Raw genomic sequence first — 922,746 nt, 5'->3', positions numbered from 1 at the left:
GATGGTTTTGTTATAGGTGATGGTGCTGGTGTGTTAGTGATGGAAGAGTATGAACACGCCAAGGCTCGTGGTGCAAAAATTTACGGCGAACTTGTCGGCTTTGGCATGAGCGGAGATGCATTTCACATGACATCTCCTCCAGCAGATGGTGCGGGTGCCGCTGCGGCAATGGTTAATGCGATTGCTGATGCTGGCATTACTAAAGAGTCGATTGGCTATATTAATGCTCACGGGACTTCGACACCTGCAGGCGATAAAGCCGAAGCTGCGGCGGTTAAGTCGGTATTTGGTGCACATGCCTATAACTTGTTAGTCAGTTCCACTAAATCAATGACGGGTCATTTATTAGGGGCTGCTGGCTCTGTTGAAGCCATTATTACCTTGCTGGCTTTACAAGATCAACATATCCCACCAACAATCAATCTTGATAATCCTGATGAAGGTTGTGATTTAGATTTTGTTGCTCATACCTCACGTAAACATCAATTTGACTACGCTTTATGTAACTCATTTGGATTTGGTGGCACCAACGCGTCATTGTTATTTAAGAAAATCTAATTCACTTGCGAATGGTATTTATATAAAGGGAAGATGATGTCTTCCCTTTTTTGTATGATAAATCTTAATATGGCTAATTAACCATTCCTTTGCCTAGTTTATTTAGCGTAAACTGACAAAATACATTTTAGAGGATTAAATATATGGCCGGTATAGACAGACAGCTGACATTACGTTTTTTAGCTGAGCCTGCAGATGTGAATTTTGGCGGCAAAGTTCATGGCGGTGCGGTAATGAAGTGGATCGATTTAGCCGCTTACGCATCAGCCGCAGGTTGGAGCGGAAAGTATTGTATTACTGTATACGCCGGTGGTATTCGTTTTGTTAAACCTATTCATGTGGGTAACATAGTCGAAGTGACTGGTAAAATTATCTACACTGGAACAACATCTATGCATGTGGCGATTGATGTTAAAGCGGGTGACCCAAAATATTCAGAACGTCATTTAACAACCCATTGCATTGTGATTATGGTTGCGGTTGATGATGCTGGTAAACCGACAGATGTACCTGAGTGGATCCCCAAGACCGAGGATGACATTCGTTTACGCGATTCAGCATTACGGTTAATGGACATGCGTAAACGCATTGGTGCTGAGATGGAAGCCCACGTAAAACCAATCGTTGAGTAAATATTAATTACATATCGGAGAAGTTATGGCTAAGGTTGCATTTTTAGGTTTAGGTGTGATGGGATTTCCCATGGCAGGTCATTTAGTGAGCCAGGGGCATGAGGTGACTGTGTACAATCGTACACAGGCTAAATCAGATTTATGGACCCAAACTTACCAAGGTAAATCAGCTCCGACACCTAAAGCAGCTTCAATGGGTCAGGATATTGTCTTTACCTGTGTGGGTAATGACGATGATTTACGTCAGGTTGTTTTAGGTGAGCAGGGTGCTATTCATGGTATGCATGCTGGCACTATTTTAGTTGACCACACGACAGCATCCGCTGACGTTGCCCGTGAAATTTTTGCAGTGTTAGCTGCCAAAGACATTGCCTTCTTAGATGCACCTATTTCAGGCGGTCAAGCAGGGGCCGAAAAAGGCATGCTTACTGTCATGATGGGTGGCGAACAGGCTACTTTTGATGCCGTTAAACCTGTTATTGCTGCTTATAGTCGCTGTGCTGAGTTATTAGGGCCGGTTGGTTCAGGACAACTAACTAAAATGGTCAATCAAATTTGTATCGCAGGTGTGGTTCAAGGTTTGGCAGAAGGATTACACTTTGCCAAAAGTGCTGGTCTTGATGGTTTGAAGGTGATTGAAGTTATTAGCCAGGGAGCCGCACAAAGCTGGCAAATGGAGAATCGCTATAAAACCATGTGGCAAGGCGAGTATAACTTTGGGTTTGCTATTGACTGGATGCGTAAAGATTTGGGTATAGCACTTGATGAAGCTCGACGTAATGGATCGACTTTGCCTGTGACTGCACTGGTTGATCAATTCTACGCTGACGTTCAAGCAATGAAAGGCAATCGATGGGATACTTCAAGTTTATTAGCACGTCTAGAGAAGAATCGTTAAGCATCTATTTCATATACAAATAAAAAGGACTGCTATGATGCAGTCCTTTTTTTAAAATATAGGTGTCTACTAGATATCAGTTGGCTCTACTACAATATGTTCTAATTCCACTGCCGCGACAGTATGTAAGGCATCCATAGCCGCGCCAACAAGGCTTATCATGCCTTTAGATGACTCAATTAATATCGCACGTTTAATCTCGCTATAGTCTCGATTGTGTCTTATCAAGTTTGATAGTGCCATCTGCATTGGCTGCATAGAGGGATTAAACGCCGCATTTTCAGCATATCGTCCACAAAAAGTAGCGCCGTCATGGGTTTCTAACACAACTGCAGCATGACAATGAGTATAAGGGGCATAACTTAACCCTACTTGATCTAACGCTTCGATAATGACAGGGTCATTTGACTCTAAAGCAAACTCAATATGGCTTTTTGACAGTAATGGGCGGGTCACATTTAAGTCTTTAGGCCCAAATGCATACGGTAAGTAATGGCTCAATGGCGCAGTTGCTTGACCCGGTAAGTGAATATTGATTTTACTGCCATCAACAAGTTCGTTGATGAATTGACGGCAATGACCACAAGGGCTGAAATTAACAACTATGTCCATTATATGTGTTTCGCCACACAGCCATGCATGGCTTATAGCACTTTGCTCAGCATGAACAGTGTGAAACAGTGCTTCTCCAGGTAACTCAAGGTTGGCTCCCATATAAATATCACCACTGCTGCCTTTTACAATTGCGCCAACATAAAACTGGCTAAGGCTTGGACTTGCTAGTGCTGCTGCTATGGGTAACAAAGCCATTAAAAGATCTTGTTCATTTAATTGGCTTGTGGTCATTAAATTTGATAATTGAATGGCATTAATATGACCACCGAAATCATCACTTAATAATGGCACTAAAGCTGTTGCAAGTGGCTTTGGCAGTTGATTGATACCATCTATAAATCGATTTTGCATTTTCCCTTATCCTTAAAATAAAAAACGTCATATTTGGGCTTAAGCTTATGACTAAAATGAATAAACTAAAGTGATTGTAAGTATTGATACAGGGCTTTTAATAGCTTTTGTTTGTGTTCATTGTCGCTGGTTTCTTCAACTAAGTTTTCGAGACGCATCACATAATCGGCATTCATTAACTGCTCTTGGCAGTATTCACGCCACTTAAGGCTTTCTAGGTGGCTTAATGTATGTGGGTAATTACGAGCTCGATAACGAAATAGCATGGTATTAATACGAGGGTCATCAAACTGTAATTCCAATGCGGCTAAATTCTGCGGTTGAGTATGGCTTACTATGTCTATTTTGGTTTTATCAGCATGACTGAAAAAACCGCCACTGTAGAGCATTAGGTCAGGGTTAGTTATCGCTGGCCTATCTGATTCTATTTCAAATACAGCATTTAATTTCTCACGAATATCGCTTGATTGTTTTAGGCGTTTATATTGCTCTCGGGCGAAGGCTTTATCCACATTTAACCGCAGTGCTACATCATCATCTAATAACTTAGCAGAGCCAATAAACGGACATTTATTAATGTGAATTTGCTTAATAGGGATAGGCAGTTCACCTGGTGCTAAATCTGCGCGTGAAGTATACATTCTAGCTTGAATTTCTTCAGCCGTTAATGTCAATAAAGGTGAGATATCCATGGATAAATTGATACAAATAACGGCATTTTTATTGGTCGGATGAAAAGTCACTGGGGCAATTAATGTGGTGCAGCCATTGAGTGCGCTAATTTTAGAACTCACATGCACCAAAGGCTGCATTTTTAAAACATCAATTTGATCACTTACAGCTTGTTTACGGCGTAATTTAAAATAATAGTCATATAATTTAGGCTGCTGTTGTTTTATTAGCTTAGCCATAGCGATAGTTGCGTATACATCAGACATGGCATCATGGGCTTTTTCATGGCTTAAGCCATTGGCAACAGTTAATTGCTCTAATTTGAAGCTAGGAGAGCCATCTTCCTTTGTTGGCCAACTAATGCCATCAGGACGAAACGCATAACAGGCTCGAACGAGATCAATTAAGTCCCAGCGCGAATTCCCCTGCTGCCATTCCCGTGCGTATGGGTCGATAAAGTTACGATAAAAACCATAACGGCTGACTTCGTCATCAAAGCGTAAGGAATTGTAGCCGACAACACAGGTATTAGGTTGGCTGAATAATTCATTAATACGCTTCATGAACTCAGCTTCAGGCATACCCTTACCATTAGCCAGTTGTGGCGTTATTCCGGTGATTAGTATCGCTTCTGGCGAAGGTAAATAATCGGGCGCAAGCTGGCAATAAAAGGTTTCTGGCTCGCCGATAATATTTAATTCAAGATCCGTGCGGATCCCGGCAAACTGGCAAGGGCGGTCCTTGGCTGGATTTGCCCCGAATGTTTCATAATCGTGCCAGTAAAGTGAAGGCGTTTCTTCATGATTTATTTTCATTTAATTTTGCTCATTTTTGCATTTAACTTCATGTAAATCATGGTTAAATCTGCTTTAAACCTTTCATTCTAATTTGGTTGTTTTTATTCTACTGCTTTAGGTGCTGAGTACACCTGTGTGTACATATTTGGTTTTGTGTCATAAACTTGTTATATCGAGCAATAAATCTGTACACAGGTTTTTTAAATGTCTTTATCTGACACACAGTTACGTTCTATAAGCGGAAAACCATACACGGGTAAACCTGAAATTGCTGACCGTGATGGTTTAAGTGTCCGCATTAGCAATGCAGGAACTGTAACTTGGCAATATCGCTTCCGTTTTCGCTCTTCTGTTGGACGTTTAACATTAGGTCGCTATCCTGATGTTAAATTATCTGAAGCTCGAAAATTTGTACCTGAACTGAGAAACGCATTAGCGAATGATACAGATCCAAGAGTGTATTGGAAACAACGCAATACCAGAAGAGGCAAAGTGAATGTCCGATATTGCTGCGAACAGTTTTTACTTAAACAAGGTAGCTCGTTAAAGCCAGGAACTATTGCCACTTATCAATCATGTTTTCGGGTGCATTTGTTTGATGCTTTTGATGATAGGTTAGTTGATGATATTACACTTGGAGAATGGATTGACTTCTTTGATGAAAAATCAAAAGTGAGTCGAGTAACCTCTGGCGCGATATTAAAACAGTTAAAGACAATACTAAATTGGTCTGTAAGAAGACAATTAATCAAATCGGTTGATGTGTTACAGCTTAGAGTATCAGACATTGGCTCTGCTTCGACAGTTGGTTCACGAGTGTTAACCGTACTCGAATGCGGGAAGATTTGGCGTGAGCTAGATAAAACAAGAGCAACCAGAACCATCACTAATTCTATAAAGGCTTGCATGATGACCGGGGCGAGGGTGTCTGAGCTACTTAAATCAAGTCGTGCTGATTTTGATTTAGACAGCATGGTGTGGACTGTTCCGGTTGTTAACAGTAAAACTAACCAACCTATCAGGCGACCAATAAGCCCAGCTTTACTCGAGCTGCTTCAAGAGCAATGGTCTTTACATCGCTCTCAATGGACTTTTCCAGCGCCAAATGATTATAAAAAGCCTGTTGGTATAGCGTCGGTTAATAAATTAGTCAGAGAAATTAGACCAAGAGTAGATATTCCAGACTGGAGACTGCATGATTTCAGAAGAACTATTTCAACGAGACTTTCTGAGCTTGGTATATTGCCTCATGTAACAGAAAAAATGCTAGGTCATGTCCTTGGCGGTGTGATGGCTGTGTACAACAAGCATGATTGGCTAGATGAGCAAGCAGCAGCTTACCAAATGTGGACGGAAAAACTGCTGCTGTCTGCTAAAGGAGAAATGAATGTAATGGTGTTGGATACTTTGCCTTAAGATGCCAATTGCTCTTCATCCCACTTTTTAAGTGCTTGTATGTTGTAAAATCGCCCATTATGAATTGGGTTTGGGAAACCAAGATTTTTGCGCCACTTCCATAATGTAGCAGTAGAGCAGATTCGATAGCGCACCATGACTTCTTTAGTGTTAAGGAACAATGGTTCTTGTTGCATTCCGGTATTGGTGTGATTTTCTTGTTGATCTAAATTATTCATTATTGACCTTCCTTTTTAAGCTTTTCTGCTAATGTTTTCATGTCATGCTGGCATGAGCCGACCTGATCGCGCGGAAGGGCATACCATTGTTTTAATGCTTCTTTGATAACGTCTGACTTCTTCATATAACCCCTTAGGCGACTTTTGCTAGTTGAGTGCATTGTTCTGGTAGGTTGGCTTTTACCAAGGCCTCTGAAAGTTGTGGTGGTACGCTATTACCCACCCGTGCGACTTGTTGTTTCTTGGTAGTTTTACCGTTGTAATCGCTAATGATGTAATCTGAATTAAATCCCTGGCATGCAAATAGCTCATGTGGTTCAAGCATGCGTAGTCCAATATCAACTATTTGGTATGGCTCACCTTTGATGATCACTAACCCAAATCGGTCATTAGTAGTAATCGTGTGCAGCGGTTCGTTACAAGCAACGCCGTCTTGTTCATTACCGTAGTATTTGATGAAGAACGCTCGCACTTCGCCTAGGTGCAAACCCCCAGCGGTGATGGTGTGAGCAGGTTCAGTCATTTCAAACCCGATGTTAGTGCCGCGCATTTTGACCATGTGGCTTGTGACTAGCGCAAAGTGACCGCCTTTAACTTCAGCGCAAATAGTCCTTAACGGTTCATCAGCAGGCATGTTGCGTTGGGCACTGGCGTTAGCGCATTCAGTGACGAATGGCGTAATCGTTACTTGTGCCGGTGCAGTAAACGGGTTGGCTGAGTCGATTACAAATTTTTGAATACCTTTGGCTATTCGCTTCATTGTGTTTTCGGCTAATGGGCGTTTGCGGCCAAATATTGATTTGCATGGTATCGACCAATCAATGCATTCTGCTGCCGTTCGCCAGGGTTTTAATGTACCTAGTTTTACACCTTCACTATTTGGTGCGCCGTGTGTTGGTTGTGGCCATACGATTGGTTGATTATCGCAACGTGCAATCATAAAGAAGCGTTTGCGAATGGTTGGCGAACCAAAATCACATGCACGCATTTCACGCCATTCAACTTTATAGCCAAGGCCTTTAATTAGTTTGGCGGTATTAACAAGCCCAAGGGTGTCAACGCATTCGGTGAGTGCAGGGTGATCAGCATCAATACCCGTGCTTAACATGTTCACAAATGCTTCGAACGTTTCCCCTTTAAGTTCAGGGTTTGGTCGCATTTCACCAGTATTAGGGCATTCAATTAATGGTCCCCACGTTTTAAATTCTTCTACGTTTTCTAACATGATGACTTTTGGGCGTACTTTCATTGCCCAGCGAATAGTCACCCATGCAAGACCCCGTATTTCTTTATTAACTGGCTTGCTGCCTTTGGCTTTTGAAAAGTGCTTACAGTCTGGGCTAAACCATGCCAAATCAACTGGCTTACCTGCAGTGGCTTGCACTGGGTCAATATCAAATACTGACTCGCAATAATGCAATGTATCTGGGTGATTGGCTGCATGCATGGCAATTGCATCTGGGTCATGATTGATTGCAATGTCAACGCTGCGCCCAATTGCCCATGCAATACCGGTACTTGCACCACCACCGCCAGCGAAGTTATCAACGATTAATCCACTCATACTGCATACCCTTGTAGTCGTAGTTTTGAATCGGCGGTGCTGGCAAATAACTCTGCATCTGCTTGGGTAAAGTTACTGACTTCAATAGCGTTAAACGTTTTGCACATACCCCAGCCGTTGTAGTTGTTTGGTTTGTATGTCACTTCAATCTGCTGATGGTCATGCATAAGAGTAAAAAACGGTGCTGATAGCGTCACCACGCCTTGTTTAGTGCTGAATGTTTTGGTTATTTTGGTCATGCTGCACCGCCTAATAACACTGTTAAGTCCATCTTTGGGTAACCGTTAACTTGGTAGCCCGTGATAGGGTGACCAGGTAGTCTGATTTGGTGGTACTTGTAAGAATGAATAATCGTGCGACCAATACCTTTGGCAAGATTGGTTAGGCCATTGCCCAATGCTTGCCAGTAAAGGCAATCAAGTGCGCCAAGTTTTATAGCTATTCCAATTTTGTCATCACTATGCATTTTTATTGGCAATCCTACTTTTTGGGCGCGGTAGTGGCCTAAAAGATGATTAAAAGCTGCTTTCGATTTCATTTATGCCACCTTGCTTGGTTTGAACTTGGCCCAGTCGAGCTCTTTGATTTTTTCGACCGTTAATGCCACTTGTTCTAATCGTGTGACAGCTCGTGATAGATTGCTTTTTTTAACGTTGTTTCGAATAGCAGCAACCGTATCTTGATGGCCTGTGACGAAGTGGTCATTTAACGCGGCCACTATGTCGGGCGATTCAATGTTGGTGAGTTGCAATAGCAGCTGCAAACGTTCAGCGCTTTCACCGCCTTGGATTAGGTATTTCATGCTAAGTCCTTATCTTTAGGTGCGAAGAACAATGCAACTGGGCCATTTTCTGTATCGTGAATACTCAGTAAGAATGAACAAGCTTTTTTGCAAACAGGGAGCCAATCACTGATATCAGTCTCACCTTGTTCAAAGTAACTATCGATAAGCTTTTCAGGTGCATCATATTCAAACCGAATCACCACAAACTCACCGCCATTATCTGCCGCCCACGCCTCGCATTCCGCTCGTGTAGTACCTTCATTCCATTCAGGTAAGTCTGGGTGCGTCCAATAACCTTCATCACGTTCAATTGTTGCTGCTTGTATTTTACTCATACTCAATCCTTAGCATTGTTGATTGATTCACTGTTCTTTAACTGCTGCTTAGTGCGTTGCCAGCCTTTAATTAAGCGGTTAAGGCATGGTGCTTCGTGTGGCCAGTTGCGGATCATGTCTTTGCACTTGGCTATTTCACGGTCGCAATATTCAGTTGCGGCGCTCATATGCTTGCTCTTAACTGAAATACTTTGCCGGTTTGATGTAGTGGTGTGTTACGCCATAAGGTGATGCGACCTGTGTTGTAGTTGTATCGCAGGGCTAACTCATTACCCAGTTCACCGGCTTGGTTTTCAAACTGCTTACTGAAAAGCTGGCTTGGGTTGCATGTCATTAGCTGGCGTTCAAGTTTGGCGATGCGCTGTTGTACTCGTTCGCATTCCATTGGGTCTTGTTTGGTGGTTAACAGGCAGGCAAAACGAACACTGGTTAAGTGGGCATGTTCGATGCGCTCTTTGTCTGATGTTGGGGTGTTTGTCAGTATCATTTTGCCGTCCTCGATTAATTGGGTACGACACAAATATAACCAAGGTTAATTGGGTGGCCAATAACTTTGGTTAATTATTTTTTCTTTAATTGATTTCTTATAACTTGTATTAAGGTTGGTGTTATAAATAAACTATTGAACTAAGGGGGAGGCTGAGTGTGATTGAAACGTTAAGATCTTCAATTAGAGCTGATGAGATAGTGGCTATTATTTACCATGGTGGCAATGTAGCGACCAATAAAAACTGGACACTATATTAGGGCCTTCCAAACTTGTTTGTGGACAAAAACGTTTTAGCGCTTAACCATAGATAGTTTATTGTATTTTTTTTGATTAAACAAAGAGGGATATAGTTAGGCTGCTTTTGGTCGGCTTTTAACAAATTTATATAGCCATTATTATCGTCAATGAGTGAAGCATACGACTCATGAATTAATATATGATTATGCTTGGTTGGATGGACCTTTATTGACATTGAGACCGACTTAAAGGGGCTTGGATTTGTAGGTGCTCCCCTTACTCTCGGTCCACGTTTAGAAAAGTTAAAATTTAATATATCATCTTCAGATGGCGATGCCGTCCCATCACTTTTAGATCCCAGCCCCAAATTTAACACCCTTGGTGCGATAGCAGTATAACCTTCACTCTGAAGACTAATTTCAAGAAAAACATCGTTACTATTTATATTAGAATTTAGGGTGCAGTCAACTCCTTCTGTCGCTAAATACTCCCCTTCATAATTATGATTACACCCCAATAATGACAAACCTAAGACTGACAAACCTAAGACTGTAACTGAGATTACCTTTTTCATTGAAAACACCTCAACCTGAAAATCGTATAGCATTTGTACAGTGCGCATGCGCACTTATTGGGATTAACACGCATGTGAATTTACCACGTAAAAGAAGACTAAATACGAATTATTATTCAATATACTTACAATAACTTACTTCAAATACCCCAAATATACCAGCCGACTACATGTGCATGGGAATTCTGCTTGAAAGCTTAAACATCATTGGCTTTATTTTTGGGTACTATTACTCAATATTTGATTTTGCATAATTAGGAGGGAAACAAACTTTGGGGAAATGAGTCACCACCCTAAACCGTTTATGGACAAAAACGTTCTAATTCATGCCCTCTTTGTTGACCAAATAATATTGGTTTATTTTAAAGCAACACCGAATACCAAAATACTTTCCCTACAATGGTGATGTGTTTCATATCATCACCATCAAAGCGTTCATCAGGCCATTCGTCTAGATTGAAGCTGCGAAGGCGCAAACCACCACCAGGTAACTTGTACAGGGTTTTAATACGTAGCATTCCATCATGGTTAATTGCATACATTTTGCCGTCGATAACGTTAGTTTGTGATGTGTCTACACCCACAGTTGAACCATTAGGTAATACGGGTTCCATACTGTTGCCACTGACCCGAACGCATGCGGCATTTGCTGGGTCTACGTTTGATTTTCTTAAGGTTGATTTGGCAAAACGAAGTTTAGGCCCGTGGTAATGGGGCGCCTCTGCTATGCCTTGTCCTGCGGCTAATTCTACTTCCATATAAAACGGTATCTCTACTTCATCATCACTCAGTGGTGTTTTACTGTCCCACGTTTCCATAGGGCCTGCCCATTCGGCATTGGCTTCAACAGATCCCCTTATTTTTCCAGTTGTTAACTCTTCAGCAGTTGTCCCTAAAACATTAGCGATAGCTACTAATTTAGATGATTCTTTTGCTTTGCCAGAAATGAGTTTATGCACCATCACCTGAGAGATGTTGGCGCGTTCAGCTAATTCCTTCTGTGTTAATCCAGAAGCCTTTAGTTTTTCTTGTAGGTTTTGGGCAAGTGTTTTCATAAGTTAATTATATTACCTAAGTTATAAATCGACCACTAACCAAAGTTATTATTAATTGTTGCGGTTAATTAACTATAGTTATATTATCGTGTTGTTATTAATTTATTGGAGTCGTTATGAAGACAGCTGATGTTATTGCTCACTTTGGGGGGCAAGGTCGTTTAGCTAAAGCTATTGATGTTTCTCAGCCAGCAATTTCAAAGTGGGGGGAGACTGTTCCTGAACTTCGGGCTTATCAGATTCAGGTTCTTACAAACGGCAAACTTAAAGCGAATTTTCTGTTAATCAAGCAAGCAGTTTAATTTTAGTTGGTAGTAAGGGAAAGCACATGAAACAAGTATCACGATTAAATTTATTGATGAAAGCCATTAATGCCTGGCTTGAGTTGCCAAAAGTCAGCCGTTCGGTGTTGGCCACTGCGGTAGTCCAGGCGGTTGATGACTTAAAGCTGGCGACGGTATTGGCTAAAGAGGGGATTACGTTTACCTACTCGGATGATATTTACAACGATGCGCGAGTAAATGCGCAAAAGATATTCCGCTGGCTTGGGCAGTACGAAGGGCAGCATGCGGTGCCTGAACGCTTGTTTCATGTTGAACAGGCGATATTGGCCGCGATGCCTGTTGAGTTGCGCATTCGTTATTTGAACGATGTTTATAACATGGTCGGTGTGACTGTGGTGGTTGATCACGTTAGTGATGGGTTGTCGTTAAGCACTAATGATTTGGCTGCAACGCTAACAAAGGAAAATTGTGAGGCGCAAATAGCGGTAATTCGATTGGGTATTGAACCTACTCGCCATGAAATTGAGCAAGCTTACCGCGAATTACGTGAGTCGCGCGGTACTACTCAGGCGGCTATGGATGTTTTTGAGCGTAGTTACCCTTATTTGTCGAACAAATCACTTAAGTCAGTTGGTTAGTTATGGCTGATAACGTTGATGAAGCTAACAAAATAGTTGAACAGCATTTAACCAGTGTATTGGCCAAGACAAAACCGAATTTACCGCCATTAACTGGACGTTGTTTTTATTGCGAATCACCGACGGTTGAACGTTTTTGCGATGCGGATTGCCGTGATGATTATGAACGTGAACAACGTAAAATATTAATGCGTAAGCGGGGATGATATGACTCAGTTAAGTGATAACAGTTTGGTTGAAGGTAAGGATATTTCACCAGAGTTTGCTGATTTTTTGAGAAAGCAGGAAGAAGCAGCTGATCCACAGGTTGCATTGTTGGTTGCTCAGGCTGACGCGTTGATGATGAAGGCTGCGGCCTTGGCTAAAGATGCTTCACCTATGTGTGAAATCGATTTTAGACGTAATAGATCAACTTTGTATGGGTTTAATACCTTAGATAATTTTAGCCGTTCACAGGTTGGCCGAATGATTGATGTGTTAAAGCGTGAACCCGAATTGCTTGAGGTTAACGCAGAACGCTTAGAGGCTATTGCGGTTAAGATTGTGAGTAAAGTGCTGTTAGGTGATTCAAATACCTTGTTGTTACCGCAAGTCAGTGTGGATTGGTTTATGGGTTATTTGCTGATGGAAGAAAAGCGCGCCGAGCGTTCAATTGAGATAACAAGAATAGACCCAGTTAATCAGGCCAAACATATCAAACGGCGCGATATTTATTACCAGTTACGGACTAACTTGGCGCGAGATATTTATGTTGAAAGCAGAAATGAATGATCAACTTTTTTGTATGTGTGTTTTGAAAATAAGAAACCCCGCTTAAGTTTGGCGACCTGAGCACGGGGTTAATACCTAAAGAGAGGCAATATTATGTTACGCAAGCATTTGTGTTTCGTCAATTTAGCGTTTGCTGAATTGTTTGTGTGGGAGTGCCCCGCATGAGTATGGAGTTAATGGTTAAGGCCATGAAGGCGAAAGTGGGTAATCCGCTGCGTAAGTTGGTTTTACTTAAACTGGCTGATAACGCTAACGACCAAGGCGAGTGTTGGCCTAGTTATAATTACATTGCTGAGCAGTGTGAAATGAGCCGTCGTAGCGTGATGGACCATGTTAAAAAACTCGAAAAGTCGGGCTTTTTGCGTCGTGAATATCGCAAGGGTGTTAAGGGTAATTCATCTAATGTTTTTCATCTGGATTTTGATGAAAACACAGGTTTAGGTGGTGAATCTGCTGCACTACCTAGTGAATCTGTCGCACTACCCCCTAGTGAATCTGCTGCACTACCTAGTGAATCTGCTGCACTACCCCTAGTGAATCTCCTGCACCCAGAACCAGTCACTTTAGAACCAGTCAATGAATCTTTAAAAGATGTAGTCACCACATCAAAAAAATCACCTTTTGATTTTTCAAGTTGGCCAGCTTTGCCAAGCGATCAAGTTTTTAAAGATTGGTTAGCCGTGCGTCAGCAGAAAAAAGCCAAGTTAACCCAAACTGCGATTAATCGCCTGGCACCGCATTTGGTGAAAGCGGTTGAGGCGGGTTGTTCGGTTGATACGGTTTTTGAGTTGTGCGTGTCACGTTGCTGGATTGGTTTTGAATTTGATTGGTTGGTTAACGCTGGCTTGGTTGCTAGGCAAGCGGTTAAGGCTGATTGGTCACACGCTGTTTTTGACCCGGAGGATCCCTTGATATGAAATCGATTCAGTCAGTGATTAATTCAACTCAGGTGGGAATGCCAAACGCTGGCCGCGCTAACAAGCAGCCATCGGCTATGGATATGGCGATTGTTGACAGTGTGTTTAATAAACTTCGTGTGTTGTTTCCGGTTGGTGCGCCAAAGGTTGAGGATGAAGCCGCCCACAAAAGTGAATGGCTTAAAACGTTGGCATTGCAAGAGGTTCGCACCAAAGAACAAGTGCAAATGGGGTTGAACAGGGCTAGACGTGAGCAGGGTGACCGCCAGTTTTGGCCAACGCCACGCCAGTTTGCGTTGTGGTGTATGCCTACGGCTTGTGATTTTGGTTTGCCTGATTCGGATTCGGCGTTTCGTGAGGCTAAAAAACATTATCACAGCCCGATGAAACACAAGTGGAGCCATGATGTTGTTAGGTTGGCTGTGCGTGAATGTGGCTCGTGGTTGTTTGCGACGGGCATTGAGAAAGATGTGCTAACCATGTTCACACGCCAGTATGAGATTTTATGCCGCAAGTTTGCCAAAGGTGAGTTGGTTGATGTTGAGTTACCTAAGGCGTTATCGACCCGTGCGACACGGCGCATTGAACCTGCTGAGGGCAAGGCCTTTGTTGCGAAGTTTAGACGTCAACTTGGTTTAAGGAGTGCTAACGATGAGTAACCCAGTTAAAAAACCGTTAACCCAAAAAGAGCGTTTGTGTGTGGTGTTGAGTACAGGCCGTTTTTTAACCCTGTATGAGATCCAGCAGCAGTGTTTTGACCAGTTTGGTGTGCACGATAGCGAAACGGCATTGAGTGCTAGATGGCGTGATTTGCCTCATTCGGTTAAGCAAAAGCGCCGCCGTGATAAGTGCCATGCCTGGGAATACAGGTTGGTGGCTTGATGGTGAAGGCTGCGAAAGGGGTTGAGGTGGGCAAGTTAAACGATGCGGCGTTAAAACGTTGGTTAAGCGGTGGTGTTATACGTGATTATCGTGATCCTCAATTTCCTGAAATTCGTTTACGTGCAGCAACTGGCCGAACGCGGGCGAGTGTTCATTTGGTGTTGAATGAAAACGGTAAAACGGTTTGGCAAAAGGTGGGCACCTGGCCAAGCATGTGTATTAAAACCTTGTGTGCTGACTTACCGGTAATGCTGGCTAAACGTAATGTGGGCGGCATGGTGACGGGGCAGTTTGATTCGGTTGGCAGTTTGCTTGAGTGGTACCAGGAACACATTGCCAATAACACCACCTACAGCAAAAGTTGGCGCAGTAATATTAAGTCGATGATCAAGTGTCATTTGTTGCCTAGATTGGCTGATGTTCGTTTAGCGAATGTGAGTTTTATGACGATTGACGGCTATTTGGTTAAGCCGATGTTGGTTGAGGGGTTTTCGCCTAAGTACATTCGTGAGGCGGTGAATAAGCTAAAAGCGGTGTTTGCTGCGGCGTCAAAGCTGCGTTTGATTAATGCTAATCCTTTAGCCGGTTATCGGGTGACGTATTCAATTAAGGTGGGTGATGTGGTTGATACTCGGTTGTTTGAGTCTGATTTAGCTAAATTGTTTACTCGCTTAAGTGAGGTGGTGATGCCGGTGCAGATGTTGTTTGTGTTGATGATGATGTTTGGCACTCGCATTAACGAAACTCGGTTAGCGCGATGGGAACACTTTGCGGGTGATTATTGGGTGATACCTGCCAGCAATGCCAAGAATAACCAAGAGCATCGAGTGCCTATGACCGATTCAGCTAAGGCACTTATTGAGCATTATAAACGTTGGCAGCTTAAGCATGTGGGCAAACGGGCTTATTTGTTCCCTGGCAATATTGGCGCTATTTCAATTCGTTCTGCTCATGATTGGCATACCCAGATTAGGTTTAAGCATTTCACTAGCCATGATTTACGGCGTCTATTTAGAACCATCGTTGCTGACCTAGGTGTCGATACCATGATTGGTGAACGATTGCTTAATCATGCCTTGCCTGTGTTGCTGCGTAAGTATGTTAAATCAACCTTAGATAAGGGCATGAGCCAAGCGTTAGACCAATATCATCAATATTTAATTTATCGTGGGTTTTCTTCTGTTGCGCCCGAGATATTGCCTAGATCGTCAGTGGAAGTTGGGAACGGTCAAACCCTGACTGCCAGTGGGTGGCTGTGATGATCACTGCATCATTGTTAGAAGAATATGCAATTAGAGGTTTTTGGGGGCTAAATGGTATTACGCGGGTTTGAATTTTTGAAAAAGGGCAGGAATATTCGCGGGCTAACCCAGACCGAAGTGGCCGAGATTTATGGGGTAAGCGAGCGGACTTATCAGCGTTGGGAACGGGGTGATGTGAGAGTGCCATTTGATGATGTTTCGGCAATATGCGCCCAGGTGTTTAAGTTAGGGATTGATGAAATAAGTGCGCTTATTAGTGGTGAAGAATAATGGCGAAGATTAATGTGCAGCAGCTGCAGCATCAACAAGTGACACTGAACATGAAAGCGTTACGTCATGGATTAACACGCTGGGGTAACTATTGGGCCCATCAAGAATATGGACAAGGGTTCGCAAGCCGAAGCCAGTGCGACAAGTTAGGTGAGGTGATTGTTTACGGTAGTTCGGCAGTGGTCGAGATAACGCCCCCGCGTGAAGTTAGGCTGTTCGACCAGATGATTGAGCAGTTAGCACCGCAATGCATACGGGCCATTAGAACGCACTATATATGCAAAGGGCAGTGGGCCTTGATGGGATTCGATAGCAAGAAGTCTTATGTGTACTGGTTGAGAAGGGCGGAGATAGGGTTAGTGGAGTGAGTTATGATTATAAATATTATTGATGGCGACAGTGCGGTTGTTAGTAAGCGTCTGATTTTATGTGGCTTTTGTTCTTGAGTGTCATTACTTTTTTAATGGGTCCTTCTGGCTCGGTGCACTGCGGTGGTGGATAAGCGCAGTGCTTCACTATTTATGAAAAATTTAGGGGGTTGCGTTGTTGTTTTATCAACCCTATCAAAACCAATCAATATCAGGATAGTAAGGTCGTATTTAAGTAATTGAATATGTTTAGTTATATCCTTTAAAGAGTGTCTATAAAGACCGCATAGCTTTTGCTCCCCTCAAACACCAACTTTTGATCACCCTCGATCTTTTTATTTTTTCAGATGGAATGTTACAGCTGCATGCATTCTGTGAGCATCATCATGACACTAAAATTCTCGCTTCATTCGAACTAAAACGTGATTGAATTTAGGTTGTAAAGCTGATAAGTTATTAAAAGTATTAATAATTAAAGTAGTATGGACGCTGTATTTTAGTCGGCATTCTCTGAATGTTTATTGGATTCATGCTAATACGCTTTAGGTACCTACAAAGGATTGTCATGAGTTTTAAATTTAATCTTTCTGGCTTGGCGGCTATATATAATGAGTCTCTTCGCCGATCTGAGCCAACTTTGGCTTTTGAAATAATTCATGGTCGTGGCCGGTTTGTATTTATGATGTTCTTTTCGCAAGAAGATAATGAGTCCAAAGACAGGCTGTTTGTGCAATTAAGAAATACCCAAGTTTTTCTTGAGTTGAAAGCTTACGGGAGTCATAGAAATGGTGACTTCATTATCTATTTTAAAGAACAAGACAAAGAAGCAATCATCAACGAATTGATGCTGGACGGAGGTGAGAGAGAGTTCAGCTTTGAGAGATTTTTGGAAGAGCTAAATCGTCAAATACCAGTTGAACTTCCGCTTCAGAGTAAGTTAGATAAAATCAGAGAGATTTGGCCTCAAGTAGCGCCCAACTTGGTTAATGTTGTAGATGACGCAGATAAAACAAATCTTATAGGAATTAAGAAACTTTCTAAGGGTAAAAAACCAAAAGATAAGACTCTCAGAAAGCTTTATATACATACAAACGGAAGTGCTGAGGTAATATCAAATCTTATAGATGCGCTTAAGACTGCGCGCGTCACCTTGGCTTGGACAAATAGAGATGTTGATGAAATATCTTTTGCGGAGCTCATGGCAAGAATCAATGCCTAACAAGCGGCAGCACGGTGACAGCTTCTCCGCCGCTTCGGGGATACAAAACGGCACGTGTTCCGGGCGTTGAGGCTGTAGAATTACTCTTTTTTAAGAAAAACAGCCTTTTTCTGGGTTCCAAATGCATTACCTAATGCTTTAAAAACGCTTAGAGTTAATTACAGGAGCTCGTTATTTAATTAAATTTGGTTGTTAGAGTTATTCTGCAGCCTTGTTAGAGATAAAGGGAGGTTGAGTGCGCGATATCTTTGGTTATCATAAGCAAGATTTTAACGAGATTAGGCGTTTGTGCTTGATTTGTCATGGTTTGGATCTAACAACTAGTAGTCTTTCATCAACGACATCTAGATTGATTATGTCTAAAAGTGTCGAAAATACATTACATAATTTAGTATCAAGTAACCTTTTAAGTCTCGTAATTGCTATAAGAGTTAACCTTTATCAAGGTGTAATTGACCAACCTAACCTAGATTTACCTGATTCAGCATGGTTATATTATGATGCAAAATTAGTTGAGCAACCTGCGACATTAAAACAGGTCTGCGATAAAATAATTCATGCTGATTCCTTTTCAAAAACAGTGCCGCCTAGTGGATTAATTGATCCTGATTGTAGGATTGCAGTCCAATTCAAAGGCGTTGAGTTTAAAAAAGCTTGGACTCTAAACGTTGTATTAGAGAGTTTTGTAGAGGATATTCTAACCTTACTTGATAGTATTGACCAAAGTATGGCTAACAAATAATCAAGACTCAAAACAGTATGCTGTTTTGTTTCTCAACATTTTAACGTATTATTTTTGTTCTAATTTTATGGACGTTGAGCTAAGCCGCTAGGCGGAGCCAAATGCTGACTCAATCGAGTGTATTAACCTCATTGAATCAGTTAGACTTAAAAAAATGTGATGGAACACCACTATGAAAAGGGAATTGCAATTGAACACATACAAATCAAGCCTCATAATCAATTCAACATTGCTTTGCAGCCCAGAGCTAGCATCAAAAAAAGCAAATTCCTATAGCATAACGTAAATCCATTAACCTGGACTCGGCAACGGTCAAGTCAAACAAGCGGTTTGTGCCATGCAAACAGCGCAACGCATAAATACTAAAACGTTAGGTATTTAGGAGTACTCATTTGGAACTTGTCACTAAAGTCAGAAAAAATTCTTGGCTATTTCTTCGAAGAGCAATAAAAGAATTGGTGAGCCATGATGATTCCAAAGATAACGGACTAACTGAAGAAACTGCAACAATTTCAACAATGTTTATTCAAATTGCTTTTGAGCTTTCGTTAGTTGCTCACTTTATAAAAAAAGATGGGATTCATGGGATTGTCAAAGGTTCAGACTCTTCACTTACTGAAGAAGAGCTTTTAGCAAAATTTGAAGATAATGATCTAAATACGAAGTCATTCAATTCACTAAAGAAGCAAGCTATTGATAATCATGTTTTTCTTTATGATGACGATAAATGCCTTATCGATGAATTTCAGAAAGTTAGAAATAAATTGGTACATTTGAACTATAAATTTGACACTAATGATTTATATGACCTTAAATACGATCTAACATACTTCATTGTTAAAGTTATTATTCCTATTTTATCTGAAGAGTATGACAGGCCATCCGAAGCTATATCAATAAACCTAGACTCAAAAGATTTCGTAAAATTAATCAATTTCCCTCCTTATGCATATGAAATGTACAAAGTCGCCAAGAAACAATCAGATTTTGTTTATAAGTGTGTTCACTGTGAGAATGAATCACTTGCAGTAGATTATGGCAATGAGCATTGTTATTCATGCTGTTTTGATTATACAGGAGCTGGTTTCATTGATTGTCCTTATTGTAAAAGTCGTGTAGCGATGATCTATGATGCTTTAAACATTGATGCGCAAGGTGATTTAACTATTAGAGCTCTGTGCTTAAAATGTAAAAAGGATGACATGGTATACCATTGCCAAAAGTGTGACGCGGAAGTTGCTCTAAAAGCATCCGCCGGTGGTGGAAAGTGTCATTTTGGATACTGTGAATGGGATGAATAAATACCATACAAGATGCTTAAACTGAAAATTACAGTTAGCTTTTTTCACTACGTTCACTTATTTTAGCCAACAATTTTTTGCCTGTTAATTAGGCGTTGAACTAAGCCGCAGCGCGGAGCCAAATGCTGACTTAATCGAGTTTATTAACCTTATTGAATCAGTTAGACTTAAAAAAATGTGATGGAACACCACAATGACAAGGGAATTTCAATGAAACACCTACAAATCAAGCCTCATAATCAATTCAACATTGCTTTGCAGCCCAGAGCTAGCATCAAAAAAAGCAAATTCCTATAGCATAAAGCGGACCCATTAACCTAGACTAGGCATTGGCCAAGTCCAACAAGCGATTTATGCGTCGCAAACAACGCAACGCATAAATACTAAAACGTTATGTACTTAGAGGTATATTTGTGAAAGATAAAATTTTATGCCAGGCAGGAATTCATGTTTTTTTTCTAAAGGCATCTGTCGCCATTATTGCATTTCTAATAACTGCTGTTGTGGTACAACAACTCCAAGGCTTGGCATCTCAAGAAAGTAAACTATCTGAAGCAAAGGCGGTTGAACAGGCTCAAGTGGATTTCTATAAAGAACAGAAAATCCTTCAAGCGGAAGATAAACTAAAGCAAAAAATTGCATTAGCGAAGTTAGCAGCTATCAGTGATTCCATAAATACAAATGATGCTTTGCTTAATTTAAATGAATCACTGATGGATCTATGCTGGATCTTGTCCTTTAGTAGCCTCTTTATAGGTTTGTTCTTTTGGTACTTACACATACCTTATGTTCAAGTGCCTTCATCTAATATTGAGAAAAATGTACTGGACACCGAAGATTTTTCCGTTTCCGTTTTTTCTTCAACAGAAGAGCCGCAGCAGTATTTAATTAGCGTTAAACGTACATAACAAGAGACTATGGCGTCAATAGTTAATTTTATGCTTTTGGCGCTTCCCATAAAACACCATCTCTTAACATCGAATTTAAGATCACAACCATCTTTCTAATACAGGCAATAATAGCCACTTTCTTTGGTTTTCCTGCCGCAACTAACCGCTGATAAGTCTCTTTAAAAACAGGGTTAGATTGTATCGCTGACATCATGGCCATGTATAAAACCGTTCTCACTTGATGCCGACCCCCTTGGATCTTTCTATGCCCTTTGAAACGTCCACTTTCTTTATTCATGGGTGCAACACCAACTAATGAGCTGGCTTCTTTGTTATTGATATAACCTAATTCTGGTAGGTTGCTGATGATGGACGCAGCAGCAATTTTACCTATGCCTTTCATGCTTTGCAGGATGATATTTTTAGCTTGGTAGTCAGGGTTTGATTCGATGAGATTAACGATTTTAGTTTCAATTTTTGTAATCTGATTTTTAAACACAGTCAGAATAGGTTTGATAGTCATCGCTAGTTCTTTCGGAAGAATTTGAAGTCTGTTCTTCTCCATAGTTTGCATCACCAATAGTTGATTTCGTCTTCCGACTAAATCGCTCATAGCCTGCATTATCTCTGGCTTTAGTGTCGATAGCCGAGGTTTAATCGCTTCACTATAATGGGCGATAAGCTGTGCATCTAGCTTGTCAGTTTTAGCGCGTTGGCCAATTGCACCGGCAAAGCGTTTTATGTGTACAGGATTAGCGATTACGAAGGGTAAATTAGCATTCGCACAAGCCATAATAAACGGCATTTCAAGCCGTCCCGTCGCTTCAATGACAATACGTTCTGGGTGGTGTTTTTTAATGAGCCTCACCGCTTCTTTAATGCCTTTTTCATCGTTAGACACGGTGAAATAGATATCGAGAGGTCGAATATAAATGTCGAGTTGGAACTTGCCAGTATCGACACCGACGTTAATGTTTTGATTAGTTTTTGTTTTCATAATAAGCTAACTCTTGCTTGCAAATGCGGGTTCGAGACCCAGTAGACTATTCGAGTATTTTGCTTGGAGTCGTTTGTCGCGTTCTTTCTTGTTATCGGTCTCTCAATAGAGGATCCAGCACTCAATCGAACTACGACAAATGAAAGCTTTAGTTGCAGCTAAAGCCTGGGTCTCACATTACCCGAAACTGGGAATGATGTGTAATTAGTTGGGTTTATTATCCATACAAGCAACTCTAATGGTATATCTAATGGCGTACCAACTCTCAACCTAGCATTAACACCAGTGTTAATAAGACAAACTACCATCACCAACTCAACAAAAGACGCCTTTGATAATTACCTTAAATTTAGTACAAGCAGGCCTGCTATACGGGGAGCTGTACCGGGCTTATTTGAGTTCTCGCAAGGTGGGTATGCAGACCAGCCTTGGCCTCAAGTACGAAATCAGAATGGACGTAACTATTGGATAATCAAGCAAGGACACCTTGGTTCATGCAATGTATGTATTGATTTGGACTCTTGGTATGAATAACCCATTTTTTAAAATCACAAAGGGGGCAGACCAACTAAGAGTTGGTTCACTCACCGTTGATTTAGACCCTGATTGTGAGCGTTTGTTCATAATGGATAGGACGTCAGGTTTGATTTTACTATATGCCGACAAACCTTTAGGTAATGTTTTTAAGGGGGCTTTCAATCACAAATACACGCTCACTAACAACCTAATATTAGGCATCATTGATTCCAATAATACTTATGAGTGTAAGGTGATTGACGCAATCATGCTTGAGTCAGTATTAGTGCCAGATTTAAATCTATGACCACAATAATCAGATTCACAAGACCTTGGGCTGGTTCAATATCACCAATCACTATTCGATTCGGTGACGATGAACCACCAACACCCATTGATACTATGATTGGTATTGAGTGCGGTTTATATTGGGTTGGCCCTAGTGCAATTGAATCCCAAACAATACTCGTTGAGAGTGCATCTGTTATTGAGATTAATAACGATACGATTTGGTTTACTCACGATTTGACTGACATTCGCATAAACCTAAGTTGGTCTTTTAGTCAGTTAATCACTGTAATCTATGGTGTCCAATGGGATACCACTTACATTGTTAATAGTGATATTAATAACATGTGGGTATCAACACCAAGTTATGAGACTCAAGTTAATCTAAATTGGTTTAGTGAGTCAGGCTTAGGTGATGAACTTGGTTTAATTTGGGTTAATCAAGAGAGTGTGGGCATTAACGTAACGCTTGATATTCACACCGGTGTTACTGTTGATGACTCATTTACGCTTATTTATAACTACCCAGAAGTCACTATTGGTGACAACGAAGTTAAATGGTCTGTGCATTCTGCCAGGTGGATATGTTCAACAGATTACAGACCACCAAAAGTGGGTGTAATTAAAATTCGGTTTAAAGAGAATTACGTTAACACCGCCTCACCCGCTTTGATCAGATTCACACCCTCACCAGAGTATTGTTACTTTGACGACGGTGGCGGGTTAATTGACTCAAACCCAGTGTTACCCAATCTTGATTTTAAAACCCCCATTGAACCCCAATTGCGCAGGTATTATTTAATGCAGCCAACCATTACGTGTATACGCGTGTCTGACAACGTGCCGATTGTGATCAGTAATATCAGTATTAGTCGCAGCCGTGGCCAATGGGCCAGCTCGGTGAGTATCGATTTTTCAAGCCGTATCGATGCCAGCCGCGCTGAAAACCAACTGCTTAAAGTTGGTATAAACGGCTATGAGTTTTATGTTTTACTTGAGCAAACCAGTGTGAGTAAAGTGTTTGGTAACGCGACTTATCGCGGAACAGGCCGCAGCCGCAGCGCCGAACTGACTACGCCATATGTATTGCCGATCAGTTATACCAATTCAACATCACGCAGTTTTGCCGGTTTGCTTTCTGACATGCTGCAATTCACTGGTTGGACTATTGAGCTTAACGGTATCGTTGATTTTAACGTCCCGGCTGGCGCGTTTAGCGTTGGCAATAAATCGCCCATCGATGCAGTGCAAGAAGCGGTAACACAATTGGGCTGTATGCTGTTATCTAATGATGAAGCCAAAGCATTAACCGTGGTACCACGTTGGCCAACTGTGCCATGGTTAATGGATGCTGCGACACCTGATTTAACCTTGCACGATGCAGTGATCACAAGTTACAGCGAGTCGAAAGAAATCGGTACCGAGTGCAATGTGGTTTGGCTTCGTGGTGAGCAGCAGGGCATAAGTGCAAAAGTAAAGCGCGCTGGCACTGCGGGTAATATCGCAACTGATGACATTAGCGCTCAACTGATTGTTGATAATCAGGCCGCTAGAACAGCCGGTACTAACGCACTGGCCGATACAGGCAATAAGCTTAATATCAATATGAGTTTACCGATTCTTGCCGACTTACCACCCGCAACACCTGGTATGTTGATTGGTATTCGTGAAGGTGTGAATGTGTTCAAAGGTACCTGTGATTCAGTCACGATTAGCGCATCGGTTAGCGACACTGGCGACATTGATGTAGAGCAAACCATCACCGTCGTTCGTCATGTGGCATAAGCACGGACGTTGTAAGGAGTATTAATGTTAAAGCAGCTGCAACAAAGCCTAAGTGCCCCGCGTTTAATTATGACGATTAATGTGGCTAATACCGATGGAACGGTTACCGCCACTACTGCCAGCGGCCACACCCAAAGAGTAATCGGCTCTGGCAGTATCGGCGATCATATCTATGTTCAAGGCGGCAGGGTGCTAGGGACGGCACCTGATTTGGTGTTTGTAGAGATAGAGGTTTAGGGGATTATTTATTATTAATAAGTGCTATCTCGTTCCATTTGTTGCCATCGACTATTGAATATTAAATTTGGCGAGAATGATAATAACTTGCTACATTAGCAGCTGATTTTGAGTAATGTATTAAACGAGGTGTTTCTATGGAAGGAAAAGCAGCGTTAAGTCTTTTGCTGTTTGTGGTGTCTCTTACTGCTTCAGCAGAGGTTTATAAGTGCGCTGATGGTAAATATCAGGCTGAACCTTGTGATGGTGAAAGTGTACCGCTAGACCTGAGTAATGTTGGTAGCGTCTTTGCTTCACCAACCAAATCAAATAATGACCTTTCTTCAGACTTTTCCATTTCTGACAAAAAATCAGAAGTCAGTGCTTATATTCGTAAGCAACAAATTAAACGTGAAATAGCAGATCTTGAGCAAGATAGAAAAAAAGTGTTTAAAGAGCGCGACGCCAAAACTAATGAACTGCGTGATCGTGGTCGTTATGCTAACAATAATTTAGCCGGTGCAACCTGGCAACAAAGTTTAGCTCAAGAAATGACTGCTGTGATGCAGCAGGCTGATACGGTTGTTGGTACTATTGACCGCCAGATTGAGGCGCTTCGTTCAGAGTTGAATCAGTAATGGTCTTTCGTCCTGTTAGGGTTGCTGTTGGTGTCACGGTGTTGTTTTCTTTAGTTGCTGTTCTTAATATTTTTGTTCTTGAACCAGCGATAGTCTGTGAAGTTGATTTAACTGACCTTGATTTTACGCAGTTTACTGATGGCGCTGCACATCCTGTGAATGTTGATACCTGGTTTGATAAAGAAAAAAACCAGTGGTGTATGTACGAGTAAAACATAGATGAAATTAATGTGTGTACATCTCTGTGTACATAATGCGGGTTGGTTTTTTGTTTAATCCTTTTGAATTATAGGTTTAGTGTTTACAGTCATATAATCGTGCCAAAATAAAGTGGGTTGTATTGCATCAGCCATAATGAAGTTTCTTGCTAAATGATTTTATTATCTTAGCATTAATTCTGGTTAGGTTAAGTGCTTGTTGATTTATCAATTGAATGATTGCTAGTTTAATATGCAGATAATACGATGTCAGCCGATAACATTCGCAAATCATAATGTAAAAAGGATTTTTTTGAATGCACCAGCATATTTTTAGTCATCCCAATGTGATTCAAATAGAACATCCAACTCTGATTACGGTTCGTTTATTGGACAATATTGATGATTTACTGGTTTTGGCTTCTTTAACTAACCCATTATTTGAAATGATAGTGAGCCAAGTAGCAGGTGTAGAGGCTACGTTAATTGTTCGCCAGCAAGCATTTGTGAATATTGACTATCAACCAACGCATTGTATTGCTGAACAATATGATGTCAATCGCCTGATTGGCCAAGGTGTTAGGCTCTACTCTAGAATGGCCGTAGCCCCTAGGGTATGTATTGAACAGTTGAAAGCAGGTATTGAGATCATCATTCAAGCTGACGGTAAGATGTTTTTTAGTGCTGTTGAGCAGGGTAAGTTTGAATTAATCCCACTAGAGCATGATTTACGATTATTATGCGAGCCACAAGTGTTGGTTGTCGCTAAAACTATTTTAGGGCAAAAACCTAAGCACAGTGAATCTACGGCAGCACTTGCTGTACACATTAGTGAATTGGAGCAGGTTAGGCGTGATATTGCAGGTTATATGCGTGGTGAATCCGGAAAAATTCACCCAGGTGTGTCGACTGAACTGTTAAAACTAGACCATTTATTGCAGAATAAACGTCAATGGCTTTTACGTACTTATCATCAGTCTTTAGAGCGTCCTAGTTTATCTAGGGCTGCAAATGAAGCTTCATTAGATATCGAAAAGCTACAGCAAAAACTAGAATGCTATAACATACTGGCTCCTTTTGATGTCACTGAATTAGTTAATCAACTATCAGATGATGAAAACTAACAACTTATTAAGAATTATTGATGTCCTATATCTGTCCTATTTGTCAGCTTCCTTTAGCTCAAAATCAAACGAAAACCTGGTATTGTACAAACAATCATCAATTTGACACGGCTAAAGAAGGCTATGTGAATTTGTTACCAGTACAAAAAAAGAAATCGAAAGATCCTGGCGACAATAAAGAAATGATGTTGGCTAGACGTGAGTTTTTGAATAAAGGACATTATCAAGCGCTCAGTGATAAAGTGAATCAGTTAGCGAGTGAGTACCAGCCACTGGCAAAAACCATTTTAGATATTGGCTGCGGGGAGGGGTATTACAGCCATCGTTTAGTTAATCAACTTTATCAGACACAAAGTGATTGCCAATTATGGGGATTAGATATTTCTAAAATTGCAATTAAATATGCCGCCAAAAAATATCCAGACATGAACTTTTGTGTGGCGAGTGTATTTGAAATGCCATTTATTGAAAATAGTTTTGATTTAGCTATTCGCATTTATGCGCCATCTAAAGTAGAAGAGCTACAACGAGTCATCAAACCTGAAGGGATACTAATTACTGTCTCTCCTGGGCCAAAACATCACTTTGCTATTAAACAAAAAATTTATGAAAAACCCAGACTCCACCCACAAGAGTCATTAGTATTGCAAGGTTTTGACTATCTCGGTCAGCATAGTCTTGAGTACATGCTGTCATTAACAGATGAAAGTGATATTGAACATTTACTCAATATGACACCTTATGCCTGGAAGTTATCCTTGAGTCAAAAGCAACAGATGGCAGAAGAAGGGCTTAACTGTGAATTAGATTTTAAAATCGAAGTACATAAACGTCATAGTGTTGCAGTGTAAACAGAGTAAATACACCAATAACTTATTGATGAATTTAGATAAACAGAATTAAGTTAAGTAGTAATTAATTAAGCCATGGTTATCATGCCTGTTGACTTATTCTTAAAATGGTTTATAGTTTACATAGCTTGAAGGTTGGACTTATTTTTTGTGTTTCAATACGACCAGTTTCGTCCTGTTAACATAAGTAATACCGGCATTTTCCAGCGTTACCGCCGTTTAGGCTTTATTTTATATTTACAGGATTTATATCATGTCTCAAGTTACTGGTGTTGTTAAGTGGTTCAACTCTGACAAAGGTTTCGGATTTATCGAGCAAGAGTCTGGTCCAGACGTATTCGTTCACTTCCGTGCAATTAACTCAGACGGTTTCAAAACTTTAGACGAAGGTCAAAAAGTTTCTTTCACTGTGACCCAAGGTCAGAAAGGTCCTCAAGCTGAAAACGTTTCTTTAGTTTAAGCTACAATATTTCACTTAGGTGAAATGGACTTAAAGCTGTGGCATTTGCCGCAGTTTTTTTTTGCTTTTTTTTAGGAAAAAATAAATATCATCGTAAGTATAATTTATCCCAATATGATAAATTTTTTGCATCAATTGAAAATGATAACTTATAAATTCAGATATATAAAAAGCCGGTTAACTGAACAGTTATCCGGCTTTTTTGTTCGTACTAGACAGAATCAAACTATGTCCACAAAAACAGCTTCTAGGTTGCGTGTTGAAACTCAGAAGAGAACAAGGTGTCTTCTAATGTACGTCCCTTCATAATCGACTTATATTGCCATTGATGTTGAGCTAATAAACTGAACAGTTGTTGTTCTAAGGTGAAATTAGATTGAGTGGGGTATTCAATAATAAATTGATTATTAGCACTTTGACTGACTTTAGTGATAGCAGTTAACCCAAGTAGAGCATGATGCACCGCGGCCATATCAGCCTTTTTCATAATTAATGTTAGGTAATCGACATCTTGTGCCGTATGAATCGATAATGACTGTTTAAGCTGGCCATCTTCTAAATAAATTACTTGATCACACAATTTTTCTAATTCATCCAAATTGTGTGAGCTAATCACAAATGTGGTACGTTCAGATTGCGCTCTGACAATTTCACGAATTTTCTTAGCATTAGCTGGATCAAGGCCGGCTGTTGGTTCATCTAGTAACACCAATTTAGGCGAGCCGATTAAAGCCTGGGCAATAGAAACTCTTTTACTCATACCGTGACTTAAGCTTTTTGGTTTTGCTTTAGCCACGTTAACTAAATCAACCAACTCTAATACGCGCATTGCTTCAAGTTTGGCTGCTTTACCTTTTATTCCCTGTAATTCAGCAAATAATTTCAGTTGGCTCACAATAGAACAGTCTGGGTCTAATTGCGCATCTTGTGGTAATGCAGAAAGCAGACCTTGTAATTTAGGACTACCAACGGGCTCGCCCAAAATAGTGACATCCCCTGCACTGGGTTTAATATAACCACACAAAATACTAAAAAGAGTTGTTTTCCCTGCCCCATTAGGGCCTACGAGGGCAATGGGGGCACCGGCAACCAATGATATATCAACCTTATCTAAGGCTGGCTTACCGTTATAGCTTTTACTGAGCTGCTTGCAGTGTATTAGATTCATAATGCGCTCCTTTGCATAACAATGCGGCCTATGATTAATATGGCCACAGTTTGTAACAATGGAATGGGAGTGTAGGCAAATGCAGCTAAACCTTGGGTATTGACCATGTCAGATAATTGCGAACCCGGCAGTAAATAACTGACAACGTCAAAACCTGGCAATTGAACATTAATTAAGGTAATTACCAGTGAGACAATAATCCATAAAATAACAGCGAAGATACTTGCCTGACGTGCACTATTGGCAATAATAGACAATAGCGCCATCATGGCAATGTAAGGTAATACAACAATCAATACACTGGCAAAAATAATCAAAGCTGTGTTGATTGCAGGAAAAAGTAAGCTACTGTCTCTGCTCATAATTAACGCAATAGCGACGATTAACGTCAGTACAATAAGTAATGATTGAATCAATACTTGACCTATAAATCGCCCTAAAAATAAGCTGTTACGGCTAACTCTTAAACTGATAAAGCGTAAAGTCCCCCGCTGTTTATCTGAGCTAAATTGGTCTGCCGAGATAAAAATACTAAATAATGGGAACAAATATAGCGCTGCAACCCAAAAGACAGCAAACTCTGCAACCTTCCAATTAAACAATTGGTCAAGTGTAGTAGGGCCAAATACCGCCGCCATAAATTCCTTAAAGCTGGGTTGCATAATAATGCTAGCGGCTTCTTTAACAGGGTAAATTAAAATAATACTCCACACCATGATAAAGGCGATTAATGCAATTATGCCACTGCGGCTACTGAAACGCTTTGTCAGTTCGAAACAAGCAAGCAGCCAGATATGGGAAAGGGCTGATGGAGATGATATTGCTGGGTTATTCATAAAGATCCTTTAGTGATTAACGCCCGAAATTAAAATACGATTAAGCAAGTGAGCTTGCTAAGACTGTGATAATAATTTTGCGAATGCTGTCTCTAATACCTCAATTCGTTGTTCTAATTCAGCTATTTTATTATCTTGTAGAGAGTTTTGCTGCGCTTGTGCTGAGACCTCTAAATTCGCAATACTATTGGCTTGGTAATCATCTACCGAGGTACTGAATAATTCAATGTAACGGCAATCTCGTTTACCCGCTTCTCTAGCCAGTTGTGCAATAAAAGGTTTATCTTGTTTTGCTCGCTCGAGCAAAATAGATTCTACTTGGGTAACATCTGAGAATTCATGTAAACGATTAGTGCGTGTTTTTAATTCACCAGGTGTCTGAGCCCCTCTTAACAGTAAAACACACACTAAGGCGTATTCGGCTGAGTTGAGCTTTAAATCGCTAAATTCTGTATTACAAAAACGGTGTTTATATTTAATGACTCTACTGCCAACCCCCGATTGTTCACTGAGCAATCGCTTTTTAGTCAAACCATCAATGATAATCTGTACTTCAGATTCAGTTAAAGACATCACAGGTTCACGGCTACTTTTTTGGTTACACGCTAAAGTGATTGAGTTAAGAGATAAGGGATACTGATCGGGAGTGGTTATTTCTTTTTCCATCAAACAGCCAATCACTCTGGCTTCTAGTGTATTTAATTCCATTGATGGTGTTCCTTAAATAAAAAAGCATGAAGATGTTATAGCATCCTCATGCTTGTTTTAACAACGATATCAATGTAATCGTTTATCTAGTGTACAATAAAATCAATTTATCTATTAAACCAGACGGATACCGTCTTTCTCGATAGTAATTTGTCCACCTTTGAATAATCCACCAATGGATCTTTTAAAGGCTTTCTTACTCATAGCCAATTGTGCATAAATAACGTCGGCATCTGTTTTGTCATGTAAAGGTAAAAAACCACCTGCTTTAGCAAGTTTATTCATAATTTGAATCGCATGTTTATCCAGTTCCTGTTGAGAACCTTTCTGAAGCACTAGGTCAATTTTGCCATCACTGCGTAATGTTTTAATAAAGCCAGTGAGTGTTTGGCCAAAACGTAATTTTTGAAAAACTTCATTTTCATAAATAACGCCCCAATGCTTATTATTGATAATCGCTTTAAAGCCTAAGTCGGTTGAACCACCGATAATCAAGTTTACTTGCTCGCCAACTTCATAATCTGCTGGAGTTTTATCTAAAAACTTATCAACTTTAGATGATGCAACTATGCGTTCGTCGGCCTTATTGGCATGGACGTACACTAAATATGAACGGCCTTCTTCGATGGTTTTGTGCTGTTCGCCAAAGGGTAAGAAAAGATCTTTATCCAGACCCCAATCTAAAAATGCGCCATACTCGCTAAGAGCAGCAACCTTTAAATAGGCAAACTCACCTATCTGTGCGAAAGGTTTTTGTGTGGTTGCAATCACTTTATCTTCAGAGTCTAGGTATAAAAAAACATCAATGTTTTGACCTATTTCATATGTTTTAGGAACAAACTTTTTCGGAACTAACACTTGGCCAAGTTCGAGGGCATTAACATATATACCAAAACTGACTTCTTTAACGACTTCGAGTGAATAGCTTTTTCCGATTTGTATCATGTGAATCTCTATCTGTTGGGGCAAAATAATAGGTGAATATTGCAAATATTCAAAGGCCATTAGTATACACGTTTTTTAAAATTATGAGTGATTTTAGATTAAGAGTGAGCCGATAATAGTATTACACCGTATTGGGTCGAAATTCATCTGTAAAGACAAAAGGAATCTAGGCTTTTTATTAATACCAAAGCTTATTCTACTTGCATTGAAGCACAATGCGCGGTTTAATTGCGCCGCTTTTAAAGGCTCAAGTTTTAAGGTTTAACACACTGACTGATAAGTCTTTATGGCCTTGTAAAAATAGACTTAAGTATTTATGCGGTTATGGATCATAAGTATTCATTTATGCGTTTAGTAAACTTAGACAAGCGTTTGTATTGTCGCCCTAGAATTGATATGCGCTAGGCAGTAAAGCGGCAAATAAAGTACGTATAGATGCTAACAGTGTCACTAAATAACTATAATTTAGCCGACAAAGAGAAAGCTTATCATCTACTATACATCTCATAATGTGCTAACGTTATGATGATTTTATTCACAAGCCATATTACGTCAGAATGTGATTTTGATGTGGTAGGGGAAATACGGAAAATAATTATGTCTGATTGGTCAATTGAAGATGCTCGTGCGGGCTATAATGTCACTCATTGGAGTCACGGCTTCTATGGTATTCGTGAAGATGGGGAAGTGACTGTATCACCTAACCCAAGTCAACCCGATCATAAAGTTGCATTAAGTACTTTAGCCAAAGATTTGGTTAAAGAGGGTGTGTCATTGCCTGTGCTGGTTCGTTTCCCTCAAATTCTACACCATCGTGTAGAGAGCTTATGTGAGGCATTCAATGATGCTATTCAAAAATACGAATATCAAAATGATTATTTATTAGTTTACCCGATTAAAGTTAATCAACAGCAAACAGTTGTTGAAGAAATTTTAGCGAGCCAAAAATCAAAAGAAGTTCCACAGCTAGGTTTAGAAGCCGGTAGTAAGCCTGAGTTAATGGCTGTATTGGCAATGGCTCAAAAAGCCAGTTCTGTGATCGTTTGTAATGGCTATAAAGATAAAGAATATGTGCGTTTAGCACTTATTGGTGAAAAGTTGGGCCATAAAGTTTACATCGTGCTAGAAAAGATGTCTGAACTGCTTATGGTACTAGAGCAAGCCAAGTTATTAGGTGTGACACCTCGTTTAGGTCTACGAGTGCGCTTAGCATTCCAGGGCAAAGGCAAATGGCAAGCTAGCGGCGGCGAAAAGTCAAAGTTTGGTTTGTCTGCTGCGCAAGTTCTTAAAGTACTCGAGCAATTAAAAACCGCTGATATGCTTGATTCATTACAGCTGTTGCATTTCCATTTAGGATCGCAAATTGCCAATATTCGTGATATTCGCCAAGGTGTGGGTGAAGCGGGTCGTTTTTATTGTGAACTGCGCGAATTAGGCGCCAAAATTGATTGTTTTGACGTCGGCGGTGGCTTAGCTGTCGATTATGATGGCACAAGAAGCCAAAGCAACAACTCAATGAATTATGGTTTAAATGAATATGCGAACAACATTGTTAACGTATTAACTGATTTGTGTAATGAATACGAGCAGCCAATGCCGCGTATTATTTCAGAGTCTGGCCGCCATTTAACCGCGCATCATGCAGTATTGATCACAGATGTTATTGGCACAGAAGCTTACATGCCAGAAGTGATTGTTGCGCCTAACGAAGATGACCCTCAGTTGTTACACAATATGTGGCAATCATGGGAAGAAATCAGCGGTGGTCAAGATCAACGCGCCATCATTGAGATTTATCATGATACCCAAAGCGACATTGCTGAAGCACATTCGTTATTCGCTGCTGGTCAGTTTACTTTGGCGCATCGTGCTTGGGCTGAACAAGCTCATTTACGCGTCTGTCACGAAGTAAAGGGCTTATTAAGTAATAATAACCGCTATCATCGCCCAGTGATTGATGAATTGAATGAAAAATTAGCTGACAAGTTCTTTGTTAATTTCTCTTTATTCCAGTCATTACCGGATGCTTGGGGTATCGATCAAGTATTCCCTGTGCTGCCTTTATCTGGCCTTGATAAAGCACCAGAGCGCCGTGCGGTTATGCTGGATATTACCTGTGACTCAGATGGCATTGTTGATCAATACGTTGATGGTCAAGGGATTGAAACTACATTGCCTGTGCCAGCATGGAGTGCGGAAAGTCCGTACTTAATCGGTTTCTTTATGGTGGGTGCATACCAAGAAATTCTTGGTGATATGCACAACTTATTTGGTGATACTAACTCTGCAGTTATTCGTTTAGATGAAAACGGACTGACTAACATCGAATCAGTACTACAAGGTGACACAGTTGCTGATGTATTACGTTATGTAAACCTAGATGCCAATGCATTTATGCGTACATTTGAAGAGTTAGTAGAACAGCATATTGCACCTGATGAGCGTGTAAGTACTCTTGAAGAGCTTCAAGCTGGTCTAGACGGTTACACTTATCTTGAAGATTTTTAAGATTAATTTATGTAAATCTTAATCAGTAAATCATTGAAGAAAAGGCTTAGTTATGAATAATGACTAAGCCTTTATTTATTTTCAATCAATTGAGTTATGTGTGATTAATATGTTTTTTGAAGGTTCAGAAAAAAAAGTAGCGTTATGCGTTGATCCGAGTTTCGGTTCACTTCGTGCCTTGCCGTTATCTTTCTGGGAACATATTGTCAGTTTAGCCAAGGCAGATATCCTGTCACATATTAACAATGATCAATGTGATGCGTACTTGCTCAGTGAGTCCAGTTTGTTCGTGTGGGACCATCGGGTGGTAATGCTAACGTGTGGTTTATCGACATTAATCGATTCAGTGAGTGCGTTAATTGATAAAGTGACTGAAGATAAGCTGACATTCATTAGCTATCAACGTAAAAATGAATATTTAGCTCATTTACAGGCCAGCACGTTTATAGATGACATTGATACCTTAAGGCTTCGGGTTCCTGGCACCGCTTTTCGAGTCGGTCATTTAGATAATCATCATCACTTTTTATTTAGCAGTGATAAAAGTTGCCAAATTATGTCACAGGATAAAACCTGCGAATTATTGATGTACCACATTAGTGGACCAGTGGCAGATTATTTATGTACTGAGCAGCAAACAGTAGCTGAGATATATAAACTGTTATTGCTAGATGAGCTTTTTGCAGACTTTGAATATGATGCACATGTGTTTACTCCGCTTGGTTTTTCAATCAACGGCATTAAAGATAATTTTTATTACACAGTACATATTACGCCACAAGAGCAAAGCTCGTATGTCAGTTTAGAAACTAATGTAGACCTTGAACAACATCAATCTTATATAGCGTCAACCCTGTTAGCAATATTGAAGCCAAGAAGTTGGGATACTATAGGATTCAATACCGAGATAGCCGCGGCAATAGAACCTAAAAATATATGTGTAGGGCATTGCTCATATCCAATTAAGCAAGGTTATAATGTGATTTTCAGCCACTATCAGCAGACTTGTGCTGAATTATTGAGCCCTGAGTTTTTGTAAGTTAGCAATTTGGAGAGTGTATTGCCATTTTCGTAGCAAGCCTTATTATTTCATATGTCTAAATGCTGATTTAAGTGCGCCAGTGTTCCGCTGTATACCTCGTTTGATATTGAATGTTTTGACAGTGCCAGTACCTTCAGTGTCCAGTTGAATAACCAGCGATAAAGCGATGAAAGTCATTTACGGTCTACATCGAATGAATATAGTTAGTCTAGATTCGGCTGCAGTTGCACCATGTTAAGAATCATTGGATATCTATTACTTGGCAATTGCTACGCTTAGTCTTTAAGTACCACATGTTTGGGCTTAAGCCATAAGTTTAGTTAACCAATTTTTTTGATACAAGCCTGCATGAAGTAGGTTTTATCCTATAAGGGGAAGGTATGAGCGATTTAAGTGATATTCGTCGGGAGTATACTCAAGGTGGATTACGCCGCGCTGATTTACCGATAAATCCGATGGATTTATTTGAAAAGTGGCTCTCACAGGCCAAAGATGCCAATTTAACCGATCCTACCGCTATGTGTGTTGCTACCGTTGATGAAAATGGCCAGCCTTTTCAGCGCATCGTATTGCTTAAAAAATTTGATGATAATGGATTTATATTTTTTACTAATCTCGCTAGTCGCAAAGCAGAGCAATTATCAACCAATAATAAGATAAGCTTATTATTTCCTTGGCATCCTTTAGAGCGACAAGTTGCGGTTATTGGTCAAGCTGAGCCATTATCCATGATTGAAGTCGCTAAATACTTTATGAGCCGACCTAAGGACAGCCAAATCGCTGCTTGGGTATCTAAACAGTCGAGTAAAATTTCTGCTCGCCAAGTTTTAGAAGGTAAGTTTACTGAAATGAAGGCTAAATTCGCTCAAGGCGAAGTCCCGTTACCTAAGTTTTGGGGAGGATACTTAGTGCGTCCACAAAGTATCGAGTTTTGGCAAGGTGGGGAGCATAGATTGCATGATAGGTTTATTTACAGTCAATTGCCTGAGTCAATATGGCAAATTGATCGTTTAGCACCTTAATGAGGACGAGCTATGCAAGCTAAGATTTGGGTGGACGCCGATGCATGTCCTAATCCAGTAAAAGAGATGCTGTTTAGAGCCGCCGAGCGTAAATCGATTAACATTGTCTTGGTAGCGAATCAGATGATTAAAATACCAATATCTCCTTTCATTAAGATGATCCGAGTCAGCTCTGGCTTTGATGAAGCAGATAATTATATTGTCGAGCAACTTAATCAAGGTGATTTAGTGATCACAGCCGACATCCCGCTTGCTTCAGATGCAATTGAAAAAGGTGCTTTAGCTATTAACCCTAGAGGCAATGTCTATACAACTGAAAATATCAAGCAAACAGTCACTATGCGTGATTTTATGGAGGAGATGCGCAGCAGTGGTGTGCATACCCAAGGCCCTAATACTTTTTCACAAACAGATAAGCATGCATTTGCTCAATCGTTGGATAAATGGTTAGTTAAACAACGCTGATCTATACTTATTGTGTTATAAACTCGCAAAAGGATTTTAAGATGAAACTATGGTTATCGTTAATGGTGCTAGGATTACTGTCTAATCAGGCTTTAGCAAGTGATTGGAAGGTGAATAATAGTCAGTCTACAGTCAGTTTTATATCAATTAAAAAAGCCGACGTGGGAGAGGTTCATCGATTTAAACAAATAGAAGGTTTTCTGAGTGATTCTGGTGGATTTAGTTTAACAATAGATTTAAGCAGCGTAGATACCGGAATTAGTGTTCGCGATGACAGAATGCAAGGCTTGTTATTTGAAGTTGCTCAGTTTCCAAAATTACAACTGACAGCCAATATTAACCCAAAGCTCATAAGTGATTTAAAAGTAGGCGAAACGTTAACCACCCAAGTAGATGCTAAAGTTGCGCTCCATGGTGAGCAGCAAGTTTTACCTTTCAATGTGGTGGTCGCTAAATTGTCAGCTACTAAAATGTTAGTGACAAGTTTAATGCCAGTAGTTGTTCACGCTGGAGATTTTAATTTAGTATCAGGGGTTGAAAAGTTACGTGATATCGCCGGACTAACCAGTATCAGTTTAGCGGTTCCAGTGTCTTTTGTGCTAACCTTATCACAGTAGTTCAGGCCTAATGATATCGTTAATGCTGAAGTAATATCATTAAATAGGTTATCAATTGTTTGGATAACCTAGCTTTACCAACACATAGTTATCCAGTTTATCGGAGTTCAGATGGTTACAGATAAAGACGGTTATACGCATTTAATTCAGTATTTAACTGAACATTTAGGGTTATTTGAAACCTTTGAAAATAATGTCTTGGCGTCTGAAACCGTTTTAGAGTTATTTGAGGAACAGTTATCAGCTCAAATCATCATGGTTTGTGGTCAAAATCCGCAACTATCATTTGCTCAACGCAATATGGTTATTCGAGAAATTGATGCGATTGTTTATGATTTAGAAGAGATATTAGCTAAAGTTGCTGATCAGAATGCCACTCCTGAACAAAGCATATTTATAACCGAATTTTCCGGTTTAATTAAGAATTTGTTCGACCAAGAAATTGATAAAATACTGCATTAATTTTTATAGTTTAATATTTATTGTTGGGAATAAACATGTTTAAAAGCATAACCTTGCTTGTTGTATTTTGTTTGAGTTTGTCTTTTGCCAATGCGACAGAAAAACAAATTTTAAAACAAAAGGAAGTGATGACTGTTGCGCAGTCGGGTTTAATGTATAAAGCGCGAATGGATACCGGTGCAGTCAATTCTTCTTTGCATGCTGTCGATTTAGAGATTATCGGTGGTGCGGCGAAAAAAATGAAACATAACATTGGTAAAATGATCGAATTTACCACTGAAAATGAACAAGGTGAGCAAAAGCGTTTACAAGCTGAAATTCTTAAAACCTCAACGGTGAGAAACTCTCAAGGTATTGAAACACGTTACATGGTCAAACTTGAAATTGGTTTTCCTGATGCGTTAAAAACGGTCCATGTCAATTTGCGTGACCGTAGCCACATGAATTACAAATTGTTAATAGGACGCAACTTTCTCAAAGATGACTATATAGTCGATATATCAGGAAAGAAGATTGATAATATTATTGGCCCAATTGCCAAGTTAAACATAAAACAAGCTAGTCTAATGTTCAAAACACGTATTGATACTGGAGCAGGTCAAAACTCACTCCACGCAATCAATATTCGTATTGAAGAAGAAGATAAAAGTGATATGAAAAACAACATCGGTAAGATGGTGACATTTACTACCGAGAATGAGAAAGGTAATGCCGTTGATATTCGCACTAAAATTTATGGTAAAACGCTTATCCGTAATGCACAAGGGTCTGAAATTCGTTATAGGGTTCGTTTAAGTGTTGGTGAACTAGGGCAGGAATATTTAGTTGACGTCAACTTAACTGATCGTAGTGAAATGGGTCATAAATTATTAATTGGCCGTAATTGGTTACAGGACACCTATATGGTAGATGTTTCTAAAGAGAGTCTTTCTCAGATTTAATATAAAAGCCTTAGCGTAAGCGCTAAGGCTTTTTTTGTACGGGTAGATAAACCTTGGACCAACTCCTTCAAACAGCTTATCAGATGTTTAATCAGCACTTCACCGTAATAACCTCTGCCGATTAAATACTTATCAAACAGTTCGTTGTCTTGCAAAGCAAACGCTCCGTTTACTAAAAAATAGGTTTAACCTATTGAATCAGCATTATTTGATACAATTTTTAACAGCCCTGTTGAGGTTAAATTGCTAACATAATGTAGTAGGTCTTACTGATTGCACCGCATAACGGTCACAGAGCGTATTTGAATTTAAATAAGTGTTTAACTCGTTTATTTTATTAGTGTTTTATGATCTGACAAATAAAAAAGGCGCTGCAGCGCCTAGATTAAACTTCTACTTTACAATGCTATAGCTGTGTTTTTAGGTTCAGCTAACACAAGCTCAAATACTATAATTTCAAACCTACCAATAATTGATCTAGTTGTTCAGCAGTAGCGTGTAATTCATCACAACCAGATACTGACTGATTAGCTGACTGCTCTACATTATGTGACTGATTACGTATTTCCATTAAATTGGTTGCTATTTCGTTGGCAACAGCAGATTGTTCATCCGCTGAGGTTGCAATTAACACACTCATTTCAAGTACACGATGACTATGGTGAGCAATATTATTCAAATCTTCGCCGGTTTGAAGAACATGCTTCTTACCTTCACTGGCCTGCTCAACGGTACGAGACATTACTTGAGTTAAATTACGAGTACCTGATTGAAGCGCTTCAATCATAGTTTTAATTTCCACTGTGGCAGCTTGTGTTCTACCTGCTAGAGTACGTACTTCATCTGCAACCACAGCAAATCCTCGTCCTTGCTCCCCAGCACGCGCAGCTTCAATGGCGGCGTTAAGTGCGAGTAAGTTAGTTTGTTCGGAAATAGCGTTAATAGTGGTAACCACAGCGTCAATTTTACTGGCATTGTCATTCAATATTCCGACAGCATTGGACGCTTGACCAATTTCTTCCGATAAAATATCAATTGCATGCACTGTGGTTGCAATATCTTTTGAGCCTGCGGCCACTTGATTATTGGTCTCTTCAGTTTCACTTGAAGATTGCTCTGCATTGCGGGCAACTTCTTTTACTGCAGCCGTCATTTGTTCCATGGCTGTTGCCAATGAGTCTAAATGTTCTCGCTGATCCACAGCCATCGCTTGGCCATCTTGGGCTGTGGTTCTAAAACCTGACACAACGGTGCGAATTTGTTCAGTGGCTTGGGTTATTTGCTTAACCAAAGTGTGCTGACGATCGACTAAGGCATCAATACTGATAGCAAGTAGACTGAATTCATCTTTTACTTCAAAGAAATTAAGTCTGCCGGTTAAATCACCGCTAGCTGCACGTCTTAAAGCCATTACCGTGGTATATAATGCGCCACCAACAAAGGTTGAAATGTAGTAAGCAAAGGCAGCAAGAACAGCCAATAATACCACCATCATTATATAAGCTAAGTTAGCATTGGTATTGTTATGAGCCAGCTGCTGTGATGATATCTCACTCACTATAACCATGTTATGGTTATTAATACCACTCACGATGCGGGTGATAGTATCTTGTTCACTAATTCCACCACCTTGCTGTGCAAGCACCTTCAATCGGTTGTCTAGATCATCAATACTGACTATTTGACTAGTATTCGATAACTGAGTGTTTAACTCATTACGCTTGCTTTCGTCAATTAAGTCATAGGCGCTTTCCATGTAATCATTGGCTTGCTTAATGAACTGCAATTGATTGTTATTATTTGTTTTTTGTAAGTTATCGGCATGAAGGTTATTTAAGAAAAGCGTTAAACCAATAATCATCAACATGGGTACAACCGCTAAAATAGTAAACTTTGTTTTTAAGGTCATATGGATAAGATATTGATCTATCCATCTAAATTTAACTTCTTTCATCAGTGCCTCTTTTTATTTTTTGGCTATGAACTCAGGTAAAAACCATCTCAGGTAAATAAGTACCTAAATTAAATAAGTACTTAGGTAAGTACATAGTTTATCGGGGGGAAAAAGGTAAACTTTAATACATAAAGCTTTTTTCAGTGTTACCTGATTAATTTATCTACTTTTCAATCAGACTGGTTGAGTTGCATCAATGATATAATGCTAATTGCACCTTTTATTATAGTAAAGCTCTACTGATAATATTAACGATAAATTGACGATTAATCCTTAACGTCGTCAGGCTGAGTTGCTTTAAGCTAATAAACCTGAGTAAAAGCTTATAATTACCCTTAAAAAGCCTAGTAATATGCTGGCTGCTAACGTAAAATTTATCTCTTTTATTTTAATTGATGGGTAGTGCCTTTAGAATAATCTAAAAGGTGTTATCAACATCTTGCCGTTATGTTTAATGGTAAAAATCGCATTAGTAATGCCCAGATGCAGTGGATGAATAAATGCAGCAGTTAACAGAGATCGTAGAACAAGCCTTGGCGGTGATAGAGCAGGCCAGTGATCTAAAGGCATTGGATGATATCCGTGTCGACTACCTTGGTAAAAAAGGTCAAATCACTGACATGATGAAAATGATGGGGAAATTAAGTGCAGAAGAGAAACCTGCATTTGGTCAAGCCGTCAATCTAGCAAAACAAGCAGTCCAGCAGAAATTATCTGAACGTATTGATGGCTTAAAAGCATCAGAGTTAGCCACTAAATTGGCCGCTGAACAAATTGATGTCACTTTACCAGGTCGTACCATTGATAACGGCGGATTACATCCCGTGACCCGCACTATTGATCGTATCGAAACCTTTTTTGGTGAGCTTGGGTTTACGGTTAAAGATGGCCCTGAAATCGAAGATGATTTTCATAACTTCGATGCATTAAATATCTCAGAACATCATCCAGCTCGTGCGGACCACGATACGTTTTATTTTAACCCTAAAGTGATGTTGCGTACGCAAACATCTGGGGTTCAAATCCGAACTATGGAGCATGAAAAGCCTCCATTACGTATTATTTCACCGGGTCGTGTATACCGTAACGACTATGATCAAACCCACACGCCGATGTTTCATCAGGTCGAAGGGTTGATGGTTGCCGAAAACGTTAACTTTGCCGAATTAAAAGGCATATTGCACGATTTTCTACGCAACTTTTTTGAAGAAGACTTGCAAGTGCGTTTTCGTCCTTCATATTTCCCCTTTACAGAGCCTTCGGCTGAAGTGGATGTAATGGGTAAAAACGGTAAGTGGTTAGAGGTGTTAGGCTGTGGCATGGTGCACCCAAATGTACTTCGCAGTGTCGGCATAGATCCTGAGAAATACTCTGGTTTTGCTTTTGGTATGGGCGTTGAGCGTTTGACTATGTTGCGTTACGGCGTAAACGATTTACGTGCCTTCTTTGAAAACGATTTACGTTTCCTTAAGCAATTCAAATAACGGAGCAACAAAGCGATGAAATTCAGTGAATCTTGGCTTCGTGAGTGGGTTAATCCATCAGTAAGTCGTGACGAATTATCACACCAAATTACCATGGCCGGCCTTGAAGTGGATGGCATAGACCCAGTAGCAGCTGCATTTAGCGGTGTTATTGTGGGTGAAGTTGTTGAGTGTGGCCAGCATCCCGATGCTGATAAATTACGCGTGACCAAAATTAATGTCGGTAGCGATGAGTTAATTGATATTGTTTGTGGCGCACCAAATTGTCGTTTAGGATTAAAAGTTGCTGTTGCCATGGTTGGCGCAGTATTGCCTGGTGATTTTAAAATTAAGAAAGCCAAGCTGCGGGGCCAGCCGTCAATGGGTATGTTGTGCTCTTACAGCGAGTTAGGTATCAATATTGAAAGTGATGGCATTATTGAATTACCGCAAGATGCACCAATTGGTCAAGACGTTCGTCAGTACTTAGATTTAGATGATGCAATTATTGATGTTGACTTAACCGCTAACCGTGCCGATTGTTTAGGCATGGCAGGTCTTGCACGTGAAGTGGGTGTATTAAATCGTCAAGTAGTGACAGAGCCTACCTGGAAAGCGGCTGAAGCAACCATTGACGCGCCGATAGCTATTAACGTGCAGGCAAAAGAAGCCTGTCCACGTTATTTAGGTCGTATAGTAAAAAATATCAACGTAAAAGCGGCAACGCCTCTATGGATGCAAGAAAAGTTACGTCGTAGTGGTATTCGCTCAATTGATCCCATTGTTGATATTACCAACTATGTATTAATTGAGTTTGGTCAGCCAATGCATGCATTTGACTTGAATACCTTAAATGGTGCAATCAACGTGCGTTTAGGCGATGGTGTGGAAAAGCTGACGTTATTAGATGGTAATGAAATTACTGTGCCTAATGACACCTTAGTGATTGCTGATGATAAGCAAGCCGTAGCATTAGCCGGAGTATTTGGTGGTGAAGCAACGGGTGTGACTGATAGTACTCAAGATATCTTATTAGAGTGTGCTTTTTTTGCACCTCTAGCGATTATGGGTAAATCACGTCGTTTAGGCTTACACACAGATGCCTCACATCGTTTTGAGCGTGGTGTTGACCCACAGCTGCAACATAAGGTCATGGATCGTGCTACACGCCTTGTATTGGATATTTGTGGTGGCGAAGCTGGGCAAGTAGTTGAAGCCGTTGCTGTTGAACATATCCCTGCAGCAGTTAAAATTACATTACGTCGCAGTAAATTAGATAAAACCTTAGGCCACCCAATTCCTGATGCTGACGTAGTTGATATTTTACAGCGTTTAGGATTCAGTGTTGAAGCTGTTAATGATACTTGGGTTGTCACTACAGCGACTTACCGTTTTGATATGGCAATTGAAGAAGATTTAATTGAAGAAGTTGCCCGCATTTATGGTTATAACAATATCCCTAATACAGCACCGCAAGCTGCATTAAGTATGTCTGATCATACTGAAGCTAACATTCCACTCAAACGTGTTCGTAACATGCTGGTGGCTCGCGGGTTCCAAGAAGCAATTACTTACAGTTTTGTTGACCCTAAAATGCAAGCCCTTGTTCACCCAGAACAAGACACCATGATTTTGCCAAATCCTATTTCGACAGAAATGTCGTCAATGCGTTTGTCTATGTTTACCGGATTATTGTCAGCGGTGGGCTATAATCAAAATCGCCAGCAAAGCCGTGTACGTTTATTTGAGACCGGTTTACGCTTTGTGCCTGACACAAACTCAGATGCTGGCGTCCGTCAACAAGCTATGATTGGTGCGGTAATTTCCGGTGCTCAAAATGATGAACATTGGTCAATGGAATCTAAGTCTGTAGACTTCTTTGATTTAAAAGGTGATTTAGAAGCAATAATCGGCTTGACAGTTGCCGCTTCTGAATTTAGTTTTAAAGCAGCTACTCATCCTGCGCTGCATCCAGGACAATGTGCTGAAATATTAAGAAATAATCGAGTCATTGGTCATATTGGTGCTATCCATCCTAGCCTGGAAAAGCCTTTTGGACTTAATGGTAAAACAATTGTTTTTGAGTTAGAACTGGACGCATTATTACATGCCAGTTTGCCGCTAGCCCAAGCTGTATCTAAGTTTCCTGCTAATCGACGTGATATCGCAGTAGTCGTAGATGATCATATATCTGCAACCGATGTTATGAATTTGATAAGAAAAGTTGGCGAAAATCAGTTGGTTGGCTTAAACTTGTTCGATGTATACCTAGGTAAAGGTGTTGAACCTGGCAAAAAGAGCCTGGCAATCGCACTTACGTTACAAGACATTACTCGTACGCTTGAAGATAAAGATATCACTGAGACTATGGAATTAGTGGTATCGGCGCTAAAGACCGAGTTCAACGCATCGTTGAGGGATTAAAGTATGGCACTTACCAAAGCCGAAATGGCAGAACATCTATTTGAAACACTTGGCATCAATAAGCGTGTGGCTAAAGAGATGGTGGAGTCTTTCTTTGAAGAAATTCGTGAAGCACTCGAACATGGTGAGCAGGTCAAGTTATCTGGCTTCGGCAACTTTGACCTTAGGGACAAGAATCAAAGACCGGGACGGAACCCGAAAACTGGTGAAGACATTCCAATTTCTGCACGCCGTGTGGTGACTTTCCGTCCTGGACAAAAGTTAAAAGCACGTGTGGAAGCGGCTAACGCCGGTAAGAAATAAGTTCACTAGTTAAATTAGCTTATCTGCTTTACACAGTAAAAATTAAAAGAGCCACTCTGGTAGAGTGGCTTTTTTTTTGAATTTGCCGAATAAAATAGTCATGTTATTATTCTGCCGCAGATTTTTTCGATGAGGTTAATCTATTGGCTCGACAACAAAAGCATTTTGATACTCGCTTTAATGCAGGGTTATTACATCCACGATACTGGGTTACCTGGCTGGCTATCCTAATATTATCTTTATTTGGTATTTTACCGGCCTTTATTCGCGATCCCATTAGCCGTGTTTTAGCTAAATTAGTGATGCGTATTGCCACTAAGCCAATTGGCATAGCCCGGATCAATATTAGTCAATGTTTACCTGAATTGACCCCTGATGAAGTCGATAGCCTGATCCGTGACAATGTCGAAGCCTTTATCCTTATTTTATTATCGCAAGCAGAAATGCTGTTTCGTTCCAACGAACACATTAAACGTCGCGTTCAATTACAGGGTTTTGAAAATGTGACTCAAGCAAGAGCTGCAGGGCACCCGATTATTTTTATTATGCCGCATGTTTGGCCTATGGAATATGCAGGGCTACGAGTTAATATCGAAATACCTATGGTGACAATGGCAAAAGCCCACCGTAATGGGTTATTTAACTGGTTTAGTAACCGTTTACGCAGTAGCCAGGGTGGCCGAGTGTATATGCGTGAAGCAGGTATTCGAGCACTATTGTCAGAACTGAAAAAAGATAATAGCTTCTTTTATTTGCCCGATGAAGACTTGGGACCAGAACAAAGCGTGTTTGCGCCATTTTTTGGTACCACTAAAGCCACATTGCCCGTAGTAGGACGTTTAGCCAAAGCGGGTAATGCAAAAGTGTTTCCCGTTAAAATCGGCTATGATAAAAAAGCCATGGTATTTCATACCACGATATTGCCGGCATTAGATCCCGATAGTATGGTCACTAAAGAAGATGAATCTTTAGTGCTTAATCAAATTGTTGAGCAAGTGATAAAAGCTTACCCTGAGCAATACATGTGGTTTTTAAAAATATTGAAAACTCGTCCGCCGGGTGAAGCAGAGCTTTACTAAACTTAAACAATAAATATAACCAAGAGAGCAATCTAATGGACTTTAATGAGTTACTTTCGGTGCTATCGTTTGTGGTCTACACCTACGATAACCGCCCGATCACTCTACTGCAAATTATCCAGGTACCCCTGTATATCTTTTTAGCTTGGTTTATTGTGAGCAGAGTGGGTAAGTTAATTACTAGCGGCTTAAGAAAACGTAACGTGAGTGCTGATGCTGTACATTTGTTTTCTCGTATGTATTTAGTATTGTCTATCGCTATTTTAGCTATTACCAGTATGGATATTCTCAATATCCCCCTAACTGCATTTGCGTTTGTTTCAGGCGCAATTGCGATTGGTGTGGGTTTTGGTGCGCAAAACATTATTAACAACTTTATTTCAGGTTGGATTTTAATGTGGGAACGTCCCATTCGTATTGGTGACTTTTTAGAAGTGGGTGACGCTAGAGGTGTGGTTGAGTCGATAAACACCCGCTCGACGTTAATTCGCCGAAATGATGGTGTTCATATGTTAGTTCCGAACAGCCAACTGCTTGAAAATACGGTAACCAATTGGACATTGATTGATAAAAATGCCCGCACTTTTGTGCGAGTAGGCGTCGCTTATGGTTCAGATGTGATGTTAGTGCAAAAGTTATTGTTTGATGTTATCGAAGAGCGTGATGATATCTTACCGCACCCTAAACCTACGGTACTATTTGAAGATTTTGGTGATAGTGCATTAATATTTGATATGGTTTTTTGGGTTAACGCAGTGTCTGAAACCGACATTCGCCGCCGTCGCAGTGAAATTCGTTTTAGAATTTATGACTTATTTGGTAAAAACGATATTGCTATCGCCTTTCCGCAACGTGACATTCATGTCGATGGCAATCTAACGATTACTAATAGTGACAGATCCCAATAAACATAAATTATTTTGCGGTTGTGCGTATAACATAATGATTACTAAAATAAAAAAGACGCTTAGGCGTCTTTTTTATTTTAGCGTAAATCACTTGGCGTTACTTTGTCGCTTTAGTATGACGAGCAAGCAAGTTTTGATTAATATCTGCCATCGACAAGCCTTGATCTTCGAGTAACACAATTAAGTGATACATCAAGTCAGACGCTTCATTGATTAGCTCTTCTTTATCATTGGTGACCGCAGCTAGCGCCGTTTCTAATCCTTCTTCACCAACCTTTTGTGCAATTCGTTTAGTGCCCCGTTCAAATAACGAGGCGGTATAGCTTGAGTCTGCACTTTGACCCTTACGTGAAATAATGACGTTTGTTAGATTATCAATAAAAGGATGGGCATTGCCATCTGGCCAGCAGCTTTCCGCCCCAGTATGGCAGGTTGGTCCATTAGGAATAACTTGCACTAACAGGCTGTCGTTATCGCAATCTTTATCAATGGCGATAAGTTGTAGGGTATTGCCTGAGCTTTCGCCCTTGGTCCATAAGCGCTGTTTTGAACGACTAAAAAAAGTAACTTGATTGGTCGATAGGGTTTTCTCAAGGGCAGCTTCATTCATGTAGCCTAGCATTAAGACTTTACCCGTTAAGTGGTTTTGAACCACGGCAGGAATTAATCCATCCTGTTTATCCCAAGCTAGGCTTGCACTATCCAATGTTACTTGTGTCATAATTTATCTCTTTATTTGATGCGTTTTATAGTCGAATCGCGATTTTTTGGCCGTGTAGGTATTGTTTTAAATCACCAATATCGATTATGCCTTTATGGAATACACTGGCAGCTAATGCTGCATCAACTTTGGCCAGCTCAAACACTTCTTTAAAATGTTCCATGGTGCCGGCGCCGCCTGATGCGATTAACGGCACATCACAAATAGCGCGAACCATACTGAGCTGCTTAATATCATAGCCGCCACGTACACCATCTTGGTTCATCACATTGAGGACAATTTCACCACAGCCACGCTTTTGAACTTCTTCAACCCAGTCCTGGGTGTACCACTGAGTGTCTTTAGTCGAAGCTTCATCACCGGTAAATTGCTTTACTTTATAGCTGTCTGATGCTGCGTCATAGAACGAATCGATACCAATCACAATACACTGGCGGCCAAATTCATCCTGTAGACGAGAAATTAAACTTGGATCGGTTAATGCAGGAGAGTTAATTGATATTTTATCAGCTCCAAAGGCTAACTTCTCACGGGCTTGTTCAATGGTTTTAATTCCACCGGCCACGCAGAAGGGGATATCAATTTGTTCAGCCACGCGACTGACCCATGACTTATCAATCACTCTATCGTGGGCGCTAGCGGTAATATCATAAAACACCAGCTCATCAGCTCCTTCAAGAGCATATCGAGCTGCGAGCGGTACTATGTCGCCAACAATTTCATGGTCACGAAATTGTACCCCTTTAACGACTTTACCTTCACGAACATCAAGGCAAGGAACTATGCGTTTGGCCAGCATGTGATTGCCTCCTCAACGGTGAAGTTTTTAATCAGTAGTGCTTTGCCGATGATAATGCCATTGGCTTTGCTATCACGCACTGCAGCAACATCATCTAATGTGGCGATACCGCCAGAAGCTTGCCAATTAATGTCAGGATACTTTGCTGCCAGTTCGCGGTATAAATCAGTATTAGCCCCTTGTAGGGTGCCATCACGGCTGATATCAGTTACTAAGGCATGTTGTAAGCCAACGCTTTGATATTCGGCTACCAGTGACTCTAAAGACTTGCCACCACCCGTTTGCCAGCCAGATACGGCAACTATTTTTTCACCAGCATCATTAATGTTAACATCAAGCGCTAAACAAATAGCTTGGCTGCCATATTTAACAAACCAGCTTTTAACTAATTCTGGCTCTTTCACCGCCAGTGAGCCTATTACCACACGCTTAACACCTAGTGCTAATAACTCTTCAACTTGCTGCTCGCTGCGAATACCGCCACCAACTTGAATATCGGTTGTTAACCCAGCCACTAATTCGCCAATTAAGGCTATTTGGCGTTTTGACGGGTCTTTAGCGCCAGTCAAATCGACAATATGGAGTAATTTCGCACCCTGTGCTTCATAGGATTGCAGCTGGGCGAGGGGGCTTAGGTCAAAAGTGGTTTTTTGCTGGTAATCGCCTTGATATAAACGCACCACTTGACCATCAATTAAATCAATTGCTGGAATGATCATTGTGCTTTCCCCATGTTTAAAAAGTTTTGTAAAATCTTAGCGCCAACGGTAGCACTTTTTTCTGGGTGAAATTGCACTCCAAAAAAGTTATCTTTGCCAATAGCGGCGCTGAAATCTTCACCGTAATTACTGCTTGCTAAGGTATATTCACTGATTGGCGCACGATAGCCATGCACAAAGTACACATAACTGCCGTTTTCTATGCCGGCAAAAAGTGGATGATCAGATACTGTGATTTGATTCCAGCCCATGTGTGGCAAAGGTAAGCCTTTGCTGTCTAAATCACCTATCTCTGTTGGGATAAGGCCTAAACATTCAATGGCCTGTGTGCTGCGTCCGCCATACTCATTTGACAGGGAAGCAAGCATTTGCATCCCTAAGCAAACGCCCATAACCGGTTGCGTCAGGCTTTTAATTAACTCGATTAAGTCTTTTGATTTTAATGCAGCCATAGCCGCACCAGCGGTACCCACGCCCGGTAAAACGACTCTAGAAGCACTGCGAATAACATCAAAGTCAGCACTGACGACGATATTGGCATTAAGGCGTTCAAACGCAAAGCGTACCGAGCTTAAATTGGCACAACCAGTATCGATAATCACAGTAAGATCATCTAAGTCATTGCCTTTACCGCGATTAGGAACAGCTGACTGCTCTTTTATGGATAAGTCTGTCACGTTAACTCCTTACAGCACACCTTTGCTTGATGGCAGTATGTCACCTTCCACTTTCACCGCTTGGCGAAGCGTACGGCCTAACACTTTAAACAGCGCTTCTACTTTGTGATGATCGTTATCGCCTTTCGAGCCAATGTGCAAGGTACAACGTAGGCCATCAGCGAATGAACGGAAGAAGTGTGGCACCATTTCGATGGCCATTTCACCTACCATTTCACGGTCAAAGTCAGCATTGAACTTGATGAACGGACGACCAGATATGTCCATTAAGCATTCGCCACTGGCTTCATCCATCGGTAAGCTGAAACCAAAACGAGCAATACCACGCTTGTCGCCTAAGGCCTGGCGAATCGCATCACCAATCGCCAGTGCAGTGTCTTCAACGCTGTGATGATCATCAATTTCTAAATCGCCATCGACGTGAACATCCATTTTGAAATTGCCGTGGGTTTGAATTTGGTCAAGCATGTGGTCAAAAAAGCCAATGCCGGTTTCAATTTTACCTTTTGATTGATTATCTAAATCAATGGTCACTTTAATGTCAGTTTCTTTGGTGGTGCGCACAACCGTGGCTTGACGGCCTTTACTTAATAGCGCTTGGCAAATAGCGTCCCAATCTAAGGTTTGACGATTGTATAGGAAGCTTTTAATCCCCATAGCATTGGCGAGTTCCACGTCTGTAGTGCGATCACCAATAACAGCTGATTCAGTAAAGTCGACTCTGCCTTCAGTTAAGTAGCTTTTTACAAGCCCAAGTTTTGGTTTGCGACAACTGCAGTTTTCATCATTAAAGTGCGGGCAAATAACCACATCGTCAAACATCACCCCTTGGCTTTGAAAGATTTGCATCATCATGTTGTGCGGCGCATCAAAATCTTCTTTAGGGAAAGAAGGTGTCCCTAAACCGTCCTGATTACTGACCATCACTAATCTAAAACCGGCTTTTTGTAATTTTAGTAGCGCAGGGATCACCTGTGGCTCGAACACTAATTTAGCTAGGCTGTCTAATTGCTTATCAATTGCAGGCTCTTCAACTAATGTGCCGTCACGATCAATAAAAAGTATTTTCTGTTTCATGTTGCCGACCTTAACTTTGTAGGAATATTGTTATAATTTATGTATTTTTGCTGCTTAATAGCACGTCAATTAATTTGTTTGTTTGCGCGCTAGAGGCAAAACTGAAGCGAATAGCGTCGGCTAAACGAGGATCTTTATAGGCCCTAGCGACAATGCCATTGTCTGTCAGTAATTGTGCTATTTCGGTCACATTTTTAAAGCGAGCTAGGGCAAAGTTACCTTTTGCTGTCAGCACCTGGGCACCAATTTGTTGTAGTACCTGAGTAAGTCGCTCACCTTGTTGGTTTAAGCTAGCCACTTGCTCACGCATCAGCTTAATACCATCAGAACTTAACGCCTTGGTGGCTAATTCAGACACTGGCAGTGGTACAGGGTAAGGCGCAATCACTAACATGACTAAATCAATAATGGCTTCATTTGCTAGCATAAATCCGCAACGGGCACCGGCTAAAGCAAACGCTTTAGATAAAGTCCGTAACACCACAAGATTTGGGTATGTCGACAGTAAATCTGCAACCGAATACTCAGGGCTAAATTCAATATAAGCTTCATCAACCACTACTATCGCTTGAGGCGCACTTGCAATCGCCTTTTCAATATCTTGTTTGCTGATGATAGTGCCAGTCGGGTTGTTGGGATTACAAATAAATACCAGTTTGGCATCGCCAATTTCAGCTGGCCAGTTTTCGGGTAACTGATAATCACTGGTTAAACTCAGTGCTGTTACACCGACATTAAAGGTAGCTGCACTGATGGCATACATACCATAAGTAGGACCAAATGAGGCAATAGTGTCTTTACCCGGCGTACAAAAAGTGCGGATAAGTAATTCAATCGCTTCATCTGCGCCGCGACTTGCAATAATCTGACTTGGCTTAACCCCTGAATAATCAGCATACGCATTGATTAGTGCAGGTGGTTGACATTCTGGGTAGCGATTTAATTTATCTAAATCACTATTGTTAAAAGGTGATTCATTAGCATTAATCCAAATGTCGCCTCGGCCACCAATGCGTCTAGCACTTTGATAAGGGGTCAGTTCAAGTAACTCGGGTCGTGCTAATTTTTTTGCATCAAATGTGTTCATCAACGTGTGCTCATAAATCAATTCTATTATTGCTGTCAACGATGGGTTTATCATCACAGCGCCAAGATTACTGTTATTGGTTTAAGCTTGCTAACCTTATTGCGACGGCATTTTTGTGCGCATCTAACAGTTCATTTTCGGCTAAGGTCATCACGGTTTGGCCAATGTTTCTCAGGCCTTCAGCGCTGAGTTCTTGGACGGTAAAGCGTCGACTAAAATCCGCTAGTGATAAGCTAGATACCGCGCGACTATAACCGTAAGTAGGTAACACATGGTTAGTACCACTGGCATAATCGCCAACGGATTCTGGTGTGTATGCACCTAGAAAAACCGAACCTGCAGCACGGATAGTGCTGAGCAAAGCCCGTGGGTTTTCAGTTTGAACGATTAAGTGCTCCGGGCCATATTGGTTGGATACTTGTACCGCTTGAGCAAGATCATCAACCACTAAGCTTCGGCTACATTCAAGTGCTTTGGCGGCAATATCTTGTCGTGGTAACATTGCTAGTTGAATAGTGAGCTGAGTATTCACAGCATTGGCTTGCACAGCGCTGTTGGTCACCAACATCACTTGCGAGTCCACGCCGTGCTCAGCTTGTGACAGTAAATCCGCTGCAATAAAAGCAGGATTGGCTTGGTCATCGGCAATCACCAACACTTCAGACGGTCCAGCAGGCATATCAATGGTGACACTGACGCGGTTATCTTGCGACACTAATCTTTTGGCTTCGGTAACATAACGATTACCTGGGCCAAATATTTTATCGACTTTAGGTATAGTCTCTGTACCAAATGCCAAAGCGGCGATGGCTTGAGCACCACCCACTTGATATATCTCAGTAATACCACACACCTTGGCCGCATAAATAATCGCATCATTTATTGGCGGTGGGCTAACTAATACACGTTGCTCACAACCGGCAATTCTAGCGGGCAGGGCCAGCATCATTACTGTTGATATAAGTGGGGCAGTGCCACCTGGAATATACAAGCCGACTTTTTCAATCGCTTCAGATCTAAGCTCACATCGCACGCCTACTTGAGTTTCAATATCAATCGGCTTAAATATTTGTGCCTGATGAAACGCTTCAATATTAGCAACTGCCTGGGCAATGCTTTGTTTTACCTTGTCTGACACTCTAGCACTGGCAGAATCTATCTCTGCAGTTGTTAGGGCGAGATCATCAATGATAGCGCCATCAAACTGCTGATTAAATTTAGAAATAGCCGCATCACCATCTAATACCACTTGTTCGATAATGCTGCGAACTAGCTGCTCAACACTGTTATCACCCACCAAAGGTGAGCGTTTTAATGCCGCAACTTGCTGGTTAGCAGATAAACTATTCCAATTAAGGATTTGCATTGGTGATGAAGACTGTAATGGTGATTGTGTCATGGTCATCAGTATTACCCCATCATTTTTTCAATTGGCATTACTAAAATAGAGGTGGCACCTAAGGCCGTTAACTGCTCCATTGTGTCCCAGAATAAATCTTCAGAGCTGACTGCATGCACAGCAACACGATTTGAATCATCATTAAGCGGTAATACAGTTGGATTTTCAGCTCCTGGTAATAAAGCCACAATCTGATCTAAAGTGGCTGTTGGCGCGTGTAGCAGGATGTACTTACTCTCACGTGCGCGGATAACGCCATTAACTCGTGACAGTATTTTGTCGATTAACGCTTGCTTAGCCGGTGTTTGAGTTTGATTAGATTGAATGATGCAGGCCATTGAGCGGTAAATGACTTCAGTTTCATATAAGCCATTGGCTTCAAGGGTTGCACCCGTTGACACTAAGTCACAAATACCATCGGATAAACCCGCACGTGGTGCGACTTCAACTGAACCTTTAAGCATACAGTCGCTGTAACTAATACCTTTTTCTTGCATAAAACGGCGAAGGATATTGGGATATGAAGTGGCTATACGCAGACCCTCTAATGAGCTGGCATCCTTGTAGCTGAATTCATTAGGCACTGCGAGAGATAGGCGACAGGCACCAAAGTCAAGTTCACGTAATTTGGTGAAGTCAGCTGGCTTGTTGACCAGTTGACGTTCTAACTGTTCTTCTTCTAGAACGTTCTCGCCGATAATACCTAGGTCAACTACGCCGTCCATCACCAATCCTGGAATATCATCATCACGTACTCGAAGTAGGTCGATAGGCATATTGTCGGCGTGGGCGATAAGGCGCTGCTCATTTACATTAAACTTCACACCACAGCTTTTCAGCAGTTGTTGTGACTCTTTAGATAAGCGACCTGATTTTTGAATAGCGATGCGTAAACGGTTTGATTCAGTCATTGATATATACCTGTATAATAAAGTTGAAAATAAATAGTAAGGTTTTAAATATAAAAACAATTAGTTAAAAATAAAAAGAAAACTTAAGAAAACAAAAAACCCCTGAAATTGCTTCCAGGGGTTTGTGATAGTTTCACCGCCGGAAGGGAAATAGACCCTCGGCAGTAAGCATCCGAAGGCTACCGCATATGGTGGTGATGATGGATTGTAGTAGCTAGGATGAATATCATTGTTCGTCTCTTAATAAAGTTAATGAAGATACCCAAATGGTTATCTTAATAAATTCTGCTGAAGTTACCGTTCATACGGCCGTAAACTTCTATGCCATAAAACTTAACCGCTATTGATGTTGTTTGCAATAGCGAATAAAGGCAAATGGTAATTTATTTACAAATTTTATGGTAATAACTTAGAACAATTTAAATTAACGGCTATTTTTGTAGAAAAAACAAACAAAAAAGCCAGAAGTAAATATTTCTGGCTTTTAAATGGCATAGCCATTAATTGTATTTCACCAACATCATAGAAACTGTTTGCAGTGATTACTTGACTCGCATTCCTGGTTGAGCACCTTCGTGGGGCTCAAGAATCCATAACTCATTACCACCAGGACCTGCAGCTAATACCATGCCTTCTGACATACCAAAACGCATTTTTCGAGGTGCAAGGTTGGCGACCATGACAGTCAACTTACCCACTAGGTCTTCTGGCGCATAGGCTGATTTAATACCGGCAAACACTTGTTTAGTCTCGCCGCCTAAATCAAGTTCAAGCCTAAGTAATTTGTCTGCGTCAGGCACATGTTCCGCTTTGGCTATGCGGGCAATGCGCAAATCCAATTTCGCAAAATCATCAAATTCAATCGTGTCACTGATTGGGTCATCCTGTAGCGGATTACCTGTGCTGACTTTTACAGGTGCTTTATCAGCTTTAGCAGCCTTTTTAGGTTTTACTTCTTCAGGAGCTTGGGTAACTTGTAAGTTGTCTTTAGAGGCATCAACCATAGCAGCAACTTTGTCTAGGTCAACACGTTGCATCATCGCTTTAAAAGGCACTATTTCATGATTAGCCATATCTCTACCTAGGTTTTCCCAGGTTAATTCAACTTGTAAAAATGCTTCAACATCTTGGCTTAAACGCGGTAATACCGGCTTTAAGTAAGTCACTAAGATACGGAACAAGTTTAATGAAATAGAGCACACTTGATGCGCTTGTTGCTGCTGGTCTTCATGCTTAATTAACTGCCAAGGGGCTTGCTCAGCCACAAAAGCATTGGCTATGTCGGCTAATGCCATGATTTCACGCATTGCCTTACCATATTCACGGGTTTCGTAAAACTCTGCAATTTGATTTTGTTTGGCCAAGAATAATTCAGCTAGGCTGTTATCTTCAATGGTCGCTAACTTGCCATCAAAACGTTTGCTGATAAAGCCAGCTGTCCGTGATGCTAGGTTGACTAATTTGCCGACAAGATCAGAGTTAACACGCTGAGCAAAGTCTTCAAGGTTTAAATCTAAGTCATCAATACGGCTGCTCAGTTTTGCCGCGTAGTAGTAACGCAAAAACTCAGGGTCTAAATTGTCTAAATAAGTACGCGCCTTAATAAAGGTGCCCTTTGATTTAGACATTTTCGCGCCATTCACAGTCACATACCCATGGGCAAAAACGCTGGTCGGTTGGCGATAGTTAGCGCCATGAAGCATTGCTGGCCAGAATAAGCCATGGAAATTGACAATATCTTTACCGATGAAGTGATAAACCTCTGCGGTTGAATCTTTGGCCCAAAATTCATCAAAGTTAACGCTAGGGTTTTTATCACAGAAGTTTTTGAAAGAGCCCATGTAACCGATTGGTGCATCTAACCATACATAGAAGTATTTACCCGGGGCATCAGGTATTTCAAAACCAAAATAGGGCGCATCACGAGAAATATCCCATTGTTGCAAGCCTTGCTCAAACCATTCTTTTAGCTTGTTAGACACTTCAGGTTGCAATGAACCTGAATTAAGCCAAGTATGCAACATGCCTTCAAATGCCGGTAGGTCAAAGAAGAAATGCTCGCTGTCTTTCATTATTGGTGTTGCACCAGAAACCGCAGACTTAGGATTAATAAGATCTGTAGGGCTGTAGGTTGCGCCACAATTGTCACAGTTATCACCGTACTGATCTTCAGACTTACATTTAGGGCAGGTTCCCTTTACAAATCTGTCTGGTAAAAACATCGACTTTTCAGGATCAAATAGCTGTGAAATAGTCTTGGTTTTGATGTAGCCGCCGTCGCGAAGTTTCAAATAAATGCTGCTGGCCAGCTCACGATTTTCAGGACTGTGGGTGCTGTGGAAATTATCGAACTGAATATTGAAATCAGCAAAATCCTGTTGATGTTCTTCTTGAACTTGCGCAATCATTTCTTCTGGTGCAATACCAAGTTGCTGAGCTTTAAGCATGATAGGCGTGCCGTGGGCATCGTCTGCACAAATAAAGTGACATTCATGTCCGCGCAACTTTTGATAGCGAGACCAGATATCAGTTTGAATGTATTCAAGCATGTGGCCTAAGTGAATTGGGCCATTAGCATAAGGAAGGGCGCTGGTAACCAGAATTTTACGTTGTGATTGGGTCATTTTTTCTCAACATCGAATTTCGCTAAAAATATTGCCAAGATACTAACTGAAAAATGCAATATTTTCACCAAAACATGCACTAAAAAGGTGTATTTATAACTAAAAAATAATGAAGTTCTGATACACTTGCACAAATTTGTCAACGGGAGTCATGCTTTTGTCTATTTCCTATCCTGATTATCAACTTGATGCACAATTATTAGCCTCAGTGCTTGCCATTTTAGATGCACATCAAGATCCCTATTTAAAACAAGGCTTAGTCTCTGCCGGTTGTGTTGTAAAATTAGCCATTGAAGGTAAAAGATTACAATTAGGTTTGGTATATCCTTATCCTTGTATGACTCAATATCGCGACACCGTGATGGCTATAACCAATAAACTTGCAGTGCTAGATGCCATTGACGAAGTTGAATGTGAAATAGATTTTCAGCCGCGGGTTTATTCTGCTATTACCTCTGTAGAACCGATTAAAAATGTCAAACAAGTTATTGCCATTGCATCAGGCAAGGGTGGAGTTGGTAAATCAACTACAGCAGTTAATTTAGCCTTAGCATTAAAAGCTGAAGGGGCAGAAGTGGGCATTTTAGATGCCGACATATATGGTCCATCGATTCCGCTTATGCTAGGTATTCCAAATTTTCGTCCACAAAGCCCCGACGGCAAAATGATGACAGCCGCTTCGGCTCACGGCATTGCAGCACAATCAATTGGTTTTATGCTAGGTGATGGTGAGGCAGCTGTATGGCGTGGGCCAATGGCAGCAGGCGCATTAGTACAATTAATGAATGAAACCCAGTGGCCAGAATTAGATTATCTGATTATAGATATGCCGCCAGGTACAGGTGATATTCAATTAACCCTATCGCAAAAATTTCCCGTAAGTGGCGCGGTAATTGTCACTACGCCACAGGATATTGCCTTAGCTGATGCGCAAAAAGGCATTAGCATGTTCAATAAAGTACAAATTCCAGTACTCGGTATTGTTGAGAACATGAGCTTCCATTTATGCCCAGAGTGCGGTCACAAAGAACACCCATTTGGAACCCATGGCGGCAGTAAAATTGCTGAACGCTATAATGTGCCATTATTAGGGGCGTTGCCGTTAAATATTAATATTCGTGAATCGATGGACAATGGTGCGCCTAGCGTGGTCACTGAGCCTGATTCTGAAGTGTCTGGTATTTATCGTGAAATTGCGCGCAAGTTAGGCGCGCAATCAGCATTACAACAAGTTAAATCAACTGTTTCTATTAGTATATCGGACGACGAGTAAGGTCAAAGCATGAATTCTCCACAGTGTGTCATTATTGGTATCGCCGGTGCATCGGCATCAGGTAAAAGCTTAATTGCGAATACTATTTTTCAAGAGCTTTGCCGTGATCTGGGCACCAACCAAATAGGGGTTATCAATGAAGATGCGTATTATCGTGATCAATCTCATTTGACCATGGATGAGCGGATTCAAACCAACTATGACCACCCTAAAGCGCTTGACCATCAACTGCTTGCTAACCATTTAGAAACATTAAAACGTGGTGAGGCTGTTAACATTCCACGTTATAGTTACACCGAACATACTCGTATATCTGAAACGCTCGAAATGCAGCCTAAAAAAGTCATTATTCTAGAAGGGATTTTGTTACTAACCGATCCTAAGTTACGTGAACTCATGGATGCCAGTGTGTTTATGGACACACCACTAGACATCTGTTTTTTACGGCGATTAACACGAGATGTTGCAGAACGTGGTAGAACAATGGAATCGGTTATCTCACAATACAAGAAAACAGTACGTCCGATGTTTTTACAGTTTATTGAACCGTCAAAGCAATATGCCGATATCATTGTGCCCCGTGGTGGCAAAAATCGTATCGCAACCGATATATTAAAGGCACGTATTCAACACTTGCTGGCTAAGTAACATCACTCACTTTTAAAGGTTCGATTACTTAATTAAGGTTGTGCTAATGCGTTTAACCGATATCGAAATAGAACAAAGCTTAGATGATGGGTTGATTATAATTGACCCAAGACCTCCAGTTGAAGCTATTTCAGGTGTCAGTGTTGACGTCCGCCTTGGCAGCCAGTTTAGGGTATTTCAAGATCATACTGCACCCTATATTGACTTAAGTGGTCCTGCCGCTGAAATGCAAGTTGCCTTGGATAAGGTGATGGGCGATAAAATTAATATTGCTGACGGTGAAGCGTTTTTTCTTCATCCTGGCGAATTAGCTTTAGCTGTTACCCTTGAAACTGTTACCTTACCGGCCGATATTGTCGGTTGGTTAGATGGCCGTTCATCATTAGCCCGATTAGGCTTAATGGTTCATGTTACCGCCCATCGAATCGATCCCGGTTGGCAAGGCAAGATTGTATTAGAGTTTTTCAATAGTGGTAAATTGCCATTGGCGCTTCGTCCTGGCATGACCATTGGTGCATTAAATTTTGAGCGTTTAAGCGGTCCAGTGGCGCGGCCATACAATAAACGTAAAAGTGCAAAATATAACAACCAGCAAGATGCCGTAGCCAGCCGGATAAGTCAGGACGATAAATGACGCAAGTTTGGGTAAATCAACAACATATGGCAAGCGTCAACCCGTTTGATCGTGGTTTAGCTTATGGCGATGGTCTGTTTGCGACTATGCGAACCTATCCTTCTACGTCCATCAAAGCTGGCATTATGTTGTTAGATTTACACTTAACTAGACTGGAGCAAGGCAGTAAACGACTTAACCTTAATTGGTCTGCATCTAGTCAATTACGCAAGCATTTAATTTATCTCGCCAGTAGTTATCCCAATGCATGTGTCAAATTACTGCTGACTCGTGGTGTTGGTGGCCGTGGTTATCAAGCGCCTGAAATAGCCAATATTACCGAAATCACCTCAGTACATGAAATACCTGAGCATTATAAAACTTGGCAAAAAAGTGGCGTTGCGTTAACTACCTCACCAGTCACTTTAGCTCGACAACCACTGTTAGCGGGTATTAAACACCTTAATCGGTTAGAGCAAGTGCTGATAAAATCACATACTTTACCCACTGGATTTGATGATTGGTTAGTCTACGATACTCAGGGATATTTGATTGAAGCCTCAATGGCGAATATCTTTATAGTTAAAGATAATCAAGTGTTTACTCCTGCGATTAATCAAGCTGGTGTGAGTGGTGTAATGCGTGAAGCTGTGATTGACATCATGTTAGCACAGGGTGTTGCAGTTTATGCGACTCAGCTAAACAGTAATAGTGTATTAATGGCTGATGCTATTATGATGAGTAATAGTTTGCTCGGCCTTATTGATGTTGTACGAGTCGATAAAAACAGCTATCAGCCATGGTCTCACACGCAAGCTATTGCACAGCAGTTGCAAACGCTATTAAGCTAAGGCACTTTACTTGTGCCAACAAGAATCATTCACCTAATTAGATGTCTATGAAAACAACAATAATAACCCGATTGTTAGCCAGTTTAATTCCACTTTTAGCCATTATGTGTTTAGTGGGTTATTGGTATGCAAAAGATATTTTGCAATACAAAAATCAGCCATTAACGCTGACGGAACCCACAATCATTACCGTGACATCTGGTACATCTTTACTGAAATTAACCCAGGAATTAGAACAACAAGGCATTATTACTGAAAGCTGGAAAGTGCGCTTGTTAGTCAAACTAGAACCTTATTTAGGCGATATTAAAGCTGGGCTTTATCAGATGGTGCCAGGCGATAAGCTGGTGGATTTCATCAACCGACTGAGATTAGGCCAAGAAATGGTATTTTCAGTGACATTTGTTGAAGGTAAAACCATTAAGGAATGGATACCAGTATTACAAGGTCTAGAACACATGAAATATGATGAGAATGTGTTTATTAAAGTACTTGAAGCAAATGGCGATACGACAGGATTACCTGAGGGTAAGTTTTTCCCAGAAACTTATCACTATCGTGTCGATGAAACGTTATTTTCAATGATGCAACGCAGTTACTTAATGATGCAAACTCATTTGGCGCAAGCCTGGGAACAGCGCGATCCTGATTTAAAATTAAACTCGCCCTATGAACTGCTGATTATTGCTTCAATTATCGAAAAAGAAACCGCTAAAGATGAAGAACGTAATTGGGTCAGTGCAGTATTTAATAATCGTTTGAAAAAGGGCATGCGTTTACAAACGGATCCCACCATTATTTATGGTATGGGCGACAGATATAAAGGCAATATTACTAAGAAAGACATACTAGAGAAAACCGCTTTTAACACTTATCGAATTGATGGCTTACCCCCTACACCGATAGCGGCTCCAAGCAAGGCGTCTTTATATGCCGCAGCAAACCCGGCCAAAGTGAATTATTTGTTTTTTGTATCAAGAAATGATGGCAGTCATATTTTTTCATCGACGTATAAAGAACATAACCGTGCCGTAAATGAATATCAGAGAAAGAAAAAATGAGTCAACAATTAGGACAATTTATTGTTATCGAAGGCCTAGAGGGTGCTGGTAAATCTAGTGCGGTGTCTTTAGTTCAAAGCATTATTACTGAACATACAGGTCAAACACCAGTATGTACCCGAGAACCTGGCGGCACACCTCTGGCTGAAAAAATTCGCGACTTAGTTAAAATTGCCGATGAAAACGATTCCTTATGCGATGAAGCAGAATGCTTACTATTTTATGCAGCACGTACCCAGTTAATTACTAATGTGATTAAGCCTGCATTAGCCAAAGGGCAATGGGTATTAGGTGATCGTCACAATTTATCATCGCTCGCATATCAAGGCGGTGGCAGAGGCTTAATGCCATTAGTTAAAGCCATTAGTGATGCAAGTTTGCATGGCTTTAAACCTGACTTAACCCTGTATTTAGACATTGACCCTAGCCTAGGTTTACAACGCGCATCTGCCCGTGGTGCACTGGACCGAATTGAGTTACAACATATTGCATTTTTTGAACGTGCCCGTGCTACCTTTTTAGCCTTTGCAGCCGAAGACGAGTCCATTATTGTTATTGATGCAAGTCAGTCTATCGATAAAGTACATCAAGATATTCGCGATAAATTAACCAAAAGATTATTAGCAGTAAAACGGCCTTAAGCAATCGCTGATACAAGGGGTAACAAGATGACAGACTATACTTTGACACAACTACCTTGGTTGGCCACTGCATTTGAGCGGTTTGCTAAGCTGTGTTACCAAAATCAACATAGTCATGCCCAACTTATCCCTGTCGATATCGCTTTAGGAGGTATCGAACTGGCTACTGAAATGGCTCAAATGGCATTGTGTGTCGACAAAACCCCAGTGGGTGCTTGTGGTATATGTAAAGCATGCTTGTTATGCAAATCAGGTAATCATCCCGATTTACATTGGGTTCGCAGTGATGGCAATCAAATCAAAGTCGATCAAATACGCGAGTTATGTCAATCATTACTGCATACCGCACAGCAGTCAGGTGCTCGTGTTGCTGTAATAGAGCAAAGTGAACGGATGAACATTGCCGCGGCCAATGCACTGCTTAAAACATTAGAAGAACCTGGCGCGAATACGTTATTATTATTACAAACCGATACCCCAGCGAGTTTATTGCCGACCATAACAAGCCGTTGCCAAAAAATAGCCTTTACTCACCCAACTAAAACACATATAACTGATTGGCTTGACGCACTGGATTTATTACCAATTGCTAATGCCCAGGGGCAACGACATGATGTTACTTGGTGTTTAGGCGTAGTAGGTGGTCCGTTAAAGTTAGCCGCTAGCCTGCAGTCAAAACATTACCCACAATTACTTGAATATCGACAAGATTGGTCCGCAAGCTTACAATCGGGTCACTTGCAAAATAGTTTGTTAAAGTTAACTGATATACAAATAATAGATGCTTTGAAGGTTTTATATTTGTACTTAAGGCAATATGTGTTAAAAAGTAATAAGTTAAATCCATTAATTCAATCAAAAGTGATTGAATTAGCTGGTGATGTTATGCACATGACCCATAAATTAGCTACAATGGCTAATGTAAACACACAGGCTTTATGTCAAAATTATGTTTTACAATTCAGGCACGTGCTAGCATTAAGCTAAGTGCTATGCTTAAACCGCTTAATATAAGTACTCACATCATTTTATAAGAGAATTAAGAGATAATATGGTCGACTTGGTGGTTAATTACGATACTCTGCACCAGCTATATCGTGCCTATATGCCGTTTATTAAACCGGCGGGATTATTTGTGGCAACTACAGAAAGTCATTTTTTAGGTCAAGAGCTCACCATTGCATACCGTTTACCTAACACTAGCCAAATTAATGAATTTAAAGGCTCTGTGGTATGGATTAATCCTATTGGCGCATCGGGTGGAAGACCTGCAGGGATTGGTATTAAAATTAGAACTGACCCTGAAAGCCATAAACACCATATTGAAAAGTTATTAGCACAAGAATTATCGTCAGGTGATTTGACCTGTACCATGTAGCTCGGTATCCTCTGCATCCCATTTATCTAATTCTCGTCTGTTATTATGCTAATTGATTCACATTGTCACCTGGACCGTTTAAAAGCGGCGCCAGATCAAGCCTCGTTACAAATTATTATGGATAACGCCAAAGCCCAAGGGGTGGATTATCTATTGTGTGTGAATGTGCGCCAGCAAGGTTTTGAACAAATGCGCGATAAAGTAGCGCAGTTTGATAATATTTTTTTATCATCAGGGGTGCATCCCTTAGATGTTAAAGAAGGCTTAGATGTTGATCAAATTAGACGTTTTGCAACCGATCCTAAAGTGATTGCGATTGGTGAAACAGGTTTAGATTATTTTTATGCCGATGAAACTAAAATTCTGCAACAACAATGTTTTGAACAACAAATTGCCTTAGCTGTTGAAGTCAATAAACCCCTTATTGTCCATACTCGTGATGCCAGAGAAGACACTATAGCCATGCTTAAAAATGGTCAAGCTGACAAAGTGGCAGGGGTGCTCCATTGTTTTACAGAAACATGGGAAATGGCCAAAGCCGCAATGGACTTGGGTTTTTATATTTCAGTCTCGGGTATTGTCACTTTTAAAAATGCCGGTGAGCTACGTAGCGTGATCCGTAAAGTCCCAAAAGATAGATTATTGGTTGAAACAGATTCCCCTTATCTTGCGCCTGTGCCACATCGCGGCCAAGAAAACCAACCAGCTTATGTTCGTGATGTTGCAGAGTTTGTTGCAGAGCTTCGCGGTGAAAAGTATCAAGATCTGGCGGACTACACTTCAGAGAACTTCTTTAATTTGTTTAAGGATGCCCGGAAGTTGATCGGTCGCTAAACAAGATTATGCGTTGTTTAAATAATTATTTTTTTGCAAAAAAAAGACCCAAAACGATCCGATTGTCTTGGGCCTAGGGAAATGGCTCTTTACAGAGCCGTGCGCTAGAGTTGAGGAATTAATCTCTGCACAAATTATAGTCAGCACTTTGGGTTTGCGCTTAAAAAAACATCATTTATTTATTGTTTTCGGTGATTTTTTTAGCAAAGTTAAGTAAACGCATTATTTATCATATAATTAGTCGACTATAAAAAAGCCTGAATCATTTCAGGCTTTTTGCTTTAGGTAGCTGTGTTTTTAGATCATGTGTTTCAAGTGCCAGTAGTAGAATGCTACAAGCGCTATTATGTGTAAGCCACTTTGTCTCTCACCAATTCACGTGGCAGATTGTTCTTCAGTCTATGGCCTAAGTGCTTAACAACGCCTAATGCACATTGATGATGACTAACTAACATTTCGCCGTGTGCATGTTGATTGAGCCACTGTTGTCGCTCAGGGCTAAAACTGGCCGTTTCAATATCTCTACCCATCAAAAACTGTTGTGCTTGTAGTGATGTTAACTCAATGCAATTTTGATTGTTTAGGGTGGAACCTACTAAAGCTATGATAGCTTCATGTCTGACCTTAAAGCCTTTTTTTAACGCATCAGCAAGCTTAAGACCAATCCGTTGGAAACGCATTTTTCCTACCATTGGCATAAATTGATTTGGGAATAGCCAAAACTCATCATCTCTTTGCATGACTATCGCATCATTGGGCAAGCTAATATCAAAGTGAGATAATAAATAGTCCTTTAGCGCTTCAATTTGTTTATCTGCTATTGGGCTAAAGGGAAAGTTTTTTTGCAACTTAGGTTGTTTTTTAATCCGCTCTATTGGAGCTTTTTTACGAATTTTTGCAACGAAGAAGCCTTCACTATCAAAAATTTGTGGCCATACATGTAAGAAGCCTTCTGGAGTACAGGCGGCTTGCGCATTGGGGAATAAATCATTCAATGGCACAAACTCTACCGCATCAGGATAGGTTTGCTGCAGGTGATAGCAAATGTGCTGATTCTCTAATTGGCTCAATGTGCACGTTGAATATACTAAGGTGCCGCCAGTCTTTAATGCGAGAAAAGCCGCTTCGATAAGATCTTTCTGGGTATCTGCTATTGCGGTGACATCGTTAATATTCCAATTTTTTAATGCATTAGCATCTTTGCGAACCGTACCTTCACCACCACAGGGGGCGTCTAACAAAATAGCATCAAAAGTGTCATACATATATTCGCCAAATACTCGGCCGTCAAAATGGGTTAACGCCACATTACTTGCGCCCATACGAAGCACATTGGCGTGCAGCACTTTAACTCGACTAGCGGAATATTCATTGGCGACTAACAAGCCTTTATTATGCATTAATGCCGCTATCTGAGTGGTTTTTGAACCAGGAGCTGAAGCAACATCTAAAATGAGCTCAGGCAATAAAATACCATCAAATAAAGCGGTCGGAGGAAGCATTGAACTGGCTTCTTGTATATAAAACAGCCCTTGAATATGTTCAACCAAATTACCGAGTTGTTGCTCGTCATCGACATTAATCCAAAAACCATCATCACACCAAGGTATGGGGTCAAATTGCCAGCCTTTATGTAGCATTAACTGCACAAACTCAGCGCTAGTGATTTTTAATGTATTGACTCTAATGGATTTTCGTAGCGGTTTGTCACAGATAGCGATAAATTCGTCCAGTGAAAGGTGCTTGGGTAATTCATCGCTGATGTGTTTGATAAAATTTGGATTTAATTGAACCATAATGCAGACATTGTTTACTCACGTGGCATAATTACCAAGATAATATCATGGAATGTATCAGCTTGGTTATTCAGCGATATAAACTAGCCGCGACAAATGCGTTAAACGGTTCAAAGTAAATTTGCCAAGCAAAGGGAGATTATGTGCTAAATCGAGTGTGGTTAGGTTTTTTCATTGTTGCAGCAATGGCTATAGTATTGCAGTTATTATCTGGCAATGTGACCGTATTAAGCGATTCTGTGAGTGCGCTTTTTGCCAGCGCCAAACTTGCTGCTGAAATATCTCTGGGATTAATTGGTGTATTAGCCCTTTGGATGGGATTAATGCAGGTAGGTGAAAAAGCCGGTGTAGTGGGCTTATTTGCTAAATTGTTTGAGCCATTACTGTGCAAACTAATGCCTGATGTTCCGCGTGGACATCCTGCTTATGGCAGCATTAGCATGAATTTAACCGCCAATATGCTTGGATTAGACAATGCAGCTACGCCGCTTGGCTTAAAAGCAATGCAAGATTTACAAAGCCTAAATCCGAATAAAACCGTGGCGACTAATGCTCAAATTCTTTTCTTGGTACTGAATACTTCTTCAGTAACATTAGTGCCTGTCACGGTATTTTTATATCGAGCACAACAGGGCGCAGCATCGCCCGCTGAGATTTTCCTGCCTATTTTATTAGCCACTTGTGCCTCAACAATCGTCGGTTTATTAGTGGTGGCAATCGTGCAACGCATTTCATTATTTAGCAGCGTTATTTTAGCTTATGGTGCTTTGCTATTGTCGCTGATCATGGCGTCGATGTTTTACTTATTAAGCTTAAGCGCAGAAGCTATCGGTCAAGTCTCAAGTGTATTAGGTAATGGCATTTTATTATTACTGGTGATGAGTTTTGTGATAGTGGCTGGAATTAAAAAGGTCGAAATATATGATGAGTTTATTGAAGGTGCAAAAGGCGGCTTTAATCAGGCGGTACAATTAATTCCTTACCTATTAGCTATGTTGTTGGCCATTGGATTATTACGGGCTTCAGGCGCGTTAGATTATGTATTACAAGGGCTGGCAAGTTTAGTGTCTATGCTGGGTTATGACACACGATTTATTGATGCTATGCCAACCGCTATTATGAAGCCATTTAGCGGCTCAGGTGCTAGGGCTATGATGCTAGAAACCATGGAATATCATGGGGTTGACTCCTTTGCTGGGCGTTTAGCGGCTATTTTTCAAGGCAGTACTGAAACCACCTTTTATGTGTTGGCGGTTTATTTTGGCTCGGTAGGTATTCGAAACGGTCGTCATGCATTAGGCTGTGGTTTAGCGGCTGACTTGGGCGGCATTATTGCCGCCATCAGTGTGTGTTACTGGTTTTATGGTTAATATAAGCAGAGTGGATCCATTACTGGTAAAAGTTAATCAATAATTGATTTATCTCATCCGCTTTTTCTTGTATGGCTAAATGGCCTGCAAGCTGCACATGGTGTAGTTTTGCGCCGCTAATTTCATCACTCATCAAGTAACTTTCTAATACGGTACGTAAATGATTTTCCACGCCAACTATCACCAGTGTTGGTAGGGTAAATTGTTCCACTAACTCCATGGTATCGCGCTTAAATATTGCCATATGGGCAAAACGACTTAATACCGGCACTTGTTGGCTATCAATGTTTTGCAGTTTTTGGCTAAATAGCTCAACAGCAGTCTTATCTTGGTTTGTTTTAGCAAACATTAATGGGCTAATAGTGTCAGCTAATTCGCGAGTGATGGTTTTAGTATCATTCATAATATCTAACCATTGCTGATATTTAACACAATTCACTTCTGGCTCGAAGCCTATAAATGCGTTGATCATTACCAGTGATTGTACTTTTTCAGGAGCGTTTAACACCATTTCTGCTGCAATCGCACCGCCGCAACCGTGGCCAATAATATGGTACTTCTCGATATTTAATTCTGCTAAAGCAGACGCAATGTGCTGTGCAACATCAAGTAAGTTTTTGGTGGTGGCAGGTATACTTTTACTGTCACCGTGGCCCCATAAGTCAATGGCAATACAACGATAGTGCTGACTTAGACTTTGTAGTTGAGCTTGCCAGATTTGTCTATTAGCAAATAAGCCATGTAATAATACAATGACATCACCTTGGCCAATGTCAGTGAAATGCAGCGGCTGTTGGTCAATTAAACAATGCTTTGAACTGGATAACATAATAAGACTCAGTAAATGGGAAAAGGATAACTATGGTTGTTATTCATTGTATTTTTGAAGATTAATTCGACATAACAATTGGTGTGCACTCAATGGTTTCGACACATGTTTACAATGGGTTATATTGGCACGCTGGCCACAAACTTAACGTAATGGTTAACAAGTTCATCTAGCCTAGCCATTACGGGAGATTTTAATTCAAATTCCGCGTATTCAAAAACCTTATATAAATCCTGGCACAGATATGACTCTGTGTAATGACTGGCAACAGGGTAATAACTTAAATGCCATTCTTCGGTGCTCACTCCACTTTTTCCTTGTTGAAAAGGGAAGTAAAAACCAAATTGGTTAGCATGTTGTTGTAGCCATTGATATAAAGCATGGCAAGGGCCATTACCTTGATATTCAGCAGCAACTAACTGTAATGCATCACGGTCAATCTTACTGGGGTCATATACATCAATATCTGTTCCCCAGTGGTGCCTAGATGCACCAGGCAGTGCAGACCAAATTAAAATTGAATCGATAATTTGCTGCGATGATAAGGATTCAAAATGAAGCGGTTGATGTTGTTTATCAAGCAGTGGCCGCTTACCGGTAGCTTTGGCATTCCAAATTGATAATTGCTTATCAAAGCTGCGATAAGCTGAGCATATCGCCATATCAATACCTTCGCGCTTTGCCGCATCACGCATAGTCAAAAATGCTTTTGCGGCTTCTGGTTGTAATAAAACAGATTCAAACTTAACTAAATTAGCCTCATCTAAGCCATAAAGGTGAGGATGTGAGATCGCTAATGCATTTTTGTTAATGCTTGAATCTGTAATAGGCTCTAGTCGCACAACAGTTTTTCCAGTATTCGCTCATAACATAACGTCAGTAGCTCAAGGTCGGCTATATTCACAGACTCATTTACTTTATGAATGGTTGCGTTAACTGGACCAAGCTCGATAACTTGAGCGCCAGTTGGCGCGATAAAGCGGCCATCGGATGTGCCACCGGTTGTTTGTGGATCTGTATCATAACCGGTAATTTCGCGAATGCTTTGTTTGGTGGCTTCTAATAATGGGCCGTCACCGGTTAAAAAGGGCAGACCATTGAATACCCAGTTAATATCGTAATCTAAACCATGGGCATCAAGAATACTTAACACCCGTTGTATTAATATTTCGGCGGTCACTTCGGTTGAGTACCGGAAGTTAAACATCACTTGAAGATCCCCTGGGATCACATTTGATGCCCCTGTGCCGCCATTAATATTGGCTATTTGAAAACTGGTTGGCGGGAAAAACTCATTGCCGCTATCCCAGTGCATTTGTGCCAGCTCAGTTAATGCAGGAGTGGCTTTATGAATAGGGTTATCTGCAAGGTGAGGATAGGCAACATGGCCTTGAATGCCCTTAACGGTTAAATTGCCCGTTAAGCTTCCACGACGGCCATTTTTAACGACGTCACCGAGTTTATGTGTCGATGAAGGCTCGCCCACTAATGCCCAGGTAATTTTTTCGTTACGCGCTTCTAAGGTTTCGATGACTTTTGGGGTGCCATTAATAAATGGGCCTTCTTCATCACTGGTAATTAGGTAGGCAATAGAGCCTTTATGATCGGGATGTTTAGCAACAAAGCGTTCAGTAGCGACGACCATAGCAGCTAATGATCCTTTCATGTCAGCGGCGCCACGTCCATGTAAGTAACCGTCTATTACGGTTGGCTCAAAGGGCGGGGTATGCCAGCGATTTAAATCGCCTGTTGGTACTACGTCGGTGTGGCCCGCAAAACAAAAAACCGGAGATTCAGTGCCACGACGTGCCCATAAATTGGTGGTGTCGTGAAATACCATCGACTCAATATTAAATCCGACCTTGCTAAGACGTTCAGCCATAAGCGGTTGGCAGCCTTCATCAAGTGGGGTAACAGATTTACGTGATAGTAAATCTTTGGCTAAATCGATAACTTGACTCATTTGGTAAACCACGCTTGATAGTCAGCCTCTTTAAAGCCAACCATAATAGTTGAATGATTATCTAACACCGGACGCTTGATCAGGGTAGGGTGTTGTAGCATTAATGCAATTGCTTTTTGCTCGGTCAAATCTGTTTTTTCCGCGTCATCTAAGCTTCTAAAACTGGTGCTACGTTTATTGAATACGGTTTCCCATCCCAAGGTTTTACACCATTTAGCGACAGTATCTTGATCTAAGCCCTGCTCACGAAAGTCATGGAATTGATGTTCTATTTTGTTGGCGTCTAACCATTTACGCGCTTTACGAACCGTGTCGCAATTCTTGATACCATATAACTTCAACCTGAATTCTCCCTTAGCTAAATTATTCGTTACGCTGTTAAATGTTGTAAATGAAAGCGATTAATGAATGCATTTAAGCTCTTTTGTAAGCTAAATTAATGAAACAACAATTTAGTTAGTATTGTGGCATTGTGATTTGGCTTGAACAAGATAAAGACTTGCATTTGAATAAAATTCAATCATGTAAAAATTTAATATTAATATACCCAATTATAAAAGCAAAAATGCAGATACTCGATCTGCATTTAACATTCATAGGTTACGCCTTATAGCGTTTTTATTAAGACAACTGCACAGTGAAAATCACATCTTTACCGGCGGTGACATAACCTTGAGGAGATTTATCTAAGCCTTTAATGTCTTCCATATTGGCCAGTACCACAGGGGTTAATAAGCTTTCTACTTGACCTTGTAAAAAAGCCAAGTCGAACGATAATATAGGATCGCCGGCTTTAACTTGTTGGCCTTCTTCAGCAAGGCGCTTAAAGCCATTACCGCGCAGCTCAACCGTCCCTACACCAAAATGGACAAACAATTCTAATCCTTGGGCAGATTCAATGCTAAATGCATGGTTGGTTTCAAAAATTTTACCAATCGTGCCGTCAATTGGCGCAACAATAAACTCACCCTCAGGATTAATGGCAATGCCATCACCCACAATTTTTTCAGCAAATACCACGTCGGGTACTTTCTCAATTGGCACAATTTGACCTGATACTGGCGCTAAAATAGCAATGCCGCCAGTGAGTTCAGTTTGACCTGATATTAGTCGTCGAATACGGCTTAAAAATCCCATTAGAACAAGCCTCTTATTATGTTGTTATCTTTATGGTTATAGTACACAGCGAACTGCATATCACTTTATACCTATTAGGTGCCAATGGTTAAGCTTTGCCCTATGCATAAGCTTTGGCTAATGTATGTTATTTTGTTGTTTCAGTATTAGGCTTTATATTATCTCAATAAAGCATCTATTTTAGAGCTATAGCGTATTAAACTAGGGCAATTGTTAAACTGATTTAATGTTAATTGTCTAAGTTAAACTTTTTTATCGCTTCGTCAATGGCTGCATTGGTTTTTAGTTGTTTAACCAGTTGTGCATGTTGTAAAAATGTGTGGTAATTACCATTAATGACTCGGGATTTTACCGCTAATAGATTACTGGGGTTAATACTTAACTCATTTAATCCCATGCCCATCAATAAAGGTAAGACGTGCTCATTTCCTGCAAGTTCCCCACATAAACAGACCTTAACATTAGCCTCTTGACAGTCACTGATTGTCATGGCGATAAGCCTTATTACCGCAGGAGACAAAGTGGGATAACTGCTGACAAGCTTAGGGTTAGTTCGGTCAGCGGCAAGGGTATATTGGGTTAAGTCGTTACTACCAATACTGACAAAATCTAAATACGGTAACATACTTGCTAATGCTAATACGGCAGCGGGTGTTTCAACCACTATGCCATATTCTACTGAGCCAAAGCGGGCGCCTTGTTCACGCAGTTGTTGCTTAGCTTGCTCAATTAATTCAAGCGCTTGTTGCAGCTCTTCAAGTTGACTCACCATTGGAAACATTAATCGAATTTGACCGTGACTAGCAGCCCGTAAAATAGCCTTAATTTGCACCATAAACATTTCTGGGTGCTGCAAACTATAACGAATACCCCTCACCCCCAAAGCGGGATTGTCTTCGGTATGCTGATGTAAACAGGGGATCTCTTTATCTGCGCCGACATCAAATGTTCTAATCGATAACATTTGCCCACTGAGTGCGTGCATAGCCTCAGAATATAATTTGTATTGCTGATTTTCATCCGGTAACGCTTTAGCGTTCATCAATAAAAATTCAGTTCTAAACAGGCCAATACCCTCAGCACCTACCTGCATTAATGAGCTGATATCATTTAGGCTACCGACGTTAGCGCGTAATATAAGTTGATGGCCATCACGGGTTTGACTCAGCATATCTTTGTAAGTCATTAGCGCTTGTTGTTGCTCAAGGTGATGAGCTTGTTTTAGCTGTAAAGAGGCTAATTCAGTCGGTGTTGGATTGATATATAAAACACCACTCATGCCATCTAAAATCAGCGGTGATCCATCTGTAATATGGCCATCTTGACTAGACCAAGGACAATTAAGTAATGCAGGAATACCGGCGGACCGAGCAAGAATGGCTGTATGGCTTGTTAAACCGCCAGACTCTAGCACTATCCCTTTAATAAACTCGAGTGGCAGCATAGCAAAATCAGCAGGGGTAAGATCGTCTGCTAATAAGATGGTATCTTGGCTCAGTTTGGATAAGTCGTGTTGGTTAGCACCCTGTAATATGGTTATTAGGCGCTGACCGAGTAACAAAATATCTTGACTACGGTTAGCAAGATAAGGGTCTGCCATTTCTGCGATGACTTGCGCTTGATCATTAAAGGTTCTATCGATGGCAACAGCGGCACTGACGCGATATTGCACAATATGTTGTTGCATGTCAGTTAATAACTCATCATCTTCAAGTAGCAATATATCGGCATCGATAAGTTGAAAATTGTCACAACTTGGGCAAACACGTTGTTGGCAGTCTTGTAAGTATTTTATCAGTTTACTAATTGCGGTGTTTAACGACTTTTTTTCAGTTTCTATACTAGAAAGGGGTAACAAACGAAGATCAAGCGGTTGAGGCTGGGTGGTAATATTGAGCGCATGCCCAAAGGCGATACCTGTTGAAACCACAATGCCATTAACTTGCATGATAACCTCTTAGCTTAAGGTGATAAGTAGTTCTGAAACCCTTTCAACGGCCTGTTGAGCTTGTTCGCCCTGGGCGATTACCGTGACTTCAACGCCTTGGTATAAACCGAGTGTCTGTAATTTAAATAAGCTTTTAGCGCTAGCTTGCTTACCGTTGCATTCTACGATGACATCGCAATCGAAACTTTTTGCCTCTTTTACCAGTAATGCCGCCGGACGAGTGTGGATCCCGTGTGGCGCTATGATGGTCACCGTTTTTTGATACATGCTGCTTGAACTCTTATTAATAGCTAAAACGAAAGACAAATCACTATACCTTAATGCAACAGGGCATCAAAGTAAGCAATGTGATTTTCGTTGTATATGAATTAAATCTTAAATTGTTTGAGGGTGTTATCCATTTTTTTACTGATCTTTTCTAACTCATTGGCTTCATGTTCATTAGATTCATTTGCCGCTACCACTTGATGTGTTAAGCCTGAAATGGCGTTAATATTAATATTTACCTCTTCAGTCACCATAGCTTGTTGCTCGGTTGCACTGGCAAGTTGACTGGTCATGTCGTTGATGTTATCAACTAACGCGAGAATGCTTGCCATAGAGTCACTTGATTGACGTGCTTTTAATTGTAAGTCATCGGATTGTTTAAGGGTTTGACTATTACTCTCGCGTAAAGATTCAATTCCCTTATGAATTTTAGACACAATTTGATTGATTTCATTGGTCGAGTCTTGAGTTCGGTTTGCCAATGCTCTCACTTCATCTGCTACAACCGCAAAGCCACGACCATGGCCGCCCGCCCGTGCGGCTTCAATGGCGGCATTTAAAGCCAGTAAGTTAGTTTGGTCTGCTATCGCTTTAATCACATCTAAAATAGAGCTTATTTCATTAGATGCAAGGGATAAGCTTTCGCTGACTTGCACATTATGTTGTAGCTCATTGCCTAGCGCCTCACTTTGAACCACTGTTGATAACATCAATTGTTGACCATGTTTAGCCTCTTCAGTCACTTTGTTGGCATTTTCAGCGGTTTGTTGTGTGTTACGCGCCATATCTTGGGTAGTAGTTAACATTTCATGAATTGCTGCTGCAACACTTTGGGTTTCTTGATTAACATTTTGACTGCTCTGCTGTGAGGTGCTGACCGCCTTTAATAACTCGTTGGCATTGATATTGAGTTGATTGCCTATTGGATTTAATTCTGCAACAACATTAGCAATTTTGACGACAAACAAGTTAAATGCTTTGGCTAATTCAGAGACTTCATCTTTACCATTTTCATCCAGTCGTTGACGTAAATCGCCTTCACCTGCGGCAATGTCCCGCATAGTTTTGATGGCGATATTGATAGGTTGGGTGATTGAATGATTAAGCAATAAGAAGAAGATAAAAATAGGCACAGAAATCATCATCATAATGATTAAGTAGTCAATTATGATACTTTTGAGTGCGGTATTAATGCTGTCGTTATCGGCATAAGAAAGTACATAATGTTGCTGTCGGTTATCATATTTTATTGATAATAAACGTGTTTGAGAGTCGCCATTTATAGTGAATGTAATTGACCCATTCGATAACCCCTGTCTTTTAGCTAAATCAAGCATTGCATTAAGACTGAGATGGCCATTGATATCGGTTATCTTGGTTATGTCGGCATTAGCAAAAAAAACATCAGTAGACGGTGATAATAGCTTTTTGTTGTTATCTAGCAGATAAATAGGATTTTGAGCTTGCTGATTAATAGCATCAAGAATGGCTACAATGGTTAAACTAGGGGTGTTTTGAGAGGCTAATTCCTCCACTGTTGCATTGAATTGGCCAATATTACCCGCTAATTGATGATATTTTTCATTAACCAGATTGTCATATTGTTCTTTAACGGAAAAACTACCAAAACATACAGTACCGATTGCCGCAAGAATTAGCATGATAAATAGGCGTTTTAATATGGTTAACTGACGTAATGAAGCTATCATTTTTATCCTTAAAATTATCAACCCTAGAAGCCGTTGATTATAAAGATTAATTGACTTTACAGGAGTTTATTGTCGCAAAAATGTGAGGCAAGATACATTTAATAGAAAAAATTTAAATAACAGCTATAATTTATTAATTTATTGTAAATCAATAGTTTAATTTGTTAAATGCAATGTTGACTCATATTTTATGCTAAAGAGTTGTTTTAATTTTGATTTTTTATCAATTTACCCGCAAGATTAGCTTAATTATAAAAATAAGGTGTATGCCATGAACGCTTCTCAAACCGTTAAAAACGACGATATTTTACTAAAACTGTGTCATTCAGTTTCCCATGTATTATCCAATACCACTGCAAGTAGTGTTATCCATGCTGGAATGGTGCAATCTATTTCTCGTACTCGTTTAAAGCCCGACTTAGGTTGCTTTTCTATTTTTGACGGCGGCTTTTCTGGTTTAGTGGTGATCAACTTCTCAGCTGATGCAGCAATTGAAATTTATCGTCGCTATATGATCAATATGGGTATGCCTGAAAATGAATTGGCTTTTTCTCATACATCTGATGACGTTGCCAATGTGATGGGTGAGTTGATGAACCAAATGCTGGGGGATTTTATCAGCAAAGTATCGAAAGAGTTACAAACCTCTATTAGCCAAAGCCAGCCTAAAATGCTGACACTTAATAAAGAGCTTACTATTTCTGTTGATACCAATTTAGATAATGCAGTTGCCCGCCGTGTATCATTTAGAACACAGAACAATCATATATTTTATCTTGAGTTTGCCATGGATAAAACTGAGTTTATTCGTTCAAGAGATTTCGAAATGGATGAAGAGTTTGATCCTGATGCATTAATTGAAACCCATAGAAAGCAACATGATAAAACTGCAAGTGAGTCAGCCAACTCAATCGCAGTTAAAGACTCAGTGACAGATGAGGCAGATAGCTTGCTTGATGAGTTAGGAATATAAATAACCATTATTTCACTCATTAAATTAACAAGGTAGAACAGTAAAAATGGCATCTAAAGCAACCTCAATTGACATTGCCTATCGCGCAGGGGTATCCCAGTCAACGGTTTCTCGCGCGTTAAGAAATAGTCCTTTAGTTAATTTAGAAACCCGGCAACGCATACAAGCGATAGCTAAAGAATTAAATTATAAAGTGGATAAAAACGCCAGTAATCTTCGTACTCAAAATAGTCATACATTGGCGCTACTGATTTGTGAAGATCCCACTAATGATGATTCATTGATTAATCCGTTCTTTTTGTCTATGTTGGGCTCCATTACCCGTGCTACCGCACGTCAGGGTTATGACTTACTGGTGTCATTTCAACAGCTTTCTAGTGACTGGCATGCGGACTATGAAGACAGTAATAAGGCCGATGGTATTATCTTGCTTGGTTATGGCGATTATATGGATTACGCCCACAAGCTAGAAAAACTGCTAGAGCAAAATACTCACTTTGTAATATGGGGCGCTGAACATAATAATAAATCGGTACTATCAATCGGGTGTGATAATCATCAAGGTGGCGTTATAGCCACAGAGCATATGTTGCAACAAGGTCGGAAAAAAATTGCATTTTTAGGAGATTCCTCAAGCCGTAGCCCAGAATTTAGAGACCGTTACTTAGGCCATTGTGAAGCCCTGAAAAACCAAAATATTCCCCTTGATAAGCAATTACAATTTGATGCTATTAGCACTGAAAGCTCAGGCTTTGATGCCGCAAATGCCTTGCTGGACAAAGGGACTCAATTTGATGCTATTTTTGCAGCCAGTGATTTAATTGCTATTGGTGCACTTAGGGCGTTAAAAAAACGCGGTGTTAACGTACCCGAAGATGTCGCCATTATTGGTTATGATGATATACCTGTGGCTAGCTTTGCCAATCCGCCACTAACCACCATTAAGCAAAACACCCAATTGGCGGGGGAGATTTTAGTGGACAGTGTACTCAAACTGATCCGCGGGCAAGAAGTGTCACCTATGTTAATTCCTACTAATCTAGTGGTACGTCAATCTTGCGGTTCAACAATAGATTAATGGGTAAATATCATTAAGGTTTTAATTGTTCTTAACCTTAATGATATTCCTGAATGAGTTTTTAATGCCTCTGCATCCGTTATCATTTAAGGATAAATAGATTCAATGCAAACGCCATCATATCGCCAATTCTTTAGACTACAAGTTTTCGCTTTTGCTGTACTCACAAGTGTAAGCAGTTTTCAAAGCATGGCTCAAGATTTAGAACCCCGCAGTTACACCAACATACCTATTGATATGCACTTTTTAGTGGCTGGCTATGGTCGCTCACAGGGCGGCTTATCACCTGCGCCAGAAGTGCCTATCGAACAATCACAAATTGAAATTAATGCTGGCATTATCGGTTATGCCACTACATTTGATTTAGGTGGCAGTTCATCTAAGTTTGATGTGGTTGCCAGTCGTGTCTGTATGGCCGGTTCTGCGGTCTTTCAAGGTGAGTATGTCGAAGCTGAACGCTGTGGTTATGCTGACCCCGTCCTTAAATTAACCTGGAACTTTTATGGCGCGCCGGCGTTAACACAACAAGAGTTTGGTCAATACCAAGAAGGGCTAGTTATGGGGGCGAGTCTGCAAGTGACTGCACCAATTGGTGAATATGATCCCAGTAAATTAGTCAATATTGGCGCTAATCAATGGGTGTTTAGACCTGGTTTCGGTGTATCTTTTCGACAGGGTAACTGGTATTACGGTGCTAATACCACGGTGCGCTTATACAGTGACAACGATGAGTTTTATAACGGTGTACATTTAGACAAAGCACCGCAATATTCTTTGCAAGGACATTTGATTTATAGTTTGGCCAGAGGCCAGTGGTTATCATTAAGTGGTAATTATTTTATCGGTGGTGAAACCAGTAAAAATGGGATTGAAGCCCATGATGATCAAGATAATTCACGTTTTGGATTAACGTATTCATTAGCTTTAAATCAACATCATAGCGTAAAATTTTATGCCAATACTGGTGTAATCACTCGTATTGGAAATGACTTTGACTCATTCGGTGTGCTTTGGCAGTACGTTTTATAATTTTATTTTACTTTACTTCAAGGATATTAACTCACTATGGCTGGTGCAAGCTTACTGACATTACTAGATGATATTGCAACCATTTTAGATGACGTTGCTGCGATGAGTAAAGTCGCAGCACGTAAAACCGCAGGCGTGCTGGGCGACGATTTAGCATTAAACGCTCAGCAAGTGTCTGGGGTCGCGTCAGAACGTGAGCTACCTGTAGTTTGGGCAGTAGCGTTAGGCTCTTTTCGCAACAAGTTAATATTAGTGCCGGCGGCGCTAGTAATTAGTGCATTTATTCCCTGGGCTATTATGCCATTGTTAATGTTTGGTGGATTATTCTTATGCTACGAAGGCTTTGAAAAATTACATCATTCTTATCAGCATAAGCCTTCACGGGATAAACCTTCTCAAAAATCGGATGCTGTCGAAGTTGAACAGAAATTGTCCATGGATGTTGCTGACTTACAAACCTATGAAAAAGAAAAGATAAAAGGGGCAATTCGCACCGACTTTGTACTTTCTGCAGAGATTATTGCTATTAGTTTAGGTGTGGTCGCTGAGTCTGATTTAATGAGTCAGTTTTTAACCTTATCGGTTATCGCGGTAGTGATGACCGTCGGCGTGTATGGTTTAGTAGCGGGTATTGTTAAAATTGACGACCTTGGATTCTATCTCAATAAACGCCAAGGTGAAGGGCTTTTTAATCGAGTAGGGCGATACATTGGGCTTAAATTAATTATCGCCGCGCCATATTTAATGAAAATGTTAACCGTGGTGGGCACAATTGCAATGTTTATGGTGGGCGGTGGTATTTTAACCCACGGTATTCATGTGGTTGGAGCCTATATTGAACATGCTGCTGTTTTGGTTGAGCAATTAGAATATGTTGGTGGCCTATTGAAAATGCTCACGCCAAGTATTCTAAATGCCTTGTTTGGTATTGTTGCAGGCGCGATAGCGTTAGCGATAATGAGTTTAATACAGAAGGTAAGGGTATAATTAGTGTTAGTTTCAGTGCCCCCGTTTTGTATCGGACATTATTAGCTAGTCGTAATAAAATTATTAATTTGGCATTAACAAAAAAGCATAGCGTAAGGCCGACAAAGTCTCACGCTATGCTTTGTTACTCATTTTAAAACCAATTTATGTCAATTGATTTTACCGAGTCAATTTACTTTCTAGGCTTCGACGGTGGCACTATTGCCGCTGTCATTATCATTTAACGTTTTTGGGTTTGGACCATATTCATTATCTTCTTTACTATCGAAACAGAAAACAACGAGTAAGAATAATGCACCCAATAGCGGAATTAATGCGATTAATAGCCACCAGCCAGAATGATTGGTGTCATGTAAACGTCTAATGGCGACCGCAATACTTGGAATAAGCACCAATAGGGTATAAATACCACTTAGCGTACCTAATCCCATTATTTCATTGTAGCTACCAATTCCCATGTCGACTAGCGATAATACAAAGCTAACGATGAAGTTGAATAAAGCAAACATCCAATATTCTTTACGGCGGGCACGGCCACTAAATACAAAATATTTTTTTAAAACTGTTAAATACCATTCCATTGTTTTTTCCTAATCCCAATTTTTTATAATGCAAAATTTGCATATGCTTTTGTAACAATTTTACCGTGAGTCAACAAGTAAAAAACCTATAAAAATACCGTGACATCTTTCAATGTCACGGTATTAAGCTGTTAAATTATCTGGATATTAATAATAGCTTAAGTTGATATAGTTATTGGCTTAACTGTTCAGTGACAATAGGGTAGTGATCCCATACATTTTCATCTGTTATTGAACGAACCAATTTAACGTATTCAGCATGTGTCCACGCAAGTGGGGTGGCTGAGTTTGTGCCTTGGCCCATTTTGTAGTTATAGCGAGTGGCATTGCCCACACCATCCCAAGCTTGTTCTGGCAACATTAACCCTTCATTGGCAAACGTTTCCATGCCCTGCACATAGGTTAAGATAAGCTGTAATTTAGTTTTTGAATTTAGTGTGCCAGATGCTTTAGCCAGTGCTAATTCATAGTGGCCGCGCTCACCGGTAAAGAATGGCCAGACACGTCCGCGTTGCTGTTCAGTATTGCCCTTTTCGGCATAACTTAATCCGGTGACAATATCTTCACCATAGCCATCGTTACCATAGCGGCGATAACCTGGCACATTGCTGCCATCTTTGGCGGTAAATTCATATTTTACCCTCAGGTTATCGTCTAATTTGGTATTATCAATCAGCAACACGCTGTTCTTAATTATTGGGTCCTGAGCGTTTTTAACTCCATAACGCACAAGTTCTAAAAATCCACCGTCTAAAATGGTACGTTGATCAACACCCATTTTTCCATTGTTATCAAGCAGTTTATCTGCCGAGTTAGGGGTGCCATTAGGGCTAATGCGGACATAGTAAGGGGCAACTTCAGCGTGCTGGTTTATAGCAAAATCACCTGTATTAGCCACCATAGTGGTTTCTAATTCGGCAGCTAGTTTACGGGCTGCACTTAAATATAGAGTGCTTTGCGCGTCTTTCGCTAACACTGCTAACTCGCTTGCCGCAACTAAGCCTGCAATAACGGCAGCAGTGGTCGACGGAGAGTATCCTGCTTGTTCTTCCCAGCGCTCTTGTTGAGTGCTTGGCGGGGTAATTTTAGTCTCATTCCAATCTAATTTAACTTTGCCGCCTGTGATTAAGAAATCAGCTGCAGGTTTAAGCATGTCATGATACCAGTTCACAGTTTCAGCATCGGTTAATACACCCGCTTGCCACAGTTTCCAACCTAACATAATAGGCATGGCGGTTTGATCTAGCTGTACACCCACCCATTCAATTTCGCCATCAACATGGGTTTTTTGTAAAAACCAGCCGGGCGTGCCCTCATAGCCAGGTGTTTGAGCGGTTACTTGGACTTTTTTCAAATACTCAAATGCGACTTTAGGTGTTTGCGTATCGCCCATGGCTAAGAATGCCATTGCACATTGATAGAAATCACGCGGCCATACCGCTTTATAACCTGTACTGCCGACTTTGGCCGAAACCGTGTCACCCCAGGGGTTAGACAGTGAGGCAATTAAGGCACCCGCATGGGTTTTATCTTCCTGCGCTTTTAGCACTAATGCACTGGTGTAAAGTAACTTGCCACTATCGGCAGTGTTAGTCGACATATTATTAAGGGGTGTTAGCGAGGCTAAATAGTCTTTCCAGCCAATATGTTTATCATCACCAAGATAGGCGCTTAATACAGCGTCATAACCGGTTTCAAGGGTGATGTTAGCATTGTTGAGGCTTGCCTCTTTATTGTGACCAAAACCGATAGCAAAGTTGACCGTATAGCTGTTGCTATTAAGGGTAGGATATTGCGCCGTTAATGCGACATTTCCTACGGTTGACTTGTCTTTACTGGTACTTTGATACAGCTTATCAAGCTTTCCATTATCGGCTAAGTCGACTAAACCGTCTGAGGTGCCAACAAAACCCACACTGGCTTTGACGTAATCAATATCGGATTTAATGGTTAATACCGATGAATCATCAGCACTGGTATAAGCCACCAAGGCATCATTTTCAATACTGGCAATATCATTTGCGCCGCTATTGTCTATGTGTGGGTTAGCATAAAGATAAGGAGTAATACCATCTTCAAATGCGGTAAAAACCACCTTCATCATTAAGCTGTCGCGGTTTGGATCGGTGAAAATATGTTTTTCAATCTTGTATTTACCGTCTTTATCCGTGTTAACAATTTTATAGGCCAAAGATAATGGTCGACCTTGGTCGTCGGTATGCAGATATTCAATAGTACTGATGGTATTCTCTTTTTCAGTATCAACAAAACCATTACCCACAATCACAAATTGCAATTCTTTTAGCTGTGCATTGTGGATCATGCCGAACATGGTTTCTGTTAAAATACCTTGGGCGACTGAGAACCACACTTTACTGACAGGGTTAGCTTCGCTGTCAACATACTGGCCATTGGAATAAGGCTCATAGGAAGTGCCAATACCGGTTTTTCCTGAAAATGCCCACACAGGATCCGCTCCCGGAGCGCCAGGTGCAATATGAGTCACTGTGCTAGAGATAGGCTCATCTATTGGTGCCGTTGTGCTATCTGAACAGGCGCTTAAACTAAGTAGCGCAAGGCTAATTGCACTGGCAACTGTTGTCTGCTTGATAAGTGATTCAATTTTTGACATTGAGTTCCCCAATTTCTTATTGTTAATTATGTGTATCAACTATTTTTATAGTCGCTATGAAGGCACTTGTTTGAGCTGTGTAGCCTTTATAAAACGGTGACTGATTATTTATTAGTTACTTATTATTGAGTGTGTTTGTTTTGATCAACAAATAGCACGGCTATGCCTGAAATCATCATAAATACCCCACCTAATACCACGGCATATATTGGCTGACCATCAAAGAATATTTTCAGTAATAATCCTAAAATACTGGCGGCCAACAGTTGGGGTATCACGATGAAAAAGTTAAAAATGCCCATATATACACCCATTTTTTTCGGTGGAATAACCCCCGATAACATGGCGTACGGCACAGATAAAATAGAAGCCCAAGCGAAACCGACACCTATCATCGGGATCCACAATTGAGTCGGGTCTTTAATAAAGTAAAAACTGATTAAGCCAATGCCGCCTAAAAACATATTGATAGTGTGAGTAAACTTAATGCCGACAGCTTTGGCTAAAAAAGGAATAATGATTGCCGCAATGGCAGCAAAGCCATTGTATGAAGCGAATAACATGCCAACCCAATCAGCGCCGTCATTATAGGCTTGGGTAACCACGTCAGTAGAACCATAATGATATGAGGTGACCGCGGCTGTGGTGTAAATCCACATGGCGAATAGGGCAAACCAGGCAAAAAACTGTACTACAGCCAGTTGTCGCATCGCTCTTGGCATGTGGAATAAGTCGTCAACCACGTTAAACACTAATCCCAAAGAACTGCGTGCTTGTTGGTTTTTGTTTGCCAGTTTTATTGAACAAATGAGTTGCAAAGGACCAAAAGCAAAAATGCCTAAACTTAAGATATAAAGCTGTTTATCGAGATCTTGAGTCACAATGATGGCAGTAAATATTGCCCCAATCGCCATCCAAATCATTGCGCCATTTCGATACTGGCTTACGCTGCGCTGGTTTTCCACTAGCGGTTGCTGTTGATCAGTTTCTTGCTGATGAAAATCCGCCAATTCTTCAGGAGAGTATTCTTTACTGGACACAACTGTCCAACCAACAGCTAGAAACAGTACCGCGCCACCAAAGTAGAAAGCGTAGCGTACTGAGTCGGCAATTTCACCCGCAGGTGCGGTATTGGCGACATCAAAATAATTAGTCAAAATATAGGGTAATGCTGATGCAATTACCGCGCCGACACCAATAAAAAAGCTTTGCATTGCATAGCCCTGGGTGCGTTGGTTTTGCGGTAAATTATCGCCCACAAAAGCGCGAAATGGTTCCATGGCGATGTTAATTGAAGCATCCATAATCCATAACATCCCTGCGGCGATCCATAAGGTTGGCGAGTGGGGCATGATGAATAACGACAGAGTGGTAAAAATGGCACCGATTAAGAAATAAGGACGACGGCGACCTAAAAAGTTCCAGGTATTATCGCTTAAGTAACCAATAATGGGTTGGACAATTAATCCGGTGAGCGGTGCTGCAATCCATAAAATAGGAATGTCGTCTATCTCAGCGCCTAAGGTTTGAAATATTCGGCTGACATTGGCATTTTGCAGGGCAAAGCCAAATTGAATGCCTAGAAAGCCAAAACACATATTAAATATTTGCCAAAAATTGAGCTGAGGCTGAACTTGTTTATTAAGCTCTTGCGGAGCATGGTTATTTGCCGACATTTTTTATCCTTATTATGGGTAGGCGGTTGTTCAGTCGTTAGATAAAAAAAAGCGAATACACATCTCCCTAAGACGGGTATTCGCTAATGACCTAATATCCTTATTCAGCAAACAAAACGCTAAACAAAGTTAATCGAGGTACTCCAAAGCCGATACTTGCCATAGTCTGGTCAGTATCAGAAACGACCTAGCCTTCTTCATCTCCACAAGCGAGAGCGAATTTAGCAGGTTTTATAGTAGCCTCGCTGTCTGGATTTGCACAACTGAATACATACGTATTCATCAATTATAGGTAACTTAAGTAGCACATTCTCGCTACATTTTTTAGCTTAATACTCAAGCCAATACTCTTTAGCAAGTCTATGCTATTTAATTAATTTAAATCTAATCGCTGTACCGCCACTAGCGGCCATCCTTAACGTCAGCGTGTCTTTAGCTGAAACCACTTTTTGTTCAATAACATAGTCGTATGGGTTAGTTAACCAATCAGCCTTGTCACCATCACGATAAATTTGTGCCTGGTATTGCGAATTTGCAGTTAAAAAGTCTAAAGCAATATCGACACTGCGTGGGGTTTCATCGGTTAATCCACCGATAAACCAATCATCATTTTTACGTGATTTACGTGCAAAAACCACAAAGTCACCCACTTCACCGGCAAGGGCTTTTGATTCGCTCCAATCGGTTGGCACATCTAAAATAAATTGAAATGCATCTAAACGCTCAACATAGTTGCGTGGTAAGTCGGCAGCCATTTGAATAGGGCTATAAAGCACCACATAAAGCGCCAACTGCTTCATTAAGGTTGTTTGCACTCGATTAACCGCATCTAAGCCAGCAGGCGCAAGATTGAATATGCCTGGGGTAAAGTCCATTGGGCCAGACAACATGCGAGTGTAAGGTAAAATTGCAGTGTGTTCTGGGTTATTAGGCGGTGAACCCCATGCATTAAATTCTTGACCACGTGCGCCTTCACGGGCTATCCAGTTTGGATATGTGCGGCGAAGTCCGGTATCTTTAATCGGTTCATGGGTATTAATACTAATACCGCGCTTAGCCGCTTCGGTGACACTGTGCAGGTATTCATTAACCATAAATTGGCCATCGTGCCATTCATGGCGGGTAATACCGTGTTCATCAACCCGTTTAATATCACCGCCATCGGCAACATAACCGGTTTTAATTTGGGTTACGCCATGCTTTTTATATAAGTCGTAGGCATCGCTCATTTGCTTGCGATAATTGGTGACTGAACCTGAGGTTTCATGGTGGCCAATCAAGCGTACATTTTTACTTTTGCCATATTGGCTAATCACATCTAAGTCAAAATCAGGGTAGGCTTTAGTAAAACTGAATACATCGCCGTTATCGAACCAACTGCCGTCCCAGCCTTCATTCCAACCTTCAACCAATACGCCATCAAAACCATACTTGGCGGCAAAGTCCATGTATCGCTTAGTTTCACTAGTGGTTGCGCCATGTTTAGGCCCGCTGCCCCAAGTGTTCTCATTTAAGTGCATTCCCCACCAAATACCCACGTATTTACCCGGTTGCACCCAAGAGATATCACCGAGTTTATTCGGCTCGTTGAGGTTAATAATAATGTCTGAGTTTAGTAGCCCTGGGGCATCTTTAGCTATTTGAATAGTACGCCAGGGTGTTGAAAAACCAGGCTGGGTTTTAACCCGAATACCGTCGGACCAGGGGGTTAAATCTGCGCGTAAAATACCATCACGACCTTGATTAAGTACCATAGCCGCATAGTCGGTGAGGGCGGCTTCATGGATGCTTAAATGCACGCCGTCAGCTGTTCTAAACGTCATTGGAGTGTGGGCTCTATCGATTTTATCCAGCGAGGTAGTGCGGTATAAATACTCGTAACGGTTCCAACCCCGACCGGGGATCCACCATGCGGTAGTGAGTTGCGGATCGGGTATGGCAAATTCAGTTAATTCGTCAGTAATATCCAGCTTGGGTGTTTTAGCCAGTCCAGCTTGTTTTGGCACTATGTAGCGAAAACCAATACCGTCGTTAAAGGCTTTAAATTCAATATCAAAGTCGACTTTGCCATTACTGAGCGTCGCGACAATACGATTGTAATGGTCACGCACATTTTTACGCTCGCCCCAAGGTAGCTGCCAGGTTTGATCAACACTGTTACTTTTAACCTCTTTAATGCTGAAATCAATGCCAAACTCACCTAGCTGCTGGAATACCAAGCCCAGTTTGCTTGGGTTAACCACGGGGTTACCGTTAAATTTAACTTGGTATTCAGGACGGCCATTGTCGTCTGTCAAACTGACTGAAATGTGTTTATCAGGGGAGATGACGTTTACTGTTTCAGCTTGCGCCATGTTTGGAATGGCCAAGCTGAAAACTGCTAAAGCACATGACAAGCTAATTACGCTAGGTGTAAAGCTTACATATTTAGCTATGCCAGCAGTGTGAGTTGTTGCTGTCGAGGCCGTTGAGTGAGTTGATCCCGTTGAATGAACTAAGCGGGTTAATTTAGTGAGCTTAGGTAATTTAGTTGAGCCAGATAAAGAAGCGTGCGCCATACAAAATCCTTGTTGTTTATTATTTTATTTATGCAACAAGCAATATATGACGCTTTACGATTTTACCGCAAAGATCTGCATACGTATTCAGCGCTTATTCCTGATCGACCAGCTCCCCTTGGCTTACGATGAGCAACTTAAGTGCGACAGGCCACCGATCGCAAAAAACTCAGATGCCTTAAGTCGATAAAACTTATCTTCCACTTGTTTAGGCAGCTCATCGTAAGGTTGAGTCATCACAGCCTGCAATTCTCTAACTAGTGAGTAATTGCCTTCGTTTGCTTGGGTGTATGCTGGCACCAGTAACCATTCACGCAGAGTGTATTTTGGGTTAACCAGTGTCATCTGCTTAGTTATTTCTTCACGGGTGCGAGGCTGCGCTGAATTGACATTGTTTTTTGCATCTGCACTTTCACCAGAACTCACATCAACATCCGAATCAGCTGTGCAACCCAGTAATGACTGCCACTGGCTTAACCAGGCTGACCAGCGCTGCTCAAATCCTTCGGGAGCGTGATGTAGATCCTGGTAAAAACTTTTTTTCAGAGGGGTAATATCGGCAGGTAGTGCTGAGAGTTCGCGGAAGAACAAGGTGTAATCAACAGGTGTTTGCACCATAAGCGTTTCAAGCTCTGTAAATAGCGAAGCATTGAATGTGTTAAGCCCAAGTTTAGCGGCCCACATCTGCTGCATTTTTGTTTGCATTGCGCTCGAAAAGCCATTTACTAACTGTTGGAGTTGCTCTAAGTCATCGGGTGTACTGACTAATAATGGGCTTAATGCCGTGCAAAACATCAGAAAATTACGCTCTGCAGCCACGCCTTGATTCAAAAATGCAAAGTGCTGACCGCCGCCTGTCCAGGGTTGATAATGTGGATTGAACTCATCGCAAAACCCGAAAGGACCGTAGTCGAGGGTGAAACCACCGGCGGCGCAGTTATCACTATTAAAGTTGCCTTGGCAATAGCCGACGCGGATCCAGTTTGCCACCAATGAGGTTAGGCGGTGACGGAACTCGCTTGCTAGCAGCAATACTTTGTCGTTGATACTAAGCTGCGAGTCGATAACATCAGCGTATTCACGATCGATTAAGTGCAATACCAGTTGTTCAAGCTCAGCCATTGCTTGCGGGTGTTCTTGTTTGCGGGCACGGCGACCGAAAAGCTCGAGTTGCCCCACTCGAATAAATGATGATGCCACACGCGTTGAAATCGCAACTGACTCCGTAATCATTCTGTCAGGATCTTGCGAACGCGAACCTTCAGAGTACCACGGCCGTTTTACCGTCTCGGTTTTCGACACATACAAACTTAGCGAGCGCGATGTTGGTACACCCAGCGCGTGCATGTGCTCCTGTGCTAAAAACTCACGGACACTTGAACGTAACACTGCACGACCGTCAGCACCGCGACAATATGGCGTGCGACCACCACCTTTAAGCTGCATTTCCCAGCGTTTTCCCTTGATGACAGCTTCAAATACAGACATAGCGCGGCCGTCACCATAGCCGTTACCGGTTTTGAACGGGCATTGTTGAATGTATTCAGTGCCAAAGATAGACAAAGCATAGCCACTTGCCCAACCAAGTTTACTCATGGGTGCTGGCACATTTGAGAGGTCGCCGGAAAACATATTCATAAAGTCGGCTGACTGCGCCATGCTGTCAGCAAAACCCAAATCTCCAAATAAGCTGTTGCTATGCACTACATATTCGGGGTTTTCGATAGGCGTAGGTTTAACGGTGACGTAGTGTCCGCTAAATACTTGGCGCGGCGCATAGTCGATGCCATTTTCTTTTGCGTCAGGATCGCAGTTGAGCGTATCCATGAATGAATAGTTAGCCAATTTAGTGAGGTCGTCGATGGTATTGACGGTCTCGGCAGTTGCAGAAGTGTCCTGGGAGAGTTTATGTGTCATAGGGGTACCTGGATGATTGAGTGCAAGGGCTATTTCCCCTAGGGTATTGCGCATCGACGATTTTTCGATTTATTAAATTGTGGTTAGTATACTAGATATCATTGTTTCACAGCCAGTATTGGTGGTATTGCGTTGATACCGAGTCTGGCTGTGGCATGTATTTGATCACAATCAATTATATGTATTTAATAAACTTTTAAAAACTTGAATTGCTTTGGGATTAGGCCGAAATTATCGCCATTTAATCAATGATTAGTAGGCTTCGTCTTCACCATAAACATTAACCGTCAGTTCGCCATTAACGCTTTCAGAAACCAGGAAATTAATGGGTTTACAACACACCTGGCAATCTTCAATGTACTCTTGCCCCATGTCGGATGAATCAATCAGAATGTCAATAGCTTCACCACAGTAGGGACAATCTATAAGTTGCTCAGTTAATTGGTTCAATGTTATGCGCTCCTGAATTGCCTACATTTTGACTGTAAAGTAATTATCTGACGTCTAGTGAAATGACTCTTATGTTGATGTCAGCCACTTAAGTTACTTATCGTTAGTTACTTATCATTTTATATTGGTAGTGGTAACTCAATTTATCATCTTTTTATTCGAAGAGGGGGCAATTTTAATCCTTATTCTGGCATTAAATGTTTAAAGATATATAAATCGCTAAGTACCATAAATGGCGAGCAGTAATCAGGTGCTAAAAGCGTTAATCAAGCTTACGCAGCCATGCGAATCATACGAGTAGGGGCACTCGGACAGAGACGGCAATTATTTTTGATCCCAATTATTTTTCGATCTAACTATTTTTAACTCTAAGTGTTTTTGAATTGATGTGTTTTAGAATCTAAGAATTGTCGAATCCAAGCGTTTAAGACAGGAAATTGTTGATGATTTTAGCGCTGTTTTGCCCAAATCCACACACCGCTGCTGGCAACTAACAACAATGCGAGGGCGAATAAATCCCACAACCAGATTGTTAACGCACCAAATAATCGGCCACTATGTAAGTCTAACATGACTCGCTCCCAGGTTAAGTGAACACTACGGGCATTGAGCTCGATAGTTTGCCATTGTGATGGCACTAATTCATTTTTAGCCATTGGGGCTAACCAAGCAAAATCAGCATTGGCTGGTTGTGGCGACCATTCCAGTAAATCGACATCACTTAAAAACAGCCCTTTAGCAGTATTTATCCATACTCCAGCATCAGTATTAGCCAGAGCCAATATGCCCTGTGGAAGTCCGGTACTTGGGCCTTGGGTTTCGTAAAGATCACCTGCTGCTGAAAACAAATACACATGCTTAGCATCAACGGCCACCAGGGAGTTTCCAACCTGTGTAGCACCAATTATTGGTAACTGACTTTCCAGAATAAGTTTGTCTTTCAGCCAGAGTTGGCGGTCTGTAGCCGCCACTAATCCTTTACATTGGGAAGGCGATGCTGCATTAGCGGTCACATTGGCGTCAGAAGCAGATCCTGTAATCGAATCAAGGCAAAATACCGTTATTTGTTGCGGTGCATTGATGCCGTAATAGTCCAGCAACCAAGCCTGTTTCACCTTGGCTGTATCTAAGTTGAAGTCTTGGCTATGATTAATGGCCACACCTGTGAGGGCTAATAATAGAATAAACAAGCCACTGAATAGACCCAGTCGACGATGCCAAGGACGCAGTGCTCTGAGGATTTGATATTTAATCCCTTGGCGTCTCAGTTGTTGGTTTGGGCGTCTACTTTTTGTCATTATCTTTGCTCGTCATATCTGTCATTGCTATGGACTAATTCTCAGCTTTATTAACATGGGCATCGAGCCACAGTGCAATACGGGATAATTTGGTTAAGGCGCGTACAGACAAGGTTGCCCCAGTAATGCCATCAATATGCCTGTCGAGCTTATTATCAGCATTAAGCTTGGCAGCCTTAAATTGGTCGGTAAAAAAATCATGGCGCACCTCATCGCCGCGGCTTTCACGGTAAACTAGCACTTTTGTCTGAGCTATCTCAGCAGCCTTGACGTGAATGCCTACCGTTATCAGGGCTTCTTTACCAATTTCATCCAAAATCCACACACTGGCGTCATCTTTTTGCCAATAACGCACCCGCATTTTATTAAAACTGTGGGATAAAATATCTTCAATAGCCGCTTTGGCTTCATCATCAAGCCAAAACACCTTAGCTTTAGGTAATTCGCCTGCAAAAGCCTGTCTGATAAAATCCTGAGAAGATAAATATTGAGTGGTTTCGGCCTGAGCCTGAGGCATTAATAAACTGATACCAAGTACGATGCAGTAAAGTAATCTCATAAATCAATGGAGCTCTTAGTTAGGGTCGACTAATTAGAATCGGTTTAATTAGGCACTATTTAAAAAGGCACATAAAACAAAGGTGCCTATCATACTGAAAAATTGATAGCCACCCCAAGTGTTTTATGTGATTAAGCCCAAAGGCTTATATCCACAGACTCAATTACTTAGAATTGATAGCCAACGCCTAAGTTAAAGCCGTCTGAATCAGCGGCGCCACCGATGTTTTCATAGTCTGCTTTAAAGACTACGTTTTCATGTAACCAGTAGTTAATACCTACGTTAGTTTGCTTTTTCTTAGTGTCTGCATCGTCGCCCGCATTGTTGTCCCACTCGTTGTAACGAGCGAATACGCCAAACTGGTCATTGATGCGATAAGAAGGCTCGATGTAGAAGCCGTTTTGCTTATCACGGCCTAAGGTTTCAGCTTCTTTACCATCGATATTCCACTGAGCGTAAAGCGCTTTAACAGAGAAGTTTTCGATGTTGTAGATAGCATGAGCTGTCATTAATGTCGCTGATGCAGTATCAACGCTGGCTTCACCCTGGGTTAAATCTGATTGATATTGTACCGTCGCTGCAAGCTCAAGACCTGGCACCGCAGTGTACTTAACACGGCCGGTATAAGCTAAATCTTCGCCTTTGGCTTCAGAGACTTTTTGGCGACCGTTACGGATTTTATAACCTGAATCTTGGCTTAGATAAAGACCTGAAGTCACAGCGGTATCAAACGTAATGCCAGGAGCTGCTTTAATATTTAAGTTAAGACCACCTTCCCACCACGTTGCTGGGATGATGTCTTTTTCAACAGGGTTACGCTCAACACCGTAAAAAGTTGTCGGTTCGTGAGTTTCGTTGATGATACCCACTGGCATCAGGAATAGACCCGCTTTACCGGTGAACATGTTATTAAAGTCATGTTCGATATAAGCTTGCTCTAATTCCACTTCGCCTTTTTTGCCTTCACCAGCAATTGAATGCTCAACTTCTAATTCAGAGAAGAAACGTGTTGTGCTGTTAAATTCATGACCCACAAATAATACGAAACGGTGGAAATCGAATTCTTTCTTATCGGTGTTATTCAGATTGTTAGAGATGTTGTTGTAGTGCAATTCACCATAACCACCGATAGTGGTGGCAGATTTGCTTGATGCAGTAGATTCAACAACATCAGCGGTTTTTTCCACACGTTGTTCTGTCTGTTCAAGGCGTTTTTCTAAGTCTTTTAATACTTTTTGCTGCTGTTCAATAATTTTACGTAGCTCTTGAGTCTCTTGTGACGCAACGGCAGAGTGGCTTGCAAACATGCCCAATAATGCTGTGGCAAGTATTGTTTTCTTCATTATTTTCATCTCAATTAATAGTAAAAGTGGAAATTACACGGATTCTACCAATTGATATGAATAATGCAAACTATTCGTATTTAGAATTTGTGTTTGAGATCACATTAATATAAATAATGTAATATTAACAATAAGATAAAATTCTGCTTTTGATGACAATATCAAGTCAATTTGGTTCACAGAAAAATAGATGAACTTAACTGGATTAAATTTCAGTGGCTAATCAGTATTAGCCACCTTTTTCCGTAATCGAGGGAGCTTGCAATGAGCGCTATTTTACAATGCTTAACAATGTAAGAATCAAAGGGGTGGCATCGATTGCGATCATTTTTAGCTAGCAGGAATCATCATGATTTAGCTTTTAATAAATCACGTATTTCCGTTAGTAATATTTCCTGTGCATTGGGGGCTGGTGGTGCTTTAGGTTCTGCCTGTTCTTTTTTCTTTAATTTGTTAATGCCTTTTACAATCACAAATATTGCCAATGCAATGAGAGTAAAATCAATAACGGTTTGGATGAAAGCCCCATAACTTATCACCACCGCTGGCGCATCACCAACCGCATCTTTTACCACAATGGCTAAATCAGTAAAATTTACTCCACCTAATAACACGCCTATCGGAGGCATAATAACCCCCGCAACTAATGCAGTGACAATCTTGCCAAAAGACGCGCCTATGACAATACCAACAGCCATATCAACTACATTGCCTTTTACTGCAAAATCTTTAAATTCTTTCATCATGCTCATCGTACTATTCCTTTATAGCTGAAAATCGATTATGTGATTATGTGATTTGTAAGGTATAGATGACTTATAGGGCAGGGTCTATACCACGTCAATTTTAGTCGGTAACTTTCACATCACATAAAAGACTAGAGGAATTTATTTTTTATGGTAGTTTTTTAATAGACAACGTCGGCTAAGCCTCTGTTCTGATAGCGCCTTTTAAAAGGCGGCGAATGTCTTTTGTATTGCTGTGATGATAAATAGGGCACTCGCCAGCGACTCTTACAAGGCCGGTAAAGCGTGCTCTAGCATGGCGCAGCGTATTACCTCTCGGCTCAATGAGAGTAAGTTAATGTGAAACCTGTATGTTAATTTTTATCTGAGGATATGATTTGTTTTTATAAAAATGCAGCTGGTACATTTGGCGGTGGAAGGAATATTTTAGAAAGCCCTTGTAGATGTTTATTAAGAAATAAAAAACCACCATTTGATGGTGGTTGTGGACTAATCATAGCTATGTCACCGTTATGCTAACAGGACATTGTTGTCATGCAAAACATCCCTACGGCAAGTCATTGAATATGGCATAACAAGATTTCTGCCTTAGCCAATATCCATTACAATCTCATGTCTAACTCATTGTGAATTAATAACACACACTGAGATGCAAACAGCATTTTAGGGCCTAAATTGATATGTCGAGTACCAAGACGCTTCAAGCTATTAAAGCTCTTTTTAGGCATAGGAATATGATCGGTGAGTAGAAAACACACATTATGAGCAAACTCGACTTCCCGTACTGGGGTGCCTTTTTTCTCCAACATATACAGCTGATAATGTTCAGCTAACTCTTGGATTAACTTTTCAAAACTGACAGTGCGCACAGTAATACCAGATTCAACGACACGGGACTGCTCTTTACTCATGCCTTTAGAGGCATCTAACGCTTTGGCGATTTTAGCGGTGAGATTTTGTTCATGAAAGCCGCCAATATTGCGCAGTTCGCTTGAGGTAAAACTGATGGTGCGGGAAAAGTCATTAGTGCTTTCAAGCACCAAATGCACCACTACATCGTCGCGGTATGATTGCGCCACAAAAATCGTGTTCATTAGTACGTGGGCTAAAATCTCGGTGTGGGCTTCTTGGCCAATGCCTGCTAGAAAAAGTTTGCTGTCGACGGGAGCCGCTCTGGCTCGTAAAACAAAGGCGCGCATGAAAATATCCTGTTGAAATAAAAAGACGCAAAAAACACCGATAAGTTATGAAGGCTATGCGCACTATTAGGGGTAGCATAAAGGTAATAAATCCTCATCCCATTATCTCAGTTTTACTAACGGCTGTAACGTTAAATTGATTTAAGGGGATGTTTTATCGAAATGGGCGAAAAACGATTTAAGCTGCTTGTGAAAGGTATTTATCAGAATAAAAAGGGATTTTGTTACTCGTATAACACAACGCAATTACGCCCATTTGACTTAGCTTTGTATAAGGCCTGATCCGCACTGTCAATTTCTTTTTCAAGGCCACTTGAGCTAAAAGCATGGTAAATGCCGATACTTGTAGTGCACTGAATGGCTTCGTTATTACATTCAAATGTCAGTTGTGCGATGTGTTGCCTCAATGAATTTGCGATAGCAATGGCTTCATCCTTGGTCACATTAGCGAGGAAAAACAGAAATTCTTCTCCCCCCCAACGGGCTAAAATATCGTCTTTTCGTACTTGAGATTTTAATGACTTTGCCGCAGCGGTTAATACTTGATCGCCACATGCATGACCGTAATTGTCATTTATTGCTTTAAAATGATCGATATCGAGTAACAAAAAAGCACGACCTTCTGACTCTTTAGGCTTAAATATGCCTGTTATTCTTTGGATAAATGCGCGACGGTTCAACAGGCCGGTTAACTGATCCGTTTCTGCTTTACGTTTTAACTCGCTGATTAGTTGCAGGTGTAAATTCATCCATCTATGGATCCCAAGGCTTAAAAGAATAAAGCCTGAGGTTTTTAAAAAATCATCAAGGTTACTGTTACGAACAGTACTTTCTACAAAAAATTCTTCTGTTAAATCCATAAATGCAGACATGCTGTAAAAGGCTGAACCAAACAGCATTAGCCAATATATTTTCGGAAACACTTTGAGAGGGTTGATGTAGTACATTACCGCAAAACAAGCGATCAGCATCGCAATTTCAGCGACGAATTCAATTAAATCTGCTGGCCAAGCAAAAGTATAAATAGTGATTTTGTAAATAAAAGCCAAAACATAAAGCAATATAATGGTGTGTTGAGTTTTATATTCCATAAGCGCCCTATGGGTCGATACCGATAAAAATAGTTATCTTGCAATGATTTTTATTGTGTTTCGTTAAGCATAGCAATAAGTGACAATATTGCTCTATAAATGGACTAATTAGGGCATAGACTAATAATCTGCTAGTGGACTTAGTCTTAGAGATATTAAGCTGTACGGTAGGGTTCGAGAGGCTGAAAGAAATTGTTGTGGCTTATTCTGCAAGTTAAATGTTGCGATAATGCTTATGACCAATAACTCACAATCTGCGGCAGCAAGATACGCCTTTGATTTTATCAATACTTCATCCCCCAGCCAGTTTTGCCAAGCTAGGGGATACAGTAAAGATGCCTATGGTGAAACGCTCAATATAACCGACTCTAGTGGTTGTAAGCTGATATTAATTGTTGCATTACCCTGCTTTTGTGGTGTTAATTTTAGCTGATCTGTCGATCCGCTCAGTAAGTCAGTTAACTTAACGTGAGTATGAATGTTCCACTTTTGCACAAGGTTTTTGGGGAGTTCAAGGCTAAATTGCTTGGCTTCATGCTGGCTAAAGTTACTTGCTATAATCAATTGCTGCTGCTGGTTATAGCGGCTAAATGCAAACACTTTATCGTCATATCCGACCACGTTAAGTTTGCGCTGATATGTATCTAACTCTTGATACTCACCTTTTAATGCTGTTGCTGTGTGGCTTAAATTTAATAGCCGTTGATAATAGTGGCGCAGGGCTTTTTCTTGCGCTGTTGATTGTCCTCCATCAAATTTGCCGTTATTCATCCAACGTTGATGCGCCGGTACGCCAATATAATCAAAAATACTGGTACGAGTCGGCTGACCAAAGCCTGCGTGTTCTGTGCCTTGTTCGCCAACATCTTGTCCGAAATAAAGCAAAGTGGGGGAGCGGCTAATTAAGGTTGAAACCACCATAGCCGGTAAGGCTGCTTCTGCAGAACCCGCAAAGTCAGTAGTGTTAATCCGCTGTTCATCGTGGTTTTCTAAAAAGTGCAGCATATGGGCTTCAATGTCGGCGACTTTTGCCTGGTCGATAGCAATTTGTGCGGTACTAGCCTTGTCTTGAATGATGTTTTTGAGGGTATCGTATAAATCGACTTTATCGTACAGATAGTCCATTTTGCCTTGTTGAATATAGGCGCGATAAAGACTTGGGTTATACACCTCGGCGAGTAAAAACGCATCGGTTTTGGTGTGTTTAATGTGGCTGTTGAGATAGCTCCAAAATTCTACGGGCACCATTTCGGCCATATCGTAACGAAAACCATCAACCCCTTTAGCTAACCAATATTGAGTGATGTGCTCAAACTGACGCCATGAATCTGGAATGTCCTTATTGGGTTGCGACTGCCAGAATAGATAATGTTCAGCAGCTGATTTTGTGTCAAAGCCATTAGGCAAGGCAGGGAAGTCATGGCTGCCATCGGGCTTAACACCATAATTAATTTTGACTGTTTCATACCAGTCATTAGCGTCCGGTTTGGCTAATCTCGAGCCATTACCCGTCCATTTGGCGGGAGACTCTTTGAATAACCCGTCACTCAGTGGATTGACTTCGCCATTTAATGGTTGATATCCATTGGCTGGGTCAGGGACTTGAAAATTTTCGCCAACGACATAATAGAAGTTGTTATTTTTACTGTAGGTTTGAGTTTTATCATCTTGAGCGCCAAAATCTTCTACACCTGCGGGCGAGGATAATGATTGATAATTACGCGCCACATGGTTAGGTACAATATCGATAATGACCTTCATACCTTGTTGATGGGTACGGGCAATGAGCGATTCAAACTCTGCTAAACGGTTGGCTGGGTCATCGGCTAGATCAGGATTAACATTGTAATAATCTTTTACTGCGTAAGGCGATCCCGCACGGCCTTTGACTACGTCAGGGTCATCGTTTGCTATCCCTATTGCAGTGTAGTCAGTAATGACTCCGTGGTGGGGAACGCCTGTATACCAAACATGGGTTGTGCCTAACGACTTAATGTCTTGTAATGCCACATCGGTGAAGTCGCTAAATTTACCCACGCCGTTTTCGTCAAGAGTACCCCAAGGCTTGTTGGTTGTGTTGGTATTGCCATATAGGCGGGTGAACACTTGATAAACCACTGCTTTATGGGGCAGTTCAGCGGCAATGTCAGCACTTTGATTTTGTGCTGATGTGGTATCAATAATAGATCCTGTTGCAGAAGGCTTGTCACCAGAGCAAGCCGTTAAGCAACCACTGAGGATGAGTAAAGTGGATACACGAGACAGAGTTAAGGGTAATGGCGTTAAATTCATATTAGGATTCTTATTGGTTAACGTATTTATTAATTTTAAATGCTGGCATGTGTCAGTCACGATTAATGTTGTCCACTGGAAAGTAGCAGAATAGTGACGCCTTTTTGCGTTAATTTAAGGGTTTGTTCTAATGAATACGATTGCGATGTCAGAATATCTTTGGCGATGATAGGTTCTGCACTCGGTTCATTACCGGTAATACTTGACTGAAATCGAGCTAACTCTAATTCAACCACTTGCTCATTTTTGTTATAAATGATCATTAACGTTTCATCTTCGGCTTGCCTAAATTGCACATAAACTCCCTCTTGGGGCGCATAATGAGTGAGTTTACCTGCCGTAATCGCTTCAGACTGCTTACGGTAATTGAGCAATGTTCGCGTAAAGTTAAGTGCATCAACTTGAGTGGCGGTGAGATTGGTATTTTCTAACACGCTGCGGTTATCACCATTCCAACCACCTGGAAAATCAGCCCGAACCGCGCCGTCATTTCGGTCTTTTGTGGGGCTGGTCATCGCCACTTCAGTACCATAAAAAATTTGTGGAATACGGTTACTGGTTAGCACGTATGCCATGGCCATTTTGTATAACGCCATGTCTTCATTTAACAAGCTGTATAAACGATTAGTGTCATGATTACCCTCAAATAACACCAACTTTGTTGGGTTGGCATAAACCACATCATTGGCGAGCATTTCATATAAGTTTATTAACCCAGTCCCCCAATCTTCTTTTTCGTTTAAACTTGAAATGATTTTTTCATACAAAGGGAAATCCATCATGCTTGGTGAATATGATTGATAACCGTCTTTATTGTTTTTGCCTGCTTGCCAATAACTGACCGTGATGGGGTTGGCGGTCCATTCTTCACCGACGATATTAAAGTTGGGATATTCATCCATTACCGCTTTAGACCACTTTGCCAAAAAAGCTTTGTCGGCGTAGGAGTAGGTGTCTTCACGAATACCGCTAAGGCCTGCATATTCCACCCACCAAATACTGTTTTGAATTAAATAGGTAGCTAAATAGGGATCGCGCTGATCCAGATCAGGCATAGTGTCGGTAAACCAGCCGTTTTCAAACTCTGCGGTGTCTAATGCTACTGCATAAGGGTCTTGTACTGTGGTGCGTTTGTGGCTGGTATAAGTGATATTTTTAGCATCTTGCTGCCATTTAGCTTGGCCGTTAATCCAGCTTGAGGTGGGAAAACCTAGGCCATTAGGCTTCATCCATTGATGGCCAGAACCCATATGATTAACCACCACATCTTTAATGATGCCAATGCCAAAAATGTTGGCTTCTTCTACTAAGGATTTATATTCTTCATTACTGCCAAAGCGTGGATCAATTTTGTAAAAGTTGGTGGCAGAATAGCCATGATAAGAATACTGCGGTTGATTATTTTCAAGTAGTGGGTTGATCCAAAGCTGGGTGACGCCTAAATCTTTCAAGTAGGGCAGTGCTTTACGAATACCCATAATGTCACCACCATGGCGACCATCTTTATCGGCTCGATTAACCTGTTCAAGCATGTCAGGGTGGTTATCATTTTCCGAATTGCCGTTAACAAAACGGTCGGGTGTAATGAGGTAAATTACATCTTTATTGCTAAAACCTTGACGGTTTTTAGACTCTTTCTCTCGCGCTAAAATAGGGTATTCAATGCTTTGTATGAGCGTATTATTATCATAAAGCCCAATCGTTAAGGTTTGTGGCGGTGCATTGGTCAAATCTAAGTTGATAAATAAGTGATGTTGGCTTTGTGAGGCATTAACATCGACTAAATTTATATCGATGGCGTGAATAAGCTTTACGTCAAATTTGCTTATGTTTTTGCCGTACACTAATAGTTGTAATTGGCTATTGTGCATGCCAGCCCACCAGGACTCGGGCTCCACTTTGAACGATTCAATTTTTATTGGACTGATGTCTGCAAAAGTATGAGCGCTGAACAACACAGTGGCACTGAATAATAAGCCAGTGATAAGAGAATAAGCCTGCTGGTGTCGAGTTAATTCCATGGGGTACCTTATTAAATTTAGTCTTTAGTTAACTTCAGCTCGGGATAATAAACGCTTACCAAACAGCCCTTTGTCTTGCTAACTGCGTTTCATTAACGTGCAATAGGCCAGCTATTGACGTGTTAATGCACCTTGTTTTCAAAACAAATAGCAAGTTTGCTAAAAAATAAGCTAAATCTGTTGAATTCAGCCTATTGAGCCCATCTCTTAACTCGAGTTGAGGTTAGTTATTTTTGTAATCAACAATTTTTTGCTCATTATTTACAGCTTGTTAATAAAATGCTCATGTTCAGGCATTGCATCAACAGTTCGACCTATGATGGTTTTGACATTAGTCAGAAACTCTTGCAAGTCATGGTCTTGAATACTATTGGCCAGTGGGTTGAAGTCTTTAGGCATAATACCTTGACCTAGCATCACTTGAACCCAAGCAGCTTCGGTAAATAGCTCATCTTGATGGCGTGTCACTGTGCCGGTTGCGGTAAATAAATCTATTTTGCGTTGCAGTGATTCAGGGATGGCCATTTCGCGGCATTGTTGCCATAAATCAGCCTCTTCACCGCGATTATTTGCACGTTGATTCAGATGGTAATGCAGAATGATAAAGTCACGAATTTGCTCAAATTCCGCTTGTGACTGGCGGTTAAACTCATCAATATTGGCTTGTTGAACGCCATTGTGGGGAAATAGCTTTGTTAACCTAATAATGGCTGATTGAACCAAATGCAGGCTGGTGGACTCCAGCGGCTCTAAAAATCCACTTGATAACCCAATCGCGACACAGTTTTTGTGCCACTGCTTTTCACGTCGGCCGGTTTTAAAGTTAATCTTTCTAGGTTCGGTTAATGGTTTAGCATCAAGATTGTTCAATAACAGTGCTTTGGCATCGTCATCGGAGATAAATTTACTGCAATAAACCAAGCCATTACCTGTACGGGTTTGTAATGGGATACGCCATTGCCAGCCTGCATCATGGGCAATTGAGCGTGTATAAGGGGTGATTGTTGCTGTGCGTTCACATTGCACCGCATAAGCACTGTCGCAGGGTAACCAATGCTGCCAATTTTCAAAGCCAACCTGCAATTTTTTTTCAATAAGTAGTGCGGCAAAACCAGAACAATCGATAAAAAAGTCGCCGCGAATACACTGATTACCCTCTAATGTGACTGATTCAATATTACCGTTTGGGGTCAATTGAGTTGAGGTAATTAATCCTTCAATCCGTTTAACGTTGAGGTTTTCGCTGTATTGGCGCAGTAATGAGGCGTAAAGACCGGCATCGAAATGATAGGCATGGGTAATACCAGCAAGTGGTGAGCCTGCAACCTTGTCCATGACGGTAAATTTATTGGCCTTAGCTGCCTGATAATTGAGTGAGTATTGCCAAAAGTCGCTATTGTCTAACGGGTTTGATTTTAGCCAGTAATGATGAAATTGAGTAAAGCCAATGTCTTTACCTACGTCGCCAAAGGCATGCATATAACTTTGTTGTTGCTTGCCCCAGTTTTCAAATTCAATACCCAATTTAAAGGTGGCTTGGGTGTGTTTAATAAAATCAGTTTCTTTAATGCCCAGCACACTATTAAAAATTTGCAGCGGAGGAATTGTCGCTTCACCAACGCCTATGGTGCCAATGTCCTCTGATTCAATTAAGGTGATGTTGAGCTGTGACTTAAAAAGCCGAGTCAGCATGGCCGCTGTCATCCAACCCGATGTACCGCCGCCTACAATTACAATGTTGTTGATTTTGTTGTTATTCATAGTAATCGCCTTATGTGATATTACCTATAAAGTAAAAAAGCCCCTGTAACAGGTTACAGAGGCTTTTTTGTCGCCGCTAGATTAGAACTTGTAGTTCGCACCTAACATGAAATTGCGACCGTAGTTTTGATAGTCACGTACATGACGCGCATCATCACCAGTATATGAAGTGAATGGCTCATTAGTTAAGTTGTTCACTTGAAGTACTACTGATAGACCGTATAAGGCATCAATTCCACTTTCAGTAAAGTCATAACCCACTTGCGCATCAACCACGGTTTCAGCTTTAACGTTAACATTTTGACGAGTCAAACTGATAGCCGTGACTTCACCTAAGAAGTCGCTGCGGTAACGTGAGCTAACACGGGCTTCAAAGCCTGAGTTTTCATAGTAAACCGTTGCGCTGAATGTTTTTTCAGATAAACCAGGCAGTGCCGTTGGATCACTTTCAGCGGTTTCTTTTACTTCAGAATCGTTGTAAGCACCGCTAAGCACTGTACCAAAACCCGTCAGTGAATCAGCAAATAAGCCGAAATCTAAAGAGAATGTAGCTTCGATACCTTGTACATAACCGCCGTCACCATTTTGTGGTTGCGATACAACGCCCAGTGGGTTGTCGCCTGGGTTTTGCGGTAAAATTGTACTGAAATCAAATACAGCCTGTTGATTGTATACGAAGTTTTCTAAGTCTTTGTAGAATGCTGCTACTGCAAAGTAACCTTGATCACTAAAGTAGTTCTCGTAACTTATATCAAACTGGCGGGCTAACCATGGACGTAGTTCAGGGTTACCTGCACCACCAGACCAGTTAATACCGTCATTTGGATTTTCATTGTAGCTAAAGTTAACGTTAGCATTCATTTGATCCATGCGAGAGCGAGTTAATGTACGCGCAGCAGCAAAACGGATCATCTGACTATCAGCAACTTCAAAACCTAAGTTGATACTCGGTAGCCATTCAACATAATCATCGCCCGCAGTGCGTGGCGTCATGGTGACTTCGCCATCAGCAACAGTTGCCACAGTACCGTCAGAACTTTGCTTAGACTGTACCGCTTGTAAACCTAAGTTACCGGTCACAGGAATATCAAACAGCTCAGTTTCTAAATTACCCATCACGTATGCAGTGGTAATTTCTTCACTTACAGCCCAAGAGTTAGTTGCACGTGATAAATCAACATTTGCTACGTCAGTTTCAGTATAGTTACCGTCATTATAGAAGGCTAATGAGTCATAGCTGAGTACATCACCCATACCAAAGAAGCCAAGTGATGTTGGTGACAATAAGTATTGATCTGGCACTGTCATCATATAATTAGGATCAGTACCGTCATAACCTTTAAGGGTTAAGTAGTAACCTTTGTCTAATTTTGTTTTATCACGCTCAGTGTAGTTCACACCAAATTCGATGCTGCGGAAAGCGCCGCCATCAAAAACATACTCAGCACTTAAACGCAAAGATTGTAATTCATCTTCAATTTCAGGTTTGTTAATAAAGCCATCTTGAGTGTTAGCGCCTAATGGGCTGCCCCAACCAAGTGAATCGCCCAGTCTAATTACGCTAGGATCAGCATAATTTAGGCTGTGGTTGAATTCATAACCACCATTGCCATTATTCACAAAACCTAAGTCGTCTACTGCGCCAACGCCAGTGCCACGGCCTGTACCAGTGTAACTTTCCATACCAATGTCGGTACGGTCAGCTTTAGACAAACCAATGTCAGCTTCAACAGACCAATTGTTATTAACTTGGAATTTGTTATTCCAACCAATAGATAATGATTCTGCATCACGCTTGTTTACATCGTTACGCACCACAACTTCTGCGCCACGAATAACGCCTTCAGTGACTAAACCGTCTTCAGTTTTAGTCGCTTCAACACCGCCGTTAGCGCCCCAAGCAGCAGGAATTTCAATACCGCGTAAACGTTGGTCATCGGTGAATTTAGAGTAGTAAACATCTACCACAGAATGGAAAAAGTCATTTGGTGCATATTCAAAAACGGCTAGCACACCATCACGCTCAAGTTCACTTGAACGTACAAATGGCTTAGCACCGCCTAATACGCTATCACCAGCAGCATTTTCTGGGTAACCCCATGCTTGCCAGCGCTCTTCCTGGTTAGGCGATTGCATGCGCGCATAGCCTAAAGCAATACCAATAGTATCATCAGCAAATTGGTCGATATAAGAGATACTGCCGCGATAACCTTTGTCTTCAGAGCCGCTGTTCAGTGCGCCCAGGTCGTTCATTTCGCCACGTAAGCCGATAGCAAAAGTTTGCTCGCCGTGTGCTAATGGGCTAATAGTTTGCATGTCAACCGTGCCACCAATGGCTTGAGCCATCACAGAGGCGTCAGGTGTTTTGTAAACAACAACTCGGTTTAATAATTCTGATGGATATTGGTCAAACTCGACACCACGGTTATCATTCACAGAGGCTTGTTCGCGTCCGTTTAATGTTGCCGTGGTGAAATCTGGGCCCATGCCGCGAATAGAGATAACGTTTGCACGACCATCAAGACGCTGTGCAGATACACCTGGTAAACGCGCTAGTGACTCAGCGATTGAAACATCCGGTAATTTACCAATGTCTTCAGCAGAAATAGCTTCTACGATGGAAGATGAAGACATCTTAAGTGATTGTGATTCTTGTAAACTGCGGCGAATACCTGTGACTTTTACCACTTCGATATTTTCATCTGCAGTGGTTGCGGCATTCACGTCGTCAGCCGCATAAGCACTGATGCTTGCTCCTGCAGCGACTAACGCTAATGTGAGTAGGCTTGGTTTAAATAGCAACATTCATCGTTCCCCTTTTACGACGGCTTAACCTTGATATATCGAGTTCAAGTATTAGCAATCTTTTTGATTTTGGTTACAGTCTTTATTGTGTTTTTGTATCAGCATACTTAATTGACTGCAGTAAGTGCTGAAGTTATGACCAAATTGTTGCACAACAGTGACGATACTACTCCTAGGATTGTTTGACCGACAATATTATGCATACGTATTCAAAAGCTTTGCCGTGATAAAGTTGTACAGAATTTACATTTTACTAACCTGAATTTGATGTAACTAATATGAGTTAAGTGTATGTATACATTTATGATATCGCAATTTTAGAATAGATTGTTTTTAAAGTATTTTTATGCATACGTATGCAGGTCTATTGAACCTCATTTCCCTATTCACGTATCCTCAATGCCACAACAATATAACGATGGCGTGTTATAACGTCGCAACATGTGTTTAACATCATTAAAAAAGTGGGTCGATGATAAACATCATTTAGAGGGAATGTTATGGGTCAAGTAACCTGGTGGCGTGGCGGAATAATTTACCAAGTTTATCCACGTAGTTTGATGGATTCGAACGATGATGGCGTGGGTGACTTACAGGGGATCATAGCCAAGCTTGACTACATTGCTAGTCTAAATGTCGATGCAATTTGGATTTCGCCATTTTTTAAATCACCAATGAAAGACTTTGGTTACGACATTAGCGATTATCGTGATATCGACCCCATGTTCGGCACTATGGCTGATTTTGACGAACTGATTAATAAAGCCCATCGTTTAAACATCAAGATTATTATTGATCAGGTACTCAGCCATACTTCTGATCAACATGCATGGTTTGAGGAAAGTCGCCAAAGCAGAACTAACCCTAAAGCTGACTGGTATGCATGGGCTGATCCTAAAGATGATGGCAGCGCACCCAATAACTGGTTAGCTATTTTTGGTGGTTGTGCTTGGGAATGGGAGCCTCGACGTCAGCAATATTATTTACATAACTTCTTAAAAAGTCAGCCTGACTTGAACTTTCATTGTGACGACTTACGTCAAGCTGTGTTAGACAATGTTGAGTTTTGGCTTAAAAAAGGAGTTGATGGTTTTCGCTTAGATGCGATTACCTTTTGTTATCACGATGAACAGTTGCGAGATAACCCAGCTAAACCAAAAGATCAGCGCCAGGGGCGTGGTTTTAGTGAAGACAATCCATACGCTTATCAATATCACTACTATAATAATACTCGCCCGCAAACCGTTGGCTTTATCGAAGAGTTACGGGGATTAATTAATCGCTACCCAGGTGCGGTGACTTTAGGGGAGGTTTCTTCAGAAGATTCGTTAGCGACTATGGCTGAATACACTCAAGGTGATGATCGCCTACACATGGCTTATAGCTTTGAACTGTTAACCGATGATTTTAGTGCAGCCTATATTCGTCAAACTGTTGAAGAGTTAGAAGCCAGCATTGGTGATGGCTGGCCGTGTTGGGCCATTGGTAATCATGATGTTCAGCGTGTGGCATCTCGCTGGGGTAAAGGCGAGAGCAATACTGATTTAGTTAAAATGCTCAATGGTATGCTGTTTTCCTTGCGCGGCAGTATTTGCAGTTATCAAGGTGAAGAATTAGGTTTAACCGAAGCGCCAATTGAGTTTGAACAGCTTCAAGACCCATTTGGCATTGCATTTTGGCCGATGTTTAAAGGCCGCGATGGGTGCAGAACGCCGATGCCTTGGAGTAAAACTGCAACTCAGGCTGGATTTTCTCAAGGGCAACCTTGGTTACCTATTCCTGCGGAGCATGCCAACCAAGCTGTTGATGTGCAGGAAATGGATCCATATTCAGTATTGAACAGTTACCGTCATTTTTTAGCGTGGCGAAAAAAGCAAACTGTATTAATAGAAGGGGATATTGAGTTTATTGATACCTTGCCGGCAGTCTTAGGTTTTAAACGACAAATTGATGATAAAACAATGCTGGTGTTATTTAATTTAACCGCTGAAATTGCCTATTTCGATCTAGGGACATTGGCGCTAAGTTCCTTGACAATAAGTTATATCCACAGTGAGCATGGACTGTTAGCTGGAGAAGTAGATGATTCTGATCAGATAAAACTCCCGCCGTTTGCCAGTTTCTTTGCTGATTTATCATAAAGACAAGATTACGTCGTTAACCTTTTTGTTAATGGCGTTTTATTTTACAACAGCACTTAACACGCTTTAAGTGTCACAATAACAACAATAGATAAGAGACCTTAATTATGGCTTCAACAATATCAGGTTCAACGAATACTTCTGCATCGGGTGGTGAGGGTAACTTCCGCTTTGCACTTGTTTCATTAACTTCATTGTTTTTTATGTGGGGGTTTATCACTTGCTTAAACGATATTCTTATTCCCCATCTTAAATCGGTATTTTCGCTGACTTATGCTGAAGCGATGTTAATTCAATTCTGCTTCTTTGGTGCCTATTTTTTAGTGTCACTGCCTGCAGGTATGCTGGTTAAGAAACTGGGTTATCAAAAAGGGATTGTTACTGGGTTAGTGATTGCCAGTATCGGTTGTTTATTGTTTTATCCTGCTGCGGCACTTGCTGTATATGGACTTTTTTTAGGTGCTTTATTTGTACTTGCTTCTGGCATTACTATTTTACAAGTTGCAGCTAACCCTTATGTAAATGCATTAGGCAGTGCTGAAACCGCATCAAGTCGATTAAATTTAACTCAAGCATTTAATGCACTCGGTACCACGGTGGCTCCCTTTTTTGGTGCGGTATTAATTTTATCTGTTGCTTCAGGTGCAACCGGTGACTTAAGCCATGCTCAGGCAGAAGCTGAAGTGGTGAAATTACCTTATCTTATTTTAGCCGGTATGTTGGCATTACTCGCGGCTATTTTTGCAAAAATTACCTTACCAAAAATTGTGGAACATAATGAACCAGCAGATACCGCAGGCAAAATTAGTCACAATGGCAAAACCAGTGCAGTTCAGTCGCTACACCTTGTTTTAGGTGCTGTGGGTATTTTTGTTTATGTGGGTGCAGAAGTTGCAATTGGCAGCTTTCTAGTCAGTTTTTTGGGCGAGGAAAACATCGCTGGATTAAAAGAAGCGGATGCCGCTAACTATATTGCTTATTATTGGGGCGGAGCAATGGTAGGGCGCTTTATTGGCTCGGCTGTAATGCAAAAAATTCCTGCTGGAACCGTGCTAGCGTTTAATTCATTAATGGCCGCGGCTTTAGTATTGGTGGCAATGAATACGCAAGGCATGCTTGCCATGTGGGCCATTTTAGCGGTTGGCTTATTTAACTCTATTATGTTTCCGACTATTTTCAGTTTAGCGTTACGTGATTTAGGCCCACATACTTCACAGGGCTCAGGCATTTTATGTTTGGCTATTGTTGGCGGTGCAATCATTCCATTATTACAAGGCGTGATGGCAGACAGCATGGGCTTACAACCTGCGTTTATTTTACCCGTGATATGTTATGGGTTTATCTTGTTCTATGGTGCAAAAGGCTCAAAAATGTAATTTAGGTTATATTCATTGGGCAACAGGCCATATGACTATCCAAAGCGACCATTTAGGTCGCTTTTTTATTGCTATCAGTGGCGTAAATACCTATGATCGGCGCAATTGTGTTTCTGTTTTTTCATTGTGTCTAAATTGAGAGTGTTATGCTGACTTATTCCTTATCTGGCAGTTCTTCTGAGCTGGTGTTAAATGTGTTAACCATGGTACTAAACCAGGGCAAGCCATTAGATCGTGCCTATTCACATAACTTCTCTGGTTTACAGCTTGAACCTGCTGAACAAGCGCGTATTACTGTGGTTGCCGGAGATATCTTACGTCGATTAAATCTGTACTGCTTTATTGTTGATATTGAACAGGATGAATTTGAACGTTTAGGGTCTAAATTGCTTAATGGTTGGCATCTTTTCCATGATTTAGCCTTACCCAAAATGCAATATTCATTGCAAGTTGATGAAGCGACATTGAGAGCAAACATTGAAGCGGCTAAAGCGATACCGACATTATGGGATGGTTGCCCAGAATGGTTAGATATTTTAGGAGATGCGCAGTTAGGCGAAAAATGGCCTGCTGAACGTGCAGCATTAATGCAAGCCCCTAAGCGTTATATTCGCGTTAATGGCTTAAAGTGCGATCGTGAAACATTGATGGAAAAGCTAGCCAAAGAAGGTGTTGATACTCAAATAGTTGAATCTGTCGATAGCGCCCTTGAAGTCACATCTAATTCTGCCTTATTTAGAACAGATTGCTTTCAAAAAGGGTTATTTGAGCAACAGGACGCTGGCTCGCAATTAGTTGCCGCTGCTGTAGATGCTAAACCTGGTATGCGCGTAGTAGATGCCTGCGCAGGTGCTGGCGGCAAAACATTACATATAGCAGCACAAATGCAAGGAAAAGGGCGCTTATTAGCGATGGATATTGAGCAGTGGAAACTTGATAACCTTAAAACCCGTGCTAAAAGAGCGGGTGCCCATAATGTTGAAACCCGCATTATTGCCAGCTCTAAAACCATTAAACGACTAAAGCTGACCGCAGACCGAGTATTACTTGACGTGCCTTGTTCAGGTTTAGGGGTCCTAAAGCGTAATCCTGATTCAAAATGGCGTGATACCGCGGAACGTCTACCGATATTAATTGAGCTGCAAAAACAAATCATTGATAGCTACAGTCGTATGGTCAAAGTCGGCGGTATGTTGGTTTATGCGACATGCTCAATTATGCCGGATGAAAACCGCAATCAAGTTAATCGTTTTCTAGCAGACAATCCTCATTTTAGTTTAATTGATGATGAATCTATTTTGGTTTCAGAGCATGGTTTTGATGGTTTTTATATCGCCAGAATGAGCCGAGATTCAGAATAGTGTTAGGTGAAAATGTAAAATTCTTTTACTAAAAAACAATAATTTCGAAACAAATGTTGATCATATTTAATATAATGCATACCCTTGATTGGGTACTTATGTTGAGTGTTTTAACTTGTAATTATTGTCTGTTTGGAGTTGCATGGATTTAGGTCAACCAGATACCAACCTTGTGTCCGAGTTATTATTAACCGCACAATACAAGTCAAGTATTGAACGCTATAGCACTATTCTTAACATGGTGCTTGAAGGCGTATCCTTGGGTGAGATTTTACACTCCTTAGTGTTGTTAATCGAAGCTCAAAAAGTGGGTACCCGGGCGTCAGTCTTATTACTCAGTGATGATGGGAAAAGATTATTATCCGGTGCCGCGCCTAACCTTCCAAGCGAATATAATGATGCCATCAATGGTGTAGCAATTGGCCCTAACGTGGGTTCATGTGGTACCGCGGCACATTTGCAGCAAAGAGTAATAGTCGAAGATATTGAAACTGATCCTAATTGGATTGACTATAAATCTCTACCTCTTAAAGCGGGGTTAAGGGCATGCTGGTCAGAACCTATTTTTGATACTGACAATCGAATACTCGGTACATTTGCCATGTATTACGACACGATAAAATCACCCACTGAGCAAGATTTACATTTAATTCAAGAAGCAGCAAGATTAGCCAGCTTAGCTATTGAGCGTAGTCGAGGATTACATTTACAACGTTTAAGCAGTAAAATTTTCGAAAATTTACCAATAGCATTAGTCATTACTAACGAGCAAAATGCCGTATTATCCGCTAATCCTAGCTTTATTAAATCAACCACACTTTATGACTATAATAATAAAACCTTTGATATTAAGGCTTATTTGCAGTCTTCAGATCAAGACCTTATTGATGAGTTATTCACATTTATTCATCGTGGACATTCGTGGGTAGGGGAATTAAAAGGCTTAAAAACAGTTGACGATATTATCGATATTGAGCTGGTTGTTACAGTTATTCGCGATTCGTTAACCCAGCAAAATTGTTATGCCTGGATGATTACCGATATTTCCGCTAGAAAAACAGCTGAAAAATTAATCGACTTCCAAAATAATTATGATCAACTTACCGGCTTAGCGAATCGAAGATATTTATTCAAAAAATTACAAATTTTAATTAATCAAAGCACAGCCGTACACGGCCAATCACAGTTCAGTTTGATGATTCTAGATTTAGATCATTTTAAGCAAATTAATGATTCCTTGGGTGCTGATAATGGTGATGAAGTTTTGTGCCGAGTAGGCAAGCGTCTGCTCGAGATTATTCCTGAAAATAGCTTGCCTTGCCGAATTGCTGCAGATGAATTTGCGATCGTGCTACCTGGAAATCAAACCATTGAAAAATTATCTGTGTTTGCTGAGCAAGTTAAAGCTGTAATAGGTAAAGAAATATCTATTAGTAATGAACTTCTGAGCTTGAGTATTAGCAGTGGATTTGCCACATTCCCCAATGATGCTTCGAGTGCAGAACTCATATTAAATTGTGCTAGCCAAGCGATGTACAATGCCAAGGCCAGTGGACGTAATTGTTATCAATTTTTTAATCAGGACATACAATTAGAAGCTGAGCGCACAGCGCAGCTGCATTTTTATTTGAAAAAAGCAATAAGCCAAAATGAATTTGAATTATATTATCAGCCGATTGTGGATCCTATTAGTGGCAAAATAATTAAGGCCGAAGCCTTACTGCGCTGGAGCCATGACGGTAAGTTCATTTCCCCAGATCTGTTTATACCTATTGCAGAACAATCAGGCTTAATTGTTGAAATAGGCGAGTGGGTTAAAACCCAAGCTGTAATGACCGCGATAGAGCTAAAAAAACGTAATCTAATCATTCCACTATCGATTAATGTCTCCACATTAGAGTTCTGGTCTGGGGATCTTCAAAAACGATTTTTACAGTATTTTGATACAGTCCTTGAAACACTAAGTATTGATGTATTTCCTTATGAGATGATTACTCTAGAAATTACTGAATCACTTATGATGAAACAGCAATCTGAAGTGTGCGAGGTTTTGTCGCTATTACGTAAAAGAGGCATACAAATTTCCATAGATGACTTCGGTACAGGCTATTCATCATTGTCATATTTAGTTAATTTCCCCGTTGACCAAATAAAAATAGATAAGTCTTTTATCCAAAAGCTTGAGACAGACTCTCGGCATAATGCTTTGGTCGAGGCTATTGTGAGCATGAGTAATGCACTTGATCTGACTGTTGTTGCCGAAGGGGTTGAAACTCAGAGCCAGTTAGACTTTGTCAATCAATTGAATATTCCCGCAGTACAGGGCTATTTTTTCTATAAGCCTATGCCTAAAGCCGATTTTCTTAATTTGATGTTATTAAACTAACGTAAAAAGTGGGTTAACTTTGGAATACCCTTCTTAAGTTGTATTCAGTAAGTTGTTATTTGGCGATGCTGATATTCAATAGTGCAACTTTAAACATCACTTTTTTATGGGCAAAAAAATACCGCTGAATAGCGGTATTTAAATTTGATGTTTAAGCTTATTAAGCAAGTAAACTCTTTGGATCGGTAAAGGTGAGTGAAAGTGCTTCAGCTACTTCTTTACAGACGATCTTTCCATGCATGACATTTAAGCCATTGAGGAAGTTTTTGTCATTCAATAAAGCTTGCTTATATCCTTGGTTCGCTAACTTAATGATATAAGGCAAGGTGGCATTATTTAATGCAAAAGTTGACGTGCGTGCAACAGCACCAGGCATGTTAGCGACACAGTAATGAACTACATCATCAACGATATAAGTTGGGTCTTGGTGAGTAGTAGCGTGAGAAGTTTCTACACAGCCACCTTGGTCAATAGCAACGTCAACAATGGCACTGCCAGGCTTCATACGCTTAACCATTTCTTTGGTGATAAGTTTAGGTGCTGCAGCGCCTGGCACCAATACACCGCCAATCACTAAGTCAGCTTCAAGTACATGGCGCTCAATAGCATCAGCTGTAGAGTAAATCGCTTTGACTGCTGAGCCAAATTGCACATTTAAGCGACGAAGAGCATCAATGCTGCGGTCAAGAACAACCACATCAGCACCCATACCAACAGCCATTTGTGCAGCATTAGTGCCGACCATACCGCCGCCAATAATCACAACTTTAGCTGGCTCAACACCTGGTACACCACCTAGTAACATGCCACGACCACCAAGTGACTTCTCTAGTGCACGGGCACCTGCTTGTATAGACATACGACCAGCAACTTCAGACATAGGAGCAAGTAGTGGCAAGCCGCCACGGTCATCTGTAACGGTTTCGTAAGCAATACATACAGCACCACTTTTAACCAGATCTTCAGTTTGTGCTAGATCTGGTGCAAGGTGTAAATAAGTAAATAGAATTTGGTCGTGGCGTAACATGGCACGCTCAATCGCTTGTGGCTCTTTTACTTTTACGATCATGTCAGCTTTAGCAAAAATTTCGGCAGCCGTTGCTGAAATAACAGCACCTGCGTCGATGTAATCTTGATCGGTAAAGCCAATACCAACACCAGCATCAGATTGAACAAAAACATCATGACCTTTAATAGTCAACTCGCGAACACTTGAAGGAACCATGCCAACACGGTATTCGTGGTTTTTGATTTCTGTTGGAACACCAATAATCATTTTTGAGCCTCGATTAGAATTGTACTCGTAGGATAGACGAGTAATTTTATTATTAATTATTTACCCTGAACGTGCTTGTTTCAGAGAACTCTAGTATAGTACTGCTTAAGTAGTTTATCCTGCTGAAGTTTGATAATAAAAAGATACAAATGTCGTTTAAGCGTTAAATTAGAGTTTAAAATATGGCTAACAATAAAAACTATTCAATAAAAGATTTGGACCGGATTGATAGAAACATTTTGAATGAACTCCAAGTGGATGGTCGTATTTCAAATGTCGAATTGTCTAAACGTGTTGGCCTTAGCCCAACACCTTGTTTAGAAAGGGTTAAGCGTCTTGAAAAGCAAGGGTATATAAATGGGTACACGGCATTAGTTAATCCACACTATTTAGGCGCATCTTTATTGGTATTTGTCGAAATTACCTTAAATCGCGATACCCCTGATATTTTTGACCGTTTTAATCGTGCTGTTCAACTACTCGATGATATTCAAGAGTGTCATTTGGTCTCCGGCGATTTTGACTATTTGCTTAAAACGCGGGTACCCGACATGTCTGCTTATCGTCGTTTACTTGGCGAAACTCTGCTAAAATTACCTTCAGTTTCTGATACACGTACATACGTGGTGATGGAAGAAGTGAAGCAAACCAATAAAGTTGCCCTAAATTTACTGGTGGATTAATCGCAATTATTGATTTCACATTAACATGGCGTACTACATTAGTGAGTCAAAAAAAGAAACTGCGACAGAATTAGTCGTTGAATCGGCTAATTCTGTTTATTATTCATCCATTCTTAATCATTCCTTAATTCAAGCGATTAAATCCTATTCACATTCAATTGAGCTTATGGTGTACTCAGTGCATAATCACTGATAACACAGACTAATTCTGTTATATTCTGTACTATTAATCTCTCTCATTTTTTATGGATGATTCCTTTGACTCAGGGAAACAATTTAAAAACACTCAGTGGACTGCAGCGACTGCTTGAAGGCGGTTTAATTCTTTGCTGTATGGTCGCCACCTACATTTTGTTGGCGTTATCTAGCTTTAGCCCTAATGATCCGGGTTGGAGCCAATCGCATTTTCAAGGTGAAATACATAATTGGACCGGTGCTGTTGGCGCATGGACCGCTGATGTTTTATTTTACTTTTTTGGTTTTATCGCTTACACCATCCCCGTCATTATTGCTGCTACCGGTTGGTTCTTTTTTAACCGCTCACATCGATTGCTAGAAGTCGATTATTTTTCTGTAGGTCTTCGTATTATCGGTTTCATGTTAATGGTACTTGCGCTGGCTGCTATGGTGAGCATGAATGTCGATGATATCTATGTATTTTCTGCTGGTGGTGTAGCGGGTGATGTCATCAGTCAAGCCATGTTGCCTTATTTTAGTATATTGGGTACCACGTTATTATTACTGTGTTTTATTGGTGCGGGATTTACCCTCGCCACAGGAATTAGCTGGCTAACGATTATTGAATTGCTTGGCCGTGGCGTTATTTGGTTAGCAAAGAAGATATGGCAATTACCGCAAGTGTTCAAACGTGAACGTGAAACCGAAGATACACGTGGTTTTATGTCTGTTGTAGATAAGTTTAAACAACGCCGTGACAGTGGGTTTGACGATGAGTTGTCACATTCTTTTACCGCTAATATTGATGAAAAGAAAACTGCTTCATCACGAAATATCCAAAGCTTACTTAAAGCAGATAGATCACATTCTGAATTAAAGCAAACAACTTCTAATGTATTTGATGCTGATGAGTCATCAACTGATGAAGATAGTCCAACACCAACAATAGAGAAAAAGCGCAGTATTTTTAGTCGTAAAATAAAACCTGAGCCGCTTGAGCCTAAAGTTGAGTCTGAAATAAATGAAGATGACGATGATGAACGCTTGGAACCTAAAATGTTCCAACAGGACATTAATGATTTAGACCCGTCTTTTACCTCTTGGTCTGAAGACGATGAAGTCAGAACCCCGAGTTTTTCGGCTATTGATGATTTGGATGATGATCTTGACGATGATTTAGATGAATCTAATAATGACATCGAATTTGCACCAGTACATTCTACTGGCGCGTTAGTCGCTCAACAGCAACCTAAAAAAGAAGCCAAAATTGTAGATGGTATTGTGCTCATTGATGGTCAAACACTTCAACAAGCCAAAAAACCGATGACTTTATTGCCGAGTATCAGTTTATTAGATGTGCCAGATAGAAAGAAAAACCCGATTAGTGAAGAAGAATTAGAGCAAGTTGCGCGATTAGTGGAAATGAAGTTAGCCGATTTTAATATTATCGCTAACGTTGTAGGTGTGTATCCTGGCCCTGTTGTGACACGTTTTGAACTCGAACTTGCACCGGGAGTGAAGGCCTCAAAAATCACTAATTTGTCAAAAGATTTAGCGCGCTCATTATTGTCAGAAAATGTCCGTGTTGTGGAAGTTATTCCAGGTAAAGCCTATGTCGGTATAGAGTTACCTAACAAGTTCCGTGAAACTGTGTACATGCGCGATGTATTAGACAGCGATGCTTTTAGAGACAGTAAATCAACCTTATCTATGGTGCTCGGCCAGGATATTTCCGGCGAGCCTGTCATTGTCGATTTAGGTAAGATGCCACACTTATTGGTAGCGGGTACCACAGGCTCGGGTAAATCAGTAGGCGTAAACGTGATGATCACCAGCTTATTGTATAAGTCTGGTCCTGATGACGTTCGCTTTATTATGATCGACCCTAAGATGCTTGAATTGTCAGTTTATGAAGGCATCCCACACTTACTGTGTGAAGTGGTAACCGATATGAAAGAAGCCGCCAATGCACTGCGTTGGTGTGTGGGCGAAATGGAACGTCGTTATAAATTGATGTCGGCTTTAGGGGTGCGTAATTTAAAAGGTTACAACATCAAAATTAAAGAAGCCGCAGCCAGAGGGGAATATATTCCGGATCCACTTTGGAAGCAGTCTGAAAGCATGTTAGATGAAGCACCGCCATTAGACAAATTACCTGCAATTGTCGTTGTGGTAGATGAGTTTGCTGACATGATTATGATAGTGGGTAAAAAAGTGGAAGAGTTGATTGCTCGTATCGCCCAAAAAGCCCGAGCTGCAGGTATTCATCTTATTTTGGCCACCCAGCGCCCATCTGTAGATGTTATTACTGGTTTGATTAAAGCTAATATACCGACTCGAATCGCATTCCAGGTATCGTCTCGAATAGACTCAAGAACCATTTTAGATCAACAGGGGGCCGAAACGTTATTAGGTATGGGCGATATGTTGTATTTACCACCAGGTACTAGCGTGCCAAACCGTGTTCATGGTGCTTTTATTGATGACCATGAAGTTCATAAAGTGGTTGCAGATTGGTGTGAACGCGGTAAGCCTCAATATGTTCAAGAAATTTTGAATGGTATCTCAGATGGAGAACAAGTGCTGTTACCTGGTGAGACCGGTGACTCAGATGATGAGTTAGATGCACTTTATGATGATGCGGTTGCGTTTGTCACAGAAACTCGACGAGGCTCAATTTCAAGTGTGCAACGTAAATTCAAAATTGGTTATAACCGAGCAGCACGAATTATTGAATCAATGGAAGCGCAAGGGATTGTTAGCTCACAAGGGCATAACGGAAATCGTGAAGTTTTGGCGCCACCGCCACCAAGAAATTAGTAGGAATTTTTATGCTATTTATGCGTACGACCATGATTTCAATGACAGTAATGGCTTTATTAAGCAGCCACAGTGTAATGGCTGACGATGCCAATGCATTGCGAGCCAAGCTCACTAATATTGACAACTTACATGCTAAGTTTGAGCAAAAAGTAACGGATGTAAACCAAAAGCTTATTCAGTCAGGTAGCGGAATATTTGCTTTGTCGTACCCGAATAAATTTTACTGGCACTTAACTGAGCCTGATGAATCATTGATTGTAGCCGATGGTCTTAGTGTATGGGTATATAACCCATTTGCAGAGGAAGTCACTGTGATGGATGTATCACAGGCGGTCGATGCTTCTCCTATAGCGCTGTTAGTTCATCGTGATGAAGCAACATGGTCGCAATATAATGTCACCAAAACGGCTGGCAAAGCTGAGTGTTTTGATATTTCCCCCAAAGAAGCTCGTGGTAATGTTGTGGCGGTTGCTGTGTGTTTTAAAGGTAAGCAACTGTCTGCGTTTGATTTAACCGATGAGCAAGGCAATTTAAGTCAGTTTATGCTGACAGAGCAACGTCCTGTTTCGCCATCTGAAAAAACGTTATTTAAGTTTGCCATTCCTGAAAATGTTGATATTGACGATCAACGTTTAAAGCAGATCCAATAACTGAAGGTGGCAAATCTCGGTTTTGATTTCGCGCCTGATTTTCGCCCACTTGCGGCAAGAATGCGGCCGCGTGAAATTAGCGAATACATAGGCCAAAAACATCTATTAGGTGAAGGGCAACCCTTACGTAAAGCCTTAGAGGCAAATCGTGCCCATTCTATGTTGTTGTGGGGGCCACCTGGGACTGGTAAAACCACCTTAGCCGAAATTATTGCCCATTATGCCAATGCTCACGTTGAGCGTATTTCTGCGGTAACATCAGGTGTAAAAGACATCCGTGCTGCAATTGAACAAGCTAAAGCGATAGCCCAAAGCCGTGGACAACGCACCTTATTATTTGTTGATGAAGTACATCGATTTAATAAAAGTCAGCAGGATGCATTTTTGCCTTTTATTGAAGATGGTACGGTGATTTTTATTGGCGCAACCACTGAAAACCCCTCTTTTGAAATCAATAATGCCTTATTATCTCGTGCGCGTGTTTATCTCATTAATCGGTTAACTGATGATGAAATTATTCAAATAGCGCAACAAGCATTAATGGATAATGAGCGCGGTTTGGGTAAAAGACAACTTGAATTGCCTAGTTTGGTCGCTAAGTCATTGGCGCAAATATGTGATGGCGATGCCCGAAAAGCGCTAAATTTAATCGAGTTAATGAGCGATCTGGTAATCGATAAAGGTCAATTCAGCCTTGATATGCTTACTCAAGTAGCCGGTCATCAAGTTGCAGGTTATGACAAAAATGGCGATCAGTTTTACGATTTAATCTCAGCGGTTCATAAATCGGTTCGTGGCTCCGCCCCAGATGCTGCTTTATACTGGTTCTGCCGTATTCTAGAGGGTGGCGGTGATCCTTTGTATGTTGCTAGGCGATTATTAGCTATTGCATCTGAAGATATTGGTAATGCCGACCCGATGGCAATGACAGTTGCGTTAAATGCCTGGGATTGCTTTCATCGCTTAGGTCCTGCTGAAGGTGAGCGTGCTATAGCCCAAGCGGTACTTTATTTAGCCAGCGCGCCAAAAAGTAATGCTGTTTACACCGCATTTAAACAGGCCAGAGAGCTTGCAAAACAAACTGGGCATGAACCTGTGCCCAATCATTTACGTAATGCTCCTACCAAATTAATGAAAGAAATTGGCTATGGTCAAGAATACCGCTACGCCCATGATGAACCTGACGCATTTGCTGCTGGAGAGAATTATTTCCCAGAATCTTTACTCGACAGTCATTTTTATCAACCAACAGACCGTGGTTTTGAAAAGCGTATACAAGATAAATTAGCCAACCTTGAGCAACGTAATCGCCAAAGTGAGCACAAACGCTATGACTAATATTCTATTTGTTGCGTTAGGTGGGTCAATAGGTGCTGTTTTACGTTACCTTATTTCAATTTTTATGATCCAAGTATTTGGAAGCAGTTTTCCTTTTGGTACACTGTTGGTCAATGTATTAGGATCGTTTCTAATGGGGATAGTTTATGCCTTAGGGCAACTGAGCCATTTAAGCCCTGAAGTAAAGTCACTTGTTGGTGTTGGCTTACTTGGGGCATTAACTACCTTTTCTACTTTCTCCAATGAAACCTTATTGCTGATGCAGCAGGGTTTATGGTTTAAAAGTATGCTTAATGTGTTGCTGAATGTATCACTGTGTTTATTCATGGTGTATTTAGGTCAGCAGCTGATTTTTTCACGCGTTTAACTAAAAAGAACTAACAACATGCTAGATCCAAAATTTTTGCGTAACGAACTAGAAGTCACAGCTGAGCGTTTAGCTGCCCGAGGTTTTACTTTGGATGTAAAACACTTATCCACATTAGAAGACAAGCGCAAAACGCTACAAGTCGAAACAGAAGAGTTACAAGCTTCTCGTAACGCGATTTCTAAGTCGATAGGCCAAGCAAAAGCTCGTGGTGAAGATACCAGTTCGATCATGGCGCAAGTAGGTGATTTAGGTGCCCAGTTAGATGCTAAAAAGACCGAATTAACCGCGTTATTGCAAGAGTTAAACTTAATTGCAATGAGTTTACCTAACTTACCTGACGATGCTGTCCCACAAGGTGCAGATGAAAATGACAACGTAGAAGTGAGACGTTGGGGCACACCTAAATCGTTTGATTTTGAAGTTAAAGATCACCTTGATTTAGGCGAAGCACTCCAAGGTCTAGATTTTAAAAATGCGGTCAAAATTACTGGTTCGCGCTTTATTGTGATGAAAGGTCAAATCGCGCGTTTAAATCGTGCTCTTGGTCAATTCATGCTTGATACCCATACTAGTAAACATGGTTATACCGAAGCCTATGTGCCGTTATTAGTGAATGAAGATAGCTTACTGGGCACAGGTCAGTTGCCTAAGTTTGGTGAAGACTTATTCCACACCAAGCCTGCAACTGAAGAAGCACAAAGCTTATCTTTGATCCCAACCGCCGAAGTCCCGCTAACTAACTTGGTGCGTGACACGATTGTTGATGAAGCCGAATTACCGATAAAAATGACGGCTTTAACAGCGTGTTTCAGAAGTGAAGCAGGATCATACGGTCGTGATACCCGAGGTTTAATTCGTCAGCACCAATTTGATAAAGTTGAATTAGTGCAAATTGTTCACCCAGACCATTCAATGACCGCATTAGATGAGTTAACTAAACATGCTGAAAGCATTTTAGAAGCGCTCGAACTACCTTACCGTACAGTTGTATTGTGTACTGGTGACATGGGCTTTGGCGCAAGTAAAACATTCGACATTGAAGTGTGGTTACCTGCCCAAAATACTTACCGTGAAATCTCTTCTTGTTCAAACATGAAGGACTTCCAAGCGCGTCGCATGCAGGCTAGATATCGTAATAAAGTGGATAACAAGCCTGCCTTATTACATACATTAAATGGGTCTGGTTTAGCGGTTGGACGTACTTTAGTGGCAGTATTAGAAAACTATCAAAATGCAGATGGTACTATTACAGTGCCTGCAGTATTGCGTCCATATATGGGTGGTTTAGCCGTTATTGGTTAACAGATACAATTAATCCTCAGTAATCATTAATGAGATGGTTATTGAGGGTAAGTGCTTGGGAAAGTACGACTATGGCGCCTAGGCGTAATGATAATAATAAAAGTAGAATCTACTCGTTAGTGATGTTGTTTTTCGGTGCGTTAGTAATGTTTCAATTTGCTCAAGCACTTTTCATTGTTATTGAAAATAGCTTCAAACTTTAAAGTCAAAATATAAAAGCCTCTTTGATAAATCAATGAGGCTTTTTTGTTATTTTTTAACATATTCAACTGAAGTAAAAAGGTAAGAAACTATAAAGCGGCATATAATTACAAGATTTTGTATCCTATGCATCGAGTTTTTTAGAAAGTTACTCTGTTAAAGTTGCATTCAGTTAAGAGTAACTTATTAAGAATATAAAGTGTGCTTATATCAAATGCGCATTGCAAATAGGATAATGTAAACTAGGTTCTTAATGCAGTATCATGATCGGCCGTGACACCTAAATCGGTTAATAATCCATTATTAATACTATAAATCCAGCCATGAACAGAGACATTTTGACCTCTATCCCAAGCTTCCTGGACTATTGTGGATGTGGTGACGTTAGCCACTTGCTCGATGACGTTTAGCTCACAAAGACGGTCAAAACGCGCGGTTTCATTTAAACCGGTTAATTCATCTTGATGAATGCGATGGATGTCGCGTAAATGGCCTAACCAGTTATCAATTAAACCAAGACGTTGATTTTGCATAGCCGCCTTTACGCCACCACAACCATAATGCCCAACGACCATAATATGCTTAACTTTTAAAACATCTACCGCATATTGTAAGACGGATAAACAGTTAAGATCGGTATGGATTACCATATTGGCAATATTACGATGGACGAAGACTTCACCCGGCATTAAATCAATAATTTGATTGGATGGAACACGGCTGTCGGAACACCCAATCCAAAGGTATTCAGGATTCTGTTGATTGGCCAGTTTTTGGAAAAAAGTTGGATCTTCTTGATTAATACGCTCAGCCCAGCGGCGGTTATTATCAAATAAAGGTTTTAACAGTTTCATAAAGTGTCACATATCATTGTTAAGTATAGATATGCTGATTGCCTAGGTGTAATTTTATAATGAGTATATCAGTAAAACACGCTGATCTGGTCTATCCAATTAACCAATAATCTGTTTGATTGATAGAATTGTTAATTTTTAAAAAAAGGCGAAGTAAAATAATTACTTCGCCTTTAAAAAATGTAACAAGCCTGATTTACTTATCTTGAGCTGGGCTCCACTCTTGCCATTCTTTATCCATGCTGTTTTGTAGCAAAAACTCAGTTGAAGGTGAAATCTTATTTACAGCTGTTGTGATGTCTTTAGTCACCACTGAAATTCCTCCTGAGAGTAGCGTTTCAAGTGAACCCGTTTCAATTTGTGCCCCAGAAAAAATACCAACCTCAAGTTTAATTCCAGATGCATCCCAAAACTGACTGCTGGTATTAACAAGGTGAGCATACTCTTGACGGATATGAGCAAACATAGTGACTTGTTGGCCTGTACTTGATAGCTCGTAAGCATCGATTTGGCCGATGGCTATGCCTCTGAAAAATAGAGGCGTGCCGACTTTGATTGACCCCAATTGATTATCGATTAAGGTAAAGCTAACGGCATCTTTTGGGCGGTTTGCATCATAGCGAACAGCCATTTTAGCTTCAAACTGGTCGCTAGTAATATTAGATGTCCCCGGCAATACACCAATGTACGCACCCGTGATTAGCGTATCAACATTTTTTATACCAGCAAGCGAGATTTGTGCTTCAACAACAAAATATTCAGAGTCTTGTTTACTAAAGTGCTTAGCATATTCTCCATATAAATAAGCAGTAGCATGCTGTTGAGATAAATCCTTAGTTAACTTAACTTGTTTCACTTCACCTATTTGATGGCCACGGAAACGGATAGGGGAGTTAGGTTCAATTTTAGCATTGGCGGGTAAAACAATAGCAATTGGTTTTGCCTGGGTTAAGGCTAAATGTTGATTGTCAAAAAGTTGATTATTAAATACTATCTTGGTTTGTGTCGATAACGTTTTAGTATCAACTGATTCAAACAGCTCATCATCAATAAAACCGAGTGAAATACTGCCTTTAATTGCCCCTGCAAGCGGTGCTACATCAATTTGCACTCCCGCCAAACTTGCATTCACTGTTACAGCATCATTACGCCAGAATACCGTTTTAGGTTGCAGTAACTGCTTAAACTGCTGTTCAATAGATAAATGCAGTGCAAATAAATCTTCTTTAGCTTGCCACTCAATTTTTGTAATGTGACCAATAGGCATTTTTTTATAATAAATGGGTGCGCCTTCACTTAAGCCTGCACCATCTTGGCTAATAACAGTCAATTTAAGTTTTTGTTGTTCAGCAAATAACTGCTGTGCAGAATCGATACTATTATAAATGGTAAATGCGCTACCTGACTTGACGGTCTCCTTAGCTCGACTGGGAACTAATGTTATCGCTCCTTCAATTAATGTTGTTAAATCACGTGTTTCAAATTTAACTCCATCTAAAGATGCGTCTAATTTGATTGCCTGTTCACTTACAAAAAAACTGCCCTGAGTGATAAGTGATTTAAATTCGGGATAAATCTCAGCCTGATACTTAACCGCACTAAAATCTTCAGTCAATTGGGTCGAAATAATTTTTCCTATTGGTAGTTGTTTATACCTGACCTGGGCTCCAATACTCATACCAGTGTGTGAGTCTGATGTTAAGTTTATTAATAACTTCTGCTGTTTAAGTAGATCTGGAGCCTGGGTTTCAAGCGGGTAACTTGACGGTATTGCTGCAGTGGAAGTGCCTGGTAAAATATTAATCACATTGCCTGTCACTAAGCGTGATAGATTCTTCACACCAGCAAAAGAAATATCCGCACCGGCAATCCAAAATCGAGAATCCGCTGCTAATAATGAGCGATATTGCAATTCAATTGCAGCTTGTAACGTTACTCCTGTGTCAGTTAAAGCAAGTTTTTCAACTTTACCGACAGTAACGCCTCTATAAACCAAGCTCGCGTTTTCGCTAATATCCTCGGCATTCTGTAAGTGCAGATTAAATACTAAGCCGCCGTTAGCATGCTCTTCGTCTTCAAATAAACTAAAAATATCCCCATTCTCAGCTTGAGTGGTTTCACTGCCGGTATTAAAACTAATGCCACCTGCTAAAATTGAAGCGAGACTTTCGGTATTGATTTTGACCCCAGATAGTGAGGCATCAATACTGAGGCCTGATGCATTCCAAAAACGAGAGTCAGAGTGCACTAAATGCGAATATTGCTCCTGAATAAAGGCGCTAATAATAACATTTGAGCTACCTGATAATCGATAACCTACAATACTACCAACAGGTATTTGTCGATAAAAGATAGATGAACCTACGTCAATAGAGCCAAGCTTATCGGTATGAAGTTCAATAACCATGCCTTCACTACCAGGAGTAATAGCTGGTGCCTCTCGTTGTGCTTCAAAATTAGTGCGTGATTTACCATCTCCCGGTTGAATGGCAATATAATTACCCGAAAATAGCGTTTCAAGTCCTTCAACACCAGTAATACTGGCTTTTGGTTTAACTAACCAAAACTGAGTGTTTTTGTTCAAAAAAGGATCTGCACGATAGTCCATAACGACTTTTACATTTACGCCATTAAGATCTTCATCAATGCTGACATCCGTGACTTTACCCACAGCTAACCCTTGATATTTTACTAAGGTTTTACCGATATCAATGCCTGCAGCACTCGGGAAGTGAATGTTTATTTCAACGCCGGATTCTTTAATGCTTTTTATGCCTAGCCAAGCGCCAAGTACCAAAGCAACAATAGGGAGTAACCAGATAGGAGAAAATAGTTTTTTCTTTACAACTTTTGGCGATTCAATTTGCGTCATTATGAGTTTCCAAGCGGTCCCAAAGTAAGCGAGTGTCCAGCACTTTTGCTGCGAGTTGTGTTAATAATATTACTAATGCGAAGGCGGTTGCCGCAGGAGCGGGTTTTGCATCTAATAGTTGCCCCATATTCACTAATGCCACAGTGAGTGAAATAACAAATAGATCTAACATTGACCAGCGCCCAATCCATTCAATAATGTGAAAGCCGATCATCATTTTTCGTTTAGAAATAGGGATATTAAAGCTGATGGCACATAAATACAGCCCCAGTCCGAAAATTTTAAGCCAAGGTACAAGAATACTGGCAGTAAACACAATGATGGCAATCGGGTAAAGGCCTAAATGGACAAGATGTGCAATGCCGCTAAATATTGTGTCGTTAGTCACTACACCACGATTGGTTAGTAAGGTAATGGGATAAATGTTCGCTAGGACCAGCAAAACGGTTGCCGTGACTAATAAAGCCCAACTTTGTTGAATACTAGCATAATTTCGGGTGCTCAGGCGTGAATGACAGCGACTACAATTTTGCTCGGTTGTCGGATTAACTTTTTTGCACACCAGACATAAACACACCCCCATCTTCTGACCCTGAGGCGCTAATGAGGTTAATTGATTACCTTTATCAACTTCTGCCTGTGACAAAGTCGAATGAGTGACTTCGTTATTATCAGTCATTCACAAAACTCCACATATGCTCAAGATTATATTCACGCTGTAAAAATAGAATTGATAAGAATAATAAACAAAAGCTTAATGTTCCCATGCCGAAATAAACATCAGAAAAGTCAGATAGCTGAAATGCCGAGACTAAAAAACTAATTACATAAATTTCGAGCATTGTTAATTGAGAAAGTAAACCATGATTTTTGAGTAGGCCGCGGAACGTTTGCTGCCAAAAAGAAGAGGTTAAATTAAACTTTATAATTAATACTTGAAATAGAATAGATAAGACTAACAACGCAGGAGCGGCAACTGCAGAGGCTATCACGGCCAAACCTACAATCCAGTATCCCTGTCCCCATACCGCTACAGCAGATTCAAAAACGGTGGTAGTACGAATACTGCCTAAAAAGTTAATTTCAAGTACAGGTAACAAATTAGCAGGTAAAAATAAAATAAGTGAGGTGATACATAAAGCTAAAAGGCCGTTTATAGAGCAATAAGGTGTGTCATACAGAGCTGTATCGCATCGCGGACACAGCGCCCTGACATTAGAAGGCAATGCGCGCTTTCGAATAACTAAATCGCATGAGCGACAAAGAATGACTGCTTTAAATAGCTTAGGCTCTGGCATTATGTTTATTATTTAAATTTTCCTTATCATTAAGCTGCTTATATTATACGACATTTAAAAATTTAATGAGCAATATCGAACAAAATCATAAAACAAGTCAATTATTATGTTGATGACTATTGCGTATTACCCTTTAACTATGTCAATCTTGGCACTGTATATAAAAACAGTGGAGATATGTTCATGGCAGTGATAACTCAATTTGTCGTGGTAAGAGAAGGGGTTGAGAAAATGACTTTCACATCGAAGAAAGAAGCCGATGCCTACGACAAAATGCTCGATATAGTCGATAATTTAGTACCATTTCTAGCTGCTTCTGATGCTAATTTAGATGACGGTACCTGCGAACAACTTGCTTTCTATTTAGCAAATAATAAAGACGAATTATCCAATGTACTTCGTGGTGTTGTTAAAACGGCTACACCAGCAGAAACAAAGCCAAAGAAGAAGACCGTTAAACAAGATTAATTTCAAATAATAAAAACTACTGTTAACCTATGGGTAAAATTAGTTAAAGTAATATTTTGGGATCAAGGAATTACAATGAAAGTTGAGTTTTATCGAACGTTAACTCGTCAAGTGGAAGCCTTAATGGAAGGTGAGGACGATATTGTTGCTGCAATGGCAAATTTTTCAGCATTAATAAACGACAATCTTGATGATTTAAACTGGGCCGGTTTTTATATCACTAAAGATGAGCAACTTGTACTTGGTCCGTTTCAAGGTAAAGTTGCTTGTACCCGAATACCCTGGGGTAAAGGTGTTTGCGGCACCGCCGCGGCACTAAATCAGACCCAAAGAGTAGCCGATGTACATCAGTTTGAAGGACATATTGCCTGTGACTCGGCCAGTAATTCAGAAATCGTTGTGCCTGTTCGCCAAAATGGTAAGGTCATTGCGGTACTTGATATAGACAGCCCATCACTCAATCGCTTTGACCAAGATGATCAAGATGGGATTGAATTACTGGTAAAACAGTTTGAAACTTGCCTATTTGATTAAATTGCAGGCAAAAAATAGTAAATGATTGTCGCAATCGCTGCTGTGAGCTTTATAATAGCCTGCTTGAGCATTCACATATCTGTGAAAAGCCAAATAGATGCTAGTGTAAATAGCTGAAAATTTGTTAGAGTTTGTTTCAGAGGCTTTAGCAGAACGGCTGTTAATGCTAATTTGTAGGCTAAGTGTCAGTAAACTGAAAATCTTAGCAAAAGATGAACGACTACAGGCTTATTTATATCTGCCGATTTAGTCCCCTTATTTAACGTGGAAGTAAAAATGGAATCAACAGACAAGTTGACCGACACCAACGCAATTTTAGCGTTTTTATATGAAACCTTTCCTGCATGCTTTATTGCAGAGGGCGACACAAAGCCATTAAAAATTGGTTTATTTCAAGATTTGGCTGAACGGTTAGCTGATGATTCTAGGGTTAGTAAAACACAACTTCGTGTTGCTTTGCGTCGTTACACTAGCAGCTGGAGATACCTTAAAGGTGTTAAAGTTGGCGTGCAGCGTGTTGATTTAGACGGCAATGAATGTGGCGCTTTAGAGCAAGAGCATATTGATCATGCTCAAGCCACGTTGAAAGAGAGCCAAGACAAAGCCAAAGCTAAACGTCAAGCTCAAGCGCCTAAGCCTGCTGCTAAAAAGCCTGCTAAGAAAGTGGCTCCTAAAGCTCGACCAGAAGCTAAAAAAGAGCGTCCAGTTAAAGTAGCTGCGCCGGTTGTTAATCTAGTACCTGCAAAAATGGAAGACCTATCTACCAACCAACGTGTAAACGTGAAGTTAGGTGCATCGCCAGTTGCTGGAACGATTACCGACATTAAGAAAGAAGATGTCCATGTTCAGTTAGATTCTGGCTTGAGCATCAAAGTACGTGTAGCCCACATACTATTATAAAAATTAAAGGAGTAACTTGTTGATGCGAAAACTTACATTGGCCGCGTCAATTGCTTGTGCATTCGTCGGATTTTCTGCATGGGCAATTTCACCAACGATTCAAATCAGCGAGTTACCCAAACTAGCCCAAGAGCCTCAACATCAGGCTGCGAGTAAACGAGTAACAAATTTGTTTACTCGTGCGCATTATCATCGTTTCGACCTTGATGATGCTTTTTCAGAGCAGATATACGCACGATTTTTAGAGCAACTCGATTATCGCCGCAATGTATTGACTCAAGCAGATATTAGTAACTTTGACCAATATAAAAGTCAGTTTGATGACATGGTAAAAGCAGGTGATATATCACCTGCATATAAAATGTTTGATTTACTACAGACTCGTCGTTATGAACGTTTTGCCTATGCATTGACACTTCTACAAACAGAATTTGATTTTGCAAAAGAAGATGACGCTTATGAATTCGATCGTAAAGATTCTGCATGGCCAAAAGATGACGCTGAGCTTAATGAGTTATGGCGTCAACGTGTTAAATATGATGCGTTAAATCTTAAGTTAACGGGCAAAAAATGGGATGAGATTGTTGAGATCTTAACCAAGCGATATGACAATGCGATTAAACGCCTAAGTCAAACTAATAGCGAAGATGTATTCCAAACTGTGATGAACGCCTTTGCTAGAACTGTTGAGCCGCACACCAGTTACTTATCACCACGCAATGCTGAACGCTTCCAAATGGAAATGAACCTAAGCCTTGAGGGGATTGGAGCTGTTTTACAAATGGACGATGACTACACTGTCATTAAAAGTTTGGTTGCAGGTGGCCCTGCTGCATTAAGTGAAAAGCTATCACCGGAAGATAAAATCGTTGGTGTTGGCCAAAAAGGTAAAGACATTGTTGATGTTATCGGTTGGCGTTTAGATGATGTTGTTGAACTTATTAAAGGCCCTAAAGGCAGTGAAGTTGTGCTGCAGATTTTGCCTAAAAAAGGTGGCGCCAATGCTAAACCTTTTGATGTTACTATTATTCGAGACAAAATTCGTCTAGAAGATCGTGCAGCCAATTCTAAGGTAATTGAGCCTACCACAGGTGAATTTGCTCATCGTAAAGTCGGCGTTATTCAAATTCCTGGCTTTTATATGAACCTATCTGAAGATGTAGCTAAAGAATTGGCGAAGTTGAAAGAAGCTGAAGTCGAAGGCGTGGTTATTGACTTGCGTGGCAATGGCGGTGGAGCCCTCACTGAAGCGACATTACTCACTGGTTTGTTTATCGATGCAGGACCGGTTGTGCAAATTCGTGATGCTAACGGTCGCGTAAACCAAAATAGCGATAATGATGGTAGAAGTACTTATGACGGCCCACTATCAGTGATGGTTGACCGCTACAGTGCATCAGCATCAGAGATTTTCGCTGCAGCTTTACAAGATTACGAACGTGCACTGATTGTAGGTGAATCAACATTTGGTAAGGGAACGGTTCAGCAACATAAAAGCCTAGGTCGTATTTATGATATGTATGACAAGCCAATTGGCCATGTTCAGTACACCATTGCTAAGTTTTATCGTATTAATGGCGGCAGTACCCAACTTAAGGGCGTGACTCCTGATATTTTGTTCCCAAGTGCATTAGATGCCGGTGAATATGGTGAGTCAGAAGAGAAAAATGCGCTGCCTTGGGACAAGGTTCCTGTAGCTCAATACGGGACACTTGGTAGTATATTTCCAGAATTAGTCACTCAACTTGATACCAAGCATAAGCAGCGTATAAGTGCTGACGTAGAGTTTGGTTACATCTATGAAGATATTGCAGAATTCAAAAAGCATCATAATGATAAAACAATATCTTTAGTGGAAAGTACACGGATAAAATCTCGTGAAGACGATGAAAAACGTGCATTAGACAGAACTAACAAACGTCGTGTCAGCGATGGGCTAGAGGTGGTTAAGTCTTTAGATGATATTGAAGATGACAAAGATGCTAAAGTCCCTGATCCATTTTTAGATGAAACAGCCTTAATTATGCTGGATATGGTAGACGCAAAAAAGTTAGCTAAAGCACCAAGTCTCTAGCTAAAAAAATATATTAAAAACGCGCATTTGCGCGTTTTTTGTTATAAAAATATAAATTATGCAAGGAAATATAATGTCTGAAGCTCAGGTTAAGCATTTAAAAGATTATACCGCACCAACTTTTACTATTAGTCATATTGATCTGAATGTGATTTTAGACGGTGAGAACACTAAGGTGATAGCACTGAGTAAGATAACTCGTTCTCACTCACACCAATTAGATTTGATATTAGACGGTGAACAGCTCAACTTGGTTTCGGTGAAATTAAATGGTAAGGCGTGCGAATATCGTCAAACTGAAAGTCAATTAGTGGTTGTTACAGATGAGACCGAGTTTGAATTAGAAATTACGACCGCGTTAGATCCTGAAGCAAACAGCAGCCTTGAAGGCTTATATATGTCTGATGGCGCATATTGCACACAATGTGAGGCGGAAGGTTTTAGACGTATCACTTATTTCTTAGATCGCCCTGATGTGTTAGCTACCTACACAGTTCGAGTCGAAGCCGATAAAGCCCAATTCCCTTATTTATTAAGCAACGGCAACCTAATTGAAACTGGCGAAATGCCGCGTTCTGGCCGTCACTTTGTGCGTTGGCAAGACCCGTTCCCAAAACCAAGCTATTTGTTTGCATTGGTTGCAGGTGATTTTGATATGCTTGAAGATCACTTTATTACTCAGTCTGGCCGCGATGTAAAGTTACAGGTATTTGTTGATAAAGGTAATTTACATAAATCTGCTCACGCTATGGCATCACTTAAAAAATCGATGAAGTGGGATGAAGACAGATTTGGATTAGAGTACGACCTTGATATTTATATGATTGTTGCTGTTGATTTCTTCAACATGGGCGCAATGGAAAATAAAGGTCTCAATGTATTCAACACAAAGTATGTGCTTGCTGACAAAGCGAGTGCTACTGATGAGGATTATCACGGCATAGAATCTGTTGTGGGCCATGAGTATTTTCATAATTGGACAGGTAACCGTGTGACATGCCGTGATTGGTTTCAGTTGAGCCTTAAAGAAGGCTTGACTGTTTTTCGTGATCAAGAATTTAGCTCTGATATTGGTTCACGTGCTGTTAATCGTATTCAGGCCATTAAGGTTATGAAGAATCAGCAATTTGCTGAAGACTCAGGTCCTATGTCTCATCCTATTCGACCAGAATCTGTGATAGAAATGAATAATTTCTACACAGTGACTGTTTATAATAAAGGTGCTGAAGTAATTAGAATGATGCATACCATTCTTGGCGAGCAAGGTTTTCAAGCTGGAATGAAATGTTATTTTGACCGTCATGACGGTCAAGCTGTGACTTGTGATGACTTTGTCAACGCAATGGAAGATGCCAGCGGTAATGATTTACAACAGTTCCGACGTTGGTATACCCAAGCAGGCACCCCGGTAGTTGCGGTTGAAGATACATTTGATAACACAACAGGTTTATACACTTTAACGATTAAACAATCTGTTGAAAGCCAGGGAATAAAAGGTCAAAATCTACATATTCCTTTTAGCATCGAGTTAATTAATCTTGACGGTAGCTCAATTGTCAATCAAGTACTGGACGTTAAAAAATCTTCTCAACAATTTGTCTTTGAAGGATTTAGTGAGAAGCCCGTTGCTTCTCTCTTGCAAGACTTTTCAGCACCTGTGAAATTACAGTATGCATTTAACGTTGAACAATTGGTTCATATCATGCGCTTTGCTTCAAGTGAAGTGGCACGTTGGGAAGCCTCAGTTCAATTATTTAGTCAATCGGTTTGGGACAATGTTTCACAGTTAACAGATAAGCAAGTCATGTCTGTTGACCCTGGCGTTATTGAGGCATTTCGAGGTGTAATTTTAGACCCCGCACTCGATTATGCTTTGGTTGCAGAAATATTGAATTTACCGTCTGCATCCTCTCTGATCGAGCAGGTTGATAAGCTTGACTTAGATGCGTTGCAAGTGGCAAGAGAGTTCGTTGTTGAAGAGATTGCATCAGCTTGTCAAGATGAGTTACTAGCAAGATATAGACAACTCTCAGTTATTGATAACGCTGCAGAACGTGCATTTAAGAATGTGAGTTTGTTATTGCTTGCGAGTGTTTCACAAGAGTATGAGCCATTAGTAATTGAGCAATTTAACCATTCAATTAATATGACAGACAGTCTTGCTGCACTAAAGGCAGCAACTGTTGGGCAGTTTGATTGTTTAGCTGATTTATTGGGAAAATTCGAATCTACATGGCATACAACACCATTAGTGATGGATAAATGGTTTATGTTACAGGCATTATCCAATACCGATAACGTGATTGATGCTATTAAACAGTTAACGCATCACAATAGCTTCAGCTTTAGTAATCCTAATCGTATTAGATCATTAATCGGTGCTTTTGCTTCTGGTAATACTTATCAATTCCACCGCAAAGATGGCGCAGGTTATGCTTTTTTAACTGATATTTTGATTAAGCTAAATAAGACTAATCCGCAGGTAGCATCAAGAATGATTACGCCTTTGATCCAATTTGCGAAGTATGATGACGGCAGGCAGCAAATGATGAAGCAGTCATTAATGACGCTGCAGAATCTGCCTAACTTATCTAAAGACCTTTACGAGAAGGTGAATAAAGCGCTCAGTTAAACGCTAAATAAACCGAAGGGGGTTAACTCTCCCTTCTTTTTAATTTTATTTCTGAATATTATATGGAGGCCCTGTGGAGTTTTATTTTTCTATTTATATTAGCTACATAAAGTTTTCTTCATACTATCAGGGTTATAGTGATTCCGTTGCTTTAACAGATGTTAAAGGTCGACACTTGCAAATTAACGCTAAATATTTCAGACCTTTTTTGACGCTAAATGGTATTAAGGGCCAATTTAAGTTGGAGTTAGACAGTCAAGGTAGATATAAGTCACTAACCAAGTTAGAGTAATTACTTCAAACGTTTGATTTATTGGTTTTGATGTGAAGCTATCAAACTAATTTTGAATAAACTACTGAAATAAAATGTATTTAATTATTTGTCATCAACTCATTTTCGGTTCCCTAAACTCAATTCAAATATAGCACTCATTCTAGTTGTAGCATTCTCGTTAACCACGTTAATTTTATTATATATTTTCTTTATTTTGGCCTTGCTCAACAAGGTTAAATACTGTAACAATGGTGTTGCCTGTGGGCTAACAAGATGTTGGTTTAAATTCCTATAACAACGATTCCAGCAGGTTACGGAGATAAGCTAAAATGAATATTGTTAAGAAAAAATTTAACAAGTCGGCAATTACTTTGGGGGTAATGTCGGCTTTGTGTTTTGGAATGAGTCAAAATGCTTCTGCTGCCTCATTTGACTGGGGCGATGTAGAAGGTACCTTCGATTCCACTTGGACTGTCGGTGCTAGCTGGCGTGTCGGTGAACGTGACTGGGAAGGTCAAATTGGTAAGGTTAATCAACCACAATTTGATTGGTCTGGTTATTCTGCATTTAGTAACACTAAATACACATCCGCTGAAATTTGGGCTGAACCAGGCTCTTATTCAAGTAATAACGATTTAAGTAATTTACTTTACTCACAAGGTGACACCACCTCTGAAATCGTAAAGGGATTACATGAGTTATCCCTCAAATACGAAAATTATGGTCTTTTTGTTCGCGGTATGTATTTCTATGATCGCAAATTAAACGATGGTAATTATGATTTTAATGACCCATTAACGGGTAATAGTTTTGATCCTTGTGCCGATGATCGTGCCTCAGAAGTGCAATGTAAAGATGTGCGCTTATTAGATGCTTTTGTTTACGCGAACTGGGATTTAAATGATGGCCAAAATCCATTAACGGTCAGAGTCGGTAACCAAGTTGTTTCTTGGGGAGAAAGTACATTAATTCCACACGGTATTGGTGTAATAAACCCTGTGGATTTAAATATCTTAAATGCTCCAGGTGCTGAACTTAAAGAGGCATTCCGTCCACAAGGTATGGTTTGGGCTTCTTTAGGGCTAACTGAAAACCTAAACGTTGAAGCGTTTTATCAATACCAGTGGGAACCAATTTGGGTCCCTACACCAGGTTCTAACTTCGCAACAAATGATTTTGCCGGTTTTGGTGGCTATAATCAAAATGCCCAATTAGGCTTTAACTCTAATCCAGACATTAACTTAGATTTTTTAATATCTGAATATAAGAAGTTGTATACCAATGCAGCCGCCACTGGTTTTAATCCTGCAATGGCTTCAGCAATGACAGCATATTCAACCAAAGTAGCATTAATTCAAGATGAAGCGACACCAAGTGATGATGGTCAATATGGTATAAAACTTGGTTATTATGCACCAGAATTAGCGGAAACAGAGTTTGGTTTGTATTACATGAATTACCATAGCCGCCGTCCACTTATTAGTGGCACCGCGTCTAACTTTACTGCTGCGGGTATTGGTGGTGATTATGCTAAATTAGCTGCGAGCCAAGGTAAAATTGACCGTGAATTGCTACTCAGCATGGAAACCTTTACTAAAGCACAGATTGTTTATCCAGAAGATATCCAATTGTATGGTCTAAGTTTTAATACTTTAGTGGGTGATACTTCGGTCGCGGGTGAAATTGCGCACCGTGTTGATGAGCCACTTCAGATTGATGACGTAGAATTACTGTTTGCTGCTATGCCTCAACAATTGGCTAATGCAGGTATTCGTCCAGATTTAGACGGTATTTCACAAATGGATGTTGCCGCACCAGGAGCAACCGTTGATGGCTTTATTCAGCTAGATACTACTCAAGCACAAATGACACTGACACACTTATTCGGTCCTACATTAGGAACAGATAACTTAACTATGTTGGCCGAAATTGGTGGTGTGTGGATCCATGATATGCCAGGTTTTGATGAATTGCGCTTAAATGGTCCTGGCACTTCGCGTTCAGGTGGTAATCCTGATATGCCAGGTATTATTCAAGCGGTTCACAATGGTCCTGAAACTAACCCATTTCCAACAGATTTTGCTTGGGGTTATCGTTTAGTGGCTAAAGCCGATTTTAATAATGTTTTTGCCGGTGTTAACATGGCGCCACGTATTATTTTCTCACATGATGTTGATGGGATTACACCAGATCCAATGTTTTTATTCACTGAAGGTAAAAAGTCAGTCGCTTTAGGGCTTAACTTTGATTATCAAAATCGTTGGGGCGTAGATTTCTCTTACAACAGCTTCTTCGGTGGTGTAGGGACAACTAACGCGATGGAAGATAGAGATTATATCTCGTTTAACGTCAAGTATTCGATTTAAAAGGATAATAACAATGAAAAAACTGACGATATTATCGGCAGCAGTTATTTTTGCACTAGGTGCTCCAGTTGCCATAGCTAAAGTATCAGAAGCTGATGCTGCTAAGTTAGGTGCAAGCTTAACGCCTATGGGTGCTGAAAAAGCGGGTAACGCAGATGGTTCTATTCCTGCGTGGGATGGCGGAATTACTAAGCCAGTTGCTGGATATGAAAAAGGAATGCATCATTTAAACCCTTTTCCAAATGATAAAATCTTATTTACTGTTACAAATGCAAATAAAGCACAGTACAAAGATTTTTTAACGCCGGGTCAGAATAAACTATTTGATTTGTATCCAGATACCTATCAAATGAATGTGTATGAAACTCGTCGTACGGCATCTGTTCCACAGTATGTTTATGATGCCATTAAAGTGAATGCCACTTCAGCTGAATTAGTTGCTCAAGGAAATGGTATTTCTGGTGCGACGATAGGTGTTCCATTCCCGTTACCAAATGATGGTTTAGAGGTCATTTGGAACCACATATTGCGTTATCGTGGTGTCGATGTAGAAACTTATCGTAGCCAAGCAGCACCTACTTCAGGAGGTTCTTACACTCTGGTTGAAAATGCTGAAGAAATACGTTTTGAATATACTCGTCCAGAAATTACTTTAGACAAGTTAAAAGAAACCAATACTTTGTTCTATTTCAAGCAAGTGGTAACACAGCCAGCACGTTTAGCTGGAACGGCATTACTTGTAAAAGAAACCATGGATCAAGAAGCATTACCGCGTCAGGCGTGGACTTATAACACAGGACAACGTCGCGTGCGTAAGGCACCTAACGTTGCTTTTGATACGCCTGGTACAGTGTCTGATGGTCTAAGAACCACGGACGATTTCGACATGTTTAACGGCTCACCAGTTCGCTATAACTGGGAACTAGTCGGTAAAAAGGAAATATTTATTCCTTATAACGATTATAAGCTTCATTCAAATGAGCTTAAATATGACCAAATTTTAAAACCTGGTCATATTAATCCTGAATATGCGCGTTGGGAAAAACACCGTGTTTGGGAAGTAAAAGCGACCTTGAAAGAAGGTATGCGTCATATTTATAAAACCCGTGTTTTCTATATTGATGAAGATTCTTGGCAGGTTTCATTAACAGATATGTATGATAACCGTGACGAGTTATACCGTGTTGGTACGGCTCATACTATTAACTATTATGAAGTGCCTACAATGTGGAGTACTTTAGAAATATTTCATGACCTTCAATCTCGTCGTTATCTTGCAATGGGTTTAGACAACGAAGGTCGTATGTATAATTTTGATGCAAACTTATCAGAGTCTAACTTTACCCCTGATGCACTTCGTCGTGCAGGTATTCGTTAATTTGCTAAGATTGTTCAATATTAGTTAGTTAAATTCTAGATGTTAAATATTAGTTTTTATATAAAAGGGGCGCTTTGCGCCCCTAAACTTAAGGAAGTTTGTATGAAGGTTAGCATGCTTCGCAGTGCTGTCGCGATAGGATTAAGTGCATGTTTATATACTGCTTCGGTAAATGCTCAACTTGATCCTTTAACAGTTCAAATTCAACCACTTGCTCAAACATCTTTAATAACGGATGTTGTCAATGCAGGCGATAAGTTAGTCGCTGTTGGCCAACGTGGTCATGTCTTAGTATTTGATAAGCAATGGCAGCAAGTTTCCACGCCTGTTGTCACCCAATTGACGAAAGCTTTTTTTCTGACCGATACATTAGGCTGGGCAGTAGGTCACGATGCGACTATTATTCACACTAATGATGGCGGCATGACCTGGTCTTTACAGATGCAATCGACCGAGTTAGAAAAGCCTTTTCTAGACGTTCGTTTTTTCTCTGAGCAACATGGTATAGCAATTGGTGCATATGGTTTATTTTATCGTACAGAAGATGGCGGTAAAACTTGGCAAGATGAGTTCCATCAAGAATTATTGTTTGAAGAAGACGTGTCTTATTTGAATGATTTAAAACAACAAGATCAACAGCTTTACTTGTCTGAAAGAGCGGCTTTGTTGCCTCATTTTAATCGAATCATTAACTTAGATGATCAACGCTTGTTGTTGGTTGGCGAATTAGGCTTAGTTGCAGTGTCTACTGACATGGGACGTTCTTTTGAGCGTGTAGACTTTGATTATGATGGGTCAATGTTTAATGCCATCACTGTCGATAATAATGTTTATGTAATGGGCTTGCGTGGCCATGTGTTCCAAGCTTCATCTGATTTAGACGTTTGGCAACAAATTGAATTGCCTGTTGAATCATCGATTAACGGTGCTTTAGTTAATGACGGGGATTTATATCTTGTTGGAAATGCAGGTATTGTTTTAAAAGTTGATGATGGAAAAGCTGAAATAGTTACGCGTCGTCAAGGTGAAAACATTGTATCAGTAGCGAAAAGCAAGCAAGGCGATATTTGGTTTGCGGGTTCAAAAGGGCTGTTTCAACTGCCTAAATAACATTTACTAAGACAAAAACAACAATAATAGGGCCGACAAGATGTTAGAAAAACTGGTCAATAGTTTTGAAACTCACTTATTCCGTAATCGGATGTGGGTTATTATTTCATTTATTTTTATCACGATATTTTTAGGGTACCAAGCAAGCCAGCTTAAAATGGATGCGGCTTTTAGTAAGAATATTCCGCTTCAGCATACCTACATGCAAACCTATACCAAACACCAAAAAGATTTTGGTGGTGCGAATGGGATTATGGTTGCGGTAGAAGATACCAGCGGTAATATATTTAACCCCGAATTTTTTGATGCACTTAAAAAGGTGCACGATGAGCTGTTTTTTATCAATGGTGTTGAGCGCTCACAAGTTAAATCACTTTATTCTCCTTCAACACGCTTTACTGAAGTGGTTGAAGATGGTTTTGCGGGCGGTCCAGTTATTCCGGCTGACTTTCAAACCGATGATTACGGCCTTAATACTGTTCGCGACAATATTGAAAAAGCAGGTATTGTGGGTCGTTTAATTGCAAATGATTATTCAGCAGCAATTGTTTCAGCTCAATTAATGGATTTTGACCCTGATACCGGTAAACCGCTTGATACTATCGCCTTTGCACAGCAGTTAGAAACGCAACTGCGCGGTCAGTTTGAAAACGAAAAGATTAAAATTCACATTATCGGCTTTGCCAAAATGGCTGGTGATGTGGCCGATGGTGCCAAAGGGGTTTTGCTTTTTTTCTTAATTGCTATCGCAATTACTGCTGTTATGGTTTATCTGTTTTCTAAATCAATCACGTTAACTGTCTTGCCATTGCTATGTAGTTTAATGGCCGTTATTTGGCAGTTAGGGTTGCTTACTGTTGTGGGGTTTGGTTTAGACCCTATGTCGATCCTGGTGCCTTTTTTAGTGTTTGCTATTGGTGTTAGTCATGGTGTTCAAATGATTAACGCCGTGCGTCGCAGAGTACTGGATGGACAAGCAACAAAAGCCGCCGCCGCATCAGCATTTAGAAGCCTATTAGTGCCGGGTGGTATCGCATTATTGTCTGATACGGTAGGTTTTTTAACATTATTAGCCATCGATATTGGTATCATTCGTGAGTTAGCGATTTCTGCCTCTTTAGGTGTGGCAGTGATTATCTTAACAAACTTAATTTTGTTGCCTTTGGTTATTTCCTATACCAACTTGTCTAATGCCCAGGAAAACCCAGAGCACAAGGCTAAAGTCGAAAACCTTTGGCGTAGTTTGTCTAAGTTTGCAACACCAAAATATGCGATTGTCGTGTTAAGTTTTACTGCTGTGCTTTATGGTGTTGGCTATATGCAAGCGACTCAAATGAAAATTGGTGACTTAAAAGGTGGCGCTCCAGCGCTGCATCAAGATTCGCGCTATAACCTTGATACCTTTTTCATTACAGATCACTTTTCTATTACTACCGATGTAATGACCATTATTGTTGAAGCTGCACCAGAAGCCTGTACTTATCATTCATTGCTTAATCAAATTGATCAATTTGAATGGATGGTTGCTAACACTCCTGGCGTTGAGTCTACAGCGAGTTTGGCATCGATTGCTAAAGCGGTTAACTCAGGTTTCAACGAAGGTAACCCTAAATGGCAGATATTGCCTCGCACCACTGCGAGCTTAGTGCAAGCGGTTGGGCAAGTGCCTACAACATCGGGCCTACTAAATGGTGATTGCTCTGTGATGCCGGTTTATCTTTTCTTAAAAGATCACAAAGCAGAAACGATTGAAGTCGTTGTTGATAAAGTTAAACAGGTTGCAGCTGAGCTTAATAGCGATAAATTGCAGTTTAAATTAGCTTCTGGCCCAGTTGGCGTTATGGCCGCGACTAATGAAGCCGTTAGCGAAGCACAGCTCCCTATGATGATTTATGTTTATGGTGCGGTGTTCTTCCTGTGTTTAATTAGCTTTAAGTCACTTAAAGCGACGATTGCTGTGATTATTCCACTTTATGTGGTGTCAACCCTTGCACAAGCCTTGATGACATTACTGGATATTGGCCTTGCCGTAAGTACTCTACCGGTAATCGCGTTAGGTGTCGGTATTGGGGTGGACTACGGAATTTATATTCTTTCCACTATGTCAAATAAACTTAGCAATGGCATGCCAGTACAACAGGCTTATTTTGAAGCATTGGTTGAGCGTGGCAGTGCGGTTATCTTTACTGGCTTAACTTTAGCCATAGGTGTAAGCACTTGGTTCTTTTCTGCACTTAAATTCCAGATGGACATGGGTATTTTGTTAACCTTTATGTTTTTAGTAAATATGTTAGGTGCAATTATTATTCTGCCAGCACTTTCAGCACTATTTTGGCCTAAAAAGAAATAAAAACAATAACTTGAATTAAATGGAGGGCTTAGCCCTCCATTTTTTTTTGCATAGTTAATCTAAAACATCGAGTTTAATTGCATATTAAACAACAAAAGACTTACGAAACTGTATATCGAGAGGATGTACCACTAAAATTTTCCTCGATATAGCAGCAATTTAGTACTAAGCTCTGCATCAGATCTCAGAAATTTTGTTTCTGAGTTAAATAAGCTGAAGCATCCATAAAATGATAAAAGCGCTGCCATAGACGCTTAAGGAATCTGCAACATGGCCTTTAAAGATGTAATGCCTTCTGTACTATTAGAGAATGTAGTTAATTTGATTCATTCAAAAATTCCTAATTCACAAGCAAAACAAGTTGAGCAATTTGCCCAATGCCTCTACGCCCATATGTCAAGAGACGACCTCAATGTCCGAAATGACAGTGATTTATATGGTGCTGTAGTGAGTCTTTGGAATGCGCTTAATAAAACTGCGACAGGGGATACCCATATTCGCGTGTTCAATCCGACTCAATCAAAACATGGCTGGCAGTCAACCCATAGTGTGATTGAAGTCATTCAACCCGATATGCCATTCTTAGTTGATTCATTATCTATGGCGCTTAACCGCATGGGAATTACCGCTCATGTAATGTTACATACCCCATTAGCTGTGGTGCGTGATAGTAAAGCCGTTACCCAAGTAACTTTTGTTAATAATGCGCCTAAAGCCAGTGATAATATCGCGGTATTCTTAATCGAGATTGATAAGCAAAATAGCGATGCAGACATCAAAGCAATAGAAAAAGAAATTCAATCCGTACTTGCTGATGTTGTCGCCTCTGTTGTTGATTGGGAAGAAATGTCTGCAAAGCTTTCTGACACAATTAAACAATTACCACAGCGCCCTTTTCCTGGAGATAAATCTGAGTTAGAAGAGGCCGTTAATTACCTTACTTATTTAAATAACCATCATTTTACACTTTTAGGCTATCGTTATTACGATCTAAAGCGTGTTGAAGGTGATGTTGAATTAGTCCCTGACTTAGAAAGTAGTTTGGGTTTAATGAGCCGCTCAAAAACAGCGACAAGTGATCGAGGTTTATTGTTGTCGACCTTGTCTGAAAGTGCGCGCCGTGAAGCGTTAGATTCAAGTTTACTTGTGTTGACTAAAAGCTCTGCTAAAAGTCGTGTTCACCGTCCAGCTTATGTCGATTATGTCGGTGTAAAAAGATTCGATAAGAAAGGCAATGTGATTGGTGAAGATCGTTACATCGGCCTATATGCCTCTAATCTCTATAACCGTAGTCCGCGTGAAATTCCATTATTGGCTGAAAAAGTCCAACGTATATTAGATCAATCAGGTCTAGCACCACGTTCACATGACTATAAAGCGTTAATGAATATTCTTGAGAACTTGCCTCGTGATGAGCTAATTCAAGCGAAAGTGGAAGAGCTTTCACATATGGCACACGGTGTATTGCAAATGCAAGACCGTGACAAGTTGAAGCTATTTGTGCGCAAAGATGGTTTTGGTCGATTCTTATCGTGTTTAGTGTATGTTTCTAAAGACCGTTATAACACTAAATTCCGCCAAGATACCCAACGCATTCTTGCTCAACACTTTAATAGTAATGAAGATGTTGAATTTACGACTTACTTCTCTGAGTCAACGTTAGCGCGTACTCATTACATTATTAAAGTCGATAACAATAATATGGATGTGGATGTGGCAGCTATTGAACACAATCTTATTGAAGCTGCGCGCTCATGGGATGATAAATTACACTCAGCACTTAATAATGCTTTGGGTGAGCAAGCGGGTACCGGATTAACTAAACGTTACATCAATGCCTTCCCACAAAGTTATAAAGATGATGTATTACCGAGTTCTGCGGTTGTTGATCTTCAACACCTTGAAGCCTTGGATGATGAACATAAGTTAGGCATGTTATTCTATCAGCCACAAGAAACAGCATTGAATGACAACAAAGTGCGTTTAAAGCTGTTCCATAAAGATGAACCTATCCATTTATCAGATGTGCTACCAATGCTTGAAAACTTTGGTTTACGTGTGATTAATGAGCGCCCATACGAAGTTAAAACCAATGATGGTAATACATTCTGGATCCTTGACTTCTTAATGACAGTTCAAGGTGCTGCAATTGATAATCTTGCCGATAGCCAGGAACGTTTCCAAAATGCTTTGTCATTTGTATGGCAGAAAAAACTAGAAGATGACGGTTTTAACCGTATGGTACTGTCGACTGGTTTGAACGGTCGTGAAGTGTCTATTTTACGTGCATATGCAAAATATATGCGCCAGATTGATGCCACTTTCAGCCAGTCTTACATTGAAGAAACCTTCAGCCGTTATCCAAAACTTGCTGATTTGCTTGTTAAAATGTTTATTCGTAAGTTTAACCCTAAGCTTAAAACGCGCACATTAAGTAAATTCCTAGAGCAAATAGATAAGCAATTAGATGATGTATCAAGCTTAGATGATGACCGTATCATTCGCCGTTACTTAGATTTAATTAACGCAACTTTACGGACTAACTTCTATCAAACGGATGCTAATGGCGATAATAAAGCCTATACCTCGTTTAAATTTGCACCTAACTTAATTCCGGAAATGCCAAAGCCACTACCTAAATTCGAAATCTTTGTTTATTCACCAAGAATCGAAGGCGTACATTTACGTGGCGGTAAAGTAGCCCGTGGTGGTTTGCGTTGGTCTGATAGACGTGAAGATTTCCGTACAGAAGTATTAGGCCTTGTAAAAGCACAGCAAGTCAAAAACACCGTCATTGTACCCGTTGGTGCAAAAGGTGGTTTTGTGTGTAAACAACTGCCTACTGAAGGTGGACGTGAAGCATTCTTTACCGAAGGGCAAGAGTGTTACCGTTTATTTATTCGCGGTTTGTTGGACATTACCGACAATATCAAAAATGGTGAGGTTATTCCGCCAGTGGATGTTGTTCGTCACGATGAAGATGATTCATATTTGGTTGTTGCGGCCGACAAAGGCACTGCGACATTCTCAGACATTGCCAACTCAATCGCAATTGAATACGATTTCTGGTTAGGCGATGCATTTGCCTCTGGCGGCAGTAATGGTTATGACCATAAAAAAATGGGTATTACTGCAAAAGGTGGCTGGGAATCTGTTAAACGTCACTTCCGTGAAATAGGCATTGATTGTCAAACCACAGATTTTACCTGTTTAGGTATAGGTGATATGGCAGGTGACGTTTTTGGTAACGGTATGTTGTTATCTGAGCACACCAAGTTAGTTGCAGCATTTAACCACATGCACATCTTTATTGATCCAAATCCAAATGTAGCTGAAAGCTATATTGAGCGTCAGCGTTTATTCGCACTACCGCGTTCAAGTTGGGAAGATTACAATGCCAAGTTAATTTCTAAGGGCGGCGGTATTTTCTTACGTTCTGCCAAGTCATTAAAATTGACCCCAGAAATGAAAACCATGTTGTCTACCGATAAAGACAGCATGAATCCAGTCGAATTATTAAAAGAACTGCTTAAAATGCCAGTTGATTTGATGTGGAACGGTGGTATTGGAACTTACGTTAAATCAAGCAAAGAAACCCATGTTGAAGTCGGTGACCGCGCAAACGATGCATTGCGTGTTAATGGTAATGAAATGCGGGTTAAAATCGTCGGTGAGGGTGGCAACTTAGGTTGTACTCAACTTGGGCGAATCGAATACGCGGCGAATGGCGGTCGTATTAATACCGATTTCGTCGATAACGTAGGCGGTGTTGATTGTTCTGATAACGAAGTCAACATTAAAATTTTCTTGAATACTTTAGTTGCCGAAGGTGAGTTAACCGTTAAGCAACGTAACCGTATCCTTGAAGAAATGACCGATGAGGTCGGTGAAATTGTACTTCAGGATTGTAAAGATCAAACACGTACCATTTCTGTGACTCAAGTTCATGGTGTTTCTCAGCTTAAAGAACAAATTCGTTTCATTCAGTATTTAGAAAAAGAAGGCAAGTTAGATCGTGCCCTTGAATTCTTACCAACTGATGATGATTTGGCCGAGCGTTTAGCTAATGGCCGTGCTTTAACCCGTCCAGAACTATCTGTTTTAGTCGCTTACGCAAAAATGGTGCTTAAAGAGCAGTTAGTGACCCCTGAAATTACTGAAGACAGTTTCTTAAGTAAATTGCTAGTGGCTTACTTTCCGAAAAAACTTCAAGCTAAATACGCCCATAAGATGGTACAGCATCCTCTACGCGGTGAAATTATTGCCACATCATTAGCAAATGAGCTAGTTAATGATATGGGCTTCAATTTTGTACAACGTATGCAAGATGAGACTGGTGCCACAGTTGCTGAAGCGGCCATTTGTTACACTATGGCCCGTGAAGTGTTCGGTTTAGATGAATTAACTAAATCAATTACTGATTTAAACGGTGTAATTCCAGCGGTTGTACAGGGTGAGATGTTGCACCAGTTACGTCGTAATATGCGTCGTGCTTGTCGCTGGTTTATCCGTCATCGTAATCGTAGTCATAATATTGAACAAACAGTTGAGTTCTTTAAGCCAGTATTTGAAAAGCTTAAAGATAATGTAGATCAATATATGATAGCTGCCGAAGTTAAAGCGATATCTGCAGAAATTAATTCGCTTACAAAAGAAAATGTGCCAATGTCAGTTGCCACTGTGGTTGCTAAAATGAGCACATTATTCTCGGCGCTTGATATCGCACAAATTGCTGAAATTGAGAATAAATCACTCGACTTAGTGTCTGCAACCTACTTTAAACTAGGTGCAAAAGTTGAGCTGCATTGGTTCTTAGAGCAAATTAGTGCGCAACCAGTGGCAAACCATTGGCAAGCATTAGCTCGTGCAGCTTTCCGTGAAGAATTGGACTGGCAGCAACGTGCATTAAGCTCAGCGGTACTCCGTACTTGTAGTGATACTTGTGATGCAGATATTGTGATTAATCAATGGATCAAGAGTAATAAAACCTTGCTTCAACGTTGGTATCACATGTTAGCTGACTTTAAAGTATCGCAAACACATGAGTTTGCTAAGTTCTCAGTCGCCCTACGTGAACTTAACTTGCTTATTTTGCATTGTGAAGGTCAGAAGTAATTCTTTATAATGTGAACTAGCCCTGGCGATTGCCGGGGCTTTTTTTAGGCCTAGGAGAAAACATGTTTTATAAACTCGCACAAAAAGTAATGTTTCAGATAGACCCTGAGTTGGCTCATAATGTTGCCATAGGCAGTTTGAAAATAACCGGTAACACACCGCTTAATTGCTTTTATCGTCAAAATATCGCAAAAACACCCGTTGAATGTATGGGGATTACTTTTCCAAATCCTGTGGGATTAGCGGCTGGATTAGATAAAGACGGCGAGTCGATTGATGCATTTTATGCTATGGGTTTTGGCCATGTAGAAGTCGGTACAGTAACACCTCGTCCACAATCGGGTAATGATAAACCGCGTTTGTTTCGCCTTAAACCGGCAAAGGGGATTATTAACCGTATGGGCTTCAACAATAAAGGTGTTGATAACCTTGTCCGCAACCTCATGGCCAAAAAATCTGATGTTTTAGTCGGTGTAAATATTGGTAAAAATAAAGACACTCCGGTAGAGCAGGGTAAAGATGATTACCTGATTTGTATGGATAAGGTTTATCAGTATAGTGCTTATATCACTGTCAACATTTCATCGCCCAATACCCCTGGTTTACGCACATTACAATATGGTGAGCTGCTGGATGATTTATTAAGTTCGATTAAAGCCAAACAAACTGAATTAACCCAAAAACACGGTAAATATGTCCCGGTTGCATTAAAAATAGCACCAGATTTAACCGATGATGAAATTAAATCTATTGCTGATTCCTTGATTAAAAATAAATTTGATGGCGTTATTGCCACTAATACCACTTTAGGGCGAGATACTGTAGCCGGTCTAGAGCACGCAGAGGAAATGGGTGGCTTAAGTGGAAAGCCGTTAACCGATCTTTCTACTCAAGTAATTAAGACTCTTGCTGGTTATTTAAACGGCCAGATCCCGATCATTGGTGTCGGCGGGATAAATTCTGCAAAGGATGCAAATGACAAATTCGCAGCAGGTGCTACGTTAGTTCAGATATACAGTGGTTTTATCTATCAAGGCCCTCAGCTAGTATCAGAAATCTGTTCTGCTTATCGCACAAAATAACCACAAACGATCAATTAATAAGATCAAAAATCATGCCGCGATCGCATCTATGCGATCGCACTTTGTTCTAAGATAATGAAATATCAGTAATATTTTTTAAATAAATTTTGATATTGTTTGAAAAATAATCTATTATCGACCAGTATTCAATTTTTAGGTGAAATTGCATCATGTTATTAATGCCAAATAAGGACTGGCATTGGGAATTTAACACAAGATATCAGCAACTAAGCGTATCTTTAGGTTCCGAGATGGAGTTCTTAACCCCATATAAGTCAAAACTACTTATTCCTGATGCGCTAGGAATGACAGAATTTAGTGTTGAACACGCTAAGTATTACATTCGCTTGCTTGAAATTTTACCTAAGGTTTTACATATTTCCGATGCTGGGATAGTTCAAACAGCACTCAACGCAACTGCAGCACATTTCTTACTTAAACCTCAAATGCCAAAATCCTGGTTTTTCATGGCAAGTGATGAATGTGTTTTTTGCGGCGCAGGTAAGTTGTTTCAACTTAATTGTAATGGTGTCATGGTGTTAGTTTTAGTAGTTGAAGACAGTCTTCAGGCTGCTACAGTGATGCTTTTGTCTAACTCTTGTGCTTTATCTGACACTAAGTCACTTAATCAATTTGATACCATTAAAGTAATGCACAATCGCTTGCATCCATTGCGCAAAGCTAAGCAAGTGGTTGCAGCTTAGGATAAATCATTCAATAAGAAATGGATATTGCCTTAAAATCCGCTCAGTTACTACAAAAAAGCCAAACAATGATGTTTGGCTTTTTGCTATTGTAGACTCTAAGAATAATGTTAACTCATTTTTCTAATAAGGCTTAAAGGCGCAACACGAAGTAGCCAGTGTAAAAAAGCCCAAGGGTAGCTTGGTACATAAACGTTATCCTTTTCTTTCTCTATAGCCTTAACCATCGCTTTACAGCCAGTTTCTAAATCTACTCTGAAGGGCACTGTTTTTACTTTTTCGTTTATTTCAGTACGAATAAAACCAGGATGAACACAGGTCACTTTAATTGGTGTGTGCATCACATCAATTCGGATCCCTTCCGATAAAGAGGTTAATCCAGCTTTGGTTGCTGCATAAACAGTCATTGCTCGTCTGAATCCCCTAACTGCACTGATTGAAGAGATTGTCACTAAATGGCCATTATTTTGTTGTCTAAATATTTCCATCGATGCTTCGCATTGGGCAATGGCAGCAATAAAATTAGTTTGTGCGGTTTCTAGGTTGGCTTTGAAAAAACCTGTTCCAATCGAAGCCCCTTTACCCATTCCAGCGTTGACGATGATCCTGTCAATTGCCCCCATATCTTTTTGGCATTGTTTGAATACAGTAAAAACTGCTTCATGATCGTTCACATCTAGCGCGTAAATAAACACTGTGATATTTGGATTAATTGTTAATAGCTCTTCTTTTAGTCGGGTTAACAGCTCAATTCGACGTGCACACAAAGCCAGGTTATGGTTTTTCTTGGCAAATTGTTTCGCCATTCCAAGGCCAAGACCTGAGCTTGCGCCTGTAATGAGGATGTTGCTTCTATGCATGAATATTCCTTTATTATTTTTATTTTTAATGTAAGAGCAGATACATCTTGTAGACGGTTTTACTTGAACACTAACCATACCACTTTAGACATAACTAACTTACTGATTTATTGTGTCTTAAATTTGACAAACTGCAGTTATTGATCCAAGTTTAGATTGACAATAATGATTATAAAAACATCACATCATACTAAAGGAGAGTGTTGTTTTGACGATATAGTCTCTAGAGTGTCATAACTTTTTCAGATTTAAAAATATTTTATTTTTAACATTCTCAGGTGGTTATATGAACGCTATCAACCTTCTATTAAGAAAAATGAGCATTTCGAAACGATTACTCGGAATGTTAGTGTTAAGCATTGTCGCCACCATTTTAATGTTTTTATTTGCGCTTAACCGTATTGATAATGTACTCATTGCCGAAAAAGAAGCCAAATTACATGCTTTAGTTGATGCTGCTGTTGCTGTTGTCGATCAATACTATCAACGCAGTGAGCAAGGAGAGTTAACTGCGGAGCAGGCACAAACGTCTGCTATCGCTGCACTTGATCATTTGCGCTACGCAGGGCAAGAATACTATTTCAGTATCAATACCCAAGGCGTGATGATTCAGCATGCTTTTGCCAAAAAACTTGTTGATACCAGTGTGATAGGAATGAAAGATCCTGACGGGATTAAATTGTTCCAATTGATGATTGATAGAACGCAAACTCAAGAGTCTGCTAGAGTCGATTACATGTGGAATAAGCCCAATCAAGAAGACCCAAGCCCAAAAATGTCGGTGGTGAAAAAATTTACTCCGTGGAACTGGATTATTGGAACAGGTATTTATGTTGACGACATTGATGCCCAAAATCATGAATTTATTTACAATTACATCTTTTTGCTTACTTTAGTTTGGCTACCGGTACTTATTTTTCTTTATATTATTATTCAGAGTGTATCAGTACCAATGCGCTCTACCATTACTGCTTTTGAAAATGTGGCTAAAGGAGAGGGCGATTTAACCTTGCGACTATCAGAAGAAGGGGCTGATGAGTTAAAAGAGATTGCGACTCACTTTAATATGTTTACCTCTAAAATTCAGAATGTTATTACTTCTGTGGGAGAGTCGATTCAACACAGCAGTGAATTAGCAGGCGGCATGTCAGCGATTGCAGCAAAAGCGAATCAAGTTTCAACTAACGTGCAGATGGAAACCGAAAACGTAGCAACTGCTATCAACCAGATGTCGATGACTGCTTCAGAAGTGGCTTCTAATGCACAACTGGCCGCACAAAGCGCGCATTCTGCAGATGAAGAAGCGGATAAAACCGCTAAAGTAGTTGATAACGCCATGGGCAAAATTAATGAGCTTTCAACTGAGCTTATTCATACCGAGGAAGTGGCTAAAGGACTACAAATTAGTTCGAGTAAAATCGGTCAAATATTAGATGTGATTGTTGGTATTGCAGAGCAAACCAATTTGTTAGCATTAAATGCAGCTATTGAGGCTGCCCGTGCCGGTGAGGCAGGACGGGGATTTGCGGTTGTGGCAGATGAAGTGCGCACTCTAGCAAGCAGAACGCAAGATTCAACCCGAGAAATTAACGGCATCATTGATGCCATTCGTGACGCTATCGACAGTGTTAATGCTTCAGTTGAAAGAGCGAAAATTAAATCAAATGAAACGGTTTCAGAAACTGGTCAAGTGGTTGGCGCGCTTGATGTGATAAAAAACTCAATTGAACAGATTTCACAAATGAATATTCAAATTGCTGCGGCAACAGAAGAGCAAAGTGCGGTTATTGCAGAGTTAAATATGAATATTACTCGCATAAACGACATGTCCGTCGAGAATAGAGAATATAATCAGGACATTAATCAAAATAGTAGCCAAATTGAGCAAGGATCTGAAAAACTCGCTGAATTAGTCGCTCATTTTAAAGTGTAATACTTTGGCCTGTTTATTTTTAAGGTTGTTTTTACTGCTTTATGTTGACCATTTATATCTGACAAAGATTTGTGGTGAAATGAATCAAGATCAACAGCCCCTAGTTAACATGTTCGGTTAACAGTGTTTTGTCCATTTGGTCAGTGCTGGCGGCTTTTCGCAGGTTATAGTCAGTTACAAAATATTCCAGTGTCAACGGTTAGCCGTAAAATTGCCAAACTAGAAACCCGTCTGAATACCCAATTGATCATGCCATCAAGATGCAGTAAACAAGAAGGGTCGAACCCTATAACATATTGTGCACGGATGGCAGCATGGGCTTTATCTTTCCATTTTGGCTGACACAGCGCCTTCATCAACCGCAAAGGTACCGCCGAAACCGCAACATTCATCGCGTGGTGCGGGATAAACAATATTGATACCTAGGATGTTTTGCAGTACAGCTTCGACTTTATTCAATAGTGGTCCCATTGATTCACTTGGCGTCGCTAAGTTAAGCATACGCAGTCCATGACAACTCATCTGTAAGCTAATGGTATGATCAAATTTATGTTTAAATGACGCTATTGGTTTATATCGTGTAAGAATTCCGTAAGTTCATACTGTTTATCGATCAAATTTTGTGCCGCTTGGCTTTTATCGAACTCATGCAAGTTTTCTTTAGCGGCGACTAAACAAGATGCCGCTGGGCAGACAATGGCATCGCATTCCTCGCCTTTAAACGCATTTAGTCATTTGGGTATGGTGTTGCGTGCTTCGTTAAAACAGCCTGAGTTTGTTATAGGTTGGCCACAACAGGTCTGGCCTTCAGGGAATATCACTTGATGCCCCAATTTTTCAAATAATGACAAAGTGGCAATCGCTACATCTGGCATCATTTGATTAACCAAACAGGGAATAAACAGTGCAATTTTCATATTCATTTACTTAAATAATCACGGATACTATTAATCTACTTTGCCAATACTATTGAGTGATTCAAACAAAATAGTAATGAACCGTCAGGATATTTTCATTTTTGAAACTTAACCTTAGGATTGTCGACTAAATATTAAAAGATGGGTTTATAACCTCATCAATTAGTCGTAATTAACAATAAAAATACCATTATGTCGACAATGTATGGTTTTTGGGGTTGTTTATCACTCATTTGCTGCTATATTGTCGACATACGAATTGTTAATTGAGTTAAAAGCATGCTCCTCGCTAATGAAAAGCCAGTAACAGCAGCAGATAAAACCTTTATTTTGCTTAGAGACGATATTGTTGAAGGCAGAATTGCGGCGGGTTCAAAGCTCAGTGAGACAGAATTGTCGACAAAATATGCGGTTAGTCGTGCGATTATCCGTGAAGCAATCAATCGCCTTGAGGCTTGTCACATAGTGGAGCGCAAGGCAAATATCGGGGCTAGAGTGGTCGCACTGAGTCCTCAAGGGTTGATAGAGCTTTATCAAGTGCGCGAGTCATTAGAAGGCATGGCCGCAAGGTTAGCGGCTGTGAATATGACCCATGAAGAAATTGATGATTTGATGGGACTACTGCAATGCCATTTTGATGAAGTCAAAGACGGGCAGTCTTATTATCAGGAAGCGGGCGATGTCGATTTTCATTATCGAATCATACTGGGTAGCAAAAATAAGCATTTAATCAGTATGTTATTTGATGGTATTTATCATTTAGTGCGCATGTATCGTGTGCAGCTTGGTATGGCGGGACCTAGAGTAACCACCGCCTATGATGAGCATAAACATATTGTAAAAGCCATTGCTAATCGTGATGCAGAACTCGCTGAGATGTTAATGCGTCGCCATATCATGTATTCAAAAAATAGTATTGAAGCCAAGTTAAGTTAGTCATCGATAATTATGATGACCGATAATCGAATCAAGATTGTTAATACACACAAGGAAAGAATATGAGCGCAGGTAAAAAATTTCGCCAGGCACTAATGGCCAATAAACCATTGCAAATAGTCGGTACGATCAATGCCTATTCAGCCATGATGGCAAAACAAATTGGCCATCAAGCCATTTATTTGTCAGGTGGTGGCGTGGCAAACGCCTCATATGGTTTGCCTGATCTTGGCATGACTTCTTTGAATGATGTGTTAGTGGATGTGCAACGTATTACATCAGCGTGTGATTTACCTTTATTGGTGGATATCGACACGGGTTGGGGCGGTGCATTTAATATTGCCAAAACCATTCGCGATATGGAAAAAGCGGGTGCAGCCGCTGTGCACATGGAAGATCAAGTAGCGCAAAAACGTTGTGGTCATCGCCCAAATAAAGAAATTGTGCCTGTAGAAGAAATGGTCGACCGCATTAAAGCGGCGGTTGATGCCCGCACAGATCCTGATTTTTTCATTATGGCGCGCACAGACTCGTTTGCTCAAGAAGGGTTAGAAGCCGCTATCGAACGTGCTAAAGCCTATGTAGCAGCAGGTGCAGACGGTATTTTTGCTGAAGCGATTAAAACCGAAGCACATTATCGCGCCTTTGCTGAAGCATTAGATGTGCCAATTTTGGCTAACATTACTGAGTTTGGCCAAACTGAATTATGGAATAAACAGCAATTAGGCGAGTGGGGTGCATCTATGGTGCTATACCCATTAAGTGCATTCCGTGCGATGAACAAAGCGGCTGAAAATGTCTACAGTGCTATTTTAACCGATGGCGACCAAAAAGCGGTGGTGGACACCATGCAAACGCGGATGGATTTATATGATTACTTGGGCTATCACGATTATGAGCAAAAGCTAGATAGTCTATTTGCCGAAGGCAAAAATAAATAATCACCCGGTAATAAAAGTGTGAACCATTTTTACGACTAGAATAAAAAATACCCTACAATCGCGATTAAGCTTGGCTTAATCGCGACAAGCATAAGAAGGAAGATATCATGGTAGACAAGAAATTATCGGGCGCAGGATTACGTGGTCAAAGTGCTGGCGAAACAAAATTATGTACAGTCGGTAAATCAGGTTCTGGACTGACTTATTGTGGTTATGATGTCGCGGATTTAGCCGACAACGCCACCTTTGAAGAAGTGGCTTATTTACTGTTTAACGGTGAGTTACCAACTCAAGCACAATTAAGTGCTTACAAAACAGAGTTAACCGCGCAACGTGATTTACCTGACGCCCTTAAAGCGGTATTGAAGCTTATTCCTGCTGATGCTCATCCAATGGATGTTATGCGTACGGGCTGCTCGTTTTTAGGAAACCTTGAGCCAGAAGTTGATTTTACTCAGCAACATAAAGCATCTAATCGCTTACTTGCCGCGTTCCCTGCGATTATGTGTTACTGGTATCGCTACAGCCATGAAGGTGTAGAAATTGACTGTACTAGTGATGAAGAATCACTTGGCGGTCATTTCCTTAAATTATTACGTGGTGAAACGCCATCAGCACAACATCGTAAGGTAATGGATGTGTCTTTGATCCTTTATGCTGAGCATGAGTTTAACGCATCGACCTTTACCGCGCGCGTATGTGCTTCAACCTTATCTGATATGTATTCGTGTGTGACTGGTGCGATTGGTTCATTACGTGGTCCACTTCACGGTGGCGCTAACGAAGCTGCAATGGATATGATCCAAAAGTTTAGCTCACCTGCCGATGCCAAAGTGCAAATGGCGGGTATGCTAGATCGTAAAGAAAAAATCATGGGCTTTGGCCATGCTATTTATAGTGTGTCTGATCCACGTAATGTGATCATTAAAGCCTGGTCTGAAAAGTTGGCTCAAGAAAATGGTGACACCTCGTTATATGACATTTCTGTCGCCTGTGAAGAGTTTATGTGGGACAGCAAAAAGCTATTTTGTAATGCAGACTTCTTCCATGCCTCTGCTTATCATTTTATGGGCATTCCAACTAAGTTATTCACACCGATCTTTGTGTGTTCACGTTTAACAGGCTGGGCTGCACATGTGATGGAGCAACGCTCTAACAACCGCATTATTCGTCCAAGTGCAGATTATGTAGGCAGTGAGCCACGTAAAGTGGTACCAATTAGTCAACGCTAATTAACTTGCTGAGTCTGATAATGATAATGACTCGGTTTTTTTCGTTGTAGATTAGCGCTTATTAGTTTGATGTTTATTGTGGATGAAGTTATGAATACTCAATACCGTAAAGCCTTACCGGGCACCCAATTAGATTATTTTGACACCCAAGAGGCTGTCGACGCAATTGAACCTGGTGCCTATGCCAAACTGCCTTATTGTTCTCGCGTATTTGCCGAGAACTTAGTACGTCGTTGTGCGCCAGATATGCTCACTGATTCGTTAAAGCAGTTGATTGAACGTAAAAGTGATCTCGACTTTCCGTGGTATCCCGCTCGTGTGGTATGTCATGATATTTTAGGTCAAACCGCTTTAGTTGATTTAGCGGGTCTGCGTGATGCGATTGCTGAAAAAGGGGGCGATCCATCTAAAGTAAACCCAGTAGTACCGACTCAATTGATTGTCGATCACTCACTGGCTGTTGAGCATGCCGGTTTTGATAAGGACGCGTTTGATAAAAACCGCGCTATTGAAGACCGTCGTAATGAAGACCGTTTTCACTTTATCAATTGGACTAAAACGGCGTTTAAAAATGTTGATGTTATCCAGCCTGGTAACGGCATCATGCATCAAATTAACTTAGAACGTATGTCGCCAGTGGTACATGCTCAAAATGGTGTGGCGTTTCCTGATACCTTAGTGGGCACCGATAGCCATACACCACATGTAGATGCGTTAGGTGTTATTGCCATTGGGGTAGGTGGTTTAGAAGCGGAAAGCGTGATGCTGGGCCGCGCATCTTACATGCGTTTACCGGAAATTGTGGGTGTTGAAGTAACGGGTAAGCCACAACCTGGCATTACCGCTACCGATATTGTATTAGCATTAACCGAATACTTACGTGCGCAAAAAGTAGTGTCATCGTATCTTGAGTTTTATGGTGAAGGTACCACCCATTTAACCCTTGGCGATCGCGCCACCATTACCAACATGACGCCTGAATACGGCGCCACAGCAGCGATGTTTTATATCGATAAGCAAACTATTGATTATTTAACATTAACTGGTCGTGAAGACGCCCAAGTTAAATTAGTTGAAACCTATGCCAAACAAGCCGGTTTATGGGCTGATACGTTAACGAATGCTGTATATGAGCGTGTTCTGCATTTTGACCTATCGTCGGTTGGCCGTAATATTGCAGGTCCTTCAAATCCGCATTCTCGGGTTCCAACCTCTGAGCTTGCTGCTCGCGGTATTAGTGGTGTAGTTGAAAACGAGCCTGGTAAAATGCCCGATGGTGCCGTGATTATTGCCGCCATTACTAGCTGTACTAACACCAGCAACCCTCGCAACATGATTGCAGCGGGACTATTAGCACGAAATGCCAATGCACGTGGTTTATTACGTAAACCTTGGGTTAAATCATCACTTGCGCCAGGCTCTAAAGCAGTGCAATTGTATTTAGAAGAAGCAGGCTTGTTACCTGAGCTTGAAAATTTAGGTTTTGGTATTGTTGGGTTTGCCTGTACCACCTGTAACGGCATGAGCGGCGCGCTTGATCCGGTTATTCAACAAGAAGTGATTGATCGCGATTTGTACGCAACGGCTGTGCTATCGGGTAATCGCAACTTCGATGGACGTATTCACCCTTACGCTAAACAAGCGTTTTTAGCCTCGCCGCCATTAGTGATAGCTTACGCCATTGCCGGTACCATTCGGTTTGATATTGAAAAAGATATCTTAGGCATCGATAACCAAGGTCAAGCGGTGACGTTGAAAGACATTTGGCCAACCGATGAAGAAATCGATGCAGTTGTTAAAGCTAGCGTTAAGCCCGAGCAGTTCCGCAAAGTTTACGAGCCGATGTTTGACATTAAAGTTGAATATGGCACACATGTAAATCCACAGTATGATTGGCGCCCGCAGAGCACTTATATTCGTCGTCCACCTTATTGGGACGGAGCCTTAGCGGGTGAGCGCACCATGAAAGGTATGCGTGCATTAGCGGTGTTGGGTGACAACATCACTACGGATCATTTATCGCCATCCAATGCGATTATGCTAGACAGTGCAGCAGGCGCCTATTTACACAAAATGGGATTGCCAGAAGAAGACTTTAACTCTTATGCGACTCACAGAGGCGATCACTTAACTGCCCAGCGAGCCACATTTGCTAACCCTAAACTGTTTAACGAAATGGTGCAGGAAAACGGCAAGGTGAAGCAAGGATCACTTGCGCGCCTTGAGCCAGAAGGCCAAGTCACTCGCATGTGGGAAGCGATAGAAACCTATATGGAACGCAAGCAGCCACTGATTATTATCGCTGGTGCGGATTATGGTCAAGGCTCGTCACGTGACTGGGCGGCAAAAGGCGTGCGACTTGCTGGCGTTGAAGTGATTGTTGCCGAAGGCTTTGAGCGTATTCACCGTACCAACTTAGTCGGTATGGGCGTGTTACCGCTTGAATTTACAGCAGGTCATAATCGTCATACTTATCAGATTGATGGCACAGAAACCTATGATGTGGTTGGCGAGCGTAAGCCTGGTGCGATGTTAGATGTGATCATGACGCGTAAAAACGGTGAGCAAGTGACGATTGCGGTGAAGTGTCGTGTCGACACGGCTGAAGAGCTGTCTATTTATGAAGCTGGCGGTGTATTACAACGTTTTGCGCAAGACTTTCTAGAGTCAAGCGCTGCGCAGTAATTTTTGCATGAAGAAATAATCAATCATCAGAAAGAGGCGGTGTATGGGCTTACCATCACCGCTTTTTTTAAGGATAAAATATGACGTTTAAACCACAGATAAAAATACCCGCTACCTATATGCGTGGCGGAACCAGTAAAGGAGTCTTTTTTAATATTTCTGATTTACCGGTAGCAGCTCAAGTGGCTGGCGCTGAACGTGATGAGATATTACTCAGAGTCATTGGCAGTCCTGATCCCTATGGTAAGCATACTGACGGTATGGGCGGTGCGACCTCAAGTACCAGTAAAGTGGTTCTTTTATCAAAAAGCACCCAGCCTGATCATGATGTGGATTACTTATTTGGCCAAGTAGCGATAGATAAACCCTTTATAGACTGGAGTGGTAATTGCGGCAACTTAACCGCTGCTGTAGGCTCATTTGCGATTAGTAATGGATTAATTGATCCAAGCCGAGTACCTCAAAATGGCACCGTAATCGTGCGTATATGGCAGGCAAATATTAACAAAACCATTATTGCTCATGTACCGATAACAAACGGCGAAGTACAAGAAACGGGTGATTTTGAACTTGATGGCGTGACGTTTAAAGCCGCTGAAGTACAAGTTGAGTTTTTAGACCCTGCCGATGGTGAAGGGGCGATGTTTCCTACAGGTAATATCGTCGATGAGTTAGTTGTGCCAAATATAGGTACATTTAACGTAACTATGATTAATGCCGGTATTCCAACTATTTTTTTGAATGCGGCTGATATTGGTTATACTGGAGCAGAATTGCAAGACGCGATTAATAACGATAATGCCGCACTAACAAAATTTGAAACTATTCGAGCCTATGGTGCACTAAAAATGGGACTAATCACTCATTTAGAAGAAGCCAAAGTTCGCCAACATACACCTAAAGTAGCCTTTGTTGCACCTGCAGCCGATTATATTAGTTCAAGTGGTAAAGCGATTAGTGCTACAGAAATTGATTTATCGGTGAGAGCACTATCAATGGGTAAATTGCACCATGCCATGATGGGCACTGCAGCGGTTGCTATTGGCACTGCAGCAGCTATACCGGGGACATTAGTTAATCTTGCGGCTGGCGGCATCGAGCGCCAATCTGTTACCTTTGGTCATCCCTCAGGCACTTTACGTGTAGGTGCAGAAGCTAAGTTGATTGATGGTCACTGGCAGGTAACTAAAGCTATAATGAGTCGCAGTGCTAGAGTATTAATGGAAGGTAGTGTGCGTATACCTCAAGACTAACGTATCCAGTTTTGATCATTGTATAATAACAAAGCCTAAGCACTGTCTTAGGCTTTGTTATTTTAAAACAATTAATAATCAAAATGTTATTTTGTTTTTATTACGTAAAAAGAAAATATAGTTTAGATCTAAAAATGACTTGAACACAGATAGAAATTAGTATTTTATATGCATAATTTCACATGGCGACATTTTGTCAGAATAGTAATTTTTATTAGTTTAATATCATTGACTTAGTGATTTAATTTGATAGTAACCTCACTTGTAAGTGATGGTTTTTTATGCCTCTTAATTACTGTCATGTTACTTTAGCAACAGATTGATTGGGTTAAACCAGACTTTTATTGCCACTATAAGTGAATCCTTAGCGGATTAGCTGTTATGCAAATAAAAATTAGTCAGTACTTGAAAACTTGTATTGAGAATAAGAAAAGGAAAATATTATGGTTGAACACATCACGGGTATGCTGGCATTAATCGGTGTATTGTCGCTTTTGTGTCAATGGGCAGGCTGGAAATTAAGATTACCTGCCATTTTACCACTACTGTTATGTGGATTGTTACTGGGACCTGGATTGAATATTCTTAATCCAGATGAAATTTTTGGTGATTTATTGTTCCCTATCATTTCATTGGGTGTAGCTGTGATTCTTTTTGAGGGAGCATTAACGCTCAATTTCAAAGAGATTAAAGATCACAGCCGCATGGTGACTAATCTTGTGACCATAGGCGCAGTAATTACTTGGGCATGTATTACCCCTGCCGCGCACTATTTTATGGGATTTGATTGGCCTGTCGCATTTCTATTTGGCGCGTTAGTTGTTGTCACAGGGCCAACGGTAATTGTACCCATGTTGCGTACGGTTCAACCTAAAGCTAAATTAGCCAGTATATTACGTTGGGAAGGTATTGTTATTGATCCCATCGGTGCATTATTCGCGGTGTTAGTTTACGAATATGTTGCCGTTACCGCAGATCCTACAACACACGTATTGTATGCATTGGGCCTCACTTTAGTGATTGGTTTTGGCATAGGGGCAGCCGCGGGTTACTTCATTGGTGTAGCACTAAGAAATAACGTCTTCCCACATTATCTGCGTAATACAGCGGTGTTAACGATAATGTTGGGTGTATTCGTCGGCTCTAACTTATTACAACATGAATCAGGACTCTTAACTGTTACTGTAATGGGTATCTGGCTTGCCAACATGCGTGGTGTAGACATAGCCGATATTCTAGAATTTAAAGAAACCTTAACAGTACTGCTTATTTCAGCATTGTTTATTTTGCTTGCCGCACGTTTAGATTCTAACGCTATGTTAGGGCTTGGTATTGGTGCTTTCGGAGTGCTGTTTGTGGTTATGCTTATTGCTCGTCCATTAAGTATTTGGACCTCAGCATTGGGTACTAATTTAACCTCAAAAGATAAGTGGTTTTTGAGTTGGGTTGCACCACGGGGTATTGTTGCTGCGGCAATTTCATCACTGTTTGCGATTAAATTAGAAGAGCTTGGTGTTCACGGTGCAAGCTCTATCGTGCCATTAGTATTTTTTATCATTATTGGTACCGTAGTTATTCAAAGTTTAACCGCAGGCCCCTGGGCAAAATTTTTAGGGGTTAAAGAAGGTTCAAACCAAGGTTTACTTATTTTCGGAGCCTCAAAGTTTGCTCGAGAATTAGCCACCCAGCTATTAGCTAAAAACATTAAAGTTGTGCTAGCAGACAGTAACTGGGACAGTATTCGTCAAGCCCGTATGGAAAATATTCCTGTTTACTTCGGTAACCCAGCATCTGAACATGCTACTAACTACATGGACTTAAGCGGTATAGGCAGAGTGTTAGTTATGTCTCCTTATCGTCAATTGAATCCTTTGGTCAGTTTCCATTTCCAAGATTTATTTGGCTCGGAAAAAGTGTATGGTCTAAATAATAGTGAAACAAATGTTGGCAGTGGCCGTCATCAACTGTCTGAGTCTTATTTACAGCGGTTATGCTTATTTGGTGAAGGGATAAGCTATGCCAAAATAGCCAGTTTAATGGCTAAAGGTGCTGTTCTTAAAGTCACTAATATTACCGAAAACTTCAGTTATGAAAAGTTCCGTGAGCGTTATGGTGATACAGCTATGCCTTTGGTTTATATAACCAAAGAGGCTAAGTTAAAAGTCATTACCGCGGAAACTCAAAAGTTACCCGTAGGGATTGAGTTAATTAGTTTGTTACCTCAAGAAGCACAGGAACAAGCAATTATTCAACGCGCGTTAGATGAAGAAGCTGCTCGTTTAGCTAAGATTAAAGCAGAAGAAGAAGCAAAAGCGGCTGCTGAAGCTCGTGCTATCCGTGAAGCAGAGGAAGCTGAGCAACGTGCAATTGAGAAAGCTCGCCGTAAAGAGGAAGAGCTAGCTCTGTTCGAGGCACAAGAAAAAGCTAAGTTACTCGAGGAAGAGCAGGCAGCTTTGATTGAAGAGGCTAGACTTGAGAAAGAGTCTGAGACTTTAGATATTCAATTATCGAATGATGAAGTGCTTAATGATTCGCTTGTTACAGATGAGACTGAGTCTTTAGATAAAAAAGAACCACCGTTAAAATCCTAATATTAACGATACAAGAGTTGTTAAAAAAGGCTTAGTTAATACTAAGCCTTTTTTTATTCGTATCATTTTTGGAATTTAAAGTCGTTAAATAGATCTAGTAGCCATGCTATTTAAAGAGTTCAAGTACCACTTCATGATGATCTTTAGTTTTGAATTTATTGATGAACTGAGTGACTTTACCTTCAGTTCCCACAATAAAACTTAATCGATGTATCCCGTCAAAAGTTTTACCCATAAATTTCTTTTCACCCCAAACGCCAAATGCATCAGCAACAGCATGATCTTCATCACTGAGTAAGTGAAAATTTAATGCTTGTTTATCTGAGAATTTTTGTAGCTTAGCAACTGGATCTGGGCTTATGCCTAGAACAGTAATGTTTAGGTTATCCAGTTGTTGCTTAATATCACGTAAGCCTTGCGCTTGCACAGTACAACCAGGGGTCGATGCCTTTGGGTAAAAGTAAACTAACACAGGGCCTTTATCCAGGCAGCCTTGTAATGAAATAGTTTCATTAAATTGGTTTTGTAATGTAAATAGTGGGGCGGTATCACCCGTTTTTAAGGTGTTCATATTTATTCCTTTGTCAGATATCAGAAGGGGTATGTCTAGGCCCTGATTTACACCAAAATACGATAGGTAATGGAATATAGTTCAGCTAATAGTTACTGCGGTGACGTAGTGCCTTGCATTAATTTAATACTGCACTCTAAATTCATTTCTTCAGCCAATTGATGAATTGATGTTTCTAGCTTGGCTAAATCGACTTTATCAGGAATATTAATCGCTAAGAATATCGACTGCGTTTGTAGACCTTCATTATCATCGGCATGGGAACGTACTGCGGCCAAATCAAGTGAGCGCTCAGCTAGGAATTGGGTAATTGTTTTCATCGTGCCACGTTGGTCTTCACCACTAATGGTCACTTCAACGCGTGATACATAATTTTTCGGCACATGTTTTGATGTCCGTTTCATCACGGTCATCAGCTCTAATTCAACACTGAGACTGGGTAGCATGGTTTCAATTTTTGTAATTGCTGGCCATGAGCCCGAAATCATCATTATTAGAGTAAATTCATTACCAAATAGCGCCATACGGCTATCAACGATATCACAATCACAATCACTGGCTAAGCGTGCTAAGCGACTGACTAAACCAGGGCGATCGGCACCCATTGCGGTAACGACCAGGTAGTTGGTCATGGATTTTCCTCATTTGTTCGAATGAAATATCGATTGACGTCTGTAAACATACTATACGCCTATGCAACCAGTAATATTATCATATCATCGTAACAAACCTCCTTAAAACGATAGAATAAAAATAATACTTGGCGTAATTGGTGTAATTTTAATCAGCTGAAAGAGGGATATCTAAAAAAACAATTAAGAATGTGTAATCTCTTCGCTATAAAGCATAAAATACTACTACTTTATGCCGAATCAAGGTGAAATGGCTTTTTCGGGTAATTTTGATTTGAGCACTGCTAATGCTTGTCATTAGTGGGTAGCATCAGTAACATAGCAAATCCTGAAAACTTGGGGAATATAGATGAAAAACGGAAGCATCGTAGCCTTAATCACACCAATGAATAGTGATGGCACAATAGATTATGCAAGTCTTGAAAGACTGGTAGATTTTCATATCAATCAAGGCACCGATGCCATTGTTGCAGTGGGTACAACTGGCGAATCTGCCACGTTACCGATGAAAGAACATATCGCGGTAGTTAATCAAACCGTAAAATTTGCCGCCGGACGAGTCCCCATTATTGGTGGCAATGGCGCAAATGCTACAGCTGAAGCAATAGAGCTGACTAAAGGCATGCAACATTCAGGCATCAGTGCCATGTTAGGTGTCACACCTTATTATAACAAGCCAACACCTAAAGGCCTTATCGCACATTATAAAGCTATTGCAGCGAGTACAGATATTCCACAAATTTTGTATAACGTACCAGGCCGCACAGCAGTAGATATGAAGCCGGAAACCGTTGCTGAGTTATGCTCTGTTAGCAATATTATTGGCGTGAAAGAAGCCACTGGTGATGTCAGCCGTGTTGCTTTACTACGTCAGTTATGTGGTGATGACTTTATTTTATACAGCGGTGATGATGCTACTGCTCGCGAGTTTTTACTTGCTGGTGGTAATGGCGTTATTTCAGTTGCGAATAACATCGTTCCTCATGCGTTCAAAGCTATGTGTGATGCCGCGCTTGCGGGAAATGCACAACTGGCTGCTGAAATTGATGAACCACTGCGTGGTTTATACAGTTCATTATTTTGTGAAGCAAACCCTATTCCAGTTAAATGGGCTGTTCATCGTATGGGACTAATTACCCATGGGCATATTCGTTTGCCATTAACTGAACTTTCTGAGCAGTTTCATGGTCTGTTACTAGAGTCTATGAAAAAAGCGCAAATTAAGGTGCAATAATACATGTTTAAAAAAGTCACCCCTCTATTACTGATAACCACGCTTGCAGCCTGTAGTACGCCTATAGATCGTCGCCAGGCTAATGGTAATGAAGAGTATGTTCAAACTCAGTCGGTCGCTTTATTGAAGATTCCATCTGGATTAAAACAACCTAACTACAGCAAAGAGTTCGATATTCCAAATGTCAGTAACAAAGTTGATACGACTATTGTTGGCAAGCGATTAGATATTCGTCCACCATTGCAAATTATTGCAATGGCAGAGGGTACTCATGTTGAAGAAAGTAGCAATAATATAAAAATTATTATTGAATCCGTTGATAATTCAACCGACTTAAAGCAAGAAATATTTAATGTTATCAATAGCTATTTAGCTAAGAATAACATTGCTAAACGTACGGATAATTTTGAAACTGGTGTTGTTGAGACAGACTGGATAGAAAGCCAGGACGTGTTAGAAACAAGTTGGTTTGGTAATGATAAAGTGTATTTACTGCGCCAACGTTATCAGTTTGATATCAATGTTAAACCACATGGTAGAACGGGTGATGTTGCTATTAGCCTAGTCGAGCATGAAGAGTATTACGATGAAGACCTGCAAGATATATTCTTGACCGGTGATGATAAACGTCGTTATACCATTGATATGCTTAATAACACAGTATCGTATATGGCTGTTGAGCGTGAGCGTGCGCTTAAAGCTGCACGTATTGAGCAAAGCTTAGGGATAGATATTGATCTTGTTGAACCAGGAGCAGATGCTGAATCATATTGGCTTGCAAAAGCTAGCTTTAGCAAAACATGGGATCGCCTACGTATCGTATTACCTGAATTAGGCTTAGATGTTATCGATATGGATACCAGTAAAGGTCTATTTTATCTTAACTTAGAAGAAAGTGGTGGTTTTTGGAGCTCATTATGGGGCGAGGAGAAATTAACACTTGAGAAAGGTAGTTATCGACTGTTGCTGCGTACTACTGATAACAAAGATGAAACTAAAATTCTATTCCATGATATAACTGATGAACCGCTTAAAAACGAAGCTATTGCAGAAGTTTATAAACGTCTTTATCAAGCGATGAAAGAACAGCGTAAAGTGCTCTAATAACTATTACTTAATTACTTTCATTTGAAAAAGAGATGCCTACGGGCATCTCTTTTTTTGGATTCAAACTTTTAACGTTAGCCAGAAAACTAATTTACTAAATGTTTCTAATGTGTCTAATTTGTAAGGAAAGGTAAAACGCCTTGCAGCTAATAACTGACTGAGTAGAATCAACATCAAGTAATTTACCTCATTGAGTTTTTGTAAAAACTTATATCTGAAAAATTAATTAAATAATTGCAATGATGAGTGATCTATTTTTACTAGTTTGCACTATTACTTCACTAAACACTTATCTGACACAGTATAAAATATTATCCAGTGTTAGTTCGTTGCATGATTACAATATCCCGATAAAGAATGGTTAACTGATGAAAAAAATAATATTAATAATCGCAGTTGTTGGCATTGCAGCATATGGCTACCAAGCCATGCAGCCTAAACAAAATAAAGTTCAGCACGAAAAACCTATTCCCAATGTGGTATTTGCTACTACTAAAATGATGGCGATTCGCGATGAAGTGGAGGCAATAGGAACTGGTAAAGCATTTGAATCGATAATTGTGACCTCAAAAATTACTGAAGTGGTCACAAGTGTAAATTTTGAAGATGGAGATTTAGTCAAGAAAAACGACTTATTGATCCAGCTTCAAGATGCTGAGCAACAAGCTAAAGTTAACGTCGCTAAGGTCAAGCTAACTGAGCACCTTAGAGAGTTTGACCGGATAAGTACTTTGGTTACCAGTAAAACTATTGCAGAGCTCGAGCGTGATAGATTACAAAGTTTAATTGATTTATCTCGTGCAGACATTGAGCTGGCGACATCCGCATTAATTGATAGAAAAATTACCGCTCCATTTTCAGGCCGCTTAGGATTACGTCAGGTTAGCCTTGGTAGTTTAGTGTCAACCGGCGAGCAAATTACAACGCTGGATGATGTCAGTAAAATTAAACTCGATTTTTCTATTCCAGAGCGATTTATTCAAGAATTAAAGCCTGGAAAGCAAGTAGAAGCACAAGCGGTTGCTTTCCCAGACCGTATCTTTTTAGGGACAGTGACATCTATTGATAGCCGAGTTAACCCAGATACCCGTGCTGTTGTGGTGAGGGCTGTATTATCCAATGATGATTATGCTCTACTGCCGGGGATGTTAATGAAGGTGAAATTGATTAAACAAAGCCGACAAGGACTGTTACTGCCTGAATCAGCAATTATCCCTATCCAAGACAAGCATTATGTCTATAGCACCAATGAGCAAGATGAAGTGATTCAAATTCAGGTGAAATTAGGCGTCAGGATGCGGGGTTGGGTTGAAATTACTGAAGGATTAGCTGAAAACCAACATGTTATTATACGGGGTATTTTAAAAGTACGTCCAGGTGACAAAGTTACATTACAGGAAGCTGAAAACTTTAATTTCGTCAATGTTAATTCGACGGAGACAGCAGCATGATCTTAACGGATTTATCGGTCAAACGTCCTGTTTTCGCCTCTGTAATCAGTATTCTATTGATTGTTTTGGGCTTAGTGTCATTTGATAAATTACCTTTGCGCGAATATCCTAACATCGACCCCCCGATTGTATCTGTTGAAACCAGCTATCGCGGGGCAAGCAGTTCAGTTGTTGAAAGCCGTATAACTCAGTTGATAGAGGACAGAATAAGTGGTGTAGAAGGCATTCGCAACATCAATTCATCCAGCTCTGATGGTCGCTCGAGTGTCACAATCGAGTTTGATATTGACCGAGATATCGAAGCAGCTACTAATGATGTACGAGATAGAATATCTGGTCTACTAGATCAATTACCTGAAGAAGCTGACGCACCATCCATTTATAAGGCCAACGGCAGCGATGAAGTGATAATGTGGCTTAATTTGGTCTCAGATCAAATGGACATATTGCAGCTGACAGATTATGCCAATCGGTACCTAGTTGATCGATTTTCAGTGATTGATGGTGTGTCAACCCTGCGTTTAGGTGGCGGAAAAGTGTATGCAATGCGCATATGGATAGACCGCCAAGCTTTAGCGGCACGTAACTTGACCGTTACTGATATAGAAAACGCATTGAGAACGGAAAACGTGGAGTTTCCTGCAGGATCTATAGAATCGGAAGATCGTCATTTTACTGTTCGATTAGAGCGTGCTTATCGTACCCCAGAAGACTTTTCTAATTTAGTGCTTACCCAAGGCGAAGATGGCTATTTAGTTAAGTTAGGTGATGTTGCTAGAGTTGAGATTGGCAGTGAAGAAGAGCGGATTGTGTTCCGTGGTAACACAGAGGCAATGATTGGTCTTGGAGTCAGTAAACAATCAACGGCAAATACCCTAGAAGTAGCTCGAGCTGCAAATGCACTGGTTGATCAACTCAATCCTACTCTACCCGCGGGTATGGAAATTAAGCGGTCCTATGACAGCTCAGTGTTTATTGAACGCTCAATTGATGAGGTCTACCAAACTTTATTTATCGCGATGATATTAGTCATCATTGTGATTTATTTGTTTTTGGGTAGTGTCAGAGCGATGTTGATCCCTGCTATTACCGTTCCGGTATCATTACTCGCCACATTCACAGTGTTATATGCACTTGATTACACAATTAACTTATTGACTTTGTTAGCGATGATTCTAGCTATTGGTATGGTGGTTGATGACGCCATTGTGATGTTAGAAAATATTCACCGAAGAATTGAGGAGGGTGATTCACCGCTAAAAGCGGCATATTTAGGCAGCCGAGAAGTGGCTTTTGCTGTTGTAGCGACCACCCTTGTATTGGTTGCGGTATTTATGCCAATCACTTTCCTTGAAGGGGACTTAGGTAAGTTATTTAAAGAGTTTGCCGTGACAATGAGCGCCGCGGTTATTTTCTCAAGTATCGTTGCATTAACCCTTAGCCCCATGATGTGTTCTAAGCTGCTAAAACCTTCCAGCGAAGGTTCATGGCTAGTGCGTCAGATTGATAAATTGATGGATCGCTTATCATCAATGTATAAATCTAGCCTTGCTAAGGCATTTAAAAAGCCATTAATCGTCAGTGCCTTAGTACTTATCTCCTTTGTTATCAGTGGTTATTTATTGCAAAAAGTGCCTCAGGAATTTGCCCCACAAGAAGATCGTGGTTCTATGTTCTTAATGGTTAATGGGCCTCAAGGTGCTAGCTTCGAATATATTGAAGAATATATGGATGAAGTTGAAGGGCGTTTAATGCCATTAGTCGAAAGTGGTGATATTAAGCGTTTGCTTATCCGTGCACCGCGGGGATTTGGCACCGCAACAGATTTTTCTAATGGTATGGCGATTATCGTACTTGAGGATTGGGGACAACGTAGAAGTGCTAATGCTATTATTGGCGATATTCGTAGCCGATTATCAGATTTAGCGGGCATTCGTGCGTTCCCAATTATGCGACAGGCATTTGGTCGCGGAGTCGGTAAACCAGTTCAATTTGTACTGGGCGGCCCTAGCTATGAAGAGTTAGCAGAATGGCGTGATATTATTCTTGAAAAAGCCAAAGATAATCCAAAATTAATTGGTTTAGATCATGACTACCAAGAGACAAAACCTCAGTTACGGGTGATCATTGATCGGGTTAGAGCAGCCGATTTAGGAGTGTCTGTTTCGCATATTGGCCGCACACTTGAAGCCATGTTAGGTTCAAAACTTGTGACCACCTTTATGCGTGATGGTGAAGAGTATGATGTCATCATTGAAGGTAATCGAGAAAGTCAAAGCACAGCCAGTGATATGGAAAACCTTTATGTGCGTTCTGCGCGCACCAATGAATTAATTCCACTATCTAACCTGGTCACTATTGAAGAGTTTGCTGATGCTAGCTCACTTAATCGTTATAATCGTATGAGGTCAATTACTCTTGAGGCTAACCTAGCCGAAGATTACAGTCTGGGAGAAGCACTTGCTTATCTAAATGATTTAACCTCAACTTATTTACCTGCTGAGGCGGTGGTAAGTTACAAAGGGCCTTCATTAGATTATCAAGAGTCAGGCAGTTCGATGAATTTTGTCTTCTTGCTAGCTTTAGGAATTGTATTCTTAGTGTTAGCGGCTCAGTTTGAAAGCTTTATTCATCCAATGATTATCATGTTAACTGTGCCATTAGCCACCTTAGGTGCTTTACTGGGATTATGGTTTACCGGACAGAGTATCAATATTTATAGTCAAATTGGTATTATCATGCTGGTAGGTTTAGCTGCTAAAAACGGCATACTTATTGTTGAGTTCGCTAATCAGTTGCGAGATAGAGGAGTGGAATTTAACGAAGCAATATTACAAGCTTCTACCCAACGTTTAAGGCCTATTTTGATGACAGGTATTACAACCGCTGCTGGAGCATTACCTTTAGTGATGGCGGTTGGTGCTGGTTCAGAAACCCGCTATGTAATTGGTGTTGTGGTCTTATCTGGTATTACTTTGGCAACATTTTTTACCTTGGTTGTTGTGCCTGTGGCTTATAATTTGTTTGCTAAAAATAGTCACTCTCCAGATACGGTTGCCAAACAATTAGAACAAGAGTTACGAGAGTAAACGGATAATCGGATAATACAGGGTTGTTAATCCACTATTATCCTGTTTAAGATAAAAAAAGAGCCCGTCATTTGACGGGCTCTTTTTTTTATATGCAGATCCTAGCGGCTTACCATACAACTTGCGGTTGCAGTTGCAAGTAATCGACCCTGTTTGTCGGTTAGCCTTGCTTCGGATATTGCTAAACTGGTGCTTAAGTTAACTAGCTTGCCTATCGCAAATACCGGTTGATTTTTCGGTACAGGCCGAACCATTTTTACATTCAAGTCGATAGTGGCGTAGCTAGCGCCAGCTGGTAATGCGGAATGAACTGCACAGGCAGTGGCTGAATCAAGTACTGTAGCTGCAAAGCCGCCATGCACTCCACCCATAGGGTTTAGGTGCCTTTCATCTGCGGCTGCTTCAAAGGTAATTTCTCCTTCGCTAACTGAGACAGCCTTCATTGGCATCGTTTGTGTGATTGAAGGGGCAGGGAGTTCACCTGCTAACATAGCCTGCATAATTTGCAGGCCTGTCATTTGACGTATATTCATTGACATTTCCTCAATAAAAAAAGGGTAAAGCATGGCTTTACCCTTAATATTACTTTTACTAATTTATCTGTTAAGCAGCTTTTTCTTGCTTAGCGGGTAACTTGATATTGGCACGTAGCTCTTCAGTATCAAAATCATCAACGTTGATAGATTTCAAGCGACCAATCTCTGCACGTTCTAATAATGCAATTTCAGCTTCACTTAGAACACCTAGTGCTTTACCTTCAGCAGCAATTTTATCAAGCCACATGAAAGGGAGTCGTTTGCCAGCGGCTTTACACACTTTGTCGTATAAAGGCTCACAAGCTAGAATATCGATAAAGGTTTGTTCTTGAATACCTACGGGATTGTTCTCGCAGTTAGTAAAGAACTGACCTTTACCTAAACGGTCACGGCTTGCACATGGTGTTTGCATTATCTTAGCGACTTTATGATCCATTACATCTGTAGGACGCTTAACTGGACGACCGAATGGGAAAATAACCCAACGTAATATATGACCTAATCCCATAGGGAAGTTGTTAAGTAAGTCATCTAAAGAATCTTGTAATTTATACAATGAATCTTCAACAGCCCACTGAACTAAAGGTAAATCTTCAGTTAAACGGCCTTCATCTTGATAACGTTTCAATGTTGCAGACACAAGATATAGCTGGCTTAATAAGTCACCTAGACGAGCTGAAATACGCTCTTTACGCTTAAGATTACCACCTAAGGTAGCCATTGCTAAATCAGACAATAACGCTAAGTTAGCACTGAAACGGTTCATCTGTTGGTAGTAACGTTTAGTCTTATCTGAGTAAGGTGCGTTAGAGAAACGAGCACCCGTTAATCCCATCCAGAAACTGCGAATAAAGTTAGAGGTAGCAAAACCAATATGACCAAATATCGCATCATCAAAGGTGGCTAACCCACGGGCTGCATCAGTATCAAACGCCGATTCCATTTCTGTTAATACATAAGGATGGCAGCGAATTGCACCTTGACCATAAATGATCATAGTACGAGTTAAAATATTTGCGCCTTCAACAGTAATAGCGATAGGAGCGGCTTGGTAGCCACGGCCTAAGTAGTTGTTTGGACCTAAACATACACCTTTACCGCCGTGAATATCCATGGCATCGATAATACATTTCTGCATTCTGTCGGTTAGGTGAAATTTAACAATCGCTGATATAACAGATGGTTTTTCACCTAGATCAATTGCAGTGGTTGTTAAGCTAGTGACTGCATCCATTAAGTATGCATTACCGCCTATACGTGCCATTGGTTCTTCAATCCCTTCTAACTTACCAATCGGTAGTTTGAACTGACGACGAATGCGAGCGTAGGCACCAGTAGCTATTGCAGCAGTTTTTACACCACCAGCAGAGTTAGATGGCAGGGTAATACCACGGCCAACCGATAAACACTCAACCAGCATACGCCAGCCTTGGCCAGCCATTTCTGGTCCACCAATAATAAAGCTTAATGGTACAAACACTTCTTCACCACGGGTAGGACCGTTTTGGAACATACAGTTAAGTGGGAAGTGGCGGCGACCAGTTTCTACACCTGGGATATTAGTTGGGATTAAAGCACAGGTAATACCTAGCTCTTCTTTGTCGCCTAGTAATCCATCAGGGTCGCGTAGCTTAAAAGCTAAACCAAGTACGGTCGCGACAGGTGCAAGCGTAATATAACGCTTGTTCCATGTTAGCTTCATACCTAATACTTCTTCACCTTCAAATTCGCCTTTACAGACAATACCAAAATCTGGAATTGAGCCTGCATCACTGCCAGCTTCTGGGCTGGTTAATGCGAAACAAGGGACTTCTAATCCTTTTGCTAAGCGAGGTAGGTAATGATCTTGCTGCGCAGCAGTGCCATAGTGCTGTAACAATTCACCAGGGCCTAAAGAGTTTGGTACACCGACAGTTGATGCAAGTTCACTGCTAACACCAGCAAGCTTTTGTAAAACCTGTGATTGAGCATAAGCAGAATATTCTAAACCGCCATATTTCTTTTTGATGATCATCGCAAAGAAACCATGGTCTTTTAGGTATTGCCACACATCTTGAGGTAAATCACCCAGTTCATGTGACACCATATGGTGATTAACCATTTTACACACTTCTTCAACAGGGCCGTCTAGGAAGGCTTGTTCGTCAGCGGTAAGGCGAGATTGTGGGTAGTTGTGTAGTTTACTCCAGTTAGGATTACCAGCGAACAAATCCGCTTCCCACCAGGTTGTACCTGCTTCAATTGCTTCTTTTTCAGTAGAAGACATTTCAGGCATGATACCACGGTACACTTTAAGCAGCGGACGGCTGATAAAATTTTGTCTAAATGATTTAATGTTAAAAGGTAATGCTATTACAAGGAATACAGCCCATGTAATAGTACCTACGATGTCCATTGCGCTACCAACACCTAAAACAACAGCTGCTGCTATCGTGGTGGTGACAAGCGATACCCTTAGGTAAGACATTGTGCCGAGCACACAGATCATCGCGATGATCAAAAATAGGGTGGTCACTTTACTCTCTCCTTAAAGCCAGTTTCATAGGGTGAATGGCTAATTCTTTATTGATCTTAATCACAAGTATAGACCGTGGTCAGACCTGTGCCACATAAAATTTAACCTTATGTAGCAATGAATACAAGCATTATTCAAACAATTGTTTAAATTTTTATGTGTCAATCTTGTTTCACTGATTTACCACAAAAGATACAATATGCTTAACTGCTGAAAATTGATCAATAAGTAACGAAAAAGGCTTAATAAATGTGCGAATTACTTGCTATGAGTGCCAATGTCCCCACTGATATTGTATTCAGTTTCACTGGGTTAGCAGAACGTGGTGGGGTAACTGGACCGCATGTAGATGGTTGGGGTATTACCTTTTATGAAGGTAAAGGCAGCCGAACATTTAAAGATGCATCTCCAAGCAGTCAATCTCATATTGCTCAACTTATAAAGTCATACCCAATAAAAAGTGAAATTGTTGTGAGTCATATTCGACAAGCTAATAGAGGGTGCGTGTCACTGGAAAACACACATCCTTTTTCCCGAGAATTATGGGGCCGTTATTGGACCTATGCCCATAATGGTCAGCTAAGTGAATATGAGCAAAAATTTATTTCAAGTCGTTTTCAACCCGTTGGCGATACGGATAGTGAAATGGCATTTTGTTGGATACTTGAGCAAGTGGTCCAGCAGTTTGGCGACACTGCACCAGAAAATATGAATGTGGTGTTTGAGTACATAGCTAAACTTGCAGATGAGATCCGCACTCTAGGTATATTTAATATGATCTTAAGCGATGGCATTGATTTAATGGCATATTGTACCAATAATTTGTGTCACATCACTCGTAGAGCACCCTTTGGTAAAGCTACCCTTATTGATACCGATGTGGTGATTGATTTTCAAAAAGAAACCACCCCTAATGATGTGGTTACCGTGATTGCGACTAGACCGTTAACTAACAATGAACAATGGCAGGTGCTTTCAGCCGGTGACTGGAGAGTATTTAGACTGGGTGATATTCGGATCGAGCATAGTGCTGTTTAACATACTGTTATAAAAATATTATATTTAAATTAGTAGAGGATAAAAAAATGCCAGCAGTGCTGGCATCATTAAAATCAATGGTGCCTAATCAACCACCATTTTTTTAATATCTAACATTTCTTTTTCGCTGATTTCATCATGGCTGACTTCAGGTAAATCTTCATCATCTGATATACCTTCTTCTACTGTACCAGCTTGTTTTATTAATGACTTTTCTGCCATGTAAGCATCGAATATTCGCTTTTCATGATCGATATCAAGACTAGGAATATCAGTTAATGGCTTATCGAAATGATATTGAGCAAGTTGAATATCAAGTTGTTTACTGCCTTTAGAAAAATGACTTAGCCTAATCGGTAAATAAGCAAGTTTAGGAGCCATCCAAAAAAATGTTTGTCTTTTTGTGCTCTCGCGAACAACTTCAAACTTTACGGTTTCAAAAGTACCGCTTGCCACTGTAATGGTTTCATTACCAATAATTTTAAAGTCGTACTCATCCACTTCTTTTTCTTTGACCATCTTATAATTAAGGGGTCTTTTATTACTTATCACGTCCATTCTAAATTGTAATTGCACCATCAGTGGGTCAAATATTAACTCTTGATAATCTAATTTTAGGGCTTCTTGTTTGTAGATGGTATGGATAAAATTTTGTGATTTAGCAAAAGCGGTTTGCTCGGTGTAATCACTACCTGTTCCTGTTCTGTAATGCACATACCTAAAAGGCACTAATTTACCGTTTTCAAGGGTGAAATCACTTTGTAGTTTACGTTCATCAGACAACATTAATAGTCCGACTTCACTTTCGAATAGATAATTATAATAGCCACTATCAGTAGCTGGCAGAGTATATTTAGCATCACCTAACTCAATACTGCCATAATAAGCCTTATACTGCGCTGTATGAGGAGTTAGTGGTAATAAAATGGTACTTTTTGTAACAGCCTGTTTAACAGAAGTGTCATCTTGTATTGAATTTTGTGGTGTTGAAACTAAATCAGCGCTAAGCGTACTACTGGTCGCACTAAAAGATACCATCATAAAATAGGCTATTAATGGTGACAGAAGTAGATGAGTTGACTGTGATTTTAAAAGAGTAGTTTGCAAGTTTTTAATCCTAAAAGAGATGCCGACTAAAACGGAAGTGTCATGACTAATGTTACTAGATCAGGTTGCCATAAATGTTTGGACAATGAAATCTTGCCATTGTTCACTTCAATATTCTCTAATCGCAATAATTCCGTTTGCTGTTGAAATAAAAGGGTGCTTTTCGGAAACGAAATTCGTCCCGCAGCGTTAATTACCCTATGCCAAGGTAGGTTAGCTGTTGACGGAGCAAGCTTTAGTGCGCGTGATACATATCTAGCTCGCCCTGGTAAGCCTGCAAGATCAGCCACTTTGCCATAAGGAAGGACTTTACCTTCAGGTATTAGTTTAACGACAAAAGCAATTTTATCCTTTGCTTGCCATTTTTGCTCATCAGAATGTTCATAATCAGGATGCATATAACTAACTATGGATTAGTTTACCGATAATTCTGCATGAAAAAATGACTATTGAACAGCATGCAAAGTGCCTCTATTGATCTTTAGGTTATGAATATATTAAATAGTGACCATAAAATAAACACATAAGAAATGCGAACAAGCGCCACCAAGGACGAACATATGCCAAATGGCATGATTATAGGGTATTTTCTTATTGGCATAGAATATCACTCCCAAGCTGTAAAATAATCCACCCATTATCAATAAATTAAATGTTAACTCTGTCATATTAGCAATAAGGTCTGCCATGACAGTAACACAGAGCCAACCCATTAATAGATATAGAAATAGACTGAGTGCTTTGAAACGACCAATAAACAAGGTTTTAAAAATAATGCCACCGAATGCAATACTCCAGATAATCGTTAAGATGATTAATGCGTTATCATCCTGCAAAGCGATCAACATAAGCGGTGTGTAGGTGCCTGCAATGAGTGTATATATAGTGCAGTGATCTGCCATTTTAAATCGTTTTCGCCATACAGGTGTACGGCTAGTGTGATATAAGGTAGAAGATAAAAATAAGGCTATGATACTAACACCATAAATAATAACACCCGCTAGCTGAGTTGAAGACAAGCCTACTTTGGCATTACTTAACATTAATACCAAACCCACTAAACCCGCAATAACACCGAATCCGTGAGATAACCCGTTAGCTAACTCCTCTTTAGTGCTATAATCGGCGGTACTATTAAGTATTTGTTCTGCGGTAAGAATGTCTGATTTTTCGGGCATGGTGTTTGTTACTCAATATAAGAGTCAAATGATGATGCTCAGTCTAACAGGGCTAGTCAGTAAAAACTATAAATAGTGTACACGTGTACTCTCAGTTTTTAATCTGAGTTTACCTCAGTATCCAGGGAAAAATTTTTTAGATGACTAGTGAACTTTATCAAGGATTTACATTCAAATCAGCAGAGTTAATGATATATGGATATGTTTTTAAAGACAGTAACTAAAATGGATAGAAAAAATAAGTCATCAAATAGAGATAGTTTTAACATTAATATTGGCCATGACCATGACCATGACCATGACCAAGAACCAGATCCTGAACTTGAAAGCGAGCCAGTGGTCATCAAAAATAGGCGAGGGCTAGTTAAGTCGGTTTCTCTTGCACTTGGTATACATTTTGTTTTTTTCTTTGTTATCACCTGGTTTTGGCAGCAAGCGAGCGATCAACATCAGTCGAGCTTAACCATAACTCCTGAAGCGGTCAAAATTAACAGCTATATTATTACCACAGAACAATATGAAGCTATGGTTAAAGCAAGTGAATTAGAAAAACCATTAGAAAGTGAATCAAAACTAGATACTGATAAAAAAGAAGTTAATGAAGAAAAAATTAATCAACAAGAGGTTGATAAACAGGATACAAATATGGAGGTTAAATCATCGGCACAACCCCAATCAGCATCTAATTTTCAACAACAGATTCCAGCAGATCCCCCTGATATAATTACACCAAGGGAACCAGATCGCAGCAGTAATAATAGTACCTCAGCGATTAACGATGAAACTGTAAATGAAGCAGGTAATGAAGCTGTTAGTGATAGCGTGGGAGTACTTTCAACCCATGCCATTACTCAGGCATCAAACCAGTATTTACAACACATGAATATGAACGAACTTGAAACATTAATAGGTAATCAGTCTGCGTTAACAAACAAGCCTGGGGGGACGATGAGTGAAATGGACCCTGACTTAGTCTTTATTGAATTAATCCCCCAAATTGATACCAGTCAACCCCATACATACAATCATCGCCTTGACCCTAATAGAATTGTGAAGCAAGGTGACTATTGTTATCGTGTGGTCAATCTAGCCACTCAGGTTAGCCCCTATGGTGAAGGTTTAGGGTATGCCGAGTTTTGTGGTGTTGATGATCAAAAGACCGCTTTAACAAACGCTATTAGTAATCGACTGAGCAAAATTAAATAACCTTTTTTAGTCACTGTTTTTAATAACGACTTTTAATCGCTACTTTTTATGACGAAATTTGTTCGCAACAGTCAGCCAGAATATCGCGCATATTAACCCTGCAACTAAGCCGACTAAATGAGACTCTGTCGCTACCCTAGCATTGATTAATTCAGAAATACCCGCACTTGCACCAAAATACTGCTCATAACCTACCTTTACAATGACACCTATTAGTAGTAAATACCCCGACCGTAAACCTTTGCGAATATCCATTACCGCGCCAAAAGTAAATAAACCATGTAGCAACCCACTTAATCCTACATAGGCTCTGAGTTCAGGATAGAAAAAATATAAACCCACACCTTCCAAGACACAAAGGCACAAAAAAAGCAGCGTCAATTTACCTGTATGTCTTTGGTAATGTAATTCATGTAAAAAAACAATGACCCAAAATCCAGCCAAATTCATCACTAAATGCCAGATGTTGGTGTGTAACAAATTACCGGTAAGTAGGCGCCAAATTTGTCCATTAGCAATAGCATCATGTTGAAATTTGAATAAGCTGTTGGTATCGACAATGATGGGGTTAGTGATACTTAGGGCAAATAAAACAATACAAATGACACTGATAACCAAGGTAAATTGATATGGCTTGATTAATGATGAAGTTGTTTTACCCATATTCACCTCTATGTCGATGGCTGTATTTTAGCGTGCAATGACGACATGACTTGTTGTTGATTTTGCAGATAATCATCTAAGCCGCGTTGACGTAATAAACACGACGGGCAATCACCACAACCGTCGCCAATTATACCGTTATAGCAGGTCAGCGTTTGTTGTTTAACCAGTTCTAATTGCTGATATTTGTCTGCTAAAGCCCATGTTTCTGCTTTGTTAAGCCACATCAAAGGAGTAATGATTTTTAATGGCTTATCCATGCCGAGGGCTAAAGTGTGCTCCATTGATTTAACAAACTCATTTCTACAATCTGGATAGCCTGAAAAGTCAGTTTCACACACACCGGTGATAATGGCATCACAACCGAGTTGGTAAGCGTATACGCCCGCAAGAGTCAGAAATAAGATATTTCGTCCAGGGACAAAAGTATTGGGTAAACCATTATTCATTAATTCGTGGGAAACAGGAATAGAATCACGGGTCAATGCTGAAATGGCCAATTCGTTTAGCAGTGTAGTGTCTAATACTTTATGACTGATTAAATTCAGTTGCTTAGCCAGAGCTTTTGCAACATCAATTTCCTGTCTGTGGCGCTGGCCATAATCGAAAGTAATACCGTGTACTTCATCATATTCAGTTAACGCTTGAATAAGACAGGTGGTTGAGTCTTGACCACCACTGAATACGACTAATGCTTTGCTTGGCAATGAAGTTTGAGACATGAATAATGACCTAATGCTAAATAGTATAAGAGGGTGATAATGTGTTAATTGATAGCATTTTATCTTACAGTTTCCTGCAATAGCAAAGTTAATGGCTCATTTATGCCAATTGTCATGCTGCTAACCTTGATACTGAGGTAGAAATAAACTATAAATGCCGCCCAAACGAATAAAGCAGGTGACAAATGAGCTATCCAGTTAACGAAGTGTTTGAAACTATCCAAGGTGAAGGGGCTTTTACCGGTGTGCCAGCACTCTTTGTCCGTTTACAAGGTTGCCCTGTGGGCTGCTCTTGGTGTGACACCAAACAAACTTGGGATGTACTGGTTGAAAACAAAGTGTCACCTGAACAAGTGATTGCGGTTGATGGCACCATTGGTCGCTGGGCCGACCATGATGGTATTAGTCTTATCGCCGCATTTAATCGTAAAGGCTTTAGTGCAAAACACGTAGTGATTACAGGCGGTGAACCTTGCTTGTATGATTTAACTGAGTTGACTAATCAATTAATTGATTCTGGCTACAGTGTCCAAATTGAAACTTCGGGCACTTTTGAGGTGCGATGTCATCAAGATGCCTGGGTAACAGTATCACCTAAAATCAATATGAAGGGCGGTTACAAGGTATTAAGCCAAGCTTTAACGCGTGCCAATGAAATTAAACACCCGATAGCCACAGATAAACATATTGAAGAGCTGGATGATTTACTCAAGGATATTGATATTGAAGGTAAAACTATCTGCTTACAACCTATTAGCCAGAAGCCTCGCGCTACAGCATTGGCGATGAAAGTCTGTATTGAGCGTAACTGGCGTCTCTCGATTCAAATGCATAAGTATTTGGATATTGATTAAGCGATAAAGGCTGCCCCAAAATGTGTGTTGGGGCAACTCGATTTAGCAGTCCAATGGACTGAGTAATCCACTTTGGTTAAAATCACTTAGTTGCTGTTCAAATTGTTTAAAGCAACCAATATTGTCCTCAATCCATTGGGGATTATAATAAGTATCTAAGTATCTTTCCCCCGCATCACAAATCAATGTCACAATCGAACCTGCTTGTCCTTGTTGTTGCATTCGCGTGGCTAACAGTAATGCACCATACAAGTTGGTTCCTGTCGATGCGCCCGTTTTTCGGCCTATCAAGGTTTCTAACCATTGCATGGTAGCAATGGATGCTCCATCAGGAATTTTATGCATTTCATCAACAACACCAGCAATAAAGGAGGGTTCGACTCTAGGCCGTCCAATGCCCTCAATTTTACTGCCTTTTTGACCTGTTAATGTTTTATCACCACTGTGGAAATAATCATAAAAAACCGAGTTTTCAGGGTCTACCACACACAGTTGGGTCGATAACTGCTGATAGCGAATATAACGCCCAATGGTAGCAGAGGTGCCACCTGTGCCGGGGCTCATTACAATCCAGTGGGGAATAGGGTGTGGCTCACGTTGCATTTGAATGAATATTGAGTCAGCAATATTGTTATTGCCCCGCCAATCTGTGGCGCGCTCTGCAAAAGTGAACTGATCCATGTAATGGCCATTTAACTCTTTAGCAAGGCGTTCAGACTCAGCATACATCTGATTACTATTATCAACGAAGTGACATTGCCCGCCGTAGAACTCGATTTGTTGAATTTTCTTTTTAGCCGTAGTCGAAGGCATTACCGCGATAAAAGGCAAACCAATTAAACGTGCAAAATACGCTTCAGACACCGCAGTGCTACCAGACGATGATTCAATAATGGTGGTAGTTTGTGTAATCCAACCATTGCATAAAGAATATAAAAATAACGAACGGGCTAAACGATGCTTTAGGCTGCCCGTAGGATGAGTACTTTCATCTTTAAGATAAATATCAACACCGTTAAGTTGTGGTAAATCGAGTTTTATAAGGTGAGTATCAGCAGAACGTTGATAGTCTGCATCAATCTTAGCAATGGCCTGGTTTACCCAATTCGATGGCATAGTATTTTCTCATCGTGATTATTAATGACTTAATCTTAAAGAAAAAAAGGTCTTAAACCTAGCAAAAATAAGCTGGTTGAGATAATAGAGAGAATTAATACGAATGTAGTTAACTAATGAAGGATATATTACAGATTTTGAGGGATATAGTATGAAGATTAAGATGTAAAATGGTGGAGGGAGAAGGATTCGAACCTTCGAAGGCTGAGCCGTCAGATTTACAGTCTGATCCCTTTGGCCACTCGGGAACCCCTCCACTGAATAGAGATAAATGAGCAAGAAAGATGGTGGAGGGAGAAGGATTCGAACCTTCGAAGGCTGAGCCGTCAGATTTACAGTCTGATCCCTTTGGCCACTCGGGAACCCCTCCACATATTTCTTTTTCGTCTATCTAAATTACATCGCAAATGGTGGAGGGAGAAGGATTCGAACCTTCGAAGGCTGAGCCGTCAGATTTACAGTCTGATCCCTTTGGCCACTCGGGAACCCCTCCTCAATTGCGGCCGCCATAGTAGTCATAAACCCAAAATATGTAAAGGCTAAAAATGAATATTTTTCTAAAGTTTAGGTGTGTTTGGTCGATAAATTAGCATCGAGTCATAATAGTGTTGTTTTTATATGCAAATTGAATCACTACTGGTCAATGAATTACAATTAGGCGGTCGTTTAAATGCGGCTGTCGAAAACCAGCGTCGTGGTGAATTTGGTTTACTGTTAGCCATGTTGTCAGCAGACAGTAATGATATGGCTCAATTTCAATTTGATAAACACCTGACGATTGACCAGAAACTGTATAAACAGTTTCAACTGCAACAACCACAAAAATTAGTTGATGATTTATCTGCTACTGCTGAGCATACAAATAATGGTGCTGTTTTTCACTCCCAAGGGTTATGTCAATTTCATTTACAACAAAGCTTATGTCCTGAAGCCATTGTAATACGAGGTAAACATGATGATGCAATGACCCAAGCATTAAGTAATAGCAGCCATTTAGTGCGATCAAAATATGAAGGGTTAGAAACCCATTATGAGCCTACTGAAGACATGCATTTTGTTGAGCAGTTAGAGCGTCAACGACAGATTAGTCAAACGATGATCCAACTCACCGCATAAAGTCCTCCGCTTGAGGCTATATCATTTGCATAAAAACATGGTGCCAACTCAATATGTGAGCCAAGTAAGGGAAATTGTTATTCAGTTATTTTATGATAATCACATATAAACCGATCTTCATTCTTCAGCTTTGGGTGGTTCACGATGGTTAACACAATTAAACAACAACAGCAGAACGTAAACGACTCATGCAGTGATTGCGGTAGTTTTGTTGATATCGGCGCCGTAATTGATGAGCACGATACCGAGTTAGTGTTAGTTTTTAAGGGGGAGGCAGCTGAAATCGAAGCACGTAAGCTTGCCAGTACCGCGCAGACTCGTTTCGACAAGGTCGATGTTAAAATTGTTCATGTAGGCGATGATGTTAAGCTTATATTGTATTTTTCAGTGACGGTGGAGAAAATGCTATTTCAATTAGAAAATGGCGTGTAAATAGGGTTGCTGTTTGTTAATTGCGGGTGTATCGTCAGCGATTAAATTTTATAACAGCCTTTGATTATCAAGAGTTAACAAACAGCTTATTATTAAGCTCCCAATGGTATGTATTGAGTTTCTGCACATTGCTCACAGAGCGAACTAATTATAATTCAGCAGAATGAGAATACATGATGTCTTTTCGGGAAACTAATGACACAAGAACAAAATCAGCACCTTTTAGAGTTAATTGTAAACTCTAGTGCGAAACAGCAGGGGAACTTTACAAAAACCTCTGAGTTAGTTAGTAAGCTGTTGCAGCAACATTTTGTTGATTCTACGGTATCTGTTTGGCTATTTGACGAAAAGTTGGATAGTGCAGAACCATCATATGATGCGCAACAAAATCCTTCTTTATCCTGCTCGAAAAGACTGATTTCTCATTATTCAGGCTGCGATAACAATAGGCCGATATCCTCCTTAAGCACTGTGCAGTCGGGCATAAACATTTGTTATTTTGATGAATTAAAAAATCACCGTTATATAGCCACTAATAACATCTCCCATGATAACCAATTAATTCATTCTTTTGATTATTATGGTGTTAACCATATTGTCAGCACACTTAATGTTGCTATAAGGATTAATGGTCATATTGAGGGGGTGTTAGCGATTGACTTTAAATCATCATTTGAATGGCAACTTGAACAAATTCAAATTGCGATTCAGTGTGCGGATCAGCTTGCATTAACCTTGGCAACTCGATACTCCTACGATAAATCAGAACAAATCCATTTGTTGCGCAATGCCGCAGAACATTCAGAACATGTGGTTATGATTGTCAATACTGATACTTTAGTTGTCGATTATGTCAATTTTGCCCATCAAAGAATGACAGGCTTATTACGCAGTGATATTGAACATCAAAGTGTGATGAATTTAGATATTTTTCGAAATAAACCCGATGTACTTCAACATATATTGGCAAAGCTTGCGAATAATGAAAGTGTAATAGGAGACATTAAACTTAAACGAGTCGATGGTAAACAATATTGGCTACACTATCACATTACCGGTTTTATGACCGAGCAAGGTCATCACTATGCCTTGGTTTCAAGTTATGACATCTCTTCTGAATTTGAACACCAAGCAGATTTGGAACATTTAGCATGGCACTGTAGTTTAACTGGCCTACATAATCGATCTTTTTTTACTCCACTGCTGGATAAAGCCCAAGATGGCATATTATTATTGGTTGATCTATTAGGCTTTAAACGATTTAACGATACCCACGGCCATGAACAGGGTGACTCGTTATTAATTGAGGTTGCTAGACGTTTAAAGCACTTTGCCGCGAACTACAAAGCAATAGATGTGGCTCGAATTGGCAGTGATGAGTTTTGTATTTTGTTGCCCCACATGATGTCAGCACAAGACTTAGACGAGTTGGTCAGTAAACTCATAACCAATTTATCCGCTTCTATGATTATTAATAGAGAAAAAGTTGAACCCAAACCGGCTATTGCTATCGTTGACATTGGTTCAGTAATTGATTTATTCGCACCTTTATCCTGTGCAGATATTGCGTTGCAATACGCAAAAAAACAGTCAAATGGTTATTACCAATTCTTTAATGAAGAATTACTTCAACAATTTAAAAATAATGCCGAAATCGAAAAAGACTTACAGTCTGCTATTAAAGGTCGTCAATTTGAGTTGTACTATCAACCGTTAATGGATTATCAGAGTCATCAGTACGTCGGAGCTGAAGCGTTAATTAGATGGAATCACCCTCGAAAAGGGGTGCTATATCCTGGTGCATTTATTGAAATAGCTGAACAGTCGGGCATGATTAATGCCGTAGGATCTTGGGTATTAGAAACAGCATGTAAACAATTAAATTTGTGGCAGCATAAAAATGTGGACATTACCATGCATGTCAATGTCGCTGCTAGACAGTTTTTTAGTGGTGATTTATTTGAACAGGTGTGGGATCTGTTAACGCGTTATCGCATTAAACCAAGAAGCCTTATTCTTGAAATTACTGAAACCGAACTAATGGGCGATATTCGTTATGCCATTAACCTTTGCCATGAACTTGCCGATTTAGGTGTGGGAATTGCTATTGATGATTTTGGCACAGGCTACAGTTCAATGAAGTACCTTAAACAATTTCCTATCACTAAGCTGAAAATAGATCGTTCATTTATTATGGATATATCATCTAGTAAACAGAGCCGTGAAATTGTGAGTGCAATCATAGCGATGGCTAAAGCGCTGAATATGTCGATTACCGCCGAAGGGGTTGAGACCATTGAGCAAGCTGCTTTTTTAGAAAAGATGATGTGTGATCAAGCGCAAGGTTACTTATATAGCCCAGCTATTCGGGTGAATGATTTTAATGATTTAGTCCTAAACTCACTACATTAGCCCGTATGAACGCTTTTATTAATATTGTGTCATAATAATTTGTTTAGCTGATACAGCATTGTTTGAACTTCTTACCACTTTGGCATACGCACAGATCATTCCTGCGCGGTAAATCTGCTTCCATTTGCACACCTCGGGTATAAAACCATTTACCACCTAGTCGAACAAAATGTGATTCTTCAAAAATAGCATCAACGCTTTTATCAAGCTTATACCAAGCTTTAAATGTCACAATCGCTTGTTCTGTATCGATAAATGTCAGTTCGAAAGCCGGATGACTTTTATCTATCAATTGATGTGCTAATACCTGCAAGCCTAACCATTGTGTATTACCTTGAGATAATTGTTCAGCTGTTAAGCCATCCAAATATTGCTGGTGATGGGTATCGATTAAATAATTAAACTCACCAACGACAAATGCACAATAACGAGAGCGCATTAATATGTCGGCACTGTCAGCAACTATTTTATGTGTGTGATAAACAGAGCAACAGGCTTGGTAGGCTATACCGCTATGACATGGGCAAGGTTGATTTTGGTCAAAGGTAGCAAATTGCATTATTTAGGTTGTTCTGTAGATTGTTGAATAAATTGCTTACCGTAATACCAATTTGGCATAGGTTTGGCGCGGTAATAAAACTCAGGTTTTGAGCGAGTGTTAGAATCGACACTTATTTTCCATTTACCTTCCGCTGTACGTCTGGAGACAGTAACAAATTTTCCGGCAAATTCACTTACAGGTTCGCCTGATTCTTTACCTGGGTGAAACCTTACCAGGTAATAACCAATATCGGTCGATTGGTCAGCTGATGACTGACGAATTGCTACGCGAAAATCGATTTCAATTTTAGCGTTTTTCCGTTTAATTTTAGCAAAAAACTTATGATATAAATCAATGATATTGTTTTTGCCGTAAACAATATCTTTATCTTGTGTTTCAGAAATATACACAGCATCGTCAATGTATATATCATTTATAACCTCCATGTTCAGGTTATAAAATCCCTTTGTTAGATGACTATAATTTTCATTTAGCATGTCATTATCTGATTTTGTATTACTGTAACAAGGCATTGAAGCCATAGTGGCAAGCAGACTGACTAGCATCATTATTAAGGGTTTCAAAAGCTTCATTAAACAGAGTTTCTCATCAAATTGATCTATTTTACAATATGGTAGGTACTATAAATTATTCTTTACCGTCGCCATAGAACATAATCATTACAAAGTGTGTAGGGAGGTAATGTGCTTAAAGATGATAAAGTGCTGTTTTTTGAAGAGATGGCTGATGTCATACCGCTCAAGGATATTAATAAAACACAATCTGTAAACTTGGCTAGCTCGTCTTCACCTACTGCGGGGCAATTAGCTAAACAAAGCGCCTTAAATGAGCATGATCTACTTACTGTTTTACCGCTCATGCCGTATCAATTTTCGAGGATCAGCCCAGACGAAATAGTCAGTCATCAGCATGATGGTATGCAGGATGCTGTCTTCAAACAATTACGTTTGGGTAAATATGATATTAAAACGATTTTAGATGTGCACGAATATAGCTTGGTCCAAGCTAGACTAAGTTTAATAAATTGTATTTTTGGTGCGTTTGAACGCGGAGAACGCAATATTCTGGTTATTCATGGTAAAGGCTATAACAGTAAGCCTTACCCAGGTTTAATGAAAAGTGCTATATGTGATTGGCTTTTCAGAATAGACCATGTTGCAGCGTTTCATAGTGCAACCCGAGACCAAGGTAGTACCGGTGCCATGTTTGTGATGCTTAAAAAGTCGTATCAAAAAAAGATTGAAAACAGTGAATTAAATCGAAAAGGCAGTGGTTTTAGATAGAGTCGGACTAAAAAATATGCCCAGATTGCCATGGCGAATTGTTCATTATGGTAGGCGAGCATATCAATGAGTGCTTTTTGCTAAGATTAACAAAGACCCATTTCAGCCATATGCATCCTTTGTTACCTGCAGTTTAAGCCCTGAGTTAACCCACTTAACATGAAGTTGTTTAAAAATAACAGCGATTACTTCCACATAAATATACACTCGTTTAAAAATCATGCTCATCAACTATTTTTATACAAAAGTTTATCTGTAGAGAACCTAGACTATTTTAAAAAATTTGTGCTTGTTACATTTGTGACTGTTTATGCTTAGTGTGAGCTATTTTGCTGCGAAAATAAGCCAAATTTAAATTGACATCTGTGCGCTCAATGATTAATTTAAACGGGTGTTTAAATTGAGAGTGGGTTAGAGGATGGCAAGTCGTACTGATACGAAAACAAGAATTCTAGATTCAGCAGAAAAACTGTTTGCTGAGAGAGGATTTTCAGAAACGTCATTGCGTTTAATCACCAGCAAAGCTGAGGTTAACTTAGCCTCAGTTAATTATCATTTTGGTTCAAAAAAAGAGTTAATTAGAGCGGTATTGGCGCGTTACCTTGATGTGTTTATGCCTGCAGCGGCAAATGAAATAAAGCGTTTACATTTAGCTCCGGAACATGCGCCACTTAATGACATTTTTTCATGTTTGATCAAACCATTATTAGAACTTAACAAGGTTAGAAATGGTGGCACAATAATATTCCTGCAATTACTCGGTCGGGGGTATATTGAAAGTCAAGGACATTTACGCTGGTTTATCACTACGCATTATGGCCAATATTTGACTACTTTTGTACAAGCTGTCACAGCAAGCGTACCGCACATTCCTCCGGTTGAAATGTTTTGGCGTTTGCACTTTACGCTTGGCACTATGGTATTCACTATGGCATCTGCCGATGCACTAAATGAAATTGCCGCCTCAGATTACGGCGAACATAACAATATTGAAGCAATTATTAGAAAAGTTATTCCCTACATGGCTGCGGGTGTTGCCGTACCAGTAATGTCCAACTAGTTAAAACTTAAGAAGGTTAAAAAATGAGTATCATCATATTGCTTGTTATCGCAATCATAGTGCTCTTCGGAGTACGAAATATCAGGATGCAATTTATTACGCGTCCAGCATTTGCGTTTTTCAAAAAAGTACTTCCTCCGTTATCTAGCACTGAGAAAGAAGCTATGGAAGCGGGTGATGTATGGTGGGAAGGTGAGCTATTTCGCGGTAAACCTGATTGGAATAAATTACATGGGTACGCTAAACCGACCTTAACTGCTGATGAACAGAGCTTTTTAGATAACCAAGTTCAAACAGCACTAACTATGATTGACGACTATGATATTGTTCATAATCGTAAAGATTTGCCTCCTGAATTATGGCAGTACTTTAAAGAAGAAGGCTTTTTCGCGCTAATTATTCCTAAAAAATATGGCGGTCGTGAGTTTTCTGCTTTTGCTAACTCCACCATAGTAGCGAAAATTGCCACACGCAGTGTTAGCGCCGCGGTGACTGTGATGGTGCCTAACTCATTAGGTCCTGGTGAGCTATTAACCCATTATGGTACTCAAGAACAGAAAGACCGTTGGTTACCGTCTTTAGCTGTAGGTAAAGATATTCCGTGTTTTGCTTTAACGGGTCCAGAGGCAGGCAGTGATGCAGGTGCTATTCCCGATATCGGTGTGGTGTGTCGTCAAGAGTTTGAAGGCGAAGAAACTTTAGGTCTTAGTTTAACCTGGAACAAGCGTTATATTACCTTAGCACCAGTTGCGACTGTGTTAGGTTTAGCATTCCAAATGCACGATCCTGATAAATTATTGGGCGACAAGAAAAACCTTGGTATTACCTGTGCCCTTATTCCAACTAACCATCAAGGTGTTGAAATTGGACGTCGTCATAATCCATTAATGATGGCCTTTATGAACGGTACCACAAGTGGTAAAGATGTATTTATCCCATTAGATTGGATTATTGGTGGTCCACAATATGCGGGTAAAGGTTGGAGAATGTTAGTTGAATGTCTTTCTGCTGGTCGTGGCATTTCCTTACCTGCACTGGCAACAGCCTCTGGTCACATCGCCACAAAAACTACCACTGCTTATAGCTATGTTCGTCAGCAATTTGGCATGCCAATTGGTAACTTTGAAGGCGTTCAAGAAGCTTTAGCGCGAATCATTGCTAATACATACCAATTAGAAGCCGCGCGTCAATTAACCACTACGGGTATTGATGCTAACGTTAAGCCGTCGGTCGTTACCGCAATTGCTAAATATCACATGACAGAGTTAGGTCGTGATGTATTAGAAGATGCAATGGACATTCAGTCTGGTAAAGGTATCCAGCTAGGACCTAAAAACTATTTAGGTCATGCGTTTATGGCAAATCCTATCTCAATTACCGTTGAGGGCGCTAATATTTTAACTCGCTCATTGATGATTTTTGGACAAGGTGCGACCCGATGTCATCCTTATGTGCTTGCAGAAATGGAAGCGGCAGGAATGGAAGATGAAACCGCAGCAGTAGATCGTTTCGATCAACTACTTTTAGGCCACATTGGTTATGCCACTCGTAATGCACTGAGTTCATTTGCTAATGCACTCACGGGCAGCAGATTCTCATCTTCACCTGTGAGTGGACCAACCCAGAAGTATTATCGTGATATGAATCGTATATCGTCTTCTTTAGCAATTATGACTGATTTATCTATGTTAATAATGGGCGGTGATCTTAAGCGTAAAGAAATGATTTCTGCCCGTATGGGGGATGTGTTAAGTCAGCTTTATTTAGCTTCTGCAACATTAAAGTTCTATGAGGACAATGGCCGTCAACAAGACGATTTACCAAGTGTTCATTATGTAATGACAGAGCGTTTACAACTTGCAGCAAAAGCATTAGAAGATGCTATCCGTAACTTCCCTAGCAAAATTGCTGGTGTGCTATTACGGGTTCTTATCTTCCCATTAGGCAACCACTTCAATGCACCAAGTGATAAAGCCGCTGTTGAACTGGTAAAAGCTATGCTTAAACCTAGTCCTGCGCGTGACAGGATTACATTCCTATGTGGCGAGTTTGAAGGTGATACCAGCGGAGTGGCTGAAGTTGAAGATGCGTTTCTTGCCAAATATGCAGCAAGAGATCTTTACAAGAAACTTAAAAAAGCCCAACGTAGTGGTCATATTAAATCTAAGCTACCTATGCTTGAGTTATTCGATGTAGCGTTAGAGAAAGATATTATTACTGAAGCTGAGTTCGAGCAGTTACGTGAAGCGGATAAAAAACGTCTAACTGCCATCAATGTAAATGACTTTGAAAAGCTATAATGACTTAACCTAGCTTAAAATGAAAACGCTGACATTGTTCAGCGTTTTTTTTTGGAATCTTTTGATGGTAGATGAGGGCGGCTATAAGTGTGACTTTAGCCAAGAAGGCTCAAAGTAAGATATGACTAAAACTGGATAGAGTCTAGCAATGACCAGGTTCACAATATTGATTAAACGCGTTTTGAGGATGCAAATGCTGTTCAATAAACCACAGATGCAAAAACGCCAATCATAAGATTGGCGTTTTCAATAACCTTGCTAACTTTTACTTAAGTTTAGCTATTAAGCTACGACTAACACTTTACACGTGTTAGTGCCGCCTATTGTTTCCATAGCATCGCCTTTAGTCATTAATACCATGTCGCCGCTATTTAAATAACCCGCTGCAACCATAGTGTTTAATGCTTCACGGGCTAATTCATCAGCGCTGTAAGCCGTTGAATCAAAATACATAGGTTGTACACCACGGTATAATGCCATTGTTGCTAAGGTTTTCTGATGACGAGAAAGGGCAAATATTGGCAATGCAGAGCTAATGCGAGACATTAATTTTGCAGTTGCACCAGACTCTGTTAATGAAATAATTGCTTTTACACCTTCAAGGTGGTTTGCTGCATACATAGTAGACAGTGCAATTGTTTCTTCAATAGAGGTAAAGTTTTGCTCTAAGCGATGCTTAGACACCATCACACTTGGGTGTGATTCTGCACCAATACATACATTGGCCATGGCTCTAACGGTTTCTTCTGGGAAGTCACCTGCAGCAGTTTCAGCTGACAACATCACAGCATCAGTACCATCAAGCACAGCGTTTGCTACGTCCATCACTTCTGCACGGGTAGGCATTGGGCTAGAAATCATTGATTCCATCATTTGAGTTGCAGTAATAACCGCTTTATTCAATTGACGTGAACGCTGAATTAAGCGTTTTTGAACCGCAACTAGTGCAGCATCACCAATTTCCACACCTAAGTCACCACGGGCAACCATGACAACATCTGATGCTCTAATTACATCATCCATTGCTTCGTCAGTTGCAACAGCTTCTGCACGCTCAACTTTAGCAACAATAAGCGCATGACTACCGGCTTCAACAGCCAGTTTACGGGCTAGATCTAAATCTGCACCAGTACGTGGGAAGGACACAGCCAAATAGTCAACATTGATTAAAGCAGCTGTTTTGATGTCAGCCATATCCTTTTCTGTCAATGCTGGCGCAGTTAACCCACCGCCTTTTTTGTTGATACCTTTATTGTTTGATAAAGGACCCGCTACGGTAACAGTGGTGAAAACTTTATTGCCTTCAACGCTGTCTACACGTAACTGAACACGACCATCGTCCAGCATTAAGATATCGCCAATCACAACATCTCTTGGTAACTCTTTATAGTCGATACCTACTTGGTTATGATCGCCTTCACCTTTGCCTAAATCAGCATCAAGAATAAACTTGTCGCCTAAGTTCAGCTTAATCTTCATGTTGTCTTTAAAGGTAGAAACACGAATTTTTGGGCCTTGTAAGTCGCCTAAAATTGCCACGTGTAAACCTAACTCTTTGGCAATTGCGCGAACATCATTGGCGCGTTTTAGGTGGTCTTCAGCTGAACCGTGTGAAAAGTTCATCCGAACCACATTGGCACCCGCTATAATAATTTTACGTAAATTATCATCGCGATCAGTTGCTGGGCCTAAAGTTGTAACGATTTTTGTTCTGCGGAACATGACATACTCCGTTATATAAAAGGAAAGTTTTAAAATTTTAAAGTTGTTGTAAAAAATTTGGTTATTAAAAGTACGCTAAAACTGGGTACTAAAAATGATGTATATATAGTAACAGACATTCTTTTAAAATGTAGTAAAGTTACCAACAAATAGTTAGTGTTTAATGCGTGTTTTTTGTGACAGATAAATCATTTTTAGCAAAAAAAAGGCTAAAAGACACCAGTCTTTAGCCTTTTAGTCAATATCATCACAGCTAAAGTTAGATATTGTTAATCAATGATTTTGTCGTAAGTCACATTCACAATAAGCGTAAACACGGCTTAAATGGTCATATCTCGGTTCACACGAGACTCTTTTAGTACTTCTTTTACACGTTTTAAGTTATCGCGAAAACGAGGGCCACGGCGCAATGTAAAGCCTGTGGCAAGTACGTCTATAGTGACCAACTGAGCTAAGCGAGAAGCCATGGGTAAGTATAAATCAGTGTCTTCTGGTACTTCCATGGTTACAGGAAGCGTGCATTCCAGAGAAAGAGGCGAGTTACGGGCTGTAATACCAATAACCGCAGCGCCATTTTCTCGGGCAATACGGGCTATTTCTATTAGTGATTTGGTGCGTCCAGTATGTGAAATAAGTACCACAACATCGCCTTCATTGCAGTTGATGCAGCTCATGCGTTGCATAAGCACATCATCAAAGCAGATAACAGGCACATTAAAACGGAAGAACTTATTTTGGGCGTCATGCGCTACTGATGCTGATGCGCCTAAGCCAAAAAATGAGATTGTTTTTGCTTGAGTTAAGATATCAACGGCTTTATTTATTGCTGCTATGTCTAAGCTTTGACGGGCGGTATCAAGCGATGCCATTGAAGATTCGAATATTTTTGTTGTATAAGATTCAGGCGTATCATCTTCTTCAACATGGCGGCTAACATAAGGTGTGCCATTAGCAAGACTTTGAGCCAAATGTAACTTAAAATCAGGGAAGCCTTTAGTGTCTAAACGGCGGCAGAAGCGATTAACCGTAGGTTCGCTGACATCGGCCATCTTTGCTAAAGTAGCAATACTGGAATGGATAGCGGTTTGCGGCGAAGCCAAAATGACTTCGGCGACCTTGCGCTCTGACTTACTAAATTTCGCAAGGTTGTTTTGAACCTTTTCAAGTGTATTCATAATCATGCATCCGCCGATATTGGGTAACGTAATTTTAAATCAGAAGTTCTTTTTATAGAGGAAATTAAGTTATTTTTTTACCTCTGAAAGTCAATTGTAGTAAATTTTCAATTGTTCTGGAATTGACAAAACTTCTGTTACTGTCTGTGAGTGAAGAAAATCATAGCAGATAACGTATCAAAATGACTATATAGCTATCAAGAGATTAATTGCAAAATATAGATGCATAAATCAAATTCTGTTGTTATATTACAACAAAAGTGTGTTTTTATTCATCGTTTAGAACGATTCAAACACAAAATAATAAAGGAGAGCTGTCAGCAATGGGCAAATCATCAAGTGCGAAGGCGTGTGATTTTGTATTGTTTGGAACCAAAGGGGACCTAGCAAGACGTAAACTATTACCTTCTCTGTACCAATTAGATAAAGCTGAGTTATTAGACAAGGACACCAAAGTTATCGGTGTTGCTAAAGATGCCTTTACTCAGGAACAATTCGTCGAGCTTGTCACCAAGGCGTTAAATACTTTTGTAAAGGATGAGATTTGTCCTGAGACACTTGAGCGTTTCTTAGCCCGTTGTCATTACATTGGCACTAACTTTACCGAGCCTGAAGGTTATGCGGCATTTCATGACTTATTAGAGCCGACAAAACGAGTGATGGTAAATTACTTTGCCACACCGCCTTCCATATTCGGTGCTATTTGTCGTTGCCTTAATGAGCAAAAATTGATCCATTCAGACACCCGAGTGGTGTTAGAGAAACCGATTGGCACTGACTTAGAATCATCTCATGTTATTAATGATCAAGTTGCCGAGTTTTTTAATGAAAACCAGGTTTACCGTATAGACCATTATTTAGGCAAAGAGACGGTGCAAAATTTGATTGCGCTGCGTTTTGCGAATTCATTATTTTCGTCTAAGTGGGACAACCGTACCATTGATCATGTACAGATCACCGTGGCTGAAGAAGTAGGTATTGAGGGGCGTTGGGGATATTTTGATGGCGCAGGGCAAATGCGCGATATGATCCAAAACCATTTATTGCAGGTGTTAACGCTTGTGGCAATGGACCCACCAGTAAACTTAGATGCTGACAGCATTCGCGATGAAAAAGTGAAAGTGCTTAAATCTCTGCGACCAATTAATCAAGACAACGTTTATGAAAATACCGTACGTGGTCAATACAGTGCAGGCTTTTTGAAAGGATCTCCAGTTCCGGGTTATTTGGAAGAAGAAGATGCTAATCAGAAATCTAACACAGAAACATTTGTGGCATTACGTGTTGATATTGATAACTGGCGTTGGGCTGGCGTGCCGTTCTATTTACGTAGTGGTAAGCGTATGCCGTTCAAAAGCAGTGAAATTGTAGTTTATTTCAAAAACCCGCCGCATAACCTGTACCGTGCAAGCTACCGCAACCTGCCACCTAACAAACTGACTATTCGTTTACAACCCCATGAAGGGGTTGAGATTCAAATGATGAATAAAGTCCCAGGTCTAGAACAAAAGCAACGTTTGCAAACGACTAAGTTAGATTTGAGTTTCTCAGACACCTTTAAAAATGACCGTATTGCCGATGCTTATGAGCGTTTATTACTTGAAGCAATGTTAGGCAATCAAGCGCTATTTGTGCGCCGTGATGAAGTGGAGCAAGCTTGGAAGTGGGTAGACGGTATTATTCAATCTTGGGAACAAAGCGGGGAGCGTCCTAAATCCTATCCAGCTGGCACATGGGGGCCGGTTGCATCGGTTGCCTTGATCACTAAAGACGGTCGTTCTTGGGATGAATAAGGAAACTAACATGATTAAAGAAAGCGTATTTAAATCATTCGATACACCTGCCAGCCTTGAATCGGCCTTAGCAGATAAAATTGCCAATCAATTGCAAGATGCGATTGATAATCGCGGTAAAGCTAGCTTGGTTGTATCCGGTGGCTCTACGCCATTAAAATTATTTCAACTGCTTAGCCATAAAACCTTAGAGTGGAGTGAAGTTTATATCACTCTTGCTGATGAGCGTTGGGTAGAAGCTGATGAAAAAGATTCAAATGAGCGTTTAGTGCGTGAGCATTTACTGCAAAATCGCGCCGCTAGCGCTAAATTTCGTGGCTTAAAGAATATGTTTGCTAGTCCTGAAGCTGGTGCGGCAATGGCCGGGGAGTCATTAGCGAATTTCCCGCGTCCATTTGACGTGGTCATTTTAGGTATGGGCACTGATGGACATACCTGTTCATGGTTCCCGTGTAGTAAAGAATTAGATAACGCATTAACTACCAAAGAGGTGTGCGCCGCGGTTAATCCGACTACGGCGCCTCATGCCAGAATTACCTTATCTAAAGATGCCATTTTAAACAGCCGTCAGATTTATTTACATCTGGTTGGTGAAGCAAAATTAACCGTTTATCATCAGGCTCTTGAGAATGATGATGTAACAAAAATGCCCATTAGAGCCGTTTTAGCGCAGCATAAAACGCCCGTTGACGTGTTCTACAGCGCATAAAGGAGTTGTCACATGCACTCAGTTGTCCAGTCGGTTACTGACAGAATTATTGAACGTAGTAAAAATTCACGCAAAGGCTATTTAGCAGCCCTTGAAGATGCTAAAGCCAAAGGGGTTCACCGGAGCGCGCTAAGCTGTGGCAACTTAGCCCATGGTTTTGCGGCTTGTAAGCCCGCAGACAAAGATGCATTACGTCAATTAACGAAGGCTAACATTGGTATTGTTACCTCGTTTAACGACATGCTTTCCGCACATCAGCCCTATGAAGATTACCCAAAGCTGTTAAAGCAAGCGTGTGAAGAGGTTGGCAGTGTTGCGCAGGTTGCTGCGGGCGTTCCAGCAATGTGTGATGGCGTGACCCAAGGTCAGCCTGGCATGGAATTAAGTTTGTTGAGTCGTGAAGTCATTGCGATGGCAACAGCGGTAGGCTTGTCACACAACATGTTTGATGGTGCTTTATTACTGGGTATTTGTGACAAAATTGTCCCAGGCTTACTTATTGGTGCACTAAGTTTTGGTCACTTGCCGATGATGTTTGTGCCAGCAGGCCCAATGAAGTCTGGTATTCCGAACAAAGAGAAAGCTCGAATTCGCCAAAAGTTTGCCCAAGGTCTGATTGGCCGTGAAGAGTTATTAGCCGCTGAATCAGCATCGTACCATAGTGCGGGCACCTGTACTTTTTATGGTACGGCTAACTCTAACCAGTTAATGCTTGAAATTATGGGCTTACAGTTACCTGGTTCATCTTTCGTTAACCCAGATGATCCGCTTCGCGAAGCACTAAACAAAATGGCGGCTAAGCAAGTATGTCGTTTAACAGAAATGGGTACCCAGTACACCCCAATTGGTGAAGTGGTTTGTGAAAAATCTGTAGTGAACGGTATCGTTGGCATTCTTGCAACTGGTGGTTCAACTAACTTGACCATGCACATTGTTGCCGCGGCTCGCGCTGCCGGCATTATTGTTAACTGGGATGACTTCTCAGATTTATCTGATGCAGTTCCTCTATTGGCACGTGTTTATCCAAATGGTCATGCTGATATCAACCACTTCCATGCTGCAGGCGGAATGGCCCTACTAGTCAAAGAATTACTGGATGGTGGATTATTGCATGAAGATGTCAATACTGTTGCCGGTTTCGGCTTGCGTAAATATACCCAAGAGCCAAAACTTATTGACGGTCAATTGCTTTGGGTTGATGGTATTTCTGAATCATTAGATAAAGAAGTATTAACTCACTTAGCAACACCTTTCCAGCCAAATGGTGGTCTTAAATTACTAAAAGGTAATTTGGGCCGTGCAGTGATCAAAGTCTCTGCTGTACCAGACAAAAATCGTATTATTGAAGGTCCTGCGATTGTGATTAACGATCAAAATGACATAGATGCCTTATTCAAAGCCGGTGCGTTAGACCGAGATTGTGTAGTGGTAGTCAAAGGTCAAGGCCCTAAAGCCAATGGTATGCCAGAACTACATAAGCTAACTCCATTCCTTGGTAGCTTGCAAGATAAAGGCTTTAAAGTGGCATTAGTCACTGACGGTCGTATGTCTGGAGCATCAGGCAAAGTGCCTGCCGCGATACATTTAACACCAGAAGCCCTTGATGGCGGCATGATTGCCAAAGTTCAAGATGGTGATTTGATCCGTGTTAATGCCAATACTGGTGAGCTGACATTATTGGTTGATGAAGCTGTGCTTAATGCACGTAAATCAAGCGTGGTTGATTTACACCATTCAAGTTATGGCATGGGTCGCGAATTGTTTGGCGCGTTACGCCGCACATTAAGCAGCCCTGAAACCGGTGCAAGAAGCACCAGTGCGATTGACGAAATTTACTAATTAAGGAAAAGTAACGAATGTCTGATAATAACTGGTCACTTCAACCACAAGATGTTTTTAAGCGTAGCCCTATTGTACCTGTGATGGTTATCAATAAAATTGAACATGCTGTGCCTTTAGCAAGAGCGCTTGTAGCGGGTGGTATTAGTGTTTTAGAAGTGACTTTACGCACCCCTTGTGCACTTGAAGCGATAGCTAAAATTGCTAAAGAAGTCCCTGAAGCCTTAATCGGTGCTGGCACTATTTTAAATGAAGCCCAATTAAAGCAAGCGGTTGATGCTGGGTCTCAGTTTATTATTACCCCTGGTGCAACAGTTGATTTACTTAAAGCGGCTAAAAAAGGCAAAGTGCCATTAATTCCTGGTGTGGCGAGTATTTCTGAGGTGATGGTGGGGATGGAATTGGGATACACTCATTTTAAATTCTTTCCAGCTGAAGCTTCAGGCGGGGTGAATGCACTTAAGTCATTCTCTGGCCCTTTAGCCAATATTCGTTTTTGTCCTACGGGCGGAATTAGTCTTGCCACTTATAAAGATTACTTAGCATTAAGTAATGTTGACTGTATTGGTGGCAGTTGGATAGCACCAACAGATGCGGTTGACTCTGAAGATTGGGCGCGTATTACCCTGCTTTGTAAAGAAGCACTAAACGGTCTATAAACGGTTTAGTAAATTAAAAGCCAGCAATCATTTGCTGGCTTTTTTGTGTTCAACGTTAAGCGTAGAACCCTGTTTTAGTTATTTTCAAACTTTAAGCAAGGGCAATATTTTGCTGACTTTGTCAAAACACTCTTGATATTCTGCTTCGGCATTTGAGTCTGCCACCACGCCGCCGCCAGCCCAACAGTAAATACGATTATTTTCAGTGACTAATGTTCTAATGGTAATGCTGGTGTCCATAGTGCCGTCTTGACTAATATAACCAATACTGCCGCAATACATACTGCGTCTTGAGGGCTCTAATTCCTCAATAATTTCCATTGCACGTATTTTGGGTGCACCGGTAATCGACCCACCAGGGAAACATGCCTTTAATAAATCTGTTGCGCTGTAAGCTAATGATAACGTTGCTGTAACCGTGCTGACTAAATGATGCACTGCTGGAAAGCTTTCAATAGCAAATAGCTGCGGTACAGCAACACTGCCAGGTGCTGCCACTTTGCCAATATCATTACGCAGTAAATCGACTATCATGACATTTTCGGCGCGATCTTTTTCAGATAACTGTAATTTAATCGCTTGCTGTTTATCTAAAGCAGCATCATTGATTCTGGGTAATGTGCCTTTAATGGGCTTGGTTTGAATGCTATTACCGTGCAATTGTATGAATCGCTCTGGTGAAATAGACAATATGGTATGGTTAGGTAAACGTATAAATGCCGAGAAGGGCGCTTTATTCGCCTGAGTTAACAGGCAATATGCTTGCCATTCATTACCTTTATAGTCAGCTTCAAATCTTTGGGTCAAATTAATTTGATAGCAATCACCACTTAATAAATACTCCTGTACTCGATTAAAGTGGCTCAAATAGGTTTGTTTACTCGTTTGATTATGCCAATCAGAGGTCAGTGAAAATGTTGGTGCTGATGAGGTTGATGATTTAGCCAGCATCAGATTTTCAATGATATTAACAATTGAGTTTAATTGGGTTGTGCCATCATAGCTTATATGCAGCCAAGATTTTTTGGCGTAATCATAAATTAAACACTGATCATAAAAGCCAATACTGAGCTCATTAAAATCGATATCTTTAGCGGCTTTTTTAATGATGTGTTCCACTGAGCGGCCAAGATCATAGCTCAATGCTCCCATAGCGCCACCACTGAATGGATAAATACTAGGGTGTTTTATCGGATATAAATGCGCTAAGCAATATTTTAAGGCGTCAAATGGGCTGAGGGTAGGTGACAACAAATACTCTTGTATATCGTCAAATAGAGTCGATGAAGAGTGTTCATTATCAACTGTTAATTTGGGCTCAAAACAAAGTACGTTATTATGACTGGTAAGCGTTGCAATCGGGTTGAATACGATAATATCGAAACGGGCGTCCTGATGCGTAGCATTTGCAGAATCGAGAAACATTGACCAAGGAAGATGACTGACTAATTCAAATAAAGACTGGCTAGAATAAGTCCAAGTTAATGGCATAATCGTTAATGCATTGTCACCACGCGGTTTCATCAATTACCCTTAAATAAAATGTGCTGTAGCTCAAAAAGGATGGAAAGAGTATCATATTGGCCATCAAAGAATTATACCAAACCCTAAAATAACGTTGATTTAATCAACTTTACATAAAAACGATAAATAAGTTAGGCCGCATGGCTGCTGGAGCGCCCCATTATGTCTATGAACACCCACACTTCCTCTTCACCTGTTACTATTAAACAGGCTGATTTTATTGAAAGTATTGAAGATTCTCTACAGTATATTTCTTACTACCATCCTAAAGATTTTGTTGATGCTATGTATGCTGCCTATCAGCGCGAACAAAGTGTTGCGGCAAAAGATGCTATCGCACAAATCTTAATTAACTCACGTATGTCAGCAGAGGGTAAACGTCCACTTTGTCAAGATACCGGTATTGTGACTACATTTGTTAAAATTGGTATGAATGTTAGTTGGGATAAAACTGACATGACAGTACAGGAAATGGTCGATGAAGGTGTACGCCGTGCCTACACCAATCCTGACAATCCATTACGTGCCTCAATTGTGGCAGACCCAGCAGGTGCGCGTAAAAATACCAAAGACAACACGCCATCCGTTGTGCATATTGATATGGTTGCGGGCAATCATGTAGAAGTAATGATTGCGGCTAAAGGCGGTGGATCAGAAAATAAATCTAAAATGGCGATGTTAAACCCATCTGATGATATAGCAGCTTGGGTAGAGAAAACCTTGCCTACAATGGGCGCGGGTTGGTGTCCACCGGGTATGTTAGGAATAGGTATTGGCGGCACCGCTGAAAAAGCTGCGGTAATGGCAAAAGAGTCATTAATGGATCCGGTTGATATTCATGAGTTGATCGCTAAAGGCGCTGAAACAACTGAAGAAAAACTGCGTTTAGATATTTTTGAACGTGCTAACAACCTAGGTATAGGTGCGCAAGGTTTAGGCGGACTCACTACCGTTTTAGACATCAAAATTAAATCAGCGCCAACCCATGCAGCGTCTAAGCCTGTTGTGATGATCCCCAATTGTGCGGCAACGCGCCATGTGCATTTTCATTTAGATGGTACCGGTCCTGCTGATTTAGTGCCTCCATCACTTGCAGATTGGCCAGAAATTACCCGTGAAGCGGGTGAGAATACCCATAGAGTTAATCTAGACAATATCACTCAAGTAGAAATTGAAACCTGGAAGAGCGGTGACACGTTATTACTTAACGGTAAAATGCTCACAGGTCGTGATGCGGCGCACAAGCGTATTCAAACCCTATTAGATTCAGGCGAAGGCTTACCGGCTGGAGTCGACTTTAAAGGTAAATTTATTTACTACGTTGGCCCAGTTGACCCTGTTGGTAATGAAGTGGTTGGCCCAGCAGGACCAACAACCGCAACGCGTATGGATAAATTCACCGACATGATGCTTGAAAAAACCGGACTAATGGGCATGATTGGTAAATCTGAACGTGGACCAGAAACCGTTGCCTCGATTAAGAAGCATAAAGCCGTTTATTTGATGGCTGTGGGCGGTGCGGCTTACTTAGTGTCAAAAGCGATTAAAAAAATCTCGGTGGTTGCCTTTGAAGAACTTGGCATGGAAGCAATATACGAGTTTGAAGTGCAAGATATGCCTGTAACGGTAGCAGTTGATTCTAATGGGGTGAATGCCCATGAAACCGGCCCTGCTATTTGGAAAATTAATATTGCCAATAGTAAAGCTTAATTTAAGCTTGTCACTGTAAAGTAATGTGACTTAAACGCTCAAGAGTCTTTATTGTTTAAGGCTTGCTTGAGCGTTTTGCTTTCGGTAATCTGCCAATAAATAACCATAACAAGAGATAATCAATAACATGAAAACTTCTTCAGTGCTTTTGGCATTGGTTGCCGCAGGAATGGCAACATCAGTGTATTCAGCGGAACCTTTTACAGTTCAGCACTTAGTTAATATGAATAAACTTCATTCATATGCGGTATCAAATGACGGTAACACCTTAGTTTATGGCGTTAAAGTGATTGATGATCAAGGTGAAGCAAGTTCAGATCTTTATTCATTGGATTTAAGCAATAAAACCGCGACACCAAAGCAACTCACGTCTGCGTCAGGTACTGAACATGACGTGAGTTTTTCTGCTGACAGTAAAAGTATTTATTTTTTAGCCGACCGAAATGGCACTAGTCAGCTATATCATTTACCGCTTAATGGCGGCGAAGCTTTGCAGGTGAGTGATCTACCCCTTGATGTAAACGGCTATAAATTGTCTCAAGACGGCCAGCAAGTCGTCATGACCCTGCGTGTTTTTCCAGACTGTAAAGACCTAGTGTGCTCGAAAGAAAAATTTGCCGCTGAGAAAGAACGAAAAACAACCGGTCGTGAATACAAGCAGCTTATGGTGCGTCATTGGGATACATGGGAAGATCATGCGCGCAATCACTTATTTGTAGCCAACCTTAACGGCACTAAAATTACTGATGCCATTAACGTTACCCAAGGACGTGACACTGAAACACCACCAAAGCCATTTTCAGGTATGGAAGAAGTGACATTTACACCTGATGGCAAATTTATCGTATACAGTGCCAAGGCGCCGAGTAAGGATCAATCTTGGACAACTAACTACGATTTATGGCAAGTCCCTGTAGCTGGCGGTGAAACAGTTAATTTAACTGAAGCCAATAAGGCTTGGGATGCTCAACCGACTTATTCCGCTGATGGCCGTTATATGGCGTATCTAGCGATGACCAAACCTGGCTTTGAAGCTGACCGCTATCGCTTAATGTTACTGGATACGGTAACAGGGCAAGAAAAAGAAGTCGCCCCGTTATGGGATAGAAGTCCAAGTTCAATCAACTTCAGTCAAGATGGTCGTACGCTTTATGTCACTGCCCAAGATGTTGGTCAGGTCTCAATATTTGAAGTTAATCCGCAGTTTGGCGATGTACGTCCAATATATAACGATGGCAGCAACAGTATTGTTGCGGTAACAAATAACAAGATTATTTTTAAAAATGCATCATTAGTTGAACCAGGCGATTTGTACACCATCAGTTTAGAAGGTGAGAATTTAAAGCGTTTAACTCAAATTAACAAAGATAAGCTGGCTAATATTAAGTTTGGTGAGTTTGAACAGTTTAAGTTTAAAGGCTGGAATGATGAAACCGTTCATGGTTACTGGATAAAACCTTCAAATTATAAAGAAGGTGAAAAATATCCAATAGCATATTTAGTCCACGGCGGCCCACAGGGATCATTTGGCAATTCATTCAGTGGTCGTTGGAATGCTCAGTTATGGGCTGGCGCTGGTTATGGTGTTGTTATGGTTGATTTCCATGGTTCTACTGGTTATGGCCAAGCTTTTACCGACTCAATTAGTCAAGATTGGGGCGGAAAGCCGTTAGAAGATTTGAAAAAAGGTATGGCTGCAGTAACTGAGCAACAACCTTGGTTAGATGCCAACAATGCCTGTGCGTTAGGTGGTTCATATGGTGGTTATATGATGAACTGGTTCCAAGGACATTGGAATGACGGCTTTAAGTGTTTGATAAACCACGCTGGTTTATTTGATATGCGCTCTATGTATTATGTGACAGAAGAGCTGTGGTTCCCAGAATATGAATTTGGTGGAACCTATCACGATAACAAAGATCTGTATGAGAAGTTTAACCCAGTTAACTACGTTGAAAACTGGAAAACACCTATGTTAGTTATTCACGGTGAAAAAGACTTCCGTGTGCCTTATGGCCAAGGTTTAGCTGCATTTAGCTTTATGCAACGTAAAGGCATTCCATCTGAATTGTTAATGTTCCCAGATGAAAATCATTGGATCTTAAATCAAGATAATTTACAGCAATGGTATAAGAATGTTTTCAGCTGGATGGATCGCTGGACAGCAAAATAAATTGAGATGATTTGAAATAAGATGTGGTGTCAGCAGTGGCACCACATTTTTTTATGCTTTAAAAAATGATGCAGATTTTTTCTGAGCATTCGCCAACTCAGCAGCGTCAGATTCTCTGTCTTGGTGTGGCTTTATTATCCATAAAAAATAGGTCATTCTTCTTCGCGAACTACTGAATTTACGACTATTATTCTTTTGGCAAACTTTATTGCGCAGCGCCATAAAAATCCTTATGAATATTGCAATTAAGCAGAAATCTTTTTAATGTAAAACATTGTACATTAATGTCGATTTCAAAGCACATTACTAGTGAGGTATTTAGGGTGAATTACATTAAAGTGTCATTTTATGACTAAATAAGCCTCAGAAATAACATGGCTAGTGTTTAATTGGTGATGATTGCCCATATGTGGTTGCTTAGTTACAATAACGTACCTAATTAAGGATTATTAAGTGATATCAATAAAACTAATGAAAAACTTGTTATTTTATAGAAATATCACTTCTATAAACTGACAACTTACATTAGAGTAGCGCTCCTTTTTTATGTGCTTTAAAAACAATCTATTTAGAGGGTATCTCATTGGATTACATGCTTTACATAAAGTTCTTTTTAGGGCTTTTAGCGATTATTAACCCTGTTGGTTTACTGCCAGTTTTTGTCAGTTTAACCAGCCATCAGACAGACCTAGAGCGAAGACACACTAACAGAGTGGCTAACTTTGCCGTAGTGGTTATCTTATTTGTCACTATTATCGCAGGTCAGCATATTTTGAACATGTTCAGTATTTCACTGTCAGCGTTTAGGATTGCTGGCGGTAGTTTGATCTGTATTATCGCGATGTCGATGCTGCAAGGTAAAATCAGTGAAGTTAAACGAAACCAGGAGGAAGATCGTGAGTCTTCGGGTATGGAGTCGGTTGCGGTTGTGCCATTAGCACTGCCTTTAATGGCCGGTCCTGGTGCGATTAGTTCGGTTATCGTATTTGCTGCAGAACATAACACCTTAATCGATTTTGTCGGTATGTTTAGTACAGTGTTGTTATTTGGCCTACTCAGTTGGTCTTTGTTTAACATGGCTCCGGCCATTTTTAAACTATTGGGCAAAACCGGTATTAACGTGATCACGCGTTTGATGGGTTTATTAATGTTATCTTTAGGTATCGAAGTCATCGCTGCGGGTGTTAAAGGTTTGTTCCCTCAACTTATGGGCTAAATGCTTAATGTTGCACAGCAATTGTGCAAACGCTAACCGGGTTGGCTTTTTAGCTTGACCCACCATCCCCATTTGCGTAAAGTAGCGGCCGCAGAGTGATTGACTCTTTAAACAATCTTAAGGTGACGTGTCCGAGTGGCTGAAGGAGCACGCCTGGAAAGTGTGTAAAGGGCAACCTTTCGAGAGTTCGAATCTCTCCGTCACCGCCATATTCTAAAAGAAAGACGTCTTCGGACGTCTTTTTTGTTTATAATGACTTCTAATCCTTGCCAATCACCTTGTTTGAGCACCTTTCTATGACATTTTTATCCCTTGGGTTACATCCCACTATTATCGATAACCTAGCTACATTAGGTTATGAGACACCGACCGCGATTCAACAAAAAGCGATCCCTGAAATCCTAAATGGAAAAAATGTTATTGCGGCGGCACAAACCGGTACGGGTAAAACCGCCAGTTTCGTATTGCCGATTTTAGATAAATTGGCCAAAGGCGAAACAGGGCGCAAAAAAAGAATGCGTGCGCTGATATTAGCGCCAACCCGTGAGCTAGTATCCCAAGTGCATCAAAATATTGAACGTTATGCGCAAGGTTTGTCGCTACGTTCTATGGCAATGTATGGTGGCATTGACAGTAAAGAGCAGAAAGCAGCATTGTTAGACGGTGTTGACATTGTGGTGGCTACACCTGGTCGATTATTAGACTTGTATACTCAACGCGCATTACACTTTGATGAAATCGAAGTGTTAGTCCTTGATGAAGCTGATCGTATGCTCGATATGGGCTTTATTGAAGATATTAATAAGATTCTGGCGAAGCTGCCAGAGGACAGACAAAACTTATTATTTTCAGCCACACTGTCAAATCAAGTCAGAGTACTAGCAAAAACTGCGGTACGTAATGCCGTTGAAATAACCTTGAATAAACAAGTGGCAACTAAGCCTAAAATTGAGCAATGGTTGACCACGGTTGATAAAGATAAAAAGTCGGCATTATTAAGTCACTTGATACAACAACAGCAATGGCCACAAGCGCTGATCTTTATTGAAACTAAACAAGGTGCAGCAAAGCTTGTAAGTCAACTTGCTAAGCGTGACATAATTGCTGAATGTATTCACGGCGGACGCAGTCAAGTTGTGCGCGAACAACTGCTTGCTGACTTTAAACAAGGCAATATTCAATATCTTGTCGCTACGGGAGTCGCTGCGCGCGGTATTGATATTGATGATTTACCGGTTGTAGTGAACTATGATTTACCTTTTCCTGCTGACGATTATATTCATCGTATTGGGCGAACAGGCCGAGCCGGCGCAAGTGGCTTAGCGATTTCGTTAGTATCGAACGATGACTTTAAAAATCTGTGTATGATTGAAAGCCGAATGGGTGAGCTAATTGAACGTAGAGTAATAGAAGGTTTTGAGCCGAAAAGGCCTATACCTATTTCAGTCTTAAACTTTGTTCCCCAAGCTCGACATCTAGCAAACAAAGATAAAGCACCTCAAGTGAGCTTATCTTTAAATAAAGGTAAGGAGACTGCAAGAGGCCGCTCTGCACCTAATTTTAGTGGCGAGACTCGAAGCGGTGAGCAAACGGCTAAACATCAACATTCATCGTCATCAAGAACTGACACTTCCAGTCGCGCTGATAAGCCGTTACCGTTAAATCCATGGGGTTTACCAAAAGGTTAAGCTTAACAACGAAAACGTTTAAATATTCAAGACCGCGCAATAACAGATATGGGTTGTTATTGCGTGAGCCTTAGTTAAGCGTTATTGATCTTTTGTTTTAAGTCATATGAATCGTCTGTGACAACCCGCTCTAGAATTTCAACACGATCCCGCAGTGCACTCACTTCCTTCTGTAACGACTTATTATGGCTGTCATTTTCACTGGCAGCACGTATTTGTTGCTCTCTGAGTTTCATTATACTGACAATAAAGCTGCCTAGAATTGCAAGGATCGGAATAAGTAACGCTAAAGTAGCTGGGTTCATAATGCTTCCTAACTGATGTTGTTTGTATTCTTATATTGATTCTATTCAACCGTTTAAACCAGTGACATTTGTCACCAAAATGCGACTCATAAGCCTATCACAGTGATAAAATGGCTAAATCTCAGCTTACGGCTTTTGTTTAGGCACTATAGCCTCAAATCGGTCCGCGGTTAATGTTAAATGAATAAGTCACATGTAAGTCTATTGGCTTTGTAATTCAATCAATAATTGTGTGACAAGAAGTGTCAAAAGTACAAATTGTACTGCAAATAACATTGAAAAATGGTTAACTATTTGCAAAATATTCTAACCTTAAACGAGCACAAAAATGCACCTGAGTACTAATGAGTACAAACTAGTGGCATTAATCGTATTTAGGTTAATTAAACAATAATTACACAATAAAGGCATTATATGAAAAAGGCGTTAATTTCACTTTCAGTAGCGGCAGTGCTTACCGGACTTGTTGGCTGCCAAGACCCAGTCACTTCCAGTAATGCGTCCGCTGAGGCAGCGCAGAATTCAGTATCATCTCAACAAGCTACTCAATTATCGTTTGCTGATTTTTCACAGAGCTTTATTGACGATTTATGGCTTTTAGCACCAACCTGGGCAATGTACAACGGTAAGCATATTAACGATGGCTATCTTGATGTGCCTAACCAAGCAAGTCGTGACAAAACCCTCGCATTTGTAGCAAAACAAAAAGGTTTATTAAATACCTTTAATCAAGACACTTTATCTGCCAATGAACTGATTGATTATAAATTACTTGAAAATCTAGTGAATAAGTTTGAGTGGGAAGTAAACACATTCAAATCATGGCAATGGGATCCATCCAGTTATAATGTTGCTGGTGGCTTTGCACAAATCATTAATGAAGATTTTGCCCCATTAGATGAGCGCCTGATATCTGTTATTGCGCGTTTAGAAAGTGTGCCGGCTTATTATCAAGCTGCTAAAGATAATATCAACAACCCCACATTGGCACACACTCAATTAGCGATTCAACAAAACCGTGGCGCTTTTTCAGTACTTAATGACGATTTAGCTAACAAGGTTGCCCAGTCAGGCTTAAATGCTGAACAAAAAGCCATGTTTACCAGTCGCTTCAATAGCGCAAAACAAGCTATAAATACTTACATCGATTGGTTAACCGTTCTAGAAACAGACTTACAAGCCAATGGCAGCCGTGACTTTAGAATTGGTGAAGACTTGTATGAACAAAAGTTTGCTTTAGATATTCAAGCCGGTATGACAGCGAAACAACTGTATGATAAAGCCGTTGAAGATAAGAATCGTGTTCAAGTAGAAATGGCCAAAATCACTACTGATATTTGGGCAAAACATATTGATACTGCAAAGCCTGCGGATGACAAATTGGCCATCAGACAACTTATTGATGTGTTGTCATCAAAGCATGTGAAACGTGAAGACTTTGTCGATGATGTACGCAAACAAATTCCAGAGTTAGTTAAGTTTGTTAATGATAAGCAACTCATTACCCTTGATCCTAAAAAGCCATTAGTCGTGCGTGAAACGCCTGAATATATGCGTGGCTTTGCTGGCGCGTCAATTAGTGCGCCTGGGCCATATGAAAAGGGCAGTAATACTTATTATAACGTGACCCCCCTTGATGATATGACTGATGAGTCTGCCGAAAGCTATTTACGTGAATATAATCACTGGATTTTACAGGTGCTTAATATCCACGAAGCGATCCCTGGTCATTACACCCAGCTTGTATATTCAAATCAATCACCTAGTTTAGTTAAAAGCTTATTTGGTAATGGTGCAATGGTTGAAGGCTGGGCGGTTTATACAGAACGTATGATGCTTGAAGAGGGTTATGGTAATTTTGAGCCTGAAATGTGGTTAATGTACTACAAGTGGAATTTACGCGTTATTGCTAACACTATTTTAGATTACAGCATTCAAGTTAAAGGCATGGGCGAGCAAGATGCTATTGCGCTAATGGAGAATGAAGCTTTCCAGCAGCGCGCTGAAGCGGAAGGGAAGTGGCGTCGTGCGACATTAAGCCAGGTGCAGTTAACCAGTTATTATTCAGGTTACCGTGAAATTTATGACTTCAGAGAAGAGTTAAAAGCTGAAAAAGGGGCTGATTTTGATTTAAAACAATTCCATGAACAGTTTTTAAGCTACGGTAGCGCACCGGTGAAGTACATACGCCAGTTGATGAAATAACAGATAACCAAACCAGCAACCAACGACAAAAGCCTGAGTGTTCAGGCTTTTTTGTTTTTCAAAAAAGTAATAAAGATCTCATTTTCAATCCATTTTAACGTAAAAAGTAGATTAACCATACTCGGCATGTTAATCTTAATGCAAATAATTATCATTTGTGGTGTGTTTGTGAAAAGAATATTATTGATCGATCAACAACTCGAAATAGGTTTTGATCTAGGCGCACAATTAACTGAAATTGGTTATCAGGTCATTGTGGTTAATAATGCATTCCAAGCGCTAGTTAATATAGAAACTCAGCTATTTGATGCTGTATTAGTTGATTTGTCAGTGCCTAAAATGGAATCATTTTGGCTACTTATGGCCAGAAAATGTTCTACACCTATCATTACACTTGCAAGTGATAATGATGATTTTGAAAGAATTAACGCACTAGAGCTGGGTGCAGATGATTACTTATCAAAACCTTTTAATCTGCGTGAGTTACAATTAAGGCTCAACGTTATAAAGCGGCGAAGTAATCTTGGCAATAATGCTGAAAAGCAAACAATGATTCATTTTGATGATCCAAGTTACTCATTAAACTGTAATGGCAATAAAATCACCTTAACCAATACCGAATATCGGCTATTTAAATATCTTTATGAGCGCCAAGGTGAGGTGGTAACCAAACAAGAGTTGCAGTTACGTGTGCTGCATAAACCATTAGGTAAATTTGACCGTAATTTAGATATGCATATTAGTAATACCCGTAGAAAACTAGCGAGTCGCAATTTACCCCGTGATTTGATCAATACAGTCAGAGGTCAAGGCTATAGCTTTAGTTTTTAACGGTTCCCACTAATAGCGGTATTTGGTAAACTGTGCCGATAAAAATGAGTCTACTTACATCAATAATATCTTTTACTTGTAGACAAAATGAGACAGCAACTTACTAAAGGATACCCTAATGCGGATCAGTGCAAATTTTGATGGCGGTAATATTGAAGTGATTAACATCGATAATCACGATGATATTCAGCTTGCTATAAGACCAGATTTCGGTGGTGAGTTTTATCAGTGGTTTAACTTTCGTTTAGAAGGTTCTGTTGGTCAAACTTACACCATGCACATCAATAATGCCGGCACAGCATCTTACCCTAAAGGCTGGGAAGATTACCAAGCAGTGGCAAGTTATGACCGTCAACATTGGTTCCGCCTGCCCACATCGTATCAAGATGGTAAATTAACTATTACAGTCGATTTAGATTGTGAGGCTATTCAAATTGCTTACTTTGCACCCTATAGCTATGAACGTCATTTAGACTTCATTAGTGAAGTACAGTTACACCCATCAGTGAGTCTAGAACACTTAGGGCTGACCCTTGATGGTCGTGATATGACCTTGTTAAAAATTGGTGATGATGACGAAGACAAAAAAAGTATTTGGATTACCGCAAGACAACATCCCGGCGAAACTATGGCAGAATGGCTCGTTGAAGGTTTGGTGAGTCAGTTATTAGATGGCGACAATCCTAATTCCAAGTCTCTGCTAGATAAAGCTAATTTCTATATTGTACCCAATATGAATCCAGATGGCAGCGTACGTGGTCATTTACGCACCAACGCCGTTGGCACTAACCTTAACCGTGAATGGCAAACACCAAGTTTAGAAAAAAGCCCTGAAGTGTTTTATGTCGTCAATAAGATGAAAGAAACCGGTGTTGATCTATTTTATGATGTCCATGGTGACGAAGGTCTACCTTATGTGTTTGTCGCGGGCTGTGAAGGTGTGCCTCACTACACAGATAAAATGGCGCAACTTCAAAGTAAGTTTGTGTCTTCGCTGCAACTTGCTAGCGCTGATTTCCAAACACAATATGGTTATGCAAAAGATGAACCCGGTAAAGCGAATTTAACCGTAGGTTCAAATTGGGTTGCGAATACGTTTAAGTGTTTATCCAACACCTTAGAAATGCCATTTAAAGACAATGCTAACTTATCTGATCCATTTGTGGGTTGGTCGCCAGAGCGTAGTATTTATCTAGGTGAAGCGTCACTATTAGCAATGTTAGCAGTAGTAGATGAACTGTAAATAGTAACATAAGGGTTTTTATTTATGGCCTTAATTGAATGTCCTAAATGTCAAAAACGCATTTCTAGCAAGGCTAAGGAATGTCAGCACTGTAAAGTGAGCTTGGCAGGAAGTACTGAGTCATTAACTAAAATCAGTCATATTCAGCAATCGAATAAATTGATGAATCACAGTTTGATTTTTTTATCACTGTTCATTGCTGGGGCAGTAGCTTGGTTTTGGGGAGGGGAGCAAGCACAAGGTTTACAAGCTATTGTGGCTGTTTCTTGTTTTGTTGTTGGTTTTGTAGGTTATTTTATTACCCGAGTAAGACTCGTGTTACACAAACGGAAATCAGTATGAATGATATCAATAAAGTCATTGATGAAATGCCAGAAGAAGTTTACCACAGATTAGTGTCAGCCACTGAACTGGGTAAGTGGGAAGATGGTACGGTTTTGTCTGAAGCTCAACGTGAATCAACACTACAAGTCGTTATGCTTTATCAAGCGCGCAAGCTGAAGCAGACTGACCACTTCACTATTGGTGCTGGTGGGGCGATTAATGAATTGTCTAAAACTGAATTGAAAAAGCAGTTTAAAGGTGAAGCCATCGCTGAGTTTAAAGAACCAGAAATGTAGTCGTGTTTGCGATTTATCTGTGATAAAAAATGCGAGCAATAAGCTCGCATTTTTTATCGATTGAGATCACTACCGACTTAAAGTATTGGTGCTTTGTAAGGCATGGCGCCCAAATAGTCTTTCTTACCCACTTCTACACCATTATGACGCAATATGGCGTACGCCGTGGTGATGTGAAAGTACAGGTTAGGAATAGCGTGTTCAATGGCAAATTCATAACCGGTAAGATATTTACCTTCCCAGCGCGGTTGAGAGATATGAATGGTAGCAGCGTGTGCAAAATCAGCCTCACTAAAACCATCCAAATATTCAAGTACTGAAGTAATGCGTAAACGGAGTTCTGCTAGCGTCGTTTCGCTGTCGTCATGTTTTGGCGCAGAGTCTAATTTACCTGTTAATCTAGCGACGCCAATTTTAGCTGTGTCGCAGGCGATTTGTACTTGGCGGATCAAGTTAAACTGATCAGCAGCTAAACGAGAGTTCAATAACACTGCGATATCAACACGTTTAAGTGCGGCGAATGCTTCACCTTTATCAAGAACATGGTTTAAGTTGTTAAGCATTTTACTAAATTGTACTACGGTTAAATCGTATAGCATGGAGGCATCCTCAATGAAAGCTGCAAACTGGCAGCATATAGGTTGTTAGTGATAACACAAAAGCAGGTAAAGCCGTTAAAGTTTTTCATTTAAAATCAATATTTCAAATCATTAGTCGACTAATTCAATTCCCAAACTGTCTAATAAACTTAAGGCCTCATATCGTGAGAACTTGGCCTGTTTAAGGGTATTTTCAAGTACATTAATATTGAAGTTAGTAGACTCAGCAAAGTCAGCTTTTTGTAGATTGGTACGCATAAATAAACTGTGGCTAAAATCACAATAGGTCATGCATGAGTGGGTAAAGTCGCCCCCCTAAAGTCAACGTCATGGACTTTACATTCTTCTAAGATAAGGCCATGCAAGGTTAATCCAAAAAAGGAGCTGTCATTGATAATACAGCGAATAAAAGATAACTCAGGGTTAACAGTAAATTTGGGCCAATTGGCTTTTGTCCAATTAATGCCGATCATTTTACATTCTATAAAACTCACTTCTAGAAATTGCGAGTAATCTACTTTTGCCAAACTGAAGTTACAGTGATTAAAATGACAGTTAATAAATTTACAATGGGCAAAGGTGGTAGAATCAAAATCGCAAGCGCTAAACTCACATTGTTCAAACTCTGCCCCAGAGATAAGTCGGGATCCGATAACTAACTCATTAAAAGCTTGATTATAGTATTGTTGATTATCCTGTATTTTAATCACTTTTATCTCTACTTTTTGGCTCGAAAGGCATATGCATTTTTATTAAATGTTCTTCCATATCAAACGAGACTTGAAAGCCGAGAGATTTGGCTAAATTGGCCATGTTACGGTTTTCAAACATGGTAAACCCGGTCAATACCGGAGTGTTATTATTGCGATAATAGTGGATTAATTTTTCCAATAACCGCTTACCTAAACCAATACCTTGGTAGTCACTGCGAACGGCCATAGCAAATTCAGCTTCTGTGTTGTCGGGGTCGGTAGAGGCTCTTACCGCGCCTAAGGTTAACTCCTGGCCATCGGCCAATATTGTGGTGGCAATAAAGGCCATTTCACGGGAGTAGTCTATTTGAGTGAGTACTGCCATTTCTTCATGGGTCATTTTAGAGCGCACACCAAAGTAGCGTTTATAGCGATCTTCTTCAGATAATGAATTATCAAAGTCCATATGTTTAGGTTCATCCTCAGGCAGAATAGGTCTCAACATGACTTTCAAACCATTTTTTAGGATCAGGGTTTCTTCTAATTCTTTAGGGTAGGGCAAAATAGCCAGGCGATTACTTGTGTCATAATCCAGCGGATGTAAACGCATATCTACATCGAGTAAAGTAATATTGTCACCCGCGGCTAGCACAGGATTGAGATCCAGTTCGGCAATTTCAGGGCAGTCGATAATTAAGTGTGATATTTGGGTTAGCATCACACATAGCGCATTCATATTCAGCCCAAGCGGTAGGTGTCTATCGCGTAGTTTGTTGGCTTTTAACGCTTGGATCACCATATAGCGTGCTAACGCCATATTTAACGGTGGTAATGCTACCGCAGCATCTTGGGTTGGGTCCCACAGTGTGCCACTCTCTCCTAAGCAAATTGCTGGCCCAAATACAGGGTCGTTGATCACTGATACGCGAATTTCCTGTGCCCCTGAGGTTAAGGCCATTTTCTGGATGACTAATCCTTCAATATGTGCACTAGGATTAATTTGATGAACCCGATCTATTATTGAATGAGCAGCCTGGCTCACTTCCTCTGCGCTGGTTAAATTAAGCATGACCCCGTGAACATCTGACTTATATTGTAAATCAGGTGATTGCACTTTTAAGGCAACCGGGTAACCAGCAGCGTCCGCCGTAGCAACTGCATCTTCAATATCACTGACAAACCAGGTATCAATAGTATTCAGGCCATAGGCTTTTAATATATTACTGACTTGATAGGTACCGAGCACTAACTGGTTACGTTGCTGTGCTGCTTGTAACAGCTTTCTGGCTGTTACGCTGTCTGTCGGAATATTGTCAGGGATAGATTGTGGCACTTCCTGGAGTAATTTTTGATTACGACGATATTCCACCATATGCATAAAGGCGCGCACAGCCCCTTCAGGTGTGCGATAAGTTGGAATGCTGGCTTTGTTGAATTTTTTCCTCGCAAGATATGCTGAGTCTTCACCGCTCCAGTTGGTTAAAATGTTGACTCTATTTTTACGTGGATGCTGCTGATAAGTATCAATAACATTTTGTGCAATTAATTCACTTTGTTGTAAAACCGACGGTGAATGCAGGATTAAAATAGCATCAATATTATCTTCATCCATTAGCCGTTTAAGGGTATCACCATAACGATTTGCATTAGCGTCACCGACCATATCAATAGGGTTTTGTTTCGACCAGGTGCTAGGTAGTTGCTGATGCAAATCGTTAATCAACTCTGGTGACAGTTGTGCTAATTTACCGCCTTTAATAATCAGTTCATCAGCGGCAAGTACCGCAGGGCCGCCGCCATTACTCATAATTGCAAGGCGTTCGCCTTTTAACACACTGGCATGCGCTAAACTTTCCACTGCGGCAAACAGTTCTATAAGGTCATTAACACGCAACATACCTGCACGCTTAAACGCGGCTTCAAATACCGCATCATTGCCCTGTACACCACCTGTGTGGATCATGGCGGCTTTTGAACCTTCATGGGTTCTGCCTGATTTAATCACGAATATAGGTTTATTACGTGATGCTGCCCGAGCGGCAGATAAGAATCGGCGTTTATCATTAATTGAATCGATATAAAGCATGATAGCTGAGGTTTTACTGTCTCGGCCGAGGTAATCCAGTAATTCATCAAAATCAATATCTGAGCCATCACCGAGTGAAATAAACGATGAAAATCCAATGTCTTTGTTGTTTGCCCAGTCTAAAACTGTGGTACAAATTGCCGATGATTGCGATACAAAAGCCACTTTACCTTGTTTGGCACTGGCGTGGGCTAAACTGGCATTTAGGCCAATAGTGGGTAGGATCATGCCTAGACTATTGGGGCCAAGAATACGCATGCCGTAACGTTTTGCATGTTGCAGGGTAAGATGTAATAAATTTTGGCCTTGTTCATCAAAGGTATCTGCCATGCCACTGGCCATAATGATGGCCGCTTGACAGCCAAATTGGGCTAAACGTTCAACTATTGCTGGTACTCGGTGAGCGGCGGTGCAGATAATTGCCAAGTCTGGTTTTACCGGCAAGGCTTCAATACTTGGATAGGCCAATACGCCCATTACCGCAGTATATTTTGGGGTGACAGGCATTATTGGGCCAGAAAAGCCCCCGGATAATAAATTGCGCATCACGGCGCGGCCAGCCCGGGTAGGAGAGTCAGAAGCGCCAATTACAGCCACTGATGTCGGCTTGAACAATGCAAGAATACTTCGTTGACTCATTTAATGCTCCCTTTAAAATCCAACGCGTTAGCTTTGTAAGCATATATCGTGATGAGATAAGCTGTTAACTAGTGATGTATGTCCACCTATCTACCATATTAAGACAGGCTGGGACATTAATTACTCTTTGTTGTTTTGTCGTATAAAACCCACAACCTAGAATAACACTTCAATCGCAGTCATTATGTGAGTTAATCTTATAACAGGCACAAATCATATTCTATTTGTAGTTATTTTTATGCTAATCATTATAGGCGTAACATTGAACGATAAAAATGCCAGCATATGCTTAACACCATTCAGTTAAGAGTTTCTTCTCTTAACTGGATAGCGGGTTTTGTTAATTCGAACGGTCCTACTTTTGGGCCGTTTTCGTTTTTTGGGCAAGATAAATTGCTTAACGTTTTCCCTCATTGCTTTGAGCTTTTTAGGGATTGTTCCTGGCGATGCAATTGCGCACCACATCAACTCATCCTGTATATAGCGCATCGCCATTACAAAGCTAATCCGTAATGGTGACACTTCTGCCTCTTTAGCGATTTGGCTTATTTCAACTCGGATCAAGTTGTACGCTATCAGTAATCCCCAAATCTCCTGATAAATGCCTTCAACTGTCTGACTTCTTAATAAAATACTCTCATCAAGTTGATATTGCTTGATTTCTCCATAGCCATTTTCTATCTCCCAGCGTTCGAAATAGACATCTAATATATCTTGAGAGGAGTATTTGCTTCTATTGGTTAATGAACTCAGCACACCTGTAATATGATTGCCCTGGGATTTTTCTTGATAGGTCACTAGTCTCGCATGCCACTTTTCAGGTAGCTCTGGGTTCTTTTTTCTCGCTTGTGGTGATACTGGCATCTCAACTAGATAATCGTTGTCAGCGTATTGCTCGATGACTTCAAAGCGTGTATTACTTTTGAGTGGTGTAAGCCAATGGCTATTCTGGTTGGCTCCCCACCAACTTGTCATAAGATCTGCACTAAAGTAACAACTATCAAAAATAGTGAGAGAATTAGCTGGAACTGATCCAATTAGCTCTCGAGCATAACTAATTTCCCCTTTACTACACGGACCAAATTTTACATTTCTTATCATACGACTTCGTAATGACATGAGTGCGCATAAGCGGGCTACTGGGTATACGGACTGCTTCCTATGCTGATTACTGATATAGCCAAAATGCTCTGAATTCTCGGTATTTTCTGCACATCTAAATGTCGTTCCATCAACAGAAAATAACTGAAGACCATGCCATGTATCTTGGCTGTCTTCCCTATGACACCAGTGTTTAGAAGTGATATCAAAAAGGGCTTTAAGGGGAGCGGCTGTCAGTCGCTGTCTAGCTTGCGGGATAGCACTTGGTGCAACGGTTTCTCCCAACTTATCAACTAACGTTAAGTCGAGCTTGGAGACGACTTCAGCGATGGAACGATTTCGGTAGAGGCCAATTCCAACGATGAGCCAAACGACTAATTCTGCTGGAAGTTTTCTGCGCCTAATACTTGCTTTGTTGGTTAGCTCCAAAGCTTGTTCAATCCATTCCAACGGCAATTCTTTTTGAAAGATAGATAGTTCTTCGGGGGCGACAAGTAATTCAGTATCAATAAGCCAGTTAGACAACATAAAAAATGACTCCGTTCAAAAGAAGGAGCCATTTTCGTAGGATCATTTTTGCTGTCAACCGATCAGTTTCTTAACTGATCGGTGTTAAGCATATGCTGGCATTTTTATTTTAATAAACCACTCAAACCTACACGTTAAGTGGATGCCTGATGAGTATTTTTCTCCGGTACATAAATACCAATTAGTTTGCGCATCATGCTTTTACTGTCTTCAATCGCAATATACAAACAAGGTATTAAACATAAAGTGACCACGGTCGCAAACAAGACACCAAATGCTAGTGACACCGCCATTGGTATTACCATTTGAGCCTGCATACTGGTTTCAGCCATAATAGGCACCAAGCCAATAAAAGTGGTTAATGATGTCAGCATAATGGCTCTAAAGCGTCTACAGCCCGCATTTAATACTGCCAACTTCATTGGCACCCCTTGTATTCGCGATTTATTGACATAATCCACCATCACCAGACTGTCGTTAACTACAACCCCTGCTGCGGCAATAATACCAAATACTGACAGGGCACTTAAGTCTATATCTAAGATGATATGTCCTAAAACCGAGCCAATCACACCAAATGGGATCACCGACATGATCATGATAGGTTGTAAATACGAGCGCAGTGGAATAGCAAGTAAGCTGTAAATCACCAGCAAAGAGATAATAAAGTCACGGGTTTGCGTGTCTGCACTGTCTAATTGCTCTTGAATACTGCCAGAGACTTCACTTTTTACTCGTGGATATTTAGCCAATAGTTCAGGGATAAAATTATCCCGTATATCTTTGGCTAACTTGAATGGCTCAGCTTGCTCTGCGTCCACAGAAGCCCAAACGTTAATAGTCCGGTTACCGTTTTCACGTCGAATACTGTTCACACCTTGTACCACTGAAATTTCAGCGACTTCCGATAGTGGAAGCTCTGCACCTTGGCTGGTTTTAATTAATACATCCTGTACTAACGCAATAGAGTTACGTTGCTCTTCAGGGTAACGAAGCATGACTTTAATTTCTTCGCCGTTGCGAATAATACGTTGTGCTTCTAATCCATAAAAACTGTTACCGACCTGACCCGCAATATTGGCTAAGCTCAGTCCTAAACTGTGGGCCAGTGGCTTTAGTTCAAATTGCACTTCTTTAGCACTTGATTGTCGGCTGTCATTGATGTCGCTCACACCTTTTAGTGAGGCAAGCTTGTCTCTTAGTGCAAGGGAGGCTGCCACTAGTTGTGATTCATCTTTACCTTCTAGGCGGAAACTAATATCGCCATCTTCTCGGCCACCACCAAATAAACTGTCTTGTATAGTGAAGGATTTGACCCCAGGAATAAGCGGCATGGCTTGACGCCATAGCTCAGCCACTTCAAAGGTATTGATAGGACGTATACTTGGGTCGACTAATTTAGTCATAATTTCTGCGCTAGTACGACCGCGAAGATCTATCTGCATTTCTGCAATCATGCCTTGACCATAGGTTTTAACCAGTTCTTTATCGACATTATACAAGGTAGATTCAATGGCTAATGCGGCTTCAAGAGTGGCTTTTTCGGATGCATCGACATTCATTTCCACTTTAACACGTGGAAAATCGTGAGGAATTTTAGGTTGACCGATAAAGCGGACTAAGCCACCAGCATATAAGCCAACACAGATCAGGATTAAGCTAATAAACACCATTATCACGGTATAGCGGTACTTAACCGCCACTTCTAAGCTCGGGCGGTAAACGGTTTCAATAAACCAGCTTAGGCCAGTATCAACGTGCGATTGCACATAGTTAACCCCATTGCGTAACCAATCCAATGGATTTTTAGACCCTGGCTGAACCACTTTAGGCTTTTTCATATGGGCTAAATGCGAAGGTAAAATCAGTTTTGATTCAACCAGAGAGAAAAACAAACATAAAATAACAACATAACCAATAGCTTGACCAAAGGCACTTGAAGGACCGTTGTCTAAGGTTATCGGTAAAAATGCGGCAATTGTGGTTAATACACCAAATGTGGCAGGCATAGCTACGCGCTGTACACCGCGAATAACGTTCTCTACATTTTGACCATTTTCTTGACACTCTGTGTGGGCACTTTCACCCATTACAATGGCATCGTCGACTACTATCCCTAGCACTAAAATAAAGGCAAATAAGCTGATCACGTTAATGGTGACGTCGATAAACGACAGCGGCATAAAGAGCAGCGTACCTAAGAAACAAACAGGTAAACCCATCATGACCCAAAAGGCGAGACGCACACGTAAAAATAACGCTAACATTAAAAACACCAGCACTGCACCGGTTTTCATGCTGTCTAGCATCAAGTCTAAACGACCTTCTAAGTAATAGGTCATATCTACCCAAGGCTCAAAATTGACACCAGTGGGAAGAGATTTCTGTTTCTTTTCTACATAGGTACGGATAGTTTCAGCGACATCGGTAATACTTTGATTACGCGCAGCACCAATAAAGAAAGTGACTGAGTTTTTACCATTAAACTTAGAGTACTGAATACCATCTTCAAAACCATCGGTGACGGTTGCGACATCACCGACTAATACGGTAGTGCCATCCTCTAGTGTGAGCAGTGGTAAATCTTCAAACTCATAACCGACATACGCCTGGTTTTCTACTCGTAGATTAATATAGCCGTTTTCCGCTTTGATTTGTCCCGCTGACATATTGCGAGAATATCCGCGTACCGCTTCTGCTACATCATTAAAGCTTAGGCCGAATTCACGCAAACGATCTTTACTGACTTCGATACTAATTTCATACGCCAAACCACCATAGTATTCGGTGATATTAACCCCTGGCAGTTGCATCATCTCTTGATGAATACGCTCACCTAAATCTTTTAACTGACGTTGCTCTAAATCGCCATATAAACTGAGGTACATGACTTCTTGACGTATTTTAATTTGTTCTACTTTTGGCGGTTCCATGCCAGCAGGGAAGGTAGAGATTGAGTCAATTTCAGACTTAACTTCCTCCAACACTACCTGTGGATCATACTCATCTTCAATTTGAAAATAGCCATTCGCCATGTTTCTATTTGAATAAGTGATAATTCTTTTAAGGCCTTGAACCCGCTCAAGTGCTTGTTCAATTTTAACCGTAATGCCTTCCTCAACTTCCTGTGGTGCCGTGCCTGAATAAACTGCGCTGAATTCAATCCAGTTAATTTCTACCGCAGGGAAAAACTGTTTACGGATAGAGTTGGCGGTGAGTAAACCACCGATGATGATAATGATCATTAACAGGTTAGCTGCAACAGAGTTACGCGCAAACCAGGCAATTAGCCCCTTATTGGTGTCCTCCATAATTAATCCTCACTATCCATTGCTAATTCAGTGCTTTGTGCTGCTTCAGCTTGGGTCTCTTTTTGCAGTATCCTGTCTTCTGGCAGTGCTAGCTTCATGCCTTCAATAGGATAATCTAATGCTGAGGTAATCAATTTCATGCCATTTTCAAGACCATCAGAAATAACCACTTTAGAGCCTTCTTGACGCAGCATAGTGACATCTATGTAACGTAATAATTTTTCATCGTCCATAATAGCAACTTGACCGTTAACAATCAGGTGACGAGGAACAATGGTCACTTCTCCAGCGCTTGCACCGCTAATATTGGCGGTAACATAAGTGCCATATCGTAATTCGCGCTTGTCGGCTTTTAATCCATAGGGATCAACAATTTCAGCGACTAAGTAGGTCATACGGCTTTTACTGTCTACAACGCCTTCGCTGCGAACGATTTTACCGATCCATTCTTGTTTACTGCCGGCAAAGTTACCAACTAGTTCAACAGTGGCATTAACGCCTTTGGCTTCAAGGTATTGAATTTCTTTATCTGCTAGCGGTAAGCGGACTTCTGCAATGTCAGTACTTAATAGTGCCCCGACAGGTGTGCCCTTGCTAACATAAGAGCCTAAACCCACTTCTCGGCTAGAGACTAATGAATCATATGGAGCGCGGATAACCGTTCGTTCAAGATTTCGTTGTGCGCGATGTAAGCCCGCTTCTGCACTTTTTAATTTTGCTATTTCTTGTGCTAATTGCGGTTTACGTAGACTTAAATCTGTCGGCGTTCCGTTACTAATTTGAGCCCATTCTTTTTCAGCCACTTTCACGTTAGCGCGCTCTTGTACCAAGGCTGCTTTTGCGGAAGCAATACTAGCCTGAGCATCTAATAAATCGGCTTCATAGTCACTGGCATCAATTTTAGCTAAAATATCGCCAGCTTTAACAAATCCACCTTTGACAAATGAATCAGATAAATAGGTTATTTCACCCATTACCTGTGACACTAAATTGGTATTATATTTCGGATTAACTACACCATATGACGATACGTTAAACATCATTGGCTGAAATTGGATCTCTTCGACTGAAACCAAAGGAGTGGTATCCAGTGCAGGTTTTTCTTCAGGCGGCTTTTTTAAAGCTGAAATCCCTGCTAATGCGCCAATACCCAGTCCTAAGACAACTATGGGTAATATAATCTGTTTTTTTGTCGCCACGACTCTTCCTCAATTTATCTGATTATTTTTATGTAATGATTGTTGTCAGTTTTATCTTTTTAGCCTGGTTGCAGTTTCGTTTCCAAGCATATTTAAGGTTATATTAATCTATATGTTGTTTGTGTGTTATTTCAATGTGTAAACTTGTGTGTCAATAAGCGAATAAATACGAGATATTAATGGAAAATGATCACGCTTGTCAGCCTATCACCGCCGAATCGGTACCTACTGTTATTGAAACTGCGCGTCTGAGCTTGATACAAATGTCTTTAAATGAACAAGACTTACTGTTTGAGCTTGATCAAGATGAAGCCGTGATGCGTTACATTAATGGTGGGCGTAAAACAACCATGGAAGACATTGAACAACGCTTTATGCCCAGACTACGCCGCTATCATAATCCCCTAAAAGGATATGGTTTATGGAAGGTTATTGCTAAAGCCGCATTTGTTACTACTGAGAGCAACAGAGTTACAGAAGAGCGGGCTGGGCAGTTTTTAGGTTGGATTTTAGTGAGGCCGATGTTCTTTTTTACTGATAATCCTCATTTACATGACATTGAGCTCGGCTGGCGTTTTAAGCAATCTACCTGGGGAAAGGGCATCGCCACTGAGGCGGCCAAGGCAGTTGCTGATCTAGTTACTAATCATACCGAAGTCACTTCATTGAGTGCGATAGCCGATGAAGATAATACTGGCTCAATTAATATTATGAAAAAGTTGGGCATGACCTTTGATAAAAAACAAGCTCATCCTGATGTTCCTAACAATCAGCAGGTGGTTTTTTATCGTCTTTCGCTTAACAAATAGCCGCGATGTAGTACCTCAGCGAACGTAAGATTATTATCCTCACTGACAAGGGTCTACATACAAAAATGCCAATCTTGCGATTGGCATTTTTAATTGTGCCCTTTAATCCAAGGATCAAAGCGAACAGAAATGATTACTTAAGTGCGTCTAGGTAGCGTTCTGCATCTAATGCAGCCATACAGCCTGTACCAGCAGAAGTAATAGCTTGACGATAATGTTGGTCCATCACATCACCACAGGCATAAATACCTTCAATACTGGTTTGGGTCGCATTACCCTGTAAACCACTGTTCACTTGTAAGTAACCGTGATTCATTTCTAATTGACCGGCAAAAATACCAGTATTAGGACTATGACCAATGGCAATAAATACGCCAGCGACTTCTAAGTCAGTGATTGAACCGTCTTTGGTACTTTTTTTCTTCAGGCCGGTTACACCCATGTTGTCACCAACCACTTCTTCTAGAGTTTCATCTAAGTGGAGAATGATATTGCCGTTAGCCACTTTATCCATTAAACGATTAATTAAGATTTTTTCAGAGCGGAAGCTGTCACGACGGTGAATAAGGTGAACTTCTGAGGCGATATTACTTAAATACAGCGCTTCTTCAACCGCAGTATTACCACCACCTACTACAGCAACTTTCTGGTTGCGATAGAAAAAACCGTCACAGGTAGCACAAGCTGATACGCCACGGCCCATAAAGGCTTCTTCTGATGGTAAGCCTAGATATTTAGCTGATGCACCGGTGGCAATAATTAATGCGTCACAGGTGTATTCGCCATTGTCGCCTTTCAAGCGAAATGGACGTTCAGTTAAAGTCACTTCGTTGATGTGATCGAAAAGAATTTCAGTATCAAACTTTTCAGCATGCTTTTGCATACGTTCCATTAGTGCAGGACCGGTTAAGTCATCAGCATCGCCTGGCCAGTTTTCAACTTCAGTTGTCGTGGTTAATTGACCACCTTGTTGCATACCTGTGATCATGACAGGTTTTAGGTTGGCACGCGCTGCATATACTGCAGCGGTATAACCCGCTGGGCCTGAACCTAAAATCAATAGGTTACTATGACGAGCTTCACTCATGTTAATTCTCCGATTAGATACGATACATTGCGCAATAAAAAAAGTGCAATCAATAAAAATGCAATTAGGCAGGATTGTAGGGAATTTAGCAAAGCGGGTAAAGGGTGCGGTTATGATTGATAATCGATTGAGGCAATCTAATCTGTCAATAAATGGTGTCAGTGATGTATTAATCAACAGACACCTTGCTATTGTCAGGTCATTAATATGCGATATGACACGAAGGCAGATTATTTTTTTCTAAATAATTTTGATGATAATCTTCAGCGATATGAAAAGTTTGTAAAGGCACTATTTCAGTCACTATATGGCGTTGTCCCCAACGGCCACTACGTGCAAAGGCCAACTTAGACGCTTCAGCCTCAGCTTTTTGCTGCTTGTCATGGAAGAAAATCGTACTGCGATATTGGTTACCGATATCACCACCTTGCATATTCAGTTGTGTCGGGTTGTGATTTTGCCAAAAAACAGTTAACAAATCATCATAGCTCACCACAGCAGGATCGAATTCAACTTGAACGACTTCAGCATGACCGGTTGAGCCAGTTTTAACTTCTTTATAGGTTGTTGCAGTATCTTTTCCGCCCATATACCCACAGGTAGCATTACTTACGCCGTTAATTTCACGAAAAAAGTATTCAACACCCCAAAAACAACCCGCACCAAAAGTTGCTAACGCCATGACAAACCCTTACAAAAGTTTTAATAGAAGTCTAGATGGCTATAATTGTGTTCAAGTTTAACCATTATTGCAAGCATTGATTCGTCTTTAACTGCAGTTTAGTGGCGATCAATTTCATTTTGTTTGGCTTGTGGTAGAATTAGACGTAGGAAATACAAGCAAACTGTCCAGATTTGCATAATAAAAACAACAAGGAGCTTAAATTGACTTTACCGCTTATGGATACCAGAGATTTTCTAGCTTTTACTTTAGCAAGCCCGCTCTCACTACCACAGCAGTACCATTTTCATTTAGGGGACCACACTCAGGTTGATATCCTTGATACCGGTGTGATTGTATTTACCCCGTTAACTGCAACTGCCACTGCTAAAAAAGATATTGTACTGTCGTGTGCTGTGCATGGTAATGAAACCGCACCGATTGAGATTTGTAATCAACTGATTAAGTCGTTATTGAGTGAAACTATTATTACTCAACATCGTATATTGTTTTTAATTGGCAATCCTTCGGCAATACTCAATAAAACCCGTTTTCTAGAAGAGAATATGAACCGTTTATTTAGCGGTGCCCATTCAAAAGGACAGGGGTTAGTTAATGCTGAGCGTATTCGTGCCAAAGCTTTAGAAAAGTATGTGGCCGACTTTTTCAATAATGGCGTATCAGGTAGTCAGCGTATTCATTACGATTTGCATACAGCGATACGCCCATCAAAACATGAAAAATTTGCTATTTATCCATACCGCCCAGGTCGAGCATTTAGTGGTGAGCAAATGATGTTTTTGGCTGCATGTGGCGTTGACACCATATTGTTTCACCATGAGCCCACAACCACATTCAGCTATTACTCTTCTGAGTACTTCAAGGCCGATGCGTTTACGGTTGAGTTGGGTAAAGTGATGCCATTTGGCGAAAACGATATGACTCGTTTTGAAGATACCCACAAAATGTTAACGGCGTTAATTACCCAAGATGTGGTCAAGTTGCCAGACTATAATTCAGCATCATTGAATTTATACAAAGTATCGCGTTCAATTAATAAAAGTGCTGACGATTTTGCTTTCAGCTTTGCTAATGATGCACCCAATTTTAGCCAATTTAACCAAGGTGAAATCCTTGCAATAGAGGCAGGCACTGAGATAAAAGTGCAACAAGAAGTCGAGGCGATAGTGTTTCCTAATGCTAAAGTACCTATAGGTCAACGAACCGTATTGTGCCTAGTACCTGCACCAAATGAAGATGTACAGTAGGCTACTGAGTTAGCGTAAAGCAAATTATACAATTTAACAGACTAAGAATTCATTAATGGCCTGGCTAAACTATTGTATGGAAGTTTACGTTAACGTAATGTTTGTCGGCAAACTATAATTAGACTGCTACTCTTGAGGTAGCATCTCACAAGAACAAGAGCACATTATGAGCAACGCACCACTGAGCAACGAAACAGTGCATCGTGTCAGCTTTCTCGACAAGGCGTCATTGCACATTCCCATTTTGCGTGTTTTACAGGCAGATGGCACCACTTACGAAAACGCAGTGTTACCCGTTATCGATCAAGATTTAGCGGCGAAAATCTATGACACTTGCATATTTACCCGAGTTTTAGATGAACGTATGTTAGGTGCACAGCGCCAGGGGCGTATTAGCTTTTATATGACCTGTACCGGTGAAGAGGCGGCCATTATTGGTAGTGTTGCTGCGTTAGACCAAGGTGATGTGATTTTAGCTCAGTACCGTGAGCATGCTGCACTGCGTTATCGTGGTTTTACCACTGAACAATTTATGAATCAGATGTTCAGTAATGAAAAAGATTTGGGTAAAGGCCGTCAAATGCCAATCCACTATGGTAGTAAAGCGCTTAATTACCATACTATTTCATCTCCTTTAGCCACTCAAATACCGCAAGCTACTGGCGTTGCATATGCGCAAAAGCTAAAAGGCGAGCGTAATGTCACTATTTGTTATTTTGGCGAAGGTGCAGCATCAGAAGGTGACTTCCATGCAGGCTTAAATATGGCCGCGGTGTTAAAAGCCCCAGTCATCTTTTTCTGCCGTAACAATGGCTATGCTATTTCAACCCCAACAGAAGAGCAATTCGCGGGTAACGGTATTGCCAGTCGCGGTGTAGGTTATGGCATGCATACTATTCGTGTTGATGGTAATGATATGTTGGCTGTACTGGCTGCAACACAGCAAGCGCGTGCTTATGCATTAGAGCACAATGCACCAGTATTAATTGAAGCCATGACGTATCGTCTTGGTGCGCATTCATCATCAGATGATCCATCGGGATATCGCTCTAAAGATGAAGAAGCAAAATGGCAACAACATGACCCGGTAAAACGCTTCAAGCTATGGTTAATCAATAAAGGTTGGATTAACGAAGCTGATGACAGTAAAGCTCACGAAAAATACCGTGAAGAAGTGCTTGCTGCGGTGAAAGTCGCCGAGAAGATACCTGTACCTCGATTAGATGAAATTATTGAAGATGTGTTAGATCAACCAACTGCAGTGCTGAAAAAGCAGCTTAAAGAGTTGAAAGAACACATCAATAAATATCCTAAAGCCTATCCAAAAAGTGCAGGGAGACTATAAGCCGTGGCTCAAATGAATATGTTACACGCCATCAATGAGGCGTTATCAATTGCCATGAAAGCCGATGAGCGCATGGTAGTTTTTGGGGAAGATGTTGGCCACTTCGGTGGTGTTTTTCGAGCAACTTCTGGATTACAAGAGCAGTTTGGTCGTGATCGCTGCTTTAATACACCACTAACCGAACAAGGTATTGCGGGTTTTGCTAACGGTTTAGCTGCACACGGCATGACCGCGGTAGCTGAGATCCAGTTTGCAGATTATATTTTTCCAGCGTTCGATCAAATCGTCAATGAAACGGCTAAATTCCGTTATCGCAGTGGTAATGAGTTTAATGTGGGTGGATTAACCTTCCGTACACCTTATGGTGGTGGTATTGCTGGTGGTCATTATCACTCCCAGTCTCCAGAAGCGTACTTTACCCAAACTCCGGGATTAAAAGTGGTTATACCGCGTAATCCTGAGCAAGCTAAAGGATTATTGTTAGCCTCAATCCGCGATCCAAATCCAGTGATTTTCTTCGAGCCAAAGCGTTTATATCGCGCATCGGTCGGCGAAGTGCCTGAAGGCGATTATATTATCGAACTTGGCAAAGCTGACGTGGTTAAGCAGGGCACAGATGTGACTGTTCTAGCTTGGGGCGCTCAGGTTGAAATCGTTGAGAAAGCCTGTGCTATGGCTGCTAAAGAAGGTATTTCATGCGAAATTATCGATTTACGTACCTTAGCACCTTGGGATATCGATACTGTGGCTAAGTCGGTTAAGAAAACAGGCCGCTTAGTTATAAACCATGAAGCACCATTAACCGGTGGTTTTGCGGGTGAAATCGCGGCGACGATTCAACAGGAATGTTTCTTACATTTAGAGTCTCCGATCAATCGAGTCTGTGGTTTAGATACACCTTATCCACTTATTCATGAAAAAGAATATATGCCAGATGAGCTGAAAACATTTGAAGCCATCAAAACCACAATGGCATTTTAGGAGTGGGCATGATTAAAGATTTTATTTTACCCGACATTGGTGAAGGCGTTGTTGAATGCGAGTTGGTGGATTGGTTAGTTGCCGAAGGTGACACTGTAGTAGAAGACCAACCGATAGCTGATGTGATGACCGACAAAGCGTTAGTGCAAATACCGGCTCCTAACGCTGGGGTGATCACTAAGCTGTACTATGCCAAAGGCGAGATAGCGATAGTACATGCGCCTTTATATTCAGTCAGATTAGCTGATGATACAGATATAGACACAGTTGAAGCTGCACCTTTACTGCAAGAAACAACAACCAATATTGTTTCAAGTGCAAATGCATCAGGCACAACAATTGAAGACTTTTTATTGCCTGATATTGGTGAAGGCATTGTTGAATGTGAATTAGTTGATTGGTTAGTTGCAGAAGGTGAAATGGTTGTTGAAGATCAACCCATTGCTGATGTGATGACAGATAAAGCGCTAGTACAAATACCAGCAATGAAAGCCGGTAAAATTGTGAAGCATTATTACCGTAAAGGTCAGTTAGCTAAAGTGCATTCACCTTTGTTTGCCATTGAAGTGGAAAGTGAGTTTGTTAGCGCGGTTTCTAGTAGTGAACCTGCTCAACAAAATACTCATCAAGCGTTGAATGCAAACCAAAGCGTTTCTATTGAACCCGTTAGTCAAGGTAAAGCATTAGCCAGTCCCGCTGTACGTCGTTTAGCGCGTAGCTTAGACATTAACATTGCGCAGGTACAAGGTTCTGGTAAGCATGGCCGTGTATACAAAGAAGATGTAGAACGTCATCAACAAGGCGGAGTTGTTAAGTCTGCGCCAGTGCCAGCGGTTAACGCTTTGACATCAGCACCTTCAGCGACAGTTTCTAGCTCTGTTAATACAGCAACTATTAATACAGCAGATCGTGTCGAGCCAATTAAAGGCGTTAAAGCCATTATGGCGCGAATGATGGTTGAATCTGTATCGACTATTCCTCATTTTACCTATTGTGAAGAGTTTGATTTAACTGAGCTGGTCGCATTACGTGAAACAATGAAGCAGCGCTATTCAACTGATGAAGTTAAGCTCACCATGATGCCTTTCTTTATGAAAGCCATGTCTTTAGCCTTAACTCAGTTCCCGATTTTGAATAGCCAAGTCAATGCCGATTGTACTGAGTTAACCTATAAATCTCGCCATAACATTGGGATGGCGGTTGATTCAAAAGTGGGTTTGTTGGTACCAAACGTCAAGGACGTACAGTTAAAATCTATTTTAGATATTGCTGCTGAAATTACCCGTTTGACCACAGATGCAAGAAGTGGCCGAGTATCACCTGCTGATTTGAAAGAAGGTACAATTTCTATTTCAAATATCGGTGCATTAGGTGGCACAGTCGCAACGCCTATTATTAACAAACCTGAAGTCGCTATAGTGGCATTAGGTAAGTTACAAGTATTGCCACGTTTTAATGCCAAAGGTGAAGTTGAGGCGCGTAAGATCATGCAAGTCAGTTGGTCTGGCGACCACCGTGTGATTGATGGCGGCACCATTGCGAGATTCTGTAACTTGTGGAAGCACTATTTAGAGCAGCCACAAGAGATGTTAATGGCTATGCGCTAGTCAGCATGTACAGAATAAATGCTAAATTGATAAAGGACGCGTAATGCGTCCTTTTGTTTTAGGGTGAGTTTTCGTATAATTCGCCCAAGATTCACACTATTGGAACCGTTATGAGCTTGTCGGCACCCCAAATCGAAACGATTAATTATCCATTTCCGCCTAAACCCGCAGTCTTATCTGCTTCAGAGAAGCTTGCTTATAAGGCACGCATTAAGCAATTACTGATTGATCACAATGCGGTTCTCGTTGCCCATTATTATACCGACCCTGAAATTCAAGCCTTGGCTGAAGAAACCGGTGGTTGTGTATCTGACTCATTAGAAATGGCTCGTTTTGGTCGTGATCATCCTGCGAAAACATTAATTGTCGCAGGGGTCAAATTTATGGGTGAAACCGCTAAAATTTTAAGCCCAGAAAAAACCATTTTAATGCCAACGTTAGAAGCAACCTGTTCATTAGATTTAGGTTGCCCTATTGAGCAGTTTAATAGCTTTTGTGATGCGCATCCTGATCATACAGTAGTGGTTTATGCTAATACCTCTGCGGCCGTTAAAGCCCGTGCAGATTGGGTTGTCACCTCAAGTATTGCATTAGAAATTGTCGAGCACTTAGATAGCCAAGATAAAAAAATAATTTGGGCACCAGACCGTCATCTAGGCGCTTATATTAATAAGCAAACCGGCGCCGATATGCTGTTATGGCTGGGCGATTGTATTGTGCATGATGAGTTTCAAGCCAATGCATTACGCGAACTTAAAAAGCAGCACCCAACGGCTGCAATCCTGGTTCATCCTGAGTCACCTGCTAGCGTAGTTGAACTTGCCGATGCTGTCGGGTCTACCAGTCAGTTAATCAAAGCTGCGCAAACAATGGCAAATGATAAGTTTATCGTCGCAACCGATCGCGGTATTTTTTATAAAATGCAGCAAGCGGCTCCCGGAAAAATATTACTCGAAGCCCCAACTGGCGGTAATGGCGCAACCTGCAAAAGCTGCGCACATTGCCCCTGGATGGCGATGAATGGCCTGCAAGCCATTGAAGCCTCGTTATCTGATATGGATAAAACAGACCACGAGATTTTTGTCGATGATGAACTACGCATAAAAGCATTAATTCCACTGACACGCATGCTAGATTTTGCCAAAGAATTGAACATGAAAGTGAAGGGTAACGCGTAAGCGTTAAGCTTGTTGTGAAGATAAAATAAAAAGCCGACATCATGTCGGCTTTTTTGTTTAGTCAGTAAAGCTGACAGCTCTGCTCATTATAATGATAGTGAATTCACCCAGGAAAAGGTTAGATAATTCAGAGAGTATTTACACGGTAAATTAACCACATTGGTACCAGATCTACTCGAGTTACCATCCATTATCACCTTACTATAATAAAGTTATCATCAGGTGATAATTTAATTCGATTGTACTGTAAGGTGATCGGTCTATAATGAGGAGTATCTTGACGCCGTACCAGGTTATGGGATCGCCGCAATGAAATACCGAACACATTTATTTTCTCTTCGTATCGGGCATGCACTGCGAGAGTCTTTAAAAGACGCTCCCTATAATGCCAATACATTCACTAAAGATTTATTAGCCGGCTTAACCGTAGGCATTATTGCTATTCCATTAGCAATGGCGCTTGCGATTGCCATTGGTGTCGCACCGCAATACGGGTTGTATACTGCCATTATTGCTGGGTTTGTTATTCCGCTCACCGGTGGCTCACGTTATAGCGTGTCTGGCCCTACCGCCGCGTTTGTGGTGATCCTCTATCCCATAGTGCATCAATATGGTCTGTCTGGTTTATTGCTGGCCAGCCTGTTATCCGGACTAATGTTGATTATCATGGCATTGTTTCGCTTAGGGCGTTATATCCAATATATTCCCGAATCAGTCACCTTAGGGTTTACGGGTGGTATTGCTGTGGTGATTGCAGTGCTACAAGTTAAGGACTTTTTTGGTCTAACTATTACCGAGATGCCAGAAAGTTTTGTCGGTAAAGTAGCTACCTTAGTTCAAGAAATTCCTGGGTTTTCTGGGCCAACATTGCTGGTGGGATTAAGCACCTTAGTGGTGTTTATTTTGTGGCCAAAACTCAAGTTGGCTGTGCCAGCACATCTGCCTGCTGTGGTTGTGGCGAGTATAGTGGCGCTGGTACTAAATCAACTTGGTTTTCATGTGGCGACCATTGGTTCTACGTTCAGTTTCACCCTAGCCGATGGCTCTATCGGTGCAGGTATTCCCTCTATGTTGCCCGATTTTGAATGGCCTTGGCTTCGCGCGCAAACGGGTGAAGTGCCATTGGTACTCACTTGGCAATTAGCCAGTGACCTATTGTCTGCCGCCTTTGCTATCGCCATGTTAGGCGCCATTGAATCGCTACTGTGTGCAGTGGTGTTAGACGGCATGTCAGGTAAAAAACACAGCGCCAATAGCGAATTACTTGGTCAAGGTATCGGTAATATTATCGCGCCATTTTTTGGCGGTATTACCGCAACCGCTGCCATTGCTCGTTCGGCGGCTAACTATAAGTCGGGGGCGGTAAGCCCAATCGCGGCCATGATCCATGCGCTGGTGGTGTTAGTGTCTTTATTATCGCTCAGCACTGTTTTAGCTTATATCCCCATGGCGGGCATGTCGGCGCTGCTTATTATGGTGGCATGGAACATGAGTGAAGCGCCTAAGATTGTCCATCTTGTTAAAAAAGCCCCTGCCAGTGAAATACTGGTGTTGATGGTGTGCTTGTTACTGACCATATTTTTTGACATGGTGATTGCGATCAGTGCTGGGATCATTTTGGCGTCGTTATTATTCATGAAACAAGTGGCCGACATGACCAAGGTGCAAGACATTAGCGAGCAGAAAAAGCACGTGCATGTTGAGTTACCGCCACGTTGGAAAGTGTTTAAAATTAATGGGCCATTATTTTTTGCTGCCGCCGACAGTGTGTTTGGTGAGTTGGCGCATTTGAGTGGCGACCAGGATGGGGTGATATTGTATTTTGACGGGGTATCGCTTTTAGATTCTGGTGGTGTCTCGGCGCTGTATAAGTTTATTGATAAATGTCAGCGTGATAATACTCGAGTATTGTTGGCAGATTTTCAATTTCAGCCACTTAAAACCTTAGCTAAAGCAGGCTTTAAGCCTGACGGCGTGCAGTGCGTGACGTATTCAACCTTGGCTAGTGCGCTGGATGATGTGGTGGCGGGAGCGTAAAAACACCATAAAGGCTGACAAACCAGTATGGTGTTTTCGATAAACTAGTTGCGATGATACTTTGTGAGTTATTGAGCCGGTTTAGCGACTTCAATATACTGCCAAGAGTCTGCAATGTGCAGCCTTGCTGAAGTCACTTGCTTATTTCGCTCAACATTAATGTGGTTAGTTTGCTCTGACCACAACTCTTGCAGGGCGGTCATCTTAAGATAAAAACCGTCCATATTGGAGGTGATCGGCGTTTCCTGATAAACCCACAAATACTTGCCCTGTAACTCGGTGCCAACGTAAGTTAGCGTGATCGGATGTTGCTGCTGATCCTGCATCGAAAAAGTCGAAATAGCATAATAAGCAAATGCTTCACGGCCAACAGGATCGCCGATCAGATCGGTACTTTTATCGATTACTTGTTGGGCTGCGTGTTCAGCATCGTGTAAATAAAACCGATGCTGGACTTCTAACATGCCGCTAAGCTGATTAAATACAATACTGGTGTAAGCTTCTTTTTGCTGGTGGGCTGTGGCATTGCCCGCCAGAAAACTCAAACCGACAGCGATTATTCCGACAAAGAATGATAGGCGCATTATTTCTTCTTCACTTTGATTTCAGGCTCTTTCAGGGCCTCTTTGTTGTCATGCATAATGTCGCGATACTTATTGCCCTTACGTTCCTCTTCTTTAAAGGCTTCAATGCGTGACGGAATAATTTGTCTTGGGTAATAGTTGTTTTCAATATCGACATCGGCAGTTTCGCCGCGACGATCAACCACGGCAGACACTAAGATTTTGTCTTTGTCGGTGACAATGAGCTTACTGACTTCAAACGGTGAGCGGCGCCAAATTTCTGCTGGCAACACCAATGACTCTGTTTCACCATTTTCAAATGTGAGTTCGAGTAGAATTGGCATCACTAAGCCACCTAAATTGGCAAAGTTAAACACGTAATAATTTTTATCTTCTTTGAGTGCACGGGCGAGTGCTTGCTGCTCCCATGGGTCTAGCTCGGCGTGTTTTTTGTTGTACTTGTTGCGCTCTTTATTGGTCACGCTAAATTGATCATATTGGTCATGATAATCAACATTATCTGGATTAAGTTCAACCCAGGTTTTTAGACCACTTTGTTGGTTACGCTCAACCGAATAAGGCATGGGTTTATCTTTATAATCTTGGCGACGACGATCAAAATCAATATCAGGATTATTGCTGTCTAAGCGAAGTTTATAAATGCGTTCTAGCGAGATATCAACATGGTCCGTGGTGTAAAACCAACCACGGAAAAACCAATCTAAGTCGACGCCAGAGGCTTCTTCCATGGTGCGGAAAAAGTCGCTTGGAGTAGGGCGTTTGTTCATCCAGCGACGGCTGTACTCTTGAAAGGCAAAATCGAATAGCTCACGGCCCAATACCACTTCACGTAAAATATTCAGTGCTACAGCGGGTTTAATATAGGCGTTTGGACCCAGTTGTAACACGCTGTCTGACTGCGTCATCACCGGTACTTGCACATTAGACTTCATGAACTCAATCACGTCACTTGGCTCACGCCCCCACGGTAGCGATGGGTCCCATTCTCGGGTGGCTATGCCGTCTAAAAAGCTATTTAAACCTTCGTCCATCCACGTCCATTGACGCTCGTCTGAGTTCACAATCATTGGGAAATAGTTATGGCCGACCTCGTGGATCACTACGCCGATTAAGAATTGTTTTTCCGACAAGGTATAAGTACGGCTTTCATCGTCGTGCCAAATGGTGCGTGGACCATTAAAGCTGATCATCGGGTATTCCATGCCGCCAACAGGGCCGTTTACACTAATGGCTGCAGGGTAGGGATAATCGAAGGTAAAACGTGAATAGACTTCAAGGGTGTGAATAACCGATGCAGTTGAATAACGCTGCCACAACTCGCCACCTTCTTTAGGATAAAACGACATCGCCATTACTTGTGGGTTCTGGCTGCCTTTTTGTTGATAACCTTGTGCATCCCAAATAAATTTACGTGAAGATGCCCAAGCAAAGTCGCGTACGTTTTCAGCTTTAAAATGCCAGGTCTTATTACCTTTAGCTGTGCTTGATTCGTTAATAAGGGCCTCGTCTTCCGAGACAATAAATACAGGCTTTTTGGCGGTTTTAGCTTTATCTAAACGTTTAAGTTGTTCAGGTGATAACACCTTTTTGCTGTTTTGTAATACGCCAGTGGCCGTAACAATATGGTCGCTGGGAACGGTCATACTGACATCGTAATTTCCAAACTCTAGGGTAAACTCGCCGCTGCCTAAAAACTCTTTATTGTGCCACGCTTCGTAGTCGGAATAGCTGGCAACTCGCGGAAACCACTGCGCCAATAAGAAGATGTCATTACCGCCTTCACGTTTGTCGTCTGGGAAGTGCTCATATCCAGAACGTGCACCCACGGCGTCTTCTTCTAAAATGTTATAGCCATAATTGATGCGTAATTGTGTCGATTTATTGTGGCTTAACGGGGTGGGTAAATCGACACGCATTTGGGCGCCGACAATAGTGTATTTTACAGGCTTATTATTAGTGTCAGTAACCGCTGTTATTTGATAACCCAAGTTATTATCAGCTAAAAATTGTTGGCGACGAAGATCACCTAAACTGATTTTGGCAAAGGCATTATCACCATAAGTGTTGTTGGCACTAACGCTTCCATCCACGCCATTAAACGCGGCGCTGCGTTCCGACATCGAATCTGATTTAAATCGATTTTGTTCCAGCTGTAGCCACAAGTATTTAAGTGTATACGGCGAGTTGTTGTGATAAGTAATCACTTGTTCACCTTGAATGCGACGTTTTTGTTCATCAAGAGTGACATTGATTTTATAATCAACTTGTTGTTGCCAATAGTCCTTACCTGGTTCGCCAGCAGCATTGCGGTAATCGTTTGGTGTGGGGAGGCTTTCTTCAAGTTGACGAAACTTGTCTACAAAATGACCTTTGTTTTGGACAATTTCAGAAGCCGAACTGGTAAGAATAACTGAACTGGTTAATGCCAGTAACAGCAGCTGACGATACACGCGCATAAGTACTCCTTTGACGTCAGCAAGCTGATGCCAATAATCCCAAAATGATGATTTGTTGTGTTTTTGTTGGCGAAGTGTAACTAAATTGAAATGAATATGCTGAGAAATAATGTTACCAAACTTTGCATTCTTTGATGGTAATGCTGTTTGACCAGATATCGGTAAAAATGTTTGTAGCCGCTTATGGTTTACATCTGTAGTTTGTTTCTAGATATAGTTGTCTTCAGATTGAAAAAAATTGCTGAATGCTTTCAGGGTATCAACTCAGAATATATTATTAGCAGGTAATAAATAGCACCGTTTGTTTAGTTGCTAATTGATTTAGTTTACCACTTTGGTTGTAATAAGCTTTTTGCCACAAACAACAAAAAAGCCCCGCATAAATGCGAGGCTTTTAAGCTGAACTAAATTCAATAAGCTAATCTAAAAGTAGATTACTTAGCGTTCATTAGTGCAACAGCGTTGTCTAACATGCGGTTACTGAAACCCCATTCATTGTCATACCATGACATCACTTTCACTAAACGGCCGTTAACACGTGTTTGTGTTGCGTCGAAATTAGAAGAGAAAGGGTTGTGGTTAAAGTCGATAGACACTAATGGCTCAACATTAATCGCTAACACTTCAGACATTGGCGCCTTTAGTGAAGCGCGGGTAATGATGGCATTAACTTCTTCTACCGTGGTGTCACGAGATGCTAAGAATGTTAAATCAACTAAAGACACGTTGATGGTAGGTACACGAACCGCTAAACCATCAAATTTGCCTTGAAGCTCAGGAACCACTAAACCAACAGCAGCAGCTGCACCTGTTTGAGTTGGGATCATTGACATTGCAGCAGCACGAGCACGACGTAAATCTGTGTGATACACATCAGATAAACGTTGATCGTTAGTGTAGGAGTGGATAGTGGTCATTAAACCTGACTCAATACCTAATTCATCATTTAACGGCTTAGCAATAGGTGCTAAACAGTTAGTGGTACAAGATGCGTTTGAAACCACAGTCATGTCAGCAGTTAATACTTCGTTGTTTACGCCGTAAACCACGGTAGCATCAACATTCTTACCCGGCGCAGAAATAAGCACTTTCTTTGCACCAGCAGTAAGGTGTGATTGAACTGATTCTTTTGACGTGAAAATACCAGTACATTCAAACACAACATCAATTTTTAACTCAGCCCAAGGTAACTTTGACGGGTCACGTTCTTGGAAAGTTAAAATTTTGTCACCATTAACGTAGATAGCTTCTTCGTCATGATCAACTTTGGCGTTAAAACGACCATGTACGGTATCGTACTTAGTTAAGTGAGCATTAATTGACGCATCACCTAAATCGTTTAACGCAACGATTTCGATTGGGTAGTCTTTTTCGCTTTCATAAAGTGCACGTAAAACATTTCTACCGATACGGCCGTAGCCGTTAATTGCAACACGGATAGTCATCTCATATCCCTCAATTGAAAATAAATTAGGTGGCATATAAATCGCCTGGTTGTAAAATTACCAAATTGACGGCTTTCGTCAAGCTAAATCGGTCTAAAAAGCGCTTTTAGACCTAAAAATTTCGTAATTTTTATCCATTTTGTGCATTTGGTGGCTTTTTTAGACAGGAAATTGAAAGTGTTCATGCATATCTTATTTATCTTCTAATAACTGAGCACTGATTGAATTGGCAAAATTAGCGCTTTTTATGTCGATGATTAAGGCTTGCGCTTGTGTATCTAAAACTGTCGCTAATTCAGTATTACCATTGACTAATCCGTTGAGTTGCTTTTGATCAATTTGATTATCAGTCATTAACGAATTGGCCTTGGTAAACAAATATACGTATTCAAAATTTTGTTGTTGCTGAAAAACACTGGCCAAACCTAACAACCAGTCTGGATTAAATTGTTCAGCGGCAACGGTGGTAAATAAAAAGCGGTATATCCGTTTAGCATCCATTGGAGATACACGAACAAAATAAGCTGCTAATTGACTGAGTATTTCTGGATCGTCAATTGCGCCATTTTGATAATGTTTGATAACGATATCCTGTGATGGTTTATCGTTAAATCGTATCCAACGGTAATAAGCTAAGTAAATATCTGGATTGTCCTTGGTATAGTCACGTAATTCACTCAGTGTTTGAGTGCTAACAGCAAAGGCTCTTGCACGTTCTTGGGTTCGCTGCGGATTTAATATGTGCTGAACTCCAGCGGCTAATTCGACACAATTACTGTAGTTTTCCAGATGAATGAGTTGTTGATAAAGTTGCAGACCAGTCGGATTTTCGGTTTGCTTTAATTGTAGTCTATGGCGGATTAGGTCGGCTTTTTCAAATCGACACCAACTATCTTGGTGTAAATCGGCACAAATTTCAGGATTATTTTTACAAATCATGTCGCTGTTTCGGTCATTTTCACAGCCCAAAAGGCCTAAAAAACCTATAAAAAAACTAAATGATGTAATTATTACTAGATTTTGCTTCAAAAGAGGCTCCTGGCGAGTAATTGTCTAATAAAATTACAGGTTTAGCGAAAATTAGTTACTGGCGAAATGCAGCAGATTTCATTACAATGACGCCGACCTAGCGGGGATGACTCCCCATCAATACACTAATTATTGGTCTTTTCTTTTTGTTACTCAAACCTTTCTAAAACTATTTAAAGAAAAGTGAGATAAAGGAACCCTACATGAGCGCAGATAAACATCTACAAAGCTGGCAAGAACGTTTTGAAATGGCAGAGGCCATGCAACCTTTACTTGGTAAGTTATATCGTAACCAAGGTGTCGAAGTTGTGGTATACGGCAAGCCATTATTAAACGCATCAACCATTGAAATCATCAAGTCTCACCGTTTGGTTCGTCGTCATGTAGGTGATAAATTACGACTACGTGAAAGCTTCCCATTTATTCAAGCTCTTAGCAAGCTTGCTGTCAAGCAGTGTAAAGTCGATATTGGTAAATTAGCCGTCAATTATTGGCGTGACCATAGCGATGCTAGCCAAATAGAAGCTTATATGGCGACTGAACTCGCAGCGGGAATGAACTATGGCGATGATACACCAGCACGTGATGTGGTGTTATACGGTTTTGGACGTATTGGTCGTTTACTCGCGCGTTTATTAATAGAACGTACAGGTAAAAGTAATAAACTATGCTTACGTGCCATTGTGTTACGTGGTGGTAAGAAGGGTGATTTAGAGAAGCGTGCAAGTTTACTGCGTCGCGATTCAGTACACGGTCCTTTTAATGGTTCGGTAGAAGTTGATGAAGAAAATAATGCCATTATTGCTAATGGTACTTATATTCAAATTATCTATGCTAATTCACCAGATCAAGTTGATTACACTCAATACGGTATTAAAGATGCTTTAATTGTTGATAATACTGGTATTTGGAAAGACGAAGCAGGTCTTGGCTTACATCTTAAGAGTCCTGGCGCGGCAAAAGTCTTATTAACCGCACCAGCGAGTGGCGCAATCAAGAACGTGGTTCATGGTGTTAATGATAATGATATTCTGCCTGAAGACACCATAGTTTCTGCGGCCAGTTGTACTACCAATGCGATAACGCCTGTGCTTAAAGCATTAAACGATAAATACGGAATTGAAAATGGTCATGTGGAAACGATTCACTCGTACACCAATGATCAAAATCTAATTGATAACTATCATAGCGCCGATCGTCGTGGTCGTAGTGCACCACTTAATATGGTGATCACAGAAACCGGTGCCGCTAAAGCTGTTTCTAAGGCGCTACCTGCATTAGAAGGTAAATTAACCGGTAATGCGATCCGCGTCCCAACGCCTAACGTGTCTATGGCGATAATTAGTGTCAATTTAAATGCTGAAACTAACCGTCATGACTTAAATGAATACTTAAAAGATATGGCTTTATTGTCTGAATTGCAGAATCAAATTGATTTTACAGAATCGACAGAAATTGTATCAAGTGACTTAGTTGGTTCACGTTATGCCGGTGTGATTGATTCTCAAGCGACTATTGCTGAAGGAAAACGTGCCATTTTATACGTTTGGTATGACAACGAGTTTGGTTATAGCTGTCAAGTTGTTGGTGTTATGCAAAAAATGCTTGGATTAACCACCTTATCTTTACCAAATAGCCAATAGATAACTCAGTCCCTGATGTCGTTTAACGAGCAGGGAATGGATATTTAGAAAAAGTACCTTAGGGTACTTTTTCTATTTTTAGGTCTATCTGTTAACTTTTAAACAGTGATGAACGTTTATTCAGCAGTTAACTCAAAATAACCAATAATTGTTATTTTATTGGTTGACTCTGAAAGTGAAAACGGTAGAATGCGAACCCGCAATCAGGGGAACTTATACAGTTTATGTAAAGTATTTCCAGATGCGATAAAGATTCAGCGACATTAGCTCAGTTGGTAGAGCGATACCTTGCCAAGGTATAGGTCATCGGTTCGAACCCGATATGTCGCTCCAAATTGAGTTTCTACTGTACAATACAGTTTAAACAACAGTTTGCCCGAGTGGTGGAATCGGTAGACACAAGGGATTTAAAATCCCTCGCTGAATAAGCGTGCCAGTTCAAGTCTGGCCTCGGGTACCATTATTAGACTCTTTTTAATTGCAAAATTAAAAAAGAGTGATGGATAAAAAAGCCTCGACATTATGTCGGGGCTTTTTTATGTCTATGCCTTTGTAATGTAAATTCCATTCACCAAAAATTTATACTTTAGCCGCCTGAGGAATATCATAGGCAGTGATGATTAGACACTCTCTGCCTGAAGATGTCTCAAGCGTATAAAATATTTAGTTTTGTTGTTTTTACCCTAAAAAGAATCGTTAATGGGTGAAAAAGACGAGTTGCTATGGCTGCACAGCTTTTAAAAGGTGGTTTAGGTTCAGGTTAGATAAAATAATGCCTTCACTTAATAGTAAAGGCATTATTGTTAACATGACAACCAGGGTAGACTTGTTTTAGAGAATATTAATTACAGCCAGTCCAGATTTCTCCATCTGTGCTGCATTCATTAATCATCGTACCGTCGTCCTGACGCGTGGCTTTAGTCCATTCACCTAAACTATTCTTATCAATTTGCACCATGCTGTTATTCATCCGTTTACGCCAATGGTAAGTGTCAATCGACACGTGCTCATCCCAGCCCTTTGGCAGAATAGATAAATGCTCGATAAGTTCGGTAGCATTAAGCTGTTGAGCCTTATCCTTCATATTTATCCAGTCAGGCAATGACGCAAATTCAGGATCCGCCTCACGGAAAATAAATTCAGCAAAGTAGTCCATGCCATTTTCGGAAAACGACACCGTATGCATGCGATCTAGAGGAACCTCAAGATTTTGCGTGCACTCAGACATTGCATTAACAGAATTAAATTTAGGGATGTTAGTTAATTGATACTCAATATTATCTTTTTTAAAGGTGATCTGTTCAGAAGCCGAGCAATTATATCCACGCTCTATATCGTAGTAAGCATCTTTACGGATCTGTAATTTCCCCGCGAATGTTTGATCTCCCCAACTACTATTGTGGGCAACTACGTCAGACAAGATAATATCGACTTCAAATAAGTCTTGTTCCATTTTAACAATGTTCAGTATCCAACCGTCTGATAGGCTGACAAAAGTCTCTCGGTACCAAGCATTATCGAATTGATATTTTTCATCCTTATTTTTATCTTGATAAATAATGACTCGAATTTCTACAGCGTCAGGATATTGTGCTTGTATATTCGCTTTATGGCCAAAAGAGGCCTTTAACCCTTTGACGATAGCCTGAGCTATTTCATAGGCTTGAGTATTATTATCGGCGATAAAATCAGCAAAAATTTGTTCTTCAGAAAGATTATAATGAGTCACTAAGTATATCATTACTAATCGAATTTCATTTTGCAGGTCATTTGTGAGCTGAACATTATTTTTTAAATTCTCACAGCTTAAAATAGGCTGTTGAGCTGCTTTTAGCTTGGCAGAGATTTGCTCCCATAATAGCGATGTTAGTGGTGATATATGACGGATTTCATCATCTGTTAGCGGGGTAATAGAAGGCGGCAATGCCATCTGATAAGCCTCTGTCACAGGGCCAGTATCTTCATCTATCGCGCCCACAGGCACATCCACATACATAGTTGAATATGGGACACATTCAGCATGTTCTGGAGTGAACTCAAACGCATATTCACCCGCTGCACCAGATATTGCAGATGGCTCGCTATCTACATCAAAAATACTGTTGCCATTGATATCTAACCACACAGTTGCACCAGATACATAACCGTCAATGACCTTACCAGACAAACCTACAGTCACCGGCGGTGGAGGCGGTGGAGGCGGTGGAGGCGGCGGTGGAGGTGGCGGCGGTGGAGGCGGCGGTGGTGGTGGAGGTGGTGGTGGAGGTGGCGGCGGTGGAGGTGGTGAAATTACTTCAATATCGGCTGAATTTGAGCTACCACCACAAGCCGTTAACGAAAACGTTATAGCTATCGCGACGGGTACTAGCCACTTATTTGGAACTAAGGTCATGTAATATCCTTACTACATTATTATGTTGATCTAATGGCTAAACCAAGAGAGTCAGGTTATATTTTTTAATATTTTTAATCAAAGGGTTAAGCTTTTTTGAGTTGGAATGGGGCGGGAAGCGGATTAAACAAGCGTGAAGTATCTTTAACTGCCCTGTAAATACTTTACCGACCATCCTTGGCTCTTTAAGCCTAATGCAAAAGTATACTACTCGCTAAGCGACTGAAAATAAATACCACACCTACTTTCCGTAACAAATTAGATACAATTGGTTGGGTAAATAATATTAATTTGGTTGCAGCACCACACGTCCGTTTATTAACGTCTGATAATTACTAGCGCTCTTTTGTTCAAAATAAAGAAATGTTGTAATACGTTTTTGCCCCAAGCTTTGTTTGGAAATATGGCCTGCGGCCACCAACGTCGTGGCGCTTCACCCACACCAGACCAAGAGGGTATCAACAGCAATACCCTCTTTACTTTTAATTAAAGAATTAGGCCCTGCCGCCCCAGACGAAAAATGCTGAAAGGCGCATAATTTTCGATGGGGATCGATCCAGCTTTCAACTTCATCTGTATCCGGCTTCGGCCATTGTCACCTAATATAAAAAATATCCTAACGCTTCCGATTGGCCGTCCCTGGCCCAACGAAAGCTAGCGTGGTATCCATGCCAAGCTCACGGGTTCTCGGAATAAAGAGTCTCGATGACCTCAATTCAAACTGGACATCCCAGCTTTTCTTATAGAATTGTTACAAATGAAGTTAAATCGAAGAGGCGAAAATATCATCTGCATAAGAACTTGCGGCATGCAATTGATTAGATTGAAGTCACGAACTTACTTAATCGGACCAATATGACTTGTATTAAAACATTGAATTAATGCTATAAAGTAGATTAGAGTATGAAAACTTAAGGACAAAGTAGGGTCACCTCGAACACTATCATCGAGTGCGCCATTTACGGAAGACAAACCATTCAATAACATGTGCCTATTAACTCCCCTAAAATGTTTACCCTGACCCAACTAATTTAATTTAATTTAATTTACTAATTTACTAATTTACTGTTGCGTACTGCTAGACACTCGCCGTTCGTTTGCTAGAAAACATAAAAACTGTTCAATGTGCGTAGGTAAAATATGCTTTGCAGCAGTAAACTTAAAATATCTTATAAAATAACGGTTCCAATAAAGGTATGACTTTTCAGTTTAGTAGCTGTAATGCCTTACTCTAATTTGTTGTCTAATCGCTTCTAAATATCCCGATCCCGCCATCATTTCCCCCTTTATGTTACCTGTACTGTATTTATATACAGTTATAATGGGTTTTGACGGAATAACAATAATAAGTGAACAAAAAGCAGTCTAAAGGACTATGTCGAGAAAAATAGGGCTGCTCTAATATATTGATCTTGCTTGGTTTATTTTTTTACATTTGGCGCAGACACTTTTAACGCGCAATTTTAGTTTTATATTTGAATGTACCCGTCATTAAATTGCTTTACTTCAAAGACATAGGAAATGTAGGATGATATTAATCAATAACTTAAACGGGCGGCTTTATCGGTCGAGCCGTTCAATAAGCTGTTACATGTACGGGTAAATATGCGATATTTCTTTCTAATCTATATATTATTTTCATCTTCTGTCTTCGCGGGTGTCGATTTAGTAAAAGTAGATAAATCTGATAGCAAAATGTACTTACTGGCTGATGGTAAAGTTGTTAAGGAATATCACGTAGCATTTGGTAAAAATCCGAAAGGGCATAAAGAGCAAGAAGGCGATGAAAAAACTCCTGAAGGCACTTATACCTTAGATTATAAAAAAGAAGATTCATCATTCTACAGAGCAATGCATATTTCATATCCAAATGCTCAGGATATTGAGAATGCAGAGTCTAAAGGTTTGTCTGCTGGCGGTTTTATTATGGTTCACGGGCAACGTAATTGGCTTGGGTGGTTTTCTTCAATTACGCAAAAGTATAATTGGACAAATGGTTGCATTGCTTTGACCAATTCAGAAATGGATGAATTTATGGACTTAGTAGAAACTGGAACCAAAATACATATCCAGTGGTAGGTACATGTAACAAGAGACTATGGCGTCAATAGTTAATTTTATGCTTTTGGCGCTTCCCATAAAACACCATCTCTTAACATCGAATTTAAGATCACAACCATCTTTCTAATACAGGCAATAATAGCCACTTTCTTTGGTTTTCCTGCCGCAACTAACCGCTGATAAGTCTCTTTAAAAACAGGGTTAGATTGTATCGCTGACATCATGGCCATGTATAAAACCGTTCTCACTTGATGCCGACCCCCTTGGATCTTTCTATGTAGTGGCATAGTTATTTTGGCCACCTAAATAGAGGTGATATTATTACCTCGTAAATTACTTTAGGTGAACACATGAGATCGACAACCCGAAAAACATTTAGTCCTGAATTCAAACTTGAAGCAGCCCAATTAGTCCTAGATAAAAACCATAGCATCATCGAAGCTGCAAAGGCGATGAACGTGGGTAAATCAACCATGGATAAATGGGTGAGACAGTTAAAACTAGAACGCCAGGGTGGCACGCCAAAAGCCTCTCCCATTACCCCTGAACAAATTGAAATTCGTGAGTTGAAGAAACACATAGCACGTATTGAGGAGCATAATCTTATCCTAAAAAAGGCTACCGCTCTCTTGATGTCAGACTCGATGAACAATTTGCGCTAATCAGCCAACTCAAGCAGAGCCACTCTATTCTCACAATTTGTAATGCATTCAAAGTGCATCGAAGTAGCTATAAATATTGGCTAAAAAGAAAAGAGCATATTGATGCTGATTTTACAATTTTATGCAGTGAAGTGAAGACCGCGCATCGTATTAGTAATGGCTCTGCCGGTGCTCGAACGATAGCGCAATTAGTGACTAACAAAGGGATTAAACTTAGTCGTTATCGAGCCCGTAATCTCATGATAAAGCTTGGGTTAGTCAGTTGTCAGCAGCCTAAGCATGCTTATAGGAAAGCAACACAAGAGCATGTAGCTATCCCTAATACGCTTAATCGACAGTTTGCTGTTACCCAACCAGATCAAGTGTGGTGTGGCGACGTGACGTATGTTTGGGTCGGTAATCGTTGGGCATATTTAGCGGTTGTTCTAGATTTATTTTCCCGCAAACCTGTGGGATGGGCTTTGTCATTATCGCCAGATAGTGAACTGACGTGCAAAGCCTTGAATATGGCGTTTGAGTTAAGGGGTAAACCTGAGAATGTGATTTATCACAGTGATCAGGGTTCGCATTATACTAGCTTGAAATTTAGGCAGTTATTATGGCGTCTTCAGATTGAGCAAAGTATGAGTCGTCGCGGGAATTGTTGGGATAACGCACCAATGGAGCGTTTCTTTAGAAGTTTGAAATCTGAATGGGTACCTGTAAATGGTTATGGGAATTTTACAGAAGCAGACAAAGCGATCACAAATTACATCACTGGATATTACAGTGAAACTAGGCCCCATCAATATAATGGTGGGTTAACGCCAAATGAGTCAGAACGTTTATATTGGAATGACTCTAAAACCGTGGCCAATTTTACTTGACCACTACACTATGCCCTTTGAAACGTCCACTTTCTTTATTCATGGGTGCAACACCAACTAATGAGCTGGCTTCTTTGTTATTGATATAACCTAATTCTGGTAGGTTGCTGATGATGGACGCAGCAGCAATTTTACCTATGCCTTTCATGCTTTGCAGGATGATATTTTTAGCTTGGTAGTCAGGGTTTGATTCGATGAGATTAACGATTTTAGTTTCAATTTTTGTAATCTGATTTTTAAACACAGTCAGAATAGGTTTGATAGTCATCGCTAGTTCTTTCGGAAGAATTTGAAGTCTGTTCTTCTCCATAGTTTGCATCACCAATAGTTGATTTCGTCTTCCGACTAAATCGCTCATAGCCTGCATTATCTCTGGCTTTAGTGTCGATAGCCGAGGTTTAATCGCTTCACTATAATGGGCGATAAGCTGTGCATCTAGCTTGTCAGTTTTAGCGCGTTGGCCAATTGCACCGGCAAAGCGTTTTATGTGTACAGGATTAGCGATTACGAAGGGTAAATTAGCATTCGCACAAGCCATAATAAACGGCATTTCAAGCCGTCCCGTCGCTTCAATGACAATACGTTCTGGGTGGTGTTTTTTAATGAGCCTCACCGCTTCTTTAATGCCTTTTTCATCGTTAGACACGGTGAAATAGATATCGAGAGGTCGAATATAAATGTCGAGTTGGAACTTGCCAGTATCGACACCGACGTTAATGTTTTGATTAGTTTTTGTTTTCATAATAAGCTAACTCTTGCTTGCAAATGCGGGTTCGAGACCCAGTAGACTATTCGAGTATTTTGCTTGGAGTCGTTTGTCGCGTTCTTTCTTGTTATCGGTCTCTCAATAGAGGATCCAGCACTCAATCGAACTACGACAAATGAAAGCTTTAGTTGCAGCTAAAGCCTGGGTCTCACATTACCCGAAACTGGGAATGATGTGTAATTAGGTGGGTTTATTATCCATACAAGGCATTTAAACGGAACAAAAAACAGTGGGTTACGTTTCGCTTCGCTACACATTGTAACCCACTATTTTTGTCCGCTTAATGCGGCGTTATATTTGCTCGTAAGCTTAGGAGTAGAGTTTGAATCAGAAGGAGCTAAATGACGCTTTAATTCAAGCCGCTGATTGCGATCTAGATTCAGTCATTGCTTTACTCTCCGATGGTGCAGATCCAAATGGCATGCCTTTGATAATGGCAATTCAATGTGGTGCGGAAGATATTGTTTGTCTGTTCATTAAAAATGGCGCTAATTTAAACGTACATTGCGAGGGTACGACTCCTCTAATTAGAGCGGTTACGTCTGGTTATCCAAACATAGTTAAACTACTAATGTTAAATGGTGCCCAACCTGATTTAAGAGACCTTGCAGGTAAAACTGCTTTAGAATGGGTAAGGGAGTGCACAATGCCGCGTTTAACGGCTGAGAATAAAAAGCTTATTGCAGGGTATATCTGTGCAAAAAAGCAAATATAAAAATTAATATGCGGTTCTTTGGGTCCGCATCATTTAACTGTTAGGAGACAAAGTGAGTTCAGGAGTGGCGCAAGCTAATAAATTCTACGAGGAAGTAGCGGATACGCAAATCGTCTGGTTTGGAACACTACCCAATGACACACTGTTAGAATTTGACTTGCCCAATGATTCTGTTTCATTTCCCGTATGGTCATCACAATCTAGAATCCTTCGGTTAAAAAAACTGAACCCAGGTTTACTTTCTAGTGTCGAGCCACGAGGAGTTAAATGGGCTGAATTTAAAGAATTATTCGTACCACTCATTAATCAAAAAAATAGGGTTGTGGGGGTGAATTTAAGTGGTAAAAAACTGGTGGGTACAGACATATCCGTTGAAACTCTAATCAGTCAAGTTGAGGCATTTTGGTAAATGTCTCCTAACAAGTTAAATCATCGGAAAATCCCTCGCAGGCCAAACAACGGCCAAACCGTTCGGTCATTCCGCTGTTTAAAGCGTTATGTAACAAGGAGAGTAATGTGAAATTTGGAATCATAGTAATTTGTTTGGCTGCATTACTTTCTGCCCCGTCATATGCTGATGAAAATAGCTCAATTGGTTTTAAAACAGTCGCCCTAGCTTTGGAAGCATTAAAAAATAAAGATGGGACGAAAACTAGTGTGCAAGGCGGATGGACAATCATCGAAGACCAAGAAGGCTCTAATATGGTCTTATGGTCGTTTACTCCAGATTCGCACCCTGCGCATCCAGCAGCAGTAAAGCGCACAGTGCTTGAGAAAAACCAAAGTGTTTATATTCAAATGACAGCTCTTTGTCAGGCTAAAAAGGCTGCCTGCGATAAATTAATGCAGGAATTTGAAGAGCTTAATCAAAACATCATGAAAGGCTCATGACACATGTTACATAACAAGTTAAATCATCGGAAAATCCCTCGCAGGCCAAACAACGGCCAAAGCGATCGGACTTTCCGCTGTTTAAAGCGTTAGGTACACAAGGAGGTTCGGTGAATTTAAATCAAGTTACATTACCCGTTAATGATATGGAAATGTCTACTAAGTTCTACCGTGATTTAGGCTTTACTCAAATAGTAGATACACCACATTATGCCCGTTTCGAATGCCCTGATGGTGATTCAACTTTTTCACTCTCATTAGAAAATTCAAAGATTCTATGTGGCACAGTTATTTACTTTGAGCACGAACAATTAGATGATTGGGTTAATGAATTAAAAGTAAAAGGTTTTAACTTTTACCAAGAACCTATTGATCAAAGTTACCTGTGGCGAGAGGCAATATTACATGATCCTTCTGGTCATAAAATAAAGCTCTATTGGGCAGGAGAAAACCGTATTAATCCACCATGGCGTGTTGAAAGGCGTACCTAACACATATGAGCCTTCCGCCAGTCAATAGGCGAGCCTAACTTATTTGACTGCTTTTGCAGTCAAATTAAAATCAATCAACAAATTCATCTACTTCGTCTGTCATTTAGCTTTCAAATCATCGTTTACAGCAAACACATATAGAGGCTCTCTTAGTGCGATCTTATCGCTGCCTGGCGCTTTTCAATCCGTTGAAATATCAGGGGCACTAAACATTTATCGGTTAACCCTAAGATGGCACTATTCAAGTCAGAGGTGCTTTTTGCACAGTTAGTTTCAGGCTCATTTAGGGTGTAAACGACTTTGTTGATTGTATTTATTAATGCGCGCCAATAAGGTGTCATTCTTTATAAAATCAAGTGCAGGCAATGTAGCTTAAATAGCATTTGGCATAGTGATGATGGTGAGAAGTCATTGCTTCATTAGTCACATCATTCACGGTCATGCTCGCTTCTCTTTTTAAGAGTATCTAGTTAGACGTTCACCTTATTGCGCGACTTATCCTTTTAAGAATCGTTGTTCATCAAACACCGTTTTGTTCTTCAGCATGAAATAGACGCAGCGACCAAGCTTATGTGCCAGTGCAGATAATGCTTTAGCTTTACTCATTCGTTTTTGTAATCGATTAAGGTAGTTACGGGCTTTGTCATTGCCTCGCAGGTACAGCACCGCTGCTTCAGAGAATGCCCATTTCAAATGAGCATTACCGATTTTATTGCCATTGGTGCCATAGGTTTTACCCGCTGATTCTGCTTTGCATTTGACCAATCGAGAGTATGAAGCAAACTTTTGTACTGATTCAAATCGGCTGATATCACCGATTTCATAGAGGATTGTCAGTGACAAAATCTTGCCAATACCTGGTACTGTTTTCAGTAATTCTAAATAGACGGGATTATGGTTCTTGGCTTGTTTTTCAATAAACCATTCGACCTGTGCGAGTTCCTTGGCATAGCAATCAAGTAGTGCCATGTCTAAATCAATGTTGCGTTGGACGATAGGGTCTTTGATATTGCTCGCGTAGTTTTTGTCTTGCAGAGATGTTTTTAATGTTAAGTTCAGTGGCAGGTAAATTGTATTGGCTGTTGGTGTTAACCACATGACCTTTGAGCATGGCCCCGTGACGGACAATCTTCATTCTTCGGCGCAGTAGATCACGAGCTGCGCGCATTTCACTTGGATAATCATAAGCTATTGGAAAGTTACCACCACGCAGTAGTGTGGCAATTTTAAAGGAATCGACTTTATCATTTTTGGTTTTACCACCGTGAATAGCCTTCATGTACAGGGCGTGACCTAAGATAAAATCAATCCCAAGTTCAGCACACCAGTCTGACACCCAATACCAGCAATGCATGCACTCAACTCCGACAATTACATTGCCGATATAAGGTTCTAGAATGAGTAATAAGTCATCTTTACTGGCACCTATCTTTTTATGAGCTACAACTTCCCCTTTAGAATCAATGATACAGACATAAAGTAAACGTGCATGTAAATCGATACCACAGTAGTATGGATGTGAGTTATTATAAAATCTCATTGAGTTTTCTCCTGTTGGTTTGGTCACCTTAAGCATACCGCTGATGCGGCTTGCTAGGGAGGGGGCTCAATGAGTATCAAGAAATTAAACAAGGACAAAAAACAGTTGGCTTTTTGTTCACTACGTTCACCTATTTTAGCCAACCATTTTTTGCCTGTTAATTAGGCGTTAGCCCTCATGGAGTAGTATCGTGTTTAGCGAAATAAAATGGAGATTCAATCTTGCTGTTATTAGCTCACTTTTACTGATTTTACTATCTGCATTTCAATGGTCACTCGTGGAAATCATAACTGTTTTTCTTATGATGCCTTTGTCTGGGGCTGTTTGGTTACTTTTTATAGGTTGTATAATATCGAGTTTAACTTGTTTATTAAAATTCAAAGCTATTGGTAAAAAGACTTTTGCGCCAATAGGTATTCAGGTCGCAGTGTTTCTATTGGTAATTTATGTTCCATTTACCATGTTATGGCTAAAAGTGGATTACGCTATAAATAAAGAAAAACGAGACGTAGTAGTTACTGAGGTATTAAATGGTCAACTAAAACCAAATGTTGATCATAACTCTTCTTTGATTCACTTAGGCGAAAATTATCGAGGGTTGTCTCGCGGTGGTAATGATATTGTCATCGAAAATCATGAAAGTTTAACTTATGTTTTCTTCTTCACTTTTAGAGGAATAATGGATAATTATTCAGGCTATCTATATGTTCCTGAGGGTGGTTCACCCGAAAAGTATAGTGATTTAAATGAAACTGATTCAACCGAAATAAAACATATTGAAAATAATTGGTATCTTGTTTCTCATCACTAAGGGCTAACAAGAGACTATGGCGTCAATAGTTAATTTTATGCTTTTGGCGCTTCCCATAAAACACCATCTCTTAACATCGAATTTAAGATCACAACCATCTTTCTAATACAGGCAATAATAGCCACTTTCTTTGGTTTTCCTGCCGCAACTAACCGCTGATAAGTCTCTTTAAAAACAGGGTTAGATTGTATCGCTGACATCATGGCCATATAAAATTATGTGGGGTCAGTGTAAACTTTACTTAATTACCCCACATTTACTAATCCCACGACCTACCTTTAGACCCTTTGCACTAAGTCATTTCTGTCCAGTAACAAGTTAACTCTAGTGTTGCCGCAGCCATCACTGACGCTAAATCGAAGAGATTATAATGCGGGTGCAGATGAGCCAGCGAGTATCCAAAACAAGGATGTTTTGGTTGAGCCCACATGGACGTGCTTGCGGCGTCTCGTTGGATCATCTGTACCTGTAGTCAATCTCAAACCTATGAGGATTTAATTGGATCTGATTAAATTTTTATTAAAATGAAACCTTCCAACCCGCTTTTGTCCAAAAGTTTGTTATCCGTAGAATGAAGGCTGTTTAATGTTTTTGAGCAGGAGATATGTAACAGTGACCAGATAGCCACTGTTACTGATTCATAAATTAATAAGTTAAAAATTATTGACCAGCTGACAATAACTCAAGATTCGTCACTAGATTTCTTACGCCATGGGCATGATCTTCATTGAACACATTACTTTCACACCATTTACCCACAGTGGCGATATTCACCTGAGCCACTTTTGGACGAACACTCCACGATACTTGAAGCGGTGAGCCTTGTTCATTATATCCAGGGCCTGTTGTCGAGCCGGCATATTGAATCGCATCACCTGTATTTGATGGAATATTTAATGCCTGGTGATAGCCATTGCTTTGGCCTAACTGGGTTAATTGACCAAAATCTAATGCCTTTGCATTATTCACTAGTACAAAAACTTGCGTTTCAACTCTCAACTGTGGATTTTTAACCGACTCACTTAAACAAGCACCTAAAGTTGGGCCAGGGCTCACTTGAGCTGTGGAATGCACATAGTGCAATTCAATGGTATCGCCAGGTATTAGATTACCGTGTTCACTTGGGCAAATAGCTTGCTTAACCGGTAATAAGTCTTTTTTACTGATGCTACCTGAGTATTTAAAGCCTGTTGAGTAACCTTTACCGTCACCGTTACCCGCATAGGTAGTAAATTCACCGCCAGAGTGCTCGGCATTTTTATGAAAATGAATATTACATAAATTCATTTGGGTGTAGGCCGGAGCTTGGCTGAAAATAATCTTATTGTTGCCGACCAAAGAATCAATATCACGAGGTGATTGAGGGCCGAAACCTTTTCTAGCGGTATTTTCTGCCAGTTCTGCACGCTGCGCAGTAATCACTTGATCTGATACAGCGAGATATCCTTCCACATGGTTGTCTTTTGCTGACACACTAGAGGTTAAAGTTGCCGTGGCAATAGCAATCATAAGTATAGGTTTCATTTTGTTTCCTTTTAAAAAAAGTCATTCGCTGTTATATATTTTAAGTATCTATTTATATTAGACTTTATTAGATTAGCAAGGTGCTCAAAACTATAGTTAAATAATATTAGTACAAAATTTTCAGTGTAGGTTTAAATATACTGTTTGAGGCTTAATCCTGTCTGAATTTGACCATCACTTTAGTTATGATTTATTGATTACTAATCAATAAGATGGAAATGCGACAGTAATTTAGCTATGTTATGGGAAATGATATTTTGACCTCTATATAATTATTAATTAGGGTGCTATTACCCTATATCTCTAGTAACCCCTGCCTATTTCGGACCACATCTACAGACGAAAAGTCAGTAAACCGAATAGTTCTGCAAAGGATAAGTATGACTGATAACAAACAACCTGCGTCAAACGTGGAAGATCCTGCAATGCCTGAAGATGTGACAAAAGAGTCTTCTCAACAACATATAGCTAAAGATAATGCTAAAACACTAAAAATAAGAAAAGTTACCAATATTATTTTATTGGTAGTATGCGGTTTGTTTGTTTTTCATTTAATTGCCGATAGATTCATACCGATAACCGATTTAGGCCGTGTAAGAGGCTTTGTTGTTCCTATAACTCCACAAGTCTCGGGAGAAGTTATCGAGATATCTGTTATCCCAAATACACTGGTACAAGAGGGAGATGTATTAGCTAAAATCAATCCAATTGATTATGAAATAGCATTACAAACCGCGCAGCAAAATGTCACACAGGCTGGCCAGAATATGGGGGCATTATCTGCTAATGTTACAGCTTCTGAAGCAAAAGTAACCAGTGCTAAAGCAAGTCTTAAAAATGCCCAAGTTCAGTCAAAACGTATTTTTGCTATGGCTGATAAAGGGGTAATGTCACAGGCTGATGCCGATAATGCTAGAGCCGAATTATCCAGTGCAGAAGCTGGTGTAGCCAGTGCTCAAGCGGATTTAGCTAAATCGAAAGAAAGACTAGGCAGTGAGGGCGAAAACAACACCAATGTTAAATCTGCTTTGTTAGCACTTGAACAAGCTAAGATTAATCTAGAGAGAACTCATATTATCGCTCCGACTAGCGGGGTTGCAGCTAATTTTAGATTAAAAGAAGGCGTTTATGCCGTTGCAGGACAACCTATAATGACCTTTATTTCATCTGAAGATGTGTGGATTGAAGCCAGTTATAGAGAAAACAGCTTAGGTAATATGAAGGCTGGTGATGATGTTGAGTTTGCTTTAGATTTTGCCCCAGGTAAGGTGTTTAAAGGCAAGGTTGCTTTCATTGATTATGGCATTGATTGGGGACAGAACGAGCAGAGTGGTAAATTAGCACAAGCCTCAGGTCAAACTGGATGGTTAAGACAATCTCAACGTTTTCCGGTAACAATAACTTTTGATAAAGAGATAGCAAAAGGCTTTAAACGTGTTGGTGGCCAGGCTGATGTGATTGTTTATACTGATGACAGTAGTATCGTCAATGTTTTTGGTAAATTGTGGATCCGCTTAATTAGCTGGTTATCTTATGTCAGGTAGAGTGGTGATTGATACGAGTGAATCGCTCACACAAAAAATACTCAATCGACGGGTATTAAGGTTTGCCTTAGGCATTGGTCTCGCTGTGGCGGTATCGGCTATTTTCTCATGGCCTTTGGCTTATATTGTGCCGATATTTGTGGCTAAGTTTCTAGTAGAGCGCCAAGCCCCGACGGTACAAACAGTCTATGAACTACTCATTGCCATGTTAGTTACCCTTGCCATGGGGTGGCTAGTCAGTGTTGGGCCAACGCATTATCCGTCGATTTTATTACCTCTAATTGCTGTTGGCATGCTATGGGCTTACTATTTATTTAGCCACCCCAAATGGAATTTTTTTGCATTAATTCTTATTGTAGCGACGATCGTTCTGCCATATTTGGCCATACTGCATCCCGGTGCTGCGATGGCCGTCGCCTATGGCTTAAGTTTATCCGGCGTGGTTTCTGTGTTGATATTTGCGCTATTGCATGTATTACTGCCAGACTTGGCTGAACAGAAAGATCAATATCAGCTACCTGAACTTGATAAAGAGTCTCGTGAACACGAAGCTTTTCGTGCTTTATTAATGGCTTTTCCTATTATTTGTTTTTTTTATTTACTTGAAATTACCGGTGCCTTATTAACGATGATCATGATCGCTATTTTGTCGCAGCAAACCGCGGGCCAGAAAAGTGTCAAAGTCAGCTTGTTTTTAATTATTATCAATGGCATTGGCGGGTTGTTAGCCATAGTTTTTTATAATCTTTTAGTCACAGTGCCAACACTAAGTTTCTATATCGCTTTGTCGATGCTTTGTGCCATGTTGTTTGGTTACAAAGTTTATAGCGATCCCGCCAAAGCCCCGATTTATGCAGGTATATTCTCGACCCTGTTGGTTGTTGTGGGTTCAACAGCTGCATCGGCCGATGCAGATGTTGCCAGTAATTTTTATGTTAGATTAGCTCAAATCTTTTTAGTGGGTATTTATATGGTGATTGCATCATATTACTTAGAAACCCGTAATTGGTCATTTTTGCAGCAACGTAAATAGACTGAAGCAAGAGTTCATTGGGTTAAATATCATGTAGCCTGAACAATATTAAAAAAATAATAAAGGATTTAAAAAATGAATAAAAAGCAGGACTTTACTTCAGGGGCATTCACTCATGCCGTTGTTGATGCGGCTATTAAAGTGGCTATGGTGTTTGTAATGGTGGTTTGGTGTTTTGAAATTGTCAGACCTTTCTTAATGCCAATTTTATGGGGCGGTATTATCGCCATTGCGCTTTATCCTATTGTGATATTACTGTCGAAAAAAACCAAGCTGTCTGTTGGCAAATCAAGTTTAATAGTGACCTTGTTAGCGTTATCTTTATTAATTGTCCCTAGTGTCATATTTTCTGGTGCTTTGGTTAGCGGAACGACTGAATTTGTGACTGAGATGAAAGAGGGGGCCTTTGCTATACCTCCGCCTAAAGATTCAGTAGCTGAGCTGCCAATTATAGGCAAGCAACTGTATAAGTCATGGTTGCACTTATCTTCAGATTTAGAAAATGTTCTCAAGGAAAATAAAGAATATATTGCGGATTTTTCTGCATCAGCAGCAGCGACTATAGGCAGTTTGGGATTGACGGTGTTGCAGTTCATCATTTCAATTATTATTGCGGGCGTATTCATGAAAAACGCCGATGGTTCAAGCCAGATGTTCTATAAAATTGCTGTTAGGTTGGCAGGAAGTCATGGCAACGAGTTTGCTTCATTATCGGTAGCTACAGTGCGCAGTGTCGTTCAGGGTGTTATTGGTGTGGCATTTATTCAATGTATTCTGTCAGGTGTTGGTATGTGGCTGGTTGGCGTGCCAGGGACTGGAATTTGGATGTTATTAGTACTTATATTAGCCATTGTTCAATTACCTGCACTCATTGTACTGGGCCCAGTGATTGCCTATGTTTATACCGTTGAGAGCTCTACAATAGCGACAATATTTATGATTTGGAGTTTATTGGTTGCCACTAGCGATACTTTCTTAAAGCCCATATTGATGGGTCGCGGTGTTGATATTCCAATGCTGGTGATTTTACTGGGTGCAATTGGTGGCATGCTACTGTCAGGTATAGTGGGCTTATTTGTTGGGGCAGTGGTTCTGGCACTGAGTTACAAACTGTTTTCCGCTTGGTTAGTTATTGAAATAAATAATGATGAGTTACCTGCTGAAGAAGCGGAAAATCGACTAGAGACAGCTGCGGAAGTTAAGTAATTAACCTTAGCTGAAATACACACGGTTATTAAACAGAATTTGGTGTTGCTAACTGTGTTGTATTAACTTGCAACAGGCAAACTACAGGCATCTGCTGTACTTGTATGATAGTAACGATAGGTAGATGGTTCAGCTGAGCTGTGTTATTTTCCCCCTTAACATGAGTTAAGGTTAGTTATTATCATTACTGTGCATCAATAAAACGGCTAACATGAAAGTTAGCCGTTTTTTTATGCTGAAGGTCGGTTATATTTCCTTACAAGCCTTTGTAAAGTGTCTCTATCCACTTATCGCCATTAATAAATGCCCAACTCCACAGTTTATATTCCTCTGGTACACCCATTTTTTTGATCTGAGCTAAGGTTTTGCCTTGGGTTTTTTCCGATTTCATCCAGTTAATGCTGTCATCAAGCATATGTTTAAACTTGAGTAATTCGGTTTTATTGGCTAAATCACCGTGGCCTGGAATGATTTGAGTTTTGTCATCAATTCTATCTAATATGATAGCGACATTATCGCGATAACCTAAAACAGAGCCACCACCGTCTAGGTCAATATAGGGGAATCTATCTTTAAAGTATAAATCGCCCATATGGATAACATTGGCGTTTTGCCAATGAACAACGCTGTCTCCATCTGTGTGTCCTGGGCCTAAATGGATCACATCGAGGGTATCTTGATTGAAATGTATCGAGATATTGTCAGTGTATGTGATGACAGGAAGGGCACTTTTGGGAGTATTGCTATCTGAAGCTAAACGCTTTAAGACATTATGGTGAGCTAATATAGTGCCTTTTTCACCAAAGTGAGCATTACCGCCAGTATGGTCGCCGTGGTAGTGGGTGTTGACGATATATTTAGGCAGACCGGGCTGAATATTATTAAGCGATGCGGTTATTTTTTCCGCCAGCGGGGCAAATTGGTCATCAATAATCAATATGCCGTCAGTGCCAGCCGATACGCCAATATTGCCACCGGAACCTGTGAACATGAAAGTGGTATCGGTGAGTTGCTTTGAGGTAATAGTGACATCTTTAAATTTGTCATCGGCAAAGCTCTGACCGCTAAGCGTCATACTTGCCAGCACTGTTAGCGCAAGTAAGTTGGCGATCGGTTTACGCTTTGTTTGTTGGTTTAAAGCACTTAACGGCATAATTTTTCCTTAACATAGTCTATTAAAATATCATTTACACATTATAGCTACCGAGTCCAAGGTAGCAGCTTTTTGGCAAATTTGTCAGCTAGACCTAATCTAATCGCCGCGTTATGGCGAACTCTATATAGCGCTTGATAACACAATGGCACAAGGTACAAACTGGTGACAGTGGAAAAGGTTAACCCGCCTATAATAGCTATTGCCATAGGTGAATAAGGGGGGCCGCCACCGCCAATTTGGGTATCCCCCATGGCCAATGGCACTAAACCTAATACCGTTGTGGCCACTGTCATCAGTACTGGGCGTAAACGGGTGCTACAGACACTTAATATAGTATCCGACAGCTTATCCAGCGCTGGTGTCATTTGATTAATTTGGTCTACTAACACAATGCCATTATTCACTACGATCCCCATTAAAATAAGGATCCCTATCATGGACATAACAGACATAGGCGTTGCGGTAAACCATAAGGCCCAAAACACTCCGGTAATTGAAAATAAAATAGAGGTGATAATTGCTGTCGGCAGTAGCAATGATTCAAATAATGCCGCCATAACGATATAAATCATTATGATAGCTAATATCATATTAACCGCCATGATGTTTTGATCTTCATCTTGGCGCTCAAATCCGCCCCGCAATGAATAACTGTATCCGTAGGGGAAATTAACCGAATCCATAATGTGAGTGATTTTTTCCTGGGCTTCTTCAGTGGTTAACTTATCTAGATTGGCTCCAATAGATAAAGCCGTTTGGCGATTATAATGTTTGATACTGTCAAAACGAGGCACAATTTTTATTTGTGCAAGGCTGTCTAAGGTGTAAACCCTGTCCTGTTGTCGTAACACAGGTAACTGCTTTAACTGCTCAAGGGAATACTGCCATAGCTTATCGTAGGCCAGTTCAATTCGTAGCTCACCAGATGGGTCGTGCCTAAATGACCTCAGTGGTGTTCCTCTTAATGCTAGTGCAATACTTGACGCCACTTCACTTAGTTTTACATCAAGTCTTGCGGCCATTTCTCTATCGATTATCACCACCACTTCTTGCTGGGCACTATTCACTTCAGAGCGGACGTCGACTAATCCTTCTATTCCGTTGAGTAAAGGCACCACTTGATTACTTAAGTTAATCAGTTCTGAAGTTGAGCGACCCGTTAGAGTGACACGAATACCATTTTGCTCATTGCCCCAACCAAATTGCGGGGTAGCGATTGAGAATTTGGGAAACCCTTCTCTGATCATTTTTTTCAGTTCAGAGGTGTCAATAGGGATGTCTTTTTGCAAAATAATGGTGGATTGTGCATCATGTGGGGCATAGTAACTGTATACGGCATCAATAAAAAATTTCTCTTTATTGGCATATAAGTAAGCCTCCATTTCACTGACAAGCGCTTCGGTTACCCTAAGTGCGTGACGTCCCTCTAGCTGATAGTTAATATAAAGACGGTCATTGCCTTCGCCGTCATTTTGGTCTTGCTGAACCATACTAAGTGGCAAGGCTGTTGAAGCTAAAATAAGTACGGCAATAACCCCAGAACGCTTAGGTCTAGTTAATACCCAAGATAAACTGCGCTGATAAAATGCCGCCATTTTACCTTGCTTATCATCTGTCTTAATATCGAAGTGGAAGCTGTTCAGCATTAACGGGATAAGTGTTTTCGCCACTAATAGCGATGCCGCTAATGATATACAAATTGCAATGGCCACATGTTCAAGGAAAATAGTTAGCTGCACTTTAACGCCAAAGATATTAGGTAAAAATACAATGGCTGTGGTCAATGTACCCGCTAACACCGCAAGGGAGACTTTATCTACCCCTGTTAACACAGCACGCTCATTGGCTTTAGTTTGCTGAGTATCATCTATATGTCCGGCTTGTTTTTCTTGTAACACACTCTCAGTCACTACTACCGCATTATCAATAAGCATACCCACGGCGAGCAATAATCCCATCATGGATAAAATATTGAGGCTATATCCAAAAAAGTACATTCCAGCTAAGGTCATACAAAGTGAAATAGGCACAGAAGAGACCACCACTAACGTCATCTTTAAATTGCGTAAGAATAAATACAGTACGCCAAAAGATAATAGGGCTCCCAATAAACCGGATAACAGTAAATCTTGTAATGAAGATTTAACGCCAAAGGCCTGATCTTCCATAATAAACAACTTAACGCCATTGAATTGCTTATCTTGTTTGGTTTTTTCAATGACCTTCATGACCCGATCAGATACTTCGACTAAATTAGCCCCTGATTCTTTAAACACGTCGATACCCACGGCGTATCTTTGATCTAAATGACGACCTTCAATTTTTTCTGGTAAGGCAAATTTAACTGTGGCGATGTCGCCTAACGTGATACCAGGAATAAGCACTAAGCGGGTGATATCATCTAAACTGGTAAACTCACCCTTAGGCGATACTTGAAACACATTGCCATTGCTTCTTAATGTGCCAGCGTTGATGACAAAATTTTGTGCTGATAAGCTTGTTTGCAGTTGTTGATTACTGATACCACTGGCAACTAATTTGTCGGCATTAACTCGTATATCAATTTGCTTTTGTTCAACGCCGTATAAAGTGACCTTTGATACACCCTCAACTCTTTCAAGGGGTTTGCGAAGTTGTTTGTCGAGTAAATCAAAGGCGTTAGATAGTTCACGTTCGCTGGATATCCTGATGGTGAGCACCGGCATATCGGCGGTAGAGAATTGCTGGATCATCACCCGTTCAACATCTTTGGGTAAAAGGTGCCTAACCGAGTCAATTTTCTCACGTACTTCTAAGCTTTTAGTGGCAACAGCTTCTCCCCATTTCATATTCATTTGAATATAAGCACCATCCTGGGTGGAGTCAGAGTGCAACTCTTCAATGCCGCCCATGGTGGCTAAGGCTTCTTCAAGTACTTTGGTAATATCGCGTTCTACTTCAGCAGGACTTGAGCCTTTATAGGGCACTTGCACCATGATTTGAGGAATGTCGATGCCAGGGAACATTTCTAACGGCAACATTCTGCTTGCCGCCATACCAAATAGCATAATAGCGACAAAGAACATGCTGGTGGTGACAGGGCGTTTTAACGCTAGTTTGGTCAGGTTCATACCGTTGCCTCTGCTGATGCTGCCTGCTCTGACTCTGTGGCATAAGACTTCTGGTCAAACAGGGCATATAAACAAGGGATCACCAACAAAGTCAGTAATGTTGAAACCAGTAAACCAAAGATAACCGTAATCGCCATCGGTGCTCGTACTTCGCTGCCATCGCCCATACCAATCGCCATTGGTAATAACCCCAGCGCTGTGGTTAATGTTGTCATTAAAATAGGGCGCAAACGTGATTTAGCCGCTTGTTCAATGGCGCTGATTTTTTCTATTCCTTCCCGACGTAATTGGTTAATTCTATCCACTAATACAATCGCGTTATTGACTACGATACCGGCTAACATAATCAGTCCAATAAACACCACGATACTTAAATGGGTGTTGGTGATGAATAAGCCTAAAATACTGCCGGCAACCGCCATAGGAACGGCAATTAAGATCAATAATGGATGTAGCAATGATTCAAATTGACTGGCCATGACCAGATAGACTAAAAATATTGCTAACACTAGGGCTATTTTCAATGAGCTAAATGAATGTTCCATTTCTTCATTTTGGCCACCAAAAGAGGACTGAATGGAAGAGGGGAATTGTTGTTGGCTTAAAATCTGTTTAGCTTCTACCACTGCATCGCTTAAATCACCAAAACCTAAGTTTGCTGACACAATAGCAACACGTTGCTGACTAATACGGTTAATCGCAGATGGGCCAACCTGTAATTTAATGTCTGCAACTGCGCTAAGTGGAATAGGTTGGTCACTGTTAGGGTTGATGATGAGTGAGTCAATATCACTTATCTGATCGCGCTCTGACAGTTCGCTGCGGACTAAAATATCCACCTTACGATCGCGCACTGTGTACTGGCTGGCAACGGTTCCACCAACACGTTGCGCAATACGACTTGCTACCGTAGGCGCATCCATACCTAAGGCGGCGAGCCTTTGGTGATCAAACTGAATACTGATTTCAGGTTGACCATCACGTAGCGTGGTATTGACATCGGTAAAGCGGGCTGATTGGCTTAACGCGCTCACTAAAGTGTCGGCGCTTCGCTTTAACTGTGCTAAATCATAGCCAGACAATTCAATTTCTAAGGGTGTTTTGAAACTGAATAACTCAGGTTGTTCAATTTTAGCGTCTAATTCGGGTATTTTTTTAGCGACTTGTCTTAAAATATGAGCCACAGCGTCAAATGCACTAGGATTGGCCAGTACAACCTGTAAACGTCCCCAGTTTTCACCACCTCTGGCGGTATCTGATGTCATTAATCCGCCACTGCCAGCCTGGCTGAAAGTGTGTTTTACATCTGGGTTATCGTTAATGCTTAAGGCTAACTGCTGTAATACTTTGTCTGTTTCACTGACCTCGGTTCCTGGTGGTAATAATAGCTCTACATAGAACTCACCTTGATTCATTGGTGGAATAAGTTCCATGCCCAGTTTAGGTAATAAACCTCCTGCGCCTAAAGTAATACCAAGGGCAATCAGTAGTGTAAGCCCTTTTTGTTTGAGTACTTTATTCAGTAAACCGTCATACACTTTAGCTAAGGCGTCATAAACATAATTGAACGCACTGGCGAGTGGGCGCATGACTAAGCCAATTAACCAACTGAAAAAGCGGATAGCCAGTAAGCCGAAGGTTAATAAACCTGCAGGTATATAACTAAACAACAACTTGAATGGCCAAGATATAACAGTAAGAGTGTAATAACCGGTTTTACCTAGTTTCGATTGTGGGATAGTTTTGATGGGTGTTTCAGTTGGCGCAGGTAAGCTTTTAAACCCTTGGCGAGAAGCCAGCATTGGAATGGCTGTTAAAGCAATAAACAATGAGGCTAACAGAGCAAAGGTGACGGTGAGCGCTTGATCGGCGAATAATGCCCCTGCTATGCCATCGACAAACACTAACGGCACAAATACGGCTAATGTCGTTAATGTGGAAGCAAATATTGCGCCTGAAACTTCTTTACACCCAGTAACCGCCGCTTCAATTTTACTCATACCTTGCGATTGATAGCGGTCAATATTTTCTAACACCACAATGGCGTTATCAACTAACAGCCCGATAGCGAGTGCAATACCGCCTAACGACATGATATTGAGACTGATATCAGCAAAATACATCATATTAAAGGTGGCAATGACCGAGAACGGGATAGAGATAGAAATGATCAGGGTGGCGACGATATTGCGCAAGAATAGATAAATGACCAACATGGCAAGCACACTGCCGATTAATGCCGATGAAGTAACCTCATTTACCGCGCTTTCAATAAATTCTGACTGGTCATAAATAATATTCAGTTGCTTGTTTTCATCAGCTTTGTTGATTAAAGCCAGCTCAGCTTGGAGCTTTTTAGCAACGGTAACTGTATTGGCATCACCTTCTTTGTAAATAGCGAGTTCGATAGATTCGACGTCACCAATACGAGTGACATCACTGCGCTCTTTATAGGCATCACTAATTTGAGCCACTTCATTGAGACGTACTAGGGTTTGATCATTACGGTAGATGATGACATTGCCCAGTTCTTCTAGTGAATTAAACTGGTTTAAGGTTCTAACTAAATATTCTTTGTCACTTTGAATCACTTTACCCGCAGACAGATTGATATTTTCTTGATTGATTCTTTGTTTAATATCATCCGCATTTAAGTTCAGCTGGCTAAGCTTTTGTTGATTAAGGAGAATATGAACTTCTTGCTCAAGCCCGCCAGACAATCTTACTGCAGCTACCCCTGATAGCGCTTCTAAGCGGCGTTTTAATTCCTCTTCGGCAAAGGTGCGCATTTGTTTTAAATTTTTCTCTGACGCATCGGGTACTGAAAAGGCTAAGCGCATTATTGGGTCAAGATTAGGGTTAAACCTTAATAACAATGGCTTATTGATGTCCAATGGCAGTTCAATGGTGTCCAGTTTTTCACGCACTTCAAGACTGGCCATGTCCATATTGCTACCCCATTCGAACTCTAGGACAACATCTGACATACCTGAGCGTGAAATAGAGCTGATTTTACGTAAGCCTTTAACAACGCCAACGGCTTCTTCAATAGGTTTAGAAACGAGTTGTTCAATTTCAACTGGTGCAGCGCCATCATAGGCGGTACGAATAGTGACACTTGGATAACTAAGATCTGGCAGTAACATTACCGCAAGTCGACTAAAGCCGACCATACCAAATAACATTACCGCAAGCATGAACATCCACACCGTTACTGGACGGTTGACAGCAGTATTAATGATAGACATGGTGTCGCTCCGTTATTTGATAGCAGCTACGTTTAGAGGATTTATCACTTCGACCAGTGATTGATCTTTTAAGTTTTGCTGACCACGGATAACGATTTGCTCGCCTAATATCACCCCAGAGGTAATCTCAATGGTATTATCTTGACGATATCCTAAATTTACCTCTCGTCGCTCAGCCACAGTGTCTTTAATAACATAGATAGCTTGAGTGTCATCTTGATTTATCAATGCGTTATAAGGCACGGTAATGACGTTGTTATGGGTGTCGTATTTAATTTCAACCCGGGTAAACATGCCTGCTTTTAATTGGCCACTGTTGTTGGGTACATTTAAGGTGACTTTAAAGGTACCGCTTTGGGCATCAACTATGGGGCTAATACGCAGCACGGTAGCATCTATTATGTCGGTAGTGTGTTGATTTTGACGAACACTGGCATGTTGTCCTAATCGTAAACTAGGTAGTTGCTGCTCTGGTAGGTGGACAATGCCGTATAATTGGTCTTGGTTTACAACATAGAAAAGTTCATCAAACTCTTTAACGGTATTACCTTGCTTTACATGACGCTTAGCGACGACACCGTCAATGGGGGAGACAATACGGCTTTCTTGCACCTGTAGTTCAGCAAGGTCTCGCTGGGCGACAGCTGCTTGCAGGTTAAACTCTAATTTTGCCATGGTATCTTGGCTAATGAACTCTTTATTATCCATTTTGCGCAGACGATTTAATTCTTGCTCAATGATTTGAACTTCAGCCTGAGAGCGATTGAAGTCATACTGTTGGCGTTTTGCATCAATAACCGCTAAAACCTGGCCTTTAATTACCCGGTCGCCTTCTTCAACATTGATAGTATTTATCAAGCCAGAAATACGGGTCATCACATGGGCTTCTTGTGGGGCTTCTAAGGTCGCTGTTGTGCTATAAAATGATGACACATTACCTTGTTCAACAAAGGTTGTTTCTACTGGAACAGCAAATTTTTCTTGTTCTTTTACTTGCTCTTCATCTCCTGTACAACCAGCTAACATTACTAAACAACAAAAAGGAATAACAACTTTTTTAACGGATTGAAACCTGTCCATGGGAACCTGCCTTTATAGTGAAGCCAAGTGCTACCTTGCGATTATTTAGCGGTAGCTTAAGAATAAGACTACGCCAATAAATGCTGCCGTCACGCTGACTTTTGTAACAATTAATAATAAGTTTATGAACGTTGAAAGCATTAATTGTGCCAAAATAATAAATCATTTACTTACAGGTGCTTAGGTTTAATTTTGTTTGCAGGTGACTTCGTTGAATTTATAGCGCTAGTTATAATGTTAAATAAATGGTGAGAATAACTAACATTTGTTAAGTTTGACTTAATGTACCAATAATGTCTGATGTAAGGTTCAATATCATAAATCAGCTAGTTGCTTTATTAGCGACTGTATCAATAAATATATTAATAACAGTATTAGTTTATTGATTGCGTGAAAGTAGCTGGCCAGCTACTTTTATTAACAAGTTACTGGCCATTTTGATGAGAAGAGGTTGCTGATGTTTATCGATGTAATTGAGACTGATACATTGGATCTGTTTACAAGGCTAGACTATTCGTTAAGAATTCTATTGGGATAATATAGTGCTCTTTTGATCTCCAGTATCAGTTTTTGGATCCGGACAGCTTGATAAAACCGACACTTGATTATTTGAATCGACTTGTTCAATACTGACTTTGAACTTCCATAAACGATGTAAATGCTTCAATACTTCATCATGATTATTGGCTAAAGGGATGTCATTGTGTGGTGTGTATCGCAAGGTTAATGAACGGTCACCATTAATGTCGACATGTTGTACTTGAATGTTAGGCTCAATATTCGCTAAGTTATATTGTTGCGACAGCATTTGACGAATTTGTTGATAACCCTGTTCATTATGTATTGCTGACACATTTAATTCAGCACGTTTTTCATCATCTAATATGCCAAACAATTTAAAATCGCGGATAACTTTAGGCGACAAATACTGGCTGATAAAACTTTCATCTTTAAAGTTTTTCATTGCAAAGTGCAGGGTGGTTAACCAATCGCTGCCAGCAATATCTGGAAACCAAAGTTTATCCTCATCGGTAGGGTTTTCACAAATACGCCTAATATCAATAAACATACTAAAACCTAAAGCATAAGGGTTTATGCCGTTGTAGTAAGGGCTATTGTATGCAGGTTGAGCGACTACTGCTGTGTGGCTGCGCAAAAACTCCAGCATAAATCTGTCGGTGACTTTTCCGGTATCATATAAGCGATTTAAAATAGTGTAGTGCCAAAACGTAGCCCAACCTTCATTCATTACCTGGGTTTGTTTTTGCGGATAAAAATATTGTGCCATTTTTCTCACAATGCGCACTATCTCACGTTGCCATGGTTCAAGCAGTGGTGCATTTTTCTCAAGAAAATACAAAAGGTTCTCTTGAGGTTCTGACGGAAATTGTTTACTTTTTTTAGTGGTTTGCTCTTGGTTGCTGGTGGGCACAGTGCGCCACAGGTCGTTGACTTGGCTTTGTAAATAAGCCTCACGTTCTTCCTGTCTAGCCTGCTCCTCACTAAAAGATATTTCAGAAGGACGTTTGTAACGATCTACACCGTAATTCATTAAGGCGTGGCATGAATCAATGGTTAACTCTACTTGCTCAACGCCATGCTTTAGCTCGCATTGATGAATATAGTTTTTAGCAAAAACTAAATAATCAATAATTGAACTCGCGTCTGTCCAGGTTTTAAATAAATAGTTATTTTTAAAAAAGCTATTGTGCCCAAAACTCGCGTGCGCCATCACTAATGCTTGCATAGTAATGGTATTTTCTTCCATTAGGTAGGCGATACATGGATCAGAATTAATCACTATTTCATAGGCCAGTCCCATCTGTCCGCGACGGTAGCCTTGTTCTGTTTCAATAAATCGTTTACCAAACGACCAATGGGTATATCCAATAGGCATACCAATTCCGGCATAGGCGTCCATCATTTGTTCTGCGGTAATAATTTCAATTTGATTGGGGTAAGCATCAATTTTAAAAAATTTAGCCGCCACTTCAATTTCATGCAGATATGCCTGCAACAAGTCAAATGTCCACTCTGGACCATCGCTTAAAGGCGAACGGGAAGATGTATCCATAGTGCCTCCTATACAGCTTGTTTTTTAAAGAGTTCTCTAAATACCGGGTAAATATCATCAACTTGCTTAATATTTTGTACCGCTATATTATCGAAGCCTTGTTGTAATTGTTGATATTCCTGCCATAAACTCTGGTGAGGTCTATGGGTTATTTCAATGTAACTAAAGTACCTCACTAAAGGTAAAATATGCTGACTAAGCAAATTTTTACACACGGGTGAATCGTCTGACCAATTGTCACCATCAGATGCTTGCGCAGCATAAATATTCCATTCACTGGCGGGGTAACGTGCTTGTTGGATTTCATGCATTAATTTTAAAGCACTTGATACTATTGTGCCGCCGGTTTCCTGGGAGTAGAAAAACTCCTGTTCATCCACTTCTTTAGCTTGGGTATGGTGGCGTATGTAAACCACCTCGAGGTTTTTATAAGTACGAGTTAAAAAAAGATACAGCAAGATATAAAAACGCTTGGCCATATCTTTGGTTGCCTGATCCATTGAACCAGAGACATCCATTAAGCAAAACATCACCGCTTGGCTTGAGGGTTTTTCTCGCTTTGCGTAATTGTTGAAGCGTAAATCAAAGGTGTCGATAAAAGGCACTTTAGCAATTTGTTTTTTTAATATGTCAATTTGAGCTTTTAAGTCCAAAATAAGTTCGGCTTTGGCACCGGGGGTGTTTTCAAGTTCAGCAAGCTGTTGCACAAGTAGGTTAAGTTGCTTTTTCTTACTGCCGCTCATGGCTATTCTTCTGGCTAAAGATGAGCGTAATGAACGAATAATATTGATATTGGCAGGTACCCCATCATTGGTAAATCCTGCCCGATACGTTTGATATTCTACCAATTTATTTAAGCGATTTTTCTGTAAGTTGGGTAATTCTAAATCTTCAAATAACAGTTCAAGATACTCATCTTTTGATATTTGAAAGACAAAATCTTCTTGACCTTCACCAGAATCAGAAGCATCACCGTCACCAGCGCCGCCTGCTTGTCCACCTTGAGGGCGGGCTATTTTATCGCCGCGATTAAATTGGTCGTTGCCTGGGTGAACTCTTTCACGGCTACCACCTTGTCCTTGTCTAAACGATGGTTCACTTATATCCCGAGTTGGAATACTAATCTGTTCTCCTTTATCAATATCAGTCACACTGCGTCTAGTCACTGCATCACTGACGGCTTTTTTTATTTGGGTTTTATATCGTTCAATAAATCGTTGACGATTAACCGTGCTTTTTCCTTTAGCATTTAATCGTCTATCTATAAAGTTAGCCATACGCCCCTCCCAAGCCTAAATGTAGGCTTTACATCCCAGTACTGTTCAGTAAAGCCTATGTTGTTGGGTTATGATGATTTACGTACGCGTAAATACCATTCCGACAGCAATCTGACCTGTTTCTTGGTATAGCCTTTCTCCATCATGCGATTAACAAAATCATCATGTTTGCGTTGATCATCGTTCGATGTCTTGGCATTAAATGAAATCACTGGTAGTAAGTCTTCGGTATTGGAGAACATTTTCTTTTCAATCACGGTTCGTAGTTTTTCGTAACTGGTCCACAAAGGATTATTGCCTTCATTATTAGCTCGGGCGCGTAATACAAAGTTAACAATCTCATTCCTGAAGTCTTTAGGATTACTTATTCCGGCTGGCTTCTCTATTTTTTCCAATTCAGCATTAAGTGATGCTCGGTCAAATTGTTGTCCTGTTTCTGGATCTCGATACTCTTGATCCTGGATCCAAAAGTCAGCATAGGTTACATAACGATCAAATATGTTTTGACCGTATTCGGAATAGGACTCTAGATAAGCGGTTTGAATTTCCTTGCCAATAAACTCAACGTATTTAGGGATTAAATAGCCTTTTAAAAACTCAAGGTAACGTTCACTTACTTCACTAGGGAATTGCTCCTGTTCGATTTGCTTCTCAAGCACATAAAATAAATGCACCGGATTTGCGGCGATTTCTGTATGGTCGAAGTTAAACACTTTAGACAAAATTTTAAACGCAAAACGGGTAGATAGACCGTTCATTCCTTCATCGACACCCGCATAGTCACGATACTCTTGATATGACTTTGCTTTGGGGTCTGTGTCTTTTAAGCTTTCACCGTTATAGACGCGCATTTTTGAGTAAACAGAGGAGTTATCTGGCGTTTTAATGCGTGATAACACACTAAATTGGGCCAATGTTTCCAGTGTGCCAGGGGCGCAAGGAGATTGAGATAATTCAGAATTAAACAACAGCTTTTGGTAAATTTCCATTTCTTCTGAAACGCGTAAACAGTAGGGCACTTTGACGATATAAACTCGGTCTAAAAAGGCCTCGTTATTTTTATTATTCCTAAACGTTGTCCACTCTGATTCATTACTGTGGGCCAGAATAATGCCTGTATAAGGTAATGCCGATAAGCCTTCCGTACCGTTATAGTTACCTTCCTGTGTAGCGGTCAGTAATGGGTGTAGCACTTTTATCGGCGCTTTAAACATTTCGACAAATTCCATCATGCCCTGATTTGCTCGACATAATGCGCCAGAATAGGCATAAGCATCGGCATCATCCTGTGAGAAGTGCTCTAACTGGCGAATGTCGACTTTACCGACAAGTGCCGAAATATCTTGGTTGTTTTCATCGCCAGGTTCGGTTTTTGCTATTCCGATTTGATCCAGAATTGATGGGTAGACTTTAACGACTCTAAATTTGCTAATATCACCGCCAAATTCATGTAATCGTTTAACTGCCCAAGGGGACATGATGCTTTTAAGGTAGCGGTGCGGTATTGCATATTCCTGTTGTAAAATGCTGCCATCCTCATCCAAATCGAACAAACAGAATGGATGATCGTTAACCGGACTACGCACGCCATTTGCGCTTAATATATAGATAGGCATATGTTGAATAAGGGATTTAAGCTTTTCCGCCAGTGATGATTTACCCCCACCCACAGGGCCTAATAAATATAAAATCTGCTTTGATTCCTCTAAGCCTTGAGCTGAATGTTTAAGGTAAGACACAATTTGTTCAATCGCTTCTTCCATGCCATAAAAATCTTTAAAAGCAGGGTAGCGGGAGATGAGACGATTGGAAAAAATACGACTTAAGACAGAGTTTTTTGATGTGTCTATGACTTCAGGTGCACCAATCGCCATTAACAACCGCTCTGCAGCTGAAACGTAGGCACCTTTATCCTGTTTACAGATATCAAGGAATTGCTCTAAGGTATATTCCTCATCGAGTTTTTTCTCGTAACGTTGTTGGTAATGTTCGAAAATGCCCATAATAAGCCCCTTAGACGTCTATGCCGGGATGGCAACAATGGCGAGGAATTAAGCAATATTGGCGTTGTTGCCAATCAATCTTTTTGGCCTCTACAATATAAGCTTAGAATAGAAAGTGTGATATTGCGCAACAGTTTTGTAAATTATTGTTTATAAAACAAGGAGGAACGTAGCAATTGCAATAGTTGCATTTATAGTCAGTAATAGGTGTTTGCTGTTCTGAGTAAGTAAATAAGCTAAATTACACCTATAAAAAAAGAGCCCTAGGGCTCTTTTGAAGATAACGAGGATTGTGATTAAGCGAAGTTGCTGTTCACAAATTCCCAGTTAACTAATTGCCAGAAGTGATTTAAATATTCTGGACGTGCATTACGGTAATCAACGTAATAAGCATGTTCCCAAACATCTACAGTCATTAAAATGGTCACTGATTCATCAGTCAGTGGCGTAGCGGCATTGCTGGTGTTAACGATTGCTAATGAACCATCAGCTTTCTTAACTAACCAAGTCCAAGCGCTACCGAAGTTATTTACTGCAGAATCAGTAAATTTAGTTTTGAATTCTTCGAAAGAACCGAATGAAGCATCGATAGCAGCTGCAACAGCACCAGTTGGTGCGCCGCCAGCATTTGGTGCAAGGCAGTTCCAGTAAAAGGTATGGTTCCAAACTTGAGCTGCATTGTTAAACATGCCACCAGTAGAAGTTTTAACGACTTCTTCTAAGCTTTTTCCAGCAAATTCAGTGCCTTCAACTAAACCATTTAATTTTACAACGTAAGTGTTGTGATGCTTACCATAGTGGTATTCAATCGTTTCTTGAGAAATATGCGGTTCAAGTGCGTTCTTTGCATAAGGTAATGCTGGTAATTCGAAAGCCATTAGTCTCTCTCCATGGAGTTAGGTTATCGTTTTTATACCTAAATTAAATACTAAATAGGTACACTGCTCTGCAGCTATTGTACTGATTATTTTTGTGATGTGAATCATTGTTTCTGGAAAAATCTCGATTATGGCCATTCATAAGATGAATTAATCTATACCCTTACAAACTGTGGCATTTTGTTATGGCTTAAGGTGTCGTACAATATGGCTATTAGTACTTTATCTACCATTAGGAATGAAAATGGAAACTGTAGAAAAAATTAAGCAGCAACTGAGTGAAAACCCAATCATAGTTTATATGAAAGGCTCTCCTAAATTACCTAGTTGTGGTTTTTCTTCTCAAGTTGCACAAGTGATGATTAACTGTGGTGAGCAGTTTGCGTTTGTTGATATTTTACAGCACCCAGATATCCGCGCTGAATTACCTAAGTTTGCAAATTGGCCAACCTTCCCACAGTTGTGGGTTGAGGGTGAGTTGATTGGCGGCTGTGACATTATTACCGAGATGTTCCAAAAAGGTGAGTTACAACCGATTATTAAAGCGACTGCAGATAAATTCCGCACTGAAGATGCCGCAGAATAAGCTGTTTATTGTTTAGCTTAAGAAAAACCCAATGCATGCATTGGGTTTTTTGTATTTAAGACTTGGCAATTATATTGATATTATTAATGTGATTACTGCTTGCTGCCGAGTGTATTTTGATCAGATTTTACATTAACTAAACGAGGAAGATTCTTCTTCGTACTCGGGATATTGTTCAGATATGGGCCAGGGTGAAGCGTTTCTGGCCAATTTAATAGCATCATGGCAAGTACATTTCTGTGTTCGCCAGAGGATAAGTCTGATCTACCCTTGGGTGATGGTATCATTTGAGTTTCTGGATTATATGCCGCAATGATGTGCTTTTTAACTTTTTGAGTGACGTTGTGATTGCTATGCCCCGTTATTAGGAAACTAATTCCCACTTCTGTAATGATATCTTCTGTAGTGTCGGCGATAATTTTATCTAGGTTTTTTTCAAAATAATCTAAGATCCATTGAAACTCTTTCGGTTCAACTTCATTTTGATAATATCCGCTGGCAGCAAAAATAAAATGGGTCATGCCATAAATCTTATTTTTGTACTGTGCCTTTGAAAGTGTCGCATCTTTACTATCAGGATAAGTATTAATAAACGCCGTTTTGTAGGCCTGGTAATAATCGCCTACACCGATTTGCTTAGCCCAATATACATAGTTAATCAGTTGCGCAGCCCATGACTCAATCATCTTATTGTCGGTAAAGGAGGCTGTAAAATCATGCGCCTTTAAGGTGCTGAATAGCAAATCATGGCAAGGACCCGTAAAACCAAACTCATCTATACGGCTTGAAAAACGCAATAAGTCAGTAAATAACATGAATTTTGGATAAGGAGCAATAGCTTCTTTACGTGCTAAACCTCTCGCTTTATGACCTAACAGACTCGCTGCCAATGCTGACTCATCATCAATGAAGTGCGGTTTATTGAGATTACAGGCAAAATAAGCTTGTGATTCAGCTATGGTGAGTAAATCAATTAACGCACCATTAGCGTACTTGGGATCACCTGTCATGCGGAATTGACGAATAGCGTAATGGCCTTGAACTCTTGGAGGTAAAGTATAAAGATTAGTTTCGAGATTGGTTTTGATTTGCTGGTAAACTTGTTCATCGGTTAAGTTATGAGTCTGTTTTAGGTATGATTCTTTAGCAAATAAACTACTGCTTAATAGTACAGCGGATAATACAAAAAACGAGAGTGTTTTACTCTTGCTTAGTGCCAACATAATTGATTCTCCATAATAGATGTTCAAAATCCATTGGCTGTTTAAATACGGCAGACAATTGATCATAAAGACTTTGATGATGTTCATTCACAACGATGACATCAAATATAGCCTTGGCTTGGCTGCTGGAAAGTGATTCATTGTAGATTAACTGCGCCAGTGTTTGTTGCCACAGCAGAAGATAATAACTAATCCCTTGATTAGCAATAGCAAGATAACTAAATATTGCATCAGAAGCCGATAAATAGGGCACACCAAAGCTGTCTTCAAAGGATTGAGACAACATTCGGTTCAAAATTGGTTGGTATAACTCAAACTTAGATAGGTCATGTTGTTGGTAAAAGAGTAGCGCAACTTTGGAGCGAAAGACCAGTTGTTGTTTCTTAAATGAATTAATGAGTTTGGCCCTAGGGTGTGGTTCATGATCTAGTTTTAAATTTGATGTTAACCATGTTGCTAACCAATAAGTACCTAACTGCTGATTTAGTGGCGAAATATTCTGTTGATTAACATAGTAAAACTGACTTCCCTTTGCTAACTGATTGACGATATCGCTTAGGGCAAATATTAGGTCATCATACTGTTTTACTTTAGTTAATTCAAAAGGCACGTTTAAAGCATATTGGCCTAATTGTTGTCCTATTACAGACTGCTTTATAGTGAAATAGTCAACGTTTACTGCTTGGGCTGCTTCGCCTGTATTGATATCCAGAAAAATTTCACCTAATAATCTTTTTTTATGCCAAACGCGATAAATATCGGTGGTATTTGCACTTGTTGAAAGTCGTTCGAAATTTAAACTAAATAGGGATAGCTGCTCAAATACCGTGTCAATGAAATGCGCAGTAGTTTGAATCTCGGTTGCAATTTTGGGCTGTTTTTTTAATGCATGTGGTAAATCCCAAGGCGCAACTTGAATGTTTTCTGTTTGACTGTTTAAAAATTGAGATAATTGTTCAACAGTTAACCCACTGTTTTTTAATTGAAAGTCAGCAGAGTCAGCAAATCCATTTTCTTTTGCCTGTTTAGTTTTAATTTTATGAATAACAAGTAAATTTGTCTGATTAACCTCTTTCGCTCGTCCTTGATAAGCTAACCAAGCTTGTTGTCTGCATGATGATTTCGGTTGTAATAACAGGTAACGAGCAACATTCTGTGCAGTAGTCGAGATATTATTAATAGATTTTTTTGTTGATTCAGAGGCTGTCTCAAGTGCACATTCTGCGTTTGCCTCGAATAGATATTGCTGTCTTAGGTTGTATTCTATGCTTGTTTGTAAACCATGTAGCATAGATTTAACGTCAACATTGAGCTTGGCATTTTTTAATTGTTGAATACTGGTTAGATACCAATAATAAGGCTGTTGATGTGGCGATAATTTGAAGCTGGCTTTGTCAGCTTGTAATAATTGTGGATCAATTTGATTAAGTAACCATGAGAGTTCATCGGCTAAATGAACTTGGCACATCAGCAGATTCTGCTGATATTCTGTTTGTTGGGTCAAGCGGCGATAGTAATTATTTCGATCATTTAAATTATTCAGCGACAGAAGCGACGATTCAAATGCAACTAATTCATTTAACGATACTGATCGCGTTAGGGGAGGATAAGGTGTTGTGCTTGATAATTGCCAGGCATTAGGAATTGCAACCTGACTTTCGGCATCAAATTGTAAACATTGATCTACAAACAGGCTTAAAGGATTGGCCACGGCGAGTGCCGTGGCCAATAAATTAAAACTTAGGCTGATCGCAAAAATGCTTTTTCGCATATTCTACACGTTGGTCAACTGACATTGTCGCGCCTTTTAAAGACTCTACGTGTTTAAGGCGGGGGAGAATGCCTTTACCATTTGCTATTTGAATGGTTAAACCTGGACGAGCATTAAGCTCTAACAGCAAGGGGCCACGATTTTTATCTAATACCATGTCGGTCCCAAGGTAGCCCATTTCACACATTTCATAGGCTCTAGAAGCTGTATGAAGTAGCGTTTCCCAATGCGGCACTTGAATGTCGGATAAAGGGAAGTGAGTATCAGGATGTTTATCTACCGGCACGTCAAATTGAACCGCGTGTAAACTTTTGCCAGTGGCAATATCTAATCCAATACCCACAGCACCTTGGTGCAAGTTAGCTTTACCGTCAGAAGCTGCAGTTGAACAACGCAGCATACCCATGACAGGGAACCCTTTAAACACGATTAATCGTATATCAGGCACACCTTCGTAACTGACACCGTTGAATACGGGATCAAATACAATTAAGCCTTCCACAATGGCAACATCGGGTCTGCCACCCAGTGAAAATAAACCGCTTAATGTATTTGAAACATGACGATATATTTCGTTAGGGGTTACTTCATCGCCATTAGCCTTGTAATAACGGCCATTGTCAACTCTAGTAATCACCAGGATCCCTTTACCGCCAGACCCTTTAGCGGGTTTGATAACAAAACCACTTCTATCAATTACCATCGCAGGTATCAGTTCAATATCATGTTGTTCTTGAACAACACCAATTAAATCGGGTACAGCAATGCCATTTGCTAATGCAAGCTGCTTGGTAATTAACTTATCGTCCACACGTTTGTAGTGCTTACGTGGATTGTATCTACCTATATAACCGATGTTTCGCTTGTTCATGTTCAGCACGCCTGCGCGGCTTAATTCCCAAGGCCAGGCATACTTCATTACTTCTCTCCCACTAAGGGTTTAAAGCGCTTTAACTCGGTTAAACGGTAGCCAGTGTATTGTCCCATTACAAGCACTAAACCTAAGATAACCAAATGTATACCTAGGAAGTTAAACACCCAGTGTTGTACTAATTCACTGCTCATAGCGAGGTAAGCTATGGTTGCAACAAACAAACTGCCACCACCTGAAATGAACACTTTTTTAGGGCCTTCTTCTTCCCACAAAATTGACATACGCTCGATTGTCCACGCTAAAATGATCATTGGGAAAAAGGTCACAGTTAACCCTTCACTTAAACCTAATTTAAATGAGATTAAGGTGAACAGGCCGATGATGAAGATCACCACAATAATCACCGCGGATATTCGGGATATCAACAATAAATTTAAGGTTGAGAGGTAGGAGCGGATCATTAATCCGAATGCGACAATCAATAAGAAACCAATTAAACCCGTTAGTAGGGTGGTTTGAATAAAGGCCATCGCAATTAATACTGGCATAAAAGTACCAGATGTTTTAATACCGACAATCACGCGAAGGAAAACAACCACCATCACACCGATAGGGATCAATAATATACCTTTAAATAAACTTTGCTCCTCAAGTGGAAGTTGGTACAAAGAAAAATCTAATGCGTCATCAGTCATCATCATATCAATCGATGTGGCTAATGCGGAGCGCGTATCTTGTAACATTGAGAAGCTAACTTGTGAGCTACGACCGCCCATAACTTCTAAAACAGAGCCACCAGCATATTCCCATAATACAAGATTACCGTCTCTGCCTTGCTTGTTGTTAACAACATCAAACAAGTGCCATAAGCCATCTTGATAAACTTGCACATAAGTCGTTAATGTTTGACGACGACGTTGATCTTCTAATACTAAGCCACTGACATTTCGTGCTGGAACGCCTTTAGTGTGTAGCATTTGTAAGAATAATTTGGTCGAAGTGTTAGTCGATAGCAATAACGACATATTTTGACTTTGATTTTTATCGTGGATCAAATCCAACAATTGCTTTGCAAAAGATAAATTGGTCGCACTGCGAAGCCAAACTTCTTCTACAATTTGTTCTGCAGCGGCCTTTTCTGTTGCAGGCCATAGATAAACTTCAGTGTCAGTGGGTTCTTGTTCAGATTTGATTTCTAATTTGCCTGTTGGCACTAGTGTGACACGGTAAAATAAAGACTGTGGTCCAGATGCTTCTCTAATCGACCAAATCGCTTTGCGATTTTGCTCTTCAGTAATAGTTAAACCGTAACCTGGTGAGGTTGTGTTTTCGACTAGAATGTCAAACGCGGGATCATTAGGTAATGAAAATTGCACTTCTGCAGGCTGGTTACGGCCACTAAAGCTGACTTTTGCATCAATTGCCCAACTTTGAACCTGTTCACCCGGCAAAAATGGCACATTATGCTCAATACCACGATAGATGCTGGCACCAATACCGACAAAAAACAGTAAAAATACAAATATATAAAACGGTTTACGAGAGTGCATTTTGTCGCCTATTTAATAAGTGTGGTCACTTGGTTTTTATCTTTACCGTGAATGTAGATTTGACCTACATCAACGATGGCAATATCTTTCATAAACTTACGGCCAAGAAGTAGTGGGTAATCTAAATGGCTTCTGTCAGTTAAATTTAAATCCGTTTCAGCTGAATATTGACCAATTTTTAGATGCGCATGAATAACAGGGCGGCGGTCATCATCACTAGTAGCATCTTGTTTGATGCGGACAAAGCGTTCAACTTTTGACTCGAAAGTATTTCCTGCTTTGTCTGGGCCATTAGTCATTACATCATATCTCACCCATTCTTCGCCATTCCGTTCAAAAAGGACAATGTTTCGAGCATCTAATGAAGATGACTCAGCTCCGGTATCGATACGGGTAGCGAATGTTGTTTTAACTTCATCCATATAAACACTTTCTGCTTCACCTAGTAAGAATTTCTCACCAATGAGAGATTCAGGACATTGTGACGGCACTGCTACAGGTCTAGGTGCTGGAGCAACTACAGGCGCAACTGCGAGCTTTTGCGACTGTGCCATTGCTTCGCTAACTTGTGTCTTTAACTTACGTAACTCTATTGATAATCCAGTAATGTCGTCAGATTGTTTGCTGCATTGATCATTAAAAGCGGTAATAATTTGTGCTTGGGATGTTTGCAGCGTGCTGTTTAAATCAGCATTTGAGATTGATGGAGCATGGGAATGCTGGGTTGCTGTACAACCTGAAACAATCAATACTGCAATAGTTAGTGCAAGTGCCTGCTTAAACATGTCAATTCCTGTTGGATATTATGAGTTAAATTAAATCTAAATTGGGTTGGTTTTTAGTGGCAATGATTATGGCTCTTTTCGGTGCAGGGTAGCCTTCAACCGTTAAGCTCACATCATTTGGATCAAGATAATCAACAAGTGATTCATTTTTCATCCAAGTTGTACTGCGTTGTTCTGCCAATGAAGTGATGTCGACGTCAACACATCTTACATTAGTAAACTCACACTTTTCTAGCCACAGAATTAATGCCGCCACTGATGGTAAAAACCACACATTATTCATTTTTCCATATCTGTCCTTTGGGACAAGTACAGCATTTTCATCACCATCTATTACTAATGTTTCTATAACGAGCTCACCTCCCATTCTTAATTGATCACGTAACTGCATAATGTGATCTATCGGTGAGCGACGATGATAAAGTACGCCCATGGAAAATACCGTATCAAAAGCATCTAGAGGTGGAAGTTCTTCAATACCTAATGGTAACAAATAAATAGGATGCTGATTTCCAGCTAGTCTTTTTACAGCCTCAAATTGGCATAAGAATAACGGAGAAGGGTCTATCCCCACAACGCATTTTGCGCCATCACCAAACATTCTCCACATATGGTAGCCACTTCCGCAACCAACATCTAATACTGTTCGGTTCTTTAATGGCGATATATGGGGCTTAACTCTATCCCATTTCCAATCACTTCGCCATTCTGTATCAATTTCAATGCCATGGATAGAGAAGGGACCCTTTCGCCAGGGTTGAAATAAGCCGAGTAAATTAGACAGTTTTTCTGTCTGGCCATCTGTAAGCTGTTTGCCACTCCCAATGGTCACATTTGATGTAAACTCAACTAGATCTGGTGTTGGATAGTTCAGTTTATTGAGCACTTTTTCCCATTTAGGTAAGTTGCCATGTTTGTGTTCACGCTGCCAATTACCCAAAATAGACGGTAGCGTTTCTAACCAATGTTGCAAATTAGAATCTGCAATTTCTTTATAAAATGCGCCAAAGCTTATCATTTTATCGCCACCATCGATGCAAAATTGAAACATTGAAACCACACATTAAAGTGTTGAAAGCCACATTTTTCGAAGCGATGTTGATGATGATTAAGTGTATCTGGACGCATCACATTTTCAAGTGCACTTCTTTTTTGACTTATTTCTAACTCACTGTAGCCATTTGCACGTTTAAAATCTAAATGATGTTTATCAAGTAACACTTGTATGGTGTGATCATCAAAACGTAACTTTTCTGAAATAACTAGAATACCACCAGGTAGCATACCCTGATATATTTTGTTAATTAACATGTCACGATCGGCTATTGGCAAAAATTGTAGGGTAAAATTTAACACCACCATAGAAGCATTTTTAAATTCTATGTCCCGGATGTCACCACAAACCAGTTCCACATCCGTATCACTGACGTAGGCTAGAAGGTTTTCACTACAACGTTCTATCATCGACTGACTGTTATCAACGGCCACAATTTTACATTGACGTTGTTCAATTTGACGCCTAATACTTAATGTTGCAGCTCCAAGCGAGCAGCCAAGGTCGTAAACAGTAGAGTTTTTAGTGACATAAGTGCTTGCAAAGTCACCAATAGTATTAATGATTTGACCATAACCGGGAACAGATCGACGTATCATGTCGTTAAACACGCCAGCGACTTTTTGATCAAATACAAAATCAGCAACTTTATTAGTAGCTGAGGCATAAATATTATCTAATTCTGAGTGCATGTGATAACAGGTTTTAAAATTCTAAGCACATTTTAGCTAATCATAGTGATGACCAGCAAGTGCTGGTTAAAAATATATTAAATTTATTATCTTGTGTGTGATGGCTTATTTGCAGTTTTATGTAAAAACCTTGCTCAAATGGCCGTTAACAAAACAATATTTATTAGAATTGTGAAGCAATCTGCGGTAAATTACGTTCTTAGGATTGTTCAATTTTTGTTAACTATTAGTGGAATATCTTCAACAAGCATTGCTTTAAAACCGTTAATAGTGATTAGTATATCTAGTAGATAGGGATGACACTTGAAATTAATCGTCGGATTACTCTTTTGTTTGGTAATCAGTACTGCCAATATAGTTTTTGCAAGCTCACAAGATACCGCTCTTGCAGGGGGGACATTGAAAATTGTTATGGGAGAGGATACTTATCCATTTCAATACATAGACGAAAATCAGCATGCTGCAGGTATATTAGTTGATCTTTGGCGTGAGTGGGCACTTGTTACAGATACTAAAGTTGAATTCCTCATACAAAATTGGCAACAATCTTTGGACCAGCTACAGTCGGATGATGCCGATATACATATCGGCATGGCACCTAATGCTTTTAGGCAAACCTTGTTTGATTTCTCCAATCCAATTACATCGTTGCAAACCTATTTATTTATTCATAAATCGATTGGCAAAAAGCATCAGTTAACTGATTTAATACCTTATCAAATAGGAATTGTTGACGGTTCATCCCATGAACAAACACTTCTAGCCGTTAATCCCAACTTTAATTTCCGCAAATATAGTAGTAGAGATGCATTACTTGTTGGAGCTATGAATGGCGAGGTGTTGGTCTTTGCTGGAATTGAAGGCTATCAACGTGATATGGCATTGGAGCAAAATATTGCTAATGACTATTATAGTTCTTCAAGGATCCCGATAGCGAAGGTTGATCTCGTTGCAGCAGTTAAAAAAGGTAATATCCCATTATTAGCTAAAATTAATCAAGGATTTGAAAAAGTTGATGTTGAACAGATTAAACGAATTGAGCGGCGTTGGTTAGGTTACAATCGACAAAATGCCGGACTACTTATTGCCATGCAAAGCAATGTAGAACCCTTTGTTGATATCGGTAATGACGGATTACCCCACGGGTTATTTGTTGATTTATGGAAGCTCTGGTCAAGCAAAAGTGGCATTAGTATTGATTTTGTTGTTGGCGATATGAACAGCTCTATTGCAGATATTAAGCGTGGTTTTGCTGATGTTCATATTGGGTATCCTGAAAGCAATGAAATGAACACTGGTCTCAAACAAGCTTGGCATATCACGTCAGTGAAGAGCCGTTTTTTCAGTTTAAAAAAGAACATAGCTGATTTAAATACACTTAAAAATATTCGAATCGGCGTGTTTCCTACCGCGCCTTATATTTCTGAAATCCACAATTTATACCCAAATGCACAATTACGTTTTTATGAATCGACAGAGTTGATGGTTGACGCTGCGCTTAAAGGTGACATTATTGGTTTTATAGCCTCTTCTGCCACCACGTCTCATTATTTACTCGGCAGCAAGCTTTGGGCTGATTTTACTCAATATATTAATATTGAGTTCTCAACTGATATTTATAGCTTGATCCGCCCGGAAGACAGTGGCTTAGAGGAGAGAATCCGCGCTGGATTTGAATTAATTTCTCCCGAAGAACGCCTGCAAATAGAACGAAAATGGCTTATTAATCCTGATGATCGATATTTTTCAGGGCAGCATCAAAACATTGTCTTATCCAGTCAAGATAAAACATACTTATCGAGTCTGGGCGCGATCAAAATGGGTTACGTCAAAGATTGGCGTCCGATGGAGTTTCAAGGTAAAAATGGCGAGTTTTTAGGGGTTAACTCTGATATTAAGTCTTTATTTGTTAATCACTTGGGTGTGTCAGTTATCCCTGTTGCATTTGAAACCTTTGATAAAATGATGCAGCAACTGCGCAGTGGTGAGATTCAATTAGTGGCCAGTTTGGCCTCTAACAGTGAGCGTGATAATACCATTTTATTTAGTGATCCCTATTGGCCTTCACCTTGGGCTGTGGCCAGTGATTTAACTCAACCGCCAATTTTTAATATCAATCAATTAGACAATAAAACGATTGCTGTTGTCGAAGGCTATCAGTTAATTGATCAATTAAATCAACAACTCCCCAAGTTGAAATTAGTATTAGTCCCTGATACACGTGCAGGCCTAAATGCTGTGGTGAGTGGGACTGCGGACATGTTTGTTGAAAAAGTAACCTCATTGGCTGATTCACTTAAAAATGGCGATTACCCTAGTTTAAAACTGTCTCTACTTGCGGATTTAGCCGATCAACAGAGTAGGATTGGTATATTTTCGGGCCTTGAGGAGCTGGTGCCACTTATTAATCGGGTGATTGGTACAATTGATAAAGCAGCTCAACAACAACTTTATCAAAAGTGGAACGATGTTAAATTAAATACCGACGATCTGTTTTACCAGCGTTGGATGAATTCTCTTATTATCGGGCTTTTGGTAGTAAGTGCGATAACTGTAATGGTTTTAGTGGTCAATCGTCGATTAAAATTAGAGATTCACCGTCGCGAACATGCCGAAGAGAAATTAGTGTTTTTGGCAAATCATGACAGTGTGACGGGATTAGCTAATCGTACATTAATCGATAAACTGATAATTATCGCAATTGAGACCCATCAAAAAACTCACTCAAAGTTTGCAATATTGTTTATTGATTTGGATGGCTTCAAAATTGTTAACGATGTTCATGGCCATGCCATAGGTGATCTTCTCTTAGCACAAGTTGCTGAGGTATTTAAATCGCTTGTCAAAGATACTGACTCTGTTGCTCGTTTCGGTGGGGATGAATTTATTATTTTAATCAATCAATTAGAAAAAGTTGATGATGCAAAAAAACTGGCCAGTTCGTTACTTAATAGCTTGTCTCAAATTGATAACATTGAAGGTAAATCAATTCAAATATCCGCCAGTATTGGTATTGCAATGTACCCACATGATGGCGTAACAGCAGAGGAATTAATGAAGCATTCTGATTTTTTGATGTACCAAGCTAAAAGAGTGGGTGGTCATCAATATCGAACAAATCATTAAAGTAGAGCATCCCAGTATGTGGCTAATATCGCAGTCGTTTATATTGGAATCTGCAATATACCGAGACATATTGTTTTCAAGCCGACATAGAGTGTCGTTTTTTTATTCAGTTGATGACAAATAATCACTTCTACTCTGGTCAATTAACTCATTCTCCTTGATACTGCCTTTTATATTCTGATAACGGCATATAGCCTGATTATTCTTAATGAAGCCCGCTATTTTAGCTATTTAATTTATAAAAGCTAACGCCGCGAAATATAGGCTCAATTAGGATTAATAAATTATGCTTGAGACGAGCATCTTAGGTTTGTTTGGGTATATAATGCCGTTTTTATCATTTTTGATATGCGAACGTTTGCTTTGCTAAAATCGCTTTTATTTAAAGGATAGAGTTCAATGCGTAGCCATTATTGTGGAGACATTAATAAGTCTCATTTAGGTCAAGAAGTTACCTTAGTAGGTTGGGTTAATCGTAGCCGTGATTTAGGCGGAGTGGTTTTCTTAGATTTACGTGATCGTGAAGGGTTAGTTCAAGTTGTTTACGATCCTGACTTAAAAGACGTATTTGATATCGCCAGTACCTTGCGCGGTGAATTTTGTGTCCAAGTAACTGGCTTAGTCCGTGCTCGTCCAGACAGCCAAGTTAATGCGCAAATGAAAACAGGTGAAATTGAAATCTTAGGTAAAGGCTTAACGATTATCAATGCATCTGCGCCATTACCTCTTAGCATGGATAATTATCAAAATAATAGTGAAGAACAACGTTTAAAATATCGCTATCTTGATTTACGTCGTCCTGAAATGGCTGAACGGATCGTATTCCGCGCCAAAGTCACCAGTTATGTGCGTAACTTTCTCGACACCAATGGCTTTTTAGACATTGAAACGCCAATATTGACCAAGGCAACGCCAGAAGGTGCACGAGATTATTTAGTCCCAAGTCGTACGTATAAAGGTCAATTTTTTGCATTACCACAGTCACCACAGCTATTTAAACAGTTATTGATGATGTCAGGTTTTGACCGTTATTATCAAATCGTGAAATGTTTCCGTGATGAAGATTTACGTGCTGATCGTCAACCTGAATTTACTCAAATTGATATCGAAACATCTTTCATGACATCAGAGCAAGTGATGGAAAAAACTGAGCAAATGATGCGCGGTTTATTTCAAGACTTATTAAATGTTGATTTAGGTGATTTTCCAAGAATGACGTATGCAGATGCAATGCGCCGTTTTGGGTCAGATAAGCCAGATTTACGAAATCCTCTTGAATTAGTCGATATTGCCGATTTAGTTAAAAACGTTGAGTTTGCAGTCTTTAACGGTCCAGCAAATGATATAGAAGGTCGTGTTACAGCGCTTCGCATTCCTACTGGTGCTTCGTTATCACGTAAACAAATCGATGATTACACCAAATTCGCCGGTATTTATGGTGCCAAAGGGTTAGCTTGGATGAAGCTAAATGATGTAGATGCTGGTATGGACGGTATTCAATCACCCGTGCTTAAATTCTTAAATGAAGACATCGTTAAGAAAATCATTGACCGTACAGGCGCTCAAACTGGTGACATCATTTTATTCGGTGCAGATAAAGCAAATGTTGTGGCAGAAGCCTTGGGTGCACTTCGCTTAAAAGCGGGTGAAGACTTTAACTTATTACAAGGGCAATGGCGTCCATTATGGGTTGTTGACTTCCCAATGTTTGAAAAGGTTGAAGGCGGCTTACACGCAGTGCATCATCCATTTACCGCGCCACGCGGTGTGAACGCAGAGCAATTAAAGCTTGATCCTGCTAACACAGTATCCGATGCATACGATATGGTATTAAACGGTTGTGAGTTAGGCGGCGGTTCAGTGCGTATTCATAATGCTGAAATGCAAAGTACCGTGTTTGATCTATTAGGTATCGAGAAAGAAGAGGCTAAGGAAAAATTTGGTTTCTTACTTGAAGCATTACGATATGGTACGCCTCCTCATGCAGGTTTAGCGTTTGGTTTAGATCGAATTATTATGCTAATGACTGGTGCAAGTTCTATTCGTGATGTGATGGCGTTTCCTAAAACAACCACTGCGGCGTGTCCGTTGACTAATGCCCCTGGTTTTGCTAATCCACAGCAATTAATCGAATTAGGTATTCAAGTGATTGAGAAGCCTAAAGCTGACGCAGAGTAATTTACTGTTTAGCTAAGTTTTACCTACATTCCGAGGCTTATGCCTCGGTCTGTGTTTATGGCACTCTATTTTTGGTGGCCAACAGGCTTTCACCAAGCAGTAAATGATTATTTTAAAAGCGGTAGCGTTACAAATAAATACAAAGGAGTTTTCATGGCAGGACATAGTAAATGGGCCAATATTAAACACCGTAAAGCGGCACAAGATGCTAAACGCGGCAAGTTATTTACTAAGTTTATTCGAGAGTTGACCGTCGCGTCGCGTGAAGGAGGATCAGACCCTGACGCGAATCCACGACTCAGAGCTGCCATTGATAAAGCCTTATCAAATAATATGACCCGTGACACTGTTGAGCGCGCGGTAAAACGAGGCGCCGGTGAAATCGAAGGCCAGCAACTAGAAACGATTATCTATGAAGGTTATGGTCCTGGTGGCAGTGCCATTATGGTCGAAACCATGACAGATAATAGAAATCGAACCGTATCAGGTGTTCGCAATGCTTTTAGTAAAAACGGTGGGAATTTGGGCACAGATGGTTCAGTTGCTTACTTATTTACCAAACTGGGTGTTATTTCGTATCCAGAAGGCTTAGACGAAGATAGTGTGATGGATGCAGCGATAGAATCAGGTGCTAACGATGTTATTGTCAATGATGATGGATCTATTGATGTACATACCTCACCCAATGCTTTTGGCAAAGTCAAAGATGCATTAGATAAAGCTAAATTTATCAGTAACAATGCAGAGGTCACTATGGTGCCATCAACCAAAGCCGAACTTGACCTTGAAAATGCCGAACAATTTTTAAGATTAATCGATACATTAGAAGATCATGATGATGTACAAGAAGTGTATCATAATGCTGATATAAGTAATGATGTGATGGAACAATTAGGCTAACTCAATTAATGGCAATTATTTTAGGTGTTGACCCAGGCTCACGGATCACCGGTTATGGTGTAATAAAATGTGTGGGTAGACAACAGCAGTATTTAGGCAGTGGTTGTATTCGTACACAATCTGATGAACTTCCCCTTAGGTTACAGCAGATTTATGCTGGATTATCTGAAATTATTAGACAATATCAACCCGATGAATTTGCCATTGAACGTGTATTTATGGCGAAAAATGCAGACTCAGCACTAAAGCTAGGCCAGGCACGCGGTGCCGCTATTGTGGCTGCAACATGTGCAGACTTACCCGTTGCAGAATACAGTGCAACACAAATAAAAAGTGCAGTGGTAGGCACAGGCAGAGCGCAAAAAACGCAAGTGCAGCATATGATTACTCAATTATTGAAATTACCCGCAGCGCCGCAAGCTGATGCGGCAGATGCTCTGGCTGTGGCGATATGTCATTATCACACAAGCCAAAGCTTAGTGGCATTAAGCGGCCGTGCAAATACAAGAACATATGGAAGATACAAATGATTGGTCGTTTGAATGGAATTTTAGTTGAAAAACATGCCCCTGAAATCGTCATCGATGTTAATGGCGTAGGTTATGAGCTTCAAGTACCGCTAACCAGTTTTTATGAGTTACCTGAACTTAATCAACCCGCGATGGTGTATACCCATTTTGTGGTGCGTGAAGATGCGCAATTATTATACGGTTTTATTACTAAACAAGAACGCGCGTTATTTCGTTTGTTAATCAAAACCAATGGTGTTGGCCCTAAATTGGCACTCACCATTTTATCGGGTATGAATGCGGGTGAGTTTGTTGCTTGCGTTGAGCGGGATGATATTGCCACTTTAGTTAAATTACCCGGTGTCGGTAAGAAAACCGCAGAACGCTTGATTGTTGAAATGCGGGATAAGCTAAGATCTTTACTTGAAGCATCGGTAGGATCAGAGCGCGAATTTGTGCTGCAATCAAATTATTCCCCAGTTCCTGCTGCTGAAAGTGCTGAAGAAGATGCTATTTCAGCTTTAATATCATTAGGTTATAAGCCAGCTCAAGCCAGCAAAGCTGTTTCAGCTAATTTCAAGCTTGGGATGACATCAGAAGTACTGATAAAAGCGGCACTCAAGTCGATGCTTTAAGGTAAAAGGACAGTAACACCATGATTGAAGCGGATCGATTAATACAGCCTGAAATTCAAATTCACGATGAAGTCGTCGACAGGGCTATGCGGCCTAAGATGCTTGATGAGTATACCGGGCAAGATGATACTCGAGCACAGCTAAAAGTATTTATTCAAGCAGCACTTAATCGAAAAGAAGCGCTTGATCATATGCTTATATTTGGTCCTCCAGGGTTAGGCAAAACCACTTTGGCAATGATTGTTGCTAATGAGATGGGCGTTAATATTAAATCAACCTCTGGGCCTGTTTTAGAAAAAGCGGGCGACTTAGCTGCTTTGTTGACTAATTTAGAAGAGGGCGATGTGCTTTTTATTGATGAAATACATCGTCTGAGCCCGGTAGTTGAAGAAATTTTATATCCAGCCTTAGAAGATTATCAACTCGATATAATGATTGGTGAAGGGCCTGCAGCGCGTTCGATTAAATTAGATTTACCACCCTTTACATTGGTTGGTGCAACAACTAGAGCAGGCGCACTCACATCGCCACTGCGAGCCCGTTTTGGTATTCCATTGCGACTCGAATTTTATAATGTGGCTGATTTAACCACGATTGTGACTCGCTCAGCTAACGTGATGAACTTATCTATTGCCCCTGAAGGCGCGGTTGAAATTGCACGGCGCTCCCGCGGAACACCTCGAATTGCAAACCGTCTATTACGCCGAGTAAGAGATTACGCTGAAGTGAAACATGATGGTGTTGTTACTAAGGAAGTGGCAGAGCAAGCGCTTGATTTGCTTGATGTCGACCTTGAAGGTTTTGATTATTTAGATAGAAAGCTGTTGTTAGCAATTATAGATAAATTTATGGGGGGACCTGTAGGGCTTGATAACCTTGCAGCCGCAATTGGAGAAGATAGAGATACCATTGAAGATGTCCTAGAGCCCTTTCTCATTCAACAAGGTTTTATCCAGCGCACACCTCGAGGTCGTATTGCGACTCAAAGGGCTTATCAGCACTTTAATATAATCAAACCAGAATAGTTGAATTAGCGACTAACTATATAAGGGCACTTCGGTGCCCTTAAATTTATTATAAGATTTCTGGATGTATTAGTTCTGATTTTTATCGTTAATTAATATTTGTTACTTTAATGTTCTTTGATAGTAATTCAAACCACAATTTTTTATTAAATAGCCATCTAAGCCATCTAAATTCTGTAACTAAATTTTTATACTATTCGGTGTGCAGAGAGAAAATAAGACATAATAGTACAGATCCCAATTGTTTATCTTATTGAAGTAAATGATCGGTTATGCCGGTAGAATATTTTTAAATTAAGTGGTATTGACTGTTGAAACCTTAATAAAAAATACTTATTAATTACTAGATACCATTAAATAAAGTAAACCTAAAGTATTACCCCTGTATTTCTAATGAGCTATGTCATTTATACAAGTACAATGTGCCTATTTTAGATTTTTAACCTCCTTTAAAATCAAGTATAGATAATGTAGTTAATCAAAGAGTGTAGTTGCATCTAGGTATTCGAAATCAACTTTCATAGCTAAAGCTAATGCAATCAGTTGGATAGGTTTTTTATATTGTCCTGTTCTCTATTTATGTAGCGCTATTTAGCACAAAGTAATTACTCTAAAGATAGCTCAGTATGACTCATTTTATGGTGATTAAGTTTATTTTTGTGTTTGATTGCAAATAAGAAAATGTCTGATATATTTAATTCCAGACGTTATATAAATTTTATTGAATGATTGGTTTATTAGTGCTTTATAGTTAATGAAAGCAGCCATTTTAATCAAATTAGATATCTTGGAAGGCATCAGATTTTTTCGTCAAAAATATAACCGACAGAGTAACAGGGAGTGTTATGCGTACAGAGGTTCATATCTACCCAATAGTACTTGGCGTTCTTGGTAGCATACTTTTGTTATCATTTTCCCCAGTGTCCCTCGTTACCATCATCAGTGCTTTATTTCTTACTGGGTTAGGTTTGTTGTTTGGCCACTGGACACGTCAAACGTTAAGTTTAATTAACACACAACTTGTTGAACTTAAATCTAAAGTTAATACTCAAATCGAAACGAATAAAATAATCAATAACACAGATAAACTCTGCTTAGCAGTGTTCCCTATCTGGAGTCGACAAATAGAAACAACACGCAAACAAACAGAAACAGCAACTACAGAGTTAGCCAACAATTTTAGCTTGTTAGTTGAAAGTTTAAGCCAAGCTTTTCCGTCCCATTCAAGTTCAAACAGTGAACAAGATAACACGATAGAGAAAACGTTTTCTTTCTCAGAAAAAGCGCTGAATAGTGTTATGGCCTCCTTGCAAGCAACACAACATGATAGAGCAGCAATCTTGGATGAAGTTAGAATGTTAACAACTTACACTGATGAGTTAAAAAAGATGGCTACTGAAGTTGATGCTATTGCAGGACAGACAAATTTATTGGCTTTGAATGCCGCGATTGAAGCGGCTAGAGCGGGTGAAGCGGGCAGAGGCTTTGCCGTAGTAGCCGATGAAGTGAGAAAATTATCGTCATTGTCCAGTGCAACCGGCAGAAATATGACCGAAAAAGTTAATGTCATTAATGGTGCAGTTAATGGCGCATTTGCGGTGGCAGAAAAAGCCACTAAGGATGATGATGGCATCATGGAACGTGCGGAAAAATCAATTAAAGAAGTGCTGGCTAGCTTTACAATTACTGTTGAAGAGTTAGCTGATTCTAAACAGGCCATGCAACAAGAAGGGCAAAAAATACAACAAGAAATATCTGAAATGTTAGTGTCTCTTCAGTTTCAAGACCGAACTAGCCAAATTTTGACACAAGTTAACAACAGTATTGATGAACTGACTGTGACCATGGCTCATGCACATGAAAATAAGCAAATTGGCAAAGAGTTTACTGACAAAGATCTCAGTCATTGGCTTACTAATATGGAAAAGGGTTATGCCATGCTTGATCAAAGAATGAATCATAACTCAGGTAGGCAAAAATTGGATGTCATGGAAGAGATAACCTTCTTTTAATCTTAAAATACTAACTAAACAACGTCGGAAATTATAAAAAACACAGGGAAGAACTAATGGCTAAAACAATTATGATAGTAGATGATTCTGCAAGTTTAAGGCAGGTTGTCAGTATTACCCTTAAAGGGGCGGGCTATAATACAGTGGAAGCCTGCGATGGTGTCGATGCACTAAAAAAACTTGCTGGTGCGCAAATTAACCTAATCATCAGTGATGTTAATATGCCAAACATGGACGGTATTAGCATGGTAAAAGAAGTTAAAAAACTCCCCGCACATAAATTTACTCCCATCATAATGCTTACCACGGAGTCTCAGACAGACAAAAAATCTGAGGGTCAAGCAGCCGGCGCAAGAGCCTGGGTTGTTAAACCTTTTCAGCCACAACAAATGCTCGCTGCTGTAGCTAAGTTAATATAATTATTGCTTTTTATCCTAGTGATTAAATGGATTTAACGACTATGCTGACTTTCACAAAAACAGATTTAGGGGTCCGAGCCTATATCGAAGGCCCAATGACAATTCACAATGCGCTAGACTTAAAAGCTCAATTTATTGACGCCTTAAATACTGGCCAAAATCTTGAGTTAAATCTGGCGGCTGTGACCGAAATCGATGCGGCAGGATTACAACTTTTGATAATGGCAAAGCAACAACAAACCTTAACACAGCATGAGCTTACTTTGGTAAGCCATAGTGCGGCTGCATTAGAAGCTATTGAAATTATGGGATTAATCAGTTGGTTCAATGACCCTGTGGTGATTACTAGACAATAACGTTGTCAGTGTAATTATTAAGAAATTAATAAGGATATTGTCATGGATGAATTCGAACAAGTATTGGGTTTGTATATTTCAGAAAGTAGAGAGTTACTTGACGAAATGGAGTCTCTTTTACTTAATTTAGAACATGAAGAAAACCAGAGTGAAAGTCTTAATGGTATTTTTCGTGCTGCGCATACAATTAAAGGCTCGGCCGGAATTTTCTCGCTCGATGCTGTAGTTCACTTCACACATGGCGTAGAAAGTTTGCTTGATAAAATGCGGGATGGAAAAATTCCCTCTAATTCTGAGTTGACTTCTTTATTGTTAGACTGTAAAGACCACATAAGCTTACTTATAGATAATGTCGAATACAAAACAGCCTTATCAGAGCATGATGAACTTAATGGTAGAGCATTACTTCAAACGCTAGTTATTGTTGTTAAGCAGGGGGGACCGATGGCGCAGAAGAGTCGGCAACTATCAATACTCAGCTGACAACAACTCAAGCAGTTGAAAGGGAGGATAGTCCCCAAGTTAAAAGTGATAATTGGCATATTTCAGTACGTTATCATCCAGATTCATTCCGCTTCGGTATGGACCCTTTAGCTATTTTACGTTATCTGGCTACCCTAGGGGCAATAGAGTCAATTACCACGTTATTTCCCAACTTACCTCCTGCCTCCGAGATGGATCCTGAAACCTGTTATTTAGGTTACGAAATTAACTTTAATAGCCAAGCTGACAAACTTGAAATTGAAGGTGCCTTTGAATTTATTCGCGAAGATAGTCAAGTGCATATATTACCTCCGTGTAGTCGTGTAAGTGATTATATTGCTCTTATAAAGGCACTGCCTGAGCAAGATTTTCAATTAGGCGATATTTTAGTCCAGTCAGGCTCATTAACGCCTAATGAACTTGAATATGCTTTAGGGCTTCAAAAAGATCTCAAAAATCAGTCAATTAATGTTCCGCTAGGATCGATTGTTGTAAATAACGGTTTGACGCCACAACCTGTACTTGAATCAGCAATTGCTAAACAAAATCAGATACGTGACGGGAAAACAAAGGAAATTCAATCGGTAAGAGTCGATGCAGATAAACTTGACCAATTGATAAATTTGGTAGGAGAACTTGTAATAGCGGGTGCAGGCTCTAGTTTGCACGCACATAGTTCCGGTGATCGGATCTTAATTGAATCTTTTTCCATGTTAACTCGTTTGGTAGAAGAAGTACGTGATGCTGCTTTACAGCTTAGGATGGTACAGATTGGTGCCACATTTACGCGTTTTCAACGGGTGGTTCGTGATGTAGCAAAAGAATTAGGCAAAGATATTGAGCTAGTGATAACCGGAGCTGAAACTGAATTAGATAAAACGGTTGTTGAGAAAATTAGCGACCCGTTAATGCACTTAATTAGAAACTCTATGGATCATGGCATTGAAGCACCAGATGTGCGTATTCAAAAACAAAAAGATCCCAAGGGCAGGCTCACTCTTAATGCTTATCATGATTCAGGCATGATAGTCATCGAAGTTTCTGACGATGGTGCTGGTCTTAATTATGAAAAAATTCTCAAGAAAGCTCAAGAAAAGGGTTTAATTCCTGAGGGAGAAAGCCTAGATGTTCAGGAAGTGAATAATCTGATTTTCGAACCGGGTTTTTCCACTGCTGAAGCGGTAACTAATTTGTCAGGCCGTGGTGTAGGCATGGATGTGGTAAAACGCAATATTACCGCGCTAAGGGGAACGGTGGAAGTGCAAAGTATTCTTGGTCAAGGAGCAACATTTAGCATTCGTCTACCGCTGACGCTGGCCATTATTGATGGTTTCCTAGTCGAAATTGAAAAATCATCCTTTGTAATACCGCTCAACATGGTGCTTGAGTGTGTTGAGTTGAATGAAGCTAACTCGGACATTTCCCCTAATTCACAGCAAAGTTATATCAACCTAAGGGGAGAAGTATTGCCCTTTATTAGACTTAGGCGGTTGTTCAATTTAGGCGGGCGTCCACCTAAACGAGAAAATGTTATCGTAATTTCTTACCTTGGCAACAAAGTAGGTTTGGCGGTCGATAAACTGGTGGGGGAGTTTCAAACTGTTATTAAGCCATTAGGTAACATATTTAGTCATATACAAGGAATAAGTGGTTCAACTGTTCTGGGCAGTGGCGAAGTTGCGCTCATCCTTGACGTGCCTAACTTAGTACAAAAGATACTAACAACTGAATCAGCCAAAGCCCTTTACAGCCAAGCTTGATTTCGAATTTCTTAACGAAAGGAATAAATGGATGTTTAATAATATGAAACTAAGTATGCGTCTTGGTCTTACCTTTGCGCTGCTAATCGTCTTAATGTTAGTCATTATCGGGATTGGCTTAAAAGAGCTGTCAACCGTTAATAGTATTACCTATCGGATCGTCACCGATGATTGGCGTAAAACAGTTTTGGCCAATGACTTAATAGATTTGGCGAATAGCAATGCAAAAAGCCGTTTAGAATTATTAATAAATGACGATCCAGGCGATCAAAAATCACTGCATGAAAGACTAGAAAGCAATAAGATTGATATAGACCAAAAAACCGCCGAACTTGATGCAATGATTAAATTGCCCGATGGAAAGGCTAAAATGGCAGCACTTAAAGAGATGAGGGTTAATTTTCAAACAGAGTTTAATCAAATCAATGATCTGATTAACAAGGGGTTAAAAGAAGAGGCCATCAAAGTGATGATCGATGATGCCATGCCTATTCTTAATGCTTATTTAGCAGCAGCTGCAGAATTGGTTAGTTTTCAAGGCTCTGTGCTAGAAGGCTCAGCCGAAGTCTCTCAGCAGAGCTATGAAGATGGTATTTGGGCAATGGGGATTGCTGGGTTACTCGCTTTCGTTGTCGCCATAGTAGGCGCGATTGCAGTGACTAAATCCATTACCCGTCAACTTGGTGGTGAGCCTAGTTACGTTACTCAGGTCGTCAGTTTAATCGCTAATGGAGACTTACAAGTTAAAGTTGACGTTAAAGCAAATGACACCTCAAGTATGCTTTTTGCTGTTAATACAATGGTAACCAAGCTTTCAGAAATCATTACTAGCATTCGCGCATCAGCCGATAATCTCTCTAGTGCCTCTGAACAGGTTTCTGCAACGGCTCAGAGCATGAGTCAAGGGGCGAGTGAGCAAGCGGCAAGTGTGGAAGAAACTTCTGCTTCAATAGAGCAAATGTCCGCATCTATCAGTCAAAATACCGAAAATGCCAAGGTTACTGATGGTATGTCATCTAAGGCGGCTAAAGAAGCTGACGAAGGTGGAATCGCGGTACAGCAAACAGTAACTGCCATGAAATCAATAGCCGATAAAATCAGTATTATCGATGATATAGCCTATCAGACTAATTTATTAGCGCTTAATGCCGCTATTGAGGCTGCTAGGGCCGGTGAGCATGGTAAAGGTTTTGCCGTTGTTGCCGCTGAAGTTCGCAAACTCGCTGAGCGCAGCCAAGTAGCTGCCCAAGAAATTGGCGGCGTGGCGGCAAATAGTGTCGGGTTGGCTGAAAAAGCGGGTAAGCTTCTGGATGAGATTGTACCTTCTATCAAGAAAACAGCGGATCTTGTCCAAGAGATCAGCGCCGCTTCTGAAGAACAATCTTCCGGAGCCGCGCAAATTAACACGGCAATGGAACAGCTCAGTCAAATTACTCAGCAAAGCGCTTCTGCATCTGAAGAGCTTGCCGCCACCGCTGAGGAAATGAGTAGTCAAGCTGAATTACTGCAGGACGTTATTAGCTTCTTTAAGGTTGAAATTTCCCGCTCAACTCAAATGAATAGCAAGAGAACAAATCATCAAGGTCAAGCAGATAAATCAAGAACCAGGACCAAAGATCGTTCTGCTGCCACTAGCGAACATGACTTTGTACGCTTTTAGGAGGTAATAATGAATTTTCCCAGTAAGCTGGCCAGTTCTATTGATAATAATATTGAAGATGATTGGCAATATTTGACCTTTAATTTAAAAGAAGCCATGTATGCAATTGGTATTTTACATATAAAGGAAATTCTAGAGTACAGTAATGTTACACCTGTTCCTATGATGCCAAATTTCATCAAAGGTGTGATAAACCTAAGAGGTTCTGTGGTTCCAGTAGTGGATTTAGCTGCTCGCTTTGGGGCTGAACAAAGCAATATTGTAAAACGGACTTGCATTGTCATAATCGAAGTACTGAATGAAGATGTAATGCAAGTTATTGGTGTAATGGTTGATGCTGTTTCTGAAGTGATTGAAATAAGTAACAAAGATATAGAACCTGCACCAGCCTTTGGCGCACAAATAAGGGCAGATTTTATTCAAGGAATGGGTAAGATAAATGGTAAGTTTGTGATTATCTTACAGGTAGATAAGGTCCTGTCCATCCAAGAAATGACTATGGTAAGCACCTTAGTTCAAGATCAATTGCCTAATAACAAACAGTGAGCGGAACAAAAAACACTGTAAATCAAGGCTTTATTCCTACGCTTTTAAAACCTAACAGGTGTGGGAATATTTTTGAACTGCTGTTTTGAGGATAAGTATGGATATTTTAAACCTCAGTGATAAAGAGTTCTGCTTATTTCAACGAATGATTTATGAAATAGCTGGTATTAATTTATCTGAAAATAAAAAAGCTCTCGTCAGCAGCCGGCTTGCTAAAAGGGTTAAACATTTTGGATTAAATAGTTATACGCAATATTTTGAGTTACTGCAGAGTAAATCTCATAACGAATATCAAATAGCCATAGACTTACTGACTACCCATGAGACTTTTTTCTTTCGCGAGCCCAAACACTTCGACTTTATTAGGGATATCATTATCCCAACTTGGAATAGTGTTCACTACAGAGTCTGGAGCGCAGCAAGTTCATCCGGTGAGGAAGCTTATACTCTGGCAATGATACTGGCAGAACATGCTGGTAGTAAAAATTGGGAAATCTTGGGTACAGATATCAGTACTCAAATATTAGATAGAGCCAGAAGTGGCCATTATGCTATTGAAAAAGCAGATAATATTCCAAAAAACTATCTGACTAAGTATTGCCTTAAGGGAACCGGGCAGCAGCAAGGCACGTTCATCATGTGTCCTGAGCTGAGGCAAAAAGTGCAATTTATACATGCCAATTTAAAAGATAACCTTGGTCAACTTGGTAGTTTTGATGTGATCTTTCTTCGCAACGTACTCATTTACTTTGATATGAAAACAAAGCAACAAGTTGTTAATCAATTACTAAGACAACTAAAACCCAATGGATACTTTATAGTTGGCCATTCTGAGAGTCTCAATGGTGTTGTGGATAACCTTAAAGTCATTGTTCCTTCTGTGTATCAAAAACGATGAATACTGTATTGCCAAACACTGACTTTAAGAGCATAACCTTGCAACCAGGTGAGTTTCACTTTAACCAAGGAAAGGTAAAAATTAATACCTTGCTGGGCTCCTGTGTTGCCATCACCTTATGGCATCCTGAAAAACATTTAGGTGGAATGTGCCACTATATGTTGCCTTGCTGTGGCACCTCTAAAAGACTCGATATCGGTTTCTTTGCTGATGGAGCTATTTCACTGTTTTTAAAGGAAATAAAAAAATATAAAACCTTACCTCAAGACTATCATGTCAAGCTATTCGGTGGCAGTAATATGCTTCAACAACTCAGTTTTAATCATCATTTTCTTAATGTTGCTGAAAAAAATATTGATGCGGGACTAAAATTATTAGCCGTTAACGGATTTAATGTTCAAAACATGGATTTAGGAGGCTCGGTTCACAGACAAGTCTATCTAGAATTATGGAATGGTGATGTATGGGTAAAATACGGTGAACGCGATCTTACTAGAGAAGCGCTATGACAAAAATCAAAGTAATGATAGTCGATGATTCGGCCATCGTCAGACAGGTATTGCAAAGTGTATTGAATAAAGACCCTGGCATTGAGGTCATTAGTGCTGTTGCTGACCCTTTATTTGCCATGAATAGAATGGCAATTCAGTGGCCTGATGTCATTGTTTTAGATATAGAGATGCCGCGGATGGATGGCGTCACTTTCCTTAAAAAAATAATGGCAGAACGGCCAACTCCAGTTGTGATTTGCTCAACATTAACAGACAAAGGTGCTGAAACAACTATGCAGGCTTTGTCTGCTGGTGCCGTTAGCATAGTGACCAAGCCAAAAATAGGTTTAAAAGATTTTATCCAAGATGCCGCGAGTGATATTACAAACGCAGTTAAAGCCGCAGCAAAAGCAAATATGAGCAATATTCGCATGCCTAAGGCTACGGTCTCTGTAAGAGTAAAAAATAGTGTAGAAAGCTTAATACCTTGCGGGGCATCGGCTATGTCTAAAACGACCGAACATGTGGTCGCCATTGGTACATCCACAGGTGGCACTCAAGCTTTAGAGTACCTTCTAAAAGCTTTACCATCTAATTGTCCTGGCATAGTGATTGTTCAACATATGCCTGAAAAGTTTACCGCATCTTTTGCTGAGCGACTTAATAATATTTGCGATATACGTGTAAGTGAAGCCCGTAACAATGATCGTGTTTTACCTGGCCATGCACTTATTGCTCCGGGGGGAAAACACATGTTGCTTAAACGTAATGGCGCACAGTACATAGTGGAAGTTATTGATGGCCCTTTAGTGAATCGTCATAAGCCTTCGGTAGACGTACTTTTTAGATCGACCGCTAAATGTGCTGGCAAGAATGCGGTAGGATTTATTCTAACCGGCATGGGCGATGATGGTGCAAGAGGACTAAAAGATATGCTGGATGCTGGCGCGCCTACGGTGGCTCAAGATGAGAAATCTTGTGTAGTATTTGGCATGCCAAAAGAAGCAATCGCCTTAGGGGCTGCAAGCAAAGTATTGTCGCTAAATCAAATTCCGCAAGAAATTATGCGCTATGCGCATTTAAAAGATGAATAGTAAAATGGTTAAAATCAGTTTTAGAATATAATAGTTCACCTAAAGTTAGATAATTATGCTGTAAACTTAAAGATAATTCGAAAGAGACTGGATTTTTTTCATTATTCAATATCAATTTAATACTTTATTTCACATTACCGGTGAGTGCACTGTTTACCGATAAATTAACTGGTGAATTTGCGCTACGTTATGATAATTATTCAACTTTTGGTAAAGCGACAACTTTGAAAGTGGGTTTAACCTATGAAGCCACTGATTACTTAATGTTTCGTGTGTTGCCGCCACAGGCTTCAGAGCGCCAAGCATCAACGAATTATACGGCGGAGACCCAGGTTCATTCGATTACCTAACTGATCCGTTAGGTCATGAGCAGGACCCGCAAATTCTGGTTCGTTATACTTCTGATTCGTTATACTTCTGATGATGATTTGCAAGCTGAAGAATCTGAATCATTAACCGCTGGTGTTGTGTATTCACAGAGTGCGGTTGATGGTTTATCTTTAACATTAGATTACTGTAGCTTCAAAGTGACTAATGCGATTACACGTCTAGATGTGCAATCAGGCATTAATGCATGTTTAGTCGGTAACGACAGTACTGCTTGTGAAACCTTTGGCATTGACCCAGCGGCAGGAGCGGCTAAGTTTGATAACTTAATAAGCTCACTGACTAACGTGGGTTCGCAAGATACTTCAGGTATCGACTTTAACTTAGCATATACCTTTGAAGGCTTAGGTTTAGACTGGAAGATCAGTAACGATACTACTTACTTGCTGAACTTTGAGCAAGATAACGAAGATACACGGGCACAATTGACGGCAATTTTGGCGCCTATGCAAAAGTGCGTAATAACTTCAGTATTCAAGCGTCTCAAGGTGATTGGAGTGTGATGTATTTTAATCGCTATATTGGGTCAATGGACGACCACTATACTGATTATGATGAAAATGATAATCCAATCGCTGCGCTAGCTAAAGCTTATTCAGTGCTATACAACAATATCTCTAGTACATATCATATCAACAATGGTATGACGGTCATTGCAGGTGTTAAAAATTTAACTGACGAAGAACCGTCAAGTGTAACAAATGGTTCAGATGGTGGCACTGTACCTGAAGTGTATGATGTTATTGGACGTCAGTATTATGCTGGCTTCTCAATGAAGTTTTAAGTCATCATCGATATAAAAAGCCAGCAGATGCTTAACACCGATCAGTTAAGAAACTGATCGGTTGACAGCAAAAATGATCCTACGAAAATGGCTCCTTCTTTTGAACGGAGTCATTTTTTATGTTGTCTAACTGGCTTATTGATACTGAATTACTTGTCGCCCCCGAAGAACTATCTATCTTTCAAAAAGAATTGCCGTTGGAATGGATTGAACAAGCTTTGGAGCTAACCAACAAAGCAAGTATTAGGCGCAGAAAACTTCCAGCAGAATTAGTCGTTTGGCTCATCGTTGGAATTGGCCTCTACCGAAATCGTTCCATCGCTGAAGTCGTCTCCAAGCTCGACTTAACGTTAGTTGATAAGTTGGGAGAAACCGTTGCACCAAGTGCTATCCCGCAAGCCAGACAGCGACTGACAGCCGCTCCCCTTAAAGCCCTTTTTGATATCACTTCTAAACACTGGTGTCATAGGGAAGACAGCCAAGATACATGGCATGGTCTTCAGTTATTTTCTGTTGATGGAACGACATTTAGATGTGCAGAAAATACCGAGAATTCAGAGCATTTTGGCTATATCAGTAATCAGCATAGGAAGCAGTCCGTATACCCAGTAGCCCGCTTATGCGCACTCATGTCATTACGAAGTCGTATGATAAGAAATGTAAAATTTGGTCCGTGTAGTAAAGGGGAAATTAGTTATGCTCGAGAGCTAATTGAATCAGTTCCAGCTAATTCTCTCACTATTTTTGATAGTTGTTACTTTAGTGCAGATCTTATGACAAGTTGGTGGGGAGCCAACCAGAATAGTCATTGGCTTACACCACTCAAAAGTAATACACGCTTTGAAGTCATCGAGCAATACGCTGACAACGATTATCTAGTTGAGATGCCAGTATCACCACAAGCGAGAAAAAAGAACCCAGAGCTACCTGAAAAGTGGCATGCAAGACTAGTGACCTATCAAGAAAAATCCCAGGGCAATCATATTACAGGTGTGCTGAGTTCATTAACCAATAGAAGCCAATACTCCTCTCAAGATATATTAGATGTCTATTTCGAACGCTGGGAGATAGAAAATGGCTATGGAGAAATCAAGCAATATCAACTTGATGAGAGTATTTTATTAAGAAGTCAGACAGTTGAAGGCATTTATCAGGAGATTTGGGGATTACTGATAGCGTACAACTTGATCCGAGTTGAAATAAGCCAAATCGCTAAAGAGGCAGAAGTGTCACCATTACGGATTAGCTTTGTAATGGCGATGCGCTATATACAGGATGAGTTGATGTGGTGCGCAATTGCATCGCCAGGAACAATCCCTAAAAAGCTCAAAGCAATGAGGGAAAACGTTAAGCAATTTATCTTGCCCAAAAAACGAAAACGGCCCAAAAGTAGGACCGTTCGAATTAACAAAACCCGCTATCCAGTTAAGAGAAGAAACTCTTAACTGAATGGTGTTAAGCAGATGCTGGCTTTTTCTGTGATGTACTTCTTATGAAATTAACCTAATGCAGCCGTAGCAGCACTTTTTTGGATTAATTCAATTTTGTAACCATCAGGGTCTTCTACAAAAGCGATTTGTGTTTTACCGCCAGCAACGGGTCCAGGTGCACGAGTAATTTTGCCTCCAGCAGCAGCAATCGCTTCACAACGGGCATAGATGTCTTCTTCACCAATCGCTAAATGGCCAAAGCCTGTGCCAAGATCGTATTGTTTAACTCCCCAGTTATAGGTTAATTCAATCACGGCTTGTCCGGTAGATTCTTCGCCAAAACCGACAAATGCTAGGGTATATTTATACTCCGCATTTTCAGATTTTCTGAGTAATTTCATTCCCATTACATCAGTATAAAAAGCAATACTGCGATCTAAGTTACCCACACGGATCATGGTGTGTAAAAGCTGTGACATGTTAATTGTCCTTTCAAAACAGGTATAAAGAGTAACCAGAATAATATCAAGAGTAACGGGTGTATAATAGGGCTTATTATCAACAAGGCCAGATATTCACCTAAGCATCATTTTACAGAGAAACAATAAAGCATGAAATATTTGCTTTACATCACAATTGTGTAGTTTCTCCCTATGAAATTATTTCTATCGCGTTATTATTTACCCATAATAGATGGGAGGGTCAAACATGACAACCGAACTTAAAATGGCTTTAGGTACTACAGTGATCATTGCAATTTGTTTCAGTGCATTCTTCGTGTCACTTTTTTAAGAGCACAATAGCTCATTAATACTAAGTAATAAAAAAGCCGCATTAGCGGCTTTTTTGATCCCAACTTAATCATAAACGCTTATTCATTGGGGTAAACCTTTTCTTTAAACTCGCACAAGTCTTCGATAATACAAGAACCACAACGGGGTTTTCTGGCTAAGCAAGTGTACCGTCCGTGAAGAATAAACCAATGATGTACGTCTACTTTAAACTCATTCGGCACCACTTTAAGCATATTCAGTTCAACTTGATCGACATTTTTGCCTGGGGCAAATTTAGTCCGGTTTGCTAACCTAAAAATATGCGTGTCAACGGCAATGGTTGGCCAGCCAAATGCTGTATTGAGTACAACATTAGCGGTTTTGCGCCCAACACCAGGCAAGGCTTCTAATGCTTCTCTATTCTCGGGTACTTGACCACCATGAAGGTCAATTAGCATTTTACAGGCTTTCACCACATTAATGGCTTTATTGTTATACAGGCCAATCGTTTTAATATAGTTTTTTAGACCATCGACACCTAAGTCGTAAATAGCTTGTGGAGTATTGGCAACAGGGAATAACTTGTCGGTGGCTTTATTTACGCTGACATCGGTAGCTTGTGCCGAGAGCGTAACAGCGACTAACAATTCAAAGGGCGAACTGAAATTAAGCTCTGTTTCTGGCTTAGGGTTGTTATCTCTTAATCGGGTTAGGATTTGTGAACGCTTATCTTTATTCATCAGTAATGCTAGCTCACTTTAGTAATTCTTACGCGGGCTACAGCCTCTGTTTGCACCTTAGGCTGACGTTGTCTTATCGCATCATCAATCCAATTTTTAAGTGCAATTAATAAACCCATCGCAATGAAAGCACCGGGTGGTAGTAGTGCTAACAGGAAGGCATTATCAACTTGCCAAAGATGTATGGTTAATGATTTAGCCCAATCACCTAATAATAAATCCGCGCCGTAAAATAGGGTTCCTTGACCAATAATTTCACGTGTTGCGCCCAGCACTATTAACACAGCAGTAAATCCTAACCCCATCATTAAGCCATCAAATGCCGAGTGGGCGAGGGAGTTACGAGATGCAAATGCTTCGGCACGGCCAATAATGACGCAGTTAGTCACAATCAATGGTAAAAATATCCCAAGGGATAAATATAAGCCGTAGGCATAAGCGTTAACCAGTAATTGAACACAGGTGACGAGTGCGGCAATGATCATCACAAAAACAGGAATACGGATTTCTTTAGGCACAAGATCACGAACTAAAGATACTAAAATGTTTGATCCGACCAAAACGAGTAAAGTGGCCAGACCTAATCCCAACGCATTTGTGACTGTCGCGGTAACCGCTAATAACGGACATAAACCGAGTAGCTGGACTAATCCGGGGTTATTTGACCATAAGCCTTGCTTGGCAATTTCTTGATACTTACTCATGTGTTTCTGTTTCTCCACAAGGTCGTCCACCTAGGTACAAATCTTTGCGATTAGCCTCAACAAAGGCGACCGCATTGCGAATGGCTTTAACATATGCTCTTGGGGTGATTGTGGCGCCAGTGAATTGATCAAATTGGCCGCCATCTTTTTTTACGAACCAGGATTTATCTTCTTGTTCCCAAATTTTATCAGTAAATTCAGTTACCCAATCGGATTTTCTTAACTCAATTTTATCCCCTAAACCGGGAGTTTCTTGATGGGTGAGGGTACGAACTCCTAGTACTCTATTATCGTTGTCGATACCGACAATAATCTTAATCGCGCCGTTGTAGCCGTCTGGGGCAATTGCTTCTATAGCTATTGCTGTCGGCTGCTGTTGTTTCATAGCGATATAAGCGGGTAAGTCATCAGATGTGCCGAGTAAATCAGGGGAGTTAACCCAAATGCACTGTGAAACTAGCTCATTATCATGATATTGAGCAGGGATCACTTGGGTTAATGTTTGACTTAACTGAGCGACTTGTTGTTGGTGAATGGTATCTTTGGTTAAGCCATTGACCACGGCAACTAAACCGGTACAACACAGTGCAAATACACCGAGGATTGTGCCGTTTTTAAGCATTGAATTATCTTTTAATGACACAGATTAACTCCCTGAGCGATGACCATAAGTTCTTGGTCGAACATAGTGGTCGATAAATGGAGCACACATGTTGGCTAGCAAAACAGCAAATGCAACCGCATCAGGATAGCCGCCATAAGTTCTGATAACATAAATCAGTATACCTACCATGGCGCCAAAAATGAGTCTTCCACTTGCACTCGTTGCTGCAGTGACTGGGTCGGTGGCAATAAAGAAAACGGCCAACATGGTACCACCGGAAAATAAGTGCATTATTGGGCTGACATGGGTATCTGGATTAAGTAAAAAACCAAAGCTTGAACACACAAACAAAGCGACTAAGATTCCAGTACTAATGTGCCAGCGGATCACGTTGAGCTTTAACATGATTAATCCGCCTATTAAAAAGGCAAGATTGACGGCAAACCAGCCAGCGCCCACCATTCCAGAAAATATCGGTTTAGTTAAGCTTTCGGTAGTGGTTAGCCCCATAGATAAATCTGTTTTAAGGGTGTCTAACGGCGTGGCCATAGTGGTGCCATCAATAGCAAGATTATGGTTTATAGCAACCCATTCTGACGATGAGCCTATAACCGCGTGCCATGCAGAGGATAAGTCAACCGAATGTTGTGCTACAGACACAGGAGATACCCAATCAGTCATTTGCACAGGAAAAGAAATTAACAACAAAACATAGCCAGCCATAGCAGGATTGAAAAGATTATTTCCCAGCCCACCGTATAAATTTTTAACAATAACAATAGAGAAAAGTGTACCAATAACGATAATCCACCAAGGGGCTAGCGGGGGAATTGCAATGGCCAGTAAAAGGGCTGTTACCAGCGCACTATTGTCTGCTAGTGTGGGGACTATAGGACGATTACGCAGGCGTAATATAACAGCCTCTGCCACATAAGCGGTTATGACAGCCAGCACGATTTGTAATAAAGTCCCAAAGCCGAAAAAATACAGCTGTGCAGCAATCCCAGGTATTAGGCATAAAGCAACGCGTTGCATAACTTTAGCCGTTTGCAGTGTGGTGGCTACATGGGGTGATGAGGCAATTTTAAATGCCATGTTTAATCCTCTTTCTCTGCTTGTTGAGCGAGCTTTTTAGCTTTTGCCTTAGCAATTGCTGCGGCAATTTTTGCTTGTTTATCTTGTACTGTATGTTCGGCTGCACTGTCTTTTGTTAATGCAATATTAGTTGTACTTTTACCTACTGGCGCTTCTTCCGTTAGGGCTGCTGATGTCGTTTTTTTCGCCTTTGCTTTTGCAATTGCGGCAGCAACTCGGGCTTTTTTAAGGTCATCAGGACTTTGGCTTATATCATTTGTTGGTTCTGTCAAGATTGGCTGATGTTCTGCTGACGCAGCTAATTCTGCACTTTTATCAAGTTGGTCAGCTATTGTGTTGTCAGCCACTACTGACTGTAACTTCTTAGCTTTTGCTTTAGCAATTGCCGCAGCCACTCTAGCTTGTTTATCTGCATCTTGTGCTGACACATGAGGTTGCTCAGCGACGTCAGCTATCAGATCGTTAAGTTCGTCACTATTCGCTTGTTCAGTGCTAACGATTTCAGCTTGTTGTGTCTGCAATGCCTTTTTGGCTTTGGCACGTGCAACAGCGGCCGCAGCTCTTTCTTGTTGCGATAAGGCTGCTTTAACTGGTTCAGTATTATTAGCATTTGTCGAATCAAGTACGACTCTATCAGTCGCTGGAGTATCGCTATTTTGCACTTGGGCGGCTTTCTTTGCCTTCGCTCTTTGAATTGCTGCGCTGACAGCGGACTTTTTGTCAGAGGTGTTATTAACATCGTTACTGGGTTGTTGACTAACTTGTGTGTTAGGCGTTAATTCTGTCACCATGACATTATCATCTTGCGTGGCAGATGCTTTTTTAGCGGCAATACGTGCCATAGCAGCGGCAACAGCATCTTTGTCAGTAGTTTTCATACTTGCTTGTCGTTTTGCTGCCGCGTCTTTGGCTTTGGCTTCGCGTGCTAGCTTTTCATCTTCCAAACGTTGTAGTCGTGCTTCAAATCGCACTTTGGCTTTATCAGCTTGCACTTTTTCTTCAGCCTCAATTTTAAGTGCTGATTTCGCAATACGATAATATTCAACTAACGGTATATCACTTGGGCACACATAACTACAGCAGCCACATTCAATACAATCTTGTAAGTTAAAACTAGCGGCTTTGTCATATTCTTCTGCCTTTGCGTGCCAAAATAATTGTTGTGGTAATAATAGTGCAGGACAAGCAATAGCGCATTCACCACAGCGAATACAGGCTTTCTCTACACTGTCAGGAGCTATTTCAGCAGCAGATGGCGCTAAAATACAGTTAGTCCCTTTAAGAATAGGTACATTGGTATTTTGAATAGCGTAGCCCATCATTGGGCCGCCAATAATGACTTTTTGATTTTGTTCGATGCTAAAATTAACTTGATCAAGTACGGTTGAAATCGGCGTGCCGATGGGCAGCCAATAATTCCCCGGGCGGTGAATATTGTTACCGGTTAATGTGACTACTCGTTCAACCAAAGGCTTGCCGTGAATGACAGCATCTTGAATGGCGAATGCGGTACCGACGTTTTGGACCACTATCCCTAATTGAGAAGGTAGACAACCACTAGGGACTTCTTTGCCAGTTATAATTTGAATAAGTTGTTTTTCGCCCCCAGAAGGGTATTTAGTTGGTATTACGGTTACTCTGGTACTGTTTGGAGGCAACTGACTGTGGCTGATAGCAACTTTCATTGCTTCAACCGCTTCTGGCTTATTATCTTCAATGGCGATAATAATCCGTTGCGGCTTAATCAGGCGGTAAATAATCTCTATACCTGCCAATATCTCATTACTGTAATCACGCATTAAGCGATCATCTGATGTGATATAAGGCTCGCATTCAATACCATTGATAATCACGAGATCAATTTTACTGGCAGTATTGAGCTTAATATGAGTAGGAAAGGCCGCGCCGCCCATACCAGCAATCCCAGCTTGTTTAATTCTAGCGATTATTTCATCATTACTAACGGATAAAATATCCGAGGGTGCTAACTCGCACCAGGTATCTAAACCATCTGCTTCAATGATACAGCTCATTACGGGCAAACCCGATGCATGGTTACTTGCAACAGATTCAATACCCATAATTATGCCTGAAGTGGGAGCGTGTACTGGCAAGTAGATAAAGCCACTCCCTTCGGTTAACACTTGACCTTTTAAGACAGATTGACCTAACTCGACAATTAATCGAGCTTGTTCACCTACCTGAGGTACAGGCACAATGAATTGTTTCGCTAATGGCAGTCGAGCTATCGGTTGTTGATTAGAAAGGTGTTTAAGCTGCGGTGGATGTATGCCACCAGAAGATTGCCACAGTGAGCCTTTATCTAATTGTTCTAATAAAGTTAACACTATATTTCCTCTCGAGTTTCAGACAACACAGTAATAGGAATGGTATTGAGCTTCCAGTCCCAATTTTTAAGGGTTGTTTCAACAGGGATCATATCAATACAATCTACCGGGCAAGGCTCAACACACAAATCACAGCCAGTACAATCTTTGGCAATAACGGTATGCATTAGCTTACCAGCACCTAAAATAGCATCTACTGGACATGCTTGAATGCATTTAGTACAACCAATACATTCATCTTCTCGAATGTAAGCGACTTTTTTAACCGACTCTTGGGCTTCAGCATTCAGTGGTTCTGGATCAACTCCCATTAATTCAGCGAGCTTTTCCATTGTGGCTGTACCACCAGGAGGGCATTTATTGACTTTATCACCATTAGCAATGGCTTCTGCGTATGGCCTACAACCTGGATATCCACATTGACCACATTGAGTTTGTGGTAGTAATGCTTCAACTTGATCGATTATCGGATCGCCTTCAACTTTGAATCTATCTGCAGCAAAGCCTAATATAACGCCAAAAACAATAGCCACTATCGTTAAGACAGCCACTGCAATAAAAATGCTTGTCATCATTACTTAACCAGCCCTGCAAAGCCCATAAAGGCAAGTGACATAAGGCCTGCGGTAATCATTGCTATCGCGCCGCCTTTAAATGGCAAGGGGACATCTGCCGCCGCAAGACGTTCACGCATCGCAGAAAACAAAATCAGCACCAAAGAAAAACCAACCGCGGCGCCAAATCCGTAAACAGCGGATTGGATAAAGTTATGGTCTTCATTAACGTTGAGCAAGGCTACGCCTAACACTGCACAGTTAGTCGTAATAAGAGGTAGATAAATTCCTAGCGCACGATGTAAAGTGGCGCTGGTTTTTTGAACTAACATTTCAGTGAACTGAACAACCACAGCGATCACCAAAATAAAGCCCATGGTGCGCAAGTAAGATAAATCAAATGGTTGTAATAGAAACTCGTTAGTTAAGTAGCTAAGAATTGAGGCTAACGTGAGCACGAAGGTGGTTGCCATAGACATACCCACAGCCGATGCAAGTTTACTGGATACGCCCATAAATGGGCATAAACCTAAAAATTTAACTAATACAAAGTTGTTGACCAGTACGGTACCAATCAATAAGAGGAGATACTCTGTCATTGCTGCACATTTTCTAATAAAACATCTGGGTATTATCTAAGGTTTAGCACTGATAAACAACGGATAAAAAACAAGGTTAACGAGATAATCATTAACCTTGATAAAAAATGTTCATTTTGGTTTCCAAAAATGGCTTGATAACATCCTAATCAGTGTTGATAACGCTGTCTGGTTTGGCAATATAGTATCCTTGCAGGCCATCGACTAATAACTTCTCTAGGGTTAGCTTTTCATCTTGACGTTCAACCCCAGTCGCTAAAACCAAAATATTAAGACGCTTTGCTATATCGACAATCATTCGAACAAAAAATTTATTGTTATTGTCTGATTCAATCGAATGACTGTAGCTATTATCTAATTTAATGTAATCAGGGCGAACCTCTCTGAAAAACTTAAACGAGGTAAAACCTAAACCAAATCGCTCAACAGCAACTTTTGCACCTACTTTATGTATTTCTGATACAAAATTAAAACTTGCCGCTAAATTAGTTTGCATACCAGACTCATTGACCTCGAAGACTAATCTAGATGCTTCTGTACGATGGTGAGTTAATACCTCTTTTAACCAGTAAACAAAAACTGCTTGCAACGCTGATGTTGCACTGATGTTAACACCTAACATGCCAGTCAATAATGGGTTTTCTTTCATCAATTGTAAGGTACTGGTAATAATCATTTTATCTAATTCAATACTCAGGCCATATCGCTCTGACATAGCAATAACTGATGCAGTAGGTAAATGTTTACCCTCAGCATTGTAAAATCTTGCTAGTAATTCACGGTACAAGTCATTATCGGTATTGCAGGGTAAAATGGGTTGTTGAAAAAACTTTATCCCCCTACGATTAATGATATCGTTGATAGTCACTTTCCAATGTTCATCTCCAAGTGTTTCATTACCGTCAAACTTCTCTAAATAATGATAACGATTGGGCCCTAAGGTTTGCGCAATACTCACCGCAGAATCTAGCATAGCGAGTAAAGTGGTTGGATCATTGTCTGACAGATAGGGTACGACTCCGATGTGAGCAACTGAATCTTGTTGAATACTTTGAGTATAGTCATCAAATTGTTGTTTAAGTTTTTCAATATAATTAGTGCTTTCTTTAATAGAAACACCATCCAAAAAAACCGCAAAATCGCTACTTGATATTCTAAAATGCTCTGGTTTTGCCTGTCTTGGAGCTGCATTACGTATACAGTCTGACAATTTAGCTAAATAATTATCACCAGCAATTCGTCCATATAATTGATTCATATTGGTTAATTCAGATGCTTTGATGATAACTAAAGTCCCAAAAAGATTCTTTTGTGATTGGGTTAACTTTTCTAAATACGTATTGAATCTATGGCGGGTTGAAAAGCCTGTTATCGGGTCCTGATTAGCTTCTTTTGTGAGTTTTTCATTGTCAACTCTAATGATTTCTAAGCTTTCTTTTAGTTTGGAACGACACTTTTCTAATGCATTACCCAGAGGTTTTAATATGCCTCTAAGACGAGATGTTTCTACGGCCTGAAAAGAGAGCGTGGAAATGTTATCGATATATTGTGCCGCATACTTGATTCGACGTTTATGCACAAAAATGAGAATGGTGAATAACAGCATCAGCAACACATAGGCTAAAATTAATAGCAGGGTGATTTGTTCAAGTTTGTACAGACTGGTTTCTATCGCTGCAATAGGATTCAGTTTGACTTGCATACGACCATCAGGAAAAGTGAAGCTATATCCAAGGTCGATATTAAATACAGTATCTGCAAATGATTGATCTGTTTTTGCTAGCGAACCACTAGTAAAGTTATGGATGCTGTCGGAATTATGCACATATTGAAAAAACTGGAAATCATAGTCCCTGCTAAATGTTTTGAATAAATCATCACCATTTCCAGTCCAATAACTGTATTTCTCAACATATTCGGCAAAATGTTGTCGTGCAGCATCGCCTTGTATTTGGACCTGGTTGTTTTCAATAGTATAAATTCGATAAAAGAGTAAGCCGAAGACGATTAACAGTACCAGATGAAATGATTTTGATAAGCCCATAACATATCCATTTTATAAAAGTGATCCTTTATTAACTAACACTAAAGGCAGAGCAATATTTAAACAATATAAGCGTTTGAGTTTCCTTTTAATCCTTAGAAGCGATGGTTTTTAAAAGGATATGAAGGATATCAGGATTATATAGCTGAAAACATTAGCCTGAATAGACTATATTTTAGCAGTTATTTAAATATTTGCTTAATACTAATAGGGGGGTAAAGAACTTAAGAAGGAATTGAAGTATGGCTCCCCAGACTGGACTCGAACCAGTGACATACGGATTAACAGTCCGCCGTTCTACCAACTGAACTACTGGGGAATTGAGGATACTTGTTTTTGATTGCTATTAGTTTTGATGGCTCCCCAGACTGGACTCGAACCAGTGACATACGGATTAACAGTCCGCCGTTCTACCAACTGAACTACTGGGGAAATGATCAAATGCTTTTAAGTGGCTCCCCAGACTGGACTCGAACCAGTGACATACGGATTAACAGTCCGCCGTTCTACCAACTGAACTACTGGGGAATACTTAAGTGCGATATTATATGGCTCCCCAGACTGGACTCGAACCAGTGACATACGGATTAACAGTCCGCCGTTCTACCAACTGAACTACTGGGGAATTATATAATATTATTCTAACAATTTTACTAATGGCTCCCCAGACTGGACTTGAACCAGTGACATACGGATTAACAGTCCGCCGTTCTACCGACTGAACTACTGGGGAATCGTTTTAGCAATGTATTGCTGAGAACGGAGCGCATAGTAAAACGCCTAGTAGCATGAGTCAACTCGAGTTATAAAAAAAAGTGCAATTAACTTGTTAACTGCTCATGTAATGTGCATCGTGCACGACTTTTCAGCACTTATTGTCAAATTCGGTAGTTTTTAGTGGCTAGCAATTATTAGCTGATAATAATATTTTATCTAATATGATGATACTTCACTCAAGTAAATGAAGTGATTACACTTTTACTCGTATTAGAGAAATAGCATCAATTGTTTATTAGTTCTATAACATCAACAATTAGGTTAATACCACTACTTAGCCGACATTTTCTGTGGGTATATAAGTAAACAGTAATTTTCTAATACAAGACTTTAGAATATATTGAATTTGAAGTAGTGACTATTTTTTGGGAGAGCTCCTTTGATAGTATGCTTGATGCTGTTTAGGCATGTGATCGAATAATGCAAAAAGAAAGGAAAATGCTGTTGTGTTCATGACAAGGTGAGATTAGCTTTCAAATGTAATAAACTTTCATCAAGCCAAGATGACACTTTAATGAATTGACCATAACGTCAACCCCGCACCCTGACTGAGGTTGTATGAGTTATCCACTAAATCTGTGGATAAGCTTGTGGGTTACTCTGTTTTGTTGCCTGCAAACGCTGATTAAGCCTCAGTTCAACTTAAAATGGTAGATTTATTTAGCAAGTGATTAAGTAACTGTTTTTTATACAGTAAAAAAATGCAACATGTTTCTTTATCACGACATATTCACTGTTGCAAAAATGTAATCAGTTTCAAACAAGCATTGTGCATTAAATTGCAGTTTTCACTGCGGTTTAGCTTAGTAATTGAGCTGTTTACTGGCAAATTAGATCATGTTTAATTATTTCATCATTTGATCGTTAAATCGTCATACATTAATTTTTTCGTTTACAACGCCATAAAATATTATCTAGGGTTAATGGCTATTTTTTATTATGATAATGGCGACATTTAATCATTAGAGAACCTGCGTGCCAGAAAAGATTTTTCGTTTAGCCTCTCAATATACCCCGGCAGGTGATCAGCCAACCGCAATCGCGCAATTGGTTGAAGGGATACGCAGTGGTATTGCCAGTCAAACCTTGCTAGGTGTTACAGGATCGGGGAAAACCTATACCATTGCCAATGTTATTGAGACTATGGGACGTCCAACGATTATTATGGCGCCTAACAAAACCCTTGCAGCTCAGCTTTATGGTGAGATGAAAGAGTTTTTCCCCGATAACGCGGTTGAATATTTTGTTTCTTACTATGATTATTACCAGCCTGAAGCTTATGTCCCCGCGTCAAACACCTTTATTGAAAAAGATGCATCGGTCAATGCTCATATCGAACAAATGCGACTATCAGCGACTAAAGCACTTTTAGAGCGTAAAGATGTGGTATTGATTGCCTCTGTTTCAGCCATTTATGGTTTAGGCGATCCGGATTCTTACTTGAAAATGCTATTACATCTGCGCCAAGGCGATTTTATGGGGCAGCGTGACATATTGATCCGGCTAAGTGAATTGCAGTACAAGCGTAATGATATTGAACTTCAGCGTGGTACATACCGGGTTCGTGGTGAAGTGATTGACATATTTCCTGCTGATTCTGAAAGAGATGCAATTCGAATTGAGCTTTTTGACGACGAAATAGAACGATTAAGTGAGTTTGACCCGTTAACCGGACACATCATTAAGCGTATTGTTCGAACGACTATTTATCCTAAAACCCATTATGTGACTCCGAAATCAAAGATTTTGGCCGCAACTGAATTCATCAAAGAAGAACTGCGCGAGAGACGAGAATATTTACTCGAGAACAACAAGTTAATTGAGGCTCAGCGGATCACTGAGCGAGTGCAGTACGATGTTGAAATGATGGTGGAGCTTGGATATTGCTCTGGCATTGAAAATTATTCACGCTACCTATCTGGTAGGGCTCCAGGAGAAGGGCCGCCAACACTATTGGATTATTTACCTGCAGACGGTTTGCTTATCATCGATGAGTCTCATGTCACCGTGCCACAAATTGGCGCTATGTATAAGGGCGACCGAAGCCGGAAAACTAATTTAGTCGATTATGGGTTTCGATTGCCTTCGGCATTAGATAACCGGCCATTAAAATTTGAAGAATTTGAAAACTTGATGCCACAAACCATTTTTGTGTCAGCTACCCCAAGTCAATATGAGTTGGATAAAAGTGAAGGTGAAATTGCCGAACAGGTTGTTAGGCCAACGGGTTTACTTGATCCTGTTATTGAAGTCAGACCTGTAGGAATACAAGTTGATGATTTATTGTCTGAAATTCATAAAAGAGTCGCGGTTAATGAACGTATTTTAGTGACCACGTTAACCAAAAAAATGAGTGAAGACTTAACTGATTATTTAGATGAACATGGGGTTAAAGTTCGCTATTTACACTCAGACATTGACACTGTCGAGCGGATGGAAATTATTCGTGATCTTCGATTAGGACATTTTGATGTACTTGTTGGGATTAACTTATTACGCGAAGGTTTAGATTTACCTGAAGTCTCCTTAGTATGCATTTTAGATGCGGATAAAGAAGGTTTTTTACGTTCAGAGCGCTCATTGATCCAAACTATCGGTCGGGCCGCCCGCAATATTAACGGTAAAGTAATCTTATATGCAGACAGGATCACTAACTCAATGGCTAAAGCTATGGGAGAGACGGATAGACGCCGTGAGAAGCAGCGACTGCATAATGAAATAAATGGGATTACCCCAAGAGGTGTGGTTAAAAATATCACAGATGTGATGGATATGGGGGACAGTAAGCAAGGCAAGCGAGCAAATAAAAACACTCTATATGATAAAGTGGCTGAGCCTCATACCCAATATTCCAGCATTGCAGATTTGAGCCATCAAATTGATCGACTTGAAAAACAGATGCATGAACATGCAAAAAATCTCGAGTTTGAACAGGCCGCCGCCGTTCGTGATGAGGTTAAGCAATTAAGAGATCAATTAATTTTAACATCTTAGCATTATCAAACTGAGCTAATTAAATTCAAAACATAAAAAAACGCGCTATAACAGCGCGTTTTTTATGACCAATAAGTGTTAGAAACTTGCTGAACGTGGTGCGCGAGGAAATGGGATAACATCACGAATGTTGTTAACACCAGTCACATATGACACTAAACGCTCAAAGCCTAAACCAAAACCTGCATGGGGTACTGTGCCATAACGGCGTAAGTCACGATACCACCAGTAATCCTCTTGGCTTAACTCCATTTCAGCTAAGCGAGCATCAAGTACGTCTAAACGCTCTTCACGTTGTGCGCCTCCGATGATCTCACCAATTCCTGGTGCTAATACGTCCATTGCGGCAACTGTCTTACCGTCATCGTTTAAGCGCATGTAGAAAGCTTTAATGTCTTTAGGGTAGTTTTTCACGACAACTGGCGCTTTAAAGTGTTCTTCAGCTAAATAACGCTCGTGTTCAGACTGTAAATCGATACCCCATTCCACATCGAACTCAAACTGTTTACCGCAGTTTTTAAGAATTTCAACCGCATCGGTATAATCGACTTGGGCGAAATCGCTGTTAACAAATGACTGTAAACGTTCAATAACGGTTTTATCAACTCGCTCATTAAAGAAATTCAAGTCGTCCATGCGCTCTTCAAGTACAGCTTTAAATGCAAATTTAAGCATTTTTTCAGCTAGTTCAGCAGCATCATCTAAGGTAGCAAATGCTACTTCAGGTTCAACCATCCAGAATTCGGCAAGGTGGCGAGTGGTGTTTGAGTTTTCTGCACGAAAAGTTGGGCCAAAGGTATACACTTTAGACAGTGCACAAGCATAAGTTTCAGCATTTAGTTGACCTGATACGGTTAAGAATGATTCTTTACCGAAAAAATCTTTATCGTAATCAACTTTACCCTCAGCTGTGCGAGGTAGATTTTCCATGTCTAATGTCGACACGCGGAACATCTCCCCGGCGCCTTCACAATCAGATGCGGTAATTAGCGGGGTAGAGACCCAGATAAAGCCTTCTTCATTGTAGAAACGATGGATAGCTTGGGATAAACAGTTACGTACACGAGCAACAGCACCAATAATATTGGTACGTGGACGTAGATGTGCAAGCTCACGTAAATGCTCAATCGAGTGACGTTTCGCAGACATTGGGTAAGTATCAGGGTCATCAACAAAACCTGTGACTAATAACTCAGACACTTGTAATTCAAATGCTTGACCCGCACCAGGAGAGGCTACCACTTCACCGGTCATGACGACAGAACAGCCAGCAGTCAATTTCAATACATCGTCATTGTAATTGGCTAGGCTGTTTGGCACGACGCCTTGAATTGGGTCAAAACATGAGCCGTCATACACGGCCAAGAAAGAGATACCCGCTTTTGAATCGCGACGAGTTCTCACCCAGCCACGTACAGTGACTTGCGAACCAACGACGTGTTCACCTTTAAATACAGAAGCGACAGATGCAATGCTCATTGTTGCTTTATTCTCCAACATTAAAATAGTAAGTAATTTTGCCTTTATCTTACCTTTATGGTGGCTTTTCTCAAGCTGAAAACGCTATTCTAGGGATATTATTGTGATAGTGTTAATTCACAGGTTTAAATACTAGCTGAAATTAACGTATATTTCTGTTTGTCGCTGAATATGAGTTATTTAGCTTCTCAGATTTAGTTTGAATTAATGGTTTTTTAAAGTCGCTAAGGAAATAGCATGTCGCGGTTAGGTGTATTACAAGTCATATTAACCATATTATCTTTGTTAGGGTGGAGTTTGGCCATCTATGCATTACTTATTTACGGTGAGGCAAGACCTGATCGTGCGGTAGGTTATTTCTTATCACAAGGTGTTGAGGTACGTTTTGATTGGGATGCCGCTTTAACGGTAAAATTAGAATATATTATTTGGTGGTGTGCGGGGGTAAGTTTACTCAACCTGCTGGTTAACTTTTACGCAAAAACGACTACTCGAATGGGAGTCTGGTTTAATATTCCCTTGTTATTATTAGTGTCCCTATCTGCTGGTTTATATATTCGCTTTGTTATTTGATTAAGCCATAGTTGTCAATATGTCGACACAATAGGTCAATCATCGCAGCCGTCACGCCCCAAATAAATTTATCCTCAAACGGCATATAGTGCACTTCATAGCACTTGCCTTTGCGCCAGTGTTGGCCTAAATGACGATTACTCGTTTGTTTAAAGTAATTAAGTGGCACCCTAAAGCAGCTGACTACTTCACCAGGATCAATTGTTAGCTTAAAAGGTTGTTTGATAATGCCAACAATTGGCGTGATTTCAAATCCGGTGAATGTTTTGTGCGGTGGAAATGAGCCTATCACATCGACGTTGGTTTTTAGCAAACCAATCTCTTCTTGTGCTTCACGAAGTGCGGTATCAATTGCATTACGATCACTTTGCTCAAATTTTCCGCCTGGAAAACTTATTTGACCAGGATGGTGACGAAGATGCATCGCGCGTTTAGTTAAGATGAGATATAGCTCACCGCCAATCTGCTGAATAGGGATAAGCACAGCGGCTTCTCTGCCAGGATAATGTGCTGGTGCAGAGGTAATGTTATTGGCTGAAAGAGCTTGCAGTTGAAAGCGTATCAAAAATTCATTTAATTGCATGGTGAGTGATTAATTCCGATGAAGCTTATCAATAAAATGGCTTAGCAAACTTGTTAATAATTAGGCTAACCTAGCTCGCGTAGATTAAAAAGCTTTATCTGTTTTTTATGTTAGAAGGATAAATTAGCAGGCTATCTTGTAGTCAGTTAACAACTTGAGTAATCTTGTTTTCTTTTTTCCGGTGAAATAACTGTGATTGCTAATTTATTATTATTATTAACAGCAGCTGTTTGGGGCTTTGGATTTGTTGCGCAATCTTTGGGGATGGATCATTTAGCGCCCTTTATGTTCAATAGTTTACGATTTTTTATTGGTGCTCTGAGTTTATTGCCATTGATCTGGTATTTCGCCAATAAAAAAACCTTACTAGTTGGCCAAAAGAAATCACTTTTGATAGCGTCAATTAGTGCTGGCTCGGTATTGTTTATTGCCGCGTCATTGCAACAAGTGGGGTTACAGTATACATCCGCGGCTAATGCTGGATTTATCACAGGGTTATATATCGTAATAGTGCCAGTGCTTGGACTTATTCTTAAACATCAAACCGGTGTTAATACATGGATTGGCTGTGCAATTGCTGTGGTGGGATTATATTTTTTAAGCATCAAAGATGACATGCGCATCGGCTATGGTGACTTATTGCAATTAATTGGCGCTGTATTTTGGGCGATACATATCCTGATCATCGACCACTTTGCCAAAAAACACTCACCGATATTATTGTCGCATTTACAATTTATTTTCTGTGGCTTATTAAGTATTACGGTCTCTATGATGATTGAAACGACTGTGGTTGCTAATATTGGATTAGCCTGGGCCGCACTAGCGTATTCAGGGATTATTTCAGTGGGCGTGGGTTATACTTTACAAGTTGTCGCACAAAAAAATGCCCATCCAGCGCATGTTGCCATTATTCTCAGTTTAGAGACTGTGTTTGCAGCAATTGGTGGCATTGTTATTCTGGGTGAAACCTTAGATGCTAGGGCATTACTCGGGTGTGGATTAATGCTGATGGGCATTTTAGTCTCACAAATACCATTACGCTATTTTGTCAAATCTTGGGGCCAACAAAAACACCCTACAGTATAAGCAGATTGAGCTTTAGTTAACCTCAACTCGGGTTAAGAGATGGGCTCAATAAGCTGAATTCAACAGATTTAGCTTATTTTGTAGCAAACTTGCTATTTGTTTTGAAAACAAGGCGCATTAACACGTCAATAGCTGGCCTATTGCACGTTAATGAAACGCAGTTAGCAAGACAAAGGGCTGTTTGGTAAGCGTTTATTATCCCGAGCTGAGGTTAGCCATATTTATCCTATTTTCTAGGTCGCTGAGTGTTGTAATCAACATTGCATTAGGGCCTAGCCATACCTATAAAAGTATTTATCGCCCTATATGCTAAAGTTAAAAGGTTAGCGAATAGGGCGTGACGTTTAAGCTATACATTAATATGGTTAAGGTTCTCGGCTGAGATCTAGCATTCCTGACGCTTGGCCACCAAATAATTGTTGATGTAATCTTGCTGCGAAGCCATCAGTCATTCCAGATATATAATCCGCCATCACCCTCATCGGATTGTTATCTGCTTGGGCAGCTTTAGTCCAACGTTCACCGGTATTTAAAGGCAGTAATCGTTCGGGATCGGATGCAAATGCTTCAAACAACTCCATTACAATTTGTTGGCCTTTGTACTCGAGCATTTGAATTTCAGGTTTGCGTATAACAAATTTAAACACAAACTGTTTTAAGACATTTAAAGCTAGTGCAAAATCTGTTTCTAGTTCTGCATTGTATTTTAATAAATGTTCATCAAATTCAGGCTTAATTTGTATATTGATTGCGGTGACAAATGCATTTACGAGTGTGCCTATAGCGTCTTTACGTAAGTGATGTTGGTGAGAAAATAGTTTATTACCAATAGTGATAAATTCCTTTTTAAGCCAATTGTCTTCAATACCTTGCAGTTGACTCATGACATCTTGTTGCCATTGGCTGGCACTCACAATACCCATGACAATGGCATCTTCAAGATCATGTATCGCATAGGCTATATCGTCAGCTAACTCCATAATAGAGCAATCGAGTGATTTAAACTTTGTTTTTAAGTGTGGGTAATCAGGATGAATCAGACTTTGCTCACTGGACAGAAACAATTGTTGATCATGTTCGGTCAAGCTAGACAGTACCCAATCGAGTATCGGTTTATCGTCATCAAAAATGCCCTTAACTGGCGGCCATTGTGATGGTTTTAACTGGCGATGATGTTTAACCTCAGCTTGATGAGTATCGATTCTTAACTGAGAGTAGGGCGCAGGATATTTCAGTACACCTAATAGGGTTCTGCGGGTTAAATTCATACCAGTATCAGGCGTATAAGGTTCAAGTCGGGTTAATATTCTAAAGGTTTGACCATTGCCCTCAAAGCCACCGTGATCACGCATCATATAGTGTAATGCGACTTCGCCACCGTGACCAAATGGAGGATGACCAATATCATGTGCTAGGCACAGTGACTCAATTAAGCTCATTGAATTAAGTAAATATTTAAGATTCGGATACTTACGTCTTAGTTGGGCAGCAATACCGGTTCCAATTTGAGATACCTCAAGTGAGTGTGTAAGACGAGTACGATAAAAATCGTTCATGCCAATCCCTAATACTTGGGTTTTCGCCTGTAAACGTCTAAATGCAGCTGAGTGAAGAATACGGGCTCGGTCTCGCTGAAAAGGGCTGCGGTGATCGTTTCTACGTTGCTTGTCTTCACCGAGTATACGTTGATGCCATATATTTTCATGGGCTTTAATATCATTAGGCAGAGTTAGGCTAGCTAATGCTTTGGATGATGTGTTTGACAATGATGACATAGCCCTGTGTCCTTATGCATTAATATTAATAATAGGTTTAAACATACCGTCGTTAAGGTACTAGAGTTGGCTGAAAGTCTCTATAAAATAATATCCTGATTTAACATTACTCTGCCCATTAGTATCTTGCTATGCTATTCAGCAGTTTTATTGAACTAAGATATGTAGTTAGCTGCTACTCTGGATAAAGAGTGAGTGAGGCTACAATCTGTTGAATCATCATTTACGTTAACCAACAATAATAGGAAAATGGAATGAGTAAAAATGTGGTCATCACTGGCGCAAATCGTGGCATAGGTTTAGCGTTTGCACAGGGTTTTAAAGATTTAGGTTTTAATGTGTATGCTTTATGCCGTCAATCATCCGACAAATTAGCTGCATTATCGGTTAATGTCATTACCGGGGTTGATGTCGCAACCGCTTCAGGTATCACTGCAATGGTAAACGGCTTGCGGGGTATTAATATTGATATATTAGTCTGTAACGCGGGCATATTACGTGATGAAAGTCTGTTTGATTTAAATATAAGTAGCATTAGAGAACAGTTTGAAGTGAATGCACTAGCACCACTATTAATTGTGAATACTTTACAAGATCAATTAAGTCATGGAAGTAAAGTGGCGATGATCACCTCAAGAATGGGATCTATTGCAGACAATGGTTCAGGTGGACGCTATGGATATAGGATGTCTAAAGCAGCGTTAAATGCTGCTGCAATGTCACTGAGTATTGATTTGGCCGAAAGACATATCGCTGTGGGTATTTACCATCCAGGATATGTGCAAACAGATATGGTTAATCATAATGGCGATATTTCAGCAACAGAATCCGCCGGCCGACTAATCAAATTAATTAATAAACTTGATCTAAGCCAAACAGGGGTGTTTAAACATGCAAATGGTCAAGTTTTACCTTGGTAAATGGTTACTTTTTTGATGTGAAGACAAAAGGGCGGCCGATGGAGTAGTTCATAGTGCTGATAGTACTATCTACTTCATACCTTGTCGTAAAGGGTATGTTCAAACAAAAATCTATCTAGGTATCTTGTGTCGATATAATTCATCTAAAACTTGATATAAATCATCATGACTTTATTTTTTAGCTAAATTTTTGATTATACGAGATTTTATACTGTTAATGCAGTGATTTTATTTGATGTCAATTCCCACCAAGTATTGCATCATCTAGGAGAAAAGCCATTTCAACTCCTTGTTGTGATTTATTTGTCATTGACTGGGTAGGATTTGCTTTACTTGCACTAACCTGTTCACTATCGTCCTTCGACAATGAAAGATTTAAATCAGTTTTTGGAATACAGCAACAGGGTAGGCATTCGTCTTGCTCAAGTTCAGCCAACGGCTGCTTGATATAAGTGACTTCACCAGAAATGACTTTTGTTTTACAGGCGCCGCAAAATCCATTACGGCACTCCGAAAAAACTTTTACTTTCTTGTCCTCAAGCGCCTCAAGCAATGTTGCTTGTTTACCGTCGAACAAGATTGCCGGTTGTCCCTTTAAGCTAACAATCGGCGCTGTAATGAAAAAGTGTTTATAAGTCAAAATCTAAAAACTCATCGCCATCGACAGCCGAGTCAATTTGCCCCACAAGATAAGATGATACTTCAACTTCTTGGGGTGCAACCTGCACAGCATCACTTTCTAACCAGTTCTTCATCCAAGGGAGTGGATTGGACAATTCTTCGTAAGGTAAGGGTAAGTTTACCGCTTTCATACGTTGGTTGGTAATGTACTCAACATATTGACAAAGAATTTGTTCATTTAAGCCGATCATTGAGCCGTCTTTAAATAAGTATTTAGCCCACTCTTTTTCTTGTTCAGCTGCTTTGTGGAATAAGTCATAGGCTTCTGAATAACACTCAATGGCAATTTCAGCCATTTCTGGATCGTCTTTGCCACCTTGCATTAAACTTAAAATATGTTGGGTACCATTTAAGTGAAGTGCTTCATCACGTGCAATTAAGCGAATGATTTTGGCATTACCTTCCATTAAGCGACGTTCAGCAAAGGCAAATGAACATGCAAAACTGACATAAAAACGAATTGCTTCCAATGCATTGACTGACATCATACAAAGATACAAGGTCTTCTTAAGAATACGGGAGTTAACCGTTACTTCTTGACCATTAATTAAATGAGTACCTTCACCGTGTAAATTATTAACTTGGGTCAGGTAGATCAAATCATCATAGTACTTAGCAATATCACCAGCACGTTTCAAAATCTGCTCATTTTCAACAATATCATCAAACACCACTGATGGGTTGTTCACGATATTACGAATAATATGAGTATATGAGCGAGAGTGGATCGTTTCTGAAAAAGACCAGGTTTCAATCCAGGTTTCGAGTTCTGGCAGTGAAACTAACGGCAAAAGAGCTACGTTAGGTGAGCGGCCTTGAATCGAATCAAGTAAAGTTTGGTATTTAAGGTTTGACAGGAAAATATGCTTTTCATGATCAGGAAGGCTGGCAAAGTCAATTTTGTCACGGCTGACATCTACTTCTTCTGGTCGCCAAAAGAAAGATAACTGCTTTTCGATTAATTTTTCGAAAATCTCGTATTTTTGTTGGTCATATCGCGCCACATTAACGGGTTGACCAAAGAACATAGGTTCTTGAGTCGCATCATTAGGTGTTTGACAAAATGTTGAATAAGCCATGCTTCTTTTCCCAAAAAAGCGAGGAGTGCTCCCCGCATTTAATTTCTTAATTAAGTGATATCAATAAACCAGAGGTTTATATCTTACACGCACCACCGGCACAATCGTCGTCTTCTTTTTCGATGGATATTATCTCATCTTGTTGATCCGACGCACCATCACGGGTGTTGTGGTAATACAATGTCTTTACACCCAGCTTGTAAGCCGTTAGCAAATCTTTTAATAGCGTTTGCATAGGTACTTTACGACTTTGGAACTTCATTGGATCGTAATTAGTGTTGGCAGATATAGCCTGATCAACAAACTTCTGCATAATGCCGACAAGTTGTAAATACCCATCGTTATTTGGCATGTTCCATAATAACTCGTATTGATCTTTCAATGTGTCAAAATCGGGTACAACTTGTTTTAATTGACCGTCTTTACTGGCTTTGACACTAATAAGACCACGTGGCGGTTCAATACCATTAGTGGCGTTAGATATTTGCGACGAGGTTTCAGACGGCATCAATGCTGATAATGTTGAGTTACGTAAACCATATTGCAAAATATCGGTACGTAAACCTTCCCAGTCTAAATGTAGTGGCTCATCACAAATTTTATCTAAGTCACGCTTGTAAGTATCAATGGGTAGAATGCCTTTAGAATAGGTTGTCTCGTTAAATAACGGACAGGCGCCTTTCTCTTGGGCAAGTTTCATTGAGGCTTTTAATAGATAAAATTGAATCGCTTCAAATGTTCTATGGGTTAAATTATTGGCTGAACCATCGGAATAACGCTTACCATTTTTAGCAAGGTAATTGGCGTAATTGATGACGCCTATACCCAAAGTACGTCGATTCATTGAGCCTAACTGCGCCGAAATGATCGGATAATCTTGATAATCAAGTAAATTATCTAACGCACGAACTGCAAGCTCAGCTAGCGGTTCTAATTCTTCTAGATTCTTGATGGTGCCTAAATTCAGTGCAGATAAAGTACAAAGTGCAATTTCACCATTAGGATCATCAATGTTCTTTAATGGCTTAGTTGGCAGGGCGATTTCTAAACACAAATTAGACTGTTTAATTGGCGCTACTTTTGAGTCAAATGGGCTGTGGGTGTTACAGTGATCCACGTTTTGAATATAGATACGGCCTGTAGAAGCGCGCTCTTGCATCATTAACGAAAATAACTCAACCGCTTTAATTTGCTTTTTACGCACAGCAGGATCTTGCTCATACTGAACATATAAACGTTCAAATTCAACTTGATCCTCAAAAAATGCATCATATAAACCCGGCACATCAGATGGACTGAATAAACTGATATCTTCGCCTTTAATTAAACGTTGGTACATCAACTTGTTTAACTGGACACCATAATCTAAATGGCGAACACGGTTATCATCAACACCGCGGTTATTTTTCAGAACCAGTAGAGATTCTACTTCTAAATGCCATATTGGGTAAAACAGTGTTGCCGCTCCGCCACGAACGCCGCCCTGTGAGCATGATTTTACCGCAGTTTGAAAATACTTATAAAAGGGTAAGCAACCGGTATGAAAAGCTTCACCACCACGAATAGGACTGCCTAAGGCGCGAATACGACCAGCATTAATACCAATACCAGCACGTTGACTGACATATTTCACAATTGATGAGGCGGTGGCATTAATAGAGTCTAAGCTATCGTCACACTCAATCAATACACATGAGCTAAATTGACGTGTTGGTGTGCGCACACCTGCCATAATAGGTGTCGGTAAAGAAATCTTGAAGTTTGATGTGGCATCATAAAAATCTTTTACAAACTGTAATCGAGTGTCTTTGGGGTACTTTGAAAACAAACACGCAGCAACTAATATATAAAGGAACTGAGCACTTTCATATACTTCGTGGGTGACACGGTTTTGAACTAGATACTTACCCTCTAATTGCTTAACGGCGGCATAAGAGAAGTTCATGTCGCGCCAATGGTCAACATAAGTATCTAAGATGTCTAACTCTTCGCGGCTGTAATCAGCCAAGATATGCATATCATATTTGCCCATTTCAACCAGTCTGGTGACATGGTCATATAATTTAGGCGGTTCGAACTGACCAAATGCTTTTTTACGTAAATGGAATACCGCTAAGCGTGCTGCCACAAACTGATAATCGGGTGATTCAGGGGAAATAAGATCTGCCGCAGCTTTGATGATCGTTTCATGAATCGCTTCTGTTGGAATACCATCAAAAAATTGAAGATGCGATCTGAGTTCAACTTCAGATACAGAGACGTTTTTTAATCCCTTGGTTGCCCAAGTAATAACGCGATGGATTTTGTCTAAATCGATATTTTCACGTTCGCCACAGCGTTTAGTGACAGTCATATTGCTATTCATTGCAGAGAGGCCTTGATTATATCTGTTATTGTGATTGAGCGCTTAATACCAAAAGCGATCGTGTCTAACCACGTTTACGTTTCCATGTAAAAACAATCATGCTGAAGCATTAAATACGACGGATTGAGACATTTTAGCACGCTAAGTCACCCGTTCAGCTTAATTAAATGAGTTATTTTAAACAACTCATTAGTGTCTGTGATTGTATTTGACACACAAGATATGGTGTTTTTTAAAATCTAACATACAAGATAGTGAGGTTGGAGGTTTTTTGCAAGCCACAATTTTTAGAACATCTTGTGGATAAGTTGAGGATAATCGCAACAGTTAGTAAAAGCTAACCCTACACCCCAAATTTATATAGCTTTTCTGTGGGCTGTAGAATAATTGTCCGTAATTTTAAAAGAATTTGATCGCTAAAAATATCAGCGATCGATTCTATTAGCTGATTTTTAGATTGATCTTTGATTAATTGTTTGAGTTAGCATAAAAGCCGTTTAACAACACCGTTTATATCGATAATACTAAGTAAGTTGACGGTTCAATACAAAATAGTCATGTAAACACTGTGTGGTTTTAAAATGAAGTTGTCCAGGCCAAGTGTCAGGTTTGTCTTGGGGCGATAAATAACCCCAATGCGCTATTCCACCAATCATATTGGCATTTTGAGCCGCGATAAGGTCGCGTTCAGCATCTCCTATATAAATAATCGATTCAGGACTGATGTTCATCTGCTGCGCGGCAAGTAGCATAGGTGCGCGATGAGGTTTAGGGTGCAACGTACTATCACCGCTGATAAGAGTTTTAATTCGCGACATTAAGCCGAGTTTGTCAACCAAAGGACGGGCAAAGCGAGCATGCTTGTTAGTCACAATTCCATAGGGAGTACCGTTATCATCAAAATGATTCAATAACTCTGCAAGGTTATCAAATAAAATGCTTTTGTCACCATTAATGAGCTGGTAATGATGCAATAATGCTAGTTGGATCTGTTTTTGCTCATCATCGCTAATATTAGGCAGTGCAGCCTTAACCAGCGCCAAACTACCATGAGTGGCAGCGTGCTTCACTTTTTCAAGACTGCATGGAGCATAACCAGCATCAGCCATGCCAAGGTTCAGTGCATAGACCAAATCTGGCGCAGTATCGGCAAGTGTGCCGTCTAAATCGAATAACACACCTTTAATCAAGGGCTTTAACACGCAGACTCCTAAGCGGTAGCAGACAATGCTAATCGACTTTTTGTGTAGCAATCATGTAATTAACATCAACACTGTTAGTGTATTTAAACACACCAGATAGTGGGTTATAGGCTATGCCCAATGCGTCTTTGCACAATAAGTCTGTTTTATCGACAAGATTTATTAATTCAGAAGGGCGAATAAACTTGCTGTGATCATGGGTGCCTACTGGCAGCATCTTAAGTAGGTACTCTGCACCGACAATCGCGGTTAAATAAGACATCCAATTACGATTAATAGTAGAGAAAAAAACATAGCCATCTGGTTTCACCATGTCACAGCATGCTTGTATGACAGATAGCGGGTCAGGGACATGTTCTAACATTTCCATACAGGTCACCACATCGTAATAAGCTTGATGCGTATCTCTGTGCTCTTCAGCGGTGCATTTGATGTAATTGACTGTTACACCAGTTTCTAATGCATGTAATCGAGCCACTTCCAGTGGTTCATTACCCATATCTAAGCCATCTACATGGGCGCCGATTTTAGCCATACTTTCAGATAAAATTCCGCCGCCACAACCAATGTCGAGCACTTTTTTACCAAAAATGCCCTGTGCTGTTTGATCGATATAATTTAAACGTAATGGATTAAGCTGATGTAACGGTTTAAAGGAGCCATTTGGATCCCACCAGGTTTGTGCCATTGCTTCAAATTTAGCAATCTCATCGGGGTCGACATTTTTATTCGCAGCAGTTTCAGTAGACATGATGTACCTAGATATCGTTATGCATTATGGATGACATTATATCCATTGATGCAGTTTTTAATAGGGCTAAAATACGCCAATGCTGATGATCCCAGTCAACTTTTGCTATGTTCAGGTGGTTATTTAAACAATCTATTGGTTGTATTGTTTGTTTGTTGCTCAATATAAACATTTTTAAACCATTAAAACCTGACTTGCTAGAGTACTAAGTTACTGGTAAATGAGTAAGTTAGCCTTTTTATTAACACTAAAGTCAATTTGGTTTAGGTTTGCTCTGGCGACATTAAATATCTGTGTTAGAATGCCAAATCACGTTTTAAAGCTTGACGATATTATAGATTAAAAATCGTCAGCTCAATTTCAGGGGAACGCGCAGTTTATGACTGATCTGGCTTCATCTATTTCGCCAATTAATATTGAAGACGAACTCAAAAATTCGTATCTAGATTACGCTATGAGCGTAATTGTTGGTCGTGCATTGCCTGACGTGCGTGACGGCCTAAAGCCTGTACATCGCCGTGTCTTGTTTGCAATGAGCGAACTTAAAAACGACTGGAACAAACCTTATAAAAAATCCGCTCGTGTTGTCGGTGACGTAATCGGTAAATATCACCCACATGGTGACACCGCTGTTTATGACACTATTGTTCGTATGGCACAGCCATTCTCATTACGCTACACCTTAGTAGACGGCCAAGGTAACTTTGGTTCGGTTGACGGTGATTCAGCGGCTGCGATGCGTTATACCGAAATTCGTATGCAGAAATTAGCCCATTCTTTATTGGCTGATTTAGAGAAAGAAACGGTCGATTTTGTACCTAACTATGACGGCACAGAATTTATTCCAGCAGTATTACCAACTAGAGTACCGAACCTACTCATTAACGGTTCATCAGGTATTGCTGTGGGTATGGCAACTAATATTCCTCCACATAACTTAAACGAAGTTGTTAAAGGGTGTTTAGCCTTAATTGAAGAGCCTAGCTTATCAATTGAGCAGCTAATGGAATATATCCCTGGTCCTGATTTTCCTACAGCAGCATCGATTAATGGCAGAAAAGGCATTATTGATGCCTACAATACTGGCCGTGGCCGCGCGATTATGCGCTCAAAGGCTGATGTTGAGACCGATGAGAATGGTCGCGAACGTATTATTGTTCATGAAATTCCATATCAAGTTAACAAAGCACGTCTAATTGAAAAAATTGCTGAGCTTGTTAAAGATAAAAAAATTGAAGGCATTAGTGGTTTACGTGACGAGTCTGATAAAGACGGTATGCGTATTGTTATTGAGATAAAACGTGGTGAAGTGGGCGAGGTTGTTCTTAATAACCTTTATGCTCAAACTCAGATGCAATGTTCGTTTGGTATTAACATGGTCGCGCTAACAAATGGCCAACCTAAATTATTTAACCTTAAAGAAATGCTTGAGTGCTTTATTCTTCACCGCCGTGAAGTAGTTACCCGCCGTACAGTATTTGAATTAAGAAAAGCCCGTGAACGTGCTCATATTCTTGAAGCTCTTGCTATCGCATTGGCTAACATCGACCCGATTATTGCCTTAATTAAAGCCTCACCAACACCAGCAGAAGCGAAAGCCAAGCTTGTTGCTCAAGGTTGGGAATTAGGTCACGTACAAGGCATGTTAGAAAAAGCGGGTGATGATGCTGCTCGTCCAGAATGGTTAGAGCCTGAATACGGTATTCGTGATGGGGCTTACTATTTAACTGAGCAACAAGCACAGGCTATTCTTGAGTTACGTTTACACCGTTTAACTGGTCTTGAACATGACAAAATTCTTGCTGAATATGAAGAGTTATTAATTGTTATTGCTGCTTTGTTGCTGATTTTAAGCAGTCCTGAGCGTTTGATGGAAGTCATCAAAGAAGAGTTAGAAGAAATACTTGAGCAATACGGTGATGAACGTCGCACAATTATTAACGCTAATGAAATTGATATGAGTCTTGAAGACTTGATCAACGAAGAAGATGTTGTTGTGACCTTATCACATTTAGGTTATGCCAAGTATCAACCTCTTTCTGACTACCAAGCACAACGTCGTGGTGGTAAAGGTAAAGCGGCAACTAAAGTAAAAGATGAAGATTTTGTTGAGAAGCTACTAGTGGCTAATACCCACGATACTATTCTCTGCTTCTCTGACTTTGGTAAAATGTACTGGCTTAAAGTGTATCAATTGCCATTGGCTAGCCGTACTGCGCGTGGCCGTCCAATTATTAACTTATTGCCTTTATCTGAAGGTGAACACATTACTGCCATATTACCGGTTCGCGAATATGCTGATGACAAATATATCATCATGGCTACCGCGCACGGTACCGTTAAGAAAACTGCACTTACTGCTTACAGTAATCCACGTGCAAACGGTATTATTGCTGTTAACCTGAAAGAGGGCGATCAGCTCATTGGTGTTGATATCACTGAAGGTAGTGATGACATCATGTTGTTCTCTAATACCGGTAAAGTGGTTCGCTTTAATGAAAAAGCACGCGATTCTGAAACGGGTGAAGTGAAAATTGACGCAGAAACCGGTGAAGAAGTCATTGCACTACGTCCTATGGGCCGAACAGCAACAGGTGTTCGCGGTATTAAGTTAGAAGATGGCCAACGCGTGGTATCCCTGATTGTGCCAAAAGGTGATGGTGCTATCTTAACTGTAACGGAAAACGGTTACGGTAAGCGTACTGAACTAAGTGAATACCCAGCTAAGAGCCGTGGCACTAAAGGTGTGGTTTCTATTAAAGTCAGCGATCGAAATGGTGCTGTTGTCGGCGCTGTTCAAGTTGGTGCTTTTGACGAAATAATGTTGATAAGCGACAAAGGTACTTTAGTAAGAACTCCAGCTGAAGGCGTATCTGTCATTGGCCGTAACACGCAAGGTGTCACGATTATTCGTACAGCAGAAGACGAGAAAGTGGTCGGTTTGCAACGTATCGAAGAAATTCAATCTGATGAAGAATTAGATGAAGACGGCAACCCAATCATTGTTGATCCTACTGCAGAAGCAGATGAAGCAACGACGAATGTGGATACAGTTGAAGCAGTTAGTGATACTGAAGTTAAAGATGAGTCAGACGAGCAATCATAATATTGTCAGTGTTGATTAATTGAAAACGAGCGCCTTTTGGCGCTCGTTTTGTTTTACGGAAAATTTTTCATCAAAAACATTTAAAAAAGCGCTATTCAACGGTTGATAAAGTCCTTAGTATTACTGACATTGAACATCAAAAATCTATCATCATTAGTAGAGTGAAGGAGTTGTCTGTGAGCACAATTTATAATTTCTGTGCAGGTCCTGCGATGTTACCGCAACCGGTAATGCAAAAAGCACAACAGGAATTAATTGATTGGAATGGGCTAGGGGTCTCCGTGATGGAGATAAGTCATCGCAGTAAAGAGTTTATTGCCTTAACACAAGAAGCTGAAAAAAATCTTCGCGAGCTCATGAACATTCCACAAAATTACCATGTGCTATTTATGCATGGTGGTGGTCGAGGTCAGTTTACCAATGTAGTGACAAACTTTTTAGGCGATAAAGGCCGAGCTTTGTATTTAACATCGGGCCAATGGTCAAGTTCAGCGGTAAAAGAAGCTAAACGCATTGCTGGCGAGTCACAAATTGATGAAATCAATATAGTCGAAACGATAAATGGTTTACATCAAGTATGCCTTCCCGATTTAATCAGCATGGATAAAGATTATCGCTTTGTACATTACTGTGCCAATGAAACCGTTGATGGTATTGAAATATTTGACACATTAAATAGCCCTTGGCCTGTGGTTGCTGACTTATCATCTACTATCATGTCCCATGAAATTGATGTAAGCCAATTTGGTCTTATTTATGCTGGCGCGCAAAAAAATATTGGTCCGTCGGGTTTGTCGATAGTGATAGTGCGTGATGATATGTTAGCAATGCCAACCTTAGTGCAATCATCAGTGATGGATTACACTATCACCAAAGATAATGATTCAATGTTTAATACCCCGCCTACGTTTGCCTGGTATTTAGCGGCAGAAGTGTTCAAATGGTTAAAAGGTGTGGGTGGTGTTGCGGTAATTGAAAGTATAAATAAGCAAAAAGCTGCACTACTTTATGCCTGTATTGATGAGTTAGCGTTTTATAAAAATGGCGTTGCTATTGATAATCGATCAAGAATGAATGTGACTTTTCAACTAGCTGATAGTGCACTTGATGCTGAGTTTTTAGCTGACGCAGAAAACGCAGGTTTAGTGGCATTAAAAGGCCATCGAATAGTTGGTGGTATGCGAGCGAGTTTATATAATGCCATGCCACTAGAAGGTGTACAAAAACTAGTAGACTTTATGCATGCGTTCGCAAAGAAGCACAGTTAATCAAATTTTTTCATAGCAAAAAGGGCTGAATTATCAGCCCTTTTTAATTTTAATCTATTACAACATACTAAATAACTAGTTACGTTTCATCAGTTGATTAACCGTTAAATGAACTATTAACAACACAATGATTAAACCAATAATGGCTAACCAATTATAATATTGTTGCAATTGATTTAGCCAGATAGTCTACATTTGACTCGCTGATCCCTGCAATACTTATCCGGCTAGAACCGACCATATAAATACTGTGCTGAGATTTAAGTGTTTCAACTTGGGTAGGGCTGATCCCTAAGAAAGAGAACATGCCTTTTTGTGCCGCAATGAAACTGAAATCCTGGCTAACACCCTGTTCAATTAACTTGTTAACTAACATTGCACGATTGCCATTAATGCGATTACGCATCACAGCCAATTCATCAAGCCACTGCTGTTTTAGTGTTTCATCACCCAATATGGTTTCAACAATGGCCGCGCCATGTGCTGGCGGCATAGAGTAAATGCAACGAACAACATACAGTAATACGGAAAAGGCCACATCAGACTGAGCGGCATCTTTACCAATAATTGAACAAGCACCGATGCGTTCTCGGTACAGACCAAAGTTTTTTGAACAGGAACTACATAAAATCATGTTCTCAACTGCTTTAGCCATTTCCCTTACGCCGTAGGCATCTTCGTCTACACCGTCACCAAAACCTTGGTAAGCCATATCAATTAGTGGTGTAAAACCTTGGTGCGCAGTCACCTTAATGACTTCATCCCATTGCGTTGTGGTTAAATCCATCCCACTGGGGTTATGGCAGCAAGCATGTAACAGCACAACATCATCTTTTGAGATCTGTTTCAACGCGGAAATCATTTGTTCAAATTTTAATGATTTTGTGTCGTAATCATAATAGGGATAGGTTTTAACTGTGATCCCCGCGGCTTCAAATAAACCAGTATGGTTGGCCCATGTTGGATCGCTTACCCATAACACTGCATTAGGGCGACAGCGTTTAATGAAATCGGCAGCAACACGCAGTGCGCCAGTGCCGCCAGGGGTTGAAACCGTTCTAATACGGTTAGCCAGAAGAGCTGGGTGGCTTTTACCAAAAGCGAGTTCAGTCATTAACTGATTAAATAAAGGTGAACCGGTTGGACCAATATACACCTTAGTATCTTCAGTGTCGGTACGACGTTGCTCAGCAACTTTGACACAATCTAGAATTGGCGTGTGACCTTTAGGGTCTTTATAAACACCTACACCTAAATCGACTTTATTGGCGTGATTATCTGCACGGTATTGGGTTAATAATCCTAAAATAGGATCGGCTGGTAAGGCTGTTAATAATTCAAACATGTGGATACCTTTTATTAGCGCTGTTTACTTATACTATTTTAAATTATCGCGCATACTTAGCGAATTGCTCTTAGGATAACGTGCTTTAAACAGATAGTTAAAGTCATTAATCTAAACAATGGCTTTTAATTTCTAGTTGAGTATTTTTCAGTTGGAAACTTATGCTGACAAATAAATAATTCTGTTATTTTTGAAACTATTCTGCTGTAATGGTTACCCATTACGAACTATGTCTTATTTGATAAAGATAATGAGCATGGTTGAGGTTATATGCTAAATCAACACACAACAATTAGTCACAGTGCGTAAGTAAATAAGTGTCTTAATTATGGTTTGTGTCATATTTATGTCGTAATTAATTTGTTCCACTTAATCTATTTTTTAACGATAGAATAAGGGATGTTTGAAACCTGGTTAACGAAACTTTAATCAATTTATATAAGAAGAAAGCAAATGAAGCAACTGCATTTAGAGCCTATCGCTAACATGAATGGCGAAATAAATATTCCTGGCTCCAAAAGCATTTCGAACAGAGCATTGTTGCTTGCCACATTAGCTAAAGGCACGACAACACTGACCAACTTACTCGACTCTGATGACATACGCTACATGTTAGCGTCTTTGAAACAGCTTGGAGTTGAATTTGAACTCAGTGAAAATAATACTGTTTGTAAAGTTAAAGGGCTGGCAGGAACATTAAACAGCGAAAAACCTCAAACGCTTTTTCTCGGTAATGCAGGCACCGCCATGCGGCCACTTTGTGCGGCTTTAACGTTAGGCCAAGGTGAGTTCACTTTAACGGGTGAGCCCAGAATGGAAGAGCGTCCTATCGGTGATTTAGTTGATGCCTTACAACAACTTGGTGCCCAAATCAGTTACCTTAAAAACCCAGGTTTTCCACCATTAACCGTTAATGCTACGGGGTTAAATGGTGGTAATGTCGAAATTGCGGGTGATTTATCTAGTCAATTTTTAACTGCACTACTTATGGTTGCACCGTTGGCCAAAGATAGCGTTAATATCATTATTAAAGGTGAATTAGTTTCAAAACCTTATATTGATATCACTATCGCTCTAATGAAACAATTTGGCGTTGAAGTGATTAACCATAATTATCAGCGTTTTGAAATCCTAGCAGGGCAGCAATATATTTCACCGGGCAAAGTGTTAGTTGAAGGAGATGCTTCATCGGCTTCTTACTTTTTAGCTGCTGGTGCGATTCAAGGCGGTGAAGTTAAAGTCACAGGAGTAGGTAAGTTAAGTATTCAAGGTGATGTCCAATTTGCTGATGCATTAGCGGCGATGGGGGCTAATATTGAGTGGGGTGATGATTATATTATCGCCAGAAAATCAACATTAACCGCCATCGATATGGATATGAACCATATTCCAGATGCGGCAATGACCATTGCGACAGCGGCATTATTTGCCAAAGGAACCACTTCATTGCGCAATATTTACAACTGGCGAATTAAAGAAACCGATCGCTTAGCAGCAATGGCGACAGAACTGCGCAAAGTAGGGGCGATAGTTGATGAAGGCTATGATTACATCACAATTACCCCGCCGGAAAATATTAATACTGCAGCAATTGATACCTATAATGATCACCGTATGGCGATGTGTTTTTCATTATTGGCATTTGCAGACTGCGGGATCACAATTAATGATCCCGATTGCACCTCAAAAACATTTCCTACCTTTTTTAGTGAGTTTAAACGTTTAACTGATTGTTAAAATAGATTAAACCCCTAAAATTCAATTCTTGGGTATGGTGTTAATAGAGCAGAAAAGCTCTATTAACACACACTTCTGAGTTAATTTTATCATAGCAACGGCTTTTTATTGAAAATTGTTATACAATGCTGCCGCTTATTTTTGGCTAAACCCTTTTTTATATTCAGGGATGATGTTTTTCGGAGGAATTTATGACTGAACGGGCTCCAATAGTGACTGTGGACGGTCCAAGCGGTGCAGGAAAAGGGACTATTTGCCAATTATTATCCAAACATTTAGATTGGCATCTATTAGATAGTGGCGCAATATATCGCGTACTAGCACTTGCGGCTATCCACCATCATATAGAATTAAGTAACGAAGAAGCATTAACGTTAATGGCTGCTCATTTAGATGTGCAGTTTCTGACTCACGCAGACAGTAATGCTATTAAAGTGGTACTTGAAGGCGAGGATGTGACGACAACCATCCGCAGTCAAGAATGTTCAGATGCTGCTTCTAAGGTCGCAGCATTACCGCGTGTACGCGAAGCATTATTACGTCGCCAACGTGCTTTTTCTGCCATGCCAGGTTTAGTTGCTGACGGCCGAGATATGGGAACCGTCGTGTTCCCCCAAGCCCCAGCCAAGATATTCCTGACTGCTTCTGCCCAAGAGCGTGCTGAAAGACGCTTTAATCAGTTGCAGGACAAAGGCTTCGATGTTAAAATCGACCGCCTTTTAGCTGAAATTATCGAACGAGATGAACGTGATATCAATCGTTCAGCTTCTCCGTTAGTGCCAGCTGAAGATGCCTTAGTGATAGACACTAGCGGCATTTCAATTGAAGGCGTACTGGCTCTAGTGTTAGAGCACGTAAATAAAAAAATTACAGACTAGTTAAGATAAATAGTAACTTTATTAGTTATTTAAGCTAAACTAACTGTAGGTATTCGCGTTATGGATGACGTGGATTATATTACTAGACTCCACATCTAGGATGGATGGTGGTTTATTACATAAAGTAACCCAAAAACATGACTGAATCTTTTGCTGATCTATTTGAACAATCCCTTCTAACTCTTGAGTTCCGTCCAGGTTCTATCGTTCGTGGTACTGTTGTTGCCATCGAAAACGGTATGGTACTTGTTGACGCAGGCCTTAAGTCTGAAAGCCCAATCAATGCTGACGAATTCAAAAACGCACAAGGCGTTTTAGAAATTCAAGTTGGCGATGAAGTTGATGTTGCGCTTGACTCTGTTGAAGATGGCTTCGGTGAGACTCAACTGTCTCGCGAAAAAGCTAAGCGTCATGAAGCTTGGATCGTTCTAGAAAAAGCGTACGAAGATGCTGAAACTGTAATCGGTATCATCAATGGTAAAGTTAAAGGTGGTTTCACTGTTGAATTAAACGGTATCCGTGCCTTCTTACCAGGTTCTCTAGTTGACGTGCGCCCAGTTCGCGACACCGCTCACTTAGAGTACAAAGAATTAGAATTCAAAGTTATCAAGCTTGATCAGAAGCGCAACAACGTTGTTGTTTCTCGTCGTGCTGTTATCGAATCAGAAAGCAGTGCTGAGCGTGATGCACTTCTTGAAAATCTACAAGAAGGCCAAGCAGTTAAAGGTATCGTTAAGAACCTTACTGACTACGGTGCATTCGTAGATTTAGGTGGTGTTGACGGTCTATTACATATCACGGATATGGCGTGGAAACGTGTTAAGCACCCATCTGAAATCGTTAATGTTGGTGACGAAATCAACGTTAAAGTACTTAAGTACGATCGTGAACGCACTCGTGTGTCACTAGGTCTTAAGCAACTTGGCGAAGATCCATGGTTAGAAATCAGCAAGCGTTACCCAGAAAGCACACGTCTTACTGGTCGCGTAACTAACTTAACTGACTACGGCTGTTTCGTGGAAATCGAAGAAGGCGTTGAAGGTTTAGTTCACGTTTCTGAAATGGATTGGACTAACAAAAACATTCACCCATCTAAAGTTGTTAACTTAGGTGATGAAGTTGAAGTGTTAGTATTAGACATCGATGAAGAACGTCGTCGTATTTCTCTTGGCCTTAAACAGTGTAAAGTTAACCCATGGGATGACTTCGCAACTAAGTTTAACAAAGGCGACAAAGTATCTGGTAAGATCAAGTCAATCACTGACTTCGGTATCTTTATCGGTCTTGACGGTGGAATCGATGGTCTTGTTCACTTATCTGATATTTCTTGGAACGGTACTGGCGAAGATGCAGTGTCTGAGTACAAGAAAGGCGACGAAATCCATGCAGTGGTTCTTTCAGTAGACCCAGAACGTGAACGTATCAGCCTAGGTGTTAAGCAAACTGAAGATGATCCATTCAATGCATATTTAGCTGACAAGAAGAAAGGCACCGTAGTACACGGTACCGTTGCTGCTGTTGATGCTAAAGGTGTTACAGTTGAACTAGCTGATACTGTTGAAGGTTACATCCGTGTTGCTGACATTTCTGCTGAGCGCATCGAAGATGCATCTACTGTATACTCAGTAGGTGATGCTATCGAAGCTAAGTTCATGGGCGTAGATCGTAAGAATCGTTCTATCAGCTTATCTATCAAAGCGAAAGATGAAGCTGAACAGAAAGAAGCTATCGCTACTTTGAACAAGCAAGATGACGCGGTTATCAGCAATGCAATGGCTGAAGCGTTTAAAGCTGCTCGTAAGTAATCGAAAATCGCCTGTTGTATGGGGAGAGAGCCTCCCCATTAGGCGACTGTGTTTGGCTTGGAAATAGGAAATAACTAAGATGACAAAATCTGAACTTATCGAAAAACTCGCCACTAGGCAGTCGCAACTGTCGGCGAAAGAGGTTGAAGCTGCCATAAAAGAAATGTTGGACCAAATGGCGACAACATTAGAAGGCGGAGATCGTATAGAAATCCGTGGATTTGGTAGTTTCTCGCTTCATTATCGTGCACCACGTGTTGGCCGTAATCCTAAAACTGGTACCTCAGTTGAATTGGATGGCAAATATGTACCGCACTTTAAGCCAGGAAAAGAACTGCGCGAACGTGTCGATGCGGTTAATCAATGATTAACGCTTGAATAAAAAGCCTCCAATTGGAGGCTTTTTTGTACCTATTGAAAGTCAAAGCTGGTCAGCGCCGTAAATATCTTAGATAATCATTATATTGCTTTGTTCTGATGGAGAATCCCGTGAAGTCTTTTTTTGCAATCATTATTGTTGGGTTGTTGTTTATTTTGGCATTATTGTTTGGCGCCAAAAATGAGCAGGTAGTGACATTGAGTTATTTTATCGCAGAGGGACAGTACCGTTTACCGGTTGTTTTGGCTGTGGTATTTTTATCGGGTTTTATGTTGAGTTGGTTATTAGCCAGTTTTTACATCATGAAAATGAAGTTGGCACTGCGTAAAGCCAATAAAAGTCTGAGCAAACTTGGTCACATTACGGCTATACCGACTAACCGTACAACAGAGCAACTTAATGCGGATACCGTTAGCTAACTATGCTTGAAATTTTGTTCTTATTATTGCCTATCGCAGCCGGTTACGGCTGGTACATGGGGCGCAGAAGTATTCTGCAACGCGATCGTCAAAAAAGTAAAAAATTAAGCCGTGATTATTTTACCGGCTTGAATTTTTTGCTTTCTAATGAGTCAGATAAAGCCGTTGACCTATTTATTAGTATGCTAGATGTTGATGATGAAACAATAGATACTCATCTTTCATTAGGTTCATTATTTCGAAAACGCGGTGAGGTTGACCGCTCTATTCGTATTCATCAAAATCTTATCGCTAGACCAAACTTGACCGCTGAACAACGTGATATCGCTATGATGGAGTTAGGTAAAGATTATATGGCTGCCGGATTTTACGATAGGGCAGAAGAAATCTTTCTTAATCTTGTCAATCAAGATGATCACAGTGAAGAAGCCGAATCTCAGCTTATTTCAATCTATCAGGTCACTAAGGAATGGCAAAATGCCATTGATGTGACAAAAAAACTGCCCAAAAAGCGTCAGCAAGTGTTCAAAGTTACCACCGCACATTTCTACTGTCAGCTTGCTGATGAAGCTACAGACATGCTCGTCAAAATTAAAAAACTTCAATTAGCTATCAAGCAGGACGCCAGTTGTGGGCGTGCATGGCTTGCATTAGCGAATATTTATCTCGATAGTGATCAAATAAAAGAATGTAAGGATTCGTTACTTCAATTAATTGATGCTGATATAGCACTGTTCCCCGACAGTATTAACATTGCCAAACAAGTTTACCGCCAGTCATCGGACAGCGAAGGTTATGAGCAACTTTTGAGTCTGGCATTAAAACAAGGCGCGGGTGCGAGTGTTGCTATTGCATTGGCAGAGCATCAGATTTCAAAAAATAATAGTGATTCAGCTGAAGCTATGATGTTAGATAATTTATATCGACATCCCACCATGAAAGGTTTTTCAGCACTTAATGAAGCTGCATATTAAGCAAGCTGAAGATGGTAAAGCTAAACAAAGTTTATCTATGCTTGAAAAATTAGTAGAACAACAAATTAAATTTCGACCTGGCTACCGCTGCCGTGAGTGTGGCTTTCCTGCGCATGCCTTGTATTGGCATTGTCCTTCTTGTAAGCATTGGGGCAGCATTAAGCGAATAAAGGGGCTTGATGGTGAATAGATTTTTGTTCTCATTGAGTTTTAGCGCAAATAAAAATTCAAAAAATTGACTGCAAACGTTGGAGAAAGTATGACTGATAAACCTATTGTTGTGGCTTTAGATTATAACAACAAAGCTGAAGCCTTAACGCTTATTGATAAACTTGATCCTGCTTTATGCCGGTTAAAAATCGGCAAAGAAATGTTCACTTTGTTTGGGCCAACACTTGTCAACGATATTCATCAGCGTAAATTTGATTTGTTTTTAGACCTTAAATTTCATGATATTCCCAATACTGTTGCTAAAGCTGTTAGTGCCGCAGCTGATCTGGGCGTTTGGATGACCAATGTGCACGCCAGTGGCGGCTTAGCCATGATGCAAGCGGCAAAACAATCCCTAGACAAATATGGTAAAGATGCACCATTATTAATTGCGGTTACTGTACTAACTTCAATGTCTGATGAAGACTTAGTCTTGCTTGGTATTAACGTACCAGCATTTGAACATGTGTTACGTTTAGCTAAGCTAACACATCAAGCTGGTTTAGACGGTGTGGTGTGCTCGGCCCAGGAAGCAAAATTATTGAAATCGACTTTTGGTCAAGATTTTAATTTAATTACCCCTGGCATACGCCCTGTAGGAAGTGATGCAGGCGACCAACATCGGATTATGACGCCACCACAAGCTATTATCGCGGGTTCTGATTACTTAGTAATAGGTCGCCCAATTACGCAGGCTGCAGATCCTCTCGCAGCGCTGACGGCAATACATCAATCTTTACAAGTCTAATAGTATCGCTAATTTTGTAGCTCACTTGCTGAACGTATTAAGGATAAAATATGTTTGATTATACAGGTCAAAATGTCGTTATTGTCGGTGGCACTTCTGGGATCAATTTACACGTTGCCATTAGTTTCGCCCAAGCTGGCGCCAATATAGCCGTCGCCAGTCGAAATGCAGACAAAGTGAACTCAGCCGTTGAATTATTAAAGCAAGCAAACCCAAGTGGCACACACATTGGCGTCAGTTTTGATGTACGAGATGAAAACGCTTTAGCGATAGGGTTTGCCACTATTGCACAAACCTATGGCCATATCGATGTATTAGTGAGTGGCGCGGCAGGTAATTTTCCTGCCAGTGCAGCTAAACTGTCTAATAATGGCTTCAAGTCAGTTATCGATATTGATCTTATTGGCAGTTTTCAAGTGCTTAAACAAGCTTATTCTTTACTGAAACGCCCCAAAGCTTCTATTATCCAAATTTCAGCGCCTCAAGCCTATATCGCTATGCCTTTGCAGGTTCACGTTTGCGCTGCTAAAGCAGGGGTCGATATGTTAACGCGCACTTTAGCTTTAGAGTGGGGGATAGAGGGAGTCAGGATAAATTCAATCGTGCCAGGGCCAATTGAGGGAACGGAAGGTTTTAATAGACTTGCTCCCAGTGAAGCATTACAACAAAAAGTCGCTTCAAGTGTGCCATTACAACGTAATGGCCAGAAACAAGATATTGCCAATGCCGCATTATTTTTAGCTTCCGATATGGCTTCTTATATCACAGGCGTCGTGTTGCCAGTGGACGGTGGCTGGTCACTTGGGGGCGCGAGTATCGCAATGACCGAATTAGGCAGTTTGGCAGCAAAACACGGATTATAATTAAGGGTTCTACCATGGCAAATGCATTACAAGATCAATTACTAAAAGCGGGTTTAACTAGCAAACAAAGCGTTAAAAATGTGAAAACACAGAAGCGTCGCGATAAGAAAGCCAACGTTGACGACGGTAGCACGGTATTAAAGCAACAAATAGCAGAGCAAAAACAGCTTCAAGCTAAAAAAGATAAGCAGTTGAACGAACAACGCTTTAATGAAGCAACTGAAAAAGGCCAAGTGAAAGGTTTAATCTCTGAATTCATAAAATTTGCCATCACTATTCCAAAAGATGCTGAGACTAAATTTAACTACACCTTAGAAAAAAAGATTTTTTCTGTCTATATTAATGACAAAATTCAAGGCCAATTATTAAATGGTTCATTGGGCATTATTCGTTATGAAGATAAAAGCTATTTAGTCCCCCACAAGTTGGCGGTGAGAGTTAATTTATTGGTTCCTCAGTGGTGCGGGTATTTATGGGATTCAAGCGCACAAGATGCAGTCGCACAAGTTGCTGATGCAGATGATCCATATGCTAATTATGCTATTCCTGATGATCTGATGTGGTAAATAATTACTGCAACATAAAAAAAGCCTCAATTGATTGAGGCTTTTTTTATACCCTTAATGCTTTAAATGCCAAAATTTGTTGGCAATATGCTAGATGATGGCGAATATCATCTAGATGCTGAGATGCATTAAAATCCATCAAAAACCAATTGGACAATCCATTTTCAGGTGTTTGATTATAAAATAGTTTTTCACATTTAAGTAGGTTATTTATGTCAGCTGCTTCAAGCCAGAAGTGTGCGTCTAAACTCGCTATTTGTTTCAGTATTTGCAGCTGCTCAACATAGTCATCAGGTAGCGTTACTTGGCATTTTAAAGCCGGGGTCTGCATATCATTATGCTCACCCAATAATGCTGAAATTGGATTAAATCCATTTTGGTTAGCTATTGATGAGTTAAATTTGGGTTTCACATAAAGTTCGGGCCAATGCAGATGAGGATGAGTGAGTGCTATCCCTAATGCAATACGCCTCTCACCAAGCCAATTATGAACCATACAGGGTAAAGTTTCTGTTTCCCCCATGGTTACGCTTCTTGCCAATGAAGGCAATAATGACATGCGAGTTAAGTAAACAGTTTTAGATATCATTGCAGACATTATTGCAGTAACAAGACCAGATGACGGCCAACAATCAATTCTTTTTATTAAGCTGTTAGCAACTGTGGTTAATATTTGCACAAAAATAGCATCGTTATGACTTCTTTCTACTGTAAATGCCTCGTCTACACCGGCATAAGGACCGTTACAAATAGTAATAGTGTCTTTATGTTGCGTAGCATTGAAGGTGATCGAAACGCCATTAGCTGATGGCAGCCAATCTCCATCAGCATTACCAATTATAGTTACTTGTTCAAGAGAGTCATAAAACTTTTGCAGGGGCATCATTACATCTACATCGTTAACAATTGCAGTTATTCTAACTTAAAAATGGCCTAAAACGGTTAAGCATTCGTAAATATATTAAGTAGTATAATTTTAACGCAATATCGTAAATGAACCAGTTTACACTTGTATTCAGCGAGTAAATTATATAAATTTAAACACCTGTTTTAATTATTCGTTTGAGAGACTGATATGAACCCATACCAAGCGCCCCTAAAGGACATGAAATTTTTGTTAGAAGACGTATTTGATGCCACAAATACCTGGCAACAATTACCAGAATTAGCTGACATGGTTGATATGGACACTGCAGTTGCTATTCTTGATGAAGCCAACAAAATCAGTCGCGACTTACTTCACCCTATTAATAGAAGCGGTGATGAACAAGGCGTCGTCCATGATGGCAATAAAATTATTACTCCCGATGGATTTAAAGAAGTATACAATCAATTTTCTGCAGGCGGCTGGGTTGGTCTTTGTGGTGATGCCGAATTTGGCGGTATGGGTATGCCTAAAATGCTAGGTATTTTGGTCGACGAAATGGGCTACAGTGCTTGTAATTCATTCGTTCTCTATAGTTCGCTAACGGCTGGCGCCGCACTGTGTATTAATGCCCATGCTAGTGATGAGTTAAAACAAACCTACTTACCTAACTTATACTCTGGCCAATGGGCTGGTGCCATGGATATGACAGAGCCGCATGCCGGGTCTGATTTACGTGGTATTCGCACTAAGGCCATACCACAAGAGGATGGCAGTTACGCCATCACAGGTAATAAAATCTTTATCACTGGTGGCGATCAGGATTTAACTGAGAACGTTATCCATCTCGTGTTAGCAAAATTACCAGATTCTAAAGGTATTTCATTATTTTTAGTGCCAAAAATTAAGGTTAATCTTGATGGCAGCTTAGGCGAGGCTAATGGTGTAACGGTTGGTTCAATTGAACATAAGATGGGGCTGAAAGCCTCAGCGACTTGTGTGATGAATTATGATAACGCCATTGGTTACTTGATAGGCGAGCCAGAGCGTGGCCTAGTGTGTATGTTTACCATGATGAACTATGAACGTTTAGCGATTGGCATACAAGGGCTAGGAAACGCACAAGCAGCTTATCAAATGGCCAGTGAATATGCTAAAGAGCGTTTGCAAGGCGTAGCCGCAGGCACTAAGCCAACGGGCGTGTCAGATCCCCTTATTGTGCACGGTGACGTGCGTCGTATGTTACTCACAATTCGTGCAATGACAGAAGCTGGGCGCGCCTTATCGGTTTTGACTGGTAAGCAACTTGATTTGGCTAAATATGGCGAAGGCGATGTAAAAGCCAAAGCCAGCCAGTATGTCGGATTATTAACACCTGTTGCGAAAGCATTTTTAACCGATAGAGGCCTTGATGCGACTATTATGGCGCAGCAAGTTTTTGGTGGTCATGGTTATATTCGTGAAACGGGTATAGAACAATTTGTACGTGATACTCGAATTGCTCAAATTTACGAAGGTACAAATGGTATTCAAGCCATTGATTTCTTAGGCCGTAAAGTGACCGGAGATAATTTAGTTGCTTTGACATTATTTATTGAAGAATCAATTCAAACTCTACAAACCCTTACCCATGTATCCGAAAAGCATATTGCTGCAGTCAGCGAACGATTGAATGCTTTATTAGTTACAGCGGCCTACATTAACGATAATAAAGTAGCTCATCCTGCATTGATTAATGCTAGTGCGGTCGATTATTTGGATGCATTTGGTTATGCATTATATGGATATTTCTGGTTAGTTATGGCGGATAAGTCTACTCATCACATTGATAAAGACTTTAGCCAACAAAAGCGCTATGTAGCTGACTTTTATATGGATAAATTACTGGTCAAAGTGGATTACCATTTGTCTCAGGTTAATCAGGGTGATGTGTCTATTATGCAGATGCCGGCTGAAATGTTTTAACAAAGTCATCATTTACTAACAAAGGTAATATCACCAGTTTAAAAAGCACCTGAAAGGTGCTTTTTTTGTTGGCAGTTATTTGACTTTACTCTACTGAATAGAGTGATCTTTTGTTAGACGAACTAATTTGGTAGACGAACTAATGGTATGTCCATTAGGTTTTGCAATAAAATAGCCGAGAAAGGGGCTTTTTGTTTTCGCTTGATTTTCGGACTAAGTCCATTTTCGATCAACACAAACAGATACATTTTACCATTAGATGCTTGAAACTGGCCCGCTAAGTTTGACACGCCTAACATACTGCCGGTTTTCGCCATGACTTTGAACTTTAATGGCGGTTTAGTGAAATAACGTTTGTACTTTAAGGTGCCTTTTATGCCCGCAACAGGCAGACTGCCGAGTAAGTATTGATAATCCTGATCAGTGGCAATGACTTTTAAAACAGCCATAACATGTTCTGCGGATAATAAATTATAGCGAGAAAGGCCTGAGCCATCGGCAATGTTTGCCATTTCAAGCTCAATCCCTAATTCACGTAACATGACGACTAAAGCTTGTGTTGTCTGCTTAAAGTTTAATGGCTGTTGTGTAAAATCTTCGGCGCTGGTGCGTAATAAGGCTTCAGCCATCAGGTTATCTGATTTAAGTAACATCTCATCAATCAGCTTAGGCAAAGGTGCTGATAAATGCGTGGCAATAGGCTGCAATTCTCCATTTGGTATGGCCAGTGTTGTATCAACAACAACTTTACCGGTTAACCTTATCTTTTGTTGCTTAAAAATCGCTTTAACAACATTGACGGCATAACCTTGAGGTTCGTTAATTGCAATGGCTAACGGTAAAGATTTGGCTCCAGCGTAACAACCTTTAAGAGTAAAATGATTACTGTCTTTTCTTATTAACTGTAAATCGCATGGAATAGCACTTGGCTGATATGGCGCGAAAACGGCTTCATTTTCAACATATATCGGTCTTTTCCCCATGACTTTTAAGGTCGCCTTTTTGTTGTAACCATTTGCGCTAAGCCTAGCGAAAACACAATTTTTATCAATAATAAAACTAGAGATAGGGGCGGCATAACAAATGCCTAAATCATCCCACACCCAACCAGGTGCTTGAAGCTGATCTTGGTGATGGCCAATAAGATGTATGTTGCCATTAACAGTGTGAACACCTGCTTGTTTTAATTGATTAATCAAGGTGATTAAATGGCGTTGCTTTAGAGTTGGATCACCAGAAAAAGTAACATAAAGCTCATTTTTCAATATACCATTTGTGATGTCGAGTTTCTGATCGCTTAAAAGCTGGGTTCTATATTGAAATGATTGACCCAGTTGTTTTGCACTGACTAATGCCGTCAGTAATTTTTGTATACTGGCAGGGTTCATCAATGCATTTGAATTTTGTTTAAATACGCTCCTATTATCAGCTAAATCCCACACACTTAATGCTATGAGTGATGATTCCGGCTTGATCAAATTCATTATTGCAGCAACATGTAGCTGATCCTCTGCACTATCTTGTTCTATTTGTGTATGAGTTAATACTTGCTGTGCTGAGCTATCTAGGCAAAATAACACTAAAGCGGTAATGAACAAGTTTAACGGTTTATGTAAACGCATATATCAGCAACTTAAGGTAATCAATCTAGGTAAACTACGGCAATTGTAAGCGTTTTAAAATGATTTGTATAAAATAAAAATTTACAATTATTACGGGCTTTACGCCACAAAAGTGAGCATTTAAACTGCTAAAAATGCTGGTATGAGGGGTTTTAACAGAAATTTCTTGCTCAATAGTTTTTAAATCGGTACTTTCTATGCCAACTTGTTTACAGTCAGAGTTAACGATATGCCCCACATAACAATACGTGGTGTTAACCAACGCGTTGCGGAGCAGATCAGCCAACCATTATTTGAGCAGCTTTCTAAACTCTGTGGTAATGCAAAGAGTAGTTATACATTAGAGTGGATTGAATCAAAGCAATTTAGTGGTGCAAGTCCGTTTTTAGGGCTGGTGTTGATCGAAATATCTTGGTTCCCCCGTGATAAACTTATTCAAGATGCTGTCGAGTACGCCGTTCGCGATATCATATTAACGGTACAGTCATCAATTAAAGATATTGTTGTCATTTTTCATGTTTTAGAGCGTGAAAGGTATTATCGCAATGGTACACAATTTTAAGGAGGATGCCTTGCTGGACAAGCTTGGTGGAATTTCATTATCACCTGATGCGTTAAATTGGTTATTAACACCCAAAAATTTCAAACAAACGTTAATGAGTCAAATCGCGTCAGCTAAAACATCAATTTATATTGCTGCTTTGTACCTTGAAGATGACGAAGCGGGTAGAGAAGTGCTACAAGCATTATTAACCGCCAAAGCCAATAATCCTTCACTCGATGTTAAAGTACTGGTTGACTATCATCGGGCTAGAAGAGGTTTGATTGGCCAAAAAGGGGATAGCGGTAATTATATCTTATATAGAAAAGCCATTGCTGCAGCACAATATCCCATTGATATTTTAGGTGTTCCAGTAAAGTCACGTGAGTTTATGGGCGTGTTGCACTTAAAGGGTTTTATTATTGATGACACAGTTATTTATAGTGGCGCAAGTATCAATAATATTTACATGCAGCAAGCTGATAAATATCGCTTTGATCGATACCATCTGATTAAAAGTGCTGAACTTGCACAAAGCATGCGCACTATGATCCAAGATTACATTATTAGCGATCCTGCAGTAACAGCATTAACACAGCCAGTTGAAACCGAAGTGGTTAGTGACAAAAATGATATTCGCAATTTTAAAAACCGTTTATCACAAGCTCACTACGAATATGTGTCTACTCGTATTGGCAATAGAGTCACGCCACTTGTTGGACTTGGAAAAAAAGACAATACGTTAAATCAAGTCATTATTGATTTGGTTGACAGTGCATCAAAACGCCTTTTCATTTGTACGCCCTATTTTAATCCGCCAGCTGCGTTATCTAAAGTGATAAACAAGAAGCTAAAAGAGGGCGTTAAAGTGGATATCGTCGTCGGTGATAAAACCGCCAATGATTTTTATATTCCACCAGAAAAAGATTTCTCTACCATTGGCGCCTTACCTTATATGTATGAGCAGTCGTTACGCAAGTTTGCCAAACGTCAGCAATGGGCCATTGAATCAGGACTATTGAGTATCCACTTGTGGAAGCATGAACATAACTCATATCATCTTAAAGGCATCAGTTGTGATGATAGAAAACATTTGATAACCGGTTCAAATCTAAACCCTAGGGCATGGGCATTAGATCTAGAAAACGGCCTGTTATTGCATGATGAATCCGGCAGCTGGAAGCAACAGTTTATTGATGAGCAAATCCATATTCTGCAATATACAGAGCGCTTATTTCACTACAGTCAATTAGACGCATTACGTACTTACCCGCAGCCGGTTCAAAAGATAATGAATCGAATACGGCGATTAAAAGCAGACTTTTTGCTAAAACGTATTTTATAATAGCCAGCTAATTATCTAAAAATCATCACTTATCTAAGTGGTGATTTTTTCATTGCATAAGTGAAAGTTATGACTGACAAGTCAAATGAGCCACAGCACGCTGTTCATCAACTCTATTTATATAGAAAGTCACTCTCAACTAAGCCATTTGGTGCCAGAGGAAAGAAGCTCGTTCGTTGTGACCTGTGCCTATTAGGTGAACAATTTTGTACCTGTGCGTTACGTCAGTTACTGACATCGACAGTGAGTTTTTTGTTGGTAATGTATAATGATGAAGTGTTAAAGCCGACTAACTCTGGTCGATTAATTGCCGATCTGATTCCAGACACTCATGCTTTTTTATGGGACAGAACCAGTCCGCCTCAAGCAATGTTGGCACTCTTAGATAACCCCATCTATCAGCCTTATTTAATTTTTCCTCAGCAGTATATTGAAAGTCATCAGCCTGTTATCAATCATGTTGACACGCAGCAATTAGCGGGCAAGCGTCCCTTATTAGTGATGCTTGATGGCAGTTGGCGTGAAGCCATAAAAATGTATCGTAAAAGTACTTATCTTCACAGTATGCCGGTACTGTCTTTTTCTCCTGAGATCTTGGCAACCTATGCACTTAGAAAAGGGAGCCATGACTTTCAATTAGGCACGGCGGAAGTTGCAGCATTAGCGCTTGAAGCTGCTGGAGAGCCTTTAAATGGTGCCGTACTTCAGAAATGGTTCGATTTGTTTGTTGAGTCATCATTACTGGGTAGAAATCGACGCGCAAAAGACACATTAACGCCAATTAGTGATTATCAACAGCAGTATCTTGATGCTGTACATGCAGCGAAATAGTCACCAATGTTAATTTATTCGCGATCTAAATTAATAACAAGTAAGATTATAGTACTGAATTGATGCAGGTATATTAAGGATATTTCCTCATGGGTGATGGCGTTACTCAACATAGTCAAAGCATGGTTAATAGCAAAATGGTGATACTGTATCGCCTAGAACCTGGTTGCTTAGGGCCAGATGGAATTGATCATATTGAAATATTTTGCTCCATCGCAGAACGTGCATTGCAGTCACTCAATGCTGATATTTGCCAATGGCAACTTACTCCCAGATTTGATAAAAGTTTAGATGAGTTACAATACAGCCTTGCAGGTAAAATATTAACAAAAGATAAAGCGGCTAAATATGTTTTAGCCTGTGACGCTGATTTAGCCCAACTTGAAGAGTTTTTTGAAGACAAGTTAACTGAACTAATCAATAAATATATTGCGAGGAAACTTCCCGCTCATACATAGCATGATAACGTTAGGAATAGATTGATGACCGATCGCCACAGTGCAGCATATTTGTATCAGCAATTAAAACAACAATTTGGTTTTGATACTTTCAGAGACGGTCAGTTAGAGGCTATACAGCAGGTTATACAAGGACAGTCTACGCTAGCAATATTTCCTACGGGATCAGGTAAGTCACTTTGTTATCAACTCAGTGCAATTAATCTCCCCCATCTTACTTTGGTCATTTCCCCTTTACTTGCGTTAATACAAGACCAATTGATTTTTCTTAAATCAACAGGCATAAACGCAGCAAGTATTGATTCAAGCCTTAATCAACAAGAAATTCAATCTGTCATGCACTCGGTAAAGCAGGGTGAATGTAAAATACTGATGGTGTCGGTTGAACGGTTTAAAAATGAAAGATTCAGGCAGTTCCTCTCCCAAGTGACTATTTCTCAGCTTGTGGTAGATGAAGCTCACTGTATTTCAGAATGGGGGCACAATTTTAGGCCAGACTATCTTAAAATACCGCAAATTTGCCAAACGTTTTCTATTCCACAAGTGCTGTTATTAACCGCGACAGCAACCAAGAAAGTTAAGCAGGACATGTGTGCCCGATTTGGTATTAAAGCTCAACATGTCATTCAAACTGGGTTTTATCGAGACAATCTTAACTTACAGGTCGTTCCTGTTGCTAAGTTGGATAAGACACAGCAATTAACTCGCCAAATCCAAGCCTTATTTGGCAGTGGTATTGTATATGTGACATTGCAACAAACCGCAGAACAAGTTGCTAGCACGCTAGTAAGCAATGGTATCAATGCGCAGGCGTATCATGCTGGTATGGATACCCAGGCTAGGCAATCAATCCAGCAACAGTTTATGAGCAACCAAATTCAAGTCATTGTAGCCACTATTGCATTTGGTATGGGCATAGATAAGTCTGATATTCGTTTTGTCATTCATTACGATTTACCTAAATCAATCGAAAATTACAGTCAAGAAATAGGACGAGCAGGTAGAGATGGCCAAGCATCAACATGTATCACCTTAGCCAATTTAGATGGCTTAAATACCATTGAGAATTTTGTTTACGCTGATACGCCAGATTTGCAAGATATCGAAAAATTACTCAACATTATTCAAACAGAAACGGATGAAACCGGCAAATGGGAAATGCAAGAGCTGGCACTATCCAAAGCCTGTAATATCAAAACATTGCCTTTGAAAACGCTGTTGGTTCAACTTGAACTGCAGGGCGTTATCCAACCTACATTTGCTTATTTTGCAGATTTTAAATACCAATTGTTAATTGACAAGCTGGATTTGTTGGCTCGTTTTGACCCATCTAGAGCCGCATTTATACAAAAGATATTTGACCATACTCAGTTCAAAAAAATCTGGGGCCAACTTGATTTTGATGGATTACATCAAGCCACAAAGGAGCCTAGAGCAAGAGTCGTTGCCGCACTTGAGTACTTAGCCGAGCAAGAATTAATTATTTTAGAAACAAAGAAAATGACTCAAGTATTTTATGTTAATATGACCGCTATTGTTGAGGTTTCTATTGCTTCGCAAATGCATACATACTTTAAAGATAAAGAGACTAAAGAGATACTGCGTATTGCCCAGTTAGTCCGTTTTTTCGAGCTAGGTAAGTGTTTGTCGCGAAACTTAGCGTGTTACTTTGATGATATGAACGCGCCAATTGAATGCCATCATTGCAGTGTGTGTGACGGTAAAGTCGCAAAGTTGCCTGTTACCCATACAAGCCAAAAAATTGATAAAAACCAACTTAATCAGTTTATAACTGAATTAGAACGACAGGTTAAAGTTAAAAATATTACTATCACTCATTCTACGTTAACAAAGTTTCTTGCGGGTATGAGTGTGCCCATTCTGGCCAGATTAAAGGTTAAAAATCTGGCTGGATATGGTGCATTAAGCGAATGGCGCTATCAAGAGATCGTAAATGTTGTAAACACTTTGGAGGATAAATGACTACAGACAGTGATGAGTTACTCAAAAAACATTCAAACCTAATCCACAGTGACGGCGTGACAGTTGAGTCGCATACTCAGCGAGAGCAGGGTGAATGGGTATTACAAACCTTAATGATTAAAGGTTTTGATGTTCCTTTCAAATATCGTCGTAATAAAAAGTTTAAAAGCTTGGTGGGTCAAAAAGTGAATTTAACTTATTACCCACGAGAGCAGACTGTAGCGGGTTTCAAAGTTGAAACAATGCAAGTTGTTCGAGTAAGACGATATTAATCATTTTAAAGCATCAAAATAGAATATTGAATGCTCGGCTATTATATCCAATGTGAGCGAATACCTGTAAATGAGTACATAGCAATAAGTACACGTTAATACAAATTAGTATCGCCAAACATTACAACAACCGAGCTTGATTATTATTCAAAAACAATATATTACAGAGTTAGTTACCACTAAAGCTAAAAGGTGTTTCAGCGCGCCAAATGCGATATCTTAGCTGTGCATCATGTGGCAAGTAGTATATTTTTGGTAAACGGCTATCATAATTCTCATTTATACTTTCCCCTAGTATCACAAACTGAGTCGTCTTAGGCTCAGTGCACATCATCATGGTACTTGGGCCAGTCATTATTTTATCTACCTGAAAGTAATTATACCCCCAGCCTTCAACCGTTTTTTGTACAATTTCACCCATAAGTTTATGCCGATTACAATCGACTAACTTATTCTGACCTATCTGGATTTCAAGCATATACTGGTCTTCATTTGATAATGTAGGCAGTGTTATAACATGCTGTTTCATATTGTCATCAGGCTTAGGAAACATCTTAATTTGCTCTGAAGATACATAATCACTTGCGGTATACACATCTGTTTTAGCAGACAGAGTATTTAGTTGCTCTTGATAAACGGGACTTGTCGCCATCACATTAGCTGAAAATGATAGACCAGTTGATAAAAGTACAACTGATAATGGTAATACATAATTCATAAAAACCTCTTTGACGTCCAAATAATTACCTAATATATAATTGTAAACGCACAGAGATAACAAAAGGGTTAAAAATAAAATTAAATTTAATCTTTAACATTATAATAGAAATGGCTGTGCGGCCAGTAACAAATTAACACCTATTTACACGTAAACAATTGTTTTTCTGTAACAAGTGTGACATAACATTATTATAGTCATTAACACCAGTCACAATGTCATTAGGATAGTCGTAGATGATGCAGCATAACCAAAATATAGAGCAAACAGCAGATATTCTTAGACTCGCCGTACCTAAAATGACAGCGCTTAATATTCCCGTGACCCCAGAAAATTATGCAATTTGGTATGAGTATTTTGCCGAATCGAATCTTAATTTAAAAAGAGCTATTGATGGTTTAATTGCCAATGGAGTCGTGTTTACTCCCAGCGTCACTTCAGGTCTCTATAATCGCTTTATTGAAGAGCGTAGCCCAGAAATCATTGAAAATGTTCAGATTGAAACGCATATTCTAATAAAAAGCTTGTTTAATAAAATTGATCAAATGACCGAAGGTACAGCCTCATTTGGTGAGAATTTATCCGGGTTTAGTGAGCAACTACAACAAAACCCATCGTCAGAAATGTTGGCCGATTTAGTACTAAATATAGCGGCAGAAGTAGAGCAGGTTGTTGCTGATAATAATAGAATGAAATCTGATCTTGTCACACTTGGTGAGGAACTGCTTAACTTAAAAGGTGAAATGGAAAATTTAAGTAAGGTGGCAATGACAGATGAATTAACCTCATTAAATAATCGTCGCGCATATGAAGTTTTTGCATTAGAGCAACTCACCTCTTTTCAAGAAACACAAACAGGCTGCTGCTTATTACTGATTGATATCGATAATTTTAAAGCCTTTAATGATACATATGGCCATCTGATAGGTGACAAGGTGCTAGCTTATGTCGCTTTAGCCTTGAAAAATGCCGTTAAAGGTGAAGATTTCGTTGCTCGTTATGGCGGTGAAGAATTCATTATCATGTTGCCAGACACCAAAATAAGTGATGCCGTGATTGTCGCCGAGAAATTAAGAACTCGAATATCTGCTAAACAGCTAACAATTGGTAAAGAGACTAAACAAAATCTTGGTCATGTTACGGTATCTATAGGGATTTCAAACTTTAAAACGGGTGATGATGTCGATACCTTACTTGCACGTGCCGATAAACAGCTTTACCTAGCGAAATCTGACGGTAGAAACTGCGTTAAATACTATAAACAGGATTAAGCTTGTTTAATATTTTGGTACTGGAATTGAGCGATTACGGCCTAATCTTTTTGCTTCATAGAGATGCTTGTCGGCGTAATTAATTAACTGATCTTTGGTTAACTGAGAGTGGTATTCTGCTATACCAATACTAATTGTTACGCTGATATCTTCTTCTTCCAGACTAAAAAGATATTGTGATACTGCACAACGAACCCTTTCTGCAACGTCAAAAGCTTTTACTTTATCAGTATCGGTTAATATAAAAAGAAACTCTTCTCCGCCCCATCGTGCGACATAATCTAAATCTCTTAAGTTATGATTAAATACCTTTCCAATATCAACTAACAGCTTATCCCCCGCATTGTGACCATACTTATCATTAACCTGCTTAAAATAATCGATGTCGCATAATAATACCGAAAAAGGCGCTGAGACGTCTGCAGTACTGACATATTGATTTAATATGCCTTGCGCATTTCTGCGATTATGTAACCCAGTCAGTTCATCAAAATGAGCAAGATGATGTAACTTAGCGTTAAGAACTAACGCATTGTTATACAATTCATTTCTAGAAAATTCATACAGGGCAGATAAAAAACTGATGGTTAAAAATGAATACAGTAGCCTAAGTTTAAACTCGGTAGGGTAAACAGCGTGGGTATAAATGTGTTGTGGCCAAAACATAATCAGACAACTTATTACGATAAAGATAACAATATTGATTAAGCCACGCTTGAAACCATGAATATACAAAGATACGGGAGGAACAATAAAAATCCACAGCGGTCCCGTTAAGGCAACTCCACCCGAGTAAATTAAGTAAAACATCAATACATAAAGTGAATAAATAACAATGTACGAGCTTAACTTAACATGTTTTTTTTGTTTAACAAGATAGTAGGCAGCAGCATAAATGACACTAGATAGGCCTAAGGCTAGAAATAATATAAAATTATTATCGTAAATAGCAAAAAGCGCCATGGCGAAGGTGATTGACATGCCAACGAGGGAGAATAAAGCAATTACACGAGTTTGTTGCAACACGCCAAAGCTTTCGAGCTTAGTATCTGAATTATCTATGAATGTAATCCTTTTTATGATCAAAGGTAATAATTAATCAAATAATAACACCGCAATTGATATACGCAAGGTATCTAGTTAGAGCACTATTAATAGATCCCTAGCTTTTTACAATAAAAATACAGTATCACTTTGTCTTTTGCTTTGTTAGCCCTCCAATAATTCAGATAACAATCTCGGCCTTTTACATATATCTCCTTGTATCAGGATATTTGTCGCCTCAATTAATTTACCAATAAACAGGGGGTGGTAAGTTAAAGTAAGTGAATTATTAAAGGCATCATGCTCTCAACCCTGCATTGTTGGTAAAAGCAATTTAATACCTCAGGTTTAAACGTGTTCAAAGTAATTTCATCGGATAAAGAATCTGTAATTGATGCGTGTAACAGCGAAGCTTTTACCTCATTACCGTCAAGGCAAATTGTCCCCGGCTCGCCGAAACAAGTGAGTATATTGCTTATGATTCAAGTTTCTACCGTGTATTGTATTCAGCATTACCAAAGTAAAGCGAAGCCGAGTAATTTTCATAAAAAGCCAACATATTATACCGCTGAAAAAGCGAACTAAGTCATCCAAGCGGGACTAATGATAATCTATACTCAGAATCACTGTTTAGAACGGTAAGGGATTATCCACGGAGGTCTAGTTTGGTGATTATCCCACCCATAAGTCTAATCTGCTGTTCATTATTTTCAATCATTGCTTGTTTATTGGCAGATATATAGCGGTTTACAACACACTCAGAGAAACGCTCGATATTAGTATATCTTTAATATAGCGACGAGTAATAGCATCAGAGTTAAGTTAGCAATGTGATATAATATATTTTCTTTAAACGGATTACTGATGAAATAATTTCATGCCATTACCTGTTCTTTATTCTTTAAGAAATTGCCCCTATGCGATACGCGCTAGATTAGCTATATACGCCTCTGGTCAGCAGGTGTATTTACGCGATTTAATATTGAGTAATAAACCCGCGGAAATGCTTGCTGTATCGCCTAAAGGGACTGTCCCTGTATTAGTCACACTTGATAATGCGGTCATTGATGAAAGTTTATCGATTATGCAGTGGGCTTTTTCACAAACCGATCCCAATGACTATCTCCACAAATCAGCACCCAATGCCTTAGCTGAAATGCGAGTTCTGATTGAAAGGTTTGATAGTGAGTTTAAAGGACATTTAGAGCAATATCGCTGTTCTAAACGTTACCACGAGACTTCACTTCTTGATGACAGGCAAAAGTGTGAACCTTATCTAGCAGACCTTGAAAAGCGACTCTGCCAGCATCAATATTTAATGTCAGATAAACCAAGCCTGGCAGATTTAGCTTTAATGCCGTTTGTACGTCAGTTTGCCAGGGTAGAGCGGCAATGGTATTTGCAATCTCCTTATCCAAAGCTGCGTCAGTGGCTTAACGGTTATTTACAAAGCAGGATGTTTACCAAGGTAATGGCCCAGCAGCCAATGTGGTTAGACTTAAAAGAAGACGTTGTTTTTGGCAACCGTGTATAGGTTCATCTGCGATAGGAGAGTAATACTTAATTAACGCAATATTGTTTTCTATTATCAACGCCTCTTTGTAAGAGGAATTGTTTCAGTATTCATCTGTTGTTGATATCGTTTCAACAGATGAGGCAGTTAAACATATGGCTAGAAAAATAAAACTAAATTACAATGTGTAACTTTTTGTTTAAAAAATTTGCGATCGAATCACATAAATATCGACGCCATTGCCAAGGAACATCTTTAATTGAGAACATCAATTTTTGTTATTGCTACAGGTTTTATCCTGTTAAGTGGTTGCCAAACCGTGACGGTTAAAGATGTCGAAACAGAAAAAATCTCTCGTAATATTGATAATACAACATCATTAAAAGTGCCTAAGTCTTTAGTCCGTCGCCCATATCAAGATAGTGGTGATGTGTGGGAACGTATCCGTTTTTCGATGGATATCCCTATTCCTGATGAACAGTTAGTTAATCAATATCGACAATGGTATATCAATAATCCACAGCATCTAGAACTTATTTCACAACGTGCGAAACCATTTTTATATTTAATTGTTGAAGAATTTAACGATAGAGACTTACCGATAGAGCTTGCTTTATTACCTATGGTTGAAAGCTCTTTTAATCCACTTGCTTATTCCAGCGCCGATGCATCAGGCTTATGGCAATTTACTTCTCCCATGGCCAGTCATTTCGGATTAGAAATGAATTGGTGGTATGACGGCAGAAGAGATGTCCCTGCAGCCACAACTGCAGCATTAGATATGTTGGAATACTTGTATAAAAAAACTGACAACTGGTTATACGCATTAGCAGCATACAATGCGGGTGAAGGCCGGTTGCGAGAGGCTATCAGATACAATGAAGCTAGGGGCTTAAGCACCGACTTTTGGGCTTTACCCTTACCCAAAGAAACCAGACAATACGTACCGCAATTACTGGCAATTGCAGATGTCATAAAACATGCCGAACGTTATGGCATTAACCTTCAATCAATTCCTAACAAACCGCTCGTTGAAGTGATTGATGTCGGTAGTCAAATTGATATCGCTGTAGCAGCCGACCTGGCGAATATACCCATTACTCGACTACAAAAGTTAAACCCGGGGTTTAATCGCTGGGCAACATCGCCCGACGGACCACATCAATTGGTTGTGCCAGTCAGTAAAGTGAATCAGTTTAAAAAAGCGCTTGAAGACACCAACATTAGTGAAAGAGTTAAATGGTTCAAATATCAGATAAAAGCAGGTGACAATATAAGTGCTATTGCTAAACGTCATCAAATAAGCGTGTCTAAAATTCAAGAAATGAATGACATTAGTGGTGATAGGATTATCGCAGGCCAAATACTTTTTATGCCACATTTAACGTCACAAGTGATACTCGATGTAGAACTGGCGGCCGCCAAATCTGCTCAAGTTTCATCGAATAAACCCACAATGGCAAATACAGTTCGAACGCCTAAAGGTGAAACCGCCGTTAACGGTAACCACACAGTTCAGTATGGCGATACACTTTGGAGCATCGCCAGGGTATATAAAGTCAGTGTAGAGCAGATCACTCGCTGGAATAATATGACCGATAAAGACAGGTTAAGTGTGGGTAAGACATTAATGTTTTATCATCAGCCACACAATAAACAACGAACCCAGTAAGGCCCATTAAAGTACTAAGTTGTAAATTAATTGCTTAGAGTAATCTATAATTATCCTGAAACGTGCTTGTTAAGTATTGATTATGTGCAAAAACAGTATTTTACATTAGTAATAAATTCACTTTTAGAAAATAACATTTTCGGATAAAAACAAATTTAAATATTATCGGTATGGAAACCGTTCCATCTAACTAAACTAGTGATACTGATGATGTTGTACGCACATATATAATTTTGCTGAAAACGTGCGACCAGTGGAAGTCATTTATGATTAAAAAACTGCAACAAATACTCGTAGGCTCATTACATCGCCAAATGGTCGCGGGTATGACAATAACCGTGATCTTGGTGATGGGGTTATTTATTTGGAATACGACTCAGCATCAACAGACAATTAAAATTCAACAGTATAAAGAGCAAGCCATTGCCCTTGCTGATACTTTATCGTCATCTTCTGCCATTTTGATTTCCTCGCGAGACTTTGATGGTCTTCAGGAAATTGTCAGTGCCTTATCACACTATCCCGATCTAAAGCATGCCATTGTCATTGGTTTACAGGGGCAAGTTCTGGCGCATACCGATCCCAGCCAAGTGGGGGCGCACATCAAGACGCTTCCGAATGATATTGAAACTCAACATGTAAAGTATTCAAAAAATAGCATAGAGTTTGCTAAGGCTATTATATTAGTAGAACGCAAAGTGGGTTGGGTGATTATTGATTTAACTAAAAAAACTTATCTAGAAGAAATTATGCAAATCAAAATATACAGCTTCTTTTATGTACTTGCTGCAATTTTTTTTGGTGTTTTGATTACGACCTTAGCTAGCCGTTATTTAACTCGTCGCTTGCATATAATCCAAAAAGTCGCCGATAAAGTACAAACAGGATCAACTCATTTACGCGTAAATATGCAGGGCGATGATGAGGCTGCGTCACTGGCCAAGCATTTCGATAAAATGCTTGATAGCCTAGCCTTAAGAGAAGCGCAGTTAGCCTCATTTTATTCATTAGATTTAGTTGGCTTAACAGTGACCTCAGCAGATAAAGGCTGGGTCAGTATAAATTCTTGTCTTTGTACCATGTTGGAATATACCGAAGAACAACTCAAGGCGTTAACATGGGTTGATTTAACTCATCCAGATGATTTAGCCGCCGATCTAGAACAATTCACCAAATTACTTGCTAATGAAATTGATGGTTACAGTTTAGAAAAACGTTTTATTAGTCGAACGGGTAAAGTCATTTCCACCATGCTAGTTGTTCGCTGTGTTCGTAAAACAAATGGCAATGTTGATTATGTAATGGCGATGGTTCAAGATATCAGTAAGCAAAAAGAAGACGCCATTCAAATAGAAAGACTAGCCTACTTTGACCCGCTGACAAAATTACCAAACCGTCGATTGTTAGATGACCGGTTAAAACAAGCATTAATACTGAGCGAACGTAGCAACCACTATGGGGCATTATTATTCCTTGACCTCGATAATTTCAAGACACTTAATGACACCCTGGGTCATGATATTGGCGATATGTTATTGCAACAGGTCGCTAATCGTTTAATCACTATTATGCGTAAAGGTGATACCGTTTCTCGCTTTGGTGGTGATGAATTTGTCATTCTGTTAGAAAGTTTACACATTAACGCCGTGATGGCCGCAACAGAGGTTAAAGCTATTGCGGCTAATATTTTGAACAGTATTAATCAGTCATACAACATAGCGGGGCATAGTTATTCAACTAGCACTAGTATAGGGGCTGCATTATTTCTAGGGCATAAAACAACTTCAGACGAATTGCTTAAACAAGCTGATATTTCCATGTACCAAGCTAAGAAATCAGGCCGCAATGCCTTTTGTTTCTTTGACCCCCAGATGGAGAGTATTCTTATCAATAGAGTTGAGCTTGAACGTGACTTGCTATTTGCCCTAGAACACAATCAATTTCAATTATACTATCAAGTTCAAGTAGACAGTTCTAACACCCCTATAGGTGTAGAGGCCCTTATCCGCTGGATTAATCCGAAGAGAGGTATCGTTTCACCGTTAGATTTTATTCCACTAGCAGAAGACACTGGAATTATTCTCAATATAGGACAGTGGGTACTTGAATCGGCCTGTATTCAACTTAAAGCCTGGCAAGAAAATAACAGCACTGCGGGGCTATCATTATCTATTAATGTCAGTGCCAGACAGTTTCATCAAGCTGATTTTGTTGAAATAATAAAGAATAGTATTGATAAATATAGTATTAATCCTAGTCTACTTAAAATTGAATTAACAGAAAGTATACTATTGAATAATATTGAAACCATTATTCATAAAATGAATACACTCGCTACAATGGGTATCCAGTTTTCATTAGATGATTTTGGAACCGGATATTCATCGTTACAGTACCTAAAAACATTACCACTACATCAACTTAAAATAGATCAGTCGTTTGTTCGTGATTTAGGTGTCGATACTAACGATAAAACAATTGTTAAGACCATTATTTCTATGGCGCACAGCTTAGGATTAAATGTGATTGCTGAAGGTGTTGAAACTGTGCCACAACAGCAATATCTAGTCAGCCAAGGTTGTACTCATTTTCAAGGCTACTTATTTAGTCGACCAGTACCCATAACTCAATTTGATATTTTATTCACTCAAGCCACTAAGTATTGATGATGGCAGAAGAATAGGGTAACGATAAGTAAACTATTGTGGATAATCTATCGCATCGCTATCACTATGATTGCAGGTACTAATTTGAGTTATTCATAACAGTGGCCAAACAGAATTAGCCACTGTTATAAAATTGAGCCTAGCTAACAGCGATAAGTAACGACTGTCCTAACTCAATGTAGGTATTGCCATCAGCAACGGCTTTAGATTTAAGATGATCAGCAAACCCTAATCGTGCACTCATCACTAGCCAAAATATGGCACTCATCAAACCGACTACACGCCACAAGGTTGACTTTGCCCACTTAAGTGCCAACGTAATAGATAATACATAAAGTACAAAGCCGCCTAACTTAGAAGAGGCCCAGCCGTTTACGAATGGATATAAGTTAAGTGGGTTAACCACGACAAGGTAGATAAAACTACAGATAAATAGCGTGTACAAAACATGCGGGCCGACCTTTAGCAGTTTGTTATTCACCTTGTCAGAACCTCTCATCGTTAACACAAAATTGATGATGAAAAATATAAACGTCAGTGCAATTATTGTCAGATGGGCGTGTTTAACTATCATGTACATGGTGTTATTCCCTAAAAAGTGATGTTGATTAAAACTGATACTATTGATTTATTAATTAAAACAAAGTTAATTATAAGCCCCTGAAATTAAAAGTATTATTACAAATCCTTTATATTCTTATACTACTTTATCTATCACTACGCGAAACAGCAACGTTAAGTTCAATCCAGCTTAAAATGCCAAATCAAAGATACCTTAACGATCAAAAATATGACGTTCGATATGCATGTTAACATTGAGTTCTTTATTCAATATTAATAGTACATTTATATTTCACATTAAAAGTGTTCTATCACGCAAAAATCTATGTACCTATATCTATCCTTGGTGATTAAGTGTCTTGATGAAAAGTGCATTATACTCGCGATAAAGCAAGCAAATAGAGATGACGTGCCACTCGGCTTACAATTCAGTATTGATAACGATTCGTTACAGAATAGCTAACTGGGTATTTATCTATTGGTGCTGAAATTCAGTTATAGTAATCGCCTAAAATAATAAGCCGAAATAAAGGCCAAATAAAAAGGATTTAGTCGATGTCAGGCAAAAAACTCACCACAATTATCCCATTGCTGATGTTAATTCCAATGACTGCTTCTGCGAGTACTTGGGTAGATGTGAGTAATCAATACACCAATAAACAGATCCAGATAACCAGCCAGTTTCAACCCGAAATGGCCAGCTCAATAGGTATTACAGAAGCCGACAATCTGTGTAGCAGTATTACCAAAGCACAACAAGATAAGTACATTAAAACGCTTAATAACAGTAAGAAAACCTTACTAAAAGCACTGGAAACAGAAACTCTTTTACCTGTTCGCCAAGATCTTAATATTATTATCGACGATATTGATCAGACTATTTTGGCAGACCAGTTAGATGATAAGTACATGTTACCTTGGGTTGATGTCCCATTAATTATTTTTAGAGGGGTATCGGCATTATTGGATCAGCAAATGGCTGACAGCCGCAAACAAGCTGCTATAACGCGTTTGGCTTGTTATGTCGGTAAAACCGGTCAACCCGCATTAACTGAGCAAGCAAAAACCTTGTTTGAAACAGCGTTAAACAATAAAGCATTACTCGGCCCAACTAAAGAAGAAGTAGAACAAGCATTAGCCAGAACCGACACCTTACTGCAAGGTTTACAGCAATTATTTGATAAAAATGACTTCAGTCAAGCCGACGATAATTTAGCGCTGTTAAAAAAACAAATTACAGATTACCGTCAATGGGCTGAAAAAACGGTTATTCCTCATGCGCGTACTGACTATAAATTGCCATCTGAAATTTATGCGTTAAAACTTAAAAGTGCAGGAATTGATATAGACCCAAATTTGCTTATTGAACGTGCAAAAGCAAGTTACATGATCACCAAAGCGAACATGCAAGCTTTGGCTCCGTTAGTGGCAGCAAAGTTTGATATGCCATCGAGTGATTATCGAGATGTGATTAAAACGCTCAAAAAAGACTCATTAGGTAACGATAAAATTGAAAACCACTATCGCGAAATTAACACTAAACTGGAAGGCATTATTACTGCGCAAGCGGTTGTCGACTTACCAAAACGTAATATGATTATGCGTCTTGCCAGCGATGCAGAGGCTGCGGGCAGCCCAGCGCCGCATATGTTGCCACCCCCGTTTATTGGTAACACTGGCGAGCAAGGTCAATTTGTACTGACAACCGGCAACCCCGCATTAAGTGGTGATGCCGCTTATGATGACTTTAACTTTAACGCGGTTGCGTACACATTAAGTGCTCACGAAGGTCGACCTGGGCATGAACTGCAATTTGCCGTCATGCTAGAGCAAGGTGTGTCATTGGCTCGCGTGTATTATGCGTTTAATAGCGTCAACGTAGAAGGTTGGGCACTTTATGCTGAAGCTGAAATGCTGCCTTATTTACCCATTGAAGGCCAACTCATCGCCTTGCAACATCGACTATTACGTAACGCCCGTGCCATGTTAGACCCGATGCTAAATTTAGGGTTAGCCACCAAAGAGCAGGCTTACAATTTATTAAGCAATGATGTGGTGTTCTCAAAAGCCGCAGTAAAACAAGAAGTAGACCGTTACACCATGCGCATGCCTGGACAGGCGGGCAGCTACTTTTATGGTTTATCAAGGTTACTTGAAATAAGAGCCGATGTTGAATTGGCCTTGGGTGACAAATTTGACCGTTTAGCCTTTAATAACTTTGTGCTAGAACAAGGCTTAATTCCACCACACTTAATGGCTGAAGCGGTTAAACAACGTTTTTTAACCCAAAACTAATCTATTAAGCGAGCTATACGGTCAGCGATAGGCTCAGCGATAAATTGATGATAAAAATCCCATTTAAAGAGCACTTTAATGGGGTTTTTTATTTAACATTCAATTCATTACTCGCGCCCAATAAACGCCATAACACTCACCACATACTCACATTAAAGCTGATGTAGTAAATCATTTTATGGCTAATCGATTAACACCGCGTATTCATCTAAATTGGTGTGGCCTCTTGCCGTTAAAAATGACAGTAATGCTTCAGGGCTGCGATTTAATAATCGCTCGATTGGAAAATCCACTGCATCAATAACTTCAATGCACTTTTCAAAGCCGCCCAAGCTAAATGCAACGTGAGAGTCCGAACCCATCACTAATAATCCGCCAGCGTGTTTCACTGCACTCGCAATGTCAGTGCAGTTAGCTAAACTGCCTTTACGAGAGGTTAAGAAAGACGAGTTATTAATTTCAAGCGCGACATTGTGCTCAGCGGCGGCTTTCGCAACCCGTTTAATGTCAATCGGATATGACGGATTCCCGGGGTGGGTAATGATGTCAACGTGGCCACTTTCAATGCAATTGATAAGTGCTTGTGTATGCGCTTCTTGGCTAGATGGTGGGAATACCGGCTCATGAAAACCCGCCAAGACAATATCGAGATCGGTTAAATAGCTGCCGTAAAAATCAATTTCACCTAGATCATTTTTTATATTCGCTTCAATACCGCGCAGCATACCAACACCATCCACAATTCTTGGCAATACTCGCATATTCACAAAATGCCAAAAGTGGGGCGCATCTGCCATATCAGGCCCATGATCAGTAATTGCAAAAAGTTTAATACCTTTAGTTTTGGCTATCGAAAAATAGTCATGAACAGTACTGTATGCGTGGGTTGAAGCTATGGTGTGTGCGTGGGTATCAACAGAGAATTTAATCACGGATCTGGCTCTCTTTATCAAAAACATAAACAAACAGTTTACGCTGTAAAGCATCTATTCTCTATTAAATATGCGCGGTTTAGATCTGTCATAAATCGCCCCGGCTTAAATTACCTTGTTGATTGATCTTGCTCTAAAGCTAAAAAATTGGGTGATGATTTTTTGATTTTAATTAAAAACTGACAATAATCCTTCAATATAATACAATAACTGTATATTTATACAGTGGTGTTTATTATGCGCATTATTCCTATTCATGCCAGTGCGGGGATTACCGGTTTTGAAAGTCCTGCATCTGAGTATTTACAGTTATCGTTAAGCCTAGATGAACTATTGATTGAACATCCTAATGCCACTTTTATTGGCGTCGCGAGTGGTGACTCAATGCAGGGCGTCGGTATTTTTTATGGCGACCTATTGATTGTTGATCGCCATGAAACCGCCCGTCATGGTGATGTGATTGTTGCCAATTTTAATGGTGAGTTTGTGTGTAAAATTCTGGATAAAAACCGCAGGTTATTATTGTCATCTAATGAGTTATATCAGCCGCAAGCGATAAACTATTATGACTCATTCAATATTGAAGGCGTGGTGATTCGCTCTATTCGTTGTCATCGCCAAAGCCCTTTACTGGCTAGCTCGCCCCAGGTGAGTTAACCATGTTTGCTTTAGTTGATGCGAATTCATTTTATTGCAGTGCAGAGCAGGTCTTTCGTCCAGACTGGCGCGGTAAACCCATTATAGTGTTGAGTAATAACGACGGCTGCATAGTTGCGGCTAACCGTCAGGCTAAAGAGCTGGGCGTACCAAAGTTTTCGCCTTACTTCCAGGTTAAGCACTTGTGCCAACAAAAAGGCGTTATAGCCTGCTCAAGTAACTACGAACTCTATGCCGATTTATCGATGAAAATGATGAGTATCATTGGCCGTTTTGCCCCCGAACAGCATGTGTATTCCATCGATGAAAGCTTTCTTTCATTCAAGCAGTGTTATCCCGCCATTCAATGTTTACGCACCCAGGGTCAATTAATTCGTCGTGCAGTATGGAAAGAAGCGCGTCTGCCGGTTTGCGTGGGCATGGGACCCACCTTAACCTTAGCGAAAGTGGCCAATCATGCTGCGAAGAAAATACAAGCCTACAAAGGTGTTTGTGTCATTGATAACGAGCCTGAGCGAATAGCCATTTTACAATCAATGAGTGCCGGTGATGTTTGGGGAGTGGGTCGGCGTATTAGTAAAAAATTAGCTTTAATGAATATCAATAGTGCATTTGAACTGGCCAATATGCCAGCAGGCTTAGCACGTAAACAATTCAGCATTGAAATTGAACGTACAGTGCGCGAGTTAAACGGTCAGGTATGTAAAGTATGGGATGAGGCGAGGGCAGATAAGCAACAAATCTTTTCTACCCGCAGTGTCGGTGAGCGTATTGTTGATTATGACTCATTGCTGCAAGCATTGAGTAAACATGTTGGTATTGCGGCTGGAAAGGCACGCAAGCAGGGTTCACATTGCAAAACAATGATGCTGTTTGCCAGTAACTCACCCTATGATGACCATCCCGTCAACTTCAAAGTGCTCGTATCATTTGCATGCCCGACAAATTGTACCAAAGAGTTAACCCAGGCCATGAGCAACGCAGCAGTAAAACTATTTAGAACCGGTGTTCACTATTACAAAATTGGCGTAGGTCTGCTGGATTTAAGCTGTGAAAAACACACCCAATTCGATTTATTTAACCAACCTAAAGCTAATCCAGCATTGATGAAAACGCTTGATGCTATCAATCAACGCTATGGCACAGATACATTATTTGTAGCCACTCAAGGCATTGAACATAAATGGGCCATGCGACGAGAATTACTGACGCCGCAATACACAACTAATTGGAAAAGCTTGCCAACAATTAAGTGCTAAAGAACAAGCCAATCTAAAAATCGTAAGGTAACTTGCACGGGCTGAACATTCCGAAACGAAGATAAAAGTGTTAGTCGATGATATTGTCGTCTCAAAAAATGTCGTTACGGTGCACAAAATCCAATCAGGTTATCAACACAGATAAATTTTACTCAACCTTAACGTTACATTCTTGACGGCAATGCTCGAATAATTCGGAGTTTACGCTATTGCTTACACCATGCTTGCGGCATAATGACGTTAAGTATTTAAACAGAGTCGTTATAATGGATAATCAGCAAGATAGTTACATGACTGAAGAAACACTCATTGAAGTCGTCGAAAATCAAATCGCCGACAGTGAACCGAAAAAAGTAAAAGAAACCTTAATGCGTTTAGTCATGACAGGTACACCGCGTGAAGACGCAATTCAATTGATGGCTTGCGCGTTGGCTATCGAAGTTTTCGATGTCATGAAAAATGGTGCCTCTTTTAACGAAATACGTTATAGCCAGCATTTGGATGCACTACCGAATATAGATTGGATGGAAGATTAATAACAACTCATAAATTCCAGTTTTGTTAGTCCCGATAAATGTTGCCACCGGTAGAGTTTGAAAGTTCTCAACTCAAAGTGTCTAGTTTGACTTGACCAGTAAAGATAATTTTTTGATGATAATATCTACAGTCGTTATGTTTGAATATTATTTAACTTGTGATGATGATAATCGTCTAGTTATTATGCAAAGCTTTCTTTTTGACTAAGTCGTAATTTTCTAGGGTGATATATGGAGTATGAGTCGTTAACTAGGAAAGTCATTATTCTTTTCTTGCTCCCAAAGCATCCAATAACGATTACCGCGGCAACACTATGCGATCAGTTAGTAAGCCGAGGTTATTCTACCAATGTCCGTGCAATTCAAAGAGATCTTCAAGATCTTTTAAATATCAGTCAATGTGGTTTACTGGTAGAGGAATCAACACGGCCATTTAAATGGTCAATTTCAGCAGACTGGCACAAGATACAATTAGCTGAAATGGACAATAACACAGCCTTAGCGTTTTCTATGTTAGAACGTATAGGGCATTTATGTTTGCCTAATGTCAGTTTACAACAATTAAAACAGACCTTTACCCAAGCTAATCGAGTGCTGAAACTCAGTGATGGTCACACCCATTGGTTAGAATCTATGTCACATAAATACAGTGGTCATGAAATAACAGATGACCAATTAAAGTTGGAAACAGCAATTTTACAAGGGAAAGAAGTTAGTGCTCAAGTGACGCGTTTCATCAAACATGAACAAGCCTCTTTGGCTTACAGTAAATTATCACCTTATGCATTTGTTGATGACGCAGGTGAAAAACATCTGGTATTCAGAGTTGGTTCTGACACAAAGCTGAATCAATGGCCGGTAAAGTATTTTAGTGACATCAAACTACTTGATTCAAAGTCTATATCGATAAGTACCACTAATTTATCACACCAAGGTCGCCGTTATCGTGGTGAAACAATCCAGTTTGAATGCATTACTCATCGACAGTCGAGTTTTATTAACAAGCTTCAGGCTCATCAGTATGCATTTACTGCAACAGCGACAGAAAACGACCAGGTTAAAATTACAGCCCAGATTATCAATTCGGCATTTTTTCGTGAATTAGTTTGGAGCCATGCCACATCAATCAAAGTGCTTAACCCACCATCAATCAAACAATATATCTACAGACAAACTCAGCGATTAATTGCGTTAAGCGAATAAAATTATCCTGTGCGTCACAATCTGACGCAGCCTTAGCGTATCTTGAATTCCATATTAATAAATGGAATAAATACCTATGTTCATCACTGACTCAAAGCCTATTCTGGTCATCGGCGTTGGCGGGTGTGGTTGCTCAACCCTGCAAGCACTTCAAAAGAAACATGACTTTGCAGAGATTCGCTTTCTAGCCATCAATACCGATCTACGCTCATTAAGGGGCAATGTAGCAGACGACACCATTCAAATTGGCCAATCTTTAACGAATAACTTAGGCGCAGGCGCTAATCCAGATGTAGGACGTCTTGCTGCAATTGAGTCTGAAGCGGAAATATCAAAGGCTATTGAACAAGCCAGTATTATTTTTATGACTGCCGGCATGGGAGGCGGAACAGGCACTGGTGCTATATCAGAGGTTGCAAGAATAGCTCAAACTCACAATATTCCAGTGATTGCGCTAGTCACAAAACCTTTTAGTTTTGAGGGGATGAAAAAAGCTAGATTTGCAGAAGAGGGCATTAACGCATTACAGCAATATTGTAATGCATTAGTCGTGTTACCAAACGACCGGTTATCCAAAGTGCTTGGCGGTAAAGTAAGGCTTATTGATGCGTTTAAAATCAGTAACCAACTGCTATTAGATACCTTGTCAGGTTTAAGCTTCATGCTAAGCGTAACGGGACTCATCAATATTGATATCAGTGACTTTAAAACGGTCATTCACACGCAAGGTTTTGCTTCAGTTGGCATGGCTAAGGCCAAAGATGCCAGTGATATCGAAACGGCGATTAATCGGTTATTAGACAATCCATTGGTTGAAAACATCGACATCAGTTCGGCGAATGGCGCAATAATTAACATTGTATCCCAACATGAACTCGCACTAGATACCTATCACCTGATAGGTAATATCATCCAACAACGTATCAGTGCAGAGGCCAATCTCATTGTAGGATTAACCATCGACCCAACCATAAAAAATGCTATCGAAGTGTTTTTATTAACAACAGGCATTGCGTTCAATCCCAAACCTGTTTTACAAATATGCGGATGATGTTTTTTAGTCCGTAAATGTTATATAAGTAATTAATAATCAACGCATTAATCATTGTCTGTCAAGTTGTGATATTTACCGTTTTTGCGACACAAGTTGTCGCACTGTTCAGTATAATAATAACCAACAAGAAGTTAATCGAGGTTCTTATGGATGGTTTGGAAACAGAGTCTATCAATTTACTGACTTTTCTAGAATTACGATAATTTTTTTACGTTAATCATTAACCGAAAATCTAAGAGGCTGATAAATGATCATCTTTAAATTATTTAAAAAAGAAACTGAATCGTTATTGTCTCTCCTTGATGATGAGAATAAATTTGGCATTGGTTATTCAGAGCGTCCAAGTCTGACAGCGCGCGTATGGATCCAAGAATCTCACGAGTTTGATTGGATTGATCATTTTCTGAGAGATGACGACAACAACCCGTGGGCCGAAGAATACGATATGACATTATTGGTTCGTCTCGCATTAGATTGCTGGGAAAGTAAGCTTCCAAACCCAGCTAGAAATGTAAAAGCCCTTTGCGGTTCGCGCTCAGGAAAATACGCCATGGAAGAAGATTCACCTTTTTATAGCTTATGGACACTATTTCTCAATAGAAATGAATCATTGATGGATTTAATGTCAAAAAGCAGCGATCCCGCTTTGCAACCGAGTGTCTTACTTGAACAGGCTGAATTATTACTTGATGCGCATTATCTGACGATTCAAAGGTTAAATCGTCGCTATGGCGGAGATCCCCGCAGTTGTACTGAACATAAATGGTTTAAATCAAAATTACCCTTGCCAGCAATAAAGGGGAAATCAAAGCCAAGGGAGCCTAATAAAGCCTTCAATCGAGATTTTGTGTCTATAATGCTGGCAGCAAAAATAGTCATGCATTTTCATCCCCAAAGTAGCTTATTGCAAGCCTTAGCGCTTGCGCCAGAACATTATTCAGTTGGAGAATGGGGCTATGAATACTGGTTTCGCAGAACCTTGCAAAAACACTGTGCCATGCAGCAAGGTTGGTTATTTCTGTTGATGAACATGCCAAGGTTCGCACCTGAGGAATTAATGTATTTAATGAGCCGAGCCCCCGTTAGCGCCAATGAATGTGACACACTAATTGACGTATTTGAAGAATATTATGATGAAGATACTCAAGAAAGAACAAAATATTGGTACCGAGATAAATCAGAATATATGGATTACTTCGAGAAATATTTTCAGGTAGGTTATCTGCTTAATCACTAAGTCTTTGTCGTGTCATGGTTCATCATTCGATTAAAGGTCTACTATGTCTAAGAATAAAAATGCTAATACGCTTCTAAGGCAGCAAACATTACTTAAATTTATTCCTGCGAATGCGGGAATAAAAAGCGCTGATCTGCTCAGCAAGCTTAAAAGTGAAGGGTTTGAGGTCACTCAACGCACATTACAAAGAGATCTTGAAGTGCTGTCGCAGTACTTTCCTATTTATTCAGAAACAGACAAAAAACCCTATCTATGGCGTTGGTCTGGTCTTGGTATCAATAGAACACATATCGACAGCATAAGTTTAACGGATGCATTGTCGTTAATGTTAGTAGAAAAGTCGCTACAGCAACTATTGCCTCCGGCGATGCAACGCCATTTACAACATAATTTTGAGCATTCACGTCGGCTATTAAACACCTTAAAAGACTCTAATTCAGAGAATGATAATGCCCAATGGTTTGAAAAAGTTGCCAGTGTAATGCCAGATATTGGTTTTAAACCGCCATCAATCGATGAGAGTTTATTAACTGACATACAGGAAGCATTATTAAAAGACCAAACCATTGTGGTTCGTTATCTCGCAGCAAAAAACACATCAGCAGCTGAATATTCGCTTATGCCACTGGCCTTAGTGCAGCGAGGCCACGTGCTTTATGTTATTGCTCAAGATATCACTAAGGGTACAAATACCGCACAAATCAAACGATTTGCTATGCACCGTTTTCAAACAGTAACCCGCATTCACGAACAGGGGATCCGTCCGCAAAATTTTAATCTTCAACAATATTTACAAGATGGTGCAATGCAATTTGGCAACGGTGACAAATTAGCACTCAAAGCAAAAGTGAGCGAAGAACTGGCCTTTATTTTAAACGAAAGCCCTATGTCAGATGACATGAAGATTAATCAATCAGAGGATGGGTCATATCAACTCAGTGCAACAGTCATTAATGGTTGGCAATTGAACTGGTGGCTAAGGGGACAAGGCGCAAACATTGAGGTACTAGAGCCACAAGAGCTAAGGACTAGAATGCGTGACAATTTACGTAAAACGTTAGCTGCATATAAAATTGTTGATTAGTGAAGTTGATCGCAAAGTTACACCGATACAAATTTTATTATCTCAAACAACATTGGCACTAGAAGAATAATTGTAAGACTCTAAACTCTTGAATAAACTTTAATTTTATAGTATTCATTTGTTTGCTAACAATCAGGACTATGTACAGTATTTGCTGTAACCAACAAGGAATATAGATGAAACATGTTGTAGAAGTGACTCAATCGGCGTTAACACAAATGCTACTGAACGGATTTGAAGCATTCGTGATAAAACATGGCAATAACAAGCGTAGTGGTATTGAGTTCTATGCATCCGTTTATGGTGATATTGAACTCAATGAAAAAGACGATGAATGCCGCAGTATCGTACAATTTGTCTCTGTTGATACATCCGCAAAAATGAAAAGTGGTTCAGTTGAATCAAACGAAGCGGCAGAAGACCTAAAAGAACAATTGGCGGAACAGCTGGGGTATTACCGTTTAGGAAACATGCACAGTCATCCATATTTACTTGCTGAAATGTCATTAGATGAAGTGAGAAAAAGAGGATGTGAGTTTTCAGATGGCGATATTGAATGCTTCAAGCAACAACTTGAAAAGTACGGAGCAGACGATGCCTATGTTCTTGAATTTGTACTGACAATTAAACAGTTAGAAAAACAAAACACTTCAAAAGATGGACGAATAGACGATAATGTCATTGAATTCTCTGTTGGGAATTGTAAATGTTTCCTTCGTGCACAAGTATTTACTAAAGATGATTCAGAAGGACTAATTGAATCACCTACTCAATTAGTCTGTGACTACCTTGAAGAATTTACCCACCTTACTGCTGAGTTTGGAAGAGTAAAAGCCAAGTCAAATCGTAAAAGAGTACTCGAATACAAACCTGTTTAACAATAGCAAGTATAGCTTTAAATTTTCAAATAATATGTAATCATCGCTGGTTGTTATAATCGCTGTATTTCACATTTCCCATTGAAATACGGCGATTTTATCTGGTTTACTAAGCACTTGAGTGATATCTTACAAATCGACAATTTTGTATTTTTGTATCGTTAAAGATTGAGGTTTGCATGGAACTAAATATCGAGCAGGAATTGCTTAATGAAGCATCACAATTGTTTAGTAAGCTAGGTCTAACAACTGAGCAAGCCATCCGTATTTTTCTCACAAAATCAATTTCATCCAAGGGATTGCCTTTCCCCATAATCCTTGATGAACAAGACGTGTCTGCCAAATCCAGTATTACCAACAACCAAATTACAGACACCTTGTTAACGTTAGTTGAACAAGGTTTACCTGAATCAGAATTACTCAATTTACAAAATCCAGACTACTGCAAAGAAGTCTTTGCTTTATCCTTTGCGGTACTCAAACTAGCTAAAACAAATCAACAAGCTGATATCAAAACAGCAGCGCAAGATGCCAAAGGCTATAACCGCTACTCCACTAAAAAAGTCGCTCGCCACAAAGGGCAATATTACGTTATTTCTACCCAGTGGACCGACAGGCACCGTGGGCTATTTACCCATTGGCATAAGCAAATTCAACGCAACACATCATCTGTTAGCCGTTAAACAAATTCATTGATAGGAAAGCCTCATGGCCATTAAAAAGAACGAACTGTATTCATCATTATGGGCAAGCTGTGACGAATTGCGTGGCGGTATGGATGCCAGCCAGTATAAAGATTATGTGCTGACCATGTTGTTCATGAAATACGTTTCAGACAAGTTCAAAGGCGACCCCTATGGCATGATAGTGGTGCCTAAAGGCGCCACGTTCGATGACATGATAGCGGCTAAAAACGATAAAGAAATTGGCGACAAGATTAACAAAATCATTGCAGCACTTGCTGAAGAAAACGATCTTAAAGGCATTATTGACGTTGCCGACTTTAACGATGAAGACAAACTTGGCAAAGGCAAAGAGATGGTTGACCGTCTCACTAAACTGGTAGGAATTTTCCAAGGCTTAGATTTGTCTGGCAATCGCGCCGAAGGTGACGACTTACTCGGCGATGCCTATGAATATTTAATGCGTCACTTTGCCACCGAGTCGGGTAAATCAAAAGGGCAGTTTTATACCCCCTCAGAAGTCTCGCAAATATTGGCTAAAGTGGTTGGCATTACCAAAGATACCTCACAAGACGCCACCGTTTACGATCCTACTTGTGGTTCTGGCTCTTTGCTATTAAAAGCCAGCCATGAAGCGCCCCGTGGTTTATCTATTTTTGGTCAAGAAATGGATAACGCCACCAGTGCACTTGCTCGCATGAACATGATTTTGCACAACAATGAAACAGCTAAAATAGTTAAAGGCAATACCTTATCATCACCAGAATGGAAAGATGCCTCCGATAAACTCAAAACCTTCGACTTTGCTGTGGCTAACCCGCCATTTTCAAATAAAAACTGGACCAGCGGCTTAAACCCGCAAAGCGATCTCTATGGTCGTTTTACCTGGGGTATCCCACCTGAAAAAAATGGTGATTACACCTTTTTACTGCACATTATCACCAGTTTAAAAAGTACCGGTAAAGGCGCGGTCATTTTGCCTCACGGGGTGTTATTCCGTGGCAATGCCGAAGCCAATATCCGCCAAAACTTAATTAAACAAGGTTACATTAAGGGCATTATTGGTCTGCCTGCTAACCTGTTTTACGGTACTGGTATTCCTGCCTGTATTATCATCATCGATAAAGAGCATGCTCAAAAGGCTGTGCTGTCAAATAAGCCTGCAACAACTGGCCAAACAGACATCGCCATCGCAGGTCGGTCAATCTTTATGATTGATGCCAGTAAGGGCTTTATTAAAGATGGCAACAAAAACCGCCTGCGCAGCCAAGACATTCATAAAGTTGTCGATGTGTTTAATAAAGGCATAGAACTCGAACGTTTTAGCCGTTTAGTGCCGATAGATGAAATAGCTAAAAATGATTACAACCTCAATATACCGCGCTATATCGACTCATCTGAACCCGAAGACTTGCACGATTTAAGTGCCCATTTACAAGGCGGCATTCCCAATCGTGATATCGATGCTCTCGAAAATTTTTGGCAAGTATTCCCCAGCATTCGTGCCACCTTGTTTGGCCGTAACCCCGAACATACCCCGCGAGAAGGCTACAGCCACGGCATGATAGAGGCCAGCAATGTTAAAGCTAGCATTCTTGCCCATCAAGAGTTTAAAGACTTTGCCGCGCGCAGTTTATTGCCCTTTAAAGCCTGGGTGAAGCAAGCCGCGCTAACTGAAATCAGCCTAGGCGATAGCCCTAAAGAGCTCATTCACGACATTTCAGAAAACCTGTTAGCCGCCTACGCTAACAGTGAATTACTCAGTAAGTACGACATTTACCAGATCTTAATGGATTACTGGAGCGGCACACTGCAAGACGATGTCTACGTGCTTATTCAAGATGGTTGGCTCTCGGGTAACACCTTGGGTGAATTAGTGGTAACCAAAGGCGATAAGTCAGCTAAAAGTAAAGAAACGCCTGACTTAATCGTCAATAAAAAGAAGTATAAGGCCGAGCTTATTCCACCGCGTTTAATCGTGGCACGCTACTTTGCCGCTGAACAAGCCAAAGTCGATACACTGCAAGCCAAACAAGATGAAGCCACTCAAACGCTTGAAGCTTACCTTGAGGAGAACTCTTCAATAGGCTCTGGCAGTAGCGATGACGGCTTGCTCGTTGATGCTTTAAATGACAAAGACAAAATCACCAAAGCCAGTGTCGCTTCGCGCCTTAAAGTGGCAACCGACTCCGAAGAATTAAAAGCCCTTCGACATGCCACTAAATTGTTTTCCTCTGACGCCAACGCTAAAAAAGCAGTGAAAGAAGCACAAGAATTGCTAGATTTTGCGGTATTTAACCAATATCCCAAACTTACACTTGAGGATATCAAAACGCTGATTGTCGATGACAAATGGCTAGCCACACTACAAGCCAACATCATTGCTGAAATTGAGCGTGTTACCCAACAAATGGCCAACCGCGTAAAAGAGCTGGAAGAGCGTTATAACACGCCATTGCCCACACTCACAAAATCAGTTGAGACGTTAAGCGATAAAGTGGCTAACCACCTCAAAGCCATGGGTTTGGAGTGGACGCTATGAGTCAAGCTGAAAACCAAGTAATACCAGAAGGGTATAAACAAACTGAAATCGGGTTGATTCCTGAAGATTGGTATATTTTGAGTATTGGAGACTTCACTACCAAAGCTGGAAGTGGCAAAACCCCAACAGGAGGTTCATCAGTTTATGTTGATAGTGGAATACCTTTTGTTCGCAGTCAAAACGTGGGGACTGGAAATTTAAGATTAACAGATTTAGCTTTCATAACTGAGGCTACTCATGCGACATTTACTGGTTCAGAAATAAAGACCAATGATGTATTACTCAATATAACAGGTGCATCAATTGGAAGGTGTGCCTTAGCATCACTGGCTCTAACTGGTGGCAATGTAAATCAGCATGTTTGTATCATTCGTGTAATACCCTCAAAAGTAGAATCTTATTTACTTCAAACATTAATAAACTCCGACTTAGGACAAAATCAAATAGACAGCTACCAGGCTGGCGGAAATCGTGAAGGCTTAAACTTTTCTCAAGTAAAGAATATGAGTTTTGCTTTTAGTCAGAATATGTGCGAACAGACCGCTATTGCTAATGCCTTATCCGATGTGGATGTGCTGGTAACCGAATTAGAAAACCTCATCGCCAAAAAGCAGGCGATTAAAACCGCCACCATGCAGCAACTGCTCACAGGCAAAACCCGTTTACCGCAGTTTGCCTTTTATTCGGATATTAACAGTACAGAAGACGCTGTCGAAGGTAAGCGTAAAAGCACCAAACTCAGCGAGCTAGGCGAAATCCCAGAAGATTGGGAGGTTGTAAAGTTACCTGATGTAATTTGGTATCAAGAAGGGCCGGGCTTAAGAAATTGGCAATTTACTAATAAAGGCTTGAAAGTAATTAATGTTACAAACCTTCAAGAGACAGGGAAGTTAAATTTAGATAAAACAGATAGGCATATTACATGGGAAGAATGTGAAAAAACATATAAACACTTTTTATGTGATGACGGTGATTTAGTGATAGCCAGTTCTGGGAATTCTTATTGTAAATCGTCAATCGTTCGCGAAATTGATTTGCCACTTTTAATGAATACGAGTGTTATAAGGTTCAAAGCAAAATCCGATATTGAACAGTTATATATGACTGTTTATTTGAGATCAAAATTTTTCAAAGACCAGATAGATTTGATGATAACAGGTGGTGCTCAACCAAATTTTGGGCCGTTCCATTTAAATAAAGTTTTAATACCGTTGCCCAGTTCAAAAGGTGAACAAACCGTTATTGGTACTATCCTCTCGGACATGGATAACGAGATCCAAACCCTTGAACAACGCCTCAGCAAAACCCGCCAAATCAAACAAGGCATGATGCAAGAACTGCTCACGGGCAAAACCCGTTTACCGTTTGATAAAATAGCTGATAAGGAATAGCACAGAAATGGCAAACGCTTTAGATAAGGACATCAAAACTGTTGGTGAGTTATTGAAATTGACGCTGACGATCCCAACTTACCAACGTCCCTATAAATGGACATCTGTTAATATTAACCAGTTGTTTAATGATCTTGATGTACACCAAAATCAATCAGCATATCGCTTAGGGACTGTCGTATTTCATCAAGATAAGCAAAAAAGGACAACCAAAGTTAACTCATTGAATATTGTCGATGGTCAACAACGTACCTTGACATTAGTTTTAGCCGTACATGCCATTATTGAACAACGCCTAGCGAAGCTAGAACGCAAAGATTTGACAGACCAGTTAACTCAACTGGACTTATTTGTGTCTAAGTTTATTCAAAAACAAGCGTTTGATAGTGATATAAGTAAACGGAATTTGCACCAAAATTACCTTGAATTAAAACGTTTAGTTAGCCGCCACGATTTTACTGAAACCCATATCGACTTTTTATTGAATAAGTGTGAGGTGGTAACTTTTACGTTGAATGATATTTCAGAAGCCTTTCAGTTCTTTGATTCGCAAAATGCGAGGGGTAGAGATTTAGAACCCCACGACTTATTAAAAGCATTTCATTTACGCGAATTTAGTGAGCACGAAAATGATTTAAAAGGTCTCACTGTCGCGAGTTGGGAAGCCTTAGAAAGTGATGAGCTTGCTTCATTATTTGCCGAATATTTATATCGTATTCGTCATTGGGCTTCTGGACATTCTGCCCGTTATTTTGGCAAGAATGATGTTGATTTGTTTAAGGGCGTTAACATAGACGATATCGAACATTACCCTTACGTAGAATCTTTGCGTATCGCACATCATTATATTGATGAATATAATTCGCAATATCATCGAAAAATAGATGGTCAATACAAGTCTTTCCCGTTTCACTTAGACCAAATGATTATTAATGGCCGACGTTTTTTTGAAATGGCAGCACATTACCAACGTCAAGTCGGGATGATTGTAGATGGGGAGCATCAATCATCACATTCATTATGCGGACATCACCTAACTGATAACGCTCAAAAAATTCTTAAAACATTAAATGAGTATTCCGCCAGGAAACGTACTGGGGATCAATATGTTCGCTCTATGTTTGACTGTGCTTTAATTTTTTACATCGACAAATTTGCAAATGCGCAACTATCCATGGCGATAGAAAAACTATTTATTTGGGCCTATTCACTGCGCATTAAACAACAAGTATTACAGCTAGCCACAATGGATAACCATGTTCTGGCCAATAATCTGTTTCGCACGATTAAAGATGCCACTAAACCTGCAGATGTGCTGACAATAAGTTTAAACACTCTTACCAATGCTGATAATAAAAATAATTTACGTAAGGGTAGTTTTGCTACTGACCCGCTTGTAAAGTTGTTTAAAGGAATGAACTACTATGAGTAACTTACGCAGTGAAGCAATTGAAGCGCTTTCAGTTAAGGCATTACTTCAAGACGATGCTAACTACCTTGTGCCTATGTACCAACGTAATTATGCTTGGGGTGAAGCTGAAATTAATCAACTAATTCAGGATGTTGTTGATTACAAAGAAAAAAACAATGACCGTTATTACATTGGAACGCTTGTCGTTTTTAAGCGTAAAGACGGAAGATATGAAGTCATTGATGGACAACAGCGCTTTACCACATTATCGCTATTAGCAACTTATTTAAAGAATTGCTCGGTAGCTGAAAAAGACAGTGGGTCTTCTAAAAAATTTCCCAATATGGCTTGGTACACAAAAGCAAATATCAGTTTTGAAAGCAGACCAAAATCTAGCGATACATTTACAGCATTGGCACAGGGCAAAGCACTACACCTGTTAAATAGTGGGGTCTATAATGAATCTATTGTTAATGGATATGCATTAATCCATAAAGCCTTAAGCACTAACCAATTGAAAATAAATGACTTGCATGGATTTACCGATTACTTATTTGATCAAGTACAAATCATGCGCGTAGAAGTACCAGAAGATACCGATTTAAACCACTACTTTGAAGTAATGAACAATCGTGGTGAGCAACTTGAAAAGCATGAAGTATTGAAAGCAAAATTGATGTCAGTACTAAATGACATTGATGATACCGATGAAAAGCAACATGCAATGCATGCACTACATAGCGTTTGGGAAGCTTGTTCCAATATGGAACGTTATATACAATATGGATTTACTCCAGAACAACGGCATAAAATTTTTGGCAAAAATGACTGGGGGCAGTTTACGGTTGACGGTTTTGATGATTTAGCTGAAATTTTAGGTAAAGAATCAAAAAAATCGACACATGTATCTATGTCTTTGGTTGATATTATATCCAAGCCTGCCATTGCAGGTAAATCTGCATCCGTAATTGATGAAGATGTACCGGATCGATTTAATAGTGTGATTAATTTTTCTAATTTTTTGCTTCATGTTTTACGTGTCTATACCGAAGAAGACGTAGCGCTTGATGACAAACAACTTATTACACAATTTGACGAACATTTGATTAATACTGATTACCCAATTGATTACGTTAAAGATTTTTTATATGCATTACTTAAATGCAAATACCTATTTGATCAGTATGTGATTAAGCGAGAATTTAGCCAAGGTAAAGACCGTTGGAGCATGAAGCGTTTAAAATGGTATTCCGATACTAGTGTAAGTTTTATTAATAGTTTTGATGATACTACTGGTACAAATACAGAAGACGAAAACAACTACGAAGGTACAAATCGACAATGTTTGATGTTGCTTGCTGCATTTCATGTATCGACACCAACACTGGTTTATAAGCATTGGTTGAATGCGACTTTGTATTATTTGTATGAGAAAAATTCTGTTGAGGCTAAGCCCTACTTGAAACATTTGCAAAGAACAGCAAAGAAATTTGTATTTGATAGGTTCTTAGCAAAAGGTGAAGGTCAATCTTATTACGATATGATTTATTTAACTAAGCCTTCTCATTCTCCTAAAAATATCCAACCTAAACACATTGATCTGAACAAGTTGCAATTTGGCGGGATTGAGAACAACTTTGTATTTAACTACCTAGATTATTTGTTATGGCAAAAAGAAAAAAATAAAGATCCTGTGGTCAAAGAATTTGAGTTTACATTTAGAAGTTCAGTCGAACATTTTTATCCTCAACATCCAATGGATGGTTTTTTGCCACTAAAAAGTAAATCGCTGCATAAATTCGGTAATCTTTGCTTAATTAGCCACAGTAAAAATTCGCGATTAAGTAATTTTCCACCCAAAGCTAAACTTGCCCACTTTGAAGCTAACATTAGTCAAAAACGTATCGATAGCTTAAAACTTTACAAGATGATTAAGCTTACGAAAGCTGCTGACCATTGGAGTGTTGACGAAATTGAATCCCATGGTGACGACATGTTAGTAATCCTTTGCGCTTCGACTAAAGTCGCGATCAAATAACTAAAGGACGTAATATGAGCACAGTAGGCCAAAAGGAACGTGCCACCCAAAACCGTGTGGTTGACTTTTTTCAACACCAATTGGGTTATCGCTATTTAGGCGATTGGAAGGACAAACAAGATAATCGCAATGTTGAAAGCCATATTCTAGCCAATTGGCTGCAAGACAGAGGCGTATCTGAACCCCTTATTAAGCGCGCATTACGTAAGTTAGATATTGCAACGGCGCTGGGTGAAGGTAAAAAACTGTTTGATGCCAACAAAGAGGTGTATCGCTTACTGCGTTATGGGGTTAAAGAGAAAGAGGGCGCTGGTGAGCAAAATCAAACCGTGTGGTTAATTGATTGGCTGAACCCAGAGGCTAATGATTTTGCTATTGCCGAAGAAGTGACGGTAAAAGGCGAACTAAAGAAACGGCCTGATCTTGTCATTTACGTCAATGGCATTGCCCTTGGGGTGATTGAATTAAAGCGCTCGTCTGTGTCTGTGAGTGAAGGTATTCGCCAAAATCTGGATAATCAAAAAAAGGCGTTTATTCGCAATTTTTTTACCACTATGCAGTTGGTGATGGCAGGTAATGATACCCAAGGTCTGCGTTACGGCACCATAGAAACCACTGAGAAATATTATTTAGAGTGGAAGGAATCACCAGGCGTGGATGCGCTTCCTCGCGAGCATATAGAATCCAAAACCATTCTTGATACTCACTTAGCACAACTGTGTGACAAGCAACGTTTTCTTGAATTAATCCATGACTTTATCGTGTTTGATGCTGGGGTTAAAAAGACCTGTCGCCACAATCAATTCTTTGGCATTCAAGCGGCTAAAAAGCATGTTGTTTCGCTAACGAACAATAAACAAGGCGGGATTATTTGGCACACTCAAGGTTCTGGCAAAAGCTTAACCATGGTGTGGCTTGCCAAGTGGATACGTGAAAATGTAAAAGATTCTAGGGTATTGATTGTTACTGATCGTACTGAGTTGGATGAACAAATCGAAAAAGTCTTTTCTGGTGTTGATGAAGAAATCTATCGAACTAAAAGTGGTCAAGACTTGGTACTCACACTCAATAAACCCAACCCTTGGCTATTATGCTCTTTGGTACATAAGTTTGGCCGAAACGGTGAGCTTATTGACGATGAAAATGATGATGCTGCAGCAACAGACTTTATCGATGCGATAACAGAATGTGTAACGGGTGATTTTAGTGCCAAAGGTAATTTGTTTGTGTTTGTTGATGAATGTCATCGAACTCAGTCTGGCAAGTTGCATACCGCGATGAAAGCGATTCTTCCACAGGCCATGTTTATCGGTTTTACCGGTACGCCACTGATGAAAAAAGATAAGAAGAAATCTTTAGAAGTGTTTGGCCCTTATATTCATACCTACAAATTTAATGAAGCGGTAAGTGACGGTGTGGTTTTGGATTTACGCTACGAAGCGAGAGACATTGACCAGCATTTAACCTCGCCTAAAAAAGTAGACCAATGGTTTGAAGCTAAAACAAAAGGCATTTCAAACCTGGCTAGAATGCAGCTTAAGCAAAAGTGGGGCACGATGCAAAAGGTGCTGTCGAGTAAGTCGCGTCTAGAACAAATTGTTAGCGATATTTTAATGGATATGGAAATCAAACCTGCCTTACTCTCTGGTAGAGGTAATGCCATGTTGGTTTGCGCCAGTGTTCATCAGGCTTGTGTGGTGTACGACCTTTTTAGCAAGACGGACTTAGCGGGTAAATGTGCCATTGTTACCAGCTATTTGCCAAGTGCGAGCACCATAAAAGGTGAAGAGTCTGGTGAGGGGCGAACTGAAAAGATATTTAAATATGAAACTTATCGCAAGATGCTAGCCGATTACTTTGAGCAAAGTGAAGATGAAGCCGCCAAACGAGTCGAAGAGTTTGAAATATCTGTAAAGCAGCGCTTTATTAAAGAACCTGGCCAAATGCGCTTATTGATTGTTGTCGATAAATTACTAACGGGTTTCGATGCGCCATCAGCGACTTATCTTTACATCGATAAAAATATGGCTGATCACAATTTGTTTCAGGCCATTTGTCGAGTTAACCGACTAGACGGAGAAGATAAAGAGTATGGCTATATTATCGATTATAAAGATTTATTCCGTTCACTCGATAAAGCGATTAAAGACTATACCGCAGAAGCATTTGATGGATACGACGAAGCCGATGTAGCGGGGCTGTTGAAAGACCGTTTAGTACAAGCCCGTGAAGACTTGGATAATGCATTAGAAACCGTGCGCGCATTATGTGAACCGGTAAAAGCACCTCGTAATACCAGAGATTTTATTCACTTCTTTTGTGGCGAATCCGGCGTAGAACCAACAGATGTAGATGAGCGAAGCGAAAAAGAGGCACTGCGTTTAACGCTGTATCAAGCTGTTGCTAAGTTATTAAGGGCTTATGCAAACCTAGCCAATGAAATGGAACAAGCAGGGTATTTGGCAGAGAATGCCGATAAGATTAAACAAGAAGTCATTTACTATGAGAAAGTGCGCGACGAAGTAAAACTGGCCAGTGGTGATTTACTTGAAATGAAGCGGTTTGAGCCTGCAATGCGTCAGCTATTAGACATGTACATCAGAGCGGATGACAGCGAACTGTTAATGGATTTTGAAGAGCTAGGCCTCATTGATTTGGTTGTGAATAATAATGGTGCGGGTCTAGGCGCTTTACCTGAAGATTTACGCAATGATGGTGAAGCAATGGCAGAAGCTATTGAGAATAACGTTCGTAAAACCATTGTTGATGAAAACCCGGTTAACCCAAAATATTTTGAACAAATGTCAGCATTACTTGATGAAATAATTAAACAGCGACGTGAAAAAGCCCTTAATTATCAAGAGTACTTAGAGCAAATTCGTGAATTAGCCAAAAAAGTGGTTAACCCAAGTGATAACAGAAGTTCAACGTATCCAAGCACCGTTGATTCGGCTGCGAAACAGGCACTTTATGATAATTTTGGCAATGATGAAACGCTTACTGCCAAAATAGATACCGCTGTACGCGAGACAAAAAAAGCAGAATGGTTAGGCGATAGATTTAAAGAACGAGAAATCGCTAATGCGGTTAGGCAAGAAACAGCTGGTTATGATGTAGATATAGAAACGGTGATGGCACTTATTAAGGCACAAAAGGAATACTATTAATGTCGTCTAGTGAGGTCATTCAGATTGGTGGCATTGAAGTGCAAGTCAATCGTAAGGCGATTAAAAATTTGCATTTAAGCGTATTGCCACCCAATGGACGAGTAAGAATGTCTGTGCCTATGGGTGCCAGTGAACAAGCCGTTCGTCTTGCGGTTATTAATAAATTGGCATGGATTAAGAAGCAGCAAGCGGATTTTGAGGCACAGCCTCGTCAATCAATTCGCGAAATGGTCAGTGGCGAAAGCCATTATCTATGGGGAAAACAACATCGCCTAGATATAGTAAAAACCTCTGGTAAACACAAAGTATCTATTAAAGGCAATAGCATCATTGAGTTACTAGTAGCGGATAATACAACAGCAGATAACCGATTGAAGTTATTGAATGGTTTATACCGTCAGCAAGTGCAAAAGACTATTTCCAAGTTGCTACCTTATTGGCAACAGAGACTGAATGTTGAACCGACAACTGTCGGCATTAAGAAAATGAAAACCAAATGGGGCAGCTGCAATATTGAAGCAAAAAGCCTGTGGATTAATTTGGAGTTAGCCAAAAAACCCGTGGAATGCATAGAGTTTATTCTGGTCCATGAATTGGTGCATTTAATTGAGCGTCATCATAATGAACGGTTCAAAGGGATTATGGATAAGCATCTTCCTAATTGGAGAGAAAGACGAAACTTATTAAACAGCTTGCCATTGGCATATGAAGATTGGAGTTACTAGACACCAGGCTTTATAAAGTAGGTCTAACGACAAAAAACATACCACAGGATTTTAAAAAGTCAGGTGGTAAAAACAGACAACAAAAAGCGCTCTGAATAGATGTTTGCACCGTAACAGGGCAAACAAATCGTTAATATCAATATAACTATCTGATTGTAAAAACTAAAACGCCAAAGTCACTAAGTGAGGCAAAAGTCATTTGGTATGACAAGCCACAAGATGTAGGGACGTTATAGTAATACACAAATATCCTATTTAACATAATATACATTGTGCGCAGTTATGTATGGGCGTGGTGATGGGGGCTATTTGTGCCTAAATGGCGCTTCTTCTGTGATTAAACTCGAATGGCCGTTGCAGTGCTCACATGCAATGAATAACGAATCGTATTGGTCATTGCATGACGGCTTATGACAATCATCATATTGTCGCTGGGGTTTATCTTGGACTTGCCCGTGACTACCTTTACTCGAGTGTTGAACCGCTACTGCGCCAGAATGTGAAACGATTTGTTGTGGCGCCCGTATAAAAGATTCAATGCTTTATCAGTATCATAAGTACGCTCAGCCATATTACAGCGCTTGAGAAAGGATATGAATGTGACTAAGACTACACCAAGACTTTGGCCTCGTTATTAGACTCCACTAGTGATGAATGACAACTGATGTTCTGACAATGAATTCTGTTCTGACAACACCACAGGCACAGCTGCCAAATAATCTGTTTGCTTGCTTTATCTAAGCATTGAATGTCGGCGGCACATAAGTGACCTTCGTTAATCAACTGTGCAATTTTATGCTCACTTAAACCAATATTAACGTTTTTCATATTCATCCCCATCCGAGTCATTAATCTATTATATGTATTTGAGAATGATTATCAAATGCATTTATCTAACTTTAAAATAGTTTTGTTTTTAAATTCATTTTGTTTTATTAATTAATATCTGGTCTACACTTAATCTGAGTTAAAAAATAGATTCGTCTTCACAATTTTCGGTAAGAGAGGTGAGCAAATGCTTTTTGATATTGGGAAGAAAAAACCTTTGTTTTCAGAAAGAACCGATAAAGACCAACCACCATCGCTTCCACCTTGGAAAATTCTAATTGTTGACGATGAACCAGATATTCATTCAGTGACTAAACTGGCACTATCTCGGTTTAAGTTAGATGGGCGATCGCTGGTATTTATAAATGCTTACAGTGGGTTGCAAGCTAAGGAGTTGTTACAACATGAAAATGATATTGCGATAGCATTTATCGATGTTGTGATGGAAAGTGATCATGCAGGGTTAGAGTTAATTAAATGGATCCGTGAAGATTTTAATAATCGAACCATGAGGATTATTTTACGTACCGGCCAACCTGGCCAGGCACCAGAAGAAGATGTGATTGTTAATTACGATATCAATGACTATAAAGCAAAAGCTGAACTTGATGCCCGCAAGTTAATGACCAGCGTGTACTCTGCCCTGCGCTCTTATCGCGATATTATGGAAATTGAGCAAGCCAGAATATCCCAGGCACAACATCGGCAAGGTTTAGAAAGGGTTTTACAAGCAACATCTGGTTTATTTGAGCTACGTACCTTACACCGTTTTGCTGATGGATTATTGAATCAAGTGGCATCGCTACTTAATTTAAGTAATGAGACTCTTTTGTTAACCTGTAATGCAATTGATGCAATGAGTGGCCATGTTGACAGTAAAAATTTTGAAATTCTTGCCGGTACAGGCCGCTTTCAAGGTTGTGATGAAACAGCATTACCTGAAGATATTATCTCGTTACTCAATAAAGCATTAGATGAGAGAAAATGTCTTTATGAAAATAATTGCTTTATTGGCTATTTTCCAACCAAGTCAAGTCAATGGATTAATATTTTATATATGGACGGCATTGATAAAATTAGTGACCTTGATAAGAAGCTTGTTGATATTTTTGCTATCAATGTGGGGGTGGCATTTGAGAACTTACTATTGAATCAAGAGGTCGAAGATACGCAATCTGAGTTAATCCTGCGTCTTGGTGATGTGGTTGAAAGCCGCTCTAAGGAAGCCGCAAATCATGTTAAACGTATGGCTGAATATTGCTATGAGTTAGCGCTATTGGCTGGATTATCAGAAAGAGACGCTGATTTAATTAAACGCGCTTCCCCTATGCATGATGTTGGCAAAATTGCCACCCCAGATTACGTGCTGCTTAAACCCGGTAAATTGGATGGTGATGAATGGGATATTATGAAGCAACACCCTACTATTGGTTATCAAATTTTAGCTAATTCAGAGCGACCTATTTTAAAAGCCGCGGCAATTATATCCTTACAACATCATGAAAAATATGACGGTTCAGGTTACCCCCAAGGTATTTCAGGCACGGATATTCATATTTTTGCTAGAATTGTGGCTATTGCTGACGTGTTTGATGCATTAGCGCATAAACGGTGCTACAAGGAAGCCTGGCCTTTAGATGAGGTATTAGCAGAAATGAGAAGGAATTCTGCCAGCCATTTTGATCCCGACTTATTAACCTTGTTTATTGATAACATAACAATATTTGAAAGTATAAAAACACATTGGTTAGATTGTTAATTAGCTGATTTGTGTTGCGCATCAGCAAGAAAATCGAACCAAACAGAACGAGAAATACCTTCATGTTCAAATGACACGTTTGCACGCCAAACCATATAATTGCTGCTGCAAGAACCGTATATCAATTGAGCATCAAATGATTGAGAGTTGGTCTTTTGTAAAAAGACCGGAATAATACCCATAAACATATCACGTCCTTCCACTGTCATTTTGACATCTGTGACCGGGGTTGAAAATTGTATTGAAAGATCTATTGGTGATTCACTTGGTGCATTTGGCTGCTTAAATGTTAGCTGAACTTCAACATTATCAACTTTCTGATTACAAGACCCCGTATAAAAGTCGCACAAACTGGTATCGGCTTTAAAAGATGATTCAACTTCAACTTTATTGGAGTCGCATGCTATTAAAAAACATAGTGAAAATAAAAAAATACCTAAAAGTGACTTCTCTAGCACAATATTTAACCTAATTATTCAAATTGATAACATTATCTTTCAGACATTGATCTAGATCAAGATTCTACACTCGAGTTAAGTTTCTTTTTTGATCTAGCTCAAGTATCATTGCACCACCACGCGTTTGATAGCTATTTCGCGTGTCAACACCTTGACAGTACTTGATAAACAAGACAGTAAGTCTTATTTAAGCAGATATTGTCTACTCAACCGGTAAAGTCTAACTTTGCCAATAAGTAATAAGCCGTGGAAGCATTATGATGAACCATTCCCAGTCTACAGGCGCTGATTACAATTACACTATTGTCCGCCAATTTGCCTTAACCACAGTTTTGTGGGGTATTGTTGGTATGTCAGTAGGTGTATTGATTGCTGCTCAGTTAATCTGGCCGCAACTGAACTTCGACACGCCTTGGTTAACGTATAGTCGTTTACGACCACTACACACCAATGCCGTAATTTTCGCGTTCGGTACTTCAGCTCTTTTCGCTACATCCTACTATGTTGTACAACGTACCTGTCAAACCCGTTTATTTGCGCCTAAATTAGCCGCATTTACTTTCTGGGGTTGGCAATTAATTATTCTATCTGCTGCGATAACATTACCTATGGGTTTCACCCAGGGTAAAGAGTATGCTGAATTAGAGTGGCCTATTGATATCGCGATTACCATTGTTTGGGTATCTTATGCGATAGTCTTTTTTGGCACTATTGTTAAAAGAACGACCTCGCACATTTATGTGGCGAACTGGTTCTTTGGCGCATTCATCATAACGGTTGCGGTGTTACACATTGTTAACTCAATGGCGGTTCCTGTGAGTCTGACTAAGTCATACTCAATTTACTCAGGAGCAGTAGATGCAATGGTGCAATGGTGGTATGGCCATAATGCGGTTGGTTTCTTATTAACAGCGGGTTTCCTTGGTATGATGTATTACTTCGTACCTAAGCAAGCTGGGCGTCCTGTTTATTCATATCGCCTATCAATCGTTCATTTTTGGGCTTTGATAGCATTGTATATTTGGGCCGGTCCTCACCACTTACATTACACCGCTTTACCTGACTGGACTCAGTCTTTAGGTATGGTGATGTCGTTAATTTTGTTCGCACCTTCTTGGGGCGGAATGATTAACGGTATTATGACGTTATCAGGCGCATGGCATAAACTGCGTACTGATCCCGTGCTTCGTTTCCTTGTTGTGTCATTATCTTTCTATGGTATGTCTACCTTTGAAGGCCCAATGATGGCAATTAAAACCGTTAATGCGTTATCTCATTATACCGACTGGACTGTAGGTCACGTTCACTCTGGCGCATTGGGCTGGGTAGCTATGGTTTCTATCGGTTCTTTATATCATTTAATACCTGTGTTATTTAGCCACGGTCGTATGTACAGCACTAATTTAGTCAACGTGCATTTCTGGCTAGCAACAATTGGTACTGTGTTATATATCGTTTCTATGTGGATTTCTGGTGTGATGCAAGGTCTGATGTGGCGTGCAGTTAACTCTGACGGTACATTGACTTATAGCTTTGTTGAAAGCTTAGAAGCATCTTATCCTTTCTACTTCGTTCGCTTTATTGGTGGTGTATTCTTCTTAACAGGTATGTTCATTATGGCATACAACGTAATACGTACTGTTAAAGCACCTAAAGATTCATTGCCAGCACTTGCTGAAGCAAAAGCATAAGGAGCAGATACGATGAAATTTAGTCATGAGTTAATTGAAAAAAATGTCGGTTTGCTCGGTATATTTACTGTTATCGCCATTAGTTTTGGTGGTTTAGTGCAAATTACCCCGCTTATCTTTCAAAAAGATACCACTGAGCCAGTAGAAGGATTAATTCCTTATACTGCATTACAGATTGAAGGTCGCGATATATACGTTCGTGAAGGTTGTTATAACTGTCACAGCCAAATGATCCGTCCTTTACGTGCCGAAACTGAGCGTTACGGTCACTATTCTGTTGCTGGTGAATCTGTTTGGGATCACCCTTTCCAATGGGGTTCTAAACGTACAGGTCCTGATCTTGCACGTGTTGGTGGTCGTTATAGCGACAAATGGCATGAAGTGCATTTAATCAATCCTCGCGATGTGGTACCTCAGTCAAATATGCCAGGTTTTCCTTGGCTTATGGATAATATCTTAGACGGTAAGTTGACCCAGAAGAAAATGGAAATTTTAAGTAATTTTCATCCTGAAGATAAACTTTACACCGAAGAAGAACTGGCCGGTGCTCAAAAAGCGGTTGAAGGCAAAACAGAAATGGATGCACTAATCGCATACTTACAGTCTTTGGGTCACGCACTCAAGTAGGAGGTAATGATGGATTACGGCACTTTTCAAGGCATTTTAACCATTATTGTAATGGTGACGTTTGTGGGTATTTTTTTCTGGGCATACAGTAAGCACAGCAAGTCGAAATTTGACGAAGCGGCTAACTTAGTATTCGCAGATGATGAAAAACCAACAAAGTCGCAAGACTCAGGAGAGCAGAAGTAATGATTATGAGTAACTTCTGGAGTATTTGGATTACCGTACTCACACTAATCGTGATTGCAGGCTGTTTTTTCATCCTTCGTAAAATGTCGCAAAATAATACCGGCATTGAAGAAGGCGAATCAATGGGCCATAGTTTCGATGGTATTGAAGAGCTCAATAACCCACTACCTAAGTGGTGGGCTTATATGTTCTATATTACTATCGTTTTTGGTCTGATTTATTTAGCCATGTACCCAGGACTTGGTAACTATAAAGGCCTATTTGGCTGGACCAGTTCAAACCAAAGCATTGGTACAGAACAAGGTATAAAAATTGATTCTGCCGCTGCGTTGGAAGCTGCAAAAGCTGAAAACCGTTTATCTCAGTATGACCGTGAAGTGGCACATGCTGACGAAAAATACGGCCCAATTTTTGATGCCTATTTAGCGACACCTTTAGAAGAGCTAGTAAAAAATGAAGAAGCACTGAAAGTAGGTGGTCGTCTATTTTTACAAAACTGTTCGCAATGTCATGGTTCAGATGCCCGTGGTTCAAAGGGCTTCCCTAACCTTACAGATAAAGACTGGCTGTATGGCGGTGAATTAACAGACATTAAGACTACATTGATGAATGGTCGTAATGGCATGATGCCCCCTAAAGGTGGTTTACCCATTGAAGAAAGCGAGTTTAAAGGCTTAGCTGAATATGTGGTTAAGCTGTCTGGTGGTGAACATGATGAAACACTTGCTGCGCAAGGCCAAGGTTCATTTATGAAAGGCTGTTTTGCTTGTCATGGTATGGACGGTGGCGGTAATAAGTTCATCGGTGCGCCTAACTTAACTGACAATATTTGGTTATATGGTAGTAGTCGTGGTGATATTATTCATACGATACAATACGGTCGTGCTGGTGTGATGCCAGCATGGAAAGACATATTAGGTGAAGAGAAAGTTCACGTAATTACTGCTTACGTATATAGTTTATCAAACAAATAGTTACATAACTGTAATAGTGAAGGCCTCGTCTCAAACGAGGCCTTTTTTTTAAGTGATAATTAAGCAGTTAACCTGTAAAATAGTCTTATAGAAATCAGACTAACTTAGGAATCCCCATGTCAGATATTCAACCCTGGTATAAGCAGTTTTGGCCTTGGTTTTTAATCATATTGCCACTTTGTGCCGTTGTTGCCAGCTTTAACTTATTGTATATCGCCTTAGATAACTCTGACTCATTAGTGGCAGAAGAATACTACAAAGAAGGTAAAGCCATTAACCAAGATTTACGTAAAATAAACCATGCAAAAAAAATTGGTATGCAGTATTTGGCGAAAATTAATGACAATATGATTGAGATAACCCAGCACGGAGGCCCCGCCTATACTGCTGCTTTGAGTATCAATTTTTATCACAGAACGCTTGAAACACAAGATATTGATTTAAAAGTGACTGCTGATGGTTCAGGTATTTATCGGATCCCGCTAGATGAGTCTATTATGGGCCCTTGGGAAATTCGTATTGAAGGTTTTGATGCTACATGGCGCATTCAGCAACGTATAGATATAACAGATAACGTTGAGTATTGGTTAAACTAACCCGAGCTGTGCCTAATGACATCATGTTTTCATTGTAATGAACCGGTTTTAACCGCAGATAAATTCACCACACTCATTGATGGGCAAGTACAACTAATGTGCTGCCCAGGTTGTCAGGCCGTTTCTCAAGCGATTATCGATGCAGGATTAACTAACTATTATCGATTTAGAAGTGAGCCAGGCAATAAGCAAAGTGCGCTCATTCCCGAGGGATTAAATCAATTCAGTGCTTATGATTTACCCGAAGTACAGCAGGATTTAGTACACCAACAGGGTACCCTTAAAAGCCTATCTTTATCTATTGATGGTATAACATGCGCTGCGTGTGCCTGGCTAATTGAGCATAAAGTTAAAACCTTATCAGGTGTTGCCAGCATTAATGTTAACTCAACTACTCAACGCGCCATAGTAACATGGCATGCAGGCGATGTTGAGTTAAGTCATATATTAAAACAAATCAGCGACATTGGTTATCAGGCGGCACCTTATCAAGTTGATGACCAAGAAAAACTCAGTAAAGCTGAAAGCAGAAAATTTTTGCTGCGTTTAGGTTTAGCGGGTTTTGCAACCATGCAGGTCATGATGTTTGCCCTCGCCTTATATTCAGGCTATTTTTCAGCTTTAGATGTAGAACTTAGGGATTACTTTCGCTGGGTAAGCATGATATTTGCCGCTCCGGTAGTATTCTACTCTGCACAGCCTTTTTATTTTAGCGCTATTCGCAGCCTACTGTTAGGTAAATTGAACATGGACTTATCTGTGTCTATTGCCATTGCAGGTGCTTATATAGCAAGTTGCATTGCAACGGTTAATGGTAATGGCGAAGTGTATTTTGAATCTGTTTCTATGTTTACCTTCTTTTTGTTATTGGGGCGCTACTTCGAGCAGCAAGCAAAACAAAAAGCATCTGTTAGCTCAAGTAACTTACATAAGCTGGTACCTGTCACTGCACATGTTATGCAAGATGGACAAGCAATAGAGGTTGCAGCAAAAAGACTTAAAGTGGGCGATATTATATTAGTTCGCCCTGGCGATATTGTTGCGGCAGACGGTATCATTACTAAAGGTTTATCAAGTCTTAATGAATCTATGCTCACAGGTGAGCAAATGCCGGTGTTAAAGCAAACTAATCAGCAGGTTTATGCAGGAACAATCAATGTTGACCAGCCAATTGAAGTTGAAGTGACTGCATTAGGCCAAGATCAATTAGTTGCTGAAATTATTCGATTACAAGAGTTTGCCTCTAATAATAAGCCTAACATTGCCTTATTAGCAGATAGATTAGCCCGCTATTTTTCGGCCACTATTTTAACTATTGCTACCTTCACCTATTTTATTTGGCTACAAATTTCACCTGAGGATGCATTTTGGGTGACCCTATCTGTTTTAGTGGCTACTTGCCCATGTGCACTTGCGCTAGCCACGCCAACAGCAGTGACCTGTGCCACAGCAATTTTTACTAAATTAGGCATTATTACTCGAAAGTCCGGTGTATTTGAAAAACTGCCTAACATCAATCATGTCGTATTTGATAAAACAGGCACATTGACATGCGGTAAACTGTCGCTGGGCTCTGTGCAATTATTTGCAGATATTGATCAAAGCAGTGCTTTATCTTTAGCGGCTACATTAGAGCAAGGTTCATTGCACCCTATTGCGCAGGTGTTTATCCCTTACCACGATATTAATCAGGTTATTGATGACATACGTCATGAAGTAGGCCAAGGTGTTCAAGGGTATTTAAAAGGCAGGCCCATTAAGTTAGGGTCATTAGCTTTTTGTTTGCAAGCAACTGAACATCTGCCTAATCAGAAAAGTGTTGAGCATCAACATGTGTATTTAAGTATTGCTAATGCGTTGGTGGCTTCATTTGAATTAAACGATGACATTAGGCCTGACAGTCAAAAAGTGATTCAAACCTTAAAAGATCAATCTATTGGGGTAAGTATGGCGACAGGAGACAGCTCTGGTCATGCTAACTTCTTAGCCAAGCGGCTTAGTATTACTGATGTGCATTCAGGACTGAGCCCACAATCAAAGTTAGATTTAATTAACCAGTTACAGCAAACCAAACAAGTTGCCATGTTTGGTGATGGAATAAATGATGCTCCGGTTTTAGCTGGAGCGAATATTTCGGTTGCAATGGGAAGTGGCAGCGCAATAGCCAAAAACAGTGCCGATCTAATCTTGCTTGGCGACCACCTCTCCCGTTTCAATGACGCTATTACAGTATCAAAATATACCAATCGAATTATTAAACAAAACTTAGCGTGGGCTTTTGGGTATAATGTGATTATTTTACCGCTTGCGGTCACTGGACATGTGGTGCCTTATATTGCCGCTATCGGTATGTCGGTAAGTTCTATCATTGTTGTTAGTAACAGTTTACGACTGCTAAGGCTTAAATTATGACTATTATTTATGTATTAATCCCGATTGCGATGGTATTTGTATTAATTGCAGTGGGTGTATTTTTTTGGGCCGTTAAAAGTGAACAATTTGACGATCTGGACAGACAAAGTGTGTCGATTTTATTTGATGATGACAATCAGCAACAAGCTAAACAGCTCTCACATTCCGATAACGCCAAACATAAAGACAGTGATGAAAAACCAGAGACTCCTTTGTGATTGAATTTAACTTCGTTGGTGCATTTCTAGTAGGTTTAATGGGCGCGGCACATTGCTTTGGCATGTGTGGTGGCTTGATAGGTGCTTTTTCAGCTAACCTTCCTAATCGTGCAGGTAATCAGCTGGCAAATCAGTTAAGTTTTTTGCTGAGTTATAATCTTGGCCGCATCACAAGCTATACCATTGCAGGAAGTATTGTCGGCGGTAGCACTGCAGCACTTGGCGCAATGTTTGCGGTCGACGACTACCTTTTATATTTGCGCTTTTTTGCCGGTATTATGATGATTATTACCGGTTTATACATTGCTCAAATTTGGTTTGGTATTGTTTATATTGAAAAAATAGGTAAAGGTTTATGGGCGGTAATACAACCTTTAACAAAGAAGGTTCTACCTATTCAGCACCCTAGCCAAGCCATACTTGCGGGTATGGTTTGGGGCTGGTTACCCTGTGGTTTAGTTTACAGTACATTGACTTGGTCAGTGGCTTCAGGCAGTGCACTTCAAGGTGGGCTTATTATGCTAGCTTTTGGCTTAGGCACCCTACCTGCATTGTTAACTGCAGGACTTGCAGCAAAAAAATTAGCAAATTGGGTACAGAGAAAATCGGTAAGAATCATAAGTGGCTTATTACTGATTGGTTTTGGTTTACAGACTATCTACGTCGCTATTTATCAACTTTAGTGGCTGGCCAATTTGATTTAGTTTACCATGATATTGTTGATATGATTTAGGAACCATTATGCCAAGTGATCAAAACAAAGTTCGTCGTCCAAATTCTGGAGGTAATGCTATTCATTGTCATGACTGTAGCATGTCGACACTTTGCATTCCTTTCACATTGAATGATTCAGAACTCGATAAACTGGATAATATTATCGAACGTAAAAAACCGGTTCAAAAAGGCGACCAAATTTTTAAATCCGGCGACAACTTACGGGCGCTATACGCTATTCGCTCCGGTACAATTAAAAGCTATACCATTACCGAACAAGGTGATGAACAAATTACCGGTTTTCATCTAGCGGGTGACGTTATTGGGTTTGATGGCATTCACTCGCAAATTCATCAAAGTTTTGCTCAAGCATTAGAAACATCTATGGTATGTGAAATTCCTTACGATACCTTAGATGAACTGTCAGGTGTTATGCCCAAATTACGCCAACAAATTATGCGTTTAATGAGCAGTGAAATCATGAGCGATCAAGAAATGATTTTATTGTTATCCAAGAAAAATGCTGAAGAACGTCTTGCGGCCTTTATTAATAATTTAGCCAATCGTTTTGGTAGTCGTGGTTTTTCACCTAAAGAATTTAGACTCACCATGACTCGTGGTGATATTGGTAATTATCTGGGTTTAACGGTTGAAACCATAAGCCGTTTATTAGGCCGTTTTCAAAAATCCGGTCTCATTGAAGTTAATGGTAAATACATTTCAATAGTGGATCATCAAGCATTAGGATTGCTGGCAGGACATGCGCGGATCGCCACTTAATGATGATTATTTGATCTAGTTCAAGTTATGTTAATGAGTAAAAGGTGATACTAATATATATTACTAACTCACTAAATTTAAAGGCTTTGGAGGTTATATGAAGGAATATAAAAAAATACTGGTTATTATTAACCCTACAACAGACCATCAAGCAGCACTAGACAGAGCCATTGAGCTAGCCTCAAAAAGCCAAGCTAAGATTACCGCTTTCTTATCTATTTTTGATTTCTCCTACGAAATGACTTCAATACTGTCAGCCCAAGAGAGAGAAGCCATGCGACAAGGTGTTATTGACCAACGCACCGCATGGCTAAATGAGCTAATTTTACAAACAAACAATCCTGATATTATTGATTGCCAGGTTGTTTGGCATAACCGCCCTTTCGAATCTGTCATTAATCATGCTATCGCTGGGGATTACGACTTAATTGTTAAAAGCACACACGCACATGACAAACTGAAGGCGGTTATTTTTACCCCGACAGATTGGCATCTTATGCGTAAAGCCCCGCAACCGGTATTAATGGTAAAAGAACACGCTTGGCCAGTTGCAGGAAAAATCCTCTGTGCCGTTAATGTCGCATCAGAAGATGAAGATCAGCAAAATTTAAACGGCAAGATTATCCGTTATGCACAAGACTTAGCGGTTAAGTTTTCCGCCGAAGTTCATCTGGTCAATGGCTATCCCGGTACGCCGGTTAACCTTGCTATTGAACTACCAGACTTTGATGCCAATGCCTATAACGACAGTGTTAGAGTCCAGCATGAAGAACGTGTTCGTTATATTGCCCAAGAATACAATATTGATTATGAAAATTGTCATGTTGAAGAAGGATTACCAGAGGATGTTATTCCAGAACTTGCTGAAAAACTGGATGCTGAATTAGTTATTTTAGGCACAGTTGGCCGTACTGGTTTTTCAGCCGCATTAATAGGTAATACTGCTGAACATGTTATTGATAGCTTAAATTGTGATTTATTAGCGCTCAAACCCGACGGTTACAAATCACCTTTAGCTGAATAACTCAGGCTATCTTTGAGTTCTACTTTACCCAGTAAGATATTACTGGAATAATACGCGCCCTGAAACACACAGTTACTGGGCGCATTTTTATGTCTGAAGTAGAACAACTCGATCAAGTTAAACAAAATATCACCCGTATGACCAAGCTGGAAAAACGCTTACGTAGCGAAGTTGGTAGTGCAATTGCCGACTACAACATGATTGAAGATGGTGATTTAGTTATGTGCTGCTTATCTGGCGGTAAAGACAGTTATGCCATGCTTGATATCTTAATTAAGCTTCAGAAACGAGCGCCAATTTCATTCAATATTGTTGCCGTCAATCTTGACCAAAAACAGCCCGGTTACCCAGAACATGTTTTACCTGCCTATTTGGACAAGCTAGGCATTGCGTATCACATTCTAGAAAAAGACACCTACTCTATCGTTAAAGATAAAATACCTGAAGGTAAAACCACCTGCTCTTTATGTTCTCGACTACGTCGTGGTACTTTGTATGGCTTTGCCCAGCGTATTGGCGCGACTAAAATTGCCCTGGGACATCATAGGGACGACATCATAGAAACATTATTTTTAAATATGTTCTATGGTGGAAGAATGAAAGCAATGCCACCTAAGTTACTTTCTGATGACGGTGCTAACATGGTGATTAGACCTTTGGCGTACAGTCGTGAAAAAGATATCGCGGAATATGCAACTTTAAAAGAGTTTCCAATTATTCCGTGTAATCTATGTGGCTCACAGGAAAACTTAAAGCGCGGTGCGATAAAAGATATGCTTAACCTTTGGGATAAACAGTATCCAGGTAGAATTGAAACTATCTTTACCGCTATGCAAAATACTGCGCCGTCCCAAGGTGTTGATCGCGACCAATTTGATTTTTTAAGTTTACAACGCGATGCTGACGCCCCATTAAAAGGGGATGTTGCTGAGTCTGACTTACCCGCGTTTGATTTTCTAGATATTAGCAACAATGGGCATATCGATCTTGATGCTGCACAGCGCATTGATATTGTGACGACATTTAAACCATAAAAAAATAATCACTTAATAAAAAGCCCTGTGAGTTCAGGGCTTTTTGTTTTTCTGATCAATGTTGTGTGCAATGATAGTCAGCTATATTCCATTGAACTGGCAATTCAATTCGGCATCTATAAAAATAGTTAAGTCACTTTTCAAAATTAATTAACCCAGGGGCTCACTACGCTTGGCTTTTCTGAAAATGTTAAATGTATCAAGGATGCAATCTTTTCACTGCTTAAGGTAAAGTGTTCATTGATCTGCTGAGTTTCGCCATTCAACGTCATAATGATGGGTTTATCATTTGCAAACTCAAATGTTAAACCAGACAGTGGTTTTCTAAAGTACTTCATTGGAAAACCTTGTAAAGAATCAAGCAGACCATTCATGTCATTTAACACTAATTGCAATTGATTATTGCGATATTCGCTAAGAGCTTCACGTGCTCTAACCTGCATTGCTATACCGCACTGACTAGAGTCACCCTGCACTTCAATATTAATTAGGCCGCGATTTGACTTTAAATCTTCATTGAATGGAATATATATACGCTGCTCTTGAGTATACGTTAGCGGAAATGATTGCGACTCAGTAGTAATATTTCCTGAAATAATTTTACAATTATCTGATTTTGGAACACTAAATGCTAATTCAACATTCGGATAACTGCCTTTATTAACCCGCTTAAGTGGATTATAAAAACTATTATATTCTAACGAAACGGTGTCTGACATCACATTAAAGGCACTAAATGAACATAATGTGATCCCCAAAACAACTAACTTGCGCAACAACATATCAATAATCCTGTTTGGACAATAAACACCTATCAAATATGGTATAAAACACATGTTTATAGCGTGTCTTGTCGTAATGTATAATACAATCAATGAAAGCTTATTCTATCACACTCAATTGGTTAATTTCTCATGGAAAGAGACAAGTAATTATATGTTAAATCAACGTTTATCAAGCTATAACAAAGTCGTTGCTATCGGTGGCGGTCATGGATTGGGTCGCGTCCTTGCCTCGTTATCTTTTTTAGGTAATCGATTAACCGGCATTGTTGCCACAACAGATAATGGTGGTTCTACAGGACGTTTAAGACAAGACCAACAGACTATTGCATGGGGCGACTTACGAAATTGTCTGTCTCATTTAACCCCTCGCCCTTCATTAAGTGCCTGTCTTTTTGATCACCGTTTTACCGGCACCAATGAATTAAGTGGTCATAACTTAGGTAATGTTATTTTGCATGCCCTTGACCAACTTTGTGTTCGACCATTAGATGCGGTCAATTTAGTGCGTACCATACTTAAGATAAATACCTCTATTATTCCTATGTCCGAAGCCTCGACTCATTTAACGGCAATAATGGGTTGTGGTAAAAAGGTCATTGGAGAGCTAAATGTAGATGAAATGATAGAGGCACCTGTAGCATTAAGTTTAGAGCCGCAAGTTGAGGCTACCATTGAAGCATGCTTAGCCATTAAAGATGCTGATTTGATTATTCTCGGGCCTGGGAGCTTTTTGACCAGTATTCTGCCCCCCTTATTACTGCCAAAAGTTACGGAATATATTAGAGCATCGCAGGCTAAAGTCATCTTTATTGATAATTTAACGGATGAATATTCGGTAGCAAATCAATTTAGTATTGAAGAGAAAATTGGTTGGGTTAATCAAATTGTAGGCAAGGATATCATCAGTGATGTGATCCAACATTGTGATATAAAATCACCTGCTGTTACCACTAAAGTCTGTTCAGGCACTAAGGTTAACTTTCATCAGTTTAGTTTAGTCAGTTCACATCACAAAGGTTTACACGATAAACTAGCTTTAGGAGATGCTATTTGTAGTGTTAGTAGATTTAAAGGATTAAAAAGGACTGCTTAGTAGTCCCTTTCGTTTCATAACCCTATTGCGAAATTATTGAGTGTTATAAAACCTGTGCAATGGCTCGACATACTGAAGGCATGTTATCTTTGGTCAGTCCCGCAACACTGATACGACCCGAACCCACAATATAAATAGCAAATTCTTCACGTAGTCGATTGACTTGTTCTTTGCTTAAACCTGAAAAGCTAAACATACCATTTTGACGTGAAATAAAGCTAAAGTCCTGGGTCACCCCTTCAGCCTTTAAGCTCTCAACAAATAGTAGACGCATTTCTCCAATACGCAGTCTCATCGCAGTTAACTCACTTTCCCACTCTTGACGTAAGTCAGCATCGGTCAAAATAGTGCTAACGATCAAACCACCGTGTGCAGGAGGGTTTGAATAGTTTGCACGAATAGTTCTTTTAATTTGGCTAAAACTGCGAGCTGCAGTAGCTTGATCCTGCGCGACTAATGTCACAGCACCAATACGTTCATTATACAATCCAAAGTTCTTTGAAAATGAATTAGCCACTAGTAACTCTGGCACAACAGCAGCAACGGCACGTAAGCCTTGCGCATCTTCCTCAATACCAGTACCAAAACCTTGGTATGCAAAATCAAATAAAGGTAATAATTCTTGTTCAAGACAAAGCTGCGCTATAACTTTCCACTGTTCAATGTTTAAATCAATACCTGTAGGGTTGTGACAACAACCGTGTAATAACACGATGTCACCTTGTGCTGCTTCAGATAAGTCAGCAACCATAGCATCAAAATCCATGTCATGGGTTTCAGCTACATAATATTGATATTGCTTAACCGTCAAGCCGGCTGTTTCGAAAATATTTTGATGATTTGCCCAGGTAGGATTACTGACCCAAATGGTTTTAGATGTGGTGTTAGTTGATAAAAACTCAGCAGCAACACGTAATGCGCCTGTTCCACCCGGTGCTTGAGCGGTAACAACACGGTTATTAGTAACAAGTGAGCTGTTTTCACCAAACAATAATGTTTGCACTACTTTGTTGTAAGCCTCTACACCTTCTATTCCAAGGTAGTTTTTACTTTTCTCTACTTCTAAAAGCTTAGCTTCTGCTTTTTTTACCGATGTGAGTACTGGGGTTTGACCAGCCTCATCTTTATAAATACCAACACCTAAATTAACCTTATGGGCACGAGGGTCAGCTTTAAATGCATCGGTTAAACCTAAGATGGGATCAGCAGGAGCTTGGGATACTTGAGAGAAAATCATTACAACATTCCTAAAATAGTGACTTACATGATTGAGTACTGATTCGAGTACTGGGTGGTTTCGATATTTATACCACTGCTGTTCAGATCTGAGTAGTGAGATTTTTGAATGTTGAGATAAAAAACACACTTAAATGTGAATGCAGCAAAATAATGGTTAATTATTGCTAAATATGAAATCAATATGGCATATCAATATTATAGTTGAATCAAAGTCGCTTTTAAAAAACACCCTTGCTATAACAATAAACTTTGCAATGGGCATAAAAAAAGCCTCATCATTTGATGAGGCTTTCTCTAATTTGGCGGAGCGGACGGGACTCGAACCCGCGACCCCCGGCGTGACAGGCCGGTATTCTAACCAACTGAACTACCGCTCCAAATTCTTTTTAATCTAACGTTGAGAATAATAAAGTTGTCTGTTTATGCCGTCAATAGATATTTATAACATTTTAATTTGATTAGCTAAAAAATAACCAATTAGTTTTTATCATCTGGTATTGTCAAATCAATATCATCGAGATCTAAATCTAAACTATCATCTTTTTTCTTTTTGCCAGTTTCAAGCTCTTCTTGCTGTAATCTAATCTCTGCAGCAGCTAACGCTTTTGAAAGAGCTTGCTTTTTACGCCAGATAATAAAGCCTATGATCCCGAGAAAAAACAATACCCCGTTTATCACTGCAATTAAAAAAACAGCATCTTCTTTAGCCTTTTCTTCTTCTGCCCTTGCGATAACAGCCGCTTTCTCGGCTAACTCTTCCGCACTTGGCGGCGGTGGCGGTGGCTCAACCAGATTAAAAAACATTTCAGGGATATTGAGCAGTATTTCTCGCCCACGAATAGTAGTACTCGCCACAGTTCCTTTTACACGGTAACTACCAAACGCTGAAACTGAAGGCAGAGGTAACATATATTCAGGTGTTGGCACTCCCATTAATACCACGGGCACATGCAAACCTGCAGGACCAACAAGCTCAAATTGAATATGGGTTTGAGACAATAAGACTTCGGCTTCATTGACCAAAACCTCTAAATACCAGGTTCCCGTTAGTGGATCTTCTGGAGCAACCATTTTTACGTTTACAGGCTGCTTAGACAGTAAAAAAGGCATACTATATTCACGTTCAAATATGTTGTTTCTCGCTGTAACACTTAATACATAATGGCCTGACGGTTGTTCTAGGTTAGTACTGCCAGTAAAAATGCCATCATCAGGTCGTTCATCTAAGTCTTCACCATTGTCTTTATATGCTCCAACTATAATAGTACCAGTGGCAAAATTATCATCAGTGGGTAAATGTTGGCTAGTAAACTTTGATGTCCACTCAATCATAAACTCTAAACCTGGCATCCGCATGGTTAAATCATCAGCGGTTAATCGTGCAAGGACTTTTAATCGCTCACCTTGGTATAAAGGTTGCGGCAATGGTTCAACATCAATGTTAATTTTGGATACTTTTTCAATAGTTGAACCGGGTAAAACATCACCAAGCAATTGCCATGGACCTGGCGTTGGATTAGCTATTGAAATGATATCGCCAGTAATGCCATCTACCCATTTTACGGATTCAGGGTGTCTAGATGAGTACCATTTACTGCCATCTGGCTGCACGATAACCACGGGGGATGATCCATAATTACGTTGAACAATTAACGTAACCTGGTCAACTTTATGATCGATTCTGAACCTATTTTTCAGTTCCATCGCATAGGGTGCGGGCACATAATTACTCATTGTGGTTGAATTAGCGACAGCCGCATAGCTGCCTGTTGAAATAGACCAACAAAGGCTAGCAAGTATCGTTAACGTGTAAACACCCATTGATTTCATTAAGTGAATTATCCTCTCCAGAGGCATTTTCCTGATTTAGCAACTAAATCAAGTCTTTGTTCATGTAATATTATCTCATCGGCCGATGCGCGGATCACTTTAAGATTAAACGCATTTTGATCAATTCTTTTAATACCACCGGCCTCTTGTCCTGCTTTTTCACTGGATAAATTAAACTTGATCTGACCACCAGTCATAATCAAATAAACATCCGCTAAAATTTCAGCATCAAGTAATGCGCCATGATAGGTACGACGAGTATTATCAATACCATAACGGCGACAAAGCGCATCTAGATTGTTTTTCTGACCTGGGTGTAAACGCTTAGCTATCGCTAACGAGTCGAGGATTTGACAGATATCTTTGGTTTTAGGACCGACTGGATTAAGTTTAGAAAACTCATGATCCATAAAGCTGACATCAAAGTTTGCGTTATGCGCAACAATTTCAGCTCCATCAATAAAGTTAATAAAATCCTGCGCTATTTGATGAAATCTAGGCTCACCCGCAACACGTTCATCGGTTATGCCGTGAACTTGAATGGCTTCGGGATCGATAGCTTGCCCGGGGTTAATATACTGATGATATATACGTCCCGTTAAGCGACGGTTTATCACCTCAACACAGCCTATTTCTATGATCCTGTGACCAATGTAAATTGGGCCGCCAGCTTGATTCATGCCGGTTGTTTCTGTATCGAGAATAATTTGTCGTGGTGCTGAAGAAATGATATTCATTTATTTAGTCATCTTAAGGTTATGAGTATACTAGCGCCAAAATGTTACTTAAAAGCAAGTGTATCAATTCAATGACTGAACTAAAACAACTTCATATTTATACCGATGGCTCTTGCCTTGGCAATCCAGGTCCTGGCGGTTATGGTGTCGTGATGATCTATAAGCAAAAGCAAAAAGAATTGTCTGCCGGATTTGAACTTACCACCAATAATAGGATGGAATTATTAGCGCCAATTGTAGCCTTAGAGTCACTTTTTGATGCTTGTAACATTATTTTGATAAGTGATAGTCAATATATGCGTAAAGGGATCACTCAGTGGATCCATGGCTGGAAGAAAAAAATTGGAAAACCTCAGCTAACGAACCAGTTAAAAATGTCGATTTATGGAAGCGTCTTGACGCTGCCAGTCAAAAACACCAAATTGACTGGCGTTGGGTGAAAGGACATTCTGGCCAAATTGAAAACGAGCGATGTGATGACTTAGCCCGAAATGCTGCTATGGGTAAAAATCTACAAAAAGATATTCATTATCAAGCCAGTTAACATCAACCCGCTATTTAACTCTTAATCCAGAGCGCCCAGCAGAAGGCGCGGTGGACCAATTAGGGGCTTTAATCTTTTGTTTATCGCGTATAGGTGTATAGGGTGAGTCAAGTTTTCGCGCCACAATCAAATACATACCGCCAGTACTAGGCAACCAGTTTTGAAGTCGGTTATGCCAGCCGAATTTACTAGGGAATTGGGTCAACAAATGGTGATACACCAAACGATCATCGGTTAATACTTGATAACCCAATAAGCCTAACCAATCTTTCACTCTTGATGGCATATAGAAATGACCACTCCAGGGCAATTGAGATTGATACTTTGGCATTAATTTACCAAAAAAAGCAGGACTAATAGGATTAAAGCCTGCGATGATAACATATCCTCCCGAGACAATTACCCTGTCCACTTCCCTGAGAATTTGATATGGGTCTGACTCATATTCAAGTAAGGCCGTCATGAGTACCGCATCAATACAATTTTGTTGTATGGGTAAGTGTTTTGGGCTGGCATTAATCGAAGCTTTTGGGTCTTGGTACACACTAAAATGATAGTTTATTTGGCAATGCAGGCTGTTAATAGCAGAGCTTAAAGGACCTAACTTCAATAAATGATAGCCAAATAGCCTTGGCCACCAGGCTTTAAGGGCTAAATTGATTTCAGATTCAATGTAATCACCGCATGCAAAATCCTGCCAAATCATGGGTGTTGTTGCGTCATTAACATCTGATCCATCTAGCAAATTGAACTCCTAAAAAGCGCATATTATTGAACAAAGTCGCTGATATGTTTACTCTATCAAAACGAATGATGAAACTCGAGAATGATAATGTATCAAATCCACCGTATTGCCGCCTTTAATGATAATTATATTTGGTTAATTCAATATAACTCAAACCATGCATATGTTGTTGATCCTGGTTGTGGCCAAAGTGTGATTGATTATCTTACAGCAAACAACATTCAGTTGGCCGGCATACTCATTACTCATCACCACCATGATCATACTGGTGGTATCAGATTATTACAAAGCTATTATCAAGATAAATTAACCGTTTTCGGCCCCTATAATGAGTCAATTACAGGATTGACTCAGCCGATAGAATTGACAGAACATCAAACTGATATACTACACATTAAAGATTGGAATACAGATATAAAGGTCATTAGTGTTCCCGGACACACTCGAGGACATATCGCCTATATTATGGATGATAATTTATTTTGTGGTGACACATTATTTAGCGGCGGATGCGGCCGATTGTTTGAGGGAACTGCACAGCAGATGTCACTTTCGCTGTCTATCTTGTCTCAATTACCAGATGCGACAAAAGTGTTTTGTGCCCACGAATATACCTTATCAAATCTGACTTTTGCTACTGTTGTCATGCCTGATAATCAGGTTTTACAAGATTACGTCTGTGAAGTTAACGCATTGAGAAATGATAATAAACCCACGATTCCAAGCAGTATTGGTTTAGAAAAGCGAGTTAATCCATTTCTTCAATGCGATGACCTTGCCGTTAAAACAGCTGTTGAATCACATTTAAATGAAAAACTTAATGATGAAATTCAAGTGTTTAAAAACCTAAGGCTATGGAAAGATAACTTTTAATCCTATATAAACAGAGTTTAATAAGACATTAAATATATTTTCTTTTACAATGTTTAATTCGGCTTTTCTTGACTGAGAAAAACTATCTCAAAAAACTAGAATATAATTGTATCAAATCAAGGTGTTGTGCCTTTATTTCAGGATATTTATTTAATGAAAACAAAGTTAACATTGCTTGCAGCTAGTATTATATTAGTTATAGGCTGTCAATCAGTAAAGCATGATATAGATACCGATCCTGTTATCAAAACCGCTTTAGTAAAAGTTCCTACCAAAACAAGCCAGCAACCTACTTCAATAGAAGACATTGAAGATGATTTAGCCCAAGCCAATGATGTTTGGCAGCGTATTCGAGATGGCATGCAACTGCGCATTGCTGATAAAGAGTTAGTTGAGTATTACCGTCAAAAATTTATCGAAAATCCACAGCATTTAGAAGTGGTGACCCAACGGGCAGAACCTTTTCTGTTCTTCATTCTAGAAGAAATTGAAAAGCGAAATTTACCCACAGAACTCGCCCTGTTACCCATTATTGAAAGCGCATTCGACCCTTCTGCAACATCAAGCAGTGATGCATCAGGACTATGGCAATTAACATTACCTACCGCAGCAGCTTTTAAAGTAAAAACCAATTGGTGGTATGACGGTCGACGTGATATCCGGGCATCGACAATCGCAGCTTTAGACTTATTAGAATATCTATATGCCAAAATGGATAACAATTGGATTTATGCCCTTGCAGCCTATAATTCAGGCGAAGGACGAGTGCTAAACGCGATAAAGCGAAATAAAAATCAAGGGACTGAAACAAATTTTTGGATGTTAAAACTACCAAAAGAGACTGCACATTATGTCCCACAATTATTAGCACTTGCTGATATAGTAAAAAACTCATCTGAGTTAGGTATTCACTTGGCGGCAATTGAAAATAAGCCGCGTATTGAAATGGTGAATATTGAAAGCCAACTAGACTTAAACTTAGCGGCCGAAATGGCTAATATTTCAGTCGAAGATCTTAAGCTTCTCAATCCTGGGTTAACACGATGGGCCACAGCACCAGAAGGGCCACATTACCTAACGATCCCAATTGATAATGCCCAAAGCTTTAAGCGCTCACTTGCGTCTTTAGACCCAGACTCACGTATTAACTGGGTGCGCTATAAGATTAAACCCGGTGACAGTATCAGCGAAATTGCCGATCAATTTGAGACATCCCCCACCCTGATACGTAGCAGTAATGGTATTAAAGGTAATAATATTACCGCGGGAAGATTTTTGATTATACCGATAGCAACTAAAGATGCAGACATAGAAAGTTTACATGCTGATCAACAGCTTGCACGCAAACCTGTAGTTAAATCAAGTACTAAAGGTCAATCATATTTGGTAAAATCAGGTGATAACCTTTGGAATATAGCAAAAAAGAATAGTATTACAGTGGCCCAGATAACCAAGTGGAATAAACTTACTAAAGATCAATCCCTTAAAATAGGTCAAAACTTAATTTTTTATCCTAATGAAATAGCGCAAACAAACGGTTTATCTGAGAAAGTGGTCAATTATAGAGTTAAATCCGGCGATTCACTTGCCCGTATTGCAGCAACCTATAAAGTTACCGTTGCTGATTTAATTGAATGGAATAGCTTGCAGAAAAACAAATATTTACAGCCGGGTCAAATGTTAAAACTGCTAATAGCTAATAGCTAATATCTGGTTTAAATTATTGAGTTATAAAAAACGGGTTAACTTAGTTAACCCGTTTTTTATTTATACGCTATATCATTTACGATCTAACAATAACTCCACAGAAATAACATTTACGACTGGTGAGCTACTTTCTGATACTAGACCTTTAAACTTAGGCCGCAATGTAAAACCACCTTTGTTGACTTGTTCCAAAATATCGCTAGGTATATTAAATTTTGATTTCAATGATTTACCAGCACCAATACGGATGTGCTTTATTGCCTGGGTAAACATCATGTCATCTGACCATGCCCAAACTTTCTGATTTTTTGGGTCAAGCAGCCATAAATCAGCCTGCATCCCAGAGTTGAACTGTAAATCAACTCCCATACTGCCTCTGTTAGTTACAATTAGCTCAACCGCCATTGACTTGGCATCTTGATAATATGGACTTATCTCTAACTTGGCATGCAGCAATGATTCATTCATCGTTTGCATTTCATTCCCCGCGGTTAAGATGACTTTCTTGTTAATTTGTTTAGCATGGTTAGCCTGTACATCTGAATTAACGCCGCCAGTACACCCTATTAAGGCTAATAAGCTTATTGCGCCTAATACCTTACGCATTAGAATCCTCCTAATTTTTTGAGTAGACTGTCTTTCAATTTATCCTTTTCCTGATTTAATCTGCCTTTTAATAAGGCATCTGTGTCTAAAGCAAACTTAGGGTCTTGAAAACTACCATTTATACTTAACGGGATATCGATGCCTTTCAAGGTATCTTGCTCACTGCCTTGACCAGCAAGTGACCCTACTACTTTGGTGATCAGTTTATAATCAATATTTTGGCTAATAATATTAGCCGTACCTTTACCCTCTAATCTTATTAAAGGTGAGGACATTGATAAATCAGGATTGTTTAATACGCCTTCAAGTAAATTAAAGCTTCCGGTTAAACTGGTAAAATCAGTTTTAAGCTCCTGTGCATCTTGGGCAGATAAGTCTCCAGCTATCTTTTTCTGAGCACTGCGGATCATTTGCGGAATATTAACACCGTATAAAGACCCATCAGCAACCTCAAATTGACCATTGGCTAACAGTTGTTGTTTAAGCTTACTGGGGATAAGACTTGCCCCTTCACCCTTAGCAGAAAAGTTTGCTATACCTGATATCAAATCCACTTCAGCCAAATCAATTAATAGGGGCCGTATTTGTACCCCAGTAACTTGTTTATCAAATTGATATGTTGGCACACTTTTACGAGCATCAACTTTGGCAGAGACTGTGATATTACCCTGATACAGTTCTGCTGATAATTTTTTCAAATCAATAACGCCCTGCTTGATAACAGTATTCATTTGCCAGTTTTGAGTCAGTAAATTATTTACCTTGATCGTCTTGGCTTTTAAATTCAGGGTTAAATCAAGTTGTTTAAGTGCAGATAAGTCCGGCTCTTTGTCACTTTCCGTACTGACTGTTGCGACTTTTTCTTCGCTCGCATCTGTTGCAGATTTTGGCAGTAGGCTGTCTAAATCAATATCACCGAATTCAATATCGAGCTTGATAACAGGAATAGTGTTGGCATAATTGAGTGCGACTTTAGCATCAGCTTCAATGTTATCAAGGGTTAACTGGCTAATTGTGAGTGTCACGTCTTTACTATTAAGCGCGATAACAACATCGGTAAGCAAATCTGCTTGTAACGATTTGTTCGGTAACGATTCGCCTTTAAAATTATTTGTAATCGAAAACTGATTGATATAAATACTATCCAATTTATCTGAAACTTTAATTTGCCCTTTACCTGCTGAGCTTAATTTCATTTCAGCCAATTCAGCGTCAAACTCATATTCTATATCAGCAAATTGCCCAAGTGAAAATTGACCTAACGTAAATGAGCTTAATGTAAAATGCTGCTCAGTTTTGGTTTGTTGATTAATGATATTAACTTGCATATTGGTTATAGAGATCCCACCAATATTAAGACTTGATAAGGCCATCGCTTGACCGTTGGATGCTTCTTCTGGTATTTGAGTCGTTTGCTTGTCTTCACCTAAGCCATAGAAACTGGTTTTTCCTTTTTTATCGGTAACTAAATTAACGGTCAAACCATCTAGAGCTAACTGTTCAATTTCGATTTCCTGACTCAGTAGCGGTATTAAAGCAACATTGGCAACTGCTTGATTAATTTCTAGCATGTGCTGAGGTTGAAATGAGTCCGGATTACTAAACGATATCGCGCCAATATTGATGCCAATTGAGGGGAAAAAACTCCAACTTAAGTCCTGGTTTATCGTTAACGTACGGCCTGTCTGTTTTTTTACCGCATCAACAATTTGTGGTTTAAAATCATTAATATTAAAAAACAATGTTAAATACAGTACTGTACAAATGCCAACAGTGAGTATGAACACCACCAACCATTTAATTAATTTCATCATTATTCCTTAGTCTGTTATGAGTAAATTACTAATCTGATCGTGTATACACTATAAACTTAAAACTGATTGACTAATGGCGACGCCATTTAAATCAGCATAAAGCATCATACCATCAACAATTTCGATTGAATTAATTTCAAGGGTTACGCCTATCTCCCCCAAGTCACGCTTCTCTGTTTTAATGGGGTTAACGCCAATTGCTTTCACACCAATATTCATAGTATTTATTGTGGCCACATCTCTTATACAACCATAAATAACAATACCCTGCCAACCATTGTCTACAGCGTCTTGTGCAATCATATCACCCAATAAAGCCCGTCTAGTTGAACCGCCTCCATCAACAACCAGCACCTTCCCATGGCCTGGTTTAGCTAGAGTTGATTTCACCTTTGAATTATCTTCAAAGCACTTTACTGTTACGATTGTGCCTGAAAAGATGCTTTTTTGTCCAAAGGATAGCCAGGGTAAATTAATCAGTTGTAACTCTTGAGGGTATTGGTCAAACAGATCAGGAAGTAAATCGAGCATAATGCCTCCGTGCGACATAAATGAATAAATACGCAATAAGCCTACTTAAAAAACTATTGATGAACAAGTGGTTAAGCTTTACACAGTAAAAAATTAATATGCAGACAATAGGATTACCAGTGGTAAATAATGATATAAATATTAATAACTTTGATGTTCTATGCTGCTGAAAATCCTTAGATACAAGTAATCATTTATTCTGACAACTTTTTGAGTTATTCATACCCCTTATAAAATATCCCCATATCAAGATAAGTCATCGAGTTTAAAAATGTTAATCCTTATTACTATCAATACCAGGATTTTAATTGCCACTTTAACAATCTCATATGCTGACGATGTTTATTAATGGGTCAAAATGTCGCAGTTAAAACCAATCAACTGATCTAGATCTAAATAATAACATTTTTATTGTAATGTATTTACAATTCCCATTTTTACTTTGATTTAAATCAAGTTGCTCTGGTACAGAGAGCCATATAGTTATCGTGAGGATATGAAAACCCTGACAATAAGAAGGTTACTTTATGGATACTCATGCAGCTCTATATGAACAAGGCAAACAGCGTCTTGATTATTTACGTGCACTAGCACCTAGACAGCCTATTAGTTTAGAACAGAAGATGGCCGATAATGGCATCTCTCGCCGAGACTTTATAAAGTGGAGTGCGGCTATGGCGGCCATGCTGGCATTGCCACTTCCTTTCAGTACCTTAGTTGCAGAAGCAGCTGAATTAGCAGACAGAGTACCGTTAATTTGGTTACACATGGCGGAATGTACTGGTTGCTCTGAATCACTTATTCGCACCGACACCCCTAATTTAGATACCTTGATTTTTGACCATATTTCATTGGAATACCATGAAACCTTAATGGCAGCGTCAGGCTGGCAAGCGGAAGAGAATCTTGAAAATGCACTTAAAGAATACAAAGGACGCTACCTTTTAGCCGTTGAAGGCGCTATTCCTACCGCTAATAATGGCGCTTATTTGACTGTAGGTTGTAAAGGACACACCGGATTACACATAGTAAAAGAAGCTGCTGAAGGTGCTGCTGCTATCATCTCTGTGGGTACATGTGCAGCATTTGGTGGCGTGCAAGCCGCATACCCGAATCCAACTGGTGCAAAAGGCGTACATGAAGTTGTTGATAAAACAGTTATTAATCTTGGGGGCTGTCCGCCAAGTGAAAAAAATATCGTCGGCACATTAATGTACTTCATCATGTTTGGCAAACTCCCTGCTTTAGATATGTTTAATCGACCAAAGTGGGCTTATGGTGCCCGCGTACATGACAACTGTGAACGACGTGGGCGCTTTGATGCCGGTGAATTTGTTGAAACATTTGGCGATCAAGCAGCTAAAGATGGCTATTGCTTATATAAAGTAGGCTGTAAAGGTCCTTACACTTACAACAACTGTCCAACAGAAAGATTCAATCACCATACTAGTTGGCCAGTACTCGCAGGTCATGGTTGTATGGGCTGTTCTGAACCCAACTTCTGGGATGATATGGCTGATTTCGAAAAACCATTAGGGCGTCAACTTTTACACGGTATTGATGCTACGGCAGACACCATAGGCGCAGTCATACTAGGTGCAACGGTTATCGGGATCGGTGCCCATGCTGTTGCTAGTGTATTTGCTAAGCCATTGGAGGATTAATCATGAACAAACGCGTAGTTATCGACCCTATCACCCGCATTGAAGGTCACTTGCGAGTAGAAGTTGAAGTCGATGAAAACAATGTCATCACAAAGGCTTGGTCATCATCAACTTTATGGCGTGGTATAGAAGTTATCTTAAAAGGCCGCACGCCGATGGACGTCGGCTTAATCGTGCAGCGAATTTGTGGTGTGTGTACATATTCACATTATCGATGCGGTACCGAAGCGGTGGAAAATGCTTTAGGAATGACGATTCCTATCAATGCTAAATACCTTAGAAGTTTGATGCAATCTTCATTATATATGCACGATCATATCGTCCATTTTTATCACTTACATGGCTTAGACTGGGTTGATGTAGTATCTGCATTAGGTGCTGACCCCGCTAAAGCGGCGCAGGACTCACTAAAATATACAGACAAACCCATCGCGACAGGCGAAGGAGAATTAAGGGCTGTACAAGAAAGAGTAAAAGGCTTGGTTGATACTGGTAAGTTAGGCCCGTTCGCCAATGCCTATTGGGGCAATAGCACTTACCGTTTTAGCCCTGAACAAAACTTAATTGCCTTATCACACTATTTAAAAGCTCTAGAAGTACAACGAGTCGCTGCCGAAATGTTGGCTATTTTTGGTGGAAAATCCCCTCACCCACAATCATTGGTGGTTGGCGGGGTAACCTCTGTACGCGACATGTTGAGCCCGGCCCGTTTGCAAGAGTGGAAACAGAAACATGCCATTGTGCAAGATTTTATTGAACGCGCTTATCAAGCAGACATAGTGATGGCAGCTGATGCATTTGGTGCTGAACCTAGTGTGTTAGGTGGCGTAAATGTGAAAAGCTTTCTGTGTACTAATGACTTTTTAATGGGAGATGGTCAGTTTTTATTTGAGCAAGGCGTAATAATGCATGGCGACTTGGCAAACGTGACTGATATTAACCCCGATTTAATCAAAGAAGACGTTACTCACGCTTGGTATAAAGCTGATGGCGCGCAGCATCCCTATGACGGTACAACGGTGCCAGATTACACAGGTTTTGTCGAAAGAGACACAGTGTATGGCAAGTTACCAACTTTAGATGGTGACGGTAAATATTCCTGGGTTAAATCACCACGCTACCAAGATGAACCAATTGAAGTAGGCCCACTCGCTTGCTTATTAGTGAACTATGCCAAAGGTAACCAAATTGTTGTTGATGCCGTGAATGGTTTATTAACTGCAACAGGTTTGCCAATTGATGCGCTGTTTACCACCTTAGGTCGCACCGCAGCTCGAATGCTGCAAACAGTATTAGTGGGTCAAGCCAGTTTAAAAACCTTTGATGCGTTAGTGACTAATCTTAAAAGCGATGAAGCTACCTACATAACGCCACAAATTGACGTTGATAAAGAATACGTGGGTCATGCCATGAATGAGGCTCCTAGGGGAATGCTCAGCCATTGGATAAGAATTAAGAATGGCAAGGTAGAAAACTATCAAGCGGTTGTGCCAACCACCTGGAATGCGGGACCAGTTGATGCTAACGGAAAAATGGGACCTTATGAGGCCTCATTAATCGGCTTAACGCTTGAAGATCCTACTAAGCCATTAGAAGTTATTCGTATTATTCACTCATTTGACCCCTGTATGGCGTGTTCAGTGCATGTGATGGATTACAAAAAACAAACCTTAGGCCAATTTAAAATTGATCCTAATGGGTTTTAATCTTGAGTGAATTCAATATGGAGGGATGACTTATGCAACATCAAGCAACCCATACAAGGCACTACATTTTTACTCCAGCCATTCGAATATTTCATTGGCTAAGGGCATTATCGATACTGATATTGGTGATCAGCGGGTTTTATTTGGCATGGCCATTTCTAGTCGCGCCAGGCACATCTGATGTATTGGTTCAAGGTTGGATCCGTTTTGCACATATCATTTTTGGTTTTGCATTAACGGCAATTACCCTAGCACGCTTTTATTTGTTCTTTTTCAGTCGGCTTAATATTGAAAGACGCTCATTTAAAGACGTGTTAAGTGTATCGAGTTGGATGAGCCAATTAAAATCGTACTTATGGATGGGCAAACTGAATAAAGCAGGCGTTTATGGTCCACTACAGTTTATGACTTACGTCGCCATATCTTTTGTTGCTTTGCTTATCTGTATTACGGGCTTAGTCCTGTACGCCAATGTCTATCACCAAGGTTTGGGGGGCGCACTTTGGGAAATGTCGGCTTGGATCACAGCGCAAATGGGAGGATTAGCGTACGTTCGAGTCATACACCATTATTTAATGTGGGCATTTATTATATTCGTCGTTATCCATGTTTATATGGCGGTGTGGTCTGGCATACGCTTTAGACATAACTCTGTAGACTCCATTGTATCGGGCTATGATTATCACAAGGATCATTAAAACCCATGAAAAAAATACTCATATTGGGTATTGGCAATGTGTTGTACGCCGATGAAGGTATCGGCGTACATTTTGTCAATTACATCAAAGATAAATATCAATTTAATCACCTTTCCCATCAAATAGATTTAATTGATGGCGGTACCCTAGCACAAAGTTTAATCCCATTGATTTGTCAGTATGAACAACTCATTGTGGTCGACACTGTCAATAGTTCAGAAGCCAAAGCAGGCGATGTATTCTTTTTTGATTTCGATCATGCCCCTGCTGAAATTGACTGGCAAGGCAGCGCACATGAAGTAGAAATGTTACAAACATTAACCATGATGGATATGGTCGGCGATCGCCCTGCAACTCAAGTATTAGGTGTTATTCCAACGGTAATAGAACCGATGACATTAGGGTTAACACCTTCTTTGATCGCCGCTATTCCTGTGATGGAAAAAACCCTGCTTGGTTTTTTAGATGAGTTTGGAATTACCGCTGTTCAGCAACAATCCATTAAAATTGAAGATGTCATCCCCGATGCATATAAACGTGGAGTCAGCTATGAAGCACCTCATTCAGTTTGAGTTTGTTTGCCTTAAACCTGTGCCGCTTTACGCATATCTTTGCCAATATTTTACGTTACGCACTGAATTCGACATTAGCTTCGGTATCGTAAAGGATGATAAACAGCTAACACATTACATAATTGAAGCTTGTGCACTACAAACAGAATTAGAAAGCCTTGCCGATGAAATTGCAGCAAATTTTCTCCTATCGGTATGGTTAGTTGATACTCAGATTAAACGAATACACAACAAACAATTCCCCCCGTGGATGCACTTAAATCACTATCATCAGCGCCACTGTTTTTTTGCCAACATTGCCAACCTATTTTTGGCGATAATCAAAGCCAACAGTTTGGAGAGCTTAACCTGTTATGTGCTCACTGCCATGGTGAAACTAAACTCACAGCAGTTCAACAAGGCCTGACAGCAAATGATATCCGCGCTATGGTCGATACACTGCTAATTCAAGGTGAATTACCGCTCTTAAGCGAGAAATTAATTCTCTCAATAGATGAACCGTTAAAAAATTCAACTAGTGAGTCGCTGTCAGAGCACCTTACCTTAAGACCGCATATTTTGATTTGTAACCCAAATACCTTAAATGCTCAGTTTTTAGTAAATGACTATCAGGTATTGGCTTTATCCAGTATTGAAAAACCTATCTTGACACTGGTCAGTTGTGATAAACAAACCGAGTCAGAAAACTGCAGTCATGCGATTCGATATGATGTTCAATTTGCTTATAACCGACTACTGCAGGTCATTTGTGAACGATTAAGACAAAAAGGCATTAATTGGGTTTATATCTCCCCGACTGTCGATAAAAAACGCTTACAAGCTAAACATGCAGAAGTAAACAAGCCATTACGATTAGCGCGAGTTAATCATCAATGGATTGAAATACAACAGACAACAGAGGCTATCAGTATTGATATTTTACAGCCTTGCTTGCATGATCATGCAGTTTTTAATGACGGTAATAAACAATTCACCGCAACAGACCAGTCAAATAGCCAAGATCACCTTAAAACAATCTTTTTAAGCCACAGTATTTATAGCGAAGAAGACTTAGCCGCCAATGCTGAACAGATAACAACAAATTTATCAGAAAATGATCAACATTTAGGCTATCGATCTCTACTCGCTGGGCTGGCAAATAGGCCTGATAAACCTAAAAATGCCGCGGTATTGTATTTTAGCCAGCAGCATAGAAGTCAAATTTTCACTTTAGATGGCCAAAGTAAAGCTGAATGTTTTTTCGAATTTGCCGCGATACCTGAAAACGGTTATGAAATATGTCATCAAATTCTCTCCAGTAAACAAGCACCTTTACTCAACAAATTTAAACAACAATTCCCTCAAAGTTATTTGCGTTTACTTGACCTTAAGCTACCGCAGCAAAACGCTAACTTAAGTGGTTTATTGCCTATGGCGGCAATTATTATCGGATGTCCTATCAATGAAAACTCGCCGCACTCAGTTACACAACAATTACTCGATGGCATCATCAGCCTTGCCCAATGCTATCAAGGCAGTAACGCCCCAAGAATTGACTTCCAATTAGTTAAAGGAGAAGCCGTAAGAAGTCTTAATTGGTGTAAAACACTCGGTACTTTGATGAGTTTTAGAATTGCCGGTGAACAAGATAAAGCCAAACTTGCTTATGGATTTTTTGATTCTTTCGCTGATTATTTGAGTAATTGGTTAGCGCATTTGGATCAAAATATAGGTATCAATCAATTAGTGTTAGCGGGCAGCGAATTTAGCTATCCCCCTTTAGTGCGTCAAATACAGTTAAGGCTCGCTAATAATTTTACATTAGTGGTTGATTCTCAGATGGATTTAGACGGTGTCAATATTGCTGTCGGTGGCTTATTACTGCCCATACGCCGACGTGGTGGTGCTGTCTAATGGCCCCAAAAACTACCACTTTGATGTGCCAAAAACAGCTTAATGGCCAAAGGCATTGTCCAAGGTGTGGGTTTCAGGCCATTCGTGTATCGCCTTGCAGATGAGCTCAAACTTGCGGGAACGGTACTCAATGACAACCAAGGGGTTGAGATTGTCCTACAAGGTGAGTCGGCTAAAATAGACTTGTTTATTGCTAGGTTGCAATCCTCGCCACCGCCACTGGCAAGAATAGATGAGCTAGTCTTTGTTGAGGAACCTATCAGCACGACATTTGATCATTTTAATATTTTACAAAGTGAGACTAGCGATTCCCAGGCCATAGTGGCGGTGTCCGCAGATAAAAGCACTTGCGCGGATTGCTTAACTGAGATGCAAGATAAACACAATCGCCACTATCTTTATCCGTTTACCAACTGCACCAATTGCGGGCCGCGCTATACGATTATTAAACATCTACCCTACGACCGTCATTTCACGTCCATGGCTGACTTTGATATGTGTGAACAATGCGCTAAAGCCTACCATGACCCTTTTGATAGACGTTACCATGCACAACCCGTTAGCTGTAATCATTGTGGACCACAGCTAAGTTTATATGTCGATAATGTCCAAGTGAATTGCCAATCAACCGAGGTGATTACCCAAACGGTTGCCTTACTCAATCAAGGTAAAATAGTTGCATTAAAAGGATTAGGGGGATTTCATTTAGTTTGCGATGCTACCAATGACGCCGCGGTAATCACCCTTAGAAAACGTAAACATCGCCCCGCTAAACCCTTAGCGGTTATGGCTGCTAATCTTGAGCAAGCTAAACATTTGGCGGTAGGTACTGACGTTGAATGGCAAGTTGTAGACAGCGCTGAAAAACCCATCACTTTACTTGCAAAAATGACTCGTTCGTTACAAGCATTAGTCAATCCCGACTGGTTAGACCGACAACCGTCTAAAGATACCAGACCCGTTTTAGCAAAAAGTGTTGCACCCGGGATAGATCGCATCGGGATATTTTTACCCTACACACCTTTGCATCACCTATTACTCCAACAATTTAATAAGCCTATCGTGGCAACCAGTGCTAATCGCAGTGGCGAACCTATTATTTGCAGTCTGGACGGTATTATTAGCCAATTAGGTCATGTAGTCGATGCCATTGTTGACCATAACCGCCCTATCGCCAATGCGTGTGACGACAGCGTGGTACAGGTGATTAATGACCAATTACAAGTGATACGACTTGCCAGAGGTTATGCTCCACTCACCCTTGCCCATGGATTAGAACCCTCAAATTTTGAGCCTACACTCGCCGTTGGAGCGCAGCAAAAAAACACTATTGCATTGGCGTTTAATCGTAATATGATTTTATCGCCACATATTGGTGATTTATTCAGTCTTGAAGCAGAGCAGTATTTTGAAGATAACTTAACAACATTCAAACGACTTTATCACTTTAGTCCCAAGTGCATTATTAACGACAACCACCCCGAATATGCTCCCAGCCAATGGGCAAATCGCTTTATTGCCCAACATTGTGGTGTGACGCCATTATCGATCCAACATCATTATGCTCATATTCTTGCGGTAATGGCCGCTAACCAATATCGGCATAAAGTGATTGGTTTTAGTTTTGATGGTACAGGCTTAGGTGACAAAGGTATTCTTTGGGGCAGCGAGGTGATGCTGGCTGATGTGAACACATTTACGACACTCGCCCATTTTAGTGAGTTTAAGTTGATTGGCGGTGAACAAGCCATCAAGCAGCCAGTTCGCATATTGTTGGCATTGTTATTTGATTCATACACAGTAACCCAGATTAGCCAAATGCCAATTCCAGCGATTAAACGCTTGTCACTTATTGAACTTAATAATCTACATCGATTATGGCTTAACAACAGCCACTGTATACCCTGTAGAGCGGTGGGCAGATTATTTGATGCACTTGCTGTCGCACTTGGGCTTATTGAGTTAAATCAATTTGAAGGTCAAGCCGGTATGTTAATCGAGGCGCAGGCGGCTAAAACCGTGCCATTAACGGCTGCAACTGTTATTGAAACTCGAGATTCATCAGTGATAGGCAGTGCTAATGTAGATGCCGAACAAGTCAGTTTGTTATCCATAAAAGCTTTACCACAAGCGGATATTATTATTTGGCAAAGCCAAGAATGGTTTAAAGATATCATTGAGATAATTTGTCATACCAAAGACCCTGCAAAAGTATATATCCCCAAAATCTGCAATCAATTTATGAGGGCGATCGCCGATTCAATTAAACATATTGCGCAAGAGTATCCTCAATACCCCATGGTATTGAGTGGCGGTGTTTTTCAAAATAAACACTTATTGAGCCATTGTTTAACCGATGCAGAAACTGACAATCATCTTGTGTTGTCTCCTAAACTGGTGCCAATAAATGATGGCGGTATCGCATTAGGCCAACTTTGGTATGCATTACACTGTAATCAAAATAAAAGTGGGACAAAACAGGGTGAATAAAATGAGACCCGTGTCGCAAAACTGAATTAACGTTTTGTTAACAGTTAAACATTTTCCCAAAACTGATATTCATCAAAGTTTTCATATCCATTTTGGCGCAAAATTATTTTATCAACATCTCGTTAGGAAAGCATATGTGCCAGGATTGCGGTTGTTCTATTACCCATACTCATCACGATCATTCATTGAAAACTAATCCTCAATTGAATGATAAGAAAACCTTGTCTGTGATCCACAAAATTCTCGATAAAAACGATATTGAGGCGCAGCACAATCGAGATCACTTCAATCAACATCAAGTAACTGCATTTAATATCATGAGTAGCCCAGGCAGTGGCAAAACAGCATTGCTGGAGCATTTACATCATTACTCCCCATTACAATATGCCGTTATTGAAGGTGATTTAGAAACCTCTCGAGATGCTGACAGGTTAATCGCTCAGGGTATTGCGGCTTATCAAATTCAAACCGGATCGGCTTGTCATTTAGATGCGTTTATGGTGCATGGGGCCTTACATCATGTTGATCTTGAATCATTGAATATTTGTTTTGTTGAAAACGTCGGCAACCTTGTTTGTCCGGCTAGCTATGATGTGGGTACCCACAAAAATATTGTGTTGCTATCAGTGCCTGAAGGTGATGATAAAATTGAAAAATATCCAGTTATGTTCAGAAAAGCTGATTTAGTGGTGATCACCAAAACTGATTTGCTGCCCTACTTCGATTTTGATATTGAACAGGCAAAAACTGAACTTTATAAGCTTAATCCCCATGTTGAATTAATGCAGCTATCGATTAAAGAGCCTAACTCATTTACTCCTTTAGTTAACTGGTTAGCTGCCGAACACATGAAAAATGTAAGTCTACACTCGGTTACAAAACAAGGTTTAGACCAAAACCAGACCCTAGCGCCTAAGCTCACAACTAATACTGCGGAGGTCTAGCCATGTGCCTATCTGTGCCTTCACAAGTTGTTGAAATTCATGATGATGCAAGTGTCACAGTCGATACTATGGGGGTTAAACGGCGAGTCAGCAGCCATTTAATGTCTGAGCCTCTCTCAATAGGTGATTATGTGCTTATTCATATTGGTTTTGTGATGAATAAAATTGATCATCACGATGCGCAAGAAAGCTTGGCGTTATACCAAGAAATTGTCGCATCAATGAATGAGCACGGTGAATAATATGAAGCTTAAAGACTTGTACCAAGGCTTTCGAGATCCTGCGACGATTCATTCTTTAGCCGCAGAGATTAAACGACTCGCTAAACTCGTCGATGAACCCATTAATATCATGGAAGTGTGTGGCGGTCATACCCACACCATTATGAAATACGGTTTATTGCAACTTTTGCCCGATAACATCAAATTTATTCATGGCCCTGGCTGCCCTGTTTGCGTGATGCCTAAAGAGCGGATTGATCATGCCATTGCCTTAGCGAATGAGCCTAATGTGATATTAGTCAGTTTAGGCGATATGATTAGGGTGCCAGGCTCTACAGGTAGTCTGGCTAATCATCGCGCTAAGGGCTGTGATATTAGAGCCATCTATGATCCACTGGATACACTAAAAATTGCAGAAGATAACCCAGATAAAACGGTAGTCTTTTTTGCCATTGGTTTTGAAACCTCAACCCCAATGACAGCAGCGTTAATTGAACAGGCCGAGAAACAATCTGTCAACAATCTGCTATTTCACATCAACCATGTACTTGTCCCACCGGCTATTGATGCCGTCATGGCTGAAAAAAAATCTAAGGTTAATGCCTTCATTGGGCCCGCCCATGTCAGTGTCATATCAGGGGCGAAAATCTACCAAGCTGCGGTGGATCAATATCACACCCCCGTAGTGGTATCAGGATTTGAGCCGGTGGATGTAATGCAATCTATTTTGTCCATCGTCAAACAGAAAGTCGCTAAACAGCCAAAACTTGAAGTGCAATACACTCGCTCGGTTAGTTTTGACGGCAATATTCATGCACAGCAACTGGTTAATCGCTATTTTGAACCCAGAGATGAGTTTAGATGGCGTGGACTGGGGCCGATTGCTAAATCAGCGTTGCAATTAAAGCCTGAATATCAACGACGAGACGCTGAGCATCATTTTGCCTCAATTTTACCTAACGACCCCATTGACGATCATAAAGCCTGTCAGTGCGCAGATATATTAAGGGGACTTGCCGGCCCTAAAGAGTGCAAAGTATTCGGTCGCGGTTGTACCCCTGAAACACCACTTGGCAGTTGTATGGTGAGCTCCGAAGGTGCGTGTAATGCTTACTATCGTTATGGAGACATTCTGAATGGGTAATATTGCTAACCAAACGATACAACTCAGCCATGGTGGAGGCGGAAAAGAAATGGATCAGTTGATCAAATCCATTTTCTTTAGTGCATTTGCTAACCCTATCCTGTGCGCCGAAGAGGATGCCGCCAAACTTAACCTTTGTGGGCCAGTGGCGTTCACCACAGATTCTTTTACCGTATCGCCGCTTTTTTTTGCTGGTGGCAATATTGGTAAACTTGCCATAGCAGGTACGGTAAATGACTTAGCCATGATGGCGGCGCAACCTGAATATCTCAGTTGCAGTTTTATCATCGAAGAAGGTTTTTTAATTACTGATTTGAAAAAAATTGTCCAAAGCATGGCCGATGAACTGCATCAGTCCGGTGCAAGAATTGTTTGCGGTGACACTAAAGTGGTGCCTAAAGGATGTGCTGATGGCCTATTTATCAATACCACCGGCATTGGCAGAATGTTAATAACTGATATTTCGGCTAAAAATGTACAACCAGGAGATGCCATTATTGTCTCACGAGATATTGGCAGGCACGGCGCAGCTATTTTAATGGCCCGTGAAGCGCTTGAACTTGAGTCTGACTTAACCAGTGATTGCGCCACTCTGTGGCCAGTGGTTGAACAATTAATTGCAGCAAATGTCACTCTTCATGCCATGCGGGATGCTACCCGTGGCGGTATTGCCGCGGTATTAAATGAATGGGCTAAAGCTTCTAATGTCGGAATTGATTTAATAGAAAAGGACATCCCTGTTGCAGATGAAGTGAAAGGACTGTGTGAGTTATTTGGTTTTGAACCCTATGACTTAGCTAATGAAGGCACCTTTGTGATTGCCCTACCACAAGATGTTGCTTTAGGTGCGGTAGAAATATTGCAACGTTACGGGCACTGTGAGCAGGCTTGTATTATTGGCCATGTGGTAGAAGCGCACCCAACCAGAGTTGTATTAACAACACCTTGGGGTAGCCATCGTTATTTAGATTTGCCCCATGGGGAACTTCTGCCAAGGATTTGCTGATGCACGAATATTCGATTGTGATGGCATTGATTGAACAATGTGAAGCATTGGCAAAACAGCACAAAGCCAACTCAATTGTGCGAGTTGACATTAAAGTTGGCATATTAAGTGGCGTGGAACCTTGCTTATTAGAACAAGCTTTTATGACCTTTAAACTGGATAGCCTGTGCGCAAATGCGCTATTGAACATGCAGATCCAACCACTGATCATACAGTGCCATCAGTGCGAAAAACAGTCAGAACAATCGCAGCGAACGGTTTTATGTCCACATTGTGGCTCAGCAGATACGCAAATTATTGATGGTGAAGACATGATGTTGATGCAGTTAGAGATGGATACTTAAACACTGATTTTCTGAATAAAATTGATAAAAATAAAAAACACTCACACAAGTAGTATAAGGAATTGGCAATGATAAAATTTAACTCTGTAGTATTGAGCACAGTAATGTCTCTGATGGTGTTTTCTGGGGCAGCCTTTGCTCATGAAGGCCATGGTGCACCGGGCTTATTCCATCACTTTGAACAAATGGCGCCAGCAATTTTGTTAGTGGCTATCGTGGCAGGTATTTTATGGAAAATGAAAAAATAAATTCATTGCATAAAATGTGTAAATAAAAACGCACTCTTCAGAGTGCGTTTAGTGATGTCATTTTATTTAACTATTATGATGCTGAAGGGGTTAGCCTTTTAGGGCGTTATCAATCATTTGTTGCGCTTGAGTAATGATATTGTCCAAATGCTGCTGACTGATAAAACTTTCAGCATATATTTTGAATAACGCCTCAGTGCCTGATGGACGCGCCGCAAACCAACCATTTTCTGTGGTCACTTTAATACCGCCGATTGCCGCATTATTACCTGGTGCATGGGACAGTATTGCCGTTATCGGCTCACCGGCTAATACAGTATCGGTAAAGCTGTCACGGTTTAACAATTCAAACTTTGCTTTTTTCTTGAGACTAATTGGGCTATCTATTCGAGTGTAAAAACTTTCACCAAATTGAGCCGTTAATTCCTGATAACGTTGTGCGGGTGTTTTGCCCGTCACAGCAGTAATTTCAAGGGCCAGTAGCGCTAAGATAAAGCCATCTTTGTCAGTACACCAAGTGCTGCCGTCACGCTTTAAGAATGCTGCACCGGCACTTTCTTCACCACCAAAGGCGATGGTGTTATTGGCTAAGCCATCGACAAACCATTTAAATCCAACCGGCACTTCTAAGCAAGTTCGGTTCAAACTTGCACATACGCGGTCAATCATGGCACTGGACACTAGTGTTTTACCAATAGACAGTTTTTCAGACCACTGCGGACGGTGGCTAATTAAATAATCAATGGCAACGGCTAAATAGTGGTTTGGGTTCATCAAGCCAAAGCCTGGGCAAACAATGCCATGACGATCATAATCTGGATCGTTTCCTACACATAAATCATAGTTTTCACTGTGTGCAAGTAACCCAGCCATGGCATAAGGCGATGAGCAGTCCATACGAATTTTGCCGTCTTTATCTAATGTCATAAAGCTGAATGTAGGATCGACCTTTTCATTGACCAAGGTGATATCTAAATCATACTTTTTAGCAATATGTTGCCAGTAATAAATGCCAGAGCCGCCTAAAGGATCTACGCCTAAACGCAAATTTGCTTTTCTAATAGCATCAAAATCAATTACATCAGCTAAAGAGTCAACATAGGGTGCAATAAAATCAACCTCTTGTACCCAACCCGATGCTAACGCTGCCCCAAAATTTACTTTTTTAACGCCACTGAGTTGTTGGGTTAAATAAGCATTGGCTTTATCTTCAATAATTTTAGTAATTGCGCCTTCGGCTGGCCCACCATGGGGCGGATTATATTTAATCCCACCATCCTCTGGCGGATTATGCGAAGGGGTAATGATTAATCCGTCAGTTAAGTGAGCAGAGCCTTTAGCTGAAGCATTAGCACAAATTATTGCCTGTGAAACAACAGGTGTAGGCGTAAAACCATCATTAGCTTGGATAAGTACTTTAACCTGGTTGGCGGTTAGCACTTCTACAACCGACATAAACGCCGCATAAGATAACGCATGAGTGTCATAACCCACAATCATAGGGCCGGTAATATTAGCCGACTGACGATAATCAACCACAGCTTGTGTAATCGCCCAAATATGATTTTGATTAAAACTGGATTTGAACGCACTGCCTCTATGGCCAGACGTGCCAAAAGTCACCTTTTGTTGCACATCGGCAACATTGGGGATCATCCGATAGTAATAACTCATTAATTTAGGAATATTCACTAAATCCGATTGCAATGCTAACGTCCCTGCACGCTCATGTATGGCCACGTCATTCTCCTTTGATTGAGGTTAAATATATTGCGCTATGGTCGATGCTTTAATGGCGTCACACCCTAAATGAACTAACACTTCTGATAAAATAGTTTGTTTCTTTGCAGTATTATTATTGGTTGTAACCCAATAGCCACTTTGGCCAATTTCTTTTGGATTAGCGGATTGGCTGGCATCTAATAACGCCTGTTTAGATTGAGCAAAATATAAACGCCCTTTTCCTTGGATTTGTAATACTTGCTCAAAGTCTTTACCCGCTTGAACCGCTAATGCGTCGAGCAAAAACATGAACCGTCCCACAGCGCCCTTTTGTTGTGCAATTAAGTGCTCATTAACGACTGTATTAAAATCAATTGTTTTTGCGGTTCTACTTGAATGAGTCTGGGTTTCAGCAATTGAAAGAGGAATGTCTGCGTTGGCAGGATTTTCAGCTTTTACCTGATTAGATTCAATAGCTGTAGGTGCAACTGCTGAAGCAGGTTCAGTGCGAGTTTGAGCACGATGATTAACTAATTGCTCAACGATTGTCTTAGCTTTATTAAATAACGCATCTCTTGTATTGGCATCAAGCACATCTAAGCCTGGCTGACTAATTGATTCTGGGCGTTGATCTGTGACAGACTCAACAGGAAGATCCAATAAACGACGCAAAATTTCTGAAGCGCTTTCGCCAATTCTTTCAGTTTTACTGGCGATAAAACGATAAAGTTCTTCATCAATTTCAATGTATTTCATTTCAATCATCCTTTTGCATGTTAAAGGTATAACCAAAGCATCTGGACTGCGATATCCACGTTTGGCAATACTGAGCTTATTTAATTATTATTTTTGATCAAATTCGATCGCTTATCTTCCCAGTTTAAGCTAAGGCTCTGCTAAGAATAAAGCCCAAAATCAAATAATTGATATAAATTCACCTTATAACCCCACTTTAACTAAAATTGTTGTCCAACTTTCCGTTTTGCTGAGCAACAATACTTGATTTGAACACGGGTATCGCGCAAAATTTGCCGCAATTAAAGTCACACCTTAGGTAACAACATGCATTACGTCATCTCAGGCGCTGGTGAGCCGGTCATTTTAATTCACGGCTTGTTTGGAAATTTAGATAACTTAAAGTCTTTAGGCACGTCACTTGAAAATGATTTTCAAGTCGTTCGGGTTGACTTACCTAATCATGGCCTAAGTGAGCATTGGTCGACAATGGATTACCCCAGCCTAGCTAAGGCAATCATTGCATTGATAGATGAGTTAGGGTTTAACTCAGTTAAAATAGTGGGTCATTCCATGGGTGGAAAAATCGCTATGGCGACTGCCCTATTGTATCCAGAGCGCGTTAACAGTCTTGTGGTCGCTGATATTGCCCCAGTGACATATCAACCTCGCCATCAAACGGTGTTTGCTGGCCTAAGTTCATTAGTGTTAGATAAAGATACCAATCGCAAAACCGCATTGGTACATTTAATCGATTCCGGCATTGATGAAGGTACAGCCCAGTTTTTACTGAAAAACTTACAAAGAACAGATGACGGCTTTGAATGGAAAATGAACTTAACTGGGCTAATTAACTGTTACGACCGTATTATTGGCTGGCAGTTAACCGATGATGATCGTCCACAGCATTACGATAAACCTTGTTTGTTTATTCGTGGCGATGAGTCTAACTATGTCATGGCGGAACATCGCGATGCTATCGTTACGCAATTTCCACAGGTGAGTGCAAAAACAATCAATGGCGCAGGTCATTGGTTGCATGCGCAAAAGCCTGAAATATTTAATCGGATAGTGGCAAATTTTTTACGTTAAAATCATGGCTATTTTTACACCATTTACACAGTGACAGATAGCCGTTGTGACTCTGATGTGATATATTCGCGCCTCTTTTTTTGCAATCTAAAGAAGTTAGTAAAGGTAAAGTATGCTCAATCAATATATGGAACAAATTGAAACCTTTGGCTTAAATTTCTTTTTTGCAGCAATTTTCTTTTTTATCGGCATGGCTATAAGCGATGTGCTAAAGCAAGGTAACGTACCAAAATTTGGACGTTACGTTGTTTGGAGCGTATTATTTTTAGGCTGTGCAGGTTTTGTGGCAAAAGGCATTATTCAAATGACCTGGGAAGGCTCAGGTATTGGTTAATAAGAGACATGGCAAAAGAAACAGCAGACAGAACAACCATTGATCTTTTTGACAGCGAAAGACGGCGTGGAAGACCTAGAAGTAATCCATTAAATCGTGAACAGCAACTGAAGATCAACAAGCGTAACCAAATTCAGCGTGATCGCGCTAACGGTTTAAAGCGGATAGAGTTAAAGGTGTCACAAGATTTATACGATGCCTTGAACCAACAAGCTTTGGCCAGTAACATTAGTCGTAGCCAGTTAATCGAACATATTCTGCAACAGCAAATCGACAACTGATTCGTTATTTGAACATCGCACTAAGCGAAATTGATATTGAAAGGATACCCCATGGCAACTGTAGGTCTATTTTTCGGTAGCGACACAGGTAATACCGAAGCTGTCGCCAAAATGATCCAGAAAAAACTGGGCAAGCAAATGATCGATGTTAAAGACATCGCCAAAAGCACCAAAGAGCAAATTGCAGAATATGATTTATTACTATTCGGCATTCCAACCTGGTACTACGGTGAAGCACAATGTGACTGGGATGATTTTTTCCCTGAACTTGAGCAAATTGACTTTAACGATAAATTAATCGCTATTTTTGGTTGTGGCGACCAGGAAGATTATGCTGAGTATTTCTTAGATGCTATGGGCATGGTTCGAGACATAGTAGAAGCCCGTGGCGGCATTATTATTGGCAACTGGCCTACTGCAAGTTATAACTTTGAAGCATCTAAAGGTTTAGCAGATGATGATCACTTTGTCGGTTTAGGCATTGATGAAGACCGTCAGCCAGAATTAACGGAAGAACGTGTTGATGCATGGGTTAAACAAATCTATGAAGAAATGTGTTTAGCTGAATTAGAAGACTAAATCCTTAAAGACCATTAAATAGCAGCTTATTGTTAAACAGCCTCTATTATAAAAGTCTAGAATAAATCTTCACTAAAAAGCGGCCTTAGCCGCTTTTTTACTATGTACACTAAAGCGGTACTTTATGCTAAAGCTGAATATTGAGACGCGGGAAATTATTGATAACGTGGTGGTGAAATACCATATATTCGATGTTAATCAACCTATAATGATTACGTTTCCTCCTGTCTGTCAAAGCATATCCAATATCGATGCCGCCGCTGATGCGCCTGTGTGGAGCTTTGATTACTTCGCTAATCGTAAACTGAATATTATTGCCTTTAATCATATCGGTGAAGGCAATTATTTTGACAGTGAAATGTTTATCTCATACTTAGATAAGCTTAAACACGCCATTGCCATGTTTCCAAGTAAAGTAGGTTATGGCACAAGTTTAGGCGGGTTTGCCCTTAGCTTACATGCAGACAGATTAGACTTGGACAAAGCCTTATTGATGATGCCGCAAAGTACTTATTGCAAATCAATTGCCCCTTGGGACCCTATTGTAACCAATGCCCAAGATAGTCGCATAAGTGATATGAAAACACTGGACGGTAAAGGCTGTAAAACCCCGCTAACGGTAATATATGATCCACTGTCTATTGCCGATAAATTGCATGTACAAAGGTTTGAACAAGCATTAACTGTTTTGAAAATATACGCAGTAGGTCACCGTGTTCCACGCGCATTACAGCATTTAAATATGCTGTCAGAGGTTATTCTGCAATTTAGACTGGGCACAATTGATCAAGATTACTTCTATGCAGGGATCAGAGGCAGACGATCCTTAAGTTATTACTTTAGGGATGCCTTTAAAAAACCGAATAAAAGCTACACTAACAGACGCGTGGCGATTATTTACTGGCATAAAGCTAAGCAAAAAATCACTCACTTTAAATTTGAGCCCAATAAAGTAATTGAACGAATAGCGGCTAGTTGTCACAAGCGCATGCTTAAAATTAAAGTTAAACTAGATCAATTCATCTCTCGTTAGCAATTTGGATGAAAACTACATTGAACACTCAAGTCACCCCTGCTCACTTAACAAACAAAATCTATGCTAAACACTGGGATATTTTCTGTGTAGTGGTAGATAACTATGGGGATATAGGCGTCACTTGGCGATTAGCCAAACAGCTTGCTGCTGAATACAGTATTCAGGTCAATTTATGGGTGGATGATTTAAACAGTTTCTCGCATATTTTACCGGCATTAAATCCTCATCTTAACCAACAATATTTTGCTGACGTTAATATTATTCACTGGAATAAAGCCACGGAAATAAGCTTTATGGCAGGCTCAGTGTTAATCGAAGCTTTTGCCTGTGAATTACCTTCATCTGTTATAAATACGCTTACTCAACTAAAACACACACATTTAGACCAAATACCTGTTTGGCTGAATTTAGAATATTTATCCGCTGAAGACTGGGTTGAAGGTTGCCATGGTTTACCCTCGACTCAACTATCCGGTTTAATCAAGCATTTTTATTTCCCCGGTTTTAGTTTCAAAACCGGCGGATTAATATGCGAACAAGATTTATTTGTTCAGCGCGATAACTGGCAAAATGATAATAGCAATAAACTGGCATTATTCGACAAACTCGGCCTAAGTGGCATTGAAGCGCACCATATTGTCATTTCAGTATTTAGTTATGAAACAAACGCCCTCCCCGCACTTATTAAGCATTGGCAGGCATCGACGACGCCAATTCACTTACTTATTCCAAAAGGCAGAAGCTTAAATAGTCTCAGTGCTTTATTACCTTGTCATGTAAATGAGTTAGTCGCAGGTCAGCAAATTCTGCTAGATTCGGTGACGCTGCACATTTTACCGATGACAGATCAACAAGGTTATGATCAACTGTTATGGAGCTGTGATTTCAACATAGTACGCGGCGAAGATTCCTTTTTAAGGGCACAATGGGCGGCAAAACCGTTTATTTGGCATATATATCCGCAAGAAGATGATTATCATCTAATAAAATTACAAGCTTTTATGCAAGTTTACTGCGATAATCTAGCGCCTGATTTAGCCAAGCCTTGGTGTGAATTGAACTTGTCGTTTAACCAAGGTGATCAAATTGACATCGTCAATCATTGGCAAAAACTCGAATTTAATCATTTGCCTTTATTACAGCATGCTAAAAAATGGCCAATGACAGCATTAAATGATGCAGATCTTGCTTCGCGACTAGTTCAATTCGTGAAAAGTCGCTAAGATACTGCTCGAAATAAGAAATCGATAAATTATAGGAAATAATGTAATGAAAACTGCTCATGAAATCCGTCCTGGCAACGTGATCATGTTAGATGGCAGCCCATGGGTTGTTCAAAAAACTGAGACAACTCGTTCTGGCCGTAATGCTGCAATTGTTAAGCTAAAATTGAAAAACTTGTTGCTTGACTCTGGTACTGAACAAACCTTTAAAGGTGAAGACAAGTTAGACGATATTATTTTAGAACGTCTAGATTGTACTTACTCTTACTTTGCTGATCCTATGTATGTATTTATGGATGAAGAATTCAACCAATACGACGTTGAAGCTGACAATTTAGGCGATGCAGCTGCTTACATCGTTGACGGTATGGAAGATCAGTGTCAGGTAACTTTCTACAACAGCAAAGCAATTTCTGTAGAATTACCGGTTCACATCGTACGTGAAGTCACTTACACCGAGCCATCAGCTCGCGGTGATACTTCAGGTAAAGTAATGAAGCCAGCTACCATTACTGGTGGCGGTACGGTTACTGTTGCTGATTTCGTAAAAGTTGGCGATAAAATTGAGATTGATACCCGTACAGGCGAATTCAAGAAACGTGTTTAATCACATCTTGTAAATTGTCTAAAAGCCAGCTTAATTGCTGGCTTTTTTGTTTTGAAGTAGCATAAAAAACTAAAATCCTTATTGCCTGCCCCACAAAATAAGATAGAAACGCTAATTTCAGTCTGCCAATTAGAATTATTCACTAAAAATCTTTAATAAAATCTCATTTTGACACTTCCACTCTCTTTATAAATTCGTTATGGTTCGCTTACTTAGTGGTATTTTATAGAGAGTAGTATGCGTCCAATCATCAAATCGAATAAATTAGATACTGTGTGTTACGACATTCGTGGACCTGTACACAAAGAAGCACGCCGTTTAGAAGATGAAGGACACCGGATATTAAAACTGAATATTGGCAACCCTGCACCATTCGGATTTGAAGCGCCTGAAGAAATTGTTCGTGATGTGATTTTAAACCTGCCCAGTGCTCAAGGTTACTGTGAATCAAAAGGATTATTCTCTGCCCGTAAAGCTATCGTTCAACATTATCAATCTCAGGGTATTTTTGGCGTTGATATTGAAGATATCTATATCGGTAATGGCGCATCGGAACTGATTGTGATGGCGATGCAAGGTTTACTCAACCCAGGTGATGAAATGTTGATCCCGTCACCGGATTATCCATTATGGACGGCGGCAACTCACTTGTCTGGCGGTAAAGCGGTTCATTATCGATGTGATGAAGAAGCTGATTGGTTTCCTGATATCGAGGATATGAAAAGTAAGATCAGTGCTCGCACCCGCGGTATTGTGTTAATTAATCCTAATAATCCAACTGGTGCTGTGTATTCGCGCGAACTGATACAACAAGTTATTGAGCTTTGTCGTCAACACGATTTGATTTTGTTTTCCGATGAGATTTACGACAAAATTCTCTATGATGAAGCGCAACATGTTCATGCGGCTTCATTATCAGATGATATTTTAACAGTGACCTTTAATGGCCTGTCCAAAGCGTATCGAGCCGCTGGGTTTAGAGTGGGCTGGATGATGCTAACCGGTAATTTAAAAGCGGCTAAAAGCTATATTGAAGGCTTAGAAATGCTGGCTTCAATGCGGTTATGCTCCAACGTGCCGAATCAACATGCAATTCAAACGGCTTTAGGGGGTTATCAATCTATCAATGAACTTATTTTACCTAAGGGTCGGCTAACAGTGCAGCGTGATGCTTGTTATGAATTATTAAATTCAATACCGGGTGTCAGTTGTAAAAAACCTAAAGGTGCACTGTACGCTTTTCCCAAATTAGATATGAAAAAGTTTAATTTACGCGATGATGAGCGCTTAGTGCTTGAATTACTTAAGCGAAAGAAGATTTTACTTGTGCAAGGTACCGCATTTAATTGGCCAGAACCTGATCATTTACGGGTGGTTTTTTTACCTCATAAAGAAGATCTCACCAAAGCATTACAGGAGTTTGGTCACTTTTTAGAAGATTATCGCCAATAAATCATTAGCAATACATATTAAAGTACAAACAACAGGGGCTGATTAATTCGGCCCCTGTTTTTTTGCCAAGCCTAGATTCAACTATAGCCTGCTGTCATATCATTATTGAATTCACTTTAATTGTATGAACACGTATTCAAAGCATTTAAAAAATGTGTGATTTACACTATGATTAGTCAGCAAATTTATTATTCAGTTCGGAAGTAATATGGACAAGAAAGTCAGTTCTCGCAGTACCAAAGAAAAAGCCCTTAGACTTAATTTGGATGATAAGAAATACGGCACCATAGTTGAAATTGGCGCTGGCCAAGAGGTGGCGCGTAATTTTTTCGTTGCTGGAGCCGCGGCAGGCACTATTGCTAAAACCATGTCTGCCTATGACATGAAGTTTTCCGATGCCATTTATGGCGTACAGCAAAATGGCCGCTATGTCAGTAAAGGCCGTGTACTTGCCATGATGGAGCAAGAATACGACTTAGTAGTTGAACGTGTTGCCGATGTACGCTCACGTTCATCACGTTACTTCAGTTATGCCGCCACTGTGGCAGCAAAAAGCTTCAATAAAGACAATGAATGCCATGCATGGTGTGGTGTTAGAGTGCAAATGTACCCAGGTGCAGAACCATCAAATATTGTGGTTCATGTGCGCATGTTTGATGACAATGCAGAAGACCAGCAGCATGCACTGGGCATTATTGGTGTGAATTTAATTTATGGCAGCTACTATTACTTCGAAGATCCAAAGAAGTTAATTGATTCGTTAACCGATAATATGAAAGCCAATCGTGTTGAAATAGACTCGATTGAATTTCAAGGCCCTTACTTTGAGGACATCGACAATAAAGCTAAAAATATCCATTTAATTCGCAGCTGGAAAACCCGTGCAGTGATGTTTAAGCCTGATGGCACCATTGGCGTACCCGCTGAGATGCTTTACAAGAAAAACGTGCTGACGATTCGCGGGTCATTTAAGCCGGTCACTAAGCTTAATGTTGATATGATTGAACAAGGTCAAAAGGCTTTTGCTGAATTAGAAGGCGTTGACAAAGACAACACCATTTTGATCGCTGAAATATCATTAAATGATTTGCAAGGTAACGATGCGAATATGTCTGAGAAAGACATTCTTGAACGGGTTCGCCTATTAAATTTATTGGGTTATAACGTGCTGGTATCAGATTATACCCGTTACTTCTCATTAAGAGCCTACTTCCGCCAATTTACCAACCTACAAATTGGCATTGTGGTTGGCATGATTAACATTAAACAAATTTTTGATGTTGAATTCTATCGCGGCCTTGAGGGCGGTATTTTAGAAGGTTTTGGTAAATTATTTCCAGACAATACCCGTTTATTCGTTTATCCAGAATTGGATGATAAAGGGGCATTAAACGATTTATCCAATGTGACTGTGCCGGCCAATCTTCGTTACCTGTATCGCCATTTAGTCGATAATGGTTTTATCAAAGGCATAGAGACCAGTAATATAGAGCTATTTAGTATTTATTCCCGTGAGATCCTCAAACAGCTGGCACGTGGATCTGATGAATGGAAACTAGCTCTGCCAGAGGTTGTTGCTGAAGAAGTGATTAAGCATAAGTTATTCGGTTATAGAGGCGCGAGAAAGTAAACAATATTGCTTGATGACAATCTTAGATTTACTTAACAACGTTTCTCAAAATAAAATACAAAAAAAGCCATTAACATTACGTTAATGGCTTTTTTATGCAGTTTTTGTCACTTTAGTAGCAACAACAATCAATAGTTGCAAACATCAATCAATTATATAAATGGTCTTTATATGCTTGCGCCACCGTTTGCCAATCAAATCTTGCGTTACTGGCTTGCTGTTTAATCTGTTGCCATGGAAGTGTGTCGTAACTTTGTAAGCATTGATTAAATTGCGAGATAAAATTATTAGCCTGCATTTCAATTCCATCACCATTAAACACCCACCCATTTTCATCATGTTTAACCGTATCTTTTAACCCGCCGACGCCATGGACTAAACAAGGTTGACCGTGCTTCATGGCTAACATTTGGCTAATACCACAGGGCTCGAATGAGCTAGGCATTAAGAATAACTCACCCTGTTGATACAGTAGCTGTGATAATTGCTCGTCGTAACCATTTAAAAAGATACTATTAGCATATTGGGCACATATCGTTTTAAGCTGATTTGATAAATGCTCATCACCACTGCCAAGTAGCATAAACAAAGCATCTGGTTGCTGCTGTTTTAGATTAATCAGTAATTGATCTAATACCGTTTTACCATTGGCTATTTTGGTTAAAAAAAGCATCACCTTTTGTGTCGTTAATCGCCCTACAGAGGTCACCAGTAGTCCCGGATAACTGCTGTCAATATTTGTATACCGACGAATATGCTGATCGACTCGTATATTAGCGATAAAGTCGGTTGATGAAACCACTGATTTATATTTTTGCCACTGAATCAATGCCTCCTGAGCAGTGCTCAACAAATCCAGTCTTTGAAATGTGAGATTTTCGGATTGAGACTTTGATACTTGCTGCGTTTCAGAACGAGCGCTATCGGCTGTATTTTGGGTATGATTATCATCAATTGTATAATCACAGCCATTAATAATGCCAACAAGCTGCTGATTTGTAGCTTTCAACTGTAAATCTTGCTCTAGCCCCTCGCCACCATAAAAGCCTTTTTCAGGATGAGATGCTAATAATATTTCTTTAGCATAAGTCGGTGATACCACATGCACTTTGTCACTAAACACAATTCCCATGCGCATCGGGTTTGCACAATTAGGATACCTAGGGTCAACAATGCCGTTGGGCAAGTTATCAAGTTGATTGGCAAAAAACCATTGCGGATACCAATGACATAATGACGATTTATCCCCAGTTAAAGGTCTTATGCCCTGCAGCGCTAGGTTGTGAATAGTATAAATGCACTTGAGCTGTTTCAATGATGCAAAATCATCCACACATTCCCTGAGCATCGCAATCATTGCGGTATGCCAGTCATGTAGATGCATCACATCATAATGTCCCAGTTTACCTTGCACTAATGCACTGGCAACCGCTAAACAAAACAAGGCAAACTTATCTGCATCATCAGCAAAAGGTCTGTCAGCGGAACCTTGAGTATAAATGCTGCCGTCGGCTTGATTAAACATAGGATGGGCAAATAAATATACCCAACTATGTTGCTCGCTAGACCCATTGGCTGTGCAAACCTGTGCTTTACTCTCTGGCCGTGGGATCCTATAGATGCTTATCTTTTCCATTGCCCCACCAAAAGACACTTCAATGTCAGTGACTTTATCGGCGCAATAATAATCCTTTAAGAAGCCATACTCAGGCATGGCGACATCGGCAGATATCCCACAATCACTTAAAGCCTTGGGGAGATCGCGAATAACATCCCCCATGCCGCCGACTTTAGCTTTAATCAAGGCATCGTTTTCAGCGGCGACTAATAGCACTTTATTCATTAACATTCCTTATTCAAAACCAACCGCGAGCCCGAGCATTTTACGCGTGACTAAGGTGATGCCTTTTTCTGATACTCTAAAGCCGCGAGCTCTATCGTGATCATGGTTATAACCAATTTCCATGCCCTCAGGAATAATACAACCGCGATCCAAAATAGAGTTTTTAATTTTACAGTTTTTAAGTACCACAACATCGGGTAACAGCACAGAGTCTTTAACTAATGAATAGGAACACACTCTGACTTCGTCAAACAACACGCTGCGTTTTACTTTCGCACCTGAAATAATACAACCGCCAGAAATAATTGAATCTACCGCCATTCCACGTCGATTATCATCGTCAAAGACAAACTTAGCAGGAGGGAGTTGCTCTTGATAAGTCCAAATAGGCCATTTCGCATCGTAAAGATTAAGCGCCGGTGTCGGTGACAACAACTCCATGTTGGCCTGAAAAAACGATTCTAATGTGCCCACATCGCGCCAATAAGCGGGCTCATCTTCAATGGCACTGATAAACGGAAAGGCATACACGTTATGCTCTTTAATAATATTGGGAATGATGTCTTTACCAAAATCGCGTTCAGAGTGTTCATTAACCGAATCTTTTTTCAATTGATCAAATAAAAACTTGGTATTAAAAACATAGTTGCCCATAGATGCTAAGCATTTATCAGGTTTACCTGGAATAGGCTTTGGGTGTGCTGGCTTTTCTTCAAAGCCAATAATACGATTATTTTCATCAACTTCAACAACCCCGAATGCACCAGCGGCCTCTTCTAAAGGTACTTCTAAACAACAAACCGTCATATCGGCATTAGACTCAGCGTGATCCGCCAACAGACCGGCATAATCCATGCGATAAATATGATCGCCAGATAAAATCATCACATACTTGGTCGTTTCATGGCGGATAATATCAATATTTTGAAACACAGCATCTGCGGTGCCTTCATACCAATTACCTGAGGTCTGTTGAGATGCCGGTAATATTTCAACTGATTCACCCAGTTCCTTCTTAAAATGACCCCAGCCCCTTGTAACATGCCGGATCAACGAATGGGATTTATACTGTGTCACCACCCCAACCCGTCTAATGCCAGAGTTGATGCAATTTGATAAAGGAAAATCGATAATTCTATACTTACCCCCAAAGTACAACGCAGGCTTTGCACGCCAGTCGGTCAGCTCATGCAAGCGAGAACCACGACCACCAGCGAGAATAATCGCATAAGTATCACGCGTTAAATTACTAATATACCGTACACTTTTATTCATACATTCACTCCATAGACAACACGATTAGGTTTAAATGGGCGCTAACATCCCTGTTGTTACTTTTTAACTGACATTACTTTGATTACTTTCAAAACCTAGACATCACACATGTTTGAGCCAAATATCATCACGATAGCCGGCGATGGTTTTGTCACTTGAAAACCGGCCACTGGCAGCAGTGTTACGAATACTGGTTTGCTGCCACAAGGTTTGATCGCTATAAAGTTTGGCCACGGCTGATTGCGCACCGCAGTACTCATCAAAGTCTGCGGCTAGCATCCATTGATCGTGGGGATCTTTAATGGCATTGATGATGCTGTCGAATATGCCGGGTTCAACTAAATTGAAATGGCCACCAGCTAACATATCAAGTACTCCTTGTAGCGCTGGGGAGGCGTTAATATACTTTTGTGGCTGATAATGGGGTTTGAGTGATTGGACTTGCTCTGCGGTTAAGCCGAACAAGAAAAAGTTTTCCTGGCCGACCTCCGCTAACATTTCAACATTCGCGCCATCTAAGGTGCCAATTGTTAGCGCGCCATTCATCATAAACTTCATATTGCCGGTGCCAGAGGCTTCTTTACCTGCGGTTGATATTTGTTCTGACAAATCGGTACCTGGGCAGATTTTCTCCATTGCACTGACATTATAATTAGGCAAAAAGGCAAGCCGTAAATACGGCGTAACAGCTGGGTCATTGTTAATCATATGCGCCACATTATTGATTAACTTGATAATTTGTTTGGCCATCGCATAACCTGGCGCTGCTTTACCACCAATCAACACACAGCGCGGAACCATGTATTGAGTATCGCCAGCTAGTATTCTCTGATACAGGTGAATAACGTGCATGATGTTGAGTAACTGACGTTTGTACTCATGGATACGCTTTACCTGCACATCAAACATCATACTTGTATCAAACGGCACACCACTTTCTGCCAACACAAACCTTGCCAACACTTGCTTATTGGCATGTTTCACTTCGGCCCACTGTTTGACGAACTTTTTATCAGAGGTAAACGCATTTAGCGCGGTTAAATGCGACAAATCGTTAATCCAGGCATCTCCAAGTTTGCTATTGATCAAATCGGTTAATAAAGGATTACAATTCACTAACCAACGTCTTGGTGTGACACCGTTAGTACGGTTATTGAATTTAGTTGGCCATAATTGGTAAAAATCATTAAATAAGCCTGCTTTTAATAACTGCGTATGTAAACCTGCTACACCGTTGACCGAAAAACTGGCCACAATGGCTAAGTAAGCCATACGAACATGTTGCACTGGCCCTTCTTCAATAATCGACATCGCAGCTAACTTCGTCACATCCCCCGGCCATTGATGGGCAACCTGTTCAAGGAATCGAGCGTTGATTTCAAATATAATTTGCATAATGCGTGGCAACATATGCTGCATTAATGGTACCGGCCAGCGCTCAAGCGCTTCCGGCAATAAAGTGTGGTTAGTGTAAGCTAAGGTTTGTGAGGTAATTAACCAAGCATTGTCCCAACCTAGGCCGTATTCATCCATCAATAGGCGCATTAATTCTGGCGCGGCAATACTTGGGTGAGTATCGTTAAGCTGAATCGCATTTTTAGCACTGAACTGGCTAAAGTCTTCACCGTATATCGCCACATATCGGGCCAATAAGTCCTGTAAACTTGCTGAACTTAAAAAGTACTGTTGTCTTAAGCGTAATTCTTTACCATTCTCGCTGGCATCATTGGGGTACAACACCATAGTAATTTGTTCTGCTAAGTTTTTATCGGCCACCGCTTCGGCATAATCGCCATCATTAAATTCTGCTAAATCGAAATCATCATTAGCTTCTGCTTTCCAAAGCCTTAGGGTATTTATACGGCCATTACGGTAACCTGGTACTGGCATGTCGTAGGGCACAGCCAGCACTGAGCGACAATCTTGCCAAACATGCTGAGTATTACCGGCCTTATCTTGATAGGTTGTGCAGTGGCCAAAAAAGGGTACTGACACAATCCTGTGGGGCATTCTCACTTCCCAGGGGTTACCTTGGCGTAACCAGCGATCGGGCTTTTCTACTTGATATCCATTGACTATTTTTTGGGCAAACATGCCATATTGATAACGGATACCATAGCCCGTCACGGCTAAGTCAAGGCTGGCACAGCTATCTAAAAAACATGCAGCGAGTCGCCCCAGTCCACCATTGCCAAGGCCTGCGTCATGCTCATATTCTTCAATGACTTCTAGCTGAATGGCATAGTCAGTGAGCAGTTTACGGGTCTCGTCAGTTAACTCTAAGCTCAGTAAAGCATTACCTAAAGCACGTCCCATTAAAAACTCAAGTGACAAATAGGCAATTTGTTTTTGATCAAATTGATTATCTTTAATACGTGTAGATCGCCACTTATCGAGCATTTGCTCTTTGACACCTAATGCTAAAGCCTCAAACAGCGATGAGTCTTGGTGCTCACTGTGGCATAACCCATAACGAATTTGCCTTGCAACACTTGCTGCCAATGAATCACAGGGATCGCAAGGTTCAGATTTGGTTAACACTTGATCAGTTAACGCATTACTGGCTAAGGATGTACTCTTTGCGCTAGATTCTGACTCCGACTCTGATTTAGTGTGACTCTTGGGCTTAGCTGGCTTTTTGTTTGTCGATTTATTCGCACTAACAGTTTTAGCTGCGGTCATGTTCCACTCCTTGAAAATGGCTATGAAATATCATCAAACTACGGGGTTGAAGGTAAAATTTCCCATCAAGATTAGCTTGAGTTTGTGCAACATCTATCTGGGTATCGCTTTGGGTATGCAACACACAGGACCAATGTCCAAAATGGATTAAGTTAGGTTGGTGGAAGGTTTGCTGTTGTTCATCAGCGTTAATAAATAGCATTAACGCTTGGGTATTTTCGGGAATGGCGCCGACTTCAGCTTCAAGCAAATTGCCAGTAACAATAACGGTTAATGTGCGGCAGTGATGTTCACTCCACAGCGTTTTGGTCATTGGCTCACCTAGTTTATTGAACCAGGCAATGCCATTATCAAATAAGGCTTCAGGCTGGTGGATAAACTCTTTATGACATAGCAAAGGGTAATGCTTGCGCAATTTGATCAATTCTTGGGTGAAATGAACCAAATCCCAGTCAATGGCTTGCCAGTTGAACCAATTATCAGGCGTATCTTGGCAGTAGGCATTATTGTTTCCTTGTTGGGTGTGGCCAGCTTCATCGCCACTTAACAACATAGGTACGCCTTGAGATAGCAATAAAGTCGCTAAAAAATTACGTTTTTGACGGCTGCGCACAGTATTAATCTTGCTGCTTTCTGTTTCGCCTTCTACCCCATAATGGCAACTGAAGTTTTCTTGATGACCATCTCTATTATCTTCGTTATTAGCCAAGTTGTGCTTAGCTTGATAAGACACCAAATCATGCAGAGTGTAACCATCATGACTGGTAATAAAGTTAATACTTGCCGCAGGGCCACGGCCATTGTGTTCAAAGAAATCACTTGAGCCATGGAAGCGTTTAGCAAACTCAGACAATATGCCATTATCTCCACGCCAAAATCGGCGCATGGTGTCACGGTATCTGTCATTCCATTCACTGAATACCACAGGATAATTACCTAATTGATATCCACCGGGGCCAATATCCCATGGCTCAACAATTAATTTAACCCGGCACAATGTTGGGTCTTGCATTAACGCATCAAAAAATCCACTGCCTGGGTCAAAGCCATAATTTTCACGGCCTAAACAGCTAGCAAGGTCAAAGCGAAAACCATCTACTCCCATTACTTCAACCCAGTACCGTAATGAGTCCATGATTAACATTAAAACCTGAGGATGGTTAACATTAAGGGTATTACCACAGCCAGTATCATTAATATAAAAGCGAGGTTCATTGGGCATTAAACGGTAATAGCTTGCGTTATCTATGCCTTTAAAATGATAACTTGGGCCTAAATGATTACCTTCTGCAGTATGGTTATAAACCACATCTAAAATAACCTCGACACCGGCCTGGTGCATCTTTGACACCATGTGCCTAAACTCAGCAATATCATCTGATGCCAGATATTGTGGATGCGGTGCAAAAAATCCTGCTGTGTTATAACCCCAATAATTATTGAGTTTTTTCTCTAGCAAAAAAGGTTCGTCAAAAAATGCATGTACAGGGAGTAACTCAATTGCCGTGATCCCAAGTTGAGTTAAATACTCTACAACTGCGGGATGAGACAGGCCTGCGAATGTACCGCACATCTCACGTGGTAAATCTGGATGCAGTTTGGTAAATCCCTTAACATGGGTTTCGTAAATGATACTGTGGTTAAGCTCGCGCCTTATCGGCGCTATAGGTATCGCCTTAATGCGCTCAATATCAACCACTGCACATTTGGGCATAAAGGCGGCATTATCTTGCTGACTAAACGACAGATCTGCGCTGGCGTCATCAACATCGTATCCATAAAGGGCATGACTATGCTGCAATTCACCAACCAGTTTTCGTGCATAGGGGTCAAGATGAAGCTTGTGGTGATTAAATCGATGACCGAGTTCAGGCTGATATGGTCCAAACACTCGATAACCATAAAGTAACCCGTCTTTTGCACCGGTTAACTCACCATGCCAAATATGATGAGTTTTATGGGTTAATATGTATTGGGCAATTTCAAGCTGTGAAATGGGATCAAATATACACAATATGACTTTGGTGGCATTGGCTGAAAACAGTGAAAAATTCACCCCATTCTCGGTTAGATTTGCCCCTAAAGGATAAGGCATACCTTCATCGAGTATTAGGTGATTAACGCCTGCGACAATTGTCGGTTTATACTCAACCTTATCATTACTTTCAGTTTGATTAACCATACTCACCACTCCTTTACCACACGCACAAAAACAATAAACGGACTTAGCCAGTTTTTATCGATTACCCTTAGGTTTTAGATGTCTTCGGCTTTGATTTAGCTTTAAGCTCAGTCTTTGCTTTTGTTTTAGGTTGCGAGAGTGTTTTTACAGACGATTTAATGACTGGCGTAAAAATCACACAGGACAATGGCGGCACTGTTATCAGCGCACTGTAATCTTGCCCTTGCCATGCTTGAACTTCAGCATCGATAGCATGCTCATTAATCAGGTTCGATCCGCCATAGCGGGCATCATCACTGTTTAACGCTTGCTGATAAGCTGTATGTTGAGGTAAACCGATGCGAAAATTATGGTGCACTGTTGGTGTCATATTGATCACAATCACTGCATGCTCATTAGACTGCTTGCCAAAACGAGCAAACACTAAAATGCTATTGGCCTCGTTATGGCAATCAAGCCAACTAAACCCCGCCGGATTAGTATCAAGTACATATAATGCCGGGCTGTGCAGGTAAAGTGCGTTAAGATCTTGGACCCAGTGCTGTATTTGCTGATGAGCTTGATACTCTAGTAAATGCCAATCTAAGCTTAGGTTATGATTCCATTCACTTCGCTGTGCAAATTCGCACCCCATAAATAACAGCTTCTTGCCTGGATGAGCCCACATAAAACCAAAGTAGGCCCGTAAAGTCGCAAATTTTTGCCAGTCATCTCCGGGGATCTTATTAATGAGCGAACCCTTACCGTGCACCACTTCATCGTGACTAACCGACAGTATGAATTGCTCTGTATAGGCATACACTAAACCAAATGTCAGTTCATTGTGGTGGTGAGAGCGATAAAGCGGATCGCGCTTTAAATAACTAAGCGAGTCATTCATCCAGCCCATATTCCACTTATAACCAAAACCTAAACCTTGATGCTCGGTACTTTGAGTCACTCCGCCCCAAGCGGTAGATTCTTCAGCGACCATATCTATGCCCGGAAAAGCTTGATACATTTCGATATTCAGTCGTTTTAGAAAACTTATTGCAGCTAAATTCTCACGGCCCCCGTGTTCATTGGGTAACCATTGGTCTTGTTCTCTTGAATAATCTAAATACAACATTGACGACACGGCATCTAATCTAAGGCCGTCAAAATGAAACTCACTTAACCAGTAATAAGCATTACTTAACAAGAAACTGTTAACTTCCGCTCGGCCATAGTTATAAATAAGGGTATCCCAATCTGGATGCTCTCCCTGGCGTGGATCGGCATGTTCATAAAGACATGAACCATCAAAACGAGCCAGGCCGTGGGGGTCTTTAGGAAAATGTGCCGGTACCCAATCAAGCAACACTGCTAGGTCATGTTGGTGACAACTGTCGATAAAGGCTTTTAAGCCTTCTGGTTTGCCAAAACGATAGGTCGGTGCATACAAGCCTACGGGTTGATAACCCCACGAACCATCAAATGGATATTCACTGATCGGCATTAATTGCAGATGTGTAAAACCCATTTTTTTGACATAGGGAATAAGTTCATCGATTAATTGCTGATAGTCATAAAAGCATTCACCTGTGTCCCCTTGGCGGCGCCATGAGGCTAGTTGCACCTCATATATTGCCATCGGTTGATTGCAACTTTGACGACTAGATTGTTGTGCGTTAGCTATCCTTTGTGTCATCCAGTTAGCATCTTGCCATTGATAAGCATCAACATCAGCCACAATAGATGCATTCCCCGGTGCAGCCTGCATCATTTTGGCGTAGGGATCTGACTTTTCAAGCCTATTGCCCTGCGCATCATCAATACTAAACTTATAATGCATGCCGACATCAATATCAGCGATAAAAATGTCCCACAAGCCACTTGCTGGATGTCGTCTTAATATATGACGGCGCGGATCCCAATGGTTCATATCGCCAACAAGCGCAACATTTTGTGCATTAGGCGCCCACACGCAAAAGTGAACCCCTTTAATACCTTGGTGGGTTTGCCAATTAGCGCCTTGAAATAAATAAGCTTGTAACTGTGAGCCCTCGTTGAATAAATAAACATCTTTATCATCAAGTAGGCTATCAAATTGGTAAGGGTCAATAATCTCAACCACACTTAGCGGGTAACTGACTCGCAATAGATATTGAAACTTATTTTTACGACGGGGAATTTTGCCACTAAAAAAACCAGCATCAACCACAGTCAGTGTTGCCACTTTACGACCACTTTTTAAATCAATCACCTCAACCTGACTTGCCTCTGGTAAAAAGCAATTTACAACAAGTGATTTAAACTCTTCAACATAATGCATTCCAAGTTGCGAGAACACATCGTTAAATTGACCCACACTTATCTGACTAAGCACTGAAGCATGAATATTGGTGGCACTTGTTATCATCATAATGGCTTCCATAAGGTAATTTTTGTCGTTTGCTGGCGTAACGGTATTAAGTTGTTCTGGCTATTCATTTTGGTTGTGGTGATTTCTGCTCGCCAAGACTAATTGGCATCGTTGCTGAATGGCCTTATCTTGAAACAGTTGCGTCAAGGTCATCGGTAATCGGCGTTGCCAATTAGGAAACTCTTTCCAGGTTCCCGGAATATTGACGCAGTGGTTATCAGCCATCAAATCAGCAAGCTGGACACAAAATAATGTCGATTGACTTGTTGACGCCACAATCAGCCAAGCATTAAGTAACCGATTGAAAACTAATTCAGATAAAGCTTTTTTTAAGCCTATGTGAGATGCACGTTTGTCGACAGGTATCTGATGATATTGGCTTAACAAGGTTTGTAATTCTGCAAGTAACAAACTGACGTCATCAGGCAAATGCAGGCCACCAGATTTAACTTGGCCAAGCCCGATAACTAGCCAATCAATAAGGTGCCATTTATCAACGTCACGTTGCTCAGCTTCGGTGATAAAATCCTGTTCTGACTCATATTGCGCTAAGCGCTGACGGATCAATAAATCTTCACCTTGCCACCAGGCTTTTAATGGTGCGACATCATGATTTGCCAGCATCATTAAACTATTGGTTTTGTGTGAATCAGGCGGACAGAACTGATGTTGTTGTGTAGTAAAATAAAATAATTGATTCGATAAAATATTACGCTGAGCCATAGCATCGATAATTTCAGGCGGAACCGTGCCTAAGTCTTCACCAATAACAACGCAATTAGCGCGATGGCTCTCAATACAAACAATGGCGAGTAGAGTCTCTAATGGGTAATAAACATAGGCGCCGTTGCCCCAGTGTTTATTGACAGGCCACCACCAGAGTCTGAGTAATCCCATAACATGATCAATTCTAATTGCACCATAAAAGCGCATATTGGTGCGAAGCAAATCAATAAAATGTTGATAGTCAGCCTGTTTCAGCTTAACGGGGTCTAATGGCGTTAACCCCCAATTTTGGCCACTTGCCGAAAAAGGATCTGGCGGCGCACCAATACTGGCTTGTGTACAAAACTGACCAATATTGCTTTGTACTTCATTGCCACTAAGTAAGGCGCCTATGGCTAAATCACCAATCAGGCCGATTTTCATATCAAGGGATGTGCAATATGCTTGGCATGCCTTAAGTTGCTCTACCGCGATAAACTGCAAATAGGCATAAAACTCTTCTGGCATAGTTAGCCATTGGGGAGATTGACATACCTGATCTGCACAAAACTGCTGCAGTGACTGACCTTCTTGCTCAACAAATTGGCGAAACTGTTGATAATAACTTGAATTTACAGCCTTACTATTAGCAGAAAATAATTCATACATAATTACAAATGAGCGAAATTTATAGTCAAAAACCTTTTTGTAACTTATATTTTTTAAATGATTTATTTTCACATCAAAATCATTATGTTTCATATCAACATAAGTATTACCGTCTTTAGTTAACAGATTGTGCATCTCATCAAGATCGATATAGAGCGGATTCAGTCGTCTTCTGTCTGTTGGGCTATAGGGACTACAATTGTCTGGATTAGCAATATCAAGTGCATGTAAAGGATTAAGCATGACAAAATCAGCCCCCATAGAGGCACTATATTCAATCATTTTTTTTAAGCTGCTAAAGTCCCCTATTGCATCAAAACCCTCGCCGCCCTTTTTTAAACTATAAAGTTGGACACTTATTCCCCACAATTTTTGTTGGTTTTGCTTAACCAGCCCAGCATCAAAACAATGATTAGGGGCAATAAGTAAAGTTGCTGAGGCAGATGAAACCGTGTTTATATTCGCTGCAGACTCAATTTCTACCGATATATGATGATAACCATCAGGAATAGCAAATTCAGTAAATTGATTGAGGGTAAATTGATAGCGGCAATAACGAACACCTTGGTAGTAATACTCACCAATAATGGCCATGTCACACGTACGACAAGTAAATACAGTGCTGCTAGGTGAATCTATAGGACGGCGACTCATTTGATCAAAAATGATTTCAACCCTAACCACAGCATCTTGTTCAGGTAAATGAATGTGTGCAGCGGCCATTGATACATAACTGTATTGAAAAGAAGGTAATATCGATAACCATGGCTTTGCATCTAACGTATAAATAGTCTCCTCAACGATAGAAACACTTAAAGGTTCATCGTGACTGATACTGTTGTTAATGCTTTTATTAATACTGCTATTAATTGGCAAATGCTTATTTAAGGATGCTGATAATGGCTCATGGCCATTTGGTGCCAACATCGCCTTTACTATCCCTAGCCTATCGTGTTGATCAATTTTTACATGCCTGCCAAAGCAGTCAATAAACTCTGCCCCAACGCCCTGCAAATACAGTAACTTCTCTAGCCCCATATTTGTCTCCATGCTCTGCACCATAACAAGTAATAGCAGCTACCATGCCAGTGTTAAGTAACAGTAAGAAGACAGATTGATGACAATAATAAGACATACAATATTATTTAATTACAGTGCGTTATGAATAAATAAGAATATTTGGCTTATTTAGCACGCATTAAAACAGTTGTTTAAATGCACAAAAATGGGGCGATAAATGTTCGATAATAGCGCAAATAATAGATGAGGTTGCAAAGAAGGTAGTAGCGCAAGTAACAAAACAAGCCGCACAAAATACCTAAGACGTTAATTGGCATCGATAATATACATGCGACGTTCATCGCCGAGCGATAATGATAAAGCTTGATGAGCTTCAAGCTCACATCTGGACAGAATGGGCTCAAAATGTGACTCCATGTACAAATGATTGAGCGAGACGCCGGCTCTTGGTTTTAAAATCAGCATCCATGTGGACTTAACCAAAACAAATTACATCCATGTTAAACAGCCAGTTCGGCATCCATGCCTCTCGCTCAGAAAAGTTTCACTTAGTGAAACTTCGCCCTGTTTTGGATACTCGCTGGCTCATCTGCACCTGCATTTTTATCTCTTCGATTTAGCTTCATTTTTGATTGTAGTAAAAGCTAAATCAGAACAAGAGTTAACTCGTTTTTGGACAAAAGCTTGTTAGTGCTTAGGCTCTAAAGTTTACGATTTGCATTATCATTTGTAATGACTATCTTAAGAAGCGGGCTTATGTTCACTAAGAGATGGATCGCAGTTAACTATTGTAATAAATAGTTAACCAGTAAGTTTAGGTTAGGCGTCTAAATGAACGTCCCTGTGCGGAGCCGCATGCAGGGTGGTGTGGGGACTGGAGGCTAGACACCTCCGGCTACCCAATTAAGCGGCTTTTTGATGAATTAAATAGTAATAATTAAACAGGCACTTAATCAACTGATGCATTCGATGCATTTCCCTATAAGAAATTAATTTATTTCTCATAAGATCAAGAAAGTAGATGCTTTCAGCTTTCTCTTGCTTTATACCTTCTTTTTTGGGGAAATATGTAATTAATTAAGTGACTTCCCGCCCTGGTTTAAAACTCACATTCTTTTTCAGACTTATTTATTAATTCAGAAAAAACACTTAAAACCCCATTGATAACATTTGTTATGCCAGCTTTGCTATTTTCTCGAGCATTTGGTCTTGAATTTTCTTCTTCTATTCTTTGATTGCTATCATTTGCACCAATAACAAATGCACAAGCAGAATGTTCATCTACTGATGAACATGAACATATAAATATTATGGGTAGAAGTAATACAATTATTCTCAAAACATTTTCCTATTTGTAAAGCGGCATTAAGAGCAATATTACCCTCTTACCTAAGCCGAGGTTAAAACCAGGTTGTTTAAAATTAGGGGGTCAGAGTAAACTTTAAAAAGGGAGCTGATGGGCACATGCTATTGAATGGCTTTTTCTTCCCTAAATGGCGCGCTCGATGATTACGTTCGAGGTTGCCCTACTTTGTCCTTAAGTTTCCATACTTTAATCTACTTTATAGCTTTAATTCAATGTTTTAATGCACATTACATTGGATAGATTAAGTCAGTCCGTGACTTCAATCTCATCTATTGCCTGCAGCAGGTTATTATGCAGATGATATTTTCGCTTCTTCGATTTAACTATGTTCATAACTAGCAGACACAAAACCTTCCAGACTAAATTTGAATTGAGGTCATCGAGAAAAGGCCGTGAGCTTGGCATGGATGCCTCGCTAGCTTTCGTTGGGCCAGGGACGGCTCATCGGAAGCGTTAGGGCTTTTTGATAATGGCCGAAGCCGGTTACAGATGAAGTTTAAAGCTGGATCGATCCCCATCGAAATTATGCGCTTTACAGCATTTTTCGTCTGGGGCGCTGAGGGTTTCCAAAGGGGCGCAAGCGTTTTGCCCCTTTGGTCTGGTGTGGGCGAAGCGCCACGACGTTTACTTTTTTCAAAATGGCAAACACACTCTGGGGCAAAGACGTGTCAGCAAGGTGGCCTAGTGAATGACCGTAAATTTCACAGAATTACTAAGTATCTACTACGTTCTGCCCCTGATAATGTTAAAATCTCCGCATCAGAATTACCGAGAAACTCAATGTTTATCCATCATGTTAACAGCGTCGACTGGCTAGTGATTACAGCTTTTGAAGAACTGAAAACTATGTTTATCGAAGAAGCCGGTACGATACCCTCTTGCTTCTCTACCGCCAGCGAATTGAACCTGGTTGACCAAGCAAAGCGAACTTATAGATATTTGCCTACTCTCAGCGGCGTAATCACCGATATCGGCACATATCAAAGACAGGGTAACGAAGAAGATTTGTACCCACAGCTTGCCTGCTTAGTTGAGGGGCGTGGTCGGGTATTTATCTATCACGGCGGCTTTGTAGCTTTTGTGGATGACGAGCAAACCTTTATTACCCGAATAGACTGAAAATTATTCATTAAGTTGAAATCGGCGAATTGGCATCTCTAACAAGGAATGGCGCAAAAATGTGCTGGAGCTTTAGTCTATTATGATGGGAGGTATGACGTAAACGCCCGCTTATAGTCTCTTTTTTGGTAGAATTATGATGTAATTGAATAAACCTATATATAGGTTTTAGGCCAGACGACAAACTGTATATTGCTAGTTGAATTAAGCTATACCCGTGGCCACTGCCTTTAGTACCAGAAACTGTGTTTAAGGATAAATAAAAAAGCCTAACACAGAATGTTAGGCTTTTAAAAATAGCGACTTGCCCTACGTTAGGACTAAATTGACATAGCCAATTCAGCACCTTGTCTTATCGCGCGTTTAGCATCTAATTCAGCGGCAACATCAACACCACCAATAAGGTGAACCGGTAGCCCTGTCGCTTTCATTTCATCCACTAAGGTGCGATTTGATTCTTGTCCCGCACATAGCACGACATTATCAACCGCAAGAATTTGAGATACATCGCCGACTTTAATATGCAGCCCTTGTGAGTCAAATTTTTCATAACTGACTCCAGTCATCATATTAACTTCATGCTGTTTAAGCACAGATCGATGGATCCAACCAGTCGTTTTGCCTAGGCCTTTGCCCATTTTAGTGGTTTTGCGTTGTAGCAAATAGATTTCACGACTTGGGTGATGCTCCGCTTCTTCTGTCAGTCCACCACGATTCTGATACTCTTTATCAATGCCCCACTGCTTTAACCATTTATCGGGTTGCAATGTAGAAGACTCTTTTTCACATAAGAAATGCGCCATATCAAAGCCAATACCACCGGCACCGATTAATGCGACTTTTTGACCAATTTCAACTTCGCCATTAAGCACCTTTTGATAATCAACTACACGGGGATCATCAAAGCCTTCTAGCTTAAGATTACGCGGCACTACACCTGAAGAAATAACCACTTCATCAAAGTGTTCTTGCTTCAATACTTGGGCATCTAACTTAGTATTTAAACGTAAATCGACCTTCAGCAGTTTAATCTGATTGGTAAAGTAGCGAATGGTTTCATTAAACTCTTCCTTACCAGGGATTTTACGCGCCAAGTTGAACTGGCCGCCCACTTCACTTTTCGCTTCAAACAACACCACATCATGGCCGCGAGTTGCTGCATAGACCGAAAACGCCATGCCAGCAGGACCTGCGCCCATAACTGCTATGCGTTTCTTCGCCTGGGTTGGTGTAAAGTTAATTTCTGTTTCATAACACGCACGCGGATTCACTAAACAAGTGGCGCGCTTCATTGAGAAGGTATGATCAAGGCAAGCCTGATTACAGCCAATACAGGTATTAATTAACTCGCTTTGATTAGCCGCTGCTTTATTAACAAATTCAGCATCAGCTAAAAATGGCCGTGCCATAGACACCATATCCGCTTGACCAGAGGCAATAATATGTTCGGCAATTTCGGGGGTATTAATACGGTTTGTAGCAACTAAAGGTATGCTAACTTCCGATTTTAATCTTTCAGTCACCCATGCAAAGCCGCCCCTTGGGACACTGGTAGCAATAGTCGGTACTCGCGCCTCGTGCCAACCAATACCAGTATTGATAATACTCACGCCGACGGCTTCTAATGATTTCGCCAGTTCAACTACTTCATCCCAGCTTGATCCATTATCGACTAAGTCCAACATAGATAAACGGAAAATGATAATGAAATCTTTACCGACTTTCTCACGGATAGCTTTGACTATTTCTAAAGGAAACTTAACCCGGTTTTGATAACTGCCGCCCCATTCATCGGTTCTTTTATTGGTACGAGAACTGATAAATTGATTAATCAAGTACCCTTCTGATCCCATCACTTCAACACCATCGTAACCTGCTTTACGGGCTAGTTTAGCGCTGCTGGCATAATCTTTAATGGTATTATTAACTTGTCTTGATGACATAGCCGAAGGGGTAAAAGGCGTGATCGGTGATTTAACTTTACTCGGCGCCAAGCTAAAAGGATGATAGCTGTAACGACCCGCATGCAAAATTTGCATACAGATTTTACCGCCAGCGTCATGCACTGCATCGGTAACAATTTTGTGTTTACTGACTTGCCAAGGAAAGCTTAATTGGCATGCATGAGGCGCAAGACGTCCACGCATATTAGGCGCGATACCGCCAGTAACAATTAAACCTACTCCGCCAGCGGCTCGTTCTTTATAAAACGCTGCCAGTTTCTCAAATCCGCCTTTTTCTTCTTCTAAGCCTGTGTGCATAGAGCCCATTAACACGCGGTTTTTCAACTGCGTGAAGCCTAAATCTAAAGGTTCTAGTATGTGTGGAAACGACATTCAAACATCCTTTTTAAACAAGTGATTGAAACCAGCATAACCTTAACTTTGATAAAGCTCAATCATTGACACAGCGGATTGTCAAAAACGTTTACAATTGAATTTACCATTTAAATCCATTTTCGGTTAGGATGACATTATTAGAATGTTATAGGAGTGGTAAATGTCCACTAAACCCCCGTTTTTAAAAAGGTTGTTCACCTTATTATGGAATACAGTGAACACTATAAGAAAATTAATTATCAATTTTATTTTTTTCAGCATATTAGCAATCATCATTATTGCGGTCATGACTTCAGAAGATGAAATTGTGCTCGACAATCAAACAGCCTTAGTGCTGGACTTATCGGGTCACATAGTCGATCAAAAACGCTTTGTTGATCCCTTTGAAGCCGTGTTAGCACAGGGCAATGATAATCCCGATGCTGAAATTCTGTTAGCGGATGTGCTTTATGTGATTAACAACGCCACCCTAGATACACGAATTAGCACCATAGTACTTAATTTAAGTAACTTACGCTCGGCAGGTGTAAGCAAAATGACTAATATTGGCGATGCGTTAACTGAGTTTAAAGCTGCCGGTAAAAAAGTGATTGCAATGGAGGATGGTTACAGTCAAAACCAGTACTTCCTTGCGAGTTATGCAGACACCTTATTTTTAAATTCTAAAGGCATGGTTAGCCTTGATGGATTAAGCCGTTATCGCCTTTACTATAAGTCTGCACTAGAAAAGCTTAAAATTAACACCCATGTTTTTCGTGTTGGTACTTTCAAGTCAGCGGTAGAACCTTTTATTCGTGATGACATGTCTGACGCTGACAAAGCTGCGAGTGATGAATTGCTGGGCGATATTTGGCAAAGCTATTCAACTAGTGTTGCTAAAAACCGCGGCATTAGCCCTGATCAATTAGTGCTTGATACCGATGCTTATTTAGCTCAGTTAGATAAAGCAAACGGTGACAGTGCATTGATGGCAATGAATATGGGTTGGGTTGATGAGCTTGTTTCTGCTGAGCAATTTCGCCTCGCCATGATAGAACTTGTCGGTAGCAATAAAGAAGGTAATTCATACCGTCAAATAGGTTTCAATGATTACCTATCACTCACCGCACCGCTACCTCAGTTTATTGAAAATGATTCAGTAGGCATTATTGTCGCAAAAGGTAACATTCTTAATGGCGCCCAGCCTGCTGGACAAATTGGCGGTGAAACCACGTCTGAATACCTGCGTAAAGCTCGTTTAAACGATAAAGTAAAAGCTGTGGTGTTACGGGTAGATAGCCCTGGTGGCAGTGCATTTGCTTCGGAGCAAATACGCCAAGAAGTGCTGGCACTTAAAAATGCAGGTAAACCCGTTGTTGTGAGTATGGGAAGTTTAGCCGCGTCTGGCGGTTACTGGATTTCAGCAAGCGCTGATTATATTTATGCAACTCCGACGACGCTTACCGGTTCAATTGGTATTTTTGGCATGTTTGCCACCTTTGAAGATACCCTAAGCCATTTGGGTGTTAATTCAGACGGCGTAGCAACATCAGATTGGGCTGGTCTCTCACCTACTCGCAGTTTAAGTCCCAATGTAAAAGCCGTTATTCAACGTCATATAGAACGTGGTTACCATGAGTTTATTTCTCTTGTTGCCTCCGAGCGTAATATGACACTTGAACAAGTCGATAATATTGCCCAGGGCCGTGTTTGGACCGGTAACCGTGCACTTGAATTAGGTCTTGTTGATGAAATTGGCGACATGAAACAAGCTATCGCAAAAGCTGCAGAACTGGCTGAAATGGATAAGTTTGATACCAAATTAATTGAACAGGAATTGACTACTGAACAACAGTTTATTCAACAGTTAATAGGCGCCTCAGCGGCTTATATACCAGTATCTGCGCATAAATCATCCATACTCGAAACCATTTTAACCCAGTGGAGTGGCGTGATTGAAGACTTTGCTAAGTTTGATGACCCGCAGGGAGTGTACCTTTACTGTGAGCAATGTGACTTCTAGTTTTTAGCATAGAAATATTAAATATGTAAAAAAAGCCTGCTTAGCAGGCTTTTTTATATCGATTCGACAATATAACTCGTATAATTTACACATTATGTAAAATTAATCTAATTTGAGCTAATCCATGACTAAACGCGCTATTTACGTTGCCTATACGGGCGGAACAATAGGTATGCAAAAAACCGCTAATGGTTTTGCACCTGTTTCTGGCTTTTTAACCGATTGCGTTCAGTCTATGCCTGAGTTTTATCACGAAGAAATGCCAAGCTTTGTGATCCAGGAATACAGCCCATTAATTGACTCTTCAAATATGGCGCCTACGGATTGGCAACTCATCGCTAATGACATAAAAGCTAATTATGAAAAATACGATGGTTTTGTCATATTACATGGCACCGACACTATGGCTTATACCGCTTCAGCATTGTCATTTATGCTACAAGGGCTATCAAAACCTGTCATTGTCACTGGCTCTCAAATTCCTTTAGCGCAGCTTCGTTCTGACGGTCAAACAAACTTATTAAACTCATTGTATATCGCTGCCAATTACCCAATAGCAGAAGTCTGTTTATTTTTTAACAATAAATTGTTTAGAGGTAATCGTTCAACTAAGGCCCATGCCGATGGCTTTGATGCATTTGCCTCACCTAACTTCCCGCTACTACTTGAGGCGGGTATTAAGATTAATATCAAAGAAGGCAAAATCACTCAGCCGACAAACTCGCCTTTAAATGTAATTAATATCAAACCGCAGCCTATTGGGGTAGTGACTTTATATCCCGGAATTTCAACCCAGATATTTAACAATATTCTACAGCAACCGGTTAAAGCATTAATCATGCTTACCTTTGGTGTGGGTAATGCACCACAGGACCCACTGCTTTTACAGGCATTAAAACAGGCCGATGAGCGTGGCATAGTCCTAGTGAACCTGACTCAATGTTTTCAGGGCAAAGTCAATATGCGCGGTTATGCCACAGGTAACTCATTAGCTAAGGCTGGCGTAATAAGTGGTATGGATATGACTATTGAAGCAGCATTAGCAAAATTACACTATTTGCTTTCAATAAATTTGACACCAGAAGAAATTAAGAAATCGATGCAAATGAACTTGATTGGTGAGCTGTCAGCAGACTAATCACTACTAAAATCTGATGATAAACTGATAAAAACTCGCTTACAGGATTAGTAGTCATATTTGCGAAATAGGTGTACTAAAGTCATTATCTTAATTTAGCAGCGAGTTTTTATATTTCACATCAATTAAATTGATAGCTGACAATCCTCCTCTGCGGCCTAAGTTAATTATCAACCACATCAACTTAGGTATACAAAGTAGAAAATTCTGCTCAATTTACTGTATAAATTGATCTTCTTCCTTGGCGTTACAGTATTTATAGAAATAATTAACTGATCCAAGGTAGTGCCATGTCATTTTCATTAAGCGAAGAATCAAGAATTATAGAAATGGCTTGGGAAGACAGAACGCCTTTTGAAGCAATAGAGCTGCAGTTCGGAATGAATGAACCTTTAGTGATTAAATTTATGCGCAGTCGCCTTAAACCTAAAAGTTTCAAACTGTGGCGTGAAAGGGTCAGTGGCCGCAACACAAAGCATTTAAAACTCAGAAACCCTGAAATAAGCAGAGGTTATTGCCCAACCCAATATAAACAGCGTTAATGCGAGCGATTATAATTAGATACATCTTCTATTCCGACCTGCTGTTTACATAATATAAGGTCGGTCTAATCCAGAATCAATAATTGCCCACTAAACCTCACCAAAACATAACCATGCAAAGTCTCCCACCCTAGCAGTAAACTTATCCTTTCTCTGAATAAAGCTTTGCAAAACGTGTATTTTAAAGGCAAAGTATTGAATTATTAATACTATTCGTCAATCTGAGTTAAATACTCAAAACAACTTCCCTTCCTTGTTGAGTGATAGCTTAGGATCATTTAAAGATAAATATATGACTAAAAATTTGCTTAAAATAGCGCTTTCCTTGCCACTATTAACATCCTGTGTATCTACAATAGATCAAACAATTCCTCTTTCTGATGAGTTTCAGACTAGTTCGACAGTCATCATTCTGGACAATCCTAGCTTTAGGATCCCTGATTCAGTTTATAACAATGATCTGGGTATCTATTCCGTTGTAAACGCAGAAACATCCTGGAAAAGCTCACAAAAAAACTTAGTTGATAGAAAGAAAGATATAAGTTTTATCAATTATATACTTTTTGATGATGCTCTTTCATTCATTAGCGCAGAATATGAAGTTGATGATACACAAAGGTTTTCTTTCACCCTTCAACAAAATAATGAAAATGTTTCTACATCAAAATGTGAAATTTTTTCGCAGTCTTTGACTAAAGAGACAGAAGCAAATGATATTGAATTTTCTAGTCCAAGTTCTCATTCTAGTCATAATACCCGGTTAAAAACATACCTAGTATGTGCTATCACACACAATCAAAAACTTTGGCAGCTGACATTAAAATCTTATCAAAATCAAACAACAATAGTTCAAGTGAAAAGCGATGATCGGTCTTATCAAGTCGAAGATATTTCACAGAATGTAAGTTTAGTAAAAAAGGGGGATATTATTGAGCAGAGACATTCAGCCCCATGGCGATCATTAAGCTCAGGACTTGAGTTTTTTGATAATAAAGAACAAGTTGGTGCTTTATCTTTTGTTGGTAAGCCTAAAATTTGGCTAAAAAATGATTTGCCAGATCAAACAAAACAATTATTAGTTTCAATTAACTATAGCCTGACCATGTTTAATTGGTTGGACAGCGATTGGCGTTAAATACTATTTTCACTCTGTTTGATTAGCGTCGATATATGCCTGTAAAACAAGCCTGTAAAAGATTCTGTGTAACTGCAAAAAGAAATACTAATCTGGGTGTTATCTATCATCAACGCCCAGATTAGGAATATTTATAACGGATTGACTTCGAATGTGTTACTTAGGCAGTAATACTGTATCAATTACATGTATTACACCGTTACTTGCAGCAACATCAGCCATAATAACTTTAGCATTGTTTATCATGACGCTACCGTCAGTAACTTTTACCATCACCATTTCACCTTGAACGGTTGCAGCACTATCAATTTTAGCCACATCTGCCGCCAATACCTTTCCTGATACTACATGGTATGTTAATACAGCGACTAGCTTATCTTTGTTTTCTGGTTTTAGTAACATTTCAACAGTACCGGCCGGAAGATTTGCAAAAGCTTCATCCGTTGGTGCAAACACTGTAAACGGACCTTCTCCCTTAAGCGTCTCAACTAACCCTGCCGCTTTTACCGCAGCGACTAAAGTGTTAAAAGATCCATTTTCAGCAGCGACATCAACAATGTCTTTTTTCATACCATGATGTTCTGCATAAGAAGTGGTCACAAACGCAAAGCTGGCAAGGATAATCGATAGTGTTGTAATTGCTTTCTTTAACATTATATTTTCCTTTGTAGAGAGTTTTTGTAGAGAGTTAAGTTTTGTTGTCGCCGTATTTTACGAAGCATTACAGGATAAAGATCACTCAATTTACATATCAATTACTTTTGACAGATTCATCACCAATAAAAATCAGATCTAACAACAAAACGTCACCTTATTAATAATTTATTAATAATTTATTAATCAATTGTTTACATCGACCAATAGGTTATTAACAACTACGCAAATCCCTATCGGTAACAGTCTGATAACTTTCATGATAACAAGCACACTAAAATTTCACTGCTTAAACAACGCTAAACCTAAGCCACTACAATATTACTTCCTTGTTATTGATAGATATTACGCTCCAACGGCAAGTCGCTTAGGTACTGAACAAACTCAACTTCAAAACCATTAGGGTCAATAAAATACACACTTTTAGCGTGGGGCTCATTTCCACCCCAAATACGCACCTCAAACCCTGCATTGTTTAAACGTGCTATTAAACTGTTTAAATCAGCAACTACATAAGCAAAGTGGGCTACACCCATTTCATTAGAGGCTAGCTCTCGCACTTTGCCGGTTCCGGAATCATTAAAAGATAAGTACTGTTTGTCATCACCAAAATGTACCCATTTACGTGGAACTCCATACCACGTTGACTCGCCGCCTCCCCTTATCCGCCAATGAGGCATGGCAGCACGATAAAAAGCTAATGTTTGATCTAAATCTTTTACAACGATATTTACATGTTCTAAATGCATGATATGTCCTTATTTTTAATCCCAATTAAATTAACTAGACACAGCATAAAACCTCAAGTTAACTTGAGGTAAAGCATTTTTTTCGTTATTTTAGTTATCTTAATTTTTGTGTGTGGCTTATATATGTTGAACGAGTACGATCTATCTGTGGGACAAGTGGCTAAACGTTGTGGTGTTAAGGTATCGACATTGCATTTTTATGAGCAAAAAGGGCTAATTAAATCATTGCGTAATCAAGGTAATCAGCGTCGTTATCAACGTGATGTGTTACGACGGGTATCTGTGATTAAAGCGGCTCAACAGTTCGGGATTAGCCTGCAGGATATTCAAACCGCGTTTAGTCATTTACCTGATCAAAGAACCCCAAACAAAGATGATTGGACTCAACTGTCGCAAACGTGGAAAACGCAATTAAATAAACAAATTGCAGCATTAGAAGATTTGAGGGATTCACTTGAAGGATGTATTGGTTGTGGTTGCCTGTCGATGACTAGCTGCCCTATTTATAACCCGAACGATACCTTGGCCACCAAAGGTAATGGGGCTGTATTATTGGATATAACCAATTAAAAAAAGCTTACTGATAGCAATTTAAGCCATATTGTTCACACCATAAAAACTAAAAAGGGCCTAGTCACTTCGACTAAGCCCTGATGAAACTATTCATCTAATTTGGGAGGAAATTGAGAACAATGAAACGTGTTATGAATTAAGGGTTACTCTTCGAGTATACGAGAGCGAGTAATTTCAATTTTACGGGCTTTCATCGCCTCTGGGATCTCACGTTCCAAATCAATATTCAGCAATCCATTTTCTAACTCAGCGCCGACGACTCTGACATGATCTGCAAGCTGGAATACCCGTTCAAAACCTCGTTCAGCAATGCCCTGATGAAGATATTTACGTTCATCTTTTGTGTTAGCTTTATTACCTTTAACTAATAACTTTTCACCTTCACTAGTGATATCAAGTTCAGTCATGTTGAAACCAGCAACAGCCATGGTAATGCGATAAAGGTTTTCACCGAGCAATTCGATGTTGTATGGAGGATAGCCATTGTTGCCATTGTTCGCTGCGGCATGTTCCGCAAGCTGGGCTAAACGGTCAAAGCCAATAGCGCTACGGTATAGTGGGGTTAAATCTGGAGAAATAGAAAAATTACGCATAATCATATCCTTGTCTAAAGCAATATGTAAAAATTAAGCCATTATTGGCGAGTTTTCATTGCCCTTTCGGCACAATGGATAACAAAATATCAAAACCTCTGTTGAGCGTTTTTAACTTTCATCTTGTTACAAATAAGATATAGGGTTGGGATTCGTTAATTCAAGGGGAAAATAAAAAATACTAAAAAAAAGACAGCTAACTTAGCTGTCTTTTATGCATTAACAATTTCATCTTGCAAATGTTAATGTCTGTTGAGAATTAGTTTAACTGACAACCTAAAACACTATTAGAGTTAGTGTAAACAATATCACCTACTGGTGCGAAATCAGCAGCAACAATCATGCTTTTATCTTTAAAGTAAGTATAAAGCACCTCAGCATCAACATAGCCTGTTTGTACTGACTCAAGTTTTGGATAACCATCACCACCTGCAGCATTATAGCTTGGTACAGTGAAGGTATAGCTACCATCGGCAGCATACGTTTCACCATTGATTTCACTGATATCAACACTGCTTGCTGCACAGTCGACAGTCATTTTAACGCCAGTAATTTGTGCATAAGCACCTGAACCACGTTGGAATGTCGCCACTGTAGCTAAGTATTCAGAAACTTGTGCACCTGTGAGTGTGTTTAAGGTAACCATATTGCCAAACGGCTGTACGGTTAATACGTCACGATACGAGATTTCACCCGCTGCAATTGATGCACGTACACCGCCTGAGTTCATTACAGAAAAATCGGCATTAACTTTAGTACGCTGTGCTTCTGCAATTAAACGACCTAGGTTAGTTTGCTCACCACGTACAATAGCGCGATCGCCTTCAAGTTTAGCGTCAGTTTCAGCAATCACTTCGCCTAATTGACCTTGACCTTTTGCTTGATAATAAGACAGTAATTGCTTTAAATCTGCATCAGGTACAATTTCTTCACCAATAAATACTGTGGTTTTTTTACCTTCAGCATCTTCAACTGTTTTCTTCAAGTTAACTGGGATCAACTTATAGCTAGCAAGGTTCAATTTACCATTGAAATATTCAAAATCTGCACGTCCCACATACTTGCCCCACTCATGGGCTTGCATGATGTAAGTGCCATTTTGCATATCAGGCGCACAGTCATCGCCAGGTTTGAAATCAGCGTATTCATTCGTGCCAGGTTCCATACACACTGGGTTTTGTGAATGCCCACCAATTACCGCCTGTAAATCACCTGCAGCAAGTGCTCTTGCCATTTCAACATCACCTGGGGCGTTGCTGCCATGTTTGCCATCGGCATAATGTCCCATATGGGTAGTGGCAAAAATTAAATCTGCACTATCGTTCGCTTTAATTTCAGCAATGACTTTTGCCACTTCTGTGGTTGGATCGGTAAACTTGATATCCTGAATGTATTCTGGGTTACCTAACTTCTCAGTATCTTTAGTTGTTAAACCAATAACGGCAATGCGTACGCCATTAACGTCGAATATTTTGTAGGGTTCAAAATAACGTGTAGTGCCATCAGCATGATAGATATTGGCCGCTAGCATTGGAAAGTTAGCGATAGAGCGTTGTGAATCTAATACTGCTAATGGGTTATCAAATTCATGATTACCCACTGCCATGGCGTCATAACGAATTTCGTTCATGCCAATAAAATCAGGAACGGCATCTTGTAAGTCTGATTCAGGTACGCCGGTGTTAATATCGCCGCCAGATAACAGTATACTTTCACCGCCATTAGCACTCACTTCAGCACGAATTTGATCGATTAAGGCTTTGCGCGCTGCCATACCGTATTCACCACTAGTATTTTCCCAGAAGCGACCATGGTTATCATTGGTATGAAGAACGGTAAATATTTTACAATCTGCTCCAGCTTCTGCGCAGGTGGTAGGCACTTTTGCATCGTCGTCACTATTACAGCCCATTAATGCAACTAACACAGCTGATGCCAGCATTCCTTTTATTAACACTTTAGACATATGTAACCCCATTTATTATTTATCTTGTATTTATTTGTATAAATAAGCGAACTTTAAATTCACCCTAAAATGATACCAAACAATGAGGGATACACGTGACAACTTTATGACAAAACAATGACATTTAGTGCAATCTTAACAATGAGTTACATGAAAAACTGTCGTAAATAAAGAACAGGGCAACCCTATCAGATTTATACCTATGCAGTAAACAATAAAGGCTTAACCCAATAATGAAGTTAAGCCTTTATAAACAAAGATTATTTTATATACAACCCAACAACGCACCATTGTCCCGCATAGAGAACAGTTCTGGCAGTTGTGTGGTAAAGATTAATTCAATACTTTTTTCAACCATTGACCTATTTCAGATAACTGTGTAGGCAAAACACTGTGCGCCATTGAATAGGTTTTCCAAACGCTATTATAACCCGCATTATTCAAGGCATCGTATGCCATTTTGCCAGCAAATAATGGCACTACTTCATCTTGTTCACCATGATTTTGCAAGATTGGTGTGTGTTTATTTGCCTGGGCAAGTTGTTCCGGTAAATGCTCGCCACCGGGTAAATAACAGGATAAAGCCATAATTCCGGCTAAAGATTGCTCAAAGCGTAACCCAGTGAACAAACTCATCACACCACCTTGGCTAAAACCAGCCAACACTATTTTGTTTGCTGGAATACCCGCTGCAATCTGTTGCTCAATGAGACGTTTTATTTGTAGCTCTGATGCCTGCACACCTGCGATATCTGCACGATCATGTAAGTCCATGCTTTTGATGTCATACCATGAACGCATGATATAACCCCCATTAATGGTTACCGCTTGTTCTGGTGCATGTGGGAAAACAAACCGAATAGCATGATCGCCAGGTAACCCTAAAACAGGTACGACAGGAGCAAAACCGGCACCTGAATCACCTAAACCATGTAACCAGATAACACAAGATGAAGCCTTATTGCTAGGTTCAACGACAATGGCTTCTAGAGATGATTGAGTCATGTGATTCCTTATCTATTTGTATGTGGTGTACTTTGAATATTATTGAGCGTGAATACCGGTCTCTTGTAACAATTGTTCAAACTGTTGTGGATTATCCAGTTTAATTGTCCATTTCACCGTACCAGCATCAGCCGCTATGACTAATCCATGATGAAAACAACTTATATCATCGACAACTGCGCTTAGAATAATATGATTTTCAAAAAGACGACATTGTATTTCATTAGGGGTAATGATGAGCTTACCTTGGGAAAATTCGAGGATCATATAGGTACTTAATAAAGGTTTATCCCAAGTCTATTGTAGACCTGGGATCGAAACGGCTAATTAATGCTGATGACCACCGGCACCATGGGCATGACCATGGGCGATTTCTTCATCAGTTGCATCGCGTGCATCAACGACTTCAATATCAAAGGTTAATTCACGGCCCGCTAATGGATGATTAACATCCACTGTAGCCATAAACTTACCTACTTTAACTATGGTCACTTGACGTTGACCTTGATCAGAATTAACGATAGCAGCCATACCTGGCTTCCATACTTTAGCACCTGATAAATGCTTAACTGAGACACGTTGCTCAGCTCCTTCTTGACGTTCACCATAGGTGTCAGCTGCCGGAGGCGTGACAGTAAACTTGTCACCAATTGCTTTACCGGTAATAGCATCTTCAATACCAGGCATCATGTTGTCGTTGCCATGAAGGTAAGCTATCGGATCGCGGCCTTCATTTGATTCAAGCACTTCGCCTTTTTCATCGCGCAGCGTGTAATTAAACTGCACAACCATATTGTCTTTAATGCTCATTACGTATCCTTAAAATTAATCTGTATTTGCGTTAACTGTCGATTATACAGTTAACGGCTATTAAAAAAGTCGCAAGAGCTTAACAAATGCTTATGGGGTCGGCAATTTGTTTAAGCTTATGCCTAACTTCTCAAATGTAGCATTATCTGGATAACCATCCGCTATTAAACCATGTTTACGCTGATAAGCTTGTAATCCTGTTACAGAGTTTCGACCTAAAATACCATCTGGTTTACCCACATCAAAACCCTCATCAGTCAGTTTTTGTTGCAACTGTTGAACCATTTCTCGGTTTAAACGGGGATGATTTGGTAAAGGATGAGAAATACCAGCGCCACCATTAATTTGATCGGCTAGTTTACCCACCGCAATAGCGTAAAATTCAGAACGATTCCAGCGCATTATCACATTAAAGTTTTCATAACCTAAAAAGGCTGGTCCTGTATGGCCTGCAGGCACATACAATGCCGCTTGCATGTCAGGTGTTGATAACGGCTTGCCACTTGTTTGCTTTATGTTTAGCCCAGCCCAATCAATCAATAATTTTGTATCCTTACTGCCCATATAGGCAAAATCATAATTTTTCGGTAACTGTACTTCCCGTCCCCAACGCTCATTGGCTTTCCAACCTAATTGTTGCAGAAAGTTGGCCGCAGAGGTTAATGCATCTGCGGTACTATTCCATAAATCTGCTCTGCCATCGCCATCGCCATCAACTGCATACTTAAGATAATTAGTTGGCATAAACTGGGTATGCCCCATTGCCCCCGCCCATGAGCCAACCATATCTTTATCAGCAAATTGATAGCGCTCTTTTAAGGTTAAAGCTTGCATCAACTCCTGGGTAAAATATTCGCTGCGTCGAGGGTCGCATGCCAAAGTAGCTAATGAGTTAAGCACTGACATATTCCCTTTATAGCTTCCATAGTTAGTTTCAAGCCCCCAGAAGGCAACAATATACTGACCCGGAACACCATATTTAGTGGTTAACTGCCTCAATAACTGGCCGTGCTGGGCATAGAGTTTACGTCCCTCTTTGATGCGCCAATCGGTTACACGCTTGTCATAATAATCTTTAAATGTGGTGGTAAACTCAGGCTGCTGATTATCGAGCTCAATCACCCTAGGAATGAAGCTTAAGTTAGCCACCGTAGTATCAATTGTTTGCTGTGAAATACCCTGTTGCTTTGCTTTTAACTGTAATTGACTCACACATTGTGCAAAATCAGCACTGGCTATAGCTGAATGAGAGAAACTGACGCTTAATAATAATGCTGTAATGGATAAATTAACGCGCATAAGACTCAAGTGGCACCCAAATAATAACAAATAAGATTGTGTGAATATCGTGACTGATTGCTATCAACTTCACAAGCGCTTAATAACCATAAAAAGACCGATTTACGATATAAAAAGTGTGTTAGCTGAAATAGCCATCAGCATTAGGCATAACCAACTTGAGCTAAAGTAGGTATTCAGTATAATGAAACCGTTTTTAACTTCACTTAATGAGAATGATCATGACCGAACAAAACCCGACGTTAACTAGCTTCATCGAAAGTGTAAAAAAACACCAAATCGTTTGGGGTCTTCAGGACGAAACAGGCGAAGGATGGGTTGTGTGTGATTCATCTGAGTTTGAAGAAACTGATGTTATGCCACTGTGGTCGTCAGAAGCTACTGCCAAAAGTCATTGCACCGAAGAATGGGCTGAATACACAGCGGTTAGTATCACTTTGGTCGACTTTCTTGAGTATTGGGTTGGCGACTTAAATGATGATGGCGTTTTAGTGGGTGTTAACTGGGAAAGCGATCAAGAGTGTTTTGAAATAGACCCAATTGTATTAGCAAAAAGCTTAGTTGATATCGAAAAAGATTAATTATTGTTACTTGCACTGGGATATTCATCTCAGTGCATTTGCCCATTACCTTTTGCTTAAGTATCCAATATGACAAACCCTACTATGGTCGACATTCCTTTCGATAAACGCCACATGTGTTGGTTTTGTGATGAACCCTGCCATGCAGAGTTGCCTTATTGGCGTATGGCGCATACTCCTCACCCATCATTAACCGTCCCAGCATGTCAAGAATGTAAGTTGCTGGCACAAAAACACTTATTAACCTCTATCTGGGATTGTCGTGAAGCGGTTAAAGATCAGTTAATGAAGCGATACCATAAGGATTTGGCAATTGGCATTAATTGGACCGAACAAGAATTAGCAGAATCTGAATTTGATTGTAGAATTTTTGGGGGCTTTAAAAAGAGCGCTTGGATGATGTTCAAGATTGCTCAAAAAAGAATCAACGCTTTAGGCTGGGCGCTAAGTATTGATGATAATCACTTTGAAGATGACCCCTTGTTTGCAGGAACTAATACCTTAGGCTTCGAATTTGATGGCTTACAATTCAACAACCTAAATCAAGGAATTAAGCATTACTGTCAAGTATTGGCGTTAGATGAAGAGTTTTTAAAGCAGTTGGTGACTTATTTAGGTAAAGATCAATTTGGTCATGCAATCAAGCTCGCCAGACTTAATATTGGCGTGACTAAAAGTATGCAACAAAAAATTCTACAAGAACTACTTGAAGATTTAGACCGTTAAATTACAGACTAACAGTTTCGCAGAATTTGACTTACTATAAACGTCGTTTCAAGAGAAAAACCAATAGTTAGCACTAATAATTTGCCGTAAAATAGCCGAAGCTTCTCGTTATGGGAAATAATCTTAAATCCAACGAAACCAAAAACAATGTTCTATCGTATAAATTAGTATCATCCACATACAAGTGATTAAAATGTTCTCATTATTCAGACAAGACCCGATAAAAAAACTCACTAAACTTTATGAGTCAAAACTTGAAAAAGCGATGCACGCGCAGCGCAATGGTGATATTAAATCTTACTCTATGATTACAGCAGAAGCTGCACTGATAGAGGCTGAGATTAGTGCATTAGAAAATCAGAAAAAGCCTCTTTAAACTATATTATTCATAGGCTCGTAATGAGCCATTTTAAAGCTTACCCCAGAATATCTCTTAACCTATTTTGAACACCTGTTACTAATAAGTCAGGCTGAAATTTCGAAATAAAAGCATCGCAGCCAACCTTTTCAACCATTGCATTATTAAAGCTGCCGCTCAAAGACGTATTTAATGTGATAAATAACGAAGCCATTCGAGGATCTGCACGCACTTCAGAAGTGAGCTTATAGCCATCCATCTCTGGCATTTCAGCATCCGTTATCATCATTAATAATTCAGTAGCGACATTTTGGCCATTATCCGCCCAGGACTTAAGTAAGTTCAACGCCTGCAACCCGTCTGACGCTTCAATAATTTCAATACCCAGCTGACTGAGTGTTTCTCTGACCTGTCTTCTGGCAGTACTTGAATCATCAACAATTAATATTTTACGACCAGGCATTTGCGGGGCTAAAGCCTCATCCAAAACACCATCCGATAACCGAATATCATAATTAATGATTTCAGCGAGGACTTTCTCTACATCAATAATCGATACTAAGCGGGATTGACCTTGGTCCTCCAACCGAGTTATTGCAGTTAGATAATTGTTTTTACCTGCCATTTTAGGCGGTGGCATAATGTCACCCCAGGTCAAGTTAACAATATGTTCCACTTTACCAACCAAGAAACCTTGTATACTGCGATTATACTCAGTAATAATTAAATTACAGTCATCGGTAATTGGTAAGGGAGAAAAACCAATAGCGCCACGTAAATTAATCACAGGTATAGAAGTGCCTCTAATGTTAGCAACTCCAGCGATACTGTTATTACTGCCAGGAAGAGCGCTTAACGATGGCACTTTGACGACTTCTTTGACTTTAAATACGTTAATTGCAAATAGCTGAGTTGAGTTAATTCGAAACAGCAATAACTCCAAGCGGTTCTCACCCACTAGATTAGTACGTTGATCAACACTATCGAGCACTTTCTTCATTAAACCTACCACCAATCTATAAATACAAGTCGTGACTAATTATGCTAGGCACTGCACATCATATTTATCATTATAAACATAAATCAGCAAAAAGATGACTCTCTGATGACTAGATTTAGTATCTAAGCTATTTTTTTCCTAATAATGAGATTATAGCTCACTTCTGTTTAATTAAAATTTAACAAAAATATTATCAACAAATGGCAAAAGCTTCTGTTTTTAAAGGTGTAACATCAAGCGTGCAAAACATTAAAGCTAAAAGATGCCAACATGATAATTAGAAAACGACTAATGCTCATCAAGAAAACTTGCTGCAGACACTCAACGAGCCTATTCACACTGTTAACGTCTATCAAATTTGAATAAAACGGCAAAACGAATGTGATCAATTACCTATTAAGTTCGTATAAATTGTCAGTTTACATTGTTCATATAAAGGCTGGTTATGATAATTCCAATTTTTCCTTTGCCGATCTGTATATTACCTCAAGGGTATAGTCAGTTGCGCATTTTTGAAGCTCGATACAAACGTTTAGTCACCGAGTCGCTCAAAACAGGAGTGGGATTTGGACTATGCATGCTCAGTGATGATAAAAAGGAGATACTTCCTATAGGCACGTTATGCAAAATCATTGACTTTGAAACACTCAATGATGGTCTTTTGGGTATAAGTATCCGCGGTGAGCAAAAATTTATTATTAAAGATGTTAGTGTCGATCACGATGGATTGAAACGCGCTAAGGTTTCACTCATTGAAGATTGGCCTGAGTCACAAATTAATGCATTAAATTCGAAAAATAAGCCAGATAAGCTTCAGCAGCGTGACAAGATACTCAGTGACACTCTTAAAGATATACTTAGAGAATACCCTGCTCACTTAGCCCACTATCAGCAAGAAAATTTTCAAGATATATCATGGGTCTGTCAGCGATGGTTAGAAATAATTCCCATAAGTGCTGCCGAAAAGTACCGCTGTATCAATAGTCACGACCATCATATGGCACAAACATTTCTCGCAGATATAATCAGTTAACCTTATTACTATGCGGATAGATCAATAGACTATTTAATCTATTAAAAATTAATTCGAGTTATTGTAAATGTGTTGTAATTGCATGCTACACATAGAAAACTATTTTTTTATTTATTGGGTTTAAAAGTGATCCAATTCATTTATCGAGCGTATAAAAGTACATAACCGGCCCACAAAAAAGACGCGAGTGAAGATAATGGAAAATTTTCAATCACAAAGTGCACAAAATCGTTATGATAAGGCAAGTATTGCAAAACGAAACGGTGTAATAAATTTGTCTAATAGTAAAGAGCACGATGCGGAACAGTTAGCAGCGTTGATGTTAAAAGTGGCTAACGTGCGGTGTAAAGCATCATTTGCTAAGTTATTCAGCCACTTTGGCTCAAAAATTAATGCTTTTGGTAATCAACGATTACATCAGCAGGGATTAGCAATGGATTTGGTTCAAGAAACCATGACCAGAGTGTGGACTAAAGCGCATTTATACAATCCCGATAAAGCCGCTGTTAGCACCTGGATTTTTACAATCATGCGTAACCAATGCTTCGATATGCTCAGAAAAGTGCAGCATAACCGTGAAGATTCATTTGGTGATGACATTTGGCCACTTTTCGAGTCAGATGATGCTGAAAATAACGAAGATGATTTTAAGCTTACAGGCACTCTGTTACTTCACGTTAACGAATTACCTCCTTTACAACGTGAAGTTGTACAGGGCATATACATGCAAGAAATGACACAGCAAGAATTGGCAGACAAACTCGAGATACCTATAGGTACAGTTAAATCAAGATTACGCTTAGGTTTAGAGAAGTTAAAAGGCTTTATGGAGAAACATTATGATTAATTATCATCCTAACGAACAATTATTACTACTTCATATTAAGGGAGAACTACCGCTATCAATGTCATTGGCGGTTTCAGCCCATGCCGAACTTTGTGATATTTGCCACAAATCTTTATCACTATTAACCAATGAGCAAACCGTTGAAGCGTTTAACATTGATAGTTTCAGCAACGATTCGACAACAGATATAGACATGGATTTGTTGTTAGAAAAAATGTTGGATAGCACACTGGATGAACTTGATTCAACACCACATCGCCCAGTAGACAAGGGTACGTTTGAAGTATCAGTTAAAGGTGAGTCTTATACTTTACCAAGAGCATTTAGACATCAGATTAACGCTCAGTGGCAGGGTATTGGTAAAGTCAGCCGCCTGCGCTTAAATACAGGTGAAGAAAAAGCAAGGGCCAGCTTATTACACATAGCTGCAGACGGTGAAATTCCTGAACATACCCATAAAGGTTCTGAGCTAACGTTACTATTAGCAGGTGAATTTAGTGATAAGTTCAACAGTTATAAGCCAGGAGACTTCATGCTACTTGATGAGAACCATGAACATTCTCCTAAAACAATGTCAGGTTGTTTATGCTACACCATAGTTGACGCACCATTGTATTTTACTAAAGGTTTTAGCAAACTGTTAAACCCTATTGGTGAGTTGATTTATTAAGGTGGGGTGTTGAGCTTAACTGTGATGCTTATTACAGATAATTTTTGTGATTGTGCTGTTTGGTAATAAATAAGTAATATCTATTGCCAAACAGGTATTTTACATATATTATCATTAAAGTTTAATTACTTTGTTTATCTGTTTACCTATCGTAAGTCTGCTCAACTTCCTTTGTAAACCACCACAAGCGCCTTTGATTTTATCTATGTTGATACACAATTAGTATCCATTAATATATTTATTCTCATTGTAATGGGCTTGTCATAAACCTATGGTCAACTATCACTGTCAAGCATTTGATGTATTATCTACACATTAAATAATTGAGTTAATTGTAAAACAACCTTTAATTAATAATTAAGATTTTTTACATATTTCTCACATAAAGACTTGATTAGTGTAAGATTGATAAGGTAACTTAATCTAGTAACTTAAATCTTTCGCAACACGAAAAATATTAAGGGAATTATATTGTTAAAACTTACATCACCTAAGGGTGAGCATAAATTATAAGGAGTATGATAATGTCATACCAATTTAACGGACACGAAATTACAGTTAACTTTCCTGTTAATTCTATTTCATCAAACAAAAACTCAATTGCTTTTACCGATTCACAAGGTAAAAACAAAACAACTTTTTCAAAACGCATTGAAGCCGTAAACTTTATGAAATGGCTGATTAGTTCGAATAAGTAATAAGTACATCCCCTACGCTTAGGCGTAAATCATTTGCTCTGTTATTTAATAAACCTGGCTAACGGTATTCTCCTCTCATTTACCGGGCGTTTATTAACAACAGGGCAAACTGATAAAATCTCTTTATCACACATTCAAAAAACTCTTATCCACAACTTCAATTAATGAAGTTAACTTTTATATATCTGTATAACGACATTATTATGTTGCAATGCAGTTGTAGATAGAGTGTTATTCTATAAAATATATATTCAATATTAATCCCTCTACATACTGCATATAGCAATCAGTTATCTATTAGCAAGCTTACGTGTATATCTGGGTAGCATAGTTGCATTCCCTAACAAACCGCCTTGATGAATATATAAAACTTGCCTATCTTGGCATTGATTCGCTTCTATGTAGCGCTTCAACACGCTCAAGCCAATAGGGTCGTATAATAAATCGAACTCTATTCCACTTGTTTTTAGCACATCGTTCCACAACTCAAATAAGGGCAAATACAACTTACCAAAGTGATACTTATTACCATCATTAATAATAGTGGGATGCTGGGTTTTATCTGGGTTTAATTCACAAAATTGATTTGCTAAATATGTATCACCGCCAACAGTGCTGCAAGTTAACACCTTAATATCAATTATTTCCTTTTGGCATTTTTTTATAAAATACTGTTGCAGAAAAACTGCTGTCGTACCTGTGCCAGATGGAAGAAATACTGAAAGAGCGGATATATTTTGTCCTTTAGCCCAATCTATAACTTCACAACCAAGCTGGTAGATGCCAGTTTTAGCATATTCACATCTGCCCCCCTCAGGAATAAACAGTATTTGTTGCTCAGAATATCGATTTAGGTATTCAGGCCTAAATATGTTTATTACCTCATCCAAATGCTTGCAGCCACTGAGTTCAGCTTGGTCCCAATCAACTTGGATAATATTGGCACCGTTATGATGGGCTTGAGTAAAATTTGACACAATAGCAGGCGTAGCTTGTAATTGTGACTTTATATAAGCACTAATATGACTTACATAATAATCTAGCTGCCAGCCTTTCATTTTTGCCAATACCGATAGCGAATATAATGAATTTGCTTGAGCCGAACCCGATCCCACTATTCGTGTCACTTTAGGAAAGTCATTGATAAGGAAATGATAAAATTTTCGGGCTTTATTACCACTAAAATCAGGGTGTAATTTATCATCGCGCTTGACGAATATTTGTCTTCCTGCAAAATTAATTGTATCTGTTGGACTATGACTTAGCATTTATAACACCATTAAAATTGATTAGGGTCATTGTAACTAAAATTAGTTAAAATCACTCATTTTTAGTCTAAATCTTAATTCTTAGTTTACTTCATCCAAATAAAAATCAATTTAACCATTTAGATCAATATCTTAAACCTTGGCACATTCCCTGCTTAGATATCAATATTAATCTCATATTTCAGTTGTAAAAGGAAAAAGATATGGCTATTTTTAGACTAGTTTTTAATATTGCATGGTTTATTTTAGGTGGATTTATAATGGGTCTAGCCTGGTGGCTTGCGGGGCTACTATGTTTTATTAGTATTATTGGTATTCCCTTTGGACGGGCTTGTTTCGTCATTGGTGAGATGGCGTTTTGGCCATTCGGCCAGCAAAGTGTCAACCGAAAACACTTAACGGGTGTTGAAGATCTAGGAACTGGTACCATAGGATTAATCGGTAATATTGTTTGGTTTGTGTTTTTTGGAATTTGGTTAGCGATAGGTCATTTAGCTCATGCGCTAGCGTGTTTTGTGACGATTATTGGTATTCCATTTGGCATTCAGCACCTTAAACTGGCATTATTAAGTCTAACCCCTATCGGCCAAACTGTGGTACCAAACGAACAGTATTAACATTAGGGATGCTTATTTATTTCTTGTAAATAAGCATCCAGCATTATTTGAGGTTCAAATTTTGATAAGCCATCGTTAATTATTTTAAGCCACCTTTCACCCTCTTTATTATTTGCTAATGCAACATGCAAGCTCTTAGAGTCAAGGATTTTATTATTGATTTGCAGTAGATGTGATATTTTTTCAATTTTTGGATCACTTTTTAAGTATCGATAAACATTTAAATCGATTACAATTGTATCAATACGTCCGGCTGCTAATTTTAATATATTCTGCTTTTCATTCATGGCCTCTTCGTATTTTTGCTCACCATTAGCAATCATAGTGTCTATCTCTTCTGTGTTTACATACCCTTTTACCACGCCTAATACATATTTATTTAAATCAGTAACTGTATCCCAAACAATCGGGTTATTTTTAAGCTCCAATAAACCTATCGGACTTGCGCCTAAAGACTGAGAAAAAATAAACTCATTTGTAACATTAATGTATTCAGGGAAATAGCCTATTTTAGCCCCCGTTTTTACCATTCTAATAGCACGAACCCAAGGAACAACTGTGATTTTTAATTGATGGTTGTCATAAGCAACAGCATGTTTAACTATACGAGTAGCAATACCTTTTTCAGTCAACTCAGCTCCACTAAACGGTGGCCAGTCTAGCGTTGATAGTTCAAGAGTGTCTGATACAACAGCACTAGATATAAATAGCGACAAAAATATGTATAAATGCTGGTTTCTTATGCCATTAGATAACATTAACATCACTCCATCTCCATAACGTTACTCTTGAGATAAAAATCATATAGAATACCTTGTCGATAGTGGTATCAAAAAGCTACCATCAGAGTCTTATTTATATATATTCTTGTTCTGATAATAGTACAAAATGACTACTTGGTGTGATATATGAAATATTGGTTAATGAAGTCTGAACCTGATGACTTCAGTATAGATGATTTACAAAGGTGCAGTGGACAAAAATCAGCTTGGCAAGGGATTAGAAATTATCAAGCCAGGAATTTCCTACGAGATCAAGTACGCGTCAATGATTTAGTGCTCTTTTATCATTCAAGCTGCAAAGAGCCTGCAATTGTAGGACTCGTTAAAGTAAGCCAATCTTCACAGCCTGATCTAAGTGCTTTTGATAGCTCATCACCGTATTTTGATCCTAAATCTGATCCTTTGAAACCTCGCTGGGTTGAGGTTGAAATATCATTTATTGAGAAGTTTGTTAATCAGATAAGCCTGAAACAACTTAAAGCTGACATGGAATTAGCTGATATGGTGTTAGTGGCAAAAGGTGCAAGATTAAGTGTTCAACCAGTCAAAGAATCTGAATTCAAATACATACTATCACTTTGTAGTAGGGCTTGAAGAGTAAATATATTCAGATTATTACTCATAAAGTTTTACCTTTATAAAAATCAAAATGCTTACCTTATATTGAGTAAGCACTCTTACTTGAATTTACGAATAATCTTGGATAATTGATATTTTTAAACACTATAAAATTGATTAATTAATAGATTATTAATCTTCACCTTTTGATGTACCGCCAGTAGTAGGTGCATGGGCGATAATACGATCAGCCATACGAGAGAATGGTAACGATTGTAGCCAAACGGTTCCGTGCCCTTGTAGAGTAGCTAAAAACAACCCTTCACCGCCAAATACCATAGACTTAAGCGAACCGGCTCGTTGAATGTCGTAATCAATTCCAGGAGAAAACGCGACTATACATCCAGTATCAACCCTCAATGATTCTCCATGAAGCTCTTTTCTAATTAAGGTGCCACCTGCATGAATGAATACCATACCGTCACCTTTCAAACTTTGTAATATGAAACCTTCCCCGCCGAAAAAACCTGCTCCTAAACGACGATTAAATTTCATGGTAACGTTTGTGCCCAGTGCTGCAGCTAAAAAACTGTCTTTTTGACAGATAAGCTCACCATTATGCTGAGATAAATCGACCGCTAAAACACTACCTGGATAAGGAGCTGCAAAAGCCACTTTACGCTTACTGTGCCCATCATTAGTAAAGTGAGTCATGAAAATACTTTCACCGGAAAACGCCCGCTTACCAGCGCCAAGTAACTTACCGAAAAATCCAGACTCAGGTTCAGAGCCGTCGCCCATTTTAGCCTCAAAAGTGATATCTTGTTCCATGTAATTCATCGCGCCCGCTTCTGCTATCACGGTTTCGTGTGGATCGAGCTCCACCTCAACTAATTGCATACTTGAGCCGATAATTTCATAATCTACTTCGTGGCATCGCTTGCTCATTTGTCACTCCTTGGACTGTTAGTTAATTTCATTCTCAATGAATTTAGCATAAAAGTAATGACCGACTCTATCAAATCTCTGTTGGCACATTAATCGTTTATAGACAATATTATCCAAGCCCTGTGGTATTAATCTCTTTGGAAGTGTGCAATTCAAAACGAGTAAACTCATCTAAAATCAACTCGGTAAATAGTTGCCCTGCTCGCCCTAATGGTCTTTCTAAGGTTGACACTAATTGAGGCGTAAAGCTGAATGTATTACCGCCAACAAAATCGACCGATTTTAATTCGCCTGAATTTAACTCTTCATGGATCAAAAAAGCTGGCATCCAACCAAAGCCAAGGCCTTTCAGTAAAGCATTTTTTTTCATGATAAACCCTGATAGATAAAACACCTTGTCGCCACCAAATTGCATTTCATCACGCACTAAACGCTGTGGGGAAGAATCTTCAATGGTCAATTCCACATGCTGTTGTAGTTCAGTTAAACTTATCTGACTTTGCTTAACTAAGGGGTGATGGCAACTAGCAACAAGTATACTGGTAATAGTGGGTAAGGCTTTAGGATGATAGTTTGGCCCTGTCAAATAGTCTTTTACTAACATTAAATCGGCGCCATCTCGCTCAAACCTATGCTGCACACCGCCTAAAAATTCCATATTTAGTTGAATTTTAGTCGGAACTTTATGTTCCGCCATACGTTTGAGCGCCGTCATGATAGGTTCCATCGGCAACGCCCCGTCGATCACCAGTTCAAGTTTGGGCTCCCAGCCTTCACTAAAACGGCTAGCAAGATGCTCAATATTGGCCAAATGTTGCAATAAACGTTGCCCCTCAGCCAAAATAACTCGGCCTTCAGGGGTTAGCTCTGCACGGTATTGATCGCGATTAAATAAACTTACACCCAAATGTTGCTCTAACTTTTTGACTTGGTAGCTCACCGCTGATTGCGCTTTATGCAAGCGCTCAGATGCTTTAGCGAAACTTCCCTCTTCGACTAATACTTGTAAAACCTTAAATGCATCAACATCTATGCGCATTTATTACTCCTTTACTGCATAAAATTTTGCTTTTGTATCGAATAGCTGCCAAAAATGTACCGATAACAATACAATCTAAAAAATAGATAGAGTCTAGCTGTTTATTATTCTTTTTTTTGTTCATCTAAGCAACTAAATTGAATCTATCTATGCGGCACAAGTCACACTACTCATTGATAAAATGAGCTAGATGAACAAACTAAGTGCTGTAAATGCCCGGTTAAGGAAGCTGATATGCCATTTTATGTAAAACAAGGTGAGATCCCCACAAAGCGTCATATCGCATTTGAGAAAGAAAATGGCGAACTTTACCGTGAAGAGCTGTTTTCAACCCATGGTTTTTCAAATATTTATTCTAATAAATACCATCATAATATGCCGACTAAGGCGATTAATGTGGTGCCATATGCCGTAGAACATGGCCAAGAATGGCAAGACTCATTAATTCAAAACTACAAACTTGACTCACGAAAAGCAGATTGTGACGGTAATTTTTTCAGCAGCCGCAATAAAATTTTCTATAACAGCGATGTTGCCCTTTATACCGCTAAGGTAACCCACAGCACAAACGAGTTCTATCGTAATGCTTATGCGGATGAAATTGTGTTTGTTCATGAAGGTGAAGGACAGCTGTTAAGTGAATATGGTGTTATTGACGTTAAAAAGTGGGATTACCTGGTTATCCCCCGCGGCACCACTTATCAATTAACTTTTAATGATTACAGCAATGTTCGTTTGTTTGTCATTGAATCGTTTTCAATGGTTGAAGTACCTAAACATTTTCGCAATGAGTACGGCCAATTATTAGAGTCTGCTCCCTATTGTGAGCGGGACTTACGTACCCCAGAACTTGCAGATGCGATCGTTGAAAAAGGTGAGTTTCAATTAATATGTAAATTTGGTGACAAGTATCAACAAATGACACTCGAGTGGCATCCATTTGATTTAGTCGGCTGGGATGGCTGTGTTTACCCTTGGGCGTTCAATATTGCTGAATATGCACCTAAGGTAGGTAAAATTCATTTACCTCCATCTGACCATTTAGTGTTTACTGCGCACAATTTTGTCGTATGTAACTTTGTGCCGCGCCCATATGATTTCCATCCTAAGTCAATCCCTGCACCTTATTACCATAACAACATTGATAGCGATGAAGTTTTATATTACGTCGACGGTGATTTTATGAGCCGCACCGGTATTGAAGCGGGTTACATGACCTTACATCAAAAAGGTGTGCCACACGGGCCACAACCAGGACGAACAGAAGCGTCAATTGGTAAAAAAGAAACCTATGAATATGCGGTGATGGTAGATACTTTCGCCCCACTGAATCTTACTTCACATGTAAAAAATTGCATGAGTGAAGACTACAACCGCTCTTGGTTAGAAGACTAAACCATAAGTCGATAGAAAATACCTTCTAACTGCATCACTTTTAACGTGATGCTGAGTTGAATATAACGAGGAATAACAACATGGCAAGCGAACAAAATCCACTGGGACTTTTAGGCATAGAATTTACTGAATTTGCCAGCCCAGACACTGAGTTTATGCATCAAGTATTTATTGATTTTGGTTTTTCTATGCTGAAAAAAGCAAAAAATCATGACATTACCTACTACAAGCAAAATGATATTAATTTTTTATTAAATAAAAGCCGTGCAGGATTCTCAGCAGAGTTTGCTAAATCACACGGACCGGCAATTTGTTCAATGGGTTGGCGTGTTGAGGATGCAGAATTAGCGTTCAAACTTGCGGTAGAACGTGGCGCAAAAGCTGCGGCAGAAGCTGAAAAGGATATGCCATATCCAGCTATTTACGGTATTGGTGACAGCTTAATTTATTTTATCGATACCTTCGGCGCTGATAATAATATTTATGCGACTGATTTCGTTGATTTAGATGATCCAATCAATACACCTGAAAAAGGCTTTATGGAGGTTGACCACTTAACTAATAATGTCTACAAAGGCACTATGGAGAAGTGGGCAAACTTTTACAAAGACATTTTTGGTTTTACCGAAGTGCGCTACTTTGACATTAAAGGGTCACAAACCGCGTTAGTATCCTATGCATTACGCTCACCCGATGGTAGCTTCTGTATTCCAATCAATGAAGGGAAAGGCAACGATAAAAACCAAATTGATGAATATTTAGGTGAATACAATGGTCCTGGCGTGCAGCATCTAGCCTTTAGAAGCCGTGATATTGTGGCCTCATTAGATGCAATGGAAGGAACTGCAATCAAAACCTTAGATATCATTCCTGAGTACTATGAAACCATTTTTGATAAATTGCCACAGGTTACTGAAGACAGAGAAAAAATCAAGCATCATCAGATCTTGATCGACGGTGATGAAGACGGTTATTTATTGCAAATTTTCACTAAGAATTTATTCGGTCCTATTTTTATCGAAATCATTCAACGTAAAAATAACTTAGGTTTTGGTGAAGGTAATTTCAAAGCGTTATTTGAATCTATAGAGCGTGATCAAATTAAACGTGGCGTACTTTAACGTTTATTTAGCTGATTCAAACTAAACAAAACCAGCCTAGTGCTGGTTTTTGTTTATCTAAGCATTATAATCGAATTAATTTTATCACTAAGAATATTTTATATGCCTGATTACGCAGTACTTGCGGTTTTTATCCCGACATTCTTCTTTGTATCTATCACTCCAGGCATGTGCATGACCTTGGCAATGACCCTAGGTATGAGCATCGGCGTAAGGCGTACCTTGTGGATGATGATAGGTGAACTCGTTGGTGTAGCGATTGTAGCCATAGCCGCTGTGCTAGGTGTCGCTAGTATCATGCTGAACTATCCACAGATATTTGAAGTATTAAAATGGTTGGGTGGGGCTTATCTTGTCTACATCGGTGTCAATATGTGGCGCTCGAAAGGGAAAATGGCTGTTATTGATGGTCAACCAACGAACACTCGTCGATTAAGTTTGATCAGTCAGGGCTTTATTACCGCCATTGCCAATCCAAAAGGTTGGGCATTTATGATTTCGCTGTTACCGCCATTTATTAATGTAGATAAGCCAGTGGCAACTCAATTAGTTGTCTTATTGGGTATCATAATGGTAACAGAATCTGCATCTATGTTGGCTTATGCCAGTGGTGGTAAAAGTTTACGATTATTTTTATCCCGCGGTGATAACATTCGTTGGATGAATCGTATCGCCGGCAGTTTAATGATACTTGTAGGTATCTGGTTGGCTTTAGGATAATTGTATTATTTTTTAAACGGTAATTGTTGTGCAACTTGTACCATGTATAAATTCATTTGTTCACGTTCTTGCTGGCAATAATGACTAATAGCATCATTAAATGCTGGGTGAATAATAATGTGTTTTGAATACGTTAATCTAGGCTCAAACCCTCTCGATACTTTATGCTCACCTTGGGCTCCAGCATCAAATATTGAGAGATTATTAGCTATTGCATAGTCAATCCCTTGGTAATAGCAGCTTTCAAAATGTAAACCATCAAGTTCAGTTAATGTGCCCCAGTATCGGCCATACAAATGCGTATCAGATACAAAAAATAACGCAGATGCGATCATTTGGTCATTCACATCGGTGACAATCAATAATCGAATCGCCTCCCCCATAGTTTGTTGCAGCCCTAGAAAGAAAGCTGCTGTTAAATATCCTTGATGGCCTGAACGCTTTTGATAGGTCATTTGATAACATTTAATAAAATGCTGCCACTGTTCAAGCGATGCTTCAGCACCAACAACAAAGCGAAAACTTAATTGATAATTAGCAACTAACTGTCTTTCTTTGCTGATATTTTTACGTTTTCTTGATGTCATAGACGCTAAAAAATCACTAAAATCAGTGTAATTTTTATTACGCCAATGAAATTGAGTCCCTACCCGTGTTATGGCCGCGTTTTTAGGCCATAGGGCTTGTTCTTGTTCGCTAATAAACAAACCGTGCCATGATGAGTAGTCTTGTTGAGCCATTATATCGCGCAAATACTCACACAAACTCAGTAACAGGCTTTGTTTAACTTCTTCGGTTATAGCTAAGTTAAACCCTATTCTTTGTCCAGAAGCTGGAATAAAAGGCACACTGGTCACTAGCTTAGGATAATATTCTAATTGATTACGCCCATAAGCCTCAGCCCAGGCCCAATCAAAAACATACTCTCCCCATGAATGTGTTTTCATATACAAAGGCACGATTGCAGCTATTTCTGCGGTTAACTTGTCAGAAATAACAAGGTGATTCGTTTGCCAGCCTGTTCCATCCCCAATACAAGCCGAACCTTCTAGCTGTTGTAAAAATGCATACCGTATAAAGGGGTTAGACTCACCAAAACATTGGGTCCATCTATCTTGACCAATCTCTTCAATACTCGAAACATGTGAAAATGTATACGCAGATGGCAATGTATAGCCCTTATTATTTAATCAATTTACTTATATAGCATACCAATTTAATGACAGCTATGGCACAGTCAGATCATTCTGGTAACTATCTAAGGATTATTCGTGTCCCTAACAATAAAATTCACTCCACTGTTATTATCTACTTTGATTGGTATTAGCATGTCATCAGCTGCGTTGCATTCAACCTATACATGGGCGAATGATGACGCAATATTCAGTGAAATGGCTACCGCACAACCTATTTTTGCTAAACACGGTATGGTGGCTAGCCAGGAAGCCATAGCAAGTCAAATTGGTGTAGAAATTCTCAAACAAGGCGGTAATGCTGTAGATGCCGCTGTTGCCGTTGGCTTTGCATTAGCAGTAACACTACCTCGAGCAGGAAATATTGGAGGTGGAGGCTTTATGCTAGTTCATCTTGCCGAAGATAATAAAACCATTGCGATTGATTACCGTGAAACGGCACCCAGTAAAGCCCACAAAGATATCTTTCTAGATGAAAAAGGTAACGCGGTTGATAAATTAAGTCGTGAACACGGTTTAGCTGTCGGAGTGCCTGGTACCGTTATGGGAATGGAGTTAGCTTTAAAGCAATACGGGACAATGTCACTTGAACAGGTGTTAAAACCAGCAATTAAACTGGCAAAAGATGGCATTATTATCACATCGGATTTAGCCAATTCTTTGGCAGGAACACGCAGCCGTATTAGCCAATGGCCAAGCTCAAAAGCTATCTTTTATCGAGCTGATGGCAGTAATTTTGATGTCGGTCATATATTATATCAACCAGAGTTAGCCCATTCACTCACCTTAGTGTCTAAATTGGGTAGTAAAGGTTTTTATCAAGGTGAAACTGCAGAAAAAATAGTCAACGCTGTTCAGCAAGCTGGTGGTGTAATGACATTAGCGGACTTAGCCCATTATAAAGCAGTAGAACGTGAACCGGTTCGAGGTACATATCGAGGTTATGAAGTTATTTCAATGCCAGCACCCTCTTCTGGCGGAATTCATATTATTGAAATGCTCAACGTATTAGAGCAATTCCCCATAGACAAATTTGGTCACAACACCGCACAAACAATCCATGTTATGACTGAAACAATGAAATATGCCTATGCCGATCGCAGTGAGTTTTTAGGCGATCCTGATTTCGTTAAAGTACCGACAAGTCATTTAATCAGTAAAGATTATGCTCATACGATTGCCAGTAAAATAGCCCTAAACAAAACGACCCCTAGCAGTGAAATTCTGCCCGGGAAAGTTGGTGGATATGAAAGCCCGCAAACGACACATTATTCTGTAGTCGATAAATGGGGTAATGCTGTATCTAATACCTATACTTTGAATTTTAGTTATGGATCTGGGCTGGTGGCATCAGGAACTGGAATATTACTCAATAATGAAATGGATGATTTCTCCGTCAAAGCTGGCGTGCCAAACGGTTACGGACTGATAGGAGGCGAAGCAAATTCTGTAAAAGGTAATAAGCGTCCACTGAGCTCAATGAGTCCAACAATTGTAATGAAAGACGGTAAACCTTTTATTGTTACCGGTAGCCCAGGTGGTTCTAGAATTATAAATATCACCCTACAAATCATTATGAATGTAATTGATCATCAATTAAACATTGCTGAAGCCAGCGCAGCTGCACGAGTGCATCATCAATGGTTACCTGACTTTTTATGGGTGGAACGAAGCTTGAATCAAGACACAATTTCATTGTTAGAAGCAAAAGGTCATCAGGTAAAAATTCAACAATCTATTGGTAGTACCCAGTCAATAATGGTCACGGAACAAGGTAAATATGGGGCGTCAGATCCCCGCAGAGCAGGTTCTGCTGCCGTAGGCTACTAAAAATCAATACTCGCCATTCAGAAGATGCTCAAACTTACATCTTCTGAATGTTTTTAATACACTTAACATAAAACGTAACGCCATAGCTTGGGCTTATTATTTTTTATACACTATAGTTAACCTACTAATATTACTTTTACTTATCTCTCAAAGATTATCCCACACACTTTCTAACAAAACTTTAATGAAACAATAACTAAAGCTAATCAATCTTACTGCCGATAGACAGATCTATATAATCAATATATGCCTTTACGTATGGCATGTGTTAAAATAAGTAACTGAATTGAAAAAATTACTACAAAAGGGTTGCCATGAAGCTATCTAGCCTGAAAATTAAACACCGTATAGCAATACTCACTTTTGTTGCTTTAGCTTCATTTATTATTTCAATCGCTATCAACAGTGTCACAACCACAAGCAACACTGATCGTTTAAGTAATTTACAGAACAGGCTCTACCCAGTGCTAAGCTTAGCGACAGTCAATGACGGACTGTTAATCCAATTGGAACAAATTATCCAATCTGCGGTGACGACTGGCGAAGAAGAAAACCTACAAACGGTTGACACCATGGTGAAAACCATCATAAGAAACTTAGATGAAATTGGTCAATTATTACCAAGTGAATCAAGTGATATGCAGCGATTAAAAAGTGATATCACTACTTATCATCAAAATGCTAAAACACTGGTGATGGCTTTTTTAGCCGACGATATCGATTTTAACGCAATAAAAACTCAAGCGGCTGACAATGCTGCAAGATACCAAAATCTAGTTAAGAATTTCAAAACTAATCAAGCCGATTTTGAATCGCAATTTACCAACAGTATCGAGTCTACCATCACAGATGCGAACAGTGCACAAACCTCAGTCTTAATGATAGGTATTGTCGCTACCATATTAATGGTGATTCTTGGCTTATTAGTTAATAGTTCAATTATTACTACCCTTTCTAATGTCACTAATTCATTACGTAATATTTCTGAAGGTGAAGGTGATTTACGCTCGCGTATTCAATATGATGGCAAAGATGAAATAGCCGATTTAGTCTATTGGTTTAATCAATTCGTCTCTAAACTTCAATCTTCAATAGCAGACACTAAACAAACAACAGAAAGCTTAAGTGCTGTATCAAAAACATTATTAAACGGCAGTAAAGTCAGTGAGCTTACAGTCAAAGAACAAACCGCTGCTATTGAACTAATTTCCCAAGCAATGGGTGAGATGTTTATCAGTGTGACTCATATTGCTGAATATGCTGCAAACGCGGCTAGCGAGGCAGACAACGCAAATAAAGAAGCCACTAAAGGTACTCAAGTGGTTAATACTGCAGTCTCTACCATTAAAAGGCTAGCGGAAGAAGTTAGAACCACAGCCACTTTAGTCAACCAATTAGATGCTTTCACCAATAATGTTAATTCTATTTTAGATACGATCAGGGGTATTGCTGATCAAACAAATCTTCTTGCGCTAAACGCTGCTATTGAGGCTGCTAGAGCAGGAGAACAAGGACGGGGCTTTGCCGTTGTGGCAGATGAAGTAAGAACCCTTGCTTCTAGAACACAGGCGTCAACGCAAGAAATTCAACAAGTACTGCAAGAATTAAGAACCTCTTCTAAAAAAGCGGTTCAGGCTATGCAGCATGGTGTTGAAACAGCCGACGAAGGAGTTGAGTCAACTATGCTTGCCGGCAAAACCTTGACAAGTATTACTGAAAAAGTCAGTGCAATTAGTGTTGTAAATGAACAGATTGCCGCCGCAACAGAGGAGCAACACAATACCTCAGTGTTGATCCAGCAATATGTTGCTGATATTCAGCAAAACGCTCAGAAAGTCAAAACCACTACCGAAGACATGGGCGGGATCAGTTTTGATATCCAAAATGTCAGTAAACAGCTCCAAATCATAACTAACCAATTTAAAGTGTAAATAATTCGCTTAAAAATTGGTTAGTTACGTGAATGTTAGCTATATAAATAGAGCAATATAAAAATAAACCCGATGGGTACGATGAGTGATGAGAAAGGAGTAACACTATGAAATTTTACTTGAAAGCGCTTCCGTTAGCGATTTCTGTAGCATTAGTTCCTGCCGCAGCTTTTGCTGACGAAGCAACCGATGCAAAAGTAGCTCAGCTAGAACAACAAGTTCAGGCGCTACAAGCTCAACAAACCAAAAATCTGACTGATAAATTCAATTTTAACGGATTTATTAGCGGTGCATATATCAGTTCGGATAACGATGCGGGCTATAACAATGCCACTAGCAGCGCAGATTTTACTCAAGACAGTAAAATGGGGCTACAAGCTACGTTTAACATCAGTAACCAAACTCAGGCAGTTCTTCAGCTCATGATGAAAGGTGAAAATGATTGGGATGTTGAGGCTGAATGGGCTTATTTATCTCACCGTTTTGATAATGGCGTAAAAGTGCGTGGTGGTAAGTTACGCGTGCCCTTATTTATGTATTCTGACTATTTAGATGTGGGTTATGCACAGCCATTTGCTCGCCCACCTGGCGAAGTTTATGACCAAGTGCCCTTCTCATCATATACCGGTGGCGACATTGCTTATGATTTTGAATTTGAAGACTCAACCTTAACCTTGCAAGGTTTTGGCGGTGAATCTGATGTAAATGGTGAAGCAACAAGCCTTGATTTATCAAACATCATGGGGGTTAACGCTTCTTGGACTGATCTAACTTGGACATTGCGTGCTGTATATGGACAAACAGACCTTGACGGTTCAGCTTCTGGTGGCGCATTGGTTATCGACGGTGAGCAAGCACAGTTTACAGGCTTAGGTGGTAGTTACGACAATGGCTCATTCATTGCTATCACAGAATGGACCACAGTTGAGATTGAAGGATTACTTGCAGATCATGAATCAGCGTATGTCACTTTAGGCTATAGAATTAAGGCATTCACACCTTATGTTACTGTGGCTTATGTAAAAACGACTGACGATGATGTGAGATCAGCTTTACCGCCTCAATTAGCAATACCATTAGGATTAGGATTGAACGAAGAACGAACTGCTTATAGCGCAGGTGTTCGCTGGGATGCCATTGATAACGTAGCGATCAAATTTGACTTAACCTATGCAACAGACTTTGGAGATACTTCTGGTGGTTTAGGTGGTAATGCGGTTGTTAACCCATTGGCTAAGCAATTCTTATTTGATGACACATTAGTCTACACCGTTAAATTCGATGCGGTATTTTAAAGGAGCGATGATATGAAAAAGTTACTATGCGTATTAACGCTCAGTTTGGGTGTTGCATTTACCGCTTCTGCTGGTGTTGTTGTTATTGGTAATAATGCAGCTGGTGATATGTCAGCTGCCGATGCTAAAAAAGCATTTTTAGGCAAGGGTGATAGCTCACTGGTTGTTTATGAATTAGATGAAGGTAATAGCACTCGCTCTGAATTTCACAGTACTGTTACGGGTAAATCAGATGCACAGTTAAAGGCATTTTGGTCTAAACAAGTGTTTACTGGAAAAGGTAATCCACCTGCCACAGTATCTTCAGCAACGGCTATGAAAGCAGCTGTAGCATCAAATCCAAGTGCAATTGGGTACATTGATGAAGCTGATGTTGATGGCACAGTTAAAGTTATCTTAAAACCATAGTTCCTAACTTAAAAGGTTAAGCAAATCTTCTAAGTATAAGCTTTAAAAAGGAGATGTAGCACATATGTGTCACATCTCCTTTTGTTGTAAATAAGATTCAAAAACTCAACAAGACTATTTGATCAATAGCCATTCATAACGCCACAACATAATTGATATATCCAAAACCGCAAAATCATAAGTTTTGATCAATTAATCGGCAAACTATCTTAATGCCACAAATTGATACTGCAAAATCCAGCAGAAGTCACAATACCTTCATTGGTTTTCATTATAATCCAAACGTTTTCAACATAAAAAACCAAATACTAATCATAGGTTTGTTGTTTTAAACAGGGGCAAGTTCGCTCCGGGGTCATAAAGGAAATATGAATATGTACAATAAGAAATTACTTGCGGTATTGATCGCAAGTTCACTAGGCTTGTCCGCATGTGGTAGCTCAGATGATGATAAACAACCTGAGGTTAACCCGATTGAAGTTAATCTTCGCGTTCTGGAAACATCAGATCTTCATGCCAATATCATGGATTATGATTACTATAAGTCAAAATACGATGCCACTATTGGCCTCGCCCGTACCGCAAGTTTAATTAAACGTCATGGCGCTGATGCCGATAACTTTGTCTTAGTAGATAATGGTGATTTATTACAAGGTAGCCCTATGGGTGACTATATCGCCAACAACTTCAAGCAAGATAGCACTATTGGTGGTACCCACCCAGCTTATAAAGCTATGAATACGCTCGGTTATTCTGTCGGCAATATAGGTAATCATGAATTCAATTATGGTTTAGATTTTCTTTATGAGTCTATTTCTGGAGCAAACTTTCCGTATATCAACGCCAATGTATTATGTGAAGCCGATTGTTGGAAAGGTAAACAAAAAGGCGATAATTTATTTAAACCTTACCTCATTGAAGAAAAAACAGTGCTAGATAGTAATGGCGATCAGCAAGTCATTAAAATTGGCTATATCGGATTTGTACCGCCACAAATTCTATTATGGGACAAACAAAATTTAACAGGCAAAGTCACCGTCATGGGGATTGTGGAGTCTGCTGAAAAATTTGTTCCAATGATGAAAGCAGAAGGTGCTGACATTATTATTGCGATTCCGCATTCTGGTGTTGGATCTTCGACTAATCCTATCGATATTGATGACGAGAATGCCACTTGGGCACTATCAAAAGTGGCCGGTATTGACGCTATTACCTTTGGCCATAGTCATTCTGTATTTCCATCAAGTACTTTTGCGGGGTTAGAAAATGCGGATCTTGAAAAAGGCACTATTAACGGTGTCGCTGCCGTTATGCCTGGCCGTTGGGGTGACAACTTAGGCATAGTCGATTTCAAACTTGCAATGAAAGATGGTAAATGGTTGATTGTCGATAGTACGGCTAAATCGATGCCCATTTATGATAAAAACGCTAACACCCCGGAGTTAGTCCAGCCAGATTTTGGTATTCGAGATGCTGTTGCTAAAGAGCATGACGATACTAAAACTTACGTTGACCAACCCATTGGCAAAGCATCGTCAGATATGTATAGCTTTCTCAGTTTATTGCAAGATGATCCTACCGTTCAAATTGTTTCAGATGCTCAGATAGCAAAAGTGCAACAAAATTTACCTCAAGCGTTAAAAGACATCCCCGTACTTTCTGCATCAGCGCCTTTCAAAGCAGGTGGTCGTCACAGCACTACTGCAGATACAGAGAGCTATGTCCAAGTTGCCGCTGGTGAGTTAACTTACAAAAATGCGGCCGATTTATACCTTTACCCTAACACCATGGTTGCAGTAAAAGTCACCGGAGCCCAAGTACAAGATTGGTTGGAATGCAGTGCAAATCAATTTAATCAAATTAATCCTACAGCAACAACGCCGCAATACTTGATTAATTGGAGTACACATCGAACTTACAATTATGATGTTATTGATGGTGTTAACTATCAAATCGATGTGACTCAGCCAACCCGCTTTGATGGCGACTGTAAATTAGTCGATGCCAATGCACATCGAATTGTCGGTTTATCCTATACAGACAAAGAAGGTACTGTGTTTATTGGTGCTGAATTTGCTGAAAAAGAGTTCATTATTGCATCAAATAACTATCGTGCTTTTGGTGGTAAATTCGCTGGTACGGGTTCTGATTACGTTGTAATGGAATTGCCAGATTCAAACCGTGAAGCACTAGCACAGTATATTACTGCTGAAACTGAAACCTACGGCGAAGTGAATCCATCTGCCGACAACAACTGGGACTTTGCTACGATTAGCACAACTGTTGCTCTTGATGTCCGCTTTGAAACTCAAGATAGCGTCTTGGCTGATGCTTTTGTTTCTAAGTATCAACAACGTAAGATGACCAAACTCAATAATGTAGTAGATGAGTTTGGTTTTGCTGTTTACAGCATTGATTTACAGAACTAATCTATTAAATGATGCGAATATTTATTCAGGGCGTAAATCCCTAATTAAAAGCCCTGTTTACTCAGGGCTTTTTAGCTTAAAAATCCCACTCCGATAAATAGTCCATTAAAGCCAATACATAAAAAGTTGAGCTAATTTGAATTATCAAAACAGGATAGCTGCAAGTCTTAAAAAATATAATTATCCCTCCTTATTTAGTTTAATATCACCAACCGTAGTAACTAATGTTAATATTACGGCAATTTACTGTTAGCGGATCTCTCTTATGCGAGCAACATCAAATGCTATATATCAAAAATTAATTAGTCTTACATTATTATGTTTAACTTTTCTCAGCCCATCTGGGTTGGCTCAACAGGCCATACACCAAACAGGTACTCCCCTGGCTGAAAAGAACCAATTCCATGCCGAACAAAAATGGACTTTTATATTAGTTCGCCATGGTGAAAAGCAACCTGGTGACGATCCACAATTAACGAAACAAGGTACTGAACGTGCTGAACGGCTTGCTCAGATGCTACAACATATCCCATTAGATAAAGTGTACTCAACCGATTACCAACGCACTCAGCTAACCGCCCAGCCAACTGCTATAGGCCATCATTTGCCTATAACGTCATACGACCCAAGTGATCTTGACAGTTTCAGCCAACAATTATTCAAGCGTCCTGGTAGTTATTTGATAGTCGGCCACAGTAATACCACCGCTATTTTAGCTCACAAACTAAATCAACCATCAGTAAACACTGACCCGGATCATGCAGAAGAATTCGATCGTTTATATTTTATTGAGGTGAATATTGTGGATGGAAAACGCATTAATTCAATGTATCGTTTCAGTTATTAATTTATCTTAAAAAGGGAAGCTGGACGATATGACTAAAATACTTGCTTGCAATCTGCATGATTATATTGAGGTAATGTGCCTATATCGGTATGAAGTGCAGATTACGCTTAACAACGGTCATCACATTACGGGGAAATTTGACTCAACCGGCTTTATTGGTCAATCAACCGATAAGCAAGAGATCATTCGTGGTAAGGATGATAATGGTGTTGATTTAACCTTAGTGTTAACTGACATTAAAACAGTGACAGTGTTAACTAAAAATGCACAATTTACTATTGTGCATTTTTAAAGAGTTAATGAAGCATGTTAAAGATTATTCGGGATCGAATACCGACTTATTATCATTATTTGGCCAGGCATTAATCACTGCCTTCACCAATGATGCTAAAGGAATAGCAAAGAAAACACCCCACACGCCCCATAAGCCACCAAAGACCAAAACCGCGGCAATAATCATCACCGGATGTAAATCTACCGCATCACTGAACAAAATTGGAACCAATACATTGCCATCTAGCGCCTGGATGATACCGTAACCCAACATTAAATATCCAAACTCAGGACCTATACCCCATTGCACAAAGGCAACAAGCGCTATGGGTAATGTCACCAATGTTGCGCCAACATAAGGGATCAACACAGACAAGCCCGTTAACACACCTAACAAAGCAGAATATCTCAGACCCATTAGCGCAAAAAACACATAGCTGGCTACACCAACGATGATAATTTCGATCACTTTGCCACGGATATAATTAAATATCTGTTGATCCATTTCGTACCATACTTTACTTGCTAAACCACGATTAGCAGGGAAAAATCGTTTACTACTGGCAATCAGTTCCTCTTTATCCTTTAAAAAGAAAAACACAAGCAAAGGGACTAAGATAACGTAAACCATTAATACTAATACAGATGCTGAAATACCCAGTATTTGTTTAGCAAAATCCAATAAGTGTTCAGTATCGAGCAATTTTTTGAATTCGTTAAGTGAAGCATCTATTTGTTCAGCACTAATAAACTGCGGATACTTATCGCTTAAGTCTTTAACGACAATCATCCCCTTGTCCAGCATGCTAGGTAAATCAGTGACTAAACTGACCCCTTGGCGCCAAATACTCGGCATCAGTACTAACAATGTCAGCATCATTAGCCCTAAAAACGCCACCAACACAATTGAAGCCCCAGCGGTACGATTAATGCCCAGATTTGACATTTGAGCCACAGGCCACTCTAGTAAAAATGCTAATACCAATGCAACAAGTAAAGGCGCCAATAGTTCCGCGCCAAAATATATTGTCAGCGCTATACCCATCAAAATAAACACTAATGTTATTGCTTGTGGGTCACTAAAACGAGTTTGGTACCAATCTTTTAAAAACGATAACATTGCAAAACCTTGTATAAATGAAAGAAAATTAACCTAATACCACGCTATTTAGTGATATTAATTGCCATAATGCTTTTATCTTGTTGCAATAGACTGACCTGATATCCACTTTTTTTAGCCCATGTGGGAACATCTTTGCAGGAACCTGGGTCAGACAGTAAAACCTTTAACGTTTCACCTTGCGGTAATTGCTTCAATAACAGTTTTATCTGCACTAATGGATATGGGCATCGATAAGCGGTTAAATCTATCAGTTTCATAGGGAATTTACGTTAAATAAACTAAAGCTATTATCCTTAGTTGCATAGTAAACCACAAGCTAACAGAGTAAACTCTTACGCGTTTTTCTCTACTAATTAATCAGATTAAAGGGTGTCGTTTGGCTAAAATTACTTTCACCACCAAATCATTCAGCAAAATGAGCAAAACTTTCATCGCCGGCAGTGTTGCAGCTACTCTATTCACAGCAAATATTACCAGCAGTTTTGCCAATAACGACTTACCCGATCTTGGTACTGCCGCGGTCAATACCTTCAGTCTTGAAAAAGAAATGGTTTATGGCGATGCTTACATGCGAGTCATACGCTCATCAGCACCGCTATTGACTGATCCCGTTCTAAGCCAGTATTTATCTGAGTTAGGTAATAAATTAGTTGCTCACGCCACAGGCGTTAAAACGCCATTCTATTTTTTCTTACTGCGCAATGATGAAATTAACGCATTTGCTTTTTTTGGCGGTCATGTTGGTGTTCATACTGGGTTATTTTTAAATGCAGATACCGAAAGTGAGCTCGCTTCAGTACTGGCCCATGAAATCACTCACGTTACCCAACGCCATTTAGCCCGTTCATTGGAAGCACAAGAAAAAAGTTCCACCGCTACGATTGCCGGTTTACTAGGGGCTATATTACTGACTATTGCTGCGCCACAAGCTGGTATGGCGGCATTAGCAACAACTCAGGCTTTAGCAACTCAAGCTAAAATTAATTACACACGTTTGCATGAAAAGGAAGCTGATCGGATAGGCATGCAAATATTGGTTGAAGCTGGATTTGACCAGAATGGCGCTGCTAATTTCTTTGCGGAACTGGCCACTCGCTACCGCTTTACCACAACGCCACCTCAAATGCTGCTCACTCATCCATTACCTGAATCACGCATTACCGATGCACGTAATCGGGCAGCACAATATCCAAATCGTTATATTGCAGATAACTTAAATTACCAGCTCGCCAAAGCGCGTATCCAGGTTCGATTTTCCAGCTATAACGATGAAGCGGCTTTATCTTTATTTAATGTCCAGTTAAAGAAACGCTCTTACACATTCAAAGAAGCTGCTTTATATGGCAAAGCTTTGGCACTGTTTCGCTTGAAAAAATTTGCTGAAGCAGAGGCCATAATTGATGAGTTGCGCCAAACAGATGTCAATAATCTATTTTATATCGATACAAAAACCGATTTACTAGCCGAACGTAAAGCCTTTGATGAAGCTATTACACTATTGCAAGACCAGCGTAAATTAAAGCCGACCTCTCAGGTTATTAATACTAATTTGGCCCACATTTATGTTGAGTCAGGATCGCCCAAGCTAGCAATCCCGTTGTTGGAAGATCTCATTTTTTTCGATAAGCAAAATATACTTTCCTATCAATTGTTAAATGATGCCTATAAAAAAATGGGCAACAAAGCACTAGAATATTATGCTAATGCAGAGGTAATGGCATTAGTGGCGGATTACCCTGGCGCGATTGATCAATTAAACTACGCATATAGATACTCTGAAGGTCAGCCGCTGCAAATTGCCAGAATTGAAGCCAGAATACGTCAATTTAGAGATGCTGAACGAAATCTAGAGCAATTCAAATAACTTTTATACTGAAATAAAAAGAAAGCTAATACTATGACTAAAATTACTATTTTACATAATCCACGTTGTTCAAAAAGCCGTGAAACCCTAGCATTACTTCAAGCTAGGTCTAATGAAATAAATGTGATTGAGTATTTAAAAAATACCCCCTCAGCAGATGAAATCAGTAACATACTGTCGCTACTTAATTTAAGCGCTCGTCAATTGATGCGTACTAAAGAAAGTGAGTATAAAGAATTAGGCTTAAATAATGTCAATCTCACGGAAGTGCAACTTATTGCAGCCATGTTAAAAACGCCAAAATTAATTGAGCGACCTATTGTGTTATGCAATGGCAAAGCGGCTATTGGTCGACCTCCTGAAAATGTTTTGGCAATCATAGAGTAAATTATTAATGAAAACTAACAGCTTATTTCAGCTTTGCCGTATAGGTTATATTGCACTGGTATTATTGCTTACTGGATGGTTTGTACAACAAGGTGTGCAAGGATCTTATTCATTAATATTTAATCTAATGTGGATCATCCCGCTATTGATGCCATTAAAAGGTGTTATTCAAGGTAATCCATACACTTACGCCTGGGCGAGTTTTATTCTGTGTCTGTATCTGCTTCACGGATTAACCTTAGTCTATGTGACTGAAGACGCGCTTGTGTTTGCAATTATAGAGTCTGCGCTTATTTGTGCCTTGCTAATTGGCTTTCCATTTTATGCCAGAATAAGAGGCAGAGAACTGGGCCTGGGCTTAAAGAAAAAATCACAACAAGAAGATTAACAATCTGATTTAAATTAATTTTATTGCTTGTTATTATCAATAAATGTTTCATTTTCAAAAGCGCCAATTGGCGCTTTTTTATTCTTTCGCATGCAAAAAACACATGATATAGTCAGTAAATAATTGCAGAAGGGATTAAATAATGGCTTTCAGTCGCAGTATTCTTACGCTTCTTATTTCAACTAGCATAATAACCGGATGTGGAGGTAGCAGCGACTCAGCACCGACACCTGTTGTCCCCGACAATACACTGCCTGTTACAGCCTGCAGTCAGCCTTTAGAGTTGAGCACTATAACAGGTAAAGATAACCTGGAGTTTTTGCTTGAGACAAGTTATCAAGTAAACCAATCAGGGGCAATTATTGCTAAACTAACGAATAAAGACTCAAGTGGCTTAGTTTTTAAATGGCAGCAAATGGCAGGTACAGATTTATCTCTAGCCAATAACTCCTCTCCCATACTTAATTTTACACCGTCCAATACCGGTGAATACCAATTTAAAGTGACAATTTCAGGTTCTGGTATTGATATTAATCAATTGATTACCATTAATGTCACGAATGCTCAACAAATATCATTATCAGTAAATGCTGATCATCAAGTCGTTGAAGGTAATGGTGTTAGCGTGAGATTAGCGTCCATTAATGGTCAAATGCCGACTAATGTAAAATGGTGTGCTTACTCAGATAATCCGATTAGTTTAGACCTAACAAAAACTGAACGGCCATTATTCATTGCTCCTATTGTCAACAAAGACAGCATTGTATCTCTTAGGGCTACAGCCGAGCTGAATGGGCAAACATTAACCGATGATGTCCACATCTTAATTACCAATGAAGCAGGGATCACTTCTCCCTATTTTGATCAGCCCGTTTCTCGCACTTATGCCTATAAGCCTAATTCATCATATGCTGCTGTTTTACCTAAATGTGTTTACTCAAATAAACTTGATAATAGTTGCCGTATTAATCAACTACCTTTAATTGGACAGCAAACAAGTGCCCCCTCTATTGCTAATATCATGGACAGAGTTGTGGTATCTCACGATTGGATGGGGAAGAATTTTGAGCAGTTTTTGCAGCAGCAAGACCCTAATAGTGACTTCATTACATTATTACAATCTGTTACCGCTATTATCATTAGTTATGATGTGCGCCCCTCTTTTTATTGGGTAGTTACCGGCGCGATATACCTAGATCCCGACAATCTTTGGTTAACCGCTGCTGAGCGCGATACCATTAATGAAGCACCAGATTACCGAAGTAATTTTGGTAATTATTTACAGTTTTTAATGCCATGGCGATATGTGAAAAATAATCAGTATGCCTATGCATCTTACCCATATGAAAACCGAACAAACCGCTCAGTTGCTGACTTTACCCCTAGACTTTCCTCGTTGCTGTATCACGAGTTAGCCCACGCTAATGACTTTTTCCCGCGCAGTACACACAGCACACTTCAAGGGCCAACTTTATTAGAGGATTTCAACAGACGTTCGAGTAGTAATGCTTTGGTGTCAGATCAACTCGCAATACGCTTTCCATTACAAAGCAGCGAAATGTATTCACTAGGTACTGTAAGCTTTAAGGGCCAAACCGCTAATGACATTCAAAAATCATACCTGCCAAGCGATATTACCACCTTCTTTAGTCAAGACAATGCATCAGACTATTACAACTATTCCTCAAGTCGAGAAGATGCAGCTATGCTGTTTGAAGAAGCTTTTATGAGCTATCGCTATAATATGTTGAGAGATGTCGCCGTTACTGACAAACCAGAAAATGCAACGGGTTCTAATATTACTGTCGATTGGGGTCAACGCGGTCGTATTGGCGAAGCCAATATTAAAATACGTGCACAATATGTTATTGATGAAATAATGCCAGAAGTGGCAAGTCAAAACCTTATTAACAGTCTATCGAAACCGTTGCAATTAACCCCCGGTAAATCGTGGGCAGAAAACTTAGTAGTTAATCCAACGAGTGCGAGTTCACCGCAAAAGGTGAGCCAATCCACCGAGATAAAAGCATTAGAGGATAGGCCCTTAGAATTAAGTGGCGAGCAACATAGATAATAGGATTCAGCGGACGTATCAAATAGACTTAGACAAACGCAGATTTTGAATTTTTGCCCTGGCCTTAAAGCTAGGGCAATTTATAAGCAGCTATAACTTAAGCATTTCTTTGATAAAAGGTATGGTTAATTTACGTTGATGTACCATAGATGCTTTATCTAACTTGTCTAATACATCAAACAGTGTGCGTAAATCTCGTGCCATTCTCGTCAGTAAGAAACGCCCTACTTCATCAGACAATTGCAGACCACGCATAGCGGCTCTGCGTTGTAACGCTAACAGTTTTTCATCATCAGCCATAGCTTGCAATTGGTATATTAACCCCCACTGCATACGGGAAACCAAATCAGGTAAAGCAAAACGGGCTTCAGATGGTGATGCACTTGCGCTGACAATTAAACGACAGTCTTGTTGTTCAGCAATACGATTATACAAATGAAATAAAGCTTCTTCCCAGACAGGATGACCTGCTATGGCATCGATATCATCAATGCAAATTAAATTTAAAGACTCAACACCTTCAAATAAAGCGGGCGAAATACTGGCATGAATACCTAGAGGTATATATAAAGTACGACGGTCTAAATCACTTGCATGTGCACATGCAGCATGCATTAGGTGGGTACGGCCTGATTTTTGCGGACCATACAAATAAATAGACGAAGTCATGCTCCCTTCAGCACAAGACTGAAGTTTTTGAATAAGTTCATCATTACCCGATGCAGGATAATAACTATTAAACGTTTCATCATCCGGTAAATAAACGGGCAAAGATAATTGGCGCGGAGAAGATAGGGTCACTCAAACATTCTCAAAAATAAACATAAAGCGGACGCTACTATAACACAAGCGCCCTTCAGGTAAAATATCACTGGGGTTATTGCCCCTGCCATTGATAGGTTAACGTTGACTTATCGTTCGGTTTCGGCTCAAGGTAGGAATTTACATTGCCCATTGTATCTATTTTGCTTAAACGATTATCAATACTTAATAATCGTTGTAGATCTTCAACACTACTGAATAATGACAACTGGTAAGTCACTGTTTCATTTTGGAATTGGCTGATTGAAATCTCTTTCACTGCACTGAGTTGCTGCAAATACTTTTCAATTTCTACCAGTTGTGACATTTGTGTCACACCGGTAAAACTCACATGCGTTTCAAGGTTATTACCTGAAGATGCAATAGCATATTGGCTAATATAATAATCAGCTAATAAAGCCATTATGCGTTTAGATGCCGCAGCTGTATCGACTGCCTCACCTTGTTGTTTAATTAAGGGTTGAAGTGTTGAACCCGTTTGTGTTTTATCGAATAAAGACAAAGTAAATGTTACTGCACTCGTGGTCTCTGAAATATCTGCAATAGCAAAATAATCCGTTTGGTAACGAGCCGATGCGATATTGACAGGACTTAGAAACATGCCTTTTACATCTGTTGGCGATACCGCCATAAGATCATCAAGATCCATCAAAGGTAACAATACTGGAATACCTTTATTATTTGACTCAGCGATTAAATCAGATCGTAAAGCGCTCTCGCTTGAGTCAGATAAAATAACTGTATCATTAGCATCTGCAATTGTTACCCATAATAAGGTTAAAGGACGTTGAGCCCCCCAAACAGGTAAATCAGCCTGGCGCAAAGTGCTGATTACGCGTTGATGATCAAAACTTGCTGTCAGTAATAAATCACTATCAGCCTGGCTATAACCATACTGAATGAGTAATGCTTCAGGATTGTCAATTTGTGCTTTAACCGTAGGGTGCATCACGACGCTAGGGCTGCCGGAGTTTTTCAAAAAAACACTGGCTAACGCTTGTTTAAGTGCAGCCGAACGAGCACTGTTAGCGCGAGAATCAACTATGATATCTGCTTGATCTAGCTTCGTCACCTCGACAGCAGATAACTGAACATGAAAAATAGCCAGTGAAAGCAAGGTAATATTGAGTAAATTTTTTAGCATTGGGAGTTATAAACGCAATCAAAATAAGTGATCAAAGTGTAACATAATAAAGATCTATCGAGTATGGTCTAATCACACTCTTTTTTATGTGAACGCACTATTTAAACATAAGCAGAAAACATGCTAACTGTACCTATTCAAAGACATAATAAAAATAATGGAGTTAATCTAATGCAACGCTTTTCAATTCCGCTCCAAGGAGCACAAATGTTATTTGTGGCCTTTGGTGCACTCGTATTAATGCCTTTAATTACTGGGCTAGATACCAGTGTAGCGCTCTTTACTGCAGGTATTGGCACACTACTTTTTCAACTCGTCACAAAGCGTCAAGTGCCTATTTTCTTAGCGTCATCTTTCGCATTCATAGCCCCGATACTTTATGGTGTACAAACATGGGGAATACCAGCAACTATGGGCGGGCTGATGGTTTCAGGATTAATTTATGTACTATTGGGAGCAACAGTCAAAATACGTGGCGTTGGGTTTATTCATCAACTCCTCCCGCCTGTGGTGGTTGGTCCGGTCATTATGATTATCGGCTTAGGGTTAGCACCAATGGCTGTTAATATGGCTTTAGGCAAAACGGGCGATGGTTCTGTCCAATTAATTAATACTAACACCGCGTTAATTATTTCACTTGCCTCACTATCAACCACCATTCTAGTCGCGACTTTTGCAAAAGGTGTTGCCCGATTGATGCCTATTTTGGCAGGTATTATAGTGGGCTATAGTTTAAGTCTATTTTTTGATGTGGTGGACTTCACGCCTGTACAACAAGCAGCATGGTTATCTATGCCCAACTTTGTCGCACCCGAGTTTCATTGGCAAGCCATACTCTTTATGATCCCCGTTGCCATAGCACCCGCTGTTGAGCATATTGGAGATATCTTAGCGATATCTAACGTAACCGGTAAAGACTATATAAAAAAGCCCGGCTTGCATCGCACCTTAGCCGGTGACGGCATCGCAACAATGGCAGCATCGGCATTTGGTGGGCCTCCAAACACCACCTACTCAGAAGTCACTGGCGCGATTACCTTAACCAAAAGTTTTGATCCTCGCATAATGACTTGGACCGCGATTACCGCCATCATTTTAGCTTTTGTGGGTAAATTAGGCACCTTATTACAAACCATTCCTGTTCCAGTAATGGGTGGCATTATGTGCTTGCTATTTGGATCAATTGCCGCAGTGGGCTTGAATACCTTAATTAGAAATCAAGTCGACTTATCAGAGCCGCGAAACTTAAGTATTGTCGCTGTCACCTTGGTATTTGGTATTGGCGGAATGGCATTTGGTATAGGTTCTTTCAGTCTCACTGGTATTAGTTTATGCGGTATAATCGCCATATTAATGAACATGATTTTGCCTAAAACTGATAAAAATCATCAAGCAGAACATTAATATTATTTCAAAATGGGAAACAAATACTAAAAAGCTATCATATTTTTGATGGCTTTTTTATTCACCTTAGAACAACAATAATTTAAAAATCATAGCTGCGTTTTCTGGCGACGGCTCGAAAATTTAACTTATTAATTAAATTAAGCTTTTGTGCATTATTCATAGAGTGCCACTCTAAAATCTCATCTAAAGTACGATGACAACCCAAACAAATATCTTGCTCGTCTAAACTACACTGCCTAATGCATGGGCATTCAACACTAGGGATATCGTCCATAGTTATTACTCAGACCATACGGCAAATTCATTGCCATTGACATCGAGGAAGTGGAATCGTCTACCGCCAGGGAAAGCAAATACGGATTTATTAACGACTCCACCAAATTGAGTGACCTTGCTTTGGGTCTCCTCTAACGACTGACTGTACAAAACAATTAAAGGTGCACCTATTGTGGTAGTGAAATGACTGTCAGATTCAAAGAAGCCACCATCAATGCCCACATTTATAAAGCAGCTATATTGCGGACCGTAGTCTTTAAAATGCCATCCAAATACATGCTTAAAAAAATCCTTAGTAGAAGCAATATTTTTAACAGGTATTTCTAAATAACTAATCTGATGATGTGACATGCTTTGCTTTTACTAGTGATTGAAGGATATTTTGAGTATAACGAAATAATTGCAAATAACCATTTTGACCCAATGTTTATCAGTGAAAACCTTGGGTCAAAATACTAACTTATCTAATTTGAGGTTAGTTAATTAACGCGGCGATAGCACCAATCACTCCACCTAAAACACCACCCCAAACCACTAACCAACCAAGATGTTTTTTAATCATATCTTGAATAATTTGCTTAACTAAGTCAGGTGTTAGTTCATCCAAACGCTGGTCAACAATATTAGCGACCTTAGCTTGAATATCAGCAATCACATTCGGTTGTTCTAATTCGTTAACTAAAATTTGATTAAATTGATCACTTTGAGACAGTTCAATTAATGACTGTTTCATTTTATCAATAAAAGGCTCTTTTAGGGGCATTAAAGCCTCTACTCCGCCAAACATGGCGAGCATTCCACCAAGAGATGACTTTTCAACAGTTGACACAAGCGCATCAAACGATGGCGTTAAATCAACTTTTTCTATTACAGGGGTTAAATCGATACTTTTACTGTCACTAACGGTCAGAAAACGGTCAATATTTTCTTGAGTGAAAAACTGCTCCATCATCAGATGTTTAATGCCTGCTTTAAACTCTTCAAAACGATTTGGTACAACACCTGAACCATATAAACCAGGCACTTTCTCAAATAGCATATACACTGCTAGCCAGTTGGTGATCGCACCAGACAAGGCAAACAGTCCGATTGTTAATATAATGGGCTGAACCATTAAGTAGCCAACTAACACAAACAAGGTTGCAATTAAGTTTGTAAAAAGACTTTTATTCAATCTTACTTCTCCAAATACAATAAACCCGCAATATTTTAACAGTAAAATACTGCGGGTCATAAGGATTAGAACCTATACCTTTAAATCTTGTTCAATGTGTCTATTGACTAGTGCAACTTGTGCACTTTTTGCTAACACTCTGGCTCTGGCTATCATCTGGCTGGCAATACCTCTATTACGGTATTGTGGTAATACAAAAGCATCATCAAAAAACCACACTGGCTGTAACATTAATGAAGAAAAAGAGGGATACAATTGAATAAAACCGAGCAAATGCTCCTCTTCTAATGCGACAAAAATAATCGAATCATTTTCTGATAGGCGCTGACTTAAAAATGAATAACAACCATTTATATCACTGAGCTGTTCACAAGACTGACGGTATAGATCGAAAAGATGGCTAAGTGTCTGTAAATCTATATTTGAGGCAAGACGTATTTGCATATTTCATCCTTGAATTACCAGCATAAAACTCATGATTAAAAACAAGATTAATCATAGTTCTTGTAAAAAAGTAACACAATTAACTATAAAACCTTACACACTAATATTCTAAAAGTCTATTTACTAACCATATATAAAATAGCCAATAAAAACCTCTCAATTAAGCTACTTTTTAGTTAAAATAATCTTATTCGTTTTTATGCCTAAGAGTATCGTATGGCAAGCTCATTAAAAAAATTCTCATCTAGCCCTCTTCTTAAAAGAATTCTTATTAGCCTATTTATCGTTTATGGACTGTTTTGTTTTATTTTCGGCATTATTATGCCTTTTATCGCAAAACAACACCTGGCACCTTTAGTCTCTGACAAGTTGGGCCGTGAAACTCAAATTAAAAGTATTCACTTTAATCCATTTACCTTTGAACTATCAGTAGAACATTTGATTGTCTCTGAAAGTAAACCGACACAAACTTTTATCGGGTTTGAACAACTATATATCAATATCTCACCACTGGAATCGTTAGCCAATCTCGCCATTATTTTTGAAGAAGTGTCTATTACAAAGCCCACAATTAATATAGAGCGGCTGACTACAGATAGTTATAATTACTCTGATATTATTGCCTTATTTCAATCAGTTTCTGATCCTGAGGCCCAAAATGAGGAGTCTATCGACAAACCTATTGAAATACGTATTACTAAAATAGCTATCGAGCAGGGTGCTATCTCAATTAAAGATGCTGTCAGTAATAGCCAGGTGGTGTATCCGCAAATCAATTTAGCTTTCGATCATTTTGATTCTATTGCTAAAATCAAACATCAAGCAACTAGTATTCATAATCAGTATGATTTAACTCTCACAGATGAATACAGCAGTAAGCTGCAACTTTTTGGACAACTGCAGCTATTTCCCTTCGTATTAGAAGTGAATGTTGCCTTGTCTGAATTTAATATTGCTAAATATTGGCAGTTTGTTGATGAGCACTTTGATATTCAGCTAACCCAAGGGAAATTGAATATCAACAGTAAAATCATCCTTAATATTGACCCTAAACAGGATACCCCTGTCAAATTTACACTTACCGATACTGACATCAATATTAATAGCATTATTGCTTCACATGCCAATGAAGAAAAGATCGTTATTGACGCGATAAACCTCAATGACATTCAAGTCGATAGTGCAACTCAGCTAGTTAACATAGACAGTTTTCAAACAAAATCAGGTAAAGTGGCTCTGAATATCTCTCCAACAGGAGCAGATTTAATGAAACTATTAATGCCCAAAAACCTCACTGATATCGACAATACCAATCTTGAACCCTCAATTGAGAAAGCTAGCCCTTCTTGGATAATCAACCTCAACGCCGTCGACATTGCTAATTATGATATAAACTTAGGCGAATCTGTCGCTAGCGATCAGGTTGTTTTATGGCAAATAGGCCAAATTAATATCAAAACAGGTCAAATTAAATCTGACTTGTCCATTCCATTAGACTACCAATTTTCGGCTAAAATTAACCAAAAAAGCGAACTTAGATCTGTCGGTGTATTTAACTTAGTAGACCAAACATTAAATGCAGACTTTAGTTATCAAAATGTCTCGTTAACCTCTCTGCAACCTTATGTCGAAAAATTTATTAACATTACCATCGAAGACGGCACTTTCAATACCACTGGGCGGTTGAGTTTAGACACTGAAAAACAATTAAACTACAGTGGTCAGGCTTGGATTGATAACCTTGATATTAAAGACAATTTACATCAAAAGACCTTGGTTAGCTGGCATAAAATGTCAATTAATCAATTAGAGTTTGATAGACAACAAAGTAAAATTGATATTGATGAAATTCTATTTGAGCAATTGTATTCTCGTATCATTATTGCAAAAGACAGAAGCACCAATATTTCAAATCTACTAAAAAAACCCACTGTTACGCTTCAAGCTGATAGTAATGATAAAGAGATTGAACAAAACCAACAGCAAGTAGAACTTGCACAAGAAAACAGTATTAGTCCACAAATTGCCATTAAACATATTACACTAAAAGACAGCTCAGCATTTTTTGCCGATAATTCGTTAACTCCAAATTTTGCATCTGGAATTGAATTGTTAAATGGTCGAATTAACCAACTATCTAATAATTCACAAACGATTGCATCGGTAAATTTAGCGGGAAAAATAGATAAATATGCTCCAGTAATATTAAAAGGTGAAATTAACCCATTACTAGAAAATCCTTATCTTGACCTTAATCTCATTTTTAAAAATGTAGAGCTAACCTCTGTTAACCCTTATTCAGGCACTTATGCGGGTTACTATATCGATAAAGGTCAAATCTCATTAGATTTAAACTATCAATTAAAAAATAATGTCTTAGTGGGTTCTAATCACGTCGTTATCAACCAACTCCAACTGGGTAAACCGAGTAACAGCGATCTTGCTACTAGTTTACCAATAACATTAGCTGTTGCTTTACTTCAAGACCGCCACGGCGTCATTGATTTAGGCGTTGATGTAAAAGGTGATTTAAGCTCACCCAGTTTTAGTTTTGGTAGCGTTATTTGGGGTGCTTTGGGTAATATCATTACTAAAGCCGTTACGGCTCCTTTTAGTTTACTTGCGAATTTGATTGGCTCAGACGAACCGTTGAATAAAGTCAGTTTTGATTATGGTAATGCTGAACTAAGCAATACACAGACTAAACACTTAATGACATTGGCTGATGCATTATTAGACAGGCCGTTACTGATTGTTAATGTTAAAGGTGAGGTTGATGCTATTAATGATAGCCAAGCACTGGCCAAACAAGCCCTGCATCTAAAACTGGCAAATACAGCGCAGATCCCCATTGACCAATTACCAGCTGATTTATCAGCCAGCCAGTTTCCACTATCAGGGCCAATTACAGAAGCACTTTATACACTTTTTGAACAAGAGTTAGCACAAGATTCTATGGCAATTAAGCAGTCCATTATTGATGAATATGAAGCCCAATACCCAGATACTCCCTTGTTAGAAAACGACCTCAATACCCGTTTGCATATTGTTTTATACAACACAATCAAAAGTGCCCATGTTGTAGCACCTAGTGAATTAGGCAAACTTGCCCAACTTAGGGCTAAAACGGTTAAATCATTCTTGGTTGAACAGGCAAACATTGAAGCTACTAGGGTGTATGTGATGGAAAGTAGAATTAATTCAAAACAAAAACTAGCAGAAGTGCAACTTGAGTTACAAGCAAACTAAATAGCGCATGATAGCTGACACAATTGTTTATAAGCAGCATGAGATAAAGTAGAATTGGCGTTTACTGAAAATCAGTAAGCTCATATTTAAATTATAAAGAGGTAATTATGTTTGTAGTACGCTGGATTTTAGGTCGGATAATTCTATTACTAAATTTCATTTTTAGCCCTGAAAAACGTCAACGCCCTGAATCTGAACAAGTTAAAATTGATATGCAAACACAAAATTTATCTCTATATCAGTATAATGCCTGCCCTTTTTGTGTAAAAGTACGTCGAGAAATGCGTCGTCAAAACTTAAATATCGCCTTAATTGATGCTAAACAGGACAGCAACAAACAAGCGTTATTGATTCAAGGTGGTAAATTACAAGTACCTTGTTTGAAAATTAATAACGATGGCAAAACCGAATGGTTGTATGAGTCTAAGGCAATAATAAATTACCTCAATGACAATTATGCAAAAGCATAACCGGATAATACGCCTATTGAGCATTAATTAAATTCAAATAAATTAATGCTACATTCCATTTGTACAAAGGGTTTCAAGTGATTAAATCTATCGCATTCAATATACTATTCATTTTACTGGCGGGTTGCAGTGCTAAAGCGATTGACCCTATGGAGTTTGCTGGTCAATTCAAAGATAAATTTAACACTCAAATCAAAGGCGATGGGATTAAATTGTTTGTTTATCAAGCTAAGCTTGCAACCGCCTCCGATAGAAATATAAGTGATAAACCTGCTCATCAACAACGTATCGATCGACGTATGCAAGATGCGCGAAGCTATGCTGAAGAGATGCGTGAAAAAGAAGAGTTTCTTGAGCTGTGGACCCAACAAGTGCAAGTCGGTTTAGATAAAACTATTGTAATGACCGGTTACTGTAAACAAGGTTATATTGAATTAAGCCGTTACATTGAGAATGAACGCGGGGAAATTCGCGGGGAATGTAATGATGGGGCAACAGCTGAAGATATCAGTAAATTTGGTCGCTAGGGTTTTCGCTCAATATAGGATAAAATAGGGCTATTATTTTTTTAAGATTGTTATCCAATAATCGAATACCTGCATACTGAAGATTTATTATGAACAAAAAACAAGTGATGATTAAGAAACTGGCTAAACGTGCTAAAGCACGACAAAATAAAGTTGTGCCAGATAATCCAAGTACTAAAGTGAAAGAACGTTATATATCAAAAGCTGAACGTGCAAAACTGGCTTTAGAGCAGGAACAATCGGTCACTGAACCTACAATAGAATCAGCCACTTCGGCAGAGTAATTAAACATAAAAAAACGCCAATCAAATGATTGGCGTTTTTTTATGTTTAATTTTCTAGTATAGATTAGCTATTGTCATGAGCGATTTCAGCTGGCATATCATCTCGTAACTTCTGCCAAATCTTGCCACTTTCAATTGCATTTGTTCGCATTAAACCTGGAATTGCTTGATAACTTTTATCTTTAGCCAATTTCTCAAGCTCAATATAAAAATTAAATGCCAACTTTCGAGCCTCTTTACTTGAAAAATAGTAGCGACCCACTCGACTATAAAGCCCTTTGAAACCATTTAATATCAGCACATATAACGGATTACCAGAAGCAAACGCTAAAGTATGATGAAGTCGATAGTCAAATTCAGCATAGGTATCTGCATCATCTTCTAATTGATGAATTTTAGCTAAAATATCCGCAGCTTTATCTGGGTTTTGTCTAAATGAAGCTCTGAAGTAAATGGTACTCACACTAGCACGAGCAGACATAAGTTGATCGACCAATAGCGGAAAACCATCAGGATTTAAGTCGGCTATTGTTTCAAGAATATTAAGGCCAGAGGTTTCCCAATAGTTATTCACTTGAGTTGGCTTACCATGCTGAATTTTTCAACCAGCCATCTCTTGCTAATCGTTGCAGCACTTCTCTTAATGTCGTGCGTGTGACACCGATAAGTTCCGAAAGCTCACGTTCAGCAGGTAAGATAGACCCTGGTGGAAATTTGTTGTCCCAAATTGAACGAACAATGTATTTCTCTGCAAAACTTGCAGGACCTTTGGCATTGATAATCATCAGCCTAGATTTCCTATACTTAGCGGTAATAGCAATTATTGCTACTTAAATTAATACTGATCATACCAGAGAAGCAGTAAATAAAAACTATTGTTTATTCACAATAACTTTAGTGGTCAATTTATCACCACAGAAATTTATTTTTTCTCTTAAAATCATTCATTTTTATGATGTAGCACATGCTTAATAATTACATTTAAGGATCAATTAAGCTAAACTAACGAAAAATACAACGTCAAAACGAGTGGGAATATAATTAATTTAATAATAATATTCTTAAAATCAAATAATTAGTAAGCAAACATCGTCTTTACAAGCTGAGCAGGTATTAGTCAAATTAATCTCTGTTAATCTCTGTTAATTTATGTTTTAAACATGATTCTTGTGTTCGAAAACAAACAGCCATTTTAGACATTGCAACTGACTTATATGATATTGGCACTTAATTTGGCTATTTGATTGGTAACGTAACATTATCGGAGTGGCTATTATGCCTGCAACCCAAGCTGAGGCAATGTTTAGTAACTTTTTAGGTAACTCACCTAAATGGTACAAACTTGCAATTGTGGCATTTCTTGTAATTAACCCATTATTATTCTTTTTTGTTAGCCCATTCATTGCTGGTTGGGTTTTAGTTATTGAATTCATTTTCACCCTCGCTATGGCGCTTAAGTGTTATCCACTTCAACCTGGGGGCTTATTGGCCATTCAGGCTGTGATGATAGGGATGACATCCCCAAGCCAGGTGCTACATGAAATTGAAGCCAATTTAGAAGTGTTGTTACTGCTAATCTTTATGGTGGCAGGCATTTATTTTATGAAGCAATTATTACTTTTTGCTTTCACTAAAATGATCACTAAGGTTCGCTCAAAAATTATTGTGTCATTGATGTTTTGTGCAGCATCAGCATTTTTGTCTGCTTTCTTAGACGCGTTAACCGTAATTGCTGTAATTATCTCTGTTGCAGTAGGCTTTTACTCGATTTACCACAAAGTCGCTTCAGGTAAAAACTTTAACTCAAGCCATGACCACACCAACGAAGATGCAAGTCCACAACTCAATCATGATGAATTAGAAGATTTCCGTGCATTTTTACGTAATCTACTGATGCATTCAGGTGTAGGTACCGCGCTTGGTGGCGTTTGTACCATGGTCGGCGAGCCTCAAAATCTGATTATTGCAGCACAAGCTCACTGGAATTTCGGTGAATTTTTCATTCGCATGTCTCCGGTTACTATGCCTGTTTTAATTGCAGGGCTTTTTACCTGTTACCTGGTTGAAAAATTAAAGTGGTTCGGTTACGGTGCGCAACTTCCTGATGCTGTTCATCAAATTTTAACCGACTATTCTAATTATGAGGATGAACATCGCACTAAACAGGATAAAGCAAAACTGATTATTCAAGCTTTAGTCGGCGTGTGGTTGATTGCCGGTTTAGCATTGCATTTGGCATCCGTAGGCTTGATTGGCCTATCCGTTATTATTATTACGACTGCTTTTAATGGTATTACTGATGAACATCAAATTGGTAAAGCGTTTGAAGAAGCACTGCCCTTTACTGCACTACTGGCAGTTTTCTTCGCCATTGTTGCGGTAATAATAGATCAACATTTATTCGCTCCAGTGATCCACTGGGCGTTAAGCTATGAAGGTAATACGCAGTTAGTGATTTTCTATATTGCTAATGGTTTATTGTCTATGGTCAGTGATAACGTCTTTGTCGGCACTGTGTATATTAACGAAGTGAAAGCAGCCTTAATTTCAGGTCAAATTACCCGCGACCAATTCGACTTATTAGCCGTTGCGATTAACACTGGTACTAACTTACCCTCTGTTGCGACGCCTAATGGTCAAGCCGCATTCTTATTCTTATTAACATCAGCCCTCGCACCACTCATTCGTCTATCATATGGTCGTATGGTTTGGATGGCGTTACCTTATACCATCGTATTATCGTTCGTTGGCATAATGATGATTGAATCAGGCTTTTTAGTCGAAATGACCAGTTACTTTTATGATAGTCAGTGGTTAATTCACCATTCGGCAAAAGATATTGGTGGCGCGATTTCAGGTCATTAATATCTGTTAATGAGCAAATCTTAACATAGACAATAATCTGTAAATATTTTATGGTCTATCAATAATATCAACACCCTCATAGAGGGTGTTTTTCTTTAAAATTTACAGGATAATATTTTGACCGCATTACAACTTTTTTGCCACCATCGCAGATCATGGGCGATTCTATTTCTATCTGGTTTAGGTCTTGAAGGTGCTGCGTTGTATTTTCAGTACGTCATGGAATATGACCCGTGTGTAATGTGTGTATACATTCGTGTTGCCATTTTAGGAATAATGCTATCTGCTCTGGTTGGTTTAGTTAATCCCAAGTTCTGGGTACTGAGGCTGATTGGCATGGCTGGCTGGATAGTTTCTGCTGTTTGGGGAGCCAAACTGGCATTTGAGCTTAATGATATGCAAGTAAACCCCTCTCCTTTTGCCACATGCTCTTTTTTTCCTGAATTTCCAGCATTTATGCCACTAGACAAGTGGTTACCGCAAGTGTTCTCTCCAACAGGGATGTGCGGTGAATCAGTCTGGTCATTTATGTCGGTTAGCATGGTACAGTGGACGATAATAGGCTTTGTCGTTTATGGTGTTATATGGTTCATAATGCTATTACCTGCATTAACACCTAAGCGCAGTAGCAAATAGCACTATTAACTGTCGGTATTCAATAATCATAAAAAAACAGACCATCTGGTCTGTTTTTTTATGACTGAGTATTCTCTAATCAAAATCTTGTAAGGGCCATAAAACGATATTGTCTTCAAGGTACCTTACTTTCATTTCATTCACAGTTTTGCCTTTAACTGATATCCCTAATTTATGCATCTCATCTTTATTACCTGTAATCAATGGATGCCAATTGGGTAAATCACGACCCAAATATAACCGTCTATAGGCACAGCTATCTGGTAACCAAGTGAGTTCAGGTAAATTAGCTAAATTGATTGCTGTACACTCTGGTACATATTTAAAGCGATCACTATAGCGTTTACACTGACAACTCTCATCATCTAATAAATGACAAGCGGCATTAGTGTAATAAAGTGCCTCTGTTTCATCGTCTATGATTTTATTTAAACAGCATTTACCACAACCATCACAAAGGGATTCCCATTGTGCGTTTGTCATATCTTCTAATGCAGTGGTTTGCCAAAAATTCATGTTCCGTTTATCTCTTACTCAATCACAATAAGTGATACTTTACAAAATGTAATCTCAGTCGACTGATGAAACTATTTACTATCGAAATTTAGACTGGCTTTATGTTGTTCAAGTAAATTCTCTTTTGGAGGCGGAACTTGCAAATAATAGCCTTTAGCGAGTAATTCACTTTTCACTTTTTCGATATCCGCTAACGCTAATGATTCCCTTTTAGACAAAGGCACTAGCATTACTAATTTTGGGGCGCCGAACATTTTCATCAATGCATCAGGAACTGCATCAAAAACATCACGTTTCTCGACAAAAAGGTATGTTTCGACCTTTAGACTGCTTTTATATACTGCACAAATCATTTTAGTGTAATTTTCCGCTGTTTCAAACTTGATAGTCCACAACGCACACTATAACATGGTGTCCAATAAAATAATTGTAAATTGATTTACAAGCATAGACATTTGGAGACTAGCGACGAGATGGCTAAACAAAATCTCGAGTTAAAAGCCACATCTTTTACTCTATCGGTACTTTATATTAATAATAGTAATTTAGATGTTGTTGCTTTAGAGCTTGATAAAAAATTAGCTGAGGCGCCACAATTTTTTCTAGGTGCACCATTAATTTTAAATCTAAGTGCCTTAGATGATACCCCAATTGATTTAGCAGCATTAAAAGCACTGTTGAATCAGCGTCAGTTGGTTATTGTAGGGATAACTGAAGCTTCTATTCCCTTTTCTGTTCAAGCTAAGGACTTAGGATTAGCTGTCGTTCGATCGGGTAAACAAGCTACAGCCGCTACAATTCCACCTCGTGGAACTAAAATAGTTAAACAAAATATTCGCTCTGGCCAACAGATATATGCAAAAGATGCGGATTTAGTCATTTTTGGTGCTGTTGGCAATGGCGCTGAGGTCATAGCAGATGGTAGCATCCATGTATATGGCGCTTTACGCGGTAAGGCAATGGCTGGCGCTGGCGGTGATACACAAAGTGTTATCATAGCGAGCTCGCTTGAAGCCGAACTTGTTTCCGTTGCTGGGCAATATTGGATCGCAGAAAACCTGCAACAACATTGCCATGCACAAAGAGGTTGTGTTCGCCTAGATGGCGAGTCTCTCACTGTTGAAATATTGCCACAATAAGGCAAATTTAAGGAAAAAATACACATGGCACAAATTATTGTTGTCACTTCAGGAAAAGGCGGTGTGGGTAAAACAACCTCAAGTGCAGCTATTGCAACTGGCCTAGCACTAAAAGGTAAAAAAACCGTCGTTATCGATTTTGATATCGGTTTACGTAATCTAGACTTAATTATGGGCTGTGAACGCCGTGTAGTTTATGATTTTGTAAATGTAATCAATGGTGAGGCTAACTTAAATCAGGCTATGATTAAAGATAAGCGTTGTGATAAGTTGTTCATTTTGCCAGCTTCACAAACTCGTGATAAAGATGCCCTGACTAAAGAAGGTGTGGGCAAGGTGCTAGATGATTTATCTAAAGATTTTGATTATATTGTTTGTGACTCCCCTGCAGGGATTGAGCAAGGTGCCATGATGGCGCTTTACTTTGCCGATATTGCCATTGTAACGACCAACCCAGAAGTCAGTTCAGTACGTGACTCTGACCGTATTTTAGGTATGTTACAAAGTCGCTCACGCCGTGCAGAAGAGAATCTTGAACCAATAAAAGAATACTTATTATTAACACGTTACTCTCCTGCGCGTGTTAAAACTGGTGAAATGCTGAGTGTTGAAGATGTTAAAGAGATCCTAGCAATTGAACTTTTAGGGGTAATTCCTGAGTCACAAGCTGTGTTGAAAGCATCTAACTCTGGTGTACCTGTTATCATTGATCAAGAAAGTGATGCAGGCCTAGCATATAGCGATACGGTTGCCCGCCTTTTAGGTGAAGATGTAGCCATTCGTTTTATAACAGAAGAAAAGAAAGGTTTCCTAAAAAGGATATTCGGTAGCTAATTATGTCCATACTTGATTATTTCAGAAGTACTAAAAAACCTAATACGGCCTCTTTAGCCAAAGAGCGTTTGCAAATCATTGTAGCCCATCAGCGTGGTGAACGCGGTGCGCCTGACTACTTGCCAAGAATGAAGCAAGAAATCATCGAAGTGATCCGTAAATACGTGCAAATATCTGATGATCAGGTCACGGTTCAATTAGAACAAAATGATGATAATTTATCTGTTCTAGAGTTGAACGTGACTTTACCAGAGACTAAGTAGTGTGATAAATCTTTTATTTTAATGATTTATCTACCTAATCAAAAAGTAAAAAGGATATGATGAATTCATATCCTTTTTAACTTTAATTGCTACATTTGTTATGGGAACCAACAATTAACGCTAAAACTATTCACCATCAAAGGCAATACTATCTAGCTTATTGCCCACTAACGCACCACGCCAACCTTGTAAAATTAATGGCTTATCGCCCTGCTTACCTTCGAATAACCAAACTAAGAATTGATGAATTAAACGTTTCGAACCAATAAACTCAAGCGGTACAGACTGTTGCTCACTAATGTCAGTTAAACACGTTTTAATCAATTTAAAAGATGACTTATAACCTGACTTTAAAGCAATAACATCGACTTCCTCTGGCGGGTTATCCATGTCTGCATTTGCGATGACTTTTAATAAGTCCTTTCCATGAAAACGCTTTTCTTGATCAGTTAAGTCATTTAGCTGATTTAACTCTGCCAAACTTGTAGGCGCTTTTTTAGCGAGTGCAATGAGTGCATGATCTTTAACAACAAACCCAAGAGCTAAATTTCGATTGACCGCTTTTTCAAGGCGCCATGCTGCCATGACTTTTAAGATAGCAAGTTGCGGGCGAGTCAATTGGAAAGCATTCTTAACTTTCAAATAAGCTTCATCAGGAACAACACCACTTAAGCGTCCTTGGGTTATCCTTTCGCCTTCTTCATATAACCAATCTAGACGATTTTGCTCAGTCAGCTTTTGTAGAATTTGCGGGTATATCTGATATAAGTAAGATACATCATTAGCTGCGTATTGAAGCTGAGCATCACTTAAAGGCCGTTTCATCCAATCGGTGCGTGACTCACCTTTGTCTAGTTCAATACCTAAGCATTGCTCAACTAATTTAGCATAGCCTAAACCATGCCCCATACCCGCTAAACTAGCCGCAATTTGACTATCAAATAATGGCTTAGGTTGACAGTCTCCATAATGGGCGAAGACTTCAAGATCTTCACTACAAGAGTGAAGTACCTTAATAATATTTTCATTGGTTAATAATGACCAAAATGACGATAAATCTTTGATAGCGACAGGATCAATCAATGCTAGTGTTTTGCCATCATAAGCTTGAATTAAGCCCAGATGTGCATAGTAAGTACGGGTGCGAACAAATTCTGTGTCTAACACTAGCAAGCTAGCTTGCTCATATTGCTTTACTAACGAGGCTAACGCATCATCATTACTTATATACTCGAACGCAAACACAGCTTACTCCATTTATTTTATGGGCTTAAAAACAAAAAACCGGCTAGATGCCGGTTTTTCAAATTTACGCTTTATTGGCTTCGTCTCGAAGCTGTCTGCGTAAAATCTTACCCACATTGGTCTTTGGTAATTCGTCTCGGAATTCTACCAGTTTTGGTACTTTATATCCCGTTAAATGATGGCGGCAATGTTCAATCAGCTCTTTTTCAGACAATGACTTATCTTTTGCAACCACGTATATTTTGACTAATTCACCGCTAGCATCATTGGCAACACCGACAGCAGCGACTTCAAGCACTTTTGGATGAAGTGCTACAACTTCTTCAATCTCATTTGGAAATACGTTAAAGCCAGAGACTAAAATCATGTCTTTTTTACGATCGACTATGAAGAAAAAGCCTTTTTCATCCATATAACCAATATCGCCAGTAGCTAACCAACCGTCTTTATCAATTACTTTGGCGGTCTCTTCAGGACGCTGCCAGTAACCTTGCATCACTTGCGGCCCTCTAGCAAAAAGCTCACCGGTTTGACCTTGAGCTAATACTTTACCATCATCGTCACGCACTTGAATAAATGTCGATGGCGCAGGAAAACCAATGGAGCCGTTATAACCTTCTAAGTTATACGGACAACAAGTCACTAAAGGTGAAGCTTCCGTTAATCCATATCCTTCCAGTAAGCGAGTTTTGGTAATCGCTTGCCATTTATCAGCAACGGCTCTTTGTACTGCCATGCCACCGCCAATTGACAGTTTTAGGCCGCTAAAATCTAAGCTTTTGAAGTCGTCATTATTAACTAAGGCATTAAATAAGGTGTTAACGCCAGTTAATGCCGTAAAGGGATATTTTTTAAGCTCACCAACAAATGCTGGAATATCTCTTGGGTTGGTGATTAATAAATTTTGACTGCCTTTATGTAAAAATAATAAGCAATTTACCGTTAATGCAAAAATATGATAAAGCGGTAAAGCAGTAACAACAAACTCTTTACCATCATCTAATGCCGGCGAGTATGCGCCATTTGCCTGTAAAACGTTAGCAACAACATTTCGGTGGCTTAACATTGCACCTTTAGATACCCCAGTTGTGCCACCGGTATATTGTAAAAAGGCTAAATCATCACCGCTAACACCTGGTTTGACGTATTGTAATCGTCGCCCTTTAGATAAGCTGTCTCGAAATGAAAGTGCGTGTGGTAAATGATACTTAGGCACCATTTTTTTAATATACTTGACTACAAAATTAACTAAAGTCCGTTTTGGCGCACTAAGTTGGTCGCCTAAGCCAGTAATTATCACAGACTCCACTGCAGTTTGATCAACAACTTCTTCAAGCGTTTTGGCAAAGTTAGATACAACAACGATGGCTTTAGCACCAGAATCTATTAATTGGTGCTTAAGTTCTCTTGGAGTGTAAAGAGGATTAACATTAACTACTACCATACCAGCACGCAATACACCAAATAGTGCTATCGGGTATTGGAGTAGATTTGGCATCATTAATGCCACTCGATCGCCTTTTTCAAGCTTCAGTTCATTTTGTAAATAAGCGGCAAAAGCGCGACTTCTTTCTTCAAGCTTTCGATAAGTCATGGTTGCACCCATGTTAATAAAAGCAGGCTGATCAGCGTATTTCGCTACAGCGCTTTCAAACATGGCGACCAATGAAGGAAATTGATCCGGGTCTATCTCAGCCGGTACATTGGCTGGGAGGTGATTAATCCAAGGCTGGTCCACGTGTGTCTCCTATAATGGCCACTGTGCTAAGACGTGCATTCCCCGTCAGTGGCTAAAAACGTTTTCCTGTTATTGGCTATTGTTATGATATGGCAATAATCAGTCAACGCGTTGTTATTGTTATCGCCTATACCTAAAATCATACAAGCGTTTTAATTTTGAACATAATCACATAATTGGCACAAAAATAATAGCGCTTTAAGCTTCATTAACATTTATTTTAGAATAAATGCTCGAATTAATAAGCATAATCCAACAGCATTACCCATATGCAGATGATGATCGCCGTCTATTTCTGCGATTTCAAGATGCTTAAACCATTTTTTAGCCTGCACTTGAGCTGATTTTAACTGCTTAAAACCAGTTTTCCCTAGCACTAACAAGGTATCAGTAGTGCTTTGGCTCATTAATGCATCGACTTGTTCAAAACTCATTCTATACACAGAATCTAATTTTAACCGCGGATCACTTCGCCAATAGTAAAGTTCATCAATAAACTCGAGATTTCTTTTTGCAATAAGTTGACACCAAACTGGGTCCATCCCAGTCAGTTGTTGTCTCGCTTTCACCACGATGTCAATTGACGAATATCCTTTTGTGTTAGCTTGAAATGGCTTAGTCAGTAAATGAGTATGTTGACTGAAACTACGACTTATTCTTGATGCATTATTATTAGCATCTTCAAATAAAGGGGAAAGTGCTTCGATAAGAATTAATTGGGATATACGCTGGGGAAAACTGGCGTTGTAGGCACTTGCAACAATACCGCCAAGGGAATGACCTAAAAGAATTATTGATTGATTTAGATCAGGCTGAATAAAATTAATAAGCGCATGCAAATCATACAAATAGTCAATCCAATGTAACGGATATAGCCCTGGACGGTGGTCTGAAAAGCCGTGTCCAGGCCAATCAAAAGTAATAAGTTGGTAATGATTGGCTAAATCTGATTGTAAAAAAGACTCTGCCAAGGGGATAAAACTGTTTAAATTATCTAGCCAACCGTGGCATGCCAAAATAATTGGCTTGTCAGCATGGCCATATCGCATAGCCGATAAGGTTAAATGGGCCAAAGCGAATGTCATTGGCTGACCTTGCTCCACTGCTGTGAAACAGCACTTTGGCTCATTTAATGACATAATTTACTTCGCTTTTTTAATAAACTTTAATGTCATACGGTCACTTTCACCGATATCGATATATTTTTGCTTATCTTCATCACCCATTGCAAGACGTGGGGGTAATGTCCACACCCCTTTAGGATAATCTTTTGTGTCTTTGGCATTAGCATTTACTTCTGAACTTGCTAGCAATTCAAAACCCGATTTTTTAGCTAATTCCACCATTTGATTTTGTTCCATATAGCCACTTTCCGCTGCCATACCAACATTCGCTCTATGCTCAACCACGCCGAAAGTACCGCCGTCTTTTAACACAGCATAAGCTGCATTAAACACACCTTCTAATTGCCCTTTCATTGCCCAGTTATGTAGGTTTCTGAATGTCAGCACATGGTCAGCTGAATTATCTTTACCTAAGTTAAATTTTTCAGGCGGGCTTAACGTCACAAACTGCACATTACCGACAGATGCTTTATTATCTGCTACCCACTTTTCAAACTTTAAACCCGCTGATTTATAATATTCAGTCTGACGATTTTCTTCCGCAGGTTTTGTTTCAAAGTTGGCTGCAACGTACTGACCATTTTTGGCTAAGTAAGGCGCAAGGATCTCTGCATACCAACCACCACCGGGCCAAAGTTCAATAACAGTTTGATCAGCTTTTACATCAAAAAAAGCAAGTGTTTCAGCTGGGTTACGGGCGCTATCTCTTAACTTATTGGACGCTGTTCTAAAATCACTTGATACCGCAGCGGCCAAGGCATCATTCACTTTAACTTCTTCTGCCTGTGCTGGAGTAACCAATACGGTTGAATACATTCCAACAGTTGCAAAGCTAATCGCTATCGCGAGTGCTATTTTACGTTTCATTTCACATTCCTTTTTATTGAATCAACTTTTTGCCAACTGAGCCATAACATACCACAGCTCACCACTAACCAAATAACAACCCAAATCCAAGCGGGGATCCAAGTCATTTGCGCTAATGCTGCTGCATCGCCCTGACCTGCCAAACCAAATAACACCATGGGACTTGCCATGGCATTGAGGATTATCATCAATCCTAATATACGCAGTAAACTATTTAAAGGACGACTATTTTTTAATTTAAGTGGTAACAAAATAAGTCCAGTTAAACATAATAAAATAGCAATGCTCAACAAGTCCCTCGCCCACAATATAATTGACGCTAAAATAGTAAAGGCCAATAAAGACAAAGTAAATCTGATGCCATCTCGCCATGTGGCTAGTAAGAAAATCAAGTAACCCCAAAGCGCCGCACCCAAATAGCCTGCAAATGCAATAAATATCGCATTACCTCCTTGGCTATAGCAAAGACCTGCGCCATTAGGAAAAAGCTGAATAGAGTTGACCATCCCACCCGACATTATGGTCGCTATCCCGTGCGACAATTCATGGAAATAACTTTCAAACCATTTAAACGGCACGCTAATAAAGGGCAGCCTTGTTAATAAAAAGGCCACTATCAGTTCCAGCACAAAACGGCCTCGACTAGGAATGCCAGATGATGAAGCTGATAAGCTATTATGATTAAAATGGGTCATTAATATTGAGATTATTTATAGAATAATTGACGTTAGTAAATCAGAATTGTCAGCAGGAGGGAATGCTTGTAAAACATTAAGATACAATGTTGTCGTAATAAGACACTAAAAGAAGTAGGAAAGAGCTAAAATAATAATCAAATAGATCAACACCAATAGATAAATTAAGCGTAAAGATCAATACCTACCATCTGTTGAATTTCATCTCGTTTTGCTGAATGCTGGGTCATCAGATAGACATTTATTGCACTACGATTAGTCTGTTTATCAGCATCATATTCGACTTTATTTTGTTGGCTATCAGACACAGAAATGGTTGTATGGTCAAAAAGCTGCGTATTGCCTTTAAACTCAAACAAGCCTGAATTCTCAACTGTTTGTTCTCTTTCTTGCTGACTTAATGCAGATGCTTCGACATCAATTTGGATGTCATTGGCTGAGGGTTGGCCTAAAAGGATATTATTTTTAACGGTTTGACTGGAATTGATTGAGTTAATATCAGTCACTGATTCTAGCGGACGATTACCAGCAACAGCCTGACTCAAAGACGTTTTAAAGCCTTGTTGAGTTGCTGTTTGATGAACCGATGACTGATTTATCTGCATTTATGCTTATCTCGACAGTACTTATATCTGCAATGCTTAGCTACAGTGTAGTTTAATACTTAACATTAAAATAAAATATAATCGACTATAACTTAGCCAACAAGTTATTGCCAATGGCAAACTTTTCATAAAACTTAAACTGCTTTTAGCATTAAACAGTTTAGCAAAGTTATTACTTTATGCCATTTGGATCATTTTTAATATTACTCTCTACCCGGTAGCTTCTTCCAGGTCACTTTATCTCGGATATACACTGGGGCAAGTTCATCCACACTAGTATGTTGATGTTGGCTAACGCCATATTCAGCTAAAGTGAGCATTGCTTTGGCATCAGGGTATTTAAGCTCATCTTGCAATTGAATATTATCTGCTAACTTAAGTAACGCAGGATACACTTCAAAACCAGTTCCACAGGCGACAATCGCTTTACTGCAGTCCAAATGCAGCTCAACCTCTTGCGGTGAACAAACATGCTCAATACCAACCAAGGTCGCTATGCCCTCTTTTGCAACAAATTGCCCCACGTACACTTCGTTCATACGTGCATCAATAGTACAAAATACTTGCTCAGCATGAAAAGTCGTAATTGCCATTTGTGCCATGGCAGCTAATGTCGAAATACCGATAACCGGTAAATCGGTTCCCAGGGCTAAACCTTGGGTCATACTGGTACAAATACGAATGCCGGTAAAACTGCCAGGTCCACGACCATAAGCAATGACATCAATATCGGCCAGCTTCACTTGAGCTTCTTTTAGTAATTCATCTACCATTGGCAATATACGTTGACTGTGCTCACGCGGTGCATCGACTGTGCGAGCGTAAACCTTACCATCAATAGTCAATGCTGCAGAGCAAGACTCGGTGCAGGTATCAAGCGCAAGAACACGCAGTGGAGTGTGAAATGTCATGTTTACAACCAATGTGGAACAGAAATTAGGTCGCTATGATAACTTATGGGATTTGTTTTAAAAAGTGCAATGCGGTATCTAAATCACGGGTACGATGCATTGGCGGCAATGAATTAATAAAAGCTTGTCCATAAGGGCGATTAACAATGCGATTATCACATAAAATCAACACACCACGGTCTTTCTCATCACGAATAAGCCGGCCGACACCTTGCTTTAATGCAATAACAGCTTGGGGTAATGAAATAGTCGTAAAAGGATCAAGTCCTTGTCGTTCTGCGCTAGCGGCTCTTGCTCGATATAAAGCATCATCAGGCGACACAAAAGGTAACTTATCGATGATTACGCAGCTCAGCAATTTACCTCGAACATCGACACCTTCCCAAAAGCTGCCGGTACCGAGTAGCACTGCATTGCCCAGTTGTCGAAATTTATTCAATAAGCTTTGCTTACTGCCCTGGCCTTGCACCAGTAGTGGGTAACTCACTTGGCTACGCAATAAACTAGCAACTTGTTCTAACATGCTGTGACTGGTGAACAAAATAAAGGTGCGCCCTTGCGCAGCATTAATGGCTTTAACACACACTTCTACCAATTGTTTGGCGCTATGCTGAGTTTGCCCTACTTTGCCCAAATGCCGTGGCACACAGAACATCGCTTGGTTTGGATAATCAAATGGACTGTCTAAAATAACCTGAGTCGCCTTCTGTAGCCCGAGTTCTTTTGCAAAATGAGATAACTGACGGTTAACTTGTAATGTTGCCGAGGTAAAAATCCAACTCGTCTTAGGGTCAAATAATTGCTCACATTGTTTAGCGACATTAATAGGCGACGATCGAAGTGAGATAAACCGTGGCCCATATTCAACACTGTAAGCCGCTTGGGGATCTTGGCATTCGAAAAATATTTTTAATCTATCATTCAATTCGTGGATTTGTTCAAAAGCATTATCTAAATCATCATCGCGGCCTAAGTGGTGTCTCAGCAATTCACTTAATTCGGTTAATGATTGATGTAATGCCCAAGCACTAACAATAAGTGCTTTAGTCGATAACACCTGACGCCAATCAGTTTTACCACTGTCAAACATCTCATTATGCCACTGAGCTAGTTGCATGATTGAGCGGTTAGCAAAGTGTTCAATCTGAATGCTGTCACGAATTTTTTGTTTGTGTATAGTGACTAAACTGTTTAACAGCTTATCGATTTCACGGCTACTGATATGACTACCAAAATAACTGATACAAATATCGGGCACTAAATGAGCTTCGTCAAAGATAACAACATCAGGATCTGGAAGCAGCTCAGCAAAACCAGTATCTTTGAGTAATCTGTCGGCAAAAAATAAATGATGATTTACCACGACCAGCTTTGCTTCCATGGCTTTAACACGTGCTTTGCGGGTAAAACACACGTCATAAAAATGACACTTCTTGCCGGTACAGCTTTCTTTGGTACTGACAATGCTTGAGATCATGTTTGAATTTTCAGACACTGACGTTAGATTACCTATATCACCATCTTTACTGAGTACCGCCCACTGATTTATTTTAATTAAGTCATCTAAAGCCTGCTCCCGATACTGACTGGCATGCTGCATTTGGTTATCTAAGCGTAATTGACATAAGTAGTTATTGCGGCCCTTAAGCAAAGCAATTCTTGGTTGAATATCTAACATAGTTAACAATGCAGGAAGATCTTTTAAAAATAATTGTTCTTGCAGGTTTTTACTGCCAGTGCTTACAACGACTTGTTTGCCACTTAATATCGCAGGAATAAGATAAGCAAAGGTTTTACCAACGCCAGTGCCAGCCTCCAAAATTAAGTTGATTTTTTTTGCGATAGCTTCACTTACAGCTATCGCCATATCAGTCTGGGTTTGACGGCTTCGGTACTGATGCACATGACGGGATAATGAACCGCCTACACTAAATTCAGCGGCAACCAATGTGGTTAGACTCGCTAGCTTATGCGGAATTTGAGACGTGTTCGATTTCACAGTTTTAGTAGTTACTCATAGTGTAATTTTAGTTTAAATACATCAAATCTAGCAAGCAGATGGTCAACCCAGCCATGATACATATTTAATCTATTAATACCGACCCAAGATTTAGCAATTACGGCGTATAGTTGACTAAGTTTCAGTGAATAGAAAATTAACTGGATAAACGACAAATAAGATGGTCTGAAAGCTTTTAAATATCACTGTTTACAGGCTTGACTATTATGCTGATAAATAATGATTAATCCAACCAATTAACTCTGCTGGAGTATAAACAATGCAACTAGCGGTCCCTTTTTTCACAATCGATAACTAAATTATTGGCTAATTTATATCAATGATTCTAAATCTTATCAAAAAAAATCATAAAAAAAGGAACCCTAAGGTTCCTTTTTCGAAGCCGATTAACTAATTACTTAGTTAAAGCTTCTTTTGCTTTTTCAACTAAAATTGTAAAAACAACTTTGTCGAATACAGCGATGTCAGCCAAAATCTTACGATCGATTTCGATAGACGCCTTTTTCAAACCGTTAATGAAACGGCTATAAGACAGACCATTTTGACGAGAAGCCGCATTGATACGTGCAATCCATAATTGACGGAATTGACGTTTCTTTTGACGACGGTCACGGTAAGCATATTGACCAGCTTTAGTTACTGCTTGAACAGCAACACGGAAAGTACGGCTACGAGCGCCATAATAACCTTTAGCTAGTTTAAGTACTTTCTTGTGACGAGCACGAGCGGTTACACCACGCTTAACTCTAGGCATTGTTCATTGCTCCTTTAATTAAGCGTATGGTAGTTGACGTGCAATTGCTGGCACATCAGACTTGGCGACTAAACATTTTGCACGTAAGTGACGTTTACGCTTAGTGCTCTTCTTGGTCAAAATATGACGTAAGTGTGCTTGTTTGCGCTTGAAACCATTAGCGGTTTTTCTGAAGCGCTTTTGCACACCCTTGTCTGTTTTCATTTTAGGCATTTCTAAAACTCCGCATTGGGATATTTAATAAACGTAAGGCGAGCAAAAGCCTCAAGAGACTTTTGCTACTTTTAGGTTGCCCTACTATTTCTTTTTAGGTGCTAGCACCATAATTGCTTGTCTACCTTCCATTTTCGGGAAAGATTCAACAACCGCATACTCTTCCAAATCAGCCTTGATACGGTTCAAAAGATCCATACCTAGGTTTTGGTGTGCCATTTCGCGACCACGGAAACGCAGCGTAATTTTCGCTTTGTCCCCATCTTCTAGAAAACGAATCAGGTTGCGTAGTTTTACCTGATAGTCGTTTATATCAGTTCCAGGACGGAATTTTATTTCCTTAACCTGAACCTGCTTCTGCTTCTTCTTTTGTTCCTTTTGCGCTTTCGCTTTATCAAAAAGGAACTTACCGTAGTCCATTATGCGACAAACTGGAGGCTCAGCGTTTGGACTGATTTCAACAAGGTCTACCCCTGCTTCATCCGCGACGCTTTGAGCTTCTTTAATGCTAACGATACCAATGGGCTCACCATCTATGTCCGATAAACGGACTTCAGGAACACCGGTGATTTCATCATTGATTCTATTAGGCGCTGGTTGTCGCCCTGCTGTTCTTTTGATCTTTATGACCTATTCCTCCAACAATTTTAGACTACGGAGCGAAATCTGTTGATGTATCATGGTAGCAAAATCTTCGATTTTAAGCTTACCTAAATCAATACCATCACGTGTACGCACCGCAACTTCCTTATTCTCAACTTCTTGATCACCTACGACCAACAAATAAGGCACACGTCTTAAGGTGTGTTCGCGTATTTTAAAGCCTATCTTCTCATTCCTCAAGTCAAAAGATGCACGAATGCCCTGTTTTTTGAAGTTTTTTACAATTTCTTCTGCATATTCAGACTGTTTGTCAGTAATATTCATCACAACTACTTGCATAGGTGCAAGCCATGTTGGGAATTTACCAGCATACTCTTCAATCAAGATACCGATGAAACGTTCTAATGAGCCAAGAATGGCACGATGTATCATTACCGGTGTTTGTCGACTATTGTCTTCTGCAACATATGTTGCTCCCAAACGAGTCGGTAATGCGTAATCTAATTGTACAGTACCACACTGCCAAGCGCGATCTAAACAATCATGTAAAGTAAATTCAATCTTAGGACCGTAGAAAGCACCTTCGCCTGGTAATATCTCATATTTGATATTATTAGCTTTAAGCGCTTGCTTTAACGCTTCTTCAGCACGATCCCACATATCGTCATCACCAATACGCTTTTCAGGGCGAGTGGATAATTTGACGACAATATTTTCAAAACCAAATGTGCCATATGTGTCATATACCATTTGAATACATGCACTCACTTCTGTTTGCACTTGATCGTCAGTACAGAACACATGGGCATCATCTTGGGTAAAGCCTCGCACGCGCATTAAGCCATGCAGTGAACCTGATGGTTCATTACGATGACAACAACCAAACTCAGCCATACGCAATGGCAAGTCACGGTATGACTTTAGGCCTTGATTAAAAATTTGCACGTGACCAGGACAATTCATCGGCTTAATGGCATATTCACGACTTTCGCTATTAGTAGTAAACATAGCTTCTGAGTATTTATCCCAGTGGCCTGAACGCTCCCATAACACGCGATCCATCATTAGTGGGCCTTTCACTTCTTGATAAGTGTATTGACCTAGCTTTTGACGAATGAACTTTTCAAGTTCTAAAAATATGCTCCAACCATCATTGTGCCAAAACACCATGCCTGGCGCTTCTTCTTGCATATGGTAAAGATCTAATTGCTTGCCGATTTTACGGTGGTCGCGTTTAGCCGCTTCTTCTAATCGTGTAAGGTGCGTTTTAAGGGCTTTTTTATCTGCCCAGGCCGTACCGTAAACGCGTTGTAACATCTTGTTATCAGAATTACCGCGCCAATAAGCACCAGCAACACTCATTAACTTAAAGTGTTGACAAAAACGCATGTTCGGCACGTGCGGACCACGACACATGTCGATGTATTCTTCATGATCATAAAGTGCAGGCGTAGCATCTTTGCTGATGTTTTCATCTAAGATGGCAATTTTGTATTCTTCACCGCGGGCACTGAATGCATCACGGGCTTCTTGCCAAGACACAACGCGCTTGACCACGTCATAGTTTGTTTTGGCCAACTCTAGCATGCGTTTTTCTAACGCATCTATATCATCTTGGGTAAGTTTGTGCTCTAAATCGATATCATAGTAAAAACCGTTATCGATAACAGGACCAATGGCCATTTTGGTTTGAGGCCACAGTTGCTTGATAGCATGACCTAATAAATGCGCACAAGAATGGCGAAGAATTTCAACACCTTCTTCATCTTTAGCCGTGATGATAGATAAATCCGCATCGGTAAAAATTAAATCGCAAGCATCTTTTAGTTCACCGTTAACGCGACCTGCAATACAGGCTTTTGCTAAACCGGGACCAATGTCAGCGGCGACATCAAGGGTAGATACGGGATTCGCAAACTCACGTTTGCTGCCATCAGGCAATGTAATAATAGGCATGAAAATTCCTTGTCCAGTGGTGACCCACACGTAGGGCCACTTGGTAAATAGTGAATAAAAGTTATGAACACATTTTTGAAATAAAGACAGTACAAGAGTCTTAGTTACCCAAAAATGTAGTGCCTGATTGTATGTGACAACATAGTAATGGATCAACCTTTAACGGCTTTCTATACTGCCAAAACTCAATAAACTCATGCATTACACTCAATGCGGTATAACTAAAATAGGGCTATATTTAATCAAGCACAGTAAATACGTTAAATTCCATCACTGGAGTACAAGATATGAGATTGTTGTCACGTTTAATAAGCTGTCCACATTGTGGTCAGCATCAACATGTAACCATTGATACGAGTTGTGGCGATCAAGAATATTATGATGATTGTCGAATCTGCTGTAACCCTATCCATATTAAAATGCATTTAGATGACAGCAGGCGGACCATTCAATTATTTATTGATTCAGATGATGAGCAAATTTATTAGTACTTGGCTTGGTTGTCGCACGAAACTAACCCTGTTGCTTTTTAGCTAAAATGCGCTCAACCGTATCAACAATAACTTGAGTTTGACTGTCAATTTCAATATTCATTTTATCGCCAACTTGGTGGGCTTTGATATTAGTTAATCTTAGCGTTTCAGGAATAAGGTGCAATTTAAAACCACGCTCAGTCAATTGCCCTACCGTTAAGCTACAACCATTCACCGCGACAAAGCCTTTATAAAACACGTAGTCTTTCCACTTTGCATCTAACGCTAACTCAATATCATAATGCTCAGCAGTATCACTTACCGATACCACTTCAGCTTGCGTATGAATATGGCCCGATAAAATGTGTCCGCCAATTTCACTGCCAAAGGTTAACGAGCGCTCAATGTTAACTAGGTCGCCCCGCTGTACTTTATCTAGATTAGTTAGCCCTAATGATTCTTCCATTACATCGAAAAAAACCTTATCATTCGATATCTTAGTAACCGTTAAACAAACACCATTGGTTGCAACACTGGCTCCTGTTTGTAATCCGGTAAGCAATTCAGGCTTTAGCGCAATTTCAAAACGTTTCAATCCAGCTTGCTGTTGAACCGATACCACTTCACATGTGGCTTGTACAATTCCTGTAAACATAAAGTAACTCTCGTTTATTAATAGGCTTAATATGAACAACACCGGCTTTCAAGCCAAGCGCTTAATACAACTCGCATTACCAATATTAATCGCCCAAGTGACTCAAACTATGATGGGCTTTATTGATACTGTTATGGCAGGACGAGTCAGCGCTGTCGATATGGCCGCTGTCGCTGTTGGCACCAGTTTATGGCTACCGGCCATCTTATTTGTTCAAGGCCTACTGATGGCCTTCACGCCAGTATTTTCACAGCATCATGGAGCCGATAACCAGAAGGTGATCCCAAACTTACTGTTTCAAGCTGGATATATTGCCATAATAGGCGCCTTGGGTGTGATGTTATTTTTAGCCTCTTCAAGCTATATCTTAGATTTAATGGATTTAGAGCCACAACTGCATCGCTTAACGGTAGGATATATAGATGGCATTTTCTGGGGCGCACCTGCATTCGCTTTATATCAAGTGCTCCGCGGTTGCAGTGAAGGCATATCTTACACTTTACCGACTATGGTGATTGGCTTTGTTGGCTTGGCGGTCAATATCCCTGCAAACTATATCTTTATTTATGGAGGATTTGGCATTCCAGCAATGGGTGGTGCTGGCTGTGGAATAGCAACCGCTATGGTCTTTTGGGCAATGTTAATTGCTATGATCATCTATATGCTTGTTGATAAAAAATTTATTGATATTGCCCCCTTTAAACAGTTTTATGCCCCTAAATGGTCCACCATGAAGTCAATGACTAAATTGGGATTCCCGATTGCAATGGCGTTGTTCTTTGAAGTAAGCCTATTCGCGGTTATTGCATTATTTTTAGCGCCAATGGGCGCTAATGTAGTAGCAAGTCATCAAATAGCGTTAAATTTTTCATCTATAGTATTCATGTTGCCTTTGTCGATTGGTATCGCTGCATCTATTCGCATTGGGTATTATCTTGGTCGAGAAAGAACCGATATAGCGCAACTAGTCACTTATGTCGCCTTAGGACTGTCGTTATCTCTCGCGCTGTTAACCGCTATTTCAACCGTCGTATTTAGACACGAAATAGCTCTACTATATAATGATAATCCTGAGGTTGTCGCGTTAGCCGGAAGCTTGATGTTAATGGCAGCTTTATACCAAATATCGGACTCTATTCAGGTTGTGGCGGCGGGAGCACTACGGGGTTACAAAGACACTCGCAGTGCCTTCTACATTACCCTCTTTTCATATTGGTTTATCGGCATGACATTAGGATATGTATTAGCCTATACCGACTATATTGTTCCCGCGATTGGTGCGCATGGATTCTGGATTGGGCTGATAGCTGGGCTTACCTCTGCCGCTATTCTCTTTGGCTGGCGATTGAGTTACATTCAACGAAAAGGCATTATTTTTGTTGAAATAGATTAGGTTAAAAACGAATAAATCTACGCCGCTCATTCAGCTTGTGCGTGTGAACGGCGTAAAGAAATGATAAATTTTATCTGCAATAGCCTATGAATATATAAAATTAGCGGCGCAAAAAATACGGTATTGCCACTAACACCATACCGACTATAACTAAGCTCGTTTCACTGGCAACAAAGTACGGATAGACCATTAAAGCCATACCCATACATAACGGAACAATTGCTTGTTGGCGTTTACCATAAACAAAATACCCCATTCCAATCGCACCAAATAATACGCTCCACATGATCATTGCAGTACTACCCATCATATTAGCCTGGTTATCTTATTTTGGTGAATGTGTTTATCCGAGTTCGGGTCTACAGATTTTGTTTGTTCAATAATCAACACAATATTTCAATTGTCGCGATAGCTGAAATTTAAAAGACGCAATTCACTTTAATATGATCACATAATTTATCCGAAGCAATCAAAATTTCACCTTTCAAGTTGCTCTATATATTTTGTCGAAGCAATGCTGTCAAAAACATACCTCTGAAATCTATGGTTAGCTGTCTTTGTCGCGCTTTTACGATTATTGCAATGCTATTAATTCAGGTTATCAATTTAACTAGAATTCAATTCGAATAGCAGTTACCACTTAAATTTATCAGCAACAATGCTTTCAGCACAAATCTTTTATCATTGACGTAAATTAGTAAATCACATGTCAGATGTGAAAATTTACTTTATCAATAACAACAACCTATATAAACAAATAACTAAAAACCTAACGACAGATCAAATAGTTTAATGTGATCTAAATCAAATAAAAACTTGATAGTTAGTGCTCTAATCATTAGGATCGTTGTTAATTGAACGTTCAATCAATGATTAGCTGGATTAAAAAAGGAAATCATTAATGCCAAGACCTGTTATGAAAAGTGCGCGACAACAACAGCTAATTGAAGCGACATTAATGTCGGTTGAACGTTTTGGATTGCAAAAAACCACCATTAATACCATTAGTGGCATAGCTGGAATGTCATCAGGCATTATTAGCCATTACTTTGGTGGTAAACAAGGGTTGATTGAAGCCACGCAGAAATTTTTACTTGAACAGTTAAAGCAATCATTACTGGCAAGGACATCAGGTAAAACCTTAACCCCAACGGCAAGATTATTAATGATAGTTGAAGCCAATTTCACCGATTTACAACGTTCAAACGCCGCGGCAAAAACATGGTTAAGCTTTTGGTCTCAAGCAATGCACGATCCGGGACTGGCAAGACTTCAACACATTAATAGCCAACGCTTATATAGCAACCTGCTTTTTTCGTTCAAACAATTATTGCCAAATATGGCAGCCATTAATGCAGCAAAGCAAACCGCAGCAATTATTGACGGTTTTTGGTTACGCAGCGCGCTAAGCCACACCCCTACAGAAGATTTTAAACAAGCCCAAATTTTATCTAAAGCCTTTATCGAGGCTGTGATCGTGCAACACGGAGAAATTGAATGTCAGCGTTAATCACCTATCAAAATTATGTTCACGGTAAGTACATTGCAAATGGCAGTGGCGAAACCTTCCAGGTTATCAACCCTGCTACTGGCGAAGTCAGTTATTTAGTTGAAGTGGCAACCGAGTCTGTGCAAAAAGCTGCTATAGAAAGTGCCAAAGCAGGTTTTGCTGTTTGGTCGGCGATGACGCCTATAGAACGTAGCCGTATTTTATTAAAAGCCGTTGCCCTACTACGTGAACACAATGATGAACTTGCTGCAGGCGAAGTATTGGATACAGGTAAACCATGGCAAGAAGCTTCGGTTGTCGATATCGTCACTGGCGCCGACTCAATTGAGTTCTTTGCAGGTCTTGCCCCAAGTATTGAAGGCAATCAACAGCCTGTTGGAGCGGATTTTTATTATACTCGCCGTGAGCCATTAGGTATTTGTGCCGGTATTGGCGCATGGAACTACCCGTTACAAATTGCTTGTTGGAAAGCAGCCCCGGCACTTGCATGCGGCAACGTAATGATTTTCAAACCTTCAGAAGAAACACCTCGCGGCGCAATGCGTTTAGCTGAATTATTCACTCAAGCGGGTGTGCCAGATGGCGTGTTTAACGTTGTTCAAGGTGACGGTAGAGTTGGCGCATGGCTCACCACCAATGAAGATATCGCTAAAGTGTCATTTACGGGTGAAGTCGGTACCGGTAAAAAAGTCATGGCTGCGGCGGCGGGTTCACTAAAAGAAGTGACCATGGAGCTTGGCGGAAAATCGCCATTGATTATCTTTAACGATGCCGATGTTGAAAATGCAGTATCAGCCGCGATGTTAGCTAATTTCTATACTCAAGGTGAAGTGTGTACCAACGGTACTCGCGTGTTTGTGCAGCAAGATATTTATCCGCGCTTTATCCAACGCTTAAAAGAGCGTACTGAGCAAAACATCGTTTGTGGCGACCCAATGCACCCTGACACCAATTTTGGTGCATTGATTTCACGCGACCATCAACAAAAAGTACTCGACTACATTGAAATCGGTAAAAAAGAAGGTGCCACCTTATTAACAGGCGGAACAGCATTAACACCTGACAATGCACCGAATGGTTTCTTTGTGGCGCCGACTGTATTTACAGATTGCACTGATGAGATGACGATTTCAAAAGAAGAAATATTTGGCCCTGTGATGTCAGTGTTTACCTTTGCTGATGAAGATGAAGTCGTTAAACGTGCCAATAGCACTCACCTAGGCTTAGCAGCAGGTGTATTTACGCAAGACATTACCCGTGCACATCGCGTTATTCATCAAATGCAAGCCGGTATTTGTTGGATAAATGCGTATGGTGCTTCTCCTGCAGAAATGCCGGTTGGTGGTTACAAGATGTCTGGCATTGGTCGTGAGAATGGCTCTGAAACATTAAAAGCATACACCCAAATAAAAGCTGTTTACGTTGGTATGCAGTCACTTGAAAGCCCATTTTAGGAGTGACCCAATTAATGTCTACACAAATGTCTCATGAATACGATTATATTATTGTTGGTGCCGGTAGCGCAGGTTGTGTATTAGCCAACCGCTTAACGGAAAACCCAGACAATAAAGTCCTGATACTTGAAACCGGTGGTAGCGACAAGAGCATTTTTATCCAAATGCCAACTGCCCTTTCAATTCCCATGAATACTAAAAAGTATGCATGGCAGTTTGAAACGCAGGCCGAACCACATTTGGACAATCGCCGTATGCATTGCCCGCGTGGCAAAGTGTTAGGCGGTTCATCATCAATCAATGGCATGGTCTACGTACGTGGTCATGCACGTGATTTTGACGAGTGGCAGCAAGAAGGTGCAAAAGACTGGGATTACGCTCACTGTCTGCCTTACTTTAAAAAAGCTGAAACATGGTCTTTTGGCGGTAATGTTTATCGCGGTGATAAAGGCCCATTAGCGGTTAATAACGGTAATGAAATGAAAAACCCGTTATATCAAGCTTTTGTTGATGCTGGTGTCGATGCTGGCTACCTAGCGACGAGTGATTACAATGCCAGTCAGCAAGAAGGCTTTGGCCCAATGCACATGACAGTTAAAAACGGCGTACGTTGGTCTACGGCAAATGCGTACCTTCGCCCAGCAATGAAACGCCCGAATTTAACCGTGGTCACTCATGCGCTTGTGCATAAAGTGATTATGCAAGGTAAAACCGCTGTCGGCGTGCGTTACGAACGTAAAGGCGAGTTAATTGATGTTAACTGCAATAAAGAAGTGGTGTTATCGGCAGGTTCAATTGGTTCACCGCATATTTTGCAACTGTCCGGTATTGGCGATGCAAGTACTTTAGCCAGTGCAGGTATTGAGCAAGTTCATCAATTACCCGGTGTAGGTCAAAACCTGCAGGATCACTTAGAGTTTTACTTCCAATTTAAGTGTTTAAAACCGATTACGCTTAATGGCAAAATTGATCCTTTAAACAAATTGTTTATTGGTGCTCGCTGGATTTTAAATAAGACTGGTTTGGGGGCCACTAATCATTTTGAGTCCTGTGGCTTTATCCGCTCAAAAGCCGGTTTAGAGTGGCCGGATCTACAATATCATTTCTTACCCGCAGCTATGCGCTACGACGGTAAAGAAGCATTTGCAGGTCATGGTTTCCAAGTACATATCGGTCACAACAAGCCTAAAAGCCGTGGCGCGGTAACCGTGGTATCAAATGATGCCAAGGTTGCACCACAAATTCAGTTCAATTACTTATCACATCAAGATGATATAGAAGGCTTTAGAGCATGCGTTCGCTTAACCCGTGAGATTATTAACCAACCGGGCTTAGATGAATACCGAGGTGAAGAAATCCAACCAGGCCTTGCAATACAGACCGATGAAGAAATTGACCGTTTTGTCAGACGTTCAGTTGAAAGTGCCTATCACCCTTCTTGCTCATGCAAAATGGGCGAAGATGAGATGGCCGTGGTTGATTCAGAAACAAAAGTTCACGGTATTAACGGTTTAAGAGTCGTTGACTCATCTATTTTCCCAACTATTCCTAATGGGAATTTGAACTCACCGACCATCATGGTTGCCGAGCGTGCTGCCGATTTGATTTTAGGTAACACGCCACTGGCACCAAGTATGGCAAAAGTGACGCTAGCCGAAAAGTGGCAAACATCACAACGCTTACAAGCACCTAAGCGGCCAATTAAAACTTATTAAGTTAATGGGTATGAATTAATGCCCATCTATAACAGGTTGATGGCCAACCTACGTTTTTTGTAAATGGCCAATTTAGCCAAGATCAATCTATCAGGGTTTAACTATCGTCAGTACGATACTTAAGGCTTGAGGGCATTTAGCCTTTAAAAATTGTTCTATGGCATTAAAAACATACAACAAGGAGCCAACACTATGTTTGCACACACCCTTTATTCAGGAGTCAAATAATGACGACCTGGTTATCAATAGGCATTTTATTTACTTTTGCCGCTATCGCGTTTGTGATTTATCGTTGGGGTAACATGCAGTGCATTGGTGTCACGCCGGTGCGAAAATTTACCTTTATTGCGATTTTATTCACCTCAGGGCTAGATGTTGGCTTAATCATGTTCCCGTTAACTGAGTTTGCAGGATATGCCGATTTAGCCACTAGTCCGGAATATAGTTTTAGTAATCCGCTGGCAATTGAGTTTGGTTTTTGGGCCTGCTTGATTTGGGCTTTTTACTTTTTAACCTGTTTTTACTTTTGCGTAATTGAGCCAAGAGTAAAATATTTTGAAATTCCGCTGATTAAATTTATCAATAACCTTGTCATTATCGGGACTTGTGCCTTTACTGCTTACTTATTATTGACCAATTTACCTTGGTATTTACCACAATTAGGTGACGGTGAATCCATTGTAAGCAGCTTCTATCTCATCGTATTTTTGGTTATCGCTGCAGCAGTTTATTCTAGCACCAGCATCCGATATGTTCGTTACCTTAGCCTAGCTAGCACTTGGTTATTCTTTGGTTTGATTGCCGTGATGTGGTCTGGCGCCTTTTTATCAGATGACTCAAGTGTGGGTGAATTCTTTACCACCTTTGCATTAATTGGTGACTACTTCGGTAACATACATCACTTTGTGCTGCCGTTTAATGACTACCATGAGTTCTACCTGTTTTGGTGGTTTGCATGGAGCATCATGATTGGCCAATTTACTTCACGTTTTGTTGGTGGAATGAAAACCTATCAAGTATTAATTGCTATGATGGTATTCCCTTCAATACCCATCGCAATTTGGTTCACAGTGCTTTACTACTACAGCTCTAACGGAATCGATACATCAGGCTTCTACAACCTTGCTATGGTAATTGTGGGCATCACATTTGTGATCAACTCACTCGATTCGCTAGTCCGATTATATACAGACAACTTAAACCTAACGGTTGAGCGTTTTGGTAAACTGACTTACATCATCGGAAATATTGTGCTGCTAAGTTGCTTAACCTTACTATTCAAACTAGACTTTTTAGAGATCCAATGGGTAGGCGCGCTTGCCATAGGCTTAATACTAAGCTGTTTCCTTTACATCTTAAAATCTAACTACCGTAAAGTAGGAGCAATAGAACTCTCTCCAAAAGATAATAAAATCGATTTCAATAAGATCGAGTTGTTAGACTAAATCAATAATGAAAAAGGAATGATGATGAACACCACAATTAAAAAATTAGCACTATTAAGTTTATTCGCTTTACCAACCTCAGTAATGGCTGGAGAGTTAAGCACCACAGTTAATGCAACGTCTGATTATACTTTTAACGGTGTTAGCCAAACGGATAGCGGCCCGGCATTACAAGCTAGCCTAGACTATGCTGCGGATGATGGTTGGTATGTGGGTTCTTGGGCATCAAATGTAGACTTTGGTGACGCGGATGATACTTGGTTAGAACTTGATTTTTACGCAGGTAAATATTACGAGCTAACAGATAAATTATCTATCGATGCTGGTCTTGCTTATTACACCTATCATGGTGATGACGCCTCTGATGAATATTACTACCCAGAGCTATATACCAAGTTTGGTTATGCATCATCACTGGGGCAAAGTGAATTAAACTTTTGGTACACATGGGATTATTTTGGTGTTGATGCAGGTCATTACATCATAATGGCGGCGCATACTTTTACAGTTGCTGAAGGTCATGATATTCGTGTCAGCTTTGACCGTTCAACATCGCAAGATGAAGACAAATGGGCATGGGGAGACGATGCTTCTTACAACCATTATCGTGCAGAATACATGACAAGCTGGGAAGGTTTCGACTTTAACCTAGCAGTAGAAGATACCAGCCTAGATAGCGATGCAAGTGATACCCGCGCAGTGATCTCTGTATCACGTACTTTCGCGCTATAAGTCTTTAATACGACTTAACTAACATCATAGTTAGCATCACTCAGCAGAATAATGTTTATGACATTATTCTGCTTTTTTATATTTATCAGATACCTAAATATCAATTAAGTATCAGTAAGTCATAATTCTACCTTAATTATCTTATATGCCCATTCAACTTCTCTGCCTTCAAGCACATGTTCAAGTTTGTTTATGCTGGCTTTAGTACCATCTACGACTCTTTTACAAAAAAGTCCTTCCCTAAGGCCATTTTTACCAGTGTTCACCTCATTTAGACTCTACAAACTCAATCGCATTAGGATACTTACCAATAACAACCTCGGTCTTAAATTGGACTAAAAATCTATTTAGGTCTAAAATAAGACCCATGCAATACTAATATAGCTAACATTAAAACCTGTTATCACTCTAGCTTAAATGTAAAACGGAGAGTAATTGTTATGACTGCACACAATACCAATACATCAAACATTGATTTTGCAGAGGCAAAGACCTCAAAAGTGGGTTTTAGTGCCGCTGTATCTATTCTAGAAAAATGGGGCTGTGCGCCAAAAGATATGCTTAATATTTTACGTTTACCTCGCTCTTCTTACTTTGCATTTAAAAAACCAGAGGCGAAATTCGTGCTCGACAAAGATCAGCTAACACGCATTAGTTACATACTGAACATTCACGCAGCACTTAGAATGTATTTCTCCAATCCTGAAAACGTATATGGCTTTATGCAGATGGAAAACGCCAATCCCTATTTTGAGGGGCGTAAACCGCTGGATATAATAAAAGGTGGAGGCTTTCCTGAACTGCATGAAGTCTTTAGCCGTGTCGATAGCATGCGAAGTGGTGGTTGGTAATGACGACAATATCAACCGTTGAGCATCAGGTTGCATATAGACTTATCAATTCAAAATTTCCACCCATTTCGATGTTTGATGATGTCGCTTCTGTGGAAGATTTTGATACTATTTTTGCATTACAAAGTCTAACCAACCCAAGGTTACTGGATCAGCTTGGCCATATTGATTTGGTTAACAAAGCAGATATACCTTTTGGTATTAATGGCTGCTCATACGCCACAGCCCCTTTTACCCACATCAATAAAGATGGCAGTCGTTTCTCTAATGGTTCGTTCGGGGTACTTTATCTTGCCGATGATATCGACACAGCAATTGCAGAAACCAAATATCATCAACAAAAGATGCTAATGGCTATCAAAGGGGTTCATTATGACACGATTATCATGCGAGGCTTACGTTGTGTATTTAGCGCCGAATTAACTGACAGCACAGTGATAAGTTTAGAAGCCATGTCAAAGTCGTCGATTTACCACCAAACAAATTATAGCGAAGCACAGCAGTTTGGAGCACAGCAGCGAAAATCTGCAATTGAAGGCATTCATTATACGTCGGTAAGAAACCCATTAACGGCTTGCTACGCGCTATTCACTCCAAGATGCGTCGAAGAGATTGTACAATCATCACATTACGAATACGTTTGGGGCGGTTCATCGATCGACGCAGTGAGACTAATATCCGCGCCTTAATCACTTTGAATGACTAGAGTTAAGTGGCAAATAAATAATCACATCGAAAGTTGCAGCATAAAAAACATAACGCTTAAAAGTGGTAACAAACTATTGGTATAGTTTAAAACAAGGGACTTTATTACAGATAGAGAGGAAAGGATAAACAAGATATGGTACACCCGAGTGGACTCGAACCACCGACCCCTACCATGTCAAGGTAGTGCTCTAACCAACTGAGCTACGGGTGTATATTGGAAATTGGATAAGATTAAATTGGTACACCCGAGTGGACTCGAACCACCGACCCCTACCATGTCAAGGTAGTGCTCTAACCAACTGAGCTACGGGTGTACTGACTTTGATTTCCTAACAAAGCGGTCGCCATAGTAAGGGCGTTGGCTAACGCTTGCAAGTAAAAATTACCATAACATGGCTAAATGGTGATTTGCTGTGCAACTTGCCGATTTAATGACAAAAAGTCCTAGCCATGTGAACCTAGCTCCCCCTGGACTTTTTATCTAAATGTTAAAACTCAGCGATCATATTGGGGAGTAAATGATTAAATCTAATATCAAGTTTAATCTATTGCCACCAATGGCGTAGCACGATTCTCCAGTAAAACTGGAATACCATCATTAATCGGATAGGCAATTTTATCAAACTTACAAATTAGCTGTTGGGCTTCTTTGTCGAATTCCAGTTTACCTTTGCACACAGGGCAAGCGACAATATCAAGTAACTTTTTATCAAAAGCCATTTAGATTTCCTTTTTAAGTTGAATAAGTTGAGTCACTCGACTCATAAACTGAATATCAAATTGTTCATTTAGCTTCGCATTTACCGGTAAATACCACCAGTTTTGTAATGCAAAATCGCGACATTTAACCGCATCTTTTTCGGTCATTAGCAAGGGGGTTTGTGTTGATAGCTCAATCAGCTGTTGTTGATCGTAAGCTTGATGGTCGGCAAAAGCCACGGTCTGCCTAAGTTGATAACCTTGTTGAATCAAACTATCAAAAAAACGTTGTGGATTACCAATACCTGCTATCGCCACAATAGGTTGTTCAATGATTGATACCTCTGTATCAAACAAGTCTGGGACTAAGGCTTTATCAAACGAATGTGGTTTAACCCTACATAATGGCGCTGGCACTAATTGCATCAGCTGTTCTTCAGGCCCTTGAGTCTTTGCTAATAGCGGACCACCATTATTGATAATCCAGTCGATATTATCTAAACGCCACAAGCCTTCTCTTAATGGCCCTGCTGGCAGTAAACATTGATTACCATAACGACGTGCACCATCTACTAGGGCGATTTCAATATCACGCCCTAATGCGTAATGCTGCAAGCCATCATCACAAATGATCACATCAACATCAAAGTCAGCTAATAACGTTTGCGCAGCTAACACGCGTTGACTGCCAACCACCATAGGTACATGGGTACGATTGACAATCATTAATGGCTCATCACCCACATCAACGGCTTTGCTTGACTGAGTGACACTGATTACACCATCAATACTCGCCCCGTAACCACGACTTACAACGCCAGGTTTTAAACCATTGGCTCGTAGTAAGTTAATTAGATAAATCACCGTTGGGGTTTTACCACTACCACCAGCAGTAATATTACCAACAACAATGACAGGCACAGGCAGTTGGGTGACTTTTTTGATGCTAAATGTGAACAGCGAGCGTCTGATATGACTAATAACAGCAAACAACGCCGACAACGGTAGTAAAAGCCACCTTGCCCAGTGGCCTTGATACCAAATTTGATTTATCCATTTTTGCATTGAGGTAAAAACCTAGCTGCTAAATTGCATTTGATACAAGTTGGCATACACCCCGTTTTGGGTAATCAAATCTTTATGTACGCCACGCTCGATAACTTTACCTTGATCAATAACCAATATTTCATCGGCCGATTCAATAGTTGATAAACGATGCGCAATAACCACTGAGGTTCGGTTATGGCGTAAGTTATCTAAGCCTTTTTGAATCGCTTTTTCTGATTCAGTGTCCAATGCCGAGGTTGCTTCATCTAAAATCAATACCGGTGCATCACGTAACATGGCACGGGCAATAGCGATACGCTGACGCTGACCGCCAGATAACAACACCCCATTCTCCCCTACCTGAGTATCTAACCCATCGGGCAAGGTGTTGATAAACTCCATGGCGTAAGCAAGCTCTGCAGCTTGTTCTATTTGCTCACGGGTAGCTTCACCAGGGTAGGCATAGGCTATATTGTTAGCTATTGTGTCATTGAATAAAGTGACTTGCTGAGACACCAATGCCACTTGATTACGAAGACTTTTTAATTGGTAATCATAAATGCTGGTGCCATCGAGTAAAATATCACCATTTGATAAACCGCCATAAAAACGGGTGATCAAATTAGCGATAGTCGATTTACCAGAACCAGAACGGCCAACTAGAGCGACGGTTTTGCCCGGTTTAACATCAAACTCAATTTGATCTAGGGCTTTTCTTTCTTGTTCTGGGTAGCTAAAGCTGACGCTATTAAATTGTAAATGTCCTTTAACACGATCAACGCTATGGGTGCCGGTATCGGGTTCTACTGGGGTATCTAATAATTCAAAAATGGTGGTACAGGCTGCAATACCACGCTGAAATTCAGCATTGACGCGGGTTAAGTTTTTAATTGGCTGTAACATGGCCATCATTGCACCTAAAATGGCGGTGAAGGTACCGGCCGTTAGCTCTGCCTTCATGCTGTCCCAACTGGCAGCATACAACACAAATGCTAATGCGAATGAGCCAATGACCATAATTAACGGTTGGCTAACTGACTGCGCCACTGCTAGCTTCATATTTTGATGACGATTACTGTCATTCACTTTAAAGAAACGCGCCATTTCAGTTTTTTGACCACCAAATGACAGCACATTTTTATGGCCTTTGATCATTTGTTCGGTTGTGGCTGTTACTCCGCCCATTGCGGATTGAATTTGCTTAGACACTTTACGAAAACGTTTACTGACCACACTGATAACAATGCCCATAACTGGGCCAATTACCAAGATACACAGAGACAATTTCCACGAGAAATAAAACATGATGGCTAACATGCCGATAACTGTCATTGAGTCTCGAACAATCGAAATAAGCGCACTGCCTGATGCTCTGGCAATTTGCTCGGTATCAAAGGTGACACGAGAAATAAGGTTGCCACTGTTTTCGCGGTCAATGTAACTGACAGGTAAATGTAGATAGTGCTCAAAAACCTGTTGACGCATGTCCATGATAAGTTGAGCGCTCATGTAAGACACACAATAGGTCGACACAAAGTTAGCCAAACCGCGCAAAGTAAACATGCCGATCACCACAAAAGGTGCCATTCGCATAATGTCATTATCGGTATTAAAACCACCGTGGGAGGGTATTTCAACTCCGGCGACGGTAGTCGCTGATGAGGCAAAACCTTGGTCAATAAAAGGTTTAATAAACGCAATAAAACCAGCATCAACCGCGCCATAGGTAAGCAAGGCCAATACCGCCATAATAAACATGGCTTTCATCGGTAAAACATAAATCATTAAGCGTTTAAAAACGCTCCACATTTCATTATCAGAGTATGACGACATTTATATAATTCTTAACTGACAAACATAAGCGACATTCTACTCTGCTTTAACTATCTGGCCAAATCTAAACAAACGGTTATACCAAAATGGCGCTAAATCGTTGCGATAAGTGCTTATTTGATAACCAGTGTGTTTAAACTTGATACTAATTTGTCCCTGTTCTCCGCTGATAATAGTCTTTATCCCCCGCTGTTGATAACGCGCCATCACATCAGATTTAGGAAATCCGTATTGATTATTAAAACCCGCATTCACTATGGCTAATTGTGGTGACACGGCATCAATAAAAGTGTCGGTAGATGAAGTACGGCTGCCATGGTGCGGCACAAACACAATATCAGCATCTATCTGTTGCTTGTTTGATATTAAACTTTGCTCTCTTTTCGCCTCAATATCACCCGTCAGCAATACAGCAAAAGCCTTCGCGGTTAATTCGGGTAGAAGTATATTCATTAGTTCACCTTTACCAAGATGGTCTGCACCTTGTTCAACAGTTTGAAGGTGATCCTTCTCAAATTCGATATTCAGCATGATTACGCAGGATTGATTGTTATCTTTATCTGAGCCTAAATGATCTGACAAAGTGGATATTTGTACCCTTCCCCATTGCCATGATGCTGAATGGCAATCACTGATATTAATGTTAACCAGGTCAGCCGCTCGATTGATTAATGCCTTGCCATTATCAGCAATCAAGTGGGTGTTGGGAAATGCCGTTAACATCGGTATTAACCCGCCACTGTGGTCATTATCATGGTGGCTTATGACAATATAATCTAACTGGGTGATGCCCCTTGCCTGTAGAAAAGGCAATATTGCCCGTTCAGCATAACTAAAGTCACCAAAGGCTGCGCCGGTATCATAAATCATGGCTCGGTGTTGTTGTTGAAGTACGATGGCAGAACCTTGTGCTACATCTAGTACATGAAGATAAATTGGTCCATTTAAGGTAAAAACCTGACTTTGATCGCCTTTATTATCCATCTGCGACATTTTGCTAATAGCCAATTGTATTAATGGCAAGTTCATTACTAAAGCGGTGAGTAATATGATCCCATGATGATTAATTTTAGCAATCTTATTTGATTGACCGGGTTGATTGAATATTGATTTACTGCCATTAAATGAATGAGTAAGTAAACGGCTAAATGACCAGCGAAATGTCAGCAGTAATGTCCATCCCAGCAAACTAAACATACCCGCCACAACCCATGACTCACTGACGTAAACAACATTATGACTAAAGTCACTAGACCAAGTTAATAGCTGACTAAAAGGGGCGAGTAGTTTGTCTGCTACAATAAATAAAACACTATCGAAGCTAAGTTCATTGGCGCTTGAAAACTGAAATAGACTCGCTAGACCGCCGGAATGTATTAAGGGGCTCAACACCAGCCAGACTATAAAACTACCCAATACAATGGGGATCACCAATATACTAAACCAGGGCACAACAATGAGGTTTATCCAGATACTGTGAATCGATAACGTGCCAAATAATAGTGCTTGCAATAACCCTAGACCTAAGGCTAATCGCCACTGAATTGACCACAGGGACCCAATATAGCCTGTCACTTTTTGTCGCCAATGATGATCTGTGGATACTTTTTTAGCATGACTTACTGAGGTATCAACAAAGCGCAAGATAATGGCCAGTGCAATAAAAGATAGCCAAAAACCTGCGCTAAGCATTGATAAAGGGTCAATAAACAACACTCCCGCCAAGGCATACATTAGTCGTTGCCAGACACTGTGATGCTGTTTTAACAGGCTAAACAGTACCAAGAATATAAGCATAAACAAGGCCCGCTGAGTGGCAACAGCAAAGCCGGCAAGATAGGCGTAACCCAATGCTGACAATACTGCCAAAGTTAATGCTAAATAAACAGCGAACATACCGAACTGCAAGTTAACTTTGGCCATAGCTATTTGCGCCAGCTTAACCCGGGTTAGTATTACAAAGCACAAGCCGAATATTAAACCAAACACCACTGACAGGTGTAATCCAGAAATGGCAATTAAATGGCCGGTACCCGTTTGACGTAATTGCTGCCACCGCTGATCAGATATTTGGCTTTTATCACCAAACAGTAGTGCCAGTAGCAGATCACCATTGGCTATCTTGGGGGTAATGGCTGCAAACTCAGTTAACCAACGCTGGCGCAAAGACGGCTGATACGATAACAAATCAGCCTGTTTAACTCGCCCTTTTGCGACAATATGGCGATTAATATAATACCTTTGCTGATTAAAACCGCCTTGATTAGCTATACTGGTAATAGGCTTTAATTTTGAATCAAACTGCCATATTTGACCTAGCTCTACTTTTGGCGCTTGTTGCCAAGTTAAACGGTAAATTTGATCGCCTGTTATGGTTTTAAATAAACCAGATATATTAATATTGGTTAATTTTGGTTCAATTACACGCACATCAATGCTTATCCAGTCGCGGTTATGATTTACTAGTGATACTATCTCCGCTGTAAAGGTTTTGTTAGTTTTTGGTGTAACTTCTGGCTGAAAGTCTAACGAATAGAAATAGATACTTATCCAAAAAATAGCAAAAAAAGCACCACTTAATCTAGGTGCTTTGAAAAGGCAGACCAAAGCCAAGAGTAACCAAATAGGTAAACACCATAGCGATGGGATTACAGGCCAAAGTAATCCAATGAGGCTACTGATACAGAAGCCGAAAATAAATCGATTCATAGGGTACTAGTAAAGACAGTAATCACTTAAGATGCCAAAAAAATTCATACAAAAATTTATGCCTGATCCAAAAACACTGAAAAAGCATAAATATTTGCGGGTGTTTGGTAAATTATTGGATAAACCCAATTTGTGGGTATTAAATCGTAAATCAGCCCCAGGGGCTTTTGCGGTAGGGTTATTTATTGGCTGGATGCCTATGCCATTTCAAATGGTTGCTGCTGCTGGGTTAGCCATTTTATTTAACGTTAATATTCCGTTAGCAGTGGCATTAGTATGGATAACTAACCCTATCACCATGCCATTTATGTTCTATATGGCTTATTTATTAGGCGTGAAATTACTCGGGGTTGAAAAGTTGCCCTTTGAATTTGAAGCAAGTTGGCAATGGGTAGAAACATCGATATCGACAATTGGCCCACCCTTTTTACTCGGCTGCTTTGTATTAGGCGTGGTTTTTGCTGCAATTGGTTATTTGATTATTAATAGTTTATGGAAATATTCGATACTATTTAAATGGCAAAAACGCAAATAAGCTTTACATTGCCATTTTATTTTTGAGTTTACATTTAGTACTGAGTTATTGACATTTTCTATTGCAATAAGCTGAGTTAAAAACAGATATCAAGCTGATATGATGACACAAGCAAACATCCAATATTACCAGCCTTTAAGCCTATTTATCAGCAATTCACGTGATGCGCTTTTTAATTTCATAGTAAGCTAGAAAAAGAAGATGCAGTAGCAATAACGCACTAAAAGCTGAACAGAAAAAAAGTAACGCTATCGATTCTACCTTAGTTGGCTGTTCTGCATAAAACCACCACCATAACGGCCAGCCGATCACAGATAGTGACGTTAACTGTGCCATGCACCTGAAGCATCTCCCCAGTTTTTGTATAAAAATTGATTCATCACATTGATTGCAAGCCATGTTATTTCTTATTAAGTGATTCTGTTAATGAGCCCAAAGGAAGATATTAACCCAATTGGCTTAACACTGACTAAATTCACTTGCTAGCATGGCATATAGGTATTCATCGCCCCACTTCCCTTTAAACATCACATTTTGCTTAAAATGGCCTTCTTGTCGAAAATTGGCTTTTTCTAACACTGCTATACTGGCTTTATTTAAACAATCAGTAATTGCAATAACACGATGTAGCCTCAACTCAGTAAATAAATACTCTAGTAACCCCTGTAATGCTTGTGTTGCCAAACCTTGGTTCTGGTGTTGTGGCGCAACGGTAAAGCCCACTTCAACTTGTTGTTCATCAATGAAATGTACCGCTAAGTCACCCAGTATTTGATCGGTTAATGGATCAGCAATCGCCAATTGATACCAATTACCTGGCACAGCGAAATCAGTGTAATCCGTTTGTGCTAGTAGCTGCTTAGCATCATCTAAACTGTATGCAGTCCAACTTTGATATTTGGCGATGTAGACAACATTTCGATATTCAGAAAAAACCACTAAATCAGACGTTATGAAGCGACGGATAACAAAGCGTTCAGATAAAAGACTTGGGGCACTAATCTTAGCAATGACTGATTTAGGCAAGGTATTTTTAGACATGACGTGCTACTTAGGCTTATTTGAGGTTAAATTGTACAAGATTAAACGCTAACAGAAATGGATTAATCTCACTATAAATATTGAATCACACGGCATTATTAATTAGTAACATCCGGCTTTGTTTAACTAGGTTACCTCTAAGTATTCAGCTGATAGTTCAACCATTGTTAATTTATCGCAAATATATTATTCAATAAAACAAATAAACCGCAAAACACATCCTCATAATGCAAACTAGATCGCATTATAAATCGACAATTGACTACTTCCCTGTATAATTCGGCGCCTACTAATACACCCAAGTCAGTCTTATTCTCACTAAAGCCGATTATCGCTTTTTTGTCGATCAATATTCTGTAATTACTCAATTGGATACATGTTTTGATTTCTACCGCAAATATTACTATGCAGTTTGGCCCAGAGCCGTTGTTTGAAAACATTTCGGCGCAATTTGGCCACGGCAATCGTTATGGCTTGATTGGTGCTAATGGTTGTGGCAAATCCACATTCATGAAAAATTCTCAGTGGTGAACTGGCTCCAACATCAGGCAATGTTTCAATTTCGCCAGGCTTAAAAGTAGGCACCTTGAACCAGAACCAATTCGCTTTCGAAAACTTTAGCGTGGTTGACGCGGTTATCATGGGCGATGTGGCACTTTGGAAAGTGAAACAAGAACGTGACAGCATTTATTCCCAGGCAGAAATGAGTGATGAAGACGGCATGCGCGTCGGTGACTTAGAAAGCCAATTTGCAGAAATGGACGGTTATAGCGCTGAAAGTCGCGCTGGCGAAATCCTGTTAGAAGCAGGCATTGAAGAGTCGTTTCACTATGGCTTGATGGCACAGGTTGCCCCAGGTTGGAAATTGCGAGTGTTATTAGCACAAGCATTATTTGCCAACCCCGACATACTGCTACTTGACGAACCCACCAACAACTTGGACATTCATACCATTAGTTGGCTTGCTAACGAATTAAACAAACGCAAATGCACCATGATTATTATTTCCCATGACAGACACTTTTTAAACTCTGTGTGTACCCACATGGCAGACATCGATTATGGCGAACTGCGGATTTACCCTGGTAATTATGAGTACTTCCTCGCACAATCAAGTTTATTGCGTGAACAGCTTCTGGCTGGTAATGCGAAAAAGAGCGCTGAGATTGAAGAGTTACAGGACTTCGTTAACCGCTTTGGCGCTAATGCTTCCAAAGCCAAACAAGCCAGTTCTCGCGCTAAGAAAATGGACAAAATTAAACTTGATGATGTTAAATCATCAAGCCGTATTACCCCGTCTATACGCTTTACTGAATGTAAAAAACTACATCGCCAAGCATTAGTGTTAGAAGAGCTTGGGCACGGTTTTGATGAAGTATTATTTGAACATGGCGATCTTATTTTAGACGCAGGTTCAAAACTGGCTATTATTGGTGAAAACGGCGTGGGTAAAACAACACTACTGCGTTGTTTAGTTGAAGAAATTAAACATAACCATGGCCGGATTAAATGGTCAGAAAATGCTGCCATTGGTTATTGTCCGCAGGACAGTAGCGCAGATTTTGACAATGACATGACTTTATTTGACTGGATGTCATTATGGCGCACACCTAAGCACAACGACCTTATGGTACGTGGCATGTTGGGTCGTTTATTATTCACTGAAGATGACGCGAACAAGAAAGTGCGTAACTGTTCTGGTGGTGAAAAAAATCGTCTTTTATTCGGTAAGTTAATGATGATGGACGTTAACGTATTGATCATGGACGAGCCAACTAACCACATGGATATGGAAGCAATTGAAGCGCTGAACCAAGCGTTGAAATTATTTGAAGGCACATTAATATTTGTTAGCCATGACCGTGAGTTTGTGTCATCACTTGCAACACGCATTATTGACGTGAAAGATAAAAAACTGGTTAACTTCCACGGTACATTTGATGAGTACCTTGCAAGTCAACCGCCGTTGTAAGCAGGGATTGACACCGTAAATTAAGGCCTTCATTGTGGTATCCAACTATGGGATAAGAATCACAATATTAATGAAGGCCTTTTTGCTTACCCTAACGTTTAGCCTTCCCGTTTTGATAAGTAAACATGAATACCTACTCGTATTGATGGTTCATATTGATTAACCGATTTGCTATAGGCAGAACAAAATCAATAAAGAGTAAAAATAGTTGGCACCTAATTTGGCTTTAACGCCTGTTTCTTTTAAGCAACATCAACCCAAATAGCGAAAGTATCATGAACAGAAAAATCGAATTACTCGCACCAGGCGGCGATGTTGACGCAATTAAAGCTGCAATCATTGCTGGCGCGAACGCGGTATATTGTGGTTTAGAAACCTTTAACGCACGAAATCGCGCCGCTAACCTTACGTTTGATGATCTTCTTGGTGTTATTTCCCTAGCCCATCGATATCAATGCGAAGTTTTTTTGACCATGAATGTCGTGATCCTTGAAAATGAAATACCGACTTTGGTTAAATTGCTGAATCAACTGGTTAATACCGGCATAGATGGCATTATTGTTCAAGATTTGGCTTTGTTTCACCTAGTCAACAAACACTTCCCTAGCTTACTTATCCATGCGTCAACACAATTAACCACCCACAATGAAGGCCAAATTGGCTTTTTAGCCAAAGTGGGCGCAACCCGGGTTAATTTGTCGCGCGAAATGAATCTGGCTGAAATAAAAAGCCTCACCCGATACGCACACGATTTAGATGTACTAACCGAAGTCTTCGTGCACGGTGCATTATGTATTGCATTTTCAGGCCAGTGCTATTCAAGTTCAGTCAGTGTGGGCAACTCAGGCAACCGTGGCCGCTGTAGCCAAGCGTGTCGTGATGAATATGACATTACTGCTGCGGGCAATAAGTTTCCACTAAACCTCAAAGATAACTCAGCTTATTTTGACTTGCCTGAATTAGTGGACGCTGGGGTTGACTCATTAAAAATTGAGGGCCGTATTAAAGGCGCGCAATATGTCCATACAGTAGTGGATAGCTGGCGTAAGCAAATTGATAGATTTGTGGAATCAGGCAAATTGCTGTCAGATGACTCAAATCTTTATAAAGTGTTTAACCGCGACTTTACTAACTCTTTTTTGAAGGGCAACCTGACTAAAGACATGTTTATCGACAATCCGCGCGATAACAGCTTTAAACATGCCAATGATAAAAGTAATGCAATTTCAGTGGTGCAAATTCAAGAGGCGCAGCAAACACTGTCATCAGACAAAGATGCCATCGTTTCACTGGTAGCCGATAAGGTCAGCCAACTCAGCATTGAAAAAGTCAGCTTGTCACTGCATTTCTCAGGTAAGCTAAACGAGCCCTTAACCATTACTGCTGTCACAAAAGACACCACAGTTGAAATTCAATCGGCAGTAACACTGACATTAGCAACAGATTCTCGTATTGACGAAGCGGCAATAGTAAAACGCTTTAAAAGTCTTAAGCAAAGTGAATTTGAGTTATTACCGTTTAATTTTGATGGGTTAGAGAGTGACTTAAGCATTCCTTTTAGCCAACTAACGCAGATGAAAAATCAACTGTTGTTCAAGCTGACAAAAAGAGAATACATAGGCGCGGTAACCTTACCGGCATTAACCCATTACCCCAAATTAAATAGCCAGCCAACATTGTCATTGCTTATTTGCGATGAAAAAGATGTTGATTTGTGTGATGTCACAGACGCTGACATTTACTTTAAGTTGCCTGAAAGCTTTAAAGTTAATGACAATAAGTACATTGATATATTTTTACGTAATCCAAGGTTAATTCCGTGGTTTCCGGCAGTATTAATTGGTAAAGATTACCTTGAATCCGTTAGATTATTAGAAACCGTAAAACCTAAACGCATAGTCAGTAACAATACCGGCGTGGCATTTATTGCAACCAATATGGGGATTGAATGGATTGCTGGGCCGTTTCTCAATACCACCAACTCTTATGCTTTGCTAACCCTACAAGAAAGACTGAATTGCGCTGGCGCATTTATTTCAAATGAAATAAACCGCAACCAAATTAAGAATATTGCTAGACCGAAAAACTTTAAAATGCTTTACAGTATTTACCACCCTATTTTGATGATGACTAGCAGACAGTGCTTTTTCCAGCAAACGGTTGGCTGTAACAAGCCCAGTATTGAAGATGGCTGTATGCTGAAATGTGAAAAAGCCACTACGATCACCAATGTAAAAGGCATTTCATTTGCGGTTGATAAACAAAAAGGCGGTTACCCAAGTATTTATAACCACGAACAATTTTTAAATATTGACGCGGTTGAAGACTTATCGCATTTGTTTGATGAGTTCTTTATCGACTTAACCGACATAGGCTCAGGCTCTAAAGCTAAAATAGATAAAGTGGAATTAGTCAGCCATTTTGAAAACGTGCTGAAAGGTATTACTGAATCGAAAACGAGCCTTAAGCAGTTAGTCACCATTTCAACCAATGCCCAATACCAACAAGGGTTATAGTAACCGGTTAATATTATTCGTATTAACCTCAATTTGATAATGACTACACCGCTCAGCAAAAAGGCTTTACCTTCCACAGGTAAAGCCTTTTTAACATTTTATTTAGCAGCATTTCAGTTTGATTTTCTTATTGAAACGAACTCACTTCGTCTGCTGTTAAGTCTCGCCACTGGCCAACGGGCATATCAAGCATCACTTCACCTACTTGTTGACGATGTAAGCCGTTCACGCGATTGCCTATGGCAAAGAACATCCTTTTAACTTGATGATATCGCCCTTCTGTAATCGATAGCAGCACCTCAGTATCACTCATAATAATCAGTTCGGCAGGTAATGTAGGTTTACTTTCACCTTGCAACAATAAGCCTATTTTAAACAAGTCTATTGCATCATGGTTAATAGGTTTAGCTAACTGCACTCGATACACTTTACGGCAAACACACTCTGGTCGAGTAATATTATATGACCAACGTCCATCATCGGTTATCAACACAAGCCCTGTGGTGTCGGCATCTAGGCGTCCTGCGATATGCAGCTCGTCTTTATGGGCAACATCGATGCTATTAAGTAACGAAGGATAATGGCCATCAGCATTAGAACAAATGGTGTCAGCCTGTTTATGCATCAACATATAACGGAATGGCCTTGTGGTAAGCGTCTGCCCATTTAATTGAATCAGGTTATTTTCATGCACCTGGCTAATCATGTCAGTATTCACCACACCATTAACCCTGATATAACCAAGACTAATTTGATCTATAACTTGAGCTTTAGTAAATAATGTACTTTTAAGTACAAATTTATCTAGCCGCATAAAACATCTACCCTGTTAACATTAATGCATTATTAAATTCATAGTCATGACAAACAACAAATGAAAAAACGACTTATATTCAACGATTTACTTTTGGTTGTTGCGCTAAAAAGGCTTTAAAAGCATTAACGGTTTTAAGCGGGTCTTCTTCCTGAGGAACATGACCAAGTTCGTTAAAGCGCACTAGTTGGCTACCAACAATATCGTGGTGAAATTGGTCTGCAATTTCAGGCGGAATAAGCCTATCTTGCTCGCCCCAAATAATCAGAGTGGGCAGTTTAAGCTCAGATAATCGCGATGCTAGCTGCCCGGAACGGAGTTTTGGCAACAGCTCGGTTAAGGCCTGCCTATTGCCTTCTCGGATAGTAAGATCAAAATATCGCTCCACTAGTTCTGGGGTGACCAGCTCAGGATTACCATAAACATTTTTAACACTGCTTTCGACAAGTCCCCTTGGTAGCACTTGTTGCATGAGTTTATTTAAAATCGGCGTGCTAGCAATTCTAAAGCCTATGGGTATAGACTCGGGTTGAAATGGATATCCACTGGAATCTATCAACACCAACTGAGCAACGCGATCAGGATAAAAGACAGCCGTAGCCCACGACACATACCCTCCTAAAGAATTACCAACCAAAATAGCACGGTCGACCTCGAGCTTATCAAGCACCTCAATAACAATACGGGAATAACTTTCAATACTGTAATTGCTGTCTAAAGCTGGGCCTGTTAACCCAAAGGCGGGTAAGTCAAAACGAATAACTCTATGATGATCTTTTAACGCATTAGCCCAGCCATCCCAGGTGTGAAGCGATGAGCTTGTACCATGAAGTAACACTATGGGGATCGCATCATCACTTGGCCCTTCATCCCGTAAGTGTACCTGCATACCCGCGATATCAATAAACTGTGACGGAGTTTGTGCCCATTGTGGCTTAAGTTGCTCGACAGAACGGTCAGGCACACGATTAACTAAAAAATAAATAGTCGAAAAAATGATAAACAACAGTAAAAGACTGCTGACTAATTTTAATATTAACCTCAATGAAAACTCCGACTTAATAATGAACCCGTTGTAGATTTTACATTCTACTGATGGAACCATTAAAGACGCAAGTATAAGATAAATAATACATTAAGCCTGTTACGGAGACGAACTCACCCATTCGTCAGATATAATCCTGCATATGGCTTTGTAAATCCATTTATGGCCGCCATTACCGTGAGTCTATTTTAGCAACCATTTCTGAACCGCGTCTTTATCCGGTATAGACCCTGTGTGCACTAATTGATTATCTATTACAACCGCGGGCGTACTCATTACATTATGTTTAAGTAATACCTCAAGACTTGGCTCTTTAACCACGCTAACTGTCACGCCACAATCATCTGCAACTGCCTGAATTAATGCTGCCGTTTTGACACATTTTGCACATCCGCTGCCAAGCACTTCTATTTTTTTCATAAGGCCCCCATTAAATATAAATAACATTAATTATCCACCCAACAAGGGTGAATGAAACGAGTAAAAGCATAAAAATGATAGTCAGTAACTTCCAGGTCATGACTTGCTTTAACAAGATAAATTCAGGAAAGCTTGCTGCAACGGTACTCATACAGAATGCTAATGTTGTACCAAGCGGAAGCCCTTTAATGATTAAACTTTCCATAACTGGAATAATCCCAGTTGCATTTGAATACAGTGGAATGCCAGCTAACACCGCCATGGGCACAGACCACCATTGGCCGCTACCTAAATTGGCAGCAAACCACAAGTCAGGGACAAAACCATGTAAAGCTGCGCCTAATCCTACCCCAATAAAAACCCATTTCCATACCCGAGTTAAAATATCTAACAACTCCGCTTTGGCAAAATCGTGCCGTGCTTTAAACGTCAACTTAGTGTGAGTTTTCTGAGGGCTATCTGGCTGATTTGCGTTTTGATATGCCTTAAATGCAAATGGCTGTAACATTTTTTCAGCCCGAATGAGATCAAGAAACATCCCCGCTGCAATCCCTATTGCCATACCTACTAGAATATAAATAACAGTTATTTGCCATCCAACTAAACTTAACAACAATAGAACTGCCACTTCGTTTATGAGCGGTGACGTGATGAGAAACGACATGGTAATACCTACAGGTATTCCTGCGGATGTGAATCCCAGAAAAATCGGTATGCTGGAGCAGGAACAAAAAGGGGTGATAGCGCCGAATGTTGACCCCATTAAATAACCCATAAATTTATTTTTTGAGGCTAAATAATCACGTACCCGGTTAATATTGAGTGAAGCACGGATCAACGCTATGACGTAAATCATCAATACTAGCAGGAAGAATATCTTAGTGGTGTCTTCAATAAAAAACTGAATCGCATCGCCGAATTTAGTTCCGGGAACCAAACCCAATACTGAAAATACTAGCCAATCAGCTAATGTGGTAAATAGGGATAACATAAAACCTCTCAATACACATTTAAAGGTCAATTCAGTCGTAAAACGTTTAAACCAAACACTGGTATGTTGAGCATTTATTATGCAAAGAAACTAATATTGATAATGTTAAGGACCTAATGAGCCTATTAGTCAGCCACTTATGCTTATCTTGTTACTTAGATATAGCAACAATACTAAATAGATTATGTATTAGGGATCGCAGTTTAGTGATTAACAGTACTGTTTATGAAAATATCTTGGTTTAATTACAACATTAGAATGTGCTAACTTGGTTACCATAGGCTAGTATAAAACAAGGCATAGGATTGCTTGGCTTTTTGAGCTTGATTTATGTGATGAAATGATAAATTGATGTAAATAACTCAACCTGGAAAGGAGTGCAGATTGAAACTTATTTTACTAATAACACTATTAAGCTGCTTTAGTGCGTGGGGAGAAACATCCACAAGCAAACACACACGCCAAGATATATCACTGTATACCTATCACTATATGCCGCCTTATGTAATTGATAGTAAAAATGAAATAGGCCTGCTTTATGATGTGGCACATTTTTTTAACCAACAACAACAAGATTACCATTTCAGCGTGTCTTACATTCCTCGAAAACGTCTTAATCATTTGCTCGAGACACAGAAATTTGACGGTATGGTTATCGGCGTAAACCCTTTTTGGTTTAAAGACAAAGATAAAACAACTTATTTATGGTCAGAGCCACTAATGCGCGATCAAGATGATATAATTTCTCATCTAATTAATCCTGTCGAATTTGTTAATAAGCAAGCTTTGTACGGTAAAGTCGTCGGGGGCATATTGGGTTTTCGTTATCACACTATAGACAAACTCGTCGCTGACGGCTTAATGACTCGCATTGACACTTCTAACGAATCACAACTGATTAATATGCTTATCAAAAAACGTTTTGACTTTGCTATTGTGTCTAGAGCAACATCCATTTACTACCAAGGCTTACTCGAACAAAATCAACAACTTTACTTATCTTCTAAGCCTCACGACAAATATACTCGTCATATCCTGGCTCCCAAAGCACTCAGTACTCAATTTAAGGCAATTAATCCTCTTATTGTGTTACTTAGCAACAACCCAGATTGGCAAGACAGCATGCAAAAGTATAAAACATTTCTATTACCTGTTGATCTAACAAAGATTGACTGACAACAACTAAATCAATCAATCCAAGTTGTCATTGAATGTCCCGGCAAACAGCCTGAAAATCAACTTTTATTAATCAGTGATTTTACTTTTGCCATTTGTGATTGCAACAGCAAACTGTGTCGATGTGAGACTACCTTACTTTCAAATATGCCATTCTCAATTAGTCTGTAAGCTTCTTCTGCTTCAAAATGATAACCTAGCGATTGCCTGTTGTCAGAAAAGGTATCGACTTGCTCATCAAGATGATACAAGTGACATTTACTCGCCCTAAAGGCATCTGGAATAATGATGTAACCTTTATCACCAATTATATAAGCATTGTTCGACAAACGGCACTGAAACGATGCGGCTAAACTCACCATCACCTGCTCGCTTTTTGCTATGATAATGACATCATCTTCCACGCCCGTTTCACAGCAATGTGCTTGAACATAAAGATTGCCTATATCAGCATCAAGAAAGTAATTAGCAATTGCCAAAGGGTAAATCCCCATATCTAACAAGCAACCACCAGCCAACTGCGGATTATAGGCTCGATCATCAGGATTAAATGGAATAGGATAGCCAAAATCAACTTTGATATGCTTTAGCTGACCAATTAGGCCATCATCTAACCACTGTTTAGCATGTTTAAGGGCGGGTAAAAAGTAAGTCCACAACGCCTCCATCAACAGCAAGTTTTTCGCTTTAGCTAAATCGACCAATATTTGACATTCTTCAACCGAAACTGTCATCGGCTTTTCACACAGCACATGTTTCCCGGCCATTAACGCATCATAGGTTTGCTGGAAGTGAAAATTATGTGGCGTTGCAATATACACGATATCAACATCAGGATCGTCAAACAGGGTTTGATAGCCCTGATAAGCTTTCTCTACATGATATTGCTGCGCAAATACATCAGCATCATCTTGAGTTCTAGCAGCTACTGCATATAAATGATTGTTTTCAGCAAAGGCTATATCTTGACAAAACAAAGCAGCAATTCTGCCCGTACTGACAATTCCCCAATTTAACTTACTCATTTACGTCCTTAATAGTATTGAGATGGTTATCTCAATTATGATACAGAAGGATTCTGTGGGACATAATATATCGATACTTTTGATTAAGTGCTGCTACCAGAACTTATAAAGAGTGGGTGATGTTGTCATATAAAAAAATACACATGAAATAGCATTAAATGTTGAATTAACATTCGATATTTTGATGTTGTTTCTTACATTTATACATAGCTTTATCCGCACAGGCAAGCAAGGCATCTGACGTGGTGCCATCATCCGGATAAATTGCGACACCAATACTGCAATTCACCTCAAACGGCTTACCATTAATGGTATAAATTTGGCTTAGCTTGTTAGATAAAGTATCAATCATTGACGAAATAACGTCCTCACTTGCTATGTTTTCTAATAACAGAACAAACTCATCTCCACCAATTCTTGCAACCGTATCGGCGTGACGAATAGACCGTTTAAGCCGTTGTGCGGTTTCGAGTAATACTTTATCTCCAAACACATGACCTTTTGTGTCATTAATGATTTTGAATTTATCTAAATCAATATAAAACAGCGCAAAGCGGAGGCTATTTCGCTCACTTTGCGCGATTAAATGCTCTAAGCGATCAAGTAATAAATAACGATTAGGAATTTTTGTCAGGGAGTCGTAATGCGCTAAATGCTCAAGCCGCTTAGTTTCGTTGATACGCTCAGTAATATTTCTATTGATCCCTAATGCGCCTATCATCTGGTTAGTTGAATCATAAATAGGCACACATATAGACTCAACCCAGCCAATATTGCCATTTTTATGCAGCATTCTTACTTCACCAGTCCATTTACCTTGCTTCTCTACCGCAGATATCACTTCAGAAGAGATATGAACGCTGTCTTCGGGCACATGTAAAATATTAACGGGCTGGCCGATAGCCTCAGCTTTAGAGTAGCCATATAGGGCTTCAGAGCCTTTATTCCAATCCGCTATAATACCCTGCATATCAGTGACAACCACTGCATCAAATAAATAGTCGAATGCCTGAGCTCGTTGTTTAAGCGTATCAGAAATCATTATTTGTCCATCATTGCAAAAACTAATTGGTTGGTTAAGGCTGTATGTCGATTCACGAATAAAAATGACTTAATCTTGAATATTGTTACTGTCTACGCAACACTGACCAAAACAGATATTTCCACTTTACTATCCATATTCATACAACTTAGCATAATCAAACAGTTTAATTTAAATGTCACTGGTGCCTTGTTGAATTAACGCAAAAAATATGACTCTCATATAACTAAAGACTAGGCTAATAAGAGATTTTTACCAAAATTTTATCTCCAATGTGCAACAATTAACATCCACTAATTAGAATTCGTTAAGTTGCTTTGTATCAGCCAGTAACAGCGTCATCGCTGAATCTGAGTCTACTGGTTTACTGTGGTAATAACCCTGAGTTTTGGTTGCACCAATTTTTTGTAATGCCTGATATTGCGCTTTTGTTTCTACCCCTTCTGCTGTTATTGCAATTCCGAGGCGATTAGCTAACAACACTATACTTTCAACAATGGCATGATCTTTGTCACTATCCATTAACCGACTAACAAAACTGCGATCAATTTTTATGTTATGAATGGGAAAACGATGTAAATAACTCAGCGAAGAAAAACCAGTGCCAAAGTCGTCTAAATGAATATTAATTCCGATAGCCTGCAGTTGATATAATATTTTCATCGTTGTTTCTGGATCATTAATTAATACACTTTCAGTGACTTCAATATTAAGGCAGTGTGCGGGCAATCCATGCTTGTCTAAAAGTGCTTTGAGTTTATCAACAACATGATAAGTTGAGATTAAGTCACTCGACGCATTACAACTCACGGTTAAATCATCGCGTTTTAACTGTTCACGCCATTGGGTTATTTGGCCTAATGCTTGATCAATAACCAGATAATCAATTTCAGCTATCCTTCGCATCTCTTCAGCTATACCTAAAAACTTTATCGGCTCAATCAATCCTTTGGTTGGGTGCAACCAACGAACTAATGCCTCAAAACCGGCTATATGGCCTGTACTAGATTTGATAATTGGTTGAAAATAAGCAATAAATTGCTTTTCATCTACAGCCTGACTTAACTCATTACGCAACCTTAACTGATTTTTCGCCATCATATGCATATCTTCATTAAAGATTGCATAACCCCCTCGGCCTTCACGCTTTGCATGGTACATAGCACTGTCTGCATCACGTAAATATTCTTGCGCATCAAGTAGCTCTTTGCTCGCCAAAACAATACCGATACTAGCATTGGTCACAACAGACTCATTATTTAACATAAAGGGTTTATTAAGTGAGCTATTAATACGCTCGGCAAGTTTAACCACCTGATCTTCATTTGTAATACACTCCATTAATATACAAAATTCATCTCCACCAAATCTTGCCAGAGTATCTGAATTACGTATTTCATGACTCAACCTTTCAGCGATCGCAACCAGTAATTTATCGCCTTCTAAGTGACCTAAACTATCATTGACTAATTTAAATCCATCTAAATCAAGAAACAACAGAGCAAAATTGTGTTCAGCATCACGTTTATACTGCCTTACTGCCTTGGTCAGAAACTCAATAAATAATGTTCTGTTAGCTAAATGAGTCAAAGGGTCATGAAAAGCTAACTGATTTAATTTAAGTTCAGCTTGTTTTCTTAAGCTAATATCAATGCACTGAATAAAAATATAGTCGGCTAGGCCATCGATATTTTTTTGAACAAAAACATTAATATAACAGAAAAGTTCTGTACCATTTTTACAGACCAAGGTTATTTCTGTATCAAATGACTTCGCTTGTGCATGACGAATCAGCTCTAATTGTCTGTAACCTAATTCACGTTCACTAGGCTGAAGTAAATCGACATAACTTAACAGGTTGATTTCATCATCCGTATAGCCGAACGTTTTGCAGAGTGTGTTATTAGCTTGTAAGATTTTGCCATCAAGCCCTACCACAGCCATGCTAATAGTCGAATTGTGAAACACATTACGGAACAATTGCTCACTTTGTTTTTTAGCTTGTTCCGCTTTATGTTGCTCACTTAGATCTTGTACTGTACCAGTCAAACGCAGTCCATCTTGCTCAACCTGTCCTGTTGAATGAACATAACTGCGATCATGCTTATCATTAATGCTAACTAACTCATGACTCAAACTAAAAGCAACACCATGTTCGATAAACTGCTTAAACACATCTGATATGGGTTCATTATCACTTTTACCTAACCGATTAAATAATCCTTCGATATTGAGAGTTGCAACTTGAGATGAATTTAACTCCAATAGTTTAACCAGCTCTTTTGACAGGATTAATTGGTTAGTTACAGTGTCATACTGCCAACTCCCTAAACGTGCAGCAGCTTGCGCATTAGCAAGGTTACTTTGACTTAACTGTATTTGATGTAATTGTGTTTCCAGTACTTTGTTTGCATTCGCCAGCTGATTGTCACGTTTAATTAAATTATGATTCATTGCATTGAAAGCACTGGCAAGACGCCCTAATTCATCTGGGCGAAGATCATCTAACTTTCCTGCTTGTTCACCTCTAGATAATGCTAGGGTGGCATTATTTAGTTTTGATAAAGGCTGGGTAATTTTCTTTCTCATCACAAAAAATAGCACCATCAACTCAATTCCAAGTGCAATAAATCCTGAAATGAATACAATTATTGCCGTACTAGAAGCCACATTACTCACAAGGGCCTTAGGTATAACACTGACATAATACCAACCAGGGCCTGATAGCTTACTGACCATTAAATAAGAATCTATCTGTGTCAATTCAATCATTTTTTGGCTCGGTTCTGCACTAATTACCGCTTGATAAATTGATTTTAATGAATCGTTACCATCCCGATTAATAATAAACTGACCATCAGCCGCTTTAAGTTGCTCAATGTAATTGTGATGTGCAATCAAGCGACCATCTTGACGAAAAATAAGGTTATACGCCCCTTGGGGAGCCTGATTAATCGTTCTTTGGAACAGTTCATCCAAAGACATGTCATTGCCAATGGTGGCTATGTGTTGCTGCTGATAATATATAGGAGTTTCTATTGAAACCATCCAAATATCAGATTGTTTATCAAGGTAAACGCCTGTCCAAACCGTCTTTTTCTCTGGATTATTTTTTTCAATCGAAATGGTAAAATACTCTTCCAAACGAATATCAAAATCAGCGGCTAATCGATAGGTAAAATCAGGAATTTCTGGCCAATAAATGGCGGCAAAGTTTTCAGTACCATAAGCATAAGTATTAATGAAGCGATTGCGCCAGCTTTTGCCATAATCGCTGACGAGTGTATTAAGTAAACTTGCACGGTATTTAAGCTCGTCTGTTAATTGGACATCTTTTGCAATCCAAACCCCCGCACGTTCATTTGCATCGAATAATTTTGGATTAAAACGCACCGCTTGATCGCTTTGGCGAATGAAGTCTTGATCGAAAAGGGACAACATCGCTGCTTTATTTGATGGCTGATAAGAATTCAGAATATCTTGCTTTAGTAATTTGTGGTTGTCTTCTGCCAGAGTAAAAATTTGGCTTTCTCTAGCCACCCTTTCTTGGGTAAAAGATTGGAATTCAGCTAACTTGGTCGACTCTATCTCGGAGAATATATGAAAATAACTTATGGTGGTTAATATGCTTATCACTAATAAAATTCGAACACCTACCGCTATCAAGGTATGACTAACAATAGATTGCTTCAAACTTGCTAAGAGCTTTATCATTCAAGTTCCCTGTAAAAAGTGCACTAGAAACGCCACAAAAGTGCGGTAACTGAGCTTAAATTATGCTTTAGACATATTATATAAAGCATTATGGCTTAACTTTAGCAGAGTTGATTGAATGTTAACAAACAGTTAGAGAAAAACATCTATGCTTACCACAAAAGGCAAGAGTTCTATTTACGGCGCATTTATTATCACCTAATAACTCCGAGTTTAAACAAGACCCATCATACAAGCTAAAGAAATCTTACCGCAAAGCGAAATACAAAATTTAATCAATAACAATCACTAATAGAAAATACACCCATAAAATCAGATTATTACACAAAGCCGCCAATCAAATTATGCACTAACCCAGCTAATAAATATAACCTCAACCGGCTGACACCCACATTAATATTCAAACAGAAACAACATGAATATGACTCATGTTTGAAGTGAAATAATACCGTTTTTGTTCATGTACCGAACCACGTATAACTTACTCAGCGCAAAACACTAGACAAACTTACAACTGATCCTTAACTAAGTCATCAGGCGAAAAACCTAAAAAACGGTAAGACAACTGACTGAGAAAATCAGATCAATAGATAAAAAATGTCTAGAAGCACAATGCATAAACTCAGGTTTGAAATCATAGAATGGATACTAAATCGCCATGAATAATAATTTTACATTTTCAATTAACAGCATTTGTCTAGATGAGAATTACCACCCTTCAGACAAAACCCGTATCACTACCAACTTTGCTAACTTAGCCAGAGGCAGCTATCGTCAGGCCAATTTACGCAACGCGTTGAAGATGATTGATAATAGTTTTAATGCCTTAGCCCATTGGGATAATCCAAAAGGCGATCGCTATACAGTAGAACTTGAAATTATTTCCGTTAATATGGACATTTCAGGCAGTGGCCAAGCCTTCCCTTCGATTGAAATTTTGAAAACCAATATTGTTGATAGCAAAACCAATAGACGTATTGAAGGCATAGTCGGCAATAACTTTTCTTCTTATGTTCGCGACTATGATTTTAGCGTATTACTGCCAGATCATAACAAAGATCAGCCCCAATTTAGCATCCCAGAAAACTTTGGTGAGCTACATGGTAAACTGTTTAAATATTTTGTTAACTCAGATACCTATAAACAGCACTTCACTAAGCCACCGGTTATCTGCCTCAGTGTTTCGGATAACAAGACATATCATCGCACTGAAAACCAACACCCGGTATTAGGGGTTGAATACCAGCCGAATGAATCGTCATTGACTGAACAATACTTCCAAAAAATGGGCTTACAGGTTCGCTACTTTATGCCGCCAAATAGTGTCGCGCCGTTAGCTTTTTACTTCTTTGGTGATTTACTCAATGATTACACTCATCTTGAGCTGATAAGCACCATAAGCACAATGGGCACCTTTCAAAAAATCTACCGACCTGAGATTTATAATGCCAATGCCGTGGCGGGTAAATGCTATCAACCAAATTTGAAAAATCTAGATCATTCACTGACGCAAATTGTTTATGATCGCGCAGAACGTAGCCAACTTGCTACGGAACAAGGGAAATTTGCTGCGGAGTATTTTATCAAACCGTATCAAACTGTACTTGAGCAATGGTCAGCTAATTATGCGTAATTTATATATTTATTCGCACGGTTTAACCGCTTAGCTCAGTGGTTACGTTAGTCAAAATTTACGGTATCAATATAATGAAAACATTAAAAAAACAAATACTACTACCCACTTCAACTGCGGGCAGTTTACCTAAACCTCTATGGCTAGCAGAGCCTGAAACACTATGGTCTCCTTGGAAATTACAAGGTGATGAGTTAGCTGCTGGCAAACAAGACGCACTGCGTTTGTCGTTACACGATCAACAGCGAGCAGGTATTGATATTGTCAGTGATGGCGAGCAAACACGCCAACATTTTGTGACCACCTTTATTGAGCACCTCAATGGCGTTGATTTTCAAAAACGTAAAACCGTTAAAATTCGTGACCGTTATGATGCCAGCGTTCCCACAGTTGTTGGTCCAGTGAGCCGTCAAAAGTCGGTTTTTGTTGAAGACGCCAAATTTTTGCGTCAGCAAACCACGCAACCAATAAAATGGGCGCTTCCTGGCCCTATGACAATGATAGATACACTTTATGATGATCATTATAAAAGTCGTGAAAAACTTGCCTGGGAATTTGCCATTATACTGAATCAAGAAGCCAAAGAATTAGAAGCTGCGGGTGTTGATATTATTCAATTTGACGAACCTGCATTTAACGTGTTTTTTGATGAGGTGAATGACTGGGGCATAGCGTGCTTAGAAAGAGCCATTGAAGGGCTAAAATGCGAAACCGCGGTCCATATTTGTTATGGTTATGGCATAAAAGCTAATACCGATTGGAAAAAAACCTTGGGCTCTGAGTGGCGTCAATATGAAGAAGCCTTTCCCAAACTGCAAAAATCAAATATCGATATTATCTCACTAGAATGTCACAACTCCCATGTGCCGATGGAGCTCCTTGAACTCATTCGCGGTAAGAAAGTCATGGTTGGTGCGATTGATGTAGCAAGCAATACCATAGAAACGCCAGAGGAAGTGGCAGATACTCTGCGAAAAGCACTTCAATTTGTCGATGCTGATAAGCTTTACCCTTGTACCAACTGCGGCATGACACCTTTATCCCATCAAGTAGCAAGAGCCAAACTCAATGCCTTAAGTGCAGGCGCAGCGATCGTTAGACAAGAACTCTTGGCCAACATGAATTAACTTTTTGTGTTTGTCTAGCAACAAACATTAACATAAAAAAATCAATTAATTGACCCATTATTTACCCTTACGACATAAGGTTTAAAAACTTGTAATTAATTACTGGTGGCGATACTTGGTGATGATCATTTTGTTGATTTTTTAACAAAGATTTTTCGTTATAAATAATGGGATTGGTGCGTAAAACCAATCCCGTTATTTAATTATGATGCTTAAGCTTTGGTTCGTTGCTCAGTGCTTATTGACCTAGCGCTGGTGTGCGTGAAGGAATAACGCGCTTATTGCCCGTCGCTTCAAATGCACTGGCAAACTTAAGCAGGGTATTGTCGTCATAGGCACGGCCTGCAAAAGTTAAACCCACTGGCATACCAATATCGGCCATTACGCCCATAGGCACAGTTACCGTTGGTACACCTAAGTGACGAATAGCCAGATTACCGTTGGCAACCCAAATACCGTTGCTCCAAGCTATGTCGGCAGACGCAGGATTAAGGTGTGCATCAGCAGGACCCACATCAGCCACAGTTGGAAACAGCACAGCATCAAGTTTTAGCTCGTCCATCCAGTCTTCTAGATCCAGCTTGCGCGTTTTCTCTAAGCCACGCAGTCCATCGGGAACACTGTCGATTTGGTTATACGACTTAAGCCCTCTTTTAGCCATGTTGACGTATTCATCCATGCCTGCGGCTAAATCGCCCTCACGATTTGGCAAGGTGCCTAAGTCATGTGGGAAAATTAAATGGCCGTTAACGTCAGAAAGCTTATTTAATTTAGGATCATTATTAGCACGCAAGAATTCATCTAATGCCCAACCTGATAATTCCCATAGCTCATCTTCCAAAAACTCAGCTGTGACTATGCCGCGATTGAACACGGTCGGCGCACCAGGTCGGTCACCTTCGCAGTTGGAAACCAGCGGAAAATCAACTTCAATGACTTCTGCTCCAGCAGACTCAAGTGCTTTGCGCGCCGCTTCCCATAAGTCGATAACTGTCGCGCGGGTATTGATACGCTGACCGGTTGGTCCACCAATACCTGGATTTTCGCTGGTGCCAGCCAATTCATCTTTATTGATGTACATGCGCGGCACCCCAAAACGCTTGCCTTTAAGCGTGTCGGCTTGTGCAGCAAGATCCAAATAAGATTGTGGTCGCACGCTTGATGCTTTGGGGATTTGAACCCAAGGTTGCAAACGCCACAAGTCACCACGGGTGATTGGGTCATCAGCCACGATAACATCAAGTACTTCGAGCATGTCTGCCATAGTGCGGGTGTAAGGTACGACCACATCCATAGTCGGTGTCAATGGCCAATTACCGCGCACAGAGATGACACCGCGTGATGGAGTATAAGCACACAAGCCGTTGTTAGATGCAGGTCCTCGACCGCTTGACCATGTTTCTTCAGCTAAGCCAAAAGCTGAATAGCTTGCCGCGGTGCCAGTTCCGGCGCCATTAGACGAACCAGAAGCAAAAGGAGCAGTAAGGTAGTTCGCGTTATATGGACTTTCAGCGCGACCATAGTGACCGCGCTGCATACCACCATTAGCCATAGGCGGCATGTTGGTTTTGCCTATGCATATAGCACCGGCTTCGCGTAGACGCTCCACGGCAAAGGCATCATATTGAGCCACTAAATCTTTAAACGCTGGGCTGCCCGAAGCCGCTGTTAACCCCTTAACAAGGTAGCTGTCCTTGGTGGTATAAGGAATACCATCGAGTGGGCTCAGTGTTTGACCACGAGCCCGGCGTGCATCAGAAGCCTGCGCTTCTTTTATCGCATCTTGATTGCGCACCACTAATGCATTTAATTTAGTCTCTGTTGCTGGGCCGTCATAAGCATCAACTCGCGCTAAATATGACTTAACCAGTTCAACCGATGTAGTACGACCTGATTCAAGCGCTGCACGCAGCTCAGCAATAGAAATCTCAGTGACTTCGAACATGTTACAACCTCTTCTTGAAAGGCAATTGTGTTAAAGATCAATTGCTCTAAAAGATAAATATCATCAAAGACAGTGACTGAAAATTCACTGTCTTTTATTGGTCTTGGTTTTTATTTATTGACCAGAGGGGATCTGTTGGGTAATACAATGAATATTACCCCCACCTAATAAGATCTCCCGTGCAGGCACACCAACAATTTCATATTCAGGGAAAATGTCCTGTAATTTTTGAGCTGCAATATCGTCAGTTGCAGGATCAAGTAGTGGGAACACAATACGCTGATTAGTAATAAGAAAGTTCACGTAAGAACCCGCTAAACGCTCACCCGCCGTGCGTGGTACACCAGTGCCCACTTCTACACCTTGAGCTTCTTCTTCAGTACAATACAAAGGGCCCGGTTGTGGCATTAAATGGATTTTTAACTTACGACCCTGTGCATCAACAGCATTTTGTAACACATCTAAGGCCGCTTTTGAGCGAGGATACTGCGGATCATTTTGATCATCAGTCCAATGCAAAATCACTTCACCTGGACGCGCAAAACAGCACATATTATCAATATGTCCATCGGTCTCATCCATGTAAACGCCATCTTCCAACCAGATAAACTGCTGCACATTTAAGTACTCAGACAGTAATGCTTCTATCTGTTCACGGGTCAAATCTGGGTTGCGGTTGCTGTTAAGTAAACATTCAGCACTGGTCATGCAGGTGCCTTCACCATCGACATGAATTGAACCGCCTTCAAGAATAAGTGGCGCACGATACCCCTCAAAACCATGTTGCGCGTTCATTTGCAGTGCAACTTGCTCGTCTTTATCCCATGGAGAGTACAAACCGCCGTTATGACCGCCCCAGGCATTAAAGCCCCAATCGATACCACGACATTCGCCCTTGGCATTTACCACGACAGTAGGGCCAGTATCGCGTGCCCAGCAATCATCGCTATCGATTTCAACCAAAGTAACGTGAGCAGGCATAACCGTCTTAGCTTGCGTTAAAAATGCCTTGGGCACGCCCATATAAACGGGTGTAACAGCACCGATGGCATCAGCCACCTTGGCAAACGTTGCCTGAGCATATGCACCAGCAGAGCGCCAGTTATCAGGACGGTATGGCCAAAGCATCCACACAGCTTGCTGCGTCGCCCATTCGGCGGGCATATGAAAACCATCTTCAGATGGCTTAGTTGTTAACTGCGTGGTATTCACGTTTGTCATGAGTTTTGTCTCCAGTAATGCTGAAAAACGATAAGGGTAAGCGCCCTAACTATAGGACGACAGGAAAGAAATACACCTAGCATCATTCTAATAAAAATCGATTTACGGCACTCATCAGGCGGATAGTTAGGCCGAAATAGCCGCATCTTCACTCGGTGAGTTTTAGCTTTGTTAAAACATATTGCCATATCATATCATTTAAGGCTGCTTGCGCTAAAGGGTTGTATGTCTTCTAGTACAGTAAATTTATGAGTTTTTTAACATGTCTGCATGCATCAATATTAACACTGATTAATGATTATACATTCAAGTCGGTTGCTGCAATTAACAGGCCTATACCTTGATTAATAGTCGCAAGATACCCGCATAGCTCAAGTCGAGACTAATACAATTGACGCCAAATCAATCAAAGCTATAAAACCAAAAATATTTTCTATTATTTTCAAGCTGTTTCAATAATTGCATAGCATGATTCATCGCTGGTCTCCCCATAAACATTTACGGGCACTTCCTGCTAAGCTTAGTGAATACACTACCTTAACCCAATCAAAAATCGAGTCGAAAACCTTATGAGTAAGATGCGTATAGAGCATGACAGTATGGGGAACGTTCAGGTGCCAGATGATGTTTATTATCAGGCACAAACTCAACGCGCACGAGATAACTTTCAGTTTTCGAAGCGGCGCTTTCCGACGCCAGCGATAATCGCCCTGCTAGATATAAAGTCAGCTGCAGCAAAGGCTAATTGTCAACTCGGTTTGTTAGATAACGCTATGGCCAAAGCAATTCAACAAGCGATTATCGCCAGTAAGAAGCTTGATTTTTCGCAGCACTTTCCAATTGATTTGTTCCAAACAGGCTCTGGCACCAGTTCTAATATGAATGTTAATGAAGTCATTGCCAGCCTCGCTAGCAACATTTTGCAGGCAAAAGTTCACCCTAATGATCATATCAATATGGGTCAAAGCAGTAACGATGTCGTGCCCGCCTGCATTCATATCAGTACGGTTAGGCAATTAAAGGGCTTGTTGTACCCATCGATTAAGGGCTTAAGTGACAAATTAGCAACTTTGGCCGATGAGTATTCCAATACAGTAAAAACCGGTCGCACCCATTTAATGGACGCCATGCCGATTACACTTGGGCAAGAACTGCAATGTTGGCAACAACAGCTAAACAGTGCTCAAGCTAGAATTCAGCACATTGAGCTAAGTCTGCATCATTTACCATTGGGCGGCACTGCGGTGGGTACTGGCGTTAATTGTGACCCCAATTTTGCCAAACTTGCATGTGATTATTTGCAACAGCAAGATCAAATCCCCTGGCAAGCGGCGGTAATGCCTGCATTGTATATGAGTAGCCAAGATCATACCTTAGGCATGGCTTCGGCGCTCAAAGGGTTAGCGGTTACCTTATTGAAAATCGCCAATGATTTACGCTGGATGAACTCTGGCCCTGTGGCAGGATTACAAGAAATTAGTTTAACGGCGCTGCAACCCGGCTCATCGATAATGCCCGGTAAGGTTAACCCCGTTATCCCAGAAGCCGTAGCCATGATAGCCGCTGAAGTTATCGGCAATGAAACAACCATCACCATCGCGGCGCAATCGGGTAATTTTCAGTTAAATGTGATGCTGCCACTGATTGCAGACAAACTGCTGTCCAGTATTGATTTATTAACCCATGCCTGCCAGGCCATGACCGATAAAGTGTTTGCCGAATTTAAGCCCAATGCAGATCATTTGACCCGGGCATTGGAGAAAAACCCCATTCTGGCTACCGCACTTAATTCAGTGGTGGGTTACGATATGGCCGCAAAAATTGCTAAACGTGCTGATAATGAACATAAATCAGTATTAGTAATTGCACTTGAAGAAACCGATTTGGACAAAGATAAACTTAAAGGAATACTCGACCCATTGAATCTGGCAAAGCCTTATCATTAGCAGCCATACAGACAAACAGACAAACAGCGATAAGCGATAAGCGTAAAGCGATAAGCGATAAGCGATAAGCGATAAGCGATAAGCGATAAGCGATAAGCGATAAGCGATAAGCGATAAGCGATAAGCGTAAAGCGTAAAGCGTAAAGCGTAAAGCGTAAAGCGTAAATAATGTGTAGTAGACATAAAGGTCACTTCAAGTTATGCAATTGCATATCGTATATAGTGAGCTAAACTCTGAACAGAGTCTTAATACTTATCCTATTTGAGAGCAAATATGGTCAAATTATCCTTGTCCCTCGTTTTTTCACTGATGCTATCCAACCCTGTATTTAGTCAATCTAAAGAAATTGTTGCCTCTTTTGGGGAGTCCTTGCCTCCGTGGGTAATTGAAGAAGGTTCCACTGGAATACTGGTCAACTTGTTGCAAGATTGCCTAGAACCTTCTGGTTATCAACTCAAGCCAAAAACACTGCCTTACGCAAGACGAATTGCAGAGTATCTGACAAATCAGGTTAGTGTGGTGACAGATATCAATGAAAAAACCATTGCTGAAAGAGGACTTAAAGGCTATTACACTGGCGATATCTACGCCTATGAAAACTTTCTTTTTCTCTCTTTCAGAAAGGGCTCTTAAGGTCAATAAAATAGCTGATCTTGCTGAATACTCATTAATTTCATGGCAGGGAGCAATTGCACATATTGGCGGTGAGTACGCTGCAATGGCAACGCAAAATAGAAATTATAGTGAAACTCATAATCAAAAAACTCAGCTAAGAATGTTATTAAGTAAAAGGGTTGACTTCATTCAAATGGATGGTCAAATCTATCAATTTTATCGGCAAGAATTGATAAATGACAACGAATTTGACGAGACCGTTGCGGTGGATAGAGCACCCCTATTTGGAAAGAGTCCCAATGGTTTTCTATTTAAATCAGAAGCAGCAAGAGATGCTTGCGTGACTAACTTAAAGCTGATTAAAGAGAACAATAAATATAAGGATATTTTATATTTTGGCAGCTAGGTTAAAAAATCCACATTCGTTGTTTATTTTTCTTAAGCTATATGATCTTTTAGGGCATAGATACTGATGAGCATCATAGATTATTTAAGAAAATCGTTAGCGCTAACACAAGCCATAATCGCTTTAGTGCTAAGTATTCTCATTGCTCTGTTAGTCAGTGGATACTCGCTTAGCTTGCATCTGTCAGACCAAAGAGATGAAGCCTTTAGTTTGGCTCAAGAGATCCTTACCGCTGCTGAAGGTGGCGCGACCAATGCAGCTTGGACTTTAGATCCTGTTCTTGCCGAACAAATTGTCGCGAGTATGACGGCACTGGGCATGGTTCAAGATGCGGTACTTACTGGTGAAACTGGGAATATTATTGCTGCCGACAGAAAACCCGTTCAGGAAAAAAAGTATTTAATTGCATGGGTAACGTCTAACTTTATCGGCGACGAAATTCTCGGTGAAAGAAAACTCTATATTGAACTGAATAATGAAATGCGCCAAGTTGGCGTGTTATCAATAAAATTAAATCCCACCCCTCTAGCGCAACAGTTTTTGACCTTTGCCGGCAGCGTAATCATTACAGGACTGTTGCAGGCCGTTACCATTGCTTTGGTTTTATTATGGTTATCTTCTTGGCTATTAACTTCGCCTTTGCGGCGAGTAACCAGGTCCATATCAAAAATTGATCCTGAAAATCCAGATCCAAGAACACTGGAGAGCTTAACTATTCATGCTACAAATGAAATGGGGCAGCTAGTAAATCACATCCAGCAAATGTTAAAAGGACTCATTAGTGCTCAAGAACAACTCAGAAACCTAGCAACGAGAGACCCACTGACAAATATACTCAACCGAACACTTATAGCAGACCGATTATCACAAGCGATTATCACCGCCAAACGAAACAATTCTAAAGTGGCGGTTTTATTTATTGATATGGACCGGTTTAAAACTATCAACGACTCTTTAGGTCATGATGTCGGCGATACTCTTCTTATTGAAGTGGCACACAGATTATTAAAAACACTTAGAAGCAACGATGCCGTCGGGCGTTTAGGCGGAGATGAGTTTCTGGTAGTGATTGAAGGAAATAATGAGCTAAGCGAATTAATGTATGTGGTTCAGCGAATTGATGAAACATTAACGCTACCCTATTTTTTGGCTGACCGGGAAATTCGTACTTCTGGTAGTATTGGGATTTCTATTTATCCCGAAAATGGAGCAGATACAAATCAACTAATGCGCTGCGCTGACTTGGCCATGTATAAAGCAAAAGCGAGCGGTAAACATTGGCACTTCTACGCGAAAGAAATGAGCGATAAAGTCGAAGCAAGATTAAATATCGAAGCCGCGCTGAATTACGCAGTTGAGCGTGAAGAATTTCATTTGAATTATCAGCCAAAAATAAACTCTGAAACAGGCAAGTTAGTAGGCTGCGAAGCATTAATACGTTGGAATAATAATCCTGAAGATATTTCAGTAGAAGGTTTTATTAAAATTGCTGAAGAAAATGGTTCAATTATCGCTATTGGAAACTGGGTGTTAGAAACCGCTTGTCAGCAAATAAAACACTGGGAAAAAGAGTATGGTGGAATATCCGTTGCGATCAACGTTTCTGCTCGACAGATGCAAGAAGATAATTACGTAGAACATGTGTTATCAGTGATTAAAAAATATGATGTTAACCCAAAACTGCTTGAACTGGAAATTACCGAAACTGTATTGATGAAAGCTCTCGATAAAAGTTTTATTGCCTTAAAAAAATTACGCCAGCATGGGATAAATATTTCAATTGATGACTTTGGCACAGGTTACTGTTCGCTTTCTTACCTATCTCGTTTACCTGTCGATATACTCAAAATCGATCGTTCTTTTGTCTCAGGAGAGCAACCATCCACTGCCGTTTTAGAAATGATTGTTGCAATGGCTAAAGCTCTAGGTTTAAAAACGATTGCTGAAGGGGTCGAAACCCAAGAACAAAAAGATTGGCTAATTCAAGAGGGTTGCGATTATTTGCAAGGTTATTTAATCAGTAAGCCTATTTCAAGCAAAGAACTCGAAGAAAAATTCTTAGTTAACCTCAATTAAATATCTGCCAGTACAATAATAAATAACCTCAACTCGGGTTAAGAGATGGGCTCAATAAGCTGAATTCAAGAGATTTAGCTTATTTTGTAGCAAACTTGTCATTTGTTTTGAAAACAAGGCACATTAACACGTCAATAGCTGGCCTATTGCACGTTAATGAAACGTAGTTAGCAAGACAAAGGGCTGTTTGGTAAGCATTTATTATCCCGAGCTGAGGTTAAATATCAATTGTAAAGATAATCGTCAGCTCAATAATACGAACATCTACTCACTCGATGTCCATATTCAAAATTATCACCTATTGATCTATCAAGACAACAAACAAAAGCCCTACTAATCACACGCAAACAGCATTGATAGTAAGGCATATCTTCTAAGCTAACGCTAGTTTTCTGTTCTGGCTATGTTCAATATGCTGAATAATTTAGGGTGTTGAGGGTGTTTTGTGTGTAGGTAATAAAGCAAGTGCCATAAGCACTAACTAACCTCAGCTCGGGTTAAGAGATGAATAAACGGTATTGAAATAGTCAAAATTCAACTGTTTACCCTCAAACTTGAGCTTTGCGCTGTTAACAAGGCGAATTTATGCGTCAATAGCGAGCTATTGCAAATGAATTCAACACAGTTAGCGGGGCAAAGATCTGTTTGATATGCATTTATTATCCCGAGCTGAGGTTAACTAGGACAAGACCATTGAAATTCTTGAACTCAAGCTTGTTAAATTATCTGAGCTTGACCTCATTATTGCATTTTAATGGCATAAAAAATTAACAAGAATGAGTAATGAAGATAATCAAATCCTATATTCTTTTCCTAATCGGTTAATTATTTGCACAATTTGAGAAGGAATATCCTGCAAACTTAAAATCATCTGCGCGGCTCCTAAGTCAATTGCGGCTTTAGGCATTCCAAATATAACTGAGCTTGCTTCATCCTGTGCGATAGTAATACCATCAGAGTTAAGCAGTTCCAACATTCCGGCGGCACCATCTTTACCCATGCCAGTTAAAATAACACCTAAGACATTGCTACCAGCTGTTTGCGCTAAAGATTGAAACATCGCATCAACTGAAGGCCGGTGACCGCTCACTCGCTCACTATCAGACAGTTTAATCCGATAATCAGCACCACTGCGAACCACAAGTAAATGCTGATCGCCTGGCGCTAAATAAGCACAGCCAGGGATCAATCTTTCACCATCCTGAGCTTCTTTCACATGTATTGCACTAACCTTGTCCAGATTTTCGGCAAAGGTTTTAGTAAACCCTGGAGGCATATGTTGGGTAATAACAATGGCTGGACTGTCGATAGGCATTTCAGCAAGTAATGATTTAAGTGCTACAGTTCCTCCCGTTGAGGCGCCAATAGCAATAATTTTCTCACTTGTTTTAAATTTAAATGCAGTATTTGCTATATTTTTTTTGATAGCTTTAGGCTGAACCTTTGCCTTAGCAACAGAGCGTATCTTGGCAACAATTTCGCTACGATAGGCCTCCATGCTATTAGCAATATCCAATTTAGGTTTGGGAAAAAAATCCACGGCGCCAATTTCTAAAGCTTTAAGAGTCACCTCAGCACCCTGCTCTGTTAAACTAGAAACCATTAACACAGGAGTTGGTCTGGCTTTCATTAAACGGTCTAGAAAAGTTAACCCATCAACCTTAGGCATTTCGACATCTAATGTAATCACATCAGGACTAAAGGTGATGACCATATCTTTTGCTACAAAAGCATCTGGAGCGGCGCCAACTAATGTAAAATCTGGCTCAGCTCGAATAATCTCACTCAATAAGCTCCGAATAAGGGCTGAATCATCAACTACTAATACCTTTATTTGTCTAGTCATCAAATAGCTCCACATCACCACTCATAGCTTGTGAACGTAACTTAAACTTGTACTCACTTTCACGGTCTAAAATTGTAGTGTTATGCATAGTTTTAATTTTTCTAACCAGTACCCGTCCCGTATCTGGGAAAAAATAAACTTTACGAGGGTAAACATCAAGAAGGTCAGAAGCTATGATTGGAATATGTTCCATTCTTAAATAATCTTGTACAAATTCAGCGTTACGTTCACCAATATTAACAGTCAAAAACCCTTGTAACACATTACCGCCACCAAACACCTTAGCCTCAAGCCGATTTTTACTTGCGCCGAGCTTGAGTAAATGGTTAATCAGTATTTCCATCGCATAAACTCCGTAGCGAGCAGACTCTGAAGTCCCACCACCTTGTGGGTAGTTATCCTGTGGTAGTAAGAAGTGATTCATACCGGCAATTCCTAGGACAGGATCTCGTAAACACACTGATACACAGGATCCTAAAACTGTCACAATAAGGGTATTTTGTGTTGTAGCAAAATACTCTCCGGGAGAAATTTTTACAGCTTCAGAATTAAAATACCGGTCATAATATCGATTAGGAGCAAGGTTCGAATTATTAACATCAAAGTTTAACAAGCTTACCTCACAGAGTGATTTGGGTAATAAGTTGTGTTGCCAGCAGATCTAACCAGATGAGTCGCATTATTAAAGGTTTCAGAATGTCCTGCTACATAAAGGCCATCTGCAGGTAATAATTTAACCATCCTTTCTAATACCTTTAACTGAGTCGAACGGTCAAAATAAATCATTACATTGCGACAAAAAATAATGTCAATTGGCTCCCTTAATGACCATTCAGATTTAAGTAAGTTAATCTGTCTAAATTCAACCATTTTCTGTAACTCTGGTACGACTTTAACCATACCAGCAAATGCTCCTTTTCCTTTAAAAAAAAATTGTTTTTTACGCTCCTCTGCTAAAGAATTTATTCTGTCGATTGAATAGATCCCTGCTTTAGCTTTTTGCAGTACCTGACTATCTACATCGGAAGCAATAATTTTAATTGGTACATCAAACATAGCAAACGTTTCAGCAACCACCATTGCTATAGAATAGGGTTCCTCCCCTGTACTACTGGCGGCACACCAAATCGTTCGTGTTTTAGGATGTGCTATCAAGTACTTTTTAAGAATGTCAAAATGATGTGGTTCACGAAAAAACGAAGTCAAGTTTGTCGTTAGCGCATTAATGAAATGTTCTTCTTCGCTAGGATGAGTATTAAGATGATGCAGATATTCCGAAAAACCTTGCAGTTTTAACGACCTAACTCTGCGGGCTAAACGGCTATAAACCATCGAGTCTTTACTATCTGCTAAGCGAATTCCTGTTAATTGATATAACAAAGTTCTCACTGAATCAAAATCAGCTTTTGCAAAACTGAACTCTCTATTATCCCAGCCTTCAGAGCTTGTCATTATAATATCCTAGTATAAATATATTATGACCCTCACCTGATGGGTGAGGGCTTCAATCATTTTATTATTTAATACTTATAAGACTAAAAACTCTCCCATTCGTCATCTTTGGGCTGCGATGGTTTGATGGCATTTCTTTTCGGTAATGTGCTCTTAGCGTGAGAGATCATTTGTGTTTTGGGTGCCGAATGTTGCAAAGCGGCTTGCACATGTTGATAATCATCGTCGAGTTTAAATTGGCTAACATTAGTCGCCAATTGTGCCGCTTGAGATAGCAAACTCTCAGCTGCTGCGGCAGCTTCTTCAACCAAAGCAGCATTTTGCTGTGTCATTTCATCCATTTGACTCACGGCTTTACCTACTTCATCAAGGCCGGTCGCTTGCTCACTAGAAGCCGCGGCAATTTCTGCCATGATGTCGTTAACACGTTTAATCGATGTCACGATTTCTTTCATCGTATCACCAGACTTTCCAACTAACTCATTGCCGTTATTAATCTTACCGACAGAGTCAGAAATTAATGCCTTAATATCTTTAGCTGCGTTTGCTGAGCGCTGCGCTAATGTTCTTACTTCAGATGCAACGACAGCAAACCCTCGACCTTGCTCCCCAGCTCGCGCAGCTTCTACTGCAGCATTCAATGCTAGAATATTAGTTTGGAAAGCGATCCCATCAATAACACCGATAATGTCAGCGATTTTTTGTGATGACTCGTTAATAGATGCCATTGTAACGACAACTTGATCAATTAAATTTCCTCCGTTAATAGCAACTTCAGAAGCTTTAGCTGAAAGCGTATTGGCTTGTCTTGCATTATCAGCATTTTGACGCACGGTTCCTGTAAGTTCTTCCATGCTCGATGCAGTTTCTTCGAGGCTGGATGCTTGCTGCTCAGTACGACTAGATAAATCAGTATTACCTTGTGATATCTCACTTGAAGCGGTTTTAATAGTATCTGCGGCGGTACGAATTTTACCTAACATCTGCGCTAGGTTCTGGGAAGTTTGATTACAGCCATTTTTAAGTAATTCAAACGAACCTTGGTAATCAGCGGTTACACGCTCAGTTAAGTCTCCTTCAGAAATGGATTTAAGCACTCGATTAATGTCATTTAAGCCACTTTCAGTGACCCTAAGTAGCGAATTTAATCCCTCAGATAATTTCAAGAAAAATCCATTTTTTCCTTCGGTCGAAATTAAACTGGTAAAATCACCCTCTGCTGCTGCTTGTACAGCAGTATTCACTTCAGACTCAACAAACACCTCTTGAGTACGATCTAACCACTCTACAACTGAGCCTAATCTTGTTCCATCATTGGCAAAAATAGGGTTAGCAACCAAGCGAAAATGACGGCTTCCAACAACAATATTTGCGGTATATGTTTTAGTTAAATTGGCAAGAAGGTGCATTTGATGAGCAGGGTTCTTGTGGAAAATATCTATATTACTGCCAACAACCTTTTCAACAGAAAAATGAGGAAGCTCTTTTCTTAAATCAGACTCAGCAATGCGAAGCATGTTTTCAACTGACTTATTCATATAGGTGATATTACGATCAATATCGGCAATCATTACATTCGTTGTAGTGGTTTCTAATGCACCTAAAATTCGGCTTAATTCATGCTCGGAAGCGACCTCTTTCGTGCGGTCAATCCACTCCACTACTGTGCCTAATCGATTACGTTTTGTATCAAAAATTGGATTGGCAATTAACCGAAAGCTTCGACCAGCAACAACAATATTTCCTACATAAGTTTTGTCTAACGCTGCAAGCAATCTGCGTTGATGCGATGGTTCTTTGTGAAAAATATCAATATTACTGCCAATAACGGAACTAACAGAAAAATGCGGAAGGGCTTTTCTAAGATCGCTTTCAGCTTCCCTAAGCATCCGTTCAACAGCTTGATTCATATATATAACGTTGAGGTCATTATCCGCAACCATTACATTTGAAGATGTTGCTTCTAATGCTGAGGTTACTCTTAATGAAAGTAATTCATGCTTTTTCTGCTCTGTAATATCGTGCCACTCTACTGATGTACCAAGAGATACCCCCTTCTCATCACGAAGTGGATTAAGCACCAGTTTGAAACAACGCACACCGACATTTATTTCAGCTGTATGAGTTTGGGACAGCTGAGTCACTATATTTTTTTGATGTTGAGGTTGTTTGTGAAAAATATCAATATTACTCCCAATCAGAGAAGATACTGAAAATTGGGGTAACTCTTTACGAATATCATCCTGTGCAGCGGTCAATAAATTAACTACTGCTCTATTCGCATAAACGATAACTCGTTCGGGGTCTGCAATCATAAAACAGGTGCTGCTATTGTCTAGAACCAAACTAGCGCGGGTTAACGATTGTTGTTGCTGTCCATTATTTTCAAACCAAGATCTGATACCCATATTTATCACTCCGATGGCAATGCTGTAGAATCGAATAACCCCAGCTCTTGGCTGGAAATCAATTTTTCAATGTTAAGTAAAATAATCATTTGTTCATTAACTGGTGCTAATCCAAATAAATACTGGCTGTCAAAGGCTACACCAAACTCTGGAGGCGGTTTAATATCTGAAGCCTGCATATTAATGACATCAGACACTGCATCTACCACTATGCCAACAATGCGATTATTAATATGAAGCATGATGACAATAGTAAATTCGTTATAGGAAGCCTCACCAACATCGAATTTAAGTCTTAAATCAACAATCGGAACAATATCACCACGCAAATTCAATACCCCTTTAATAAAGGCTGGGGCATTGGCAATTTTCGTAACTGGTTCATACCCCCTAATTTCACGTACCTTCATGATATCTAAACCATAATGTTCATTACCTAAAATAAAGGTTAAATACTCATGTGCGGTGCTATCTTGACTATCTGCATCTTTTTTTTGTTCAGTTATCATACTTAGCCCTTTGCTTTAAAGATTCATTGATTTTCAAAGCCAATGATTCTGCATCCAATATCAATGCAACACTGCCATCTCCCATAATAGTCGCTCCTGCAACGCCTTGAACTCGGCGATAATGTTGCTCCAAACTCTTAATAACAGCTTGTTGCTGCCCGATTAGCTCATCAACAAGCAAAGCAAAGCGCGTATTATTAGTTTCAACTAACACTAAAATACCCTCGGTTGCTAACCTAGACTGGGGCTCTAAATCCATAACCTGATATAAATTTACAATTGGCCAATAAGCGTCACGTAAATCCAAAACTTGTTCATTACCAATAAACTTTAATTGAGAACTTTGTGGTTGTACGGATTCAATAATATTTACCAGTGGAATAATAAATATTTGCCCACCAACGGAGATAGACATTCCATCGAGGATAGCTAAAGTGAGAGGCAAGCGGATTTGAAAAGAAGAACCGCGACCCTTTTCAGAGAGTATTTCTAGCCGGCCGCCCATAGACTCTATATTACGTTTCACAACGTCCATGCCAACGCCACGGCCCGAAACATCAGTGACTTGTTCCGCGGTTGAAAATCCCGCAGACATGATTAATTGCCAAACCTGTTGATCGGTTGGATTTTCAGGCACATCTACATTATTTTCAAAAGCTTTAGCGAGAATACGATCACGATTGAGCCCTGCACCGTCATCTAATACTGAGATCAGGATGTTACCCCCCTTCTGTTCAGCTTTGAGGGTGAGTACGCCGGTTTCGGGTTTACCATTAGCAATCCTGATTTCAGGCAATTCAATACCATGATCTAGACTGTTGCGCACCAGATGCGTCAATGGATCCACCAACAGTTCAATTAAGCCTTTATCTATTTCGGTTTGGCCACCTACAATAGTTAAATCGATTTTCTTATTAAGCTTTTTAGATAAATCTCTGACAACCCGAGGAAACCGATTAAAAACAAAAGACATAGGCAACATCCTAATCGACATGATGCCCTCCTGAAGTTCTCGTGTATTCCGTTCAAGTTCGGCTAATGCTGAGCGTAGTTTTTCACTTGCAAGGCCGGTTATCTCGTCACCAATAAGATTCAGCATAGATTGCGTAATAACTAATTCGCCAACCAAATTAACTAAACTGTCGATTTTTGCTATGTCGACTCTAATGCTGCTACTTTCACTTGCTTCAGCCTTCGCTTTGGTATCTGTGTTAGATTTTGAAAGGGACGTAGATTTAGCATGTTGCGCAAGACTGGATACTGAGGGAATCGAATCGTCTGTCGTATCGTGAAGAACTGATGCCTCTAATTCAGGCTCCTCCTGAGCATTGGACACCTTTTGTTTAGATGAATTTGAGTCTGGTAAATTATCGTCTAAATCAACAAAAAATCCAAAACCGTCCTCTATATCAGCGGTGCTTTCATCAACTATAGGTTCAAAGAATCCAAAACCATCGTCAGTGTCATCATTTACTTGCGCCATGATTTCGGAAGTATTGCTTTTATTTGATGAATTAAGTGGCTTAAAAAAACCAAAGCCATTTTCATCATCTTGCGACTCTGCGTGACTATCTGGTTCTAAAATAACTTCTAAAGATGCGGTGGTAGAATTAACTAAAGCCCATTCGATTTCGGTACTATCAGCATAGCTTTTTAACAGCTTACGAAGAGTATCAACAGCAATTAATAATTCATCTATGATATGCACTGAAAAATTAAATTTACCTTGTCGAGCTTTGTCAAAAAGGCTCTCCATAACATGGGTAACAGTAATTAGCGCATCAAAGCTAAACATGCCACTACCGCCTTTTATCGAATGTGCGGCACGAAAAATACTGTTTAACTCTTCGATATCTGGCGAACTTGGATCAAGGGCTAGTAATAGGTGCTCCATCTCATCAAGATGCTCTTGGCTTTCTTCGATAAAGACACCATGAAATTGACTCATATCCATTGACATAATGTTACCAACTATTAAATAAGAGGACTTATCCCAACACTTTGGAAGCTACTTGCAAAAGCTTATCTGGATCAAATGGTTTAACCATCCAGCCAGTTGCTCCAGCCGCTCTACCGCGAGCCTTCATTTCATCGCTTGCTTCGGTAGTTAATACCACAATAGCTTTCGTCCGATAGGCAGGTAACCCTCGTAATGATTTAATTAATGTTAGTCCATCCATACGTGGCATATTTTGGTCTGTTAATACGAAGTCAAAAATTTTTGTTTTACATAAATCAAAGGCCTCTTGACCATCTGAAGCCAATGTCACTTGGTAATTGGCTGACTTAAGTGTTGCTTCTACCATTTGACGAATTGAAGCTGAATCATCGACAACTAAAATGCTTTTACTCATAGTTTATGTTTTCCAACCAATACCACCCTTACAGCATTTCCAGGAGGTATAATTTCAAGGGTTTCAGCTAAGTGCTCAATTAAAGTTAAGCCTCGGCCGTAGCTTTTAGACAAATTACTCGGTTCTATATCATTCTTAAAAAAACCATGACCACTATCTTCGATATAGATTTCTAAGCGCTGTAAGTGGCTTTGCCACTGAACTTTTAATATAATTTTATTGTCATTAGATAAATGATTTAATCTTTCCATTTTTTCTTCATAAAAAGCTAAAAAGCCATTTTCTTGTGACTTAATTTCACTATTTAACTCGAGTACGCCATGTTCAAATGCATTAGTATATAACTCAGATAACACAGTAAAGACTTTAGTCACCAAGGATAATGGCAGTTGCTTAGATATTAATTCACACAAATGTCCTGGAATATCAAACAAATCGAGTGATGCTCCCTGTAATGTGTGTTCAATAAAAAATGCACTCTCTTGAACAGCTGTTAATTCATCCTCTTCTATAAAGGACTGTAAAATATAGTGAGTATCTATTAGCACAACAGATATATCGTCTTGTGGCGATTCACATTCAACATTAAAATGCTGTTTAACACCTTCTAAAGGTTCTCCAGGTAACTTTAGTAACGAAACCAGATCATCTATGGTTAACATTTTTCCTTTATTAGATGGAGTTTCGATAACACCATCACTGAAAAGAATTACCCTTTGGTTATCTAGCAAATCAATATGTTCTGAATTAACACTAAACTGATTATCGGACAAAATACCCAATGCCATATTCTCAGATTTTATCTGCTTAATTATTTGGTATTGCTCATCGACTATAATGACTGGTGGCATACCTCCATTCCAAATATCAATAGTTTTATTGTTTGGTTGCAAATGAATAATGACTGCCGCCACAAAACGATCTTCTGGCAAAAAATGATTTAGCTTATTATTGAGTTCAAAAACAATATTACACAGTGGTAAGCCTTTTTCTGTCATGGCCCCAAATGCCTGCATCATTGGCATAAGCGACACTGCGGCGGCTAAGCCATGCCCCATTGCATCGGCTAACATCACATAATGACTGCCGTCTGGACCATTACAGTGGATAATGCCGTCGCCACTGAATAATGATGAAGGTTTAATCCAATAATTTATTGCTGGTATATCTAAATGAATTTTTCCATGCATGGCGCCAAATAAATGTTTAGCCAGCGCCTGCTCCTGTAATTGTGAATCTCGCCAAATATTTATTGCTACACGTTGTGTATTATTAACTTTTTCTAAGTAACGCTGATGAATTGACCTTTTCATTTTTAGCCATAATAAATCCATCTTAATTGGCTTTAATGCAATATCGTCAATATCTTGTGTGAATGCTTCAACAAAAAAATCGGTATCACTATTGGCACTGACAATAATAATCGCCGCCATAGGTAAGTGTTCTTTCAGCTGTGAAACAAACTTAATCCCTTCCCCATCGGGTAAATGATTATCCAGTAACACCAATTCATAATTTAATCGTGGTCTATTAATCTCTTTTTTTGCTTTTTCTATTGATGTACATACAACTACTTTTATTCCTTTTTCCATAAAGAATTGTTTGTACATCAAAATACAAACAGGATTATCCTCAATAATCAAAACTGATATAGGTGGGCGACTGTCGTAAAAAAGTTCAAATGAAGGCATAAAGTTTTGTCATTTTTGCAATTTCTAGGATTTCCAAAGCACTACCATGAGCGCTTTTAATAATCAGTTTTGCACGAACACCTTTCTCATTTTTCTTTGATAATAAAACTAACATTCCTAGCGCAGAACTGTCTAAATAGTTCACTTGAGAGAAGTCTAATTGGATTTCTTTAATACCCGTTTTTGCAACTAATGATTCAACCTCTTGGTTGAATGTTTTGTGGTAACTAAAATCAAAACGGTTTGGTAACCTAATACTATAATTATCCAAAGTACTTGTCCTCAATGGTATTTCATTGTAGATGTCTGTTTTCTAGAAAAAATCGATATCACCACTTGCCATAGAACTGGCCGAAACAGGGTTATGTTTTTGAATTTTAAATTGTACAAGGCTTTCATTACACCCTTGTATCTTAGCTTCATCTTCCATACCACCAGGTTCCATCAATATATTTAATTGTGTATTAACTTGGGCTAATTGTTCAGCGGTATAAGACAGGTTTTGTGAGTTAATATCTCCAAATTGCAGCCCTCGCATTGCATCATTCAAAGACTGTTGTAATATTTGGTTATGTTCATCAAGAGCTGAAGTATGCTTTCGATTGCCTGTAGCGTTTTCCATTAATTTATCAATGGCAATGTGGACATTTTTTTTCGATTGCATTACATAAGTAACATCTTGCGAGGCGACGCCACCAATGTCAGCAGTTAAAGTTTCAATTTGCACTGCCATATTTTTTAGTTTCTGTTGGATCTGATTACTAAAACCCGCTGACCGAGTAGAAAGCGACCTAACCTCATCTGCTACCACGGCAAATCCGCGCCCGGCCTCGCCTGCACGTGCAGCCTCAATTGCTGCATTAAGTGCAAGTAAGTTGGTTTGTGATGCGATTTGATCAATATCTTTCATCGCCTTCATCACATCAGGAACCATAGTATTAATTCGACCGACTTTTTCGACTAGTTCCATTGAAGATGCTGACATATTGACTGTTGTTTCAACAAACTGTTCAAGAGTTTTACTGGTTTCTTGAACAAATGAAGTCAACCAACTATTTCCATGCTCATCATTTTCAGACTCTAACAACTGCATTACGCGATCTTGTTGTAGCTCTGCCAATTCTTTTAATCGAGAAAATGAAGTAACAAGGGTTTCAATAGCATCCGATTGCACATTATTTACATCGTCAACATTTTGTTTGCATTCGAGTAGGGTTGATTTTAATGTGTCCAGAAATTGTTGTTGTAATTGGTCAACATCATTAGTGAGGGTTGGCTTTGAAATCATATTTTTCACAGCCGTAGTTTGGTGATTAACAGTGGAGCTAGTCGTTATCAATTTTAGTGCAAAACCGCCAGATAGAGTGCAGATAAGTACTGCAATAAATAAAGCAACCACTACTGGCACCCAATTCATCAATAACCAAGAAATGCAAAAAGCGATAAATGAGCCTATCGCCAAAGCTACAAATGGTGATGACATAAAATGCTTTTCTTTCAAGAGACTATCCTTAATTTCTTTTTATATTAAAAGAGTAGACAGTAATTCCTTAACTGCAAATTTTATTTATATAATTTTTATTTTTTTCTTATCTCTGATCATTGCCAAAATTAGCGCACCACTGCTAGGCAATCTAGATTTAACAAAACATTAACATAAGGGTTAGAGTGGTTCAAGGTAATAAATTATGCTTTTTAGGAGGTATTCGAGAAAGATAACTTATCTCTTTATGATGATTATAATTGCTCATGTCATTTTGTTTTAGCAGCATACAAAAGTACTATTTTGGTCGTTTTTATGGTTATTAATTTCATTTAGCAAAAAGTTTATGTTCAAAAGCGATTGCTGTATCACACTGGGTTTTATGGTGCATAATGGGCACTTTATAAACAAAAAAGAGCATAGAATACTTTACCATTCAGTTCGCAGAACTGGCTTTTTAAAAGCTCAACATTTTTACTCAACCAGTTCCTAATAAAATATCCCTAGCAGTAAGAGTGCTACAGGAAAGATTTTATTCATGGCTATTACATAGCTTTTTGTAATAGTTCTATTATATTTAATTTAACTTTTTCCTAGCTATAAGAGAATAGTATGTTTCTAACTCGTTTAATCTACGTAAGTACAGTGACAGATTTTATTAGCGAATCGTCTTTAGAGGACATACTCACAAAAGCACGTTTGCATAATGCTAAAAATGGTATGACTGGAATGCTCTGCTTTAATAATAATTATTTTATTCAATGCATCGAAGGTAGTAGAGAAAGCGTTAATGAGACTTATAATAAAATTGTAACCGATACACGCCATTCCAACATTGTGATTATTGAATATTGCGAGATATATTCAAGAGAGTTTAGCTCTTGGGATATGGCATATGTGCCTGCAACTAAAAATATGGGGCCCATTAATTTAAAATTTTCAACCTCAACAGAATTCAATCCTTATAACATACCTGGTTCTGCAGCATTTCAGATGCTTTTGGAGCTTCGAAACAGTCTTATCTCTGTTTAACTTTTAGCAGCAGCCAATAAGAGACGTATAAAATCATTAGTGTAGGTTTGATAAACTATGGTGTTGATGGCTTAGAAAAGGCGACTGCCCTGTCACGAATCAGTAGCGAGACTTTTCATTAGACCAGAACAAACTAGCTGCATATCTCAGCCTCTTGTCACAGAAACTGGGCTAATCTCAATACGCTGTTTGCCCACGGTTAAGACATTCGAAAGGCAATTTATACCACTAATGCCATCAAGAACCGCAAGCTATTTCCTAATGATGACTGAGCAAAGATGGTGGTTGACTTGGCTATTATGCAAGCGTCGAAGAAATGAACGATGCCGATTAGAAACCGGTAAACGGCACAGGCATTCTATACTCGCTTATCTTTTCAATAGAGTCTGTTAACGCAAAATGCCGCAAAATGCCTCATATTTGATGAGGCTTTTTGTTGAATGCAAAGAAATCATATTAAAAGTAAAACACTAGCCAAATTTCAGCCTGACACCTGCGTTAACAATGAACCCATCGTTACGGGACCAAATATCTGTGGTCCACTGGCCACTGGGCATTCTATTAGGTAACAGAAGTGGGTGCTCATCAGTTTGTCTTACATTGAGTAAGTTCTCAAAATTAATGAACCAACTTGCTCGCCCATACGTTATCTCTCCCATTAACCCAAGGTGCCAATAAGGATTAGTTTCATCAATATATGGGTTATCGTTAACCCTTTGGGTACCGGTGTAATAGGATTCAAAGCCCATTCTAAAGTTGCCATGTTGCTCCCACATAGCAACAAAACCCGCAGAGTGACGTGGGGTTAACGCTATCTCTCTTCGTTCTGAACTATCGGGTGACTCTTCACTTGTGTCTAAATACAAGTAACTTGCGGTGAGCTTAATGTCACCCAAATAGTAACGCAGCAACACTTCAGATCCCCTAATTTCACTTGTCCCTTCAGCATTAACTAATCTAACTGCGTCGAATGTGCCGTTGTTACCCGAAGAAAAATCCACTAACCCAGTCACATTATTAACATTAGATCCAAAAAAAGTCAGGCTCGTCTCTGCATTTTCAAAAGCATAAGTGAAATCTAACGATGCGGTTTTAGCCTGTTCTTGTTGTAAATTCTCAATGGGGGCTAATCTTGATAATCCCGCAGCTTCAATCTCTTCAACAAAAGGAGTCGGCGCAAAATATCCCTGTCCATAAGAGCCTCTTATGGTTAAATTGTTTGGTCGATAAAGTAGCGATACTCTTGGGCTAAATTGGGTTCCGTACTCACTGTGCTCATCGACTCGAGCACTGTATGAGGTTGTGATTTGTTCCGAATGGGTATAATCAAGCTGAGCAAATACACCTGGCACCTCATAGGAATAATCAAACACTGGAAAGGTGTTTGAGGTAAAAACCTCTGACTGATACGCTAAACCGACAACCCAATCACTGTTATCTGTATAACCCGCAAGGCTGTTTTCAAGCAAATAACTCTCGTGTTTATCTTCTTCTAAGTCAATACCATAAATATGCGTGTGTTCTTGTACCATAGCCGAGGCTCGCGTATTAAAGGTCAGTGACTCTAATACCGGAAGGCTAAACACAACACCAGCGTCAAGCCTATCTGAGTCTTGTGATTGCTCAAATGATTGACCATCTGCAAGTTTATTATCGCCTAGGGTTCCTCCCGTTCGTTGCTCTGACATCAAGCCGCTAGTCACATACAGTGTTTGCCCAGCGTCCCCTTGCCAAAATATTCGAGGCCGCACGGTATACCTTTCATAGCCAGCCAAATCAATCCAGCCATCATTATCAATATCTTGCTCATCTTGATAATGAGAACCAGCAGTTATCGAGCCTTTTATATCCTCACTCAGCGGCGATTCAATATAAGTCGTCACATCCTGACCAGCTCGAGTGGTTGAGTTTACTAACACCTCACCGTTTAATTCATCACTTGGGGTTCTAGATATCAGGTTAATCACCCCGCCCAAGGCAGAGCCACCATAAAGTGATGACGCCGAGCCTTTAATAATTTCTACCCGGCTAAGATCAGTTGGCGGAATTTGTAACAAGCCTATTGATGACGCTTGATTACCATAAAGCGGTAAACCATCAGCCAATAGTTGTGTATAACGACCATACAGACCTTGGAGGCGAATATTTGCACTGCCTAAAGCCGGAGACGTCGTTTGCAACCTAACCCCACCCGTCTCAGCCACTAGCATAGAAATGTTACCAGGCCGCATCGCGGCTTTTTCTTCAATTTCTTCACGGTTAATTAATTCAACACGAATGGGCTGCTCATCGGCAATACGTCCAGAACGCGTGGCTTGCACGATAATGGTTTCCATTTTTTCTTCGTGATCATGCTCATCTTCATGCTCATCATGCTCATCGGCATGGGTTTGCTCAGTGTGCGAATGGGTTTCGCTATTATCAGGGCTATGGATCAAATTGTCGGCAGTGCTTGCCTGACTTAAGTTTGTTATACCCAGTGACAAAATTAACGATGCCGCTGCAGAATAGCTAAACATACAACTTCCTTTTACAAAACATGACTTAAAAATGATATGCTCAAGTCTAAAGGTTACAGCTAGGGGAAGGTCAAGTTGAAAATAAGTGAATTGGCATTAGCAGCCCAAGTATCAGTAAAAACAATCCGATATTATGAGCAAATTGAGTTACTATGCGCCCCAGTCCGCACTGATAATGGCTATCGTCATTACCAACAAAAAGACATAGAAACACTAGTTTTTATCCGAAGATGCAGAGAATTAAACATTGCATTAGATGACATTAAACGCCTAGTTGATACCCAACAAGACCCCAAATCCTCATGCCTCCTGGTAGATAACATTATTGCCGAGCAACTGGCACGTATTCAACAAACCCAGCGAGAGCTGGCATTATTAGAGCAATCATTAGCCACCCTTGCCTCTTGTTGTAAAAGCCACCAAATTAAAGACTGCAGCATTTTACAAAGCCTAAAATCACCGTCAGTCATAACGTAAGTCAATTAGCCTGCGCTTTTTACAAAAATTGAATCGTTCAGAAAATCCCACCTTAGGTTGATATTAGCATAGCTAACTTAAAGGTATTTTTGCTTGAGAAATTTCAAGTGCCAACACCCTGAAATAGAGAATAATGCTGACGCGAAGATAACTATTGTCGCGATAGACAATTACGTAGCTTGCGTAAAAGAAAGAGGAGCACTCAGTTTAAATTCCTATTTTTCGCGCAAATAAAAAAGCCTTCTCTTTCGATAAGGCCTCTTCATTAGAATGTGGCTGAGGGATAGCTTGCTTGTAATAAAGAGGCACCTGGGGTTCAAAGTTTTATCTTTCGCCAAAACAAAAAAGCCTCATCATTTCTGATGAGGCTTTCTCGTTGAATGTGGCGGAGGGATAGGGATTTGAACCCAGACTCTCGAATTAAATAGGTAAAATAGTCGTTTAAATTCATTTGGTTGCAGAGATTTGCATCTTCAAAGTCTGCAATTGCTAACTAAGATTGACTATATGATTGAAATGAAAAATTGTCAATTGAAGTTGGCTTTATCCATAATGCAACGACTAGGCTTTCAGTTTTGCTGATGCGTTCAATCTCTGATGATGTTAGATACTCACGCTCACGAACATCTTTATATTTGCGGGTATTGGTAACTTTCGAGTTTTCGGTGTTTGGGGTGGGTGTTCTGTAATCTTCTAAGTTGCTGATATTACTCATTCGGCTCTCCATAACTTTCGAGATTATAGTCTAAAATTGGAATATTTTGGAGATGGTGTGGGGTTGTTGCTGATGCTGAAGTGGGGTGAAGCAGTGATTATGGTTGGTAAAGTAAGGGCCGGATCCCGCAGGGATACGGCCAGCAAAAGTCAGTACGAATCTAAAAGCCACACTCTTTTTTTAAATAACTTTTAAGTTTGTGATACTCAGTTGAAATATCAGTTTCAATGCTCATACCGTTTGTTTCAGCTTCAAGTCCAGCCCAGAAAACATAAAACTTATGAAGGTCTCTTTCAAAGATTCCCATACATTGAAATTCCACTCCTAGTTTTGAATTTGTGTCAAGGCCCCAAATGTTTATCAGGTATTGGTCAAGGTCGTACTGGCGCTCTTCTATGTCACTGTCGGGCGTGTAGCCATTGAGTGCCTCTAGGCTATTTCCTAGACCATAGTATTTCGAAAATCGTTTTATAAACTTTGGAGGCAACATTCTGTTTAACTCCATAGCAGCTTCTCGCAACCCTTTTGGTTTCCAGTATTCACCATTCCTTACTTTTGGCCTAACCATCAATGTAGCAAACAACCCAGAATAATTACTGATAGCGCTTTTCGTTGTTGGTGAACTCTCAACAACGATTATTCTAGGTGACGCCTTCGGTAATGGCTCTGAGGTCCTTTGGTAATCTTCGGCCATTGCGCACCCCGTAGAAACAAACATAATAAACAAGCATGTTACTTTTATAGTGTTTAGCATTATTCAATCCTTAATTTGACGAACCATACGGTGTCATACATGGCGCCCCTCCAGAGCATATTGATTCACCTTTAGCTCCCCACCTCTCTCTGGTTCTTTTGGCGATTGATTCGTTTATAAACCTAACGTCGCCTTTAGGGGTGCGAACGTAATACCCGGCAGTTGAACCACTAAGAACTGCTTGAGCATCTGTTTTACTGAAACCCTCCTGATTTCCATGTCCTCCGGGATGAGTGTGAACAGTAAGTGCATTCCAACTCTTTCTCGAGCCCCAGCCGCTTGGTTTTCTTATGAGTGCCGACACCGTAAATGTCGCAGTGTAGTGGTCAAGTAAAATTGGCCACGGTTTTAGAGTCATTCCAATATAAACGTTCTGACTCATTTGGCGTTAACCCACCATTATATTGATGGGGCCTAGTTTCACTGTAATATCCAGTGATGTAATTTGTGATCGCTTTGTCTGCTTCTGTAAAATTCCCATAACCATTTACAGGTACCCATTCAGATTTCAAACTTCTAAAGAAACGCTCCATTGGTGCGTTATCCCAACAATTCCCGCGACGACTCATACTTTGCTCAATCTGAAGACGCCATAATAACTGCCTAAATTTCAAGCTAGTATAATGCGAACCCTGATCACTGTGATAAATCACATTCTCAGGTTTACCCCTTAACTCAAACGCCATATTCAAGGCTTTGCACGTCAGTTCACTATCTGGCGATAATGACAAAGCCCATCCCACAGGTTTGCGGGAAAATAAATCTAGAACAACCGCTAAATATGCCCAACGATTACCGACCCAAACATACGTCACGTCGCCACACCACACTTGATCTGGTTGGGTAACAGCAAACTGTCGATTAAGCGTATTAGGGATAGCTACATGCTCTTGTGTTGCTTTCCTATAAGCATGCTTAGGCTGCTGACAACTGACTAACCCAAGCTTTATCATGAGATTACGGGCTCGATAACGACTAAGTTTAATCCCTTTGTTAGTCACTAATTGCGCTATCGTTCGAGCACCGGCAGAGCCATTACTAATACGATGCGCGGTCTTCACTTCACTGCATAAAATTGTAAAATCAGCATCAATATGCTCTTTTCTTTTTAGCCAATATTTATAGCTACTTCGATGCACTTTGAATGCATTACAAATTGTGAGAATAGAGTGGCTCTGCTTGAGTTGGCTGATTAGCGCAAATTGTTCATCGAGTCTGACATCAAGAGAGCGGTAGCCTTTTTTAGGATTAGATTATGCTCCTCAATACGTGCTATGTGTTTCTTCAACTCACGAATTTCAATTTGTTCAGGGGTAATGGGAGAGGCTTTTGGCGTGCCACCCTGGCGTTCTAGTTTTAACTGTCTCACCCATTTATCCATGGTTGATTTACCCACGTTCATCGCCTTTGCAGCTTCGATGATGCTATGGTTTTTATCTAGGACTAATTGGGCTGCTTCAAGTTTGAATTCAGGACTAAATGTTTTTCGGGTTGTCGATCTCATGTGTTCACCTAAAGTAATTTACGAGGTAATAATATCACCTCTATTTAGGTGGCCAAAATAACTATGCCACTACACAGAGACCTTTTCTGCTGTGGTGAAGTAGTAATTCCCATTATCCCCTTGGACAACGAATCCCATGAGCTCTGAGTCTTTATCGGTTAACTGATATGCCGCCTCATTTCGGTCATAAAATGCTTTAGCTGCATAATGAGGGTCAGCCCAGCCATCTTCAAAGTCATCAGCAATTACAACCTCGAAATCCGCTTCATGGACTTTGCCTTTCTTTTCGCCCCGTTTAGAGCCAGAAATGTCCACCTTATCTACATTGGTACTACTATTTCCTTTATGTAAGCTAACGGTTCCTGTAGTTTTACCAACCTGCGCGGTACCGCCACCATTACCGTCAAATGATATGGAAAAGTTCTTCTCGCCATTTGAAACTGAAGTTAATTTATAAGAAACGTACCAGTGCCACCCATTTCTTGAACAAATAACATAACTCGTTTTCATGGCTTTGGCGAGGCTTATGATTGATGTGATCAGCTCATCAATTTTTATCGATATAGCTAAAATATTATCGTTAAATGAGTGATTTATGTGTCATCTAAGAAATTTAGCACAGCAGAGAACATTGATAGCTATCAAGCATAAGAAAAATTGTAATTTTATTTGGGATGATGACTTACGCGCACAGCCAACGCTGACAATTTGCCGCGCCTTGTCGTCGTTTTCGCTCTAAATGCTCACAGTATTCAGTTAAGGCAGGTAGCGCTCCGACTGCACCTTTAAATAATGCACCAAACTCTGTAGTGATTTTAAGCCAATTCTCTGCGGGGATGTTTAGCCTATTCAGTATGTCCTGACTGCTTGAGCTAATGGCACCACGCTTATCTTCTCGAATAATCCGACCGGTATCTTCAACTAGTACAATGTAATCTTTCACGCTGAACATGAGCCCGTTAGGCATATTGAGTCTTTCATTTCCCACAAACGGTAATAGCTCAGCTGGTTGCTCACCTTTCATTGCTGAATTTATTCGACGTTGAATACTGGTGTAATCTGAGGTTTCAGGGGTTGTGGCCATCTTGGCTCTGACTGGGTTTAAATCTACATAGGCCATACAGGCTAATACTGCAGCTTCATCGAGTAGTGCTTGAGATTTGAAACGCCCTTCCCAGAAACGACCAGTGCACTTATCTTCTTTATTGGCCATTCTGGCTATAGGCTCACTGAGTGAGCGCATAAACCAACTGATATCAATTAAGCGTTTACGGTATTCAGTAATGCATTCATTAACCGTTTGAAGTTCAAACTGGTTAAGGTCTTCCTCTTTAAGGTATTTGTGCGTGAGTAACGTACCTTTAAAGCCCTTATGCCATTGAATGAGCACTTCTTTATCTGACCACTGTTTTGCTTTATCAGCATCAACTTTTAACACCACATGCAGATGGTTACTCATCACGGCATAGGCACAAATATCAATAGCAAAAATGGTCGCTAACTCAAGAATGCGTGAATCGACCCACTCGCGTCGATGCTCAAAGTTCTCACCTGTGGATTTATCAAAACCGCAAAGAAATGCCTTACGCACCACACGAGAGCAGCAGTGATAGTAAGGCGTATCTTCCAGGCTAACGATCGTCTGTCTTGGTCTGGCCATCTTAATTACCGTTTGTGAAAGGGTAAATAAAGCCTAGTTCAGTGTTGAATATTTAGCCAACAGGAATGGGTGGCCATGTTATTTTATTTAACAGGAATGGGTGGCCATGTTATTTTATTTCGTCTGGTTCTGGATCAACTTCATCCTTCTTTTCAGCACTATACCCAGTCGGATCAACCCCACTCATCGGGTTATTCAAAATATACGAATACGGGTTCGCGCTCTGGCTATTCTCTGGGAACTGCAAAAACGGGTCAACACTTAAAAAGCGGCCGATGTTGAAATCGTATATCCGCCCGTTCATGTGAATAAGCTCTTGCTCATTTAAATGCTCATGGTCGGTGTAGCCTCTGGTGACACCTTGCCAGCTAGTTAACAGGTTATTACCTGCAGCAATGTCTCTTGGACGACCAAATACATCATAACCACGGTGCTGCAGTACTGCTCCGGTTTTGGCATCCATCAAGGTATCGACACTGCCTAAGTGGTCGCGCAGTACATGCTGGAACGGTGATTGATTACCTAAGCTGCCCACATGGGCTTTCATCTTAATGGTGTGGTCACCAATATAGGTTTTATCTACCGTACTGCTTAAGGTCACTTCACGCTCAAAACTGCCCACATAATACGTTGTTGATACAATACTGCCACCTTGATGTTTAATCTGTTTATAGCGGTTACCATTGGCATCGTAACTGAAGGTGCTTTTTACATTATTGCGGTCAACCGTTAACGGCTTGTTTTGGTCGTTATAGGTTAACGTTACACCATCAACCGTGAGCCTATTACCGTTATTGTCATAGGTGAAGTTTTGGGTGCTATTACGGATAAACTGCCTAATGGCGTTAGGGCCTGCATTACCGCCAGCACCTTTGCCTACACTACCGTAAAAATTATGTCCAAATTATTCTTTTCTTAACCGCTGGATGATCAATTAACGATGAGTGTCTTTGTTAATAGTTATAGTGTACATATCTCCTTATGAGTTTTTACAGAGTACGTAACTGAATATAGCTCATCGATACTATCCACCCCCACTCTGAGCTCATACAGTGGCTCGCTTGAGTCCCTTAAGTTAACTGAAGCAGAGTGCACTCTTACTCCGGAATACTCAATTTTATCGATAGGATGGCAGTTTGAAAACTGAATGCCATTCCTTACTTTAAGTTCAATTTCGTCCTTTTTATCCATAAGAAAAGACATCGCATCAACACTAATACCTTGAAATAGTTTTGGTGGGAGGTAGGGTATTAAATTAGAACAAGAGCCTCCAATCTCCCTTCCTACCATGAATGTGGTAGTTCTGCTGAACTCATCATCAGAAGCGGAGTGCCAGTCAGTATATGACAAACAAAATTTTGAAAATATAACCCTTGGTTTAAATTTGACCCACCAATGCTTATAAGATTTATTAGAAATTATTTCCTCGCCACCGCCACAATCATCAACGGTCTGAGAGCTACACAGACCGCCAGTCAAGCCATTAACATCAAGCCTACTTAACACAGAACTCTTTTCGTTAATATTGGCAAGCGTCAAGCTGGGAATGATTGAAATAAAAAATATAATAATAATTCTCATCATAAAAAACACCTATCTATAGCCATTGTATAAGGTTTTGATATCTTGTAACGTAGCTTTAACGTCTTTATATCTACTGCTATTGGTCATTATCGAGTTGCAAGAAGAGCAGTTTCTAAGCCCTAAGTTGTGACCTAATTCATGTCCAGCCACATCATTTCTGTACAATACCCTACTAGTGGGTAACCACATATCACTGCCTGATACAGTTGCTTCACCTAGCGGCCCATTTGCCTTAGCGGCGTAAAATGATGCCACCCATATTTTTAACAAATAACATAACTTGTTTTCATTATAAAAAAACGAAGCCACCCATTTTTTGAACAAATAACATAACTCGTTTTCATGGCTTTGGCGAGGGTTACGAACGATGTGATCAACTCATCAATTTTTATCGATATAGCTAAAATATTATCGTTAAATGAGTGATTTATGGTCATCTAAGAAATTCAACACAGCAGAGAACCTTGATATCAATCAAGCATAGGAAGAATTGTAATTTTATTTGGGATGATGACTTACGCGCACAGCCAACGCTGACAATTTGCAGCGCCTTGTCGTCGTTTTCGCTCTAAATGCTCACAATATTCAGTTAATGCTGGTAAGGCACCGACAGCACCTTTAAATAATGCACCAAACTCTGTAGTGATCTTAAGCCAATTCTCTGCGGGGATGTTTAGCCTATTCAGTATATCCTGACTGCTTGAGCTAATTGCGCCACGTTTATCTTCTCGAATAATTCGACCGGTATCTTCAACCAGTACAATGTAATCTTTAACGCTGAACATGAGTCCGTTAGGCATATTGAGTCTTTCATTTCCCACAAACGGTAATAGCTCAGCTGGTTGTTCTCCTTTTCATTGCTGAATTTATTCGACGTTGAATACTGGTGTAATCTGAGGTTTCTGGAGTGGCGGCCATCTTGGCTCTGACTGGGTTTAAATCCACATAAGCCATACAGGCGAGTACTGCGGCTTCATCAAGTAATGCCTGGGATTTAAACCTGCCTTCCCAGAATCTGCCTGTGCACTTGTCTTCTTTGTTGGCCATTCTAGCGATTGGCTCACTGAGTGAACGCATAAACCAACTGATATCAATTAAGCGCTGTCTGTATTGAATGACACAGTCATTAACCGTCTTTAATTCAAATTCATTCAGGTCTTCACCTTTTACAAACTTGTGAGTCAATAACGTCCCCTTAAAACCTTTATGCCACTGTATTAGCACGTCTTTATCTGACCATGCCTTAGCTTTGACTGCATCAACTTTTAACACCACATGCAAATGGTTACTCATCACCGCATAGGCACAAATATCAATGGCAAAGATGGTCGCTAATTCAAGGATGCGCGAATCAACCCATTCTCGGCGATGCTCAAAGTTCTCACCTGTGGATTTATCAAAACCGCAAAGAAATGCCTTACGTACCACACGCGAACAACAGTGATAGTAAGGCGTATCTTCTAGACTAACGATAGTTTGTCTTGGTCTGGCCATCTTCAATTACCATTTTTAAAGCGTAAATAAAGCGTAGTTGAGCGGTCAATATTTAGCCAGAAATCTTGGGTGTCATAATTATTTGTTTTGTTATCAATTTTCAAAAACAATAACTAAAACCTAAGTGGGTAATAAATATTTAGTCTACAGTTCATTAGAGTTCATATTATTAATTTCCCAGTTAACTAAACATAGAATTCATATCAAAACCTTGCTGTTGAAGCTTGGCTGTTAATTGTTCAAAAACCTCATCATGCACATCATCCCCATCAACCAGATGAATATCATTAAGTATACCAAAAGCAGGGTGTTCTATATCTGGGGTATCAATACCACGTACTTTACGTAATGCTAATAACATTAATACCGGATAAGGAATAAACTGCCAGTTCATATTATTAAACTCAAAAAAACATTTACTCGGCGGCGCAGCAACTTGCATCACTTGATCATCACATAACAGCGTTATGTAACTTTTAATTTTATCGGGGTTTACAGTATCCCAATCATCAACGATATGTTGATAAGCAAAGTCATTGACAGTACAACTTAAGCGTTCAGTTTTATACTGAGCAAAAAGCAAAAGCATAAAATCTGTCAAATGACTTTTTGAACGATTAATCCAACCACGATTATAAGCTTCAGATAAATATATAAATATTTTATCTGCATTGTCATAATCACCTAAAATTACAGCAATACATATATTAAAAATGTCATCAGGGCGAATTAACCCTATTGCTTCTTTCCCCAATACATTTGCAGCCCGTTGGTAGGAAAATAGATTAATAGCACCTCCAAGCAAGCCATATTTAACTGTTTTGGTTAGCCAGCCCCTTGCAACACTTCCTTCCTCGATAAAGGTAGCTTCCACATGTAATTCACATAAAGTCTGAGAAGTACTCATTTCTGATTTTAATAGTGCCCAAGGTAGATAGGGCAAGTCTTTCCGTTGGGGCGGTATCTCTCTATTTACTTTTCCATGTTCTGCGTAATAAATTAACTCCTGATTATGAAACTCAAAAGCACTAGCAAACTTCGAAATGTTATTTCGGGCTGCACGTTTCTTGCGTAAAAACTTATCTAGATTTTTATTCATTTTATTATCCTGCAGGGACTGTTTTAACAGTAGCAACACCAGAGGCACCTGGTCGAGGTACACTCACCTTTGCCAAAATAGGTTTTAGCCAGAAATCTTGGGTGTCATAATTATTTGTTTGGGTGTCTTAATTATTTGCATTAATTATTTGCAGAAAATCCCACCTTAGGTTGATATTAGCATAGCTAACTTAAAGGCATTTTTGCTTGAGAAATTTCAAGTGCCAACGCTCTGAAATAGAGAATAATGCTGACGCGAAGATAACTATTGTCGCGATAGACAATTACATTGCTTGCTTAAAAGAAAGAGGAGCACGGAGTTTAAATTCCTATTTTTCGCCCAAATAAAAAAGCCTTATCTTTCGATAAGGCCTCTTCATTAGAATGTGGCTGAGGGATAGCTTGCTTGTAATAAAGAGGCACCTGGGGTTCAAAGTTTTATCTTTCACCAAAACAAAAAAGCCTCATCATTTCTGATGAGGCTTTCTCGTTGAATATGGCGGAGGGATAGGGATTTGAACCCTAGAACGGGATAAACCGTTGCCGGTTTTCAAGACCGGTGCATTCGACCACTCTGCCACCCCTCCGAACGCGGCGAATAATATGACAACCTATTGATGCTGTAAAGTCCTAATTGAAAAAAAATGTTCAATTGCCTACTTTAAGATCACTTTGGCTAATCTTCATCCTTTTTAAAGGCTATTCTGGCTGGGTCTGGCATTGTGAAAGAATTTTTAAATCTTTCCCATGTTGTATGACGACTGGTGTAATAGGCGCTAAATACCATCACTGAACAAATTAAAATGCCTAAACCGATTGCCTGCTCACCTGCTCCAGCAAATGCGGCCACAATACTTGATGCGCCAAATGCGACACTGATTTGAATAAAGTTCTGTAATCCAGCAGCTTTTGCGGCATCATCTTTAAATGTTTGCAATGCATTGTTCACTACAATCGGGTATATCGCACCATTTGCTGCGGCCATAAAAGCAAACACGATTAATAGTGGATAGATGGTTGTCATCTCGAAAGCGATGGTCAAAATTGAAATCAAGATTGTTGTGGTAAAGAACAGGCCTAACTGCACTTTCAATGCGGTTTGACTGCCAAAACGTTTAATGAGTATTTTTCCGCTATAACCACCAATGATGAACATGATAGTTTGTGGAATAAAACTTAAGCCGATCGCTGTTGCATCAAAGCCAAATTTATCCATCACCGCTGGCCACAGGGTTAAGTAAGCAAAGAAAGCACCAGAACATGCGGCAAAAATCATCACATTACCCACATAGAATGGATTTGCTAACATTTGCTTGAATGTCATCGCTTTATCTTTATCGGCTTTAATTGCTTCTGCGCTAGGCTTGTCGGCTTTGACAAATATTTGTGTCATCAAAATCAACAAAACACCGAGTAACGCTAAACAAACAAAAATACTCTGCCATCCCCAATACGATAAGAAAAACGCACCGATTAAAGGCGCTATCGCGGGTGATAACGCAACCAGTGGCATAATGTTAGACAATACATGCTGAGATTCTTGAGCATCATACTTTTCAATGACCAAAGCTTGCCAAATTACACTGGCACTGCACACTCCTATAGCTTGAATGAAACGGCCAATGTTCATCATGACAATATTATCGCTAACAATGATTAGGCCAGTAGCCATAACAAATAGCAATAAACCTAATAGCAGTGAATTTCGCTTACCCCATTTTTCAACCAACTTGCCATAAAGCAGTTGACCAAAAGCTAAGCCCGCTAAGAATGTCGTGAGCGACATTGCCACATCCGCAGAGGATGCATTAAATGAGCCTTCAATTGATTTAAAAGCAGGCAAGTACATATCGGTGGCAATAAAACACAGCATACTCAGAATGGTTAAATAGAGAAAAAAACCAGCTTTCTCAATAGCACCAGGGGATTGTTGTTGTTTATTCATATCTAATACTCAAATTAATTTTCATTGGAACTAGTTTAATTATTAGAAATTCATCTGTGAAACGTTTATATTTGAACACAGCCATCAAAAAATATCACAGCAAAGGTTGCCCTATGCTTTCAGAACAAACGTTACACATGATTGATATTGTCGCCCGATTAGGCAGTTTTACTGCGGCGGCAAATGAATTACATAAAGTGCCGTCAGCGGTGAGTTACGCTGTTAAACAAGTAGAGACTGATATTGGCGTAGTGTTATTTGAACGCCACCATAGATCGGTAACCTTAACCCAGCCAGGAGAGCATTTTTTAAAACATGCTCGAGAGTTACTCAGGCAAATGGATGAACTGAAACGTGAAACACAACGAGTTGCCAATGGCTGGCAACCCACTTTGTCGATTGCGTTAGATAATATCGTTAGAGCTGATAAAATCAGTTCCTTAATTGCTGATTTTTATCGCCATTTTGATGATGTTGAATTAATTATTCAAATTGAAGTGTTTAATGGTGTGTGGGAGTCTCTGGCGAGTGGCCGCAGTATGGTGGCAATTGGTGCTACAACCGCTATTCCTGTTGGTGGGGTTTATCAATACCGTGATATGAAAGACATTGAATGGGCATTTTTAGTTAGTAAGAACCACCCATTAGCCGCGATTGATCGACCGCTTGAAGACGATGAACTGAGACAATATCCCGCTATTTGTTTAGAAGATACCTCAAGAGAAATCCCCAAACGCACTACCTGGCTTTTAGACAATCAGCGCCGTTTAGTAGTGCCAGATTGGATAAGAGCCATTAATTGTTTTCGCTCCGGCTTAGGCGTGGGTTATATGCCAATTCACCTGGCGCAGCCGTTTATTAGCGGTGGAATGTTAATTGAAAAGCAATTAATAAACTCTAAACCCTCTAGCCCTTGCTGCTTAGCCTGGGATCAAGACCGTATGTCCCCTGCGCTGCAATGGGTGTTAGATTATTTAGGTGACACAGAAAAATTACACCGGGAATGGTTAGCTTAGTTTTATTAGCTTTATTTTATTAGCGTCATTTTGATAACTTAAACGATTTGCATTTTGTGCTTCACACAGCATCACTTGGATTGTATTTGACATTAATTTTTGGAAACTAATAAGTTGAGTTTTCAGCTTTCGCCCTCATATTTACTGATATAGATATAAAAAATGCTAGCGTAGTAATAATGCTAACGTGAAAGTACCCTAAAAGCGTTATTTTTAATATTGGCTTAAGCTAGCTTGATAACAATGGTGACATATTTAAATTTAAATGGCTTAAATTATTGGTTAACCCTTATTTATGGTGCTAAATCGCTATGTTTACTTTAAGCTGGGTCATATAAATTAATTAATTAATCAACTATTTGCGTGTGGTTGTTTATTGTTCAGAATACGCATTTTACTGTCTTGGAGACTGTTATGAATCAACAAACTTTGTCGGGCCATCAAGCTACGACGGTGGAAACAAACAAACTTATCAAAAACACCTATATGCTGTTGTCGATGACGTTGGCATTTGCCGCGGTAATGGCGGGTGTGGCCATGGCGTTAAATATTGGTCCATTCATGTCTATCGGCTTATCATTAGGCAGTATTGTGGTTATGATAGTCACCTTGAAAAAAGCCGATAACGCGTCAGGTTTAGCGTGGATATTTGCTTTCACTGGTATGCAAGGTGCATCACTAGGTTACATTTTGAACCACTATGTCGGTTTAGCAAATGGTCCTGAGTTAATCATGCAAGCCTTTGGATTAACCTCAGTTATATTTGTGTCGCTGTCAGCTTACGCAATCACCACCAAGAAAGATTTCAGCTTTATGGGTGGCTTTTTGTTTGCAGGTTTATTAGTGGTTATCGGCGCATCACTGATTAACATGTTTGTCGGTAACGGCGTAGCATTTGTGGCTATTCAAGCTGCTGTAGCACTGTTGATGGTAGGCTTAATCCTTTATGATACAAGCCGTATCGTAAACGGTGGCGAAACCAATTATATTCGCGCTACCATTTCGTTATTCTTAAACTTCATCAACTTATTCATGGCGCTACTGCACTTATTAGGCATGAATAACGACGATTAATCGTCATTGACAGTAATTTACGATAAAATGGCCCTAAATTAGGGCCATTTTTTTTATAATGAATAAATTTATTGTACAAGTGAACGGACCAGCCTATGGGTCTACTGCCAGCTTTAGAGCACTTAAGTTCTGCCAAGCTGCGGTTTCTGCTGGTCATCAAATTGTAAAAGTCTTTTTTTATCAAGACGGTGTATACAATAGTAATGCCCTTAATTGCCCGGCTTCCGATGAAGTTAACCTACAGCAAATGTGGCTAACCTTCTCACAAGATAATCACACCCCAGTTATCAATTGTGTTTCAGCGGCACTGCGCCGTGGTGTGTTGTCTGAACAAGATGCGCTTGAAAATGCTAAAGCCCATTGGAACAGTAACGATGTATTTGTGATGGGTGGCTTAGGTGAGCTTGTTAGCGGCATAGAACATGCCGATCGCTTAGTGTGCTTTTAAGGACTGACTAAAATGAAACAGATTTGCATTGTATTTCGTCACGCTCCTTATGGCACAACTTATACCCGCGAAGGGATAGATTTTGCCTTACTGAGCGCCAGCTTTGAGCAGCAAGTGTCGTTGATTTTTTGCGATGAAGCTGTGCTGCATTTATTACCTGAACAACACGCTGAACTGTCCGGTAGCAAAGACTACGTATCGGTTTTTAAAGCGTTTGATTTATACGAAATAGAAACCGTATTAGCCTGTGAGCAGTCTCTTAATGCAATGGGGTTAGCAGTGGGTGATTTAGCTATTGATGTGCAGTCAGCAAGCTCTCAAGCAATTACCGCCCAGTTAGCCCTAGCGGATGAGGTATTAGTATTTTGATTTTACATCACATTCAAACATCAACCACGAGTGATAATGCTTTAAGCCTATGTTTAAGATACATAGCGGCTGATGACAGTATTTTATTGGCGGCTGACGCGGTAAACGCCCTACTCAAGCCGCAATTGTTAACGGCTATGCAAAACAATGACGTCTATGTGTTAAGTGATGAAATTCAAGCCCGAGGCTTATCAGCCAAAATAGCCAAGCTGCAATATCCTAATATTCACCCGATTGATTACCCTGAATTCGTTAATCAAACACTGCGCCACGCTAAGGTCATCACATGGTAGAAAAGTTATTTGAATTTATGTTTGAGTTTAATGGTCAAGCCATTGAAACCGATAAACAAGGCTATCTTAAAAGAGTGGATGATTGGCAACTTGATATGGCGCCCGTTTTAGCGGCTACTGAAAACATTGCCTTATCTGAGGCGCATTGGGAAGTGATTCATTTTGTGCGTAACTTCTATCTGGAATATAAAACCAGCCCAGCTATTCGGGTACTAGTTAAAGCCATTGGCCAAAGCTTAGGAGCGGATAAAGGTAATTCTAAGTATCTGTATACCCTATTCCCCGTTGGCCCGGCTAAGCAGGCAACAAAAATTGCCGGATTGCCTAAACCCGCTAAATGTCTTTAAGATGAATTGCAATATTATTTGATAAAAGTGCCTTTAATGTTAAAGGCACTTTTTATGATCTAGCCGTTTACTCGCTTGCAGATAGCTGAGCAGTTTATTAGCGACCAGACAATTATTATCGACCAGCCAAGGCCGCTGCAGGGGCAATTTTAGTGGCTTTCCAAGCGGGATAAATCGTCGCCAACAAGCTCATTACTAGTCCAATAAACACCACAAAAAGTACATCGTGGGTTTGTAATTGTGATGGCAAAAAATCGATAAAATAAATGTCCGAGTCCAACAGCTGGATCCCTAACATTGATTCTAAGCCCTTCGCTATCGCACTTAAATTGATAGCAATCAACATACCTAAAATACCGCCTATCGAACAACCTAATAAGCCGTTTAGTCCGCCTTGCATGATAAAAATAGCCATAATAGCGGAGCGTTTTAATCCCATGGTCATTAAAATTGCAATTTCAGACGCCTTGTCGCGTACAGTCATCACTAACGTCGACACAATATTAAAACAGGCTACGGCGATAACTAACGCCAACACTAAGTACATCACCATCCTAACCAATTGAATATCTTGATAAAGGTGACCTTGGGTTCGCGTCCAGTCATTTAGGTATAGATATTGTTCCTGCGCATAACCTAAGTCGCGGGTAACGCTAGGGGCGCTAAATACATTATCGACTTGTAATCGAATACCACTGACGCCATCGCCCATATTCAATAGTTCACTTAAGTATTTTAACGGCACATAGGCTTGTGAGGCTTCAATTTCACCACCTAAATCATACACGCCACTGACCACAAACCGATGACTTTTAGCGGCACTTAAGCGGTTGTTGTTAGCGGCAGGCGTGTACATTGCCAAGGTATCGCCCACCTCTAATTGCAGTTTGTCGAGTAAACTGCGACCCAGCACAATATGATTGTCTGAACCTTGCAAAGACTGCCAGGCACTGTCATTCATATATTGCGCAATGCTTGATACTTGCTGTTCATAATCAACATCAATACCGTTAACCACTATCCCCTGAAAACCACCTGGCTTTTGAACGAGTCCCTGCAAGCGTACAAAAGGCGCAACACCGGTAATTTGCGGGATGTTTTTAGCGGTTTCAGCAATCGCTAACCAGTCTTGAATAGGCTCATTGACGCCCACTAATTCGCCGTGTGATATCACCCCAAGCAAGCGGGTTTGAAGCTCTTTTTCAAAGCCATTCATCGCTGATAATACAATTATCAATACCGCCACACCCAAGGCGATACCTGCGGTAGAGGCAAATGAAATAAAACCAATAAAACCATTATTCTGCCGCGCGCGATAAAAACGCCAACCAATTAAAAAGGGTAACCATTTACTCATGGTCACTTCCTACTGACGGGTTATTAACAGCAACCTGTAATACGCCATCTTTCATGGTCAATTGACGGTCCATTTTAGCGGCTAATTTATGATCGTGCGTTACCACCACAAAGGCAGTACCAAATTGCTGGGCTAGTTCACGGATCAATTGATATACGGTTTCGCCACTGCTGGCGTCTAAGTTGCCCGTTGGCTCGTCGGCTAACACTAATTTAGGTTGATTAATTAACGCACGGGCAATCGCTACACGTTGACGCTCGCCGCCGGATAATTGCGCCGGAATATGCGCTAATCTATGGCCTAAACCAACCCGCTCTAATAACTCTTTGGCATTAGCTAATGACTGTTGCTTATCTTTACCTTGAATAAAAGCTGGCATAGCAACGTTTTCAATCGCACTAAATTCTGGTAACAAATGATGAAACTGGTAAATAAAGCCTAAATCTTGGTTGCGCAGGCTTGCTTGTCTTGCCGATGATAATTGATAAATATCTTCGCCATCTAACATAACCGTGCCATCACTTGGGGTGTCTAACGTGCCCATAATATGCAGCAAAGTACTTTTGCCCGATCCTGAACTGCCTACTATCGCTAACTGTTCGCCTTTGTAAACCTCAAGATTAACATCAGTAAGCACCTGGGTGGTGACGTCACCATCATGGTAATGCTTGCTAACATGGCTAATGGTTAATAAAACCTGTTTTTTCTGGGTCATTATTCGTATCTCAATGCGGTAGCGGGTTGAACCTGTGCGGCGCGTAACGCTGGGTAAATAGTAGCAATTAGGGTAATCAACAAGGTGCCAACAATAATGACACTTAACTGAGCGAATGATAATTGCACCGGCAGTGTTTGGCCTGCGCCCAGAATAGAGACACCTAAGGTGGTTAAAATCTCATTTAAGTTTAGGGATAAAATAACGCCGATAAGGGTGCCTAATCCTAAGCCTAACAAAGCATTTAGCGAGCCTTGCACGATAAAGATGTTCATTACAGCAGCTGTCGTTAATCCCTGGGTTTTAAGCACTGCTACATCTGTGGTTTTATCAACCACCATCATGACCAATGCTGACACAATATTAAACGCCGCTACCGCCACAATAAGGCTGAGCATCAACGACATCATATTTTTTTCCATATTTACCGCAGCAAATAAATGGCCAAAGTCAGCACGCCAGTCACGGTAAGTTGCTTCAACACCTTTATTCTGTAACAGCTTGGTCGTCAATGGCGCGATACTAGCAACATTAAATGGATCCGTTAAATACACTCGCAGCTCAGAAATAACATCAGGGTCTTGGCGCATTAAGCGACGAGCGTCTTGATAATGTACATAGGCAACTGAAGCGTCAACCTGAGCGCCCATTTCAAATACGCCGGCCACAGTAAATTTACGCTGACTTGGCACAGGACCTAGCGGTGAATACACCACACCATCACCACTTAAAATGCGAATTTGATCGCCGGTTTTAACCGCTAAGTTTCTAGCGAGTTCGCTACCTAATACAATGGCATAGCTTCCCGGTGTTAACGCATCAAAGGCGCTTGAATATGTGTGGGATATAATGCTCGACAAACCTTGTTCAAGCTCAGGGTAAACGCCTAATACTTGCGCAGCGGCGATGTTAGCACTGGATTGCAGCATGCCTTGGGTGGTCGCACTGGGCACAATGCCGACAATGTCATTCTTTAGTTGTTTGTGTTGCTGTAAAAAGGTGGCTTGAGCCTGCCAATCATCAAATCCTGTTTGATGCACTAAGGTCAATTGCGGTACAGCACCTAAAATGCGGTTTTTAAGTTGCCCTTCTAGGCCATTCATTACCGAGCTGACCACAATTAACGCGGCCACACCGAGAAAAATACCAGACACGGCAAACAACGTGATAAATGACGCAAACGCATTGGCTTTACGTGCACGCCAATATCGAAACCCCATAAAAAAAGAAAATCCAAAATTCATATAAAATTTGTCATCCAATGCGCATATTAGCGCGTATATTGGTTATGCTTGAGTCAAAATTGACGCTAAAACCATTACAAAAAGCTTATGACTTGCTAAACCATCAAGTTGGGCATGATAATAGGTGTATTAGATTGATAAATAAAGAGGCAAACCTTGATAAACGATAGCAATTCTTATTTTAGCGTACCTCACCAATTTAATGTTTATCTTTCGGCCTGGGATAAACAACGTCCTATCCCTGATGACACCCAACTCAGGCAAATGCAATCTACTGGACTTAAACTACTGTCAGAAGTTAAAGCACTTGAATCAAATTGCTTGTTGCAGTTACGCCAGCTAGACAGTGCGACCCAATCTATTGTTGAATTTTTAAAGTTACAATCCCGTAAAGTCGATTTAGTATTGCAGCATGTGCTTGAAAAAGAAGCCCAAGCTGGTGTGCAATATCAAGGACATCAGTTTGGCGGCAGCGGCTTGAGCCTTTTTTCAGACAAACAAATGGATGTTGGCAGTATTTTTAGTTGTCATATATATCTTCATGCCGAAGTGGTTGCCGTACTGTGTATTTGTGAAGTCACTGGCTCATACCCAGCAGATAAACAAGAAGCCATTGCTCCAAATAATCCAGCAACGATTGAACAGGCATTATGGCAAACTGACCTCGCCTTTATTCAAATTTTAGATGAAGATGTTGAACAGTTAGTTAAAGCCAGTTTAACTGTGCAACAAAAAATGCTTAAACTGCGCAAGCAGCTGCGTAAAGACAATCTGTAAGTTCTCTTAATACAAGTTAATCAATTAAATGAAACAATTTAGTGTAATCGCTCCGCCAAGTGTTAAAAAAGGCCAACAACAGCAAGTTTTAACCACCCTAGGCGGCGTATCCCAAGCGCTCACTGTCGCAAATTTAATTAACCAGCATTCAGGCACTAGCTTGATTGTCACCCATGACACCCCAAGTGCACTGACCTTAGAAGCCGAACTCAGCTATCTTTTGGCCCATACCGGTGTCAATGTGTGTTTATTTCCTGACAGAGAAACCCTGCCCTACGACAGTTTCTCACCGCATCAAGACTTAATCTCGCAGCGCTTAGAATCACTGGCGCAGATAAGCCAAAGTAATCATAACGTGGTGATTGTGCCGGTAAACACCTTGATGGTGCGACTCCCGCCAAAATCATTTTTAACCGCCAACGTGATGATTTTGAAAAAAGGCGACATATATAGCCTTGATCAAGTTCGTCAGCACCTGACCGATACGGGCTACCATATTGTTGATCAAGTCTATGAACACGGTGAATTTGCCATTCGTGGCTCGATTATTGATATTTTCCCTACGGGTTCCAAACAGCCACTGCGTATTGAACTGTTTGACGATGAAGTGGAAACCATCCGCTTTTTTGATGTCGATACCCAACGTTCAGGCATGGCACTTGAGCAAATTAGAATGCTGCCCGCGAAAGAGTTTCCTACAGACAGTGCTGCAATTGAAGGCTTTAGGCTGCGATATCGTCGCCGTTTTGAAGTGATTTCTAAAGAAGCCGAATCAGTGTATCAATCGGTGAGTCGTAATATTATGCCTGCGGGCATAGAAAACTATTTGCCGCTGTTTTTTGATGAATCATCTAGCTTATTTGATTACCTGCCAGAACAAAGCCAGCTTATTACCTTGGGTGACATTGATAAAGCCTGCGAGCATCATTTACAGGAAGTGCACAGCCGTTATGAAGATCGCCGCGTTGATCCATTAAGGCCCCTATTAGAACCCAAAGAGCTTTACCTGCTAGCGGACCAACTGTTTGCGGCATTTAAACCTATGCCCCGCAGCCAAGTCATTAATGCAGTGTTTGATGAGCAAGGTCAAATTAATCCAGATTCACAGCCAAAACATGCGCTACTTGCTAAGGCAAATAGCATTAGTGATATCAATGCCAATCACAAACTCAAACAGCCTTTATTAGCACTAGAGGAATACAGTCAACAGCATCCGCAAATGCTGTTTGTGGCTGAATCTGAAGGTCGACGTGAAGCTTTGATTGAATTGCTGGCAAAAATTGGTATTAAACCAAAACTGTTTAAGCACATTGATGACTATGTCACCGCCAAAGAGTTTATCGGTTTAGTGGTATCTCCGCTTTCTCGCGGATGTGAGTTAGAGCTAGGATCTAAAGGTAAAGTCAGCATTATTTGTGAAACCGAATTATTCGGTCATCGTATTTCACAACAGCGTCGACGTGAGAAGCAAAAACAAGTCAGTACTGATGTGTTGGTTAAAAACTTAGCTGAATTAAAAGTTGGTCAACCTATAGTGCATTTAGAGCATGGTGTCGCGCTTTATCAAGGATTAGAAACCTTAGACACCGGCGGTTTAGTCGCTGAGTATTTAAAACTTGAGTACGCTGGCGGTGATAAACTTTATGTGCCTGTATCATCACTGCATTTAATCAGCCGCTTTAGCGTAGGCAATGATGAAAACACCCAACTAAATAAGCTAGGCAACGAAACTTGGGCCAAAGCCAAGAAAAAAGCCATTGAACGTATTCGTGATGTTGCCGCTGAATTACTCGATGTTTACGCCCGTCGTCAAGCACGACCAGGTGAAGCCTTGGCACTTGATGAGGAAGAGTACGCCGTATTTGCCCAAGGTTTCCCCTATGAAGAAACCGTTGACCAAGAAAGCGCGATTCATGCGGTATTAGCAGATTTACAAGCGCCAATGGCAATGGACCGTTTAGTGTGTGGCGATGTGGGCTTTGGTAAAACAGAAGTGGCTATGCGCGCAGCCTTTGTTGCCGTCAATGCCGGAAAACAAGTCATCGTATTAGTACCCACCACCTTGTTAGCACAGCAGCACTATGAAAATTTTACTGACCGCTTTGCTGATTGGCCATTCGTAATTGAAGTGATGTCACGTTTTAGAACCACTAAAGAGCAAAATCAAGTGGTGCAGTTATTAAGTGAAGGCAAAGTGGATATCGTTATTGGTACCCATAAGCTGCTCACAGCAGAGGCTAAGTTTGATAACCTCGGCCTACTGATTATTGATGAAGAACATCGTTTTGGCGTGCGTCAAAAAGAAAAGATTAAAGCCTTACGTGCCAATATCGATATTCTGACCTTAACCGCCACGCCTATTCCGCGCACCTTGAATATGGCCATGTCGGGTATGCGAGATTTATCGATTATTGCTACGCCACCAGCAAAACGTTTAGCGGTGAAAACCTTTGTGCGCGAGTACGATATTGCCACAGTACGAGAAGCCATTTTGCGTGAAATTTTACGCGGTGGCCAAGTGTATTATTTGCATAATAATGTCGAAACCATTGAAAAAGCCGCCCAGGACATTCGCGACCTATTACCCGAAGCCAGAGTCGTAACCGCCCATGGCCAAATGCGCGAACGCGATCTTGAAAGAGTAATGGCTGACTTTTATCATCAACGTTTTAACGTACTGGTATGTACCACTATTATCGAAACTGGCATTGACGTGCCTAGTGCCAATACCATTTTGATACACAGGGCTGACATGTTTGGTTTAGCCCAGTTACATCAATTACGGGGCCGAGTGGGCCGTTCACATCATCAAGCTTACGCCTATATGATGACACCGCACCCAAAACGTATGACCTCAGATGCGCGTAAACGCTTAGAAGCCATTGATGCACTAGAAGATCTGGGCGCAGGATTTTTGTTAGCCACCCAAGATTTAGAAATCCGTGGAGCAGGTGAATTACTCGGTGATGAGCAAAGCGGACATATCAGTAAAATTGGTTTTAGTTTGTACATGGAAATGCTCGAATCAGCCGTCAAAGCGCTTAAGGAAGGCAAAGAGCCGTCATTAGCCTATATGATGAATGCGATTTGTGACATTGACTTACGTATTCCAGCCTTGCTGCCTGAAGATTATGTTGGTGATGTTAATATGCGTTTATCACTATACAAGCGAATTGCCAATTGTGACTCTGAAACCATGATTGATGAACTTAAAGTCGAGTTTATTGACCGTTTTGGTATGCTACCCGATCCAACCCGTAACTTGATGGACATTACCTTATATAAACACCAGGCAACAGAGTTAGGGCTGCAACGTATTGAGATGCACTCAAAAGGTGGCAGCTTAGAATTTGGAGCGGAACATAGGGTCGATCCGATGTTTATCATCGGTTTATTACAAAAGCAGCCACAAATCTATCGAATGGATGGGCCAAATAAGTTAAAGTTCACCATTCCAGCTGAAACCAGTAAAGACAGGCTCGAATTATTAAAGACTTTACTTGAACAGCTTGCTAAACATCAAACTGGAGAGCAGTAGTGCTTTTGAACATAACAGTACTTTTTAAAAAAAATGTGCTTTGCAAAATATCAGCGTTACCCAGTATCGCGATAACCATGGCAACGCTCGGTGCGTTAACGTTTTCATCTCAAGCCCAAGCTGAATCTTGGTTTGAGGTTGAGGTATTTGTTTTTGAACGTGAAAGCTCATCGCTTGAGCAATGGACTAATGCCGTTGCACCGAAAATTAGCGATCGTGCGGTCGACTTCATCACGCCCTTAATCAGCACAGATATTACCGGCGTTGCTGCGGGACTCAGTGGTTGCAGTGCTAATGATTGGTCTACCGAGATCACCCCAGACTGTAATGACCCGTTAACCAGCAGTACGGTACGCAGTCACCCAAGCCAGGTGCCATTTACTATTGCAGCATCAAGTGAACAGCAAGCTTATATAGGCATAGGGCCACTCTTGCTTGCCGACAGTCAAAGCAAATTTAAAGATATTATCCGTACCGTTAGCCGTGAACGTAATGTCAAACCGGTTGTGCACTTAACCTGGCAACAAAATATGGAGTCACAGCGCAGATCAACTCCGGTAAGAATATTTGGTGGGAAAGACTTTTCGAAACAATTTGATTATCACGGCCAGCAAGTGAGTGGACAATCTCAAACCGAATCGTCATATCAACTGTCAATGAATGACTTTTCAACCTTGGGCGATATGACTCAAACCGAGCAAAAAAAACCGGTATGGGAGCTCGACGGCACCATCAATATTTATTTAAGCCATTATTTATATATTGAAAATAATTTAGCGCTGCGTAAACCGACTCAAAAGTTAGTCGAGTCTAACCGTAGCGAGTTCAATCAGTTTAATGCGGTCAATACTAAAGTTGAAAAGACGATGAAGCCGTTTTTACAAGTGATCCCATTAGCGCAAAACCGTCGTGTGCGCAGTGGCGAAATTCACTACTTTGATCATCCGCAAATGGGCATGGTAATGCAAATTCGCAAAATGGCTCAGCCAACCTCGGTAAAGCCAATTGATTTAAGTAAACCTAGCTATCAAGCCCAACCAAATTATCAAAGTCAAAGTCAAAGTCAATCCGGTGTTGTGCAACCCTATGGCCAGTAATCCTTAAGTTAATGCTATCTAGGTGAATAATATCTAGAACGAGTACAAACCGGATCATGTATCCGGTTTTTTATACTTGAAAATATGCTTACTGTACGACGATAATATAGCTTGATAAAAAATTAAGGTTGTCATGAACGGTAATGCCGTAATAGTTTGATAAATTATCAGAGGACAAAATTCATTTTTTTAGAATAAAGTTTGATCACTTTGAAACTCACTTTTGGACAAAAATGAGCTAGAACCAAACTCTAAAAATGACGACTAGTGTTAGGAAAAGTATGGGAATCGAATATTCGATAACGCCGCATTAGTTGCACTTTAACGCTTTCTTGATTATTGAAATATTAATATTATTTTTGCCCCAAGTGGCAACTGATGACTTTTTATAAGGAGATGGGCGAGAGTTAATTGTAATTGTTTGCTCACTGAAAGTTATAGTGACTAATTCCCCCCAACTTCTCCATGTTGCTTTGGTATGGGCTAATATTTCAGATGAATCATCTGATTCGAGTATTTCCCACTCATTTTCCTTTATTGCCGCAATACATAAATCAAAGTTTTCTTTGGTTCCCGGTTTATCTAAAGTAACCACCCTCAAGTTTTGTTTTTGTTTAAAGTGGAAAGCGGCTGCCATAAGAGTAAAAGGAATTGCCATAATTAACGAGATAGAATCAAACTCAAGCATAATGATTGAATAGCCCGCCATTCCTAAAAAGAATGCGGGAAGAATATAGAGAAAAAACCAATCTTCTTTTTTCGGCTCAATACTTTGATCCAACACTGTATCCTCGTACAACTAACGCCCCTCTAATAAGAGAACCATGTGCTGGCGGGCGATTTGCCCAGCAAATGGCATGACAGCCTTTGTGAATCTTAATTCAGAGGCTTGTTAAGTGCCTCTATAAAGGTCTGACGGTCCAAGTAGAGTAAGTGGAAAATAACAAAAAATGGAAAAAGCCCAGCAATCCAATAATTGAAATCGGTGGCAGCATACCAAAGAAAAATAAGCCAAGTCGTTGCCCAAAATAGTAAACAAATTAGAGTTATCATTGGGCACTTGTTTTTTCGACTATGAAACACACTGAACATTAATTTGATAGTTGCCCATATCCCAGCAGTTCCACCTAAAAATACCATAAAGGGCAACAAGTAATCTCCTGCCCAAAGATTATCTGCTGCCATCTTAATCGCAGATTGCAACATCAAACCACTCACTAAGCCAACAGGCAAAGAAAACAATGAAATTTCGAAGATAAAGAGAATTCTAAATTTTTCAGTCATAGGCATTTAACAGCTTATTGATTAGCAGCAGGATAACCTCCTGCTTCCTTGTAAGTTTCTTCGTCAAAATATCACTTGTAAGTGTTTGTTGTAAATATATTATTTAACAAATTAGGGGTCAGAGTAAACTTTAAAAAGGGAGCTGATGGGCACATGCTATTGAATGGCTTTTTCTTCCCTAAATGGCGCACTCGATGATTATGTTCGAGGTTGCCCTACTTTGTCCTTAAGTTTTCATACTTTAATCTACTTTATAGCTTTAATTCAATGTTTTAATACAAGTTATATTGGGTAGGTTAAGTAAGTTCGCAAATTCTATTTAACCAATTGCCTGCCGCAGGCCTATGTGCAGATGATCCAGCGAGACGCCGCAAGCATATCCATGTGGGCTTAACCAAAACGTCCTGTTTTGGATACTCTCTGGCTCATCTGCACCCGAAATTTTCACATCTTCGATTTAACTTCATTTGTAACAATTCTATAAGAAAAGCTGGGATGTCCGTTTTGAATTGAGGTCATCGAGACTCTTTATTCCGAGAACCCGTGAGCTTGGCATGGATGCCACGCTAGCTTTCGTTGGGCCAGGGACGGCTCATCGGAAGCGTTAGGGCTTTTCGACAATGGCTGAAGCCGGATACAGATGAAGTTTAAAGCTGGATCGATCCCCATCGAAAATTATTCGCTTTTCTGCATTTTTCGTCAGGGGCGGCAGGGCCTAATTCTTTAATAAAGAGTATAGAGGGTATTGCTGTTGATACCCTCTTGGTCTGGTGTGGGTGAAGTGCCACGACGTTGGTGGCCGTAGGCCATATTCCAAACAAACCTTGGGGCAGAAATGTGTTAGTCCTTAACCCGTTTCCTCACCAAAAGTCCCAAAAAATGTCGAACTATAATATAAACGCACACTTAGGGTGTAAATAATATCTAAAAAAAATGGCTATCTATTGATAGCCGCTTTTTTATTGTTACTGCGAAAACTTACACTGCTGCATGGATTTGTTTAGCCGTTGCAATTGCCGCTAACCAGCGCGCATCTTGCTCTAACGCATTAACCACATTGAGTGTGTCAGGTTTTAAACTTAATGCATTGGCTATCGGAGGATTTGCTGGCCAGGTAAACTCGCTTAATAATGCCGCTACACCGGTTGGGTCATTACAAACTAAAATCATGTCACAACCCGCATCTAACGCCGCTTGCGCTCGACCTAAATAGTCACCGGCAAAGCTGGCTCCTTTCATGCCCAAGTCATCAGAGAAAATAACCCCTGTAAACCCTAAACGTTGGCGCAATACATTCTGTAGCCAGTAAGTAGAGAATCCCGCAGGGTTGGGGTCAACTTGATCATAAATAACATGTGCAGGCATAACACCATTTAATTGCCCTTTAGCCATTAAGCTAACAAAAGGCAACATATCAAAGGCTTCAATTTGTGCCAGGCTGCGACTGTCTACAGGCATAGCCACATGGGAATCTGCGGCAACGCTGCCATGACCGGGGAAATGCTTACCCACAGCAGCCATGCCCGCTTGTTCCATACCAATAATAAATTCTGCCGCTAAGTTAGTCACCTCATCAGGATTAGCACTAAAACTTCGCTTACCAATCACTTCACTTATGCCATTAACATCTAACACAGGTGCAAAACTTAAATCAATATCACAGGCTAACAGTTCAACCGCCATTAAAAAACCGCACTCTTTAGCCCACAATTTTGCTAATGCTAAATCACCTTTTGCAGCAGGTAAAATATCGCCCATAGCAGGAATATGGGTAAAGTCCTGCTTAAAACGTTGCACTCGACCACCTTCGTGATCAACCGCAATTAATAGCTCGGGCCGAATATTTCTGACTTGCTTAACTAGCTCAATGAGTTGAGATTTACTCGCGTAATTGCGGGTAAATAGAATAATACCGCCCACTTGTGGATGTTGTAGTTGCTCTGCTTCTAGCGCTGACACTGTCAGCCCGGCTAGATCCATCATTAAATAGCTCAATCGTATACCCCGTATAATTTAACCTAAAAAGCTTTATCAATAAGTTAGGCTAATCTGAAAATAATGCATAAAAAAAACTAATGAACTGTCTAATCAAAAATATGGGATACTTCAACCAATTTAACGCGTGTTAAAAAATACGAGTATGCCATCAAACAAGTGTTCAGTGTTTTGCTAACTGTTTGTTATCTAGGTTGCGAAACAGATCACGTCACACTCAACTATAGTGAATCAGCTATAATTAAGTCACTTCGACTATAGTGACTTTTACTATATTGATTTGAACGATCGTGACGTGATGATTTTAATAGCGCGATGATAATACTCTCAAATAACTAAAACAATAAACGACCACATAAAGGCTAAAAATTATGATTAGCGTATTTGACATGTTTAAAATCGGTATTGGCCCGTCTAGCTCACATACCGTAGGCCCAATGAAAGCCGGCAAAATCTTTATGCAGAACTTAATAGACCAAGATTTGCTATCGGGTATTGATGAATTACAGTCAGAATTATTTGGCTCATTAGGTCAAACAGGTAAAGGCCACGGTACAGGCAAAGCGGTGATTTTGGGCTTAATGGGTGAAGACCCTGAAACCGTTGATACCGACGCGATTGACGGTATTTTAGAAGCCGTATCGAACGATCAAAAGCTTAAACTAGCCGATGGTAGATTTGTTAAATTTACCCGTGAAAATGGCGTAACTTACCATCGCCGTAAAACGCTACCAGCCCATGCAAACGCGATGACTTTATATGCGTTAACCAAAGGCGAAATCACTTATCAGCGTACTTACTATTCCGTAGGTGGCGGTTTTATTCTTGATGAAGATGAAATCACCCAACGCAATGCATCACCCGCAACGCCTATAAAAGAAGCGCCATATGATTTCAACAGCGCGGCACAGTTATTAGAATTGTGCTGTGAAAACGGTTTAAGCATTTCATCTTTAATGATGTATAACGAACTTAGTATTGCCAGTGAAGAGGAAGTAAAACAAGGTTTGTGGAAAATTTGGCAAACCATGAAAAGCTGTGTTGATCGTGGATACCAAAAAAGAAGGCATATTACCTGGCGGCCTTAAACTTCGCCGCCGTGCGCCCTCTTTATACCGCCGACTCAAAGCTGAAGGCCGAAATAACACAGATCCGTTAACCGCGATGGACTGGGTAGATTTATTCGCCTTATCGGTAAACGAGCAAAATGCAGCAGGCGATCGCGTAGTGACCGCGCCAACAAACGGCGCTGCTGGTATTATTCCTGCGGTACTGTGCTACTACGACATGTTTGTGCAAGAAGTTGATATTGACGTTTGCAGTCGATATTTATTAACCGCTGCTGCTATTGGAATTCTGTACAAGAAAAATGCCTCTATTTCAGGTGCAGAAGTGGGTTGCCAGGGCGAAGTGGGCGTAGCGTGTTCTATGGCTGCTGGTGCACTAACTGAAATTATGGGCGGCACAGTTGAACATGTTGAAAACGCGGCTGAAATTGGCATGGAACATAACCTAGGCCTAACCTGCGACCCTGTTGGCGGCCTGGTACAAGTGCCGTGTATTGAACGTAATGCTATGGGCGCCGTCAAAGCGATTAATGCCTCACGTATGGCGTTACGTGGTGATGGTAACCATAAGGTATCACTAGATAAAGTGATTAAAACCATGATGGATACCGGCCGAGACATGCGCAGTAAATACAAAGAAACCGCTAAAGGCGGTCTAGCGGTGAATATTGTCGAGTGTTAATGACTTTTAGCTAGACTGCTGAGTTTTTACATCAAATCAATGCCAACCTATTTAGGTTGGCATTTTCATTTAAAACACATTGTTTTTACCGAGTATTTAGCGTTATATAAACGATAGAACAACCCATTTTAGCTAAAAAGGTGAGATTGAATTGATGAAGAATATTATCTGCGATATTGATGGCGTATTACTGCACGATAACAAGTTGATCCCCGGCAGTGATAAGTTTATTCATCGCATTATTGAACAAGGTAACCAACTGGTATTACTGACTAACTACCCAGTGCAAACCGGTAAAGACTTACAAAATCGTCTTGGTGCTGCCGGCATTAATGTGCCCGAAACCTGCTTTTATACCTCAGCGATGGCAACCGCTGATTTTTTAAAGCACCAACAAGGTACTAAAGCCTTTGTAATTGGTGAAGGCGCCCTCACCCATGAACTGTATAACGCCGGTTTTACCATCACTGACATTAACCCAGATTTTGTAATTATTGGCGAAACTCGCTCGTACAACTGGGAAATGATCCATAAAGCCGCGCGCTTTGTTGCTGGCGGTGCACGCTTTATTGCCACCAATCCTGATACCCATGGGCCACAATTTAGTCCTGCCTGTGGTGCACTATGCGCACCCATTGAGCGCATTACCGGCAAAATGCCATTTTATATTGGTAAGCCTTCAAGTTGGATCATTCGCTCTGCCCTTAATCATATTCAGGGCCACTCTGAAAATACCCTGATCATCGGCGATAATATGCGTACCGATATTTTGGCAGGATTCCAAGCAGGTCTAGAAACCATTCTGGTCACCAGTGGTGTTAGCCAGATGGGCGATATAGATAAAGAACCCTTCAGACCCAATCATGTATTCGCCTGTGCCGGCGATATTGACGTAGTCTAGGCTTTAAGTGCCTAGCTAATTTACCTAATTAAACGTTAGCAAGCACGACTAGATTTACATTAGGTAACACATTTTCAAGCCAGTACGCTTTTATAAGATGCTGGCTTGCTTCATTATAATCTGCAAGATGTTAACGCTAATAATCTCTAACCACTTTTTCTACTCACTTTGATTAAAAATAATAAATAATAATTGGAATCCTGATGAAGCATTTATTTCCCCTTTGCGCGATTGCATTGTTGGTGAGCGCCTGTAATGGCGACACTAAAGATAACGCACAAGTATCACAGGCTAGTAATGACGAGCTAGCCAGCTCAACAACGGCATTAGTCACTTTTGACGAGCAACGTTTTCGTCAAGATATAAAAGTACTGTCTTCTGATGAATTTGAAGGTCGCGCCCCTACTACTAAGGGGGAAAAACTGACCTTAGACTATTTAACCAAACAATTTACCGACATGGGATTAACCGGTGCCAACCAAGGCAGCTTTTTACAAGCTGTGCCTATGGTGACCTACACCCCAAGTGAGCAGCAAACGATTACCTTGGCCGATTTGCCGATGCAGTATCGCAAAGACATCGTACTGAGTAGCCGTCACGCTAACGAGCAAATCACTATCGACAAAGCGCCATTGATATTTGTGGGATACGGTATTAATGCACCTGAATCACAATGGAATGATTACAGCGGCATCGATATGAAAGGCAAAATAGCGGTTATTTTGGTGAATGACCCAGGTTTTGCGAATCCTGAAGGGACAAAGTTTAATGGCTTAGCCATGACCTACTACGGTCGTTGGAGTTATAAATTTGAAGAAGCCAGTCGCCAGGGCGCATTAGGTGCCATTATCATTCACGACACTAAACCCGCTTCTTATCCTTGGTCTGTGGTAGAAAATAGCTGGACAGGCCCTCAACAGGATTTAGTACTCGATACAGACGAAGCTAATAATCGCATTCAAGTAGAAGGCTGGATGACCTTAGATGCGGCCAATCAACTCTTTACTAAATCAGGCTTTTCATTACCAACCTTAATGGAACGTGCCGCTGATGAGCCTGTCAATGTTGAACTTGCCCAAACCGCGTCGATTAAGTTTGCCAATAAAGCCGAATATGCCGACAGTTATAATGTCGTCGCCACCTTAAAAGGCACTAGCCAAGCTGATGAGCAGCTACTGTTCACCGCGCATTGGGATCACATAGGTAAAGATGAAACCAAAGAAGGCGATCAAATTTATAACGGAGCCCTAGATAATGCTTCAGGTACTGCGGGTATTATGGAAATAGCCCGCCAGTTTGCGGTACAAGCAAAACAAGGCAATGGTTTAAAACGTTCATTAACCTTTGTAGCCACAACGGGTGAAGAGCAAGGTTTATTAGGCTCGCGCTTTTATGCGGCAAATCCAATTTATCCACTGGATAAAACCGTTGCCGTATTTAACCTAGACAGCACCAATGTGTATGGCAAAACTAAAGATTACACTATAGTTGGTAAGGGTCAGTCTGAATTAGAAAACTACCTTGCCGATGCAGCAAAACTGCAAAACCGTGAAGTTAAGTCAGAACGTAACCCTGCATCAGGCGGCTTTTTCCGCTCAGATCACTTCAGCTTTGCTAAATACGGCGTACCAGCAGTATTTGCTGGTGGCGGCAGTGACCCACTTGATGATGCAACCGCAGCCTATAAAACTGAAATGGAAAAAACCATGAAAGGCTGTTATCACAATGTGTGCGATCATTATCATGCGTCATGGGATTTATCGGGCGCATTACAAGATTTACAGGTGTATTACCAAGCGGCAGAGACCCTAGGCAATAACCAAGATTGGCCCGGTTATCTAGCTGGCTCAGAGTTTAATAGCTTACGTCCAGCCAAGTAATCATTTGCAAAATTGATGAAGAGCCTATTAATTAATAGGCTCTTTTTTTAAGCCAACCTCAAACCTTGATACAAAATTGGGTAAAAAAATCAATTTTTATCACTTAATAATCTTCAGCAATATCATTAACAATTCCTCAAAAATGGCGCACCTTAGCCGCTAAAATCAAAGATTCATCAATAGATCTTAAATTTTTATAAATAATCCTCAAAACAAACTCAACTAGATAGCTACATAATCATTAAAATAGCCAATTTAATGAGCTTTAATCAAAAATAAGACTTGGCTAGTGAATAAAATGCTGTCAAAGTACCAAACAGATAAAGATTAAATAATGTTGTTGGAGTCGTATTATGTGTTCAATATTCTCAATTTTAGATATCAAATCAGATGCAAGTGAACTTCGCCAAGTGGCACTTGAAATGTCAAAGCTGTTACGTCACCGTGGCCCAGACTGGTCAGGCATTTATGCAGATGAACATGCGATTCTTGCCCACGAGCGTTTAGCGATTGTTGATGTTGACCATGGTGCCCAGCCGCTTATTAGCCAGGATGGCAACATCATATTAGCCGTCAATGGTGAAATTTATAACCACAAGCAACTTAAAGCTGATTTAGGTGATAAATATCAATACCAAACAAACTCTGACTGTGAAGTGATTTTATCTTTATACCAGGAATACGGTTGTGACTTTTTAGATAAACTTAACGGCATCTTTGCGTTTGTCTTGTATGACAAAGCCAAGCAAACTTATTTGGTCGGCCGTGATCACATGGGTATTATCCCGCTTTACACTGGCTTTGATACTGCGGGTAACTTCTACATAGCCTCAGAAATGAAAGCACTTATGCCTGTGTGTAAAACCGTGGCAGAGTTTTTACCAGGCCAGTACTTATATTCAGCCGATGGTCAACCAACGCAATATTATGTCCGTGACTGGATGGAATATGATGCGGTAAAAGATAACCCAGCCAGTATTGATGACTTACGTGAGGCCTTAGAAGCTGCGGTTAAACGTCAATTAATGTCTGATGTGCCTTACGGCGTATTGTTATCTGGCGGTTTAGATTCATCGGTTGTGTCAGCGATTACCCAAACCTATGCAAAACATCGAATTGAAAATGATGGTGAAACCGGCGCCTGGTGGCCACAGCTTCACTCATTTGCGGTTGGCTTAGCAGAATCACCCGATTTAGTTGCGGCGCAAAAAGTGGCCGATGCCATTGGCACCATTCATCACCCGATTGTGTATACATTCCAAGAAGGGTTAGATGCTATTAAAGAAGTGATTTATCACTTAGAAACATACGATGTCACCACAATTCGTTCAGCGACGCCTATGTATCTAATGGCACGAAAAATTAAAGCTATGGGCATTAAAATGGTGTTGTCTGGTGAAGGTGCTGATGAATTATTTGGTGGTTACTTATACTTCCATAAAGCCCCTAACGCGCAGGCATTCCACGAGGAATTAGTGCGTAAGTTAGATAAACTGCATTTGTTTGATTGTCTACGCGCCAACAAAGCGATGGCCGCCTGGGGACTTGAAGCCCGCGTGCCTTTCTTAGATAAAGAGTTTATGGATGTGGCAATGCGCATCAATCCAGAAGCGAAAATGTCTAAAGATGGTCGTATTGAGAAACACATTCTGCGTCAGGCATTTGAACACAAATTGCCAAAAGAAGTGGCATGGCGTCAAAAAGAGCAATTCAGTGATGGTGTAGGCTATTCTTGGATTGATGGCTTGAAAGAACATGCGGGTAAACATGTTGATGATGTGCAATTGGCAAACGCAAAATTCCGTTTCCCTTATAACACACCAGAAACCAAAGAAGCTTATTTTTACCGTTGTTTCTTTGAAGAGTTCTACCCGTTACCAAGTGCAGCTGAAACCGTACCAGGTGGCAAATCAGTTGCCTGCTCTACCCCAGAAGCACTGGCTTGGGATGAAAGTTTACGCGGCATTATCGACCCATCGGGACGCGCAGTGCGTAACGTACACGCCAGCAGCTACCAGTAATCTGCTATCTGGATTCTTGATTCTTGATTCTTGATTCTTGATTTGAACTTTAACAATGCCTAAACGCCCGCGACTTATGTCACGGGCGTTTTTTTATTCTGCTAGTTCATATCTGTTAGGTTGATAATCGTTTAGTTCTTATTTCAAATACTGGAAGTAGCCTATGTGCAAACACTTCTGCTACACGCCGCAAGCACATCCATGTGGGCTCTACGCCAGTTTGAAAGTGATCATTATGATTACCATACGTTTACTTTGGTTCAACAGACGATAAGATGCTAACAGTGAAGTCAGGTTATTTTATAAACATCTTACCTTCGTAATTACAGCTTCAGTCAAATTAGTCATAACAATCATTATTTAAAGGGAGTGTCGGATCATGAAAATGGAAGTTCAACACAAATTTGAAAGCTACCCTGAAAAGATAAAGCCGTTATTAGTTCATCTGCGGCAGCTTATTTTAGATATTGCCAGTCAACATCATTTAGGCGAAGTTGAAGAAACGCTGAAATGGGGTGAACCGAGTTACGCGGTTAAAAATGGTAGCCCGATAAGAATTGACTGGAAACCTAAATACCCCGAGCAGTATTTCATTTTTTTCAACTGCAACACTAAACTGGTTGATACATTTAGAGAGCTGTATCCAGATGTTATTCAATATCAGGGAAATAGAGCCATAGTATTAAAGGTTAATTTTCCGCTTCCAACTAAAGTGATTCAACACTGCATAACGCTGTCACTGCAATACAAAAGTATCAAACATTTACCTTTGCTTGGGGCTTAGCTCAATTTTAACATTAGGCACTAACAAGCCATTTTACGCAAAAATTGTACAACTAAAGCATAACGATAAAGTGATGCCATACCCATAACAGATCTTAAAAGCGCCCTTGCGACTATGCTTTCCCCTGCAAAATGCTACTATCTGAATATTGGTTAACCCCATCCAACTACCTGAACTTGAAAATAAAGGCTTTTATATGAATCGTGCTAAATCAACCCTAGAGCAATGGCGAATTTTACAAGCTGTGGTTGATCATGGTGGCTATTCACAGGCGGCCGAACAACTCAATAAAAGCCAGTCATCACTAAATCATGCAGTAGCAAAATTACAGCATCAGTTAGGCATTCAGTTATTAGAAGTAAAAGGCCGCAAAGCCTATCTTACCGAGCAAGGTGAAGTACTACTGCGCCGATCTCGCCATCTGACACAGTCAGTAGATGAACTTGAACAGCTTGCCACCAACCTTGGCCAGGGGTGGGAGCCCAGTATCACCGTAGCCAAAGAGATCATTTATCCTACTGAAAAGTTAGTCGATGCGCTTGAAGCATTTATTCCCCTCAGCCGCGGTACCCGAGTGACAGTGCTTGATTCAGTCATTTCTGGTACCCATGACTTAATTAACCAGCAAATGGTTAATATTGCCATTTGTGCTACGCCACCGCGTGCCCATTTAGCACAACCATTATGTGAATGTGATTTTGAATTAGTGTGTCATCCTAACCATCCATTGGCTCAGTTAGACAGTATTGAAGATGAAAAGCAGCTTGCGCAGCATTTGCAGATAGTGATTAAAGATACTGGGTCAAACTCAATCAATGATATTGGTTGGTTAAAAGCTGAGCAGCGTATTACCGTATCAAATTTTCATGAAGCCAAAGTTATTCTAGGTCGCCAACTTGGATTTTGTTGGATACCTAACTTTTTGGTTGAAGATGATGTGAAGCAAGGTAAGTTACATAAATTAAAACTGCATGGCAGTTATCAGCGCAGAATAACCTTAAATTTAGTTGTGCCGAATAGAGACCGACAAGGCCCTGCATGTCGTTTACTAGAAAGTTTAATTTTATTGCAGCACGAAATCGAAACCAGTCAGCCTTATACTGAAAAAGCTAACGCCTGATCAGATTTATCATACATAAATGAATTGGTTGAGGATGTGTTGGGAACCGCTTGATTTTGCAGGTAAGCTAAAGTTGCTAGTGGTACTTGAGGTGTTCGCGTATCTTGTGACTCAGCCATCTTTTGATTAAATCGACTTTTTGCATCTGCTGTTGCTGTATTCTTTTCAGCCAATGTGAAAGGGGCTAACTGTGACTGCTGAAATCCATTTTGTTGAGCATCAGCCTGCTTGTAGGTATTAGCTAGTTCATTGATATGCTGAATATCTTCAGCGGGAATAATTTTTTCCTGGCGCAATTCAGCCATTTCAGCTTTAGCTTGATTCATTTTTTGTACCGCTTCAGCTGCGACACGAATATCGGCACTAGATGGCTGATTAGGCGCCATTGCAGCGGCATATACCTTTTGCATTTTATTAAATGTTGCTTGTGGATCGCCAGAGACAGCACCCACATCAATTTGAACTTCACCATCAACCGCATAACGTTTACCATCGGGGCCTTTTTCATAAGAAAAAGAAGGACTTTGCGCAAACATTCCACCCACGGCTTTGTGGGCTTGTTCGTGGGTTTTAACTTCAATGTCACGCTTTGATAATTCACTGATTATTTGTTGTTCAGCTTGGGCAACTTTTTGTTGTTGCTGCTCAACTTGATCACTAGCCTGCTGTTGCTGTTGTTCTTGCGCTTGTTGCTGCTGTTTTTGTTGCTCAGCAGCAATGGCTTGTTCTGATGTTGAAGCTTGTTCTGCTTGACCGTTTACTTGAGCGTCTTGCTGACGATTATTAGCATCCTGATTAACAGCGCTCTGACTAACAGCATTTTGACTAAACCCGGTATTAATCTCACTTGGTGGTGTTTTATCTTCAAAAGGATTAATGCGCTCTTTTTCAACGTCTACATTAGACTCGGTTTGTGTTTGCTGTTGAAACAACTGCTGATAATCGGTTTTGGTATTAGTCGGTTCTGTTTCGCTAGGTTCTGTTTCGCTAGGTTCTGTTTCGCTAGGGTCTGCTGTGGCAAAAATATTGACTGCTTGTATTGCATCAACACTAACTGCACTTGTTTGACTCACTTCAGGTTTAGCTATTTGTGCAGGATTAATTGCCGCAATGTGGCTTGCACCTGTGCGCAAATTAAACCCATTAGATGAAATAGTGCTGGGACTGTTAGTTGGGGTAACACTCGGGTTTTGATTAGCTGCAGCGCTACTGGTGTTGATCGGCGATACAGTAGCAAAACTTGCTGTTTTGACGGCCGTTGTCGTCACCACAGGTGATACATTTTGGCTAACAGCTGCTGCAGTTGGGGTAACGGTTGATTTAGCAATTGGCTTAGCTGTTGTAAGTGCCACATTGGCCGCTAAACTGGCGCTGGAAGACGGAATGGTTGATACCGAACTTATTGACGCTAAATTTGCTGAAGCTAGGTTTGAAGCAGAAACGGCGACAACCTGCTTAGATTGACTCGTCGCAGGTTGAAAATTATTACTTGGTAAGCTTGATTGACGAATGTCCATTTTTCATCACAAGTGAGATAAGTGGTGCTGTGGCGCTAAAGATTCATTAAACGCTCACCGCTCACTTAACTCATTAGGCCTCAATATTGATTATGCTGCCAACCGTTTCGGTGGCGGCTTCTATCACTTTAACTGAGGCCTCGCCCTGCTGCCTTGATTCAACGGCAGAGACTAATGCACTGGTTTTATCTGACTGTTCAACAGCTTGGCTACTTAATGTTACCGTATCCTGTTGAGCCGCAGGTGCTGTCGGCTTAGGATCGGGTGCTGCAACTGCGGTAGTTGCCTGCGCCAGACCTTGTTGTGAATTTTGTAAACCTTGAACGCCCGATGAATACGCGGATTGAATTTGCATAATACGTCCTCTGATAACCAATAAAACTTAACTCAGTATCGCTCATACTGGCTAAAATGTACAGTATTTAACCGTTTCTATTATCATTTTATCCAGCTATTTTCCCAATCTTTAAACACAGGATTAAAACCTTTTTGTTGCATGGCTGCTATCACCTGTCCGACATTGCGCTGGTCGCTTATTTCAAACTGATCCAACTGACTATCAGGCTGCTGATAACCCCCTGGTTGGGTTGAACTGCCCGCGCTGATATTGGTGATCCCAAGTGGCAGTAGGTTATCCCTAAACTCGGGGGTTTCACGGGTAGACAAACTAATATCAAGCTGATGATTAAACAGTCTAAATGCACAAATCATTTGCACCAAGCCTATATCGGTTAACACTACTTTAGGTTCAATTCCGCCGGTGCATGGCCGTAACCTTGGCAGTGAAATACTGTAGCGGGTTCGCCAATATTGTCGCTCAAGATAATCAAGATGATAACCCATTAATAACGCATCCATACGCCAGTCATCTAACCCTAACAGCACCCCTAATCCGATTTTATCCACCCCAGACTCAGCTACCCTGTCAGGAGTATCGAGACGATAATTAAAATCTTGTTTTTTACCGCGAGTATGATGTTTTGCATAAGTATGCGCCCGATAGGTTTCTTGATAAACCATTACAGCATCTAACCCTTGGGAAACTAGACGACGATATTCATCTGTTTCAAGCGGCTGTACTTCCATTGCCACATAACTAAAATGTTGCTTTATTTGTGGTAAAACATGAGCAAAATATTCAATACCAACTTTGGTTTCGTGTTCACCTGCAACTAACAAAACAGAGTCAAATCCACGGGATTTAATGATGGCCACTTCAGCTAAAATTTCATCATCATTTAAGGTTTTACGTTTGATTTTATTACTCATGGTAAAACCACAGTAATCACATTCATTGGCGCACAAATTTGACAAATATAAGGGTAAGTACAACCCTAAGTTAGCCCCAAAACGCTGTCGAGTTAAACGAGCCGACTCCTGTGCCATCTGCTCTATATATGGTTGAGCCGCTGGCGATAACAGCGCCATCAAACTGTTTAGATTGCCACTTGGACACTGCAATGCTCGCTCAACATCTGCTTCTGTAGTGGCATATAACTTCATTGATAAATCATCAATATTGAGTTGGCTAAATGTTTCTGAGTAGCGCATTAGCCCACCATACTCGAGGTTAAAAACCCCGTTAACGGACTGGTATTATGGGCATTAGCACTAACTACACCTAGGCCTGCTTGATAAGCTTGTCGACCACTCTGGACTGCTTTTTTAAAACAATCGGCCATTAAAACAGGATTAGTGCTACTGGCAATGGCAGTATTGACTAACACAGCATCAGCTCCCATCTCCATTGCACGGCATGCCTGTGAAGGTGCACCGATACCGGCATCAACAATCACTGGCACGCTTGATTGCTCAATAATTATTTTTAAAAAAGCTTCGGTGGCTAAGCCTTGATTACTGCCAATAGGGCTTCCCAGTGGCATAACTGCAGCGCAGCCAACTTCTTCTAAACGACGACATAACACAGGGTCAGCATGGATATAGGGCAATACAATAAAGCCTCTCTCACATAGCGTTTGGGCAGCGATTAATGTCTCTATTGGATCGGGCATTAAGTATTTTGGATCAGGATGAATTTCTAGCTTAATCCATTTAGTGCCTAACATTTCAAAGGCTAGTTCGGCGGCAAAAATCGCTTCTTTAGCATTTCTGGCCCCTGCAGTATTAGGCAGTAGTTTTACCCCTAATTGCTGTAACGGACTCAGTAAATCATCTAAGCCATTTTTAAAATCGATTCGCTTCATCGCTAGCGTCACTAACTGTGACTTTGACGCTTCTATAGAGGCCAACATAGTGGCCGAATTAGCAAACTTACCTGTACCAGTGAATAGACGGGATTCAAATTGATGATCGGCTATCGTTAACATATTACCCTCCCGCTACGGCGGAAAAAAATTCAAGTTGATCATTAGCTTGGCATTGATATTGATGCCACTCGCTGCGTGGAATGATTTGCTGATTAACCACCAGCGCGACACTTCTAGGCTCTATCTGTTTTAGCACTAGCACTTGGGCTAATGAGGTATTGGGCTGAAGACACTGTAGTTCTCCATTGATGTTGATTTCAATCATCACTGCACCTTAACTATTGTGTTTGTTACTGTTAGTGTTCAACAACCTTGCTCATCATTTAGGTCATCAACTTTTGCCATCACTGACAGATACGTTACTGGCAAACATGGCAATGCTTATCAATATTCATTTTGGCTTTTGACCAAGACAGCCTTTTAGCATCAAAACGATGTAAGACCCCGTACTCTATTGGTCGATCGATCATCTGGTTCATACCCGCTAACGCCTGCATCGATGCCATAACCCCAACTGCTGGGCCTAACACTCCTGCTTGGCTACAATTTTGGCTTAATATGCTGTCGGACGGATAAACACAGTGATAACAACCGTGAGAGTTAATGCTTGATACTTGCATCTCAGATGAATTTGGCAGAGGTAAATAGGCGAACCATTGGCCTTGATCAGCAGAAATTGATGCACTGATCAGCGGCATTTTATATTCAATCGCGATCCGATTAACTAATTGCCGGGTAGTAAAGTTGTCGCTGCAATCAAACAATACGGCTGATGAAAGGCCGCTAGCTAATGAAAATTTGGGGACAAGGCTGTTAAATAATGCCTGATAGTTACCAGGATTAATAAACACCTGATGGGCGCTTAAATCACAAACCACATTCCTTTGATGTAATTTTTTCATAGCAATACTGGCTTTATTATTCCCTATATCGTTAGCATCAAACAATATTTGCCGAGGCAGGTTAGACAACTCGACATCATCACCGTCAATAAGATGAATTATACTCACCCCAGATGCGGCTAAGTATTGCGCCACCAGCTGCCCTAAACCTCCAACGCCGACGATAATAGCGGTGGCATTCATCAAAGCTAACTGGCCTTTTTCTGACACATCAGTTAGTAGCATTTGTTTGGAGTACTGAATGTATTCATGATCATTTAAGCTAGTTTTCATATGCCCTCCAAATGCGTTTGGCTAGCGATAATGTCACTATCTTGGTATTGGGTTTGCCGATTAGGCTGAGTTGGCGGAGTCGATCTAGTTTGAGAACTAGATCCCGTTTGCTGTGTTGGTTCTGTTTGAAATGACGACTCGGTTAACTGTTGCCATTGCTGACTTAAGTTTTTATAGGAGACAGTCGCATCTTTGGCCTGAGTTATTGCCCGCACCACTGCAACATCATCTACACCAGTTTCGGCAACCTCTTTTAAGCAATCACCATCAATTCCCCCAATAGCAACAGTGGGATAATGACCATTTAGTAACGACACATAACAGGCTAGTTTTGTTAACCCCTGTGGCTTGGATGGCATCTGTTTAGTCGTGGTCGCGAATATATGCCCTAGGGCGATATAGGATGGTTTTAACTGAGTCGCGAGTAGTATTTCAAAGTAACTATGGCTAGATAACCCAAGCGCGATATTATTTGCTGCAAGGGCCGATAAATCTGCAACTAAGGCATCTTCTTGACCTAAATGTACCCCAAATGCACCGTGCTTAAGTGCAAGTTGCCAGTGATCATTAATAAACAATTGGGCATTAAAGTCTCGACCTAGCTGAATAGCACGTTGTATTTGTTGTTCTAACTCCTGTTGTTCTGACTGGTGTTGATCTAACAGGTATTTAGCGGCAATAGGCGCTGAGGCTTTCGGTTCTGAACTTAACTGCCCTGAACCGTATTTTGCTAACCACATCGCTTTGTGCTGTTCATCAACAAAACTGTGCACCTTGTCATAGGACACTACTTGCATATCTTCCACATCTTGCTTAATCCGCAGTTGCACTGTTTTACAGCCCGCTTTCAATAGCTTCTCTAACATATCTACCGATGACACCACAGGATAAATACCTAGTGGTGTCGACAGTTTTGTGAAATTAATAGTAGCTGTTCTTAATAGCGAGTTATTAACTTGTTGATCAATTCCAAGGGATGGTTTTACCGCTAAAGCAACCTCCTTTGGCGCGGTATCGGTAGCTTTAACATCTGCTACTAACTGTACAATATGTGGCATTAACTCAAGCAATGTTGGCCAACCGGTTCTGGCTAAACATCCAGGCCCTTGACCAAGCTTAATACCGTGTTTAAGACCGTTAGTGACATAGGCTTTAGCCAATACTATGGCATCGTGCTGCACAAAATCCTGTGCGATAAAACTGGCAGCTGCAGATGACAAGGTGCAACCACTACCATGGTTGTTAACCGAATCAACGCGATCTGAGCTTAATATAAACACGCTGTTATTATGCTCGGCGCTGCCACCTTCAACATGATGACAAATATAAACATCATGGGCTTTGTCAGCTTGCCATGGCGCATCGCCACCTTTGGCGACAACAGCACACTCAAAATAATCACTCACCCGCTTGGCCATAGTAACCATGCAATCAAGCGTCATATTTTGTGTATCAGTTAAGTTATGCTGACTGCCACTATCATCTGCCACGTTAGTGTTTGATGCTTTAGTCTCTGTCGCATTAGTGTGTATTGCATTAGTTTCTGTCGCGCGAGCATCTATCGCTTCAACAAGGCTGATTAACTCCATCTGATTTGGGGTGATCATATTAATCACTCCTTTAAATGGACTAAAATCTAGCCTGTGCTGATTAAGCTTATCACCGCTGCTGGCCACCATAACAGGGTCGAGGATCACTGCTATGCTTGCCCTACCATCGAGCTCGTTATTCGTACTAGTGCTAAAATTTCGCAACCAATTAGCCAGCTGATTAAGCTGATGTTGATTGGCAAGCAAACCAATTTTAATTGCTTTAGGCGGCATGTCGGTGATTAACGTATTGAGCTGTGCCAGTAACATTTTTTCTGACACAGCCTCAACTAAACTCACCTGTACTGAGTTTTGGGCAGTAAGCGTGGTGATGACACTACAACCATGGCATTGCAAGTCATTGATAGTGGCTAAGTCGGCTTGAATACCTGCTCCGCCACCACTGTCTGATCCTGCAATAGTCCACACTATCGGTTTAAGCCCAGCTGACTTTTTAACAGCTGATTGGACAGATTGAATTATTGGCGCCATTACTCAGCAACCTCTGCCACCGATTTTTGATGATACAAGTTAGAACCGGTCGCTTTAAATTCCGCTGACTTTTGTGCCATTTTTGCAGCTATTGTGTCTTTTGACTGAGTAGGTAGCAGATCACCTTGTGCTTGATAGGATTGATAATCAGCTGGCGAAATCACTTCAACATTTTGCAGCGCTTGTTTTTCAAGGTTGGCGGCATATTCACGCACATCTTGAGTGATTTTCATTGAGCAGAATTTAGGGCCACACATGGAGCAAAAATGGGCGACTTTGGCCGACTCCTGCGGCAATGACTCATCGTGATAGGCTCTGGCTGTGTCAGGATCAAGCCCTAGGTTATATTGATCTTCCCATCTAAATTCAAAACGGGCTTTTGATAATGCGTTATCACGTACCTGTGCCCCCGGATGTCCTTTGGCGACATCGGCGGCATGTGCTGCTATCTTGTAAGCTATTAGCCCTTGTTTTACATCTTCTTTGTTCGGTAGACCTAAATGTTCCTTGGGTGTGACATAACACAGCATAGCGACGCCATACCAGGCCATCATTGCCGCACCTATGCCAGAGGTAAAATGATCATAACCCGGTGCAATATCGGTCGTTTGTGGTCCTAAGGTATAAAATGGCGCCTCATCACAAAGTTCTAGCTGTTTTTCCATATTGATTTTAATCAACTGCATAGGCACATGGCCAGGGCCTTCAATAATGGTTTGCACATCATATTGCCAGGCAATTTTAACCAGCTCGCCTAAGGTTTCTAATTCGGCAAATTGTGCTTCATCATTGGCATCGGCAATCGAGCCTGGACGCATACCATCACCTAATGACAAGGACACGTCATAGGCTGCACAAATCTCACAAATATCTCGAAAGCGTTCATACAAAAAGCTTTCTTTATGATGACTTAAACACCACTTGGCCATAATAGAGCCACCACGAGACACCATGCCGGTTAAGCGTTTGGCTGTCATAGGCACATAGCGTAATAACACGCCAGCATGAATGGTAAAATAATCAACGCCCTGCTCGGCTTGTTCAATCAAGGTATCTCTAAACACTTCCCAAGTAAGATCTTCTGCCACGCCGTTTACTTTCTCTAGCGCTTGATAAATGGGGACTGTGCCAATAGGAACAGGTGAATTACGAATTATCCATTCGCGGGTTTCGTGAATATATCTGCCAGTCGATAAATCCATTACCGTGTCAGCGCCCCAACGTGTCGACCACACCAACTTCTCAACTTCTTCTTCAATCGATGATGTCACCGCTGAGTTACCAATATTGGCGTTCACTTTAACCAAAAAGTTACGCCCAATAATCATAGGCTCTGACTCTGGATGATTAATATTAAGCGGAATAATAGCGCGGCCTCTCGCCACTTCACTGCGGACAAATTCAGGGGTAATTAACTCACCAATCACAGCACCAAAGGATTCACCCTTAGCTTTTTTTGTTAGCACAGGATCGCTAACCTCTTGCCTTGCCATATTCTCGCGAATGGCAATGTATTCCATTTCAGGAGTAATAATCCCCTGGCGAGCATAATGCATTTGCGTCACTCGCTTACCCACTTTGGCACGGCGCGGTGGCACTAGCGCATCAAAGCGTAAATGGTCCAAACCATCGTCAGCTAAACGTTGTTGGGTAAAATGAGAGCTAGCACCATCAAGTGCTTCGGTATCGTCACGCTCTTCAATCCAAGTTTGACGAAGCTTGGCTAAACCCAAGCGCACATTGATTTCAGCATTGGGATCAGAATACGCACCAGCACAATCGTAAACCTTTAACGGAGGATTTTGCTCTGTAAGGGGATTGGTGTCATCACCGCCCAAAATGGTATCGGTTTGATGAATTTGGCGCATGGCTACGCGTAAATCAGCACGGCTACCTTGCAGATAAATTTTCTCAGAATTGGGATGTTGTAATGGTTTTAAGTTATCAATAAAAGCTTGTGCGCTAGCACGGGTTTCGCGACGATTTGACATGAGCAACCTCGAATAAAATGAGAGAAAGTTGCTTGTCTGGAGGAAAGTGTGTTGAGAGCGAGCAATATCGTTAACGCAATTCAAAGAATGGTTAGACGCAATTGCTGTCAATAATCAAAAGAGGTAAACACGGGTAAAACTAAGTGGATATGGTAAAACCACTTAAGTTTTACGCATGAATAATCACCAAGGATTATTATGCTTGTTACCTACGCAGGTTTTAGCCTGATCAGGTTCAACGGATCCCGAATTAACGGTCTCAGCCTTAATGGCACTCCGACAAGATTCGGTAAGTATAGCCAGAAATAAACCTCAATAACAAGATGTAATATCTGCATATATTTTCAAGGTGATCTTTAACCTCCCAAGTTGATCAATAAAGAAAAATGAATTATTTTTCAATAACTGTCGCAGTCTCCCCACTAACCTAGTTATAATTAGCGGGTTTATGTAAACGCAAAGATGCGTAGAATTTTAGGAGATAATTTCCATGCCAGGTTTTGAATTATTCGGTCCAGAAGAAAAGCAGGAAGTCGCTGACGTAATGGAGAACGGTTTTACTTTCCGTTACAACTTTGACCATATGCGTAATGATCGCTGGAAAACTCGCGACATGGAGCAATTACTCTGTGAGAAGATGAACGTTAAACACGCTCATCTTGTATCAAGTGGTACTGCTGCACTTCAAACTGCTATGGCTGCAGCGGGTGTTGGCGCAGGTGATGAAGTTATTGTACCGCCGTTTACTTTTGTGGCTTCTGTGGAAGCAGTATTTATGGCTGGCGCAATCCCTATTTTTGCTGAAATTGATGAAACCTTATGTTTATCGCCAGAAGGCATTGAAGCGGTTATCACCCCACGCACCAAAGCAGTAAATCTAGTGCAAATGTGTGGCTCTATGGCAAAAATGGATGAAATCAAAGCCGTCTGTAAGAAGCACAACTTGATTATTCTTGAAGATGCTTGCCAGGCCATAGGTGCAAGCTACAAAGGTCAAGCACTAGGCACTATCGGTGATGTCGGTTGTTACTCTTTTGATTCTGTTAAAACCATCACTTGTGGTGAAGGTGGTGCTATTGTCACTAACAATTCAGACATCTACAATCACAGCCATATGTTCTCTGACCATGGCCATGATCATGTCGGCAGTGACCGTGGCGCTGAAGGTCACCCAATAATGGGATTGAACTTCCGTATATCTGAAATGAACGCTGCAATGGGTTTAGCCCAGTTACGTAAGCTAGACAAAATTATTGCGATTCAACGTAAAAACAAAAAGACCATTAAAGATGCGATGGCACAAATTCCAGAAGTGACTTTCCGTGAACTACCTGATCCAGAAGGTGACTCAGCAGGTTTCTTAAGCTTCTTCTTGCCTACAGAAGAGCGCACTATTGAGATAAACAAAAAACTTGCAGCTAACAAGGTCGATGGTTGTTTTTACTGGTATATCAACAACTGGCATTACCTTAAAAATTGGAAACATATTCAGGAACTTAAAGCCCCTGCTGCGTTACCAATTATGTTAATTGCTGACCGCCCTGACTATACACAAATTAAAACACCAAAATCAGATGCCATTATGAGCCGTACGATTTCGATGTTAATTAAACTGTCTTGGACAGATGAGCAAATTGCAGAGCGTATTGAAAACATCAAACGTGCTTTTGCTTAAATAACTTATCTTCTATCACCTCATTTGAGGTGATAGTACTTTTTACAGTAAATATCTCAATTGGAGAGTGTTGTAATGAGTTTTAAAAATTTTAAATGTGTACCAAAAATGATTTTTGGTCGTGGCTCGTTCGTGCAATTGGACGTGGTATTAGAGCAAGAGCGCAAAGAAGCCGATGATTTTGTGGTATTTCTGGTTGACGACGTACACCAAGAAAAACCATTAGCAGGGCGAGTTCCCAACAAAAGCCAAGACTTAGTCATTTACGTTAACGTAGATGACGAACCAACAACGGTACAAGTTGATGCATTAACAGCACAAGTGAAAGCCTTTAACACTAAGCAACCAGTCAGTGTTGTTGGTTTAGGCGGCGGCTCTACAATGGATTTAGCTAAAGCGGTATCGCTTATGCTAACTAACCCAGGAAGCTCATCTGAATACCAAGGTTGGGATTTAATTAAAAACCCTGCAATTCACCACATTGGTATTCCTACAGTATCCGGTACCGGCGCTGAAGCATCACGTACTGCGGTACTGTGTGGCCCAGTGCGTAAGTTAGGCTTAAATTCTGACTACACTGTGTTTGATCAAATCATTATGGATTCTGAGTTAATTGCAGGTGTTCCAACAGATCAATGGTTCTACACTGGTATGGATTGCTTTATCCACTGTGTTGAGTCTTTACAAGGGACTTACCTGAACGAATTTGCTAAGGCCTTCGCTGAAAAATCGATGGATTTATGTCGCCAAGTTTACCTAGACGATCATCCAGAAAAAGATGACAAGCTAATGATGGCCTCTTACATGGGCGGAATGAGCATTGCTTATAGCCAGGTGGGTGCATGTCATGCGGTGTCTTACGGTTTAGGCTATGTATTAGGCTACCATCACGGTATCGGCAACTGTTTAGCATTTGATGTGTTAGAAGAATTCTATCCAGAAGGTGTGAAAGAATTCCGTAAAATGATGGAAATTCACAACATCACCCTACCGAAAAACATCTGTAAAGACTTACCAGATGAAACTATAGCTAAGATGGTTGCAGTCACTAAGAGCATGGGCCCACTATGGGACAATGTTTACGGTAAAGGCTGGGAAGAAAAAGTTACCGATGAAATGCTGACTAAGTTATTCCGTCGTATATAATACGGCTAAGTCATTTTGTCATAAGGGCTCAGATGAGCCCTTTTGTTTACCATTAAAATAGGTTTTTATTGATGAATGTTACTCTATTAATTCCAGCTCGTTATGGTTCAAGTCGTTTTCCTGGCAAGCCATTAGCGCCTATTAATGGTAAACCGATGATCCAACACGTTTACGAACGTGCTTCATTAGCCAGAGGGTTAGACAATATTTACGTTGCCACTGACGATGTTCGCATTAAAGATGCCGTTGAAGGTTTTGGTGGTAAAGTGGTTATGACTAGCGCTGATGCCGCATCGGGTACCGATCGTATTAATGATGCTATCAGCCAGTTAGGCTTAGCCGATGATGATTTAGTGATTAACCTACAGGGCGATCAACCCTTAATCGACCCTATTTCGATAGAACAAATCATTAGCTTATTTGAACGCCACCCTGGTGAATTTGAAATGGCGACCTTAGGATTTGAAATCACCGATAAGAAAGAATTAGACGACCCAATGCACGTTAAAATGGTGTTCGATAATGACTTCAACGCACTGTATTTCTCACGCGCACGCATTCCGTTTGGCCGTGACACTAACGAATACCCTGTCTACAAACACTTAGGTGTTTATGCTTACACCCGTCGTTTTGTTAATGCCTTTGCCCAATTACCACTAGGTAAGTTAGAAGACCTAGAAAAATTAGAGCAACTGCGTGCATTAGAATACGGCTATAAAATAAAAATCGCGATTAGCGCATTCGATTCACCAGAAGTCGATACCCCTGATGATATTCGTAAATGTGAATTACGCTTAGCGGTTGATTAACTAAACCTTGGAGCATCAGTATGGATTTATCAGGTTTTGAAGTGTGGATTATCATTGGTTTAGTGGTGGGTGTTATTGCCAGTAATTTAGCCGTATTAAAGTACAGCGCTAAATTTAAAATGCCACATTTAGGTGATCACAAAGATAAAAGCATTGCTCCAGGTGAAAGCGCAGATAAAAATGCCGATGAACATCAGAATGACAATACAGGCGCTAATGCTGGTATAAATAGTACTGATACAAGCAAAAAAGATAACCCATCAACAAAAGCAGATTAATGCTCACTGGCTGTTGTTAAATCTTTAAAACCAATGTTGTTACTCACATTTAAGGCTTCTCATTTTAATGAAATGAAGCCTTAAATGATTTTGAGTAATTGTTTTTAAATTAGGTTAATACCCTCTAAAAATTCAGTATTCAACCTTAGTTTCGCATAATCCTTAGGAGTAATATGCCCCTTACCGCCACTGATACCAGCTCAAACACAACCCATAAATCAAGTACAACAAATTCACCTAAAGCAAACCTAATGTCAGACGAAATGCTCGCCCGCATTGACCAGTCTGAAGCTCGCGTCATTAAAGCTATTTTTCCGTCTAACACCAATCATCACAACACTTTATTTGGTGGAGATGCATTAGCATGGATGGACGAAACCGCTTTCATTGCTGCGACCCGTTTTTGCAGAAAGTCTTTAGTTACTGTTAGCTCAGACAGAATTGATTTTAAAAAAGCCATTCCAGCAGGCAGTTTAGCCGAATTAGTCGCTAGGGTTATTCATGTGGGTAATACCTCGCTTAAAGTTGAAGTGAATATTTTTGTCGAAAATATGTATGACGACCATCGCGAACATGCGATTAGAGGTGTATTTACTTTTGTTGCAGTGAATGAACAACGCAATCCTACCAAGGTTTGGCCATTAAGCTAACGCACATAGCACATAGCACTCCAATAATAGAAACATCAACTGTATCAATGACCACAAGGATGTCGGTCAAGTTAACGTCAGCTATTTTCCAACCACATCACATTTACACTAATACCTGGCGGGTATTTTTGATGAAATGATGAATTTGATTTTCAACTTTAATATCAATCATCTCTTGGGGACGACAGCTATTTGGGCATGGCATATTAGGTGTAGTACCAAATAACCGGCATATTAATGGTCTTTCATCGTAAACCGTACAACCATTTGGCCCTAAATGTACGCAGTTAAACTCATTTAATGCCGCGTCATGCTCAGCATCTGTTTTCACTGGTAAACGTGACATTTCTTCTGAGGAGGTGGTGACAGGCCCGCAGCAGTCGTGGCAACCTGGTTTACATTCAAACGTCGGAATACGATCCCGTAAATGGTCAACTATCTCTCGGTTATTATTCATAACGGCCTAATATTCTATAATTTATCGTTATTATAGTGGCATACATACCACATTAGAAGTTGATCTTGGTTCTGGAGAGCATCAAGCTGATGAGCAAGTGTGAGGTTATATGATTAATAGACCGTAAACAGTATATAAAAAAACCACTGTACCGCGTATCTTAATACGCAATACAATGGTTTACATTCAAATATTGCCTTTAGATTTGCAATCTAAGCAGCTATTTATGTTTACGCTATATCAAAACGGTCTGCATTCATTACTTTAGACCATGCGGCGATAAAGTCTTCAACAAACTTTTGTTTGTTGTCATCTTGAGCATACACTTCTGCATACCCCCGAAGAATCGAGTTAGAGCCGAATACCAAATCAACCCGCGTTGCAGTCCATTTAACTTTACCGCTATCTCGCTCACATATTTGATACAGATTTTTGCCTGCTGGTTTCCAGGAATAATTCATATCTGTCAAATTGACGAAGAAGTCGTTAGTTAACGCGCCCTCTTGCTCAGTAAATACCCCGTGTTTGGTATTATCGTGGTTAGTACCAAGTACCCGCATGCCGCCTACTAATACTGTCATTTCGTGGGCGTTTAGCCCCATCAATTGAGTACGGTCTAGCATTAGCTCTTCCGCGCTCACGGCATAATCGTTTTTAAGCCAGTTACGATAAGCATCATGAATGGGCTCTAGCACATCAAATGACTCAGTATCGGTCATTTCAGCTGTAGCATCACCCCGACCTGGCGTGAATGGTACTGATACATCACTACCTGCAAGCTTAGCCGCCTTTTCAATACCGACATTACCAGCCAGAACAATGACATCAGCCATGCTTGCACCGCTTTGTTTTGCTATTGGCTGCAATACCGCTATCACTTTAGATAAGCGTGCAGGCTCATTACCCAGCCATTGATTCTGTGGCGCCAAACAAATACGAGCGCCATTAGCACCACCACGAAGATCAGATGACCTAAAGGTTCGCGCACTATCCCATGCTGTGGCGACCATTTCGCTGATTGTTAAATTACTGGCGGCAATCTTGTCTTTAATCGCCTGAATATCGTAGTCAGTTTTACCTGCTGGTACAGGATCTTGCCAAATTAAGGTCTCTTCTGGCACATCAGGGCCAATGTAGCGAGCTTTAGGTCCTAAATCACGGTGGGTTAATTTAAACCAGGCTCTAGCAAACACATCAGAGAAATATGCAGGGTCTTTGGCAAATCGTTCGGTGATTTTACGATACTCAGGATCCATTTTCATGGCCATATCGGCATCGGTCATAATTGGATTACATTTAATCGATGCATCTTCAACGTCAGCAGGTTTGTGCTCGTCTTTTATGTCTACAGGTTCCCACTGCCAGGCGCCTGCGGGGCTTTTCTTAAGCTGCCAATCATAATTGAGTAGCATGTCAAAGTAGCCGTTGTCCCATTGGGTTGGATGAGTTGTCCATGCGCCTTCTATACCGCTGGTGACAGTATCACGGCCTATGCCGCGTTTGGTTTTATTTAACCAGCCAAAGCCTTGGTCTTCAATCTCAGCACCTTCAGGCTCAGCGCCTAATAACGAGGCATCGCCATTACCATGGGCTTTACCTACAGTATGACCGCCAGCAGTTAGTGCTACCGTTTCTTCATCATTCATTGCCATGCGGGCAAAGGTTTCACGTACATCTTTAGCTGTTTTAAGTGGATCAGGGTTGCCGTCTACGCCCTCAGGGTTAACATAAATAAGCCCCATCATCACAGCGGCTAACGGATTGGCTAACTCACGGTCTCCTGAGTATCGGCTATTCGCGTTATCAGAAGTTGCTAACCACTCTTTTTCAGCGCCCCAGTAGATATCTTTCTCTGGGTGCCAAACGTCTTGACGACCAAAGGCAAAACCAAATGTTTTCAATCCCATAGATTCATAAGCTATGGTGCCTGCATAGGCAATTAAATCGGCCCAACTTAGCTTATTACCGTATTTTTTCTTGATCGGCCAAAGTAGACGGCGTGCTTTATCCAAGTTACCGTTGTCTGGCCATGAATTTATTGGGGCAAAACGTTGATTTCCCGTACTGGCTCCGCCTCGACCATCGGCAATTCGGTATGTTCCTGCAGCGTGCCAAGTCATACGGATCATTAGTCCACCGTAATGGCCCCAATCCGCTGGCCACCATGATTGGCTGTCAGTCATGAGTAAGTGAAGATCTTTTTTAAGAGACTCAACATCGAGCTTTTTAACTTCGTCTTGATAATTGAAATCAAGTCCCATCGGATTGGTTTTGTTGTCGTGTTGATGAAGAATGTCTAGATTTAGCGCTTTAGGCCACCACTCCATATGTGACATATCACTCTGTGTCGCGCCGCCGTGCATAACTGGGCATTTACCTGCTGACATTGTGTGTCTCCTATTAGTTACTTAAAAAAGGCATTTAATTGTGCTGCGTCAGTAACATTGAAACTCTACTTTTTAAATCACTTACTTAAACTGACGCACTAACTTAGCAGCTATATACTAAAAAACATGGGGTTAGGATCAAAAAAAACCAACCTTTATCAAGTATTAAGCTTAGTTAATGCGTTATGAATTTCAATATTTCACCGCTCAACCACCATGTATAGACCATTCAACCGATTAAGATAGCCAATTTAATTAGACCAAAGTCTACTTTTGTTGTAATTTTGCACTGTTGTCGGTTCATTTAGACACAAAGCAATGGAATACCAGATAACTTTTCTGTTACATTGATTTAATCTTCAAGCGCAACAACGAATATAAAAGCCATGAAGCTAGAAAATTTAAGTATCATTATTGCCGACGACCACCCCTTATTTCGTAATGCCTTGCGACAAGCTTTAAGCTTAGCTTTTAATAACACCCAATGGTTTGAAGCTGACAGCGCAGAAGCATTACAAAAATTGATGGACTCAACCGAAGTCCCTGTTGACCTTATTTTGTTAGATTTACAAATGCCGGGATCACATGGGTATTCGACGCTTATCCATTTGCGCAGTCATTACCCTAATATTCCTGTTGTGGTCATTTCCGCACATGAAGACATCAATACCATAAGCCGTGCCATACATTATGGTAGCAGTGGTTTTATCCCTAAATCGTCATCAATGGAAACCTTAGCAGAAGCCCTAAATGCCGTTTTATATGGCGATATTTGGTTGCCCGCAGGCACCCAAATTTTGCCAGTAAGTGATGATCCGACAGACCAAATGGCTAGCCGATTATCTGATTTAACCCCACAGCAGTACAAAGTATTACAAATGTTTGCCGAAGGATTATTAAATAAGCAGATTGCCTATGACTTTGGTGTGTCAGAAGCGACCATTAAGGCCCATGCTACGGCTATTTTTCGTAAACTCGGGGTTCGTAATCGCACGCAAGCGGTTATAGCGTTACAGCAACTGCTTATGGATAAGGTTAATTTATCTTGATTGAGTTAGCGCTTTTACCCTTTTCTCAAGCGTGTGAAAACAACAAACAACCCATTTTAGATATTATTGCGCCACGGTTAATTAACCCACTTCATTTATTGGAAGTGGGAACTGGCACAGGTCAACATGCGGTATTTTTTGCCCGTCAATTACCACATATTTGTTGGCAAGCCAGCGACCAAGTCGTTAACTTAAATCATATCAATGCCCGTATTGCGCAGGCTAATATCATTAATTTACCCGCAGCAATTGCCTTAGATGTTAGTCAGCAGTGGCCTAAGCAAATATTTGATGCTATTTATACTGCCAATACCTTGCACATTATGAGTCGCAAGCTAGTTGAAGCTTTTTTTGTCGGTGTCGGGCAAGTAACTAAAGTAAATAGCCAAGTATTTATATACGGGCCATTTAACTATAACGGACATTTTACCAGCGACAGTAATGCCAATTTTGAACAGTGGCTTAAACAAAATGATCCCTCAAGTGGAATACGAGATATTGAATGGATACTGGCATTAGCCAAAGCACAGCAATTAATGTTAATTGACGACTTTAGTATGCCTGCCAACAACCGTTTATTGCATTTTATCAAGCGATAATTTCCACAGTTGAATAACTTACTTTTTTGAATAAAAAACGTTAACTTACTACACAGCCTTAAAACACCACGAAGTTGAACACAAGGAAATGTATTATGGGTTCAGTGACCACCAAAAAACATCAGAATGGTCTTGATTATGTCGAGGTCAGTACCGATTTATGCCAAGCACGGATCTTTCTTCAAGGGGCACAAATTGACCAGTTCACCCCGACTGGCAAAGCACCATTATTATGGGTATCAGCAGCAGACGATTATCAAGTAGGTAATGGGATCCGCGGCGGTATACCCGTTTGTTGGCCATGGTTTGGTATGAGTGGCAATGACGGATTTCCTCAACACGGTTTTGCCCGTACTCGGCTTTGGAGTCTTGACTCTATCAATATGCACGATGAAATAGTGGATTTGATATTTAGCCTAAAGCTCACAGAACAAGACCGCCAATATTGGCCACATGATACCGAAGTTAAAGTGCTATTTACCCTAAGTGATACTTTATCCGTCAGTATCGTTAATAAAAATAATGCTAACTATCCTGTCAGTTTAACCCAAGCACTCCATACCTATTTACCTATTAATGATATTCATCAACTGTCAGCCACAGGTTTTGACGGTTCTAAGTATATTGAATTTGGTGAAGGTCCTTATCAACAACCCAATGATAAAGTGAACTTTGATAAAGAAACAGATCGAGTGTATACGGATTTATCGCCAGTTCAGCACTTACACACGCCAACTGGGATTATCGAAGTTAGCCGAGAAAACAGCCTATCGGCAGTATTGTGGAATCCGTGGATAGAAAAGTCGACTCGCCTTTCTCGTTTTAAAGCAGATGACTACCTCACTATGGTATGTTTAGAAGCCGCCAATGTATTGGATGACAAGGTGACCTTATCTCCCGGCGAAACCCACACTCTAACAACCCATATCCGCTGGGTTTAAACGGTTAATTCTGCATTAATTCAACAATAGATAACATTACTTTTAAGCCAGAGTTTGATACGCTGGCTTTTTATTTAACTTCTTGAAGTGTTAATGATTAAAGGCATATTCACCGTTAAGCGAATATTACTACTTTTACTGCTGATGATTATCGGTGCAACGTGGTATGTCAGCCAAAATATTCACCCTATCAGTATCAAGGTGCTCAACAAACTGTTATCACCCTATGATATTCAAGTACTGAACTTAGACACACAGTTAGTATCGATAAATCAGCTACGCATTCCTCGGCTTATCTTACAAATAGAAGACAGTTACATTTCCATACAAGGTTTTGAACTCACCCTAACAGATACCCTTGCCATAGCAAAAAAACAACAACTCGATCCCAGTGACATTGTTAAGTTGAGTAGTAAAAGCGTTTATGTTGATTTAGGCGCTAGCTTTTTTAACCGTCAAACTCAGCAACAAACCGAGTCCAGTGCAGCATGGCAATTAGTATTTAACCACATCCCCGACATTGATTTAGGTGAAACGATAATTCGCTTACCCGCTTTGCCCGCTGCCGGACCTGAATTAACCACGGCTAATGGTGTTGTGACTCATTTTCGCCACAGTTTAAAAATGGATACATTTACTCTTAACCCACAAGGCGCTTTATCTACCCTGTGGCGATTCGATGACAATGAATTATTTAACGTTAATGCGCAAATAATGCCAACACAATTGCACTTGTCCACCAAATTGAATCTCAAACAAAGTCAGCTTGGATTAAATGCATTATCAGACTATCTCACGGCCGCTATCACTTCGCTTAAAGCTAAGAGAAGTGAGCAGGAAACATACGGCATGATTGTTGGAATCCAACAACAATTAGCCACTGTTTTAGCCCCTCTTAAGCAATATCAAATTGATATTGATGGTAATTGGCATGCCGATACCCAAATTAACTTAACCAATAATGAAATTTATTCGGTTAATCATTTCATCGCACTCAAAGTTGAGTCACAAAAATTTGAGCACTTAGCATTTAATGTACCTGATGACTTTAAAATAGAAGTGGATGTTAAACAACAACCTGTTCCTGCAGGTATAAACCAAGGTGCGCAAAATATTTTTGCAGCCAAAATCGATATAGCGCCCTTTGAACAACAAATCAGTTTTAATCAACTTCAGCTTAGTCAACTTCTTAAACAGTTGTTTGCGGATAATATCGCGTCTCAGCTTAATGCGTTTATTGACGGTCTAAAAGTTGACTCACGCGACGCCACTAGCCAGATTGGTTTATTGGTATCAGTGCCTAAACCAAGTTTATTGTGGTTACCTTTAGCGGCATTAGAAACAAATGAACATTCAAATAATAATACTAGCGCTGTAGTGCCAGTCAGTTTTTTCACACCTGAAATTATTGCCAGTGTCTCAGGCGGTATTATCGACAACACCTTTCGTCTAACTGATGTTCAGGTCAATGATTTAGGCGAAATCCATATCGCCCCCTCTGTTGAATTAGACATCACTCAAGCAGTTGACATGGTGAAGCTATTTGCGCCATTAACCGAGTTCCCCTTAGCACTAACATTACCCTTTAATGAATTCACCTTGTCTAAAGCACGCGTAACCTTTGAAGCAGAATTTGAACGTTTATTAAATAAGCATAATAACAGTGAACAACATACGCTAAATAAAGACTTTACTGATAAGCTCATTATTATGCCTTCAAGCCAAATTTTAATGTCTCAGTTATATGTGAATAAAAATAACTCAGCATTAGAATCGACCATCGCCCAAACGAGCTCACAAAGCTTTACTAGTACAGAAATGAGCATTCAATTTCACCAACAAAGTAAATTTGAATCGACAACAGGTTATACTCAGCTAACGTTAGCCCCATTACAACTTGAACTGCAAAAAGTTAACGCTGTAGCAATCGATTCCATAGGTAAAAAGCAATCACTTTCTGCTAAGAGTGCTCAATTTGATTGGCTGCCATCAACTCATTTTACATGGCAAGTAAACACAACTAACAGCCTTATTGATCAATTCCTTGCGCAAAGCAGTCAATATCAAATTAGTAGTCAATTAGATCATATCAAACTCAGCCAGACACTCCCAAAACAGCGAAAACAGGCGTTACTTAATTTGGGTCATGTCAGTTTAAAACAGCAAACATCTGTAGATAAAGGCTTAATTCAAAGCCAAGAACAATGGCAATTTGATAATATCAATGCCACCAGCAAACACTTCTTTCAGCCTAAATCTCAATCGCTAGCAGGACAATGGCTGCTAGAAACCGATATTAGCCAAGCATTACCTACCATAGGTAAAAATCAGCCTATTGCACCAGGTTTAAACATCGCAGGTCGGGTTAAGGTAGCAAGCAGCTATTCAATGAGAGAGCAGGATGGAATCCAATATTTTGAAATGTTAATCCAACCTCAACTGACCGATTTAAACCTTGATTATATCGACTATTATATTTCAGACTCTTGGATCAATACTCAATGCCAATTTAATTGGCAACAACACATTGAAGATTCGATATCAACAAGTCAGCTAATATGCCCTGAAACCAACATCAATATCGCAAAAGGCCGTGCGGGATTACTGTTTAGCAATCTGAATTTGCAAGCTAATATTGAACTCAACATGGATCCGACTAAGCCACTGAATAATTGGTTACAAAAGCTGACAGGACTGAGTGAAACAGATATCAAAATGACCCTAAGAGGTGATGCTTTGGGGGGCCAATTTCTTGTGCCAGAGTTTGTATTCAAACTGCATGATAAATCCCATGGCTATTTACTGTTACAAGGCTTAAGCCTTAAACAGTTGCTTGAGCAGCAACCGCAAGTGGGTGTGCATGCTGATGGCATCTTTGATGGCGTTTTACCCGCCGAATTTATTAACGGTGAACTGACTATAACAGGTGGACATATAGCCGCACGACAGCCTGGCGGCCTAATTAAAGTGGATAATAATGAAGCCATTGAACAATTAAAACAATCACAGCCTTATCTGAACTTAGTCTTCGGTGCTTTAGAACATTTAAACTACCAGCAGTTATCGGGTAAAGTTGCAATGCACTCTAATGGCGATGCACAAATTAATGTTGCCATTAAAGGTAAAAGCCTGGATATTGCTCGGCCAATTCATCTTAACTACACCCATGAAGAAAATTTGATTCAATTGTACCGCAGCACCCAAATTGGTAATCAGCTACAATCGAATATAGAGAAGTCCGTTAAATAAGGAAGACACTGTGAAACTTGCCGCCCTGTTTGCTTCAACTTTGATGTTAATCAGCTTAGTTTCAGCCTGTACGCCCACGGTTAGAATTGAGCCATCAGATAAGCCTATTGTGATCAATTTAAACGTTAAAATTGAGCATGATATTAGAATAAAAGTGGATAAAGAACTCGATAATTTATTAGAAAACGAGCAGCTATTTTAATAGGAATTTAATATGAAATATACCTTACCCGCCCTATTAGTTAGCTTACTGCTCAGTTTCAATGCATCGGCGATGACGTTACAGGATGCTAAAAATAATGCACTTGTGGGTGAACAAATTAACGGTTACCTGGCGGTAATAACAAGCTCTGCCGAGGTTGAGGCATTAGTCACTGATATTAATGCTAAGCGTTTACAACATTATCAACGTATAGCTCAAAAGAATGGCCTCAGTACTGCCAGCGTAGCAAAACTCGCCGCAGAAAAAGCCATTGAAGCGGCTAATACAGGCCATATCTATCAGGATAAAAAAGGCATATGGCAAACCAAGTAAAGACACAAATACTTTGTTTTAACCACTGAGATAATTTTAATTTAACTACCGAATCAAATTAACGGATCAAATTGTTCAATAAAAAAGCCCAGAAACTTCTGGGCTTTTGCTTGAAACATCCTAAATCAAACCGGATTAACCACATCGACAAAATGATGAGTTAAGCCAAACTTATCCGCTAAATGCTCACCTAAAGCCTGAATACCATAACGCTCAGTTGCGTGGTGGCCTGCTGCAAAATAATGAATATTTTGCTCCATTGCACTGTGGTAAGTTCGCTCTGACACCTCACCACTAATAAATGCATCTACACCCATCTTAACGGCATAATCAATATAGCCTTGCGCCCCACCAGTACACCAGGCAAGGGTATTAATAGGTTTACTGCTATCGCCAATATGTAGCGCTGGTCTTTTCAACACCTGACTTATGTGAGCATTGAACTCGCTGGCACTCATGGTTTGCATTAAATGACCGTGCCATAATAAATCTTGCGGAACATCTTCATAAACAGTTGGATTTAAAATACCTAGTTGCTGTGCAAGTTGCACATTATTACCGACACCATGATGAGCATCTAGCGGAAGATGATAGCCAAATAAGTTAATGTTATTATCCATGAGTGCTTTAATGCGTTTGTATTTCATTCCAGTTAATACTTCAGGCTCATTTTTCCAAAAAAAGCCATGGTGAACCAAAATAGCATCGGCGTTCAAAGCAATGGCTTGTTCTATTAACGGTTGGCAGGCTGTCACCCCAGTCACAATTGTGCGAATAGCGTCTTTGCCCTGCACTTGTAATCCGTTTGGCGCATAATCTTTAAATTTTGCGACATTCAAAAACTCATTTAGGTAAGTTGACAAAGAATGACGATCTATTTCGTTATGACTCATGGTAGTAATCCATTATTGATGCTGGGTTAATCATATTATTTTACAGTATCTGCTAATCAAGTGACACCCTATAAAAAGCATGAAAAATGATTCATTTGAGTACCTTAATGCTTAAGACTAAGATGAATTAATATTTTTCAATGGTGTCAGGGACGGTATATGAAACATTTATCACGATTTTGGATATTAATGCTCTGCATTTTGGCTACTTTAGCCTGTTATGTAATGGGATTTTCATCTGGCATTGCCGCTTTTATAGGTTTAGGAATATTATTCGAGGTGTTGTTTTGGGGACTTATCATTGTTAAAAGTTGTGCTTCAAACAGACAAAACAACACCTAAAGTACCAACAATAACAAATACTGTTTAACATAAAAAATACCCTAAATTGGACTTTTGTGTCATTTAACCTATAAAATTAGCTCAAACCAAAAAGTAAGTTAGCTAAAAATAGGTTAAATTATGACAACATTATCAAAGGAAGACGTTATTAGCTCATTGCAGGCTGCATTAGAAAAACAGTCAGGTACTGCAGTTAACATCGAACAATCTGGAAGTTGGTATAAAATTGATGGCGGAAAATCAGTTCGTTTTAGTGAGCTAGAATCAATGCTAGCAGAAATGGATAGTGGTTCACAAAGCGCCATGAAGGTGGCAACAAAACCCGCAGCTAAAAAAGCCACCGTGACAAAAGCAAAACCAGCTGCCGCTAAAAAAACCTCTTCTACGACAGTTAAATCAGCTCAAGCGAGTGAAGGTTCAGGCTTAAGCCCAAAAGAGCTATGGCGTGCAAAACTTGAAAATGCCAAAGGTAAAAATACCTTACCGCGTGGTTTTTAAATTGATTTAAATTCCAACAATAAAGGCGCTTTATGCGCCTTTGTTATTTCTAAACGTGATATGTTTAAATAGATTACATTGCTAAAGTTACATCGCCACATCAACTCGAACATAACCCTGTAAGTAAACAACTCTGACTTCATCTCCGGCTTTAAACACCATTCCAGGATCTAAGTCTTGAATGATCATCACTTGAGTACCGTCTTCTTGTTTAATCATCATTTCAACTAATTTGTACTCAAGATAATATTCTTGACTACCATATTGGTTCGCAATTCCACCACCTAATAGTGCCCCAAGTACTGTGGCAACATCTTGTCCGGATCCACCACCAAATTGATGACCAATAACCCCGCCAATAAGCGCACCACCAAAAGTTCGCCACCCTTGGTTTTTATCGGCGACCAGTTGTTTCTCGGTAATATTTTTAACCGATTCAATATAACCATAGAGTACTTTTTCTACGGGTACTGCTTGGTTTCTGTCGTAAGCTGCCAATACTGGCGAATTTACGCTGCCGAACAGAAATATTAACAGTAAAAAACCAGATAATTTACTCGCTGAGATGTTCAACATACGCTTTTTCCGTTAACTTAATAAGTAAGGTTTATATGCTAACTATAATCAATTGTGAAATCACTGTCTTATTTAAATGAGTTAATTAATTTTCCCCCACCAGAACAGGCCTTATCTGAACCTAACGGCTTATTAGCTGTAGGGGGTGATTTATCTCCAGCAAGATTATTGGAGGCGTATTATCATGGTATTTTCCCCTGGTTTAATGTAAATGACCCAATATTATGGTGGTCACCTAATCCAAGAGCAGTATTTACTCCCAAAATGAATTTTGGCAGTAAAAGTTTAAAAAAGTATCTAAAGAAAGTACCTTGGCGATACACCATCAATCATGCTTTTTTGGATGTGATGGCAGGATGCGCGCAGCCTCGAGCCGGTCAAAATGGCACCTGGATCACCCCAGAAATTCAAATGGCTTATTACGAGTTACACTTACAAGGGTTCGCCCATTCGTTTGAAGTATGGGATGAGGATCGGCTAATTGGTGGCCTATATGGTATTCCAATAGGTAAGGTGTTTTGCGGTGAATCGATGTTTCATCGGCAAACCAATGCCTCAAAAGCAGCATTTACCATGTTAAATCAACATTTGGCAAAGCATGATTTTGCGCTTATTGACGCTCAATTAGTTAACCCACACTTGATTAATTTAGGCGCAGAGACAGTTAATAGAACCTCATTTTTGACGACTTTAAGACAAAATAGAGAACTAGATGTTTCACCTAATATATGGCTCAAACAAGAGGTAAAATTTGAATTCTAAATCTGTCACAGTAGGAATTAGTAAACCTTTTGATTGCAGCTATATCGTTGGTAATCAAGAGCAACTACTGGTTATTCAAGAGTCTCATCTTGATGGGCAATTGTTTGAACAATTACTCGCGATGGGCTTTAGACGTAATGGGAATGCGATTTATAAACCGCGTTGTCCTGCTTGCCAGGCATGCCAGTCTATCCGTGTGCCCGTGCAAACATTTATGTTGTCAAAACGTCAAAAACGCACCTTAAAAAAAAATCAACACTTGCATTGGAAAGTGGTTGAAAGCAGCACTCCTGCTCATTATGCATTATATGACCGCTACATAAGTGCACGTCATCACGATGGGCCGATGTACCCACCTTCACAGGCTCAATTTGATGATTTTTTATTGTGTGATTGGCTACCATCAACCTTTATAGAACTCTACGATCAAGATAAATTGATTGGCGTTGCTGTCACAGATAATCTTGCCCACAGCTTATCGGCAATTTACAGTTACTTTGATCCAGACTATGAAAAAAATTCATTAGGTTCTTTGATGATTTTAATCCAGTGCCAGCTGGCAAAATCCCTAGGTAAACACTTCATCTATTTGGGTTATCAAATCGATGAAAATCGTAAAATGTCTTATAAGCGCCAATATCGCCCTTACCAAATATTAACTGCTGACGGTTGGCAAAATGAAGAGCAAGTTAAGCCGTTATCTTGTTAACGGCCTTTACAGCAAGGCGTTTTTGCGGCATGATACGCCCGATTTTCATATTTGAAGGCTAATGGGATAATTTATTAATGGCGAAAGAAGACAACATTGAAATGCAAGGGACTATCCTTGAGACCTTGCCCAACACAATGTTCCGCGTAGAGCTTGAAAATGGACATGTGGTGATAGCCCACATTTCTGGCAAAATGCGCAAAAACTACATCCGTATTTTAACGGGTGATAAAGTCACTGTTCAGTTGACTCCTTATGATTTATCTAAAGGACGTATCGTCTTCCGCGCACGTTAATGATTATAGTTTTCGTATGAAAAAAACCGACTCTTGTGTCGGTTTTTTTATAGTCACTGTTACGATAATGTAGGCATAAAGCTGATTGGTATTCTGGTGCAATTTTTACTTCACAAAAACCAACTCAGCAAGCTCTTATCATTATAAAGCCATAAAAAAAGATGGCAGTGGCCATCTTTTTTATAAAACTCATTATATCGATATATTAAGACACTTTTTCAGGTGTTTCACACTCGATATAAATCTCACCGTCTTTAACGTCGATATGCGCTATGCCACCGGCTTCAAGCTTACCGAATAGGATTTCATCCGCTAATGGGCGTTTAATCAATTCAGTGACCACACGGCTCATTGGACGCGCTCCCATGTCTTTGTCATAACCTTTCTCAGCAAGCAAGGTACGGGCTTCATCACTGACCTCTAAGGTGACACGTTTATCATCTAACTGAGCTTGAAGTTCAACTAAGAACTTGTCGACCACTTTGGCAATCACGGTTAAGTCTAAATGGTTAAACCACACAATCGAATCTAACCGGTTACGAAACTCAGGTGTGAACACTTTATTGATTTCAGCAAGCGCATCTTGGGTATGATCTTGCTGTTGAAAGCCAATCGATTTACGAATGGTTTCTTGCACACCCGCGTTGGTTGTCATCACTAATGTGACATTGCGAAAATCAGCTTTACGGCCATTGTTATCGGTTAAGGTACCGTGATCCATAACCTGTAGTAACAAGTTATATACTTCAGGATGCGCTTTTTCAATTTCATCTAAAAGCACAACACAATGTGGGTTTTTAATCACCGCATCGGTCAATTGACCACCTTGATCATAACCGACATAGCCTGGAGGTGCGCCTATCAAGCGTGAGACCGCGTGGCGTTCCATGTACTCTGACATGTCAAAGCGAATTAGCTTTAAGCTTAACGCAGCGGCTAATTGATTGGTCACTTCCGTCTTGCCCACCCCTGTAGGGCCTGCAAATAAGAAACTACCAACCGGCTTTTTATCGCTACCTAAACCGCTGCGAGAGAGACGGATAGCCGCTGATAAGCTCTCAATGGCCTTATCTTGGCCAAAAACCACCATCTTAAGGTTCCGCTCAAGGTTTTTAAGTAAGTCCTTGTCAGAAGAGGATACCGACTTTTCAGGAATACGCGCAAGTTTAGCGATAATGGCTTCGATTTCAGCTTGGCCAATGGTTTTCTTGCGTTTGCTTGCGGGCATCATCACCATGCGAGCACCCGCTTCATCAATGACGTCAATCGCTTTATCTGGCAAGTGACGATCATTAATGTGCTTGGCGGATAAAATAGCCGCGCTGCTGATTGCTGCTTGGGTATAACGAACACCATGATACTCTTCGTATTTAGACTTTAAACCCATCAAAATTTTAGTGGTTTCAGCAACAGAAGGCTCATTGACATCAATTTTTTGGAAGCGACGCGCCAATGCCCGGTCTTTTTCAAAAATACTTTGATATTCCTGGAACGTGGTTGAACCCATGCAACGTAATTTGCCACTAGACAATAATGGTTTGAGTAAATTAGAGGCATCCATGACGCCGCCAGAGGCCGCACCAGCGCCAATAATGGTATGAATTTCATCGATAAATAAAATGGCATGTTCATCTGCGGCTAGTTCTTTGAGCAAGCTTTTAAAGCGTTTCTCAAAATCACCACGGTATTTTGTTCCGGCCAATAATGAGCCCATGTCTAATGAATACACAGTGGCATTCGCCATCACTTCAGGCACTTGCTTATTGACAATACGGTAGGCTAACCCTTCGGCAATAGCAGTTTTACCAACACCGGCCTCACCCACTAACAAGGGATTGTTTTTGCGGCGACGACATAATGTTTGTACCGCACGCTCAACTTCTGCATCGCGGCCAATGAGTGGGTCAATGACCCCGTCTATTGATAACTGATTTAGGTTGGCTGCAAATTGCGACAACATGCTGCGATCTTCAGCTGACTCAGATTGATCTTCTGAATGTTCACTGCCGCCATCATCGGCTTTTTCTTCATCTTTTGAAAAACCGTGGGAAATGTAATTAACCACATCTAGACGAGTAATTTCGCAACGACGTAATAAATACACTGCCTGTGACTCTTGCTCACTGAAAATGGCAACCAAAACATTGGCTCCGGTGACTTCATTACGCCCAGATGATTGAACATGAAATACTGCTCGTTGCAAAACACGCTGAAAACCCAATGTTGGTTGGGTTTCTTTTTCATCTGCACTATCTGCAATAATTGGCGTGGTTTGTTGAATAAAATTATGCACTTCTTCACGAAGTTTATTAATGTCGGCCCCACAAGCAATCAACGCCTCATAAGCTGCGGGGTTGTCTAATAGCGCTAATAATAAATGTTCTACCGTCATGTACTCATGACGCGAATCTCTAGCTTGCTGAAACGCTAGGTTCAAGGTGACTTCTAAGTCTTTGTTCAGCATAAGCACCCCCTCAAATTAACCACAAACTGCAGAGTAAGATTATTATGTCTTAAGCTACACTATTCTTTCTCTAAACTACACAGTAACGGATGTTGGTTTTCTCTTGCACACTGATTTACTTGTAACACTTTAGTTTCAGCAATGCCGAATGGAAAAACACCACAGAGTCCTTTTCCTTGGTGATGAATAGCTAACATGATATCCACTGCCTGCTGTTCATTCTTATCAAAGAAACGTTGTAACACTTCAACGACAAAATCCATTGGCGTGTAATCATCATTATTTAAGACTACCTTATAGAGATTGGGTCTTTGAATGTCTGATTCAACTTTTTCTTCAACTTTTTCAATGCTGCCTATTTTAGCCATGCTTTAATACTAGCCTCTCATTTCAATACCGACCACATGATAATAATAAATTAATTTAATGTTGTCTTTTTGTTAATTTCCGCTTGACTTCTTTTCGTACAAATTTCATTCTGTTTGTCAGGCGGCGTTTAAAGACCGCTGAATAATAAGTTTTACTATCTTACTGGTAAGTAGACAAAAGAAGGAAGTGGAAGTATGGCAAGCGGAACTGTTAAATGGTTCAACAACGCCAAAGGATTCGGGTTTATTTGCCCAGATCAGGGTGGCGAAGATGTATTTGCGCATTATTCAACTATAGAAATGGAAGGTTACCGTACGCTTAAAGCGGGACAACCAGTTTCTTTTGAAATAGAAGCAGGCCCTAAAGGGATGCATGCTTCAGCCATTTCACCAACTAATTAGTTGGATGGAACTATAAAGCAAAAAGACAGGGATTTTAATCCCTGTCTTTTTTATTTTTAGTAAATAAATTTGAAAAAACAAAAACGCGCCCAACTAGGCGCGTTTTTTATTAGCTTAAGTAAGGTCTTACGCCAAAATTAAACTGTTTAACGTTTTGCTTGGGCGCATTGCTTGTTCAGCTTTAACAGCATCTAAACGGTAATATCCGCCTAAATCAACTGCTGGGCCTTGTGCTTCATTAAGTTCAGCAACAATAACCGCTTCATTTGACAATAAGTCTGTCGCTAACTTTGTAAACTTAGCGGCAAGAACTGCGTCAGTCGTTTGTGCTGCAAGTGCTTGTGCCCAGTAAAGTGCTAAATAGAAATGCGAACCACGGTTGTCTAACTCACCCACTCTGCGTGATGGAGACTTATTACAATCAAGGAATTGACCGATAGCCACGTCTAACGCATCGGCAAGTACTTGCGCTTCTGTATTGCCCGTTGTTTGGCTTAGGTGTTCAAGTGAAGCTGCAAGTGCTAAGAACTCACCTAAAGAATCCCAACGCAAGTGGTTTTCTTTTTCAACTTGTTGCACGTGTTTTGGCGCTGAACCACCTGCACCGGTTTCAAACAATCCACCACCGTTCATTAATGGCACGATAGATAGCATTTTGGCACTTGTGCCTAATTCAAGGATTGGGAATAAATCTGTTAGGTAATCACGTAAAACGTTACCGGTAACAGAAATTGTATCTTCACCTTTAATGATGCGATCTAATGTGAAACGGGTAGCATCTACTGGTGACATAATACGGATATCTAACCCAGCAGTGTCACTGTCAGCTAAATAGGTATTCACTTTTTTGATGATCTCAGCATCGTGAGCACGGTTGCTGTCTAACCAAAATACCGCAGGTGTATTGCTTAAACGTGAACGCTTAACAGCAAGTTTTACCCAGTCACGGATTGGGGCATCTTTCACTTGGCACATGCGGTAAATATCGCCCGCTTCAACCGCGTGGCTCATAATGACATCACCCGCTTGATTGATAACCTTAACGGTACCAGCTGCTGTGATTTCAAATGTTTTGTCGTGGCTACCGTATTCTTCTGCTTTTTGCGCCATCAAACCTACGTTAGGTACACTACCCATTGTTGTTGGATTGAATGCACCATTGGCTTTACAGAATGCGATAGTCTCTTGATAAACACCGGCATAACAACGATCTGGGATCATCGCTTTAGTGTCTTTCAATTGACCATCTGGGCCCCACATTTGGCCTGAAGAACGAATAGCTGCAGGCATAGAAGCATCAATAATGATGTCACTTGGCACGTGTAGGTTGGTAATACCTTTATCTGAATCAACCATAGCAAGTGCTGGACGTGCGGCATAAACTGCAGCAATATCTGCTTCAACTTCAGCACGCTGTGCGTCTGGTAAAGATTTAATTTTGGCATATACATCGCCAAAACCATTATTAACATCAACGCCTAACTCAGCAAACAAGGCACTGTGTTTATCAAATACCGCTTTAAAGAACACTTTAACGGCGTGACCAAATAAAATCGGATCAGATACTTTCATCATCGTTGCTTTCAAGTGAAGCGATAATAAAATATCTTCTGATTTAGCAGCTTCAATTTCATGGGTATAGAATTCAATTAATGCTTTCTTACTCATTACTGCAGTATCAATCACTTCGTCAGCTAATAACGCTAAACCTGATTTTAATACTTGCTCGCTGCCATCGGCTTTCGCTAAAACGATACTGACTTTGTCAGCAGCCGTTAACGTCACTGATAATTCGCTGCCATAAAAATCGCCTTCGTTCATATGAGCAACGTGTGACTTAGAATCACTCGCCCATTTACCCATTGAATGTGGGTTTTTCTTGGCGTAATTTTTTACAGACGTTGGCGCACGACGATCTGAATTGCCTTCACGTAATACAGGGTTTACTGCACTGCCTTTAATTTTGTCATAACGTGACTGAGTTTCTTTCTCAGCGTCAGTTTTTGGCTCATCCGGATAGTTTGGAATGTCATAGCCTTTAGCTTGAAGCTCAGCAATACACGCTTTTAACTGTGGCACTGACGCGCTGACGTTAGGTAATTTAATGATGTTAGCTTCAGGCTGGTTAGCTAATTCACCTAACTCCGTTAATGCATCAGCAATTTTCTGATCTACTGTTAAATTCTCAGGAAAGTTAGCAAGCACACGACCAGATAAGGAAATGTCACGTGTTTCAACTTTAACGCCTGCGGCATTAGTAAAGGTACGAATAATAGGTAACAGAGAAAGTGTCGCTAATGCTGGTGCTTCATCGGTTTCAGTATAAATAATCGTTGGAGAGTTATCTTTCATGGTTTTTCCTACATTATTGTAAATTAATAATTTATTAGAATATTTTGGTGCGGATATAAAGTCGATTTCACGCTTATGTCATCATGCAAGCATAATCTGTATACATTGATGAAATGAAGTTGAGCCAATACACCCTATTAGTGAGTACCCATTAAATGTGCATCGCTAACCTGTGTTATTTGTTCCAACGCTGGTGAAATCCCCAATCCCATTTTTTATTATTATTAGTACTTGCTGCATTGCTTTAGATACCAAGCAATGAAAAATCAGTTACTTGCTTCATAGCAACCGTTGAGCTTTCATCGTCAAAAATCATATCGAAAGATCAATTGTCACTGGTACAGTAAACCCATTTTTTAAAAAAATTAGGTGCAGATCACAATTTTCAGGCCAACATCATAGAGCATTCTGAATAATATTCAAATTCCACTTATGGCGAATAAGCAGTAAACTTGTTGCTGTTCATTTTATTTTACTGTTTTAATGCTGATTAAACTTAAGTTAACCCTTGGTTTTCAATAGCCGACTTTACTTTGGCTAAATTGAGACAATTGCATAAACACACAAAGGCTTTCAGTTCCCATTATGGCGCTTCCAGCAAATAAAAAATCGACTAAAAAACCGTTCAACAGTAAAGCATCTAAAGCTGCTTCAAATTTTTTTGCTGATAAAAAACAAATATATAAAAAACCATCTCCTACTTCACCTCACTCGGGTAAAGTAAAGCCAAGGCCGTCAAACCCAGTCATTGTGTTGTTTAATAAACCCTTTGATGTGCTATGCCAGTTTACTGACGAAGCGGGCAGGCAGACCTTGAAAGATTTTATCCCCATAGCCGATGTTTATGCCGCGGGACGCTTAGATAGAGACAGTGAAGGATTATTACTACTCACTAATGATGGCCAATTACAGGCAAAAATTACCCAGCCAAACCAGAAAACATTTAAAACCTATTGGGTACAAGTTGAAGGCGAGCCTACCCAAGATGCGATAACCGCGCTTCAATTAGGCGTTGAATTAAAAGACGGTAAGACCTTACCTGCCAAGGTACGTTTAATGCCAACACCTGATGTTTGGCCACGAACACCTCCAGTAAGAGAGCGCAAAGCTATCCCGACCAGCTGGTTAGAAATTCAAATATGCGAAGGAAAAAATCGCCAGGTAAGGCGAATGACGGCACATATCGGTTACCCTACACTTAGATTAATCCGTTATAAAATAGGTCAATGGTGTTTGGATGATCTTCAAAGTGGTGAATTTTCGGTACTGCCAGCAAGCAGTACATAACGGCAATAAAGTGGCGTGTAAACTAGGCTTATTGCTATTACAATCATGATCAATTTAAGAGAAATTTATGAGCCCGCGATATAAACCTAACACCACAGTGGCTTCTGTCATTCATTGTAGCGGTAAGTTTTTATTGGTTGAAGAATGGATTGATGGACAAATACGTTATAACCAGCCTGCTGGGCATCTAGAAGCTAACGAGACCATTATAGCCGCCTGCAAACGTGAAGTACTGGAAGAAACAGGCCTTAATATCACCCCATCTGGGTTAGTCGGCATTTATCAATTTACCGCCGCCAATGATGTCGCATTTGTTAGGTTTAGTTTTTGTGTCGAGCTACCTGTGCAGGTCACTGCTATTCCACAAGACAGCGTAATTACTGCTACCCACTGGTTTACACGCGATGAAATAAGTTCAAAATCGACGCAAATGCGCAGCCCATTAGTGCTTAAATCTATCGATGATTTTTTAGACCAACAAGGCCAACATTATCCGCTAGATGTGCTGAATGCAGACTACTTTTGAACGCGGTATACATGAAACAAACAAACCCAGCTTCAAGATAGCCCCAAAGGCTAATGCGTGATAGAATATGCGCCGCAGAATTTACACAATTTCCCTTTTTGCAATGCCCTAAAAGGGCGTTTCATTGATACACTGAACGGTTTATAGGATCTATGACATCAATCACACCCACTAATGGTAAAAAAGTCATCGTTGGCATGTCCGGCGGTGTGGACTCTTCAGTTTCAGCTTATCTGCTCATGCAGCAAGGCTATGAGGTTGAAGGTCTATTTATGAAAAACTGGGAAGAAGATGACACCGATGAATATTGTGCTGCCAGTGATGATCTTAAAGATGCACAATCGGTTTGCGACAAGCTAGGCATTAAATTACATACGGTCAACTTTGCCGCTGAATATTGGGATAATGTTTTTGAGTACTTTTTAGCCGAGTATAAGGCTGGCCGTACACCTAACCCCGATATCATGTGCAACAAAGAAATCAAATTCAAAGCGTTTTTAGAATTCGCTGATGAAATTTTAGACGCTGATTACATCGCTATGGGCCATTATGTTCGCCGACGTGACAATGCCGACGGTACTACCCAAATGCTACGTGGCGTTGATGGTAATAAAGATCAAAGCTATTTTTTATACACGCTCAGCCATGAGCAAGTCGCACGTAGCTTATTCCCTGTCGGCGAGCTAGAAAAACACCAGGTACGTGATATTGCTAAAGAAATGGGCTTAATCACCCATGACAAAAAAGACAGTACAGGTATTTGTTTTATCGGCGAACGTAAATTCACTGATTTTTTAGCCACTTATCTTCCTGCATTACCAGGTAGCATTGAAACAGCTGAAGGTGAAGTCATTGGTACTCACCAGGGCTTGATGTACCACACTTTAGGTCAACGTAAAGGTTTGGGGATTGGCGGCTTAAAAAATAGCAATGACGATCCTTGGTATGTGGTTGATAAAGACATAGACCGCAATGTGCTTGTGGTTGGCCAAGGTGGTCATCATCCACGGTTAATGTCTGTTGGCATGATGGTGAATCAGTTAGATTGGGTTGATCGTAAAGGCCCTGCTGATGCAAGCAGTATCAGCGTAAAAACTCGTTATCGTCAACGTGATGTTAACTGTAAAATTAAACACATCAACAATGACACTATCGAAGTCATTTTTGATGAACCTGTTGCCGCTGTTACCCCTGGGCAATCAGCAGTATTTTATGATGGTGAAGTATGCTTAGGCGGCGGCATCATTGATAATTTAATTAAGGGATAGGTAAGCCGCACAGTGACTGACAATATATTATATGAACGCACTATGGCTTTTGCAGGCATTTTACAGGCCATCGGGCAAGTACAATATATCGCCCGCCATGGTGAGAGTGACGAGCAAGCCCTAGCGGCAAGCCTTAATACAATTTTGGTGACTAATCCTGATGGCATTACCGATGTGTATCCTGATAAGGATTTATTGGATAAAGGCTATCAGCTTATTCAAAACCAACTAGGTGACGGCAGCAATAAAGACGTTGAAACGACGCGTTATCTGGTTGGTGTATTGGCATTAGAGCGTAAGCTATCTCGCTCACCTAACGGCTTAGGCATGCTTGCTGAACGTATAAGTCAAGTGCATCGTCAACTTCACCATTTTGCGATTACCGATGAACAAGTATTGGCTAATTTTGCCAGTATTTACAGCGATGTGATTAGCGCCCTTGGCCCTAAATTACAAATTTCGGGTAATCCTGCATTTTTAAAGCAAACACATGTGCAGCATAAAATTCGCTCCCTATTATTATCGGCTATGCGCAGCGCGGTACTGTGGCGTCAATTAGGCGGCAAACGTCGCCACTTAGTGTTTGCTCGTAAAGCAATATTTGATATGGCTGTCAGCAGCCAGCAAAAATAAATAATTCGAATCACCCTACAATATAAAAGTTCATCAAGGAGCTTCAAATGGATCTTTCCGCACTGACTGCTATCTCGCCGGTAGACGGTCGTTATGGTAGTAAAACCGCCTCATTAAGAGGGATTTTCAGCGAGTTCGGTCTTACTAAGTACCGCGTACAAGTTGAGATCAATTGGTTAAAATTGTTATCTAGCTGTCCTGACATTGAAGAAGTGCCACCGTTCAGTGAAACAGCACTGGCTTTATTAGACAGCATCAAAGATAACTTCAGTGAGCAAGATGCATTACGTGTTAAAGCTATCGAAAGCACCACTAACCATGATGTCAAAGCCGTTGAATACTTCATTAAAGAACAAATTGCTGATAATGCTGAATTAGTCGCAATAGATGAATTTGTTCACTTTGCTTGTACATCTGAAGACATCAATAACTTGTCACATGGGTTAATGTTAAAAGAAGCACGTGAATTAGTCCTTGTGCCACAGTGCCAGCAAATTATTGATGCGATTAAAAAGTTAGCCCATGACAATAAAACCGTGCCTTTAATGTCGCGTACCCATGGACAACCAGCCTCACCTTCTACCTTAGGTAAAGAAATGGCTAACGTGGTTGTCCGTTTAGAGCGCCAATTGAAGCAAATTAAAGCCGTAGAAATTATGGGTAAGATTAATGGCGCAGTAGGTAACTATAACGCCCACCTATCAGCATACCCAGAAGTAGATTGGCATGAATTGTCACAACGTTTTGTGACCAGTTTAGGTATTCATTGGAATGCTTACACCACTCAAATTGAACCGCATGATTATATCGCAGAGCTATTTGATGCTATCGCGCGCTTTAACACCATTTTAATCGATTTCGATCGTGACATTTGGGGCTATGTTGCCTTAGGTCACTTCAAACAACGTACCATTGCTGGTGAAATTGGTTCTTCAACCATGCCACATAAAGTTAACCCTATCGACTTTGAAAATTCTGAAGGTAACTTAGGTATCGCCAATGCATTAATGCAACACTTAGCGGCCAAATTACCGGTTTCTCGCTGGCAGCGCGACCTTACCGACTCAACGGTATTACGTAACTTAGGTGTGGGTATTGCACATTCATTGATTGCATATCAAGCCACGTTAAAAGGCATTAGCAAGCTAGAAGTAAACGAAGCGCACCTTCGTGCAGAATTAGATGTTAACTGGGAAGTACTTGCTGAGCCAGTGCAAACCGTTATGCGTCGTTATGGCATTGAAAAGCCATATGAGAAGCTAAAAGAATTAACCCGCGGTAAACGCATAGATGCACAACAATTAGCGGTATTTATCGATGGACTTGAGCTACCCGCTGAAGTAAAAATCGAACTTAAGAAAATGACCCCAGCTAATTACATTGGCCGTGCAGAAGCCTTTGTTGACGAACTAAAATAAAACGTCAGCTGAGGTGTATTCACCTCACTGAATCTAGCGGCAGTTCGACATTCGAGTTGCCGCTTTTCTTTTATAATGCTTTCACACCGAACAGAGAGTAAGACCATGTATCAATTAACTTTTGACACCCAAGCATTCATAAAAAAGCACTGGCAACAAACCCCAGTGGTATTAACACAAGCCTTCGAGGACTTTGTTGACCCGATTGCCGCAGATGAATTAGCTGGTCTTGCTTGTGAAGAAGAAATTTCATCACGTATTGTGGTCACTGAAGCAAACCAGAATCAATGGAACGTTATTCAAGGCCCATTTGAAGATTATGATGCTTATGGTGAGACCCACTGGCAACTGTTAGTTCAGGCCGTTAATCATTGGTATCCAGACTCGCAACCATTAGTGGATGCTTTCCGCTTTTTACCTGATTGGCGTTTTGATGATTTAATGGTGTCCTTTGCGACCCCATTAGGCGGAGTCGGACCACACATAGATAATTATGATGTGTTTATTATTCAAGGTGAAGGTGAACGTCGCTGGAAAGTGGGTAATAAAGGCGATCATAAGCGTCGCGGTGGTGACGAAAACTCGCCATTAGTAGAAGATTTTGAGCCGATTATCGACGTGGTATTGAAAAAAGGTGATGTGTTATATATCCCACCTGGATACCCACATTGCGGTGAAACCTTATCTTTAGCTATAAGCTATTCAATAGGTTTCAGGGCACCAAGCCAACAAGAGTTGCTAACTCAGCTAGCTGATTCACTGATTGATAACAACAGTGGCCACCAGCGTTTCACCTCAGACTCAGAAGCCCTAGAACCAGGAATAGTGAGTCAAGAACAACAACAAGGGATTATGCAGCTATTAGCTGAGCTGGCTACCCAACCTGAAAATTATCAAACTATGTTAGGTAAGCTATTAAGTCAAAATCGTTTTGAGCTTGATATTTGTGAAGGTGAAGAGCCGCTTGATTTAGAAGAATTACAACAAGTCATTGAAGATGGCGCCAGCATATTGCGCATTGGCGGCTTAAAAGTATTACGTTTAGAAAATGATAATATTAGCCGCTTGTTTATTAATGGTGAAGTGTTTGCACTTGAAAATGTTACCGAAGCAGAACTTGTAAGCTTTGCTAATACTGTGAATTTAGACAATGAACTTGCTGCAACAATGTTCGACAATTTAGCGATTGCAGAACTATTAGTTGAGCTGATAAATCAGGGTCTGTATTACCTAGCTGAGTAATGTTTTAACTCATTTGAATAAAATAAAAAAGGCACTCAATGTGCCTTTTTTAATCTATAAATCCAGTCAACATATGTTACTAAAACTTACGATCAGAGCTTACGTTCAGAGCTTAAGACCAAAGCTTTTCATCTTCATGCATTCTGTATAGACTTTCTGCACGAGTTACCAATAAATTAGCAAATTTAAGCTGGGTCTGATCACGCGTTGCACCAGATTTATGTAAATTTTCAGCTTTAAGCTGCCACATCATTGAAAAGTGACGCATTGCTTCACGAGCTGTTTTAGCCACTTTCACATCGACATAATCTGTAGGTAAATCACCAGACATCACCCAAAAGGTTTGTTTAGTCGGTTGTTTAGAATCCATCTTCCAAATCGCTAAATAAGGTGCAAGGTAACGACTTTCTTCTGTATACACTTTATTTGGTAGCACACCCTTTTCAGCTAAAAAACGATTGGCTTTTTGAAATTGTGTTTTTACCCAATCTTGTCTTAATGCTTCTTGATCTACAGCGGGTGTTGCAACCTGCTCAACTACTTCATCAGTCATAACACTTCCTATCTTATTGTTATCACGCATTCGCCGGACATAATTTAAGCACCAACGACACTCAATTTAACACACACCCTAAAATACTTTACGTTTACGTAAAGTGGCAAGCAAAATTGCCAGCTTAATTTCAAAATTTACGACATCAGGCTTTGTTGAGAGTATCGCTAAATGCTATCTTGCTGCAATACCAAATAACGAATTTGGTACATATTTGATATTTTGACCTTAGACCATACAAAAGTAGTACTAAGCCATTGGTGTAGCTCAATCTACCCTTGCTGAATTGTTACTTTTAATCTTGTCTATTCTTGTGTTCAAGTATTATCAAATATGCTAATAATTAAGTGTTGGAAAACTAACACACGACCCAAAGCAAGTGGAGAATTTACGTGGCGGTATTTAATCATGTCTCGTTTGATGAGCACGAACAAGTGGTGTTTTGTCATGATAAAGAAAGTGGCTTAAAAGCCATTATTGCGGTGCACAATACCAACAAAGGCCCCGCTGTGGGTGGTTGTAGAATGTGGAATTATCAATCTGATGATGAAGCATTGACAGACGTCTTGCGTCTTTCTAGAGGGATGACATATAAAAATGCCCTTGCTGGTTTAACTATGGGTGGAGGTAAAGCCGTTATCATTGCTGATCCTAAAACCACAGACCGTGAAAAACTGTTCCTCGCTTTTGGTCGTTTTGTTAATAGCTTAGGCGGAAAATACTACTCTGCGGAAGATGTCGGCGTATCTACATCAGATATGATGATAGCCAACCGTGAAACCCCTTATGTAGCAGGACTTGAAGGCAAGTCAGGTGATCCTTCGCCGTTAACAGCTCTAGGTACCTATTTAGGCATTAAAGCGGCAGTTAAACACCAACGTGGAATTGATAGCTTAGAAGGTATTAAAGTGTCAGTTCAAGGTGTTGGCCATGTCGGATACTATTTGTGTAAACATTTACATGAAGCCGGTGCAAAACTCATTGTTACTGATATTCATCAAGCGTCCCTGGACCGTGTCGCAACCGAGTTTGGTGCTACCCTAGTAGAGCCGCAGGATATCTACAACCAAGATGTTGATGTGTATGCACCTTGTGCCTTAGGGGCAACGTTAAATGACATTACATTACCTTTATTAAAAGCCACTATTGTCGCAGGTTGTGCCAACAATCAACTAGCTGAAGTGCGTCACGGTGAAAAGCTCAAAGAAATGGGTATTTTATACGCACCTGATTATGTGATTAATGCCGGTGGTATTATTAATGTCTCTTTTGAAAATAACTATGATAAAGCAGCTGCAACCGCTAAGGTTGAGCAAATTTATCAAACATTATTAACTGTGTTTACTCGCGCAGATGCTGAAAACCGCACAACAGGTTCAGTCGCCGATGAAATGGCTCGTGCCATTATTAATGCAGGCCGTTAAATCAGTTCAAAGTAATAATAGTTAAATATTCATTACCCAAGCAGGATCAAAAAAGGGAAGCATAGGCTTCCCTTTTTGTTACTTGTTCAAGTCAATTAACTCAGCAGCAATTTGTAAGCTTCATCTAAATGCAATATATCCGTCACGAATTAGTCAATAATCCCCAGTAAGCTTTCATTATCTTAATGCAATACTATTTGTAGAGATTAAGCGAATGGATAAAATCAGTGCGTTATTTAAACAAGTCTCGCAAGCATCTGCTCACTCTGTATTCTCATCTCATATATCGACTAAACACCTTCATCAAGAAAATGATAGCGAAGAGGAGTCATCATCCGAGCAACAGTCATTTTATGCCGTTTGGCTGTCGGATGTTCATTTAGGCAGTATTGACTGCAAAGCTGATTTTTTATTAGATTTTTTAAATCATCACCCATGCCAATACCTGTATTTAGTCGGTGACATCATCGATATTTGGGCATTAAAAAAACGGGTCTACTGGCCAGATAGCCATCAAGCCGTATTAACCAAAATACTGTCATTAGCCCAAAATGGCACCCAAGTATTTTATATCCCAGGTAATCACGATGAGATGTTCAAACCATACGTAGATAGTCATTTTCGTGGTATCACAATCGCACCAAGTTATATTCATCAATCTATTCTGGGCAAACGCTGCCTGATGTTACATGGGGATCAATTTGACTCTGAAGTGTGTGTCAGCCGCACCTACGCCAAATTAGGTGATCATTTATACGATGTTTTGTTATGGCTAAATCGACATCTTCATAGTGTACGCAGCCAACTTGGCTATCCTTATTGGTCACTTGCCAGCTATATAAAACTCAGAGTAAACAAAGCCCAACAAGCCATTAATAGTTTTAAAGATGCAGTGCTACGATTTGCCTTAAAACAACACGTCGATATGGTCATTTGTGGCCATATTCATCAGCCCGAGCTCTCTATTCACCATAAGGGTAAGCATAGGATTATCTATGCTAACGACGGTGATTGGGTTGAAAACTGTACCTTAATCGCGGAAACCCTCTCCGGTGACTTTCAATTATTAAAATGGAATGAACTGACTAAAACACCGCAAATTATCGACAATATTGGCACCGCTAGTCCTTTACCTCTTCATACAGCCTCAACCCAGAAACACCCTAATAAGAAGGTAGCATAATGAAGTCAGCAGAAATGATGTTTACTGTCGATCAAATGGTTGACAAGAACTTGCCTCAACTGTCTAAATTCCCTTGGTTATCTAGACCGACCAAAACCATGTTACGTTACCTTTTGCATGAGCAGCAATGCAATGATATTGCGATGCAGTATAAGCATTTAACTGGGGTAGACTTTGTTGAACAGGTACTGGCTAGCTTTAATTTTAGTTACAGCGTACCCAATAATGAAATTGAAAACATTCCAATTGACGGCCGAGTGGTGATTTATGCTAACCATCCTATCGGCTCACTTGACGCCCTTGCATTAATCAAGTTAATCAGCAAAGTCCGCCCAGATATTAAAGTGGTCGCCAATGAGTTATTAATGGCTATCAAACCACTGCACTCAATTTTATTACCCGTCAGAAACATGACTGGCGGTACCCCAAAGCAAAATTTAGATAATATCCATCAACACCTAAAACGTGAAGGTGCATTATTAATCTTTCCATCGGGTGAAGTGTCTCGATTACGCCCAAGCGGGGTAACTGATTTATTATGGCAAAGTGGATTTGTTAAAATGGCCAAAGCCTGTAATGCACCATTGTTACCTATGTTTGTTGATGCTAAAAATTCAGCAACTTTTTATGGCGCATCAATGATTTATAAGCCATTAGCAACACTTTTACTTGTTAAGGAAATGTTTCGCCAAATCAATCAAGTGATGCCAGTTCGTATTGGCAAACTGATTGCAAAAGAAACCGTGTCTAATAATGACTTTCCGTTAAAAACTCAGGTTAAGCTACTAAAAAACCATCTCTACCGTATAGGTAAAAATAGGCCACCGCTGTTTAGTACTCAAAATGCCATCGCTCACCCAGAATCGCGCACCACTTTACAACATGAATTACAAAAATGTGAACAACTTGGACTCACATCAGACAATAAAATCATCTATCTTTATCAGCATGATGCCAGCAGTGCCATCATGCGTGAAATCGGCAGATTACGCGAAATAGCCTTTAGAGCTGTAGGTGAAGGCACGGGTAAACGCAGAGATACCGACAAATATGATAATGACTATTGGCACCTTGTATTATGGGATAAAGATGATTTAGAAATCGTCGGTGCTTATCGTTTTGCAAGTGCAAAGCGTATTCATAGTGAAATATCTACCACAGGACTATATAGCCAAACCCTATTTCAATATCAGCCAGATTTTAGCCCTTATTTTGAGCAAGGCTTAGAGTTAGGTCGAAGCTTTGTGCAACCTAAATATTGGGGCAGAAGAAGTCTTGAATATTTATGGCAGGGGATTGGCGCATTTCTACTCAAAAACCCTCAATATCGCTACTTATTCGGCCCTGTTTCGATTAGTAACAACTATCCAGAGCCCGCTAAAGAATTACTTATTCATTTTTATAAAAATCAATTTCCAACCCAATCTATACTCGCAACCTCATTTAACAGTTACCAGTTTACCGATGAACGGGCTCACCAATTATGTCGTCAATTCAATGGTGAGACATACGCTGACAATTTTAAAATTCTGAAAAGGACATTAGCTAATATGGGTGTTTCAGTACCGACGTTATTTAAACAATATGGTGAATTGTGTGAAGATCAGGGCGTACAATTCATCGACTTTGGCATTGATGCTGAGTTTGGTGATTGTATTGATGGCCTAGTGTTGGTTGATGTTCATCAGCTCAAACCGATTAAAGCACAAAAATATCTTGGCTTAACAAGATAGCGTTTACCCTTTTTACTGATTAAGATTATGTAGCTAACTCATTGTTGTACTATAGTTTATCTGATATACATAAATAATACGGCTTACGCCTATATTATTCGCCGTGTTATAGGAGATAGATATGCCTGCAGCAATGATATTAGTTCGCGACATTATGACAACACGTATTGTTACCGTTTCAATTGATGATAGATTGTCGGTGGCAAAACACATTTTCGACAATGTCAGCTTTCACCATTTATTAGCCATTGATGAAAATGACAAACTGCAAGGTATTTTATCTCATCGAGACTTTCTAAAAGCTCTCAGTCCTAACCTAGGCACCGCTGCAGAACTTATCCGCGACACTGAAACGCTCAATAAGCGCGTCCACCAAGTAATGACCCACAACCCGATGACAGTCTCACCTAGCACATCAATCAAACATGCTTGTGAGATTATTCTTAAACATGGCATAGGTAGTTTACCGGTTTTGGATCATGGTACATTAGTTGGCATTATTACTTGGAAAGATTTGCTTAAAAGTTACAGTGAGTCCGAGTAACGTTTGGCTTTTCATCGCAAACGTAAATAAGTGTATAACCGCCATTTAGGCAAGAAAATATAGTGAAAATAAAAATTCATTTAGCCACCAATCAATTAGCCTGTTTTCTTTAAACCTTCATATTTTGACACTGGAAAATGTCATATTACTCTGCTTAGCTTAGTACTAGCCGCAACAGTTAAAGCACAACAGGAGTGATGCTATGATCAAGTTTAATTATCTTTTAAACCAAGACAATTTTGAGCTGCAAGCCAGCGATTGGTGTGGACTAGAAAAGGTGATATTGAATGGTAAAGTCGTGTCGAAAAAATTCAATTTCGGCATTTTAAGTTGCCACGATATCTTATTGAAAGACGGCCATAAATATCAATGTAAATTATTGGTCGATCCTCAAACTGACTTACTAACCTGCAGGATCTATAATCAACGCAGATTAGTCACAGTACTTAGGCAAGGGAAAAAACAATTACAGCAAAGTCAGCGACTAATAGAAGCAAACTTAATGACTCTACTGCTCTCGTTACTCGTCATTTACATTCTTGCTTAAAGTCACTCAATGCTTATTCAAACGTAGGAAACATGCAAATATTTAAAGGCCTATATTTCACTAACCTTACTACATTGAAACCAATACTCGCTGATAACAGCGATAGATAACGATTTTAAAGTCGTGATTATCCTATTATAAAAATTGACTAGTGGCCATACAAGGTCACCACAACAGCACCACCTAAACCCACATTATGTTGTAATGCTAAGCGAGCACCTTGCACCTGACGAGCACCTGCTTGATCGCGTAAATGCCAAACAAGTTCTGCGCATTGCGCTAATCCTGTCGCACCAATAGGATGACCTTTAGACATTAAGCCACCTGAAGGGCCAATAACAAACTGACCACCATAGGTATTGTTTCCTTGCTTAATAAACTTTTCAGCCTCACCCTCTGCACATAACCCCAAAGCTTCATAGGTGATAACTTCATTAGGGGTAAAGCAGTCATGTAGCTCAATCACATTTACATCCTGTGGCGATATGGCTGCGGCGTTATACACTTTTTGCGCCGCCATTTGAGTCATATTCTGGCCCACTGCATTAATAGGATCTTGCCAAGAATCTTGGGTATCGGTTGCCATAGCTTGAGCAAGAATTTTAACCCTGGAGCTTATACTATGCTGTTGAGCAAATTTATCACTGCATACAATGACAGCTGCTGCTCCACAGGTTGGAGGGCACGCCATAAGGCGAGTTAAATAGCCATCGTAAATCACCTTATCTGCCAATACTTGCTCTGCACATAATGGCATTTTCAATAAAGCATAAGGGTTGTTCATCGCATGGCGACGGGACTTTACTGCAACCTTGGCAAATAATTCAGCAGTGACATTATATTTATCCATGTAATGTCGACCCGCTGCACCAAAAGCACGTAAAGCGATTGGACCATCTGGTGCATTAAACTGACTTAACACCGGTGCAATTCGAGTAAATGGGCTTTCTCTGTCTTGCCAATTTGACCCTAGGGCACCTGGCTGCATTTCTTCAAACCCAAAGGCTAATACGCACTCAACTTCACCAGACATCACAGCCTGCCTAGCTAAGTACAAAGCTGTTGAACCACTAGAACAATTATTATTGACATTAATTATAGGTATCCCGCTTTGAATAACATCATAAAAAGCATGTTGCGCGCAGGTACTATCACCATAAATATATGCACCGAATGCCTGTTGTATTTGCTTAGCATTAATACCGGCATCGGCCAAAGCTAACTTAATTGCATTGGCTGCCATCACACGATAGGGCTGATGCTGTCCTGGCTTACAAAAAGGCGTCATACCTACGCCAGCAATAACAATGCTACTCATGGCTGACTCCACACATCTCTAGTGTGACATTGGTAATGCATACTTTTTGCTCCAACCGATAGCGTCCACTGCCTGCGGTGACAGTCGTAATGGTTACCTGCTGTTCCCCCTCGGCATCATTTGAAATCGAGACTTTAGATATAGTGCCATCACGGGGAAAAGTTATACCCGCGGCAAAGTCACCCACATCGAAATTGCGATATAACTTAACGCTAATACTGCCAATAGAACGAGGCTCTAATCGTCCTTCCTCAACGATTAGAGACATGCCTTTAGTTAAACTGAACACCTGAAAATAGCTGTCAGCAGAACGCGATTGCAACAAATTTCCAGTAGGATTAATGAAGGATTCATTGGCATTTGCATAAAATAATTTAAAAACTAACACAACAAAAAGACTAAAAATACCCAATAACTTCAACATAGTGCATATCTCCAAATAGTGCATATCTAAAAATGTAGCAATGTAATGATAATACGCTGTATTGAAAAAATGTTAATCGTTAATCTATTCCATCTAGCTCACATCAATTGACTCTTTTTTGATTTACATCAAAAAAACGGTAACTATTGTAACCATATTGTTGTTATTTCTAACATCTAAGGCACACTGATTACATAAGCTATCGAATTGGCTAGATTGTTGATTTTAATGGAGGATGGATGTCAGCACTGCTCAAACTATTAACCTCTATGTTCAGTAGTTTTAAAGACTTAGTTCCCATTATTGTCGTTGTGGTTTTTTTTGAAATTTTTATTCTAAAACAAGCACCCGATCAATTAGGTTCAATTCTTATTGGGCTAGTATTTATTGTACTAGGTTTAACATTCTTCGTTTTTGGCCTAGAAATGGGCTTATTCCCTATCGGTGAATCTTTAGCAGAAGCCTTAGCCAGAAAAGGCAGTCTGTTTTGGCTAGTTATTTTCTCTTTTTCTCTGGGATTTGGTACCACACTGGCAGAGCCTGCATTGACAGCCGTAGCCAATGAAGCCGCTAAAGTTGCCGCAGAAGCAGGTGCCATAACTAACAATGAAGCTGCTTTAAATGACTATGCTATGGGCTTGCGCTTAACTGTAGCAATATCCGTTGGTTTGGCCATTTTACTCGGTGTTATTCGTATTTTAAAAGGCTGGCCTATCCATTACATGATCATCGGCGGTTACTCCATCGTGATGATACTGACCTTTTTTGCCCCAGCAAGTATTATTGGTATTGCCTACGACTCTGGAGGTGTTACTACATCGACCATAACCGTTCCATTAGTGACGGCTTTAGGCGTAGGGTTAGCCACCGTTATTAAAGGTAGAAATCCTATGCTGGATGGCTTTGGTTTAATTGCCTTTGCTAGCTTAACGCCAATGATTTTTGTCATGCTTTACGGCATGGTCTTTCTATAAGGAGCCAACATGTTTTATCAGCTATTGGAAACCTTATTACTGACAGCCAGAGATGTGGTCCCCATTGCGGTTATCTTATTTGGCTTTCAATTAGGCGTACTAAAACGCCCTATTCCTAACTGGCGTAAAGTGGCCTTGGGTTTCATTTATGTCATTGTGGGTTTGACTTTTTTCTTAGTCGGATTAGAGATGGCGTTATTCCCTATAGGCGAAAGCATGGCCAATCAGCTCACCACAGCAGAATTTTTGCATCCTGACGGCGCGCCCACACCGTTTATTTGGCAAGATTATTTATGGGTATACGTATTTGCAGCTGCAATAGGTTTTAGTACCACAATTGCAGAGCCCTCACTGATTGCAGTAGCAATTAAAGCCAATGAAGTATCCGGTGGTACTGTTGGTATCCAAGGCCTGCGTATATCGGTTGCTATTGGTGTTGCCTTTGGTATTGCATTAGGCTGTTTTCGTATCGTAGTTGGCGACCCCATTCATTACTACATCATGGGCGGTTACATCATAGTGGTCATTCAAACTTTTTACGCCCCTAAAATGATTATTCCATTGGCCTATGACTCTGGCGGAGTCACTACCTCAACCGTTACCGTGCCTCTCGTTGCCGCATTAGGCTTAGGTTTAGCGACTAATGTGGAAGGTCGTAACCCTTTAATTGATGGCTTTGGTCTGATCGCTTTTGCCAGTTTATTTCCGATTATTTCCGTGATGGCCTATGCCCAAATAGTCGAATACATCTCTAAACGTAAAGCTGCCGCTGAGCAGCAAGAGGAGCATACAGATGCGCTTTAAATTAATTGTCGCCTTTGTGGATGACGACTGTACCGATGAAATTTTAGATGCCGCCCGTGAAGCTGGCGCAACGGGGGCAACGGTAATTAATCATGCAAGAGGTGAAGGTCTGGTAAAGAAAAAAACCTTTATGGGCTTAGGCTTAGATGTACAGCGTGATGTTATTTTCTGGTTAGTTGAAGAGCACATGTCACGTCATATTTTGGAGACAATTTCTAGAGTGGGTAAATTTGATACCAATAAAGGCCGCGGAATAGCCATTCAAATAGATGTTGAAGACGCCGTGGGTGTGGCGCATCAAGTACAACAGCTGACTAAAGAGATTGAGGATCAAATATGAACATTAGGACCCCTGTAAGAAACCGTGATGTGTTAAATCAAGACTATGCCATGGTAGATGGCACAATTACAGTGTCAGAAGCAATTGCCACCGCTGTTGCCAATAATGTCAAAGTGTTAGTGGTTAATAAACGCACTGAACATGACGAGTATGGCCTGGTTTTGATGAGTGATATTGCGCGCAAAGTTTTGGCCAAGGACAAGTCACCGGATCGCACCAATGTATATGAAATTATGATTAAACCGGTGTTTTCTGTTTCAGCTGATATGGATGTGCGATATACCGCCAGATTATTTGAGCGTTTTGGCATTAACAAAGCACCAGTATTAGAAGACAACGACATCAAAGGATTTGTAACCTATGACGATATTGTATTAAAAGGCATGATTGACAAGTAAATGGGTCGGAACATCAATTGTTATATGCGTCTGGATTAACAAAGATTATCAAAGTCTGAGTTTATTAGCAGACGCATTGTTTCACCAATACATAGCACTACTTTTAGAAAACTTTGCTATCAACTTTTCCAGAAAAATCTAAGCAAGCTTTGACCCGAATTTGCTGCACAGTAGATAGATCAGCAATATCGAAATATTGGTACTCGCTGTGTTCTGAACTCAATGCAATCATGGTTACATCCATAATATTGCATTTAAAAATAAACACCTGTGATTGATAAGCACCGTGATAATAAACGCCCGACAGATAGTCAATTGCAATATCGCAACCTAACTCTTCTAAACACTCACGTATAACGGCTTGATGTATGGTTTCACCTAACTCTAACGCGCCACCAGGCAAGCCCCAATGTTTAGCGCCATAGGTCGCTTTAAGTTGTAATACCTGCCCTTCATCATTAGTTATTACCGCATGGGCACTCAGCCGAAACATATCATTAAACGCCATCTGCATTCCTTTTAATATTGTCATCACTCAATTAATAAAAGCTTATGAATAACACGCTCTAACCAGAGATCGACTGTAACAGCCGTTATCTGCCATTCAATGATGATTTTATAGCGCTGCACTATAAAAAATTCGATGTATAAAAGTGCCTTACCTTAAGTTGAGGATAAGTCGCAGTCATACATCGAGTTCAAATAACCTAGCGAATACTTAATAAGCACTGTTCTAGCGCTTAATGGGCGGCTAATAAATGACTAATTAGCATCAAATTAACGTTGAACTAGCTGAATATTTGATCATTAAACACATTATCGATTAGCATAAAAAGAAAAATATTCTCTGACTTCTTTTTCAACACTTGGCGGGCTCTCTAATTCAACATAATCCCTTCCCGAAACAAATTCATTTGCTTGAATGGCAAAACTTATATTCACGAGTATAAGCACCAATAATTTAAGCAATAAATTGGTCTTAAAATATGTTTCATAGGTGTTTATTAGTTGCATGACTCATTCCTTGTCTTATAAAAAAAACAGCCTTAATCTAACTTTATATATCAGCAATATACGCAGCACTTACACCCCATACAAGCCAAATAACGGTTAACAAAAAAACGTTAAAATTTATAACAAAAAACATAACCACAAGCTAAAGCTGAATACCGAGAGCAATGTCGATAGAACTACCGTACTGCCTAAAGTCGACTCATGTTGTTTAAGTTCAGTGGCAATTAAGTAGGCATTAACCCCTAAAGGTGAAGCGCTGAGCAACACAAGCATGGTCGTTTTTTGGCTTTCTAAATTAAATACCATCACCGACATCAGGTAAACAAGTGCTGGAAGCAACAGAATTTTTAACCCACTCGCCAATAACGCTAACCGCCAACTGTCGCCTATTTTATAAAAACTTAAATTAGCACCAAGTACGAATAAAGCACACGCTAAGGCTGGTTTTGAAAGTAACGTAAGGCTTTCCTGTAAATGTGTGCCTAAATTGAGACCAACAGCGTTGGCTGCAATCCCTAAACTAATACTCATCACAACCGGGTTTAACACCATAGAACGAGTAAATTTTCTCCAAGAGAAACCCTGTTCGTGTGCTCTTGCTGCCAGAATAAAAGTTAACGCAAACAAACAAGCGCTATGAAATGTAATAATCATAAATACTTGCCCTATCATCGCCTGACCTAATGCGGCAATAATTATCGGCAAACCAACTAGTACGGTATTGGAGTAGCTTGAGCCTAAGGCAAAAACAGCACTGGCGTCTCGGCTTCTAAATTGAACAGGATTAAAGCGGCGATTAATACGATAACCCAAAGCGAAAATGATCAGTACGGGAATATAGAACGATAATAATGCATAGATGTCGATACTTTCAGATAAAGATGCTGCCAGCATATTGATAAACAAAAAGGCAGGAATACTGACATAAAAGGTAAATTTACTAATGCCGCTTATATGCTCTTTAGTGAAAAAATCAAAACGTGTCAGTAGATAACCCAAAGTTACCATAAATATTAACGGAAAAATGATCCCAAAAATCGACATAACAGCTATCTCAAACCTATGCTTATTGATTTAAAGAACATCAATAATGGTCAAAATTAAAAACAAAAAAGGCGCCGAAGCGCCTTTTAAACGAGTGGGTAACGATATTACCAACCAGTACGAGTACGCAGTGCTTTACCAATGTCAGCTAAAGAGCGAACTGTAGTTACGCCTGCAGCTTCAAGAGCAGCAAACTTATCTTCAGCAGTACCTTTACCGCCAGCGATAATTGCGCCAGCATGGCCCATGCGTTTACCTTCTGGTGCAGTAACACCAGCAATGTAAGATACAACAGGCTTAGTTACGTGTGCTTTGATATAAGCAGCAGCTTCTTCTTCAGCATTACCACCGATTTCACCGATCATTACAATCGCTTCAGTCTGTGGATCGTTTTGGAACATTTCCAATACGTCGATGAAGTTAGTACCAGGAATTGGGTCGCCACCGATACCTACACAAGTAGATTGGCCGAAACCTTCATCAGTAGTTTGCTTAACCGCTTCGTACGTTAATGTACCAGAGCGAGAAACAATACCCACTTTTCCAGGTAAGTGGATGTGACCAGGCATAATACCAATCTTACATTCACCAGGAGTGATAACACCTGGACAGTTAGGACCGATCATGCGTGTGCCAGTTTCTTCTAGCCTCACTTTCACTTGTAACATATCAAGTGTTGGGATGCCTTCAGTGATACAAACAATCAGCTCAATGCCAGCATCGATTGCTTCAAGAATTGCGTCTTTACAAAATGGAGCTGGTACGTAGATAACAGTTGCAGTAGCACCTGTTTGAGCTACCGCATCTTTAACAGTGTTGAACACTGGAAGACCTAGGTGAGTTTGACCACCTTTTCCAGGAGAAACACCACCAACCATTTGCGTGCCATAAGCAATCGCCTGTTCAGAGTGGAAAGTACCCTGACCACCAGTGAAACCTTGACAGATTACCTTGGTATCTTTGTTAATTAAAACAGACATTATTTGCCCTCCGCAGCTTTAACAACTTGCTCAGCCGCGTCAGTTAGACTTGTTGCCGCGATGATATCAAGACCAGACTTAGCCAATACTTCACGACCTAATTCGGCGTTAGTACCTTCAAGACGTACAACCACTGGCACTTTAACGCCAACTTCTTTAACTGCACCGATAATACCTTCAGCGATCATATCGCAACGTACGATACCGCCAAAGATGTTAACTAATACTGCTTTAACATTGCTGTCAGAAAGAATGATTTTAAATGCTTCAGCAACACGTTCTTTAGTTGCTCCACCGCCAACGTCTAAGAAGTTAGCTGGCTTGCCACCGTGTAGGTTTACGATGTCCATTGTACCCATCGCTAGGCCGGCACCGTTAACCATACAGCCTACGTTACCGTCTAAAGCAACATAGTTTAATTCAAATTTAGCAGCGTGCGCTTCACGAGCATCATCTTGTGATGGGTCGTGCATCGCTTTGATTTTTGGCTGACGATATAATGCGTTGCCATCAATACCAATTTTGCCATCTAAACAGTGAAGATTGCCTTCAGTGGTGATAACAAGTGGGTTGATTTCTAATAACGCAAAATCATGGTCGTTGAACATGTTCGCAAGACCCATAAAGATCTTAGTGAACTGCTTCATTTGAGTTGGGTTTAAACCTAACTTGAAGCCAAGATCACGAGCTTGGAAAGCTTGAGGACCTGTTAACGGATCAATGATAGCTGTGTGGATAAGCTCTGGCGTATGTTCAGCCACAGTTTCAATATCAACACCACCTTCAGTCGACGCCATGAACACAACGCGACGCGTGCTACGGTCAACTACTGCACCTAGGTACAATTCGTTGGCGATGTCAGTACAGCTTTCAACTAGAATTTTAGCAACTGGCTGACCTTTAGCGTCAGTCTGGTACGTTACTAAGTTCTTACCTAACCAGTTTTCAGCGAATGCTCTGATTTCGTCTTTATTACCGGTAACTTTAACGCCACCTGCTTTACCACGGCCGCCTGCGTGTACTTGACACTTAACAACCCATAAGTTTCCGCCAATGTGGCCAGCTGCTTCTACTGCTTCTTGAGCAGTATCACATGCAAAGCCTTCAGAGACTGGTAAACCATATTCGGCAAATAAAGATTTTGCCTGATACTCATGCAAATTCATGATGATCTATCCATATACTTCTAATCAAATCCAACTGGCTCAATATGAGCCAGCGACGAGGGGTTTATCTAACTACTTATAAATCAAGCAGCAGACGAGTTGGATCTTCTAAGAAGTCTTTAATAGCAACTAAGAAGCCAACTGACTCACGACCATCAACAATACGATGATCGTAAGAGAGTGCTAGGTACATCATTGGCAGGATTTCAACCTGACCATTGACTGCCATTGGGCGATCTTTAATAGCATGCATGCCTAAGATTGCGCTTTGTGGCAGGTTCAAAATAGGGGTGGACATCAGCGAACCAAAAACACCACCGTTAGTTACGGTGAAGTTACCGCCGGTCATGTCAGCAACAGACAACTTACCGTCACGTCCTTTGATTGCGAGTTCACGAACCGCTTTCTCGATTTCAGCTAAGTTCATGGTATCTGTGTCGCGTAAAACTGGTGTTACCAGGCCACGAGGAGTTGATACTGCAATGCTGATATCAAAATAGTTGTGATAAATAATATCATCGCCATCTATAGAAGCGTTAACTTCAGGAAAACGTTTTAGCGCTTCAGTTACCGCTTTGATGTAGAAAGACATAAAGCCTAAACGAATACCGTGACGCTTTTCAAAAATATCTTGATATTGCTTACGAATATCCATGATTGGCTTCATGTTAACTTCGTTAAACGTAGTTAACATAGCGGTAGAGTTTTTAGCTTCTAACAAACGTTTTGCAATCGTTTTACGCAAACGAGTCATAGGAACACGTTTCTCGCTACGACCTTCTAACGGTGCAACTGGTGCAGCCACTGCAGCCGATTTTGCCGCTGGTGCTGATTTAGCGAACGCTTCAACATCTTCTTTAGTGATACGTCCGCCAACACCTGTACCTTTAATTTTTGCAGCATCAAGATTATGCTCAGCAATTAAACGACGCACTGATGGGCTTAATGCATCGTTTGATTCGTCAGAACTTGGCTCTGATGCAGCTTCAGCAGCAGGCGCAGTCGCCTCAGCTTTAGTCACTTCTTGTCCAGACACGGCACCTGCAATAAATCTTGCAATAACTTGCTCACCTAAAACGGTGTCGCCTTCTTCGAATAATAATTCAGAAATTGAACCGTCTTCTGGTGCAACAACTTCTAGAACAACTTTGTCGGTCTCGATATCAACTAAGTTTTGATCGCGAGACACCTGTTCACCAGGCTTAACATGCCAAGTAGCAATAGTTGCATCAGCAACAGACTCTGGTAATACGGGTACCTTAATTTCGATACTCATGGAAAGCTTCCCTTTATATAAATTATCTTTACGACAGTTTTAATGCGCTATTAACTAATGATTCTTGCTGATGTACATGCAACCCTGGATAACCACACGCTGGTGCAGCTGACGCTTCACGACCAGCATACGTTAATTGAGCGCCTGCAGGAATGTTAGCCCAGAAGTGATGCTGACTACAGTACCACGCACCTTGGTTTTGAGGCTCTTCCTGACACCAAACAAAATCAGTAACATGTTGATATTTTTCTAATGCCGCACGCATTTCCACATCAGGGAAAGGATACAGCTGCTCAACACGAATAATGGCTATGTTAGTGATATTTTCTTTACGACGTTTTTCAAGTAACTCGAAATACACCTTACCGCTACAGAACACAACTCGGTCAACTTTACTTGCCTCTAAAGTATCAATCTCGCCAATGATGTTTTGGAAAGTACCTTCAGCAAGCTCTTCTAGGCTAGACACAGCTAATGGGTGACGTAGCAAAGATTTTGGTGACATCACCACAAGTGGACGACGCATTGGGCGCACAACTTGGCGACGTAGCATGTGATAAACCTGCGCCGGTGTCGATGGAACACATACCTGCATATTATGGTTAGCACATAACTGTAAGAAACGTTCTAAACGAGCACTGGAATGCTCAGGCCCCTGGCCTTCATAACCGTGTGGTAATAACATTGTTAAGCCACATAAACGGCCCCACTTTTGTTCACCAGACGATAAGAATTGGTCAATCACCACTTGGGCACAGTTAACAAAGTCACCAAACTGTGCTTCCCAAATGGTTAACCCACCTGGTTCTGCTGTGGCATAGCCGTATTCAAATGCTAATACAGACGCTTCAGACAATACTGAGTCAGTAATATCAATCGGTGCTTGCTCTTCTGCCACATTACGCAAAGGTAAATAGGTTGTACCGTCTTTTTGATTATGTAATACAGCATGACGATGGAAGAAAGTACCACGGCCAGAGTCTTGGCCAGTAATACGCACACGTTTTTTGTCTTCAAGGATAGAAGCATAGGCTAAAGTTTCTGCGAAACCCCAGTCGAGTAACTTCTCACCTTTTGCCATTGAGAGGCGGTCAGCACAAATTTTGGCAACACGTGATTGCAACGTATGATTTTCAGGAATATCGACTAACTTATTCGCTAAGTTTTGTAGACGTTCCATTGACATAGAACCTGCGTAATCTTCATCCCATTCGCGATTCAGATAAGGTGTCCAGTCAACGGTATGTAACGTCATTGGACGCCACTCTTTGACCACACAGTCACCGGCATCAAGCGCATCACGGTAATGATTAATTAAGCCTGTTACTTCATCAGCAGCAATGCTGTTTTCAGCAATTAACTTGTCAGCATAAATTTTACGCGGCGTTGGGTGTTTTTTAATTTTTGCGTACATCAACGGCTGTGTTGCACTAGGTTCATCAGCTTCGTTATGACCATGACGACGATAACAAACTAAATCAATCACCACATCACGCTTAAACTCATTACGGTAATCCACCGCAAGCTGCGAAATAAACGCAACCGCTTCAGGATCATCTGAGTTAACGTGGAAAATCGGTGCCTGAACCATTTTAGCAATATCAGTACAGTATTCTGTTGACCGGACATCTGCATGGTTAGATGTGGTAAAACCAACCTGGTTATTAACCACGATGCGGATACTACCACCCACTGTAAAACCACGGGTTTGAGACATGTTAAATGTCTCTTGTACGATACCCTGCCCAGTAATAGCTGAGTCACCATGAATAGTAATAGGCATAACTTGTAAGCCATCTTTACAGCCGCGACGATCTTGACGAGCGCGTACGGAACCGATAACCACTGGGTTAACGATCTCAAGGTGTGATGGATTAAAAGCTAACGCTAGGTGAACATTGCCACCTGGCGTTTCAAAATCTGATGAGAAACCTTGGTGATATTTAACGTCACCTGAACCATGCGTGTCGGCATGCTTGCCAGCAAACTCGTCAAATAATTCACTAGGACGTTTACCGAGCACGTTAATGAGTAAGTTTAAACGACCACGGTGAGCCATACCTACGACGATTTCTTTAGTTCCCGCTTCACCGGCACGGTAAATGATTTCGCGCATCATTGGAACAAGCGCATCACCACCTTCTAAAGAGAAACGTTTAGCGCCTGGGAATTTTGCACCTAAGTATTTTTCAATACCTTCAGCAGCATTTAGGCCTTCAAGAATACGTTTTTTAACCGCATTGTCGTAATTAGCCTTACCTAAGGTTGGCTCTAGACGTTGCTGTATCCAACGTTTTTCGTCGGTATCAGTGATATGCATATATTCCGCACCAATGGAGCCACAATAGCTGCTCTTAAGGGCAAAAATAATATCCGCAAGTTTCATGGTCTCACCGCCTAATGCGAATGAACCTGTGTTGAACTCACGCTGCATATCTTCAGCGGTTAAGCCGTGGTAAGCAGGATCTAGCTCTTGAACCACGTCACGCTTCCACATACCTAATGGATCTAGGTTAGCATTTTGATGACCACGGAAACGATGAGCGTTAATTAATTGCAGTACTTTAACCTGCTTTGCATCTAACTCTGGGTCACTGACACGAGCAGCCCCTTTCGCACGGCTTTCTAAGGCTAAACTACGAAAATAGTCACGAACTTTAGAGTGGGAAATCTCTGGTACTTCAACAGAACTACCATTAACAGGTGGGAGATTATCAAAAACGACCTGCCAATCAGCAGAAACTGATTGCGGATCTTCTTGATAGGCTTCATACATCTCTTCTACATAGGTCGCATTCGAACCACTTAAGTGAGACGACTCGAGCCAGGCTTTCATGATGCCTTGGTGCATTGTTATTCCTTTCAAACTTGATACACGTGCTAGCCATAATGCATAACAATTAACACAATCGTCATGCTTAACTTCTATCTCTGCCAAAGACTTGTACTAAATAACGGATCTAACAAATTAATGACAAAGGTAATCCGTAAACACACAAAAGAGCCATCTCCAATATGAAGATGACTCTCATAAAGAGCTAATTAAACGTATTTAAAGGCTCTTCTGTGTTCATTAAACAGCTCGTTTCAATAACATTGACTTGATATGACCAATAGCTTTAGTTGGGTTTAGTCCTTTAGGACAAACATCAACACAGTTCATAATTCCGTGACAACGGAACACACTGTAAGCATCGTCAAGCTCAGATAAACGCTCTTCAGTAGCGGTATCACGGCTGTCAATTAAGAAACGATACGCATGTAATAAACCACTTGGTCCGATAAATTTATCTGGATTCCACCAGAAAGAAGGACAAGCCGTAGAACAACATGCACACATGATACATTCGTATAAACCATCTAAATGCTCGCGCTCTTCAGGTGATTGTAAATGCTCACGCGCTGGGGCCTTTTCATCATTGATAAGATAAGGCTTAATTTTTTCGTATTGCTTATAGAACTGAGTTAGATCAACGACCAAATCTCGCACAACTGGCATGCCTGGTAAAGGACGAACTACAATTTTTTTCCCTTTAAAGGTCGAAATTGGCGTAATACACGCTAAGCCGTTTTTACCATTCATGTTAACGCCGTCAGAACCACACACACCTTCACGGCATGAACGACGAAACGCAATTGTTGGGTCTTGTTCTTTCAGCTTAATTAATGCATCTAACACCATCATATCAGAGCCATCAGGCACTTCTAAGGTGTAGTCCTTCATATAAGGCTTGGTATCTACATCAGAATTATAACGATACAATGCAAATGTTAATTTCATCTTTGCAACTCCTGCCTAATAGGTACGTTTTACCGGTGGAAACGCATCACGTAATTTAGGTGTCATATTGACATCACGTTTTGTCATAGCTTGTGTTTTTGGATCATACAAGCTGTGGCATAACCAATTATCATCATCACGGTCTAAATAATCTTCACGAGAATGTGCACCACGGCTTTCAGTACGGAAGTTAGCTGCATAGGCAGTTGCCAGCGCTGTTGACATTAAGTTATCTAATTCTAAACATTCAATACGTTGAGTATTAAATTCATCAGAGTTATCAGATAGCTTAGCCTTCTCAAGACGCTTTTGGATTGCTTGTAGCTGTTCTAGACCTTCTGCCATGGAATCACCACTGCGGAAAACAGAGAAATTTAACTGCATACACAATTGAAGCTCTTTACGGATAACCGAAGGATCTTCGCCGTCTTTGTTGCTTTCCCAACGATTAAGACGAGCAAGTGATGCACTAATTTCTACGTCTGTGGCCGCTTTTGGATCAGGCGTAGCATCTAAAGCTTTACCTAAGTGCTGACCTGCAGCACGACCAAATACCACTAAATCAAGAAGAGAGTTACCACCTAAGCGATTCGCACCGTGTACAGATACACAAGCGATCTCACCTACAGCAAATAAACCTAGTACGTCTTGCTCAGTACCATCAGCATTCTGACGAATAACTTGACCACTGACTTTAGTTGGCAATCCACCCATCATATAATGACAAGTTGGAATAACAGGAATTGGACCATCAGCCGGATCAATGTGAGCAAAAGTACGTGATAACTCACACACACCAGGAAGACGGGCTTCAAGGGTCTCTTTGCCTAAATGATCAAGCTTAAGTAATAAGTGTGGACCTAAAGGACCATCTAAACCACGACCTTCACGAATTTCAGTCATCATTGAACGTGCTACCACGTCACGCGATGCTAAATCTTTGGCATTTGGTGCATAACGTTCCATGAAACGTTCGCCATCTTTATTTAAAAGATATCCACCTTCGCCGCGACAACCTTCAGTCACCAATGTACCTGCGCCAGCAATACCTGTAGGGTGGAACTGCCACATTTCCATGTCTTGTAACTGAACACCAGCACGAGCCGCAATACCAACGCCATCACCAGTATTGATGTGCGCATTAGTGGTTGACGCATAAATACGCCCTGCTCCGCCAGTTGCTAAAATAGTTGCTTTTGCTTTGAAATAAACAATGTTGCCTGTTTCAATTTCAATCGCAGTACAACCAACAACAACGTCATCTTCATTTTTAACAAGATCTAAAGCATACCATTCAGAATAAACATCTGTTTTATGCTTGACGTTTTGTTGATACAAACAGTGCAGTAGAGCATGACCTGTTCGGTCTGCGGCAGCAGCGGTACGCGCAGCTTGCTCACCACCAAAGTTTCTTGATTGGCCACCAAAAGGACGCTGGTAAATAGTACCATTTTCAAAACGAGAGAATGGTAACCCCATTTGCTCAAGTTCGATAATCGCTTCTGGACCGGTTTTACACATAAACTCAATGGCTTCTTGGTCGCCGATAAAATCAGAACCTTTCACCGTATCATACATGTGTTGTTCCCAGTGATCTTCATGCGCATTACCTAACGCAACAGTGATACCACCTTGCGCAGATACGGTATGAGAACGGGTAGGAAACACTTTTGATAAAAGCGCACAGCTTTTACCTTCTTTAGAAATCTGTAATGCTGCTCGCATACCAGCGCCACCGGCGCCAATCACGATTGCATCAAATTCGCGTACTGGAATACTCACTTATACACCCCACACTATCACGATGCCGGCCGCTAAATAACTGAATGCGGTCACAACGAAGGTAAATTGTAATACACCACGTAACGATGTGCTTTTTACATAGTCAGTCAATACTTGCCATACACCAATCCAAGCGTGGACGAGTAAAGCAACTAAGGCTAACAGTGTAAATACTTTCATTGGCAATGTGCTAAACAAGCCATGCCAAATTTCGAAAGTCAGTGGAGAACTACACGCGATAAATCCCACCAAGAAAATAGTATAACAAGCTAGGATTACCGCACTTGCGCGTAGTAAAATATAGTCATGGACACCACTACGTCCAAAACTTGCTGCGTTAGTTACCATACCCAAATCCCCGCTATGATAGAAAAGGTTGCTGCTAAAGCAAACATCACTTTAGCTGAAGCGATACCTGAAGCTAGCTCTTCCCAACGGCCAGTATCCATAATCAAATGACGTATGCCACCTAATAAGTGATATCCAAGCGCGGTTAGAATGCCCCAAAGGATGAACTTCATTACGAAACCATCAAACAAGGTTTGTACGCTAGCGAAGCCTTCAGCAGAGGTTAAAGTTGAATTTAACAGCCACAAAAGAATACCAATAGCGAATAGCATGATGACACCGGAAATGCGGTGTAGGATAGATGCGATAGCTGTCGCAGGGAAGCTTATCGTCTGCAGGTCTAGATGGACAGGTCTTTGCTTTTTCACGTTCTGCTCACTCAGCTCCATTGAGCATTATTTTTTTATGTATCTCTTTTTTGCTTTAAACGCATCAAGGTCAAAAAATGTTTATTACATTATTTGAGCAAAAAAGAAATTACTATCAAACATCTAAGCAATTGAGAAATCACTATTTTAGTTTGTAAAGTAATCATTTCTAAAGTGTGATGTTTGTCGCCCTTAGGGACGTAGGCAAGTATACTCGTGAGAATTGTCAAATACAAACATCACATTATGCAAATTCTGTTTTTTTATGATTTTTTTATTCTAAAGCCTATACCACAAGGCCTTCAGCTAGATATATACCTTGGTCTAACAAATTTAAACGCTTATTTAAATTGATCTGTGATCCCTATTCACTGTAAAGTAATGTCCGCTTAACATGCCGCACTCATAGATATAGAATGACGTAAGGAGAACGGGGTATGGCTGATAATATAGCCAAATTAGAGTTACCAGGTAACGATTCAATCGACTTACCAATCAAGAAAGGTACTGAAGGGTTTGATGTAATCGACATCAGTACATTAGGGAAGAAAGGTTATTTCACTTTCGATCCAGGCTTTCTAGCAACAGCTTCTTGTGAGTCTGCAATTACATATATCGATGGTGATCAAGGTATTTTATTACACCGTGGTTATCCGATTGATCAACTTGCAACTGAATCAACTTATTTAGATTTATGCTACTTGCTTTTATACGGAGAGCTACCGTCTAAGGCTGATTTCGACAAGTTTGAAGCCACAGTGAAAGAACACACTATGGTTCACGAGCAAATCGCTTTCTTCTTCCGCGGTTTCCGTCGTGACGCACACCCAATGGCAATGCTATGTGGTGTGACAGGGGCACTGTCTGCTTTCTATCAAGACTCTCTTGATGTTAACAATTCTAAGCATCGTGAAATAGCAGCTTATCGTTTGGTGTCAAAAATGCCAACAATCGCTGCTATGTGTTACAAATACTCAATGGGTCAACCATTTGTGTATCCACGTAACGACTTAAGCTATGCGGGCAACTTTTTATCGATGATGTTCGCAACACCTTGCGAAGAATATAAAGTTAACCCTGTTGTAGAAAAAGCAATGGATCGTATTTTTGTACTCCATGCTGACCATGAGCAAAATGCATCTACCTCTACTGTACGTTTAGCTGGTTCTTCTGGTGCTAACCCATTTGCGTGTATCGCAGCGGGTATCGCATCACTATGGGGCCCTGCTCACGGCGGCGCAAACGAAGCTTGTCTTGCTATGCTTGAAGAGATTGGTTCTGTGGATCGTATCCCAGAGTTTATCGCTAAAGCGAAAGACAAGAATGACCCATTCCGCTTAATGGGCTTCGGACACCGTGTTTACAAGAACTTTGACCCTCGCGCAAAAGTGATGCGTGAAACCTGTCATGAAGTTCTAAATGAACTTAAAGTTGTTGACCCATTACTCGACGTAGCAATGGAACTTGAACGTATTGCACTTGAAGATGAATATTTTATCTCTAAGAAGCTATATCCGAACGTTGACTTCTACTCTGGTCTCATTATGAAAGCCATTGGTATCCCTAATGATATGTTTACAGTGCTATTTGCATTGTCACGTACCGTTGGTTGGATTTCACATTGGAAAGAAATGTTAGATCAACCAGGTCACAAAATTAGCCGCCCTCGTCAGTTATATACTGGTGAGTCAGCGCGTGAATTTGTGAGTTTAGACAAACGTTAATTTATTAAATGATGTCTAAATAAAAAAGCGCCGAAAGGCGCTTTTTTGTATTCAAAAAACAAATATTCATCCTAGGTCAAACGCTTTCCCCATTCTTTGAATATGCTTCAAAGGAACATTATGCTTGTTGCGTTTTGCGCACAATTGTTGATGAGATGCTGATTTTGGCTCACCAGTTATAACAATTTTAACCTTATAACCCAAAGCGACAGCAGCAGTTTTATAAGCGATATATTCCCAATGACACACATTGGTATTATCACATATCACTATGGGTTCACCTCTTGATAAGGCCTCAATGAATAAGCTTAAATTAATTTGATGATATTCAGATAATTTACTGATATCAAATTGATACAGCCCCTCAACAACAAATAAACTATCGGTTGAGAAATAACCATATTGCTTAGTCTGCAACGCAACTGACAAAGGTTGTGATTGAATAAATTGCTCTACCCAATGTGATTTACCACTTCCGGGTAAACCACGCATAATGATAGCTAGCCTATGGAATAACTCACCATCAATGCATGTGTGCTCAGTGCTCACTGACCCAGTATCTATTGTTTCAGAATCTATTGACTTAATGTCTGCGGACTTGGCACTCATGACGATATCGACTCGCTGCCAATAGTTTTACCCTGCAAAATATTGTCCACTAACTGGGGCATAATGTCCCCTGCTTTACCGGTAAAATGGTATTGGAATTGACTATGTCTATCGGGCGCAACAAGATTAACCTCAACGGTTTGCGCGCCATGATGATTAGCACTATCAACAAAACCGGCTGCAGGATAAACCGTACCTGAAGTGCCGATAGCGATAAATAGGTCGCAGCGGTCCAGTGCATCATGTATTCGGTCCATTCCGAAAGGCATTTCACCAAACCAGACAATATGTGGCCGTAAACGCATTGCAGGAATGCAGCAGGTACAGCAATTGTCGGGACCAAAGGGTTCGCGCAAAATAAATGTTTGCAGTGATTTAGGGCATCGACCTTTGGATAATTCCCCGTGCATATGCAATAAACGTCTTGAACCAGCACGTTCATGCAAGTCATCTACATTCTGGGTAATCACTAGTAGATTGCCCTCAAACTCAGCTTCTAATTTGGCCAAGGCAATATGAGCCAAATTCTCACATACTTCACCTGAATGTAATTGTGTCCAACGGTTATTATAAAATCGCTCAACTAATGCAATATCTTTAGCATAGCCTTCAGGTGTCGCCACATCTTCTATGTGATGCTGCTCCCATAAACCATCTTGATCACGAAAAGTGCGAATACCTGACTCTGCAGAAATGCCTGCGCCGGTTAACACGACAATATTCCGGTACATGGTGCTTCCTTTTTATTATTAGGGTGTATTTTTAAGTTATATAATGAAACAGCGCTGCCGCTGCCAGACAAATAGCAGGCTAAGTAATCAAGCTTACACTATCAATAGCAGGGTTTAACCTGCAACTAACTTCCATCATTTTTAGTTTTATTTATTTCAATAGACTAAATAAAACATATTTTCTAGTGTTAATCCAAAGACCATTAATGGCAATAATCCCTTAGTATAAGTAGGCTTACTGTCACAAATAAGCTATTTTTTTGCTAAGCGTTGTTAATAACGACGATTTTTGGGCTAATAAGTCGATTAAGCAGTTTAAGAGGTTTAAGTTTTCCGATTCAACACATATAATGAATTAATTACCCACGGATGAACCGATTGGTTCTGCAATCAAGAGATTAGCAATGACAGATGGAAATCAAGCGCTTAAAAAAGCCGGTTTAAAAATTACCCTGCCAAGAGTTAAAATTCTAGAGCTAATGCAAAACCCTGAAAATCAACACATCAGTGCAGAAGACTTGTACAAGCGGTTACTTGAAGTAGGCGAAGAAATTGGTTTAGCTACTGTTTACCGCGTGCTTAACCAATTTGATGATGCCGGTATTTTAAACCGTCACCATTTTGAGTCGGGTAAAGCGGTATTTGAAATGTCGACTCAAAAGCACCACGACCATTTAGTGTGCTTAACCTGTGACAAAGTTATTGAGTTCTCTGATGATGTTATTGAACGTCGCCAGGACGAGATTGCTATGCGTCATAATATTAAATTAACTCACCACAGCTTGTACCTTTACGGCCATTGTACTAATGATACTTGCGACCACGCTGACGAATAGTTAATGCTATTGTTCAGAAAGCTAGATTATTAAGATTAGTAAACTATTTATTGCATCAAGCAAATAAAAACCAGCTAACATAGCTGGTTTTTTTGTATCTAAAATTATCATCAATGGTCTTTATAAATCGCGCTGATAAACATGCACTTTATGACCATAATACTCGCTCTGTTCAAAGACTGACATTCCCACCTTTTTAGCTACCGCTTCTGAGCCAACATTTCCGTGCAAAATTAATGCTATAGCAAGTTCAATTCCATATGATGGCTTGAATGTGTTAATTGCAGCTTGTGCCGCTTCATAACCAATTCCCCTTTTCCAATACTCTGGTAAGTAACGGTAACCCAATTCGACCTTATTAAACTCAGGTAAATATTTAGGCCCACAAAAACCAATGACCTTATTGTCTGCTTTATGATGTACCGCCCAGCGGCCAAACCCATGTAGTTGATAGTCTGCAGTAATCACATTTTCAAAAATATCTAACGCTTGCGACTCTTGAGTCATTGGCTCTGCAGGAATATAGGTAAGAATTTCTGGGATACTGTTCAGTAAAAAAAGGCTAGGCACGTCTGATACCGTAAAAGGGCGCAAAATTAAACGTTCTGTTTCAGCAATAATGCTATTTTCATCAACCATGATTGGCTATTCCATTTTCAATATTTATTGATTGTTAATCTATTATCATAATTGAAAACGTTGAGATTTTAGCATGTTTTGTTGATTTTATTTAACAAACGCATTAACTCTTGTTGCTCAGTATCGGTCAGTTGCTCCAAAAATTGCTCATTGACCCATTCTGCTTCATGGATGAGGTCATGCTCTAAGGCTTTACCGTTGTCGGTTAAATAAATTTGAAATGCGCGCCGATTATCGGCTTCTTGGTGGCGAGTGACGAACCCTTGCACTTGCAACTGATCAAGTAACCGCGTCATGGTGTAATTAGCTACATCACATCGTTTAGACAGTTCTGTTTGACTCAAGCCTTCTTCTTGCCACAGGGTAAACAATACCGGCCATAGCTTAATATCTAACTCATATCGTTTGAGGCGCGCATCTAACGCTTGCTGCAGCGTCAAATTTAAATGTGATACCAAGTAATTTAAACTTTCGAATCGTTTCAATTAATGCCTCCTCGCTGCGTTTGTACTGCGAATACTCCGAAGATCAATTTTCACTCATAAAACATATCGTATAAACTTACGTTAAAGCATACGCTACAAAACAGTATTTTAGTCAAAATCGACATGTTCATTAATGTATCGGTAATAGCAAGCGCGGTTTAATATTGCTGTTAATCCCCTAGGAAGGCTTACAAAAATTCCCTGCTGTTCCAATTCAATATCTGATGGTATCACGTTAAAGTCAGTATCAAGGTTAGATTTAAAGCAAAAACCTTGCTCTGTTTTATCGACATCAACCATTAACAGTGGCCAGGTTTCAACAGATACTTTCACCTTTTCGACAGGAGTAATTAAAAAGTACTCAGTATCGATGCAATGTAAAATATGACTAAACATTCGCGCAAATTTAGTCGGTAGCGGACTGTTAAGATACAGCCAACTACCATCAGATAAAATACTGAATAACACCTCATCACTGCATAACTTCGCCCCGTCTTTATGGGTGAATTGCTCAATAGATGGCATTGTTTCAGTCTCGTTATCTATCATTTCATCACTACCTAGTTATTATCAAGCAAAGCTAGCAATGCTTCTATTGGGTGCTTTGGATTAAATTTGGCAAACCGTTTAACCTGACTTCGACATGAGTACCCTGACACTAGAATCTGGCTCTTTTGAGCCACTTTATCAATACTTGATTGCCAAGACATGTCAAATAACGCTTTAGACCGCTCAAGATTTTCTAACTCATGACCGTATGTGCCCGCCATACCACAGCAGCCTAGATTTAAACTACTTACCTTAGCACCAAAGTGACTAAAAATAGTTTGCCATTCCTTACCTGTATTGGGTTTAGCCGTTGATTCGGTACAGTGGCTAAACCAGGAAAACTCTGCTGGCGTCTGCTTAATGATTTTAGGTAAATGTTCAATTGCGGTAACTAACCACTCATTAGCCAGTTTTACTTCAAAGTCGCCACGCTTTTTCCCCAAAGCTTCGTGGTATTCGTCTCGGTAGCACAATACTAAAGCAGGATCTAAACCGACCATCGGCATCCCAAGGGAATGGACCTTATTAAAAAAGTCAGCACTGTCTTGAGCCGTTTTAGCAAACTTAGACAAAAAGCCCTTGATATGGCTAGGCTTACCATTGGGTTTAAACGGTAATAAAACCGGTTTAAAGCCTAGCTTTTCGATTAACTGAATAAAACGATACACAATATCGGCATCATAAAAAGAGTTAAACGGATCTTGTACAACAAGTACGTATTGGGCGCGATCAGCTTCAGGAATACTGTATAAAGCATCTAAGTCATAACCCCTACTTGGGTGACCATCTAAACGTTGCTTTAATGTCGGGACTGACAGTTTGGGTGAGTCGACATAACCAATCGTTTTTTTAATAATCCATTGGCTTAACGGATTTTGTGACGCAAGGTTGGTCACTTTTGGCATTGAGGCCATTAATGGCAGCGAGTCTTCAATGCCGGCAACTAAATAATCTTTAGCCGGACGTAAATAACGTTTGTAATAAATGTCAAAAAATTGTGCCCTAAATTTCGGCACATCGACTTTTACCGGACACTGACTAGAACACGCTTTACAGCCTAAACACCCTTTTAAAGACTCCATCACCTCATGTGAATAGTCATAATCACGTTTAGCATTAATGGTATTTTGCACCCGTTGCAATAAGCTTAATGACTTTGATGCGGCTAACGCTTTGACATCAACACCTTCAGCTTCAAGTAACCTTAACCACTCTCGCATTAATCCCGCACGCCCTTTAGGCGATTGAATTCTGTCACCTGTGACTTTAAAAGATGGGCACATAGGCGAATAAGCACTGTAGTTAAAGCACAAACCATTGCCGTTACAATTCATCACATCGGGAAAAGCGTCACGCACTACCACTGGAATTTGTCTGTCAAAACTGCCTCGTTTGGCGCTATCAACATTAAACATCAATGGACCTGATTGTGCTGGGGCAACTAACTTACCAGGGTTTAAACGATTATCTGGATCAAATAAGCCTTTTATATATTGCAGTACGCCATATAACTCGTCACCAAAAACCGCAGGGCCATACTCGCCGCGTACACCTTTTCCGTGCTCGCCCCACATCAAGCCGCCATACTTAAGGGTCAATGCCGCCACTTGATCAGAAATAACCTTTAATAATTTTTCATCGGCTTCATCACACATATCAAGGGCTGGGCGTACGTGCAGTACACCAGCATCTACATGGCCAAACATGCCATATTGCAATTTATAGCCATCTAACAAAGCTCGGAATTCCATAATAAAGTCGGCCAAATTTTCAGGTGGCACTGCTGTGTCTTCAGCAAATGCGATAGGTTTACGGCGACCTTTAGTGGCACCCAGTAAACCTACCGCTTTTTTACGCATACCATATATTTGCTCAATACTGGGTTTATCGCTGGTTATTTGAAAACCAACAAGTCCATACAATTCATCGGATAATTGCTGGGTAAGTACCGCTTCTAAACTGGCGACCTTAGCCCGAACGTCAGCATCATCACCAGCAAACTCAACCATATTTAATCCTTCAATAACCTTGTTAGGCACATCTTGAATTAAATCAGCTACCGAGTGCCAAATAATATCTTTTTTTGCTAGGTTTAATACTTTGGAGTCAACGGTTTCAACTACTGTGGCTTTGGCTTGAACTAATGATGGAGCGTGGCGTAAAGCAGACTCAAATGAGTCATATTTTATATTAACCATCATCCGTGTGGTGGGTAATGGTGTAATATTCAATTTTGCTTCGGTGATCACTGCAAGCGTGCCTTCTGATCCAGCAAGAATACGCGATAAATCAAATTGACTTAAGGTATCATTCCACACATGTTTTAAATCGTAACCGGTTAAAAAACGATTCAACTTAGGAAATCGGTTATCGATTAATTCACGCTTATCACGACAAATATCAGCTACTTTGGCAATAATACTATCTGCTAGTGCATTTTCTGTCGGTGAAGAATGGGTTGAATCTTGATTAATTGGTCTAGTCGTTAAAACACTACCGTCGATTAATACACTGGTAAGTCCTAAAACATGATCGGATGTTTTACCGTACACCAAAGACCCAGCCCCTGAAGCATCTGTGTTAACCATTCCACCCACTGTGGCACGGTTTGATGTGGATAAGTCAGGACTGAAAAAGTAGCCATGGGGCCTTAATACATCATTAAGCGCATCTTTCACTACACCGGCTTGTACTTTAACCCATCCCTCTTTGGCGTTAACCTCGATCACTTGATTCATATGACGAGATACGTCTAAGATAAGTCCATGGGTTAATGATTGACCATTGGTGCCAGTTCCGCCCCCGCGCGCGCTGAATGTTACCGCCCTAAACTCAGGTTTTGCAGCTAAACGTAAGACCAGCTCAACGTCTTTTTGACTGGCTGGATAAATGACCGCTTGGGGCAAAAATTGATAAACAGAATTGTCGGTGGCTTGAATAAGTCTGGCGCTATATCGTTTGTCGATTTCACCATTAAAATCACTTTGTTCCAGCACGTCTAAATACGCTAGATAAATCGGTTCTAAAGTTTGTTTATGTGAAAGTAGAGGTAACATGGCAGACTTATTATTTATTATTAGTTGCAGCCATTATAAACAAAAAAAAGCCGCTAAATAGCGGCTTTTTTATCAACTTGATAAAAATAGCTGTAATTGGCTTCGAAGCTAAATGCTAAATCGAATTCAAACCAGCTATTTTGATAAGTTTAATTGATTAAGCATGATCTTTTGCTAAGTACAACCAAGTGTCGATCACAGTATCCGGATTAAGTGATACGCTATCGATACCTTGCTCGACTAACCATTGTGCAAAGTCAGCATGGTCAGATGGGCCTTGGCCACAAATGCCCACGTAAGCACCTTTGTCTTTAGCCGCTTTAATTGCCATAGCTAAAAGCGCTTTCACGGCTGGATTACGCTCGTCGAATAGATGGCTGATAATGCCAGAGTCACGATCTAAACCCAAAGTTAACTGCGTTAAATCGTTAGAGCCGATTGAGAAGCCATCAAAGTACTCTAAGAACTGTTCGGCAAGTAATGCGTTTGACGGTAATTCACACATCATAATAACGCGTAACCCATCTTTACCGCGCTCTAAGCCTTCTTCTTTAAGTAAGTCGATAACTTGAGCTGCTTCGCCTAGGGTACGTACGAATGGGATCATCACTTCAACGTTGGTTAAGCCCATTTGGTTACGCACGCGTTTAATCGCTTCACACTCTAACGCGAAACAATCGCGGAATGATTCAGATATATAACGACTCGCACCACGGAAGCCCAACATTGGGTTTTCTTCTTCTGGCTCATAATGTTCACCACCGACTAAGTTAGCGTATTCGTTAGACTTAAAGTCTGACATACGTACAATCACTTTTTTCGGGTAGAAAGCAGAAGCGATAGTCGCTATACCTTCAACTAAACGTGCGATATAAAACTCAACAGGAGAGTCATAACCAGCAATCATTTCGTTGATTTCAGTTTGCAACTCAGCAGTTTGTTGATTGAACTCAAGCAAAGCTTTAGGGTGAATACCAATCATACGGTTGATAATGAACTCTAAGCGCGCAAGACCTACACCTTCGTTAGGTAAACGAGCAAAATCAAATGCACGGTCAGGGTTACCGACATTCATCATGATTTTCATTGGTAAGTCAGGCAAGGTATCAACACGATTGGTGACGATTTCAAACTCTTGTTTACCAGAATAAATAAAGCCTGTATCACCTTCAGCGCAAGAAACGGTAACGAGTTCGCCGTTTTTAATAAGGTCTGTGACGTTGCCACAACCTACAACAGCAGGAACGCCTAACTCACGCGCAATAATGGCGGCATGACATGTACGGCCACCACGGTTAGTGACGATTGCACTCGCGCGCTTCATGATAGGTTCCCAATCAGGGTCTGTCATGTCAGTAACTAGTACATCACCTGGTTGAATCTGATCCATGTCGGCAATTGACGTTAATACTTTTGCTACGCCTGATCCAATTTTATGCCCAATTGCACGACCTTCACACACTACGTCGCCTTTGGTTTTTAAATGGTAACGTTCAATTAACTGAACATCTTCACGGCTACGCACGGTTTCAGGGCGAGCTTGAACGATATATAACTTACCGTCGTTGCCATCTTTTGCCCATTCAATATCCATTGCACGGCCATAATGCTTTTCGATAATAACGGCTTGTTTCGCCAGTTCCATCACTTCAGCATCATTGATTGAAAATATACGGCGTTGATCAGCAGCAACATCTTCAATTTTAACTTGTTTACCGTGAGATGTTTCATCAGAGTAAACCATTTGAATTAGCTTGCTGCCGATATTACGGCGCACAACAGCTTGATGCCCTTGCGCTAAAATTGGTTTGTGTACATAAAATTCGTCTGGATTAACCGCGCCCTGCACAACCATTTCACCTAAACCAAATGATGAAGTGATAAAGACAACGTCGTTGTTACCTGATTCAGTGTCCATGGTAAACATCACACCTGATGCCGCTTTGTCCGAGCGAACCATACGTTGAATACCAGCAGACAATGCCACACCTTGGTGCTCATAACCTTGGTGAACCCGGTATGAAATAGCACGGTCGTTAAAGAGCGAGGCAAACACATGCTTAATAGCAAGAATAACTGCATCGTAACCTTTTACGTTTAGGAAGGTTTCTTGCTGACCAGCGAATGAAGCGTCTGGCATATCTTCAGCGGTTGCCGATGAACGCACGGCAAATGAAGCCTCTGAAGTTTCGCTAGCTAACTGCTCGTAAGCTTCACGAACGGCGGCTTCAAATTCTGGATGGAATGGAGTTTCAATAACCCACTGTCTAATCTGTGCACCGGCTTTAGCTAGCGCGGTTACATCGTCTACATCTAAGGTTTCGAGTAGGTCGTAAATCTTTTGATTAACACCACTTTGCTCAAGGAACTCATTAAACGCATGAGAGGTAGTTGCAAAACCACCAGGTACTTGAACGCCTGCATTGGCTAGATTACTGATCATTTCTCCAAGGGATGCGTTTTTACCGCCGACCTTGTTCACATCACCCATGCCTAATTCTTGATACCAGAGTACGTATTGCTGCACAGTTTTATCTCCGCAAGTTTTTATTTCAGTGGCCACTTCACATAAGGGCAGCAGCATTTTACACTCCCCTATAAGACGCGTAAATAATTAATTTTATTTGTAATTTTATTACTACAAGAGGTCATTATGGCACCTAAAGTATTCTACATATCAGATGGAACAGCGATCACAGCAGAGGTTTTTGGTCATGCGGTGCTATCACAATTTCCTATTCAATTTGAAGCACTTACCATTCCATTTGTCGAAACCCTCCAAAAAGCGGAAAAAGTAAAGCTTCAAATAAATGATAGTTTTATTACCACAGGAGAAAGACCCTTGGTGTTCCATTCTATCGTTAACCCCGACATCAGGAATGTCATATTCTCGTCAGAAGGAATGGATTATGATTTTTTAAACACCTTTGTTGCGCCATTAGAACAACATTTAGGTGTCGAAGCTAAACCCGCTTTACATCGAACTCATGGTAAAGCTAACCACAGTTATGAAGCTCGAATTGAAGCGATTAACTTTTCAATGGAAAACGATGACGGCCAAACCATGAAACATATGGATAAAGCAGACATCATTCTTTTAGGAGTATCGCGATGTGGAAAAACTCCTTCAAGTCTCTATTTATCAATGCAATTTGGTATAAAAGCAGCGAATTATCCTTTTACTGAAGATGATATGGATAACCTTAAATTACCCGATGCGCTTAAACGAAATAAGTCTAAATTATTCGGTTTAACGATTGATCCCAACCGTTTACATGAAATTCGTCAAAGTCGCATGGAAAATAGCCGCTATTCATCGCTCAGACAATGCCGTTTAGAAGTCAAAGAGGTTGAAATGATGTACAAAAGGGAGCGTATTCCCTTTGTGAATACCACTAATCATTCAGTAGAAGAGATAGCGACTAAAATTCTTGATATTACAGGATTAGAGCGCCACATGTTCTAGGTTGTCTTTAATATAGAACAATCTCTAATACGGCTGATTTGACGAATATTTCATCTATATAATGAAGGAGTATTCGTCAAAGCTATTTCAAAAGCTGTCTGGAATTTATTCGAAAGCATGTGAAAAAGGGCCTAATCGGATTTACCGCTGAAGATCATTGATATTTTTCAAGCATTAGTTGACCTCTGAAACTCGCATCGTCAGCACATTTGAGGTTATAATCGCCTCCATTATGGTGCAAATAAGCATCTCACGATTTAGCGGTAAGATGAATGACGATTAAAACAGATGAACTACGCACATCCCTATTATGCAAAGTAATTTCACCCGCACAACTTGCGTCTGAATACCCGCTTACTCAAAATGCCGCTGACTACCTTGTTCAGCAGCGTAGAGAAGTAGAAGCTATTATTTCTGGTGAAGACCAACGCCTGTTAGTGATTATTGGACCTTGCTCGATTCATGACACTAAAGCCGCATTAGATTATGCCCAGCGTTTATCGACATTACACCATGAGTTAAAAGATGACTTATGCATTGTTATGCGAGTCTATTTTGAAAAGCCTAGAACCATTGTAGGTTGGAAAGGTCTGATTTCAGATCCTGACTTAGACGGCAGCTTCAGCCCTAATAAAGGCTTACGCATGGCGCGTCAACTGCTACAACAAATTACTGAATTAAAGCTGCCTATAGCCACTGAGTTTTTAGACATGGTAAATGGTCAGTACATTGCCGACCTTATCACCTGGGGCGCTATTGGTGCTCGTACCACAGAAAGCCAAATTCACCGTGAAATGGCATCGGCTTTATCGTGTCCAGTTGGTTTTAAAAATGGCACAGATGGCAATATCAACATAGCCGTTGATGCCGTTCGTGCAGCCCAAGTGCCGCATATATTTTATTCACCGGATAAAGATGGCGCTATGGCGGTTTACCGCACCCACGGAAACCCTTATGGGCACATTATTTTACGTGGTGGTAAACAGCCTAACTATCAAGCTGCTGATATAGAAGCCGTACGTAAGCAACTTGAAGATGTAGGGATCAGCCAACGTATAGTGGTTGATTTTAGTCATGGCAATAGCCAGAAAAATCATAAAAACCAATTAAATGTTGCCGACAGTATTATTTCCCAACTACGCGAAGGCTCAACAGCCATAGCAGGAATAATGGCAGAAAGCTTTATGATTGAAGGTAATCAGAAAGTGATTGAAGGCCAACCGCTAACATACGGTCAAAGCATTACTGATGCATGTTTGCATTGGGACGACTCTGAAAAATTACTGCGTGACTTAGCGCAAGCTTCTCGCGACCGTAAAGCAAAACTAGCTCAACCGTAGTCAGCTTTATCCTGTGTAAATAGCCATCGCGATTGCATTCATAAAAAACCAGTGTTTAACGCTGGTTTTTTTATGTCTATACCTTGAGCTTACTCTGGGTTAAGTGAGGTAAAATCTATAGTTACCGGTAAAAAGGCGTTAACAATATCAGGGGCAAACAATATACCTGACTGCTGCTTAATAAACTTAATTGCAGCATTATGACCCATTACTTGCTGATAACTTCGTTCAGTCGTCATGCCATCATAAACATCAATTAATCGCATAAGGCGTGAACCTAGTGGAATAAGTGTATCCATAGTATTTGTTAATATCCTGACCCATACCAATTTTTATGTTGAAACACTCATCTCACTTAACGCTTAAGATCAAGATTAGCAAACGTTTAAAATCAATAACAAAGCCCCTAGCAATCAAAATTAAAGCTTTACACACCCATCTCAATAGCTTTTTTCGGGGTAAAACTGCTGCCAATAGAGGCAACAATCACTAAACCAATAGCGGACCACTGCAATAAAGTCAGTTGCTCAGCTAAAATAATAAAACCAGCCAATGCAGCAATTGCTGGCTCTAAACTCATTAACACACTAAAGGTTTGAGTAGGCATGTTTCTTAATGCCACCATTTCCAAAGAATAAGGTAGCGCACTCGATAATATGCCAACTAACAATCCTAATGGTAATACTTCCCAGCTAATTAACGCTAACCCCTGACTTACGGCGCCAACAGGAACCAGCACAATGGCAGCAACCGTCATCCCCAATGCCACTGTAATACCACCCGATGCTTGCTTACCAGTTCGAGTACCAAACAAAATATACCCAGCCCAGCATGCCCCTGCTCCTAAAGCTAATAACACACCTGTAAGGTCAAGCCCCTGTGCGCTCGATGAATCAGGTAATAGTAGTAAAATGCCTGCAATTGCACAGCCTACCCATAGCAAGTCAGTTTTTCTTTTTTGACCCCAAAAGCGCTAGCGCTAAAGGCCCAGTAAATTCAAGAGCTACTGCTATACCCAATGGAATACGTGCAATAGACAAATAGAACAAAATATTCATTCCACCTAAACACAAACCATAAATAATAATGCTTTGCCAATCTCTGCCTTGGGGTAATGCGCGCCATGGGCGGAATACTAGCCAAAGCACCGCAGCAGCAAAACCTAAACGCAGTGCAGTTGTTCCTTCTGGACCAACTATAGGAAAAAGTTGTTTAGCTAAAGAAGCACCAGACTGAATAGTCACCATAGCCAATAAAACACTGCCAATAGCCGTTAGAAGTAAACGATTGATTTGCATTTTAAATAGATCCAAAAAAATAAAAAAGTGATAGTTAGTCATTCTACCTGACGCATCTTAAACCCTGCAGCAATTATTAATTGCAAAATAATAAAAACTCCCTTGATATAAACATACCATAGGTAAAACTGACTTAGTTTTCCTTGTATATAACCACAATAGTTAATTTCATTTTTAGTCTAAATCACGTAAACTACGCGCTGATTTTTTAAGTCTCTTTTTAGGTAAATAATGATCCGTTTAAACCAAATACAATTGCCTCTAGACCATAATGAAGATGCTTTGCAACAAGTCGTATTGCAAAGGCTTTCTATTACAGCGGATCAGCTGACTAACATACATGTATTCAAGCGTGGTTATGATGCCCGCAAAAAGAATGCAATTTTCTTAATTTATACCCTAGATGTCACCTTAACAAATGTTGACGAAGCAGCGTTATTAGCGTCCCTTGCCGATGATCACAATATTCGCGTATCACCAGACACTGATTATAAATATGTTGCCACTGCGCCGATAGGATTAACCGAGCGGCCGATAGTAATAGGCATGGGACCTTGCGGTTTATTTGTTGGCCTAATATTGGCACAGATGGGCTTCAAACCTATTATTTTAGAACGCGGTAAATCTGTTCATGAACGTGCTAAAGATACCTTTCGTTTTTGGCGTACCAGTGAGCTAAACACCGAATCGAATGTGCAGTTTGGTGAAGGTGGCGCAGGTACCTTCTCAGATGGTAAGTTATATAGCCAAGTTAAAGACCCTGGATTTAAAGGCTTAAAAGTAAAACAAGAGTTTGTTGCTGCTGGTGCGCCGGCTGAAATCATTTATGTCAGCAAGCCTCACATTGGTACCTTTAAGTTAGTGACCATGGTGGAAAAAATGCGCCGTGAGATCACCCGACTTGGCGGTGAAATACGTTTTGAAACACGGGTAGATGAAATCAATATTAGCGATCGACAAGTCACAGGTGTCACCCTGAGAAATGGTGAAGTTTTACACTCTAAACATGTTATAGCGGCAATAGGCCACAGTGCCCGCGATACCTTCCAAATGCTGCATGATAAAGGTGTATTTATGCAAGCTCAGTCATTTTCGATTGGCTTTCGTATAGAGCACAAACAAGAAATGATCGACAAAGACCGTTTTGGCATTAATGCAGGTCACCCTTTGTTAGGCGCGGCTGATTATAAACTAGTGCATCATTGTAAAAGTGGTCGCAGCGTTTACAGTTTTTGTATGTGTCCTGGCGGCGTGGTTGTAGCAGCAACCTCAGAAGAACACGCGGTAGTCACTAACGGTATGAGCCAATACTCGCGCAGTGAACGTAATGCTAACAGCGCTATCGTAGTCGGTATTGATCCAAGCGACTTTAATAATGACCCACTTCAAGGAATCGCATTACAGCGCAAATTAGAACGTCACGCCTATATTATGGGTGGCAGTAACTATGATGCCCCGGCGCAAATGGTAGGTGACTTTTTAGCGGCAGGTTCTGGTAAGCCATTTGAAAACGTTGAGCCATCGTATAAGCCTAATGTCAAAATGACCGATTTAAGTGACGCGTTACCGCAATTTGCCATTGATGCTATTCGCGAAGCAATACCTGCATTTGGTAAGAAAATACGCGGCTTTGACAGCAAAGATGCTATGTTAACAGGGGTTGAAACTCGTACCTCTTCACCATTACAAATTAAACGTGGTGCTGATTATCAAAGTATCAATACCAAAGGCTTATACCCTGCAGGTGAAGGTGCTGGATATGCTGGCGGTATTTTATCTGCGGGTATTGATGGTATTAGTATTGCTGAAGCTGTGGCATTAAACATGATAAAACAGATGACAAACAATTAAGCTAGCACTTAAGCTTTATTTATCATTATATGCTAATTTATCTGCAGCAAGTTATCTTAAAAAGATTACCTGAGTACTGGACACAATTAACATAAAAAGAGCAGCCGTATGGCTGCTCTTTTTGCTGATACCAATAAACACTAAAAATTTGCCACGATGCTAATAACGCTTTATTTTAAATATGATGATGCATTCAGATTGCGACAATGCACCTTAATTAGCAGGAGGATTAAAAAGCAAATAGCATGAAACTGACTCATACCGTTAACCGACCTAAGCACCTAAAATCTCTTTTAACACAATTAGCCCAAATAATTGAATATTCGGCAACAATTATCAGTTTCCCCGTTATACAAAGGATATTCTAACATTAACCCCTTACTATTTAGAGTATTCGTCATCCGCTTTCTATGGTTGTTGTTGTTATTATTTTATAGTCTTTGTGCCACAAGCAAAACTATTGAATTATCTAACGTTTCTAGTGAATTATTCATTAACGAACACTTAAGTATTCTACAAGATAGTAGTGCGAATTTGTCGTACCAAAATGCTTTAACACAGTATAAGCAAGGACTGTTTACTGAAAACAGAGATAAAAAAGTCAGCTTTGGCTTTACCCATGATGTGTTATGGGCGTCTGTGTTAATAAATAATGCGTCAGCAGAGGAGGTAAAAAGAGTATTTTATCTCGATACAGCCTAGTTAGATCATGCGGATTTCTATTTCATTCATCAAAATAAGCTGACAGATAAAGCCTATATAGGGGATGCGCTACCCTACCACGCCAGAAAAAAACAAACCCGCATGTTATCGCAACCGCACAGGTCGATCACTTAACGGCGCTATATAATCGGCGTGCGTTTACCGCCACTGCCAGCCTATTGTGGGATTTAGGTATTAGGGATAACACAGACTTTTCGATGATCTTACTCGATATTGATTGGTTTAAGAAAATAAATGATGAACATGGTCATGCTGCGGGAGATGCTGTGCTTAAAGGTATTGCAGATACGTTAAACCAACACATAAGAGATAATGATATTTTAGCCCGTTGGGGCGGTGAAGAATTTATTATTTTTTTACCCAATACCAATAAACAAGCTGCGGTGGCACTGGCGAATGTGATCCGCAACAGGATAGCAGAAATGGTTGTTTTACATGATGGAGGCTCGCTATCTATCACCGCAAGTTTAGGTGTCGCTGACTTTAATAATCAAATGAATGCATTAGAGGATCTTATAAAACTTGCCGATATTGCTTTATATAAAGCGAAACACAGTGGTCGAAATCTTGTTTGTGAAATGCCTCCCTCAGAAGCAGATTGATGCTACCCCATAGATCAATCAGCTAACATGTTAATTACACCGAATTTCGTTAACCAAAACTTACTCTAACTACATCCATTTTTTATTAAAAAAGCATCGTAAGGTTTAATACTTAAAGACTAAACTGCATATTACATCACAGGCACTAAATCATCCATTAATGCGACGGTTTCACAATACAGAATATCTTCACCACCGCATTAACATTTAATATCAGCGTAAACAGGCTGCACTTTTTTCTATCTATGCTCTGCGCTTAATGCATTGATAGCCGTTAATGCTAATTGCGCTTTATTTATTGGGATAAAAATATGATCATGATAATAAGCAGCCACCACATTAGCGCTGATATTATGCTCGGTTAATTGAGTGGCAATAGCAGCCGTTAACCCAACAGCCTCTAAACTTGAATGAACCGTGAGAGTCATTTGTTTAAAAGTACCACTATAGGCAATGTTATTTTGATCTGCCTGAGTTTGACTAAGCAGTAACGTTAACCCTTCTGCCTCTATAAAAGTAGCTAGCGGATTAAGGTGTACGTAATCCACTAATGTCCCTTTAACCGTACAAAACACCCAATCTCCGGGCATAATAGCAGGCTTCATAGTCGCTAATAATGTCGATAAATTAATAATTCCATTCATTTATGACTCCACAATGCTGTCAATTTATAAGCAGTAAATTAGCAACAAAAAATGGCTCAATCAAGAACCATTCATGAGCCCGTTATTGTTAATCCTACTGTGGGTTAACTCGTGCGATATTGTGCCAAAATTTGGCTTAGCCCTTTTGAGGATACATTTAAGTCTTTGGCAATAACCAATGCCTGATTGGCATTAGCCAGAATAGTATCGGATTGACTTCTGACTTCATTAACTTGTGAAACAATGTCAGCAGATGCCACACTTTGCTCTTCTGCTGAGGCAGCTATCTGGCTACTCATATCAAATACGACATTAATCGACTCTGCCATATGACTAATTTCTTCCCCTACGGCTTTAATGCTGACGCTTCCCTCGTCTGCCTGCGCAACTATTTCATTGGTGATTTGAGTTAACTTGGTGGTACCTGTTTGTAACCCTTCAATCATAGTTTGAATTTCAACAGTCGCTTTCTGCGTCCGCCCTGCAAGGGTTCTGACTTCATCGGCAACTACTGCGAAGCCGCGGCCTTGCTCACCTGCTCGCGCAGCCTCAATGGCCGCATTTAATGCCAGTAAGTTAGTTTGCTCTGAAATAGAGTTAATGGTTGTCACTACTACATTAATTTGGGTCGCATCTTTAGACAGTTTCTCTACTGAGGCGAAGGCGTCAGAAATGCGCGCAGTTAAAAAATTAATACGCTCTTCAGCATCTTTAATTCCTTTACGACTATGATTCACTTGGATTGAGTTTTCTTTAGTATGACCTGAAGTTGTTGATGCGTGATGTGATACATCTGCAATGGCTGCTGTCATTTGTTCCATAGAATGTGAAACCGAATCTAAAAAATGATGTTGATGTTTTATTAAGTCTTCATTGGTACTGGCTTGTTGGCTGAAAGTGCTTGCTGCCATAGCTAAGGTTTTAGCATTTTCACCAATGGCGGTGACCATTTCACTCATATTATCAGCGCAGCGATCAATTTCAGTGGCAATTAAACTAAAATCATCGGTACCAAAAAAGTTAAGCCTTTTGCTTAAATCGCCATCAGCTAAACGTTTAATCGCGACATACATATCCCATAATCCGCCACCTAACGAGGTAGAGATCCAATAGCATAATTGAAATAACGGCAATAAACCCAGTAAAGCATACCAAAATAAGCTGCTATCCGATTGCACTTGCTCCCATTGTGCTACATTTCTTGTTAATGATAAAAATTGACCAGCCACTGGTGCCGTTACCGTGATGGAATCACCTCGTCTAGTTGCAGACGATTGTGTCACCACAGATAACTGATTAGCTTCAGCAAACTGATTTAGTTGTTCCGCAGACAGTTGCTGGTTTGCTGCGACATCTGCAAACGCCTGCACGCTCGCACTGACCTGAGCCATTGAACTGGCTTGTATCATTGCTTGATTATGCTGATGATTTAACACTGCTATGGCAAGTGTAATCACGGTAACAAGTGAGCAAACAACCCAAAACTTACCGTTTAAACTGAGCTTAATAAGCATAGCATCGACTTTACGAAACTGAATAGCCTTCATAAGATTTCCCTAGTAATCTTTAAGTACACAAAAAAGTAATCTGAACCAAAGTATAGTGTATTAATTTTTTAATTTAATTTTGCTCAGATAAATATGTTGAGATAAAGCCTAACCACAAGACCAATAAAAAGCCTAAGTGTTGACCCAACACTTAGGCTTATATCTATGTCGGCATAGATCTATTTATACTTTAATTAAATGATCTGTTTAGAGCGATAAATCACGATTTAGAGGTAAATCTCGATATCTTTTTCCTGTCGCGGCATAAATAGCATTAGTTAAACTTGGCGCTACGGGTGGAACACCTGGTTCTCCTACTCCTGCAGGGTTGGCATTTGAGGGCACTAGTATCACTTCAATATCCGGACATTGTGGTAACCGTAGAAGTAGATAATCATGGAAGTTTGATTGTTCCACTTTACCCTCTTTAAAGGTAATTTCACCCATCATAGCTAAACTTAAACCAAAGATAACCGCGCCTTCAGTTTGTGATTTAACCCTATCAGGATTAACCACTAAACCCGCGTCAATCGCGGCAATGGTTTTTAATACCCTAAGCTTGCCATCTATTACTTCAACTAACGTTGCCACTGCAACGTAACTGACAAAACTGCGGTGAATAGCAAAACCCCAGCCTTGGTTTTTCGCTGCTTTAGGCAGCTTGGCTAACTTGTCTTCCATGATATCGAGCAAATGATGATAACGGCCAACATCAACGGGATGAGCAGCTAATTCTTCACCATAATTACCGTATTCAAAACCTTGATTAGCAAAGGTTTCTTTCCGTGAAGCCCCAAGTATATCACGCCACATTTGAATACAAGACTTATTGGCTTTAACCGCTAATTCATCAACAAAACTGCCAATACCAAAAGCATGTTGAATATTACAAACTGATCGCATCCAGCCAATGCGTGTGTGCGCTGTTGCCTTAACGGCTTCTAACTGAATGTGGGGTAACGCAAGCGGCACATCTGAAAAACCTAAATCGAGTTCACCGGCTGATGGCATATCAACACCTTCGGCAAACGTTGAACTGATTGACGGAAAACCTGTTCGCGCTAAAAAAGCATCAACTTTATTGTTACCATCAAACCTTGCTTGATAAAATTGAGCACTAATAGCATGGTAATAACCGTGCTGAATTTCATCTTCGCGGGTCCATGATACCTTGACGGGTTTATTTAATCGCTTAGAAATAATCGCCGCTTCTACACTGAAATCCGGCTTAGATTTACGCCCAAAACCACCGCCTAATAAAGTGACATTCACTTTGACTTTATCTTCTGCTATGCCCAAAGCGCCGGCCACATTTTGCTGAGTACTTTGCGGGGTCTGGGTTGATGACCACAGCTCACACCCCTCACTAGTAACATGCGCGGTGGCAACCGGAGGTTCCATCATGGCATGGGTTAAATAAGGTACTGTATACACCGCATTTAGCGTTGATTTTTCTGGCCAGTCTTGGACACTGTCGCCTAATTGGCGCATCACCTTGCCAGGTTTTTGAACGTTTACGACCAGTTCAGCCATATATTTATCAGTATCATGACTGTCATTTACTGACGCAGTCCAGGTCACTTTTAATGCTTTACGACCTTGCATCGCGCTCCAGGTATTAGTGGCAATAACAGCCACACCACCTAACGCATGAAACAGCGGCGCACCTTTTGGTACTGGCAACTGAATAACATCGATAACCCCAGCCACTTTTCTGGCCTCAGTGTCATCTAAACTGGCTACATCACTGCCCAAAACTGGCGGGCGACTAATACTGGCATACACCATACCGTCGAGCTTAATGTCGTAGCCATATATCGCTTTGCCATCAAGCATCGCTTGCATATCAACAATGGTTTTAGATTGGCCAATATGGGTAAATTCACTTGCAGGCTTTAAGGTTAACGACTCGATTTCAGGCACTTTTTGCTTGGCTGCATCAAGGGCGAGTTCGCCAAATGATAAGCTTTTATTTGATCCTTTATGGTGTACTTTATTCGCTTTTGAATAAACTTCAGTAAGGGCTACTTGCCATCTTTCAGCCGCTGCCATTTCTAACATGGTTCTGGCCATCGCACCCATCTGGCGCATACGGGTGTAATGTTTACGAATACTGCGACTACCATCGGTATTTTGGCTGCCATAACGTTTATCTGCTAAACCTTGCACGACAACAATATTGTCCCAATCCGCTTCTAACTCATCGGCTAAGACTTGTGGAATTCCGGTACGGATCCCCTGTCCCATTTCTGAACGATGACAGGTTAAATAGACTTTATTATCTTCGCCAATAGCGATGAACATATTTATCATCGCCAGCTTATCTTGTGCTAATGCCATTGGGCTCCAGGCTAGGCCTGTCGCACCTAATGCTAATCCACCACCTGCTGCACCAAAAAGCTTTAATACATCGCGGCGACTAATATTTTCTACTGCGGTAAATGTTGTCATGATTACGCCCCCGCACTGTCAGTTGTAGTCGCTTTTATGGCAGCTTTAATACGTGGATATGTACCACAACGGCATAAATTGCCTGACATAGCTTGATCAATTTGGCTATCTGTTGGTTTAGGAGTTTGTGCAATTAATGCGGCAGCAGACATAATTTGCCCCGCTTGGCAGTAGCCACATTGTGGCACATTATGTTCAGCCCATTTGGCTTTTAGCTTGTCAGCTTCGACACCTTCAATAGTCGTTACTTGCTTACCGCTAACTTGTTTAAGACTAGTTAAACAGCCACGCATTGGCGCACCATCAACATGAATGGTGCATGCACCACAAAGCCCTGAACCACATCCAAATTTGGTGCCGGTTAAGCCTATAATATCGCGTAATGCCCACAGAACTGGCATATTAGGGTCTGCTTCTATGGTAAAGTTTTTACCATTAACTAATAGGGTTTGGGTTGGAATTGTCATCACTCACTCCTTGTTTGCCAAAAATCTTGATAGATCGGCTCGGGTATCAATATCTATGCTCGCTTGCGGTAAATCTATTGCCACTAAGCGATGTGATTGTTGTCGTTTTTTTAATATTTTTTTAGCGCCACTGTCACCAGTTAGCCCTAACAATAGTTCAAAATCATCTGGTAAAAATATAGCTGGCACGCCCACACTTTGCTGATAAAAAGCACAGACTGTCTGATTATGCATGGCAAAAGATTGCAATAAGGTCAGGTAGTGTTGACGAGTTAATGCGACCTGGTCAGCTAATATCAGCATTAATCCGCAAGCTTGTTGTTCAAGCGCATAATGAACCGCACTGTGTATCGAGGTGGACAAACCTTGTTGCCACTGTTGATTAACCACCACTTCTACTTGGTTAATCATCATGGAGGATAATTTATCGTCCATTATTTGCTGTTGATTTGCGCCCAATACCACTGCCACTTTCGCCAGTGTAAATGCACTTTGACGGATAATATTGGCTTGCTCTGCACTATTTCTATTAACGTCGACATGATTAAATGCCTGCTGCGCGGCGTTAACAGCCTCAATTGTCGAAACCAGTATGGAATGACTCGCATTAATTTGCGCGATTTGTTTAACACCTTCGAATCGACTGCTGCTACCTGCGGCTAAAATGACCGCGACGAGTGATTTATCATCCTGTTGGTTTGGATTGGGTATTTTGATGAGTGACATTAACGCATCACTTTATCTAAGCTAATTAACTGGCTGTTATGTAATATCCCATGGCATTGTGCCAACATACTTAATCCTACCGAACTTGGTAACTCACCACCCAATGCTAGCCCTGCTGGGGCTGAAAAATAGCCACTAAAATCATTAATATTCAATTGGGCTATATTAAGCGTTTTATCACGCCTATGGTTTGGCCCCAATAAGGAAATGTACCCTAAATTAAACTTAACCAGTTGGTTAAGCGCCTTAGCATCAAGAATAAGGTTGTGGGTCATTACAAAGGCGGCGTCCAAAGTTTGATACACCTCATCATTAACACCATCAAACGGCATTTTCATTATGTTGGCGCTGGGAAAATCGTATTGACGAGCATAGGCAGTGCGTTCATCAAAAATAGTCACTTGCCAGCCCAAAATAGCGGCCATTTGTGCAATAGGTTGTGCATCTAATCCGCCGCCAAAAATACCAAGATGAATTGGCGGAGTAATAGGAATAATCAACTGCCCTTCTATATGATGAGTTTGAGCATCGTCTGAGCTGACGCTTTCGCTTCCCTTAACGGATCGGATAAAAGTCGTTTTTTCAACCTGTAGATTTTTAGATTTAATCTGCCATTTACCACTGACCTTATTTGAAGGTGTGTCCTGTTTGGCTATATCGATTTGAAACTCACCTGCTTTACCGCTATTTAAATCAAAATAGAGCTTTTGCAGGCCTAAATACTGATTTGATGAATTGATTGGTAACATCATAATATTGACAATTCCACCGCAACCTAATTGATAGCTAGTGTCTGACTCGTCAGTGGCATCATAGGTTAGTTGCACAACTTGCTGGGTTTGAATAGCGCGCTGCGCATGTCGGCGTAAATCGGCTTCTAAGCAGCCACCACTGAGCATTCCTAATGTTTTCCCTAGCGGATGAAAAAACATCATAGCTCCGGGTTTTCGATACGAAGAACCTTGTACATGTGTAAGAATAGCGACAACCCAATCATCTTGATAATCAGCTTGCCAAACATCTAATAAATCAACCAAGTGTTGGCGCATTCAGAACTCGAACTACAGTGCTATGTTTAACAAACCTAACACTGTACGCTATGTATGAAAAGCATGAAGATGTATAAAAGTATGTAATGTCGTTTTATCTAGTTTGGGGAATGCGTTATGAACACCTATAGCTGAATCTATAACTGAGCCTTTAGCCAAGCGACTAACTTAGCCTGTACTAGGGAAACTAACTGAGTAATTGATCGGCAACAAATGGATTATGTTCACGTTCTTCCGCAAAGGTAGACATAGGGCCGTGGCCAGGAATAAAACTAACATGGCTACCCAAAGGCCATAGTTTTTGGGTAATTGAGCTGACTAAATCTTGATGATTAGATTGCGGAAAGTCTGTACGGCCAATCGATCGTCTAAAGAGCACATCTCCAACCCAAGCCAATCCTGAAACTTTGGAATAAAACACAATATGTCCCGGAGTATGTCCAGGGCAATGTAATACCGATAAAGACTGTTCACCCACGCAAACCACATCTGCGTCATTTAGATACTGATCCGGTTCAAACGCTTCAACAAGCGGAAAACCAAAATTTTGACTTTGTTTAACAAGTCCTTGCAACCAAAACTGGTCAGCTATATGCGGGCCAATAATGGGAACATTTAATTGAATAGCAAGTTTCTTAGCGCCACCGACATGATCGATATGCCCATGGGTTAACAGTACTTTTTCAACCGTTAACCCCAGTCTTTTCACTTCAGCTATAATTCGGTCTATATCACCACCGGGATCAACAACCGCAGCTTTTAGGCTAGCTTCACACCAAATCACACTGCAATTTTGCTGAAACGGGGTAACCGGTATGATTTGATATTTCATCTAAACTCTCCTAAATGCCGTTGCTAAGTTATCATTATTATTTAATTTTACCTTTGCTAACTTGATCTTGATAGCAATTTACTTAAATTTAATCAGTCAGATTGATTGTGATAAAACAAGCGGGCACATACAATTACACTCAAATTAATAACGATAAGCTCATATGATTATTTCACAAACCTTAAAAGACATTGTTGTTCAAAAACACACCTTTTCAGTGCCTTTGGACTATCTGTCCAGCTCAAGCCAGCAAATTTCAGTCTTTGCCCGTGAAATTGTCAGTGTCGCAAATCAACATAAAGCGCTTCCTTATTTAGTATTTTTTCAGGGTGGTCCAGGGTTTGGTGCCGCTCGGCCTGTGACGAATAGCGGTTGGATAAAGCGCGCCTTACAAGAATACCGTGTATTGTTACTCGATCAACGTGGTACAGGGCTCTCTACACCTGTTAATGCCGTATCGTTAAGTCATTTAACGGCTAACCAACAAGCCGAGTATTTAAGTCATTTTCGCGCCGACAATATTATTCGTGACGCAGAGTTTATCCGTACTAAATTATCGGCAAACCAGCCATGGAGCATTTTAGGCCAAAGCTTTGGCGGTTTTTGCGTGCTGCATTATTTATCTGCTGCACCACAGGGCGTTAAAGAAGCCTATATCACAGGCGGTATTCCCTCCCTAACACGCAGCGCAGATGAAGTTTACCAAGCCACTTATCAACGTGTGTTGGCTAAAAATGCTGACTTCTTCACCCGTTTTACTGACGCTAGAACCTTAGTAGACCATATCGCCCAATATTTGTATGAGCATAAAGTCTACTTAGCAACCGGTGAGCAGCTCACCGTAGAAATGTTCCAGCTACTGGGAATTAATTTAGGCATGGAACAAGGCCCTGAAGCGGTTTATTATTTGCTAGAACAGGCATTAATTGAAACCAGCCATGGCATTGATGTTAATCCACTCTTTTTACATCAATTTAGTCAGTTTTTAGATTACAACACCAACCCGATATTTGCCCTATTGCATGAACCTATTTATTGCCAACAAATCGCATCAAAATGGGCAGCACATAGGGTGCGTGATAATTATCCTGAGTTCCATTATAAACCAGAACAACCACTACTTTTTACTGGCGAGATGATTTACCCGTGGATGTTCAATCAATTTGATGCGTTAAAGCCACTAGCTGCTGCAGCAGAATTAATCGCCAGCAAAAATGATTGGCCTAAGCTATATGATTTACATCAACTTGCAAATAACTCAGTTCCTATTGCTGCTGCTATTTATAGCGAAGACATGTATGTAGAAATGCAATACAGCTTAGAAACAGCAAAACAAGTTGGTAATTTAAAGTATTGGTTAACGTCTGAATTTGAGCACAACGGTATTCGTATTGATGGTGAACATATTTTAGATAAGTTGATTAGCCTTAATCGTGGCCATTGCTTACGCTGATAACATCACCAGACTGAGAGCCATAAATACTAGAGTGATTATACTATTAGCCATTAAATACTGATTAACACGCACTTCATTTCTAATTAAGTATGAGTTAAGTATCAATGGGTAAGATGACATTGTTCTACACACTCTTTGTACATTCATTTCCGTTTAATGATTGATATTTAACCCATCACATTAAGTTTTAAACCCTTCCCGTATACAGGTAAACCTCCCATTGGTTTACCTTTTTTTACTTTTCGATTGACTTATTTATAGATTTCTCAACTTTTAGACCCTGCATCAAAGCCAGAAAAATCAAGATGGTGATCAATAATATGCACAAACGCATATTCAAAAGTACCCGGATGAACGTCTAAAGAGATACTCTTAAAAAGAGAAGCTAACAGGATCGTCAATGATGTGGCTAATGAAGCAATGACCGCTCTCTATCACCATGATGAAAAATGCTATTTAAGTAAAGCGGAACGACGTGATGTCAATAAAGCAAATAACAGTGGCAGGCCATGCTATAAGATTCTGGCCCCATGGTTTTGTAGAATAGACTTAATGCTTTGTCAGATACTGGTTAAACATTTTCAACGGCAAGGGTTTACTAAATAAATATCCTTGGTAGTTTAAACAACCTTTGTTAGTCAGTAGTTCTTTCTGTTTTTCTGTTTCAACGCCTTCAGCGATCACCTCTAGATTTAAACTATTTGCCATAGCTATAATCGTCCGCACAATTGCCCTGTCATTGGGGTCATTTTCAATATCTTGAATAAATGATTGGTCAATTTTAAGCTGATCCAAGGGTAAGCGTTTTAGGTATTGCAATGACGAATATCCGGTACCAAAATCGTCAATAGAAAATTTGATACCCCGCGCCTTAAGGGCTGTCATTTTTGTAATTGTATCTTCCATATTTTCCAATAAGATGCTTTCTGTAATCTCTAGCTTAAGTTTCTCAGGGTTAATATTCGCATGACTCACGATACTTAATACATTCTCAACAAATGCAGGAACGCCCATTTGTCTTGCACTAATATTCACTGCCAAGGTCAAATGAGCTGATTTCGGTTCTAACGCCCAACTTGCAAGTTGCTGGCAGGCTGTTTCTAAAACCCAATTCCCCAAGGGTAAAATCAAACCTGATTCTTCCGCAATAGCAATAAACTCTAAAGGTGACACAATACCTCGGTCCACAGTATTCCAACGAATTAGCGCTTCAGCTCCCGTTACAATACCTAATGAGTTAATCTGAGGTTGATAATAAAGTTCAAACTGTTTTCCTTTATTAATGGCTTCGCGTAATTCGGTTTCAATACGAATACGCGAAATCAGATGAGCTTGCATGTCGGGGTCATAGAAAAATAGCGCACTGCCACCTGATTTTTTAGACTGATACATAGCAATATCAGCTTGCTTAAATACTTCATCAGCATTTTGATGACCTGCACCCAATAATGTAACACCTATACTAGGGGTTATAAGATATTGATGAGACGCAAGTTGGTAGGTTTCAGACAATGAATGGAGAATTTTTTTGCCGACAACTTCCGCTTCTGACACAGCAACAATCGCTTGTTCACTGAGCCCTTGAAGCATGACCACGAACTCATCACCACCTAAACGAGACACTGTATCACTCTCTCTTACACAAGCTTTGATGCGACTTGCAACCTGCTGTAATAATAGGTCACCCATATCATGGCCTAATGAGTCATTGAGCGCCTTGAATTTATCTAAATCAATAAATAAAAGAGCGGCTTGCTTTTTACTGTGTACTCTTGCAGCGAGCTCCTGATTTAAACGGTCGAGTAATAAACGCCTATTCGGAAGCAGTGTCAGAGAGTCAAAAAAAGCCAGATTATTAACTTCATCTTCTGCATACTTTCGTTCAATTGACACACTGGTTAAGCGAGCCGTTCTCTTAATGAGTTCGATATCATCTGCAGAAGGTGTCGCCACTTCACGGCAATACATTGCAAAAGTACCTAATGTTAAGCCTGATGAAGAGATAATAGGCTGAGACCAGCATGAAGCTAAGTTTGCCTGTGTTGCCAGTGCTTTATAATTACTCCAAAAAGGATGTGTCTGAATGTCTTCAACAATGACCAGTTCTTTAGTGAACGCCGCAGTGCCGCAAGAGCCAACACCTATGCCAATTTCAACCCCTTCAAGTGCTTCATTATAAAAGTCAGGTAAGTGAGGGGCGATCACTTTAACAAATTTTTTACCGCTTTTATCAATCAACAGAATGCTGCAAATAAATTTTTCTTTTAGCCCCTCGATCCCTAAGACGATCGATTCAAGAATATCATCTAAATTTTTATTTTGGGCCAATAACTCTAATGTATGTGTATGGAATTTATCATAAGCTTCAATTTTTTCTCGCTCGTGAATCTCGTGATTGAGTTGAGTATTTTGGTCATTAAGACTCGTTAAATGAGTTAAAATACCTTCTTGCATACTGACGATACTATTTGCCAGTAGCCCTAGTTCATCTTGCTTATAATTTGTGAGTCGAGTCACCTGATTTGTCTGACTAAAACGACGCACAACCGCTACCAAATTCTTCAAGGGACGCACAAATATTCTCGCCACTATGAGCGAAATAAGAATACCGAGAAAACTCAATCCCAGAACAACCCGCAGGCCTGTTTCAGTTAAAATGTTCGTTTCAGATAAAGCAAAATCAATCGGCACAGTTAACCCGATAATCACAAAGCGATTACCGGTAGATTGACCAAAAGGAACACTGGTGAACCCACCAATACTTTCAATATTATTAAAACCTAGCGTTTGGTGAATCGTGACGGCTTGTGCGCCAGAATTAATAATTTGATCAACCGCCTCAAAGGTATCTTGTACTAAAAATTGTCGTCCACGATCAAAACCAAAGGTTTCTAGTCTATTTGGATGAATAAGAAAATCACCTGTCTCATTAGTCAAATACAGTTGATACTCTTCAGACATATCTGACTTCAATATGCTAAACATCAAATTCAAGTCGACATTAATGACAATCACCCCAATGGCTTTGCCTTTATCATCAATAACAGGCGATGCAACCTGCAATGTAGGTTGGCCTAATCCAGCATGAGCCCCCTGTTCATGGTTAATGAATATTTTCGAAAAGAAAACTTCGCCTTTATTCAGTTTTAAGGTTTTATAGACATAAGGATAATGTTGTTTTTCTTGTAGATGGGTTTGAGGGATCACAACTAGTTGGCCTTCATCCCGATCAACCCTAACCATTTCGCGTCCATACTCTTGCGCGCCAATTAATCTAACTTGAAAATATTCAGGGTAAACCGACAACAAACTTTTGAAATTATCTGACAAAGATTCTCGGGCAATCACCGAGGCATTATCATGACCAAAAGAATCGTCTACTAACTTTGTATTTGCCAGAACTCTTGTTTGGTTAGCGACCTCATTAGCCATAGAATAAAAACGTCGGCCAAGAAGTTTTGTGGCATCAATCATTCCTTGCGTGGCTTTGTCCGATAGGATGTCGCGGGTGGCATTAAAGGTGAAATATCCTGTAGAAGCACTGGCTAAAATCCCAAACAGGGACAGCAGGATAGTAAGTTTAATCGCAATGCCAAACTTAACAGGCTGATTATTATTCGATGACACTGCTGCCATTAAAATTCTTCCGGCACTTCGCCAGAGATAATTCTATCCCATAGCAATTTACGTTTTTCCATATTTTCGACCCGCTCCAACCAGATGAGTTTATCTGATGCTGTTAACCCTTCAGGTTTTTCAAGCGTATTCGCTAAGCCTTGTCTTTCTGATAAAACATGACTCACCTTTTGTTCCAATAGGAAATTAATCCAATCTTCCGCTAATTTTTTATTTTTGGCATCACGAGTAACAGACCAACCATCCAACCAGGCTAAAGCACCTTCCTTGGGGATCACATAGCCAATATTAGCTCGAGTTTCTTTGAGCATTTTGACTTGTTGAGAACCATAATTTGCGAACATTAATGCAATATGATTTTCGTTGAATAGCAGCGTCGCTTCTTCCGGTTTCTCATAATAAGTCAAAATATTTCGACGCAAAGCAATAACTTGTTTGGTGACTAAGCCAAACTCTGAATTGGGGATCTGAAAAGGATTTTTTAAACCAAGCGATAACGCGGCAAATGAAAAATTATGCTCACTGCCCGCATACATCAATACTCGACCTTGATAACGCTTATCCCACATTACCGAAAAAGAATCAGGAGGCTGGCTAAACTCATTTAGATCATAAATAAGGCCCATTTCTGAATAAGTGTAGGGAATGGCGTATACTTTGCCGTTTCGGATCAGACCCGGTATTGAAGAAAGATCGCTAAAACGGGGTAATTGTTTTTGACTATTTGGGATATTAGTTAATGTTAAGGGGATGCTAATGCCCTTATCAATATAACGTTGCAATTGGGCAGTATTGACAGCAAACACATCAAATTTATCCCCATTACTTTCATTTAACCGCTTCCACATAACGTCATCAGATTCGACCAAGGTGACATCAACCTTAACCTGATGACGCTGTTCAAAAATGTTAACTAAATCTGGATCTGCATACCCAGGCCATGCCAATACACTTAACGTATCCTGAGAATTGGCAGCAAGACTAAAAAAAATGGATGCCAGGAATATAATAAAACAACCCATTTTTTTATACGTATTAGACATCTAACTACCACCTGATGTTGAAGCATTTCAATATTAATAATACAAAAGTTTGATGCACTTAAAGAAAGTATTTTTTACTTAAATAATGAAATCGAATAGAAATCCTATCCTGTAGGAATAGCATAGTAGAAAAGTGGTAATTACCAGCACGAAAGTACAAAAATAACTGACAAGGATTATATCAAGTCTTTACCAAATGACTTTTAACATTTAAAGCGATCAGAAAAATTTTTAATTCCCAAAAATTAACATGCGACAAAATTAACTTGTCACCCTTTTTTGAAATAACAACATAACCCCTTTCGTTTTGAATTATCAATACCTATTACTATTTTCCAAACCAACAGATTCAACCTATAGTTTTACAAATATGGTCTAAATAGCCACAGCATGAGACATAAGTTCAATTCAACACAGCAGAACAGCTTGATAACTATCAAGTAAGCAATGGGGGAATGAGTTATTATTGCATACGCCTGACAGTAAACAGCACCTTATCGTCAGACCAAAGTTCCCCTGTCACAGCTTGCCGCCTTCTTAGCCTTTCGTTTAAGCTTTCTTTTTATTCGTTTTTTTAAAGCTGCGTTTCGGTGCACTGCTAGCTAAGCCTTTTAGTGCTGATGGACGCTGGCTAGATGTTGGCTATTGAGGTTATCTAATTGGCTCAATAATGGCTGCATAAACAAATCATAGCTAAGCCGTTTTTGACTGATGGCATCCAAGCTGTTTTCCCATAATGCGGTCATATCAGAAGTAGTTGCTGATTCTGGCAAACTGCGGATTAAACCAGTTCCCACTGGGGTGGCCAATATCGATTTACCCTGGCAAACTAAATAACCACGCTTAAACAATAACTCAATAATCCCTGCTCGAGTCGCTTCGTTGCCAAGGCCATCAGTTTTTTTATGAATGTTCTTAATTTCACCGTTTAATAAATAGTGACTAATGCCTGTCATAGCAACCAATAAGGTGGCATCAGTAAAATCCTTTGGCGCCTGGGTCATTTTTTCTAATAACTCGCCGCGCTCACATTGCAGTATCTGACCTTTTACTAATGGTGGCAACGGCTGCAACGCCTCGTATCAAATAATAGAAATTTTGGCCCGCGAAACGAAACTACTTATTCATTGAATAAAATGTCCCATTGCACTAAAAATAGTGATATTTTTGCTATTAAGTAGTCGTTTTTTGTACAAAAAATGACTACACTCCTTTGCCCGAATTTGCGGGTAATAACTAGGAGTTGCCATCTTGGGTAACACACGCTTAATCCGCAACAAGCTCCACCTCATCTGGTTAGTTTTTTTATTAAATGCCTGTGCAATGCCACTGCTGCTGTTGTCTCCACAAGGGCAAATGATGTGGGCATTAATGAAGCCTTTAGTTGGATTAGACCCTAACGATGTCGGCCTGTTTGAGCAGCCCATGGTCAAAGACAGAATGCAGGCGATTTTAGGGCCGCAATATGGCAATGCCATGAAAATACTGGCAACGGCCGATGAAATTCAACAACAAGGCCCCTTGTATTATGTGATTTCCAACCACAGCCCAATTCCTGATATTGCCGACAAAGCAGGCTTTGTGTGGAATTCAGATAATAACCAGATGGCAGTGATGTTACTTACTGGCGGTTCACCGCAGATTTTTGCTGAGAAACTGGTGAAAGACACAGTCAACACCAAAGTTGAACAGACTCAAGAGCAAATAACACAAGCGGGTAAAGATGAACTGGCTCAGCAAGTCCCCCTTTGGCCCACAGAGCTTACCGCCATCATTGAAGCTAAGCAGCTTACTAACCCCCTTAACTAACACATTACAGAAGCCCCCTGCGTTAGTGCATCAATCGACTAATGCAGGAAAAGCACTAAATGCGGACATCAAAGCATTATCTTTAAGCACTTTTTATAAAAATTATTTATATACAAAACCTTGCAACCAGCCACACTGAAAAATAATGTAAATTGTAGTAATGAATTACACGAAAATGAGTTAAATTCTGTTTTGCTAAGCGTTCAATCGTATGCCAAAGATAATGAATTAAATGTGTATTTAAAACTTAATGACAATGATGATATTTTTAGATTTATGGAAGACCTAAACATCTAAGAGCTTGGTGAAGATAAGCCTGATTAATTTAAACCAATTACGCTTTATACGTAGGCATTTAAGTTGATAGGTTATAATTACCCAATTTATAGGACCAACAAACCAGATCCATCATTATAAAACAATAAGATAGTCCACTTTCAAGGTCACTCAAGCAAGATGATGAGATCACTGCCTAAAAGGCAGTATGACATGAATTTATATAAGCTGATTGGCTAAATTAACTGATTTCATTCAGAAAAAGTGATATCAATCCACCATATCTAACCCATTAAATGGGTAAACGCTGTAGTGAGCTTGAGCCATTTATCTTAAGGGAAATTCAATCCTGTGAGTAATTTAGCGCTTAGTTTGTGCTTTAGCCCTTGGTGTAGTGGTTGATTTGAAACTTGATCTAGTACTTGCATTAGCCTTCTTCTTAAAAAGCCTTTTCGCGCCCTTATGAGGGCTGGCAACACCTTGTAATGCTGACGGTAACTGACTAGATGCTTGGGTAATTAGGTTATCTAATTGACTCAATAATGGCTGCATAAATGCATCATATTTAAGCCGTTTTTGACTAATGGCGTCCAAGCTATTTTCCCATAATGCGGTCATATCTGGAGTAGTTGCTGATTCTGGTAAACTGCGGATTAAGCCAATACCGACCGGTGTAGCAAGAATAGATTTACCTTGTCTAACTAAGTAACCACGCTTAAATAACAATTCAATAATCCCAGCGCGAGTCGCTTCGGTGCCAAGACCATCAGTTTCCTTAAGAATTTTCTTAATGTCACTATTGGTGACATAACGGCTAATTCCGGTCATAGCACCTAATAAGGTGGCGTCGGTAAAATGCTTTGGTGCCTGAGTCATTTTTTCTAATAACTCGCCGCGCTCACATTGCAGTATTTGCCCTTTAACCAAGGGTGGCAACGACTGCACCGCATCGTCGTTATCGTCTTCACTGTTGTTTGAATGTGTATTGGTATGACTTGCCGTAGCTACCCGTTTAAACAGTTGCTTCCAACCTAAGCTTTTATCTTGACGTGCTTTAGTGGCAAAAAGACCACCAGCAATAGTGACTTCAACTGTAGTTTCTGCATAAATATAAGCTGGGTAAAACTGGGCTAGATATTGGCGCGCAATATGCTGATATAACATTGCCTCATTACTGGATAACGATGATAAATTAGCCACTTTCTCTGTAGGCACTATGGCATGGTGAGCATCTACTTTACTGTCGTCCCACGCCTTAGATTTAAGCTTGGCGTTAGGCATTTCGCAACCGTCAACTAATCCGGCCGCACCATTAAGTACCGCATCCAATACTTTAGGAACCAAGCTATGTTGATCTTTGGGTAAATAGCGGCTGTCTGAACGTGGATAAGTAATCAATTTATGCCGCTCGTACAAGCTTTGACAGGTATCTAACACCTCTTTTGCCGATAGCCCAAAGCGCTTTGCTGCATCGATTTGCAATGCTGATAAGCTGTAAGGCAATGGTGGGTTTTGGCGTTTATCTTTGGCCTCAAGTTTGGTGACTTCTGCGGGTTGACCATGAATACGCTTAACCACATTTTCGGCCAAGCCTTTGGCTAATACCCGGCCGTCTTCATCCATATAAGGCTGGCAAGCTTCGCTAGGTTGCCATTTAGCACTAAAGGTTTGTTGTTGATCGGTAACTAAATGTGCCACCACCTCATAAAAAGACTTGGGCTTAAAATCGGCAATCTCATCATCACGGCGCACCACTAACCCAAGTAAGGGGGTTTGCACCCTGCCCACTGACAACACACCTTGATAACCGACCTTTTTACCTTGAATGGTATAAGCGCGTGTCATGTTCATGCCATATAACCAATCTGCACGGCTGCGGGCTAATGCTGAGGTGGATAATGGAATAAAGTCTCGATTACTGCGCAATTGCCCTAATGCCCTTTTAACCGCTTGCGGGTTTAAGTCGCTAATTAATAGTCGCTGAACTTGATTAAGCTTGTCACCCTTTACGCCCAGGTAAGAAATCACTTCATCGACTAAAAGCTGACCCTCGCGGTCGGGATCGCCAGCATTGATTATCGACGATGCTTGCTTAACCAATTTACGTAACACGGTTAATTGGCTGCGGGTTTTAGGTTTGGGTTTTAATTGCCAGGTTTGCGGAATAATCGGTAAATGCTCGAGTTTCCATGATTTAAACGCTGCATCATAGGCATCAGGTTCAGCTTGCTCGAGCAAATGACCAATACACCAGGACACACAATCGCCGTTGGCTGCGGTAATAAAGCCCTCACCTTTTTTATGCGGTTTAGGCAATACATCAGCAATGGCTCGGCCTAGACTGGGTTTTTCTGCAATGTATAAAATCATTCAATACTCAAGCACTGTATATATTAACAGTAAAATAGCGGATTGAATCATGTTTAGCAAGTTATCAGCCATTAAAGATACACGCCATTACTTGAGGTATGTAATTGGCTCAATGCTATTTCTGAGTACTTATGGCGTGATGTTCTATGTTTTAGCCGTTGGTTTTAGCCGTTGGTTGCAGTATTAATTTTGGATAGCGTTCAAGCCACTTTTTCTGGATGACACGCTGTTCAAATATACTTGATGAGCGCTTTGGGTTATGGCTCAGACTAAAATTAAATAAACATGCTAATTCAAAAGCATGGATAAATTCCAATGTGTTGGCGCTAATGCAAGAGCCAGTTTTCACATTAACGCTATAACTGGCATGCTGCGGGTTCACTTTAACCGCATTCAACTTAACCGCTATCGCAGTTTGTTTTTCAGGCCAATACCCCATTGCATCGAGACATGAATGATATTGTGGGTCTTGATTACGAATATGCATTCTGGCTTGATTTTTAACCGACCAATTTAGCGGCATCAAGCTTAACAGTATTTGCTGAATGTGCTTGTCTTGAGCTTGGGTGATGTTTTTTTCGCAATAGTAAATGACATCGATATCATTTAACTCGCTTAACTCACTGATTGAACAACCGTGCAGTTTATCCCAAACAAAGTCACGTACAAAGCCGGCAGCAATAGCCCAGTCGATTATATTGAGTTTGGCAAACACTTGTGCACAAACCGTTAAAGCCTGCATCCGCATTGCATCTTGCTCAAACCACTGATTTAATTTAGCTAAATCAGCTAACGGTGCTGAGTGTTCTACACTGGGCTTGTCAGCGGCTAGTTTTACAATACTGTGTGGCGCAGGCATTAGGTATTAACTCGCGTCAGCTTGTTGTTCTGGTGCTGCTTGAATAAAGGCATCAAGTTGGTTGCAGTTCTGCCATACACGGACAATGTTTGGGTAAGCATCCATAGGCACCTTAAAGCGCTCGGCATTATAAACCTGTGGCACCAGGCAAATGTCAGCCAGAGTGACCTTGTCGCCAAAACAAAATTGGCCAGAAAAACGTTCAAGCTGCGATTCTAATGCGCTAAAACCAACATGAACCCAATGATGGTACCAGGTCATTTTTTGGGTTTCATCTACGCCCATTTCTTTGACTAAATATTGTAATACCCGCAGGTTATCGAGTGGGTGGATTTCACAGGCAATAGCTTGCGACATGGCGCGCACCACGGCTTTATCTTCTAAATTAGTCGGTAGTAAATTAATTTGTGGGTGTTTTTCGTCAAGGTATTCAATAATCGCCAAAGACTGGGTCAGGCTAAACTCGCCTTGTTCGTTGCTATCAACTAACGCAGGTACTAAGTGCTGGGGATTAAGTTGATGAAATGCCTCTGAATGTTGCTCACCACCATTATTCACTAAATGCACTGAAATATGTTCTGCGCTTAATTGCTTAAGATTAAGTGCTATGCGAACTCGGTATGCGGCACTAGAACGCCAATATCCATACAATTTCATCTTATTTTCCCTATAAAAAAGGCAATAACATGGTCTGTTATTGCCTAAATATCATCTTAATTGATAATGAATTAACCTTTGTACTCAACAACTTTTTGGTCAATTGAACCAAAAATGCTGACATTGTTATCGTCAAACATCTCGATACGAACCGTGTCACCAAAACGCATAAATGGCGTGCTTGCTTTGCCATCGGCAATAATTTCAAGCATACGTTTTTCAGCTAAACAGCTTGAACCGGCACTACGATCATAATTAGAAATAGTACCTGAACCGATAATAGCACCTGCTCCCAAAGGACGTGTTTTCGCAACATGAGACACTAGCTGACTAAAATCAAATGTCATGTCCACGCCCGCATTTGGGCGACCAAATAATTCACTGTTTAAATGCGTCACTAACGGCAAATGAACCTTGCTGTCTTGCCATTTATCACCTAATTCATCAGGAGTAATGGCCACAGGAGAAAAAGCACTTGACGGTTTAGACTGGAAGAAGCCAAAGCCTTTAGCTAGCTCACCAGGAATAAGATTACGTAAAGATACGTCGTTAACTAACATCAATAATTTAATATGCTTAGCGGCGTTTTCACTGCTTACACCCATTGCAACATCATCAGTGATGATAGCAACTTCTGACTCGAAATCGATACCATACTCTTCACTGGCCATTTCGATATCGGCTTTAGGAGCGATAAAGCTGTCTGAACCACCTTGGTAGACTAATGGATCTGTCCAGAATGTTTCTGGCATTTCAGCGCCGCGAGCTTTACGCACTAACTCAACGTGATTCACGTAAGCACTGCCATCAGCCCACTGATAAGCGCGTGGTAATGGTGATAAACATTTGCTTTCGTCAAATGCAATCGCATTGTCCATTTGGCCAGCGTTCAACGCTTCATATAATTCTTGTAATTGCGGGTTTAATAAATCCCACGCGTCAAGTAGTTGCTGCATAGTGTGAGCAATAGCAGGTACCGCGACAGCTTTAGTTAAATCTTTGCTTACTAACATAAGTTGGCCATCACGACGACCGTTGTTATAACTTGCAAGTTTCATTATTGCTCCTAATATTCGAAAAGTCTGTCGGCCGTATAAGAATGCGAGCCAATCAGAAAATACAGCTTGATTGATGATAGAAATAACCGATAAACCGTGCAATAAACAGCTTGTGAGCTGAATCACATATCCTAGTATCAACCCTGATTTTGTAAATATTTATATACACTTATAAACACAACCTGAAAATGATGATTTTCAGGCTATACATTGGCTAAATAGCCAACAAAACTGTGGCATCAAAACGTTACAGTGTATTTTTCACTGACCACCTATCGTTTCTTTGAAATACTGTAATCACGTAATTTATTCGCAATAGCAGTATGTGATACGCCAAGCTTTTTAGCTAATTGACGGGTACTTGGATAAGCAGGATATAAACGACGTAATAAATTCGCCTCATATTCTTTCATCGCTTCATCTAATGTGCCTTCAAACTCTTCATCAAAGTAGCCAAAACCTTCGGCATATGAGGGCAATTTAAGTTGCTCAACCGTTAATTCAGCCGAACCATCCCACATAGACACTGCACGGAAAATAGCATTTTTCAACTGACGCACGTTACCTGGCCATGCATAGGTAAATAAATAATCACGACAAGAGGCTGATATTCTGCGCAGCGGGCTGGATAATTGATGACTGTAATGCTCTAAAAACATTTCAGTTAACGGAATGACATCAACCTTACGCTCACGTAATGATGGCATGTGATAACTCAGCACATGAATACGATAATAAAGATCTTCTCTAAACTCACCAGATTGGCATAGCTCGGCGAGATTTTTTTGAGTCGAACAAATAATTCGCACATCCGCACGCACTTCTTCATCACCGCCCATGCGCCTAAATGCACCATCTTGTAATAAACGCAGTAACTTAACCTGAGCAGCTTTAGACATTTCGGCAATTTCATCTAAAAATATCGTGCCACCTTTTGCTTCAGCAAAAAAGCCCCGTTTGACAATCTGCCCATTATTAACAAAACCAAATAGCTCTTCTTCAGCCACACTGTCGGGTAATGCGGCGCAGTTAATGGCTATAAATGGATGCTCACGGCGCATACTGGCGTCATGACTAGCTCGCGCCATTAACTCTTTACCTGTGCCAGTTTCACCCGTGATAAGTAACGGTGCATCTAATTGCGCCATTCGCTTAGCTTGCTTAAGCACATCTTTCATTTTGTCACTGACCGCAAGCACATTATCAAAACCTGTGGTTTGGTTCTGTAACGCATTAAACTGTTTACCTACCCTGGCTGGCGATTTAAGTGATACCACTGCGCCAGCAAGAATGGTTTTGTCATTATCATCAGGTAGATAAATGGGCAGCATTTCGGCTAAGTATTCACTGGCATTAATGGTAACTCGCGATGCAATGGCAGGCACTTGAGGCTCGCTTAACCAACGCACAAAGTTAAAACCCTGCACCCAATGATTTAATGATTCAGCTACGACTTCATGTTCGGCCATATTTAGGGTCAATAAAGCCGACTCGTTGACAATACGAATACGTCCCTTAGCATCAAGGGAAAATACCGAATCTGGTAGGGTTTTTAATAAGGTTTTTAACGCGTAATGCTCTTGCTCTGAAGGCATGAAAGATACCGTACGCACATCGTGCACACTTTCTACCTTACGGATAAGGGGCATTAACTCGCGCAACATTTCAAAACTGATTTCGGCAAATTGCAGATACAAAAAGCCTTTGTTGCTAGCATCGATGGCAATTAAATTAATACCATATTTTTCAAGTACGACGAGGATGTCTTTCGCGAGGCCGACGCGATCGTTACAACTCACTTCCAAACGCATAATGCTGTGATTCCCTAATTATTGGTGTTTTCTTTGGAAACTGCGCATACGGTAGAGTGTTATGATAGAGGTGGCAAGTGAAGTTTACAGCAGAATTGTAACAGAGAAAGAATTCAGCACGTTACGTTTACGTAAGATGCTGAATTATTTGGTCTTGTTATTAGTCTAACAACTGGTCGGTCTTGGCGGCCATAATAAAGTCATTCTTGTGTAAGCCCTTAATTGAGTGCGACCACCAGGTTACAGTGACCTTACCCCATTCGGTAAAAATACCTGGGTGATGAAATTCTTCTTCTGCCAGATCAGCAAGCTTGTTACTAAATGCCATGGCTAATTTGAAGTTTTTAAATTTATACACTCGCTCTAATTGCATTACGCCATCACGCACTTCAACACCCCAATCAGGGATCATTCGTACCAATTCACCTAACTCGGCATCGGTTACTTTTGGGGCATCTGCTTGGCATGCTTCACATTTCATTTCAGATAGTGCAGTCATTGGGACTCCTAAATACGGCTAATTTATGAATAAGAATTAAAAAATAACACTGCAAAGTTCGCCACAAATGGCTTAACTTACTTTTACTTTGGGGGCAAATTTAGGTTCAAACATCCCCAGTTCACGGGCTTTTTTCACATAAGCCATAATATCCATCTTGGAAATTTCATCCAAATATTCAATATCTTCGATAACATAATATATCGGTTGCATGATATCGATGCGATACGGTGTTCTCAATACATCCAATAAATCAAACGGTTTAAGCTCTGGCTTATCACTTAGCGCATATAAGGTTTCGCCAGGGGAACTTAAAATGCCTCCACCATAGATGTTTAAAGGGCCATCTTTAGCTTGTACTAGACCAAATTCAACGGTAAACCAGTATAACCGAGCCAGAAAAACGCGATCTTCTTTTGATGCCGCTAACCCTAATTGACCGTAAATATGTGAAAAATTGGCAAATGCTGGATTAGTTAATAAAGGGCAGTGACCAAAAACCTCATGGAATACATCAGGTTCTTGTAAATAATCAAATTCTTCTTTAGTGCGAATAAAGGTTGCTACCGGAAATTGCTTACTGGCCAGTAATTCAAAAAACTTACCAAATGGAATTAATGCCGGAACCGCGGCGGTTTTCCAGCCAGTTAATTCTGTTAAGACATTATCGAGATCAGGCAGTTGAGGTATTTTATCAACTGACATATTTAATGTCTGAATACCTTGTAAATAGGCATCACATGCTCGCCCTGGCAAGTTAGTAATTTGGCGCTGATACAATTGCTGCCATAAATTATTCTCTTGGTCTGAATAATTAATATACCCTTGGCTATCAGGTTGATGAGAAATATATTTTGTCACGTTGCTCATTAGTTCCACTTTACGTCAACTTCACTCCCTTCATATTGTGCTATGCCATCGATTTTGTTAACTCCCTCACACTTTATAGTCGGGTCAACAATGTTAGCTTTTTGTAAACATAAGCATACATTGGCGTATACTCTTAAAAAATACCTAATTATATCAGACCAATATAATGGATAGGATTTTTGACAAACTTGGTAACGACTCGACATAAACCATCATAATTACCCGTTAAATCGGTTTTTTTATAGTAATTCTAAGCAACTGATTTACAATAAGCACTAAAGGCAAATTCAAAACTTTAGATAATTTAGGATATAAACATGGCAATTTTAGTGACCGGTGGTGCAGGTTATATTGGTACCCATACAGTTATAGAACTATTGGCTATAGGACAGGAAGTCATTATTGTAGATAATTTGTCTAATTCAAGCGTTGAAGCGTTAAAGCGTGTAGAACGTATTAGCCATAAAACGGTAACTTTCTACCAAGGTGATGTACTAAACAAAGCCTTGCTGCAAAAAATATTCTCCGATCATGAAATTGACTCAGTTATTCACTTTGCTGGACTAAAAGCTGTGGGTGAATCAGTCGCTTTACCGCTCAAATATTATGAAAACAATGTCACTGGCAGCATCATTTTATGCCAAGTGATGGCTGAACATAATGTTAAAAATCTTGTTTTCAGTTCATCTGCAACTGTGTACGGCGATCCGGCCAGTTTGCCCATTAAGGAAGACTTCCCGACAGGTGCAACTAACCCTTATGGCCAATCAAAGCTGATAGTTGAACATATTTTAGCTGATTTATATCATTCAGATAACAGCTGGAATATTGCCTGTTTACGCTACTTTAATCCTGTAGGTGCCCATGATTCAGGCTTAATTGGCGAAGACCCTAATGATATTCCTAATAATCTTATGCCATTTATCGCACAGGTTGCCGTGGGTAAACGTGATAAATTGAGCGTTTTTGGCGGTGATTACAATACCCCTGACGGCACTGGAGTGAGGGATTATATCCATGTTGTTGATTTAGCCATGGGACATTTAAAAGCCTTAGATAAACTCTCAACCAGCCCTGGATTAGTCACTTATAACCTAGGTACAGGGATTGGTTACAGTGTGTTAGAAATGGTTAAGGCATTTGAAAAAGCATGTAATAAAACATTAGCTTATCAAATAGTAGACCGCCGCGCTGGCGATATAGCCTCTTGCTACGCAGACCCAAGTTATGCTGCCAGCGAGCTTAATTGGCATGCTACTCATACTATTGAAGATATGGCCAATAGCAGCTGGAAATGGCAGTCACATAACCCTAATGGTTATAAAGCCTGATTTATTAGGCGTCAAAAATCAGGACAATCTAGGAGTCACAATGAGTCAATCTGTCAACCAAGGTCGCCGCAGTTTATTTAGCCGTCGAAAGAGTAATGCATTAAGGCCGCCTTGGGTAAAAACAGATATTGAATTTACTGATATTTGTACTCGTTGTGATAACTGCATTAAAGTCTGTGAAACCAGTATTATCAAGCGAGGGGATGGCGGTTTTCCTGAGGTTGACTTTACCCTTGGCGAGTGTACTTTTTGTCAAAAGTGCGTCACAGCATGTGAGGAACCTTTGTTCGACACTGAACAACACGCACCTTGGCTGATTGTAGCCAATATCAAACAAACCTGCTTAACTTACAATGGCGTATGGTGCCAAAGCTGTAAGGATGCTTGCGATCCGCGCGCGATAAGTTTTGTCATGGCGGTAGGGCAAGTCCCAAAACCGATTATTGATACCAGTGCATGTACTGGTTGCGGAGCATGTGTGTCGCCCTGCCCTTCAAATGCCATTGCATTAGCAGCACCTTAAAGTAATATTCAAACTCACCTTAATACTGATTTTTAATTTACATGTCAGTCAAAATGATTATATTAATGTCCATTGCAAATAATGATGTTAAAAAAAATAAGAGCAACTGATGTTTAATCCAAAAAAAGACACGCCCCAATTAAGTTTTATTGCCCAAGGCTGCGAGCTCACCGGAGATTTTCAATTTAATGGCGACGTGATGATAAGCGGTAAAATACTCGGGGATATTATTACTCAAGGTAACGTTGTCGTCGAAGCAGGTGGTGAGGTTAATGGCGATATTCAATGTCAGGATGTCAGTATTACAGGCCTAGTAAAAGGCACTGTGCAATGTCAAAAGTTACTCATTTCATCAACGGGCTTATTTGACGGTGATGCTTACAGTGAAAAATTAGAAGTGATTGATGGTGGGCAGTTTTTAGGCCAGCGCCACCGAGAATCAAAGCATACAAAAAACTAACTAGCAGGTATCATCATCCCATTTAACTAACCGTAAATGCATTTTATTATGTTTTTGAAACGCTTTCATTTCTCGCCTGCGGGTACCTTTTACAATTGTCGTCAATCTTTAACCACTTAACTTGGCTGTCGGTGTAAATATGATACTTAGGTGAAACTAAGTTAGGGTTATCTAAGCTAGCAATCGATAGGGTGATATATTCTGCATAATCTTGATGCCGATAACTCAAACTACAGCCACACTGTTGGCAAAAACCACGCTTAATTTTTTCTGAAGAAGCAAACTCTGTTACTTTGCCGATAAGCCAAGAGACTTTGTTAACCTTAAAATCCATCCATGACATGACGACAGCACCAGATGAACGTTGGCATTGACGACAATAACAATAATCCGCATCAAACGGCTGACCAACTATCTGGTAACGTATCGCGCCACATAGACAGCCACCTTGAGAAATGATGTCATCACTCATTTACATTCCTCGCATCGCTTTTTGCTGCCACTCACGCAATAAAGTGAGCATCTCTTTTGAGTCTCGGTCTAGTGCATCATGGGATACATATAAATGAAAACCCAAATTTTCTGCTAAGGTTTCACTTCTGCGGCCAAACATAGCTAATACTCCACGGTAACGTTCACCATGGCTCACAAACGGGCTAAACTCTGCACTTAAGTATTGTTCTAAACTGTGTAAATCTTCATCATGAGTCGCCGCTGTCATTAATAGCGGCCGCTGCTCAGTCAATAAACCCGTTGCAAGTCTAGGTGAAATAGAATCTAACACAGGGTTCATTTTTTTCACTTTAAAGCCAATATAGGGTAGCTCTATTAACTCCATATTTTGGGTTACTCTGACATTATCGATCCGCTGTAAATTGAGCCACTCAAGCGTCACTTGGCCACGACGGTGAAAATACGTCACTCCTGTTTCATTTAATTCAAGGCTTATCAAAGGTTCGTTTAGTTTAGCGGCGCCCAGCAACACACTTACACTTGATAACCCAAACAACACCAATGAAAATGGAAATAAGCTACTGTATTGAATAAATAACACAAAGCTAATCAACAGTCCTGTCGCGCCCGCTAATGTAAACGTCAGCCCATTACGTTTTGTATGTGGGTATATCGCTAAAGCTTCAGTCATTTAATTCAATTCCTTATCAAGTGACAGTTGATTTACCATTTGATCAGCCGACACACCTTTAATACTCAGCCACAACATCCCCACGTACTCATGAATACTTCTTTGGGATGCCAACAAATTACTAGCATCAATACGCCACCGCACACTTTTTTGCGCAATAAAATCTGCTGGTGCGGCTTGGGGGCTCATTCCTAATGCGCTAAATATCATCATAGAGCGCGGCATATGGGTTGCAGATGTGACTAATCTAAACGGCTGTTGTCCAATAAGTCTATATAAAAACATTGCTTCTTCAATAGTGTCTTTTGCTTCAGGAAAGCTAATAATAGTGTCAGAATTAACCCCTAACTCGATTGCAGCCTGCTTCATGATGGTAGCATGGGCGGTTTGCATATAGCCGCCATTCCAGCCACTGACGATCAACTGACAATTTTGTCCCAGTGATAACTGACGCACACCTTCGGTTAACCGCCCTAAAGCAGTGGCCGATAGTTGATGCACTGCGGTTAACCCTGCTTTCTCACTATGGCCCGAGCCTAACACCATCACCACACAGCGCTGACGTGAAATAATCGGCACTGAATTTACTGGGTACTGAGACTCTAATGAATTGGCTAAATAATAGCTGCTATCAGATTGGCTTAAACCAACCAGTATTGCCAGTGCTGCGAGTAAGCTTAACTTTACAATAGACTCTAATTTTGATGCTGCAAATGTCATTAATAACAAAGAGACTAAAATGAATAACACCGTTAGCGGAATAGGCATAAATAATTGTGAGATGATTTTTTTAAGCCAAAACATTCAATAGCTATCCAATTGAGAATAATCGCAATAGTGTAACGACTCACCCTCAAATTAGCGAAAGCAATTTGAGTAGTTTTACAATTATTTAGCTGGGCCACAAAAACAAAAATGCCATTGAATCATCAATGGCATTTTTAGGCTGATTTGCATTGGGCTTCGAACTTACTTACCCCATAACCACGCCGCACCACGTACACCCGATGAGGCACCAAAGAGGTTTTTAACCACAGGTGTGCGACACTCACGACCAACCACATATTGGGGTAATACTTTTGGTAACTCAGTGTAAATGGCGTCGATATTAGATACTCCACCACCTAACACAATAACGTCAGGGTCCATCATATTAATCACATGCGCTAGTGAACGGGCTAAACGGTCAATAAAGCGATCAAAAGCCTGCTTAGCAAACTCATCACCTTCAGCCATCATTTGTGCAATTTGAATACCGCTAGTTGCTTCGCCGCCAGCCGCACGAAAATCACGCACAAAGCCAGTACCCGAAATAAAGGTCTCAATACAATCTTTATTACCACAAAAACACTCGGTTGAATGATGCTCTTCTGCCGTCATCCAGGGGAGTGGATTATGACCCCATTCACCGCCAATACCATTACCACCGGCATGCACTCGGCCATTAATAGCAATGCCAGCGCCACAGCCGGTGCCTATTATGCCACCAAATACCACACCTTTACCCGACGCAGCGCCATCTACGGCTTCTGATACCGCAAAACAATTTGCATCATTAGCGACTCGGATTTCGCGCTCTAAACGAGCGCCTAAATCTTTGTCTAAAGGATGACCATTAATCCAGGTCGAATTGGAGTTTTTGACTAGGCCTGTAAATGGCGAAATAACCCCAGGAATACCTACACCTACCGAGCCTTTCTGGCCCAGTGTTGTTTCGGCTTCATTCACTAGGCTGATAATCGCATCTAAGGTGTCAGGATAATTTCGTGGTGTCGGTATACGTTTTCGAAATAACTCATCACCGTTGTCAGCCAACGCCACTAATTCAATTTTGGTCCCACCAAGGTCAACGCCCATGCGCATCATAACTTGTCTCTCCATTTAATTATTATTCATTCTGGTGTCGTATTTGGCTGACGTAAACAAATGATTTATTAGGCTAACGCTCAAACCATGCCGCTGATGCAGCAATAAAATACGGATTTAAAATATTTTCTTTTTGGTTGTACTGTAAAGGCGTTAATGCCGGATATTCAACCACAACACCACCAGCACTTTCTAAAACCGCTTGTGCTGCTGCGGTATCCCACTCACTTGTTGGTCCAAGTCTTGGATAGACATCAGCTTGGCCTTCGGCCACCATACAAAATTTTAACGAACTGCCGACGCTGAGCATTTGATGCTCGCCCACAGTGTGTAAATAATCAGCAACATCAGGGCTTACATGTGAGCGACTGCCGACAACAACAGGTATAGGCAAAATATTGCGCTGGCTAATATCCAAACGACTAACTTGGCCATTATGTTCAAGCCAGGCACCATTCCCCACAATACCGCTATAACATTTGCCTAAAACGGGCGCATAAACCACACCCGCTATTGCTTGCCCTTGATGTATCAAGGCGATGTTGACGGTGAACTCACCATTACGCTTTATAAATTCTTTAGTGCCATCTAACGGGTCGATTAACCAATAAGTCTGCCACTGCTTACGCGTCGCCCAGGAAATGTTGGCATCTTCTTCGCTCATGACAGGGATATCGACAAAATGACTTGTTAACCCTTTAATAATCACATTGTGGCTAGCTATATCGGCTGCAGTTACCGGGCTATCATCCTGTTTAATCTCTACCTGGAGGTCGGTTTGGGCATAAACATCCATAATGGCATTACCCGCTTGCTTGGCAATAGTCACTATTTGCTGCAGCTCAGCTTGAGAAAGTACAAAATTAGACAAATCAATTCCTTAGCAAAACGCTTGGTTCATTAAAACACTTAATAATGGCATATTATGCCATTATTAAGATCATTGATTTATAACTATTTGATTGTACTTCTATCAAAAACAACTAACTTGGACTTGATACTATGCTAAGCACTGAGTCAGGCAAAGAAAACAGTGCGTTTTTGCATTCGTATTCAATAAAAACACTTACAATAAGATGCACTTAAATCAGTGTAGCCCTGAGTTTATTGGGTCAGCTTAATATTATCAATTTGCAATACCACACCTTGTTGGTCGCCCCACTTAGGAAAAATAACAATCGGGGTATCAACTTTGGCTAAATCCAGACTTGAGCCGTTGTTAGCCACCAGATCAGTTAATGCAATATCATAATGGGTCCATACACCTACGTCGGGAGGCATTATGTCAAAATCTCCAGAACTACACGGGGTTTGACAGTCCATTTTAATCTTCATACTTCGCACTTCACGCAGATCTGTCACCACATTCAAATCGAATGATAAGAAGTTAAACCCGCTGAAATCCATCACAGTGCCACTGCTTTGATAAAATCCTACAGCTTCATTGGTGTTAAAGGTTAATTGGGTCACTATTTTATGTTCGCCTCCAACATCAACTTGCTCCTCTAGTAATTGTCCAGATGCTGCAAACAAACCAAAAGCATAGGGCGCCACAGCGGCATCATCATATACCACCAATTCAGTCTGCTGAGCCACTTGGTATTCATAACGAATATTATCCAGTTTTAATACCACAGGGCCTGTTGGTTCGATAACAAATGGATTAACAACATCGGTTAAATTGACCGTACTGCCGGGTGAAAAGCGATTACCACCGGCCACAAGACTGGCAAATGATATTCTGACTTCTTGCCATTGATTGAGGTTATCCGGCAGTGAAATACTGATATCGCCAGTATTTGGCCAACCACTATCCACTTTAACCAATACTTCTGTTCCCTCTGCAATTGAGGTCACATTAATATCAAACACTAACTCACCAAGCTCTTGCCAATGGGATAAATCAACTCGAGGAGAATATTCAAAAAATAGATTACCTACCGCTGCTGTTTTGGTGATTTCTAGGACCTGACCACGCACATCATCGCTACCAACTTGATAGGTTATCGCACCATCAGGATTATAACTTCCAAAAGATAAATCTGTGTTAAGTGCAATGGCATCGGCATAACTAAATAGGCTAAAAGTGGGCCCTTGACCAAATTGCGTATCCGGTATCACAATCTCTGGGGCGCTGTGACCCGGCACAATAATCGCCGCATCATCAATAGTGGCGCAACCTGCTCCCGTATTTGGAGAGTCGGCGCATTCATACACGCGCACATAATCAATTTGCATTGCCTGAGGGAACACACTTTTATCAATACCCGTATTATTGACATTCGCCGCCCAAGACCCGCCAACTGCAAGATTCAATAACATATGAAATTGTTGATTAAAAGGTGCATCATCGGGTGCATTGACAGTATTGCCATTTTCATCAATGTATTGGCTATACCAACCAGATGAGCGTTGCGTCGCATAATGAACATCATCAACATACCAACGGATCTCATCTTCTTGCCATTCTAGGGCGTAAACATGAAAATCATCGGAAGGGTTTTGTGCGTTAGGTAAAGCGTAATCTTGTCCACTGTAAACATTATTCGGCCAGGTTTTGCCAAAATGCAGTGTGCCGTGAACCGCTGATTCAGGTTCGCCTCCATTGGTCACCGTTTTTAAGTTAACGGCTTCCATGATATCTATTTCACCCGATCCAGCCCAAGGGCCATATACCCAGTCAGTTGGCAACATCCAAATAGCAGGCCATGTGCCCTGGCCTTGCGGTAATTTAGCGCGAATTTCAAAACGGCCATATTTCCAGTCACCTTTATTTTTGGAGACTAACCTTGCCGAGGTATAGTCCAAAGTTTTAGACGTATCTAAAGGATCATAATTTGGATCAGAGTCATTCACCGCAGGCCCAGAGAATGTCTCTCTTAGGGCGGTGATGGTTAATAACCCTTGCGCCACCTGCGAGTTTTCAGATCTTGCGGTATAACATTGGGCTTCGTCATTACCACCACCAAAACAATCAACTGCAAAACTCCACTTGCTGCTATCAACTTCAGTACCGTCAAATTCATCTTGCCACACCATTTGCCAACCCGTAATGCTTGTGGGAGGTGTTGCTTCAACGTCGGCAACAACGGTGGAATTGTCTGAACCGCACCCTAATAAAAACAGTCCTGACAAGACAATCGCGGTGATATTCAGCTTAAAAGGTAGCCTATTTATTTGCTGATTCATTTTTGCTCCTAAACGAAATTTAATCGCGCTTTGTCAATAACGGCGCCCAACTCAGGGCCCATCAACTGCTTTCACTCGGCACATTTTTGCATGCACTTAGCTAAGCTTTACTGATATCAGCAAAGCTTAGCCGCACTGTGGCTTAATGATTAATTACATTGAATAGTGTTTGGTTGATGGTTTGCTTGAATAATGACATCGCTAAAGCTCAGTTCAACCTTAGCGTCTGTTGCAAGGAAAAAAGGCGATACAATTTTGCCAAAATCCATTGACTCAGATGCAAAACAATTCAATGCCACACTGACATTATTCCACTCGCCAACAGTCACTTGCTTGCTAATGTCGTACTGAGGACGACAATCGCCTTCACACGCCATACCCAGCCACAAAGGTTGAGTTAATGCAGTGTCAACCTTAATGCTAAACGACAACGCCGAATCAGTATTACTATAGGCACGAAAATCTCTTGGGAAATTACTCAGTAAACCCACTGTACCTAATTCAGTACCATTAAATGTCACTAAACGGGCATCTTCTTGAACAACTCTGTCCATGGTGCGAATTTTAAGCGCACTATTTTTAGCCACACTGCTGCTGAGTCCTTCTCGCTGCGTTGCTGTAGCAATAAACATTGACCATGGCGATTTAACCGCACGTTCAAATAACGCTAAATCTTCAAGAGATTGAGTTGATGACAAATTATCTTCTGATAAATTATCTAAGGTGATGACATCTGTTGGTGCAGATTGATAGCTTAAACCGTAACCATAGGGAATAAGTGGTTGATAATTGCTGCTTAACGCAACTAATGCTTCCATTTCTAAAGGCACATTGACTGAAGTTTGTTGCGGGTTAGCCGGCCATGAAAATGATAACTTACCGACAAAATCATGGTTAACTTTACCCTCTGCATCAGTAAACAACACATCTGCAATGCCATTACCTTCCGAACCGGGTAACCAAGCTGCAACAAAAGCATCCGACTGATTAAGTTCTGCATTAACCCACATTGGTCGGCCGCTGATAAACACCGACACCACAGGTATGCCCTGTGCTTTAAGTTTTTTAAGTAATGCTAAATCACGTTTATCACCGCGTTGATATTCTACATTATCAATGTCGCCATTACCTTCGGCATAAGGCTCTTCACCAAACACCACTATGGCCACATCCGGCTTTTGCGCCAATTCAAACTCACCATTGACACTTAATATCGCTTTGCCGCCAGCTTGCGTAATGACATTATCAATGCCAGCGAAAATAGACGTTGCCCCAGGAAAATCACTGTTTTTATTGTCAGTACCTTGCCAAGTAATAGTCCAACCACCTGATTGCTTACCGATATTATCTGCAGCATCACCTGCCACTAATACGGTCAACTTAGGCGATAATGGCAATAAATTTTGTTTATTTTTTAACAACACGAGTGATTCACGTACTGCTTGTCTTGCTACTTCACGATGACTGGCTTGACCAATTAACTCAGTTTTACCCGAAAGTGGTCGCTTAGCAGGACTAGGTTTATCAAATAATCCAGCACGAAATTTAACCCGTAAAATACGCGTCACTGCATCATCAATTCTAGACTGGGCAATTTCACCACTGTTAACTTGCTCAATTGTATTGTAATACAGGGGTTTCCAAGCAGCGGTTGGCACCATAAAGATATCCAGTCCGGCATTGGCCGCTTGCGCACATGATTCATTAGTACAACCAGGCACTTGTCCATGGCCGTTCCAATCACCCACAACAAAACCATCAAAGCCAAAGCGACCTTTTAGTACATCCGTTAGTAAGTATTGATTGCCGTGAATTTTATCGCCGTGCCAGCTGTTAAATGAAGCCATAACAGATTGAGCGCCTGCAGATAAACCACCGACATAGCCTTGGGCATGAATAGCATATAAATCTTGCTCGGAAGCAACATTATCCCCCTGATCTATGCCCTTTTCTGTGCCGCCGTCACCGATAAAATGCTTTACCGTTGACAACACATGTTGATCACTTAAAAAGTCACCATTGACAGCACCTTGCAGACCTTCAACTATCGCAAAGGCATAATCCCTTACAATACGAGGGTCTTCTGAATATCCCTCATAAGTGCGGCCCCATCGGTCATCACGCACAACTGCCACTGTAGGTGCAAACACCCAGTCAATGCCCGTTACCATGACTTCTTTGGCGGTAATTGCGGCAATTTTCTCGATTAACACTGGATTGTCTGCTGCACCTAAACCAATGTTGTGCGGAAACAAAGTCGCACCAATCACATTGTTATGGCCATGAACCGCATCAGTGCCCCACATTGTCGGAATCGCTATCCCGTCAACAGAATCATCTATCGATGCTTGATAAAAATTTTCAGCCAGTTTTATCCAATCAGCTGGCGTAGCATGCTTATCGTTATTGGGATAAGCACCACCGCCATTAAGGTATGAGCCAAAACCATATTTACGCATATCCTCAACTGTAATATCGCGAATTTCAGGCTGGATCATTTGCGCCACTTTTTGCTCAAGTGTCATGGTCACTAATAATTTGGCAATTTTATCCTCTAATATAGGATCAACCGCTATAGCCGGTGCTTGCTGAGGCCAAAGACTAATATCTTTAGCTGGCACAGCCTGCAAATTTGCCGCAGAGGTATCAACTACAACCGCAAGAGTCTTATCAGCACCCTCTACCGGAGTAGATACAACCTGAGGCTGACACCCGATTAACCCCAAACCCATCAAGGTCGAAAAGGTTAGCATAGTACGGCTCAACGGCATCACTGCGGATAAACTATGGCGCACAGCAGAATCATTTTTTGTTGTGTTAAATAACATTTTAAGATCCTTTAAATTGACTCGTTAGGACGGTTAGCATTACAGCCAATGAGTCCGTAATAACCAATAAAACCATAACAAAGCAGTGGTAACACAAACGCTACTTGAATACCAAATGAGTCGGCTAACATCCCTTGTAACAATGGCACTACAGCGCCACCGACAATGGCTAAACATAAAATGCCTGAACCTTGGCTGGTATATTGTTTTAAATCCTGTAACGCCAAACTGAATATCGTTGGAAACATAATTGAGTTACATAACCCGACTAACAATAATGCCCACATAGCAGTTGTGCCTTCGGAAAATATTGCCGTAGCCACCAGCACACAGGCAAAAATAGCGTTGAATGCCAACACCTTGCCAGCGTTAACCTTCTGCATAACCAGCGCACCAATAAAGCGTCCAACCATGGCACCACCAAAATAGTAAGCTATGTATTTAGCCGCCTGTGATTCTGTTAACCCACCAATTTCATCTTGGGTTAGGAAGTTAATCAAAAAGCTACCAATACCCACCTCTGCCCCCACGTAGACAAAAATCCCCACCGCGCCTAACACTAAATGTGGATAACGCCATGCGCTACCAGAGCCAGATTGATGGCTTTCGCTTGGATCTTTTTTACCTAACAAGGGTAATTTTAAAAACATAAAAATAATTGCTAGCAGAAATAATGCGGCCGCAAGAATTAAATATGGCACTTGTACCGTACTGGCTTGCTCAGCAACCGTTAAAGTAGCGATAGCTTGATCTAGCTCAGTAACCGAATCTGGATGTTCAATAGTTGATAGAATTAACCAACTGCCAAAGAATGGCGCAACTGTTGTCCCCAATGAGTTAAATGCTTGGGTCATAGTTAAACGTGATGAAGCGGTATTTGCTGGCCCTAAAGTACTGACATACGGATTAGCAGAAACCTGTAAAATAGTAATCCCAGATGCCAACACAAAAAAAGCAAATAAAAACATATTGTAAGAAGCTAAACTGGCAGAAGGATAAAATAATAAACACCCTATGCAGGCAATAACTAAACCGGTAATGATACCTTTTTGATAGCCGATTTTACCGACTAGATTACCTGCAGGAATAGACACAATGAAGTATGCACCAAAGAAGCAAAACTGCACCAACATGGCCTGGGTATAACTTAAATCAAACATGTTTTTTAAATATGGAATGAGGATGTCATTCAGACAAGTCAAAAATCCCCACATAAAAAATAACGACGTTAATGCAATTAACGCAAAACGGTAATTCCCTGACTGATGCGGTGCATCTTGTGCCACGGTAGTTTGAATTGATGCATCAGAAGTTGCCCCGGCCATATGTTTCCACCTGTTATAGTTATATGTTTGTTTAAAAGCGTGTGTAAAACAAGTTATCGCGTTTTTACGCTTAAAACTTGTATTGACCTTTTGATAATTAATCACTAGTCTCAATGTAAGCGCTTTCATTTTTAACATAACGATAACCGATGTCAACGATTTTTGATTCAAACTAAACATTTTTTGACGTGATTGGTCAACAACGAAGACAAACCGTGAAGTGATGCAAACGCGCACTTAAAGACTTTACTCAGCCAATTTCGTTTCGACATAACATGGGTCAATTCAAACAAAACTAAGTGAATAGAAATATGAAAATAACCTTACCCGCTACATCACCTATGCTTTCTAAGGATTTTACATTTGGAGTGGCTACCGCCTCATTTCAAATTGAAGGCAGCGCACACAATCGCTTACCTTCTATTTGGGATACATTTTGTGCAACCCCGGGGAAAATTAGTGACGGTTCTGATGGAAAGCAAGCATGTGAGCATGTGAAGCTATGGCAACAGGATGTTGAGCTTATTGAATCACTGGGGGTTGATGCTTATCGTTTATCTATTTCATGGCCTCGAGTAATAAAGCAAGACGGCAGCCTGAACTCAGAGGGTGTTAACTTTTATATCCAGTTATTAGATAGCTTACTTGCTAAGGGCATAAAACCTTATGTCACTTTATATCACTGGGATTTACCGCAGCATATTGAAGACAACGGTGGCTGGCTCAATCGCAGCACTGCATATTTATTTCAAGACTATGCGAGCAAAATAGTGGCTGCATTGGGCGACAGAGTGCATTCTTATGCCACCTTTAATGAACCTTTTTGCAGCGCATTTTTAGGCTACGAAATTGGTATCCATGCACCAGGTAAAGCCAAGGTCGCTTATGGTCGTCAAGCTGCGCACCATATATTATTAGCGCATGGCTTAGGTATGCAAGTGCTACAAAAACAAAGTCCTCATACTCTTAATGGCATTGTACTTAATTTTACCCCTTGCTACCCACACTCATATAACATCGCTGATATTAACGCAGCCAAAAAAGCCGATGAATATATGAATCAATGGTATATCAAGCCGCTTTTTGATAAATGCTATCCGGATATCATCAATGACTTATCTGATGATGTCCGCCCGGTGGTTGAAGCTGGCGACTTTGATATCATTGCGCATAAAATCGATTTTTTAGGGATTAATTTCTATACTCGTGCAGTATATCAAGCCCATCCAGAAACCATTTATGCCCAGGTCGATATGGTCAATGCTCCGAAAACGGATATGGGCTGGGAAATATACCCACAAGCCTTTACCGATTTATTAGTATCGCTGAGTCAAACTTACCCTTTACCACCTATCTACATAACCGAAAACGGCGCAGCCATGCCTGACAAGTTAATTGACGGTCAGGTGAATGATGTCGATCGTATCGACTATTATCAATCGCACCTCAATGCAGTAAACAATGCTATAACCCAGGGTGTTAATGTGGCGGGTTATTTCGCCTGGAGCTTGATGGATAATTTCGAGTGGGCGGAAGGATATTTAAAACGATTCGGTATTGTATATGTTGATTATCACACTCAACAACGTACCATAAAAGCCAGCGGTAAAGCCTACCGTGACTTAATTAGTTCTCGTTAGAAGCGTCATAAAATCAGAATAATAAGAGGCTAGGATGATCAGCATAAAAGAGAAAATTGCCTACGGATTAGGTGATACTGCCAGTAATATTGTGTTTCAAACTGTGATGTTATTTCTCACCTTTTTTTATACCGACATTTTTGGTATATCGCCCGCATTTGTGGGCACTATGTTTTTAGCTGTTCGCTTAATTGATGCGATAACCGACCCCTTAATGGGGGCGTTAGCAGATAGAACCAATACTAAGTGGGGTAAATTTCGCCCCTACTTACTCTGGTTTGCGTTGCCATTTGGGGTGATCAGTGTGCTGGCATTTACCACGCCTGATTTGTCTGAAGATGGTAAAATGATTTATGCCTTTGTCACTTACACGGCATTAATGATGGTTTATACCGCTATCAACATACCTTATTGTGCGTTAGGTGGCGTGTTAACTGCCGATCCTAAAGAGCGTGTATCGGTGCAATCATATCGCTTTGTGTTTGCTATGTTAGGCGGTCTACTGGTATCTGGATTAACTCTCCCACTGGTCGAGTTTTTAGGCCAAGGCGATCAAGCCAAAGGGTATCAACTGACGATTGCTGCGATGAGTATTTTAGGCGTAGCGATGTTTCTAACTTGCTTTTGGGGCACTAAAGAGCGTTTACATCCACCTATTGATCAGCAATCTAGCTTTAAACAGGATTTAGCTAATTTGTTAAAAAATGATCAATGGCGAATACTGTCAATAGCTTCAGTGTGTTTGCTTTCTGGTATGGTACTCAGAACCAGCTTGGCGATTTACTACGTTAAATACTTTTTGAACATGCCTGATTCTATTACCTTATTTATTACCTTAGGTATGTTGGGTAACATTTTTGGTTGTATGTTAGCAGAGCCGCTAGCCAAAAAAGTCTGTAAAGTTAAGGCCTATATAAGCTTACAGGTTATTGCCGCTGCTTTATGTATTGCCAGTTATTTTGTCACCGCAGACCAAACGACACTTGCCTTTATTATGTTTATTGCTTGGGGTTTTACCTTCAACATGGCCACTCCCCTTTTATGGGCAAAAATGGCAGATGCGGTTGATTATGGGCAATATAAAACCGGCGTTAGAATTACTGGGATGATTTATTCATCGATAATTTTCTTTATTAAGTTGGGCGTTGCTGTTGGCGGCGCTGCTGCTGGTTGGTTATTGTCTGGTTATGGCTATCAAGCCGATACCGCTCAAACACCAGAAACCTTAAAGGGTATATTAATGTCGTTTACCCTATTTCCTGCTATTGGCTCAATTCTTGTTGCCGTTGTGATGAGTTGGTATACATTAGACTCTGCCAAGGTAGATGAAATTCATTTGCAACTGAATAAGCAAACCTAGTGATTATCGTTAAGTTTAATCACAAATACTTTCACTATTTTTGGTTTTTATTTGTTTGATTTCCAAATGTAATAGAAACCATGTTAACCTTCTGCCGATTTTAATTTATACAAGAAGCAAGCAAAAATATGGCGACAATTTACGATGTTTCAATACTGGCAGGTGTTTCACTCGCGACCGTATCGCGGGTGATGAATAACAACACCAAAGTCAGTGATAAAACTCGACAAAAAGTGCTAGATGCTATGGCATCATTAGGTTATCGCCCTAATACTATTGCACAATCGCTTGCTTCTAGTTGTTCAAATAGTATCGGGGTTTTGGTGTCTCAATTGGACGGTCCATTTTATGGCCCAATGATGACCGAAATCGAAACGGCACTTCGCACAGCCAATAAACACGTCATCATTGCCGCAGGGCACGCTGATGAGGCGCAAGAAAAAGACAGTGTCGAGTTTTTGTTGAGTCGAGGCTGCGATGCTCTCATTTTAGATGTCGAAGCGGTTTCTGATGAATACCTGATCGAACTGCATAAACAAAAAACCCCTATTGTGTTGATCAACCGTTACATAGAAGCGTTAAAAGACAATTGTATTTATCTTGAAAATGAACGTGGTGGCTATCTGGCAACAGAATACATTTTATCTTTAGGTCATAAAGATATCGCCTACATTTCTGGGCCTATGTACAAACGAGACGCCAGAGACAGACTCCAAGGTCACCAAAGAGCATTAGCAGAGCATAAAGTCATGTTTGACCCTGCTTTGTGCTTTGAGGGAAACTTCCGTGAATTTGGCGGTAGCGATGGGATGAGGCATTTGCTCAGCTTAAATAAAAAATTTACTGCTGTAGTGTGTGCCAGTGACCAAATGGCATCAGGTGCGATTGCTATCTGTTTAGATAAAGGTATTCGCGTACCTGCTGATATCTCATTTATCGGTTACGACAATACCCCCTTCCCTCAATACATATCACCCAAACTCACCACAGTCAGTAACCCGATTGATGAAATGGGTAAAATGGCAGCATTTTGGGTATTAAAAAATGTCTATAAAAATGACAAGGTCACTGTCGATTGTTCATTTTCACCAGCACTTTTCGTTAGAGACTCAGCAATAACGGCAACGTAATCTTTGTCCTCATAAAATCCTAAACGTAACTAAAACTTGTGTAAATGGCCATTTGCATATCAGCTGAGTCAACTCTGCTTACTGCTACTTGGAACATATCCTCAACACCACAAAGAAAGCGCTTACAAAACAACATTAAAGCCACACCAATTATTTACTATTAAATACAGCAACCTATAGAAAAAGCCTACATAACACCTCACAAAAGTTAATGAAATGTTGATTTTAATTACCATTTATATTGACTCAGGTTACAAATTAATCTAGTTTTATGTAAGCGCTTACATGACTATCAACAACACTGTGACGCTAATAGAGAATTACAAATCGATTTGCACTTTATTCAAGGGCAAACTATAAAATAGTAAAATCTAGTCAATGGGGATTTCCTAGATGAAAACAAGAACATTTACCAAAACTAAGCTAGCAACAAGCCTATCACTTGTGCTTGGGCTCAGTTCAATGATGCCAGCTCACGCTGCTGATGAAGCCGCTGAAGAAAATATTGAAGTGGTTCAGGTTAAAGGCATACGTGGTAGCTTAATTAAGTCAATGGACATTAAACGAAGCTCTCAGGGTGTAGTTGATGCCATTAGTGCTGAAGACATGGGTAAATTCCCAGACACTAACTTAGCCGAATCATTACAGCGTATATCAGGTGTATCAATCGACCGTTCAAACGGCGAAGGGTCTAAAATTACCGTTCGTGGTTTAGGGCCAGATTTTAACCTAGTGACATTAAATGGACGTCAAATGCCGTCGTCCAACTTAGAAGCAACCACAACAAGCAGCTCACGTTCATTTGACTTTGCTAATATTGCTTCAGAAGCAATCAGTGGTGTTGAAGTTTATAAAACAGCAAAAGCCGATGTTTCAAGCGGTGGTATTGGCGCTACCGTTAATATCCAAACAGCAAAACCATTAGATAATCCAGGGCAACAAGCTTCTTTTGGTGTTAAAGGAGTAATGGACCAGTCGACTGATGAAGGTGATAACATTACCCCTGAACTGTCTGGTATCTACAGTAATACCTTTGCTGATGACACCATTGGTATTGGCATTTCATTTAGTCACCAAGACAGAAATGGTGCCACAAAAGAAGCCGTTGTTCCTCAATGGCACACTCAAGCCATCGCTCCAGTTGATGGTTGGAACGGTGGTGTCAATAATACTGATTGGGATGAGGGTGATACCTTTAACCGCCCACAACAGTTCCGTTATAACTTTACCGAATTTGAACGCAAAAGAGATAACGGTCAGGTTGTTTTTCAATACGCACCAACAGATGACCTAACACTTACAGCTGATTATACAATGTCACAGCAAACCGTTTCATCGACCTCAAACGGTATCGGTGCATGGTTCTGGGAAGGCGAAACGATTGACGGTAATTTAAATAAATTTACCGATGGCCCAAATCATTCACCACTTGTATGGCATTCTGGTGCGGGTCCTGATTTATCTTTTTCTACTTCTGAATCTGGCCAAAAGAACAAAAATGATTCAATCGGTGTTAATTTAGCGTGGGATGTTAACGATAATCTAACCCTAGAACTGGATTACCATAACTCTTCAGCCACCTCAAAAGCAGATAGCCCATACGGCAACAGCTCTGTAATCGAATATGCTGTTAACTCACGTCAAAGTACCACAATTGACTTCAGATCAGACTTCCCTGTTATGTCTATCGCGCAATTAGATGGCTTAACTGGTGCTCCATCTGAACTAATTGCTACCGGTAGCTCATTAAGAAACAGTCAGTTTACTAATGATTTAGACCAAATCCAACTACGTGGTAAATACGTATTTGATGATGGCTTCATTACTAGTGTCGATTTTGGTGTATCGAAAACTGATAATGATGTCAGAGCATCTATTATGACGGCTCAACGTGATACTTGGGGCGGCGAAGGCAGTGTTGATGATGTTAGTGATAGCCTATTTACACCAGGCAGTAGCTCAGGTCAATTAAGTGACCTGCCAACAACTGGCCAAAATGCTGCTGGTGACCAGATAAATCTTTTCGACCTGTTCTACAAATTTAGTTTTGCAGACGCAGCAAGCGAAATCGCTTCTTATGCAGCGCCTGATAATAGCGGTAATCAAGTATCACCTGGTGTATGGCCTTGTAGCGATCGTTTCTGTGTCAATGACAACTGGACAAGAGATGAAATGATAGCTGAACAATATCAGGCTATTTTTGCTCAAGTTAACATGGAATTTGATATTTCAAATATGCCGTTAAATGTCTCTGTCGGTTTCCGATATGAAGATACAGATGTTAATGCGAGTGCTATGGTGCCAGCATATACAGGCATTGATTGGGTTTCTAATAATGAATTTGCAACCATAGATACTGGTGAAAGTGCATTTACCGATTTCAACGGTAGTTACGACAACTTTTTACCTAATATTGATGCTAGCTTAGGTATTACTGATGATTTAATTGCAAGAGCATCAATCGGAAAAACCCTTTCAAGACCAACTTACAATCACATTCGTGGTGGTGTAGGTATTGGTGAAGTAAGACAAGGATTTGCTACAGCAAACAGTGGTGATCCAGGGTTAGTGCCTTATGAATCGACAAACTTTGACTTTTCCCTAGAATGGTATTTTGCTCCTGCGAGCTACGCATCTGCTGGATACTTCAAAAAAGACATTGAAAACTTTATTGGTACTCGTACAACCAAGGGTAATTTGTTTGATTTAAGAAATCCAACTAACGGCCCTCGTTATGCAGAAGCCCTTGCTGCGGTTGGAAGCAGTGATAACGCAGCAATTAGACAATACATTTTCGAAAACTATCCAGAATCTAGTACAGTCACGGGTGCAGACTCAAACGGAAATCCAACAGGTAATATCCACTCAACGGCTGAAGATAGCCTAATTGATTTCGACATTACCAAACCATTTAACGAGCGTGATGCTTCAATTGATGGTATTGAACTTGCTTTCCAACATACATTAGAAATGGGTTTGGGTATGCAAGCCAACTATACTTTTGTATCTAGTGATGCAGAGTATGACCCTAATGTATTTGATAGCCAGTTTGCACTACCTGGTTTAAGTGATACTGCAAACGTTGTGGCTTTCTATGAAAACTATGGGTTTTCACTTCGTGTCGCTTACAACTGGCGAGACGAGTTCTTAGTCTCAACCAATAACAACCTTAATAATCCACGTATTAGTGAGGCTTATTCGCAAATCGATATCAATGCTAGTTATAACATAACTGAAAACTTCATCATTTTTGCTGAAGGCATAAACATTACTGATGAAACACAGCGTATGTATAGCCGTCACAGCAGTGAATTACTGAATGCTATTCAGTCAGGTGCTCGTTACAACATTGGCGCACGCTACACTTTCTAAAAGTGAGCTATATTTAAAAAACCGCCTTCTGGCGGTTTTTTAATAATAAAAACAAGTGCAAAATTTTACATTATTTCATATTAATGAATTTAAATTATAAGAGATAAATTATGTCAAACCACCAAATGTTAAATAATGAGCAACATAAAAACTTAAAGGTTCACACCAAAAGAAGTTCAGATTTAGGTGATAATGTAATGCTTACACTCACTTTCCCTAGTGAGTTTTACGCTATTCAGTCTTACTATCCCATTGTCTTTTATAAGAACGAATCAACCGAAGAGTTTCAAGCATTCGCATTATTAGGTTTAGAGAAAAAAGAAAATCTATTTCTTTCACCAGATGAAAATTGGGATTGCGGCTATGTTCCACATACTATTAAGGCGCAACCATTTTTAATTGGTTATCAAAATCAAGAAATAAATGGTCAGATTCAAAAACAAAAAGTCATCCACCTTGATGCTGATAGCCCAAGATTAAATGAACACGAAGGTGAAAATATATTTACTCAGTATGGTCAAAACACACCATTTATAGAACATATAGGTAATATTTTAGGGGAAATAGACCAAGGATTCGAAGATAGTAAACAATTTTTCCATTTATTAAACCAATTTAATTTACTTGAAAAGTTTGTTTTCGATATCAAATTGAATGACCAAAGTAGCAATAGATTGTCTGGTTTCTATACCGTAAACGAAGATACTTTAAGCAATTTGTCTTCCCAGCAACTTTTTGAACTAAACCAGAAAGGTTTTTTAAAACCTCTTTATATGGCTAGTGCGTCTATGCTAAATATGAGCGAGTTGATAAAAAGAAAAAATCAGAGATTACAAACAAAATAGAGGATTGACATGTTAGATACGCTGAAAAAAGTGGTCACTGTAGAGGGCATATCTGCTTCTGATGTCCCTTCTTTTGTAGTTAATTCTAAACAACCTCTGATACTCAAGGGCTTCATTAACCAATGGCCTATAGTCAAAAAAGGGCATGAGTCTGAAGATACTTTAAAAGACTATTTATTAAAGTATGCTAACAATTTAGCACTCACCGTTGGTCATGGATCCCCAGATATCAATGGTCGAATTTTTTACAATGATGAGTTTACCGCGTTAAATTGCAAAGCGTACAAAATGTCATTAACCGAATTGTTTAAGCATATTGCTCAGTCTAAGGGGAATGAAAAACCGCCGTTATACTATATGGGCACAACATCTGTTGATAACTATTTTTCGAGCTTAAGAAATGAAAATGATATCCATATAGAGGGCAAATCTCCAACAATGAACTTCTGGATGGGCAATCAAAGTACTATACCGGCTCATTATGATGTACCTCATAATATTGCATGTAACGTATACGGTAAGAGACGATTTACTTTATTTCCGCCAGAACAACTTGAAAATCTTTATATTGGACCGCTTGATTTTACCCCTGCGGGACAATCAATTAGTCTAGTAGACATAACAAAGCCAGACTTTAAAAAATACCCTAAATTTCAAGATGCCCTGCAACATGCTCAAGTGGCAGAACTAGAAGCTGGGGATGCATTATTTTTACCCAGCATGTGGTGGCATCATGTAGAAGGCTTATCCCATTTAAATTTATTAGCGACCTTTTGGTGGTCAGCAACCGATTATGCTACCGACGAGTCAGGTAATGCTTTGCTTTATGCAGTAATGGCATTAAGACATTTACCGGAAGAAAAGAAGCGAATGTGGTTAAACCTGTTTAACCACTATATCTTCGATGCTCAGCCTCTCGACCATATTCCAGAACATGCTAAAGGTATGCTTAATCCGCAAAGTGAAACAACACTTAGAAATTTTAAAGACTACCTAATTAAACGTTTACGATATTAGAAAGGATAATGAATAAATGAATAATTTATCAGCTGTAAAAAATGTTGTAATTGCAGGCGGAGGAACCGCAGGTTGGATGGCAGCAACAGCACTAGCAAAACTTATTGGTAATAAACTGAATATTACACTAGTAGAATCAGATGAAATTTCTACTATTGGTGTTGGTGAAGCAACAATTCCGCCCTTAGTCACGTTTCATAAAATGTTAAAAATTAATGAAGCGGAATTTATGAGTAGTGTCAACGCCACATTTAAACTGGGTATCAATTTTGAAAATTGGAAAGACACTAGCAGCGAATATTTCCATTCTTTCGGTACCACTGGCAGAGATTGCTGGGCAACGACTTTTTTACAATTTTATAATCGCAGCAAGCAGGAAGGTTATCAGGCAAACTATGAAGACTACTGTTTAGAGCTTCAGGCGGGAATGAATCAAAAATTTGCCCATTTACCTGATAGTGGTTTGAAGTATGCCTACCATATAGATTCGACTTTGTACGCACGGTTTTTACGCACTATATCGGAACAGCACGGTGTAACAAGAATAGAAGGTACTATTGATAAAGTTAATATCGATGAAGAGTCTGGCTTTATCACCTCGTTAAGATTGACTTCTGGACACATTATAGAAGGTGATTTATTTATTGATTGTACCGGCTTCAGAGGTGTTTTGATTGAGCAGGCTTTGCATACCGGCTACGAAGATTGGTCACATTGGTTACCCTGCGACCGTGCTGTAGCCGTTCAAACAGAAAGTATTGAAGACCCTAAACCTTATACTCGTTGCATTGCTCATGAGTCTGGATGGCAATGGCGTATACCGTTACAACATAGAACGGGTAATGGGCTTGTTTACTGTAGCAAGTATTTAAATGATGAAGATGCTGAACAATTATTACGTAACAATGTTGAAGGGAAAATATTAAAAAAACCACTTTTTATTAAATTTTCCCCAGGCCAACGTAGAAAGCATTGGAATAAAAACTGTGTTGCATTAGGTTTATCTAGTGGATTTATTGAGCCCTTAGAATCAACAAGTATTCATTTAATTCAACGCGGTATCATTAGATTGATGCAAATGTTCCCAAAAACAGGCATTACTGACAGTGTAATAAATGAATATAATTTCCAAGCCAAAGAAGAAGTTCAATATATTCGGGATTTTATCATTCTGCATTATCATCTCACCAACAGAAATGATTCAAACTTCTGGCGTTATTGCAGCAAAATGGAGGTTCCAAGTTCATTAACACATCGACTTGAACTATTCAAAGACCATGGCTATGTATTCAAGGCTCCTTGGGACTTATTTGCAGAAAACTCTTGGATTCAAGTAATGCAAGGTCAAGGTTTATCCCCTCAAATGCACCACCCTATAGCGGATATGATGTCTGATAAAGAACAAGATATGTTTATGAATGGGATCAAAAATTCCATTTCACAAACCGTTCAGTCGTTACCAACTCATAAACAATATTTAGATCAATATTGTAAATCAAAAGGCTAACTGGCTTTGATATGAGCATTAACACTATTTTTAATGCTCATTTTTGCAAAGTGGAAGCTCTATTAATTGCACTATTAATTGCACTATCCCTGAATTCACTTCGAAGAGCGACATTTATTCTCTGTGATTTACGTCCTGTTAAATACATTAACGTCCGTGTTTAGTCCTATTTTAAATGTCTATTTGTTATGCAAAATGACTAGTCGTTAGCTATTTCGTTATCGTTATCATCAATCTCAATTGTTGTATCAAAATCATTGGATATTTCAACTTGTAGTTTTTCAAGCTCGTCGAGTATGCGAATAAATTTCTCACCAAATTCGGTGACGTTATATTCCACCCTAGGTGGCACTTCGTTAAAGGTGACTCTTTTTAAAATACCAAATTTGGTGTTTTTCTGCAGGCAAGTGTTCAGCACTTTAGTGGTTAATCCATCCACCGACCGCACCATTGCCCCTGGCCGATTAATACCATCAGACAATAATTGATACACGGTTAATGACCATTTACAGCCATAAATTGTCTCTACCATTCGGGCACTTCGCTCGGGAGCTGACTTCTTTAAATATTTTTTTTCGTTAGTTTTCATTAAAACGTACCAATATGTACCTACTACACTTGATTGTGCCTACTTTTCAATAGGCTAACGGCTTTTGTAATATGTGTCCACACCTTACAAACAAGTTGAGAAAATTATGATACCAACACAAGTGGCAATGATTATAGGCGGTTCAAGCGGCATGGGACTGGAGACAGCGAAGCAACTTCACCAACAAGGTGTTGATGTGATTATTATTGGCCGTGATGCTGACAAGTTAGCCCAAGCAAAACAGATGTTAGCGGGCGCGGCGAAGGTTGAATCAATTGAAGCGGACCTTTACTCAGCTGCAGATGTAGAACGGCTAATTAGCACGATTAATCAATCGACTCGCCACATTAAATATCTTGTCAATGCTGCAGGTTATTTTAACCCTACCCCATTTTTAGACCACAAAGTGGAAGATTTTGATATTTATGCTGATTTAAATCGTGCGACCTTTTTTATCTCCCAGGCGGTTGCCAATAATATGCGTCATCATGGTGGAGGCTCCGTGGTCAATATTGGCTCTATGTGGGCACATCAAGCGATTAAGGCGACGCCATCATCTGCATATTCGATGGCTAAGGCTGGGCTTCATTCACTTACCCAGCATATGGCAATGGAATTAGCTGAATATAACATCCGGGTTAATGCGGTAGCGCCTGCGGTGGTTAACACCCCAATATATGGCGCATTTATCGACGAAAAAGACATGGACAGCGTGCTGGCTTCTTTCGATGCATTTCATCCTATTGGTAGAATTGGCACCGCGACAGATATTGCCAACACGGTTTGTTTCTTACTTGGGGATCAATCAACTTGGGTAACCGGAGCGATTTGGGATATTGATGGCGGTGTAATGGCAGGCAGGAACTAACGTTTTAATTTGGCTAAATGTTAAAAAGGCCTAGTCGCCTTTTTAACATCATCGCTGCGTATTTAATATTAATCTAATACGTTTTTCTCAGCATCGGCAATTATCAGGTGTAACTTACCCGACTTAACTAAGTTCTTAATGCCGTTATCGATAATAGGCACAAGCTCTTTTTTGTTCGGATGAATATATACATAAACAGGTTGCGTTTTTATGGTTGCTGATTGCACGATTAAATTATTTGCGTGCATTTTATTGATAGTGGCCATGCCATCCATATAACTGGCAATGACCACATCAACTCTTTTCTTGTCCAATAAATCCATCATTTTTTCAGTTGTAGTAGAGTAGAATACCTTTTTAGGATCAAGCCCTAAGTTTTGTGTATGCTTTACCCCGGTTAATACCCCTACATTTAAATCAATAATATCGGCAACAGATGCGATTTTATACTGAGTATCTTTACGGGTAAAAAAAGCAGTTTTTATTTCATAATATGCCGTTGGTACCCTAATAAAATCCGGGTTATCTTCACCATAACGCCAAACTCGCATAATTTCACCGTTGACTAACCCCTCACGCATATTCCGTTCAGCACGCGGAGCGGGTAACATTTCAATATTACAATGTAACTGCTGGATAAAACAAATCTGATCTAATACTACTCTGCCAATATTTTGAATTGATGAGTCAGCAACACCCACAAAATGATTAGTAGTATCGTCACTCAATACTTGGGGAGTAAAACCCAGAATAAACAGGCATAACAGCGACTTTAGCTTTTTTTGACAACTTCTATACGCTTGAAATGAAATAAATAATCTAACTAGGGCATCCTTCATTGGTTGCTCTCTTGTTGTTTTGCGACATCATTAGCTTTAGTCGTTGAAATACCTGCTGTCAAATTAAACCGCATAGCATCTTCAAATGACCAATCTACTTCAATTAAATCTTCACGCCTAACCAATGTGGTTACCCCTGCCATTTGATAACTGAGCTGAAATAATACTGGTACCCAGTCACCTTCCGGCAAAGCATCAGCTAAAGGCTGAGGCGGTTTATCGCTCATAATAGAGCCGACAATATAGCTACCATTAGCTTGTTTGATTAACACTGTTTGTTGCGGCTTAGGATTACCATCACGGTTCATTAACCCAGCCAAGTCTCGAATGCTGCCATAGACTGACTTAAATAAAGGGAACTTCATTAGTTGGCGCTCTAACCAGCCATAAAGTAGCACTATTGGGCTGACCGAAAATAACAGACCGGCAATAAACACAATAATTGCCACTAGGATAAATCCCGCACCGACAAACAAATCTGTAAAACCTAGCAGGCTGAGTAATAGCTTACCAAGTCCATCCAGTGAGATAAATAATGACCAGAATAACCATATAGATAACACCATAGGTAATAAGTTGGTCAGTCCGCGTGCTAATGTGTTTTTCATAGTGTGAATAATTAATTTTCGTTGCCAATATTCTGGCTATTAAAGCAAATAAAAACGCCTTAAGCGATGACTTAAGGCGTTTTATTATAGATAGGGTTTATTTACATATGCAGGCCATCAAACAAAATGGTTTACAGTTTTAAGTCTTTTTCCATATCTTCATATGAGGTGTGACGAACATCTTTACCCTTAACATAGTAAATAATGTACTCACAGATATTTTTACAACGGTCGCCAACTCGCTCTACAGCACGCGCAGCCCATAACACATCAAGTACACCCGGTATTGAACGCGGGTCTTCCATCATGTAAGTCATTAATTGACGAATAATACCTTCATATTCTTTGTCTAATTTAGCATCTTCTTTATGCAACTCTAAGGCTTGCTCGGCATCCATACGCGCTAATGCATCCAATGTAGCATGTAAAGTACGCGTTGCATGACGCCCCATACTTTCAATGCTAACCAATAATGGCTCTTGGCTTTTAGCGCGTTTGTCCACTGCCGCTTTAGCAATACGTACACAGGCATCGCCAATGCGTTCTAAATCAGTAATGGTTTTAGAAATAGCAAGTATTAAACGCAAATCGCTAGCTGCTGGCTGACGCTTGGCAATGATACGAGTACATTCCTCGTCAATCGCCACTTCCATACCGTTAACTTTATGATCGCCTTCGATAACCGTTTTAGCCAATTCGGCATCTAGGCCAGCTAAAGCATCTAATGCCTGCTCTAGTTGGCGCTCTACCAAGCCACCCATTGCCAGCACGCGATTACGAATATCATCAAGTTCTGCGTTAAATTGACCTGAGATATGCTTGTTTAAATTTACTTTTTCCATTTTATTCAACCCTAAGCTAATTTTTGAACTTTACGCTAATCTTTTCAATTGCACTCTAAGCCTACGATATCGAGTATTAGGCTTGGCAGTGTCATTAGTGAGTAACAATTAACCGTAACGACCGGTGATATAATCTTCTGTTTTACGTTTTTGGGGCGTAGTAAATATGGTATTAGTATCAGCATACTCAACTAACTCGCCCATATACATAAACGCGGTGTTATCAGATACACGGGCAGCCTGTTGCATATTGTGTGTCACTATCACTACGGTATATTTTTGCTTCAGCTCAGTGATCAACTCTTCAATCGTTAAGGTTGAAATAGGGTCAAGTGCCGATGTTGGCTCATCGAGTAACAACACTTCTGGCTCAATGGCAATGGCACGGGCAATAACTAAACGTTGCTGCTGACCACCTGATAAACCAAAAGCATTGTCATGCAAACGATCTTTTACTTCATCCCAAATAGCTGCACCACGTAATGAACGCTCTGCCGCTTCATCAAGTTCACGACGATTATTCAACCCTTGCAAGCGCAGGCCATATACGACGTTTTCATAAATTGATTTAGGAAACGGGTTCGGACGCTGGAAAACCATACCAACATTACGTCTTAGCGCTGCCACATCAACTTTTTTGTCATAAATATTTTGACCGTGCAGTAAAATTTCACCTTCTATTTTACAGATATCCACTAAGTCATTCATGCGATTAATACAACGCAGTAAGGTCGATTTACCACAACCACTTGGACCAATAAAGGCTGTAACCTGCTTTTTAGGTATTTTCATCGACACATTAAATAGCGCCTGCTTTTCTGCGTAACGTAAATCTAGGTTACGAATTTCTAAAGCGGTATCCTCTGCAGTTAAGTTAGCTAAATCTACCGTTTCAGTTTGCATGTTTGTACGATCAATCGAAATCATTTTAATTTTCCCTCAGGATATCGCTATTAGTGTTCTAGCGAACGGAATTTTTCACGTAAATGGTTACGCACGCTAATGGCGGTTAAATTTAACGCGACAATTACCGAGACTAATAAAAACGAGGTAGCGTAAACCAAAGGACGCGCTGCCTCAACGTTAGGGCTTTGGAAGCCTACGTCATAAATATGGAAGCCTAAGTGCATAAACTTTCGCTCTAAATGCACAAATGGAAAGTTCATATCTATTGGCAGTGTTGGGGCAAGTTTCACAACACCCACTAACATTAAAGGAGCAACCTCACCGGCGGCGCGCGCAACAGCTAAAATTAACCCAGTCATAATAGCGGGACTCGCCATTGGAATAACAATCCGCCATAGGGTTTCGGCTTTCGTCGCCCCTAACGCTAAACTGCCTTGACGCACAGCACTTGGAATACGGCTTAAACCTTCTTCTGTTGATACAATCACTACGGGTAAGGTTAAAATAGCTAAAGTCAGTGCAGACCAAATTACCCCTGGCGATCCAAATGTTGGCGCTGGTAATGCTTCTGGGTAAAACAATTGGTCAAGTGAGCCACCTAACATATACACAAAGAAGCCTAAACCGAACACACCGTAAACAATAGATGGCACGCCAGCTAAGTTAATCACCGCTATGCGGATCATCTTAGTGATTGGGCCTTTTTTAGCGTATTCGTGTAAGTATATCGCTGCAACCACACCAAATGGAGTCACTATAACAGCCATCAGCATAACCATAAACACGGTACCAAATATGGCTGGAAATACTCCGCCTTCGGTATTTGCTTCGCGTGGGTCGTCACTAACAAAACGCCCCATACCAATAAACCAGTGTCCAATTTTACCAATAAAACTCATGTGGTTAACATAGTTAACATCAAGAATACTGTCTAGCTTTAAGGTCACTTCTTCGCCGCGCATATCGCGAATAATTACCGAATCCCGTGCCGCTTTGTCACGTAATGCAAAAAGTGACTTTTCAAGGACTAAGTAATCTTGGTTAAGTTGATAAATGTCAGCCTCAATTTCTGCTTTGGTTGCTGCGGTCAACTTACCTTCTAACTCGTACTTACGCTCTTTTAAACGTAAGCGTTCAATTTCATAGTTAATTGTACCTATATCACTTTTTTGTAACGTTAATGCTTCGTCACCAATATCAACCGCACGGTTGATGTGATCAATCAATGACGTTTCAAGCGCGCCACCTTCAAGCGCTAGGCGCTTACCATCTTCGATAACCGCAATAGGATAACCGTAAAAGTTACCATTTTTAGTACGCTCAAATTTTGCGACATCTAATGGCGTGCTGCGACTCACTATGTCTGTCGCTAATATCCATCTAAAATCTAAACCAACAAATTCACGGTTACCGGTTTTCACCAAGTAACGCGTCACAAACTCTCCAGGATGTTGATTAAATTGGTGCCCAGCTGATATTAAGCGTTCAGTGGGGACTTCTTCTCGGTCATAAATTTCGCCAATAAGGGTACTTTTAATGCCTTTTTGATCCTGTAATTCCCACTGATAAACCTCAGCAGGCCAAAAGTAACTTAAGCCACGCCAAGCAATCAGAAGTAATAAGCCAATTACGGCAATCAAACTGATACTTACTGCGCCACCTGTCATCCAAATCCATGGTGAGCCTGATTTAAACCACTTACCCATTATATAAACCTCTCAAGACGACCGCGGAAATTGTGTATATAAAAGTCATCATTATTCCTTAAAGCGAACTGTAGCGGTCACGTAAACGTTGACGAACTACCTCTGCAATGGTGTTGAATACGAAAGTGAATATAAACAGCACGAATGCCGCTAAGAACAGCACGCGATAATGAGATGAACCAATTGCAGATTCTGGCATTTCTACTGCAATATTAGCCGCAAGTGTTCTCATACCTTCAAACACACTCCACTCCATTATGGCGGTATTTCCTGTTGCCATCAGTACAATCATGGTCTCACCTACAGCACGACCTAATCCCATCATGATGGCAGAGAAAATACCTGGACTTGCGGTCAGTAATACAACTCGCGTAAGGGTTTGCCAATTTGTCGCACCTAACGCCAAACTACCATTAGATAAATGACGCGGTACGGAGAAAATAGCATCTTCAGCAATAGAGAAAATGGTTGGAATAACCGCAAAGCCCATGGCAATACCGACTACCAATGCGTTGCGTTGGTCAAAGGTAATACCTAAGTCATTGGTGATGAATTGACGCGTGTTGCCATCAAAAAACATGATTTCAATGGTTGGGCTAATAGCAAATGAAAACCAGCCAACAAAAATAATCACCGGAATTAACATTAATTCCTGATAAGTTTCAGGCAGACGTTGCTTCCATTTTTGCGGTAACTTGCTCCAACAAAATGCGCTGGTTAAAATAGAGGTAGGTAATAGTATCAACAAGGCTAAAATGCCGGGTAAATGATCCTCAATCAGCGGCGCTAACCATAAACCGGCTAAAAATCCCAAAATAACTGTCGGCAGTGCTTCCATAATTTCAATGGTAGGTTTAACCACATTACGCACTTTAGGTGTCATAAAGTATGCGGTGTAGATAGCACCAGCAATAGCTAATGGCACAGCAAATAGCATGGCATAAAATGCGGCTTTCATAGTACCAAACGCTAACGGCATCAAGCTGAGTTTTGCTTCAAAATCATCTGAACCGGAGGTTGATTGCCATACATACTGTGGTTCAGGATACCCTTCATACCACACTTTTTGCCACATGGCGCTCCACGACACTTCAGGATGACTATTTTCAACCGCAAATAAATGTAGCTGCTTATCCGCTTCAATGATAAGCCCATTTGAACGCGGACTAAATGACATCAAACCTGGATTAGGTAGCTCAAATTTCTCATCAAACAAATTACGTTGGCTAGTAGCATATAATAGGGTTAACTCACCTTCAGGGCTCAATACTGCAAAGCTTTTACGATAAAACTCTGTCGCCATAGTGCTAATTGAAGCTAACTCGTCGAACTCACGAATGTACTGATATAAACGGCCGTTATCACTATTGACTTGAAAAAACTGACTCACAATACCTGTATCGTAACTGACCAATATTGAACTCGCACCGGCAAGTAAATTCACCTGTTTAATATTAGCATCGCCTTTTTTGACATCAATCACTTGCATCAACTCAACGGCTTCTGCATCACTGATATCATAAACATACAACTTATTGGCTGATGGTAGAATAAGTTGGCGATGATCTGGGGTCATTAAAGGCATTAATGATTTTGACGGCGCTTCTTCAATAACAGAATGATATGAAACCCACTCAACCTCTTCGGTCATCATATTTTCTTCACCATCAAGGCGATTGATATTCCACACACCCTGTTGGTCTTGGAATACAAAGCTCATGCGGTTGTCTGAAAAATCAAATGCTAAATGATGTACTGAACCATTAGCATTAATCGTTAATGGCTCTTGGTTCAAATAACGCACTTTAGGCGTAATCAAGCGTTGATTATCAGGATAAGTGACCTCGAAATCGATTCCCAGTACCAGCACCTGACCATTGCTTAATCCTAATGCAAAGCGTTGCTCATTCGGACTTGATTTCGCACTACTAGTCACGGTAGTTCCGATTGGAAGCTTAACAATATGCGAGGTGATAAGTTGGTTTGTTACCGAAGAATAAAAATCTACTTGGCCATCGCTTGCCACGCGAAATAACACTTCATTCTGTTCATCACTACCAACCATTAGGGTTGGCACATCAGTGTGTAACATGTTCACTTTACTGCTAGGCTGAATATCAGCACCGTCGAAAATAGGTTTAATCACGTATAGCAGATAGAAAAATATCAGTAATAACGCAACAAACACCATGGTGCCGCCAACAGTTACAGCAATTTGTGCTGCCTTATCCTTAAATGCTCTGCGTGTTGCATAGCGATCTACAAGTAGACTTTTAGCCGCAGAACCAGGTTGACTTACCTGACTTTCCATTAAGAACCTCTATATTTAATCATTCACTAAAATAGCGCTTTGATTGTGTAATTTACTGTGTTAACAATAAATGCTGATGACAATATATGTCTTTCATTATTAACCCAACTTAAAGTGGTTGGCATTATATGACGTAAAGATGACAGTAGTGTTACAGTCAAAATTTTAGTTTCATGTAGGAGAGGATATTTATGATGCGTTATTTGGTTACCCTGCAAGCTCCTGATAGAAAAGGCTTAGTTGAACAGATCGCTAATGCAGTAAGCCGTCAAGATGGTAATTGGTTAGATTCAGAAATGCGCCACCTGGACGGTATTTTTGCTGCAATATTACAATTAGAAATGCCCGTCGATAAATGGGATGCATTTGTTGATGCGCTAGAATGTATTGATGGCCTGTCATTAACTTATTCACAAGCCAGTCAAACCGCACCACCTATCAAACATGTAAGTTATCAACTTGTCGCTTACGATCGCCCAGGACTGGTGTTACATATTTCAAATAGTCTCAATGCGCTTGGGGTCAATATTGAGCAATTTAGCAGTCAATATGAAACAGCCAGTCATACTGGCGTGGCCTTATTTAGGGCGAATATGAGCTTAGGCTTAACCGAACTCATTCAAGAAGAACAAATCGTCGAGCAATTTTATAAATTAGGCGACGATGTTGTTTTAGATAAAGTCACTAGAACCAACTAGCGATAAATATGCAGCCAAACTGAGGCAGAGATTTAAATGCACTATTATATAGTGCATTTTAATTATGCCATCGAAATTATAGACTTCCACTAGCATGGAAATACTGTCATGCCTCAGTTTCTATAAGCTAGGAACTGTTGATTTTTCGACAAGGCTTTTACAACAGTTTGTCATCATTACACTTAGACATCTCACTTAGTATCGAAGTTAAGTATCTGATTATATATGGTCTATTAGTTAATCAGGAGTATACATAATGCTAGATTATGATAATCTTCATTTATAAGACTAAAGGGATAATTAGTACTGTGACACCGATGAATATGACCTCTTCAAAAGCTTGTGTGCTGTTGATTTGCTTTCTAGTTAATATTTATAGCTCAAATGGACTTGCAAACGAGTCAGTTGAATATTTTGAAAACTATGCAGGATCTCATTCTGTAGAAGAAACGCTGAAACACTTAGATCAATTCAATATCGAAACAAGCATTTTAGCTAGTGAAGATAAAGCCAAGTTGTATTTTTTATACGGTCAACTGTATGAGAAAAACCGGCAGCTTGATTTAGCAATTAGCAGTTATGATAACAGTATCAATTTGGTTAACACATTGGCAATATCTGATACCTTAATTGACAGCCATCTTGAACGCTCTTTTGCGCTCTACCTGCAAACAAATGACCCTGCTATTTACTGCGTCGATCGCTATAAAGCGCTTGAATATGCAAGACAGCAAAATAATACCGAGCTATTAACCAAAACATTGACCCAAAATGCATTTTGTTATGAAGGAGCAAATACCATACATATAGGCATTGCTTTACTGGATGAAGCGATGGATATTGTCGATAAAAGTGAAAAGCTAAATGCTAATAGAAAAGCGTTAATTTATAACGCCACAGGTAGCCTTTATCGTAATGTCGGCTTGCATCAGCGTAGCTATGACAATTTTGAAAAAGCTTATCAAACCTGGGCAACCATTAATGATAAACAAGACATGTTTAATATGTTGCACAACATGTTAAGTCAAAGTATTAAGCTAGGTCATTGGCCTGAAGCAAAAAACAGTGTAGAAGCACAATTTGAACTCGCTAAATCAAACCTGGAATTCAAAGATTTTACTTTTTTCGCGCACTTAAATGCAGGACGAGTAGCACTGGGTATGAATGATTATCCAAAAGCGATAGCAAACCTAAAAAATGCCATTCAATTACGTCACACTACCCAAGAGCAATATTTTGTCACTAGTGGTTATCTATTTCTTGCAATCGCTTACATGCGTAATGGACAGACTGCAGAAGCTGATGAGATGGCGACGCTATTTAAACAGGATCAGGACTTCAGAACAGACAAACAACAGATGACACTTAAAGCGGATGCAATTATTGCATTTGCAAACCAAGATTACTTAACTTCAGTCAATTTACTGTTTCAATTAATTGATGATGAACGTAAAAACAACCTCAACATGTTAAATCCAGAAGTCATCAACTCGGCGTTAAATCACCATGCCAAAGTCGCTGAGTTTGAAAATATTCTCCTCGCCAACAAACTGGCTATTAATGAGCTAAAGCTTACCGCCATTCAAGATAAAGAAAGAATTAATGAGCTTAGACTAACCATCGTGGCTTTATTAACTATTACACTGGGCTTGTTTCTAGTTTTTGCACTAAACACTTACAAAAAACGTTCACAAACAGACTTTTTAACAAAAATTGCCAATCGAGGATTTACATTTATAAAAGGGGAGCAGTTAATCAAACGTGCGATAAAATTGCAGCAACCTGCCTCAGTGATCATTTTTGATATAGATAATTTTAAGGAAATCAATGACAAATACGGCCATCACATTGGTGACTTAGCGATTAAAGCACTCGCACAAAGAGCGCAAACTTGTATTAAAAAGCAAGATCTCGTAGGCCGTATCGGGGGAGAAGAGTTTTTAATCGTATTGCCAAAAACCAGTGAACAAGGTGCTTGGGCTATTTCAGAACGCCTTAGAAACAGCATTGCCGAAAAAGACTTCATCTTTGATGGCATTACAGTAAACTTTACTATTAGTTTAGGTCTTGCTGAATTACATTCATCAACCTCCTCACTTCAAGAATTAATGATAGAAGCAGATAAAGCCCTATATCAAGCAAAGTTTTCGGGTAAAAACAAAGTCTACCTAGCAAGGCAATGTGCTTAACAAAGCACAACTACATTTCGATTAAGCAGCCCTTAAGACGAATGTAAAAGTGCAATTGAACTAAATTGCCGCATAGTTTAGCCATCAGATCTGTTAAACTCTGTTGCAAAAGCTCATAAATGGAACGCGCATGTTAGGCACATTATCAAAACTCAACACTTCACTTAACTCAGCGGATGAAGTGCAATATCAATTACCTGTGGGTGACTCACTTATTGCACTAAATCCCCTAATCGGTAAATCACTGACGTTAACGCATACTGGTAATATTTTTTGTTGTAATTGTGGCAAGAAAACTAAAAAAAGTTATTCCCAGGGCCACTGTTATGTTTGTATGCAAAAACTGGCTAGTTGCGACATGTGCATCATGAAGCCCGAAACATGCCATTTTGACCAAGGTACTTGCCGTGAGCCAGAATGGGCGCAAAGCCATTGTTTTGTGCCCCATTATGTCTATTTATCAAATACCTCAGGGATAAAAGTCGGCATTACTCGTCACAACCAAATACCGACACGTTGGATTGATCAGGGTGCCACCCAAGGATTGCCTATTTTTAAAGTGTCGACCCGTAAAATGTCAGGGTTAATTGAGATAGAATTAGCAAAATTCATCAATGACAAAACCCATTGGCAGGCCATGCTTAAGGGTCATAATGATGATATTGATTTAGTGTCTCAAGCGGCTGAGTTAATACCTTTAATCGCTGATAAATTACAACAAATAGCCGCTGAACATAGCGATATAATTATTGAGCGATTAGACGCTAACATTCAAGCAATTCAATACCCTATTGAGCAATTTCCACTAAAAGTAAAATCACATAACTTTGATAAAGTGGCAGAAGTAACAGGTATATTACAGGGTATTAAAGGGCAATATTTGATATTTGATACTGGGGTGATAAATATCCGTAAATTTAGCTCATACGAAGTTGAAGTCAGTAACCCGTAGTATGTTGTCTGTTGTCTGTTGTCTGCTAAGAAAAAACATCAATTTTAACAACTAAAAACACAAAAAAAGCCCTAGAACATTGTCTAGGGCTTTTTTATTACGTTTCAGCTAGTCATAGGATTAGCGTTAACAAATACTCGATATTAGAACTTCACGTTAGCACGAACGAAGAAATAACGACCTAACACATCATAAGTGTAAGGGTCGGTATTTGAATCGTTGTTACCAGTGAAATATGGAGGCTCTTCATCAAAAATGTTATTCACACCAGCTGACATGCGAACAGTGTTTGTCACGTCATAAGAACCTGATAAATCGTGGTAAACAATGCTGCTTACAGTAGGTGCATAACACTTAGTGGTGTCAGCTTTACATGCAAAGGAGTCCATACCATCGATATAACGCGCTTCATAAGTTGCGCTCCAATCATCACCAGTTGCTGTGATGTTAAAGTTTGACTTAAACTTAGCGTAAGCACCGACACCGCCAGTGATATAACCACGGTAATCAACAGCTTTACCATCTGGATCAAACTCTTCATATGAAGAAAGAATTGAAGAGTCTAAACCCGCTTTCCAGCTTAAATCTAACGCATCAAACACATAAGCTACGTTAATGTCATAACCTGAAGTATTGGTTGCGCCAATGTTTTGTAAACCATTGTCAAACTTGATACGACCAGTGCTGTCAAGTTCAATATTTGAAGACTGACATAGTGCAGTACCGGTATTGATTTTGTTACCACCGGCATCTAAACACTGGTTAGCCACATAGTTAGAGTCAACAGCGGTAATGGTGTTAGTTATCGCAATATCGAAATAATCAACAGTGAACGATAAACCTTCAACATAGCTTGGAGAGTAAACCAAACCAAGAGTGGTGATATCAGCTTCTTCTGGAGTCAGTAATTCATTACCACCTACAGTCACTTCAGCTTGAGTTTGGTCAGTTGATGGGTGAACAATTTGATTAAACGATGGAGACTTGCCACCAAATAACTCACTTACTGTTGGCGCACGGAATGCTGTAGAACGACCACCACGAACCATTAAGTCATCATATAAGCGCCAAGTTAAGCCTAGCTTCCAAGTTGTATCATCACCAAAAGTGCTGTAGTCAAAGTAACGCACTGCTGCGCTCATATCAACCTGCTGTGCCATTGGTAAGTCAGCTAACAATGGAATCGCTAATTCAGCATAAAGCTCATCAACACTGAATTCACCAGCGGTAGCTTCAACACGTGGGTCGTTAGCTAAGCCCTGAGCCGTTAATGAGTCAGGCGTATAATGCGCAGACTCTTTACGGTTCTCATAACCTGCTGCAAAACCTAATTCACCCGCAGGTAAATCCATGATTGCACCAGATAAAGTAGCCGCTGCGATATCTAATTCACTGCCACCGCTGTTTACTTCGGTGTAAATAAATGGGGCAATACTTGCGCCTTCCCAAGAAGACTGAGTAAATGGGTCGAATGTTTTTGCAGTAACTGCATCATTAATAGAACCAATGTTATGCAGGTTAGCTAAAGTATCAACTGAGTCGTTCTTACCTTTGTTGTAAGAAGCATCCCATGCCCAACCATTGTCGAACTCGCCTTCTAAACCAACAACAATACGCACTGTATCTACAGTTTGGCTAAAGTCACGAGAACCTGACTCAACCATGCGACGACCATAGCTGACTGCCTCACCTTCTTGAACTTTACCAATAAGTTCTTTATTCATCCACGATGAATCATAAACCCAAGGATCTTTACTCCAAATTGGCTGTGGCGCCATTTGTTGTTCAGATGAGCGCTTAGTGTACATAGCTTCAGTAAAGAACATGATGCTGTCAGATAGCTCGTAGGTACCCGAGAAGCTTAAGTTTAAACGCTCCATAGGGGTTGATAAGAAACTGTCTTTAGCGTAGTTGTAAGCATCTGCTGAGCTATAGTCATGATACTCACCACCACGACCACTTAGATTTGCTTCAGTGTTGTTTTCGTCAAAATAAGCAAACTTAGGCTTACCTTTGCCGTCATTAATATATTGGCCATAGAAGCCTGAATCACCGATTGCATAATCACCTTCTGCACCAGTAGGTGTAATACCGAAGTTACTATCACCCCAGATATGCCCACCTTGTGCATAAGAACTGCCGCCACAATAAAGTGTTTTCGCGCCTGCAGCACCTTTTTCAGCAATTGGACACTCAGAGAAACCACGGTCAGCCTGGCTTGCTTCACCACGTTTGGTGTACTGAGCATTTAAAACTAAATTTCCTTTGTCAAATGTGTTACCTAAAGTAAAGTCGATGCTTGTTTCATCAGCATCACCTTGTGCAGATAAACCTGTTTGAGCATTCATTTCAAAGCCGTCGAAATCACGCTTTAAAATAACGTTCACAACACCCGCAATAGCATCGGTACCGTAGACAGCTGAAGCGCCATCTTTTAATACTTCGACACGTTGGATCATTGAAACTGGAATCGTGTTTAAATCGACCGTTGAAGCTGCGCCAGTACCTGATGCGATCATACGACGACCGTTCACCAGTACTAGAGTACGGTTTGACCCTAAACCACGTAGGTTCATTGATGCATTACCACCAGAACCATTGTTAACCGCAGCGTTAGTCATTGCGCCGCCTGACGATGTCATTTTTTGCAAAACATCATCAATTGAAGTCGCGCCAGATGAAAGAATAGCAGACGCATCGATAACACTGACTGGGCTGGCTGTTTCCATGTCGGTACGTTTAATACGTGAACCGGTAACAGCAATACGCTCAACTTTTTGAGCCTGTTCTTCTGCTGCAATAGCAGAAGCTGAAAATACACTGACAGATGCAACACTTGTTGCTGCAACTGCTAATAAACTACTACGAATAGCTTTCGCAGTTAATGAAACTGAACTCATAATAAAACTCCCTGCAACTTAGTTTTAAAAACATCAAGTTGTTATATTTTTTATAATGCAATTAGCCAAGTGCTAATTACAGGGCAGCATTATTAATAAATAAAAAACCATTAGTCAACAACGTCAACATATCAAACACAATAGGGGTGACAATTTATCCATATAGATAATACAAAACCCAAGACGCTGATTTTAATGCAGAAAAAATATACCCGCAATTAATTTAAATGAAAATAAAACAAAATGATTTAAAATAATAAACAAATGAAAAACATAAAAAACCATAGTAATTAACAGGGAAACAATATAAAAACAAATGCATCAATAACTACACAATTCAAGTGATTGTTAAATAGACTGAATTAATGAAATAAATACATAAACTGATAGGTAATTACTTTTTTATTGCCAACATTGTGATAAAACTCACTTTAATAAGGTTGTTATTAAAAGTTTATCTATTGAAAATATTGTATATAAAATACACTCAAATAAATTAACATTATTAGTTTGCTAAATTCGTTAACAATTCCACTGCTTATATAACTGCTTATATAACAGCTTGTATCGTGACAATTCTTTACCCTTAGGTAATCTTCATGCAAACAACAAGCTAAAAATACAATTAATAAGCTAGTAAAATACGATATTTTTACTGCTATAAAATACTAAATGTAATGACTTCGGTAACAGTACAATGGATAGCGTTAATAGGTTAAACTCAAATTTAGGGCAATAAAAAAGGCGCCTAGGCGCCTTCTCATTTCTTAGCAAAGATTAACGAGTGCGTGGGCACACTTGATCAGCGCTAAAGAAGTAAGCAATTTCACGAGCTGCTGATTCAAGTGCATCAGAACCGTGAACTGCGTTTTCATCTATGCTAGCAGCATAGTCGCCACGTAGCGTGCCACGAGCAGCTTCAGCTGGGTTAGTCGCACCCATGATTTCACGGTTAGCTAGAACAGCGTTTTCGCCTTCTAACACTTGAACCATTACTGGACCAGAAGTCATGAAAGAAACTAAAGCACCAAAGAAAGGACGTGCGCTATGTTCAGCGTAGAATCCTTCAGCTTGTTCTTTAGATAAATGAACCATTTTAGAAGCAACGATCTTAAGACCTGCTGATTCAAAACGATTATAAATAGCACCGATGTGGTTGTTAGCAACTGCATCTGGTTTGATTATAGAAAATGTGCGTTCGATCGCCATAACTAGCTTCCTTAATGTGAGCAAGTTTATAAAATTCGCGCGGATTATACGTAATTTAATATTGTATGCATAGCATAAGTGGTGTTTTAGGTGAAAATTGCTTCTTTACGGACGCATTTTTAACCATACAGCGGCGATAACCAGGCGTGAATATCTAGTGGTAAAAACTAGCGGTATTAATCGAACACAAAAAAGGCAATAACCCTCTAGGTTATTGCCTTTTTTAATACGGCTAAAATAGTCAATGACTGGCCTAGCCTTCACTGACCATATTAACGGTATATTTAGGGATATCAATCACCATGTCACATGCAACCACTTTAGCCTGGCAAGATAAACGGCTCTCAGGCTCTAGTCCCCAAGCTTTGTCTAACATGTCATCCTCAAGCTCATCACTTGCTTCAAGTTGATTAAAACCTTCACGCACAACCACATGACATGTAGTACATGCACATGACTTTTCGCAAGCATGCTCAATATGAATACCATTGCGTAAAGCTACGTTTAAAATAGTCTCACCGACTTCAGCTTCAAGCACTGCCCCATCAGGACATAACTCACTATGGGGTAAAAAAAACTAATTGTGGCATGTTCTCACCTATATATTGTCGACAGAACGGCCCTTAAACGCCGCTTTTATCGAGTTATCCATACGTCTTGCCGCAAAATCTTGGGTTTGGGCATCTAAATCGTTGATGGCTTTTTCAATCGCATCAACATCATCTTTTTCTGCGGTAGCAGCTAATAACTCAATAGCAGTTTGTAGCTGTAAACGCACATTGGCTTCGAGTAAATCACCGTCTTTTTGTAATGCAGCATTTAACGATTCAATAACTCTAGCAGCTTCAACTTTTTGTTCTGCAAGCATACGGCGAGTAATATCCTCTTTAGCATGCTTCATAGAATCTTTAAGCATTGTAGCAATTTCTGTATCAGATAAACCAAATGATGGCTTAACCTGAATGCTGGTTTTTACTCCGCTAGACTTTTCCATTGCGGTGACATTCAGCAAGCCATCGGCATCGACTTGAAATGTCACTCGAATATGCGCAGCACCTGCGGCTAAAGCAGGAATACCTTGCAAGGTAAAACGCGCTAAAGAGCGGCAATCATCAACTAATTCACGTTCGCCCTGCACGACATGAAATGCCATAGCAGTCTGACCATCTTTAAAGGTGGTAAACTCTTGAGCTCGCGCAACAGGAATGGTGGTATTACGGGTAACCACTTTCTCTACCAGGCCGCCCATGGTTTCAATGCCTAGGGATAACGGAATAACATCTAACAATAATAAGTCTGACTCAGGCTTGTTACCGACTAAAATGTCAGCTTGAATTGCGGCGCCAATAGCGACAACTCGATCAGGATCGATTGAGGTTAACGGTGTTTTATTAAAAAAAGCTTCAACCTGCTCACGCACCAAGGGCACACGTGTAGAACCGCCAACCATAACGGTTTCAATCACTTCATCGGTAGTCACACCCGCATCACGTAATGTGCGGCGACAACTACCAATAGTTTTTTTAACTAACGCAGCAATTAAAGTGTCAAATTCAGCTTTAGTAACAATTAAATCAAGTTGTTTATCATGGTACGACAAATTCGCGGTCACGTTTTGATTATCTGTTAGCGCTTCTTTGACTCGACGAGCTTCAATCAATAATCGACGAGACTCTTGTGCTGTCAATGTGGTTAATTGCCAGGATTGCTTAAAGTGTTCAACTAAAAGATGATCAAAATCATCACCACCTAATGCAGAATCACCACCGGTAGCGAGTACTTCAAATACACCACGATTTAAGCGCAGAATAGAGATATCGAATGTGCCGCCACCTAAATCATATATGGCAATCACACCTTCTTGTTTAGAGTCTAAACCGTAAGCGATAGCGGCTGCTGTAGGTTCATTAAGTAAACGCAGTACCTTTACCCCTAACAGCTCTGCGGCATCTTTGGTCCCTTGACGTTGCGCATCGTCAAAATAAGCCGGAACAGTAATCACTACGCCCTGTAATTCACCGCCTAAGGTTTTTTCAGCACGTTTTATCAAGGGTTTTAAAATTTCAGCGGACACTTGAATAGGATTAACTTTAGCTTGCTGAGTAACAAACACAGGTAACCCATTCTCGCTTGCCTCAAACTGATAAGCATGCTGAGCATCGCGATTTTGAATATCTTGTAGGCTGCGGCCCATAAAGCGCTTAACCGACACAATAGTATTTTGTGGGTCAATCGCGGACTGTGCTTGAGCCTCACGGCCCACTAAAATAGTATCTTTACCGTAATGAACCACAGATGGCAAAGAGTGCTGACCTTGCTCATCGAGTAATGTGCTTGCTTGGCCGCTTCTGACTGCCGCGACCAGTGAATTAGTGGTACCTAGATCAATACCGACAGCTAAGCGATGTTGATGCGGCGCGGCGCTTTGTCCAGGTTCTGCAATTTGCAACAGTGCCATAGTGTTCCAACTTTGTTGTAGATAAGCCACAGGGCTTATCAAAAAAATTACCGGGCGAAGTCGATAAGTGACAGCTTGTAATCTAAGGAAAAATATTGCCCTAGCTTAATCAAGCAATGCATCTTCGATACGTGCGAGTTCATCGTGTAATTTTGCCATAAATTTTAATTTACGAATTTGATCTGCCACTTGCTTATTATCATTCTCATCAGCTTTTATTAGCTGCTGGCTCAATAAAGAGAACAAAGACTTTTCATAATTTGCAAAAGAATCGTATAAGGTGTCAATAATACCATTTGGATCAGCTGAGTCGTTGATGTCTTCTAACATCTCTCGCCATTCCATTTGCTGCATTAAAAAACCCGTATCTTTAATGGTCGTCGTTTCATGACTTAGCTCAATGCCGCGCAAGCTTAACATGTGCTCTGCACGTCTGAGTGGACTTTTTAGGGTTTGATAACCATCATTGACTTGCGCAGTACGCTGAACAGACAATAGTTTTTGCTGTTCAGTATCATTGGCAAACTTATCGGGGTGCACCGCCCGTTGCAGATCGCGGTAGCGCTCTGCAAGTGTAGCGGTGTCAATATCGAAGGATAGAGCGAGGTCAAACAATTCGAAGTAATTCATTTAATAACATTCATACTTGCATGTTTAAAACACAGTGAAGTGATCATTTACACGGTAAAGCTTTCACCGCAACCACACTCACCTTTGGCGTTAGGATTATTAAATTGGAACCCCTCATTGAGGCCCTCTTTAATAAAGTCTAACTCGATGCCCTGCAAATAGATAAAGCTTTTGGCGTCGATGATGATATTAACACCATCAATAGTGTATAACTCATCATCGTCATTAAGCTCATCTACAAACTCAAGCACATAAGCCATTCCTGAACAGCCAGATGTTCTCAACCCAAGGCGTAAGCCGAGGCCATTTCCGCGATTAGCAAGAAATGATCTTACTCTGTCAGCCGCAGCTGGGGTCATTGAAATTGCCATCTTTAACTCCAGGTATTACTTAGACTGCTTCGACTTGTACTCTTCAATTGCCGCTTTGATAGCATCTTCTGCTAAAATAGAGCAATGAATTTTCACTGGTGGTAACGCTAATTCAGCTGCAATATCAGCATTTTTGATGCTTCCAGCCTGGTCAACCGTTTTACCTTTAACCCACTCTGTTACCAGCGAGCTAGAAGCAATTGCACTACCACAACCGTAGGTTTTGAATTTAGCATCTTCAATAATGCCCTCGGCATTAATTTTAAGTTGCAGCTTCATCACGTCACCACAAGCTGGCGCGCCAACCATACCGGTTACTACTGAAGGGTCGTTCTTGTCAAATGAACCCACGTTACGTGGATTTTCATAATGGTCGATTACTTTTTCGCTATAAGCCATGATACTGCTCCAAAATCTCTGTCATTTATCAGTTGGTATTAATTGGTGAGATAACCCAATTAGTGATGTGCCCATTGAACTTGGTTCAAATCGATACCATCTTTAAACATCTCCCAAAGTGGAGACATTTCACGTAACTTATCGATAGACTCAGTGATTACATTAATTGCATGATCAATTTCTTCATCGGTAGTAAAACGACCAATAGAGAAACGAATTGAACTGTGCGCCATTTCATCATTTAAGCCCAGTGCACGAAGCACATAGCTAGGCTCTAAACTTGCGGATGTACAAGCTGAACCGGACGAAACCGCTAAATCTTTTAGTGCCATCATTAACGATTCACCTTCAACAAAGTTGAAGCTAACGTTAAAAATACCACAGAAGCCTTGCTCAGCATCGCCATTGATATAGGTTTCTTCAATGTGATTAATGCCAGCCCAAAGCTTGTCACGTAGACGACGAATGCGCGCTGTATCTTCTTGCATGTCTTGCTTTGCAATAACAGACGCTTCACCTAATCCTACAATTTGGTGAGTTGCTAATGTACCACTTCGCATACCACGTTCATGGCCGCCACCGTGCATTTGAGACTCTAAACGGATACGAGGTTTACGGCGAACGTACAACGCACCGATACCTTTAGGCCCATACATTTTATGGCCTGATATTGAAATCAAATCCACTTTTGTTTGCTGTACATCAAGCGGTATTTTACCTGCACTTTGTGCTGCATCCATGTGGAAGAAAATACCTTTAGCACGACAAAGTTCACCGATTGCGTTGATATCTTGTATCACGCCGATTTCATTATTAATGTGCATAATGCTGACAAGAATAGTGTCATCGCGCATTGCAGCCTCAAGACGAGTCAAAGGAATTATCCCATTGGCTTCAGGCTCTAAATAAGTGACTTCATAGCCTTCACGTTCTAACTGGCGACACGTGTCTAACGTTGCTTTATGCTCAGTTTTACTGGTAATAATATGCTTACCCTTCTTATGATAGAAGTGAGCAATACCTTTAATCGCAAGGTTAGATGACTCTGTTGCACCCGATGTGAATACGATTTCACGATGGTCAGCATTAATCAGATCAGCAACTTGATTACGGGCAATATCGATTGCCTCTTCAGCTTGCCAACCATAACGATGAGATCGAGATGCTGGATTACCAAACACTCCGTCCATAGTCATATGTTGAACCATTTTCTCTGCGACACGCTTATCGACAGGGGTTGTTGCGGCATAATCTAGATAGATAGGAAGTTTCATAACACACTCCGTACTTAGTAGTCTCAGTTGAGTCTACATACAACGTACAAATAATAATTATATTTAAATCAACACTGTGTTTAATAACTACCAGTTATAAAACACGGTGTTCCTTCTGGATTTTATCTTGCTTAATAGAGATAAATTGCACGTCTCTTTTGTTCATCAGACCAGCAAGTGAAATACCATTTAAAAACTCTGAAATTTGTTTGCTTAAATCACCCCATAGAGAGTGGGTAAGACAGCGGGTGCCACTTTGGCAATTCCCTTGTCCTTGGCAGCGAGTGGCATCAACAGATTCATCAACTGCATGGACAACCATGCCAACGGAAATGGCATCAGCCTCTAGGCCTAAACGGTATCCGCCACCGGGTCCGCGTACACTTGACACCAGACCGTGCTTTCTTAACTTAGCAAACAGTTGTTCAAGGTAAGACAACGAAATGCCCTGCCTTTCAGATATATCTGCTAAAGGAACAGGCCCTGTTCCAGAATGAATCGCAACATCCAGCATAGCTGTGACTGCGTAGCGACCTTTTGATGTAAGTTTCATAACTTGCTACTGCTCCCAAAAAGTATGCAGCAATTTCATCATACCCGAGTAATTTAGTCAAGTATTAATCCTACTAATTTACTCAGGTATTAAAGTAAGGAAGTGTTAAAACAGCTTGATTTCAGCCGAGGTATTTAACCTTTTTATAGCTTAAAATTCAATGCCAATAGGGGGATTTATTCCTCTATTGGCATTATTTTTTAATCACGATAGGCATTTAACACTTTTTAAGCTTTATATTAACTACAGCTTATCAAGTCTACTTATATGCTTGGATCAAACTCTGTCAATTCACGTTTTCGGTTTTTGGCGGCCGCTTTTTCGGCTTCGTCAAAGTCACCTACATTCAATTGAGGTAACTTTTCAGTGCACACTTCTCCACCCATAGTTTGAACGGCTTGACAAAGTTCCTGTACTTTAGAATCCATTAGATGCATATGATCAAGCATCTGGCCAATCGCATTGGCGACAGGGTCAGGATTGTCCGGCGACACGGCATATGCATCAAAGCCATATTTTTTAGCCATCTCAGTACGACGTTCAGCTTTTTCTTTTGACTGCGTGCTTGGTGAAGAGACAACTCTTCCCGGAATACCCACAACAGTATTGTCGGCCTCAACATCTTTAACCACCACTGAGTTAGAGCCGACTCGAGCACCATCATGCATGGTAATTGGACCTAATATTTTAGCCCCAGCACCAATGACCACATTATTACCTAATGTAGGGTGACGTTTACCCGCCTGCCAGGTTGTTCCACCGAGAGTAACCGAATGATATAAAGTACAATCGTCACCAATTTCAGCCGTTTCACCGATCACCACACCCATGCCATGATCAATAAAAAAACGTCTCCCTAAGGTCGCTCCTGGGTGAATTTCAACCCCGGTTAGCCAGCGGGAAAACGTCGACAAGCAACGCGCAGTTAACCGCCAATTGCCTCGCCAAAACTTATGACTAATCCTATGTAACCAAATTGCATGCATGCCAGGATAATTGAGTAAAATTTCAATCGTGCTGTTTGCTGCAGGATCACGGTGATAAATAGATTCTATATCTTCTTTTAATCTTGATCTCACGCCCATGTGAACTCCCTTATCACCACTATTTTTTATCTATCTTTTTATCTATCGAGGTTAAAATACCCCGTAAAATATTCATTTCTTGCGCTTCAATTCGAGCACGGCTGTATAAACGGCGAAGTTTGGTCATCACATTACCGGGATGGTTCTTAATAACAAAGCCAGTCTCTGATAAGGTAGATTCTAAATGTACAAAGAAACGTTCTAAATCTTCAGCCAGAGGATATTCCTCCTCTGGAGCAGGCTGCTCACCCAAAGCTAAATGCGCCACACGAGTTTCATAGCAAATAATCTGTACGGCTTGGGCTAAATTTAATGAACTGTATTCTGGGTTAGCAGGGATAAACACATGATAATTACACTTTTGTAATTCTTCATTACTAAGCCCATGATTCTCACGTCCAAATACAATGGCAACCGGGCCTTTAATACTTTCAAGCGATAATTTTTCGCCAGCTTGGCGTGGGTCAAGCATTGGCCAATCTAATGTACGGCTACGTGCACTTGTCGCAATAACTAAGCTACAACCAGCAATAGCCTCATCCAATGAGTCAACTGTGGTGAGATTTTTTAAAATATCAGATGCACCTGCCGCCAGTGCAATAGATTGGCCATCAGGCTCTACTCTTGGCTCAGCAAGGTATAAATTAGATAAACCCATGGTTTTCATTGCACGGGCGGTCGAACCAATGTTTCCAGGGTGAGACGTGCCCACAAGCACAACACGAATATTACTTAACATGACACCACTTTAATTCAAAAAATATTGACCATATGTTACCACAAGCCCTGTTTATAACGTTATATGAAAATCTGCATTTGATATAACTATTGAATAAGGTATAATGCGGCCGCTGTTTTATTCGTTCTTTAAAATCCAGGGGATTGCTATGCATCCGATGATGACTATTGCCACGCGCGCTGCCCGCGCTGCTGGCCAAACAATTATGCGCGCCTATACTGAACTCGACCGTGTTGAGGTAAGTACCAAAGGAATTAATGACTTTGTTACGAGTGTAGACAAGGAAGCAGAAGCAACTATTACATATCAGATTCGTAAATCTTACCCTGATCACACGATCATTGGTGAAGAAGACGGTGAAAACCGTGGCGAAAGTAAAGATTATGTCTGGATAGTAGATCCTTTGGATGGCACCAACAATTTCGTTCGTGGTATTCCTCATTTTGCTGTTTCAATTGCCCTTCAATATAAAGGCGTGACAGAAGTCGCGGTTATTTATGATCCTGTTCGTGAAGAGCTGTTCTCAGCTGTTCGTGGTAAAGGCGCAAAAGTTAACGACTTCCGCATGCGTGTTACCAGTGTCGGTGAATTGGACAGTACCATTATAGGTACAGGTTTCCCATTCAAAGCTCGTCAGCATACTGAAACCTATATGAAAATTTTAGCAGATGTATTTCCGCAATGTGCAGATCTGCGTCGTACAGGTTCAGCAGCTTTAGATTTAGCTTATGTTGCAGCAGGCCGTTTAGACGGATTTTTCGAAATTGGTTTAAAACCTTGGGACATAGCTGCTGGCGACCTAATTTGTCGTGAAGCTGGCGGTACGGTTACTGATTTCACTGGCGGTCATAATTACCTGATTTCGGGTAACATTGTTGCTGGCACTCCAAAAGTAACCACTCAATTAGTTAAAATTATGCGTCCTTTACTTAATGAAGCGTTAAAGCGTTAGTTATCGACTGCGAGTAATAATAGAAACGATTGCTCGCACTCGTCAAAATAGTCGCTAAAATATTGAAACCGCTAATTTAATTAGCGGTTTTTTTGTGTCTGTGATTAAGATCGCTGGGCAAGCGGCTTACTTTACGGAATAATACCATCAAGATTTCACTACAAAATAACAGAGATAACATGCACAGAATCAAACATGCCAGCATACAATCTTTAAAATCGATCGAATATGTCGTTCTTTTCATTATTGCTTTGGCCACTACTTTTGCTATTGGCGAAGAGATAATGCATATGTTCGCCATTAGAACAGTCGAGCTTGCCGATCTGTTATTATTATTTATCTATCTTGAAGTCTTGGCCATGGTGGTCAATTACATCGAGTCAGGTAAGTTACCTATCCGTATGCCGCTGTATATTGCCATTGTTGCCTTAGCACGATACCTTATTTTAGATATGAAAGGCATGGATGACTGGCGTATTTTAGCTATATCATTTTCAACCATACTGTTAGCAGCTACGGTAATCGTGATCCGCTGGGGACAATTAAAAATGCCTTATCCCAGAAATCAAGACTACGACAATTAACGTTAAGTCACTTAACACTAAAACGCCAAGCATTTTGTTTGGCGTTTTTGTTTTTAATAACCGTTTGGTATTGCTTAAAAAAGCCAATATGCTAAAACTAAAGAATCGAACCCACTTAAGGAGAAATAAAAATGGACCAAGAGCCGACAGGTTTTGATGAAAAACGTACTTCATTGCGCGTAGATATGGAAGCAGAGCGGATCAAGTTACATTGGATTAATAAAGCTGGTGAAAGTAATGAAGATGATGGTGTTTGTATTGACTTGGCTCGCAAAGGCGTATTATTTGATTACCGTCAGGCTTTTGAATTGGGGCAATTAATCGCACTCACATTTAATCCCGGTAGCGATAAACAAAATACCATTAAGGGGCAGGTATGTCGCTGTAGTCAAAGTTCACCGCACAGCTATCACATTGCGTTGCAATTACTTTAACAACGACCTTCCAGTCGTGTTCCATTAGAGCAAAGTGTTATAGGTATTTACCCAGAGTGAAAAACATGTTCTATACTCAAATTATTAAGTTACATAGATGACACTTATATTGTTAAGAAACCACAATGGGAGAAGAGTATGATACTGCTCGTAGGCGGTGAAAAAAGGAGGCAGTGGCAAAAGCTGTTTAGCACAGAACCTTGCCGTTTATATTACTCAAAAATTCGCTGCTAATGTGTTGATGGTAGATTGTGACCCACAACGTACCACATCCGATTGGATCCAGGCTCGTAATACAGATCCCAGCCTTGCACCCATTAACTGTATTCAACTCTACGGTAAGATTCGTAATGATTTACTCAGTTTAGATGAGCGCTTTGACTACGTCATTGTTGATTGTGGTGGCCAAGATAACCTTGCTATGCGCGCAGCCATGTCCGTGGCAACTTATGTGGTCATTCCCTTAAGACCAAAACGTCGTGACTTAAAAACCCTTCCCCATATGGAAGATATGTTAAGCACCTGTAAAATGGTCAATCCTAAGATGGTAGCAGCAATTGTAATGACCCAGTGCCCTTCTTTACCGACCCAGTTTAAACGTATTTTAGAAGCCAAAGAAGTTGTCGAATCATTTAACCTTCGCGCTTTAAACTCAGTTACTTTTAGCCGTAATATTTATGACGATAGTGAAGAAAGCGGCTCATCGGTTATGGAAATAGAGCCAGATGGTAAAGCTGCAATTGAAATCCGTGCAATTGCTGATGAATTATTTGCTATACCACCAGAAAATAGTTATGAGTTTAACTGACCTTAAGCGTAAAAAGCCGAAGCAAAAGAAAAAGTCTGTTTCGGTTGACGACTTTATCGAAGATGCCAATAACTATGCGTTGGGCAAACAGACTGTTGTGGGTGAAAATCCACAGATGCAACAATCGACTCAAGCATTTTTAAGTGGCCTAGATAAAAAAAGTGTCAAAATTTATCGACATGCAACTTTTACACTCACAGAGAGAAGCATTACCCAATTAGACAAACTGTCTAAAAATAATAATGTGGCTAAATCAAAACTGCTGCGTATCCTAATTGACGATTTTTATCATTTATCAACAACAGATCAACAAAAGCAGTTAAAGTAATATTGAAACTCCCTGTAGGATACTATTTTAGCGTATAATCTTGATCTATCATTTGATTATCGGCCTTACTTTTATTATGACTCAGCAAAATAATCCGCTTCACGGCATTAAATTAGAAACAATCATTACTTATTTAGTCGACAAGTATGGCTGGGAAGATTTAGCCCTTCGGATCAACATTCGCTGTTTTAAAGACAATCCTAGTGTTAAATCCAGTTTAACCTTTTTACGTAAAACCCCATGGGCGCGCGATAAGGTCGAATATCTATATTTAAGGTGTAATAAGCTGCCATTGCCGATAAAAAAAGAGCAAGAGGCTCCTTCAAGATCATCGACCCAAAAATCAACTCATAAAAAAATCACCACAAAGGTAAAGCCTGTTGCTTCGCCTGATAACACTTGTGATGATAAACCTGTAAATGCAAATATATGGGGTAAGTAAGCTCAGCTTGGAATAATTAAGTCTTTGTAGAAAGGGTTACAACGGAAATTCGAAAATAAGTCGCCACACCTGTAGCCCACCCCCAACCTGATAACTCACACCTAGCCGATCTATTTTTAAGCCATCCCAGCCAAAGACATCATAACCTATCGGTTTAGAGAACTTCAAAGTCGCACCCACTTCATAGGTGTGATTAGTGACAACATCAGCACCAACAGGATTCACAAAGGTTAGGTTGTCGAAGAACCAGCGCCCGGCGAAGAATAACCTAGGCTCAACCTCAATATCCTCCCAAAGCCAGCTCGTTCCCAAGCCAAAATCCAGACCACTTTGTAAAACAGAATAACTCTCGGCACTATCATTTAAACTGCTGCGATAGCCAGCAAAATACAGTCGATTTACCCAGGTAGGAGAATAAGCAGGTATATCAATTTGATAAAGTGATGATATACCAAATGACATGATCCCAACGTTACTTTCATTTGAAAAATTATAGCCATAACCCATATCTAAATAGCTTTCGAGCGTCAATTGTTCATCAACAAACCAATGGTACTCAACTCCAGGTGTGAAAGTTATGGTACCGACGCTTTTGGGTAATTGCCCGCCAGGTAAATCATTAAATGAATAGTCGAAAAAACCCAAGGATATAGGTAAGCGTAACTTAACTAAATGATCTTCAGCTTGGTCGATAGCAAATGAAATAGGTATATTTGCTACAGCAGCACTTTGACCTGATGTGCGATAAATACCACTGCCAAGATAGTTTGCAAAAGCATAGTGTGAGGCATCTGGAGAGGATATAGGTGCTTCAGGTATATCCTGTGCGGCTGACATAGCAGAGTATTGCAAAGCCGTAACAGTCGTGATGACTTTGCAATATTTTGCCATATTTGAATAATATGGCAACTTGACTAAAACTTGATTAGTCTTGCTTATCATTGAAATGATGTTCAGACATCATATGTCCAAGCTCGGTGGATTTGGTCTTTAAGTAGCCTTCATTGTAACGATTTTTGCCTACTTGTAATGGCACTCTTTCAACGACTTCAATGCCTTCATTTTCCATCGCTTTTACTTTACGAGGATTATTGGTCATTAATCTGACTTTAGATACATTGATTTGCTCAAGCATAGGCTTAATCATATCGTATTGACGCATATCAGCTGCAAATCCTAAACGTTCATTAGCTTCGACAGTATTAGCTCCGCCATCTTGTAGTTCATAAGCTCGAATTTTATTTAACAAGCCAATTCCACGCCCTTCTTGACGTAGGTATAAGATAAAGCCTTGACCCTGCTCGGCAATATTCTGCATCGCGGTTTGTAACTGAAAACCACAATCACAGCGCAAACTAAATAACGCATCGCCGGTTAAACATTCCGAATGAATACGCCCTAAAATTGCTGAGTCGGCATTTAACTCACCGAAAGTTAATGCAACATGCTCTTTGCCAGTTTCAGTATCTTCAAAACCGTGCATAGCAAATATACCCCAAGGGGTAGGTAATTTAGAGGTAGCGATATATTTTATCGACATGAAATAGACCTTACAACAACACTCATTCCCTGAGACCTAATATGAGACCGTATTTCCTGAGACTTACTTGCCTAAGAATGGTCGTTGACGACATCACCTATAGCTGCAATCAACTACACAAAAAATTGAAACTGTATCAGAATTTGCTAGGGGCAAAACCCGTCACTGTCTTAATGCCCATTTCACGACCTAATGCAGTCATAGGGTGAACAACCACTAAGCCTTTCACAGACTTTTTTAATTGCCCCATGTCCGCTTGCTCGACTTTGGTTAGCTCTCGTTTGAAAGTTAAACCCTTCACTTCACTGCCTTCTTTATTAAGCTCGCGAGTTTGTTGGCCTTTAACGTTAGCAATACGTTTAGTCATTGCGGTGATTTCTTTTTTGAACTGCAAAATAATAGCTGCGTCACCGCGCTGTTCAGCCGCCGCTAATTTACGACGAAACGTATCTAATTTACCATTAAGAGTTTGCAGTTCTTGCTTTAAATTCATTACTTTACCTTTAAACTATTCAGACAATTACAATAAGGATTGAATAGACGCTATTCAATATAAAACCACATCATAATTTAAGGAGGGAATTATATACCCAAACCTTGCTAATTTGCGAAAAAAAATCACAGGTATGTGAATAATTTCAACAGAAAATATCAAGTGATAGTGGCTTCAAGGCTTACTTTACCGTTATGCTGATTTTAATAATCACATAACGGCGAGTTTAATCATGTCGCAAGATCTCTTTAGCGCGGTTCAAATCACACCGCAAACAATACTTAAAAACCGTTTTGTCAAAGCCGCCATGGAAGAAAACTTAGCCAATAATCAACAACTACCCGATGAAAAGCTGTTTCGGTTATACCAACAATGGGCCCAAGGCGGCGTTGGGTTAATTATTACTGGTAATGTCATGATAGACAGAATGGCCATGACAGGCCCTGGGGGGGTTACCCTTGAGCATGACACGCCCTTAGCACCCTTTATCCAATGGGCAAATATAGCCAAAGCTAATAATACTAAAGTGTGGATGCAATTAAATCACCCAGGTAGGCAAGTCTTTAAAGCCTTGGGCGGTAAAAGTATTGCTCCTTCAGCCATCAGCTTAGACCTAGGTAAGCATTCCAATTTATTTTCAATACCTCAGGCAATGATTGAAGATGAAATACAAGATGTGATTAAACGGTTTGGCCAAAGTGCTTATCAAGCTCAGTTGGCTGGCTTTGATGGCGTAGAAATCCATGCCGCTCATGGTTATTTGTTAGCGCAATTTTTATCTCCGTTAACCAATCAACGCACTGACGAATGGGGTGGAAGTTTACTCAATCGCGCTAAGTTATTAATTGAAGTAATAAAACAAGTAAGGCAATCCTGTGGTAATGATTTTGATGTGGCAGTAAAGCTTAATTCTGCAGATTTTCAACGGGGTGGTTTTGATATTGATGATGCAGAGCAAGTCATTAACTGGTTAGCAGAGTATAACGTAAACCTAGTAGAGTTATCGGGCGGAAGTTATGAAGCTCCTGCAATGCAGGGGCGAAGTGCGGATGACAGAACATTAGCACGCGAAGCCTATTTCTTAAGTTTTACAGAGTTACTGGTTAAACGCTCACCTATTCCGTTAATGTTAACCGGTGGTATTCAAAGGCTACCCATTGCGCAAAAAGTCATTGATGCAGGTTTTAGTATATGCGGTCTAGCAACAGCCCTTGCTTATCAGCCTGACATTATCAATAGGTGGCAAACCAATCCGGAGATGTCTGTTGCCATTAAACAAATAAGTTGGGAAAATAAAACCTTCGCAGCACTTGCTACAATGGCGATAATTAAGCGTCAATTACGTCGAATGAGTCGAGGCAACAAGCCAAAAATGAACGATTTTCCACTGTGGAGTTTAGTATTGGATCAAATTAAAACTAAACGCAGAACGGCTAAATATAAGAAATATTTACAGGCTTACTATTTAGCTACAAAAAATCAACTTTAGCCACCTTAGTTAACTGATACAATTGACGCAAGTTAATGCATTAAACCTTTAACCTGATTTTTGCCAATATTATGCTGATTTAAGAGAAGCCTCATCTAAATCAGCACATAATAAGTGGCGCTTAAACTTCGTTTTACAACTAAAAAACGTAACAAAATTACACTAGCAACTTATCTGTGAAGTGGATCACGACAAAAGCGCTAAAAAAAAGGTAATTTTACAACATAAATTTAATAGGTATTACACAAAGAATGGTTAACTAAAACTGATTTATTTAACTATTTTTTAAAGGAAGTCATTATGACAGTCACCAACACAGAGCAACTTAACCAATTAGTCGACAGAGTGGCTTACGCGCAAAAAGAATATGCCAATTTTAGCCAACAACAAGTCGATAAAATATTTAGAGCCGCTGCACTTGCCGCCTCAGATTCACGTATTTTGTTAGCGAAAATGGCGGCAACTGAAACTCAAATGGGCTTGCTTGAAGATAAAGTCATTAAAAACCATTTCGCCTCTGAATACATTTATAATAAGTATAAAGATGATAAAACCTGTGGCATCATTGCAGAAGATATCACCTTCGGCACTATTACTATTGCCGAACCCGTTGGGATAATCTGTGGCATTGTGCCAACAACCAACCCAACCTCTACCGCAATATTTAAAGCGCTTATTAGCCTTAAAACTCGCAATGGTATTATTTTCTCACCTCACCCGCGTGCGAAACAATCGACCACAACAGCGGCTAGAATTGTGTTAAATGCAGCCATTGCCGCTGGAGCCCCCAAAGACATTATTGGTTGGATTGATGAGCCTTCAGTTGCATTATCTAATCAACTAATGACCCATGAAAAAATTAATCTCATTTTAGCCACTGGTGGCCCTGGCATGGTAAAAGCTGCCTATTCATCTGGCAAACCTGCTATCGGTGTAGGAGCAGGTAATACACCGATTGTGATTGATGAAACCGCAGATATAAAACGTGCTGTTAGTTCTATATTAATGTCTAAAACCTTTGACTACGGTGTGGTATGTGCATCAGAGCAAGCAGTCATTGTGGTCGATAGCATCTATGACCAAGTCAAAGAACGTTTTGCCTCTCACGGCGGGTATATGTTGTCAGTGGCTGAAACCCTATTGATGCAAGATGTTATTCTAAAAAATGGCAATTTAAACGCTGATATTGTTGGCCAAAGCGCGGAAAAAATTGCGGCAATGGCAGGAATAAAAGTACCAAGCTGGACCAAAGTATTAATAGGTGAAGTTACTGAAATTAGTGATACAGAAGCTTTTGCCCATGAAAAACTATCCCCCCTATTAGGTATGTACCGTGCTGTAGATTTTAATGATGCCATGGATAAAGCAGAGGCGCTGGTCACCCTAGGCGGTATTGGCCATACATCAGGTTTATATACAGACCAAGACAGCCAAAGCGATCGCGTGAAAACATTTGGTTTTAGAATGAAAACAGCACGAATTCTGATCAACACTCCTGCATCTCAAGGCGGGATTGGTGACTTATATAACTTTAAACTCGCACCTTCACTGACTTTGGGATGTGGTTCTTGGGGCGGTAACTCTATCTCAGAAAACGTCGGACCAAGTCATTTAATTAATAAGAAAATAGTCGCAAAAAGGGCAGAAAAATATGTTGTGGCATAAACTTCCTTCATCAATTTATTTCCGCCGTGGCTGCTTACCGATTGCACTTGAAGAGTTAGAAACTAAGAAACGCGCGCTTATCATCACAGATAAATACTTATTCAATAACGGTTACTGCGATGAAACTATTAAGATTCTTAAAGCCCAAGGACTAGAAACTGAAGTATTCTATGAAGTAGAAGCCGATCCGACACTGGCGATAGTAAAACAAGGTGCTAAAGTAGCGCAAAGCTTTCAACCTGATGTCATCATAGCCTTAGGCGGTGGTTCACCTATGGATGCCGCGAAAATCATTTGGGTATTGTATGAACATCCTGATGTCGATTTCGCCGATTTAGCACTGCGCTTTATGGATATTCGTAAACGTATTTATAAATTCCCTAAACTTGGCGTCAAAGCACAAATGGTCGCTATCCCTACTACCTCTGGTACAGGCTCAGAAGTGACACCATTTGCAGTAGTGACTGACGAAGTGACTGGCATGAAATACCCAATTGCAGATTATCAACTCACGCCCAACATGGCCATTGTTGACCCTAATCTTGTGATGAATATGCCAAAATCACTAACTGCGTATGGCGGAATTGACGCGATTACTCACGCGCTTGAAGCATACGTCAGTGTGATGGCTAACGAGTTCAGTGATGGCCAGGCCCTTCAAGCATTAGACTTACTATGCGAACATCTTCCAGCAGCCTATGAGCTAGGTGCAAACGCACCGGTTGCAAGAGAGAAAGTGCATAATGGTGCAACCATTGCAGGTATTGCCTTTGCCAATGCATTTTTAGGTATCTGCCACTCAATGGCGCATAAACTCGGGGCAGAGTTCCACCTAGCCCATGGCTTAGCCAATGCTTTATTAATCAGTAATGTTATTCGTTTCAACGCTACTGACATGCCGACTAAACAGGCCTCATTCAGTCAGTATGACCGTCCTAAAGCACTATGCCGTTATGCTGCTATTGCAGAGCATCTCAAACTTGATGGTGTCACGAAAGCAAAAACGGATAAGCAAAAAGTTGATCTGTTAATTGCTAAAATTGATCAACTTAAATCAGTTATCGGCATACCGGTATCTATTCAAGCTGCCGGAGTCAACGAAGCTGACTTTTTAGCTAAATTGGATGAGTTAGCTGAGCATGCATTTGATGATCAGTGTACCGGGGCAAATCCACGTTTCCCGTTAATTAGTGAACTTAAACAAGTCTTGCTAGACAGCTTTTATGGCACCCCATACCAAGATAAATAGCACAGGATATAATAAGAAGTATTGCTGAGTTGTTAGTGAATCTACAAAAGAGGCTGTATTGAAGCTAATAGTTAAGTAAATTGAAATAAACCAAATGAAGGCGATAATCAAAAGATTAACGCCTTCATTTAATAACAATCTAAAGTGACGACTTTTACTTTATCTTGGTAAGACCAATCAAAACCGCAATCCCCCCTCCAACCATGCCTAACCAAGCTTCAATCGGTGTATCACCGTTTATAGCGCGAACCACTTGAGAACTTGCTGAATCATAAATGTTGTAACCCCAAATCGCTAACGCTACACCTAATGCAATGATTACGATACCAAGAATTGTTTTATTCATTATGACTCCAAGTGTTTATAAAATTTTAGTCTCGACAACAATGATTAATACGACTACTTTGGTGCATCCCTCTTATAAATAATATTAGTTTTTTAATCGCAAAGCATTATAGCCTGATAAAGGCTATTTAATCGCTAAGGAGTACGTTATATGAACAAGAAAATTCTACCACTTATCATTTTTAGCACCTTTATAGTGTTTTCGATTGGTCATAGTGTTGCTAAAGACAAAGATTCAAAAGGTAATAACGGCAAACAAAACTCTGAAAAACACCAAACAAAGCATAACAATGATAATGAACAGGCCTCGCTGAGCTATTTTAGTCATGACCGTCAGATAGTCATTAAAAATTACTACGACACAATTCGAAGTGAAAAGCATTGTCCACCAGGACTAAGCAAGAAAAACAATGGTTGCCAACCTCCTGGACAAGCTAAAAAATGGCACAAAGGCCAACACCTGCCGAAAGATGTAATTTACTATGACGTGCCTCTTGTACTTACTACTCAGCTAAGTCGCACTCCAGAAGGGCAAAAGATTGTCCGGATAGGAACCGATTTACTTTTGATTAGTGTAGGTACGGGGATGGTGATAGATGCGTTAGAAGACCTTAATGATATTTTTTAATAAGATCTTGATAATATGAATATTTTAAGTAATTTTAAATAAATAATCTCAATTCGGGTTAGCTGAATAAAGGATATTTAAATAGTCAAAGTTCAAGTGTTTACCCTCAAACTTGAGCTTTGCGCTGATAACAATGCGAATTAACGTGTCAATAGCTGTCCTATTGCGAATTTTTATGTGTAAAAAAACGTAGTTAGCGTTGCAAAGAGCTGTTTGATATGCGTTTATTACCCCCAACTGAGGTTAAATAGCACTGCTAAAACAATAAATAAATCGAAAACTTGTTGTAAATAGTAAAAATCAATTCGTTATCAGTTTCTATCTACTAATAGGTGTTATCACCTCAGTAAAAACCAACGCAATGTCATCGAAACAACCATAGCTGATTAAAGTAAAAATGGGCCGCATTGCTGCGGTCCAGCCACAAAGTACACCGTATTCAAAAAACGGGTTTGCTTTTAAAGCTCAAGATTTCTGGTTAATACTTCAGCGGATGTAATTATGCGCTTTGTACGGTAAAGTTCAGGATGTTTTTCACTATCAGCGTAACCTACTGGTTCGCCTGCGCCTGTGTTTACAAACCAAGAGCTTTCAGGAGTGCGGTCGCCGAGTAGTTTTTTTAATTCAGCTGGTTTGATACCTATTGCTTTGGCTGCCGCATTGTATGTACAGCGGATCCTAGCTTCGTTTAGGTAATCTTGTATGATGTTAATTTTATCCTGCATTAAAATGTCATTCCTAGAAAGTTAACGCCCAATAAATGGGATAATTTATTGTTGGCAAAAGTGTTGAACGGAGTGAAAACAGCCAACTGTAAATTTTCCCTCTTGGGTGTTTTGTAGCCTGCGCACAAAATAAATAATTATACTTCAAAAAGCAGTTTTTAGCTGTATTAGAATGCCTCAATCTATCAAATAGACCTTTTAAGCTGATTAAGTCTAGTAAACCAGCCACATTCCCTGCTATTAGCACAAAAAAACACTACCGAACATCAATTAAGTGACTCTAATAATCAATTAACATCACACGTCCCACCTAATGACAATCAATTTCATCGTTAATAGATATGTAAAATAATAGATATAAATAGTTTTATTTGCTCTTGTTGCAAAATTTAAGTCTACACTTATTCAGTAATTGTTTGTATCTAAGCGTAGATGTGTAATTGATGCTAACTCATTTTATGCAGATTATTAGATTAACCTAAGCGTTGTAATACAGGTCGATACTAGTACATACATAATAAAAATAGGATTACTAACGAGCGAATAAATTTAACCCATTGTTTAATAACAATGTAAGGCAATAGACAAACAGATAAGAGATTACCCTTGATATCAATAACAGCTCCAACAGGTTGTTTACTCGGGTTCAATTTTTCATTTTTAGGAGATATTATGAAATTTAACTATGCCATTTTGGGATTACTATTCGCTGTCGGCAGCGTATCCACTCACGCCGAAACCGTAAACCTTACTTCACTAGATTGGGCCCCCTATTCAGGAAAAAGTCTAGAAAATAGAGGAGCTAGTGTTGTGGTAGCTCAAGCGGCATTTAAAGCTATGGGTCATGAACTTGTTGTCGATTTTTTTCCATGGAGCCGAGCTGTAAAACTGGCTTCAGAGCCGGGGTCTAAATATGCAGGATATTTTCCAGAATACTTATATGAGTCAAATGAGTTTACTTTTTCAGCGCCCATGGGACAGGGTCCGCTAGGTTTGGTTGAAAACATAGCATCGCCTATTAGCTGGGCTGAGGTAAGTGATCTCGCTAAATATAAATTGGGCGTAGTCCAGGATTATGTCAATACCGAAGAACTTGATGCACTTATCGCCAGCAAAGTGATTAAACCTCAGGTTGTCACATCAGATGAGATTAATGTTCAAAAAGTTGCAGGCGGTCGTATCGACGCAGCAGTGATTGACGCAAACGTATTCAATTACATGCTCGCCAACAGCAGTAAGCTGGTAAAAAATAAAGATAAGGTACAGATGAATACAAAGTTATTAATGAACAAAGAGCTTTATGTAGCATTTCGAAATGATGCCGATGGCAAAAAATGGCAAGAAATTTACAACCAAGGCTTAGCTAAAATTGATATAGATGCGCTGATGGCAGAACATTTAAAGTAATCACTAAGTAGTCAATAACAAGTGCCGACATGTTCCAATAGATTTCGGACTGCTATATCGGCATAAGTAATATTTAAGTATCGCAATAAAATGGATTACGTTGCTTTATACACTCAAGTTAAAATGAGTACTTTTTATGACGCTAATGAAATCAATTTCTTTTAAGTTAATCATGGCAGCGCTGGTTACTGTAACCTTTTTAGTTGTAATATTTGGGGTGTATGACTATCTAGCACAAAGTGCAAAATTACAACAGAAACAAAATGTTCAACTTGATTTAGTTGCTTCAAGACTACAGTTAAGCCTACCTAGCGCAGTGTGGAATTATGAAGAATCTCAAATGGCTCGATTACTTGATTCAGAACAACAATCTGATGATGTTGCTTTTTTAAGTTTTCATAATGATAACGGCGACCAGATTGCCCAATCTAAAGGTGAAAAAAGTACTAACTTTCGTACAATACCCCTACAATATGTAGAAAATGATACCGCCTCTGATATCGGTACTGTAAGATTATACATTGATGATACTAGCATCAAAGAAGAGCTAACAGAGCTCGCTTTTAGGGCTATTTTAAAAGGGTTATTACTGGATGTTTTTTTAGTAACCGCACTCTTTTTTCTATTTAGTAAACTGATTACTCGCCCACTCACCCATGTTGCTAATGCCTTAGAAAATATAGCCAGTGGCGAAGGCAATTTGACCCGTAGGCTTCATGTAAGTCGCGAAGATGAAATTGGCAAAGTATCAAGTTCATTTAATATATTTGTAGAAAAAATTCAAGTGCTTGTACAATCTATACAGTTTTCTGTTGATGATGTGTTTCGTGCTGCAAGAAATGTACACACCGTAGCTGAACTCAGTCGTGGGCATGTGCACGATCAGCAATTAGAGACCGATCAGGTTGCGGCTGCAATCACCCAAATGTCAGCCTCAGCAAAAGAAATTGCTATCAGCGTGAAGCTTTCAGCAGAATCGGCATTGCAAGCTAATATGGATACCAAAGAAGTATCCAACATTATAAATGACTCTATTGATTCTATAAACGATCTATCTAGTCAATTAACAGAAGCCGCCACTGTAGTAAATTCGCTAGATAAAGATGTCACGGCGATCGTGTCCATACTAGATGTGATCCGCAGTATTGCGGAGCAAACGAACCTATTGGCGTTAAATGCAGCTATTGAAGCAGCTCGAGCCGGAGAGCAAGGCCGTGGTTTTGCTGTAGTGGCGGATGAAGTTCGTGCACTTGCTAGCAGAACCCAACAGAGTACTGCTGAAATTCAAACCGGTATTACTAAGTTACAATCCGGTGCTAAGTCAGCAGTAAAAGTGATGCTTGAAAGTCAAAGTAAAAGTGAGGCTTCAGTGGTCAATGCCCAAAGTTCGGGAACAGCCATCAATAGAATTTTAATTTCTACAGAAAAAATCACCGATATGGCAACTCATATTGCAACAGCAGTAGAACAACAAAGTACGGTAGCCGAAGACTTAACCCATAACATCAACCGTATTGTCACATCGGGTCAGGATAATCTTATACAGCTAAGTGAAATGAATAAAAACTCTGAAGATTTAGAGTCGACATCAAGAAATTTAAAGAAATTAGCCAATCAATTTAAAGCCTAACTATCTAGGTGGCTCTGGCTAATAATGCTAGAGCCACCTATTTTTATAATCAATTAATATCTCGCCTATCCACTTTAATACGATAGCCTTAATGGCTATTCAAGCTTAAAAATAGAATCCGAGTTTTCAATTAATTTAGGCGCTTACAAGCAAGCTAAGAGTAATCTAAAGCGAGTTCGATAACTCACTCGCTAAAATCAACATAATATCGGGTCAAACTTGTTAAAACTCAAGTGCAGCTTCGATTCTAGCTAGACCTCTTTCAGCGCTCCTCATCATTAATAATGTGCTTCCCATACACCTTTTAATATTTTTTATTGACTATCAAATTGTTAACCAAATAGATCCGTAAGTGCATCGATATCTTTGATAGTAAAGGTGATTAGCGCTCTCGATAAAGTAAGTAACTATGATACACAAGGAGTTCGAATGAACATTAACCAGAGAAATTTAGCACCCATTCAAGTTACAATTTTTGCTGTCTTATCTGGTTGCGGCAGTTGTTATGGTTATGGTGAATCCTCAAGATACTAAATACCTTAACAACGAGCTATAAAAACAAACAAATACTAATCAACTACTTCAATTTTAACGTTAATCAAACCATTAGATATATTAGCGATGCTGTTGAAGGCTGACTTAGAAAGGTCAATGATACGGCCCTTAACAAAAGGACCACGATCATTGATTTTCACGATAATACTTTTGCCATTGTTGATATTGGTCACTTTGACATTTGAGCCAAAAGGTAAACTTTTATGTGCTGCTGTATTTTGACTGTGAATATATAAATCACCGCTTGCCGTTTTCTTGTTTTGATGTCTGTCAGAATAGTATGAGGCTTGACCGGATTCAGTGAAGTTTATTCTCTTTCCACCGGCATCTGGCTGTAGCGAAGTACACCCTGTTAATATGAAGAAAAAAATTAACAACTGAATTTTTCGAGAAATGGCAACCATGTTTTGTCTTTTAGTATGTTCACATAACGAGCCTGTGGAATGGCTCATTTGTGGTGATTTAATAATGTCACGAACACTAACTGAGTTTGAATAGTGATTCAAATGAAACCGCTGTTTTATTAATGATTAGGGTAAATATCGTTTTGTGATGCCAGAAAACTGTGGGGATGTGTTACAAGTAAGCAATATAACGCACAGGGCTATTGGCCGACTATTTAGGTATTTGCTTCCTTTGAGCCGCACAAGAGTTTCAATCCGACAGTGTTGGCCAATTTATAATTTAGTATGCTTTTCCACTGTGATTAAAAAGGCTTCTGAATGTTTTCAGAAGCCTTTTATAAAAACTAGAAAGTCGTTTGATATGGGCTAAATAGTGTTTAACAGCATGAGGACTTTTCCTCACCGTTTATAAACAAACACTATCACCCTATTTTAACACTATAGCTTTTGCCAAACATTGTTCACGCCGGGCTCATCGCCTTTTGTCCACCATTTTGCCTGGTATTGCGCATTGTTATGGATAACTTTATCACCACCATTGTAAGTAGAACCCGTATTCCAGCTTCCTATCGGGCTACCATCTGTAATGACTACCTCCCAAGCACCACCTGCGTCAGGTCTATCACCCTGAGTCCACCATTTGGCTTTATATTCAATACCTTGATATTTAACCTTATCGCCTGTGTTATATATTTTTGTGGCAAGCCATGTGGTGTCGCCGCCAGCATCGATATTGTTAACTGTTACTGTAAAGCTCTTAGTCACATTACTTGTGCCATCAGACACGCTAACGCTAACAGTATAAACGGTGTTCTGGCTAACCTCGCCCGCCAATAAGCTAATATTCGCACCACGGCCTTGTAAGGTTAATCCTGCTGGAACAGTCCAGTTATAAGTTAACGCATCGTTGTCGGCATCCGTTGCATTTACACTGACTGTAGCGGTTTTATTTTCATCGATACTCAGATTCGCAATATCCGCTATCACAGGAGGTTGATTAATAACATCATTTGCAAGAACTGTGACTGTGGTTGATTTAGTCACAGTAGTCGTACCATCAGATACACTTAAAGTGGCAATATAATCTGTGTTTTGACTTACATTAGGGGCATTAAGCACTAGAGTATTAGTATTGACACCTGTTGCGGTAAATGCAGCATCAACTGCCCAGCTATAGGTTAATGGATCATTATCTGCGTCAGTTGCGGTTGCAGCTACAGTAAGTGAATTACCGGTTTGAACGCTATAGCTAGCCATTAGCTGAATCACAGGCTTACTATTAACAGGCGTACCACCCGCTAAACCTTCATGCATAGCATTGAGGATATCACCGTTATCAGCATCGATTTCCCAGGCAAATAGTCCTGCCAAACCTAAACTACGAACATATTGACCTTTGGCATTAACAGAACGAGGGCTATCATAGGTAGCCAAAGTACCACTGCTTTTATTCCAAACATACGCTGCCTGTGCTTGTTCGTCATAAAAGGTTTCAAAACCATTAACACCGTTACCCGATGCACCAATCATGGCATTTTTCATGCCTTTATAGTCTTGAATACCCGGCTCCCAAACACCATTGGTAATCGTGCCGGTCAGTTTGCCTGTGCCCATTGCGGTCATTGGATTATTACCTATGGCGTTAGCAGGCATCACACCCTCCCAACCTCTACCATACATAGCTGCACCGACTACAATTTTAGATGCAGAAACCCCTTTAGCAAGCAGCTTTTGTATACCGTTATCTGTAGTATAAGCAGGGCCTTTACGCGGTTTACCTTCATCATCTAACCCAGTACCATCACATTCTCCAGCGGTTAAATGTTCACCACAGTAAATACCGGTTTGATGTCCGGTGACATTGTTCCAGCCACCATAAAAGTCATAACTCATGGCAAAGATATAATCCATGTATTGTGCAGCTTGGCCATAATCCACATCTTCAATTTTATCAAATCCAACACCTATAGCTGATGTCAGTTGATATTCACGTCCAGTATCTGCCTCTAAACCATCAAGCATGGCTCTTAACTCTTGCATTAATGCGACATAAGCTGGGCCATCATTAATTGGATCGCCTAAATTAGGATTTGGTCCACTTCCACCTGGATATTCCCAATCGATGTCGACTCCATCATAAAATTTCCACGTTTGCAGAAATGTCTTCATTGAAGCAACAAAAGTGTCGCGATTAGCTTTATTTGTGAAAGAATGAAAGGGATCAGACAAAGTCCAACCACCAACAGAAGGTAATATCTTTAGGTCAGGATAACGTTGCTTTAACGCCATTAATTGGGCGTATGTACCACGGATAGGATCTGTGTTACTTATGCCAGGTAAGGTTTTTTGAATGGCCGCCCAAGGATCATGAATAACCACTTCATAATCTGCGCTGCCTTCACAGGCTTTTTGTAAAGCACGCCAGCTATTACCATTTTCAATCTCTTTTAATGATTCATTAGCGCCACAAATAGGAATAAAACCATAGAGTATATGGGTTAAGTTTTTTGCGGGAATATTCGATACATCAAAGTCTCGACCATAAATCCCCCACTCAACAAAATAAGCGCCCACTACGGTATCTTGCTGATGTTGATAGTCTTTATTGTTAGGATTAACATCCATAGCTAAAGGTGGTAAATGGCCGCCGTCGGTATCGGCAATAACAATAGCTTTACCGTCACTCACACTACAACCAGTACTGTCACACAGAGCAACCGTTAAATTATGACGTCCTGATTTATGGTAAGCAAAATTAATCACACCACTTTGGGTGCCCGCGGCTAAATTGCCTTCATTGACTAGCATGTCATCAAAGTAAACTTTGTAGCTATTGCCCCCGGTACCGCTCCATGCATTCCATTTTATATTGATGTCGACTTGATTTTTTACCGTCACTAAATCTTTGTAGGAACCTTGACCATCTAGGTTAACTTGTACAAATGAATAATCTTGCGGTTGCCAGTCTATGCTAGGTTTTGATGCTGCGGCTGCAGCTTGCCAAGAGGCCGCTGCCGCACTGAGGGCAAAAACGGTTAATAATGTATTTTTCATAATAATTCTCTTCTCATTCTTATTAGGGTTATTTTGATTGTTCAGATTTGTTACTCACTCTTTTGCCATACACTGGCAACACCGGGCTCATCGCCCTGTGTCCACCACTTAGCACTATATTTACTACCACTGTGCATAACTTGTGTTCCTCCTTGATAAGCCGTTTGATTATTCCAACTCGGTGTTTGACCGTTATCAGGCATTGCCAGTTTCCAGGCATCGCTTGTTGCAGGTATTTGATTTTTATTCCACCACTTAGCTTGATAAACCTTACCTTGATAAGTGACCTTGTTACCGGCGCTATAAGCTTCAGTTCCAAGCCATAACGGTATATTCGGTAGACCAGGATGATTAATAATGTTGACGTTAAAGGATTGACTGGTGGTGAGTTTCCCATCTGAAACAGCTACTGAAACTGTCACTAATTGATCACGTTCAACCTCTCCAGCGAGTAAACTAATATCAGCACCACTGCCTGTAAAACTTAAGGGAGCGGCCACTTGCCATTGGTATGTGAGTGGGTCATTTTGGTCGTCAAAGGCATGAACATGAACACTAGCTGCCGTGTTTTCATCCATATTCAGCGGCGTTAATTGATGAACAATTGGTGCGGTATTTTCAGATTGCGGCATAACAGATAGCGCAAAGCTATAGTCAGCATCTAAGGTCCAGACTTTATTTGAAAGTAGGTTATTCACATCAAAGCGAATATCGCCCTCTGCTGTTTTGATGCCTATTTTTATTAATTGATCATGTAAGGTGTTTAGCAATGTGCTGAAATCAGCTTGCCAATGTTGAACATTGGCAACCGTAACCTCAAAGTGTTGATTAATCAGTTCCTGTCCAGAGCCGTTAAATAATCTTAACCACACTATATCTCCAGCATTGGCGACTTGCCCTTGCTTGACAAAATAGTCTTGAGGTAGCCATTGCTCTGGGGCAATATCATCACGAACGATGTTAATGTCGCTACAGTTATAAAAACCTTCCCCAACCACATCATCACGTTGCCAACGACTATATAACAAGGCATCCCCCTGACGGTCGGCCGGAATAGTGACCTCCATATCGTAATAGCGACTGCCATCTGGGGTTTTAATAAAATCGATGTTGCCATATTCTTGTATCAGTTCAAGATCTTGCCAGCGCAGTACATCTGTACTGGCATTAAACCCAGGCTTAGACAAATACAACTTCCAAAAGCTAGGGTTATGAGGTGTTTTGGCATTAAAACGAATTTGAATGTTCCCTTGCCCATTGGGAGTGACCTTAGTTTTTTGCCAATCAGGTGAAGCAAGGTTTAATCCGCGTTTTTCAAATACCCCCGCAGAACACAAGCTACCGTCAGGTATCGCGGCCATAACCGCTTGTTGATTATAGTAATCAGCTACATTGACAGAAATTTCATGCTCTTGAACAAACGCTATATATCCAGACTCGAGGAAAGCGGCTCGACAGGCAAAATTAGGCATGTTCGACCCATCACTTGGCCACCAATAACCGCCTTGCTCCTGACAAATTGATTGACGCGCTTTTGGGCTTTCCATAAAGCCATGGGCATAACTTGTCGTAGGTAATAACATGCTGGTGATCGATAAAAGCACCCCACTGGCAATTAATGTGGAGGTAAATAGAGTTTGCACAGATGTATTATTCATAATGTATCGTCCTTAATAACTAAATGTAATGCGAGTAAATTATGCCCCTAGAAAGTCTAGGGGCAAGACAGTTACAAACTACATACCTGCTGCCAATCTGCATCGCTAGGTTCAGCGCGAGTCCACCATTTGGCTTTCCAAACCACTTGGTTACTGAGCATCATGTCACCCGTTTTTGCGTGATCTGGATTTCCTTGCCAGTCCTTTTGAGGGAAATTAGGATAAACAGGGATGTTTGCAACATTAACGCCGCCACAGCTTTGACCAGTGCCACCACCCTCAACTTTTTTCGCTTCCGGTAAAGCTGGGTACTCAGCTTTAAATGCATAGGTTTTATCGCCTTTCTCTACAGTAAAGTTTGCCGGCCCTGTAAAGGGCATGTAATACATCACTTGCGCGATAACGGTTTCACCCGGTTTAAAGGATTCAACAACACCACCAAATTCATTAAGCAGCGTGATTGAAAAACGATGAAACTCATTTTCAAATCCGCCAATATTATTGCCTGCGGCATTTGATGCATTCGTCTCAATGGCCATTTTTAATTTTTTCTGCGAATTCCAGTTAGATTTGAAAATTGCCGAGGTTGATACGGGTACATCAAAAGCAATTTTCGCCCCTGATAAATCCAGTTGTGATTGATTGGTAAAAGAAAAACTTGCACTAATAGGATAATTGTCATCACCAACAGGGAAGTCTTTGGCAACAAAATCAATATCAACCATTTGTTCTGGAACCACAAAAGCGGGATCGCCTTTGTGAATATCATAAGCCGTACCACTTTGACGGAACTTATCGTAAGCAATAGTCGTCATGGTTGACCCCATGTAATACTCTTGCTTTACTTGGTCATAATCAAAATCACCAGCCAGCTCCCAAAACATCACCCCGCCAAGTCCATTGTTAATGACATAATCGACTTTACGAGCCATAGACTCTTCATCTTCAATTGACAGGAAGACTTTCTTTTGGTCATTCCACAGCCAAGGCGTAACAGCTACTGCATCATAATAACGTTGATAGCTGCCGACTAATTTATCCTCGGGATCCGTTTCTGGCTTTAAGCCGTAGGCGCTGATATAGCTACCATACTTACCTTGTTCCAGATTTTTTGTATGCCATAGTGGGTTACTACCTGCTGCAATTTCATTATCATTTTCAATGTCATGCCATAAGTTATCTATACCTACAGCACCATTGCCACAAGAGTTTTTATCCCCTTTACCCGTGCCTTTTGGACAAGTAGCTTGATCTGCTAAGGCCGCTTGGCCCCATAAACCATTGGTGCCGCCAGTCACATCTTTGAAGCCGCGGGTATAATAGGGAATACCAATATTTATCCGTCCTGCCGACAAGGCACCGCGGAAATATCGTACTGCCCAATCTGTGTTTAAATAACCAATACCTTCAAACTCAGCCGTGCCATAAACTCCCCACGCAGCAAGCTCTGAGTCTTCGCCAGTATCAAATAGCGCTGCATTAGGTCCAACATGAGAATTCCACGCTCCGTGTAAGTCATAGGACATAATGTTGACGTAATCTAAATATTGAGTTGCTTGGAATGTTTCCATGCCACGTAATAAATAACCTGAAGAAGGTGATGCTATGGTTAATAGATAATGTTGCCCATCACTCTGCCCCGCCTTATCCAGTGCTTCACGTAATGATTTCATTAACACCAGATAAGATTTGTTTAATGCTGCACGGCGAGGATTAGAAAAATCGAAATCATCAGGGTGGCCTGAATCAGACATTGAAGACGGATATTCATAATCGATATCAATACCATCAAAACCGTACTGCTTGATAAAGCTAACCGCACTGTCACTAAAGGTTTTTATCGCTGCATGATTAACACTGCCATCAGCATTTGTGGTCAGGGTGTAAAAACCACCATTGGCAACCCGACCCGTTTCATCAAAAAAGCCACCGGTTTCAGCCCAGCCACCAACAGATATCAGGCTTTTAACATGGGGATATTGCTTTTTATATTTGGTTAATAAATTAAAGTGACCTTTATAATTCAAGCTTGTGTCTAGCTCTGCGCCAACAACATCGGGCCACTCCATATTAGTGGCTGGATTATTGACGCTATTAGGATCACCAATTGACACTTTATTATTGGCATCAATATGCGCGAAAGCGTAATTAATATGAGTAATCTTGTCCCATGGAATATCATTAACTAAATAACTAGGTTGGTTATTGGCACCATTACGCCAACTGGTAAAGTAGCCAATAACTCGACGTGGATGATCCGCGCCCATTTTTTCACGACCATTCACATCGTAAACCGTACAATAGGGCGTATTAGTCTCAGGGGTTTGATATAAACCGCTCGGTTTACAAGCGTCTCTATCGTTACCAACGTCGCCCACTGCAACAATATTGACAATAACCGCAGCACTAGTGCCAATCGCATTATCATCATCTGTGGCTTGCAAGGTAAATGTTACCTGCCCTAACTCAGTGGCTTGCCAAGTAAAACTCTCACTAGCAGTTACCGAAGAGAATACTGAACTGTCATTAGCAAATAACTCAAGCCCAGCAACTGAGCCATCAACATCCGTCGCCGTTAAGGCAAATTGAACTTGATCGCCAATATGAACTTCTAGGGGTGAGTCGATGATAGTTAAGTTTGCACTAGGTGCCTGATTATTCGGTGGAGTATCTTTTTGCTGTACCGTCAAATTCAATAGACTTGAACTAGTAGCCTTTTGTTTATCGTCATAAGTCGTCACTGAAAAATAGTGTTGCCCTTTGACGGCAGACCATGTCACTTGATTTACGTTCGCAGCCAAGGTGGTCAGTAAAATACCGTCAAGAAATACATCACTATGATCGATACTGCCATCACTATCTTGTGCCAAAAATGATATGACAACGCTGTCATTTTCAGTCAAAGAAGTATTGTTTGCTGGCGAAATCCAACTAACCGTAGGGGCTAGGTTGACATCACCACTTTGGCAGTCGCCCAGTTTCTTCCACTCTTGCCATGAGCCAGAATGCTGCATCGGGTCAGTCTGATTCCACCACTTAGCTTCAAAGGCTTGCTGTTGAGTTTTGACCTTCTGACCCGCGGTATAGGTAGAACCGGCTTGCCATTGAGTAAACGCATTGCAATCAATAACAGCCCCTTGTACTGAACATCCTAAAAATATCAGTGATAAAACACCAATATTCACAGCGGGTTTTAAAATAACTTTATTTTCCATGTTCTGACCTCTTACCATATAGTTGTTAATTATTTGTTACGTCTGATTTTAAAATAGCACAAACTTCAAATTGCACAATATTTATTCAAAATAGTGTTTTTATACCGATATAAGGCTCCATATGTGCGTGCACCATGGATTGTTGAGCTAAAAAACCAAACAATAGCTAGAATGTTATTAACTCGATAAAGTCGATTTAAATACCAGAAAGGGAATGATGGAAAATTAAAAATGGAAATTTATTTTATTAACTAAAGCAAGGTATTAAGAATAAAAAACACTAAAAAACACTAAATATTAAGCGAAATAATTAAGCTTTCACTTACCCTATATATCATTAAGCTCTAATATAGATCTGAAATAAAATAAAAATAACTAACCTGATGACCTAAATACGATTTCCGCTAATCGTGTTGATAAAGCATCTACAAATGAAATAAGTTTAAAATGAAGCTGAGATCAACAGGAAGGTGAAGTATTAATCTCATCAACACCTCCCCAAAGAGACTTTCTGCATGGATGACTGGGTATATTTAAATAAACTATCATCGGGTTAACGTTTGAAAAGATCTTCTACCCATTTAATAACAACACCCATTGTGACCATAGCATTTAACTTTAGCAGTGCAACAGTATCACCCGACTCAAGTTCGCTTTCACCACAACGGGGATCTGAACGCTGCAATGCGCCTGTCATACTATGGTCAATTGGAATAGGTTCGCAGCCATGATCGGACTCACAAATGAAGTCCCATTTATCGCGCGCGGGTAAGTGACAAGTAAAGCAATTACCGCCAAAACGATTGTTCACATCGACAAAACCGCGCTTTGCAATGGTAGAACCTTGCTCATCAACGGCGAGTTCAAAAAACTCCCAATCACCAGTGGCTGGAAAGGTGCCCGCTTCTCGCTTAACCATCACTTCGGTGGGCACTAATTGCACTACGGAACCCGTTGGATAAATAGCCCCCTCAGGCGCATTGGCGGCGGCTAATGTTCCCTCCATATTACCGAGTAAATTATCAACATAAAAGTGACGTACTGGAGTCATGTCTCTGATACAACTAAAGCTTTTTTCACTTATATTTAGCACACTTTGTTCTGCACTAATTGAAAATGCCATGAAAGATAATATTAACGAACTTGTAATTGTCGTGATTATTTTATCGTATGTATTCATATAAAAACCTATAACGTTGTTGATAGAAACAGCCTGTCTTAAACAAGCTATTTCCGATGATTAACTATAACTTAAACTTATCAACCTAACGGTTTTTTTATGTACTCTTACGCATCTGCTGCCAAGTTAGCAAAGTTCGGATCGCACCGCATATTAATCCTAAAAAAATAAGGTTAACTCCAGCGCCAAAATGCGCTGACATCTCTGCAACCTCTGCCATAATTTCATCGGCATGGGTAATGCCATACCAAGAAAGACCAACACCTAAAATCAGTGATAAAAGTGACAAAAATAAAAATAAACCTGATAAATACTTCATCGCTGTGTGGCAAATTTTCTATTAATTAAACAAATAGTTTTGTGATAAAAAGTAACTATATTCGTAATTTAGGCAAGTCGTGGGAAGAATTTAGCCGTAATCCTCATAAAATCGATAGTTGCTAGTTGATATGATGAAAAACTTCAATTCGTACACTATACTTTAATAGCATAGCTTTACTTCATTAAGCTTCTGATCTAAATGTGATTAAAATCACTAATATCGTTAATTCAGCTCAGTATATTATACACTTCCTTATGAGGCCACATTGACATTTAACCATCAATTTTACAGAAGTTTATGCAAGATGTTTCGAACAACGGCTAGCAATACATGAATAAACAACAACGTATTAGAAAGTTACTGCATACTTAAAAAGCTTAGGGTAAATATGTACTTAAAATTTTTGCCTAACAACTCAAACCTATAAGTAAAAGAGCTACATTATTGAGATAGATATTATGAAGACCATTGACCTGGCTGCGCTAAAAGATGTGATGGATTTAATGCTCGATGCTGTTTGTGTTGTGAATAAAAATGGATGTTTTGTATTTGTTAGCGCGGCGTTTGAAGATATATTTGGATATGCGCCAAATGAAGTCATCAATAAACCAATGATTGACTTTGTTTATCCTGAAGATGGAGTCAAAACACTTCAAGTTGTAGAAACACTTATCAGTGGTGAGAATCAACGTCGTTTTGAAAATCGTTGGGTGCGAAAAGACGGCAAAGTTGTTGATATTCTTTGGTCTGCAAGGTGGTCTGAAGAACATCAATTTAGAATCGCAATTGCCCATGACATTACTGAACGTAAACAAATGGAACAGCAACTTCATCATATTGCTGGACATGATCCTTTAACACAATTACCTAATAGATCATTATTATTTGAACGCCTGCAGGCTTCGTTAGGATTGGCGCGCCGAGGCGGAACACATTTGTCATTATTATTTATCGATATCGATGGTTTTAAGCATGTAAATGATAACTATGGTCACCTCGTTGGCGACAAATTATTAAAGAGTATTGCTAAGCGTTTACATGATTGTGTGCGCAAATCTGATACTGTTGGGCGTTTTGGTGGCGATGAGTTTTTAGTGATATTAAATGATATTGAGTCATTTGATAAAGTGCTTATTATCGCAGAAAAAATTCGTTCCGAACTCGATAAACCTTATAAATTTGATGAGTTGGTTTTACAGTTATCTCCAAGCATTGGCTTAGCACGTTACCCTGAAAATGGTGATAATGAACAGCAGCTAATACAACATGCTGATCAAGCTATGTATCAAGCTAAAAGCACCGGAGGCAATAGCGTAAAAACCACCGTAAACAGTGCTAAATAATATTAAGTCTTGCCTCTATTTAATTGATAAATAATTTGATTTGAACTGCCGCGCCATTTTAAAGTTGGATCTGCCAAAGACTGTTCAAACTTACCATCAATCAATACATCTACCAGTGCGGTAATGTCCTGTTGCTCAAGGGTTAAATTTGCTAGTTTATAGCCAGTCCACAACCAAATATCTTTGTCATTACACTCTGTTTTTACTCGCCTAACTAACTTAAGTACAGCAGCAATATTACCAGGATGCAAAGGATCACCGCCGCTTAAGGATAAACCTTTACGACGTATACGGCTGTCATTCAAATCAGCTATGATTTCGTCTTCTAATGCTTGAGTAAATGCATGTCCAGCATCAGATCGCCAAGTTAGCTGGTTATAGCAGCCTTTACAGGCATGCTCACAGCCGCTGACAAATAAGGTGCAACGTGTGCCCTCGCCATTAACAACATCAACACTGTGATATGCACTATAAAACATTAAATGTGTTTCACCCGTCGTTTTACTTCTTGTTGTTTGCCATGATTAAACGGCCTGGCATCTGGGCTACCTAAATAACCGCATACTCGGCGGGTAACCGACACTCGGCTAGGTTCATGGTTACCACATTTAGGGCATACAAAACCTTTACTGGTGCAATTAAACTCACCGATAAACCCACAGTCGTAACACTCGTCAATAGGAGTATTAGTGCCGTAATAAGGTACTCGGCTATAACTGTAGTCCCATACGTCCTCTAAAGCTTCTATGTTATTTTGCATGTTAGGATATTCACCGTAACAAATAAAACCGCCATTAGTTATTCCTGGATACGGCTGTTCAAAGTCTATTTTATCGTATGGGTTCACTTGCTTTTCAACATCTAAATGAAAACTATTGGTGTAATAACCTTTGTCTGTTACCCCTGTTAACACCCCAAACTCTTTCGCGTCTAAACTGCAAAAACGGCTACAAAGGTTTTCACTTGGGGTGCTGTATAAACTAAAACCATAGCCAGATTCTTGTTTCCATTGTTCAGTGTTTTTCTTAAGGTATGACACGACTTTAAGCGCTTTTTGACGTAACACTTCATCGTCAAACACATGTTGTGCACTGCCATATAAAGCATTAATGGTTTCATGTAAGCCGATGTAACCTAATGAAATTGACGCTCGACCATGTTTAAATATTTCACTGATGTCATCATCTGCTTTTAGGCGAACACCACAGGCGCCTTCCATATATAAAATTGGCGCAACACGGGCTTTAACACCCACTAACCGAGCAATACGAGTGTCTAAAGCTTTTTTTGCTACCACTAGGCGTTTATCTAATAAAGCGTAGAACTTGGCCTCATCGCCCTTAGATTCTATCGCAATACGTGGCAGATTTAAGCTCACCACACCGAGGTTGTTGCGGCCTTCATGTACCAACTGACCATCTTGCTCGAACGTGTCTAAAAATGAGCGACATCCCATAGGTGTTTTGAATGAGCCAGTGGCCTTAACCACTTGTTCATAATTCAAAATATCGGGATACATGCGTAGACTTGCACACTCTAGCGCCTGGCGTTTGATGTCGTAATTTATATCTGCCGCTTTATGATTAACGCCATCTTTTATCGCAAAAACCAGTTTAGGAAAAACCGCTGTTTTACGATTTTTACCTAATCCCGCCTTGCGCACAGTTAATATTGACTGCTGAATTAAGCGAGACTCCCAACTTGTACCCAAACCAAAGCCAAAGGTGACAAAGGGCGTTTGCCCATTGGCGGTATGCAAGGTATTCACTTCATATTCAAGTGATTGAAATGCATCATGGCATTCTTTTTCTGTTTGCGCTTTTGCAAAGGCTTCAGCGTCGGCAATTTGCCACTTAATCCCCGTCGCAAGATGCTTTTGATAGCTTTTTTGAACAAAGATTGCCAACACTTCATCAATACGATTAATGGTGGTGCCACCATAAATGTGACTCGCCACCTGGGCAATTATTTGCGCCGTTACTGCCGTTGCAGTCGAAATAGATTTGGGGGTTTCAATTTCGGCGTTACCCATTTTAAATCCGTGGGTTAACATGCCGGCTAAATCTATTAGCATGCAATTGAACATAGGAAAAAAAGGCGCGTAATCTAAGTCATGATAGTGCAGCTCCCCCCGTTCGTGGGCGGCCACCACATCTTTGGGTAACAAGTGCGTTTTGGCATAATGTTTTGCCACAATACCGGCTAATAAATCGCGTTGAGTGGGTATAACCTTGGCGTCTTTGTTGGCATTTTCATTTAACAGACTGCTGTCACTTTGCTCTACTAAACCGCGAATTTGACAATTTAACTTACTTTTGGTCTCGCGGCTCACATCGCGATCATGTCGGTATTCAATATAATGACGTGCAACCGACTTAAAAGGACCTGACATTAACCTGTTTTCAACTGCATCTTGTAGTTGATGAATATCCACTTCTGTTTGTTGCTGAAACTCTTGTTCAACTGTCAATGCCAAAGTATTGGCATAGTCATGATCTGATTGTCCGGCAGACTTCATTGCTGCAATAACGGCATCTTTTATTCGACTTGAATCAAATGCAGTGCGGCATCCGTCGCGCTTAATAACAACCAACATAACCAGCTTCTCCTTTAGCGTCGCCAAATCAATATATCGGCATACGAAAAACACAAAACACTATATGTAGTGTATTAAGCGTTAAATCGTCACTGACCGTGTTGATCTAGATCATCATTTTTCACGCTAAAGAAAAGCAAAGTAAATTTATGTTATAAGCACCAAAAATCGGCTTGTTAGCGCTTGATCATAGATATCAAGCTAGTTTAGGAACAATATTTTCAAATTAGTTTTTAAGCGACGCTTTAATTAAATGCGCGATATCTTCAACTGCTTTTTTACCCGCGGCAATCGCTTCATCTGCACGATGAAACTCCATGGTGCCAATATCAGATACATTGGGAATAATACAAATATCTGGTGGGTCGCCCATTAATCGAGATCGCTTATGACGCTGTTCTAAAATATCCATCGATTGTGACATTACCGCTAACATGCCAGGGTGCGACTTAGTGCCAAGCGACAGTTTGTCACTTAAGCTACTGATATAGTCTTTGCCCTTACCCAATAAATCCATAAAGCCTGAATCTTGCGGTTCAGCATCTGCATCAAGGTGTTCATCAGACACAGGCTCAGAGCTACTGACTTGCTGGGGCAACACTTGCATTTGTTTACGTAAATAACCATTCAAATCAACAGCGATGACAATATCGACACCAAGCGAGCGACATAATGAAACTGGTACTGGATTAACTACGGCACCATCAACTAACCAACGGCCATTTTGTTGTACTGGCGGTAAAAAGCCAGGCATAGAACATGATGCCCTGACAGCATTGCGCAATAATCCTTCTTTAAACCAAATCTCCTGGCCAGAATATAAATCCGTTGCCACTGCGGCAAAGGGGTGTTTCAAGTTTTCAATGTCAACAGCGCCAATATGAGTAGACATAACATCAAATACTTTTTCACCGCTAATAAGCCCACCTTTACGCCAACTAATGTCCATTAATCCAATAACATCCCAACTTGAAAAGCTACACACCCAACTTTTAAGTTCAGCTAGACTGTCATTAGCATATGCCGCGCCAACCAGTGCGCCAACAGAGCAGCCAGCAATTTTATCCGGGTAAATACCTAATTCAGCCAAGCCTTCAAGCACACCAATATGCGCCCAACCTTTCGCTGCACCACTACCTAATGCCAATCCGATAATCGGTTTTTTCTCTGGTGAAGCTTGAACTGGTGCCATTTACATACTCCATAGGGTCACTTTTAAACGTAAATAATCAGGCTTTACTGGCCAAGTGCTTTATTAGCATAAACAAGCAAGTCATTATTGGCTATAGCAAGCTTATCCAGCTATAATATTTGGCTATTATTTTCTAGGGGATCCACCTTTGCAGTTTTCTGATTTTTCGCTTGATAAACGCTTGTTAGATAGTTTGAAGCATATGGGTATTACTGACCCAACCGAGATCCAAGAACAAGCCTTACCTATTGCCCTAGTGGGTAAAGATTTGATGGCATCATCGAAAACTGGCTCGGGGAAAACTTTAGCGTTTTTACTGCCTGCGATGCAGCGGATTATTTCCAGCAGAGCGCTGTCGAAAAAAGATCCTCGCGTGCTGATTTTATTGCCGACTCGTGAACTTGCTCAGCAAGTATATGGTCAACTTAGATTACTGGTTGCCAACACCCAGTACAAAGCAATCAGTATTTTGGGCGGCGAAAACTTTAACGACCAAGCCAAAGGTTTGTCCCGTGACCCACATTTTATTGTGGCAACTCCGGGTCGAATTGTTGATCATCTTGAGCAACGTCACTTGTTTTTAAATGGCCTTGAATTACTTGTTCTTGATGAAGCTGACCGCATGTTGGACCTAGGGTTTGCACCACAACTGAAAGCCATTAATGAAGCTGCAGATCATAAACGTCGTCAAACCTTGATGTTTTCAGCCACTTTAGATCATCAAAGCATTAACGATATTGCCGCCACATTATTGAAGAATCCAAGCCATGTGGCTATTGGCACCAGTTATGCTGAACACAAAGATATTGAACAAAAAATGCTGTTTGCTGATCATCTAGATCACAAACAAGCACTGTTAAGCCACTTATTGAAGCAGCCAGAACACAAGCAGACTATTGTATTTACCGCAACTCGCTCAGACACAGACCGCTTAGCCACTCTTTTAGCTGAACAGGGATTTTCTACCGCAGCATTAAGCGGTGAGCTAAAACAAAATGCGCGTAACCAAATTATGGATCAATTTAGTCGTGGCCAGCAGCAAATTCTTATCACCACGGATGTGGCCTCTCGAGGGCTAGATTTAGTTAACGTGTCATTAGTGGTTAACTTTGACATGCCAAAATTTGCTGAAGAATATGTCCATCGTATAGGCCGTACTGGCCGTGCTGGCGCTAAAGGTATTGCAGTTTCATTAGTGGGCCCAAAAGACTGGCAAAGCTTTTTACAAGTGCAATCATTTTTACGCAAAAACTTTGAATTTACCGCGGTCGACGGTTTACCGGCTAAGTTTTCGGGCTTAAGTCAACAAGCGGGAACGAAAGCCGCCAAAGACAAGCCTGAAACCAAAGTAGCAGCTAAAACTAGAGCTAAGCAAAAAGCTAAAGCAGTCCCTAAGCGCGATAAAACATTTATTACTGGTATCGACGTTGGCGATGCGCCAATGCGCCGTAAAGCGAAACCCATTGTGATTATTGAACAAAAAATCAGTGACAGTGAAGACTAATTATTAAGTGACTCGCCGGTTAAAATATCATGCGGTCACTCATTGAAATACGGAAAGGATAAACATGAAAGTTTGTGGTGTAGAGTTAAAAGGTGGCGAGGCCATCATCAGTTTACTTAGCTATGAAGGTGAAACCTTCAATGTGCCGAGTTGTCGTAAAGTGTCATTTTCGGTGTCAGATTCGGCATCGACAGAGTCTCTGCGTGAGTTTCATTTTGCTTTTCATAAGCTAATGGAAGACTACAAGATTGACCAAATCGCGATTATTGAACGTGAACAAAAAGGTAAATTTGCCGGCAGTGCTACCAGCTTTAAATTAGAAGCGGCGATTCAAATTACCGAGCTGCCAGTGATAATGATTTCACCATTAACCATTAAAGAGCAACTGAAGCGTAATCCACCGCAAGTTGACTTTGATTCTTTAGATTTAAAACGCGTTCAGCTAAATGCATTTGATGTCGCTTATGTGCATCATAACCGATTAATATTCGGTAAAGTTTAATTCCGAGTTAACATTTTAAGGCTGAGCTTTAAGCGTTATCTGTCATCACACATAATGGAGATAACGCTATAGCAGCGCTTAACAACACTTATGACAACCTCTAAATCAAAAAAACTAACTGCTCCACCAAAAATGCAATTAAAGCCTACTAGCCAAGCATTAAAGCCCAAAATAGACATAAGCACACTCATCACCAGCGATGACGTTAAAAAGCAGCAAAGTGAGCGCAGTGCTATGCGCTATCTGTCTGGTTATAATCCTCAAATCATCAGCCAAATAGCTGAATTAGTTGATAATAATAAACTGGGCGAACATTTTTTAAGCCGCTACCCTAAAAAGCATGATATTCGTACAGATAAAGCACTATATGACATGGCAATTGCGTTGAAAAATACCCATATGCGCCAATCAGACCCGCTATCAAAAGTCATTTTTGACGAAAAAATTAACCTAAGTCATCATGCACTTGGATTACATTCATATGTTAATCGTCGCCAAGGATATAAAGTTAAAGCAAAAAATGAAATTCGTATTTCATCTCGCTTAAAACACACACCTTTTGAATTACTGCAAATGGTAGTGGTGCATGAATTAGCCCATTTACGTGAAAAAGAACATAACAAAGCCTTTTATCAGTTATGTACTTTTATGTTAGCTGATTATCACCAACTAGAGTTCGATATGCGGGTATGGCTGGTTGCCGAAGAAGTCGGACAATTACCCTATACTTAACGGCATATTGGTAATTGCCACACTAACATTTTGATGCTGTAACAATTAAATAGCCACGCCAAAACCGATAATTAACTGAAAGTCATCTTTTTCAGGAACCTGACCATCGCTCTCAGCACGGGGAGTATTGGTTCTATCCCAAACTAATGACAAGTCAAGATCAAACATATCGGTTAACTCTACGACAATTCCAGCAACAGCATGGTGGGTATAACCGCCATAATTTTGGTTACCCAACTGCATCCGATAATCCGCATTAAAATCAACCGAGTCAGTTAGTTCAGTGGTAAACGTACTGTCTACAACCAAAGTGCCGCTACTTTCATTATCATCCTCGCCTAATTCAACCTCTTTAAAATTCGTCATGGTATAAGCGGGACCACCACTGATACTCCACTCGGTTTTAGCGGTATCAATAATGCTGTAACCCACACCAGAACCTAGAGTGACACGTGATGAAATATTCATAAAAGGATCGGTATAATATTCAACAAATACAGGTCGTAGGAAGAACTGATTCGATAAAAACCAATCGAAAAAACTGTTTACACGGTGATTGTTAGTGGTATTTTCTCCACCAGATTTACTGTAATTACCCAGGTAATCGGTTCTAAAACGCGACTCAGTAGTTCTGCGACTCATTCTTGCTTTGGCTGAATAGTCGATTTGATTATTATTGCCTGAACGCAAGTTTGCCCCTAATGACACAGTACTCGTCCAGTAATTGGCTTCATGTTGTTCACCGGCAATGATCGTCATAATGTCATTCACATTAAATACAACACCATCAAGGTAGCCCTGACCGTTCTGGATCAGCAAGCGCCCTGTGCGAGTAGATAAATCGGTAAAACCAATACTGACTGCACCGCGACTTTGCAACACAATGACGTCTTCCCAATCGACTATAAGCGTATCAAGCTGATCACTTTCAAACTCTAGTTTATTGTCATAAAGGTGTTTAATCTCGCCTTTAAGCAGCTCATTGCTGTTTAGCTGAAGCCAATCATACTTATCCCCCACAGGCACGTTAACCTGCATGGGAGTAAATTGATTTTGCACATTTTGTTGTGCTGCTGGCGTTTGCGCAGCGACATTGGTACTAACTAAATAGCTAAAAAAAGTAAAAGCTAACAGCTTGAAGGTTCGTTTTACGTTTGAAGAGCGGATCATGTTAATTTTCCATTGGCCGCAGCTAACTTGTGAACTGCAATAAAATTATAATTTGCTGACATTTTAAAGGCTAGCGCCAACATAAACAACCGCTAGCCGTTAGGTTATTAACTCGATATCAGTGACTTTGTTGAGTTCGAGAATGCAACTAATGACAGCCCAAAACAAAACTGCAGCCATTAGGCTGCAGTGTTAATTTGTGTAAAGCGGGCATTGATATTAACTGAGTTAACCCAATTCCATCATCATCTTTCGACTGCGAACGATTGACTGGAACTCAGATAAATCTTTCTTTGGTAATACTTTCGCTTCGGCAATATTAGCTTTCATCGAGTCAATTGGGCGACCTTTGACATGAAATTCGTAGTGTAAATGTGGTCCCGTAGACGCGCCTGTATTACCCGACAAAGCAATAACTTGACCTCGCTTAACACGTTGACCTTTTTTGACCTTAAAAGCAGATAAGTGTAAATATCGAGTACGCACTTTATTATCATGCTCTATTACTATGTATTTGCCTGCAAACGCATGATTAGTCACTAGGCTTACTACACCGTCACCGGGTGCAAGCACTGGTGTACCCACTGGAGTCGCATAGTCGGTACCGTTATGTGGACGTACTCGACCAGTAATAGGATGTTTACGATTAGGGTTGAAGCGCGAAGTCATGCGATAGTTTTTACTCAGGGGAACACGCTGAAAAGCTGGCGCTAAACTTTGGCCTTTTTCATCGTAATAATTGCCGTCTAAATGTTGAAATGCGGTAATATCACGGCGACCGGTGTGAATTTGTATCCCTTCTAAATTACTATTACCAGTGGTTTCACCCGCAATAAATTGATCATTCATTAATACTGAAAATCTATCTCCTGCACGTAATTCACGCGAAAAGTTTAATTTACTTGTTAATAAACTCTCAACCTTGGCAATTTCAGCAGCACTTAAACCAGCGGCTTTGGCTGACACATAAAACGAGCCGTTAATTTCGCCACCGACAATTCTATTTTGCCAAATCCCTTCAAGATTAATGTCTTTGACTTCATAGGTACCGTCATCATAACGGGTGAATACCACTTGGTGGGCTGGGTTAAAGTACAACTCCATTTTGGCCAAATTACCTTGGTTATCATCCCAAAATTGAATACGGTTACCTGGCATTAACGTATCTAAAGCCAGTACGTCTAAATCAGCCTCTAGTACTTTATACATGGTTTTTTGGTCGATACCGGCCATTTCAAACAATTTACTCAACGTGTCACCATTAGTGATCACATGTTCAAGTATTGGAGTCGGTTCTTCAAAAACCTGACCGGCTTTAATAGGCTGGTTAATATGGGGAATAAGTGCATCTAGGTCTAATGTGACAGGAATTCGCTGCGATGAAAATTCTTGCTGTGTTGGCCATAATAAAGCCGCACCAACCATAAAAACACTCGCCAATAACACTTTCTTATGCAAGTTTGGCAAGTTTGATAAACTTGCTGATGGCTTTTCGAAGCCCATAATTTTACTCGTTAGCAATCTTTAATCCACCTAAAAGTTTTTAGTTATTATTTGTCGTTATTAATATTTTTACTTTTATCGTAAACTTTAATCGCGCGTTATCAATATGTTAAGCCGAGACTAATGCTTTAAACATTTGTCACTTGCTTGCATCAATTGATGTATTTTCAAGCAAGAATAAATTTTCGTGTGCACTGTTATATCAAATATTTGTCATATTACAAATATATATTGATGAGTTTTCATATATTTTTTGCGCTAGATTCCACTCTCTGCAGTAGCTTGAGCCAGATCAAGCCCTGAATTGTTTCAAGCTATTGCAAACTGGCTTTGTAGTTTACTTACACCAAGTCCATTCATTTTGTTGACTTTAATTTGTACAGCTATGCGCTCTTTCATGGCTTCTATATGGCTGATCACACCGATCATTTTGCCTGAAGCATTAAGATTATCTAACGCATCTAACGCTGTATCTAATGTTTGACTGTCTAACGTGCCAAAGCCTTCATCAAGAAATAATGAATCAATGCTGGTTTTATGGCTGACCAAATCGGACAAGGCCAGTGCTAATGCTAAACTGACTAAAAAACTTTCGCCTCCAGATAAAGTTCGCGTATCTCTAATTGCATCACCTTGCCATGTATCCAGTACCTGCAGTTCTAGTGCTTCGCTATCTTTGCGCTCAAGTTGATAGCGACCATGCAATCTATCTAACTGTTTATTAGCCAAGGCGACCAAATGGTCGAGCGTTAAACCTTGCGCAAAACGGCGGAATTTATCGCCCTTTTGTGAACCAATTAATGAATGTAAATAGGCAATGTCATCATAGTCTTGCTTTGCCAGCGTCAACTGTTCAAGTAAAGTTTGTTGTTGATCTTTTAACTCTAGATCTTGTTTTAAGGCATGCTGGCACTGCCATAATGTTTGTTGCTGAAGATGCTGGCGTTCAAGCAGTATTTGCTGCTCTAACGTGACCTCATCTATTTGCAACACATCAAAAGCATGCAACACGCCTTGCTGTTGTAGTTCATTGTTATTTTTAGCAGCTTGAGTGAATAACACCTGCGACTCTTGTAATTGATTATCAAGCTGGCGCTTCAATACTGTTAATCTTTGATGTTCATCTGGCGCCAGCAATGCTTGGTGATATGCCGCTGCATTTTCAAATGGACTGGCTGTTAATGCCAGGTGCCAACGCTCAGCAACCTGTTGATGGTCTTGATTCTCTGACTCAAGCTGACGAGTTAATCCCTGTTTTTGGGTGGCTAGGGCTTGAATGTGAGTTTTACTATCTTGCAGTTGAGTGAATTTTTCCTGCAAACCGCTTTCTTGCAGCATCAGATCATGTTCACTTTGATGCTTGACCTCATCGACTTGCTTATCGGCAAATAAATCAGCTCTTTGCTGCTGCTTTAACTGTAAATCCTCTTGGGTTTGAACTAATACTACTTGAGCCAGCTCAATTTGTTCGGCGATTTGCATTGCTTGATGCTGATATTGCTGTGATTCCTGCTCCAGCAATGCCAATTGCTGACGATTATTATCCAGCGTTTGACGAGCATCTAGCCATTGTTGAATATCGGCCTCAAGTGAGTCTAACCATGAAGCGGCGTCAGCCCAATCGGGAAATGTTAAATCACATTGGCTGATATGATGAGTTAATTGCTGTTTGATCTCGCTTAAACTCGACTCAATTTCGTTAATTTGATGGGTGTGCTTATCGATTTGCAGCTGAGCCGTTTTAAGCTCAAGTTGTGCCAACTGCAACTGGCTATTTTCAGCGTTTTGTCGCTGTTCCAATTGAATCATGTGCTCACCCAATTGGCTGGCTGATTCATTAAGGGCTTTAAGCTGCAACAATACATCTGACAACTGCTTTTTATATGCATCTATTTGGGCATTATAATCAGCAATGGCTTGCTGACTTTGCACATCAATCAAATCAAAGCTCACGCCCAAAGCCTGACAGCAATCTATTGCTTGCTGCTGGTATTGCAGCAGTTTTCCTTGCCACTCTTGGATAGCGATTTGTTGGTTTTGTTGAATATAAGTCAACTCGGCTAGCGCTTGCTTTTGCTGCTCGCCTTGTTTTTTCAATTGTTCCAGTTCATCGAGTAACACGGCTTCTCGGCGCTCGGTGTGCGATAAATCCAGTTCTTGGTATTCAGTCACTAAAGGATGTTCAATTGAACCACATAATGCACATGGCTCACCCTCAATCAATTTTGCTCGCTCACTGGTTAAATCAGCAATGCGCTGTTCTTGCTTGAGTAGTTGCTGTACATCTTTTAATTGCAGATTTTTATCGCTCCACAGCCCCCGTGTTTGGGTAAGCGTCTTATCTTTATCAACCATTTCCTGTTGGCGCTGATGAATAGCCTGTTGCCCATCAGCTAAAACTTGACGCCCGAGAGTGTAATCCTGTGCAAGTTGTGTCAATTTCTCTCGAAAACCTTGCTGTTCTAGTATCTGTTGATGTTCATTTTGTAAGTCGCCTTCGGTTTTACCCGCTAACAATTGGCTTATATTGGCTTTTAGGTTTTGCTGTTCGCTACTCAAAAGCACTACTTGCTCGCTATTGGCAGTAATACTTTTTTGTACCCTATCAATTAGCTGTTGTTGCATTGCCGATGTGCGCGTATGAACATCAATCTCGGCGCGATACTCCCGTTGGTTTTTAGCCAGAGACAACCATTGCTGATACTGAGTTTTCCAAGAAGCAATATGTTGGCCAATAACCTGCCCCAAGGGAAACTGGCTCACCAAATCAGTTAAATGATGCTGGTTTTGGTTGATATTCGCGATGGCGTTTTGGCTATCGATAAGGCGTTTACTAACAGCCCGGTGGTCTTGCTGTTGTTTGGCAAGGGTTTGCTGCTCACGCTCAACCTGCTGCTTTAACACTTTAATATCATGATCTAAGGGTATAATTTGCTGGTCAATTAATAGTAATAGTTGTTTATGTAAGGTTTTAGCCGCATCGACTGTGAGTTGCTGAGCAATATAAGCCTGTTCATTTTGGCCTACCTTAATGCTTGATTGTTGTAACTGCTGACCAATGCGTTCGATTTGCATGGTTAAATCAACCAGCTTTTTGGCTAAATAAGCTTGCTGTTCAAATATCGGTTTAAGCTGCTGCGCTGGCTCACTATCCGCTAACCTTTGCAATGCACTTTGTTGCTCATCAATAGCTACTTTTGCCTGTTCAAACGCTTTTTGGCAAGCTAAATGGTGTTGAGTGGATTGAGTCAGTTGCTTGTGCCACTGCAAGAACACATTTTTATGTTCGATCTGTTGATGTAATGTTTCCAATTCGCGGGTTAACGTTTGCTGCAACGCTTTATTTTCTAACACTTGATCGGTACTTAATACCTGAACATGGTTAATTTGGCTTTCGAGTAACTGTAATTGCTGTTTAGATTGGCTAAATTCCTGGTGCACTCGCTCAGATATCAAACCATAAATTTCCGTGCCCGTTAATTCTTCAAGTAACTCTGCTCTGACATTAGCATCGGCATTCAGAAATGCCGCAAACTCGCCCTGAGATAACATCATGGACTTAGTGAAACGCGCGAAATCTAAACCGGTTATTTTTTCCATGGCATCAGATTTTAATTTTATTTGGCTGGCTATAATTTTACCGTCGGCCATTTGTGCTAACTCAACTTGCGCATCCTGTAGGTTACCATCGGCATTATCTCTGGCACGACGCTGGCTCCAAAATGCCCGATAACCGACCCCTTTTACTTCAAATTCAACCTCAGCTAAACACTCACTGGTGCCACGGGTCATTAGCTCGTTAGTTGACTTTGATATCACAGCTAAGCGCGGTGTTCTGTGGTAAAGCGCTAAACAAATCGCATCTAAAATAGTCGTTTTACCCGATCCCGTTGGGCCGATAATGGCAAACAGACCGTTTTCAGCAAATGGGCTGGCGGTAAAATCAATTTTCCACTCATCTTTAAGTGAATTGATATTTTTAAATCGCAGAGACAGTATTTTCATTATTTATTCTCCGCTTGTTGCGCCAATTCAACTTCTTGCTGTAATTGGTCAAACTTGGTCATTATCCGTTGTTTAAATGCTTCATCATCAAACTGTTCTTGCATTAGTCGGCGTTGAAAAACCTCTTTTACTGATAATTCTGACAGGGTTTCATTTTGATTAATTTGCATTGCCGCTTTACGGTTAGCACGAGCACGTTTAAGTTGCAGTACTTCGACAGCTTTATGTTGAGTCATTTCGATAATTCTTGACTGTAAGTCAGATAAATAATCTTGTTCAGTGACCTCGATACTTAGCCAAGTTTGTTTGAATGAGCCAGAAACATCAGAAGCGCTAGACACGTTATCGTCATTACTGTCAGCAAATAATGCTATTTGTTGCTGAATTTGAGCAAGGTTGCCACGAATAAACTGCATAGGTTGGAACATAGGAATATTAAGTGCCTCTACCTGCATAGGGCCTTCAGCCTGCCACTGCACTAAAAACACACTTTTATTAGACTGATTATCTTTTGATAACTCATCAAAACTTAATGCTAATGGCGAGCCTGAATAACGAATATGCTCAGTTTTAGCGACTTTTTGAGGCCGATGAATATGCCCTAAAGCGATGTAGTCCGCAGGTGGAAATAAGTTGGCATTAAAAGCATCTAAACTGCCAATATAAATCTCGCGCACTGACTCAGACGTACTGGCGCCAACAGTCGTTAGATGTCCTGTGGCGATGATCGGTAAATCTTCATTTGTAACATTTTTATGCTGCGCTTGCAGGTTCTGTGCTTGTTCAAAGCTTGCTTGATAGTACTGGGCTATTGCATTGCCAAGCTTTAATTGCTTATCTTTTGCACTTTCATCTACCTGGCTTTGAATTAACTCTCTGGGACGCAAAAAAGGAAGACCACACATAATGGCACCCGGCAGACCTTGACGGTTGTTAATCACAAAAACATGCTCTTCAGGTGAGGATAATGCGCCAGGGATCACTAGGGTATTTAGGCAAGCAAGTAGTTCTTTAGACTCGCCCAGCATGGACACTGAATCATGGTTGCCACCTAAAATAATCAACTGGCAACCGGATTGCTGCATTTGTACAATAAATTGATTGTAAAGGGTTCTGGCATAACTTGGCGGCGTGCCGGTATCAAAAATATCGCCAGCAATAATTAAGGCATCAACCTGATGTTGCTCAATTTGCAGCAGTAACCAAGCCATAAAAGCTTGATGTTCTGCGGCGCGGTTTTTTCCAAAAAAATGCTGACCTAAATGCCAATCTGAAGTATGAATAATGCGCATAATGACCTTTACTCTAATTCGTTTTCAATACGACCCACTGAAATAAATACTGGGTGCGGATGTTCGACATTACATATATTGTGACCACAAGAGTTTTATACTCATAGCAAAAGACATGACCACCACCAAGGGTTTGATGATTTTCACGCCTTTGGTCATCACTAACCGTGAACCCAAGGTGGCGCCTATAGCCTGGCCAACCAACATAATAAGCCCAAGCACGACAACAACTTGACCACCAATTACAAAGAATATTAACGACGCTATATTGGTTGAAAAGTTCAGCACTTTTGCATGTGCTGTGGCTTTAGCTAAACCAAAGCCCATTAATGACACAAAGGCTAGCGCAAAAAAGCTTCCGGTACCTGGGCCAAAGAAACCATCGTAAAAACCGACACTCAGTGCAGCGGTAAAGGCAAATACGGTCGGGGTGAGCACTTGGTGACGATCATCTTCTGCAATTTTTTTAGAAAATAGAAAATAACAGCCAATGGCTAAAATTAAGAATGGCAATACCAGTTGTAACACCTCAACATCAATCATTTGAACTAAAATAGTACCTACAGCGGCACCTAAAAAAGCACATATTAATGAGAGTTTAATGGCTTTAAGGTCAACCATGCCTTTGCGAATAAAATATAAACTCGCAAAAAAGCTGCCACCACAAGCTTGTAGCTTATTGGTACCCAATGCCGCCGCGGGCGGTAAACCCGCCCACATCAATGCAGGAATAGTAATTAAGCCTCCACCTCCCGCGATAGAATCAATAAAACCAGCAAGCAGCGCAACGGCAAATAAAATTAGGCCAATTTGTAAAGTGAGTTCAAACATGTATCGCAACCAGGACAGGCAAAGAGAGGTATTAAACCTGCTTTAAAACAGAATTACAAAGTATCAAAGCTAGAAAATACTGTAACCTTAATAAAGAGGCTTATTTAAGATTAAACAAACACCATTTGAATCGAATGCTGTTCATATCGTTTACAGGCTTATTGCGCTAATATTGATTAATTTAACCTTGTCATTTTATATGGCATAAAAAAACCACCTATTAAAGGTGGCTTCTAGTTGTTAGTCATATCTAGACTAACCCATACTTATAGTAACGAGTATGGCTGTACCCCTAGTGACGACAATGTTCATCATGTACATGATCGTCATCGGCAAAATCACCGTCACCTTCTTGATGCTGCATCACGCCCCAACCATCGGAAACACCATCAAACTCTTTAGCAAAGTCGTTTAATTGGATTTCTTTAGCCACTAATGCATCATAATCTGGCACCATATTGGTACACACAATGACTTCCCATTTACTGCTATCTTCATCAAAGTTGAGTTCTAACTCACCTTCTTCATCTTGTTTGCTTAACACTTCAAGTGCTGATTCAGCATCGCGCTTATCATCAAAAACAAGGAAAAAATCGACTTCTAATTCAAGGGTTAAATCAATACCAGACTCAGCCATTGCAGCCAACATTTGTCCGTTATCATCATCAGGGAATTGCATGGGATATTCCTTAAACTGTTGGCACTATTTTAATCATTTGACCGTTGAATGAAATTACATCATCAACGACACACTTTTTACGTTTGCGGGTGTCAACATCACCATTAACGGTAACTTGACCTTCAGTGATAACATGTTTTGCCTCACCACCGCCGTTCACTAAACCTTGTACTTTTAGCACTTTATAAAGTTCAACGAATTCATCGCCGGGTAATAATGGAAAAATCTACCATGGGGATTTCACCTTGATTAACTAATTCATAAGATCAAACGAAAATTATACCCTATGGCAGCTTAGCAAGCATCAAGCATTTTTAATAGATGAGGTTGCTGATAGATAAAGCCCAGCTGTTGGCATATAAGATTGCCATCAATAACTTTACTTGGCGAAATTTGTTGATTAAAAGTCGGTGCACTCGTTCCAGCATGGATAGCAGCCTGGCTATAAAAAGTTTGCTTTGTTGGATGGTCTGGCGCACAAAGATTATAAACAGCACCGACTGTAGATGAACTTAGAATAAGGCTTATTGCCGCGACACAATCATCAAGATGAACCAGATTAACCGCTACATTACCGCCACTAACATTTTCTTTGCCAGCCAAAAAGCGTCCAGGATGTCGTTTAGGCCCGACAAGCCCTGAAAATCTGACGATACAAGCATTGCCCATACAAGAAAAAAGTGATTCAGCTTGTAACAAAATGTCACTGACTGGACTATGTGATGTGGCGTCTTGTTCCGTCATAATCTTATCTTCACTAGGATAAACACCTGATGTACTGATAAAAATGACTCGTTGGTATTGTTTATCCCCAATCACTGTTTTTAGCGAATTAAGATTTGCCATATAGTCTGTTTCACCACGCCTAAGACCCGGCGGTATATTAACCACAAGCATGTCACTATCAAGTAACTCGGTAGCGGAAGCCACATCGATTTCTGTACTAAGATCTAATTGATATGCTGTGATGCCAGCTTGTGATAAGGCGATTAAATCTGCTTGTTTGCGTTTATTAGATTTAACATGGTGCCCTTGTGTTATAAGTGATTGAGCCAACGAAAAGCCGAACCAACCACAACCAATGATGGTAACAGATGCCATAAAATACCTTAGTAGGAAAAATGATTAAAATAGAAGTTGATAAGATTATCTGCTTGCAAGGTTTTTATCGCGCCATCACTCAAACTGTCTTTTTTGACCACTTCAACAATTTCGACTTCACCGTCAATTAAAAAACGAAGGCTGGGATGACCACCACTGATATTACACGACCAAACATGGGGCTTTTTAACTTCACGGGTAGTCATCATCACTTTTGCGACTTGATCATCAGACAATTTAACTAATGTTCCAGGAGGGTAAATACCCAACACTTTGACTAATAGTGACACTAAATGAGCTGAATGCTGACCGGTCCGTTGTTTAAACAATATACCTAACGCCAATTGAGGTGAATGGTACTGATGCATCAACATTTGATAATCATTGGCCAAAGCCACAATTTGGGTGGTTTCGGCAATGTTTTTTTCAGTGAGATGATCAGGATAACCTGACCCATCTATAAATTCGTGATGATGTAAAATAATATCGACTACCGCTGCAGGAAACAGACCACTGCGATTAACTAGGTCATAACCTAAATTGGGGTGCATCTTCATGAAATTAACTTCGTGGGCAGTTAATTCGCCATGCTTACGACGAATAGCCTCAGGTACTTTAAGCTTACCTATATCGTGTAACACACTCCCTAAAGCAATATCCCTTAGCTTTGATTTATCCATATTATTTAAGTGAGCAATGGCCATTGAAAGTACGGCAATTGAAACACCATGTGAAGTCAGGCTGCTCTCTTTCTTACCATGATCAACTAGGGATAAATATACTGCTTCACTTTCGAGTAAGTGTTCTAATAAGTCTTCAACTAATGTTGCTGATTCACGGTACATACCTTCAGGATCACTGATCACTTGACCAAACATATTATGGCTATCATTGATCGCTTTCATAAATCGTTTCTGCCCGATACGCATCGACTTTTTGGCTAGCGCTTTATAATCAGTTTCAACAATTTCTTCTTCAGTTTCTTCTTCAACTTCCCCAACTTCGCTAACAGTAGGCAGCAAATCATGACCAGCCAGTACAAATACAAAATCAATATCCAGCCCTTTAATTATTTCAATTTGAGCCTGTTGTTCAAGCTTAATTTTATTAATAAAAAAAGGGTTTTGTGTCCACGGCAAAGGCAGCTTTATCGTCAGCCCCAATATAAGCTCAGAAAGTGGTATTTGGATAGATTCTTGTTTAGCCAATGAATATGTCTTCCATACTGAATTGTTATTGTGGTCGGAGCCATGGTTCAAAATAGATATCGAGTACTTACACTATAGAATAAATGTTGAAATTAAGTTGCTTTTTTATCATCTTGTTCATCGTCTTGTTCATCAATGATGTGCCAATCATTAAAGTAATGATGTAAACGCTTAGACTTGAACAGGTAAATACTGGTCCAAAATAGGAATAAAGCATCCAGCGCATAGGTCAAACTAAATAAAAAATCAGCATGTATTAAACGTTGTATCAACATGCCTGCATCAAGCATCAATAACAACCACAGTATGGCTTTTCCACGCTTAAACCAGGGTATGAACCAGTGCCATTGCCTTTTACGCTCAGCAATAATCAGTCCATACAAAAATACCGCACCTAACCCAGCAAATAATGCCAAAATAAAATCTTGTTTGTGCGGGTAAAACAACCTTACTAGCCCAGACTGATCATTAAACTGGGTCAAAGAGGCAATAAAAACACACCAACCACGGGCTAAAAACACCAAAATTATATACAAGAAGTAAGGCGGCTTTATATGGCCTTTATCATCAAGCCAAGTAATGTTGCTAAAATCCATGCTACACAATGACCTTTTTAACAAAGATATGAGTAGAGTCGTTCGCTATATTACTCATATTAAGCCCGTAAAATAGCGATTAAACCATCTTCATCAATCACTTTTACACCTAACTCCTGTGCTTTAGCGAGTTTAGAGCCTGCGGCCTCTCCTGCGACTAGACAATCGGTATTTTTTGACACACTACCTGCGACTTTGGCGCCTAACGCCTGAAGTTGTGCCTTAGCATCATTGCGATTCAATTGGGTTAAGGTACCTGTTAATACCCAGGTTTGACCTTTTAAACTTAAACCACTTTCATCTGTTTGCTCGATAGATGGCCAGTTAATACCGCTTTCGAGCAATTTATTCACCACCTCTAAATTATGCTCCTGGGCAAAGAAATGGCTGATATGTTGAGCAACAATTTGGCCAACATCATCAACGTCTAATAGCTGTTCAATTGAAGCAATACGAATTGCCTCAATAGTTTTAAAATGTGCCGCTAGGTTTGCTGCGGTGGCCTCGCCAACTTCACGAATACCTAGGCTATATAAAAAACGCGCTAAGGTAGTTGATTTGGCATCTTTAATTGCTGCAACTAATTTTGTGGCTGATTTCATTGCCATACGATCAAGCATAGTTATCGCTGACGCAGATAAAGCAAATAAGTCCGCGGGGCTTTTTACCAGTTCTTTGTCAATCAGCTGCTCGACAATTTTATCGCCCATACCATCAATATTTAATGCTTTACGGGAGGCGAAATGCTTAATCGCTTCTTTGCGCTGTGCTTCACAAAATAATCCACCAGTACAACGAGTAACAGCCTCCCCCTCAATACGTTCGACATCGCTTTGACAAATTGGGCAGCATAGCGGGAAAACAATATCCCTGGCACTGTCGGCACGCTGTTCTAACACCACAGCGACGACTTTAGGGATTACATCTCCGGCACGTCTAATAATCACAGTATCGCCAATTTTCACCCCAAGACGGGCGATTTCATCGGCATTATGTAATGTGGCATTAGACACAGTAACACCACCAACAAAAACAGGCTGTAATCGAGCAACAGGAGTAATTGCACCAGTACGGCCCACCTGAAAATCAACTGCCTCTAATACTGTCATTTCTTCCTGAGCAGGAAATTTATAGGCGATTGCCCAACGTGGCGCTTTAGCCACAAAACCTAAATCAAGCTGTTGCTGAATCGCATTAACTTTAATCACCACCCCATCGATTTCATAGGCAAGTGCGCTTCTGCGGGTTAAAATATCCTGATAATAGGCATATACCTTATCTAAATCATCACACACTTTTACTTCAGCACTAACAGGCAAGCCCCAAACTTTAAGTTGCATTAACTGACCAAAATGGCTTTGTGCCATAGGCATTGATTCACCTTCAACCACACCCAAAGCGTAAGCATAAAACCCCAGCGCCCGTGAAGCAGTAATTTTACTATCAAGCTGGCGTAAACTGCCGGCGGCGGCATTGCGGGGATTAACAAAAGCTTTTTCATCTTTCGCCATTTGACGTTGGTTTAAAGCATCAAAGGCGGCTTTGGGCATAAACACTTCACCGCGCACCTCAACTAATTCAGGGTAACCTTCACCCCGCAGTTTTAATGGGATTGACTTAATGGTGCGCACGTTGTCAGTAATATCTTCACCAACAGCGCCATCACCGCGGGTTGCTGCACGTTCAAGTACGCCATGACGATAAGTAATTGATACCGCTAAACCATCTAATTTGGGCTCACACACATACTCTAGCTGCCCGACCTTATCTGTAATACGCTTGTTAAATGCTTCAAAGTCGGCTTGTTCAAACGCATTATCTAAACTTAGCATAGGTTTTAAATGGGTGATCTGATCAAATTTTGCTAACGCTAAACCACCCACTCGCTGGCTCGGTGATTCAGAAGATTTAAACTGTGGGAAGTCTCGCTCAAGTTGAATTAAACGCTGCATTAAGCGGTCGTATTCAGCATCAGGAATAGTAGGTGCGTCATCTACATAGTAATTGATATTATGTTGATTTAAGGCTTGAGATAATTGAGCGATTTCAGTTTGAATTTCTTGCATGATATTAATCCGTAATATAATAAATAAGGCCGCATTAGCGGCCTTATAATACTAATAAACAACAAATATTCGATATTAAGCGGTTGCGATCCGGCGCTTATAATCTTCTTTAGCAGCATCATTCCAAGGCTGACGCTTACCATCTAACAGTTCAGCGTCTAAGTCTTCGGCCAATTGCATGGCGGAATTAAGCATAATGGTGAAGTTCATTTTAGGGTCGCCATAGCAAGGTAATGTCATAAACAACACCACACCTTCGGTAACAAATTGTTCCATATTATCAGGATCAAACACCCCGGGTTTTACCATGTTAGCTAACGAAAATAGCACCTTGCCTGTTCCGGCATTATCAATATGACGGTGAAAAATTTCCATATCACCAAACTTAAAATTTAACGACAACAATGCGGGCAATAACTCAGCACCTTGCAATAATTCACCAGTTTTAGACACAACATGCAATACTAATACATCTGTTGGATCGCCTAGTGGCTGCTCTGGTTTCGAGTCGGCGACATCAGTAGCCACTTTTACAACCGCTGACTGCACTGGTTGACTATCTTGTATATTTTGCTGTTCAGAAAATGACACTTGTTGTTTATCTGGTTTAGTTTGTAACAACTGTTCTTTAGATTCTGCATAATTCGGTAGCTTTATTTCTTCAAGATTTCTATTTTTAACATCGCGACTTTCAACATCTCCATTAGCCGCGTTTAATGGCGCTTGCTTTTTATCAGTTGATGACTGCTGGCCGATTAATGTTTGTTGTTGTTGTGCTTTCTCAGCCGCTTTATATAACCCCATCTCAACAGGTTTATCTTTGTCCTGCGCGGTTTTAAATATCGTGCTGGTTTTATTAAAGGCAGATTTAAGCACAGGAGGTTCAACTTCAGTTGATTTACGTACCCTTATAGAGCCAATACCATCATTATCGAAACCATTTGAATCGCGTCGATCGGCTTGTTCTTTATAGAAGTTTGCCATAGGGCTTTCTTTCATCGACTTTGGTTGCTGTTTTCTAATCGACCAAAAACCGTGCACAAGAACCGCAATAATTGCGATTGCACCTAAAACTAACAACACTAGCTGTAAATCTTCCATTGTATACTTAATTCCTATTTATATTGCGTCAGCAAGCGCTACAGCGGCTTCTATATCTACCGCGACTATACGTGAAACACCCGGTTCATGCATAGTGACACCAATGAGTTGGTCAGCCATTTCCATGGTTATTTTATTGTGGCTGATATAGACAAATTGCACACTTTGCGACATCTCTTGTAGCAAACGACAAAATCGTTCTACGTTAGCGTCGTCCAAAGGTGCATCTACTTCATCCAGCATACAAAAGGGTGCTGGGTTTAATCTAAATATGGCAAATACCAATGATAAAGCGGTTAACGCTTTTTCTCCACCACTAAGTAAGTGGATGGTACTATTCTTTTTACCCGGAGGCTGCGCCATGATGGTCACACCGGTTTCGAGTAAGTCATCATCGGTCAATGCAAGGTATGCTTTTCCACCACCAAAAACCTTAGGGAACAACTGCATTAAGCCATTGTTTACTGAGTCAAAAGTAGCTTTAAATCGTGTTCGCGTTTCTTTATCAATTTTACGAATAGCATCTTCCAATGTCATCAGACCTTGATTTAAATCACTATCCTGACTATCTAAATATTGTTTACGTTCACTTTGGGTATCATATTCCTCAATAGCCGCGAGATTGATGGCACCCAAGCCATTAATCTCGTCACGGACTGTTTCTAATGCTTTTGAACATGCCTTTATATCAAAATCATCATCAATATTGGCTAACGCGTTTTGAAGGTTAATATGTTCTTCCTGCAAAACCTGCAATTGCACATCCGCTTGGCCTTTTATACCCTCACGACGTAACTTTAACGCGCTTATTTTTTGAGTCAAGCTTTGTAGCGTGACAAGCTGTTGTTTTTGCATCATTAGTGATGCATCTAGGCTTTGTTGCAAATCAGCTTGTTGTTGACGGTTATCATTAAGCTTAATCTGATTGCGGTGCTGAATATCAAGCTGTTGCTCTAGCTGTAGCTTAATATTATCCCGCTCAACCTGTTCAAGTGACGCTTGTTTTACCTGACCATGCTGTTCAATAGCTGTGTAACGTTCTGATAATTCAATTATTTTTTCACCCTGCTGGGTTAACTGCTGACGGCTGACGGCCACCTGAGTATTAATTTGCTGCAAGGTCTGATTGATATTGGTCTTATTTCTTTCAAGCTCCGCACGCTGGGTTTTCAAGTCGCGTAATTGTGTGCTGGTATGCTCAAACCTATGCTGTGCGTGCTCTAGCCTCAATTGACGCTGATGAGTTTGTGTCTCTAAAGTTTCAACTTGCATTGATAAAGCTTCAGCTTCAATCAATTGTTGTTGCTGATGTTCCTTGGCCAAGTGTAATTCTTGAACCAATTGCTGCTGGGTAATTTGATGATTATGCTGCTGTTCAACTAATCCTTCATACTTAGACTGTGCTTGGGTTTGTGCCACCAACAGCTGTTGTAACATTTGCTGAGATTGCCCTAATAGGACATTTACTTGAGCTAACTGAGTAACTTGAGTCGTTTGTAACTGCAATGCAGTAGCACTTTGAGCTTCAAGCTCTGCCACGCTTTCAATTAAGCATTGTTGCTCGGTGACTAAGCTGATCACTGATTGATGATTAGACTGCGCTAGTATAAAACCGTGACCAACTAAATAACCTTCTTTTGATACCACAACCGATGAGGCTGATAAACTGGCAATTTTTTCTTTTGCTTCTACAAGCGTCTCAGCAAACACAACCTGCTCTAACCAAGGTGCAAGATTAACTGGGCTGGTTAAAGCCATATGTGAAAAAGTATCACTTAAAAGCATAAAGCCATTACTAATAGAATCTGAATGAGTAAACGCATTTTCAGTCGTTAGCACTGCAGCCTTGCTAACAGATTGTAGCAATACGTCAACGGCTTTTTCATAACCAGGGGTAACCTTGATCACTTGCCATAACTGCTGAACATCGACATCGCCAACTTGGTTATCTAACCACTCATTAATTAATTGCAGCCGCGCCTTGGTGCTGGCGAGTAAATCTTTTATGAGATGATAACCATTTTGTGCCTGTAATAGATGTTGTTCAGCCTCAACTAAATTTAGATCAAGTTGTTGTTTAGCCGCTTGCTCCGCGATTGTTTGCTCATTTAAACGACTTAATTTAGCTTGCTGTTCTAGAATATCTTGCTCGATATCTGCATGGGTTAACTGTTGCAATTTTTGCTGTAATAAAGGAATTGTTTGCTCATGCTTATTAAGCAATTGTTGCTGGTGCTCATTTCGCGATTGATACACGGCAAGCTCAGTTTTAACCTGGTTTAACGCATTTGCAGCATCATTAAACTGATGCCTTAAATCATCGCTAGATTCATCAACCTGATGAACTTGTTCATCTAACATCTCGAATTGAATTTTAGCTTCTTCAAGCTCAGGCATTAACGCTGACTGTTTATTTAATCCTGCAGCTAACACTAACTCATATTGTTGTTGCTTGAGTACGGCATCATCAAGACGCTGCTGAATCACTAACATTTCTTGTTCGCGCTGCGAATCTTGAAGTTGTTGATGTTTCAATTGCTGCTCAAACTTAGCAACTTCATTGCCGGCTTGATAATATTGTTCAACCAGTTTTTGTTCGGTATCTGTTAAGCCGTTAATTTGTTGTTGTAATTGCAGCACTAAATTTTCAGATGATTGCTGACTCGCGGCAAATTCACTTTGTTGGCGTTCAAGCTCATTTAACTGGCTGTGCATTTCTGCCGACTGCTTCGACAAATCTTGGTAGCGTCCGGCTAATAAATTGGTGTGCAGCTCACGTTCTTGCGATTTTAACGCTCGATATTGTTTTGCTTCTTGGGCTTGCTGGGCTAAGCGTTCAATTTGATTGCCCAATTCTTGACGAATATCGTTTAACCGTTCAAGATTTTCACGGGTATGGCGAATGCGGTTTTCGGTTTCACGGCGGCGCTCTTTATAACGAGAAATCCCCGCGGCTTCTTCAATAAATACTCGTAACTCTTGCGGCTTAGACTCTATTAGGCGCGAAATGGTGCCTTGTTCAATAATGGCATAGCTGCGCGGCCCAAGACCAGTACCCATAAATAAATCGGTAATATCTTTGCGACGACACTTTTGACCATTTAAAAAGTAGAATGATTCACTGTCACGGTTAACCTGCCGCTTAACAGAAATTTCTTGATAGCTAGCATATTGCCCTGCTAGTCGACCTTGAATATTTTCAAATACCAGTTCAACACCCGCTACAGAAATAGGCTTTCTGGAGGTGGAACCATTGAAAATGACGTCTGTCATCGAGTCGCCGCGCAGGTTTTTAGCGCTACTTTCGCCCAGCACCCAACGCACAGCATCAATTACGTTAGATTTTCCGCAGCCGTTTGGACCTATAATGGCGGTCAAGGGATGATCAAAGGGGATTTTTGTTGGGTCTACAAACGACTTAAATCCAGCAAGTTTTATTTGTTTTAATCGCATTAATGCCGGTATAGTTTGGTTAACGTTGCTTCTAGGCTGCTCACTGTAGCAATTGAGGCGCATTTTGTAACGATTTTTTGCTTTTAGATACAGTTTATCGCTTGTTTTCTGTCACATCGATTGTCACACTCCCCCTAAGAAATACTTATCACCCCGTCGAGGAGCCATCAATGGCAGTAACATCTCCTTCAAACCGTAAAAGTGGCGTTAACTACTTTTTGGAAGGCTTTGCGCTTATTAAGCAACCCGGATTACGTGCATTCGTGTTTATCCCCTTAATGATAAATCTACTGCTATTTGCTGCGGTCATGTATTTTGCAGTGGGAAAATTAGGCGATTTATTTACCTGGATGAACGGTGAAATACCGGACTATCTTTCATGGTTAAATTTCTTCCTGTGGCCGTTAGCCGTATTAACCATGCTAGTGGTGATGTCGTTTATTTTCAGCTCTGTGATGAACTGGCTAGCGGCACCTTTCAATGGTTTGCTAGCTGAAAAAGTTGAACAGCATTTAACCGGTAAAAATCTTAATACCGGTGGCGCGGTAGATTTAATTAAAGACTTGCCGCGGATAATGGGCCGCGAATGGATTAAGCTGAAATACTATTTACCCCGGGCACTGATTTTTTTAATCTTATTCTGGGTACCTGTTATAGGCCAAACCGCTGCGCCTATTTTGTGGTTTTTATTTACCGCATGGATGATGGCAATACAATATTGTGATTACCCATTTGATAACCATAAAGTGCCCTTTGATGATATGAAATTTGCTTTACGAAATACTAAGGGAACCAGTTTTAGCTTCGGGGCATCGGTAACACTATTTTCAATGATCCCAATTGTGAACTTTATTGTTATGCCAGTGGCTATCTGCGGGGCAACATCAATGTGGGTTGACCGTTACCGTGATGCCTATAAAAACCCGTCAGTTGCAGCAGATTAACCATACTTGCTTACAAACAGTAAACCCTTTATGCAGCGATTTCATTAAACAGTTGCAGGCTAAACAGTAGCGAACTTAAATCGCCCCCAACTAAAGCGCTAAGATTGACTCTTGGCGCTTTTTTGTAATGATATCTACATTCACATCGTACAATTTCACCAGCACAAATTTTGTAACATTTTGACAATCTTTTTATAGCATTAAAGGTCGGAATTATTGCGTTTGTTTGCGACAATGCATAAAACAACTAACAATATTCAAGATAACCAGTGAATAACTACTCAAAAACTCTATTAATACTCAGTGGCCTAATCAGCTTTAGCACCTTTGCTGGCAGTAGCGATCAATTTCATGCCACGCTGCCTACATTAAGCGATGACATTATTATTGATGGTGATTTCGATGAGCTTCAATGGCAGCAGGCTGAAGCAGTTGAATTGAAGTTTGAAACATCACCAGCTGAAAACGTTGCTGCACCAGTGGTTACAACCGCAAGAATATTTGCTTCGCAAACCAGTTTATATGTGGCATTCACCGCTCATGATCCTAATCCACAAGCCATTCGTGCTAATTTGCGTGACCGAGACAAGTCTTGGGGTGATGACATGGTGGGTATTAAACTAGATACATTCAATAATGCCCGGTTGGCCTATCAATTTTTTATCAACGCCTACGGTGTTCAAAGTGATTCAATTGAAAACGAGCTCACAGGACAAGAAAGTGATGCTTGGGATGGTATTTGGTACAGCAAAGGTAAAATCACTGAGACAGGCTATCAAGTAGAAGTTCAACTTCCGCTCAGATTATTCAATTTTGATGATTCAAATGCCGTTCAAAACTGGGGCGTGGAATTTATCCGCTTTTACCCTCGACATGAAAATCAGCGTTTTTCAACGCATAAAATAGACCGCAATGTGTCATGTAAATTATGTCAGCTGGGGATTTTACAAGGGTTAGAAGGTGCTAAACAGGGTAAAGACATTCAAATAACGCCGTCACTTGTTGCCAACCAAAATAACCAGCGCAACTTAACCCCTAGTACGCCCTGGGAAGCGGAGTCAGACGTTGAAGCAGGACTGGATTTACGTTGGGGCATAACGCCAACAACCCTATTAAATGCAACAATTAACCCCGACTTCTCCCAGGTGGAATCAGATGCAGGTCAATTAGATGTTAACAATACATTTGCGCTGTTTTTCCCAGAAAAACGTGCATTCTTTTTAGATAACAAAGACTACTTTGACAGCCAAATGGAATTGCTTCATACCCGTAATATCAGTTCTCCTGACTACGGTGTAAAACTGACCAGTAAAACCGATGATCATACTGTTGGGGTATTAGCTGCAAATGATATCCAGACTCAATTTTTAGTTCCTGGTAATTTAAGCTCAGATATCGCTACCCTTGATCAAGAAAGTTATAACGTAGCAGCGCGATATCGTTACGACCCCAGCAAACAATTATCTATTGGCGGGGTCATGACACTCAAGCAGTCTGATAATTATCACAACTATGTTTATAGTACTGATATGAAATATCAGCCGACAGAACAAGACACCTTTACCGCCCAGTATGCATTTTCACAAACAGAATATCCTGATAAGTTTTTTAATCAATTCTGTAAAGGGGATGACTGTACTATTGCTCCAATAGAATGCGATTTAAGTAACTGTGACTATAACGAACGAGTCCTGCGAACGAATAAACAGGACCAATTTAGCGACAATATGTTCAAACTAACCTACCAGCATAATCGTCGCGAATGGTACGCCTCAACACAGTATGAATCTGTGGGTGATGACTTTAGAGCCGATTTAGGCTTTATTGAAAAAGTTGATGCGGCCAAGTTTGTTGCCGGTGGTGGCTATCGCTGGTACCCATCTGAGAACTTTTTTAATAAGATTCAATTAGGTGGCGATTGGGATATTACACATACCCAAAAAGGGGAGTTGCTCGAACAAGAAGCTGAAATGTTTGTTGAACTTGAAGGTGGCTATCAAAGCTATATTGCTTCAGGCATCACCCAACGTGAACGTGTAGGCAGACGCCATAATCCATCCAATATCGACATTGACAACAACACCCAAATGTTTGATGAAACTATCGGCTGGTTTTATACCAACTTTGTACCGCTGCAATCAATCAAGCTAGAGTTGGACATCAATTACGGTGATAGCATCGACTTTGCCAACGATCGCTTAGGCACATTAACCATGTTCAACCCCGAAATTGAATGGAAAATGACCGACTCGATTGTGTTAGATTTATCCCACAGATATCAAACGCTTGATGTTGATGGCGGTAGACTGTTTACCGCAAACCTAACCGACATCCGAGTAAACTGGCAAATTACTCTTAATAGCTTTATCCGCCTGTCTAGTGTGTATACAAATATAGAAAGAGACCCAAGCCTGTATATTTATCAACAACCTAATACCAAATATAAAGACCTAGGTAACGAGTTGCTCTATGGCTACAAACTCAACCCACAAAGTGTGTTCTATATCGGTTACTCAGATGCATTTAAAGCCGATGACGAGATTGATTCGTTAACCCAAAATGACAGAACCTATTTTATGAAGGTAAGCTACGCTTGGTTATTGTAACGCGATAAACAGGCATTGGGCGTGTATTTTTTATGATAAGCAGCTGCTAGGACAAGACACAAAACCAATAAAAGCCGTGAGTATTCACTGACGGCTTTTATTGAGTATTAATGTAATACAGAGTGGTGAAACAATCAGATATTTAAGTGCTTTTGATACAGCTGCACCGTATTGAACATTTAATCTTTAACATTTCTCGAGCACGATACTGCCAATAGAATAGCCAGCCCCAAATGAACATAGTAGACCGAGATCGCCGGTTTTAAAATCGCTATTAAACTTGTTAAAAGCAATAACCGAACCAGCAGAAGCGGTATTAGCAAACTCATCAAGTACTATTGGTGCCGTTGTTTCGTCAACGTCATCACCTAATAATTTTTTAACTACAAACATATTCATGTTGATATTAGCTTGATGTAACCATAAACGTTTAAATTCTTCAGGTTTGATTTGCTCATCTGCAAATTGCTTATCTAAATGCTGATAAATCATTGGCAAAAGCTCTTTAAATACTTTACGTCCTTGTTGATGAAATAACTTATCGGCAGTGCTCGCATTGTCAGGATCACAACGATTCACAAAACCAAAATTGCTGCGAATATTGTTAGAGTAATCTGTCATACAACTTGTCGATAAAATATTGAAAGCATGTTCTGTTTGAGCTAAATCTTGCCTTTCGACCACAACCGCAGTTGCCACATCACCAAAAATAAAATGACTGTCTCGGTCTCTGAAATTACTTTGCGGCGAAGTCAGTTCAGGGTTTATGACTAATACGCGATTTGCAGTACCGCCTTTAATCGCATTAACCGCATTTACTATGGCAAAGGTCGCTGACGAGCAAGCTACTAGCATGTCATAGGCAAAACCTTTAGTGCCAATAGCTTGTTGAATTTCAATTGCAATTGCAGGATACGCCCGCTGCGTATAGGCACAGGCTACAATCACTAAATCGATATCCTCAGCATTCACTTTTGCCTGGGCCAGCGCTTGCTTTGCAGCTGCAATACCCATGCTAGCCTGCAGCGACAGCTCATCAGACGCTTGATCAGCAATCAATGGCATCATTATCTCAGGGTTTAAGATCCCCTCTTTCACCATTACGTATCGATTTTTTATCCCTGATGCTTTCTCGATAAATTCACTAGATGAATATGCCAAGGGCTCAAGTTCATTGCATTCTATTTGCTGAGAGTGTTGTTGATTATGCAAATCAACATAGCTGTTGTAGCTAGCAACTAACTCATCATTAGAAACCGCATAAGGAGGAACAAAAAGACCACTACCTGAAATAACTACTTTTATCATGATGATTACCATTATTAATTTAATTGAGCTAAATGCCTATTATTTGGAATAACAAAAACCATTAAAATCCCAAATGAGGCTATACAGTCACCACAAAAATTGTATCTGTGAAAAAGAATTCATATATTTAGCCGCTTGGCGCCATTTTAGTCCTAACTAGAAAAATAGTCTCACTAATATGTCCAAAATAACTCGATGGTCAGACCATACAGGGGCTAGAGGATATCTCTTTGTATACAAAACGACCGCCAAAACCATGCATTTAGCATAACAGGGAACCCTTTTATAACCAAAAGGAATAAAGAATAACAAATATTCACTTCTAAATTCCCCTGTGAAGTTTATGATTAGACAATGCAAAAATAGGAGTAAACATTCATGAGCAAAATTTTCGAAGATAATTCATATACTTTAGGTAATACTCCACTCGTTCGCTTAAATCGCGTCAGTAACGGTAACGTATTAGCCAAAATTGAAGCCCGTAACCCAAGCTTTAGTGTTAAGTGTCGTATTGGCGCTAACATGATTTGGGATGCGGAAAAGAAAGGCACCTTAACTAAAGATGTCGAGTTAGTAGAACCAACATCAGGTAATACAGGTATTGCACTTGCTTATGTTGCCGCAGCTCGTGGTTATAAGTTAACCCTAACTATGCCAAACACAATGAGCCTAGAGCGTCGTAAACTGTTAAAAGCACTTGGTGCTAAAGTGGTATTAACAGAAGGCGCTAAAGGCATGAAAGGCGCAATTGATAAAGCAGAAGAAATTCGTTTATCAGATCCGTCTAAATATTTAGTTTTAGGTCAATTCAGCAACCCTGCTAATCCTGAAATTCATGAGAAAACCACAGGTCCTGAAATTTGGAATGATACTGATGGCCAGGTAGATGTGTTTGTTGCCGGTGTTGGTACTGGTGGCACGATTACAGGTACTAGCCGTTTCTTAAAAGCACAGGGTAAAGAAGTTATTTCTGTTGCTGTAGAGCCAGTAGATTCACCCGTTATTGCTCAAGCTAAAGCGGGTCAACCTATCCAACCTGGACCACATAAAATACAAGGTATTGGCGCGGGTTTCATCCCTGGAAACCTAGACCTTTCATTAGTTGACCGCGTTGAAGCTGTTAGCAATGAAGATGCTATTGAAATGTCATTACGCTTGATGAAAGAAGAAGGCATTTTAGTAGGTATATCTTCTGGTGCAGCGGTTGTAGCAGCTAATCGTATTGCTGCACTGCCAGAATTTGCAGACAAAACAATCGTAGTTATTTTACCATCAGCCGCTGAGCGTTATTTATCATCAGTGTTATTTGCTGGTGAGTTTGGCGAAAGCGAAAACGTACAGTAATTTGTTATTTTCAGACCACTTTAATCAGTGGCTTGTTATTTAATCCAAAAGCCTAGCTCATGCTTAACACCATTCAGTTAAGAGTTTCTTCTCTTAACTGGATAGCGGGTTTTGTTAATTCGAACGGTCCTACTTTTGGGCCGTTTTCGTTTTTTGGGCAAGATAAATTGCTTAACGTTTTCCCTCATTGCTTTGAGCTTTTTAGGGATTGTTCCTGGCGATGCAATTGCGCACCACATCAACTCATCCTGTATATAGCGCATCGCCATTACAAAGCTAATCCGTAATGGTGACACTTCTGCCTCTTTAGCGATTTGGCTTATTTCAACTCGGATCAAGTTGTACGCTATCAGTAATCCCCAAATCTCCTGATAAATGCCTTCAACTGTCTGACTTCTTAATAAAATACTCTCATCAAGTTGATATTGCTTGATTTCTCCATAGCCATTTTCTATCTCCCAGCGTTCGAAATAGACATCTAATATATCTTGAGAGGAGTATTTGCTTCTATTGGTTAATGAACTCAGCACACCTGTAATATGATTGCCCTGGGATTTTTCTTGATAGGTCACTAGTCTCGCATGCCACTTTTCAGGTAGCTCTGGGTTCTTTTTTCTCGCTTGTGGTGATACTGGCATCTCAACTAGATAATCGTTGTCAGCGTATTGCTCGATGACTTCAAAGCGTGTATTACTTTTGAGTGGTGTAAGCCAATGGCTATTCTGGTTGGCTCCCCACCAACTTGTCATAAGATCTGCACTAAAGTAACAACTATCAAAAATAGTGAGAGAATTAGCTGGAACTGATCCAATTAGCTCTCGAGCATAACTAATTTCCCCTTTACTACACGGACCAAATTTTACATTTCTTATCATACGACTTCGTAATGACATGAGTGCGCATAAGCGGGCTACTGGGTATACGGACTGCTTCCTATGCTGATTACTGATATAGCCAAAATGCTCTGAATTCTCGGTATTTTCTGCACATCTAAATGTCGTTCCATCAACAGAAAATAACTGAAGACCATGCCATGTATCTTGGCTGTCTTCCCTATGACACCAGTGTTTAGAAGTGATATCAAAAAGGGCTTTAAGGGGAGCGGCTGTCAGTCGCTGTCTAGCTTGCGGGATAGCACTTGGTGCAACGGTTTCTCCCAACTTATCAACTAACGTTAAGTCGAGCTTGGAGACGACTTCAGCGATGGAACGATTTCGGTAGAGGCCAATTCCAACGATGAGCCAAACGACTAATTCTGCTGGAAGTTTTCTGCGCCTAATACTTGCTTTGTTGGTTAGCTCCAAAGCTTGTTCAATCCATTCCAACGGCAATTCTTTTTGAAAGATAGATAGTTCTTCGGGGGCGACAAGTAATTCAGTATCAATAAGCCAGTTAGACAACATAAAAAATGACTCCGTTCAAAAGAAGGAGCCATTTTCGTAGGATCATTTTTGCTGTCAACCGATCAGTTTCTTAACTGATCGGTGTTAAGCTCATGCTAGGCTTTTTCTTGTTTCAAATGTTTTAAAAATCAAAAACTAGAACTGGATCAAAATCTTACTTAAATTGCCTTGTTATTATAGTAGTCATTTAATTGGCTGCTTTAAATAACAGTACCGATGTCTTATTGGTATTCTGAAAAACATCAGCCTTTTAAAGCTGCTCGCCGTATTAACAAGCCATTAAACCACATATATTAATCTATCAATGATATTGATCTTTTTATTTTACAAAGACTATTAGGGGCTTATTCTTTAATGAAATACTCACTAAAACAAATAATGGTGTTTGACGCAGTAGCTAGTTTAGAGAGTGTTAGCGCCGCAGCCCGAAAACTGTCGATGACTCAATCAGCGGTTAGTATGTCACTTGGACAATTAGAAAATCTATTGGACCGCCCCTTATTTATCCGCCAAGGTAATCGCCTTACCCTGAGCCATTGGGGAAATTGGTTACGCCCCAAAGCAAGAAAGCTGCTTCAAGACGCCCAACAAATAGAGTTAGGGCTACACGAACAGCATCTTATCAGCGGAATATTCCGGTTATGTTCAAGCCAAACAGCAGCTGAACATCTACTTCCAGAACTTATCAGTAAAATTGATACTGACTTCCCAGAGCTTAGAATTGCTCTCACTGTGGAAAATACTGAACATGTAGTAGAAGGCTTACTTAATTATCAATATGACTTTGGCATTATTGAAGGCCGCTACGATGACAGTCGACTCCACCAAGAGCAGTGGTTAAATGACCATTTAGTCGTGGTTGCCTCGCCCCATCATCCTTATGCGCGTTATGAAACCACCAGCGTTTCTCAGCTAGAGCAGGCTAAGTGGGTACTTCGTGAGCAAGGAGCTGGCACACGACGGATTTTTGAAGGTGCAATTCATGGGGTAATTGAAACACTCAACGTATGGAAAGAGTATGAACATGTTTCCTTACTAAAGGCGCTGGTTAAAAATGGTCCCTATTTAAGTAGTTTGCCATTCTTAGATGTCGAAAAAGAGGTCTCTAATGGTGATCTTGTTATTCTATCGACACCACAACTTAATATGCATCGTCACCTGTCATTTGTGTGGCGCTGTGATGCGGGAGAGAACCCATTGAGGGACTGTGTGATTACCCAAGCTCGAAAAATGAGTAAACATCGTCAGAACCATAAACTTTATAAATAATGTGAGTTTGTACAAATAATAAATGAGACCTTAGCCCCATTTATTATATTGACCATCGCGCACCTCATAGGGCCCACCCAAAGCCCAGGTTAACAATGTAAAGTTCACAATATAAGATTAACAAGAATAAACAGTCGAGATTTTCGCAGCGATGGCCTCTCTTGAAATGATACCAATTAACTTACCTTGAGCCACTACGGGGAAGCTGCTTGGTTTACTGGCATAGGCATGGCGTAAACGCTCCTCATAGCAGGCAAAAGTACTACCAGTAAATATCCCCATATCATTAACAGGAAATAGTTTATTTCTATCCACGACCATTAATTCAATTAAATCTGTAATAGTGTCATTTGGTGCGACAGTTAGCACATTTTTTTGCATTAAGTCCGCCACTTTATATGATATATCGCGCACATACTCTTGCGACCATAAACTGCGTAATAGATCCTGCTGCGACACAAAGCCAAGAAGCCGCCGCTGACTGTCAATAACGGCGGCCCCGCGCTCACCTTTATCAGACAAAAGCTTAAGCCCTTCATATACTGATAATTCTGCCGTTAAGGTAAATGGGGCAGTATTCATGACTTGACTAACAAGTAGTTGTTTAATCAATTTTGGCATAGATATTTCTCCAGAAGACGTTGCGGATAAAATTTGCGGTTCAGTTAATGTTGATAACGTAGAGTTGTGTAAATTTAATGAGTGAGATAATGACAAAACACAATCAGCTAACGCTGGTGTTGCGGTATGAAGCGTTTTTTTATGGGGAGCTGCCCCTTCGATAAGCCAATAACCTAGACCAACTATGACTCCTCCCCCGACAATATTACCCAGCGTCACTGGAATTAAATTATTGACAATAAAATGACTCAAGGTTAAATCACTAAACTGGGCAGCTGTTAAGCCGGCAACAGCAAAATACTCAGCTGAAGCAAAGTGAGTAATCGCAATACCCAGAGGCACCATAAACAAATTAGCAATACTGTGTTCAAAGCCGCTACTAACAAACATCGCCACGGGTAGAATCAATAATAATGCCTTGGTTAGTGCATCTTTCGTCACAAAGGTCATCCAAATTCCTAAGCACACGAGTAGGTTGCACAATACGCCCAGCGCAAAAGCTTGCCCCCAACTATGGTGTAATTTATGCTGAGCAATATTTAGTGCATTAACTCCCCAGCCCCCACTGTCTAGCTCATACATTTTTGCAATCATAATTAAAGCAACCATCAGTAGTGCTCCTATTAAGTTGCCAAAATAAACCCTTGCCCAACACACCATTAGCTCCTTAGTGCTAACTAACTTTTGGGCCCAGGCAAGACTAACTAATACCGAGCTGGTAAATAATTCACCACCGCAAATAACGACTAGAATTAGCCCTAAACTGAAAACCAAGCCACCAACTAATCGAGTTTCACCCCATGAGCCAGTTGTTCCAGTGGTGACAGTGATATAAAACACAAAGGCTACTGCGATAAAGACTCCTGCAAAAGTCGATAAGCCTAAAGACTGCCATGCTGATTTGCTGACTTTCTCCATTCCATAGTCTTCTGCTTGCTGATACATATTTGCTTCAATATAACTCGACGTAGTTTGCGCATTATTGGTATTTATATACTCAATAGGCTGATTATGATTTGGGGCCTGCCCCATCGATGCAGCTGAGCTAGACCCAAAGGAGTTCATAAATTGACTCCTTGTTGCCTTAAAAATAATTGAGCTGGATTATTAGACATTTGCCCTCCAATGCTTAGACGGTGTAACTAACTTTGATGACACTTACCGTATCTCGATTGAGAGCAAAATAAAATCTGATAATAATGAATGTATGTATCAATAATATTGATGCAAACATTATCAACAACCACAGCCGACATAAGTGTTAGCCATTGTTTTATAACGATTCTTATATTAAACCGGCCTATCCATACATTAATGGCATCATTAATTGACTAAGCTCAAGATATTCTGTCATTCACTAAATTGCTTGTAAGGTAAGTCGTTCGAATTAACTGTGATTTAACTGCAACATGCACGTCTGATTTAACATTCACAGCACCAGTTCACGACAAACTGTTAGCTGTGTCTCAAATCAATAAATCAGTAGCGTCAAGTTTATTGATACATAATGCTTGCGCAACTTTGCTATGTTAAAATCCGGGAGGTAAATTGGTCTTACCAATAAAATTCGATTTAAGGCTTACTACCCGCTCATCATGACGGTTATAAATTTACGATGATGGGCAAGTTTTTCACATTTAAATGACGACATTTCAGCCAAGTGATTGGGTCGATTCTATGTATTTTGTTGAAGTGATCATTAATAGGTAAACACTTTACCCTTTTCAGAGAAAAAAATTATGTCAGAAACAGTCAAAAGCAATGATATGGAAGCCTCTGAGTTAACTTATAAAGAGCTTCACCGTCCCGCGTCAGAGTTTAATAGCCGTGAAGAGTATTTAGATCATGAATTAAAGATTATGAAACCTAAGCGCTGGGGGCTCAATTTACCCGGTAGAGATTTTCGTTTTGAATGGGAGGATTTAGTCCCAGCTATCGCAGGCACTATTGGTATAACAGTAATGTATTCAGCCGTCATGGCGGCTTGGGCATCAGGCTTAACAGAACGTTGGGACCATATTAACTTAGGCGCAGAATTCGCCATTCAAGTTGTTCGAGTAGAAATGCTCATTCCTGCGTTACTCTTTTGTATTATCAGTTCTGGATTTATTAACCCTCGTGCTAATTTGGCTGGTAATCATGGGCCGATGATCCCTTTAATTGGGGCAATTGCCTTAGCTGGAGCTCACCCACTTGCTTTAGCTATTTTACTGGGGATATTTGGTCTGCTGCTGAGTTACTTTAAAGGCGGTTCTAAATTAGTTAACCTCACCTCAAGCGGCGTCGCGGGTGGCTTGCTGGTATTTCTGGGGTTTATGGGCGCAAAAAGCCAAATCAGCTCTTTATTTGAATGGGCTGGCGAATTACAAACAAAGCATCAACTCGATTACAGTTTAGGTTATGTTGCTTTCTTTATTCTATTAGCCAATGTTATTTTATATGCTTACCTAGCAAAAGTGGGTAAACGTTGGCTAGCCATTCCGTTATGTTCCATCTCTGCCATTGCACTTGCATTTGGTCTAGGAGCAGGATTAGATTTACAGTTTGTGACAGAACCTGGCATTCCAAATCTTAATCCTGTTTATTGGTGGGGGTCAACCGAACATGGCTGGCAGTTAGGCTTACCCAATACGGCACACTTTATCGCTTCATTACCTTTTGCCATTTTAGCCGTTGCAATGTGGTCACCTGATTTCCTTGGCCATCGTATTTTCCAAGAACTGAATTATCCAAAAGGTTCTGAAAAAGTGCTAATGGATGTGGATGACACTATGACGACTTGTTCACTTCGTCAAATCGTCGGCACTGCTGTCGGTGGCGGTAATATTACCTCCTCTTGGGGGACTTATATGATCCCCGCTGCCATTGCTAAACGCCCTATCCCTGCAGGCGCAATTCTATTAGGTATTCTATGCATTATTGTGGCGATAATCGGTTATCCAATGGATGTCACCGTTTGGCGTCCCGTCATGTCGATTGCTTTATTGGTGGGGGTATTTTTACCTCTGTTAGAGGCTGGTATGCAAATGGTTAAAGACACACAAAACAGTCAGGCCGCAGGCATCTGTATTTTTGCGGCTTTTGTTGCCAACCCCGTATTAGCGTGGGCTTTAACCATGTTTCTGGATAATAATGGGCTTATTGGTGATAAAGAAAGAGCTAAGAGTTTATCTGTTACTGATCGTCTAATTATACCTGGACTTGCTTTTATCATCTGCTTAGCAGCTATGTTAGCAGTAGGCATGATTCAAGGTATTCCCGCTTTGTTATAAGCTATCTATTCACTAAGCAGCTTAGTGGTGCAATCTACCAAAAGAGAGCAGATGCTCTCTTTTTTATTTCTCCAACCGTTGGCGAACCTTAATATACTCAAACATTGTTAATCATAGGCGGCATAACTTCATTACAATATCTATTATTAATACGAGTTAAAATTGGCAAACTAAGTAATTTTAAGACCTGCTACAGAGAGTCAAACAAGCAAAAAATGATAGCTAGTTAACAGTTTTAAATATAGGCCAACTGATTTTAATGCGGTTGCTATATAGGTATGATAATATCATTAGGTAAATTGGTCTTACCAATATTAAAGTAAATTTTTATAAATGATTTTTTTGACGTCCTCAAAGTTATAATCAGCACGTTCATTTGACGTCAATTAATCCATGTGGCTATTGTGGTTGTTTGTGAATTGACCATTCAACTATGCAGCCTAAAAGAATTTCTGAGCCTGTTAGCCTAGCTATTTAACTCATTAAAAAAAGCTAAATAGCATAACAGAGTGACATACCGATTCATTAAGTTTAAAGGTAAAATGACATGACTGATAAAACAACGGTTTTTGCAAATGCGTGGAATAACTTTGTCGCCGGTGACTGGAAAACACAAGTCAACGTTCGAGATTTTATTCAGCGTAACTATACTCCTTATGAAGGTGACGAATCCTTTCTAGCCGGTGCCACCGACGCGACTTTATCTTTGTGGGATAAAGTAATGGAAGGTATCAAGCAAGAAAACACCACTCATGCCCCGATAGATTTTGACACAAAAATGGTGTCAACTATCACCTCTCACGATGCCGGTTACATTAATCAAGAACTTGAAACCATAGTAGGCTTACAGACAGATGCCCCACTTAAACGTGCCATGTTACCTAATGGCGGCATTCGTATGGTTGAAGGCTCATGTAAAGCTTATGACCGCGAATTAGACAGTGATATTAACTACATTTATTCAGAGCTACGTAAAACCCACAATCAAGGTGTATTTGATGTTTACACCCCTGAAATTATGGCTTGTCGTAAATCTGGCATATTAACTGGATTACCTGATGCTTATGGCCGTGGCCGCATCATTGGTGATTACCGTCGTATTGCCTTATACGGTATCGACTATTTAATGCAAGACAAGCTTGCCCAGTTCACGTCTCTACAAGCACAAATGGAAGCGGGTGACGATCTCAATAACGTTATCCAGCTTCGCGAAGAAATATCTGAACAATATCGTGCATTAACGCAAATGAAAGTGATGGCCGCTAAGTATGGCTGTGATATTTCAGTACCCGCCTCGTCAGCGAAAGAAGCTATTCAGTGGACCTATTTTGGTTATTTAGCCGCAGTTAAGAGCCAAAATGGTGCGGCAATGTCTTTAGGGCGTACCTCATCATTTCTAGATATCTTTATTGAACGTGATATCAAAAATGGCATCATTACTGAACAACAAGCTCAGGAAATGGTTGACCATTTTGTGATGAAACTGCGTATGGTTCGTTTTTTACGTACCCCTGAATACGATGAACTATTCTCTGGCGACCCTATTTGGGCAACAGAATCTATCGCAGGTATGGGTGTAGACGGTCGTACTTTAGTGACTAAATCAAGTTTCCGTTTCTTACATACTCTATACAATATGGGCCCAAGCCCTGAGCCAAACATCACCGTATTGTGGTCAACGAAATTGCCACAGGGCTTTAAAAGTTATTGCGCAAAAGTCACTATCGATACCAGCTCAATCCAGTATGAAAATGATGACTTAATGCGCCCAGATTTCCAATCGGACGATTATGCTATTGCCTGTTGTGTTAGCCCTATGATTGTCGGTAAACACATGCAGTTTTTCGGTGCTCGCGCTAACTTAGCCAAAACCATGCTTTATGCTATTAATGGCGGCGTTGACGAAAAGCTTAAAAAACAAATTGCCCCAAAAACCGCAGCAATTACTGACACAGTGCTAGATTTTGATGATGTAATGACGCGTTTAGATTCGCAAATGGATTGGTTAGCGACCCAATATGTCACCGCACTTAATAGTATTCACTTTATGCACGATAAGTATTCTTATGAAGCTGCGTTAATGGCATTACACGACCGTGATGTTCGTCGTACTATGGCCTGTGGCATTGCCGGTTTATCGATTGCAGCTGATTCACTTTCAGCGATTAAATATGCCAAAGTAAAACCTATTCGTGATGAAAGTGGTATTGCCGTCGATTTTGATATCGAAGGTGATTATCCAAAATTTGGTAACAATGACTCACGCGTAGATGATATTGCCTGTGACTTAGTTGAGCGTTTTATGGCAAAAATTCGCGATAAAAAAATGTATCGCAATGCGATACCTACTCAATCAATTTTAACCATTACCTCTAACGTGGTTTATGGTAAGAAAACCGGTAACACGCCAGATGGTCGCCGCTCTGGTGCGCCTTTTGCGCCAGGTGCCAACCCCATGCATGGTCGTGATGAAAATGGCGCTATTGCATCATTAACCTCTGTGGGCAAGCTACCCTTTGAGCACGCACAAGACGGTATTTCTTATACCTTCTCTATTGTGCCCAATGCGCTAGGTAAAGAAGATAGTACGCGTCGCAATAACCTTGCAGCATTGATGGATGGCTACTTCATGCACAATGATCATCAACAAGGTGGTCAACATTTGAACGTTAACGTGATGAACCGTGAAATGCTTGAAGATGCGATTATCAATCCAGACAAGTATCCACAGCTCACCATTCGAGTGTCTGGTTACGCAGTACGTTTTAATGCCCTTACCGCAGAGCAACAACAAGACGTTATCACCAGAACCTTCACTAAAGGTTTATAAACTCTGCTAAAATTAGCTGTATCGAATATTCGATGCAGCTTTTTTATTGAACATTGGTTTATTACTCTCATTTATAAAGGGTGTTAAATGGCAACGGGACGCATCCATTCCATCGAATCATTTGGCACAGTTGACGGTCCAGGTATTCGCTATATTGCTTTTATGCAAGGCTGCCTAATGCGCTGCCAATACTGCCACAACCGTGATACCTGGGACCTAGAGGCGGGTAAAGAAGTCACTGTAAATGAGCTAATGTCGCAAATTATCACCTACCGCCCCTTTTTAGAAGCCAGTGGCGGTGGAGTTACTGCAAGTGGTGGTGAAGCCATTTTGCAGGCCGAATTTGTCGCTGAGCTTTTCAAAGCCTGTAAAGACCAAGCTATTCACACTTGTCTTGATACCAATGGCTTTGTCCGAAAATACGATCCTGTTATCGATGAGTTACTTGATAGCACTGATTTAGTGTTGCTCGATATTAAACAGATGGACGACCCTACTCACATTTTACTGACTAAAGTCAGTAATCAACGCACATTGCAATTTGCTCAGTACCTGGCAACTCGAGGGCAAAAAACCTGGATACGCTATGTGGTGGTCAATGGTTTTACCGATGATATTGAATCGGCAATTAAGTTGGCTGAATTTATCAAGCCCATGACCAATGTGGAAAAAGTAGAGTTGTTGCCGTTTCACCAGCTAGGTGAACATAAATGGCAAGCCTATGGCGAAGCATCGCCTCTTGCTAATTTATCACCGCCAAGTGAACAAACCATGTTATCCATTAAACAAGTATTCACTGACCGTGGTATTGAAGCTATTTTTTAATTCGATGCTTGCAGTGTTAGGTAATGTTAGCGCATGTAACTTATAACTCATCCCAATAATGCTTATCCAATCGGTTAAAGGCAATATTAAGTAAGCTAGCAAAATCTAAGTAACACGCTTTGGCACCTAGTGGTTGGCAATTAACGCCCATTTGGTTGAGTTTTTGGCTAAGCTGATTGCTCCAATCAAACAAACTTAATGGCAATGGATGACGCGAACGCCAACCAAGCCAGAGCAAGCCTTGAATAGGTAAACTAATAATAAACAGGGTCATTGCCAAAGTTTGGGGTAAATGATCCCAACCTAAAACATAAATTTGGCTAAATGCAACAAATAAGGCAATAACTGGCATTGCCCAAAAAGCGGTTTGAGTCGCTTTAACGACACGGTATTCGGGAAAATAAAAGCCTAACTGGCGCACCATGGGCCAAGTGGACATGTATTTTTTACCGTCGCGAATGAGCGTGACAACATTGAGTACCAAAGAGAATTACCTAACATGGTGGAACATGCTTAAACAATAGCATATTGAGTAAGTTTGTCCCAAATAAACAGCCAAAATGATGTTGGCTAACACACGATACCAATGCACTGCCTAACATCGATTATGCGGCGCACTCTTTAAAATTTTTGATTAAGCTTAGTAAGGTCTAATTATGTCAGATAACCTAGTGTCAGATAATTTAGTATTAGTTTTAAACTGCGGCAGTTCATCGCTAAAATTTGCCGTTATTGGCGCACAGTCGGGTGAAGAGCACATTTCAGGTTTAGCGGAATGCTTTGGCCTTGAGGACTCGCGCATTAAATGGAAAGCTCAAGGCGGCAAAAACGAAGCAAAGTTAGGCGCATTTACCGCACATCGTGAAGCCGTTGAATATATTGTTAAAACTATTCTAGCGGGCCATCCAGAATTAGCCGCACAGATTAAAGCCATTGGTCATCGTATTGTTCATGGTGGGGAAAAATTCACTCGTTCAGTGATTATCACTCCTGATGTCATTCAGGGTATTGAAAACTGCGCGTCACTTGCTCCGCTTCATAACCCAGCGCACTTAATTGGTATTCGTGCAGCAATGGCATCATTTCCAACACTGCCACAAGTGGCGGTGTTTGATACCGCATTTCACCAGTCTATGCCTGAAAAAGCCTATATTTATGCTCTTCCATATAAATTGTATCGTGAGCATGGCATTCGTCGCTATGGCATGCACGGTACCAGTCATTTTTATGTCAGTCGTGAAGCGGCAAAAGTATTAAATAAAGACATTGCCGACACCAATGTTATCGTCGCACACTTGGGCAATGGCGCATCGGTTACAGCGATTAAAGGCGGTAAAAGTGTTGATACCTCAATGGGGTTAACCCCACTTGAAGGTCTAGTGATGGGCACACGTTGTGGCGACTTAGACCCATCGATTATTTTTTCATTTAGTCAATCAACTCGGATACACCCTAACTGAAGTCAACAACCTGTTAAATAAGCAAAGTGGATTACTGGGGATTTCAGAACTGACTAATGATTGTCGTGGCATTGAAGAAGGCTATCAAGATGGCCACAAAGGCGCGACATTAGCATTAGAGATTTTCTGCTATCGTTTAGCCAAGTATATTGCATCATACACTGTGCCACTAGGACGATTAGACGCGATAATTTTTACCGGTGGCATTGGTGAAAACTCTGACTTAATTCGTGCCAAAGTATTGGATTTATTAGCTATATTCAACTTTAAAGTCGATGATACTAAAAACAAAGCTGCTCGTTTCGGCCACGAGGGGATTATTACTGCTGATAACAGCCCTGTGGCTATGGTTATTCCAACTAATGAAGAGTGGGTTATTGCTGAAGATGCGGTTAAATTAATATCAGCTAGATAGACTCGGTTAAAATAAATACAGATAACATAACACTAAGCAAACTCGGCTTTAAAGGTTTAGCTTTAGTCATTAAGAATTTATTGAGGTTTATATGTCTCGAAATATTATGCTCGTTCCGATCGGTATCGGCGTGGGCTTAACATCACTCAGTTTAGGTATGGTGCGCGCGCTTGAACGTAAGGGCTTAAAAGTACAATTTTTTAAACCTATTGCACAAATACGCTCTGGCGATAAAGGCCCTGAGCGATCGACCACCATTTTAAGCAAATCGCCCACGGTTAATCCTTTAGAGCCATTTGGTATGGAGCACGCTGAAGCGTTAATCCGCTCAGAACAAACCGATGTGCTAATGGAGCAAATTATTGCACGGGCATCAGAGTGTGCCACCAATACTGAAATTATTGTAGTTGAAGGGTTAGTACCTACCCGCAGCCACCCATTTGCCGATGATATTAACTATGAGATAGCCAAAGCACTTGATGCTGATGTGATTTTCATTGCAACGCCGGGGAATGACACCCCTAATGGCTTAATGAACCGCTTAGAAATCGCCTATAACTCATGGGGTGGTGCTAAAAACAAACGCGTAATTGGTTCTATTATTAACAAAATTGGCGCTCCTACCGATAACGAAGGTCGCACGCGACCGGACTTGTCTGAAGTATTTGATCATAACAACGTTAAAGTGGGTGATACCGCTGGTATGTTTCAGCTACCAGGAAAAAGTCCACTGCGTATTCTGGGCAGCGTACCCTTTAATTTAGATTTGATTTCCCCTCGTGCATCGGATTTAGCAAAACACTTAAATGCCAGAATAATCAATGCGGGTGAAATGCATATTAGACGTATGCGCCGAGTGACCTTCTGTGCCCGTTCAATTCCTAATATGGTAACCCATATTAAGACCAACTCATTATTGGTCACCTCTGGTGATCGATCTGATGTTATCGTATCGGCCTGTTTAGCGGCAATGAATGGTGTCAAAATTGGTGCATTACTGCTAACCGGTGGCTATGAGCCTGAACCTGAAATCATGAAGTTGTGCGAACAGGCATTCGAAACAGGTTTACCGGTATTCTTAATTGACAGCAACACCTGGCAAACCTCACTCAATATTCAACGTTTTGATCATGAAGTACCTGTAGACGATGCGGTTCGAGTTGAGAAAGTACAAGAATATGTCGCCAGCCATATCGATCAAAGCTGGATTGAAAGTGTCACTCAGGATTCAACTCGCGAACATCGCTTATCACCACCCGCTTTCCGTTACAAACTAACCGAATTAGCTCGTGCTGCGCGCAAGAAAATTGTGCTACCTGAAGGCGAAGAGCCACGCACCATTAAAGCTGCGGCTATTTGCGCTGAACGTGGTATTGCCCGTTGTGTATTGTTAGGCAACAGAGAAGAGATTCTTCGTATTGCTTCGGTTCAAGATGTGGTGCTAGGTGAAGGGGTTGAAATTATCGACCCAGAAACCGCACGTGAGAAATACGTCGAACCTATGCTCAATATTCGTCGCCATAAAGGCTTAACGGAAGTGGTAGCCAGAGAGCAACTAGAAGATAACATGGTACTCGGTACTATGATGTTGGCTGAAAATGAAGTGGACGGCATTGTATCTGGTGCAATTAATACCACAGCCAATACGATTCGTCCGCCATTGCAGTTGATCAAAACAGCACCAGGTTCAAGCTTAGTCTCTTCGATATTCTTTATGCTGATGCCAGACCAAGTGCTAGTATACGGCGACTGTGCTATTAATCCAGATCCCAATCCTGAACAGTTGGCAGACATTGCCATTCAATCTGCAGAATCTGCTGCTGCATTTGGTATTGAACCTCGTGTCGCTATGATAAGTTATTCAACCGGGACTTCAGGTACTGGCTCAGATGTTGATAAAGTACGTGAAGCAACACGTATTGCCAAAGAAAAACGTCCCGACCTCATTATCGACGGTCCACTTCAATATGATGCCGCGGTAATGCCGAATGTCGCCTTGTCTAAAGCACCTAATAGCCCTGTTGCAGGTAAAGCCACAGTATTTATTTTCCCGGATTTGAATACGGGCAACACAACCTATAAAGCGGTTCAGCGTAGTGCCGATCTAGTCAGTATTGGACCAATGTTGCAAGGCATGCGTAAACCTGTAAATGACTTATCTCGCGGCGCATTAGTCGATGATATTGTTTACACTATCGCATTGACGGCTATTCAAGCTGCACAAAATGAAGCTAAAGCTAAATCTTAGCAAACATTCAATTTTATCGCTTCAAAGCTATTATTAAAGCTAACAAAAAAGCACTGCTAATAAGCAGTGCTTTTTAATATCTTTTAATAATACGTAAAAGGCACTTTTTAACCAAGAAATATAGCCAAACAAAAACAATGACTTAGGTTACCATCATTAATCCATTCACATACTTGTCCACAGATTCTGTGGATAACCTTTAAGATGTAAAAGTTTACTCGCAGTTATAAATACTGCAATTAAAGGTGAATACATTGTTTACACCAATTCACCATAGCAATTTATAGACTTACCTTGCCAGTGATAATTTAATTATAGATACTATTACCCATTCATTTGGCTAGGTTTTGCACAAACGGCAGGCTTTAGCGGCATTTTAATACTCTAACGGGGTCATACCTTAATGAGTGTCTTTATAGGAACAGCGTATTTTTATGTTTAGATTTGTATTTATTTTTAGCTTGATAGCCTTATTAGGCTGTGAAAAAGTCATTGAAAAAGGCGAACCCCCGCAAACACCTGAAAGCGTCACATTAAGTTTTTTAGAAGCTATCTATAACGAAAGGGACGTAAGTAAAGCGTTACCCTACGTGACACCTGAGTTACGTGAAGTATTAGAACACTATCACATTGCCTCATCAGTACAGCGTCATGTGATGGGATTATCAATGACCGAAGTTAATATGAGCATTGATGAAATCGATATCGATTTTTTTCGTAAATTTACTGATGAAGTGACCATTATTGTCAAAATGGAAGGACTTAAAGGCGGTAGACCTTGGATCGATGACAGAACACTGCATCTAAAGAAGAAAGGTAAAAAGTGGATTATTGTAGAAGTATTACCAGAGAAAGGCCGTATTAGTGGTTAATAACCTGAGTTTATTATTGTTGCTCGAAGTACACTTAATCGGTGTTCAATCATTATGAACGACAACATACTGCTCACGACCTACAAAAAACTCACCAGATAAAAGTCAGTCAACCTTTGGATAACTCTCCAAAAATAAAACAAAAAAATAGCAGTCTAGGCTGCTATTTTTTTGTTTTTGCATTGTCGCTTGGAGTGTAACCCTAAATCTATAGGCCATTATTCCTCGTTCAAACCCTACTCTTCATCAGAAGGTAGAGACTCTAACACGTCGTCTTTTACTTGATAGTAAGCGTTTTCGTATTCATGAACTTCCATAATAACTCCAATCATTTCTTAGGTCGTTTAGGGTCTAGGCATGTTTATTTTTTGACTATTTTGTCAGTAACATTTACCTAGTAACAGAGAAGAGTACCAATCACGTTCTTCTGTCGGTGAGTATATCAACCTAGGGCTAATGATTACTAGTCCAACACCCACAAACTTACCAAAAACTTTCAGAATAGAATGTTTTTATTGCAACACAATCCATATAACAGCAAAAATGATGAAACACTTTCAGATTGCCAGTCACTTTTTATACCCTAAAAGCTGATATTAAGAAAGTATTACAATTAATGGTTATAACAAACCGCGTACTTTTACACTATATTTGAATTACCCCAACCTGTTTGTAGGGAATATATATGAATGCACTTGTTGAATATGAAGCAAGCCAGTTAGTGGCTCTCTTTAGGCAAAGTGATAATCTGGGTATGCATATGTTTATGGAACATATGAGTATCCCTGTTGATGTCCAAGATCTGCTGATTAATGAAATTTCAACCCTGCGCCAACTCGATCAACATTCTGTTGGTGAAGTTATTGAACACTATGGTCAAAGCTTGATGTCAGAACGTTTACTGCGGTAAATATTAGCTTCTATCGTTTACAGTTATCCCCATAAAAAACCTCAACTTAACAATAAATTGAGGTTTTTATCTGTGAAGAGCCTATTGAATTAAAACACGCTTTAAACCTGGCTGATGTGATTTAAAATTCGTTTTTCAGAAATTGGATACGCTGTGCCAAGTATTTGAGCAAAACACGACACCCGGTATTCTTCAATCATCCAACGTGCTTCATGTAATGCCTCTGGCACTGCTTGCAGTCGCGGGACTTTCGCTAATTGCGCTGCCAGCAATCCTTCAACCTTACTGATACTGTGCATGTGTATTCGGTCTCTACTAGGGTCAACAGGTAACTTATCTAATCGAGTTTCAATAGCGGATAAGTAACGAGCCACATCAGTCAGTTTATCCCAACCACATTCTTGCACAAATCCTCTATAGACCAATTTATCAAGCTGGGTTTGAATATCACTCATAGCAAAGGCAATATCTAAACTGATTTTACCTTTTAAGCGTTTTTTAATTTGCTGATAAATTGTTAGTACTTTTTCGACTTTTAAGGCAATTTTTTCAGCGGTGCTGTTGAGTTCTTGCCTGACCCAGTCTTTAGCTTGCTCAAATTGTTGTTCGTTGCGCACATCAAGGTTTTTTTCATCCAGTAATTGCTGCACAGATGCCTGAATAATATCGTCTATCAGTAATTGCACTTGGCCAAATGGATTAAAGTACATTGCCAGCTTAGCTTTGTTAGGCAAGGATTTTTGCAAATGCTTTACCGGTGAAGGAATATTGATCAACAATAACCGTCTAATGCCTAATCTGTGCTGCTTGGCCGCTTCTAACTCATCATCAAAAAGTTTAATCGACACGTCAGTTTTGTTATCAATTAACGCAGGAAATGCTTTAACCTCATAGTTGCCTTTACGCTGCTGATATTGCTCCGGCAAATGGCCAAATGACCAGCTAGTTAAGCTGTCTTGTTCAATACCTTTATCAGCCACCTGACGAATAGCTTTGGAGACGACACCTTGCAATTGCTCTTTTAACGGCTCGATTTGTCGGCCCTGGGCAATTAATTCGCCTTTATCATCTTCAATTTTAAAGTTAATTAATAAATGGGCTGTTAATTGGTTAAAGTCAAAATCATCTGCCGTAATGCGTGTCCCGCTCATGCGCAGTAACTGCTTACATAAGCTGTCGATTAAAGGCAATTCAAACGGTGTCATGGCTTGCACACATGCCCTGGCATAATCAGGTGCGGGCACAAAATTACGGCGTAATGTTTTAGGCAAAGACCTAATTAAGCCAATCACTTTTTCTTCACGAAGCCCTGCTACTAACCAATCAAAATCTTGCTCATCTATTTGATTCAATAACGCCACGGGTATGTGAACTGATACGCCATCATCGGCATTAGCCGGTTCAAAATGATAACTGACTTTAAGGGCTAGATTGCCTTTATGCCAAACTTCAGGAAAATCTAACGCTGAAATATGCTCAACACTGCGCTGCATTAATAAATCAGCGTTAAAGTCTAATAATTGTGGCTGTGCTACACGTGCTTGCTTCCACCACTTGAAAAATAGCGGCGCATTATAAATACCTTCAGGTATTCGTGGCTCATAAAAGTCCACCAGCACATCTTCATCCACTAAAATATCCCGGCGCCGAGATTTATGTTCTAGGCTTTCGATGTCATCGAGCAGTTTTTGATTATTGATAAAGAAGGCTTCTTTGGTTTGCAACTGCCCTTCTGCTAGCGCGCTGCGAATAAATATCTCACGGGCTTCAATAGCATCGATAGGACCATACTGCACACGACGTCGATTGACGATAGTTAAGCCATAAAGCACTTGATTCTCTAGTGCGACGACGCTGCCAGCTTTGGCTTCAAAATGTGGCTCAACATGGTTGATTTTAATCAAATGAGCTGCAAGTGGCTCTAACCATTCAGGCTGTATTTTGGCGCAGCAACGGGCAAATAATCGTGATGTCTCGGTTAACTCGGCCGCCATAATCCACTTAGGGCCTTTTTTAGCTAAAGGTGACCCCGGAAACACAAAAAACTTACGGTTGCGGGCACCTAGATATTCATTATTAACATCTTTAAAACCAATATGACTTAACAGCCCTGCTAGCAAAGCTTTATGCAAATTATCATAGCTAGCCGGAGTGTCATTTAAGCGCCATTTTAATTCGTGAACCGCTTGTTTGAGCTGAGTGTATAAGTCTTGCCACTCGCGCACTCGCAAATAGGCTAAGTATTCATCACGGCACTGTTTTCTAAATTGGCTAGCGGATAATTCGCGTTTCTGATCCTTGATGTGATCCCATAATTTAATCCAGCTACTAAAGTCAGAGTCTTTATCGGCAAAGCGATTATGGTACTCGTTAGCGGCTTGTTTTTTATCAATGGGACGCTCACGGGGATCTTGAATCGATAATCCTGCGGTGATCACTAATGTTTCATGTAAGCAGCCGTGTTGATTAGCTTCAAACACCATGCGGGCTAATCGTGGATCTAGCGGAATTTTAGCTAAGTTTCGCCCAAGCGGGGTTAACACTAAATCGCCTTTTTGCTTTTTAACCGCTTGCAGCTCTTCAAGTAGTAAAAATCCATCGCGAATATGTTTTTGCTCTGGTGGCTGAATAAACGGGAAACCAGCTATATCACCTAAACCTATGGCCAGCATTTGTAAAATAACCGAGGCTAAATTGGTGCGCAGAATCTCAGGGTCGGTAAATTCAGGACGTTGAATAAAATCAGTTTCATCATACAGACGAATACAAATACCTGGGCCAACACGACCACAACGCCCTTGACGTTGATTGGCACTAGCTTGAGAAATAGGCTCAATCGGTAAGCGCTGCACTTTGGTGCGATAACTATAACGACTCATTCGCGCCGTACCGGGGTCGATAACATAACGAATACCGGGCACAGTTAATGAGGTTTCTGCCACGTTAGTGGCTAATACAATGCGCCGACCAATGTGACTTTTAAATATTTTAGACTGTTCACCATAGGAAAGACGCGCGTATAACGGCAAAATTTCGGTATCACGATAATTTTGTTTACGCAGCATATCTGTGGTGTCACGAATTTCCCGCTCACCATTCATAAATATCAGAATGTCACCGGGGCCTTCGGCAATCAGCTCATCTACGGCAGCAAAAATACCATCGGTGACATCCCTATCAGGATCATTGTCTTGCACTAATGGACGATAACGGGTATCAACGGGATAAGTACGGCCTGATACTTGGATAACGGGCGCATTATCAAAATGCTGAGAGAAACGCTCAACATCAATGGTTGCTGAAGTAATAATGACTTTTAGTTCAGGACGTTTTTTAAGCACTTGCTTCAAGTAACCTAAAATAAAATCGATATTCAAACTGCGCTCATGCGCTTCATCAATAATAATCGCATCATATTGATTTAGGTATTTATCTGAGGTTAATTCTGCCAATAAAATACCGTCGGTCATTAACTTGATATAGCTATTTTCGCTGATAGCATCGGCAAAACGCACCTTAAATCCAACAACGTCGCCTAATGGACTATTCAATTCATCCGCTATACGGCTGGCAACACTGCGGGCCGCCAAACGACGTGGTTGGGTGTGACCAATAATGCCACGGCAACCTAAACCAAGATCAAGGCAAATTTTAGGCAACTGGGTGGTTTTACCCGAGCCAGTTTCACCTGCAACAATCACCACTTGATTGGTGGCTATTGCAGTCGCAATTTCATCACGCTTTTGCGAAATGGGTAAATCATCAGGATAGTTTATTTTAGGCCGATTTTGCAGACGCAGCTGTACTTTTTCAACCGATGCGATAGCTCTTGCTTCTAACTCTGCAATCGCTTTTTCTCTAGCAGCAATATTTGTAGGATCTGGCGATGTTTGTTTATTGAGCCGAAACAAACGACGACGAATGTAGGCCGCGTCAGTTTGCACACAACGCTGTAAAAATGCTTTGGAGAGTGGCTTAAGATCCGCGTTCAAATTTGTTTCCTTAGCTAGCATCGAAATCGAAAATATCGATCCTAGCAAGGAAGCTGACACATTGGTATGTTTTAACGCGTTAGTTTGGTGCCTTTTTAAGCATATATGACTTTAAAAATAATTTAGCCCTAGGCTGGTGATAAATAACATTGTTGCATGTAGATGTTCATCGCTTTTAATACATCTTGACGAGTTATCGCACCTATCACTTTGCCATGTTCTACCACAGGATAAATTTTGGGTTTTGCGCCTGTCATTTGTTCAGCTAAATGCAGCATACTGTCCTGTGGACCGACACTCAGTACATCGGTTTTCATACAATCTGTTACCATGCTAGTTAAATCACAGTGATAACTGCTTTTTAACATCACGGCAAGGCAGTCTTGTTGAGATAAAAAACCTACTAACTCGCCAGATTCACCCACTACTGGTGCGCCGGGTCTGTTACTGGTAATTAACTTTTCAACAGCAACCGCAATTGACATATCTGCTTTAAGCAACACAGGACGCTTGTCCATATAATCGATAATTTTAATTGAATCCATTTAATATCCCCATAATGATGTTTGACTGCCTGTTAATATTCCAACCTAAGCTAACAATAAATAAGCTTGGCAAATAAGGCTCAACTTCATAATTAAGTTTAGTCAAAAATTATTAAAGAGCATTAAAATAAATCTAATCATTTTAATCGATATAATCGATTGATTGGTTTTCAAAGTAAAAACTCATTCACACATGAAAACCACTCAGAACCTATGCTTATTTATCTCTCCAAATCATAATATTAGCAGGCTCATTACCCACCTTAGTGGCACGATACATACCCGAAGTATTAAACGGTGTAGCGATATTACCTTTGCCATCAATGGCAATCACACCACCAGTCCCGCCGGCTTCTACTAGCCTTTGGTTAATCACTTCATCCGCTGCTTGTATAATTGATTTTTGCTGATATTTAACCCGCGCGCAAATATCGGCAGCCACATTATAACGAATAAAAAACTCACCATGTCCTGTCGCAGAAATAGCACAAGTACCATTTTCAGCATAATTCCCTGCGCCAATAACAGGCGCATCACCTATGCGGCCAAACCTTTTTGCCGTCATACCACCCGTTGAGGTTCCTGCGGATAAATTACCCTGTTTATCTAAGGCAACTGCACCAACGGTACCAAACTTATAGTTGTCGTCTAATTTATTAACCGACGCTTGATAATCATTGTCTTGCAATTCTGATTCTATGATTTTCTTCTTTGCATCAAGTAATTGATTATATCTATGCGGGGTATCAAAATGTTGGTTTGGTACAAAGTCCATTCCCTGTGATATGGCAAACTCTTCTGCACCTTGACCATATAACATCACATGGGGAGATTTCTCCATCACAGCACGCGCTAAGTTAATCGGGTTTTTAATGTGACTCACTCCAGCAACGGCACCGGCTGCCATATTCCGCCCATCCATAACAGACGCATCTAACTCGTGTTTACCATCAAAGGTATATACCGCGCCAACACCAGCGTTAAATAATGGGCTGTCTTCTAATACGTTTATTGCTGCTTGCACAGCATCAAGACTGTCGCCACCTTGAGTCAAAATTTGATGTCCAGCATCAATAGCCTGTTGTAATTTATCGCGATAGGCTTGCTGCTGTACTTCACTTAAATCGGCTTCATTAATGGTCCCTGCGCCGCCATGAATTGCTATTGCAAAAGGTTTATTATCATCCGCCTGTAGGTTAAAACTTAAGCCAATTAGTAATGGCATTAAGCTCATCCCCACACTTAAACGGTAAAAAAGTTTATTTTTCATTATATTTAGTTCCTTTAGGATTAATTCTACCCATAGTTTGCCTTGCGACTTTAGCGCTTTCTAGCGACAATATACACAATATGCGCCTAAATCGGTAAGTACCTTAATATTGTTAATTAAATATCTAAAATTAAGCCTTTTTCTCATCATTACACTTGCTGTATTTTACAGCAACAGCATCATGGCGGCAGATGATTGGTTAACCGTGTCGATTTCGGGCGTTAAAAGCTCACTTAAGAAAAATATTATCTCCCACTTGGGGCAAAACCCTCAAAATGAAATACAGCGTCGGGCATATTTATTCGGTGTGGAAGACAATACCACCGAGGCCTTAGAATCCATGGGCTTTTATCGTGCTCAAATTGAAGTCAATGTAGTTGAAACTGAAACCGGCCCTTGGCAACTCAACATTAAAGTTGAGCCAGGAGAACCTGTAATCCTTCAGTGGATTGATATCGGCTTTGATGATGAAATGTTAGAGGATCGTACTTTTATGCGCTGGCTTGATGGGCTAACCATTAAACCTGGAGATTCATTACATCACGGTGTTTACGAAGACATAAAATCGCAACTGGTCACTTTAGCGTTAGCACGCGGTTATTTCGATGGTAAAATTACCCGTTCTGAAATTGTCATCAATCGAGATAAAAATACCGCCCAAATCAATCTTCATTTCCAATCTGGACAACGTTACCATTTAGGCGACGTAACCTTTGAAGGTCATACTCTTAACGACAACATAGTACAAGCACTAGTGCCGTTTAAACTTGATACCCCTTACGCCACGTCTGACTTAGGTACCTTAAACCGAAATCTAATCGACACAGGTTACTTCAGCAATATTAAAGTGTTGCCACAAATTGACCAAATAAAAGACGGTAATGTCCCCGTGCTTGTTGAACTGACCCCGCGGGCAAGTCATTCGCTAGAAATAGGCGCGGGTGTAGATATTGGTAATAGTAGTGATAACGGGGTTGAGCCTCGTATTCGGCTCACCTTGCGTACACCGCAGGTTAACCGTTTTGGTCATAAACAAGAAACCACTGCTGAATGGGCACCAGACAGACCTAAGCTGTTAACGACCTATACCATTCCCCTGACACATCCATTAGATGACCAGCTAAAAATAAGAGTTGGATTATTACGCGACAAATATGGCGTCACCCAGGAATACAGTGCCGATGATAGAAAGTTCGTCAATACTGGCCAATTAGAGTCCGAAAAATACCAAATAGGCTTTATTAGACAGCGTCGCACCGAAAGCAACTGGTTATTGGGTTACTCTTTTGAAGCCGTTAAGGAGTTTTATAATCAGCTAGATACTGACTATATGCCAAATTTTTATTTATTTGGTTTAACCATGTCAAATACCGTTCGCGGCGATAACACCCTCGATCCTAAATCGGGTTTTCGCCAAACCTACAGTGTTGAGTATGCCGATCCCAATTTAGGCTCGGCCATTCAATTAGCGCGTTTGCAGGCAAAACTGAAATGGATAGATACCTTTTATGACAAACATCGATTTGTCGCCCGGTTAGACATAGGCGCTAATATCGCGGATAAAGAAGATATTCCCTTTATTTCACCTTCACTGAGATATTTTGCCGGTGGTGATCAATCGATACGTGGCTATCGATATCAAGAGTTAGGCCCATATATTGATTATACTAATACCGAAGGTGGTATTTCACGGCAAGTTGTCGGTGGTCGTTACCTACTCGTCGGCAGTCTAGAGTATCAGTATTATTTAACCCCAACGTGGCGTCTAGCGACATTTATTGATGGCGGTAATGCATTTGATACCGACCAATTTGAATCTGTGGTCTCGGTCGGTGGTGGTGTTCATTGGATTTCCCCTATCGGCCCAATTAAGTTCGATCTTGGTTTTGGCTTAAAAGAAACTGAAACCGTTGATCGCTCGTTCCGTTTCCATTTAACCATGGGGACTGAGTTATAATGAACACGCCTAATAACAAGAGTTCAACTACTGCTACCCCACTAACGGCTAAGCAACAAGGTGAGAATGCCGTTTCAGACAGTGCCACATCTCAACAATCTCAACATGGTGTAGAACAAAACAAAGCTGAAAACTTAAAGCCCAAAGACTCTGTAGCCATAGATCTGCTTAAACAGCTATGGCGAACCTTTAAGTTCTACACCCGATTATTAATTTATATTCCACTTGTTCTACTTGTTGTTGCTGCATTAGTGCTTGGCACCTCCTTTGGCAGTAAAATAGGCATTATTGTCGCCAGCCAGTTAGTGCCTAATTTAACCTTAGATTATCAATCAGGCGCCATTAATAGTGATCTAAAGTTACACTATGCATCTTGGTCGATGGACGGAATGAGTGTTGAAATTGAAGGCCTGACTCTGGACTGGTTACCACGCTGTTTTATCAACAAACAGCTTTGTGTCAATAACCTAGAAGCATCTACTGTTAAGGTCAACATTCAAACTGACCAGTTTAGCAATACCGCTAAAGTAAATGAAAATGCCAGTGTTGATGATGCTTCATTAGAAGAACTTGCGTTACTGCAACTGCCATTTGACATTAGCCTCAATCACGCTGAATTAACCAACGTGAATATCACTGTAAACGACATGCATTATAATGCCGCGCGACTCAAGGCCCAGGCAATTTGGAATGAAACAGGCTTAAAGGTCGAGCACCTAAGCAGCGTTGGACTAGAAGTGATTATTCCGCAAAGTGACGGAATCAATGATGTTCAAGTAGTATCTGATGCCAACAAACAATGGCCATTAGCTCAATTACCTGCGGTTTATCTTCCGTTTCGATTATTCGTAAAACAATTAACCTCAGTTGATAGCATGCTCCAGCTAGGTGATAGAAAAGACGTATTCGAGCTCATTAACCTTTCGGGTAATTATATTGGCTACAACGTCAGTATCAGCCAGCTACTTGTCAATCATACCTATGGCAATATTGATTTAATCGGTGATATTCATTTAGTTGACCATTATCCGATGGATATCAAGATCAAAGCACAAATAGATAATATTACTGAAATACCGCATTTACATGATCAAACCCTAAACCTTGAAATGACAGATAACCTAAGTAACTTAGGTATTGAGTTAAAAGTCGCTGGCAATACCCGAGTCAATTTGCAAGGTGTGATCGATTTAACTCGCCCCACGGTGCCATTTGATGTGAAATTAACCGACAGCAAACTTATCTGGCCATTAGAAAATGAGTTATACATTGCTGATATCAAAAACCTGAATGCTAAAGGGTCAATCGACACCATTAAAGGCCAATTATCAGGGACCTTTATCAGCCCTTATCAACCAGAGCTAAGCTTAGATTCCACATTCGCTTACCAGCAACAAACCCTAACATTCAACAACCTTGATATAGCATCCGAAGCAGGTAATTTTAATATTGCTGGCGACATAAACTTAGCGGACAACATTTCGTGGCAAGTGAATGTCAGCATGCAAGATCTTCGGCTACAGCAAATTCAATGGTTAAATCAACATTTGCCAATGCGCAGTAAAATTAGCGGTCAGTTCAACACCCATGGCAACATTGCTAATAAAAAATGGAACATAGGTATCGATGACGCGAGCCTACAAGGACGTATGAATGGCTACCCTTTGACGCTCGAAGGACAAGTTATCGTTGATCAAGATTTTGCGGTTAATGCTAACAACCTACATGCTACCGCTTTAGGTGCTGACTTATTCGTTAATGGTCAAGTTGATGACATGTGGGATATCGACCTAGAGCTGAACGTCCCCGATCTAAGCCAATGGCTAGCGGGTGCCAGAGGTAATTTACATGCCAAAGTGGATGTAACAGGTGAAAATAGCCATCCTAATGTCGATCTCAGCGCCGAAATGCAAAACACAAGCTACATGGGTGCAAAATTAGATAATCTGAGCTTAAAAGCGCATTACCTGCCATTTGACAAGCATGAGTATTCGTTATTACTAAGCAGTCAGAATATTTATTATAAGGGTTATAAACTCACTAGTTTACAACTCGACAGCAAGGGCGATGAGAGCCAACAAATAAGTTCAATTAATGCCAGCGGTGATACCAGCATTAAAAGTGAATTAATCAGCCAAACTGATCTTATAAAGCAAACGATAAGCGCACAACTTAACCAGTTAAATATTGACAATATACTGGGGAGCTGGCAATTAGATGCGCCTCTTTCAGTAGCATGGGATCAACTTAAAAATCGAGGCAACATAAACGCTTTTTGTATCAGCCACCCCAGTAATAAATTTTGCCTCACCAACAATGTCACCCTCGGGCCTACAGGCCAGGCTGAGATAAATTTCAGTGGTAACCCAGGTCAACTTTTTGCTCCAATAATGTCAAAAAATATTGATTGGAACGGTAATGCAGCATTAACCAGTCAAATTAATTGGCAACCTAAACATAAGCCGACAGCATCGGTCAATTTCACCCTTTTACCGGGTAATATTAAGTTAATTCGTAATACTAACAACATCGTCAGTATTGATTATCAACAGCTATTGCTTACAGCTAATTTAGATGAGAAGCAATTGCGTACCACAATCAGTGCTGATTCAGAGGGCATCGCCAGCTTACAAGCTGAAATCAATGTCAATGTGACCCCAGATAAAAGTTTAGATGGATTTATTCACATAAATTCACTCAACCTTGAACCCTTTGGAGAGTTTTTCCCAAGAATCCAAACACTTCAAGGTGACTTATCTAGCCGAATTACATTAGCAGGCAATTTAGGCACCCCTGAATTAACAGGCAACATAAAACTAGCAGAAGGTGCTTTTGCGCTTTCATCTAACCCAACCTTGCTGGAAAAAATATACCTTGGCTTGCAACTTAATGGTCAACAGGCAGCATTGGATGGTCAACTTCATATTGGTGATGGACAAGCCTTAGTTAATGGCTCGCTCTATTGGCCTAATGGACAAGTGTCCGGAGACATAAGCTTTAAAGGGGATAATCTTGCGGTTATTCAGCCGCCAATTGCTATTTTAAATGTATCGCCAGACCTTAATATTCAATTTGATATGCAGCAAGTTTCAGTTAAAGGCGCATTAGATATTCCTTCTGGTCAAATTAAAATAATGCAGCTTTCTGAGGGCGGAGTCGCCGTATCAAATGATGTGATATTTAATGACTCAATATCTGAATTAGAAGTTAAGACCAGCCCTTATGCCATTTTAGCTGACATCAATATCAATGTTGGCAATGAATTATCCATTGATGGTATGGGATTAACCGGAAAATTAGCCGGTAGTCTAAGGCTTCAACAACAAGCATTTAAGCCACCACTATTATTTGGTGATATTAGAGTCACCAATGGTAACTACAAATTTATGGGCCAAACCCTTAAAATTAATGCCGGTGAAGTGCAGTTTGTTGGGCCAATAGAAGTGCCCAACTTAAATATTGAAGCGATTAAAGAAATCAAAGAAGAGGACTTAACCGCTGGAGTGCGAGTAACTGGCACGCCTATGCGTCCAACGGTTACGGTATTCTCCAATCCAGCAAAAGAGCAAGCAGAGGTTCTTTCCTACATCTTAACGGGCAAAGGATTTAGCAGTACTAACGATCAACAAAGCAACTCATTAATGATGGGCGCGGCGTTAAGCCTAGGCTCACAGGTTGATGGTGGTGCGATAAATAACATTGGATCAACAGCCAGAGGTGTTATAGAAAAGTTTGGGTTTTCAAACGTACAGTTAGATGCAAATGATGATGGCAGAATGGCTATCAGTGGATTCATTGGTGAAGACTTAATGATTAAATATGGAATTGGCGTATTTAATCCAGGCTATGAAATGACGGTAAGATATTACCTATTATCACAACTTTACCTTGAAACCGTATCAGGGACGATTAGCCAATCATTAGATATTTATTATAACTACGACTTTGATTAGTAAACTATCTCTACATCAATATGCCTTGAAGTGATATTGACCCTTTGAAGTGATATTGGCATAAGAACAGCTTGCCTTGCTGGATAAAAAGTAAATTACAAGTACAAAAAAAGCGCCTTAAGGCGCTTTTTTCACATAGATGCGATTAAGCAAATATGAAGTCAACATGTTCAATTAGGTGTCTAAAAGCATGACGTTGCATTGCTTTTGGAACAACTTTGATTTCTTTACCGTCAACGGCGATAGTTAAACCATCATAGAAATCTTTGTTTTCTTGAATGTTGATGATGTCTTTGTGTAAGAACTTAATTGAAATAGGCTCTTTACCAGGACCATAAATTACAGCAGGTACCATATCAGCGTGACGTAGGCGGCGGCTCGAACCTTTCCCGACTTCAGTGCGGATTTGGGCGTTAATAGTGTAAGACATGTTAATACTCACTTAATAATTAAAATAAAGGACGTCACCGTTCTCGACCAACGACGACTCAAAATAAAGCGCGCGAATGTTAACACACACACAGACAAAGCAACAAGGTTAATTAAATTTAAATCTTGTATGCTTCAATGTGTAGCCTTATTGTGTAGCCTTATTTGCTTTAAATGTAATGCAAAACAGCAATCAAGCTCACTACCCCAAAGCAGGATAATGCAGTCTATTATTCAATAGACTGTTAGTTAACAATTATAACAGGCAAGATAACAGTTTGTTAAAAAACGCTTTAAAATTAACCGCACAAGTTAAATAAACAAGAGTTAATTGGGACTCAAGCTATATAATTGCTATAAAGCCCTAACGATGCCAATCACTCAATTAAATACGCTTTTTCTATGAATAAAAAACAGTTAATTTGTAAAATGTCGCAACAACTCGATATTCCACAAACACAGTGCAAAACTCAGTTAGAACAAATTCTCGCAACAATTCACCAGGCACTCTGTGAAGGTGAAAAGGTGTATATTCCGCAGTTTGGGACATTTGAATTACGGTTTTATCTTCCTAAAAATGGGCGTAATCCCCAAACCGGTGAAAAGATAGAAATTGCAGGCTTTAATCAGCCGAGCTTTAAAGTATCAAATCACTTAAAAGCACAGGTCAACACCTAGACAGCTATAGTGGGCTATACCCATGACATTGATAGCAGGCTTTTATCTGCACAAAAAGAAAGGCCGCGACATAAAGTCACGGCCTTCTGATCTCTTGTTAAGCTATCCCGCTATTTTGGTTGCTCCCTGCACCATCCATGCGTATATGCTGCTCCTGCACCTATCCGTGTTCTATCCTTGAAAATCCTTGTACTTACGTACTGTCCTTCTTACTCGATTATCCTTTGACCGAGCCTGCTCCATCCTGAGCGTGTCCTTGAATCATCCTTGAAATCCATTTTATTTATCCACATCATCCTGATGGGTTTTACTATGTTAAGTGTCAATCCTAGACACTTATCTCGCCTTATCCATAAAACGAGTTTTTTATCCTTTGTTACAGCTTCGTTGTCTTCCATAACAACACATCCATTGTATAAGCATCCTGCCTAATCACATTTCCAATGTCGCGCTTTCCTTAGCTGCAATAATAATAGTGGAAATCCTTTAACCATAATAGGCTTAAACATATCCGCAACAAAAAACAAACAAGGCCACAAAACACATAAAATAAAAAACTCTTTAATATCAATCGCAAAAGTTAAAAATGTAAGTAGTCTATTATTATTAAAACCTATTAGGCTTACATGCTTTGTGAGATATATCTCACAAGGACTGTAGAGTTAAGCCATCAACAATAGCTTAGGGAAATGACTTACAGCCAATAAAAAGGCACAACCTAAAAAGGTTGTGCCCATTTAACACTGTCGTTAGCCATCCTGCTAAATTTGTGCTCCCTGCTCCATCCTTGCGATTCGCTATCCTAGCGGCTCCCTGTTCCTTTTATCTCAACATTCCTTTACTAATGTAAGTTGAGTTCAATCCATTGTTCAGTCATCCATGGCTGAAAATTCAAATCCGTTGAATCGTCCCTGTGCATCCTGCAATCCTATCCTTGATTCCTTGTGTTAGCTTACGCTTCCACTCATCCTTGTTTCGGCTATCCATTTACCGAGCTCATGCCCATAATCCTTGAGCGTGTCCTTGTTTCATCCCTGAAGTTCAAAATGGTGAGGTCATATTATTGCTCTTCCTGAGCAAACCTAGTGACCTCATTCACTTGATGTAACTATTGTATCTCGAACGGCCTGCATTGAAACACATCGCACCAACACAACTAAAAAGATATCCCCAACAAAAAACAAAGGTAAATCGTAAGGTATTGATATATATTTAAATAAATATTAATGATTGATTTTGTACTACAGCAAAACCTAATAACACCTACACAACTGTAGGATAAGGCTTACAAAATACTGGGCACTTAAAGCTTAGCAATCAACTTTGATAACACTCTTTTTAACATTTGCCCGTACATTACCCAATCTCCAAGTAAGCTATATAGAGGGTAAGTGAAAGTAGCTGGGCGATTCTTCTCAAACATAAAGTGTCCAATCCAAGCAAAACCATAACCAATCACCGGCAACCAAACTAATTGCCACCATTGCTGGTTAATAAAAGTATTGATTAGCAAAACAACAATAATGGTGCTGCCAAGGTAATGCAGTCGCCTACATACTAAGTCTTGGTGCTGAGATAAATAGAATGGGTAAAACTCTTTAAACGTTTTATATTGTTTACTCATCATCGCTTACCATTCATTTTGCATAAAATAAGATTTCACCTTCAACCTCACCAATCGTTACACTGGCTATGCTTTTAAATCCTTGGTGACTAAACGCCTTATTATGAACTGGGTTGTTAACAAATACGCCAATGCCATCAAGTTGGGGCTGTTCATCACACCAACTCAACACAGCTTGAATTAATTTAGCCCCATTACCCTTGCGCTGCTCATTCGGTGTTAGCGCAATAAACTGCAATATTCCGCATTTATCAGAGGGTAAGTGTGTTAATAAACAGGTTTCTTTTTCCATTAATCCCTGGGTAGACTTCCAACCCGTGCCTAACACCATTTTCAAACGCCAATGCCAGTAGCGTGATTGACCAATCGGAATTTGCTGAGTAATAACACAAGCCACCCCAATGAGTCGCTCACCATCAAACCAGCCAATTAAAGGTTGTTCTTGCTGCCAAAGCTCATTTAATTCTTCACGAATAGCTGCACGTAACTTTTGTTCATACATACTATTATCTTGGTTGCCAAATACCTTTAAAAAGAATGGGTCATCGTGATACGCGTTATAAATAATAGAGGCTGCTACACGTAAGTCTTCAGCCGTTAGATACACTGCTTTAAATTGTTCCAAGGTTTTGTTATCCATTATTGTTCCTTGACTATTTTACGTTCAACATTAACTTAGCAAGTTAACAAGTTTGAAACAATCACCAATTAAAGCTGGATAATAAATTATAACCACAGTGGGTTTGCAATTAGCGGCTACGGCAGTAATACTGGTTAAAATCAAAGGAGCTAAAATGGATACCACTAAAACAGATCTGAACCATTTATTTATGCAACTAGGCTTAGCTTATGGGGAAAAGGAAGTGACTGCATTTATTGCTAGTCACCAAATAGATGTCCATACATTATTGATAGATGCGCCCTTTTGGAATTTGGCCCAAAAAACCTTCTTCAAAGAAGCACTAAATCAAGACGCCCAATGGTCAGAGGTGATAGACCAATTGGACGTTATGCTAAGATCGACACATACTAGCTAGACATTAGCGGTCAGCCTAGAGCAAACTTAAATTTGTTTGTAGGCTGTATCGCCCCAGCCTACTAACTCGCTATTTTTAAATACAATAGGTGTGCATTCATCTTTGGTTGTTTTACCATCGCCTTTCGCCCATTGGGTACGATAAAATAATACTTTAACCTGTTCTTTATCTGCCTGGTTCACAAATGCCTCACTAAAGTCTGAGGTGCCCATAATCACTTGCACTTGATCTAAGGTCATTCCTAACGACAGTTTTGTTAAACTATCGCGGTTTTTTTCTTGTTGTACTTCCCAATAGTCGTGACTTTTTCCAGACTCATGATCACCCACATTTAATACACAGCCACTTAAGCCTAAAGATATAGCGGTAATTAGCGCTGCGCCCATTAATTTTGATTTCATGTTATTTCCTTTTTGTTAGAATAAATAGCTATTGAGTAAGTTAACACTTACAGTTCAATTAACATTCCTTAATGCTATTTTCATGCCAAAACGTATGCTATTGATTTTATATAAATTAATATCAAAATAATAATAAAGTAGTATTTCTCACTACTAAAAAACAAGGATTTTCACCACTTATGAGTCCAATTGAACACGTTATCGCGGCAGCTAAAGCCATCGCCATCAATGGACATACTCCCAGCGTTGCCTTAATTAAAGGCCGTGTAGGCAAAGTGCCTATGCCATTAATTGTTCAAGGGCTTCAGCAATTTAAAGCAATACCTAAATCTGAATGGCAAGGTATTGCTGATTTTGTGCCGACGGAAGAATCAGAAAATAAACCGCAAAACAACATCAGCTTGACCGAAGTGGCAGAACAGCAACACAAGATGCAGCAACAAATTAATCAACTAATGGCGCGTATCACACAACTTGAACAACAACTCGAGCAGCAAGCTGAACAACAGGCTGAACAACCTTTAGCACAAAAGGCACCATAATGTTTGTTATTGAATTACGCTTTGAACCTTTTGCTGATACCACTATCTCTAGTGCCGAAAAAGCCATTAATCACTATTTAGAAGCTCTACGTGCCAACGGCCAAATACTGGGCAGAGAATTTGCAGTGGCGTTTAACGATGGCGAATTTAAAGCGCGTTTGATGCTGCCAGAAAAAACCAGCTTAGCAAAACGCCATAACAGCCCCTGGGTCAAATCAGCGATAAATGGATTAACTGAAGCTAAATTGCTTGCACCAAGGGAAAAGTTTATTGGTCAGGACATTAATTCAGAGGTCAGTAACACTGAACCGGCTAGTTGGCAGCTGCTTTACACCAGTTATGTACATATGTGTTCACCATTAAGAAGCGGAGATAACTTACTGCCAATTCCGCTTTATCAGATCCCCGCAACCTTTAATGGTGATCATAAGCGCATCATCAAATGGCAAAGTGAATGGCAAGCATGTGATGAGTTACAAATGGCTGCTGCAACCAAAGCAGAATTTGCTGCACTTGAAGAAATAAGTACAGTCACTAGCGACCTGTTCAGGCGAGGCCGTGATTTATGCGGCAGAATAGAATACCTCACCCAAATTCCAACCTACTACTACTTGTATCGCGTCGGGGGTGAAAGCTTACTCGCAGAGCAAAGCCGAACTTGCCCTAAGTGCAACAGTGCTGAGTGGAAACTAGATGAGCCGTTATTAGATATGTTTCACTTCCGCTGTGAAGACTGCCGCATCATCTCAAACCTGTCATGGGATCATCAATAAACTGTTTATTTTTTACGTAACAGATATTGCCACATCAATTTAATACGTTGCCAAATACCTGGATGCTGCCACTCGGTATCATCCGGGGTATCGGGTTTAATTGGCGGCGTAATTCTTGGCGAAAGTTGATCAATAAAAGCACTCAATGAATCAGCTAACTTTTGTTTAGGCCTATCACCCGGTATTTCAATCCAAACACCACCGGATTCATTATCAACCGTCAGCATTTGATCGCCATCGCCTAACACCCCAATAAACCAGGTCGGCTCTTGTTTAAGCTTTTTTTCATCATTAAATGGCCAATCATGTTTTGCTGCAGATATTCAAAATCTTGTTGATTCCACGCCTGCAGTAACTCGCCTTCACCCCAGGTAGAGGTAAACATTAATGGTGCGCTATAGAATTGACCATAATATTGATTAATATCATCATGCAGTGAGAGTTCTAACGCATGCTCAACATTACTAAAGTCTGCTGATGTTTTACGTTTAAAAGGTTTAAAATATACTGCATGATCACTGTTCTGCTCGAACTGACCTTGAATACAAGCAGAGTCTTCACCCATAGGGTAATATCGCGGTAATTCCGACAGTGCATCTTGATATGCGAGCAGATACTTATTTATAAAATTTTCAAGTGCGGTTGAACAAGACACTGGTGCTTCTCGTAGTTTATAATAAAGCGATATTTTGACATGGAAACCGATTAGATGACACACAATCACGATCCTTATAGTGATGCAGAAGCACTCAAAGGCTTAACGTTAGGCCAAACAACCGAGTATCAAGCTGAGTATGATGTATCACTGCTGCAAGGGGTCCCGCGTAAACTGAACCGAAACGCTATTGAATTAACTAATGAATTACCTTTTCATGGCACAGATATCTGGACAGCTTATGAATTATCTTGGCTAAACAGCAAAGGTAAGCCAATGGTTGCCATCGCTGAAGTCAGCCTAGATATAAACAGTGTTAATTTAATCGAATCTAAGTCATTCAAGTTGTACTTAAACAGCTTTAATCAAACAAAATTCGACAGTGTTACCGCTGTAGAGCAAATATTACAAAAAGACTTAGCAAACTGCGCCCAGGGTGATGTGGTTGTTAAAGTGATTGAGCCTAAACACTTTAATCTAGAACGAATCGTTGAACTGCCAGGTACCTGTATTGATGATCTGGACATTGAAGTCGACAATTATGACTTTAACTCTGATTTGTTGTTGGGCAGTGGCTCTGAAGAAAAAAACGTTGCTGAAACCCTAAACTCTAACCTGCTGAAGTCTAATTGCTTAATTACGTCTCAGCCAGATTGGGGTAGCGTGATGATCCGTTATCAAGGGCCAAAAATAGACCGTGAAAAGTTGTTACGTTATTTGATATCTTTCCGTCAACATAATGAGTTCCATGAGCAATGTATTGAGCGGATTTTTGTTGATCTAAAACATTATTGTCGCTGCACTAAACTAACGGTTTATGCTCGCTATACACGCCGAGGCGGTTTAGACATAAACCCGTATCGCAGCGACTTTGAAAATCCACCGGAATCAAATCGTTTAGCAAGACAATAAGCTAGGCGCTGTTAACCTGTAGAGATGAATTTTCAGCAGTTTGTAGCCGTTTAATATAGACAATAATTGGTTAGTGGCGATATAAGCCATTAACCCATTGATTACGCCATACTCACGCTAATTAACTCCCATAACTACTAACTGGCTTTGTCTTTATAGTTGTTAAGTTAACAAGCTCTGCAGCGAATAAAAAGCCGCCATCAATTTATATTGATAGCGGCTTTTTGTTATACAAAGTGTTACAAAATGGTGATACAGACTGAACTCTGTTTGTCGACTTACATGTTAATCTGCTCATTAACCCTCAAAAATTAATAACAATGAGACTTTATAATGCGCAAACTTCTGGTCACATCCTGCACTGTACTATTTTGCATGCAATTAAGTTTATCGACTTCAACCAGTTATGCTGCCGACAACAAAAATAGCGGCGCGAATAACAATCCGAGTAACAGCAGTAACACAGCTGACAGGGCAAAACGTCAAATACCAATCGATCAAACAGTTATCACTCAGCACAAAACGACTATATTAGATAAAAAAATAGCCTATAGCGCGACTACCGGCACCCAACCAGTTTGGGACGAACAAGGTAACCCTACCGCCACTCTATTTTATACTTATTACCAACGCACTGATATTAAAGACAATAGCAGCCGTCCCCTGGTTATCTCTTTTAACGGTGGTCCAGGTTCTGCGTCAGTATGGATGCATGTTGCCTATACCGGGCCGCGCGTACTCAATGTTGATAATGAAGGCTACCCATTACAGCCATATGGGGTAAAAAGTAATGATTACTCTATTTTAGATGTGGCCGATATTGTATTCGTTAACCCGGTTAATACCGGTTACTCACGAGTCCTGCCAGATGCAGAAGGCAAAATGCCTTCTAAAGATGAGCAACAGAAAATGTTTTTCGGTGTCAATGCTGATGTCAGTTATTTAGCAGAATGGATCACTACCTTTGTGTCACGAAACGAGCGTTGGCGCTCACCTAAGTATTTAATCGGTGAAAGCTATGGCACCACAAGAGTATCGGGATTAGCACTAGAGTTACAAAAAAACCAATGGATGTACCCAAATGGTGTCATCCTTGTATCGCCGACCGACATAGGTATTGAACGTAATGGGCCGGTAAAAGCCGCTAATCGCCTACCCTATTTTGCCGCAACCGCCTGGTATCATAAAGCGCTAGCAGAGGATCTACAGCAACTGGATTTAACCCCATTATTAGCCGAGGTTGAAAACTTTACCATCAACCAGTACTTGCCAGCATTAGCCAAAGGAAGCTTTATTGATGATGAAGAAAAACAACGTATTGCTAAGCAAGTGGCGCATTATTCAGGCTTAAGTGTGACTGAAGTATTGCAAAGTAATCTAGATATCGACACCGACTACTTTTGGAAAACCTTACTGCGTGAACGTCAACAAACGGTTGGACGATTAGATTCGCGCTACTTAGGCATTGATGAAAAAACAGTCGGCGCACGCCCAGATTACAACGCAGAGCTTACCTCATGGTTGCACAGCTTTACCCCAGCAATTAATGATTATCTTCGCACTGAATTAAATTACAAAACGGACATGAAATACAACATGTTTGGCCCGGTTCATCCGTGGGATAGAAGTAATGATCATTCTGGTGAGGACTTGCGTTTAGCGATGGCACAAAACCCCTACCTAAATGTCATGATCCAATCAGGTTATTATGATGGCGCCACCAACTATTTTGATGCCAAGTACACCATGTGGCAGTTAGACCGCAGCGGCCTGATGAAAAACAGACTGTCGTTTAAAGGATATCGAAGTGGCCATATGATGTATTTACGTTATGAGGATTTAAAGCAATCTAATCAAGATTTACGCGACTTTATTCTCTCTAGTTTACCAAAACCAGACCAAGCGGCTAAGTACTAAGCTGCTGACAACAGTTGTTCACAATAATTAAGACAACAACTGAGCCAATGATGTTAAGACCATTATTGGCTCAGTGATGTTCACCCCACCCGCTAAATCATCACTGCCATTTGCATTACTGCCACTCAATACAGCATCAGTCCCGATACAAAAACTGAATCGATAGGTGTCAGTCAAGCGCCCGAAACGGCAAGCCCATTGTGAGTTATCAGTCACCGGAGCAGTAAAGTGCACTTCATCATGGCGGCATAATATCGGTGATGGCGCGCGCTCGGCGGCCTTGACATGAGCAGAGCTTACAGCAGCAGATTCTAACGCAGCAACAGGCGCTGTGTTAGATACAGAAAAACAGTCTGCTTGAAACACCTTATTATCAGTAAATGAAAACGAAAATGAGTTTAATGATTGTGCTAACCCCTTACCCGTCGCTTTAATAAAGGCTTCTTTTAAGGTCCATAAATCAAAAAAGCGTTGCCGCTGTAATACTTCAGGCAAAGCGACTAAATCAGCCACTTCATTGTCAGTAAAGTAATGATTTAAAATAGGTTGAATATTAGTACTGGCACACACACGTTCAATATCAAGACCAAATAACATCGCCTTTAACGCACCATAATGGCGACGTTCACTATCACCAGAGCTAGCACCAGAGCTAATACCAGAGCTAGCTTCAGCACAGGGCAACACTCCAATCATTAACCAGTCACCACTGTGGCTTAAGTTAAAATGTAACCCCGTTTGCTCAAATAGCTCAGCAGATAAACTCGGCTTACCTTTATCACCATATTCAAATAACCATTGATGTGGAAGCACATCACTGTGCATGGATAAAACCGCCCGCAACGCTAACCGAACCTGTAATGCATTATGTTGAGCCTGCTCAGCTTTATAACGATGCACCTTGTTTATTTCATCCTCAGTTAACCAGCTTAATGCCAATCCCTGTTCAAACTGAATTCGACTAAGCTGATTATTTAACGGTATAAAATAAACATGTGGTTGAATGATCATTAAAAACTCTATGTGAGCCGACAGGCTTTTTATCGTTAAAGGGTGTTCACATTATTTAGAAACACACTCAAATTAATTATTCAACAACGGTCGGAATTGCGGTAAAAGGCTTTATGCCAAATTCAGGGTAAACTTCACTTGGAAAATAAATCACCCCGCCTTTTGACACCATAGCCACCGTCTTAATGGCGCGAAGATCCGCAATAGGATCACCAGGCACTAAGAAAAAGTCAGCATACTTACCCACTTCAATACTGCCAAGCTGCTCGCCATAGCCTAAATAATTAGCCATATCATAAGAAGCCCGGCGCAATACTTCAGCATTAGTCATACCTATTTTTTTGAATAACTCTAACTCACGATGCAGTTCAAAAGCGCCACCTAAGTCGGTACCCGGAACCAGTAAAATGCCTTTTTTGTGCATCAATGCCAGTGTTTCAATCACTTTATCAAACGCTAGGCGATATTCTTTATCCTCTTGTTCATCGGCTACATTTAATAAGGCCACTTTCGCGCTTCTTTGCTCGCCAATCGGCATATGGTCGATATAGTCTTTAACGCCAATACGGGTTTCACCGTTTCTAGCCGTTAAACCTAATTCATGAATAACGATGGTGGGATCAACCGCAATATTTTTTGCCACCATAGTATTTAAGGTATGTTGTACTTTGTCGCTGTTAAGGTCTAAATCGACAAAACGTTTCATGCCAGTGATGCGATAAAGCGTGCGCGTATCTTCATCTTTATCAAGTACCCAACTCAGCATTGCTTGGTTGATATGGGTAATTTCATCATACCCAGCGGCAATCATTTCATCAGCGTTTGAGAAAGCAGGAATATGCCCAGTTATGCGCATACCATGCTTTTTAGCGGCTTTAGCCATAGCAGGTACCCACTCACCATTAATTGAGCTGTATACTTTTATTTGAAAATAACCGCCTTTTTCACCGTACATATTCACCAGGTCAACCGCTTCTTGCTCAGTAGATGCTATCTCACCGGTCGCCGCGGAAAACTCGCTTTTACCCTCAATAAAACCACTTTTGGTAATGCGTGGGCCAATAATTTGATTACTTTCAATTTTGTCGATTAATGGGTCGAGAATGTCAATTTCATTGCCCATATCTCTAACAGAGGTGACGCCTGCCAATACGTTCAATAAGGCATCGTTATCACTCATGTGGCCGTGCATTTCATACAACCCAGGAATTAATGTACCACCGTTACCCTCAATGAGTACTTCGCCCTCTTTTGCCGAATCAACCATGGCTTCAATAGCCTTAATTTTATCGTTTTCAAGCAACACGGATTTAGCCGCAGTCAGCTGCAGGCTTACTGGGTCAAATATTCTAACGTTGTTAATCCGTATCGGCTTGTCATATTGATGAATCGCTTTCTGGGCAATTATTTCAAATCGGCTGGCATTCAAGTTAGCCGCTAAATCACTTAGCACCTTACTTTGTGCTTCTAATCCCTCACGAATAATCACCACACGTGGCGACAAATATCCAAGCATTAACTGGTTGTCATCAAGGGCGATATAACTTGGGTCAAGATTAATCCCTTTAACGGCATAAATCGTCGTATTCACCTTAGTGTTATTCGCATCGTTAAGCACAACTTTACTCACCTGACTAATCGTCAGCTCGCCAGCAGGCAATGCCGATAATGACAATGTCGGTTGCCCAAGCAAGGCTTTGGCGTAGATGTAAAGCGCATAAGGACTGGCGTTTTGCGCAATGAATAACGCATCAGGGTTAAACTCAGCACTGCCACTTTCAGATGAACTCTGCCAGTTCACCCTATTACCTTTAAGGCTAAACTGCTCATTCACCTCGTTACCGAAAACCGTTTTACCGCTGATTTGCCAATCAATAGGTAAACCTCTATCAGAAAGCTTTAACACCTCTTGTGAACTGGCACCGCGACCGTTATTACTGAATGAAAAATCAACGTCGATGTTTTGACCATCACGATTAACTGTCATGCCACCAACATCAGTGCCACCAAATATAACGCTAAACTTTTCTTGCGCTGGCTGAACAACAGCGGCTTTTTCGACTGAAGCATACTGCTGAGAACAGCCGGCCATAGTGATTAGCAGCACGCTATACATCATTGATTGGAAGATTTTTGACGGTATTTTAATCTGCATAGAGATACCTTTTTCTATTATTATTTTTAAAGTACGAAGAGTAGACAGCATCAATGCGTAATGCAACGTATTGGTATTGAATTCTGGCAATGTTTTTAAGCTAGATTACCAGCAATTGATTTTACAAGTGCCCTTATAATTTCAACGATTTTAATATCGTCAGGTAGCACTCTTTGTTTTACAAGCGTTCGCAACCAGAGAGTCTTTATATGTTTTTGCATGTTAGTTCTAAAAGCACGATAGCTCCACAGAAGTAAGTATGCTGCAGCTGAGTTCTTTAGTGAATGCCCTATTATTTAAACCGCTTATAAAGCGAGATCCCCGATTAAAGATCTCGGGGATGACGTGATGGTGAGCTGACGAGATGGCGAGCTGACGAGATGGCGAGCTGGCGAGCTGACGAGATGATGGGCTGACGTGATGACGAGCTGGCCGGATGATGAAATTATTGGATGGTTCAAACTAATTCATCATGCCGACAAATCCACTTTGTTGTTCAACATTCGCAAGCCATTGCTTAATAGCAGGGTAATGGCTTAAATCAAATCCGCCTTGATGGGCGACATGGGTATAAGCAAACAGGGCGATATCGGCTAAGGTAAATTGCTCGCCCACTAAAAACGATGAACTTTTGAGAGTGTGTTCCATTAAATCTAGCGCTTTATAGCCTTTTTTATGCATCGCTTTATATTCATCAAGTCTGTCATCTGGCATACCTAAATAAAACTGAATAAAACGGGCTACTGCAATATAAGGTTCATGGCTGTATTGCTCGAAAAACATCCATTGGTACATTTGCGCTTTGGCAAATGGATCGTCAGGGATCAACCCTGAACCCTCGGCTAAATACCCTATAATGGCATTCGATTCTGATAATAGTTTACCATCATCGGTTTCAATCAATGGAATTTTGCCAAATGGGTGTTTTGCAAGATACCAATCATCCTGGGTATCACCTTGTAAAATATCCATCTCATGCCAGCGATGCTCAATGGCTAATATTGCCAGCACTAATTTAACTTTGTAACAATTGCCAGATTTAATGTCGCCATACACAGTTAACATAGTTTTCCTTAAAAAAGCATTCCTTAACTAAATCATTGCTTAACTAAACTTGAAATAAGTGCCCTTAACGCCGCTGGTTTAATCATTTTCGCCATATAATGATAGCCGCGCCTCTCAACGTCTTCTACTAACTGTTTGTTGGTGTTGGCCGTAATCAAAATACCCGGTAAATGTTCCCCATATCGGGCACGAATACCGTCCATCGCATCCACACCATTTTGATCATCATCAAGGTGATAATCAGCTAACACAATATCTGGCGCTATGCCTTTTAGGCCTAACTTAATCCGCGCATCAGCTAAATCTTTGGCGCACACCACTTCACACTGCCATCGGGTTAATAATGATTCTAATCCCGCTAAAATGGCTTCTTCATTATCAATACATAATACTTTCACCCCAGCCAGAGGTTGTAATAAACTTGCGGTTGGTTTGGTTTCAACCTGGTGCACGGTTTGTCCTAGCGGCACTTTGATAGAAAACATAGAACCTTCCCCCAGCTGTGAAGTTACATTGATTTCATGTCCCAGCACCTTGCTTATTCTATCGGCAATCGCTAATCCCAAGCCTAATCCACTAATGTTGCGACTACTTGGATGGTTAAGGCGTTTAAACTCACGGAAAATTTCTTGTATATCGTCTTCAGCAATGCCGCAGCCAGTATCAAATACTTGAATCTCGATATATTGACCTTGTCGGCGACAACCCATTAACACTCTACCACCACGGGCATAGCGATAAGCGTTAGTTAAAAAGTTTTGCAAAATACGTCTTAACAGCGCAGGGTCTGAGTTAACCGTTAATGTTGAACGCACCATATTAAAATTAATCTGACTGTCTTGCGCCATCGCATCAAACTCTATCGCCAGCGCATTAAGCAACTCTCCAATAGCAAAGTCACGGCGATTAACCTCAACATTGCCAGAATCCAGCTTTGAAATATCTAATAAATCAGTTAATAACTCACCGGCAGTTTTCAATGAGCTGTTGACATGGGTAAGCGTAGTTTGTGCCTCTAAATCTAAATTAGGGTATTGCGCTAATGACGCCGTAAATAATCTGGCAGCATTCAAAGGCTGCATAAGATCATGTCCCACGGCGGCTAAAAATCGCGTTTTAGAGGCGTTTGCTAACTCTTCCTGGGCTTTAGCTTCCAATAATTCGCTATTAAGCATAGCCAACTCATAGGTACGAGATTTAACCCGTTCCTCCAAGGTTTCATTGGCTTCTTTTAAGGCTTTTTCCTGTAAACGATATTGGGTAATATCGGTAAACGTCATCACAAAACCACCGTCAGGCATAGGGTTACCTTGAATTTTGATGACTTTACCGTCCCTTCTTTCGCGCTCAGAAATATGCTGTGTACCGTTACGCATATGCTGTACCCGCACATTCACTTGGTCTTCAATATCACCCGTACCACAAAAGCCTCTGGCGGCATTAAATCGCACCACTTCACTGATTGGCATGCCTTGTTTTAAAAAACCTTCAGGATACTGATAAAGCTCAGAATACTTATAATTCCATGCCATTAAGTTAAGGTCTTTATCCACCACACTCATGCCCTCATAGGCATGCTCAATCGCGCCACGTAGCATATCCTGGCTAAGCATAATTTTAGATGATGCCTCATCCACTAAGCTGAATACTTCATCTAAGGCCAGGTCCCGCCCTTGCATGACCGAGTCCATCACTAACTTAGCACTAGATGCCCCCAATATGCCCGCTAACATGTGTTCTGTGTGGGCGATAAGCTCATCGGGTGCGGCTTTATGCCAGCTATCACTTTTAACGGCATCGGGGGAAAATCGACTAAAACTTTCATATGCCCGTGTGGGGCTGACAAAACGACTCGCAAGAATTAATAAGTCTTGTTGTGCAATAGGGCCTTGGCGCTTACTGTCATTTTGTTTTAAATGCCAGGGTTTAACAAAATTACTGGCTTGAATACGCTCCGCAACCCCAGTTCTAAACCATAATGAGCCCAATACATAGCAAATAATATTGGCTAAAAGTGCAATGAGGGTATCGCTAACATTAGGTTTAATCGACTCTAAAACACCTTGATTAGCACCAAAGTGCGATAACGCACTAACATCATTGGTGCTAAAAAACAAAATGTAACACCATAAACTAAAGCCCACACCCAGGCCTAAAAAGACCCCACTACGGTTACCGTATTTCCAATACAAGCCACCAATTAATGCCGGGGCAAGTTGTGCAAAAGCGCCAAAAGACAGCATGCCTAAATGCGACAGCGAGTCACTATCAGCCAGGGTTAAATAACTGATATAACCAAACCCTAAAATGAGCACTATGGCTAAACGTCTGGCATTCAGTAACAACTGTGAAAACTGGCTAAAGTTCTTTTTTCTTATCTGGCCGGTACGCAACATAATCGGCACTAACCACTCATTGCTGATCATAATGCTAATGGTCACCACAGCCACAATCACCATTCCTGTGGCGGCTGATAAAGTGCCTAGTAATGCAATAACAGCAATAATGGGCTGCTCTAATGCCAACGGCAGATTAATCACATAAGTGTCAGCAGCAACGCTGTCACCCAGTAGAATTTTCCCCGCCAATGCTAACGGCGCGACAAAAATACCAAACAAGGCTAAATAAACCGGAAAAATCCAACGGGCTTTCTTAAGCACCGACTCGCCACCGCACTCCACCACCATCACATGAAATTGCCTTGGCATACACAAAAATGCCGCCATACCAACAATCAATTCCGGCAATAACGCCCCAACTCGTAACTCACCAAACTCAATCAAATCGCGTTCACTAGCTTGGCGCCAAATATCACCAAAACCATCAAAATAGCCAAAGCTAATCACTACGCCCACCAGCATAAAAGCCGTTAATTTGACCAGAGATTCAAACGCAATGGCCACCATCATGCCGGGGTTATGTTCAGTAGCATCCAGTTTTCGGGTACCAAAAAGAATGGCAAACACCGCCAGAATAAAGGTGATCAGTAACGGTACGCCCTGGGGATTAAGCGGCGAATCTTCAGGTTGAAATAAGTTAAGCGAAAACACCATAGCCTTAAGCTGCAGCGCGATATAAGGCATGATGCCAAATAAGGCAATCAATGTGACTAACGCGGCTAACAGCTGCGACTTACCATAGCGGGCGGCAATAAAGTCAGCTACTGAGGTGATATTTTGCGCTTTAGACACCACCACCATTTTGCGCAGTAAACCAAAGCCAAAAGTAAAAATGATGATCGGGCCAACAAAAATAGGCAAGAACGACCAAAGGTCATTAGCCGACTGCCCTACCGTGCCCAAAAAACTCCACGACGAACAATATACCGCCAGACTTAAGCCATAAATCCATAGCTGAACTTTTTGGCTAATTTTGCCATACCAACGCTCTGCGCCCCACGCTAAAGTAAATAATAGCGACACATAACATACGGCAATAATTGCCACAAAAAGGGTTAAATTCATAACGCGATTCATTACCTTGAATTATTGAATGAGTCATTCGATATCATTCTTATTATTATCTGGTTATCTTTTCAAAGCCTGCAACATTTGTCGATTAAACAATCAATATTATGCCGCCCTATTAAATTCGCGGCATATATGTACAATTGAACCTCAGTTTAGCACGTGCAACAGGTTAAATAATAAGGACTTTCTCAAACTAGACCAAGGTCTAATAGTGTTGCAAGCCTGTTGCAGATGATACTTTAACCACGCCATTTATAGAAAGGGAAGCCCCTATGAGCTCGCAGTCTCTTTACAAAGTGCCTAGCGCTATCGCTGAAAATGCACTGGTCAATAACGATCAATACAAAAAAATGTACCAGGAATCTATTGTTAATCCAGAAGGTTTTTGGAGAGAACACGGTAAACGCATTGACTGGATCAAGCCTTACACTAAGATAAAACAAACCTCATTTGATGACCATAACTTATCAATCAATTGGTTTTATGACGGCACACTAAATGCTTCAGCCAACTGTTTGGACCGCCACCTTGAAAAAAATGGCGACACTGTTGCCATTATTTGGGAAGGCGATGACGCTAACGAACAGCGTAAAATCACCTACGCAGAACTGCATGCCGATGTCTGTAAGTTTGCTAACGCCCTAAAAGGCCAGGGCGTTGTTAGAGGCGATGTCGTCACTATTTATATGCCTATGGTGCCAGAAGCTGCGGTAGCTATGCTTGCCTGTGCTCGTATTGGTGCAATTCATTCTGTTGTTTTTGGCGGCTTCTCACCAGACTCAATTGCATCACGTGTGATTGACGGCAAATCTAAAGTCGTTATTACCTCTGATGAAGGTGTTCGCGGTGGACGTAAAATTCCGCTTAAGCGCAGCGTTGATGAAGCAATCGCTCACCCTGATGTTGATTGCGTCGAAAAAGTCATTGTACTTAAACGTACTGGCGGCAACATTGATTGGGTAGAAGGCCGCGATGTGTGGTGGCACTCATTAATGGAAGTAGCATCTGAGCATTGCCCATATGAAGAAATGGGTGCAGAAGACCCACTATTTCTACTTTATACCTCAGGCTCAACCGGTAACCCTAAAGGTGTGTTGCACACCACAGGCGGTTACATGGTTTACGCATCAATGACCCACGAATACGTATTTGATTATAAACCAGGTGAAGTTTACTGGTGTACCGCCGACGTAGGTTGGATCACCGGACACTCTTATATGGTTTATGGCCCATTAGCCAACGGTGCAACCGTGTTAATTCATGAAGGGGTGCCAAATGCACCAACACCTTCACGCATAGGTGAAATGATTGACCGTCATAAAGTGAACATTCTTTATACCGCACCAACCTTAATCCGCGCATTAATGGCTGAAGGTAAAGAACAGTTCAGTGACTACAAAGGTGATTCACTGCGCATTATGGGCTCGGTCGGCGAACCCATTAACCCTGAAGCATGGCGCTGGTACCACGAAGTCATTGGTAATGAGCAATGTCCAATTGTCGATACCTGGTGGCAAACCGAAACCGGTGGCATTTTGATCAGCCCATTACCAGGCGCAACTGATACTAAACCAGGTTCTGCAACGCGACCATTCTTTGGTGTTCAACCAGCATTGGTTGATAACATGGGTGAAATTGTTGAAGGTGCAGCTGAAGGTAACTTAGTTATTCTTGACTCATGGCCAGGACAAATGCGCACCATTTATGGCGACCACGACCGTTTCGCCCTAACCTATTTTAAAACCTTCCGCGGTATGTACTTTACCGGAGACGGTGCCCGCCGTGATGAAGACGGTTACTACTGGATAACTGGCCGAGTGGATGACGTTATTAACGTATCTGGTCACCGCCTAGGTACCGCAGAAGTTGAAAGTGCACTTGTGGCACATGAACTGGTCGCAGAGGCTGCTGTTGTAGGTTATCCGCATGATATTAAAGGACAAGGTATTTATGCCTACGTCACGTTAACCCGCGACGTTGAACCAACAGAAGAGTTGCGTCAAGAGTTACGTCAGTGGGTTCGTAAAGAAATCGGCGCCTTAGCCACACCTGATTTAATTCAGTGGGCAACCGGTTTACCTAAAACCCGCTCAGGCAAAATCATGCGTCGCTTCTTACGTAAGATTGCCGCTAACGAAGTGACTAACCTAGGTGACTCTTCAACACTGGCAGATCCAGCAGTGATTGACACCTTGATAGAATCTCGTTTAAACAAAACCGAGTAAAAATAACATGAGTTGATCAGTTAACCCTACTGCTCAACTCTTTTGCTCGCTTAATATTCAAATGCTTATTTCTATTACTTGATTTCCATCCACCCAAGAGAATTCTAACCAGTTTCTCTTTTTCGCCCCTCTTAACGAGGGGCTTTTTTTGCTCTGCTTTTCGCTAAGAGGATCAGTTAAGCACCTAAGTGTTAATCTTGCAGCCAATACTGTTTAAATGGCCACTAACTCGCCATAAAATTGCCATGAAACCCAAGCGGTAAATGGTAAGGTAACCAGGCTCTGGCTAATGGTCCCGCAGCTAAGTCATTAGCCGCAAAAATATTCAAGCAAGTGCGTTTGCTAGGCACGTGTAATGCTGTACCCATTAAGTAGCCGCTGCCCTCAACGCCTTTAGGGCAAACACTAACATGCTCTTCAACTAAATAATCATCTCCAAAATGATAATGCTGCGTAGCACCGCTATCAATATGCAAAGACGATAAGGTATCGCTCCATAAGCTGCTAGATTTAGCTGATAAGTGATACAAATACTGATTTTTAAGCCCAACAAGATGGTCGCATACCCGCGGAAACTCACTGCTATCGCCCACGGTTTGCATATCATAAGTGCCATCAATATATAAACTAAACAGGGCTGTTTGCGCCTTGACACTTGCCTGCGACATCTTACCTTGCATCACATTCGCCAACTTATGCAGCACATCAACATTAGGATACAAACTGGCGTCAAAATGAATGGTGCCATTGGCTTCTTCCCACGCATTACCATAATGAAACGCAAAACCTGCGGGTAACTCAAAGCGTTTAGTCACCTTAAGAGACTGCTTGTTTATCACCAATACACTCATTGGAATATCGCTATTATATTGAGTACGGGCAAAATTACCTTCAATCGCCTTATCAACAAACAATGACGGTAAAATGATCAACACACTTTTGTCTGTAATCAAAAAGTCATGCAACATACCGCCACGGTATTGGCTATTAATTAGACCCACATTTTTAACTTTGCCATTAGCCGCTAATTGATAAATCACCACCTGACCTGATGGATGCAAACCAAAATTCCAAATATCCCCATTAGGGTCTATTTTAGGATGCGCTGAAAAAGGCAGTCCTTGTAAACTGTTGTCATATTTAGACCCTGCGCCTAAATTAACCTGTTGAGTAAACTGCATGGTATCTCGGTCAATTTGGGTAGGAGATCCCGCCTCCCACAGCGCCCAAAGATCATCTCCCACCGCAATAATATTAGTATTAGCGGTATTAACCGTATCAGCGCTGGTCACAGGCAAAGCATGGGCAATTTTAGTATCAGGGCCTGAATAAACAAACTGCTGCGCCTGCTGCTCTTTAGCAAACTTAGGCGTGTTAATAAATTGGCCACGGTGGACTATTTTTTTGTCGCTAATTTCAAAACGCTGCAACATACCGTCGCCTTCAAAGGCATGTAGATAACGAATATCGCCACGCTCATATTTACCAGGGCCGTTACGATAAAAAACACCTTGTAAATCGGCAGGAATACGCCCCTCAATCGTCAGCGGTTGCGGCTCAAAGTTAGCGTCAACATTGGCAAACCCAATTAACTCAGGGTGCAGTGCCAGCGCCTGATTAAATTGCTGCTTAATATTAACCACAGTAGGAGCAGAAGATGCCAACGCATTCACTGCACCGGGCAGCATGCTTGATGCGCCTATTATTCCCATGCCTTTTAAAAACTGTCTGCGTTGCATGCTCATCTCCAAAATAGTCACCTTTAAAATTGCCATCTCTAGAATTGCCATCTCCCAAATGAGTGGCTTAATAAATAATTTGTGTTTGGTTAATCTGGGTTGATGGGTCTTCAGTGACCGTGAAAGCAGCGTCCTTATAAGCAACCGGACCATAATTAGGTTTAGCATTGTTAGAAAAACCATACCCTTCAGAGGGCAAACCAAATAAATTGGTGTCTAACGTGCCGTTATTATTTTCGTCCTGAAAAAAGCGCACCGCATACTCACCTGCGGCAACATCAGTAAAAGACACAAAATTAAGTCCCGCTTTAGCCTGAATGTAAGTCGCTGTTAGCGCATTGCCATTTAAGTAATTATCTTCACCATTAAACAGCTGCACATAAATTTTACTTTGCTGGGCATTGACCCCTGTAATCTCAAGCTTAATATCCGCAGCAAAAGTGGATGAATTAACCCACATTGATGCAAACAGCAATGAAACGGCTAATAACGATGATTTACTCATATTGCTACTGTTAGTCTGAGTAAATGGAGTCGCGGCATTATGTGTCAATGTGCCAGTCAGTTTAGTCGTTAATCTAGTCATTTTTATGTTCCTATCGTCTGTGATAAAGGGGTTATCTTAATTGGCAGTTCGCATCGACATAAGCCGAGCCAATCTCGCCATTGCTTCGTGTTGAAAAGACGATAGAATGGAGCGATAAAAAATTAAAGTCGCTTTTCGTAAAGTGACCCAAAAACTTCGTAAAATGTAACTAAAAAGGAATGTGTACCTTTGACGAATCGTGAAATACCCTCAAATAATCAACAACTAAAATCTGAACCCACTAAAAACAAATTACTGCGCCAACTGCTTATTGTGATGTTTATTGGATTATTTATTGGCTTTATGCGCCCCTTTGGCATGGATCAATTCAGCCTATTATTGTCGATGAGTTACTGGGTGTTTACCTGTATTTGTGGCTATTTGATTTATATGCCACTGATTAATTTAGGCCATAAATACTTAGCAAAAAGCATCACTACGCTCTGGCAACGGGTAGCAATATCATCACTATTAGCCAGCCTAATAATGAGTCTAATTGTGCCTTTTATTGGCTGGCTTTTTTTTGACCACACATTACATTTAGCTGATAATTTTCTACTCGCGCTGCCTAACACCCTGGTTATTGGCAGCATTATTACCTTTGTCAGCATGTTACAAAATCATGTTAATCATCAAAAACAGCAACTTGAACAATCACAACACGTCATTGAGCAATCGCAAAAGGTCATTGAACAGCATCAACAAAGTCGTGATATAGATACCATTCAAATTGAACAGTTTATGGGGTTATTACCATTAGAAAAGCGCGGACAATTACTGTGTTTAGAAATGGATGATCACTATTTAAAAGTACACACAGATAAAGGCCAACATATGCTGTTAATGCGCTTAAAAGATGCCTTAATGCAGCTAGAAGGGTTTCCTGGGCTGCAAACACATAGATCCTGGTGGGTAGCAAACCATGCCGTGGTATCAGTCAATAAAGAAAATAGAAAAATGTCATTGTTGTTAACCAATCACCTTGAAGTGCCAGTTTCCAGAACCTTTGTTGAAGCCGTTAAAGCTAACCTAGCCCTATAACCATGATATTATCCAACCATAGCTAACCCAATGCATGTTGAACCGAATATTTGAAAGCTTCTACTGACACACCTACTTTGCAACTGCGCGATTACCAACAGGATTCGGTTAACGCCGCCATTAAGCACTTTCGCAGCAGCCAACAATCTGCCGTATTGGCTTTGCCAACGGGTGCAGGTAAAAGCATTGTTATTGCTGAACTGGCACGCATCGCCAACGGCAATGTATTAGTACTTACCCATGTAAAAGAGTTAGTTGTGCAAAATGCTGAAAAAGTCGGCTTACTCACCCAGGCTGCCAATATTTACTCTGCCGGATTAAACCAGAAAAAAGCCAACGGCAAAACCGTCGTCGCCAGCGTACAGTCAGCAGCGCGGGCATTAGATAAATTCAACCAGCCTTTTTCGCTGGTGATTATTGATGAATGCCATCGCGTCAGTAATGAAAAAACCAGCCAGTATCAGCAAATTCTGCTGCACCTTAAAAAGCAAAACCCTGCTATAAAAATTTTAGGGCTTACTGCTACCCCTTATCGTCTGGGCATTGGCTGGATATATCATCACCATTACCACGGTAAAATTGGCAATACTGACACTGCAGTGTTCGATAAATGTATTTTTGAATTACCCATGCGCCCGCTTATCAAGCAAGGCTTTTTAACTGCGCCTAAGTTATTTGATGGCCTCAGTGCCCAGTACGATTTTAGTCAACTTGAACCGACAGAAAACGGCGAGTTTAATCAGCAGGAAGTCGAATCTTTACTGAATCATCAAGGCCGTGCCACAACCGCAATAGTCAAACAAATCGTCCAACTGGCAAACACCCGTAAAGGGGTGATTATTTTTGCCGCAACCGTACGTCACGCACAGGAAATTATTGGCTTATTAAACAAGCTTATCGACAAAGCCGCCACGCCAACCAAAGCAGCATTAATCACCGCCGCCACGCCCCATAATGAACGCGACACCATTATCGACGCCTTTAAAGCGCAGCACATTAAATACATTGTCAATGTGGCCGTACTCACCACAGGCTTTGACGCGCCCCATGTCGACTTAATTGCTATTTTAAGGCCTACCGCATCGGTAAGCTTATTTCAACAAATGGTGGGGCGTGGACTGCGTTTAGCGCCAGGTAAAACAGATTGTCTAGTGATTGACTACGCCGCCAATGGTTTTGACTTATATTACCCTGAAGTGGGCCAGGCCAAACCCAACAGCAAGTCAGTGCCAGTACAGGTGCACTGCCCTGTGTGCCAGTTTGCCAATACATTTTGGGGACTAGTCGATAATGACGGTGACATCATCGAACATTTTGGCCGCCGATGTCAGGGGCTTGTTGCTGCTAATACCGCGGCGGTAAAAGCTAAAACAGCCAATACCGAACAACAATGCGACTTTCGCTTTCGCTCTAAGGTTTGCCCAGACTGCGGCGCAGAAAACGATATCGCCGCGCGCATTTGCCAAACCTGTAACTCAACACTCATCGACCCTGATAAGCGCTTAAAGCAAGTATTACAGTCGCAACATCACCACTTATTCAAATGCCAGGAAATGCTCATCACCCAAAATGAACAGGGTTTGCTGGTGCGCTACATAGATATTGAAGGTAATGACTTTAAGCAAAGCTTTAAGTTTGATACCCCAGCACAAAGAAAAGCCTTTTACGCGGTATTTGTGCTTAGCCACACCCGAACGCCTGGTATGTTACATCCGCGATATGACAAAGCAGAACAGGTACTGAGTGACCAGAGCCGCTTTAGAAAACCTGACTTATTATTACTAAAAAAACAAAAACATCACTGGAAATTAATTGATCTATTTTTTGACTATCAAGGTAAACATAAAACAGATTTCAGTTAACCTCACCTGAGTTAAGCTAAATTCATTCAATCTCGTTATCATTTGCAAAAAAGTTGTGCTATAAACACACCATCTAGCCAAGTAGGAGTTACTATGTTTGTTGTTATTTTTGGCCGTCCAGGCTGTCCGTATTGTGTTCGTGCTGTTGAGTTATCTGAAAAATTAGCCGCACATCGTGAAGATTTTAAATTTAAATATGTAGATATTCACGCTGAAGGTATTTCTAAAGCTGACTTATCAAAAAGTGTTGGTAAAACAGTAGAAACAGTACCACAGGTATTTGTTGATGAAGCACCAATCGGTGGCTATACCGAATATGATCAATATGTTCGTCAACATGGTCTACTAGACTAAGCTATTGTTTATAAAGATTTTTTATAAAGCTGTTTTTATAAAATAAGAAAAAGGGCCATAACAATGTTATGGCCCTTTTTTTATCGGTAATCTCAGTGATTAACCCGAGCTAAAATCACTTAAAGTACGTATTTAGCCGAGAACATAATGCGATTTAAATCGCCATCTGTGCCGTTTTCTCTCTCGTTCAACGCTCGCATAAACTCAACACCAAAGGTCACAGGCTTAGACGGTGAATACAGTAAGTTAATATAGCTTGAGTAAGCTTCTTTATTCACTCCACCACCCGTTAACGTAGCGTTATTGTCTGCTGAAAATCCTGACAATGTCACGCTAGTGCGCCATTGATCATTCCACCAGTGACGATAGGCTGCAAAACCACCATAAGAGGTAATGGTCTCAATGTCGCCATTGGCATCCAATACACCCGCGTTAGCATAGTTTAATGCCATGTAACGGCCTAAACCTTCACCATAGGTAGCAGTGAATTTAAAATCATCTTTACCCACCGGAATAACACCCGCAAAGCTCACACCATAACCCATTTCGCTGGCATCAAGCTGAGTGCCGCCCTGTGTCTCTTCAATGTTTAATTGACGCACAATACCCGCTAATGAATACGCAGCACCGCCACCAGAGGTAAAGTTGTAACGTGCAACGACATCAGGAATCACGCCACTACCGCTAGTAATGCGACCGCCACCACCATTTGGGGTTAAAGTGGTTTCAGGGTTTTCTAATGCAAACTGAAAGCTACCGTTGGTGTATTTAATCAATGATTGACGCACAAACGGCGTACCATCAGCTGCCCCAACAAAATCTAAGTTATCGGGTAATGCACCAGGGTTTTGAAATGTGGTCCAGGTTTGACCAATGGTCCAGTTGTCATAGGTTACAAATGCATGGCGAATACGCGGTGAATAACTGTTTGATACGCGCTCGTTACCGTCGGTATGGGTCATAAAATCTAATTCAATAAACCCAGTTAACGAATGACCGCCTTCCATATCGGTAACGGTTTTAAAATTAAAGCGAGTTTCACGGGCTTGAAAGTCTACAACCTGTTCACCACTGCCTTCTTTACCATAAATAGTACCTGGCACGTAAAATTGGCGCGACAAGTTGCCCGACTCAGGTGCACCATTACCATAATCACTAAACATAACATCGGCTTTAATATAGCCACCAAAAGTCATATCGGTATTAGCTTGCGCCGTACCTGTCATTGCTAACATTGCCCCAGAAATCAATGTAGCGAGTGTTAAATGTTTCATCCATGCTCTCCAAATTATTGTTTTAATCCTATGCAATATGTCTCAATTAACAAAAACGAAACATTAGCAATAGGTCTATAAGACAAAAGTAGAGCATTGAAAACTCACTGCCAGTGATATATGGACGTACCATTTGTGGGTAAATCACTTGCACTGATGAAAACAAGTTACTTCCACTTAAGCACAAATCTTAATGACGCGAGTAATTCGACTAGCAAGGAAGGAAAAAAGGAAGGAAGGAAAAAAGGAAGGAAGGAAACAAGACAAGCCTAGAAGTGAACGCATTTAATGTAAACCTACAAAAAAGCCAATGCATCCTTTACAGATGCATTGGCCTAGGGTCTTGAGTTAAATATCAGCAGTGTTAGCGGTATTCTTCTAATAAACCAGCAAGTTCACTTTTAAATGCACTGCCCAGTTTAGGGTCGCGTATACCGTACTCAACAAACGCTTTCATGTAACCTAGCTTATCGCCACAGTCATGTGACTTGCCTGTCATATTGAATGCTTCAACCGTTTCAGTGGCAATTAGCATATCAATAGCATCGGTTAACTGAATTTCATCGCCAGCACCGGGTGGTGTTTTGGCCAATAAATCCCAAATTTTTTCAGACAACACATAACGGCCAACAACCGCTAAGTTAGACGGCGCCTCGCCAATTTCAGGTTTTTCAACCATGTTAAATATTTTAGTAGAGTCACCAGGGTTAATCTTCTCGCCACCACAGTCAGCAATACCATACTTATTAACCTGATCATCCGGCACTGGCGCAACCATAATTTGGCTGGCAAGAGTTTCGCGGTAACGAATTAGCATAGACGCTAGGTTTTCGGTACGTTGGTCAGCAGAATAAGAATCTAAAATAACATCCGGTAATACCACAGCAAACGGGTTATCACCAATACACGGCTTAGCACACAAAATGGCATGCCCTAGCCCTTTCGCTTCACCTTGACGTACATGCATAATAGTCACATTTTTAGGGCAAATTGACTGCACTTCATGCAACAGCTGACGCTTAACCCGTTTTTCCAGGGTTGATTCAAGCTCGTAGGATTTATCAAAATGGTTTTCAATCGCGTTTTTACTGGCATGGGTGACCAATACAATTTCTTTCACCCCAGCGCTAACACATTCATCAACAATATATTGAATAAGTGGTTTATCCACCAATGGCAGCATTTCTTTCGGAATTGCCTTAGTCGCTGGCAGCATCCGTGTACCTAGCCCTGCAACGGGAATAACAACTTTCATAGATATCCTTATATAGCGTAACGCTAAATGAAACAAAATTGATAATTTATAATAGCTTACATAATTTTACCCAGACAACTTAATCTAGGCCTAAAACAAATATGGTATTTCTGGCGCTTATGGCGCTTTTTGCAGCCTAGAACCCTGTTCAGTGGGTAAATAACGCACCAACCAACATAGGGTTAATATAGTCAAAAACAGCAAAGTATTCGCCGGAGACTGCAAATTAAAATCAACCGTACAATGAATCAGCATATGCACAATTGCCATAGCACAACCAAATGCAATGCCTTTGTACAGTTTATTATTACGTAAATACATGGTTCGGCAAGCTAACCACAAACAATAAATTATCCATAACCCAAGTGACGCTGTAATGACAACCCCATATTCTACTGCAAATTGAATATAGTCATTATGGGCATGGTCATAAAAACCGGAATAAGGCACGGTTTGATACTGCGGAAAAACAGTGTAAAAACTGCCGGCGCCGTTACCCGTTAACCAGTGTTGTTCAATAATCGGAATACTGTCTCGCACCACATCATCACGTGTTTCTGCCGCAAATGAGGTATCTTCAATACGCTGCTTGACCTTTTCGACCCCAAATATAGACCCAACAATAATCAAATCTAAAATAAAAATGCTGATCACCAGCGGCTTTAACATTTTGGGCGGATTACGATAAATCACTAGGGCCAGTAAGGCTACGGTAATTAACGCGGTAAAAAATCCAGCGTTACCCATGCGCGAGCGGCTTAAAATCAAGCCAATAATCATAATCACAATCGCCAGCCGTAAAATAATCTTACTGCTTATCAGGGTTTCAAATACCCCTAACATAAAGGTTCTAAAATCAAATTGGCCTGAACGGGTTGTTTTTAACTCAGATATTAACCAACCAAAGGCAATGCTAATCGACAGGGCTAAAAAGTTAGCAAAATGGTTTTGATAAACAAATGATCCCTTAGCCCTGTCGCCATCGCTAAAACCAAATATTGGCGACTTTGGTAAATCTAGTAAATTCAATACACTGCCGTAAAATGCCTGAATACAGCCAGACACAATAATAGCAATACACACCCAACGCAGCAGCCTGGCTGACTGGCAATGCACAGCTAAAAGGTAAATAAATAAGCAAAAACACAGGGTTTTAATTAACTGCTGAAAAGTTTGAAACTCATCAACTGTATCAATACCCGTCACCAATCCAGTCCATTGCAGCAAGGTAAACAGTAATAATAAGCCTATCGGCAGCAAAGCATACTTCTGCCAATGCTGGGTAAATAAAGGCTGGCTGCGCACAACACAAAATACCAAATGCAAACACGACAAACTAATAATGTAAAACTCAATAATAGACCAGGCCCAAATACGATTACTGGCAAGTGGAATAGGCACCCACACCAGCAAAATGCACAGGGCAATAATAAAAAAAGAACTGCCATATAAAGATGGTTTCATAAAACGTTAAATAACCTCTTGCTGAACGAATAAAAAAGCCAGTTTGCCATGCTTATTTTGCCGTCATCCTCGAATGCTTTTATCGGGGATCCATTCTTGGCTTTAAGCGCCTGAACTGCGGCTAAAGGATTTAGATCCCGGCCCAGAAGCATTACCGGGATGACGTAGTAGAAACATACCCGGATGACGTAATAAATCCCGGCCCAAAAGCACTACCGGGATGACTTAATAGAAACTTACCCGGATGACGTAGTAGAAACATACCCGGATGACGTCATAGATCCCACACCAGTAACATACACAAGGCTATAATAAAAAAGCCAGTTTGCTATGCTTATTTTGCCGTCATCCTCGAATGCTTTTATCGGGGATCCATTCTTGGCTTTAAGCGCCTGAACTGCGGCTAAAGGATTTAGATCCCGGCCCAAAAGCACTACCGGGATGACGTAGTAAAAACATACCCGGATGACGTAATAGATCCCGGCCCAAAAGCTCTACCGGGATGACGTAGTAGAAACTTACCCGGATGACGTAGTAGAAACATACCTGGGTGACGTCATAGATCCCACACCAGTAACATGCACAAGGCTATAATAAAAAAGCCAGTTTGCTATGCTTATTTTGCCGTCATCCTCGAATGCTTTTATCGGGGATCCATTCTTGGCTTTAAGCGCCTGAACTGCGGCTAAAGGATTTAGATCCCGGCCCAGAAGCATTACCGGGATGACGTAGTAGAAACTTACCCGGATGACGTATTAGATCCCGGCCCAAAAGCTCTACCGGGATGACGTAGTAGAAACTTACCCGGATGACGTAGTAGAAACATACCCAGATGACGTAATAGAAACTTACCCGGATGACGTAATAGATCCCGGCCCAGAAGCATTACCGGGATGACGTGATAGAAGCACTACCGGGATGACGACAAGTGACGGGACAGATGATTCGCTGCTCGTCATGCTACCGTTTTTTACACAAGGTATTTTCTATCCAGTTAGCAGTGTTTTCTGCTAGCGGTTCTGTCAGGTAGTTAAAATAACCGCACACTACAGACTGTTTCTGGAACAACCCCATAACACTAGCAAGATGACGACGGGTGTCATAACCCATTCCGGCGGCAGTTTTTAGGGTTTCAAACACTAAATACTTATCTTCCATGGCAATAGTGTCCCAATAGGCAAAGCCAACCGTTAACACCTGTTGCACTACCTCAGGGGCAAAAGCGCCGTAATCTAGTCCAAGGCGCAGCTGCTCAAAGGCTAAATCGGGTCTAGTCTGGTAAAATGCCAAATTAAACGCGTAATCGCTGTAGGCTGCAGGCCAATTGTGGCGCAGCTTAATTGCCTGGTTAAATAACTGGTTAAACTCGTCGTTTGTAAACCCATCAAAACCTGAATAAATACCCCACTCCATCACTTTAGCCAAAGTAATAGCATAATGCGGGCTAGTATCATTTAAATCATAAGCTTTGGTTGCCGCCGCTAGGGCGTCACGGTACTGGGTTTCATCAATAGCCGTTTTACCTTGCCAGGCAGTAAGGTAAAAATTAGATTTAAAATGATAAGTACTCGCTACGCCCTGGTTAAACACCAAAGGCAGTAAACTGACTAAGCCTAGCAACAGCAATAGCAAAAAAAACTGGCGGGAATAACGCTTTATCGACATACAATATTAATCATTAAATAAACAAGCAGAAATTAACGCAGGCGTATTGCGGGTAACATCATCAGCGTACTGTTTATCTGTTAACTCACACACTCTTTGCCATGCCTGGGCAAGCTTTGGCGGACGCCTGTTCACACTATGACAATCAGACGCCACTATGGTGTAGCGCTTTTCTATAATCCATTTTTCAGCCAGGGTTTTAGCCGCGTCGCTCATATCTCCCAGTAACGAAGCCCCGGTTAATTGAAATAAACAGCCTAACCTGGCAAATAACTCAATCCGTTCAGGGTGGGCTTGTAGCTCGCGGTTTCGCTCAGGGTGAGCAATCATAGGCAGCACATTTTTAGACAACAACCAGCTGATTAACTTATCTGTGCCTGGGGTAATGTGGCTGCTAGGCAACTCAAGCAATAACACATCTTTATCGGCAAACTTGCCAATAAAAGGCAATTGTTGCCGTTCAATAAAAAACATGATTTCAGGGCAAATACGCACTTCGGCTGCGGCACGAATGTTTAGCTTACCGCCGCTAAGTGCATACTTTTGTTGCAATAACTCAAATGCCGCAGTAATTGTGCTGATATTATTATCAAACACCCCCAAATGAATATGTGGCGTGGCCACCATATGGGTAATACCTTGCTGCTCGGCTAATTCAAGTAATGCTAGGGCTTCGCCAATCGACTTAGCCCCATCATCTATGCCAGGTAAAATATGGCAATGTAAATCAAACACTATGCAGACTTTCCATCGGTTTTAGCGTTAGCATCATGGCCATAGGCTTCATAGTAACCATATTGACCATAATACTGGCGCGCCTCGTCAGTATTAAACTGGTTTAATACCACCCCAAACACTTTACCGCGCGCCTGAGTTAACTTAGCTAAGGTCAGTTTAATCGCTTCTGTACGAGTATGGCCTGCTTTAACCACAGCAACCACGGCATCACAATGTGACGACATCACTAAGGCATCACTCACGGCGTGTACCGGAGGCGTATCGATAATAATTTTGCTGTACTGGCCTTTTAACTCGGCCAACAACTCAGCAAACTTAGGCGAAGCTAACAGCTCTAGCGGGTTTAACGGTATTGCGCCAGCAGGCATTAAGTCAACATTCGGTTTAACGTTTTCAACAATACAATGGCTTAGTGCATCTGTACCGGTTAGGTAGTTGGCTAAACCATGTTGGAACGTTGGCAAACCAAAACGCATACCCATATTCGGTTTACGCATGTCGGCGTCAATAATAAGCACTTTTTCCATCGCCGAATAAGCAAACGCGATATTCATCGACACTGTGGTTTTACCTTCGTTAGGAAACGAAGACGTCACCTCAATCACCGACAAGGGTTCACCAATGGCCAACAAAGACAATGAGGTACGAATCGATCGCACACTTTCAGCATGCAGACGTTTTTCGGGGTCAAAAAAGGCAAAGTTAACTTGTTCAAAGGTCTCTTTTTTGCCGGCTTTAGGTAAATAGCCTAATGCACGCTGCCCCAGTATTTGCTCAACCTCAGCGGTAGACTTAATGGTGTCATTCATCGAATCAAACACTAATACCAATACAATACCCAGGCCTAAACTGGCGACAAAGGCTAATATTACAATCAGCTTTTTCTTCGGTTTAATCGGCTCTAACGCCATCACAGCGTAATCGGTAAAGCGTGCCACTGGCGAGTCAAAGTCACCGGTCACTTCGGTTTCTTTTTGGCGCGACAAAAAGCTTTCAAATAGCTGGCGGTTAGTGGCAACTTCACGTACAAGTCTGCGGTAGTCAGTGTCCACTGAACTTAAATTTTGAAACGAGCCTTTAGACTGACTAAATTGTGCTTCTAGGGCTTTTAGTTTTTGAGTAGCAGATTGTGCTTCATCTTCAATACCCTGCACTAATCGGCCAATTTGAGTGCGTAGGTTTTGCTGCACTGTGGCTAACTCGGCATTAGCACCAATCATTTTAGGGTGCTTAGGGCCGTAAACCTGTGACAGCTCAGACACTTTACGCTCAACTAAAATCACGTCTTTTTTAACGTTTTGCACCGACATGTGCGAGGTCACTTCAGGCAAGCTTTCTAGGCGACCAATATCTGACTTACCATATTGTCTTACTACCGCTAAAAAGCTTTCTGCTTGTGCTTTGGTTGATCTGGCAACGGTAATTTCATCGCTTAAACGCTCAAGCTCTTTAGCGTCTAACGCGGTAACCCCTTCAACGTCAACTAGGCCGTTTTGGGTTTTAAAAAACTCAAGCTTTTGCTCAGACGCATCTAACTTAATGCGTAAGTCTTCTAAACGCCCACCCAGCCACACGTTGGCTTTTTGGGTCATACCTGACTTAGCTTCTAGCTGGCTAACAATGTAAGCATCGCCTATGGCATTGGCCACAGCCGCGGCTAATTTAGCATCAGGGCTGTTATAGCTAATATTCACTAACTGGGTCTTACGCACAGGTGACACGTTAATGTCTGCCATAAAATCATCAACTAACTTTTGCTTTTTGGCCGCATCATCAACTTCAGCCTCGCTGATATCAATCGGTAAAAAAATCTAACCAGGAAATCACCTGCGACTTTACCTGTGACAAGGCTGAAGGCTTAGCTTCAAAGCTAGGGTGATTAATTAAATCTAATTGGTTAAATACTCGCTCAGCAATAGAGCGCGACTTAATAATTTCAAACTGAGTTAAATAGTATTCCTGTTGGCCAGAATTCATACCATAAACTTGCTCAATTTTAATCGCCCGCGCCTGTTCTGACTCAATCAGCAGGGTGGCAGTCGATTTAAAAATAGGTTGTAAGCTAAACACCACAAAAATGGTTAATGCGGTAATTAACATCGCGAACGATAAAATACGCCACTTTGACTGCAACAACGGCTTAATCAGCTTGCGTAAATCAATCACCTGCTCGCTGGTTTGCTCAGCAGAGTTCGGCTCGTTTGGTAACAAATGGGCTTGCGACGTCATTAAAAAAATCTCTGTTCAATAGTAATAGTATCGCCAGCGCTAATTTGACTATTAATAGTACCGTTCACTGATTCTGACTTTGTCCCTTCGCGTGAGATAAAAATTTTCTCCTGCGAGGCACGTTCGGTAAGCCCCCCTGCCAGGGCGACAGCCTGATTGACTGTCATGCCTGGCTGGTAAGGGTAGCCACCGGGTTTTTTAACTTCACCGTGAATATAAAATGGTCGATATAGCACAATGCCAACAAACACATTAGGCTCAACCAAATAATCCCCTTTTAAACCTTTATATACTAATTCTTCAACTTGTTTTATCGACAAGCCTTTAACCGAAAGAGTACCTAAAAAAGGGTAATTTACCTTGCCACTATTGGTGATCTGCGTTTCAAGTGTCAGGTCATCTTCACCAAACACTTTAATCACAATGGTGTCACCTGCACCTAAGCGATAACTGTCATCAATTGCTTCAGCAGACGTTATCGGGCTTAGCAGTACAAGCAAGGCAAACAAACACGGAATAAAAAACCACTTCATCTTAAAACCTATAATGTCATCTGAGCATTGATATAATAAACGTTACGATCAAACCCAAAGTTTTCATCGCTAGACCAGCTGTCAGTAACATCAACACCCGCTACAAGTGTTAACCAACGAGTGGTCACGTAAGATGCTGAAAGTGAGAACACTTTTAGCTCATCTTGACGGTCAACGCCGTTATAGTCATCATCGGTTTGGTTATAGCTTAGGTTAGTTGACACAAAGTCATTCCAACCGTGGTCCCAGCTTACGCCATAGGTGGTTGACTCAATATAGTTACCCGCACCATTAGGGTCTTTAGCGCTGTTACCGGTATTGAATGTCAGTGCTGAGTAAGTTAATGGCGACCATGTAATGCTGGCGTCCCACGATAAACCACTAAAGTCATCACGGCTTGCGTTATCAAAGTCTTTTTCCTGGTTACCAATACGGATAGAACCTGCGGTAGCAGCGGTTGCTTCCCAGTCCACACCCACACGGTAGAAGGTACTAGTGCTGTCACGATCGCCACTTAAATCAGCTATCTGGTAATCAGTGTTCACTACGCTAGCATCAAATACCCAGCTAACCGATGCGCCGCTGTCGTAATAAAAGCTGGCACCATAGTCAGTGTCAGAATAGTTACGGTATATCGTAATGGTTTCAAAGTTAGTAAATTCTTTATCATAGTAATTGGCATTCACTTGCACGCGCGCAGGCGTGGTTTGTGCGCCGTACTCGTAAAAGCCACCTACATTGTAACTGTCAAAAGTAGCAGGTTCATTTTGTAAATCACCGTTACCTTCAAATAATCCGCTACCACGTTCTTCATGGCCAGCGTCATAGTTTGCATTAAGGTTAAACTTGTTTGACTGGTTTAGTTCAACATCTGCCGCACCGCCTAGATTGAAATCTAAGAAGTTATCGTCAGAACTGTCTAAAAAGTTACCGTAATCAAGATTGGTTTGGAAGGTGTATTCATTATTGCCATCCAATAATTGACCTTGCAAACCAGGGGTAATACCTAAAATCCAGCTGTCTGTTTTAAAGGTTTTAGTGCTGGCAATGTTGTCATCGTATTTAAAACCAGTATTAAGATACGGAATTAAATCAATGCCAGATGCCGTTTGAATCACGCCGGGCTGTTCATCTGCAGCAAAAGCTGGCGACAAAGCAAACACGCTGAGCAAGGCTGCACAACAATAACTGTATTTAAATGGGCCGTTCATCTTGTATATCCTTATAAAAAACATATAAAACAGGTGCAGTGAAATTTTCACGACAGCCTATCGGTTTCATTTTAAACTTTCAATCTTTTAATCAATTCTTAGCGGCATACTAATTGAATTATAAGGGCTTTATGCCCCGAAACCCCAAAAACTATGCCTACTTACTACTTGACAATTTAGTTAGCAACTTACTTAACGACTTTGTTAACAACTTGTTGATTAGCCATGACCAAACCATCAATTGAGCCAATGCTAATAAGTTAGCGCTAATAAGTCAGTACTAATAAGTCAGTGTTAAAAAGTCAGCGGTTAACTTCACTGCACCTTTGCTAACACTCTATCTATTTATAAACAGTCATCGTGTCGCTGATGACATTGGCTTAAGGTTATTATCAGGTCTATACGCCCATTATCAATAAGCCACAGGTTAATCTCAGGGTTGAGCAAACTTCACTTACAAGGTTAAATACTTTAATACACATTCTTGCCGACAAAGCCTTTAAATAGGGTCATAAACACAATTTTGACATCCCACCACAGGGTCCAGTTACGAATGTAGGCCAGGTCATATTCAATGCGCATTTCCATCTTATCTAAGGTGTCGGTTTCACCGCGCCAACCGTTAACTTGCGCCCAACCGGTAATGCCGGGTAGCACCTTGTGGCGCAGCATGTAATAGCTTACCAACTTACGATATTGTTCATTATGCGATACCGCATGGGGCCTTGGGCCAACTACCGACATATCCCCCAATAACACATTAAAAAACTGCGGTAATTCATCTAATGAGGTGCGGCGAATAAACGCGCCCACTTTAGTTACCCGCGCGTCCCCTTTACTGGCCTGGGTAACAATGTCAGCGTTTTCAGTCACCGTCATCGACCTAAACTTCCACACTTTAATTTTACGGCCATCTAAACCGTATCTGTCCTGCTTAAATAACACCGGCCCTGGTGAGGTAACAAACACGGCTATCGCAACAGCTAACAACACAGGCGATATGGCAAAAATGGCGCAAAAGCTGAATGCCACATCAAAGCTGCGTTTATAAAAACGCTTCATGCCATTCACCGGCGACTCAAACACACTTATGGTGTCAACATCACCCACACTGCCAATTCGGGCGTGCATCAGGTTTTTCATTAAAAAATCTGGGGTAATTAGCACGTCTACCGTTGAATTACCCAATTGCTCAATAATGTCTGCTATACGTTGCTCAGCTAATAAAGGCAGGCAAATATATAATTTTTGAATATCGCCGTTTTTGGCTAACTCAATCGCATTATTAATATTGCCTTCAATAAGTTTAGGCTCGTGGCTTTCAATGCGGCTAACGTCTCTGTCATCAAAAAAACCGATACAGTCAAACCCTAATTCGTCATGTTTCCAAATTTCTTCATACAGGTTAATCCCGGTGTCGGTTAAGCCGATAATGGCGACTTTTTCAACACTAAAACCGCGAGTACGGCGTATACGTTTTATTTCACGCACCACTATTCGCCAGGCCACTAACGCTAATACTGATAATACAAACCAGCCCGTCATCACTACCCGTGAATACAGTTCGGCATATTTAAATAAAAATAAAGTGGTAAACATGACTAAAAAACAAATCGAAATAATCGCCACTAACAGGCGGCACATAGTAGAAAACTTGCCTAGGCGCCATGAGCGGTACAAACTAAACGACTCACTAATATAACTAAACAGCAGCAGTATCCCCACAAGTACCAGCAAGTAGTCTTTATCAAACGCGACATTATAACCCTGCATAATCACTAACAGCGACAACACAATAATGGTCATATCAATAATTCTGAGCATATAACTCGAATTAGTGCGTGAGAACTGTAACTGGGACGGTCTATCCATTTAATTCACCCAACAAAAAATCCATATTAATATTAGATAGACGTGAAAAAACGCGTCTACATATTGTTTCGCCTGTATTGCACAATGGCTTTCAACATAACAACGAAATTCAGGTACATTACCTGAATGCCTAAAATGAACAATATTGCCATTTTCTAACGTAAACAAACTGAAAATGTTATCTTCCTTTGCAAGCAAAATTGCACCAACGCAAAAATGTATATCTATATGGTCTCCTTTTCTATAACTTTTGCAACGTTATAATTATATTGGAAAAGAACCAACATACTTGAAATGTTCAACTAAATAAAAATTCATATATAATCACTAAAATTTTGCGCCTAATTATGAATTTGATACATTCTACTTTATGTTAAAAGGCAAGAACAAGACTTGCCCCTAGTGACGTCCGTCATGAAGTTAGGGTCTAAAACCTAGCTTCGCCAGAGCATCAGAAAATTTACGATACTGATTATTTGATAGCGTTATCTGGAAGAAATACATCACAGCCGATTTTGGTGTGAAACCACCATGAAACAAGGATTTAAAGTAATAGTGAAAAGCTCTTAGCTTGTCACCATGTTGTGAGTAACCTTTTGCTACAGAACGCCCAAGCACTGCATAATAGGCTTTTTGGGTCAGTAGAGGCTCGAACGTTTTTAACCAAGACAAGCGTTTAACCGGATCAATCGCACTGGATAATCGGCTTTCACTCCAGATATCTTGCCAAATAGCGCTGGGCTTAGACAACATAATTAAGTCACCGCCGGCAGCTACCAGACGAATAGCAAAATCCATATCATCACCATAGCCAACAGTCTCATCATACAAAACTTCATTAGCTAATTTTGTGGGAACTACTAAAGTAATGGTTGGTACAAAACCATGGTTGCAAAATAGATACTCGGAAATGTGTTCTCCAGGCCTCGGGCCGCGGGAAGGTTTTACAAATTCTAGGTTATTTCCTCTATGAACAATAACCTGAGTGTAAACACAGGTTTTTTCATTTGATCCCAATGCTAAGCGTGCCTGTTCAAGGTGATGAGGTAAAAAAACATCATCTGAATCCAGAAATGCTATGTAACGCCCGACAGTAGCCTTGATGCCGGTATTTCTGGCTTTTGTAGCTCCGCCATTTTCCTGTTTTATAAAACGCAAACGAGGTTCGTCTTTCGATATTTCAGCAACAACCTGCTCTGTTCCGTCTGAGGAACCATCATCAATAACGATAATTTCAAAATGTTGTTCTGTTTGTTTCTGAACAGAAGATATAGCGCTGTGTATACAATGCGCCCGGTTATAGGCTGGTATTACAACACTAAACAACGGTTGTTGCATCTTTAAAAATCCTTGTCTTTGACTTACAAATGAATGTAACTATCACGTGCTTCTATCAACTCCAGTAAAGCTTTGACAACTGGTTTGGGTTTTAAAGCACGATCATATAGGAGAGGGTAATCTGCCCTACCGGGGATAGGCCAATTATTACGCCAGGTATGTGCATCTGTTAGACCCCAAAAAGTGACACGACTGATGCTGTTGCTATGTTTTAGGAATACACGAAATAAGTCACGATAGCGGTTGGTAAACTGTTGCATCGCCTCCTCTGACAACTGTTCTGGATAGGGATTAAGCTGTTGTGCACGTGCTACATTAATCTCAGCATCCTCTCCTCTATCTTCCGGTCCGGGGAATGGTAAAACAGACACATCTAATTCAGTAATCATTACTTTAACGCCCAAATTTGCAAAACGCGCTATAGTTTTGTCCAGGGCTTTTAGGTCTGGATAGGTTAAACTATAATGTCCTTGAATACCCACTGCATGAATTGGTATAGCCTTTTTCTTTAGGCGTTTGACTAATGCAACCACGGAGGCGTGTTTTTTCGGACTTACCAGGCCGTAATCGTTATAATATAGCTCTGCATTTGGGTCCGCTTGATGAGCAAACTCAAACGCTTTTTCTATATAGTCTTCACCGATAATCTCCAGCCACGGACTGTTACGAAAAGATCCATCATAGTTAAAAGCCTCATTAACTACATCCCAGCCCAATACTTGTCCACGATATCTGCCAACATAAGTGTTTATATGCCGTTGCAATTTAAGTAACAATTGATCTCGTTTTAGTTTTTGCCCTTTTGCGTCAAGAAAAAACCAGTCTGGTATCGCTTTGTGCCAAACGAGCGTATGACCAACAACTACTTGGCCATTTTCTTTTGCAAAATCAAAAAATTCGTCAGTCCAGGTAAAGTTGTATATTCCTTGCTCCGGTAATACGTTTGCCATTTTCATACCAAACTCCGCTACAACGACGTTGAATTCAATGTTAACGATATCTGTAACTCTTGAGTTTCTTATATCTCTGTTTGCCAATGCAACGCCTATCTGGAAATTATCTTTAAAAGCATCTTTAAGTGGCAACGCACTAGTACCAGATGCTAAAGCAAAGAGTATCAACAGTATAAATTTAATGATCACATTGACAAAAAATTTCATTTACATCTTGCTCTCTTCATTTTTGAGATACAGACAAAGGTGCATTATTAAAATAATAAGCCAACGCCCATCAACTGAATTGAGATAATCGGCTTCTAATAGATTGTGCAAGACAAAAAACAAAAATGTACTGAAGTATAAAAAGATAAACCGAGTGTCATAAAACGTTGTTGTAATACCTTTGAAAAATGGGGCTATCACAAGTGAAAATATACACAATAAAAAGCCGATAAAACCTGTAGAAGCAAATAGTTCAAGATAGCCATTGTGCGCATGGGTCAAAGTAAATACCCATTCCACCCAGCCAGTTGCATAGTCAACTAACCTCATATCTTCACCGACACTCCAGACAGAGCCAAAGCCAATGCCAAACCAAAAGTGATCCTGAATCAGGAGATAGACCATATTCCAAATAGTCGCACGTCCAGTAAAGGCTTCCGGGTTATCCAAAAGTGAAATAAATGATTCTAACAGTACAGGTATTAAAACTATAAAAGCGGTGAGTAAGACAAAAAACAAAACGGCTACAGCACGCTTTAAGCCCACATGGGGGGTCAACATATACATACAAAAACCAAACATCAAGCAAGGTGGAAGAAGCGCCATACTCGTTTTCGATTTAGTAAAAAATAAAAATATTACTGACAAAACAACCATAGCCAGCCAGGCATATCGTTTAGTTCGTTGAAAATTAAAAAGGAATAATGCAATAGCAAATACAAGCGCTGGTCCGGCATGGTTTTTGTGAATAAAAATACCTTTCCAGTTACCAGCCAGTTCTGAATCTAACAACTCTGAACCAGCATGAACTGCGCCTGATACAAAAAACACTGAGATAATACTTACAACTATCATGCCAGCTAACACTCTAGAAATGATCGACAGAACCTGATCCAAACTCAGAGTGCAAATAAGCATGAATACTGTTGCTGTAGTTATAAATAACAAGGTAAATCTACGAAGTGATATAAAAGGATGATCAGCCCAAAAGACAGATAAAAGACACCATCCAAGAAGTAACAAAAGAGGAAAACATTCTTTAAAGTGACTTGGGTTAACTCTGCTTTTATAACAAACAAAGCTTACAGTAAAAAATGCCAGGTAAATAACTTGCCTGAATAAGTTAGAGCCCCCCATTTCATCCAGTACTTGTATGGATAATAAACCCAACTAATTACACATCATTCCCAGTTTCGGGTAATGTGAGACCCAGGCTTTAGCTGCAACTAAAGCTTTCATTTGTCGTAGTTCGATTGAGTGCTGGATCCTCTATTGAGAGACCGATAACAAGAAAGAACGCGACAAACGACTCCAAGCAAAATACTCGAATAGTCTACTGGGTCTCGAACCCGCATTTGCAAGCAAGAGTTAGCTTATTATGAAAACAAAAACTAATCAAAACATTAACGTCGGTGTCGATACTGGCAAGTTCCAACTCGACATTTATATTCGACCTCTCGATATCTATTTCACCGTGTCTAACGATGAAAAAGGCATTAAAGAAGCGGTGAGGCTCATTAAAAAACACCACCCAGAACGTATTGTCATTGAAGCGACGGGACGGCTTGAAATGCCGTTTATTATGGCTTGTGCGAATGCTAATTTACCCTTCGTAATCGCTAATCCTGTACACATAAAACGCTTTGCCGGTGCAATTGGCCAACGCGCTAAAACTGACAAGCTAGATGCACAGCTTATCGCCCATTATAGTGAAGCGATTAAACCTCGGCTATCGACACTAAAGCCAGAGATAATGCAGGCTATGAGCGATTTAGTCGGAAGACGAAATCAACTATTGGTGATGCAAACTATGGAGAAGAACAGACTTCAAATTCTTCCGAAAGAACTAGCGATGACTATCAAACCTATTCTGACTGTGTTTAAAAATCAGATTACAAAAATTGAAACTAAAATCGTTAATCTCATCGAATCAAACCCTGACTACCAAGCTAAAAATATCATCCTGCAAAGCATGAAAGGCATAGGTAAAATTGCTGCTGCGTCCATCATCAGCAACCTACCAGAATTAGGTTATATCAATAACAAAGAAGCCAGCTCATTAGTTGGTGTTGCACCCATGAATAAAGAAAGTGGACGTTTCAAAGGGCATAGAAAGATCCAAGGGGGTCGGCATCAAGTGAGAACGGTTTTATACATGGCCATGATGTCAGCGATACAATCTAACCCTGTTTTTAAAGAGACTTATCAGCGGTTAGTTGCGGCAGGAAAACCAAAGAAAGTGGCTATTATTGCCTGTATTAGAAAGATGGTTGTGATCTTAAATTCGATGTTAAGAGATGGTGTTTTATGGGAAGCGCCAAAAGCATAAAATTAACTATTGACGCCATAGTCTCTTGTTAGATTCATCCATGACTGCAAACGGAGATAAGCCTATAAATGAAAATGCAAACATTAAAGCTAACGTTATGCTAGCAATACTTTTGCTGTTAAAAACCGGAATTGTAAGCAACATTTAAAGTATAACCTTATACAAACTAACTGCCGTGAACATTGCTGTAAACCTTTTTTTGCTCGCCAAAAATAGCACTTAGTTTTCCCATTTGTCTTGCAAGTTTTAAACGAACTTTCATTCTTTTGTGAGGAATTGCGGCCAACAAAATTAAAGCAACTGATGACACTGCTATGGCAGCTAAAAATTTGACCAGTTCTTTTAACCAAACAAGCAACGATGAATTGTTTTTACTGATAATTCTAATATCACCAGCACCGATGCGGTAAGCCCTCTCAATAGCCCACTTCTTTGTCAGACGTGAGGCTCCAAAAATTTCATGTGCTTGGGCTTCATGTGCAAAAGCAAAAGTAGCACCTCGCCGCTTAATGCGGGTAAAAAATTCTTTGTCCCCGCCACCCACTAACGAATAAAAAGGATCAAACAGCTCTTCAGGGTATGCATCGACAATATGACGACTAAGTAATACGTTTGTCGTACCATCAATTAGATTAACGGTGCCGGAATAAGTAGAGTCCGACTGGTAGTAAATATGCAAGCCTTTTGCCCAAGCAGGCGGTGCGACTTCAAACTCTGGTGCAACACTGCCGCCAACTACATCAGCATTAGTCTGCAGCTGAATTTTTACTAAAGATGCAATCCACTGCGGTTCAACCCATTCGTCATCGTCAATCATCGCCAACAAATCAGCCTGCATAATGCCGAAAGCTTCATGCATCAAGGCATTGCGTACTTGTGAAATACCGCGCTCATTCACCGCAATGGCTTTTAATGGCAACGGATAGCCTTCAGCTAATATTTGCTGCACAGTAGTCAAACCAATACCCTTATCGCCCTCATTGTCAGCAACTAAGACCGTTATATCAAAATCTGCAGCTTGCCTGGCAACAGATTCTAGCAAACGCCGGACACCCTGTGGGCGTTTAAAAGTAGGTATACCAATAACAACATTTAAAGATTTCATATTAAAGCTTTACCCTACGATAGAGTCTGAGCAGCAGACAGAGCGCAAATAACTCGCCGAGCAAAATACCCAGCAAAGAAAATGATGGTGTAAAAACAAGCAAAGATACATAAACCAATGGAACAGCCAGCAATGATGATTTCACTGAGACTAAACTCAAATCTTTAAATTTATCAGCTGCTTGCAAAAAAACATTAAATGGGCTACTGACAGAGCGGCTTAAACGTATCAGTGATATAAATATTGCGGCCCATATTAGCGCAGGTTGCGAAAGTGCGTCTTTCCAATAAATATTGATAAAAAATAGCAGTACTACTAATGCGACAATGCAGTTGAGCAGCCAAAAAGCTATGTTTATCAGGCGAAAACGGCTTAATGATTTTTTTGCATCCTCAAACCGATGAACTGCAAGCATAGATCGGAGTCTTGGCCGCTCTATCTGTGTAAGGCTATTTAGTACTACTATTACCGGCCGGAACAACAATGCTGCTGCTGCTATAGGTGCAAATGCAGCAGGACCAAGCAATAGAGTCACTAAATAAGAATGTGAGTTTAGCGTCCCTTCGGTGGTTAACACACCCAGCAAGGCATGCTTACCCTGCTGTTGAAACCCCTGCACAAAACCATACAGACCAGCATTGAACGCGCTGACAAATTGTAACTTTAAATAGTCAAAGCCCAAAGCCGGTAAAGCCAACACTGCAGCCGCAGCAGTTACTAAACCAAAACTAAACAGACTGACGTTGCCTGCAAAGAAAATTGTAACTGCAGCTGTTAAACTTACTAAACTGTATAGTGCATCAGATTTGACAACTTTACTGTGTTGATGGCTGTTATTACAGTAAGCCCGACCAAACCAGCGCAGCGTAGTAATAAAAGCACTGGCGGCATACACCAGCGCAATACCTATTGAATCAACAAAGGACAATACTATCGCCGCTTGTAGTGCAGCAAATATGCAGCTAAGGAATAAATTGACAAGCATAAAGCTGCGGACTTTTTGCGCGGCTTGTGGCGTATTTTCACTTAGCGCTATTAATGACGGCGAGCCCAAAATTGCATTAGATATACCATTTGCCAATGCTTGAGTTACTAATAAAAATGCAAATAAACCATATTCTTCAACACTGCCTTTTTGTATAAGACACAACGCCATTACCAAGCTGGTTAACGCCAGACCTGCAGAACCACCAATGGCTGCCAAGGCACGTTTAAATGGTAATTTGTCCGACATTTAATCTAGTGTCCTATTTGCTAAACCATGCTTTACCACACAATAAATTGCATGCGGGTTGGTTAATAAGTAACGCACGAATAACTTGCGCGGGTCGTTAGCCATACGAAACAGCCATTCTAAGCCGCTGTTTTGCATCCACATCGGCGCACGCGGGTATTCGCCAGTGATGTAGTTGTAACAACCACCACAAGAAATAATAACCGGCACCTTTAAACGATGTTTATTCCGTATGCAGAAAATTTGCTCTTTTGGCTTGCCAAGCCCCACCCACAGCACGTCTGGCTTGGCGGCGTTAATAGTATCGCAAATTGCAGTTTCGTCATCATCAGTGAAATAGCCATGCTGATGGCCCACAACATCGAAGTTAACATAAGTTTGCGCTAGAATTTCACCGGCCTTAGACACCGATGATTCCTTGCCACCTAGCAGAAAATGCTTAAGGGTTGGTTGATAAAAATTCGGAATATCATGGATCATATCTGTTGTTGCGGTGCGTTCTGGCACGACTTTAGTTTTGTTAAACCAACGAGAAAAACTGGCTACACTTTGACCATCTGCATGAACTAAATCGGCTTGTTCAATTTGTTCTTTAGCTTCTTTGTCACTATTATAAAGTGAGATAGCATGGCCATTATTACTGAATATAATAAAAGGCTCCCTTATCGAGTTTTCTACACTCTCGTGACATATTTTACCAATAAGTTGAGCTAAATCCATCCTATTTATACATGCAGTTTTAATACCACCAACAAAAACAACATCAAATTTATAATCATTTTTCATATAACGTCCTTAGTCTCAAAAAAGCGACCCCACTCATAATCATGTTTTTTTATTTTAAATCTACCAAGGCCAGATTCATGAGCAAAAGTCATTTCTCCAAAAAATATATCACCATCAACATTATAAAAATCGATACGTACATAGTTGAACCCTTCAGAAAGGGTCCGAGCCAAACATACCATTTCAGTTAAACTATCATCTTCTAATATTAATGGCCTTAGTTTATTTTTATATTTCAGGCTATAAGGGAGTAATTCTCCACCTTCATTATAAAATGATCGACTGTGATCATTAAACCTTTCATAATCAACCTGTAATATAACCTTATTTGAATTGAAAACGTGAAATTTAAAATCTTCAGGTTGCGTGCCATCACTTTTTACCAATAGTTTTTCTGCTATCACTTTTGGTTTTATATAACTATACCAAGGCTCATCATATAGTTTTCCATAATCAATTTTTAATGATTCATTAATTAACTTCGCTATCTTTTCAAAATCATATGACTGACCTTCTTTTATAATATATACATTACCTGAGTCATGATTAGCTTTGAGAATAAAATTCGGCTTTAGTTTTGAAATCGATATCGCATTTGCACAATCATCAACATATATGAGAGGTATAAGATATTTCTCACCAATTTTGCTTTTTATATATTCCCGAACAGCGAACTTATCTGCATAATATGAAAATCTAATGCTATTGGGGTCTAATTTAATACCAAGTACTTTTTCATTAAATGACCTGGGGATTAATAAATTAGGTATATACCATTGTCTTAATATAAACTTCACAAGCACTCTTTTTTTTCTCGGTAGCAATCCAAGAAATAAAATTACGAACTTTTTAAATTTCATATATTTTATACCATTCAACAAAATTATTAATACCAGCTTGCAAATCAGTATTTGGCTTGAACCCGATTACAGCTTCTAACCCACTCACATCAGCAAATGTTCTGACAACATCACCGTCTTGCATTGGTAAGTATTGTTTATTGGCTTTTTTACCTAAGGCATTTTCAATACAGGTTATAAATGCTTCTAATTCAACTGGCTGATTATTACCAATGTTATAAAGTTTATAAAAAGGTGAACCTTGAGTTTTTTCTAACTTTATATCGTCAGTCGCTGCATTATTTGGAATAACATCTTGAATACGAATGATACCTTCGACAATGTCGTCAATATAAGTAAAGTCGCGCTGCATTTTACCTTGGTTAAAGACTTTTATAGGTCTATCGTTTGCTATGGCGTCAGTGAATAAAAACGGTGCCATGTCTGGTCTGCCCCAGGGGCCGTATACGGTAAAAAAACGCAAGCCCGTTGTAGGTAGCGAATATAAATGGCTATAGGTATGTGCCATTAGTTCATTGGCTTTTTTAGTTGCAGCATAAAGTGACACCGGATGATCAACTCGGTCTTCTTCTGCAAATGGTACTTTAGTATTTGCACCGTAAACCGAACTTGATGAGGCATACACCAAGTGTTGAACTTTGTTATGGCGACAACCTTCTAGAATTGTAGCCATACCGACCATATTAGAATCAATATAAGCCATTGGGTTTTCGATGGAGTATCGCACGCCCGCTTGCGCTGCTAGGTGGATGACTCTATCAAACTGCTCTGTTACAAACAGCTCAGCAATTGCGACTCTGTCGGCGATATCCATTTTAATGAATCGAAATGTTTGTAAGTGCTCAATACGTTTAAGGCGCGCCAGCTTTAAATTAGGGTCGTAATAATCATTAAGGTTGTCTAAGCCGACAACCTCATGCCCTTGCTCGCATAGTCTTTGTGCAACAAAATTACCGATAAACCCTGCCGCACCCGTTACTAGATATTTCATTTACAATTCTCTTTAACTATTAAGTCGCTACTAATTACAATTAATCTGACCCAAATAAGTCACGGGTATATACCTTACTTACCACATCGCTTAATTCTTCAGCGGCACGATTTGAAATAATTACATCAGCATCAGCTTTAAATTTGGCTAAATCGTTATACACTTTTGAGTGGAAAAATTCGGCTTGCTCTAATACTGGCTCATAAATGATGACTTCAATGCCTTTGGCTTTGATGCGTTTCATAATGCCTTGAATACTGGATGACCTGAAATTGTCTGAGCCTGATTTCATAATTAAGCGATAGATACCGACTTTTTTCGGGCTACGTTTAATGATTGAGTCGGCAATAAAGTCTTTACGGGTGGTATTTGAATCGACGATGGCACCAATTAGATTATTAGGCACGTCGGCGTAGTTGGCGCGCAGCTGTTTAGTGTCTTTGGGTAGGCAGTAGCCACCGTAACCAAATGATGGGTTGTTGTAGTGATTACCTATGCGGGGGTCTAAACACACGCCGTCGATAATTTGTTTGCTGTCTAACCCGTGGGCTTCGGCATAGGTGTCTAGCTCGTTAAAGTAGGCTACCCGTAAAGCTAAATAGGTATTTGAAAACAGCTTAACCGCTTCAGCTTCAGTTGAGTGGGTAAATAGCACTTCAATATCTTGCTTAATAGCGCCTTGCACTAATAAGTTGGCAAAGGTGTTAGCGCGTTCGCTTTGCTCGCCAACAATAATGCGTGACGGGTAAAGGTTGTCGTGCAGGGCTTTGCCTTCACGCAAAAACTCTGGCGAAAATATAATATTGTTACAGCCAAACTCTTGTTTAATACGCTCGGTATAGCCTACTGGCACGGTTGATTTAATGATCATCACCGCATTAGGGTTAATGCTGATAACATCTTTGATAACTGATTCAACTGATGAAGTATTAAAGTAGTTTGTTGCTGGGTCGTAGTCTGTTGGTGTGGCAATAATTACAAAGTCGGCACCCGTATAGGCTGCCTGCTTGTTTAAGGTGGCGGTGAAGTTGAGTTTTTTGTTTGTTAAAAAATCTTCAATTTCAATATCTGTAATAGGAGAGACTTTATCGTTAAGCAGTGCTATTTTTTCTGCAACTATGTCTACCGCAACCACTTCATTGTGCTGCGCTAATAACATAGCGTTAGATAAACCGACATATCCTGTACCAGCGATGGCTATTTTCATGTTGATGATCTTCCTGATGATCTAAACAATGTCTAATACGTAATGAATACTGTGTTAATGAGTACAGTATAAATTTGATGACAGCACTTTTACTGAGCTCTTTTTACAGTTAAAAGGGTGACAGATGCAATTTAAAGCTTAATGATTGACTGTTAGCTAAAAAAGTACGCTACCGCCACTAGATTGCAGCTTCTAGATTCTGTGACACTTTTAAATTTTTGGCTTAGCGACTATGGCTACTCACTCTACCGTAAAGGTTGACAAGGCCAACTTTGAACGATAAGTAACGTGCTAAGTAACGTTTTAAGCTGTAGACATGCCCCTTTACATCAATAGTTAGGTAATAAACCTAAAGTGATGGTTTGGAGATTCTGTAGGAAATAATAACGGGATGAGGGACATAGACACGCTAAAGGAGCTAAATCGTATGATTTTGACCCAAAAAATAGCTATCTGTGGCGTCATGCCTTGTTTTAAAATTTCCTTTTCTACTACTAAGTTCTACATCAGCACTCTAATTGGCGGCGATTATAGAGTAAATGCTAAGTGAATGACAGTTTTTTGACGCATTGGGTTATTTTTTGACGGTTTTTTATTTCTCTAATTTTTCATGTTATTTTTTTCTATTTAAAATCAGAAACTAGCCGCGCTTGCTGGTTTTGTCGTTTAATCGTTTGTCATTTTGTCATGTCAGTAATAACACCTTGCACTGTAACCTCCCTGTTACTTTCACTATTACCTCCACTATCACTTTAGCCTGTGGTGATTTTTCGCTTAGGCGTTGCGTTGGTTGCTAACGACGGTAACCATTATGTTAGCTAGACTGTCGGATATAGCTTATTTGACTATTATGACAATACTATGTTTGCCAATGATTTGTTTTTGGCTGCTGGGTTCAGGTAATGGGGCTTATGCAACTGGACTAGTGCTGCTAAATTCATGCGGCTTGGCTAATCCTAGTGTGCTAATGCACAGGGCTAATGCTACAGAAATGGGGCGACTAAATGTAAACGGCTTAAGCTAGTGTAAACCGATTTTTTCACTTGCATAATGGCTAACACTTTTGAATGACGAAGTTAAGCGCAACGCATTCAAATAAAAGACTTTGTTTGCCTGTGCCGTGTTCTTTTATTTTTGTTTGTAACTTAACTAGATTATGATGTGCATCAGGTTTGTATCACTTTATCTAAATAGACAGCTTATTGGGTAATTTAGCGTTGATTATCGCCCTATTGATTCAATGATAAACAGCAGGAATGACGCGTATTAAGAGTGTGCTTGTTAATATGAATAAATACCGCCATTGGTTAGCCATACCTGTGGTGTTTTCGGCTGTGTGTTTTGCCACTTTAAGCGACAGTTTATTTACCGACGACTTTTTTGCTGGCATAAAACAAGGCTACGGCGATAAAAAACTTAGCGACTTTTATGACTGGCGTGAAGTGATAAATGAAGGTAGCGACCTGGATGATTACGATAGGTTGTTACTGGCCAATGAGTTTGCCAATAGGCATATTGATTTTAAGTCTGACTTGAAACATTGGAATACCTTAGATTACTGGGCAACGCCAATTGAGTCCCTAGGCACTGGCGCTGGTGACTGTGAAGATTATGCCATTTTCAAGTATATGACTTTGCTTGGTATGGGCATGGATGAGAATAAGCTGCGGTTGATGTATGTGCGGTCGTTAACCTTTAATGAACCCCATATGGTGCTAATTTACTTTGAAACACCGTCGTCATTGCCGTTAGTGTTAGATAACCTTAATCGTAAAGTGTTATCGGCAAATCGTCGTCCAGATTTAAAACCCATATATTCCTTTAATGGGCAAGGTTTATGGTTAGCTAAGGCACATGGGTTAAGTTCAGCTAAACCCGACAGTAAAGGCACTACTGATTGGTCAGTTTTAATGCAGCGTATAGAAAACGGTGAATAACTTTAACAGGGTCAAATATTATGTTTAGAAAGGGAATCTCTTTACGGGCGCAGTTGTATTTATTAATTGCGTGTTTGTCTTTATTTAGCTTTGGTGCGTCGCTGTTTAATAATGTGTCTAATATGCGCAGTTATTTAAATGAGCAATTAGCATCACACGCTCAAGGGGCGGCTATTAGTTTAGGCTTGTCTATATCGCCTTATATGGATGAAGAAGGCATGGTGATTGCGGCAACCATGACCAACGCTATTTTTGACTCTGGTTATTACCAACGTATTTCGTTCACAGACATTAACGGTGACGTTAAATTTGAGCGACTGAATAAGCAAGGTAACTTTAATGTCCCTAACTGGTTTATGGCGATATTGCCGCTTACGCCACCGTTAATGGTAAGTGAAGTGAGCAACGGCTGGAACATTGCCGGTACGCTTGAAGTGCAGTCCCATGCGGGCACATCTTATAAAACATTATGGGACCATAGCGTTAATGCGTTAACCACCACCCTAATACAATTTTTTATCGCGTTATTGTTTGCCTATTTGATTATTAAGTCGGTACTTGCGCCGTTAAAACGCATTGAGTTACAGGCTGAGGCGGTCATAGAAAAACGCTTTGATTTAAACCCTATCAAGCCGTTCACCACTGAGTTAAATACAGTTGTGAATGCGATTAACAAAATGGTGACCAATATTCAGCGCTCTTTTTCAGAGCAAACACTGAATGCGGAAAAGTTATCAAAAGAAGTGTATATCGATAGCCACACTGGCTTGCCTAATAGACGTGCTTTAATGAAGGCGTTTGACTCGTTAAAGCATGAGGCTGAGAAAAACGGTAACCGTTTGTATTTTGGCATGGTGTCGTTAACCTCGCTGCAATTGATCAACGATACCGAAGGTTATGCCCACGGTGATGCGTATATCACTGAAGGGGCAACTATTTTAGCGGATCAGGTATCGGTTTATAACGATGTAAGCCTTTATAGGGTGTCGGGGTCTGAGTTTGCTATTTTGTCGCAAACCACCCATGACCTGGTGTCTATTTTAGATGGTAAAATTGGCGATGCGTTTTCGGTAGCCAATACCAACCGCTTTAGCCAGGGCTTTGCAAAACACGCATTAACCAGTGTTGAGTATAGTGAAACCTTTTCTGATGCGGCGCAGCGTTTAGATAGCCAGTTAACCCATGACAGTTATTTAGATTCCCCTGTAACGGGATTAACCACATCAACAGCTACAGCAACCCATTCACGCGAAGAGTGGGTGGCAATACTTAAGCAGTTTACTGAGTATTTTAACGCTGAGATTGTTCACACTAAGCCGCAGGATTTTGCGATTAAGTGTATCCCTTTAGATAAGCTGTTTGATTTAATGCTGCAACCGGTAGTGGATACCCATAATCAGCTGCTTTATGTTGAGTGTTTTGTGCGGTTTAAGCACAACAATGAAACGCTGTCGACCATTGATGTATTTGCTATGGCCGAACGTTTAGGGTTACTGCAAGAATTAGAGCAAACGGTGATTTGTTTTATTTTTTACAAGCTGCATCATGTTAAAAATACCCGTGTGGCGATCAACATTAGTAACCATGCACTGCATAATACTCGCTTTACTGAATGGCTGTTTGATACGTATAAACAATTGCAGTCGAAACTGCCGCCGCTGTTGTGTGAATTTAATGAGTCTGGGGCTATGTTGTCACTGGAGTCAACCAAGCAATTTATTAGTCAGTCGAAAGCATTAAATATTGAAATCGCCATTGAGCGTTTTGGCTCAAGCTTAAGCTCGTTTCAATATATTAAAAATTTAAACGTGGACTACATTAAAATTGATGGCAGCTATATACGTGATATAGAACAAGCAGATACACAGTTTTTTATTCAAACCATTACCCAGATTTGTCACGGTATTGGCATTAAAATGATAGCACCACAGATAGAAACCTTAGCAATAAGCCAGCAATGTGTGCAATTGAACATTGATGGCCTGCAAGGAAACGGCTTGTACTCTGTACGTAATTTTAATACACTTTTACGAGTAAGTGCTGATACAATTGAAACAGAACTTAAACTTAATGATTTTTAACTATTGTAAGGAACACAATGATGCGCAAGTTACAAACTGCTGCAGTTGTACTTTCTCTTCTATTGTCAGCCGGTGTTTCTGCTGTCAGCCTAGAAGAATATAACGCAGGCCTAGAAGCTGCAGTTGCTGCTGGCACTGTTGGCCAGTACACTGCAGACACTATAGCAAATTCAACAGCTGCTGAAGCTGAAGCTATTTTATCTGCTGCGCTTGTAGCTGCTGCAGGCGATGAAGCTGCTCAAGCTCAAATTCTTGCCGCTGCTCAACAAGCTGGCGTATCGCCAGACCTAATTGCTGCAACTGCTGCTGCGAATGGTGTTTCTGCAAGCGTTGTTGCTCAAGCAACTCAAACAGCAACTGCTGCTGGTACTAATAATGCTAGCAATTCAGGCAACCCAACTGCGATTGCTGCTGCTAATAGACCAAACCCAGGCCAAGGTCGCGGTAATACCGGTGGCAATAACGGCGGTGGCGGCGGTGGTGGCGGAAACGGCGCTTCTGGTAACTAGAAACCGATTTCACTAGCTAATAGCTGTTTTAAAAAAGCCCATTAATATGGGCTTTTTTATTGGCTGAATTTTAATAATTAACTGTTTTACTTCCATCTCTTATCCCGAGTTCAGGTTATTTAATTAAGATATACAGCTGTACATTCGGCCACGTTTTCAAATTCTAATCTTTGCTTCTTAGATCACCCTGCTCACCTCAAGAGTTAATCTGTAGGCTTTAAAGTGCCGAGCTAATTGATACGGTTTGTGTTTTAAATACCTATTACAAAGGTGCGGATTCTGCATATAGATTTAAAGTGGGTTAGCGAGCCTGAAATGGCTTATTTATAATTAAGCTCACATAATGAGGTAGCACCATGATCTACGCTGCTAGCTGTTTATATTTGCTTGTAGAGGCACTTAAACATCATAACCCCAAAGCATTTTGTTTAAACAACTAGATAAGCCGTATTGGAAGAAACAAAGAGGTGTTGGGTCGTCAAGGATCGAACCCTAGACCAATGGGTTAAAAGCCAACTGCAGCTTTTGGTGTAGCTCTTAGCTTAGAGAAGAAATGACTGAGGTAACGAGCCATCCTGGTTTTGCTAAGCGATATGGTTAACTGGAGATTACAACTAGGGGTTACAACATCAGGAAGGAAAAGTTGTGGGTCGTGAAGGATTCGAACCTTCGACCAATGGGTTAAAAGCCAACTGCAGCTTTTGATCTAGCTCTTAACTTAGAGAAGAAATGACTGAGCTAACGACCCATCTTGGTTTTGCTAAGCGATATGATTAACTGGAGATTACAACTAGGAGTTACAACACCGGGAAGGAAAAGTGGTGGGTCGTGAAGGATTCGAACCTTCGACCAATTGGTTAAAAGCCAACTGCAGCACTTGATCCAAATAGAGAGGGTGACTGAGCTAACGATCCATCTTAGTTTTGCTAAGCGATATGGTTAACTGGGGATTACAACTAGGAGTTACAACATCGGGAAGGAAAAGTGGTGGGTCGTGAAGGATTCGAACCTTCGACCAATTGGTTAAAAGCCAACTGCTCTACCGACTGAGCTAACGACCCAACGATGTTTTACTTAAACTTGATGTTACTTCTCAATTATTTAGCCACTATCAAATAAAGTGGTGGGTCGTGAAGGATTCGAACCTTCGACCAATTGGTTAAAAGCCAACTGCTCTACCGACTGAGCTAACGACCCATATTGTTTTGCTAACCTGTTATGGTTAACTGGAACAAAAGCCAACTGTCTATGTTTCAAGACTGACTGAGCTAACGACCCATCTGGTAAGTGAATTATTTAGCCACTTTCAAATAAAGTGGTATTACGTGAAGATTAAAACCTTCGACCAATTGGTTAAAAGCTAACTGCAGCTCTTGATTTAGCTCTTCGCTTAGAGAAAGAGTGACTGAGCTAACGACCCATCTTGGTTTTGCTTTAAATTCTTTAACCACTATTTAAATAAAGTGGTGGGTCGTGAAGGATTCGAACCTTCGACCAATTGGTTAAAAGCCAACTGCTCTACCGACTGAGCTAACGACCCATCTTGGTTTTGCTAACCTTATTGGTTAACTGGAACAAAAGCCAACTGTCTATGTTTCAAGACCGACTGAGCTAACGACCCAACGATGTTTTACTTAAACTTGATGTTACTTCTCAATTATTTAGCCACTATCAAATAAAGTGGTGGGTCGTGAAGGATTCGAACCTTCGACCAATTGGTTAAAAGCCAACTGCTCTACCGACTGAGCTAACGACCCATCTGGTTTTGCCAACCTTATTGGTTAACTGGAACAAAAGCCAACTGTCTATGTTTCAAGACCGACTGAGCTAACGACCCATCTAGTATTGCTTTAAATTCTTTAACCACTATTTAAAAAGTGGTGGGTCGTGAAGGATTCGAACCTTCGACCAATTGGTTAAAAGCCAACTGCTCTACCGACTGAGCTAACGACCCATCTAGTATTGCTTTAAATTCTTTAACCACTATTTAAAAAGTGGTGGGTCGTGAAGGATTCGAACCTTCGACCAATTGGTTAAAAGCCAACTGCTCTACCGACTGAGCTAACGACCCAACGATATTTTGCTAACCTGTATGGTTAACTGGAACAAAAGCCAACTGTCTATGTTTCAAGACCGACTGAGCTAACGACCGAGAATGTTCTAAATAACTCTAAAACATCCCCCAAAAGGCTATGCCGTTCTGAGGGCGCCTATAATACCGTTTTCATTTTGTCATGCAAGCGCAAATTTCTAATTTGTGGTTGTTTGCATGAAAAACAGACTAAGAGGCTGCTTTTTGACTTTATTAGCCATTAAGTGCTGATAACTGCTGCTGTGCAAGGCGTGCTGAAGCGCTGTTAGGGTATTCTTTTAATACTTTATTATAGAGTGCTTTTGCTCCGGCAAGGTCACTCTCTTTTTCAGCTATCATACCTAACTTAACTAAACTATCGCCACGTTTGTTTGAATCAGCAAATTGACTCACAACCGCACTAAAGGCGCCTTTAGCATCTGCATGCTCACCTTTATTAAACAATAGCTGACCTAACCAGTAATTGGCATTAGCAGCATAGCTTGATTGCGGATATTGTTTTATAAAACTTCTAAAGGCAGGAATAGCATCATCATACTTACGATCTTTAAGCACTAGGTTAACCGCAGCTTCATAGCTACCTGTTTCACCTAATGTCGAGCTTGAGGCGGCAACGCTAACTGCATCGGTTGCAGCGGGTGCGTTTACTACTGGTGCGGCTTTGGTCGATAAGTTTGCTATGTCTTCGTAAAGCTGGCGTTGACGTTGCAACATTTGATTGATCTGGTAATTCTGTTGCTCAGTAATGCCACGTAAATCCAACACTTCTCTTTGCAAAGCGTCTAGTCGACGTTGCATGTCAAATTCACCCTGTTGCTTTGCTTTTATGATGCGTTCTACACGTGCTAAACGATCATCGCTTGAACCATTAGCAACATCCTCTACAGGAGCGGGAGCAGCTACTGCTACCCCTGCACCAAAGAACATTGCCGCAACTAATACGGCATGTTTCATGTAAATCTCCTAACGGGTCAACCAAAGTGATTGACCTTTCTTCAATAACACTTAGTAAACTAACACACCGCGACGGTTTTGAGCAAAACCGGTGTCAGTGCGAGAAAAGTCTAAAGGCTTTTCTTCACCGTAGCTTACGATACTCATTTGGCTAGGTTGTACACCCATGCCTTGTAAGTATTTAGCAATCGCTTTAGCGCGACGTTCGCCTAGTGCGATGTTGTATTCTGGTGTACCACGTTCGTCAGCATGGCCTTCAATTAGTACGCGAACATTTGGATGTTCAACTAAGTAATTGCCGTGTGCCATAAGAATATCAGCATTGTCAGTTTGTACTTCACTGCGATCGAAATCGAAGTAAATAATGTTTTGACGACGTAATTCTTGCTCTTTCAAACGTTGCTGTTCTGCTGGGCTTAATACTGCACCAGCACCACCAGTTTCAATACCACCATTACCATACTCGCTAGATGAACCAGAAGTAGAACCGCTAGCATCTGTGTCAGAGTCTGAAGTTGAGCTACAAGCACCCAGTGCCATTAGCGGAACTGCAACCATCATAGCTTTGAACAACTTATTCAGATCCATGTTAAATCCTTATCGATACTTAATATTAAAGAAATGGGGACCAGGCTGGTGATTTCACCTCACCTTGTCCAGCAGGCAATCTTGCCTTAAATCGGCCATCGGTAGAAACCGCTGCCAGTACTTGTTTACCTTCGTGAGTCGTACCATAAATCACCATAGTGCCATTAGGTGCAACACTTGGTGATTCATCTAATCGAGTAGATGATAACACCTGCATAAAGCGAGTTGCTAAGTCCATTCTGGCAATATTGAAACGTCCATTAGTACGATTCACAAAAATCATGCTGCGACCATCAGGTGTAATTGAACCACCTAAATTCCATTCGCCTTCAAAAGTCATTCGACTGACTTTATTTGTATCCAAATTCACTTTGTAAAGCTGCGGTCTACCGCCACGCTCAGACGTGAAAAGAAGCGACTTACCATCGGGGAACCATGAAGGCTCTGTGTCAATGGCGTAGTGATCTGTTACACGTTTGGTTGTTTTTGTGGCTATATCCACTGTGTAAATTTCTGGCTGACCATCTTTTGATAAGGTCACAGCTAACTTTTTACCGTCTGGTGAAAAAGAAGGCGCGCCATTTATACCGTCAAAACTACTTACTAGCGTACGAGTTTGAGTGTATATGTCTTGAACAAATATTTCAGCTTTGCGATTTTCAAAACTCACATACGCTAAGCGACGACCATCTGGTGACCAGCTTGGTGACATTAATGGTTCTGGCGAGCGTAATAACATTTGCTCGTTGTAACCATCATAGTCGGCGATCATTAAATGATACGGCGCTTTTTGGCCTTGCTTAACAACAACATAGGCGATTCGAGTTAAGAACGCGCCTCTTATTCCAGTTAATTTTTCATATACCACATCGCTGATGCGATGGGCGTATTGTCTAAATTGGTTGGCGTTAATCACAGTTTCGCGGCTTTCTAAAACCAGTTCGCTATTGTTAACAGGGCCTTTGCCAGCTTGAAGCTGCGCTTTTACCAGGTCGATAAGTTCAAAAGTTACTAAAAATTGACCTGTGCCGTAGGGCTTAACCGAACCAACAACAAGTGCATCTGCGGACACATTGCCCCAGTTAGCAGCGTTGAACTGAGCCACTGTATTAATATTAGACTGTGGTAGTGCACGTTTATCTAGTGGTGAAAAAGTACCACTTCTAGATAAGTCAGACATCACGACATCTGAAATAGATGCAGGCGCTGCACCTTCACCTTGCCATACAAAAGGCACGATAGCGATTGGACGCGATTGATCAACACCTTCGGTGATCACAATATCCAAGGCTGCACGTGCTGGCGTTATCATTACAACACATGCCAATGCGAACCATTTAACCAAATTATTCATGAGACTCCTTCATACCCTTCGCATTTTTAATGCATTATTTTGTATCGGTAATACATTAATATACTAATTAAATTCCGGTGAAACCGTTAAGTTAATTTCTTTTAATTTATCGTACACACCCGCTTCTGTAGATACGGGTAAACGACCTGCTTTATTAATTGCTGCTTTTGCTGCACGACACACAACCTGATCGCCATCTAATGTCTGACTTGACGTCACAAAACCATCTTGTGCTAATCGGATAAACACGCGACAACTTTTTCCGCGCATCGATTCGTCAACCACAAGGTTACGTTGAATTGTGGCAATGATCATCGCTTTAAATCGATCCACTTCTGACATAACTTGCTTATTTCGCGTTTGCGATAATGTTGCTTGTTCTGCCGCGAGTGCGTCTGTCATTTCTTGCTCTTGACGTGCTTTTGCATCGGCATCGGCTTTCGCTTTGCGTTGGCGATCTTCCTCTAATTTACGTTTGCGTTCATCTTCTTCAGCTTTACGCTTACGTTCATCTGCGGCTTGTTTCGCTGCGGCTTCTTCTTGCTTACGTTTTTCGGCCGCTTTTTGTGCGGCTTGTTCCGACGCTTTCTGTTCTTGCTCTTTTTGCTTACGAACGGCTTCAGCCTTATTCGCACGCTCTTTTTCTTGCTGCACTTTTATTTGAGCAGCTTTAGCGGCATCGTTGGCTTTTTGTGTTTCAACTTCTTTCTGTTTGCGTTCGATTTCTAAATTCTTAATTTTTTGCTGTTCTTGCTCACGTTGTTGGCGGGCTTCGTTAGCTTTACGCTCTAGCTCTGCTTGACGTGCTTTTTCTCTGTTTTCAGTGTCTTGCTTTTGTTGCTTTAACTTTTCTACATGCTGAGTGATTTTTTGTTGATCAACCATCACAGCTTGAATAGCAGGTGCACTAGGTGCAGATGGCATTGTTTTAGGCTTATCATCGAAACTTACGCCTATCACTAAAATAACAATCGCACCAATGTGGATACCGGCAGAAATCGCTACCGGTATTTTAATATTAGATTGATTAGCCACCTATTTCTCCTTCGGTGAATCAGTCATTAACCCTACCGCAGGCACACCCGCTTGTTGCAAGCTCACCATGAGTTGAATAACATTTTCATAGGCAATACTTCTGTCTGCCTTTACAACCACAGGTCGTAAGGGTTCAAGCTGGATCATAGCGCCAACCTGAATTGCAATTTCATCCAGGTCTAAAGGGTCACTATTAGAACCAGTACCAACGTTTAAAAAGTATTCGCCCGCTGCATCAATAGAGGCTACGATTGGCGGTTTACTGTCTGGTGGTAATGATTCAGCTTTGCCCTGTGGCAATTCAACTTTAACACCCTGAGAAACGATTGGCGCCGTGACCATAAAAATGATCAATAGCACCAACATAACGTCGATATACGGTACAACGTTAATTTCAGCAATAGGACGTTTACGCTTACGTTGGTACATTACACCGCTTCCTTTTCACTATAGGCTTGGCGCTGTAAAATGTTAGAAAACTCTTCCATAAAGTTTGCGTAGGCCATCTCTAGCTTTTCAGCTTGTGTAGCAAAACGGTTGTAGGCAACAACTGCTGGAATAGCGGCAAATAAACCCATAGCGGTTGCAATGAGTGCTTCAGCAATACCTGGTGCAACCATGGCCAATGTGGCGTTTTCTACTGTACCTAACGCGATAAACGAGTTCATGATTCCCCATACGGTACCAAACAATCCAATATAAGGACTGGTTGAACCGATGGTGGCTAGCATAGGTAAATTGTTTTCCAGTTTTTCCATTTCACGTGACAAACTCACGCGCATGGCTCTAGATGTGCCTTCCATTACAGCATCTGGTGACTTACTGTTAACTTTGATCACTCTTGAGTATTCTTTAAAGCCTGCAACAAACATTGCTTCTAGGCCAGCAATGCTTTCGCCTCTGGCGGTTAGTTCTTTGTATAAGCGGTTTAAGTCGACACCGGACCAAAAGGTATCTTCAAAACGCGCGGATTTTACCCGTGCTGAATTCAGCATTGATCGGCGTTGAATGATCACCGCCCAAGATGCAATAGATAAACCTAACAAAGTAAACATAACTAGCTTTACCAACACACTGGCTTGTAAAAACAAACCAATAAAAGACATATCAGCGTGCACTCTTAAACTCCTGAACGATAAATTCTGGGATGGCTATGGGACGCATTTTTGATAAGGACACACAAGCGACTATCACTGTTGCCTCACAATAGCATTCACCTAGCTCATCAATTAAACGCTGTTGGAACACCAACGACGCTTTTTTTAATGACGATATAGAGGATTCAACTATAAAATCCTGTTCAAACTTTGCCGCGCGGCGAAAATCTAATTCTGCACGTTTAACAACAAAAGCAATGTCATCAGCCAATAATTTAGTTTGACTAACGCCCATTGATTTAAGCCATTCGGTGCGTGCTCTTTCAAAGAAGTTTAAGTAATTTGAATGATAAACAACGCCACCAGCATCGGTGTCTTCATAGTACACTGTTACAGGCCAATTAAACGTCATTTTAAGACTCGTTCTTTACTTACAAAATTTTGCATACTATACCGAGTAGCAAGGCAGTTGTGAATCATCTCACCCGCTAAAAACAGACTTTATTTCGAGCATAACAGTGTTAAATTGCATTATCTGGGGTTTAACCAACTTAGATGAAGATTTTTTAATGTTTTCTGGCCTTCAAACAACCCAAAAAATGAATCTTAATTAGATAAAGTCATCGCATTTAATGATACAAATTGCAGCTTAGTTAAATATTAATTTCAAAAAGCAGGATATCGCTATGCTTTGCCAGTCAAAAGTATTAAAACCGATCGTATTTAAAATAAAGTGAATCAATAAAAGCTTATTTTTTCAGGCAAATGATCACTCTACCAAAGCTATTAACATTTACTTTTAAAAAACAATTCAACTTATCCGAATATTTATTCACTCAAATGCTAATTATCTCAACAAAACCTACCCTCGTGCTATTTGATGGCCATTTTTAATTCAAAACCAGCACAATCATCCATTAAAAAATCTAATGTGAAAGCGAAAAAAATCTATCTTGTGCATTTAGAGTAATAAATCTATTATAAACTTGTTTTCAGGACACATCGATTTGATGAGAAAACAATGAACTTAAAGTTAGTGTTTGTGAAACATTAACTTATCTCCAGTTCTTATGCTTGACTTCCTTCCTTAAATTTGTTGATTGCAAATTATTTAGCCCACTCGGTTTGAGTGGGTTTTTTTTGTCTAAAATTTACCTTCAAACACATACAAAAAAGCCTGAACATGATTCAGGCTAATGCTATAGATTAATGGCTAAGGTTACTTTGAAACGAATTCAGGTCTGTGTATTTTCAAAGTAATAATTAACAGCGCTATATAGGTTTAGTTATTCTAATCACGACTCTGCGGTTTGTTTGTCGCTCTGACGCTAAGTCATTACCAGCCACGTGACGTTTTTCACCATGCCCTTCTGTGGTGATACGGTCTTGTGAGATACCACTGGCTATTAATAAACTTTTAACTGAATCAGCACGTTTTTCTGACACTTTTTGGTTAATTGAACGCCCGCCGTAGCTGTCGGTATAGGCATCAACCACCACTAACTCGATATTCGGGTCATATGATAAGTATTCTTGTACTTTTTTAAGCTGATAATTTGAAAAACGAGTTAACTCGGTTCCACCCTCTTGGTAGTTTAAAACCGTAAATGCAATGTCATCAAAACTGTAGGGTAATAAATTAGCTAAACATGAGCGAAACTCACGGTACTTGCTGGCAAAGTTCACAGCTGAAATTCCGACTGCAACTTTACTTGATGCATCATACCAATCGGCATAATAAAACGTAGGCTGACGGCCCTGGCTTAATTCATTTAGCATAGTCCAGGCAGCTTTTTTAGGGACTTCACCGTTAAATTGTTTTTGATACTTTAATGCGATGATTTCTTTTGATGCATCACCTGGGCGCCATGTCGGTGCTCGGCTGATTAATTTAGCATTGGTAACCGCGTCTGGCTTTGCCCACATATCAAGCGTAAAGAGTAAGTTAAGATCTTTTCCAGATTTACTGGAAAAAATAGCTTTGCCGTAATCTGGAATATCATGCTCTAGTCGACATTCAATAGGGGTATTTTCACCTACACGCCAGGCAGAGTTTTCAAGGGAGGCAACATAGTGACGTAAATCAGCACTTGCAGTAGCACTGATACACAAACTGGATACTAATATGATTTTTTGCCACATGGTGTCACCTGTCGATTTTATTACCTGTTAATATATCGGCGGCTAAATCTTTTTCTTAAGTTTAAATTATCACTGAAACGAGCATATTAAGACAGTTTGGGTATAATGCACGGCCTATCTGTCACAATAGGCGCAGGCCGGTCTTTAATGGTGACAATAATATTCAGGTTTAATGGGGTAATAGAATTACATGAGTGACATCTGCAACAGCAATAAATTTAAATATCGATTTCGCGGTTATTTTCCTGTGGTGATTGATGTTGAAACAGCAGGATTTAATGCTAATACAGATGCATTGCTTGAAATCGCAGTTACCATGCTAAAAATGGATGATGACGGCTTTATAAGCTTAGATAAAACCCTTCATTACCACATTGAGCCATTTGAAGGTGCAAACCTTGAACCCGCTGCATTAGCGTTCAATGGGATAGACCCTACCAACCCGCTTAGGGGTGCTGTTGATGAGAAGTCCGCTTTTTTAGAAATATTTAAAGAAGTTAAAAAGGCTCAAAAAGCGGTTGGCTGTCATCGCAGTATTGTTGTGGCACATAATGCGGCATTTGATCTTGGTTTTGTTAATCAATGTATTGAGCGAAATAGTTTAAAGCGCTCACCGTTTCATCCCTTTGCCAGTTTTGACACAGCGTCCCTTGCCGGATTAGCTATTGGCCACACGGTATTAGCCAAAGCGTGTAAAATGGCTGGCATTGATTTTGATAATAAAGAAGCTCATTCAGCACTGTATGATACTGAACGTACCGCTGAACTTTTTTGTTATATCGTTAATCGCTGGAAAACCCTTGGCGGTTGGCCGTTAGCGATTATGGATGAGTCAGATGATGATACTGACAATAGTGATACCGACGACTGAACTTAGCAGATGTGCGGTTTAGCTTAACTTTATTTAAGTTACAGAAACAAAAAAAGCTGCCTAGGCAGCTTTTTTGATATTCAACAAGCGAAGATTATAGCTTGTCTGAGTGATCTTTTAAGTATGAAGCAACACCATCAGTGCTAGCTGTCATGCCTTTATCACCTTTAGACCAACCTGCTGGACATACTTCACCGTGCTCTTCGTGGAATTGAAGTGCATCGATCATACGTAGCATTTCGTCAACGTTACGGCCTAATGGTAAATCGTTAACCACCTGGTGACGTACTTGACCCTCTTTGTCTACAAGGAATGAACCACGGAAAGCAACACCTGCTTCTGGATGTTCAACATCGTATGCTTTACAAATTTCATGCTTAACGTCAGCAACTAAAGTGTATTTAACTTGGCCAATACCACCTTTGTCTACTGGAGTGTTACGCCATGCGTTGTGAGTGAACTGTGAGTCAATAGACACACCAATAACTTCAACACCACGCTTGGTGAACTCTTCCATACGGTGATCAAAAGCAATTAGCTCTGATGGACACACGAAAGTGAAATCTAAAGGATAGAAAAAGATAACCGTTGGCTTACCTTTAGTTGCCGAAGCAAGGTTAAAGTTGTCAACAATTTCGCCTGAACCTAATACTGCTGCTGCGGTAAAGTCTGGGGCTGGACGGCCTACTAATACGCTCATTTTATATCTCCATTAATGGCTTGTTAAAATTCTAAAAGAAGGTGCAATGTTTACCCTTCCACAATGTGCTATACCATACCTTTTATTTGCGCCCCCGATAAGAGGTTTCGAATGAATTTTGTTTTACCTGCTGAAAAACCCCTCATCACAGCCTTACTATTTTTAAGGTTTTAAAAACAAATAACTAAAAATGGCTTACAACAGATTACATTTTGGCCTCATTCTTTAACATTGATGAACGCGATAGGCACAGCATGCTAGTGATACACTAATAAAATAAAGGCTTTACTGGACAAGCAAAGTAAATAACGGCATAAATAAACGCCTTAACACTTATAATAAATAGAATTAAAAAATATGAATGCTGTGGTGATATCTGTTTGCTTAATGCTTGCATTGAGTTTTGTTCGAGTAAATGTGGTGATTGCACTGACAATAAGCGCTTTAGTTGCCGGCCTTGTCGGTGGGCTTGATATACAACAAACAATTTCCGCTTTTAACGATGGTTTAGGTGGCGGTGCTCAAATAGCCTTAAGTTATGCCCTACTGGGGGCGTTTGCTGCAGCATTGTCACATTCTGGTTTAACTACATTAATTTCTAACAGTATTATTAAAAAATTGGGTAAAGAGCCTAATAGTAGTAATACCCAGGTTGTGCGATGGATGCTGTTGGTGACTATTCTGGCAATGGCTATTTCTTCGCAAAATATTTTGCCCATTCATATCGCCTTTATTCCTATTTTAATTCCCCCACTATTGCATGTATTAACTGCATTGAAAATTGATCGCCGCCTTATCGCCTGTTTATTGACTTTCGGCTTAGTGACTACCTATATGATTTTACCTATCGGTTTTGGGGGTATTTTCTTAAATGACATTCTACTGGCAAATTTAAACAGTAATGGCTTAAACGCAGTTCACGCTCAAGTACCGCAGGCGATGTTATTACCCGCATTAGGCATGGTGTGTGGGCTATTATTTGCGATGTTTATTAGTTACCGCAAACCGCGAGAATACCTATTTATCGCACAGCAAACGGTTACTGAACAGGCAGAGCAGACAATTAACACTAAAAGCATTGTCATTTCTTTAATCGCCATAGTCGCTACCTTAATAGTGCAACTTCAAACAGACTCGATGATATTTGGTGCCTTAACCGGATTTGTCATTTTCCGCTTTTCGGGGATTATTAAACAAAGTGTTGGCCAGGACTTATTTAACCAGGGCGTGCATATGATGGCCAACATTGGTTTTATTATGATTGCTGCTGCTGGTTTTGCAGCGGTTGTAAAGTCAACCGGCGAAGTGAGCTCTTTAGTGACGTCACTAGGGGATTTTATTGGTGACAATAAAGCATTGGCGGCAATACTCATGCTTTTAGTCGGTTTACTTATTACCATGGGGATTGGGTCTTCTTTTTCAACGATACCTATTATTGCAACCATTTATGTGCCACTGGCGCTTAGTTTTGGTTTTTCTGTGGCTGCGACAATTGCCCTTGTGGGCACAGCTGCCGCATTAGGTGATGCTGGTTCACCTGCTTCTGATTCAACTTTAGGCCCTACAGCGGGTTTGAATGCCGATGGACAACACGACCATATTCGTGACAGCGTGATCCCGACTTTTATTCATTATAATATTCCGTTGATTATTTTTGGCTGGATAGCGGCCATGGTGTTGTAGTGAGTAGTGAGTAGTGAGTAGTGAGTAGTGAGTAGTGAGTAGCATTTAGTTTTTAGACATACTGCTTTAAGCGTTGACTGGGTAGATTAAGCAATATGACGGATAAAAAATGGGAACCTTGTGGTTCCCATTTTTTTCTAACCGATTTATAAAATCAGCTTATTTATTATTTAGTGCCGAATATCTTATCACCAGCATCACCTAAACCAGGCAAAATATAACCTTGCTCATTTAGACAATCATCAATTGCTGCTGTGTAAAGTTCAATATCAGGATGAGCTAAACCAAGTGCTTTAATGCCTTCAGGTGCAGCAACAAGCACTAATGCTTTAATTGACGTACAGCCGCGAGCCTTTAATAGGTCAATAGTGGCTATCATAGAGCCGCCAGTGGCTAACATAGGATCAACGACTAACGCGATGCGCTCGTCAACATTACTGACTATTTTTTCAAAATACGGTACCGGTTCTAACGTTTTTTCATCACGATAAATACCGACAACAGAGATACGTGCACTCGGTATATGCTCAAGTACACCATCCATCATACCTAAGCCCGCACGTAAAATAGGCACTACAGTAACTTTTTTACCTTTGATTTGATCGACTTCAACAGGGCCGTTCCAACCATTAATAGTGACTTTTTCAGTTTCAAAGTCTGCGGTAGCTTCATAGGTTAACAAACTGCCGACTTCGGTCGCCAATTCGCGAAAACGCTTAGTACTGATATCTGCTTCACGCATCAATCCTACTTTGTGGCGAATAAGAGGGTGTTTTACTTCAACAACTTTCATCTTCGATCTCCCAGCTTTGTCTAATTACAGCCAAATTTAACGAATTTTAGTGTATTTATCCCTTCTATAAAACATAAAGTTTTATAAATGCAGTAAATCGTGAGCTAAGCCAATAAAAATCACACAATTTGGTGTTTTATCTGGCGGATAAAGCTAAATGATGGCTTTCGAGTAACGGCACAAGCTGGTAGAATGTGGCCGCATAAAATTCCTTAAACGATGTACCCGAGAGGATCCTCCGTGAGCACTCCTACACCATTAAGTTACAAAGATGCCGGCGTTGATATAGATGCAGGTAACGCATTAGTTAGTAACATTAAAACTGCGGTTAAACGCACCCGTCGTCCAGAAGTTATGGGCAACTTAGGTGGTTTTGGCGCATTATGTGAATTACCGACTAAATATAAACACCCTGTATTAGTGTCTGGCACCGATGGTGTTGGTACTAAACTGAGACTGGCAATTGATCATAAGAAACATGACACTGTCGGAATCGATCTTGTTGCCATGTGTGTGAATGATTTAATTGTATCGGGTGCCGAGCCGTTATTCTTTTTAGATTACTATGCGACTGGCAAACTAGACGTTGAAACTGCAACCTCTGTTGTTAATGGTATTGCTGAAGGCTGTGTTCAATCTGGTTGTGCGTTAATTGGCGGTGAAACTGCTGAAATGCCAGGTATGTACGAAGGTGAAGATTACGACTTAGCCGGTTTCTGTGTTGGCGTTGTTGAAAAAGCTGACATTATTGACGGCACAAAAGTTAAAGCCGGTGATTCACTTATCGCTTTAGGTTCTAGCGGCCCTCACTCAAATGGTTATTCGTTAATTCGTAAAGTCTTAGAAGTAAGCAAAGCAGACCCTAAGCAAGACTTAGCCGGTAAGCCGTTAATTGATCATTTACTTGAACCAACTAAGATTTATGTAAAATCATTACTTAAATTGCTTGAGCAAACTGAAGTTCACGCGATGGCGCATATCACTGGTGGTGGATTCTGGGAAAATATCCCACGCGTATTACCAGCAGATTGCAAAGCGGTTGTTAAGGGTGATTCTTGGCAATGGCCTGTTGTGTTCGACTGGTTAATGACTAATGGAAATATCGCTAAGCGTGAAATGTACTTAACCTTCAACTGTGGTGTGGGTATGGTCATTGCACTGCCAACTGATAAAGTTGACGCTGCATTAGCATTGTTAACTGCTGAAGGTGAAAACGCTTGGCTAATTGGTGAAATTGCCAATCGTAATGCCGATGAAGAGCAAGTGGAGATTGTATAATGCCTGCTAGCTGTCGCGTTGTGGTGTTGATTTCAGGTAACGGTAGTAATTTACAAGCTATTTTAGACGGTTGTGATGACAACCTAAACGCTGAAGTAGTGGGTGTTATCAGTAACAAACCTGACGCATATGGCTTGATACGCGCTCACTATAGTGAAATTGATACCAGTTGTGTCATTGCTCGCAAAGGTGAAGCACGTGAAGAGTATGATATTCGTCTTGCTGCTTGCATTGAAAAATATCAGCCAGACTTAATTGTACTTGCCGGTTTTATGCGTATTTTATCCGATGACTTTGTCGGTCGTTATTTAGGTAAGATGATCAATATTCATCCGTCATTATTACCTAAGTATACTGGCCTTAATACTCATCAACGCGCTATCGATGCCAAAGACAAAGCGCATGGCACTAGTGTGCACTTTGTTATTCCAGAACTTGATGCAGGACCGGTTGTTTTACAAGCTAAAGTACCGATTTATGCTGAAGATGATGCTGAGATATTAGCAGAGCGAGTGCATGAGCAGGAACACGCTATTTACCCTCTTGTGGTTAAATGGTTTAGTTTGGGCAGACTTGAAATGAAACAAAATCAAGCTTACCTGGACGGTGCGCTAATTGGCCCTAATGGTTACGCACCGGATTAATCCTAGCCCACTATGTTTGCATAAAAAAAATCACGCTGCGGCGTGATTTTTTATTCTAGCTATGTTTTAACGGGCTGTTTTCAAAAACTCTTTTATTATCAACTTAGCTAATCGACACTTTAGCGCACAGGCAAAGTCATATCAGCAAACATTTCATCAATAAGTTGTTGATCACGCAAAGCCACCGCATTTTCAACCACGGTACGGGTTAAATGGGGAGCAAAATGTAACATGAAGTCGTACATGTAACCACGTAAGAAACTGCCACGTCTAAAGCCAATTTTAGTGGTGCTGTGAGCAAATAAATGACTGGCATCTATCGCGATTAAATCTTTATCGATATTGGCATCAATTGCCATAGATGCAATAACCCCTACCCCTAGACCAAGACGGACATAGGTTTTTAATACGTCAGCACTGGTTGCACTAAACACCACTCTAGGGTGTAAATTAGCGCGATTAAACGACTTTTCAATTTCAGAGGCTTTATCAAAACCAAATACGTAGGTCACTAAAGGATATTTGGCTAAATCTTCAATGCTAGGTTTAGTAATACTGGCTAGAGGGTGATCGCGGGTGACCACTATTGAACGATTCCAGTGGTAACAAGGTAGCATAATTAGGTCGGTATAAAGATGCATAGCCTCTGTTGCAATAGCAAAATCAGCTTCACCTCGAGCCGCTTGCTCACTGATTTGGCTAGGCGTACCTTGATGCATATGTAAATTAACTTTAGGGTAACGCTTAATAAATTCTTTAATGATTTGCGGTAAAGCATAACGGGCCTGGGTATCAGTTGTGGCAATATTTAGCTCACCTTGATTTGGCTTAGTGTATTCTTCTGATACTTTTTTAATGCTTTCTACTTTGCCTAGAATATCATTCGCTATTTCGATAACCTGCAAACCAGCGGGGGTAACATGGGTTAAATGTTTGCCACTTCGACCAAATATTTGGATCCCAAGCTCATCCTCAAGCATACGAACTTGCTTGCTGATCCCCGGTTGTGAGGTATATAAATTTTCAGCAGTAGCTGATACATTTAAATTGTGTTTGACCACTTCGGCAATGTATCTTAATTGTTGCAGCTTCATGGCACCATTCCTTACTATTTAATTGGAACATTAGCAGTAATGACGCAATAGGACGCCACTAACCTCAACCCATCTATAACTAAATGTTATAGATAGTAGCAAATGTAATGTAAATTAGCATATAAGACAAGTGAAAATAGCCTACTGTAACTCAGCAAAATACCCTGAAATAGGCGTTAGTCGGCAAACTCACACGTGTGACAAGCTACAAAAATAGTGCTTTTGATGATCATTCAACAACTAACAACAACTTTTATCATCAAAATGACTGGGTTTTCAACGACAGTAGGCATAACTTACGCTAAGATATATATTAATTTTGGTTTTGCTATTCATCTATTATTAAAACAACAAATAGACTCGTGTTGCCTCTAACTGTTTTTAGATGCTGTACACGCAATAACTATGACAACATGGAAAACCTATGTCTTTAATTCTAATATTAATGCTGATTGGCGCTCTACTGCTACTCATTATTGGCTTCAGTATTGTTCAACAACAAAAAGAACGAGCTGAAGCAGAGCGAAGAGTTGAAGTCTCTCGTCATCGCGCTATTATTGATGAAACTGAAGCTGTTTTAGCTAACTCAGGAGCGGCATCTTGTTCTAGCCATATCATCTTAGTTCTTTATAAACGAATACAAGATGCACTCGAACAATCTATATCGTATGCGTCAGGCCAATTACTGGGTGATTACCAGCGTCGTTTAAGCGACATAAACAGCCAAATTAGCAGTATTTCTGGTTCGACCCCTCAAGTACCTCCGGTTGAGAACTTTCGCTTACCTGATAATGATCGACAAGTATTAGACCTAGTAAAAACCTTAAAAAAGCTAAAAGCTATATTACGTGCCGAGCATAATAAGGGAAAAGTTGATCCATCTGTGTTCAACGCAGAAGAAATGCGAATTGACAGCTTACAGCAACGTATTAACGTGGAGTCGATGATTTCCCGTGCACGCGCGGCATGCTACATGAAGCAATATGGTTCGAGTAAGCAAATGGTGACTAAAGCCCTTTCTACATTGCACCTCATTAAAGCCCAAACGCCTAACGACCCCTTTATAACCCGAAAATTAGATGAAGCAAAACAGTTGTTAGATGAAATTATGGGTGCGCAGAAAAACTCAGGCCCTGCGGTTCCGCAACCGAAGAAGAATGATGACGAAGACGATTTAGATATGTTATTTCAGCGGAAGAAAAAATGGTAATTGGCTGTATTCTTGTCTGAATAACCGTTAATAACCACTACTGACTGAAACAAAAAAGCCTCATTTATTGAGGCTTTTTTGTTTTATGATTTTAAATAATCATTACTTTTGCTTTTGTTTCTCTTGTGCTTTCTTTAGTGCTTCTTTGTCTTGTCGGCGCTTTTCAATCACTTGATTCACGTCACTGCCGATATGGACCTCACCACGTTGCGTAGCAAGCTGTACCTGGCGTTCACGTTCAATAAAACGTTGACGCTGCTCGTCTGTCACCTTGTCAATACAATGCGGACAGCTAACACCTTGCTCATACGCAGCAGACAGCTTTTCTTGTTCCGTAATAGGCATACGACAGGCGTTACACTGGTCATATTGACCTTTCTCTAACGCATGATTCACAGCAACACGATTGTCAAAAACAAAACATTCACCTTTCCATAAGCTGTCTTCTGGCTGAACTTCTTCAAGATACTTAAGAATGCCCCCTTCCAGATGATAAACCTCTTCAAAGCCCTGCTCTTTCAAATACGCGGTTGATTTTTCACAGCGGATGCCACCGGTACAGAACATAGCCACTTTCTTGTGCTTAGCAGGATCAAGATTTTGCTTAACGTATGCTGGAAATTCACGGAATGTTTCTGTTACTGGGTTAACCGCGTGTTCAAAAGTACCAATTTGCACTTCATAGTCGTTACGAGTATCAACGAGTAATACATCAGGATCAGAAATAAGTGCATTCCAATCTTTAGGCTTAACATAGGTTCCGACTACTTTGCGTGGGTCGATGCCTTCGACCCCCATAGTAACAATTTCTTTCTTCAGTTTAACTTTGGTGCGATAGAAAGGCATTTCATTATCGAAAGAGACCTTAGTGACAATATTATCTAAGCCGGGCTGTGAGTCTAGCCAGGTGAGTAAAGCATTGATGCCTTCTTTATTGCTGGCTACCGTTCCGTTAATGCCTTCACTGGCTAACAGCAATGTGCCTCTTACGTCATGTTGTTCCATGACACTAAGCAATGGCTGCCTGATGGTTTCAAAGTGAGGTAAAGCAACAAACTTATAAAGAGCGCACACCACAAATTCAGATGTAGTTGCTGGTGTAGGTGTAGTAGACATAAGATCTCCGCTAGCTGGAACTTCATTTCCAGTGCATTGTGATTAAAAAATTGTGTGTCGAGGCCAAAAAACGGCCGGAATTATAACTAAATCACACTAAAAAAACAGTTATTAATCCATCAATCGTCTTTTCTGTGTCATTTACCCCTCAGTCTTGATCTTTTACGATAGAATATTGCTCTATTTAATGATTTCTACTCAGGTTAGCATGATAAATTATTTGTATACTTTTCGTCGTTGTCCTTACGCTATGCGTGCAAGAATAGGACTACACCTAAGTACACTTAATCCCGATGTGCGTGAAATTGAGCTTAAAAACAAGCCTGCTGAAATGTTAGCTATTTCAGCAAAAGCAACTGTGCCTGTTTTAGCTTATCAACAGCACACCATTGCAGAAAGTTTAGATATTTTCCAATTTGCGATTAGGCATTATCCACTCGATACATGTCCATATTTGGATAAAACTCAATATCAACTAGTTATTCAAAGTATTCACTCTGAAGAGCAGCAAGCACTGGTTTATAAAAATGATAACCACTTCAAACCCTGGTTAGATAAATATAAATATGCCGACAGACACCCACAAATGAGTCAATCAGCCTATCGACTCAAGGCTGAAGAATTTGTCCAAGAGCTTGAACACAAACTTAATATACAAACATTTTTATTTGCTAACAGTCCGACATTTGCTGACTACGCTATTTTTCCCTTTATTAGACAATTTGCAGCGGTTGATCATAAATGGTTTGAGTCTTGTGAATATATTAAAGTACAGCAATGGTTATCAGCGCTAGTTAACAGTGATCTATTTAAACAAGTGATGATTAAATACCCACTTTGGTTAGATGAAAAAAAATCGATCCCGCTAAAGCAACAATGAAATAGTTACTAAGTATTAGTTCTAAGTAATACTAAAAAATAATTTAAATTTTAATAACTTAAGGCTCTTTTATTTAGAGCAAACTTAAGGTAAATTAGCTTGCTGCACATAATACAGCTAAGTATTAAGATGGATTTTTAACTATTTTGCAGCAAGTTCACAATTAACCATTATGCTTAATAAAAGTCATTGCATAACGCAAAGGAAAAATGACATGGACAATATGGATATTACGCTAGCAATACTGCTTGTTACACTGATGCTATTACATGTTTTATTTTGTTATCGTGCGATTACCTCGCATGCGCAAATAAGCAGTAATAAACGCTGGTTTTGGAGTGGAATAAGCTTAGTGATGGGACCATTCGGTTATTATGTGTTTCAAAACTCATTGCCGATAGAGTCTCTTGAATAAAAGGGTTATTTGATACCCCTTACCTTTATAGCTTAAGTTTTACAGTTTAAGTGCTAA

780 protein-coding genes, 23 tRNA genes, 22 pseudogenes and 1 riboswitch (1 of these 826 cut by a window edge) are annotated in these 922,746 nt (G+C 40.3%); of the genes and pseudogenes, 412 read left to right on the top strand and 413 right to left on the bottom strand.

The genetic code is table 11. The features are described 5' to 3' along the window. From fabF to ACRWQM_RS10305, 3 genes are all read left to right on the top strand, one after another. Positions 1-558: the 3' portion of a beta-ketoacyl-ACP synthase II gene (gene fabF / locus ACRWQM_RS10315; RefSeq protein WP_434925925.1), read on the top strand. The gene continues 681 nt to the left of window position 1, outside the view; 558 of the gene's 1,239 nt are visible here — the last part of the coding sequence; its start codon lies beyond the left edge, outside the window; the stop codon is at positions 556-558. Between the two features lie 143 nt (positions 559-701). Further along, positions 702-1,190, top strand: a complete 489-nt coding sequence (locus tag ACRWQM_RS10310; protein WP_226410177.1) for an acyl-CoA thioesterase — start codon at positions 702-704, stop codon at positions 1,188-1,190. Between the two features lie 25 nt (positions 1,191-1,215). Further along, positions 1,216-2,088, top strand: coding sequence for an NAD(P)-dependent oxidoreductase (locus ACRWQM_RS10305; RefSeq protein WP_434925926.1), 873 nt, complete (start codon positions 1,216-1,218; stop codon positions 2,086-2,088). A 69-nt stretch (positions 2,089-2,157) separates the two neighbouring features. On the opposite strand, the gene cdd is transcribed toward ACRWQM_RS10305, so the two are convergent. Both cdd and sbcB read right to left on the bottom strand, forming a co-directional pair. Further along, the gene (gene cdd, locus ACRWQM_RS10300; RefSeq protein WP_434929916.1) at positions 2,158-3,054 is read right to left on the bottom strand and encodes a cytidine deaminase; all 897 of its coding nucleotides are present in this window, start codon (positions 3,052-3,054) and stop codon (positions 2,158-2,160) included. A gap of 65 nt (positions 3,055-3,119) precedes the next feature. Next, positions 3,120-4,541: an exodeoxyribonuclease I gene (gene sbcB / locus ACRWQM_RS10295; protein ID WP_434929915.1), complete on the bottom strand. Its 1,422-nt coding sequence runs from the start codon at positions 4,539-4,541 to the stop codon at positions 3,120-3,122. 186 nt (positions 4,542-4,727) lie between these two features. Here sbcB and ACRWQM_RS10290 point away from each other — a divergent pair, with 186 nt between their 5' ends. Beyond that, a complete protein-coding gene (locus ACRWQM_RS10290; protein ID WP_434929914.1) occupies positions 4,728-5,939 on the top strand; it encodes a tyrosine-type recombinase/integrase in 1,212 nt (403 codons plus the stop codon). Here ACRWQM_RS10290 and ACRWQM_RS10285 read toward each other — a convergent pair. The 11 genes from ACRWQM_RS10285 to ACRWQM_RS10235 form a co-directional block, all read right to left on the bottom strand. Beyond that, entirely contained in the window at positions 5,936-6,157 is a 222-nt protein-coding gene (locus tag ACRWQM_RS10285; protein ID WP_226410172.1) for a hypothetical protein, read from the bottom strand. The genes ACRWQM_RS10290 and ACRWQM_RS10285 overlap by 4 nt on opposite strands. Next, positions 6,157-6,282, bottom strand: coding sequence for a hypothetical protein (locus ACRWQM_RS10280; protein ID WP_434929913.1), 126 nt, complete (start codon positions 6,280-6,282; stop codon positions 6,157-6,159). Before ACRWQM_RS10280 ends, ACRWQM_RS10285 begins: the two co-directional genes overlap by 1 nt. Before the next feature lie 8 nt (positions 6,283-6,290). Beyond that, positions 6,291-7,721 carry a DNA cytosine methyltransferase gene (locus ACRWQM_RS10275; protein WP_434929912.1) on the bottom strand — a complete coding sequence of 477 codons (1,431 nt, stop codon included), beginning with the start codon at positions 7,719-7,721 and terminating at the stop codon, positions 6,291-6,293. Next, positions 7,718-7,960 (bottom strand): hypothetical protein, encoded by a 243-nt coding sequence (locus tag ACRWQM_RS10270; protein WP_434929911.1) that lies wholly within the window; start codon positions 7,958-7,960, stop codon positions 7,718-7,720. Before ACRWQM_RS10270 ends, ACRWQM_RS10275 begins: the two co-directional genes overlap by 4 nt. Then, positions 7,957-8,259 (bottom strand): hypothetical protein, encoded by a 303-nt coding sequence (locus ACRWQM_RS10265; protein WP_434929910.1) that lies wholly within the window; start codon positions 8,257-8,259, stop codon positions 7,957-7,959. The genes ACRWQM_RS10270 and ACRWQM_RS10265 overlap by 4 nt, the downstream gene beginning before the upstream one ends. Continuing rightward, positions 8,260-8,523: a PapB/FocB family fimbrial expression transcriptional regulator gene (locus ACRWQM_RS10260; RefSeq protein WP_434929909.1), complete on the bottom strand. Its 264-nt coding sequence runs from the start codon at positions 8,521-8,523 to the stop codon at positions 8,260-8,262. Then, positions 8,520-8,840, bottom strand: a complete 321-nt coding sequence (locus ACRWQM_RS10255; RefSeq protein ID WP_434929908.1) for a hypothetical protein — start codon at positions 8,838-8,840, stop codon at positions 8,520-8,522. Before ACRWQM_RS10255 ends, ACRWQM_RS10260 begins: the two co-directional genes overlap by 4 nt. Positions 8,841-8,842: 2 nt before the next feature. Further along, the gene (locus ACRWQM_RS10250) at positions 8,843-9,007 is read right to left on the bottom strand and encodes a hypothetical protein (protein ID WP_434929907.1); all 165 of its coding nucleotides are present in this window, start codon (positions 9,005-9,007) and stop codon (positions 8,843-8,845) included. Further along, a complete protein-coding gene (locus tag ACRWQM_RS10245) occupies positions 9,004-9,327 on the bottom strand; it encodes a hypothetical protein (protein WP_434929906.1) in 324 nt (107 codons plus the stop codon). Before ACRWQM_RS10245 ends, ACRWQM_RS10250 begins: the two co-directional genes overlap by 4 nt. A 256-nt stretch (positions 9,328-9,583) precedes the next feature. After that, a complete protein-coding gene (locus ACRWQM_RS10240) occupies positions 9,584-10,141 on the bottom strand; it encodes a hypothetical protein (protein WP_434929905.1) in 558 nt (185 codons plus the stop codon). Positions 10,142-10,503: 362 nt separating this feature from the next. Beyond that, a complete protein-coding gene (locus ACRWQM_RS10235) occupies positions 10,504-11,196 on the bottom strand; it encodes an XRE family transcriptional regulator (RefSeq protein ID WP_434929904.1) in 693 nt (230 codons plus the stop codon). A gap of 116 nt (positions 11,197-11,312) precedes the next feature. Between ACRWQM_RS10235 and ACRWQM_RS10230 the strand changes: the two genes are divergently transcribed. From ACRWQM_RS10230 to ACRWQM_RS10165, 14 genes are all read left to right on the top strand, one after another. Then, complete coding sequence (locus ACRWQM_RS10230) at positions 11,313-11,498, top strand: Cro/CI family transcriptional regulator (RefSeq protein WP_434929903.1); 186 nt, start codon at positions 11,313-11,315, stop codon at positions 11,496-11,498. A gap of 26 nt (positions 11,499-11,524) precedes the next feature. Continuing rightward, positions 11,525-12,118, top strand: a complete 594-nt coding sequence (locus tag ACRWQM_RS10225) for a toxin YdaT family protein (protein ID WP_226410162.1) — start codon at positions 11,525-11,527, stop codon at positions 12,116-12,118. A gap of 2 nt (positions 12,119-12,120) precedes the next feature. Next, the gene (locus tag ACRWQM_RS10220) at positions 12,121-12,324 is read left to right on the top strand and encodes a hypothetical protein (RefSeq protein ID WP_434929902.1); all 204 of its coding nucleotides are present in this window, start codon (positions 12,121-12,123) and stop codon (positions 12,322-12,324) included. Between the two features lies 1 nt (position 12,325). After that, on the top strand, positions 12,326-12,889 hold the full coding sequence (locus ACRWQM_RS10215; RefSeq protein WP_434929901.1) for a hypothetical protein: 564 nt from the start codon (positions 12,326-12,328) through the stop codon (positions 12,887-12,889). A gap of 161 nt (positions 12,890-13,050) precedes the next feature. Further along, complete coding sequence (locus tag ACRWQM_RS10210) at positions 13,051-13,806, top strand: helix-turn-helix domain-containing protein (RefSeq protein WP_434929900.1); 756 nt, start codon at positions 13,051-13,053, stop codon at positions 13,804-13,806. Continuing rightward, on the top strand, positions 13,803-14,465 hold the full coding sequence (locus tag ACRWQM_RS10205; protein ID WP_434929899.1) for a replication protein P: 663 nt from the start codon (positions 13,803-13,805) through the stop codon (positions 14,463-14,465). The genes ACRWQM_RS10210 and ACRWQM_RS10205 overlap by 4 nt, the downstream gene beginning before the upstream one ends. Next, positions 14,458-14,688 carry a hypothetical protein gene (locus tag ACRWQM_RS10200; protein WP_434929898.1) on the top strand — a complete coding sequence of 77 codons (231 nt, stop codon included), beginning with the start codon at positions 14,458-14,460 and terminating at the stop codon, positions 14,686-14,688. The genes ACRWQM_RS10205 and ACRWQM_RS10200 overlap by 8 nt, the downstream gene beginning before the upstream one ends. Further along, a complete protein-coding gene (locus ACRWQM_RS10195; RefSeq protein ID WP_434929897.1) occupies positions 14,688-15,947 on the top strand; it encodes a tyrosine-type recombinase/integrase in 1,260 nt (419 codons plus the stop codon). The genes ACRWQM_RS10200 and ACRWQM_RS10195 overlap by 1 nt, the downstream gene beginning before the upstream one ends. A gap of 54 nt (positions 15,948-16,001) precedes the next feature. Then, positions 16,002-16,220 (top strand): helix-turn-helix domain-containing protein, encoded by a 219-nt coding sequence (locus ACRWQM_RS10190; RefSeq protein WP_434929896.1) that lies wholly within the window; start codon positions 16,002-16,004, stop codon positions 16,218-16,220. Then, positions 16,220-16,588 carry a hypothetical protein gene (locus ACRWQM_RS10185; RefSeq protein WP_434929895.1) on the top strand — a complete coding sequence of 123 codons (369 nt, stop codon included), beginning with the start codon at positions 16,220-16,222 and terminating at the stop codon, positions 16,586-16,588. The genes ACRWQM_RS10190 and ACRWQM_RS10185 overlap by 1 nt, the downstream gene beginning before the upstream one ends. Before the next feature lie 565 nt (positions 16,589-17,153). Further along, a complete protein-coding gene (locus ACRWQM_RS10180) occupies positions 17,154-17,807 on the top strand; it encodes a hypothetical protein (protein ID WP_434929894.1) in 654 nt (217 codons plus the stop codon). 235 nt (positions 17,808-18,042) lie between these two features. Continuing rightward, positions 18,043-18,549 carry a hypothetical protein gene (locus ACRWQM_RS10175; RefSeq protein ID WP_434929893.1) on the top strand — a complete coding sequence of 169 codons (507 nt, stop codon included), beginning with the start codon at positions 18,043-18,045 and terminating at the stop codon, positions 18,547-18,549. A 392-nt stretch (positions 18,550-18,941) separates the two neighbouring features. Then, positions 18,942-19,850, top strand: coding sequence for a hypothetical protein (locus ACRWQM_RS10170; RefSeq protein WP_434929892.1), 909 nt, complete (start codon positions 18,942-18,944; stop codon positions 19,848-19,850). Positions 19,851-20,263: 413 nt separating this feature from the next. Continuing rightward, complete coding sequence (locus ACRWQM_RS10165) at positions 20,264-20,758, top strand: hypothetical protein (protein ID WP_434929891.1); 495 nt, start codon at positions 20,264-20,266, stop codon at positions 20,756-20,758. A 28-nt stretch (positions 20,759-20,786) separates the two neighbouring features. Here the strand turns inward: ACRWQM_RS10165 and ACRWQM_RS10160 are convergent, their stop codons facing one another. After that, the gene (locus ACRWQM_RS10160) at positions 20,787-21,737 is read right to left on the bottom strand and encodes an IS110 family transposase (RefSeq protein WP_434929890.1); all 951 of its coding nucleotides are present in this window, start codon (positions 21,735-21,737) and stop codon (positions 20,787-20,789) included. 526 nt (positions 21,738-22,263) lie between these two features. On the opposite strand from ACRWQM_RS10160, the gene ACRWQM_RS10155 reads away from it, so the two are divergent. The 8 genes from ACRWQM_RS10155 (at position 22,264) to ACRWQM_RS10120 (ending at position 27,812) form a co-directional block, all read left to right on the top strand. Beyond that, on the top strand, positions 22,264-22,560 hold the full coding sequence (locus ACRWQM_RS10155; RefSeq protein WP_434929889.1) for a hypothetical protein: 297 nt from the start codon (positions 22,264-22,266) through the stop codon (positions 22,558-22,560). Continuing rightward, a complete protein-coding gene (locus tag ACRWQM_RS10150; RefSeq protein ID WP_434929888.1) occupies positions 22,557-24,326 on the top strand; it encodes a hypothetical protein in 1,770 nt (589 codons plus the stop codon). The genes ACRWQM_RS10155 and ACRWQM_RS10150 overlap by 4 nt, the downstream gene beginning before the upstream one ends. A 24-nt stretch (positions 24,327-24,350) precedes the next feature. Next, positions 24,351-24,563 (top strand): hypothetical protein, encoded by a 213-nt coding sequence (locus ACRWQM_RS10145; protein ID WP_434929887.1) that lies wholly within the window; start codon positions 24,351-24,353, stop codon positions 24,561-24,563. 137 nt (positions 24,564-24,700) lie between these two features. Then, on the top strand, positions 24,701-25,180 hold the full coding sequence (locus tag ACRWQM_RS10140) for a hypothetical protein (RefSeq protein WP_434929886.1): 480 nt from the start codon (positions 24,701-24,703) through the stop codon (positions 25,178-25,180). Then, a complete protein-coding gene (locus ACRWQM_RS10135; protein WP_434929885.1) occupies positions 25,180-25,392 on the top strand; it encodes a hypothetical protein in 213 nt (70 codons plus the stop codon). The genes ACRWQM_RS10140 and ACRWQM_RS10135 overlap by 1 nt, the downstream gene beginning before the upstream one ends. 302 nt (positions 25,393-25,694) lie before the next feature. Then, a complete protein-coding gene (locus tag ACRWQM_RS10130) occupies positions 25,695-26,501 on the top strand; it encodes a hypothetical protein (protein WP_434929884.1) in 807 nt (268 codons plus the stop codon). A 20-nt stretch (positions 26,502-26,521) separates the two neighbouring features. Then, positions 26,522-27,352: a 23S rRNA (guanine(745)-N(1))-methyltransferase gene (gene rlmA, locus ACRWQM_RS10125; protein ID WP_434929883.1), complete on the top strand. Its 831-nt coding sequence runs from the start codon at positions 26,522-26,524 to the stop codon at positions 27,350-27,352. A 253-nt stretch (positions 27,353-27,605) separates the two neighbouring features. Further along, complete coding sequence (locus ACRWQM_RS10120) at positions 27,606-27,812, top strand: cold-shock protein (protein ID WP_226410119.1); 207 nt, start codon at positions 27,606-27,608, stop codon at positions 27,810-27,812. Positions 27,813-28,059: 247 nt separating this feature from the next. Here ACRWQM_RS10120 and ACRWQM_RS10115 read toward each other — a convergent pair whose 3' ends face one another. The 4 genes from ACRWQM_RS10115 to ACRWQM_RS10100 form a co-directional block, all read right to left on the bottom strand. Further along, on the bottom strand, positions 28,060-28,980 hold the full coding sequence (locus ACRWQM_RS10115; protein ID WP_434929882.1) for an ABC transporter ATP-binding protein: 921 nt from the start codon (positions 28,978-28,980) through the stop codon (positions 28,060-28,062). Then, positions 28,977-29,816 carry an ABC transporter permease gene (locus ACRWQM_RS10110; RefSeq protein ID WP_434925932.1) on the bottom strand — a complete coding sequence of 280 codons (840 nt, stop codon included), beginning with the start codon at positions 29,814-29,816 and terminating at the stop codon, positions 28,977-28,979. The genes ACRWQM_RS10115 and ACRWQM_RS10110 overlap by 4 nt, the downstream gene beginning before the upstream one ends. Positions 29,817-29,873: 57 nt before the next feature. After that, positions 29,874-30,524 (bottom strand): YceH family protein, encoded by a 651-nt coding sequence (locus tag ACRWQM_RS10105; RefSeq protein ID WP_434925933.1) that lies wholly within the window; start codon positions 30,522-30,524, stop codon positions 29,874-29,876. Positions 30,525-30,638: 114 nt separating this feature from the next. Further along, the gene (locus ACRWQM_RS10100) at positions 30,639-31,469 is read right to left on the bottom strand and encodes a CvfB family protein (protein WP_434929881.1); all 831 of its coding nucleotides are present in this window, start codon (positions 31,467-31,469) and stop codon (positions 30,639-30,641) included. Between the two features lie 597 nt (positions 31,470-32,066). Here ACRWQM_RS10100 and speA point away from each other — a divergent pair. The 7 genes from speA (at position 32,067) to ACRWQM_RS10065 (ending at position 38,526) form a co-directional block, all read left to right on the top strand. Beyond that, entirely contained in the window at positions 32,067-33,977 is a 1,911-nt protein-coding gene (gene speA / locus ACRWQM_RS10095; RefSeq protein ID WP_434925935.1) for a biosynthetic arginine decarboxylase, read from the top strand. A gap of 109 nt (positions 33,978-34,086) precedes the next feature. Next, entirely contained in the window at positions 34,087-35,016 is a 930-nt protein-coding gene (locus ACRWQM_RS10090; RefSeq protein WP_434929017.1) for an adenosylmethionine decarboxylase, read from the top strand. 383 nt (positions 35,017-35,399) lie between these two features. Then, the gene (gene pdxH, locus ACRWQM_RS10085; RefSeq protein WP_434925936.1) at positions 35,400-36,041 is read left to right on the top strand and encodes a pyridoxamine 5'-phosphate oxidase; all 642 of its coding nucleotides are present in this window, start codon (positions 35,400-35,402) and stop codon (positions 36,039-36,041) included. A gap of 12 nt (positions 36,042-36,053) precedes the next feature. Beyond that, positions 36,054-36,506 carry a YaiI/YqxD family protein gene (locus tag ACRWQM_RS10080; protein ID WP_434925937.1) on the top strand — a complete coding sequence of 151 codons (453 nt, stop codon included), beginning with the start codon at positions 36,054-36,056 and terminating at the stop codon, positions 36,504-36,506. A gap of 41 nt (positions 36,507-36,547) precedes the next feature. Further along, positions 36,548-37,123, top strand: coding sequence for a YceI family protein (locus tag ACRWQM_RS10075; RefSeq protein ID WP_434929880.1), 576 nt, complete (start codon positions 36,548-36,550; stop codon positions 37,121-37,123). A 111-nt stretch (positions 37,124-37,234) separates the two neighbouring features. Further along, positions 37,235-37,585, top strand: coding sequence for a DUF3802 family protein (locus ACRWQM_RS10070; RefSeq protein ID WP_434925939.1), 351 nt, complete (start codon positions 37,235-37,237; stop codon positions 37,583-37,585). A 35-nt stretch (positions 37,586-37,620) separates the two neighbouring features. Beyond that, positions 37,621-38,526: a RimK/LysX family protein gene (locus ACRWQM_RS10065; protein WP_434925940.1), complete on the top strand. Its 906-nt coding sequence runs from the start codon at positions 37,621-37,623 to the stop codon at positions 38,524-38,526. A 448-nt stretch (positions 38,527-38,974) separates the two neighbouring features. On the opposite strand, the gene ACRWQM_RS10060 is transcribed toward ACRWQM_RS10065, so the two are convergent. Continuing rightward, entirely contained in the window at positions 38,975-40,480 is a 1,506-nt protein-coding gene (locus tag ACRWQM_RS10060) for a methyl-accepting chemotaxis protein (RefSeq protein WP_434929879.1), read from the bottom strand. 500 nt (positions 40,481-40,980) lie between these two features. On the opposite strand from ACRWQM_RS10060, the gene pheS reads away from it, so the two are divergent. From pheS to ACRWQM_RS10035, 5 genes are all read left to right on the top strand, one after another. Continuing rightward, positions 40,981-41,964, top strand: a complete 984-nt coding sequence (pheS, locus tag ACRWQM_RS10055) for a phenylalanine--tRNA ligase subunit alpha (protein WP_226410107.1) — start codon at positions 40,981-40,983, stop codon at positions 41,962-41,964. A gap of 15 nt (positions 41,965-41,979) precedes the next feature. Then, positions 41,980-44,367, top strand: a complete 2,388-nt coding sequence (gene pheT / locus ACRWQM_RS10050; RefSeq protein ID WP_434929878.1) for a phenylalanine--tRNA ligase subunit beta — start codon at positions 41,980-41,982, stop codon at positions 44,365-44,367. A 3-nt stretch (positions 44,368-44,370) separates the two neighbouring features. Beyond that, positions 44,371-44,670 (top strand): integration host factor subunit alpha, encoded by a 300-nt coding sequence (gene ihfA / locus ACRWQM_RS10045; protein ID WP_226410105.1) that lies wholly within the window; start codon positions 44,371-44,373, stop codon positions 44,668-44,670. A 143-nt stretch (positions 44,671-44,813) separates the two neighbouring features. Beyond that, complete coding sequence (gene lpxM / locus ACRWQM_RS10040; protein ID WP_434925943.1) at positions 44,814-45,749, top strand: lauroyl-Kdo(2)-lipid IV(A) myristoyltransferase; 936 nt, start codon at positions 44,814-44,816, stop codon at positions 45,747-45,749. 35 nt (positions 45,750-45,784) lie between these two features. After that, positions 45,785-46,657, top strand: a complete 873-nt coding sequence (locus ACRWQM_RS10035; RefSeq protein ID WP_434929877.1) for a mechanosensitive ion channel family protein — start codon at positions 45,785-45,787, stop codon at positions 46,655-46,657. A gap of 97 nt (positions 46,658-46,754) precedes the next feature. Here ACRWQM_RS10035 and hisIE read toward each other — a convergent pair whose 3' ends face one another. The 9 genes from hisIE to metG form a co-directional block, all read right to left on the bottom strand. Beyond that, complete coding sequence (hisIE, locus tag ACRWQM_RS10030) at positions 46,755-47,378, bottom strand: bifunctional phosphoribosyl-AMP cyclohydrolase/phosphoribosyl-ATP diphosphatase HisIE (RefSeq protein ID WP_434929876.1); 624 nt, start codon at positions 47,376-47,378, stop codon at positions 46,755-46,757. 25 nt (positions 47,379-47,403) lie between these two features. Beyond that, positions 47,404-48,177, bottom strand: a complete 774-nt coding sequence (hisF, locus tag ACRWQM_RS10025; RefSeq protein ID WP_434929875.1) for an imidazole glycerol phosphate synthase subunit HisF — start codon at positions 48,175-48,177, stop codon at positions 47,404-47,406. Further along, a complete protein-coding gene (gene hisA, locus ACRWQM_RS10020) occupies positions 48,159-48,896 on the bottom strand; it encodes a 1-(5-phosphoribosyl)-5-[(5-phosphoribosylamino)methylideneamino]imidazole-4-carboxamide isomerase (RefSeq protein WP_434929874.1) in 738 nt (245 codons plus the stop codon). The genes hisF and hisA overlap by 19 nt, the downstream gene beginning before the upstream one ends. Then, a complete protein-coding gene (gene hisH / locus ACRWQM_RS10015) occupies positions 48,893-49,558 on the bottom strand; it encodes an imidazole glycerol phosphate synthase subunit HisH (protein WP_434929019.1) in 666 nt (221 codons plus the stop codon). The genes hisA and hisH overlap by 4 nt, the downstream gene beginning before the upstream one ends. A gap of 24 nt (positions 49,559-49,582) precedes the next feature. After that, entirely contained in the window at positions 49,583-50,650 is a 1,068-nt protein-coding gene (gene hisB / locus ACRWQM_RS10010; RefSeq protein ID WP_434925947.1) for a bifunctional histidinol-phosphatase/imidazoleglycerol-phosphate dehydratase HisB, read from the bottom strand. Between the two features lie 37 nt (positions 50,651-50,687). Further along, the gene (gene hisC, locus ACRWQM_RS10005) at positions 50,688-51,737 is read right to left on the bottom strand and encodes a histidinol-phosphate transaminase (RefSeq protein WP_434929873.1); all 1,050 of its coding nucleotides are present in this window, start codon (positions 51,735-51,737) and stop codon (positions 50,688-50,690) included. A 73-nt stretch (positions 51,738-51,810) separates the two neighbouring features. Continuing rightward, on the bottom strand, positions 51,811-53,103 hold the full coding sequence (gene hisD / locus ACRWQM_RS10000; RefSeq protein ID WP_434932019.1) for a histidinol dehydrogenase: 1,293 nt from the start codon (positions 53,101-53,103) through the stop codon (positions 51,811-51,813). 44 nt (positions 53,104-53,147) lie between these two features. Then, positions 53,148-54,047, bottom strand: coding sequence for an ATP phosphoribosyltransferase (hisG, locus tag ACRWQM_RS09995; protein ID WP_434929872.1), 900 nt, complete (start codon positions 54,045-54,047; stop codon positions 53,148-53,150). 542 nt (positions 54,048-54,589) lie between these two features. Then, on the bottom strand, positions 54,590-56,671 hold the full coding sequence (gene metG, locus ACRWQM_RS09990) for a methionine--tRNA ligase (RefSeq protein WP_434929871.1): 2,082 nt from the start codon (positions 56,669-56,671) through the stop codon (positions 54,590-54,592). 151 nt (positions 56,672-56,822) lie between these two features. Here metG and apbC point away from each other — a divergent pair, with 151 nt between their 5' ends. The 9 genes from apbC (at position 56,823) to ACRWQM_RS09945 (ending at position 63,970) form a co-directional block, all read left to right on the top strand. Beyond that, on the top strand, positions 56,823-57,944 hold the full coding sequence (apbC, locus tag ACRWQM_RS09985) for an iron-sulfur cluster carrier protein ApbC (protein ID WP_434929870.1): 1,122 nt from the start codon (positions 56,823-56,825) through the stop codon (positions 57,942-57,944). 9 nt (positions 57,945-57,953) lie between these two features. Beyond that, positions 57,954-58,592 (top strand): uridine kinase, encoded by a 639-nt coding sequence (gene udk, locus ACRWQM_RS09980; RefSeq protein WP_226410094.1) that lies wholly within the window; start codon positions 57,954-57,956, stop codon positions 58,590-58,592. A gap of 46 nt (positions 58,593-58,638) precedes the next feature. Beyond that, entirely contained in the window at positions 58,639-59,226 is a 588-nt protein-coding gene (gene dcd / locus ACRWQM_RS09975; RefSeq protein WP_226410093.1) for a dCTP deaminase, read from the top strand. Next, complete coding sequence (gene pabC / locus ACRWQM_RS09970; RefSeq protein WP_434929869.1) at positions 59,223-60,056, top strand: aminodeoxychorismate lyase; 834 nt, start codon at positions 59,223-59,225, stop codon at positions 60,054-60,056. Before dcd ends, pabC begins: the two co-directional genes overlap by 4 nt. A 47-nt stretch (positions 60,057-60,103) precedes the next feature. After that, positions 60,104-61,117, top strand: coding sequence for an endolytic transglycosylase MltG (gene mltG / locus ACRWQM_RS09965; RefSeq protein ID WP_434925954.1), 1,014 nt, complete (start codon positions 60,104-60,106; stop codon positions 61,115-61,117). Then, entirely contained in the window at positions 61,114-61,758 is a 645-nt protein-coding gene (gene tmk / locus ACRWQM_RS09960) for a dTMP kinase (RefSeq protein WP_434929868.1), read from the top strand. Before mltG ends, tmk begins: the two co-directional genes overlap by 4 nt. 27 nt (positions 61,759-61,785) lie before the next feature. Continuing rightward, the gene (holB, locus tag ACRWQM_RS09955; protein ID WP_434929867.1) at positions 61,786-62,745 is read left to right on the top strand and encodes a DNA polymerase III subunit delta'; all 960 of its coding nucleotides are present in this window, start codon (positions 61,786-61,788) and stop codon (positions 62,743-62,745) included. A 64-nt stretch (positions 62,746-62,809) separates the two neighbouring features. Then, positions 62,810-63,136: a PilZ domain-containing protein gene (locus ACRWQM_RS09950; RefSeq protein ID WP_226410088.1), complete on the top strand. Its 327-nt coding sequence runs from the start codon at positions 62,810-62,812 to the stop codon at positions 63,134-63,136. Positions 63,137-63,181: 45 nt separating this feature from the next. Beyond that, positions 63,182-63,970: a TatD family hydrolase gene (locus tag ACRWQM_RS09945; RefSeq protein ID WP_434929866.1), complete on the top strand. Its 789-nt coding sequence runs from the start codon at positions 63,182-63,184 to the stop codon at positions 63,968-63,970. Between the two features lie 344 nt (positions 63,971-64,314). Here ACRWQM_RS09945 and rsmF read toward each other — a convergent pair whose 3' ends face one another. Further along, the gene (gene rsmF, locus ACRWQM_RS09940) at positions 64,315-65,766 is read right to left on the bottom strand and encodes a 16S rRNA (cytosine(1407)-C(5))-methyltransferase RsmF (RefSeq protein ID WP_434929865.1); all 1,452 of its coding nucleotides are present in this window, start codon (positions 65,764-65,766) and stop codon (positions 64,315-64,317) included. Between the two features lie 143 nt (positions 65,767-65,909). Here rsmF and ACRWQM_RS09935 point away from each other — a divergent pair, with 143 nt between their 5' ends. Further along, on the top strand, positions 65,910-67,136 hold the full coding sequence (locus tag ACRWQM_RS09935) for a nucleoside recognition domain-containing protein (protein WP_434929864.1): 1,227 nt from the start codon (positions 65,910-65,912) through the stop codon (positions 67,134-67,136). Between the two features lie 19 nt (positions 67,137-67,155). Here ACRWQM_RS09935 and ACRWQM_RS09930 read toward each other — a convergent pair whose 3' ends face one another. The 8 genes from ACRWQM_RS09930 to ACRWQM_RS09895 form a co-directional block, all read right to left on the bottom strand. Beyond that, positions 67,156-67,965: an alpha/beta fold hydrolase gene (locus tag ACRWQM_RS09930; protein ID WP_434925959.1), complete on the bottom strand. Its 810-nt coding sequence runs from the start codon at positions 67,963-67,965 to the stop codon at positions 67,156-67,158. Positions 67,966-68,084: 119 nt separating this feature from the next. Next, a complete protein-coding gene (locus ACRWQM_RS09925) occupies positions 68,085-68,807 on the bottom strand; it encodes a M15 family metallopeptidase (protein WP_434929863.1) in 723 nt (240 codons plus the stop codon). Then, the gene (gene dapE, locus ACRWQM_RS09920; RefSeq protein WP_434925961.1) at positions 68,798-69,928 is read right to left on the bottom strand and encodes a succinyl-diaminopimelate desuccinylase; all 1,131 of its coding nucleotides are present in this window, start codon (positions 69,926-69,928) and stop codon (positions 68,798-68,800) included. Before dapE ends, ACRWQM_RS09925 begins: the two co-directional genes overlap by 10 nt. Next, a complete protein-coding gene (locus ACRWQM_RS09915) occupies positions 69,925-70,269 on the bottom strand; it encodes an ArsC family reductase (RefSeq protein ID WP_434925962.1) in 345 nt (114 codons plus the stop codon). The genes dapE and ACRWQM_RS09915 overlap by 4 nt, the downstream gene beginning before the upstream one ends. 280 nt (positions 70,270-70,549) lie before the next feature. After that, entirely contained in the window at positions 70,550-71,065 is a 516-nt protein-coding gene (gene crr, locus ACRWQM_RS09910; RefSeq protein ID WP_226410080.1) for a PTS glucose transporter subunit IIA, read from the bottom strand. Positions 71,066-71,294: 229 nt separating this feature from the next. Next, the gene (gene ptsP, locus ACRWQM_RS09905; RefSeq protein ID WP_434929862.1) at positions 71,295-73,013 is read right to left on the bottom strand and encodes a phosphoenolpyruvate--protein phosphotransferase; all 1,719 of its coding nucleotides are present in this window, start codon (positions 73,011-73,013) and stop codon (positions 71,295-71,297) included. 9 nt (positions 73,014-73,022) lie between these two features. After that, on the bottom strand, positions 73,023-73,280 hold the full coding sequence (locus ACRWQM_RS09900; RefSeq protein ID WP_434929023.1) for an HPr family phosphocarrier protein: 258 nt from the start codon (positions 73,278-73,280) through the stop codon (positions 73,023-73,025). A 101-nt stretch (positions 73,281-73,381) separates the two neighbouring features. Further along, complete coding sequence (locus tag ACRWQM_RS09895; protein ID WP_434929861.1) at positions 73,382-74,989, bottom strand: methyl-accepting chemotaxis protein; 1,608 nt, start codon at positions 74,987-74,989, stop codon at positions 73,382-73,384. 271 nt (positions 74,990-75,260) lie between these two features. On the opposite strand from ACRWQM_RS09895, the gene ACRWQM_RS09890 reads away from it, so the two are divergent. The 4 genes from ACRWQM_RS09890 (at position 75,261) to ACRWQM_RS09875 (ending at position 79,056) form a co-directional block, all read left to right on the top strand. Then, positions 75,261-75,962, top strand: coding sequence for a DUF3334 family protein (locus ACRWQM_RS09890; RefSeq protein ID WP_226410076.1), 702 nt, complete (start codon positions 75,261-75,263; stop codon positions 75,960-75,962). Between the two features lie 46 nt (positions 75,963-76,008). Then, on the top strand, positions 76,009-77,040 hold the full coding sequence (locus tag ACRWQM_RS09885; RefSeq protein WP_434929860.1) for a LacI family DNA-binding transcriptional regulator: 1,032 nt from the start codon (positions 76,009-76,011) through the stop codon (positions 77,038-77,040). A 105-nt stretch (positions 77,041-77,145) separates the two neighbouring features. Next, positions 77,146-78,069 carry a transporter gene (locus tag ACRWQM_RS09880; protein ID WP_434929859.1) on the top strand — a complete coding sequence of 308 codons (924 nt, stop codon included), beginning with the start codon at positions 77,146-77,148 and terminating at the stop codon, positions 78,067-78,069. Positions 78,070-78,105: 36 nt separating this feature from the next. Then, positions 78,106-79,056, top strand: coding sequence for a DUF808 domain-containing protein (locus ACRWQM_RS09875; protein WP_434929858.1), 951 nt, complete (start codon positions 78,106-78,108; stop codon positions 79,054-79,056). Between the two features lie 179 nt (positions 79,057-79,235). On the opposite strand, the gene ACRWQM_RS09870 is transcribed toward ACRWQM_RS09875, so the two are convergent. From ACRWQM_RS09870 to ACRWQM_RS09795, 16 genes are all read right to left on the bottom strand, one after another. Beyond that, complete coding sequence (locus ACRWQM_RS09870) at positions 79,236-79,637, bottom strand: DUF805 domain-containing protein (protein WP_226410072.1); 402 nt, start codon at positions 79,635-79,637, stop codon at positions 79,236-79,238. A gap of 172 nt (positions 79,638-79,809) precedes the next feature. Next, the gene (locus tag ACRWQM_RS09865; RefSeq protein ID WP_434929857.1) at positions 79,810-82,269 is read right to left on the bottom strand and encodes a glucan 1,4-alpha-glucosidase; all 2,460 of its coding nucleotides are present in this window, start codon (positions 82,267-82,269) and stop codon (positions 79,810-79,812) included. A 122-nt stretch (positions 82,270-82,391) separates the two neighbouring features. Then, a complete protein-coding gene (locus ACRWQM_RS09860; protein ID WP_434929856.1) occupies positions 82,392-83,945 on the bottom strand; it encodes an MFS transporter in 1,554 nt (517 codons plus the stop codon). 365 nt (positions 83,946-84,310) lie between these two features. Continuing rightward, positions 84,311-86,299 (bottom strand): glycoside hydrolase family 97 protein, encoded by a 1,989-nt coding sequence (locus tag ACRWQM_RS09855; protein WP_434932018.1) that lies wholly within the window; start codon positions 86,297-86,299, stop codon positions 84,311-84,313. Between the two features lie 327 nt (positions 86,300-86,626). Beyond that, a complete protein-coding gene (locus ACRWQM_RS09850; protein WP_434929855.1) occupies positions 86,627-88,420 on the bottom strand; it encodes a protein adenylyltransferase SelO in 1,794 nt (597 codons plus the stop codon). Between the two features lie 252 nt (positions 88,421-88,672). Next, positions 88,673-88,870 carry a CPXCG motif-containing cysteine-rich protein gene (locus ACRWQM_RS09845; RefSeq protein ID WP_434929854.1) on the bottom strand — a complete coding sequence of 66 codons (198 nt, stop codon included), beginning with the start codon at positions 88,868-88,870 and terminating at the stop codon, positions 88,673-88,675. Between the two features lie 449 nt (positions 88,871-89,319). Then, the gene (locus ACRWQM_RS09840) at positions 89,320-90,168 is read right to left on the bottom strand and encodes a PepSY domain-containing protein (protein WP_434929853.1); all 849 of its coding nucleotides are present in this window, start codon (positions 90,166-90,168) and stop codon (positions 89,320-89,322) included. A gap of 34 nt (positions 90,169-90,202) precedes the next feature. Then, entirely contained in the window at positions 90,203-90,685 is a 483-nt protein-coding gene (locus ACRWQM_RS09835; RefSeq protein ID WP_434929027.1) for an FMN-binding protein, read from the bottom strand. A 209-nt stretch (positions 90,686-90,894) separates the two neighbouring features. Next, positions 90,895-92,070: a porin gene (locus ACRWQM_RS09830; protein ID WP_434929852.1), complete on the bottom strand. Its 1,176-nt coding sequence runs from the start codon at positions 92,068-92,070 to the stop codon at positions 90,895-90,897. Between the two features lie 347 nt (positions 92,071-92,417). Further along, positions 92,418-92,822, bottom strand: coding sequence for a large-conductance mechanosensitive channel protein MscL (gene mscL, locus ACRWQM_RS09825; RefSeq protein ID WP_434929851.1), 405 nt, complete (start codon positions 92,820-92,822; stop codon positions 92,418-92,420). A 596-nt stretch (positions 92,823-93,418) separates the two neighbouring features. Continuing rightward, the gene (gene trmY / locus ACRWQM_RS09820; protein WP_434929850.1) at positions 93,419-94,015 is read right to left on the bottom strand and encodes a tRNA (pseudouridine(54)-N(1))-methyltransferase TrmY; all 597 of its coding nucleotides are present in this window, start codon (positions 94,013-94,015) and stop codon (positions 93,419-93,421) included. Positions 94,016-94,239: 224 nt separating this feature from the next. Beyond that, entirely contained in the window at positions 94,240-95,106 is an 867-nt protein-coding gene (locus ACRWQM_RS09815) for a GGDEF domain-containing protein (protein ID WP_434929849.1), read from the bottom strand. Between the two features lie 339 nt (positions 95,107-95,445). After that, on the bottom strand, positions 95,446-97,398 hold the full coding sequence (locus tag ACRWQM_RS09810; protein WP_434929848.1) for an alpha-amylase family glycosyl hydrolase: 1,953 nt from the start codon (positions 97,396-97,398) through the stop codon (positions 95,446-95,448). A gap of 62 nt (positions 97,399-97,460) precedes the next feature. Continuing rightward, positions 97,461-99,419 carry a glycoside hydrolase family 13 protein gene (locus ACRWQM_RS09805; RefSeq protein ID WP_434929847.1) on the bottom strand — a complete coding sequence of 653 codons (1,959 nt, stop codon included), beginning with the start codon at positions 99,417-99,419 and terminating at the stop codon, positions 97,461-97,463. A 261-nt stretch (positions 99,420-99,680) separates the two neighbouring features. Then, positions 99,681-101,180 carry a tryptophan halogenase family protein gene (locus ACRWQM_RS09800; RefSeq protein WP_434929846.1) on the bottom strand — a complete coding sequence of 500 codons (1,500 nt, stop codon included), beginning with the start codon at positions 101,178-101,180 and terminating at the stop codon, positions 99,681-99,683. A gap of 81 nt (positions 101,181-101,261) precedes the next feature. Continuing rightward, a complete protein-coding gene (locus ACRWQM_RS09795; protein WP_434929845.1) occupies positions 101,262-103,985 on the bottom strand; it encodes a TonB-dependent receptor in 2,724 nt (907 codons plus the stop codon). 500 nt (positions 103,986-104,485) lie between these two features. Here ACRWQM_RS09795 and ACRWQM_RS09790 point away from each other — a divergent pair, with 500 nt between their 5' ends. The 4 genes from ACRWQM_RS09790 to ACRWQM_RS09775 all read left to right on the top strand — a co-directional run bounded on the left by ACRWQM_RS09790 (position 104,486) and on the right by ACRWQM_RS09775 (position 111,249). Next, positions 104,486-106,126 carry an alpha-glucosidase gene (locus ACRWQM_RS09790; RefSeq protein ID WP_434929844.1) on the top strand — a complete coding sequence of 547 codons (1,641 nt, stop codon included), beginning with the start codon at positions 104,486-104,488 and terminating at the stop codon, positions 106,124-106,126. 107 nt (positions 106,127-106,233) lie between these two features. After that, positions 106,234-107,502, top strand: a complete 1,269-nt coding sequence (locus tag ACRWQM_RS09785) for a sugar MFS transporter (RefSeq protein ID WP_434929843.1) — start codon at positions 106,234-106,236, stop codon at positions 107,500-107,502. A gap of 146 nt (positions 107,503-107,648) precedes the next feature. After that, complete coding sequence (locus ACRWQM_RS09780) at positions 107,649-108,863, top strand: RsmB/NOP family class I SAM-dependent RNA methyltransferase (RefSeq protein ID WP_434929842.1); 1,215 nt, start codon at positions 107,649-107,651, stop codon at positions 108,861-108,863. A 142-nt stretch (positions 108,864-109,005) separates the two neighbouring features. Further along, positions 109,006-111,249, top strand: coding sequence for a bifunctional diguanylate cyclase/phosphodiesterase (locus ACRWQM_RS09775; RefSeq protein ID WP_434929841.1), 2,244 nt, complete (start codon positions 109,006-109,008; stop codon positions 111,247-111,249). Positions 111,250-111,409: 160 nt separating this feature from the next. On the opposite strand, the gene ald is transcribed toward ACRWQM_RS09775, so the two are convergent. Beyond that, on the bottom strand, positions 111,410-112,525 hold the full coding sequence (ald, locus tag ACRWQM_RS09770) for an alanine dehydrogenase (RefSeq protein ID WP_434929840.1): 1,116 nt from the start codon (positions 112,523-112,525) through the stop codon (positions 111,410-111,412). A 182-nt stretch (positions 112,526-112,707) separates the two neighbouring features. On the opposite strand from ald, the gene lrp reads away from it, so the two are divergent. From lrp to serS, 6 genes are all read left to right on the top strand, one after another. Beyond that, the gene (gene lrp, locus ACRWQM_RS09765; RefSeq protein WP_226410050.1) at positions 112,708-113,208 is read left to right on the top strand and encodes a leucine-responsive transcriptional regulator Lrp; all 501 of its coding nucleotides are present in this window, start codon (positions 112,708-112,710) and stop codon (positions 113,206-113,208) included. A 258-nt stretch (positions 113,209-113,466) separates the two neighbouring features. After that, the gene (locus tag ACRWQM_RS09760) at positions 113,467-116,205 is read left to right on the top strand and encodes a DNA translocase FtsK 4TM domain-containing protein (protein ID WP_434929839.1); all 2,739 of its coding nucleotides are present in this window, start codon (positions 113,467-113,469) and stop codon (positions 116,203-116,205) included. Positions 116,206-116,225: 20 nt separating this feature from the next. Beyond that, positions 116,226-116,858 carry an outer membrane lipoprotein chaperone LolA gene (gene lolA, locus ACRWQM_RS09755; RefSeq protein WP_434932017.1) on the top strand — a complete coding sequence of 211 codons (633 nt, stop codon included), beginning with the start codon at positions 116,226-116,228 and terminating at the stop codon, positions 116,856-116,858. A 60-nt stretch (positions 116,859-116,918) separates the two neighbouring features. Next, complete coding sequence (locus ACRWQM_RS09750) at positions 116,919-118,196, top strand: replication-associated recombination protein A (protein WP_434932016.1); 1,278 nt, start codon at positions 116,919-116,921, stop codon at positions 118,194-118,196. Further along, on the top strand, positions 118,189-118,563 hold the full coding sequence (gene crcB / locus ACRWQM_RS09745; RefSeq protein ID WP_226410047.1) for a fluoride efflux transporter CrcB: 375 nt from the start codon (positions 118,189-118,191) through the stop codon (positions 118,561-118,563). The genes ACRWQM_RS09750 and crcB overlap by 8 nt, the downstream gene beginning before the upstream one ends. Before the next feature lie 18 nt (positions 118,564-118,581). Beyond that, positions 118,582-119,868, top strand: coding sequence for a serine--tRNA ligase (serS, locus tag ACRWQM_RS09740; RefSeq protein ID WP_434925989.1), 1,287 nt, complete (start codon positions 118,582-118,584; stop codon positions 119,866-119,868). A 443-nt stretch (positions 119,869-120,311) separates the two neighbouring features. On the opposite strand, the gene can is transcribed toward serS, so the two are convergent. From can to ACRWQM_RS09720, 4 genes are all read right to left on the bottom strand, one after another. After that, the gene (can, locus tag ACRWQM_RS09735) at positions 120,312-120,923 is read right to left on the bottom strand and encodes a carbonate dehydratase (protein ID WP_434925990.1); all 612 of its coding nucleotides are present in this window, start codon (positions 120,921-120,923) and stop codon (positions 120,312-120,314) included. A gap of 196 nt (positions 120,924-121,119) precedes the next feature. After that, positions 121,120-123,795 carry an MlaD family protein gene (locus ACRWQM_RS09730; protein WP_434929838.1) on the bottom strand — a complete coding sequence of 892 codons (2,676 nt, stop codon included), beginning with the start codon at positions 123,793-123,795 and terminating at the stop codon, positions 121,120-121,122. After that, positions 123,782-124,378: a paraquat-inducible protein A gene (locus ACRWQM_RS09725; RefSeq protein ID WP_434929033.1), complete on the bottom strand. Its 597-nt coding sequence runs from the start codon at positions 124,376-124,378 to the stop codon at positions 123,782-123,784. The genes ACRWQM_RS09730 and ACRWQM_RS09725 overlap by 14 nt, the downstream gene beginning before the upstream one ends. An 88-nt stretch (positions 124,379-124,466) precedes the next feature. Further along, entirely contained in the window at positions 124,467-125,093 is a 627-nt protein-coding gene (locus tag ACRWQM_RS09720) for a paraquat-inducible protein A (RefSeq protein WP_434929837.1), read from the bottom strand. A gap of 183 nt (positions 125,094-125,276) precedes the next feature. Here ACRWQM_RS09720 and ACRWQM_RS09715 point away from each other — a divergent pair, with 183 nt between their 5' ends. The 13 genes from ACRWQM_RS09715 to ACRWQM_RS09655 all read left to right on the top strand — a co-directional run bounded on the left by ACRWQM_RS09715 (position 125,277) and on the right by ACRWQM_RS09655 (position 146,080). Then, on the top strand, positions 125,277-125,561 hold the full coding sequence (locus tag ACRWQM_RS09715; protein ID WP_434929836.1) for a YebG family protein: 285 nt from the start codon (positions 125,277-125,279) through the stop codon (positions 125,559-125,561). A gap of 75 nt (positions 125,562-125,636) precedes the next feature. Then, entirely contained in the window at positions 125,637-126,095 is a 459-nt protein-coding gene (locus ACRWQM_RS09710) for a GAF domain-containing protein (protein ID WP_434929835.1), read from the top strand. 276 nt (positions 126,096-126,371) lie between these two features. Continuing rightward, positions 126,372-126,995: an RNA chaperone ProQ gene (proQ, locus tag ACRWQM_RS09705; RefSeq protein ID WP_434929834.1), complete on the top strand. Its 624-nt coding sequence runs from the start codon at positions 126,372-126,374 to the stop codon at positions 126,993-126,995. A 22-nt stretch (positions 126,996-127,017) separates the two neighbouring features. Then, positions 127,018-129,069 carry a carboxy terminal-processing peptidase gene (prc, locus tag ACRWQM_RS09700; RefSeq protein WP_434929833.1) on the top strand — a complete coding sequence of 684 codons (2,052 nt, stop codon included), beginning with the start codon at positions 127,018-127,020 and terminating at the stop codon, positions 129,067-129,069. 73 nt (positions 129,070-129,142) lie between these two features. After that, positions 129,143-131,701 (top strand): aminopeptidase N, encoded by a 2,559-nt coding sequence (pepN, locus tag ACRWQM_RS09695; RefSeq protein ID WP_434929832.1) that lies wholly within the window; start codon positions 129,143-129,145, stop codon positions 131,699-131,701. Between the two features lie 73 nt (positions 131,702-131,774). Continuing rightward, the gene (locus ACRWQM_RS09690; protein WP_226410037.1) at positions 131,775-131,993 is read left to right on the top strand and encodes a DUF2835 family protein; all 219 of its coding nucleotides are present in this window, start codon (positions 131,775-131,777) and stop codon (positions 131,991-131,993) included. 311 nt (positions 131,994-132,304) lie between these two features. After that, positions 132,305-134,341: a DUF1302 domain-containing protein gene (locus ACRWQM_RS09685; protein WP_434929831.1), complete on the top strand. Its 2,037-nt coding sequence runs from the start codon at positions 132,305-132,307 to the stop codon at positions 134,339-134,341. 13 nt (positions 134,342-134,354) lie between these two features. After that, positions 134,355-135,719, top strand: coding sequence for a DUF1329 domain-containing protein (locus ACRWQM_RS09680; protein WP_434929830.1), 1,365 nt, complete (start codon positions 134,355-134,357; stop codon positions 135,717-135,719). A gap of 102 nt (positions 135,720-135,821) precedes the next feature. Next, the gene (locus ACRWQM_RS09675; RefSeq protein WP_434926000.1) at positions 135,822-136,829 is read left to right on the top strand and encodes a WD40/YVTN/BNR-like repeat-containing protein; all 1,008 of its coding nucleotides are present in this window, start codon (positions 135,822-135,824) and stop codon (positions 136,827-136,829) included. 40 nt (positions 136,830-136,869) lie between these two features. Then, complete coding sequence (locus ACRWQM_RS09670) at positions 136,870-139,179, top strand: efflux RND transporter permease subunit (protein ID WP_434929829.1); 2,310 nt, start codon at positions 136,870-136,872, stop codon at positions 139,177-139,179. Positions 139,180-139,449: 270 nt separating this feature from the next. Continuing rightward, the gene (locus ACRWQM_RS09665) at positions 139,450-144,294 is read left to right on the top strand and encodes an NAD-glutamate dehydrogenase (protein WP_434926002.1); all 4,845 of its coding nucleotides are present in this window, start codon (positions 139,450-139,452) and stop codon (positions 144,292-144,294) included. A 62-nt stretch (positions 144,295-144,356) separates the two neighbouring features. Beyond that, positions 144,357-145,376 carry a quinone-dependent dihydroorotate dehydrogenase gene (gene pyrD / locus ACRWQM_RS09660; RefSeq protein WP_434926003.1) on the top strand — a complete coding sequence of 340 codons (1,020 nt, stop codon included), beginning with the start codon at positions 144,357-144,359 and terminating at the stop codon, positions 145,374-145,376. Positions 145,377-145,546: 170 nt separating this feature from the next. After that, a complete protein-coding gene (locus ACRWQM_RS09655) occupies positions 145,547-146,080 on the top strand; it encodes a cell division protein ZapC (RefSeq protein ID WP_226410030.1) in 534 nt (177 codons plus the stop codon). A gap of 110 nt (positions 146,081-146,190) precedes the next feature. Here ACRWQM_RS09655 and ACRWQM_RS09650 read toward each other — a convergent pair whose 3' ends face one another. Then, the gene (locus ACRWQM_RS09650; protein WP_434929828.1) at positions 146,191-146,940 is read right to left on the bottom strand and encodes an SDR family oxidoreductase; all 750 of its coding nucleotides are present in this window, start codon (positions 146,938-146,940) and stop codon (positions 146,191-146,193) included. Positions 146,941-147,226: 286 nt separating this feature from the next. Here ACRWQM_RS09650 and ACRWQM_RS09645 point away from each other — a divergent pair, with 286 nt between their 5' ends. Continuing rightward, positions 147,227-148,873, top strand: coding sequence for a methyl-accepting chemotaxis protein (locus ACRWQM_RS09645; protein WP_434929827.1), 1,647 nt, complete (start codon positions 147,227-147,229; stop codon positions 148,871-148,873). Between the two features lie 170 nt (positions 148,874-149,043). Here the strand turns inward: ACRWQM_RS09645 and ACRWQM_RS09640 are convergent. Continuing rightward, positions 149,044-149,790, bottom strand: a pseudogene (locus ACRWQM_RS09640) ((Fe-S)-binding protein). 279 nt (positions 149,791-150,069) lie between these two features. Here ACRWQM_RS09640 and ACRWQM_RS09635 point away from each other — a divergent pair. The 6 genes from ACRWQM_RS09635 to ACRWQM_RS09610 all read left to right on the top strand — a co-directional run bounded on the left by ACRWQM_RS09635 (position 150,070) and on the right by ACRWQM_RS09610 (position 159,428). Continuing rightward, on the top strand, positions 150,070-150,726 hold the full coding sequence (locus ACRWQM_RS09635; RefSeq protein WP_434926006.1) for a GntR family transcriptional regulator: 657 nt from the start codon (positions 150,070-150,072) through the stop codon (positions 150,724-150,726). Between the two features lie 62 nt (positions 150,727-150,788). Then, positions 150,789-151,667: a methylisocitrate lyase gene (gene prpB, locus ACRWQM_RS09630; RefSeq protein WP_226410024.1), complete on the top strand. Its 879-nt coding sequence runs from the start codon at positions 150,789-150,791 to the stop codon at positions 151,665-151,667. Positions 151,668-151,774: 107 nt separating this feature from the next. Next, positions 151,775-152,899, top strand: coding sequence for a bifunctional 2-methylcitrate synthase/citrate synthase (prpC, locus tag ACRWQM_RS09625; protein WP_434929826.1), 1,125 nt, complete (start codon positions 151,775-151,777; stop codon positions 152,897-152,899). 90 nt (positions 152,900-152,989) lie between these two features. Beyond that, on the top strand, positions 152,990-155,584 hold the full coding sequence (acnD, locus tag ACRWQM_RS09620) for a Fe/S-dependent 2-methylisocitrate dehydratase AcnD (protein ID WP_434926009.1): 2,595 nt from the start codon (positions 152,990-152,992) through the stop codon (positions 155,582-155,584). Between the two features lie 80 nt (positions 155,585-155,664). Next, on the top strand, positions 155,665-156,837 hold the full coding sequence (prpF, locus tag ACRWQM_RS09615) for a 2-methylaconitate cis-trans isomerase PrpF (RefSeq protein WP_434929825.1): 1,173 nt from the start codon (positions 155,665-155,667) through the stop codon (positions 156,835-156,837). Between the two features lie 443 nt (positions 156,838-157,280). Further along, a complete protein-coding gene (locus ACRWQM_RS09610) occupies positions 157,281-159,428 on the top strand; it encodes a cation:proton antiporter domain-containing protein (RefSeq protein ID WP_434929824.1) in 2,148 nt (715 codons plus the stop codon). A 106-nt stretch (positions 159,429-159,534) separates the two neighbouring features. Here the strand turns inward: ACRWQM_RS09610 and bcp are convergent, their stop codons facing one another. Together bcp and ACRWQM_RS09600 are read right to left on the bottom strand one after the other, a co-directional pair. Next, positions 159,535-159,999, bottom strand: coding sequence for a thioredoxin-dependent thiol peroxidase (bcp, locus tag ACRWQM_RS09605; protein WP_434929823.1), 465 nt, complete (start codon positions 159,997-159,999; stop codon positions 159,535-159,537). Between the two features lie 92 nt (positions 160,000-160,091). Further along, positions 160,092-160,631 (bottom strand): glycine cleavage system protein R, encoded by a 540-nt coding sequence (locus tag ACRWQM_RS09600; protein ID WP_434926013.1) that lies wholly within the window; start codon positions 160,629-160,631, stop codon positions 160,092-160,094. Between the two features lie 349 nt (positions 160,632-160,980). Here ACRWQM_RS09600 and dapA point away from each other — a divergent pair, with 349 nt between their 5' ends. From dapA to ACRWQM_RS09580, 4 genes are all read left to right on the top strand, one after another. Beyond that, positions 160,981-161,865, top strand: coding sequence for a 4-hydroxy-tetrahydrodipicolinate synthase (dapA, locus tag ACRWQM_RS09595; protein ID WP_434926014.1), 885 nt, complete (start codon positions 160,981-160,983; stop codon positions 161,863-161,865). A 3-nt stretch (positions 161,866-161,868) separates the two neighbouring features. Beyond that, complete coding sequence (gene bamC, locus ACRWQM_RS09590) at positions 161,869-162,969, top strand: outer membrane protein assembly factor BamC (RefSeq protein ID WP_434926015.1); 1,101 nt, start codon at positions 161,869-161,871, stop codon at positions 162,967-162,969. A gap of 371 nt (positions 162,970-163,340) precedes the next feature. Beyond that, positions 163,341-164,423: an efflux RND transporter periplasmic adaptor subunit gene (locus ACRWQM_RS09585; RefSeq protein ID WP_434929822.1), complete on the top strand. Its 1,083-nt coding sequence runs from the start codon at positions 163,341-163,343 to the stop codon at positions 164,421-164,423. Further along, a complete protein-coding gene (locus tag ACRWQM_RS09580; RefSeq protein ID WP_434929821.1) occupies positions 164,420-167,512 on the top strand; it encodes an efflux RND transporter permease subunit in 3,093 nt (1,030 codons plus the stop codon). Before ACRWQM_RS09585 ends, ACRWQM_RS09580 begins: the two co-directional genes overlap by 4 nt. 101 nt (positions 167,513-167,613) lie before the next feature. Here the strand turns inward: ACRWQM_RS09580 and ACRWQM_RS09575 are convergent, their stop codons facing one another. Both ACRWQM_RS09575 and fadE read right to left on the bottom strand, forming a co-directional pair. Then, on the bottom strand, positions 167,614-168,045 hold the full coding sequence (locus ACRWQM_RS09575) for a PaaI family thioesterase (protein ID WP_434926018.1): 432 nt from the start codon (positions 168,043-168,045) through the stop codon (positions 167,614-167,616). A gap of 70 nt (positions 168,046-168,115) precedes the next feature. Then, a complete protein-coding gene (gene fadE, locus ACRWQM_RS09570) occupies positions 168,116-170,563 on the bottom strand; it encodes an acyl-CoA dehydrogenase FadE (protein ID WP_434929820.1) in 2,448 nt (815 codons plus the stop codon). 249 nt (positions 170,564-170,812) lie between these two features. Between fadE and ACRWQM_RS09565 the strand changes: the two genes are divergently transcribed. Next, positions 170,813-171,601, top strand: coding sequence for a class II glutamine amidotransferase (locus tag ACRWQM_RS09565; protein ID WP_434929819.1), 789 nt, complete (start codon positions 170,813-170,815; stop codon positions 171,599-171,601). An 84-nt stretch (positions 171,602-171,685) separates the two neighbouring features. Here ACRWQM_RS09565 and ACRWQM_RS09560 read toward each other — a convergent pair whose 3' ends face one another. The 3 genes from ACRWQM_RS09560 to trhA form a co-directional block, all read right to left on the bottom strand. Continuing rightward, positions 171,686-172,642, bottom strand: coding sequence for a DUF3108 domain-containing protein (locus ACRWQM_RS09560; RefSeq protein WP_434929818.1), 957 nt, complete (start codon positions 172,640-172,642; stop codon positions 171,686-171,688). A 92-nt stretch (positions 172,643-172,734) separates the two neighbouring features. Further along, entirely contained in the window at positions 172,735-173,106 is a 372-nt protein-coding gene (locus ACRWQM_RS09555; protein ID WP_434929817.1) for an MGMT family protein, read from the bottom strand. Between the two features lie 99 nt (positions 173,107-173,205). Further along, positions 173,206-173,886: a PAQR family membrane homeostasis protein TrhA gene (gene trhA, locus ACRWQM_RS09550; protein WP_434929816.1), complete on the bottom strand. Its 681-nt coding sequence runs from the start codon at positions 173,884-173,886 to the stop codon at positions 173,206-173,208. 225 nt (positions 173,887-174,111) lie between these two features. Between trhA and ACRWQM_RS09545 the strand changes: the two genes are divergently transcribed. Beyond that, complete coding sequence (locus ACRWQM_RS09545) at positions 174,112-175,092, top strand: hypothetical protein (protein ID WP_434929815.1); 981 nt, start codon at positions 174,112-174,114, stop codon at positions 175,090-175,092. Positions 175,093-175,131: 39 nt separating this feature from the next. Here ACRWQM_RS09545 and rrtA read toward each other — a convergent pair whose 3' ends face one another. Together rrtA and queC are read right to left on the bottom strand one after the other, a co-directional pair. Further along, a complete protein-coding gene (rrtA, locus tag ACRWQM_RS09540; RefSeq protein WP_434926025.1) occupies positions 175,132-175,755 on the bottom strand; it encodes a rhombosortase in 624 nt (207 codons plus the stop codon). Between the two features lie 8 nt (positions 175,756-175,763). After that, on the bottom strand, positions 175,764-176,477 hold the full coding sequence (gene queC / locus ACRWQM_RS09535) for a 7-cyano-7-deazaguanine synthase QueC (protein WP_434926026.1): 714 nt from the start codon (positions 176,475-176,477) through the stop codon (positions 175,764-175,766). A gap of 185 nt (positions 176,478-176,662) precedes the next feature. Between queC and queE the strand changes: the two genes are divergently transcribed. Then, positions 176,663-177,331, top strand: a complete 669-nt coding sequence (gene queE, locus ACRWQM_RS09530; RefSeq protein ID WP_434929814.1) for a 7-carboxy-7-deazaguanine synthase QueE — start codon at positions 176,663-176,665, stop codon at positions 177,329-177,331. A gap of 42 nt (positions 177,332-177,373) precedes the next feature. Here queE and ACRWQM_RS09525 read toward each other — a convergent pair whose 3' ends face one another. The 4 genes from ACRWQM_RS09525 to ACRWQM_RS09510 form a co-directional block, all read right to left on the bottom strand. Next, entirely contained in the window at positions 177,374-178,447 is a 1,074-nt protein-coding gene (locus ACRWQM_RS09525) for a PLP-dependent cysteine synthase family protein (RefSeq protein WP_434929813.1), read from the bottom strand. A gap of 171 nt (positions 178,448-178,618) precedes the next feature. Continuing rightward, positions 178,619-178,703 (bottom strand) — tRNA-Tyr (locus ACRWQM_RS09520). A 29-nt stretch (positions 178,704-178,732) separates the two neighbouring features. After that, positions 178,733-178,817 (bottom strand) — tRNA-Tyr (locus ACRWQM_RS09515). Between the two features lie 38 nt (positions 178,818-178,855). Next, positions 178,856-178,940: transfer RNA gene (locus tag ACRWQM_RS09510), tRNA-Tyr, on the bottom strand. A 125-nt stretch (positions 178,941-179,065) separates the two neighbouring features. On the opposite strand from ACRWQM_RS09510, the gene ACRWQM_RS09505 reads away from it, so the two are divergent. From ACRWQM_RS09505 to ACRWQM_RS09495, 3 genes are all read left to right on the top strand, one after another. Further along, a complete protein-coding gene (locus ACRWQM_RS09505; RefSeq protein WP_434929812.1) occupies positions 179,066-179,563 on the top strand; it encodes a VC2046/SO_2500 family protein in 498 nt (165 codons plus the stop codon). A 144-nt stretch (positions 179,564-179,707) separates the two neighbouring features. Continuing rightward, the gene (locus tag ACRWQM_RS09500) at positions 179,708-179,995 is read left to right on the top strand and encodes a DUF406 family protein (RefSeq protein WP_434929811.1); all 288 of its coding nucleotides are present in this window, start codon (positions 179,708-179,710) and stop codon (positions 179,993-179,995) included. 195 nt (positions 179,996-180,190) lie between these two features. Further along, complete coding sequence (locus ACRWQM_RS09495; RefSeq protein ID WP_434929810.1) at positions 180,191-182,407, top strand: sensor domain-containing phosphodiesterase; 2,217 nt, start codon at positions 180,191-180,193, stop codon at positions 182,405-182,407. Between the two features lie 43 nt (positions 182,408-182,450). Here ACRWQM_RS09495 and ACRWQM_RS09490 read toward each other — a convergent pair whose 3' ends face one another. Together ACRWQM_RS09490 and ACRWQM_RS09485 are read right to left on the bottom strand one after the other, a co-directional pair. Then, on the bottom strand, positions 182,451-182,966 hold the full coding sequence (locus tag ACRWQM_RS09490) for a YchJ family protein (protein ID WP_434929809.1): 516 nt from the start codon (positions 182,964-182,966) through the stop codon (positions 182,451-182,453). Next, entirely contained in the window at positions 182,966-183,394 is a 429-nt protein-coding gene (locus ACRWQM_RS09485; RefSeq protein WP_434929808.1) for a YybH family protein, read from the bottom strand. Before ACRWQM_RS09485 ends, ACRWQM_RS09490 begins: the two co-directional genes overlap by 1 nt. Positions 183,395-183,652: 258 nt before the next feature. Here ACRWQM_RS09485 and ACRWQM_RS09480 point away from each other — a divergent pair, with 258 nt between their 5' ends. The 3 genes from ACRWQM_RS09480 to ACRWQM_RS09470 all read left to right on the top strand — a co-directional run bounded on the left by ACRWQM_RS09480 (position 183,653) and on the right by ACRWQM_RS09470 (position 187,612). Further along, positions 183,653-184,252, top strand: a complete 600-nt coding sequence (locus ACRWQM_RS09480; RefSeq protein ID WP_434929807.1) for a Smr/MutS family protein — start codon at positions 183,653-183,655, stop codon at positions 184,250-184,252. A 418-nt stretch (positions 184,253-184,670) separates the two neighbouring features. Further along, positions 184,671-185,312, top strand: coding sequence for a TetR/AcrR family transcriptional regulator (locus tag ACRWQM_RS09475; RefSeq protein WP_226409998.1), 642 nt, complete (start codon positions 184,671-184,673; stop codon positions 185,310-185,312). A 23-nt stretch (positions 185,313-185,335) separates the two neighbouring features. Next, positions 185,336-187,612, top strand: a complete 2,277-nt coding sequence (locus tag ACRWQM_RS09470; RefSeq protein WP_434929806.1) for an acyl-CoA dehydrogenase — start codon at positions 185,336-185,338, stop codon at positions 187,610-187,612. 282 nt (positions 187,613-187,894) lie between these two features. Here ACRWQM_RS09470 and pyk read toward each other — a convergent pair whose 3' ends face one another. Both pyk and ACRWQM_RS09460 read right to left on the bottom strand, forming a co-directional pair. Next, positions 187,895-189,334, bottom strand: coding sequence for a pyruvate kinase (gene pyk, locus ACRWQM_RS09465; protein WP_434926036.1), 1,440 nt, complete (start codon positions 189,332-189,334; stop codon positions 187,895-187,897). Positions 189,335-189,654: 320 nt separating this feature from the next. Beyond that, positions 189,655-190,509, bottom strand: coding sequence for a MurR/RpiR family transcriptional regulator (locus ACRWQM_RS09460; protein WP_226415929.1), 855 nt, complete (start codon positions 190,507-190,509; stop codon positions 189,655-189,657). 323 nt (positions 190,510-190,832) lie between these two features. Here ACRWQM_RS09460 and zwf point away from each other — a divergent pair, with 323 nt between their 5' ends. From zwf to ACRWQM_RS09440, 4 genes are read left to right on the top strand one after another with little or no spacing between them, the layout of a single operon-like run. Further along, entirely contained in the window at positions 190,833-192,302 is a 1,470-nt protein-coding gene (zwf, locus tag ACRWQM_RS09455; RefSeq protein ID WP_434926037.1) for a glucose-6-phosphate dehydrogenase, read from the top strand. 10 nt (positions 192,303-192,312) lie between these two features. After that, positions 192,313-193,011 (top strand): 6-phosphogluconolactonase, encoded by a 699-nt coding sequence (gene pgl / locus ACRWQM_RS09450; RefSeq protein WP_434926038.1) that lies wholly within the window; start codon positions 192,313-192,315, stop codon positions 193,009-193,011. Between the two features lie 12 nt (positions 193,012-193,023). Then, the gene (edd, locus tag ACRWQM_RS09445; protein ID WP_434929805.1) at positions 193,024-194,850 is read left to right on the top strand and encodes a phosphogluconate dehydratase; all 1,827 of its coding nucleotides are present in this window, start codon (positions 193,024-193,026) and stop codon (positions 194,848-194,850) included. Between the two features lie 17 nt (positions 194,851-194,867). Next, the gene (locus tag ACRWQM_RS09440) at positions 194,868-195,509 is read left to right on the top strand and encodes a bifunctional 4-hydroxy-2-oxoglutarate aldolase/2-dehydro-3-deoxy-phosphogluconate aldolase (RefSeq protein WP_434929804.1); all 642 of its coding nucleotides are present in this window, start codon (positions 194,868-194,870) and stop codon (positions 195,507-195,509) included. An 84-nt stretch (positions 195,510-195,593) separates the two neighbouring features. Here ACRWQM_RS09440 and pabB read toward each other — a convergent pair whose 3' ends face one another. Then, positions 195,594-197,033 carry an aminodeoxychorismate synthase component I gene (gene pabB, locus ACRWQM_RS09435; protein WP_434929803.1) on the bottom strand — a complete coding sequence of 480 codons (1,440 nt, stop codon included), beginning with the start codon at positions 197,031-197,033 and terminating at the stop codon, positions 195,594-195,596. Between the two features lie 168 nt (positions 197,034-197,201). Between pabB and ACRWQM_RS09430 the strand changes: the two genes are divergently transcribed. From ACRWQM_RS09430 to ACRWQM_RS09410, 5 genes are all read left to right on the top strand, one after another. Continuing rightward, a complete protein-coding gene (locus ACRWQM_RS09430; protein WP_434932015.1) occupies positions 197,202-198,743 on the top strand; it encodes a fumarate hydratase in 1,542 nt (513 codons plus the stop codon). 127 nt (positions 198,744-198,870) lie between these two features. Then, positions 198,871-200,916 carry a prolyl oligopeptidase family serine peptidase gene (locus tag ACRWQM_RS09425; RefSeq protein WP_434926041.1) on the top strand — a complete coding sequence of 682 codons (2,046 nt, stop codon included), beginning with the start codon at positions 198,871-198,873 and terminating at the stop codon, positions 200,914-200,916. A gap of 592 nt (positions 200,917-201,508) precedes the next feature. Next, a complete protein-coding gene (locus tag ACRWQM_RS09420; protein WP_434926043.1) occupies positions 201,509-202,132 on the top strand; it encodes a YchE family NAAT transporter in 624 nt (207 codons plus the stop codon). Positions 202,133-202,253: 121 nt separating this feature from the next. Then, positions 202,254-202,341: transfer RNA gene (locus ACRWQM_RS09415), tRNA-Ser, on the top strand. A gap of 87 nt (positions 202,342-202,428) precedes the next feature. Then, positions 202,429-203,820 carry a DEAD/DEAH box helicase gene (locus ACRWQM_RS09410; RefSeq protein WP_434929802.1) on the top strand — a complete coding sequence of 464 codons (1,392 nt, stop codon included), beginning with the start codon at positions 202,429-202,431 and terminating at the stop codon, positions 203,818-203,820. 74 nt (positions 203,821-203,894) lie between these two features. On the opposite strand, the gene ACRWQM_RS09405 is transcribed toward ACRWQM_RS09410, so the two are convergent. Beyond that, positions 203,895-204,125, bottom strand: coding sequence for a hypothetical protein (locus tag ACRWQM_RS09405; protein ID WP_434929801.1), 231 nt, complete (start codon positions 204,123-204,125; stop codon positions 203,895-203,897). Positions 204,126-204,539: 414 nt separating this feature from the next. On the opposite strand from ACRWQM_RS09405, the gene ACRWQM_RS09400 reads away from it, so the two are divergent. From ACRWQM_RS09400 to ACRWQM_RS09380, 5 genes are all read left to right on the top strand, one after another. Beyond that, positions 204,540-206,330, top strand: a complete 1,791-nt coding sequence (locus ACRWQM_RS09400) for a DUF885 domain-containing protein (RefSeq protein WP_434929800.1) — start codon at positions 204,540-204,542, stop codon at positions 206,328-206,330. Positions 206,331-206,498: 168 nt separating this feature from the next. Beyond that, complete coding sequence (locus ACRWQM_RS09395) at positions 206,499-207,161, top strand: response regulator transcription factor (protein ID WP_434929799.1); 663 nt, start codon at positions 206,499-206,501, stop codon at positions 207,159-207,161. Positions 207,162-207,279: 118 nt separating this feature from the next. Next, a complete protein-coding gene (locus tag ACRWQM_RS09390) occupies positions 207,280-208,404 on the top strand; it encodes a M14 family metallopeptidase (RefSeq protein ID WP_434929798.1) in 1,125 nt (374 codons plus the stop codon). Between the two features lie 24 nt (positions 208,405-208,428). Beyond that, positions 208,429-208,746 (top strand): zinc ribbon domain-containing protein, encoded by a 318-nt coding sequence (locus ACRWQM_RS09385; RefSeq protein WP_434926049.1) that lies wholly within the window; start codon positions 208,429-208,431, stop codon positions 208,744-208,746. Then, entirely contained in the window at positions 208,743-209,024 is a 282-nt protein-coding gene (locus ACRWQM_RS09380; protein ID WP_226409982.1) for a YeaC family protein, read from the top strand. The genes ACRWQM_RS09385 and ACRWQM_RS09380 overlap by 4 nt, the downstream gene beginning before the upstream one ends. A 77-nt stretch (positions 209,025-209,101) precedes the next feature. Here the strand turns inward: ACRWQM_RS09380 and ACRWQM_RS09375 are convergent, their stop codons facing one another. From ACRWQM_RS09375 to ACRWQM_RS09345, 7 genes are all read right to left on the bottom strand, one after another. Beyond that, on the bottom strand, positions 209,102-209,623 hold the full coding sequence (locus tag ACRWQM_RS09375) for a DUF1993 domain-containing protein (protein ID WP_434926050.1): 522 nt from the start codon (positions 209,621-209,623) through the stop codon (positions 209,102-209,104). 111 nt (positions 209,624-209,734) lie between these two features. Then, positions 209,735-209,881, bottom strand: coding sequence for a hypothetical protein (locus ACRWQM_RS09370; protein ID WP_434932059.1), 147 nt, complete (start codon positions 209,879-209,881; stop codon positions 209,735-209,737). A gap of 29 nt (positions 209,882-209,910) precedes the next feature. Beyond that, positions 209,911-210,333, bottom strand: a complete 423-nt coding sequence (locus tag ACRWQM_RS09365) for a pentapeptide repeat-containing protein (protein ID WP_434929797.1) — start codon at positions 210,331-210,333, stop codon at positions 209,911-209,913. Beyond that, positions 210,326-213,040, bottom strand: a complete 2,715-nt coding sequence (locus ACRWQM_RS09360) for a bifunctional acetate--CoA ligase family protein/GNAT family N-acetyltransferase (RefSeq protein ID WP_434929796.1) — start codon at positions 213,038-213,040, stop codon at positions 210,326-210,328. Before ACRWQM_RS09360 ends, ACRWQM_RS09365 begins: the two co-directional genes overlap by 8 nt. Before the next feature lie 303 nt (positions 213,041-213,343). Next, a complete protein-coding gene (locus ACRWQM_RS09355) occupies positions 213,344-214,669 on the bottom strand; it encodes an IS4 family transposase (RefSeq protein ID WP_434926060.1) in 1,326 nt (441 codons plus the stop codon). Between the two features lie 134 nt (positions 214,670-214,803). After that, on the bottom strand, positions 214,804-217,980 hold the full coding sequence (locus ACRWQM_RS09350) for an efflux RND transporter permease subunit (RefSeq protein WP_434929795.1): 3,177 nt from the start codon (positions 217,978-217,980) through the stop codon (positions 214,804-214,806). 2 nt (positions 217,981-217,982) lie between these two features. Next, the gene (locus tag ACRWQM_RS09345; protein WP_434929794.1) at positions 217,983-219,179 is read right to left on the bottom strand and encodes an efflux RND transporter periplasmic adaptor subunit; all 1,197 of its coding nucleotides are present in this window, start codon (positions 219,177-219,179) and stop codon (positions 217,983-217,985) included. A gap of 179 nt (positions 219,180-219,358) precedes the next feature. Here ACRWQM_RS09345 and ACRWQM_RS09340 point away from each other — a divergent pair, with 179 nt between their 5' ends. Then, positions 219,359-219,988 carry a GNAT family N-acetyltransferase gene (locus ACRWQM_RS09340; RefSeq protein ID WP_434929793.1) on the top strand — a complete coding sequence of 210 codons (630 nt, stop codon included), beginning with the start codon at positions 219,359-219,361 and terminating at the stop codon, positions 219,986-219,988. Between the two features lie 133 nt (positions 219,989-220,121). On the opposite strand, the gene trxB is transcribed toward ACRWQM_RS09340, so the two are convergent. Both trxB and msrA read right to left on the bottom strand, forming a co-directional pair. Beyond that, the gene (gene trxB / locus ACRWQM_RS09335) at positions 220,122-221,075 is read right to left on the bottom strand and encodes a thioredoxin-disulfide reductase (protein ID WP_226409976.1); all 954 of its coding nucleotides are present in this window, start codon (positions 221,073-221,075) and stop codon (positions 220,122-220,124) included. 202 nt (positions 221,076-221,277) lie between these two features. Beyond that, a complete protein-coding gene (gene msrA / locus ACRWQM_RS09330; RefSeq protein ID WP_226409975.1) occupies positions 221,278-221,757 on the bottom strand; it encodes a peptide-methionine (S)-S-oxide reductase MsrA in 480 nt (159 codons plus the stop codon). A gap of 203 nt (positions 221,758-221,960) precedes the next feature. On the opposite strand from msrA, the gene astE reads away from it, so the two are divergent. From astE to dauA, 6 genes are all read left to right on the top strand, one after another. Next, positions 221,961-223,004 carry a succinylglutamate desuccinylase gene (gene astE / locus ACRWQM_RS09325; protein ID WP_434929792.1) on the top strand — a complete coding sequence of 348 codons (1,044 nt, stop codon included), beginning with the start codon at positions 221,961-221,963 and terminating at the stop codon, positions 223,002-223,004. 166 nt (positions 223,005-223,170) lie between these two features. Beyond that, on the top strand, positions 223,171-224,349 hold the full coding sequence (locus ACRWQM_RS09320; RefSeq protein ID WP_434926057.1) for a thiamine pyrophosphate-dependent dehydrogenase E1 component subunit alpha: 1,179 nt from the start codon (positions 223,171-223,173) through the stop codon (positions 224,347-224,349). Between the two features lie 3 nt (positions 224,350-224,352). Continuing rightward, on the top strand, positions 224,353-225,330 hold the full coding sequence (locus ACRWQM_RS09315; protein ID WP_226409972.1) for an alpha-ketoacid dehydrogenase subunit beta: 978 nt from the start codon (positions 224,353-224,355) through the stop codon (positions 225,328-225,330). 8 nt (positions 225,331-225,338) lie between these two features. Further along, complete coding sequence (locus ACRWQM_RS09310) at positions 225,339-226,937, top strand: dihydrolipoyllysine-residue acetyltransferase (RefSeq protein WP_434929791.1); 1,599 nt, start codon at positions 225,339-225,341, stop codon at positions 226,935-226,937. A gap of 110 nt (positions 226,938-227,047) precedes the next feature. After that, a complete protein-coding gene (gene nadA, locus ACRWQM_RS09305; RefSeq protein ID WP_434929790.1) occupies positions 227,048-228,115 on the top strand; it encodes a quinolinate synthase NadA in 1,068 nt (355 codons plus the stop codon). Between the two features lie 309 nt (positions 228,116-228,424). After that, on the top strand, positions 228,425-230,152 hold the full coding sequence (dauA, locus tag ACRWQM_RS09300; protein WP_434929789.1) for a C4-dicarboxylic acid transporter DauA: 1,728 nt from the start codon (positions 228,425-228,427) through the stop codon (positions 230,150-230,152). A gap of 68 nt (positions 230,153-230,220) precedes the next feature. On the opposite strand, the gene ACRWQM_RS09295 is transcribed toward dauA, so the two are convergent. From ACRWQM_RS09295 to ACRWQM_RS09280, 4 genes are all read right to left on the bottom strand, one after another. After that, on the bottom strand, positions 230,221-230,736 hold the full coding sequence (locus ACRWQM_RS09295; RefSeq protein ID WP_434929788.1) for a DUF6702 family protein: 516 nt from the start codon (positions 230,734-230,736) through the stop codon (positions 230,221-230,223). After that, a complete protein-coding gene (locus tag ACRWQM_RS09290; protein ID WP_434929787.1) occupies positions 230,736-233,192 on the bottom strand; it encodes a M1 family metallopeptidase in 2,457 nt (818 codons plus the stop codon). The genes ACRWQM_RS09295 and ACRWQM_RS09290 overlap by 1 nt, the downstream gene beginning before the upstream one ends. A 434-nt stretch (positions 233,193-233,626) precedes the next feature. Beyond that, positions 233,627-234,637, bottom strand: a complete 1,011-nt coding sequence (gene gap / locus ACRWQM_RS09285) for a type I glyceraldehyde-3-phosphate dehydrogenase (RefSeq protein ID WP_226415926.1) — start codon at positions 234,635-234,637, stop codon at positions 233,627-233,629. Positions 234,638-234,829: 192 nt separating this feature from the next. Continuing rightward, on the bottom strand, positions 234,830-235,666 hold the full coding sequence (locus tag ACRWQM_RS09280) for a DUF2989 domain-containing protein (RefSeq protein ID WP_434929786.1): 837 nt from the start codon (positions 235,664-235,666) through the stop codon (positions 234,830-234,832). Positions 235,667-235,869: 203 nt separating this feature from the next. Here ACRWQM_RS09280 and ACRWQM_RS09275 point away from each other — a divergent pair, with 203 nt between their 5' ends. The 3 genes from ACRWQM_RS09275 to ACRWQM_RS09265 all read left to right on the top strand — a co-directional run bounded on the left by ACRWQM_RS09275 (position 235,870) and on the right by ACRWQM_RS09265 (position 237,769). Then, entirely contained in the window at positions 235,870-237,309 is a 1,440-nt protein-coding gene (locus ACRWQM_RS09275; RefSeq protein ID WP_434929785.1) for a glyceraldehyde-3-phosphate dehydrogenase, read from the top strand. A gap of 257 nt (positions 237,310-237,566) precedes the next feature. Continuing rightward, positions 237,567-237,642: transfer RNA gene (locus tag ACRWQM_RS09270), tRNA-Gly, on the top strand. Between the two features lie 41 nt (positions 237,643-237,683). Continuing rightward, a tRNA-Leu gene (locus ACRWQM_RS09265) sits at positions 237,684-237,769 on the top strand. Between the two features lie 381 nt (positions 237,770-238,150). Here the strand turns inward: ACRWQM_RS09265 and ACRWQM_RS09260 are convergent. Continuing rightward, the gene (locus tag ACRWQM_RS09260; RefSeq protein ID WP_434929784.1) at positions 238,151-239,476 is read right to left on the bottom strand and encodes a hypothetical protein; all 1,326 of its coding nucleotides are present in this window, start codon (positions 239,474-239,476) and stop codon (positions 238,151-238,153) included. Here ACRWQM_RS09260 and ACRWQM_RS09255 point away from each other — a divergent pair. Next, positions 239,460-239,705: a hypothetical protein gene (locus tag ACRWQM_RS09255; RefSeq protein ID WP_434929783.1), complete on the top strand. Its 246-nt coding sequence runs from the start codon at positions 239,460-239,462 to the stop codon at positions 239,703-239,705. The two genes, ACRWQM_RS09260 and ACRWQM_RS09255, sit on opposite strands and share 17 nt — an antisense overlap. A gap of 1,058 nt (positions 239,706-240,763) precedes the next feature. Here the strand turns inward: ACRWQM_RS09255 and ACRWQM_RS09250 are convergent. Beyond that, positions 240,764-240,898 (bottom strand): annotated as a pseudogene (locus tag ACRWQM_RS09250) (phage integrase N-terminal SAM-like domain-containing protein); the annotation flags it as partial. A 408-nt stretch (positions 240,899-241,306) separates the two neighbouring features. Here ACRWQM_RS09250 and ACRWQM_RS09245 point away from each other — a divergent pair. Then, complete coding sequence (locus ACRWQM_RS09245; RefSeq protein WP_434929782.1) at positions 241,307-241,780, top strand: L,D-transpeptidase family protein; 474 nt, start codon at positions 241,307-241,309, stop codon at positions 241,778-241,780. 38 nt (positions 241,781-241,818) lie between these two features. Here ACRWQM_RS09245 and ACRWQM_RS09240 read toward each other — a convergent pair. Beyond that, positions 241,819-242,037, bottom strand: a pseudogene (locus ACRWQM_RS09240) (IS110 family transposase); the annotation flags it as partial. 75 nt (positions 242,038-242,112) lie between these two features. Between ACRWQM_RS09240 and ACRWQM_RS09235 the strand changes: the two are divergent. Beyond that, positions 242,113-243,290, top strand: a protein-coding gene (locus tag ACRWQM_RS09235) for an IS3 family transposase (RefSeq protein WP_434929781.1) whose coding sequence is annotated in 2 segments (ribosomal slippage) — positions 242,113-242,371 and positions 242,371-243,290 — 1,179 coding nt in all. Because the reading frame shifts where the segments join, the coding sequence is not laid out codon by codon here. A 10-nt stretch (positions 243,291-243,300) separates the two neighbouring features. Here ACRWQM_RS09235 and ACRWQM_RS09230 read toward each other — a convergent pair. Continuing rightward, positions 243,301-244,032: pseudogene (locus ACRWQM_RS09230) on the bottom strand (IS110 family transposase); the annotation flags it as partial. 346 nt (positions 244,033-244,378) lie between these two features. On the opposite strand from ACRWQM_RS09230, the gene ACRWQM_RS09225 reads away from it, so the two are divergent. The 4 genes from ACRWQM_RS09225 to ACRWQM_RS09210 all read left to right on the top strand — a co-directional run bounded on the left by ACRWQM_RS09225 (position 244,379) and on the right by ACRWQM_RS09210 (position 246,153). Continuing rightward, complete coding sequence (locus ACRWQM_RS09225; protein ID WP_434929780.1) at positions 244,379-244,771, top strand: ankyrin repeat domain-containing protein; 393 nt, start codon at positions 244,379-244,381, stop codon at positions 244,769-244,771. Between the two features lie 52 nt (positions 244,772-244,823). Beyond that, a complete protein-coding gene (locus ACRWQM_RS09220) occupies positions 244,824-245,180 on the top strand; it encodes a DUF2750 domain-containing protein (protein WP_434929779.1) in 357 nt (118 codons plus the stop codon). A gap of 107 nt (positions 245,181-245,287) precedes the next feature. Beyond that, positions 245,288-245,662 carry a molecular chaperone DnaJ gene (locus ACRWQM_RS09215; protein ID WP_434929778.1) on the top strand — a complete coding sequence of 125 codons (375 nt, stop codon included), beginning with the start codon at positions 245,288-245,290 and terminating at the stop codon, positions 245,660-245,662. A 110-nt stretch (positions 245,663-245,772) separates the two neighbouring features. Continuing rightward, positions 245,773-246,153: a VOC family protein gene (locus ACRWQM_RS09210; protein WP_434929777.1), complete on the top strand. Its 381-nt coding sequence runs from the start codon at positions 245,773-245,775 to the stop codon at positions 246,151-246,153. A 495-nt stretch (positions 246,154-246,648) separates the two neighbouring features. Here ACRWQM_RS09210 and ACRWQM_RS09205 read toward each other — a convergent pair. After that, positions 246,649-247,693, bottom strand: a pseudogene (locus tag ACRWQM_RS09205) (IS110-like element ISShfr7 family transposase). A gap of 190 nt (positions 247,694-247,883) precedes the next feature. On the opposite strand from ACRWQM_RS09205, the gene ACRWQM_RS09200 reads away from it, so the two are divergent. Further along, positions 247,884-248,504, top strand: a complete 621-nt coding sequence (locus ACRWQM_RS09200; RefSeq protein WP_434926070.1) for a hypothetical protein — start codon at positions 247,884-247,886, stop codon at positions 248,502-248,504. 35 nt (positions 248,505-248,539) lie between these two features. Here ACRWQM_RS09200 and ACRWQM_RS09195 read toward each other — a convergent pair. After that, positions 248,540-248,716 (bottom strand): annotated as a pseudogene (locus ACRWQM_RS09195) (IS110 family transposase); the annotation flags it as partial. 448 nt (positions 248,717-249,164) lie between these two features. Beyond that, positions 249,165-250,028, bottom strand: a complete 864-nt coding sequence (locus ACRWQM_RS09190; RefSeq protein ID WP_434929776.1) for a delta-class carbonic anhydrase — start codon at positions 250,026-250,028, stop codon at positions 249,165-249,167. A 380-nt stretch (positions 250,029-250,408) separates the two neighbouring features. Between ACRWQM_RS09190 and ACRWQM_RS09185 the strand changes: the two genes are divergently transcribed. The 3 genes from ACRWQM_RS09185 (at position 250,409) to ACRWQM_RS09175 (ending at position 253,811) form a co-directional block, all read left to right on the top strand. Further along, on the top strand, positions 250,409-251,572 hold the full coding sequence (locus ACRWQM_RS09185; RefSeq protein WP_434929775.1) for an HlyD family secretion protein: 1,164 nt from the start codon (positions 250,409-250,411) through the stop codon (positions 251,570-251,572). Further along, positions 251,562-252,605, top strand: a complete 1,044-nt coding sequence (locus tag ACRWQM_RS09180; RefSeq protein WP_434929774.1) for a DUF2955 domain-containing protein — start codon at positions 251,562-251,564, stop codon at positions 252,603-252,605. The genes ACRWQM_RS09185 and ACRWQM_RS09180 overlap by 11 nt, the downstream gene beginning before the upstream one ends. 75 nt (positions 252,606-252,680) lie before the next feature. Then, positions 252,681-253,811, top strand: coding sequence for an AI-2E family transporter (locus ACRWQM_RS09175; RefSeq protein ID WP_434929773.1), 1,131 nt, complete (start codon positions 252,681-252,683; stop codon positions 253,809-253,811). Between the two features lie 256 nt (positions 253,812-254,067). Here ACRWQM_RS09175 and ACRWQM_RS09170 read toward each other — a convergent pair whose 3' ends face one another. From ACRWQM_RS09170 to sodB, 8 genes are all read right to left on the bottom strand, one after another. Then, positions 254,068-254,964: an MBL fold metallo-hydrolase gene (locus ACRWQM_RS09170; protein WP_434929772.1), complete on the bottom strand. Its 897-nt coding sequence runs from the start codon at positions 254,962-254,964 to the stop codon at positions 254,068-254,070. Between the two features lie 47 nt (positions 254,965-255,011). After that, the gene (locus tag ACRWQM_RS09165; RefSeq protein ID WP_434929771.1) at positions 255,012-258,077 is read right to left on the bottom strand and encodes an efflux RND transporter permease subunit; all 3,066 of its coding nucleotides are present in this window, start codon (positions 258,075-258,077) and stop codon (positions 255,012-255,014) included. Beyond that, positions 258,074-261,325, bottom strand: a complete 3,252-nt coding sequence (locus ACRWQM_RS09160; protein ID WP_434929770.1) for an efflux RND transporter permease subunit — start codon at positions 261,323-261,325, stop codon at positions 258,074-258,076. Before ACRWQM_RS09160 ends, ACRWQM_RS09165 begins: the two co-directional genes overlap by 4 nt. 12 nt (positions 261,326-261,337) lie before the next feature. Beyond that, on the bottom strand, positions 261,338-262,405 hold the full coding sequence (locus ACRWQM_RS09155; RefSeq protein WP_434929769.1) for an efflux RND transporter periplasmic adaptor subunit: 1,068 nt from the start codon (positions 262,403-262,405) through the stop codon (positions 261,338-261,340). Between the two features lie 526 nt (positions 262,406-262,931). Then, positions 262,932-264,479 carry a SpoVR family protein gene (locus ACRWQM_RS09150; protein WP_434929768.1) on the bottom strand — a complete coding sequence of 516 codons (1,548 nt, stop codon included), beginning with the start codon at positions 264,477-264,479 and terminating at the stop codon, positions 262,932-262,934. An 8-nt stretch (positions 264,480-264,487) separates the two neighbouring features. After that, positions 264,488-265,756, bottom strand: coding sequence for a YeaH/YhbH family protein (locus ACRWQM_RS09145; protein ID WP_434929767.1), 1,269 nt, complete (start codon positions 265,754-265,756; stop codon positions 264,488-264,490). Positions 265,757-265,824: 68 nt separating this feature from the next. Beyond that, entirely contained in the window at positions 265,825-267,759 is a 1,935-nt protein-coding gene (locus ACRWQM_RS09140) for a PrkA family serine protein kinase (protein WP_434929766.1), read from the bottom strand. 296 nt (positions 267,760-268,055) lie between these two features. Further along, positions 268,056-268,637: a superoxide dismutase [Fe] gene (gene sodB, locus ACRWQM_RS09135; protein ID WP_434929765.1), complete on the bottom strand. Its 582-nt coding sequence runs from the start codon at positions 268,635-268,637 to the stop codon at positions 268,056-268,058. Between the two features lie 244 nt (positions 268,638-268,881). On the opposite strand from sodB, the gene grxD reads away from it, so the two are divergent. Beyond that, complete coding sequence (grxD, locus tag ACRWQM_RS09130) at positions 268,882-269,223, top strand: Grx4 family monothiol glutaredoxin (RefSeq protein ID WP_434926080.1); 342 nt, start codon at positions 268,882-268,884, stop codon at positions 269,221-269,223. A 92-nt stretch (positions 269,224-269,315) separates the two neighbouring features. Here grxD and ACRWQM_RS09125 read toward each other — a convergent pair whose 3' ends face one another. From ACRWQM_RS09125 to cmoA, 7 genes are read right to left on the bottom strand one after another with little or no spacing between them, the layout of a single operon-like run. Further along, positions 269,316-270,446: a DUF3541 domain-containing protein gene (locus tag ACRWQM_RS09125; protein WP_434931941.1), complete on the bottom strand. Its 1,131-nt coding sequence runs from the start codon at positions 270,444-270,446 to the stop codon at positions 269,316-269,318. Next, entirely contained in the window at positions 270,424-272,217 is a 1,794-nt protein-coding gene (locus ACRWQM_RS09120) for a hypothetical protein (RefSeq protein WP_434931940.1), read from the bottom strand. The genes ACRWQM_RS09125 and ACRWQM_RS09120 overlap by 23 nt, the downstream gene beginning before the upstream one ends. Further along, positions 272,180-273,136, bottom strand: coding sequence for an alpha-L-glutamate ligase-like protein (locus ACRWQM_RS09115; protein ID WP_434926083.1), 957 nt, complete (start codon positions 273,134-273,136; stop codon positions 272,180-272,182). Before ACRWQM_RS09115 ends, ACRWQM_RS09120 begins: the two co-directional genes overlap by 38 nt. Next, on the bottom strand, positions 273,136-274,641 hold the full coding sequence (locus tag ACRWQM_RS09110) for an inactive transglutaminase family protein (RefSeq protein ID WP_434926084.1): 1,506 nt from the start codon (positions 274,639-274,641) through the stop codon (positions 273,136-273,138). The genes ACRWQM_RS09115 and ACRWQM_RS09110 overlap by 1 nt, the downstream gene beginning before the upstream one ends. Before the next feature lie 8 nt (positions 274,642-274,649). After that, positions 274,650-275,426, bottom strand: coding sequence for an ATP-dependent zinc protease family protein (locus ACRWQM_RS09105; RefSeq protein ID WP_434931939.1), 777 nt, complete (start codon positions 275,424-275,426; stop codon positions 274,650-274,652). 25 nt (positions 275,427-275,451) lie between these two features. Further along, positions 275,452-276,444 (bottom strand): tRNA 5-methoxyuridine(34)/uridine 5-oxyacetic acid(34) synthase CmoB, encoded by a 993-nt coding sequence (gene cmoB / locus ACRWQM_RS09100; protein ID WP_434932014.1) that lies wholly within the window; start codon positions 276,442-276,444, stop codon positions 275,452-275,454. Then, a complete protein-coding gene (cmoA, locus tag ACRWQM_RS09095; protein WP_434931938.1) occupies positions 276,441-277,172 on the bottom strand; it encodes a carboxy-S-adenosyl-L-methionine synthase CmoA in 732 nt (243 codons plus the stop codon). The genes cmoB and cmoA overlap by 4 nt, the downstream gene beginning before the upstream one ends. Positions 277,173-277,475: 303 nt before the next feature. On the opposite strand from cmoA, the gene ACRWQM_RS09090 reads away from it, so the two are divergent. From ACRWQM_RS09090 to ACRWQM_RS09000, 19 genes and pseudogenes are all read left to right on the top strand, one after another. After that, a complete protein-coding gene (locus tag ACRWQM_RS09090; protein WP_434931937.1) occupies positions 277,476-280,298 on the top strand; it encodes a transporter substrate-binding domain-containing protein in 2,823 nt (940 codons plus the stop codon). Between the two features lie 399 nt (positions 280,299-280,697). Next, positions 280,698-282,476 carry an aspartate--tRNA ligase gene (gene aspS / locus ACRWQM_RS09085; protein ID WP_434931936.1) on the top strand — a complete coding sequence of 593 codons (1,779 nt, stop codon included), beginning with the start codon at positions 280,698-280,700 and terminating at the stop codon, positions 282,474-282,476. Positions 282,477-282,629: 153 nt separating this feature from the next. Then, positions 282,630-283,376, top strand: a complete 747-nt coding sequence (locus ACRWQM_RS09080; RefSeq protein WP_434931935.1) for a YebC/PmpR family DNA-binding transcriptional regulator — start codon at positions 282,630-282,632, stop codon at positions 283,374-283,376. Positions 283,377-283,384: 8 nt separating this feature from the next. Then, the gene (gene ruvC / locus ACRWQM_RS09075; RefSeq protein WP_434931934.1) at positions 283,385-283,906 is read left to right on the top strand and encodes a crossover junction endodeoxyribonuclease RuvC; all 522 of its coding nucleotides are present in this window, start codon (positions 283,385-283,387) and stop codon (positions 283,904-283,906) included. Then, a complete protein-coding gene (gene ruvA, locus ACRWQM_RS09070; protein ID WP_434926092.1) occupies positions 283,903-284,520 on the top strand; it encodes a Holliday junction branch migration protein RuvA in 618 nt (205 codons plus the stop codon). Before ruvC ends, ruvA begins: the two co-directional genes overlap by 4 nt. 20 nt (positions 284,521-284,540) lie before the next feature. Next, entirely contained in the window at positions 284,541-285,545 is a 1,005-nt protein-coding gene (gene ruvB / locus ACRWQM_RS09065; protein ID WP_434926093.1) for a Holliday junction branch migration DNA helicase RuvB, read from the top strand. An 845-nt stretch (positions 285,546-286,390) separates the two neighbouring features. After that, positions 286,391-287,557 (top strand): methyl-accepting chemotaxis protein, encoded by a 1,167-nt coding sequence (locus ACRWQM_RS09060; RefSeq protein WP_434931933.1) that lies wholly within the window; start codon positions 286,391-286,393, stop codon positions 287,555-287,557. Between the two features lie 56 nt (positions 287,558-287,613). Next, complete coding sequence (locus tag ACRWQM_RS09055; RefSeq protein ID WP_434931932.1) at positions 287,614-287,976, top strand: response regulator; 363 nt, start codon at positions 287,614-287,616, stop codon at positions 287,974-287,976. Between the two features lie 41 nt (positions 287,977-288,017). Then, positions 288,018-288,332 carry an STAS domain-containing protein gene (locus tag ACRWQM_RS09050; RefSeq protein WP_434931931.1) on the top strand — a complete coding sequence of 105 codons (315 nt, stop codon included), beginning with the start codon at positions 288,018-288,020 and terminating at the stop codon, positions 288,330-288,332. Between the two features lie 42 nt (positions 288,333-288,374). Next, a complete protein-coding gene (locus ACRWQM_RS09045; protein ID WP_434931930.1) occupies positions 288,375-288,815 on the top strand; it encodes an Hpt domain-containing protein in 441 nt (146 codons plus the stop codon). A 98-nt stretch (positions 288,816-288,913) separates the two neighbouring features. After that, positions 288,914-290,575 (top strand): chemotaxis protein CheW, encoded by a 1,662-nt coding sequence (locus ACRWQM_RS09040; protein WP_434931929.1) that lies wholly within the window; start codon positions 288,914-288,916, stop codon positions 290,573-290,575. A gap of 43 nt (positions 290,576-290,618) precedes the next feature. Then, complete coding sequence (locus ACRWQM_RS09035) at positions 290,619-292,235, top strand: methyl-accepting chemotaxis protein (RefSeq protein WP_434931928.1); 1,617 nt, start codon at positions 290,619-290,621, stop codon at positions 292,233-292,235. Between the two features lie 9 nt (positions 292,236-292,244). Next, complete coding sequence (locus ACRWQM_RS09030; protein ID WP_434931927.1) at positions 292,245-292,781, top strand: chemotaxis protein CheW; 537 nt, start codon at positions 292,245-292,247, stop codon at positions 292,779-292,781. Between the two features lie 97 nt (positions 292,782-292,878). Beyond that, complete coding sequence (locus tag ACRWQM_RS09025; RefSeq protein ID WP_434931926.1) at positions 292,879-293,679, top strand: CheR family methyltransferase; 801 nt, start codon at positions 292,879-292,881, stop codon at positions 293,677-293,679. A 38-nt stretch (positions 293,680-293,717) separates the two neighbouring features. Further along, on the top strand, positions 293,718-294,188 hold the full coding sequence (locus ACRWQM_RS09020) for a hypothetical protein (RefSeq protein WP_434931925.1): 471 nt from the start codon (positions 293,718-293,720) through the stop codon (positions 294,186-294,188). Then, positions 294,185-295,264: a protein-glutamate methylesterase/protein-glutamine glutaminase gene (locus ACRWQM_RS09015; RefSeq protein ID WP_434931924.1), complete on the top strand. Its 1,080-nt coding sequence runs from the start codon at positions 294,185-294,187 to the stop codon at positions 295,262-295,264. The genes ACRWQM_RS09020 and ACRWQM_RS09015 overlap by 4 nt, the downstream gene beginning before the upstream one ends. 110 nt (positions 295,265-295,374) lie before the next feature. After that, a pseudogene (locus tag ACRWQM_RS09010) lies at positions 295,375-296,154 on the top strand (TonB-dependent receptor domain-containing protein). Next, a complete protein-coding gene (locus ACRWQM_RS09005) occupies positions 296,151-296,435 on the top strand; it encodes a hypothetical protein (RefSeq protein WP_434931923.1) in 285 nt (94 codons plus the stop codon). The pseudogene ACRWQM_RS09010 and the gene ACRWQM_RS09005 overlap by 4 nt, the downstream one beginning before the upstream one ends. A 119-nt stretch (positions 296,436-296,554) precedes the next feature. Further along, positions 296,555-297,880, top strand: coding sequence for an IS4 family transposase (locus ACRWQM_RS09000; protein WP_434931922.1), 1,326 nt, complete (start codon positions 296,555-296,557; stop codon positions 297,878-297,880). A 53-nt stretch (positions 297,881-297,933) separates the two neighbouring features. Here the strand turns inward: ACRWQM_RS09000 and gloA are convergent, their stop codons facing one another. The 14 genes from gloA to ACRWQM_RS08930 form a co-directional block, all read right to left on the bottom strand. Further along, entirely contained in the window at positions 297,934-298,344 is a 411-nt protein-coding gene (gloA, locus tag ACRWQM_RS08995) for a lactoylglutathione lyase (RefSeq protein WP_434931921.1), read from the bottom strand. A gap of 392 nt (positions 298,345-298,736) precedes the next feature. Further along, positions 298,737-299,378, bottom strand: coding sequence for an endonuclease III (gene nth / locus ACRWQM_RS08990; RefSeq protein ID WP_434931920.1), 642 nt, complete (start codon positions 299,376-299,378; stop codon positions 298,737-298,739). Between the two features lie 8 nt (positions 299,379-299,386). Then, complete coding sequence (locus ACRWQM_RS08985; protein ID WP_434931919.1) at positions 299,387-300,082, bottom strand: electron transport complex subunit E; 696 nt, start codon at positions 300,080-300,082, stop codon at positions 299,387-299,389. After that, on the bottom strand, positions 300,075-300,704 hold the full coding sequence (rsxG, locus tag ACRWQM_RS08980; protein WP_434932013.1) for an electron transport complex subunit RsxG: 630 nt from the start codon (positions 300,702-300,704) through the stop codon (positions 300,075-300,077). The genes ACRWQM_RS08985 and rsxG overlap by 8 nt, the downstream gene beginning before the upstream one ends. Positions 300,705-300,728: 24 nt before the next feature. Further along, positions 300,729-301,781 (bottom strand): electron transport complex subunit RsxD, encoded by a 1,053-nt coding sequence (gene rsxD, locus ACRWQM_RS08975; protein WP_434931918.1) that lies wholly within the window; start codon positions 301,779-301,781, stop codon positions 300,729-300,731. A gap of 2 nt (positions 301,782-301,783) precedes the next feature. Continuing rightward, entirely contained in the window at positions 301,784-304,129 is a 2,346-nt protein-coding gene (gene rsxC, locus ACRWQM_RS08970) for an electron transport complex subunit RsxC (protein ID WP_434931917.1), read from the bottom strand. Then, positions 304,129-304,701 carry an electron transport complex subunit RsxB gene (gene rsxB, locus ACRWQM_RS08965; RefSeq protein ID WP_434929039.1) on the bottom strand — a complete coding sequence of 191 codons (573 nt, stop codon included), beginning with the start codon at positions 304,699-304,701 and terminating at the stop codon, positions 304,129-304,131. Before rsxB ends, rsxC begins: the two co-directional genes overlap by 1 nt. 2 nt (positions 304,702-304,703) lie before the next feature. Next, positions 304,704-305,282, bottom strand: a complete 579-nt coding sequence (rsxA, locus tag ACRWQM_RS08960; RefSeq protein ID WP_434931916.1) for an electron transport complex subunit RsxA — start codon at positions 305,280-305,282, stop codon at positions 304,704-304,706. A gap of 145 nt (positions 305,283-305,427) precedes the next feature. Next, complete coding sequence (locus ACRWQM_RS08955; protein ID WP_434931915.1) at positions 305,428-307,326, bottom strand: EAL domain-containing protein; 1,899 nt, start codon at positions 307,324-307,326, stop codon at positions 305,428-305,430. 243 nt (positions 307,327-307,569) lie between these two features. Continuing rightward, positions 307,570-307,645: transfer RNA gene (locus tag ACRWQM_RS08950), tRNA-Asn, on the bottom strand. A 37-nt stretch (positions 307,646-307,682) separates the two neighbouring features. Continuing rightward, positions 307,683-307,758, bottom strand: a tRNA-Asn gene (locus ACRWQM_RS08945). 20 nt (positions 307,759-307,778) lie between these two features. Then, positions 307,779-307,854: transfer RNA gene (locus tag ACRWQM_RS08940), tRNA-Asn, on the bottom strand. 21 nt (positions 307,855-307,875) lie between these two features. Continuing rightward, positions 307,876-307,951, bottom strand: a tRNA-Asn gene (locus ACRWQM_RS08935). A 32-nt stretch (positions 307,952-307,983) separates the two neighbouring features. Next, positions 307,984-308,059 (bottom strand) — tRNA-Asn (locus tag ACRWQM_RS08930). 1,019 nt (positions 308,060-309,078) lie between these two features. On the opposite strand from ACRWQM_RS08930, the gene uvrB reads away from it, so the two are divergent. After that, the gene (gene uvrB / locus ACRWQM_RS08925; protein WP_434931914.1) at positions 309,079-311,097 is read left to right on the top strand and encodes an excinuclease ABC subunit UvrB; all 2,019 of its coding nucleotides are present in this window, start codon (positions 309,079-309,081) and stop codon (positions 311,095-311,097) included. Positions 311,098-311,175: 78 nt separating this feature from the next. On the opposite strand, the gene asnS is transcribed toward uvrB, so the two are convergent. Further along, the gene (gene asnS, locus ACRWQM_RS08920; protein WP_434926110.1) at positions 311,176-312,576 is read right to left on the bottom strand and encodes an asparagine--tRNA ligase; all 1,401 of its coding nucleotides are present in this window, start codon (positions 312,574-312,576) and stop codon (positions 311,176-311,178) included. Positions 312,577-312,813: 237 nt separating this feature from the next. On the opposite strand from asnS, the gene ACRWQM_RS08915 reads away from it, so the two are divergent. Further along, the gene (locus ACRWQM_RS08915) at positions 312,814-313,149 is read left to right on the top strand and encodes a hypothetical protein (protein WP_226409919.1); all 336 of its coding nucleotides are present in this window, start codon (positions 312,814-312,816) and stop codon (positions 313,147-313,149) included. Here ACRWQM_RS08915 and ACRWQM_RS08910 read toward each other — a convergent pair. Then, positions 313,142-313,732, bottom strand: a complete 591-nt coding sequence (locus tag ACRWQM_RS08910) for a CoA pyrophosphatase (RefSeq protein WP_434931913.1) — start codon at positions 313,730-313,732, stop codon at positions 313,142-313,144. The genes ACRWQM_RS08915 and ACRWQM_RS08910 overlap by 8 nt on opposite strands. Positions 313,733-313,924: 192 nt before the next feature. Here ACRWQM_RS08910 and ACRWQM_RS08905 point away from each other — a divergent pair, with 192 nt between their 5' ends. Continuing rightward, the gene (locus ACRWQM_RS08905) at positions 313,925-314,821 is read left to right on the top strand and encodes a DMT family transporter (protein ID WP_434931912.1); all 897 of its coding nucleotides are present in this window, start codon (positions 313,925-313,927) and stop codon (positions 314,819-314,821) included. A gap of 365 nt (positions 314,822-315,186) precedes the next feature. Here the strand turns inward: ACRWQM_RS08905 and ACRWQM_RS08900 are convergent, their stop codons facing one another. Beyond that, entirely contained in the window at positions 315,187-316,596 is a 1,410-nt protein-coding gene (locus ACRWQM_RS08900; RefSeq protein WP_434926113.1) for an anti-phage deoxyguanosine triphosphatase, read from the bottom strand. A 254-nt stretch (positions 316,597-316,850) separates the two neighbouring features. Between ACRWQM_RS08900 and ACRWQM_RS08895 the strand changes: the two genes are divergently transcribed. Next, complete coding sequence (locus ACRWQM_RS08895; protein WP_434931911.1) at positions 316,851-317,516, top strand: SDR family oxidoreductase; 666 nt, start codon at positions 316,851-316,853, stop codon at positions 317,514-317,516. Positions 317,517-317,754: 238 nt separating this feature from the next. On the opposite strand, the gene yfaE is transcribed toward ACRWQM_RS08895, so the two are convergent. The 5 genes from yfaE to ubiG form a co-directional block, all read right to left on the bottom strand. Continuing rightward, a complete protein-coding gene (gene yfaE / locus ACRWQM_RS08890; RefSeq protein WP_434931910.1) occupies positions 317,755-318,156 on the bottom strand; it encodes a class I ribonucleotide reductase maintenance protein YfaE in 402 nt (133 codons plus the stop codon). Next, on the bottom strand, positions 318,146-319,276 hold the full coding sequence (gene nrdB, locus ACRWQM_RS08885; RefSeq protein ID WP_226409913.1) for a class Ia ribonucleoside-diphosphate reductase subunit beta: 1,131 nt from the start codon (positions 319,274-319,276) through the stop codon (positions 318,146-318,148). The genes yfaE and nrdB overlap by 11 nt, the downstream gene beginning before the upstream one ends. Before the next feature lie 76 nt (positions 319,277-319,352). Next, on the bottom strand, positions 319,353-321,641 hold the full coding sequence (gene nrdA, locus ACRWQM_RS08880) for a class 1a ribonucleoside-diphosphate reductase subunit alpha (protein WP_434931909.1): 2,289 nt from the start codon (positions 321,639-321,641) through the stop codon (positions 319,353-319,355). A 524-nt stretch (positions 321,642-322,165) separates the two neighbouring features. Then, the gene (locus tag ACRWQM_RS08875; protein WP_434931908.1) at positions 322,166-322,843 is read right to left on the bottom strand and encodes an HAD family hydrolase; all 678 of its coding nucleotides are present in this window, start codon (positions 322,841-322,843) and stop codon (positions 322,166-322,168) included. Positions 322,844-322,871: 28 nt separating this feature from the next. After that, complete coding sequence (gene ubiG / locus ACRWQM_RS08870; protein ID WP_434931907.1) at positions 322,872-323,594, bottom strand: bifunctional 2-polyprenyl-6-hydroxyphenol methylase/3-demethylubiquinol 3-O-methyltransferase UbiG; 723 nt, start codon at positions 323,592-323,594, stop codon at positions 322,872-322,874. A gap of 379 nt (positions 323,595-323,973) precedes the next feature. Between ubiG and gyrA the strand changes: the two genes are divergently transcribed. Both gyrA and serC read left to right on the top strand, forming a co-directional pair. Continuing rightward, on the top strand, positions 323,974-326,700 hold the full coding sequence (gyrA, locus tag ACRWQM_RS08865; RefSeq protein ID WP_434931906.1) for a DNA gyrase subunit A: 2,727 nt from the start codon (positions 323,974-323,976) through the stop codon (positions 326,698-326,700). 176 nt (positions 326,701-326,876) lie between these two features. Then, positions 326,877-327,968 (top strand): 3-phosphoserine/phosphohydroxythreonine transaminase, encoded by a 1,092-nt coding sequence (gene serC, locus ACRWQM_RS08860; RefSeq protein WP_434931905.1) that lies wholly within the window; start codon positions 326,877-326,879, stop codon positions 327,966-327,968. Positions 327,969-328,122: 154 nt separating this feature from the next. On the opposite strand, the gene ACRWQM_RS08855 is transcribed toward serC, so the two are convergent. Next, positions 328,123-329,313: an amino acid aminotransferase gene (locus ACRWQM_RS08855; protein WP_434931904.1), complete on the bottom strand. Its 1,191-nt coding sequence runs from the start codon at positions 329,311-329,313 to the stop codon at positions 328,123-328,125. 453 nt (positions 329,314-329,766) lie between these two features. On the opposite strand from ACRWQM_RS08855, the gene aroA reads away from it, so the two are divergent. The 9 genes and pseudogenes from aroA (at position 329,767) to ACRWQM_RS08810 (ending at position 337,892) form a co-directional block, all read left to right on the top strand. Next, positions 329,767-331,050: a 3-phosphoshikimate 1-carboxyvinyltransferase gene (gene aroA / locus ACRWQM_RS08850; RefSeq protein ID WP_434931903.1), complete on the top strand. Its 1,284-nt coding sequence runs from the start codon at positions 329,767-329,769 to the stop codon at positions 331,048-331,050. A 191-nt stretch (positions 331,051-331,241) separates the two neighbouring features. Beyond that, a complete protein-coding gene (gene cmk / locus ACRWQM_RS08845; protein WP_434931902.1) occupies positions 331,242-331,928 on the top strand; it encodes a (d)CMP kinase in 687 nt (228 codons plus the stop codon). A 137-nt stretch (positions 331,929-332,065) separates the two neighbouring features. Further along, positions 332,066-333,733 (top strand): 30S ribosomal protein S1, encoded by a 1,668-nt coding sequence (gene rpsA / locus ACRWQM_RS08840; RefSeq protein WP_226409904.1) that lies wholly within the window; start codon positions 332,066-332,068, stop codon positions 333,731-333,733. Between the two features lie 79 nt (positions 333,734-333,812). Beyond that, positions 333,813-334,100, top strand: coding sequence for an integration host factor subunit beta (gene ihfB / locus ACRWQM_RS08835; RefSeq protein ID WP_235084747.1), 288 nt, complete (start codon positions 333,813-333,815; stop codon positions 334,098-334,100). A gap of 122 nt (positions 334,101-334,222) precedes the next feature. Then, positions 334,223-334,531 (top strand): LapA family protein, encoded by a 309-nt coding sequence (locus ACRWQM_RS08830; RefSeq protein ID WP_434931901.1) that lies wholly within the window; start codon positions 334,223-334,225, stop codon positions 334,529-334,531. A 2-nt stretch (positions 334,532-334,533) separates the two neighbouring features. Further along, positions 334,534-335,695: pseudogene (gene lapB, locus ACRWQM_RS08825) on the top strand (lipopolysaccharide assembly protein LapB). Positions 335,696-335,764: 69 nt separating this feature from the next. Then, positions 335,765-336,463 (top strand): orotidine-5'-phosphate decarboxylase, encoded by a 699-nt coding sequence (gene pyrF / locus ACRWQM_RS08820; RefSeq protein ID WP_434926125.1) that lies wholly within the window; start codon positions 335,765-335,767, stop codon positions 336,461-336,463. 50 nt (positions 336,464-336,513) lie between these two features. Next, entirely contained in the window at positions 336,514-337,326 is an 813-nt protein-coding gene (locus tag ACRWQM_RS08815) for an SDR family oxidoreductase (RefSeq protein WP_434931900.1), read from the top strand. Positions 337,327-337,340: 14 nt separating this feature from the next. Next, positions 337,341-337,892, top strand: a complete 552-nt coding sequence (locus tag ACRWQM_RS08810; RefSeq protein ID WP_434931899.1) for a DUF2058 domain-containing protein — start codon at positions 337,341-337,343, stop codon at positions 337,890-337,892. A gap of 46 nt (positions 337,893-337,938) precedes the next feature. On the opposite strand, the gene ACRWQM_RS08805 is transcribed toward ACRWQM_RS08810, so the two are convergent. After that, positions 337,939-338,778 carry a hypothetical protein gene (locus tag ACRWQM_RS08805; protein WP_434931898.1) on the bottom strand — a complete coding sequence of 280 codons (840 nt, stop codon included), beginning with the start codon at positions 338,776-338,778 and terminating at the stop codon, positions 337,939-337,941. Between the two features lie 189 nt (positions 338,779-338,967). On the opposite strand from ACRWQM_RS08805, the gene ACRWQM_RS08800 reads away from it, so the two are divergent. Continuing rightward, entirely contained in the window at positions 338,968-340,722 is a 1,755-nt protein-coding gene (locus ACRWQM_RS08800; protein ID WP_434931897.1) for an acyl-CoA dehydrogenase C-terminal domain-containing protein, read from the top strand. A gap of 122 nt (positions 340,723-340,844) precedes the next feature. Here ACRWQM_RS08800 and dacB read toward each other — a convergent pair whose 3' ends face one another. Continuing rightward, positions 340,845-342,344 carry a D-alanyl-D-alanine carboxypeptidase/D-alanyl-D-alanine endopeptidase gene (gene dacB, locus ACRWQM_RS08795; protein WP_434931896.1) on the bottom strand — a complete coding sequence of 500 codons (1,500 nt, stop codon included), beginning with the start codon at positions 342,342-342,344 and terminating at the stop codon, positions 340,845-340,847. 229 nt (positions 342,345-342,573) lie between these two features. Between dacB and ACRWQM_RS08790 the strand changes: the two genes are divergently transcribed. The 6 genes from ACRWQM_RS08790 (at position 342,574) to ACRWQM_RS08765 (ending at position 347,774) form a co-directional block, all read left to right on the top strand. Then, the gene (locus ACRWQM_RS08790; RefSeq protein ID WP_434926131.1) at positions 342,574-342,906 is read left to right on the top strand and encodes a DUF1904 family protein; all 333 of its coding nucleotides are present in this window, start codon (positions 342,574-342,576) and stop codon (positions 342,904-342,906) included. Between the two features lie 10 nt (positions 342,907-342,916). Then, positions 342,917-344,230 (top strand): CDP-diacylglycerol--serine O-phosphatidyltransferase, encoded by a 1,314-nt coding sequence (gene pssA, locus ACRWQM_RS08785; protein WP_434931895.1) that lies wholly within the window; start codon positions 342,917-342,919, stop codon positions 344,228-344,230. 69 nt (positions 344,231-344,299) lie between these two features. Beyond that, complete coding sequence (locus tag ACRWQM_RS08780) at positions 344,300-345,061, top strand: tRNA-uridine aminocarboxypropyltransferase (RefSeq protein ID WP_434931894.1); 762 nt, start codon at positions 344,300-344,302, stop codon at positions 345,059-345,061. A gap of 89 nt (positions 345,062-345,150) precedes the next feature. Beyond that, a complete protein-coding gene (locus tag ACRWQM_RS08775; RefSeq protein WP_434926134.1) occupies positions 345,151-345,519 on the top strand; it encodes a hypothetical protein in 369 nt (122 codons plus the stop codon). Between the two features lie 24 nt (positions 345,520-345,543). Beyond that, positions 345,544-347,502 carry a RecQ family ATP-dependent DNA helicase gene (locus ACRWQM_RS08770; protein ID WP_434931893.1) on the top strand — a complete coding sequence of 653 codons (1,959 nt, stop codon included), beginning with the start codon at positions 345,544-345,546 and terminating at the stop codon, positions 347,500-347,502. Next, positions 347,499-347,774, top strand: a complete 276-nt coding sequence (locus ACRWQM_RS08765; RefSeq protein ID WP_434926136.1) for a hypothetical protein — start codon at positions 347,499-347,501, stop codon at positions 347,772-347,774. Before ACRWQM_RS08770 ends, ACRWQM_RS08765 begins: the two co-directional genes overlap by 4 nt. Before the next feature lie 169 nt (positions 347,775-347,943). On the opposite strand, the gene eco is transcribed toward ACRWQM_RS08765, so the two are convergent. Continuing rightward, a complete protein-coding gene (eco, locus tag ACRWQM_RS08760) occupies positions 347,944-348,492 on the bottom strand; it encodes a serine protease inhibitor ecotin (RefSeq protein WP_434931892.1) in 549 nt (182 codons plus the stop codon). A gap of 239 nt (positions 348,493-348,731) precedes the next feature. Here eco and ACRWQM_RS08755 point away from each other — a divergent pair, with 239 nt between their 5' ends. Further along, a complete protein-coding gene (locus ACRWQM_RS08755) occupies positions 348,732-349,763 on the top strand; it encodes a GGDEF domain-containing protein (RefSeq protein WP_434932012.1) in 1,032 nt (343 codons plus the stop codon). A 6-nt stretch (positions 349,764-349,769) separates the two neighbouring features. On the opposite strand, the gene ACRWQM_RS08750 is transcribed toward ACRWQM_RS08755, so the two are convergent. Beyond that, on the bottom strand, positions 349,770-350,789 hold the full coding sequence (locus ACRWQM_RS08750; RefSeq protein WP_434931891.1) for a GGDEF domain-containing protein: 1,020 nt from the start codon (positions 350,787-350,789) through the stop codon (positions 349,770-349,772). A 402-nt stretch (positions 350,790-351,191) separates the two neighbouring features. Between ACRWQM_RS08750 and ACRWQM_RS08745 the strand changes: the two are divergent. The 4 genes and pseudogenes from ACRWQM_RS08745 to ACRWQM_RS08730 all read left to right on the top strand — a co-directional run. After that, a pseudogene (locus ACRWQM_RS08745) lies at positions 351,192-351,389 on the top strand (IS3 family transposase); the annotation flags it as partial. A gap of 295 nt (positions 351,390-351,684) precedes the next feature. Beyond that, complete coding sequence (locus ACRWQM_RS08740; protein WP_434931890.1) at positions 351,685-352,341, top strand: glutathione S-transferase; 657 nt, start codon at positions 351,685-351,687, stop codon at positions 352,339-352,341. A gap of 238 nt (positions 352,342-352,579) precedes the next feature. Further along, on the top strand, positions 352,580-353,992 hold the full coding sequence (locus tag ACRWQM_RS08735) for a LysM peptidoglycan-binding domain-containing protein (protein ID WP_434931889.1): 1,413 nt from the start codon (positions 352,580-352,582) through the stop codon (positions 353,990-353,992). 266 nt (positions 353,993-354,258) lie between these two features. Next, positions 354,259-356,658, top strand: coding sequence for an EAL domain-containing protein (locus tag ACRWQM_RS08730; protein ID WP_434931888.1), 2,400 nt, complete (start codon positions 354,259-354,261; stop codon positions 356,656-356,658). A 139-nt stretch (positions 356,659-356,797) separates the two neighbouring features. Here the strand turns inward: ACRWQM_RS08730 and ACRWQM_RS08725 are convergent, their stop codons facing one another. After that, positions 356,798-357,238 (bottom strand): SirB2 family protein, encoded by a 441-nt coding sequence (locus tag ACRWQM_RS08725; protein ID WP_434931887.1) that lies wholly within the window; start codon positions 357,236-357,238, stop codon positions 356,798-356,800. Positions 357,239-357,774: 536 nt separating this feature from the next. Between ACRWQM_RS08725 and ACRWQM_RS08720 the strand changes: the two genes are divergently transcribed. After that, complete coding sequence (locus ACRWQM_RS08720; RefSeq protein WP_434931886.1) at positions 357,775-359,514, top strand: DUF885 domain-containing protein; 1,740 nt, start codon at positions 357,775-357,777, stop codon at positions 359,512-359,514. Positions 359,515-359,696: 182 nt separating this feature from the next. Here the strand turns inward: ACRWQM_RS08720 and ACRWQM_RS08715 are convergent, their stop codons facing one another. Next, positions 359,697-360,443, bottom strand: coding sequence for a phosphatase (locus tag ACRWQM_RS08715; RefSeq protein ID WP_434932011.1), 747 nt, complete (start codon positions 360,441-360,443; stop codon positions 359,697-359,699). A 240-nt stretch (positions 360,444-360,683) separates the two neighbouring features. On the opposite strand from ACRWQM_RS08715, the gene ACRWQM_RS08710 reads away from it, so the two are divergent. From ACRWQM_RS08710 to ACRWQM_RS08635, 16 genes are all read left to right on the top strand, one after another. Next, on the top strand, positions 360,684-361,103 hold the full coding sequence (locus ACRWQM_RS08710; RefSeq protein WP_226409880.1) for a LexA family protein: 420 nt from the start codon (positions 360,684-360,686) through the stop codon (positions 361,101-361,103). Between the two features lie 2 nt (positions 361,104-361,105). Then, positions 361,106-362,362, top strand: a complete 1,257-nt coding sequence (locus tag ACRWQM_RS08705) for a Y-family DNA polymerase (RefSeq protein ID WP_434931885.1) — start codon at positions 361,106-361,108, stop codon at positions 362,360-362,362. A 266-nt stretch (positions 362,363-362,628) separates the two neighbouring features. Continuing rightward, a complete protein-coding gene (locus tag ACRWQM_RS08700; RefSeq protein WP_434926144.1) occupies positions 362,629-362,898 on the top strand; it encodes a hypothetical protein in 270 nt (89 codons plus the stop codon). A gap of 231 nt (positions 362,899-363,129) precedes the next feature. Continuing rightward, positions 363,130-364,101 (top strand): WYL domain-containing protein, encoded by a 972-nt coding sequence (locus ACRWQM_RS08695; RefSeq protein WP_434931884.1) that lies wholly within the window; start codon positions 363,130-363,132, stop codon positions 364,099-364,101. Positions 364,102-364,177: 76 nt separating this feature from the next. Beyond that, positions 364,178-365,152: a cell division protein FtsZ gene (locus ACRWQM_RS08690; RefSeq protein ID WP_434931883.1), complete on the top strand. Its 975-nt coding sequence runs from the start codon at positions 364,178-364,180 to the stop codon at positions 365,150-365,152. Positions 365,153-365,402: 250 nt separating this feature from the next. Next, the gene (locus ACRWQM_RS08685; protein ID WP_434931882.1) at positions 365,403-366,392 is read left to right on the top strand and encodes a hypothetical protein; all 990 of its coding nucleotides are present in this window, start codon (positions 365,403-365,405) and stop codon (positions 366,390-366,392) included. 43 nt (positions 366,393-366,435) lie between these two features. Beyond that, positions 366,436-367,476: a helix-turn-helix transcriptional regulator gene (locus ACRWQM_RS08680; RefSeq protein ID WP_434931881.1), complete on the top strand. Its 1,041-nt coding sequence runs from the start codon at positions 366,436-366,438 to the stop codon at positions 367,474-367,476. A gap of 176 nt (positions 367,477-367,652) precedes the next feature. Continuing rightward, positions 367,653-368,354: a hypothetical protein gene (locus ACRWQM_RS08675; RefSeq protein WP_434931880.1), complete on the top strand. Its 702-nt coding sequence runs from the start codon at positions 367,653-367,655 to the stop codon at positions 368,352-368,354. A 179-nt stretch (positions 368,355-368,533) separates the two neighbouring features. Continuing rightward, entirely contained in the window at positions 368,534-369,037 is a 504-nt protein-coding gene (locus tag ACRWQM_RS08670) for a type II toxin-antitoxin system RelB/DinJ family antitoxin (protein ID WP_434931879.1), read from the top strand. Between the two features lie 25 nt (positions 369,038-369,062). Continuing rightward, positions 369,063-371,579 (top strand): type I restriction-modification system subunit M, encoded by a 2,517-nt coding sequence (locus ACRWQM_RS08665; RefSeq protein WP_434931878.1) that lies wholly within the window; start codon positions 369,063-369,065, stop codon positions 371,577-371,579. Further along, on the top strand, positions 371,576-372,970 hold the full coding sequence (locus tag ACRWQM_RS08660; protein ID WP_434931877.1) for a restriction endonuclease subunit S: 1,395 nt from the start codon (positions 371,576-371,578) through the stop codon (positions 372,968-372,970). Before ACRWQM_RS08665 ends, ACRWQM_RS08660 begins: the two co-directional genes overlap by 4 nt. A gap of 7 nt (positions 372,971-372,977) precedes the next feature. Further along, entirely contained in the window at positions 372,978-374,402 is a 1,425-nt protein-coding gene (locus ACRWQM_RS08655) for a DUF262 domain-containing protein (protein WP_434931876.1), read from the top strand. After that, positions 374,395-376,419, top strand: a complete 2,025-nt coding sequence (locus tag ACRWQM_RS08650) for a GmrSD restriction endonuclease domain-containing protein (RefSeq protein ID WP_434931875.1) — start codon at positions 374,395-374,397, stop codon at positions 376,417-376,419. The genes ACRWQM_RS08655 and ACRWQM_RS08650 overlap by 8 nt, the downstream gene beginning before the upstream one ends. Positions 376,420-376,433: 14 nt before the next feature. Continuing rightward, the gene (locus ACRWQM_RS08645) at positions 376,434-379,586 is read left to right on the top strand and encodes a type I restriction endonuclease subunit R (RefSeq protein ID WP_434931874.1); all 3,153 of its coding nucleotides are present in this window, start codon (positions 376,434-376,436) and stop codon (positions 379,584-379,586) included. Continuing rightward, positions 379,586-380,311: a M48 family metallopeptidase gene (locus tag ACRWQM_RS08640; RefSeq protein ID WP_434931873.1), complete on the top strand. Its 726-nt coding sequence runs from the start codon at positions 379,586-379,588 to the stop codon at positions 380,309-380,311. Before ACRWQM_RS08645 ends, ACRWQM_RS08640 begins: the two co-directional genes overlap by 1 nt. 400 nt (positions 380,312-380,711) lie before the next feature. Then, positions 380,712-380,840 carry a hypothetical protein gene (locus ACRWQM_RS08635; RefSeq protein WP_264177942.1) on the top strand — a complete coding sequence of 43 codons (129 nt, stop codon included), beginning with the start codon at positions 380,712-380,714 and terminating at the stop codon, positions 380,838-380,840. Between the two features lie 80 nt (positions 380,841-380,920). On the opposite strand, the gene ACRWQM_RS08630 is transcribed toward ACRWQM_RS08635, so the two are convergent. Next, entirely contained in the window at positions 380,921-381,139 is a 219-nt protein-coding gene (locus tag ACRWQM_RS08630) for a hypothetical protein (protein ID WP_434926147.1), read from the bottom strand. Positions 381,140-381,326: 187 nt separating this feature from the next. On the opposite strand from ACRWQM_RS08630, the gene ACRWQM_RS08625 reads away from it, so the two are divergent. Then, positions 381,327-382,898 carry a DUF3369 domain-containing protein gene (locus ACRWQM_RS08625; protein ID WP_434931872.1) on the top strand — a complete coding sequence of 524 codons (1,572 nt, stop codon included), beginning with the start codon at positions 381,327-381,329 and terminating at the stop codon, positions 382,896-382,898. Here ACRWQM_RS08625 and ACRWQM_RS08620 read toward each other — a convergent pair. Beyond that, positions 382,895-383,356 carry a hypothetical protein gene (locus ACRWQM_RS08620; RefSeq protein ID WP_434931871.1) on the bottom strand — a complete coding sequence of 154 codons (462 nt, stop codon included), beginning with the start codon at positions 383,354-383,356 and terminating at the stop codon, positions 382,895-382,897. The genes ACRWQM_RS08625 and ACRWQM_RS08620 overlap by 4 nt on opposite strands. A gap of 257 nt (positions 383,357-383,613) precedes the next feature. On the opposite strand from ACRWQM_RS08620, the gene ccoN reads away from it, so the two are divergent. The 11 genes from ccoN to ttcA all read left to right on the top strand — a co-directional run bounded on the left by ccoN (position 383,614) and on the right by ttcA (position 393,612). Then, complete coding sequence (gene ccoN, locus ACRWQM_RS08615; RefSeq protein ID WP_434926149.1) at positions 383,614-385,047, top strand: cytochrome-c oxidase, cbb3-type subunit I; 1,434 nt, start codon at positions 383,614-383,616, stop codon at positions 385,045-385,047. A 12-nt stretch (positions 385,048-385,059) separates the two neighbouring features. Beyond that, the gene (ccoO, locus tag ACRWQM_RS08610) at positions 385,060-385,674 is read left to right on the top strand and encodes a cytochrome-c oxidase, cbb3-type subunit II (protein WP_226415776.1); all 615 of its coding nucleotides are present in this window, start codon (positions 385,060-385,062) and stop codon (positions 385,672-385,674) included. Between the two features lie 9 nt (positions 385,675-385,683). After that, positions 385,684-385,860, top strand: coding sequence for a cbb3-type cytochrome oxidase subunit 3 (locus tag ACRWQM_RS08605; protein ID WP_226415775.1), 177 nt, complete (start codon positions 385,684-385,686; stop codon positions 385,858-385,860). Positions 385,861-385,865: 5 nt separating this feature from the next. Beyond that, positions 385,866-386,834 carry a cytochrome-c oxidase, cbb3-type subunit III gene (gene ccoP / locus ACRWQM_RS08600; RefSeq protein WP_434931870.1) on the top strand — a complete coding sequence of 323 codons (969 nt, stop codon included), beginning with the start codon at positions 385,866-385,868 and terminating at the stop codon, positions 386,832-386,834. 116 nt (positions 386,835-386,950) lie between these two features. Beyond that, entirely contained in the window at positions 386,951-387,430 is a 480-nt protein-coding gene (locus ACRWQM_RS08595; RefSeq protein WP_434931869.1) for a FixH family protein, read from the top strand. Positions 387,431-387,445: 15 nt separating this feature from the next. After that, complete coding sequence (locus tag ACRWQM_RS08590; RefSeq protein WP_434931868.1) at positions 387,446-389,842, top strand: heavy metal translocating P-type ATPase; 2,397 nt, start codon at positions 387,446-387,448, stop codon at positions 389,840-389,842. Next, on the top strand, positions 389,839-390,060 hold the full coding sequence (gene ccoS, locus ACRWQM_RS08585) for a cbb3-type cytochrome oxidase assembly protein CcoS (protein WP_434926153.1): 222 nt from the start codon (positions 389,839-389,841) through the stop codon (positions 390,058-390,060). The genes ACRWQM_RS08590 and ccoS overlap by 4 nt, the downstream gene beginning before the upstream one ends. Further along, on the top strand, positions 390,057-390,743 hold the full coding sequence (locus ACRWQM_RS08580; RefSeq protein WP_434926154.1) for a sulfite exporter TauE/SafE family protein: 687 nt from the start codon (positions 390,057-390,059) through the stop codon (positions 390,741-390,743). The genes ccoS and ACRWQM_RS08580 overlap by 4 nt, the downstream gene beginning before the upstream one ends. Positions 390,744-390,801: 58 nt before the next feature. Beyond that, positions 390,802-391,554: an electron transport transcriptional regulator EtrA gene (gene etrA / locus ACRWQM_RS08575; RefSeq protein ID WP_434926155.1), complete on the top strand. Its 753-nt coding sequence runs from the start codon at positions 390,802-390,804 to the stop codon at positions 391,552-391,554. Between the two features lie 97 nt (positions 391,555-391,651). Beyond that, positions 391,652-392,578 (top strand): universal stress protein UspE, encoded by a 927-nt coding sequence (gene uspE, locus ACRWQM_RS08570; protein ID WP_434931867.1) that lies wholly within the window; start codon positions 391,652-391,654, stop codon positions 392,576-392,578. An 89-nt stretch (positions 392,579-392,667) separates the two neighbouring features. Then, complete coding sequence (ttcA, locus tag ACRWQM_RS08565; protein ID WP_434926157.1) at positions 392,668-393,612, top strand: tRNA 2-thiocytidine(32) synthetase TtcA; 945 nt, start codon at positions 392,668-392,670, stop codon at positions 393,610-393,612. Between the two features lie 146 nt (positions 393,613-393,758). Here ttcA and ACRWQM_RS08560 read toward each other — a convergent pair whose 3' ends face one another. Next, entirely contained in the window at positions 393,759-394,394 is a 636-nt protein-coding gene (locus tag ACRWQM_RS08560; protein ID WP_434926158.1) for a DUF2987 domain-containing protein, read from the bottom strand. A gap of 154 nt (positions 394,395-394,548) precedes the next feature. Between ACRWQM_RS08560 and yvcK the strand changes: the two genes are divergently transcribed. After that, entirely contained in the window at positions 394,549-395,490 is a 942-nt protein-coding gene (gene yvcK / locus ACRWQM_RS08555) for a uridine diphosphate-N-acetylglucosamine-binding protein YvcK (RefSeq protein WP_434931866.1), read from the top strand. 43 nt (positions 395,491-395,533) lie between these two features. Here the strand turns inward: yvcK and ACRWQM_RS08550 are convergent, their stop codons facing one another. The 4 genes from ACRWQM_RS08550 to dnaQ form a co-directional block, all read right to left on the bottom strand. Continuing rightward, positions 395,534-396,727, bottom strand: a complete 1,194-nt coding sequence (locus ACRWQM_RS08550; RefSeq protein WP_434931865.1) for an amino acid aminotransferase — start codon at positions 396,725-396,727, stop codon at positions 395,534-395,536. 302 nt (positions 396,728-397,029) lie between these two features. Beyond that, positions 397,030-397,106 (bottom strand) — tRNA-Asp (locus ACRWQM_RS08545). A gap of 100 nt (positions 397,107-397,206) precedes the next feature. Next, the gene (locus ACRWQM_RS08540) at positions 397,207-398,586 is read right to left on the bottom strand and encodes a TIGR03503 family protein (RefSeq protein ID WP_434931864.1); all 1,380 of its coding nucleotides are present in this window, start codon (positions 398,584-398,586) and stop codon (positions 397,207-397,209) included. After that, the gene (gene dnaQ, locus ACRWQM_RS08535) at positions 398,568-399,296 is read right to left on the bottom strand and encodes a DNA polymerase III subunit epsilon (protein ID WP_434931863.1); all 729 of its coding nucleotides are present in this window, start codon (positions 399,294-399,296) and stop codon (positions 398,568-398,570) included. The genes ACRWQM_RS08540 and dnaQ overlap by 19 nt, the downstream gene beginning before the upstream one ends. Before the next feature lie 41 nt (positions 399,297-399,337). On the opposite strand from dnaQ, the pseudogene rnhA reads away from it, so the two are divergent. Continuing rightward, positions 399,338-399,840, top strand: a pseudogene (gene rnhA / locus ACRWQM_RS08530) (ribonuclease HI). A 10-nt stretch (positions 399,841-399,850) separates the two neighbouring features. On the opposite strand, the gene ACRWQM_RS08525 reads toward rnhA, so the two are convergent. Next, positions 399,851-400,546, bottom strand: a complete 696-nt coding sequence (locus tag ACRWQM_RS08525; RefSeq protein WP_434932010.1) for a class I SAM-dependent methyltransferase — start codon at positions 400,544-400,546, stop codon at positions 399,851-399,853. Between the two features lie 126 nt (positions 400,547-400,672). On the opposite strand from ACRWQM_RS08525, the gene gloB reads away from it, so the two are divergent. Next, on the top strand, positions 400,673-401,458 hold the full coding sequence (gloB, locus tag ACRWQM_RS08520) for a hydroxyacylglutathione hydrolase (protein WP_434932009.1): 786 nt from the start codon (positions 400,673-400,675) through the stop codon (positions 401,456-401,458). A gap of 153 nt (positions 401,459-401,611) precedes the next feature. Further along, positions 401,612-403,165, top strand: coding sequence for a LysM peptidoglycan-binding domain-containing protein (locus ACRWQM_RS08515; protein ID WP_434931862.1), 1,554 nt, complete (start codon positions 401,612-401,614; stop codon positions 403,163-403,165). A gap of 72 nt (positions 403,166-403,237) precedes the next feature. Here ACRWQM_RS08515 and ACRWQM_RS08510 read toward each other — a convergent pair whose 3' ends face one another. Genes ACRWQM_RS08510 through ACRWQM_RS08500 form a run of 3 tightly spaced genes read right to left on the bottom strand, consistent with a single transcriptional unit; the run spans position 403,238 to position 406,116 of the window. Next, the gene (locus ACRWQM_RS08510) at positions 403,238-403,771 is read right to left on the bottom strand and encodes a BsuPI-related putative proteinase inhibitor (RefSeq protein ID WP_434931861.1); all 534 of its coding nucleotides are present in this window, start codon (positions 403,769-403,771) and stop codon (positions 403,238-403,240) included. Continuing rightward, positions 403,771-405,582 carry an AsmA family protein gene (locus tag ACRWQM_RS08505; protein WP_434931860.1) on the bottom strand — a complete coding sequence of 604 codons (1,812 nt, stop codon included), beginning with the start codon at positions 405,580-405,582 and terminating at the stop codon, positions 403,771-403,773. The genes ACRWQM_RS08510 and ACRWQM_RS08505 overlap by 1 nt, the downstream gene beginning before the upstream one ends. A 51-nt stretch (positions 405,583-405,633) precedes the next feature. After that, positions 405,634-406,116, bottom strand: a complete 483-nt coding sequence (locus tag ACRWQM_RS08500) for a putative 4-hydroxy-4-methyl-2-oxoglutarate aldolase (protein ID WP_434931859.1) — start codon at positions 406,114-406,116, stop codon at positions 405,634-405,636. 527 nt (positions 406,117-406,643) lie between these two features. Here ACRWQM_RS08500 and hyaA point away from each other — a divergent pair. From hyaA to ACRWQM_RS08440, 12 genes are all read left to right on the top strand, one after another. Further along, on the top strand, positions 406,644-407,780 hold the full coding sequence (hyaA, locus tag ACRWQM_RS08495; RefSeq protein WP_434931858.1) for a nickel-dependent hydrogenase small subunit: 1,137 nt from the start codon (positions 406,644-406,646) through the stop codon (positions 407,778-407,780). Positions 407,781-407,782: 2 nt separating this feature from the next. After that, positions 407,783-409,486: a nickel-dependent hydrogenase large subunit gene (hyaB, locus tag ACRWQM_RS08490; RefSeq protein ID WP_434931857.1), complete on the top strand. Its 1,704-nt coding sequence runs from the start codon at positions 407,783-407,785 to the stop codon at positions 409,484-409,486. Between the two features lie 32 nt (positions 409,487-409,518). Further along, on the top strand, positions 409,519-410,184 hold the full coding sequence (cybH, locus tag ACRWQM_RS08485) for a Ni/Fe-hydrogenase, b-type cytochrome subunit (protein ID WP_434931856.1): 666 nt from the start codon (positions 409,519-409,521) through the stop codon (positions 410,182-410,184). A gap of 5 nt (positions 410,185-410,189) precedes the next feature. Beyond that, a complete protein-coding gene (locus ACRWQM_RS08480; RefSeq protein ID WP_434931855.1) occupies positions 410,190-410,756 on the top strand; it encodes a HyaD/HybD family hydrogenase maturation endopeptidase in 567 nt (188 codons plus the stop codon). A gap of 246 nt (positions 410,757-411,002) precedes the next feature. Then, complete coding sequence (locus ACRWQM_RS08475) at positions 411,003-412,649, top strand: NiFe hydrogenase (RefSeq protein ID WP_434931854.1); 1,647 nt, start codon at positions 411,003-411,005, stop codon at positions 412,647-412,649. A gap of 42 nt (positions 412,650-412,691) precedes the next feature. Continuing rightward, positions 412,692-415,139 (top strand): carbamoyltransferase HypF, encoded by a 2,448-nt coding sequence (gene hypF / locus ACRWQM_RS08470; protein WP_434931853.1) that lies wholly within the window; start codon positions 412,692-412,694, stop codon positions 415,137-415,139. A 134-nt stretch (positions 415,140-415,273) separates the two neighbouring features. Further along, positions 415,274-416,083 (top strand): hydrogenase nickel incorporation protein HypB, encoded by an 810-nt coding sequence (hypB, locus tag ACRWQM_RS08465; protein ID WP_434931852.1) that lies wholly within the window; start codon positions 415,274-415,276, stop codon positions 416,081-416,083. Positions 416,084-416,085: 2 nt separating this feature from the next. After that, positions 416,086-416,325 (top strand): HypC/HybG/HupF family hydrogenase formation chaperone, encoded by a 240-nt coding sequence (locus ACRWQM_RS08460; protein ID WP_434931851.1) that lies wholly within the window; start codon positions 416,086-416,088, stop codon positions 416,323-416,325. Position 416,326: 1 nt separating this feature from the next. Then, positions 416,327-417,448, top strand: coding sequence for a hydrogenase formation protein HypD (gene hypD, locus ACRWQM_RS08455; protein ID WP_434931850.1), 1,122 nt, complete (start codon positions 416,327-416,329; stop codon positions 417,446-417,448). After that, the gene (gene hypE, locus ACRWQM_RS08450) at positions 417,441-418,454 is read left to right on the top strand and encodes a hydrogenase expression/formation protein HypE (protein WP_434931849.1); all 1,014 of its coding nucleotides are present in this window, start codon (positions 417,441-417,443) and stop codon (positions 418,452-418,454) included. Before hypD ends, hypE begins: the two co-directional genes overlap by 8 nt. Beyond that, positions 418,454-418,798, top strand: a complete 345-nt coding sequence (locus ACRWQM_RS08445; RefSeq protein WP_226415730.1) for a hydrogenase maturation nickel metallochaperone HypA — start codon at positions 418,454-418,456, stop codon at positions 418,796-418,798. Before hypE ends, ACRWQM_RS08445 begins: the two co-directional genes overlap by 1 nt. 68 nt (positions 418,799-418,866) lie before the next feature. Further along, positions 418,867-419,046, top strand: a complete 180-nt coding sequence (locus ACRWQM_RS08440) for a hypothetical protein (protein WP_434931848.1) — start codon at positions 418,867-418,869, stop codon at positions 419,044-419,046. 90 nt (positions 419,047-419,136) lie between these two features. On the opposite strand, the gene pgm is transcribed toward ACRWQM_RS08440, so the two are convergent. Beyond that, positions 419,137-420,786, bottom strand: coding sequence for a phosphoglucomutase (alpha-D-glucose-1,6-bisphosphate-dependent) (gene pgm, locus ACRWQM_RS08435; RefSeq protein ID WP_434931847.1), 1,650 nt, complete (start codon positions 420,784-420,786; stop codon positions 419,137-419,139). A gap of 21 nt (positions 420,787-420,807) precedes the next feature. After that, the gene (gene seqA / locus ACRWQM_RS08430; protein WP_434931846.1) at positions 420,808-421,524 is read right to left on the bottom strand and encodes a replication initiation negative regulator SeqA; all 717 of its coding nucleotides are present in this window, start codon (positions 421,522-421,524) and stop codon (positions 420,808-420,810) included. A gap of 306 nt (positions 421,525-421,830) precedes the next feature. On the opposite strand from seqA, the gene ACRWQM_RS08425 reads away from it, so the two are divergent. From ACRWQM_RS08425 to ACRWQM_RS08385, 9 genes are all read left to right on the top strand, one after another. Next, positions 421,831-422,595 (top strand): alpha/beta fold hydrolase, encoded by a 765-nt coding sequence (locus tag ACRWQM_RS08425; protein WP_434931845.1) that lies wholly within the window; start codon positions 421,831-421,833, stop codon positions 422,593-422,595. A gap of 112 nt (positions 422,596-422,707) precedes the next feature. Beyond that, positions 422,708-422,929, top strand: coding sequence for a DUF2788 domain-containing protein (locus ACRWQM_RS08420; protein ID WP_226415723.1), 222 nt, complete (start codon positions 422,708-422,710; stop codon positions 422,927-422,929). An 8-nt stretch (positions 422,930-422,937) separates the two neighbouring features. Then, positions 422,938-423,210: a LexA regulated protein gene (gene ybfE, locus ACRWQM_RS08415; RefSeq protein ID WP_226415722.1), complete on the top strand. Its 273-nt coding sequence runs from the start codon at positions 422,938-422,940 to the stop codon at positions 423,208-423,210. Between the two features lie 51 nt (positions 423,211-423,261). Beyond that, positions 423,262-423,789, top strand: coding sequence for a flavodoxin FldA (gene fldA, locus ACRWQM_RS08410; RefSeq protein ID WP_226415720.1), 528 nt, complete (start codon positions 423,262-423,264; stop codon positions 423,787-423,789). 124 nt (positions 423,790-423,913) lie between these two features. Next, positions 423,914-424,822 carry a hypothetical protein gene (locus tag ACRWQM_RS08405; RefSeq protein WP_434931844.1) on the top strand — a complete coding sequence of 303 codons (909 nt, stop codon included), beginning with the start codon at positions 423,914-423,916 and terminating at the stop codon, positions 424,820-424,822. Positions 424,823-424,830: 8 nt separating this feature from the next. After that, positions 424,831-426,048, top strand: a complete 1,218-nt coding sequence (gene earP, locus ACRWQM_RS08400; RefSeq protein WP_434931843.1) for an elongation factor P maturation arginine rhamnosyltransferase EarP — start codon at positions 424,831-424,833, stop codon at positions 426,046-426,048. 46 nt (positions 426,049-426,094) lie between these two features. Further along, positions 426,095-426,655, top strand: coding sequence for an elongation factor P (gene efp, locus ACRWQM_RS08395; RefSeq protein ID WP_235084850.1), 561 nt, complete (start codon positions 426,095-426,097; stop codon positions 426,653-426,655). A gap of 237 nt (positions 426,656-426,892) precedes the next feature. After that, entirely contained in the window at positions 426,893-428,107 is a 1,215-nt protein-coding gene (locus ACRWQM_RS08390; protein ID WP_434926180.1) for a pyridoxal phosphate-dependent aminotransferase, read from the top strand. A 208-nt stretch (positions 428,108-428,315) separates the two neighbouring features. Then, the gene (locus ACRWQM_RS08385; RefSeq protein ID WP_434926181.1) at positions 428,316-429,737 is read left to right on the top strand and encodes a TonB-dependent receptor; all 1,422 of its coding nucleotides are present in this window, start codon (positions 428,316-428,318) and stop codon (positions 429,735-429,737) included. Between the two features lie 148 nt (positions 429,738-429,885). On the opposite strand, the gene ACRWQM_RS08380 is transcribed toward ACRWQM_RS08385, so the two are convergent. The 7 genes from ACRWQM_RS08380 to ACRWQM_RS08350 all read right to left on the bottom strand — a co-directional run bounded on the left by ACRWQM_RS08380 (position 429,886) and on the right by ACRWQM_RS08350 (position 443,835). Then, positions 429,886-431,580, bottom strand: coding sequence for a glycogen synthase (locus tag ACRWQM_RS08380; protein ID WP_434931842.1), 1,695 nt, complete (start codon positions 431,578-431,580; stop codon positions 429,886-429,888). A 9-nt stretch (positions 431,581-431,589) separates the two neighbouring features. Then, positions 431,590-432,855, bottom strand: a complete 1,266-nt coding sequence (gene glgC, locus ACRWQM_RS08375; RefSeq protein WP_434931841.1) for a glucose-1-phosphate adenylyltransferase — start codon at positions 432,853-432,855, stop codon at positions 431,590-431,592. A 102-nt stretch (positions 432,856-432,957) separates the two neighbouring features. Further along, positions 432,958-435,537, bottom strand: coding sequence for a glycogen/starch/alpha-glucan phosphorylase (locus tag ACRWQM_RS08370; protein ID WP_434931840.1), 2,580 nt, complete (start codon positions 435,535-435,537; stop codon positions 432,958-432,960). Beyond that, the gene (gene glgX, locus ACRWQM_RS08365) at positions 435,524-437,632 is read right to left on the bottom strand and encodes a glycogen debranching protein GlgX (RefSeq protein WP_434932008.1); all 2,109 of its coding nucleotides are present in this window, start codon (positions 437,630-437,632) and stop codon (positions 435,524-435,526) included. The genes ACRWQM_RS08370 and glgX overlap by 14 nt, the downstream gene beginning before the upstream one ends. A gap of 154 nt (positions 437,633-437,786) precedes the next feature. Further along, positions 437,787-440,102: a 1,4-alpha-glucan branching protein GlgB gene (glgB, locus tag ACRWQM_RS08360; protein WP_434931839.1), complete on the bottom strand. Its 2,316-nt coding sequence runs from the start codon at positions 440,100-440,102 to the stop codon at positions 437,787-437,789. A gap of 60 nt (positions 440,103-440,162) precedes the next feature. Then, positions 440,163-442,526: a 4-alpha-glucanotransferase gene (gene malQ, locus ACRWQM_RS08355; RefSeq protein WP_434931838.1), complete on the bottom strand. Its 2,364-nt coding sequence runs from the start codon at positions 442,524-442,526 to the stop codon at positions 440,163-440,165. 1,069 nt (positions 442,527-443,595) lie between these two features. Continuing rightward, positions 443,596-443,835: a hypothetical protein gene (locus tag ACRWQM_RS08350; protein WP_226415703.1), complete on the bottom strand. Its 240-nt coding sequence runs from the start codon at positions 443,833-443,835 to the stop codon at positions 443,596-443,598. An 807-nt stretch (positions 443,836-444,642) separates the two neighbouring features. Between ACRWQM_RS08350 and ACRWQM_RS08345 the strand changes: the two genes are divergently transcribed. Next, positions 444,643-444,981: a cytosolic protein gene (locus ACRWQM_RS08345; protein WP_434932007.1), complete on the top strand. Its 339-nt coding sequence runs from the start codon at positions 444,643-444,645 to the stop codon at positions 444,979-444,981. 320 nt (positions 444,982-445,301) lie between these two features. Here ACRWQM_RS08345 and ACRWQM_RS08340 read toward each other — a convergent pair whose 3' ends face one another. Beyond that, on the bottom strand, positions 445,302-447,317 hold the full coding sequence (locus ACRWQM_RS08340) for an FAD-dependent oxidoreductase (RefSeq protein ID WP_434931837.1): 2,016 nt from the start codon (positions 447,315-447,317) through the stop codon (positions 445,302-445,304). Between the two features lie 163 nt (positions 447,318-447,480). Between ACRWQM_RS08340 and sppA the strand changes: the two genes are divergently transcribed. The 4 genes from sppA (at position 447,481) to ACRWQM_RS08320 (ending at position 452,137) form a co-directional block, all read left to right on the top strand. Further along, positions 447,481-449,322 (top strand): signal peptide peptidase SppA, encoded by a 1,842-nt coding sequence (gene sppA / locus ACRWQM_RS08335; RefSeq protein WP_434931836.1) that lies wholly within the window; start codon positions 447,481-447,483, stop codon positions 449,320-449,322. Between the two features lie 124 nt (positions 449,323-449,446). After that, positions 449,447-450,460, top strand: coding sequence for an asparaginase (gene ansA, locus ACRWQM_RS08330; RefSeq protein ID WP_226415699.1), 1,014 nt, complete (start codon positions 449,447-449,449; stop codon positions 450,458-450,460). A 290-nt stretch (positions 450,461-450,750) separates the two neighbouring features. Continuing rightward, positions 450,751-451,002, top strand: a complete 252-nt coding sequence (locus ACRWQM_RS08325; RefSeq protein ID WP_434926190.1) for a TIGR03643 family protein — start codon at positions 450,751-450,753, stop codon at positions 451,000-451,002. Between the two features lie 292 nt (positions 451,003-451,294). Beyond that, on the top strand, positions 451,295-452,137 hold the full coding sequence (locus tag ACRWQM_RS08320; RefSeq protein WP_434931835.1) for a hypothetical protein: 843 nt from the start codon (positions 451,295-451,297) through the stop codon (positions 452,135-452,137). A gap of 156 nt (positions 452,138-452,293) precedes the next feature. Here ACRWQM_RS08320 and ACRWQM_RS08315 read toward each other — a convergent pair whose 3' ends face one another. Continuing rightward, positions 452,294-452,791: a fasciclin domain-containing protein gene (locus tag ACRWQM_RS08315; RefSeq protein WP_226415696.1), complete on the bottom strand. Its 498-nt coding sequence runs from the start codon at positions 452,789-452,791 to the stop codon at positions 452,294-452,296. Positions 452,792-453,123: 332 nt separating this feature from the next. Next, positions 453,124-453,543, bottom strand: coding sequence for a VOC family protein (locus tag ACRWQM_RS08310; RefSeq protein WP_434929047.1), 420 nt, complete (start codon positions 453,541-453,543; stop codon positions 453,124-453,126). A gap of 120 nt (positions 453,544-453,663) precedes the next feature. Between ACRWQM_RS08310 and soxR the strand changes: the two genes are divergently transcribed. After that, positions 453,664-454,110: a redox-sensitive transcriptional activator SoxR gene (gene soxR / locus ACRWQM_RS08305; RefSeq protein ID WP_434926193.1), complete on the top strand. Its 447-nt coding sequence runs from the start codon at positions 453,664-453,666 to the stop codon at positions 454,108-454,110. 146 nt (positions 454,111-454,256) lie between these two features. Here soxR and ACRWQM_RS08300 read toward each other — a convergent pair whose 3' ends face one another. The 6 genes from ACRWQM_RS08300 to ACRWQM_RS08275 all read right to left on the bottom strand — a co-directional run bounded on the left by ACRWQM_RS08300 (position 454,257) and on the right by ACRWQM_RS08275 (position 459,786). Further along, positions 454,257-454,706, bottom strand: coding sequence for an Hsp20 family protein (locus ACRWQM_RS08300; protein WP_226415693.1), 450 nt, complete (start codon positions 454,704-454,706; stop codon positions 454,257-454,259). Between the two features lie 259 nt (positions 454,707-454,965). Then, on the bottom strand, positions 454,966-456,672 hold the full coding sequence (gene ushA / locus ACRWQM_RS08295; RefSeq protein WP_434926195.1) for a bifunctional UDP-sugar hydrolase/5'-nucleotidase UshA: 1,707 nt from the start codon (positions 456,670-456,672) through the stop codon (positions 454,966-454,968). A 333-nt stretch (positions 456,673-457,005) separates the two neighbouring features. After that, the gene (locus ACRWQM_RS08290) at positions 457,006-457,677 is read right to left on the bottom strand and encodes an alpha/beta hydrolase (RefSeq protein WP_434926196.1); all 672 of its coding nucleotides are present in this window, start codon (positions 457,675-457,677) and stop codon (positions 457,006-457,008) included. A 39-nt stretch (positions 457,678-457,716) separates the two neighbouring features. Next, complete coding sequence (locus ACRWQM_RS08285) at positions 457,717-457,944, bottom strand: DUF3389 domain-containing protein (protein ID WP_226415690.1); 228 nt, start codon at positions 457,942-457,944, stop codon at positions 457,717-457,719. 60 nt (positions 457,945-458,004) lie between these two features. Then, positions 458,005-458,487 (bottom strand): FKBP-type peptidyl-prolyl cis-trans isomerase, encoded by a 483-nt coding sequence (locus ACRWQM_RS08280; protein ID WP_434931834.1) that lies wholly within the window; start codon positions 458,485-458,487, stop codon positions 458,005-458,007. 90 nt (positions 458,488-458,577) lie between these two features. Then, the gene (locus tag ACRWQM_RS08275) at positions 458,578-459,786 is read right to left on the bottom strand and encodes a lytic murein transglycosylase (RefSeq protein ID WP_434932006.1); all 1,209 of its coding nucleotides are present in this window, start codon (positions 459,784-459,786) and stop codon (positions 458,578-458,580) included. A 221-nt stretch (positions 459,787-460,007) separates the two neighbouring features. On the opposite strand from ACRWQM_RS08275, the gene ACRWQM_RS08270 reads away from it, so the two are divergent. From ACRWQM_RS08270 to ACRWQM_RS08260, 3 genes are all read left to right on the top strand, one after another. Continuing rightward, complete coding sequence (locus ACRWQM_RS08270) at positions 460,008-460,367, top strand: DUF2750 domain-containing protein (protein WP_226415686.1); 360 nt, start codon at positions 460,008-460,010, stop codon at positions 460,365-460,367. Positions 460,368-460,436: 69 nt separating this feature from the next. Further along, positions 460,437-461,093 (top strand): hypothetical protein, encoded by a 657-nt coding sequence (locus ACRWQM_RS08265; RefSeq protein WP_434926198.1) that lies wholly within the window; start codon positions 460,437-460,439, stop codon positions 461,091-461,093. Positions 461,094-461,286: 193 nt separating this feature from the next. Continuing rightward, positions 461,287-461,469: a DUF6435 family protein gene (locus tag ACRWQM_RS08260; protein ID WP_226415683.1), complete on the top strand. Its 183-nt coding sequence runs from the start codon at positions 461,287-461,289 to the stop codon at positions 461,467-461,469. Between the two features lie 40 nt (positions 461,470-461,509). Here the strand turns inward: ACRWQM_RS08260 and ACRWQM_RS08255 are convergent, their stop codons facing one another. Beyond that, complete coding sequence (locus ACRWQM_RS08255) at positions 461,510-462,451, bottom strand: chemotaxis protein CheV (RefSeq protein WP_226415682.1); 942 nt, start codon at positions 462,449-462,451, stop codon at positions 461,510-461,512. A gap of 445 nt (positions 462,452-462,896) precedes the next feature. Between ACRWQM_RS08255 and ACRWQM_RS08250 the strand changes: the two genes are divergently transcribed. The 4 genes from ACRWQM_RS08250 (at position 462,897) to ACRWQM_RS08235 (ending at position 465,699) form a co-directional block, all read left to right on the top strand. Then, on the top strand, positions 462,897-463,484 hold the full coding sequence (locus ACRWQM_RS08250) for an LON peptidase substrate-binding domain-containing protein (RefSeq protein WP_434931833.1): 588 nt from the start codon (positions 462,897-462,899) through the stop codon (positions 463,482-463,484). A gap of 196 nt (positions 463,485-463,680) precedes the next feature. Beyond that, positions 463,681-464,331, top strand: a complete 651-nt coding sequence (locus ACRWQM_RS08245) for a sigma-70 family RNA polymerase sigma factor (RefSeq protein WP_434926201.1) — start codon at positions 463,681-463,683, stop codon at positions 464,329-464,331. Then, positions 464,324-465,001, top strand: a complete 678-nt coding sequence (locus tag ACRWQM_RS08240; RefSeq protein WP_434931832.1) for a ChrR family anti-sigma-E factor — start codon at positions 464,324-464,326, stop codon at positions 464,999-465,001. Before ACRWQM_RS08245 ends, ACRWQM_RS08240 begins: the two co-directional genes overlap by 8 nt. 524 nt (positions 465,002-465,525) lie before the next feature. Beyond that, positions 465,526-465,699, top strand: a complete 174-nt coding sequence (locus tag ACRWQM_RS08235) for a hypothetical protein (protein WP_226415678.1) — start codon at positions 465,526-465,528, stop codon at positions 465,697-465,699. Positions 465,700-465,989: 290 nt separating this feature from the next. Here ACRWQM_RS08235 and ACRWQM_RS08230 read toward each other — a convergent pair whose 3' ends face one another. Then, on the bottom strand, positions 465,990-466,967 hold the full coding sequence (locus tag ACRWQM_RS08230; protein ID WP_434931831.1) for a 1-aminocyclopropane-1-carboxylate deaminase/D-cysteine desulfhydrase: 978 nt from the start codon (positions 466,965-466,967) through the stop codon (positions 465,990-465,992). A 203-nt stretch (positions 466,968-467,170) separates the two neighbouring features. On the opposite strand from ACRWQM_RS08230, the gene ACRWQM_RS08225 reads away from it, so the two are divergent. After that, on the top strand, positions 467,171-467,584 hold the full coding sequence (locus ACRWQM_RS08225; RefSeq protein WP_434926203.1) for a YccF domain-containing protein: 414 nt from the start codon (positions 467,171-467,173) through the stop codon (positions 467,582-467,584). Positions 467,585-467,586: 2 nt separating this feature from the next. Here ACRWQM_RS08225 and ACRWQM_RS08220 read toward each other — a convergent pair whose 3' ends face one another. Next, on the bottom strand, positions 467,587-468,348 hold the full coding sequence (locus tag ACRWQM_RS08220) for a substrate-binding periplasmic protein (RefSeq protein ID WP_434931830.1): 762 nt from the start codon (positions 468,346-468,348) through the stop codon (positions 467,587-467,589). Between the two features lie 144 nt (positions 468,349-468,492). On the opposite strand from ACRWQM_RS08220, the gene ACRWQM_RS08215 reads away from it, so the two are divergent. Then, entirely contained in the window at positions 468,493-468,960 is a 468-nt protein-coding gene (locus ACRWQM_RS08215; RefSeq protein ID WP_434931829.1) for an EVE domain-containing protein, read from the top strand. A 156-nt stretch (positions 468,961-469,116) separates the two neighbouring features. On the opposite strand, the gene ACRWQM_RS08210 is transcribed toward ACRWQM_RS08215, so the two are convergent. After that, the gene (locus ACRWQM_RS08210) at positions 469,117-469,872 is read right to left on the bottom strand and encodes a TIGR00266 family protein (RefSeq protein ID WP_434926206.1); all 756 of its coding nucleotides are present in this window, start codon (positions 469,870-469,872) and stop codon (positions 469,117-469,119) included. A gap of 109 nt (positions 469,873-469,981) precedes the next feature. Beyond that, the gene (locus ACRWQM_RS08205) at positions 469,982-470,911 is read right to left on the bottom strand and encodes a LysR family transcriptional regulator (RefSeq protein ID WP_434931828.1); all 930 of its coding nucleotides are present in this window, start codon (positions 470,909-470,911) and stop codon (positions 469,982-469,984) included. A gap of 234 nt (positions 470,912-471,145) precedes the next feature. Here ACRWQM_RS08205 and ACRWQM_RS08200 point away from each other — a divergent pair, with 234 nt between their 5' ends. The 3 genes from ACRWQM_RS08200 to ACRWQM_RS08190 all read left to right on the top strand — a co-directional run bounded on the left by ACRWQM_RS08200 (position 471,146) and on the right by ACRWQM_RS08190 (position 474,147). Next, positions 471,146-472,306, top strand: a complete 1,161-nt coding sequence (locus ACRWQM_RS08200) for a homogentisate 1,2-dioxygenase (RefSeq protein WP_434931827.1) — start codon at positions 471,146-471,148, stop codon at positions 472,304-472,306. A gap of 80 nt (positions 472,307-472,386) precedes the next feature. Beyond that, entirely contained in the window at positions 472,387-473,427 is a 1,041-nt protein-coding gene (hppD, locus tag ACRWQM_RS08195) for a 4-hydroxyphenylpyruvate dioxygenase (protein ID WP_434931826.1), read from the top strand. A 102-nt stretch (positions 473,428-473,529) separates the two neighbouring features. Next, on the top strand, positions 473,530-474,147 hold the full coding sequence (locus ACRWQM_RS08190) for a LysE family translocator (protein ID WP_434931825.1): 618 nt from the start codon (positions 473,530-473,532) through the stop codon (positions 474,145-474,147). A 5-nt stretch (positions 474,148-474,152) separates the two neighbouring features. Here ACRWQM_RS08190 and ACRWQM_RS08185 read toward each other — a convergent pair whose 3' ends face one another. Next, positions 474,153-475,316 carry a GNAT family N-acetyltransferase gene (locus ACRWQM_RS08185; protein WP_434931824.1) on the bottom strand — a complete coding sequence of 388 codons (1,164 nt, stop codon included), beginning with the start codon at positions 475,314-475,316 and terminating at the stop codon, positions 474,153-474,155. Positions 475,317-475,475: 159 nt separating this feature from the next. Between ACRWQM_RS08185 and ggt the strand changes: the two genes are divergently transcribed. From ggt to ACRWQM_RS08150, 7 genes are all read left to right on the top strand, one after another. Beyond that, complete coding sequence (gene ggt, locus ACRWQM_RS08180) at positions 475,476-477,170, top strand: gamma-glutamyltransferase (RefSeq protein ID WP_434932005.1); 1,695 nt, start codon at positions 475,476-475,478, stop codon at positions 477,168-477,170. A 314-nt stretch (positions 477,171-477,484) separates the two neighbouring features. Further along, on the top strand, positions 477,485-479,101 hold the full coding sequence (locus ACRWQM_RS08175; protein ID WP_434931823.1) for a methyl-accepting chemotaxis protein: 1,617 nt from the start codon (positions 477,485-477,487) through the stop codon (positions 479,099-479,101). A 107-nt stretch (positions 479,102-479,208) separates the two neighbouring features. Next, positions 479,209-480,396, top strand: coding sequence for a hypothetical protein (locus ACRWQM_RS08170; RefSeq protein WP_434931822.1), 1,188 nt, complete (start codon positions 479,209-479,211; stop codon positions 480,394-480,396). Positions 480,397-480,408: 12 nt separating this feature from the next. Further along, positions 480,409-480,804: a phosphate ABC transporter substrate-binding protein gene (locus ACRWQM_RS08165; protein WP_434926213.1), complete on the top strand. Its 396-nt coding sequence runs from the start codon at positions 480,409-480,411 to the stop codon at positions 480,802-480,804. 374 nt (positions 480,805-481,178) lie between these two features. Then, positions 481,179-483,233: a bifunctional 2',3'-cyclic-nucleotide 2'-phosphodiesterase/3'-nucleotidase gene (locus ACRWQM_RS08160; protein WP_434931821.1), complete on the top strand. Its 2,055-nt coding sequence runs from the start codon at positions 481,179-481,181 to the stop codon at positions 483,231-483,233. A gap of 265 nt (positions 483,234-483,498) precedes the next feature. Then, positions 483,499-484,080 carry a histidine phosphatase family protein gene (locus tag ACRWQM_RS08155; protein ID WP_434931820.1) on the top strand — a complete coding sequence of 194 codons (582 nt, stop codon included), beginning with the start codon at positions 483,499-483,501 and terminating at the stop codon, positions 484,078-484,080. A 28-nt stretch (positions 484,081-484,108) separates the two neighbouring features. Beyond that, a complete protein-coding gene (locus ACRWQM_RS08150; RefSeq protein WP_434931819.1) occupies positions 484,109-484,372 on the top strand; it encodes a Rho-binding antiterminator in 264 nt (87 codons plus the stop codon). Positions 484,373-484,396: 24 nt separating this feature from the next. Here ACRWQM_RS08150 and ACRWQM_RS08145 read toward each other — a convergent pair whose 3' ends face one another. Then, on the bottom strand, positions 484,397-485,473 hold the full coding sequence (locus ACRWQM_RS08145) for an AI-2E family transporter (protein WP_434931818.1): 1,077 nt from the start codon (positions 485,471-485,473) through the stop codon (positions 484,397-484,399). A gap of 44 nt (positions 485,474-485,517) precedes the next feature. Next, positions 485,518-485,733 (bottom strand): sulfurtransferase TusA family protein, encoded by a 216-nt coding sequence (locus ACRWQM_RS08140; protein ID WP_226415655.1) that lies wholly within the window; start codon positions 485,731-485,733, stop codon positions 485,518-485,520. Positions 485,734-485,891: 158 nt separating this feature from the next. Between ACRWQM_RS08140 and ACRWQM_RS08135 the strand changes: the two genes are divergently transcribed. The 4 genes from ACRWQM_RS08135 (at position 485,892) to ACRWQM_RS08120 (ending at position 490,189) form a co-directional block, all read left to right on the top strand. After that, positions 485,892-487,340 (top strand): M48 family metalloprotease, encoded by a 1,449-nt coding sequence (locus ACRWQM_RS08135; protein WP_434932004.1) that lies wholly within the window; start codon positions 485,892-485,894, stop codon positions 487,338-487,340. 33 nt (positions 487,341-487,373) lie between these two features. Then, entirely contained in the window at positions 487,374-487,727 is a 354-nt protein-coding gene (gene arsC / locus ACRWQM_RS08130; protein ID WP_434931817.1) for an arsenate reductase (glutaredoxin), read from the top strand. A 7-nt stretch (positions 487,728-487,734) separates the two neighbouring features. Further along, complete coding sequence (locus ACRWQM_RS08125) at positions 487,735-488,115, top strand: DUF2069 domain-containing protein (protein WP_434931816.1); 381 nt, start codon at positions 487,735-487,737, stop codon at positions 488,113-488,115. Between the two features lie 142 nt (positions 488,116-488,257). Beyond that, positions 488,258-490,189 (top strand): hypothetical protein, encoded by a 1,932-nt coding sequence (locus tag ACRWQM_RS08120; RefSeq protein WP_434931815.1) that lies wholly within the window; start codon positions 488,258-488,260, stop codon positions 490,187-490,189. Between the two features lie 90 nt (positions 490,190-490,279). Here the strand turns inward: ACRWQM_RS08120 and hda are convergent, their stop codons facing one another. Both hda and ACRWQM_RS08110 read right to left on the bottom strand, forming a co-directional pair. Beyond that, a complete protein-coding gene (gene hda, locus ACRWQM_RS08115; RefSeq protein WP_434926220.1) occupies positions 490,280-490,990 on the bottom strand; it encodes a DnaA inactivator Hda in 711 nt (236 codons plus the stop codon). 76 nt (positions 490,991-491,066) lie between these two features. Beyond that, the gene (locus tag ACRWQM_RS08110) at positions 491,067-492,155 is read right to left on the bottom strand and encodes a DUF2066 domain-containing protein (RefSeq protein ID WP_434931814.1); all 1,089 of its coding nucleotides are present in this window, start codon (positions 492,153-492,155) and stop codon (positions 491,067-491,069) included. A gap of 171 nt (positions 492,156-492,326) precedes the next feature. Here ACRWQM_RS08110 and ACRWQM_RS08105 point away from each other — a divergent pair, with 171 nt between their 5' ends. Next, complete coding sequence (locus ACRWQM_RS08105; protein ID WP_434931813.1) at positions 492,327-493,559, top strand: uracil-xanthine permease family protein; 1,233 nt, start codon at positions 492,327-492,329, stop codon at positions 493,557-493,559. 82 nt (positions 493,560-493,641) lie between these two features. Here the strand turns inward: ACRWQM_RS08105 and ACRWQM_RS08100 are convergent, their stop codons facing one another. The 4 genes from ACRWQM_RS08100 to ACRWQM_RS08085 form a co-directional block, all read right to left on the bottom strand. Continuing rightward, a complete protein-coding gene (locus ACRWQM_RS08100; RefSeq protein ID WP_434931812.1) occupies positions 493,642-493,836 on the bottom strand; it encodes a DUF1289 domain-containing protein in 195 nt (64 codons plus the stop codon). A 5-nt stretch (positions 493,837-493,841) separates the two neighbouring features. Then, positions 493,842-494,189 (bottom strand): VOC family protein, encoded by a 348-nt coding sequence (locus ACRWQM_RS08095; protein ID WP_434931811.1) that lies wholly within the window; start codon positions 494,187-494,189, stop codon positions 493,842-493,844. 124 nt (positions 494,190-494,313) lie between these two features. Next, positions 494,314-495,012, bottom strand: coding sequence for a DUF445 domain-containing protein (locus tag ACRWQM_RS08090; RefSeq protein ID WP_434931810.1), 699 nt, complete (start codon positions 495,010-495,012; stop codon positions 494,314-494,316). Positions 495,013-495,084: 72 nt separating this feature from the next. Next, a complete protein-coding gene (locus tag ACRWQM_RS08085; RefSeq protein ID WP_434926226.1) occupies positions 495,085-495,456 on the bottom strand; it encodes a GNAT family N-acetyltransferase in 372 nt (123 codons plus the stop codon). A gap of 216 nt (positions 495,457-495,672) precedes the next feature. On the opposite strand from ACRWQM_RS08085, the gene ACRWQM_RS08080 reads away from it, so the two are divergent. From ACRWQM_RS08080 to ACRWQM_RS08065, 4 genes are all read left to right on the top strand, one after another. Next, positions 495,673-498,705: a DUF748 domain-containing protein gene (locus tag ACRWQM_RS08080; RefSeq protein ID WP_434931809.1), complete on the top strand. Its 3,033-nt coding sequence runs from the start codon at positions 495,673-495,675 to the stop codon at positions 498,703-498,705. 107 nt (positions 498,706-498,812) lie between these two features. After that, positions 498,813-499,175 carry a glutathione S-transferase N-terminal domain-containing protein gene (locus tag ACRWQM_RS08075; RefSeq protein ID WP_434931808.1) on the top strand — a complete coding sequence of 121 codons (363 nt, stop codon included), beginning with the start codon at positions 498,813-498,815 and terminating at the stop codon, positions 499,173-499,175. Between the two features lie 77 nt (positions 499,176-499,252). After that, positions 499,253-499,702, top strand: a complete 450-nt coding sequence (locus tag ACRWQM_RS08070; protein WP_434931807.1) for a hypothetical protein — start codon at positions 499,253-499,255, stop codon at positions 499,700-499,702. Positions 499,703-499,791: 89 nt separating this feature from the next. Continuing rightward, on the top strand, positions 499,792-499,986 hold the full coding sequence (locus ACRWQM_RS08065) for a DUF2986 domain-containing protein (RefSeq protein ID WP_434926230.1): 195 nt from the start codon (positions 499,792-499,794) through the stop codon (positions 499,984-499,986). A 64-nt stretch (positions 499,987-500,050) separates the two neighbouring features. Here the strand turns inward: ACRWQM_RS08065 and fadR are convergent. After that, positions 500,051-500,771 (bottom strand): annotated as a pseudogene (gene fadR / locus ACRWQM_RS08060) (fatty acid metabolism transcriptional regulator FadR). A 490-nt stretch (positions 500,772-501,261) separates the two neighbouring features. On the opposite strand from fadR, the gene nhaB reads away from it, so the two are divergent. Together nhaB and dsbB are read left to right on the top strand one after the other, a co-directional pair. After that, positions 501,262-502,851: a sodium/proton antiporter NhaB gene (nhaB, locus tag ACRWQM_RS08055; RefSeq protein WP_434931806.1), complete on the top strand. Its 1,590-nt coding sequence runs from the start codon at positions 501,262-501,264 to the stop codon at positions 502,849-502,851. Positions 502,852-502,968: 117 nt separating this feature from the next. Next, on the top strand, positions 502,969-503,487 hold the full coding sequence (dsbB, locus tag ACRWQM_RS08050; protein ID WP_434931805.1) for a disulfide bond formation protein DsbB: 519 nt from the start codon (positions 502,969-502,971) through the stop codon (positions 503,485-503,487). 75 nt (positions 503,488-503,562) lie between these two features. Here the strand turns inward: dsbB and ACRWQM_RS08045 are convergent, their stop codons facing one another. Both ACRWQM_RS08045 and ACRWQM_RS08040 read right to left on the bottom strand, forming a co-directional pair. Next, positions 503,563-504,003, bottom strand: coding sequence for a YcgN family cysteine cluster protein (locus ACRWQM_RS08045; protein ID WP_434931804.1), 441 nt, complete (start codon positions 504,001-504,003; stop codon positions 503,563-503,565). A gap of 71 nt (positions 504,004-504,074) precedes the next feature. After that, positions 504,075-504,356 (bottom strand): YcgL domain-containing protein, encoded by a 282-nt coding sequence (locus ACRWQM_RS08040; protein ID WP_434926234.1) that lies wholly within the window; start codon positions 504,354-504,356, stop codon positions 504,075-504,077. A gap of 120 nt (positions 504,357-504,476) precedes the next feature. Between ACRWQM_RS08040 and minC the strand changes: the two genes are divergently transcribed. The 3 genes from minC to minE are packed head-to-tail and all read left to right on the top strand — an operon-like array spanning position 504,477 to position 506,239. Continuing rightward, positions 504,477-505,142, top strand: coding sequence for a septum site-determining protein MinC (gene minC, locus ACRWQM_RS08035; RefSeq protein ID WP_434926235.1), 666 nt, complete (start codon positions 504,477-504,479; stop codon positions 505,140-505,142). Positions 505,143-505,166: 24 nt separating this feature from the next. Continuing rightward, positions 505,167-505,976, top strand: a complete 810-nt coding sequence (minD, locus tag ACRWQM_RS08030; RefSeq protein ID WP_226415632.1) for a septum site-determining protein MinD — start codon at positions 505,167-505,169, stop codon at positions 505,974-505,976. Positions 505,977-505,978: 2 nt separating this feature from the next. After that, entirely contained in the window at positions 505,979-506,239 is a 261-nt protein-coding gene (gene minE / locus ACRWQM_RS08025; RefSeq protein ID WP_434926236.1) for a cell division topological specificity factor MinE, read from the top strand. 126 nt (positions 506,240-506,365) lie between these two features. Here the strand turns inward: minE and rnd are convergent, their stop codons facing one another. From rnd to thrS, 12 genes are all read right to left on the bottom strand, one after another. Next, positions 506,366-507,484 carry a ribonuclease D gene (rnd, locus tag ACRWQM_RS08020; protein ID WP_434931803.1) on the bottom strand — a complete coding sequence of 373 codons (1,119 nt, stop codon included), beginning with the start codon at positions 507,482-507,484 and terminating at the stop codon, positions 506,366-506,368. 64 nt (positions 507,485-507,548) lie between these two features. Next, positions 507,549-509,222 carry a long-chain-fatty-acid--CoA ligase FadD gene (fadD, locus tag ACRWQM_RS08015; RefSeq protein ID WP_434926238.1) on the bottom strand — a complete coding sequence of 558 codons (1,674 nt, stop codon included), beginning with the start codon at positions 509,220-509,222 and terminating at the stop codon, positions 507,549-507,551. A 215-nt stretch (positions 509,223-509,437) separates the two neighbouring features. Then, positions 509,438-510,307 (bottom strand): alpha/beta fold hydrolase, encoded by an 870-nt coding sequence (locus ACRWQM_RS08010; protein ID WP_434931802.1) that lies wholly within the window; start codon positions 510,305-510,307, stop codon positions 509,438-509,440. A gap of 57 nt (positions 510,308-510,364) precedes the next feature. Continuing rightward, positions 510,365-511,213 carry a class I SAM-dependent methyltransferase gene (locus ACRWQM_RS08005; RefSeq protein WP_434931801.1) on the bottom strand — a complete coding sequence of 283 codons (849 nt, stop codon included), beginning with the start codon at positions 511,211-511,213 and terminating at the stop codon, positions 510,365-510,367. Further along, positions 511,210-511,908: a M50 family metallopeptidase gene (locus ACRWQM_RS08000; protein ID WP_434931800.1), complete on the bottom strand. Its 699-nt coding sequence runs from the start codon at positions 511,906-511,908 to the stop codon at positions 511,210-511,212. The genes ACRWQM_RS08005 and ACRWQM_RS08000 overlap by 4 nt, the downstream gene beginning before the upstream one ends. A gap of 164 nt (positions 511,909-512,072) precedes the next feature. Next, positions 512,073-512,513: a hypothetical protein gene (locus ACRWQM_RS07995; RefSeq protein ID WP_434931799.1), complete on the bottom strand. Its 441-nt coding sequence runs from the start codon at positions 512,511-512,513 to the stop codon at positions 512,073-512,075. 203 nt (positions 512,514-512,716) lie between these two features. Beyond that, the gene (tsaB, locus tag ACRWQM_RS07990; RefSeq protein ID WP_434931798.1) at positions 512,717-513,424 is read right to left on the bottom strand and encodes a tRNA (adenosine(37)-N6)-threonylcarbamoyltransferase complex dimerization subunit type 1 TsaB; all 708 of its coding nucleotides are present in this window, start codon (positions 513,422-513,424) and stop codon (positions 512,717-512,719) included. Positions 513,425-513,467: 43 nt separating this feature from the next. Continuing rightward, positions 513,468-515,423 (bottom strand): ATP-dependent DNA helicase, encoded by a 1,956-nt coding sequence (locus ACRWQM_RS07985; RefSeq protein ID WP_434931797.1) that lies wholly within the window; start codon positions 515,421-515,423, stop codon positions 513,468-513,470. A 415-nt stretch (positions 515,424-515,838) separates the two neighbouring features. After that, the gene (gene rplT, locus ACRWQM_RS07980) at positions 515,839-516,198 is read right to left on the bottom strand and encodes a 50S ribosomal protein L20 (RefSeq protein WP_226415616.1); all 360 of its coding nucleotides are present in this window, start codon (positions 516,196-516,198) and stop codon (positions 515,839-515,841) included. Between the two features lie 18 nt (positions 516,199-516,216). Then, on the bottom strand, positions 516,217-516,411 hold the full coding sequence (gene rpmI, locus ACRWQM_RS07975; protein WP_055023949.1) for a 50S ribosomal protein L35: 195 nt from the start codon (positions 516,409-516,411) through the stop codon (positions 516,217-516,219). A gap of 84 nt (positions 516,412-516,495) precedes the next feature. Beyond that, positions 516,496-517,038, bottom strand: coding sequence for a translation initiation factor IF-3 (gene infC / locus ACRWQM_RS07970; RefSeq protein WP_264177979.1), 543 nt, complete (start codon positions 517,036-517,038; stop codon positions 516,496-516,498). A 3-nt stretch (positions 517,039-517,041) separates the two neighbouring features. Then, positions 517,042-518,970: a threonine--tRNA ligase gene (thrS, locus tag ACRWQM_RS07965; protein WP_434926244.1), complete on the bottom strand. Its 1,929-nt coding sequence runs from the start codon at positions 518,968-518,970 to the stop codon at positions 517,042-517,044. 287 nt (positions 518,971-519,257) lie between these two features. Between thrS and ACRWQM_RS07960 the strand changes: the two genes are divergently transcribed. Then, positions 519,258-519,458, top strand: coding sequence for a CPXCG motif-containing cysteine-rich protein (locus tag ACRWQM_RS07960; protein WP_434926245.1), 201 nt, complete (start codon positions 519,258-519,260; stop codon positions 519,456-519,458). Between the two features lie 25 nt (positions 519,459-519,483). On the opposite strand, the gene ACRWQM_RS07955 is transcribed toward ACRWQM_RS07960, so the two are convergent. Continuing rightward, the gene (locus tag ACRWQM_RS07955) at positions 519,484-520,098 is read right to left on the bottom strand and encodes a riboflavin synthase subunit alpha (protein ID WP_434926246.1); all 615 of its coding nucleotides are present in this window, start codon (positions 520,096-520,098) and stop codon (positions 519,484-519,486) included. A gap of 31 nt (positions 520,099-520,129) precedes the next feature. On the opposite strand from ACRWQM_RS07955, the gene ACRWQM_RS07950 reads away from it, so the two are divergent. Continuing rightward, positions 520,130-521,491 carry an MATE family efflux transporter gene (locus tag ACRWQM_RS07950; protein WP_434931796.1) on the top strand — a complete coding sequence of 454 codons (1,362 nt, stop codon included), beginning with the start codon at positions 520,130-520,132 and terminating at the stop codon, positions 521,489-521,491. A gap of 100 nt (positions 521,492-521,591) precedes the next feature. On the opposite strand, the gene ACRWQM_RS07945 is transcribed toward ACRWQM_RS07950, so the two are convergent. Then, positions 521,592-521,798, bottom strand: coding sequence for a hypothetical protein (locus ACRWQM_RS07945; protein ID WP_434932003.1), 207 nt, complete (start codon positions 521,796-521,798; stop codon positions 521,592-521,594). Positions 521,799-522,392: 594 nt separating this feature from the next. Between ACRWQM_RS07945 and betI the strand changes: the two genes are divergently transcribed. The 7 genes from betI to ACRWQM_RS07910 all read left to right on the top strand — a co-directional run bounded on the left by betI (position 522,393) and on the right by ACRWQM_RS07910 (position 529,887). Further along, positions 522,393-523,001 carry a transcriptional regulator BetI gene (gene betI, locus ACRWQM_RS07940; RefSeq protein WP_434926249.1) on the top strand — a complete coding sequence of 203 codons (609 nt, stop codon included), beginning with the start codon at positions 522,393-522,395 and terminating at the stop codon, positions 522,999-523,001. After that, entirely contained in the window at positions 522,989-524,455 is a 1,467-nt protein-coding gene (betB, locus tag ACRWQM_RS07935; RefSeq protein WP_434931795.1) for a betaine-aldehyde dehydrogenase, read from the top strand. Before betI ends, betB begins: the two co-directional genes overlap by 13 nt. 26 nt (positions 524,456-524,481) lie before the next feature. Further along, complete coding sequence (betA, locus tag ACRWQM_RS07930) at positions 524,482-526,170, top strand: choline dehydrogenase (RefSeq protein ID WP_434929053.1); 1,689 nt, start codon at positions 524,482-524,484, stop codon at positions 526,168-526,170. Between the two features lie 227 nt (positions 526,171-526,397). Then, the gene (locus tag ACRWQM_RS07925; protein ID WP_434926251.1) at positions 526,398-527,615 is read left to right on the top strand and encodes a BCCT family transporter; all 1,218 of its coding nucleotides are present in this window, start codon (positions 526,398-526,400) and stop codon (positions 527,613-527,615) included. Between the two features lie 24 nt (positions 527,616-527,639). Next, the gene (locus tag ACRWQM_RS07920; RefSeq protein ID WP_434926252.1) at positions 527,640-528,347 is read left to right on the top strand and encodes a TorF family putative porin; all 708 of its coding nucleotides are present in this window, start codon (positions 527,640-527,642) and stop codon (positions 528,345-528,347) included. A gap of 440 nt (positions 528,348-528,787) precedes the next feature. Beyond that, entirely contained in the window at positions 528,788-529,198 is a 411-nt protein-coding gene (locus ACRWQM_RS07915; protein WP_434926253.1) for an antitoxin Xre-like helix-turn-helix domain-containing protein, read from the top strand. Then, positions 529,198-529,887 (top strand): RES family NAD+ phosphorylase, encoded by a 690-nt coding sequence (locus ACRWQM_RS07910; RefSeq protein ID WP_434931794.1) that lies wholly within the window; start codon positions 529,198-529,200, stop codon positions 529,885-529,887. Before ACRWQM_RS07915 ends, ACRWQM_RS07910 begins: the two co-directional genes overlap by 1 nt. A gap of 153 nt (positions 529,888-530,040) precedes the next feature. Here the strand turns inward: ACRWQM_RS07910 and ACRWQM_RS07905 are convergent. The 6 genes from ACRWQM_RS07905 to ACRWQM_RS07880 all read right to left on the bottom strand — a co-directional run bounded on the left by ACRWQM_RS07905 (position 530,041) and on the right by ACRWQM_RS07880 (position 536,194). Then, positions 530,041-530,117 (bottom strand) — tRNA-Val (locus ACRWQM_RS07905). A 26-nt stretch (positions 530,118-530,143) separates the two neighbouring features. Next, a tRNA-Val gene (locus ACRWQM_RS07900) sits at positions 530,144-530,220 on the bottom strand. 226 nt (positions 530,221-530,446) lie between these two features. Then, positions 530,447-530,626: a Trm112 family protein gene (locus tag ACRWQM_RS07895; RefSeq protein ID WP_434926255.1), complete on the bottom strand. Its 180-nt coding sequence runs from the start codon at positions 530,624-530,626 to the stop codon at positions 530,447-530,449. After that, positions 530,627-531,670 carry a tetraacyldisaccharide 4'-kinase gene (gene lpxK, locus ACRWQM_RS07890; RefSeq protein WP_434931793.1) on the bottom strand — a complete coding sequence of 348 codons (1,044 nt, stop codon included), beginning with the start codon at positions 531,668-531,670 and terminating at the stop codon, positions 530,627-530,629. It lies immediately after the preceding gene. A 12-nt stretch (positions 531,671-531,682) separates the two neighbouring features. Next, complete coding sequence (gene msbA / locus ACRWQM_RS07885) at positions 531,683-533,485, bottom strand: lipid A export permease/ATP-binding protein MsbA (protein ID WP_434931792.1); 1,803 nt, start codon at positions 533,483-533,485, stop codon at positions 531,683-531,685. Between the two features lie 36 nt (positions 533,486-533,521). Beyond that, positions 533,522-536,194, bottom strand: coding sequence for a ComEC/Rec2 family competence protein (locus ACRWQM_RS07880; protein ID WP_434931791.1), 2,673 nt, complete (start codon positions 536,192-536,194; stop codon positions 533,522-533,524). 31 nt (positions 536,195-536,225) lie between these two features. Here ACRWQM_RS07880 and ACRWQM_RS07875 point away from each other — a divergent pair, with 31 nt between their 5' ends. Further along, positions 536,226-536,729, top strand: a complete 504-nt coding sequence (locus ACRWQM_RS07875) for a DUF2062 domain-containing protein (RefSeq protein ID WP_434926259.1) — start codon at positions 536,226-536,228, stop codon at positions 536,727-536,729. 156 nt (positions 536,730-536,885) lie between these two features. Here ACRWQM_RS07875 and ACRWQM_RS07870 read toward each other — a convergent pair whose 3' ends face one another. Then, complete coding sequence (locus ACRWQM_RS07870; protein ID WP_434926260.1) at positions 536,886-537,128, bottom strand: DUF3624 domain-containing protein; 243 nt, start codon at positions 537,126-537,128, stop codon at positions 536,886-536,888. A 60-nt stretch (positions 537,129-537,188) separates the two neighbouring features. Next, on the bottom strand, positions 537,189-537,770 hold the full coding sequence (locus tag ACRWQM_RS07865; protein WP_434931790.1) for a GNAT family N-acetyltransferase: 582 nt from the start codon (positions 537,768-537,770) through the stop codon (positions 537,189-537,191). Positions 537,771-538,151: 381 nt separating this feature from the next. Here ACRWQM_RS07865 and ACRWQM_RS07860 point away from each other — a divergent pair. Then, positions 538,152-539,742, top strand: a pseudogene (locus ACRWQM_RS07860) (ABC-F family ATPase). Between the two features lie 275 nt (positions 539,743-540,017). After that, positions 540,018-542,258: a peptidase U32 family protein gene (locus ACRWQM_RS07855; protein WP_434931789.1), complete on the top strand. Its 2,241-nt coding sequence runs from the start codon at positions 540,018-540,020 to the stop codon at positions 542,256-542,258. Between the two features lie 127 nt (positions 542,259-542,385). Here the strand turns inward: ACRWQM_RS07855 and ACRWQM_RS07850 are convergent, their stop codons facing one another. From ACRWQM_RS07850 to ACRWQM_RS07835, 4 genes are all read right to left on the bottom strand, one after another. After that, a complete protein-coding gene (locus tag ACRWQM_RS07850) occupies positions 542,386-543,072 on the bottom strand; it encodes a pseudouridine synthase (protein ID WP_434931788.1) in 687 nt (228 codons plus the stop codon). A 79-nt stretch (positions 543,073-543,151) separates the two neighbouring features. Continuing rightward, positions 543,152-544,036 (bottom strand): alpha/beta fold hydrolase, encoded by an 885-nt coding sequence (locus tag ACRWQM_RS07845; protein WP_434931787.1) that lies wholly within the window; start codon positions 544,034-544,036, stop codon positions 543,152-543,154. Positions 544,037-544,300: 264 nt separating this feature from the next. Then, entirely contained in the window at positions 544,301-544,537 is a 237-nt protein-coding gene (locus ACRWQM_RS07840) for a thioredoxin family protein (protein WP_434926266.1), read from the bottom strand. A gap of 10 nt (positions 544,538-544,547) precedes the next feature. Next, positions 544,548-545,528 carry a permease gene (locus ACRWQM_RS07835; RefSeq protein ID WP_434931786.1) on the bottom strand — a complete coding sequence of 327 codons (981 nt, stop codon included), beginning with the start codon at positions 545,526-545,528 and terminating at the stop codon, positions 544,548-544,550. A 384-nt stretch (positions 545,529-545,912) separates the two neighbouring features. On the opposite strand from ACRWQM_RS07835, the gene ACRWQM_RS07830 reads away from it, so the two are divergent. Then, positions 545,913-546,704: a hypothetical protein gene (locus ACRWQM_RS07830; RefSeq protein ID WP_434931785.1), complete on the top strand. Its 792-nt coding sequence runs from the start codon at positions 545,913-545,915 to the stop codon at positions 546,702-546,704. Positions 546,705-546,763: 59 nt separating this feature from the next. Here the strand turns inward: ACRWQM_RS07830 and ACRWQM_RS07825 are convergent, their stop codons facing one another. From ACRWQM_RS07825 to ACRWQM_RS07815, 3 genes are all read right to left on the bottom strand, one after another. Beyond that, complete coding sequence (locus ACRWQM_RS07825) at positions 546,764-547,729, bottom strand: Gfo/Idh/MocA family protein (RefSeq protein ID WP_434931784.1); 966 nt, start codon at positions 547,727-547,729, stop codon at positions 546,764-546,766. 166 nt (positions 547,730-547,895) lie between these two features. Further along, positions 547,896-548,771, bottom strand: a complete 876-nt coding sequence (locus ACRWQM_RS07820; protein WP_434931783.1) for a diguanylate cyclase domain-containing protein — start codon at positions 548,769-548,771, stop codon at positions 547,896-547,898. 297 nt (positions 548,772-549,068) lie between these two features. Then, on the bottom strand, positions 549,069-552,485 hold the full coding sequence (locus ACRWQM_RS07815) for an EAL domain-containing protein (RefSeq protein ID WP_434931782.1): 3,417 nt from the start codon (positions 552,483-552,485) through the stop codon (positions 549,069-549,071). A gap of 658 nt (positions 552,486-553,143) precedes the next feature. On the opposite strand from ACRWQM_RS07815, the gene ACRWQM_RS07810 reads away from it, so the two are divergent. Continuing rightward, positions 553,144-554,118: a DUF1852 domain-containing protein gene (locus tag ACRWQM_RS07810; RefSeq protein ID WP_434926273.1), complete on the top strand. Its 975-nt coding sequence runs from the start codon at positions 553,144-553,146 to the stop codon at positions 554,116-554,118. A 74-nt stretch (positions 554,119-554,192) separates the two neighbouring features. Next, positions 554,193-555,245 carry a methionine synthase gene (locus tag ACRWQM_RS07805; protein ID WP_434931781.1) on the top strand — a complete coding sequence of 351 codons (1,053 nt, stop codon included), beginning with the start codon at positions 554,193-554,195 and terminating at the stop codon, positions 555,243-555,245. A 238-nt stretch (positions 555,246-555,483) separates the two neighbouring features. Here ACRWQM_RS07805 and ACRWQM_RS07800 read toward each other — a convergent pair whose 3' ends face one another. Both ACRWQM_RS07800 and aguA read right to left on the bottom strand, forming a co-directional pair. After that, positions 555,484-557,190, bottom strand: a complete 1,707-nt coding sequence (locus ACRWQM_RS07800) for an amidase (protein ID WP_434931780.1) — start codon at positions 557,188-557,190, stop codon at positions 555,484-555,486. A gap of 114 nt (positions 557,191-557,304) precedes the next feature. Then, positions 557,305-558,411, bottom strand: coding sequence for an agmatine deiminase (gene aguA / locus ACRWQM_RS07795; RefSeq protein ID WP_434931779.1), 1,107 nt, complete (start codon positions 558,409-558,411; stop codon positions 557,305-557,307). Between the two features lie 569 nt (positions 558,412-558,980). Between aguA and ACRWQM_RS07790 the strand changes: the two genes are divergently transcribed. The 4 genes from ACRWQM_RS07790 (at position 558,981) to ACRWQM_RS07775 (ending at position 563,455) form a co-directional block, all read left to right on the top strand. Next, positions 558,981-560,357 (top strand): lyase family protein, encoded by a 1,377-nt coding sequence (locus tag ACRWQM_RS07790; RefSeq protein WP_434931778.1) that lies wholly within the window; start codon positions 558,981-558,983, stop codon positions 560,355-560,357. Positions 560,358-560,631: 274 nt separating this feature from the next. Continuing rightward, positions 560,632-560,991 (top strand): hypothetical protein, encoded by a 360-nt coding sequence (locus tag ACRWQM_RS07785; protein WP_434931777.1) that lies wholly within the window; start codon positions 560,632-560,634, stop codon positions 560,989-560,991. Continuing rightward, positions 560,951-561,379 carry a hypothetical protein gene (locus ACRWQM_RS07780; RefSeq protein WP_434931776.1) on the top strand — a complete coding sequence of 143 codons (429 nt, stop codon included), beginning with the start codon at positions 560,951-560,953 and terminating at the stop codon, positions 561,377-561,379. The genes ACRWQM_RS07785 and ACRWQM_RS07780 overlap by 41 nt, the downstream gene beginning before the upstream one ends. Positions 561,380-561,445: 66 nt before the next feature. Further along, positions 561,446-563,455 (top strand): putative bifunctional diguanylate cyclase/phosphodiesterase, encoded by a 2,010-nt coding sequence (locus tag ACRWQM_RS07775; RefSeq protein ID WP_434931775.1) that lies wholly within the window; start codon positions 561,446-561,448, stop codon positions 563,453-563,455. A 793-nt stretch (positions 563,456-564,248) separates the two neighbouring features. On the opposite strand, the gene ACRWQM_RS07770 is transcribed toward ACRWQM_RS07775, so the two are convergent. The 10 genes from ACRWQM_RS07770 to ACRWQM_RS07725 all read right to left on the bottom strand — a co-directional run bounded on the left by ACRWQM_RS07770 (position 564,249) and on the right by ACRWQM_RS07725 (position 574,685). After that, positions 564,249-565,301: a protein-glutamate methylesterase/protein-glutamine glutaminase gene (locus ACRWQM_RS07770; protein WP_434931774.1), complete on the bottom strand. Its 1,053-nt coding sequence runs from the start codon at positions 565,299-565,301 to the stop codon at positions 564,249-564,251. After that, on the bottom strand, positions 565,294-565,914 hold the full coding sequence (gene cheD, locus ACRWQM_RS07765; RefSeq protein WP_434931773.1) for a chemoreceptor glutamine deamidase CheD: 621 nt from the start codon (positions 565,912-565,914) through the stop codon (positions 565,294-565,296). Before cheD ends, ACRWQM_RS07770 begins: the two co-directional genes overlap by 8 nt. Before the next feature lie 2 nt (positions 565,915-565,916). Then, positions 565,917-566,753, bottom strand: a complete 837-nt coding sequence (locus tag ACRWQM_RS07760) for a CheR family methyltransferase (protein WP_434926304.1) — start codon at positions 566,751-566,753, stop codon at positions 565,917-565,919. 83 nt (positions 566,754-566,836) lie between these two features. Then, entirely contained in the window at positions 566,837-569,161 is a 2,325-nt protein-coding gene (locus ACRWQM_RS07755) for a methyl-accepting chemotaxis protein (RefSeq protein ID WP_434931772.1), read from the bottom strand. A 5-nt stretch (positions 569,162-569,166) separates the two neighbouring features. Further along, complete coding sequence (locus ACRWQM_RS07750) at positions 569,167-569,670, bottom strand: chemotaxis protein CheW (RefSeq protein ID WP_434931771.1); 504 nt, start codon at positions 569,668-569,670, stop codon at positions 569,167-569,169. After that, positions 569,660-571,630, bottom strand: coding sequence for a chemotaxis protein CheA (locus ACRWQM_RS07745; protein WP_434931770.1), 1,971 nt, complete (start codon positions 571,628-571,630; stop codon positions 569,660-569,662). The genes ACRWQM_RS07750 and ACRWQM_RS07745 overlap by 11 nt, the downstream gene beginning before the upstream one ends. A 28-nt stretch (positions 571,631-571,658) precedes the next feature. Next, a complete protein-coding gene (locus tag ACRWQM_RS07740; protein ID WP_434926307.1) occupies positions 571,659-572,024 on the bottom strand; it encodes a response regulator in 366 nt (121 codons plus the stop codon). Then, the gene (locus tag ACRWQM_RS07735) at positions 572,021-573,715 is read right to left on the bottom strand and encodes a SpoIIE family protein phosphatase (protein ID WP_434931769.1); all 1,695 of its coding nucleotides are present in this window, start codon (positions 573,713-573,715) and stop codon (positions 572,021-572,023) included. The genes ACRWQM_RS07740 and ACRWQM_RS07735 overlap by 4 nt, the downstream gene beginning before the upstream one ends. After that, positions 573,702-573,986, bottom strand: coding sequence for an STAS domain-containing protein (locus tag ACRWQM_RS07730; protein ID WP_434931768.1), 285 nt, complete (start codon positions 573,984-573,986; stop codon positions 573,702-573,704). The genes ACRWQM_RS07735 and ACRWQM_RS07730 overlap by 14 nt, the downstream gene beginning before the upstream one ends. A 42-nt stretch (positions 573,987-574,028) precedes the next feature. Continuing rightward, a complete protein-coding gene (locus tag ACRWQM_RS07725) occupies positions 574,029-574,685 on the bottom strand; it encodes a methyl-accepting chemotaxis protein (RefSeq protein ID WP_434932002.1) in 657 nt (218 codons plus the stop codon). A gap of 1,125 nt (positions 574,686-575,810) precedes the next feature. Between ACRWQM_RS07725 and ACRWQM_RS07720 the strand changes: the two genes are divergently transcribed. Both ACRWQM_RS07720 and ACRWQM_RS07715 read left to right on the top strand, forming a co-directional pair. After that, a complete protein-coding gene (locus tag ACRWQM_RS07720; RefSeq protein WP_434931767.1) occupies positions 575,811-576,230 on the top strand; it encodes a BLUF domain-containing protein in 420 nt (139 codons plus the stop codon). Positions 576,231-576,373: 143 nt separating this feature from the next. After that, a pseudogene (locus tag ACRWQM_RS07715) lies at positions 576,374-576,547 on the top strand (IS256 family transposase); the annotation flags it as partial. Between the two features lie 153 nt (positions 576,548-576,700). Here the strand turns inward: ACRWQM_RS07715 and ACRWQM_RS07710 are convergent. After that, on the bottom strand, positions 576,701-578,749 hold the full coding sequence (locus ACRWQM_RS07710) for a TonB-dependent receptor plug domain-containing protein (protein ID WP_434931766.1): 2,049 nt from the start codon (positions 578,747-578,749) through the stop codon (positions 576,701-576,703). 75 nt (positions 578,750-578,824) lie between these two features. On the opposite strand from ACRWQM_RS07710, the gene ACRWQM_RS07705 reads away from it, so the two are divergent. Next, positions 578,825-579,226, top strand: coding sequence for a MerR family transcriptional regulator (locus ACRWQM_RS07705; protein ID WP_434931765.1), 402 nt, complete (start codon positions 578,825-578,827; stop codon positions 579,224-579,226). Positions 579,227-579,719: 493 nt separating this feature from the next. Here ACRWQM_RS07705 and ACRWQM_RS07700 read toward each other — a convergent pair whose 3' ends face one another. The 4 genes from ACRWQM_RS07700 to ACRWQM_RS07685 form a co-directional block, all read right to left on the bottom strand. Continuing rightward, positions 579,720-579,941 carry a hypothetical protein gene (locus ACRWQM_RS07700; protein WP_182723310.1) on the bottom strand — a complete coding sequence of 74 codons (222 nt, stop codon included), beginning with the start codon at positions 579,939-579,941 and terminating at the stop codon, positions 579,720-579,722. A 160-nt stretch (positions 579,942-580,101) separates the two neighbouring features. Then, positions 580,102-580,635, bottom strand: a complete 534-nt coding sequence (locus ACRWQM_RS07695) for a hypothetical protein (RefSeq protein WP_248972368.1) — start codon at positions 580,633-580,635, stop codon at positions 580,102-580,104. A 386-nt stretch (positions 580,636-581,021) separates the two neighbouring features. Next, positions 581,022-582,199, bottom strand: a protein-coding gene (locus ACRWQM_RS07690) for an IS3 family transposase (RefSeq protein WP_434929781.1) whose coding sequence is annotated in 2 segments (ribosomal slippage) — positions 581,022-581,941 and positions 581,941-582,199 — 1,179 coding nt in all. Because the reading frame shifts where the segments join, the coding sequence is not laid out codon by codon here. A 69-nt stretch (positions 582,200-582,268) separates the two neighbouring features. Continuing rightward, positions 582,269-582,514 carry a hypothetical protein gene (locus ACRWQM_RS07685; RefSeq protein ID WP_434931764.1) on the bottom strand — a complete coding sequence of 82 codons (246 nt, stop codon included), beginning with the start codon at positions 582,512-582,514 and terminating at the stop codon, positions 582,269-582,271. Between ACRWQM_RS07685 and ACRWQM_RS07680 the strand changes: the two genes are divergently transcribed. Further along, positions 582,507-582,656: a hypothetical protein gene (locus ACRWQM_RS07680; protein WP_434931763.1), complete on the top strand. Its 150-nt coding sequence runs from the start codon at positions 582,507-582,509 to the stop codon at positions 582,654-582,656. The genes ACRWQM_RS07685 and ACRWQM_RS07680 overlap by 8 nt on opposite strands. 225 nt (positions 582,657-582,881) lie before the next feature. Here ACRWQM_RS07680 and ACRWQM_RS07675 read toward each other — a convergent pair whose 3' ends face one another. The 8 genes and pseudogenes from ACRWQM_RS07675 to punC form a co-directional block, all read right to left on the bottom strand. Continuing rightward, a complete protein-coding gene (locus ACRWQM_RS07675) occupies positions 582,882-583,859 on the bottom strand; it encodes a transposase (protein ID WP_238106405.1) in 978 nt (325 codons plus the stop codon). A gap of 109 nt (positions 583,860-583,968) precedes the next feature. After that, complete coding sequence (locus ACRWQM_RS07670) at positions 583,969-584,481, bottom strand: RHS repeat domain-containing protein (protein WP_434931762.1); 513 nt, start codon at positions 584,479-584,481, stop codon at positions 583,969-583,971. Between the two features lie 338 nt (positions 584,482-584,819). Further along, entirely contained in the window at positions 584,820-585,443 is a 624-nt protein-coding gene (locus ACRWQM_RS07665) for a hypothetical protein (RefSeq protein ID WP_434931761.1), read from the bottom strand. Positions 585,444-585,452: 9 nt separating this feature from the next. Beyond that, entirely contained in the window at positions 585,453-585,698 is a 246-nt protein-coding gene (locus ACRWQM_RS07660) for a matrixin family metalloprotease (protein WP_434932001.1), read from the bottom strand. A gap of 260 nt (positions 585,699-585,958) precedes the next feature. After that, positions 585,959-586,937, bottom strand: a pseudogene (locus ACRWQM_RS07655) (transposase). Positions 586,938-587,118: 181 nt separating this feature from the next. Beyond that, on the bottom strand, positions 587,119-588,036 hold the full coding sequence (locus ACRWQM_RS07650; protein ID WP_434931760.1) for a hypothetical protein: 918 nt from the start codon (positions 588,034-588,036) through the stop codon (positions 587,119-587,121). Positions 588,037-588,532: 496 nt separating this feature from the next. Then, a tRNA-Ser gene (locus tag ACRWQM_RS07645) sits at positions 588,533-588,622 on the bottom strand. 89 nt (positions 588,623-588,711) lie between these two features. After that, the gene (gene punC, locus ACRWQM_RS07640) at positions 588,712-589,980 is read right to left on the bottom strand and encodes a purine nucleoside transporter PunC (RefSeq protein WP_434931759.1); all 1,269 of its coding nucleotides are present in this window, start codon (positions 589,978-589,980) and stop codon (positions 588,712-588,714) included. A 113-nt stretch (positions 589,981-590,093) separates the two neighbouring features. Between punC and punR the strand changes: the two genes are divergently transcribed. From punR to ACRWQM_RS07610, 6 genes are all read left to right on the top strand, one after another. Further along, a complete protein-coding gene (gene punR, locus ACRWQM_RS07635; RefSeq protein ID WP_434931758.1) occupies positions 590,094-590,996 on the top strand; it encodes a DNA-binding transcriptional activator PunR in 903 nt (300 codons plus the stop codon). Between the two features lie 414 nt (positions 590,997-591,410). Next, on the top strand, positions 591,411-592,070 hold the full coding sequence (locus tag ACRWQM_RS07630) for a Bax inhibitor-1/YccA family protein (protein ID WP_226415474.1): 660 nt from the start codon (positions 591,411-591,413) through the stop codon (positions 592,068-592,070). Between the two features lie 58 nt (positions 592,071-592,128). Further along, positions 592,129-592,518 carry a sulfurtransferase complex subunit TusD gene (gene tusD, locus ACRWQM_RS07625; RefSeq protein ID WP_434926348.1) on the top strand — a complete coding sequence of 130 codons (390 nt, stop codon included), beginning with the start codon at positions 592,129-592,131 and terminating at the stop codon, positions 592,516-592,518. A gap of 12 nt (positions 592,519-592,530) precedes the next feature. After that, complete coding sequence (gene tusC, locus ACRWQM_RS07620) at positions 592,531-592,887, top strand: sulfurtransferase complex subunit TusC (RefSeq protein ID WP_434931757.1); 357 nt, start codon at positions 592,531-592,533, stop codon at positions 592,885-592,887. After that, positions 592,884-593,180, top strand: a complete 297-nt coding sequence (gene tusB / locus ACRWQM_RS07615; protein ID WP_434931756.1) for a sulfurtransferase complex subunit TusB — start codon at positions 592,884-592,886, stop codon at positions 593,178-593,180. The genes tusC and tusB overlap by 4 nt, the downstream gene beginning before the upstream one ends. 17 nt (positions 593,181-593,197) lie before the next feature. Continuing rightward, positions 593,198-593,527, top strand: a complete 330-nt coding sequence (locus tag ACRWQM_RS07610) for a TusE/DsrC/DsvC family sulfur relay protein (protein ID WP_434932000.1) — start codon at positions 593,198-593,200, stop codon at positions 593,525-593,527. Between the two features lie 115 nt (positions 593,528-593,642). Here the strand turns inward: ACRWQM_RS07610 and lolE are convergent, their stop codons facing one another. The 3 genes from lolE to ACRWQM_RS07595 are packed head-to-tail and all read right to left on the bottom strand — an operon-like array spanning position 593,643 to position 596,843. After that, entirely contained in the window at positions 593,643-594,884 is a 1,242-nt protein-coding gene (gene lolE, locus ACRWQM_RS07605) for a lipoprotein-releasing ABC transporter permease subunit LolE (RefSeq protein WP_434931755.1), read from the bottom strand. Continuing rightward, positions 594,877-595,599 carry a lipoprotein-releasing ABC transporter ATP-binding protein LolD gene (gene lolD, locus ACRWQM_RS07600; RefSeq protein WP_434931754.1) on the bottom strand — a complete coding sequence of 241 codons (723 nt, stop codon included), beginning with the start codon at positions 595,597-595,599 and terminating at the stop codon, positions 594,877-594,879. Before lolD ends, lolE begins: the two co-directional genes overlap by 8 nt. Continuing rightward, positions 595,599-596,843, bottom strand: a complete 1,245-nt coding sequence (locus ACRWQM_RS07595; protein ID WP_434931753.1) for a lipoprotein-releasing ABC transporter permease subunit — start codon at positions 596,841-596,843, stop codon at positions 595,599-595,601. Before ACRWQM_RS07595 ends, lolD begins: the two co-directional genes overlap by 1 nt. Positions 596,844-596,999: 156 nt before the next feature. On the opposite strand from ACRWQM_RS07595, the gene ACRWQM_RS07590 reads away from it, so the two are divergent. The 3 genes from ACRWQM_RS07590 (at position 597,000) to ACRWQM_RS07580 (ending at position 602,255) form a co-directional block, all read left to right on the top strand. Next, positions 597,000-597,620 (top strand): hypothetical protein, encoded by a 621-nt coding sequence (locus ACRWQM_RS07590; protein ID WP_434926354.1) that lies wholly within the window; start codon positions 597,000-597,002, stop codon positions 597,618-597,620. A gap of 28 nt (positions 597,621-597,648) precedes the next feature. Continuing rightward, positions 597,649-601,158, top strand: coding sequence for a transcription-repair coupling factor (mfd, locus tag ACRWQM_RS07585; RefSeq protein WP_434931752.1), 3,510 nt, complete (start codon positions 597,649-597,651; stop codon positions 601,156-601,158). A gap of 77 nt (positions 601,159-601,235) precedes the next feature. Then, positions 601,236-602,255 carry a peptidoglycan binding protein CsiV gene (locus ACRWQM_RS07580; protein ID WP_434931751.1) on the top strand — a complete coding sequence of 340 codons (1,020 nt, stop codon included), beginning with the start codon at positions 601,236-601,238 and terminating at the stop codon, positions 602,253-602,255. Positions 602,256-602,565: 310 nt separating this feature from the next. On the opposite strand, the gene ACRWQM_RS07575 is transcribed toward ACRWQM_RS07580, so the two are convergent. The 3 genes from ACRWQM_RS07575 to nagZ form a co-directional block, all read right to left on the bottom strand. Further along, positions 602,566-603,036, bottom strand: coding sequence for a hypothetical protein (locus tag ACRWQM_RS07575; protein WP_434926357.1), 471 nt, complete (start codon positions 603,034-603,036; stop codon positions 602,566-602,568). 95 nt (positions 603,037-603,131) lie between these two features. Beyond that, positions 603,132-603,539, bottom strand: a complete 408-nt coding sequence (locus ACRWQM_RS07570; protein ID WP_434926358.1) for a hypothetical protein — start codon at positions 603,537-603,539, stop codon at positions 603,132-603,134. A 978-nt stretch (positions 603,540-604,517) separates the two neighbouring features. Then, positions 604,518-605,534: a beta-N-acetylhexosaminidase gene (nagZ, locus tag ACRWQM_RS07565; protein ID WP_434931750.1), complete on the bottom strand. Its 1,017-nt coding sequence runs from the start codon at positions 605,532-605,534 to the stop codon at positions 604,518-604,520. Positions 605,535-605,905: 371 nt separating this feature from the next. On the opposite strand from nagZ, the pseudogene ACRWQM_RS07560 reads away from it, so the two are divergent. From ACRWQM_RS07560 to ACRWQM_RS07535, 6 genes and pseudogenes are all read left to right on the top strand, one after another. After that, a pseudogene (locus ACRWQM_RS07560) lies at positions 605,906-607,283 on the top strand (L-serine ammonia-lyase). A gap of 154 nt (positions 607,284-607,437) precedes the next feature. Further along, positions 607,438-608,184 carry an HAD-IIA family hydrolase gene (locus ACRWQM_RS07555; protein WP_434931749.1) on the top strand — a complete coding sequence of 249 codons (747 nt, stop codon included), beginning with the start codon at positions 607,438-607,440 and terminating at the stop codon, positions 608,182-608,184. A gap of 203 nt (positions 608,185-608,387) precedes the next feature. Then, positions 608,388-610,064 carry a M28 family metallopeptidase gene (locus ACRWQM_RS07550; protein WP_434931748.1) on the top strand — a complete coding sequence of 559 codons (1,677 nt, stop codon included), beginning with the start codon at positions 608,388-608,390 and terminating at the stop codon, positions 610,062-610,064. Between the two features lie 353 nt (positions 610,065-610,417). After that, complete coding sequence (asnB, locus tag ACRWQM_RS07545; RefSeq protein ID WP_434931747.1) at positions 610,418-612,085, top strand: asparagine synthase B; 1,668 nt, start codon at positions 610,418-610,420, stop codon at positions 612,083-612,085. A 379-nt stretch (positions 612,086-612,464) separates the two neighbouring features. Then, entirely contained in the window at positions 612,465-612,869 is a 405-nt protein-coding gene (locus tag ACRWQM_RS07540) for a DUF1801 domain-containing protein (RefSeq protein WP_226415410.1), read from the top strand. Positions 612,870-613,065: 196 nt separating this feature from the next. Beyond that, complete coding sequence (locus tag ACRWQM_RS07535; protein ID WP_434931746.1) at positions 613,066-613,989, top strand: LysR family transcriptional regulator; 924 nt, start codon at positions 613,066-613,068, stop codon at positions 613,987-613,989. Here the strand turns inward: ACRWQM_RS07535 and ACRWQM_RS07530 are convergent. The 8 genes from ACRWQM_RS07530 to thiC form a co-directional block, all read right to left on the bottom strand. Continuing rightward, positions 613,965-615,506 carry a putative metalloprotease CJM1_0395 family protein gene (locus ACRWQM_RS07530; RefSeq protein ID WP_434931745.1) on the bottom strand — a complete coding sequence of 514 codons (1,542 nt, stop codon included), beginning with the start codon at positions 615,504-615,506 and terminating at the stop codon, positions 613,965-613,967. The genes ACRWQM_RS07535 and ACRWQM_RS07530 overlap by 25 nt on opposite strands. 73 nt (positions 615,507-615,579) lie before the next feature. Beyond that, entirely contained in the window at positions 615,580-615,861 is a 282-nt protein-coding gene (locus tag ACRWQM_RS07525) for a chemotaxis protein (RefSeq protein WP_434926365.1), read from the bottom strand. An 83-nt stretch (positions 615,862-615,944) separates the two neighbouring features. Continuing rightward, positions 615,945-617,057, bottom strand: a complete 1,113-nt coding sequence (gene thiH, locus ACRWQM_RS07520) for a 2-iminoacetate synthase ThiH (protein ID WP_434931744.1) — start codon at positions 617,055-617,057, stop codon at positions 615,945-615,947. Beyond that, complete coding sequence (locus ACRWQM_RS07515) at positions 617,057-617,833, bottom strand: thiazole synthase (RefSeq protein WP_434931743.1); 777 nt, start codon at positions 617,831-617,833, stop codon at positions 617,057-617,059. Before ACRWQM_RS07515 ends, thiH begins: the two co-directional genes overlap by 1 nt. Position 617,834: 1 nt before the next feature. Further along, entirely contained in the window at positions 617,835-618,038 is a 204-nt protein-coding gene (thiS, locus tag ACRWQM_RS07510; RefSeq protein WP_434931742.1) for a sulfur carrier protein ThiS, read from the bottom strand. Positions 618,039-618,132: 94 nt separating this feature from the next. Continuing rightward, positions 618,133-618,948 (bottom strand): HesA/MoeB/ThiF family protein, encoded by an 816-nt coding sequence (locus tag ACRWQM_RS07505; protein WP_434931741.1) that lies wholly within the window; start codon positions 618,946-618,948, stop codon positions 618,133-618,135. After that, positions 618,945-621,029: a bifunctional hydroxymethylpyrimidine kinase/phosphomethylpyrimidine kinase gene (locus ACRWQM_RS07500; protein ID WP_434931740.1), complete on the bottom strand. Its 2,085-nt coding sequence runs from the start codon at positions 621,027-621,029 to the stop codon at positions 618,945-618,947. Before ACRWQM_RS07500 ends, ACRWQM_RS07505 begins: the two co-directional genes overlap by 4 nt. Beyond that, positions 621,029-623,020, bottom strand: coding sequence for a phosphomethylpyrimidine synthase ThiC (gene thiC, locus ACRWQM_RS07495; protein WP_434931739.1), 1,992 nt, complete (start codon positions 623,018-623,020; stop codon positions 621,029-621,031). The genes ACRWQM_RS07500 and thiC overlap by 1 nt, the downstream gene beginning before the upstream one ends. 189 nt (positions 623,021-623,209) lie before the next feature. Beyond that, positions 623,210-623,309: riboswitch (TPP riboswitch) on the bottom strand. Between the two features lie 201 nt (positions 623,310-623,510). Between thiC and kdnA the strand changes: the two genes are divergently transcribed. From kdnA to ACRWQM_RS07470, 5 genes are all read left to right on the top strand, one after another. Then, positions 623,511-624,695, top strand: a complete 1,185-nt coding sequence (gene kdnA / locus ACRWQM_RS07490; RefSeq protein WP_434931738.1) for an 8-amino-3,8-dideoxy-alpha-D-manno-octulosonate transaminase KdnA — start codon at positions 623,511-623,513, stop codon at positions 624,693-624,695. Between the two features lie 75 nt (positions 624,696-624,770). Continuing rightward, a complete protein-coding gene (gene kdnB, locus ACRWQM_RS07485) occupies positions 624,771-625,841 on the top strand; it encodes a 3-deoxy-alpha-D-manno-octulosonate 8-oxidase KdnB (protein WP_434931737.1) in 1,071 nt (356 codons plus the stop codon). A gap of 71 nt (positions 625,842-625,912) precedes the next feature. Beyond that, positions 625,913-626,650: an 8-amino-3,8-dideoxy-manno-octulosonate cytidylyltransferase KdsB gene (kdsB, locus tag ACRWQM_RS07480; protein WP_434931736.1), complete on the top strand. Its 738-nt coding sequence runs from the start codon at positions 625,913-625,915 to the stop codon at positions 626,648-626,650. Positions 626,651-626,670: 20 nt separating this feature from the next. Then, complete coding sequence (locus ACRWQM_RS07475) at positions 626,671-626,928, top strand: DUF2897 family protein (RefSeq protein WP_434926373.1); 258 nt, start codon at positions 626,671-626,673, stop codon at positions 626,926-626,928. Between the two features lie 251 nt (positions 626,929-627,179). Next, a complete protein-coding gene (locus tag ACRWQM_RS07470; RefSeq protein WP_434931999.1) occupies positions 627,180-627,578 on the top strand; it encodes an acyl-CoA thioesterase in 399 nt (132 codons plus the stop codon). 103 nt (positions 627,579-627,681) lie between these two features. On the opposite strand, the gene ACRWQM_RS07465 is transcribed toward ACRWQM_RS07470, so the two are convergent. Continuing rightward, positions 627,682-628,035 carry a YkgJ family cysteine cluster protein gene (locus tag ACRWQM_RS07465; protein WP_235084494.1) on the bottom strand — a complete coding sequence of 118 codons (354 nt, stop codon included), beginning with the start codon at positions 628,033-628,035 and terminating at the stop codon, positions 627,682-627,684. A 230-nt stretch (positions 628,036-628,265) separates the two neighbouring features. After that, positions 628,266-630,422, bottom strand: a complete 2,157-nt coding sequence (katG, locus tag ACRWQM_RS07460) for a catalase/peroxidase HPI (protein ID WP_434931735.1) — start codon at positions 630,420-630,422, stop codon at positions 628,266-628,268. Positions 630,423-630,808: 386 nt separating this feature from the next. Between katG and ACRWQM_RS07455 the strand changes: the two genes are divergently transcribed. From ACRWQM_RS07455 to ACRWQM_RS07430, 6 genes are all read left to right on the top strand, one after another. After that, entirely contained in the window at positions 630,809-631,471 is a 663-nt protein-coding gene (locus tag ACRWQM_RS07455) for a response regulator transcription factor (protein ID WP_226415377.1), read from the top strand. Continuing rightward, positions 631,471-632,070 carry a DUF938 domain-containing protein gene (locus ACRWQM_RS07450; RefSeq protein WP_434931998.1) on the top strand — a complete coding sequence of 200 codons (600 nt, stop codon included), beginning with the start codon at positions 631,471-631,473 and terminating at the stop codon, positions 632,068-632,070. The genes ACRWQM_RS07455 and ACRWQM_RS07450 overlap by 1 nt, the downstream gene beginning before the upstream one ends. Positions 632,071-632,165: 95 nt before the next feature. Then, a complete protein-coding gene (locus tag ACRWQM_RS07445) occupies positions 632,166-633,011 on the top strand; it encodes a D-hexose-6-phosphate mutarotase (protein ID WP_434931734.1) in 846 nt (281 codons plus the stop codon). 93 nt (positions 633,012-633,104) lie between these two features. Further along, positions 633,105-636,260, top strand: a complete 3,156-nt coding sequence (locus ACRWQM_RS07440) for a YdbH domain-containing protein (protein WP_434931733.1) — start codon at positions 633,105-633,107, stop codon at positions 636,258-636,260. Between the two features lie 43 nt (positions 636,261-636,303). Continuing rightward, positions 636,304-636,462, top strand: coding sequence for a YnbE family lipoprotein (locus tag ACRWQM_RS07435; RefSeq protein ID WP_226415897.1), 159 nt, complete (start codon positions 636,304-636,306; stop codon positions 636,460-636,462). A gap of 12 nt (positions 636,463-636,474) precedes the next feature. Next, positions 636,475-636,795, top strand: a complete 321-nt coding sequence (locus ACRWQM_RS07430; RefSeq protein WP_434926380.1) for a YdbL family protein — start codon at positions 636,475-636,477, stop codon at positions 636,793-636,795. Between the two features lie 125 nt (positions 636,796-636,920). Here ACRWQM_RS07430 and ACRWQM_RS07425 read toward each other — a convergent pair whose 3' ends face one another. Then, entirely contained in the window at positions 636,921-637,673 is a 753-nt protein-coding gene (locus ACRWQM_RS07425; RefSeq protein ID WP_434931997.1) for a Nif3-like dinuclear metal center hexameric protein, read from the bottom strand. Positions 637,674-637,847: 174 nt separating this feature from the next. Here ACRWQM_RS07425 and ACRWQM_RS07420 point away from each other — a divergent pair, with 174 nt between their 5' ends. Together ACRWQM_RS07420 and ACRWQM_RS07415 are read left to right on the top strand one after the other, a co-directional pair. Further along, positions 637,848-638,030: a hypothetical protein gene (locus tag ACRWQM_RS07420; protein ID WP_434931732.1), complete on the top strand. Its 183-nt coding sequence runs from the start codon at positions 637,848-637,850 to the stop codon at positions 638,028-638,030. 120 nt (positions 638,031-638,150) lie between these two features. Continuing rightward, a complete protein-coding gene (locus ACRWQM_RS07415) occupies positions 638,151-638,528 on the top strand; it encodes a hypothetical protein (RefSeq protein ID WP_434931731.1) in 378 nt (125 codons plus the stop codon). A gap of 87 nt (positions 638,529-638,615) precedes the next feature. On the opposite strand, the gene ACRWQM_RS07410 is transcribed toward ACRWQM_RS07415, so the two are convergent. Further along, positions 638,616-639,104: a glycine zipper 2TM domain-containing protein gene (locus tag ACRWQM_RS07410; RefSeq protein WP_434931730.1), complete on the bottom strand. Its 489-nt coding sequence runs from the start codon at positions 639,102-639,104 to the stop codon at positions 638,616-638,618. 54 nt (positions 639,105-639,158) lie between these two features. Here ACRWQM_RS07410 and aat point away from each other — a divergent pair, with 54 nt between their 5' ends. From aat to infA, 3 genes are all read left to right on the top strand, one after another. After that, a complete protein-coding gene (gene aat / locus ACRWQM_RS07405; protein ID WP_434931729.1) occupies positions 639,159-639,866 on the top strand; it encodes a leucyl/phenylalanyl-tRNA--protein transferase in 708 nt (235 codons plus the stop codon). Continuing rightward, the gene (locus tag ACRWQM_RS07400) at positions 639,856-640,575 is read left to right on the top strand and encodes an arginyltransferase (protein ID WP_434926385.1); all 720 of its coding nucleotides are present in this window, start codon (positions 639,856-639,858) and stop codon (positions 640,573-640,575) included. Before aat ends, ACRWQM_RS07400 begins: the two co-directional genes overlap by 11 nt. Positions 640,576-640,652: 77 nt before the next feature. Further along, a complete protein-coding gene (gene infA, locus ACRWQM_RS07395; protein ID WP_011496276.1) occupies positions 640,653-640,871 on the top strand; it encodes a translation initiation factor IF-1 in 219 nt (72 codons plus the stop codon). 205 nt (positions 640,872-641,076) lie between these two features. On the opposite strand, the gene clpA is transcribed toward infA, so the two are convergent. After that, a complete protein-coding gene (gene clpA, locus ACRWQM_RS07390) occupies positions 641,077-643,335 on the bottom strand; it encodes an ATP-dependent Clp protease ATP-binding subunit ClpA (RefSeq protein ID WP_434926386.1) in 2,259 nt (752 codons plus the stop codon). A 59-nt stretch (positions 643,336-643,394) separates the two neighbouring features. After that, complete coding sequence (gene clpS, locus ACRWQM_RS07385) at positions 643,395-643,703, bottom strand: ATP-dependent Clp protease adapter ClpS (protein ID WP_434926387.1); 309 nt, start codon at positions 643,701-643,703, stop codon at positions 643,395-643,397. Positions 643,704-643,898: 195 nt separating this feature from the next. On the opposite strand from clpS, the gene cspD reads away from it, so the two are divergent. Then, the gene (cspD, locus tag ACRWQM_RS07380; RefSeq protein WP_226415349.1) at positions 643,899-644,105 is read left to right on the top strand and encodes a cold shock domain-containing protein CspD; all 207 of its coding nucleotides are present in this window, start codon (positions 643,899-643,901) and stop codon (positions 644,103-644,105) included. 126 nt (positions 644,106-644,231) lie between these two features. On the opposite strand, the gene ACRWQM_RS07375 is transcribed toward cspD, so the two are convergent. Beyond that, positions 644,232-646,457: an NADP-dependent isocitrate dehydrogenase gene (locus ACRWQM_RS07375; RefSeq protein WP_434931728.1), complete on the bottom strand. Its 2,226-nt coding sequence runs from the start codon at positions 646,455-646,457 to the stop codon at positions 644,232-644,234. 585 nt (positions 646,458-647,042) lie between these two features. Here ACRWQM_RS07375 and ACRWQM_RS07370 point away from each other — a divergent pair. The 6 genes from ACRWQM_RS07370 (at position 647,043) to ACRWQM_RS07345 (ending at position 652,831) form a co-directional block, all read left to right on the top strand. Then, positions 647,043-647,744, top strand: coding sequence for an rRNA large subunit pseudouridine synthase E (locus ACRWQM_RS07370; protein WP_434931727.1), 702 nt, complete (start codon positions 647,043-647,045; stop codon positions 647,742-647,744). 67 nt (positions 647,745-647,811) lie between these two features. Then, positions 647,812-648,270, top strand: a complete 459-nt coding sequence (locus ACRWQM_RS07365; protein WP_434931726.1) for an NUDIX hydrolase — start codon at positions 647,812-647,814, stop codon at positions 648,268-648,270. Positions 648,271-648,422: 152 nt separating this feature from the next. Next, on the top strand, positions 648,423-649,538 hold the full coding sequence (gene mnmA, locus ACRWQM_RS07360) for a tRNA 2-thiouridine(34) synthase MnmA (protein ID WP_434931725.1): 1,116 nt from the start codon (positions 648,423-648,425) through the stop codon (positions 649,536-649,538). A 12-nt stretch (positions 649,539-649,550) separates the two neighbouring features. Further along, positions 649,551-650,171 carry a high frequency lysogenization protein HflD gene (gene hflD, locus ACRWQM_RS07355; RefSeq protein WP_434931724.1) on the top strand — a complete coding sequence of 207 codons (621 nt, stop codon included), beginning with the start codon at positions 649,551-649,553 and terminating at the stop codon, positions 650,169-650,171. A gap of 47 nt (positions 650,172-650,218) precedes the next feature. Continuing rightward, positions 650,219-651,589 (top strand): adenylosuccinate lyase, encoded by a 1,371-nt coding sequence (purB, locus tag ACRWQM_RS07350; protein WP_434931723.1) that lies wholly within the window; start codon positions 650,219-650,221, stop codon positions 651,587-651,589. Between the two features lie 105 nt (positions 651,590-651,694). Next, on the top strand, positions 651,695-652,831 hold the full coding sequence (locus tag ACRWQM_RS07345) for a JmjC domain-containing protein (protein WP_434931722.1): 1,137 nt from the start codon (positions 651,695-651,697) through the stop codon (positions 652,829-652,831). 112 nt (positions 652,832-652,943) lie between these two features. Here ACRWQM_RS07345 and ACRWQM_RS07340 read toward each other — a convergent pair whose 3' ends face one another. Continuing rightward, the gene (locus ACRWQM_RS07340) at positions 652,944-653,384 is read right to left on the bottom strand and encodes a DUF4826 family protein (RefSeq protein WP_226415333.1); all 441 of its coding nucleotides are present in this window, start codon (positions 653,382-653,384) and stop codon (positions 652,944-652,946) included. 392 nt (positions 653,385-653,776) lie between these two features. On the opposite strand from ACRWQM_RS07340, the gene ACRWQM_RS07335 reads away from it, so the two are divergent. The 5 genes from ACRWQM_RS07335 to ACRWQM_RS07315 all read left to right on the top strand — a co-directional run bounded on the left by ACRWQM_RS07335 (position 653,777) and on the right by ACRWQM_RS07315 (position 658,815). Further along, positions 653,777-654,808 carry a Glu/Leu/Phe/Val dehydrogenase dimerization domain-containing protein gene (locus tag ACRWQM_RS07335; RefSeq protein ID WP_434931721.1) on the top strand — a complete coding sequence of 344 codons (1,032 nt, stop codon included), beginning with the start codon at positions 653,777-653,779 and terminating at the stop codon, positions 654,806-654,808. 214 nt (positions 654,809-655,022) lie between these two features. Beyond that, the gene (locus tag ACRWQM_RS07330; RefSeq protein ID WP_434931720.1) at positions 655,023-655,991 is read left to right on the top strand and encodes a UDP-2,3-diacylglucosamine diphosphatase; all 969 of its coding nucleotides are present in this window, start codon (positions 655,023-655,025) and stop codon (positions 655,989-655,991) included. Beyond that, positions 655,991-657,724, top strand: coding sequence for a GNAT family N-acyltransferase (locus tag ACRWQM_RS07325; RefSeq protein ID WP_434931719.1), 1,734 nt, complete (start codon positions 655,991-655,993; stop codon positions 657,722-657,724). The genes ACRWQM_RS07330 and ACRWQM_RS07325 overlap by 1 nt, the downstream gene beginning before the upstream one ends. A 121-nt stretch (positions 657,725-657,845) precedes the next feature. Then, the gene (locus ACRWQM_RS07320; RefSeq protein WP_434931718.1) at positions 657,846-658,268 is read left to right on the top strand and encodes a CBS domain-containing protein; all 423 of its coding nucleotides are present in this window, start codon (positions 657,846-657,848) and stop codon (positions 658,266-658,268) included. A gap of 202 nt (positions 658,269-658,470) precedes the next feature. Beyond that, positions 658,471-658,815 (top strand): hypothetical protein, encoded by a 345-nt coding sequence (locus ACRWQM_RS07315; RefSeq protein ID WP_434931717.1) that lies wholly within the window; start codon positions 658,471-658,473, stop codon positions 658,813-658,815. A 148-nt stretch (positions 658,816-658,963) separates the two neighbouring features. Here the strand turns inward: ACRWQM_RS07315 and ACRWQM_RS07310 are convergent, their stop codons facing one another. Next, a complete protein-coding gene (locus ACRWQM_RS07310; protein ID WP_434931716.1) occupies positions 658,964-660,133 on the bottom strand; it encodes a lipid-transfer protein in 1,170 nt (389 codons plus the stop codon). After that, positions 660,126-660,557: a PliI family lysozyme inhibitor of I-type lysozyme gene (locus ACRWQM_RS07305; protein WP_434931715.1), complete on the bottom strand. Its 432-nt coding sequence runs from the start codon at positions 660,555-660,557 to the stop codon at positions 660,126-660,128. The genes ACRWQM_RS07310 and ACRWQM_RS07305 overlap by 8 nt, the downstream gene beginning before the upstream one ends. 239 nt (positions 660,558-660,796) lie before the next feature. On the opposite strand from ACRWQM_RS07305, the gene ACRWQM_RS07300 reads away from it, so the two are divergent. The 4 genes from ACRWQM_RS07300 to ACRWQM_RS07285 are packed head-to-tail and all read left to right on the top strand — an operon-like array spanning position 660,797 to position 663,073. Beyond that, on the top strand, positions 660,797-661,531 hold the full coding sequence (locus ACRWQM_RS07300; protein WP_434931714.1) for a DUF1538 family protein: 735 nt from the start codon (positions 660,797-660,799) through the stop codon (positions 661,529-661,531). Positions 661,532-661,540: 9 nt separating this feature from the next. After that, on the top strand, positions 661,541-662,335 hold the full coding sequence (locus tag ACRWQM_RS07295; RefSeq protein WP_434926402.1) for a DUF1538 domain-containing protein: 795 nt from the start codon (positions 661,541-661,543) through the stop codon (positions 662,333-662,335). Then, entirely contained in the window at positions 662,325-662,675 is a 351-nt protein-coding gene (locus ACRWQM_RS07290; RefSeq protein ID WP_434926403.1) for a P-II family nitrogen regulator, read from the top strand. Before ACRWQM_RS07295 ends, ACRWQM_RS07290 begins: the two co-directional genes overlap by 11 nt. After that, entirely contained in the window at positions 662,672-663,073 is a 402-nt protein-coding gene (locus ACRWQM_RS07285; protein ID WP_434926404.1) for a CBS domain-containing protein, read from the top strand. The genes ACRWQM_RS07290 and ACRWQM_RS07285 overlap by 4 nt, the downstream gene beginning before the upstream one ends. Positions 663,074-663,176: 103 nt before the next feature. Here ACRWQM_RS07285 and ACRWQM_RS07280 read toward each other — a convergent pair whose 3' ends face one another. The 10 genes from ACRWQM_RS07280 to sdhC all read right to left on the bottom strand — a co-directional run bounded on the left by ACRWQM_RS07280 (position 663,177) and on the right by sdhC (position 674,853). Further along, complete coding sequence (locus ACRWQM_RS07280) at positions 663,177-663,581, bottom strand: NUDIX hydrolase (RefSeq protein WP_226415306.1); 405 nt, start codon at positions 663,579-663,581, stop codon at positions 663,177-663,179. Between the two features lie 623 nt (positions 663,582-664,204). Beyond that, entirely contained in the window at positions 664,205-665,131 is a 927-nt protein-coding gene (locus ACRWQM_RS07275; RefSeq protein ID WP_434931713.1) for an AEC family transporter, read from the bottom strand. 107 nt (positions 665,132-665,238) lie between these two features. After that, positions 665,239-666,111, bottom strand: coding sequence for a succinate--CoA ligase subunit alpha (sucD, locus tag ACRWQM_RS07270; protein WP_434931712.1), 873 nt, complete (start codon positions 666,109-666,111; stop codon positions 665,239-665,241). Next, the gene (gene sucC / locus ACRWQM_RS07265) at positions 666,111-667,277 is read right to left on the bottom strand and encodes an ADP-forming succinate--CoA ligase subunit beta (RefSeq protein WP_226415298.1); all 1,167 of its coding nucleotides are present in this window, start codon (positions 667,275-667,277) and stop codon (positions 666,111-666,113) included. The genes sucD and sucC overlap by 1 nt, the downstream gene beginning before the upstream one ends. A gap of 76 nt (positions 667,278-667,353) precedes the next feature. Next, a complete protein-coding gene (gene odhB / locus ACRWQM_RS07260; RefSeq protein ID WP_434926407.1) occupies positions 667,354-668,553 on the bottom strand; it encodes a 2-oxoglutarate dehydrogenase complex dihydrolipoyllysine-residue succinyltransferase in 1,200 nt (399 codons plus the stop codon). A 28-nt stretch (positions 668,554-668,581) separates the two neighbouring features. Next, a complete protein-coding gene (gene sucA, locus ACRWQM_RS07255; protein WP_434931711.1) occupies positions 668,582-671,404 on the bottom strand; it encodes a 2-oxoglutarate dehydrogenase E1 component in 2,823 nt (940 codons plus the stop codon). 222 nt (positions 671,405-671,626) lie between these two features. Next, a complete protein-coding gene (locus ACRWQM_RS07250) occupies positions 671,627-672,334 on the bottom strand; it encodes a succinate dehydrogenase iron-sulfur subunit (RefSeq protein WP_226415291.1) in 708 nt (235 codons plus the stop codon). A 15-nt stretch (positions 672,335-672,349) separates the two neighbouring features. Further along, entirely contained in the window at positions 672,350-674,116 is a 1,767-nt protein-coding gene (gene sdhA, locus ACRWQM_RS07245) for a succinate dehydrogenase flavoprotein subunit (RefSeq protein WP_434931710.1), read from the bottom strand. After that, on the bottom strand, positions 674,117-674,464 hold the full coding sequence (gene sdhD / locus ACRWQM_RS07240; protein ID WP_434926410.1) for a succinate dehydrogenase, hydrophobic membrane anchor protein: 348 nt from the start codon (positions 674,462-674,464) through the stop codon (positions 674,117-674,119). It lies immediately after the preceding gene. Then, a complete protein-coding gene (gene sdhC / locus ACRWQM_RS07235) occupies positions 674,458-674,853 on the bottom strand; it encodes a succinate dehydrogenase cytochrome b556 subunit (protein WP_226415282.1) in 396 nt (131 codons plus the stop codon). Before sdhC ends, sdhD begins: the two co-directional genes overlap by 7 nt. Positions 674,854-675,269: 416 nt before the next feature. On the opposite strand from sdhC, the gene ACRWQM_RS07230 reads away from it, so the two are divergent. Beyond that, positions 675,270-676,556 (top strand): citrate synthase, encoded by a 1,287-nt coding sequence (locus ACRWQM_RS07230; protein WP_434926411.1) that lies wholly within the window; start codon positions 675,270-675,272, stop codon positions 676,554-676,556. Positions 676,557-676,622: 66 nt separating this feature from the next. Here the strand turns inward: ACRWQM_RS07230 and ACRWQM_RS07225 are convergent, their stop codons facing one another. Both ACRWQM_RS07225 and cobB read right to left on the bottom strand, forming a co-directional pair. Then, complete coding sequence (locus tag ACRWQM_RS07225) at positions 676,623-677,048, bottom strand: AAA family ATPase (protein WP_434931996.1); 426 nt, start codon at positions 677,046-677,048, stop codon at positions 676,623-676,625. A gap of 113 nt (positions 677,049-677,161) precedes the next feature. Further along, entirely contained in the window at positions 677,162-677,896 is a 735-nt protein-coding gene (gene cobB / locus ACRWQM_RS07220) for a Sir2 family NAD+-dependent deacetylase (protein WP_434931709.1), read from the bottom strand. Between the two features lie 404 nt (positions 677,897-678,300). Here cobB and fur point away from each other — a divergent pair, with 404 nt between their 5' ends. Then, positions 678,301-678,732 carry a ferric iron uptake transcriptional regulator gene (fur, locus tag ACRWQM_RS07215; RefSeq protein ID WP_226415204.1) on the top strand — a complete coding sequence of 144 codons (432 nt, stop codon included), beginning with the start codon at positions 678,301-678,303 and terminating at the stop codon, positions 678,730-678,732. Between the two features lie 120 nt (positions 678,733-678,852). Here fur and ACRWQM_RS07210 read toward each other — a convergent pair whose 3' ends face one another. The 5 genes from ACRWQM_RS07210 to ppsA form a co-directional block, all read right to left on the bottom strand. Next, on the bottom strand, positions 678,853-679,353 hold the full coding sequence (locus ACRWQM_RS07210) for a GNAT family N-acetyltransferase (protein ID WP_434931995.1): 501 nt from the start codon (positions 679,351-679,353) through the stop codon (positions 678,853-678,855). An 86-nt stretch (positions 679,354-679,439) separates the two neighbouring features. Further along, positions 679,440-679,856, bottom strand: coding sequence for a MarR family winged helix-turn-helix transcriptional regulator (locus ACRWQM_RS07205; protein ID WP_434931708.1), 417 nt, complete (start codon positions 679,854-679,856; stop codon positions 679,440-679,442). 108 nt (positions 679,857-679,964) lie between these two features. After that, complete coding sequence (locus ACRWQM_RS07200) at positions 679,965-680,405, bottom strand: DUF1285 domain-containing protein (protein WP_226415200.1); 441 nt, start codon at positions 680,403-680,405, stop codon at positions 679,965-679,967. Between the two features lie 11 nt (positions 680,406-680,416). After that, complete coding sequence (gene ydiJ / locus ACRWQM_RS07195; protein ID WP_434931707.1) at positions 680,417-683,461, bottom strand: D-2-hydroxyglutarate dehydrogenase YdiJ; 3,045 nt, start codon at positions 683,459-683,461, stop codon at positions 680,417-680,419. 157 nt (positions 683,462-683,618) lie between these two features. After that, positions 683,619-685,988 (bottom strand): phosphoenolpyruvate synthase, encoded by a 2,370-nt coding sequence (gene ppsA / locus ACRWQM_RS07190; RefSeq protein ID WP_434929063.1) that lies wholly within the window; start codon positions 685,986-685,988, stop codon positions 683,619-683,621. A 126-nt stretch (positions 685,989-686,114) separates the two neighbouring features. On the opposite strand from ppsA, the gene ppsR reads away from it, so the two are divergent. Together ppsR and ACRWQM_RS07180 are read left to right on the top strand one after the other, a co-directional pair. Then, positions 686,115-686,927, top strand: a complete 813-nt coding sequence (gene ppsR, locus ACRWQM_RS07185; protein ID WP_434926414.1) for a posphoenolpyruvate synthetase regulatory kinase/phosphorylase PpsR — start codon at positions 686,115-686,117, stop codon at positions 686,925-686,927. Positions 686,928-687,199: 272 nt separating this feature from the next. After that, positions 687,200-688,267 carry a 3-deoxy-7-phosphoheptulonate synthase gene (locus ACRWQM_RS07180; protein WP_434926415.1) on the top strand — a complete coding sequence of 356 codons (1,068 nt, stop codon included), beginning with the start codon at positions 687,200-687,202 and terminating at the stop codon, positions 688,265-688,267. Positions 688,268-688,356: 89 nt separating this feature from the next. On the opposite strand, the gene ACRWQM_RS07175 is transcribed toward ACRWQM_RS07180, so the two are convergent. Both ACRWQM_RS07175 and ACRWQM_RS07170 read right to left on the bottom strand, forming a co-directional pair. Beyond that, a complete protein-coding gene (locus ACRWQM_RS07175; protein ID WP_434931706.1) occupies positions 688,357-688,566 on the bottom strand; it encodes a hypothetical protein in 210 nt (69 codons plus the stop codon). 128 nt (positions 688,567-688,694) lie between these two features. Continuing rightward, positions 688,695-689,565, bottom strand: a pseudogene (locus ACRWQM_RS07170) (EamA family transporter). Positions 689,566-689,796: 231 nt separating this feature from the next. Between ACRWQM_RS07170 and ACRWQM_RS07165 the strand changes: the two are divergent. The 3 genes from ACRWQM_RS07165 to ACRWQM_RS07155 all read left to right on the top strand — a co-directional run bounded on the left by ACRWQM_RS07165 (position 689,797) and on the right by ACRWQM_RS07155 (position 692,741). Then, positions 689,797-691,416: an NAD(P)/FAD-dependent oxidoreductase gene (locus ACRWQM_RS07165; RefSeq protein WP_434931705.1), complete on the top strand. Its 1,620-nt coding sequence runs from the start codon at positions 689,797-689,799 to the stop codon at positions 691,414-691,416. A 315-nt stretch (positions 691,417-691,731) separates the two neighbouring features. Further along, complete coding sequence (locus ACRWQM_RS07160; protein ID WP_434931704.1) at positions 691,732-692,118, top strand: 7TM-DISM domain-containing protein; 387 nt, start codon at positions 691,732-691,734, stop codon at positions 692,116-692,118. Between the two features lie 107 nt (positions 692,119-692,225). Continuing rightward, positions 692,226-692,741 carry a GGDEF domain-containing protein gene (locus ACRWQM_RS07155; protein ID WP_434931994.1) on the top strand — a complete coding sequence of 172 codons (516 nt, stop codon included), beginning with the start codon at positions 692,226-692,228 and terminating at the stop codon, positions 692,739-692,741. Between the two features lie 239 nt (positions 692,742-692,980). Here ACRWQM_RS07155 and ACRWQM_RS07150 read toward each other — a convergent pair whose 3' ends face one another. The 7 genes from ACRWQM_RS07150 to ACRWQM_RS07120 form a co-directional block, all read right to left on the bottom strand. Then, the gene (locus ACRWQM_RS07150) at positions 692,981-693,385 is read right to left on the bottom strand and encodes an ACT domain-containing protein (protein ID WP_434931703.1); all 405 of its coding nucleotides are present in this window, start codon (positions 693,383-693,385) and stop codon (positions 692,981-692,983) included. A gap of 104 nt (positions 693,386-693,489) precedes the next feature. Next, the gene (locus ACRWQM_RS07145) at positions 693,490-694,932 is read right to left on the bottom strand and encodes a methyl-accepting chemotaxis protein (RefSeq protein ID WP_226415179.1); all 1,443 of its coding nucleotides are present in this window, start codon (positions 694,930-694,932) and stop codon (positions 693,490-693,492) included. Positions 694,933-695,139: 207 nt separating this feature from the next. Continuing rightward, positions 695,140-697,383, bottom strand: coding sequence for a molybdopterin cofactor-binding domain-containing protein (locus tag ACRWQM_RS07140; protein ID WP_434931702.1), 2,244 nt, complete (start codon positions 697,381-697,383; stop codon positions 695,140-695,142). 2 nt (positions 697,384-697,385) lie between these two features. Then, a complete protein-coding gene (locus tag ACRWQM_RS07135) occupies positions 697,386-697,850 on the bottom strand; it encodes a (2Fe-2S)-binding protein (RefSeq protein WP_434931701.1) in 465 nt (154 codons plus the stop codon). A gap of 3 nt (positions 697,851-697,853) precedes the next feature. Continuing rightward, a complete protein-coding gene (locus tag ACRWQM_RS07130) occupies positions 697,854-698,576 on the bottom strand; it encodes a nucleotidyltransferase family protein (RefSeq protein ID WP_434931700.1) in 723 nt (240 codons plus the stop codon). Beyond that, on the bottom strand, positions 698,576-699,625 hold the full coding sequence (locus ACRWQM_RS07125) for an XdhC family protein (RefSeq protein WP_434931699.1): 1,050 nt from the start codon (positions 699,623-699,625) through the stop codon (positions 698,576-698,578). Before ACRWQM_RS07125 ends, ACRWQM_RS07130 begins: the two co-directional genes overlap by 1 nt. 187 nt (positions 699,626-699,812) lie before the next feature. Next, positions 699,813-700,457 carry an MBL fold metallo-hydrolase gene (locus ACRWQM_RS07120; protein WP_434931698.1) on the bottom strand — a complete coding sequence of 215 codons (645 nt, stop codon included), beginning with the start codon at positions 700,455-700,457 and terminating at the stop codon, positions 699,813-699,815. 163 nt (positions 700,458-700,620) lie between these two features. Between ACRWQM_RS07120 and ACRWQM_RS07115 the strand changes: the two genes are divergently transcribed. After that, positions 700,621-701,910, top strand: coding sequence for an alpha/beta fold hydrolase (locus ACRWQM_RS07115; RefSeq protein ID WP_434931697.1), 1,290 nt, complete (start codon positions 700,621-700,623; stop codon positions 701,908-701,910). 552 nt (positions 701,911-702,462) lie between these two features. Here ACRWQM_RS07115 and ACRWQM_RS07110 read toward each other — a convergent pair. The 3 genes and pseudogenes from ACRWQM_RS07110 to ACRWQM_RS07100 all read right to left on the bottom strand — a co-directional run. Next, positions 702,463-705,549 (bottom strand): EAL domain-containing protein, encoded by a 3,087-nt coding sequence (locus tag ACRWQM_RS07110; RefSeq protein ID WP_434931696.1) that lies wholly within the window; start codon positions 705,547-705,549, stop codon positions 702,463-702,465. After that, positions 705,549-706,592 carry an extracellular solute-binding protein gene (locus tag ACRWQM_RS07105; protein ID WP_434931695.1) on the bottom strand — a complete coding sequence of 348 codons (1,044 nt, stop codon included), beginning with the start codon at positions 706,590-706,592 and terminating at the stop codon, positions 705,549-705,551. The genes ACRWQM_RS07110 and ACRWQM_RS07105 overlap by 1 nt, the downstream gene beginning before the upstream one ends. Before the next feature lie 549 nt (positions 706,593-707,141). Continuing rightward, positions 707,142-707,671, bottom strand: a pseudogene (locus ACRWQM_RS07100) (DNA topoisomerase); the annotation flags it as partial. A 172-nt stretch (positions 707,672-707,843) separates the two neighbouring features. Between ACRWQM_RS07100 and ACRWQM_RS07095 the strand changes: the two are divergent. Further along, positions 707,844-708,401, top strand: a complete 558-nt coding sequence (locus ACRWQM_RS07095; protein ID WP_434931694.1) for a hypothetical protein — start codon at positions 707,844-707,846, stop codon at positions 708,399-708,401. A gap of 636 nt (positions 708,402-709,037) precedes the next feature. Here the strand turns inward: ACRWQM_RS07095 and ACRWQM_RS07090 are convergent. The 7 genes from ACRWQM_RS07090 to phhA form a co-directional block, all read right to left on the bottom strand. Further along, complete coding sequence (locus ACRWQM_RS07090) at positions 709,038-711,047, bottom strand: DNA topoisomerase III (protein ID WP_434931693.1); 2,010 nt, start codon at positions 711,045-711,047, stop codon at positions 709,038-709,040. A gap of 151 nt (positions 711,048-711,198) precedes the next feature. Continuing rightward, positions 711,199-711,906 carry a nucleotidyltransferase family protein gene (locus ACRWQM_RS07085; RefSeq protein ID WP_434931692.1) on the bottom strand — a complete coding sequence of 236 codons (708 nt, stop codon included), beginning with the start codon at positions 711,904-711,906 and terminating at the stop codon, positions 711,199-711,201. Positions 711,907-711,912: 6 nt separating this feature from the next. Further along, a complete protein-coding gene (gene maiA / locus ACRWQM_RS07080; protein ID WP_434926433.1) occupies positions 711,913-712,563 on the bottom strand; it encodes a maleylacetoacetate isomerase in 651 nt (216 codons plus the stop codon). A 71-nt stretch (positions 712,564-712,634) separates the two neighbouring features. Beyond that, a complete protein-coding gene (locus ACRWQM_RS07075; RefSeq protein WP_226415152.1) occupies positions 712,635-713,621 on the bottom strand; it encodes a fumarylacetoacetate hydrolase family protein in 987 nt (328 codons plus the stop codon). 272 nt (positions 713,622-713,893) lie between these two features. After that, positions 713,894-715,432, bottom strand: coding sequence for a transcriptional regulator TyrR (tyrR, locus tag ACRWQM_RS07070; RefSeq protein WP_434931691.1), 1,539 nt, complete (start codon positions 715,430-715,432; stop codon positions 713,894-713,896). A 160-nt stretch (positions 715,433-715,592) separates the two neighbouring features. After that, positions 715,593-715,931 (bottom strand): 4a-hydroxytetrahydrobiopterin dehydratase, encoded by a 339-nt coding sequence (locus tag ACRWQM_RS07065; RefSeq protein WP_226415150.1) that lies wholly within the window; start codon positions 715,929-715,931, stop codon positions 715,593-715,595. 72 nt (positions 715,932-716,003) lie between these two features. After that, positions 716,004-716,801 (bottom strand): phenylalanine 4-monooxygenase, encoded by a 798-nt coding sequence (gene phhA / locus ACRWQM_RS07060; protein ID WP_434931690.1) that lies wholly within the window; start codon positions 716,799-716,801, stop codon positions 716,004-716,006. 317 nt (positions 716,802-717,118) lie between these two features. Between phhA and galE the strand changes: the two genes are divergently transcribed. The 3 genes from galE (at position 717,119) to ACRWQM_RS07045 (ending at position 719,115) form a co-directional block, all read left to right on the top strand. Beyond that, the gene (gene galE, locus ACRWQM_RS07055) at positions 717,119-718,132 is read left to right on the top strand and encodes a UDP-glucose 4-epimerase GalE (protein ID WP_434926436.1); all 1,014 of its coding nucleotides are present in this window, start codon (positions 717,119-717,121) and stop codon (positions 718,130-718,132) included. A gap of 40 nt (positions 718,133-718,172) precedes the next feature. Further along, positions 718,173-718,655: a ferredoxin-type protein NapF gene (napF, locus tag ACRWQM_RS07050; protein WP_434926437.1), complete on the top strand. Its 483-nt coding sequence runs from the start codon at positions 718,173-718,175 to the stop codon at positions 718,653-718,655. Between the two features lie 109 nt (positions 718,656-718,764). Continuing rightward, positions 718,765-719,115, top strand: coding sequence for a bactofilin family protein (locus tag ACRWQM_RS07045; protein ID WP_226415139.1), 351 nt, complete (start codon positions 718,765-718,767; stop codon positions 719,113-719,115). A gap of 46 nt (positions 719,116-719,161) precedes the next feature. Here ACRWQM_RS07045 and ACRWQM_RS07040 read toward each other — a convergent pair whose 3' ends face one another. The 8 genes from ACRWQM_RS07040 to fucP all read right to left on the bottom strand — a co-directional run bounded on the left by ACRWQM_RS07040 (position 719,162) and on the right by fucP (position 729,467). Next, a complete protein-coding gene (locus tag ACRWQM_RS07040; RefSeq protein WP_434931689.1) occupies positions 719,162-719,587 on the bottom strand; it encodes a GFA family protein in 426 nt (141 codons plus the stop codon). Next, on the bottom strand, positions 719,588-720,259 hold the full coding sequence (locus ACRWQM_RS07035) for a DUF2982 domain-containing protein (RefSeq protein WP_434926439.1): 672 nt from the start codon (positions 720,257-720,259) through the stop codon (positions 719,588-719,590). Beyond that, entirely contained in the window at positions 720,260-721,063 is an 804-nt protein-coding gene (locus ACRWQM_RS07030) for a YdcF family protein (RefSeq protein ID WP_434931688.1), read from the bottom strand. It abuts the gene before it with no gap. 165 nt (positions 721,064-721,228) lie between these two features. Next, positions 721,229-722,125: a fructokinase gene (mak, locus tag ACRWQM_RS07025; RefSeq protein WP_434931993.1), complete on the bottom strand. Its 897-nt coding sequence runs from the start codon at positions 722,123-722,125 to the stop codon at positions 721,229-721,231. A gap of 73 nt (positions 722,126-722,198) precedes the next feature. Continuing rightward, a complete protein-coding gene (gene cysQ, locus ACRWQM_RS07020) occupies positions 722,199-722,996 on the bottom strand; it encodes a 3'(2'),5'-bisphosphate nucleotidase CysQ (protein ID WP_434931687.1) in 798 nt (265 codons plus the stop codon). Positions 722,997-723,229: 233 nt separating this feature from the next. Beyond that, entirely contained in the window at positions 723,230-725,314 is a 2,085-nt protein-coding gene (locus ACRWQM_RS07015; protein WP_434931686.1) for a family 16 glycosylhydrolase, read from the bottom strand. 149 nt (positions 725,315-725,463) lie between these two features. Next, positions 725,464-728,085, bottom strand: coding sequence for a glycoside hydrolase family 3 protein (locus ACRWQM_RS07010; protein WP_434931992.1), 2,622 nt, complete (start codon positions 728,083-728,085; stop codon positions 725,464-725,466). Positions 728,086-728,153: 68 nt separating this feature from the next. Next, positions 728,154-729,467, bottom strand: coding sequence for an L-fucose:H+ symporter permease (gene fucP / locus ACRWQM_RS07005; protein WP_434931685.1), 1,314 nt, complete (start codon positions 729,465-729,467; stop codon positions 728,154-728,156). Positions 729,468-729,778: 311 nt separating this feature from the next. Between fucP and ACRWQM_RS07000 the strand changes: the two genes are divergently transcribed. From ACRWQM_RS07000 to ACRWQM_RS06970, 7 genes are all read left to right on the top strand, one after another. After that, positions 729,779-731,107, top strand: a complete 1,329-nt coding sequence (locus ACRWQM_RS07000; protein ID WP_434931684.1) for a GH1 family beta-glucosidase — start codon at positions 729,779-729,781, stop codon at positions 731,105-731,107. 34 nt (positions 731,108-731,141) lie between these two features. Further along, a complete protein-coding gene (locus ACRWQM_RS06995) occupies positions 731,142-732,467 on the top strand; it encodes a glycoside-pentoside-hexuronide (GPH):cation symporter (protein ID WP_434931683.1) in 1,326 nt (441 codons plus the stop codon). A 128-nt stretch (positions 732,468-732,595) separates the two neighbouring features. Then, complete coding sequence (locus ACRWQM_RS06990) at positions 732,596-733,597, top strand: LacI family DNA-binding transcriptional regulator (RefSeq protein WP_226415112.1); 1,002 nt, start codon at positions 732,596-732,598, stop codon at positions 733,595-733,597. A gap of 393 nt (positions 733,598-733,990) precedes the next feature. After that, positions 733,991-736,969 carry a TonB-dependent receptor gene (locus ACRWQM_RS06985; protein WP_434931682.1) on the top strand — a complete coding sequence of 993 codons (2,979 nt, stop codon included), beginning with the start codon at positions 733,991-733,993 and terminating at the stop codon, positions 736,967-736,969. A 110-nt stretch (positions 736,970-737,079) separates the two neighbouring features. Further along, entirely contained in the window at positions 737,080-737,814 is a 735-nt protein-coding gene (locus tag ACRWQM_RS06980; protein ID WP_434931681.1) for a SapC family protein, read from the top strand. A gap of 9 nt (positions 737,815-737,823) precedes the next feature. Continuing rightward, a complete protein-coding gene (locus tag ACRWQM_RS06975; RefSeq protein ID WP_434931680.1) occupies positions 737,824-738,831 on the top strand; it encodes a cupin-like domain-containing protein in 1,008 nt (335 codons plus the stop codon). 16 nt (positions 738,832-738,847) lie between these two features. Continuing rightward, positions 738,848-740,338 carry a tryptophan halogenase family protein gene (locus ACRWQM_RS06970; protein WP_434931679.1) on the top strand — a complete coding sequence of 497 codons (1,491 nt, stop codon included), beginning with the start codon at positions 738,848-738,850 and terminating at the stop codon, positions 740,336-740,338. Positions 740,339-740,537: 199 nt separating this feature from the next. On the opposite strand, the gene ACRWQM_RS06965 is transcribed toward ACRWQM_RS06970, so the two are convergent. Further along, positions 740,538-740,927: a winged helix-turn-helix transcriptional regulator gene (locus ACRWQM_RS06965; RefSeq protein ID WP_226415073.1), complete on the bottom strand. Its 390-nt coding sequence runs from the start codon at positions 740,925-740,927 to the stop codon at positions 740,538-740,540. A gap of 106 nt (positions 740,928-741,033) precedes the next feature. Here ACRWQM_RS06965 and ACRWQM_RS06960 point away from each other — a divergent pair, with 106 nt between their 5' ends. After that, positions 741,034-741,795, top strand: a complete 762-nt coding sequence (locus ACRWQM_RS06960; protein WP_434931678.1) for an SDR family NAD(P)-dependent oxidoreductase — start codon at positions 741,034-741,036, stop codon at positions 741,793-741,795. Positions 741,796-741,863: 68 nt separating this feature from the next. On the opposite strand, the gene ACRWQM_RS06955 is transcribed toward ACRWQM_RS06960, so the two are convergent. From ACRWQM_RS06955 to ACRWQM_RS06930, 6 genes are all read right to left on the bottom strand, one after another. Next, positions 741,864-742,634 (bottom strand): substrate-binding periplasmic protein, encoded by a 771-nt coding sequence (locus ACRWQM_RS06955; RefSeq protein WP_434931677.1) that lies wholly within the window; start codon positions 742,632-742,634, stop codon positions 741,864-741,866. Next, positions 742,631-743,242, bottom strand: coding sequence for a DUF502 domain-containing protein (locus tag ACRWQM_RS06950; protein WP_434926453.1), 612 nt, complete (start codon positions 743,240-743,242; stop codon positions 742,631-742,633). Before ACRWQM_RS06950 ends, ACRWQM_RS06955 begins: the two co-directional genes overlap by 4 nt. A 131-nt stretch (positions 743,243-743,373) precedes the next feature. Beyond that, complete coding sequence (gene phoU / locus ACRWQM_RS06945) at positions 743,374-744,084, bottom strand: phosphate signaling complex protein PhoU (RefSeq protein ID WP_226415065.1); 711 nt, start codon at positions 744,082-744,084, stop codon at positions 743,374-743,376. A 108-nt stretch (positions 744,085-744,192) separates the two neighbouring features. Next, the gene (gene pstB, locus ACRWQM_RS06940) at positions 744,193-745,011 is read right to left on the bottom strand and encodes a phosphate ABC transporter ATP-binding protein PstB (protein WP_434931676.1); all 819 of its coding nucleotides are present in this window, start codon (positions 745,009-745,011) and stop codon (positions 744,193-744,195) included. Between the two features lie 26 nt (positions 745,012-745,037). Beyond that, positions 745,038-746,696: a phosphate ABC transporter permease PstA gene (gene pstA, locus ACRWQM_RS06935; protein WP_434931675.1), complete on the bottom strand. Its 1,659-nt coding sequence runs from the start codon at positions 746,694-746,696 to the stop codon at positions 745,038-745,040. 58 nt (positions 746,697-746,754) lie between these two features. Then, the gene (locus ACRWQM_RS06930; protein ID WP_434931674.1) at positions 746,755-749,007 is read right to left on the bottom strand and encodes an ABC transporter permease subunit; all 2,253 of its coding nucleotides are present in this window, start codon (positions 749,005-749,007) and stop codon (positions 746,755-746,757) included. Between the two features lie 191 nt (positions 749,008-749,198). Between ACRWQM_RS06930 and ACRWQM_RS06925 the strand changes: the two genes are divergently transcribed. The 3 genes from ACRWQM_RS06925 (at position 749,199) to ACRWQM_RS06915 (ending at position 752,846) form a co-directional block, all read left to right on the top strand. After that, a complete protein-coding gene (locus ACRWQM_RS06925; RefSeq protein WP_434931673.1) occupies positions 749,199-749,705 on the top strand; it encodes a glycine cleavage system protein R in 507 nt (168 codons plus the stop codon). A 317-nt stretch (positions 749,706-750,022) separates the two neighbouring features. Next, on the top strand, positions 750,023-751,894 hold the full coding sequence (locus ACRWQM_RS06920; protein ID WP_434931991.1) for a diguanylate cyclase: 1,872 nt from the start codon (positions 750,023-750,025) through the stop codon (positions 751,892-751,894). Between the two features lie 130 nt (positions 751,895-752,024). Further along, positions 752,025-752,846 carry a DUF2797 domain-containing protein gene (locus ACRWQM_RS06915; RefSeq protein WP_434926457.1) on the top strand — a complete coding sequence of 274 codons (822 nt, stop codon included), beginning with the start codon at positions 752,025-752,027 and terminating at the stop codon, positions 752,844-752,846. A 143-nt stretch (positions 752,847-752,989) separates the two neighbouring features. Here the strand turns inward: ACRWQM_RS06915 and ACRWQM_RS06910 are convergent, their stop codons facing one another. The 11 genes and pseudogenes from ACRWQM_RS06910 to trmJ form a co-directional block, all read right to left on the bottom strand. Then, positions 752,990-755,746 carry a TonB-dependent receptor gene (locus tag ACRWQM_RS06910; RefSeq protein ID WP_434931672.1) on the bottom strand — a complete coding sequence of 919 codons (2,757 nt, stop codon included), beginning with the start codon at positions 755,744-755,746 and terminating at the stop codon, positions 752,990-752,992. 777 nt (positions 755,747-756,523) lie between these two features. Next, on the bottom strand, positions 756,524-756,955 hold the full coding sequence (gene ndk / locus ACRWQM_RS06905) for a nucleoside-diphosphate kinase (RefSeq protein ID WP_226415046.1): 432 nt from the start codon (positions 756,953-756,955) through the stop codon (positions 756,524-756,526). A 253-nt stretch (positions 756,956-757,208) separates the two neighbouring features. After that, positions 757,209-757,545: pseudogene (gene fdx / locus ACRWQM_RS06900) on the bottom strand (ISC system 2Fe-2S type ferredoxin). Between the two features lie 8 nt (positions 757,546-757,553). Further along, entirely contained in the window at positions 757,554-759,413 is a 1,860-nt protein-coding gene (gene hscA / locus ACRWQM_RS06895) for a Fe-S protein assembly chaperone HscA (protein ID WP_434931671.1), read from the bottom strand. 105 nt (positions 759,414-759,518) lie between these two features. Next, positions 759,519-760,043: a co-chaperone HscB gene (hscB, locus tag ACRWQM_RS06890; RefSeq protein ID WP_434931670.1), complete on the bottom strand. Its 525-nt coding sequence runs from the start codon at positions 760,041-760,043 to the stop codon at positions 759,519-759,521. 47 nt (positions 760,044-760,090) lie between these two features. Continuing rightward, positions 760,091-760,414, bottom strand: coding sequence for an iron-sulfur cluster assembly protein IscA (iscA, locus tag ACRWQM_RS06885; RefSeq protein WP_434926461.1), 324 nt, complete (start codon positions 760,412-760,414; stop codon positions 760,091-760,093). Positions 760,415-760,429: 15 nt separating this feature from the next. Next, positions 760,430-760,813, bottom strand: a complete 384-nt coding sequence (gene iscU / locus ACRWQM_RS06880) for a Fe-S cluster assembly scaffold IscU (protein ID WP_434931669.1) — start codon at positions 760,811-760,813, stop codon at positions 760,430-760,432. 59 nt (positions 760,814-760,872) lie between these two features. Continuing rightward, positions 760,873-762,087 (bottom strand): IscS subfamily cysteine desulfurase, encoded by a 1,215-nt coding sequence (locus tag ACRWQM_RS06875; RefSeq protein WP_226415034.1) that lies wholly within the window; start codon positions 762,085-762,087, stop codon positions 760,873-760,875. Positions 762,088-762,181: 94 nt separating this feature from the next. Then, positions 762,182-762,640 (bottom strand): Fe-S cluster assembly transcriptional regulator IscR, encoded by a 459-nt coding sequence (gene iscR / locus ACRWQM_RS06870; RefSeq protein ID WP_226415032.1) that lies wholly within the window; start codon positions 762,638-762,640, stop codon positions 762,182-762,184. 263 nt (positions 762,641-762,903) lie between these two features. Then, on the bottom strand, positions 762,904-763,725 hold the full coding sequence (cysE, locus tag ACRWQM_RS06865; protein WP_434931668.1) for a serine O-acetyltransferase: 822 nt from the start codon (positions 763,723-763,725) through the stop codon (positions 762,904-762,906). Positions 763,726-763,744: 19 nt separating this feature from the next. Then, a complete protein-coding gene (gene trmJ, locus ACRWQM_RS06860) occupies positions 763,745-764,464 on the bottom strand; it encodes a tRNA (cytosine(32)/uridine(32)-2'-O)-methyltransferase TrmJ (protein WP_434926462.1) in 720 nt (239 codons plus the stop codon). 148 nt (positions 764,465-764,612) lie between these two features. Between trmJ and suhB the strand changes: the two genes are divergently transcribed. From suhB to ACRWQM_RS06830, 6 genes and pseudogenes are all read left to right on the top strand, one after another. Further along, entirely contained in the window at positions 764,613-765,416 is an 804-nt protein-coding gene (gene suhB / locus ACRWQM_RS06855; RefSeq protein WP_226415026.1) for an inositol-1-monophosphatase, read from the top strand. A 179-nt stretch (positions 765,417-765,595) separates the two neighbouring features. Next, positions 765,596-766,000, top strand: coding sequence for a phosphate-starvation-inducible protein PsiE (locus ACRWQM_RS06850; RefSeq protein WP_434926463.1), 405 nt, complete (start codon positions 765,596-765,598; stop codon positions 765,998-766,000). Between the two features lie 131 nt (positions 766,001-766,131). Continuing rightward, complete coding sequence (locus ACRWQM_RS06845) at positions 766,132-766,434, top strand: PilZ domain-containing protein (protein WP_434926464.1); 303 nt, start codon at positions 766,132-766,134, stop codon at positions 766,432-766,434. A 138-nt stretch (positions 766,435-766,572) separates the two neighbouring features. After that, positions 766,573-767,242: pseudogene (locus ACRWQM_RS06840) on the top strand (AAA family ATPase). Next, the gene (locus ACRWQM_RS06835) at positions 767,229-767,570 is read left to right on the top strand and encodes a replication protein RepA (RefSeq protein WP_434926465.1); all 342 of its coding nucleotides are present in this window, start codon (positions 767,229-767,231) and stop codon (positions 767,568-767,570) included. The pseudogene ACRWQM_RS06840 and the gene ACRWQM_RS06835 overlap by 14 nt, the downstream one beginning before the upstream one ends. Before the next feature lie 76 nt (positions 767,571-767,646). Continuing rightward, positions 767,647-768,012: a VF530 family DNA-binding protein gene (locus ACRWQM_RS06830; RefSeq protein WP_434931667.1), complete on the top strand. Its 366-nt coding sequence runs from the start codon at positions 767,647-767,649 to the stop codon at positions 768,010-768,012. Positions 768,013-768,048: 36 nt separating this feature from the next. Here the strand turns inward: ACRWQM_RS06830 and ACRWQM_RS06825 are convergent, their stop codons facing one another. The 3 genes from ACRWQM_RS06825 to ACRWQM_RS06815 form a co-directional block, all read right to left on the bottom strand. Further along, entirely contained in the window at positions 768,049-768,903 is an 855-nt protein-coding gene (locus ACRWQM_RS06825) for a hypothetical protein (RefSeq protein ID WP_434931666.1), read from the bottom strand. 34 nt (positions 768,904-768,937) lie between these two features. Beyond that, entirely contained in the window at positions 768,938-769,552 is a 615-nt protein-coding gene (gene ribA / locus ACRWQM_RS06820; protein ID WP_434931665.1) for a GTP cyclohydrolase II, read from the bottom strand. Between the two features lie 136 nt (positions 769,553-769,688). Beyond that, positions 769,689-770,045 carry a YibL family ribosome-associated protein gene (locus tag ACRWQM_RS06815; protein WP_434926469.1) on the bottom strand — a complete coding sequence of 119 codons (357 nt, stop codon included), beginning with the start codon at positions 770,043-770,045 and terminating at the stop codon, positions 769,689-769,691. A gap of 232 nt (positions 770,046-770,277) precedes the next feature. On the opposite strand from ACRWQM_RS06815, the gene ACRWQM_RS06810 reads away from it, so the two are divergent. Further along, positions 770,278-771,534 carry an NADH:flavin oxidoreductase/NADH oxidase family protein gene (locus ACRWQM_RS06810; RefSeq protein WP_434931664.1) on the top strand — a complete coding sequence of 419 codons (1,257 nt, stop codon included), beginning with the start codon at positions 770,278-770,280 and terminating at the stop codon, positions 771,532-771,534. A gap of 300 nt (positions 771,535-771,834) precedes the next feature. Beyond that, a pseudogene (adhE, locus tag ACRWQM_RS06805) lies at positions 771,835-774,448 on the top strand (bifunctional acetaldehyde-CoA/alcohol dehydrogenase). A gap of 154 nt (positions 774,449-774,602) precedes the next feature. On the opposite strand, the gene ACRWQM_RS06800 reads toward adhE, so the two are convergent. Further along, on the bottom strand, positions 774,603-774,794 hold the full coding sequence (locus ACRWQM_RS06800) for a DUF3185 family protein (RefSeq protein ID WP_434931663.1): 192 nt from the start codon (positions 774,792-774,794) through the stop codon (positions 774,603-774,605). Positions 774,795-774,944: 150 nt separating this feature from the next. On the opposite strand from ACRWQM_RS06800, the gene ACRWQM_RS06795 reads away from it, so the two are divergent. Next, entirely contained in the window at positions 774,945-775,421 is a 477-nt protein-coding gene (locus ACRWQM_RS06795) for a hypothetical protein (RefSeq protein ID WP_434931662.1), read from the top strand. Positions 775,422-775,879: 458 nt separating this feature from the next. On the opposite strand, the gene ACRWQM_RS06790 is transcribed toward ACRWQM_RS06795, so the two are convergent. Next, positions 775,880-776,146 (bottom strand): hypothetical protein, encoded by a 267-nt coding sequence (locus ACRWQM_RS06790; protein WP_434926472.1) that lies wholly within the window; start codon positions 776,144-776,146, stop codon positions 775,880-775,882. A 672-nt stretch (positions 776,147-776,818) separates the two neighbouring features. On the opposite strand from ACRWQM_RS06790, the gene ACRWQM_RS06785 reads away from it, so the two are divergent. Both ACRWQM_RS06785 and ACRWQM_RS06780 read left to right on the top strand, forming a co-directional pair. After that, the gene (locus ACRWQM_RS06785; protein ID WP_434931661.1) at positions 776,819-777,553 is read left to right on the top strand and encodes a substrate-binding periplasmic protein; all 735 of its coding nucleotides are present in this window, start codon (positions 776,819-776,821) and stop codon (positions 777,551-777,553) included. A 145-nt stretch (positions 777,554-777,698) separates the two neighbouring features. Continuing rightward, complete coding sequence (locus ACRWQM_RS06780; protein ID WP_434926473.1) at positions 777,699-779,183, top strand: methyl-accepting chemotaxis protein; 1,485 nt, start codon at positions 777,699-777,701, stop codon at positions 779,181-779,183. 569 nt (positions 779,184-779,752) lie between these two features. Here the strand turns inward: ACRWQM_RS06780 and ACRWQM_RS06775 are convergent. The 6 genes from ACRWQM_RS06775 to ACRWQM_RS06750 all read right to left on the bottom strand — a co-directional run bounded on the left by ACRWQM_RS06775 (position 779,753) and on the right by ACRWQM_RS06750 (position 789,568). Then, positions 779,753-780,142 (bottom strand): septal ring lytic transglycosylase RlpA family protein, encoded by a 390-nt coding sequence (locus tag ACRWQM_RS06775; RefSeq protein WP_434926474.1) that lies wholly within the window; start codon positions 780,140-780,142, stop codon positions 779,753-779,755. A 438-nt stretch (positions 780,143-780,580) separates the two neighbouring features. Continuing rightward, positions 780,581-783,196, bottom strand: a complete 2,616-nt coding sequence (locus ACRWQM_RS06770) for a glycosyl hydrolase family 18 protein (protein WP_434931660.1) — start codon at positions 783,194-783,196, stop codon at positions 780,581-780,583. A 50-nt stretch (positions 783,197-783,246) separates the two neighbouring features. Beyond that, entirely contained in the window at positions 783,247-784,854 is a 1,608-nt protein-coding gene (locus tag ACRWQM_RS06765) for a lytic polysaccharide monooxygenase (RefSeq protein WP_434931659.1), read from the bottom strand. A 71-nt stretch (positions 784,855-784,925) separates the two neighbouring features. After that, entirely contained in the window at positions 784,926-788,069 is a 3,144-nt protein-coding gene (locus tag ACRWQM_RS06760) for a glycosyl hydrolase family 18 protein (protein ID WP_434931658.1), read from the bottom strand. 553 nt (positions 788,070-788,622) lie between these two features. Then, complete coding sequence (locus ACRWQM_RS06755; RefSeq protein ID WP_434931657.1) at positions 788,623-789,192, bottom strand: hypothetical protein; 570 nt, start codon at positions 789,190-789,192, stop codon at positions 788,623-788,625. Positions 789,193-789,346: 154 nt separating this feature from the next. Beyond that, positions 789,347-789,568 (bottom strand): hypothetical protein, encoded by a 222-nt coding sequence (locus ACRWQM_RS06750; protein ID WP_434931656.1) that lies wholly within the window; start codon positions 789,566-789,568, stop codon positions 789,347-789,349. 461 nt (positions 789,569-790,029) lie between these two features. Here ACRWQM_RS06750 and ACRWQM_RS06745 point away from each other — a divergent pair, with 461 nt between their 5' ends. Further along, the gene (locus ACRWQM_RS06745; RefSeq protein ID WP_434931655.1) at positions 790,030-790,914 is read left to right on the top strand and encodes a diguanylate cyclase domain-containing protein; all 885 of its coding nucleotides are present in this window, start codon (positions 790,030-790,032) and stop codon (positions 790,912-790,914) included. A 2-nt stretch (positions 790,915-790,916) separates the two neighbouring features. Here the strand turns inward: ACRWQM_RS06745 and nrdG are convergent, their stop codons facing one another. The 3 genes from nrdG to rssA form a co-directional block, all read right to left on the bottom strand. Further along, a complete protein-coding gene (gene nrdG, locus ACRWQM_RS06740; protein WP_434931654.1) occupies positions 790,917-791,393 on the bottom strand; it encodes an anaerobic ribonucleoside-triphosphate reductase-activating protein in 477 nt (158 codons plus the stop codon). Then, a complete protein-coding gene (gene nrdD / locus ACRWQM_RS06735) occupies positions 791,393-793,510 on the bottom strand; it encodes an anaerobic ribonucleoside-triphosphate reductase (RefSeq protein WP_434931653.1) in 2,118 nt (705 codons plus the stop codon). Before nrdD ends, nrdG begins: the two co-directional genes overlap by 1 nt. Before the next feature lie 226 nt (positions 793,511-793,736). Further along, complete coding sequence (gene rssA / locus ACRWQM_RS06730) at positions 793,737-794,702, bottom strand: patatin-like phospholipase RssA (RefSeq protein ID WP_434926479.1); 966 nt, start codon at positions 794,700-794,702, stop codon at positions 793,737-793,739. Between the two features lie 148 nt (positions 794,703-794,850). Between rssA and ACRWQM_RS06725 the strand changes: the two genes are divergently transcribed. From ACRWQM_RS06725 to ACRWQM_RS06715, 3 genes are all read left to right on the top strand, one after another. After that, entirely contained in the window at positions 794,851-796,206 is a 1,356-nt protein-coding gene (locus tag ACRWQM_RS06725) for a DEAD/DEAH box helicase (RefSeq protein WP_434931652.1), read from the top strand. Between the two features lie 64 nt (positions 796,207-796,270). After that, entirely contained in the window at positions 796,271-796,708 is a 438-nt protein-coding gene (locus ACRWQM_RS06720; RefSeq protein ID WP_434926481.1) for a DUF3010 family protein, read from the top strand. Between the two features lie 234 nt (positions 796,709-796,942). Then, entirely contained in the window at positions 796,943-797,440 is a 498-nt protein-coding gene (locus ACRWQM_RS06715) for a YgjP-like metallopeptidase domain-containing protein (RefSeq protein ID WP_434931990.1), read from the top strand. 45 nt (positions 797,441-797,485) lie between these two features. On the opposite strand, the gene ACRWQM_RS06710 is transcribed toward ACRWQM_RS06715, so the two are convergent. From ACRWQM_RS06710 to smc, 13 genes are all read right to left on the bottom strand, one after another. After that, complete coding sequence (locus ACRWQM_RS06710) at positions 797,486-798,610, bottom strand: DUF481 domain-containing protein (protein ID WP_434931651.1); 1,125 nt, start codon at positions 798,608-798,610, stop codon at positions 797,486-797,488. 228 nt (positions 798,611-798,838) lie between these two features. Then, complete coding sequence (locus ACRWQM_RS06705; protein WP_434926483.1) at positions 798,839-800,131, bottom strand: peptidoglycan DD-metalloendopeptidase family protein; 1,293 nt, start codon at positions 800,129-800,131, stop codon at positions 798,839-798,841. Positions 800,132-800,422: 291 nt separating this feature from the next. Continuing rightward, the gene (locus ACRWQM_RS06700) at positions 800,423-804,118 is read right to left on the bottom strand and encodes an AAA family ATPase (protein WP_434931650.1); all 3,696 of its coding nucleotides are present in this window, start codon (positions 804,116-804,118) and stop codon (positions 800,423-800,425) included. Continuing rightward, a complete protein-coding gene (gene sbcD / locus ACRWQM_RS06695) occupies positions 804,118-805,410 on the bottom strand; it encodes an exonuclease subunit SbcD (RefSeq protein WP_434931649.1) in 1,293 nt (430 codons plus the stop codon). The genes ACRWQM_RS06700 and sbcD overlap by 1 nt, the downstream gene beginning before the upstream one ends. A 69-nt stretch (positions 805,411-805,479) precedes the next feature. Next, positions 805,480-806,241, bottom strand: a complete 762-nt coding sequence (locus tag ACRWQM_RS06690) for a TSUP family transporter (RefSeq protein ID WP_434926486.1) — start codon at positions 806,239-806,241, stop codon at positions 805,480-805,482. 292 nt (positions 806,242-806,533) lie between these two features. After that, complete coding sequence (locus tag ACRWQM_RS06685; protein ID WP_434926487.1) at positions 806,534-806,920, bottom strand: ribonuclease E inhibitor RraB; 387 nt, start codon at positions 806,918-806,920, stop codon at positions 806,534-806,536. A 10-nt stretch (positions 806,921-806,930) separates the two neighbouring features. Then, on the bottom strand, positions 806,931-807,146 hold the full coding sequence (locus ACRWQM_RS06680; protein ID WP_434931989.1) for an RNA-binding S4 domain-containing protein: 216 nt from the start codon (positions 807,144-807,146) through the stop codon (positions 806,931-806,933). Between the two features lie 68 nt (positions 807,147-807,214). After that, on the bottom strand, positions 807,215-808,021 hold the full coding sequence (locus ACRWQM_RS06675; RefSeq protein ID WP_434931648.1) for an NAD-dependent epimerase/dehydratase family protein: 807 nt from the start codon (positions 808,019-808,021) through the stop codon (positions 807,215-807,217). 8 nt (positions 808,022-808,029) lie between these two features. Then, the gene (locus ACRWQM_RS06670; protein ID WP_434931647.1) at positions 808,030-809,229 is read right to left on the bottom strand and encodes an HD-GYP domain-containing protein; all 1,200 of its coding nucleotides are present in this window, start codon (positions 809,227-809,229) and stop codon (positions 808,030-808,032) included. Positions 809,230-809,321: 92 nt separating this feature from the next. Then, a complete protein-coding gene (locus ACRWQM_RS06665) occupies positions 809,322-809,825 on the bottom strand; it encodes a DUF2919 domain-containing protein (RefSeq protein WP_434926490.1) in 504 nt (167 codons plus the stop codon). Positions 809,826-809,884: 59 nt separating this feature from the next. Next, positions 809,885-811,891, bottom strand: a complete 2,007-nt coding sequence (gene ligA / locus ACRWQM_RS06660; protein WP_434931646.1) for an NAD-dependent DNA ligase LigA — start codon at positions 811,889-811,891, stop codon at positions 809,885-809,887. 75 nt (positions 811,892-811,966) lie between these two features. After that, on the bottom strand, positions 811,967-812,992 hold the full coding sequence (zipA, locus tag ACRWQM_RS06655) for a cell division protein ZipA (RefSeq protein ID WP_434931645.1): 1,026 nt from the start codon (positions 812,990-812,992) through the stop codon (positions 811,967-811,969). An 18-nt stretch (positions 812,993-813,010) separates the two neighbouring features. Continuing rightward, complete coding sequence (gene smc, locus ACRWQM_RS06650) at positions 813,011-816,445, bottom strand: chromosome segregation protein SMC (protein ID WP_434931988.1); 3,435 nt, start codon at positions 816,443-816,445, stop codon at positions 813,011-813,013. A gap of 170 nt (positions 816,446-816,615) precedes the next feature. Here smc and cysZ point away from each other — a divergent pair, with 170 nt between their 5' ends. Continuing rightward, the gene (gene cysZ, locus ACRWQM_RS06645) at positions 816,616-817,389 is read left to right on the top strand and encodes a sulfate transporter CysZ (protein ID WP_434926493.1); all 774 of its coding nucleotides are present in this window, start codon (positions 816,616-816,618) and stop codon (positions 817,387-817,389) included. 269 nt (positions 817,390-817,658) lie between these two features. Then, complete coding sequence (locus tag ACRWQM_RS06640; protein ID WP_434931644.1) at positions 817,659-819,995, top strand: DUF5916 domain-containing protein; 2,337 nt, start codon at positions 817,659-817,661, stop codon at positions 819,993-819,995. A gap of 186 nt (positions 819,996-820,181) precedes the next feature. Here the strand turns inward: ACRWQM_RS06640 and ACRWQM_RS06635 are convergent, their stop codons facing one another. Continuing rightward, positions 820,182-821,303 (bottom strand): beta-ketoacyl-ACP synthase III, encoded by a 1,122-nt coding sequence (locus ACRWQM_RS06635; RefSeq protein ID WP_434931643.1) that lies wholly within the window; start codon positions 821,301-821,303, stop codon positions 820,182-820,184. 378 nt (positions 821,304-821,681) lie between these two features. Here ACRWQM_RS06635 and cysK point away from each other — a divergent pair, with 378 nt between their 5' ends. Beyond that, complete coding sequence (gene cysK / locus ACRWQM_RS06630) at positions 821,682-822,647, top strand: cysteine synthase A (protein WP_434926496.1); 966 nt, start codon at positions 821,682-821,684, stop codon at positions 822,645-822,647. 77 nt (positions 822,648-822,724) lie between these two features. On the opposite strand, the gene ACRWQM_RS06625 is transcribed toward cysK, so the two are convergent. Further along, the gene (locus tag ACRWQM_RS06625) at positions 822,725-824,050 is read right to left on the bottom strand and encodes an IS4 family transposase (protein WP_434926060.1); all 1,326 of its coding nucleotides are present in this window, start codon (positions 824,048-824,050) and stop codon (positions 822,725-822,727) included. 354 nt (positions 824,051-824,404) lie between these two features. Between ACRWQM_RS06625 and ACRWQM_RS06620 the strand changes: the two genes are divergently transcribed. After that, positions 824,405-825,319: a LysR substrate-binding domain-containing protein gene (locus ACRWQM_RS06620; protein WP_434931642.1), complete on the top strand. Its 915-nt coding sequence runs from the start codon at positions 824,405-824,407 to the stop codon at positions 825,317-825,319. Positions 825,320-825,436: 117 nt separating this feature from the next. Here the strand turns inward: ACRWQM_RS06620 and focA are convergent, their stop codons facing one another. After that, complete coding sequence (gene focA, locus ACRWQM_RS06615) at positions 825,437-827,005, bottom strand: formate transporter FocA (RefSeq protein ID WP_434931641.1); 1,569 nt, start codon at positions 827,003-827,005, stop codon at positions 825,437-825,439. A 674-nt stretch (positions 827,006-827,679) separates the two neighbouring features. Between focA and ACRWQM_RS06610 the strand changes: the two genes are divergently transcribed. From ACRWQM_RS06610 to pflA, 3 genes are all read left to right on the top strand, one after another. Continuing rightward, a complete protein-coding gene (locus tag ACRWQM_RS06610; RefSeq protein WP_434926499.1) occupies positions 827,680-829,212 on the top strand; it encodes a DUF3360 family protein in 1,533 nt (510 codons plus the stop codon). 547 nt (positions 829,213-829,759) lie between these two features. Next, on the top strand, positions 829,760-832,042 hold the full coding sequence (pflB, locus tag ACRWQM_RS06605) for a formate C-acetyltransferase (RefSeq protein WP_434931640.1): 2,283 nt from the start codon (positions 829,760-829,762) through the stop codon (positions 832,040-832,042). 87 nt (positions 832,043-832,129) lie between these two features. Beyond that, positions 832,130-832,867, top strand: a complete 738-nt coding sequence (gene pflA / locus ACRWQM_RS06600; protein ID WP_434926501.1) for a pyruvate formate lyase 1-activating protein — start codon at positions 832,130-832,132, stop codon at positions 832,865-832,867. A gap of 40 nt (positions 832,868-832,907) precedes the next feature. Here pflA and yfbV read toward each other — a convergent pair whose 3' ends face one another. Next, on the bottom strand, positions 832,908-833,351 hold the full coding sequence (gene yfbV / locus ACRWQM_RS06595) for a terminus macrodomain insulation protein YfbV (protein ID WP_434926502.1): 444 nt from the start codon (positions 833,349-833,351) through the stop codon (positions 832,908-832,910). Between the two features lie 187 nt (positions 833,352-833,538). Between yfbV and ackA the strand changes: the two are divergent. The 4 genes and pseudogenes from ackA to ACRWQM_RS06575 all read left to right on the top strand — a co-directional run bounded on the left by ackA (position 833,539) and on the right by ACRWQM_RS06575 (position 838,772). Further along, positions 833,539-834,742 (top strand): annotated as a pseudogene (gene ackA, locus ACRWQM_RS06590) (acetate kinase). 91 nt (positions 834,743-834,833) lie between these two features. After that, positions 834,834-836,990, top strand: coding sequence for a phosphate acetyltransferase (gene pta, locus ACRWQM_RS06585; RefSeq protein ID WP_434931639.1), 2,157 nt, complete (start codon positions 834,834-834,836; stop codon positions 836,988-836,990). A gap of 434 nt (positions 836,991-837,424) precedes the next feature. Next, complete coding sequence (locus ACRWQM_RS06580) at positions 837,425-837,862, top strand: hypothetical protein (RefSeq protein ID WP_434926504.1); 438 nt, start codon at positions 837,425-837,427, stop codon at positions 837,860-837,862. A gap of 685 nt (positions 837,863-838,547) precedes the next feature. Then, positions 838,548-838,772, top strand: coding sequence for a hypothetical protein (locus tag ACRWQM_RS06575; RefSeq protein WP_226414899.1), 225 nt, complete (start codon positions 838,548-838,550; stop codon positions 838,770-838,772). 101 nt (positions 838,773-838,873) lie between these two features. Here the strand turns inward: ACRWQM_RS06575 and hrpA are convergent, their stop codons facing one another. The 3 genes from hrpA to ACRWQM_RS06560 all read right to left on the bottom strand — a co-directional run bounded on the left by hrpA (position 838,874) and on the right by ACRWQM_RS06560 (position 844,543). Next, positions 838,874-842,785, bottom strand: coding sequence for an ATP-dependent RNA helicase HrpA (hrpA, locus tag ACRWQM_RS06570; RefSeq protein WP_434931638.1), 3,912 nt, complete (start codon positions 842,783-842,785; stop codon positions 838,874-838,876). 107 nt (positions 842,786-842,892) lie between these two features. Then, entirely contained in the window at positions 842,893-843,309 is a 417-nt protein-coding gene (locus ACRWQM_RS06565; RefSeq protein WP_434926506.1) for a CBS domain-containing protein, read from the bottom strand. A gap of 217 nt (positions 843,310-843,526) precedes the next feature. Next, positions 843,527-844,543: an isoaspartyl peptidase/L-asparaginase family protein gene (locus ACRWQM_RS06560; protein ID WP_434929079.1), complete on the bottom strand. Its 1,017-nt coding sequence runs from the start codon at positions 844,541-844,543 to the stop codon at positions 843,527-843,529. A 217-nt stretch (positions 844,544-844,760) separates the two neighbouring features. Between ACRWQM_RS06560 and ACRWQM_RS06555 the strand changes: the two genes are divergently transcribed. Beyond that, positions 844,761-846,536: an autotransporter assembly complex protein TamA gene (locus tag ACRWQM_RS06555; RefSeq protein WP_434926507.1), complete on the top strand. Its 1,776-nt coding sequence runs from the start codon at positions 844,761-844,763 to the stop codon at positions 846,534-846,536. After that, a complete protein-coding gene (gene tamB / locus ACRWQM_RS06550) occupies positions 846,536-850,489 on the top strand; it encodes an autotransporter assembly complex protein TamB (RefSeq protein WP_434931637.1) in 3,954 nt (1,317 codons plus the stop codon). The genes ACRWQM_RS06555 and tamB overlap by 1 nt, the downstream gene beginning before the upstream one ends. 145 nt (positions 850,490-850,634) lie before the next feature. On the opposite strand, the gene rplY is transcribed toward tamB, so the two are convergent. Then, a complete protein-coding gene (rplY, locus tag ACRWQM_RS06545; protein ID WP_434926509.1) occupies positions 850,635-850,919 on the bottom strand; it encodes a 50S ribosomal protein L25 in 285 nt (94 codons plus the stop codon). 401 nt (positions 850,920-851,320) lie between these two features. Between rplY and ACRWQM_RS06540 the strand changes: the two genes are divergently transcribed. After that, positions 851,321-851,596 carry an HU family DNA-binding protein gene (locus tag ACRWQM_RS06540; protein WP_434926510.1) on the top strand — a complete coding sequence of 92 codons (276 nt, stop codon included), beginning with the start codon at positions 851,321-851,323 and terminating at the stop codon, positions 851,594-851,596. A 1,303-nt stretch (positions 851,597-852,899) separates the two neighbouring features. Here ACRWQM_RS06540 and ACRWQM_RS06535 read toward each other — a convergent pair. Next, entirely contained in the window at positions 852,900-853,220 is a 321-nt protein-coding gene (locus tag ACRWQM_RS06535) for an Mpo1-like protein (protein ID WP_434926511.1), read from the bottom strand. Between the two features lie 13 nt (positions 853,221-853,233). Further along, positions 853,234-853,860, bottom strand: coding sequence for a GNAT family N-acetyltransferase (locus tag ACRWQM_RS06530; RefSeq protein ID WP_434926512.1), 627 nt, complete (start codon positions 853,858-853,860; stop codon positions 853,234-853,236). A gap of 154 nt (positions 853,861-854,014) precedes the next feature. On the opposite strand from ACRWQM_RS06530, the gene ACRWQM_RS06525 reads away from it, so the two are divergent. Next, positions 854,015-854,257 (top strand): DUF2789 domain-containing protein, encoded by a 243-nt coding sequence (locus ACRWQM_RS06525; protein WP_434931636.1) that lies wholly within the window; start codon positions 854,015-854,017, stop codon positions 854,255-854,257. Between the two features lie 26 nt (positions 854,258-854,283). Here ACRWQM_RS06525 and ACRWQM_RS06520 read toward each other — a convergent pair whose 3' ends face one another. Next, the gene (locus ACRWQM_RS06520; RefSeq protein WP_226414874.1) at positions 854,284-854,658 is read right to left on the bottom strand and encodes a DUF3192 domain-containing protein; all 375 of its coding nucleotides are present in this window, start codon (positions 854,656-854,658) and stop codon (positions 854,284-854,286) included. A gap of 179 nt (positions 854,659-854,837) precedes the next feature. Here ACRWQM_RS06520 and ACRWQM_RS06515 point away from each other — a divergent pair, with 179 nt between their 5' ends. Together ACRWQM_RS06515 and ACRWQM_RS06510 are read left to right on the top strand one after the other, a co-directional pair. Beyond that, entirely contained in the window at positions 854,838-855,200 is a 363-nt protein-coding gene (locus ACRWQM_RS06515) for a hypothetical protein (RefSeq protein ID WP_434931635.1), read from the top strand. After that, on the top strand, positions 855,200-855,973 hold the full coding sequence (locus ACRWQM_RS06510; protein WP_434931634.1) for a Zn-ribbon-containing protein: 774 nt from the start codon (positions 855,200-855,202) through the stop codon (positions 855,971-855,973). The genes ACRWQM_RS06515 and ACRWQM_RS06510 overlap by 1 nt, the downstream gene beginning before the upstream one ends. 5 nt (positions 855,974-855,978) lie before the next feature. On the opposite strand, the pseudogene syd reads toward ACRWQM_RS06510, so the two are convergent. Continuing rightward, positions 855,979-856,628, bottom strand: a pseudogene (syd, locus tag ACRWQM_RS06505) (SecY-interacting protein). Between the two features lie 54 nt (positions 856,629-856,682). On the opposite strand from syd, the gene queF reads away from it, so the two are divergent. Next, positions 856,683-857,540 carry an NADPH-dependent 7-cyano-7-deazaguanine reductase QueF gene (gene queF / locus ACRWQM_RS06500; RefSeq protein WP_434926516.1) on the top strand — a complete coding sequence of 286 codons (858 nt, stop codon included), beginning with the start codon at positions 856,683-856,685 and terminating at the stop codon, positions 857,538-857,540. A gap of 333 nt (positions 857,541-857,873) precedes the next feature. After that, positions 857,874-859,457, top strand: coding sequence for a S10 family peptidase (locus ACRWQM_RS06495; RefSeq protein ID WP_434931633.1), 1,584 nt, complete (start codon positions 857,874-857,876; stop codon positions 859,455-859,457). A 27-nt stretch (positions 859,458-859,484) separates the two neighbouring features. Here ACRWQM_RS06495 and ACRWQM_RS06490 read toward each other — a convergent pair whose 3' ends face one another. The 4 genes from ACRWQM_RS06490 to ACRWQM_RS06475 form a co-directional block, all read right to left on the bottom strand. Continuing rightward, positions 859,485-860,468, bottom strand: coding sequence for a 4'-phosphopantetheinyl transferase family protein (locus ACRWQM_RS06490; RefSeq protein ID WP_434931632.1), 984 nt, complete (start codon positions 860,466-860,468; stop codon positions 859,485-859,487). A 76-nt stretch (positions 860,469-860,544) separates the two neighbouring features. Beyond that, positions 860,545-862,623, bottom strand: a complete 2,079-nt coding sequence (locus ACRWQM_RS06485; RefSeq protein ID WP_434931631.1) for an amidohydrolase family protein — start codon at positions 862,621-862,623, stop codon at positions 860,545-860,547. Between the two features lie 462 nt (positions 862,624-863,085). Next, positions 863,086-863,688 (bottom strand): glutathione S-transferase family protein, encoded by a 603-nt coding sequence (locus ACRWQM_RS06480; RefSeq protein WP_434931630.1) that lies wholly within the window; start codon positions 863,686-863,688, stop codon positions 863,086-863,088. Positions 863,689-863,720: 32 nt separating this feature from the next. Further along, entirely contained in the window at positions 863,721-867,152 is a 3,432-nt protein-coding gene (locus ACRWQM_RS06475) for a hybrid sensor histidine kinase/response regulator (protein WP_434931629.1), read from the bottom strand. A gap of 278 nt (positions 867,153-867,430) precedes the next feature. On the opposite strand from ACRWQM_RS06475, the gene acs reads away from it, so the two are divergent. Further along, positions 867,431-869,383, top strand: coding sequence for an acetate--CoA ligase (acs, locus tag ACRWQM_RS06470; RefSeq protein ID WP_434931628.1), 1,953 nt, complete (start codon positions 867,431-867,433; stop codon positions 869,381-869,383). Positions 869,384-869,607: 224 nt separating this feature from the next. On the opposite strand, the gene ACRWQM_RS06465 is transcribed toward acs, so the two are convergent. Both ACRWQM_RS06465 and ACRWQM_RS06460 read right to left on the bottom strand, forming a co-directional pair. Then, positions 869,608-871,122 carry a carotenoid oxygenase family protein gene (locus ACRWQM_RS06465; protein WP_434931627.1) on the bottom strand — a complete coding sequence of 505 codons (1,515 nt, stop codon included), beginning with the start codon at positions 871,120-871,122 and terminating at the stop codon, positions 869,608-869,610. A gap of 67 nt (positions 871,123-871,189) precedes the next feature. Beyond that, a complete protein-coding gene (locus ACRWQM_RS06460; RefSeq protein WP_434931626.1) occupies positions 871,190-871,708 on the bottom strand; it encodes a DUF2141 domain-containing protein in 519 nt (172 codons plus the stop codon). Between the two features lie 189 nt (positions 871,709-871,897). On the opposite strand from ACRWQM_RS06460, the gene ACRWQM_RS06455 reads away from it, so the two are divergent. The 3 genes from ACRWQM_RS06455 (at position 871,898) to ACRWQM_RS06445 (ending at position 874,965) form a co-directional block, all read left to right on the top strand. Continuing rightward, positions 871,898-872,749, top strand: a complete 852-nt coding sequence (locus ACRWQM_RS06455) for a LytTR family DNA-binding domain-containing protein (RefSeq protein ID WP_434931625.1) — start codon at positions 871,898-871,900, stop codon at positions 872,747-872,749. 50 nt (positions 872,750-872,799) lie between these two features. Beyond that, the gene (locus tag ACRWQM_RS06450) at positions 872,800-874,611 is read left to right on the top strand and encodes a DEAD/DEAH box helicase family protein (RefSeq protein WP_434931624.1); all 1,812 of its coding nucleotides are present in this window, start codon (positions 872,800-872,802) and stop codon (positions 874,609-874,611) included. A gap of 93 nt (positions 874,612-874,704) precedes the next feature. Beyond that, positions 874,705-874,965, top strand: a complete 261-nt coding sequence (locus tag ACRWQM_RS06445; RefSeq protein WP_226414840.1) for a GrxA family glutaredoxin — start codon at positions 874,705-874,707, stop codon at positions 874,963-874,965. A gap of 119 nt (positions 874,966-875,084) precedes the next feature. Here the strand turns inward: ACRWQM_RS06445 and ACRWQM_RS06440 are convergent, their stop codons facing one another. The 13 genes from ACRWQM_RS06440 to ACRWQM_RS06380 form a co-directional block, all read right to left on the bottom strand. Further along, positions 875,085-876,239, bottom strand: a complete 1,155-nt coding sequence (locus ACRWQM_RS06440) for a DcaP family trimeric outer membrane transporter (RefSeq protein ID WP_434926528.1) — start codon at positions 876,237-876,239, stop codon at positions 875,085-875,087. Positions 876,240-876,603: 364 nt separating this feature from the next. Further along, positions 876,604-877,494 carry a UTP--glucose-1-phosphate uridylyltransferase GalU gene (gene galU, locus ACRWQM_RS06435; RefSeq protein ID WP_434926529.1) on the bottom strand — a complete coding sequence of 297 codons (891 nt, stop codon included), beginning with the start codon at positions 877,492-877,494 and terminating at the stop codon, positions 876,604-876,606. Positions 877,495-877,611: 117 nt separating this feature from the next. Then, a complete protein-coding gene (locus ACRWQM_RS06430) occupies positions 877,612-878,958 on the bottom strand; it encodes an O-antigen ligase family protein (protein WP_434931623.1) in 1,347 nt (448 codons plus the stop codon). Between the two features lie 960 nt (positions 878,959-879,918). Next, positions 879,919-880,623: a hypothetical protein gene (locus tag ACRWQM_RS06425; RefSeq protein ID WP_434931622.1), complete on the bottom strand. Its 705-nt coding sequence runs from the start codon at positions 880,621-880,623 to the stop codon at positions 879,919-879,921. 6 nt (positions 880,624-880,629) lie between these two features. Beyond that, complete coding sequence (locus ACRWQM_RS06420; protein WP_434931621.1) at positions 880,630-881,358, bottom strand: tyrosine-protein phosphatase; 729 nt, start codon at positions 881,356-881,358, stop codon at positions 880,630-880,632. Beyond that, positions 881,358-883,097 (bottom strand): GumC family protein, encoded by a 1,740-nt coding sequence (locus ACRWQM_RS06415; protein WP_434931620.1) that lies wholly within the window; start codon positions 883,095-883,097, stop codon positions 881,358-881,360. The genes ACRWQM_RS06420 and ACRWQM_RS06415 overlap by 1 nt, the downstream gene beginning before the upstream one ends. Positions 883,098-883,155: 58 nt before the next feature. Next, positions 883,156-883,590 carry a Wzz/FepE/Etk N-terminal domain-containing protein gene (locus ACRWQM_RS06410; protein WP_434931619.1) on the bottom strand — a complete coding sequence of 145 codons (435 nt, stop codon included), beginning with the start codon at positions 883,588-883,590 and terminating at the stop codon, positions 883,156-883,158. After that, positions 883,590-884,123: a polysaccharide biosynthesis/export family protein gene (locus ACRWQM_RS06405; protein WP_434931618.1), complete on the bottom strand. Its 534-nt coding sequence runs from the start codon at positions 884,121-884,123 to the stop codon at positions 883,590-883,592. The genes ACRWQM_RS06410 and ACRWQM_RS06405 overlap by 1 nt, the downstream gene beginning before the upstream one ends. A gap of 8 nt (positions 884,124-884,131) precedes the next feature. Then, on the bottom strand, positions 884,132-885,334 hold the full coding sequence (locus ACRWQM_RS06400; RefSeq protein WP_434931617.1) for an outer membrane beta-barrel protein: 1,203 nt from the start codon (positions 885,332-885,334) through the stop codon (positions 884,132-884,134). Positions 885,335-885,805: 471 nt separating this feature from the next. After that, positions 885,806-887,206 carry an undecaprenyl-phosphate glucose phosphotransferase gene (locus tag ACRWQM_RS06395; protein WP_434931616.1) on the bottom strand — a complete coding sequence of 467 codons (1,401 nt, stop codon included), beginning with the start codon at positions 887,204-887,206 and terminating at the stop codon, positions 885,806-885,808. A gap of 420 nt (positions 887,207-887,626) precedes the next feature. Beyond that, a complete protein-coding gene (locus tag ACRWQM_RS06390) occupies positions 887,627-888,544 on the bottom strand; it encodes a glycosyltransferase family 2 protein (protein ID WP_434931615.1) in 918 nt (305 codons plus the stop codon). Positions 888,545-888,567: 23 nt separating this feature from the next. Then, positions 888,568-889,704 carry an endo-1,4-beta-xylanase gene (locus ACRWQM_RS06385; RefSeq protein WP_434931614.1) on the bottom strand — a complete coding sequence of 379 codons (1,137 nt, stop codon included), beginning with the start codon at positions 889,702-889,704 and terminating at the stop codon, positions 888,568-888,570. Further along, complete coding sequence (locus ACRWQM_RS06380) at positions 889,705-890,874, bottom strand: O-antigen ligase family protein (protein ID WP_434931613.1); 1,170 nt, start codon at positions 890,872-890,874, stop codon at positions 889,705-889,707. It lies immediately after the preceding gene. 208 nt (positions 890,875-891,082) lie between these two features. On the opposite strand from ACRWQM_RS06380, the gene ACRWQM_RS06375 reads away from it, so the two are divergent. Further along, positions 891,083-892,033: an IS110 family transposase gene (locus ACRWQM_RS06375; protein WP_434929890.1), complete on the top strand. Its 951-nt coding sequence runs from the start codon at positions 891,083-891,085 to the stop codon at positions 892,031-892,033. A 166-nt stretch (positions 892,034-892,199) separates the two neighbouring features. Here ACRWQM_RS06375 and ACRWQM_RS06370 read toward each other — a convergent pair whose 3' ends face one another. From ACRWQM_RS06370 to ACRWQM_RS06345, 6 genes are read right to left on the bottom strand one after another with little or no spacing between them, the layout of a single operon-like run. Beyond that, positions 892,200-893,138, bottom strand: a complete 939-nt coding sequence (locus ACRWQM_RS06370; protein ID WP_434931612.1) for a glycosyltransferase family 2 protein — start codon at positions 893,136-893,138, stop codon at positions 892,200-892,202. Between the two features lies 1 nt (position 893,139). Next, positions 893,140-894,372 carry a hypothetical protein gene (locus ACRWQM_RS06365; RefSeq protein WP_434931611.1) on the bottom strand — a complete coding sequence of 411 codons (1,233 nt, stop codon included), beginning with the start codon at positions 894,370-894,372 and terminating at the stop codon, positions 893,140-893,142. Beyond that, positions 894,373-895,158 (bottom strand): WecB/TagA/CpsF family glycosyltransferase, encoded by a 786-nt coding sequence (locus ACRWQM_RS06360; RefSeq protein ID WP_434931610.1) that lies wholly within the window; start codon positions 895,156-895,158, stop codon positions 894,373-894,375. It lies immediately after the preceding gene. After that, positions 895,155-895,955, bottom strand: a complete 801-nt coding sequence (locus tag ACRWQM_RS06355; RefSeq protein WP_434931609.1) for an ATP-grasp fold amidoligase family protein — start codon at positions 895,953-895,955, stop codon at positions 895,155-895,157. Before ACRWQM_RS06355 ends, ACRWQM_RS06360 begins: the two co-directional genes overlap by 4 nt. Positions 895,956-896,007: 52 nt before the next feature. After that, entirely contained in the window at positions 896,008-897,009 is a 1,002-nt protein-coding gene (locus ACRWQM_RS06350) for an NAD-dependent epimerase (protein WP_434931608.1), read from the bottom strand. A 40-nt stretch (positions 897,010-897,049) separates the two neighbouring features. Then, a complete protein-coding gene (locus tag ACRWQM_RS06345) occupies positions 897,050-898,216 on the bottom strand; it encodes a nucleotide sugar dehydrogenase (RefSeq protein ID WP_434931607.1) in 1,167 nt (388 codons plus the stop codon). Between the two features lie 1,256 nt (positions 898,217-899,472). Between ACRWQM_RS06345 and ACRWQM_RS06340 the strand changes: the two genes are divergently transcribed. From ACRWQM_RS06340 to ACRWQM_RS06330, 3 genes are read left to right on the top strand one after another with little or no spacing between them, the layout of a single operon-like run. Beyond that, on the top strand, positions 899,473-900,153 hold the full coding sequence (locus ACRWQM_RS06340) for a transglutaminase-like cysteine peptidase (protein ID WP_434931606.1): 681 nt from the start codon (positions 899,473-899,475) through the stop codon (positions 900,151-900,153). A 20-nt stretch (positions 900,154-900,173) separates the two neighbouring features. Beyond that, positions 900,174-902,234, top strand: a complete 2,061-nt coding sequence (locus ACRWQM_RS06335) for a bifunctional diguanylate cyclase/phosphodiesterase (protein WP_434931605.1) — start codon at positions 900,174-900,176, stop codon at positions 902,232-902,234. A gap of 20 nt (positions 902,235-902,254) precedes the next feature. Then, positions 902,255-902,743 (top strand): hypothetical protein, encoded by a 489-nt coding sequence (locus ACRWQM_RS06330; protein ID WP_434931604.1) that lies wholly within the window; start codon positions 902,255-902,257, stop codon positions 902,741-902,743. A 646-nt stretch (positions 902,744-903,389) separates the two neighbouring features. Here ACRWQM_RS06330 and ACRWQM_RS06325 read toward each other — a convergent pair. The 16 genes from ACRWQM_RS06325 to ACRWQM_RS06250 form a co-directional block, all read right to left on the bottom strand. Next, positions 903,390-903,491 (bottom strand) — tRNA-Lys (locus ACRWQM_RS06325). A 71-nt stretch (positions 903,492-903,562) separates the two neighbouring features. Further along, a tRNA-Lys gene (locus ACRWQM_RS06320) sits at positions 903,563-903,657 on the bottom strand. Positions 903,658-903,728: 71 nt separating this feature from the next. Then, a tRNA-Lys gene (locus ACRWQM_RS06315) sits at positions 903,729-903,804 on the bottom strand. Positions 903,805-903,864: 60 nt separating this feature from the next. Continuing rightward, positions 903,865-903,940, bottom strand: a tRNA-Lys gene (locus tag ACRWQM_RS06310). 267 nt (positions 903,941-904,207) lie between these two features. After that, positions 904,208-904,283 (bottom strand) — tRNA-Lys (locus ACRWQM_RS06305). A gap of 141 nt (positions 904,284-904,424) precedes the next feature. Next, a tRNA-Lys gene (locus ACRWQM_RS06300) sits at positions 904,425-904,500 on the bottom strand. A 121-nt stretch (positions 904,501-904,621) separates the two neighbouring features. Beyond that, positions 904,622-904,697: transfer RNA gene (locus ACRWQM_RS06295), tRNA-Lys, on the bottom strand. A 41-nt stretch (positions 904,698-904,738) separates the two neighbouring features. Next, positions 904,739-904,814: transfer RNA gene (locus ACRWQM_RS06290), tRNA-Lys, on the bottom strand. Between the two features lie 234 nt (positions 904,815-905,048). Next, complete coding sequence (gene ybgF, locus ACRWQM_RS06285) at positions 905,049-905,789, bottom strand: tol-pal system protein YbgF (RefSeq protein WP_434931603.1); 741 nt, start codon at positions 905,787-905,789, stop codon at positions 905,049-905,051. A 51-nt stretch (positions 905,790-905,840) separates the two neighbouring features. Continuing rightward, positions 905,841-906,377: a peptidoglycan-associated lipoprotein Pal gene (gene pal / locus ACRWQM_RS06280; protein WP_434926550.1), complete on the bottom strand. Its 537-nt coding sequence runs from the start codon at positions 906,375-906,377 to the stop codon at positions 905,841-905,843. Between the two features lie 25 nt (positions 906,378-906,402). Next, positions 906,403-907,731: a Tol-Pal system beta propeller repeat protein TolB gene (tolB, locus tag ACRWQM_RS06275; protein WP_434931602.1), complete on the bottom strand. Its 1,329-nt coding sequence runs from the start codon at positions 907,729-907,731 to the stop codon at positions 906,403-906,405. A 63-nt stretch (positions 907,732-907,794) separates the two neighbouring features. Continuing rightward, positions 907,795-908,766 carry a cell envelope integrity protein TolA gene (tolA, locus tag ACRWQM_RS06270; RefSeq protein ID WP_434931601.1) on the bottom strand — a complete coding sequence of 324 codons (972 nt, stop codon included), beginning with the start codon at positions 908,764-908,766 and terminating at the stop codon, positions 907,795-907,797. Further along, positions 908,767-909,195: a protein TolR gene (gene tolR, locus ACRWQM_RS06265; RefSeq protein WP_434926553.1), complete on the bottom strand. Its 429-nt coding sequence runs from the start codon at positions 909,193-909,195 to the stop codon at positions 908,767-908,769. Further along, positions 909,195-909,884 (bottom strand): protein TolQ, encoded by a 690-nt coding sequence (gene tolQ, locus ACRWQM_RS06260; protein ID WP_226414766.1) that lies wholly within the window; start codon positions 909,882-909,884, stop codon positions 909,195-909,197. The genes tolR and tolQ overlap by 1 nt, the downstream gene beginning before the upstream one ends. After that, positions 909,874-910,275 carry a tol-pal system-associated acyl-CoA thioesterase gene (gene ybgC, locus ACRWQM_RS06255; protein ID WP_226414763.1) on the bottom strand — a complete coding sequence of 134 codons (402 nt, stop codon included), beginning with the start codon at positions 910,273-910,275 and terminating at the stop codon, positions 909,874-909,876. The genes tolQ and ybgC overlap by 11 nt, the downstream gene beginning before the upstream one ends. A gap of 860 nt (positions 910,276-911,135) precedes the next feature. Continuing rightward, positions 911,136-912,005 (bottom strand): flagellar protein MotY, encoded by an 870-nt coding sequence (locus tag ACRWQM_RS06250; RefSeq protein ID WP_434931600.1) that lies wholly within the window; start codon positions 912,003-912,005, stop codon positions 911,136-911,138. 190 nt (positions 912,006-912,195) lie between these two features. On the opposite strand from ACRWQM_RS06250, the gene rnt reads away from it, so the two are divergent. Further along, positions 912,196-912,876 (top strand): ribonuclease T, encoded by a 681-nt coding sequence (gene rnt / locus ACRWQM_RS06245; RefSeq protein WP_434931599.1) that lies wholly within the window; start codon positions 912,196-912,198, stop codon positions 912,874-912,876. A gap of 94 nt (positions 912,877-912,970) precedes the next feature. On the opposite strand, the gene ACRWQM_RS06240 is transcribed toward rnt, so the two are convergent. Further along, complete coding sequence (locus tag ACRWQM_RS06240; RefSeq protein WP_226414754.1) at positions 912,971-913,576, bottom strand: peroxiredoxin; 606 nt, start codon at positions 913,574-913,576, stop codon at positions 912,971-912,973. A gap of 357 nt (positions 913,577-913,933) precedes the next feature. Here ACRWQM_RS06240 and ACRWQM_RS06235 point away from each other — a divergent pair, with 357 nt between their 5' ends. Then, positions 913,934-915,259: a Na+/H+ antiporter family protein gene (locus ACRWQM_RS06235; protein ID WP_434926556.1), complete on the top strand. Its 1,326-nt coding sequence runs from the start codon at positions 913,934-913,936 to the stop codon at positions 915,257-915,259. Between the two features lie 166 nt (positions 915,260-915,425). On the opposite strand, the gene upp is transcribed toward ACRWQM_RS06235, so the two are convergent. After that, a complete protein-coding gene (gene upp / locus ACRWQM_RS06230) occupies positions 915,426-916,052 on the bottom strand; it encodes a uracil phosphoribosyltransferase (protein ID WP_226414748.1) in 627 nt (208 codons plus the stop codon). A 240-nt stretch (positions 916,053-916,292) separates the two neighbouring features. On the opposite strand from upp, the gene purM reads away from it, so the two are divergent. Both purM and purN read left to right on the top strand, forming a co-directional pair. Then, positions 916,293-917,330 carry a phosphoribosylformylglycinamidine cyclo-ligase gene (gene purM, locus ACRWQM_RS06225; RefSeq protein ID WP_226414746.1) on the top strand — a complete coding sequence of 346 codons (1,038 nt, stop codon included), beginning with the start codon at positions 916,293-916,295 and terminating at the stop codon, positions 917,328-917,330. Beyond that, entirely contained in the window at positions 917,330-917,974 is a 645-nt protein-coding gene (gene purN, locus ACRWQM_RS06220) for a phosphoribosylglycinamide formyltransferase (protein ID WP_434931598.1), read from the top strand. Before purM ends, purN begins: the two co-directional genes overlap by 1 nt. A 119-nt stretch (positions 917,975-918,093) precedes the next feature. Here the strand turns inward: purN and cysB are convergent, their stop codons facing one another. Beyond that, positions 918,094-919,068 carry an HTH-type transcriptional regulator CysB gene (gene cysB, locus ACRWQM_RS06215; protein WP_226414742.1) on the bottom strand — a complete coding sequence of 325 codons (975 nt, stop codon included), beginning with the start codon at positions 919,066-919,068 and terminating at the stop codon, positions 918,094-918,096. 424 nt (positions 919,069-919,492) lie between these two features. Between cysB and ACRWQM_RS06210 the strand changes: the two genes are divergently transcribed. After that, the gene (locus tag ACRWQM_RS06210) at positions 919,493-920,278 is read left to right on the top strand and encodes a hypothetical protein (protein WP_434931597.1); all 786 of its coding nucleotides are present in this window, start codon (positions 919,493-919,495) and stop codon (positions 920,276-920,278) included. 102 nt (positions 920,279-920,380) lie between these two features. On the opposite strand, the gene ACRWQM_RS06205 is transcribed toward ACRWQM_RS06210, so the two are convergent. Then, positions 920,381-921,394: a rhodanese-related sulfurtransferase gene (locus ACRWQM_RS06205; RefSeq protein WP_434926560.1), complete on the bottom strand. Its 1,014-nt coding sequence runs from the start codon at positions 921,392-921,394 to the stop codon at positions 920,381-920,383. A gap of 208 nt (positions 921,395-921,602) precedes the next feature. Between ACRWQM_RS06205 and ACRWQM_RS06200 the strand changes: the two genes are divergently transcribed. Beyond that, complete coding sequence (locus ACRWQM_RS06200) at positions 921,603-922,274, top strand: glutathione S-transferase (RefSeq protein ID WP_434931596.1); 672 nt, start codon at positions 921,603-921,605, stop codon at positions 922,272-922,274. A gap of 214 nt (positions 922,275-922,488) precedes the next feature. Beyond that, positions 922,489-922,689, top strand: coding sequence for a hypothetical protein (locus ACRWQM_RS06195; RefSeq protein ID WP_434926562.1), 201 nt, complete (start codon positions 922,489-922,491; stop codon positions 922,687-922,689). The last annotated feature ends 57 nt before the right edge of the window (positions 922,690-922,746 follow it).

This window comes from Shewanella sp. HL-SH5 (genome assembly GCF_051163755.1).
In the GTDB taxonomy this organism is placed as follows: Bacteria; Pseudomonadota; Gammaproteobacteria; order Enterobacterales; family Shewanellaceae; genus Shewanella; species Shewanella glacialimarina.
The sequence above is the reverse complement of the archived record's forward strand: the minus strand, read 5'-3'. Positions and strand labels throughout refer to the sequence as shown.

Coding starts and splice junctions, on each gene's coding strand:
- pabC (WP_434929869.1), top strand. CDS start 59,223: ATGACGCAAGTTTGGGTAAATCAACAACATATGGCAAGCGTCAACCCG.
- ACRWQM_RS09145 (WP_434929767.1), bottom strand. CDS start 265,756: ATGGCTAACTTTATAGATAGACGATTAAATGCTAAAGGAAAAAGCACG.
- ACRWQM_RS09185 (WP_434929775.1), top strand. CDS start 250,409: ATGACTGATAACAAACAACCTGCGTCAAACGTGGAAGATCCTGCAATG.
- ACRWQM_RS08730 (WP_434931888.1), top strand. CDS start 354,259: ATGATTAAAAAACTGCAACAAATACTCGTAGGCTCATTACATCGCCAA.
- ACRWQM_RS07995 (WP_434931799.1), bottom strand. CDS start 512,513: ATGCAGATAAATCAGTCATCGGTTCATCAAACAGCAACTCAACAAGGC.
- hscA (WP_434931671.1), bottom strand. CDS start 759,413: ATGGCACTGTTGCAAATTGCAGAACCTGGACAAAGCGCCGCGCCGCAT.
- ACRWQM_RS09805 (WP_434929847.1), bottom strand. CDS start 99,419: ATGGAATTAACTCGACACCAGCAGGCTTATTCTCTTATCACTGGCTTA.
- ACRWQM_RS07430 (WP_434926380.1), top strand. CDS start 636,475: ATGAAATATACCTTACCCGCCCTATTAGTTAGCTTACTGCTCAGTTTC.
- hisIE (WP_434929876.1), bottom strand. CDS start 47,378: ATGACACAAGTAACATTGGATAGTGCAAGCCTAGCTTGGGATAAACAG.
- ACRWQM_RS06765 (WP_434931659.1), bottom strand. CDS start 784,854: ATGAATAATACATCTGTGCAAACTCTATTTACCTCCACATTAATTGCC.
- ACRWQM_RS06555 (WP_434926507.1), top strand. CDS start 844,761: ATGGCGGCAGATGATTGGTTAACCGTGTCGATTTCGGGCGTTAAAAGC.
- ACRWQM_RS06965 (WP_226415073.1), bottom strand. CDS start 740,927: ATGAAAACTAACGAAAAAAAATATTTAAAGAAGTCAGCTCCCGAGCGA.
- ACRWQM_RS09785 (WP_434929843.1), top strand. CDS start 106,234: ATGGCTTCAACAATATCAGGTTCAACGAATACTTCTGCATCGGGTGGT.
- trmJ (WP_434926462.1), bottom strand. CDS start 764,464: ATGTTAAGTAATATTCGTGTTGTGCTTGTGGGCACGTCTCACCCTGGA.
- ACRWQM_RS08550 (WP_434931865.1), bottom strand. CDS start 396,727: ATGATTTTCTCTCAAGTATCCCAAGCTCCTGCTGATCCCATCTTAGGT.
- ACRWQM_RS08205 (WP_434931828.1), bottom strand. CDS start 470,911: ATGCGCATAGATGTTGATGCATTTAAGGTTTTACAAGTATTAGTCGAA.
- ACRWQM_RS07740 (WP_434926307.1), bottom strand. CDS start 572,024: ATGAGTAAAAGCATTTTAGTTGTCGATGATTCAGCTTCAATTCGTCAA.
- ACRWQM_RS06345 (WP_434931607.1), bottom strand. CDS start 898,216: ATGAAAATAGCCATCGCTGGTACAGGATATGTCGGTTTATCTAACGCT.
- ACRWQM_RS07135 (WP_434931701.1), bottom strand. CDS start 697,850: ATGACAATTCCAACCCAAACCCTATTAGTTAATGGTAAAAACTTTACC.
- sucA (WP_434931711.1), bottom strand. CDS start 671,404: ATGCACCAAGGCATCATGAAAGCCTGGCTCGAGTCGTCTCACTTAAGT.
- ACRWQM_RS09950 (WP_226410088.1), top strand. CDS start 62,810: ATGGTCGACTTGGTGGTTAATTACGATACTCTGCACCAGCTATATCGT.
- ACRWQM_RS07735 (WP_434931769.1), bottom strand. CDS start 573,715: ATGCCTTCATTTGAACTTTTTTACGACAGTCGCCCACCTATATCAGTT.
- ACRWQM_RS10240 (WP_434929905.1), bottom strand. CDS start 10,141: ATGAAAAAGGTAATCTCAGTTACAGTCTTAGGTTTGTCAGTCTTAGGT.
- cmoB (WP_434932014.1), bottom strand. CDS start 276,444: ATGATAAGCTTTGGCGCATTTTATAAAGAAATTGCAGATTCTAATTTG.
- cobB (WP_434931709.1), bottom strand. CDS start 677,896: ATGTACCGGAATATTGTCGTGTTAACCGGCGCAGGCATTTCTGCAGAG.
- rsxD (WP_434931918.1), bottom strand. CDS start 301,781: ATGGCATTTAAAATTGCCTCATCACCCCATGTAGCCACCACACTGCAA.
- lpxK (WP_434931793.1), bottom strand. CDS start 531,670: ATGCAAAAATGGATAAATCAAATTTGGTATCAAGGCCACTGGGCAAGG.
- cdd (WP_434929916.1), bottom strand. CDS start 3,054: ATGCAAAATCGATTTATAGATGGTATCAATCAACTGCCAAAGCCACTT.
- nrdA (WP_434931909.1), bottom strand. CDS start 321,641: ATGAATAGCAATATGACTGTCACTAAACGCTGTGGCGAACGTGAAAAT.
- ACRWQM_RS07065 (WP_226415150.1), bottom strand. CDS start 715,931: ATGACTGCACTATCTGAAATGAAATGTGAAGCATGCCAAGCAGATGCC.
- hyaB (WP_434931857.1), top strand. CDS start 407,783: ATGAACAAACGCGTAGTTATCGACCCTATCACCCGCATTGAAGGTCAC.
- ribA (WP_434931665.1), bottom strand. CDS start 769,552: ATGTCGATAAAATATATCGCTACCTCTAAATTACCTACCCCTTGGGGT.
- ACRWQM_RS07375 (WP_434931728.1), bottom strand. CDS start 646,457: ATGAAAGATAACTCTCCAACGATTATTTATACTGAAACCGATGAAGCA.
- ACRWQM_RS07875 (WP_434926259.1), top strand. CDS start 536,226: ATGCCAAAAAAATTCATACAAAAATTTATGCCTGATCCAAAAACACTG.
- ACRWQM_RS10035 (WP_434929877.1), top strand. CDS start 45,785: ATGGACTTTAATGAGTTACTTTCGGTGCTATCGTTTGTGGTCTACACC.
- ACRWQM_RS06490 (WP_434931632.1), bottom strand. CDS start 860,468: ATGATCATTCAACCACATGTTTATTTTATACCGTTAAATAATCAGCTT.
- prpC (WP_434929826.1), top strand. CDS start 151,775: ATGGTAGACAAGAAATTATCGGGCGCAGGATTACGTGGTCAAAGTGCT.
- ACRWQM_RS07010 (WP_434931992.1), bottom strand. CDS start 728,085: ATGCCGTTGAGCCGTACTATGCTAACCTTTTCGACCTTGATGGGTTTG.
- minE (WP_434926236.1), top strand. CDS start 505,979: ATGTCCATACTTGATTATTTCAGAAGTACTAAAAAACCTAATACGGCC.
- ccoO (WP_226415776.1), top strand. CDS start 385,060: ATGAAATTTAGTCATGAGTTAATTGAAAAAAATGTCGGTTTGCTCGGT.
- ACRWQM_RS06445 (WP_226414840.1), top strand. CDS start 874,705: ATGTTTGTTGTTATTTTTGGCCGTCCAGGCTGTCCGTATTGTGTTCGT.
- ACRWQM_RS07785 (WP_434931777.1), top strand. CDS start 560,632: ATGGTCAAATTATCCTTGTCCCTCGTTTTTTCACTGATGCTATCCAAC.
- tamB (WP_434931637.1), top strand. CDS start 846,536: ATGAACACGCCTAATAACAAGAGTTCAACTACTGCTACCCCACTAACG.
- ACRWQM_RS09140 (WP_434929766.1), bottom strand. CDS start 267,759: ATGGGCATTTTCGAACATTACCAACAACGTTACGAGAAAAAACTCGAT.
- ACRWQM_RS08120 (WP_434931815.1), top strand. CDS start 488,258: ATGGCTTTCAGTCGCAGTATTCTTACGCTTCTTATTTCAACTAGCATA.
- ACRWQM_RS08810 (WP_434931899.1), top strand. CDS start 337,341: ATGGCAAATGCATTACAAGATCAATTACTAAAAGCGGGTTTAACTAGC.
- ACRWQM_RS06375 (WP_434929890.1), top strand. CDS start 891,083: ATGAAAACAAAAACTAATCAAAACATTAACGTCGGTGTCGATACTGGC.
- ACRWQM_RS08710 (WP_226409880.1), top strand. CDS start 360,684: ATGCGCATTATTCCTATTCATGCCAGTGCGGGGATTACCGGTTTTGAA.
- ACRWQM_RS09310 (WP_434929791.1), top strand. CDS start 225,339: ATGATTAAAGATTTTATTTTACCCGACATTGGTGAAGGCGTTGTTGAA.
- edd (WP_434929805.1), top strand. CDS start 193,024: ATGCACTCAGTTGTCCAGTCGGTTACTGACAGAATTATTGAACGTAGT.
- ACRWQM_RS10135 (WP_434929885.1), top strand. CDS start 25,180: ATGGTCTTTCGTCCTGTTAGGGTTGCTGTTGGTGTCACGGTGTTGTTT.
- ACRWQM_RS09795 (WP_434929845.1), bottom strand. CDS start 103,985: ATGTTGCTATTTAAACCAAGCCTACTCACATTAGCGTTAGTCGCTGCA.
- upp (WP_226414748.1), bottom strand. CDS start 916,052: ATGAAAGTTGTTGAAGTAAAACACCCTCTTATTCGCCACAAAGTAGGA.
- phoU (WP_226415065.1), bottom strand. CDS start 744,084: ATGGAAAAAGTAAATTTAAACAAGCATATCTCAGGTCAATTTAACGCA.
- ACRWQM_RS08720 (WP_434931886.1), top strand. CDS start 357,775: ATGTCAGGCAAAAAACTCACCACAATTATCCCATTGCTGATGTTAATT.
- ACRWQM_RS07150 (WP_434931703.1), bottom strand. CDS start 693,385: ATGAATGGAATTATTAATTTATCGACATTATTAGCGACTATGAAGCCT.
- iscU (WP_434931669.1), bottom strand. CDS start 760,813: ATGGCTTATAGCGAAAAAGTAATCGACCATTATGAAAATCCACGTAAC.
- ACRWQM_RS06665 (WP_434926490.1), bottom strand. CDS start 809,825: ATGGATTTTAGCAACATTACTTGGCTTGATGATAAAGGCCATATAAAG.
- ACRWQM_RS08755 (WP_434932012.1), top strand. CDS start 348,732: ATGCAGCATAACCAAAATATAGAGCAAACAGCAGATATTCTTAGACTC.
- ACRWQM_RS06955 (WP_434931677.1), bottom strand. CDS start 742,634: ATGAAGGATGCCCTAGTTAGATTATTTATTTCATTTCAAGCGTATAGA.
- ACRWQM_RS08700 (WP_434926144.1), top strand. CDS start 362,629: ATGGATAATCAGCAAGATAGTTACATGACTGAAGAAACACTCATTGAA.
- ruvA (WP_434926092.1), top strand. CDS start 283,903: ATGATTGGTCGTTTGAATGGAATTTTAGTTGAAAAACATGCCCCTGAA.
- ACRWQM_RS07225 (WP_434931996.1), bottom strand. CDS start 677,048: ATGCGTGGTTTACCCGGAAGTGGTAAATCACATTGGGTAGAGCAATTT.
- betB (WP_434931795.1), top strand. CDS start 522,989: ATGTCAGCGTTAATCACCTATCAAAATTATGTTCACGGTAAGTACATT.
- ACRWQM_RS09170 (WP_434929772.1), bottom strand. CDS start 254,964: ATGCCGTTAAGTGCTTTAAACCAACAAACAAAGCGTAAACCGATCGCC.
- ACRWQM_RS09500 (WP_434929811.1), top strand. CDS start 179,708: ATGGTTAACACAATTAAACAACAACAGCAGAACGTAAACGACTCATGC.
- hisD (WP_434932019.1), bottom strand. CDS start 53,103: ATGCAAATCCTTAATTGGAATAGTTTATCTGCTAACCAGCAAGTTGCG.
- proQ (WP_434929834.1), top strand. CDS start 126,372: ATGGAATCAACAGACAAGTTGACCGACACCAACGCAATTTTAGCGTTT.
- ACRWQM_RS09380 (WP_226409982.1), top strand. CDS start 208,743: ATGAATGATATCAATAAAGTCATTGATGAAATGCCAGAAGAAGTTTAC.
- ACRWQM_RS07465 (WP_235084494.1), bottom strand. CDS start 628,035: ATGAATAATAACCGAGAGATAGTTGACCATTTACGGGATCGTATTCCG.
- rplY (WP_434926509.1), bottom strand. CDS start 850,919: ATGTCTTACACTATTAACGCCCAAATCCGCACTGAAGTCGGGAAAGGT.
- ACRWQM_RS09045 (WP_434931930.1), top strand. CDS start 288,375: ATGGATGAATTCGAACAAGTATTGGGTTTGTATATTTCAGAAAGTAGA.
- ACRWQM_RS09485 (WP_434929808.1), bottom strand. CDS start 183,394: ATGGAGGTTATAAATGATATATACATTGACGATGCTGTGTATATTTCT.
- smc (WP_434931988.1), bottom strand. CDS start 816,445: ATGCGATTAAAACAAATAAAACTTGCTGGATTTAAGTCGTTTGTAGAC.
- hisC (WP_434929873.1), bottom strand. CDS start 51,737: ATGAACACATTTGATGCAAAAAAATTAGCACGACCCGAGTTACTTGAA.
- ACRWQM_RS06410 (WP_434931619.1), bottom strand. CDS start 883,590: ATGACGTCGCAAGCCCATTTGTTACCAAACGAGCCGAACTCTGCTGAG.
- ACRWQM_RS07315 (WP_434931717.1), top strand. CDS start 658,471: ATGATCAAGTTTAATTATCTTTTAAACCAAGACAATTTTGAGCTGCAA.
- ACRWQM_RS07295 (WP_434926402.1), top strand. CDS start 661,541: ATGTTTTATCAGCTATTGGAAACCTTATTACTGACAGCCAGAGATGTG.
- ACRWQM_RS09110 (WP_434926084.1), bottom strand. CDS start 274,641: ATGCACTCTCGTAAACCGTTTTATATATTTGTATTTTTACTGTTTTTT.
- lolD (WP_434931754.1), bottom strand. CDS start 595,599: ATGACCCAGAAAAAACAGGTTTTATTAACCATTAGCCATGTTAGCAAG.
- sdhD (WP_434926410.1), bottom strand. CDS start 674,464: ATGGTAACTAACGCAGCAAGTTTTGGACGTAGTGGTGTCCATGACTAT.
- ACRWQM_RS10280 (WP_434929913.1), bottom strand. CDS start 6,282: ATGAAGAAGTCAGACGTTATCAAAGAAGCATTAAAACAATGGTATGCC.
- ACRWQM_RS09405 (WP_434929801.1), bottom strand. CDS start 204,125: ATGAACCCAGCTACTTTAGCGTTACTTATTCCGATCCTTGCAATTCTA.
- ACRWQM_RS06610 (WP_434926499.1), top strand. CDS start 827,680: ATGTCAGAAACAGTCAAAAGCAATGATATGGAAGCCTCTGAGTTAACT.
- ACRWQM_RS06700 (WP_434931650.1), bottom strand. CDS start 804,118: ATGAAAATACTGTCTCTGCGATTTAAAAATATCAATTCACTTAAAGAT.
- ACRWQM_RS07945 (WP_434932003.1), bottom strand. CDS start 521,798: ATGGGTAGTACTGCAATGATCATGTGGAGCGTATTATTTGGTGCGATT.
- ACRWQM_RS07710 (WP_434931766.1), bottom strand. CDS start 578,749: ATGTTTAGCTATTCTGCAGCGGCATCGTTAATTTTGTCACTGGGTATA.
- prpF (WP_434929825.1), top strand. CDS start 155,665: ATGACGTTTAAACCACAGATAAAAATACCCGCTACCTATATGCGTGGC.
- ACRWQM_RS06975 (WP_434931680.1), top strand. CDS start 737,824: ATGTTAGATACGCTGAAAAAAGTGGTCACTGTAGAGGGCATATCTGCT.
- queC (WP_434926026.1), bottom strand. CDS start 176,477: ATGTCTCAAACTTCATTGCCAAGCAAAGCATTAGTCGTATTCAGTGGT.
- ttcA (WP_434926157.1), top strand. CDS start 392,668: ATGTCTGAAGTAGAACAACTCGATCAAGTTAAACAAAATATCACCCGT.
- ACRWQM_RS08045 (WP_434931804.1), bottom strand. CDS start 504,003: ATGAATTTTTGGCAAACCACTGCATTAGAAGATATGACAAACGCACAA.
- ACRWQM_RS09505 (WP_434929812.1), top strand. CDS start 179,066: ATGCAAATTGAATCACTACTGGTCAATGAATTACAATTAGGCGGTCGT.
- ACRWQM_RS07370 (WP_434931727.1), top strand. CDS start 647,043: ATGGCGCTTCCAGCAAATAAAAAATCGACTAAAAAACCGTTCAACAGT.
- ACRWQM_RS09150 (WP_434929768.1), bottom strand. CDS start 264,479: ATGGATACATCTTCCCGTTCGCCTTTAAGCGATGGTCCAGAGTGGACA.
- ACRWQM_RS09895 (WP_434929861.1), bottom strand. CDS start 74,989: ATGATAGCTTCATTACGTCAGTTAACCATATTAAAACGCCTATTTATC.
- ccoS (WP_434926153.1), top strand. CDS start 389,839: ATGACTATTATTTATGTATTAATCCCGATTGCGATGGTATTTGTATTA.
- rplT (WP_226415616.1), bottom strand. CDS start 516,198: ATGCCTAGAGTTAAGCGTGGTGTAACCGCTCGTGCTCGTCACAAGAAA.
- trmY (WP_434929850.1), bottom strand. CDS start 94,015: ATGCGCGCCTTTGTTTTACGAGCCAGAGCGGCTCCCGTCGACAGCAAA.
- ACRWQM_RS08135 (WP_434932004.1), top strand. CDS start 485,892: ATGAGCAAAACTTTCATCGCCGGCAGTGTTGCAGCTACTCTATTCACA.
- yvcK (WP_434931866.1), top strand. CDS start 394,549: ATGTTAAATCAACGTTTATCAAGCTATAACAAAGTCGTTGCTATCGGT.
- ihfA (WP_226410105.1), top strand. CDS start 44,371: ATGGCACTTACCAAAGCCGAAATGGCAGAACATCTATTTGAAACACTT.
- seqA (WP_434931846.1), bottom strand. CDS start 421,524: ATGAAATACATTGAAATTGATGAAGAACTTTATCGTTTTATCGCCAGT.
- ACRWQM_RS09545 (WP_434929815.1), top strand. CDS start 174,112: ATGGATAGAAAAAATAAGTCATCAAATAGAGATAGTTTTAACATTAAT.
- ACRWQM_RS08110 (WP_434931814.1), bottom strand. CDS start 492,155: ATGCTAAAAAATTTACTCAATATTACCTTGCTTTCACTGGCTATTTTT.
- pal (WP_434926550.1), bottom strand. CDS start 906,377: ATGGATCTGAATAAGTTGTTCAAAGCTATGATGGTTGCAGTTCCGCTA.
- asnB (WP_434931747.1), top strand. CDS start 610,418: ATGTGTTCAATATTCTCAATTTTAGATATCAAATCAGATGCAAGTGAA.
- ACRWQM_RS07515 (WP_434931743.1), bottom strand. CDS start 617,833: ATGTTAACGATAGCCGATCATCAATTTGAATCCCGTCTATTCACTGGT.
- mscL (WP_434929851.1), bottom strand. CDS start 92,822: ATGAGCATGATGAAAGAATTTAAAGATTTTGCAGTAAAAGGCAATGTA.
- aspS (WP_434931936.1), top strand. CDS start 280,698: ATGCGTAGCCATTATTGTGGAGACATTAATAAGTCTCATTTAGGTCAA.
- bcp (WP_434929823.1), bottom strand. CDS start 159,999: ATGAACACCTTAAAAACGGGTGATACCGCCCCACTATTTACATTACAA.
- prpB (WP_226410024.1), top strand. CDS start 150,789: ATGAGCGCAGGTAAAAAATTTCGCCAGGCACTAATGGCCAATAAACCA.
- prc (WP_434929833.1), top strand. CDS start 127,018: ATGCGAAAACTTACATTGGCCGCGTCAATTGCTTGTGCATTCGTCGGA.
- ACRWQM_RS08640 (WP_434931873.1), top strand. CDS start 379,586: ATGTCGTCTAGTGAGGTCATTCAGATTGGTGGCATTGAAGTGCAAGTC.
- ruvC (WP_434931934.1), top strand. CDS start 283,385: ATGGCAATTATTTTAGGTGTTGACCCAGGCTCACGGATCACCGGTTAT.
- arsC (WP_434931817.1), top strand. CDS start 487,374: ATGACTAAAATTACTATTTTACATAATCCACGTTGTTCAAAAAGCCGT.
- ACRWQM_RS09840 (WP_434929853.1), bottom strand. CDS start 90,168: ATGACAAAAAGTAGACGCCCAAACCAACAACTGAGACGCCAAGGGATT.
- ACRWQM_RS06970 (WP_434931679.1), top strand. CDS start 738,848: ATGAATAATTTATCAGCTGTAAAAAATGTTGTAATTGCAGGCGGAGGA.
- acnD (WP_434926009.1), top strand. CDS start 152,990: ATGAATACTCAATACCGTAAAGCCTTACCGGGCACCCAATTAGATTAT.
- nth (WP_434931920.1), bottom strand. CDS start 299,378: ATGAATAAAGATAAGCGTTCACAAATCCTAACCCGATTAAGAGATAAC.
- kdnB (WP_434931737.1), top strand. CDS start 624,771: ATGAGTTTTAAAAATTTTAAATGTGTACCAAAAATGATTTTTGGTCGT.
- cysK (WP_434926496.1), top strand. CDS start 821,682: ATGAGCAAAATTTTCGAAGATAATTCATATACTTTAGGTAATACTCCA.
- pheS (WP_226410107.1), top strand. CDS start 40,981: ATGCAGCAGTTAACAGAGATCGTAGAACAAGCCTTGGCGGTGATAGAG.
- ACRWQM_RS06405 (WP_434931618.1), bottom strand. CDS start 884,123: ATGAAGTGGTTTTTTATTCCGTGTTTGTTTGCCTTGCTTGTACTGCTA.
- mnmA (WP_434931725.1), top strand. CDS start 648,423: ATGACATCAATCACACCCACTAATGGTAAAAAAGTCATCGTTGGCATG.
- ACRWQM_RS09525 (WP_434929813.1), bottom strand. CDS start 178,447: ATGCCATCGAATTGGGTAAACCAGGCCATTGCTAAGATTGATGCAGAC.
- ACRWQM_RS09490 (WP_434929809.1), bottom strand. CDS start 182,966: ATGCAATTTGCTACCTTTGACCAAAATCAACCTTGCCCATGTCATAGC.
- ACRWQM_RS10150 (WP_434929888.1), top strand. CDS start 22,557: ATGACCACAATAATCAGATTCACAAGACCTTGGGCTGGTTCAATATCA.
- dauA (WP_434929789.1), top strand. CDS start 228,425: ATGAAATACCGAACACATTTATTTTCTCTTCGTATCGGGCATGCACTG.
- ACRWQM_RS08790 (WP_434926131.1), top strand. CDS start 342,574: ATGCCCCACATAACAATACGTGGTGTTAACCAACGCGTTGCGGAGCAG.
- ACRWQM_RS06485 (WP_434931631.1), bottom strand. CDS start 862,623: ATGCAGATTAAAATACCGTCAAAAATCTTCCAATCAATGATGTATAGC.
- ACRWQM_RS07415 (WP_434931731.1), top strand. CDS start 638,151: ATGACAACATTATCAAAGGAAGACGTTATTAGCTCATTGCAGGCTGCA.
- ACRWQM_RS07810 (WP_434926273.1), top strand. CDS start 553,144: ATGAATAATAATTTTACATTTTCAATTAACAGCATTTGTCTAGATGAG.
- hisB (WP_434925947.1), bottom strand. CDS start 50,650: ATGAAACAGAAAATACTTTTTATTGATCGTGACGGCACATTAGTTGAA.
- ACRWQM_RS08145 (WP_434931818.1), bottom strand. CDS start 485,473: ATGTTATCGTTTTTAAAAGATTGGTACCAAACTCGTTTTAGTGACCCA.
- ACRWQM_RS07745 (WP_434931770.1), bottom strand. CDS start 571,630: ATGTCAATGGATATGAGTCAATTTCATGGTGTCTTTATCGAAGAAAGC.
- ACRWQM_RS10230 (WP_434929903.1), top strand. CDS start 11,313: ATGAAGACAGCTGATGTTATTGCTCACTTTGGGGGGCAAGGTCGTTTA.
- rnt (WP_434931599.1), top strand. CDS start 912,196: ATGAGTGACATCTGCAACAGCAATAAATTTAAATATCGATTTCGCGGT.
- ACRWQM_RS06920 (WP_434931991.1), top strand. CDS start 750,023: ATGAATATGACCTCTTCAAAAGCTTGTGTGCTGTTGATTTGCTTTCTA.
- cysZ (WP_434926493.1), top strand. CDS start 816,616: ATGGCAGTAACATCTCCTTCAAACCGTAAAAGTGGCGTTAACTACTTT.
- ACRWQM_RS06830 (WP_434931667.1), top strand. CDS start 767,647: ATGACTCAGCAAAATAATCCGCTTCACGGCATTAAATTAGAAACAATC.
- ACRWQM_RS09855 (WP_434932018.1), bottom strand. CDS start 86,299: ATGGCGCAAGCTGAAACAGTAAACGTCATCTCCCCTGATAAACACATT.
- ACRWQM_RS08340 (WP_434931837.1), bottom strand. CDS start 447,317: ATGTCGTTTCCACACATACTAGAACCTTTAGATTTAGGCTTCACGCAG.
- ACRWQM_RS08405 (WP_434931844.1), top strand. CDS start 423,914: ATGCTAAAGCTGAATATTGAGACGCGGGAAATTATTGATAACGTGGTG.
- ACRWQM_RS09655 (WP_226410030.1), top strand. CDS start 145,547: ATGTTATTAATGCCAAATAAGGACTGGCATTGGGAATTTAACACAAGA.
- hyaA (WP_434931858.1), top strand. CDS start 406,644: ATGGATACTCATGCAGCTCTATATGAACAAGGCAAACAGCGTCTTGAT.
- ACRWQM_RS07725 (WP_434932002.1), bottom strand. CDS start 574,685: ATGGAACTAGTCGAAAAAGTCGGTCGAATTAATACTATGGTTCCTGAT.
- ACRWQM_RS06195 (WP_434926562.1), top strand. CDS start 922,489: ATGGACAATATGGATATTACGCTAGCAATACTGCTTGTTACACTGATG.
- ACRWQM_RS09885 (WP_434929860.1), top strand. CDS start 76,009: ATGGCATCTAAAGCAACCTCAATTGACATTGCCTATCGCGCAGGGGTA.
- ACRWQM_RS08645 (WP_434931874.1), top strand. CDS start 376,434: ATGAGCACAGTAGGCCAAAAGGAACGTGCCACCCAAAACCGTGTGGTT.
- ACRWQM_RS06480 (WP_434931630.1), bottom strand. CDS start 863,688: ATGTTAACTGTGTATGGCGACATTAAATCTGGCAATTGTTACAAAGTT.
- pheT (WP_434929878.1), top strand. CDS start 41,980: ATGAAATTCAGTGAATCTTGGCTTCGTGAGTGGGTTAATCCATCAGTA.
- ACRWQM_RS06620 (WP_434931642.1), top strand. CDS start 824,405: ATGAAATACTCACTAAAACAAATAATGGTGTTTGACGCAGTAGCTAGT.
- ACRWQM_RS08215 (WP_434931829.1), top strand. CDS start 468,493: ATGAAATATTGGTTAATGAAGTCTGAACCTGATGACTTCAGTATAGAT.
- betI (WP_434926249.1), top strand. CDS start 522,393: ATGCCAAGACCTGTTATGAAAAGTGCGCGACAACAACAGCTAATTGAA.
- rsmF (WP_434929865.1), bottom strand. CDS start 65,766: ATGGTTCAATTAAATCCAAATTTTATCAAACACATCAGCGATGAATTA.
- ACRWQM_RS08000 (WP_434931800.1), bottom strand. CDS start 511,908: ATGACCCATTTTAATCATAATAGCTTATCAGCTTCATCATCTGGCATT.
- ACRWQM_RS07030 (WP_434931688.1), bottom strand. CDS start 721,063: ATGTTTTGGCTTAAAAAAATCATCTCACAATTATTTATGCCTATTCCG.
- ACRWQM_RS07085 (WP_434931692.1), bottom strand. CDS start 711,906: ATGCCTGCGCCACACAGTATTGTAAAACTAGCCGCTGACAAGCCCAGT.
- ACRWQM_RS06625 (WP_434926060.1), bottom strand. CDS start 824,050: ATGTTGTCTAACTGGCTTATTGATACTGAATTACTTGTCGCCCCCGAA.
- hrpA (WP_434931638.1), bottom strand. CDS start 842,785: ATGCTAGCTAAGGAAACAAATTTGAACGCGGATCTTAAGCCACTCTCC.
- ACRWQM_RS08855 (WP_434931904.1), bottom strand. CDS start 329,313: ATGTTTGAATTATTAACAGCCTTACCAGCCGATCCTATTTTAGGATTA.
- ACRWQM_RS10205 (WP_434929899.1), top strand. CDS start 13,803: ATGAAATCGATTCAGTCAGTGATTAATTCAACTCAGGTGGGAATGCCA.
- cysB (WP_226414742.1), bottom strand. CDS start 919,068: ATGAAGCTGCAACAATTAAGATACATTGCCGAAGTGGTCAAACACAAT.
- ACRWQM_RS08210 (WP_434926206.1), bottom strand. CDS start 469,872: ATGAGCAAGCGATGCCACGAAGTAGATTATGAAATTATCGGCTCAAGT.
- ACRWQM_RS09650 (WP_434929828.1), bottom strand. CDS start 146,940: ATGCATAGAAGCAACATCCTCATTACAGGCGCAAGCTCAGGTCTTGGC.
- ACRWQM_RS07500 (WP_434931740.1), bottom strand. CDS start 621,029: ATGGCGCCAATAATTCAATCTGTCCAATCAGCTGTTAAAAAGTCAGCT.
- ACRWQM_RS06815 (WP_434926469.1), bottom strand. CDS start 770,045: ATGAATTTAAAGCAAGAACTGCAAACTCTTAATGGTAAATTAGATACG.
- msrA (WP_226409975.1), bottom strand. CDS start 221,757: ATGGCGTTAGCAACTTTTGGTGCGGGTTGTTTTTGGGGTGTTGAATAC.
- ACRWQM_RS07455 (WP_226415377.1), top strand. CDS start 630,809: ATGAAGCTAGAAAATTTAAGTATCATTATTGCCGACGACCACCCCTTA.
- hisG (WP_434929872.1), bottom strand. CDS start 54,047: ATGACTGAATCAAACCGTTTACGCATCGCTATTCAAAAATCAGGTCGC.
- ACRWQM_RS07435 (WP_226415897.1), top strand. CDS start 636,304: ATGTTAATCAGCTTAGTTTCAGCCTGTACGCCCACGGTTAGAATTGAG.
- hypD (WP_434931850.1), top strand. CDS start 416,327: ATGAAGCTTAAAGACTTGTACCAAGGCTTTCGAGATCCTGCGACGATT.
- speA (WP_434925935.1), top strand. CDS start 32,067: ATGTCTGATTGGTCAATTGAAGATGCTCGTGCGGGCTATAATGTCACT.
- pta (WP_434931639.1), top strand. CDS start 834,834: ATGTCTCGAAATATTATGCTCGTTCCGATCGGTATCGGCGTGGGCTTA.
- trhA (WP_434929816.1), bottom strand. CDS start 173,886: ATGCCCGAAAAATCAGACATTCTTACCGCAGAACAAATACTTAATAGT.
- ACRWQM_RS09865 (WP_434929857.1), bottom strand. CDS start 82,269: ATGTCAAAAATTGAATCACTTATCAAGCAGACAACAGTTGCCAGTGCA.
- tmk (WP_434929868.1), top strand. CDS start 61,114: ATGAGTCAACAATTAGGACAATTTATTGTTATCGAAGGCCTAGAGGGT.
- ubiG (WP_434931907.1), bottom strand. CDS start 323,594: ATGTCTACTGAAACTGCTGCGAATAAAAATGTCGACCCCGATGAGATT.
- ACRWQM_RS08065 (WP_434926230.1), top strand. CDS start 499,792: ATGAACAAAAAACAAGTGATGATTAAGAAACTGGCTAAACGTGCTAAA.
- ACRWQM_RS08105 (WP_434931813.1), top strand. CDS start 492,327: ATGCAACGCTTTTCAATTCCGCTCCAAGGAGCACAAATGTTATTTGTG.
- ACRWQM_RS09930 (WP_434925959.1), bottom strand. CDS start 67,965: ATGTTATCCAGTTCAAAGCATTGTTTAATTGACCAACAGCCGCTGCAT.
- ACRWQM_RS07420 (WP_434931732.1), top strand. CDS start 637,848: ATGAAACATTTATCACGATTTTGGATATTAATGCTCTGCATTTTGGCT.
- gap (WP_226415926.1), bottom strand. CDS start 234,637: ATGACTATCCGTGTTGCAATTAACGGCTACGGCCGTATCGGTAGAAAT.
- ACRWQM_RS06425 (WP_434931622.1), bottom strand. CDS start 880,623: ATGTCGATAAAGCGTTATTCCCGCCAGTTTTTTTTGCTATTGCTGTTG.
- zwf (WP_434926037.1), top strand. CDS start 190,833: ATGGGCAAATCATCAAGTGCGAAGGCGTGTGATTTTGTATTGTTTGGA.
- ptsP (WP_434929862.1), bottom strand. CDS start 73,013: ATGCAAGTTAATGGCATTGTGGTTTCAACAGGTATCGCCTTTGGGCAT.
- ACRWQM_RS10090 (WP_434929017.1), top strand. CDS start 34,087: ATGTTTTTTGAAGGTTCAGAAAAAAAAGTAGCGTTATGCGTTGATCCG.
- ACRWQM_RS08170 (WP_434931822.1), top strand. CDS start 479,209: ATGAAATTTTACTTGAAAGCGCTTCCGTTAGCGATTTCTGTAGCATTA.
- ACRWQM_RS07780 (WP_434931776.1), top strand. CDS start 560,951: ATGAAAACTTTCTTTTTCTCTCTTTCAGAAAGGGCTCTTAAGGTCAAT.
- ACRWQM_RS09190 (WP_434929776.1), bottom strand. CDS start 250,028: ATGAAACCTATACTTATGATTGCTATTGCCACGGCAACTTTAACCTCT.
- ACRWQM_RS08275 (WP_434932006.1), bottom strand. CDS start 459,786: ATGCGCGTTAATTTATCCATTACAGCATTATTATTAAGCGTCAGTTTC.
- queF (WP_434926516.1), top strand. CDS start 856,683: ATGACACACAATCACGATCCTTATAGTGATGCAGAAGCACTCAAAGGC.
- rssA (WP_434926479.1), bottom strand. CDS start 794,702: ATGGCACCAGTTCAAGCTTCACCAGAGAAAAAACCGATTATCGGATTG.
- pyrD (WP_434926003.1), top strand. CDS start 144,357: ATGTTTTATAAACTCGCACAAAAAGTAATGTTTCAGATAGACCCTGAG.
- tolB (WP_434931602.1), bottom strand. CDS start 907,731: ATGAATAATTTGGTTAAATGGTTCGCATTGGCATGTGTTGTAATGATA.
- hppD (WP_434931826.1), top strand. CDS start 472,387: ATGGCAAGCGAACAAAATCCACTGGGACTTTTAGGCATAGAATTTACT.
- ACRWQM_RS07755 (WP_434931772.1), bottom strand. CDS start 569,161: ATGGGTATCAGATCTTGGTTTGAAAATAATGGACAGCAACAACAATCG.
- ACRWQM_RS08540 (WP_434931864.1), bottom strand. CDS start 398,586: ATGCCTCTGGAGAGGATAATTCACTTAATGAAATCAATGGGTGTTTAC.
- cybH (WP_434931856.1), top strand. CDS start 409,519: ATGCAACATCAAGCAACCCATACAAGGCACTACATTTTTACTCCAGCC.
- ACRWQM_RS06755 (WP_434931657.1), bottom strand. CDS start 789,192: ATGGCATTTTCAATTAGTGCAGAACAAAGTGTGCTAAATATAAGTGAA.
- ACRWQM_RS07950 (WP_434931796.1), top strand. CDS start 520,130: ATGAACAACACCGGCTTTCAAGCCAAGCGCTTAATACAACTCGCATTA.
- ACRWQM_RS09290 (WP_434929787.1), bottom strand. CDS start 233,192: ATGCGCGTGTATCGTCAGCTGCTGTTACTGGCATTAACCAGTTCAGTT.
- ACRWQM_RS08220 (WP_434931830.1), bottom strand. CDS start 468,348: ATGTTAATGTTATCTAATGGCATAAGAAACCAGCATTTATACATATTT.
- mltG (WP_434925954.1), top strand. CDS start 60,104: ATGAAAACAACAATAATAACCCGATTGTTAGCCAGTTTAATTCCACTT.
- ACRWQM_RS07180 (WP_434926415.1), top strand. CDS start 687,200: ATGACGATTAAAACAGATGAACTACGCACATCCCTATTATGCAAAGTA.
- ACRWQM_RS06835 (WP_434926465.1), top strand. CDS start 767,229: ATGAGTTTAACTGACCTTAAGCGTAAAAAGCCGAAGCAAAAGAAAAAG.
- ACRWQM_RS06925 (WP_434931673.1), top strand. CDS start 749,199: ATGATGCGTTATTTGGTTACCCTGCAAGCTCCTGATAGAAAAGGCTTA.
- ACRWQM_RS08265 (WP_434926198.1), top strand. CDS start 460,437: ATGACAAACCCTACTATGGTCGACATTCCTTTCGATAAACGCCACATG.
- mak (WP_434931993.1), bottom strand. CDS start 722,125: ATGATGCGCATGGGCGTTGACCTTGGTGGGACCAAAATTGAATTAGTG.
- ansA (WP_226415699.1), top strand. CDS start 449,447: ATGACTAAACGCGCTATTTACGTTGCCTATACGGGCGGAACAATAGGT.
- ACRWQM_RS07630 (WP_226415474.1), top strand. CDS start 591,411: ATGAATCAACAAACTTTGTCGGGCCATCAAGCTACGACGGTGGAAACA.
- ACRWQM_RS09080 (WP_434931935.1), top strand. CDS start 282,630: ATGGCAGGACATAGTAAATGGGCCAATATTAAACACCGTAAAGCGGCA.
- ACRWQM_RS10120 (WP_226410119.1), top strand. CDS start 27,606: ATGTCTCAAGTTACTGGTGTTGTTAAGTGGTTCAACTCTGACAAAGGT.
- ACRWQM_RS10220 (WP_434929902.1), top strand. CDS start 12,121: ATGGCTGATAACGTTGATGAAGCTAACAAAATAGTTGAACAGCATTTA.
- ACRWQM_RS09875 (WP_434929858.1), top strand. CDS start 78,106: ATGGCTGGTGCAAGCTTACTGACATTACTAGATGATATTGCAACCATT.
- ACRWQM_RS08725 (WP_434931887.1), bottom strand. CDS start 357,238: ATGTACATGATAGTTAAACACGCCCATCTGACAATAATTGCACTGACG.
- earP (WP_434931843.1), top strand. CDS start 424,831: ATGAAAACTACATTGAACACTCAAGTCACCCCTGCTCACTTAACAAAC.
- katG (WP_434931735.1), bottom strand. CDS start 630,422: ATGTCAGCAGGTAAATGCCCAGTTATGCACGGCGGCGCGACACAGAGT.
- ACRWQM_RS06210 (WP_434931597.1), top strand. CDS start 919,493: ATGTCTTTAATTCTAATATTAATGCTGATTGGCGCTCTACTGCTACTC.
- ACRWQM_RS09030 (WP_434931927.1), top strand. CDS start 292,245: ATGAATTTTCCCAGTAAGCTGGCCAGTTCTATTGATAATAATATTGAA.
- pdxH (WP_434925936.1), top strand. CDS start 35,400: ATGAGCGATTTAAGTGATATTCGTCGGGAGTATACTCAAGGTGGATTA.
- ACRWQM_RS07045 (WP_226415139.1), top strand. CDS start 718,765: ATGTTTAATCCAAAAAAAGACACGCCCCAATTAAGTTTTATTGCCCAA.
- ACRWQM_RS08040 (WP_434926234.1), bottom strand. CDS start 504,356: ATGATTTGTGCAGTATATAAAAGCAGTCTAAAGGTCGAAACATACCTT.
- ACRWQM_RS07275 (WP_434931713.1), bottom strand. CDS start 665,131: ATGTCGATTTTTGGGATCATTTTTCCGTTAATATTTATGGTAACTTTG.
- ACRWQM_RS09890 (WP_226410076.1), top strand. CDS start 75,261: ATGAACGCTTCTCAAACCGTTAAAAACGACGATATTTTACTAAAACTG.
- ACRWQM_RS09860 (WP_434929856.1), bottom strand. CDS start 83,945: ATGTCGGCAAATAACCATGCTCCGCAAGAGCTTAATAAACAAGTTCAG.
- rsxB (WP_434929039.1), bottom strand. CDS start 304,701: ATGACAAGCATTTTTATTGCAGTGGCTGTCTTAACGATAGTGGCTATT.
- ACRWQM_RS08625 (WP_434931872.1), top strand. CDS start 381,327: ATGCTTTTTGATATTGGGAAGAAAAAACCTTTGTTTTCAGAAAGAACC.
- ACRWQM_RS08380 (WP_434931842.1), bottom strand. CDS start 431,580: ATGAATAAAGTGCTATTAGTCGCCGCTGAAAACGATGCCTTGATTAAA.
- ACRWQM_RS10080 (WP_434925937.1), top strand. CDS start 36,054: ATGCAAGCTAAGATTTGGGTGGACGCCGATGCATGTCCTAATCCAGTA.
- ACRWQM_RS07175 (WP_434931706.1), bottom strand. CDS start 688,566: ATGGATACACTTATTCCACTAGGTTCACGCCTTATGCGATTAATTGAT.
- ACRWQM_RS09440 (WP_434929804.1), top strand. CDS start 194,868: ATGTCTGATAATAACTGGTCACTTCAACCACAAGATGTTTTTAAGCGT.
- ACRWQM_RS06360 (WP_434931610.1), bottom strand. CDS start 895,158: ATGAAAAATGATTATAAATTTGATGTTGTTTTTGTTGGTGGTATTAAA.
- nrdG (WP_434931654.1), bottom strand. CDS start 791,393: ATGTTTTATAGTGCATATCACAGTGTTGATGTTGTTAATGGCGAGGGC.
- ACRWQM_RS06370 (WP_434931612.1), bottom strand. CDS start 893,138: ATGAAATCTTTAAATGTTGTTATTGGTATACCTACTTTTAAACGCCCA.
- ACRWQM_RS08910 (WP_434931913.1), bottom strand. CDS start 313,732: ATGCAATTAAATGAATTTTTGATACGCTTTCAACTGCAAGCTCTTTCA.
- zipA (WP_434931645.1), bottom strand. CDS start 812,992: ATGGAAGATTTACAGCTAGTGTTGTTAGTTTTAGGTGCAATCGCAATT.
- ACRWQM_RS07955 (WP_434926246.1), bottom strand. CDS start 520,098: ATGTTTACAGGAATTGTACAAGCCACATGTGAAGTGGTATCGGTTCAA.
- ACRWQM_RS06810 (WP_434931664.1), top strand. CDS start 770,278: ATGTCGCAAGATCTCTTTAGCGCGGTTCAAATCACACCGCAAACAATA.
- pgl (WP_434926038.1), top strand. CDS start 192,313: ATGATTAAAGAAAGCGTATTTAAATCATTCGATACACCTGCCAGCCTT.
- ACRWQM_RS07910 (WP_434931794.1), top strand. CDS start 529,198: ATGACGACAATATCAACCGTTGAGCATCAGGTTGCATATAGACTTATC.
- ACRWQM_RS07540 (WP_226415410.1), top strand. CDS start 612,465: ATGAAAATGGAAGTTCAACACAAATTTGAAAGCTACCCTGAAAAGATA.
- ACRWQM_RS09810 (WP_434929848.1), bottom strand. CDS start 97,398: ATGAATTTAACGCCATTACCCTTAACTCTGTCTCGTGTATCCACTTTA.
- ACRWQM_RS07915 (WP_434926253.1), top strand. CDS start 528,788: ATGACTGCACACAATACCAATACATCAAACATTGATTTTGCAGAGGCA.
- ACRWQM_RS07570 (WP_434926358.1), bottom strand. CDS start 603,539: ATGACTGAAAAATTTAGAATTCTCTTTATCTTCGAAATTTCATTGTTT.
- ACRWQM_RS08515 (WP_434931862.1), top strand. CDS start 401,612: ATGAAAACAAAGTTAACATTGCTTGCAGCTAGTATTATATTAGTTATA.
- ACRWQM_RS07850 (WP_434931788.1), bottom strand. CDS start 543,072: ATGCGGCTAGATAAATTTGTACTTAAAAGTACATTATTTACTAAAGCT.
- ACRWQM_RS07470 (WP_434931999.1), top strand. CDS start 627,180: ATGTCAGACGAAATGCTCGCCCGCATTGACCAGTCTGAAGCTCGCGTC.
- ACRWQM_RS07960 (WP_434926245.1), top strand. CDS start 519,258: ATGAGATTGTTGTCACGTTTAATAAGCTGTCCACATTGTGGTCAGCAT.
- ACRWQM_RS06515 (WP_434931635.1), top strand. CDS start 854,838: ATGAGTCCAATTGAACACGTTATCGCGGCAGCTAAAGCCATCGCCATC.
- fur (WP_226415204.1), top strand. CDS start 678,301: ATGACAGATGGAAATCAAGCGCTTAAAAAAGCCGGTTTAAAAATTACC.
- ACRWQM_RS09425 (WP_434926041.1), top strand. CDS start 198,871: ATGAAAACTTCTTCAGTGCTTTTGGCATTGGTTGCCGCAGGAATGGCA.
- ACRWQM_RS08315 (WP_226415696.1), bottom strand. CDS start 452,791: ATGTTAAAGAAAGCAATTACAACACTATCGATTATCCTTGCCAGCTTT.
- ACRWQM_RS07120 (WP_434931698.1), bottom strand. CDS start 700,457: ATGAAATATCAAATCATACCGGTTACCCCGTTTCAGCAAAATTGCAGT.
- ACRWQM_RS08665 (WP_434931878.1), top strand. CDS start 369,063: ATGGCCATTAAAAAGAACGAACTGTATTCATCATTATGGGCAAGCTGT.
- ACRWQM_RS09635 (WP_434926006.1), top strand. CDS start 150,070: ATGCTCCTCGCTAATGAAAAGCCAGTAACAGCAGCAGATAAAACCTTT.
- ACRWQM_RS09120 (WP_434931940.1), bottom strand. CDS start 272,217: ATGCGAAAAAGCATTTTTGCGATCAGCCTAAGTTTTAATTTATTGGCC.
- ACRWQM_RS08690 (WP_434931883.1), top strand. CDS start 364,178: ATGTTCATCACTGACTCAAAGCCTATTCTGGTCATCGGCGTTGGCGGG.
- ACRWQM_RS08175 (WP_434931823.1), top strand. CDS start 477,485: ATGAAGCTATCTAGCCTGAAAATTAAACACCGTATAGCAATACTCACT.
- ACRWQM_RS08765 (WP_434926136.1), top strand. CDS start 347,499: ATGACTACAGACAGTGATGAGTTACTCAAAAAACATTCAAACCTAATC.
- ACRWQM_RS08480 (WP_434931855.1), top strand. CDS start 410,190: ATGAAAAAAATACTCATATTGGGTATTGGCAATGTGTTGTACGCCGAT.
- ACRWQM_RS10255 (WP_434929908.1), bottom strand. CDS start 8,840: ATGAGTAAAATACAAGCAGCAACAATTGAACGTGATGAAGGTTATTGG.
- ACRWQM_RS06675 (WP_434931648.1), bottom strand. CDS start 808,021: ATGGCATCTGTTACCATCATTGGTTGTGGTTGGTTCGGCTTTTCGTTG.
- ACRWQM_RS08250 (WP_434931833.1), top strand. CDS start 462,897: ATGATAATTCCAATTTTTCCTTTGCCGATCTGTATATTACCTCAAGGG.
- ACRWQM_RS07835 (WP_434931786.1), bottom strand. CDS start 545,528: ATGTTATCCCTATTTACCACATTAGCTGATTGGCTAGTATTTTCAGTA.
- ACRWQM_RS07680 (WP_434931763.1), top strand. CDS start 582,507: ATGTCCACCTTATCTACATTGGTACTACTATTTCCTTTATGTAAGCTA.
- ACRWQM_RS08140 (WP_226415655.1), bottom strand. CDS start 485,733: ATGAAACTGATAGATTTAACCGCTTATCGATGCCCATATCCATTAGTG.
- ACRWQM_RS08260 (WP_226415683.1), top strand. CDS start 461,287: ATGTTCTCATTATTCAGACAAGACCCGATAAAAAAACTCACTAAACTT.
- ACRWQM_RS10115 (WP_434929882.1), bottom strand. CDS start 28,980: ATGAATCTAATACACTGCAAGCAGCTCAGTAAAAGCTATAACGGTAAG.
- ACRWQM_RS06365 (WP_434931611.1), bottom strand. CDS start 894,372: ATGTCGGACAAATTACCATTTAAACGTGCCTTGGCAGCCATTGGTGGT.
- tusC (WP_434931757.1), top strand. CDS start 592,531: ATGAAACAGATTTGCATTGTATTTCGTCACGCTCCTTATGGCACAACT.
- ACRWQM_RS06205 (WP_434926560.1), bottom strand. CDS start 921,394: ATGTCTACTACACCTACACCAGCAACTACATCTGAATTTGTGGTGTGC.
- thiS (WP_434931742.1), bottom strand. CDS start 618,038: ATGATTGAAATCAACATCAATGGAGAACTACAGTGTCTTCAGCCCAAT.
- ACRWQM_RS07870 (WP_434926260.1), bottom strand. CDS start 537,128: ATGGCTTGCAATCAATGTGATGAATCAATTTTTATACAAAAACTGGGG.
- ACRWQM_RS08650 (WP_434931875.1), top strand. CDS start 374,395: ATGAGTAACTTACGCAGTGAAGCAATTGAAGCGCTTTCAGTTAAGGCA.
- pstA (WP_434931675.1), bottom strand. CDS start 746,696: ATGGGTAAGTGGTTTAAATCAGGCTCACCATGGATTTGGATGACAGGT.
- hisA (WP_434929874.1), bottom strand. CDS start 48,896: ATGATCATTCCAGCAATTGATTTAATTGATGGTCAAGTGGTGCGTTTA.
- ACRWQM_RS09900 (WP_434929023.1), bottom strand. CDS start 73,280: ATGTATCAAAAAACGGTGACCATCATAGCGCCACACGGGATCCACACT.
- dapE (WP_434925961.1), bottom strand. CDS start 69,928: ATGAGTCAAGTTATCGATTTAGCCAAAGATTTACTATCACGTAAATCT.
- thiH (WP_434931744.1), bottom strand. CDS start 617,057: ATGCGCTACTCAGAAACATTTAGCCAACTCAATATTGATGATTTATCA.
- cmk (WP_434931902.1), top strand. CDS start 331,242: ATGACTGAACGGGCTCCAATAGTGACTGTGGACGGTCCAAGCGGTGCA.
- glgB (WP_434931839.1), bottom strand. CDS start 440,102: ATGATGATAACAAGTGCCACCAATATTCATGCTTCAGTGCTTAGTCAG.
- ACRWQM_RS08325 (WP_434926190.1), top strand. CDS start 450,751: ATGTCATTTTCATTAAGCGAAGAATCAAGAATTATAGAAATGGCTTGG.
- pflB (WP_434931640.1), top strand. CDS start 829,760: ATGACTGATAAAACAACGGTTTTTGCAAATGCGTGGAATAACTTTGTC.
- ACRWQM_RS08300 (WP_226415693.1), bottom strand. CDS start 454,706: ATGCGTAATTTTTCTATTTCTCCAGATTTAACCCCACTATACCGTAGC.
- ACRWQM_RS09390 (WP_434929798.1), top strand. CDS start 207,280: ATGCGGATCAGTGCAAATTTTGATGGCGGTAATATTGAAGTGATTAAC.
- ACRWQM_RS08155 (WP_434931820.1), top strand. CDS start 483,499: ATGCGAGCAACATCAAATGCTATATATCAAAAATTAATTAGTCTTACA.
- ACRWQM_RS10065 (WP_434925940.1), top strand. CDS start 37,621: ATGTTTAAAAGCATAACCTTGCTTGTTGTATTTTGTTTGAGTTTGTCT.
- ACRWQM_RS10305 (WP_434925926.1), top strand. CDS start 1,216: ATGGCTAAGGTTGCATTTTTAGGTTTAGGTGTGATGGGATTTCCCATG.
- ACRWQM_RS06985 (WP_434931682.1), top strand. CDS start 733,991: ATGAAAACAAGAACATTTACCAAAACTAAGCTAGCAACAAGCCTATCA.
- dapA (WP_434926014.1), top strand. CDS start 160,981: ATGAAAAACGGAAGCATCGTAGCCTTAATCACACCAATGAATAGTGAT.
- ACRWQM_RS08685 (WP_434931882.1), top strand. CDS start 365,403: ATGATCATCTTTAAATTATTTAAAAAAGAAACTGAATCGTTATTGTCT.
- rrtA (WP_434926025.1), bottom strand. CDS start 175,755: ATGGGTAAAACAACTTCATCATTAATCAAGCCATATCAATTTACCTTG.
- hypF (WP_434931853.1), top strand. CDS start 412,692: ATGGCCAAAGGCATTGTCCAAGGTGTGGGTTTCAGGCCATTCGTGTAT.
- nadA (WP_434929790.1), top strand. CDS start 227,048: ATGAGCTTGTCGGCACCCCAAATCGAAACGATTAATTATCCATTTCCG.
- ACRWQM_RS07345 (WP_434931722.1), top strand. CDS start 651,695: ATGTATCAATTAACTTTTGACACCCAAGCATTCATAAAAAAGCACTGG.
- mfd (WP_434931752.1), top strand. CDS start 597,649: ATGAAACAATTTAGTGTAATCGCTCCGCCAAGTGTTAAAAAAGGCCAA.
- dnaQ (WP_434931863.1), bottom strand. CDS start 399,296: ATGAATATCATTTCTTCAGCACCACGACAAATTATTCTCGATACAGAA.
- ald (WP_434929840.1), bottom strand. CDS start 112,525: ATGATTATTGGTGTTCCAACAGAAATCAAAAACCACGAATACCGTGTT.
- ACRWQM_RS09255 (WP_434929783.1), top strand. CDS start 239,460: ATGACCTTACCAGACAAACCTACAGTCACCGGCGGTGGAGGCGGTGGA.
- ACRWQM_RS07700 (WP_182723310.1), bottom strand. CDS start 579,941: ATGAGTAATATCAGCAACTTAGAAGATTACAGAACACCCACCCCAAAC.
- ACRWQM_RS07015 (WP_434931686.1), bottom strand. CDS start 725,314: ATGAATCAGCAAATAAATAGGCTACCTTTTAAGCTGAATATCACCGCG.
- ACRWQM_RS06990 (WP_226415112.1), top strand. CDS start 732,596: ATGGCGACAATTTACGATGTTTCAATACTGGCAGGTGTTTCACTCGCG.
- ACRWQM_RS10310 (WP_226410177.1), top strand. CDS start 702: ATGGCCGGTATAGACAGACAGCTGACATTACGTTTTTTAGCTGAGCCT.
- thrS (WP_434926244.1), bottom strand. CDS start 518,970: ATGCCTATTATTACATTGCCTGATGGCAGCAAACGTGAGTTTGCGAAT.
- ligA (WP_434931646.1), bottom strand. CDS start 811,891: ATGCAAGAAATTCAAACTGAAATCGCTCAATTATCTCAAGCCTTAAAT.
- pyk (WP_434926036.1), bottom strand. CDS start 189,334: ATGTTCCGCAGAACAAAAATCGTTACAACTTTAGGCCCAGCAACTGAT.
- ACRWQM_RS10100 (WP_434929881.1), bottom strand. CDS start 31,469: ATGATACAAATCGGAAAAAGCTATTCACTCGAAGTCGTTAAAGAAGTC.
- gloB (WP_434932009.1), top strand. CDS start 400,673: ATGTATCAAATCCACCGTATTGCCGCCTTTAATGATAATTATATTTGG.
- ACRWQM_RS08390 (WP_434926180.1), top strand. CDS start 426,893: ATGCGTCCAATCATCAAATCGAATAAATTAGATACTGTGTGTTACGAC.
- ACRWQM_RS08280 (WP_434931834.1), bottom strand. CDS start 458,487: ATGAGCATTAAAGACAATATGGTTGTGCAGTTTAATTACACGCTGCGC.
- ACRWQM_RS08420 (WP_226415723.1), top strand. CDS start 422,708: ATGCTCAATCAATATATGGAACAAATTGAAACCTTTGGCTTAAATTTC.
- ACRWQM_RS10275 (WP_434929912.1), bottom strand. CDS start 7,721: ATGAGTGGATTAATCGTTGATAACTTCGCTGGCGGTGGTGGTGCAAGT.
- holB (WP_434929867.1), top strand. CDS start 61,786: ATGACAGACTATACTTTGACACAACTACCTTGGTTGGCCACTGCATTT.
- focA (WP_434931641.1), bottom strand. CDS start 827,005: ATGAACTCCTTTGGGTCTAGCTCAGCTGCATCGATGGGGCAGGCCCCA.
- ACRWQM_RS08425 (WP_434931845.1), top strand. CDS start 421,831: ATGCATTACGTCATCTCAGGCGCTGGTGAGCCGGTCATTTTAATTCAC.
- ACRWQM_RS07440 (WP_434931733.1), top strand. CDS start 633,105: ATGATTAAAGGCATATTCACCGTTAAGCGAATATTACTACTTTTACTG.
- ACRWQM_RS08500 (WP_434931859.1), bottom strand. CDS start 406,116: ATGCTCGATTTACTTCCTGATCTGTTTGACCAATACCCTCAAGAGTTA.
- ACRWQM_RS06535 (WP_434926511.1), bottom strand. CDS start 853,220: ATGAGTAAACAATATAAAACGTTTAAAGAGTTTTACCCATTCTATTTA.
- ybgF (WP_434931603.1), bottom strand. CDS start 905,789: ATGAAACATGCCGTATTAGTTGCGGCAATGTTCTTTGGTGCAGGGGTA.
- dcd (WP_226410093.1), top strand. CDS start 58,639: ATGCGTTTAACCGATATCGAAATAGAACAAAGCTTAGATGATGGGTTG.
- ACRWQM_RS08100 (WP_434931812.1), bottom strand. CDS start 493,836: ATGGACGATATCCCTAGTGTTGAATGCCCATGCATTAGGCAGTGTAGT.
- ACRWQM_RS10285 (WP_226410172.1), bottom strand. CDS start 6,157: ATGAATAATTTAGATCAACAAGAAAATCACACCAATACCGGAATGCAA.
- ACRWQM_RS07115 (WP_434931697.1), top strand. CDS start 700,621: ATGATTATTTCACAAACCTTAAAAGACATTGTTGTTCAAAAACACACC.
- ACRWQM_RS07675 (WP_238106405.1), bottom strand. CDS start 583,859: ATGGCCAGACCAAGACAGACGATCGTTAGCCTGGAAGATACGCCTTAC.
- ACRWQM_RS09350 (WP_434929795.1), bottom strand. CDS start 217,980: ATGGAGGACACCAATAAGGGGCTAATTGCCTGGTTTGCGCGTAACTCT.
- ACRWQM_RS07320 (WP_434931718.1), top strand. CDS start 657,846: ATGCCTGCAGCAATGATATTAGTTCGCGACATTATGACAACACGTATT.
- ACRWQM_RS06200 (WP_434931596.1), top strand. CDS start 921,603: ATGATAAATTATTTGTATACTTTTCGTCGTTGTCCTTACGCTATGCGT.
- etrA (WP_434926155.1), top strand. CDS start 390,802: ATGCCAAGTGATCAAAACAAAGTTCGTCGTCCAAATTCTGGAGGTAAT.
- suhB (WP_226415026.1), top strand. CDS start 764,613: ATGCATCCGATGATGACTATTGCCACGCGCGCTGCCCGCGCTGCTGGC.
- sucC (WP_226415298.1), bottom strand. CDS start 667,277: ATGAATTTGCATGAGTATCAGGCAAAATCTTTATTTGCCGAATATGGT.
- ACRWQM_RS10140 (WP_434929886.1), top strand. CDS start 24,701: ATGGAAGGAAAAGCAGCGTTAAGTCTTTTGCTGTTTGTGGTGTCTCTT.
- nrdB (WP_226409913.1), bottom strand. CDS start 319,276: ATGGCTTATTCAACATTTTGTCAAACACCTAATGATGCGACTCAAGAA.
- ACRWQM_RS07285 (WP_434926404.1), top strand. CDS start 662,672: ATGAACATTAGGACCCCTGTAAGAAACCGTGATGTGTTAAATCAAGAC.
- ACRWQM_RS09340 (WP_434929793.1), top strand. CDS start 219,359: ATGGAAAATGATCACGCTTGTCAGCCTATCACCGCCGAATCGGTACCT.
- ACRWQM_RS09470 (WP_434929806.1), top strand. CDS start 185,336: ATGAGTATCATCATATTGCTTGTTATCGCAATCATAGTGCTCTTCGGA.
- sdhC (WP_226415282.1), bottom strand. CDS start 674,853: ATGGAGCTGAGTGAGCAGAACGTGAAAAAGCAAAGACCTGTCCATCTA.
- ACRWQM_RS07365 (WP_434931726.1), top strand. CDS start 647,812: ATGAGCCCGCGATATAAACCTAACACCACAGTGGCTTCTGTCATTCAT.
- ACRWQM_RS06800 (WP_434931663.1), bottom strand. CDS start 774,794: ATGAATAAAACAATTCTTGGTATCGTAATCATTGCATTAGGTGTAGCG.
- ACRWQM_RS08590 (WP_434931868.1), top strand. CDS start 387,446: ATGACATCATGTTTTCATTGTAATGAACCGGTTTTAACCGCAGATAAA.
- ACRWQM_RS07075 (WP_226415152.1), bottom strand. CDS start 713,621: ATGAAACTTGCAAGTTATAACAACGGTCGTCGTGATGGCCAACTTATG.
- ACRWQM_RS10070 (WP_434925939.1), top strand. CDS start 37,235: ATGGTTACAGATAAAGACGGTTATACGCATTTAATTCAGTATTTAACT.
- pflA (WP_434926501.1), top strand. CDS start 832,130: ATGGCAACGGGACGCATCCATTCCATCGAATCATTTGGCACAGTTGAC.
- ACRWQM_RS06335 (WP_434931605.1), top strand. CDS start 900,174: ATGTTTAGAAAGGGAATCTCTTTACGGGCGCAGTTGTATTTATTAATT.
- ACRWQM_RS10265 (WP_434929910.1), bottom strand. CDS start 8,259: ATGAAATCGAAAGCAGCTTTTAATCATCTTTTAGGCCACTACCGCGCC.
- ACRWQM_RS09585 (WP_434929822.1), top strand. CDS start 163,341: ATGAAAAAAATAATATTAATAATCGCAGTTGTTGGCATTGCAGCATAT.
- ruvB (WP_434926093.1), top strand. CDS start 284,541: ATGATTGAAGCGGATCGATTAATACAGCCTGAAATTCAAATTCACGAT.
- ACRWQM_RS08525 (WP_434932010.1), bottom strand. CDS start 400,546: ATGATTTGGCAGGATTTTGCATGCGGTGATTACATTGAATCTGAAATC.
- ACRWQM_RS06795 (WP_434931662.1), top strand. CDS start 774,945: ATGAACAAGAAAATTCTACCACTTATCATTTTTAGCACCTTTATAGTG.
- hypB (WP_434931852.1), top strand. CDS start 415,274: ATGTGCCAGGATTGCGGTTGTTCTATTACCCATACTCATCACGATCAT.
- ACRWQM_RS08560 (WP_434926158.1), bottom strand. CDS start 394,394: ATGTTGTTGCGCAAGTTAGTTGTTTTGGGGATCACATTATGTTCATTT.
- ACRWQM_RS09495 (WP_434929810.1), top strand. CDS start 180,191: ATGACACAAGAACAAAATCAGCACCTTTTAGAGTTAATTGTAAACTCT.
- ACRWQM_RS08320 (WP_434931835.1), top strand. CDS start 451,295: ATGACTAAAAATTTGCTTAAAATAGCGCTTTCCTTGCCACTATTAACA.
- ACRWQM_RS06710 (WP_434931651.1), bottom strand. CDS start 798,610: ATGATCCGCTCTTCAAACGTAAAACGAACCTTCAAGCTGTTAGCTTTT.
- ACRWQM_RS07105 (WP_434931695.1), bottom strand. CDS start 706,592: ATGTCTAATACGTATAAAAAAATGGGTTGTTTTATTATATTCCTGGCA.
- ACRWQM_RS09815 (WP_434929849.1), bottom strand. CDS start 95,106: ATGGAATATAAAACTCAACACACCATTATATTGCTTTATGTTTTGGCT.
- ACRWQM_RS10250 (WP_434929907.1), bottom strand. CDS start 9,007: ATGAGCGCCGCAACTGAATATTGCGACCGTGAAATAGCCAAGTGCAAA.
- ACRWQM_RS06850 (WP_434926463.1), top strand. CDS start 765,596: ATGCACAGAATCAAACATGCCAGCATACAATCTTTAAAATCGATCGAA.
- ACRWQM_RS08270 (WP_226415686.1), top strand. CDS start 460,008: ATGACCGAACAAAACCCGACGTTAACTAGCTTCATCGAAAGTGTAAAA.
- ACRWQM_RS09645 (WP_434929827.1), top strand. CDS start 147,227: ATGAACGCTATCAACCTTCTATTAAGAAAAATGAGCATTTCGAAACGA.
- ACRWQM_RS07555 (WP_434931749.1), top strand. CDS start 607,438: ATGAAGAATATTATCTGCGATATTGATGGCGTATTACTGCACGATAAC.
- pepN (WP_434929832.1), top strand. CDS start 129,143: ATGTCTGAAGCTCAGGTTAAGCATTTAAAAGATTATACCGCACCAACT.
- ACRWQM_RS06385 (WP_434931614.1), bottom strand. CDS start 889,704: ATGAAATTTTTTGTCAATGTGATCATTAAATTTATACTGTTGATACTC.
- cmoA (WP_434931938.1), bottom strand. CDS start 277,172: ATGCACTCAGAATTAGATAATATTTATGCCTCAGCTACTAATAAAGTT.
- ACRWQM_RS07445 (WP_434931734.1), top strand. CDS start 632,166: ATGGGTTCAGTGACCACCAAAAAACATCAGAATGGTCTTGATTATGTC.
- ndk (WP_226415046.1), bottom strand. CDS start 756,955: ATGGCGATCGAACGCACATTTTCTATAATCAAACCAGATGCAGTTGCT.
- ACRWQM_RS06845 (WP_434926464.1), top strand. CDS start 766,132: ATGGACCAAGAGCCGACAGGTTTTGATGAAAAACGTACTTCATTGCGC.
- ACRWQM_RS10245 (WP_434929906.1), bottom strand. CDS start 9,327: ATGATACTGACAAACACCCCAACATCAGACAAAGAGCGCATCGAACAT.
- ACRWQM_RS06510 (WP_434931634.1), top strand. CDS start 855,200: ATGTTTGTTATTGAATTACGCTTTGAACCTTTTGCTGATACCACTATC.
- purB (WP_434931723.1), top strand. CDS start 650,219: ATGGATCTTTCCGCACTGACTGCTATCTCGCCGGTAGACGGTCGTTAT.
- rlmA (WP_434929883.1), top strand. CDS start 26,522: ATGTCCTATATCTGTCCTATTTGTCAGCTTCCTTTAGCTCAAAATCAA.
- ACRWQM_RS08900 (WP_434926113.1), bottom strand. CDS start 316,596: ATGTCATCATTGTCAAACACATCATCCAAAGCATTAGCTAGCCTAACT.
- ACRWQM_RS07800 (WP_434931780.1), bottom strand. CDS start 557,190: ATGTTCGAAGTCACTGAGATTTCTATTGCTGAGCTGCGTGCAGCGCTT.
- ACRWQM_RS08080 (WP_434931809.1), top strand. CDS start 495,673: ATGGCAAGCTCATTAAAAAAATTCTCATCTAGCCCTCTTCTTAAAAGA.
- ACRWQM_RS08235 (WP_226415678.1), top strand. CDS start 465,526: ATGTCATACCAATTTAACGGACACGAAATTACAGTTAACTTTCCTGTT.
- ACRWQM_RS09175 (WP_434929773.1), top strand. CDS start 252,681: ATGAATAAAAAGCAGGACTTTACTTCAGGGGCATTCACTCATGCCGTT.
- ACRWQM_RS08225 (WP_434926203.1), top strand. CDS start 467,171: ATGGCTATTTTTAGACTAGTTTTTAATATTGCATGGTTTATTTTAGGT.
- ACRWQM_RS08800 (WP_434931897.1), top strand. CDS start 338,968: ATGAACCCATACCAAGCGCCCCTAAAGGACATGAAATTTTTGTTAGAA.
- ACRWQM_RS07125 (WP_434931699.1), bottom strand. CDS start 699,625: ATGCGCCAACACTTGGTTGATTTATTAGATGTTTGGCAAGCTGATTAT.
- ACRWQM_RS08670 (WP_434931879.1), top strand. CDS start 368,534: ATGGAACTAAATATCGAGCAGGAATTGCTTAATGAAGCATCACAATTG.
- ACRWQM_RS09025 (WP_434931926.1), top strand. CDS start 292,879: ATGGATATTTTAAACCTCAGTGATAAAGAGTTCTGCTTATTTCAACGA.
- ACRWQM_RS10155 (WP_434929889.1), top strand. CDS start 22,264: ATGAATAACCCATTTTTTAAAATCACAAAGGGGGCAGACCAACTAAGA.
- ACRWQM_RS09780 (WP_434929842.1), top strand. CDS start 107,649: ATGCTGACTTATTCCTTATCTGGCAGTTCTTCTGAGCTGGTGTTAAAT.
- ACRWQM_RS06715 (WP_434931990.1), top strand. CDS start 796,943: ATGCGCTATCTGTCTGGTTATAATCCTCAAATCATCAGCCAAATAGCT.
- ACRWQM_RS09295 (WP_434929788.1), bottom strand. CDS start 230,736: ATGCGCCTATCATTCTTTGTCGGAATAATCGCTGTCGGTTTGAGTTTT.
- ACRWQM_RS09320 (WP_434926057.1), top strand. CDS start 223,171: ATGAGCAACGCACCACTGAGCAACGAAACAGTGCATCGTGTCAGCTTT.
- ACRWQM_RS08655 (WP_434931876.1), top strand. CDS start 372,978: ATGGCAAACGCTTTAGATAAGGACATCAAAACTGTTGGTGAGTTATTG.
- ACRWQM_RS07720 (WP_434931767.1), top strand. CDS start 575,811: ATGTTTCTAACTCGTTTAATCTACGTAAGTACAGTGACAGATTTTATT.
- ACRWQM_RS06330 (WP_434931604.1), top strand. CDS start 902,255: ATGCGCAAGTTACAAACTGCTGCAGTTGTACTTTCTCTTCTATTGTCA.
- ACRWQM_RS06460 (WP_434931626.1), bottom strand. CDS start 871,708: ATGACTAGATTAACGACTAAACTGACTGGCACATTGACACATAATGCC.
- ACRWQM_RS07820 (WP_434931783.1), bottom strand. CDS start 548,771: ATGATTTCTGATACGCTTAAACAACGAGCTCAGGCATTCGACTATTTA.
- ACRWQM_RS06770 (WP_434931660.1), bottom strand. CDS start 783,196: ATGAAAAATACATTATTAACCGTTTTTGCCCTCAGTGCGGCAGCGGCC.
- ACRWQM_RS06340 (WP_434931606.1), top strand. CDS start 899,473: ATGACGCGTATTAAGAGTGTGCTTGTTAATATGAATAAATACCGCCAT.
- ACRWQM_RS06540 (WP_434926510.1), top strand. CDS start 851,321: ATGAATAAAAAACAGTTAATTTGTAAAATGTCGCAACAACTCGATATT.
- ACRWQM_RS09000 (WP_434931922.1), top strand. CDS start 296,555: ATGTTGTCTAACTGGCTTATTGATACTGAATTACTTGTCGCCCCCGAA.
- ACRWQM_RS07530 (WP_434931745.1), bottom strand. CDS start 615,506: ATGGACATTCGTCAATCAAGCTTACCAAGTAATAATTTTCAACCTGCG.
- purN (WP_434931598.1), top strand. CDS start 917,330: ATGCCTGCTAGCTGTCGCGTTGTGGTGTTGATTTCAGGTAACGGTAGT.
- ACRWQM_RS09565 (WP_434929819.1), top strand. CDS start 170,813: ATGTGCGAATTACTTGCTATGAGTGCCAATGTCCCCACTGATATTGTA.
- lrp (WP_226410050.1), top strand. CDS start 112,708: ATGGCTAACAATAAAAACTATTCAATAAAAGATTTGGACCGGATTGAT.
- ACRWQM_RS10215 (WP_434929901.1), top strand. CDS start 12,326: ATGACTCAGTTAAGTGATAACAGTTTGGTTGAAGGTAAGGATATTTCA.
- ACRWQM_RS08190 (WP_434931825.1), top strand. CDS start 473,530: ATGCCTGATTACGCAGTACTTGCGGTTTTTATCCCGACATTCTTCTTT.
- cspD (WP_226415349.1), top strand. CDS start 643,899: ATGGCAAGCGGAACTGTTAAATGGTTCAACAACGCCAAAGGATTCGGG.
- ACRWQM_RS10200 (WP_434929898.1), top strand. CDS start 14,458: ATGAGTAACCCAGTTAAAAAACCGTTAACCCAAAAAGAGCGTTTGTGT.
- ACRWQM_RS06400 (WP_434931617.1), bottom strand. CDS start 885,334: ATGAACGGCCCATTTAAATACAGTTATTGTTGTGCAGCCTTGCTCAGC.
- ACRWQM_RS06785 (WP_434931661.1), top strand. CDS start 776,819: ATGAAATTTAACTATGCCATTTTGGGATTACTATTCGCTGTCGGCAGC.
- ACRWQM_RS08240 (WP_434931832.1), top strand. CDS start 464,324: ATGATTAATTATCATCCTAACGAACAATTATTACTACTTCATATTAAG.
- ACRWQM_RS08775 (WP_434926134.1), top strand. CDS start 345,151: ATGGGTGATGGCGTTACTCAACATAGTCAAAGCATGGTTAATAGCAAA.
- ACRWQM_RS07525 (WP_434926365.1), bottom strand. CDS start 615,861: ATGCAAATTCAATCCGCGTATTCATCGGGCGTTCAAGGTTTACAAAAT.
- ACRWQM_RS09685 (WP_434929831.1), top strand. CDS start 132,305: ATGAATATTGTTAAGAAAAAATTTAACAAGTCGGCAATTACTTTGGGG.
- ACRWQM_RS06635 (WP_434931643.1), bottom strand. CDS start 821,303: ATGATAAAAGTAGTTATTTCAGGTAGTGGTCTTTTTGTTCCTCCTTAT.
- ACRWQM_RS07000 (WP_434931684.1), top strand. CDS start 729,779: ATGAAAATAACCTTACCCGCTACATCACCTATGCTTTCTAAGGATTTT.
- ccoN (WP_434926149.1), top strand. CDS start 383,614: ATGATGAACCATTCCCAGTCTACAGGCGCTGATTACAATTACACTATT.
- ccoP (WP_434931870.1), top strand. CDS start 385,866: ATGAGTAACTTCTGGAGTATTTGGATTACCGTACTCACACTAATCGTG.
- ACRWQM_RS07535 (WP_434931746.1), top strand. CDS start 613,066: ATGAATCGTGCTAAATCAACCCTAGAGCAATGGCGAATTTTACAAGCT.
- ACRWQM_RS08010 (WP_434931802.1), bottom strand. CDS start 510,307: ATGACATTCGCTTTGGCCCATTTAACCTTATCGGCTATGCGATATGGC.
- ACRWQM_RS09575 (WP_434926018.1), bottom strand. CDS start 168,045: ATGAATATACGTCAAATGACAGGCCTGCAAATTATGCAGGCTATGTTA.
- ACRWQM_RS07840 (WP_434926266.1), bottom strand. CDS start 544,537: ATGAAAAAAATAGAAGTGCTTGGCAGCGGATGTGCAAAATGTGTCAAA.
- ACRWQM_RS07035 (WP_434926439.1), bottom strand. CDS start 720,259: ATGACTGAAGCTTTAGCGATATACCCACATACAAAACGTAATGGGCTG.
- ACRWQM_RS07290 (WP_434926403.1), top strand. CDS start 662,325: ATGCGCTTTAAATTAATTGTCGCCTTTGTGGATGACGACTGTACCGAT.
- napF (WP_434926437.1), top strand. CDS start 718,173: ATGAGTCAATCTGTCAACCAAGGTCGCCGCAGTTTATTTAGCCGTCGA.
- ACRWQM_RS09580 (WP_434929821.1), top strand. CDS start 164,420: ATGATCTTAACGGATTTATCGGTCAAACGTCCTGTTTTCGCCTCTGTA.
- ACRWQM_RS07895 (WP_434926255.1), bottom strand. CDS start 530,626: ATGGCTTTTGATAAAAAGTTACTTGATATTGTCGCTTGCCCTGTGTGC.
- tolR (WP_434926553.1), bottom strand. CDS start 909,195: ATGTACCAACGTAAGCGTAAACGTCCTATTGCTGAAATTAACGTTGTA.
- lolA (WP_434932017.1), top strand. CDS start 116,226: ATGCGTACGACCATGATTTCAATGACAGTAATGGCTTTATTAAGCAGC.
- ACRWQM_RS07505 (WP_434931741.1), bottom strand. CDS start 618,948: ATGAAAACTAGCTTAAATGATCATGAATACATTCAGTACTCCAAACAA.
- ACRWQM_RS09040 (WP_434931929.1), top strand. CDS start 288,914: ATGGACCCTTTAGCTATTTTACGTTATCTGGCTACCCTAGGGGCAATA.
- ACRWQM_RS07325 (WP_434931719.1), top strand. CDS start 655,991: ATGAAGTCAGCAGAAATGATGTTTACTGTCGATCAAATGGTTGACAAG.
- ACRWQM_RS10260 (WP_434929909.1), bottom strand. CDS start 8,523: ATGAAATACCTAATCCAAGGCGGTGAAAGCGCTGAACGTTTGCAGCTG.
- apbC (WP_434929870.1), top strand. CDS start 56,823: ATGCTTTTGTCTATTTCCTATCCTGATTATCAACTTGATGCACAATTA.
- ACRWQM_RS07750 (WP_434931771.1), bottom strand. CDS start 569,670: ATGATAACTGAACAAAAAAAAGATGCAGATAGTCAAGATAGCACCGCA.
- ACRWQM_RS09410 (WP_434929802.1), top strand. CDS start 202,429: ATGACATTTTTATCCCTTGGGTTACATCCCACTATTATCGATAACCTA.
- ACRWQM_RS06240 (WP_226414754.1), bottom strand. CDS start 913,576: ATGAGCGTATTAGTAGGCCGTCCAGCCCCAGACTTTACCGCAGCAGCA.
- ACRWQM_RS09750 (WP_434932016.1), top strand. CDS start 116,919: ATGCGGCCGCGTGAAATTAGCGAATACATAGGCCAAAAACATCTATTA.
- ACRWQM_RS06915 (WP_434926457.1), top strand. CDS start 752,025: ATGTTAGGCACATTATCAAAACTCAACACTTCACTTAACTCAGCGGAT.
- ACRWQM_RS08505 (WP_434931860.1), bottom strand. CDS start 405,582: ATGAAATTAATTAAATGGTTGGTGGTGTTCATACTCACTGTTGGCATT.
- ACRWQM_RS09710 (WP_434929835.1), top strand. CDS start 125,637: ATGAAAGTTGAGTTTTATCGAACGTTAACTCGTCAAGTGGAAGCCTTA.
- dacB (WP_434931896.1), bottom strand. CDS start 342,344: ATGCGTTTACATAAACCGTTAAACTTGTTCATTACCGCTTTAGTGTTA.
- ACRWQM_RS09375 (WP_434926050.1), bottom strand. CDS start 209,623: ATGCTATACGATTTAACCGTAGTACAATTTAGTAAAATGCTTAACAAC.
- ACRWQM_RS07665 (WP_434931761.1), bottom strand. CDS start 585,443: ATGATGAGAATTATTATTATATTTTTTATTTCAATCATTCCCAGCTTG.
- ACRWQM_RS07920 (WP_434926252.1), top strand. CDS start 527,640: ATGAACACCACAATTAAAAAATTAGCACTATTAAGTTTATTCGCTTTA.
- ACRWQM_RS09720 (WP_434929837.1), bottom strand. CDS start 125,093: ATGCCAGAGCCTAAGCTATTTAAAGCAGTCATTCTTTGTCGCTCATGC.
- ACRWQM_RS09015 (WP_434931924.1), top strand. CDS start 294,185: ATGACAAAAATCAAAGTAATGATAGTCGATGATTCGGCCATCGTCAGA.
- fldA (WP_226415720.1), top strand. CDS start 423,262: ATGGCAACTGTAGGTCTATTTTTCGGTAGCGACACAGGTAATACCGAA.
- ydiJ (WP_434931707.1), bottom strand. CDS start 683,461: ATGTTACCTCTACTTTCACATAAACAAACTTTAGAACCGATTTATCTA.
- kdsB (WP_434931736.1), top strand. CDS start 625,913: ATGAATGTTACTCTATTAATTCCAGCTCGTTATGGTTCAAGTCGTTTT.
- minD (WP_226415632.1), top strand. CDS start 505,167: ATGGCACAAATTATTGTTGTCACTTCAGGAAAAGGCGGTGTGGGTAAA.
- ACRWQM_RS06250 (WP_434931600.1), bottom strand. CDS start 912,005: ATGTGGCAAAAAATCATATTAGTATCCAGTTTGTGTATCAGTGCTACT.
- ACRWQM_RS08695 (WP_434931884.1), top strand. CDS start 363,130: ATGGAGTATGAGTCGTTAACTAGGAAAGTCATTATTCTTTTCTTGCTC.
- ACRWQM_RS09670 (WP_434929829.1), top strand. CDS start 136,870: ATGTTAGAAAAACTGGTCAATAGTTTTGAAACTCACTTATTCCGTAAT.
- hisF (WP_434929875.1), bottom strand. CDS start 48,177: ATGCTGGCCAAACGCATAGTTCCTTGCCTTGATGTTCGTGAAGGTAAA.
- infA (WP_011496276.1), top strand. CDS start 640,653: ATGGCGAAAGAAGACAACATTGAAATGCAAGGGACTATCCTTGAGACC.
- ACRWQM_RS07110 (WP_434931696.1), bottom strand. CDS start 705,549: ATGGCAGCAGTGTCATCGAATAATAATCAGCCTGTTAAGTTTGGCATT.
- ACRWQM_RS07925 (WP_434926251.1), top strand. CDS start 526,398: ATGACGACCTGGTTATCAATAGGCATTTTATTTACTTTTGCCGCTATC.
- ACRWQM_RS08815 (WP_434931900.1), top strand. CDS start 336,514: ATGTTTGATTATACAGGTCAAAATGTCGTTATTGTCGGTGGCACTTCT.
- ACRWQM_RS08290 (WP_434926196.1), bottom strand. CDS start 457,677: ATGACTCAATCATCTCTAGAAGCCATTGTCGTTGAACCTAGCAATAAG.
- ACRWQM_RS07790 (WP_434931778.1), top strand. CDS start 558,981: ATGAGTAAGATGCGTATAGAGCATGACAGTATGGGGAACGTTCAGGTG.
- ACRWQM_RS08780 (WP_434931894.1), top strand. CDS start 344,300: ATGACTGACAAGTCAAATGAGCCACAGCACGCTGTTCATCAACTCTAT.
- glgX (WP_434932008.1), bottom strand. CDS start 437,632: ATGCCTTATCCTTTAGGGGCAAATCTAACCGAGAATGGGGTGAATTTT.
- ACRWQM_RS09460 (WP_226415929.1), bottom strand. CDS start 190,509: ATGAATACACTTGAAAAGGTTCAAAACAACCTTGCGAAATTTAGTAAG.
- ACRWQM_RS07200 (WP_226415200.1), bottom strand. CDS start 680,405: ATGATAGATAACGAGACTGAAACAATGCCATCTATTGAGCAATTCACC.
- ACRWQM_RS06415 (WP_434931620.1), bottom strand. CDS start 883,097: ATGGCAGACATTAACGTGTCACCTGTGCGTAAGACCCAGTTAGTGAAT.
- ACRWQM_RS10180 (WP_434929894.1), top strand. CDS start 17,154: ATGAGTTTTAAATTTAATCTTTCTGGCTTGGCGGCTATATATAATGAG.
- ACRWQM_RS06930 (WP_434931674.1), bottom strand. CDS start 749,007: ATGGAAAGTCAGGTAAGTCAACCTGGTTCTGCGGCTAAAAGTCTACTT.
- minC (WP_434926235.1), top strand. CDS start 504,477: ATGGCTAAACAAAATCTCGAGTTAAAAGCCACATCTTTTACTCTATCG.
- ACRWQM_RS07865 (WP_434931790.1), bottom strand. CDS start 537,770: ATGTCTAAAAATACCTTGCCTAAATCAGTCATTGCTAAGATTAGTGCC.
- ACRWQM_RS07880 (WP_434931791.1), bottom strand. CDS start 536,194: ATGAATCGATTTATTTTCGGCTTCTGTATCAGTAGCCTCATTGGATTA.
- ACRWQM_RS09360 (WP_434929796.1), bottom strand. CDS start 213,040: ATGAGTCAACGAAGTATTCTTGCATTGTTCAAGCCGACATCAGTGGCT.
- ACRWQM_RS08255 (WP_226415682.1), bottom strand. CDS start 462,451: ATGAAGAAAGTGCTCGATAGTGTTGATCAACGTACTAATCTAGTGGGT.
- ACRWQM_RS06350 (WP_434931608.1), bottom strand. CDS start 897,009: ATGAAATATCTAGTAACGGGTGCGGCAGGGTTTATCGGTAATTTTGTT.
- gyrA (WP_434931906.1), top strand. CDS start 323,974: ATGACTGATCTGGCTTCATCTATTTCGCCAATTAATATTGAAGACGAA.
- ACRWQM_RS07475 (WP_434926373.1), top strand. CDS start 626,671: ATGGATTTATCAGGTTTTGAAGTGTGGATTATCATTGGTTTAGTGGTG.
- ACRWQM_RS08660 (WP_434931877.1), top strand. CDS start 371,576: ATGAGTCAAGCTGAAAACCAAGTAATACCAGAAGGGTATAAACAAACT.
- ACRWQM_RS06980 (WP_434931681.1), top strand. CDS start 737,080: ATGTCAAACCACCAAATGTTAAATAATGAGCAACATAAAAACTTAAAG.
- ACRWQM_RS09830 (WP_434929852.1), bottom strand. CDS start 92,070: ATGAAGAAAACAATACTTGCCACAGCATTATTGGGCATGTTTGCAAGC.
- iscR (WP_226415032.1), bottom strand. CDS start 762,640: ATGAAACTTACATCAAAAGGTCGCTACGCAGTCACAGCTATGCTGGAT.
- cysE (WP_434931668.1), bottom strand. CDS start 763,725: ATGGGCGTGAGATCAAGATTAAAAGAAGATATAGAATCTATTTATCAC.
- crcB (WP_226410047.1), top strand. CDS start 118,189: ATGACTAATATTCTATTTGTTGCGTTAGGTGGGTCAATAGGTGCTGTT.
- ACRWQM_RS09600 (WP_434926013.1), bottom strand. CDS start 160,631: ATGACCAACTACCTGGTCGTTACCGCAATGGGTGCCGATCGCCCTGGT.
- clpA (WP_434926386.1), bottom strand. CDS start 643,335: ATGCTGAACAAAGACTTAGAAGTCACCTTGAACCTAGCGTTTCAGCAA.
- ACRWQM_RS08345 (WP_434932007.1), top strand. CDS start 444,643: ATGTTTATCCATCATGTTAACAGCGTCGACTGGCTAGTGATTACAGCT.
- nrdD (WP_434931653.1), bottom strand. CDS start 793,510: ATGTTGGTTGTTATTAAGCGCGACGGATGCCGCACTGCATTTGATTCA.
- ACRWQM_RS07040 (WP_434931689.1), bottom strand. CDS start 719,587: ATGAGTGATGACATCATTTCTCAAGGTGGCTGTCTATGTGGCGCGATA.
- ACRWQM_RS06565 (WP_434926506.1), bottom strand. CDS start 843,309: ATGGATTCAATTAAAATTATCGATTATATGGACAAGCGTCCTGTGTTG.
- grxD (WP_434926080.1), top strand. CDS start 268,882: ATGGAAACTGTAGAAAAAATTAAGCAGCAACTGAGTGAAAACCCAATC.
- ACRWQM_RS08805 (WP_434931898.1), bottom strand. CDS start 338,778: ATGATGCCCCTGCAAAAGTTTTATGACTCTCTTGAACAAGTAACTATA.
- sbcD (WP_434931649.1), bottom strand. CDS start 805,410: ATGCGCATTATTCATACTTCAGATTGGCATTTAGGTCAGCATTTTTTT.
- ACRWQM_RS09665 (WP_434926002.1), top strand. CDS start 139,450: ATGGCCTTTAAAGATGTAATGCCTTCTGTACTATTAGAGAATGTAGTT.
- ACRWQM_RS07650 (WP_434931760.1), bottom strand. CDS start 588,036: ATGAATAAAAATCTAGATAAGTTTTTACGCAAGAAACGTGCAGCCCGA.
- ACRWQM_RS08005 (WP_434931801.1), bottom strand. CDS start 511,213: ATGAAACGTAAAATAGCACTCGCGATAGCGATTAGCTTTGCAACTGTT.
- ACRWQM_RS08095 (WP_434931811.1), bottom strand. CDS start 494,189: ATGTCACATCATCAGATTAGTTATTTAGAAATACCTGTTAAAAATATT.
- ACRWQM_RS09155 (WP_434929769.1), bottom strand. CDS start 262,405: ATGGACAGGTTTCAATCCGTTAAAAAAGTTGTTATTCCTTTTTGTTGT.
- galE (WP_434926436.1), top strand. CDS start 717,119: ATGGCAATTTTAGTGACCGGTGGTGCAGGTTATATTGGTACCCATACA.
- odhB (WP_434926407.1), bottom strand. CDS start 668,553: ATGAGTATCGAAATTAAGGTACCCGTATTACCAGAGTCTGTTGCTGAT.
- ACRWQM_RS08370 (WP_434931840.1), bottom strand. CDS start 435,537: ATGACCGCAGCTAAAACTGTTAGTGCGAATAAATCGACAAACAAAAAG.
- ACRWQM_RS09790 (WP_434929844.1), top strand. CDS start 104,486: ATGGGTCAAGTAACCTGGTGGCGTGGCGGAATAATTTACCAAGTTTAT.
- ACRWQM_RS07825 (WP_434931784.1), bottom strand. CDS start 547,729: ATGAGTAAGTTAAATTGGGGAATTGTCAGTACGGGCAGAATTGCTGCT.
- nhaB (WP_434931806.1), top strand. CDS start 501,262: ATGCCTGCAACCCAAGCTGAGGCAATGTTTAGTAACTTTTTAGGTAAC.
- ACRWQM_RS09835 (WP_434929027.1), bottom strand. CDS start 90,685: ATGCCTCAGGCTCAGGCCGAAACCACTCAATATTTATCTTCTCAGGAT.
- can (WP_434925990.1), bottom strand. CDS start 120,923: ATGAAACTGTTAAAACCTTTATTTGATAATAACCGCCGCTGGGCTGAG.
- ACRWQM_RS07340 (WP_226415333.1), bottom strand. CDS start 653,384: ATGACTGATGAAGTAGTTGAGCAGGTTGCAACACCCGCTGTAGATCAA.
- phhA (WP_434931690.1), bottom strand. CDS start 716,801: ATGAGCAACGTGACAAAATATATTTCTCATCAACCTGATAGCCAAGGG.
- pabB (WP_434929803.1), bottom strand. CDS start 197,033: ATGAAACCGCGTGGTGACAATGCATTAACGATTATGCCATTAACTTGG.
- ACRWQM_RS09115 (WP_434926083.1), bottom strand. CDS start 273,136: ATGAAGTATGCCTGGCCTTGGGAATTAAGCCGCGCAGGCGTGCTGAAC.
- ACRWQM_RS09035 (WP_434931928.1), top strand. CDS start 290,619: ATGAAACTAAGTATGCGTCTTGGTCTTACCTTTGCGCTGCTAATCGTC.
- queE (WP_434929814.1), top strand. CDS start 176,663: ATGAGCTATCCAGTTAACGAAGTGTTTGAAACTATCCAAGGTGAAGGG.
- ACRWQM_RS07805 (WP_434931781.1), top strand. CDS start 554,193: ATGAAAACATTAAAAAAACAAATACTACTACCCACTTCAACTGCGGGC.
- ACRWQM_RS09385 (WP_434926049.1), top strand. CDS start 208,429: ATGGCCTTAATTGAATGTCCTAAATGTCAAAAACGCATTTCTAGCAAG.
- ACRWQM_RS09355 (WP_434926060.1), bottom strand. CDS start 214,669: ATGTTGTCTAACTGGCTTATTGATACTGAATTACTTGTCGCCCCCGAA.
- punC (WP_434931759.1), bottom strand. CDS start 589,980: ATGAATAAACAACAACAATCCCCTGGTGCTATTGAGAAAGCTGGTTTT.
- bamC (WP_434926015.1), top strand. CDS start 161,869: ATGTTTAAAAAAGTCACCCCTCTATTACTGATAACCACGCTTGCAGCC.
- trxB (WP_226409976.1), bottom strand. CDS start 221,075: ATGAGTGAAGCTCGTCATAGTAACCTATTGATTTTAGGTTCAGGCCCA.
- lolE (WP_434931755.1), bottom strand. CDS start 594,884: ATGAGTAAATGGTTACCCTTTTTAATTGGTTGGCGTTTTTATCGCGCG.
- sucD (WP_434931712.1), bottom strand. CDS start 666,111: ATGTCTGTTTTAATTAACAAAGATACCAAGGTAATCTGTCAAGGTTTC.
- hscB (WP_434931670.1), bottom strand. CDS start 760,043: ATGAATTACTTCGAATTGTTTGACCTCGCTCTATCCTTCGATATTGAC.
- ACRWQM_RS06430 (WP_434931623.1), bottom strand. CDS start 878,958: ATGAAACCATCTTTATATGGCAGTTCTTTTTTTATTATTGCCCTGTGC.
- ACRWQM_RS08705 (WP_434931885.1), top strand. CDS start 361,106: ATGTTTGCTTTAGTTGATGCGAATTCATTTTATTGCAGTGCAGAGCAG.
- rpmI (WP_055023949.1), bottom strand. CDS start 516,411: ATGCCTAAAATGAAAACAGACAAGGGTGTGCAAAAGCGCTTCAGAAAA.
- ACRWQM_RS09125 (WP_434931941.1), bottom strand. CDS start 270,446: ATGTTGGCACTAAGCAAGAGTAAAACACTCTCGTTTTTTGTATTATCC.
- ACRWQM_RS06685 (WP_434926487.1), bottom strand. CDS start 806,920: ATGCAATTCCCTGATGATGATAACGGACAAATGTTGGCTGCAATGGCT.
- iscA (WP_434926461.1), bottom strand. CDS start 760,414: ATGGCAATTTCAATGACCCCAGCTGCGGCTGACAGAGTAAGATCATTT.
- ACRWQM_RS06960 (WP_434931678.1), top strand. CDS start 741,034: ATGATACCAACACAAGTGGCAATGATTATAGGCGGTTCAAGCGGCATG.
- ihfB (WP_235084747.1), top strand. CDS start 333,813: ATGACAAAATCTGAACTTATCGAAAAACTCGCCACTAGGCAGTCGCAA.
- pstB (WP_434931676.1), bottom strand. CDS start 745,011: ATGATTTCGATTGATCGTACAAACATGCAAACTGAAACGGTAGATTTA.
- ACRWQM_RS07280 (WP_226415306.1), bottom strand. CDS start 663,581: ATGGCGTTTAATGATATGTTTCGGCTGAGTGCCCATGCGGTAATAACT.
- ACRWQM_RS07300 (WP_434931714.1), top strand. CDS start 660,797: ATGTCAGCACTGCTCAAACTATTAACCTCTATGTTCAGTAGTTTTAAA.
- ACRWQM_RS06530 (WP_434926512.1), bottom strand. CDS start 853,860: ATGGATAACAAAACCTTGGAACAATTTAAAGCAGTGTATCTAACGGCT.
- ACRWQM_RS06520 (WP_226414874.1), bottom strand. CDS start 854,658: ATGAAATCAAAATTAATGGGCGCAGCGCTAATTACCGCTATATCTTTA.
- rsxA (WP_434931916.1), bottom strand. CDS start 305,282: ATGACAGAGTATCTCCTCTTATTGATTGGTACCGTACTGGTCAACAAC.
- ACRWQM_RS07855 (WP_434931789.1), top strand. CDS start 540,018: ATGAACAGAAAAATCGAATTACTCGCACCAGGCGGCGATGTTGACGCA.
- ACRWQM_RS06235 (WP_434926556.1), top strand. CDS start 913,934: ATGAATGCTGTGGTGATATCTGTTTGCTTAATGCTTGCATTGAGTTTT.
- ACRWQM_RS06745 (WP_434931655.1), top strand. CDS start 790,030: ATGAAGACCATTGACCTGGCTGCGCTAAAAGATGTGATGGATTTAATG.
- tyrR (WP_434931691.1), bottom strand. CDS start 715,432: ATGCGTTTGGAAGTGAGTTGTAACGATCGCGTCGGCCTCGCGAAAGAC.
- ACRWQM_RS09560 (WP_434929818.1), bottom strand. CDS start 172,642: ATGATGGTATCTTTTAGTGCGACCAGTAGTACGCTTAGCGCTGATTTA.
- ACRWQM_RS08680 (WP_434931881.1), top strand. CDS start 366,436: ATGTCTAAGAATAAAAATGCTAATACGCTTCTAAGGCAGCAAACATTA.
- ACRWQM_RS09880 (WP_434929859.1), top strand. CDS start 77,146: ATGCAAACGCCATCATATCGCCAATTCTTTAGACTACAAGTTTTCGCT.
- ACRWQM_RS09050 (WP_434931931.1), top strand. CDS start 288,018: ATGCTGACTTTCACAAAAACAGATTTAGGGGTCCGAGCCTATATCGAA.
- ACRWQM_RS10185 (WP_434929895.1), top strand. CDS start 16,220: ATGGCGAAGATTAATGTGCAGCAGCTGCAGCATCAACAAGTGACACTG.
- ACRWQM_RS06690 (WP_434926486.1), bottom strand. CDS start 806,241: ATGTTTGAACTCACTTTACAAATTGGCCTAATTTTATTTGCCGTTGCG.
- ACRWQM_RS10225 (WP_226410162.1), top strand. CDS start 11,525: ATGAAACAAGTATCACGATTAAATTTATTGATGAAAGCCATTAATGCC.
- ppsR (WP_434926414.1), top strand. CDS start 686,115: ATGGCACCTAAAGTATTCTACATATCAGATGGAACAGCGATCACAGCA.
- ACRWQM_RS06780 (WP_434926473.1), top strand. CDS start 777,699: ATGAAATCAATTTCTTTTAAGTTAATCATGGCAGCGCTGGTTACTGTA.
- udk (WP_226410094.1), top strand. CDS start 57,954: ATGAATTCTCCACAGTGTGTCATTATTGGTATCGCCGGTGCATCGGCA.
- ACRWQM_RS08595 (WP_434931869.1), top strand. CDS start 386,951: ATGTCAGATATTCAACCCTGGTATAAGCAGTTTTGGCCTTGGTTTTTA.
- ACRWQM_RS08605 (WP_226415775.1), top strand. CDS start 385,684: ATGGATTACGGCACTTTTCAAGGCATTTTAACCATTATTGTAATGGTG.
- ACRWQM_RS06790 (WP_434926472.1), bottom strand. CDS start 776,146: ATGCAGGATAAAATTAACATCATACAAGATTACCTAAACGAAGCTAGG.
- ACRWQM_RS06995 (WP_434931683.1), top strand. CDS start 731,142: ATGATCAGCATAAAAGAGAAAATTGCCTACGGATTAGGTGATACTGCC.
- ACRWQM_RS09680 (WP_434929830.1), top strand. CDS start 134,355: ATGAAAAAACTGACGATATTATCGGCAGCAGTTATTTTTGCACTAGGT.
- ACRWQM_RS07310 (WP_434931716.1), bottom strand. CDS start 660,133: ATGAGTAGCATTGTTATTGCTGGCGTAGGTATGACGCCTTTTTGTAAG.
- ACRWQM_RS08985 (WP_434931919.1), bottom strand. CDS start 300,082: ATGAGTAAGTATCAAGAAATTGCCAAGCAAGGCTTATGGTCAAATAAC.
- tusD (WP_434926348.1), top strand. CDS start 592,129: ATGAATAAATTTATTGTACAAGTGAACGGACCAGCCTATGGGTCTACT.
- ACRWQM_RS06775 (WP_434926474.1), bottom strand. CDS start 780,142: ATGGTTGCCATTTCTCGAAAAATTCAGTTGTTAATTTTTTTCTTCATA.
- ACRWQM_RS07230 (WP_434926411.1), top strand. CDS start 675,270: ATGGCTGATAATATAGCCAAATTAGAGTTACCAGGTAACGATTCAATC.
- ACRWQM_RS06525 (WP_434931636.1), top strand. CDS start 854,015: ATGGATACCACTAAAACAGATCTGAACCATTTATTTATGCAACTAGGC.
- ACRWQM_RS07580 (WP_434931751.1), top strand. CDS start 601,236: ATGGCAACGCTCGGTGCGTTAACGTTTTCATCTCAAGCCCAAGCTGAA.
- ACRWQM_RS10210 (WP_434929900.1), top strand. CDS start 13,051: ATGAGTATGGAGTTAATGGTTAAGGCCATGAAGGCGAAAGTGGGTAAT.
- ACRWQM_RS08445 (WP_226415730.1), top strand. CDS start 418,454: ATGCACGAATATTCGATTGTGATGGCATTGATTGAACAATGTGAAGCA.
- ACRWQM_RS08460 (WP_434931851.1), top strand. CDS start 416,086: ATGTGCCTATCTGTGCCTTCACAAGTTGTTGAAATTCATGATGATGCA.
- ACRWQM_RS08510 (WP_434931861.1), bottom strand. CDS start 403,771: ATGCGTAAGGTATTAGGCGCAATAAGCTTATTAGCCTTAATAGGGTGT.
- ACRWQM_RS09730 (WP_434929838.1), bottom strand. CDS start 123,795: ATGACGCAAATTGAATCGCCAAAAGTTGTAAAGAAAAAACTATTTTCT.
- aroA (WP_434931903.1), top strand. CDS start 329,767: ATGAAGCAACTGCATTTAGAGCCTATCGCTAACATGAATGGCGAAATA.
- ybgC (WP_226414763.1), bottom strand. CDS start 910,275: ATGACGTTTAATTGGCCTGTAACAGTGTACTATGAAGACACCGATGCT.
- ACRWQM_RS06720 (WP_434926481.1), top strand. CDS start 796,271: ATGAAAGTTTGTGGTGTAGAGTTAAAAGGTGGCGAGGCCATCATCAGT.
- malQ (WP_434931838.1), bottom strand. CDS start 442,526: ATGGAGACAAATATGGGGCTAGAGAAGTTACTGTATTTGCAGGGCGTT.
- ACRWQM_RS09870 (WP_226410072.1), bottom strand. CDS start 79,637: ATGGAATGGTATTTAACAGTTTTAAAAAAATATTTTGTATTTAGTGGC.
- ACRWQM_RS07410 (WP_434931730.1), bottom strand. CDS start 639,104: ATGTTGAACATCTCAGCGAGTAAATTATCTGGTTTTTTACTGTTAATA.
- ACRWQM_RS07090 (WP_434931693.1), bottom strand. CDS start 711,047: ATGATTTTATACATTGCAGAAAAACCCAGTCTAGGCCGAGCCATTGCT.
- ACRWQM_RS09180 (WP_434929774.1), top strand. CDS start 251,562: ATGTCAGGTAGAGTGGTGATTGATACGAGTGAATCGCTCACACAAAAA.
- ACRWQM_RS06465 (WP_434931627.1), bottom strand. CDS start 871,122: ATGCAACGCAGACAGTTTTTAAAAGGCATGGGAATAATAGGCGCATCA.
- ACRWQM_RS09430 (WP_434932015.1), top strand. CDS start 197,202: ATGAACACCCACACTTCCTCTTCACCTGTTACTATTAAACAGGCTGAT.
- ACRWQM_RS09555 (WP_434929817.1), bottom strand. CDS start 173,106: ATGCATCCTGATTATGAACATTCTGATGAGCAAAAATGGCAAGCAAAG.
- glgC (WP_434931841.1), bottom strand. CDS start 432,855: ATGAATAAAAGTGTACGGTATATTAGTAATTTAACGCGTGATACTTAT.
- ACRWQM_RS08675 (WP_434931880.1), top strand. CDS start 367,653: ATGAAACATGTTGTAGAAGTGACTCAATCGGCGTTAACACAAATGCTA.
- ACRWQM_RS06760 (WP_434931658.1), bottom strand. CDS start 788,069: ATGGAAAATAAAGTTATTTTAAAACCCGCTGTGAATATTGGTGTTTTA.
- ACRWQM_RS07250 (WP_226415291.1), bottom strand. CDS start 672,334: ATGAAATTAACATTTGCATTGTATCGTTATAATTCTGATGTAGATACC.
- eco (WP_434931892.1), bottom strand. CDS start 348,492: ATGAATTATGTATTACCATTATCAGTTGTACTTTTATCAACTGGTCTA.
- ACRWQM_RS10075 (WP_434929880.1), top strand. CDS start 36,548: ATGAAACTATGGTTATCGTTAATGGTGCTAGGATTACTGTCTAATCAG.
- ACRWQM_RS06950 (WP_434926453.1), bottom strand. CDS start 743,242: ATGAAAAACACATTAGCACGCGGACTGACCAACTTATTACCTATGGTG.
- ACRWQM_RS07140 (WP_434931702.1), bottom strand. CDS start 697,383: ATGACAACATTTACCGCAGTAGAAAATATTAGTCGCCGCGATGTATTA.
- metG (WP_434929871.1), bottom strand. CDS start 56,671: ATGACCCAATCACAACGTAAAATTCTGGTTACCAGCGCCCTTCCTTAT.
- ACRWQM_RS10110 (WP_434925932.1), bottom strand. CDS start 29,816: ATGAATAACCCAGCAATATCATCTCCATCAGCCCTTTCCCATATCTGG.
- ACRWQM_RS08085 (WP_434926226.1), bottom strand. CDS start 495,456: ATGCAAATACGTCTTGCCTCAAATATAGATTTACAGACACTTAGCCAT.
- ACRWQM_RS07595 (WP_434931753.1), bottom strand. CDS start 596,843: ATGAATTTTGGATTTTCTTTTTTTATGGGGTTTCGATATTGGCGTGCA.
- efp (WP_235084850.1), top strand. CDS start 426,095: ATGAAAACTGCTCATGAAATCCGTCCTGGCAACGTGATCATGTTAGAT.
- ybfE (WP_226415722.1), top strand. CDS start 422,938: ATGGCAAAAGAAACAGCAGACAGAACAACCATTGATCTTTTTGACAGC.
- ACRWQM_RS09775 (WP_434929841.1), top strand. CDS start 109,006: ATGGATTTAGGTCAACCAGATACCAACCTTGTGTCCGAGTTATTATTA.
- kdnA (WP_434931738.1), top strand. CDS start 623,511: ATGCCAGGTTTTGAATTATTCGGTCCAGAAGAAAAGCAGGAAGTCGCT.
- thiC (WP_434931739.1), bottom strand. CDS start 623,020: ATGTCAAATCGTCGCGAAACCCGTGCTAGCGCACAAGCTTTTATTGAT.
- ACRWQM_RS07330 (WP_434931720.1), top strand. CDS start 655,023: ATGGATAAAATCAGTGCGTTATTTAAACAAGTCTCGCAAGCATCTGCT.
- ushA (WP_434926195.1), bottom strand. CDS start 456,672: ATGTCTAAAGTGTTAATAAAAGGAATGCTGGCATCAGCTGTGTTAGTT.
- ACRWQM_RS08160 (WP_434931821.1), top strand. CDS start 481,179: ATGTACAATAAGAAATTACTTGCGGTATTGATCGCAAGTTCACTAGGC.
- ACRWQM_RS07550 (WP_434931748.1), top strand. CDS start 608,388: ATGAAGCATTTATTTCCCCTTTGCGCGATTGCATTGTTGGTGAGCGCC.
- ACRWQM_RS07165 (WP_434931705.1), top strand. CDS start 689,797: ATGATCCGTTTAAACCAAATACAATTGCCTCTAGACCATAATGAAGAT.
- ACRWQM_RS09055 (WP_434931932.1), top strand. CDS start 287,614: ATGGCTAAAACAATTATGATAGTAGATGATTCTGCAAGTTTAAGGCAG.
- betA (WP_434929053.1), top strand. CDS start 524,482: ATGTCTCATGAATACGATTATATTATTGTTGGTGCCGGTAGCGCAGGT.
- ACRWQM_RS10270 (WP_434929911.1), bottom strand. CDS start 7,960: ATGACCAAAATAACCAAAACATTCAGCACTAAACAAGGCGTGGTGACG.
- ACRWQM_RS09715 (WP_434929836.1), top strand. CDS start 125,277: ATGGCAGTGATAACTCAATTTGTCGTGGTAAGAGAAGGGGTTGAGAAA.
- ACRWQM_RS06495 (WP_434931633.1), top strand. CDS start 857,874: ATGCGCAAACTTCTGGTCACATCCTGCACTGTACTATTTTGCATGCAA.
- ACRWQM_RS09165 (WP_434929771.1), bottom strand. CDS start 258,077: ATGAACCTGACCAAACTAGCGTTAAAACGCCCTGTCACCACCAGCATG.
- ACRWQM_RS09610 (WP_434929824.1), top strand. CDS start 157,281: ATGGTTGAACACATCACGGGTATGCTGGCATTAATCGGTGTATTGTCG.
- ACRWQM_RS08385 (WP_434926181.1), top strand. CDS start 428,316: ATGGACAAGAAAGTCAGTTCTCGCAGTACCAAAGAAAAAGCCCTTAGA.
- punR (WP_434931758.1), top strand. CDS start 590,094: ATGCTTTCAGAACAAACGTTACACATGATTGATATTGTCGCCCGATTA.
- crr (WP_226410080.1), bottom strand. CDS start 71,065: ATGGGATTTTTAAGCCGTATTCGACGACTAATATCAGGTCAAACTGAA.
- ACRWQM_RS08200 (WP_434931827.1), top strand. CDS start 471,146: ATGCCATTTTATGTAAAACAAGGTGAGATCCCCACAAAGCGTCATATC.
- ACRWQM_RS07760 (WP_434926304.1), bottom strand. CDS start 566,753: ATGACAAGCTCTGAAGGCTGGGATAATAGAGAGTTCAGTTTTGCAAAA.
- clpS (WP_434926387.1), bottom strand. CDS start 643,703: ATGGCTAAAATAGGCAGCATTGAAAAAGTTGAAGAAAAAGTTGAATCA.
- ACRWQM_RS08285 (WP_226415690.1), bottom strand. CDS start 457,944: ATGATCCTCGAATTTTCCCAAGGTAAGCTCATCATTACCCCTAATGAA.
- ACRWQM_RS08440 (WP_434931848.1), top strand. CDS start 418,867: ATGATAAAATTTAACTCTGTAGTATTGAGCACAGTAATGTCTCTGATG.
- ACRWQM_RS09800 (WP_434929846.1), bottom strand. CDS start 101,180: ATGAATAACAACAAAATCAACAACATTGTAATTGTAGGCGGCGGTACA.
- ACRWQM_RS06580 (WP_434926504.1), top strand. CDS start 837,425: ATGTTTAGATTTGTATTTATTTTTAGCTTGATAGCCTTATTAGGCTGT.
- ACRWQM_RS07305 (WP_434931715.1), bottom strand. CDS start 660,557: ATGTTGAAGTTATTGGGTATTTTTAGTCTTTTTGTTGTGTTAGTTTTT.
- uspE (WP_434931867.1), top strand. CDS start 391,652: ATGAAGGAATATAAAAAAATACTGGTTATTATTAACCCTACAACAGAC.
- pyrF (WP_434926125.1), top strand. CDS start 335,765: ATGACTGATAAACCTATTGTTGTGGCTTTAGATTATAACAACAAAGCT.
- ACRWQM_RS06560 (WP_434929079.1), bottom strand. CDS start 844,543: ATGAGCTTAATGCCATTACTAATTGGCTTAAGTTTTAACCTACAGGCG.
- ACRWQM_RS06910 (WP_434931672.1), bottom strand. CDS start 755,746: ATGAGTTCAGTTTCATTAACTGCGAAAGCTATTCGTAGTAGTTTATTA.
- ACRWQM_RS08955 (WP_434931915.1), bottom strand. CDS start 307,326: ATGGGCTTATCAAAATCATTTCATCTGGTACTGTTAATCGTCTTCGGC.
- ACRWQM_RS09105 (WP_434931939.1), bottom strand. CDS start 275,426: ATGTTTAAGCAGGCACTTGCACTAACTATTGCAGTATTGATTGTTTCA.
- ACRWQM_RS10145 (WP_434929887.1), top strand. CDS start 24,351: ATGTTAAAGCAGCTGCAACAAAGCCTAAGTGCCCCGCGTTTAATTATG.
- ACRWQM_RS09675 (WP_434926000.1), top strand. CDS start 135,822: ATGAAGGTTAGCATGCTTCGCAGTGCTGTCGCGATAGGATTAAGTGCA.
- ACRWQM_RS06390 (WP_434931615.1), bottom strand. CDS start 888,544: ATGCAACAACCGTTGTTTAGTGTTGTAATACCAGCCTATAACCGGGCG.
- ACRWQM_RS08770 (WP_434931893.1), top strand. CDS start 345,544: ATGACCGATCGCCACAGTGCAGCATATTTGTATCAGCAATTAAAACAA.
- ACRWQM_RS10160 (WP_434929890.1), bottom strand. CDS start 21,737: ATGAAAACAAAAACTAATCAAAACATTAACGTCGGTGTCGATACTGGC.
- gloA (WP_434931921.1), bottom strand. CDS start 298,344: ATGTCACAGCTTTTACACACCATGATCCGTGTGGGTAACTTAGATCGC.
- ACRWQM_RS10130 (WP_434929884.1), top strand. CDS start 25,695: ATGCACCAGCATATTTTTAGTCATCCCAATGTGATTCAAATAGAACAT.
- ACRWQM_RS08245 (WP_434926201.1), top strand. CDS start 463,681: ATGGAAAATTTTCAATCACAAAGTGCACAAAATCGTTATGATAAGGCA.
- ACRWQM_RS10195 (WP_434929897.1), top strand. CDS start 14,688: ATGGTGAAGGCTGCGAAAGGGGTTGAGGTGGGCAAGTTAAACGATGCG.
- maiA (WP_434926433.1), bottom strand. CDS start 712,563: ATGAAATTGTATGGATATTGGCGTTCTAGTGCCGCATACCGAGTTCGC.
- ACRWQM_RS10290 (WP_434929914.1), top strand. CDS start 4,728: ATGTCTTTATCTGACACACAGTTACGTTCTATAAGCGGAAAACCATAC.
- ACRWQM_RS06575 (WP_226414899.1), top strand. CDS start 838,548: ATGAATGCACTTGTTGAATATGAAGCAAGCCAGTTAGTGGCTCTCTTT.
- ACRWQM_RS08125 (WP_434931816.1), top strand. CDS start 487,735: ATGAAAACTAACAGCTTATTTCAGCTTTGCCGTATAGGTTATATTGCA.
- ACRWQM_RS07770 (WP_434931774.1), bottom strand. CDS start 565,301: ATGACTAGACAAATAAAGGTATTAGTAGTTGATGATTCAGCCCTTATT.
- soxR (WP_434926193.1), top strand. CDS start 453,664: ATGTTGAACGAGTACGATCTATCTGTGGGACAAGTGGCTAAACGTTGT.
- ACRWQM_RS09370 (WP_434932059.1), bottom strand. CDS start 209,881: ATGCGTACCAATCTACAAAAAGCTGACTTTGCTGAGTCTACTAACTTC.
- tsaB (WP_434931798.1), bottom strand. CDS start 513,424: ATGACATTTCACACTCCACTGCGTGTTCTTGCGCTTGATACCTGCACC.
- ACRWQM_RS08630 (WP_434926147.1), bottom strand. CDS start 381,139: ATGAAAAACGTTAATATTGGTTTAAGTGAGCATAAAATTGCACAGTTG.
- ACRWQM_RS06395 (WP_434931616.1), bottom strand. CDS start 887,206: ATGGATAGACCGTCCCAGTTACAGTTCTCACGCACTAATTCGAGTTAT.
- ACRWQM_RS07695 (WP_248972368.1), bottom strand. CDS start 580,635: ATGGCCGAAGATTACCAAAGGACCTCAGAGCCATTACCGAAGGCGTCA.
- ACRWQM_RS09945 (WP_434929866.1), top strand. CDS start 63,182: ATGCTAATTGATTCACATTGTCACCTGGACCGTTTAAAAGCGGCGCCA.
- acs (WP_434931628.1), top strand. CDS start 867,431: ATGAGCTCGCAGTCTCTTTACAAAGTGCCTAGCGCTATCGCTGAAAAT.
- sbcB (WP_434929915.1), bottom strand. CDS start 4,541: ATGAAAATAAATCATGAAGAAACGCCTTCACTTTACTGGCACGATTAT.
- galU (WP_434926529.1), bottom strand. CDS start 877,494: ATGAAAGTTGTTATTCCCGTTGCAGGGCTAGGTACACGGATGCTGCCA.
- ACRWQM_RS09245 (WP_434929782.1), top strand. CDS start 241,307: ATGCGATATTTCTTTCTAATCTATATATTATTTTCATCTTCTGTCTTC.
- aguA (WP_434931779.1), bottom strand. CDS start 558,411: ATGACAAACGTGAATACCACGCAGTTAACAACTAAGCCATCTGAAGAT.
- ACRWQM_RS08635 (WP_264177942.1), top strand. CDS start 380,712: ATGACGGCTTATGACAATCATCATATTGTCGCTGGGGTTTATCTTGGA.
- ACRWQM_RS09160 (WP_434929770.1), bottom strand. CDS start 261,325: ATGTCTATCATTAATACTGCTGTCAACCGTCCAGTAACGGTGTGGATG.
- ACRWQM_RS07145 (WP_226415179.1), bottom strand. CDS start 694,932: ATGAAGGCTATTCAGTTTCGTAAAGTCGATGCTATGCTTATTAAGCTC.
- ACRWQM_RS08150 (WP_434931819.1), top strand. CDS start 484,109: ATGACTAAAATACTTGCTTGCAATCTGCATGATTATATTGAGGTAATG.
- asnS (WP_434926110.1), bottom strand. CDS start 312,576: ATGAGCATTGCATCTGTCGCTTCTGTATTTAAAGGTGAACACGTCGTT.
- ACRWQM_RS10060 (WP_434929879.1), bottom strand. CDS start 40,480: ATGAAAGAAGTTAAATTTAGATGGATAGATCAATATCTTATCCATATG.
- rsxG (WP_434932013.1), bottom strand. CDS start 300,704: ATGCTTAAAAACGGCACAATCCTCGGTGTATTTGCACTGTGTTGTACC.
- ACRWQM_RS09275 (WP_434929785.1), top strand. CDS start 235,870: ATGAGCGCAGATAAACATCTACAAAGCTGGCAAGAACGTTTTGAAATG.
- ACRWQM_RS06475 (WP_434931629.1), bottom strand. CDS start 867,152: ATGAATTTAACCCTTTTTGTGGCAATTATTGCCGTATGTTATGTGTCG.
- ACRWQM_RS08165 (WP_434926213.1), top strand. CDS start 480,409: ATGAAAAAGTTACTATGCGTATTAACGCTCAGTTTGGGTGTTGCATTT.
- ACRWQM_RS09060 (WP_434931933.1), top strand. CDS start 286,391: ATGCGTACAGAGGTTCATATCTACCCAATAGTACTTGGCGTTCTTGGT.
- ACRWQM_RS06750 (WP_434931656.1), bottom strand. CDS start 789,568: ATGAAGTATTTATCAGGTTTATTTTTATTTTTGTCACTTTTATCACTG.
- rpsA (WP_226409904.1), top strand. CDS start 332,066: ATGACTGAATCTTTTGCTGATCTATTTGAACAATCCCTTCTAACTCTT.
- ACRWQM_RS08740 (WP_434931890.1), top strand. CDS start 351,685: ATGCCATTACCTGTTCTTTATTCTTTAAGAAATTGCCCCTATGCGATA.
- ACRWQM_RS07775 (WP_434931775.1), top strand. CDS start 561,446: ATGAGCATCATAGATTATTTAAGAAAATCGTTAGCGCTAACACAAGCC.
- ACRWQM_RS06875 (WP_226415034.1), bottom strand. CDS start 762,087: ATGAAACTTCCTATCTATCTAGATTATGCCGCAACAACCCCTGTCGAT.
- ACRWQM_RS09400 (WP_434929800.1), top strand. CDS start 204,540: ATGAAAAAGGCGTTAATTTCACTTTCAGTAGCGGCAGTGCTTACCGGA.
- ACRWQM_RS10190 (WP_434929896.1), top strand. CDS start 16,002: ATGGTATTACGCGGGTTTGAATTTTTGAAAAAGGGCAGGAATATTCGC.
- serS (WP_434925989.1), top strand. CDS start 118,582: ATGCTAGATCCAAAATTTTTGCGTAACGAACTAGAAGTCACAGCTGAG.
- ACRWQM_RS08075 (WP_434931808.1), top strand. CDS start 498,813: ATGTTTGTAGTACGCTGGATTTTAGGTCGGATAATTCTATTACTAAAT.
- ACRWQM_RS08915 (WP_226409919.1), top strand. CDS start 312,814: ATGTCGCGGTTAGGTGTATTACAAGTCATATTAACCATATTATCTTTG.
- hypE (WP_434931849.1), top strand. CDS start 417,441: ATGGGTAATATTGCTAACCAAACGATACAACTCAGCCATGGTGGAGGC.
- ACRWQM_RS07815 (WP_434931782.1), bottom strand. CDS start 552,485: ATGATAAAGCTCTTAGCAAGTTTGAAGCAATCTATTGTTAGTCATACC.
- ACRWQM_RS09725 (WP_434929033.1), bottom strand. CDS start 124,378: ATGGGGGTGTGTTTATGTCTGGTGTGCAAAAAAGTTAATCCGACAACC.
- ACRWQM_RS07610 (WP_434932000.1), top strand. CDS start 593,198: ATGTTTGAGTTTAATGGTCAAGCCATTGAAACCGATAAACAAGGCTAT.
- msbA (WP_434931792.1), bottom strand. CDS start 533,485: ATGTCGTCATACTCTGATAATGAAATGTGGAGCGTTTTTAAACGCTTA.
- ACRWQM_RS08895 (WP_434931911.1), top strand. CDS start 316,851: ATGAGTAAAAATGTGGTCATCACTGGCGCAAATCGTGGCATAGGTTTA.
- ACRWQM_RS09420 (WP_434926043.1), top strand. CDS start 201,509: ATGCTTTACATAAAGTTCTTTTTAGGGCTTTTAGCGATTATTAACCCT.
- ACRWQM_RS07130 (WP_434931700.1), bottom strand. CDS start 698,576: ATGTCACTCATCAAAATACCCAATCCAAACCAACAGGATGATAAATCA.
- ACRWQM_RS09850 (WP_434929855.1), bottom strand. CDS start 88,420: ATGACACATAAACTCTCCCAGGACACTTCTGCAACTGCCGAGACCGTC.
- ACRWQM_RS06825 (WP_434931666.1), bottom strand. CDS start 768,903: ATGGCAAAATATTGCAAAGTCATCACGACTGTTACGGCTTTGCAATAC.
- sodB (WP_434929765.1), bottom strand. CDS start 268,637: ATGGCTTTCGAATTACCAGCATTACCTTATGCAAAGAACGCACTTGAA.
- ggt (WP_434932005.1), top strand. CDS start 475,476: ATGTCATCAGCTGCGTTGCATTCAACCTATACATGGGCGAATGATGAC.
- ACRWQM_RS09475 (WP_226409998.1), top strand. CDS start 184,671: ATGGCAAGTCGTACTGATACGAAAACAAGAATTCTAGATTCAGCAGAA.
- ACRWQM_RS06440 (WP_434926528.1), bottom strand. CDS start 876,239: ATGAAACATTTAACACTCGCTACATTGATTTCTGGGGCAATGTTAGCA.
- ACRWQM_RS08230 (WP_434931831.1), bottom strand. CDS start 466,967: ATGCTAAGTCATAGTCCAACAGATACAATTAATTTTGCAGGAAGACAA.
- ACRWQM_RS10105 (WP_434925933.1), bottom strand. CDS start 30,524: ATGGAATTAAATACACTAGAAGCCAGAGTGATTGGCTGTTTGATGGAA.
- fucP (WP_434931685.1), bottom strand. CDS start 729,467: ATGGCCGGGGCAACTTCTGATGCATCAATTCAAACTACCGTGGCACAA.
- ACRWQM_RS10235 (WP_434929904.1), bottom strand. CDS start 11,196: ATGAAAACACTTGCCCAAAACCTACAAGAAAAACTAAAGGCTTCTGGA.
- sppA (WP_434931836.1), top strand. CDS start 447,481: ATGTCCACTAAACCCCCGTTTTTAAAAAGGTTGTTCACCTTATTATGG.